The organism is Macrococcoides bohemicum (assembly GCF_016865215.1).
GTDB lineage: Bacteria > Bacillota > Bacilli > Staphylococcales > Staphylococcaceae > Macrococcoides > Macrococcoides bohemicum.
The window spans coordinates 288,357-1,211,102 of the sequence record NZ_CP054482.1 but is presented as its reverse complement, the minus strand read 5'-3'; the positions used below and the strand labels follow the sequence as shown (position 1 = coordinate 1,211,102).

The window sequence follows — 922,746 nt, the reverse complement described above, 5'->3', positions numbered from 1 at the left end:
AATTGACCTAAATATTCTTTAATCATCTCATAATCCTGTGCATTAAATTCATTACATTCAAGTGCAACAATGCCGTCCTGAACGATATAACGAGAATGTTTGATATCCTTTAATATTGTTTCGACATTACTATCAGCAAATAAATCAATCATTAGCAGCATATTGTATGATTGATTAGATTGTACCGCTTTAGTATTTACTTCAAGATGAAGCGGTAAATTATGATTATCAGTATCAATCATTTCAATAATATGTAGTAAATCACTGACTACGGCACTACCAGTAGCAAGACTTCCAGCGCCTTTACCATAATACATCGTGTCACCTACAGCATTGCCGTCAATATAGATTGCGTTATATTCATTTTCAACATGTGCTAATTGGTGAGAATGTGGAATAGCTGTTGGTGCAACAGATAACTTAGCTTGTTTTCCATCATATAAACCGTTACCGATTAATTTTATGCGATATCCAAGTTGTTTTGCCAGCTCTATATGATTTAAGCGCACTTCTCGAATACCTTCTACAGAACAATCCTGTAATTTATTGAACTGATTAAACGCTAAGTAGCTCATAATCACTACTTTTCTTTGCGCATCGATACCATCGACATCTGCTGTTGGATCTGCTTCGGCATATCCTAATTCAGTAGCAATTTTCAAAGCTTCTTCATAAGACTGTCCTTCATTACTCATCTTACTTAAAATAAAATTACTTGTTCCATTAAATATACCCATAAAATGCGTAATACCATTTGCACTTAAACCGTAGTTCAACGCATTGATAATTGGAATACCTCCAGCTACTGCTGCTTCATATTTTAATGAGACACCTGATTCACGAGAAGCATTTTCTAATGATTCTAATCGATCTGCAAGCAAATCTTTATTTGCAGTAATTACATGAATTTTATTCTGTAATGCTGTTTTTATTAGCTCATACGTGCCATCAATACCACCCATCACTTCGATAAGAATATCAATATCACTATTCACGATTGATGTTAAATCTGTTGTTAAATGATATTGATCTACCTCTATATCGCGTTGTTTATTTATATTATGAACACCAATAGCGGTGATAATTAAATCAGTATTTAATTTTTCTTTAATTTGTTCTTTATTTTCTTCAATGATACGAACAACACCTGTTCCTACTGTCCCTAAACCGAGTAAACCAATCTTTAATTGTTTCATAGCAACCTCCTGTTTTTCTCAAAAATACAGTTGTACTCTTGAAAAAGATTTATATTTATAGTATAACTAAGTCATTAATAAAGTAAAGCTTAAAATACAAAAAGAAGAGAGTGTTGTTAATGATCGTATGTAAATTTGGAGGTAGTAGCGTTGCAAACGCTCAGCAAATAAAGAAAATCCTAAATATAATAAATCAAGAAGAACAGAGAAAAATTGTAATTGTTTCTGCACCAGGCAAGAGAAATTCAGATGATATAAAAGTGACTGATTTATTAATTCAATTATACGATAAAGTATTGTTAAGTGAAAAATATGACAATGAATTAAATGATATTCTTCACCGTTTTGAAAGTATCGAAAATGAATTAGGATTAACTACAACATTAACCCCTCTTTTTAATACACAACTTCTGGACTTTATACAAAAATATAATAATCAGCCATTACGATTACTTGATGCAATAAAAAGTTCAGGTGAAGATTTTAATGCACAGCTCATTGCAGCTTATAATAATCAAAATGGTATAAAAACAACTTATCTATCTCCGAAAGCATTAAATATGATCGTATCAGACGAACCTGGTAACGCGATTATTAATGATGATAGCTTCGAAAAAATTTATAAAGTAATTCAAAACATCGCAGGAAAAATAATTATTCCAGGATTTTTTGGCGTAAATGAAAACGGAGATCGTGTTACTTTCTCCAGAGGTGGAAGTGATATTACAGGTGCAATAATATCAAGAAGTGTTCATGCTGAAATATATGAAAATTTCACAGATGTTTCAGGAATTTTTGCCGCCAACCCTAATATAGTGGAAAATCCAGCTTCCATACACAACTTAACATATGCAGAAATGCGCGAACTTTCATATGCTGGGTTCAATGTTTTTCATGACGAAGCATTAATGCCATTATACAAAGAAGGTATACCCGTGAATATTAAAAATACAAACGATCCAGACCATCCTGGAACGATGATTACTAAATCAAGAGCTTCAAGTGGCGTTGTCGGTGTAAGTTGTGATTCTGGCTTTGTTAGTATAAATATGACTAAGTATTTAATGAATAGAGAAATAGGTTTCACAAGAAAGTTATTAACGATACTTGAAGACAATCATATTTCTTATGAACATATGCCATCTGGTATTGATGATATCAGTTTAATCATTAGAAAAAATAAGTTGAACGATAATTTGTATGAACTGATTACTGAAATAAAAAATCAACTTAATGTTGATGATATTTCTGTAGAAGAGAATATTGCAATTCTCATGATTGTTGGACTAGGAATGAAAACTCAGGTTGGTACAGCAAATAAAGCGACAGAAGCATTCAGAAAGAATAATATTAACTTGAAGATGATCAATCAAGGGTCTTCAGAAATTAGCATGATGTTTGGTATAGATGAAGCAGATGAAACGAAAGCAGTACAAGCCATTTATGATGCATATTTTACGGCATAAAAAAACAGCGCAAAAATGCGCTGTTTTTTACTCAATCTAGAATATCACTTTTTGATTATGTAACCAATCAATTGTCAATTCATTTAAATCAAAATGTGCTAGTTTTTGACGTTGTAATTTACCCTCAACAAATGAATCCAAATAGATATCATTATTAAAAATTTGATGATGAACATGATAAATTTCGTGTGTTTGTGAAAATTCACTTATTATCTCCAATAATTGTTGCTTCTTATCATCTGACCAATTCTTTGTCAAATGAATATGAAATAAAATAACAGCTTCATCGTCCGGTAATGTAGCAAGTACATCTGGTAAAAGCGTAAGTTCATCGCCTTCTAATATTTCTATAGGATGTTCCAGAAATACTTTACGTGCTTTCATAAAATGTTTACGTCGCTTTGTCTCTTCTGGATAATAGAGACTCATCAGCCAGAAATACTCATCATCCAGCGTTAAATCAATCTTATTTTTTGTGATACCCACCTTTTTTTGTGGATGTGCAAGATTTGAAATATCAAACCCTTCGTCATAACCATTTAATTTTACTTTAATATTAAAATCTTTCGTATTACCAATTTCTATTTTTTTATTAAAGGTATAGCCATACCAATCATAATTTAACAATAATCCACCCTTTGAACCGAGTTCTACAACATTAAATTGTTCCTTTCCACTTAACTTAATAATATGTTGAAAAACTGGAACTAACACAGAAGAACGTTCCACAATATTCTTCTTTAAGTTAAAATGTTCAATGTCACTTAAAATATCAGAGAAATGAGATTCCTGAAAAGTTAGAAAGGCTTTTATCATCTCTTTTGAAGGTTTCTTCGGATTATTAGTGAAGTTTAAATAATACTCTCGCAGCTGATCTTCATAAATATATAAATGTTTTAACACAGAAGATAAGTATAAAGAAATAAAGTGCGCATTAAAAAAATGAGGCTTTATCTTTAACATTAAATTATCTTCTTCTGCGATTTGCTTTGTAATAAAGCTATATAGAGGACTGTCTTCTTTAACAGCTTCTGAATATGCAATAAATTGCTTTTTAATTTTTTCTGGCATCTTGCTGCCTCCATTTATTTATTTATAAACTATTAATTCTATATTTTTCATAATAAATATAAATAATAATTAGCCACATTCAACATATTCTATATTAATCTATGGATAGTTTCAATATGTATATTCTTTATAATTATTTTTAATAATATTATTTTTTTATAATCATCATACTATTTAAGTGTAAATTTTATGTAAATAAGACACTTAAAGTGTAAAACGACATTTACATTTGATATATTGACATTGTAAACAATAATTATTCTTTTAATGAGTTTATTTATGGAAAATAATAATAACAATTCGACGAACAAAGCAAACGATAATATCAATAATCCCAAAAGACTATTTAATCAATTAGTATATTGGGATTACTTCTCTGGGGTTTCTTAATCTTTCAAGCAGTTTCTGGTATGTTAAATAACATAGAAATACAGAACAAATTAGCAGATATTTTTGATGTATCACTAGATCAATTACACGGACGTTCTCCTTATCAAGAAGATGAAACTGAAACTCTAATGTTTAATCACTTAGATGGCTTTGGCGATTTAAGTCAAGATGAACAAAAAAGAATAGTTCAACAGTTAGAAGAACAAGCAGAATTTTTAATCGCGAAAGTGAAGAAAAATAAATAAAAATAAAATTAGCAAGGAAGACTATTATGGAGAAATTTACATCGAGTTTAGAAGTTTTATCGGCACGAGTAGAAAAACTAAAAGATAACGTTAATACCGAGGAAGCTACAAAAACTGCATTAATATTACCTTTCTTTCAAGCGTTAGGATATGATGTTTTTAATCCACTTGAATTCATTGTCGATGTCGGTATAAAAAAAGGCGAGAAAGTAGATTACGAAATAATAGACAGCGAACTTCCCGTTATATTAATCGAATGTAAATCAGTTAATGATAATTAACCAACCACGATTCTCAACTTTTTAAATTTACTAAAGAAAATTTCGATATTGAAAATATATCAAGCTCTGCTTATGAATTGAAATATGTGAATCTCATAAGAAATTATTTAAACGAGCAATTAGAAAATCCAAATGATGAGTTTGTTAAACATATACTAAATCATGTATATGATGGGGTTAAAACTAAAGCTGTGATAGATCGTTTTAATCCCACAGTAAAACATACATTCAATCTAATGATGAAAGATAAGGTTACTGACAAGCTTAATGCAGCATTAAATAATACAGGTGCTAGCCCTAAAATTAATATAACTGAAGATGCAGAAAACAATGAAGTGAAAGAAGAAAAAACAAAAAAATTTACCTGAGATTACAACTATTCCTGAAGAATTAGAGACATATGCAATTATTAAAGTTAGTCTTAATGACGTTTTACCAGCTGATAGAGTGTACTACAGAGATAATCAAAGTTATTTTAATATTTTAATAGATGACAATAACAGAAAATGGATTGTTCGCGCTTATTTAGGTAAAAACAATAATAAAATAGTATTAAATAATGATGAAAAAACTGTAATCAACATTGAAAAACCTTTCGATTTATTGAATCATCGAGAAATAATTATTTCGTGTGTAGAGAAATATAAGTAGATTAGGAGATATGTTATGAAAAAACTATTAATAAGCGCATTATCATTCAGTGTTTTACTTGTTGGATGTGGTCAAGAAAAACAAGATAATAAAGAGGTAAATAAAATAGATAAAAACGAAGAAAAAGTAAAATATATTAGTGATGAAAAATTGAAAAAAGACGTCCAAAATTTCATTGATGGAGTAACGATGAATTTTGAAAGTTTTAAAACTGTTGAAGGTGGCGGCATGAGTGATGACATTCCAGGAAATATGGAGGCATCTGCAAATCAGATGTTAAGCAATAAACAAGAAATTGAAAATTATATAAAAGAAAATAATCTTAAACCAAAAGATAAAATAAATCTTCAATATATTTCAGAAGGTATTGGAATACTTTCAGATATGATTAATAATATGACTGACGATATGACAAAAGTTATTGCTGGAGATATGAGTGAAGAAGACTTCCAGAAGGAAACAGATGATTTTACTAAAAAAGAAAATGTCATTAAAGCTGGAGATAATTTCGAAAAAGCAATTAAATATTATGAAAACAAAGGGATTAATAGTAATGATTTAAAGGAAATCTTTGATGATAATTCTCAAGAGGAAACATCTAATAACGATACTACTTCAGATGATCCAGATGGAGATGGCTATTCATCTGATTTAGTCGATACTTTCAAAGTTAATAAATCTGGCGAGGTTGGCCCAGCTACTTTCACAATTACAAAAGTTGAAACAGCTACTGAACCTGTAACAGAAGATAATTCTTATGACTTTGAAGGATATAAAGTTGGCGATGAAGCTCAAATGATTATTGTATATATGAAATTAAAAAATAATACCGATGAAAACGCTGATTATTATCCAGCTCAAGATGAAATTGTAACTGATACAGGAGAACAAGTTGCACCTGCTTTATTTGATTTAGATATAGGTCTTGTAACTGAAATGAAAGGTGCAGTTGAATCGGAAGGTAGAGTTGTTTATCTTTTGAAAAATAGTAATGTAAAAGAGATTAAAAATATTACATTTATAGCTGGAGCGTACATAGACCCAGAAACTATGGATGAAATAACACCAGAACAAAAAATTGAAATACCTTTAGAAAAATAATCTTAACTAGCTGACCACTATTACCCTATTGGGCGGCTATTTTTACAATTCAAAACAGAACACTACTATGATTTACTGCTCAGAAAAAGTATTGGGTAAAGGTAACCGCTTATCCGTTCATAAATTAAGAAATACTCGTGCTACCCTTTTATTATAATCTGGTGTAAATATAAAAGTAGCCCAAAAGAGATTAGGACATCAATCTATGGAAATGACTGAAAAAGTTTATGCGCATGTCACTACAGAATTACAGGATGAATCAGTAGAAATATTCGAAGCACACATGAAAAATGTGTTCTAAAAATGATTTTGAGATATTTCTGAGACAAATCGTTATATCCATTAATAATTTGTCTCAGTTTTTCTCATAATAAAAAACCGTCAACCTAGATAGGTCAACGATTTGAACTATTAATAATGCTTTAAGTATTGCTCGATTTCCCACTCAGAAACTTGTAGACGATACATGTCCCACTCAATGCCTTTCGATCTTACGAATTGGCGGTAAATATGCTCACCTAATGCATCTTTCATTAAGCCATCTTCACGCATTGCTTTAATCGCAGTATATAAAGTTGATGGTAAATCTTCGATACCAACAGATTCACGTTCTTCACGGTTCATTTCGTAAATATTTTGATCTACTGGTGCTGGTGCTTCTAATTTATTCTTAATACCATCTAATCCAGCTTGTAAAATTACTGCTAACGCCATGTATGGGTTTGCTGCTGGATCTACTGAACGTACTTCAACACGTGTAGATAAACCACGAGATGATGGGATTCGAATTAATGGAGAACGGTTTTGTCCACTCCATGCAACATATACAGGTGCTTCATAACCAGGTACTAAACGTTTGTATGAGTTAACTAATGGGTTACATACCGCAGTAAATCCTCTCGCATGTTTCATAATACCAGCGATGAAGTGACGCGCATCATCTGATAACTGCATATCTCCACTTTCATCAAAGAACGCATTTTCTTTTGGTCCTTTGAATAATGACACGTTAAAGTGCATTCCTGATCCACTTAAACCGAATAATGGTTTCGGCATAAATGTCGCATGTAAATTATGTTTACGAGCAATTGTCTTAACTACCAATTTGAATGTTTGAATGTTATCACAAGCTGTAATCGCATCTGCATATTTAAAGTCAATTTCATGTTGTCCAGGTGCTACTTCATGGTGAGATGCTTCGATATCAAAGCCCATATCTTCTAATTCAAGCACGATATCACGACGGCAGTTTTCACCTAAGTCGGTTGGTGCTAAATCGAAATAACCACCTTGGTCATTTAATTCTAATGTTGGTTCACCTTTTTCATCTAATTTGAAAAGGAAGAACTCAGGCTCTGGCCCTAAGTTGAAATCTGAAAATCCTAACTCTTTCATTTCTTGTAATACGCGTTTTAAGTTAGAACGTGGGTCTCCGGCAAATGGTGTGCCGTCTGGTTTATGAATATCACAGATTAAACGCGCTACTTTACCTTTATCAGATGTCCAAGGGAAAATTACCCAAGTATCTAAGTCAGGATATAATTTCATATCAGATTCTTCAATACGTACGAAACCTTCAATAGATGATCCATCAAACATCATTTCATTATCTAATGCTTTGTCTAACTGACTGATTGGAATCTCAACGTTCTTGATTGCTCCTAAAATATCAGTGAATTGTAATCTTAAATAACGTACGTTTTGTTCCTCTGCAAATCTTTTAATATCTTCCTTAGTGTATTTAGCCATAATAGCCTCCAATAAATTTATTTGAAAAATCTTGATAAATCTCCACGGTTAATAGGTATTTCTGTCTTACTGTTAAGTTCACTAACATCATAATATAAAGATTCTTTCACTTCAAACGATGTATTATTCGCACTTTCTTTCTCATATAATAATGTTTTGATACGTTTCATATTAAATCCTTTTTCAAGTAACAATTTAATATCAAGTAAAATATCAAGATCATTCATTGAAAATAAGCGTTGATTACCTTCAGTGCGTTCAGGTTTTATCAACTGCTGTTCTTCATAGTAACGAATTTGTCTCGCCGTTAGCTCTGTTAATTTCATTACTACACCTATAGGAAATACCGGCATGTTTCTTCTTACTTTATCACTTGCCAATTTTGCACCTCCGCTAAGAACTATTTATAAATTAACATACTTTTTTTCAAAAAACAAATCCATGTAAGGAAACCTTACATGGATTTGTTTTTATAAAGTTAAAACCTGTTTTTCAACTAAATTTTCAATCGCTTTAATTATGGCTAGTTTCACATGTTCATATGTTAATCCACCTTGAATATAAGCTTCATAAGGGGCACGAATAGGACCGTCTGCAGTCAATTCAATCGATGCACCTTGAATGAACGTTCCCGCCGCCATGATTACATCATCTGTGTATCCCGGCATATACGCTGGCATCGGTAAGAATTGCGAATTAATTGGTGAAGCATTTTGTATCGCTTGACAGAATAATATCATCTTCTCTTTATCATTAAAAGTAACCGATTGTATCAAATCAGAACGGTAGTCATCAAAACGTGGTGTAGTTTCCATACCTAATTGTGATAGTATTGCACTTGTAAACACCGCACCTTTTAAAGCCTGACTGACAACGTGCGGACTTAAGAAAAATCCCTGATACATTTCAAGCAGACTAAATAATGTTGCACCAGCTTCTTTTCCGATGCCAGGCGCTGTTAATCGATAACCGATACGTTCTATTAAATCTTTTCTACCGGATATATAACCCCCTATCTTACATATGCCACCACCGGGATTTTTGATCAAACTGCCTGCAATTAGATCTGCACCTACTTCAATCGGCTCTCTATCTTCAACAAACTCACCATAACAATTATCAACAAATATAATCACATTTGGATATTGTGCCTTAATCGCTTGAATAGCAGATTCAATTTGTACAATGGTAAGCGATGGTCTTGAGCTATAACCTTTTGAACGTTGTATTGCAATCATCTTCGTATTGTCACTTACAGCATCAAGTACTGAAGAAATATTTATCTGATTACCTTTCAATTCAATATGTTGATATTTCACACCTTGTTCTATTAATGAACCTATACCGTTTCCTTCTACACCGATTACTTCAAGCAGGGTATCGTATGGCTTTCCGGTAATATAGATCAGTTCATCTCCATGCATTAAATTCGCTTGCAGTGCAAGTGTAATTGCATGAGTTCCAGAGATAACTTGTGGTCTAACAATTGTGTCTTCAGCTTTAAATACATGACTATACACCGCTTCAAGATTATCTCGTCCCATGTCGTCATAACCATATCCGTTTGAGCCTACTAAATCTCCTTCAGAAATTTTCAAGGCACTGAAAGCATCCAACACTTTTTTCTGATTAAACAGTGCTCTTTGTTCAATCAGTTTCAATTGTTCAGCTATTTTTATATCTGTTTGTTCAATTAAATGCTGTAAAGCATCATATTTTGTTATCTTCATTATTATCCTCTGTTTCTGTGTATATTGTTTCAACTGCTTTGTGATTCATCAATTGTTCAGTAACACCGTTTTCAGGATTTTCATATCCTTTAATTTCGTATAGGTTACTCATTTCATTAAATTTAATATTTTCTACGAGCGTCGTTTCCTTCAAGGTAGAAATAGTCTGACCATCATAATCCAGCATCTTAATATGATATGACTGCATTTCGGTTTTAATTAAATTGACCAGTGCTGCTTTAAAGCGTGATACATCTTCAAGGTCGTTAACTGACACAACAAGTTGATGAGGACCCGTTGTTTCAACAGACGATTCAAGTAAATCTTTTTTATTATATAAAGTAAGCATCGGAATATTTTTCATATCGAGGTCTGCAAGAATATATTCAACCGTTTTAATATGATTCATATAATCTGGATGACTGCGATCGACCACATGGACAATCACATCTGCATACTTTGCTTCTTCAAGTGTCGAACTAAATGCTTCTACAAGATGCGTCGGTAGCTGCTGAATAAATCCAACTGTATCACTTAATAAAATATTAAAGCCATCATTGACTTTCATAATTTTACTTTTCGGATCAAGTGTGGCAAATAATTTATCTTCCATAAATGTGTCACTTTCAGTCAATTTATTAAACCAAGTTGATTTCCCGGCATTTGTATAACCAACGAGCGCCACCTGGAACATCTGTTTTTTCTGCCGATTTTCTCGATATCTTTTACGGTGATCCTTTATTACTTCAAGCTGTGTTTTAATATCATGAATTTTATTACGAATATGTCGTCTATTCATTTCAAGCTTTGTTTCACCAGGTCCACGTGTACCAATACCCCCACCTAGACGTGATAATGATTGACCATGACCACTTAAACGTGGTAATAAATATTCCAACTGAGCAAGTTCTACTTGTAGTTTACCTTCTCTGCTTTTTGCGCGTTGCGCAAATATATCTAAAATAACCTGCGTTCTATCAATGATCTTACAGTCCAGCATTTCATTAAGACGCTTTGATTGAGAATTTGTTAATTCATCATTAACAACAACAACATCAAATTCCAAATCACCGCGTTCTTTTAATTCGATAATTTCTTCTATCTTTCCTTTTCCCAGATAAAATGAATGATCAGTACGATCTTTATTTTGTATTACAGTATCGACTACTTCGAGCCCTGCTGTTTCACATAATGATCTCATCTCTGAAACACTCGCCTGAAAGTCAAAATCTGTTTCTATTTTTAAGTGAACTGCTATAATAAGAGCACGTTCTATATTTATATGTGTATCGTTCAAAATATCACCTCTTACAATAGTTTGCGGTAAAACATTAAAATAAACAAGTAGAAAGGAAGAAACAACATGTCAATTTATGATATTAATGTTACAAATACAAAACATGAAACATACCCTTTATCACAGTATAAAGGTAAAACGATGCTAGTTGTCAATACTGCCAGTGAATGCGGTTTTACTAAACAATTCGATGGACTGGAGAAAATTTATCAACAATATAAGGATCAGGATTTTATCGTTTTAGGTTTTCCGTGCAATCAATTTGGTAACCAGGAACCAGGTGATGGTGCTGAGGCTGAACAAAACTGTCGATTAAATTTCGGCGTAACCTTCCCTATGCATGATAAAATAGAGGTAAATGGTGACAATGCACATCCTTTATTTAAATATTTAAAACAAGAAACAAAAGGATTACTTGGTGACGGTATCAAATGGAATTTCACAAAATTTCTTGTGGATAAAGAAGGAAATGTTGTTAACCGATACGCACCAACAAAGACACCTGAATCATTAACTGAGGATATCGAAAAGATTCTTTAAGATATCACTTATTTAGTGTAATGATGAATGATAAAGATTAACAGCAAAAAAAGAACAAATCCATCACTGGATTTGTTCTATTGTTTTGTTTGCATCACATTATTCTACAAAAGTACTAATTGCATGTTTATAAATAAGGTTTTCTTTTTCTCCGACATTAAGTAAAATAACGTATTTGTCAAAGTCTAATACGATACCTTTCATTTGAAAGCCATTCGTTAAGAAAACAGTCAGTTCTGTTCCGCTTGTCTTGTACTTCTCTAAAAATGCATCCTGCAGATTACCTGAATTTGTCATAATAATTCCCCTCTATATTTGTCATTATTTGATCACCCATTGCTTTTATGGATAAATCGCTACTGTCAAACCATTCAATCGACATCTGGTTGTTAAACCATGTCAATTGACGCTTTGCGAAATTCCTAGAATTTTGCTGCAAACTTTCTACCGCTTGATTCAATGAAACTTCTCCATCTATATAAGGAATTATCTCTTTATACCCTATTGCAGTCATGCTTTGTTTATCTCTATAGCCACTGTCTATTAAGTTACCTACTTCTTGTACCAATCCCTGGTCAATCATAAGTAATACACGATGGTTGATTCGATTATATAATGTAGAACGCGGCATATTAAGTCCTATAATAACTGTATCATATTTTTCATTGATTGTCTGACTTTTTTTTTGCGTCGTAATTGATTTTTTGTGCATCTCAAAATAAATAATTGCTCTGATTATTCGTTGCTTATTATTTGGATGTATAACAGATGCCGCTTCAGCATCTAATTCAGTCAATATTTGATAGAGTTCGTCCTGTTCCAGTTGATTATATTTTTCCTGTAATTGCATCTTTTCACTCTGATTTTCTTCAACAAATTCATATTGATACAATAAACTCTGAATATAAAGTCCAGTACCACCAACAACCATCGGGGTTCTTCCACGTGCATATATATCTTCAATTATTGCTTCCGCATGTATTTTAAACTGTGCGGCTGAATATGGTTCATCAGGCTCTAAAATATCAATTAAATGATGTGGAATTCCATCCTTTTCTTCTTCAGTAATCTTAGCGCTGCCGATATCCATGCCCCGATAAACTTGTATAGCATCACCGCTAATGATTTCTCCGTCAACACGTTTTGCAATTTCTATACTTAATGCTGTTTTGCCGACTGCAGTTGGCCCTACAATTACGATTAAAGGTATCTTATTCATTTCGGTTTAACCACTTTCCAATATTATTTAATACTTCTTGTTGATTTTTTTCAAACAATACTTCATGTCTTGCATTTTCATAGAGCTGAACATATACATGATGAATGCCACACTTATTAAATAACTTCCCTGTTTTATCTACACCTTTTCCGAAATTTGAGAAAGGGTCATCCTGGCCAGCTACCAGAAGAATCTTAAGATTTTTATTCATGCGTTTAACATTCTTCTTACTGCTTGTAAACTTTAATGATTCATTAATTGAATTTAAAGCACCTATCGACATATTAAATCCTGCATCAGGATCTGAGACGAAAGCATCGACATTATCCTCATTCAAACTGATCCAGTCACTCTCTGTTCGTAATGGTCTGAACTTACGATTAAAATCGTTCAGAGTCAATTTATTGACGAAATCTAGCTTTTTATTAGCAGGATGCAACTTTAATAGTGGTTTAAGCAATAGCGCAGCTGCCTCAAATTTCTTATTATAGAAACTAGTACCTGACAATATAAGTCTATCGAATAAACCCGGATAATTAATAACATATTTTCTAGCGACGATACTTCCCATAGAATGTCCGAACAAAATAAATTCTCCTTTAAAATCAAATGTTTCAAAAATTTCATTTGCATCTTCAATTAATGTATCGATTGATGGAAAATGACCTTTTTCAGAAGGACTGATATGCTTTCCATGTCCTCTGTGATCATGAATCAAAACATCGTAACCCATACTACAAAAATATTGACAAACTGCATCATAACGATCCATGTGCTCAGCCATGCCATGAAGCATCTGAATGACACCCTTACTTTTTTCTGGTCTATATAATTTAAATGCAATACGTGTGTTATCCTTTAACGTAATAAACTTATTCGTAATTTCCATCATTCTTCACCTCATCTATATTATAACGAAAGTATTTATTTTCGTCATAATCTTATCCTCAAATTAAATATAGTAAAACCATCCAAATAAAATTATTTGGATGGTTTTATTCACAATGGTTATTCGTCTTTATTTATTCTACAGAAACTTGAACTGAAGGAGATTTTGCTTCATGAATCTTTTGTTCAAGCTCACGTGTGTAATCTTCTCGTTGTCCGTTGTCATAATTGAGCAAATTAGCCATCGTATCTATAACCGCTTCCTTACGCTGTTCAACTTTATGAATATCAAAATAGAGGTCACCTGTTCTACGTGTCAAGAAGTCAGTTGGTTTAACGACCATTTCTTCCTGTATTGAATACACAAGTTGTGCGTAATAAACTAATGGCAATCCGTTCACTTCAGCAGTATGTTTGGTATGTGCAATGTTAAATAATTTCTCTACATTTGAACCATACTTTTTAATCAGGAATCTTTGTTCCTCTTCCGGAAGATAACTGTAGAGTTCAGGTTTCAGTGACTTTTCAATAAAGTGCTCGAAATTAGCACTGCCTCCTACATCTCCGCCAGAAATTGTTGTATGCTTAGTGTTGCTTTCTTTAAAGTTAAGCTTATATTCTTCTTTTAAACGTTTTGCAACTAAATCAACGATTTCCTGAGCCATATGACGATATCCTGTTAATTTACCACCGGCAATCGTCAGAAGGCCAGATTTACCTTCCCAAATTTCATCCTTACGTGAAATTTCAGATGGATCTTTCCCTTTTTCTAAGATTAGAGGACGAATACCTGCCCAAGTTGATTCAATATCCTCGTCTGTAACTTTTACAGTCGGGAACATATAGTTGATTGCATCAATGATATAATCTCGATCTTCCTGTGTTACTTTCGGACTTGTTTTATCATTATTGTAGAATGTATCTGTAGTTCCGACATACGTTTTGCCATCACGAGGAATCGCAAAGATCATACGTTTATCACTTTCAGTATCAAAGTATACTGCCTGTTTTAAAGGAAAAACACTTTCATCAAAGACAAGATGAATCCCTTTAGTCAGACGGAGTTGCTTATTATTTTTCGAATAATCTTTTCCACGCACTTCATCAACCCATGGTCCAGATGCATTAACAACTTTACGACCTTTAATTTTAAACTTTGTATTTGAGATAGTATCTATAGCTTCAATACCATTTACTTTCTTTTTCTTATCATAAGTAAAGCCTGTTGCTTTCGTATAGTTTAATATATCTGCACCAAATTCTGCCGCACGTTTCATCACTTCAATCGTCATACGCGCATCATCTGTTTTGTATTCAACATAATAGCCCCCACCCTTAAGGCCATTTTCTTTCACTAGGGGCTCTTTTGCTAATGTTTCTTGCACGGATAGCATCGTTCTTCTTTCCGATTTCTTTACACCTGCTAAGAAGTCATAAACTTTTAATGCAAGAGACGTTGTTGCTGGTCCAAACGTACCCCCTTTATGCATCGGTAAGAGCATCCATTCTGGTGTCGTTACATGAGGTCCATTTTCATAAACAATCGCTCTTTCTTTCCCAGTCTCACTTACAACGCCAATTTGCAGCTGTTTTAAGTAACGTAATCCACCATGAACAAGCTTTGTTGAACGTGAAGAAGTTCCGCTTGCAAAGTCCTGCATTTCAACGAGTGCGACCTTCATACCGCGCTGTGCTGCATCAAATGCGATACCTGCACCGGTGATACCACCACCAACCACTACGATATCATAATATTCTTCCTTCATTTTGTTCAATGTTTGATTTCTATTCAGACTTGAAAGTTGCATTATTATTCCTCCATAAAAACTTATTTTTTAAATACTTGTGTAGCTTTAACCGCTGTCTGCCATCCTTTATATAAATCATCTCTCTTTGTTTCATCCATTTTTGGATCGAACTGCTTTTCAAGGTTCCAGCGATCACGAATTTCATCTTTTGATTTCCAGTAACCTACTGCAAGTCCAGCCAGGTATGCTGCACCTAAGGCTGTTGTCTCGTTAATTTCCGGTCGCTCTACCGGTACATCTAAAATATCAGACTGGAACTGCATCAAGAAATCATTCTTGACAGCGCCACCATCAACTCTTAATGTTTTAACTTCAATTTTCGAATCTTTTTCCATCGCATCAAGAACATCACGGGTTTGATATGCAAGTGACTCAAGAGTCGCACGAATAAAATGTTCTTTTTGTGTACCACGCGTTAAACCAAAAACTGCACCACGTGCTTCAGAATCCCAGTAAGGAGTACCTAGTCCAACAAATGCAGGAACGACATACACACCATCAGCATCTGTAACATTTGCAGCGTACTCTTCACTTTGAGGAGCACTTTGAATCATACGCATACCATCACGCAACCATTGAATTGCACTTCCCGCAACAAAGATGGATCCTTCAAGCGCATAATTGACTTTGCCATCAATACCATAAGCTAAAGTCGTTAATAAGCCATTTTCACTCTTAACTGCTTTTTCGCCTGTGTTCATTAACATAAAGCAACCTGTACCATATGTGTTCTTAGCTTCTCCTGACTCAAAGCATGCTTGTCCAAATAGCGCTGCCTGCTGGTCTCCAGCAATACCTGCAATCGGAATCTGATGACCAAAGAAATGATGATTTGCTGTTTTACCGTATACTTCACTTGACGGGCGTACTTCAGGTAACATTGAAGTAGGTACAGTTAAATATTCAAGCAGCTGTTCATCCCATTTTAATTCATGAATGTTATACATCAATGTACGACTTGCATTTGAGTAATCCGTCACGTGTACTTTACAGCCTGATAGCTTCCATACGAGCCATGAATCAATCGTACCGAATAATAGATCACCATTCTCAGCTTTTTCTCTAGCTCCTTCAACATTATCAAGAATCCATTTGACTTTCGTACCAGAAAAATAAGGGTCGAGTAAAAGACCGGTCTTCTCTCTAAATTCATCTTCCAATCCTTTATCTTTAAGATCATTACAGATTTCCTGCGTTTGACGAGACTGCCATACGATTGCATTATAGATTGGACGCTCTGTATTCTTATCCCATACGACTGCTGTTTCACGTTGATTTGTGATACCAATACCCGCAATCTGATCAGGTCTAATATTCGATTCTGTAAGAACAGACGCAAAACATGACAATACAGTCGACCAGATTTCATTGGCATCATGTTCTACCCAACCTGCTTTTGGAAAATGCTGCGTAAATTCTCTTTGAGATACCCCTTTAATCTCCCCTTCTTTATTAAAAACGATTACACGTGTACTTGTTGTCCCTTGATCAATTGATAAAATGTATTTTTCCATAATCATCACCCTTTTGTTTTATATTAAGTCTGTTTTTTCATTTTTTAATAATGCTTTATTCAAGAATACACCAAGCACTAATGTAGCGACAATTAATGCGATTGATAAACCAAATAACATATATTGATCTTCTTTGAATAAAACATGGAATAATGTAGCGCCGAAGACACCACCTACCATCGGACCTACCATTGGAACCACTGCATATTTCCAGTTGGAAGACCCTTTACCTGGTATCGGCAGAATCGTATGAGCGATACGCGGACCCCAGTCACGTGCCGGATTAATTGCATACCCAGTTGTTCCACCTAAACTTACTCCAATGGCTATAATCAATAGCCCTACTACTAGAGGGTTTAAACCTTCAGAGAATTTATTTCCTCCAATGAATAATAGTGCCATAACCAATATAGAAGTTCCTATGATTTCCGATACAAAGTTAGAAACATAGTTAGGATAAGCTGGTCCAGTAGCAAATACACCAAGTTTAGTACCTGCATCTTCTTCTTCTTTAAAATGCGGCATAAACTGGAACCATACTAATGTCGCTCCAAGTACACCTCCAACCATCTGCCCCGCAAAATATGGAAGGACTTGATTCCACGGAAGGCTCCCATCAACTGCCATTCCTATTGTAACTGCTGGATTTAAATGCGCACCAGTAATTGATCCAACTGCATACACACCCATAACAACAGCAAGACCCCAACCTACTGCGATAACAATCCAGTCACTGCCTTTTGCGTACGTCCCCTTTAAATTAACGTTCGCATTTACACCACAACCAAATAAAATTAAGATTGCAGTACCAATTAATTCTCCCACAAAAGCGTTCATAGACCCACTCCTCTTTGTTTAGTTAAGTTAAAAAAAGACAAAGAGACCCTTAATACTTTATATTAGAGGTCTCTTCTACTCGTCCCAATTATTAACTTAACATAATCATATCTAATTATGAAAACGGTGTCAATTATTTTAATTCACAATGTTTCCAAAGTTCCTTATTGCTAGTCGTCACATATGTTGCACCTGCAGATAATGCCTTCTCTACTTCCACTGGATGTTCAATAAGGCCCCCGGCTATAATTTTTTTGCCGGTTACATTGTGAATATTTTCTATCGCTTTATAAAGCAGACCAGGCAGAACTTCAACATAATCAGGATCAGCACTTTGTATGAGTTCATAACTTTTTTTCAGTGCATTTGAGTCTATAATAAACGTTCTGAGAATCGTTTTAACATCAAGCTGGTTCGCTCTTTTTATAATTTTGGGTTTTGTGGATACAATCCTTTCAACTTTATACTTCTGTATAATATACTCTGCGGCATATTCGTCAGTTGACATACCCTTAATCAAATCAATATGAATAAATGCTGACTTTTGATGTTGATTTAGAAATTGAATATAGTGACTGACATGACCAATATGCACATCTAATAAGACACAGGTGGAATACTGAGTCGTCACAAATTTTTCAAGATCTTTCATAGAACGGATTGCCGGTAAAATCATTACATCACCCTCTTAAATAGTTTCTCAAGTTCATACGTTGTAAACTGAATGATAATCGGACGTCCATGTGGACATGTAAAAGGTTCATTCGTTTGTGCGAGCTCATTTATTAATCGCATCATATCTTCATGCTTTAAATAATGGTTTGCCTTTATTGATTTCTTGCAGCTCATCATAACTGCAGTCTCTTCTCTGAATTTATTTAAATCCACATACTGATGTTCAAATAAATATTCAATAAGATCTTCAATCGTTGATTTAGCGTCATCAGGAAACCATACAGGCACTTCATTGACGACATAATCTCGACCACCGAAGTGTTCAAGTGTTACACCTATTTCTGATAATTTTTCCTGAAGCATAGAAAACTTCATTGCTTCATCTTGTGTTAACTGTATATTAACCGGAAATAGTAAAGACTGTAATTCATGGCTTACTTCTCCGATTTTATTTTTAAAGTATTCATATTTAATACGTTCCTGAGCGGCATGCTGATCAATCATAAACATTCCCGTCTCATTTTGACAGACAATATAAGTGCCATGTACTTGCCCAACAACCTCTAAATACGGAAGTTTTCGGGGTTGAATTTGTATTGCTTCATTTTGAGGTAAATCTTCAGTCGTCTTTACAATCTCTGTTTCGAAGTTAAACGAGTCTCTATTCATATCTTGTTTCGTTTCTACAAGTCGATTATGTATATTGATTTTGTCAGCAGAATTGTGCTTTGTATCTCCTTCTTTTGTAGATGCCTTAACGCTATTATTACTATCTACATAATCATATTCACTATGAACAACTTCTGTTGTAACATCATATGTATTAGACTGTTCATTACTAAATAAACTTTTAAAATCAGGACTTTGATTTTCCTTTACAACTTGCTCAGAAATACGATGATCATATTCAAACTTTTGTTGTTCGAATTGTTCAAGTACTTTATTCTTGGTGGTAACTTTCGGTATTAAATTTTGTCCGAGTAGTTTCTCCTTGATTAACTGTTCAATTAATTGCATTAACTGTGGTTCTTTTGACAATCTGACTTCCTGCTTTGTTGGATGCACATTCACATCAACAAGTCCAGGATCCATCGAAATATGAATACTTACAATCGGATATCTGCCAATCGGTAATAAAGTATGATAGCCATTGATAATCGCTTTCGTGAGCATAAAGTTTTTAATATAACGACCATTGATAAATATCGACATGTAGTGTCGATTACTTCTTGTATGTTCTGGCTTAGCGACATACCCATTCACTTTATAATCGCCTGTCTCACCATTAATTTCTACAATATCTTTTGCAATCTTCATACCATATATGACAGCGATTGCTTCATTTAATTTACCATTGCCAATGGATTGAACAACTACTTTTCCATCGCTTATTAAAGTAAACTGTATTTCAGAATAACTCATTATAAATCGATTCATAATATCAGTTATTTTACCGAGTTCGGTCTGTAAACTTTTAACATATTTTAAACGAGCAGGTGTATTATAAAATAAATCTTCGACAATCAATTCAGTTCCTACACGCGCTGCATGAAGATTACGGCTGACAATTTGACTATTTTCAACTTTAATTTGATGTCCAACTTCACCATCACTACATGTATTCACTGTCACACGACTTACTGAAGCAATTGAAGCTAACGCTTCTCCTCTAAATCCTAATGTGCGAATATGGAATAAATCATGATCATCTGAAATCTTACTCGTTGCATGTCTTAAAAACATCAACTCCAGATCATCTTCATCAATACCTGAACCATTATCAGTTATTTTTATTCTTTTTAAACCTGCTTCTTCTACTGCAACAGTTATCTTTGTGGCACGAGCATCTATTGCATTCTCCACTAATTCTTTAACAACAGATTGCGGGCGTTCAATCACTTCACCTGCTGCAATTTTGTTACTCAATGAGGCATCTAATGTTTTTATAATACCCATTTATTCACCTACTTTATTTGAGACTTCAATTGTTGTAACTTGAGTAATGCTTCTATCGGTGTCATAGATTCTATCGTTAAATTCTTCAGTTCATCAATGACATTATTTTTTTCTGATTCACCAAACAGATCAAAAGATGGCTGCATTACAGTTTGTTGATCCTTGATGATTTCTTTACTGTAAACGTCGACACCTTTAATCTCATTTTGTTTTAAATCTTCTTTTCTATCATCTTTACTTACAAAATTTAAATCTTTAATGCTGTAATTTTCAAAAGTTTCTAATAGATGTCCTGCGCGACTAATGATTTCTTCCGGGAGATTTGCCAGTTTTGCAACATGTATACCATAACTGTTTTCTACAGCACCTGGCATAATTTTATGCAGAAAGATGAGTTCGCCATTATATTCTTTTGCTGCAACGTGTATATTGTTTAATCCATCAAGCGAATCATCTAAACCTACTAATTCATGATAATGCGTTGAAAAAAGCGTTTTCGCACCGATATGATTATGAACATATTCTATCATGGATTGCGCAAGTGATAACCCGTCATATGTAGACGTACCACGTCCAATTTCATCAAAGATAATCAAACTATTTTCAGTCGCATTTACTAAAGCATTTTTCGCCTCTAACATTTCCACCATAAATGTACTTTGACCACTGACTAAATCATCTGCAGCTCCGATACGTGTAAAGATTTGATCGAATATCGGTAATTCTGCACGACTAGCTGGTACAAATGACCCCATCTGCGCCATAATACTAATCAATGCTACTTGGCGCATGTATGTCGATTTACCACTCATATTTGGTCCTGTGATTAAGTAAATAAAACCATTATCATCTAACAAACAATCATTTGGTACATATTGATCACGTTCCATCACCTGCTCTACTACAGGGTGTCTCGCATCTTTAATATCGAGCACACGACGGCTTGAAATTACCGGTTCTGTATAATTATTATTCGTTGCGACTTCACTAAAATTTTGCAGGCAGTCAAGTTCAGCAATGCGTTTTGCCTGGCGTTTTAAATTAGGAATATAAGCTTTTACCTGTTCACGTAATTCGATAAATGCTTCGTATTCCAAATCTATCGCCTTTTCTTCAGCGCCCAAAATCAATGCTTCTTTTTCTTTCAGTTCCTCAGTAATAAAACGCTCTGCATTACTTAATGTTTGCTTACGATCATATCCGAAATTAGCAATATCAATATTGACGAGATTCGCTTTTGAAATTTCGATATAATATCCAAATACTTTGTTATAGCTTATTTTAAGTGATTTAACACCTGTACGTTCACGTTCTTTTGCCTGTAGTTCCGCAAGCCATGCTTTACCATTTTTCTGGGCATCACGGTATTCATCAAGCGTAACATTATAGCCATCTTTAAAGATGCCACCTTCTTTTAGCGTGACTGGTGGTTCATCGACGATACTATCTTCCAGCATTTGATATAACGGTGCTAAACTTTGAATCCCGTCAAGCCCGCTAATAATATGTTGAAAAGGTTGCAGTAATTCATTAACTCTAGGCAATTGTTCTAATGAATATTTTAACTGTATCAAATCCTTCGCATTAACATTGCCAAACTGGACTCTACCCGCTAAGCGTTCAATATCATAGACGTGCGTTAAAGCTTCTCGTAAATTATGTCTTAATATAAATTCATCATTAAATAAACGAACAACTGATAATCGCGCTTCAATTTGTTCCTTATTTACTAGTGGTCGTTCAATCCAGTCCTTTAATCTGCGATTCCCCATTGGTGTTTTGCATTGATTATAGATGGATAAAAGCGTACCTTTTTTTGTTTTTAAACGGATGCTTTCCGTAAGCTCTAAGTTGCGCTTTGCATACATATCGAGCCTCATATGACCCAGCGCTTTGTATGCAATTGGTTTATCGATATGGTTTAATGCCTTCATCTGTGTATCTTTAATATAGCTTAGTAGCAAATTAACTGCTGGTTGTAATTCAATATCTAGTTCATCGACCAGTTTAAAAGTGTCATGCGACTCATAGAAAGATACAACATTTGTCATCAGACGAATTTGCTGATCCATTGTTTGTGGTAATTCAAAATTTACTATAATCTCTTTCGGTGAAATACTGCTTAATTCATTCATCATCGTTGTTTCATCGCACTGTGTAACTTTTAATTCACCTGTTGAAACATCACTATAAGCGATAATATAATCATGTTCAATTTTATAAAGACAAGCTAAATAATTACTTTCATTCTCACTAATCATATCATCCATCACTGTTCCAGGTGTGATAATCTGAACGACTTCGCGCTTGACCATCCCTTTAGTCAGCTTAGGATCTTCCATTTGTTCAGCAATGGCTACTTTATAACCTTTTTCAATTAATCGTTCGATATAATTCTTTGCTGAATGGTGCGGTACTCCGCACATAGGAATCGCATTTTTCTTATCTCGACGTGTTAAAGTGATTTCCAGTTCTTTCGCTGCAAGTATCGCATCATCGTAAAACATCTCATAAAAATCACCAAGACGAAAGAATAGAATCGTGTCTTTATAAAGTTCTTTCATCTGTAAATATTGCGCCATCATCGGTGTTGGTTTAGACATCTTTAACCATTCCTTTTATTTATTAAATTTCTTCTATCTAATAATTTCAATAAAAAATATGCAATCATACTACCAATAAAACTATTGATTAAAAATGCATAAAAGATTGGCATAAAACTATTCAAATCAATATTCATTACAAACATCATCGGAATTGTACAGATGCTTCCGATAATACCTGTACCAATCCACTCACCAAGAGAGGCAAATCCAATTTTTCTAAACTTATTGTACATGATACCCGCTATTAACACTCCTATCATACTGCCTGGAAATGCAAAAAATGAACCTGTACCAAATATATTTCTTAAAACCGAACTGATTAAAGCTTGTGCAAGTCCGTACCACGGACCCACAAAAACAGCACACAAAACATTGATAAAATGCTGCATCGGAAATGCTTTGATCGGACCAATCGGAATAGAAATAATTTGACTTAAGACAATATTCATCGCGATAAGAATACTTGTTAAAGTGAGTTTACGCGTATTATTCATATTTCCCTCCATTAATAAAATAATGCCGATTCAAATGAACCGACATTATTTACATTTTATAAAATTAACTACATTTACCAGGTGTGCTATTGGCTGTAGCTGCACCCGTTTCACCTGATAATAAATCGCCACCCGTTGAAACAATGATTTCATCCGTTACAGTTTGACTAATTGCATGAGAAACCATTTGAAGTAATGCATTTACTTCACCTTGTGCCTCTTTAAATTGATCTACAATCGGCATTTCATCAAGTTCAGCCTCAACATTTGCAATCTTCTCTTCTACCATACCTAAAGCTTTTTCTTTACCATAGTTCTGGAAGTTAACCGCTTGTTTTTGTAAAGATTTTAATGAAGCCATTTTTTCACGTACATTTTGATTTTCATGAATTTGAGATTCTGCGCGTTTAAAAAATTCAACCGCTTCTGTTTCTGCCATCATCTTACCTAATTCTTTTGCTTTTGCTAATATATCATCATTTGTATACATTAATTTTCCACCCCAACTGGTTCTAAAATTTCTACTAATTCTCCGTTTAATGAATAACGCATCGTTTCAGTAATTCTAACTTTAACTAACTTACCAATCGCTTCGCTTGGTCCAGGGAAGTTCACTAACTTACTTTTATCCGTGTAGCCAGCAAGAATAGCTTCATTCTTCTTCGAAGGTCCTTCACATAAGACAATAACTTCCTGATCCTGATATTGCTTTAATGCACTTTCAGTATGATGTTCAACTACTTTATTTAAGCGTCTTAAACGATCTTTCTTATCTTCAGTTGACACGTTGTCTTTCATTTTTGCAGCTGGCGTACCTTCACGTGGTGAATAAAGGTAAGTGTATGCATGTTCAAAACCGACGCGTTCATATAAGTCTATCGTATCTAAAAACTGTTCTTCAGTCTCATTTGGATAACCGACAATAATATCAGTTGTTAATGCAACATCAGGAATGGCAGTTTTAATTTTATCAACTAACGCTAAATAACTTTCACGCGTATATTTACGACCCATAATTTTCAGCACTTCATTATTACCACTTTGAACTGGTAGATGGATGTGTGGGACAATATTGCCACCTTGTGCTAATACTTCAATTAAACGATCATCAAAGTCCCACGGATGACTCGTCATAAACCTTACACGCGGAATATCAATCTTCTGGATATCAGCCATTAAATCACCTAAACCGTAATTTAATCCTTCAATATCTTTTCCATACGCATTAACATTCTGACCAAGTAAACAAATCTCTTTATAACCACGACGTGCTAAATCTCTTACTTCAGCAATAATCTCTTCTGGAAGACGGCTACGCTCTTTACCTCGTGTGAATGGTACGATACAGTACGTACAGAATTTATCACAACCGTACATAATATTAACCCAGGCTTTCGTCTCACCCATACGGACCTTTGGAAGGTTCTCAATAACATCCCCTTCTTTAGACCAAACTTCAACGACCATTGCTTTAGACATGTATGCTTCATCTAAAATGGCTGGTAAGCGGTGAATATTATGCGTACCGAAGATCATATCTACATTTTGATAAGATTTCATTATTTTATTGACAACTGATTCTTCCTGAGACATACATCCACAAACACCAATTAATACTTCAGGCTTGGCAAGTTTAATATGTTTTAAATTACCGATTTCACCAAATACTTTGTTCTCGGCATTTTCACGAATCGCACAAGTGTTCAATAAAATAACATCTGCTTCATTCACATCGTTTGTAGCTGTATATTCTAACGCTTCAAATATACCTGCCATTACTTCTGTATCATGTTCATTCATTTGACAACCATAAGTGCGGATAAAGAATTTTCGACCACGTCCTAATCCTTTATATTTATCATCAATTGTAAATGCATGATGCTCGACAGTTTCTTTACCACGTTTTTTTGCATCTTTCAAACTTGGCGGCTGGTAAACTTTTTCGAAATATTTACTGTAATCTTTCTCTGGTGCGTTCTTACCACGCACTTGAGAAGCATCTAATCTGCTTTCTTCATTCATTTCATAATAACCCCATTTTCAACTTAATCATTCATATAGTATAACTTTTTAAAGTCGCTTTTTCAAAGTATTTTTACTTTACAGTTATTATTTTAAAAATGGAAATATATAGCATATAATAAGAAGTATCATAAATTAAAGGAGTGAGTAGTTTGGAAAGAGCTGATGGGTGCGTAAAATGCGGAACGAAAGAAACTACAGTTAAGAATGTGTCGATGGCAGGTTCTGGTTTATCAAAAATATTTGACATTGAACATAATAACTTTGTTGCTATCTCATGTAACAATTGTGGTTATACAGAGTTCTATAAAGATAGAGGTAACAGTACTGCAAATATTATTGATCTTTTCTTCAGTTAAAAAAGAAATTCTAGCTTTTTTTAGTACAATCATTCATTTTTGTCACTAGAAAAGACACTTCTTGATTGAAGTGTCTTAACGTTTTCTAACGATAAATAATGAAGTGATGCAAATAATAATTCCGATAGCAGTTACGATATATGGCATTTGATATAAATAAAAGTGCCAGTACTTATTATCACTCAGATTTAGATGCATATTGAAATCATTCATTACTAATAAGTAATGGAAGCCGAATGCGAATATTAGAAATGCACCACCGATACTCGCAAGTATTACATAAGATAGTGAATTTTTGATTCCAAATATTAGCATGAGTCCATTCATGATAAGACTTATACCGAACATCATCAAAATACCGTGAAATTTAAAGAAATCATCATTAATCGCATAATATAAACAGGCAAAAATGAATAACAATATATGAGGCACAATCACCAGTATAAAATTTGAAAATTGTATATCCTTTATAGAAACTGGTAAAGTATCGTACCATGCTGTTAACTTATATTTTCTCAAATTATCATATTTCTGTGTAAGTATATAAAATACACAGGCAATAAGAAATATAAATACTGTATCAGAAATATTAAAAGTTAAAGTATTTTGATCTAATTTAGCAAATGAATCGTTACGTACAATAATCTTTAGAACTAAAGTTAATGCAGATAAACCAAGCATAATTAAAGGGAAATATCTTAATAACTTTAAATCAGTTAATAATGTCTTTTTCATATTAATCACTCCAAAGCATGTGTTTTGAGCGAGCGTATTTTCTTAAATATCTATTTATCCAGAGAACGAATAAAGTTAATAGCGCTAAAATAACAAAAGGTAACCATGTAAAGTAAAATACATCTTCATTAATCATTCCTCTATCATATAAATTTTGAATAGGCATATAACCGACTAGAAAAAATATCAATGTACCCATGTTCAAGATAAACATAAGTTTTTCATTAAATCTTGTATTTAAATATTTTTGGGTAATGATTAATATAGATGAGAATATTGAGATACTAATCATGTATAACAATGGAATCATCATAAAAATTCGATCAGTTCCCACAAGAAAAAATGACCATAAAATATATGCCCCAAGATTTGAAAGAATTACGATAAATATATCTCTTCGAATCCAATCATCAATATGCTTTGGTAGTACATATAAAAATTCAGCTAATTTGTACTTGCTTATTACAAGTTGAAATCCACTATAGTAGGTTATCCAATATACAAAGGTTATCGTTAATGCAAATTGAGCAAAACCGTCACTAGGAACAAAAAAATTCAGTATGATCAAACTTATTGTTATGACTGTAGATGCTAAAATAAATCTATTATGAAATGGAAGTAAACTATTCAAAAATTTTAATTCTTTATACATATATAATCTCCTTTCTCACATTCTACTATGGAATAAATCCATTTATAACGATTAATAAGCAGTGATAACTTCAATTGATTGATCATGATGCACGCGCTCCCTTTTTTTAAAGTACATAAGCTCGTCGATATTTACTTTTCGAATTGATACTTCACTACCAAATAATTCTTCCATTGCCTGAGCTTCTTTTGTTAATGCTGTAAAGCTATCTTCAAAATATTCTGTTCCGATCAACAACCATTTGATCTCATCGTCTAATAGATATGCTGGTCCTCTTACAATTTTATATTCTTCTAAAATCACACCTTTTTCATCCATCATTAGTAACTTGCCTTTTTCAATATATGCAATATAATCCGCAATCGATTCCAGATCAGATGTGATATGTGTAGAAAATAATATCGTCCTTTCTTCATCCAGCATTAAATCCTGAAATATCTTTAATAATTCTACTCTAAACGTTGGATCAAGATTTGATGTGGGTTCATCTAATATAAGCAACTTAGCATGATGACTGAGCGCAGTTGCTAAACTCAGTTTCACCTTCATCCCCTGTGATAAATGTTTAATCTTTGTTTTAACAGGTACTTCGAAGCGGTCTAAATAGCTATAGTATGCGTTGCTGTCCCATTGCTCAAAATACATCTTCATGATCGATTCCAGTTTCTTTGCATTCATCCACTCAGGAAAGTGATTTTCACTGAATACAATACCTATTTCTGAAAGAATCCCTGCTCTATCTTCATAATAAGTTTGATCAAATATCCTTATTTCTCCACTATCTGGTGTAGTAAGATTTAATAGTTGATAGATAAGCGTCGTTTTACCTGCACCGTTTTCACCGATAAGACCTGTAATGTATCCTTTTGGTATATGAAGACTTGGTATATCTAGTACAAATTTATTCTGTTTAAACTTTAAATTAGAAATTTCGATTACATGCTTTGTCATCTTTATTCCTCCCATAAGTCTTTCGTTAAATCTATAAAATCTGTTTTATCTATGTTTAGTTGCTTTGCAAGTTGTATCGCACCAACGATCATCTTTTCTAGTTCTTTATTGGATTGTTCTTCGATCATTGCGATATTTCCTTCTGAGACAAATGTTCCCTTACCAGGTATTGTATATAGATAGCCTAAATCTTCTAAATCTTTGTACGCTCTCTTCGTGGTAATAACACTAATTCCCAGCATCTTTGCAAGTGCGCGCATCGACATTAAAGGTTCTCCTTCTTTTAATTCCTTTGACATAATAAGCCGAATAATTTCAGATTTTAATTGTTCATAAATTGGTAATTCACTTTTTGGATCAAAATGAATGTTCAATATGTCACCTTCTTTATTGTTATACTGTATATATACAATATACACAGTATATACGATTCTGTAAAGTGATTTAAAGTGTAAATTTAAATTAATTTTATTATTTTCATAATATATATTTCATAACTATTTTTATATAGAAAAAGAACCGATAAACAATGGTTTATCGGCTCTAAATTTCACATTTTATTTTATTCCAACAATTCAAGGTCATCACCTGAATTCAACATGTCATAGTACACACCTCGTGAAGCGATTAAATCACTTTGTTTACCTGCTTCTATGACTTCCCCTTGATTTAATACGACAATCTTATCTGCTTTTTTCACTGTATTTAATCGGTGCGCAATGATAATACTTGTTCTTCCGTGCATAAGTTTTTCAATTGCTTCTTGTAACTTCATCTCAGTTACAGTATCAATATTACTTGTTGCTTCATCGAGCAAAAGTATTTTAGGATTTAATACGAGTGCACGCGATATATTGATAAGTTGTTTCTCACCTTGTGATAGATGTGTAGATTCAAAAGTAATTTCTGTATCAAATCCATGTTCAAGTCTCATAATAAAGTCATATGCATTGGCATCTTTAGCAGCCTGAATCATCACTTCATCACTAATGTCCTGATTTTTATATTTAATATTTTCTCTTATCGTCCCATCAAATATAAATGGATCCTGTAATACATATGCCATCTGGTTACGAAGGGTTGCCTTTGGTATATCTTTAATATCGATGTCATCAATCTTTATAGTTCCACCTTGTATTTCATAAAATCTGGCAAGCAGTTGAATAATCGTCGTTTTTCCTGCACCAGTTGCTCCGACAAGCGCTAAAGATTCACCAGTTTTCACTTCAAATGATACATTGTTAATTGTTGGTTTCGTCTGTTCTTCATTATATTTGAATACTACATTTTCTAGTTTTATATCGCCTTTTATTTCAAGGTTACGATTAGCATTATCTACATCTATTTCTTCTTCAGTATCGATAATTTCAAATACACGTTCAGCACCACTTAATGCACTTAACACTGTATTAAACTGGTTTGCTAAATCATTTAATGGTCGCGTGAATTGACGTGCATATTCTGCAAATATAACGATCGTTCCAACTGTTATACCGTATCCTTTTAACGCTAATATACCACCGATACCGGCAACAATTGCAAATGAGATATTATTAAATAAGTTCATCACTTTCGGAATGAAACCAGAATACGTCACAGACCAGAAACTATTATCACGTACGTTTCTATTCTTTTCACTAAATCCACTAATGACTTCTTGTTCCTGTGAGAATACTTTTACGACAACTTGTCCTGAAATAATTTCTTCAATATAACCATTCATTGCCCCAATTGCTTTTTGTCTGCGTTTATAGAGCGGTCCAGTTCGTCTTGTAATCCACTGCATCGCAATAAACATAAGCGGTATAATAATCATCGTCAGTAATGTAAGTAATGGTGACAACATAAGCATCACGATAATTGTTCCAACGATTGTGACAACAGATGATGTAAACTGTATAAATGATGAATTTAATACTTGTGATATTGTATCAATATCATTTGTCATACGGCTCATCAGTTCACCATGTTGTCGTTTATCGAAGAAAGGTATCGGTAACTTCTGCATATGTGAAAATAATTGCATTCTTAGTTTATATACAGTATCCTGCGCGATTGTTACCATGATAATGGCTGCAATATATGATGTTACAGATAATAATATAAATATGATAAGTAGCATCCACAAATCTTGTGTCAGACCATCAAACTTTTTTGGAATGATTTTATTATCAATAATCTTACCAATCATATATGGTCCAAGCAATCCTAATAAGGATGAAATAATCACACACGTAATTACGATAAATAGTTTAAAATGTGCATCATCCATCAACTGCCATATTTTCTTCATTGAATATTGCCAGTTCTTTGCATTCGGTATTGTGTTCCCTCGTTGATCAGTTTTTTGCTTTTTCTTTTTTAAATCTTCTTTCTTTAATATAAATTCATGTCCCAGAATTGATTTAGGCACCTACCTCACCTCTTTCCTGAGAATCATTAATTTGTTGATACAGCTCCGATGTCTTCAGTAAAGTTGCATGGTCTCCGAAGCCAACTACTTTACCTTGATCAAGTAGCAAAATATGATCAGCTGTTTTTGCGGTCTCAATTTTTTGACTTACGATTATACGAGTCATCGGTAGTTGCTGTAAAGTATTAAATAATTTTGATTCTGTGTGTATATCTAAAGCAGAAGTCGAATCATCAAGTATTAAAATATTCGGCTCACGAATAATTGCACGAGCTATTGCGATACGTTGTTTTTGGCCACCAGATAAATTAACACCTTCCTGACCGACACCTGTTTTATACTGCCGATCAAAATCCATGATATTATCGTGAATTTGTGCAATTTCAGTAGCTCTCATCACTTCACTTTCACTAGCCAGTTGATTGCCAAATATAATATTGTCGAATACGGTACCTGTAAACAATGTATTCTTCTGAGGAACATAGCCAATCATTTCTCTTAAATAGCTTTCCTGATATTCTTTAATATCTTTACCATCAATTAGTATCTGACCTTTTGTTGGTTCATACATTCTAGGGATTAAACTTAACATTGCAGATTTACCAGACCCTGTCGCCCCCATAACGACAAATTTTTCACCGGCATTCACTTTAAAATTAATATTCTCCAGCACATTTCGATGTGATAAAGGATATTTAAAGTCTACATCTATAAACTCAACACTTGCTCCACCTGCATGAGGCTGAATATTAGTTTCTGAAAGATCTTCATCGACAGGTGTTTCAAGGACTTCAGTCATACGATCACTACTTGCTTTTGCACGTGAGAAAGCAATGATAATGAAAGCAAACATTGAAAATCCGCCTTGCATACGCAATGCATAATTGATTACAGCGACTAGTGCACCAACATTTAGCACATTTTGAGTAACATCTTTTGCACCCATATAAATCACTATTAAAAGTGCAATATTCATAACTATTAATAAAAACGGTAAAATTCGTTCCATCAATTTAAGTGCTTTAACCGTGTCATTCTTTAGTAATGTTGAAGTTCTTTCAAATTTTGAAGTTTCATATGCACCACTTAAATTTGCACGAATCATCCTTACTGATGATAGATTCTGTTGAATGGTACGATTGACACCATCCAGCTCTTTTTGAACACGTCTAAAGAGTTTCATGCCACTTCTTGCTGATATGTATAAAAAGATAAAGATAATCGGACTTCCTATAAGTAAGTAAATCGCTAAATGCGGTGCAATCATAAAACTCATAACAATACTACCAATCACTAGTAATGGTGCGCGCAACATAATTCTTAAACTCATAAATAGCACCATTTCACATGCGATAACATCACTTGTAAGACGAGTTATTATACTCGATGTACTAAATTTCTCAAGTGTTGCTAAAGAAAACTTTTGAATATGCTGAAACAAAGCTTCTCTTAAGTCATATGAAAACCCATGACAGACATGACTTGCCACAAATGAATTAATGATACCACAAATAAATGCTGCAATACTCATTACAACTAAAAGACCTAAATAAAAGAAAGTTTGATTCAAATCATTCTTTAATATCCCCTCATTGATAATCTGGGATAAGATAACTGGCAAACTTAACTCTACCGCCAGTTCCAGTAGCATCAGGATTAAAGCAAAGATGATATATCCTGAATATGGCTTCGTAAACTTTAATATCATATTCCCACCCTCTTTCTTATTCATATTATGCCATTAAATAAATTAATTAAAAATAAATATACTTACTCTTTTGCAAGTAAGATAGACTAGCGTATAATAGATTAGAAAAAACAAATGAATTGGAGCTAAATAAATGTCAATACTTACTCAATTAATGGATTTCATTTTACATATCGACGAACATCTCGTTAATATCGTAAAAGATTACGGCACACTTACATATGCAATATTATTTGGTATCGTATTCGTAGAAACGGGATTAGTCATCATGCCATTCTTGCCTGGTGATTCAATGTTATTTGCAGCAGGAGCATTAGCACCGCAAGGCGCATTAAATATCTGGTTTTTATTTATATTATTATCACTCGCAGCGATTATTGGTGATACCCTAAACTACCATATCGGTAAATGGGTAGGATACGGTATCGTGAATCATCCAAAAATCGGCAGATTAATCAAACAGGATCACATGTTAAAAGCAGAAAACTTCTTTAATACGTATGGCGGAAAGACGATCGTTATTGCAAGGTTTATGCCATTTATCAGAACATTTATACCATTCGTTGCCGGTGCAAGTTCTATGAAATACAGCTACTTTATTCTGTATAACATAATCGGTGCTGTTGCATGGGTAGGTATATGTTTAGCTGGTGGTTACTTCTTCGGTAATATTCCAGTTGTAAAGAATAATTTTGAAATAGTTCTTATTCTTATTATCTTAGTTTCAATCCTACCTGCAGTTATAAGCGTTATTAAGAACTTACGAAACAAATAAGGAGTTAAGTGAATGAAGCAATTACTTTTATTTTTATGCAGTTTAATCGTTATACTCGCTGCATGCGATAATAATCAAAAAGAAGAAAACAAAACTGTTAATACTACACAGAAACAAGAAAATAAATCTGTACCACCCTTTAAAAGCATGAAAGATTTTCCTTTAAATTTCAAAGTGCGCTCACTTTCACAAAAGCAAGCTGGAGATGAAACTCAGTTTATCGTAAAGTATCGATTTACAGAACAGCTGGCAAAGTATCTATCAAAAGAGAAACCATCTTTAAGCTATAGGTTAGAACTTCCGAAATCACTTTATACGGTTATCGGTACGAATACAAATGATCAGCCATTTATCACACCTACTAATAATAATGGTAAGATTAATACTGATGGTACTATTACTTTTAGTTTTAATACACAGATACACCCTGATTTAACTAAACAATATATAAGAAACGATGCAATTAAACTGCATGTATTAAACGCAAATCAACGTGAATTCTTTACCATTGCAGATCTCGGTTCAAACGCAGAACAATATCATATTAGTAAATAAATATTTAAGTAATTAAGTAAATTTTAGCGAATTACAAAAAGGAGAGACAATTGTCTCTCCTTTTTGCTTTGTTACGTTGTTATCTTAATTGATCAAACAATTTTAATTTCAATGTTTGTTTTTCCGATTCATTCTGAATTGCTTGAGTTTCATAAATTTGAGTTATCGTTGCTGGTTTACCATTAAGTACTATAATACGATCAGACATTAAAATCGCTTCTTCAATGCTATGTGTAATCATAAGTACAGTCTTACCTGTTTCTTTAATCAATCCCTTTAGCCACTGCTGCATATCCACACGTGTAATTTCATCTAATGCAGAAAATGGTTCATCGAGTAACAATACTTGATGGTTTGTATTTAATGCACGTAAGAAAGACACACGCTGTTTCATACCTCCAGATAAACTGGCTGGATATTGATCTTTAATACCAGTAAAACCCGCACGCTCTAATAATGATAAACTTTGATCTTGGTTATTTTCTTTTCCAATTTCAGTAGCAAGCTTAATATTATCTTCTACAGTACGCCATGGCATTAAAGAACTCGTTTGAGGCATAAATGAAACATGCCCGGTAGTCATCACTTTCTTATCGTTAATATAGACTTCTCCAGATGTTTGTTCTAATAGTCCACCTATAATATTAATAAGCGTTGACTTCCCAGACCCACTCGGTCCCAGAATTGCAATAATTTCATTCTGCAGTACTGTAAGATTAATACCAGCTAATACTTGCTTGTCTCCATATTGATGTGAAACATTTTGTATCGTTATTAAGTTATTCATGATTCCACCTCAATACGAAACGTTTTATCGCTTCTATTACAATATATATTATTAATGCGAATATAATGATCCAGACAATCGCAACAAAAACCTGATCTACTTGAAATGCACGTTGTGCAAGTATCATAAATTTACCTAAACCTTTGTCACTTCCAAGCCATTCAGAAATAATCGCACCCATTACTGAATACGTGCCGGCAATCTTTAAACCATTAAAGAAAAACGGCATACTGTTTGGCCATTCTAATTTTGTAAATAGTTCCATACGTGAAGCACCCATCATTTGCATATATTTCTTTAAATCTTTATCTGTCTCGTGAAATCCTTCCAGCAAACTCACTGTTATGGGAAAGAAACAGATTAAAGTAATCACGATGAGTTTCGGTAATAGTCCAAATCCAAACCATATTACAAGTAACGGTGCGATAACAATAACAGGGATATTCTGACTCATAATAAGTAACGGATAAATATAATCATTTAATACTGGTATTAAGTTAAGTATGACCGCAAATAGAACACCACAAATAATTGAACAAAATAAACCTAATAATACAAGTTGTATCGTCGGTAACAGATGTGGAAAGTATTCAGGAAAATCTACCACGAATGACTTTGCAATAGCACTTGGCGCAGGTAGTGTATAGGGATCGACTTTTAATAGCCATACAAATCCTTCCCATACAAGCAACAAGCAAATCATAAACAATGAGAATTTTAAAGCTTTAATCATCGATATTTCGCGACCAATGCATCCATCGATACTGATTCTCCATGATAGAATTTCACCTGCGAAATAATTGATTCACAGCCTAATGCACGCATACGATGGTTCATCTGTTCGATTAATGGTAACAGTTCATGCATATCACCTTCAATACTTGTCTCAAGTGGGGATACTACAAATTTAAGACCTGATTGTTCTATCACTTCTATCGCAGCATCGACATATGGTATTACATCCTGACCTTCTGGTGTTTTAGGAATAATTTGAATGCTCATTATTGTATTCGCCATTATTTACCCTCCACAAATTCATTTGTAAATGCATCTTTTGCAACAAAATCATTTTTAATAATTTTATTATCTTTTAAATACTTCGCATAATTGACCCATACTTTCTCATCCTGAATACCCCAAGATTTTGCATCATCTTGATATTTCGGTGATAAATAGCTTTGAGATTTATAGACTAAATCTTTTTGTTTCTTTAATTCCGGTGCTGATTTAATTAAAATATCTGCACTTTCTTTTTCGTGTTTAATCGCATATTCATATCCTTCTTTTACAGCTGCCATAAATGCTTTAGCTGTATTTGGATTTGATTTTAAATATTTTTCATTGGCAATAATGATCGGTGTATAATAATCTAGATTTTTATCGTAATCTGTTAAGTATTGCATGTTTACGTCAATATTTCTTGTTTCTGCTTCAATACCGGTCCATCCGTAATATACCCAAGAGAAATCAATATTTTTCTTAGAAGCTGAGAAGAAATCAGTATTCCCCATATTGACAATCTTCGTTTTGTTGACATCAGCATTTTCTTTTTTCATCAATGTTTCAATAAATGCCTTCTCAATTGGCGCACCCCAGCCACCGTATGTTTTACCTTCATAATCTTTTGGTGATTTTATATTCTTATCTTTCAAACTCATAAAACCACTTGTGTTATGTTGAATGATTGCACCGATTGATTTAATAGGTACACCTTCTGAACGTGACTGTGTAACCTGCTCCTGCGCACTAATACCAAATTGAACATCTTTCTTATTTGCAGCTATCATCTGATCAGCAGTAACATCACCAGGCGTTTTAATATCAACATCCAGACCATGTTTCTTAAAGTAGCCTTTTTCTTTTGCCACATAAATACCCGTATGGTTCGTATTTGGTGTCCAGTCTAACATCATGGTAACTTTTTCAGTTTTGTTGCTGTCCGTCTTACTTGTAGTTTTATTAGCATCTTTATTTTCTTCGTTACCACAAGCAGCTAATAATACTGCACAACTCATCCCTACTAATATACTTTTTTTCATCTTATTTTCCTCCAAATAAAAAACACAACCTACATGTAAAGTTGTGTCAAAAAGCGACACTTCCCTACGCTAGTTTTACCTAGATCAGGTGAATAAGGGTTTAGGACCAATGTCCATTCTCAGAATGACTCCCCTAGTGTTTTTAGTTATTTTATTTTCCTTTACAAGTATACCAAAGAAATACCTAGTATCAAATGTTTAAGATTTAGTTTGTACGCTACTGAACTGAAATAATTTTATGATTATTCTCCGTTAATTTTCTTGTTAGAGGTAGTTTTTTTAAAAAGATAAATAAAAGACATAGCAATCATCAGATTACTATGTCTCTTTATTTTATTTAAATTCAGCCATTAAAGCTTCAAATTTAGATGGGTCCATTTCAATTGGTTCTTTCGCCAATGATTTTGAGTAACCATTTAATTGTTCTGCATAGCTTGGCGTTTCAGTATCCTGATAAATGATTCCAGTTACTAATCCGTTATGCTCTACTACAGTGTTTAATGCTTGTATTTTGTCTTTATTGTCATAACCTTCGATATCGTTTAAAGAAACTAAGTTTTCTTTAAACCAATCGTACGTATTTACTTTATTGTAAGTCACACATGGAGAGAATACATTAACGAATGCAAATCCTTTATGGTTAATCGCCGCTTCAATAATTGCTGTTAATTCTTTAATATCACTTGAGAAACTTTGTGCTACAAATGTTGCACCTGATGTAATTGCAAGTTCTAATGGAGATACATTTTTCTCAATTGAACCATGTGGCGTTGTTTTAGTAACAAATCCATGTGCTGAACTTGGTGAAGTTTGACCTTTTGTTAAACCATAAATCTGGTTATCCATTACGACATATGTTAAGTCAATATTACGACGTATTGAGTGGATTGTATGTCCCATACCAATAGCGTATCCATCTCCATCTCCACCTGAAGCGATAACTGTAAGTTCCTGATTTGCCATTTTAACACCTTGTGCCATCGGTAATGCACGGCCATGAATTGAGTGAACACCGAATGAATTAATATAACCTGATAAACGACCAGAACATCCGATTCCTGTAATTACAGCTAATTCTTCAGGTTCTAAACCTACGTTTGCACATGCTTTTTGAATTGCTGCTTGAACTGAGAAGTCACCACATCCTGGACACCAGTTTGGTTTCACACTATTTCTAAAATCTTTAAACGTTGCCATTTAGATGCGCTCCTTTACTTCTATTACTTCATTTATTTTTGCTTCTATTTCCTTCGGTAAGAATGGTGTACCATCATATTTAGTGAAATTCGTAATCTTACCTTCATGCATCGTATTCATCTTGATAATGCTTGATAATTGTCCTGCATAGTTATGTTCAGCGACAATAACTTTCTTCGCCTTATTGATTGCAGCTTGTACTTCCTCTGTAGGAAATGGGTGTAATTGTTTAATTTGCAAGTGGTTTACCTGACCATCAATTCGTTCAATTGCTTCATCAATTGCACCATACGTTGATAGGTAGCCAATTACTAATACATCAGCTTCTGCATGATTTTCTTTATAATCAACAGGTTCTGATATTTTTAACTGTTCGATTTTACGCATACGTTTTTCCATTTGTTTCGCACGGTTTACCGGGCTTTCAGAAGGTTTACCTTCTTCCGTGTGCTCTACTCCTGTTACGTGGTGAATACCGTTTTTAATACCCGGAATCACACGAGGCGATACACCACTTTCAGTTACTTCATATCGTTTGAAGTATGATTTATCTTCACGTGGCTCAACTTCAGTAATTAAGTTCCCACGATCAATTTTAATGCGATTAAAATCTAAATTAGGCACTGTATGTTTCCCCATAGAAAGTTGTAAGTCACTTAATAAAATAACTGGGCACTGATATTGTTCTGCTAAGTTAAATGCTTCTGCTGTTAAGTAGAATGCATCTTCAGCTGTTGTCGGTGCTAATACAATTTTAGGAATATCACCATGCGTACCGTAAATCATCTGCATTAAGTCTGATTGCTCTTGTTTCGTTGGTAAACCTGTTGATGGACCACCACGCATTGTGTTAATGACTACAAATGGTTGTTCTGTCATCCCACTTAATCCGATTGCTTCCATCATTAAAGATAAACCCGGACCCGCTGAAGCAGTAAATGCTCTAACGCCGCCATAGTTTACACCGATAGCCATAACAGCCGCTGCAATTTCATCTTCAGTCTGAATAACCGTACCACCGAAATCAGGTAACTTATCAATCATGTACTCCATAATCTCACTCGCAGGCGTGATAGGATAAGCTGCCATAAAGCGTGCTCCACCAGTTATTGCACCTAATGAAATCGCGTCATTACCAATCATAAATAAATGGCCATCTTCAGTTGAAGGATTTAATGTAAACGTGTGGATATCCTCCTGTTCCATTAAATCAAAACCTGCATGTAAAGCCTGTTTGTTTAATGCACAAATCTTTTCACCCTTTTTACCGAAAATATCATCAACTAATATTTCAAAGTGTTTAAGGTCTACACCAATTAGACTTGCACTCGCACCAATTGCTACCATGTTCTTCATTAATGCTGTACCAAGTTCTTTTGCAATTTCAGTAAATGCGATTGGGAAGAACTTACCCTCATAATCTTCAGGCTTTTCCGGATCAAACTTGCTATCTGCTAAAATAATGCCTGTTTCATTCATTTCATGATAGTTGACATCAATTGTTTCCTGATCAAATGCCACTAATATATCTAAATCATCGCTGATTGAATGCACTCTAGATGTAGAGACACGAATTTTGTTATTCGTATGTCCACCTTTAATACGACTTGAGAAATGTCTATATCCATATAAATAATAACCCAAACGATTCAGCGCAGTTGAAAACATCTCTCCAGTACTTTCAATACCCTCACCTTGCTGTCCGCCGACTTTCCAAGAAATTTGAGATTTCATAAATACCCTCCTACTTTAATCACTTATTATAATATAACAAAGAACCACTTGTCTTAACATAGACAAGTGGTTCTTCAATAAAAAATCAGTCGAATGGCCGATACGATTAATCTAATTCAATTACACCAAATTTACCTTCGAATTGATACACTACATCATCCAGGATTTCTTTCAGATAAACTGCAAGTTCTGGATTAACGATAAATGCTTCATAATATACATCTTCAAAAGCAGTATCCTGTTCGAATTGTAATAGGAATGCGATTTGACTGAAAGCAATTTCAAAATCATGAATATATAATAATGTCTCATCTAATGTTTGTGAGTTGTTATCATGTGTATTATAGAAATCTACATGATATCTATCAATTTCACCTTCAAATTTTTTGTAATCTTTTAGTGGCTCAATAAAAGTTTCAGCAATGACCTTTGCCACAATTCCTGACATAACAAGTTTTCTTTGTTTAACTGTGCCCGCTGGTGTAATTTGTTTGAATGTGAGTATAATATTTTTATCAAATAACATTGCTTCAGCATAGTTATAAAAATCAAGTGCATTGTCTGTATAACTGATTTGATCTCTTTTATTTAAAAATGGTTTTTCATTTTTCTTACTAAACATTCTTCCCTCTCCTATTTCAATGGATTATCCTGATTAATTAATATTCTTTCTATCTTCTTCGTTGTCCCATCTGTCTTAAGCTCTATAAAAACGCCACTCAGCACGCCTCTTCCTTTTTCCGGGACGACGTGTTTAACCGGCATCGATGTTAAAAAGCGATGGATGACTTCATCTTTATTAATGCCTAATATACCATCATAATAACCAGTCATACCAACATCTGTAATAAACCCTGTACCTTTATCAAGCATTCGGTTATCACTTGTCTGAATATGTGTATGTGTACCTACAACAACACTTGCTCGTCCATCCACATAATATCCAAAAGCGCCTTTTTCACTTGTTGTCTCAGCATGAAAATCAACAAAGATATAATCCGTTTCTTTTTTAGCAGTTTCATAAAGTAAATCAAACTTTTTAAATGGACAATCAATCTGCTGCATAAATGCACGCCCCTGCAAATTGATGACAGCAATCTTTTTGTCATTAAATTTGATAATCTGCATTCCTTTTCCAGGATTATCATCCGGATAGTTTGCGGGACGTATCATCTTTACATCACTATTTAATAATTCATAACTGTCACGCTGGCCGTACGTATGATTGCCGAGCGTTACGCAGTCTACACCTAAAGTCATCATTTGCTTATAGATTTTTTCTGTAATCCCTCTACCATGTGCTGCATTTTCACCATTAACAATCGTAATATTCGGTCCATATTTTTTCTTCAGTTGTGGTAAATATTCTGCTAGCATATCTCTACCGATAGCTCCTACAACATCACCAATAAATAATATTCTCATAGCTTCCTCATTCTTTCACTCGTGTTGTTTTCACTCTCAAATAACATATATAACATAAAAATAGTCCTAGAATCAATGTGAGCAATGGATAAAATATAAAAAGATGAAAAATATAATAACTCAGATGCTGTTTCGGTAAAGTATTAAAACCAACCAAATTCATACGATTATTCCACACACCATCTAAATCAATCGCTTCAAGCGTCGTTTTACCAACTGTATTGTCATCATGACTTTGTAAACCTATATAACGAATATCTTCTTTATTTTGCTGCATTAACATTAATAATGTTTCACCAGTCGCTATTTTCTTTTCAAAGATTAAGGAAGTATACACATAATGATTATTTAATTGTTGAATCGTTTTAATATTTATATTTACTTTCTTCTTATTTATCAGAATTTCACTCACACGTTTTTTATTGATATTCTCAGTAAACTGTATCGTCTGATCTCCTAACTGATAGGTTCGAGAATAGCTAACGCTTTTGTTCATTAATTTTTGATATCCATCCATATTGTGCGCAACTATTTCTTTCCCTTTATCATCAGTAAATATATGTTCAACACTAATCATATCAACATTAATATTATCAGCAGCATTCACTTCGGTAATATTCTTTTTATCAATCGTTAGTTCAGTTAATAACCTTTCGTTGTTTGCAGTTTGTCTATTTGAATGAAGCATGTAAGCTTCAAGGAGCGGTAATAAAGATAGTAAAATTAATATTGCAGCTATACATAAATAAATCTTTACACGTTTTTCCATAGCTTCACTCCTTATAGAATATGTATACCTATAATATTATCACCTGCAAAGGCGAATTGAATAGCTGAATATTTCCCGCAGAAAATAGAAATTAAAATATCAATATTACTTTTATTGATAGGTGGTAAATGAATGAAGACCTCTTTTTTATTTTCACTAAGTTCACTTAATTGTTTATTTATTAAATTTTCATGATGATTTTCAATCACTTCACTCTTTTGGTTTGTATCAAAAAAATATTTATTGATGATATTACTATTATGCTGCATTTTACTTTGTATTGTTGGAACGCTATCAATATCCTTAATTTGTTGTAACATCGACTTTATATCTGGTTGCTCATATAACTGAAGTAAATCTTGCAGAGGATGGCTAATGGATTTCATAGCATTCTTTTGCGCTTTAATTGATGTCTCCTTCATCCTGGAAAAAGCAGTGTATTCTTCATGAATGCAATATGATTCAAAGTGATCAGACATATCAGGTAAATTGATATTCGTTTGAATGCTTATTCCCAAATCATTTGGTAATGCGTCATAAAACAATGCATATAGTGGTAATATTGTTTGTTTAATCTTCTCTTTATGATGTGTATCCATCAAATTCATCATCCTCTCTAGAATAAGAATAATTTAATTATAATATATTTCCATTATATATACTATTTACCTTCAAAAAATTAAAAAACAACGCTTAAAGCTTTATAGCTTTAAGCGTTGTTAATGTTGTTATAATTATTTCGCGTATTCAATCGCACGCATTTCTCTGACGACTGTCACTTTAATGTGACCAGGATATTGTAACTCTTCTTCAATCTGATTTTTAATATCTCTTGCAATACGATGTGCTTTTAAATCATCAACGTCTTCTGGCGAAACGATAATTCTAATCTCGCGTCCAGCTTGAATCGCAAATGATTTTTCAACTCCATCATAACTTTCAGAGATTTGTTCCAATCGTTCAAGACGTCTTACATAATTCTCTAATGTTTCTCTTCTTGCTCCAGGTCTTGCTGCGCTTAACGCATCAGCTGCTGCAACAAGTACTGAGATAACACTATTCGGTTCAATATCACCATGATGTGAGTGAATCGCATTAATTACTGTAGGATGTTCACGATATTTCTTCGCTAAATCCACACCAATTTCAACATGCGATCCTTCAACTTCATGGTCAATCGCTTTACCGATATCATGTAATAATCCTGCACGTTTTGCTAAAGTAATATCTTCACCAAGTTCAGCTGCAAGCATTCCTGATAAATGTGCTACTTCAATAGAATGTTTCAGCACATTTTGCCCATAACTCGTACGGAATTTCATGCGTCCTAAAATCTTCACTAAGTCTGGATGTAAATTATGTATACCAAGTTCAAAAGTCGCTGCTTCCCCTGCTTCACGAATAATTTCGTCAACAGATTTACGCGCTTTTTCAACCATCTCTTCTATACGTCCAGGGTGAATTCTTCCATCTGAAACTAAAGCTTCTAATGCTGTTTTAGCAATTTCACGTCTGATTGGGTCGAATCCAGATAAAATGACCGCTTCAGGTGTATCATCAATAATTAAATCAATACCTGTTAACGTTTCTAATGTACGAATATTTCGACCTTCACGACCGATAATTCTACCTTTCATTTCATCATTTGGAAGGTTAATTACTGATACAGTTGATTCTGAAGTATGTTCTGCTGCTAAACGTTGAACTGTAGTTGCAAGTACCATTTTGGCTTTTTTATCAACCTGCATTTTTGCTTCTTGTTCTTTTTCTTTCACCATAACAGCAATGTCATGTGTTAATTCATCTTCAACTTGATCAATGATTTCCTGTTTTGCTTCTTCTTGCGTCAGTCCGGAGATGCGTGTTAATTCTTGTTCATGTTTTACTATAATGTCTTGGACACTTTGCTCTAACGCATCTACATGTTGTTGTTTTTCTTCAATTTTAGATTCTTTTTGTTCTAAAAGTTCATCCTTTTTATCTAAAAGTTCACTTTTACGATCTAAGTTTTCTTCTTTTTGAAGTAGTCTTGCTTCTTGTCTTGCAAGGTCTGAACGACGTTCTTTATACTCCGCTTCTAAACGATCACTTCTTACTTGATTCTCTTCTTTTGCTTCAAGTAATTTTTCCTTTTTAAGACTTTCAGCTTCTTTGTTTGCTTCACTAATAATATGTTCAGCAGTTGTACGCGCTTGATTTTGCTGATTAGTTAAGCTATTTTTTGCTAATACATACCCTACACCAACACCTAGAATTATTCCAAGCAAAATGTATAAGAGGGTTAATAGTTCCACATAAACACCTCCTCATTTGCTTTTTTTCATCTAGTTATACATAAGACTTCAGTACAGAAATAAAATACCACTTATTTCATATACAAATTAATTGTACGTTTAATAAGTTAAGCGTGTCAAGATAAGTAGAAAATAATTTAACGTATAATTAATTAATTGTTGAAATATTACAAAAATCCGAATAACATGTTATTTTGTTTCATAACATATTATTCGGATTCGAAATATTATACCAATTCATCATCAGACAAATCTTCTGCTGGTGGTGTAATCGGTGTTTCAGTTTTAACTGCATCTTTATCTTCACCGATTCCCATCGCTTTACGAATCTTCATATCAATTTCGTCGCGAACTTCCGGATTTTCACGTAAGTATGTTTTAATGTTCTCACGTCCCTGTCCGATACGTTCACCTTCATACGAATACCATGCGCCAGATTTTTGTAGTACTTCATACTCTGCACCTAAATCAACCATTTCACCTTCGCGAGAAATACCTTGACCATACATAATATCCACTTCTGCAACTTTAAATGGTGGTGCTACTTTATTTTTAACAACTTTAATCTTAGTACGATTACCTACAATATCCTGACCTTGCTTTAACTGTTCTGCACGACGTACTTCTAAACGTACTGAAGAGTAGAATTTAAGCGCACGACCACCAGGTGTTGTCTCAGGGTTACCAAACATAACACCGATCTTTTCACGAACCTGGTTAATAAATATTGCAATCGTATTTGATTTAGAAATTGCACCTGAAAGTTTACGTAATGCCTGAGACATTAAACGCGCCTGAAGACCCATATGAGAATCTCCCATTTCCCCTTCAATCTCAGCTTTAGGCGTTAATGCAGCTACTGAATCGACTACGATAATATCGACAGCACCACTACGCACAAATGCTTCTGCGATTTCTAAACCTTGTTCACCGTGATCAGGTTGTGATAAATAAAGATTATCAATATCTACACCTAATTTTTGTGCATAAACTGGATCAAGTGCATGCTCTGCATCGATAAATGCTGCAATACCACCTTGTTTCTGTACTTCAGCAATTGCATGTAAAGCAACTGTAGTTTTACCAGAACTCTCCGGTCCATATATTTCAATTATACGTCCTTTAGGATATCCGCCTATACCTAAAGCATTATCCAGTGTAATCGATCCTGAAGAAACTGCTGACACATTACGTGTAGCATTTTCTCCTAGTTTCATTACCGCACCTTTACCAAAAGATTTTTCCATATTCTTAATTACTGTATCTAAAGCTTGTTGACGTTCACTCATATGTTCGAGTCCTCCTATAATTACAATCATTGTTTGTTGTTTTATGTTACTCATATATCACTTACATATATTTCACTATTTCAAATATTTTTATCGTAACCTCATTACTCACTACAAATAATACTATACTGATTATTTATTAATTTAGCAAGCAAAAAGCGAACGCATGTTTGTATTTTTTTATATTTTCTTTAAAAATGGGAACACACACTATATTTTCTGTGATTATCCATATTTATTTTTGAATAAAGTAACATTTTAGAAAAAAAGAGCTAAGATATACTTAGCCCTTAATATTATTTGGAATTTTTAAAGACGTTTCTGCCATGATAAAAATATTCAATACCAGACAATATAGTGAAAAATACAGCGATATACATCAATGGATAACCCAGCTTGAATCCAATCATCTGATTGAATGGCTCATTAAGCAATAATAATGTCATTGCTAACATCGTTACTGCAGTCTTAATCTTTCCTAATTGGCCGGCAGCAGAAACAAATCCCTGCTCGATTTGCAATAGACGTAAACCGGTAACTGCAAATTCTCTTGCGATAATCACAATAGCCATCCATGATGGAATTAATCCTAGTTCTACTAAAGCAATCAATCCACTTGATACGAGTAGCTTGTCAGCTAAAGGATCTAAAAATTTCCCCATATTTGTTACAAGCTGCCATTTTCTTGCTAAATAGCCGTCAATCCAGTCTGTCAGTGATGCAAAGATAAAAATACACGCTGCAATAAATTGTTCAATACGCATCGTATCACTACCTAAAAAGCTCATTTTCCCCATATTAAAATCTGCTAGTAAAAACACTAGAAATACAGGTATGAGCAATACGCGTGCAACTGTAATTTGATTTGGTATATTCATTATTAACTTCCTTTTCTTATTAGTTTAAATCAATTAATTATTGTATTACTTTAAAGAAATATGTTCTTGTAATTAAATTATCTGCTTCTTTTGGTACAGAAACTTTCTTATCGTTAATATATACTTCCATTGAAGTTGAGTTCCCTGATATTAACGTGATAGTTTTAACTTTTTCATCGATTTTGAATGTTTCACTCTTCGTTTCTTTGTAAGCATAATTTTTCTTTTTATCATCATAAATTTGTACCCATGTTGCTATTTTAGAATCTATCTTAAGTTTTAAAGGTTCTGTTGATTCTACTTCATATGCTAGGTTTGCACCATCAAAGTTTTTATAGGTTAATTTAGTCGACGCTTCGACTTTCGCATTTTCTTTTTCTTTTCGTTTTTCATTTGATGACTGTTCTGTTTTAGATGCGACAGGTTTTTCTTCCGTCTTTTTTTCAACTTTAACATTACGGCTCTTATTAATATCTTCTGCCTGCCACTCACTATTTTTATCTGTGAAGATAAACTGTGAAAATATAAGCCAAATTAAAAACATTATAAGAATAATCCCTAACAGCCATGCAAGTAATTTTTGCACACTTTGATCTGTACTTCGTGTTGTTTGTGTACTTTTAATGAGTTTACTTGCTTCTTTAGCACTTAGTTTTTTAGTTGGTAATTCATTTTGATGCTCTTTCAATAGATTTTCTGCATTTAAATTAACTGCTTTTGCATATTTCTCTATAAAACCTCGTGTATAGTCAGGATTAGGCAAACGATCAAACTCATTTTTCTCAATCATTTCTATGTATTTCTTTTGAATTTTCACTTTTTTCTCTAAATCTATTAATGTCATACCTAACGACTCACGTTTTGAACGTAATATTTGTCCGATTGGTTTCATAATTGCCCCCTTTACGGCTTAAAAGAACGCAAATTCGTCATTATCAAATAAACTGTTCTTTGATAACTTTTCGTACGTAATTTCCTGATCTTCTGTTTCACGTAATTCTATAATATAATCAAAATCTTCTATAGTGTAATCTGTTTTCTGTACAAATAAATCTGGATGCTCTATAACTTTTGTTGTAGGTAATGACATAACTTCTCTCACAAGATTAAGATGTTCAGCATTTTGTTTAATAGTCAAAGCGCCATCTATGATAAAGATATGCTTATCATCATACTCGCCCTTATACAATTTATTACGAACGGTTTGTTTAATCATCGTAGAAGAAATAAATAACCACTTCTTATGCGCACAAACACTTGCAGCAACAACAGATTCTGTTTTCCCTACACGTGGCATCCCTCGCACACCAATCACCAGGTTGCCATCCTGCTTAAACAACTCCGCCATTAAATCTACAAGGATACCTAAATCTTTACGCACAAATTTAAAGATATGCTTATTTTTATTATCTCTTTCAATATGCTGACCATGTCTAACCGCTAAACGGTCCTGTAACAAAGGTTTTCGTAGTTTTATGATTTCAATATCTTCTAACTGACTGATAATATTTTCAAAACGCGTCACTTTTTCAAGATCATCTGTTTTAATTAATAACCCACGGACACCTTGATCAACACCATTAATTGTTATGATACTGATGCCCAGAACACCAAGTAAACTTGAAACATCTCCAAGTAAACCAGCTCTGTTAATCTTAATTTCATATTCAAGATACCATTCTTTCGTTTCCTGAAGTACTGTCATTAACAAACCCCCTATATATACCAACCACCATTCACGCTTTGTACTGTACCCGTAATAGATTGTGATAAATCATCTAGTAAATACAATACAGTATGACTAATTTCTTTCGGCGAAATGAGCCTTTGTTGTGGTAATTGTGATAATAATAATTGTATATCTTCTTCATTTAACTGTAATGTCATTTTACCATTAACTACACCGGGTGTTACAACATTTGCTGTAATGTTTGTTTGTATAAGTTCTTTCGCCATGGATTTAATAAAGCCAATTTGTGCTGCTTTCATGGCACTATAGATGGATTCAGTTGCACTGCCTGTTTCTCCCCAAATTGAGCTGATTACAACAATGCGGCCATAATCATTGTTTTGCATACCACTCAAAACAAATTGAGTTAACTTTACAAGGTTTGAAAAGTGAATATGATATTGAGCATCCATAGCTTCAGTTGTCACTTCTTGTATAGGTGCATAATAAGCAGTTCCTGCTGTATAGATCATACCATCTAGGTAACTTGTCATCCAATCCTGTAATGGATTTTCATAAAGTGGTTTACTTAAATCAAATTGAACAAAACTTATTGCTTCATTTTGAAATTCATTTTGTAAAGCAGTAATGTCCGTATTATTATAATGCGCAATTACTTCATGCCCTTTAAATAACAAATCATGTGTTATTTGTTTGCCAATATCACCACTTGCTCCAATAACGAGATATTTACCCATTACGCTTCACAATTCTACTATCCGTAATATGAGCATTATTTAATGTACTTTTATAAGTTTCAATGCACTCAGCTAATGTCAGTTGTTCTAAAAGTGGCAGAATATCGAATAATATAACATCATTGAAGAAATATCGTGTAAACTGATTCGCAATATATTCAGGGCTATTCATGCTTGAAACATATTCACCGATGGTTTGACGTACAATTAAATCAAAGGCTTTTTGGTCTTTTAATAAGTCAAATTTATATAATTGACTGATTATCCGTTGCTTTAATCTTTCGGCATCTCGAGTGGCACCAGCGATAAACATATGTGAGAAAGTTGGCTCTATCGTAAAATTAAATCCGAAAGAATCATCTATTAATTGTTCTTTCAACAGTGACTGATAAAAATCTGTTTGTTCTCCAAAAAGCATATCTAAAGCAAAAAGTATCTTGAGTTCAGTTAATATTAAGTTATCTGTACTTTTAAAATTATCTGTTTTAATACCAAGCATTAATTTATCCATCTGCACATTATCAATCGACTTAACCTCATTAAGTGCTACACCTTCAGGTTCTTCAAAAGGTAATATATCAACTGGCTGAAAAGTGTTAAATGGTTTGATAATGCCGTTAATATATTCGGTCATTGCTTTCGGTTCAACATTCCCTACAATAAACATCACCATATTCTTTGGATGATAGAATGTATTATAGCAATCATATAAAGTCTGATCAGTAATCTCATTGATACTTTCAACTGTACCTGCAATATCAACACGTACTGGATGCGTATGATACATTGCTTTTAAAGTCTGATAATAAAGGCGATAATTAGGCTGATCCTGATACATTTTAATTTCTTCAGCAATGATACCTACTTCTTTTTCTACACTTTCTTTTGTAAAATAAGGTGTTTGTAACATATCTACTAATAATTTAATGTTTTCTTTTAATGATTCAACAGTAGTAAATAAATAACTTGTTCTGTCATATGAAGTGAATGCATTGGCAGAACTCCCATATTTTGAGAATGCGTTAAACATATCACCATCTTCTTTCTCAAACATTTTATGTTCAAGAAAATGTGCAATGCCTTTTGGCATATGTACTTTCGTTCCATCTTGTCCAACAAAATCATTATGTAAAGAACCATACTTTATTGTCATTGTGACATACGATTTCTGAAACCCTTTTTTTGGAATAATAAATAGCTGCATGCCATTATCTAATACTGTTTCAAATAATGTTTCATCTATTGCTTTATAATAAGTTTGTTTCATTCTGATCCCTCACTTGTTAAACAATACACAGTATGTAAAGCCCCTGTTTGTGCAACATCTATAATATCTTCTTTCGTTATAGCCTGTATACCTTCTATCCATTCAACTTCATCAACGTGTGCACCAAACGTATTAGAAAACTCAATTTCTACAAAGCCTTTCGGTCGATCCATTGATTCTTTCTTCTGATTAATAATCATACGTTTAGCCGTATTCAATAGTTCATTATCGAAGTCACCTTGTCTAATCTTTTCAAATTCATCATTAATAGTGTCAATCGCCTGCTGACGTTTATCCTGATTGACACCAGAGAGTACATATAACATACCGCTTCTTGCATCAATCTGACTATGAATTTGATATGCTAAACTCAATTTTTCACGCACATTGGTAAATAACATGCTTGATGGATCACCACCAAATATTTGATTGAGTAAAATAAATGCGTAGTAGCTTTTCTCAGGATGTTTAACATTTAGCTTATAACCCATATTAATACGTGCTTGCTTCGTCTCAATGTATTCAACAACTGTCTGAGGTGTATGAATATCCTTTAATTTTACCTGTGTTAAATCAATTTTATTTTCGGGTAAATCCAGATATTCTTTTGCTAGTTTAGAAATTCTCGACTCATCTACATCTCCAACGATATAAAGATGTGCTTCATCATCCTTTAACATAGCTTTATATGCTTGATAAACTTCTTCACCTGTAACAAGTTCTAACTTTTGTATATCTCCAAAACTTGGATTACGCATCGACTCATCTTCAAACATTGTTTTTAATAACTGATAGAAACCATATTGGCCTAAATTCTCTTTTATAGCGTCATACTTATTTTTAAATAGATGTTTCTCAGTTGTTAATAATTCTTCTCGAAAAGACTGACCTTCTATATTAGGTGCGTATATAACCTCATGTAGTAATTGAAATGCTTTCTGTAATAAATCTTCATTAATAAGATATTTATCATTAATGATATCGATACCTACAGTTAATACATGTGCATTGTTTTGTTTTATTACATGACTATAAAGATGTGCACCATATAAATATGCAAGATGATTAATCATTGCCTGTTCGTCAGCATATTTTTCAGTTGTCTTTTGAATAAGTTTAGATAAAATTGCTCTTCTGCTCATCGTATCGATATCAAGAGGTGCTTTAAATTTAAGTACAATTGATACCGTCTTAAATTTCTCTGTGTTCAGTAATTTAATTGTCATAAAATACTCCTTACTTTTCTTTGAATAACGAATTGTACCTGACTCGATTTAAAATAATTCAATGAATATAATACGGGTTCATCTTGTGTATTATAATGGATTTGTTTAAATAATAATAAGCTTTCTTCTGGTGTGCATTGCAACGCATTAGAAATATACGGTTCATATGCAATTGATTCGATTTCACTTTCAGCATACACAATTTTAAGTGCATCGGTACGATCCATAATTTCTAATAATGAATGGCTCAATATATCGTGTTCACCCTCCAAGGGTGCTGCAACAATCTTATCTAAGCAATATACGATAGGCTCATCATTTGCTGTTCTGATACGTTCGATAACTGTAATATCGCATTCATCCTCAATATTTAATATACGTTTATCATCAATAGAAGGTTGTTCAATATCATGACTTATCATCATTGTACCTGCTGATTGTCCTCCTTCTTCTATCATACTCGTTATACTTTTGAGTTCATCAATTGGATAGAAAAATATTGGTTTGGACTTAATATAATAACCTTCCTGAAAATGTTCTGAAATGATCTGTTCGGTCACTAATTCGTGAAAAGCTAATTCTATATCATCTCTCGATCGATCGATCATTCGAGATATTTCGTATTGCGATGGTAAAGGTCTATGCAGTTCAAATTTTCCTGAATTTATCTGTTCTAAAATCCAATCTTTAATAAAGACGACCTCTCTATTTATAGACATGTACTCCACCTCATTCTACAATTTCATTGTTTTCGATTAATACCGTTCTAGGTTTACTACCTGTACTTGGTCCAATAACGCCATTTGCTTCAAGTTCATCGATTAGTCTTGCAGCTCTATTATAACCAATTCTAAATTGTCGTTGTAATAGACTTGCTGATGCTTTTTGTTTTTCAACGACAAATTGATAAGCTTCTGGATAAAGTTCATCTTCTGACTCACCTTTTTGTGTATGCTCTTCACTTGGTTCCAGTGACTTAACATAGTTTGCTGATTGTTGTTTACAGACGAAGTTTACTACATCTTCAACTTCTTTGTCTGATAAAAATGCCCCTTGAATACGTTTAGGTTTTGATTCACCATATGGCAAGTAAAGCATATCACCTTTACCTAGTAATTTTTCAGCACCCTGCATATCTAGAATCGTTCTAGAATCAACTGCTGAACTAACGCTGAATGCAATACGAGAAGGAATATTCGCTTTAATCAGACCTGTAATGACATCAACAGATGGTCTTTGTGTCGCAATAATTAAATGAATGCCAGCTGCACGTGCCATTTGCGCGATACGCATAATTGCTGCTTCAACATCCTTACTAGCGACCATCATTAAATCTGCAAGCTCATCAACGATTACAACGATATACGGTAGTTCAGCATTTTTCTCGCCAAGTTCTGCATTTTGGCGTCGTAAATATTGATTATATCCTTTAATATTACGTGTTCCTGTATGACTAAAAAGATCATAACGTCTTTCCATTTCACCTACAATTTTCTGTAAAGCTTGAGCAGCCTTCTGTGGATTCGTTACGACAGGTGTCAATAGATGAGGGATACCATTGTATACATTTAACTCTACCATTTTAGGATCAATCATCATTAATTTCACTTCATGTGGTTTAGCATGCATCAAAATACTTGTGATAATACCGTTGATACATACAGACTTACCACTACCTGTTGCTCCTGCAACAAGTAAATGCGGCATTTTATCAAGTTCTGCTGTGATTGCTTCACCACTGATATCTCGCCCAAGTACAACTTTTAACTTATTTTCTTCAACAGGTGAAGCTTCTATTACTTCTCTTAATGTTACCATTGATGTAGAACTATTCGGTACTTCAATACCTACAGCAGATTTACCAGGTATCGGTGCTTCTATTCTAATATCTTTTGCAGCGAGCGCTAAAGCAATATCATTATGTAGATTCACAATACGACTAACCTTTACCCCCATCGCTGGTTGCACTTCATATTGTGTTACAGCTGGTCCTATTCTGATTTGTGATACTTTAGCATTCACACCAAAATTCTTCAATGTTGTTTCAAGTAACTGACCACGCTTTTTTACTGCCTGCATATTTGATTTTGCTTTATCTGGTGCCGGAGAAAGTAATGTTATAGGAGGCAAATCATAATCTTCGTTCTCCATTTCACTAGTTTCACTTTGTTCAGTGTCGTCGGAAAGTGTTGAATGTTCATCTTGACTCGTATCAATAGTCTCAGATTCAGAATTATTATTTTGATGCACTTCTTCGACATCTTGCAGATCATTTTGAAACGCTACTGCCTGATTGCCATCATATATTGGTATTTCTGCTTCAGGATAGTGCTCAGATTCAGCTTCAATTGCAGTAATTTCTGGTAAATCAGAAACATCTTTAACCGTTTGTTCCATCTTTCTTTGTTTTCTTTGTTCTAATTGAACTTTTGCCTGCCTAGATAAATCTTTCGTTTTATCAACTTGATAAAGCAGAAATTTCTGCGCTGTATTACGTATAGAACGTCCTAATATCAAAAGAATACTTAAAATAATCATAATAATAGATAATATAAATGCACCAAAAACACTTAATAGCGTAGAAAAGACTGAATCAAATAGAAAACCAATCATACCGCCTCCAAAAAAATGAAAGCCAGACTTAGACTGTAATTCAAAGATTTTATCAAAAACAGGTATAACTGATTTTCCGTGTAAAAAGTGCTGAATCACCTGCATAAAGGATGGTGTACTTATTAAAAGTAATAACCAGCCGTTAACACGACGATTGCCAGGAATCCATTTATTATTTACAGCATAATAGATTGTTATGAGTATGAGTAGAATATATGCATAAAAACGAGCTGAACCGAAAATATAAGTCATTACACTATCTATGCCTACACCTAATAACCCAAACTGAAAAACGCCTAATAACAGCATCGCGATAAACAAAATAGAGATAATAAAACGATATGGTTCATTACTTTTGTTTTTATTTGTTTTTTTCTTTCTGGTCGTTTTCTTCTTAACTGCCATTCATTTCACCTGCTTTATATAAACAAATAAACAAGCTAAAGTTAGCTTGTTCATTTGTTTATTATCTTTAAATTTCAGAGATAACCGGAATGATCATTGGACGACGTTTCGTATTTTCATATAGGAACTTTCCTAATTTATCACGCATTTCCTGCTTAATATCAGACCATTCAATACGATTTTGCATTAAGCCTAATTCAACAATTTCACGTACTTTTTCTTCAGCTTCACGCATTAATCCTTCACTTTCGCGTACATAAACAAAGCCACGTGACTGAATCTGTGGTCCAGCTACGATACGTCTATTTTTTGGATCTAATGTTACAACAGCTATGAAAATGCCATCTTCACTTAATAATCGTCGATCACGTAAAACAATATTACCTACATCGCCAACACCGATACCATCTATCAGAACATTTCCTGCTGGTACTTTCTCATTGGCTACCATACGTTCTCCGTCATAATTGATGACATCACCTTTTTCAAGTAGGAAAATATGTTCCGGTAACACACCCGCTTCAGCAGCGAGTTTTGCATGCGCAATCTGCATTTTAAATTCACCTTGTACCGGTACAAAGTATGTCGGTTTCATTAAGTTCAGCATTAATTTTAGCTCTTCCATACATCCATGTCCTGATGCATGAATCTTCTTATTCGTTGGAATCACTTTCGCACCTGCTTTAACAAGGTGGTTAATCGTTGAGCCTAAAATAACTTCCATATTTGAAGATGGTGTCGTTGTAATAAATACAGTATCACCTTCTTCAATATTTAAAATGCTATGTTTTTGTAATGCCATTTGTCCTAATCCTTCAATCGGCTCACCTTGAGAACCAGTAGATATAATAATCATTTCGTTTTTTGGATATTTCTCAACATCTTTTATTGGTATTAATAGTTGTTCTTTAATATCAAAGTATCCAAGTTTACGTGCAATATTAAATGATGATTCTAAAGATTTACCTAAAAATGAAACTTTACGGTTTAATCGTGCTGCAGCATTTAGTACTTGCTGTATTCGGATAAAGTTTGATGCATAACACGATACGATAATACGCCCTTGTGCTTTAGCAAATTCATCAACAATGTGACTTTCAATAACATTTTCCGGTGTATTATAACCAGGTTTCTCTGCTTCAGTTGAATCACTGATTAACATTAATACACCTTTGTTTCCAATTTGACCCATCTTAGTAATGTCTGGTGCATATGCCCCTGTCATACTTTGATCAAATTTAAATTCACCAGTATAAACAACAGCACCTTGTGACGTATGTATCACAATACCAAGTGCATCCGGAATACTATGCGTTGTACTAAAGAAAGACACGTTCACATTTTTAAAACGCATAATTGAATTATTATTTACTGTATAGTATTTAATCTTCTTTGTTACTTTCGCTTCACGCATCTGATCTTTAACAAGTGCAATCGTTAAACGTGAACCATAAATTGGTGCATCTACTCGATCAATAATATAACGTAACGCACCAATTGCATCCTGATGTCCGTGACTCAAAAAGATACCTTTTAACTTATCTTTATTCTCAATAACATAATTAATATCCGGAATGACGACATCAATCCCTAACATTTCATCTTCCGGAAACATTAATCCTGCGTCCAGCATAAACATTTCATCGTCAACTTCTACGATATACATGTTCTTTGCAATTTCACCGACACCACCTAAAGGTATCATTCTTATATGTTGATTTTCTTTTTTAACTAAGTTCAAAATATTTCCTCCTAAATTCATTCGCCCGTACAATTCATACTTCTTTATTATAAGCTATTTGCAGATTAATTAACAATAAAAAAAGCGAACAGAATATTCTGTTCGCAATTAATTATTTTTGTAATTCCATCTTAAAATCTCCACCAGCTACTGTGTAGTGTGTCAACTTTAAATCTTTTGAATGGTAACGGTCTGTTTCACCTTTGAAAAGAACCACTTCTACAGGCTCACTTGTAGCTTCAATTTGTTTGAATAATAAACCGACATCACCATTCGCAGTTGATATTTTTAATAATTCTTCATCTACTGAAAATCGACCATCTGTTTGAAATTCCTGACCATTCACTTGAATTTTGTCAAATACCATTACTTTTCATCTCCTTGTATACGTTTACATTTTTATTATACCGTTAAATTTATTACTTGCCAATTATTGCGGTAGTAATTGATATGACGCATTCGTATATTTAAATATTTGCAGTGTCTTGTTTACCTGTTCTAATGTTACTGCATTGATTTGTGCTTCAATCACAGCGATATCGATGATTTTGTCATAGAGTAACATACTTTTTCCCATATGTTCTAAAATTGCACCATCATAATCAAGATTCATATGCAGATTAGTAATTAAATATTGTTTGGTCTTATCTAAAAGTTCCTGATCAATACCGTTAACAAGTGTTGCATGTATTTCATCAATAATCGATATACATTTCTGTACGTTATCATTATCCGTCGCAAAATAGGTGTAAAGTACGCCACCTGAGTAATAACTATCTACTGAAGAATATAAACTATAGCATAGTCCCTCTTCTTCTCGTAGCTTTCTAAACAGCATACTTGTCATTGATCCACCATATAAATTATTGATAATTTCAAACACGGGTTGAGCTTCATCACGATACCCAACAGCCGGATGGGCTAATATGACATGGGCTTGTTCTAGACCAGCTTTATAATGCGTCAATGTGCAAGGATTCATATTAAATGTCTGGCGTTTTTGTTCAGTAGTCGGTTTACCTTCAATTTGAAAGACTTCATATATATATTCAACATCGTTTCCTACATATGACATGATCATGTTATCTGGCTGGTAGAAAGCTTGATAGAAACGTTTCAAGTCATCTTGCGTGATTGCTTTTACAGATGTTTCAGTTCCTAAGATTGGCGTATTATAAGGTGTATCTTTATATAAAATTGTCTCAAAACGTTCAAATGCATTTTCTTCATCATCATCTTCAATCATTTTTATTTCTTCAAGGATGACAAGACGTTCTTTTTCAAGTTCTTCTTCATCAAATGTTGCATAAAACAACATTTCCTTTAATATATCAATCGCTTTTTGTTCAAAACGTTTTAACGTTTTAATAGAATAGCAAGTATATGTTTTCGTAGTATAGGCATTAACCTCACCACCAATTGCATCAATCGATTCAGCTAACAATTTAAAAGGATAACGTTCTGTACCTTTAAATAGCATATGTTCTATGAAATGCGCGATACCATTTGGATAATTCGTCTCATCAGCTGTACCCACCTTAATATACATAGCAATATGGACAATTTGCATCGAAGTATTATGATGTACTACTTTCAATTGATTTTCTAATATTTTTTGTTCCAAATATAACCCTCAATTTCTAAAAATATGAGACTAACGCAAAAGCGGTAGTCTCATAATTGCTTATTTTTCTTCTTTTTTAGTTTCTTCTTCAAGTAAAACTTTACGAGATGCGTTCACACGACCTTGTTTATCTATTTCAGTTACTTTTACTAAGAACTGATCTCCCATCTTAATCACATCTTCAACTTTATTGACACGTTCTTTTGCAAGTTGTGAAATATGAACAAGTGCATCTTTACCTGGGAAGATTTCAACGAATGCACCGAACTTCTCAATACGTTTCACTGTTGACATATAAATTTCACCAACTTTAGCTTCACGCACGATATTTTCAATTAATTCCTGCGCTTTAGCGATCATTTCCTCATCACTTGAGCCGATAAATACAGTACCGTCTTGTTCGATATCTAATTTAACACCAGTTGCATCAATGATTTCATTGATTTTCTTACCACCTGGTCCAATGACATCTCTGATTTTATCTGGATTGATATGAATGATTTTAATTTTCGGCGCATATGGGCTCAGTGAAGCGCTTGGTTCACTGATTGTAGATAACATGTGTTCCATAATATGCAGACGACCGATACGTGCTTGTTCTAAAGCTTCACGTAAAATGTCTTCTGATAATCCATCAATTTTAATATCCATCTGGATTGCAGTAATACCTTTGGATGTACCTGCCACCTTAAAGTCCATATCTCCTAATGCATCTTCCATACCTTGAATATCAGATAAAATGGTATAATGTTCATCTTTTTTTACTAGTCCCATAGCAATACCAGCTACTGGTGCTTTAATAGGAACACCAGCATCCATTAACGCTAAAGTAGATCCACAGATTGAGGCTTGAGAACTTGAACCGTTTGATTCTAATACTTCTGAAACAACACGGATTGTGTATGGGAACTCCTTCTCATCAGGAATTACCTGTAATAAAGCACGTTCACCTAAAGCACCATGACCTATTTCACGACGTCCAGGTGCACGCACTGGACCTGTTTCACCAACTGAGAAGTTCGGGAAATTATAATGATGCATATAGCGTTTTTCTTCCTCTACACCAAGACCATCAATAATTTGATGTTCACCCAATGCACCTAAAGTTGCAATAGAGAACGCTTGTGTTTGACCACGTGTAAATAAACCAGAACCGTGTGCTCGAGGTAACAGACCTACTTCAGAAGATAATGGTCTGATTTCATCAGGACGACGACCATCTGGACGTACTTTATCTTCTGTAATTTGGCGACGCACTTCAGCTTTAACTAAAGCATCAAATGTTTTATTAACGATTGCGATAGCTTCTTCCCCTTGTTCCTGGAAGTTTTCAACAATTTGTACCTTAATCGCAGTAATACGTTCTTCACGCGCTTGCTTTTCCTGTGTTTGAATTGCTGCAGCTAAATTTAATGCTTCAGCTTGCTTTGTTACAGCTTCTTCAACTTCAGTATTAGTTTCAACAGGAACAAATTCTTTTTTCACTGGATTCAGTTCCGCGATAATTTCTTTTTGGAAAGTCACTAACTTTTTAATTTCATCATGTCCAAACATTATAGCTTCTAACATTTTTTCTTCGGTTACTTCTTTAGCACCTGCTTCTACCATGTTCACCGCATCAAAATGTCCAGCAACTTGTAAGTCCAAAATTGATTGTTCGCGCGCTTCTACATTCGGATTAATAATAAATTTATTATCAATTAAACCAACGTTTACGCCAGCAATCGGTCCATCAAAAGGAATATCAGAAACTGAAAGTGCCATAGAAGACCCAATCATTGCTGCCATTTCTGGTGAGTTGTTCGGATCAACACTCATTACAATTGAAATAACCTGAACATCGTTTCTGTAACCTTTCGGAAATAAAGGACGAATCGGTCTATCAATTAGACGAGATGTTAAAGTTGCATCTTCACCAGGACGACCTTCTCGTTTATTAAAGCCTCCTGGAATTTTTCCTGCAGCGTATAATTTTTCTTCATAATTTACCATTAATGGGAAGAAATCCACATCTCTCGGTTCTTTACTTGCAGTTGCAGTTGATAATACGACTGTATCACCATAGCGCACAAGTACTGCACCATTCGCTTGTTTTGCAAGTTGACCTGTTTCGATTGTTAATGGACGGCCAGCCCATTCCGTTGTAAATACTTTTTTCTCTTGAGACATTCATATCTTCCTCTCTTAGCTCTTAGCATATATCTTTAATCATACCACGACAGTGGTTATATTGTCACAAATTGCATAAAAAAAAGAACACAAATTCATTTGTGCTCTTTGTGTTAAAAATTAACGACGTAAACCTAATGATTTAATTAATTCACGGTAACGTTGAACATCGTTTTCACGTAAATAAGTTAATAAGTTTTTACGACGACCTACCATTTTTAATAATCCACGACGAGAATGGTGATCTTTTTTGTGCGTACGTAAATGCTCGTTTAAAGCATTGATTTCAGCAGTTAAAACTGCGATTTGCACTTCTGGAGATCCAGTATCAGTTTCGTGTACACGGTATTGTGCGATGATTTCATTTTTGCGTTCTTGAGTAATAGCCATTATTAGTAGCCTCCTATAATTTAATTTACACCATAACCCGAGTATGAGTCGGAGCGTCTCAATACCAAGGAAAGGTACTTGATAATTATATCATGTTTCAAAAAAGTTTCAAGTTATAAATTTGCTAATATTTCAATTGCGGTTTGTTTGTCCTGATTGATTTGGTTGATTAATGCATCAATACCATCGAACTTTTGCTCAGGACGAATAAAGTCATGCCACTCTACTTCGACGCGTTCACCATAAATAGATTCATTGAAATCAAAGATGTTCACTTCAATCGAAACTTGGGATTTTTCAGGATCGTGAAATGTAGGTTTAACACCAATATTACAAACACCCTGATATGTTATTCCTGTTGATTCACGTTTTAAAGTAACTGCGTATACCCCTAGTCTTGGAAGTACAAATTCTTCATTTGGCATAACGTTTGCAGTTGGGAATCCAATTGTGCGTCCACGTTTCTCTCCCTGAACGACCAGACCAGTAATTTTATATACTCGACCAAGTTGTGCATTGGCATGTTTGATGTCCCCTGTTTGTAAATCTTCACGAATTTGTGTAGTTGAAATTTTTTCGTTGTCAATTGCAAGTTTCGGTACAGCAGTCACTTCAAAGCCGTCTTTGTCTGCATCAAGTTTAAGCATATTACCTTTACCGAATTTTCCATAAGTAAAGTCAAAGCCTGCAATAACATGTTTCACTTTATTACGTGTAAAATAATCCTGAATAAAGGTACGTTCTTCCATTTTTGCAAATGACGAAGTAAACGGTACGATAAATAAATAATCAATACCCATTTTCTCTAAAATATTTTTCTTTTCCTGTAATGGCGTTAAATAATCAGTACGCTTTTTTTCTGGATTCAGTACCACGGATGGATGTGGATCAAATGTCATGACTGCTTTTTTTAAGCCTTTTTGCTCTGCAATTTTTATCATTTCATTGATTACCGATTGATGCCCTAAATGTAAGCCATCAAAAAAACCGATAGCTAAAGCTAATTCCGGATGATTATAATGCGATTCTATTGGGTGGTTCATTTCTATTGTTATCATCATATACCTCTGAATTTGTTTTTCTTTAGTGTAGCATTTTTTGTATTCGTTCGTGCGTGTATTGCTCAATCTGTAAAAACTTTACGTGCTTTTATTACATTTGAATATTCCGGATGTGGCATATAGATTGCTAGCGCCTTTTCATTATGTGTCATTACAGTTTCTTCAGTAAGCGGCGGTGTGATATCTTTTAATTTTTGTCCCCACATAATACGTTGTGCAGTTTGTGCGTCTACTTCATGATGCGGAAGATGCATTAGCCCCTTTTCCAATGGATGTAGAAGTGACTTGATGGATTCAAGTGGCATCTCTTGTAGTACTTCTAAAGTATAACTTTGTTCAAGCGTAAATCCACCACTTTCAGTACGCGTAAGTTTAGACATATGACCTACTGTTTGTAGTGCTTCCGCAATTTGTGTTGCTAGTGTTCTAATATAAGTACCTTTTCCACATTTCACGATAATTTCAAATGTAACTTGATCATCATGGTACGTTAGTTCTGTCGTACGCGTGATGTTGCTGATTTTTACTTTTCTTGATGGTCTCTCAATCACTTTACCTTCACGGGCATATTCATACAGCTTACGACCGTTGACTTTTACAGCACTATACATCGGTGGTGTCTGTTCAATTTCACCAGTGAGTTGCCAAAGTACAGCGTCGATCTGGGTTGTAGAAAATTGATTTTCTTCTATTATATTAGTGGCGATAACCTCACCTGTCTGATCTTCAGTCGACGTCTGTGTACCGAGTGTGATTTCAGCGATGTAAGTTTTACCTGAATCCATCATATAATCACTGACTCGTGTCGCACGCCCAATACAAATCGGTAACACTCCATTTACTTCAGGATCCAGTGTACCTGTATGTCCAACTTTTTTTGTCTTTAAAATTTTACGTAGTTTGAACACCACATCGTGACTTGTCATACCACGCGGTTTATTAATTGCTATAATACCATCCATAAAAAAACACCCTTTCAGTAAACTCTAGAATAGTTTACATGAAAAAGTGTGTTTGGTCTAATGTCCTTTATTTAAATCAGCTAACATACGCTCGATTTTGTTACCGTAATCGATTGACTCGTCGTACTGGAATTTTAGTTCAGGTACGATACGTAAGTCCATACGATGTGCAATCTCTGATTTAATGAAACCTTTAGATTTTTCTAAAGCTTCCAGAGATTTTTTGCGCTCACGCTCTTCACCAAGAACTGTTACATACACAGTAGCAATTGATAAGTCGCCAGTAACCTCTACTTCAGTAACTGTAACGAATCCAACATTAGGATTTTTGATTTTCTGGTTGATGATCTCACTGATTTCTTTCTTCATTTGTTGACCAACACGTTCACTTCTTAAACTCATATATTTTCACCTCATTTGTATCTATTGAATAGTGTCAATTATACGTGGGTAGCGAGTTGATGTCAATTGAAGGGGTGGTTAGAAGGAAAGTGGGGCACTGAGGTGCTAGCGATATTTCTGGTTTGTCGCTAGCATCTATATAATTCCAACATTATTTTACAGGTTGCTAGCGATATTTCTGGTTTGTCGCTAGCATCTATATAATTCCATCATTATATTACAGGTTGCTGGCGATATTTCTAGTTTGTCGCTAGCATCTTCACAATTCCATCATTATTTTGCCAGTTGCTAGCGATATTTCTGGTTTGTCGTTAGCATCTTCACAATTCCATCATTATTTTGCCAGTTGCTAGCGATAACACTGATTTGTCGCTAGCATCTTCACAATTCCATCATTATTTTGCCAGTTGCTAGCGATATTTCTAGTTTGTCGCTAGCATCTTCACAATTCCATCATTATTTTGCCAGTTGCTAGCGATATTTCTGGTTTGTCGCTAGCATCTGACTTATTATTTAATAGTTTTATATTTCCTGTTCTTATTTGTACCTATTTTAATAAAATTTTCTCCTAATAATTTTCGAATGCCTGATGGATTACAGTCAACCCACTCACCTACTTCACTCACACTGACACTGTCCCTTTTCAGCATTTCGATTTTTCTAAATGATTCTATTATAGCTTCAGATTTAACCATTACATGTCCGCATCTGCATTTTACTTTTTTCTTCACAGTGCGATTCACTTCCAGAAATCTATGACATTCTGGGCATTTTAACCCACGAGTCATTTTGTCATAAGGATAAAAATATTTCTGTTCATTTTTCGATTGCTCAATATGATGTTTAACAATCAATTCACCAATCGCAATGTCCTCATTGGTAATATTGAAACTACACATATATTTAGCTAGATTTTCAATAGCAGACATATTATTGAATTTAATATCTTTCACATCATTGATCACTTTGAAAGTTTCGTTAACAAATACGACTTCATTAATAATTTTATAATGAATGTTTTGTTCATAACAAAACGCTTCAAATTTATCTCGTTCATTACTTGCCTGAGAAAATACATCTCGACAAACATAACCACTTTCACTTTTCAAGTTGCCATCTTTATATGTATAGTTTCCGTAAAAATTTTTAATTTCTAATATAAAAATAATACCATTAACTATGACAAAGAAATCAAATTGTATCTCTCCGTATATATCCAGTCGAATATCCCAAATACAAACACCTTGCTTAAATTGATTCAGAAAATTATAAACCTTCTTTTCACCTTCAAAACCCAATTTTAAATTGAAATATTTTCGTCTATCAGATTCAGGCATATGTATACGCCCATGAACTTCTTCTAAATATTCAAGCTGTGGTGGTTTGACTGCAGTTTTTATAAACAAGTTATCACCTCAAAATCAATATAAAACATAATTACTGAGCATGCAAATAGCCTAAAATGTATACTTTATCGTACTTTTATACAAGAATATTCAAAATAAATACAATAATTAATATTCTACAAAACTTTTTAACAGAAAATGATTTTCTGCAGCATATTATTCATAAAATGTGTATAAAAATAATTAAATTTTCTCAAACAAAAAAAGCACTCACAATTATTTGTGAGTGCCAAAAAGTAATTATTTACGCTTAATCTCTTCCATAATAAATGCTTCGAAGATGTCGCCTTCTTTAACGTCGTTGAAGTTTTCGATTGTGATACCACATTCGTAACCTTGAGCGACTTCACGCACATCATCTTTGAAACGTTTCAATGCATCAACTTGACCTTCATATACAACGATACCGTCACGAATGATACGTACTTGAGAATCACGTGTAATCTTACCTTCTGTTACGTAAGAACCTGCTACAGTACCTACTTTAGAAATATTGATTGTTTGACGTACTTCAGCTTGTCCAATTACTTTTTCTTCATATTCAGGATCCAACATACCGATCATCGCTTGTTCGATTTCTTCGATTACTTTGTAGATAATTCTGTGTAAACGCATATCTACACCTTCAGCTTCAGCTGCACGTTTCGCATTTACATCCGGACGTACGTTGAATCCGATAATGATACCGTTTGATGCTGATGCTAAAGTAACATCTGATTCATTGATTGCACCAACGGCTGTATGAATAATACGTACGTTAACGCCTTCTACATCAATCTTCATTAAAGACGCTGCTAAAGCTTCTACTGAACCTTGAACATCACCTTTAATAATTACGTTTAAGTCTTTCATTTCACCTTGTTTAATTTGTTCGAATAAATTATCCAATGAAACTTTTTGACTTTCCTGACGTTGTGCTAAGATGTTTTGTTGTTGACGTGCTTCACCGATTCGACGTGCACGTTTTTCATCTTTGAATACTACAAAACGATCGCCCGCTAAAGGTACATCTTGTAAACCAGTAATTTCAACTGGTGTAGATGGTCCTGCCGATTTAATACGTTTACCTAAATCGTTAACCATTGCACGTACACGCCCAAATGTGTTACCTACAACAATTGAATCACCAATTTCAAGTGTACCATCCTGAACTAATAATGATGCAGCCGGTCCACGTGATTTATCTAACTCTGCTTCGATAACTGTACCGATTGCAGTACGTTTAGGATTTGCTTTTAATTCTGCTACTTCTGAAACAAGTAAGATCATTTCTAACAATTCATCAATTCCGTCACCTTTAATCGCTGATAACTGCACGAAGATTGTATCTCCACCCCAGTCTTCAGGATATAATCCGTGTTCACCTAATTCCTGCATTACGCGATCGGGGTTAGCTGTTGGTTTATCGATTTTATTAACTGCTACGATAATAGGCACTTCAGCAGCTTTAGCATGGTTAATCGCTTCAACAGTTTGTGGCATAACACCATCATCTGCAGCAACCACTAAAATTGTAATATCCGTTACTTGAGCACCACGTGCACGCATCGTTGTAAACGCAGCATGTCCAGGTGTATCTAAGAAGGTAATCTTCTTACCTTCATTCTCAATTTGGTATGCACCAATATGTTGTGTGATTCCACCAGCTTCTCCAGCAGTAACACGTGTGTTACGGATAGAGTCAAGTAACGTTGTTTTACCATGGTCAACGTGACCCATAATCGTTACAACTGACGGTCTTTCAATAATATCTTCAGGATTTGCATCAACATCTTCGAAATAAGTTTCTAAATCTGTTGCATCAACTACAACTTCAAGTTCAGCTTCAACACCATATTCATCACAGATTAATTCAATCGCATCTTGATTTAAACCTTGGTTGATGTTCGCCATAATACCAACCATAAATAAATTTTTAACAATTTCAGATGCATCTTTATTTAATTTTTCAGCAAGTTCTCCAACTGTAATACCTTCTTCATAAGTAATCTTAGAAGGTGTTTCTTTAACTACAGGTGCTGGTTCGACTGGTGCTGGTTTCGGTTTACCTTTACCTTTTTTATTACGGTTTGGGCCGCCTGTTCCTGGTTTGTTATTGCTACCTGGTCGGTGATTATTGTTATGACGTGGTTTTTGAGCTGGCTTATTAGCTGGTTTGTCAGCAGGCTTAGCTGCAGGTTTAGCTGCAGGTTTAGCTGCAGGTTTAGCTGCAGGTTTCGTCTCTTGTTTCGGTTGTTCTTTTTTCTGCTCAACTTTTTCTGCCGGTTTACTTTCCGCCTTCTGTTCAGCTTTCACCTGATCTTTTTTAAAGATTTTATCTAGTGCACTAATTTCTTTATCTTCAATCACCTGCATATGGCTTGTTACTTCGATATTCATTTTTTTCAGTTCATCAATGATATCTTTACTTTTTAATTTAACTTCTTTTGCGTATTCATATATTCTCTTTTTAATCATAGGTTCTCTCCTCATTGATGTTACGAATGAGCGTTTGGATAGATTTTGCAAATCCAGCATCCAGGATACCGATTGTAACCCGTTCGGCCTTACCAATCGCATATCCTAACTCATAACGCGTTCCGTGCTGCACGAGCGGCACATTAAACGAATTACATTTATTCGTAACAGTTTTTGTCGTATTTGGTCCAGCGTCAGTCGCTAGTATTACAAGTTTACATTTCTTATTTCTCACTTCATTGATGACAAGTTCTTCGCCAGTGGCAAGTTTGCGTGCACGCATCGCAAGACCGAGTAAATTAAATAATTTATCTTGATTATTCATCGTTTCGGTATCATTTCCCGATATATTAAACGAATAATTTCATCATATATAGGATTGAGACGTTCAGTATCGCTCTCAAAGAATTGCTCAAGTTTCTTCTTTTTACGTGCAACTTCTATAACTTCTAAATCCATCGAAACATATGCACCACGGCCATTTTGTTTACCTGTCGAATCAACAAAGATTTCGTCTTCTTTCGTCTTAACAACACGTATCATTTCTTTTTTCGGTTTCATTTCCTTGCTTAATATACATTTGCGCATAGGTATCTTTTTTTGTTTCATAATGTCACCTATTCTACTGGATAAATGCCTGCTTCTTTTGCATCTGTCTCAGATTTAATGTCGATTTTCCAGCCAGTCAGTTTTGCAGCTAAACGCGCATTTTGACCTTTTTTACCAATAGCAAGAGATAATTGATAATCTGGTACGATTACAGTCGTTGATTGATTAGCTTCATCCACTAAAACATCAACGACTTGAGATGGACTTAAAGCATTCTTAACGAATGTCTTTGTATCACCACTCCACTCAACGATATCAATCTTCTCGCCACCTAATTCTTCAACAACAGCTTCAACACGTGCACCTTTTGCACCTACACATGCACCTACAGCATCGATATCAGGATTTTCCGAGAACACACTAATCTTAGAACGGTCGCCTGCTTCACGCGCGACAGATTTAACTATAACAGTGCCATCAAAAATTTCCGGAACTTCTTGTTCAAATAATCGTTTTAATAAACCTGGATGACTACGAGATACAAAGATTTGAGGTCCTTTAGTTGTTTGTTCTACTTTATTCACATAAATTTTTATGCGTTCAGTTGGACGATATTCTTCATTCGGACTACGTTCAGCTTCAGATAATACCGCTTCCGTTTTACCTAAAGTTACATACACATAACGATGATCGACGCGGTCAATGATACCAGTCATTATATCATCTTCTTTATCGATGAACTCATTGTATAAAATACCACGTTCAGCGTCGCGTAATCGTTGCATTACCGCTTGTTTCGCTGCTTGTGCTGAGACGCGACCGAAATCTTTAGGTGTCACATCTTCTTCATAAATATCGCCAACTTCATAAGCTGGATTAGACTCTAAAGCCATCTCTAAACTTACTTCATCACGTGGATTCATTACTTCTTCAACAACATCTTTACGTGAATAAACGCGATAAGCTCCGTTATCCATATTTAACTCAACACGAACGTTGTTCGCTGAATTATAGTTCTTTTTATATGCTGTAATTAATGCAGCTTCTATTGTTTCAATTAAAACTTCTCTTGGAATTGATTTTTCTTTTTCAAGGTAATCAATTGCATTTAATAATTCATTATTTTTATTCATGTTTCCCTCCAAATTATAAAACGACAGCACGACGAATTTTTGCTATTTTTTTACGGTCAATTTCAATCGTTTTCGTTCGTGTCTTTATCTTTGCATTTATCGTTATGAAATCCTCGTTATACTGTTCTAAAATACCTATCCACTCTTTATCGCCAGCAATCGGTTCATATAGTTTTACGTAAATATTATTTCCTACAGCATTTTCGTAGTCTTTTTCTTTCTTAAGTGGACGTTCAGCACCAGGTGAAGAAACATCCATAAAATAAGCTTCTGTTATAGGATCTTCTTTATCCATCACTTCGCTAATATGCTCACTCGCTAGTGCACAGTCAGCGATATCGATGCCACCTGGCTTATCAATTGCAATACGTAAATAATAATCAGGGCCTTCTTTAACATATTCTACATCTACCAGCTCAAATCCTAATGATTCAACAATAGGTGCAACAATTTCTTCCACACGTTCAGTTATCTTTGACATATAATCCTCCTCACAAAACTTAAGAAAAGAGCGGGATATCCCACTCTTTTCGCTTGTAGAGTATTTTCTTTAACAATGTAATGATAGCACATATTAGTGCATAACTCAAATGATTATAAATCAAATATTGATAGCTGTGCTTTATCCGGCATATCATTTAAACTACCCAATTCATCAAGATAATCAATAATCTTTTGTGAGACACCAGCTTTTTTGTTTAATTCTTCTTTTGATAGGAATGGTCCTTCATCACGTGCTGCAACGATACGTTTTGCTACGTTCTCACCAAGTCCCGGGACAGCAATAAATGGCGGAATTAATGTATCACCTTCAATAATAAATTCAAAGGCTGTACTTTTTTCCAGTGAAATAGGTTGCACCTTAAATCCACGTTGTGCCATTTCATTTGTAATCTCTAAGACAGTCAGTACATCTTTTTCTTTTTTACCCAGATCATGATAACGTTCATAGTAATCTTTTACAGTCGCTTTAATCGTATGTTTATCTTTAACCATTGTAATTAAATCAAAGTCAGATGCTCTTACTGTAAAGTAACTTGCATAATAGAATAATGGATGGTGTACTTTAAAGTAAGCAATACGCACCGCCATTAAAACATATGCTGCTGCATGGGCTTTCGGGAACATGTACTTAATCTTTTTACATGAATCCAGATACCAGGCAGGTACATTATTCTCAATCATCGCAGCTTCAAACTCTTCAGTAAGTCCTTTACCTTTACGAACGGATTCCATTATTTTAAAGGCAAGTGAAGGTTCAAGACCTGCATACATTAAATATACCATGATATCATCACGACAACCGATTACACTTGATAAATCACAAGTGCCTGATTTAATGAGTTCTTGTGCATTCCCTAACCATACATCCGTACCGTGTGATAACCCTGAAATTTGTACCAGTTCACTAAATGACGAAGGTTTCGTATCCTCTAGCATTTGTCTTACAAACCCCGTACCGAATTCAGGTACACCGAGCGTTCCTGTCTTACATAAAATATCATCTTCAGTTACTCCTAATGACTCTGGACTAGAAAATATTTTCATCGTCTCTTTATCATCGACTGGTATCGTCTTTGGATCCATGCCAGATAAATCCTGTAACATACGAATCATCGTAGGATCATCGTGTCCTAATATATCAAGCTTTAATAAATTGTCATGAATTGAATGGAAATCAAAATGTGTTGTTCGCCATGCTGAATCCTGTTGGTCAGCTGGATATTGAATCGGTGTAAAGTCGTAGATATCCATATTTTCAGGTACAACGATAATACCACCAGGATGCTGTCCAGTTGTACGTTTTACACCGGTACATGCTTTCACTAAACGATCGATTTCAGCCCCACGTTTATGAATACCAGAATCATTCAGGTAGCCCTTAACATATCCAAATGCTGTTTTCTCAGCAACCGTACCTATTGTCCCGGCACGGAATACTTTATCTTCTCCGAAAAGTACTTTCGTATAGTTATGCGCGATCGGCTGATATTCTCCACTGAAGTTTAAATCGATATCGGGAACTTTGTCCCCTTTAAATCCTAGGAAAGTTTCAAACGGAATATCTTGTCCTTCTTTAATATATGGAACGTTACATTCCGGACAATTTTTATCCGGCAAGTCAAATCCACTTGCTACACTACCATCTTCAAAGAAATGACTCGATTTACATTTCGGACAAATATAATGGGGGGGTAAAGGATTAACTTCCGTAATTTCTGTCATCGTAGCTACAAAACTTGAACCTACAGAGCCACGACTACCTACAAGATATCCATCATCCAGTGATTTCTTAACAAGTTTTTGTGAAATTAAATAGATAACGGCAAACCCATTTCCGATAATACTATCCAGTTCTTTTTCAAGTCTAGCTACAACGATTTCAGGTAAATCATCTCCATATATACTACGCGCACGATTATAGCTCATTTCACGTATCTCTTCATTTGCCCCTTCTATCGTTGGCGTGTACAATTCATCACGAATCGGGATAACAGTATCAATTGCATCTGCTAAATCGTTCGTATTCGTTACAACAATCTCAAAAGCTTTCTCTTCACCTAAAAAATGAAAATCATCAAGCATTTCATCAGTTGTTCTGAAATGTGCATCCGGTAAAGTTTGTCGATTTAAAGGATTACCTGGATTAGATGCAATTAATATTTCACGCGCAGGCTTTTCATGTTCATACAGATAATGTACATTTCCGGTTGCGATTACCGGAATATTTAATTTATCACCGACACGGATTATACGATCATAAATTTCTTCCATTGTTTCATTATCGCGAATAAGATCTTTTTCCAATAAATGTTGATACAATGCTTTTGGTTGAACTTCTAAAAAGTCATAAAATTTAGCAATGCGTTCAACTTCTTCCTGATCTTTTTGCATCACCGCAGTAAATACTTCACCATTATCACACGCACTCCCCACTAATATACCTTCTCGATTCTCCATAAGAAGCGATCTTGGAATACGTGGTGTACGATAGAAATAATTGACCATCGATTCACTGACAATCTTAAATAAATTTTTAAGGCCTGTCTGATTTTGTACAATTAAAGTAACATGCATCGGACGCGCACGTTTGTAAGCATCCTGATTTGAAAGTTTAGCATCAATTTCGTTATGATTTGTAACACCAAGCTGCTCTATTTGTTTTAACATCTTTACGAAGATATGTGCTGTTGTTTCTGCATCATATATCGCTCTGTGATGTTGCGTCAATTCTACGCCATATTTTTTGGCCAGGAAATTTAAACCGTGTTTACCCATCTCAGTATTAATCGTTCTTGATAATTCCAGCGTATCAATAACACCATTTGTCGTCGCACCATAACCTAAACGTTCAAATCCTGTATCGATAAAGCCCATATCGAAGCTTGCATTATGCGCGATATAGATGGCATCACCAACAAAATCTCTAAAGTCATTCAATACTTCTTCTATCGGTGGTGCATCGACTAACATATCATCTGTGATACCAGTTAAATTTTTAATCGTTTCATTCAAACGTTCACCAGGATTGCTAAAGCGTTCAAATTTATCAACAATTTCACCATCTTTAACTTTTACTGCTGCAAGTTCAATAATTTTATCATATTGAGAACTAAGACCGGTAGTTTCAACGTCAAACACAACATACGTCGTTGTCTTTAAGTCTATATCCTGGGGTTTATATGCAATTGCCACGCCATCATCAACCAGCATACCTTCTATCCCGTAAATCATTTTAATGCCCGCTTTACTTGCTGCTGCATGGGCATCCGGGAAACCTTGACATCCATTATGATCTGTAATTGCAATTGCTTTATGACCCCATTTCGCTGCCTGATCAACATATCTACTAATATGAGTAATCCCATCCATTTGACTCATCGCTGTGTGTAAATGAAACTCAACTCGCTTATTTTCTGACTTATCTTGTTTCGATGCTTTGTTTATCTTTTCAATATCACTCATCATCATCACAAGGTCACGAATAAATGTATCTTGCTCGATACGTCCCTGGGCACGTACCCAATCACCAACTTTTAATGATGAAAGATGATCCAGATCATTTTTACCTTTACGGGTGAACATCTTTAGTATTAGAGAATCTGTATAATCCGTTATCTTTAGCTGAACGATATGTCGACCACTTTTAAGTGCTTTAATTTCAATATCAAAGATAACCCCTTCTAAAGCAACTTTAAACTCTTCTTCAATAATTGATTCAATCGGTTTAATCGTTTCTACCTGAATCTTTTTACCGATAGAACAATGTGTAATCTCTTCAGATACACTTTCTGCTTTCTGTTTCTCTCGCTCAACCATCTTTTCGCGTAGAAGCACGCTTTGTTGTGCTTCTTCTTCCTGTATATGTGCCTCAAGAGAAGCAAGTTCACGGAGTTGATCTTCATCACTAATTTCAAAGATAATCTGAGATAACTGAAATCCTGCCTGTTTGAACGCCGCCATTAATTTGCCGTTACATGATTTCTCAAAATGCTTCTGTTCAATTTCATTAACAACCTGAAACTTAAGTACATCTCCTGAAAAATTAAACAACTTTTGTTTCAACTGTCCTTTTAAGCTTGGACTCATCCCTGTCTGATCGATTGCATAAGGAATATATTCACGAATACGATCCGTTAAATATGTGTCATCTTTAACCTTTATTTCAAAGGTGACATTAGCGATATGTGAAAAGTGTTCATGAAGTTTGGTTTGTAACATATTATAGAGCACAAATGGCAAATGTGTTTCAAATGTAAAATGCATGTGCCATAATCGTTCTTCCTTTGAAATATCGATACGAGATAATTCACCGTTATGAATATCTTCAAATAGGTCTGTAATACCCAATTGCGTAAGTAATACATTAAATTTTTCTGTGTGTGTTAACGTCATGAGTAACCACCTTATCAAAAATGAAAAGCGTGAGACAAAAGTCCCACACTTATTTCTTCTATTATAACAAATTAATGTTCAAATGATGCATAGATTGCTTTAATTTTTGTGTCAAGTTCAGAAACTGGTACTTCAAATGATTCTCCGGTACGTCTGTTCTTAACTTCTACAATTTCTTCTGATGCCTGTTTACCTACAACGATTCGAACTGGCACTCCGATTAAATCAGCATCGTTAAATTTAACACCTGCACGTTCATTGCGATCATCATATAATACTTCATAGTCACGTTTATAGGCATCATATAACTGATCTGCTAGTTCACGTTGTGTGTCTTGTTTCGCATTAGCAGTGATGATATGGATATCGAATGGTGTAATTGATGTTGGCCAGATGATACCTTTTTCATCATGATGTTGCTCGATAACCGCTGATAATGTACGTGATACACCAATACCATAACAACCCATGATCATCGGTTCAGCTCGACCCTGGTCATTTAAGAATGTTGCATTCATTGACTCAGAGTATTTCGTACCTAACTTGAATACTTGTCCAACTTCAATACCTTCAGCAAACTTAATCGGACCACTACCATCAGCAGCCATTTCACCTTCTAATATAAATCTGAAGTCATCGAATGCTTTAACATTAAAGTCACGTCCAAGGTTTGCATTAATATAGTGATAGTCCGTTTCATTCGCACCAACCGCTAAATTATTAATATCCTGAACACTATTATCTGCATAAATTTCAATCTTTTCAACACCAACTGGCCCAAGTGAACCTGGTGTAGCACCTAAAATCGCCTGAATTTCTTTATCAGTAGCCATTTCCACTGTTTCAGTACCAAAATAAGATTTAACTTTTACATCATTTAATTCGTGATGTCCACGAATTAAGAACATGATAAACTGATCATCAACTTTTACAATCATTGATTTTACAATTTCATCTAAGCGTTTACCTAATAAGTCTGCTAATTGCTGTGCTGTTTTGACACCAGGTGTATGTACTTTTTCTAAATCTTTTTCTTCTGTATGTTCTACATTTGGTACATATTTCACTTCAGCTTTTTCAATGTTAGCAGCATAGTCACTTTCATCAGTATAGCAAATTGTATCTTCACCAATTTCTGCTAAAGCCATAAATTCGTGTGTATGACTACCACCAATCGCACCACTATCCGCTATAACCGGACGGAAATTAAGATTCACACGAGAGAAAATTCTTGAATACGCACCATACATATCCTGATATGTTTCATCTAAACTTTCATCTGTTGCATGGAAACTGTATGCATCTTTCATAATAAATTCACGACCACGCAACAATCCGAAACGTGGACGCTTTTCATCACGGAATTTATTTTGAATCTGGAATAACGTAACCGGTAATTTCTTATATGATTTTAATTCATCACGTACTAAAGACGTGATGATTTCCTCATGTGTTGGTCCGAGTGCAAATTCACGGCCATGACGATCTGTCATACGCATTAGCTCTGCACCATAACTCTGCCAGCGACCAGATTCTGACCATAATTCAGAAGGCTGTAATGCAGGCATTAATATTTCTACACCATCGATAGCTTCCATCTCTTCGCGAACGATTGCTTCAATCTTATTAAGTACACGCTTAGCAATCGGCAGGTAACTATAAACCCCACTTGCTACTTGCTTTATCATACCCGCTTTTAGTAATAGCTGATGACTTTTTGAATCAGCATCATTTGGTACTTCTCTTAATGTTGGAATGAACATTTTACTCTGTTTCATAGCTGCCTCCTTGAATTTCGATAATATATATATCATATAATAAATTGATTAATTGTTAAACAAAAATATAAGTTAACATAATATAAATACTGTTACTTAGTATATAATAATAGAACGAATTATTAATAAAAAAATCCGACCGAAGTCGGATCATCATTATTTTAAGAAATATCTTGAAATGTCATTCCATGTTACCATGATCATGACAAAGAAGACGAATAGCGCACCAGCTGCGACGATATACATTTCTGCTTTTTTATTGACTGGTTTTCTAAAAATCGCTTCATAAATCACGAATAAAATTCTACCACCGTCAAGCGCTGGTATTGGTAATAAGTTCATAATCCCTAAGTTGACTGAAAGCATTGCAGTATAGCCAATTAATGTTTCAAGACCCATGCTGGCAACTTTTTCAGTATTCTTATATATACCAACCGGACCATTCAGCATATCAAATGAGAATGTGCCATTGAAAATAGAGGCAAACATTATTCCAAGTAAAGTGAAAATCTTTGTAGCACCATCAATTGTCATTGATACACCGTATTGTAATTTATCTAATAAACTACCACCAAACTCCGGACCAAATCCAATGATATATCGATCTAAACTCTTCCCTTTACTTACTTTCTGTTGCATCAGTTTAGGCTCTAAATTAAATGTCCTTTCTTTACCATCACGTTCGACAATGACCTTAATCGCCTTTCCACCATTTTTATCGAGATAGTTTCTAATCTGGTTAAAGCTTGTCACTTTCTCATCATTTAACTGCTTAATCGTATCACCTTTTTTAAGTCCAACTTCTTGTGCTGGACTATCCTTAGCGACACCACTAATCGTCGTGGTCGGTGCACCTACCATAAACGCAAGTGCTAAAAACAATACAAAAGCTAAAATAAAGTTAAACAATGGACCGGCAAAAAGTGCAAGGAATTTAGGCCAAGGTTTCTTATTCTTAAATTGGCGTTCCAGTGGCGCAATCTGAATTAAATCTCCTTCACGTACAAAGTACGCTTCATGTGCCACATTATATCTCACTTGTTCATTTGTGTATTGATTGATACCTTCGATAAATAATCGATCTTCAAAATCAGAGTCAGTTACTTCAAGCTGTTCAATCTGTTGAAACTGATGCTGATCATCTAATAAAATATGTGTAACTTCACCAGCTTCATTACGTTTAATGTTGACTGTCATACCTTCTGTTAACGGATTTTGTTCCATTCCGCTTCCTGCCATCATGACATAGCCACCTACCGGCAAAAGTCTAATCGTATATAAAGTTTCATCTTTTTTGTAAGAAAATATTTTTGGTCCCATACCGATTGCAAATTCCGGACACATAATCCCTGCTCTTTTCGCAAAGAGTAGATGTCCATATTCATGCACGGTTACGAGCAAACCAAATATTATGATAAAAGCAATAATCCCCATATTACACCTCGTAATTCCTTGATTTATAGTCTGCGTCTACTGCTAAAATTGTATCTAAATCTGGATTTTCTGTCACGATATGTGCATCCATTTCACGTTCTATGATTGTTTCAATATCTAAAAATGAGATTTTACCATCCAGGAACAGCTGTACTGCTACTTCATTTACTGCATTCATCACAACCGGTAAAGTCCCACCTACTTCAATTGCACGATAAGCAAGTGCCAGGCATTTATAGCGCTCAAGATCCATTATCCTAAAATCAAGTGTGCCAACTTTTGCTAAATCAAGTCGTTCGGCATTACGCGGTTTGCGGTCTGGATAGCTGAATGCATACAGAATCGGCATACGCATATCTGGTGTCCCCAGTTGCGCAATAACACTTGTATCGTTAAATTCTACCATAGAATGTATAATACTTTGTTTATGTAATATTGTTTCAATCTTCTCGATTGGTAGGTCAAATAACCATTTTGCTTCGATAACTTCTAAGCCTTTATTCATCATTGTCGCACTATCTATCGTTATTTTCTTACCCATTGACCAGTTGGGATGATTTAAAGCATCTTCAAGCGTTACATCTTTTAACTGTTCACGCGTCTTATCTCTAAAAGAACCGCCGCTTGCAGTAACAATCAATTTTTCAATATTTTTATGACTTTCACCATTTAGACATTGAAATATTGCTGAATGCTCAGAATCTACAGGTAATATGTTTACTCTTTTTTCTTTTGCACGCTGCATAACGATCTCTCCTGCTACAACAAGCGTTTCTTTGTTAGCAAGTGCGATATCAATACCTTGATCAATGGCGTGTAGTGTAGGCTTTAACCCTACACTACCTAAGATAGAGTTGAGTAATATATCATTTTTTTCATAACCTGCAACCTTTAATAAACCTTCATCCCCAAATACTACTTTAGTATGTTTTCCTACTAAATTAAGTTTATTTATATCAGATTCATTTTGAATACAACAAATATCTGGTTCAAATTCATCGATGATGTTCTGTGCAATCTCTACTGATTTACCAACCGCAAAACTAACGAGTTTAAAGCTATCTGAATGCTCACGAATGATATCTATCCCTTGCATTCCAACAGAGCCACTTGCTCCTAATATTCCTATATGTTTCATGACTTCACCTTATTCTAAAATGTATTAGTTTAATTCTATCACAAAATAAAACGAACACATACTTTGGACTTTCAAAAAGAAAAACACGTAGAATAAATATCTACGTGTTTGTTACTGAAAATTAATAAGAAATATATTCATCAATGGTAATACAAAGATAAATGAATCAAATCGATCTAATATACCACCATGTCCAGGTAATAAGTTTCCGGAATCTTTCACATCAAAATGTCGCTTTAATGCAGATTCTACTAAATCACCTAACTGTCCGAACATACTAAATAACCAAGTTACAAGTAATAAAGGAATGATAGAGAGTGGCATATCATAATTTATGCTGAAGATTACTGCAATGATCGTACTACATGCAATACCTCCAAAAAAACCCTCAATTGTTTTATTCGGACTAATCTCCGGCCATAATTTATGCTTACCTAATAATCTACCAAAAATATAAGCTCCTGTATCTGTGACCCAGACAACTAATAATGCATATAATATAAAGACTAATCCATTTTCAGCTGCTCGCGTTTCATAAAAATACATAAAACCGATACCGATATAGGCTACGGCCAACATACAAAACGCAGCATCTACAAAGTTAAAACGGTTTTTAGACATTACTGTATAGCTCAGCATAATTAAACTCATTAATGTTAAAAATGGTACTTGATAATCAAGTGATACGAGATCACTTTTCTGAGGCGACATAATTAAACATAAAGCCACTACACTAAATATACCTGGTAATGAATATAGTTTAATATTTTTCATATTTAATACTTCTTTTAATGCAACAATTGCTAATAAATATGCCATTATCAGTAATGGTAATTGGCCATATATAACAACAGGTAAGAAAATTGCCATAGCAATGATTGCTGTTATTGTTCTCGTTTTCATTTTTTACTCCTTATAATCCGCCGAATCGTCTATGTCGGCTATGGTATTCTTCTATACAACGATCCATTTCTTCTGCATCGAAATCTGGCCATAATGTATCTACAAATACAAATTCACTATATGAGGCTTGCCAGATTAAAAAGTTACTTAATCGTTCTTCTCCTGATGTTCTTATCATTAACTCAGGATCTGGTATTGCTTTTGTAAACAAATAATCTGCAAAAGTTTCTTCATTAATTTCACTTAAATCAATCTGATTATCTTTATAACGTTCAGCAATTAACTGTACTGCAGATACAATCTCTTTACGTCCACCATAATTTAATGCAAAGACTAATGTTAAACCACTATTATTTTTCGTCTTTTCTTTAGCTTCAAGCACTGCTTTTCGCGTATGTTCAGGTAGCTGATCGATAAAGCCAATCGTTTCTACCTTTACATTTTTCTCGATCAGTTCCGGTAAAAATGTTGAAAGAAAATCACCAGGTAATTTCATCAAATAGTTAACTTCATCTTTAGGTCGTGACCAGTTTTCAGTAGAAAAAGCATATAGTGTTAAATACTTAACGCCAATATCACTCGCATGTCTCGTTATCGCTTTAACTGTCTGCATCCCTTCATAATGACCTTTTATACGCGGCATATTACGCTGTTTTGCCCATCTTCCGTTACCATCCATAATAATCGCAATATGCGTTGGAACAGCTTCTGTGGCTGCATTTTTTTGTTTAATATTCTTATCTATATTTCTTTTATTATTTTTTCTTTTTAAGAAAGGAATCATGATGTCCTCCAAATTCAAAACATTATTAATATATTCTATCATAAATCTAACAGAGTGACATGGATATACAGAAAAAAGGACAAAAAAAGACTGAGATAAGCTTACAATTATCTCAGTCTAAATATAAAAGATTAAACTTCTAAAATACTGCTTTCTTTTTCAGCAGTTAGTGCATCGATCTTTTTAATATGATTATCAGTTTCTGTCTGAACATCATCTGTAAATGATTTTAAATCATCTTCTGTCAGTTCACCATTCTTTTCAGCTTTCTTTAATGCATCATTTGCATCACGACGAATATTTCGGATTGCAACTTTAGCATTTTCAGCTTCTTTTTTCGCTTCTTTAACTAATTCTTTACGGCGTTCTTCAGTTAATGCCGGCACTGTAATACGAATAACGTTACCATCTGAAGTAGGATTAACACCTAAGTTTGCCATATTAATCGCTTTTAAAATATCATCGATTGAAGATTTATCATATGGTGTTACAAGTAACATTCTTGGTTCTGGTACAGAAATACCAGCTAATTGTTGAACAGGCGTATCAGCACCATAGTAGTTTACAGATACGCGTTCTAATAAATTTGCATTTGCATGTCCTGCACGAATAGCAGCAAATTCACGAACTAGGCTTTCAATACTTTTTTCCATTTTAGACTTTAATTCATTAATTATTTCAGTCGTCATTATGAATCTCCTTTTATATCATTGTTAATATTATTATACCAAATTATTTCCGAAAATTTCAATTGCAAGTTAGCCACAACATCCAAATTAATAGAGATAGTAACTTAATGGTTCACTTAATAATCCTTCGGATTTTAGTGACTTCAGAAACAGGTATGTAGGTGTTTCGTAATCTAGAATTTTTCTGGGATAATTGTTCATCCAGTTTTGGATACGATAAATTATCTCATCAGATACTGATCCCATACTGATTCCTTTAGGGATTATCCTTCTAATGAATTTATGGTGGTTTTCTTTAGTACCTCGTTCCCATGATGAATAAGGGTGCGTAAAGTATATTTCAGTATCAGGTAATGTCTCTGTAAGGTCACAGAACTCTGATCCGTTATCAGAAGTAATAGACTTGAATATTCGTGAAAATGAATTACCTATTTGATCTTTTAATTGACTTAATGCTAATGTGACAGCATCATTAGTTTTACTTTTAATAGGAACGATGATTTCAAATCGTGTCTGTCTTTCAACAAGTGTAAGTAACGCTTTTTCATTTTTAAGTTTAGAACCAATTACAGTATCTATTTCCCAATGACCAAAGACATCTCTAGAATTGATTTCATGACTTCTATCTTCGATAGATTTTCCTAATACTTTTTTATTTTTTCGACTAGGTCTTCTATTTGTATTTGGTTTTCGTGAAATCTTCTCTATAAGGTCGATATTAGAGGTCTTCATAATTCCTCTTTCAATCCAGTTATATAGTGTTGAAACACAAGGAATAATAGAATCACAAAAAATATTATTCTTTTTAGCATAGGCAACTACGACATCGGGAGACCATTTTTTATTCAACATCATCTTATCAGCCCAATCAATAAAAGCATGAGATAGCTGATGTTTTGGAGTCCTGTAAGAATTCATACGATTTGTTTCATATTTAAGTTGAGCAACATCAGGGAAATAGCATTCATAATCATAAAAATATTCTTTACCATTAGAAACTACGCGCTTAATTTGTTTAACAGTTCCTCTATTGATCTCATTGTTAATTGTTTGAGGTGCTCTATTCAAAATTTTAGCAATAGCACGATTTGAATAATTTTCACTCTTCAAAACCTGAATTTGATATCTTTCAAATTCAGTTAAGTGTTTTCCTTTAACATGATTAGTGGTACCATTTAGATGAGTCATTTGCATTCATTCCTTATTGTTTGTTGTGGTAACTACAATATTAACATGGATGCACATGGCTCATTTTTTATTTTTTAAAGCACACCGTAGGTGGCTAACTTGATTATAGAATTTCCCACCAAATTATTTCGTAATCGTCGTACCAATTTCTTCTCCCATAATTGCACGTTTAATATTACCGTCCTCCATAATCGAGAATACAACTAAAGGAATATCGTTATCCATACAGAATGAGCTTGCAGTTGAATCCATTACTTGTAATCCTTCCTGCAACATTTGGATATACGTTAACTTTTCATATTTAACAGCATTAGGGTCTACTTTAGGATCAGCTGAATAAACACCATCTACATTATTTTTACCCATAAGAATTACATCTGCTTCCATTTCAGCTGCACGTAATGCTGCTGTTGTATCTGTTGAGAAGTATGGATTACCGATACCAGCTGCAAATATTACAACACGGCCTTTTTCTAAATGACGAATCGCACGACGTCTAATATACGGCTCAGCAACTTGTTTCATTTCGATAGATGTTAACACGCGAGTATCACAGTCCAATTGTTCTAATGAATCCTGCAGGGCTAAAGAATTCATTACAGTTGCCAGCATACCCATGTAGTCAGCTGTACCTCTGTCCATACCTAAGTCACTACCTGTTTTACCGCGCCAGATGTTACCTCCGCCAACGATAACTGCAACTTCGCAATCCATTTTAGCAACTTCAGCAACTTGTTCAGCAATACTTTTAATAACGAAAGGATTGATACCAAAACCAGTTTCTCCAGCAAGTGCTTCACCACTTAATTTTAATACGACACGTTTATATTTAGATAATTCTTTCATTTTATTAACTCCGCCCTCTCAATGATATTAATGCTAAATTTTCGTAATTCATTTACTCAAAAAACTGCATTAATTTAAATTCTATTATACACAAAACTATGAGTATTATACCAATAAATAATTATGAATGAAAATAAAATTAGAATAAACCTTACATTTATTCAATATGTATAAAAAAAGACACCGAAGTGTCTTTAATTCATATTATTTACCCATTTGACCCATTACTTCATCAGCAAAGTTATCTTGACGTTTCTCGATACCTTCTCCAACTTCATAACGAACGAATGATTTTAAAGTTCCACCTTTAGATTTTAAGAATTCAGCAACTGTTTGATCTGGATTCTTAACGAATGGTTGGTCAACTGCACAAATTTCTTCTAAATATTTACGTAAGCGACCTTCAACCATTTTTTCTACGATATTTTCAGGTTTACCTTCATTTAAAGCTTGTTGTTTTAATACGTTCTTTTCATGTTCTAACTCTTCAGCAGAAACTTGTTCACGTGATACGAATTTAGGATTTAAAGCAGCAATATGCATCGCAACGTCTTTAGCACCTTCAGCATCAGTTGAATTTTCAACTAAAGCTAATACACCGATACGTCCACCCATGTGTAAGTATTCACCGAATGTATCTGCATCAGTTTTAGAAACTAATACGAAACGACGTAAAGTTAATTTTTCACCGATTGTAGAAATAGCTTCGTTCATTTTAACTTCAACAGTTTTACCAGCTTCGATTTCAGAAGCCATTAAAGCATCTAAATCTGCAGGTTTTGTTGCTAAAATGTGATCAGCGATTTCTTTAACTAAAGCTTGGAAGCCTTCATTACGTGCAACGAAGTCAGTCTCAGAGTTTAATTCTAATAATACTGCATCGTTTCCTTTAGAAGCTACATAAGTAGTACCTTCTGCTGCGATACGGTCAGCTTTCTTAGCTGCTTTAGCAATACCTTTTTCACGTAAGTAATCAACAGCTGCGTCGATATCTCCGTTTGTTTCAGTTAATGCTTTTTTGCAGTCCATCATACCTGCGCCTGTTCTTTCACGTAATTGTTTAACTAATTGTGCTGTAATAGCCATTATATAATACCTCCAAAGAATTTGTGTTTTTACAATATAATAATACTAAACTCAAGCTAAAAACGCTAAAGTAAAGTGTTAATTCTTAAAAAAAGTGATAAATGTTATACACTTATCACCTTCATTTTAAAACTTATGCTTCTGTAGTTTCTGTTGCTTCTGCAGCAGGCTCTTCAGCAGTTTCAGTTAAATCGATATTTTGTTCAGCAGCTACTTCTTCATTAGAAACGCCTTGACGTCCTTCTAAGATAGCATCTGCCATTTTACCAGTTAATAATTTAACGGCACGGATTGCGTCATCATTTGCTGGGATAACATAATCGATTTCGTCTGGATCACAGTTTGTATCAACGATACCAACGATAGGAATGTGTAATTTTTTAGCTTCAGCAATCGCGTTACGCTCTTTACGAGGATCAACGACGAATAATGCTGCAGGCATTGATTTCATTTCACGAATTCCGCCTAAGAATTTGATTAAACGATCATATTCTTTTTTAAGTTCAACTACTTCTTTTTTTGGAAGTACGTTGAAAGTACCGTCTTCTTCCATTTTTTCAATTTCAGAAATACGTTTTACACGTTTGTTGATTGTTTTGTAGTTTGTTAAAGTTCCACCTAACCAACGTTCGTTAATAAAGAATTGACCTGAACGAATTGCTTCGTCTTTAATTGCATCTTGTGCTTGTTTTTTAGTACCTACGAATAATACAGTACCGCCTTCTTCAGATACAGATTTCATAAAGTTGTATGCTTCTTCAACTTTTTTAACTGTTTTTTGTAAGTCAATAATGTAAATTCCGTTTCTTTCTGTGAAGATATATTTCTTCATTTTTGGGTTCCAGCGACGTGTTTGGTGACCAAAGTGTACACCAGCTTCTAACAATTGTTTCATTGAGATTACTGCCATTTTAATTTCCTCCTAATTGGTTTTATTCCTCCACTACAGGCAACTTCAGAAACAACTTGCGTTGCACCATCCAAAATATTCATCCATAGTGTGTGAATTTGGCTTTTTTCAAGCCATATGTAAATATATCATAAAAAAACACGTTCATCAATACTTTAGATATAAAATAGTGATGAAACGTGTATCCTTTTTATTTTAATGCGCATTTGCCAATTCTTCTAAGAATTTTTCTTTCTTAATTTTAATGAAAGTACCTTTCATACCTAATGAACGAGATTCAATAACACCCGCAGATTCTAACTTTCTTAATGCGTTAACAATAACTGAACGTGTTATACCAACACGGTCTGCAACTTTTGAAGCAACAAGTAATCCTTCGTTTGCACCAAGTTCTTCAAAAATATGTTCAATCGCTTCTTTTTCAGAATATGATAGCGAACTGATAGCCATATTAATCGCTGCTTTATCACGTGCAATTTTTTCAATATCAGCATGCTTTTCTCTTAAAATTTCCATACCTACTACTGTTGCAGCATATTCACCTAAAACAAGATCATTTTCATCATAATCTTTATCTACGCGTCCAAGCACTAAAGTACCTAAACGTGTACCGCCACCCTTAATAGGTATAACAACTGTATTTGACTTTTTAAACAGTTCTTCATTTTCTGGTGGAAAAACTGATAATCTATTATCTAATGATATATTACTTTTAGTAACATCAACTGCTAGTAATAAATCAACATATTCTTTTGGAAATTGGCGTTCTTCCAGCATTTTAATAATACGTTCATTTTTTAAAAGTTCATTAACACCAAACCCTAATAATTTACCGCGACGAGATAAGATGAATACATTGGACTGCATCGTCGAACCTAATTGATCGGCCATCTCTTTAAAATCAACTGCTAAACCTTTATGTTCTTGTAATAACTGATTGATTTCACGCGTTCTTTTTAATAATGACATAATAATTCTCCTTTAAAATATATTTTATATTTATTTAATATTTAACTTTTTCATTTAAGGATTCTTATAATATAAATTCACTTAAATCTTTATTTTTAGCGATTGTTCCAAGCTTTGACTCAACATATTGCGCAGTTATTTCAACAGATGCATGCGGCATATCAGGCGCTTCATATGATAAATCTTCAAGCATTTTTTCTAATATCGTGTGCAAACGACGCGCTCCGATATTATCCGTTTCCTGATTGACATCATATGCAATTTGAGCAAGCTTCTCTATTGCTTCATCTGTAAAGTTGATTGTTACATGTTCTGTCTGCATTAAACTTTCATATTGTTTTAGTAGTGATGTTTTCGGTTCTTTTAATATTTTAATAAAGTCTTGTACAGAAAGCTTCTCTAATTCAACACGAATTGGAAAACGACCTTGTAATTCTGGTATCAAGTCGCTTGGTTTAGATACATGGAATGCGCCGGCTCCGATGAATAATATGTGCTCTGTATTGACTGCTCCATATTTCGTCTGAACAACACTACCCTCAACGATCGGTAAAATGTCTCGTTGCACACCTTGTCGGGAAACATCTGCGCCTTGATTACTTCCAGCAATCTTATCGATTTCATCGATAAAGACAATTCCCATCGTTTCTACAAGCTGAATCGCTTCATCTTGTACAGATTCTTCATCAATCAATTTCGTTGCTTCTTCATCGATAAGAATTTCACGCGCACGTGATACAGGTAATGTGCGTTCTACTTTTTTCTTAGGCATCATTTGACTAAACATATCCTGCATGTTATCCTGCATGCCGTTCATACCAAACATACCTAAACCTTTCAATTCCTGTTCCACCTTGATCTTTACAGTCTCATCTTCAAGTTGACCTACTAGTAGTCTTTCTCTAATATCTTTACGCTTAAGTTTTACACTTTCATCAGGTACATCTTCAACCTCTTCTTCCTGTTGCATCGTTTGATTAAACAACATTTCAAAAGGATTTGAAGATTGCTTTTCTTTTTTCTTCATTGCTGGTGCTAATAATTTTATGAGACGCTCTGTTGCATTTTTTTCTGCTTCAGTACGCACTTCATTTTTCATTCTATTTTTAATTAATCGCACACCGTTTTCGGTTAAATCACGAATCATACTTTCTACATCACGACCTACATAACCAACTTCTGTATACTTTGTTGCTTCCACTTTGACAAACGGCGCACCAACAAGCGTCGCCATACGTCGTGCAATTTCTGTTTTGCCGACACCAGTAGGTCCAATCATAAGAATATTTTTCGGTATAATTTCTTTTTGCATGTTTTCGTCTAAAGCCATACGACGATAACGATTGCGTAAACTGATCGCAACTTTTCTTTTAGCATCTGCTTGTCCTATAATATGTTCATCAAGACTTGCAACAATTGCTTTCGGCGTTAAATTATTTTTATCCAAGTTTAACCCTCCAACTATAATTCTTCAACGATAATATTATGGTTTGTAAACACACATATATCAGCAGCAGTTTCAAGAGAAGCCAGTGCAATTTCTTTTGCACTTAAATGACTGGCATGTTTTTTTAACGCACGTCCTGCGCTAAGTGCATAATTACCACCAGAACCGATTGCGATAATGTCGTCATCTGGTTGTATCACTTCACCCGTTCCACTAACAACAAGTAACTCATTTTTATTCATCACGATTAACATTGCTTCAAGCTGGCGCAACATTTTATCTCCACGCCATTCTTTAGCTAGTTCTACTGCTGCACGGGACAAATTACCATTATATTCATGTAATTTCATTTCAAACTTTTCAAACAATGTAAATGCATCTGCTACACTACCAGCAAATCCGGCAACTACTTCATCATTAAATAATCTTCGCACTTTGCGTGCAGTTTGTTTCATAATAACTTGCTGACCGAGTGTTACTTGTCCATCACCACTCATAGCACATTGATCATTATGACGAATAGCAAATATCGTTGTAGCATGTAATTGATTATTCAAAATATCAGCTCCTTAAGCTCTAGGATGTGCATTTAAATAAGACTTTCTGAGATGTTCTTTTGTAACATGTGTATACTTACCGGTTGTAGATAAGTTAACGTGACCGAGTAAATCCTGCACTGTTCGTAAATCTGCACCATTATTTAATAAATGAGTGGCAAATGTATGTCTCAGTTTATGTGGATGAATTTCATTCGGTCCAGTTGCTCTCTTTACGATTTGGTCTAAGACATAACGAACGCCCCTTTCTGTTAGCGGGGCATTTCTGTTATTTATCAATAAATAATCATGATCAATTTTTCGGGTTTCTCTCAGTGCAAGATAATCTTCAATAGCACTTTGTGCAAATGCACCATACGGCACTATTCTTTCCTTATTCCCTTTACCTCGAACTTTTAACATCATCATTTGCTGGTCAAGATCCGTAAGTTTAAGATTCGTTAACTCTGCTGCCCGTATACCAGTTGCATAAAGTAATTCCAAAATTACTTTATCACGCGTATATAAAGGTTTCGATGTGTCAATCGCTTCAAATAATTGTGCCATCTCTTCTTCATAAAAAAATTTAGGTAAATATTTTTCTTGTTTTGGATGAACGAGCTGATTAAAAGGATTAACTTTTTCTGAATCCTGATATAAATATTTATAAAATGACCTTAATGATGAGATGTGTCTGGAAACAGTCGTTCTTTTAAGTCCTCTGTTATACATGTGGACTAAATAATTTCTCGCATCTCGGTACTCAAATATTGATATCGTTAAACATTCTTTTTGTAAAAATAATAAAAAATTCTGTAAATCATTTTCATAGGCAGTAATCGTATGCTCTGAAAAGTTGCGTTCTTGTTCTAAATATTTAAGAAATGCTTTAACTTCAGTGTTCATCATACTTCCACCCCTATTTATCTGAATTGTAACACAATTCATTTCTATTTTGAAATGATTTCTATCATAAAATTAAAGTGTAACTTTAAAATGTTCTAAAGTAGTTAACGCGCGATTTGCAAGTGCTTCATAGCGCTCTTTTTTATCTTTAATACGTGTATCTAAATTAGGAAGAAGGCCAAAGTTGGCATTCATCGGTTGAAAGTTTTTACTGTTCGTATGCGTAATATAATAAGCCATAGAACCGATCACTGTTTTTTCAGGGAATAGTACAGGCGCAACACCACTAATATGCTTAGCCATATTAATACCTGCAACTAATCCACTCGCTGCTGATTCTACGTATCCTTCAACACCAGTCATCTGGCCAGCTAAAAATAATTCATCGTTGCCTTTGAATTGATATGTCTGTTGTAAATTAGTTGGTGAATTAATAAATGTATTACGATGCATAACGCCATATCTGACAACTTCGACATTTTCTAATCCAGGAATTAGCTTTAATATCTCTTTTTGTGCACCCCATTTAAGATGTGTCTGAAAACCTACTATATTATATAAAGTTCCGGCAGCATCATCCTGGCGTAATTGAACAACTGCATATGGACGTTTTCCTGTCTTAGGATCTTCTAATCCAACAGGTTTCATCGGTCCAAATAATAAAGTTTTTCGTCCGCGTTTAGCCATCTCTTCAAATGGCATACAGCCTTCAAAATAAATCTCTTTTTCAAAATCTTTTAACGGAACAACTTCTGCTTCTAGTAAAGCATCATAGAATCGATTAAATTCCTCTTCCGTCATCGGACAATTTAAATAAGCAGCTTCACCTTTGTCGTAACGAGATTTTAAATAAACTTTTTCCATATCAATTGAATCCTTTTCTATGATTGGGGCAGCAGCATCATAAAAATAAAGATGTTCTTGTCCAGTCAAGCGTTGGATATCTTTACTCAAACTTTCTGTCGTTAAAGGACCCGTAGCAATAATTGTAGGACCGTCAGGTACACTGGTTATTTCTTCATTGATGACTTCAATATTCGGATGATTTTTTAAAGTGTCGGTAATATAACCACTGAATTCATGTCGGTCGACAGCTAATGCACCTCCTGCTGGAACTGAAGCATTATCGGCAGCTTTAATTACCAATGAATCTAATCGTCTCATTTCTTCTTTTAATACACCCACTGCATTTGTAAGTGCATTTCCTCGTAGGGAATTGGAACATACTAACTCTGCAAATTTATCTGTATGATGTGCCGGAGTCTGTTTAACTGGGCGCATTTCATATAATTTAACTTTCACGTCTCGTTTTGCTAATTGATATGCAGCTTCAGAACCTGCTAAACCTGCTCCAATGATATTTACTCTCTTCATTTTATTCCTCCTCTAAGTCCTACCCGATTGTAATATATTTTCATGTTTTTAAAAAGAGATTTATCTGAATTTATTATAAATTTGTCTAATTCTTAATAGAAAATTTACAAAAACAAAAAATGTGCACATCTGTATATTTGATGTGCACATCTTTCGTTATTGTGCTTTTTCGTCGTAATCACAATTTGTACATATGACTTGCGTTTGTTTGCCTTTTTTACGTTCAACAAGTTGTGTATCACATTTTGGACATTTACGTGCGATTGGTTTATCCCATGATAAGTAATCACATTCTGGGAAGTTACTACAACCATAAAAGATTCTATTCTTCTTCGATTTACGTTCAACGACCTCACCATCGTTACATTTAGGACATGGTACGCCGATTGTCTTAACTATTGCTTTCGTATTACGACAATCAGGAAAATTTGAACATGCCATAAATTTTCCGTATCGACCCATTTTATATACCATAGGTGAACCACATTTCTCGCAATCTTCACCAGCTGGCTCATCTTTGATTTCAATTTTCTCCATTTCCTGTTCTGCACGATCAACATGTGTCTTAAAGTCACCGTAGAATGTTGAAATAACCTTCTTCCACTCTATTTCTCCGTTAGCAACTCTATCAAGAAGCTTTTCCATATTAACTGTAAAATCAATATCAATAATCTCTGGAAAATATTCTTTTACAGATTCATGAACAATTTGACCGAGTTCTGTCGGATAGAATTTTTTCTGGTCTACTTTAACATAGTTACGTTTTTGAATCGTATCAATCGTCGGTGCATATGTAGAAGGACGGCCAATACCTTTTTCTTCTAAAGTTTTAACAAGACGCGCTTCAGTATAACGTGGAGGCGGTTGTGTAAAGTGTTGGTTTTCGTCAATATTTACTGCCTTTACTTTATCTCCGACATTCAGTTCAGGTAAACGATTTTCACCTTCTTCTTTATCTTCATCATTACCTTCAACGTATACGCTCATAAACCCTTTAAATTTAATCGTCTGACCATTCGCACGGAATTTAATATTATCCTGAACAAGATCGACACTTACAGTATCAATAACAGCAGGTGCCATTTGACTTGCCATAAAACGTTCCCAGATTAACTTATATAGTCGAAGCTGGTCTCGTGATAAATAAGCTTTCATTTCAGTCGGTGTTCGAAGTGCAGAAGTTGGACGTACTGCTTCATGGGCATCTTGAGCACCACCTTTAGCGCTCGCTTTACGTTTCGATAAATATTCTTTACCAAATTTTTCTTCAATGTAGCTAGCAGCTTCAGTTTTTGCTGTATCAGAGATACGTGTTGAATCGGTACGCATATACGTTATTAAACCTACAGTTCCCTGCTTCTTAAGATCTATACCTTCGTATAATTGTTGCGCCAACATCATCGTTTTACGTGTTTTAAAATTAAGTTTACGGGCAGCTTCCTGCTGTAATGAACTTGTCGTAAAAGGTAATGCTGGGTTTCTAAGCTTTTCTTTCTTTGTAACATCTGTCACCTCAAACATATCGGTCTTAAGCTGACTAACAATCGCTTTAACATCTTCGTCGTTCGATAACTTTTTAGGTTTGTTTGATTCATGCAAAAACTTTGCTTTAAATTCTTTATTTTTAAAAGAAAACAAACCGTCAATTGTCCAGTATTCCTCAGGTTTAAATGCATTAATCTCTTCTTCACGATCAATAATGAGTTTCAATGCAACAGACTGAACTCGGCCAGCAGAAAGTCCTTTCTTTACTTTTTTCCATAAAACAGGCGAGATATTATAACCAACGAGACGATCTAAGACACGTCGCGCCTGCTGTGCATCAACTAACTCATGCTTGATCTCACGTGGATTTTTAAAACTTTCTTTAACAGCATCTTTTGTTATCTCATTAAATACGACGCGAGATTTTGCTGATTGATCTATATCTAAAATATGTGCTAAATGCCAGGCAATCGCTTCCCCTTCGCGGTCCGGGTCACTTGCGAGATAAACGTTTTTCGCTTTTTTCGCATGTTTCTTTAAATCCTGTACAACAGGTCCCTTACCGCGTATCGTGATATATCTTGGTTCAAAATCGTTCTCAGTATCCACACCCATTTGACTTCTAGGTAAATCCCTAACATGTCCCATTGATGCGACAACTTTAAATTTTTTTCCTAAATATTTCTCAATGGTTTTTGCTTTTGCAGGCGATTCTACAATGACGAGATTCTCTGCCATTTTGATATCCCCCTTTAATTTAAATCTGTTTTGCTTTTCAATGATAAATAATATACGTTTCATTTCTATCTTGTCAAATTTTATTTCTAAATTCATACAAAAATTAAAATATAAACAATAAAAATGATGAAAAAATTTATAAAATATATTATTTATAATAGAAGAAACTCATCTATATAAAATCCTCTAAAATATCTTCTACTTGAACAATTATTTTAGCTCCTTCAGCAATCTTTTGATTACATCCTTGAGAAAGTTTTGAAATAATCTTACCAGGCAAGCAGTAAACATCTCGATTTTGATCTAAAGCCTGATCACACGTTATTAAACTACCGCTTCTCAGTTGTGCTTCAGTAATTAAAATGCCTTGTGATAATCCACTGATAATTCTATTACGTTCAGGAAATTGAAATTTAGCAATCTGTGTCGTTGGATAATATTCGCTAATAACAAGATGATGACATTCCATATTGCGTCGTAATAGCGTCACCTCTTCTGGATAATAGTAATCATGACCGAAACCAAGAACTCCAATGGTTTTGCCGCCATGATAATTTGCAGCCAAATGTGCATCACTATCTGCACCTTTAGCTAAACCACTTACAATTGTAATATTATGTTTCACTAAATGCGGCATAAATTGATCTATAACTTCTGATGTGTAGTCTGTTCTATTGCGACTACCGACAATCGCTAAAAAATGCTTACGCGATAAAATAGAAATATCACCTTTACAGAAAATAACAAATGGAACATCATAGATCTGTTTTAATAAAGATGGAAATTGATCAGAATTGTAAAATACAGGTGTAATAAAACGGGAAGATAAAGCGTGGTGTATTTCCTCAATACTAAGTGAATTGAATCGTTGAATTTTTAAATATAATTTATTATCACGATTAAGTAAATTATTTAATATCGGAAAGACACGTTTGTAAGGTATATCAAATGTATTAAAGTTCTGATTTATTTTATGAAGTTGTTGCGTTGTAAATCCAGATGCGATGAGCCTTAATATGAGTTGCTCTTCATGTGAATAATTCATTTTTATCACCTCAAACAATACAATAATTGTTTGATATTAACTTATTGTTAATTTAATTCATAATATTATTGAGATTTAATAAAAATTTTAGGGTTAAAATATTTTTTTACTCTTTTATTTCATAATATATGTAAAAAAAACATCACTTATTTTCCAATATTGTATTATCCCTAATTGATTTATTTAGTACATATTATCAACACATTTTCTCCTGAATTACTCTAAATAAAAAAGCCAAGACTCTTAATTGAGTCTCAGCTTACTAACATTTATTATTTAACAGTTAAACATTTTTCGTATAACCCATCTTCTTCTTTAATGCGTTCTACTAATGTTGAACCGATATCAGATGGCGTTGCTGCTGTTTTAATGCCTGCAGCATTCATCGCTTTAATTTTCTCTACAGCTGTACCTTTACCACCAGAGATGATTGCACCAGCGTGTCCCATACGTTTTCCTGGAGGTGCTGTTTGCCCACCTATGAATCCTACAACTGGTTTCGTCATATTTGCTTTAACCCATTCTGCTGCTTCTTCTTCAGCAGTTCCACCGATTTCACCAATCATTACTACTGCTAAAGTTTCAGGGTCATTATTAAATGCTTCTAAAGCATCGATAAAGTTTGTTCCGTTAACCGGATCTCCACCAATACCAACTGCTGTCGTTTGACCAATACCTAATTGTGTTAATTGATGTACCGCTTCATATGTTAATGTTCCAGAACGACTTACAACACCAACATGTCCTTTTTTATGAATATATCCTGGCATGATACCAATCTTGCATTCGTCAGCAGTAATAACACCTGGACAGTTAGGTCCCACTAAACGTGTTTTCTTGCCTTGCATATAACGTTTAACTTTAACCATATCTAACACTGGAATGTGTTCAGTGATACAGATTGCTAAATCTAACTCTGCATCTACACATTCTACGATTGCATCAGCAGCAAATGGTGCTGGTACATAGATAACCGAAACTGTTGCACCAGTAGCTTTAACTGCTTCTTCTACTGTATTGAATACTGGCACGCCTTCAACTTCCATGCCGCCTTTACCAGGTGTAACACCTGCAACGATTTTTGTACCATACTCAATCATTTGTTTTGTATGAAATAATGCTGTTGATCCTGTTATACCTTGTACGATTACTTTCGTATCTTTATCAATAAATACTCCCACGTTTATCCCCGCTTCCTATTTAGCTTCTTTTACTAATTCAACGATTTTTTGTGCACCTTCAGCCATTGTGCTAGCTGGAGTAATTGCTAATCCAGAATTGTTTAGAATTTCTTTACCTTGTTCAACGTTTGTACCTTCTAAACGTACAACTAATGGAATAGTTAATTCTAATTCTTTCGCTGCTGCTACAACACCTTCAGCGATAATGTCACATTTCATGATGCCACCAAAGATATTTACAAAAATACCTTCAACTTTTTCATCACCTAAAATGATCTTGAAAGCTTCAGTAACTTTCTCTTTTGTAGCGCCGCCCCCTACATCCAGGAAGTTCGCCGGATTTCCGCCGAAGTGGTTAATTGTGTCCATTGTAGCCATTGCAAGACCCGCACCGTTAACCATACAGCCGATATTTCCATCTAAAGCAATGTATGATAAATCATATTTAGATGCTTCGATTTCTTTTGGATCTTCTTCGTCTAAATCACGTAATTCAACTACGTCTTTTTGACGGAATAAGGCATTAGCGTCAAAGTTAATCTTAGCGTCTAAAGCTAAAACGTCGCCAGAACCTGTTGTTACTAATGGGTTAATCTCAATAATAGATGCATCTTTTTGAATGAATACATCATATAATCCCATCATAATTTTAACTGCTTTATTTACAGATTCTTTAGGAATATTAATGTTGAATGCTAAACGACGTGCTTGATAAGGCATTAATCCTACTACAGGATCGATGACTTCTTTGAAGATTTTTTCCGGAGTAGCTTCTGCTACCTCTTCAATTTCAGTTCCACCTTCTTCAGATCCCATTAATACAACTGAATCTGTTGCACGGTCTAATACAAAACCTAGGTAGTATTCTTTTTGAATGTCGCAACCTTCTTCAATTAAAAGGCGTTTAATTTCTTTACCTTCCGGGCCAGTTTGGTGCGTAACTAAAACTTTGCCTAATAATTCTTTGGCATAGCTTTCTACTTCATCCAATGATTTAGCAATTTTAACGCCACCCGCTTTACCACGGCCACCAGCGTGAATTTGAGCTTTAACAACATAAACGCCTTCTGTTAAACCTTTTGCTACTTCAACTGCTTCTTCAGGTGTATATGCAACTGAACCATTTGGTACTGCTACACCCATCGAGCGAAAAATTTCTTTCCCTTGATACTCATGGATATTCATCTTCCATCCTCCTAGATTGCACAATTATTTATGTTACGTTTCAATTATAGAAAATGTAAGCGCTATTGTAAACTGAATAATCCTAAAAAGAAACGTGTTTTCACTCAAATTTTTCAAAAATGAGTAAAAACACGTTTTAAGTAACGTTTAAATCAAAAATTGCATGTTCTCATCGATTTAATTGGTTCAAATGTTTTTCGGTGAATAAGTGTTATGCCATAAGTCGCTAAACCTTCCAGATGTTTCTTCGTACCATATCCAGCATTATTTTCAAAATCATAACCCGGATAGATTTCGGCTAATTCTGCCATTAAACGGTCACGGTATTGTTTAGCGATAACACTTGCTGCTGCAATTGAAATACTTGTACTATCACCTTTTATGATGGATTCTTCTATTAATCCCGTCTGTAACTTCATCGCATCAATTAACAGCACATCAGGTGTTACAGGTAATCCTTCAATCGCACGCAACATTGCTATTTTAGTCGCCTCATAAATATTTACAGCGTCTATTTCTTCTACCGTTGCTATACCGATTGCACAAGTTACATTTTCAATTAGATCAGCTTCTATTTTTGCACGATTGATTTTAGACATTTGTTTAGAATCATTTAGCCCGTAAAATGCATGATTCTCATTGAGTATAACAGCACACGCTACTACTGGACCTGCTAATGGCCCACGCCCAACTTCATCAATACCGGCTATAACTTTCCCAGGATATTTATTTTCATATAAAAGCATCTCATCGTATTGTTCAACTAATTGCTTTTGTTTTTCATAAATTTTTTTTTGCTGATTTTTAATTTTTAAAGCACCCGTTCTTGTCTCAGTCGCAAAGAATTTATCAAGATTACTCACCGGAATTGATTGTACCAATGATTTTAACTGTGCGATACTATAGTCATTACTCTTCATCTTTTTCCTCTAATAAATCAAGTGAATCAAACGTATATTTACCGATTTTCTCATTACGTATATCACGAATAATCAATTCAACAACACTTTCATAATCAATTTCATTACCACGTAGTTTCATTCCACGAGACTTTCCGATAGCATCAAATACTTCAACATAAGGTGTATCCGCTTCAACATTAATGTTGTAATGTTTATTCAGCGTTTGGAGATCATTCTGTTGTAAAAACTCAATCCCATATATCGCTACTTCATCCAGATGAACAATACTATCTTTGATTGCCCCTGTTAAACTTAATTTTTTTCCGACAAACTGATCTTCAAACTTCGGCCATAGAATACCTGGTGTATCAAGTAATTCTAAGCTAGTTCCTACTTTAATCCATTGCTGCTTTTTAGTAACACCTGGCATATTCCCTGTCTTAGCGATTGATTTCTTTGCTAAACGGTTTATCAGTGTTGACTTACCAACATTCGGGATACCTACAATCATCGCACGTATTGCACGTGGTCTTAAACCTTTTGCTTTCATGCGATCAAATTTTTCTTTCGTTACAATTTCTGCAGCTTTTGTCACTTGCGATAAATTTTTACCATTTTTACTATCAATAAGGACTGGATAGAAACCTTTTTCTTCAAAATATTGCATCCATTGACGCGTCTTATTTAAATCCGCCATATCCATCTTATTCAAAAGCACAACACGAGGCTTATCTTTAATGACTTCATCAATCATCGGGTTGCGTGATGAATACGGAATTCGTGCATCTACAAGCTCAAATACTACATCTACCAGCTTTAATTGTTCTGTTACTTCTCTTCTTGCCTTGGCCATATGACCAGGAAACCATTGAATAGTCATCTATATTATATCTCCCTACTATATATTTAATGATTTAACACGTGACCTTTATTATAATGTCATTATAATATTATATACTATTATGAAGATATATTTTTAAAAAAAGAGGCGTACATATGTTAATATCTTTGATTATTCCAATCTATAATGAAGAAAAAAATATCTATAAGCTGGCTGAAACGATTCAGCAAACGATGGATAAACATCATTTCCACTATGAAGTAATGCTTGTTAACGACGGTTCTAAAGATCGTTCTTTACAGTTATTAAAAGAAATTGCAACACAGAATCACAATTTTAAATATATATCTTTTTCAAGAAATTTCGGTAAGGAGGCAGCAATGTTTGCGGGTCTTAAAAATTGTTCAGGTGACTGCGCAATCATTTTAGATGCCGATCTTCAGCATCCACCAGAATTTATTCCTACAATGGTTGCCGCATATCAGGAAGGATACGATCAGGTTGTGATGCGCAGAGACCGATCTGGAGAACAGTTTTTAAGAAAAATTCCGACACAAATTTTTTATAAATTGATCAATAGTACAGTTGACGTTAAATTAACAGATGGCGAAGGCGATTTTCGTTTAATATCACGTGATGTGATTGACAGTATCGTGTCTCTGGAAGAATATAACCGATTTTCAAAAGGTATATTTGAATGGGTTGGCTATAACAAAAAAACGATACCTTTTAAGAATATGCAGCGTGAATCTGGTCAATCATCATTTTCCAGCCTTAAGCTTATCGATTATGCCATCGATGGTATCATCAGTTATAATAATAAGCCACTTAGAATCTGTTTTTATTTAGGAAGCATCACGATGGTGCTATGTTTATTATATATTTTAATGACTTTAATCCAGATCATGACGCACGGCATTGATGAACCCGGCTATTTCACGATTATTTCATCTGTGTTGTTTTTAGGTGCCCTACAGCTTTTTAGTTTAGGCATTATTGGAGAGTATATCGGTCGAATATATTTTGAAACGAAGAAACGACCACACTATATTATTAAGGATACGAATATTAAACACAGTACTGGTGAATCAGATGAAACTTAATCAATCATATCAACGATTTATCAAGTTTGTAGTTGTAGGTATCATCAATACATTCAACTATTATGTGATATATCTTTTCTTATTAAAAATAGTATCTGCCAACTATTTATTTAGTCATTTAACAGGATTCATCTGTTCGTTTATTATTTCATTTTTCCTAAACTGCTACTTTGTTTATAGCGTTAAACCTACATGGCATAAATTTATAGCTTTTCCTTTAACACAGGTTGTCAATATGGGAATTCAGACAGCATTACTGTATATATTCGTTGATATTTTTTCTATCAATAAAGTCTGGGCACCTTTTCCTGCATTAATCTTTACAATTCCAATAACATATATCATTACAACTTATATTTTAACGAAGGAGCAAAAATGAAGAACAAAAAATACTCACCACTATTGTTAATTGTAATCGCATTATTATTAGCTATATTCGGTCATAGTTTTTACATCTATCGATTCTTTAAAGACGGGACTATCTTTACAGGACCAAATGATGGACTGGAACAAATGTTACCGATGCAGCTATATCTATATGATAAATTCATCTCCGGGGAATTCTTTTATAATTTAGACTTTGGTCTTGGGGGAGATTATTATACAGATTTAGCATATTACTATTCTACATCGATTATTTTCTTTATTAATATGCTCGCTGTACGTTTTTTTGATTTATTTTTTAACTTTCAGGTAGACACTGTTACTTTCTGGGCTAAAAATGCATTCTTTATCTCGATAGCTAAATCAACTGCTGGTATTTTAGCGAGTTACTATTATTTCAGAAAGATAAAGATGACACCAATTCCTGCGTTATTGTCTGGTTTTCTATTCTTAACATCAGCAATATACTTTAGGTTTACATTATACTGGTCATTCTTTAGTGATGTTTTTATTTTCTTACCATTGTTATTACTAGGTATTGAACGTTACATACAAGATGAGAAAAAAGGTATTTTTATCATTGCTACTGCTTGTATTTTTATCAATAACTTCTACTTTGCATATTATCAGGTGTTATTCGGATTAATCTATTTTGTTCTAAGAAATATTTTCAGAAGTGAGTATGATACAGTTGAACGCGCTAAGCAGTGGATTAATTTTGTGATTATGGCTGTACTTGGTTTAATGATCAGTGCTTTTGCATTTTTTTATGGGGCAAAGAGTTTTCTACAGAATGAACGTGCGCCTTATAACGTAAAGATACCTTTATTTGATCCATTTGATCAAAATGCCAATATCTTTTATGATAATTATCTTGTCATCGTCCTATTTATTACTATACAGGCATTACTTACTTTTAAATTCTATAAAAATTATTTCTATCGCTTTTTTGCAATTATGTCTATTGCTTTGATGTTGCTTAGCTTCACGCCTTTTATCGACTCAGTATTTAATGGTTTTAGTGCACCTCAAAAACGCTGGCACTATTTAATTACATTCTTTACAAGTGGCTTGATCGGATTCTATATTATGAAATTTAAAGAGATTTCAATCCAGAATTACTTATATTCTTTAGTTCCGGGATTTGTCATTGTATTTATGAGTCATCATTATATAGATAAAGCTGTAACCTGGATCTGGCTTTTACCTGTTATCGCAATCATTGGATTAATTGTATTAATCGTCAAAGACAATGCAGTCAAACAAACAATTTACTATTTACTAATTGCAATGATTATTATACTGGACTGGGATATTGTTCGCGTACATAATAAACTCGATAACTATAATCCAGGTATTGAAGAGCGTGCAAAGATGAGTTATATCGAGTCTAGTGTTTATGACTCTCCTTTGCAAAGGCAAATTGTAGATGAACTAAAGAAAAAATTAAAGCCTGGGGAACGTATCGACTGGCGTGTATTAGAACAAGATAACACACCGATGTATCAAAACTATAACGGGGTTTCATTATATTCAAGTATCTTTGATGGCTCACTTATTGATTTTTTCTATAAGCAATTAAAAATCAATATTAAAGAAGAGTCATTATCTCGATACTCTACTTTTAATTCAAGAAGTAACTTAGAGTCACTTATGAATATTCGTTATTTAGTAAGAAAGTCTTATCAGACAGATATCCCTGAAAACTTTAAGTTAATTGCTGATAATGGGAAATATAAAATATATGAAAATACTAAAATGATTCCTTTCGCTCGAATTACATCCAACGTAGTAAACAGCAATGATTTAACAACTCCGATTGACAGAGAACATGCAATGATAGAAGCTATCGTATCTGATCGTTTAGCAACGAATTACAAAATCAATCCAGCAAAAAATTTATTATCTGAAATGAAAGTTACACCTTCAGGTGCTGAATGGATTGCTGATAATAAGACATTAAAGGTGAATCCTCCTAGCGGTGGATTAGTAATAGACATCCCAAAAGCTTTATTAAAAGCGTATAAAGATTTTTATGTAGATATGCATGTACAGTTACAATCACCTGTCACAAATCATCAGATTAATATCAATGGGTACGCGAATAACCGACTATTTCAAACGAGTAAATATCGCACACATTATGATGATCTGATGTATAGAGTGAAGTCACCGAAAAATGGAAAGATATTGATCGGTTTAACAGGTGGAACGTATCAATTAACAATCAATGGTATTTATGGAGAAGACTATAAAACTTTATCTAAAGTGAATCAGACAAAAAATTATACGTTCACTGATAACGGTAATAAAATGACTGTTCAGCTTAAATCATCAAAAGATGGTTACTTAACAGTACCTATTACATATCGCGATGGTATGCGCGCATATGTTGATGGTAAAAAAGTTGATGTTGAAAGAGCAAACTATATTATGAGCGCTGTGAAAGTCGATGATAATACAAAAACTGTAGAATTTCGTTATACGCCACCATATTTTTATTTGATGGTCGCAATATCGCTATTAGGTATTATTCTTTCTGTGTTGTACACGAGAATTTCGACTGGTGAAAGGAAGAAGATAAAATATGTTTTCTCAAAAAATAAAAAACAGGATCTGGTCTAACATAAAAATCTTAGGAGTGGCAACTATATTGTCACTCCTTGCTCATAGTTTCGTCCTTTTTCGTTTATTTAAGGATGGCACATTATTTACGGGTAAAGGTGATGGTATCGCACAAATGATTCCATTTCAAATGTATTTGTATGACAAATTCACACATTTGCATTTCTTTTATGATATTGACTTTGGCATAGGCGGAGACTTTTTTAGAAGTCTTGCTTATTACTATTCAACTGCCCCACTTTCATATTTAAATTTCGCAATCGTTTGGCTTAGCAATATCTTCTTACCAATTGATACGACTGACCCTGTTTTCTGGGCAAAGAATCAATTCGTCATTTCTATTATAAAGCTTACGTTTATTATCTTTACGACTTATAAACTTTTACGTTATTTCAATCTTAATCAACTTTCAAGCTGGACTGGTGCATTTATATATGGATGGTCTACAGCATATTTCTTCTTTACGTTTACATGGAGTTTTTTTAGTGATGTGATGCTATGGTTGCCTTTAACTATCTTAGGCTTGGAACGTTTCTTTCACGAAAGAAAGATCGGGTTATTTATTACAGCGATTGCACTCACATTACATTCGAATTTTTACTTTAGCTATTATGAATTTATTTTTGTTTTATTTTATTTTCTCTATCGCGTTATTTACCCAAAAGAGACCGATGTCGTTGATCGTATTCAAAAAGTATTATTATTATCGATAGCCTTAATACTCGGTCTTGGTATAGCAGCTGTAGGTATATTTACTGGAATATCAAGTTATTTGATGAATGATAGAACATTACCACCAATTCAGGTTAAGCCATTCATCGATATGGTAGGTTTTTATAATCTATTCTATGATGGCTATTACGTTGTTATTTGCTTTATCACCGTTCTGGCATTAATGTCATTTAAAATGTATCGACATTATATGTACCGACTGTTTGCAACGATTACGTTAATCTTTATGATTTGTTCATTAAGCCCATTATTCGACAGTTTTTTTAATGGCTTTTCAATCGATCAGCGTCGCTGGATCTATCTACTCGTATTTACATCAGCTGTATTGATTGCCCACTATTTAAATCATTTAAGACAAATTGATTTAAAGACATTTCTGATTTCACTTATTCCGGTATGCATTGTTTATCCGGTATCAATGTATGGTCATGAAAAAGCATTGATGTGGTTATTATTTATTCCAATCATCTGTATCATAATAGGTTTCTATTTATACAGTAAAAATAGAACTACATATCAATTATTACATGCAACCATCATTATTATGAATTTTGTCTTTGTCTATGATTATGTAACGCAGCAAATGGATACATTACATCCTGCAAAAGAACATAATATTGATTTCTTAAACTCTGAAAACTTTAATTCAAAGACCCAGCAAAAAATGATCAATGACATTAAGAAAGACCAATTGCCTGGTGAACGCATTGAATGGCAAACTTCAAGTACCCATAATACACCGATGTATCAAAAATTTAATGGCATTAAATTATATTCATCAATCTTTGATCAGGACATCTTAAAGTTTTATGATAAAGAACTGAATATTACGATGCCGACAGATAGTAACTCTATCTATTATGGCCTTGGAGAACGGGCAAATCTTTATAGTTTATTTAATGTCGATACTACAATCAGAAATACAGAAAGTAGTACATTACCCTATGGTTTCTCAAAGGATAAAACATACGCTGAACCTAATGGTACCAAACAATATATTGTCTATAACAATGAAAATCAACTACCATTTGTCCGCGTTACAAACAATGTGTATAATGCACAGACACTAAACACACCTATCGACCGTGAACATGCGATGTTAAATGGTGTAGTCCTTGATAGAAAGGGCAAAGCATCTAAACAACCTGCTAAAAACTTATTAGATCAATCTCAAATCACTTATAAAGATGCTACATTTGATGGTAATAAATTGATTGTTACTCAGGAAAATGGTGGTCCGAGAATACAATTACCTCAAGAAATCGTCGATCAATATAAAGATCTCTATGTCACTTTATGCATAGAATCAAAAACATTTAAAGATTTTCATTATGTCTGGATCAATGAGATTTATCAATCACGTAAACCTCTTGATGATGACTATCGTCGATTTAATCCAACGATAACATTGAAAGTTAAATCAAGTGCTTTATTAGAATTAAAACTTAAACCTGGTGAATATCGTTACAAACTAAATGGCATCTATGGTGAGGATTATAAAACATTAAAACAAGCAGCAAAACAAAAAAATAATCATCAGTTCACACAAGATAAAGATAAGATGATTATTAAACTTGGTAAGCATCATGGAGGTTACGCGGTTATTCCGGTACCCTATTTAAAAGGGATGAAAGCTGAAGTAGATGGAAAGACAAGTGAAGTTCAGGAAGGTAACTATTTAATGACAGTTGTCCCAATTGAAAAAGGAGCACAGCAAATCATTATTCGCTATACGCCTCCCTATTTTCACTTGATGCAATTTATCTCAATAATATCTATTATTTTAGCTATCCTGTTTACTAAAGCAGTCTATCAACGTAAATTCTTACATCATAAACGAAACAGCATTACTTATAATGAAGAAGATAAACAGTTTGATCATCATTTAACAACTGAGATGTAAGGAGATGAAATAAGTGAATAATGAAGCAAATCAACACGCATTAAATTTTTCTAAGAGCATTATTTCAAATTGGTTCTATTACTTTTTAAGTGCATATACTATGTATGCACTTTTCACTCTTTTTACTATTGATTCCAACAATTTATATTTTCATTTGACACGTCCATATGAGTTCTCAGTGGTTTGTCTTTCAGTTTTAGCCCTTGCAATTGGATGTTATTTTATGAATCGTTTCATACCTATTTCTCCATTTGAATTAACAAGTATATGTTTAAGCGCTTATATGATAAGTGTTTGTTTAAAAGCACCAAGCCCTTTAATCATTGTCGGTTTTCTAGTAATCAGTATCATGATATTTACGAAACTATTATTTGAGAAAAGCACGGTTACGATATTTATCGGTATTTGTTTTATTGTAATCATGATTAAAGGAATATTTTTACATGATGCAAATGGTGAAGCTTTACAAAAGTTCAACTATGTTATCACAGATAAAGATAAAGATTTAAAAAAAGGGTTATTAACCGGACTATATCTATCAAATTTTACGGCTGGTATACTTTATGTATTACAACGCTCTAAAATTTCTGATAAAATAATTCATAACTTACAGATAAAACATATTTTAAAGACGCTTGTTATCGTTATTCTTATTATCATGACAACTTACACATCGATAATCATGATTGGTAAAGAGCTCGTCATGGGTTTTGCAACATATGACAAAGGATTATTTACACAAATGTTTGAAAGTATGCGTCAAGGAAGAGGTCCGATGACTTCGCTTGAAAGAGATCAGTGGATGTCACATTTTCATGTGCATGTCTCACCAATATTTTATTTAATGCTCCCTTTCTATATGCTATGGCCGAAACCTGAAACGCTGGAATTATTACAGGTGCTTGTTACAATGAGCGGTATTGTCCCGCTATACTTAATACTGAAACATTTCCAGTTCAACCGAGTAATACAATCATTGTTTTTATTACTATTTATTGTTACACCAACACTTTCAAGCTCTCATTTATACGGCTTACATGAGAACTGTTTTCTTACACCACTTTTGTTATGGTTAGTACTGGCAAACTTAAAAGGCTGGACATATCGTCTGATTATTATTTTAGGATTCACATTACTCATTAAAGAGGATATTATGATCTATATTATTGCGATTGGATTGTATTTTTCTTTTCAAAAAGAATTCAAAATATCTACGAAACGTACAATCTTTATCGTAATAACTCAAATTTTTATACCAATATGTTACTTTGCAATATGTATGTATTATTTAAATACAATTGGCGATGGTTCAATGACAACGCGTTTCACAAACTTTATGTTACCAGGACAAACGAGTCTAAAGGATGTAATTATCAACATATTCACAAATCCAACCTATTTCCTTAGTGCGCTGTTTACGTTTAATAAAATCAAATACATCATCACCCTGCTATCAATGTATGTATTTTTACCACTAATACAGAAACATTGGATCAATTATATACTACTGCTTCCAATGATGGTCATTAATCTATTAAGTGATTTCCCTTATCAGGCTGACTTCGGCTTTCAGTACCATTATGGAAGTACAGCCTTGTTATTATTTATGACAATGCTTGCAGTAAATATATTACTCAAAAAAAGAGATTCAATCAATGAACAGGATCAAAAACAACAACTAGCCTTAATAATGAAAGGTCATCGCAAAATCATATTATTATTAACGTGCGCATGTATTATGTCAGCGTCGATATTCTTTACACTGATGCATCCATCAACTTACGGTATTAAAGCATATGCTAAACAAAGTACGTATTTTAAAGAAAAAAAGCAAACGTTAAAATCACTGCCACAAAATAAAAAAATATTGGCATATGGCTTTTACACGACGCAGCTTGCTCAAAACAAAAATTTATATGATCTTGATTATCATAATGATAAAAAAATTGATACGAATATTGAGTATGTTGTTGTTCCAAGAACATTATCAAGTGATGGTTCTGCACAGTCTCAGTTAATCGCACAATATATGAATCATGGTTATAAAGAATACCACTTATCTACTCCAGAGATTCTAATATTAAAAAGATAACGAAAAATGCATGAGGCTGTTATGAAGTAAACCCTTAAAGTTGAATCTTTAAATTCAACTTTAAGGGTGTTTATTTTTAATAAAAAAAGCCACTTCATTTCTGAAGTGACTCAAATTGTTGCTTCTATTAACGAATTTCTTTAATACGAGCAGCTTTACCACGAAGGCTACGTAAGTAATAAAGTTTCGCACGACGTACTTTACCACGACGTAATACTTCAATTTTCTCGATTTTAGGTGTGTGTACAGGGAATGTACGCTCAACACCAACACCGTAAGAAATCTTACGAACCGTGAAAGTTTCAGAAATTCCGCCACCGCGACGTTTAATGACAACACCTTCGAAAACCTGGATACGTTCGCGAGATCCCTCAACGATACGTACGTGTACTTTTAAAGTATCTCCAGGACGGAATGATGGTAAGTCTGTACGCAATTGGTCTTTTGTAATTGCATCGATTAATACATTATTTGACATATTATTCTTCTCCTTCTACCTATGTTCTTAAGGCTTTGCTCAGCGGATCATAGTGATTTATGTGTTTTTCACACTTTTATAATTATACTAGGTTACATAATACAAGTCAATATATTATTTATATTATCCTACTTATTATCTTTCAATTGCTTTAATATTTTTAAATCTTGCTCAGTTAAAGGATAAGTTTCTAACAAATCAGGACGACGTTCAAACGTTCTTTTTAAAGATGCTTTATGACGCCAATCTGCAATGCGTTTATGATCGCCGCTCATTAATACGTCTGGCACCTTTAACCCTTGAAATTCTGCCGGTCTTGTATATTGAGGATGCTCCAGTAAACCGCTTGAAAATGAGTCATCTTCATGAGATACTTCATTACCTAATACTTCCGGTATTAGCCGAACAATCGCATCCGTCATTGTTATCGCTGCATATTCTCCACCTGTTAATACAAAGTCTCCTAAAGAAATTTCATCTGTTACAAGTTCTGTACGAATACGCTCATCATATCCTTCATAATGACCACAAATAAATACGAGATGGTCTGCATGTGCTAATTCCTCTGCTTTAGCCTGATCAAATCGTTTTCCTTGGGGACACATTAAAATAACACGTGTTTTATCAGTGGTAGCAAGACTATCCATCGCATTGAAGATTGGTTCTGGTTTTAACACCATCCCTTGTCCCCCACCATATGGATAATCGTCAACTTGATGATGTTTATTATTTGAATAATCTCTAAAGTTAACAGTATTGAATTGAACGATGCCCTTATCTTGTGAACGTTTCATAATAGAATGATTTAATATATCAAACATTTCCGGAAAAAGTGTTAAATAATCAATTCTCACGATAAAAGACCTTCCATCGCTTCTATTGTAATACGTTTATTTTCAATATCAATTTCTTTTACGACATCTTCAATATATGGAATAAGATGCTCTTTTTCTCCACTAATTACCCAAACATCATTTGCACCTGTTTCAAAAATATCTGTCACTTTACCGATTGATACCCCATCATTAAAAACTTCACATCCAATGATATCACTATAATAATATTCATTTTCTTCTAAAGGTAGTGATGAAATATCAACATCCTGATACACATCAAGACCTTTATATTGTTCAACGTCATTAATATTATTAATGCCAACGAACGAGACCATATGAAAGTTCTTATGCACACGATATGACTTAATTGTAAGTTCTACTGTTTCATCTTTAAAAGGAATCAATAATACTTTACCGGGCTGAAACCGTTCTTCAGCAAAATCAGATGCTGATAATATTTTAACCTCACCTTTAACACCATGCATATTTACAATCTTTCCAACAATTACATTCATTATGATTACCTCCACTCATCCTCATAAAAAAAGAGTACCAAAAATGGCACTCTTAATCAATTTCTACAAACACTTTCTTACTTGACTCGTTATTAGACCCTGAAACGACCGTTCGAATCGCTTTCGCAATACGTCCATGTTTACCTATTACTTTTCCAACATCATCTGAATGTAGTATTAAATGATAGGTAATACTCGTTGCATGTTCTTCTTTTTCAATCTTAATATCTTGCGGATGATCGACGAGTGGTTCAATAATCGTTTGTAATAATTTTTCCATCGGAATTACTTCGCGATTTTTTGGTTATGGAATTTTTCCATGATACCTTGTCCAGACAAGATATTACGTACTGTATCAGTAGGTTTAGCACCTTCAGCTAACCATTTTAAAGCTAACTCTTCATTAACTTTAATTTCAGCTTCTGGTTTAGCAACCGGATTATATGTTCCGATTGCTTCAATGATACGTCCGTCACGAGGTGAACGAGCGTCTGCTACTACGATACGATAGAATGGGTTTCTTTTAGATCCCATACGAGTTAAACGAATTTTTACTGCCATAATTAAATCTCTCCATTTCATAACTTTCTACAAGAATTAATAATAACAGACTCTTTTCTTCCTGTAAAGTATTTTTTCTTTACAGATTAATTATTTATTTTCAAAATGTGCATCAACAATTGGTTTAACTTTCTTGCCGTAAAGTTTTATCGCATGCATCACTTGCTCATGTGGCATTGATCCCATCGGTAGATGAATCATAAATCGTGATAAACCGAGCGTTTCCATCGTATTAATAATTTTTTGGGCAACGCGCTCTGGGCCACCTACATACAACGATCCGTGTTCAATTTCAGTCATATAATTTTCCATTGTATACGCCCCCCAGCCACGTTCTTTTGCAATAACTGCATGACTCGCGGCCATTGAAGGATAATATGCTTTAAAGGCTTGTTCATCCGTATCTGCAATGTATCCCCATGAATGGTTGGCAATCACCAACTTAGATAGATCATGGCCATGTTCTCTTGCCGCTGCTTTATATATTTCAACATTATAACGAAATCTCGCTGGATTACCACCAATAATCGCATATGTAATAGGCAGCCCTAAAATACCAGCCCTAGCTGATGATTCAGGTGTACCACCAGTGGCCAAATGAATCGGTATCTCTTTTTGGACAGCTCGTGGGTATACACCCAAACCATTTATCGGCGCACGTGTTTTACCTGACCAATTTACGATTTCATTTTTGTTGATATTCATCAGTAAATCCAATTTTTCTTCATATAATAAATTATAATCATTTAAATCGTAACCGAATAATGGAAATGACTCAATAAATGAACCACGGCCAGCCATTATTTCTGCACGGCCATTAGATAAAGCATCTAATGTTGCAAATCTCTGATATACTCTGACGGGATCATCAGAAGAAAGTACAGTAACCGCTGATGAAAGTTTAATATGCCTTGTCTGTGTTGCTGCTGCAGCTAGTACAGTAATAGGATCTGACACTGCGAAATCTTTACGATGGTGTTCACCTAATCCATATATATCTAATCCGACTTCTTCGGCGAGTTTAATTTCTTCTACAATATTTCTCATTCTTTCAGCAGCAGGTATTTTCGGTAAAATGCCTGCTGGTGTATAAATATCACTATTATCTCCAAATGATGTTAAACCTAATTCAACTTTCATCTTTAAACCTTCTCTCCTACGATATAATTAATATACTAAATATAATATTTATATGAATATTTGTCAATTATCGTATATTTCATTAAAAAAACTGTAGACATTAACTTCTAATTGAAGTGGTTGCCTACAGTTATGAAATATAAAATCATTATCTAATTAAAATGGTAAATTCATACCCGCAAATGGATTTTTGCCTTTTTTACCTTTTTTCATTCCGCTAAACTGCTTCATCATTTTCTTCATCTCATCAAACTGTTTAATCAGCTTGTTAACTTCCGATAAACTACGTCCTGAGCCTATAGCAATACGTTTTTTACGACTCACATTGATGATCGCCGGATTTTCACGCTCTTCTTTCGTCATACTTCGAATAATCGCTTGTATATGATCAATTTGCTTTGGATTCATATTCAGCTGATTAACTTGCTTCATCTTATTTGCACCCGGTATCATTTTAAGCAGATCATCTAAAGGTCCAAGTGCTTTCACCTGCTCAAGCTGATCCAGAAAATCATCAAAAGTAAATGATGATGTACGCATCTTTTGTTCTAATTCTTTTGCTTTCGATTCATCAACCTGAGATTGAGCCTTTTCGATTAAACTTAATACATCACCCATACCTAAAATACGTGATGCCATACGTTCAGGATGGAAAGGTTCTAAGCCGTCCATCTTCTCACTCATACCGACAAACTTAATAGGTTTTTGCGTTACGCTACGAATAGATAGCGCCGCACCACCACGTGTATCACCATCAAGTTTAGTTAAAGTAACACCCGTAACATCTAATTGCCCATCAAAGCTTTCAGCAACATTTACTGCATCCTGACCAGTCATTGAATCTACAACGAGCATTATTTCATCAGGTTTCGCTACTTCTTTAACATCTACAAGTTCCTGCATCAGCTTCTCATCAATATGCAGTCGACCTGCAGTATCGATAATCACAAAATCAAGATGTTCCTCTTTTGCATGTTGCAATGCGCGTTCTGTAATTTCAGCAGGAGATACTTGATCACCTAAAGTAAATACAGGTATATCAATTTGCTTACCAACTGTCTGTAACTGCTGAATTGCTGCTGGTCTATAAATATCACATGCAACAAGTAAAGGTTTTTTATTATATTTCTTTCTCATTAATAGTGCAAGTTTACCTGCAGTTGTTGTTTTACCTGCCCCTTGCAAACCCACCATCATAATAACTGTCGGTGGTTTCTTGCTCATATTAATCTGAGTGTTTTCTCCACCCATCAATGTTGTTAATTCATCCTGTACAATCTTAATGACTTGTTGTCCAGGTGTTAAAGAACTCATAACATCTGAACCCAGCGCGCGTTCAGAAACAGTTGCAACGAACTGCTTAACAACTTTAAAGTTAACATCTGCCTCAAGCAATGCTAAACGTACTTCACGCATCATCACTTTTATATCCGCTTCAGTAACTTTACCTTTTCCTTTAATTTTCTGCATTGTAGCCTGGAGTCGATCTGATAATCCTTCAAAAGCCATACAATGACCCCCTTATTCTATTTTCTGTAATGCTTCAATATATTGATTAATCTTATCTTTGTTAATTGTTGCCTTTGCTAACTCTGTTTGAATGCTATTAATTAATTGTTGTCTTTCTTCAAACTTTTCATATAAGCCTAGACGCGTTTCATAATCTTCTAATAATTCGTCAGTACGTCTTATATTATCATAAACAGCCTGACGTGACACATTAAAAGTTTCTGCAATTTCAGATAGTGATTCATCCAGTAAGTAATAACGCTCCAAATAATTGCGCTGTTTATCTGTCAATAATGACTGATAAAAATCAAACAAATAATTCATGCGCATCGTTTTAACTAAATCACTACTCATCTCGAACATCCTTTAAAACTTCTGCTGCTTTGTTTTCTTCTTCTGTAGATTGTTCAATCATATCAGCAAATAATCCGTATACATAACTTTCTGCATCGAATGGCTGCAGGTCATCCAGCTTTTCACCTAGTCCGACAAATTTAACAGGAATGTGTAATTCATTACGTATAGCAAGTACGATACCACCTTTTGCTGTACCATCTAATTTAGTCAATACGATACCTGAAACATCTGTTACTTCTTTAAAAGCTTTCGCTTGAACTAAAGCATTTTGACCGGTCGTTGCATCAAGTGCCAATAATACTTCATGTGGTGCACCTGGTACAGCTTTTGATAATACTTTCTTCACTTTTTCAAGCTCTGTCATTAAGTTCGCTTTGTTTTGCAAACGACCTGCAGTATCACAGATTAAAATGTCTGCACCGCGGTTCTTCGCAGCATTTACTGCATCATACATAACAGCTGCTGGATCTGATCCTTCCTTCTGTTTAATGACTTCGACACCGACACGGTCTCCCCATACTTGTAATTGTTCAATAGCACCGGCACGGAAAGTGTCTCCTGCTGCAAGCATAACTTGCTTACCTTGCGCTTTATAACGGTGCGCGAGTTTACCGATTGTTGTCGTTTTACCAACACCGTTTACCCCAACCATTAAAATAACAGTTAACTCGCCTTCTTGAATATTCATCTTTTGAAGTTCATCGTCTTCCTGCTCGTAAATTTCTACAATTTTTTCAACGATAACTTCACGTAAATCTGCTGTTTCAGTGATATTTTGGCGTTTCGCTTCCATACGTAATGATTCTACAAGTTCCATCACTGTATTAAATCCGACGTCCGCCTGAATTAACATTTCTTCCAATGCCTCGAAGAAATCTTCATCTACAGTACGATACATCGCTAATAAATCATTTAATTTATTCTGGAAGTTTTCACGAGATTTCTCTAAACCTTCTCGGAATTTCGCACCAAGCTGTTGTGATTCCCATTCTTCGAACTCTTCTATAGAGATTAAATCATCATCTTCAAAGTCAAATTCCCAACCATTAGATTGTTTCTTAGGTGCTGACTTTGTTTCATGCTGTGGCTGTTCAAATACATCTACCGGTTTATGATCGTACGTTTTCGTTTGACTCTCGCTTTGGGGATCGATATCCTGTGTTCCAATATCATCTAATGGTTGCAGGTCATCTTGTAAATTTTTCGGTTCCTCTTTTGCGACGAATCTATCTTTAAGTTTCTTAAAAAAACTCATTATTTAGTCAGCTCCTTTAGTTTTTTATCATCTAAATCTTTTAAATTCACGCTAACAAGTTGTGTTATTCCAGAGTTTTGCATCGTAACACCATATAAACGATCACTTTTTTCCATCGTACCTTTTCGATGCGTAATTACGATAAACTGCGTATCATGTGTTAAAGTACTTAGGAAATCAGCAAATCGATTAACATTTGCTTCATCAAGTGCCGCTTCTACTTCATCTAGTATAACAAATGGCGCGCTTTTTGCCTGTAAAATTGAGAATAATAATACAATCGCAGTGAGTGCTCGTTCCCCACCTGATAAAAGACTTAAATTTTGACGACGTTTGCCTGGTGGCTCAACAAATATGTCAATACCCGCAGTCAGTACATCTTCACTTGTAAGTTGTAATAATCCCGTACCTCCACCAAACAACTGTTTGAATATACGTTCAAATGCATGCGATACAGTTTCAAACGTCTTCATAAACCGAACAGAAACTGTCTCATCCATTTCATGAATAATTGATTCTAAATTTGCTTTCGCTTCTAACAAGTCCGCTTCCTGGTTTGTTAAAAATTCATAACGTTCACCGACTGTCTTATATTGCTCAATCGCATTTAAATTAACATTACCTAGTTCTTCGATAGAAATCTTCGTTAAACGTACACGCTTACGTAGATGTTCTAAATCTGTCTGGAAGACATCGTCGACACCAAGTGTTTCCCAAACATATTCTTTTGCTGCTTCAAATGTCATCTGATATTGCTCAAGTAAATGATTAAACAGGTTGTCCAGTAGAACATTTAGTCTCGAATGCTTCCCTTTTAATTCACCTACTCCATTTTCAATACCACTAATCTTACGCAATAATTCATTATATTCTTTATCCATATTGTCAATGGATGAAGCAAGTTCAGATAATTTTTCATCTTCAGTCTGGATAAGCGATTCAATCGTTAATTTTTCTTGAGATAATGTTCTTAATGTTTTTTCTTTAGCAAAAATTTCCTGCTCAACAGCTTCTACATTTTTTTGAGTTGCATCCAGATGCAATGCATCTATTTCAGCTTGTACGTCTTTGATTTGAGCCATACGTTCATTTAATACATCAGTCTGATGTGTAATATTTGTTGTTAATACTGCAAGTTCATGTTTCGTATCATTAATATTATCATTTAATCTTTTTTCAATAGATTTCTTGTCGCTCGCATTATTATTAAAATTTTGAATACGTGCATTTAAATTAACCAGTTCTAATTCGATTGCCTTTATCGTTTCGCGATGCACTTTAATAAGCTGTTGTCTAGAAGCAATGTATTCAGACTCTTTCATTAATGATTCTACTTCTTCATGCATCACTTTTAGTCGGCGTTCTTTTGCAGTTGCTTCTTCTAATGACAATTTCAGTTGATGCACATCATCACGCAATGTTTCGCCATCAATACGCAACTGGTTCACTTTCATTTCTTCAGTTGTTATCGTTTCTGATAATGTATCACCCTGCTTTTTAAGTTGCTCAGTAGATGCTCTAAATTCTGCAAGTTGATTTGTTACAACTTGTAAATCATTTCGTGCTGTTAAAGCTTGCGTCGGTTTATTTTTACTTCCTCCAGACATTGATCCACCCGGATTAACAATATCCCCATCTAATGTCACGATACGATATTTAAACCCTATTGCTTTGGCGATCTCATTAGCATGCTTTAAAGTATCACAAACAAGTACATTTCCTGATACATTATCAATAATTGATTGATATGTTTGCTCTGTGTGAATGAGTTCATTCAGAGTATTAATAAAACCTGGCATATTGTTTACCATTTGACGTACTTCATGTGTAATTGATCTCGGTTTAATCACTGAGAGCGGTAAAAATGTTGCACGTCCATACTTTTTATCGCGTAAAAATTGAATTGCTGCACGTCCCGCCTGTTCATCATCTACGATAATATATTGTAAGCTTGCGCTAAGTGCGCTATCTAACGCATCATTAAATTGTACATCTATTTCAATGACATCTAATACAGTAGTGTGAATACCATTTAATTGTTCTTTATGCTTTAACAACATACGTACGCCTTGATAATACCCTTGATACTCTTCCTGCATTAACGTTAAACGTTCTCTTTTACGCTCTAAATCTTCAATATAACGGCGTGCTTGTGAATATTTCTCACGAACTGTACTATAATCTGCTTTTTTAAATTCAATGTCAGAAAGTTTATGTTTATATGACTGTCGTAATTTATCAAGTGCATTGGTTTTAGAATTAATCGTCTCATTTAAATGCACAATCTTTTGCTGAATCGCTTCAAAGTCTTGTTCCACATTATTATTGATACTTTGTTGTTTCGATTGTTTCTGGTTAAATTGTTCGACTTCTTTTTCAATGAGTTTTATTTCATTCGACAGTGCAGTTTGCTTGCTTAACTTTTCATAATAGCTATCACGTGTTTCATCGATCAACGTTTCGATATCTGAATCTAGTTCTGCTAATTCCTTTTGTTGCGCTTTTAATTGACGATCTAACGCTTTCTTATTCGTCGTTAAAGTTTGGATTTTCGCTTCAATTTCTTCTTTTCTTGCTAATTCCTTCGTTAACTGTTCATTATATTTTTTTAAACGTTCGTTTCGTTGTGCTGAGGATTCATTCTGGTTTGTTAAACGTTCTTTTAAAACGTTCACCTGACCGATATATCGTTCAATTTGTTCAGTAGTTGAGAGGAGCGATTGATTCAGTGTATGAATACTTTCCTGAAGTTCTTTTCTTTCTGATTTATGTTGTGATAACCTCTCATTAATACGATCACTTTTTTCTTTTTTAAACTGAATCAGCCCATTAAATTCATTGATTTCATTTTCATATTTAATAAATTCTTGTCGAGTCGTTTCAATATCAGCAATTGTCACTTGTATATCAGCATCTTTCATTTCTTCAGAAAGTGCTAAATATTCTTCAGCGATACTTGCTTCAATCATTAAAGGTTCAACTCTATCTTTTAAGTCATAGATAATATCATGTACACGCAATAAATTACTATTCGTGTCTTCTAGTTTGGATACTGTTTCTTTTTTGCGTTTTTTATATTTTAAGACACCAGCCGCTTCTTCAATTAATTGTCTGCGTTCTTCTGGTTTTGCGTTTAATACTTGATCGACTTTCCCTTGTGAGATCATACTAAATGCATCTCTGCCAAGTCCGCTATCTAAAAATAATTCCGTTACATCTTTAAGACGACTTTTTTGTTTATTTAATAAATATTCACTATCACCATTGCGATATAATTTACGCGTTACTTCAACAATATCAGCATCAATGTTTAACATGCGCTTTTGATTATCCATTGTAAGTGTTACTTCAGCATAATTTTGAGGCTTTCTGTCCTGTGCACCGGAGAATATTACATCTTCCATCTTGGCACCACGTAAACTCTTTGCTGATTGTTCACCGAGTACCCATTTTATCGCATCCGTTATGTTACTTTTTCCTGAGCCATTCGGACCGACAATTGCTGTTACACCAGAATCGAAATTAACAGTTGTCTTATCTGCAAATGATTTAAATCCATAGGCAGATACTTGTTTCAAATAAACCATATTACGCTCCTGCCATCAGAATTGCTAACGCATCCTGCGCAGCTTTCTGTTCTGATTCTTTCTTCGTTCTTCCACTTCCGATACCTAAACGCTCACCTTTGATACAGACAATAGAAGTAAATGTTTTAAAGTGTGCCGGCCCTTCTTCACTAATCAATTGATATGTCACCTGTACATTTTTCGTCTTATGGATATATTCCTGTAAAAATGTCTTATGATCTAATATGCCTTCAATTAAGTCTTCAGTAATATTCGGAAAAATAAACTGGTTGAAAAACTTTAACGTAGCATCATAACCTAAATCTAAATATAATGCGCCAACGAAAGCCTCAAATACGTCAGCAATTAATGACGGACGGGTTCTGCCCCCAGTTTTTTCTTCTCCTTTACCAAGAAGGATTAATTGATCAAATCCTAATTTTTTCGCAAATGTCACAAGTGAAGGTTCACATACGATTGCTGCACGTAACTTCGTTAATTTACCCTCTGGTAAATGACTGTGCTCTTTGTATAAATATTGTGAGACCATCAATTCTAACACCGCATCACCTAAAAATTCTAAACGCTCGTTATCATTCACTTTATCTAGTTTAAAGTCATTGATGAAACTAGAATGTGAAAATGCCTGCGTATAAATCGTGATGTCTTGAGGTACAATATCCAGCATTTCAAACGTTATGTTAATTTTTTCCTTAAACTTCTCAATAATTGCTAATCTTTTGTTCATTTTTTTCCTCCTTTTCAAGTAATACTCTTTATATTTTACGTTAAAACGATTTATAAAAAAAGCAATATATGAGATTTCTAAAAAAATCCTATAGCACTAAAAATATTAGTGTTATAGGATTTATATGATTAAGCTTCTAAAGATTCGATGTATTTGACTGCATCACCAACTGTGTTGATTTTTTCAGCTTCTTCATCCGGAATTTCCATTCCAAATTGATCTTCTAATTCCATTACTAATTCAGCGATATCTAAAGAATCAGCACCTAAATCATCTTTAAATGAAGCATTTTCAGTAACTTTATCTGCATCAACGCCTAAGCGATCAACGATGATTTCTTTTACTTTGTCGAAGTTTTCCATATGTTTCACCTCCTTAAAATATCCTATATTATTTTACCCCTTAGTTCATAAACATGCCACCATTTACGTGTAATGTCTGACCCGTGATATATTTTGCTTTATTACTAGCAAGGAAGCTCACTGCCTCGGCAATATCATTAACTTCACCAAGTGAACCAAGTGGAATTTGCTGTTTCATACTTTCAACTAAATCTGCACCTAATTTATCTGTCATATCACTTACAATAAAGCCAGGAGCTACAGCATTGACACGTACACCACGACTGGCAAACTCACGTGCAAATGTTTTCGTTAAACCTTCAACACCTGCTTTACTTGCAACATAGTTCGCTTGTCCGGCATTCCCTAACGAACCAACCACACTACTCATATTGATAATGACGCCTGTTCGTTGTTTCAACATTTGACGTGTTACCGATTGCACAACGTTAAATACACCCTTTAAATTAGTAGCGATGACATCGTCAAAATCTTCAGCTTTCATACGCATTGTTAGATTGTCACGCGTTATACCTGCATTATTGACAACGACATCAATCGAACCAAAATTTTCAATTGCAATACGTATCATTTCTTTCACTTCTTCAGCATCACTGACATTCGCTTTTACAGCAATCGCTTTTTGTCCTAATGCTTCAATCTTAGCTACAACCGCTTCTGCACGTTCCTGATTACCTGAATAGTTTACGAGAACATCGAATCCATCTTCAGCAAGTTTAATTGCAGTTGCTTCACCTATTCCTCTTGAACTTCCTGTTACGATTGCTAATGCCATGACTTCACCTCATTGATTTGTTCAAGTGTACCCACTTGTATCGTATTTACATTTCGATCTATCTTACGCACTAATCCAGATAATACTTTTCCTGGACCTACCTCTATAAATGTATCTGCATTTTGAGCTACCAAATATGCTATAGAAGCGGTAAACTCAACTGGAGAATACAATTGTTTTACTAAATTTACTTTTATTTCATCTTTATCCGTCACAGGTAACGCTGTCACATTCTGGATAACTGGAATTGATGCATCACTAAAATCAAATGTATCTAAAAATGCACTAAACTCACTTTCAATAACTTTCATTAAGCTTGAGTGAAATGGACCTGTAACATTTAAAGGAATAACCTTCTTTATTTGATGTGCTGCTTTCGTTTCCACTAATTTATCAATCAATGTCTGATGACCTGCAACTACGATTTGACCTGGGCAATTTAAATTTGCAATATCTAGCTTTTCGCTGACATTTGATAATCTTTGACATGCTTTTTCGATAATGTCTCGGTTAGTCCCCATTATCGCTGCCATCGATCCTACGCCCGGAGGAAATGCTGACTGCATCAATTGACCACGTTTACGTACGATGCGCACAGCATCTATCGGTGAAATGACTTCTGCTGCAACAAGTGCTGCATATTCACCTAAACTATGTCCTATAACATAATCAGCGTTTAACTGCGCAAGTTTCATTGCTGCTATACTATGCATGACAATTGCAGGTTGTGTATTTTCTGTCTCAGCTAATTTTTCTCCACTTTCCATGATTGCAATAATATCCTCATCAAGCACTGCATTTAAGTCATTCAGTAATGACTTACCTGTATCATCATTATAAATATCTATCGCCATACCTGTGTACTGTGAGCCTTGTCCAGGGAACATCAATACTTTACTCATCTGTTCCCACTTCTTTCGCCAATGTTGATACGACATCTTCTTCAACGCCAAGTCGAGCCTGGCGCAGTGCATTGTAAATCGCAACTTTATCACTAGATCCATGAGCCTTTATTACAAGACCATTCACACCAAACAATACAGCTCCACCATACTCAGAATAATCCATCTTACCTTTTAGTTTTGCCAAATCGTTCTTTATAATTGCTGTAGCTAGTTTATTTTTAGTACTGCTTGTTAAAGTTTGTTTTAACATTTTAAAAATATTGTTAGCTGTACCTTCTAGTGTCTTTAATATAATATTTCCAGTAAAACCATCTGTTACGACGATATCTGTCGTACTATTCAATAGCGTTTTAGGCTCAACATTGCCGATAAAATTTATTGAAGTTTCTGCTTTTAATAATGCGAATGTTTCTTTCGTCAATGTATTTCCTTTTTTATCTTCAGTACCAATATTGGCTAATCCAATTGTCGGATTATCTATTTTACGATTTGCTTTCGCATAGATATTTGCCATCTTTGCATATTGTATTAGATGTTCAGGTTTTGCATCAGCATTTGCTCCCATATCAAGTAACATAAAGCCTTTATTATCAATCGTTGGCATAGTCATTGCTAAGGCTGGACGCTCTATACCTTTAATACGGCCGACAATAAATAATCCTGCTGACATTAATGCACCAGTATTACCTGCTGAAACACATGCATCAGCTGTTTTTAACTTAACGGCTTCTGCAGCACGTACCATCGATGCATCTTTCTTTCTGCGTAGTGAACGTACCGGTTCATCGTCCATCGTAATTTGTTCTGAACAAGCAATAAATTTAAAATTATCATGTTTAATCGTGTTATATTCCGGTAAGCCATATCCCTGAATCTCAACATCACTAAACGCTTTTAAGAAAAGTTCAATACCATCTAATACTACTTGAGGAGCATCGTCTCCCCCCATCAAATCAACTGCTATTTTAATCATTTATCTCATCCTCACCTGTATAATACATTTCAAATTGTCCGGTAAATACCGTCGTCTGTTTAACTGTACTTACAACTTCGATTTTAGCACGTTTATTTACTTTCGATATAACTGTAGCTTTCGTAATAACACGATCTCCTAGCTTTACAGGTTTCTTAAAATTAATTTCACTCTTAGCTGTAAGTGCTAATTCATCGTTAATAACAGCTACACATAGTGAATTAGCTTGTGCAAATAAGTAATGTCCACGTGCAATCTTATTTCTATAAAATACGTGTTCGTCTTTTATATCAAGTATAGAGATAGCAGATTTATCAAGTTCCAGATCAATGACTTCACCAATAATTTCATCTAATGGTAATGCACGTACCTCGTCTCGCTGTTTAACTGCTACATCTTTAATACGTTCGCGTAGTTCCGGAATATTTTGTTCTAATCGATCTAATCTGATTGTCTGGATACTCACATTGAGATCACGACTCAAGTCTTCATCGGTCAAAAAAGGATCTTCATTAAGTCGTTTCGTGAGTTCTGACTGACGTTCTTTTTTATTTAATTTTTTCATATATACAAATCCTTTTAGTAGTTGGTCTTAGTACTAGTAAATATAACATAACTGATATTTTAACTGCAACTTTTTATACAAAAAAGACCAGACTTGAATGTCTGGCCTACTTTAAACTGCTTTTTGAGTTTTAGATTTTTGAGGTGCTTTTACTTTTTCACCATTCTCTTCATATAACTTTGCTTTAAAAATCATACGTTCACTAAAAAGCATACGCTGTGGATCATAATTATCACACGTGATTAAAGTAAGTTCCTGTAGTGCGTTTTTCTTTTCATCTAACACACCAACTTGTGTCGGTTTTACGTTAAAGATTTTATAGATGCGATACTTTTTAATTCCATCACGTGACTGCAAAATGACAGTATCTCCTACTTTTGCACGATCTAAGTAATTGAATCGTATCCCTGCACCTTCCACTCTATGGCCAGCGATTGCGACATTTTGTTCAGATAGCTTTTCTCCTTCTTCAACAAGAGACACACCATTCTTCAAATTCTTTTGTGTTGCTGGCCCTTTAAGTAACGGTTCATTAATTTTAGCTGCCGGTACTTTTAAGTATCCTAACATATTTGCCTTTAATTTTAATTTATCAGGTTCAGTCTTCGTAATCCATTTTTCCAATTCATTTATTTTAGGTTTATCTTCATTTTTTTCATATGCAGTAATTATCTTTTCGTTTACAATTTCAGTGTAATACTCCCGGATATTCTGCCAGAAAAACATAACCAATGCAGCTACAATACATACTACACCAATAACTCTCAGTAATATTCTTACCATCATGTTCTCCTTAATCAATTTCTTGTGAATGTATCTCGTCGGTTAAACGTTGTTTTAAAAAAGATAATTCAGGTGAATCAATCATTCCGCTTAAAATAATTTCACTTGCTTCATCTCTTGCTACTTCTAACATTCTATAGTCTTCTACAATATTTGCAACTTTAAATTCTGGTAAACCACTTTGTTTCACCCCAAAGAAGTCACCTGGTCCACGCATTTCCAGATCTTTTTCACTTAGAATAAAGCCATCTGTCGTCTGAGTCATTATTTGAAGACGTTCGATACCTGTTTCAGTTTCTGGATTACCTACTAGTATACAATAACTTTGATGACTACTTCTACCTACACGACCTCTTAATTGATGTAATGTTGATAATCCAAATCGCTCTGCATCATAGATAATCATCATTGTAGCGTTCGGAACATTTACACCTACCTCAACTACAGTAGTTGATACGAGAATGTCAATTTCATGATTAGCAAACTGCTGCATAATGCTATCTTTATCTTCGGCTTTCATCTTACCATGCATCAAACCTACACGGTCTTTTCCAAAAATAGCTTGATAAGCCATATATATTTCAGTAGCATTCTTGACATCCAGATGCTCAGATGCTTCAATGAGTGGACATATGACATATACTTGATGCCCAATCTCTATCTGCCTTTTTGTTTTCTCATAGACAGTATCTATTGCTTCATGTTTTGCCCATTCAGTAATAATCGGTTTTCTACCTTTAGGCATTTGTTTAATCGTAGATACATCAAGTTGACCAAAGACAGAAATTGCTAACGTTCTAGGAATAGGTGTAGCTGTCATGAATAACACGTTAGCATTTTCACCTTTTTCGCGTAATAACTTCCTTTGATTCACACCGAAACGATGCTGTTCATCTGTAATAACGAGGCCAAGATTATGAAAATTTACCGGATCACTAATGAGTGCATGTGTACCTACTAAAACATCTATCTCACCTAAAGCTAATTGTTCAAGAATAGTATTTCGACGTTTCCCTTTTATGGATGATGTTAATAGTGCAATATTAACCGTCTCACCGTATAATTCACTTAAACTTTCAGCATGTTGCTCTGCTAAAATTTCAGTTGGAACCATTAATGCACTTTGTAAACCACTCGTTTTAAGTGCATACATTGCTATTGCTGCAACAACCGTCTTCCCTGAACCAACATCTCCCTGCAATAACCGATTCATTCGCATCGATGATTTTAAATCACGGAATATTTCATTGACAACTTGTTTTTGAGCGTCAGTCAGTTCAAATGGCAACGTTTGAATAAATGTTTTGACTTCATCTATGTTATAGCGAATATCACTATTGCTTGATTGATGTTCCTTAAGATGCAACATACGCATCTTTAACTGGAACAATAATAATTCACAGAAAGCAAATGTTCGTTTTGCCTGTACCAGTCGGTCATGTGATCCTGGAAAATGAAGTTCAGCGACCGCTTCTTTAAAATCCCAAAGTTTATATTTTATTTTTAAATAATCTGGCAAGAATGGTGGCATATCCGCTGTTAATAATGCATTATGCAATATTTTCTGAAAAGTTGCGCGTTTAATAAGTCCTTTAAGACTATATTGAGGTACAAGATCATCATTTTGGTTGGTCTCTGATAACTTCTTAAAACCAGTACCTTGAATAATTTGTTTACCTCTCATCCACTTACCTGTTATCTTTACTTGTTCACCGACGACAACCTGCGGCTTAATATATAGCTGATTGAAATATTCTACACGCACTGCAACATTATCAACCATAATATGAAAAGATACTTTAGATTTTTTTCTGCCGAAATGTGCAACAGTTGCCTGAGAATAAATTTCTCCGGCAACTGTTATCTTCTCACCATCAATAGCGTCATGAATATTAATAATCGTTTCATCATTGTATCGATATGGTAAATATAATAATAAACTTTCCATATCATATATATTTAATGTATTTAAATGTTCAAGAGTTTTAGGTCCAACACCTTTTAATGTAGCAATCGACTGTTCTTTAAAGAGTTGTTGTTTTGCTTCCAAAAATTCTTTCCTTCATTTCCTGGCCAGTCTTAGTGCCTGCAAGACCACCTCTACCAGTCTCACGTAATGCACTTGGCATTGTTTGTCCAATTTTGTACATCGCTTCAATTACTTCATCTGTAGGAATTCTACTCTCAACACCTGCTAATGCCATATCTGCTGAAACGATAGCATTTGATGCACCCGCTGCATTACGTTTCACACAAGGTACTTCTACAAGACCTGCAACCGGATCACAAACAAGTCCTAACATATTTTTCAGACAGATACTAAATGCATGCGCACTCATTTCAGGTGTTCCACCAGCCATTTCAACAATCGCAGCGGCTGCCATTGCAGCGGCACTACCTACTTCGGCTTGACAACCACCAGCTGCACCAGAAATTGAAGCGTTATTAGCCACAATAAAACCAAATGCACCAGTAGTAAATAAAAACTCAATCATCTGTTCGCGAGTCGGATTCAGTCTCGTCTTCATAGCAAACAATGTACCCGGAACAACACCTGCACTACCAGCAGTAGGTGTCGCACAAATTAATCCCATCGCAGCATTGACTTCATTTGTTGCAACAGCTTTACTTACAGCATCAAGTAATGTTTCACCACTTAATGTATTTCCTCGTGCTATATAATCACGTAATTTTACAGCATCCATTCCTGTAAGACCTGTCGGACTTTTTACACCATTTAATCCTCTTTCAACAGCTTGCTCCATAACAACAAGATTGCGTTCCATCTTTGCGAATACTTCTTCACGTGACGTACGAGATACTTCCATCTCCTGACGTATCATCGCTTCTGATATAGCAATATTTTCAGCTTTACACAGTTCTATTAATGCTTCTACACTATTAAACATATTATCCCCCTTAAGCTTCAGACATTAAAGTAACAGTAGAAATGCCATTACATTGTCTAATTTCTTCTATAATGCTTTCATCAATTAAATCATCAAGTTCACATGTCATTAAGGCAATTTCACCTTTATTTTTTCGAGATACCTGCATTTGACCAACGTTTATCCTATTTGCCCCTAGAATTTGAGTCACATTTGCTATTGTACCAAATGAATCCTGATGGAAAACGAGTAATGCCGGATAATTACCTGAAATTGTAATCGGGAACCCGTTTAATGCAACGATTTCAATTTTCCCACCACCGATAGAAATACCTTCTATCGTTAATTCTTTTTCTTCATCTTTCATATGGATGATTGCAGTATTCGGATGACTTTTCTCTTCATCCTGCTCAATAAATGTTACGTTTAAACCAATTTGTTTAGCAAGTTCAAGACTTTCGGGAATACGACTGTCATCTGTATCAAAACCAAGCAATCCTGCAACTAATGCGACATCCGTACCATGACCTTTATATGTCTCCATAAATGAACCGTATAAATAGATGTCAGCTTGAGCAGGTGTTCCACCAAATAAATCTCTTGCAACTAGACCGATTCGAACAGCACCTGCAGTATGTGATGAGGATGGGCCAACCATAATCGGACCAATGATATCAAAAACACTTCTATATTTCATTTCCATGTCCCCTTTAATTTATATTCATGAATATTCAATGCTTCTTTATTGTGACAAAATCCGAACAAACTAATCATCCGCATGGATAAATAAGCTGCTCGGATTTTATTTTACAATATGATTTATTCTACAGCGAACATAAAGCTGTAAATCGGTTGTTTACCATCCTGAATTTCAACTTCAACATCTTCATAATGTTCTTCAAGAAATGACTCAATCACCTGAACATCCGCGTCAGAAGCATCTAATCCTTTTATTACGGTAACAATTTCTGAATCTTCATCTAACATTGATTTTAATAATTCGATACAAACTTTTTGTTGATCTTTATCTGATACCGTAATTTTACTTTCATTGATTCCCATGAAAGCACCTTTTTCAATGTTCACACCATCAATTGAAGTATCTCTTACTGCATAAGTCACTGAACCAGATTTAACATTGGACAATGCTTCTGTCATATTTTGTGCATTTTCTTCAATTGTAGCATCAGTATTATATGATAACATTGCTGTTAACCCTTGTGGTATTGTTTTTGACGGTACAACTTTTACAGGTATATCTGTAACTTGAGCTGCTTGTTCAGCGGCCATGATGATATTCTTATTATTCGGTAAAACGATTGCTTCTTTACATCCGCTTTTTTCAATAATTTTAACGATATCCTCAGTCGATGGGTTCATTGTTTGTCCACCACTGATAACGTGTGTTGCACCAATTGATTTAAACAGTTCAGTGATACCGTCACCCATAGAAATAGTAATAATTGCTTTTTCTACTTTAGCTGTTTCTTCCTGACGAATACCACGTTTACGCAATACTTCTCTGTGTTGTTCTCGCATATTTTCAATCTTAATCTTAATGATTTCACCATACTGACTACCATATGTTAACGCTTCACCAGGTGTTTCAGAATGGACATGCGTTTTAACAATTTCTTCATCAGAGATTACAAGTAATGAGTCACCGAATTCAGACATATCGTTTCTGAAATCATCTTCATTAAAGGGTTTCATACCTGGTTTGAAGCGAACCATAAATTCTGTACAGAATCCAGGAACGATGTCTTCAGTTTTTACAACATCACCAAAGTCATGATCATCATTAATAAAATCATCATCCACTTTACGTGCAACAGGTGCGGCAATCGCTTCACCTTTCATTACGCTCAAGAAACCTTCATATACATACATTAATCCCTGACCACCACTATCTACAACGCCAACTTCTTTAAGTACTGGTAATAATTCAGGTGTACGTTGCAATGATGCATTACCTGCACGAACTACTTCTTCCATAACAGCGATGCAATCGTCAGTTTCTTCAGCAACTTTCATTGCACTCTCACTTGCTTCACGAGCAACTGTTAAGATTGTACCTTCAACAGGTTTCATTACTGCTTTATAAGCAGTTTTCACGCCCGCTTTAAATGCCTTAGCAAATTTTTTCGCATCGATATCTTCATCTTGTTCGATATATTTTGAGAAGCCACGGAATAACTGTGAAAGAATTACACCTGAGTTTCCACGTGCTCCCATTAGTAAACCTTTAGAAAATGCGATCCCAACATTACCAATATGTGATTCAATATGTGCTTCAGTTTCTTGAGCACCTGATGTAATTGATAAATTCATATTTGTTCCTGTGTCACCATCTGGTACCGGGAAGACATTTAATGAATCTACATAATCTGCATTTTGAGATAAGTTATTTGCTCCTGTGATAATCATTTCAGCAAATAGCTTGCCGTCAATCGTTTTCATTATATTATCCTCCCTATTCTTCATCGTCCAGTTTAATAACACGTACACCTTGTATATAGATGTTTACTGAATTTACTTTTAAGTTTAATGTTTTTTCTAATGTATATTTAACAGATGATTGAACGTTATTTGCAATTTCAGAAATCTTTGTACCGTATGCAACGATGATATACATATCAACATCTAATACACCATCATTATTCGTTACAATGACACCTTTTGAATAATTATCTCTTCCAACGATATCTGCAATACCGTCTCTTACCTGATGTTTACTCGCCATTCCAATAATGCCATAGCATTCTACAGCAGTACCACCTGCAATTGTAGCAATGACATCACTTGAAATATCAATAGAGCCTAATTCGTTTGTTATCTCTAACGTCATAATCCATCCTCCTTCTCGTTTTACATTCGTCACATTATTATAATCAATAATTTATGATAATTACAAGAATTCTATTGTATTCTGTGTAATTTATTATAAACGAATAGTAAATCATACACAAAATGACAAAATTATACTCAGAAATTTAACTTTTTGCTATAATTAATTTACTAAATATTCAAAAAATGAGGTAGATAAGATGAACACCGTAATACAGGAATGGGAAAAAGGATTTATCGGACATACAGAAAGTTTAAAAATTATCTACTGTGCAATGCTCAGTAGAGGTCATATTTTACTGGAAGGTCCACCAGGTGTCGGAAAAACACAACTCGCGCATACAATCGCACAATCTTTAGGTCTACAATTTAATCGTATTCAGTTTACGCCTGATGTGCTACCGAGTGATGTTACAGGAATAAAGTTTTTCCACCCTGGATCGAAGCAATTTGAAATTAAATTTGGACCAGTATTTACAAATATATTACTTGCCGATGAAATTAACCGTGCGACACCGAAAACACAAAGTAGTTTGCTGGAAGCAATGCAGGAACATACTGTAACGATAGATGACACTACACACGTGTTGCCTGAACCTTTTTTTGTCATCGGCACTCAAAATAATATTGAGACAAATCAAGGTACATACCCTTTACCGGAAGCACAATTAGATAGATTTATCGTCAAGATTAATGTAACTTATCCAGATATTGATGCAGAAAAAAATATATTGTTGAAACAATTTACCAATATACAAAATGTTCTGGATAAAGAAACGTTAATCGCTCATCAAAAAGAAATTGAAAAGATACATGTCGATGAAGATTTAACAACTTATATCGTACAAATATTGAATGAAACGAGAAATCACTATAATATCACTACAGGATTAAGTACCCGTGCAGGCATTCAAATAAGACAGATGGCACAAAGCTATGCTTATATGCATGACAGAAAATATGTCATTCCTGACGATATACAGGCAGTCCTACCTTATGTAGCACTTCATAAAATTCAGTTTAACAATCATGTTAGACATCATAATGAAAAAATTGATTGTCTTAATGAATGTTTAGGAAATATTCATGTTCCATTATAAAAATGATATCAATTTAAAGCCTGTATATAACCTTGCACCAGTCAATGCTTTGCTAATGCTTGTATTAATTTCTAGTTTATTTTTAAGATTTTTCATCTTTTCTTATTTTATCGTATTAATCTATATTTTGTTTTTCTTAGATAGACGTTTCGCTTTAAAACACGCCATTTTAATTGAAGATGATCAGCAACACACTTTTCCATTCGTTGATTCAAACTTTAATTACAAAGTATTTATAGCATCAAAATCATCACAAACGTTAAAAGTTCGCTTTGGACTGGAACAAAATTATTTTGCAAATCAAAATCGCTCACAAATAATAAAAACTGTATTAAATCCTTATGAAATGACTGTTATTTCACTACCGATAACAGTCAATAAGCGCGGTAGATTCAAAGTTTATATATATGAAGTTGAAATAGAAGGATTCTTTAAATTATTGCGTTATAAAGTAGATCAACCATTCTCTTTATCAACATTATATGCAAGTTACGGTACCTATAATCAAAAAAATATTGAGCACGCACTTTCACTGGATGAAACAGGTCGTAAAGTCATAGGTCCTTCTAACGATAAATATAGTAATTCGCCTTATCAATATGACTTGCCTTTTCATCTTATTGACTTTAATGCATCATTAAAAGCTAATGAGCTGCTAGTTAAACAAACAGAAGTCTATGAAGCAAATCAAATTATGCTTAGCGCAAATGTATTAAGTAATCAGCACATCCATCATAAAACCGAAGAAATTCTAAAGTCACTTTCAGATTATGCCTATACTTATTTCGAACAGCACATCTCTTTTTTCATTGCGATTAATATAAAAACAAGTCTCATTTCAGATGAACCAATTGTCATTGCAATAAAAAACACAGGTGATATGCATGCGATGCATCGGGCAATTGCTGAATTCAATCAGGATAGTTATACTTTTCAATTCAGCAACCTCGTTGATGAAGTGCTTCATTCTTATAAAGTAAACCGATGGATTCATTTCGGTGAAATAAAAGATAGTGAAGTTATGAAAATAAAGCTTAATATGATTCATTTTGAGCGAGGTGAAATCGATGCAATATAAAAATATTTTTAATTATTTTATTTTCTTTATTGCTTTATCACCTTTAACGTTTATTCATTCTTCATTTTTTATCGTTCATGTTTTTTTGTTAATTATTCTGTATTATACGATACATAATGTTTTATTAAGTTTTAGCATATCGATTATCATCGGAATCGTTGCAAGTATTTATCTTGATGTATCACATTTTTATTTGATGTTATTATACGGCTTAACTGCATTATATAATGTCACAGACGACATGCATCTAACATATTATGTTCAATCATTCTTTGTGGTGCATCTATTGTTATTTCTAAGTTATCATCAACATTTTTATGTGCTCGCTACAATCTATGCGTTATGTATGATTTTCATTTTATTCTTCCCGATATTTAACGATTATAAAAAAATTATCGCTTTAATAGGTATTATGATCGCAACCTTTATAATCGTAACAGGTTTATTAATAACATATCAAACGGTTGTGATGCATTTACCTTCTAATATTTTGAAAAATATTGATTATAAGCAGATGAAAATCAATCCTAGGCAGATTGAGGATATAAAGCAGGAAGAATCACTTACAATAGAAACAAAATCGATGAGAAAAATTAAAAAAGAACCTGACAACTTCTTATGGGTTTATGCATTGGCAACGATAATACTTTCAATAATCGCGTTAATACTCTACAAAAGACGAAAAGTATTTCAAATACCACAAATGCAACAAGAGAGCAGAAGGATTCAATATGTCCATCAATTTAAAACTATAAATTCAGACTATAAACATCTACCACATTTTTATATGAAACATCTAAAAAAACTGGAATCACTTTATATTAAAAAGGGCTTTCCGATTAAGCCTAATAAAACCTTTGCTCAAAACTTCTGTCAGGTCAATGCTGCTGATTCATTAATAGATTTTATCTATGAAATGCGCTACTATAACCTGCAAGATACAAAATTGAATAGAAAGCAATTTATAAGTCATTTAGAAGCAGTAAAAAATGTATTAATAGATAAATAAATCTTGCAATCAAAAGTCGATTGTGATAAATTGTTATAGTATGTAAGATCAAGTGTATCTCTATATTCTATTAAAGGAGGCAAAACAATGGCTAAAGTATGTCATGTTACAGGTCGTAAAGCAGTTTCAGGTAACAACCGTTCTCACGCAATGAACTACAGCAAACGTCGCTTTGGTGCTAACTTACAAAAAGTTAGAATCTTAGTTGATGGTAAGCCTAAACGTGTATGGGTTTCAGCTCGTGCATTAAAATCAGGTAAAGTGACTCGCGTTTAATTGAATATATAGATACAAAAAAGACCTTTGTGTGAAAGGTCTTTTTTTATTGAACTATTTAGCTTCACTACTTTGAATCATATAAACTATACCTTGTTCGACTGTTATTTCTGCTCGCTCCGTTATAAATTCATTGCTTACTGTACGGGTAAACCCCATTTTTACTTCTAAACGGTCTGTCTCATATTTTAATCCTTCTATCGTTAACAGAACACCGCCGTTTACCGGAATAAACGATATATATTTTTTATCTTCGCTTCTTTCAATAATATGCGTTCCTGTTGATAATACCTGGATTTCATTATATGCATCTACGATAATAAATTCCGTTTCAGATAATAACAGGTCTGGATGAACAAGAGTCTGTAAATTACCTAAAAAGTGATCCAGTCTTCCACCAGTTGCCCCATGAATATAAACTTTGTCATAACCTAATCCATTCGCATATTGTACGCCAACTTCAAGATCTGTTTCATTTTTCTCAGATGGTAGATATTCAATTTCAATTACTTCTTCAATCCTTAAACGTTCATCTTCAGACACAGAATCAAAATCACCAAATGCTGCGATAGGTCGAATACCTGCATCAACAAGCATAATTGTCCCGTAATCAATACCAATCCAATCTTCATCATGATATTTTTCTAAAAGGGAATTTGATACACCTAAATGTGTACAAAGTATATGTAAGTCCATATTACTCACCTCTCAATACACTTGTTGGTATTGATAAATCTTTATGCTTAAAGAAGTATGATCCTGCTACTAATACATCAGCACCCGCTTCAATACAAGTTTTAGCAGTAACTTCGTTTACCCCGCCATCAACTTCGATCTCATAATTAAGATGATATTTTTCTTTATAATCTTTTAAAAATTTGATTTTCTCAATACCATTATCGATAAATTTCTGACCTCCAAAGCCTGGATTGACAGTCATAACAAGCACAAGATCAATATCTTTTAGAACAGGTACAACGGATTCAATAGGTGTACCTGGATTTAATGTAACACCAGCTTTCTTCCCTGTGTCATGAATCATTTGAATTGCTCTATGAATATGATTTGTCGCTTCAACATGTACGGTAATAATATCGCTACCCGCTTCAGCAAAGGTTTGAATATATCGCTCAGGATCCTGAACCATTAAATGTGTATCAATCGTTAAATCAGTAACTTGTCTAATTTGATTTAAGATTGGAAAAGCAAAAGAAATATTTGGAACGAAATTGCCATCCATCACATCAAAATGTATATAATCTACTCCTGCTTCTTCCAGACGCTTAATTTCCTGCTGTATATTTAAAAAATTACAAGATAGTAAACTTGGTGCTACTTTCATCAGTATCTCACCTTTCTCGTGTCTATTTCATTTAGCATTTGCTGATAATGTAAATATCTTGTTTCTAAAATTTCTCCATTTTCAACACCAGCTTTAATTGCACAACCCGGTTCATTGATATGCATACATTCTCTGAATTTACATTCATTGGCACGTTCAGCAAATTCGATAAAGCAATATTTTAATGTATTTCTATCAAGATTATCTAAATCTAGTGAACTAAAGCCCGGTGTATCAGCAATATAGCCATAATCTAATGGAATTAATTCGACATGTCTTGTCGTATGTTTCCCTCGATTAAGGGCATTACTGATGACTCCGGTATTCAAATTTGCATCTGGTATCAAAGCATTGATAAACGATGATTTACCTACGCCTGATTGTCCAGCGAGCACTGTGATACCTTTTATTAAATCATTAAAGTTTTGTTGTTCTAGATTTGAAACGAACATTACTCCATATCCAATACGTTCATAATAATCTAACTGCGTCGTAATAAAACTAATTTCCTGTTCATTTAATAAATCTTTCTTTGTCACGAGAAGGACAGGTTCTACATCATAAGATTCAATAATCGTAATAAATTTATCTACTAAATTTAAACTAAATTCAGGTTCTTTTGCACTCATCACAATTATTACGCGGTCTACATTTGCAACAGGCGGTCGCACCAGTGCATTTTTTCTTTCATGAATCTCAAGAATGTAACCATCGTTTTCGTTCTCTATTTGAAATGTCACGAAATCACCGACATATGGTGTTATACCTTTTTTTCTGAAATTTCCTCGTGCACGGCATTGATAAATTGCGCTATCATCTTCACTTTTCACATAATAAAAACCGCTTAATGCTTTAATAATTTGACCTTTAATAATATTCACCTCTTATATTAATGTCTTTTCGGAGCATTTAAATATGCATAGAATAAACCGATAAATAGACCTCCACCAACATAATTACCCAGTCCACTAAATAATAAATTTCTGAGCATAGGTAAGATGTTCTCCGAGTTAAATTGATAAAACAGGGAACAGATAAACATAACGCCATTAGCGATAACGTGTTCATATCCCATATATGCAAATATCGTCACACCGATAATCATAGCAACCATCTTTGGTAATGCTTCCTTAAAATGCATCGTTACGATTATAGAAATATTGATAAAAAAGTTGGCTAATATTCCGCGAATAAAAATATCAACACTTGATAAATGGAGCTTCTTATCAACAATCGTATGCATTAACCCAAGCATATCATTTGATACTACTGTACTAAATTTTAACAGACTAAACAACAATATACCACCTATCATATTACCAAGAAAACACAGCGTAAACACAAGCAGTGCACGACGCACTGTCACTGATTTATAGAAAATACCAACTGTAAAATACATAAAATTACTCGTTAGCAGCTCCGAATAGGTAAATATAATAAAAATAAGCGCAAAACTAAAGGTGATCCCACCGATAAGACTTGCTAGTTCTGCGCCAATATAAGGCGTAAAATCAATGCGCGTTTTCCAGGTAAATATAATCATAAGTCCGATAATAAAACCTGCCATTATCGCTCTAAATATATATCTGATAAAAAAATCTTTTACAAGGCTTTCTTTCGTTAATACGGTATCCTGTATCCCATCCATTAACTTTCTTCCGTAAAAAAATTTTTCGGTTTCCGGAAAGTTAAAATTACCTGATTCAGATGATTGGTTATTATTCTTCATATCTTTTCTCCTTATGTGATATTTTTCACAATATAATTTTAATGCATTCTCACTAAATATACAATAACTATTTTTCATCAAAAAAACAGCAAGACAATTTGTCTTACTGCTGTTCAAAATTATTAAATTAATCAATACGTTTCATCGGTATTGTTTTAGTCATTGGTGTAGTAAGTGGTATCGTTTCATACATCACTTCATTTGAAGGTAGTTCAAACCACTTCACCGGTGATGCGGTAAATCGTTTTATAGCAATCTTCCATTGAAGGATAAGACGCTCATACCATAACAGATCGCCATCCAGTAAAACTTCATCTTTAAGTACTACAAATTTAAAGTCACTTATAATACGCAAATTATTTGTACCATACGGTCTGAACTGCTCTTTCATCTGTTTTGTTTTAACTAAAGTTCTGGCTATGCTCTTAACGTAGTAATTGACATTCTGGTGCATTCTAAACCCTAATATTAATTGAACTTTAAATATTGAGTCAGTATTAAAGTTTTCTATACGATAGTTAACCTGAAACGGTTCGTCACTAACCTTTACATTTACAAACCAATAAACATCAGCACGTTTAGGACGACCATCTAATATAGATTTAATCACTTGTTTCTCTATCATACGATCTTCTTCATTCGTCGTTAAGTAAACTAAATTAGTCGCAAATTTTGGGACACTACGATCTTGTTTTAATGACTTTAATTGTCCTAAATATTCATCGATCGCAACATCATGTGACTGTTTGTCTTTTATCAGATAACCGTTATACCAAACAATCATGACAAAAATGATCAAACATGAAATAAGTACTGCTACATAACCACCATGCATAAATTTTGCAAGGCTTGATATAAAGAATGCAAATTCTAAAATAAAGAAGAATCCAATCGTTTAATATAATAACAATGTATTGACTTGTTTCTTTTTAAGATAATAAGAAAGTAAAATTGTTGTCATCATCATTGTGACTGTAATACTTAGACCATAGGCTGCTTCCATATTTACACTTGTTTTAAAGTAGAGGACAACAAGTATACATAAAAACCAGATGACTGCTGTCACAGATGGAATATACATTTGACCTTTTACTGTCGAAGGATATTTAATATCCAGTTTAGGCATAAACTTTAAATGAATTGCCTCAGAAACTAAAGTGTATGCGCCGGTAATCAAAGCCTGCGATGCGATTATCGCTGCAAATGTCGCCATTAATACACCATAAAGAATGAAAGACTCAGGCATAATCTGAAAAAATGGATTTATCTCTTCAAGATGTTTTGTATCACCAATATGCTGAATCGTCCAGGCACCCTGTCCAAGATAGCTTAAAATCAACATTATTTTTACAAATGGCCATGTGTAGTAAATTGACTTTTTACCGACATGTCCCATATCTGAATAAAGTGCTTCCGCACCAGTCGCACATAAAAATACTGTCCCTAATATCAATAACCCCATCTTATTATCCGGACTAAATAAAATTTTTATACCAAGTAAGGGATTAATAGCTTCTAAAACAGATAAATCCTGAACGAGCTGAATCATTCCGAATATCCCCATCATCGAAAACCATAATAGCATCACTGGTCCAAAGATTTTGCCGATACTTCCTGTACCAAATCGTTGTGCAAAAAATATAGCTGTAATAATCGCAATAACAATCAAAATTATATTATTTTGATCCGATGCAAAACTATGATAAAAATAAGGAATTTCCTGGAGTCCTTCAATAGCTGATGTTACAGTCACTGCAGGCGTCAAAATACCGTCAGCAAGTAATGCCGCTCCTCCGATAATAGCCGGCACAAGTAACCATTTTTTCTGTTTACGTACGAGTGTATATAGACTAAAAATACCACCTTCACCGTGATTATCTGCACGCATACAAATCATCACGTACTTTATTGTTGTCAGCATCGTGAGTGTCCATATAACAAGTGATAGACAGCCTAAAATATATTCTCTCGTTAAATGCGCTAATCCTCCATTAACAGAAACGATTGCTTTCATTACATATAAAAGTGATGTTCCGATATCACCGTATACAATGCCAAGTGCGATTAACAACATCCCTATATTCACTTTTTTTTTCTGATTTACATGCATTATTGCACCTCTAATCATTTACTTATCGATTTTAGCCGATTCTTGCATTTTACTCTCATTTAAGTGATATTACAATAAAATTTTTATCACTTATTGATTACCAAGTTTCTCGTTTCTTCGTTCAATATTTTTATATGTTTTGCTAAGATTTTCTTTGTATTCCGGCTTTATTTCCAAATCGTATTTTTTAAGTAACTCTCTTTCTACTTCCAGTTTTATTCTATCTAAATGTGACTGACTCGTTCGGCGATAAATCTTATAGTTGAAGAATAATATCGATAACATCAAGATAACTAGACTAGAAAACCCTAGTATCATCATTAATTGAAGATGATCAATCATCGTCTGAAATTGATCCTGCTTTTCAATAATAAAATCTTCTAAGTTTTTAAATGGTTTCGTAAAATATATCATAAATAATCTCCCTTATTATTTTCTTATTATTTTATAAATGTACTAAATATATGTATGATATTACTATAAATGAGGAATGGAGTGAAACAAATGACAAAAACAATAACATTAGACGCAATACAAGATGCAATTAATACTGGAACAAATGCAGTTATACTAGATGTAAGAGAATTGGATGAATTTGTAGCCGGCCATATTCCGGAAGCGACTCATCTTCCACTATCAGATATTGAATCACAATCTGTTGGACTCGCTAAAGACGTAGAATATATTATTATTTGTAAAAAAGGTGGCCGAGCAATGCAAGCTGGTCAGTATTTGGAAGATAAAGGTTACAATGTCACTGTTGCAGAACAAGGTATGGATGACTGGACTGGCGAAGTAAAGATAGAAGATTAAAAATAACCGTGCTCAATCGAGCACGGTTTAAAAATACTAATTTATTTAGTACGATCAATATTCAGACGAACATTATTTATCACCATACCTGATTTTACACGACCTGGTAACTTCGTACGGTCAACAGTAAAATCTTGTGGTGGCACATCATAATCAATTTCCTGAGCGAAGTATTTCATTGTTTCTTCCATAATGATGATTGTCATCCATTCCCCAGCACAGCGATGATTCGTATAATAATCTCCTCCACCTTGAGGAATCAAATCAAACGGACTACCATCCCAGTTATCAAAACGATATGGATTAAATCGTTCTGGTTCACTAAATGTATCTTCTCTATGCAACGTACCAAATACATCTAATATAATCATCGTGTCTTTCTTAATCTTATAGCCATCAAATTCTATATTCTTAGCAGCTTTACCCGGCAAGAAAGGTACGAAAGGATAATAACGACGAACCTCCTGTACAAACTTATACGCATAATCATTATCATCACGTGCAACACGCGTTCTTTCTCCTGGAAACTCATGCATAGCAAGTACTCCGTAAGCAACAAATCTATTTATTGCAACAAGCGGTCGAATCACATTCATTAAATCTACAGAACAAAGTCTTGAATCCATAGGTTTGCCGTTCATATCTTCCCAATGACTGAATTCATATAAAGCACTTCCTGGCTCTGGATGAATCTTACCTTTACGTGTCTTAATAATTTGCTCTTCTAAGAAATCTTCTACACGTGCGCGTGCTTTCTTAGCTTCACGATATCCTTTATAAGGTGAACCGATTGCTCCAAATGAATCAATCATCTTATCCATATCCATTGCATGTTGTTCAATATTTTCAGGTGTTTCAATAATACCTGCCCATCTAAATCCAACTTTTGTTAATAAAATAATAGATTCTTTATAGACATTAACTTCATCCATCAACTGCATACGTTGTGTATTCTGGAACCAGTAGTTACGTGTTAATTTACGTAAATATGTTAAATTTTCATCTGTCATTAATGACATAAATAAAGCTTTTCTATCAATGTGCTTTTTACCCGTAGTTGTATGTATCGCACCTTTACCAAATAACGTCTTTACTACACGTGGTGGTAATGTACCAGATCTTTCAATTTTATCATTATCATAAAATAATTCTGCAGCTTGTTTACCGCTAATAACAACAGCTTGTTTACCCCCTAGAACACGCGTTTCAAATACATTTGAATTAAATTTTTTTGTACGATTCTGAATATATTCATATCCTTCTTTCATAATCGTTAATGTATTGTCAAGACCTCTATCTTTTGGCATTCTTTTCGCCATGATGATTCCCCCTAATAAGTATTATTTATCTATACCCTAAATTACAAAATTTTAACTTAAAATAATTCGTTTTGCTTCTTCCATTATTGCATCACTTTCTGCGTTATTCGTTAAGCGTATATCTGGTTGCACTACAAATTCTTCCTCTGTGCCATATACGAATACAAAGTCATCAAATTCAATTGTATAAAAGATGTTCGCTGCACCGAAAGAATGCTCACCTATCTTCTTTGCATTACTTTGTGATGCAAAGAACTCTGGACTTCCTTTCGTTAACGATGATATTAAGATAATATCAGCTTCATATTGATGCGACTTAATACCACGCGCATAACGAAGATCTAAAATAACAGGTAAATCATGAGGATATGTAACCGTTTCATCAAAATTATAAATCGTAACAATCTGATAACCGTTATAGCTTTTTACTGTATTTTCTGGAAAATGATTAAAGTACTGGACATCAAATTTATATTCTTCTTCTCCACGTAAAAGAGTGAGATTTGATTGTTTCGCAATAATATGTGTCCAGTCCTGGTTATTATCATCTTCATGAAATAACAGTTTCTTGTATCTTGATTCAAGAATATTAATTTCATCATCACTCATTTTTGTTATAACATCCCCTACAACGAGACGATTATCATCATTTACTTCTATGACGATTAACACTTCACCTTGTTTTATTACGAAAAAGCCATTATGTCCTACCATATCTTTGTGAAAGAAAAACAAGCTTTTTATTTGTAGTTCAGTTAAATATTCCAGCATAATCTGCTGAAAAGTGTAGTCATTGTTCGGTGCTAGATTTTTGATAATTTTTAAATATAAAGTATTTGTAGCATCATCTGATAAATTAAATTGTGATGATATTTTATCTCTCACTCCAGAGAATATTTCGTGGTAATGGTATGACATGTAGTGACCCCCTTGTGTGTATATTTAAAATATAGGTTTAAATAATAAATATTACAAATAAAAAGCATAAAAAAGACGGCATAAAGTGAATTTACTTAGCCGTCTTAAATACTATTCAATTTCGTCATAATCGACTTGTTCCTGCAAATACGTCTTGCCATCAATTTTAATAATAATCGCACCTTGTGTATCTGGTTCAACTGTAAGCACTAATCTTTTCTTACTTTCTTTTGTTGTTTCATAAGATTCATAAATCGTTGAAATATCATTGTTTTTATCTTTAATAAATATCTCGACAAGTTGAGGCATCTTTTGGGTAGCAGGTGGTTCTGCAGGTGGTTCTACAGTTTCGCCTTCTTCGTTTGTTTCAGGTGCTTCTGTTGATGGTGTTACTTCTTTGCCCTTATATGGAATATTAACTGTTCCGATGTACTTCTTATCTTTTTCTTCTGGTGTTTCAGTAGTGACTTTCTCTTCTGTATTCTTTTTCTCTTTTCCTTTTGATACTTCAAAATTAATCGTTGATCCGTAAGGGAACTTTATGTTACGGACATTCTGAGAAATAACATCACCTTTTGATACGTCATCAGAATAAATTACTTGTACCACATTAACGACAAAGCCTAATTGTTCCAGTTCAGCTTTGGCTTTTTCAAAAGAAAGCCCGGTATAATCCTGAACAAATATTTCCTCAACACCTTTTGATACTGTAAATACAACGGTAGTATCTTTAGGAATGACTTCTTTGTTTGCTTTAATATTTTGTTTAATGATTGTACCTGATTTTTCATAATTATAAACGTGTTTTACTTTTATAGATTTAAAACCTTGTTTATCTAGTTTTTTCTTAACTTTAGAAATATCCTGTCCGACAAATTCTTCAAACATAAACTTTTTAGAACCTTTTGATATTGTTAAGTTAATGCGTGATAATTCTTTAACTTTTTCACCTATCATCGGATCAGTTTCAATCACGGTCCCATCTTCAAATGTATCAGAAAATACGTAATTAACCTGTCCTTTACGTAAATTACTTTGTTCAAGTAAACTAGTTGCTTCTGAAATTGACTTACCATTGATATCTGGAACTACACTATAATTTGGTGCAAAAGTCATATAAGCGATAGCTGTTCCTAAACCTAAAATAAGTAACAGTGGTAATAACCATAACCACCATTTTCTTTTTTTCTTCTTTAGTTCATGATTATCCTGTTCATCATTATTTTGAACGTCAGCTGATTCTGTTGGCATCGTTGTAACAGGATGCATTTCAATCGTATCATTTGCTTTTATCACAGGAATCATTCTTGTTGCATCGTCAACAATCATCATTTTCGGTTCTTCTGAACGTTCTTCGTCAAGACAGGTGTTTAAATCATCATACATTTCCTGTGTTGTACGATAACGTTGATATTTCTCTTTCATCGTTGCTTTTAATATAATATTTTCTAGCGCTTGAGGTACTGCTGGGTTTTCTTCAATTACAGATGGTAGTTGCTCCTGAATATGCTTAATTGCTACACCGACTGCACTTTCACCTTCATGAGGAGGATGTCCGGTCAACATTTCAAATAAAACGATACCTATTGAATAAATATCACTTGCTTCATCCGTTTGTTTCCCTTTAGCTTGTTCTGGTGACAAATAATGCACACTTCCCATAATATGGTTCGTATGCGTCATCGCCGTCTCGCTCAATGCGCGTGCTATTCCAAAATCAGAGATTTTAAGTTCTTTTGATTGCATCATCAAAATATTTTGAGGTTTAATATCACGATGAATTATACGATGTTGATGCGCATGTTCAATACCACGCAATATTTGTTTTGTGAAGAATACTGCCTCTTCAACATCTAACGGACCATTATCACGTATATATTCATGTAATGTAGGACCATTAATATACTCCATAATCATATAATAATGACGTTCATCTTCATCTACATCCAGGACTTTAACGATATTAGGATGAGATAATGTTGTTGCATTCTGTACTTCACGTTCAAAACGCTTAACCGCACGATCAACATCGACAGGAGGAATATTAATGATTTTTACAGCGACCTGTGCATCTAAAATAATATCATCGGCGAGGTATACACTACTCATTCCTCCACCGCCGATATATTTAACTAACTTATAGCGGTCACTAATAATTGTACCAATCATTTACTCGCCCCCTTTTAAAGGGACAAGTATTACAGAAATATTATCACGCGCTCCTGCCTCTACAGAAGCATTAATCAATGCATCTCCAGCTGCTTTTACATTTTCACGAGTCTTGATAATTTCATGTATGTATGATTCTTCAAGATAATCAGTTAGACCATCCGAGGATAATAATAGATATTCATACCGATCGAAATCATATTCAAACATATCCGGATGAATACGTTTATCTGAACCCATTACTTTAGTGATAACATTGCGTTGAGGATGGTTACGTGCCTCTTCTTTCGTTAAACCACCAGCCATCAGTAAATGATTTACAAATGTATGATCATGCGTTACCTGGCGCATTTCACGTTCATTGATAAGATATGCACGAGAATCTCCAACATTTGCAATTACGACTTGATGATCAAAAATTAAAGCACAAACTAGAGTAGTACCCATGCCTTGATTTTCATTGTTCTCATGACTTCTCTGATAAAGCTGACGATTTATATCAGAGATATTACTTTTCAGCCAGCTCTCAGCATTTTGACGTTCAATGTAGTTTTCCTCTGTAAAACGTTCAGCAAGTAAATCATTAACAAAATTACTTGCTACATCCCCTGCATTATGTCCACCCATACCATCACAAATAACTACGAACAACTGTCCTGTGTGATTGTAATATACTCCGCCAGCATCTTCATTGCGTTGTCTGACTGGTCCCATATCCGTAAAAAAACGTGCGTGCATATGACTACCTCGTTTCTTCTGCTCTTTCTTTCGCGCGTAATTGTCCACATGCAGCATCAATATCTGCACCATGTTCACGTCTAATTGTAGCATTTATTCCATTTCTTTTTAATTCTTTTTCAAACTTAAAGATATCTTCTTTCGGTGTACGTACGTAATCACGTTCGGGTACATGGTTAACCGGAATTAAATTCACGTGACAATTTAGATGTTTAATTAATTTGGCAAGTTCTTTCGCATGATGTACCTGATCATTAACGCCACCAAATAGACCATATTCAAAAGTGATACGGCGTCCTGTCTTATTCACATAATATTCAATTGATTCCATTAACTTTTCAAGATCATATGCACGGTTAATTGGCATTAATCGACTTCTAATATCATTATTAGGACCGTGTAAACTCAGTGCAAAGTTAATTTGTAATTCTTCATCAGCGAAATCATAGATTCTAGGAATAATGCCTGATGTCGATACAGTAATATGACGTGCTCCAATGTTAAGTCCGTCATTATGATTGATAATCTTTAAAAAGTCCATCATTTCTTCGTAGTTTTCGAATGGTTCACCAATCCCCATAATAACTACGTGACTCACACGCTCTTCTGTTAAATCCAGCGCTTGTTGCACTGCAAGTACTTGAGCAACTATTTCGCCTGCTTCTAAATTACGTTTTAAGCCACCTAACGTCGATGCACAGAAAGTACATCCGATACGGCAGCCAACTTGTGTCGTAACACAGACAGAATTACCGTAATCATGACGCATTAATACAGTTTCAATTGTATAACCGTCTTGTAACTCGAATAAGAACTTAATCGTTCCATCTTTACTTTCCTGTTTAACGACTGTTTTTAAAGTCGTCATCGTAAAGTTGCTTTCTAAAACTTCACGTAACTCTTTTGATAAATTTGTCATATCTTCAAAACTTGTTACACGTTTTACATATAACCAGTCAAAAATTTGTTTCGCTCTAAATGATTGCTGTTTGTGATCTGCCAACCAATCTTTCAACTCATCTAATTGTAACGAATAAATAGACGGTTTCTCAAAATTGGGCATAAATTTTTTATTCTTCTTTTCTAATAAAGCCATAATTATTCACTCTTCCTTCTTAACTTTGCAATAAAGAATCCGTCAGACTTTAAGTCCTGTGGTAATATTTGCAATAGTTTATGTTCACCTAATACCGGTAATTTTATCGGTTCAATCTCGAAATCCGGGTTCTGTTTTATAAATGAGTAGACTACGTTATCATTTTCCATCTGTTCTATCGTACATGTTGAGTATACTAAGAGGCCACCAGGCTTTACAACTTTACTGGCATTCGTGAGTATTTCTAATTGCATCGGCCATAATGTATCTATATCTTTAGGTGTCTTTTCATATTTAATCTCAGGTTTACGCTTAATGACACCAAATCCTGAGCAAGGTGCATCGACTAGGACTCTATCATAAATGCCTTCAAAAGGTTCGAGCGCATCATGAACTGAAGGTTCTATATTGCGTAAACTTAAACGATTAATATTATATTTAATCAAATCAATCTTATGCGGATAGACATCGTGACTGACGACGCGCCCAGTACGGTTCATCTTTTCAGCGATATGACAAGCTTTCCCTCCAGGTGCACTACACGCATCAAGGATTGTTTCTCCCTCTTCTGGATCCAACACATTTGCAACAAGCATACTTGAAGCATCCTGAACGCTTAAGAAACCATGTTTAAATAATGGATTCTGTACAATAGGTGGTCCATCAATTGCCAGACATTCTGGAATAATCTCTGACTGTTCAACAGTATAGCCTTCATCCTGTAATCGCTGAATTGCTTCTTCAATCGTAATTTTTGTCGTATTGACACGGACCGTTGTATCAGGATACGTCAGAAATTCTTCTGCCATCGCACGTGTCTTATCGTAACCGAAATGTGTATTCCAGTGTTTAATTAACCAAAGCGGTGTACTTGTTTCAATACTTAAACGCTTTAAGTCATCTTTAATCTCAGCAAAATCACGTAGTTCATTACGCTGGAAGTTACGCAAAATAGCATTCATTGTATTGGCACCACTAATTGAGCCACGTTGCTTTGTGATTTCAACCGCTTCATTAATAATCGCATGATCAGGTACTTTGTCTAAATATACCGCCTGATAAACACTCATTAATAGTAAACGACGCATCCAACCTTTAATATTTGCTTTTATAAAAGGCTCAATGTAAAACTCAAGCGTTAATTTATGTTGTAAAGTCCCATAAACAAGTTCTGTTAATAATGCTCTATCAACAGGCTCAACATAACCTTCTTTAATCGCCTCATTAATAAGTAAATTGCTATAGCCACCTTCAGTTAAAACCTGATCCAAAATTTCTAAGGCAATATATCTAACACTACGTTTATGCTCCATTAAATGTCTGCCCCACAATCGTTTGTTTTAATCCTGCGATATAACTACCTGCATTCATACGTTTTTTTCCAGCAGGCTGAACTTCAGTGAGCAACACTGCACCATCGTTCGTCGCTACTTTAATACCCTTATTATCAGCGCTTATTATTTCACCAGGTTGTCCTGAACCATCAACAATTTCAGACATCCACAGTTTCATGTTCTGACCATCGAGTTTAGCAAAACCTACCGGCCATGGACTTAACCCACGGATATGGTCATGAACTGCCTGACTTGGGCGATCAAAAGTAACAAATTCTTCTTCGCGACTAACGTTTGAAGCAAACGTTGCGGCGTCGTGATCTTGCGGTATTCTATTATTTGTTTCAGCAAATATATCCGGTAACGTTTGAAGCAATAATTTCGTACCTGCTGTACTTAATTTATCATGTAATGAACCGACCGTATCATTTTGTTCAATTGGTACAACAACTTGAGCAATCATATCACCGGCATCTAGTTTTTTTGCCATGTACATAATAGTAACACCTGCTTCTTTTTCACCATTGATAATCGCTTTATGAATCGGTGCACCCCCACGATATTTCGGTAGTAATGAAGCATGTACATTAATACAGCCAAGTCGAGGTATTTCAAGCACACGTTCAGGTAATAACTGACCATAAGCTGCTGTAATTATAAGATCTGGATTTAAGTTTTGAACATATTCATAAGCTTCATCACTTGTCATCTTTTCCGGTTGGTATACTTCGATACCAAGTTCTGTTGCCTGAACTTTTACAGGCGGTGCTGTAAGGACTCTTTTACGACCAACTGGTTTATCCGGTTGTGTGATGACATGTGTTACACCAAATGCATCGTGTACTGCTTTTAAAATAGGTGCTGAAAAGTCAGGTGTCCCCATAAAAATAATATTAGGCTTCTTCATCATACATCGCCTCCAGCTCTTCTTCAGATACGTAACGCGTTACTTTATCAGTAAACATTGTACCGTACAGGTGATCAACCTCATGTTGAATGATACGAGCGATATCATCATATGCCGTCATTTCAATTGCGTTACCCTCTAAATCATTTGCTTTTATAACAATTTCTGTTGAACGATCTACCATACCAAATACATCTGGCACTGATAAACAACCCTCGACATCACTCTCTTTATCTTCTGAGTAATAAGTAATCACTGGATTTACGAGCTGTAAAATACCATCCTGTTCCATATCAACAAGTGCGACTTTTAAATCGACACCAATTTGAGGTGCAGCAATACCTACACCATTATAATGGTATAAACTATCTTCTAAATCCTGAATCAAAGCTTTTAGACTATCGTCAAAAGCCGTTACATCTTTAACTTCTCTATGCAGTAATGCATCATTTTTATCTATTAATGGTTTAATCAATGGACTTACTCCTTTTTTATTCAATCATTCTATTTTACTTTATTTTGCGTAAGATTGCGATATATTCGTTTGAATGATAAAACTCTCTTTAACTTTGGCTAAAGAGAGTGTTTAGTGTCATTTTACTACATTTTGCGGTCGTATACAAAATGTAGGGGTGTGTGGGTTTGATTTTGTGATGCGGAAGCGGCTGTATTTTGGAAATACTACCGTTTCCGTCACAACTTTACACATCACATCATCATATATGGATTAATATCTATATGCAGCGTAAACTTATCTTTTACAAACTGCTCATGATAATAATCGTCCAGATAGTTCAGAGCTTTCAATAATTCGGGTTCCGACTTAAACTTGATCATAATCTGGAAACGGTGCTGGTTGTTAATGCGTGCAATCGGGCTCGGTGCTGGTCCTAATACGTAACTGCCCGGTGTCAAATGTTGTAATAATATTTGATGTATATGTTTACTTTCCAGTAGTACTTTCCTTAAATCCTGATGACTAAAATTCAGATACACCATATAAAAATACGGTGGATACTTCCCAAGTCTACGATACGTCATTTCTTCTTTATAAAATCCATGGTAATTATTTGCTACTGCATATTGTATGGCATAATGTTCCGGGTTGTATGTCTGAATGACGACTTCACCGCTTTTCGTGCTTCTTCCCGCACGTCCCGATACTTGTGTAAGTAATTGATACGTTTTCTCGCTTGCACGGAAATCGGGTAGGTTCAGCATCGTGTCTGCATTTAATACCCCAACGAGTGTAATATCCGGAAAGTCTAATCCTTTCGCAATCATCTGGGTGCCGAGTAATATATTCGCTTCTTTTCGTTTAAACTGCTCAAGCAGCTTTTCATGAGAACCTTTCTTCCTTGTCGTGTCATTATCCATTCGAATGACCTTTGCATCACGAAATGTTTCGTAAATTATTTCTTCGACTTTCTGAGTTCCTACACCCATCTCGCGGATATGTTCACTCCCACAGCTTGGACATACGTTTACTGGAGGTTCTTTATATCCACAATAATGACATTTCAGTTCATCGGTAAACTTATGATATGTCAGACTGATATCACAGTTTGGACACATCGGTACATGACCACAATCACGACATAACATAAATTGTGCATGTCCTCGTCGGTTTAAAAATAGTACGACCTGTTCATCCTTATCGATTTTTTCCTGAATCTTTTCTTTCAAAATTTCAGAGAACATCGATCGATTGCCGTTTGCCAGTTCATCACGCATATTTGCGACAAACATTTCAGGCATCGCCTGTTGATTCGCGCGTGTTAACATTTCTAATTTGGTATAGACGCCCTTTTCAGCTCTTGCATAACTTTCCAGAGATGGTGTCGCACTTCCTAATACGAGTGGGCACTGATGATATTTCGCACGCCATTCTGCTATCTCTCGTGCATGATATCTTGGATAATCTTCTTGTTTATATGTCGTTTCGTGTTCTTCGTCGATGATTATTATACCGACATCTTTAAATGGTGCGAAGATACTACTTCGAGCACCAACTGACACACTTGCAGTCTGGTTCTTAATTTTACGCCACTCATCATATCGTTCACCGCTTGATAGTCCCGAGTGAAGTACTGCCACTTCATCTCCAAATCGTGATTTAAAGCGGTCAACCATTTGAGGTGTCAATGCAATTTCAGGGACAAGCACAATCGCCTGCTGATTATTGTCTAATACATCACTGATCAGCTGTAAATATACTTCTGTCTTACCTGAACCTGTAACACCATGTAGTAAAAATGTCTCAGCTTTTTTATTTTCATAAGCTTCGTGGATCGCATTATACGCAGCTTGCTGTTCAGGAAGCAGTTGTTTCTTATCATCTTCAAAAAATACTTTATGTGCAAATGGATCTCGTATTTGTTCTAGTTCGACTTTTTCGAACACACCGTTCTTTATAAGTGTGTTACATACCCCTTTTGAAATACCTCGCGCTTCTAATTCTACAAATGTTATTCCTTCACGGTTCGACAACACCTCTTCACATGCTGCAAGCTGCTTATCATTTTTTGATAACGACTCATAATCAACGCCTGGAACTAACTTTACCCCAAGTAATTTTTTTACTTTATTTTTCTGTGTCACTTCAATATCTTCTACGATACTTCCGTTTTTAATAAATGGGGTAAGTCTCGGCATCATTTCTAATTCTTGTGCACGCTCTAAATATAGTTGATCATTGTTAAAATATGTTATTAAATCATGCGGTATATCAATATCATTACTGATACGTAATATTTTCTTATATTTACCTTTTAAAGCAGCTGGTAGCATAGCATCAAGTACTGCGATACGTTTCGAAACATGCGTATAGCTCATCCATTCACTCAATTCAATCAGTTCCTGTGTCAATTCCGGTACATAATCCTGTACGCTGATGATAGGTTTTAATTTATCAAACTCAGCAGTCTCACTCAATGCGATCACATACCCCTGTACTTTCCGAGGACCAAAGGGAACGACGACACGCATGCCAGGAACAATTTGTGTTTCAAGATGATCGGGTATAAGATAATCAAATAATCTGTCAACCCGTTTGCTATTCACATCAACGATTACTTTAGCAATCAATTAAATCCCTTCTTTATCACTTGTGTTAATATTTCGTGAGAAACCCCTAATTTCGGCTGTTTTTCAATTGAAGCTTCACTTCCATCTTTAAAATACATCGTTACTGCATTATCATCTGACTTGAAACCAATCGTTTTGTCACCAACGTTATTTGCTATAATGACATCTGCATTTTTCTTAACGAGTTTGCCGCGTGCATACTTTTCGACTTGTTCGGTTTCGGCTGCAAATCCGATAACACATTGATGCGTTTTATGTGTCCCGATATACATTAGAATGTCTTGTGTACGTTTAAATGTAATCGTTAAATCACCATCTTTTTTCTTCAGTTTCTGTTCATACACTTCAAGAGGCGTATAATCTGCAACTGCTGCTGCTTTGATAATAATATCAGCTTTATCCATGTTATCTTTTACTGCATTGAACATATCTTCAGCACTTTCAATTTTGATATGATTTACGCCTTGTGGCACATCCAGTGGTAAATCCGTTGAAATTAACGTGACATGAGCACCGCGTACACTTGCCGCTTCAGCTAAACTGTATCCCATTTTGCCAGAAGAACGATTTGTTAAATAACGTACTGGATCTATTTTCTCAATAGTAGGTCCAGCTGTAATCAGTACACTTTTACCTGATAAATCCTGTTCAACTTGTTTAATCTGTTGTTTTGTAGTGATAATGTTCATAATATCAATCGGTTCACTCATACGCCCCTTTGCAATATACCCACATGCAAGAAAACCTGCGCCTGGCTCAATAATTTGAACGCCTCTTTCATGTAATGTCTTTAAATTCTCTATCACAGCAGGATGATCATACATTTTAGCGTTCATCGCAGGTGCAATATATACAGGACCTGTATATGCTAAATACGTCGCAGTAAGCATATTATCACTGATACCTTGTGCCATCTTACCAATGGTTGATGCGGTAATAGGTGCGATTACCATACAGTCTGCCCAATCAGTTAGACTAATATGTTGAATTTCAGCTGGATTATGTTCTTTAAAGATATCTGTATACACAGAATTTCGACTCAATGCCTGAAATGCCAGAGGTGTTACAAATTCCAGTGCACCCTCCGTCATAATAACACGTACTTCATGACCAGCCTGTGTCAGTTTGCTCGTTAAGTCGATCGCTTTATATGCTGCAATACCACCTGTTACACCTAATATTATTTTCATGATTTCCTCCTAGTAAAAAAACTGACAAAAATTAATTTGTCAGTCTTAGTTTTAATTTGGTAATTCATTCGTAATTCTAATTTTATGCGCTGCAATTTCTTCTAAAGAACGGCCAACTGGTTTATATGAGGTATAATCATCTAATAATGCGCCTTCTGGATTATCCTGTAATTCACGTGCACGTTTAGCTGCAAGTGTTACGATTAAGTATTTAGAATTTACATTTTTCTTTAATTGATCTAACGGTGGGTTTAACATCTATTTCGCCTCCAATATCATTTTTCTAAAACGCGCTTCTATGCGTTCACGTTTTAAGTGTTCTGCTTCTACGATGGTCTGAACCTTTTGTTTCGCTTCCATTACTTCATCATTGATGACAACATAATCATATAGATTCATCATTTCTACTTCTTTACGCGCTTCATTAATGCGGTTTTGAATCACTTCCTGTGATTCAGTACCACGACCGATTAAACGCTGTTCTAAATGTTCTAAAGTAGGTGGTGCCAAAAAGATAAATAATGCTTCTGGAAACTTCTTACGTACTTGGCGTGCTCCCTGCACTTCTATTTCTAAAAATACATCCTTCCCTGCATCCATCGTATCCCTAACATATTGTACAGGTGTTCCATAATAATTACCAACATATTCTGCATATTCTATAAATGCATCTTCTTTTATCAATGCTTCGAATTCTTCTCTTGATTTAAAGAAGTAATCCACGCCATCAACTTCTCCGACGCGCTGGTTGCGTGTCGTCATAGAAATTGAATACTCAAAATCAGTTTCCGGATCATCAAATATTGCCTTACGCACTGTACCTTTACCAACACCTGATGGACCTGATAGAACAATTAATAACCCTTTTTCTTTCTCCATAATAACGACCTTTCATCTAAAAGTGATTATATTTAAATTTATCATAAAACTTAAGAAAAATACATGATAATATTAAGCTTCCATGTTTTCTATTATAATTGTGCACATATATATGATGATGAATGAATTCATGATACACTAAAGGGACGAAAAAAAGAGGTGAGCATATGGCTTTTGATGGCTTATTTACACATCAAATGATTAAAGAAATATCATTTTTAGAAACAGCACGTATTAATAAAATTACACAACCTGATGATTATACAATAGTACTCGTCATCCGTGCGAATAGAAAGAATCAGAAACTTCTTTTATCAGCACATCCTAACTTTGCACGATTACAATTAACAACCGGTAACTTTGATAACCCGTTCGAGCCACCGATGTTCTTACGCGTATTACGTAAACATATTGAAGGCGGTATCGTCTCGACCATCAATCAAATTGGAAATGACCGAATTATAGAAATCATCATCAATAACACGAATGAAATTGGTGATCGTATCGTACGACATCTCTATATAGAGATAATGGGTAAGCATAGCAATATTATTCTTACTGATGAAAATAAAAAAATTCTCGATAGCTTAAAACATTTAACACCAAATACGAACAGTGCTAGAACGTTAATGCCGGGCTTTAGCTATGAATTCCCGCCAACATTAAAAAAACATAATCCATTCGAAATTAATACAGTCAGTGATTTACTTAATCCAGAGCTGCCGATTAAAAAAGCATTACTCAACGCACTAGAGGGTTTCAGTCCGGTTGCCGTCAATGCACTGTTAGCTTCAGATAACGATATAGATGCTGCATTTAAAAACTTTATGACTGATCAGTATATCAGACCTGTTGCATTTACATTAAACGATAAAGAAGATTTCTATTATAAACCAGTACCATTTATTACAGATGTAGAATCTTTCGATAGTTTAAGTGAATTGTTAGATCACTTCTATAAAGATCGTGCAACACGTGAGCGCGTAAGAAACCAGACGAACGATCTTGCACGTCACTTAACCAGTTTACTTCAGAAAAACGAGAAGAAACTGGCAAAACTTGTTAATGAACTTGAAGAAACAAAACGAATGGATGAAATGAATTTATTCGGTGAATTAATCACAAGTAATATGTATATGCTAAAACAAGGCATGGAAGCATTTGAAACTGTGAATTATTATAACGATGAAACAGTAACAATACCTCTAAATCCAAGAAAATCCCCTGCTGAAAATGCACAATATTATTACAAGCAGTACAATCGTCTTAAAACGAGAAAACAGCATGCTATCGTTCAGATAGAAGAAACAAAAGATGAAATTGAATATATCCAGACCATTCAAATGCAACTTAATCATATTGAACTCGATGACATTGATGATATTCGTAATGAGCTGGCTGAACAAAATTTAATTAAGAAAAAGCATAAAAAGAATGATAAGAAGAAAAAGAAGACACAAGATATCGATCACTATTTATCGCGAGATAATCAAGTAATTGTAGTTGGAAGAAATAATCTGCAAAATGAATATATCACGCATAAGATGGGCAGAAATAATTATCTTTGGTTCCATACGAAAGATATTCCAGGCAGTCATGTCGTTATATTAGATGCACAACCGACTGATGGTACGATTGAAGATGCAGCCTTTTTAGCAGGACATTTCTCGAAAGCACAAGGATCATCTAAGATACCTGTGGATTACACAGAAATTCGTTATGTATATAAACCAAATGGTTCTAAACCAGGATTTGTCACATATACCGATCAATCGACAGTTGTTGTTACACCAGATGTGAAATATATTCAGCAGATGAAAGAAGATTACAGAGAAAATGAATCGTAGGGCTTTTTAGTCTTACGATTTCTTTATTATTATGTCATTACTTTGGCAAACTACAATAATAAAAGAATTTGTTATTATTGCAGTGATAAATGAAAAGGATGTTAAGAAGTAGATATCAGACAACTAAAATATTTCATTTAACCGATTAAAATAACTATTATCCAATAGGCATATTATTAAGAAAAGGCTACGTATGTACTCAGGAAATGACTGAATTCATCTCTTTAATAAAGACAAATTAAAAGTGCGGGTACATTTTGTACCCGCATTTTTTATGCTACCTTAATATCTGTTTTATCATTATTTAACGTTAAATGAACATTTTTAACTTCCGGATGTTCTAAATAGTAATCAGTTATATTATCTCTAACATGTTGCTCTACAACACGGCGTAACGGTCTCGCACCTAGTAATTCATCATAACCATTATCAATTAACCAGTTTTTCGCTTCATCTGTAATTGTCATTGTGATTTCCTTTTTAGCTAATGTTCGTTCAACATCATCTAACATAAGATCAACAATTTGAAGTAAACTTGCTTTATCTAAAGATTTAAATTCTATAATACCATTAAATCGATTTAAGAATTCAGGTCTGAAATAATCTTTAATGATTGCCATAATGTCAGTACTTTCAGTCTTCTTACTGTCCAAACTAAATCCTGCATTGCTTGTAGCAATGATAATCGTGTTTTTAAAGTTGATCACATTACCTTGACCATCAGTCAATTTTCCATCATCTAATACTTGTAATAACAATGTTAATATTTGTGGATTTGCTTTTTCAATTTCATCGAACAGAATCACTGAATAAGGATTACGGCGAACACGTTCTGTTAATGTATTTGAGTTATCATCGTATCCTACGTAACCAGCAGTAGTACCGATCATTTTAGAAACAGCTGTTAAATCACTATATTCACTCATGTCCAGACGAATTAATGCTTCTTTATTACCAAATAAATCAACAGCTAACTGTTTTGCGAGTTCTGTTTTACCTACGCCAGTGGGACCAACAAACAAGAAGCTACCGATTGGTCGGTTGCCTTCGTCAAATCCAGCACGATTTCTACGGATTGCTTTTGCCACCGCCTGTACCGCTTCATCTTGACCGATAATTTTTTCTGATAATCTATCTTTAATATTTTTCAGACGTTCAAGATCGTTACTATCCATCTGCGAAACAGGAATTCCAGTTAATCTCTCAACTGTTCCTGCTACATCATCAACTGTTAACGTATTTGTTTCGACGCTTTTCTCTAGACTATCCTTTATTGATTTAATCTCCATTTGTAGTGCATTTGCTTGTTCATAATCTTCTCTATCTACTGCTTTTAATTTTTCTTGTTCAAGCTGTTCGATTTGTTTTTCTGATTGAACAGTATCAACAACTGTATGATTAGAAGAAACATGTGCTGCAGTGATATCCAGTAAATCTATCGCTTTATCCGGTAATAATCTTTGCGGAATATACTGAATCGATAACTCAACACAAGCTTTAATCACATTATCAGGTATTTCTACTGCATGATGTTGTTCATATTTTTCTTTTATACCTTCCAATATTGCAATTGTATCCTCTGCACTTGGCTCATTCACGACAACTTCATTGAATCGACGAGATAAAGCTGGATCTTTTAAAATATTGTTACGATATTCATCTTGAGTAGTAGCACCGATAATTGTAATATCTCCTCTGCTTAATGCTGGTTTTAAAATATCAGATAAGCCTTTACTACCAGAATCAGCACCAGTTGCTCCGCTACCGATCATTTGATGAATCTCATCTAAGAATAATACGATATTATCTTGTGCTTTCACTTCATCAATTAATTTTTGAACATTTTCTTCAAAAGCACCACGATATTGTGTCCCTGCTTCAAGCGCAGAAATATCTATTGAAATTATTTCTTTATCTTTAATTGCCTGTGGTACATCTCCGTCAATAATAGCTTGAGCTAAACCTTCGACAATCGCAGTCTTACCAACCCCTGCTTCACCAACTAAGATTGGATTATTCTTTATTCTTCTACTTAATACTTCTGCTGTATTACGTATTTCTTTTGAACGTCCAATCACTGGATCTAGTTTTCCATTACGTGCTTCTTCAGTTAAATTTCTACCAATCTTTGATAAAAACTCACCCTGCACATTGTTATTTTGATCTTTTAATCGTTGTGCCTGATTATCATTAAATTGGTTATTTTGTATATGTTGAATTACTTCAGGTGTTACTTCCTGCCCATTAATATAAAATTTGCGCTTCACTTGACCTTGTCCTAATTCATTAAACATTCTATTGAACATTGCATCAAAGTTACTGTCAAAAATTCCGTTATTCATAAATAATCACTCCTATTTAGTTGTAAGTATTACTACAAAGGGTATTATGTTCCTTTGATACTCTTATTATACTAAATTAGTCAAAGAAGGTCAAACATTATTTTGACTTTCTTTGACCTTTATTTTTATTTTATTACTTTAATTATTTCTTATAAATTCTGTAGCAAAATAATCAACATTTATAACCAACAATTATAATAGAAGAAACTCAAATTAATATATGGTAATTAAACGTTCATTTTTCTTTGCAAATTATGATAAATAAATCAGAAGTATAGTATCCTTTTAAAAAATTTTTATTTGTGACCATTTTTTGACAAACATATTAGTTGCAAAATGTTTATATATATTTAATCCCTTTCATCTCCTATATTTAATCAGCATCAGTGATAATAAAAAGATTATTCTACTTTTACATAAAATGTAAGGTAATTGAATAAAATCATCTTTTTCTTACTCAAAATTTTTGAACTTAAAGAATATATATGGTCTAATATGAACCGTTACAGAAAAATAAACTTTGCATTTTAGTTTGTTTATCCCGAATAAACATTATTCTAATTAATCTGTAACTTATAAAAATATATTTTTTAATTGTTTCTACTTGTCGAAATACACATCATTATCGACAAAGAAAGACGAGAAACATTGAATTTTTAAATTACTGGAGGATTATATATTATGAAAAAAGCATTATTAACATCATCATTAGCATTAACGTTAGGCGTAACAGGATTATCAGGAGTAAATGGTTCACACGAAGCACAAGCATCAGAAACGACACAAACAGCTAAAGTGGATTTCAATGAACTGGCAAACTTAGCGAGAAACAATTCAGAAACATTAAATGAACGCCCAGTGCATGCTGGAGCTTACAATTATTCATTTAATAAAGATGGATATTCTTATAACTTTGAATCAGATGGTGTTTACTGGACATGGGAATATAAATACACTGGAGCAGCAGATACGATTGTAAATAAAACATCTACTCAACCTCAAGCTGTAAAACAATTTGATAGTGTTAAAGAACAAACACCAATTCACAAAACAACTTATCAAGCACCAGCAAAACAATTTAAACAAGTGAGTTATCAAGCACCAGTTCAACAAAAAGCACCAGTGCAACAAAGTGCTTACAAAGCACCCGTTTCACAAACATCAACATCAAACGTAAGTGTTAATACACATTTACAGTTAATTGCACAACGTGAATCAGGTGGTAATATCCGTGCGATCAACACTACTTCTGGTGCAGCAGGTAAATATCAATTCTTACAAAGTACATGGGATACAGTTGCTCCAGCTTCATGGAAAGGAAAATCACCAGCTTCAGCACCTGAATCAGTTCAAGATGCAGCAGCCGTAAAATTATATAATGAGTACGGTGCACAACACTGGGTTACAGCTTAATATTTAAATTATTACATGGGAAGAATGCTCTAAATAGCATTCTTCGCTTTTTATATTACAAAAACATTTCGACATTGTAATGAATTGTTATTTTACTGTAACGTATGTAATGATATTATGTGTTACATTATTAATGTCGAAAGAGAGATAATTATCGACAGTCAACTTTGACAATCGATAACGAAAATAACAAAACGTAAATTAATGGAGGACTTATATATTATGAAAAAAGCAATCTTAACATCATCATTAGCTTTAGCTTTAGGTACAACGTCGGTAGCATCTGCTGGTCAAGCATACGCTTCAGAAACTGAAAATACTCAAAAAGAATCTGTAGACTTCGCTCAATTAGCTGAATTAGCTAAAGCTGAATCTGCATCATTAAACGAAAAACCAGTTCATGCTGGACCATACCACTACGAATTCAGCAAAGATGGATTCTCTTATGAATTCAAATCAGATGGTATCTACTGGACTTGGGAATATAAATACACTGGTGCTGCTGATACTGTAGTTAATAAATCAGTAGAAGTTGCATCTGTAGCTGCTCCAAAAGCAGAAGTACAATCTGTTGTAAGTGCACCAGTTGCGAAAGTTGCGAAAACTGCTACTCAAACTGCTGTTAAACCAGCCGTTCAACAAACAGCTTATAAAGCTCCTGTAGCAAAACCTGCAGCAGTAAAAACTTACAAAGCACCTGTTCAACAAACAGCTACTGTATCTAACACTGGCGGAGTTAACTGGTCAGCATTAGCACAATGTGAATCTGGTGGAAATTCAAGTATCGTAGATGCTTCTGGAACTTACCACGGTTTATATCAATTTGACGTACAAACATGGCGTGCAGTTGGAGGATCTGGTGTTCCTTCACAAGCATCAGCTGCTGAGCAAACTAAACGTGCACAAATCCTTTACAGCCAACGTGGATCTCAACCATGGCCAGTATGTGGAGCTCGTTTATAATAACAAATACTATACATCCAAGAAGAATCATATATATGATTCTTCTTTTTTATTGAAATTTTACTCTTGCATATACATGTTAATTGTACTATGATTGTTCTTGTCACTATTTTTAGGAGGAAATTTTATAATGAAAAAATATTTATCTGAATTACTAGGTACATTCGTACTCGTTTTCTTTGGTACTGGAACAGCAGTTATGGCTACTTTAAATCCAGACGCTAGCGTTGGTATCTTCGGAATCGCATTCGCATTCGGTTTAACTGTTATTGCTGCAGCATATGCAATCGGCGATATTTCTGGAGGACATTTAAACCCTGCAATTTCTTTTGCAATGTTTCTAGATAAGCGTTTATCTTTTAAAGACTTCGCAATCTATTCAGTATTCCAAATTATCGGAGCGTTTATTGCGACATCATTAATCTGGGCGATCCTAAGCTCAATTACGAAAAAAGTTGATTTCATCTATGGTGCTAACGTACCAAATAACATCAATAATATGGGCGCTTTCTTAGTAGAAGTAATTCTTACTTTTGTATTTGTATTTGTCGTATTATCTGTAACAAAAACTAAATTTATCGCACCAAGTTTAGCAGTGCTTGTAATCGGTTTAACATTAACAATGGTACATTTAATCGGTATTCCATTAACAGGAACTTCAGTAAACCCAGCAAGAAGTATTGCACCAGCAATCTTTACAGGTGGAGATGCTTTATCAACATTATGGATCTTTATCGTAGCACCATTAGTAGGTGCAGCAATCGCTACATTTACACATAACTTCTTAGAATCATAAAAAATAAGCCTATTCAGTAAAGCTACTGAATAGGCTTTTTCTATTGATTTACCTTATCAAAATCTTCTTCGTAAAAGTCAGTCTCAAAATCTTTGAACGGCCAGATACGTACTGAAACTTTACCTACTACATTCTTGCTATTGATTAAACCAAGCTCAGGTTTACGGCTATCAAGGCTGATTTCACGATTATCTCCAAGCACTAAGTATTTACCTGCAGGAATAGTATCTTTACCACCTGAATGTGCTAATGTTTTCACTGAGAAATTTTCAGTAAGCATCGGGTTAACATTGATTTCACGATTTGCTTGCAAATAATTCTCTTCTACAACCTTACCATTAACATATAATAGATCATCCTTATATTCTACCTTGTCACCAGGAAGACCAACTAAACGTTTAATATAATCACTCTTATCATTCGCATGAAATACGATAACGTCTCCCCTATCAAGACCGTTTGTCCATGTTGCCATTTTGTTGATGATGACACGATCTTTATCTTCAAATGTTGAGGCCATAGAGTCACCACTTACTTGATATTGTACAAAGAAAAATGATCGGATAATAAACAATGCAATTAATGCTAATCCAATCGATATAATCCATTCTCTTAATTCTTTTTTCACTTTTTCACACTCCTGCATTTATGATACATGATTATACATTAAATTACAAAAATCTATATTATTAAATTAAATTATTAAGCAAATTAAGTTAATTTTGACTATCATATTATTTATTTTGACTAATATAGTTGTCAAAATGATAAATATACATTACACTACTTATAAAGAAAGCAGAAAGGAGTTAAGAGATGAAAAATCGACTCAAAGAACTAAGAGCACGTGATGGCTATAATCAGACGCAACTCGCTAAACTCGCTAAAGTATCCCGACAAACCATTTCTCTCATAGAGCGAGATGATTTCATGCCATCCATACTTACAGCAGTACGTATTGCTAGAATATTTGATGAGCCCGTAGAAAATGTATTTATATTTGAGGAGGAAGAGCTGTGAAAAAAGATAAAAAGTTAGGAAGAAGCTTATATCTAATATTAATCGGTGCTATTTTTGGTGGCGTTATCGGAGGCGCATTACCTTTAGTAAATGACTTTATAACTTACTTTACAGATAAATATCAAATTGATTTTATGATATATATCGTTCCATTGTTAATGATCGTCTCTGTATTATTATATTTAAAATCTAAGCACCAATATAATGCCATGTCTCAACCACAAAATAAAAGTGAAGATGAACAATATATCTATCAGCTTAATCAATATAATAAATCTTCTAAAAATATTGTAAATGCTAGTAATATTCTTATTCTGGCAATTGCTTTAGCAACCGCAGATTTTATATTGAAGCTTTCAAATCAATACTTAATTTATTATGCAATAATTGTTGTTATATTTTTATTTCTAGTACTAATATACTCAAAACATAATCGAACTGTATTATTAGCCTTTCCTTCAATCACTAATAGTGGGTTCGAATTAGATTATGAAGATAGACAAATCATGACAACGCTTATTAATAATGTAGATGAAGGTGAAAGACTTGTGATGTTACATGCACTGTCAAAGACATATATCGTTATGATATATATGTTAAGTGGATTATTATTATTGCTGGCTTTCTATCATGCTGCAAGTGGTGAAAATCAATATTTAGCAATGATTGGAATTACATCAGTGCTCATCTATTCTACTATTGCATATTACAAAAAATCAGAAGAATTTAATAAATAGACTATCAAACCCAGATGCTAAATAATGAGGATTATCATCTGGGTTTTACTTTGGAGACTAAAGATATAAAATATTTAATACTCCTTCTTAATCCTCTGCTTCTCTATAAAATAAAAGATAATTCCTAATATGGTCATGAAAACAAAATCATCAATTATCGCTAAAGGCTCAATTTTAATCGATTTGTTTTGAAAGAATTGCGGCAGTATATTAAATAAAATATGACAGATAAATGCTGTAGGAATGCAAAGTATTATCATCGTATTTCTTATTTTTCGTAGTGCCCCTCTATATTCTTCTTCACTATAAACAGCGATATTTCTACTATCATGTTTTGTGGCTTGAATAATTATAACTATCGAAACAATTAGTAGTGTCAGTAATAATAAAACCGAACTTAAAGAAACCTCTCTTTTAATTGCATCAAATACAGTACTTATCAATAAACATCCAACTATTACGGTGAAAGTTATTTTAAAAGCGTTCGCCATAGCTTGATTGTAATTAAGTACTTCACGTTCATCTTTCTTGTATATATCACGCATGATAATCCTCCCAAAATAAAGTGTTTAAGTCACTATTTAATGCCCAGCAAAGCTTTAAGCATAATTGAATTGTGGGATTGTACTTATCGTTTTCTATCAGATTAATTGTTTGTCTGGATACTTCGACTTTTAGTGCAAGTTCTTTTAGTGAAAGAGCTAATGCTAGTCTACTTTCTCTTACTTTATTCAAATCATCAACCCCAATGTGTCATATATATTGTACTACTAGTATATGGTAATAAAAAACAAGTGTCAAATTTATACGACACCCCTTACTTGTGCGTAAGGGGTGTCTGTTCATTCTTATAAGTTAAATATGTTAATCATAAATCCCATCGTAAATTTCATTACAACTGATAAAATTATGATTCTCATGATAGCATCAGTTGCAATGTAGCAATAACTACGTTTACTAGTAACTTTCACCTTATTCTTCTAATCTTCGTAAGTCATTAGAGTTGCAATAATAATAACAAAAGTCCAACTTGATATCGTTGAAAAAATGTCGATATAATCACCTCAAGATTTAAATTAAAAATTTTTTTAGAGTTTATTCGATTTTGCTATTATTATCTATTCAAAGAGTCTTCACCATATTCATTTGGTCCATGTGTTCCGCCTCTAAGTAGTAACACAAGATAAATAATTACTATACCTATCAGGAAAATGGGCATTGCAATACTAATCATACTTTCTGTGTCGACTCCAAATTGATTTAATAACATCGATAGTAATACGATTGTCATAATTAGTACGCCAGGTACTATTGCAATAATTCCTGATAAATTTGTGTCATGCAATCTTCTAACTGAAACGCTTAAAACACCGATTGAAAAAAAGAAACTAAGTGTTTTATATACAATATTACTTATACTTAATCTAGCTTCTGGATCAATACCCAACTGTCCATCTATATATGTACAAATCGTCCATATTGACAATATGATAATGATATTCACTACCATCGGAAACCAGTATTCTTTACGTGATGAGCGGCCTGAGAAATCTAAAGCACGTTTCCAGAAATCCACATAAGCACCTTTAAAAGATATATTTCTTACCATATTTACCTCCGTTAGTTCTTATATTATCCTTTCCCTCTCATGGTATTGATCACTTTCATCACGAAATAAGAAATTGCATGTATAAATAAAAATACAATTGAAGACAGCAGAATGTATAAATTTACGCCGAGTGGCATTAATGCATTGCTGTCATTTCTACCATTTACTGTAACAGGTGCAATAAAGCTCACGCCTAAACTCACGAGATAACTCATAAATACACCAAATGCTATGAAACCAAAATTCAGTTTCTTTCTATAAATTATCGTATTCATAATTACAACAAAAATTAAAATTGGGATAAAGACTATCATATCTCCTCTGACAATCTCTGCCCAAGCATCAAAAAATGCAAATGGTATTAAGTAAAGCAGCAGAAATCTATAATCTTTAATATCAATTCTGTTATTCATTTATTTCATCCTCTCTTTATTACACTTCAATTTATCACTAATAGCATAATAACAGATTAAAATACTAATTATTTAAGGTAAATTTAAGGTAAGCATAGAAATCTCTAAAGTATTTAGCGGTATCGTAATTTTTTATAAACCGATACCGCTAAAATCAGCGAATATTAGCGGTATCGCATTATTTTTAATTTCAATTCCGCTAAAACTCATGAATAATAGCGCTATCATCTGATTTGAAATGAGAATACCCCTATTATTATCATAACTTCTGATTATATAAAAAATCATAGCTTCTGCTATGCTCATTTAGGCAATTAATAATGTAATAAATCGTTTAAAATCAAACGCGAAAGTTTCAGTTGACTCCTCTTCCCAAAATCCATCTAATTCATATCGCGGTATAATGTGTTCGTGAAAATGTGTTCCATTGTCCATTACTCGCCCATTATTTCTTATTATTGAAACGCCAAATATATTCATATCACTTTCTAATATTTGAATTAGTTTTCTTTCTAGTTGAATTAAATCTAAAACCACTTCATCCGGTAGTTCTAGATAATTCATATAATGGTCCTTTGATATCAAAAGCATATGCCCTTCTTGCTCTGGATTGATATCAAATACAACCTTAAAATGCTTTGTCTCATATATAATTTGATGCTTTTCAAGACCATTGCAGAAAATACACATAAACCAATCACCTCCACTCGCATTTTTATTGTAATAATTATAGCAATATATTATATTACGCTTTAAATTGTGCATAGATATCTAATAATGCCTGGATATTTTTCTCCTAATGATTCAATAACAAATCCTTGTTTACGATAAAACGCTAATGCATCATCATCAGTCTCTGCAACAATATTATAATAATTTTCTTTAATATGATTGATCAATTTCTTTCCAATACCTCTTCCTTGATAAGTTTCATCAACTGCAAGACTAGTAATTACACATATATCGTCTTGTACATTTATAGTTATAACACCAATGAATTTATTCTCATCTACATAAACATAACACGCAGCATTGTTACAAGTAATGGCATTTACTAATATTTCATTTACACTTTTAGAACTCACTGCTAATTGTATCAAATTAGTTAGTTCCTGATTTATTATAGTAACATCATTTAATTCTCTAATCATTAGAATCCCCTTATCATATTAAACAATTATCAATATTATATATGAACAAATAGAAAAAGACACCTCTCGGTATCTTAAATATCTTTATAATAAAAACGATTATCCTGTGGAACAATACTGAAATCGCTTGGCAGTTCTTCTTTCGGTATTAAATGAAACCCATTCTTCCTATAGAAATGCTGCGCAGCTTCAAACTTATCAATTGTTCCTAGATAAATGGATTTAATACCATCATCATGTGCGTGTTGTGTGACATGATCTAATAGTTTTTTACCTATCTTCATATTCCTTGTATTTGAATCAACATATACTCTCTTCAAAGCACTGTTGTTATCTTTTAATTTTAATAAAGCGATAGTACCGACAACTTTACCTTCATAGAGTGCTAACCAGAACTGGCCACCTGTATTAATATAGGTTCCTAATATGTTCTTTAAATCTGGTTGATTATCGTACGTTACGTTTTCAATATCAAATTCATGGCGTTTGATATTGATGATAAACTCATTCACCTCTTGCTTATAGTCGTCTGTGTATTGGATGATTTCGATATCTTTCATTTGCGCCTCCTCTAAGTTAGTAATGTAATATCTTAAAGTTAATACATACCCAGAGAAGCTGTATATAAACTTTGCTTACAATTTTCTGAAAATTATGTATAATAAATTAAAAACTGAAATGAGTTGAGATTAATGAGTCAATCCCCAGAGGATCAAAGAGATCAGTTAAGAAGAAAAGAAGTTGAACGAAATAGTATCGGCAATCTTAAAGACAGTTCACAAAATGCATATACCGGTAATTTTTTAAGTTCTATGAATAATAAAGCTTTAGGCATATTTATTCTTATATTAGTTATAGCAGCATTTATCGGTTGGTTAATCGTAAATTAATAATAGCCACTATTATGGTGTGATAACATAATAGAGGTTTTAAATTTATTGACAGTAAAGGAGAAACAATGTTACAAGCAATTTTTCATGGCATTCTACTCGCCTTCGGATTAATTCTTCCGTTAGGTGCACAAAATGTCTTTGTATTTAATCAAGGTGCGAATCATAAAAGTTTGAAGAAATCTTTACCTGTTATCATCACGGCAAGTTTATGTGATACCTTATTAATTTTGTTAGCAGTGCTTGGTGTTACTTTATTCTTAAATGCATTTCCTCCTTTGAAGCTCATCATTTATATCATCGGATTATTATTCCTATTATATATGGCATATTCAATATGGAATGAAAGGCCAGCAAATCAAGATAATTCAGATGCAATGTCAGCGAAAAAGCAAATAGGGTTTGCAATGAGTGTGTCCTTACTAAATCCACATGCGATAATGGATACAATTGGTGTCATTGGTACAAGTGCAACTGCATATGTTGGTCATAACAGAATCGCATTTACAATAGCCTGTATCGCAGTATCATGGTTATGGTTCCTGTCACTTGCCTATATCGGAAAAATCATTGGATCAATTGATAAGCAAGGTAATATTATTGTAATCCTTAATAAAGTTTCAGCGATTATTATCCTAATCGTTGCTTGTATTGTTATTAAAAATATCACCGATATGTTTTGATTTATACTAATTTTGTAAATAGTGTATAATCATTGTAAGAGGTGATTATATGCAATTGAAATGGGTCAGTATATTTTTTACATCAACTAGTTTAATCGCTTTCGCCCTATCCTTTATACTTCCATACGATATAATGAGCGATTATGATACTCAAGGTATTTGTATGAATATCTTTATGTTATCAGGATTCATCGGATTTATATTATCTATTATTTCAAAAGCAAAACATCAAATACTTTTATTGTTATTTAGTCTTGTTCCAATATTATTAATGGGCGCACTTTTACTTTTAGCCTACTACATTTCAGGGTGGTAAGATGATGAAAAGAAGAATCATTTCAAACATATTTATCTTATGCGTTGTCGCATATTTTATCTGGCTTATTTCTAGACCTGAATTTTACTTAAGTGACATATCAATGCATGCTAAGAATCCAATTTCAATTTCATGGCACTATTTAACAATTAATACGGCCATAATTGGAGCAAATCATAGCGAAGATGATTATATAATATCATTGTATCCATTTTACTTGATGCTATTATTAGCTTTTATGATCAGGTTCATACCTTTTAAGAAAAACTACAAGGAGTGACATTATGATATTCATTATTCTTTTATTTGCGCTTATAGGCATTTACATGTTAACAGGTCGTGGCAGCTTTTTAATTGCAGGTTATAATTTAATGAGTGAAGCGGATAAAGCGAAGTATAATAAGAAACGCTTATGTCAGTTTGTTGGTGTATTGCTACTTTTCACTGCCTGTTTTATCACTTTGATGGAGTATACAGATTTAGGTGAACATATTTTAATGATATCTTTCATTCTTATTATCTTTGTATCGTTACTGTTAATGAATTTTTCAAAGGTATTCAGATCAGACCGTTAGGAGTGTTTATATGAAATTGTTTGGTGATTTAAAATGTAGTAACTGCGGTAAACTTATTGAAAAAAATGAAGTATTTTATCCTGAAATTAAAAATACAGGTCTTAATGGTATCACCAATTTAAAAAGCTGGTTAAGCCAACATAAAATCTATTGTTCATCTTGTTTTAAAAACTGATTAATCTAAACTGCCCTTTAAGGCAGTTTTTTTATTTTTCATTATGTTATAATGATTTAAATTTGTTTTGTGGGAGGATATATATGAAACGTTTCTCACCGATTATCTTAGCTTTACTTGCAGCAACATTCATTGCACGGTTTAGTATGCTGATGGTTATGCCGTTCTTATCTATCTATTTAATCAATACATATCATTATTCAGGTTTTCAGATTGGAATCATTTTATCAGTGGCAGGTATCGTAGCGATTATATTAAGCATGACGTCAGGTAGTGTCATAGACCGCTTCAATAAAAGACACGTCATATATTTCGGTCTCCTTATCGGTATACTGAGTTATCTCTCATTTCCAATGATACATAGCTTTCCTGGTTTCATTCTTTTCTCTATTACTTCCACTATCGGTAATACACTAGTTGAACCAACATATCGTGTACTCATTACACAATTTACTGCAGATGAGCACAAGAAACTGATATTCAATATCAGATATTATTTAATCAACGTTGCTGCTGCAATGGGTCCTTATATTTCAAGTCAAATTCAGTGGGTGGGTATTGAAAAGCTTTTTTATATCGTGGTTGCTGCTTTACTGATTAATTTAGTCATGTTTATTGTTATCTTCAATAAATATGATATCGATCTTAAAAATAAACAATCCATGACACATATCCCTTTCTTCAATATGATGTTTATCTTCAAACAGGATAAAGCTTTCCTGTATTTAATACTCGGTAATATATTCATCGTATTTGGTTATACGCAGATGATGACGTCACTGAGCATCTATTTAAGTAAGATCTATCCTTATGCAACTGCCATTCATCATTATGCAATACTTACATTAGTCAATGCGATTGCTGTTATCTGTCTACAGATTGTCGTCTATAAAATTGGACAGCATATTAAGACAAGTACTTCGATCATTATCGGAGCAATATTATTACCTTTAGGTTTGATGCTTATTGGTATCTCTCCTGAATTATTTAATCTTTGTATCGCAATGTTTATTCTGACGATCGGAGAAATCTTCGTCTTCACGATGTGGGATTTGAGAATTGATGAGCTTTCACCTCCATCAATGAAAGGTTCATATTATGCTTTAACAGGACTTACTGGTATATCACGTATCATTGCACCACTTGTCGGAGGTTTATTAATCGATAATTTATCTAATGGTTTTCTTATCTGGTTGATTTTAGGCGGTGTTACGTATTTATCTGTAATCTTCTTTATCAAAAGCGCAAAAATAACACCTGTAAAATTATAGTTTACAGGTGTTATTAAATTTACAACTATATCTTTTTATATTACTTCACTTACGATGCAGAAGTATTTATCACTGTATGGAATAAACATTTGCTTCGTAATTTCAAATTTTTCATCATCTTTGAATGTCTTTCCTGATAAAACCTTCTGTTTATTTTGAAGCAATGATTTAAAGTCCAGAATATTCATCAATATTAAATCCTCAACTTCATGGTTATCGATTACAATCTTATCCAATAATTCACGAGAGATTTCACAAGTAAAGATATTGATAAATTCCTTATCCATTGTACCTTCATTGTCAATACTTTCAGGAATGACACATAGCATTTTTAAATCATCAAATGATACATCAATACCTAACTCTTCTTTAATTTCTCTCACACAATCTGCCATCGTCTCATCATGACGAATATGCCCACCGATTGAAACGTCTAACATACCAGTATAATCACTTAATTCCTGACTACGTTTTTGTAAAATAACGAAATCTTTATATGTGAAGATACATTGAAAAGTCTCATGCCATTCTTCATTTTGATGCGCCTCTTCATAAGTCATAACCCCTTTTGAAGTATAGTTGCTATTAAAAATATTTATCTTTTCCATTATAAAATCCCCTTATCCCTTATAAATTTTTAATTAATATTTAAACTATCCAAAAATTTTGAAACAAGCTACTTTTTCAGAATTTTTAGTCATTTATATTATACATTAAATTATAAAAAAATAGACCTCTTTTAGAGATCTATATTAATAAATTTACATAACACAACTCTAACTATGTCTTTTCATTTTTAATGCATATTATCTCTCATAATTTTTTTAACTAAATTTATTCTCCCTTAGTAATACTAAGTGCTATCTTGATATGTTCTAAATGATGATTTCCATGCCATGCATACAGTGATAACCTCAGCAGTATTTTCTGCTATCACGATAAAATCTCATTGATTTCTTTTATTCATAGTTAGAATATCAGTTGCAGTTCTTTTATATTTTTATTATCATGAATCGGATAGAAATTCCAATATTTATAAACAATAAAATTTACTGCTTCTAACCTATATATTATTGACATTGTGGTGCTCCTTTTCTTCAATTAATACTATTTTATCAATAAGCAATTTATTAATAAATAATAGATTAAGGAAAAAATCACTTTGTACTCATAACATCTAATCGTTGATAAACATACTGACAAATAGACAACATATAGATTATTGCAAATAATGGTGAATAGAATGTCCACCAAGCAACTTGTAAATCATAGAAATGAAATCCAAGTAAACTGCTTAGTTCTGGTATCGTTGGTTGCTCATTAATTAAACAACCTGGTCCATAACATACATCTGTTCCTCCAAAGAATATTTTAAAAAAAGCGAGGTGTGATATGACTACTAGCGTCTGAAACATAATTCTAAAAAATATGATGACATATTGTATCAGCATATTTGGTAATAAATGCTTTAAAAAGATATAAACTTTAGATGGACTCATTGTCTTCGCACTACTGATAAATTCTTTTTCTAATATCATTTGTGTTGCTGATTTCACTAATACTATCGTTGTTGGTAACATGAGTATAATTAGAATAATTAAATTAAATATTATTCGAAAACTTTGTGTTGTCGTAAATTGATCGATTGGTTCATAAAGTATAGGTTTTAGTAATAAATAACCTAATATCGACTGTGGTATATAAAAAAACGGATGCATGAATTGATCAATTAACGCCAAATTACTTTTCTTAAAGGCTAAATAAGTTCCTATGATGATCGCTATGATGAGTGTCATTAAAGCAACAACAATAAGTAGTGTTAATGTGATTCTGTACCCAGATAATACTTCATAAGCCATATGTCTAGAGTTCCTATCAACGCCAAATATATAATCTTTTCCGGGCGGAAATGGTGAACTCGCCAACATATTCCCATCTTTATCATATAAGAAATCGGTCTTTTTCACCTTCCCCTTTAATATATCAAAGTAAATAAATCCAATAATCGCAGGAATGATGAGCAAACAAATAGAAAGATAAATGCGTTTCATTATGACATGCTCCTTCCTGTTGTTTGTTTAGTATATAATTCAGCAAAGAAAAATAATAATCGAATTGGAATATACATCAATAGAAATGAGATAAACAAGACAACTGGCGTATTATATTCAAAAATAAAAACAGAAATTCCAAATACATTTAATAATCGTTCTAAAAATAATAAACTTGATAAAGTCACCCAGACAATTTGTTTAAAGTTAATAAAATAGCCTGTTAGTATATTCTTTAAAATATGACGATAGAAAATTTCTTTGTTATTTAAACCCTTACTTCTTGCAAAAGATACATAGCTTTCTTCTCTTTCTGCAATTAATAATTGATTAATCACAGTAATACTATTTGTTATTGGGATAATTAGCAGTAATAAAATCGGGAATATAACAGCGTTTTGTTCATGACTTGATGCAACATCAAATATCAACACTTGTGTTTTAAGATAAATGAATATAATAATTGAAATAAATACAGGGATATAAAAAATATCAGGCACAATACTTAATACGCGGTTAATATGCATTACAATACTGTGAAATACTTGAGATTGATACATCAAGAATGCGATTATTAATGAGAATAATAAAGAGATAATAAGCGCACTAAATAGTATAGTCATTGAATTTACCCAAGGTTCAATAATAAATGGGAAAATATCATGTTTGACACCTGACTTTAAATTCTCAAATACGATTGAATTAGGATGTAATAATGAATGAAACGTGTCTTTAATTGCAATAAATAAATTAGAAACATCTATTTTTTGATTGTGAAAAAGTGATGGTAAACAAGCAATAAAAAAGAGCATAAGAATGGTGATGGAAATATTTATTATGTTTTTCATATATACTCCTTTTTCAGAATTTTTAGTTATTTATATTATATATGAAAAAAAAAAAAATAGACCTCTTTTAGAGATCTATATATTTATTTATATTTCTAAATGTTCTCTCAATGTGAAAGTATGATAATCCTCTCTGAACAAACCTCTTGATTGTAATTCTGGTATGATGAGTTTAACAAAATCATCCAAACTATTAGGTAAAGTTGGTGGCATGAGATTAAATCCGTCTGCTACACCTTCTTTCAACCATTTTTCCAATTCATCTACTATCATTTCCGGCGTACTGATTAAAGTCAAATGTCCACCACCTGCTGCTAAATATCCTAAAAGTTCTCTTACCGTTGGATCTTTATCTTTGATAATTTCAAGTACTGTTTCATATCTTCCTTTCGGTCCAGTAAACGATGCTAAAGGTGGTAAGTCAGGTACTTTCGCATCTAAATCCCATCCTGAAGTGTCCTGATGAATAAAAAATTCCAGTATTTTTAATGAACTTGCAATATCCAGCATATTATCTAAGACTTGTTTCTTTGCATAAGCTTCTTCTTCAGTTTCAGCAACGTAGGTAACTAAACCTGGTAGAACTTTAATTTTATTCTTTCTTCCTTCTTTTTCTTCTGCCTGTTTCAATCGTTCGCGATATCTTTTAGCCATCGAGATATTCCAGCTTACGGAAAACACAGCATCAGCTTGTTCTGCTGCTAATTTTAATCCTTCATCTGAAGCACCTGCCTGCATTGCAATAGGTTTTCCATACTTAGAATTTGGTGTTGATAATGGCCCTCGTACCTGGAAATACTTACCCATATGATTGATTGGTTGTATATTTTAATGTTTTATCATTTGATGATTTTCTTTATTATAAATAAAATCTTTTTCATCCCATGATTCAAATAATTTATCTATTATTGTTACAAATTCTCTAGCTTTTTCATATCTTTGTGCATGAGCAGGTAAATACTCCATACTATGATTTTTTGCTTCTTCATCTGTCATGGAAGTAACCAGATTCCACCCCATACGACCTTTCGATATATGCTGTAAAGATTGAATTTGTCTGGCTACATGATATGGATTCATAAATGTTCCTGATATCGTACATACTAAACCAACATTGTTAGTTACTTGTGATATTGCTGAAAGTTTTACGATTGGATCTAGCCACATCGCTGGCATTACATTTTCATGTGTTGCATTAAATGCTTGATTATCAGCAAACGATGTATTTGAGAATCATGTGCTTTCCATGCCGCCAAATGATGTCCTACACCATAAATCAATATGCGGATATGCATATTTGACATTTAAAACTCCCCCTAGTTCATCGTTAACCCACCATCAACAGTGATATTTTGACCTGTAATTCCTTTCGCTCTATCAGATGCTAAGTAGACAACCATATTTGCAACATCTTGTGGTGTTGTAACTTTTCTAAGTGGTGTAGAATTAGCGATTAATTCAAATACTTCATCTGTCGTTACACTAGAAGCATCAGTTGTTTTCAGTAAACCACCGGAAATCATATTTGCACGAATGCCATATTGTCCTAATTCACTTGCGATATTGCGCATCATCCCTAGTAAACCTGCTTTAGCAGTCGTATACTCATGATAAGGTACAACCGGATTTTGGAATAAATTTGTGCCAATACTGATAATCGTTCCATCTCTTTGCTCAATAAAACCATCGATTACACTTTGACTTATGTTGAATGCAGCTTTCATCGTTCCATCAATTTGTTGTTGATAATCTTCCCACGATAAATCTTTAAATGCCTTTTGTGCTACTGGATCAAACTTAAATCCAACAAGTGCATTATTTACAACTACGTCAATTTTGCCAAACTTCTCTATCCCTGCTTTCACCATTGCATCTACTTCTGCACGTTTTGTAACGTCAGCTTTAAAAGCTAACGCTTTATCTTCTCCAAATGATGCTACTAATGAAATTGCAGCATCTTCACTTTGAAAATAATTAATAATCACATTATAACCTTCAGCATTGAGACCTTTCACGATTGCTTCTCCTAAACCTCTAGCTCCGCCAGTAACCATTACAGTTTTCATCAAATATTCTCCTCTATGATTTTATTCATAAAAAATACACCTTTCCTGATAGAAAGGTGCATGAAAAAGACATAATAAATAGACCAGTTCATTAGCACACTTCCCTACGCTAGTTTGAACTAGATCAGGTTCAAAGGGTCTGAGGACTACCTCATCTCAATTTATCGTTAAATGCCCCTAGTGTATTTCTTAAGTTGACTTCAATATACAAATAATTGTATGTTTTGTCAATACATGATGATAACATGACTGATTTTGAGTTATTAAGTATAATGTTGATGATTTTTGCCATCATTATACCACTCATTATTAGACTAATAGATAATCAAAAAAATAACCACTAAATGGCTTGGCTAAGCTGAGTGGTTATTCGAAATTGTAACCATAAAAAGCTAGTCACCGTATAAACGGATCTACAAGGGAGTGTGTGTATCACTCCTCTTTTCATTTACATTTTACAATGGATTTCATGTAAATGCAAAAATAACAATTAGAGAACGTTTGTTCTAATTATTTTATTTACTCTTTATAATAGTATTTGTAGATAAGTTTATAGTGGTGGCTAGCCCTAGGAGGTGATGCCTTTGATTTTGTTTATTAGGTGTTTCTCCTGGAAAGGAAAGCATGACTGATTTTGAGTTATTGAGTATAATGTTGATGATGTTTGCAATCATTATACCGCTCATTATTAGACTAAATGACAAAGACAAAAAATAACCACTCATAAGCTTGACAGAGCTGAGTGGTTATTGAGTAAAAAAATAACATTGGCTAGTCACCGTATAAACGGATCTACAGGAGGAGTGTTACCGCGCTCCTCTTTTCATTTACATTTTACAATGGATAGCTTATAAATACAAATATATTATAATACTCTTGAGTACTGCAATACTTCATTATCTACTGACATACCCATTTTTTCATATAACCCTTGTACTTTCACGTTATCTACACCAGTTTATAAACATACATATCTTGCATTATTTTCTTTTACGTATTCTAATGATTTTTCAATTAATTTCTTATTTGCTCCACTTGAACGATTATTTGATTGCACAAATAAAATCATTATTATTTTATCAAAATTATGGAAGTGAGTTGCATTTTTATACCTTAATAATAGTAAACAGATAATACGTTATATATGCATAAAGTAATACTAAATCTTAAAAGGATATTATATTTGGTTCTGTTGCAAAGTAAAAAAATATAGCTAACCACTAATTTATCATGTCAGTGTTCGCTTAACTTGCTAGCATGATGCTAATTTCGTGGCATGGCGAAAATCCGTAGATCTGAAGAGACCTGCGGTTCTTTTTATATAGAGCGTAAATACATTCAATACCTTTTAAAGTATTCTTTGCTGTATTGATACTTTGATACCTTGTCTTTCTTACTTTAATATGACGGTGATCTTGCTCAATGAGGTTATTCAGATATTTCGATGTACAATGACAGTCAGGTTTAAGTTTAAAAGCTTTAATTACTTTAGCCATTGCTACCTTCGTTGAAGGTGCCTGATCTGTAATTACCTTTTGAGGTTTACCAAATTGTTTAATGAGACGTTTGATAAACGCATATGCTGAATGATTATCTCGTTGCTTACGCAACCAAATATCTAATGTATGTCCCTCTGCATCAATGGCACGATATAAATAGCTCCATTTTCCTTTTATTTTGATGTACGTCTCATCAATACGCCATTTGTAATAAGCTTTTTTATGCTTTTTCTTCCAAATTTGATACAAAATTGGGGCATATTCTTGAATCCAACGGTAGACCGTTGAATGATGAACGTTTACACCACGTTCCCTTAATATTTCAGATATATCACGATAACTCAATGCATATCTTAGATAGTAGCCAACGGCTACAGTGATAACATCCTTGTTAAATTGTTTATATCTGAAATAGTTCATACAGAAGACTCCTTTTTGTTAAAATTATACTATAAATTCAATTTTGCAACAGAACCCGATTGATCTTGTACACCACCATTGTTTAATATTACTTTTCTACTCGCAATATTTTCTTCATCACATGTAATAAGTGCTTTTTCTACATTCAAAGATTTCAAAAATTTTAAGGACTCATTTAGAATCTTTGACGCATAACCTTGACCTCTCATATCAGGTCTTACTCCATACCCAACATGACCACCATAATTCGTTAAAAACTCATTTAAGTGATGACGTACATTAGAAGAACCTATGATTTTTCCATCATCAATTAAAAATAATGTAGTGTTTAATACTTCATATAATCTTTCACGTTCTTCTAAATTATTGATAAAGTCTTGAAAAGATTTATATCGTTTAATGTTTGTAGCTGAAGGGACTATGCTTTTTTGTTCATCTCCCCAAGCATTAAAATACTCCATGAATAATATTTCATCATTAATCGTCAGTCTTCTAAATTCCATTAATACACTCCTATTATTGTATTTATCGAAACAAAAAAACATTGCCTTTCTCTAAGACTTCATCAAAAGATGAGTCCATTACAAACTTAGTGATCCTGTGATTTAATTATGTTTTTACTTAATTACATTAATAAATATTAATATCCATTTTTCCTTCCACCCAATCACTTACAAATTCTTTATGTGGTGGATTGATCTCAACATCTTTCATTTCTTCACGAGATACAAATCGTAATTGTTTAGACTCATCAGAAATAGTTAGTTCACCATCAAATTGTTTTGTATAAAAAATAATCGAAACAGAATAAACTTCATCACCATTTGGATATGTCACGATGTAATCTGCGCCTGAATATATACCAAACAAGTCTACTTCTTTTGGAATTAATCCTGTTTCTTCTGTCACTTCTCTTATTGCAGCATCTTTTACCTTTTCTCCTATTTCAATCAATCCACCCGGAATACCCCATAGTCCGTTGTCTGCTCTTTGTTCTAAGAGAATCTTTTCGTCTTGTTCAATAATCACACCGGCACCAATCACAATTAAACAATGATGCCCAACATGTTGTCTCATCTTTTGTATATAATTCATAAGTCACCTACAATAATTTACTCATATAATATTCATCATAAAATTTATTATTAATCTTCAATGATCTTCGTTTTGTGCCTTCTATTTCAAATCCACTTTTCTGATACAATTTAACACCTGCTTCATTCTCGGTTACAACTGTTAATTCTAATCTCGTTATACCGACAGTTTTAGCCCACTGTTCAACTGCTTCAAATAGCAAAGTTCCTACACCTTGTCCTCTTACATCTTGATGTACGCCTATTACTAAATACGCAGAATGTTTATTTCGTAAAGAAGTATTGCCTATCGCGATAAGATAACCACATAATCCTTCATTATCAGCAACTAATAATGTGCTATTAGATTGATTATTAAAATGCTCAATCATTTTCGTTTGTTTCTCAATACTATTATTACGCTCTCCCGGTTCCATTAACATACAGTCAGATGTCGATTCTACATTATCGATAAGATGCATTATCTGCTCAGCGTCTTCCACTGTCGCTTGTCTTATAATCACTTGTAATCCTCCCACTCATTTCGCAAGATGCCCATTTTAATTGCATCATAATATTTACCGTCTACTATCTTGGCATCACGAATTCTTGCCTCTTCTATCATTGCAACTTTTTCAGCCAGTTTCATCATTCGGACATTGCCTGACCATGTTGATATTCCGATACGGTGTAAATCACTATTATTAAAGATATAATCAACCCATTGCTGGAATGCAGAAGTACCATAACCTCCACTCCAATATTCAGGATTGAAAATAACAATACCTATCTCCATCCAATTTGTTTCTTCACTCACCCAAATTGCATAATGATAGATACTTTATTAGACATATTGATCTCCGGGTTTTAAATAACTTTTTATGAATATTTCATCTTCTGGATACATCCAGTCTATATCATCGTATTCAGATATCGTTATCCATTTTATTTCTTCAATTTCGTCATCAGGACATTATTTAACATTTCTCCTGAATACACTACTCCTAAGAAGTAATCTACGGTAACATTATATTCTTTCACTAATTTACTTAGCGTTTTAATATGGTTTAATATTGTAATGCTAGAACCTGTCTCTTCAAATACTTCTCTTATTGCAGCTTCCTCGGAAGCCTCTTCTTTTTCAATGCCACCTGTTGGTATAGACCATTTCTGTTCACTCTTTGACTTAACGATTAGTAATTTATTATTATTAATTACAATAACACTCGCACCATTCCATGTTTTCATATTGATTTCTCCATAATAAATGCGTTGTTAGAAGTATCGATTACATAATCAAATTCAGCTTCTAAAGGCAACATGAATTGTTCATATTGTCTTCTACGTAATGCTTGCGTTGATTTAATATAATCAGGATTTCCACCTCTAATATTGACATCTCTATCTAGCCTTCTCAGCATTTCAGTTTCTTCATCACATTTAAATACAATTGAAATGTCGAATAACGCTTTATCTAAGAAAAATAGACTCAACCCTTCAAAGATATTAATTTGACGATTACCATTTAGTTTGACACTAGGTGCCCAAGGTTCATCAATTGTTATGATGTCCATACCATTCTTTAATGCTAATATATCTCTTTTTAAACTATTAAGTTCATGCGCTAATGGCACACATCCCGTAATTTTTTCTTTATACTTTTGTCCATTAAATACATATTCAGCATACGCAAATTTTCTAATGCCACTATCTATAATATATGGATCTGTCTCTAATAAATTGTATGTTTCATCTTCTAGTTTACTTATTAATTGATTAGTAAATGTTGATTTGCCAGATGCACCATGGCCACTAATTCTAATATTGATTGATTTAGTCGATTGATTAATTAGTTTTTGTATTTCTTCAATAAATTCATCCATTGTCATCACCCACTTAACATATTATATTAATGATATATTATTATCAGATTTTTCAAAAGAGTGCATCAATAATTTTAGTTAAAAAAATAACCAGCCAGCGCTGGTTATTCTACTGCATTTTCTAATATTGTAAACGTCTTATTGTAAGTATCGAGTTCAGCCTGAACACCATAAGGTAATATCCCTTTTGGTTCATTATGTCCAAAGCTTGCATTATAAAATACCGGTAAATCTTCTCTGCCGATTTCTTTAAGTATCTTTTGAAAAACTGCTTTAATTTCTTCATAATAGACACCATCTTGTGGTCTACCGATTATCATCCCATTGATTATATCAAAGATTCCCATTACTGCATACGTTCTTATATATTGCTCTAACACTTCAGGATGCGTGTGTCTTTCAGATGTTTCAAGGAACAGAATGGCATCTTTAAATGCCGATACTTCCGGAAAGTATTTCGTGCCCTGTATATGATTTAATGATTCTACACATCCACCTATTAAATGTCCTTGAACCTTACCTACACCATTAATCACTTCGTACCCTGGATTGAGTAAATTTTCTCGCTCAAAATCTTTGGCAATCTCATCCCATAACAATCCAAATTTACGCACAGTTTCTGAAGTATATATACGTCCAACAGGATTATCAGTAAAAAGTAAATTTAATATTTGACTGATTGTATATTCATCCATCTTTACATTTTCAGCAAAGTCAGTAAGTAGTGCGGGGCCATAATACGTTGTTATACCATGCTGATAGAAATAAAGATGTTGTACTGTCGTATCAGAATAGCCCATAAAAATTTTGGGATTCTGTTTAAACGCTTCTACATCTATATACGGCATAATACGAACTGATTCGGTACCTCCTATTGTACAAATAATTGCTTTAACTTCTGGATCTAACACTGCCTGATTGAAGTCTTCTGCCCTTTTTTCAGGATGTGCATATAAATATTCTGAACCTTTTAATGCATTTGGCATTACTTTATATTTTAATCCAAATACAGATTCAAGTCTTTCTAAACCCTGCTTCGTTCTCCATATGAAATCATCCTCGCCGGCCATGCCACTAGATAAAGATACAATGGCAATTGTATCACCTTTTTTTATTTTTACTGGTTTTATCATCATGTCACCTATTATTCATATTTGTTAATAACATTTTATATTAAATTCTGAATTTTTAAAAGTCTTTGTAAAAAATTATTACTAAGAACATTATTTTCAATATATAATAATTATTTTGCATATTTAAATTTATGCAAAATAAAAACAGCTGATGCGCTGTTTTAAGAATTTATCATTGCATAATATTTCATTGCTTCACTCATATATTTCGCAAGTCCTTCGCCATACTGATTGATGTTATTAGTAAATCGTTCATCAATTATATACATATCACCTAATCCATAAAAGGCATCTCGTGAATAAGTTCCAAAATTTTCATTTAGAAAGTGATAAAATTTTTCAGTATGCTGCAAGACTGTTTGGTCTTCAATAGGTTTATCTTTTAATTGATTAAATGTCACGAATATATCAATCCAATCCTGTGAAAGTTGATTTTTACCATCATCTGAAAGCTGGTTAATTTTCTTTTGTGATAAATCTACCGCTTTATCCCCATACTTCTCACGCGCTTCTTGTTCATACTGGATATCGTTAAAATTAATACCTTTAAATTTTTCTTCTGGTGTCATCTTCTTACCCTCTTTTTTACTTTTTATTGTTTGGTCGATTAGTGTAATCATTGAATGAATCTGTTGTTGCTGAACTTCAAGTCTTGTTCGTTGATCTGTAAGGACATCTATCATATTTCTATTGTCGTTTAATAGCGCTTTAATTTTATTTAGTGATAGATTCATTTTGCGGTAGAGCATTATGTGTTGAAGTCTGTCTAAATCTAAATCACTATAATCACGATATCCGTTGTCATTTTTATTTGGACATAATAAGTCGATTTCATCATAATAATGCAAAGTTCTTATGCTTACACCTGTTAATTCAGATACTTTTTTAATATTCATATCCTACCTCCTTACAATGTTACTTTAAACTATAACGTTACGTCAGAGTCAACATATAATTTTAGTTTCTGATTTAAATATTTTGAAGTGATATAATGAATTAAACAATTTATGAATATCCTATATTGTTCAAGGAGTTTTGATAATGCGTAAACGTCTTACAACAATACTTACAGAACGTGCACCGATTCTTCCTGAGAAAGTAGCTAATAATGATTTAAAGATTAATAAAGAGCCGATTATTTTAGTCCATGGTTTTGCAGGATTTGCAAGAGATAATACACCGCATGGATTAATGCCTTATTGGGGTGGTTTAAAGGTAAATATAACTTCTACATTAAATATTGAAGGCTATGATATATATGAAGCGAGCATAGGTTCTATGACCTCAAGTTATGACCGCGCTGTTGAATTATATTATTATATCAAAGGTGGTCGTGTAGACTATGGGGCTTATCACAGTAATAAATTTGGGCATCATCGTTTCGGTAAGACATATGAGGGCATTTTTCCAGATTGGCAGCCAGGTAAAAAAGTGCATTTCATAGGTCATAGTATGGGCGGACAGACAATACGTATATTAGAGCATATGTTACGTTTTGGTCGTCCTGAAGAAGTAGCCTATGCAAACGCCCACCATTTAAAAGTTGCATCTCTATTTATAGGTGGACAAGATAATATGATCAATACAATTACAACAATCGGTACACCGCATAACGGAACATATATTGCAGATCGATTAGGTAATAAGAATTTAATTAAATCATTCTTTTATCGACTCGTTGAGAACGAAGGTATAGCAAGCTTTAAAATAGACTGGGGCTTTGGTCAATGGGGATTACGTCAACAAAAAGGTGAAAGTTACTTTGCATACATTAAACGAGTTAGAGCGAATAAGCTTTGGCAGACTACTGACAACGGCTTTTATGACTTAACATTAAAAGGCTCAGAGGAAATCAATAACAAGCTTTCAATTAATCCAAACATTCGATATAAAAGTTATTCGACTGTTGCTACACATAAAAGTTTCTTCACGAAATATCAAATTGCAAATGTCGGGATGTTTGCCCCTTTCTATCTTACGGGTATAATCAGTACAATATCAGGAACACCTGAATGGTGGGAAAATGATGGACTTGTGCCAGCGATTTCTGCTGAAGGGCCATTCACCGAACCTAAATCTTACAATAAAAAGGTGATGATAGATCGTGGTATATGGCATGTTTTTCCTAGAATGTATGGTTGGGATCATATGGATCAGATTGGTGGCAATATGACAAATTTACTCCATACGCCAGGAGAATTAATCGATTTCTATCGCACACTTGTTAAAGAACTCGTTTTATTTGAAAAATAAAAACCTAGGAAAATTCCTAGGTTTATTTTTGTGGGATTGGCCATGTTTCAAGATTTTCACACATATCCCAGAACATATATTCATAATAACTTGTCTTAACGATAATTTCTTCTAATTCTGCTAATTCCGTTTCCGGTTTACCTTCAGTCAACGCATCCATTAATCTGATTGCTTCATTCGTTAATTCAGTAAATTCTTCACCAGAGTATGTTGCAACCCAGTCGTGATAAAGATTACTTTCATCGCGTGCACCAGGCATTTGTGCTAATGATTTACCGATATAATTGTAACTCCATGCACATGCGAGTAAACATGCAACGACATGCTCAGCACCTCCACGTTGTGCATGATTCAACATATAACTCGTATAAGCAGTGTTTGTAGCAGCTGAATCAGTCGATTCAAGTTCATCAGTAGATATGTCAAAAGATGCTGCATATTTACGATGTAAATCCATCTCCATAAATAAAGTGCCATGCAATAAATGTGCGAATGTACTCATCGTAGATAAATCTCTAGATTTAGCACTTCCAATCGCCATTAATTTTGCATATTCAATTAAATATACATAATCTTGTTTCAACCAATGCTGAAATTTTTCTTTTGAAAGTGTACCATCCGCTAATCCTTTCACAAAAGGATGATCAAGATAAGAACTCCAAATAGGTTCAACACGTTGCCAAATACGTTCCGTAAACATTCTATTCCTCCTAAAAAATATACCTATACACATAAGGTATAGGTATCTTCCCACTTCCCTACGCTAGCATTAACCAACAGGTTCAAAGGGTCGGAATTAACCTCTCAGCACAAATTGTGCACCCCTAGTGTATAAGTATTATATTTATATTCATTATAACAATAATTATCTTAATTACAAAATGCCGTTAGGTTCTTCAGTTAGAATTAATCCGACTTAGACTATTTGACGGTTGTTTTATATGCTTCTACAAATGCTTTTGCTTCTTTTCGATTCACTTGATCAAACAGCCACGATTCACCGTTTTTTTCCATTATCGCGATACGGAATGGAACTGTTGAGATGCCGCTTTTGATACTCTTAATTTCATCTAATAAAAAAGTATCTTTTACTTCAGTTCCTGACAAAGGGCCCTGTGCTTCAAAAGTTATAACGTCATCATATAAATTTAATGTACCTGGTACTAAAGTTGATCGATATAAAGACATCGATGCATTTACACTCATGATATGTTTAGTCATTTTATCCACTCCTTCCATTTATTTATATTATATATTATCGGAGAAAAGATTTATAGCGAAAGAAATAGCGATATTGTTTATTTTTAGTTAGAGATTCCACTATTACTCACTTTCTTTTGCGGTATCTTTCTCTTTCTACCATCGATTCCGTTAAATCTCTGCCAGCAAATGAAAAAAGACCAATCCTTCACTCGGGATTGGTCAAAATCTTACTATACTAATTTCCAGATATCCGTTGCATATTGCTGGATTGTTCTATCACTTGAGAATTGTCCTGATTTCAGGATATTCATCAAGCTCATTTGATTCCATTTCTTCTTATCCTGATATGTTGCCATCGCAGTTAAGTGAATATCTACATAAGCATTAAAATCTTTTAATAGGAAATATGGATCATTGTTTGTAAGCACATGATAATATAGATTGTTAAATGCAAAGTCACGACCAAACTGTTCATTTTTAAGTGCATCCATCGCACCTTTAACACGTCCATCTGTTTGATAGATAGCTTCCGCCTGATAACCACCATTGTTCTGGTAGTTAATTACTTCTTCTGAACTTAATCCAAAGATAAAGATATTTTCCTTACCTACTAATTCAGCGATTTCAACGTTCGCACCATCCATTGTTCCAAGTGTCACAGCTCCATTCATCATCATCTTCATATTCCCAGTTCCAGATGCTTCCATAGATGCTGTAGATATTTGCTCAGAGATTTCAGCAGCCGGCATAATATCTTCTGCAAGTGTTACATTATAGTTCTCTAAAAATACTACTTTAATTCTATTGTCTACATCTTTATCATTATTCACAACATTTCCTACTGCATGAATTAATTTAATAATTTCTTTAGCAATATGATAACTTGGTGCAGCTTTAGCACCAAATATAAATGTTCTAGGCTGAATTCTTGTAGATGGTTTGCGCTTAATTTCATTGTAAAGATATATAATGTGTAAAATATTTAATAATTGACGTTTGTATTCATGTAATCTTTTTACCTGTACATCAAATACTGAATTTTCATCTACTTCAATACCTGTTTTTTTATAAATAACTTCTTTAAGTACACGTTTATTCTCAAGCTTAACATCTGCAAGATGATTTAAGAATGATTCGTCGTTATAATAACGCATTAGCTGTGTTAATTCTTGTGGTGATTTATGCCACACATCACCAATTGCATCATTGATTAAATGGGTTAAACCAGGGTTAGCTGTCATCAACCAACGACGGTGTGTAATCCCATTTGTTTTGTTGTTGAATTTTTCAGGTTGTATCCTATAGAAATCATTAAATGTATGATCTTTAATAATTTCAGAGTGAAGTGCTGCAACTCCGTTTACCGAGAATGAGCCAACGATTGCTAATTTACTCATATGCACGACATTATTACTAATCACTGCTAAATCAGCTATTTTGTCGCGCATTTCTGGATGTTTCTCATATACTTCACGGCAGAATCTTTCATTAATTTCATTAATAATCATAAAGATTCTTGGATTTACCTTTTGAACTTGACTTACTGGCCATTTTTCTAATGCTTCCTGCATGATTGTATGGTTGGTATAGGCAAATGTCTTAGTAACAATCGACCAGGCTTCATTCCATCCTAAACCTTCTTCATCCATTAAAATACGCATTAATTCAGGAATACCGAAAGTAGGATGCGTATCATTAATTTGAATACAGTGATATTCATGGAACTGCGTCACAGGTAAATTATATTTTTCTTTGAATTGCTTAATTAATGTCTGAATCGTTGATGACACTAAGAAATACTGTTGTTTTAGACGTAGGAAACGACCTTCTTCAGTCGAATCATCCGGATATAAGAATCCTGAGATTCGTTCTACATTCTGCATATGTTCTAATCTGTTCTTATAGTTGCCATGATCAATAACGTCTGATGGTAATTCAGCGCTCCACAATCTTAACTGGTTCACAACGTCATTGTCATATCCCACTACACCAACGTCATATGGCACTGCTAATACTGTTTCCTGATTGTGATACGTAAATTTAAAATTACCATGCTCATCGACTTCACTTGATACTTCACCACCGAAGTTCACATGCATCGCTTCATCTATTTTACGTGTTTCCCATGGATAAACTTCTTGTAACCAGTTATCTGGTAATTCAATTTGCGTACCATTGACAATTCGTTGTTCAAATAACCCATAACGATAACGAATTCCAAAACCATTACCTAAATATCCAAGACTCGCGATAGAATCTAAGAAACAGGCTGCAAGTCGTCCTAATCCCCCATTACCAAGTCCAGCATCATTTTCTTCACTATATACTTTTTTAGGGTCTCTTCCTAATTCAGTTAAAACTTCGTTACAAACATCTAACAATCCTGCATTTAATAAGTTACTTTCAATTAAACGACCAATTAAAAATTCCATAGATAAATAGTTGATTTGACGTTTTTTTCTATCTATATTAGTTTTTTTCGTTTCAACACTCGCTTGGTTGATTTCATCTTTTAAGATTGAACAAATTGCATAGAATAAATCCGTATCTGTCGTTTCTTCTAATGTTGTATTTCTTTTGTTCGTTAATTTCATCTCCAGGCGTTCACGGAATTCTGTTTTTGAATAAGTTTTCATTGAAGTCTCCTTAATAGATTTCTAGATATTTTTGAGCTGATGCATCCCAGCTATGATTTACTTTGGCAATATTCTTAATTAATGATTTATATTCTTCTTTGTTGCTATAAATTGCTAATGAAGCATATAAGCGGTCCAGTAATTCATGTGCATTATAATTAGCGAAACTTAAACCAGTACCCTCATGTGTCACATAATTAAATGGCATAACAGTATCTTTTAATCCACCTGTTTCTCTAACAATTGGAATTGATTTATACTGAAGTGCTATCAACTGACTTAAACCACACGGCTCGAATAATGATGGCATAATAAAGAAATCACTTGCAGCATATATTTCTCTTGAAAATGCTTCATTAAACCCAAGATGTAAACTCACTTTATCAGGATACTTATCGCTTAAATAATGGAAATAATGTTCATATCGATAATCACCATTACCTAAAATAACGATTTGAACATCTTGCTGAACAAATTCTTCTAATATACGCATGACAAGATCGAGTCCCTTTTGTTCAACCATTCTTGTAATAATCGCGTACATAGGGATATCCTTATTGACTGGTAAATTAATTTTCTCTTGTAAAATTTTCTTATTCTCTTGTTTTTTAGGAATTGAACTTTTGAAATTAACGGGTATTGAAGGATCTTTCATTGAATGATAATCATCAACATCAATGCCATTCACAATACCTATTAAATCATGGTGACGCATATTCAGCAGATCTTCTAAACCTTCTCCGTAATAAGGTGTCTTTATTTCATCCGCATAGCTTGGAGAAACTGTTGTAATCTTATCTGCATGAAAGATACCAGCTTTAAGTAAATTTAACATACCGTCCCATTCAAAACCTGAAAAATGTGTTCTATCTAAGTTAAACACATCTTCAAAAGCATCGTACATCAGTAGACCTTGATATTTAATATTATGAATAGTAAAGACAGTCTTAATACCTTCTACTGGTCGTTTAATGTTACATATTGCTACAGCTGCACCTGCTTGCCAGTCATGTCCGTGTAATACATCAGGTTTATAATCACTGCGATAGATAAATTCTATTACTGCATTTGAAAAGAATACAAATCTTTCACTGTCATCTTCGTATCCATACATACCATCGCGACCGAAATACTGTAAATTATCAACAAAGTAATACTTAATACCTTCTAATTCTAAAGATAAGATACGTGTATATTGAAAACGCCACCCAACTGGTGTCTGGTAAACCATTTCTTCTTCAAGCATATCTCGATACTCTTTTTTCAAGCTTGCATACATCGGTAAAATGACACGAACTTCACATTGATTCGTTTGATTTAAATATTTTGGAAGACTACCGATAACATCGGCAAGTCCTCCAGATTTAAAGAATGGTGTACATTCTGAAGCCACAAACAATACTTTTTTCATTATTATCTTCCAACTTTCTGTTAAATTGTTTGTCGTTTGGCAACTACAAATGGTTTATCTGTTGATCCAATTAACTTTTGATGTTCATTAACCGTAACATCCTTATCAAGTATTACATTTTCAATGTAAGCATCTTTATGAATACAGCAATTCGTCATAATAATTGAATTTTTAATCACTGCGCCCTTTTCAACTTTTACACCACGATATAAGATACTATTTTCAATATGGCCTTCAATTACACATCCATTAGCAACAGTTGAATTTTTAACGATACATCCATCTTTATACTTTGTAGGGGGTTGATTAGAAGTCTTAGTTTTGATACGATTTTCCTTCATAAATATTTTCTTATACTTATCAGGATCTAAAATATCAAGATTACACTTGTAAAATGCTTTTAAAGAATTGATATACATCGTTGTCTCTTCAATATCAAAAAATATAATATTTAATTCATGCATACGTTCCTGAATACCTTGAACAAAGAAACTATCTTTATAGTTTTGAATACAGAAATCCATAATTTCAAACAATTTATCTTTCTTCACTATATAAGTACCAGTGAAAATATGGTGATTTTCCTGGTCGTGATTTAAAAATGTTACACGTTTACCTTCTGTATTGACGCGTAACAATGGTTGATGCATTTCTTCCAAGTGCTCTTTTTGTTCTGTAATCAGTGTAATATCAGCATCACTTTCAATATGATGTTTAAAAGCTTCTTTAAAATCAGTATTGACAATAAACTGTGACCCTGAAATAATAACATCTGTTGCTTTTGATCTTGTAAAGAAATCACGGTTGTTATGGAAATGACGCAAGTCACCACGAGAAATATCTGTCGGGTCATGCCAATCAGGAGGTAAAACGAATAAACGAGATAGTCTATCATCTAATCCAAAGTTATCACCATTTTCCAGATGGTCCATTAATGAACGATATTTCTGATTAACAAATAGAGCAACTTCATTTGTACCGCTATTTACCATATTAGATAAACTAAAATCAACAAGACGATAACGTCCTGCAAATGGAACGCTTGCACCATTTCTAAAATAAGTTAATTCTTCTAAAAAATCATGTTCATTTTCAATATTAATTAAACCCATTAATGATCTCATTATTTACTACCTCCTGTGAACTCGCTTAAATTATCTGGTCCAACTACAATTGGTTCTTCACTATTATTACCATCTATTACAGTGCCATCAGGAATATTTATTTTATGCATGATAATCGCCTTATCAATTTTACAGTTTTCACCGATTACTGTTTTAGGGTGAATAATAGAGTCTTTAATGAAAGTACCATTACCAACAGTTACTTCACTAAATAAAACTGAGTGTTCAACGTGACCAAAGATAAATGACCCAGGACAAATTAATGAATCAGTTATATTCGCTTCACTACCAATAAATTGAGGAGGTAAATTAGCCTCATGAGAAAATGTTGGCCATGTCTTACTATTTAATAATTCAGATAAATCTTCATTTAATAAATCCATATTAGCTTCCCAATATGACTGTATCGTACCAACATCTTTCCAGTAACCATCAAAACGATAAGCATATAATAGTTTATTATCCGCTAACATTTTTGGAATAATATCATTCCCGAAATCGTGTTCAGACTGTGTATCTTTTTCATCTTCAACTAAATATTCACGTAATACTTTCCAATTAAAGATATAAATTCCCATTGAAGCTAAATTATTTTTAGGAACTGCCGGTTTCTCATCAAACTCATAAATTTTAAGATCTTCTTCTGTATTTAAAATACCGAATCGACTTGCTTCTTCAAAAGGTACTTCGATTACAGAAATCGTCGCATCTGCATTCTTTTCTTTATGATGATCAAGCATTGCCTGATAGTCCATTTGATAAATATGATCTCCTGATAATATTAATAAATATTCCGGATCATATTGATCAATAAAATGAATATTTTTTGTAATTGCATCTGCTGTTCCTTCAAACCATGAAGCACCAGTCTGATCAGCAAACGGTGCAAGGACTGTAACTCCACCATCAAGTTTATCCAGCGACCAAGGTTTACCCATACCAATATGGCGGTTTAACATTAAAGGTGCATATTGAACGAGTACCCCTACAGTATTAATATTTGAGTTCGTTAAATTACTTAAGGTAAAATCGATGATTCTATATTTCCCCCCAAATGGTACTGCTGGTTTTGCCACATTTTTTGTTAATTGACCTAACCTTGTACCTTTACCACCTGCTAATAACATACCAACAATTTCTTTAGCCATTTTGAAATCCCCTATTCTTAAATTATTTATAGTTTTCTTGCAAAAAATCCTTTATTCAGATAAATTTTTTCGCTCCTTAACTTTCTTATAAATAACAAAACCTAATGGTGGTATTTTCCCTTGTATCGAATGATTTAAACCATGCATAGGGTTTGGATTACTAAATAAATATTTTGATATTACTTGATTTGAACCGCCATATTGCTTAGCATCTGAATTAAATAACTCCCGATATTTTCCTGGTTCTGATACACCAACTTTAAAATCATAATAAACTTCAGGTGAGAAATTTAATAGTACGATGAGTTCAGTACCATCTTTTGCCCGACGTATATAACTCAATAAACGCTGTTCATTATCATCTGCATCAATCCATTGAAATCCATCGTGACTAAAATCCTGTTCAAATAATGCTTTCTCTCTTAAATACAATTTATTAAAATCTTTTATGAAACGATGTAAGCCACTATGTACAGGATAATCCAATAAGAACCAGTCTACTTGATCTTTATCTTTCCATTCAGCATACATTCCAATTTCACTACCCATAAAGTTTAGTTTCTTACCAGGTTGTGTCAATTGATAGCCATATAATAATCTATATTGTGCAAACTTTCTCCATTCGTCTCCAGGCATTTTATCAAGCATTGATAATTTCCCATGAACAACTTCATCATGTGAAAACGGCAATATATAATGTTCATTATATCGATACATCATCGGGAAATTGAGGTGATTATGATACCTTTGTCTGTCCTCCGGAGCCACTTCAAAATAATCTAATGTATCATGCATAAATCCGAGATCCCATTTATAATCAAATCCAAACCCACCATCTTTAACAGGTGTTGTAATGGACGTAATATCAGAAGAATCCTCTGCTATCATAATTGCATGTGGTACAACTTTATGAATTTCATCATTTAATTTCTTTATAAAAGCAACCGCTTCTTTATGTTCATTTGTTCCTTCATCATTATAAATCTTCTCATGAGCTTCATAGTTCTCAAAGTTGAGGTCTGTCATACTATGCACTGCATCTACTCTTAAGCCATCTACATGATACTCTGTTAACCAGAAAATAGCATTTGAGATTAAAAAGCTCTGAACTTCTGTACGTCCAAAATCAAAAGTCAATGTTCCCCAGCTACGCTTTTCTGCACGATACATATCTTGATATTCAAAAAGTGGTGTACCATCAAACATACGTAATCCATGTTCATCTTTACAGAAATGTGCGGGTACCCAATCAAGAATGACACCGATATTATGCTGATGACATTGATCGATAAAATACTTAAAATCCTGAGGTGTCCCGAATCTCGATGTCGGCGCATAATATCCTGTCACTTGATATCCCCAGCTTAAGTCAAAAGGATGTTCGGTTATCGGCATCAGTTCAACATGGGTATAACCCATTTCAACTAAATATGGAACAAGATTTTCTGCCATTTCGAGATATGAATAGTGCGTTTTATCGGTATAAGTATCTATCGTATCTTCTGCTGTACGATTTGCTTCATGCTTTTTCCATGTTCCGAGATGCACTTCATAAATATTCATCGGAGAAGATAAATGATTAAATTTCTTACGTTTATTCATCCATTGCTTATCCTGCCAATTATAATCAATGTTACGAACGATTGAAGCTGTATGTGGTCGTTTCTCTGCATAAAATGCATAAGGATCAGCTTTTAAAAAAGGTTCTCCATTCTGAGGCGTTATCTTGTATTTATAAGCGGTGTTCTCATGTACTTTGAACGTTCCTGTAAAAATACCGCTATCCTCAACTCTAGTTAAATTAAAATGATTTCCTGTCCAATTATTTTCATCTAATGTAACTGAAACATCTAAAGCATTTGGTGCCCAGACACTAAACGTCGTTTCTTTCGTCTCCGGATGATAATGCGCACCTAAAAATGAATAAGATTGATAATGTGTTCCCTGGTGAAATAAATATTTGTCTAAATCTGTAATCATACCCTCACCCTTTACCGCTTCTATTCTCTATCTTTTATTATATGATAATTTTGTAAATATTACGTCAATTAGTGTAAATTAATTCAAAGAAAAATATTATATTCGTGTTAACTTGTATGGCGTTAAACATAATAAAATTTATAACACAAATGCTTATATATTATTAGTATACATCTGTCATCATAATTTTAATAATAATATCATATTATTTACTAATAACTGAAAAACTCGATATAATAATCATATCAGGAGGTTGTTATGAGCACAGCATATATTGATGATTTTCAGATTATCACGTTACATTATGATTTAGTCGAAAATCCACAAAACTATTTTAAGACGATCCAGCTTGTTAGCAATAAATTTGTACATAATCTCGATTTAATTGAAACGAATCATTTTGAAAATCATTCTTACTATAAGTTTAAAACAGATAGACCTATTGATATTTCAGATAAATATTTTATTCATATCAAACAACTAAAAATACCTGTAATATTAGGTAAAGTTACCCAAACGAATACTTTTGAACAAATGTTTGATGCTCGTGAACACGAATTTGGTGCAATTGTTCGTGACAACAAAACGACATTTACAGTGTGGTCACCAGTTGCAAAAGTAATCAAGCTCAATATTAATGATAAGAGTCATACGATGAAAAAATTAAATGATGGTACACACCGTATCACTTTATATGGAAATTACCATCTCCAAAGTTATCATTATGATGCATATATTAACCACCAATGGATTCAGGTAAATGATCCGTACTCAAAAGGATTAACATTGAACGCTACTGAATCTGTCGTTATCGATTTTAATAAAACTAACCTCGATGGTTTCTATGAATTTTCACGTCCTGAAACAATGCAGAAAGATGCTCTTATTTATGAAGTACATGTAAGAGATTTTACGATGCATCCTAATAGTGGGGTTTCTCCAGAGAAAAAAGGTAAATTACTTGGATTAATTGAACCCCATACGACGACATCGACAGGTGAATCAACAGGTTTTGATTACTTGACTCGTTTAGGTATTACGCATGTAGAATTACTACCCATCAATGATTTTGCGCGAGTTGACGATGTAGAATTTGAAAAAGCATATAACTGGGGCTATGATCCAGAATACTTTCAGACAATCGATGGCAGTTATTCAACACAACCTGCTAATGCCGCAAAAAGGATTCAGGAATTAAAGCAGGTTGTCCAAGCATTTCATGAAAAAGGTATTGGCGTCATATTAGATGTCGTATTTAATCATGTATTCTATATGCCGAATTCAAGTTTTGATAAGCTCGTGCCGGGATATTACTTTAGATATCATGAGGACGGTACAGTAAGCAACGGAACAGGCGTCGGTAATGACACAAAAACAGAACGTCTAATGATGCGTAAATTCTTTGTTGATACGATTAAATATTACATCCATGAATTTAAAATTGATGGGTTCCGCTTTGATTTAATGGGAACGATTGATATTGATACCATGCAGGAAATTAAGTCTGTTGTCATGCGTGATAATCCAAATGCATTTTTACTTGGTGAAGGTTGGGATCTCGCTACAGCACTTCCGAAAGAACTTAAAACAACACATGAAAACGCATATAATCTTCCGGAAATACATTTTTTCAATGATTATTTTAGAGATACATTAAAAGGTAATAACTTTAATTTGTTGGATCGAGGATATTTTAATGGTGGTGGTAGGTATTATGAAAGAATGTTCAATATATTTATTGGACACAAAGGCCAGTTACCCGTCAACCAAACTGTGAACTATGTAGAAGTTCATGATAATCATACATTATTTGATCGCATCAACTATACAAGTAATAAATCTTTAGAAGAAAAAAATATGATTCATCAGTTAGCAACAGTCTTTACAATTTTATCACTGGGTACCCCGTTTCTCCATGCCGGCCAGGAATTTTACCGAACTAAATATGGCCACGGGAATACGTATAATTTAAGTGACTTCATTAATCGCATTGACTGGAACCGACGCATAAAATACAAAGAAGATATCAACCTGATAAAAAGAGCAATTCAAATTAGAAATGAACATCGCATTTTTAGAACTAAAAATATCAATAAAATCAAAAAACGCATTATTCCATTTGAATTGGAACATCCTTTGCTCGGTATTTTATTATTTGATTCAAAATCCGAACTCATTTTACTTTTTAATCCAACACCATTGCATCACATCGTTAACTTGCCAAGAATGGGTGAATTTATGGTCATTCTTTCGAACTATAATGAGGACATTGCAATTAAAAACTTTTACGATCTCAGTCCTTTTGAATATGTTGTATTAAAAAAGAATTTATAGGGAAAAGTCCAATAGAAATTAATTGTAAACGATATCATTACCTGTTTTAATAAATATATGATAATTACTAAGGAGATGGAAGCACATGTCAGTTCGTGAATTATGGGAATCAAATATTGAAAACAGTTTAATTACTCAAGAAGTTTATTCAGCCACTTCTGAAGCATTGAAAGAAGATGGATATGTCGGTGCACTTGCATTCGGTACAGCAGGTATCCGTGGGAAAATCGGCCTAGGTCCTAATCGATTAAATAAGTACACAGTTCAAAAAGTTGCTACCGGGCTTGCAAAATATTTAAATGAAGTGAAAAAAGATGCTACTGTCGTTATCGCTTATGATACACGTCATTTTTCACCTGAATTTTGTGATGTGATTGCATGTGTACTTGGTAGTTATGGCGTAAAAACATTCATGTTTGACCGTTATCATACGACACCTGAACTTTCTTACTGTGTAAGACACCTTAAAACAGATGCAGGTGTGATGATTACTGCAAGTCACAATCCTCCAGAATACAACGGTATCAAGATTTATGGACCAGATGGCGGTCAATTAGCAATAGAAGGTGCTGCAAAAGTAAGTGACTTTATTGATAAGATTGATGATGTGTTCAATTTACAATCTGAAGATAAAGAAATTTTAGTTAGCAAAGGGTTAATTGAATACGTAGAAACAAGCGTCATTGAATCATATAAACAGGAAGTATTAAATTTAGTTGAAAGTATTCCATCTTCAGACTTAAAGGTTGTATTTACGAGTTTACATGGGACAAGTGTTCCAATCGTGCCTGAGATTTTAGATGCACTGAACTTCACAAAATACGAAATCGTAAAAGAACAGGCTGTACCAGATGCAGATTTCTCTTCTGTAAAATCTGCAAACCCGGAAGATCACGATGCTTTTGATATGGCGATTGAGTATGCTAAAAAAAGCAACGCTGATTTACTGATTGCGACGGATCCAGATGCTGATAGAATGGGTATTGTCGCTCAAGTTGATGGACAATTCCACTATTTTAATGGTAATCAAATTGGCGCATTACTCCTAAATTATAGAATTCATTCAACACAAGACACTGAAAATCGTGCTGCAGTAAAGTCTATTGTGACAAGTGAATTAGGTAAAGTCATTGCAGAACAAAATAATGTGAAGATGTTTGATGTATTGACTGGATTTAAATTTATCGCAGAAAAAATTGCTTCTTTTGAAGCAAATAAAGATTATAATTATATCTTTGGATATGAAGAAAGTTACGGATTTATGGCTGGTCCTTTCGTACGTGATAAAGATGCCGTACAAATCGTTCCATTGATTATTAAACATGCGAGCGAACTAAAAAATGAAGGTAAAACAATTGTAGATGCAATGAATGAGATATATGCTAAATACGGCAAGTATCAGGAAAAATTATTCTCACATACATTTGAAGGCCAAGAAGGAAAAAGCAAGATTGATACGATCATGCGTGAAAATCGACAAAATATACCTGCTGAAATTGCTGGATATAAAGTGATTAAAACTGAAGATTTCTTAGCGCAGACAAGTACAATAGCTGAAAGTATCACTCGATTAGAATTACCTCCAGCAAATGTATTAAAGTTCTACTTTGAAGAAGGATGGATTGCACTTCGCCCTTCTGGTACTGAACCTAAAATAAAATTATATGTATCAATGATTACAGATGATATTGATACAATTGCTGAAAAAATTAACAATAAGATATTTGGTAAATAAAACTTATAAAAAATAAAACGAGACTGAAAAAATTCAGTCTCGTTTTATTTTGTCATTGCAAATTTAAAGAAATTTAACCATTCAATATCTTTAGAAATAAAGATATAGATTACCATAATAATGATAAAAGTAATGTGCAGCGGAAAAACATCCATTTTTATATTATTCATTTCACGATATGTTACAAAAAGCTTAAATGGAATTGTCATGATAATTAAGAAACGAATAATGTAAAAAAGCACCACTGTTTCTGGTGAAAAATATAAAGCGATGAGCTCAAATATGACAAATAGATTATATGTAGTATAATAACTGATCGAATCTACAAATACTTTATAGAAATTATTCGTGCGATTCAATGCTACCATTTGAATAAGAAATGTAAAAAATATTGAAACTAAGGAGAAAATTGCCCCACTTACAGTCATTCTTAGTCCTGATTCAACATTAAATTGAGTAGAATAAAATGCACCTAGTGCAAATATTAGCAGTAAATAGACGATAAAGTTCAGTGCTGCAAAGAAAAAATATTTACTGCTTTTTGGATTATCAATAATTTTATTCGGCATTGCAACTGTTCTATAAACATAGTTAAAGAAAGAGTCGATTTGATAATCAAATTCTTTAATAGGTCGTTTAACTTGCGCAATCAATTTATTTTTAGAAAATTTTTCGTTATCCTTAATTTCAGTGTCAATTCTTTTTTTTCCAGCCACAGGTGTTGGATTCTTTATAAATTTATTAATATGTCCCCATTTATCTGCCAATATTGTCACCTCATAAAAAAACTGTTTAATGTAAGTATACATTAAACAGTTTTTTTTAACATTATAAAGTGTCACGCCATTCTGTTAATCCGTCGATATCACTTGCTTCAATTTTGTTCATTTCTTTTGCGACTTGAATTAACGTATCAAAATCACTTAATGTGTAATATTCATAACCACTTTCTGCTAAGCGTTCTTTACCTTTAGATAACTGATAGCTAAATATCGCAACAATTCCTAAAACTTCAGCACCATGTGCTTTTAAAGCATCAGCAGCATCTATTGCTGATCCACCAGTAGAAATTAAATCTTCTACAACAACAACTTTCTGCCCAGGTTCAACTTTCCCTTCAATCTGATTGCCTTTTCCATGTTTCTTACTTGAAGAACGTACATAGCTCATTGGTAAGTTCATCTTTTGAGAAACAAAAGCAGCATGTGGAATGCCGGCTGTTGCAGTTCCCGCTAAAACTTCGACATCACTGAAATGTTCCTCAACTAAAGTTTTTAAACCTTCAGCAATCTCGTCGCGAACTGCAGGGTAACTCATCGTTAAACGGTTATCACAATAAATCGGACTTTTAATCCCTGATGACCATGTAAATGGATCATTTGGTTGTAAAGATACTGCTCCAATTTCTAATAATGATTTCGCTATGTTTTTACTTAACATGATTTTCCCACGCTTTCTTTATTGAATAATATTTTTCTACAGGATTAACGTCTTGAGTGATTGATCTACCAACTACAATATGAGTTGAACCATTCTCTTTAGCGAATTCTGGTGTCGCTACACGCACTTGATCTCCAACAGCATCAGTCAATGTTCTGATACCTGGAGTTACTTTTAAAAAGTCTTCACCTAAAGCATCTCTTAACATTTTACTTTCATTAGCAGAACATACAACACCATCAAGCCCTGCGTCACGTGTTAATGTTGCATAATTTAATATGCATTCATCGATCGTTAGCGGTATACCTTGTTCATTTTGCATTACCGCTTCCGATGTACTTGTCAATTGCGTTACAGCTATTAATTTCGCTTCACTTCCTGCATCACGCAATCCATTCATCGCTTCCTGCATCATCTTTTTTCCGCCTGCTGCATGTACATTCACCATTTGTATATCTAGCTTTCCTAAACCTAACATGGCTTGACGCACGGTATTAGGTATATCATAAAGTTTTAAGTCTAAAAATATTTCATGGCCTTGACTACGAATCACTTTAACAATTTCCGGACCATTCTGCATAAATAATTCCATACCGACTTTCACAAATAACGGTTCATCAAATGGTTTTAAAAATGCATTTACTTCATCCATATTTTTAAAATCTAATGCAATAATCGGTTTATGAAACATTTATTTTGCCTCCAGTAATTGATGCGTTCTATTTTTTAATTCAAGAATATGGTTTACACCAAGTTTATCTAAATAATCAGGTAAACTGTTAATGATATCTATACAAACATTAGGATTCTGGAAGTTTGCTGTACCTACTGCAACAGCATCAGCACCTACAGAAATAAAGTCAATTACATCCTGTGCATCTGTAACGCCACCCATTGCGATAATTGGGAAATCAGGTAAGGCTTTACGAACCTCATAAACCATACGCATTGCTACCGGTTTAACTGCAGGTCCACTAAGTCCTCCGACAACATTTGCAATAATTGGTGCACCTGTTTTTTCATTGATACGAAGTCCAACGAGTGTATTTATCATAGTAATACCGTCAGCATATTCAGCAACAGCTACTGCCATCTCTACGATATTCGTAACGTTCGGTGATAATTTAACATATACGGGTACATGAGAGACTGCTTTTACTTTTCGTGTTAATTCAGCTGCTGTTTTTGGGTCAGTTCCGAACTGAATACCACCCTCTTTGACATTTGGACAACTGATATTCAGTTCTAATGCTTTTACGTTTGGTGACTTTGAAATCTTTTCAGCAACCTCAACATAATCTTCTTCTTTTGAACCCGCAACATTTGCTATAATCGCTGTTTCAAATTGTTCAAGCCATTTCAATTCATGTGCAATAATATGGTCAACACCAGGATTTTGTAACCCAATCGCATTAATCATACCGCTTGAAGTTTCAGCAACACGTGGCGTTGGATTACCAAAGCGCAACTCAGGTGTAGCAGCTTTTATCATTATGGCACCTAGTTCATTTAAATCATAAAAGTTCGCAAATTCTTTTCCGAATGCGAAACAGCCGCTAGCAGGCATAATCGGATTTTTTAAATCTAATCCTGGTAATTTAACATTTAATCGACTCATAGGGCTAACGCTCCTTTCTCAAATACAGGACCGTCTGTACATATTTTTACATAACCTTCTTCATTATCTGCTTTGCATACACAAGCATAACATGCACCGATACCGCATCCCATTCGTTCTTCAAGTGATACATATCCTGGCGTATCCGGTAATGCGTTTTCTATCGCTTTTATCATCACGATTGGGCCACATGTATAAAAAGTATCATAAGTCTTAGGTAATGCTTTAATAACATCAGTGACAAATCCTTGAGTACCAAAAGAACCATCAACAGTCGCGATATGTGTTTCACCTAAAGTACTAAACTGCTCCAGGTAAAATATATCTTCTTTTGATTGGAAACCTAATATATGAATTGTTTTAACGCCACGCGCATTCAATTGTTTCGATAATTCATATAAAGGAGGAACACCTATTCCTCCGCCGATAAGTAATGCAGTATTTCCTGCTGCGTCTACCGGGAATCCATGTCCCAGTGGTGCCAGAATATCAACAGTATCACCTTGTTTTAATTGTGATAATACTTTAGTACCCTTACCATCTGCACGATATAAACAGGTTAATGTATGTTTAGATTGATCAACTTCGCAAATAGAAATGGGACGACGTAGCATAAACTCAGAAGAATTCCCTACTCTAATATGAACAAACTGTCCAGGTGTTGTCATTTCTTTCGTAATTTGACCTTCAAGTACAATTTCATAAATATTTTTTGCGATGCTTTGTTGACTTACGACTCTCATTTCTTCCTGCATAGTGATCCCTCCTACATTTGATTCATATTAAATGTCATACTCTCAATCACTTCAATTAATGCACGTGCAGTATCTAATGATGTTAAGCAAGGTACACCATTATCAACAGAATCACGTCTAATCTGGAAGCCATCACGTTCAGTTTGCTTACCATTTGTCATTGTGTTAATAACAATTTGAACATGTCCATCACGAATAACATCTAATAAGTTAAATTCTGTACCTATCTTACTTACTTCTACCGCCGGAATATTATTCTCTTTTAATAGTTTAGCAGTACCACTCGTTGCCATAATACGGTAGCCAATTTCATGTAATCGTTTTACAAGTCCCAGCGCTTCCTGTTTGTCTTTATCTGCTACAGTGATTAACGCTGTACCATGATCTTTTACCTGCAATCCACTTGCTACTAGCCCTTTGTATAATGCTTTTTCAAGCGTTTTATCTTTCCCCATAACTTCACCTGTTGATTTCATCTCTGGTCCTAATGTAATATCAACATTTTTAAGTTTTGAGAAACTGAATACAGGTGCTTTTACGAATACGCCATCTTTGAATGGTACTAAACCTTCTTTGTAACCTTTATCCAGTAATGACTCTCCTAAAATACCTTTCATCGCGATATTCGCCATCGGAACATCTGTAATCTTACTTAAGAATGGAACTGTACGAGATGCACGTGGGTTTACTTCTAATACATAAACTTCTTCATCCGCAATAACAAATTGAATGTTTAATAATCCTACGATTTCTAAACCATGCGCTAAGCGTGTTGTGTAGTCTACTAACGTATCGATTTGTTTTTCAGTTAATGTTTGTGGTGGGTAAACTGCGATTGAGTCACCAGAGTGAACCCCAGCACGTTCAATATGTTCCATAATACCTGGAATCACCACTGTCTTACCATCACAGATTGCATCTACTTCAATTTCTTTACCTGTCAAGTAACGGTCAATTAATACCGGATGTTCTGGACTTGCTTTAACTGCTCTATTCATATAATCCACAAGTTCTGGCTCATTATATACGATTTCCATCGCGCGACCACCTAATACGTATGATGGACGAACAAGTACCGGATAACCGATAAAGTTAGCGTTATCTACCGCTTCTTCTACAGACGTTGCTGTTTTACCTAATGGTTGAGGAATTTCAATTCTTTGCATTAACGCTTCAAATTCTTTACGGTCTTCAGCACGATCTAAGTTTTCTAAAGAAGTCCCTAATACTTTTACACCATATTTCGTTAATTTCTCTGCTAAGTTGATTGCAGTTTGTCCACCGAACTGAACGACTACACCTTCAGGTTTTTCAAGGTTAATAATGTTCATAACATCTTCTTCAGTTAAAGGTTCAAAGTATAATTTATCTGAGATAGAGAAGTCCGTTGACACAGTTTCAGGGTTATTGTTAATGATAATTGCTTCATAACCCATTTCACGAATTGCCCATACAGCATGCACTGTCGCATAATCAAATTCTACCCCTTGACCGATACGAATAGGTCCAGATCCTAATACGATGACTTTCTTCTTGTCACTTACAATAGATTCATTTTCATTTTCATAAGTACCATAGAAGTATGGTGTATTAGATTCAAATTCTGATGCACATGTATCAACCATCTTAAATACTGGATTGATGTTATTTGCTTGTCTTAAATCATAGATTTCACGTTCAGTCATATTCCAGCGATGTGCAATAACACGGTCGCTAAAGCCATATTTTTTTGCCCATTCTAAACGATCAATATCGCCAATATGTCCCTTTAGGTCATGCTCAATATCGATAATATGTTGGAATTTATTTAAGAAGAAGTAATCAATCTTCGTCCATTCATGAATATCATCTAAAGAAATTCCACGACGAATTGCTTCACCAATAAAGAATAAACGCTCATCATCTTGTTCTTTAATACGTTTTTCAATGAAATCCAATTCGAAGTTTTCACCGTTCGGTAATCCTAAATGGTGTACACCATATTCTAAAGAACGAATTGCCTTTAATAATGACTCTTCATAAGTACGTCCGATAGCCATGACTTCCCCAGTTGCTTTCATTTGTGTTCCTAATACACGTTCACCTTTTTCAAATTTATCGAATGGGAAACGTGGAATTTTAGATACGACATAGTCAAGCGCTGGTTCAAATGCTGCATAGCTCGTACCTGTTACCGGATTTAACATTTCATCTAATGTTAGACCGACCGCTATCTTCGCTGCCAGCTTTGCAATTGGATATCCTGTTGCTTTCGAAGCTAATGCTGATGAACGTGATACACGTGGATTAACTTCGATAATATAATAATTAAATGAATGTGGATCTAATGCTAACTGTACGTTACATCCTCCTTCAATTTTTAACGCACGAATGATTCTTAATGATACGTCACGTAACATGTGATATTCTTTATCGCTTAATGTTTGTGAAGGTGCAACTACGATTGAATCACCCGTATGAATACCCACCGGATCAATATTTTCCATATTACAAACTACAATTGCATTATCATTTGAGTCTCTCATTACTTCGTACTCAATTTCTTTATAGCCTGCGATTGATTTTTCAATTAAACATTGTGTTACTGGTGAATATTTTAAACCATTCGTTACGATTTCAATTAATTCTCTCTCATCGTGACAAATACCCCCACCTGTACCACCCATCGTAAATGCCGGGCGTACAATTACTGGGTAACCAATTTCATTTCCAAAATCAACTGCTTGTTCAACCGTATTAACGATATCACTTTCAGGTACCGGCACATCTAATTCGTACATTAAGCTTCTGAATAAGTCTCTATCTTCTGCCTGGTTGATAGAGGATAATTCTGTACCTAATAGTTTAACGTTGTTTTCTTTTAAGATACCCGCTTCTTCTAATTGAACAGCCATATTTAACCCTGTTTGACCACCTAATGTTGGCAGTAAAGCATCTGGTTGTTCTTTACGAATGATACGCGCAACGAAATCTAATGTTAATGGTTCGATATAAACTTTATCTGCAATTTCTGTATCTGTCATGATGGTTGCTGGATTTGAGTTCACAAGAATAACTTTGTATCCTTCTTCTTTTAAGGCAAGACATGCTTGTGTACCGGCGTAGTCAAATTCTGCTGCTTGACCGATAATAATTGGACCTGATCCAATCACTAGAATTGTTTTAATATCATTACGTTTAGGCATTATTTTGTTCGCTCCTTAAAGTTAGTCATTAAATCGATAAATTCATCAAATAAATAGTTTGGATCATGTGGCCCCGGAGATGCTTCAGGGTGATATTGTACCGAAAATGCTGGTACCGTTTTATGTTTAACACCTTCAACAGTGCCATCGTTTAAAGCGATATGCGTAATTTCTAGATCTGTATTTGTAATAGAATCAGCATCAACTGCATAACCATGGTTTTGAGACGTTATTTCAATCTTACCCGTTGCTAAATTTTTAACAGGATGATTCGCTCCTCGGTGACCGAATTTTAATTTGAAAGTCGTTGCGCCACACGCTAAGCTGAATAATTGATGTCCTAAACAAATACCGAAGAATGGCACTTTTCCTAAAATTCCTTTAATCATTTCAATTCCCTCAGTCACAACTTCTGGATTACCTGGCCCGTTTGAAAGCATTACCCCATCCGGTTGTACACGTAAGATTTCTTCAGCAGTTGTAGTATAAGGCATTACAGTAACGTCACAGCCACGTAAGTTTAATTCTCGAACGATATTTTCTTTTTTACCAAAGTCGATTAGTACAACACGTAAGTCACTACCTGTTGAGATGTATGGTGTTTTTGTAGAGACTTGTGCGACTTCATCTGTAGGTAACTCAGTTGTTTTTAACGATGCAATCGTTTCATCAACTTTAGAAGCATCATTGATTAGCGCTGCACGTAAGACACCATGCTGTCTAATGATTCGAGTTAATTGACGTGTATCAACACCGTCAATACCAGGCACATCATAACTTTTTAATATTTCATCAAGGCTTGCAGTATTTCTAAAGTTACTTGGAAAATCACATAATTCACGAATAACCATCGCCTTTAATGATGGATTTAATGTTTCAAAGTCATCTCTGTTAATACCATAGTTACCGATTAACGGATAAGTGAAAGTAATGATTTGTCCAGTATAAGATGGATCAGACAATGTTTCCTGATAACCTGTCATCGCAGTGTTAAATACGATTTCTCCAACTACTTCTTTATCGCTACCAAATGCATAGCCATTAAAAACTGTACCGTCTTCTAATACTAAATATTTTTTATTACGCATGGTGTGCCCCCTCATAAGCTAATTGTCCTTCTACAAATGTCTTCGTTACGTTACCGAATACTTTTTCACCGATAAATGGTGTGTTACTTGATTTTGACAAGAAATCTTCAGCTTTTATTTCATACGCTTCATCTAAGTCAATAACAGTAATATCTGCGATAGCGTCAACTTCTAATGGTTTGCCATATGGTAAGTTAAATACTTCACCAGGTTTTACTGCTAAATAATCAATCAATTGCTGTAAAGTCCAGTCTCCATTTTTAACGAACTTTGTATATAGTAATGGGAATGCTGTTTCGCTACCAACGATACCAAAAGGTGCTTTCGTCATCGATTGTGCTTTTTCATCAGCAGCGTGTGGTGCATGATCTGTTGCGATAAAATCAATCGTGCCATCTAATAGCGCTTCAATTAACGCTTCCTGATCTTCTTTTGCACGTAACGGCGGGTTCATTTTAAGAATCGCGTCATCTTTCGTAATTACTTCTTCATTCAATAATAAGTGATGTGGTGTAACTTCTGCAGTGACTTTAATGCCTGCACGTTTCGCATCACGAATGACTCGAACACTTTCTTTACTTGACACGTGACATACATGGTAGTGACAATCAGCTGCTTCAGCAAGTAAGACGTCACGAGCAATTTGAACCGCTTCACAAATTGATGGGATACCCGGAATATTTAATGCATTGCTCACTTTACCTTCATGCATCGCACCGCCATAAATAAGTGAATTATCTTCACAATGTGCAACAATTGCCATATCAAGTGCTGCTGCTTGTTGCATCGCTTCATACATTACTGACGCAGTTTGTACGCCGACACCATCATCTGTAAAAGCGAATGCCCCATGTTCTTTTAATGCTGTAAAATCAACAAGTTCTTCACCTTTTTGTCGCACAGAGATAGAAGCATATGGTAATACACGAACTTTCGCATTCTTTTCAATTGAAGCGTTTAATGCCTCCAGGTTTTCTACTGAATCTGGTACAGGACGCGTATTTGGCATCGGGCATACAGTTGTGAATCCCCCACGTGCTGCAGCTTTTGTACCTGTTTCAATCGTTTCTTTATGTTCGCCACCTGGTTCACGTAAATGAACGTGCACATCGACAAAACCTTGAGATACAAATTGTCCGTTTAGATCGATAATTTTTGAATCGTAGACATTTAATTTTTCACCGATTTCAGTAATCTTTCCATCCTTAATTCTAATATCTCGTTCTATTAATTCACCATTAATTAATATTTTGCCGCCTCTAAGTAATGTTGACATAGTATGCACTCCTTAAAATATGATTTATGTTTATTTTACAATTTTCTAATTCTTATTACATGTTTTACTGATTTCCTTCAATGACTTGAGATAATATACTCATGCGAGTATATACACCATTCTCCATTTGTTTAAAGATTCTCGCTTTCGGTGCTTCTACTAGTTCACTTGCTATTTCAACATCGCGATTAACAGGTGCAGGATGTAATATAATTGCATTATCTTTTAACTTATCATAACGCGCTTGATTAAGACCAAAACTGTTATTATATTCTTCTTTCGTAAACGATGATGCTTTATCATGACGTTCATGTTGTACGCGCAGTAACATACAAACATCCACTTCCTCTATCACATCATCAATATTAACGTATTCAACAGGTATTGAGTTATCAATCCAGGCATCTGGAGCCACAAACTTAACCTCTGCACCTAAACGAGTTAAAGCATCGAAGTTACTTCGTGCAACACGTGAGTTCAAGATATCTCCGCAAATCACTACTTTTAAACCATCGAACTTTCCGAACTCTTCATAAATCGTCATCAAATCTAATAAACATTGCGTTGGATGCTGTCCTGACCCGTCACCACCATTAACAATTGGTATATTTAATCCATCTAACTGTTTATAGTAATCATTCTCTGGATGACGGATGACTAAAACGTTACATCCGATGCTTTCCATTGTTTTGCACGTATCATAAAGACTTTCACCTTTTGTTACTGACGAAGTACCAGTTTCAAATGGTATCACTTGCATACCTAATTTACGTTCTGCCACTTCGAATGAACATTTTGTACGTGTAGAGTTTTCAAAAAACAGGTTTGCTGCATAAATTTCTGAAAAATTTGCGACATTACCATTTTTAATATCGATTGCACGTTGAATCGTAGTCATGATTGCTTCGTTAGATAAATCTGTGATCGAATGTAAATGTCTCAAAGTAAATAGCCCCTTTTTATTTTATTGTATTTTTTTAGTAATCTTCATGTGTTTTTGATTCAGGCAAGATAGCGTTTAAAATAATACCTGCAAGTGCTGCTAACGCCATACCTTCAATATTTAAATGAATTTGATTCACCGTTAAATCAATATGGGCTTTACCAATCCCTAAAACTAAAATGACAGAAGCGATGACTAAGTTTCGCTTATCGCCAAAATCCACTTTCGATTCAACGAGCATACGTAAACCACTTGAAGCGATAATACCGAATAACAGGATTGACACACCACCCATTACTGGAGTGGGAATACTTGATACAAGCGCTGTAAATTTACCTACAAATCCTAAGATAAGTGCAAGGACTGCTGCACCACCGATCACCCATATACTATAAATTCTTGTAATAGCAAGAACGCCAATGTTTTCACCATAAGTTGTACTTGGTGGTCCACCAATCAGTGAAGCGACCATGGTTGAAATTCCATCACCCATTAAACTTCGGTGTAATCCAGGATTTTTAAAGAAGTTACGACCTACAATTTTATTAATAACGATTTGATGACCAATATGCTCACTAACCGTTACGAATACGATTGGTAACATAATCATTATCAATACCCAATCAAACTGTGGTTCATAATTAACATATGGTAAATATACTTTAGGGGCTTCAAACCATTGTGCTTTTTCTATACCTGTGAAATCTACAACGCCTAAAATTATCGATGTAATATATCCAACGATTATTCCAATAAGGACTGGAATAATTGATAAGAATCCTTTTACTGCCACAGAAAAAATAATTACTGTTAGCAGTGTAATCAATGCAATACTTAAATATGTAAGGTTATAGCCCTTCATTGCTCCACTATCTGTATACATTGCCATATTAACTGCTACTGGTGCTAACCCTAAACCAATGACCATAATAACTGGCCCAACTACAACCGGTGGTAAAAGCTTAAGTAACCAATTGACACCAACCATTTTGATTATCAATCCGATGATGACATACATTAAACCACTCATGAAAAGTGCCATTAACATTTCACCCATCTCATGGGTTTTAAGACCCACGATAATTGGTGTGATGAATGCGAAACTTGAGCCTAAATAAGCAGGAATTTTTCCTTTTGTAATTAATATATAGAGTAATGTCCCTAGACCAGACGCAATTAACGCAGCTGATACAGGTAATCCTGTTAAATAAGGTACTAATACGGTTGCACCAAACATTGCAAATAAATGTTGCGAACTTAATAAGAACCATTGACTTGCTTTCGGTTTTTCGTTTACATCGAGTACAGGTTCAACAGTTCTTTCGTAAATTTCTTCATTTGTAGAATTCATAATTTCCTCCCTTTTTTTCAATAAAAAAAGTCTCTTTGCACATGCAAAGAGACTTAAGTGTCTATTACTCACTTAAACCCTTTGCAGGTGTCTCGCACCAACTTAAAAGAGTTATTTAATATAAACTTGTGTTCGTTCATCGACTTCATCTAATAAGACTATGACTTCTTCTGAAGTTGCCGTTGGAATGTTTTTACCGATAAAATCAGCGCGAATTGGCAATTCACGATGTCCTCTGTCTACAAGCGTTGCCAGACTGATGCGTTTTGGACGCACATGATCTAATATCGCATCAAGTGAAGCACGTACTGTTCTACCTGTGAAAAGAACATCATCAACAATCACAACATGTTGATTGTTCATATCAGTATCAATCTCGTAAGCTATAACATCTGAACTGATCCGATCAGTCTTATCATCACGATAATTTGTTACATCTAAAATACCTGTAGGTACTATAACACCATCGATACGTTCAATTTTTGACTGAATACGGTTAGCAAGATAAATGCCACGTGTACGAATACCGAGTAGTACTAGATTATCTGCGCCTTTATTATTTTCAAGAATTTCATGCGCAATACGTGTTAACGTACGGTCAACCGCTTTATCATCCAGCACGATTCTTTTATCCATATTAATTCCCTCCTCAAAAAATCCTCACGTCAAATAGACGTGAGGATTCCTCGACGCCTTTTAAGCCTCTCTGGACTTAATTAAAAGCATTAACGTGTGATTTATTACATTTAATAATAGCACTATTAATTTCAATGTCAATCATCATAGAAAAATTACATTTTATTTTCTAAGTTTCGTTAAAATTTCCTCAAAATATTCTGGAATTGGTGCTGTACGTTCAATGTATTCACCAGTAACTGGATGTTCAAATCCAATGACACCAGCATGCAACGCTTGTCCATCAATATCCATCGTTTTCTTCGGTCCATATTTAGGGTCGCCAACTAATGGGAAACCAATGTGCTTCATATGTACACGAATTTGGTGTGTGCGTCCAGTTTCTAATACACACTCTACTAAAGTATATTTATCAAATGTTTCGATTACATTGAAATGTGTGACTGCCTGCTTACCATTATCTACAATCGCCATTTCCTGACGATCACGCACATTACGCCCAATCGGTGCATCAATTGTACCAAATTCATGTGGAATGACACCGTGTACTAGTGCAGTATATTTACGCGTTACAGACTTATCAACCAATTGTTCTACAAGTCCGCGATGTGCGATATCATTTTTAGCAATCATAAGTAATCCAGATGTATCCTTATCGATACGATGAACGATACCCGGACGAATCTCGCCGTTAATGCCTGATAAATCTTTAATCGCATACATCAATCCATTTACTAAAGTACCATTCGGATGACCAGGCGCCGGATGCACTACCATACCTTTTGGTTTATAGACAATTGCAACATCTTTATCTTCATAGTAAATTTCAATACCTAAGTCTTCAGCTTGCAAATCAATTTCCTCTACAGGTTTTTCAGTAACAACGATTTCATCGTCCAAGCGAAGTTTATAGTTCGCTTTTACTGGTTTTCCGTTAACGATTACTAAATCTAGTTTGATCCAGTCCTGAATTTGGTTACGTGACCAATCTTCATTCATATCTGTCAAGTAACGATCAATTCTTGTCCCTACTTCTTCTTCTTCAATTAAAAAATTATATGTTTCCATTACTTTTCTCCTCTTTTTGGTTAAATAACATGTCATAGAGTAAGACAATAACACCAATTGTTAAACAGCCATCAGCCACATTAAAAATCGGGAAATCATAATTGATAATCTTCGTATCAATAAAATCTACAACATTTCCACGTATTAGACGATCAATAAAATTACCGATAGCACCAGCAAAAATTAAAGTTAAGCCAAGTTGCATCATCGGATTAAACATTGCTTCTTTATAATAAAAGAAAGCAATCGCTACTAACACGATAACTGTAATAATATAAAAGAAAGTCATTTGATTTTGTAACATACCCCATGCAGCACCATGGTTTCTATGTGATGTAATTTTTAAAATATCACCAATTATAGAAATACTGTCACCGATTTTCATTGTTTTAACAATAATATATTTCGTTATCTGATCCATCGCGATTAAAAATATCGCTAAAATAGACATCAATGTTAGGTTATATCGCTTGTTCATAATTTCACTCCAATCTTTAGTATTTTAACACATTTTTATGGGTAAGTCTGTTTTTGTTTTTGAAACGCAATATTAATTTACATAATATAATTACATTTTATAATTTTATAAATGGTTACGAAACACCTTAATGACATTCATAATTAAAAATCCCGAACGCACTCACAATAGTACGCTCGGGATTCACTATATTATTTACTTTCTAAAACACTTAAACATCTTGGACATACATGTGGGAAATCGTGATCTTCTGCTGTAATTTCAGTTGAGTAATTCCAGCATCTTTCACATTTTTCACCGTCAGCACGTTCTACTAATACGTTTAAGTTTGTATATTGCGTACCAATTGCACTATCACTTACTTTTGCCTGAGAAACGATAAACAATTGATTTAAGTTATCAAATGATTGAAGTAATGCTAAATCATCAGCATTTTCAGTAAATACAGTAACTTTTGCTTCTAAAGGTTTTCCGATTACTTTTTCATTACGTAAGTTTTCGATACCTTTTAGCACATCATCACGAAGTTCCAGGAATCTAGACCATTTCTCGATTAATGCATGATCCACATCATGAACTGCAGGCATATCCGTTAAATGAACACTTTCTTCAGTAACATGTGGTGTGTGACTCCAGATTTCTTCTGCTGTATGCGGAATAATTGGCGCTAAAACTTTCGTTAACGAAGTTAATACTTCATATACAACAGTCTGCATGCTACGACGAACATGACTATCTGCTGCTTCGATGTAAAGAATATCTTTACCGTAATCTAGGTAGAAGTTACTTAATTCTACATTGATAAAGTTTTGTAATTCCTGATAAATATCAAGATAGTCATTATTTTCATAATGATTATGTGCTTTGTTAACGAAATTATACAATTTGTTTAACATAAACTGATCGATTTCTTTTAAATCTTCATAAGCAACTGCATCTGTTTCAGGATTGAAATCATTCACGTTACCTAATAAGAATTTAAACGTATTACGGATTTTACGGTATACTTCAGAAACTTGTTTTAAAATGTCGTCAGAGATACGTACGTCTGCTAAGTAATCTACAGACATTACCCATAGACGAATGATATCTGCACCCATTTGTTTTACAACTTTTTCAGGTAGAATTGTATTTCCTAATGATTTACTCATCTTACGGCCTTGTCCGTCCATTACGAAACCATGAGATAATAATTTCTTATATGGTGACATGCCGCGTGTAGCAACTGCAGTAGTGATTGATGAGTTGAACCATCCACGATACTGGTCACTGCCTTCAAAATACATATCGGCTGGGAATGTTAATTCAGGTCTAGCTTCTAATACACCACGGTGACTTGAACCTGAATCAAACCATACGTCCATGATATCTGTTTCTTTAGTAAATTCACCATTAGGACTTCCAGGATGTGTAAATCCTTCAGGTAATAAATCTTTTGCGTCTCTTTCATACCAAACATTAGAACCGTGTTCTTCAAATAATGTTGCAATATGTTCAATTACCGCTTCATCCATGATAATGTCACCATTCTCTGCATAGAATACAGGTAAAGGCACACCCCAAACACGTTGACGTGAAATTACCCAGTCTCCTCGGTCACGAATCATATTATAAATACGTTTTTTACCCCATTCAACTTTAAATTCAGTCTCATCGATAGCATCTAAGATATCCTGACGCACTTTATTAATTGACGCAAACCATTGTGGTGTTGCACGGAAGATTACAGGTTTTTTAGTTCGCCAGTCATGAGGATATGAATGCGTGAAGAAATCTAATTTTAATAATGCGCCAACTTCTTTTAAACGCTCAGTGATAACTGGATTCGCTTTATCATAGAATAATCCTTCAAATTCTCCAGCTTCTTTTGTAAATACCCCTTTATCATCAACTGGTGAAATAACCGGTAAGTCATATTTTTGTCCAACGATAAAGTCATCTTCACCATGACCAGGTGCAGTGTGAACACAGCCGGTCCCGGCATCTGTAGTAACGTGATCACCTAAGATGATGATTGATTTTCTATCTTCAATTAAAGGATGCTGTGTTTCAATCAATTCTAATTCTGAACCTTTAAATTCTTTTTCGAGTACAACATTTTCTTTATCCCAGCCGATTGCTTCACACACGTTATCAAGCAATGCTTGCGCAACGATATAAGCGTTACCATCAATCGCTACTTGTACATACGTTAACTCTGGATTTAAAGAGATTGCAACGTTAGCAGGGATTGTCCACGGTGTAGTTGTCCAGATTACAAATTTAACACCATCGTCAACGATGCCACGTCCATCAACTGTATCAAATGCAACATAAATAGATGCAGATTTTTTATCCTGATATTCAATCTCAGCTTCTGCTAATGATGATTCACTAGATGGAGACCAGTAAACTGGCTTCTTACCTTTATAGATATAACCCTTTTTAGCCATTTCTCCGAAAAGTCTAATTTGTTCTGCTTCAAATTTTTCCTGTAATGTAATGTAAGGATGTTCCCAGTCACCATTTACGCCAAGACGTTTGAAGTCTGCTTTTTGTAATTCAACTTGTTCTAATGCATACTTACGACATAATTCGCGGAATTCAGCAGTAGACATTTCCTTACGATTGACACCCTTTTTAGTTAAAGCTTGTTCAATCGGTAAACCATGCGTATCCCAACCAGGAACATAAGGCGTATAAAAACCATTCATTGCTTTATAACGCGTGATAAAGTCTTTAATAATTTTATTTAATGCATGTCCCATATGAATCTGTCCATTCGCGTACGGTGGGCCATCATGTAAAATATATGGTGTTTTACCTTCATTTTTCTTTAATAATTTTTCATATAGATTTTTTTCATCCCAGCTACTTTGAATTTGAGGTTCCTTGTTAGGTAATCCTCCACGCATTGGAAAATCTGTTTTTGGCATTAATAATGTGTCTTTATAATCCATTTAATATTCCTCCTGTATAATAAAAAAACACTTAAGCTGATTTCTTCAGGACGAACGAATCCGCGGTACCACCTGAATTAACTCAACTTAAGAGTTCTCTTTAATATATTTAATTGAATATAGACTGATCTTATCTATTTATCAATGATTAGGCTCCCACTCACCCTAATTCGCTGTGCATGTCATCAATAGATACGGTTCTATAAGATTATTTTGATTATTCTTTATACTATCACGTTTTTATTCATTTGATAAGTGAAAATAAATAATAAATAAAATTTCTTAAATTATTCTTCTAATGGTTTCATTTCTAAATCATAATTTAATAAATGGTCCCAGTCTTCACTCTTCAACAAATCTAACTGTGCTTCAACTAACATTTTAAAACGAGCTCTAAAGATTTTTGACTGACGTTTCATATCTTCAGTCTGAAAAGCAATTTCTCTCGCTTGCTGCATCGCATCTTTCTTTATGAGTTCTGCGTGATTCTTTGCATCCTGGATAATTACATCAGCCTGCATACCAGCACTTGCTTTAATTTCGTCTCCTGCTTTTTGTGCTACGATTAAAGCCTCTGAAATTGTATTTTCGACATTTTTAAATCTCGTTATATTTTCATCTTTATCAGCGATTAATTGTTCTAACATCTTTTTTTCTCGACGCATTGTTTCAAGTTCATCACTTAAAGATTTCAAATAATCTCTAACTTCATTTTCATTTAAACCTTTATGCACTATATTAAATGATTTATTTTGAATTTCTTCCGGACTAAATTTCATAATGTCACCTCATATTTAATTAAACATCGTACCATAAGTTATACGAATCTTATCCTTCTTCGTACGATCTCCGATTGCTTCTATTCTACCACGACCATATCCTTTTATTGAAATCAAATCATTCGTTTCAACATTGAAACTTGTCTTGTCAATAACAACATGATTCACTTTTACGTGCTCAGCTTCAATATGTTTTTGTGCGATACTGCGTGATTTATTAATCATTAAAGCAACAATATTATCAAGACGTAAACTAGAAACTGTTGATTGGTGTGAAGAAAATGGTTCGGAAGTATCTACCATTGCTTCTCTATCAATTTCAAACAACTTAATACTAGAACCTTTTAATTTCGTTAAATTCTGAAATACAAAGTCTTTTAAATGTGATGCAATTACAAACTGAATCTTTTCCCCGACGAGTATATCACCTAATAAATCACGTTTGAAACCGATAGACATGAGTGCACCTAACACATTACGATGTGTTAATGTTACAAATTTATCAGCATATTTAATTTCGATTATGGATAACTCAAAATCCTCGTGACTGACTTGGTGATATTCAGGATAAATTAATGCGCGCATACGCTCACGCTCACCACGTCCGCCACAAAAAGATACATTCAGTTCCGTTCGATTAACAAGTGTTGTTAAAATAAACTGCTGACGTGGATCCAGAAAATGTGTTAGAACAGGTGAATACTGAGATTCAGCACGTTCTACTAAACTTTCTAAATATTTTACGATCTCTATTTCTTCATTTCTAAAATGCTGATATAAATTCATAATATCCTCTTTTACTTTGACATGAAAAAAATCTCATAGCAATGAGATTTTTCTCTAAATTAAATTAGGCAATACATTGTTATATATAGCAATGAGTCCATACTTAAAGAAGTTCAGGAAAATCAAAGCTGCTATGCTTGAAATATCAAACATTCCAATCGGAGGAATCATACGTCTGAACGGTTCTAAAAATGGTTCATAAATTTTGCCCATCCAATCACCAATCACAGATTCTCTTAATCCTGGAACCCAGGACATAAAGAAATAAATTATCATACCGATTGTATAAATATCGACGGCTCTAATAATAAAATATAATATAGTTGCTGCTATTTCGTAAGTACTCATTAAAACTCCTCTTGTTCATTATAATCTTCTGGTGCTTCTAACATTTCAGTAATTGATCCAGCTACTTCAACATTATCAGGTGTACATAAAAAGATGTCTGCACCGATACGCTGAATGTCTCCACCAATCGCATATACAGTTCCACTTAAAAAATCTATAATACGTTTTGCAGAGATTTTATCAATGCGTTGTAAGTTAACAAGTGTCGCACGTCGGTTTTTAAGTTCATCTGCAATATCCTGCGTATCACTGAATACACGTGGTTCAAATAGACACACTTTAGAGATGCTAGAAGTTGGTTGCTCATGCATATTCACAACGTTATTTTGACTCACTTTGCGCTCATTCACTTTCACTTTAGATTTTATCGGTTCAGGTTTCGTGCGATACACAGTTTCTTGTTTGACAATCTTTTTATCTGCTTTATCATTACTTGACTGAATTTTTTCTTTTTCAATTGATTCTACAGCTTTTTTCGGTGTATTGTCTTCATATACGACTTCTTCTTCATCTTCATAAACGAAGAATCCTTTAAATACATCTTTAATGGCCATAAATTCCCTCCTAACCGACGAGTTTCGTACCTATACGAATAAACGTCGCACCTTCTTCTATCGCTATTTTATAATCATTACTCATCCCCATTGAAGTTTCAGTACATGGTGCATGCGGTAATACCAGTTCTTGAATTGTTAATTGTAATTGCTTTAAATGTTTAAAATAAGATCTAATTTCTGTTTCATTGGCTTCAAGTGGTGCCATTGTCATTAAACCTACTACCTCAATGTTATCATATTCAGCTAAACTTTGGGTAAATGATTGTAACTCTTCAGGACTAATACCATGCTTGCTATCTTCTCCACTTACATTAACCTGAATAAAACATTTTACTTTTTTGTCTGCGTGTTTTTGAATTTCTTTAGCTAAACTCATTCTATCTAATGAATGTAGATAATCTACCTGATTGATGACTTCTTTAACTTTTCTCGTCTGTAAAGACCCGATGAAATGCATCGTCACGTTGTCGATGTTTTCTTTTTTTTCAATAAATCCTTCGATTCGATTTTCACCTAAATCTTTAATTCCAGCAGATACAGCTTCTTTTGCACGTTCAGTTGAAACATACTTTGTTACCGCAATAATTGTCGGCGTTTGATTATAAGGTGAATTTACCTTACTCTCTTCAATATCTTTTAAGATAGCTTTCAGATTATCTTTAACTTCCATTTTAATCCCTCGTTCCAATATATGCTAACATTCTACCTGTCTTACCTTTTTCTAAACGATATGAGAAAAATTCTTCATTCTCAGTTGATGTACAACGTGTTGTGATAGTTATATTTTCTTGTTTAATCCCTGCATTCATCGCAATACGTGTATTAATTTCCTGTAGGTTAATATCAAACATATTATTTTTATTGATTTGGAAACAATCTTCTATTTCTAGATTTAGTTCAGTAAATTGTCGTTTAATATCATCATTCACTTCATAACATGATGCAGTGACTGACGGACCAATGATACATTTTAGGTCATCTATATTACCAGTATATGCTTTTATAAGTCGGTCAACGATTAATCCTACTGTACCTCGCCATCCTGCATGTCCCAATGCTATAAAGTCATCTTTAACACTATACAGGTAAACTGGAATACAATCTGCAAAACACATTGTTAGTAGTATACCTTTTTCATTCGTATATAAACCATCAACGTCTAACCATTTAGGTGTAAGCTCTAAAACATTTGTACCCTTGTCTTCTAAAAAAGCTTCCTGAATATTATTACCATGTTTTTGAATCGGAAAAACCCAGTCACTCGTTTTAAATCCAATTTCATTAGCTACTAACGCCTGATTATGATGGACATTAAACGGTGCATCATCAATATATAACGCCATGTTTAAACTACCTTCAGGATAATCACTAATCCCACCATGTCGACTCGTAATGCCAATCACTTTATTGTGATCATTAGCTACGTTATATGTATGTTTCTTTAATTGAAATGGTTCCATAAGTGCCTCCAATATGGCATATTATATAAAAACCGAACAAACAGAAATCAAAGAGCGACTTATGTTTGTTCGGATGTATTGTCAATCAATTATTTATGTGAATTATCTTCTACGACGACGTGTACCACGGTCTTTTAAGAAACCTGGAACATCTAAATCATCTCTATTTGATTCTATTTCAGGTTGTGCTTGTTGTGGTTGAGAAACTGATTCTGAGCGTGTCTCACGTTGTGGTTGTGGTGTTCCAAAACCAGTTGGAGCAACACTACGTGTCGGTTTGTCATTGAAACCAGTTGCAATAACTGTTACCACGATTTCATCTTGTAATTCTGGATTAATAACTGTACCAAAGATCATATTAACATCTTCGTCAGCTGCGTCCTGAACGATATCAGCTGCTTCTTGTGCTTCGAATAACGTTAATGATTCGCCACCAGTAATGTTCATTAATACCCCTTGAGCACCCACAATAGATGTTTCAAGTAATGGAGAAGAAATCGCTTTTTTCGCTGCTTCGATCGCACGGTTCTCACCACTAGATACACCGATACCCATTAAAGCAGAACCTTGGTTACTCATAATTGTCTTAACGTCTGCGAAGTCTAAGTTTACTTCACCAGATACTGCGATTAAATCAGAAATACCTTGTACCCCTTGACGTAATACGTTATCTGCTTCTTTGAATGCTTCCATCATTGGCGTTGATTTGTCTACGATGTCTAATAAGCGATCATTTGGAATAACGATTAATGTATCTACTGCAGCTTTCATTGCTTCAACACCCGCAGCAGCTTGTGTTTGACGTTTACGGCCTTCAAATGAGAAAGGACGCGTAACGACACCAACTGTTAAAGCACCCATCTCTTTAGCAATTTTAGCTACAACTGGTGCAGCACCTGTACCAGTTCCGCCACCCATACCAGCAGTTACAAATACCATATCTGCACCCTGGATTGCATCTTCAATTTGTTCACGTGACTCTTCAGCTGCTTTCTTACCAATCTCAGGATTTGCTCCAGCTCCTAAGCCACGTGTTAATTTTTCACCGATTTGGATTTTAGAAGTTGCTTTAGATAAGTTTAAAGCTTGGCCATCAGTATTGATTGCAATAAATTCTACATTGTTCATACCGTGATCGATCATTCGGTTTACAGCGTTATTACCGCCGCCCCCTACACCGATAACTTTTAATGTTGCTAAGTGATTAAAGCCCTGTTCAAATTCTAACATTCAATTTTCCTCCTATATAATTGTGGCCAATTATTATTCAAATAATGATTTCATAATTTTTTTCATTACACTTGGTTTTTCATTTTCATCTTGTGGTTGTTCAAAAGTACCATCTTCACGTTCGACGCGTGCGCCGACCGTTTTAGATGTATAAGTTTCTGTTTCAACATCTTTGTTCGCTTTACGTTTAAAGAATCCATCAAAGCCTTTTGATTTTGGTTTCTCTTCCACGTACTCTTCAACATACTCCTCTTCAGAAGTAGTTTCATGATTATTAATTGTAACATAATCTAATAGTTCATCAAAGCTAATACCACTATTGATTGTAGAAATACTCGAAGAAAATTCTGGCTTTCTAATTCCCATTTGTTGTGGTACATGAATTCTTACTTTTTCACTAACCATATCAGATAATAATTCTTTAATACCTAACATGTTAGCAGTACCACCAGTTATTACAAAGCCACCATTAATTTTATTCAAGCCCATCTCCTGAAGTAAATCAAATACTTCAAGAAATATTTCTTCAACACGTGCTTCAACGATATCGCTTAAATCTTTTTGATTAAAGCTCATCGGTTCATTAGAATCTACTTGATTTACAGTGAATACATCTTGTTCAGAAGCTAAATCATAAAACGCATGTCCATACTGCTCTTTTACTTTCTCAGCCTGATCAAAAGTTGTATTTAACGCTTGTGCAATATCATTTGTAATCTGACTTCCCGCCATTGGAATATTATCAGCGTCAAATAAGTTGCCACGTTCATAATATGCCACCTGAGTTAACTGGTCACCTATATCTATGACTACTGCACCTAGCTCTACTTCAGTTGGAGTCAAGATATGTTTATAATTATATGCATCAGAATAAACATCTAATACATGTACCCCACAACTTTCAACGCATTTCAATGTATTGATTAATACTGAACGATTTGTTGTAATTACACCAGCATCAACCGATAAACTTTGCGTTGCAATCATTTCTTTCGGATCACTTACTTCATGTAAGTCGTCAACTTTAAACATTTTCGGAAAAACACCGATAATTTCAATTTCATTCGAAGTATTTTTTGCACGAATGCCATCTATTACTTCTTCAATATGCTCTCCAGTAATTTCAGTTGATTCACCATTAAATGTAATTTCATGTTCAATATCATGAATTTCAGAATGAATAATCGGCATTTTTAAAAATACATCTTCAAACTCTATGCCTGATGCAATTTGTGCTTTCTTAATTGTATCTTTAATCGCATGACTAGCGACATCAAAATCATCAATCATACCTTTTTTTATACCATCAGTAAAAGTTTGACCTGTACCTATCACATTAATGCCATTATGAAATTTTTCGCCTACAACTACCTTAACGCTCGATGATCCAATATCTATAGAAACATAGTAATGTTCTTCCATCGATAGGCACCTCCTATTTATGTTTGTTTAACATACACTATCAATATTACATTATAGACTTTATTCAGAAAACTATAAACGCTTTTTTCAGAATAAAATAATTTTTTATAAAGTTTAATACAATATATTTTTCATATTAATTTGATGTGTTGTTTTGTTTTACGTTATTTAACTGCTTTTGTAAATCTTGTACTGCTTTCTCTACCTTTTCCTTCTCTTTTGCTTCATTAGCTTTCATTTCTGATTCCATTTCAAGTCGTCGTGTTTCAGCTTTCTTTGATTCATATGGTATAAATACTGCGCCGACCTCTAAATCAATTATGCCAGGTTTTATCATTTTACCAGATTCATCGCGTTCAATATTTTGAGCCATACTTGGATAGTAATCAAGTTTATCAGAAATTGTTCTTAAATCTCCTATAACTTCAATACCATCTTTCATAAACATTTGAATACGTGCAGATGACTGTTCATTTGGAACAAAGTTGATTTCTGAAATTTGATTAACAATTGCCGGTTTTGTATGATTTAACACTTTAATGAGTTGGTTTAATTCTTTTTTTCCAAAATTATTGATTAATGGTGCGTTACTCGGTCTATCAAAATTCATTTGATGTATTATCTGACCATTTTCTAAGACTGGATGAAATTCGCTTCCATCTGGTATAACACCGATCACATTGTATTCATCAACGATGATTACTACTTTATTTGGAAAATGTCTTTTTACTGTTGCAGACTTTACACCATCTAAATATTCAATATCACTTGATATTTCACCTGTGTTGAGACTATAAATACGGTCACGATTTGAAATTTGAGCTTTCTTTAAAATAGTTTCATTGCTATTTAGTACCGTATTATTGACAGACACTTTGTTCACGTAACTAATATTTGTAAACATGTACAGTAAAATTAAAGTAACTACTGCTACGATTGTTAAAAATATTGCAAGCTGAATACGTTGTCTTCGTTTGCGACGTTTTTTCTTTTCCTCTACATAGTGAGGCGTTTCTATAATTTGATCTTCCATAGCCTATTGCAGCAACTTCACTTGTTGAATGAAGTCTTCTCCTCTAACTTCATAGGTCGGATATTGGTCCCAGCTGGCACAAGCTGGGCTTAACAGTACCGTATCGCCTGCCACAGTCTTACCTTTCGTTTTCACTACTGCATCTTTTACATCATCACAAACTGAATATGGAATGTGATGTGATTCAGCAAATGCTTTTAATTTTTCAGTCGTCTGTCCAAAAATATACATATGTTTAACATTGCTAACATGTTCATCTAAATCTTCAAAACCATTCCCTCTATCTAAACCCCCACATAACCAGTGAATAGGAGAGTCAAACGCATCAAGCGCAAAAGTAGTTGCTAAAGTGTTTGTTGCTTTAGAATCATTAAAATATTTCACATTATCATGTGTCATTACAAATTGTAATCGATGTTTGATGCCTTCAAAAGACTTTAATGTAGCGATAATACTTTCGTTTGGAATGTCACTTAGTTTAGCTGCTGTAATACTTGATAAAATGTTTTCAAGATTATGTTTACCAGGTAACACTACTTCATCTACGTCAATAATAAATTCATCCTGAAAATAAATTTTTCCATCGACAATATAACTACCATTAACTTTTTCTTCTGTACTGAAATAAATAATCTGACTTTTAATTTCGAAATTTTTAAGCAGCTCTTTTTGCTTATGGTTAAAAATTAAATAATCTTCTGCGGTCTGATTTTTTACGATATTTAATTTTGCACTGACATATTCATCGTGCGTGCCATGATAATCCAGATGTGCTGAATAAATATTAGTAATTAAAGCAATATGTGGTCTAAAAAGTCTGATACCCATCAATTGAAATGATGATAGTTCTGTTATTAATGTATCTTCAGACTTTGCATTTTGTGCTACCAGGGAAGCAACAAATCCTATATTTCCACATAGCAGTCCTGTTTGATTACTATGCTTAAACATGTCACCAATTAATGATGTTACAGTCGTCTTACCATTTGTTCCAGTTATACCGATGATTTTGCCTTCATTAATCTCATATGCTAGTTCCACTTCAGTAATAATTTGAATATTACGGTCAAGTGCTTCCTGAATAAAAGGAATACGATAAGGTATACCTGGATTTTTTACGATAAGATCAATGCCGTCTAATAACTCAATTGGATGATGTCCACTTACTACTTTAATTTCAAGCGCTTCTAATTCTTTCGCTTCATTCGTTAAGCTAATATCATTGCCATCATTAACAGTTACTTTCGCTCCAAGTAAATGTAATAACTTCGCTGTTTCATAACCACTTTTCCCGAGACCAAGTACCAAAATATTTTTTCCCTGATAACTTGTTATATTCTTCACTTAATTCACTCCTAAATAAATCCCAATTAATCCAGAAATAATACCGACTGTCCAGAATACAATTACTATTTTCCATTCAGACCATCCACCTAATTCATAATGGTGATGTAATGGACTCATTCTAAAAATACGCTTACCGGTCAATTTAAATGATGCAACTTGTAACATCACTGATAATGTTTCTAAAACAAACATCAAACCTATAAAAATTAAAGTTAATTCTTGATTTAACATGATAGAGACAGTAGCAATTACGCCTCCTAAAGCAAGGGAACCAGTATCTCCCATAAATAATTTCGCTTTATATTTATTATAGATTAAGAATCCACATAAACTTCCGATAAGAATCGCTAAGTAATACATCATACCCTGGCTCATTGTATGCTGCGCTAAATAAAAGTAACAACTAAATGCAATTATTGATAGTCCTGTTGCTAACCCGTCCAAACCATCTGTTAAATTAACTGCATTGGAAAAACCAACTTGCCAGAAAATTATAAACACAACATAGAATATAGATAAAGGAATTCCAATATCCGTAAAAGGTAAATTAATTTCATTAGATAGTGAAAGTAAACCGAGACCATTACTCACAATGTAAAATAAAACTGCAATTAATATCTGAAATAGGAATTTTTGTTTTGATGTTAAACCCTGATTATTTTTCTTAACCACAATGATGTAATCATCTACAAATCCAATTAATCCAAACCCTAAAGTTACTAAAATCAATAATATAATCGGACCTTTGTCATCAACAAAAAATATTGCAATAATGCTTAAAAGGATTGTGCTGATTAAAAATGTTAACCCACCCATCGTTGGCGTACCACTTTTTTGTTGATGACTTTTCGGACCTTCCTCTCTAATTGATTGCCCAAATTTCATTCTTTTGAGTAATGGGATAAACAAAGGGACTAAAATTGCAGTTAAAATAAAACTTGCTACTCCAAAAATTAATGCATTCATATTTTTCACATATCAGTTTGATAACTGATTCCTTTCTATTCCGTAGTTTTAGATTCTGTAGATATTGCTTCGGTTGTTACTTCTTCTGTCGTATTTTCTTCTGTTGAACTATCATTTAAGTTTTGACTAGTGTTTCTATTCTTTTTCTTCTCTATTTCAAGCTGTTTTTTCAATGCTTTTTCTTCATCCTTTTTATTTGCATCAATTATATTATCATAGGCAAGTGATTGTTTTAACGGATCAAGTGAATCCATCGAAACCATTACTTTATCGCCTTTTTTAACAGCCGTATTTGGTGCAATTGACTGTTTTACAACATAACCATTACCATCAAACTGAACTTTGATTTGTGTTAACTGTTCAAACATCAATAAATCACGTTTTGACCATGAAGTCATATCGGGCATTGTAATTTTTCCGTCTGTAAATAAAAATACTTTATCACCTTTTAACAATTCAGTTTGTTGTGGTGTTTGTCCAGTAACTTTATTACCGTCACCAATCACAACCGGTACAAAGCCATTACCTTCAATTACTCCACTTGCCTTATCGACATTTGATCCAATTACATCTTCCACTTTTGAAGATAACTTTTTACCTTTATCTTTTGTAGCGCCTACATCTAAATATTTCAAAGTATTTTCCATCAATGGTTTATAACCTTTGGATACACCTAAACTGTATGCTTCCCCAGCATTTTTTTGTGCTAAAGACATACCATAATATATAATTACTCTTGGATTTTTTGCAGGCGCATAACCCATAAAACTTACCATATATGGCTGATAGCCTTTTACATATCCACCATTTTTCGTATCCGGCACTTGTGCCGTACCTGTTTTACCAGCTATTTTATAATCGTCAATACGATAATTGTAGGCATGCATTTCAGAACCGTAAACTACATCATATAGAGCTTTCATCGTTTTGTGCGCTGTTGTTTTTGAAATTGGTTGACCAATCACTTTTTTCTTACCTTTATAGACAATACTTTTATCCGGACTAATAATATCTTTCACAAAATACGGACTTAGCATATTTCCATCATTAACAATTGCAGTTTCCGCCTGTATCATCTGGGCAGGACTGACAGTTGTCGATTGTCCAAATGCTGAGACTTTCTTACTTAATTCATCACCCCAGGAAATATGCCCGGTAACTTCTGAATCAAACAGTGAGTTTGTGGATTTGCCGAATCCAAACTTTTCGTAGTAGGATTTCATCTTATCGGTTCCAACGTCATCCTGAAGTTTCATCATTAATACGTTTGAAGACAACTGGAAACCTTTATGCATAGAAATCATGCCCCATCCAATATCATTCCAGTCAGAAATAACACTTCCGGCAACTTCTCTCTCACCTGACTTAAACTTTTTATTTGGTTGGTACTTACCTTCTTCAATTGCAGCTGCTAAACCATAAGTTTTAAATGTTGAGCCAGGTTCATATGTGTTTTGATAAAGATCATTAGCCCATTTATCACCAAAATTTTCTCGTGTTTGCGGATTAAACGTTGGTCGCTGACTATAGCCAAGGATTTCACCGGTATTAGCATCTGTTACAACTGCAAATAAATCTTTAGGCTGGTATCTTTTCACCATCAGATCAAGTGAATCTTCCACAAATATTTGGATGTTTTTATCGATTGTCAACTTAACATTATCCCCATTTACAGCAGGTATTACATTCCCTGATTTAGGTAGAACATATTGCCAAATATCTTGTTTATAACTCGTTTTACCTGCTTTACCTGAAAGGTAAGTATCAAATATCTTTTCGGTCCCCATCATACCCTGGATTTGATAAGTCTCTGAATTCTTTTCAGCATAACCTATTAAATGAGATGCAAAATTGCCATTAGGATAAAATCGTTTTTTTTCAGAGAAAAATGTTAGTCCTGGTAACTTTAATTGTTCAATTGCTTTCTTCTGATTAAATGTTAAATCTTTACCAGCTTTTCCAAACTCGACTTGAAATGCTTTTTTTGTGCTAAGTGTTTTCAAGATTGATTTATAAGGCATATCAATTATTTTACTTAAAGCTTTAGCAGTTTTCTTTTTATCTACAACATGACGAGGTGGCTTACCTTTCTGGCTGATTCGTTTGTCTAGTACAGCAACAAGTTTATATGATTCTATGTCTTCAGCAAGGACCTCACCATTACGATCAAGTATTTTCCCTCTTACAGGTTGATTAACGATATTGCGTACATATTTTTCACTTGCTCGCATTGATAAATCTTGTCCGCTGGAATGTCCAGTGACCATGATGAAAGAATATTTCGAAATCAATGAAAAAAAGAGCAGTCCGAATAACATTACTAAAAGGACCGCTCCTATTTTATTTTTTCTTATTTTTAACTTAGTTCGTGACATCTTTTTGCACTACCTTTACGTTATCATTATTCAAGCTAAGTCCGAACGACTTTGCTTTACTATAGACACGTTCATAAGAAGATTGTTTCATCGCTTCTGAATTTAACTCACCATTTACAGATTTTTGATGAACAATTTTTTGTTCAATTGCAGCAATCTTACTATTTGTGTGATACGCGTCATATTTTAAAGATAGCATATAAATACTTACTAAAGCAATCAATGTCACCAATGATAAATATACTAATTTCTCTAATTTAGATAACGAAACAACATGGGATTTTGTTACTGTTTTTGTTTTAACTTTGGGTTGTGCTTGTGTCTGTTCATAGTAATTTGGATTGATGTATTCTACTGCCATGTTGTCACCTCTTATTTTAATATTTCTACGACTCTAAGTTTTGCGCTGCGTGCTCTATTATTCTCTTCTAGTTCTTGTTCTGTCGATAAAATCGGTTTCTTATTAATACGTTTTAATTTCGGCTTGTAATCATCCGGGATAACCGGTAAACCTCTAGGAATATCAGGACCTTTTTCATACTCCTGAAAAACTTGTTTACATAGTCTGTCTTCTAATGAATGGAAAGTAATAACTGAAATTCTTCCACCCACATTAACAGAATCAATCGCTTGTTCAATCGACTCTTCAAAAGCACCTAGTTCGTCATTTACCGCAATTCTTATGGCCTGAAAAACTCTTTTAGCAGGATGTCCGCCTGTTCTTCTGGCTGGTGCAGGAATTGCGTCTTTAATAATTTCAACTAAATCAGATGTCGTTTCAATTGGCGTTGTTTCTCTAATATTTTCAATTTTTCGAGCGATTTGTTTAGAAAATTTTTCTTCACCATAACGAAAGAATATTGAAACTAACTTTTCATAGGGCCATTCATTGACTACTTCATATGCTGAAAGCGTTTGTGATTGATCCATTCGCATATCGAGCCTTGCTTCCTGGTGATAACTAAATCCTCTTTCTCCTACATCAAGTTGCGGACTAGAAACCCCTAAGTCATAAAGAATGCCATCTACTTTATCAATATTAAGTTCATTTAAGATAGCTCTTAAATTCCTAAAGTTATCTTTAACGAAAGTTACTTTATCTAAATGATCTTTCAAAATGATGTGTGCATTGTCAATCGCTGTCTGGTCCTGATCGATTGAAATCAATCTACCATTCGTTAATTGCTTGACTAAATAAAGACTATGACCCGCTCCACCTAAAGTACAATCAACATATATACCATCCGGTTTAATATTAAGTTGATCAACAGTTTCTTCTAATAACACAGTAATATGATGGAACATGTTTTCCTCCTATAAATCAAAATCAATTAACTCTTCAGCAATTTCTTCATAGTGCTCTTCAGTATCTTCATAGAAATTATCCCAGCTACTTCTGTCCCAAATCTCAATTCGAGTTGAAACGCCTATCACTGTACATTCCTTAGATAAACCAGCATATTCCATTAAATTCTTTGGAATATTAATACGTCCTTGTTTATCTAGTTCTACTTCTACTGCACCAGAGAAGAATAAACGCATAAATTTTCTGGCATCTCGTTTAGTTATTGGTAAAGTTTTTAATTTTTCTTCAATTCTTTTCCATTCATCTAAAGGATAGCCAAACAAACACTTATCAAGGCCACGAGTAATAACAAAATGTTCTGTTAATTCATCTCGGAACTTAGCGGGTACAATCATGCGACCTTTGGTATCCAGTTGATGTTGATATTCACCCATGAACATAGTCATCACCTAGCCTTAATATAAATTTACCACATCCAACCACTTTCCTCCACTAATTATACAAAACTTTTTTATTTTTTATATGAAAACGCAAAAACCCCCCCACCACGCTAAAAAACCGTGGTGGGGGGAAATCCCAAATATAATGTTGTAATAAGAAAAATAATATCATCTATGGTTTTAAAATCGTATGATCGAACGTGTAGTTATTGATGTTATCAATAACTTCATCAAATATGCCAAAATCGTATGTATTGATAAACTGAAGAGGATGCAACATTCTCTCCTGTAAGCCTCCTCCAGGATTCATCATGTTCCCGATAGCGTTCAACGCTTTAAAATCAACATCATGACGACGTTTAATATCTTGATGATAGCGTTTCTTAAAATATTCAAATTGACGTTTATGATAATTCAAATTATCCTGTAACAATTGTTTTGTCTCCATTGGAACATCTAGTAATTGCATTGCTTCATAATCCGCTTCAATATTTGCAATCGTTTCCTGCATTTGACTAAGCAAAAGTCTATTTTCTTTTGAACCTAAAAAATCTTTCTGGAACTTCTCGATACCATTATCGTAAAGCGAATCAATCGTGATATTGAAACGTTGCATATCCTTTAATAATTTATCATTTATATAGGTTATACGCATACGTGGGACCACTGGAGGCATTTCAACTTTTGCGAAATCGAAAACCTGCTTTAACTCTCCCCAATATTTAATTTCTGATGGCCCTCCTACAAATGCTAATGTGTTAAATAGCATTTCTTCCATCAATGGACGTGTAACAACATTGTTACTGAATAAATGTGGTGCAACTTGAATTTTAGCTCTAATTTCAGCTTTAGTAAAAGTGGCATCAGATTTAGATAATTTATATTTTCCATCTTCGAACTTTAGTAACTGACGTTTGCCTTCAAATGACATAAATAAATGAACATTTGTTTCAGTTAAAATTTGACGTTCTCCGATAAGGGATTCCATCTTCTCTTGTCCATTTCTAAAAGCCTGATTGATTGCTTCATGGTGATCAAACATCCACACAAGTATGTCCGTTTCCAGCGCACGAACTTCTTTGTTCTGGCTATCAATTAACAGTAAACCATAGTCTTTAAATAACGTATGAATAATGTATTGGAAATGATCCGTCCAGTTTTCTGGCAGATTATTTAAAAGTTTATAAATCGATTTTGTTGAATTAGTTTCTGTTAAACTCGTAATAAAGCGGTCAATCGTAAATTTTAATGCTTCCTGTTCAAAGTTAAGTAGAGATACACTATCTGTCACTTCTTCAGTTGGATAATATTTAATTTTATGCACGTTATTTCCCGCTGTAAATACATTAATATGATTCACTTCATCAAAATCATGATCTTCACCTGCAATCCAGAATACGGGTATTATCTTAGTACCTAGTTTAGTTGATTGCTCTTTTGCAAGAACAATTATAGTAATAATTTTATGTATTGTATACATTGGACTAACAAACAGTCCTGCTTGTTGTCCACCGATGACAACTTTATTACCTTCGGCTAAAAGATTTATATTTTCACGTTGTTTTTCGCTTAGTTCAAACTTCGACATATAATTTTCAATTACTTTTGAAAGCTCAGATTCAAGACCATTTGCTTTATCGTTCATACGCAATTTATAACTTTCATCTTTTGTTATATCATATCTATATTGTGATAACACATCATCCTGATGTGTGTAGCGCTCTATAAAAGCCCCTTTGTTATCTGCTAACTGCTTAATTATCTCCACTTGTCTACACCTCGCATTTTATCATTATTTAGTATAATGATAATCAAGCGCAAATACAATTTTACGGCTTACTCAAAAAAATAAGTGTATCGCAAAAGCGATACACTTATAAAAAATTATTTAGAAACTACTTCTTTACCATTGTAAGAACCACATGATGGACATACACGGTGAGATAATTTCATTTCGCCACATGATGGACATTCAACCATACCAGGTACTGATAATTTGAAGTGTGTACGACGTTTTCTTTTCGCTGTTTTAGATGTTCTTCTAAAAGGAACTGCCATTGTATTTTGCCTCCTATCGATCTAGTTTTCAGACATACTGTCTTTTAAAGCTTGAAGTTTTGCAAGCCTTGGATCAACCTTAGGCTTTTCATCTTCTAATTGACTTTCATCAATTACTTCCCAACCTTTACCTTTTGTTAGTTCTAAATCAACATCCTCTTTTACCACACGTACAGGTTTATTGATTACAACTAACTCTTGAATAACGGGTGTTAAGTCTATAACACCATTCAAAATGGCATGTCTATTCTCATCATATTCAACATAATCGTTATCATCAAAATATTCTACTGACTTGATATCGAATGGAACTTCAACATCTTCTAATGTTCTTGCACAAGTCATAACGAATTGTCCAGTTACATGTAAATCAGCTACTACTTCGTTTGACTTAGGTGTTAATTTACCTTCCACCTTAATAGGTGATATATCAACTAACTGTAAGCTAGATATTAAATGATTTAAGTTGATTTCTGATTCAAATGGATAACCACTATCACGATGTTTTCTTAATTCAGCTAATGACCATTTCATATGGTTTCACCTCTTACAAACACAAAATTTATTTTACCTCTTTTAATAACAGTTTGTCAAGATTTTTTCTTAACAGATATTTCTGTTACAATCATTATTATAAACTGATGTGAGGGGAAATACAATGAAGGCAATCGGAATAATTTGTGAATATAATCCTTTTCATAATGGGCATAAATATCAGATAGAGCAGGTTAAAAAATTATATCCAGATGCTATTATTGTGGCAATCATGAGTGGACAATTCGTTCAACGTGGTGAACCTGCATTTATAAATAAATTTATGCGTACAAAAATGGCGCTTGATTATGTGGACTTAGTTGTTGAACTCCCTCAATTCTATGCAGTAAGTTATGCAGATGACTTTGCTCGTGGTGGTATCATGATCGCTAAAAAGCTCGGTCTTGAAGGTTTGTCTTTCGGCAGTGAAAGCGGAGAACTTAACAAAATTGATTTTGAGATAAAGTCACCTACTCGTGAAGATATACGTACTGGAGCAGCATATCCAAAATTAATGAGTGCTGATTTAAAATCCAATGATATATTAGCTCATGCATATGTAAAAGCTACGAGAGAAATATACCCTACCCTGACATTAATTCCAATCTCACGAATTAATAATAATTATACAGATGAAGTTTTGACAGGTACAATTTCAAGCGCAACTGCAATACGGAAAAATTACTTTAATGATAATGATATTAAAGCGACGATGCCTCACAGTGAATTAATCGTCAATGCAGTCCGCTGGGAAGATTATTTTACGCTATTAAAATATCGTATGCTATCCATGAATGTACTTGAACTTCAAGAAATATATACGATGTATGAAGGATTAGAAAATCGATTAAAGAAAGTCATTAGTGAAGTTGAAACATTCGACGAATTAATTGAAAAGATGGTATCAAAACGATATACGAGAAGTAGAATTCAACGGTTACTTGTCTATTTATTGTTAAATATAAAAGAAAAAGATGTTCCTCGATTAAAAGAAATTACAGCTGTACGTGTACTAGGGATGAATGACACAGGACGAAAACTAATTAAATCAATTGAAGATGTTGTAATTGTGACAAATGTAAACAGAGCGTCGCGTGATTATTTCGGTTTAGAAATAAAAGCTACTGAAATATATAACCTTATAAGTTGTAGCTCGATGACAGACTTTAATACGCCAGTTGTATACAAGAGATAACGATTGGGACGCGCTAGTAAAGCGGTTATATTATCTAATTTCTACTGCTTACTCTGACCATTGCACTTCAACCCATTGGAAAGTATATAAAATTCAACTACTCCATCAAAAAACCACATCTTATCCGGATGTGGTTTTTCAGTATGATTTATTCTTCTTCTGCTAATTGCTTATACTTTTCTTTTAGTGCAATCTCAACATTTTTAGGTACTATACTCGATACATCCCCACCATATTTTGCAACTTCTTTAACCATACTCGAAGAAATAAATGAATATTGGTTGTTAGTCATCATATATAATGTTTCTATATCATCGTTTAATTTCTTATTCATACTTGTCAGCTGCATCTCATATTCAAAGTCAGATACTGCACGTAATCCACGTACGATTTGTTTAGCACCTACTCTTTCACAAAAATGCACAAGTAAACCTGAAAAATAATCAACTTTTACATTCGGAATATCTTTAACCGCTTCTTCAATGAGTGCAAGACGTTCTTCTATCGTGAAAAAACCGGTCTTTTTAGCATTATTCAATACAGAGACATGGATTTCATCAAATAATTCACTACTTCGCTGTATGATATCTAAGTGCCCTTTTGTGACAGGGTCAAAGCTTCCTGGTACTACTGCGATTGTTTTACTCATAATTACCTCTTAATATGATTAATTTTGTTATGCCATATGTTTCATTTTTTATCACTTCATAGTCAAGCGTATCTATTATTTCATTCTTCTCACATTCTATAAGGATTTGACCGTCTTCTGCAAGTAAATCAAATTCCTTAATCATAGGCAATGCTTCGTTAACGATATTCTTTTGGTACGGAGGATCTAAAAAAATCATATTAAACTGAATATCTCTTTTATTTAATGCCTTTAAAGCTCTTTTGTAATCGTTCTTATAAATTTCAACTTCTTCGTCAAGAAATGAAGTGTTTTTCTTAATCATCTGTATTGATTCAAAACTACCATCTACAAAAATCACTTTGGAAAGTCCTCTGCTTATCGCTTCTACACCTAATCCACCACTACCAGCAAATAAATCAAGTCCTATGCCATTCATCGGACCGAGAATATTAAACATCGTTTCTTTAATTTTATCTGTTGTTGGTCTTGAAGTTACTCCTTTTGGCGAAGTTAACTGAAATCGTTTATATTTTCCACCAATAACACGCATATATTACTCCTTTTAAATTTATTCTCACGGTTCTTTTCATGTATAATATTAATATCAACAAATAAAGGAGAACCATTATGAAACAAGCTTTTATTTCGCTCGGCGAAGGATATAGTGATCTTTTCGAACTCGAGCAGTTAATGAAATATAATCATGAACGAACGGACTGTTTATTGTTTTTACATACTACGTTGGAAAAACAGCCTAAAACTTCAGTAGTACTGATTATGAATCCAACAGTAAATGGTAACTTCCAGGCGATGTATAGCATATTTGAAGGCATAAATTACCCATATCCTGAAAGCAATAAACGCTTTGATCTCGTAAAGTCATGGGCTGAAAAATACCAAATTTCTATAAAAGAATTTGATGTAAAGGCAAAGCATTTCTTTTATGAAGATGCACTTTATCACCAGTACTTAATTGGCGTGTTACGTCTTCAACGCGTCATTAAACCGATGCATTAAGTTTATTATCACCTGAACTGTAGTCTGTCTTTAATTGTTTATACGGTGAAATGAGAACATTTGTCACAAACTTTAATTTTTCTAGTTGTGAAAGTGTATGGGCTAACTTATCTTCATTGATATACATTGCCACCCATTTTTCTTTACGATTGCTATGTACAATATGTCCATATTTTCGGATTTGACGTTCATGCTTATGACTTTTTAAATAAATAATAAGTTGTTCTCTTTGAACTAATGTCATATGTTTCTTTCCTCTCATTCAGCTTTCTTTTATAGTATCATTTGTTCTGTTAAAATTAAAATAACAAAATTCACTTGGAGGGTTATATTTTGAAAAAAAATACTTTATTAAAAACAATCGCAATAACTGGTCTTACATATTCAGCAGCTGTTGCAGCTACTAAAATGACGAGTAAGCAAAGTGCCCGCACTATTAAGCCATTCTTCAGCAAACGTTCACCATACGTATTTGCACATCGTGGAGGGTTAAAACTTGCTCCTGAACACACAATGGCTGCATTTAATAAATCTCATAAATTGGGCATTGATGGTTTTGAGATTGATATTAGATTAACTAAAGATAATGAGATTGTAGTACTTCATGATGCATTAGTTGATCGCGTTTCTAATGGTTCTGGTAAAGTATGTGATCATACTTTAGAAGAATTGAAGCAACTTGACTTTGGTTATCATTTTAAAGATATTAATGGCGAATATCCATATCGTGGTCATGAAGATGCTAAAGTTGTTACTTTAAACGAGTTATTAGATGCTTTTCCTGATTTGCTAATCAACATTGATATTAAAGATAGCAAACGATCAACGCCTGGTAAACTAGCCCCTGTGCTATTGTACCGCTTAATTCATTCTAAACAGGCCTTTGAACGCGTTTGTGTAACGAGCTTTGAGGATGAACAAACATTGCGTTTTAATGCATATGCACATGATCGTGTTGCAGTTGGTGCAGGTCAAAACGAAGTTGCTCGTGCTTATTATGCTTTTAATTCAGGAGTGAAACATATGTATCAACCTAATGTGGATACGTTCCAAATACCAACACATTATCGTGGTATTCCATTAAATAATGAGAAATTTATCCAGTTTCTTCAAAGTTTAAATATCGCAGTAGGATATTGGGTCATCAACAGTATCGATGAAATGGATGCTTTACTAAAAAAAGGTGCACACACAATCGTTACAGATCGACCTGATATTGCAATGCATTTAATCAATGAGAAATACAAAAAATAAGTTTAATTAGTTAGATAAAGGAATGGCTAGATTAAGCCATTCCTTTATTTTTTATTTCATATATTTCAATACCTCGGTAATGCGTAACATTTTCAATTTGTAAATCCACAGCTTCAAACATTTTTTCTAGCTGTTGTCTTCTGTTAAAAAAGAGATTACTTTTATAGTATAAAATACTTTTCCCTTTTTTCTTTATTATTCTTTGAAATTCTTTTATAAGTTTTTCTTTTTCAAGAAAAGTATCAAACGGTTGATTAATTAATATATAATGAAACTTCTTATCTTTATAAGGTAATGCGTTACTGGAAGCTATTTCATAATTAAAATGAGGATATATGTGCATTGAAGTTTGCAAATTTCGAATAGACTGATCTAGAATATAACCTTTTATATTTGTCTGCTGGTCAATACTATTCACCCATTTACCGGTATGACATCCAATACATAATACTTTTTGATGATATTTTATAGTTACATAGTTACCAAGAAATTTTTCAAATATCGGGACAAAAATTAAATCACTATTTTTAGCTTTAAATAAATTTTCATCCGTGCGGTTCAAAAATTTAATTTTCTTTTCCCATTTAGAAATAAGTTTCTTCTCATTTACCTCCATAAAAACCTCCTAACTACAACCGCATCCACTGCTGCATGTATGGGATTCAAAAAACGGATTACCTTTTTCTACCTTTACTTCTGCTGAAACAGACGAAGCAATAATGACGAGCACTTCATCCAGTAAAGTTTGTAATTGTGTTTCAAGTCGTTTCACCTGAGCCACTTCAGGATGCATATCATATTCTTTTTTCTTCCTTCTCGTTTCAAGCATTACACTCTGATAATCTGGATGATATCGACCAAATCGGTTAACTTCATCATATCTTTCTTTTATACGGATGAGTTCTTTTTTTAACAGCTGTACTTCTTCATTTATACTTAAATCTACATAAGCTTTTTTATATGCTTGATATGACTCACTTTGAAGGATCATATCATTTAATTCATCTGCATAATCCATAACTTCTAAAACATCTATATCATAAATCATAATTCCACTTCCTAATCTGCATGTGTAACTCTCTTTTCATTGTTAATAAAAATTAATGAATAATATGAACCAGAAATTCCTCCACCCATTTCATTAATATTTCTGTAAAGCATATTTTCTCTATGTTCATCAGAGTTTAACCAGCTATTGATTAAACTTGGAACATCATCAAAATTAAAAGCGATATTTTGAGATAAATGTAAATATTTAATATCCAGCTTATTTAATTCACTACCGATTTCATCTTCTACCTGCTTTACTTTCTTTTGTTTTTTCTTGTTTAAAGAAGCGACCTGAAATTGCGCTACATGATTGATTAATTCGTTAGTTTCAAGTGGCTGTCTTCCATTAATACTACGCATATAATTCGTGATTTCAAACATTGTCAATACTTTATTACTGTTAATTGCAACTTCATCTTTAGTGTGAATTTCTTTATTAGCTGTCTTCTCTATCGTTTTACCTTTACTACTCATCGCATAAGGTTGCATTTGAACAAGTGTATCTGGCGCTATATAACGCATCGCCATAACTTTATTAGAAATTCTATCAATATAAACTTGTACAAAAATATCATCATATTGTATTAAAGTCTGTGTTTTAATATCTACTTCGGTTAACTGAAACTGATATTCAGCCTGTTTTGTTTTTATTATCGGCTCACTTACAATCGCATTCCCATTAAAGATATTATCTGCACTTTGTCCAATTTTAAATGGATAACTATTTGCATTTTTACCGGTTGCATAAGCCATTACAATTTTTTTATTACTGACACCAAGTATGTAATATTGATCTTTAAACTCATAGACAAAATTCTTGTAATTAAAATTTGAATCATAAATACGCTTTGGATAACCATATTTATCTGTAAACTGATCTATATTTTTACCGATGTAAACTCCAAGACCTTTACTAAGTTTTGGTCTTTTCACTGTATTCTTAGATGAAGGTTTAATATCTTCATTTGAAATCTTCTCTTTTGCAGGATTTTCTAATACATCAAATTTTAATGAAGGTGAATAAAATAAATAAAATAAAAATACACCCATTAAAAAGATTAGCAGAAGTTTAATTAAAATACTTTTCAAAAACACACCTTCTTTTTCTATTTCTTAACACTATTCTAACATTATTTGAAATGAAATGAATATTCGATTGCATCAATAGCAATTTTATCTTAAAATTGAAGATAGAATGATTTAGGGAGGAACTTAGAATGGTATTCACAAATTCAGGGATTGAAACAATCGTAGCTGAACAATCTTTAATCCAGCATGTAATGAATAAACATGGTTTAGTATTAGGGGGCCATTGGGATTTTGAACGTGCTACTTATGATTTAAAATATGAATTATCAGAAGGTATTTATTATTTACGTATTCCTGGTTACGCTATTGATGGTGATGTTGGCGCTAGAAATGCTACTTTGCAAATGATGGATCCATATTTAGGTAAACACTATTATCCAACTGGTGTTGAATACGGAGAAGATGAATATTTTAGTGATGCATTAGTTGAACATTGTAAACGTACGATTACTAGCATCTATAATGATATTAAAGCAATTCAAGCATAATTCTAGTTAACTAAGCGTGAACAAATTCATTTGTCTCACGCTCTTTTTATTACCAAAGAAGAGGTGATGTCATGGTAAAAAAATGGCTGAATAAACGTACTTTACTCATTATTTCTTTAATCGCTATAGCGATACTTTTTTTATATTTTATTATCCCAATTTCAATTCCTCTTATCTCAGCTTTAGTAATTGCTTTGATGATAGAACCTTTTGTTAAAATACTCGAGAAGAAAGTCGGAAGCAGAAAATGGAGCGTTACAATCATATACTCTACGATACTCGTCACAATACTATTATTTACTTATTTCTTTCTTACAAAATTAATTGAACATGTCATTCAGTTCTCTAAAGATTTACCGAATAAGATGAACAATTTGATGACAGTATGGGACAAAGTAGAAATAAAAATTTCTAAGATCATTCCGGATAGTATCGCATCTTCCTTATTTGACGAGATCCAGAAATTCTTATTTTCAATGCGAGATTCAATTTTAAATTATTTTAATGTAGAACGCATAACTGCACTTGTAGCGAGTCTACCAGAGACATTTATTTCAGGTTTAGTATTTCTCGTTGCTTTATTTTTATTTATGTTAGAAATTCCTAAGATGCACCACTTTATAAGAAACCATATGTATGATACAACCTACAACAAGACTAGTTTTGTCTGGAACCGCGTTACGTCTTCCATCTTTGGGATGATGCGTGCTGCTGTTATTCTTTCAGGAATTACTTGGTTTTTTACGTTTATCGGATTATTATTTATTACGCCTAAAAATGCACTTGTATTGTCATTTATTATTTGTCTTGTCGATCTATTGCCTATTATTGGAGCTACCGGTATAACGATACCATGGGCAATTTACGCATATGTGACAGGAGATGTTGGATTAGCATTAAAATTAATCGTACTTTCAACATTTTTACTCGTGCAGCGTAAAGTATTAGAGCCTAAAATTATGGGTAACGGTGTTGGACTTAGTCCTTTACCTACATTGATTGCAATGTATATCGGATTAAAATTAATGGGTTTTGTAGGGTTCTTTATCGGTCCGATTCTGTTAATTATTATTTTAACGATTATTGAATCAGGTGCTATAAAAACGAATATAAAAATTTAACTAAATCAATATAAAAAAGATCATCTCAATTGAGATGATCTCAGACTGAAGACAAACTCACAATTTTATAAGTGAGTTTGTCTTTTTTCTTCGAAAAATATTGTTATTTTAAAGAAATTAGCAAAATATCCAGCTTAACCTGCTAGATAATTTGCTAATTTCTTTAAATTCATGCATGCGAAAATAAGCGTGGTCTCCATGGTGACTTTTTGAATTCCTTTGTACTTAGTCCATCGCAAACCATGCTGTTCTTTAGCATCAGCAAAACGTCTTTCTATTGTTTGACTACGCAATTTATATATAGCTTTTATAGTGTCTATGAATCTCAAGTCATCAACAATATCAAGATATTGTTGCCATATATGTCTTGTAACGATTTTTTTCTGTTCTTTACTCTTAGTACATTTATTAAGTAAAGGACAATCCTTACATTTATTTGGATTAGAAATATACAAACGATAACCATCGCTGTCTGTTCTTTGATATTTCAACATTTGATTATTAGGGCAAATATAACAATCATAGTATTCGTCATATATAAATTCATTTTTATTCATTAAGTCCTTCGGACCCATGGGACGTTTATATGGCATAGCTGGTAGAATTTCTTTATCTAATAAATACTTAGCATTATGAGGTGTTTTATATCCAGAATCCACAGCAACATATCTCGGTAGTAGTTTTTTACTTTCAAGCCTGTCAATCATAGGTACTAACTGTGTACTATCATGAACATTACCAGGAGTTAAATGAAAATCAACGATATAACCATACTTATCGCAGCATGTATGCGCACTATAGGCAAATTGTTTTTCTCTTTCACTTTTAACATAGTAACCAGCATCGGGATCATTATTACTTATTTTTATTACTTTAAGATTCTCCTCCTTTCTTGAAGCTAGAGGCTTTTTTCCTTCAGATTCTCTAATAGAATTGATATCTTCAATAAGCTCTTGTTCATAATGTTTAGCAGTCTTCTGTATTTCTTGTTTAATAAATTTCTTCTTGTTGGCATTGGCCTTAATATGCGTTGAATCAATAAATAGTGAAGTATTATCTACGAAGTTATTATCTATAGCAATTTTGAGAATACGAGAAAAGATTTCTTCGAAAATCTGATTATCATAAAATCGTCTAGAATAGTTCTTACCGAAGGTAGAAAAATGAGGTACTTTATCGTTAACGCCTAAACCGAGATACCATTTGTACGCAAAATTAGTTTCAATCTCTTTAATTGTCTGGCGCATTGATTTGATACCAAAAAGGTGTTGTATTAATACAATTTTTATTAATACAACCGGATCAATACTTGGACGGCCATTATCTGTAGAATACTTTTCTTCTACTAAATCATATACAAAGGATAAATCGAATACTTTATCAACTTTTCTTAGAAGATGATTTTCTGGTACAAGGTCTTCTAATGAATACATTTCAAATTGACTGCGAATGATATTAATATCTTCAGACTTACTTCTCTTAATCAAGTAAAACACCACCGTTCAATGATATATCTATATTTTATCAAAAAAAGACTGTAAACTTCATCTCCGAAGGAGACTTTGTCTACAGTCTGAGATCATCTCAATTGAGATGATCTTTTTTTAAAATCCTAATATTGCTTTAATTACTGAAGTTGTTTCACCACCATGGTAAAAAACATAAAGTAAAAGATATACCGCTACACCAGTAATAGCTGTGAAAAACCAAATGATTGATGTAATCGGTCCAAATTTTCTATGAATATTAAGTTTATCTTTCAAGCCTGTATAAATATTTAATATCCCCATTACAGCACCGATTGTTGCTAAAGTAATATGAAAAATTAAAAATACAGTATAATAAATTTTAATATTATCTGGACCACCAAATGATGTATTGCCGATAAAAATTGTTCTTGAAACATAGATAATAAAGAAGATTGTAGCTGCAACACCAGCTGCCAGCATCACTTTTTTATGTGCTTCAATTCGTCCTTTAGCCACCAAATACCAGCCGATAGCGACAAGTATAGCACTGATGACAATAAATGTAGTACTGATTGTTGGTAAGATTGGTAAACTCATATTGTCCCCCTATTCAAATTCTCTGAAATATGCATCTTGCTTTCTTTTTTCTTCTAAACTCAGACGAGTAATTTCGTCAGGATCTAATCGTTCAGAACGAGACCAGTTGACAAAAATATAATAGAACATAAAACCAAAAAATATTTCTTGTAATACTTTCATGATAACACCACCCGTTTGCTGATCATCTTTAGGTGTCATATTAGTAAAATATTGTGGTCCACTAATACCTGAATTTTGTAAAACATCATTTAATGTTCCTGTCGGCACACATAAACTCATTGCGCTCATCCATGCTTTAGGATCTGTATATGTCCTATACATTGGATGCTGAGCAAAGATAATCAATCCACATGATGGTGTTAGCAATACACCGATTGCAAAAATATATCCTAATTTCATTAATCCAGATAACTGTTTCTTTGTTTCAGCATTTTGATTAAAAATCGGATACCACATTGTAAAAGCGGTGATTGTTAATAAAATCGTATATAGTGAATGCGGTGTTGCATTCTGTTTTAAGAAATCTAAAACAATCGGTAAATGGTACAATGAAAAGAATGCATTAAAAGTGACGAGTGCAATAATTGGTCGTGTCATAAATTGAAATACAGGCTTAACATATGGAAGATTGATTACATATTCTATTAAGTAATTTGGAATTGCAAAATAGAATAACGGCACCATTAATAAAAATATAATTGCCATCTGTAACATATGAAAGCTAAAAATAATATGACTAAGTAAATCAATAGGTGCACCTTTCATGATATAAAGTAAAATCATTAAAAAGACAAATAAGATACCTTCTGACCTCTTGAGAGGGCGTCCTCCTGGGATATCTTTATACCATTTCACAGTAATTAAGAAAAAGACAATTGTTGCAAAAATAATTGCAACTAAGAAAAATGGACTCCAGTTTGCTAAAAATCCAAAAATTGAGATAGAACGAATACTACCCATATCATCACTCCATAAAATATACTGTCACCATTATAACGCAAATTATGGCAGACAAGTGGATAAAATATATCAAATTCTTGACGAAATCGTGATAATAAAAAAACTGAGACAATCGTCTCAGTTTTTTCATTGATTATTTTAATAATGGCTCACCTAACCAAGTAATATATATAGCCATTACTACAAAAGTCCCAGCAATAAACAATCCAGAAAGCATCATTAATTTAGCTGTCCCATGACCTGGATGTTTCATATGCATGAAATAATAGAATTGAAGTATGACTTGAATTAACGCCATTAATAATACTGCAGGAATAACAAATTCTTTACTTAATCCAGCTGCAACCATAGCAAAAGCAATTAACGTCAAGAAAATCATTATAGCAAATGTAGTAACCTGCATTCTCATTTCTTCAGTTCTTGTTCTTTTTTCGAAATTGTAACGATCCTGATTAAACTTTAAGTTGTTGTTAGTTTCATTTGACATTATCCTAACACCCCTAACAAGTAAACTACTGTGAAGATAAATACCCACACGACATCAATGAAATGCCAGTATAAAGCAGCTGTATTAAACTTCGCAGCGTTGTATACACTTAAACCACGTTTCATATTACGGATGATTAAAAGTATTATCCAAGTCAAACCAATAATTACGTGGAATCCGTGAGTTCCTACTAAGAAGTAGAAGGCTGAACCAAATGCACTTGATCTGAAAGTATGACCTTGATGGATATACTCAGCGAACTCATAAATTTCTAAACCTAAGAAACCTAAACCTAAAATTACAGTAACGATAAACCATGTAATCATTTTGCCAAAATCATAGTTTTTCATATGATATAGCGCATACACACTTGTTAATGAAGATGTTAATAATAACATCGTCATAACAAACGCTAAAGGTAAATGGAATAAATCTTTTGCTAAAAGGTGATCTTCACTTGGGACATGATCTTTTAATGCTAAGTAAGTAGCAAATAAAGATGCGAATAATGCAGTCTCTCCACCAAGGAATACCCAGAATCCTAATAACTTATTTTTACCTTCTAAAGAAGCTGTTTCAGGATGACTTGGCCATCTTTCAGCCGTCATTTTCTCTTCGTGATGTGCCATTATTTAACACCTCTTTCGTACTCAATTAGCTCATCTTTAGTAATATGATATCCTAAATCATCTTTTAGTGAACGAGCAATCATTGCGCTTGCTGTAATCGCTAAACCTAAAATTAATACAAATGGAGCCCAAGGTTGAACTGGTAAATCTTTTACTGCATCTAACGCCCATTTTTGACCATCAGCTAAGTATAAAGCACCAAAAGCTGCTATAAATAATCCAAGTGATTGCATAAATGGCAAGATTGAATTATTAGGCATATGAATATCACCTAAAGATTCAGCAGGTAAAATCTCACCGTTCCCTTGTTTTTTCTCTAAATCAAATGCATCTAAACCACGAACAAGTGGTGTTTGAGCAAAGTTGTAGAAAGGAATTGGTTGTGGAAGTGACCATTCTAAAGTACGACCATCGCCCCAAGCATCGCGACCTACTTTTGGCGCTTTAGCTAAAGTAATCACAACGTTAATTAACAAGATAATTACTGCAACAGCCATCGTTAATGCACCGATTGTAGATACTAAGTTAAATGTATCGTAACCTTGACCAGGTAAGTATGTGAATACACGTCTTGGCATACCCCATAAACCTAAGAAATGTTGTACTAGGAATGTTAAATGGAAACCTGTTACGAATAAAACAAATGAAATTTTACCTAATTTTTCGCTTAAAATCTTACCGAACATTAACGGGAAGTAGAAATGGAATCCTGCAAGTAATGCGAATACTACCCCACCAACGATAACGTAGTGGAAATGCGCTACGATAAAGTAAGAATCATGATATTGATAATCAGCTGGCGCTGATGCTTGCATTACACCAGTAACTCCACCCATAACGAATGATGGAATAAATGCTAATGCATAAAGCATCGGCGTCGTAAATTCGATACTACCACCCCAGATTGTTAATAACCAGTTAAAGATCTTAACACCTGTTGGTACTGCAATTGCCATAGTAGCAACCGCGAAAATTGCGTTTGCAGTTGGACCCATACCTACTGTAAACATATGGTGAGCCCAAACCATGAATCCTAAGAAACCAATTAATACTGTAGCGAATACCATCGCTGAATATCCGAATAAACGTTTTCTTGAGAACGTAGCGAAAATCTCAGAGAAAATACCGAATGCCGGTAATACTAAGATGTAAACTTCTGGGTGACCGAAAATCCAGAATAAATGTTCCCAGATAATTGTGTTACCACCTTGTGATACTACGAAGAATCCTGTACCAAACATTCTATCGAAAATTAATAAGAATAATCCGATAGTAAGTGGTGGGAATGCGAATACGATTAATACTGAAGCAACAAACGTTGTCCATGTAAATAACGGCATACGCATATATGTCATACCTGGTGCACGCATATTCATAATTGTAACCATAAAGTTAATCCCTGCAATTAATGTACCAGCACCAGAAATTTGTAAACCTAAAGCATAGAAATCAATACCGTGTCCAGGTGATGCTAAAGATAATGAAGCATATGATGTCCAACCTGCGTCAGGTGCTCCACCCAGGATCCAAGATAAGTTTAAGAATATTCCACCAAAGAAGAATAACCAAAAACCTAATGCATTTAAGAATGGGAATGCTACGTCACGTGCACCAATTTGTAAAGGTACTACAGCGTTCATAAATGCGAATAATAACGGCATAGCCGCTAAGAAAATCATTGTTGTACCATGCATCGTAATTATTTCATTAAATAGACCTGCTGAAACAAAATCATTTTCAGGAACAGCAAGTTGAATTCGAATAATCATTGCTTCAATACCACCCATGGCGAAGAATAATCCACCCATGATAAGATATAATATTGCAATTTTTTTATGGTCAACTGTTGTTAAATATTCCATAATTAAACCACGTTTTTTTTGTGTAGCCAATTGTGTAACCTCCCTTTATTTATTACTCTTCAACTTTTCGTTCCATTAAGTATTTAGCTAATGCATCGATGTCTGAATCAGATACTTTATACGCCCCAGTCATTTTATTTCCTGGTTTGTATTTTTCAGGATCTTTAATCCATTTTTTTAAGTTTTCTTCGTTATGTTCTAATACGCCAGCAACTGTTGTTCTTTCTCCGAAAGTTGTTAAGTTAGGACCTTTTGCTCCTTTACCAGTTGGCGTTACTGCGTGACAGCCTTGACAAGATTGTTTAAATACTTCTTCACCTTGTTTAGCATCAGTTGTTGCTACAGGTTTTTTCACATCTTGCATTTTAGATACCCAAGTTTTAAAATCATCTTTAGACATTGTTTTAACTTTAAAGTCCATCAATGCATGTGAAGGTCCACATAACTCTGCACATTTACCATAGAACATATTTTTAGCATCTTTAGCTTTATCACCATCAAATACTAAATAGAATTTATTGATGTTCTCAACATTCGTGTCCATCTTACCACCAACTGCTGGAATCCAGAATGAGTGTTTAACATCTGCTGAATGTAATTTGAAATAAACTTTTGTATCCGTTGGTACAACAAGTTCTTGGCTTGTCACAATCTTTTGGTTTGGATATTCAAATTCCCACCAGTAAAGATTTGCAGTTACATCGACTACGATTTCTTTATTTTTTCCTTTTGCATCTACTTTGTCCATAGCTTTCGTATCAGCTAATTTAAAAGTAAGCATAACTGTTGGAATTGCTAAAATTAATAATAAAAGAATTGGAATAGTTGTCCAGATAATCTCTAACTTATGATTACCGTGCACATCTTTCGGTACAAAATCCTCTCCAACTTTACTACGTCTGAATTTTACAACTGCTAAAACGAAAATAACGACAACAACTGCAATAACAAATAGCATGATGTAAACCGCTAACATCATTAAGTTGAATTGATCTTTTGCAACTTCCCCTGCTGGACGTAGAGCTGATAAATGTGGTTCACCACAACCTGCTAAAGTCATTAATAATAATGAAATTAAGCCCATCAACTTTACATTCTTAAATTTGTTTTTCATTAAATTCTAACCCCTCTTTCACCATTCATAATCAAATCATTTGAATTAATGTAACTACTACTATCATAACAAAAAAGATCATCAAATAGTTTAAAGAATAAATAAACATTGTCATTGCCCATCTGTTTTCTTTAACATTTGACTTAAACCCTGATACAGCAAGCAAAAGCCAACCTAGATTTAAGATTGTTGCAAGTACTATAAAAATAGTTCCTAGTTCATCCATTAAAAATGGTGTTGGAAGAAGTAAAGCAACCCAGAAAAGCATTCCAAGTCTAGTTCTTTCAAATCCTTTAACAGATGGCAACATCGGTATCCCCGCCATAGCATATTCTTCTTTACGTTTTATAGCCAGCGCATAAAAATGTGCAGGTTGCCAAATAAACATAATGACGAATAACATCCATGCTACTTTTGAAAGATTAGGATCAATTGCAGCCCAACCCACAAGTGGTGGAATCGCTCCTGGAAAACTACCTATTATAGTATTTGACACTAAATGACGTTTAGACCAAACAGAATACATCACCACATAACCAAATATCCCTAAGAATCCGATTATTCCTGTTTCAACATTTATCATGAAAAGTAAAACTTCTCCGATGAACATCAATAATAAACTTAGCTGGAATAGTGATTGAGAAGCAATTTTCCCAGTAACACTTGGCCGTTCCTGTTTACTTGGCATAATGCGGTCAATATCTTGATCATAAAAATTATTTAATGCACAACTTCCTGCCATAATAAGTGTAGATCCCGTAAGCATCGTTAATAATTCAGGAATGCTATTTAAAAATGAACGTTGTGTCATCATGATAGCAAGAAATGCTCCCGCAAACGTCGGTATCAAATTTCCTTGAACGAGACCAAGTTTGACAATTGCTTTGACATCTTTAAATGTCAATCGTGTTTGTTCAACTGATTTGACGCTCTTTAAGACTTGTTCATTTTGCATTTTCACCCTCCTTTAACAATACTAACGCATATAATAACAATAATATATGAAAACTGTCACATTTTCTATACATTTTCGAAATTAAATTGTGACATTTTTCTATTTCTCTACATTTATAAATAATTCACGAATGTGACACATTTACTTTAAGGTTAGATTGTTATACTATATCTTAAGTATATACTGAAGTCGCGATGTAATAAAGTTTACATTTAACGTGCATAATGATAATTAGAGGTGAAGGTATTTGTTAAAAGAAAAGAATTTAAAATGGTTATCTTTGTTTACGACCGTACTGATGATACTAGTACAAATCGGTGGTGCGCTAGTAACAAAGACGGGTTCTGCTGACGGATGTGGTAATAGCTGGCCACTTTGTCATGGTAAGTTTGTACCGACACATATTCCTATGGAAACATTGATTGAACTCGCACATCGTGGTGTATCTGGACTTGCTTTGATTTCGGTAACATGGCTTGTTGTTTTAAGCATTAAATATATTGGTCATAAAAGAGAAACAAAGTTTTTATGCTGGATGAGTATCGGCTTTATTTTTGCACAAGCTTTAATCGGTGCAGCTGCTGTAATCTGGCAACAAAATGGATTTGTATTAGCATTACATTTCGGAATTTCATTAATTAGTTTTAGTTCTGTGTTTTTACTCACATTATTAATATTTGAAGTAGATCAAAAGTTCGACGCTACAAAATTAGTGATACATTCTCATTTAAGAAGACATACAATAGCTTTAACAAGCTTTATTTATATTGTAATTTATAGTGGCGCCCTTGTACGTCACGAAAAAGCTAGCCTTGCTTGTCTGAGCTGGCCACTTTGTAAACAAGGACAAATCGGTTTGCCCGAAACATTTTTTGAATGGGTACAGATGAGTCACCGTACACTAGCTTTTATCTTATTTATATGGTTAAGTTACGTTGTTTACCATGCCGTAAAAAATTATAGTCAGTATCGTGTTATTAAATACGGATACTCAATCGCATTTTTATTAATTTGTTTACAAGTAACGACAGGTGCGTTGTCAATATTTACGATGCTAAATTTATATGTGGCATTATTACATGCATTATTTATTACGTTACTATTTGGGTTGCTGTGCTATTTCTTACTTCTCATTTCTCGTGCAACGCAAAAATAACCTGCCACGGCAGGTTATTTTTTTCTATTTTTTAAGCTTCTGAAATTTCCACTAATAAATCTGTCGTTTGTATACTATCTCCCGTATTAACATAAACTTTGTCAATAGTACCTGAGAATGGTGCTTGGATTGTCGTTTCCATCTTCATCGCTTCAGTAATAAGTAATGATTGGCCTTTAGTTACAACATCACCTTCTTTTACTTTTACGTCACCGACTGTTCCAGGCATTTGTGCTCCGATATGACTTCTATTTTTGGGATCTGCTTTAGGAATCGTAGCTAGACTTGGTTCAACGTTTGTATCTTTAACGTATACTTTACGACTCATACCATTAAAGTTGAAGTATACCCATCTATATCCATCTTCATGAACATGTCCTACACTGATTAAATTCACTATCAATGTTTTACCTTCATCAATAGCTATTTCAACTTTCTCATTTTTACGCATTCCATAGAAGAATGTTGGTGTGTCTAGTAGCGATACATTTGCAAACTTTTCATTTGTTGTAATGTATTGTTCATATACTTTTGGATATAAGGCATAACTGATAATATCTTGTTCTGTTACCTGTTTATTCTGTTTTTCCTCAAGTTCTTTACGTAACAAATCGAAATCAATCGGTGCTAATAATTCACCAGGACGAACATCGATACTTTCAATATCTTTCAGTACTACTTTCTTAAGTGCTTCCGGGAAACCATTCACTGGTTGGCCAATCTCACCCTTAAAGAACGATACAACTGATTCCGGAAAATCTAATGATGCCCCACGATCGATTACTGACGTTTCATCTAAGTCATTTTGAACCATGTATAAGGCCATGTCTCCTACTACTTTAGATGACGGTGTAACTTTAACAATATCACCAAACATTAAATTAACACGTCTATACATATCTTTAACTTCACTAAAACGATCTCCTAAACCTAAACTCTTTGCCTGCATCCCTAAGTTAGAGTATTGACCACCAGGCATTTCATGTTTGTATATTTCTGTATGTGGAGATTTAATATCACTTTCAAAGTCTTTATAGTAGTGACGTACGCCTTCCCAGTAATGCGATAATTTTTCCATACCATCAATGTCAGCTCTCATTTGACGTGTTTTACCATTTAATCCGTAGAATAATGTATTGGAACTTGGTTGACTTGTTAACCCACTCATTGCTCCGAGTGCTGTATCTACGACGTCAACTCCAGCTTCTATAGCTCTTGAATAGAGCATTACACCATTTCCACTCGTATCATGTGTATGCAAATGAATCGGCATATTTACTGTTGCTTTTAATTCACTTACAAGCTCATATGCAGCTTCTGGTTTTAGCAGACCGGCCATATCTTTAATCGCTAAAATATGGAATCCTTCACGCTCCATAGCTTTTGCCATTTTCTTATAGTAATCCAGCGTATAAATGCTTGAACGTTCTGGATTTAATATATCACCAGTATAACAAATTGCACCTTCAGATATCTTACCGGCATTCAGAACCGCTTCATTGGCCACTTTCATTTGATCTAACCAGTTTAATGAATCAAATATTCTGAAGACATCTATTCCAGCTTTTGCACTTTCCTCAACGAATTTTGTTACTACATTGTCCGGATAATTTTTATATCCAACAGCATTGGAAGCACGGAGTAGCATCTGGAATAAAATATTCGGTATAGCGTTACGTAATCGCTCAAGACGTTGCCACGGATCTTCTTTCAGGAAATTATACGCTACATCGAATGTAGCTCCTCCCCACATCTCGAGAGAAAAACTATCCTTAAGATAATGACTAGTCATCGGTGCTACTTCTAAAATATCTTTCGTACGGACACGTGTTGCAAGTAATGATTGATGTGCGTCACGGAAAGTAGTGTCCGTAATTAACACGTCTCTTTGATCAAGCAACCATTGTTTAACATATTCAGGTCCATGCAAATCTAATAACTGTTTAGTTCCTGATTCTGGACTCGGTTCTATTTTTTCGATATATAGTGGCTCGAAATTAGGTTTTTCTTTTTTCTCAACACCAGGAAAGCCATTCACAGTCACATTTGCAATATATTCTAATGTCTTCGTACCACGGTCACGCGGTGTTTTAATCTCAAATAGTTCTGGTGTATCATCGATAAATTTTGTCGTATAATTGCCACTCACAAACTTAGGATGCTTTACGACATTAATTAAAAACTGTAAGTTCGTTTTTATACCACGAATACGCATTTCTCGTAATGAACGTATCATTTTCTCTTCAGCTTGTTTAAAAGTAATCGCTTGTGTAGAAATTTTTACAAGTAATGAATCATAATATGGAGATATTTCTGCTCCCTGAAAACCATCACCGGCATCTAAACGCACACCAAAACCTCCAGTAGAGCGATATGCCATAATTGTTCCTGTGTCTGGCATAAAATCATTCAAGGGATCTTCAGTCGTAACACGGCACTGAATTGCATAACCTAACGTAATAATATCCTTCTGCATAGGCATAGCGATGCGCTCGTCATGCATGTTCTCACCATCAGCAATTAATATTTGTGTTTTGACAATATCAACACCCGTTACCATCTCAGTTATAGTATGCTCTACTTGTACACGAGGATTAACTTCTATAAAGTAAAATTCATTCCCGCTCACTAAAAATTCAACAGTTCCTGCGTTTACATAATTAATTTCTTTCATCAACTTGACAGCAGCTTCACAAATGCGCATTCTTAAATCATTATCTAAACCAACAGAAGGCGCAACTTCAACTACCTTTTGATGACGACGCTGTACTGAACAGTCACGTTCAAATAAATGAACTAAATTACCATACATATCACCAAGTATTTGAACTTCAATATGTTTTGGCTGATCGATATATTTCTCAATGTAGACTTCTGCATTACCAAATGATTTTAATGCCTCAGACTGTGCACGTTGATATGCTTCTTCTAGTTCTTCCTGATTGTTAACGATTCTCATTCCTTTTCCGCCCCCACCAGAAATGGCTTTAATAATAATAGGGAAACCATATAAATCTGTAAATTGCTTTACTTCTTTAAAAGAAGTAACAGCATCCTTTGTACCAGGAATAATCGGTAATTCTGCCATTTCTGCTGTCGCACGGGCTTTAACTTTATCTCCAAACATATCTAAATGTTTCGTTTCTGGTCCAATAAAGATAATATCTTCTTCTGCACAGCGTTCAGCAAAAGTCATATTTTCACTTAAAAAGCCGTAACCAGGATGAATTGCATTAGCACCACATTTTTTTGCTATTTCAATGATTCGTTCGATATGAAGATAACTTTCAGTCGGACCAATATCTTCACCAACTAAATAAGACTCATCCGCTTTGTACCTATGAAGAGAACCTTTATCTTCTTTAGAATAAATTGCTACAGTTGGTATATCTAGTTCGGTTGCTGCGCGGAAAATTCTTATTGCGATTTCCCCACGATTTGCTACAAGTAACTTGTTAATGCGTTTCATACATTTCCTCCTCATTATGTTATTCTTTTCACATACATTATATACAATCATTTAATGAATTAATATTGTTAAGTTATATTATATATAAAATATTCATTTACGCCATACTAATATTGTAATGTGTTATACTCATAGAATGTCTTTACATCAATGATTAAATCAAAAATGCATGTGTCAAAAGACACATGCATACTTGTAAACGTATTCATTTTTTTGAATAAATTTTATTATTCTAATGATTTCTTTTTCACATCTTTTGCAGCCATTAATAGTAATCCAACCGCTATCGATAAGCTTAACAAGCTTGATCCACCATAGCTTAAAAATGGAAGAGGAACACCTGTTAATGGAATTAAGCCAGATATACCTCCAAGATTAATAAAAGCCTGAATTCCGATATAACTCGCTACACCAACACAAATAAGCTTATAGAAAACAGTATCTGCAAGTGCGGCATACATAAATCCTTTATATACGATAAAGAATAATAATGAAATAATGATAATGACACCAACGAGCCCTAATTCTTCAGAAATGACTGCAAAAATAAAGTCTGTATGTGGTTCAGGAAGATAACCTAGCTTCATTACGCCATTTCCTAAACCTTTACCAAATATCCCTCCATTACCAATTGCCATTAAAGAGTTAGATAAATGATAACCTGCGCCTTCTTCATCTTTAAAAGGATTTGCAAGCACTTCAAAACGTTGTTGTTGGTGCGTCGCTAATAGCTTACCAGTGATTAAAAACATTCCGGTCATAATAAGTACAACCGCCCCACTTACTAAACCAATCATAATCATCATGGCACGAAATGCGATACCTGAATATAAAAAGATACATCCGATAATCATTAATATTATCATCGTTGAGCCAAAGTCATTCTGGATAATTACAAGCCCTGCACATATACCTACCAGAACAAGTGGCGCTATAATATCCCAGCTCATCTTTTCCAGGTTTTCTTTCTTATCATAAATATAGGCTAAATAAATAATTACAACAATTTTTAGTAATTCTGAAGTTTGTAACTGCATGAAACCAAGAGGCAACCAACTTTTTGCACCATTAACTTCTACGCCAAATAAACGCGTAAAAAGTAATAGAATCATAATCACAATGATCGAAAATTGTTGGACACGTTTATTTTTAATGATTTTTATGGACATGAAATATGCCATAAAAAAGACGATTCCAAAACTTAAAATAATAGTCACTAATTGACGTATATAAAAATAATTTGGTGATTTAGGTATACCACCTGTCAACGTCCCGCGCGTTGCAGCGACCATACTCGCACTGTATATCATTACTAGACCAATCAAAACAAGGGCTACATAACTCAAGAGTAGAGGGAAATCTACGTACTTTGTATAATCTTTTATGTATTCGATAAAATTTCTTATGTGTTTCAAAAGAATCCGCTCCTGAAATAAAATTAAGTCTAAAGCAAACGCTCTAGACTTTAGACATTTGTGAAGGCATCATGTAATTTAGAAAGTTCTTTCTCGAGAGCAGATAAAATCTTTTTGCCTTCATCTTTTTCAATTAATCCGATACGTGTTGCAAAATCTACTTCACGACTTAAACCGAACATCTGTGTATCTAACACCTCTTCATAAAGAGGACATTGTGGCATTGTTAAATTGTCCATTTGAACTTTAATCAACTGCAAAATTTTCTCTGCATCTTGATTGAGCTGGTCATATGCCTTTTGTTTGTAATCTAAATGGTCACGCATAGCATACACCTTCATTTCATTATTCTTATACTTTAAAATTCTATATGACAAGTCCTTAAAAATCAAGCATTTACTTAAATAGAATATGGTATTATAAATATGAAAGGGTGATAGTATGATTATACAGATTAAAGGGAAAGTAAAATTCAATATTACATTAGATCCATCTACTTTTATCTTTGATGATCGCAAAGTTGAAATGGAAGCGCTTTTACAAGGTAAATCTTCAGGTGAAGAAGAAATAAGCTTCGAGGATAATTATGAATGGAACCGTGAAATTTTAGAAGGTGGTTCAAAACCTCCGACTCTTGTTTCTGAAAAGAAATTTAAGAAACAAGCATTATTAGAAGGTACTTTCTTAATGAATATGCATTCATTTATTATTAATGCAGAACTAGATAGTGATGCAACAAAAGTCGAATTATCGAATGAAGATACTAAAGTGCAAATTACTTTAGATGAATTGAAGACACTATACTTCCAGTTTTCTAAAGACGGTAAACGTTTATACGACGATGGCATGGTTGATGCTTATTTATATAACGACGAACTTAAATTAATCATGAAACACGTTACAGGTATTGCGTTAATTTAATTTATAAGATAATCATTCGAAATTTATTATCACAAAAAGAAGCTCAAGACATTCGTCTTAAGCTTCTTTTTGTTGTCGCTCTTTATGCAATCGATATCGATACAATCCAAGTACAATCGCTGCAATGATTAAACTTTCACCGACAGGTAAAAATACTGCCAGGAAGTTTAATATAATACAGCCCAGGAATAATAAAATATATATGATCACGTTTTGCCAAGGTTTTAATTTTCTCGCAAATCCTAAATTATAAACTATTGCACTTAATATAAATATCGCAATCAGCAAATACCACATTCCAGTCTCTGGATGTTTATCAACTGCAAAAAGTTTAGCAAGAAATGACATTCTTTGTTCAGGATCTACGCTGACTTGCGCATTGCCGATCATAAAATTCATTGATTACTCCTCCTCTTGCATCGCTGCTTTTGCTTTCTTTTGCTCTCTTTCACGTTGAGATTTATCTAATGTTTTCTTTCTTAAACGAATTGATTCAGGTGTAACTTCAACTAATTCATCGTCATTTAAATATTCTAAAGCTTCTTCTAACGTTAAAGTTCTCGGTTTTTTCATCGTTGTTGTTTGTTCTTTAGTAGCACTACGGATATTGTTTGCAGCTTTAACTTTAGTAATGTTTACTGTTAAGTCATTATCACGTGAGTTTTCACCAACGATCATACCTTCGTATACTTCAGTACCCGGTTCCATAAAGTTTACACCACGATCTTCTAGAGCTAAGATAGCATATGTTGAAGCTACTCCTTTATCCATAGAAACTAATACGCCGTTACGACGTCCGCCGATACGCCCTTTTAATAATGGACGGTATTCATCAAATGTGTGGTTTAAAATCCCATAACCACGTGTCATTGACATGAATTCAGTACGGTAACCGATTAATCCGCGTGCAGGTACGTTGAAGATTAAACGTGTTTGACCATTACCACTGTTAACCATATCAACCATTTCACCTTTTCGTGTTCCTAAAGATTCAATAACTGATCCAGTATTTTCTTCCGGTACATCAATTTGAACGCGTTCATATGGCTCATATTTCTTACCATCAATTTCTTTTACGATAACTTCTGGTTTAGAAACTTGTAATTCGAATCCTTCACGACGCATATTTTCAATTAAGATAGATAGATGTAATTCACCACGACCAGAAACAGTCCAGCTATCAGGACCAACAGACTCAACGCGTAATGATACGTCTGTCTCAAGTTGTGATTCTAAACGATCTTGAATATTACGCGCAGTAACAAATTTACCTTCTTTACCTGCAAACGGAGAATTGTTTACTGAGAAAGTCATTTGTAATGTAGGCTCATCGATACGTAATATCGGTAAAGCTTCCGGTGTATCTACAGGCGTAACAGTTTCACCTACGTTAATGTCTTCCATACCAGATACGGCAATTAAATCACCAGCATATGCTTTTTCAACTTCAACACGTTTTAAACCGAAGAAACCAAAGATTTTAGTAACACGGAAATTTTTAATTGTTCCGTCAATCTTTATTAATGAAACTTGTTGTCCTACTTCCATCGTTCCACGGAACACTCGACCGATACCGATACGACCTACATAGTCATTGTAATCTAATAAAGCGACCTGGAATTGTAATGGCTCGTCACGGTTATCAACTGGTGCTGGTACATAATCGATAATCGTTTCGTATAAGCTTTGCATGTTTTCATCTTGAGTCGACGCATCAAGGCTAGCAGTACCATTAATAGCTGAAGCATATACTACAGGGAAATCTAACTGCTCATCATTTGCTTCTAATTCAATAAATAGATCATATACTTCGTCTAAAACTTCTTCAGGTCTTGCTGAAGGTTTATCTATTTTATTTACTACTACTACAGGTTTTAAGTTTTGTTCTAATGCTTTCTTTAATACGAAACGTGTTTGAGGCATAGTTCCTTCGTATGCATCTACAACTAAACATACACCATCTACCATTTTCATGATACGCTCTACTTCACCACCGAAGTCAGCATGCCCTGGTGTATCCAGAATGTTGATACGCGTTCCTTTATAATCGATTGCTGTGTTCTTTGCTAAGATCGTGATACCACGTTCTCTTTCGATATCATTCGAATCCATCGCACGTTCTTCAACGTGTTCATTTGAACGGAATGTGCCTGATTGTTTTAATAATTCATCAACAAGGGTAGTTTTACCGTGGTCAACGTGGGCGATAATTGCAATATTACGAACATCTTCTCTAAAATTTGTCATTAATTTGTTTCTCCTTAATCGAACTACAGTTTATTATGTAACTGTGATATTATAACATATTATAGGTTAATTATATATCGATAAATTCCAGATTCAAAATTTAAGGGGTGTTTTTTTTGAAAAAAAGTAAGTTACCATTTTTTCTGTTAGCAATTTTTGCTGTGTTAATGTTAATTCTCTTCAGCATCGGATTAGCTGAATTAAATTATTTATTAATCGTCATATCAATTATTTTATTCACAGTAACTTTTGGATATGGATTTACACTAAAAAGTCAATACCGAAAAAATGATTGGTTATAGTAATTTTGTAAAACTGCAAAGTAATCTTTGCAGTTTTTCTTATATTTCGAGTCAAAATTAATTTTCTGAACAAATATTTATTAAAAATTTGAAATGATGCAATTTGCACACAATTCAATCGTCTATTATATTATGACTGTATTGATTCTATATAGAGGTGATAACATGATATTAAAACCAAGACAAAAGAATAAACATCTTGCTTATTTAGAAGTTTTAGAAGGAAGAATTGAATTTTCTGAAGAACAGTTAGAGAGATTAGCATTACTGCGTAATACCGAAAGATTAGAAATTGAATTTGAAACTTTTCTTAATCATTTAAACACCGATTGTTTTGATATGATATGGCAATTTAATTATTCAGATTATCATGTTGATGCATTAATTAACGTCATATTAGTATCTGAATCTGCAATTTATCTTTTTAAACTCAACAATTATTCAGGACCGCATTATGTTAATAATGAAGGCATTCTTGCGCACTACATTACTGAACAGCCGCAGTTGGATATATTGCAGTTAAACTGCGTAAAATATTCAATATATTCAATATTAGATACTAAATACAAACATTTACCAATATATATTAAGTGTGTGTGCATGGATGAAACGTTTGAACTTGATTCCAATTCTGATCACTATCCATTTCTTTTTAGACACGATATCATTCCATATATTAAAAAAATCAACAAAATGAATAAAAAAAAAGCACTCAGAACAGTGAGTACTTAAAAAGTGCACATATTGAGCCAATCATTATAAAACAATCTGCTTATAGTACAGGCATCGTCTGCCCAAAATGTAAAGCATTAAATCACATTTCAAAATACAAATCACTTGCATATTGCGGTCAATGTCAGACGATACATACTATCGATGAAATTTTTAACTATACTTTGAATGCGTTAATACAATTACACCCCGATCAATCCATCACTAAGGCGAAAATACAAAGATTTTCTGATTATTTCTTTACGAATTATCAATTACAAAAACTTTTTCCGAAATCCAAAAAGAAGCAATTAAACCAAATTATCGTTTAGAAAATCTGCCTTGATGTATTTTTTCTAATTCAAGTTTAAAAGGATTAAGATAATCATTCATTATTTCAGCATGTAGTGTCTTATTCGCTACGACGATTGAATTAGCAGTTAATAGATCAACCGTTTCACCTAACTGGTTAGTAACGACACCGCCAACTTCTTCGACAATAATTAATCCGCCAGCGAAATCCCATGGATGTAGTCGAAGTGTAATATATGCATTTATCTTGTTTGATGCTACATAAGCAAAATCTAATGCAGCAGAACCATAACTTCTTGCACTGCGTGAATCTCTGACAAGCGGGATATAAATATCACGCGTAAAATCTTTTGTTAACCAATTTGGGTTCATAGAAATAATAGACGTCGCGAGTGGTGTTTCTGTTAGATTTTCTAACTTTACACCGTTTTTGTATGCACCATGTCCTGCACGTGCTTCAAATAATATATCACGCATAACATCATAAACAACACCAGCATATTTTTCACCATCAATAAATATCCCGATAGATATCGCAAAATTTTCTTGTTGATGGACAAAATTCAAAGTCCCATCTATTGGATCTATAATCCAGATGACACCATTTAAATCATCTATATCTTTTCCACTACCTTCTTCACCAATAATTCTATGGTCAGGATATTTAATTTGTATACGATCAAAAAGAAATTTTTCTGTTGCTTTATCCATATTTGTAACAAGATCATTTGGGTTTGATTTTGTTTCTATTAAAAGTGGTTCATTTAATTGCTTGCGGATATTTTCTCCAGCCTGCAATGTGATATCTATTAAAAAATTATAAAGTTCCATATGCACTCCTCCTGTTCAATATATTATACACAAGAATAAATATATGCAAAAATGTTTTATCATTATGTTTTTTCATGTAATGTTGTAATTATCATAATTCAAATGAATTTAAATTAAAAATAAGCGAGGTTACTATGGTTAAATATACTTTTACAAAAAAAGATTTCGATGTTTTTAATATTGATGGACTTGCACCACGTATGGAAGCATTGATAGAAACGACGCGACCTAAGTTAGAAGCTTTAGGAGAACATTTTAGTGCGTATTTAAGTGAACATACAGATGAAACTTTCTATCCGCACGTTGCCAAACATCTACGCAGAAAGACTAATCCCCCAAATGATACATGGGTTGCTTTTGCTACGAATAAACGGGGCTATAAAATGTTGCCACATTTCGAAATTGGACTGTTTGGCAGTCACGCATTTGTATTATTCGGAGTTATATATGAGTCTCCTGATAAGGACCGTATGGCGAAAAAATGGAAGAAACAAATCAAAACAATTCAAGAATTAGGTGATGAATATATCATTAAAGGCGATCATATGAAAGAAAATTATGATGTCATTAAAGATTTAAAGCAGAATGATATCGAAGCTTATATCAATCGACTTATCAATGTCAAAAAAGGTGAATTAATGTTTGGTAAAGTATTTTATCCTGGTGATGCTGCATTAAAATCGGATAAAGCATTTATTCAGGAAATTGAGAAAACATACTTTGAATTATTACCTTTATATCAATAAAAAACGCCCTAGGGCGTTTTTTATTGGTTACGATTATTATTATAATTATCACGGCGTTCGTTAACCGCATCTTTTGTTTTATCTACATAAGTTACTCGGTCACGGTCACCATCATGATTATTATCAAATGTGTTTCGCTCATTTGAAACGTTGAAATCATGATCAACGTTTGAATGATCTTTCTGCTCGATTACAGTATCACGATCAGCTTCAACTGTACGATTGTTATAGTTAACTTCACGTTCTTTCGTTACATCTGCATCATATACGTATTCGTTATTACGTTCACGTTCGATATTTTCATCACGTTCCACATAATCAGGTGCAACGTTACGTTTTCTTTCAACAGTTTCTACTTCACGATGATCTTCATAAAAATCATTATTAGTAATTACTTTATCTTTACGCGCAAACAATAAAATTGCTGCGATAAAGAAAAATAAAGGGATAAATCCTAATACGATAGTTAAGAATAATGGTGCAGTAAATAATCCTGCTAGTAATAACATAACTCCCGCTAAAATACGCTTTTTCATTTTAAGTAATCCAATTAGACCAAATAATAACGGTAAAATAGTATATGCTATAATGCCCCATACACTCTTAATCATTAAAGGAACTAATTCATCAACTGACATATTTGCTTCATTTAATGAATTCTGCAAATCAGGATTTTTTCCTAATTCATTATTCAATGCTTCTTTTAACTGTGTCACAAACTCCGGATTATTACCATTCACTAATAATTGATAAAGACCAAAGATTGATAGTGCAAGTAATGGTAGCCAAGCTAACCAACCAAAGATTTTTTCCGGAACGCGGCTTACAGGTTTAACTGTTTGTGTGTATTCTCTACGACTCATATGTTCATCTCCTTATAGCTTTATTTAAATATTCTATACCCTACTATAACCTATATATGCAAGAATTTAAAAATAAAATAAAAAAGTAAGGCAATGACCTTACTTTTTATCAATTTAAACTCATCTTAAATTTTAAAAATAGTTCATTATAGCGCTTAATATTCTCAAATCCTAGATCTTCGTATACTTCAAGTTTTTCCTGTACTGCTTTACTTGGGTAAAAGCGCTCATCTTCTCTCGTTTCTTTATCAAGTAATTTATAACTTGCTGTGTTTGGTGTAGCATAACCAACCCATTCAGTATTCTGCTTACCAATTTTTGCATCTAATAAAAAGTTAATAAATGTATGCGCACCATCAACATTTTGTGCTGTTTTAGGAATGACCATATTATCAAACCATAGATTTGATCCTTCTTTCGGTACTACAAAATCTAAATTTTCATTTTCAGTCATAATATCTGCACCCATACCACTCCAAACAACTGCAACGTCCGCTTCCTTATGGACCATCATCGTATTGATTTCATCACCAACAACACCTTTAACATTCGGACCTAACTTTTCAAGCTTTTGTTCTGCCTTATCAAGTTTTTCTGGGTTTTTTTCATTTAATGATTCACCCATGCTGTTTAGTGAGAGTCCAAGTGCCTCACGCGCACCATCTACAATAAGGACGTTATTTTTAAGACGTGGATCCCAAAGACTTTCCCAGCTTGAGAAGTCAATGTCTTTTGTTTTATCAGGATTATAGAGAATGCCTACTGTTCCCCAGAAATATGGGATCGAATATTTATTTCCTTTATCAAAATCAAGATTCATAAAATCCGGATTAATATTTTTTAGATTCGGTAGTTTCTTATGATCTATCGGAATAAGAAGTTTCTCTTCCTTCATCTTCTGAATCGCATATTCACTTGGTACTGCAATATCGTAATGTGTACCACCATTTTTAATTTTTGCAAGCATTGATTCATTAGAATCAAAAGTTTCTAAAATTACGCGAATGCCGTACTCTTTTTCAAACTTTTTAAGTAAAGCAGGATCGATATATTCTCCCCAGTTATAGACATAAAGTATATTACCTTTACCGCTTTTTGGTGGTGGATCGATAAACTTAGCTGAGAAAAGTAAAAGTACAGCTACTGCTAGTGATATAAGAATTAACTGCATTAATTGCTTCATTTCACAACACCTGCTTTCACTTTTCTTCTTTTATCTTGTTTATTTGAGATATAGTAATAGATTAAAATAATTGTCAAGACAATTATGAATAGTAATGTACTAATCGCATTGATTTCCATAGAAATACCTTTTCTCGCCATTGAGTAAATTTCAACGGATAACACACTAAATCCATTACCAGTTACAAAGAAGCTTACTGTAAAGTCATCAAGACTATAAGTTAATGCCATAAAGAAACCAGCAATAGCGCCAGGTAATATATGCGGAATGACAACCTTTGTAATCGTCTGGTAAGTACTTGCACCTAAATCATAACTTGCATTAATAAGCGATTGATTCATATCGTATAACTTCGGTAATACCAGTAGTACGACAATCGGCACACAAAATGCGATATGCGAAATCAATACAGACCAAAATCCTAATCCCATACCAGTATAGTGCCCGATGACAGTAAAAAGAATCAAGAATGATGAACCGATAACGACATCACTACTTACCATCAATATATTATTTAGTGTCAGTAAACTAACCTTTATTTTCTTGTTTCTTAAGTAGTGTATTCCCAAAGCACCACAAATACCGATTACTGTAGAAATACTTGCTGCAATTAATGCAACAGCTAGTGTATTGACAATGATGACCATCAACCGTTTATTTTGAAAAACTGCTGCATAATGATCCAATGTAAATGATTTAAAGTGATTCATATTTCCTGCTGAGTTGAAAGAATAAAACATGAGGTAGAATATTGGAAAGTATAAAATGAACAATGCAAATGCTAAAAATATTTTAGATCTTAGTTTCATTTGACACCCTCACTTCCTTCTTTCGACTTCGTAATAATCATCACTAAAGCCATTGCTAAAATTAAGAATACTGCTATTGTAGAACCCATTCCATAGTTTTGTGTGACAAGAAATTGTTCTTCGATCGCTGTACCTAAGTTAACAACTTTGTTGCCTGCAATAAGACGCGTAATCATGAATAAACTTAATGCAGGAATAAATGTCACTTGAATACCTGTTTTAACACCTTCCCATGATAAAGGCATAATAACTTTTCTAAAAGTTGTTATTTCATTCGCACCTAAATCACGTGAAGCCTGTAATAAGTTTTCCGGAATTGCGTTCATGCTATTAAATATCGGTAAAATCATGAAAGGAATATAAATATACACAGATACAAAGATAAATGCCGTGTTTGTAAATAATAAACTAGTGGCAGGTAGATGCATCCAGTTCAATAAATCGTTTATAGTACCTTGTTTACTAAAAATACCGATAAATGCATAGGTTTTTAATAAAAGATTAATCCATGTCGGCAGAATGATAATAAGTAGCCAGAACTGCTTATTTTTAGCGGTACGTAAAACCATTGCTATGGGATATGAAATGATTAAGCACAACAATGTGATTATTACTGCATACCAAATTGAACTGATTGTCATTTTAAAATATGACATCGTAAAGAAATCTTTATAATTTTCTAATGTAAAATGACCACTGTTGTTTGTAAAACTTGTATAGAATATCATCACTAACGGTGCAATGATAAATATAATAATCCAGATTAAATAGGGAATAAGAAAATATTTTTTTGCTTTTTCCATATTACACCTCGTATGACTCAATACGTGCATCAAATTCTTCTTCAGTTTCTCCAGGTAGCATAATATGAATGGCTTCCTCATCAAATGTTAGACCAACATGTTCTCCAGGTGTGGCCCTTTTCGTTGATTGAATAATCCACTCATTACCAGCCTCGTCAAAACAGCAAATTTCATAATGTACACCACGGAATAATTGTGAATCTACAACTGCTTTAACTTTACCTGCCTTAGTAGTAGTTATTTCAATATCTTCAGGGCGAATGACAACGTCAACCTTAGCATTTGCTTTAAACCCTTTATCTACACAAGCATATTCATTGTCATACATTTCAACAACATAATCGCGTTTCATCACACCAGAAACGATATTAGATTCTCCTATAAAATCTGCAACATATCGATTTACCGGTTCGTCATAAATATCAGTTGGGGTGCCACTTTGCTCAATTCTACCTTTGTTCATAACGAAGATATAATCACTCATTGCTAGTGCTTCTTCCTGATCATGTGTAACGAAAATAAATGTCTTACCTAAACGTTGCTGTATTTCTCGTAATTCATACTGCATCTCTGTTCTGAGTTTTAGATCAAGTGCTGATAATGGTTCATCAAGTAAGATAATTTCCGGCTCATTGACGATAGCGCGTGCAATAGCAACACGTTGACGTTGTCCACCACTCATATCTTTTATTTCACGATTTTCAAAACCATCAAGTTTTACTAACTTTAAAGCCTCCATTACGCGCGTTTGCACTTCATTATTATTTACTTTTTTGATGCGTAAACCATATGCTACATTTTCAAATACATTTAAATGTGGGAATAATGCATAATCCTGAAACACTGTATTAACGCGTCGTTTATTTGCAGGAATATCATTAATACGTTTACCTTCAAAATATATGTCACCCGTCGTAGCCTTTTCAAAACCAGCAATCAAGCGTAAAATTGTTGTTTTTCCACAACCAGAGGGTCCAAGTAAAGTATAGAATTTACCCTCTTCAATTTCAAAATTAATATTATCCAGAACTTTGTTTTCGCCATATGATTTAGACACATTGTTAAATTGTATAAAATCTTTCATGACACTCTCCTATAAATATGATTCAGTTGCGACGATTAATACACGTGCATCTTTTTTATATTTGTTAAACAATTGATGTGATTCATTTGCTTTAAAATAAAATGATTCCCCACGACGAGCTGTATATTCTTTTCTACCAATTCTTATACTTGCAGTACCATCTAATACATAAATAAAGCTGTCAGAAAGACTCGGTTCAAACTTTTTATATTCAGAATCTGGTCTTAATGTAATAATAACAGGCTCCATATCAAATTCATTTGAATCCGGAACCAACCACTGAATTAAATAGCCATTATCATATTCATCATATATTGTCTGTTCAGATTTAGGGTAATAAATGCGCTGCTCATGCATCTTCTCATTAAAGAAGTCTGATGGTTCTGATCCTAAAACTTCAAGTATATTAAAGAATGTCTCCATAGACGGTGAACATAAATTACGTTCAAGTTGAGAAATATATCCTTTTGATAAATCAGTTCTTTCCCCTAGTTCTTCTTGCGTTAAATTCTTTTGGCGTCGTAAATCTTTTATTTTTTTCCCTATATCCATGTATTCACACCTTAGTTTAATAATTGTAAACAATTTGTTTAATAACGTTTTAAATATAGCAGAAAAAAAGGTTTAAAACAACAGTAATACTAAATTTTTAATTCAAAACTCCACTTTAAAAGTTTTTTCGTTAGCAGTTTGTGCTTCTTTAAAGCGTTTCGTTACAACATATCCGTCATAGTCAGAAACTTCCTTAAAATCTTTATAAATTTTATTTTCATCTGATTTCATTGGTGCGATTCTTTTAAATGCTTTATATACTGCAGCATAATCCTCAGTGTTCACTTTAGATTCATAAGCATCTTCAATAAGTGCTAAAAAATTAACAACATCAATGATTTCTTCCTGTGTCCATTCCGGATTAATTGGATAACTATAGCTCATTTGCTTCCTCCGTTAAAAAAAGCACTATTCATCTCTGAATAGTGCTTAATATTTTGTAAAAATAAATTACATAGTATGAATTGGATTACCTAAAGCTACTTCTGCTGCTTCCATTGTAATTTCACCTAATGATGGATGCGCATGAATTGTTAATGCGATATCTTCAGCTGTCATACCAGTTTCAATTGCTAATCCTAGTTCAGCGATCATATCAGATGCACCAGAACCAGCGATTTGAGCACCGATTAATAATCCGTCTTCTTTTAATGTGATTAATTTTAAGAATCCGTCAGTTTCGCCGATAGATAAAGCACGACCATTTGCTGCATAAGGGAATTTAGAAGCTTTATATTCTAATCCTTCTTCTTTCGCCATCGCTTCAGTGTAACCAACTGTAGCTAATTCAGGCTCAGTGAAACATACTGCTGGGATTGCAAGATAGTCAACTTCTGATTTTTCACCAGAGATAACTTCAGCTGCAACTTTTCCTTCGTATGATGCTTTATGTGCTAATGGAGGTCCAGCAACGATATCACCGATTGCAAAGATATTGTCTACTGAAGTACGTCCTTCTTCATTTACTTCTACTAAACCACGTTCATTTATCTTAACACCTAATGACTCTAAACCGATTTCTTCAGTATTAGGACGACGACCAACAGTTACTAAACAGTAATCTGCTTCAATTGTTTGAGTTTCACCTTTAGCTTCATAAGTTACTTTAACACCAGTTTCGCTCTCTTCAGCTGATTTAGCCATCGCTTCAGTAACAATGTCTACACCTTTAGCTTTAAGACCTTTTTTAACTACTTGTGTCATTTGTTTTTCGAATCCGCCTAAAATATCTTTCGCGCCTTCTAGAATTGTAACTTTAGTACCGAAGTTAGCGTAAGCAGTTCCTAATTCAGAACCGATATATCCACCACCAACTACTACTAAGCTTTTTGGAATTTCAGTTAATGCTAATGCACCTGTTGAATCGATTACACGTTTGTTGAATTTGAAATTAGGAATTTCAATTGGACGTGAACCTGTAGCGATAATTGCATTTTTGAAAGTATAAGTTTGAGATGCTTTTTCAGTCATAACTTTTAAGTTGTTTTGATCAACGAAATAAGCTTCACCTTCAACGATTTCAACTTTGTTACCTTTTAATAATGCACCAACACCGCCAGTTAATTTCTTAACAACGCCGCCTTTGAATTCTTGCACTTTAGAAAAATCAACAGTAACGTTTTCAGCTTTAATTCCGAAATCTTCAGAATGAACAGCATTTTCATATTTATGAGATGCTGATAATAAAGCTTTTGAAGGAATACAACCGACGTTTAAACAAACGCCACCTAAACTACCTTTTTCAACGATTGTTACTTTTTGTCCTAATTGAGCTGCACGAATTGCTGCAACATATCCTCCAGGACCTGCTCCGATTACAATAGTATCTGTTTCAATAGGAAAATCTCCAACTACCATGTGCTTACCCCTCCATTAATAATAATTCTGGATTATTTAATAAACGCTTAATATGATTCATAGCATTTTGTCCAGTTGCACCATCAATTTGACGGTGGTCAAAACTTAATGATAATGCTAATACTGGTGCTGCAACGATTTCTCCATCTTTAACGATTGCTTTTTGAGCAATTCGACCAATACCTAAGATAGCAACTTCAGGGTGATTGATTACTGGAGTGAACCATTGTCCACCAGCTGAACCTATATTACTAATTGTACATGATGCACCCTTCATTTCGCTAGGAGAAAGTTTTCCATCACGAGCTTTTACAGCCAATTCGTTAATTTCATCAGAAATAGCGAAGATTGATTTACGATCAGCATTTTTAACGACAGGAACTAATAATCCACGTTCAGTATCAGCTGCAATACCGATATTGTAGTAATGTTTGTGTACCACTTCTTCTGTAGCGTCATCTAAAGAAGTATTTAATGCAGGATATGCTTTAAGTGCAGATACTAACGCTTTAACAACGTATGGTAAGAATGTTAATTTCGTACCTTGTTCTGCTGCAACTTCTTTAAATTTCTTACGGTGATCCCATAAAGCCTGTACTTCAACTTCATCCATTAACGTAACGTGTGGTGCAGTGTGTTTAGAGTTAACCATCGCTTTAGCGATTGCTTTACGCATTGCAGGAATCTTTTCACGTGTTTCAGGGAATTCGCCTTCTGGTGCTGTGATTGGTTGTGGTGCCGCTTTTTCAGTTGATGCAGCTGGTGCATCAGCTTTTGGTGCTTCTGTAGCTTGAGTATTAGCGCCACCATTTAAGTAAGCAGTAATATCATCTTTAATTACACGGCCATTTTTACCAGTACCAGTAACCGCTTTAATATTTACACCTTGTTCACGTGCAAATTTACGTACTGACGGCATAGCGATTACACGACGATTTTCATCAACTTCTACATCTTGTGCAGGCGCTTGTGCAGGTTTTTCTTCTTTAACTTCTTCTGTAGCTTTTTCTTCTGTAGCCGGTGCTTCGTCTTTAGATTCAGAAGCTGATTCTTGGGCATGTGCATCATCAGAATCGATTGTAACGATGACGTCACCTAAGTTAGCTACTGTTCCTTCTTCAGCAACAATCGTATTGATTGTTCCTGATACTGGAGATGGAATTTCTACTACTGATTTATCATTTTGTACTTCACATAAAATATCGTCTTCTGCGATGTTATCGCCAGCTTTAACGAACCACTTAACGATTTCACCTTCAAAAATCCCCTCACCAAGAGCGGGTAATTTAAATTCAAATGCCACAATAAATTCCTCCTAAGAATTAATTTTATAATTATAAAATTCATTTTATTAAATGATGAAAAGTAACATAGTTAAAACAATGTTACTTTTCACAATACCTTATAACTCGATTTTAAAACTCAATTTAGAATTCTAAAGTCTTTTTAGCTGCTTCAATGATGTCTTCTTTGTTAGGTAACCAAACATTCTCAGCTTGCGTGTATGGATATGCTGTATCTACAGCTGCTACACGTGCAATTGGAGCTTCTAATGATAAAATTGCACGTTCAGAAATTTCAGATACTACAGCTGCACCAACACCCGCTTGTTTTTGAGCTTCCTGAACCACTACAACTCGTCCAGTTTTTTCAACTGATGCAATAATCGTTTCGATATCTAATGGTTGAACCGTACGTAAGTCGATAACTTCGATTGAGTGACCATCTTTTGCTAATTCTTCAGCAGCTTTCAATGATTCTTGAACCATTGCACCATAAGTAATGATTGATAGGTCAGTACCTTCTTGTTTCACTGCTGCTTTACCGATTTCAATTGTGTACTCTTCTTCAGGTACTTCTTCACGGAATGAACGGTATAATTTCATATGTTCTAAGAATACAACTGGATCATTATCACGAATAGCTGAAATTAATAATCCTTTTGCATCATAAGGGCTTGATGGAATTACCACTTTTAAACCTGGCGTTTGAGCTACTAAACCTTCTAAGTTATCTGCGTGTAATTCAGGTGTATGAACGCCACCACCGAATGGTGAACGGATAACAACTGGTGCAGATTTCGTCCCACCAGAACGGAAACTTTGACGTGATAATTGTGCTGCTAATGAATCAAATACTTCGAATACAAATCCGAAGAATTGAATTTCCATTACCGGACGGAATCCAGTTAAAGTGAAACCTACTGCTAAACCACCGATACCTGATTCTGCAAGTGGTGTATCGAATACACGATCTTCACCGAATTCTTTTTGAAGTCCTTCAGTCGCACGGAACACACCACCGTTGACACCAACATCTTCTCCGAATACTAAAACGTTTTCGTCATTTTTAAGTTCAGTTTGAAGTGCATTTGTTATTGCTTGGATCATCGTTAATTGTGCCATGACTTACTTCGACTCCTTCTCTTTATAAATTTCATATTGCTCTTTTAAATGGAAAGGCATTTCCTCTGTATACATTAATTCGATTAATTGAGATACAGTTTGTTTAGGAGTTGCATCTGCTTCTTTAATCGCATTTTTAATATCTTCTTTAGCTTTTTCAATAATTTCGTTTTCTTTATCTTCAGTCCATAATCCTTTGTTTTCCAGGAATTTACGGAATCGAACTAATGGATCTTTCTTAACCCATTCAGCATCTTCATCTGAAGTTCTGTAACGTGTTGGGTCATCCCCCGCCATTGTATGTGGACCATATCTATATGTGATTGTCTCGATTAATGTAGGACCTTCACCAGCAATTGCTCTGTCACGTGCTTCTTTTGTTGCAAAGTAAACAGCTAATGCATCCATACCATCAACAACGATACCTGGAATACCTGCTGCAACTGCTTTTTGAGCTAATGTTTTAGCAGCAGTTTGTTTACTACGTGGTGTAGAGATTGCATAGTTATTATTTTGGATCACAAAAATTGCAGGTGCTTTGTATGCAGACGCAAAGTTGATACCTTCATAGAAATCACCTTGTGAAGTACCACCGTCTCCTGTATAAGTAATTGCTACTGCTTGAGTGCCACGTTTCTTAAGTCCTAAAGCAACACCCGCTGTTTGAATGTATTGCGCACCGATAATGATTTGAGGAGCTAATGCATTCATTCCTTCAGGCATTTGAGAACCTAAATAATGACCTCTTGACCATAAAAATGCTTTAGTTAATGGAAGACCTTGCCAGATTAATTGAGGAACATCACGATATCCTGGTAAAATAAAGTCATCTTTTTCAAGAGCATAATGAGATGCTAATTGAGAAGCTTCCTGACCAGCTGTCGGTGCATAGAATCCTAAACGGCCTTGTCTGTTTAATGAGATAGAACGTTGATCTAACACACGTGTCCAGACCATTCTTTCCATTAATTCTACTAATTGTTCGTCCGTTAATTCAGGCATATATGCATCATTAACTACATTTCCGTCTAAATCTAATACTTGAACTACTTCAAATTTTTCTTCGATTTCACGTAAATTTGAAACAGCGTCGAATGGGGCTTTTTTCTTAAGAGCCATTCTTTTCACCAAACCTTTCATTTATGTTTTAATTACATAATCTATCATAGCATATTTGTGTACTACAGATAAAGAAAAAGATATAAAAGAAAAAACAGCGTCACAACAATGGTTGTCAGCACTGTATTACCACAATATTTCCGCTGTTATATATCAGTAAACGCTTTCATTTTAACAATTTTGTCACAATAATTAGTTTTTATTCAATGTTTCTACAATTGGCTTTTTATTTTGTTCAACAAGTCGCGTTATCTTAGTATAATCATCTGTCTTTGTCTGAAACTGTTTATATAATTTAGAAATAACATTGATTTTTTCATTAACCACGTTTTTATCTAATGTATCTTCTTTTAAATAGTTAAATAATTCATTCTCTTTATCAAGAATTTTTTGATATGAAATCATTAAGTTTGAGTGTTTAGCATATTTCTCGTCTAAAGTACCAACTAACTTCTCAACCTGTTGCTTTTGCGTTTTATCTTCAATTGCTTTTGCATCTTTCTTTGATTTATCAAAAATTTCTTTAGATTTCTTCATAATTTCTGCTTCTTTTTTAGCGATTGCTTTACGTTCTGACGTATTTTTTGTCAGTTGATCTGCAAGGCCAGTCATCTCACCTGATTTCGCTTTATTCACCTTATTAAATAGCTGTAATTTATTATTTTCTAATTTCTCTAATTTTTCACTGACACTAACTATTTGCTGCTCTTTAGTATTTGCTTCATCAATTTTTTGATAAAAAGCTTCTAAGTTTGCTGTTTTGTTCGTACATGCTGCAAGTATTACAACAAAGAATACTAATATAAAACCTTTTAAACACTTCATTAACATTGCCTCCTCTTATTTGCTTATAATGTTATATTTTTTTACATATTATTTCAATGTATATAATGCAATTCCTCTGATTATCTGATATATTTTATAATAATAAAGTGAGGAGATGTTACGATGCTAACAATGAACGACATCATTCGAGATGGCCATCCAACTTTGCGAGAAAAAGCACAGGAAGTTGAACTACCATTATCGAATGAGAACCAAAAATTAATCGATGATATGCTAGAATTTCTTAAAATGAGTCAGGATGAAGAACTCTCAAAAAAATATAAATTGCGTAGCGGTGTTGGTATAGCTGCGCCTCAGCTTAATCATAATAAACGTATGCTTGTTATTTATTTTTATGATGAAAAAACTGAAAAGTACGTTGAACATCAATTGATTAATCCAAAGATTATCAGTCACAGTGTTGAAAAAGCTTATTTACCTACTGGAGAAGGTTGCCTTAGCGTCGACGAAAACATTCCAGGTTTAGTTCATAGATATGCTCGTATTACTGTTAAAGCATTTAAACCTGATGGCAGCGAAGTAAAATTACGTCTAAAAGATTTTGCTGCGATTGTTGCTCAACATGAAATTGACCATTTAAACGGTATAATGTTCTATGACTATATCAACAAAGAAAATCCGATGGCAGTTCAGGACAACGCTATCGCTGTGCAATAAAAAATTATCTGTTAAAACATTAATGTTTTAACAGATAATTTTTTTTAAATAAATTCATCTTTTCTTTTTTCGTAGCGAATTCCTACTTCTTCTAAATACGAAATCACTTCTCGCATCGTTTCTACATCCATGAATATTGGATCATTAACATGCGGTGCTGTGTGTACTTCTACTGGATTAAATTTCTGATAAACAAAGTTCATAATAACTTCGTTATCTCTTCTGTTAAACTCAAGATGATCTAGTATTAAAGTTTCATGATTGGCAGCGCTACTAATGACTTTTTTTATATTTGCTATATTATCCATTTAATTATCTCCTAGTCTATCAGATTAAAATGTTTGAACGCTTTTGTTAATCCTTCTTTATGCACATCTTCAGTCACATAATCTGCTACTTCTTTTAATGCATCTACCCCATTACCCATTACAATACCTAGCCCGACACCGTGAATCATTTCCAGATCGTTCAAACCATCTCCGACAGCGATACAATCTTCTATCGGAATATTCAACGCCTCACTTACTTTTTTAATGCCTTCAAACTTCGAACCGTTTACTGGCACAACATCACGACTAACTTCATGCCATCTAATAAACTTTATCATTTTATATTGATTGTCATATAATTTATCTTCTTCTTCACCATTGAAGATCAAGGTCTGATAGATTGGTTTATCGATATAGTAATTTTTTTCGTATCTTGGATGTTCAAACTTTAAAGTACTAATACTTTCCTTAATGTTCTCATGAAATTCAATATTAGAGACCATCTCATGTTCATTTAAAAATACGAGTGGATGTTCATTTGAACTTGCATCTTTCTCTAATTGCTTCAAAGTTTCCAGATCTAACGGATTTTCATAGATTACTTCGCCATTCATCACCGCATATTGTCCATTAAATGAAATATAATTTGTTATCCCGGTTTCTTTAATTACCTCTTGTAACATAAAAGGTGCACGGCCAGTAGCAATCGCTAATAAATGCCCATTTTCCTGCAACTTTTTAATCGTTTCTTTCGTATCCTCACTCATTTCTTTATCGTCATTATATAATGTTCCATCAATATCAAAGAAAATCAAATGCTGCTTCATGTTTAAGCCTCCGTACAATATTTTTACTTTTAGTTTACCTTTTTGTACGCATTATTTCAAAAATATATTATTATATATATGAAGAAGTTGCATGCAAAGACTTTACACTACCATATTAATTCATGTAAGATAAGAATACTTATACATTTAATATAAATGTCTTGTACGGTTTATGTTTAGCCCTAGACTCCTAGGGCATTCTTTATGTATATAATAATAAGGAGGCTATTTATTAATGGCAATTTTTAAAGTATTTTTTCAAGAAAACAAAAGTGAAGTAATTATTCGTGAGAACACACAAGTTAAATATTTTGAAGCTGTAAGCGAAGAACAAGTTAGAAGATATTTAATTGATCGTCCTTATAACATTGAATTTGTTCAGGAATTAAAAGGTGCTCATTTAGAGTACGAACAAAAAGCTGAAAATTACAGCGTGGAGACGATCTAAATGAAGCCTTTACAAAAAAATGAAGTTGGTGTATTCGCCCTTGGTGGTATGGGTGAAATCGGTAAAAATACCTACGCCGTTGAGTATCAGGACGAAATTATCGTTATTGATGCAGGTATCAAGTTTCCCGAGGACGAGTTACTTGGTATCGATTATGTCATTCCTGATTATACTTATCTTGTACAAAATCAGGAACGTATAAAAGGATTATTCATTACCCATGGACACGAAGATCATATCGGTGGTGTACCATTCCTATTAAAACAGTTAAACGTTCCAATTTACGGTGGACCACTTGCACTGGGTTTAATCCGAAATAAACTTGAAGAACATGGTTTACTTCGCACTGCACAGTTAAATCCAATTACAGAAGACAGTGTCTTTGAATTTAAACATCTGAAAGTGTCATTCTATTTAACAACTCATTCTATACCAGAAGCATATGGAGTAATCGTTGATACACCAGAAGGAAAAATAGTGCATACGGGGGACTTTAAATTTGATTTCACGCCTGTTGGTGAACCTGCTAATATCGCAAAGATGGCACAGCTTGGTGAAGAGGGTGTGTTATGTCTATTATCAGATTCAACAAATGCTGAAATTCCGAACTTCACGATCAGTGAACGTGAAGTTGGACAAAACGTAGAACAAATTTTTAGAAAATGTACTGGCAGAATTATTTTTGCTACATTTGCTTCAAATATTTATCGTGTACAGCAAGCGATTGAAGCGGCAGTTAAATTTGACCGTAAAATAGTTATATTCGGCCGTTCAATGGAGAACAATATTAAAATTGGTACTGAACTTGGATACATCAAAGTACCACCAGAAACATTTGTAGAAGCAAATAAAATTAACAGTATTCCTAAACATAAATTATTAATTTTATGTACGGGTTCTCAAGGTGAACCAATGGCAGCATTGTCACGTATTGCTAATGGTACACATCGTCAAATCTCTATCATTCCTGATGATACTGTTATTTTCTCGTCTTCACCAATCCCGGGTAATACATTAAGCGTTAACCGTACGATCAACGCTTTATACAAAGCAGGTGCTGATGTCATCCACGGTAAGCTATCAAATATTCATACATCGGGTCATGGTTCTCAGGAAGAACAAAAACTTATGCTAAGATTAATGAAACCTAAATTCTTTATGCCTATTCACGGAGAATATCGTATGCAAAGCTTACATGGTCAACTAGGTATTGATTGCGGTGTAAATCCTGATAACGTATTTATCCATGAAAATGGTGATATTCTAGCATTGACTAAGGACAGCGCGCGCTTCGCAGGTCATGTACCTTCGGGGAATATACTCGTTGATGGTAGTGGTATTGGTGATATCGGCAATGTTGTAATTAAAGACCGTAAAATATTATCTGAGGAAGGTCTGGTAATTGTTGTTGTGAGTATTGACTTTAAAACGAATCAGTTACTAAGTGGTCCAGATATTATTTCAAGAGGCTTTGTTTACATGAGAGAATCAGGTCATTTAATCTATGATGCGAGTCGTTTGCTGAAAAAGAAAGTAATTGAAAAACTAAATTCTGGTGAAGCACTTGAATGGCATCATATTAAAAATGTCATTTCTGAAAATTTATCACCATTTTTATATGAAAAAACAAAACGTAAGCCGATGATTTTACCAATGATTATGGATGTTAATAAAAATAACGAACAACTTGTTGAACAAGAAACGACAAAATAAAAATAGACCCGAAAGGGTCTATTTTTTTTCGATAATTTAGTCATTAATAATCTTTTTCTCAAAACGATTTAAGTCATTATCATGGCCAATCATAATTAATATATCACCATTTTCAATAATAACGCTCGGGTCTGGTGAAACGATAATATCTTTTCCTCGTTTAACTGCAATAATGTTTAAGCCATAATTCGCTCGGATATCTAAATCTAAAATAGAATTACCTGTTAATGTTTCACCTGCTCGAATTTCCACAATTGAATGCTGATCTGAAAGTTCAAGATAATCCAATACAGAAGAACTTGCAACATTGTGCGCAATTCTTCTTCCCATGTCTCGTTCAGGATGGACAACTGTATCTGCACCAATTTTATTTAATACTTTAGCATGATAATCATTTTGCGCTTTTGCTGTAACTTTTTTTACACCAATATCTTTCAAGATTAGAGTTGTTAATATACTTGCTTGTATGTTATCTCCTATCGCAACAATAACGTGATCGAAGTTACGTATACCTAAACTCTTTAATACGTTCTCATCAGTTGTATCTGCAATAACAGCATGCGTTGCAATATCTGCATATTCATTGACACGTGCTTCATCAGAATCTATAGCCATTACGTCCATATCCAATGCATTTAATTCTTTTACAATGCTCCCACCAAAACGTCCTAAGCCGATAACTACAAATTCTTTTTCCATACTACCCCTCCGTTATTTCTTCTTACCTTTAACATATTCGGTATCAAATACGAATAGTCTCAATAATAAATATAAAGAAGGAAGTAATAAAAGTAAACCTAAAATAAACACCACGACTAATCCGAATGCCATTGTTTCATTTACTACAGCTTTATCCATATTGACATAAGGATATAAAATATAAGGTAACTTAGAAATACCATATCCATAGAATGCTGTAGCAAATTGAAGAATTACCATAATAAGGCCAATTTCAAGATTTTTCTCAAAATAATATAATGCAAAAGCGATTAAGAAAAATACGATACTTAGTCCAAATAACCACCAGTATTGTCCTGTTGCAATATCAAAATGCTCTTTATTTTGTTGTCTTAAACTCAAAAATGTAAACTGACAAATCACAAGCATTGGTAATGCCCATATTAAAAACCATGTTCGAAGTATCTTATAAGCAGGTCTATCTTTTGCTTTGTGCGCATAAACTGTTAAAAATGCTGATGAAATATATAACACAGAGATGATACATAAAAATACCACACTCCATGCAAATGGACTCATTAATAATTCAAACCATTTCAATTCAACACCTTTGGCAGTCTTTGTGATAAAGCCACCTTCTGAAATGGTTAATACTGTTGAAAAAGCTGCAGGAATAAGTAATCCTGAAACACCATATAAAGCGACCCACGCAAGCTTAGAGTCTTTGCCATACGTTTCAAACGCATAAAATGAGCCACGAACTGTGAGTAGCAATAAAGCTACACTTACAGGCAGCAACAAAGTTGAACCGAAATAATAAGCTGTATCAGGGAAAAATCCTACAATACCTACAAAGAAAAATACTAAGAAAACATTAGTAACTTCCCATACAGGATTCAAGTATCTTGAAATAACGTCCTTTAATTCATTTTCCTGATCTGTAAGTTTTGCATATAGTATAAAGAAACCTGCACCGAAATCAATTGCCCCTAAAATAACGTAACCAAATAGAAATGTCCATAATACTAAAATACCAATATGTTGATAATCCATTATTTGGCACCTCCTTTGGTATATTGCTCAACATCAAATTGGGCTGGTTTATCTTTGTACATACGAAGTAAAACGTAACTACATGAAAACCCTAATACAAGATACAGTAATCCGAATGCAACAAGCACAAGGCTCACACCATCAGCATGTGTAGCACCTTCGGCAACTTTCATATAACCTCGTAACAACCATGGTTGACGTCCCATCTCAGCTAGGAACCATCCAAATTCTATGGCTAACATACATAGAGGACCAGTTAAAGCAATTAAGTATAGCATGAAATTATGCGTTGCTAACTTATTTTTCATCTTATTTAATATTACATATAAAATACTGACTGCAAAACTAAACATGCCAAAGAACACCATTAAATCGAAGAAGTAATGAATAATCAAAGGAGGTTGTTCATCTTTAGGTATTTCATCTAACCCTTTTACAGTAGTATCAAAACTGTTATCAGCAAGAAAGCTCAGCATACCAGGTATTTTAATTGCACCTTTTACTTCTTGTGTTTTTTCATCAAGAACACCGAATAAGACTAAGTCAGCATTTTTATCACTTTCAAAATGCCATTCCATTGCAGCTAATTTTTCAGGTTGTTCATTGTGCAGGAACTTCGCCGATAAATCGCCCGCTAAAATCGTCAGTAAACTAAAAATCAACCCTACGATCATCGCCATTTTTAAAGATTTCATATGATAATCTTTATCTTCCGGGAATTTATTTCGTAGTAATTTCACGGCTGCTACACTCGCAATACAGAAAGCAATCGTCATCCCACCAGTCGTGACAACATGAAAAGAACGTACAAAAAATGAACTGTTTAACATCGCTTGTATCGGATCAATATCAACCAGCACTCCATTTTTCACTTTAAAACCTTCCGGTGTGTTCATAAATGAATTGACACTCGTGATAAATAACGCGCTTAATGTTGAACCAACAATGATAGGAATATTTAGTAACCAATGCGTCCATTTATTTTTAAATCGATCCCATGTATATAAATATATACTTAAGAAAATTGCCTCAAAAAAGAACGCAAATGTTTCCATAAAAAGTGGTAGTGCAATAACTTGTCCACCCAACTGCATAAATGATGGCCATAATAATGAAAGCTGTAAACCAATAATCGTTCCAGTTACAACACCTACAGCGACAGTTATCGTGAATGTTTTAGCAAAACGTCTCGCCATAGCAGTATACTTCGGATTATTATATTTTATCCCTAAACCTTCTGCAATCATTATCATCAGTGGCATACCTACACCTATGGTGGCAAAAATTATATGAAAACCTAACGTCATCGCTGTTAATAAGCGACTTAAAATAACACCATCCATAATAATCCTCCTTTTGTGATTGTACTCACATTTCTTTAAGTTTAATACACCTTATAAGGAATATAAAGAGAAACGCCTAACAGTTTTGTGACAAATATGTGATCATCTTCGGACTATTTAAATTACATTTGCATATAATACCATTAATATTGATAATTCTGTCTGAAATCGCTATAGTATTTATAGTTATTAAAAAGTAGTAAAAGAGGTAATGATATGAATATTGAAATATACACACAAGATGATTGTCCACCATGCGAATTTATTAAAAACTATTTCAGACACTCTTCTCTTCAATTTAAAGAAAAAAATATCAAAAATATGGCATATAAAATAGAGATGATTGATTACGATGCATTGAGTACCCCACTTATTAAAATAGATGAAAAATTATTCTATACACCAGATATCGAAGCCATTGAAAAGTATATGGAGACTAAAAATGTTTAAGTTTTTAATGTATAGTATGATAGACCGCTTCGGAAAAAGTTTAGTACCATTATTCCATTCCAATCCAAAAAATGTTGATGTCGATAGTATAACTATTAAAGGCTTGAGATTACACCATGCTCGACCGTTATCAATTGTACATATCTCAGATTTACACGTCGGCTTTCAGTATAACTATCATGATTTAATAGAACACATTAAAATAATCAATAAACTACAACCTGATACCGTCATGATTACCGGAGATTTATTTGATAATTTAGAAGTGTTTAAAGAAAATCCTCATGATTATATACCATTGCTAAAAACAATTAAAGCCCCATTAGGCGTGTACTTTTCTTATGGTAATCACGATCAGCGTACACACTTAACACATAGTTTAGAAACAGTATTGACTAATAGTCATATTACAGTGCTGAATAACTTTGGTAAATATATAAACTATGATGGAGAAGATATATATATTTGTGGAACTGATGATATTCTTAATGCATCCGGAAATATTGAACAGGCACTACGCAACAGAAAGCATCTCAATGACTACACCATCACTTTAGTACATGAACCAGATTATGCAGACTTTGTTAAGCAATTTAATGTTGACCTCCAATTATCCGGACATAGTCATGGTGGACAGATTTTTATCCCTATTCTAGGTGCACCAATTAAACCATCATTAGGGAGAAAATATTTAAAAGGTTTATTTAGATTAAAATATAAAAAACATAGCATGTATCTTCATGTTTCCCGTGGTCTTGGTAGTACACATTTACCAATTAGAATATTCGCTAAACCACAAATTACAAAGATTTACATCAAATAAAGAAGAAGCTGAAAATTTTCAGCTTCTTCTTTATTTTGTTTAACTATAGATAAGCATCTACTAAAGAGATTACTTCTTCTTGCGTTGAGCAGTTTAATGCCTGTTCAGCTATTTTAGCCATTTCAACTTGACTTAAGTTTTTAATTTGACGACGAGCTCTTAAAATACTTGTCGCACTCATAGAAAACTCATCTAAGCCTAATCCTAATAATAGTGGAATAGCTGTTGTATCCCCAGCCATTTCTCCACACATACCTGTCCATTTACCTTCTTTATGGCTTGCATCAATGACTTGTTTCACAAGTCTCAATATTGCAGGGTTATATGGTTGGTATAAATAAGAAACACGCTCAGACATACGGTCAGCAGCCATAGTATATTGAATTAAATCATTCGTACCAATACTAAAGAAATCTACTTCTTTAGCAAAGATATCAGCCATAGCTGCTGTTGATGGGATCTCAACCATGATACCTAATTCAATATTATCGCTAAATTTAATATTTTCTTTCGTTAAGTTAGCTTTTTCATCTTCTAAAATAGCTTTTGCCTCACGGAATTCGTTAATTGTTGCAATCATCGGGAACATGATACTTAAATTGCCATGAACAGATGCACGTAATAAAGCTCTAAGTTGAGGTCTGAAAATTTCAGGTTGTGCAAGACATAAACGAATTGCTCTGTAACCTAAGAATGGGTTCATTTCTTTAGGTAAGTTTAGATAAGGTAACTCTTTATCTCCACCAATATCTAATGTTCTTACAACAACACGTTTACCTTTCATCTCTTTTAAAACTTTAGCATATGCTTCATACTGTTCATCTTCAGATGGCATAGTATCGCGTCCCATATATAAAAACTCTGTACGATATAGACCAATACCTTCAGCGCCATTGTTTACAACACCAGTTAAATCATCAGGTGTTCCAATATTTGCTGCTAGTTCTACATGTTTTCCTTCTGAAGTTACAGTTTTATCATTAACAAGTTGTTTCAGTAATTCTTTTTCTTCAATAAATTGAGATTGTTTCTGCTTATAGGCAGTAATTGTAGCTTCATCAGGATTAAGAATTACTTCTCCTTCGATGCCATCAACGATTATAAAATCACCTTGCTCAACGAGAGCAGTAATATTTTTTGTACCAACAACAGCAGGAATTTCTAACGAACGACTCATAATTGCAGAGTGTGAAGTACGTCCACCGATGTTCGTGGCAAATCCCTGAACAAAAGCCTTGTTTAATTGCGCTGTATCAGAAGGTGTTAAATCTTCTGCAATAATTACTACAGGCTCATCAATTAAAGTCGGATTTGGTAATGTAACACCTAATATATGAGATAAGACACGTTTAGACACGTCTTTAATATCTGCTGCACGTTCTCTCATATATTCATTATCCATAGATTCAAATATAGTAACAAAATTAGTTGCAACTTCAGATAAAGCAGTTGCAGCATTTGATTGATTATTTTTAATATTTTCTTCAATTGGGTTAATAAGTTCCGGATCTTCTAAAACTAATAAATGCGCATCAAATATAGCAGCTTTATCAGCTCCTAATGCAACTTCTGCATTATTTCTAATTTGCATTAACTCTACTTTTGATTGATTTACAGCTGCTTTAAATTTTTCAACTTCAGCAGCTGTATCTGTAACTTTTTCTTCTGAAAAAGATAAGTCTGGCTCAATCATAAGGTAGGCTTTAGCAATCGCTACACCATCAGATGCGCCTATCCCTTTAATGTGTTCCATTATTTACTTAAACCTTCTTTAACTAGAATATCTGTGATAGCTTCGATAGCTTCTTTTTCATCTGAACCTTCAGCATAGATAGTGATTTCAGCATCTTTGCCTACTCCTAAACTCATTACACCCATAATTGATTTTAAGTTAACTTTTTTAGCGTTATATTCTAATTGAATATCTGATTCAAATTTGCTTGCAGTTTGTACTAACATCGTTGCCGGACGTGCATGAATTCCTGTTTCATCAATAATTACGTAAGATTGTTGTTCCATAATAAAAACTCTCCTTTGGTTGCATTTGCAACAGTTTATTTTATATATAACTTTATTAGTCTATACGATAGATAATATATCAAATAAATACCTTAACTTCAATTAATTCAACGTCTTATAATAAACAATTAACATTATAAATATCAAAATGTCTGAAATATGTAAAATTTAAATTTTGATTTATATTAACGCTCTTGCTACTTTTTCACATTTTTCAATATGTGCTTTACCTAACCTTTGCATCATATAATAACTTATTGTACCAGAGACAGCTTGTCCGATAACGGGTACCCATTTTGATTGTTTAAGAACTTCTCTTCGAAGTAAAGTTTTAAATAGTACTGCAACTAATCCTTTTGAAATTTTTTTACCGATGAAATCGCTGCCTGTTTTAGCAGCAGAAAAAACTATTTTTTGTTTCATTTCGTCAGTATATCCACTCACCTGTTTATGACTTAATCCATATATCGCATTAATTTCCTCAATGATATCTGTCATTATTTTCATATCAGCAGTTACATCAACGCCAGGAATCGGAACAACAGCTGCTGCAGAACTCATTAACGATTTATTATGAATTAATTTTTCTGAGCGTTCTCGACGTTCTATTAAATCACTTTCATTTTTTGGAAGGTGATTAATTTCTTTCTTAACTTTTTGTTCTTTATTTATCGTATTTGCTGCCATATTAATTGCTGTATTTAAAATTCCCATGTTATCACCTCTAAAATTATTCAAATTTCTTAAGAGTATATTCCCTAAATTATATATTTTTAATCTAAAAATTTTATTCTGATAAGATTTTAATAGTAATTACCTTTAAATATTTCGAAGCCTTATATTTATCAGTTGTTTTAAAATCTTTAGGAAGACCCATAATAGATTCGATTTCAAATTGGCATAATGGCGTAAGCGTATCTGTTATCATTTTTTTAAATTGTTTTAACGGTACATTAGAAGCATTCGTTGATAAAATTAAATACCCATTATAGTTCACGAGCGGAATAGCAGCTTCTATAAGTTCATGATAATTATCTTTTACAGAGAATACTTTTTTCTTATTGCGTGAAAAACTGGGGGGATCTATGATGATTGCATCAAAAGTTTTAAGATGACGGGCAAAATATTTTAATGCATCGAATGCATCTAATGTATAAAATTTTTGTTCTTCAAGAGGTAATTCATTAATCGCAAAATTTTGTTCCATCAACTCAATAGAACGCTTAGCAATATCCACATTTGTCGTTTTATAGCTATTCGTTGCTGCAGCAATAGAAAATCCACCAGAATAGGCAAATAGATTTAGGAAGTCATTTCCTTTAGTCTCAAGTTTCAATAATTTTTTACGTACATCACGTTGATCTAAAAATAAACCCGTCATAGCTCCATCATTTAAATCAATCATATAATTGAGATTATTCTCTAATATCATTATCGGAAATTCAACTGTTTCATCAGTAATTTGGTGAGTTGTCACATTTTTATCATATCTAAATTTTTCAAATATACTTTTATATTCGAAGATTTGCTTAATCGCTTCTACAATCACAGTTTTAAATTGAAAGATACCTTTTGAATACCATTGAATCAATAAATGTCCATCATAATTATCTATCGTAAATCCACCTAATCCATCACCTTCACCGTTGTATAGTCGAAAAGCGTTTGTATCAGTCGCATTGAATAAAGACGCTCTAAAGTCTTTTGCTGTTTCAAATAAATCAATAAAGTATGATGGCTCTAAAGCTGATACATATCCATCACTAACTTTCCAACCGAATCCTCTATTTTGTAATCCACAATAAAACGTACCTAAATGCTGGCCGGTATCACTTTGAACTGTGAACAATTCTCCTTCATGGATATCATCTTTTTGATAAATATCATCTTTTTCTATTAATAGATAACCTTGTTTAAATTTTTCCTGTTTATTTTTTTTAAGTAATACGCTTTTCATGTTTGTACTCCTTTAGTTTGATAATTTTACTATAACACAAAAACGGCAGCTGCCATCAAAGGCAGCTGCCGTGATATTTATTCGGAAAAATTAACTCCCATCCCCATGGGTTAATGTTTACTCTTAGATTATATACCGTATTGTTGTAGTACACAACAATAATTTCACAAATTAATTAGCCGTGTGTTATATCACGTTTATTAATATCGTTTACGTATGTGAATAATATACAACGGTACAACAAACATAAACATCAGCAATAAAATAGGTGGGATAAACAGGGCTAAGTTTATACCTTTAAATACCATTAAATAAATACTCGTCACAATTTTTAACGTCAAAAAAGAAATAGTAAAAAGTTGTCCGAAGTATCCTTTTCTTTTGACATAAATTCTAACAGAGAAATAAATATATCCTATGATAATAATCAGTAGTCCAATAAGATTAATCCATTCATAGAAATATTGCATTTTTACGACATTAAATTTACTTGCATCAAATAAGATATTACGATTATTCAATTCAATCACTGTAATGATAAACATTAATGCACTAAATAAAATTTCAATATGAAATGACTTTATCCATCGTGGACGTTTATACCACGAAGGTATGTCCTCTTCTTCAAGATTAATTTTATCTTTAACGGTATTAATCACTCTTTTAAAGAATAATATTATTTTTTCATCAACCTTTAATGATGTTGTTGATATTTTTTCTATCGTCGAATTTGTTCCTTCCTGCAACTTCTGATTGATTTGTAAATCTCTTTTCTTTTTATTACGGCGACTTAATTTTTCATGTTCCTCATTTTTTGAACCTAATGATCTTTTCAGGAATACATAATTAAAGAGACATAATGCAGCAATTGTAAGTAGCACTATAAAATAAAAGTTAATACTCATAACATCTAAAGGTGTCACTTTTTCTTTATTTAAATTATCATAGACAGCAAGTTGTGACATAAAATAAGCCAACCCGTATACTCCAATCAAAACCACAAAATGAAATTTGCGATAATGCTCATTGAGTTTGCGACGATTAATCGTATAATAAACGAGAAAGATAAAAAATAGTAAATAAAACAATGAAAATATACCATATACCTCAAATAAAAAGATAATAATTACAAGTAAAATGATACTAGCCGCTAAAAGATAATAGTATGCAATCGTTTTATCAAATATAGTTGTTTCTTTAAGCTTTCTTGAAACATAAATAAATGATAATCCGATAATAATTAATAATACGCCATAAATAGCAGGATAATGCTTGATATAATGACTTAATAGTTTAATTAATTCAAAAATATAAATATTAATAAAATCAAAAAAGTTATACATATGTAATTTATTGATATCTATATCTTTAAAATGAGCAATCTGATTGCCATGATAAATTATAAAAATACCTAAAAATAGACTAATGGCAGCAATAAAGTAGCCAATTAGTATTTCAAAATGTGTTTTAATCCAGTTCATAATTCCACCTCACTACCATTATATGAAAATACTTATTAAATGTCTTTTAAATCATAAAAAATCATCCTTAAGTATGAGAATGTTTAATACATTTAATTCAGGGAATAAATAAAACATAACAAGTATAGGAGGTAGTTAATATGACTGACAAATACGAAGAAAATAAAGAAGCTGCTAAAGAAGCAAAAGAAAATAATGACAAACATGAGCAAGATAAAGATAACGGTGGTAACGAACAAACTAAAGAAGATATCCAAAAAACATTTGAATAATACAAAAAGTCGCCTAAATGTGAAGTGCACCCCTAAAGTTGAACCTTAAAATTCAACTTTAGGGGTGTTTATTTTGAATAAAAAGCATGATCTTGATTTTAAATTAAAACTAATCAAAGAATATAAAGAAGGAAATATGGGTTATGATTCATTAAGTAACAAATATGATATCGTTCCTTCACAACTAAAAACATGGACTTACCAATTTGATACCTTCGGTATTGACGGTCTTATATCCAGTATGACCAGAAAGAAATATTCAACAGATGAAAAATTAAGAATCATTCAGTATAGAATTACTAATCAACTTTCATATAAAGAAACTGCTAGAATCTTTGATATTACTAATCCTACTTTAATAGCTCAGTGGCAGATGAAATACAATCAATATGGTATCCTAGGTTTAGAATCAAAACCGAAGGGTCGTGCGTCTAAAACTATGAAAAATAAAAAGGTTGATAACACTAGTTTAAACGAAAGTGAACGACAAGAATTAATACGCTTACGTGAGGAAAACAGGAGATTAGAAATCGCAATTGCTCTCGAAAAAAAGTTACAATCCTTAGCTCGAAAAAATCAAACAAAGAAATAGTAGCTGCTATTATTGAGTTAAGGAATGAATCTAACTATAAGTTAAAAGAAATATTATCAGTAGCTATGATAGCGAAAAGTGTATACCATTATTGGAAATTACGACTTAGTGTCACTAAACATAAAGACAATTATTTAATTACTTTGATTAAAGAAATCATTAACAAACATAAAAATAGGATAGGTTATCGTACAGTAACCGACGAACTAAGAGAGTTAGGTTTTGTAGTTAACCATAAAAAAGTTCTTAGAATAATGAGAGAAAATAATTTACTTTGTACAAAGTTTAAGCATAGAAATAGAACATATAAGTCGTACAAAGGGAAAGTTGGCAAAACAGCTAAGAATAAATTGAATCGTAGATTCGTAACTAATCGCCCATATCAAAAATTACTTACTGATGTAACACAATTCAACATTAAAAATGGAACTAAGCTATATCTGTCAACAATTTTTGATGTATGTTCGAAAGAGATTATTTCTTATTCAATTAGTAAGCGTCCAACATTGGAATTCGTTATGGAATCATTGTTAAAAGCAATTAATGTAATTCCAGACCTTCCCTATAGAACTACAATCCATTCCGATCAAGGGTGGCAATATCAGCATAAATCTTGGGTACAAACTTTGAAAAAGAATAGAATTATTCAAAGCATGTCTAGAAAAGGTAATTGTCTTGATAATTCTCCGATGGAGAATTTCTTTGGTATTTTAAAACAAGAAATGTTTTATGGAGAAACATTTGTTTCTTATGATGAACTAGAAGAGGAGATTATTGACTATATGGAGTATTATAATTTAGTCAGAAAGAAGAGAAAATTAAAAAGCAAGACTCCTGTAGAATACAGAAATCTTGCTTTAATGAAAGTAGCTTAATAAAAAGTTCAACTTTTTGGGTTCACTACAATGGCGACTTTTTAAATACCTTTATTCCCAATGTCTGTTCGATAAAACAATCCATCGCTTTTAATGCTTTCAACCAGCTTATAACTATTTGACTGAGCCTCTGCTAAATCTTGACCTTCTCCTAGAGCAATCATTACTCTGCCTCCTGAAGTGACCCATTCACCGTCTACTTGTTTTAAAGCGGATACAATATAATCTTGCTGATAATCATATCCTTTAACAACAATTCCCTTATCATAATTACCTGGGTATCCCTTAGATGCAAGCACTACACCACATATCGTCTTATTTCTCCATACTAAATCAAGAGGTTTTTTTTGATCAACTGCTTCAATCAAATCAATGAAATCTGTTTCTAGTCGGCGTAATAATACTTGTGCTTCCGGATCACCTAATCTTGCATTAAATTCAATGACTTTCGGACCTTCTGCAGTTACAATAGCACCAACATAAAGTATACCGAAATAATTGAGTCCTTCTTTATACATTGCATCAACGACAGGATAAACAATCTCATTATTTGTGCGTTCTAACATTGCATCACTAATATGACTTACAGGACAGTATGCACCCATGCCCCCTGTATTTGGCCCGTTATCGGCATCAAAGGCACGTTTATGGTCTTGAGCAATTGTATCAAATGGAATACAGAAATCATCATTGACAAACACCATCAATGAAAATTCTTCACCTTCCAGATATTCTTCAAAGACAACTTTTGCAGCCTCTTCAGCATAAAAATCATTGATAGCATCTAATGCAGTTTCATCGTCCATCGCTACAACTACACCTTTACCTGCTGCTAATCCGTCATATTTAATAACGATAGGTGTGCCTTGAGCTTTTACATAAGCAATTGCTTCTGCTTTATCGTCGATCGTTTTATATTTTGCTGTCGGAATATTATATTTTTCCATTAATATTTTTGCAAAATCTTTTGACCCTTCCATTTGGGCTGCGTTTGCATTCGGTCCAAACGTTTTGATACCTGCTTCTGATAAACGATCACTTAATCCATCAATGAGTGGTTGTTCTGGACCTATAACGACTAAATCAATTTGACTGTCTTGTGCAAACTTTACAATCGCTTCATGATTATTTTCAGCAATATCAATTACCTTTGCTTCCCTTGAGATAGCTTCATTACCACGAATTACATATACTTCTTCTACGCGTTCAGATTGACCAATCTTTCGCACTAAAGCATGTTCTCTACCACCAGAACCAATAACTAATACTTTCATAACTACCTCCTAGTGTTTAAAGTGACGAACGTCTGTCATAACCATTGTGATACCAAATTCATTTGCTTTATCGATTGAATCCTGATCTTTAATTGATCCACCAGGTTGAACGATACATTTAATACCGGCAGCATGTGCTGTTTCTACAGTATCACTCATCGGGAAGAATCCATCACTCGCCATGATTACATTATCATTTATTTCAATTGCACGTTCAATAGCAATTTTAGCTGAACCAACGCGATTCATTTGACCTGCACCGATACCAACAGTTTGTTTATCATTCGCTAAAACTATTGCATTCGATTTCACACTTTTTACAACTTTCCAGCCTAATTCAATCGCTTTCCATTGTGCTTCTGTAGGTTGTGTATTTGTTACAACGCGCATGTCTTCTTTTTTAACGTTTAATAAATCTTTATCTTGTATTAAATATCCGCCAGAAACAGATACAAATTCTTTTTCTTTATCTTCAATCGTCATATCAATTACAAGTAAACGTAAATTTTTCTTTTGCGTAAGCACTGCTAATGCTTCGTCACTATAGCTTGGTGCAATAATGACTTCTAAGAATATTGAATGCATCATTTCAGCAGTTGCTTTATCAACTTCACGATTCACTGCAACAATACCACCAAAGATACTTTGTGCATCCGCATCATAAGCATTTTGGAAAGCTTCTTGAATTGTACTGCCCGTGCCAACACCACAAGGATTCATATGTTTTACAGCTACTGCTGCAGGCATATCAAACTGTTTCGCTAAGAAAAGAGTAGCATCTGCATCTTTAATATTGTTAAAGCTAAGCGGTTTACCATGCAGTTGTTTCGCACCTGCTAATGTATTATTTGCATCACTCGTTTTAACAAATTCAGCCGCTTGATGAGGATTTTCACCATATCGTAATGTTGCTTTATTGTTGCTAAAGAAGTTTACTATCGCTTCGTCATATTTATTTGTGTGAGAAAATACTTTTACCATTAATGATTTACGGAATTCGTAATCAACCGCATCTGTTTTAATTTTTTCAATTATTGTATTGTAATCTGAAGGATCAACTACTGTAATAACATGTTTAAAGTTTTTAGCAGAAGAACGTAACATTGTTGGTCCACCAATATCGATATTTTCAATTGCATCTATTTCAGTAACATCAGGTTTAGCTACTGTTGCTTCGAAAGGATAAAGGTTTACAGCAACGAGGTCAATTGGAGCAATGTTATGCGCTTTTAATGCTGCAACATGTTCGCTATTATCACGATCCGCTAAAATACCACCATGAATATTTGGATGTAAAGTTTTTACTCTGCCACCCATAATTTCAGGAAAATTAGTTAATTCGCTCACTGATTTTACAGGTACTTTGTTTTCTTCTAAAGTTTTTTTAGTACCGCCAGTAGAATATACTTCGAAATCATTTGCTACTAAATTTTGTGCAAATTCAATAATACCAGTTTTATCAGATACACTTAATAATGCTTTTTTCATTTTCGACTCCTTATTGAATCAATTTTTTTATTACTCTTGGGTACAATTCATATTCAAGGTTTTGTACGCGCAACTGTAAAGTAGCTTCTGTATCGTCTTCGTAAATTGGACAACTCATTTGATCTATAATCTTACCGGTATCCATCCCCATATCAACATAGTGCACTGTTGCGCCCGTCACTTTAACGCCATATTGCAAAGCTTGTCCAACTGCGTTCTTGCCTGGGAAGCTAGGTAAAAGTGAGGGGTGAATATTGAGTATTTTGCCTTCATAAACATCCAGCAAAGTTTCCCCAACAAGTTTCATATATCCAGCAAGAATTATCCATTCTACATTATCTTTTTTAAGTTGTTCTAAAATAGCTTTTTCGTACGCAATTTTATTGTTGTATTGTGCGCGTTCAAAGATTTGAATAGGTGTTCTAAATCTTCTTGCGCGTTCTATAGCAAAAGCTTCTCTTTTGTCAGTATATAGACCAACGACTTCAATATCTGTTAAATAGTCTGCCTGAATATTTTCCATAATCTTTTCATAGTTAGAACCATTACCGGATGCAAAAATTGCAACTTTCTTCATGTTAAACCCCCGTGATTTCTATCTCTTTATCACCTGAGACAACTTTACCAATCGTATAAATTTCTTCATCGAATTGAGATTGAATAATTGATTGAATTTTTTCAACTTCACTTTCATTCACGATAAAGATGAAACCAATCCCCATATTAAAAATATTATACATTTCTAAAGCATCGATTCGACCTTTTTCCTGTAATAAATCAAAGATCGGTAATTTAGGTATTGAAGCAACATTAATTTCTGGATACACCCCTTCAGGAAATACACGTGGAATATTCTCGATAAATCCTCCACCAGTAACATGACACATACCATTTACTTTTGCATTTTCTAAAACAGCTTTAGCTGCTTTGACATAAATTCGCGTCGGTTCCAATACTGTGTCTAGAAGGGTTTTATCTTCAGCAAACTCAGCATTTAAATCTAAATGATTATCTTTAATAATTTTTCTTACTAAACTATAACCATTAGAATGAATGCCGCTTGATGCTAATCCTAGAATAACATCACCATCAGCAATTTTTGAACCATCGATGTATTCAGGTTTCTCTACAGCACCAACTGCAAATCCAGCAATATCATAATCTCCAGTGTGATACATATCACCCATTTCAGCAGTTTCACCACCGATTAATGCACATTCACTTTGTACACACCCTTCAGCTACACCTTTAACAATTTGTTCAACGATGACTGGGTCAACTTTATTTAATGCCAGATAGTCTAAGAAATATAGCGGCATTGCACCTGTCGTTAAAATATCATTAACACACATTGCCACAGCGTCAATACCAATTGTATCGTGCTTGTCAGCATCAATTGCTAAACGTAATTTCGTTCCGACTCCATCAGTACCTGAAACAAGTACAGGTTGCTTCATGTTTAACTGTGAAAGATCGAATGCTGCACCGAAGCTACCTAATCCACCAAGTACCTCTTTACGCATCGTTCTATCTACGTGTTTCTTCATTCTTTCTACCGCTTCATACCCAGCGTGAATATCTACACCAGATTCTTTATAACTTTCAGCCATGGTTAGACTCCCTTCTTCTTTTTCTCTTTGTCTTCAGGTAATAAGTGATCAACAATTTCAATCGGATAGTTTCCAGTAAAACAAGCGTTACATTCACCTTTTGAATCAAATTGACTAAACACTTCGTGCATACCTTCAACAGATAAATATGTTAATGAGTCTACTTCTAAAATATCTTTAATTTCTTCTACACTTTTATCAGATGCAATGAGTTCGGCATGTGTTGATACATCAATACCGTAATAGCAAGGGTGGATAAGTGGCGGAGAAGAAATTGCCATATGTACTTCTTTAGCTCCCGCATTTTTTAAAGTCTTAACAATAAACTTGCTTGTTGTCCCACGTACGATAGAATCATCGATGACAACAACACGCTTCCCCTCAATGACGTCTCTAACTGGTGAATGTTTCATGCGTACAGCACGTTCACGTAGTGTTTGGTTAGGTGCTATAAATGTACGACCCACATAACGATTCTTAATTAATCCTTGTTCATTCGGAATACCAGATTCAATAGAGAATCCTTTTGCTGCTTGTAAAGAGGAATCTGGAACACCAATAACGATATCAGCCTCTATATTCATTTCTTTCGCAAGTTGTTTCCCTAAAGCTTTACGGACTTCATAGATAGAGTGTTTTCTGAATTCAGAATCCGGACGGGCAAAATATACGTACTCCATTGAACACATATGGGATTCAGTGTTCGTTGTATAAGTATCTTCTACTAAACCGTCATGAGAAAATACAAGTACTTCGCCTGGCTCTATATCACGAATGTAATCAGCACCAATTGCTGTAAATGCACATGTTTCACTTGCAACACAATAAGCGCCGTCCACTTTTCCTAACATTAACGGACGTACACCATTACTGTCACGGGCCACAAACATTTGCTCCGGATGTAAAACTAGAAATGCAAATGCACCTTTAATTTGATTTAGTGCAGCTTTAAAATTGGCTAATTTATTATTTGATTTTGCCTTTAATAGTAGATGCCCTAATACTTCAGAATCACTAGATGTCTGGAAGATTGCACCTTCAGATTCTAGCGCTAATTTAATTTGTTCTGCGTTGGTTAGGTTACCGTTGTGTGCTAAACCGATATCACCTTTAGAATGTTTAAAAATAAACGGCTGCACATTTGACAGTTCAGAGGCACCTGTTGTTGCATATCGAACATGTCCAATTGCATGATTAAAATCACTTAATGAACTTAGTTTAACTTGACTGATCGCTTCTGGTAATAAACCCATACCACGTGCACCGTAAATATTCGACTCGTCAGAACATACAATACCAGCACCTTCCTGCCCGCGGTGCTGTAATGAATGTAGTGCCATATATGTAAGGTCAGCGGCATTTGGGTGACCCCAAATACCGAAAACGCCACATTCTTCATTTAGGCCTCTGATGTCATACATGTTTCGATTGCCCCTTTCCAAGACTGACTGATTGTTTCAACACTTTCAGTAATTTCGCCTTGGTTTGTTTTTAATGTAAATGTATCTCCACCAAATGTTCCAATTTCAACCGCATTCTCAGGAACAAAACCTTCTTTTGCGATTAAAATATAATTGCCTTGTGTTTCTGCAAATACTGCTGCGTTTGATGCATCCACTTGAGCATCAATTCCTGTATTAAAATAAGCAGTGATTTGCGCTAATTTAATCGCTAATCCACCTTTTCCTACTGCTTGTACGTGTGATAATTTACCTTCAGTAATCGCTTTACGAATTGTTTCTCCACGTACTACTTCTTCTGTTAAATTAATATTTGACGTTACGTGAGATACTTCATTGAATAATAATTTTTCAATCTGTGATCCACCGAAATCTGGTTTAATATCTCCAACTAAGTAAATTTTCTCACCAGCTTGTGGTTTGAAATCATTTAAATAATTAACATCTTCAATTAATCCAACCATACCTACAACTGGTGTCGGGAAGATCGCATCACCTTTTGTCTCATTATATAAAGATACGTTACCTGATACTACTGGCGTATTAAGTGCAGCACACGCTTCGGCCATACCTTTAGTAGAAGCAGCTAATTGCTGATAAATTTCAGGCTTTTCTGGATTACCATAGTTTAAGCAATCTGTCATCGCAAGTGGTAAACTACCCACTGCAATTAAGTTACGGTAGCTTTCCGCTACTACCATTTTTCCACCTTCATATGGATTATTAAAGACATATCGTGCTTCACCGTCAATTGTTGAAGCAATTGCTTTTTTTGTGCCTTCCACACGCGTCACACCAGCTGATAAACCTGGTTTAATAATCGTATTTGCACCAACTTGTTGATCATACTGTGAATATGCCCATGTTTTAGATGCAATTGTTGGATGATTTAAAAGGCGCATAAAAACGTCTTTTGCATCAATATTGTCATAGTTATGATCAACATCAGCAAATTCAGCTGCTTTACCTTCTAATACGTAAACAGGTGCTTCATCGCTTAACGGTTGAACAGGAATGTCAGCAAAGACTTCTCCTTCATATGTTAAAACGAAGCGATCTGTATCTGTTACTTCTCCGATTACTGCTGCATCTAATTCGTGGTGTTCAAATAATCTCAAGAATTTTTGTTCAGTGCCCTTTTCAACAACTAGTAACATACGTTCCTGCGTTTCAGATAACATCATTTCATATGGAGAGATGCCCGCTTCACGCGTTGGTACCTTCTCTAAATGTAAGTGAATACCGGACTCACCTTTAGCAGCCATTTCTGAACTTGAAGAAGTAAGACCAGCCGCACCCATATCCTGGATACCAACTAATTCTGGATAAGTAATCGCTTCAAGTGTTGCTTCCATTAACTTTTTACCTACAAACGGGTCACCAATTTGTACTGATGGACGTTTCGCTTCACTTTCTTCACTTAACTCTTCAGAAGCGAATGTCGCGCCGTGAATACCGTCACGACCTGTTTTTAAACCAACATAAATTACAGGGTTGCCAGTACCTTTAGCTGTCCCTTTCTGAATTTTATCGTGGTCAATAATACCTATGCACATTGCGTTAACAAGTGGATTACCATCATATCTTGAATCAAATTCAATTTCACCAGCTACCGTTGGAATACCGATACAATTACCGTATCCACCGATACCTGCAACAACGCCAGAGAATAAGCGTTTATTTTGTTTTTCAGTTAATTCACCAAAACGTAATGCGTTTAATAATTGAATTGGACGTGCTCCAATTGATACGATATCACGTACAATACCTCCAACACCTGTGGCAGCACCTTGATAAGGTTCTATTGCAGATGGATGGTTATGAGATTCAACTTTAAATACAACTGCTTGGTTGTCACCGATATCAACAACACCCGCACCTTCTCCAGGACCCATTAACACACGTTCTCCGGTTACAGGAAATTGCTTTAAAAAAGGTTTAGAATGTTTATATGAACAGTGTTCACTCCACATTACAGAGAAAATTCCGATTTCAGTGTAGTTTGGCTTACGCCCTAATATTTCTACTACTTTATCGTATTCAGTATCAGTTAGACCCATTTCTACATATAACTTATTCTCTTTAATCTCGTTTTCATTTGGCTCTAAAAATTTAACCATCCTTATTTCCCCCAACTTTCTAAAATTGATTGGAATAACTTCACGCCATCATCAGAACCAAGTAATGATTCCATTGCACGTTCCGGGTGAGGCATCATACCGCATACGTTACCTTCTTTATTCACGATGCCCGCAATATCTTCAACTGAACCATTTGGATTGTTTTTATAAGTTAAAATGATCTGATCGTTATCTTGTAATTCTTTTAATGTTTCAGGTGAGCAGTAATAATTACCTTCACCGTGTGCGATAGGATAGATGACTGTTTCGTCTTTATCATATTGATGCGTAAATTTCGTCTCATTATTAACAATTGTCAATGGTTCATTTTGACAAATAAATTTATGACTCGTATTATGCATTAATGCACCAGGTAATAAACCAATTTCAGTTAATATTTGAAATCCATTACAAACACCTAATACCGGACGACCTTCTTCAGCTAAACGCTTAACCTCAGGAACGATTGGTGCAACGCGAGCCATCGCGCCACAACGTAGATAATCACCAAATGAAAATCCACCAGGAATTAATACACCGTCGAATCTTTCTAATGAAGTTTTTCTATAATCTACATACTCCGCTTCAAAACCTGTGTTAAGAGCTGCATTGAACATATCTCTATCACAGTTAGAACCAGGAAATTCAATAACAGCAAATTTCATTATTTTGTCTCCTCATCTTCAATAATTTTGTAGCTGTACTCCTCGATAACTGTGTTTGCAAACAATTTTTCACTTAATGTATTTACAACATTCGCTACTGCTTGCTCACTTACTTCGTCAACCGTCATATATAATACTTTTCCAACGCGAATATCATCAACTTGCTTATATCCTAAATCGTGTACTGCGCGCGTTAAAGCCTGTCCTTGCGTATCTAATACCTGTGGTTGTAAAGTGATATATAATTCAATTTTAGTCATGATTATAATGCCTCCAGTTTATTATAAAATTTAGTATATGTTTCAATTAGTGAACCTGTATCATTGCGATAAACATCTTTATCGAAGTTCTCATTTGTTTCTTTATCCCAAATACGACAAGTATCCGGTGAAATTTCATCAGCTAAAAGAATTTTCCCTTCGCTGTCCTTACCAAATTCAATTTTAAAATCAATAAGTTTTAAATTCATTTCATCCATTATCTTAACTAATGTTTTATTTACGATTAATGCCTGACGCTTTAATTCAGCGATATCTTCGTCATTTGCAAGACCTAATAACTTAACATGGTCATCTGAGATAAATGGATCATTCAGTGCATCTTCTTTGTAATAGAATTCAACGAGCGGTTTTTCAAATGCCTGTCCATTTTCAAAGCCTAGTCTTTTTACAATTGATCCTGCAGCAAAATTTCTTACAACAACTTCTAACGGAATAATCGTTACTTTCTTCACGAGTTGCTCAGTGTCACTAGTACGTTCAATAAAATGACTGTCAACACCTTCTTGTGCTAATCTTTCAAAGAAATAACTCGTAATTAAGTTATTTAAACGTCCTTTTCCTTCCATCTTATCTTTCTTTGCACCATTACCAGCTGTTACCTCATCTTTATATTCAATACGATAAATATTATTATCCTCAGTATTGAATACACGCTTCGCTTTACCTTCATAAACTAATGTCATGACATCATCTCCTCATATATAGGATAAAATGTATCCTCTTTATCGTCTAATAAAAGGGTAATATGTCCCATTTTACGATTTTCTTTTCTCACTTCTTTGCCATACACATGAACATGCCATTCCGGATGATCATTGAAATAACGCTCCATAGCATCTAAATCTTGTCCTAATAAGTTATACATTACAGCTTTTTCGTGTAGTCTAATTTGTTTAGGTAATCCATAGCCAATTACTGATAAGATATGTGTATCAAACTGTGAATAATCACATGCTTCAATAGAATAATGACCTGAATTATGAGGTCTTGGCGCAATTTCGTTAACGTATAATTCACCAGTCTTATCAATAAAGAATTCAACAGTAAACGTACCGACAAAGTGAATTTTAGAGATAATTTTTTCAACTTCTGCAACCGCTGCATCTTTATAAGCATGTTCCTTTTCAACCGTTGTCTTAAAAAGAATTTGGTTACGATGAATATTTTCCTGTACAGGGAAATAAACAATTTCTCCTTGTATGTTACGCGATGCAGTGATAGAAATCTCTCTATCAAGTTCGATCATTTTTTCAGCAACAAGTACTGTATCTTCTACCATTTTATATGCTTCATCCAGCTCAGCATCACTTTTCAATACAAGCTGACCTTTACCATCATATCCACCAAAAATTGTTTTTAATACAATTGGATAGTCAAGATCTGCTATCGCATTATCAAGAGAAGCTTTAGAATCAACTTTATAGTATGGTACGACTTTAGCACCGCTTGATGCGATTGCTTCTTTTTCAGAAAGACGATTTTGCAAAATACCAACAGTTTCATATCCTTGGGGAACATTGTTTTCGCTGCATATTTCTTTTAATGTTGCTGCATTGATATTTTCAAATTCATATGTGATTACATCACTAACGCTGCTTAACGCTTTCAAACCTTCTAAATCATTGTAAGGTGATTCAATAAATTTATGTGCAACAAATCTTGCTGGACATGTTGGGTCTGGATCTAAAATATTCACTTTAAATCCCATTCTCTGAGCGGACTGTGCCATCATCTTTCCAAGCTGTCCACCACCAATGATTCCAATCGATTGACCAATTTTAAATTTATTTAAGGTCATGCTGCATCGCCTCAACTTTCTCTACTAATGAAGCTTCAAATCGATCTAACTGCTCAATTAGCTTTGCATCTTTCAAGCTCAATATTCGCGCAGCTAATATACCAGCATTTTTAGCACCCGCTTTACCGATAGCTGTTGTTGCTACAGGAATTCCACCCGGCATTTGTACGATAGAAAGTAGTGAATCCATTCCTTTTAACGTCTTCGTTTCTATTGGCACACCAATCACTGGAACAGTAGTCATAGAGGCTACCATACCTGGCAAGTGAGCAGCACCTCCAGCACCAGCGATAATTATATCGATTTCATTAATACGTGCATTCTTTGCAAATTCAACCATTTCTAATGGGGTTCTATGCGCCGAAACAACTTGTTTAATATAAGAAATGTCGAAATATTCTAATATTTCGCAAGCTTCCTTCATTGTAGACCAGTCAGAAGAAGATCCCATAATTACTGCTACCTTCACCTTTTATCACCCTTTATGAATTATTTGATAAACGCTTTATATTAAGTGTATATTACTTATATAGCATAACAATTAGATTTTGATTTTTCAATGTAAATTACGAACAATCATAAAATTTTTTATTAAAATATTAATATTCGTTCGTATTTTTGATTGTTTTTTCGCTATAATAAACTTAATCGTTCGAAAAAAGATGGAGGAATTTTTTCATGACAGCTAAAGTGTTAGATGGTAAACAAATTGCAGTAGATTATCGCGCAGGATTAGCAGAAGAAGTAGAAGCGTTAAAAGCACAAGGCGTTACACCAAACTTAACAGTAATCCTTGTAGGAAATGATGGTGCAAGTCAAAGTTATGTGAATAACAAGAAAAAATCAGCAGAAAAAATTGGAATGTCATCTGATATTATTCATTTAGATGAAACAACAACAGAAGAAACATTATTAAACGAAATTGAAAAATTGAATAATGATGCAAACGTTCATGGTATTTTAGTTCAAGTGCCACTTCCTAAGCAAATTGATGAAACAAAAGTATTAGAAAAAATTGCACCAGAAAAAGACGTTGATGGATTTAATCCAATCAATATAGGTCGCTTGTATGCAGGTGTTGAAACATATATTCCATGTACGCCACTTGGCATCATGGAAATCTTAAAAAATGCTGATATGGATTTAGAAGGAAAAGACGTTGCAGTAATTGGACGTAGCCATATTGTAGGACAACCTGTTTCTAAATTATTAACTGATGCAAATGCAACTGTAACATTATTACACTCTCGTAGTAAAAATATGAAAGAAGTATTAAAACGTTCTGACGTTATCGTTTCAGCGGTTGGTAAACCTGGATTAGTTACTAAAGAAGATGTTAAACTTGGAGCTGTTGTTGTTGACGTAGGTAATACAGTTGTTGACGGTAAACTTACTGGCGATGTAAAATATGATGAAGTAAGTGAAGTTGCCAGCGCAATTACTCCGGTACCAGGTGGTGTCGGCCCATTAACAATTACTATGGTATTAAACAATACTTTATTAGCAGCAAAACGCAGTATGAAGTAAATATATACAAAAAATAACTGGTACATATGTACCAGTTATTTTTTATATAGTTATACTCATTTTCGGACCAAATGGTTCGAAATGTACTTGACTACGGTCAATATTCATTTCATTGAATACTTCTAACATTGCTTCCATGAAAGCAACTGATCCACACATATAAATTTGCTCATTACCATTAATAATAGCCGTTAATTTAGCTTTATTTAAACGACCAACGGATTCTGAATAATTGAAGAAAAATTGTACATTTTCTTTATTATGAAATTTCTTTATTTCTTCTTTAAATGGCACAGCGTCACTATTATAAGCAGAATGTATGAATTTAATATTGCGTCCTTTTTTAACTTCGTCTTCTAACATTGCCATAATCGGTGTCATACCTACACCACTACTGATTAATACGATATCTTTCTCTTGCGCTGCATCTACAGTAAACTCTCCTGCAGGTGCTGATAATAATAATTCATCTCCAACTTTTACATTATCATGTAAGTAATTAGAAACCATTCCTTTTTCATTGCCTGCTACATCACGTTTCACTGCAAATTTAATACCTTTAGTAGTATCTACTGAACAAATTGAATAGTGACGTAATGCATCATTTTCTTCGTTTTCAGGATGTACTTTAACAGTAATATATTGTCCTGCTTTAATCGGTTGTACTTTAATCTCATCAGACATAACGGTATATGATTTAATTTCTGCACTTTCCTTTTTTATATCAATAACTTTAAATGGTTTAAAATCATGCCATTCTTCTTCTTTATATAACGCTTTTTCCATTTGAATAAAGACATCAGCGATGACACCATATGTTTTTGTCCATGCATCAATAATTTCTGGTGTCGCTGCATCACCTAATACATGACCAATCGCCCAAATTAAATTCTCTCCTACGATTGGATAATGTTCTTCTTTAATTTGTAAAGCTCTATGTTTATGTGCTATTTGATTAACATTTGGAATAATGGCTTCTAAATGATCAATATGTTTTGCTGCTGCAATTACTGTTTGAGCTAACGCCGTCTGTTGTCGCCCTAATTTTTGATTTGTTTTATTGAAAATATTCAGTAATTCTGGATGTTCCTCAAACATATGTTTATAAAATGCTGTAGTAATTGCGTCCCCATGTTCTTCTAAAACCGGAATCGTTGCCTTGATAATACTTTTTGTTTCTTCTGTTAACATTTATTTTCCCCCTAAAAGTAGTATTTAAAATACATCTTTAAATCACATATATAATATTACATCTATAATAAGAAAAACTCAACCATAATCCTTTAATAATATTCATAAATTAGTAAAATATTAATTTTTTATTTGATAAAAAAAGACTATAATAATGTTATGAGGAGAGGATTAACATGAAGCTTACTTTATACTCAGACTATTCTTTACGAGTACTCATGTTTCTGGCGAGAACTGAGCAACGTACACAAATAGATGAAATTGCAAAATTTTATAATATCTCTAAAAATCATTTAACTAAAGTTGTAAATAATTTAGGTACTTTAGGTTATATCGAAACTACCCGTGGTCGTGGTGGTGGTATTACACTTAAGATGGCTCCTGATGAAATCAATATTGGCAAACTTATAAGAAAAACAGAAGAACATTTCAATATTGTTGAATGCTTTGATAGAGAGACTAATACTTGTCCTATTATTGATCATTGCGGTTTGATGAGTGTATTAGGAGAGGCCTTGACTGCTTATTTAAAAGTGCTTGATCAATATACTTTAAAAGATATTCTTGCGAAAAAAACATTTACACTATAAAAAGCACTAGGATTTCTCCTAGTGCTTTCAATATGTTTATAGGTCAATAAATTTATACAAACCTAACCAATATGCCGGAAGAATATATGCTTCACGGAATGCTTGATCTTTACCTGCCTGATATTCATTCCATTTAAGTCCATCTTTACTTTTAACACCGACTACAGAAATGTCATAGCCATAATCTTTATTTGCACGATTGTATGCAAGTTTCGTACGCGTTGCATGATAATCACTTGTTACTACTAACGCTGACTTTAAATTATGTTCTTTCATTAATTTTAAAGTTTCAGTAGCATTCGTCCATGTTGATGTAGCTTTCATCTCTTTTAATATAGCCTTACTTGGCACACCTGCTTCTTCTACTGCTTTCACATTATTTAAACCATTTTTATCTTCAATAGCTGGTGAAATCATGACTTTAGGTGCATAGTTTTCTTCATAGAAACGACCTGTTTCAGTATATCGACCACTATCTCCACCATCAATCATAATAATAACGTCGCTTTTCTTCGGTTTATCACCATGATCAACATTGTTATAACTCCATACTCCAATTCCTACTGCAATAATTGCTAATAATAATAACACACCAATAATACCAAGCAATTTCTTCTTCATTGATTGTTCCTCCTGTTATCGATTTAACCATAGTTTTGGATATTGCCATAACTCATGTTCTGCTGATTTTCTACCTTCAGATGTTTCTAAATAGTCTTTACCTTTTAATTTCACTGACTGATGATAAAAGTTAAATAATGGATTAGTTTTTTCAAATGTTGAAACTAAACGCTTCATTTCATAGTCTCGTCCAACAAGAATACAATCATCCATATTTTCATTATGCATAATTTCAGCAGCACTTATCGCTGAATCTTTCATAGAAATACTATAATATTCCGGCAAGACGCTCGACTTATTAATTCCAACTTCTTTCAGTAATTGTAAACTATTAACATCATTATTTACTATAAATGGCGTATATATAAGTTTACTTTCTGGATTTTTATCTAATAATTGTTTTGCAGTACTTAATATTTCTTTATCTTGTCCAGGATTATACACCAACACACAATTACTTTGTTTTATTTTATCGTCTATACCAAGATGTTTAAATTGAAAATGAAAGATTGTAAATATTAATGTGCTTCCAATATATAAAAGAATGGTAAATATTAATAATAGTCGCCAAAAGTTTTTCATATAAAACCCACTTTCAACAGCTCTTTTTCGCTTTATTCAAAAAAAAACTGAAACTTTCATTTCAGTTTTTAATTGGATTTATTTTTGAATAATTTTCTTAATTGTATCGCAAACAAATACAACATCTTCGTCAGTCATTAATGAAGCAGATGGTAAACATAATCCTCTTTCGAATAAATCTTTCGCAACATCTTCATCATGTGCAAAATACTTTGTACCTTCAAATACAGGTTGCATATGCAATGGTTTCCATACAGGACGAGATTCAATATTTTCTTCAGCTAATTTAGCAATTAGGTCATTTGGTTGAATACCTAATGTGTCCGGATCAATCGTTAAAGCTGTTAACCAACGATTAGATTTTGTTTCTGCTAATTCAGGCATTAATTCAATACCATTGATATCACCAATTTCACGCGCATAAATATCAAAGATTTCACGACGTCGATTTACACGATCATCTAAAACTTCCATTTGTCCGCGACCAATACCCGCACACACGTTACTTAAACGATAATTGTATCCAACCACGCTATGTTGATAATGAATAGCCTGATCACGAGCTTGTGTCGATAAGAAACGTGCTTTTTTCGTTAATTCTTCATCATCTGTCATTAACATGCCACCACCACTTGTTGTGATGATTTTATTTCCATTGAATGAGAAGATAGAGAACTTACCAAAAGATCCTGATTTCTTACCTTTGTATTCAGCACCTAAACTTTCAGCCGAATCTTCAATCACTGGTACACCATATGCATCACATAAAGCAAGTAGTTCATCGAACTTTGCAGGTTGACCATATAGGTTTACAATCACAACTGCTTTCGGTAATTTACCATCAGCTTTCGCTTCTTTTAATGCTTTTTCTAAAGCAACAGGAGACATATTCCATGTATCGCGTTCACTATCGATAAATACAGGCGTTGCTTTTTCGTAGCAAATTGGGTTTGCACTTGCAATAAATGTAAGAGAAGAACAGAAGACTGTGTCTCCTTCTTTAATATCTAACAATTTAATTGCTAAGTGAATCGCTGAAGTTCCAGAATTTAAAGCCGCACCTGAATGTCTTCCTACATAATTAGAAACTACTTCTTCAAATTTATCTACGTTAGGTCCGAGAGGAGCAACCCAATTTTGATCAAATGCTTCTTTAACATATTTTTGTTCATTTTCACCGATATGTGCAATTGATAAATGTAAACGTTTATTCATTATAATGCCCTCTTTCATTTATTACTATTTTATTTTGTACCAGTAAATGCTGGGACAGTAGCGTGCCCATCCTGACTTATATCTGATTGCTTAAAAACTTTTACAACCGTTAAGTATATGATGTATAAATCTAGTATAAAACTTTGATGGTCAACATACCATACATCCAAATCAAATTTTTCTTCCCAACTAATGTTATTACGACCATTCACTTGTGCCCACCCAGTTATTCCAGGTCGAACTTCCATTCGTCGTTTTTGGTGTTCATTATATAATGGTAAATATTGCATCAGTAATGGACGAGGTCCGACTAAGCTAATATCACCTTTTAACACATTAAACAATTGCGGTAATTCATCGATACTGAGTTTACGCAATGTTTTACCGAAATCAGTTAAACGTTCTGCATCAGGTAATAATTCACCATGTGCATCTCTCTCATCAGTCATTGTACGGAATTTATAAATCTCAAATGGCTCCCCGTCTTTACCAGGTCGTGTTTGCTTGAATAGTACGGGTGACCCAAGCTTTTTCTTAATCAGCACTGCAGAAGTTACGATGACAGGGCTAAGTAATACAAGTGCCGTCCCACTTACTGCAATATCAAATAGTCTTTTCATTTTCTATCTGCCTCTTTTCGAATTTCTTCATTAATGATATTGATTTGTTCTTTTTCTAAATCACTGATTGTATCAACTGGTTTTACACCACCGATACCATTAGCAATACCAATTACGCGTTTAGGAATATGAATACGGTCAACAATAACGTCTCCCTCTTTTCCAATAATACCACCAGATACAATATGGATACCATTAAAATCCTTTTCACCTTTAATATCAGTAAAGAAATTAGAATTATAAGATTGATCTATACCATTTAATAAGTCATTTGAAATTCGTACATCTAAACGCAATACATTAATATCTTTTAAATGTGCATTTTTAATAAATCCTTTAGAGAAATTACCGATGCCTCCGTCTATAGCAAGCGCACCATTCTTTAAGTATGGAATATATGAATCATCAATAACCTCGACTGCAGAAACCATCGTGCATAAAACATCGATTTGTTCATTATCCCAGGCATTAATCTTCTTACTGTATTTTGGCAGCATTTGATTAATCATGTTTACAAAATTATCTACTTTTTCTTTATTTCTTCCATGTAAATATACATTATAATTTCGCTCTGTTAATCGAATAGCAAGCTTTATTCCTATATTACCCGTACCTACGATTAGTACATTTGAATTCTTATCTTTAATCGTTTTGTATATTAAAATATCAGCCGCTTCCATAGCTAAATCATTAGGTTTCATTTCACGCAAACGACTAATTTTAATATTTTCCTGTGCAATCGTTATAAAATCAATGTCTTGTTTTCTTTCAACATCTACATAAATATATTTTGCTGTACCATCGAATATTTGAATAACTTCCGTCGCAATCGTTGGATTAGCGATAGAAAAACTCATACATTTCTGACCATTTATATATTTATCAGGTAATCTAAGAAAATCGGAACTATGATTAGAAGTTGTCGCGAGAACAATTGAATCATAACTTTGTGTTTTAAACTCTTCTCTTAATTTTAAGAAATCCATAGGTCACCTCATCTTCTGTTTACAAACTGACTTTTATTTTTCCAAATTTCATGCTTTTCATCTATTTTTTTGCCCCAATTTTTCATATAGAAAATTTTTGCAAATACGAGCAAGATAAATAAATAGCCTGAAATTCTAAGACGTGAACCTGTTCCTAGATTATCATTTGTTATTCCAATAAATAAGAACCAGATTAAACTTTGAGTTAATAACATTTTATCGATATATTCTAATGATTTTCTATTTTTATAAATATAGAAGAAAATGATTGTCATAGGGATTGATTCTGTTAAGAATAATACAAGCGTACTGAAACCTCGAACTTGGAAAGGTAATGGTCCTAATGCGTTACTAATAAGACTGTATGCATAACTGAATAAAAAGAAAATATAATTCGGTTGGTCCAGTGAAATATTTAACTGACTTGCTCCAGCATATAGTTCTTGTCCATTTTTTCGATAGTTTAGGGCATCAGCTAAACTTAATCCTACAAAAGGAATTTCAAAGTCTTTTAAAGCTGTATAGTAAATTCCAAGTAATACAAGAACAGTAATCACTACAAGTCCAGTATTTGTAGATTTATTTTTGCGATTAAAGAAGATGAATAATCCTGCCGCACCTAAAAATGATGCTGCCGCATAATCTCTATAACTAAATAATAGAAACATAGATAACATTATAGGTATTATTAATAGAACTTTTGCAATACTATTTGATTTTAGAAAAATCGCAAATAACCAAACCGTTAACAAGAAGAAATCAAATATCCAAATATCACGGATAATGGAGATGGTTGAAACATAAACGAAACTAATAAATAGTAACATCATCCCTAAAAACAAACTATAAAGATTCATTGCATGTCGACTACCAACTAATGTACGTATTAATAAATACGAAACAATCGCAAACAGTATAACACCTAAAAAGTTAAACATCTTTAAATAAAATACATATTCTGTATTAAAGAGCTTTAAAACATAGCCTAATACAAGAACATGCACTGAAGTAAGAATGGCATTACCACCATTCTTAATTTCAAGTGCATTTTCTAAATAGAATACTCCATCATCACTACCACCTAAAATGGGGATAGCGAGACCATGGTATCCAGTAGCTAAGCTCACATAATACAAAGCGATGGTTATTAAAAACATTATTGTAATAAACGCTGTAAAAATTACAGCAGTTCGTATTTGACTTTTTTCCATTGCTTGTACTCCTACTCACTTATTTTGTTCGGTTATCATTAAAATTTCTTATTAGCTTCACCGATCACAAGTGCCTTAACGTCTTCATCAGACATTGACATTAATCGATCAATATCTGCCATTAACGCATCATAGTCTTTAGGTACTGCACGACCAACATAAATTTTTTCATGAACTTGATCTTCAGAAACCTCATTTTCATTCAATAATTCTTCGTACATTTTCTCACCAGGTCTTAAACCAGTAAATTCAATACCTATATCCTCAATTGAATAGCCCGCAAGTTCAATAACATTTTTTGCTAAATCGACAATTTTAACTGGTTCTCCCATATCAAGTACAAACACTTCTCCACCTTCAGCTAGTACTCCTGCCTGGATAACTAATCTACTTGCTTCTGGAATCGTCATGAAATATCTTGTGATATCAGGATGTGTCACTGTTACAGGACCTCCATTTTCAATTTGCTTTTTAAATAATGGAATTACTGATCCACGACTACCTAAAACATTACCAAAACGAACAGCAACAAATTTAGTTTCAGATCGCTTGTCTAAATTTTGTACAACCATCTCTGCCCAACGTTTAGTCGCACCCATAATATTTGGTGGATTAACTGCTTTATCAGTTGACACCATTACAAATGTTTTAACGCCAAATGCATCACTCGCTTCAGCAATATTTTTTGTACCAAAAATATTATTTTTAATCGCTTCTTTTGGATTAGCTTCCATTAAGGGTACATGTTTATGTGCTGCAGCATGGAAAACGATGTCGGGACGATATCTCTCTACTATTTTAAACATTCTGTCACGATCCTGAATATCGGCAATAACAGGTACAAAATTAATATGACCGTCTTTAAAACGATTTTTCATTTCCATTGTAATGTTATAGATACTATTCTCACCATGACCTACTAACAATACACGTTTCGGACCAAAGCTAGAAGCTTGTCTAACGATTTCAGAACCAATAGAACCTCCAGCACCAGTAATTAATATAGTTTTATTATTAATTTCATCACGAATACCGTCTGAATCTAATCTGACTGGGTCACGCCCGAGTAAATCTTCTAAATCTATATTTTTAAGATGCGCAACTTCTTTTTTACCTGTTAATACATCATCAATATTAGGCATTATTTGTACTTTCACGCCTGACTCAATACATATATCGTATAGTTCTTTTAATTTATATTGTGTCAAAGATGGAATCGCTAGAATTACTTTATCAATATTATATTTATCGATAGAAGCACGTAGATCATTTCTAGAACCCATCACTTTAACACCGTTAATTACTTGCTTATATTTATTAACATCATCATCTAAAAATAATACCGGCTTCATTTTCATAGAAGGTACATTTTCCATCTGGCGCGCGAGTGTTGTACCGCCTCGACCAGCACCAAAAATTAAAACACGCTCAAATTCTTCTGTGTTCTCATTATTCTTTTTGAAAACTCTAAAGAAAATACGAGTTGCACCAATAAAGACGATAAGACATAACCAAATGATAATTACTGCTCCAAAGATAATGTTATTCGTTTCTTTCATCAAAGTTAAAACAAAGTATGTTAGCACTGTGCCAACAAATACTGCTAAAGTTACTGCATAAACAATAGATAAAAGTTCTTTTACGCTTGCATATATCCATAATCTATTAAACAGGTTAAATAAAAAGGCAAATAAAAGATAGGCTAATAATATCGATACAGCTGTTACTACAAAGTATATATTTGGCTCAGGGGTCGATCCTTTAATAATTAACCAGGCAAGAAATACTGAACCAGTTACTATTAAGGTATCGATTAAGACGAGTAGTAACGTTTTGAAATTCTTATGCATACAAAAAATCCTCTCTATAACTAATTATTGATAAACATAATACTTATCTGTGTCATACTCATCATTGTTAAATACAATACCTAATAATTTAGAGTTTTCACTTACAGTTAATAAATCACATGCTTCTTTAACATTAGATTTATTATTTTCTTGTTTATCAATAACTAATACCATGCCATCTACTTTTGCTGAAATAATTTGTGAATCAGTTACAGATAAAACTGGAGGACTGTCAAAGATTATTAAATCATAGTACGTGCATAATTCATCTAGCATTATGTCTAGATTCTTTGAGTTTAATAACTCAGATGGATTTGGTGGGACAGGCCCAGCAGACATAATATCTAAGTTTTCTACCTCAGTTGGTTGAATAGTTTGTTTCAATGTGCTTTGTTCTGTGAGATATGTTGACAGTCCAACAGCATTTTTTACTCCAAACGTATTATGTACAGTCGGTTTACGCATATCTGCATCAATGAATAATACTTTTGTATTATTTTGCGCAAATACACAGGCAAGATTTGCTGAAACTGTTGACTTACCCTCTTGTTGTACAGAAGATGTTATAAGTAACTTTTGTAATTGGCTACCTGGTGTCGAAAATGAAATGTTTGTTCGTAAAGTTCGGAATTGCTCTGACACAGGCGATTTAGGATTTTCTAAAGTGATTAATTTTCTAGCTTTTTCCGTTCTATTTTTTATCTTACTTTTACTTTTCTTGAACATAATAAAACTCCTTTGTCATTCAATGATTATTTGATATATGGAATGTTACCGATTACTGAAACGCCAATTTCACGTTCGACTTGCTCTGAAGTTTTAAGAGATACATCCATTAAAGTTTTAGCTAAAACATAGAATAGACTTAATAACAGACCTAAAGCTGCTCCAATACCGATATTGATTAATGGCGTAGGTTCTACTGGTTTTGCATTACGAATCACACGTGCTTTAGAAGCCACTTTTAAGTTATTTAAATCTAATGAATTTTTTTCTACCATTGTCTTCGTAATTTCATTTGCAATATCAACAGCACGTTTTTGTGAAGGATTCTCAACTGTAATCGTTAATAATGTCGAGTTTTGAACAGCTGTTGCATCGATATCTTTTGCTAAATCTTCTGGTAATACATTAAGATTTAACTTATCAATTACAGGTAAAAGTGTGTCTGGTAATTTTGCAATACTTGCATATGTAGTAATAGATTGTAAGTTTGTTTGTAAATCTACAGCATCATTACTCTTGCTTGTACGCGTTTCTTGATTTACAAGTAAAGTAGCTTCTGACTTGTACACTGGTGTTAGTAGAAAATAAGAAATTGCTGCAGCAATTAAAGCAAATAAAATCGTAACACCGATAATAAATTTCCAACCTTTCTTTAATGCCTCAAAAATTTGAGTGAAATTCATGGTATCTTGCATTTTGTTACCTCCAAAAAGTTCTAATTAATTTTATAATCAATTTATTTTACCATAAGAAATTTATGTTTTTACTACATTTTAGAAATTTTGTTTATAAAATGTGTATTTTAAAATGAATTTACTAAAATTTTGAGTGATATTTACAAAGAATTTACACTTAGATATTTATCGCTAATTACCCAAATTATTTTCAGTTGCATTAATTACTAATTGATTTAAATATTTATGAGATACGATAAATACAATGATTGCCATTGTAAATTCAGAAATAAGTGTAGCAAATATAGCACCTTCAACTTTAAATATTGGAATTAATATAATATTTGCAATTAGATTGATAATTGCAATGATTGCATTGATTCTCATCATTTTATAGACCATATGTTGCGTTGAAAGTATTGTGCCATTTACAGCAGTAGCAAATTTAAATAGTATCGCAAGACTTAATAGTTGAAGATAAAACACTGAATCTAAATATTTTTCACCCGCAGTGAACAATATTAAATACTTCGCTGTGAACCATATAAATACAATCCCTATTAAACCAAGTATAAATAATATAATCGAACTTCTTTTGTTAAATCTTTTTAATTGTACAGGATCATGTGTTGCCCAAACATGTATACGTGTATAAAAAATACGTCTAAATATCAAGTCAGGAAACATAAACGCAAGTTGTATTATCGCAAATGCAGCATTGTATTCACCTACCGCTACTTTTCCAACTAAAAATGATAATAACAATACATTGCTTTGATAATAAATAAAATAAAATATACCTATCAAGCCAAACGGATAAGTTTCCTTAAATGTTTCTAAAACCGTAGCATCCTCTGGAATCTTGGCATCTTGTAGTACAGGCACTTTTATTTCGCGCGTATATAGCTTTCTAACTACACGCCAAAAAGGAAAAATAGCAAGTATAGAAAGAATCACAATATACCATCCTAGTGCAATAACATCTTTGAATGTTAATACTGATAATACAGCTGCAAAAAAGCGCACAAAGTATAATAAGAAGTTGCTTAATGAAACTGCTTTAAAATTTTCTTCGATTTGGTTGATTGAATTGTTTATGGCATATATACCTTGCAAGAAAATATTCGGTACAATTAATAAAAGAAAGTACTTTGTTTCAAAATCATACATTGGTGAGAATACAACTATTAAAAGTATTAATAAGGTAATTGTAAAGCTAATAGTAAATAATGAAATACATGCATTCACATAACGATACGCTCTTCTGCCTTCTACAGCGAAACTTTTTACAATAAAATCTGCTACACCAAAACCGATTATCACTGATAATATATTAATAAAAGTTAGACCAATTCCAAAAATACCGTAATCTTCTTTAGCAAGATTACGTGCAAGGAGAATGTTCATGAGTAACCCCATAATAGCACCCATACCAGTGCCTAAAAACATCCAAACAAAATTCATTTTTTTCATCTAGAAAAAACTCCAATCACGTGCATCTTAATTAAGATATGCCTGTTCATAATCCTTCATTACAGAATCTAAAGTGAAAGATTCAACCTTTTCCTTACTTTTATCGCCCATATTTTTACGTAGATTATCATCCTTTAATAATTTAACAAATGCATAAGTTAAACTTTCATCATTTCCTTTTTCTACGATATAACCATTTTCATTATCATCTACTAAATCTACTAAACCACGTGTATCTGTTACAACACATGGCAAACATTGTGCCATACCCTCCATAATACTTTTAGGTAAGCCTTCACGATGACTTAATAAGGTCATAACATCAGAAATTTGTAATAAGTTAGGAACATCACTTCTGAACCCTAAGAAATGTACATCTTTTAAATGATTATCAGTTTTATACCGTTCATATAATTCCAGATTAGGTCCAATACCTGCAAATAATAATACTGCTTCTGGAACTGCTTCTTTGATTTTATTCCAATTTTGTAATATAAACATTTGATTTTTATTGTCATTCATTTCAGCAACACAAATTATCACTTTGTCTGCTGATGACAAACCTAATTCAGTTCTCAAATTTATTTTTTCATCATCTGTTAATTGTGGGTGATCAATTTCAACACCTACACCTTTAATATGTATTAAATTGTCATTAGAAAACCCTAATCGTTTAGCTGTCACAGTATCTTCATTATTAGTAGTAATTAATAAATCAGTTTTTGCAGCGGTCATTTTTTCTAAAGGGAAATACAACAACCAGTTCATAAGCGGCGCATCTTTAAAGAAATGAAATCCATGAGCAGTATAAATCATCTTACCTTTCATATGCGCAGGTTTTGCTAAACGGGTTAAGAATGCTGCTATTGGTGTATGCACGTGAACAATATCAAAATCTTCATTTTTCATCGTTTCTTTTAAAATTTGATAACTTTTTAAATTGTCAGTGGAAAGCGGATTACGATTTATTGGTACCTCAATAGTATGTACACCAATCTGATCTAACTGTTCTTTATGCCCACCATAATCTTCATTGGCTATAGCATAAACTTCATAACCTCTCTCCATCAACATTTTCATATACGGCGTATGAAACGCAGTAAAATGACGAAATACATTCGCTGAAAATAGTACCTTTTTCATTTTAATCCCTCATTTATTAAAGTTTTATCAATATCACTATGTATTACTTGCCATTAATCTTTCTATAGATAGGTAAAACGATACTAAACAATTTAATAGTATTTTTAATACCTATACCACTTATCAATAAATTTATACGTTTCGTTAATTTAGTATATGTATATTGACGCAAATAATCATGAGATTTTAATTCGGCTATTAAATGATTTCGCTCATTTCTACTAAGCAGTGCACCATAAATGAAAGCAATAAAATATTTATTAGCTATATTGCACTTCAATTTAAATTCAGTGTTTTCATTCAATTTAATATCATACTTTTCAAATAAACCATCAACGATTTTTGAAGCATATAGCGGATCAACTATATTTTTGTAACTCATCGTTGCGGTAATTTGACCAGCACGTTGCTGACGATATTCTAATACCGCTTCATCAAAGTAAGCAACTGAATCTGCTAAAGCAAATACAATCGGTGTCCACATCATATCTTCGTAATTTTTATTTTTGATAAAATAAAGCGCATTATCTTTAATTAATTTTGTTTTTACAAAAAATGGCCATGCATACCAGTTAAACATTAATTCCTTATCTAAAATCATCTCTAAAGCTTGCTTTCCAGTTAACCCTTTAAATTCTTCTGGAACAAACGGCCTTTTTTCACGTTCATGTTTATCATCGCGCATATAAAAGTAATTAAAATCAAATAGTACGACATCTGGTTGATTATTTTGTTCAATAAATTTAAAAATATCATCAAAAAATACTTTTGAATAAAAATCATCTGAATCAAGCATTACAATGTATTCGCCTTGTGCTGCGCGAATACCTGTATTTCTAGCAGCGGCTATTCCGCCATTGGGCTGACTAATAATTTTTATGTTTGAGTGATTCTTTTTATAATCTTCTGCAATACGTAAAGAATTGTCCGGAGAATCATCATTTACAATAATCATCTCATATAAATTAGGATCTACGTCTTGTTTAAGTATACTTTCAATACATTCAGGTAAATATTGTTCAACATTATAAACTGGCATAACTATACTTAGTTTCATAAAAGGCTCCTTATAAATTCTTTATTACTTTAGCAGGTACTCCGACAGCGATCACATTCGACTGAATATCTTTTACGACACTTGCGCCGCTACCGACCGTAACCCAATCTCCAACAGTTATCATTGGATTCACTACAGCTGACGCACCGATTTGCGTACCTTCTCCAATCGTTACAGCACCAGTTAACGTCGCATTTGGAGAAATATGAGCATAATTTTTAACTACACAATCATGTTCAACGATTGCTCCACTGTTAATGATTACCTGTTTATATATTTTTGCTTCAGCATTTATTATTGCGCCAGGCATAACTAAAGTACCATTACCTATTTGGGCACTTTTAGATACAATCGCAAGCGGAGAGAGTAATTGAGCAAACAATTCATCTGTTAAGTTTTCTCTTTCAATAATTAATTTACGAACTTTATTATTTCCAATGCCGAAGAAAAGCAATGCGTTTGTTTCTTTTACCATTTCAGAGATGTGATGTGTCTTGCCGTATAACACACCATTTTTTTCAAATCTTTTCTCAAAAGCATCATCAACGATACCTACTACTGTATAGCCTAAGTGAGCAGCTACTTCCGAAACAACCTTTTTATGTCCGCTATTTCCAATAATGATTAACTTCATTACTTTTGTTTCCTTTTATGATTTTCATAAACTGCTTTAATAAATGGAATCAATTCAGCTTTATCAAATAATGTATGCCATTCAAAATGACTTAAATCAGGTGTAACAAAATCGAATTTTTCTAATGCGTCTCGATTTAAATTTGATAAATCACCATTTAATTTGTAAAAACGAGCATTATTTTCTTTCTCAAATTCATTCACCCATTCATAACTCGTTGATACTACTTTTAAATTTAAAGCACAATATTCAAGTAATTTCGTGGAAGTTTGTTTGTTAAACGGAAATACATCAGGAATATAATTCATACCATAGCGCGCTTTCGCTGCTGTTAAAGGTAGTTCTTCGTATGGTACACGGCCAATGAAATGAACATTCTGCAACTGACCATAATCTTTTTCCAGATTCGGATCAGGTGTTCCGATTAAAATAATTGAAAGGTCACTATTTTTCTTAAACATTTCCAGCATCTTATTCAGTTCGCGAGAAGGATCCATCGTACCTATGTATACAAAATCATATTCTTTTTCTACATCATTTTGCAGAAAGTATTGATTGTTAATCCCCATATCTCTATATATAAAAGGTTGATTATCCTTAAAATTAAAAACTTGATGCACTTTTTTATTCTGGAAAATACGACCATCAGGTTTTACATTCAATAATTTTTTTAGAAAGTCTTTTATTTTTGCATTTTTTCCTACTGTTATCGTGTTGTATTCATGAATCAAAGCTTGTTTGTTATTACGTTTTCGGTCTAGTCCCATGACTTTCCAAACAATATCGTATGCTTCCGTAATTTGAGCAGCATCTTCTACAACATCTACCAAAAACTCTCCAGATTCATTTAAATAAGAAGCATAAGCACCGATTTCTGGCATATACGCTTTACCTTCATGCAAGATAGCAATTTTTATCACAAGTTAATCCTCCACACATTAGTTTTAAACTTAATTTATTATAGCATTATTTTCATAGATATACATCAGAATTCCAATAAAATGGAACCTATGTTATATTGATATACAAGATATAAAAGGAGGCATATTATGCGCAAACAACTTAAAAATCTTTCAATTCTATTTCTGTCGTCTACATTATTTCTTACTGCATGTGGTGGGGATAATAATGAAGAAAAAGCAATAGAAAAAGCAAAAAAAGAAGCACAAATCGCAAAAGACAAATTAAAAGAAAAAGAAGAAGAATTAAAAGCTGAAAAAGAGAAAAATAACAAAAATACTTCTACCGAAGAAAAAACAAACGAAACTGTTACTACTGAAAGTGCACAAACTGAAACTAACGACGAACAAACACCGGAAGAAATAAAAACTTCAGTGGCAAATCGGGATGAAGCAATACAAAATGCTGTATCAACACGAAATAATGCATTACAAGCTGCTTTATCTGAAAGAAATGCAACATACCAAAAAGCTGACGCATTATTAAATAGTAGTTCCAATGCAGATGCTGTAAGACAGCATGAAGGTATGCGTGCAGAAGCTGACCGTATTTATGAGAATAAAGTAATTGAAATCAATCGTAATTATTATGGTCAAGTAAATGAAGCATATCGCCAATTTAAAGGTCAAATGAATGAAGTAATTAACCAAAACTCATAAAAAACAGAAACAGCATCGCTGTTTCTGTTTTTTTACCGATTATAAATTCTGGATATTTCCATAGTTATAGTATTGTACTTCTTTAAATTCATTAGGAACAACGTTTTTCGTATCAAAGATTACTTTATCTTTCATCGCTTTGAAATCTTCATCTTTTAATACTTTAAATTCAGAATGATCACTTAATACCAATACTAATGAACTGCCTTCTAAAGCTTTATCGATATCTTTTTCAACCCAATCTAATTGAACATGTGGATCAAATGCAGATACTTCTAAATCTTTTTCCGCATTAAGCATTTCATAAATGTCAAATGCTGGTGATTCACGAATATCATCTACATCACCTTTATATGTTAATCCGAAAACAGTAACTTTGTTACCGCCAACTTTAGCTAATGCTTTTTTTGCATATTCAACTACATATTCTGGCATAGAAACATTGATATCACGTGCTAATTTAATCAATTTAGACTCTTCTGGTGCTTCAGCAATAATAAAGTAAGGGTCAACTGCTAAACAATGTCCACCAACACCTGGTCCTGGTGTATGTAAATTAACACGAGGGTGTTTATTTGCCATAGCGATAACCTCATGAACGTTAATATCTAGCCTGTTACATATCTTAGCTAATTCATTAGCTAATGCAATGTTAACATCACGATATGTATTCTCCATTAACTTAGACATTTCAGCAGTTTTAGCTTGTGTTTCAATCATTTCACCTTTAACAAATATACCATATACTTTTTTACCCGCTTCAACACATGCCGGTGTGATACCACCGATAATACGGTTGTTGTAGATTAATTCATGCATAATTTGTCCAGGTAATACACGTTCTGGACAGTGAACTAAGTAAATATCTTCTCCAATAACAAAACCTTTTGATTCTAAATAAGGTTTTACAAAATCATCCATTGTACGAGGTGCAATTGTAGATTCAACAATAACAGTATCACCTTTTTTAAGCAATGGTACGATACTTTCTACACCAGCCATCACGATAGAATTATCACAAGATTTGTGCTCATCATCATTATTTGGCGTAGGTACAGCAATAATATATACATCAGCTTCTTCAGGTTTAGTTGAAGCTCTAAATTTACCACTCGCTAGTACTTCATCTAAAGCTTCCTGAAGACCAGGTTCTTCGATATGAATTTGACCACTATTTAATTTATCTACTGCCTCTTGTTTAATATCTACTCCTAATACATCTACCCCGTGTTTAGCGAACATAATAGAAGTAGGTAAACCTATGTAGCCTAATCCGATTGTTGTTAATTTCAAAATAAACACCTATCCTTTAGTTTACGCTTTGCGTATATTTTTCATATATTTACTTTTAAAAGAAATTAAAAAGTTCTATGCGGTAAATATACTTTTCCAAACTTATGTTACATCATTATAATTATAATTGCTACAATAATCTACTCTTACACTCAGAATAATAATTATTTAAGAAAACGTTTAAAGTTGTCAGCCTCATATGGTAACTCCACTTATAAAAATTTACCGTTAACAATCATTTCAATATATTTCAATGTTTTGTGCTTTGATAAAGGATTATGACCACTATCTTTATCATTGTATAAGACGAAATGAATTGAAGCACTATTAATGTTATATTTATCCAAATTCTTCATAAATGGTATCAAGTGATTAGCCATGTCCGTTTTACAATGTCTGTTCTGAAAATAAATAATCTTAGGCGTATATTTAAACTTTTTTATGACACTAGTAATTGATAAGCGATCACTATAAGTTTTGTGGATTTCAGCATCACTCATGCCTGGAAAAATATTTTTATACAACGCCTGATATGCTTTTTCGTAATATTTATATACATATGTTTGAGGATTATTAACTATTGCAGTAGATTCTTTATGAATAGTAGCTAAAACAATGGACATAAATCCACCAGCAGAAGATCCGTAATAGAATACGTGATCATCTGCTATTTCCAATATTACTGCTATTTTTTTTAATATTTCTGAATAATCAATGAGAAAATGTCTATCCTTTGTTCCTACGCCCCATCCCAACCGTAAATTGTTATTATGAATAGTTCTATCATCAATAAAAATTGCATTATATGTCATTTCTTCATACCAATTTGAACGCATAAATACCGGGGGATTCTTTTTAGATGGATCCACAGCACCATTTGAAAATACTACCATCTTATCAGACGTATTATTGAAATTCATTTTAAAGTGAAAGTCAATGTTATCTTTAATTATTACAAAATGTTCATTATCATTTTGACATAAAAATTCATAAGATAATTTTTCGAAATTAATTTTATTCATACTTATTCCCCTTTTATACTCCCATTACTTTTGATAATTAACTTCTAATTTTAAAGCATTAATCGTTTCATTAAGATCTTTATCTTCAGGACGTTTATATTTGTCATACATTGTATAAATATCAAGGAATCGTGTGATTGCAGCTTCTCGATCTTCTGGTGCAATTCTGTCTAAACGCACTAAATACCAACCGCGTACATAAAAGTTAAATCTTTTTTCCATATAAGTATCCAGCAAATCATTTTTAATCAAGAAAGGAATTCTTTCAGTTTCTAACTTGTGATATTTATCGAAGAATTTCTTTGAAATTGTATTTGTTACAGAACCACTTACCGCTGCATAATACATATGGATGTATTCATTAACTAAAAGCATTTGATTTGAATTCAAGACAAGTTCCTGGAAGAACATTGTGTCCTGCCCAGCTGCTCCCTCAATCATCTTCAAGTTGTTATCTTTTATTATTTTTGATTTAACGATTAACGCTTGTATACTTTGTGCTCTTAATCCACATCTTTCCATAAATTCATGTGTATCAGTAATCAATGCTTGCCCATTGTTATATTTTGTTCCAGTAACATAGAAATTAAATTCAGAGCGTTTTTTGTTATCTTCTTTTAAGATATTACCGACTACCATATCTAATTCTTTATTTTTTTGAAGCTGATCATATAAATACTTATATCCATCTCCTATTGCTTCATTATCTGGATCTAAATATGTTATGTACGGTGTCGACGCAAGTTCTGCCCCTTTGTTTCGCGGTCGAGAAGCACTTCCACTACCACTTTCAAATTCATAATATACAATTGAAGGATTTTGTCTTCTTAAGCGATTGATAATTTTTATCGTTAAATCATCGGTACTACCATCATTAACAAATATTATTTCCATATCATCATACATACTTGATCTTTTTAATGAAGCCATACATTTATCTTCTAAATATGTTCCATTGTTATGAATCGGAATGATTACACTTAGTTTTTTACTATTCGTGTTCAGTTTTTGACGTATTGATTTTAGATTAGTCACTTCCACCATATCTAAAGCATATCCATTGAGCTTTTCATTATGCATCGTTTCAATATCGATCAAGGTTAAACCTTCATTTTGTCTTAAAGTGTAATTATGATGTTCTTCTTCGTTTGTTGATTTTGTAACAAAATCAACGTCTGTATATTTAAACGCAGAATATAAATCTTCAAGATAATACTCTTCGTAATAATACTTCTCAATAAATTTTGTAAAGAATCCTTCTGAAATATCTTTTTGTTTGAATTCTTCTTCAGACAATAAATATTTATTTCCATATGATTGCGCTTCAAATTGTTTACGGATATCATTTGTAATTTCTGGTACAACAACGTAGATAGGTTTTTCAAATGTTTCATCATAATGAATTCCTATATCATGCATAATTTGTTGCATACGATGATATGTCGTTTCACTTCTCATCACATTTCTGATACCTTTTGCTTGTATAGAACGTAATTCATGTTCCTGTAAATTATTAAATATTGTTTGAAAGTCTGTTTTATGATTAAGAATAAACACGTTAGGAAATTTGTTATTAACACCTACAGAATAATTCGAAAGTAATAAATTACCAAACGCTTGTAATTCATAAATTCGATTCGCAAACATCGTATCTGAATATTTCACTGAATTAACGTTAATTGCCCATCTGAAAATCTTATGAATTTTTTGTAAATTTTCATGTGTTAATGGTCCAGTAACATTCGGAATAAATCTTAGAGGAAAATAATATCTTTCTCTTTCTAACGATAAGTTTCTATCGATAATTGTTAATTCAGTATTATTATTATTAATTGCATCGAAGATTCTTGCTGATTCTTTATTTCTTACTGGATATTTTACCATCCAGCTTCCAGCAAAAATCACTTCATCTTTTTTCTTCCTGCTTAATGCTGTTCGTGTTCCTACAGGATTATGATAATGGGGATTTACGCCGAAAGATAATGTACTGACATTTTCATTACCAGTATAAACCTTATAGTCTTCTTCTGCTTCAATGGCTGAAGTATAGATGAAATCACAATGGCTCGCTAGATCTTTGTACACATCATAATTCACTGGATCTTCTTTAGAATAGAAAACTACAGGTATTTTTTTAGCTTTTAAACTTGCGATAAGTTCAATTACTTTTAATCTTTCCGCACTTCTACTTGAAGAAATTCCAATCCAGCTATCATCTATACCTCTCCAAGCTGTACCGATAATCACAAAATCAAAATTTAAATCCATACTTTCATAATTATATGGAATGTATTCCAGATTAACTACATCTTTGTAACTGTTGTAGAGAAACTCATCACAAATAATACCTACACGTTTGTCTATTTTATTAAAAATACGACTTCCGTTTGATTCTGGTATATTTGAAAGAAATGGTTCCAAATCGCTAAAGAAATCTACTTTCCCTTCTTTTCTCCACTTTTCCATAAAATCTACAAAAGATTCGTTTTCTTTTTTATTTGCTAATAATGATAAACCAAGATGATAATCTTTCGATAATATATCTTGATATTGTTGGTATTGATTAATCTTACGTTCAAATGCTAAAGCATTAAAATCGATGTCTTCAGTTCTATTTTCATTATTTTGTTCATTTGTTTCATTATCAGTAGATAATTCTTGGTTCTGATCAGGTTCAATCCCCAGTATATTTTGTATGATTTTATCCTGAAAATTATGTTCTCGATTAAAAGTCATTATTTTTTACCTCGCTTAGAACGTTTTTCCCATATCAATAATTGTAGTTTACCTAATTTTGAATTTCTCAAATTTTCCAGTCTTTTTAAAATACGTTGATTAAGTTCTCTTTGTCTATTTATCTTTTTTTCTAAAGCAATATTTTCATTTAATAATTTTTTCAATACCAATTTTACTTTTTGTTGTTCATTTATATAAATATATTCTACGTGTTGTTGCTGAATTTGCTCAATTGTAGGTAAATCAGTTTTTACTTCATACAATTGCATACTTTCTAAATCATCAAAGCTTACCCATCCTACAATCATATCTTGTTTTATTTTTGCTCTTTTTAAAATAGGAAAGATTTCGTCAATATCAACGTCTTCATCTAAATTTAAATCTTGATGAGATAATTTTTCATCCATCTTGGATGTAGCATATAAATCAATTTCATTTTTATTAATCTTATCTTTTATTTTGACATAACGCATTCTGTCAATAACTTTTGTAGGAGCAAAAGCAACAAAAGTACCTTTTCTAAATATAGCTTCCAGTAATTCGCCTTCGTAGTAACAGTAAAATTTACTCATGACTTGATAACGTTGGAAATATAAGTTGTAATCACCATTTTTAATTATCATTTTATTGATTGATGGAGAATAAAATCTTTCATACTCTACTTCAATTTTTTCTTCTGGTTTATTAAAAAGTGGAATAGAATTCTCAAATACAATCCAACCTGCTATGACAGATTTATATTCAATTAATATTTTTTTAATACCATCTTCTTCAACCTTTTTAATGACACTAACTATCTTATTATTATAGTCTTTTACATCTCCGATAACATCTGTCATTTCCTGATCAGAATATATTGCATTTTCATCCTCTTCATATACTAATACATAATCAAGATATTCTATATTTTCATGTAACCAATTTGAATCCATGTTCCACCTCATAAATTTTATTATTTGTAACGTCCATCCTATATCGTTAGCGCATATTAAAGTTTTATAATTATATATTATAGCTAAAAACAAAAACTTCAATTTATTTTCTAAGTTTAAAGCACAGAAATTTTAATACTTTATAAGATGAATTAAATCGTTAATATTTTTATCCCAAATGAGATTTTTGTTTGTATATTCAATGCATTTATCACAATAACTTTCATACTTCTCAATGTTAGCTACAAATTGCTGAATTTGAGTAATGATTTCATCCACATTTGCTTTTTCTTTCGCATATCCTAGTAGATTATTATTAATCATCTTACTTGCTTCATTACCTATATTCGAAACTACTGGGACTCCAAGACTGATTGAATCTACAATCTTTCCGGGAAGAATATTCATAAAAATATCATCTTCAATTAATAACGACAGAGATAGATGACGAGCTTTCATAAATTTTAAGCAATCTAAACGAGGTAATACTTCGTAGATAGAAACATATTGTAATTTTAAATCTTTGACCTTTTGCTTAAATTCATTTGCGTGCAATCCATAGACTATTGCATCAAATTTAATTTTTAATGCATTTAATCTTTGGGCAATTTCTAATAGTTCTTCTGTATTTTGTGCAAACCCTAAATTGCCAGAATAAAATACAGTAAAATCCTCTACTTTATTTATCTTTACTTCATCTAACTCTTTTTGATTAATACTATTTGGTAAATAAATCATAGGCTTTTCTTTATTTTTAAGTCTTTTTAAAATATGCTGTTTAAACCCCCTATGATTAAATACAATTTTGGAGCTTTTATTGTATATATACCATTCAAGTCTATTAAGGATTGGACTGAATATATTAATCCATTTTATGTTAAGCGCATAAATACTGTCCGGCCATAAATCTCTTACATCTAAAATTATCTCTGAATCTATTTTGTTCTTTAATGGGGCTATTGCTAAAGGCATGAAGATATTTGGACTCGTTACTATAATAGTTTCATATTCTTGATGATTCTTTTTTACAAAGTTATAAGTATGTTTCATGATTTCTAAATAATATAAAATTCTTTTTATATGTGATTTAGACTGTTTTTCTAGTTTCGTTTTCAATCTTTTAATTTTATTTTCATTCTGATTAACAAAATCATCATTCCAGTATTCCATTGTTTTATACATTATTGCATTTGGATAAGAAGGTTCTGACGTTAAAACATCTGCATCTATACCATTTTGATTCAATAATGAAAAAATATTCTTATATCTATTTGCACCGCTACCAATTTCCGGATAGAAGTTTTGAGTAACTAGCAATACTTTTTTCATAAGGTAACTCCAATCTGATTTACATAAATTTCAATTTACAACGTTTAATATTTATGTATTAATATACTACTTTCACGACAAAACCGAACTATACACTAAAATCAATAGATGATAATTTAGCTATGTTCGGTATCGGTCATAAAAAAGGATAAATATATTTACAATTAAATATTATAATGTGCTATAAACTTCTAGTAATTTTTCTTTTTCGTTTTCCCAATTGTAAATCTTTTTGATTTCTTTACACTTTTCACTATATTGTTCACGCAGGTTTTCATCAGAAACCATTTTATTTACTGCGTCGGCAATTTGATTAACATCATGACTATTTACTGCAATGCCAACTCCTTGATCAACAATAGCTTTAACTTCCGGAAAATCACAGCTCACTACTGGAACATGTGCCATAATGTATTCAAATAATTTATTAGAACTTGCTGAATAATGATTAAAACAAATATTCTGCAATACCTGGAAACCTAAATAGGCTTGCTTTGTGTAAGATGGTAATGATTTAAAATGTACTTTTTCAACAAATTTTATTCTTTCACTGACCGGACTTTTCGCAGCCATTTCTTTTAGTTTTTTTTCTAATTTTCCTGCTCCAATAAATACAAGAGTACCTTCTTTAATTTGTGGCATCATATCTATTAGTAACTCCAAACCTCGACCTTGTTGTAATCCACCTTGATAAAGAAGGATTTTTTCATCTTTTGATAAATCTAATTTAGCATGTAGATCAATATCTACTTTTTCTTCTATATTATATAGTTCAGAGTAATTATATAAAGTTTTAGGATAGAATCCATATAATTCTTCATTCTTTTTTGCTCTAGTATGATTTTCTACCATCATTTCATCGACAAACTTAATCATAAACGATTCAAATAATTTTATCGTTTTTGGATTATAGCCTGTTCTTGATGTTTGTACTTCATGCGAATCATAAACTAACTTCTTAGGCTTTAATCTAAATTTTGAGCAAATAATACCTTGAGGCAAAGTATTTAAATCATTAGAATGGTAGATATCCGCATTATCCTTATATCCTTTATAAATCATTCTTCCAATGATAGCAGCATTGACGATATGCTTTCTTACTTTTCTAAATTTAATACTCATTGCCATTAAAAGTAAAAGTGAAGCAAAATATATTAGGAGCACGAGATTAAAATACAGTAAAGTTACTCCAATAATAGTACATACTGAACCAACTTTAATTAAAAAAGTATTTTTTTCATTTTGATAGGCCATAATAAATGATGGATAGCGTTGAACTCTGGAAACTTTAAACTTTTCATTAACTTTTTCATTCTGTAAAACAGATGGATCTTTTGGATCGTCTATTGCGATTAAATGAACATCATAATTATTTTCTGATAAAGTAGTGCATTCTCTATTTACGCGTGCATCATTTGTAAAATGATTCCACACAAACATCGTTACTTTTTTCAATATCTTCACCTTCACGTTCTCAATATTAATTCTTTAAAGTTGTATTCATATTAACACATTTATTAATTCTAATTAACATTTATGTAGATTTATGAAATCACGTTATTTAAAGATTCTTTTTGAAGTCTCTCTTTATTTGCTGCAATAAGGAATTTATAAATATCTTTATAAATGATACTACTAAATGTTGAAGCATATGAATTTGTAAGATGATGTCTGTCAATGGTTAATATAACGTTACCTTGAGTTGGATTACAGTATTTTTCAGTATTACAAATCAAATTCGTATAATCAACATATTTTATGTATGGTTCTGCTCTTAAAATCGGTACCCAATCTGAGTTTGGTGGAATTAAAGATTTATTCACCTTGCATTTTACAGCATTTCTTCCTAACTTTCTTATACAATCTGGAACATTATAATTAAAATACGGTGTATCTCTAATTGCGAATACTTTTATATTATTGTCATTGAGTTCTCTAAATTTATCAAGCATTCCGGGATCATAAGTGTTTCCTGATTGAGTATTATTTGCTTTTGTCAAGACAACATCCGGTTTATATTTTGCGATTTTAGGTATAATCAGCTTATTCCATGAGTCGCACGTCAAATAATCCGGACGAGGTGTAGATGATAAAGAACAGCCACTCTTTGTAGCATATAATATTCGAATATTATACTTTTCTGCAAATGTTTGAACTGCCCCAAGCCATTGTGCAGAATGTGAATCGCCTATAATAGCAACTGTATATTTATAACGTTTCTTTTTTCCATAAGCACAAACTTTTTTAGGATAACCAGTATATTTTCCAGCATGACACCCATCTTTAAATCCCTGATTAAAATCTGTAGGAGCATTTTTAGTCGTAGGACGTACTGATTTGTAAGGCACTGAAGTTTTCATATTGACCATTACACCAGGATGAGTATTCATATTTAAAATTGTTTCCGCATGAGTTACTTCAGTTGAAAACAAAAACATAGATACAAATACTAAAATAAAAGTAATTTTTTTCATAAAGTCTCCTCTGATTATTATTTCACAAAACCAATTATAGTATAAATGATGTATATTGTGTATGAAAAAAAAGAAAATAGCTTTTCAAGATTATTGAGTTAATTGCCTGGAAAAACTTAAAATTCATAAAAAAAGATAGTGAATTTATCATTCACTACCCATTTAAAAATTGTATTATACTACTAAAAATCGTCAAGGAAAGCAATAAAAGGAAAGTTAAAATATTTTTTTTGTCAATAATCGTAGATTCTTTTTCCAGCTCTTGATTTTCTTGTTGTTTATTTAACATGTCACTTTTATAACTTATTTGTTCTTCCTTGGGTTTAGCTTTATAGTCTCTCATAAATTGAACATACTTTGTTATAACTTTATTACAATCTCCGTATTCTACTACCTCTCCAAAGTTTAGCCATAAAGCTTTATCACACATTTTTCTAATTTGAGTAGCAGAATGAGATACGAAAAATATCGTTTTTCCTCTTTTTTGAAAATCTTTCATACGCTCTATACATTTATTCGAGAAAGTTTCATCTCCAACTGACAATGCCTCATCTACTATTAAAACATCAGGTTCTGTATGAATTGCTATAGCAAAACCAAGACGTGAACGCATTCCACTGGAATAGCTCTTGATTGGTTGATAAATAAATTTATCTAATTCTGAGAAATCGACGATATCCTGAAATCTCTCGTCAATTTGTTGTTCAGACAAACCGTGCATCAAACATTTCATTCTAATATTTTCTTCACCAGTGAGTTCATTATTTAATCCAGCAGAAATTGCAATAAGTGAGCTCTTTCCTTCAATTTTTACGGTTCCAGCCGTTGGTTGGGTAACCTCCGCAATTAAGTTGCTTAAAGTTGATTTACCCGATCCATTAAGACCGATAATACCGACAGACTCCCCTTCTTCTACATTAAAGCTAACATCTCTTAATGCAAAATAAGGAGATTCAATTTTTTTCTTTCTAAAACTAAACAAAGATATTATTTTATCTCTTTTATTTGTATTTAAGTCGTAAACTTTGGATACATTCCTTACTTCAACTTTACTCATAATCATCCATCCAAATCTTTTTAAAATTTCTTTTATTTTATTGTTTAATCAAATAATTTTACAGATAATCAATTAGTCTATTTCTAAATTTAAAATGTACTTGACTACCAACAAATAATAATAACAAGCTTATTGACCAGAACCAAAAATGATCATGCCATGTACCATACATCATCACATCACTTTTTGTAAAAGCAGAACGATATATTCCAACTAAAAAGCCAAAAGGATTAAATGCATTTATTTTGTGCATAATTGGATTTGAATTTTCAAGGACCCAAAATATTGGTGTAATAAAGAATGCCATACGCATAACATTTTGCAAAATGTTTTTTGTGTCACGAACAAGAATAACAAGTGTGCTCATTATAAGTGAAAATCCAAAGATAAAGACATAACTAGCAATAATAAAATAAACAAACCAAAAATAATGCCACCAAGGGACCAAGTGATTAATTAGAGAAAGAACAAATAATATCGTTGATGTAATAAATAAATTAATAAGCGTATTCATAAACGAGATTGATAATAATATGCTTGATGGGAATTTCATCTTAGTAACTAATGATAATTTACCTTGTATTGCACTTGAACCAGCGTTAATCGATTGTGAGATGAAAATCCAGGGAAATAAACCACTAATGAGATGTATAATAAAAGGAACATGTCCAACATCTGCTTTGGCTCCTCTTAATCCTAACCCAAAAACAATGTAATAAAGGATAACCTGTAATAAAGGTTGTAAGAAATTCCAGAAAACACCCAAATAATGATTGGAATATGTACTTTTAATATTATAAATCGCTAATTTATAAATCAAATTAATATGCGATACCTGTTCTTTAAACAAAGCGATAATATCTTTCAATTTAAAAATCCTTCTTTCATTAAGATAGGTCACTAAATAATTTCATTATAAAGATTTAATAGAATTAGTCTGCAACAAATCTCGTTATTCTGTAATGATTATCCCCCATTTTTACATGATTGTAAAATATAATAAGTATACTAATATAAACGGGATTATTATTTGGATACTAAAAATTAATATAATTTTATAATTTTTGCTATAGATGTTATCATAATATAAATTATAAATTTATAACAATTTTTTCTATCATCTTATTAAATACGATTTTTATTGTCATTTTACATAATAAACTATATAATTTAATAGTTTATTAAATGAAAAAGAGGAGCACAATATGAATAAAACATTCAGAATAATATTAATCTTTCTCTCATTAAGCTTAGCAGTAGTGCCTGTATCTTATGCTGCATATCTATATACGACTACTAAAGGGGCAATCGATTTGTCATTTAACAAAAATATTGATAAATCCAAATTGAGAGATAAAGCTGTCGACCCTGCAATGGATCACATTTCTATATTATTCTTGGGTATTGACGATAGTATTTCCAGAAGAGAAAATGGTCAGAAGGTTTCTGAAGCACGTACTGATGCAATGATACTTGCTACTTTCGACCGTAGTAATAAACAAATAAGACTTGTGAGTATTCCTCGCGATACTTTAGCATACATCCCATCTGTAAAGCAATACGATAAAATTACTCACGCACATGCTGAGGGCGGCCCAGAAAGCTCTATGCATGCTGTGGAAACCATCTTTAATGTTCCGGTTGATTATTATGCACGTGTAAATATGCAGGCCTTTGTGGATATCGTCGATGAATTAGGTGGTATTGAATTTAATGTTCCATTTGACATCAATGAACCTACAAAACTCGATAAAGGTAGAATTAAAGTTAAAAAAGGAAAACAATTAATCAATGGTGACGAAGCACTTGCACTAGTAAGAAGTCGTCATGTTGATACTGATTTAGGACGTGGTAAACGTCAAATGCAAATGATTGAAGCAATCGTTAAAAAAGCGAAAGATACTAACTCTATTTCAAAATTAGATGAACTTGTTGAAATTATTGGCAATAATGCAAAACATAATTTAACCTTTGAAAATATTACATCCTTAGCTTCTTACTATACTTCTAATGATGTAGAGTTTAAACAAATGCAGTTAAAAGGTACTGATTATATGTATAACGGTGTGTACTACTATAATCCAGTATTTGAACACATTTATAAAATATCTAAACTACTTCGCAAAGATTTACAATTACCTGAAGATAAAAGATCTTCATTATTGGATTATAAAGTTATCGCTTTAAAAGGAAATTTAATACCTTTAGAAAAGATTGACATTGAGCAAATTGAAAAAGATTTTAAACAACTAATGAAAGACAAAAAGAAAAATAATAAGAAAAATAATAAAAACGAAAATAATACAAACGAAACATATATTGAAAGCTCATCAAAATCTATAGAAACTGAAGAACCAAAAACTGTAGAAAGTGCGCCTGTTACTGAACAAGCACCACCAGTAATAGTAGAGCCAGCACCTGAACCTATAATTACTGAGGCACCAGCTATACCACAACAAAATAATAATCAGATTATTAATCAAGCACCAGCTGCTCCAGAAGTCAATCAGAATACTTCAAATAATAATTCTTTTAATAGTCCGAATGTTGTTAGAAATAATACCACTACGAATAACAACATTCAAAGTAGTCAGACACCACAAAACGTTGTAAGACAACCGATAATACAGAATAATGAAGTTCCTGTAAATCAACAATAAATTGGAGTGAACCTTTATGGCAACTCGTAAAACCTATGAAAAGTATGGGCAAATTAATCAAATGTTTGATAAATTACAAGATATAATTGTTTCACCCCGTGATTTATCAAATAAACGTAAAGCCTTTTATTACCTTGATGATTATCATCAGCAAAATTACGAAGCTTTATTAATATATTATACTGATGCAGGAAACAATCCTCTTATGGACGGTGCGTGCTATATATTAGCAATTCCAGCTATATTCAATCAAATTAATATTTTTGATTATGAAGTACCATTAGATTTCGTTTTTGAGGGAGAAAATTTAAGTCATACCTTCACTTCTCTTGATGTATTTGATCAATACTTAATAGCAGCAGTTTTAGAAGTATCCAACATCCAGATCTTTACACCATCAGGGTATGCTATGGGCATGACTCACTGGGATATGAAGCATATGCAACTATTTTGGCAATATACTACAATATTAAAAATGCATTAAACAAATATAAACCACCACCAATTTCGATATATAAATTGATGGTGGTTTTTTTATTCAACAAAATTTTAAGAAAATAACAAATGAATTTAATCCTTTAAATGTGTGCATATATTAATTTACATTATGAATTTAGTATTTCATATATTAAAGTAATATTACAATTCAAATCCTTTATATACTAATTGAATAAATGTCCCTATAATAAAAGAGAATGAAATTATGAATTAAATTGAGAAAGGAAGTACACATGGATAATAAATTTTATTACAAAACACCTGCTCTAATGTTAATGATGTTTGCTGGTACAACAACAGCTGCTTATGCTGCAGAAAATGAGGTTGTAAAAACAGACTCAATTGATAGTACGGCAAATGAAACAGTTAATCCAAGTACTGCTAATGAATCAAAAGTTCCAGTTAATGTGATTGCTACAAATGATTTATCAAATCCTGCATCTATTGCTGAACAATATTCTTTAACTCAAGTAAAAAATAATACTGAAACAGCTTCAACTACACAACTAACAACTACGGAAACACCAACTGTTGAAGTAGCTACTGCTGAAGTGCCTACTGTTGATACGGCTTCTACGGAATCACCAACTGTTGAAGCAGCTACTGCTGAAGTGCCTACTGTTGATACGACTTCTACGGAATCACCAACTGTTGAAGCGGTCACTACTGAAGTGCTTACTGTTGATACGACTTCTACGGAATCACCAACTGTTGAAGCAGCTACTGCTGAAGTGCCTACTGTTGATACGACTTCTACGGAATCACCAATTGTTGAAGCAGCTACTGCTGAAGTATCTACTGCAGCTGCTCAACCTAAAAAAACAGCAATTACTACAACAGCAAGAACAAGAACTTTAGGAACAACGGCAACGACAAAGGCAAAAAATATCGACTCTATGTCAGTTAATGAAGTCATAAAATATAATAACTGGGCAGTACCTGTGTACGAAAAAAGCTTTTTTAATTCACCAAAAATTGCATATAGAAATGGCGTAGCTAAACCGGAAGGTATCGTAGCACACGAAACAGCTAACCCTACATCTAAAATTGATGGTGAAATTGCTTATATGAAACGTAATTACACAAATGCTTTCGTACATGCCTTTATTGATGATAAGCGAATCGTTGAAGTAGCTGATACTGATTATATTTCATGGGGTGCAGGACCAGTTGCTAATCCTCGTTATATCAATGTTGAATTAGTAAGGGTTTACGGTAAAGAAGCATTTAGTCGTTCTATCAATAATTACGCAGATTACTTTGCGACAAATTTATTATATTATGGTTTACCGTTAGATAATGCACACTATGATGGCAATGGTACTGTTTGGAACCATAAAGCTGTTTCTAATTTCTTAGGTGGAACTGATCACACTGATCCGATCGGTTGGTTCCAGGCTAACAACTATACTTTCGATGAATTTTACAATCTTGTTTCTGAAAAATATAACTATAAATTAAACGGGACTATGCCAGCAACACCTGTACCAACACCTGGTAATACACCTCCCCAAGTGACACCTGCTCCTAATACAACGGGAAAAGTAGTCACAACAAACGAACGCCGTATTGCCAAAATTAAATGGCAAAATACTGATGTATATACTTCAGTTGGCAATCCTGCTATAGCGAAAGCAGGGTCAAAATCAAACACTGCTTATTATGTAAATAAGAAAGCTGTGTTAGATGGTGTTACTTATTACTCACTTACTGATAATAAAAACGTTCCGCGTGGTTGGGTAAAAGCAAAAGATACAAAATCATTTTCAATCACTCCACCATCAAAAACGTCAAAAAGATTTACATTAAATAGTACTGCAAAAAGCATTTATTCAACACCTTGGGGTAGTTCAAAACAAGTTGTTGGAAGCTTAAAAGGATTAACAGGAAAAGAATTTAAAACATCTCAGTTTGTAAAAGTCGGTCAAACATCTTATTACTTTGGAACAGTGAATGCTTTAACTGGATGGATTAATTTAAATCAAATGACCTTAAAATCAGCTTCTCCATCAAAAACTGCCGTTAAAATCACTGATATGAAAAATGTGAGTTTAATCGGTCGTACAGATGCTAAGAATACTGTTTTATACACAGATATTAAATCTACAAAAAAAGCACAGACAAACCCAGTTGATATGCAATTCTATATCAATCAGTCAGCAAAGAAAAATAACAAGCAATATTATGGTGTAGCCGATCCAAAAAATAAATTTTTAGGTTGGATTAGTGATACATTTATTAAAGAAAAGCAATTTAAAACTGTATCCTGGACTAAGATGCCTTATACGATAAAGAAATCTTCAGGTTATATTTATTCAATTCCTGGCGGTTCTAAATCTCAACGCATAAAAAAATTAAGTACATTACCTTCTAACATCATACAAGTAATTCGTACAGATAAAATTGGCAATGCTGTATGGCATAAAGTACTACTAGACGATAAAACAACTGGATATGTTCCTGATAGTTATCTTTTTACACAAAATGTCGTAAAATTAAAAGCACCTGAAAGTCTAGAAGTTGCTGTTGCGAAACAATCTAGTTTAAAAAATCCTGCACGTAATGCCGGTCCTAAAGTAGTATTCTCAACACCGGCGAGAGTATATAACGAGCGTTTAGCAGATGACAGCGAAATTAAAGCGAATATGGATACAAAAAATGCTTTAAATGATCCAGAGTTAAAGTATCAATTTTTAGATTTAGGGCAATTTGAAGGTATTTCAGCTAAAAATTTAAATAAACTACTTGCCGGAAAAGGTATTTTAGAAAATCAGGGTGCTGCCTTTGCAGTTGCTGCAAAACAATTTAAAATTAATGAAATCTATTTAATCGCACACGCGCTTGTTGAAACAGGACATGGAAAAAGCAGATTATCAAACGGTCTAGGTATCAATGACGATAATACACGTATTATCGAAAATGCAACAAAGAAATACTATAATACTTATGGTACTAAAGCTACTGATAATAATGTAGAAGTAGGTGGTATTGCATACGCTAAGAATAACGGTTGGGATTCTGTTTCTAAAGCAATCATTGGTGGTGCAGAATACGTACGTAAAGCATATATTGACAATGGTCAGCGTACTCTTCATCAAATGCGCTGGAATCCAGAAAATACTGCAACACATCAATATGCAACAGATGTTAGATGGGCAACGAATAACGCTAAGAATATCGCTCGTTTATATAAGTCATTAGGTCTAGACGGATTAAATTATATCGTTCATGAATATATATAATATTAAAAAATAACCTTCCTAATAGTTATTAGGAAGGTTATTTTTCAGCATTTAGGCTATATAATACTAAATTGAATATTTAAGTTGATTTACTAATAGCTGATGATTTACAACTAAAAACGAAATGGCTCTCTAAGCGTAAATGAATGATATATTTTTTCTAGTAGCTGAATCAATTCTTCAGATTCTGCAGAATTTAGCTCTCGCATAAAGCTACGTACAACTTTAGCTTTAATATCTTCTGCACGTTCTAATGCTTTTTCACCTTGTTCAGTTGCAATTAACACCGTAGATCTTAAATCATAAATACTCTGCTCTTTTTTTACAAAACCGTTATCAACTAATTTTTTTATTGCTCTTGAAACCGCCGTCTGTTCTTTATTTAACTTATAGATTAACTTTTTTTGTGTCATATTCTCTTCTGATGCAATAAGTTCTAGCATATATAATTGTTCACGTGTTAAAGTTACATCCGTTAATTCTGCAGAAGCAAGTTCATCAATTTTAGAATCCATAAAATAAATTAATTGTCCAAATCTTTTAAGTCGCTTTTCATCCATGTTATTGTCTCCCAACTTTTTTCTTATATAGATTATAAGCCCAATTATTTAGTTTAGCAACGATATTTAATGAATTAATAAAAAGTTGTAGGCTATTTATATTTTATCATAGCATATTTAATTTGTAGATTTAATTCATAAATGTACAATATAATTAATTTTTTGTGAGAATATTTTTAAGGAGATTTTTTATGAATAAAGAAAGAGATCATTATTTTGATAATGCAAGATTTTTATTAATTGTTTTAGTAGTTTTTGGTCATTTATTACGTTCTTTCATAAACGAAAGTCATTTTTTACAAGCTTTATATATGTTTATATATAGCTTTCATATGCCTGCATTTGTATTGATTTCTGGTTATTTTGCTAAAGGCATACATAAACCAGGGTATATCAAAAAAGTAACTAAGAAATTATTATTACCCTACATTATTTTTCAGAGTTTTTATGCTTTTTATTATTATTTTATCGATGACGTAAACACCGTTGATTTAAATCCATTCGATCCGCAATGGGCGATGTGGTTTCTACTCAGCTTATTTTCATGGCAGGTCATGCTATTTATCGTAAAAGATATAAATCCATGGGTTACCTTAATCGTTTCATTCATCATTGGAATATTCGTCGGCTACTTACCATTTATTAATAATACTTTAAGCTTATCAAGAACATTTGTTTTCTTTCCTTTGTTTTTAATTGGTTATTATGCTCAACCAGAACAATTTAAATACATTAGAAATAAGAAATATATTCCTGTTTCTATATGTATGTTGATGATTGTTTTCATTTTCTATATGTTAACAGATTTTAATTTTGAATGGCTTTTTGGGAGCAAACCCTATATCAAACTTGAACATGAAGCTTCTGATCTTTATAGTGGCATAAAACGTGCCATTATTTATGTAATCATTCTAATTAGTACTGCAAGCTTTTTAAATGTTGTACCGAACCGAAAACTACCTCTAACGTATATTGGCTCAAGAACCATGTTCATTTATCTCTTACATGGCATGTTTATTGGATTATTCAGAGCAAATAATTGGGGGAAATATTTTAATGATCATGTTGCTTCAATATTAATCTTTATGATTCTTGTTACCATCTTCTTAGTTTATACACTTAGTATGAATGCTACTAAAAAAATAACTACACCGATCGTCGAAATTAAAAAACCTCGTTAGAGGTTTTTTAATTTTAGTAAATTTTATATGAATTACTTTTATTTAATATTTTTTATTTGTGAAGAAATATGTATAATTGTTATAAGAGCGCCGAATATGTCTGATATAAATAAAATTACATGTTGCTTTTAAATATAAATTTAAGGAGATTTTTTTATGCGTTTACTTTGGCAAACACCAGCAGACAGAATTGCACTATTAAAAGACCTTGTTAAGCATGACAGCATCACGAATACCGAAGGTGAAATTAACTTTCCTTTTTATATTAAACAGACACTAAAACAATTAGATTATTTTAAACAGCATGATTCACATATTAAATTAATTGAAACGTATGATCACAAGAATGCTGTAGCAGCTATGTATCGTACACATGTGACAGATGATACAGTTATTATTATGAGCCACTATGACACTGTTGATACAAATGATTATGGCCCTTTTGAAGCATTAGCATTCGATAGTGATGCATTAGAAAAATCATATGCTTGTAACCTTGAAAAGTTTAGTGAATATCATCAAGATGATATTCAGTCAAAACAGTATTTATTTGGACGTGGCATCATGGATATGAAATCTGGATTAATGATGCATTTAAGCATACTTGAAAAAGCAATCCATGAAGAATGGCCAATTAACATTATTTTATTAACTGTTCCTGACGAAGAAGTAAATTCCTCGGGCATGAGAAGTGCTGTTTCTGATCTATCAGAATTTATTGAACAGGAAAACTTAAAATTATTACTTATCATGAATGGCGAGCCTGCATTTAGTCAATATCCGAAAGATGATAATTATTATATTTATAATGGTAGCATCGGTAAAGTGATGCCATCTGTATTTGTTTATGGAAAAGAAACACATGTTGGAGAACCATTAAATGGACTTAGTGCTAACTATTTAATTAGTCGTATCAATTCTGAATTAGAATATAATACACAATTTCTTGAACGATATAAAAATGAAGAAACACCTCTCCCTGTTAGTCTGTATATGAAAGACTTAAAAGAAGATTACAATGTACAAACACCCTTTATGGCTTCAAGTTACTACAACGTGTTCTTATTTGAACAAAGTGCTGCACATGTTTTCAAACTGTTTAATCAAATCGTTGAACGCACTGTCTCAGAATGTTCTCGGGACTTAGGTTTGGTATTTGATACATCACCAAAAATAAAAGTAATAACTTTTGAAGAATTAGTTAAATCCATGAAAAAGAAACATGGATATGAAACAATCCATAATATTATCAGTGATACAAAACAAGCAGATGATCGTCTATATGCTCAGACAGTTATTAAAGCCTTATTGCTTTTAGATAAAAGTAATGATTATACGGTCGTAACTTATTTCAATGCACCTTACTACCCTTCAGTTAATAGCAGTCAAGATAAATTAATAAAATCAATTACAAGATATGCTATTAAACAAATGAAGAAACAATTTAATCGTGAAACAACAAAAATTCATTACTTCAATGGTATTTCTGATTTAAGTTATGTTAACTATACGCACGATGATAGTGATACTGGTATATTTACTGATAATACTCCCGGTTTCAAAACACATTACGATATTCCTTTTTCAGCAATGAAAAAATTAAAAGCACCAGTAATTAATATCGGTGCTTTTGGTAAAGATGCACACCAGTTAACTGAGCGAATCCACATTAAAAGTGTGTCTGAAGAAGTACCTTTTGTATTAAATAAAATTTTCCACAAATTCTTTATCGACAAATAAAAAAGATAATATAAGCCATAAAAACATTTCTAACGGTAATTGCTTAAGTGCAATTGCCGTTTTATTATTTTGGATTGTAAATCTGCCAGTAACAGTGCTTTTTGATGTTGCTTATGTATAAAATTTATATTTTGAGGAACAACTAACTCCATATTATTTATAAAAAATATTCTTGTCTGATCCTTCTTACCTTCAAAATGATAGATCATCTGGTGCTGTATAAATAATTGAAAATGCGTTTTTGACTGATGGATAGGATAATACATCCATTGAATAGAAGGTTCGATAATAATCGGAAGATGATGCATATGTCTAGTTAATACTTTTGCAGACTGTCTCCGAGTTTTTATATTACTTCCAAAAAAAATTAATGTTTGATCTAATAACTTTTCTGCTCTTTCATCAATAATTCTAACTTCTCCACAAAAGGAATAAATTTGAGTCTTTCCTTCTACTTCTGGACTTTGATAAATACACATATCAGTTGCACAAAGCGGCATTTCTAACATAATATTCACCTCTTATCAAATTATCAATTCATCATTATTATAAATAAATACACATATTTACGTCACTTTTTAATCAATTTTTGACAATAAAATTATATTTATTTAATAAACTAAACATTTTTTATCGAAATGTTAATTTTTAATTAACAAAAAGTTTGAATATACTTACTTCATCCGGAAATAAAAATAGAATATCTAGATATTCAAAAGGGAAAAAATGTTTGAAGAAACAAAGACTAAATATGAAAAGCTAATCTTTCACCTCATTTATAAATATCATTTAACTTATGACTTTGATGAGTTTTATCAAATGGCATTAATTAAACTTTGGGAATTAGATCAATCATACGATCCAAACAAAACACCTAATAAAGATCACTACATCTATACAAAACTCAAATTTTTCTTTATCGATGAAATTAGAAAGTTATCTAAAAGAAATGAACGGTTTATCTTAATGAATGACGACATTATGTCTCATAATAATCATTTCAATGATTCATATGATAATTTGACATTAAAAGAAATAAAATATTATTTATCTCGTGAAGAATATCAATGGCTGAAGTTATTTTTGAAAGGTTATTCAATGAAGGAAATAGCAGCTGATATGAAGGTAAGTGTGTCTACAATAAAAAAATATAAGAAGAATGCACAAAAAAAATTAACCTTCTTTTATCACGATTATTAGAATGTATGGTCATCAAAAATCTTTTGAATAATCAATAAATTTTTATGTTCAATATGTATCAAATTTAGTATAATAGCAATTAGCATGTTTTTAAGGAGGAAAAATTATGGCAGCTAAAGTTGGAGATATTATTGAGTTTCACGAAGGTAAACAAGGCATCGTTGAGAAAGTTAATGAGAATTCAGTGATTGTGGATTGTACGATTATGGAAAACTTCGAAAAATTAGAAATCCCTGAGAAAACTGTTATTAACCATAAACGTTATACAATCATTATAGAGGCATAAAATAATGAATATAATAAAAAAGCCTGTATATGGTTTTTTAATTTTATTTACTATCTTTCACATTATATTGTTCGGAATGAGAAATGAACATCAAGTGTTCTGGCATTTATATACTGGCTTAATGTTATTCTCTTCTATCGGATATATTTTCTATGAACGTAATATTCATTCTAAGCGTTTATTAGACGCAATCATCACAGGTATTCTTACAAGTTTTGTAATCGTTATTCTACATACAATCCTATCTTTCATAATGAAAGATATTACATACTTTCATTTACTGAAAGTAATTGTAGGGCTAGGTGTTTATGTAAAATGGCAGCTTATCATTTCTTTAATGATATCTATACCGTTGCAGGAATTGTTCTTTCGTAATATGTTGCAAAATTACCTTGATGATCGATTTAATCAGTTTGTTTCAGCAATGATCGTCAGTCTATGTGTAACAAGCTTGTTTATGTATTTCATAAGTATTGAGTTATTACTTTTTATCTTTTTAACTCAGTTTATTTTAGCTCTGAGCTATCATAATACAAAACGTTTGATTACACCTATTATAGGTCAAATATTTGCAATAATAATATTAATGCTCATCTATAGATAAAAAATCCTTAGTCACTAAGGATTTTTTTCTTTCTGGCAAGTAAATATTCTTTTTCTTCGTAATATATTGTTTCCTTTAACAAATAATCTTCTTCATATCTTGAAACATCTATAAATTCATAAGAACATCCTTTATTTTCAAAAGAGTTTGTACGTTCTTTAAACATCAATTTTATATGTAGTAGCGATGAACTTTCTGGTAAGTGAATGATTTCTGTGTATTCATGCTCAATACCCTGAGCTTTATTATTTGTCAGTAATAAATGAATGCCTTCTACACATAATATTTCTTCACTTGTAATTAAATCAGTGATTTGTCCATTATGTAATGCAATGACATAATCCGGACTCTCATTATCGTACATATATCTCATCCAGGTCTTAATCGATTCCTTGGGATTAGAGACAATCATTGTTTCGTGATCTATTTGCACCGCTTCTGATAAAGCAATTACGCCTATTTTAATACCTTTATATTGATGAATGATATAAGGGGTATTAAAATACGGCTCTTTTGTAGATTCATTTAAAATATTACATGATAAAAATGGAAATTCACTCATCGCATGTGCCCGGTTAAAATAATTAAAGCCTAAGGAAAAGTCTTTAATCGTAATATTTGTTGCATTATATTTCAAAAGATTCATAAGTGATATTAATGGAATGCGTTTATATTCTTTCAAACCTGCATAATACTCACTCACTGGTGAACCTGTGATCAGCTGACCATTATTAATTAACAGAACTTGTCCACTTTGCCTGGCTAATTTAATATAAGTTGCTGCTTTATAAATATTAAATGCATTATTTTCTTGAAACATTGCACCTTTGATGTTATTTGTTGTTATAATATGTATATTAATTAATCCTTTTTTCATGCTTCCACCTCTTTGTGATATTATAGCATGATTTTTAATATGACTTTTTAAATTGGAGAAATCTATGAATAATATCAAAAAATACGTCATTTATAATATCATACTTACATTATTATTTTCAGCATTATTCTGGTATTTATTAGTGCATAACGAAGAAGTTCATCTTCGTGAAAACATAAAGAAATCTATTGGAATACATACTGAACAGGTTGATTCATTTTTTAGTGAGACAACTTCTGCAGTTGAAAATGTTGCAACTACAGTTATATATGAAAAAGATAAAGTAAATATTGATAAAAAGATACAAGTACTTAAAAATCGTGACCACCGAATCATTAATATCTATGTTCTGGATCATAATGCGGTTGTTATCAATTCAAATTCAAAAGCAATGATCGGTAAAAAAATAGAATCCATGAAATTCTTCAATCATATTGAAAAAAGAACTTTAAATAATGTTGCAATTAGTGATGTTCGTAAAAATAATATGAATAAAAATGTCGTATATATTACGAAAAACATTACCGATGAGAAAACAAGTAATCTTGTCGTTGCAGAAATTGATATTAATACAATTGGTACAGTCATTGATTCTCTTCAAAAAGATAATACTGTGACGATTACAGACTTTAATGATTATATCATTTTTCAGTCAAATCACCCTGTATTTACTAATATAAAAGAATCACAGAAATTTTTAAAAGTTGACTGGAATCTTACAATCAATTCGAATAAGAATGTTTATCGTGAAGTATTTGAAAAAGTTCTACTTGCAGCATTAGTATTTTCATTACTTATTGCGACATTACAACTTTTCTATCATAGCTATAAAGCACAGAAAGAAAGTGAACTATTACTTGAAGATATTAATTCTCAAAAGAAAGAATTAATTGGTCAACTTGCTGCTAACACTGCGCATGAAATAAAGAATCCCTTAACATCTATTAAAGGCTTTGTAGATTTATTGGAAATGCAATATGATGCTAAACATGAAAACCAATATTTTAAAATTGTAAAAACAGAATTAGAACGTATCAATTTAATCGTTGGACAATTCTTATTACTAGGCAAACCTACAAAGCTAGATGTAGAAATTGTAGATTTACGAGATATTGTAAGAGAAACACTAACATTTCTTGAATATGACTTATCGATGAAGAATATTCGAACGATAAAAAGCTATACCGATCATCAAACGCTTGTTCATGTAGCTGTCGACCAATTTAAACAAATTATCATCAATCTTATTCAAAACGCAAAAGATGCAATGGTGGAACATAAACAGGGCATAATTGAAATCAAGGTGGACCATACTCATGATCAAGCTATTCTTTCAATACGAGATAATGGATGTGGTATGGATGAAGAAGTGCTAAAGCAGTTATTTAATCCTTTCTTCACAACAAAAATCACTGGTACGGGTCTTGGATTACCTGTTTCTAAAAGTATTATCGATGCTAATAACGGTGAAATTGAAGTAATCAGTAAAGTAGATATTGGTACAACATTTATTATTAAACTACCACTTATATCGATTCCATCTGAATATGATCAAAATAATAATAAACTTAAAAAAGACTAGCGAATAATGTAGTGAACCCAAAAAGTTGAACTTTTTATTAAGCTACTTTCATTAAAGCAAGATTTCTGTATTCTACAGGAGTCTTGCTTTTTAATTTTCTCTTCTTTCTGACTAAATTATAATACTCCATATAGTCAATAATCTCCTCTTCTAGTTCATCATAAGAATCAAATGTTTCTCCATAAAACATTTCTTGTTTTAAAATACCAAAGAAATTCTCCATCGGAGAATTATCAAGACAATTACCTTTTCTAGACATGCTTTGAATAATTCTATTCTTTTTCAAAGTTTGTACCCAAGATTTATGCTGATATTGCCACCCTTGATCGGAATGGATTGTAGTTCTATAGGGAAGGTCTGGAATTACATTAATTGCTTTTAACAATGATTCCATAACGAATTCCAATGTTGGACGCTTACTAATTGAATAAGAAATAATCTCTTTCGAACATACATCAAAAATTGTTGACAGATATAGCTTAGTTCCATTTTTAATGTTGAATTGTGTTACATCAGTAAGTAATTTTTGATATGGGCGATTAGTTACGAATCTACGATTCAATTTATTCTTAGCTGTTTTGCCAACTTTCCCTTTGTACGACTTATATGTTCTATTTCTATGCTTAAACTTTGTACAAAGTAAATTATTTTCTCTCATTATTCTAAGAACTTTTTTATGGTTAACTACAAAACCTAACTCTCTTAGTTCGTCGGTTACTGTACGATAACCTATCCTATTTTTATGTTTGTTAATGATTTCTTTAATCAAAGTAATTAAATAATTGTCTTTATGTTTAGTGACACTAAGTCGTAATTTCCAATAATGGTATACACTTTTCGCTATCATAGCTACTGATAATATTTCTTTTAACTTATAGTTAGATTCATTCCTTAACTCAATAATAGCAGCTACTATTTCTTTGTTTGATTTTTTCGAGCTAAGGATTGTAACTTTTTTTCGAGAGCAATTGCGATTTCTAATCTCCTGTTTTCCTCACGTAAGCGTATTAATTCTTGTCGTTCACTTTCGTTTAAACTAGTGTTATCAACCTTTTTATTTTTCATAGTTTTAGACGCACGACCCTTCGGTTTTGATTCTAAACCTAGGATACCATATTGATTGTATTTCATCTGCCACTGAGCTATTAAAGTAGGATTAGTAATCTCAAAGATTCTAGCAGTTTCTTTATATGAAAGTTGATTAGTAATTCTATACTGAATGATTCTTAATTTTTCATCTGTTGAATATTTCTTTCTGGTCATACTGGATATAAGGCCGTCAATACCGAAGGTATCAAATTGGTAAGTCCATGTTTTTAGTTGTGAAGGAACGATATCATATTTGTTACTTAATGAATCATAACCCATATTTCCTTCTTTATATTCTTTGATTAGTTTTAATTTAAAATCAAGATCATGCTTTTTATTCAAAATAAGCACCCCTAAAGTTGAATTTTAAGGTTCAACTTTAGGGGTGCACTTCAATAAATGCTAGTCTTTCTTTCTTTTAAATTATCTTCTATTTATATTATTAGCCTATCATAATTCTTTCTTTCGGATATCTAAATTTATCAGGTTCTGCTTTACCACCAAGCATTATAATAAATGAGATTAAACCAACACGACCTATAAACATCAATGCCATAATGACCAGCTTACTACCACTTGTTAAATCTCCAGTTATACCGAGTGATAAACCACAAGTTCCAAAGGCACTCATCACTTCGAAGAAAATCGACAGTAAATCAAATTTATCATTTTCAAAAAATAGAATAAATAATAAACCTGTAAAACAGATAATAGTAGCAAGAACCATTACCGCAAATGTTCTTTGAATATCAATAGGATCAATTTCTTTATTGAATACTTTAATGTTTGTTCTACCATTGCTATAATTCATCAAAAACAGAATTAATATAGCAAATGTAGTCGTTCTGATACCTCCACCTACTGAACTTGGACTAGAACCGATAAACATGAGTCCCCCCATAAAAAATCGTGTAGCCTCTGTTAATTGATTTAAATCTATCGTCGTAAGTCCCGCACTTCTGGTTGTTGAAGATTGAAATAACGCATAAAAAAGACCTTTATGCCATGAAATATTTTTAAAAGCGTTATTAAACTCAAATAAATAGATAACAACTGTACCAACAATAAACAATAAAAAATATGTACTGATTGTCAGTTTTGCGAATAAACTGAACCTAAAATTTGGAATTTTGTTTGTTAAATAAGTTTTTATTTCAATAATGACGGGAAATCCAATTGCACCTAATACAATCAAAAACATCGTAATTGTTTGCACAAAATAATCGTCAGCGTAACTATTAAGTGAATCACCTGTTATATCTAAACCACCATTTGTGGTTGCGGAAATCGATGCGAATAACCCATGGAATAATGCATCTTTTATTGAATCCATATCTTTATAGAAATAAAATGCTAAAAATAAGGCACCCAGTATTTCAATAAACAACATCGCCTTCACAATTTCAAGAATCATTGTTACAACGCCAGACATCTTATTTTGATTATGGTCAACCATTATAAGTTGTCTTTCACGCATCCCAATCTTCTTACCAATAATAACCCATAACAATGTACCCATCGCCATAACACCAATACCACCAAGATTAAGGATGATAAGGATGACACACTGACCAAAAGTGGAATAAGTTTCTGCAATAGACACCGGTGACAATCCTGTTACACTGACACCAGACACTGCAACAAATAATGAATCAATGTAACTAATGTCAACGCCTGGTTTATGTACATATGGCATACGGAGCAATAAGAAAGAAATGAATATTGCTACAAGGTAATAGAGCACAATACCTTGTTGTGGTGTTAATTTTTGGAATAACTTGTTCATTATTTCACTTCTTTCTTAAATCAATGTAAATGTTATAACTTAATTTTAATATTTTTTTCAGCACCATTGCGAATAATTGTCATAGTAATTGTATCGCCAATTTTCTTTTCATTAAATAGGATTTTTCTAAAATGGATTTTAGATTTAATTTCTTTGCTTTCTATCGCTTTAATGATATCGCCTAGCATTAGTCCGCTTTTCTCTGCTAAAGAGTTTGGTTCTATCTCCATAATTTCTACGCCAGTTTGATCAGTTGGAGAGTTAGGATCATTTGGGTTACTATGCGTACCCACATCTTCAATCATAATACCCATTTTTGGGCGATTTATACTACCCTTTTGTTCAAGTTCCTTTAATACTTTTTTTACTTCGTTGGTAGGGATACTAAATGCAATACCTTCTACGCCTTCCATAGAAATCTTCATTGAATTCAGACCAATCATCTTTCCTTCTTTATTTAATAAAGGACCCCCAGAATTTCCTGGATTAATTGCAGCATCAGTCTGTAATACATTCATTTCCCAATCATAAATCTCATCACCATCAATGTCTACCGGTACATTACGTGATAAACCAGATATAATTCCAGAAGATGCACTTCCTGCAAACATTTGTCCTAAAGGACTACCTAGTGCAATAACTTCTTGACCAGGTTCTAAATGATTACTATTTGTCATCTCTATAACTGAGTTTATATTACCTTTTGGAATTGTAAGTATAGCCATATCAGTCCAGACATCGTAGCCTATCATCTTTGCTTTTTCTTTCTTTCCTTCATAAGTCACTTCAATCTCATTGGCTTTACCTACAACATGATAGTTTGTTAGTATATATGCTAAATTCTTTTCTGTTTTATAGATAATACCTGTACCAATACCCACCTCTTCAGGCGCTTTCACTGCACTCTCAGGATCTATCGTCTCACTATCAGTAGCTTTTTGAAGATTTGTAATACTCACCACATTTTTAATATTTTTCTTAATTGCTTGTTCAGTAGAAGTTTTAACTTCAGATTGTTTAGTGATTTCTTGTGGCTTCGAATTAAACAAGCTCATGAGTAATATACCGATCAATATACCAGCAAGTGTACCCATCAAAATTTTTGGCAGTTGTGAACCAAAAGAACGATTTTCTTTTCTATTTTTATTATCATCATTTATTTCATTTCTACTGAAAGATTCTTCTACTAATTCTTTCTTCTCAGAAGTATTATTTATAATATTTTCTTGTTTGAGTGAATGATTACCTTTAGCACTTTCTTCGTTCTCAATAGGTTTTGTTACTTCTACAGTATTTTTTATATTAGCAGCTTCTTCTGTATCAATTGAGCCACTGTTAATATTTACATCTTTATTTACATTAATAGTGTGATTATCTTTGTCATTATTTATTATTGTATCATCTACTTTTTCTACATCTTCTTTGGGAGTTATCGTTTCTATTATATTATCTTTTTTATGTAAATACGGATAAATCATTCTGACTTTCTGACCATTAAAGAACAATCGTTTAGGTCTACTGTAATTTTTCTTTTTAATGACAATTTTATGTTTATGCTGCATGATTTCCTCCATAAAAAAACTTAGTGTATCTATTATAATATAGATACACTAAGTTTTATATGATATAAAAAGTTTTTTTATGCATTTGATTGTTTTTTCTTACCGCTAAACCAGCCTATTGCTAATATCAATAATAATACGCCCCAGAAAGTTATTTGCCATGGCATACTGTGTGGAAATTCGTGAGGTAATATATGAATTGATTCATGGGCAAGTACCATCACGACTAACTTCACGCCAACCCAACCGACAATCGCAAATGCTGCTGCTTCTAATGAAGGATTATCATGCAGTAGTTTCACAAACCATGTTGCTGCAAATCTCATGATAATAACACCTAGCATACCACCGGTGAACATCACTAAAAATTGTCCTAAATTCATCCCACCAAATTGTGGTCCAACTTCTGGTAATGTTAAAGCAATTGCAATAGCTGCGAGCATAGAATCGATTGCAAATGCAATGTCTGCAAACTCTACTTTCGCAACTGTCATCCAGAAGCCACTGCCCTTTTTACTATATTTTTCTAGTTCTGATTCTTCAGCTTCACTTGTAGCATCACCTGTCTTAAAATATTCGTATAAATTTTTTATCGACATAAATAGTAAGTATGCAGCACCTAATGCTTGTATTTGCCAAAACTTAGCAAGATAAGCAATGGCAAATAATGATGCAAATCTAAATACAAATGCTCCGAGTAATCCATAAAATAACGCTTTCTTTCTTTCATCTTCAGGTAAATGTTTCACCATTACTGCCATAACGATAGCATTATCAGCTGCAAGTAATCCTTCTAAAACGACAAGAACTATTACAACCCACGCGTACGTTATTAATATTGACATATCCATCTTCTCACTCCGTATCATTAATATAAATGTTAATGACTGTATTATACGCCTTTAATTGATTTTATATTGTAAATCTGCTTATAACAAACTGTATAACTTAATCTCTGGAAACTTATCCAGGAACCAGCGTGTAGCAAATTCATTTTCAAATAAAAATACCTTATTCCCATATCGATCATCTACTAATATTGAACGACTTCCGTTCATACTGTCTTTAATATCTTCTTCATTTTCAATCCAGCGTGCTATTTTACGTCCTACTGGTTCCATAATGACATCAACATTATATTCATTTTTCATGCGGTGCTCGAACACTTCAAACTGAAGTTGTCCAACTGCTCCAAGTATAATTTGATTCGTATGCAGTGTTCTGTATAGTTGAATCGCACCTTCTTGTACAAGCTGCTCTATTCCTTTATGAAAATGTTTTTGTTTTAACACGTTTTTAGGGCTTACTTTCATAAAGATTTCAGGTGTAAACTGAGGCAACTTTTCAAATTTAAATTTCTGATTACCACCAACGAGTGTATCACCAATCTGGAAGTTACCTGAATCATATAAGCCGATAATATCCCCACTAACAGCATGATTCACCGTTTTAGTATCGTCAGCCATAAATGATGTAGAACGAGATATTTTCATCTTTTTATCTGTACGTGTAAGTTTCACCTCCATACCACGTTCAAAAGCACCACTCACGACACGCATAAATGCAATTCTATCTCGATGTAAAGGATTCATATTTGCTTGAATTTTAAAGATAAATCCAGAAAAGTCTTCTTCAAATGGAGAAACAACTTCTCCTTCATCAGTTTTTCGTCCACTTGGCATCGGCGCATGGTCTACATAGGCATTTAAGAAGTTTTGTACACCAAAGTTTGCTAATGCTGAACCAAAGAACACGGGTGTTAAATCACCTGTTAATAATTTTTCATTATCGAAAGTTTCCCCTGCACCGTCAACTAACATCAGTTCTTCAACTGCTTGTTCGAAAGCAGAATCATTTGAAATGGCATGTTCTTCAATAAGTTCGTAATCTTCATTTAAATGTAAAATATTCTCTTCATCACGGAAAGGTTCGATCGTTTTCTCTTTTCGGTCAATGATACCGAAGAATGATTGACCCATTCCAATCGGCCAGTTCATAGGATATGTTTCAATTTCTAAAGTCTTTTCAATTTCTTCTAATAATTCAAAGGGCTCTTTACCAACACGATCAAGTTTATTGATAAATGTAAAAATTGGAATACCACGCATCTTACAAACTTTGAATAACTTTAATGTTTGAGGTTCAATCCCTTTAGCAACGTCTATTACCATGACTGCGCTATCAACTGCCATTAACGTACGATAAGTATCTTCTGAGAAATCTTCATGTCCTGGTGTATCTAAAATATTGATTTTAAAGTTATCATAATCAAATTGCATAACAGAACTTGTTACAGAAATACCACGTTCTTTTTCAACATCCATCCAATCACTCGTTGCAAACTTACCTGTCTTTTTACCTTTAACTGTACCCGCTTCACGAATCGCACCACCGAATAATAACAACTTCTCTGTCAAAGTTGTTTTACCAGCATCTGGGTGAGAGATGATAGCAAATGTCTTTCTTATTTCTACTTCTTGTTTTAATGTCATATTTGTACTCCTTACACTTCGCTTGTCCACTGGGCGATAGATAAAGCCAGTTGATTTGCTTCTTTTTCGTCTAATATATTAAATAAATGATGATACAGATGGTCCACTAATGCATCACCATAAATATCATAATCAAATTGAATAGAAAAGAATATATCCGGTACACTTACAAGAATTGTCTCTTCCTTTTTATTCTCATGGATATATACTTTACATTGTAATGACTCACCATTATTCGTTCTTATTTTCATTCTTTTCTCTCCCATATTTTTCATATGCTGCTTCAAGACCAATTAAATCATCTCTATGTGGTATTTTTTTATAACCTGGCATTATCTGATAAGGTTCACGACCTTTAGATGCAAGTACTATCATATCACCTGGTTCGCTCACTTCAATTGCATGACGTATGCCTTCAGCACGATCTAAAAAAGAAACATATTGATCATGCGTAACACCTTTCTCTAATGCATCTGTTAACTTTTTAGGATCATCATTTGCCGGATTGTCCGGAGTGAATATCACATAATCAGCACGACAAGCAATCGCACCCATTTCAGGCGTCTTTGTTAAATCTCTTTCACCTGCCATACCTACTAGAAAAATAAGCTTTCCTTTCTTAAATGGTTCAACAGCATCAATTAACTTATTCATACCGTCAGGTGTATGTGCATAATCTATAATAAGATCAACCGGTAAATTTCTGTCTAAAACTTCCAAGCGACCTTCTACTGGATTTAAACGTTCAGTAGCCTGTGCTAGTGTCTCAATATCATGCCCTTGTGTCCACATCGCACATAGTGCCGCAAGCATATTATACACATTAAATCGACCAATATAAGGGCAACGAATAATTGTGGTGCCATCCGGTGTCTGTAAATCAAACTGAATGCCCTCTAAACTTTCATGTATATTCTCTGCTTTAAAATCACAGTCATTTTCAATACCATATGTGATTACCTCTCTAGGAGAAGCAATGATAAGTTCGGATAAATAATCATCATCGCCATTGATAATGGCATATTTAGGTTTAGTGTAATCATTACCAAGTTGAGCAAACAGCAACGATTTATGGAATCCATATCGTTCCATCGTCTGATGAAAATCTAAATGATCTTGTGTCAGATTGGTAAATATTGCTGCATCAATAGCAACACCGTTCGTTCTGCCAAGTGCCAGACCATGACTACTCATCTCCATTGACATTGCCTTAGCACCTTTTTTTTGTGCATCCTTAATATGTTGATTTAATGTGATTGTCTCTGGTGTGGAGTTCGAACCTTTAGCGACCTCTTCATTATACTGAAATCCATTTGTTCCCAAATATGCTGAATTAATATGTAATGCTCTATGGATATGATGAATCATTGTGGCAACACTTGTCTTACCATTAGTTCCCGTCACACCATATGTCGTTAATTTCTGGCTAGGGAAATCCATGAGAAATTGACCGAAAATATTTGCGACTTTAAGAGTGTCTTTAACAACAACTTGACCTATATCCTGAGGTAATCCATCAATGAAATGATCAACAACGATCATTCTACAACCTTGTGCAATAACATTCGGAATGAATTTATGACTATCAACGGTATATCCATGACTTGCGACGAATACAGAATCTGCATTTGCCTGTCTTGAATCTACTACAATATTAGTAACTTGTTCAGGAAATTGACCATATATTTTCTTCGCTTTAATCACTTTCAATAGTTCTTTCGTATCCATTAAGTGACCTCCTTTAGTTCAATTCTTAATTATACACTTTTTTAAAACATTCGCCTATACAAGTTAAACATGTTCATTCAAAATAAATAAGCGTATAATAAAAATAAAATTAAAGGAGGTTATTATGTCAAAAGTAATTGTGAGTCAACTTTCAAAATCCTTTAATCATCAAAAAATACTTAATGATATCAGTTTTTCTGTAAATAGTGGCGAACGTATAGGCATAGTTGGCGCATCTGGTTCAGGCAAAACGACACTTATTCAATGCATGCTTGGCATATTAAAAATTGATAGCGGTAATGTTACGATAGACGATCATTTTATGCCACATCTTAAATCATTACAAAACATTGGTTATATGGCTCAGTCTGATGCATTATATGAAGATTTAACTGGTCTAGAAAACCTCAGATTCTTCGGTAAACTCTATCGAATGAATAAAAAAGAATTACAAGCAGCAATTGATGATGTAGCAAAAATTACTGAATTGACTTCTCATCTCAATAAGCGGGTAGCTCAATACTCCGGAGGTATGAAACGCAGATTATCACTTGCCATCAGTTTATTACATCAACCACATCTTTTAATTTTAGATGAACCGACTGTAGGCATTGATCCTATACTAAAACGTAAAATATGGCAGTCATTTAATGATTTAAATAGAAACGGTATAACAATCATCATTACTACGCATGTAATGGAAGAAGCTGAGGCTTGTGATAAATTACTATTGCTATATAACAGTGAAATGATAGGTTTTGGTTCACCTCTTCGTCTTAAAGCACATTATCAGGTCGATACAATCGAAGATATATTTATCAAAGTAGGTGAATTGTAATGAAAATATTAACAATTGCACAACGCATTATCACTCAAATCATTCGTGATAAACGCACGTTACTGCTTTTATTTATAGCACCTATTATGTTACTTACTTTACTTCATTATATATTTCAGTCAGTTGATGAAGGAGAAGTACGCGTTGGAATATATCATATTCCTGAAGGACTTAATAAACAGTTAAAAGAAAATGATATAGAACGCGTCAAGATTAGTTCGACAGAAAATTTAAAAAATACGATTGAAGATAAAAATCTTGATGGCATTATTATTTCTAATAAAAAAACCATTGAAATTTATTATACGAATCTAGATACTAACAAAAATTTAAAGTTAAAATCAGCGATACAAGGGTATAAAATTAAAACAAAATTTTCAAAGTCTCAAATTGTAATTGATAATATGCAACAGAAATTTGAAGATATTAATCAGCAGATGGATAAATTAAAAGATCAATTAAAAAATTTAGGTCCTTTATTAGATCGTGTTGGAATAGACTTGCCACAAACTAATAACAAAGACAAAAAATTAGATGAAAATGACGATGTATTATTTAAGTCACACTACATTTATGGGGATAAAAATAGTAATTACTTTGATATGATTAATCCAGTAATGATTGCTTTCTTCATCTTTTTCTTTACGTTCTTAATTTCAGGAATTACATTGTTAAAAGAACGCACGACCGGTACATTAAATAAATTACTTTCAACGCCAATCAAAAGATATGAAATTGTAATAGGATATATGCTAGGTTTCTCATTGTTTGGCACTATTCAAACTGTTATGCTAGTGCTATATGCAGTATATATATTAAAAATGGAAGTTGCAGGTTCAATATCGCTACTCATCATTAGCAATATCATACTTGCATTTGTTGCGCTTAGCTTAGGTTTATTCATCTCAACTTTTGCAAAATCAGAATTCCAGATGATACAATTTATTCCACTCATCATTGTACCTCAACTACTGTTTAGTGGTATTATACCTTTAGAGAATATGCACAAACTTTTACAAATCATAAGTTATTTAATGCCACTTAAGTTTGGTGCAGATAATTTATCACGTATCATGTTAAAAGGTCAAAGTATTGAAATTATTCCTAATGTAATAATATTAATCTTTATCTTCATCTTTTTAATGATACTTAACGTCACATTATTAAAACGTTATCGTAATATATAATGCGTTGAATCATATTTAAAAGACATGTTTTGTAAAGAATAAACAAAATTATTGTAATTTTTATGTAATTTTCAAAAAAATTACCACATCAATGTGATAATAAGATAGAACTACAATAAATTAAATGAATCGGAGTGTCATTATGCTGATTAAAAATAAAAAAATACTGATTTTGACAGGTTCTTTCGGCAATGGTCATATTTCAGTGACAAATGCACTTGTTAATCAATTTAATAAAATGCACTTACCGAACGTTACTGTAATAGAACATGATTTGTTTCAGGAAGCACATCCTATTATTAATAGTATTGCCAAGAAATACTATATTAATAGTTATAAATATTTCCGTAGATCATATGAATATTTCTATTATGCAAGACCAGAGAGAACTGAATCTTGCTTTTATAAATATTATGGATTGAATAAACTTGTAAATCTTATCATTAAAGAAAAGCCGGATTTAATTCTCTTAACGTTCCCTACACCTGTTGTATCCATTTTAAAACGTGATTTCAATATTCATACACCCGTTTGTACAGTTATTACGGACTACCGTCTACATAAAAACTGGATAACACCAGACTCTGAACAATATTTTGTTGCGACAGAAGATTTGAAACAAGAATTACTTGCAATTGGCGTTCCGGATACGAATGTATTTGTTACCGGAATCCCAATCCATGAAAAATTTAATCTATCTGTTGATAGAGATGCATGGTTAAAGCAACACGGACTAGATCCAAATAAAAAAACATTGCTGATGGTAGCTGGTGCATTTGGTGTGATGGAAGGTTTAAATGAAATGCTTTCTGCTTTAGTTGACAAGAGTAATCATCAGTTTGTGGTAGTATGTGGTAAGAATCAATCACTTGTCTCAAAATTACAGCAGCAATTTAAAGGAAAAAATGTTTTAGTAATGGGATATACACAAGAGATGGCTGAATGGATGTCAGCAAGTGACCTCATGTTAACAAAGCCTGGTGGTATTACCATTACCGAAAGTTTATGTAAAAGTATTCCACTCGTATTCTTTAATCCTGCGCCAGGACAAGAAGGAGAAAATGCAGTTTATTTTAGTAATAAAGGTTATGCACGTATTACCCATTCCTATGCTGAAACAATTCATGTTACATTAGATTTGTTAAATCACGAACGAGAGCTAGAACGCTTAGTTCAAAATATGAAAAAAGATTACATTCCAAATTCTGCACAAAACATTTGTAGTTCTATTATCGAAATATTAAACGAATCACTAATCCAAAATGATATTCAATCGAAAGCGAGATTATATGCGAGACTCTTCGCGAAATAGATTTACTGGCAAAAATTTTTGGTTAATGATTTCGATTTTGTTTTTAATGGAATTTGCACGTGGAATGTATGTTTTGAGCTATCTCCCTGTATTGCCGACAACTAATTCTAAAATTACTGTTGGTATCGTTTCTCTTGCCATCACACTTCACTTTATCAGTGATGCGCTTACTAATTTTGGTATTGGATTTATGCTGAAACGATTTGGTACGAAGAAAGTTTTAAATTTAGGATTTTTATTAGCATTTTTCGGTTTGTCTATTGTAGTATGCTTCAATAACCCAATTGCTTTAATTATTGCAGCGATACTCACAGGTATTGCTGTAAGTCCAATTTGGGTCATCATGTTAAGTTCAATCGATGATACAAAACGGTCTAAACAGATGGGATATGTTTATTTTGCATGGTTAGTCGGCATGATGGCCGGAATGATTGCTATGTACTTAATATTTAAAATCCATCCGACAAAATTTACTTTTCTCATGCCAGTATTTGTATTGATTGCATGGTTGCTTTACTTTTTCGTGCATGTAGAAGTCTCATATTTTGAGAAAAAGTCTATAAAGACACAATTTGCCCACATCAAACATGTCATGATGCGACACTTAGTATTATTTCCCGGTATTGTATTACAAGGACTTGCTATAGGTATGCTTGTCCCAATATTACCAAGCTATGCGATAAAAAATCTTCATGTAACAACACTTGAATATACTTATCTATTAATCGCTGGCGGCATAGGTTGTACAATATCAATGCTATTTATTTCAAAATTTATGGATGAAGTTTCTAAAATTTATTCTCATATCGTTATATTAACTGGATTTGTCATCTTCGGTGTTGCTATATTTACTATGACGCAAATCAATAACTATTATCTAGTACTTATAGCAGCTGTGCTTATCGGTATCTTTTATGGCTTATTACTGCCAGGATGGAATGCATTTATGGCGAGTCAGGTGGAAGCGAAATTGAAAGAGGAATCATGGGGAGTATTTAATTCACTGCAAGGCATTGGCACAATGCTTGGACCTGTTATTGGTGGCGTAATTACGGAAGTATTTCATAACACTAATTTTACATTATTTACTTCAGCTAGTTTATTTTTAAGTTTAGCCTTATTTTATGGCATCTATTTTTTAAGAATGAATCATCAGAAAAACAGAGCTGATCACTAATGAATCAGCTCTGTTTTAATTTTTATTAACTTGGTAATTAATTTTTATATTTCTTAACGAGACCTTCTAAAAACGGAATAAGTTGATCTTTCATCTCTGAACGCATTGCGTATTCCATCGTTGTCTTAACAAACCCAATTTTATCTCCAACATCATAACGTTCACCTTCGAAATCATAAGCGTATACTTCATCATCTTCATTTACTCTTGCAATCGCATCAGTAAGCTGGATTTCTCCACCTGCTCCAATATTCTGTTCTTCAAGATAATTAAAAATATCTGGTGTTAACACATAACGACCCATAATTGCTAACCTTGAATCTGTTGTACCTAATTTTGGCTTTTCAATCAATGTATCGATTTCATATAAACGGCCATCCTGAGATTTTGATTCAATCATGCCATAACGTTCCGTATCTTCATACGATACAGTTTTAGCACCGATTACAGATTTTTGTTTATCATCATAAACATCCATCAGTTGTTTAATCGCAGGTACCTCACCATCAACAATGTCGTCTCCAAGCAGAACAGCAAAAGGTTCATCACCGATAAATTGCTTCGCTGTCCATATTGCATGACCCAATCCTTGTGGCGATTTTTGTCTGACATAAAAGATATTCGCTAAATGAGTTGAATGCTGTACTTTTTCCAGTAAATCATACTTTCCTTTTTCTTCTAAGTTAAATTCCAATTCCATCTGTGCGTCGAAATGATCTTCAATAGCGCGTTTATGTTTACCTGTTACGATAATGATATCTTCAATACCTGCTGCAACTGCTTCCTCAACAATATATTGAATCGTTGGTTTATCAAGTATCGGTAATATCTCCTTAGGCATTGCCTTTGTAGCTGGTAAAAATCTAGAGCCAATGCCTGCTGCTGGAATAACAGCTTTTCTTACTTTTGACATGTGCGTGACCACCCTTTATTCAAATTAAATTTTCTATTAATTATATATTCTATTATATTTTAACATACTTTATGGAATCATCTATATTAAGAAAAATAAAAAATAAAGGATAATCTTTACAAGATTACCCTTTATAAATACTCATTATCTTTGCTGTTCATTTACTGATTTAACAGCTTCATGTGTAATGTCCTGACGATGCATGTAGATGTTACGTACAATTGTTTTTATGACTGCATATGTTGGAACCGCAACAAGTATTGCCATAAATCCTCCAAGATTACCTGCTGCTAAAATAACAGTGATAATCGTAAGTGGATGAATATTTAAAGATTTGCCCATAATATTTGGAGTAATAACATTTCCTTCTAATTGTTGTGCTACAAACATAATGATAATGACATACACAACCATAACAGGCTCTTGAATTAAAGCAATGATAATCGCAGGTATTATTGCAAGATATGGACCTAAGAATGGAATCAAATTTGTGACCATCCCCCACATTGCAAGTATCAAAGCATAATCTAATCCTATGACTAAATAACCGATTAATAACAAAATACCTAGTATAAAACTTACTGTCACTTGACCCTGTATATATGATCTTAACGTTTTATCTATATCTTTAAATAAATTAACGACAAATAACTTTCTTCTTCCAGAAAATGGTGCAGCAACAAAAGGAATGAAACGATCATGATCTTTCAGCATATAGATTAAAAAGAAAGGTACTAAAATAATTAAAAATAACGTTGAAATAAATTGAGTTATAAATGAGAAGGCATTTGATACTATTTTTCCTGAAAGGCTATTTAATTTTTCAATGCCATTATTTATACCATCCTTAACGTTTTCTGGTAGTTTCTCACGTTGATCTAATGCGATATTAACATAAGATTGAAATTCTTTTTGGATTGCTGGAAAATTGTCTATAAAATTATTACCCTGTTTCATAATAATTGGTCCAACAAATGATATAAATAGACCTGTTAATATAACGAGCGTCAACATAATTGTTGTTAAACTCTGCCATCGCTTGAGATTATATCTCTTCTCCAGTTTATCCTGAAATGGAACAGTCACGTAATAAAGAAAGCCACCTAATAATAAAGGTAAGATAATCGACTTGATAATAACGATGATAGGGTAAAAAATATGATTAATTTCTAAAAAATACTTTATAATCAGAAATGTTAATAATACTCCAATCCCAAATCTAAACCACACTTTTTTTGTCATAATGTCCTCCTAGTAATGATATACGTCTATTATACCCAAAAATTAATGATATTATTGATTTATAAAAAAATATGCGAAATGAGTTGATGAATATGAAAAATGGTCTAATCACACCATTTACAATGAATAGCGAATATTTAAATAGAGCAGTAAAATTAGGCATATACTTTCCAGAAGATTACTCTCCATTCGTACAACATACATTGTTTATATGCTTTGATGGTCAGGATTTGAGTCAGATAGGAAGAATCCATCGCAAATATGAAACTTTAAAAGATGACTTAGATAACCCTGCAGTATTTCTTTTCATACATTATAATAATGTCGATGAGAGAAAAGATGAGTATCATCCAGAAGGTATTCATCGTGAAAAATTCCAGAAATTTATAGCTGAAGAATTGCTTGATTACATACAAGACACTTTTAATTTCTCACGAGATAAAAATAATACGATTGTTATCGGAGATAGCTTAGCAGCTAGTATCTCTTTAACATTTGCTATAGAATATCCTGACCTAACTTCAAAATGTTGTCTATTCTCTCCAATGATAACAGATAAAATAAATAATCAAATAAATAATCTTTCCCAAGAAAGAAAAAGTGAATTGAATCTCTATTTGGTTGTAGGTAAAGAAGAAGATCATTTTAAACTACTTACTGGAGATTATGCTGATTTTTTAAATCCGATAAGACAATTACACCAGGTGTTAATAGAAAATAATATTTCACATTATTATGCTGAATTAGATGGTGGACATACATGGAAAACATGGCATACAGAAATAGACAAATGTTTAAATTATTACTTAATTTGAAATTCTGATATAATTGAATTATCAGAAAAAAGGGGGATTTATTATGAAACTAGGCATTGTATTATACCCATCAAAGGCGTATCAGGATGAAATTAATCAGTATCGTAAGCGCTATGATTCTCATTATGCTTTAATTACACCACATATTACGATTAAAGAAGCATTTGAAGTAGATGATAACGACATTGACGCTGTTACTGATAAATTGAAGGAAGTAGCAAAAGCAGTACAACCCGTTGAAATTAACGTGGAAAAAGTATCAGATTTTGCCCCAACTCAAAATATCATCTATTTAAAAGTTAATCCGAATGATAATCTCGTTAAATTATTTGAATTATTGAACGATGGATCATTCTATGGTACGAACACGTATCCATTCGTGCCACATTTTACAATTGGCCAGGGTTTTTCTTCGCAGGAATTCGAAGACCTAAAAGGTCAATTATCAATGAAAGATGTTACACATTCTGAAGTTATCGATAACATCAGTCTTTGTTATCAGTTAGAAAATAATACCTGGAATGTAAAAGAAACATTTAAATTAGGGGAATAAAAAAAGCCATTACGGCTTTTTTTATTTTTTATCCGACGATATGATATCCGCCATCTACATGAATATTTTCTCCAGTAACCCCACTTGATAAGTCAGTTAATAAATATAATGCTGTTTTACCAACTTCAATAGTGTCCACATTTCTTCTTAATGGTGAAAGTGCTTCAATTTCTTTTAGTATCATATTAAAGCTACCAACACCTTTCGCACTTAATGTTCTGATCGGTCCCGCAGAAATTGCATTAACTCGGATGCCATCTTGTCCTAAATCAGATGCTAAATATTTAACGTTAGCCTCTAACGATGCTTTCGCTACACCCATCACGTTATAGTTAGGAACAGCAAATTCTCCGCCGATATACGTTGTTGTAACGATAGAGCCACCTTCACGCATCAACTTTGAAGCTTCTCTAGCTACAATTGTTAATGAATATGAACTGATATCCTGAGCCAGCAAAAACCCTTCACGACTCGTATCGATGAAACGACCGCGTAAATCTTCCATATTTGCAAATGCGATAGAATGAAATACACCATCAATTCGTCCAAATTTATCTCCAATTTGCTTAAATGCATTAACAACATCATCATCGCTCTGTACATCACATTGTATCATTTCTGCATTCTGATTATGCTTAAAGTTAGGTAACAACTTCACTAATTCATTCTTACTTCTTTCTTTACGATAAGTAAATATGAGTTTACAACCCACTTCATCTAAAACTTGAGCAACCCCATAAGCAATACTTCTTTTATTCGCTATCCCCATAATTACGTATACTTTATCTGCAAAATTTAACATCATCGTTCTCCTTTATATGCAAGTTCTAGTATCTAGTACTAATTTATTTAACTATAACATAAATAATTACTCAAAAAAAGTGAATCATATCTTTCCTATAAACAAAAAACAATCTGGCAATGTCACATAATGCCAGATTGTTGATACTTAAAATAATTCTAATTCACGTTTTATTTCATCTACATAGTTTCTTTCACCGGTAACAATTAATCGGTCTTTAAAGTGAAGTTCCGTTTCACCATGTGGCACAATAGAATCATTTCCGCGTAATATACGCACGAAGATAATATCACCTGAGAATGGGAATTCACGTAATTGCATCTCATGATATTTTGTATTTAACATTTCAATTTCATACAATGAAGTTTCAACGTTAGATAAAAGATTTAACATGTTTGGTGATTCAATTAACCCTTTTAATAAAGTTTTAGTACTCTGGAACTCACTGAATACTTCGATACCTGCTGCAGTTAACGTATCGTCTTCCTGCAATGTTTCTAAACGGCAGATTACACGTGGTACTCCTTCTTGTTTCGCCATTACTGCAACACTTCTATTAATTGATTCATCATTAGCCGAACAAACAACAATGTCAAAATCAAAGAGACCAGATGCAGATAATTCCTCGTAACTATATGCATCAAGTTCAATTGTTTCCAGATCCTGAATCGTTCTTTTATCGACATTATTCTTTAAGTAGAATAACGTTGGTAAATATAAATCTGATTTAAAGCTTTGTGCGACAGGTATTGATAACTGGTTCTTACCGATAAATGCCACTTTAATCGTTTTTTCTTCAGTGATAGCAACCGGGAAAGTCTTCTTAAATAGTATAGGAACAATGACACAAGTGATTACTGCTGCTAATATTAAAGTACCACTTGTAGCACCATCAATTGTACCTAATCGTTCAGCGATTTTTGCCGAAGCGATAACAAGTGATAGCGTAGAAGTCAGCAAGAATGAAGACGCAATAACTGTTTTTGTATCATACCACTTTTTTAATATTGCTATCGGAATGACTTTAGTTAAATAGAATGCAATTAATAAAAATGGAATAATGATTAATCCTGAGGGATCTTTAAATAAAGCTGGTATATCTAAATCAACACCTACCATAATAAAGAACATCGGAATAAAGAATCCATATCCAAATGAATCTAATTTATTTACCATATCCTTATCGGGACCTAGAAGACTCACAACACACCCTGCTAAAAAGGCACCTAATATATTTTCAGCACCTACACCTTCAGCAAGTGCAACAAGCAGAATAATTAAGGCAAATACTGCACGAATTCCGATTTGAGTCGTCCCTGCCATCAGTTTTTCCAGGAATGGCGCCTTTTTAAAATTCTTACCGGTAACATAAAATAATCCGGTAAATACGATTAATATACCAATTAACCAAATCGGTGAATCGCCTTCAGCATATAATGTGCCATATAAAGTTAACATTAAGATTGTGGCTAAATCAGCGATTACTGCTACTAACAAGATGATTTGTCCAATTGTAGTCTGCATAATATTCATTTCTTTTAAGGTAGGTACTACTACACCTAAAGAAATGGTAGAAATAATAATGACCATCAATAATACATCGTCTATTATCCCAGCCCATTTAAATAAATAAGCTGCAATAATCGAGAGTATCAAAATGCCGGTAAATATAATTGATGAGATTACAATTGGATTTGGTTCTTTTTGTTTTGCTTTTTTCTGTTTCGATGATGATTTAAAAGCTTTAAAATCAATTTCTAAACCACTTAGAAACATTAAGAAAATAAATCCTAAAGTTGAAAGCATATTTAACATCGCTGTACGATCTACCCAATTAAATAAAGACTTTCCTACGATAATCCCCATTAATATCTCTGCGACAACTACTGGTAAAAAATTAATACGCAGACGATTCAATAATATTGGTGTTAAGAAAGCACAAACGACAACAATTACGAGTGATAATAATTCTGCATGATTTCCCATCTTTTCCTCCTAAGTTAAATAACTCATAAAAGTGGTTGCTAATCCAAAATAGATCAACATACTTATAATATCATTTGTAGTAGAGATAAATGGCCCACTGGCAACAGCAGGATCTATCTTTAAACGATGCATCACTAGAGGTACCATCGCTCCAGCTAAAGTTGCGACCGTCATAGCAATCGTTAAACTAAAACATACAATTAATCCTAGTACCGGAGTTCTATATAATACACAAATTATTAGAAATAACATTACAGAGCAACTTAATCCGGTGATAAATCCAGAACCCGCTTCTCGTAATGCTAACTTAAACTTGCTTTGTTCATCGATTTCACCTGTTGAAATACCGCGAACAACAACGGCTAAACTTTGCGTACCGGAGTTTCCTGCCATTCCTCCAATAAGCGGTATAAACGCCGCTAGTAAGGCAACCTTACTTAAAGTATCTTCAAACTGACCTAATATCGATGCAGTAATCATCCCCATCACGGTTAATGCCATCAACCACGGCAATCTTTTACGGGCTGTCGCAAACATAGAATCATCTGTAGAATCAATATCGCTTACCCCGGCAAGTTTTGAGTAGTCTTCACTTGCTTCTTCATCGATAACATCTAAAATGTCATCGATTGTAATGATACCAAGTAGATGATTTTGATAATCGACAACAGGAATCGCCAAGAAATCATAGTCTTTCATGATATTCGCAACATCTTCCTGATCATCTGCTACATTTACGCTAATAACACGTTCATTCATTATATCTTCAATATACTCATCATTTTCTGCAACAATGAGATCTCTTAGAGAGATTACACCGACAAGTTGTTTTTTTTCATTCAGTACAAAAATATAATAAATGGTTTCCGCTTGAGGTGCTTGTTCCTTTAATTGAATCATTGCTTCGCGCACAGTACTTAAAGATGATACAGAAATAAATTCCGTAGTCATCAAACCACCGGCCGTATCCTCTTCATAATGTAACAGCGCTTTTATTTCACCTGCTGTCTCTTTATCCATCAGCAGAAGCAAACTAGCAATCTTTGTCTTAGGTAGCATCTTTAAAATATCTACTGCATTATCTAAAGACATCTCTTCAAACATACTACTTGCATATCGTGCGTCCATCTCTTCGAAGATATGATCATATTCATCATCTTCCATTTCAGTTGTTTCCATAAATTCTGCGACTTCTTTTGGAGATAAATAATGATAGATTTTATCTCTAAATTCATCACTTGATTCGGTAAAATATTCACCTTGATCATATGTATGAAGTTTGAGAAATTCCTCTCTAAACTGGTCTATATCACCACTCAACAACAGTTCATCTAACGCTTCTTTGTTATACATTTCTTCTTCTAAAACAACTTCTTCTTCCGCCATAATCTCACCTCCAAAATACAATTTATTATAACACATCAAAAAATTGACTTAAATCTTTAGGTAATGATGACTTTATATTTATTTGATTTCCGTAAATCGGATGATTAAATCGGACTTCGTATGCATGAAGTGCATGTCTATCAATTTTGTTGTCATTCCCGTACAATGTGTCACCAATCAATGGGTGTCCCAGCGCGGAAAAATGGACACGAATTTGATGTGTTCTACCTGTGTGCAGACGTGCTCTTATCAATGATATATGCATGGGTTTATTATATTGAAGTAATTGATATTCAGTTCGAGAATTTTGTCCATAGACACTTACCTGTCTGGTGATGATTGAAGTGTCACTTCTTTCAATCGGCATGCAAATATTACCTTTAACCTTCAATTCACCATGACAAATTAATAAATAATGTTTCTCTATTTCATTCGTCAGTAAATGATGTATCAACTGATGTTTAGCAAAAACTACAATGCCACTCGTATTTCTATCCAGTCTGCTAACAGGATGAAGCATACTGTTATCATCATTCCGTTCAAGATATCCATATACCGCTTCTAATAAGCTGTCATGTGGATGTATTTGAGACGGTATCGTATTCATATAACTTGGTTTATTTACAATGATCAAAAATAAATCTTCATATAATATTTCAATTGGGATGTGGCTCGTTTTTAAGTAAAGGCTTCTTATTTCCTCAGGAAGTCGCACAGTTAATATATCATCTTGAGATATATGTGCTCTAACAGTTACAGGATGATTATTTACAAGTAAAGCGCCATTTTGTTTAATGGCGCTTAATGATTTCTTGCTATAACGCTGACTTTGTAAAAATGTTTTTACAGTTGTGGCTTCTTTAATATTGTATATAATTTGAATCAATCGTTTGCTATAAAAGAATCGTGAACTCTTTTCCAGAATGGAAAAGGCCTAAATCTTGCAAAACGAACTTTTTCATCTGCAACACGATATTGTATCGAAGCCACACCTTTATGATCTGCTGTCAGATGATCAAAAGTAAGTTGTAAAGTACTAGGGTTATCAGGAACGACTTTACATGTATGGTGCTTTGGTAATACTAAAGGAGATCCTACTGTACGAAACACACGGTTATTGATCGATGCTATTTCAGTAATTTGCATCGCCTCTAAAGAAGGATGGATTAATGCGCCGCCGAGTGCTTTATTATATGCAGTAGACCCACTCGGTGTCGAAATGCATAAACCATCTCCTCTAAAACGTTCAAATTGATCCCCACGGATAAACAAATCAGCTACGAGTGTTGCTCCATTGTGCGTTTTAACTGTTGCTTCATTAAGGGCTAAATATCTTGATGGTCTTCCTTCATGATATCTTACAATCACTTCAACTAAAGGATATTCAATGACCTGAAAAGAGTCATTATTTATGGCAAGAATTAATTTTTCAACTTCATGTGGTAGCCAGTCTGCATAAAAACCCAGATGTCCTGTATGTATTCCAACAAAACTTGTTTCACTCAAACGATGACTATATGTATGAAAGGCTTGTAATAATGTACCGTCACCGCCTACAGAAATTACTATTTCGGGTGTTTCAACATCTTCAGTCATATTAAAATCTTTCATAAATCCTGTCATTTTCTGTTTTAAAGCATTGCTTTTCGAATCACCTTTAGACAATATATTAAAGCGCATTTATTCACCCTCTTAGTCTCTAATCTCACTACGTTGTTCTGAGTAAAACTTTTGAGCTTCTTTTATTTCTTCTCGAATTTCAGACATTTCTTCATCTAATAGATATGCTGCTTCTGCTGCACGCTCTAGACGATTTTGAATTTCTGGTGGATAGTCTCCTGCATATTTATAACGTAATGTATGCTCAATTGTTGCCCAGAAGTTCATCGCTAACGTCCTTATTTGTATTTCTGCCAGTATAAATTTTTGACCTGTTAATGTTTCAATTGGATATTTAATAATGACATGGTATGAGCGATAACCACTTTCTTTTGTGTCTTTAATATAATCGCGTTCTTCAACTACTTCAAAATCATGTCTATTTCGCAACATCTGTACAACAACATCTATATCATCAACGAATTGACACATCAGTCTAAGACCAGCAATATCATACATTTCTTCACTTAAACGATCAAACGGAATACCACGCGTATTTGCTTTCTCAATGATACTTGGTATCGGTTTAACTCTACCCGTAACAAATTCTATCGGTGATGATTTTCCTTCTGATTGAATTTGTTTACGGATACCTTTTAATTTTATTTTAAGTTCATCGATTGCTTGTTTATATGGTGATAAAAATAAATCCCATTGGTTCATAACAACACCTCATTCTATAGCTTAAAAACCTCTTCAACACGTTCAACAAAAGGTTTCCCATAATTAAAATTTCCTTGAATATTATCGATAAGTTCATCAAATTCTTCTTTAAAATTAATCAGTTCAATTGTACCGTATAAAAACCACGGATATGATTCATAAGCTTTCATCATATGCCAGGTCTCTTCTACAAAACGCAAATTTGCGAAACTCTCGCCACTATCAAGTAAATATACAAATTGAAAATTATCACTATCCACCACCATCGTACCAGTGGCTGTAGCTTCAATTGGTGATTCTTCAGTAAATATCATAACTTTATTTTCTTCTAATTTAATTTCATTGACATGTAAATTCATTTTTTGTGTCATCTCCTTAACATGAATATTTTAACATAATTATTATAAATGTTTTAATGTTTCTTGATTTAGTAATGAATAGAATGTAATATACTTTACTTCATTTATTATGTTGTACATAATTAAAATATATAAAGGGGGTTCACCATGGAAGAACTTGAAATTGAATTCAAGAATCTACTTGATTATTCAACTTATGAACAATTAAAAAATGCGTTATTTATCGATGCCCCGATGATTACGCAAACCAATTTTTATATCGATACGAATCAATTCGATTTAAAATCTCACAAATGTGCACTTAGAATTCGCGATAATGGTGCATCTAAAATGATGACATTAAAAATACCACAAGCAATTGGTGTCATGGAGTATTCTGGTGTGATTGATGAGCGTATCATAGATCAGGAATATATTGCACAACGTTTTATCCCTGAAAATATTGACCAGCAATTAAAAAAAATGAATATTGCAGATAATTCACTTCGTGTATTTGGTGCATTATCTACAGAACGTCGGGAAATAGAATATAAATCCGGTCTTCTTGTTCTTGATGCCAGTTATTATCTTGATACTAACGATTACGAGCTGGAATATGAAGTAAGCAACTACGAAGAAGGCAAAGTACATTTTGATGCGTTACTTGAATATTATAACATTGACAAACAAGAAACAATTAGCAAAGTACAAAGATTTTATAACCACTACAGTAAACTTACAAGCAAAATACTTTAAAATTGTAATAGACATGCTATATTAGAATGAAAGTAAGGAGATGTCAGATGGATACAATTTTTGATCGTATCGGTCAGGAGGATTTATATCAAATGATAGATATCTTTTATTCGTATGTTAAAGAAGATGAGCGTATTAATCATTTATTTCCTGGTGATTTTAATGAAACTGCTCGAAAACAAAAACAATTTCTAACACAATTTTTTGGGGGACCAACGCTTTACTCTGATGAACATGGTCATCCCATGATGCGTGCACGTCATATGCCTTTTATGATAGGAGAATATGAAAAAAATGCATGGCTCGAAAATATGACGAAAGCTGCATATGAAGTAAGGATGGATGAAGGTGTCAGAACTTACTTATTGCAACGTTTAACGCTTACTGCTGAACATATGAAAAATGTCGATTAAAGGATGAAGGTGATGTAGAATGGGACAACTACAATTAATAGTAAATCAAACGCGAGAACAATTAGCACCAAATAAAAAAATAGAAATCTATTCTTTCTTTGATCCTTTTTGTAAAGATTCATGGGAACTTAAAGCAACTTTACGCAAGTTGCAAATTGAATACTATCAATTCGTAGAAATCAAACAAATTCTACTTCCTACTTTGAAGGTACTTACAAAATGTCAGGCACAAAGTACAACTTACGATGATAATATTGCTTTAGCATTCAAAGCAGCTGAATTACAAGGAAGAAAGAAAGCAAATTTATTTTTGAATTTTATACAGAATGAAATAATGCCAAAACAAGATATAATCACAAAAGAATTGATTATGCATTGTGCTCAAAAAGCAGGATTAGATATTGAAGTTTTCACCAATGATATACGTAGTAATCATGTAACATCCTCATTAAAGTGCGATCAACATATCGCGAATGAAATGGATGTCAGTGTTACACCTACACTTGTTTTCTTTAATGAAAATTATGAAGATGAAGGATTAAAAGTAGAAGGTATTCACGCTTATCATATATACACTTATATCATCAATGAACTTGTCGAAACGCCGATCGAAAAAAAGTTACCACCATCGCTTTCAGAATATATTTGTGAACAGGAAATGGTAAGTGAGCACGAACTCGAAACTGTTTATGAGTGGCCACATAATATATTAATGAATGAGCTACGAAAGTTAAAGCTTCAGAATATTATTGAAGATGTTTATTATGATCATGACTTATTCTGGCGTTTTAAATCACTATAGAATAGCACACAAAAAACCGATATCGTATAGGATATCGGTTTTTTGTGTGCCTTTTTTTCCAAAGAATTTATTAGTACAGTTTCATTGTTTTTCATAACAGTTATTTGTGCACTTAAAATATAATAATAAAAAATCTCATAAAAAAATACCGTGTCTGATTACACGGTATTTAAACAAAGGGGATGGGAGAAATTTTTCACTCAAACAAAGGGGTATGTTTGGTATGTGATTAATTTCATGTACTTAATATAACACGGAATTTGTTCTGTTTCAAATAAAATGGATACTGTTCACAAAGTTGACATATTGTAAACGTATTCACTGTTTATTTATTATTTTGATAATTTTATTAATCTTTCAAATTCATCTAATCTTTCTTCGAATACTTTACATGCATTTTCTATTGCAACGCTTGATGTCATATCGACACCTGCTTTCTTAAGCACTTCGATAGGATAATCAGAACTACCTGCTTTTAAGAAATAATTGATATAACGTTCCACAGCAGGTGCTCCTTCTTCAAGAATTTGCTTGCTTAACGCAAATGCTGCACTATATCCTGTTGCATATTGATAAACATAATAGTTGTAATAAAAATGTGGGATACGACTCCACTCATATTGAATATTATCATCAGTTATTACAGCATCTCCATAATATTTCTTATTCAATGCTGCATACTCTTTATTTAATCGTTCAGCAGTTAATGGTTCATTATTTTCAACGATCGTATGGATGATATGTTCAAATTCAGCAAACATCGTCTGTCTGAATACAGTACCTCTGAATCCATCTAACTGGTAATTGAGTAGATATAGTTTTTTCTTTTCATCATCTAAATTTTTGTACATATAATCTGCCAGTAAAGCTTCATTACATGTTGATGCTACTTCAGCAACAAATATTGAATAGCCTGACATATTAGACGGCTGACTTTTTCTTGAAAAATAGCTATGTGCACTATGGCCAAACTCGTGTGTTAAGGTAAATGTATTGTTTACATTATCTGTCCAGTTCATTAATATAAATGGATTTGTACCAAATGTTCCAGATGAATAAGCACCACTACGTTTTCCTTTATTTTCGTATACATCTACCCAGCGATTCGTTAATCCTTCTTTAATTACTTCTATATATTCACTACCCATCGGTTCAAGTGATGTCAGCATCCAATCTTTCGCTTCTTCGTAAGTAACTTTGAATTCAACATCTTCTATTAATGGTGTATACATATCATACATATACATCTCATCTAGACCTAATAATTCTTTACGTAATGCTGTGTAGCGATGTAATAATGGCAGATGATCATTAACCGTCTTAACTAACGTATCATATACAGACTCCGGTATATCATTGTTTGATAATGCTTGATGACGAGCACTTTCATAATTTCTTACTTTACTTGAAAATACGCTTGCCTTTACTTTTCCTGCTAGTGTTTGTGACAATGTATTATTAAATTCACCGTATCTAGAGTAAACCTCTTTATATGCGTTTTTACGTAATACACGATCATCAGACTCTAAATAAGTAATATAGTTACCATGAGATAACGGTAATGAATTACCATCTTTATCTTTTATGTTATCAAAAGTTAAATCGGCATTATTAAACATACTAAAAGTATTGCTTGAAGCAGAAAGTGCTTCCTGAGCTTCAGCTAATATCAATTCTTCTTTCTCACTAAGAACGTGTTCACGTCGTTTATTAATTTTTTCAAGATCAAATTTGAAACGCTCTAATCCTTTATTCTCTGCAATAAATGTATTTAACTGTGATTCATCAATTGTCATCAGCTCCGGTAACATAAAACTCCAGGCAGATGAGAATTGACTTGCAAGCGTTGCAGCACGTTGCTCAAAAGCAGTATACTTGGCATTTGTAGTATCTTCATCATGTTTAAGATGTGCATATACATAGACTTTACCTAATAATTCATCAATTTCAGCATCTAATAGTAATGCATTTAACAAAGTTTCACTTGAAGTACCTAGTTTACCTTGAAATGCTTTTTCTTTGCCAAGATACTCTGAAAGCTCAGTAAAGGCACTTTCCCACGCGTCATCGGATTTAAATATTGTCGTTAAATCCCATGTGTTTTGCTCATGTTGCTCGCTTCTTGTTATTAATTCTGTCATTTTAAATCCTCCATTTCTTTAATACATATAATTTTCTCACTTTTCTGTTATTAATGCACGCATTTGATTTGATATATGCTGATAAACTTTTAAGATGTGTAAAGCTAGTTCTGGAGGCGATATCATTAAGTTACTTTGTTCAGATAATTTTAAGCAATGCATCCATTTTTGAAAATCAAATTGTTGATTGTGAATCATCACCATCAATTCAACCTGCCATTCTATAGGATGTTTATCTATATATATTTGTTCAGGTATTACTATACGTAAGTATTCTGGTATATTTCTATGGTCTAACCTGAGTTGATAAAGTCCACTTAATGTGGGCTGCAGCACTGACTTTTTTGCTAAGCAATTTTGAATATGCTTTTTCGTTTCTATCTTGCTTAATATACGATGTGTTATTTTTAACTGATTATCAGAAATTATTGAAAGTATCACTTCTCCATTCATAATCCTACTAATTTTAATTTCAAATTCATTATGATTCAGTACACGGGTAATCTGTAAGGCAAAAAATGATTTTAACTGCGTATGATAAGCAAACAATACATTACTTGCTAAATGAATTAATGATTTTTGAAAGTATGTTAGTTTCATTTTCGTATCATTGATATTTATATCTTCAAATTTAGTAATCCATATTACATCCACACCAATTGATTTGTAGCCAGAAGTTCTCGCAGCAATGTGAGAAATCGGGATTACCGACATCTGTAGTTCAAATGCTATAGAAGAAGTGTGATAACAGTCAGGTATCTGCTCAATGGATGATAAATAATATTCCATAAAACATGTTGAAGGATCAAATAAATCATATAAAGCATATTTACCTTCTATATGGGCGATTGTTTCTTTTTTGTATGTATACATAAAACAATCTTTTAAAGTTTGATGTGCAAAATGCGATAACTTAACTTTTCCTTTTTTTAATACAACAGGTTTATTACAAATTGGACAAGTGTATCGGCCCGGCAATGCACGATTGGCCTCAATTAATTCTCCGGCAACATTTAAAGCAACAAGCATAAAAAAGCACCTCCTACTTATATATAGTAGAAAGTGCTAAAAGTATTTTTTACAAATGTGTAAATATTGTAAATCACTACAATTTAAAATATTTTTGTACTTGATGTTTCACATTATGACTCATCACGACTTTTCCATACTCTTCAAGTTGTTCTTTAGAAATACGGGATTCATCAGCATACTCTAATATATGCGCAACATATGTATGTACTTCATCATCTGATAAACGTTCATCAAACTGTACATAATAATAATATCTTCCTTCATGCATATAAAGTAGGTCTTCAATGTCGATATCAAGATGATCATCATAACCGAATTGGATAACATGCTCTAGATTATCAAAGTGTGCAATAAATTCATTATCGAGATCATTTATTTCAGATGCTTTCATTAATAAATCACGTAACTCTTTTTCATCCCGAACTGATTTACTTAAGAAATCGTTCACCTGATATTCAAGATTTTCAGGTGATTCATCATCCGGTAAATGTAAAACATCATCCTGTTTAGTTTTTGTAACAACAAATTCAATACCTTTATCAAATGCATGAACTTGTATCCATAATGGCCCTTCAACAAAAAATTCTTCCTCTTCGTTGATTTCTTCCATCATAGACCAAAAGAATTCTTCACCAGCTTTACGGTTCGTCCATAAATCATCACGTTTAAATCCTCGAGCCTCTATATCTGCATATGTTAAATAAAATTTTAATGTAGTGTCATTTACGCGTTCAATTCTCATGGTCTATTCCCCCTATCAATAGAATTGTAAGTCTATTGTACATTAAAGGGTATATCCTCACAATGAATTAACCTTAAAGTGATACATAAAAAAGCTGTCAAATTCATTCATGTGAACAAATTATGACAGCCTGTTATTTTAAATTAATCTACCATACGTTGTGCTTCCAATAATTGGAACGTACGCACTTTACGTGGTAAGAAACGTCTGATTTCGTCTTCATTGTATCCAACTTGTAAACGCTTTTCATCTAAGATGATTGGACGACGTAATAAACCAGGGTTCTTTTGAATAATTTCATATAATTCCTGTAAAGGTAATGCGTCGATATCGACATTTAATTTTTGGAATGTTTTTGAACGTGTAGAGATGATTTCATCTGTACCATCTTCTGTCATTCTTAAGATTGCTTTTATTTCATCGATTGATAAGTTTTCTGAAAATATATTACGCTCCGTATACGGAATGTCATGTTCTTGTAACCATGCTTTCGCTTTACGGCAAGATGTGCAACTTGGTGAAGTAAATAATGTTACCATACATCTCACTCTCCTAATTGTGTTATTTATCAGTTAGATTATTATTTGCATAATTTATCTTAAACGCTTAATTATATTTACCCTTTATGCGTTAACTTAAACATTGTCAAATGATATAAATTAAAAAATAATTATACAATTAAATTAAGCAATCAAAATGTAAGATAAATGCTATTGATGTTTGTTCTAACCTGATATTATTATTATATTATCTGAACATTAAAATTTAATGAGAATTCTCTAATAAAATGAAAATAATTATCTGAACATTCAATCATTAATTACTGAAGTTAATCTCATAAATTTTATTATTTACTCTTACACTATACACCTTATAAATCCTTATTACAATACGTTTTCATAAGTTTTCATTTTTGTCACATATTAAATTAATCCTAATTTTTATTAAATCTGTTTATTTATTATATCCTTTTATATAGTACAATATACTTACTATTATAAAAGGAGTTTTATATATGCAAACATTATTTTCAGGTATTCAACCGAGTGGTGTTCCTACAATCGGAAACTATATAGGTGCATTACAACAATTTGTTGAAATTCAAAATGACTACGACTGTTACTTTTGTATTGTTGATCAACACGCGATTACCGTTCCTCAGGACAAAGCAGCATTACGAAAGAATATTCGCTCACTGGCAGCACTTTATCTTGCTAGTGGATTAGATCCGGAGAAAGTAACGCTCTTCATCCAATCAGAAGTCCCAGCTCATGCTCAGGCAGGATGGATGCTAACAACGATTTCAACGATTGGTGAACTAGAACGTATGACGCAATTTAAAGATAAGGCAAAGGATCGTAAAGAAGGTATTCCTGCAGGATTATTAACTTATCCACCACTTATGGCTGCAGATATATTATTATATGGCACACATATCGTTCCTGTCGGTGATGATCAGAAACAACATCTTGAATTAACGCGTGACCTCGCTGAACGATTTAACAATAAATATAATGATATATTTACGATTCCAGAAATTAGAATGCCTAAAGTCGGTGGACGCGTGATGAGTTTACAGGATCCTACGAAAAAAATGAGTAAATCTGATAGCAATACGAAAGGATATATCTCTCTTCTTGACCCACCGAATACTGTAGCGAAAAAAATCAAAAGTGCAGTTACTGATTCTGAAGGGATCGTAAAATATGATAAAGAAAATAAACCAGGCATTTCTAATTTGTTAGGCATTTATTCAATCTTCTCAGATAAAACGATTGAAGAACTTGAAGTTATATATGAAGGAAAAGGTTATGGCGACTTTAAATCAGATTTAGCAGATGTTGTAGTAGCATTTATTACACCTTTCCAGGAAACATACGAATACTACATGAATTCACCAGAACTTGATGAAATACTCGACCGTGGTGCTGAAAAAGCCGCATTTAAAGCAAATAAAATGCTTAAAAAGATGGAGAACGCAATGGGGCTAGGCAGAAAAAGAAAATAAAAAAAAGAGCACTTCACTGAAATTCAGTGAAGTGCTCTTTTAGTTGTAACTATTTTTTACCTTCGATAGTAACTTCTTTTAAAGTCGTATCTCCAGCAAATTTATGAGTTACATAGTTTTTAATGTATGGTTGACGTAAACGTGCAGTTCCACGTTGATACATCGGAATGATAGCTGCATCTTCTAAGAATAATGTTTCTGCTTCTTGTAAAGAAGTCCAGCGTTTTTCTGGATCTGCTAATAATGGACCTTTAGCATCTTTAACTAATTTATCAAATTCTTTGTTTGACCAATCCATTTGGTTATGTGGACCGTCAGTTACGAACATATCGATAAATGTCATTGGGTCTGGATAGTCTGGACCCCAACCAGCAAATGATAATTCATAGTTACCTTTAGATTCTAAAGATAATTTTTGTTTGAATGGTTGTTGCTTAATTTTTAAAGTAACACCTGGTAAATTAGTTTCTAATTGTTCTTTTATATATTCAGCATCTTTTTTAGATGTATCTGCATCATATGTTAAGAATTCAAAATTAAACTTGTCTTTACCTAATTCTTTTTTCGCTTTTTCATAGTAATTATTCGCTTCATCTTTATCATAGTTTAACGGAGATTTTACACCATCGATATAATCTTTACCGTCTGGACCTTTAACGAATTCTTTAGGCATTAAAGTATCAACTGCTACTGATCCATTGTTTAATAAAGTTTTTACGTATTTATCTTTATCAATTGATTTCGCTAAAGCTAAACGTAAGTTTTTGTTTTGTAAATCTTTGTTTTTTGATTGGTTGATACGTACAAAGTAAGTAGAAGCATCTAATTCAGTAGAGAATTGATCTTTGTATTTCGCATCGTTTTTGTACTTATCTACGTTTTCAGCTGTTAAACCTACAGCATCGATTTTACCAGTAGTGTATAAGTTTAAAGCAGTTTGTGTTTCTTTAACGATTTGGTAGTTAATTTCTTTTAACTTTACTTTATCTTTATCCCAGTATTCTTTGTTTGGCGTTAACTGGTAGTTTTTCTCAGTGTTCCACTCATTTAATACGAATGGACCATTGTATAAAGCATCGTCTTTAGTTGTACCGTACTTGTCACCTTTTTCTTTAACGAACTTTTCATTTTGTGGTAAGAAAGTACCGAATGCTAATAATTCCTGGAAGTAAGGAACGTTAGTTTCTAATTGAATTTCTAATGTGTTATCGTCAATTGCTTTAACACCTAACTCATCAGGTTTCGCTTTACCTTCCATGATTTTGTTAGCATTTTTTAAATCCGCCATAATATATGCATATTCAGCACCTGTTTTAGGATCCATTGTACGTTTCCATGCATATTCAAAGTCTTTCGCTGTTACAGGGTCACCATTAGACCATTTTGCATCTTCACGTAATTTGATTGTCCATGTTTTACCGTCTTTAGACTTTTCAGGGTCACCTTCAGCGACACCCGGAACAGCCTTATCGTCTTTATCTAAAGTATAAAGACCTTCCATTACCTGGTTGAAAGTATCGAAAGATACTTGGTCAGTTGCTAATGAAGAATCCATAGATGGAATATCTGATGATGACGCAAAATTTAATACTTGATCACTTTTACCACCATCTTCACCGCCACTACTAGATTTCTTATCTCCGCCACCTGAACAAGCTGAGACAAAACCAGTTAAAGCTAATAATAGAACTAAAAACCATTGAAAATTCTTTTTCATTCAACTTCCCCCTACATATAAATTATTCAATCTGCTGTTTGGAATATTCAGAAGATTTGTATTAATTATATTTTATATTCAAAGGTATAGCAATACTTTTTTTATACATTTTTTAATTCTTTTGAATATTTTATTATTTTATATTTATTCACATTCTTTTATTAAGTATAACTTTAAATTTCTTTCTGAATCCCTTAATAATGGTAAGTTATTTTTCTTATGTTTTGTTATCATTTATAAAGTGTATTTTTTCCTTTTTATATTTTTTTATAAATTTATAAAGATTTTTGCATAAAAAAAAAGACATAGCGATATTTCCATCGCTATGTCTTTAAATGATTAATAATTATGATTATAAGATTTCTTTAATGCTTCGTATTCTTTAGGTGAGCAATATACGTAATGATCTGGAGCAACTTCACGTAACTCTAATACATCGTCAGCAGTATACGCATGAACATCGGGGTTATACGTTTTACGTACGCGTGTGCGCTCTGATTCAGGATCTGGTAATGGAATTGCAGATAACAATGACTTCGTATATTCATGAAGTGGATTGTTATAGATAGCATCCGCTGGTCCTACTTCAACTAATTTACCGAAATACATTACACCAATACGGTCTGAAATGTATTTAACCATTGATAAATCATGGGCGATAAATAAGAATGTTATTCCGCGTTCATTCTGTAATTTCTGCATTAAGTTTACAACCTGCGCCTGAATAGATACGTCAAGCGCTGAGATTGGTTCATCGGCAATAATAAACTCTGGTTCTACTGCTAATGCACGTGCGATACCGATACGCTGACGTTGTCCTCCTGAGAATTCATGTGGATAACGGTTAGCATGTTCTTTAGATAAACCTACAGTCTCAAGTAACTCGTAAACACGGTTTGCACGATCCTGTTTATTCTTTGCAAGTTTATGAATATCGATACCTTCAGCAATAATATCCATAACTTTAAGTCTTGGGTTAAGTGAAGCATAAGGATCCTGGAAGATCATCTGCATGCGACGATTAAACTTTAATAAATCTTTTTTGTTTTTAATCGACTGAATATCAGTCCCATCAAAGATAACTTCTCCACCAGTCGCATCATATAATTTAATCAGTGCACGTCCTGTTGTTGATTTACCACAACCTGACTCACCTACCAGACCTAACGTTTCACCGCGATAAACATCAAAAGTAATATCATCGATCGCTTTTACTTCATTTTTCTTGCCAACGTTGAAATATTGTTTTAAATTTTTTACTTCGATTAATTTTGTTTTTCCTTCAGCATAAGGTTTTGAACCCACTGCTTTTCTTTCTGCTTCAGAAAGTTTTGTTTTATTTAAGTCTGCTTCATTATAGTGTGATGCATCTTCAACAATCTCATCTTCACTTACTTGAATCGGACCATCTTCTATTGAATGTTCTACAGTATGATCTGCAGGATGCTCTGAAGTATGATTCACAGTTTTTTCAACTTTAACATCTTCTACTGTATTTCCTGTCTCATCAATTACTTTAACACGACCATCCGTATTGTTATGCACTTTATCGTCTCTCATTAAAAGCTAACCCCCTCAACACGTTTTGGCTCTGCATAGTCACCAGGCATAGGGCGCAGCTTTTGTTTAACCATTTCAGGTGGTTCAACTTTAGGTGACTGCGGATCCATCAACCATGATTTCACAAAATGCGTATCTGAAACCTGGTACCAAGGTGGCTCCTGTTCAAAGTCAATTTGTAATGCGTAATCTGAACGTCGTGCAAAAGCATCACCGACTGGCGGTTTAATTAAATCTGGTGGCGTACCAGGAATTGCGATTAATTCCGTATCCTGATGTGTATCTAAACTCGGCATAGATGATAATAATCCCCAAGTGTATGGATGTTTAGGATTGTAGAATATTTCATCTACTGTTCCTGTTTCAACGATTTGTCCACCATACATTACTGCAACGCGATCTGCTACGTTTGCTACTACCCCTAAGTCATGGGTAATGAAGATAATTGAAGTATCAATTTTCTTCTGTAAATCTTTCATCAATTCTAAAATTTGTGCCTGAATTGTTACGTCAAGTGCTGTTGTTGGTTCATCGGCGATTAGAATTTTTGGGTCACATGCAAGTGCCGTTGCAATAACGATACGTTGACGTTGTCCACCAGAGAACTGGTGAGGGTAGTTATTAAAGCGCCCTTCCGGATTCGGAAGTCCTACTAAACGTAAAATATCTAGTGCACGTTCCTTAGCTTCTGCTTTTGATAACTTTTGATGTTTAATCAGTGGTTCCATTACCTGCTTACCAATTTTCATGGTTGGGTTTAATGAAGTCATCGGATCCTGGAAGATCATTGAAATATCTTTTCCACGCACTTCCTGCATTTCTTTTTCTGATAACTTTGCTAAATCTTTACCATCGAATAAAATTTGTCCTTCTTTAATACGAGAAGGTGGTGATGGTAACAACCTCATAATCGCTTTCGTCGTAACTGATTTACCTGAACCAGATTCACCAACGATCGCTAAAGTTTCTGCTTTATCTAAGTGGAAATCAACACCACGTACTGCCTGAACTTCCCCCGCGTTAATATCGAAGGAAACTTTTAAATTTTTAACTTCTAAAATTCTTTCTGCCATTCTAATTTCCTCCTTTATTTACGCATTTTCGGATCAAATGCATCACGTACACCGTCACCAAAGAGATAGAAACATAAGATTAATAATGATAATACTGCAGATGGAACAAACATTTGATATGGGTGAATCAATAACATTTTACGACCATCATTTACTAATGCCCCAAGTGATGTCATCGGTGGCTCTAAACCTAAACCGATGAAGCTTAAGAATGCTTCGAAGAAAATCGCACCAGGAATTGAGAACATTGCTGTTACGATGATTGGTCCTAATGTGTTCGGTAAAATATGTTTAAAGATTAAACTCATGTTTGAAGCACCTAATGTTCTTGATGCTAAAATATATTCCTGGCCTTTTAATTTTAAGAATTGTCCACGTACGATACGGCTCATTCCAATCCAGCCGGTAAGTGACATGGCTAAGATGATTGTCCATAGACTACCGCCGAATATAATTACGAATAAAATCATGATGATTAAGTTAGGAATCGATGCAATAATCTCAATGATACGTTGCATCAATGTATCTACCCAGCCACCAAAGAAACCTGAAATAGATCCATAAGTAATCCCGATAACAACATCTAAAAATGCTGCTACAACACCAATAAAGATAGAAACTTGTGTACCTTTCCAAGTACGTGTGAAAATGTCACGACCAAGTTGATCTGTCCCGAACCAGTATGCTTCTTTAACATTCTTAGATTCATAAACATCGAAACCATCTTTATCTTTACCATCGAACGGTAAGAATCCTACATCCTTTAGCGCCATAATTTTTGGCGGTAAGTTAGAATGATCGACGTTTTGCGCACGATACGTATGACCACTAATCAACGGCCCGATAAACGCCATTAATGTTAAAAGAATTAAACCGATTAAGCCAAGGATAGCTGCTTTGTTAGCTTTTAATTGTAACCATGCATCCTGCCAGAATGTCTTAGATTCACGTTCAATTTTTTCTTCATTGATTTCATCACGATTTGCTAATACAAATGAACCAGGAGGTGTTGCTAAATTTTGATTTAAATTTGCATGATTAACATTTTCTTCTACTTCATTAAATTTTGCCATTAATCTTTACCTCCTTGTACACGGATACGTGGGTCAATGATGCCGTATAATATGTCAACGATAAATAATACTGCTACGAATAATGCACAGATAAATACTGTAAGCGCCATAATAACCGGATAGTCATTCATTTGAATAGAACGCACGAATTGATCTCCAAGACCAGGAATACCGAATATCGTTTCGATAGTAAGCGCCCCTGTTAAGATACCTACTGTCATTGGTCCAATTAAAGTAATGATCGGAATCAACGCATTCCGTAATGCATGGCCAAATAATACTTTTGTAGTTGAATTACCTTTGGCACGTGCTAATGTAATATAATCTGAACTTAAAACCTCAATCATTTCTGAACGAATATATCGTGCGATAGTTGCGATAACACCCGCTGATAATGCAATGGCTGGTAATACTGCATAATTAATTCCTTCCCAACCTGCAACTGGGAACCATTGTACTTTAACAGCTAAGAAATATTGTAATAACACGGCTAAAACGAATGATGGGACTGAGATAGCAAGTACAGAGAATACAGTGGCCAGGTAATCTACCCATGTATTTTGTTTTACTGCTGCAATAACGCCTAAAATAATACCAAGTGTCACACCAATAATCATTGCATAAAGACCAATTTCAGCAGATGGTCCAAGACGAGGGATAATTAATCCTAATACATCTTTATTATCATATTGGAATGAAACGCCGAAATCACCTGTTGCAGCCTTCTTCAAATAATTAAGATATTGCACACCAACCGGATCATTTAATCCATATTTTTCATTCACGATTGCTTTCTGTTCAGCTGATAACTTTTCATCGTTGAACGGTGAACCAGGCATTAATTTCATTAAGAAGAACGTAGCCGTAGTAACAATGAACAATGTTAAAAGCATATAAGAAATTCGTTTAATCGTATATTTTAACATGCACTTCTTCCTCCTTATAATCATATAGCGCAAAATCAATTTTTGCTCTAATACTATAATAACTAAATTTTCTCATAATTCATACAACTTTTTTTATTTATTTAAAAAGAAGGATATAAGTTGCATATCCTTCCTTCTAAATTGGTTTCAAGATACTATTTTTTAATTTCAGTTTCTTTGAATGAATAATCTCCAGCAAATTTATGAGAAACAATGTTTTTCACATATGGTTGCGTTAAGAATGCGCCACCACGTTGATAGATTGGAATAATAACTGCTTCATTTAAGAATTCAGTTTCAGCATTTTGTAAAGTTGTCCAACGTTTTTCTACATCTGTTAATAAAGGACCATTCGCTTCATCAATTGCTTTGTCATACGTTTTTGAAGACCAGCCTGTTTGGTTATGTGGCCCATCTGTAACAAACATATCTAAGAAAGTCATTGGGTCTGGATAGTCAGGACCCCAACCACCTAATGATAATTCATAGTTTCCTTTAGATTCTAAATCTAATTTTTGTTTGAATGGTTGTTGTTTAATTTTTAATGTTACACCAGGTAAATTAGATTCAATTTGTTCTTTAAAGTATTCAGCATCTTTCTTAGAAGACTCTTGGTCGAATGTTAAAAATTCAAATGTGAACTTATCTTTACCTAAAGTTTTTTTCGCTTTTTCAAAAGAATCTTTAGCTGCTTTTGCATCGTAATTTAACGGAGATTTCACACCATCAACAAAGTCTTTACCCGCTTCGTCTTTAACAAATTCTTTTGGCATTAATGTGTCAATTGCTACAGAACCATTATTTAAGTTGTTTTTAACGTATTTTTCTTTATCAATAGATTTTGCTAAAGCCATACGTAAATCTTTGTTTTGTAAATCTTTATTTTTTGTTTGGTTCATTCTAATGAAGAATGTTGAAGCGTCTAGTTCTGTAGAATAATTTTTATCATCTTTGTATTTATCGATAAATTCTGCAGGTAATCCTACACGGTCAATTTTACCAGTTGTATATAAGTTAACACCTGAGTTTGCGTCTTTTAATACTTTATACGTAATTTTTTCTAATTTTACATTATCTTTATCATAGTATTTATCATTTTTCGTTAAAGTAAATTTGTCTTCCGTTTTCCATTCGCTTAATACGAAAGGACCGTTATATAATGTATCTTTTTCTGTAGTTCCGTACTTTTCGCCTTTTTCTTTAACGAATTTTTCATTTTGAGGTAAGAAAGTACCGAATGCTAACAATTCTTTGAAATAAGGTTTAGATTTTTCTAATTCAAATTCTAAAGTTGTATCATTAACTGCTTTAACACCTAATTCAGAAGTTTTCATTTTTCCTGTATTAACTGCTTCTGCATTTTTTAAGTCGTACATAATGTAAGCATATTCTGCAGCTGTTTTTGGATCTAATGCACGTTGCCATGCAAATACGAAGTCTTTTGCTGTTACTGAATCACCATTTGTCCATTTTGCATCATCGCGTAATTCAACTGTCCATTTTTTACCGTCAGCTGAAATTTTTGGTTCACCTTTTGCAATTGCAGGAACCGCTTTATCATCTTTATCTAATGTATATAAACCTTCAATCGTTTGGTTATATACATTGAATGAAACAGCATCTGTTGCTAAAGATGAGTCCATTGTTGGAATATCACTAGATGCAACTAAACGTAATGTTTTATCATCGCCACCAGCAGTATCACCAGAACCACCTTTTTTACCTGAACATGCAGCAAGTACCATTGTAATTGCTAAAAATAAAACTAATAAAGATTTTACCTGTCTTTTCATATCTTTCCCCCATTTCTAAAAATGCCTCTGTTAATTTTCAGAAGATTAACTTTATTATAAATGTTATAGTAAATAAATAGCAATAACTTTTTATACATTTTTCTTAATATTTTCAATACTTTTTATACATATATAGTGCACTAAAGCGTTAAACGAAAGGTATATTTATACGTATTTTTGTATATAAAAATTGTTGTATTGTCGTAATAATCGAGTTTTATATTATATTGTATTATGATTATTCATTTTTATAACATTTTATATGCATTTTATGAAAATAAGGATATAATAAATAAAGTTAATATAGGAGGAATAATTGTGAAAAATTACATTATTATTTTTGCGATAGAAGCAGGTTTAGCTATTATTTATGCATTATTTAGCGGACTGAATTTATTAAATTTTTTAAACGGTACCTTTACCGTTTCAATGATAGGGTTATGTATCGGATTATTTATGATGATGTATAGTGACGGGGCATATAGTATTATGGGCCATTCCTTTAGAAAGTTTAATTACATGATGGCACCTAAAAGAATTAAAGAAACAATGGATGAAGATCCAGACTTCAATAAAAAATTGCGCATCAGACAAGAAAAGTACATGTGGACTAACCCGATTTTATTTGTATCGCTTGGATTAGTGATTATAAGTTTAATTGCTATGTATAGCATGGTGTAGAATTTTATTGATGAAGATGTTGGCCGATATTTTTAGTTTATCGGCCATCATTTTTGGATTTCGACTAGTTCTGGGATTTCATGACCGATATTTTCGATTTATCGGCCATTATTCTGGGATTTGAACTAGTTTTGAGATTTCATGGCCGATATTCTTAGTTTATCGGCCATCATTTTTGGATTTGAACTAGTTTTGAGATTTCATGGCCGATATTTTCGATTTATCGGCCATTATTCTTTTTATAACTCCTATTTTTATTGCTCCCTTGAGAATGATAATTCTGTTTTAAAAATCTTCGCACACTTCTCTCTGGTACGCCGCTCCAATAAACCACGTCTTTAGTCTTAATAATACCTTGATTAATATGAAAGAGTTCATCAATTATATTTTGCAGCATCTCAGATTTTTCATATGTATGTCCGCATGCACATGATACAGTTTTATATTTGTTCAAAACTTCAACCTTATTAATTTGCAGACATTTTGGACAACGTGGACCTGATTTCATCTTTTCGAACGGATAATAATAAATCCTTTCAAATGCTTTCGGATTATTTAATTCAACAAGTTTTTCTGCTACGTATAGATCTTTCTTATATGTTTTACTTTTTAATAAATGATGAATAAAACTATCGATTTGATTATTAAAGAGTATTAATGGATTACCATCGTAATTTCGAATAGAAAATTGTTTATTAATAAATATTATTTTACTTTCCACTTTATATCCCCAATTGTTAATATGCTCAATTCTAGTTAATCTGTCATGTGCTGCATCGAGTTGTGCCATAATATTTTTATAGTTCCGTCCATTTTCACTAATGAAGTTATCATTGTTATATGTATACACACCACTAAAGTTCTTAACGTCAAAATGATAGATCACTTTATCAACTACTATAATAAAGTCATATTGTGATGACCCGTTATTTTCTAAAGTAATATCCCATATTTTTATACCTTCAAATATATTTTTCAAATACTCGTAAAACGCTCTTTCTCCAGCTGCTCCCATCTTATATCTATATAGGTTGATGCGATCATTTTCCTGTAATGTTATTCTATCTTCTATTGCAAGTAAATATTGATAATACCTGTCTGGATGATGTGCTTTAATAAACATATATTCACCTCATCCAAATTATAAAAATTAACATTTGTTAACACAAGAAAAAAGTGAGAAAAATTAATTTCTCACTTTTTCCTATTCACTATATTTTTTTAAGATTAATACTGCATTATGACCACCAAATCCTAAACTGTTTGTCATCGCATATTCAATGTCACGTTCAATACTTTTATTCGGTACAAAATTCAGTCCGAATGCATGTTCATCCTCCTGATGGATCGTTGGTGCAATCTTTCCTGTTTCAATAGAAAGTGCTGTAATAATTGTTTCGATTGCACCTGTTGCACCTAATAGATGACCCGTCATTGATTTTGTCGAAGATACTAATAGATTTTCTGCATGTTCTCCGAATGTTGTCTGAATCGCTAAGGCTTCATACTCATCACCAATCGGTGTACTCGTACCATGTGCATTTAAATAGTCGATTTTATCTGCTTCTATACCAGCATCTTTAAGTGCCATCTTCATCGTACGCACTCCACCTTCGCCATTCGGTGCTGGTGCTGTAATATGATGTGCATCTCCATTATTACCGTAACCTACAACTTCTGCGTATATATGAGCGCCTCGCGCTAATGCATGGTCTAAATTTTCTAGTACGACGACACCTGCACCTTCACCCATAACAAACCCATCACGTCCTTCCTGATATGGACGACATGCTGTTTTTGGATCTGGATTTGTACTGAGTGCACGATTAGATGTAAAACCAGCGATACTTAAACGTGTGATTGGTGCTTCAGTACCACCTGCTATCATTACATCTGCATCTCCATATTGTATCATCCTGGTAGCATCACCGATAGAATTTGTTCCTGTTGCACATGCTGTAACAGTACATCCATTTGGTCCCTTTGCACCTAAATCGATAGATACTTGTCCAGCAGCCATATCAGGAATTAACATCGGTACAAAGAACGGACTAACGCGTCTTGGTCCTTTATCAACTAAAGTTTGATGTGCAGTTTCAAAAGACTCGATACCACCAATGCCCGATCCAATCCAAACGCCAATACGATCACTATTATCATCAGTAATTTCTAGTTTCGAATCATTTAATGCTTCACGTGCTGCGACTACCGCATATTGCGTAAATCGGTCCATTCGACGTGCTTCTTTCAATGGCATATGATCTTCAATATTGAAATCCTTCAATTCACCTGCTACTTTCACTGCCATATCATCATGCTCAATACGTGTAATAGGCGCTATGCCGTTAACGCCTTTCACAGCATTTTCAAATGTAGTATGTGCATCATTACCGATTGGGCTTAATGCACCAATTCCAGTAATTACAACTCTATTTTTCATTATTTTCTCTCCTTATCTCCCCAAATTAATGTCATAGCACCATAAGTCAGACCTCCACCAAATCCAACAAAAACTAATTTAGAGCCGTTCTTAATCTTCCCTTGTTCTAATTCATGGAATAATGAAAGTGGTATGCTAGCTGCTGATGTATTACCATATCGATCAACAGTAACACTCATCTTCTCTGGAGGTATCCCTAAACGTTCACGTGCTGATTCCATAATACGTATATTTGCCTGATGTGGAATAAACATATCAATTTCTTCTGAGTTTAGACCCGCTTTCTCAACTGACTTCAATGAAACATCACCCATAATACGTACAGCAAATTTAAATACTTCACGACCGTTCATTTTGAGTAATCCTGTATCCTTATTATCAAATAAATATTTACCGCCTGAACCATCGCTTCCCCATTCATGTGATAGGAAGCCATATCCTTCAGCAACTTCACTCACAATGACAGCTGCAGCCCCATCTCCAAATAAAATTGCTGTATTACGATCATTTAAATCTGCAATTTTAGTTAACTTTTCTGCGCCTACTACTAAAATATTTTTACACAATCCTGTTTTAATGAATTGTTCCGCCGTAATTAAACTATAGATAAATCCCGTACATGCTGCGAGTTGATCCATTGCCGGAACATTTCTTAATCCAAGTTTATCCTGAAGCATCGTTGCTACAGAAGGGAATTTATGATCGCCTGTTGCAGTTGCTACAATAACCATATCTATATCTTCTTTATTTATTTTAGCATTTTTGATTGCATTTTCACATGCAATGAATGCTAAATCACTTACATCCTGATCACCTCTTGCAAATCTTCTTTCTTTTATACCTGTCATTTTTGAAATCCATTCATCTGAAGTATCCAAGTAACTTTCAAAATGTTCATTGGTTACTATTTTTTCAGGGATATAAACCCCGATTCCTTTTATACCTACATTCATGTGATGCACCTCTTATATCTACTTTTAGTATCTGGTACTAATTTAACATAAAAAATTAAGAACTTCAAATAGAAGTCCTTTATTTTTCAGTATCACTTTCGAGATATACATTCACGTTATTTTCAGGTGCTTTTTTACCGTTTGGTAGTTTACCTGTTTTCTTATATTCCTCAATCAGTTTATCCATTTTTTCAATTGTACTTGATGTAACCAATGGCGAATAACCATGTAGGCTAGTAATATTATCTTTCATGCCATGATATTTTGTTCCACCTATTAGTCTACCTTCCGAGTATTCTCTTGCAATATCCTGATACAACTTCGAAATATCCTGCTCAGTACTTGCCAGAACAAAGTCACCTAGATAGCTCTGGTCAGTGATATATCCGATTGCTTTACGATCATAATCTTTAACAATCCCCATAACTTCACTATTAATACCATCTGCAGCCGGATAAAATACATCGACATCATTTTCTATCATTTTCTTTGTAATGACACCAACATCATTATTATACTCCCACGTCTTTACAAAAGAAGCCTGAATGATAGTCTTTTTATTTTCATTGTATGCACCATCCATAAATCCCTTAATTTCAGGCTGATAATCAAAAGCTCCTATTACACCAATTTTATGAGTCTTTGATTCATGGCTGGCTAAGTACCCAGCAAAAAATCCCATACTATATGCTTCGACATTAAGTGCAGAAACATTTTTATGTTTACTTTTCCCATTTGTAAAAACAAAATGAACATCAGGATATTTTTTTGCATATTCATTAAAAATTTTCTCATACATAGATCCTTGCCCATAAATAATAGAAACATCTCTATCAAGAAATTCATTCAGTACAAGTTTAGTTTTTTCTTCATCATCAATATTTTCCTGAATATAGAAGTTTGTATCATAATCCTGAACAATGTCTAATACTGCCTTATATCCTTCTGTTCCCCAAGTCTGATCATTGATTGATTGCGGGAAAATAAAACCAACACTATTTATTTCATGATATTTTGGTATTTTATAATAAACTATTGTACCAAGCACCGTTATAAGCACTACAAGAAAAACAAGAAATTTTTTCATTTTTAGTTCCTTTCAACGTCAGGGGTATACAATTTACGTACACTCTTTTATAATAATTAATATAACATCTTTCATGGGGGATAAACATATGCAATATATTATGACATTCGTTTGGGCATTTATTCTTGTTCAAATGGCAAACTTCGTTTTAATGAGTTTAGTAGGTGGTAATGACTTAAACTTACCATTCGCAACAATTATTAGTGTAATTTTTGGTATTTTAGCAATTATTATTGCACACGTAATTCCGAATGAGCCTATTCCAGCACACGAAGAGCATTAAAAAAACGAGACATCTGTCTCGTTTTTTTTATACCATAAATTTAACTTCATCATTAATGCGATCTACTTTAATTACTGTGCCTTCTGAATAATCTTCTTTAATCAATAATCTTGCTAACGGTGTTTCGATTTCTTTTTGAACGAATCGTTTCAATGGTCTTGCTCCAAACTGTGGCTCATACGCTGTGTCGGCAATCCATTTCTTGATTTCATCCGTTAATTCAACTTTTACACCACGACTATCTAAACGCGTATTTAATTCACGCACTATTTTATCAACAATAAACGTCATATCATTTCTACTCAATGGTTTAAATAATACAATATCATCCATACGGTTTAATATTTCAGGTTTAAAGTGTAAATGTAATGCATCCATCACATTTGTTCTTGCTGTTTCTGTAATTTCATCATTTTCAATACCGTCTAATAAATATTGTGATCCGATGTTACTTGTCATAATGATGATTGTATTTTTAAAATCAACGATTCTTCCTTTAGAATCTGTTAAACGGCCTTCATCTAATAACTGTAATAATACATTAAATACATCGCTATGTGCTTTTTCAATTTCATCTAATAAAAGCACAGTATAAGGATTTCTTCGAACTGCTTCCGTTAATTGTCCACCTTCTTCGTGACCAACATAGCCAGGAGGTGCACCAATCAAACGTGACACAGCATGTTTCTCCATATATTCACTCATATCGATACGTACCATATGTTTTTCAGAATCGAATAAAGTGCTGGCTAACGTTTTAGCAAGTTCAGTTTTACCGACCCCCGTTGGTCCTAAGAATAAGAAGCTACCGATAGGACGATTAGGATCTTTAATTCCTGCACGTGCACGGACAACTGCATCTGCTACTAAATCAACAGCTTCATCCTGACCAACTACACGTTCATGTAGAATCTCAGATAATTTTAATAATTTCTCTTTTTCAGTTTCTACAAGTTTACTAACCGGAATCCCTGTCCACTGAGACACAATGTAGCCAATTTCTTCTTCAGTAACGACTTCTCGAATTAAACGGTCAGTGCCTTTCGTTTCTTCAATTAAACTATCTTCTAGATCAGCTAATTCTTTCTCAACTTGCGGTATCTTACCATATTGTAATTCAGATGCTTTACCTAAATCGTAGTTACTTTGAGCTTCTTCAAGCGCTGTACGATATTTATCAAGCTCAGCTCGTTTTTCCTGTACGACGCTAATTTGAGATTTTTCTTTCTCAACACGTGCCTGTAAAGTCTGCTGTTTCTCTTTCTCATCTGCAAGTTCACGTTGTAGTTCAGATAAACGGCTTTGACTCTTACTATCTGTTTCATTTTTCAATGCTTTTTCTTCAATCTCAAGTTGTAACACACGACGATTCACTGCATCAAGTTCAGTTGGATTTGAGCCCATTTCAGTACGAATCGTAGCACATGCCTGGTCTACAAGATCAATCGCTTTGTCTGGTAAGAATCTATCTGTAATATAACGGTCTGATAACTCAGCTGCTGCTACAAGTGCTGTATCCTGAATTCTTACACCATGATGCACTTCATAACGTTCCTTTAAACCACGTAAAATAGAGATTGTATCTTCTAAATCTGGTTCAGCTACATTAACTTTCTGAAAGCGACGTTCTAAAGCTGAATCCTTTTCAATATATTGACGGTATTCATTTAAAGTTGTTGCACCGATACAATGTAACTCCCCACGCGCGAGCATTGGCTTTAACATATTACCTGCATCCATGGCACCATCTGTTTTACCTGCACCAACTAACATATGGATTTCGTCGATGAATAATAAAATTTTACCGTCTGATTCTTTTACCTCTTTCAACACTGCTTTTAAACGTTCTTCAAATTCGCCACGGAATTTTGCGCCTGCAACAAGTGCTGATAAATCAAGTTCAAATATCGTTTTATCTAGTAATGCATCAGGCACATCTTTTTTTACAATACGTTGTGCTAATCCTTCTACAATTGCTGTTTTCCCTACACCTGGTTCACCAATTAAAATCGGATTATTTTTTGTTTTACGGCTTAATATACGAATCGTATTACGCACTTCTTCATCGCGACCGATAACCGGATCCATTTTTCCGTTTCTTACTTCCTCTACTAAATCACGTCCATATTTCTTTAATACTTCATATTGAACTTCCGGATTTTGTGTCGTCACGTGGTTTCCCCCTCTAATCTGATTAATAATTTCTTGTATTACTTCAGCTTTATTACCGACAAACAATCTTGTAGGTTCATGCGTTTCAATTGCAGCCAAAATAATATGTTCTACAGAAATATAATGATCATCCATTTCATCCATCTTTTTTTCTGATGCATTCAGTAACTGATTAATTCCATTGCTTAAATATTGTCCATATTGGATATTACCCTCTACTCGGGGTATTTTTGTTAACGCTTCATTTAAAATTCTTTCATATGCTTTAATATCTAAATTACTGCGTTCAAATACAGTATTTAACATGCTGTCACTTTGCAATACAAAATGTTTCATTAGATTTTCTACTTCAATCGCCTGTAGTTTTTCTTCTACTGCGTCATTTTGAGCATACTCTAAGGCAGCCTGTACGTTATATGTCATCTTTTCTATATTCATGAAATCACCTCAAAAAAGTTTGACTATCTTTGACTATAATATCATTATAAAACCATTTCATATAAAAAACAAATTATCCACCTCGAATCAAACACAAAGTAATAATTTTATAAGAAATCATTATTTCTTGTATGATATAATATAATAAATCTAATAAAGTTACGGGTGATACAAATGGTACATACTGAATACCATGAAGCAATGAGTATAATTAATTATATAACCGAAGAAGGAAAGCTTGAGACATATGATCAAAATCAATATATTTATCAGGCAGAGGATCCTGCGAATGCAGTATATGTCATTAAAAGTGGAAATGTAGTTATTCATCGTGTATTAGAAGATGGTAAAGAATTTTCAATGAAATTACTTGGCCCAAGAAATATCTTTGGTTCTACAACCTTATTTTGCGGATTAAAAAAACATTCTCTATTCGCTAAAACAAAGACAAAAGTCTCTGTTTATAAGCTTGATATTGAACAGTTTGAGAATGCTATATTAAATGACGAAGTATTAAACTACGAATGGTTATTGTGGATTCAAAATGAAAATGCTAAGCAGGAATATAAATTAAGAGATTTATACACATTGGGTAAGAAAGGTGCAGTATACTCGACTCTAATAAGACTATCGAATACTTATGGCATCACTACTGATGACGGCATCCAGCTTAATATTGATATGACGAATAATGAGTTAGCTACCTTTGGGGGTACAACACGTGAAGGAGTCAACCGAATTATCAGCGAGTTGAAGTCAAAAAATATCATAACAACTCAAGGTAAACGAATTACTATAAAACATATTGACTATTTAAAAGATCAGATTAATTGTGAAAATTGTCCAATCAATATATGTAAGATAGAATAAAAAAAGAGACATGAATATGTCTCTTTTTTTTAGCTTACACCTAATGCTATTTTAGCGTAACGGCTCATCATGTCTTTTGACCACACTGGATTCCAGACGATATTTACTTCAATATCTTTTACTTCTGGTAATTCTCCTAGAGCAGTTTTAACCTGATCGATAATTTGAGGTCCCATCGGACATCCCATCGATGTTAATGTCATATCTACATTTACTAATCCATCATCATCCATATCAACGTGATAAACTAATCCTAAATTTACGATATCTATACCTAATTCTGGGTCAATTACATTTTCTAATGCACCCATAATACTATCTTTCATTGCTTCTTCCATTCATATCACCTCATTCTTTGTTATAATCTTAATATAACAAATATCAGTCATATTTCAAATTAATAAATTTTCATACTGATTAAAGGAGTTTTTACTTTGGAACAACATCTCATTTGCCTCGATTTAGACGGTACTTTACTCAATAGCAATCAACAGATTACACCCTATACAAAAGAAATAATAAAGAAAGTACAGGCTTTAGGTCATCATTTTATGATTTCAACGGGACGACCATATCGTGCAAGCCAGATATATTATACAGAACTTGGATTAACAACACCAATCGTTAATTTTAATGGTGCTTTCGTCCACCATCCTACAGATATGAACTTTGAAACTTTTCATCAACCTTTAGACTTTAAAGTGGCACGTGAAATATTCGAAAAGATTCCACACTTAAATATTCAGAATATCGTCGCAGAAGTAAAAGATCATGTTTATCTTCATTATCATGATGCATATTTATTTGAAGGTTTTAGTATGGGTAACCCGTTAATTGAGGTCGGCAATCTTTTAGATAGTATTAAAGAACCACCTACTTCAATACTCATTCAGGCTGAAGAGAAAGAAATACCTAATATATATAAACATCTGGATGATGTTTATGCTGAGCATTTAGAACATAGACGATGGGGTGCTCCTTTCCCGATTATTGAAATTGTTAAAAATGGCATTAATAAAGCTGTCGGTGTTCAAATTGCACTAGATTATCTTAACATTAAAAGAGAAAATACAATTGCTTTTGGTGATGAAGATAATGATCATGAAATGATTCAATTTGTGAATACCGGTGTTGCAATGGGTAATGCGATTAATGATTTAAAAGAAATTGCAGATGATATTACCGATTCAAACAACGAAGACGGTATCGGAAAATACTTAGCACGTTATTTTAATATAGAATAGAGGCTTTAAATATGAAGGTTATTGTTATAGGCGCAGTAGCAGGCGGTGCTACTGTAGCCTCTCAACTCAGAAGATTAAGTGACGCAGAAATTACTGTATATGAAAAAGATCGTGATATGAGTTTTGCCAACTGTGGTTTACCTTATTATTTAGGTGGTGAAGTTGCACCTCGCAATAAGCTGATTGCTGCAACTGAATCTTCATTTAAGACGAATAAATCAATTACTGTGAAAACATATCATAAAGTTGTTTCAGTATCAGCTGAAAATAAGGAGATTGTTGTTAAAGATATTAAAAATGATCGTACTTTTACTGATACATTTGATTATTTAATCTTATCACCTGGTGCAACTCAAATTAAATTACCAGTACTACAAGGAAATCATGTATTTACGCTCCGTAATTTAGAAGATACTGATAAGATCGAAAGGTTTATTACTTCTGAAAATGTGAAAAATATTCTGATCATCGGTGGAGGATACATCGGTTTAGAAGTCATCGAAAATTTAAAAAATCGCGGCATAAATATTACATTGTTACATCGCAGTTCACATCTACTTAAATCTGTCGATGCAGATATGACAAAACATATACCAGAAATACTTGAAGCTAACGGTGTAGAATTATTATTAAATGATGAAGTAGATACGCTAGAAGGCAAAACTGTGCATCTAAAATCAGGTCGCGAATTTAATTTTGATATGATTATTACAGCGCTTGGCATTAAACCCAATACACAATTTATACAGTCTAGTGGCATAAAATTAACAGATAGCGGACATATTAAAGTTAATGAATATTTTGAAACGAATATCTCTTATATCTATGCTTTAGGTGATGCTATCCAGACGAAATATCGACATGTTGATTATCCAGCTCAAATAGCACTTGCCTGGGGTGCGCATCGTGCGGCAAACATTATTGCGCATAATATAGTAAAATCCCAGTCTGTACAGTTTAAAGGATTACTAGGTACAAATATCATTAGATTATTTGATTTTACATTTGCAAGTGTGGGTATTACACCGAATATGCTGGATAACTTCGAATATGAAATTGTTCAACAAACACAAAAGCATCATGCTGGTTATATGCCAGGTGTAGAACAAATTTCAATCAATGTCTATTACGATAAGAAATCTCGCAAAATATTACGCGCTTCAGCCTTTGGAAGAGTCGGTGTAGATAAACGCATCGATATAATAGCTACAGCTATGATCGGAAATTTGACGATAGATGAATTTAAAGATATCGAAATCGCATATAGCCCCGTATATAGTAGTCCAAAAGATATTATCAATATGCTCGGCTATAAAGCAGAACAAAAATAAAAAAACCGCATTTGTAGTGAACCCAAAAAGTTGAACTTTTTATTAAGCTACTTTCATTAAAGCAAGATTTCTGTATTCTACAGGAGTCTTGCTTTTTAATTTTCTCTTCTTTCTGACTAAATTATAATACTCCATATAGTCAATAATCTCCTCTTCTAGTTCATCATAAGAATCAAATGTTTCTCCATAAAACATTTCTTGTTTTAAAATACCAAAGAAATTCTCCATCGGAGAATTATCAAGACAATTACCTTTTCTAGACATGCTTTGAATAATTCTATTCTTTTTCAAAGATTGTACCCAAGATTTATGCTGATATTGCCACCCTTGATCGGAATGGATTGTAGTTCTATAGGGAAGGTCTGGAATTACATTAATTGCTTTTAACAATGATTCCATAACGAATTCCAATGTTGGACGCTTACTAATTGAATAAGAAATAATCTCTTTCGAACATACATCAAAAATTGTTGACAGATATAGCTTAGTTCCATTTTTAATGTTGAATTGTGTTACATCAGTAAGTAATTTTTGATATGGGCGATTAGTTACGAATCTACGATTCAATTTATTCTTAGCTGTTTTGCCAACTTTCCCTTTGTACGACTTATATGTTCTATTTCTATGCTTAAACTTTGTACAAAGTAAATTATTTTCTCTCATTATTCTAAGAACTTTTTTATGGTTAACTACAAAACCTAACTCTCTTAGTTCGTCGGTTACTGTACGATAACCTATCCTATTTTTATGTTTGTTAATGATTTCTTTAATCAAAGTAATTAAATAATTGTCTTTATGTTTAGTGACACTAAGTCGTAATTTCCAATAATGGTATACACTTTTCGCTATCATAGCTACTGATAATATTTCTTTTAACTTATAGTTAGATTCATTCCTTAACTCAATAATAGCAGCTACTATTTCTTTGTTTGATTTTTTCGAGCTAAGGATTGTAACTTTTTTTCGAGAGCAATTGCGATTTCTAATCTCCTGTTTTCCTCACGTAAGCGTATTAATTCTTGTCGTTCACTTTCGTTTAAACTAGTGTTATCAACCTTTTTATTTTTCATAGTTTTAGACGCACGACCCTTCGGTTTTGATTCTAAACCTAGGATACCATATTGATTGTATTTCATCTGCCACTGAGCTATTAAAGTAGGGTTAGTAATATCAAAGATTCTAGCAGTTTCTTTATATGAAAGTTGATTAGTAATTCTATACTGAATGATTCTTAATTTTTCATCTGTTGAATATTTCTTTCTGGTCATACTGGATATAAGACCGTCAATACCGAAGGTATCAAATTGGTAAGTCCATGTTTTTAGTTGTGAAGGATCGATATCATATTTGTTACTTAATGAATCATAACCAATATTTCCTTCTTTATATTCTTTGATTAGTTTTAATTTAAAATCAAGATCATGCTTTTTATTCAAAATAAACACCCCTAAAGTTGAATTTTAAGGTTCAACTTTAGGGGTGCACTTCAAAAGAAGGCACTCTCTTCGGGTTTTCGGTCTGTACTGAAATCAAGGTATTATTGGGAATCCCAGCTTAAATCATAGATACCGTAAGGGATTTTATTCTTTATTTAAAACTTTGCAACAGAACCTTTTTGTTTATATTATTTTATTTTTAAATTTGCTATTATTAAATGGAATTTAAAAACTCCAGGTAGAGAAGTAGAGGATGTTGTTATTTCTGGTACTGTTGAAAATACTACAGATTCTAAAGAGCTTTTAGAAGCGATCATTGTTGCTGTCGGTGGTAAAGATAATATTGAAAAAGTAGATGCTTGTTTTACACGTTTGAGAATAACTTTAAAAGAGCCAAGTAAAGTTGAATCAAGTACTCATTTCACGGAAAAACTAGGGGCAAATGGTGTTGTTAATGTTCCATCTGGTATTCAAATTATTTATGGTAATAAAGCAGCAGTCTATAAGACAGAAATGAGAGAATTACTAGAAATGGAGTAATTGTTTCTTTGAAGGGAAGATAAAGTGTGAATTTATTTAAAAAATTTAAAAAGAAGACGAACCAATTAACCCTACATAGCATAAATACAGGGGTATTTGTTCCAATTACAGAGGTGAAAGATGATGTGTTTTCTCAGAAAATGTTAGGGGATGGTTTTGCTATTAGACCTAATATAAAAGAGGTATATTCACCGATTAGTGGTAGAAGCATTTAGAGGGTCAGGATACCCTGATATGCCAGAGTTAGAACTGGCTCCTCATTTAGATTGGTATAAAGATGTAGATATACGTAAAGAATACAATTGAGTTATATAATATCTGTAGAATCGAATAAACTAAAACGCATTTTAAGACTGTTTCGTGGAGAGTCATCCACTCGGAGATTCGAAACTGCCTTAAAATGCTTTTTTTTTTTACTATTTTAAATATCGATAGAGTGTAGCTTTACTAATACCAGTCATTTCCGTAATTTCTTTTACACTATATTCCTGACTGTCATATAGTTTCACTGCTCTTTCAATATCTCGTTGATTAACGCGTGGGCGACCACCTTTTCTACCTCTAGCCCGCGCGCTTTTTAAACCTTCTTTCGTACGCTCTACAATCAAATCACGCTCAAACTGACTGAATGCTTGGAAAACGGTCATCATTAAGCGTCCTTGGGGTGTACTAGTATCGAAGTTTTCTTTCAGACTTACAAGCTTCACTTTATGCTCTTCAAAGTAAGTAACGAGATCAATTAAATCTTTAGTACTACGACCTAGACGCGAGAAACTTTCCACTATAACTGTGTCTCCAGGGCGTATCTTATCTTTTAGTCGGTTCAGCTGAGGCCGATCGGATTTTGTTCCAGTCATTTTTTCAGTAAGGATCTCATTGCAATTTTGTTCATTGAGTAAATCTAGTTGTCGGTTTAACTCTTGTGATCGTGTACTCACTCTAGCATAGCCATATATATATCCATTCATAAAACTCATCCTTTTTTTGATTTTATTGTATCATAAATGGTGGTTAAAGATTCATACATAAAGAAAAAAGTTTTGATACTGAAAAGGACTACTTTTTTAGTAAAAAACAGTCCTTAAAAATCGTATCATAATCGACTGTTTTTGAGACAAAGTAATTTATAAAAAATATGCCTCTAACGTTTTTAGAACGTTAAAGGCATATTAACTTCAGACAGTTATTACTATACCCTAGCTTTATGGGTTTTGATAGAATTAATTAGATTTTAATAAACGAAGTCCATTCAGAATAACGACCAACGTACTTCCTTCATGAAGGAAGACACTAATTGCAATATCCATCAAACCTAAGAAACTAGCAATAATTAAAAAGACAACAACGGCCATTGAGAAAAAAATATTTTGCCAAATGACACGATTCATTTTGGTTGCAATATTATGAGATTGTACCAATTTGGATAAATTATTCTGCATTAAAACCAAATCAGACACTTCTACTGCTACATCTGTTCCGTCCCCCATGGCAATACCTACATCTGCATTAACAAGGGCAGGGGCATCATTTACACCATCACCCACCATTGCTGTTACGCCGTATTTCTCTTTTTGCTCGTCAATAATTCGAGATTTATCTTCTGGCATGACATTCGCGATTACTTCATCTATTCCTAATTGTTCTGCAACTGCTTTTCCTGTCATTTCTGAGTCACCAGTAATTAAAGTGGTGTGTATGCCGTGTTCTTTAAAGTAATTAATAGTTTCTTTTGCATGTTCACTTGGAATGTCCATGAGAGCTATAAGTCCAATGACATTCTCATCTTCTGCTACGTATACGACTGTCTTACCTTCTGATGCCCATTCCTTATTTAAACGAATATATTCATTTTCAACATTGTCAAACGAAGTTGGTTTTCCAATCCGATAATTTCTTCCGTTATAATCTCCCGTCAACCCTTTACCAATCTGATTTTCTACTTCAATGGTAAGCTTATTTTTTTGTTCAAACTTTCTTAGAATGGCATCTGCTAAAGGGTGATTGGATTCTTTTTCAAGAGCCACTACGATATCAATAATATTTTCTTCATTCACAGAATCGGCAAAATAATAATTGGTTACTTCTGGTTTTCCTTTGGTCAAAGTTCCCGTCTTATCAAACGCAATTGCTTGAGTATCAGCTAATTGAGACAGATAAGAACTACCTTTTGAAAGGACACCTTTTTTGGCCAGGTTAGAGGTTGTTGATAAGGTTACCGATACGGTAGCTGCTGCTAAAGCACAGGGTGAAGCTGCAACTAAAAGAACCAATCCCCTATAAATACTTTGTGACCATGTCCAATCAAGTAGAACAGGAGCCAATAACACGAACAGGGGAATGGCAATTAAAACAACTGTGACGTATTTCGGTTCGAATTTTTGGATAATACTCGCAGCTTTTGTTTGATTATCTTGGTTCTGGTTCACTAATTGTAAAATTTTTGAAAATACTGTATCTTCGTTTTCTTTGGTGACTTCCATTGTAAACGTGCCTGTCCCATTAATCGTACTCCCAAAAACGGTATCTCCTTTTGTTTTTTCATTGGGTATACTTTCACCATTAATAGACGATTCATCAATGGAAGTAGAGCCAGATAAAATGACTCCATCAATGGGTACTTGGTCACCGTTTAGTACTTGAAGTTGGTCCCCAACTGTTAATTCACTGACGTCAACAATCTTTGTATTCCCATCAGGCAAAATTAACCGAGCAGTTGTTGGGTTCATTTCGAGTAATTTCGTTATTTCTCGTCTACTTCTTCCTTCAGCGTAATCTTCCAGGAAATGTGCGCCTGAAAAAATGAGAATCAACAACGTTCCTTCCCAAAAATTCCCTATCGCTGAAGCTCCTATAGCCGCTAATCCCATTAAAATATGAGAATTAGGCGTAAACTTATTATTTGCTTTTGTATTCTCAATTGTCTCTCCAAGACCTTCCAGAACAATGACATGATAGCCCGCACTAATTGTGGCGAGTGAGAACATGATGTTTTTAATTAATTGATATTCTCCACTTAAGAACAATGCAACAATTGCCAATGCCAAACCAATAAAGTATAGAATAATAGGCATCTTCCCGTGATTGTGATCATGGTCGTGGTTATGTTTCTCTTTTTCCTGTGAATGTTGCTCTTTGGTAGTTTCCATTTCTATCACCTTTCTATTAAATTTCTTTGATTTTTGTTGACTTTTTTTGTGCCTTGCAAATTCTGAGCTCGTTTGTTTGCTTAAGTAAGGCAAGGATTCATATGGTTTGGGCTTATCCAGTCTCCATCTCCTTTTATTTGTAAATCGGAATGATTATGATAAAGATATGAAGTTATATTCATATGTTTACAAAATCATATTAACTCACTGTATGAGTTTTGTCAAGACAAGATGCTTCTTATTCAAATGGACTACTATTGCTGATACAAAAGTCTTAATTTTGTCTATAAACAAAAAACTAGCATCGTTTTACTCACGTGGTATTATATATATATGAATGGAAAATCATGTGAGAGGAATAAGATCATATGGATACATCAACAACTTCGCCAATCAATAAAGAGAAGATCCAATCAATAAGCAAAGTATTCAAAGTGATTAGTGACCCTACACGCTTGTCAATTCTCTTTCTTTTACAGAAAGAAGAGCTCAGTGTTGGAAACATTGTGCTTGCATTGGATATGGAACAGTCCGCGATTTCACACCAACTAAAAATATTGAAAGATTCACGTTTAGTGAAGGCAAGAAGAGAAGGGAAAAGCATGGTTTACAGTCTTGATGATCTTCATGTTTTCAGTATTCTCGAACAAGTCTTAACTCATATCAATGAACAAGAACAATAAAAGCTAATAAGGTATAAAAGGTTCTGTTGCAAAGTTTTAAATAAAGAATAAAATCCCTTACGGTATCTATGATTTAAGCTGGGATTCCCAATAATACCTTGATTTCAGTACAGACCGAAAACCCGAAGAGAGTGCCTTCTTTTGTAGTGAACCCAAAAAGTTGAACTTTTTATTAAGCTACTTTCATTAAAGCAAGATTTCTGTATTCTACAGGAGTCTTGCTTTTTAATTTTCTCTTCTTTCTGACTAAATTATAATACTCCATATAGTCAATAATCTCCTCTTCTAGTTCATCATAAGAATCAAATGTTTCTCCATAAAACATTTCTTGTTTTAAAATACCAAAGAAATTCTCCATCGGAGAATTATCAAGACAATTACCTTTTCTAGACATGCTTTGAATAATTCTATTCTTTTTCAAAGATTGTACCCAAGATTTATGCTGATATTGCCACCCTTGATCGGAATGGATTGTAGTTCTATAGGGAAGGTCTGGAATTACATTAATTGCTTTTAACAATGATTCCATAACGAATTCCAATGTTGGACGCTTACTAATTGAATAAGAAATAATCTCTTTCGAACATACATCAAAAATTGTTGACAGATATAGCTTAGTTCCATTTTTAATGTTGAATTGTGTTACATCAGTAAGTAATTTTTGATATGGGCGATTAGTTACGAATCTACGATTCAATTTATTCTTAGCTGTTTTGCCAACTTTCCCTTTGTACGACTTATATGTTCTATTTCTATGCTTAAACTTTGTACAAAGTAAATTATTTTCTCTCATTATTCTAAGAACTTTTTTATGGTTAACTACAAAACCTAACTCTCTTAGTTCGTCGGTTACTGTACGATAACCTATCCTATTTTTATGTTTGTTAATGATTTCTTTAATCAAAGTAATTAAATAATTGTCTTTATGTTTAGTGACACTAAGTCGTAATTTCCAATAATGGTATACACTTTTCGCTATCATAGCTACTGATAATATTTCTTTTAACTTATAGTTAGATTCATTCCTTAACTCAATAATAGCAGCTACTATTTCTTTGTTTGATTTTTTCGAGCTAAGGATTGTAACTTTTTTTCGAGAGCAATTGCGATTTCTAATCTCCTGTTTTCCTCACGTAAGCGTATTAATTCTTGTCGTTCACTTTCGTTTAAACTAGTGTTATCAACCTTTTTATTTTTCATAGTTTTAGACGCACGACCCTTCGGTTTTGATTCTAAACCTAGGATACCATATTGATTGTATTTCATCTGCCACTGAGCTATTAAAGTAGGGTTAGTAATATCAAAGATTCTAGCAGTTTCTTTATATGAAAGTTGATTAGTAATTCTATACTGAATGATTCTTAATTTTTCATCTGTTGAATATTTCTTTCTGGTCATACTGGATATAAGACCGTCAATACCGAAGGTATCAAATTGGTAAGTCCATGTTTTTAGTTGTGAAGGATCGATATCATATTTGTTACTTAATGAATCATAACCAATATTTCCTTCTTTATATTCTTTGATTAGTTTTAATTTAAAATCAAGATCATGCTTTTTATTCAAAATAAACACCCCTAAAGTTGAATTTTAAGGTTCAACTTTAGGGGTGCACTTCAATTTTGCGGTTTTTTTATTTTTGATTATTTTGCTGATTCGCTATATATCTTTTTCTGTTTCGAGTTGCTCCGATAATAAATAAAGTGAATAATATGATAATCGCACCAGCAGCAATTAGGTAACCATTGTTAAATCCTTGATTCTTCACAACTGCATATAGTTCCGCTTCTTCACGATTTGTAATCAGTGAAAACTTATTATCTTTATAATGAATACGGTCTCCTATTAATAATCCACTTAACATTTTATCTTTAGGGACACGGTTGCTATCCAGCTTAATATTCGTTGCCTTGCTCGTATTATTAATGTTATAGATAAAGTCAACCTTGTTTGTATCAAAATAAATTAATTGATTACCTTCATTATTATAGATAACCTCAGATTTACCATCAAACATTTCATTATACTTTTTGTAAACACCACTCGTAACTTCTAAGTATTCAATAACTTCTTTATCAACACGGAAATCAAGTAACTGATGAATATCAGGTGCTTTATCTCCGTTCATTGCTATTTCAGTACCATACGTCATACTAATAGGCATTTTCTGAACCATCAAATAGCTCATAAGCTGCTTTATACGAGTACCCGGAAACATATTTTCATTCGCTGCATAATTTGTAAACCTCGGCATAAAGAAGTTATCACTTGCTAGTAATTCATTCATTTCGTACTTTTTAGGAATATCTTGATCAGTTGTCTTAAAAGCATTAGCGATTGCTTTTGTAGTAGCTAATTTTTGTATGTGTTTGAAACCTGTCACATTAATATCTTCATTTAATATTGCAATCGTTTCAACATTCTCAGGGAATATTGCTTTTGCATCGATGCCATCCTGCATAACGTACATCGAAACACCGTCAATATTATATTTATCAACAAATTGCGTCACTGATGTTTTGAATTTTTTTTGGTTATTACTATTTTTTAAGTCTATGATTTTCATGTCCTTAAAATAAGCTCTTTGAAAGTCATTCATCTTCGTGTCATTTGTCTCAGTATAACCTTCTGTCACAGTAGACGGAATATCTACAATAACTTTCATCTTCTTATTATGAGCGAGTTTAATCATCTTTTTAAATTGTTTCTCGCCACCGTAAACATCATCAATCGTATTATAATTCTTAACTTTATAACCTAAATAATCATTTTGGTCTTTTTCGAATACTGGAGAAAGATGAATGGTATTAAACCCCATCTTCTTAATATAATCCATCTTATTGATAACACCATTTAAATCTCCACCATATGGTAGTGTATTATCTTTTTCGTTATGAATATGTTTGTTATTCGCAGCATTGGCATTCATAAAACGATCGATTATTAAACTATAAATACGTAAATCCTTTTTTGTAGCAGCATCAGCATTCTGATGAAACGTTAATAATAAAAGAATGCTTGCTAGTAGTGTTATAAATTTTTTCATTCTAATTACCTCACTTTAGTCGTTATCTTTGATTATACTAAAATAAACAGAACGTGGGGAGAAATTCATAAAAAGTTCATGAATGAAAAAAAGAACCTCAATTCTGAGGTTCTTAACGGATTACTTAAACATACCTGTGATTGGTCCAAGTGGTAAATGAACACCTAGTCCAATCGTAATGAGTGCAACTAAAATCACAATGTAGAAGAAGTTTCTTGAAGGTTTCTTTCTCTTCTTACGTGCTAAAGTTACTTCCATCAAAGCAATTGTTGCTAGTCCTAATAAAAATTTAAATCCATACATCATTGCATCTGCATTCATTGCTTTAAAGAAGATGTAACCTCCACTTACTAGAGCAAGTAAAGCAAAGATACGTAATAACATCATCAGTGGTTTAAAATATTTGCTTGGTCCTAAGCGATCTGAGAAGTTTTCATATGCTGCAAAAAAGACGATTAATAAAACAACCCAACTCATGATGTGTAAATGTAACATACCAGTAATCAACTGTATTCCCCCTATCTATAATACATACTCATATAGTTTAACATATATTTAATTTTTTCGTTACTAATGCGTATAGTTTATTAAAACTGTTATTATATTTATTCATAAAAAGAGACAGTCCGTTTAAAAAACTGTCCCTCTAATAAAAAGTTTTATTCGCCTACCGTGTTCACCAATGTACCAATACCATCAATCGTAACTTTGATTTCATCGCCACGTTTTAAGTAAACTGGAGGATTCATACCAGCTCCAACCCCACTTGGCGTACCAGTTGCAATAACATCTCCCGGGTGAAGTGCTACATATTTTGAAATTTCAGCAATTAAATCATCAATCTTTAATACCATATCCTTCGTATTACCGTCCTGACGAATTTCATTGTTAACTTTCGTCACAATATTTGTATTTTCAGGCATAGGTAATTCATCTTTCGTAACGATGTATGGCCCCATCGGACAACCACCAATTAAACTTTTCGAAAGAAATGCCTGTGAATGTGTTTTCTGTAGGTCACGTGCTGTAATATCGTTGATGATCGTATAACCATAAACATAATCTAATGCCATCGCTTTTGGAATCTTATGTCCGTACTTACCGATAACAACACCTAGTTCACCTTCATAATCCAGCGCATTCGTTACGTCACTATGTGAAGGAATTTCATTTCCATCACCAATTAAACTTGATGGTGCCTTTGTAAATACATATAATGCATCCACTTCATTATTTAGTTCAGATGCATGTTCTTCATAGTTACGACCGATTGCAATAACGTTATTTGTAGGTGTAACAGGTGGTAAGAATTGAATCGCTGTGAATTCATATTTATAATCAGCCTTTTTTTCAGATGCTTCAACTTTTTCAATTGTTGCACGCACTAACTCCTGAAAATCTACTGTATTATTTTGCTGTAAAGCTTCAAGTAACGTTTTAGGATAATCCCCTTCCTTGAAATCAGCAAATACTTTTACTAAATCCCAAGCTGCATCCTCACGTTTAACTTTAACACCATATGTTTCTTTATCGCCAACCTTAAATGTTAAAAACTTCATTCTGCTTCCACTCCTCTTCTGTGTTGCCCTCATTATACAGAATATTGTCATAACTTTCATGCTTTTTAGATTTATCTATTATTATTTTTATAATGTTTATCACTCAATTTACTTAAAACAATGAATAATATAGGTATAACAAGTGCCACTATCAAAGAATACTGTAATAAATTTATGATAGATGTTGAAGGATACGGTAATTTATATATTCCAGTAAATAAACTATAAATAATCAGTTCAATTAAACACATCATGCTTATAAATAATAATGCATGCTGTGTCATCTCTTCTGCCTTATACTTCCTCTCAATATATCTTACACACAAGATAATTAATAGCATTACTCCTATACCTTGTAAGCCTGAACCAAGAATTGCTAATGAAAATTGCAGAAAGCTATAGCTAAATTTAAAAATAAGTAACTTTACAGCTGTTCCACTAATTAAAAAAATGAGCGCCTGAATGATGATATTAATTGAGTCTTCCCTTTTATTACGATGATACATCCCCATTAACAATCCCGGCATAATTCCGACAAATAATACAACGATATAATGTAATAAGTGTGAAATAAATAACGTTATATTTAAACGTAAGAAATCAAATAATTGATGCTTATTATAAATCTCTATAAACTGCTGAAACTGATTTACATTTAAAAATGCTTCATAATCTTTATAAAGAATCATTAACGGAATGATGATAATAAACAAAAATCCAGCATATATACTGCCAGACAACAACAAATATTGTCTGGAAGATATTTGTTTTCTGCTTAAAAACTTTAATATCGGTAATATAACTGCTAGCTCTAACATCACACTCATTCTTGTGATAAATAATGAAAATAATAAACTAAATAGTATAAATAATAGCATCGATTTATTATTGAGCTTACTTAGAATAGAAAAACGATAAGCAATAATAAATCCGAACATACTAAAACTTACAAATAAAATCATCATAATATATAAAGATAAAGTTGGCATCTCCATTGCATTATAATATTCAAACGGATTAATCAGTTCAATCGGCTGATTGATTAAAAATGCCACACTTAATGTATATAATATAAGTGGTATTGCATATAACACATGTACTAAAGTTTGTTTCATGCTTTCACCTCTACTAATCCACCTTCAAAGAAATACAGATAAGGTGTTACAGGGGCATTCAACACCGTTTCTAGCGCTGCTTTATAATAAGTCATCTGAATACGATAATTCTCTGCCATAGAATGTATTGTTTCATCAATCGTTCTGCCTAACCTTGGCACAACTTTATCTGTCTTATAATCTAATAGATAATATTCATCATGATATTTAAACACACAGTCGATCATCCCCTGTACAAGTTGATCTGGATGTGCATCGACTAAATATTGTTTGCCGATAACAAAGGGCAGTTCATGATATACTTCTTCAGCCTCTATTAACATACTGAAAATTTCAGATGACATAAAGGTCTTTATATGCGCGATATTAATATATGCTACGTCTTCAGCAGCAATCAATTTCTTATCAACTAAACTTTCAATGAAGTCGTGTAATTCACTATCATTCATTCTCTTCTGTGGTAAGTGCTGCATAACGAGATGCATTAATGTTCCGACTTCCTGCGCTGTTTTCTTCTGTTCTGTCATAAACTTCGGTCGGTCAAATTGTTTCTTACCAAGTTTATATTGATTGACATACGTCCACATTGTTAAGTCGTCTTCTAATTCTGCTTTCTTAATATCAGATACACTTTCTTTTGTCGGTAGCGTAAATTCTTCCTCATATGGATAACGATAATTTTCTAAGTCAGTTAACCATTTTAATGCTTCTAAATCTGCATCGACTGAAGGTTCAGTAATATCTGGTTGAATAAACTCAAGTTCAGAAATCATAGTGACCGGAATATGCAGTGGTGCATCAGGCTGTAATATCGCAGGCAGGATAAATGCTAGAGGCGTCGTAGCATTCATACGATAGAAAAGATCAAGTTTATCGTGCATATCAATATTGTGATATTTCTCTATTGCTTCTTCCGTTCTAACAGAACCAAGTAAAATTAATTTCTCACGTGCACGTGTAAATGCTACATACATGAGACGTAATTCCTCAGATACTTGTGACAATCTGAGCTGATGCTTGAATATACCGTTTAACATTAAAGGAAATGAAACATTTGCTTTTGCATCGAAATAATTAATTGACAATCCCATACGCTGGTCCAGTAATACATCTGAATTCATATCTCTTAAGTTAAATTTTTTATTTAGACCTGCATAGATTACAAATGGAAACTCTAATCCTTTTGAAGCATGGACTGTCATCATTCTTACGACATCCGCTTCATCCGATATGATATTCACTTCACCAAAATCCTTTTGGTTATTTAACATATTATCGATATATCGAATAAACTGGAAAACACCGCGATAACTTGATTGTTCAAAGTTATCAGCTAAACTAAGTAACTTATTTAAATTTGCTTCTCGCTGTTGCCCGCCAGCTAGTAATAAATATTTTTCAACAAAATGTGTATCCTCATATATATATGACACTAACTGACTTACACTCATCGATTGTTGACAGTTACGATAATCTTCAATATCACTTAATACTTTTATTACTTTTGTTTTTAAAGTATCATTGCCACCACTCTCTTTATACTGCAATAAGTTTTGATAAAGATAGATTGAAGTATCGATAGATCGAATCGTTGCAATTTCATCAGCGCTAAACTGATAGATAATACTACGCAATATACCTGCTAACGGAATATCCTGCAGCGGATTATCAATAACACGTAAATAACTCATGATAGATTCAATTTCATCGGTCTTGAAATAACCTTCTTTACTGCTTACATGGAATGGTATATTATATGCTTTCATCACTTGCATATGTGTCACTGCATTACTAAAACCACGTTCAAGAATCGCAATATCTTTATATGTAGCTTTACGGTATTGTTGAGTTTTTACGTCATATACTTGCTCATTTTCAATAATTTGCTGAATACGTTGTGCAATATAATGACTTTCGGGATGTTCTAACTCAATATGCGCTTTATTAATGACAACCATTTCTGTTGATTGTGGTTCATCATCAAATGGTGCCCCGTAATATAGTTTTTGTGCAGCATCATACTCAATATCACCTATCGTTGTATCCATAATACGTTCAAATATTGCATTCGTATCATCAATAACAGAAAGACGTGATCTAAAGTTTTTAGAAAGTTCTACAACTTTGCCGGTTTTCTCTGTTTTAAATTCAGCATATTTTTGCAGGAATAACTCAGGTTCAGCCTGTCTAAATTTGTATATTGATTGCTTAACATCTCCAACCATAAATAGATTACCTGAAGCTTCCGGATGTTTTTTTATAGCCTGAATAATACTTTCCTGTACACGGTTAGTATCCTGATATTCATCGACTAAAATTTCATGATAATGCTCACGTAAATTTTGTGCAATTTCAGTTGGTTTACCGTCAGATAATAATATCTTTAATGCAAAATGCTCATAATCACTGAAATCAATGACTTTACGTTCGCGTTTTAATGTTGCAAAACGCTCTATCACTTGAGCTGTTAGTTCAGTTAGTGCTGATACTTCACCGTACATTGCCTGTATATCCTCTGCCATTTCTTGTGGTGCAGCATACAGCATCCTTTGAAGACTAGCAATAATACCTTTTACTTCTGACAGATCTTTAGTGATTAAGTCATTCAACACCTTCGCTTCAGGGTCGTCTTTTGTCTTTACAGCTGGTTTGCGTCCAAACGCAATATCTTTAATATGTTCATATTGAGCGTCTAATCCATTCGGCATTTCAAGACTTTTATCGATATTCTGTAAATATTCTAACGTCTTCTCAAACACTTCATCCATGCAGTAATTTTCTGCACGTCTGATGAGATATCGTGCATGCTGAATAGACGTGTCTATAATCTCAGCTAAACGTTTAAAATTTTCATCTTCTACATGTGCATCTCTGTATGCTGCTCGCATTTTTTGTAACCATAATAGTGGTTCACTGTTTGCGATTGTAAAGTAGTATAATTTCGACAGTAAGGTGCGTAATTCATTGTCGCTTCGTTCATTTGTTAAATGTAGGATTAATTTTAAATAATCATCATCCAGACGTTCATACGCCTCTTCTAAAACTTCATCAATCGCCTGCATCAATAATAGTGACATTTCTTCATCGTTTCCTGTTCTGAAAGTAGGATCCAGATCGATTGTATAATAATATTTCTCGATTAAATTTAAACAGAAACGATGAAGCGTTGATATTTCTGCCTGATGAATTTTAATGAGCTGGTTTTTAAGATGTTCCGTTGGATTATTTCTTAATTCACTTAATATTCTTGCATGAATACGTTCGCGCATTTCTTTGGCACTCGCATTCGTAAATGTCACAATCAGCATTTCATCGATATTTATTTTTTGATCGATTATTTTTCGTATAATTCGTTCAACGAGAACAGCAGTCTTACCACTGCCTGCTGCCGCTGATACTAAAGTATCCTGACCAACTGTTTCTATCGCAAGCAACTGGTCTTCAGTCCACGTCATCGCCATCATTTTGTTCTCCTTTCATTACTTCTTGAATAGCATCTATCTTCTCATCTTTCACACGGATATCCTGTGCATTTAAAATTGGATCGATATGACATACCGGTTTGAAATCACAAAAATCACACGGTAACTTATTATCATATGATAAAGGCATAATACTACAGTCTCCAGATAACACATTTTGCGCCGTCTGTTTAAAGTTATTACGATTATGTTCAATAAAGCGATAAAGCACATCGACAGGTAATACTTTTGATGCAGCAGTAAATTCTCCTGATTTTTTTAAACTAGCAGGTACAATATCAGATTTATTCGATTCACTAATCGCATTATCAAAATAACTCACCAAGTCTAAATCATCAATAATATAACCGTCCATCTTGTATGCCGCAGCTCTTTTCTTTAACAGATCTTCAGACATTTCATTTTTATGATTTAACTTAAGCTTTGGTTCATAAACATGAAAATACAGCATCCCTGCAGGAAGTGTTGTCTCTTTAAGTCCAAGGGCTGATTTATTTTGTAATACGACATCCATATACGTCATCATCTGCATCTGAATGCCATAATAAACTTTTCGTAAGTCAAGGGCTGTAGACCCGGATTTATAGTCTATAACAGAGACATAATCCTGATTCATATGATTTAATATATCAATTCTATCTATCTGACCACTAATTTCGACCTTTTTTCCTGCAGGTAAATTAATCTTCTGGCTTTCAAGTGCTCCGCCTTTACCAAATCGAGTTTCAAATTTAGCCATCTTAAATTTACTTTGTTTCTGATGTGACTGAATCATGCTAAATGTATCCGTCAGCATCGCTTCAATCTTAAGCATCATAAAACGATAATGTTGTTTAGAATACATTATTTCAAACTGTACGTTCGGTAAATGTTGTGCTAAATATTGACGTACTGCTTGTCTGATATCCTCTTTAGAAATGTTAAATAATTGGTCTTTAAACGTTTCACCTAAATAAGCCAATACTTCATGATAAATATTTCCAAGCTGGAAACTTTGCAGTTCATAATTATCACGAGGTCTTAGTCTTAATCCATGATCAGCAAAATGTTTAAAAGCACATTGATTATAGCTTTCAAAGCGCGATACACTCGCTTTTATAACATCACCATATAGAGTATCAATATTTATTTCATTCAGCGGTTTTGTCTGGTTACGGTATCTACCTAAATCAAATATGTCGCTGTATCCATTGTTAATGTAGTAGTTAATAATTGACTGCCACTTAGCATCCTGATAATGATGCGCTGCAACATTAATACCAGTATTTATCGTCGTTATACGTTCGTTTGGTTTAAATTCTGACGTGGTAACTGTATGTATAAGACTGATGCCTTTAATATCGTTAATATAAGGAGAAGGACGCATCGCCTCATAAGACTGATTCATCAAACTATATGACAGGAAAAGCAATTCAGATGCATTGGTCATCGCCATATACGCAACAAAACGTTCATCTTGTGTCAATAAATCAGTGGTTGGTGCTAATTTTAAGCCACCTATATCTGATATATTTCTTTTTTCATAATCGGTAATAATTGCATCTTCTTTTATTCGACGTGGTAATATTTCATCATTCAACCCACAAACAAAAATAACTTTTTTATTTTCAACTTTAGCTAAATCTAAGTTCAAAATTTGTATTTGGTCCAACCCTTGTGGAGCTGCACTATATTCTAAAGCAACAAGGCCAACATCTAAGATTTCTGTCATTACTTGATAAGGTAAATCTTTATCTCGTAGTACTTCAACAAAGTCGTCTAACACTTGGTTAATACCTGTTAACAATTGATCAAACTCAAGTGCCTTATAATTTTGACCCGCTTCATGCATCTTATCACGACTTGCCATCAAATATTCAGGCAACTGAATTTCCAACAGAAATTGATATAAATATGTAGCAAATTCATTCGCATTCTTAGCATTCATTAAACTAATTCTTAAAGGTTCAATAATTTCCAGTGTTGTTTCTATGTATTGTGAAAACTGCTCCCAAACTTCCGTGGAATACATGTCATCCTTATTAAATTGAAGCTTTCTTCTTTGAATCAAGTCTTTATATTGCATACCTCGTGTTATCATTACATTTTCAAGCATATCAACAAACTGTATGTCTAATCGTTCAACATTTTTCGTGAGTAAACCTGTTTTTAATGCTCTAAACAGATGATCGATTTGATAAGTATTTTTGAAGAAATCAAGTAAAGAACGGATTAATTCTATACTATGGTGATGATGCATCACTTCTTTTTTATCTGTGTGATAAGGTATATTCAGTTGATTTGCTCTTTTAATCAAAGCATCCGCATAAGATTGTTCTCGATATAATACAGCGATATCTTTATATCTGTATTCTGATTTTCCTAAGTTGTATATTTTATGCATTATTGCATTCACTTCAGACTGGATGTTATCTGATTCTAATAATTCAATTGTAGTTTCAGGTAAAGCATCTACATGAATTGCATCGAAATTTTCTTCTAAATGGTTTAAAGCTGCATTTTTAAAACGAAATTTCGTAATAAATTTTTTGATTTCAAAATCAATTTGGGCAGTCTTTAAATATTCTGTAATATCATGATAAGTTTCTTCTGTTTTACGAAATAGATCACTTCGCTTTTCCGGATCAATCGTTAATGCAATCGTCACAGATTTTGCATATCTGCACAGTGCTAAAATAACTAAATATTCCATAGTCGTAAAATTATAAAATCCGTCTATATATATTTCAGATTGCTTTATTGATGCAGATGATTCTATCAACTGAATTAAATGATAGAGTGTGTCTTCGGATTGCATAAATTCATTGTTCATTTCATTATTTAAATGATCATAAACAAGTGCAATATCATGTAGTTTATCCTGCGTTCTTACTTCTAAGTTAGCAGTTGATAATGCTTTTAATTGCTCAACAGTAACATTATATTTTTTTAATTCACTAATCGTCTGACTGAGTTTTTGACTAAATCCATAATACTGGCTCGATGTCTGGAAACGACGTAATTTTCTTTGTTGCTGTAATAATACATCATACGTCAACATCTCAATACCCGCTTTTGAAATCAATGATAAATCCGTACCACCAAGTTCACTTTTCAGACGCCAATATAATCGATCAAAAGAATATATTGCCGTGCGCATACTTCCTTTAATTAATTCATCATGACTTAACGCCTGTTCAATTGAAAATGTACTCTGTCTCGGTGCTATCATAATAATTGGATCACCTAATGCTTGCTCTTTAAGTTTATCTTTAATAGATTCGATAATATAATGCGTTTTACCGGTACCACGTCTACCCATCAAAAATTTAACGGACATAAAATTTACCTCCTAAAAAAAATGCACTTCTTATAATAAATTATAAAAAGTGCAGTAGTTTTTATTTTGAATCAAAATTGTAATGAAAACTATTGAATGGCCAGTAGCGTAATGCAACTTCACCGACCACCTGATCCTCTTTAATTAAACCAAAATAACGACTATCTTTACTTACTTCACGATTATCACCTAATACAAGTAAGCTATCTTCAGGTATCTTATTTTTACCATTAGCGTTTGCTAAATCTTTAACGCTAAAATTTTCAGTTAATAAAATATTTGTTTTTGCTACTTTATTTTCTTCAAGATAAGGTTCATCTACTTTTTTTCCATTCACAAATAATTGATCATCTTTATATTCAACTGTATCACCTGCATTACCGATAACACGTTTTACATAGTCTGCTTTTTCATCTGCATGGAAAACAATTACATCACCATTGTCAATATTTCCTAATGTATAGCCAATCTTGTTCACAATTACTTTTTCTCCGTCTTTTAAAGTAGGATCCATTGAATCTCCTTTTACGGTATACGTTACAAATAAAAATTGATTAATTACAAATATTAAAGCTACTGCAACTACTATCGCAATCAACCATTCTACGATTTCCTTCTTCAAATTGCCACCTCTTATTTTTTATTCTGCCAATACGTATAAATCACTTTTCCTAACATTTGATTTCGACTGATACATCCATATGTTCTTGAGTCAGTACTATCATCAATATTGTCACCAAGAACTAAATAACAATCTTGCGGAACAATACGATACTTTCTCATCTTATCATTCAGCAATAGCTTCATCGACGAATCACTGTATCTTGACTTCTTTCCATTAATATAAAGCGTATCCTTAGATATTTTTATGTAATCACCCGGCGTTGCAATAATACGTTTTATCATAGTTTCATTTTCATTCAGTTTAAAAAAGTAAACATCATCTATTTGGGGTTCAATTACAATATCAATAAATTGATTGACGAGTACACGATCACCATCATGATATGTAGGTTCCATTGAGTGACCAACAATAATATAGTTAGAAATAAAAAATGAACGTAATAATATGACAAAAATCAGTGAAAATATTAACGAAATGATAATACTTTTAATTTTCATCGTTTGGCCTCGTTATGTGTAATACTTCTTTCAATAAGCTTTCCAATCATCCATAAAATGAGTAAAGCTATAGCTACAATTATACTCTTTTTCGGCTCTCTAACAAAGGAATATATATCATTACCAATAAAACTTAATATGAACAACATAACTGCTTTTCCACTTAAAACAGCGATAAGATATTGTTTCAAAGGTATTGTACTTAACCCTGCGACAACATTTATCACACTTGATGGAGTAAATGGAAAACATAATAAAATGAATAACGGCATGACACCTTTTTCATCAATACGTCTAATAAACTTTAACGTATGAGGGTGTTTATTGAGATGCCTCAGAAATTTGTGTTGTCCGTATTTCCTTATTAATAGAAATACGATATATGCACCACAAAAAGCACCCAACCAAGTAATAATAAACCCCCAATAAAGCCCATAGGTATTCACATTGACAACTGCAAATAAAGCAATCGGTAATATCGGTATAAATGCTTCGAAAAAAGGTAGTAAGAATGCAATGATGATACCAAATGATTCAAAAGTATCAAAGTATCCTTTGATTGCTTCTTCACTAAAATACTGCATTATAAAATCCATAACGCCACCTACTCTCACCTCATTTTATCGAAATTAAAGAAATAGTGCATTAAAAAAGCTAAGGCAATACGCCTTAGCTCAAAAAGTCAACAATATTATTGATTCAAACGTGCTTCAAGTTCAGCTTTTTTATCTTCGAATCCTGGTTTACCTAATAATGCGAACATATTCTGTTTATATGCTTCAACTCCAGGTTGGTTAAATGGATTCACACCTAGTAAGTAGCCGCTCATCGCTACACTTAATTCAAAGAAATAAACCATGTAACCAAACGTGAACGCATCAAGTTGTGGTACTTCAACAACCAAGTTCGGCACACCACCATCACTATGGGCTAGAATAGTTCCCTGGAATGCTTTTGTATTAACAAAATCTAATGTTTTACCTGCTAAGAAGTTTAATCCATCTAAATCATTCTCATCAGCTTCAATCGTAATATCAGCTCTTGGATTTTGTACTTTCACAACTGTTTCAAAAATGTCACGGCGACCTTCCTGAACATACTGACCTAATGAATGTAAGTCAGTAGAGAAGTTTGCACTTGATGGATAAATACCTTTAAAGTCTTTACCTTCTGATTCACCGAATAATTGTTTCCACCATTCGTTAAAGTATTGAAGACTCGGCTCATAGTTGATTAACATTTCGATTGTGTAACCTTTATTATAAAGAACATTACGAATAACGGCATATTGATATGCAATATTTTCTTCTAAGTTATCTGAATCTAAATCGATACGCGCTTGATCTGCACCTTGCATCATCGATTCAATATCATGACCACTTGCTGCAATCGGTAATAATCCTACAGCTGTTAATACTGAGAAACGTCCTCCCACATCATCAGGTACTACAAATGTTTCGTATCCTTCAGTTGTTGCAAGTGATTTTAAAGCACCTTTAGCTTTATCAGTAGTCGCATAAATTCTAGACTTTGCGCCTTCTTTACCGTATTTCTCTTCTAATATTTTCTTAAATGCACGGAATGCTACAGCAGGTTCTGTTGTAGTTCCTGATTTTGAGATAACGTTAACTGAGAATTCTTTATCTTTTACATATTCGATTAAGTCGCTTAAGTATGAAGAAGATAACTGGTGCCCTGCAAAGATGATTTGAGGTTTACCTTGTTCAGTTTTTAAATGATCAAACGATTTGTTTAACATTTCAATCGCTGCACGCGCTCCTAAATAAGAGCCACCAATACCGATAACTACCAGCACTTCACTATCAGACTGAATCTTTTTCGCAGCAGCCTGAATACGTGCAAATTCTTCTTTATCATAATCTTTCGGTAAGTTCACCCATCCTAGAAAGTCACTACCAGCACCTGTACCGTCATGAATTGTGCTGTGTACGTTCTTAACGATTGACTGCATTTGCTCTAATTCGTGTTGACCAAAAAAAGTTTCAGCTGTACTGTAATCAAATTTAATATGTGTCATCATAAATCCTCCTGTTTGTAAATTCACATTTATTGTACTCTATCCAAACATACATCTCAATAGAATCGCATTTTGTAAGCGTATATATAGTTATAAAATTTAAATTTTTATGACAATTGATTTTTTGTGTAGTACACCTAACGTAGAGCGTTTAAATAATGATCAAACAAATTTGTTTTTCTATAATTATGCACTTTTATGAATAAAACACTTGAAATCAATTTTCTATTCTGCTATCTTTATATGTATATTAATTCATAATATCAAATATTTATTATAAAGGAGTTTTTATTTATGGCAAAAGAAAAAGTTGTACTTGCATACTCAGGAGGTTTAGATACAAGTGTTGCTATTCAATGGCTTATTGAAAAAGGTTATGATGTCATCGCTTGTTGTCTAGACGTTGGCGAAGGTAAAGAACTTCAGACTGTAAAAGAAAAAGCTCTTACAGTTGGAGCAATCGAATCCATTATGTTAGACCAGGTAGAAGTTTATGCAAAAGATTATTTAAGCTATGCGATTAAAGGTAATACTTTATATGAAAATACATATCCTTTAATTTCTGCCCTTAGCCGTCCACTTATCGCTAAAGAACTTGTAAAAGTTGCACATCAGTTCGATGCGCAATATATCGCACATGGGTGTACAGGAAAAGGAAATGACCAGGTACGTTTTGAGGTTGCAATCCATAGTTTAGATCCGAGCATAAAAACGTTAGCACCTGTGCGTGATTGGGGATTTAGTCGTGAAGAAGAAATTGAATACGCTAAAGTTCATAACATCCCGATTCCAATCAATCTTGATTCACCTTATTCAATCGACCAAAATTTATGGGGAAGAAGTAACGAATGTGGTATTTTAGAAAATCCATATATAGAACCACCAGAAGATGCCTACGAATTAACAAAGTCACCCGTTGATGCTCAAGACAATGCAGTTTATCTCGAAATTACGTTTAAAGATGGACTGCCAACTGAAATCGATGGAGAAAACTTACCATTACATACACTGATTAAACAACTGAATAAAATAGGTGGAGAACACGGCGTCGGTAGAATTGATCACGTTGAAAATAGACTTGTCGGTATTAAATCTCGTGAAGTCTATGAAGCACCAGGTGCTATGATTATTATTAATGCCCACCAGGCTTTAGAAACAATAACGCTTACGAAAGATGTGCAACACTTTAAACCATATGTGGAACAACAATTTGCAAACCTCGTTTATAATGGTCTATACTTCTCTCCATTATCAGATCATATTAGAAATATGATGAATGATATACAGCAATATGTAAATGGAAAAGTTAAAGTTAAACTGTATAAAGGAAATATTACTGTTGTTGGACGTACAAGTGATAACTCATTATATAATGAGAAACTCGCAACATATACAAAAGAAGATGCGTTTAATCAACAAGCAAGTGTCGGCTTTATTGAAATATACGAATTACCTACAAAATTAGCTACAGAAGTTTACAGAGGTGATTTTAATGAGTGATGCATTATGGGGAGGACGCTTTGAAGCATCCATGGATGCGCTCGTTGAGAAATTCAATCAGTCTATCGATGTTGATCAGGCCCTGTTTTATGAAGATATTGAAGGCAGTATTGCGCATGTCACAATGCTTGGTGATAGTAATATCTTAACGCATGATGAAACAAAGCAAATTAAAGAAGGACTCGAATCACTTAAGTTGGATCATCAAAAAAATGCACTTACTTTTTCATCAAAGTATGAAGATATTCACTTGAATATTGAACATCTGTTGACCGAAAAAATTGGACCAGTTGCCGGAAAACTTCATACTGGGCGTTCACGTAATGATCAGGTGGCGACAGATATGCATTTATTTACCGTGAAAAAAGTGAAGCTAATGATTAAAACAATAACAAAACTTCAGGAAAGTATTATCCGTGTTGCAGAAGATAATATCGAAGTCATTATTCCAGGCTATACACATCTACAACGTGCCCAACCGATACTATTATCACATCATTTGATGAGTTATTTCTGGATGTTACAACGTGATAAGGAAAGATTAGAGGAAAGTCTATCACGCATTAATGTATCGCCGCTTGGTTCAGGTGCTTTAGCAGGAACTACTTATCCAATCAATCAGCAACATACTGCTGAACTATTAAACTTTGATCACATTTACCCAAATAGTATTGATGCAGTAAGTGATCGAGATTATATTCTTGAGACAATGAACAATATCAATCTAATCATGATGCATCTATCCAGATTATCAGAAGAAATCATCATTTGGTGTTCTCATGAATTTAACTTTATTACGTTGAGTGATGCTTATTCTACAGGATCATCTATTATGCCTCAAAAGAAAAATCCTGATATGGCAGAACTCGTACGTGGCAAATCTGGAACAGTCGCTGGCAATTATATTGGTATGCTAATGACACTTAAATCATTGCCGCTTGCCTATAATAAAGATTTACAGGAAGATAAGAAATCATTCTTTGACTCAATTGAGACTTGTTTAGATAGTTTAACAATCTATAGCGGGATGATCGATACAATGCAAATTAATAAAGAAAATATTTCAAATACGCTTGAACAAGACTTTTCAAATGCAACTGAACTTGCTGATTACCTCGTAAGTTTCGGAATTCCGTTTAGAGAAGCACACGCTATAACAGGTAAACTCGTCGCTGATTGTATAAAAGAGGATATATATTTAAAAGATGTGACGTTAGAAAGATACAAAGCGATTCATCCTGAAATTAGTGATGAAATTTATATTATATTAGCTCCAAAATCTGCTGTTGAACGAAGAACAAATTATAACGGTACAAGCACTCAATCAGTATTAGCACAAATAAAACAAAGCAAGTCTAAGTTATATTAGACTCGCCTTGTTTTTATAATGCAGCTTGATAAATTGCCATTATATCTTCTTTTTGAAGTTTATAGAAGTTTCCATAAGGACCATAGATTAAAGTTTTCTCTGCAAATACTTCTAAGTCTTCTTCTTTTACGCCAACTTCAGATAATTTCGTTGGTGCACCAAGTGAAGTCCAGAAATTAGATATCGCATCAATTCCGAAATTAATTTTCTCTTCATCAGATAAACTACTATCGACATCAAATACATCCTCAGCAAACTTGATGAATCGCTCTGGTGATTTCTTACTTACATAACGCATCCATTCAGGGAATATAATTGCTAAACCAACACCATGAGGAATGTCATATATAGCACTAACTGCATGCTCTAAATTATGTGTTGCCCAGTCCCCAGCATATCCTAAACGCATGAAACCATTTAATGCAACTGTAGCGCCAAGCATTGTTGTCTCACGTGCTTCGTAGTTATCAGGTTGTTCTATTGCTACAGGACCAGCTTTCATGATTGCTTTCATTACCCCACTGATCATCGCATCTCCGATTTCAGTATTTGACGCTTCATTGAAATATTGCTCCAGTAAATGACTCATACTATCGATAATACCATTTGCTGTCTGATTTTTAGGTAATGTATAGAGTAATTCCGGATTTAACAAACTAAATTTAGGAAATACAAGTGGAGAACCCCAACCAAGTTTTTCATTTGTTTCCCAGTTAGTAATTACACTACCTGAATTCATTTCTGAACCAGTAGCTGATATTGTAAGAATCGTTCCAAAAGGAACTGCACTTTCAACAGTTGCTTTTCTTGTAACGATATCCCATGGATCAACATCGCTTGTTGAAGCAGCAGAGATTAACTTAGTACCGTCAATAACTGAACCACCACCTATTGCAACAATAAAATCGATGTTGTTATCTTTAACGGCCTGTACACCTTTTTTTACAGTTGAAAGGCGTGGATTTGGTTCGATACCAGCAAGTTCAAATACATTGTAACCTTCTAATAATTTGATAACACGTTCATAAAGACCCGTTTTCTTAATGCTGCCACCACCATATGTTAATAAGATGTTCTTACCCTCAGTAAATTTTTCAATCATTTGTGGTAATTGGTCAGTGCTCTCTTTTCCAAACACTAAAGTGGTTGGATTTTGAAATGTAAAATCGTTCATTTTTATAATCTCCTTTCTATTTGTGTTTATTGTATTAGAAATATTCGATTTTTGGAATTTATTCGATTTAAAAATGAATCTTTACACAAGATATCAGCTTTCGAAATTGGTGATATCCCAATTTCAGTACTTATAAATAAAAAAGACACACCCATAAAAGAGTGTGCCTCAAAAATCTTATGCCCATCCACGGTAACGTGCAGCTTCTGCTGTACGTTTAATACCTACGATGTATGCTGCTAAACGCATATCTACTTTTCTAGCTTCTGCTAATGAATAAACATTATCAAATGCTTTAACTAATTTTTCACGTAACTTTTCATTTACTTCTTCTTCTGTCCAGTAGTAACCTTGGTTGTTTTGTACCCACTCGAAGTAAGATACAGTAACACCACCAGCACTTGCTAAAACGTCAGGTACAAGTAAGATACCACGTTCAGTTAAAATCTTAGTTGCTTCTGGCGTTGTTGGACCATTTGCTGCTTCAACTACGATTTCAGCTTTAATATCATGTGCGTTATCTTTCGTAATTTGGTTAGAGATTGCTGCTGGTACTAAAATATCACAATCTAACTCAAATAATTCTTTGTTTGTAATTGTATCTTCAAAAAGGTTCGTTACAGTACCGAAGCTGTCACGACGGTCTAATAAATAATCGATATCTAATCCATTTGGATCATGTAATGCACCATGTGCATCAGAGATACCTACAACTTTAGCACCCATGTCATATAAGAATTTCGCTAAAAAGCTTCCTGCGTTACCGAAACCTTGAATAACAACACGTGAGCCTTCAATTTGTTTTCCACGGCGTTTTGCCGCTTCTTCAATCGCAATTACAACACCTAATGCAGTAGAACGGTCACGTCCTTGTGACCCACCTAATACAATAGGTTTTCCTGTAATAAATCCTGGAGAGTTGAACGCATCCATCATGCTATATTCATCCATCATCCAAGCCATGATTTGTGAGTTTGTAAATACATCTGGCGCAGGGATATCTTTTGTTGGTCCAACAAATTGAGAGATCGCACGAACGTAGCCACGTGATAAACGTTCTACTTCGTGTATACTCATTTGACGTGGATCACAAACGATTCCACCTTTACCACCACCGTATGGTAGATCAACGATACCGCATTTTAAAGTCATCCACATAGATAAAGCTTTTACTTCATCTTCGTCAACGTCTGGATGGAAACGAACGCCACCTTTAGTAGGTCCTACTGCATCGTTATGTTGTGCACGGTAACCTGTAAAAGTTTTTACTGTTCCATCATCCATCTTAACTGGAATACGCACTGTTAATAAACGTAAAGGTTCTTTAACCAGTTCATACATTCCTTCATCAAAACCAAGTTTATCCAATGCTTCATGAATTATATTTTGTGTAGATGATACTAAACTTGTAGTGTTTTCTGACATGTTATTCGCCCTCTTTTTCATTCTTAAGTACTTCAATGTTTATTGTAACATATTTAAAATCTTTTAAAAGCCCTTTTTGAAAACGCTATCATTTATTTTCGAATACTGATTTTACTTTTTCAATGGCCCAGTCTAAATCTTCTTGAGAAATGATTAATGGTGGCGCAAAACGAATTACAGTATCATGTGTTTCTTTACATAATAAACCTAATTCTTTTAATTGTTCACAGTATGGACGTGCATTTTCAGTTAATTCAACACCGATAAATAATCCTTTACCACGAACTTCTTTAATAATTGGGTTATCGATTTCTTTTAACTTAGATTGGAAATATTCTCCTAATTCTAAAGAACGTTCAGATAACTTTTCATCAACTAGAACATCTAAAGCTGCCATTGAAACTGCACAAGCTAATGGGTTACCACCGAATGTAGAACCATGACTTCCTGCATTGAATACTTCTAAAATTTCTTTATCCGCTAATACACATGAGATAGGGAATACTCCGCCACCTAATGCTTTACCTAAAATGTACATATCAGGTACTACGTTATCCCAGTCAGTTGCGAATAATTTACCAGAACGTCCAAGACCAGCTTGAATTTCATCAGCGATAAATAATACATTATTTTCAGTACAAAGATCACGAACTTCTTTTAAGAATCCGTCTTTTGGAATGTTGATTCCTGCTTCACCTTGAATTGGCTCAAGTAATACTGCAGCAGTGTTAGGTGTGATTGCTGCTTTAATTTGTTCAATATCATCAAACTCAACTAATTTAAAGCCGCCTAATAATGGACCATATCCACGTTGATATTCTGCTTCACTTGATAAAGAAACTGCTGCCATTGTACGACCATGGAAATTACCTTTCATTGCAATAATTTCAGCTTGATCTTTTGCAACACCTTTAACATCATAAGCCCAACGACGTGCTGCTTTAATAGCAGTTTCAACCGCTTCAGCACCTGTATTCATCGGTAATACCATTTCTTTACCAGCAAGCTTACAAATCTTTTCATACCAAGGACCTAATTGATCACTGTGGAATGCACGTGAAGTTAATGTAACACGATCAGCCTGATCTTTTAAAGCTTGTATAATTTTAGGATGACGGTGACCTTGGTTAACTGCTGAATAAGCAGATAACATGTCCATGTACTTATTGCCTTCAGGATCTTTGACCCATACACCTTCAGCTTCAGAGATAACAATCGGAAGTGGATGATAGTTTGGTGCACCATAATGATTTGTAATTTCAATGATATCTTGTGATTTAGTCATTATTATTCTCCTTTTTTAGAAAAGCAGTAGTGCCTTGCACTACTGCTATATTTATTTGATTATTTTATTTTCATTTATTTATGAAACAAATACTTTCTTATAACATTTCTGAAGTTGTTTTACCTTGCATATGAAGTACTAAGTAATCTGGTCCACCGGCTTTAGAGTCTGTACCTGACATTTTGAATCCACCAAATGGTTGGTATCCAACAATTGCACCTGTACATCCACGGTTGAAGTATAAGTTACCTACATGGAAGTCACGACGTGCTTCTTCTAAATGCTCACGATTATTTGTAATTACTGCACCAGTTAAACCGTAATCAGTATCGTTTGCAAATTTGATAGCTTCTTTGAAATCTTTAGCTTTAGCAATACCTACAACAGGTCCAAAGATTTCTTCCTGCATAATACGGTCATCATGTTTAACATCTACAAATACTGTAGGATTTACGAAATTACCAACAGACTCTTCTGTAGTTCCTCCAACTAATAATCTACCTTCTTGTTTACCAATTTCAATATATTCTTTAATTTTGTTTAAAGATTTTTCATCGATAACAGGACCCATGAAGTGTTCGTTAGTTTCTGGGTTACCAACAGTTAATTTTTCTGTTTTTTCTTTAACTTTTGCAACTACTTCATCATAAACGTCTTCTAAAACGATTGCACGAGAACATGCAGAACATTTTTGACCTGAGAATCCGAAAGCAGATTTAACAATCGATTCAGCTGCTAACTCTAAATCAGCTTCGCTGTCAACTACGATTGTATCTTTTCCACCCATTTCAGCGATAACACGTTTTAAGTTTAATTGACCTTCGTGAACTTTTGCAGCACGCTCATAAATATGAACACCAACATCACGTGAACCTGTGAATGAAATGAAACGTGTATCAACGTGATCCACAATGAAGTCACCGATATCACGGCTTGAACCAGGAATGTAGTTTACTACACCTTTAGGCATACCAGCTTCTTCTAAAACTTCTACGAATTTATATGCAACTACAGAAGTGTTTGAAGATGGTTTTAATAATACTGTGTTACCAGTTACTAATGGCGCAACAGTAGTTCCAGCCATAATTGCTAATGGGAAGTTCCATGGTGAGATAACTACACCAACACCTAAGGCGATATAGTCATAACGGTTGAATTCGCCTGGACGGCTTTCAACTTTAACACCATCTTTAAGACGTAACATTTCACGCGCGTAAAACTCTAAGAAGTCGATACATTCTGCAGTATCTGCATCAGCTTCGTTCCATGGTTTACCTGCTTCTTTTACTAATAATGCAGAGAATTCAAATTTTCTGCGTCGAATAATCGCTGCTGCACGGAATAAAATATCAGCGCGCATTGCAGGATTAGTAGATCTCCATGTTTCAAATGTTTCTTTCGCAATAGCCATAGCTTTCTCAGCATGCTCTTGTGTTGCTTGAGATACATGACCAATTGTTTCTTCTCTATTAGCTGGATTAAATGAACGTAATTTGTTATCAGTCATAATACGTTCTCCACCAATTACTAACGGATAATCTTCTCCTAAATATGCATTTACTGTTTCTAAGCCTTTTAACATTGCTTGTTTATTTTCCTCGATGCTAAAGTCTGTGAATGGTTCGTGTTTGTACGAAATCATTACATTGCCTCCTCTTTGTTTGTTAATTAGAAAACCCTTACATACTATATAATGACTAATTTTAAGAAATACTTCAACCCTTAATACTTAAATTTTGCAAAATAATTTTTTATGCACAAACATGCATAAATTAAAGAAAGAAACTACAGCACTATTGTAGTTTCTTTCCCTTTTCTACCCATTCCGGTAGTTTTTCTCGTAACGATTCGAAACCAATATTTTCTGGTTGCTTAAGTTCTTCAAGTACTGATTTCTTTTCCTTTTTTCGTTCCTGACGTTTAAAATAATCGTTTTCTTTTAAAGATAAATTTAATTTACCATCTTCAGAAATATCGAGAATTTTCGCTTTAACAATTTGACCCACTGAGAGAAATAAATTTAAGTTGTGGACATAATCATTCATCACTTCAGAAATATGTATTAATCCCTCTGTATGCTGATCAGTCTCAACAAATGCTCCATATGGTTGTATGCCTGTCACTTTAACTTTAATAAACTGTCCCTTTTTATACTTTTTATTCATCATATTTATCCCTCATTTTTAATATCATTATTTTACCATAAAAATGAGTATAAAAAAAATCATGTAGCTATGTAAGATGCTACACGATTTCGCAAGTTGCACGTAATTTATAAATTTCATTTAAAATATCTTTAATTTCTTGTTTATCAGGTGACTGTTCAAAACTATGCATGAAAATTTCTGATATTCTCTGAATTGTTTCATCAAAAGATAATTTTTGATGTACAATATCCATTATTTCGTAATATTCCATATCTCCCTGAGAAGCATCTTCAAGTTGCATCGGGTTCCAGTTGTTTAAGATTTTGTACATTGCTATATTAAAATCTGGATTCATGGCGTTCATCCTCAAGTTTTCGCATCACTTCAGCTTCAAATATTTTAAACTTTTCTTCCTGTTTCTGTGAATTTCTTTTAAACATTTTAAAAGAAATATAAGCAAGTGTCATAAAGAATATTAATGATAACACTGCCGGGACATATTCCCACTTATTTTCCGGAAAATATAAAAAATCCATCATCATGCATCACCCCTAATCTAATAAATTATTATAACATTAAAAATCCACAAAAAAAGAATAAGTCATGAACATTTCATGACTTATTCCAGGTCGTCGCCAAAGTATTTAGACGCAAGCAAACTGGAAACAATGCAAAAAAATCGCTCTTTGATTTTGAAAGCATTGTTGAAGTTTGCCTAGCGTCTGCTTTGAAGACGCCGTTTATCCAGGTCGTCGACAAAGTGTTTAGCCCTATGCAACAATTATTTTAATATGTTAATCTTCTCAATCACTACATCTTCTAACGGTTTGTCTTGAGCGCCAACCTGAACATTAGCGATTGTTTCTAATACATCAAATCCTTCTACTACTTGACCAAATACTGTATGTTTTTGATCTAGCCATGGTGTTCCGCCAACTTCAGCATATTTATCAACAATCTCTTCTGGCCATCCACCTTGCTTTAATTGTGATAACATTTGAGCTGGTACTTGTTTCATTTGAACGATGAAGAATTGAGAACCGTTAGTATTTGGTCCCGCATTAGCCATAGATAAAGCACCATATAAGTTGAATGCTTCCATAGAAAATTCGTCTTCAAACTTATCTCCGTAAATACTTTCTCCACCCATACCAGTTCCAGTTGGGTCTCCACCTTGAATCATGAAATCATTAATAACACGGTGGAAGATAATACCTTCATAATATCCTTTTTCAGATAACTGAATAAAGTTTTCAACTGTTTTTGGTGCAACTTCCGGGAATAATTTAATTTTCATTGTTCCTTTTGTTGTTACCATTTCTACTAAACGTTCATTTTCTGAAATTTCTGTATTTAATTGCGGAAAATTAGTCATTTTTAAGCTCCTTCATGATATGATTATTACCATAATATATTAACACAAAAAGGATGAGAAATATGTATTTTAGACTTATGCACAAAACTGGTATTTATATTGTAGAGAAAGTTCAGGATAACCCTAATGGTGTTCTGGTTAGCATTGAAAGTGTTATCACTCACCCGATGCAGGGAGATTTGCATAATAGAGGAGAAGTTGAAAATGTATTCTTCCATGAGCGTAAAGCACTTTCTTATAAAGAAAAACGTGTGGTAGATGAAAATTTACTGAAACCTTATACAGATAAAGTACTCCCATATGTTGAATCATTAATTCAGGCAGTATCAAAAATGGAGCAAAAACTAAAAAATGAAGATACTCTTTTTAATAGGAAGGCACTTGATACGTTATCAAATATTAAATATGATTATGAACGTCAATACAAGTTTTCTTTCCCGGAATAAAAAAGTGACAATTATATGACGATTTTTTAATTTTAATCTGTTTCTTCTTATTTAAGGAATATATTATACGGTGTCACCATATTAGACTATTAGAAATAAATCCGTGTATTTTTCTTGTATAATAAAATACTAAAGGAGGTTTTAAGATGACTTTATGGATAGTATTGCTGCCATTTATAGCAGCGTTATTTCCAATTATTCTACAGAAACAATTACGTACTATTCATACGGGTTGGTTTGTATTACCCATTCCTGTAATTGCTTCAATATTCTTTATCAGCAAATTATCTTCATTAGGTCAGACATTGTTTGAAAAAAATAACTGGATGTCACGTATAGGATTAAATTTAAACTTTAAAATAGATGGCATTAGTTTACTTTTTGCTCTGCTTATTTCTGTGATAGGTATGCTCGTAGTATTCTATTCTATTTCATATCTTAGTAAACGAGAAGAACTTGGAAAATTCTATACATATTTATTGTTATTTATGGGTGCAATGTTTGGCGTTGTACTGAGCGATAATATTTTAGCACTTTATATGTTCTGGGAACTGACGAGTATTTCAAGTTTCTTATTGATTTCGTTCTGGTATTTTAAAGAAAAATCAATTCAGGGTGCTTTGAAATCGATGTTAATCACCGTCTTTGGTGGTTTAATGTTACTAGGTGCTATTGCCATCTTAGTTAGTATTACACACACGACTTCAATAGATGCAATGATTCAAAACGCAAATTTAATTCAGAATCACAAATTATTTCCGTTAGCTATCGTATTAATCTTATTAGCTGCATTTACTAAATCAGCTCAGTTTCCATTTCATATATGGTTACCAGATGCTATGGAAGCACCGACACCAGTAAGTGCATATCTGCATTCAGCGACAATGGTTAAAGCCGGTATTTATCTCGTAGCAAGGTTTACTCCTATTTTTGCTGTCAGTAATATATGGACAAACAGCTTAATCTTTATCGGCTTATTCACAATGTGTTTTGCATCGATGAAAGCTGTTAATCAAAAAGATTTAAAAGGGATTCTTGCATTCAGTACAATCAGTCAGTTAGGACTTATTATGTCTTTACTTGGATTTGGCTCATTTGCACTAAAAAATAATCATAATGAACTTTTCGTTATTGCAGTTACGGCTAGTGTGTTCCACATTTTAAATCATGCCTCATTTAAAGGCGCTCTCTTTATGGCTGTAGGTATTATCGACCACGAAACAGGATCACGTGATATCCGTAAGCTTAATGGATTACTAACATTAATGCCTGTAACTTTCACAATTGCAGTGCTTGGCTTATTAAGTATGGCAGGTGTCCCACCCTTTAACGGATTTTTAAGTAAAGAAATGTTTATTACATCTGTTTTAAATGCAGTAAAGAGTAGTTTCTCAGGTCAACCATTGCTTTCAAGTAGTGCATTAATACTTATGTTTATAGGGAGTATATTTACTTTTATATACTGTATAAAGTTAATCATCGATATATTCTTTGGCTCCCCTAAAGATAATACAACTGAGAAACAGCCTCACGAAGCTCCAAAGTTATTACTAGCTTCACCTATTATATTAATCAGCATCATGGTTGTGATTTCACTTGTTCCAAATATATTTTTACCATTATTAAATGCGGCGACAAACAGTATATTAAATCAGTCTGTTCATATAGAGCAAATTCATCATTTTCATGGATTTAATACACCACTATTTATTACATTAGCTATCATTATTTTTGGTGCACTACTCGTTGCTACTTTTAAATACTGGGAAAAAATATATACTATCTTCCCTGCTCAGTTCAGTCTGAATAGGGGATATGATCTGTTACTTACACAATCACAAAAGAAAAGTAAGTTAATCAATCAGTTTCTCGTGTTAAGAACCATTCGTTTCAGTATGTCTGCAATACTGATTACGTTTATTATCATAACGAGCTATGTATTTATCAATAATCCGATTCATTTTAATTTTGAGTCGCTAGGTTCAATCCAGCCATATGAGTTGATTCTCGTTGGCATCATATTAATTGCAAATATTATGATCTTAAAATCAAAATCGCGTTTATTTAGTATTATCATGTTAAGTACTATCGGTTATTCCATTGCATTATTATTCGTTTTCTTTGATGCACCTGACCTAGCATTAACACAACTTGCTATTGAAACGATTTCAACAGCATTATTCTTAATGTGTTTCTATCATCTACCACGTCAGTATCGTCATGAAGAAAGTTCAAAATTTAAGTTATCAAATTTTGTGATTGCATTGCTTTCAGGTATTTGTGTCACAATCATTGCTTTAGCAGCATTTAGTAACAAACTTTATCCATCCATTGCAGAATATTATATTAAAAATGTATATGAACTTGCCGCAGGAAAAAATATGGTAAACGTAATTTTAGTAGACTTCCGTGGATTTGATACTTTATTCGAATCAAGTGTACTAGGAATAGCAGGTATAGGTATCTATACATTAATACGATTAAGACAGAATAGAGGTGATAATAATGAAAAAGCAAAATAATGATGTCATTCTACAGTTTTGTACGCTCGTTGTCTTCTTCATTATTATCACTTTCGCCTTTGCCATATTTATGGGTGGTCATTATACGCCAGGCGGAGGGTTTGTAGGGGGATTGCTCATATCATCTGCACTTCTCATTGTTTTAATTGCTTATGATATTAAAACTTTACAACAGATTATTCCTATAGATTTCAAAAAGGTCATTGCTATCGGATTAATGTTTTGTTACGGCACACCGTTAATCAGTATCTTACAGGGTAAACCCTTTTTCACGCATACTTTTGGTGACCTGCATTTACCGCTCCTGGGTGAACTACATCTTCACACTGCAGTATTATTTGATATTGGAGTAATGCTTGCAGTAATTGGAACGACTTTGACGATAATCTTAACGATTGGAGAGAATGAATAATGGAAATATTAATCATTATATTGAGTGGCATACTTGTTACTTGTGGCGTCTATTTGATTCTCTCTAAAAGTTTGCTCAGAATCATTATCGGATCTTCTATCATTTCTCATGCAGTCAATTTAATATTGCTTACAAGTGGCGGCTTAAAAAAAGGTGCTTCACCAATCTATGAAGAAGATCAGCATTTTTATACAGATCCAATTCCACAGGCATTAATATTAACAGCAATCGTAATAAGTTTTGCTGTAACTGCGTTTTTCTTAGTACTTGCTTTTAGAAGTTATAAAGAGTTAGGTACTGACAATGTATCAGATTATAAGGGGGTACCTGAAGATGAGTAATTTAATCGTATTCCCAATTATATTACCAGCTCTCACTGCTATTATTTTAATTTGTATCGGAAAAAAACCTATTATTAAAAGAATGGTAGCATTTTTTGGTACTTTAATAACATTTTTAGTTACACTTTATCAGTTTATACATGTTTTTAAACATGGCACAATATATCTAGAACTTGGAAACTGGAAAGTACCATATAGTATTGTGCTTGTTTCTGATATGCTATCGGCAATTTTAGTCCTCACAACAACATTAATTACTTTGATTATAATCTATTATTCTTATCAATCAATCGGACTTGACCGAGAAACATATTATTATTACTCATCAGTGATGTTTATGCTGGCTGGTTTAAATGGCGCATTTACAACTGGAGATATCTTTAACTTATTCGTATTCTTTGAAGTATTCTTAATCAGTTCATATGTGTTAATGATTATCGGAGGAACGAAGATACAATTACAGGAAAGTATTAAATATATACTTGTGAATGTTACGAGTTCGGCATTTTTCGTACTCGCAATCGGTATGTTGTATTCAGTTATCGGCTCATTAAATATGGCTGATATGAGCAGTAGAATCGATGGCATAGAAAACCAAAATATTATTGTGATCTGTGCCATATTATTTATCTTTGTATTCGCTACAAAAGCAGGTATGTTTCCTTTATATTTCTGGTTACCAGGCGCATATTACGCTCCACCGATACCAATTCTTGCTTTATTCGGTGCGTTGCTTACTAAAGTGGGTGTTTATGCACTATACAGAACGTACAGTTTATTCTTCAGTCAATCTGGAGAATTCGTGCAGAACATACTGCTTGTATTAGCAATACTCACAATTATATTTGGGTGTATTGGTGCACTTGCATATCGTGATATGAAGAAAATTATCATCTATAATATTATGATTGCCGTGGGAGTAATTATCGTGGGACTTGCAATTTTTACAAAAGAAGCTACAATTGGGGGCATTTATTACTTAATTCATGACATGATTATTAAAGCGAGTTTATTTATGCTTATCGGTATCATTATGAAAGTTACGAATGAAACAGACATTAGAAAAATTGGTGGACTTATAAAAGATTATCCGCTGCTTGGCTTTACGTATTTTATTGCAGCGTTATCACTTGCAGGTATTCCACCACTAAGTGGTTTCTACGGAAAATACTTTATCGTAAAAGCAGCGATGAATGAAGGATATGTGATGACTGCTATCATCGTATTAATCAGTAGTTTAGTCGTATTATATTCAGTAATCAATATCTTTTTAAAAGTTTTCTTTGGTACTGGTAAAAAATACGTGCAACCAACTATCAATAAGATGATGTTTGCGGCAGTATTAATGACAGTTCTCGCAGTATTATTCGGGGTTATGAGTGACGCTTTATATCCAGTCATTGAAAAAGCTGCATTATCAATTCATTCACCAGAAACTTATGTCAAAGCATTAGGGGTGAAATAATGGCGATACAAATGATTATACATACTGGGCTAGTCATACTATGGTGTATCTTAACTGGTTCTGTATCTTTCGGTAATATGTTACTTGGTTATTTATTTGGACTCATAGGGATATATATCATGAGACCATTTTTACCTGGTGGGTTCTATCTCATTCCTTTCTTAAAAGTGCTACGTTTGACCGTTATATTTATTATCGAACTATTTAAAGCAAATATCAATGTTCTAAAAATCGTTATTGCACCAAAAATCGATATACAGCCTGCATTCTTTATGTATCCAACCGATTTAAGAAAAGATTGGGAAATCAGTTTATTGTCTCTACTGATTACGTTAACACCAGGAACAGTCGTTGTAGCAGTTAGTGATGATAAAAGTAAGCTTTATATCCATGCAATAGACTTTAGTGATATAAAATCAGAAATAGATGGCATTAAGCATTCTTTTGAAGATGCGATAAAGGAGATTGGATTATCATGACAATAGAATTTACCAATATTATCATTATTATCGCATTGATTATCGTTTCTTTATCGATGCTCGGTATACTATATCGTGTCATTAAAGGCCCAACTATAGCCGATAGAGTTGTTGCACTTGATGCATTAGGTATCTCTCTAATGGCAATGATTGCACTATTCTCAGTACTGTTAAATACTAAATATTATATCAGCATCATTATGCTACTTGGCGTACTGGCCTTTTTAGGAACAACTGCTTTTGCCAAGTTTATAGAGAAAGGAGAAATCGTTGAATATGATCGACACAATCGTCATCGTCATTAGTATGTTCTTTATTATTATCGGTGCATTGCTGACAGTAATAAGTGCTATCGGTTTAATCCGCTTACCTGACGTGTATACCCGTGCACATGCGGCCAGTAAATCTTCAACGCTTGGTGTTATGTTTATGATGTTCGGCGTATTTCTTTACTTTTTAGGTCGTGATCATCATTTTGAACCGACATTAATTCTCGCAATTCTTTTTATATTCTCTACCGGACCGATTGGTGCACATTTAATTATGCGCAGTGCTTATTATTCTGGTACTGCTTACACAAATTCAACTGTTAGAGATGACCTTAAGAATGCAGAATAATAACGTAAAAAGTTTAATACAAAAAGCTGAGATAAGGATTTCGTCCTTATCTCAGCTTTTTAATTGCCACGGTACATCGTGACGCGGAAATTAATCTATCACCGTCATCATATACTTTTATTTCCCAAACATGAGTCGATTTGCCTTGATGGATAATCAATGCTTTCGCATATACATCGCCTGATTTTGCGCTTGATATATGATTAGCATTAATCTCTAAACCTAATGGAATCTCATCTTTACCGATAAGTAAAGATGAGCCATATGATGCTGCTGTTTCACAAAGTGCAACAGTTGCTCCTCCATGCAGGTAACCAAAAGGTTGACGGACCAAATCAGTAATTGGCATTTTCATTACTAATAAATTGCCATCAAAACTTACTTGTTCAATCTTAAAATGTGTTATTAAACTTGGTACAGATAATAAATTTGAATCCATGATATCCTCCATGACTTCTTTTTATCTATAATACCATTGCTGCAATAAATCCGAAAATAATGAGCGGTATATTAAACAATAAGAATGTCGGTACACATGTATCCCAAATATGGTTATGCTGACCATCCATGTTAAGCCCTGCTGTTGGACCAAGTGTAGAGTCACTAGCCGGACTACCTGCATCACCAAGTGCACCTGCAGTACCAATAATAGCTATAATCGCCATGCTGCTTAATCCAATAGAATTTCCTAACGGAATAAATAATGCAGCAATGATAGGAATGGTTGCAAACGAAGATCCGATACCAAGTGTCACAATTAATCCAACGATTAACATAAAAATTATTGTTAATACTTTTGAACCATCAGTGAATGCTACCATATCCTGAACTAAACGTTCTACATCTCCAGTAGCGCTCATAAGACTCGCAAAACCATTTGCAGTAAGCATCACCACACCAATGTAAGCCATAATCTTAATACCATCTGTTAAAGTGTCATCTAACGCTTTCCATTCATATGCAAATGATACAAAGAAAATTAATATCCCTGCTAATGCACCAAAGATCATTGATTCAGTCATAGTCTGCACAATAAATGTACTTAAAATCGCAAGTATTGTTATAAATATGACGTATGGTCTAAGCGGCGGCCTATTCTCAGTTGGGGCTAAAGTTACGGTATGATATGTTCTAGGTTTTCTAAATATAATAAAGGCAAGAAAGAGTCCTACAATAAATCCCATAGAAGGTATAATCATCGCTTTATATATATCGCTAAATTCTATTGCATAATCTGCTTTATCGAATCCTTTTTTAATAATACCATGGAAGATGTATCCATAACCGTAAGGCATCAATACATACGGAAAGTTTAATCCGAAGCAAAGGATTACTGCTAATAATCTTCTATCTATCTTTAACTCATTAAATAAACTAAGTAAAGGTGGAATGATAATTGGAATAAATGCAATATGTACCGGAATAATATTTTGAGACATACAAGAAATAATAATTAAAGAAATAAGTAATATTACTTTAGTATATATTCTCGTATTTTTCTTATTTTCAACTTTTAGTTTATTTATTATTTTCTCAACAAAATAATCTGTAATACCACTATAAGAAATTAATGCTGCAAAGCCTCCAAGTAACGCATAGCTTAATGCGACTTCACTTCCATCCACTATACCTTCAGTGAATATTTTAATGGTCTTTTCAATACCTAGACCTGAAACAAGACCACCTGTTATTGCCCCTATAAATAGTGATAGCACGACATTAAGCCTACATAAACTTAATATGACCATCACAAGTACCGCGATTAAAACTGCATTCATAAATAAATAACCTCCAAATACTTTAGTTCGCTAATGTACTACCATGATAAAGGAGTTATTCATTTTCGTCAAGTGCTTCATGCATTAGTTTTATGATGTGGGTATAAACATGTTGATTATCAGGATAATTGATTAAATCAACTTCAAGAACATTTGGACTTATAACATTAAGGCCAAATTGTTCAAGGGTAATTAAATCCAGAACATCTTTAGGTTCTATCTGATGCTGAAATTGATAGGTAAACTCAAAGTTTTCTTCGATGAGTTTTGAAATGAATTGTAAATTATTATGTTTTATATTTATCTGTCTTTTGTCGATTTGGCTCATACTACTTATCTGTTCTTCTTCATATTCATGATTTTTTAACTGTATACAAGCTGTATTTAAACGATATTGTTTTGCATAGAACAACACATCATATAAAATATTAAAGTAATTTTGACGATGTGTTTTGACAGTCTTACCATTGAAAGCAATGCGTGCTTCACTTTCTTGCAGCATTTCGCTGTATTGAATATAGATAATACCAACAGAAGATGCTAATAATGCTTTTAATAATGATTTAGGTATAGAATTTTCATGCCTTATAACGATAAACAATGTCGTAGCACTATTGGGAATATATTCATACATCTTAATATTTTCATCATTTATTAAACATATCGTTCTTTCTGTAACTTCATCTGGAATTGCTGTTAACGTATTTTCCACATCACTATGATTATTATTTATTTTAAATAAGTTATACAACGCTGTCTGAATCATCATCACTTGTTCATGTGACAAATATTTTGAAAGTAATGCCAGATGAATATTCATGTGGACAGCTCGTTTTAATATCTCTGAATTTTTAAGATATAAATTTTCAATCACTGTAACGTGATCAATAATCTCCTGCATATTAATATGTTTTAAATTTCCGACTGGTATAAATAAAAATAAAGTATTCTCTGATGAAATAAAGTATGGTAATGTCTTATCTCGTAAAGGATACTGCGCTTCAATGATTGCTTTATGATTTTCCAGCAATGGTCTTAACTGACTGATTTGTGATGGTAAAAAACACACATAGCACGTGTCTATGTGTGTCTGTAAATGTTTATTTAGCATATGCCCACTCCTTAAAACATTGTATACCCGCTACGTCTTAAATTTCTAATGACAAAACCTGCAGCAATTGCCCCTATTAACCCCCCAGATAACATGATGATGTCTGCAGGTAAAAGGTGGGTTAAACCTGTCCATAATTTATTAAATGCAAATTTTGGTTTCAATAAATAATCAGCTGTAGAAATTTTATCAACAATTGCAAATACAACAAACGGATATAAAGCCGTCATAATCCAAGTTGATTTCAGTAACATATTTAAAATAAATGCGATACCAAAAAATAAAACAAAAAATAAAAGTGTTGAAATAATCAACTGAATGAGTGCTGTCAAAAATGCCCCTCCTAAGTATATAAGTGATAATGTGTATAATTAAAGTGAGCTCCAGGAGACTCAGTACTTGTTAGCGTTATTGCTTCGCTTTTTTCTTGTAAAAGATGATGAATCATCGGTGACACAGTATTGTCCTGAAGAATTTCTTCTGGCGTTCTCCATGCGACAACTTCAATTTCATCATTTGGAAACTTGATTGTAATATCAGTTGAAAGCGGTTTGATGAGAAATAAAATCATATTATCAGATATTTCATTATTAATGACACCGCTTCTTAGCCCGATTACACCTTGAACTTCTCCTTCAATTCCAGATTCTTCATATAGTTCCCTTAATACAGCCTGATCTGCAGTTTCACCATTATCAATAAATCCTGCAGGTGTACTCCACATGCCACGCATACCGCTATATTGTTTCTTAAGTAAGAGCCATTCACCTGCTTCATTAATTACTATTGCATTGACCCCTAACCAAACTTTATCTCGTGCCATAATATTCTCCTTACTTATAAAAAAAGTGAGGTAGGCAATCATTATGCCCCGCTCACTTTTTAAGCATTTAATATTGAGACAATATTAAAATTTACCTTTTTTGTATGCAACACCAGCGCCACCAATTTTGAATATCGCACGTGTATCGATTAATTTTTTCATGAATGCTGCTTTTTTACCTGTAATTTCTTTACCGAATACAACTCCTACACCATCATGAGAACCTAAAGAACATACAGTTCCTTTATCATCATAAGCAAATGCTGATAATTTTTCACCATTTAATAATTTTTGTATTGCAGCCGCAGTGAACTCACCTTGTTGCATTGCAATTTGAGCAGTCGTTGGTAATGGACGCTCTCCACTCATTACTGCAGAACAGTCACCGATTACAAAAATGTCGTCGTAACCATCGATACGTAAATCTTCACGAACTACGATACGTCCACGTTTAACACCATCAAATGATTCTTCCATTAATTTAGAACCACGAACACCCGCAGCCCAGATTACTGTGTTAGCGTATAATTGTTCTTCTTGTTCATTAACTTTAACAACGAAACCATTTTCGTTCGCAGCAACGATTGGTGTAGCAATCTTAAATTCAACCCCGCGTTTTTCTAAATAGTTCATTACATATTCCACTAAATCTTCAGAGAACATTGGAAGCATTTTTGGAGCTGCTTCAACACATGTTAATTTCACTTTTGATTGATCGATATTGTATTCTTTACATAAAGCAGGTACTTTTTCTACTAATTCCCCTAATAATTCGATACCAGTAAAGCCAGCACCACCAACTAAGATTGCTAAATCTTTTTCGTCTTTTTCAGAACTGTTCGCATAGTGTGCAAAACGCTCTTCAATATGCGCAGCAATACGACGTGCAGTATTAATATTTTCAATTTGGAATGCATGTTCTTTCATACCTGCAATACCAAAAGTTTCTGATTCGAAACCTAATGCTACTACTAAAATATCAAACTTATAAGTACCATTTGTTGTTTCTACAGTTTTTTCATCTTTATTGATTTTAGTAACTTCGTCAACTACGAAGTCTACTTTTGAATGATTTAAAACGCTTGCGATAGGATATAAACAATCCTGATATTCACGTGTACCAGCTGAAGCTTCATGCAACCAAGTTGATTCATAGTGATATTCGTTTTTGTTGATTAATGTAATATCACAATCCTGTGAAGAAACTAATTTCTGTAATTTGGTTACAGTTTGAAGACCTGCATAACCTCCACCTAATACAACTACTTTTTTTCTTTCAAATCCCATTTGTATTCACCCATTCTCAATAAATTTTTTAATATATTAATCTTTCAATTAATAAAATGTGATTTTTGTCACAAAGTTATTTTTGAATATTCCAACTTATATATTAAGACTTTTATACTATAAATACAAGTGAATTGTGAATATTATTATACAGACGCTTAACAATTTTCTGGTGTACCTGCGACATCTTTTGTTCTAAATGAACTACCACATCCACAAGCTGCAATCGCATTAGGATTTTCAATTGCAAATCCACCACCCATTAATGATTGTTTAAAATCTACAGTCGTTCCATTTAATATTGGCGCATCTGCTTTATCTACTAATACTTTCACACCATAATAATCTAAAACTTCATCATTTTCGTCAGGACTTTCTTCAGCGCTCATACCGTATGATAAACCAGTACAGCCGCCACCTTTTACCGAAATTCGTAGGTAACCGTTCGGTAACCCATTGCTTTCCATCATTGATTTAACTTCATATGCAGCTGCTTCTGTTAAAATTACAGTACTCATAATAAATTCCTCCTTAAAATAACCATGATTCTTCGATATGTTTGTATATATTTTGTTTTAATAGTTCTGGTGTGTCGCCTGTTACGATATCCCCGTTAACAAGCGCATAAAGACTATCATTACACTGTCCACAATATGTTAGACAACCATAGTCTAACACATCAATATTTGGATCATTAGATAATTCATCAAACACACTTTGACTGCCTTTGGCTAAATTTGAAATACAAAACTCCACAATTGGATTCATTTTCATCTTCCTTAATAATGATAACTTTTACTTATCATTTTATATCAACTTTTGTTATCGTTAGTATTATATAATCGCTATAATTTAATGGTAATCTATATTATAATTTAGATTGAGGAAAAACAATAGAACTTTGACTTACGAAGGGGATTAAAACAATGAAAAATTTAGTATTACTTGGTGGGGGCTATGGTAATATGCGTATTATGCAAAGACTTCTACCGAATACATTACCAACGGAATACAATATCACATTAATCGATAAGATTCCATTTCATGGTTTAAAGACAGAGTTTTATGCACTTGCTGCCGGAACAGAATCAGATAAAGAGGTACGTGTAGAATTTCCACAAGATAAGCGCCTAAATGTCGTCTATGGAGAAGTTACACAAATAGACCTTGAAAAACAAATTGTGTCTATCGGTGAAAATCATGTAGATTATGATGAGTTAGTAATTGGTCTTGGTTGTGAAGACAAATATCATAACGTTCCTGGTGCAGAAGAATACACATACAGCATACAGACAATGACAAAAGCACGTAAAACTTATCAGTCGATAGCTGACTTGCCATCTGGCTCTACAGTGGGAATCGTAGGAGCTGGTTTAAGTGGTATTGAACTTGCAAGTGAATTACGTGAATCAAGAAAAGATTTAAAGATACAACTATTTGACAGAGGTGAAAGAATATTACCAGCTTTCCCTGAGAAATTAAGTAACTACGTTAAGAAATGGTTTGATAAGAACGATGTTGAAGTTATACCTAATTCAAACGTTGTTAAAGTTGAACCTGGTATGCTTTATAATAATGACATTTCATATTCAGTAGATATTTGTGTATGGACTGCAGGTATACAACCTGTTGAAATTGTACGTAACCTGCCAGTGGAAATCGGTGATGGTAATCGTGTTAAATTAAATCAATATCATCAAATCCCGTCGAATCCAAATGTTTATGTCGTTGGCGATTGTGCTGCATTACCACATGCACCAAGTGCACAACTTGCTGAAGTTCAGGCAGAACAAATCATCGATGTAATGAAAATGATCTGGTCAGATAAACCACTACCTGAAGTCATGCCAGAATTAAAATTACAAGGGTTTATGGGATCTTTAGGAGAAAAAGAAGGTTTTGCTTATTTAATGGAGAAAACAGTGACTGGAAGACTCGCAAGATTAATGAAGTCAGGTGTTTTATGGTTATATAAATATCACAATGGATAAAATAAAACGATTAGGTCATCCTAATCGTTTTATTTTACATAATGTTCTTCTACGAATTTAGTAACCTGTGGTAATTGAATATATCCATCAGCCACAATTTCATCATCCATCGTAATTAACGGATAGAATAACTCATCATTGTTAATCTGTTCAATGATATTTTCATCATGATCTGTTAAGTTTTCAGATTTATTAATGTCGATATAATTATAGTTAAATTGTAAGTCCGGAAACTTTCGATCTAAATTCGGTTGAATCCAGTCATAAATATCTTTTGACGTCGGTGCATTAACACAACTTGCACACACAACATCTGCACCGTAAATGATAACATTTATCATTTATAATACATCCCCCTTTAAACTATCATATTTATATGCTATATTGATTATACTAAAAAAGTTAGAGTAAACCACTACATTTACTCGAAAGGAGTTAAAATGACAACTGAACAACAAACAATGTTTGATGCTGTGAATGAAGTGTTAGAAAAATTACGCCCATTCTTATTAAGAGATGGTGGCGATTGTGAATTAGTAGATGTTGAAGATGGAATTGTTAAACTTCGCCTTTTAGGTGCATGTGGTACTTGTCCTTCATCAACAATTACATTAAAAGCTGGTATTGAACGCGCGTTACTTGAAGAAGTACCTGGCGTTGTGGAAGTAGAACAAGTATTTTAATGATCATTTGAACCGAGACAACAGTCTCGGTTTTTTATTTTGACGATAATAATATCGATTCCGCCAAATCTTTAAAATATAAATAAATGAGATTGATTAATAAATAACCTAAATCAAATTTTATGACCTACTACTAATTTAATCTCCACCTATTGTAAACCTATGATATAATTTAGTTAACTAATTATTAGGGGGACTAAAATTGAATTATGCAGAAAGTGTCATTAATGGCTATACGTTAACAAAAGAAGAAGCACTCCAAATTCTACAAACGCCGGATCATCAATTATTATCATTATTAAATGATGCTTATCAAGTACGTTATCACTATTATCAAAACAAGGTAAAACTTAATATGATCTTAAATGCAAAAAGTGGTCTCTGTGCGGAGGACTGTGGCTATTGTGGTCAATCAATCAAAGTAGATAAAAATGAAACAGGTTGTACACCTTACGCTTTAGTCGATGAGGATAAGATTATTCAAGGGGCAGATAGTGCAGTTAAAAATAAAGTAGGTACTTATTGCATCGTTATGAGTGGACGTAAGCCTACAAACCGTGAAGTCAACCGAGTTACGAACGCTGTTGAAGCGATTAAAGAAAATCATCCGCAGCTCAAAATTTGCGCTTGTCTTGGATTAACGAATGATGAGCAGGCAAAAAAATTAAAAACTGCAGGTGTAGATCGATATAACCATAATCTCAACACGAGTGAACGATATCATGAAGAAGTCGTTTCTACACATACATATGAAGATCGAGTAAATACTGTTGAAATTATGAAAGCTAATAATATCTCACCTTGTTCCGGCGTAATTTGTGGTATGGGGGAAACAGATGAAGATATCGTTGATATGGCATTTGCACTTAAAGCAATTGATGCTGATAGTATCCCGGTAAACTTCTTACATGCGATAAAGGGAACAAAGTTTGAAGATAAAGATGAATTGACTCCAAATAAATGCTTAAAGATTTTATCTTTATTCCGTCTTGTTAATCCAACGAAAGAAATTCGCGTTTCAGGCGGCCGTGAAGTCAACCTTCGCTCTTTACAGCCTCTTGCCTTGTATGCTGCTAACTCTATCTTTGTTGGTGATTATCTAGTAACTGAAGGTCAACCAAACAAAGAAGATTATCAGATCATCGAAGATTTAGGTTTTGAAATTGAATCAAATGCCTTTTTACAGTCTCCTGATAAAATAGAAAATAAGGACACAAAAATAGAAATTAAATAATAATATAATCACTAAAAAAAGAATGATCCTGATCATGGATCATTCTTTTAATTATTTTTTCACTTCACTTACAGGTTTTTTATCTTCAATAATTAACTTAGCATTTTTTATACACAGCTCAATCATCGCATTTCTCGTATCTACTGTTGCACTTCCGATATGCGGAAGAACTGTAATACGCTTTTCAGATAGGAATGGATGCTCTTTCCCTACAGGTTCGTTATTTAATACATCGACCCCTGCTGCATAAATCTCTTCGTTTTGAATGGCTTCCAGTAAGTCATTTTCAACAACATGCCCACCACGACCGATATTTATAAATATCGCACTTGATTTCATCTTTTTAAATGCATCTTTATTAAATATATTTTTTGTTTCATTTGTTAATGGTGCAGTACATATGATAAAGTCACTTGTTTCCAGCAATTCATCAAAAGATACATAATTAGCTCCAAGTGCTTTTGCAGCTTCGCTTTCACTACGGTTATGATATTGAACGTGCATGTTTAGTCCAATACAGCGTTTCGCTAATGCCGTACCGATATTTCCCATACCAAAAATTCCAACTGTCTTTTTGTACACATCAAGTCCGGCAAGTAAATAAGGAGACCATCCAACCCAATTGCCCTCTTTTACTAATTCATTTGCTTCAATGATGCGTCTTGCTGTAACAAGCATTAAAGTAAATGCGAGTTCAGCAGTTGTTTCTGTAAGTACATCAGGTGTATTACAAATAATTATATCTTTACTACTTGCATAATCGATATCAATATTGTCATAACCCACTGCAAGATTGATTACTGCTTTAAGGTCCGGGTTGTTATCCATAAATTCTCTATCAATATTATCACTTAACATAGAAATGATAATAGATTTATCTTTTGATGATTCTAGTAATGTTTCTCTTGGCATCGGTTTAATGGTCTCTGGATAAACTTCTACCTCTGCAATAGATTCTAATTGCTCAACATAATGCTTTGGAATACTTCTTGTAATCAATACTTTCATATTATTCCCCTTCATACATGTCGATTACTTCTAATAGGTTCTTAACACTATATGTCGGTGGTACCGCTTCAGCCATGACCTGTTCATAAGTTGAAACACCTGTCTGTACATGAAGTGTATCGATATCACTATTAATACCACTCATAATATCTGTCATATATAAGTCACCAATCATAACAAGTTCTGACTTATCCAGTCCAATCATTTCAACAGCTTTATTCATAATTGTAGACATCGGTTTACCGATAAACTTAGGTTCCACGCCAGTTGAAACAGTGATAACACTTGTTAATGCACCATTACCAGGTAAGAAACCACGTTCAGTTGGAATCGATGTATCTGGATTAGTAGAAATAAATTTCGCACCGTTTCGTACAGCTAAACAAGCGATTGATAATTTTTCATAGTTGATATCTACATCCAATCCGATAACAACATAATCTACATGTTCTTCTTCTTTAATCACTAAACCTTCATCTTCTAACGCTTGACGAATACCTGTTCCACCAATAACATAGACCGTTGCACCAGGTTTTTCATCAGCTATATATGATGCTGTAGCCATCGCGCTTGTGACAACGTTATCAGCATGTGCTACAAATCCCATCTTAGAGAGTTTATCCGCAACTTCATCGGGTCTTTTCGATGCGTTATTTGTTACAAATAAATAAGGTAAGTTATTATTCGCTAAATAGGCAATAAATTCTCTAGCACCTTCAATGACCTCTGTTCCGGCATACATCGTGCCATCTAAATCTAATAAGTATCCACTATATTTTTTCATTTTTACTACCTTTCCCAAACGCTGATACAGGGCCAAGTTCATTTGCTATAAACGTATCAACATCGTTTTTGAATTTTTGATAGGCATTGATGTTCTCCATAAAAATGCGCTTTACTTCTGCATGGTTAATATCAGTATAGTTTCGAACAAACCATTGACGTGTTGGTAATGTCTTACTAATTTCATCTTTAGATAACGAAGAAATCACCTTTTCCATCTCTAAAATATCAATGACATCCTGATAACTACCAGGATCACGCATAACAAATCCATCAATAATCATATTTCCTACATCAACAACTGCTTCTATAAGCATATGACATACACGTTCTAATGCGAATCCTTCAGAATTTACTACTTCTTTTGATAACTTATCAATATACACGAGTTTTTCTTCTAATTCATCTCTATCTACAAAATACATCTGATCGCCTCCACCACTATTCTATCAAATTTTGAAAAGCAATACACAACATGTATAATAAAATTACTGGAGGAATGCTTAATGATAGATATGTATTTATACGATGATACTGAAAAGGCAAATATACGATTTGTAAGCTTTGTTGGTGAAAATCGACATGACTTAGCACTGATTCAAACAGATAGACATTATGGCAAAACGATTGTGCTCAATACTCAGTCGAATAAATTCGGTATTATTGGTCGCGATGACCTCGATGAAGAAGGTTATATTGCCCATGTGTTTGGCATTAGTGACGCTGACGCTATAGAAATCACTGAATTCCTTAACGAAGTGATCCATTAAAAAATTCCAGCTTACCGAAGTAAGCTGGAATTTTAAATTAATTAATGAAATCACTAAATGTCTTCATATTCTTTTCATTAGATTCACTCGTCGCATTTACTAAATTTTCTTCTTCTGAAGTTAATTCTATTGGAAAAGCCTCATTATTTTCATCAAAACCTTCTACTTCTTTTGTTGCTTCAGTCTGGTTAGTGTCTTCATTCGATTCAATATCTGTTATTAATTCAGGCTGTGTTAATTTTACAATTTCACTTTCAGTTAAACGTTTTAACACGAAATAGGCGCATCCAAAATTGCAGTACTCTAATAAGTAGTCCTGAATTGCAGAAAACCTCTTACTGATATCAGCACCTTTTTTCTTATCATCAAAGAAACCTTTCAACCTTAGTTGTTCAAATCCTATATCTCCGACAATATATGGATAACGATCTAAAATTTCTGAATAACGTCCTTCGAACATTTCCTGATTAAATGCATCTTTATGATTTTCTATAATATGAAAGTAATGTTGATTCACGTTAATAATCATAAGTCACCTACTCGCTTGCAGCTTCACCTAATCTGTGTTTTTCTTTTGCTGCTGCATTTACCTGCTCATCTGCATGGTAAGAACTACGTACCATAGGACCAGCCTGACAATGTTTAAAACCTTTTTCCATTGCTATTTTACGTAATTTACCAAACTCTAATGGTGTATAATATTTTTGAACTTTTAAATGTTTACGTGAAGGTTGTAAATATTGACCAATTGTCATTATATCTACATCGTTTGCACGTAAATCATCCATAACCTCTAAAATTTCTTCCCAAGTTTCACCTAAGCCAACCATTAAGCTTGATTTTGTAGGAATATCTGGTTGTAATTCTTTTGAACGACGTAATACTTCTAATGAGCGATCATATTTTGCACGGGCACGAACTCTTGGTGTTAAACGGCGCACTGTTTCAATATTATGATTTAAAATATCAGGACGTGCATTCATTAAACGTTCCCAGTTATCAAAACTTCCACCCATATCTGACGGTAAGACTTCTATAGTGGTATAAGGATTTACTTCACGTACTTTACGAATCGTTTCAGCATATACTTCAGAACCACCATCTTTTAAATCATCACGTGCTACTGCAGTGATTACAACGTGCTTAAGATTCATTAGACGTACAGATTCTGCAACTCGTTCCGGTTCATTTAAATCAAGTTCGTTCGGTAAACCTGTCTTAACGGCACAGAAACGACATGCACGGGTACATACGGCACCTAAAATCATAATTGTAGCTGTACGACGTTCACCCCAACATTCATGAATATTAGGACATTTTGCTTCTTCACAAACTGTATTTAAATTATGCTCACGCATCATTTTTTTTAGGTCGGTGTAATTCTTATTTGTATTTAATTTAATTTTAAGCCATTCGGGTTTTCTTAAGATTTCTTCGTTCTTAGTCGCCAATTCAATCCCTCCAATTAATTATGCTACAATTATAACATAAAGTTATTATTTTGAAATTCTAAGATTTTATTGTTCAAAAATTGTACTCATTATTTTCGATTGCTGTTTGCATTAGATCACGCAAAAATTCAGGCATGAAATATTCTTTTTCATTTTGAACAAACTGTGGGAAGAATCGGCCAAAAGTATACATATCTAATGTTGCTAATTTGTAATTCTTATGATTATCAATTTCGTCTGTACCAATAAAATATCTTTGCTGTGATTGTATATACCCGATATTATGTAATACATACATACCAAATAGATCGCCTCTAAAACCAAATCCTTTAACGATTTCATCTTTATATTCATGTTGTTGACTAACGTTTATCACTTCTTTTAACTCACGTCCGGTCAAATTAATTTTTACAGGATTAATCGGATGTGGCAACATTTTATGCAGTTCATATTTTGTAAATTGATTGCCGGTATATCCATTAACGATAAGTCCGGTATTGATTAACGCACATTCACCACCAGTAAATTGCATTAGTTTATCAGCTAATATGTATGTCGTATATGATGCACTATATAATCTTCTTGGTAAATCAATTTGCCTTTCTGTAATCGGTTCTGATAATAACGTTTTACCTTGTGAATAGTAATCATCTTCAGTATTAAATATATCATCTGTATTAATTAATCTCGCTTTTTTATTAACAAGCTTATCACCATCAAAAGACAATGTAACTTCCCCTAGATATTCACCATATCTTCCTGCCGCTCCGATTAGAACACCGTTAACTTGCTCACCATGTTCAAAATAATGATGTGTATGTGCACCTAGAATCAAATCGATTTCCGGATGACTTTCTGCAAGCGTTCTATCAAAAAATTTACCTAAATGACTTAAAACGATAACGACATCAACATTCGGTCGTAAATTTTGTATTTCTTCAGTAATAGCTGTCATCGGATCTGTAACAATCCATCCTAAAGCTTTATAAAATGGTGTAAATTCAGCCGTAGCACCAACAATACCAAACTTAATACCATCTTTTTGATAAATCACTGATTTATCAATATTACTAGGCAAATCACCAGCTTCATCAAATAAATTACAGCAAGTCACTTTAAAATTTGCATCCTGATAAAGTCGATTTAAATCATCAAAATTTAAAGTTATTCCTTCATTATTACCAAGTGTTACGACATCCACCTGCGCTTCGTTTAACAATTGAACATTTGCCTGACCAAGCGTTGCTTCTGTAAATGGATGACTTCTATCAACATGATCGCCTAAATCTAAATAAAGCATGTTTTGTGATTCTGATTTTATATCAAGAATATAACGTGTGATTTTCTTATAGTTTGATAAATAACTATGTATGTCATTCGTATGAAATATTTTTATATCCATTCACTTGCCTCCTTATCATCCAGTGAAGCTTTTTATAATTAAATATATTCCTAATAGCATTAATATAATACGTAACATCAGAACAACTGTTGTTGATTTCATGCGTTTATTAATCTGAACACCGATTTTTGCACCGATAAAACTAGCGATAATCAGTATAATTGCATATGACCATATAATATTCCCTTGTACAATATGACTCGTTGCACCACTCACACTTGATACGAATATCATAATCATGCTCGTTCCTACTGCAATATGAGGCGGAAATCTAAAAATGATAATCATCAGAGGTGTCATCAATGCGCCTCCTCCGATTCCAAAAAGACCTGTTAAACATCCTACCAGAAATGTTAATAATACAGCTGGTATCGGTGCAATACTATAATGGTAAGTATCACCTTTTATATCGGTATACGATTTTTCATACTTTTTATTCTGGAAGAATTTAATCGGTTTTATTTTATCTCTTACCATTAAGACAATACTCATAATAATTAAGAATATACCGAAATAAAGATTAAAGCGATGTATCGTTAAATACTGACTTAAATGAGCACCTACCAATGCTCCAGGAATGATACCTACCATAAAGATAACAGCATTTTTAAGATCTGCCTGTTTGTTTTTTATATAGCCAAGAGATGCAGATAAGCCTGTTGAAATTAAAATTACAGTAGATGTTCCAATCGCTTTCTGTGGTGTAATACCATCTATCAATCCAATTTCCATACCTAAATAAATTAAAGCCGGCACAATAATGATGCCACCGCCGATACCAACAATTGAACCGATAATACTTGAAAATAAACCTAAAAATATTAAAACAAAAATTGCAGTCATACTCATTTCGACACTTCCTAAAATAGTTTTAGTTGTTTAAAGTTTAAACCTGTATATTCGATATTTAATATTTCACACATTCTTTTCGCATTGCCGGCTGCATGACCGCCTGAATTATTATTAAATACAACATAAACATTTCTCGCTTTCTGATCGAGAATTTGAAGTTCTTTCGCTAAAAATTTTAATTCAGTTTCGTTATAATCATAGAGATAGCGTACATCTCGCCACTCCTGGTCAGACAAATCTTTTTTTGTCCATCCGGCAACATTTCTCCCATGAAAGCGAACAAGTGCATCCTCATGTGTGATACGATTAACGAATGGTATACTGCCATGACCCGCCTGTGGTTCATCACATACAGAATGAATCAACTGTTGTTCGTATAAAAAATTAATTGTATGTTCTTTCATATCAGGTGTAAACCAGCTATCATTTCTGAATTCAATGCAAATAGGAAATTGTTTAAAATGATTTTTCAAGTAAATAATATAATTGATATTTACTGTAGTACAATCATACCAGGGCGGAAACTGAATGAGTAAACAACCAAGCTTTCCAGCATCATAGATTGGCTGAAGCATTGTTTTAAATTGTCCAATGAGTTCCATTCTCGATACAGCAAAATCTTCTACAGCAGCATGTCCTGTGAGTGCTTGATGAATTTTAACGATAAATTTAAAATTATCCGGTGTTTCTTTTATCCATTTTTGAATATTGCGTTCAGGTTGAACAGAATAATAAGTAGCATCTAGTTCAACTATCGGAAAATGTGCACCGTAATGATAAAGCTTTTCATTTTTATTTGTGAGATCTGCATATAATAAATCATGATCTCCCCAACCTGTAAGTCCTATATAAATCATTTCATCACCTAACTGTTATTTTATCATAAACTTATCAAAATATAGATTGGAGAACTTATGACTACCATTACCCTTAATAATGTAAATTTTTCTGTTAATGATAAACATATTATAAAAAATGTATCTACAAATTTTCATTCCGGTAAGATTACTGCTTTAATCGGTCCTAGTGGTGCCGGCAAAACGACTATTTTAAAAATGATCAACGGATTAATCAGTCCAACTTCAGGTGATATATTAATTGATGATCAATCCATTCAATCACTAGATTTAGTTGAGCTAAAAAAACAAATTGGATTAGCACTTCAAAGTGCTCCGATGATACAAGGCACAGTATACGATAATATCAATCTACCTAAGAAGATATTTAATCAGACACTACCGTTTGAAACAGCCACTAAACTTCTTAATCAGTTAAACCTGGATTCGATTGACCTAAACAAGAATGTTAAAAACCTTTCAGGAGGGCAACGTCAACGCCTATCTATCGCACGAACATTAGTTAACGAACCTAAAGTACTATTACTCGATGAAATTACATCGAGCTTAGATCCACGAAGTGTACGTGAAGTAGAAGCATTGATTCATAAAATCAATGAAAGATATAACGTCACGGTTATCTGGATAACGCATGACGTTGAACAGGCGAAACGGGCTGCAGATTACTACTGCATGCTTAAAGATGGTGAAGTTGTTACTACAGGTGAAGCGAGACAATTATTTGAATCAAATAATGAAACCTTGATTGCTTTTCTGAAAGGAGAGATAGAATGACATTAACACAACTGGCATTAACACTTATATTCGTACTGATACCTTTAGTCTTAAGTTATACATTGAAACTAGGTCTTGAAAAAGATATTATCATTGCCACGATCAGAAGTACAATACAACTGATTATTATCGGTTATTTACTGACTTTTGTTTTTGATGGCAATCATCCAATCTACATACTGTTAATGATTTTACTTATGATTACAGCCGCAACACAAAATATAATAAAAAAAGGCAAAGGAATAAAAGGTATCACCTGGAAGATTGTGTTGACCTTAATCACAGTTGAAGTTGTTACGCAAGCTATTCTACTAGGCTTTCATATTATTCCATTTGAAGCGCGTTATGTTATTCCGATTAGCGGTATGATGATTGGTAATGCAATGGTATTATCATTACTATTTCTCAATCGCTTCTTAAGTGAACTTGATCAAAATGATGAACAGATAGAATTAATTCTATCTCTTGGAGGAAATCCTAAACAAGCTATTCACAGAGTGCTTATGACATCAATTAAAAATTCGATGATACCGACTATCGAAAGCCAAAAGACAATGGGGCTCGTGCAACTTCCCGGAATGATGAGCGGACAAATTATCGGTGGGGCTGATCCTATAGTTGCTGCACAATTTCAGTTACTTATTCTGTTCTTGTTATTGACAGCAGCAACACTATCAAGTGTGATGGTAGGATTTTTAAGTTATCCGACTTTGTTTAACGACAAACAACAATTCATCGGTAAATTTTATAATACAGAAAAAAATGCCTAAGACACTGCGTCTTAGGCATTTTTATATATTTTAACCAATAGAACCTTCCATTTCGAACTTGATTAAACGGTTCATTTCAACTGCATATTCCATTGGTAATTCTTTTGTGAATGGCTCGATGAAGCCCATTACGATCATTTCTGTCGCTTCTTCTTCTGAAATACCACGACTCATTAAGTAGAATAACTGTTCTTCTGATACTTTAGATACTTTAGCTTCATGCTCTAACGAAATATTGTCGTTTAACATTTCGTTGTATGGAATTGTATCTGATGTTGACTCGTTATCCATAATTAACGTATCACATTCAATGTTTGAACGTGCGCCAGTCGCTTTACGTCCGAAATGAACGATACCACGGTAAACTACTTTACCGCCTTGTTTAGAAATCGATTTAGAGACGATTGTAGAAGAAGTGTTTGGTGCCATGTGCATCATTTTCGCACCAGCATCCTGAACTTGTCCTTTACCTGCTAAAGCGATAGATAATGTCATACCACGTGCACCTTCACCTAATAAGTAACATGCAGGGTATTTCATTGTTAATTTAGAACCGATGTTACCATCAATCCATTCCATCGTTCCATTTTCATACACGAATGTACGTTTTGTAACTAAGTTGAACACATTATTTGCCCAGTTCTGAATTGTCGTATAACGGCAATATGCATCTTTTTTAACGATGATTTCTACTACAGCTGAGTGTAAAGAATTTGTCGTATAAACTGGAGCTGTACATCCTTCAACGTAATGTACACTTGCGCCTTCGTCAACGATGATTAATGTTCTTTCGAATTGTCCCATATTCTCAGAGTTAATACGGAAGTATGCTTGTAATGGTGTTTCTAATTTTATACCTTTTGGTACATAGATGAATGATCCACCTGACCAAACAGCAGAGTTCAATGCAGCAAATTTATTATCTGCCGGTGGAATTACTGAAGCAAAATACTCTTTAAAGATATCTTCATTTTCACGTAATGCTGAATCTGTATCTTTAAAAATAATGCCTTGTTCTTCTAAATCTTCCTGCATATTGTGGTATACAACTTCAGATTCATATTGTGCTGATACCCCAGCTAAATATTTTTGTTCAGCTTCAGGTATACCTAATTTATCAAATGTTTGTTTAATCTCTTCAGGTACTTCGTCCCAAGATCGCTCTGTATGTTCTGACGGTTTAACATAATACGTAATTTCATCAAAGTTTAATTCTGATAAATCCCCACCCCACATCGGCATAGGCATTTTGTAGAATTGTTTTAAAGATTTTAAGCGGAAGTCTAACATCCACTGTGGTTCATCCTTCATCTTTGAAATTTCTCTTACGATATCTTCAGTTAGTCCACGTTCTGAACGGAAAATAGAAACATCTTTATCATGGAAACCATATTTGTAATCACCAACATCGGGTGCTTGTTTAACCATTTCACTCACTCCTTTTAGTTTTCATTCTTTGTGCCACGTTCTAATGCTTTCCAGGCAAGTGTCGCACATTTGATACGGGCCGGAAACTTAGCTACACCAGAAAGTGCTTCAATATCTCCAGCTTCTTCCTCTATTTGATAATCTTCTCCAAGCATCATCTTAGAGAATTCATCACTCATCTTTAATGCTTCTTCTATTGTCTTACCTTTTATTGCTTCAGTCATCATTGATGCGCTAGACATTGAGATTGAACAACCTTCTCCATCAAACTTAGCATCCTGAACAATATCGTCAACAATATCAAGTGTAAGTCGAATTCTATCTCCACACGTTGGATTGTTCATATCTATTGTTAAGGCACCATCTTCTATAACGCCTTTGTTACGAGGATTCTTATAATGATCCATAATGACAGAACGATAAAGTTGATCTAAATTATTAAAACTCATAACTGAAAAACTCCTTTGTTTCTTTCAAGCTTTGAACAAGTTGATCTACTTCTTCCTTTGTATTGTAGATGTAGAAACTTGCACGTGCTGTAGAAGACTGTCCCAACCATTTCATTAAAGGTTGTGCACAATGATGCCCAGCACGAATCGCAATGCCATGTGAATCTAAGGCAGTTGCTAAATCATGTGGATGTACACCTTCTAAATTAAAAGTGATTAATCCTGCACGTTTATCTGTAGTTGGACCGTAAATTTCTAAACCTTCAATTTCACTCATTTTTTCGTATGCATATGTCGTTAATTCATGTTCATAAGCTAATACGTTGTCCATACCGATATCGCTTAAATAGTTGATCGCTTCTGCTAAACCTACTGCTTCAGCAATTAAAGGTGTTCCCGCTTCAAATTTGGTCGGTAATTCTGTCCATGTAGAGTCCTGTAAACCTACAAAGTCAATCATATCTCCACCAAATTCAATCGGTTCCATTTGATTTAAATATTCTTTTTTTCCATATAACACACCGATACCTGTTGGCCCAAGCATCTTGTGTCCACTGAATGCATAGAAGTCACAATTTAAATCAGTCACATCAACATTCATATGAGGTATCGCCTGCGCACCATCAACTACCATCACAGCCCCATTTTCATGTGCAATTTCAGCGATGCTTTTCACATCATTGATCGTGCCTAGAACGTTAGAAACATGTGCCATTGCAACAATTTTTGTCTTGCTTGTAACTGTTGCACGTACATTTTCCAACGTAACCGTGCCATCTGATTCAAGCGGAATATATTTAAGCACTGCTTTTTTACGTTTCGCAAGTTGTTGCCACGGAACTAAATTTGCATGATGTTCCATCTCAGTAATGACAATTTCATCACCTTCACTAACCGCAATATCACCATAACTGTGTGCTACGGTATTAATTGCTGTTGTCGTACCACGTGTAAAAATAATCTCTTCAAAATATTTCGCATTAATAAAGCTACGTACTCTCTCCCGTGCATTTTCATACCCGTCCGTAGCACGCGTACCTAAAGTATGTACACCACGGTGTACATTTGCATTCATATGCTCATAATAATATTTTGTTTTCTCTATTACACTTGATGGTTTCTGACTAGTCGCTGATGAATCTAAATAAATGATATCTTTCCCGTTAACTTGTTCAGTTAGAATCGGAAAATCTTTTCTGATTGCTTCAACATTTAAGCTGGTCATTCAATATCAAGACCTTTCAAAACTGTATTTTATAATTTACCCATTACTTTTTCTTCAATAACGTCTGTTAATTGACGTTTTACTGCTTCAATTGGTAATTCAGTTACTACTGGTGCTAAGAAACCATGAATGACTAAACGTTCTGCTTCCTGTTTAGAAATACCACGACTCATTAAATAGAATAATTGCAACGGATCCACACGGCCTACAGAAGCTGCGTGTCCTGCTGTAACATCATCTTCATCGATTAATAATATCGGGTTAGCGTCTCCTCTAGCTTTTTCTGATAACATTAATACACGTGATTCTTGTTGTGCGTCTGCTTTTGTACCACCATGTTTAATGTGGCCGATACCATTAAAGATTGAAGATGCTGAATCTTTCATTACACCGTGTTTTAAGATATGACCTTCACTAGATTTACCATATTGTATGATTTGTGTAGTGAAGTTTAATTTTTGTTCTCCACGACCTACTACAACAATCTTTAAATTACTCTTAGAATTGTCACCATTTAAGTAAGTCGTATTATCATTAATTGTGTCTCCATCATTCATCAAACCTAAAGCCCAGTCAATCGTTGCATCTTTTGCTGCCATACCACGACGGATAACATGCCCTGTAAATCCTTTGTTTAAGAAATCAACGGCACCGTAAGTGATTTTAGCGTTATCTTTTGCGATAACTTCAGAAACTAAATTTAACTGTGCATCTTTTGTTTCTACAGTTGATAAATAGTTCTCAACATATGTTACTTCAGCACTTTCTTCAGCAACAATGATTAAATGGTTGATGATATTTACATCTGCATTATCATGTAAGACTACATATTGAATTGGATTTTCAACGATTACATTACGTGGAACGTATACGAATAGTCCACCATTCATCATAGCAGCATGCAATGCAGTAAGGCGGTGTTCATCCACTTTTACAGCTTCAGTCATATAGTATTGTTTTACTAAATCACTGTTTTCAATTAATGCAGTTTCAATATCTTTTACGATTACACCTTGATCAATTAAAGACTGTTCAACTTTTATTAGTGCAGGTGTATTGTTATGTTGCACAATAAGGTTTTCTACATTCTCCATATCCAATAAGTTTTTAACCGCTTCAGGTAAAGCATCAGTTGAAGCATAAACATCACTTTTGATTTCTTTATGGTGAACATCAAAGACCCATTTATCAAGTTTTGTTTTATCTGGTTTTGGCATTTCAATTGTATTTAATTTATTAAAAGCGTCAGCACGTAATTCTGCCATCCATGTTGGCTCATTGCGTGATGCTGAGAAATTTTTAATAATATCGTTTGTTACATCGATTGTACTCATCACATTTTCCTCCTATTTAATTATCAGGTATTACGCGTTAATTGTTTCATCTTGAATGTTAAGCTCTTGTTTAATCCAGTCATAACCTTCAGCTTCAAGACGTTTCGCTAACTCTTCTCCACCTGATTTAACAACTTTACCTTGCATCATAACATGGACGAAGTCAGGCGTAATGTAGTTTAATAAACGTTGGTAATGCGTGATAATTAAGCAACCGAAGTTTTCTCCGCGCATTTCGTTAATTCCTTTAGATACAACTTTTAATGCATCGATATCTAAACCTGAATCGATTTCATCTAAGATTGCAAATTTAGGCTCTAGCATCATTAATTGAAGAATTTCGTTACGTTTTTTCTCCCCACCAGAGAATCCTTCGTTTAAATAACGTTGTGCCATATCTAAATCCATTTCTAAAAATTCCATATTTTTGTCTAATTTCTTGATAAACTGCATTAAATTGATTTCATTACCTTCTTCACGTTTAGCATTAATTGCTGAACGTAAGAAGTCTGCATTCGTAACACCAGAAATTTCTGATGGATATTGCATCGCTAAGAAAAGACCAGCTTGTGCGCGTTCATCAACTTCCATCTCTAATACGTTCTCGCCATCAAGTAAAACTTCACCTTGGGTAACTTCATATTTAGGATGTCCCATAATCGCTGCTGATAAAGTTGATTTACCCGTACCATTAGGTCCCATGATTGCATGAACTTCATTTTGTTTAATCGTTAAATTTACACCTTTTAAAATTTCTTTCCCTTCAATTGAAACGTGTAAATCTTTAATTTCTAAAACTGATACCATATTGAATTCCCTCCGATATATATATAATAATTTCATCTTATCTAGTTTATAATAATTTTAATCTGAGGTCAAAGACCTATGACTTAAATCACAGTACTTATTATAACCTAAATAAGGTGTTAGTTAAATTAATCGGACTAAATATTTTAAATTCAGTGAGAAAATAAGATATTTGATTGAAAATGCTATACAGCAAACAAGATAAGATGTACAATCTATTTATTAATCGAGGAGGTACTTATGCATATAATTTCATTGATTTTAGCAACGATTGTATTTATTGAGCACATTTATATTATGATTCTTGAAATGTTCTTCAGTAATTCGAAACGCGCTGCAGAAACATTTGATATTGATTATAATTTCTTACAAGATGACCGCGTAAAAACTTTATTTAAGAACCAGGGCCTTTATAATGGTTTTCTTGCAGCTGGTTTAGGATATGGTTTATTTATAAGCCAGAACCAACTTGAAATTACCACAATGTTTATAATATTTGTGATTATTGCAGCTATATACGGTGCAATGACAAGTAGTAAAGGCATATTAATCAAGCAGGGCTTACCTGCAATTTTAGCTTTGATCGCAATAATAATCTTTCATTAAAAAAGAGATTAAGACAAATGTCTTAATCTCTTTTTTTACTATTTTGCTGGAATTACAGCACCATCATATTTTTTATTGATGAAATCCTGGATTTCTTTTGATTGTAATACTTTAACTAATGCTTTGATCTTAGCATCATCTTTATGTCCTTCTTGCACTGCAATTAAGTTTGCGTATGGAGAATCTTTATCTTCAATTGCAATTGAATCTTTAACTGGATTTAATTTATTTGCTAAAGCGAAGTTAGAGTTGATGATTGTTGCATCGCCTTCACCATTGTTATACGTTTTTGGTACAAATTCACCAGCTTGTTTGTTGTTGAATTGAATATCTTTTTTATTTTCAACGATGTCTTTAAATGTTGCTTTTACAGGATCTACTCCGTCTTTAAGTTTAATTAAACCTGCTTTGGTAAAGAATGATAAGAAACGTCCTTCTTCAGCCGGGTTATTAGAAACATAGACTGTTGCACCTTTTTTTAATTCATCTAAACTTTTCACTTTTTTTGAATATACAGCCATAGGTTCAATATGAACATTTCCTGCTGATTCAATTTTGTATCCTTTAGCTTTTTTCTCTGTTTCTAAATACGGTGTATGCTGGAAGTAGTTCGCATCGATGTCACCTTCTGATAACATACGGTTTGGTGTTGTATAGTCATTGATGATTTTAATCTTTAAATCATAACCTTCTTTTTTAAGTGCTGCTTTTGCTTCTTCTAAAATTTCTGCATGTGGTGCGGGTGAAGCCCCTACTGTGATCGTTTTGTCATCTGACTTTGAAGTTTTGTTGTCGTCAGATTTATCATTACCACAAGCTGCAAGAATTAATATTAATGATGCAGTAAGAAATACGTAAAATAATTTTTTCATTTTTAACGCTCCTCTTTTTTGTATTATTTTTATAAAAATCCATTATGGATAATTAACGTTTATCAACTTTCTTCGTAATAATGTCACCGACGAATTGAATGAGGAATACAATAATTAAAATAATTACTGTAGAAACAAAAATTACGTCATTTTGTCCTCTTGTGAATCCAACTAAGTAAGCTAAGTTACCTAAACCACCGGCACCAATAACGCCAGCGATTGCTGTAGAACCAACGAGTGCAATCGTTGTGACTGTAATACCAGATACAATCGCTGGTAAACTTTCAGGAATTAATACTTTTTTAATTAATGTCCATGTATTTGCGCCCATTGATTCCACAGCTTCAATTACACCTTTATCAATCTCTTTCAATCCAATTTCAACAAGTCGCGCGTAGAAAGGTGCCGCACCGATAATTAAAGCTGGTAGCGCTCCTTTTACACCACTGATTGTCTGCATGATTAAATTTGTAAAGGGGAATAGCAATAAAATCAAGATAATAAATGGGATTGCTCGGAATAAATTGACGATAAAAGCAGTAACACTATAAAATACACGAGCTGCTTTTGACTTACTTCGAGATGTTAAAAATAAAATAATGCCGATAATTAATCCAAATATAAATGTGAATATTGCAGAAATAAAAGTCATTGATAGTGTTTCAACAGTAGCAGTCCATACATCTGCCCATACCACATTTTTCATACCTAACATATCTGTCAATGTTTTAATAAAATTATCCATGTCTTTCTACCTCCATCTCAACACCATGGCTTTTTAATTCTTCAGCGATAGGTTGAAGTGATCCGTTAACTTCTTTAACATGAACAATTAAATTACCGAAAGATCCTGCTTGTGTATGTTTAACATTCCCTGCTAAGATATTCATCTCGATGCCGTACTTCTTAATTACTTTACTTACGATAGGCTGGCCAGTTGAAGATCCAACAAATTTTAATTTCAGGATACTGCCATGTGGATATGCTTGTTTAATCTCTTCGATTGAAGTCTCAGTTTCATTATCCTGGACATCATCACGTACAAAACGTTTTGAGATATTTGTTTTTGGATTATTAAATACTTCCATCACTGATCCTTCTTCAACCACTTTCCCTAACTCCATTACAGCTACTTTATGACAGATCTTGCGAATTACTTCCATCTCATGAGTGATTAAAATTATCGTTAAGTTCAACGTTTTATTGATATCAACTAATAGTTCTAGTATTTCATCTGTCGTCTGTGGATCTAAAGCACTCGTTGCTTCGTCACAGAGTAAAACATCAGGATCATTACTTAATGCACGGGCGATACCTACACGTTGTTTTTGTCCACCTGACAATTCTGAAGGATAAGCATTTTCTCTTCCTTCTAATCCAACAAGTTTAATCAAAGATTTCACTTTTGGACTGATGTCACTCTTTTTAACGCCAGCTATTTCAAGAGGTAATGCAATGTTATCATATACCGTTCTACTCCAAAGTAGGTTAAAATGCTGGAATATCATTGATATTTTTTGACGTTCTTTATTCAGTTGCTGCTTTGACAACTTATTGATGGTACTGCCATTTACAATCACGTCACCACTCGTAGGTAATTCTAATCCGTTAAACATTCGAATTAATGTACTTTTCCCAGCACCACTGAAGCCAATAATACCGTAGATCTCACCGCTTTGAATTTCAAGATTTACGTTATCGACAGCTTGTATATTTCCTTTTTTGGTTGTAAATGTCTTTACAACATTATTTAATGTAATCAAATTTGGCCTCCTAACAAAAAAACGTCTCTCCTATGTGGACATAAGAAAGACGATAATTATCTATTTTCGACTCTCTCATCTTCTAAAGTTAATATAACTTTATGTGAATTGGCACCATGTCATTATTGACGGTTGCCGGGTTTCATAGGGCACATCCCTCCACCACTCTAGATAAGAGTTTATTTAGTTGTTTTATGAATATGTTCTTTATCTTAAGTCAATTTGAAGTATTCGTCAACATTAAATTTAAATTTTCATATAAAGTTGTTACGGACTCAAATTGATAAGATATATTTTCTACCATGCCGTTACGTATAAACAACAATACCGGCACACTTTTAATTTCGTAATACTGACTTAAATTTTCATAGTAATTTAAATCAATTTTTGTAACTGGTATGTTTAGAGATGCAGCAGTAATATCTAACATCTTTTCTGCAAGCTTACATGTCCCACAAAACGGAGTATATCCAAATAGAATAAATGGTTGATCTGAAATTTCAAATTGCAAAAGCTGATTTAAGTTCATATTGCGCGGTCTTACCTTTCCAGACAAATTGTTGTTTTACATCAAACTGATGTTTTATCATCGTTCTTGCTAAATAATCTAGTGGACAATTACCCACCTCACCGTATTTCGGATCAATATGAATATGATTACTTTCACTCAAATGGCGTTTAAACCAAGATCTAATTTTGCGTCCAGCTTTATCGCTATCGGTCATAATATAAACTTTATGATGATACAAATCTTCAATCATATCATCCAGTTTTCCGATACCCATCGTGCCATTGGTGCATATAATATGTACAGGTTCCGTTAATACTTCTTGTAATCTTAGTTTATCACGCTTTCCTTCTACAACGATAACTTTAGTAATTACAGACATGTCCATCACCTTTTTATCATATTGTATTCAGTTTTAGCAATTTGATAATAAAAAAATTCCTTGATAAATTATTATCAAGGAGATTATACCATTTATGCGTTAATCATTTCATCATATTGTGCTTGATCCATTAATTCTTCAAGACCAGCATCGTCAGCTTCTACTTTAATCATCCATGCTTGATCCATTGCTGATTCGTTTACTAATTCAGGAGAATCTTCTAATTCAGAGTTAACTTCAATAACTTTGCCTGAGATAGGAGCATATAATTCAGATACAGTTTTTACTGACTCAACGCTACCAAAAGGAGCATCAACTTCGATTTCATCTCCAACTTCTGGTAATTCAACGAATACGATATCCCCTAATTCAGATTGTGCGAAATCTGTAATACCGATTGTCTTAACATTATCTTCTGATTTTACCCATTCATGATCTTTTGAAAATTTTAAGTTTGACATTATAAACCCTCCGTTTAATTAAAGTACTATCACTATAATAATGACACATTGTAAGCGTTTATTCAATTATTTTTATAACCAAGTATCGCTATATTCTTTTTCTTTAAAGCCTAAAGTAATTTTATTGCCATTAACAGCTAACGGTCTTTTAACTAACATACCATCTAAAGCAAGTAATTCAAACTTTTCATCATCTGACTTTTCGCTTAATGTTTCTTTAAGGTTTAATGCTTTAAATTTAGCACCCTGTTTATTGAACAGCGCATCAATATCGACATTTGTCTGCTCTACAATCGCTCTAAATTCAGCAGCAGTGGGAGTAAGTTCAACGATATGGATAGGTTCAAAACTAACGCCATGTGTTTCTAAATATTTTGCTGCCTTTCTACATGTACTACAATTTGGTAACTGATAAAATTTTATCATCATAGGCCTCCTTCTTAATTTAACCTAATATTAACAATTATTCTTAAAGGTTACAACTGCAATCCTTATCGTTTAATAATTTATTAAAAAGGTATATAATTATCATATAAATAAATTATATAAAACAATGTGAGGGAATAATTATGAGAACAATAAGTCAATATGAAGAATTTAAAGAAATTATAAATCAAGATGAGAAAGTAATCGTGAAATTCTTTGCAGATTGGTGTCCCGATTGTACACGTATGGATTTCTGGATTGATCCTATTGTAGATGAATACAATGACTATACATGGTATAAAATCAACCGTGACCAAGTACCTGAAGCTGCTGATGAGAATGAAGTGATGGGTATCCCAAGTATCCTTATCTTTGAAAAAGGTGAAAAATTAGCACATCTTCATTCTGCTAACGCAAAAACGCCTGAATCAGTTAAAGCATTTTTAGCTGAAAACTTAAAATAAAACTTTAAATTTAAAAAACCATCCATTGATAAAATGGATGGTTTTTTTAGTATGTAGAAATTAAGTTAGTATTCTTTCTTGTCTTATATTCTGCTTCCGTTTGTGCTGTTAAATAAACCGCTCCATAAATCATTTCATCGGCCTCACAACCTAGATGTTTTGATAACTCTGGGTGTAGTAAAGGAGGTTGTGTTTTAATACAGCTGCCTATCTTTTCTTCATATAAAGCTAATGAAAGTGTCTGCATAAAACCGCCAATCGCAAGAACATCTTCTAAATTTTCTTTTTGACGTCGATCACGTGGACCAACAATTAACAATATACCAGCAAGTATTTTTGTTTTATCTACATGCTGAATTTTTTTCTCAGCATTATTCTTAAATGCAACGTCAGCAAACGTCTGTGCATAGTTTTCTAATCTTTCCTTTTTAACCCACACAATGCGCCATGGTTCACGCATACCGTGATTAGGTGCAAATGTCGCTAATTCAATCGCACGTTCTACAGCACTATCTTCAACAATCGTATCAACATACTGTTTAATACTTCTTCTATTTTTTATAGCATCTTTTAATTCCATAAAAAATACCTCCTCATAATTGATAACCATTATCAATTATAAAGAAGTATCATTAATTTGTAAATTATGATTTATAAAGCACAATCTGATCATGTATATCTTTAATATGAATTTGACCTGGTGCAACAGGATTGCCAACATAGCCAAAGGTCATAGATGATCCAAATATCCCACAAGCCACTCGTGTAATCTTTCCGATTTCTCCCATTGCTATACCGATGATATTTAAATTACAGTTTTGTTTTGTTTCATAAACTGCTGACATTAAGTTAAGCACATCTTTACCATCATTCGGTTTAACCGCTAGCTTACAGTAATCTGCATCTAGTTTACTCATGCGATTATAAATCGCGAGCATATCTTTAATACGTGGAGTGAATTCATATTCATGGTGACTAATTAACACTAAAATATTATTCGCACGTGCCAATACCAATAATTTATCCATATAGTCTTCATATATCATTAATTCTAAATCGATAATATCACATAACTTTTTCTCTATAACTTCTTTAATAAGTTCAAAATAAGCATCCATCGTTATTTTTGTCTTGTTATTCATATCTTCTGTGCGATATGTAAATAAAATTTGTTTTGATGGAAATTTATCCTTTATAAACGCAATCTCAGATTCATAAAATTCAATTGAACCTTGCGCTAAGTCAGCACGATATTCAACGACATCGAAATAATCAATATATTCGACCGCTTCATTAATCAATTTTTCATCTGTGTTTTGTACATCTGATAACGTCAATATTACCTTTGGAATTGCACTACTCTGCTCTGTCAAAATAAGTCCTCCTTTTATTCATCCAATAATTAAAGTGAAAATATGGTAAAATAGATAAGTGCTGTTAATTATTGAACAATCTCTTAAATCTATTTTACCTTACTTGATTAATAAATTGTATCAATTATACCCATATTATAAGTCCACAAGAATTTAATTTGGAAAGCACAGTGAATAATATATGGAGGATAATAATGAAAACACTATTTGATTTAAAAACCTTACCAGGATGGAAAATAGATAACCACACGAAGATAGCCATTCGTTTAGTAGAAAACGAAGACTATATCGCTATTACAAAACCCATATACAAAAGCCATAGCATAATGGACGTTATCGAATTCACTAAAGATAGTGAAGATAATATCACTTTTAAAAATATGAACAATAATAATCAGATTATCGTAACGATTGATGAAAATGAGAAGACCATTCATATCAATAATAAAGCATAGTGCCCTATAAGGTATTATGCTTTATTATTGATATATGTGTTTCAATTTGTTATATTTAAATATGCTAGTTATTTTATTCATACTATCTCGGGGGCGTTACGGATTCGACAGGGGTCACTTGGGTTGGTATAGCGTGTCGGAGGGTTGTCTTCGTTATCAACACAACAGTTATAATAACTGGCAAAACAAACAATTTCGCAGTAGCTGCCTAATAGCACTCTGCACCTCTCTCAAGCATCGCCTATGTGCCTGATGTAGAGGTTCAACTTTAAGTAGGATACGACGAACACTTCCGCCTGGAGTCTGTTCGTAAGAGATTAATCGGGCTAGCGATACATTCGGATGTCCGTTTTCAGATGTATCGTGAAATTCAATAACAGGACTACACACGTAGAAGTATCAATTGCAGGATCTTTGGACGCGGGTTCGACTCCCGCCGTCTCCATACATAAAGAAAAGCTTATACCTTAAGTGGGTATAAGCTTTTTATATATTAAATAGAACTTGATTACTTCCTTAATTCTTTGCACTGTAAAATATTTATTACTTGCACAACAAAAACTACCGAAGCGCTCCGGTAGTTAATATTTCTCTTTCATCGCACGGTCCATTTCACGTTTCGCTTCTTTTGCTTTCAATGCATGTCGCTTATCATAATCTTTCTTACCTTTGGCAAGTCCAACAAGCATCTTACAGTAACCATTCTTAATATATAACTTAAGCGGCACTAACGCATAACCCTGCTCACGTGTCTGTCCATATAATTTATCGATTTGTTTACGTTTCATCAATAGTTTACGTGTTCTCAGTGGATCATGATTAAATCGGTTTCCTTCTTCGTATGGGGCAATATGCATATTATACACATACATTTCACCGTTATATACTCTTGCGTATGAATCTTTTAAGTTCGCACTGCCTCGTCTTATCGATTTAATTTCTGTCCCTTGTAACACAATTCCCGCTTCAAACGTTTCTTCAATCGTATAATCATGACTTGCTTTTCTATTTTGTGCTAATGTCTTTCCGTCACCTTTTGGCATAACTTCACCTCTATTTCTTTTTACTTCTACCTGCATTTTTCACTGCTTTTGATTTATAGAATGGTTTCTTTCCACCATTTTTCTTCGCTGCTTTACTGAACTTTTCACCAGCTGCTTTTCCACGTCCTTTTTTACGTGGTTTTTGGTTATTATTGTTACCACCACTTTTACGTTCAGCTTTTATCTTTACTTCACGGATTTTACTTTCAATTTTAGCCATATCCATACCGACTATCGCAAAATCAATCATGCGTTCATCAACATTTACGTTCACGACTTTCACTTTTACTTTTTGACCGATTTTAAACACTTTACCATGACGTTCACCAATCATCGCCATATGGCGTTCATCAAAGTGGTAATAATCATCTGTCATATTAGAGTTGTGCACCATACCTTCGATTGTATTCTCAAGTTCTACAAACATACCGAAGTTAGCAACAGAGCTAATGATGCCCTCAAACTCTTCTCCTAAATGTTGAATCATATATTCTGCTTTTTTCAGATCATCTGTATCTCGTTCTGCATCAATCGCACGTCGTTCACGTTTAGAAGTATGTTCACTTATATCAACAAGCTTGTCTTCCCATAATGCCTTTTGTTCTTCATTCATTGAATGTTCGATTAAGTATTTGCGGATTAATCTATGAACAATTAAATCCGGATAACGTCTGATTGGAGAAGTAAAGTGTGTATAGTATTCAGCAGAAAGTCCAAAATGTCCTAAATTCTGTTCAGAGTATTTCGCTTGCTGCATTGAACGTAACATAAGTGTAGAGATAACTAATTCTTCAGGTTTATCCTTAATTTCTTTACCAATACTCTGAAGCGTTTTCGGATGAATATTTTCAGTACCACCTTTAACGATTAAACCGAAATTCGTAATGAATTCAAAGAATCGCTTTAATCTGTCCGCTTTAGGTTCTTCATGAACTCGATAAATAAATGGTACTTTTAATTTTGCAAAGTGTTCGGCTACGGTTTCATTGGCCATTAACATAAATGATTCAATTAATCGTTCACCTAATCCGCGCTCGCGAATAACAACTTCTTTAGGCACACCTACTTCATCTACTAAAATCTTAGCTTCTTTAAGGTCGAAATCAATTTCTCCACGTTGTACACGCATTTGTTTTAATATATCAGCTAAATCTTTTGCGTGTATCAACATTTCATGAATATGCTGATACTCATGTATTAAGATTTCATCATTATGCTCTAATATCTGATTGACAGCATCATACGTCATTCTTTCATCAGAATGAATGACACTTTGATAAATTTTATGATCTACAGCACGTCCTGTATGATCGATTTCCATCTCACAGCTTAACGTTAATCGATCGACCTTTGGATTTAATGAGCAGATTCCGTTACTTAATCGATGTGGAATCATAGGTATTACGCGATCTACTAAATAGACACTCGTCCCACGCTCAAATGCATCCTGATCTAGCATTGATCCTTCAGTAACATAATGACTGACGTCAGCAATTGAAACGATTAATTTATAATTGCCGTTATCTAACTTTTCTACACTAATAGCATCATCTAAATCCTTTGCGTCAGCACCGTCAATTGTAATCGTTAATATATCACGTAAATCTACACGATCCTTGTAATCTTTCGGTTCAATTTCATCCGGCACATTGTTTGCTTCTTCAATAGTTGCAGGATTGAAATCTATATTAATACCATGGGTATAGATAATTGATAATATATCTACACCAGGATCATTTTTATGACCTAGTATTGCTTTAACCATACCTTCAGGATTGTTTGTGCCATCAGCATATTGTGTCAATTCCACTAATACTTTATGTCCTTCAACAGCACCAAGATTTTTACCTTTAGGAATAAAGATATCCTGTGTAATACGCTTATCATCAGGTAACACAAATCCAAAATGCCTCGCTTCAGTATACGTCCCGACAACTTGCGTTATCGCACGTTTCTGTATTGCTTTAACTTCACCTTCGTTACGCCCATCACTTGCTTTTGATACACTCACTAATACTGTATCGCCATCCATCGCTCTGTTGATCTTATTTGGCGGGATAAATACATCTTCTATCGTATCATTTTCCGGACGTACGAAAGCGAATCCTTTTTTATGTTGACTTAAAGTACCTTGAACTAAGTCTCCCGGGCTACCCGGAATATAATATTTATCATTTTTAGTGCGATTAATCTTTCCTGATTGCTCAAGCGCAACTAAAGTTTTTACAAGTCCAGTAAAGGCATCTGCATCTTTTAAACCAAGATGATTTTCTATATCTTCCACCGTAATTGCATTTCCTTTTAATGATTGTAAATATGCAATAACTTCTTCTTCAAACAGATGCATATATATTGCCCCCTTTTTAATTTGACCATTCAAGCTTTTCTAAAAATGCTAAAAAGTCATTAAACAATTGTTCTTTCTCAATATCTATTGTAACAACATGACCACTTTTCTCATACCAATGTATCTCTTTTTCTTCACTTTCAGATTCATTATATATAATATTCGCTGATTCAATATCTATCATTGTGTCCAGGCGTCCTTGGGCAACGAATAAAGGCGCATATACATTATCTAAAGTTGGTCTTATTTCAGCTAATGTGGTCTGTAATTCTTCAAGCATTGATGTCGGATGAAATGCTGACATCTCGCTCTCGATTTGATCAGGTGTCTTTCCTTCACGTTTCTTAAATTCTCGCGCGTATGCAAGGACGCCATCAAACATATTACCTGTCGTTTTTATATGCATCGGTGAACACATCGTGCCAACACCTATTACATCTCTATATTGACTCAATTTTAAACTAAAGACACCACCCAGTGATACACCAGCAACTGCAATTTCACCATATCCTTTTGATTTCAGGAAATCATAAGCTTCTATAACCTGACTCCACCAAACGTGAGGACTAGACTGTAGCAGCTCCTCTGGAGGTACACCGTGTCCTTCATAATGTGGTGCATAACACGTATACCCTTGTTTCTGTAAAAAACGTCCTAATTGACGTACATCAGAAGAATTTCCGGTAAAGCCATGTAAGAGTAGCACTGCTCTTGGTCCTTCTTCAAAAAAGAAAGGTTTAGGTAATTGTATTTTCATTTTCATTATAAAAATCTCCTTATATATTCATTGTATGTGTTTTAAGTGCAAAATAAAAATAAAAAAGTCCGAACAATGTGTCCGGACCCCTTATTAAATACCAAAATAACCGATTGCAATTGTAATTAAGAAAAGTAAAACAGACGCAACAATAGTAATTCTATTTAAAATTAAATCAACACCACGTTGTTTTTGTTTTCCGAATAATTGTTCAGCTCCACCACTAATTGCTCCTGATAAGCCATTACTCTTACCCTCTTGTAATAACACAACAGTGATCAATACAAGACAATCAATAATTAGTAATACTGTAAGTAAAGTATTCATTGATGGTCCTCCTCAATTTCTAATAACTCATATTATATTAACATATTCACTTGTAAAAAGAAACATAAAGAAAAGGAACGTCGTCACGTTCCTTTTCGATGTATAGACTATAAAGTTATTATTTACTGATGTTGTAGAAAGAGTTTAATCCTTCAAATTTTGCAGTTTCAAATAATTCATCTTCAATACGTAATAATTGGTTGTATTTCGCAATACGGTCTGTACGTGATAATGAACCAGTTTTAATTTGACCTGCATTTGTAGCAACTGCGATATCAGCAATTGTAGTATCTTCAGTTTCACCTGAACGGTGAGAAACTACTGCAGTATAACCAGCTTTTTGAGCCATTTCGATTGCTTCAAATGTTTCAGTTAAAGTACCAATTTGGTTAACTTTGATTAAGATTGAGTTACCAACACCTTCGTTGATACCACGCTCTAAAATTTTAGTGTTAGTAACGAACAGGTCATCTCCAACTAATTGAACTTTATCTCCTAAACGTTCAGTTAAAGCTTTCCAACCGTCCCAGTCGTTTTCATCCATACCATCTTCGATAGAGATAATTGGATATTTATTAACTAATTCTTCTAAGTAATCTACTTGTTCAGCTGAAGTACGTTTCGCGCCGCCTTCACCTTCGAATTTAGCATAATCATAAGTACCATTCTCATAGAATTCAGATGAAGCACAGTCAAATCCTAAGAATACATCTTTACCAGGTTCTAAACCTGCTGCTTTAATTGCTTCTAAAATTGTTTCAACAGCATCTTCAGTACCTTCGAATGTTGGAGCGAATCCACCTTCGTCACCTACTGCTGTTACTAATCCACGAGATTTTAAGATTTTCGCTAAGTTATGGAAGATTTCTGCTCCCCAACGTAACGCTTCTTTAAAGTTAGGTGCACCAACAGGTAATACCATAAACTCCTGGAATGCGATAGGTGCGTCAGAGTGAGATCCACCATTTACGATGTTCATCATAGGAACTGGTAATTGCGTACCGTTAAATCCGCCTAAGTATTTGTATAAAGGCATACCTAAGTATTCGGCAGCAGCGCGCGCTACAGCGATTGAAACGCCTAAAATAGCATTTGCACCTAATTTACCTTTGTTTTCTGTACCGTCTAAAGCGATCATCATTTTGTCGATTGATACTTGGTCTAAAACTGAAAAATCACCTTCGATGATTTCTGGAGCGATAATTTCATTAACGTTCTCAACAGCTTTTAATACACCTTTACCCATGTAACGATCTTTATCACCATCGCGTAATTCAACAGCTTCATGTTCACCAGTAGAAGCACCAGAAGGTACTAATGCACGACCTAAAGCACCGCTTTCTGTGAATACTTCAACTTCAATTGTAGGATTACCTCTTGAATCTAATACTTCGCGTGCATAAACATCTGTAATAATTGGCATGTGTAAAACTCCTTTGTTTGTTTTATTTTCTATTTAATTATTCCCGATTTATCAGGATTAATCAATTAATTAAATTAATTTTAGTGATACTTTTTATTTAAGTAAGATTTACTTTTGAATTAATGATTCACCAGTCATTTCAAAGGGCTTTTCAACACCTAATAAATCAATTAATGTAGGTGCTAAATCAGCTAAACGACCACCACTACGAAGTGTCACACCTTCACGTGTTACAATCACTGGCACCGGATTAGTCGTATGCGCAGTCATAGGTGTACCGTCGATCGTTACTACTTCATCTGAATTACCATGGTCAGCTGTAATAATTGCAGTGCCTCCCATTTCAAGAATCTTATCAACAACAGCTCCTAAACATTCATCGACTGCTTCTATCGCTTTAATTGTAGGTTCAAGCATCCCTGAGTGACCTACCATATCAGGATTTGCAAAGTTTAATAAAACTAAATCCAGATCACCTTTATTAAGTTCTGCAAGCAATGCATCTCGTACTTCGTATGCACTCATTTCAGGTTTCAAATCATATGTTGCAACTTTTGGAGAGTCAATTAATACACGTCGTTCTCCATCAAACGCTTCATTACGTCCACCACTCATGAAATATGTCACGTGTGGATACTTTTCAGTTTCAGCAATACGTAATTGTTTTAAGCCATTTTTACTCGCAACTTCACCAATGGTATTGACTAAATCTTCTTTAACAAACACAACATCAGCTTTCACTTGATCATTATACTTAGTAAATGTTACAAATTTGATGCCGATTAATCGCTTATCCATTTTAAAACCATCAAATTCTTCATTCGTGTAGACTTCTGATAATTGTGCTGCACGGTCAGGTCTGAAGTTGAAGAAAATCATTGCATCTCCATCATCAACACCTGTATTTTCTGAACCAACTTCTTCGTCTTTTACTACGAATGGAACTACGAACTCATCGTTAACACCTTCAGCATAACTTGCTTCAACACCAGCTTTAGCCGTTTTGTATTCGACACCTTTACCGTATGTCATCGCATCATATGCTAACTGTTCACGATCCCAACGCTTATCTCTATCCATCGCATAATAACGACCAGAAACAGATGCAAATTGTCCAACACCAATTTCTTTAAATTGTCGTTCAGTTTCCTCAATGAATTGTAATGCTGTTTGCTGGCCAACATCACGACCATCTAAAAATGCGTGAACATAAACTTTTTCAACACCTTGTTCTTTTGCAAGTTTTAATAATGCAAACAGATGTTGGTAATGACTGTGTACACCGCCGTCAGATAATAATCCCATTAAGTGTAACGCTGAATCATGTTCTTTTACATGTTTCATCGCATCTAATAACACATCATTGGTAAAGAAGTCACCGTCATGAATAGATTTGTTAATGCGTGTTAATGATTGATATACAATACGGCCTGCACCAATATTTAAATGGCCAACTTCTGAGTTACCCATTTGTCCTTCCGGCAACCCTACATCAAGTCCACATGCCATTAATTGCTCATGTGGATATTTGTTGTAGTAACGATCAAAATTCGGTTTATTTGCTTGAGCTACTGCATTACCGAAAGTCTCTTCTCGGCAAGCAAAGCCATCTAGTATGATTAAAGCAGTTGGGCTTTTCATTACTTAGCACCTTCTAACAATTTTACGAATGAATCTACTTCTAATGACGCTCCGCCTACTAACGCACCATCAATATTTTCATTCGCCATGTATTCTTTAATGTTTTCTGGTTTAACAGAACCACCGTATTGAATACGTACAGCTTGTGCTACTTCTGTATTGAAGTCTTTTTCAACAACAGAACGAACGTACTTACAAGATGACTCAGCATCTTCACTTGTAGCAGATTTACCAGTTCCAATTGCCCAGATTGGTTCATAAGCAATGACAGCAGATTTAACTTGTTCTTCAGTAAATCCTTTTAATGCGTTAGAAACTTGAGAACCAACGCGAGCTTCAAATTGACCTGATTCACGTTCATCATCTGTTTCACCACAGCAGATAATTGGCGTCATACCGTGTTTAAAAACAGCTAAAGCTTTTTTATTTACATCTTCATCTGTTTCTCCAAAGTACTCACGACGTTCAGAATGCCCTAAAACTACATACTTAACACCTAAGTCTTTCAATGCAGCTGGTGAAGTTTCACCAGTAAATGCTCCATTATCTTCAAAGTAACAGTTTTGCGCCCCGATATTTAAACCTTCAACGTTTGCACTTACTAATGCATCTAATTGAATTGCTGGTGCGCAAATTACTGCATCAACGCTATCCGTGCTTGGTAAAGCAGGTAAATTAGCGACAAAATCTTTTGCTTCTTTAACTGTTTTGTTCATTTTCCAGTTTCCTGCGATAATTGGTTTTCTCATTTTAACATCCACCTTTTTATTTTTCAGAGATTGATTTAATACCAGGTAGTTCTTTACCTTCTAAATATTCTAATGACGCTCCGCCACCTGTTGAAATATGTGTAAATTTATCTGCAAATCCAAGATCCATTGCAGCTGCAGCAGAATCTCCACCACCGATAATTGTAGTTGCACCTTCTAAATGTGCAATCGCTTCACAAACACCGATTGTACCTTTAGCGAAGTTGCTCATTTCAAATACACCCATCGGTCCATTCCATACAACTGTCTTTGCGCCTTCTAATTCTTTTTTGAATAACTCAATCGTAGCTGGTCCAATATCTAATGATTGTAAATCTTGAGGAATTTCATCAACTGGTACGGTAGAAATCTCTCCATCATTTGAGAATTCTTTCGTTACAACTGCATCAACTGGTAATACAATCTTACCTTCTCCTCGTGCTAATAAATCATGCGCTAATTCAATTTTATCTTCTTCTAATAATGATTGACCAATTTCTTTGCCTTGTGCTTTTAAGAAAGTATAAGCCATACCGCCACCGATCAATACTTTATCAGCTACTTTCAATAAGTTTTCGATAACACCAATTTTGTCAGAGACTTTCGCGCCACCTAAAATTGCTACAAATGGACGTTCAGGATTTTCTACAACACCACCGATGAATTTAATTTCTTTTTCCATCAGGAACCCAGCAGCAGTTTCTAAATGTGTTGCTACTCCAACGTTTGATGCATGCTCACGGTGAGCTGTACCAAATGCGTCATTTACAAACACATCACCTAATGAAGCCCAGTACTTACCTAATTCAGGATCATTTTTACTTTCTTTCTTACCATCTACATCTTCAAAACGTGTATTTTCAAATAATAAAACATCGCCAGGAGCTAATGCATCGATTGCTGCTTCTAATGCTTCGCCACGTGTTTCAGCTACAAATTTAACATCTTTCCCTAATAGTTCAGTTAAACGTGTTGCTACAGGTTGTAATGATAACTTCGCTTTATCCTCTTCAGCTTTCACTTTACCTAAGTGAGAGAATAAAATGACTTTACCACCTTGTTCAATAATATACTTAATAGTAGGTAATGCTTCTACGATACGATTATCATTAGTGATCGCACCATCTTTCATCGGTACGTTAAAATCTGCACGTACTAAAACCTTTTTATCTTTTAAGTCTAAATCTGAAACAATCTTTTTAACCATCTTTGTGGCCTCCTATAAAATATTAGTGTTTACGATGTTAATTATAACAATGAACTCCTAATAATAAAATAAGCAGGAGAAGCGAAATCTTCCCCCGCTTACGCGTGAATAAAATATTATTTAGCTTGTGCTTGTTCAGCTAAGAATTCTAAAGTACGTACTAATTGAGCAGTATAACTCATTTCGTTATCGTACCAAGCTACTGTTTTAACCATTTGGTGTTCACCAACAGTCATTACACGTGTTTGTGTTGCATCGAATAATGAACCATAAGTAATACCAATAATATCAGAAGATACGATTTCATCTTCAGTGTAACCGAATGATTCGTTAGTTGCAGCTTTCATTGCAGCGTTTACTTCTTCAACTGAAACTTCTTTTTCTAAAATTGTAGTTAACTCAGTTACTGAACCAGTTGGAACTGGAACACGTTGTGCTGAACCATCTAACTTACCTTTTAATTCTGGAATTACTAAACCGATTGCTTTAGCAGCACCAGTTGAGTTAGGAACGATGTTGTTTGCAGCTGCACGTGCACGACGGAAGTCACCTTTCGCATGTGGAGCATCTAAAGTGTTTTGGTCACCAGTGAATGCGTGAACAGTCATCATTAATCCTTCGATGATACCAAATTCATCATTTAATACTTTAGCCATTGGCGCTAAACAGTTTGTAGTACAAGAAGCACCAGAAACGATTTCTTCTGAACCATCTAATACATCATGGTTAACGTTATATACTACAGTTTTTAAATCACCTTTAGCAGGTGCAGAGATTAATACTTTTTTAGCTCCAGCTTCGATATGTGCTTGTGCTTTTTCTTTATCAGTGAAGAAACCTGTACATTCTAAAACTACATCAATACCAAGATCTCCCCATGGTAATTCAGCTGGGTTAGGATTTTCGAATGATTTGATTTCGCGACCATTAACGCGGAAACCACCTTCGATAACTTCAACCTCTTCTTTGAAACGACCTTGAGTTGTATCATATTTTAAAAGATGTGCTAACATTTTGTCATCAGTTAAATCGTTAACTGCAACCACATCAATACCTTCTACTTCTTGTAATCTTCTAAATGCTAAACGTCCGATTCTACCAAATCCGTTAATTGCTACTTTTACTGCCATGAGTAATGGCCTCCTTTATATATCATATATATTTTATTAGGGGATAACCCTAAGTGAATCCAATTCTTTTAACACATTAATCAAATACACAATTTGTATACTATCACTAATTATTTTACGTTATACAACATAACTTAATTATAACCATAAATACCATTAAAACAAAAATATTACGCATATAACTTAAATTATGTAACTGGTAACGTCTGTTGTTTAATTTGTTGCACCAGCCAATGCGCTACAGTTGAATCAATAATTAAAATCGTATGTTTGGGTGCAACATTTAAATATGCTTCAATCGCATACTGTTTTGTACTCCCACCTGCAACTGCGATAATGTTCATAGATTCATTTAAATCTTCTAGTTGAATACCGACCGTTCTAACTTTATGGACGACTTCACCAGTTGCATCAAAGTAATAACCGAATGCTTCTGCAACAGCTTTCTTTTGCTTTAAAATTTCGAAATCATTATTTGATGAATGTCTACGCTTTGCCATTTTCATCGCATCACCGATACCATGAATTAAAATATTTGCATTTTTAATATGGTCGAGTACGCGTTTTACAGATGGTTCATTGACAAGTGTATTATATGCTTCTTCACTAACTTGATCAGGTACATACAACACTTCAAATTGACATTTCCCGTGTTCAGCCATTTGCTGAACAATTGCGTTAGCTTGAAAAGACAAGTCTTCACCTAATCCACCTCTAGCAGGTGTGAAGATAACGCGTTTATTGAGCGGTTTCAACTGATTCGCTACACTAAGCATCGTCGAACCACCTGTTACAGATACGATATCGCCGCTAATCACTAATCTTTGCAAAACATTACTAGCTGCTTCACCTAGTCTGCTCTTAACAACTTCATCAGTATCTACATTACCATTCACTACAATCACTTCTTCTAAACCATAATATTGTTTGATTTGTTGAGATAAACTTTCTAACGCTGCATAACCTTCCATTAAAGATTGTAAATCTGCAAGTAAGTCTATCCCTTCATCAGTAATTGTCATGCCTTTAGATGAAATATTAACTAAACCTTGTACTTTCAATAAATCAATCTCAGTACGTAGTACTCTTTCAGTAATCAATAAAATATCACTTAAAGTTCTACGACCAATCGGCTGATGGAGATGAATAGTATCTAAGATTAAATAACGTCGATACATCTTTTCAATTAAATCGGGAATCAGTAATTGTTGAACCTTTAATAAATGATTCATATGACTCCTCCTTTAATCGATAACAATTAGTTGGACTATATTTGTCCCGCGTGGGTCAAAAACTAACTAACGTTACAATGCAATAATAACAAGACTAAAAAAGTTTTGCAAGTAATTAGAAAACTTAAAAACGTTTTCATTACATATTAATTTATTTATTCATATTTACTTTGAAAAAAATCAATAATTATTACAAAATCGATATTACCTTCCTGTATAGTTACACCCGTGTCTTTATCAATCAAAACTGGGACGCTTAAACAATATAATTCATTAAGTGCATCATCTTGCTGAATATTAACCTCAGTTACTTTAATATTGATATCTTCTTGTGCAAAAGAAATCTGTAGCTTTGCGTCATCACATAAACTACAGTTTGGTTGTGTATAAAAAATAATATGTTCCATATTTACCTACCTTTATATATTTATTATTTATCATTCATTAATTATTTATCTTTTGTTATTTTCTTGTCTTTATATATTAATAAAACTGATAGCACTTCACTATCAATATCTAATATCTACTATTATAATATATATCGAGTAGATTAAAAATTTTATAATACAGTTTCAAATCTTTGACTATATTTGACGTTATAGTGTATATTATTTTTAACAGTAAACAAGGAGGCAATAAATTATGAACTTAATTCCAACAGTTATCGAATCAACTAACAGAGGTGAGCGTGCTTATGATATCTATTCTCGCTTACTTAAAGATAGAATCATTATGTTAGGATCTGCTATCGATGATAATGTAGCAAATTCAATCATTTCTCAGTTATTATTCTTACAAGCGCAGGACGCTGAGAAAGACATCTACCTATACATCAATTCACCAGGTGGCAGTGTTACTGCTGGTATGGCAATCTACGATACGATGCAACATATTAAACCAGATGTTCAAACGATTTGTATTGGTATGGCTGCATCAATGGGATCATTCTTATTAGCAGCAGGTACAAAAGGAAAACGCTTTGCGTTACCTAATGCAGAAGTAATGATTCACCAACCTTTAGGCGGTGCACAAGGTCAAGCAACTGAAATTGAAATTGCAGCACGTCATATTCTAAAAACACGTGAAAAACTTAACCGCATTCTTTCAGAACGCACAGGTCAACCAGTTGAAAAAATTGAAAAAGATACTGATCGTGATAATTTCTTATCTGCTGATGAAGCTAAAGAATATGGTTTAATTGATGAAGTTATGCATCCTATTGATGAGAAGAAATAATCAGAATATAGTTACAGAATATTAACTGAATAAATTATTTATTTTAAGCACTTAGACGTGAGTATGTCTAAGTGCTTTTTCATTTCCTATCTAACTCATTTATTATATTAAAATAATAAATGAGTTAGCAGAAGTAATGTAAATAGTACCTATTCCTAATAGTAATTTACAAAACTTTTACACAATCCCACTCATTTATTTACAAAGTTTTGATAAATTTAGATTGCATTAAAAAACTATTAACTTTTTGGAGGATTATCATGAAGAAACTCAACAAAGTATTAGCTACAACTTTAACTGCTGGTTTATTAGCAACTTCTCTACCAGTAACTGATGCATCACACACTGCAAAGGCGGCTACAAAGGTATGTAAGCCAAGTTCAACACCAAAAAACGTTATCTTTATGATTGGAGACGGAATGGGTCCATCTTTCGTTGCTGCTCATAGATATATGCGTGACAATGCTGCTACAAAGAAGTTAGACAGAATTTCATTTGATGACTATTTATTAGGTGCTCAAACTACGATTGCAGATGATGAACATCAAAATATTACGGATTCAGCTTCTGCTGCAACAGCAATGAGTGCTGGTGTGAAAACTTACAATAGTGCAATCGCTGTTGACGTTAATAAGAAAGAAGTTAAAACAGTTTTAGAACAGGCTAAAGCAAAAGGTAAATCAACTGGTTTAGTTGCAACAAGTGAAGTAACGCACGCTACGCCTGCTGCATTTGGAGCGCATGATGAGTCTCGTAAAAACATGGCTGCAATCGCTGATGACTACTTTGATGAAATGATTAACAAGCAACACAAAGTAGATGTAATCTTAGGCGGCGGAAGATATTATTTCGAACGTGAAGACCGTAACTTAATTAAAGAATTCCAAAAAGATGGATACAAATTCGTATCAAACAAAAAATGGTTAAAGAAAGTTTCAAGTAACTCTAAGCAAAAGAAAGTTATCGGTTTATTCTCTCCTGGTGGAATGCCAAAAATGATCGACCGTGATAAAAATATGCCATCATTAAAAGATATGACAAATACAGCACTTAAAAAATTAGGTTCAAATAAAAAAGGTTTCTTCTTAATGGTGGAAGGTTCTCAAATTGACTGGGCTGGTCATGCAAATGATATCACTGGTGCAATGAGTGAAATGCAAGATTTCGATGCTGCATTCCAGGAAGCAATTAAATACGCTAAAACTGACTGTAATACATTAGTTATCGCAACAGCTGACCACTCTACTGGTGGTTTATCAATGGGACAAGGTGGAGAATATAACTTCTTCGTAGATCCAATCAAAAAGATGAAACATACACCTCAATACTTACGTGCTCAAATGATGAAAGATGGCGCTAACGTTGATGCTATAATCAAAGACAATATCGGTTTCGAATTAGAAGCTGAAGAAATTCAAGCTATTAAAGATGCAGTAGCTTCTAAAGATGCGGTTAAAATTGAAGACGCTATTGAAAAACCAGTAAACAAAAGAAGTTTCACGGGTTGGACAACTGGCGGACACACTGGTGAAGACGTTTACATCTACGGTTATGGACCAGGTAGTGAACAATGGCGTGGTAGCATGGATAATACAGATAACGCGAAACGCATCTTCAAATTCTTCAAATAATCAACTTATTTAAAGAATATCCAGGCACAAATTGTGTCTGGATATATTTTTTTATACTTTAATCAGAAGGAGTTTTAAAATGAAATCTCTATCTACATTATTCTTATCTACTACACTTTTATTAACTGCATGTAATGCAGATCATTCCTCACAAGATAAAAAAGAAACGTCTATAGAAAGTACTACTGAAACAAAATCAAATAAAGATAAATCCAGCAATACAGCAAATAAAAACGTTAAACCTTATACAGAGCAACAGGCTAAAAAAGTATTTGGTTCCGTTGAAAAATTAAATCCAGGAAAAACTAAAAAATATCCGGTAAAAGGTGTAGAATCAAAAAACATTAGTAAAGTAATCAAAGTTAAAGATAATGAAACAATCATTTATTCTGAAGATACAGGGCACGGAATTCCAACGATACCTGCAGGTGAAAACCATGAATTTACGGCTATTTCTGAAGTAACATATAAGAATCTAAAAATGTATATGCTGCAGGATGGTCGCTTTATTACTGCTAATCCAAAGCATGTTGAAATTATAAGTAGCGATAAATCAGCACATTTTTATCCAAAGTTTGAAATGCACGAAGAAGATTATAAATATTTAGATACGCTTAATAAAAATGATAAAGATTATTCAGCATATGAGAACTATGCGAAAAATTTTGGTACCACACAATATGACAGTAAACGTGAATTATTAATGTTCACTGCTATTCATCAAGTTAATAATGAAACAGAAGGCAGTTTTGTAATAGAAGATACTCCTTTTAAGTCTTTTGAAGACTTTAAAAGTTCCAAATAGGAATCTTTACAATTTATTAATATGAAATTTACTACTAAGAAATAATAGTAGAATAAATAAAACCGGATGAGCAGCTTTGCTCATCCGGTTTATTTTATTTCTTCAATTCAATTGACTCGCCTGAACGTAGTTTGTCTGCTATTTCATCTAATTTTCTTAGACGATGATTCACACCTGATTTAGATATAACACCTGTAGAAACCATTTCCCCTAATTCTTTCAATGAAATGTCTTGGTGCATTACTCTTAATCGTGCAATCTCTCTAAGTCGTTCCGGTAACTCATCGATTCCGATTTCCTGATCGATTAATTTTATATTCTCTACTTGTCTCATTGCAGCACTAATTGTTTTATTTAAATTTGCTGTTTCACAATTCACAAGTCGATTAACAGAGTTACGCATATCTCGTACGATTCTTACATCTTCAAACTTTAACAGCGCCTGATATCCGCCAATGATACTGAGAAATTCAGAAATCTTCTCTGCTTCTTTTAAATATGAAATATAACCTTTTTTACGTTCTAAAGTTTTTGCATTTAATTCATATTCATTCATTAATGCTGTTAAACCTAGTGAGTGGCTTTCATATAAAGAAAATATTTCAAGATGGTAAGAAGAAGTCTCAGGATTATTAACTGATCCCCCTGCCAAAAAAGCACCACGTAGATAGCTGCGTTTACAGCATTCATCTGATACTAAAGACTTATCGACAATTTGTTTAAATTCACCATCAGTTAATATCTTAAGTTCATCCAGAATTTCTTTCGTTTTCATTTTTATTCTACAGATATAAACATTATTCTTTTTTAGTTTCATCTTCTTACGAACGAGCAACTCAATATCTACACCAAAGATTTTCTTCGTTAAACTATATACCCGTCTTGCAATCGCAGCATTTTCAGACTGAACGTTAATTACCCATTTCATATTCTGGATGCTTAAATTACCATTCATACGAATTAGCGCTGATAATTCTGCTTTACCACAGCACGTATCTGTTTCAATCCGCGTTAATTCATTTTTCATTTCTGAGGCAAAAGACACTTTACTCGCCTTCTTTCTGGTTAAACTCTATTGTGCTGATTTCACTTAATGCTAGCTCATATATCATATCAGCAAGAATTTCATTATTATGACGGACGATTCCATCTAGATTTATATCAACAAGTTCATTATCCGTAATCAGTTCAATGCCCATTTTTCGAATTCTATCATGATCACAATGAACAAAAGTCGAATTGTTACGTGCATAGTTATCATGAATTTTATTGTTAAATATAGTATCATTTGCAATAACAAATTGTATAAATGGCTGTCCAACATGTTTATGAATCGCTTCAATGTGATCAGCGACTGTATAATCAATTGTTTCGCCGCGTTGTGTCATGATATTTGAGACATAAAGTTTTTTTGCATCACTTTTAACAATAGTTTCAGCAAGTTCATCCAATACTAAATTCGGGATGATACTTGTATAAAGACTACCTGGTCCCATTACAATCAAATCAGATTCAAGTAAAGCATCTACTGCTTCTTTCATCGGTTTGATGTTAGAAGGCGTTAAGAATACACTGTCAATTTTCTTATCTTTTAATGGTATCAATGACTCTCCTACAACAATTTCACCATCCTCCATGATCGCATTAAGAATAGGGCTAGTATTTGTAGAGGGTATTACGGTACCTTTAACATTTAATATTTTGCTCAGCTCTTTGACTGCATGTCCAAAATCACTTGTCACATCTGTCATTGCAGCAAGCATCAAATTCCCAACTGGATGCCCTCCTAAAGTTTCATCGTTAAAACGATACTGAAACAATTTCTCAAGCATCGGTTCTACATCGCTTAACGCTGCAAGTACATTACGCACATCTCCAGGTGCAGGTATATCCATGACATCACGAATTTTACCAGTACTTCCACCATCATCTGCTACTGTTACAATTGCCGTTATTTCTACAGGATAATGCTTTAAACCTCTCGCCATTACGGATAATCCTGTACCACCGCCAATCAGACAAATCTTAAGCCTTCTCATCAATGATTCCTTCTATTAATGCATCTCTGTGGCGAGTATTCAATTCAAAATCAAAGAAATCAATCAGTTCATTGCTAATACGTTCTGCTAAAGCAACAGAACGGTGTTGACCACCTGTACATCCAATCGCAATTACAACTTGTGACTTTCCTTCACGCATATATCCAGGAATCACAAATTTCAATAAGTCCATCAGTTTCGTATAGAATATTTCAGTTTCTTTCCATTTCATCACATAATCATAAACACGTGAATCCATTCCAGTTAAAGGGCGTAGTTCCTCAATATAATAAGGATTCGGTAAAAATCGCACATCAAATACAATGTCTGCATCAATTGGCACACCATGTTTGAAACCAAAACTCATTACATTGATAGAAAATATATTATCTTTTCCAGAGCCGAATAGTTCAATCACTTTTGAACGTAATTCTTTAGGCTTAAAATCTGATGAATCAACAATATGCGTTGCAACGCCCCTTAAATCTGCTAATAATCTACGTTCTTCATTAATTGCTTCTAAAGGTGTTCCACCAGAAGCAATTGGATGCGTTCGACGTGTCGCTTTATAACGAGAAACAAGTACATTATCATTTGCTTCAATAAATAATACCTGGACGAGTATATCTGTTAAATTTGTTATATTTTGAAGTTCTTCACGTAAATTGTCGAAAAAATCTTTACCACGTAAATCTACACCAATTGCAACGCGTGAAAGTGACTGATTATTATCCTGCATCAATTCAACAAATTTAGGTAATAGAATAGGCGGTAGATTATCAACACAGAAATAACCTAAATCTTCTAAACACTGAATTGCAACAGACTTTCCAGCGCCACTCATTCCGGTTACAACGACTAATTTTTTAAAATTTTCTTCATTCTTCACTGAAATCCCCCTCAAGAAGCTATTACTTCTATAATACATGAATTCATAAAAATAGACACGCGAATGCGTATCTATTATATGCTTATAATTAGTCGTTTAAAGATTCAATATAGTGTTGTGCATTTTGTGCAGCAATACTACCATCACCTGTTGCAGTAACTATTTGTCTTAATTTTTTAACACGTACATCTCCTGCAGCATAAATGCCAGGAATACTTGTTTCCATTTCATCATTTGTAATAATGTAACCTACTTCATCAGTAATACCTAAATCTAAGAATGGTTTCGTTAATGGCTGCATACCAATATATACGAACACACCGTCAGTTGGTACAGTTGATTCAACACCATCATTATCAACTAACGTTACAGAACTCACTTTAGTATCTCCGTTAATTGATTTTAATGTTGAATTCCAGATGAAATCAACCTTTTCATTTTTAAAGGCACGGTCTTGTAAGATTTTTTGTGCTCTTAATTTATCTCTACGATGGACGATTGTAACTTTGTCTGCAAACTTAGTTAAGTATACACCTTCTTCAACTGCAGAATCTCCACCACCGATAACGATTAAGTGTTTCTGTTTAAAGAACGCCCCGTCACATACAGCACAATATGAAACGCCTCGGCCACCTAATTCCTGTTCACCAGGTACACCAATCTTTTTATATTCAGCACCAGTTGCTATGATTAATGCTTTTGCTTTTAATTGTTTTTCACCTAGATCGATAATTTTCATATCTCCGTCTAATGTTACAGATTTAATATCTCCATATGCATATTCAGCACCAAATTTCTGCGCATGGTTAAACATTTTTGTAGATAAATCTGGTCCAGTGATTAAATCAAATCCCGGAAAGTTTTCTACATCTGCTGTGTTTGCCATTTGTCCACCTGGCATACCACGTTCAATCATAATTGTTGATAGATTAGCACGCGATGCATAAACTGCTGCAGTCATTCCTGCAGGACCAGCACCAACGATTACTACATCATATTCTTTTATTTCAGTCATTTTCTTACCTCCATTATTTCTATTCGTAAGTTCAATATACAACAACTTATTAATTTTAAATATTATTTTGCTTAAACGCATCATATACTTTTACAAAATGATAACGCGTCGTATTAAATTTTTCGATAACTTCTCGCTTAGTTAATTTATCATTCGACATTCTCATATATAAGAAGTAACATACTGCAGTGTAAGCCTGGATATTTTTCAGATCCATCTTGGCATCAATAATTGCTTCAGCTTTTTCAATCCAATAATCAAATAAAGCAATATCATAAACTTCATCAAATAAAACTTTCAGTCCTTTATGGATAAAATCCAGTTTTATTAGATTAATATTATGAAAGATATATGAAAGATAGAGCTTTTCGAAGTCTGGCATTTCTTCTAAAATATCCCATACTTTACGATTGATAATAAGTGTCTTATCATTCATCTGCGAGATTAAAAAGATGCCTATCAAACGATGATTGCGATCGATATGTTCAAGGAGGGGTAAAATTTCATCACTTAAATATTGTTGGCCATCATATATTTGCCTCGGACTAGGCCCAGGGTTCTGCACTATTTCAGTAAGAATTGTCCATAATTGATCTGACTGACTATGATGCCCTAAAGCAAAACTATTAAAACTAAGTGCATGTAACATTTGACTATTCACAAATTTACCTTTTTTGTACAAAGGTAAAAGTAACTTTTGCGATGATTCGAATTTTTTCAGGAAGCTTAGCACGATACCTAGCTTAAATTTCTCTTCATCATTAATCGGTACAATTTTTTTAAGACGTTTTAAATATAATTCATATTGTTCTGTTTGGTTCGTATTATATAGCAGTAAAGTATAATGGCAAAGCGCATGTATATCCGTAGCATCTTCATATAATAGCTGTTCTAATATCGCACCACTTTCATTATATTGTCCGATAAAAAGTAAAGTCATCGCCTTTAAATTACGTATTTCTGAACGTTCCTGTATATCAACCGGCTGATAATTAATCCAGTCCAGCGCTAATTCATAATGAAAGTTTTGAAAGAAATTCTGAAAGATATAATGTACAACAAAACTTTCACTTTCACTTTCAACCTTTGACTGGTCTTCGTAATATACTTCAAACAACGCTTGTAGTTCATCAAGATAAGAAATATCATCTGAATTCAGGCAGTAATACATGCCAAATAAAAATGCTTTATTAGGGTCACGACGTTTCACAAAAAGTTGACTGAGTTCATAAAACACATCAATACAATCAAAATCCGTACTTAAATACTTAATTAACGTTTGTTCTGCATCATCAAACTTACCAATCATCTGTAAACATTCTGATAAGCTTTTATTTACTTTCCATTTGTTTTCTTTTTGAAGGGATTTTATATAAAATGAGATGGCTTCATCATATGATTGCTGGCTTTGTTTTTTTAAGCCGATCTTATAAAATTCATCATCATTACTAGGAAATTTTATAATGTTATCCATCCATCACACCCCTTTTTAAGTCGATACTTCCATTATACCTTATTTTTAATAATCATTGGATTTCCATATGCAAATGAATTTGCTGGTACATCTTTAGAAACGAGTGTCATCGCTCCGATGATTGCATTATCACCAATTGTTACGCCAGGTAATATAAGTGCATTAGCACCAATTAATACATTTGATCCGATTTCAATATTTCCTATGCGATATTCGTCTATTAAATATTCATGTGTTAGCAAAGTAGCATTGTAACCTATTACTGAATTTTCACCGATAGTAATTCTCTCAGGAAACATCAGGTCAGGCATCGCTTTATATGCGATTGAAGTTTTATTTCCGATTTTCATACCGAGAAACATGCGATATAAATGACGTTTTAATTTTACTGAAGGGCATATTCTACCACATTCAATCACAATAAAATTTTTAGCTACTTTAATAAATGAAACTGTGCGATACATTCGCCATAAAGGATTCACACCGTTTGATCTAATGCTTGATGTTTTGCGCATCACTTGAACTCCTCATCGGAAAATTAACTTCTTTATATTTAGGTAATTGGTATTTAATATTACGATAAATCCATATCGCTATTGCCACAATAATAATTGCTATTGAAATCATCTGAGCAATTCTTAAATGTTCAGTTAACATTAAGCTGTCCGTACGCATTCCTTCGATGAAAAAGCGTCCGATTGAATACCAGATGGTATAGCTAAGTAACGTCTGACCAATCTTCAAATGTTTACGGATTAATAATAAAATAACAAAACCTGTAAAATTCCATATCGATTCATAAAGAAAAGTAGGATGATAATAAACGCCGTCTATTTTCATATTATTAATGATGAATTCCGGTATATGAAGTTGCTCTAAGAAACTTCTTGATACTTCACCACCATGAGCCTCCTGATTCATAAAATTCCCCCAGCGACCGATTGCCTGGCCAAGAATAATACTTGGTGCTGCAATATCACCAAGCTGGAAAAATGATACATGCTTCTTGCGTGTTAATAAGTAAGCCATTCCAAGTGCTCCAATCAAACCACCATGAATAGCAATACCTCCATTCATAATCATCGGAATCTCAGACAGATGTTCTTTATAGTATGACCATTCAAAAGCAACATAATAGATTCTCGCACAAATAATGCCGGAGATCACTGAGCTAATCACAATATCTATCAGCGTATTTTCAGTAAAGTTTTTCTTTTCTGTTTCTCGTTGTGCAAGAAGATATCCAAGTAATATACCTACCGCTATAATGACACCATACCAGCGAATTTGAATCGGACCCAGCTCTAGTGCTATAGGATTAAGTGTTAGTAGCATTTTATATCTCCTTTAATGATTGATTTTTAATTTGTGCATTTAATCTGTCATTAAAATCTTTTGCAGTATTTGTACCCATCTTATTTAATCGATAATTCATCGCTGCAACTTCAATAATAACAGCTAAGTTACGTCCTGGTCTTACCGGTACAGTTTTCTTTGTAATCTTAGAGTCAAGTATCGTTAAAGTTTCTTCTACTAAACCTACACGATCATACGTTTTATCTTTCGCCCAGAATTCAAGATTGACATTTAACATCAGCCTTTTTTCAGGTAAAACACTACCAGCTCCAAAAAGTGTCATGACATTGATAATACCTAAGCCACGAATTTCAAGCAGATGTTCAATAAGCTTCGGTGCTTTTCCCATTAATACATTTCTTGAAATTTCTTTGATTTCAACATTGTCATCAGCTACCAATCTATGTCCACGTTTAACAAGCTCCAATGCCGTTTCACTTTTCCCTACTCCAGAATTACCAGTGATGAGTACTCCGACGCCATACACATCTACTAATACACCATGAAGACTTGTTTCCGGTGCGAGCTCTCTTTCCAGGAAAGAAGAAATTTTATTGATTAAACTTGTCGTAACATCGCTACTACTTAATAAAGGTGTTCCTTTACGATTACAAGCGTCTACTAGTTCTTCAGGTGCTTCAATATCTCTCGTTAATATAATACAAGGTGTTTCTTTTCTACATAGTTTTTGCATACGTTCTCTTCTGTCTTCTTTACTCAATGTTTCGAAAAACGACATTTCAGTTGTTCCCAATACCTGTATTCTATCAGAAGAATAATGTGAAAAGAATCCTGCCATCTCTAATCCTGGTCTTGATATATTCGTATTGATAATAGGAATTTCTATCGCTACATTACCTGCAATAATTTCTAAGTCAAACTTCTCAATCAATTCTATACTTGTTATCATGTTAAACCTCCATCATCCAATACTTTCATATTAAATAACTTTACGCAATAATACAATTTAAAACGACAAAGAGACACTGACAAATTCTTGTCAATGTCTCTTTATTATTTACTGACGTTCTACATGTCGTTTTAAATATCTTCCGGTATAAGATGCGCTCGATTCCATAATTTGTTCTGGGGTACCGATGGCAATAATCTTACCACCATTGTCGCCACCTTCAGGTCCTAAATCAATAATATGATCTGCTGTTTTAATCACATCTAAATTATGTTCGATAATCAGGACAGTATCACCATTTTCTACAAGCTTCTCTAATACTTTAAGTAATCTCGCAATATCATCGACATGAAGTCCTGTGGTCGGCTCATCAAGAATATATAAAGTCTTACCGTTACTTCTACGATGTAACTCACTAGCTAGTTTAACACGTTGTGCTTCTCCACCTGATAAAGTTGTAGCAGGTTGTCCCAACTTTACATAACCTAAACCTACATCTACAATCGTTTTTAGTTTACGTTTAATTTTAGGAATATTCTCGAAGAAATGATATGCATCTTCTACTGTCATATCTAATATATCAGCAATATTTTTATCTTTATAGGTAACTTCTAATGTTTCTCGATTATAGCGTTTTCCGCCACACACTTCACACGGTACATATACATCTGGCAAGAAGTGCATTTCTATCTTGATGATACCATCACCTCGACAAGCCTCACATCTGCCTCCCTTAACATTAAAGCTAAAACGTCCTTTTTGATAACCGCGTAACTTCGCTTCATTGGTTTGACTAAATACGTCGCGTATATCATCAAATAGTCCTGTATATGTGGCTGGATTTGATCGTGGCGTTCGTCCTATAGGTGATTGATCAATATCAATAATTTTATCAATATATTCGATACCTGTCACTGCGTCATGGGGACCTGGTTTTGCTTTTGTTTTATATAATTTTTGAGCAAGTGCTTTATACAACACATCATTAACTAAACTACTTTTACCTGATCCTGATACCCCAGTGACTAGTGTCATCATACCTAACGGAATATTGACAGATACACCTTTTAAGTTATTGCTCGTCGCATTTTCAATTGTTATGAAACGACCATCTGGTTTACGACGCGTTTCAGGCATTTCTATTTGTTTTTTTCCACTTAAATATTGTCCTGTTAATGATTTTTTATTTTTCATGACTTGATTCGGTGTACCTTGCGCGACGATTTCACCACCATGTACACCCGCGCCTGGTCCGATATCAATTAAATGATCAGCAGCAAGCATCGTATCTTCATCATGTTCAACAACAATCAATGTATTTCCCATATCTCGCATAGACTTCAATGTATCAATCAGCTTATCGTTATCCCGTTGATGTAATCCGATCGATGGTTCATCTAATACGTACATTACACCTGTTAAACGAGAACCAATTTGCGTTGCTAATCTGATACGCTGAGCTTCTCCACCCGAAAGCGTTCCAGCGGCACGGTTTAATGTTAAATATTCAAGACCAACATTGTTTAAGAAACTCAAGCGTTCAGTGATTTCCTTTAAGATGAGTTTAGAGATTTGCTGCTCTTTCTCAGTTAATTCAATCGAATCATAATATTTCAATGCTTCACCAATTGAAAATTTTACAACTTGTCCGATATGAAGATCATTAACTTTCACACTCATCGCTTCATTTGAGAGTCGATAGCCATGGCACGTATGACATGCTTCATCCACCATATATTTACGCATTTGCTCGCGTGTATATTCAGAAGGACTTTCCTTATAACGACGTTCGATATTATTTAATACACCTTCATACTGCATTACACGTTTACGCGTAACACCATTATCCTGTTTAAATGTAAAAGATATTTCGTCATTATGACCATATAAAATAATATACTGTTCTTCTTCTGTTAACTTTTCGAAAGGTTTTTTCATACTGATATTAAAATGTTTGCAAGCTTGCTTCAATAAAGTTGGATAGTAGTTGGAACTAATCGGTTCCCATGGTAGAATCGCTCCTTTTTCAAGCGTGAGTGACTTATCCGGAATAACAAGGTCAATATCAACCGATAATTTAGTGCCTAATCCATCACAATCAGGACATGCACCAAACGGCGAATTAAATGAGAACATTCTTGGTTCTAATTTCTCAATAGAAAATCCACAAATCGGACATGCATGATGTTCAGAAAACTTTACCTGTTCACGGCCGATAACATCTACTACGACATTCCCTTCAGCAAGTTTTAAAGCATTCTCTAAAGAGTCTGCAAGTCTTGCTTCAATACCCGGCTTTACCACAAGACGATCGACTACTACATCAATATCGTGATTTTGATTTTTATTTAAATCAATATCATCTGTAATATCATATACTTCACCATCAACCTGAATACGTGCATAACCTTTTTTAGAAATCTCTTCAATCAATTTCTTATGCGTCCCTTTACGCCCACGAATAACAGGAGCGAAAATCTGGATCTTTGTACGTTCTTCCATGGCCATAACTTTATCTACCATCTGTTGAATTGTTTGTGATTCGATTGCTATGCCATGAATCGGACAATATGGTATTCCGATACGCGCATATAATAATCTCAGATAATCATAAATTTCAGTAACTGTCGCTACAGTACTTCGTGGATTCTTACTTGTCGTTTTCTGATCAATTGATATCGCAGGTGATAATCCTTCTATCACATCGACATCAGGTTTATCCATTTGACCTAAGAACATTCTGGCATAAGCACTTAGTGATTCTACATATCTTCTTTGACCTTCAGCATAAATAGTGTCGAAAGCTAAACTTGATTTACCAGAACCTGAAAGTCCTGTCATCACAACGAGTTTATCTCGAGGTATTTCTATATCTATATTCTTTAAATTATGTGCTCTTGCACCTTTAACTACAATTGATTTATTTTTCATATTGTCACCCTTCAGCTTTAAGCTCAAATAAAATATCTCTCAGCTCAGTTGCACGCTCAAAATCAAGTGCTTTTGCTGCTTCTTTCATTTCATGTTCGACTTTTTCGATCATTGCATTACGCTCTTTCACCGTTAATTTTTTCTTTTTCTTATCTTTAGTCGGTAGATCTTCTGCAACATCTGGTGTTGCACTTATAATATCGCGTACTTTTTTATTAATGGTCATCGGTGTGATGCCGTGTTCTGTATTATAACGCTCCTGAATTTCACGACGACGATTGGTCTCATCGATCGCTATCTTCATTGAATCAGTCATTTTATCTGCATACATGATAACTTTCCCTTGATCATTACGTGCAGCACGACCGATAATCTGAATTAAGGAACGGTGACTTCTTAAGAAACCTTCTTTATCCGCATCCAGGATAGCAACGAGAGATACTTCAGGAATATCTAACCCTTCTCTTAATAGGTTAATTCCGACAAGTACATCGAATACACCTAATCTTAGATCACGAATGATTTCTATACGTTCCAAAGTTTTAATCTCAGAATGAAGATAGTTGACCTTAATACCTGCTTCTTTTAAGTAGGTCGTTAAGTCTTCACTCATCTTCTTCGTTAATGTCGTAATTAATACGCGTTCGTTCTTTTCAATACGTTGTCTAATTTCTTCCATTAAGTCATCAATTTGATGTTCAGATTTGCGTACTTCAACAATTGGATCAAGCAATCCGGTTGGTCGAATAATCTGTTCTACCATTTCATCAGTATGTTCAATTTCATAAGGTCCAGGTGTTGCAGAAACATAGACAAACTGTTGTCCTTTCGCTTCAAATTCTTCAAATTTAAGCGGTCGGTTATCAAGCGCACTTGGCAATCTGAATCCGTGATCTACCAATACATTTTTACGTGCCTGGTCACCGTTATACATACCCCTAACCTGTGGCAATGTAACGTGACTCTCATCCATCATAATCAACCAATCATCTCCAAAATAGTCTAGAAGCGTATAAGGCGTCGCACCTAAAGGACGTAACGTCAAATGCACAGAATAGTTCTCAATGCCTGAACAGAATCCCATCTCACGCATCATCTCTAAATCATAGTTGGTACGTTGTTCAAGACGTTGTGCTTCAAGCAATTTACCTTCTTCTCTAAATTTCTTCAGCTGTTCTTCCAGTTCTTTCTCGATACGTTCGATTGCAATCTGCATCTTTTCTTCACGTGTAACGAAGTGACTGGCTGGGAATAATGTGAAATGCTCACGTTCCTTAAGTACTTCTCCTGTTAAGTAGTTAATTTCGCGAATTCGTTCAATCTCATCTCCAAAGAATTCAACACGTACACATTGCTCGTCACGAGAAGCCGGAAAGATTTCGACGACATCTCCACGCACACGGAATGTACCACGTTTAAAATCGATGTCATTTCGTGCATACTGAATATCAATTAATTTACGTAATAATTGATTGCGTTCAACCTCCATCCCTACACGCATACTTACAACCATATCTTTATATTCTTCGGGATTTCCTAAACCATAGATGCAACTTACTGAAGCGATGATAATCACATCATCACGTTCAAATAAAGCACTCGTTGCCGAATGTCGTAATTTATCAATCTCGTCGTTAATCGATGCATCTTTCTCGATAAAAGTATCTGTAGACGGAACATACGCTTCAGGTTGGTAATAATCATAATAACTCACGAAATATTCAACACGATTATCAGGGAAAAATTCTTTAAACTCACTATATAATTGACCTGCTAAAGTCTTATTGTGAGCCATAATTAACGTTGGTTTACCAACCTCTTTAATAACATTACTCATTGTAAACGTCTTACCTGTACCTGTCGCACCAAGTAGAGTCTGATGACGTTTACCTTCTTTAATACCTTCTACTATTTTTTTAATCGCTTCTGGCTGGTCGCCAGCAGGCTTATAATCTGATTTAATAACAAACGGATGATGTTCCATATGCGCCCTCCTTATCGATAATATTTTACCAAAAAAAAAATAAAAAATACAAACATTTGTTCGCACGATATATTACACTAACTTTATCATAAAAAAGAAAACAGCTCAGAACATAAAATGTTTGAACTGTTAGTCATTTCCTTTATCTAATTTATAAAAGTCAACAATTAAATAACCAATAATCAGACTCATCGTATCTAAAAATACAATCATCTGTGCATGAAAAAAACCTTTATATACTGATACGCCAATCACAATACAAGATAATATCAAACCCGTATATTTATTTCTGACAATCATACTAAATATAATGACCATCAGTGCTGGTAATAATGACGCCAACCAATACCATATCGTCATAGATCCGACTCTTTTACTTCTAAAATTGAAACCGTTAATTCTTTTAATTCTGAACGTGGAATAAATTTCTCCTGTAACATTTCCGGTAGTATATTTTCAAGGAAATCCTGTACGCAATGTAAGTGGTCAAATTGTATAATTGTGCGTAAGCTCTTTTCATATATTTCAAAGAATAGAGGTTCTGGATTTCTTTTCTGTATCTCTCCAAAAGACTCGTATAGTAAATCAATTTTATCAGCCACTGAAAGGATTTGACCTTCTATCGTTTCATCTTTTCCTTCTTTTAATCGTTCATGATAAATCGCACGATAGCTTTCCGGAAATTCAGAGTCTATAAAACGTGCAATCATTTGTTCTTCCACATCACTGAATAATTGCTTAAGCTCTTTAGAAGCATACTTAACAGGTGTTTTAATATCTCCTGTAAAAATTTCAGGATAATCATGGTTGAGCGCTTTTTCATAGACGTTTTTCCAGTTGATCTCAGTGCCATGATATTCTTCAACTGTAGCAAGATACTGAGCAATTTTTGTAACTTTAAAAGAGTGGCTTGCTACATTATGCTCTTGATATTTGAACTTACCTGGACAGCGTATAAGCTTTTCTAAGTCAGATAAACTTTTAAAATATTGATGTACACCCACTACAATCACTCCTCATTATTTTAAATTTGCTATTATTTTTTCTAACTTATTTCTATTGAGTTCACCGATATACGTTTTTAATACTTTACCTTTTCTATCTACAAAAATTGTTGTAGGTATATTGTTAATCTTATATTGTTTCATCTGTGTTTCATCTAAAACTAACATTGGATATTTCGCTTTATAATGCATTATAAACGCATCTCGCTTTTTCTTTTTGTCCGAAACATTCATACCGATTAATCCTACATGATTAGGCTTTTCGCTATCAAAAGCAACAAGCTCGGGCATCTCATCATTACATGGACCACACCATGATGCCCAGAAATTAATGATGTTAATATCATGTTTTAATTCATCTCTCAATATTAATTTATTTGACTTTAGATCACTTACCGTAACATTACTAATATTTTGATTGTTTATAGGATGATCATGGGTTGTAACGTGCTTTGCATCATCTGAAGCTGTATTAAACTGAGTTGCTTGATAGATACTATATCCCACTAAACTTAAAAATATAAAAAGAAGTATTGCCGTTATTAAATGTTTCATCTTTCCACCTCAATATTTATTATGTCTATCATATCGTAATTAGGAATAAGTTTAAACCTATGTCAACTTAAAAACAAAAAAGAAGATGAACTATTTTGATATGCTCCCTATAAAGTAGACACTTAAAAAGTGAAAACTTTATAGGGAGTTTTTAATTTGAGAAAAAAGAAAATTACACTTGATAAATATCAACAAATCTTCGATTTGTATGAAGACGGAAATTCATTTAGCAGTATCATAAATAAGTTTGGTTTGGATATTAATAAAGTTACACTCGCAGCTGAATATAGAAGATACTTAGAACATGGTATTCACTCTCTTAAATCAAGAAAAAATAATCATTCATATACCTCGGAATTTAAAAAAAGTGTTATTCATGAGTATATTCAAACGGGCAAATCATTTCAAACATTAGCAGCAGAATATAACATTCCATCTCATGAAACTATACGTAAGTGGGTAATAAAGTATACTGAAGGAAAAGAGAATAAAACTTATTCTCCAAAACCGGAGGTATATAATATGAAAGCTAGAAAAACTACTTTAGAAGAGCGTATTGAAATCGTAAATTATTGTATAAGTAACGAATTTGATTACAAAAGTACTGCTGAGAATTTCAAAGTGAAATATTCTCAGGTTTATAGCTGGGTGAAAAAATATAATGAACATGGTGAAACAGGACTTATAGATGGACGTGGAAAAGGAAAACCTACAGAAACATTGAGTACTGAGGAACAATTGAAATTGAAATTAAAAGCATTAGAATCAAGAAATCAATTTCTAGAACTAGAGAATGAAGCTTTAAAAAAGAGAAAACAAATCGAAAGGCAGTTGATGAATCAAAAGTTAAACAATTAGCATCATATAAAACTGTAACTGAACTAAAAGAAAGATATCCTATTAAATGGATATGTGATGCTCTAGGTATTTCAAGATCAAGTTATTACAAATGGTTAAATAGAATAATTCCAAGCACTGAAATTGAAAATGAAAATTTAAAGAATGAAATTCTTCGAATATACAACTTGTCTGGTGGTACTTACGGTTACAGAAGAATTTATATCTATTTAAGACTATTTACTGAATATCAGGTTAACCATAAAAAAGTACAACGAATCACTCAAAAATATAATATTAAAGCTTTGATCCGCCAGAAAAAGAAAAAATACATCCGTAGTACTCCAGAAACAACTGCTTTAAATGTGTTAAATAGAGATTTTCAACAAAACGAGCCAAATAAAGTATGGTTAACAGATGTGACAGAGTTCAAATTAAGAAACGGCAAAAAAGTATACCTTAGTGCAATCTATGATTTAGGTTCTAAAAAGATTGTGAGTTATGAAGTTTCACGAAGAAATGATAATCCATTAGTTTTTAATACATTTAATAAAGCTAAAAAAGAAAATGAGACTGAAGATATTATTTTTCACAGTGATAGAGGGTTTCAGTACACAAGTAGAAATTTTAATAAAAAACTGAAAGAAGCTAAAATGATACAAAGTATGTCTAGAGTTAGCAGATGCATAGACAATGGCCCAATGGAAGGGTTTTGGGGTTTATTAAAATCGGAGATTTTTAAAAGTAAAAAATATATTTTTGAGGATTTTGATCAAGCTAAAAAAGAGATTAGAAAGTATATTAAATTTTTTAATGGCGATCGTATTTCATTAAAAATGGCTGCGCTAATACAAGCGCAGCCGAGTAACTAAGTTTTATTTTTTTAAGTGTCTACTTGACAGGGTGATGTTCATTTTATGTTCACCTTCTTTTTTGTTTTTAATAAATATATTGATAGTTTCCTTTTTGATATTTAGAAATCACACGATAAGTCTTAACACCTTGACGAGGATAATTCATTTCTGAAACTAGAATTGATCCATTGCCATATGTTCTTTCAACTACTGCAACATGACCATAATATCCACCTTGAGATACTAATACCGCGCCTTTAATCGGTGATCTTCTAACTTTATATCCTGCATAACGTGCTTTATATGACCAGTTTGCCGCATTTCCCCAATACTTACCAACCGGTCTTCCTAATTGTGCACGACGTTGGTATGCATAATATGCGCAACTTCCCCAGTAATAAGGATTAGAATATCCATAAGAACCAGCCTCAGCTGTTTTAACTTGTGATTGTGGCATAACTTCTGTAAGCTCGGCAGTAGTCAATAACATCATAGTAGTAATAAATGATAAAACGATTTTTTTCATGATTTCATTTTCCTCCGAATAATATATTTATGTATAAATAATGATTTATTTATCAACAGAAATTATATTACCATAAAGAATGTATCAAGAATTCAATGTTACTGATATGTAATACAAGTGTCATGACCCACGTCATTTTTTGCATCATTATTACAAAAGTATGTTCAGTTTGTAATACAATAGTAGATTTATGCTCTAAATATTACTTCTCTCATTAAGATTTCAAATTTTCAAATTATTATATATATTTTATTTATAAGACAAAAATGGAATATTGAAAAAAACTAAAAAATAAAAACGCATGACATAATAGACATGCGTTTCTATTAAATTCTAAGTTAATAACGATAATATCCTGTAATCGTTCCACTAATGTAATTTACTGCTCGCTGGCCTACCCCAGCTTTTGGATTCAATGCATCAACCATCTGGCCATTGCCAATGTAAACACCGACATGACTTCCATTATTAAAAAATACAAGGTCTCCCGGCTGTGGCTGTAGAACTCTTGTACCGACTGCCATCTGTTCATAAGTTGTTCGTGGAATTGATTTACCTAAAGCCTTTAAGACCTGTTGCGCAAATGCAGAACAATCTACAGCACTATTACTGTTGGCACCATAAACATATGATTTACCTTCAGCAATGCGATGGGCTATTTGTGCAACTTCACCTTCTATCATATTTAATGATGATTTTTGAGTTTTTTTATCCAGAAGCGTATTTAATTGTGTATTGTCTTCAGTTAATAATAAATTATTTTCTTCTGATATAATATTCGATGAATCATTTAATGACGGATTATGTTGAGTATAATATTCGGTTTCAATATTTTGAGCATTCGATTCAGATGAGTTATTATCATCTACAGAAACTTGTATTTCATTACTATCAATTTCTTCATTAATATCAGTTTCTTCGTTGTTTATAGATTCTTTTAATTCTTTTTGATCAATTTCATCAAGTATTCTTGCTGAATCCGGTGAAAGCGCTGGCGTTACATGATGATTTTTACGTTTTTTTTCTTTATATTTACGATAAGCATCTTCGGAAACAATAAGTTTTTTACCTATTGTCAACTCATTTGAAGATAATCTGTTCCAGAATCTAACTTCAAATGGTGTAATCTTAAATTTCTTCGCTATACTTTGAACTGTATCATCTTTTGTCACTTTATAATAATCTGATGATATCTTTATTTTCTGTCCTGGAATAAGCTGAGCTTCATTCAAATTGTTTAAATGCTTTAATTCATTGACACTTGAACCATTTTCTTTTGCAATCGTATAAAGTGTATCACCTTGCTTCACATGATAATTACTTGCTTGAGCCTGTGAAGCAACTGTAATAATTGTTGTTAATCCAACAATCGATAAAACTATTCTTTTCATATTGTACAAATGCCCTCCTGTAAGCCCACGTGATTACTTAAAAATAATATAGCATATGTTAATCTATTATCAGGCATTTGTTACGTACTTGTAATATTATCTTTAAGTTTTCAATAAAATTTTATTATTTTTGTTTCGCTAAATATTTCGCTATATTTTCTGCATCTTTACCTTCAACTAAATTTTTAGGCATCGATCCTTTACCATTCTTTATAATTTCTAAAATTTCCTGTTCAGAATATTTTCCTCCGACCTTTGTTAAGTTCGGTCCGCTTCCACCTTCTAAATCTTTACCATGACAACCAATACAAGAACTATTTGCAAATGCTTCTCTACCTGGATCATTTGATGTTGTTTTATCTGTTGTTTTTTCTTCTTCTCCATTTCCACATGCCCCGAGTACTAATGCTGAAAGTGCAAGTCCTGTAAATAATTTTTTCATGATATTACCCCCATATTTTATGTTACTTTAATTATACCCCAAAAAGAGATAGTGACAAATTATTGTCTCTATCTCTTTTTGCATTGATACTTTTTTAACTTTTTAAATGCCTATAATTGACTTTTTAAATAAGCATCAATAAATAAATCAAGATCGCCATCCATTACCGCTCCAGTATTGCCAGTTTCAGCATTTGTTCTATGATCTTTCACCATTGAATATGGATGGAATACATATGAACGAATCTGTGAACCCCAGCCAATTTCTTTTTGTTCGCCACGAATAGCAGCGAGCTCAGCTTCTTGTTCTTCAATCTTGCGCTGATATAATTTCGCTTTTAACATTTTCATCGCCTGGTCTCTATTCTTAATTTGAGAACGTTCATTCTGACAAGTTACAACGATTCCAGTTGGGATATGTGTGATTCGAACAGCAGAGTCTGTAGTATTAATGTGCTGTCCACCTGCGCCACTTGCACGATACGTATCGACTTTAATATCTTCTGCCCTAACCTCAATTTCAATATTCTCATTATTTAGTTCCGGTGTTACATCGCATGATACAAATGATGTATGGCGTCTTCCAGAAGAATCAAATGGAGAGATACGAACTAATCGATGAACACCTTTTTCAGCTTTTAAATAACCATAAGCATTATGGCCTTTAATTAAGATTGTGACACTCTTTATTCCAGCCTCATCCCCCGGTAAATAATCAAGCGTTTCCACTTTAAATCCACGTTTATCTGCAAATCGCTGATACATACGTAAGAGCATTTCTCCCCAGTCTTGTGATTCTGTTCCACCAGCACCTGGATGTAACTCTAAAATCGCATTATTTGCATCAAACTCACCGTTCAGTAGCATTTTTAGTTCAAAATCATTTGTGTCATCAGTTAAACTTTGAAGTTGCTGAATCAGCTCTGCTTCACTTTCTTTATCTGATTCTTCCTTCAACATTTCTATTAATACTTCAATGTTTTCATACTTTTCTTCTAATGCATTAAATCCGTTTACAACTTCTTTTAATGCATTATTTTTATTGATAATCTCCTGTGCCTTATCCCCATCATTCCAGAAATCCGGGTCAGCCATCATTTCTTCAAATTCCTGAATGTTCGTCTCTTTTTCTTCTAAGTCAAAGAGACCCCCTAAAGCTATCTATTTTCTCTTTAATATCATTTAAAGCATTGTTAATTTCAAATTGTTCCATTCAGATTACTCTCTTCCGTGACAGTTTTTATACTTTTTACCGCTACCACATGGGCATGGATCGTTACGACCAATATCTGGCTCAGTTTTTGTTTTAGGTTGTTTTTTCACTTTTTCTTTTCCGTCGTTTGCAACCATTGCTTGTCCTACTGCAACTTGTTCACGTTCAACATGTTCATCTTTTTCGACGATAGATTTTAATACATATTTACTCACATCGTCTTCAATATTTTCAAGCATTGCATCAAACATCGTTAATCCTTCATTTTGATATTCACGTAAAGGGTTAATTTGTCCATAACTTCTTAAATGGATACCTGTACGTAACTGATCCATTGTATCGATATGATCAGTCCATTTCATATCAATTGTACGAAGCAGAATCATACGTTCAAATTCTAAGAATTGTTCGCCTAATTCATCTTGTTGATGTAATAACTGTCTCTCAACAGCTTTCATAACGATTTCATATATTTCATCATTATCTCGTCGATTAATATCATCAATATGAAGTGCACCTTCAGTTAAATACATGTCTTCCACATAATTAATAAATGTTTCGTAGTCATGCGTATCTTCTTCGCCAGCAAAATGGAAGTCCACTGCACGACGTACAGATTGTTCAATCATACTATGTACCATCGCCGAACAATCTTCTGTTTCTAAGATTTCATTACGTTCTTCGTAAATAATTTCACGTTGTTTACGTAATACATCATCATATTCTAATACACGTTTACGACTATCATAGTTATTACCTTCAACACGTTTTTGTGCAGATTCAACTGCTCTTGATACCATTTTAGATTCAATCGGTGCTTCATCATTCATACCTAACTTTGTCATCATTGACTGCATACGTTCTGATCCGAAACGCACCATCAGTTCATCCTGAAGTGAAAGATAGAATCTTGAGAAACCTGGATCACCTTGACGTCCAGAACGACCACGTAACTGATCATCGATACGACGTGATTCATGACGTTCAGTACCAATAACTGCTAATCCACCTAATTCCTTTACACCTTCACCTAATTTTATATCGGTACCACGACCAGCCATATTGGTAGCAATCGTTACAGCACCTTTTTCACCTGCATATTGAACAATTTCAGCTTCTCGTTCATGGTTTTTAGCATTTAATACATTATGTCGAATACCACGTTTCTTAAGTAAATCAGAAATATATTCACTCGTCTCAACTGCAACAGTACCAAGTAACACTGGTTGTCCTTTTTTATGACGTTCAATTACTTCATCGACTACAGCATGGAACTTTCCTTTTTCAGAAGCAAAGATTAAATCAGCTGCATCTACACGGGCAATCGGTTTATTTGTCGGAATTTGTGTTACCGCCATATTATAGATATTCATCAATTCTTCTTCTTCTGTTTTCGCCGTACCTGTCATACCAGACAGTTTATTATACATACGGAAGAAGTTCTGGAATGTAATTGAGGCCATTGTTTTTGATTCGTTTTGAATTTCAACTGCTTCTTTCGCTTCAATTGCCTGATGTACCCCGTCAGAGAAACGTCGACCCGGCATCGTACGACCAGTAAACTGATCGACGATAACAATCTCACCATCCTGTACAACATAATCTACATCTTTCAGCATTGAACGGTTCGCTTTTAAAGCGATATTAATATGATGCATTAAGTTAACGTTCTTAACATCATAAAGGTTATCTACCTTAAACATTTTCTCTGCTTTATCAATACCCTGCTCAGTAAGCTGAATACCTTTTGTCTTTTCATCATAGTTATAATCTTCTTCATCACGTAACATCTTGACAAAGACATTTGACTGAATATAAAGACTCGTTGATTTCTCAGCCTGACCAGAAATGATTAACGGCGTACGTGCTTCATCGATTAAGATTGAGTCAACCTCATCAATAATAGCGAAGTTTAAAGGACGCATAACACGTTCTTCTTTGTAAGTTACCATATTGTCACGTAAGTAATCGAATCCTAATTCATTATTCGTACTATATGTAATATCTGCATTATATGCAGCACGTTTTTCATCAGTAGATAAGTGATTTAAGTTAACACCAACAGATAGACCTAAGAAATTATATAACCGAGACATTTCTTCTGCTTGTGTACTTGATAAGTATTCGTTGACAGTTACAACGTGTACGCCACGTCCTGTTAATGCGTTTAAATAAACCGGCATTGTAGCAGTTAATGTTTTACCTTCACCCGTTCTCATTTCTGCAATATCTCCACGATGTATTGCAGTACCACCCATAATTTGAACTTTAAATGGACGCATACCTAAAACACGTGTTGAAGCTTCACGTACAATCGCATAAGCTTCGGGTAAAATATCATCTAAATATTTTTCTTGCTTTCTATAATCTTCAATCTCTTTTAAATCAGCTTGAAATTTCAGTGTTCTATTTTTAAGGTCTTCATCAGTTAATGAAGCAATTTCCTCTGCAAATGATTCTACTTGTTCAGCAATTTTAGTTAACGTTTTAAGTTCCCTTTTATTGCCGTCTAACATCTTTTTAATGAATCCCATTGTGTTCTCTCCTTTTAATACGTATACATACGTCTTCAACTAATAATAATAGCACTTATCATGATTTTATAAAAATATTTCGTATATTTTTTCCTGTTAATATAATCCATAAAAATTAAATATAAATAAATGATATATAGTTATAGCGAGAAAAAAACTGAAGCGAAAAATCGCTTCAGTTTGATATAATACTTTAATTTAATTATTGGTTAACTGTTGTTTCGATAAGGCCATATTTACCATCTCTTCGTTTGTAGACGATATTTGTATCGTTTGTTTCGGCATCATTAAAGATGTAGAAATCATGTCCTAAAAGATTCATTTGTAAAACCGCTTCTTCAGCATCCATCGGTTTTAAGTTAAACTGTTTAGAACGGATGATTTCAATTGCATCCTCTTTTTCAGCAGTTACTTCTTCAACTTCCGGTAAACTTGGGAAAACTTCTTTTTCAACACCTTTTTCACGGAATTTACGATTTACTTTTGTTTTGTGTTTGCGTACTTGACGTTCTAATTTTTCAACGATTAGGTCAACAGCTGCATATAAATCATCGTGACGCTCTTCGGCACGTAATGTAACATTTTTAAGAGGAATTGTTACCTCAACTTTAGATTTACCATCTTGATAAGTTTTAATCTTTACGTGTGCATTCGCATCCGGCACGTTTGTAAAGTATCTTTCAAGTTTGCTTAATTTCTCTTCGATGTAATTTCTGATCGCGTCTGTTACTGAGATATTATCTCCATGGATTTCATATCTAATCATAATGAATCGCTCCTTTGAAACTATTCTTGTTGTTTCTTCCTACTTATATTTTACCAAATATTCAGACTCTTGCAAACGCTAGCACTTTGATTTCACAATGTTTATAGGGTAAAAATACACTATGTGCATGACTGATTGTCAAACCTGTGGTATAAATATCATCAACTAATAAGATTCGTGAATTATCTTTAATAGAATAATTTAATCGAAAAGGATTTTTTTGAAGCATTCGTTCAGTTTTACTAAGATTCATTTGTTTCTCACGAAATTCTGTCTCAATAATCTGATGATATGGTACTTTAATATATTTCATAATTTCTGTTATATGATTGAATCCTCTCACCTTTAGACGTTCTTCTGATATAGGTAGTGGGATAATATAATCAAACTGTCTGAAATATCTTCGATTAAATTTGGTATTTATACACTGTGCAAATGCTTGTGCGAGAAGAATATCTCCGTTCGATTTATACTGATGTATAAGATTCGCTACCATTTCATTATAATCACACACATAGTCGACTTCATTCACAAATCCAAAATGCTTCTCAATAAACATACAGTCCAGACAGTCATCTTCTCCTTCTTCAAGCTTTTTTTTGCATATTGGACAACGTTTACACTCCTTTATCATTAACATTTTTCCCATACAGCTTTGACAGACGACATTAAGCTCCGAAAATAGATTGTCAATCGTCAACGGATTGGTTATTATTTCATGACAAATAATACATTGATTATGATACATGAGCACCCCTCTTATTCATTTGTCTTATGTCTCTAACTGCTGCTATCATCGATAAACTAATGCCATCATGAAAGAAGATGACTTCTCCATTACGTTCATCACCTTTTCTATCTACCCTACCTGCAATTTGAATTAAACTGTCACTTCGAAATAGATGACTATTCATAACCCAAACACTTAATCCATGCATCGTAAACCCTCGTTCCAGTATCGTCGTCGTAAAAACAAATTGATAGCTTGCATTTCTAATCGCTTCAATTTTCTCGTGACGTTCATCATCACCTGAATATACACACACAGTCTTTGTTTGTATATTTTTATTTAAAGAACGAAAAGTCTGTTCCATTAATCGTATATCATGGAAGAAGATTAAGATGATTTCACCTGTTTCCACATTTCTTAACATGTAATCTAATTTTTTGCGTACTGATCCATGACTTAAATATTTAAACTGTGGTATAGGTAATGGTCTTTTGTGATGTCTCAACGGTAAATACACAATATTTCCTTTACAAGCGCGAATAATATTTTTTGGAGGTGTCGCTGATAAATACACAAATATACCCTTTGGCGTTAATGCTCTTTCTAATAATTTCATCAATCTAGGATCATGTTGTGCTGGAAATGCATCAATTTCATCAACTATAATCAAATCGAAGTGTGATGTAAAATACATTAACTGATGAATCGTACTGATAATAAGGTATGGCTGTATCATTTCAGAATGTCCCGCATAAAGCGTACTGATATTCTCTGTCTTTAAATACATGCTAAGTCGTAACGATAATTCTTTTACAACATCTGTACGCGGAGAAACAACAGCAACATTTCCTCCTTCCCCTCTAACTTTCACTATACCTTCAAGTATCATCTCAGTTTTACCAGCACCGGTTACTGCATATAACAAACAAGATTTCTGAAGTGTTATTTGTTCTTTAATAAATTGAGAAGCATTTCGCTGCTGTTCAGTGAGCTTAAACGGTAAATCAATCTTTATTTGTTCAATATTTTGTGATGGTTCGTAATGATGAATAAATAGCTTGGAATTTATATTTTGTGAGATACAGTTTCTACAGTAATATAATTTTTCATTAAAACCTTGATGAAAATAATGATGGAATAATTTTTTATTTTCATTCAAACAAAAATTACACTTTATATTTCTTTCTATTTCAATTGCCGGAATCTCTGACTTCTGTTCTGAAACAAATATTCTCATTATTTCCTCCATAAAAAAAAGCACACAAATAAATGTGTGCCGGTAATATAAAATATAAGACGATAATGTTATAAAATATTAAACTTTTGATTCGTAAATCCGAGACCGATCGACTTTTCACCAAGATGTGTACCTATGACAGGGCCAAAATAACTTTTAATAAAATCTACATGTGGAAATTCTGCTTTTAAATCGGCGATTATTGCATCTGCTTCTTCTTCAGCATTGGCGTGAATTAATACAGCCGTTACATGTTCGTAATCTTTAATTTCCTGTGCAAACAAATCTTTAATCTGCTTAAGTGCTTTCTTTTTTGTACGCACTTTGTCAAATGGTACAATTTTAGTATCTTCAAAATGAAGTATCGGCTTAACTTGTAGCATACTGCCTATCAATGCCTGAGCACCTGTAAGTCGCCCACCTTTATGCAAATTTTTTAAATCATCAACAATAAAATATGCATTTGTATGTTGCTTCATTACTTCTAATTCATCAATAATCGCTTCAGGACTAAGTTTATCTTTAAGTTCTGATGCACGTAGAACATAAAAGCCCATTGCCATCGCTGCAATTTCTGAATCAAACGCATGAAGATTAATACCATCAACCATCGATCCAGCTGTTATGGCATTTTGATAAGTACCACTTATACCACTAGATAGATGTATTGCAATACAATCGGTAAAACCTTCTACTTTCAATTCCTCTAAAAGAGCGACATACGCACCTGTTGTCGGTTGACTTGTCGTTGGCAATTCTTTTTCAGTACGCATTCTTTCATAGAAAGTTTGCGCATCATACTTTTCTTCTAAATATATTTCATCCTTAAAGATAACATTCAATGAAATGATACGAATATCCTCTGACTTTAGGATAGATTTAGGAATATATGCAGTTGAATCTGTAATAATAGCTGTTTTCATAAAATACCTCCGTCCCAATACATCCCAATATATATTTTATACCGTTTATTACTAAAAATAAAGTAATACAAATAGTATAATAATATTTTGATGACTCTGTTAAAATGATATTACAAATAATTCAACAGTTATGAGGGATAATATGCAAAATTATATCACGATTAAAAAAGAGATCGTAAATGAAGAGATTATTAATAAATCACGTTTTATCACCTATCTTTATAAGATTGAAAATGAAGATGAAGCGAAAGAAAAAATTGCAGAAATCAAGAAAAAACATAAAGACGCTAATCACAATTGTTCAGCTTATACGATTGGCGATCAGCACCAGATCCAGAAGGCAAGTGATGATGGTGAACCGAGCGGAACAGCAGGCGTTCCGATGCTTGAAGCATTAAAGAAAAATGATGTACATAATACACTAGCTATAGTCACCCGTTATTTTGGAGGTGTTAAATTAGGTACAGGCGGGCTTATTCGTGCTTATCAAGGTGGTGTCGTTGAAGGCATAAAAGTTGCCGGAAAAGTGATTATAAAGAACGGCTTAAAGTATCACGTTATTCTGAGTTATGAGAATACCGGTAAATTTGAGCATCAAATAGCAAGCGAGCCATATGTTATTCTCGATACGATCTATACCGATAAAGTTACTTATGTTGTGCAGATCACAGCTGAGGATAAAGAACAGTTTGAGCAGTTCATTATTGAAACAACACAAGGTTCAGCAAATTTCTCAATTGAAGAAGAAATCATGCTCCCATTTGATCTATAAATCAACAAAGAAAAGAGGAACAATAAAATTTGTTCCTCTTTTCTTTGTATAAATTTTTTGATTTACTAATTATTACTTATCATTTTAGTAATCGACGAATTGTCTTTACCATCGGTTTATGATCATCATCGATTAAACCAGTAAGTTCTACGATTAATTCAATCGTTATAATAATAAGTGTCACAATTAAAATTGCTCCAATTCGGGTAGAAAGATAGAGAATTATTGATGCTATACTAAACAATATGGCAATTGAATAAATTAAAATGACCGTTTGAGCATGTGTATAGCCTAAGCCGAGCAATTTATGATGTAAATGAGATTTATCTGCCTGCATAATGGGTTTACCTTGACGATATCTTCTAATCATAGCAAAACTCATATCAATAAACGGAACCGCTAATATAATAATCGGAAAGAACAGCGAGATTAAAGTGATGTTCTTAAACCCAAGTAAACTTAATACACCTATTATGAATCCTAGCATTAACGCGCCATTATCCCCTAGAAAAATCTTTGCTGGATAAAAATTATATCGTAAAAATCCTATTAATGAACCAATTAATACACTGCATATCATCATAATAAAAATATTTTGTTGTAGTATCGCAATAAAACCTATCGTTCCTAAAGCAATCATCGACACGCCCGCCGCAAGACCATCTAATCCGTCGACTAAATTGATTGCATTTGTAACAGCTACGATCCAGAGAATCGTCATCGGTATACTTAAATATCCGAATTCTATAACGACACCAAAAGGTAATGTTATGAGATCGAGCGTAATTCCATGCAAAACAACGATTAGCGCAACACCTATTTGACCAATTAATTTAACAATCGCTGATAAATCAAACAAATCATCAATGATGCCAAGGATATTAATCAATACTGCACCAATAATAATTGGTTTAATTTCAGGTTCAACAGGATGTCCTATCCAGATTCCAATAAGAAAAGAAATTAGAATGACTACGCCACCCAATACTGAAACTGGCTTTGTATGTACTTTACGAAAATTAGGCTTATCTAGTGCACCAACAACATGTGAAAATTTGATAATAACCGGTGTCAGAATAAACGAAATTATAATTGTTATCATTATTAATTTTAATGTAAACATAAGCCACCTCAAGCTCTTCATTCTTTTTTACTATAGCACATTATACGAATGTCGCCTATCAAATTATATGTAATAAATATGAAACAATATATGTTTAAGTTGAACATTTGTTTGACGAATACTTAAATTTGTTACATAATAATACGGTTAAAAGAAAATATCTTCAATATAATGAAGGAGTTTTATTATGAGTTCTCGCGCACGAGTTAGAACACAAAGAAAACTATTTTTTATACTTGCCTCACTATTTATGGTTTGTATATTTATATTTGCATTACTTTTTATATATGTTTTTTTTCAGTTAAAACATACAACGGATACTCTGCAAGATCCTAAGTACTCTCGTACATCATCTGAATTACGTAACGCTAATATTGACTTAAATTCTGGTCAGCCTATTTCAATTGCTTTATTTGGTCTTGACTCGGATGCCGGTAGAGCTTTTCGTCAAGAAGGCAAGCGATCAGATACAATGATACTAGCAACGGTTAATCCATCTAAACAGCTTACGACAATTATAAGTATACCAAGAGATACGAAAGCAGATATTGTCGGGCATGGTACTGAAGAAAAAATAAATCACGCTTATGCTTATGGCGGTCCTAAAATGGCGATTGATTCAATTGAAAAATACTTCAATATGCCAATTGATTATTATGCAACTGTCGATATGGATGATTTTGTATTTATAATCGATAATATCGGAGGGATAGATGTAACAAGTCCACATACCTTCAAATTTGCTGAGTATGACTTTAAGGCCGACAAGAAATATCACCTCAATGGAAAAGATGCATTAGCTTTTGCACGTAGCCGAAAAGAAGCGGGTGCAATGGGAGACGAAGGACGTCAAGTACGTCAACAGATTATCGTAAAGGCGGTTACTGATAAATTACTTAGCATAGAGTCCGTACCCAAATTCAATCAAATATTAAAGACGATTTCTGCTAGTGTTACAACAAATATAGCCTTTCAGGACATCAATAAATTAAGAAGACATTATCCCTCTGCAATCGGTACAATTAAGAAGTTGCAATTAAACGGCGAAAATAAAATTGATTCAGATGGTCTATGGTATTTCATCCCTAATGAAGCTTCTAAAGAAGATGTCAAACAGCAGATGAAAGATAATCTCGGGATTTAATCTTCAAAAATGTGTAAAGCAATGATCACACTGCTTTACTATTTTTTTGACAAAAAGGAGTAAAGATATGAATAAAACAGTGCTTATTGATATTTTATATACAGTAATAGGTTCAATCATCGTTGGTATTAGTTATAATTTATTTTTACTACCTGGTCAGATTGCAGCTGGTGGTATTTCAGGTCTGAGTACCATTTTAAATAAAATGATAGGATCAGATCCTGCGATGATTCAATTTATATTTAATATCCCTATATTCATTATCGGTTGGTTTACATTAGGAAAATCATTCAGTTTAAAGACTGTTATCGCAACATTTGTTGTGCCACTCACAATATTTTTAACCGCTAGTCTTGTCGAAAAAGGAACAACAGATGCATTATTAGCATCGCTTTATGGCGGCATCGTGCTAGGTATTGGTTTAGGGCTCGTTTATCGTGGTAATGGTTCCACTGGTGGAACAGCTACGCTTGCTCAAATCGTAAAAAAATATACAGATTTATCAAGCGGTTTTTGTCAATTAATCGTTGATGCCTTTGTGGTTATCCTAAGTGCATTTGTATTTAATTTTGAGCTTGCTTTATATGCACTAATTTCAATATATGTTACAAGTAAAGTTATCGATATCGTACAGTTACACGCTGGTGATAATAAACTCGTGTTTATCATTACAACTAAAGAACAGAAGATCATCAATCTCATACATGAACATGTTGAGCGCGGCGTTACAAGCGTTAATGCATTTGGTGGATATAATCGTGAAGGAAAAAGTTTATTATTTTCTGTAATGGAACAAAAAGAAGCAATCTATTTCAAACAGATCATTACTCGTGAAGAACCAGATTCATTTGTCATTTTCATCAATACGTCCGAAATAATTGGCAGAGGTTTTTCTAAGGCAAAAATTTATCGCAGTAAGTAAGGAGGGATTTTATGATTGAAGCTATTATTTTTAATGCTGCTGTCACTGTGAGTGGTATCTATCTGTTTCATAGACTTCAATTTTTTGAAGAGAAAGAAATCGTATTCTCAAAAAATTATATTACGTTACTCATGACACTCATTTCATTTTTACTAATGACATACCCGATTACGTATCATTCGATCTCGTTCCATTTGGCTTTTATTCCACTTTTATTTCTTGGCCGATATACTAATTTTTTCTATACAATATTTAGTGCCATTATATTAGTGCTTGCAGAAATTTATATTTTTAATGAACCACCAGTCGAAACATTCGATCTATTGATTATTGCATCACTCGCCAGTATGATTGGTCCTTTTATTAAACAAAGTGACTTTAATGCAATTCAGTGGTTAACATTGATGAGTATTCTTATCACGGGTATATACAATTTTTATAATAATACCTTTAATGGTTTAGAAATAATTCTGCTCGCTATTTCCAGTTTTATTTTATCTTTAACGTCAAGTATGATGTTCGTAGATATATGGCGCATATACAAAGTGATTCAGCGCTATGAGAAAGAAGATGAAATTGATCATCTAACAGGATTAGGAAATGTTCGGGAGTTTGATCGTTACCTTAATGCTGTAAGTAAGAATGCTTCAGAATTGAAACAATCGTTATCTTTATTACTTATAGATATCGATGATTTTAAAGAAGTCAATGATCGTTTTGGACATGATGCAGGCGATGCTGTATTAAAGCAAATGGCACAGGTTATAAAAAACTATGTTCCGACTGATTCTAAAACATTCAGAAATGCCGGGGAAGAATTTAGCGTCATCTTTACCAATCACTCACTTGATGATACTGTAAAAATAGCTGAAAGTATTCGACTTGGAGTAATGAATGCAACATTTCATCTACCGAACAAGGAAGTAATTAACTTATCAGTCACTATCGGAATTGGTTATATCACAAATGAAGAAGTTAAGACCCACCGTAAAATATATAAAGAAGCAGATGAAATGTTACATGCTGCAAAGCATCAAGGACAAAATACTGTAATGTTTAATCCCATTATAAAATAACAGGAAGTTTTCTTTCTGTTATTTTTTTATTAAGGAGGGCCATATGGTTTCTATTCAGTTATATGATGAAAAAAAAGTGAAAGATGTTGCAATGCTGGCCGGTAAAATATTATTGGAGTCAGGTGCAGAAACTTATCGTGTTGAAGATACGATGACACGTATTGCCTCGCATTATGGTTTACATAATACACATAGTTTCGTAACACCAACAGCAATTATATTTTCACTCAATGAAAAAAGTTCTACCCGATTATATCGTATTTCAAGTCGAACGACAGACCTTGAAAAAATATCAGAAGTTAATGATATTTCTCGCGCCATTACGAGTGGTAAAGTCACCCTTGAAGCAGCGAAACTCGCTTTAGATGAACTAGATAAAGCAGACTTACAATATCCCTTCTGGTTAAAAGTTTTGTCGAGCGCGCTTGTTTGTGCATTGTTCCTTTTAATGTTTAAAGGGCAACTTGCAGATGTTGTACCTGCTTTTATCGCTGGTGCGATTGGATATTTTGTCTGTGATTACTTTAGTAAAATATACAAAATTCAGTTTTTCGCTGAATATGCTGGTGCAATGGCAATTGCACTTTTCGGACTATTTTTTGTGAATTATATATATAATGGTGAATTTGATAAGATTATTATTTCAGCAGTAATGCCACTCGTACCAGGCGTTCCGATTACAAATGCAATTCGAGATATGATGGCAGGCCAATTATTAGCGGGTATTTCTAAAGGTGTAGAAGCTGCTTTAACTGCATTTGCCATTGGGGCAGGTGTAGCCACTATTCTTATAATATTTTAGGAGGATTAAATTTTGACTTTATTATTTCAAACAATCGTCAGTTTCTTTGCATCTGTATTTTTTGCAATTGTATTTAATGCTCCTCGTAAACTACTCATAGCTTGTGGCTTTGTTGGTGCAATTGGCTGGATGGTCTTTACGATTGCAGAATCTACTAAACTTACACTTGCTGTAGGGGTATTTTTAGGATCGCTTTCGCTTAGTTTATGCGCACATCTTTTCGCCAGATACTATAAACGTCCTGTTATTATCTTTAACGTTGCTGGTATTATTCCACTCGTACCAGGTGGCGTTGCCTATGATGCAACGAAAAATTTAATTATCTCGGATTTCAGCGAAGCATTAGCGAAAGGTATGGAAGCAACACTTGCTTCTGGTGCAATTGCATTCGGATTATTGATTGCAGAAATATTATTCCAAACGTTTCTAAAAGGATATACACGCTTTAAGTATAATAAATACCGCAGAAAAAAAGGTGAAAAGCCAATCAAACTTTAAATCACACTTATTTTTAGTTTCATATTATTAAGAAATTTAAAAATAAGTGTGATTTTTTTGACATTTAAGATTAAAATAATAATATTAACATATATTCACAACAGGAGGATTATAAATGAAAGATAAATTAATTGAACGTTTAACACGTTATGTAACAATTGATACACAATCAAATGCCGCAAGTACAACTACTCCATCAACAGAAAAACAATGGGATTTACTTAACTTATTACAGAAAGAAATCGAATCTTTAGGACTTGAAACTGATATCGATGAATACGGTTATTTATTTGCTACACTCCCATCAAATACAAACAAAGACGTACCAACAATCGGTCTACTTGCACATGTTGATACTGCAACGGACTTTACCGGTACAAATGTATCTCCACAAATTATCGATAACTTCGACGGTGAAGATATTACTTTAAAGAGTGGCCTTATCATTGAAAAAGCAAAGTTCCCTGAACTAGAAATTTATAAAGGCCATACATTGATGACAACTGATGGAACAACACTATTAGGTGCTGATAATAAAGCCGGAATTACTGAAATCATGACAGCAATCGAATACTTAATCAACCATCCGGAAATCAAACACGGAAAAATTCGTTTCGGTTTCACTCCTGATGAAGAAATTGGTCGCGGACCGCACAAATTTGATGTTGAACGTTTTGGTGCACAGTTTGCATATACAATTGACGGTGGACGTCGTGGTGAATTGCAATATGAAAGCTTTAATGCAGCGGGTGTTGAAGTTGAATTTAATGGTGTTAATGTGCATCCGGGAAGTGCAAAAGATAAAATGGTCAATGCATTAAACTTAGCGGTGCTTTTCCAAAGTACATTGCCTGAGCAGGAGCGTCCAGAGCATACAGATGGATACGAAGGATTCTACCACTTAATGGATTTGGAAGGTAACGTTGAACATGCGAAACTTTCATACATTATCCGTGATCATGACCGAGAAAAGTTTGAAGCACGTAAAGCAACTATGGAAGAGATTATTAAAACAATTCAAGCTGATTTCGGTAAAGATGCAGCAAGCATTTCAATTAAGGATCAATACTTCAATATGGGCGAGAAAATTACACCACATAAAGAACTAATCGATGTACCATTAGAAGTAATGAAATCATTAAATATTGAACCGATTGTTGAACCGATACGAGGTGGTACAGATGGTAGCCAGTTATCATTTATGGGATTGCCAACACCCAATATCTTTACAGGCGCTGAAAATTTCCATGGCCCTTATGAATACGTATCATTCGATGATATGGAAAAATCAGTGATGACGATAGTTGGTATATTATCTAAATTTGAAGAAAGCGCACAATAATTATATAAAAAGAAAGGTCGATATATTATCAAATATATCGACCTTCATTTTTATAAAAAAATAACTATTGCTTTCTTGTAGCCATCACAATATGCTGCACAGTATTCTGTAATTGAATACCGATTTGAATATCTTCAGTATCCGAGCTTATTTCAGGATAAATATTAAGCTCAATCACTTCTTTATCATTACTCATTTGCTTATATTGTTTTCCACCCATTAAATATATGTTTATCTTATCTGGATTTTGCAGCTTATTAATCTCACTTACGGCAAGCGATCCTGTCGTTTCATTTACACTACCACCACCATATATCACCATATCTGCTTCGTTTATTAAACTGCCGATATGTGTACGCTTAAATATTAGTTCAGCAGATGTTTTAGTTTCAGCGTTGAATAGCTGTTCAAAAACAGCTCGAATGCCCCCACCATCGCCACCATAAATTGAGGCATTTAAATCAATACCAAATTTCTTAAATTGCTCTGAAATATACCAAATACTGTTATCTATAGTCTGTTTCGTTTCAAAATCATACCCACCATTCGCAATATGACTTTCTTTACCATATATCTTATACTGGTGGTCACTAACTACTGTAAATGTAACTTCTTTTAAACGATCATCCATATCACCCAACTCAATATGTCTAATTTCCTTAAGATCACTCTGTTTAGGCGGGCCTTCTATTAATATGTAATCTCGATTATAGAATTTTGTACCGAATGCATAGAGCATACCAAGACCTGCATCAAAAGTAGTGATGCCACCAATTGATATAATAAATGATTTAACGCCCATATCTAACCCTTGTGTAATCAATTGACCAAGACCATAACTCGATGCTGCTAACGGATTTCCACTACTTAAGACTGTCTTTCCATCAATGAGCATGGTGTCCTGTTCTAAAATAGCAACTTCCACTTCAGCAGGCATTAATAAATCATTATTTACATTACGTTTGATCTTACGACCATTTTCCCATGCTAATAAAGCATCTATCATATTTTTATCGCTCTCAAATAACGGGACCATTACGATATTTGCAGCATTATCAACTGCTTTAATACCATCAGAAACATACTGATTTGCGTGATGAGAGAATAAAATATCAAAAAATGAATCCATAGCAATTAATATCTTCATCTTTTCCTCCAAAATAAATAACTAATAGTAGTACTATTAGTTAATATAATTATTATTTACTTCTAAATCTCTTTCATTATTCTTCTGCTTTAGAAAGATTAGCAATTGTTATATTTTTATGACTGTCATGCCACATAACTTCTCCATTATTAAAGTAAAATGCTTGAGGTGATTCATGTTTGATGTTTGTTTTCGCTTCAATGTAATTGGATAGTTCACGTGCATCCTGAACGATTAAATAATATGCATTAATATCACGTTCATAAGCAAAATTATCAAATTGATCATATGCACTCGCAGATATCGGGCATGTGTTTGAATGCTTCAGAAAAAATACCTTACTATTCGATTCAAGCATTTCTTCAAACTGTTCAATCGTATTCAATTTTATAATCATGATTCCACCCCGTAATTGTGCTTTCGATTTTTAAAATATATCATGGTAAGATTATTTTTGCAATGTATTATTTAATATTACCCCTATCTCAAATAATTACACATTGGTATAATGACATTAATAAATAATTGGAGGTTACACGATGAACAACAATAAATTCCCTCTTAAACGATGGACCTTTATCGATACATTAAATACTTGCGTTTTAATTTATGTGCTGCTCTTTTTTAAGGATATTAATAAAAATCCTACACTTACTATTATTATATTTATCGCAATAGCAATCTGGATATTAACTGTGATTGCAAAGAATATCATTATTTCTAAACATGATAATAATGAATCACTCAAATAAAAGTATAAAAGGCAATTGCCTTTTATACTTTTATTGTTTTGCTTCTAAACTATTTAAAGCATCATAATACTTTTCATCAATCGACTTAATATATTTCGTATTTTCTAAAATATTTTGAATTGGCAATTTTTGAAGTTCACTTTCTGTCTTCATGGCAACTTTGCGTTCTTTATAATAATTAATTAAACTATAATATGTCTCAATTGTAGCTTTTCGCATGCCGATAACATTTTTAGATTTCAGTTTCGTTTGATTCAATTTATCGACATTTGCTTTTAGTAAGGGAATTAATGTTTCATCAATATACGCTTGTTTCTCATTCACACTTCCACTTGATGTTAAATAAGTTACTTTTTCTTTTAATACATCGCTATTATTATTCACCAACTTAGTTAAAGTATCAAAATCATCACTATTGCGTACTGCTTTTTTCGCATACTTTTCATTTAAAGCATTATTTTTTTCGAATACTTTTGTATATTCTAAAATTTTCTCATTTGATTGTATTGACTGATTAAATAACTTCATATAACGATCAAGTTCAGAAATGAATTGTTTCTTTTTATTTAAGTTTCTCACGTATATGTTATGAACATCCTTAACTTCTTTTGTATCAGGTTTAACGGCCATAACTTTTTTCTCATATGCTTTAAGTTGGAGTTTTATTTTTTCATTAATGTCTAATTCAATCTTTTTTAACTTTTTCTTTTTCTCTTCTGTAACTTCTGCGCCTAATAATTGGTCAGCTTTATCCAGCCCTAAATCATCGATTTGTTGAACCAGTTTCTTTTCTTCAGATTGTACATCTTTCATTTGAGCTTTATAATCATTAATATCAGACTTTACTTTATTACCGCAACCTGTAATAACTGTACTTACTATTAATATCAATACAATATAATATAAATTTTTCATATATGCTCTCCTCAATATCAATATTATACCTAATTTAGCCGAGAAATAAAACCTACATTCATTATTCACAAGGCTATAGTTACTTACGAAAGGAAACTTTAACATGCAAAAACAGAAACCAATACTCACAATTAATAATAAAACAGAACAATACAGAACAAAATTTGAAGAGATTAATAAGATATTGATCACATTATTAGACACCCCAATTATTAAAACGATGCATATCGGTTCTACATCTATAGACGGAGCATTAACAAGCGGTATTATTGATATACTTGTAGTAGTAAAAAGTTTGCATGCTATGACCACACTTGATGAAAAACGTCTAAACCTGCAAAACTTTTACCGTTTACATCATCCATATCAAAAGAAGTGTGTGTATGCACAATTTAGTAATCTGCAATCACTAACTGAAGTTGTACGTTTACATATCGTAGAAGAAGACAGTAAAAAATTAAACCAATACTTATCTGGTCAATCAATTTTAATAGAACAAATACAAGCGTTTAATCAGTATAAGAAAGCACTTAATCATGAAATTTCTGTGAAAGAATATGAAAATAAAAAGTCTGAATGGTTCAAACGTAAACTGTCAGTTTAAAATCATTGCTTTAACTGATATAATTAAGTTTGAATTCACCGAAAGGGCGTAATAAGAATGCAAGTAACTGAAATATATAAACAATTGAGTACAATTATTGATCCTACTCTTATTAAAATGAATGAACCATTAAAAAATTATACGTATACAAAAACAGGTGGTAATGCTGATATATATATTACGCCGATAAAATATTCTGAAATACAAAAAACAATTCAGTATGCTAATGAAAACAATATAACAGTAACTTTCCTCGGCAACGGATCAAATATTATCATCAGAGATGGTGGCATACGTGGTATTGTAATCAGCCTGCTCGGGTTAACAGATGTCCAGGTAGAATACGACACAATTATTGCAAGCAGTGGTGCGGCAATCATTGATGTATCGCGCATTGCACGTGATCATCATTTAACGGGATTAGAATTTGCCTGTGGAATACCTGGTTCTGTTGGTGGTGCTGTGTATATGAACGCTGGTGCTTATGGTGGTGAAGTCAAAGATGTGATTGAAAGTGCTACTGTTGTCGATCATCACGGGGAAATCCTTACCTTAACGAATGAAGCGCTAGCTTTAGATTACAGAACAAGTATTATTCAGTCAGAGCATTATGTCGTACTTGAAGCAACATTTAAATTACAACGTGGGGATATTAATTTAATTCAATCTCAAATGGATATCTTAACAGAACGTCGTGAGGATAAACAACCTTTAGAATATCCTTCTTGTGGTAGTGTATTTAGAAGACCGACAGGACACTTTGCCGGTCAACTGATACAGGAAGCTGGGTTACAGGGCTATCGTATGGGAGGCGTTGAAGTTTCTAAAAAGCATGCTGGTTTTATTGTAAATGTCGATAATGGTACTGCAACAGATTATGAAGAAATGATTGCGCATGTACAAAAGGTCGTATTAGAAAATAGCGGCATTGAATTACAGCCTGAAGTTCGAGTTATTGGTGAAAAAATTTAAAAGGGATATGGACACTAGTGTCCACATCCCTTTTTATTTATTATAAAAAATAGTAATTTTTAGAACTTATTCAACTACGATAACTGCATTTGGCATCGTATGTTGATTGTGCGCAGTCACATGACTGATGACATTATAATTCCCTTTGTCTTTAAACGTATATTCTAAAGTATAAACACCATCTTTAGCCTTCTTAACTTTTTCTTTTACAGAATTTTTCATATCTTTATCTTTGATGATTTCAAACATCACTTCATCCGCTTCATTTACAAAAGCCTTACCATGTTTAACAGTTGCAGTGATCTTTACTGAATCCCCTGCTTTTGCTTTAGCAGGCACATTTAAATCCACTGTTAATGGTGTTACTGATTTTGATTCTGAATGAGTTCCGTGTCCTTCATGACCTTCTTGTTTTGTTTCCTGGCCACATGCAGAGAGCAATAAAGTACTAGCTGCAATGATGAATAATTTCTTCATTATTATCCCCCTAAAATTTAATGTCCATATTATTATCGTGAACATTATTCTGGTAATCAATGTACAAAATGTGACAAAGTATAAAAAAACAAGCTAATGCAAAATTTGTCATTAGCTTGTCAAATTAATTTAATTTTCGAAGACAAAGTCTTCATCAGTCAAGGCTTCAACATTTAATGCAATAACATATCCATCACCTTTAACACTAAAGAAATCGTGATTTTTCGTAGATGTATTTAAAGCATTTTCAATAATCGGATTGAAATCCTTTTCGTCAAAGTACGGTTCGAATCCTAAATTCGCTAATGCTTTATTCCCATTGTATTGTACATAATTTAAGACATCTTCAGTTAAACCTACACGATCATACAGCATCTTCGTATAGCTTTCTTCATTCGCATATAATTTCTGAAGCATATCATACATATCTTTATCCGCTCGTAGCTTCTCATCATCTGTTAATTCATTGCGAAGACTTTGTGCGTCAAGACCTGTAAATACGCCATGAATTGATTCATCAAGTAAAATTTTACGAATAATTTCTCCTGAAGTCGTCATTTTCCCTTGGCCAGCTAAATACAGCGGATAGTAGAATCCACTATAGAATAAAAATGTCTCTAAAAATACTGATGCTACACGTGCCATGTACTGATCATATATTGAAGCATCTTGAGCCCATAATTTATGATAACGACCAACGATTAAATCGGATTTAAATTTAAGATGCGGTTCATTGACTACCCAGTTGTCTAATAAATCATTTGTTTCAGAAGACGGTAGTAATGTCGTAAAAATATGTGAATAACTCTTTGCATGAATTTGTTCCATCATGCCCATAAATGAGTACACTGCCTTTTTACGTAGATCCTGTGTGTGTAATCCGATTAACGGCATACCGTCATCTGCCTGATGCGTATCAAGACCAGTTAAACCAGCAAGTGCATGGTTAAATGTGTATTTCTCATCTTCAGTTAACTCTTTCCAGCTAGCTATATCTTTCGATACTTTAAATTCAGACTCTACCCACATTTGTGAGATATTTTGACGCCAGAACATATTCGTCATATCTTCTTGTGTATTCCAGTTAACAGCTTTCATTTTGTCAGTCCTTTATATAAGTAATTTTAAAAGCAGTAATAAGAGACCTTACGGCCTCTTTAAAATTTAATTATTCATTATAGTTTATGATTTATACATATATTACACTGCACAGCTCGTACATTCTTCTACACTTAATAATTTATTACGTGTGTAGTATAGAGATTTTAGTCCTTTATGATGCGCATAGACATAAAGTCTTGATAGTTCTCTTGTAGAAATATCAGAGTTTACAAATAAAATTGTTGATATCCCTTGATCCACGTGTTCCTGAATTGTCGCGATTAGATCAATCAATTTCATCTGGTTCGTATTGAATGCTGATTTGTAGAACCACATAGACTCCGGAGATAAGAATGGCATTGGATAGAACGTCTCTGCATTACCATATGTTCTACGTTCAATCTGATCAACAATCGGCATTACTGAACTTGTTGCATTTTGAACATATGAGATACTTTGCGTCGGTGCAATTGCTAAACGGTATGCATGGAATAAACCATTTTTCATAACAGCTTCTTTTAATGCTGTCCAGTCCGCTTGTGTCGGTACATCCATACCTTCAAATAAAACTTTCACTTTTTCTGATTTCGGTGCATAATTTGTCGTTTCGTATTTCACGAAGTACTCACCTGTTGCATAGTTTGATTTTTCAAAATCCGCATAACGTTCGTTACGCTCCATTGCAATTTGCATTGAACGTTCAATTGAATAATAATTCATCATCATAAAGAATGTTGCAGCAAATTCTTTCGCTTCTTCACTTTCATAGCCAATCTTGTTCTTCGCTAAGTATCCGTGTAGATTCATAACACCTAGTCCAACAGAATGTAGTTCACGGTTTGCTTTTGCAACACCTGGTGCATTCTTTATGTCAGCAGCATCACTAACTGTCGTTAATGCGTCCATACCGATATGTACTGAATCCTGGAATTTCTTAGATTCCATTACATTAACGATATTGAGGGAACCCAGGTTACATGAAATATCACGTTTAATTTTATCTTCTGTCCCATAATCATTAATTACTGAAGTTTCTTGTAACTGGAAGATTTCAGTACATAAGTTACTCATCTTAATTTGCCCAATATTTGAATTCGCATGTACTTTATTCGCATTATCTTTAAACATTAAATAAGGATACCCTGACTGTAACTGTGTTTGGGCGATTAAGTTTAACATTTCTCGTGCATCTTTTGATTTCTTCACCACATTCGGATTTTGAACAAGCTCATCGTACATTACTTCGATATCTAAATCGTCTAACGTTTGTCCATATTCACGTTCTACTGTATGCGGTGCGAACATAAAGAATTCTTTTCCTTCTTTAGCGAGTTCAAAAAATTTCGATGGAACGATTAATCCCGTAGAAATTGTTGATAGTCTTAAATCTTCATCCGCATTAACTTTCTTAGTATCTAAAAATTCTAATACATCATAATGGAATATATTTAAATATACAGCTCCCGCACCTGGTCGTTGTCCTAATTGATCAGCGTAGCTAAATCCACCTTCTAAAGCTTTCGCTACAGGTAACACACCTTTTGCTACACCTTTAATACCTTTAATTGCTTCACCACGTGCACGTAACTTTGATAAGTTAATCGCTACACCGCCACCAATTTTAGATAATTGTTTCGCTGTTGAATCGATATAGTTGATTGAATTTAAACTGTCATCAACTTCAAGCAAGAAACAAGACACAAGTTCACCACGACGCGCACGACCTGCATTTAAAAATGTCGGTGTAGCCGGTTGATAACGCTGTTCAATCATAGCTGAGACTAAAGCTTTCGCTTTTTCTTTATCACCTTTTGCTAAATATAATGCTACGATAATCACATGTTGCTTATAATCTTCTAAATATTGCTTTTTATCATTTGTCTTTAAGGCATAATCTTTAAAGAATTTACTTGCTGACATGTAGCTCGCAAATTGGAAAGGAATGTTCTCAGCATATTTAATGATTTCAAGTAAATCTAATTCCGTATATTCTTCAAACAAATTATAGTAAAAATCCTGATCCACTAAGAAGTGTAAACGCTCTAATGGCGTATCAAAATGGATTGTAAAGTCATGAATCTCTTCTAGATAAACAGCTAATGCCTCCTGATCTTTCTCTAAATCAAAGAAACCATCTTCACGGCGCTTTGTAACCTGGTTATTTAATTCAATATGATTGTATTGCTTCTCTTCTACTGTTTTCATAACATTCTTCCACCTTTTTATTAAATAATTCTACGTCTCGATTATTTCCATGAAGTTCAAACTTCATAAGAAGCGGAACGTGGTATGTTGCACTAATGGTATCACCAGCTTTGCCGAAGTTTTGCCCCCAGTTACGGTTTCCACTTCCTACTACTGCCGCTAAATGATGATAATATCTTTCTAAAAACTGCGATACTGCATCTGGAACCTGTCCAAAACCAATTGTACCCGTGACTATGATAAATGGTTCTGACACACCTTCTTCCATCGCAGTTTCAAGAGGTATCACGCGAGGTTGTCCTGACTTTTGAATAAAACGGCGTACATTCCCTGTTAATGAATAATATACAATTAACATTTGCCTCACTCCTAACTGTAAGGAATATCACTAAACAAACATGAAACATTTCAAACCATTATGTATGTATTATGAAACGTAATTTTCTATTTTTAGTTTAATATTATCTTGTGTTATTTTTCTTTTTCAACACAAGATATAGTGGTATGTTGAAAACACACACACAAGATATACGATTAATTATAGCACTTAAAAATTGCTTTTCAATCTTAACAACTCCAAAAAAAATTAATTTTAATGTTGACTTTTCATCAAAATTTTTAATCCATTGATACGACTATATTTAATTGACTTGAAAATTTGTAAGGTTAATAATGAAATTTAATTCTATAAAATTCTGTTGAAATTTCATTTAAAAAATGATATTAAATAACAACTTCTCTTCACTAAAGGTGTATATATGTCTTTTTACATATGTCGAGATATCTATTATAATAGAACAATCAAAAATATCGGAGGCAGAAAATGACTGGCAGACAAAAAGAAGAACTACAAGATATCACATTACTCGGTAATCAAAACAATAAATATCTTTATGAATACGATCCATCAATTTTAGAATCGTTCGATAACAAACACCAGGGCAGAGATTATTTCGTAAAATTCAATTGTCCTGAGTTCACTAGCCTTTGCCCTATTACAGGTCAACCTGATTTTGCAGCCATCTATATCAGCTACATCCCAAATATAAAGATGGTCGAGTCAAAATCTCTTAAACTTTATTTATTCAGCTTTAGAAATCATGGTGACTTTCATGAAGACTGTATGAATATTATTATGAATGATTTAATTGATCTTATGGATCCACACTACATCGAAGTATGGGGAAAATTCACGCCACGTGGTGGAATTTCAATTGATCCTTATACAAATTATGGACGTCCAGGGACGAAATATGAAGAGATCGCGAATTATAGATTAATGAACCATGATCTATATCCTGAAACAATTACTAATAGATAAATTTGCTTTTTTAATATGAACTAAGGATACTTCTTATAAGAAAGTATCCTTAGTTTATTTCTTGTTATCAATATGAAAATGCTTGTTATTTATCTGTTAAATTGATTAATGAGTGATTATTTTAATAATTTTTTATCTACTTAAATGATTACTATTCAAAAAGTTGAATTGTCTTAAAATTAAAATAAGTGTATTATATATGAATAGTTTATTTGTATAAACTATTCGTCTTTTATTTGTACAACTTTATTTGAAACAAGGGGGAAATGGTATGGCGCAACACACGCGCGAAGAAGTGGTCAACAGTATGCCGAGAACTGGTTTCTTCGGTCATCCAAAAGGTTTATTCACTTTAATGCTGACTGAGTTCTGGGAAAGATTTAGTTATTATGGAATGAAAGCTATTCTTTTATTCTATCTTTATTATTCTGTGAATAAAGGTGGATTTGGATTAGATGAAGGATTTGCGATGCAAATTGTATCTATCTACGGTGCATTAATTTATATGAGTGGTGTTATCGGTGGATGGTTAGCTGATAGATTCATCGGTACACGTAAAGCAATACTATATGGCGCAATCCTTATCATGATTGGTCACATACTTTTATCTTTACCAAACAACTTCACTTTATTACTTATTGCATTGTTATTCATCATTTTGGGTACAGGATTATTAAAACCAAATATTTCAACAAATGTAGGAGAATTATACGAAAAAAATGATCCAAAGGTAGATTCAGCATTTACACTATTTGTTATGTCAATTAACATGGGTGCATTAATTTCACCATTACTTGTTGGCTGGTTACAAGATAATGTAGGCTTCCATTATGGATTTGCAGTCGCAGCTGTTGGTATGTTCTTTGGATTAATCATCTTTATGTTACGTTCTAAACAAACATTAGGACTTTCAGGCTTAGATGTTCCTAATCCAGTGACGGAAACTGATAAAAAGAAAACAATTACAATCACTGGTATCGTTATAGCTGCATTCCTGCTTTATTTCTTAGTTACAGGACTTATGGGTAATTTGTCACTTGAAAGTTTTATGAACTTTGTAACAGTAATTGGGATGGCGTTACCATTCTATTACTTTATTACAATGATCGTATCGAAGAAAACTACGAGAGATGAAAAAGCACGCGTATTTGCATATGTGCCCCTTTTCTTAGCATCTGTTACATTCTGGTCTATTCAGGAACAAGGATCAACAGTACTTGCACATTTTGCTGATAAAAATACGCAGCTTAATCTAGGTGTCTTAACAAATAATGCAATTGATTTTAAAATCCCGGCAGCGTGGTTCCAGTCACTGAATCCTTTATTCATTGTAACTTTAGCACCATTATTTGCCTGGTTATGGATTAAGCTCGGACGATTTAATCCACCGACAGTCATTAAATTCAGTATCGCGCTATTCCTAGCGGCAATGAGCTATTTAGTAATGGTTTATCCGTTAACACATAATGGCGATCAGTTAATGAATCCAGGTTGGTTAATCCTTAGTTATCTTCTAGTAACAATGGCTGAGCTTTGCTTATCACCTACGGGTTTATCTGTTACTACGAAATTAGCACCACAAGCTTATGCATCACAAATGATGAGTGTATGGTTCCTGGCAAATACAGTAGCACAATTAGTTAACAGTAAACTTGTACTTTATTATGAAGCTGTAGAAAATCACCAGTACTTTAACAATATCGGTTTAGTAACACTTGCTATAGCTGTTGTTCTATTGCTTGTCAGTCCATTTATGAAAAAATTCATGCGTGGTATTCATTAATAAAGAATCAATTACTATTGAAGCATACGATTAAGTATGCTTCTTTTTTATTGCAATATATTTTTTTTATAAATATATAATTGTAAAAATAATGATTGTTACAAACAATTGAACAAGCCTTGTTTAGAAAATTTCGACTATTAACTGAAAGATTGAATGTGACAATAATAATGGTAAAATAATGTTCTAAAATAATATAAATTTTCGAAATATTTATAACTCGAAAGGGATGAAAAAATGAAGTATACAAGAGAACAGATGGTTGAAAGTGTACCTCAAACTGGTTTCTTTGGCCATCCAAAGGGCTTAGGAATTCTTTTCTTCGTCGAATTCTGGGAGCGCTTTAGTTACTATGGTATGAGAGCGATATTAGTTTACTACATGTTTGATACAGTAGCAAACGGCGGTTTAGGAATGAACGAGACGACAGCTGCGAGTATAGGGTCAATGTATGGTGCTTTAATCTTTATGACTGGAATTTTAGGTGGATGGCTTGCTGACCGTATATTAGGTTCAAGACGTGCTTTACTCTATGGCGCAATACTCATTATGCTTGGACATATTGCAATGAGTTTACCATTTGGTATTCCTGCATTTTTAGCTTCAATGTTTTTAATTATTGTTGGATCAGGTTTAATGAAACCTAATATTTCAAATGTATTGGGTGGTTTGTATCACAAAAATGACAACCGTATGGATGCTGGTTTCGTAATCTTCTATATGTCAGTGAATATGGGTGCATTTTTATCACCATTAATAGTTGGTGAACTACAAAAGCAATATAACTATCACATCGGGTTTTTAGCCGCTGCGATTGGTATGGCATTAGCTTTAATTGCATATGTTATCTTTAACCGTAAGTCTTTAGGATTCGTTGGTGTTGAACCAACACATATTCTTGAAGGTGAAGAAAAATCAAAATACAAAAAATTATTTTCAATTGGATTTTTAGTCATCGTTTTACTTGTTGCTATCGGTATTTATAGTGGATTCCTTACCTTTAATACTTTCTCAATAATAGTAACTATTCTAGGCGTAGTTCTTCCAATCATTTACTGGACAACAATGTATAGTAGTAAAGATGTTACCGAAATCGAGCGTTCACGATTAGTAGCATATGTACCGTTATTCTTAGCCAGCGTTATGTTTTGGTCTATTCAGGAGCAAGGTGCTAATACTTTAGCGATATTTGCTGCGAAATTCACTCAGCTCGACCTTAATAAAGTTTCAGGAATTGATTACTTAGTACCTGCGGCATGGTTCCAGTCACTGAATCCATTATTTGTTGTCGCTTTAGCACCTGTCATTTCTGCTTTATGGTCTAAATTAGGTAAATTTAATCCATCTACTCCGATTAAATTTGCGATAGGAATATTAATGGCAGGTATCAGTTTCTTAATCATGGTTATCCCTGCCCAAGATGCAAGTTCTACGAATTTAATTAACCCAATGTGGTTAGTTGCTTCATTCTTTATCTGTGTCATCGGTGAACTTTGTTTATCACCAACAGGTTCTTCAACATCAGTTAAATTAGCACCTGTTGCGTTTAACTCTCAAATGTTAAGCTTGTGGTTCCTATCAAATGCGACAGCACAAGGTATTAACGCTCAATTAGTTAAATTAATCGAGCCACTTGGTTATGCGAACTACTTCTTATTTATTGGAAGTTTAGCAATAGCATTGTTTGTTATTATTTTCTTATTAAGTAGATTTATCTCTAGAAAGATGCAAGGTATACACTAATTAATCTTACTTAACCAATAATTATATAAAAGATAAGGACATTGAATATTGTTCAATGTCCTTATCTTTTATTTTTTATATTAGTTTAGCTTCTTCAAGCAACTCTTCAATAAAAGTGTCTTTTACTTTTTTGATGCGTCTTTTCTCTACAATCTTTTCATAGAATGGCATATCCAATTCTTCTAACTTCTTACCATTATTTAATACCGAAATAGCATGAAGTAATATGCGTATATCATATACTGAACCAAAAACTTCTGGTACACCCATATGATATAGCCATTCTTCACAAATTTCTTTACCAGTACACTCAACAATCGTTTTAATTGTGCGTCCCCCAGAATAAACCTGATTTCACTTTTCGAGCATGTAATGGATTAATAAATGCTTTCGATGGTGTATGTAAATTTAACAAAGGATAGACATTATGATTCCTGAACTTTTACGTGTAGGTTTGTTGTTACTTTTGCTTTTTATCGGTGGATACTTTTTCAATAATCACCAAGAATCGCAAAAAAAATTAAAATAAAAGCCCGAAAGATGCAGTAGCGTTTAATGTCTGCATCTTCAGGGCTTATTTATTTTATAGTGATTTATACCATTCAGCAGCATGCTGGACTTCTTCTTGTGTTAGAGAATGTCCTGATTGATGCCAGAAAATCTCAACTTCTGCACCAACCGCTGTTAATGCTTGTGCAAGTTCTTCAGTTTCTTGTCTCGGTGATATTGGATCATTCACCCCAGCACCGATAAATACTTTCTTACCTGATAAATCAGGTAATTCAATGTTGCGAAGTGGTACCATTGGGTGGAATAGAATCGCTGCATGTAATGCATCTTTATCATGATACATTAAACTTGCTGCAATATTTGCACCATTAGAGTATCCTACTGCTACAACATTTTTACGGTTTAAATTATTCTCCTGAGCAGCTGTTGTAATAAAATCATTAAGTTCGTGTGTACGTTTCACTAAATCTTCTTCGTCGAATATACCTTCAGCGATTCTGCGGAAGAAACGAGGCATACCATGCTCACTGACATTTCCTCTTACGCTTAATACGTTTGCATCATTATCAATTAAACCACTAAGTGGTAACATGTCTTGTTCATTACCACCAGTCCCATGTAATAACAACAATGTTGTATCATTACTACCTTTGTTTACAATATGTTTCATCGTCATTTTAATCTCTTTCTCACCTTCATGTTATAAATGTCACCCTTTAAAATTATTCTCAGGCTTTTGCAAGAATGTCATCATATTTACTATCATTTGTCATAACCTGTTTCCCAAACGGACATACAGGTATAACTTTCAAATTGTTTTCTCTCGCATAATTTGCTGCAAGATTTACTAGAGATTGACCGACATGTTGCCCTTACAGTTCGCTAGACACTTCAGTATGATTTATAATATGCAGTCTTTTCATCACGCGCCGCTTATGATTTCGTATAGAATAATTGATCACCCTCTGATTTCAAATCTAGAAGCTTCGAAATGAACTTTAATGTCATTATTTTGATATGATTTAATAAATAAGACCCCAACTTTCACATTTTATGCGGATTATTTATTTTCTATATGAATCAAATAATGTAACCACATTTAATACAAAATATTTCCCGGCAGCACCAATAGATTTAACACCATGTCCAGCTTTTAAATGATTATACATCGCACCTAGCATGATGACATTGATTAAAATTGCACCAATACGTGCGAATTTTTTATTGAACACAGATAACATTAAGAAGATAGAACCGATAAATTCAAAATATCCTGCAATCTTCATCATACCTGGTGATAAATTAAATCCTTCTTTGAACTGTTGAGCCATTGCTTCATCATTTTTCACTTTTGGTAAGCTGCTTTTAAGAATGTCTTTTGCTACGTAACCATTAATAATATGTTTATGCATTTTTAATTCCTCCATTAATTAAATAGTTGATATATAAAATATATCACAGTATATTTTATATATCAACTATTTAATTTTCTTTTCTGAAGTATTGGTATTGATCGCTTATCTTAGCGTCATTAATTCTGAATATACACATTGCATAATATGCGTTATAAATATTGATTAATCAAATATAAAACGGGAATAGTAGGATATGATAAAATGTTAAGAATGGGGTGAAACTTTATGCAAAAATTTAAAACAGGTATATTATTCTATCATGATCATGCAGGACAAGGAGATGTTCATCAAATCATCGGTGAAGTATCTAAAAGTTTAACAAGATTTATCGATCATTTAACAATTTATCGCAGTGCAGAACAAGGTGAAATATATACATATCTTAAAGAAGGTAAGTCAGAACATGATATTTACCTTATACTTGGCGGTGACGGTACTGTTCATGAACTTATTAACGGTATTATTGATGGAAATCATCATGTACCAATCGGTATACTTCCTGGCGGTACTTTTAATGACTTTACAAAAACTTTAAATCTTCTTCCAAACCCAGTAAGAGCGGTAGAGCAATTATTAACAGCAGAAGTGAAATATTATGATGTTATGCAAACAAACGAGAGATATGCACTTAATTTTGCCGGTATGGGACTAATTGTTGAGAATTCAAATAGTGTTGATCCGGAAGCTAAAAGTAAAATCGGTAAATTCAGCTATCTTTTTTCAACAATAAAGAATGTAACAAACCCAACTTTCTTTAAATATGATATCGAGATTGATGGTTCAAGATATCATGGAGAATCTTCTATGATTATTGTAGCAAATGGTGCTTTCATCGGAGGAAATAAAATTCCTTTATTAGAATTATCACCTAATGACGGCAAGCTAAATGTATTTATCTTCAAAGAAAGTGGTTTGAAGCTATTTACTGAAATGATTGCTATGAAGTCAGAAATTAACTGGAATGAAATCAGCCAGAATATCGAACATTATTCGGGAGAAAATATTACGATCAATACAAATAAAGAGATGGATGTCGATGTGGATGGCGAAATTGATCTTAAAACACCGCTTTCAATTAAAGTAATACCTCGTAAACTTAAAATACTCACAGCAACAGATCGCGTTGTAATTAATGAATAATGTAAAAGGCAGGTGATAAAAGTCACCTGCCTTTTAATGTAATATTAATTTATCTAACTAATCTTCAAAGAAATACTTTTCAACATCCAGCCAGCTCTTCATTCTGTCGTATTCCTTTATACTTTGGTTATGTACAGCATCGAAGATTAAACCGGTACCTTTGAAAACCGCAAGTTGTCTTGGATTATCATCGATAAGATAATCCGTTCCCACTACACCTTTATTCCCACAGAAAATGAAATGTTGCGGATCTAAGAAAGGAAAGTGTTCGCGCAACCATTCATACTTCGCATCAAACGAAGTTGGAACATCCATCGCTGCTGTCGCAATATAAACATCAAAGTGTTCACTTAATCGTTCAACGACACGAATTGCATCAGGTAAAACTTCTAAATCTCTAAAGAATGCACGATCAAGTAATAATTCATCTAATTTATCGACATGCTCTGGATATTCAGTACGTAGTTTTTTCTCATATAAATCTTCTTTCGTTAAAGACATTCCAGTGCTTTCATTAAATTGAAAAATTACTTTCTTCAGCGTATCCGCTAATACTTCATCCATATCAATTGCAATTGACTTTTTCATTCTTACACCTCATTTATATTTTTAAAGAAATTTATCGCTTTATTTCTATTATAGATCAATACATAAAAAAAGCTAAATGATACGTTTATCATATCGTTTAGCTTAGCATTATTCCCCAAAGAATGCTGTTAAAGCAGCATCAATCTTTTTATTATCTTCTTCTTGTCCAATTGTTACGCGAACACCAATAGGCATAGGACGAGAAATTACACCATGTTGAATGAAAGTATCAAACAACGCTTGAGGTTGATCTGTCTTAATAAGGATAAAGTTCGTCTGACTCGGCAAAAAATGTTTACTATATGGTTTCGCAAATAACCGCTCACGTTGTGCTTTATTGAATGCTACATATGACTTTAAATGTACCTGATCTTCTAAAGCTGTGATAGCAGCTAGTAAAGACAAAGTAGTAACATTAAAAGGTAGCTTTACCTTATTAAATTCACTTACATATTCTTTAGACGTCATTGCATAGCCTACACGCATTGCTGCTAACCCATACGCTTTAGAGAATGTACGTAATATGATTAAATTTGGATATTCTTTTAATAACTTAACGCCATCTGGATAATCCTCTGCATCTACAAATTCAAAGTAAGCTTCATCTAATACAACAGTAATTGAATGTGGTACTTTATTTAAGAATGCTCTTAACTCAGTTTCTGATACATGCGTTCCAGTAGGATTATTCGGATTACAGATCCATATAATATTCGTATTATCTGTTATCGCTTCCGCCATTGCATCTAAATCAAAGCAACCTTCATTTAGTGGGACTGTTTTTAAATGCGTCCCTTCAATAAGAGCATGTGTAGCATATTGTACGAACGTTCCTTCACTTGTTAATACGTCACCATCAGGAACTAGTACTGCTCGAGATATCGACATAATAACTTCATCAAGACCTGCACCGACAAAAATCTGTTCAGCCGGTACATCATAAAATGTAGATAATTTTTCTTTTAATGCATTCGCTTCTGGATCCGGATAATAATTTAATCCTGTTAAAGACGCCGCTAACACTTCATTCACTTTAGGTGTAGGTCCAATCGGATTTTCATTTGAAGCTAGTCTGCTAAATTCACCTTCATATCCTGTCTTACGCTTTAACGCTTCATCAGATAATCCAGCCGAATACACTTGTAAAGATTTTAATTGTGGTTTCATTTATTTCCCTACTTTCTCTATTATAAAAGTATATTAGTATCATGATATATGAAATGACAATTTGATACTAATATTTTGAGGATTGAACTTAGATTTACTTAATCAGCTTTTCTCTCTTTAAATAAGCATGTGCAATACTTTCAGGTGATTTGTTCTGATATGTTACAGCATAGTTCATCGTCTGCATTTCTTCATCAGTAATCTTACCGGCTAACTGATTAAGTGCCTTCACAACTTCCGGATGTTCTTTAATGGTTTCATCTTTTAATAATGGTGCTCCTTGATAAGGAGGAAATAGATTTTTGTCATCTTTTAATACGACCATGCCGTATTTCTTTAATTCTGCATCAGTAGAATATGCATCGATTAGATCAATCTTCCCTTGCTCAATTGCCTGATAACGAATTTTCGGTTCCATCGTTCTTACATTATCAAACTTAATACCATATTTCTTTTGAATGCCTTTATAACCATCCATGCGATCGTTAAATTCTAATGTAAATCCTGCACGGATTGTCGATTTTACTTTTTGCAGATCACTGATTGATTTCAATTGATATTTATCTGCATATTCTTTTTTCACGGCAAGCGCATACGTATTATTATATTGCATTGGCTTTAATAGAGACATCTGATACTTTTTATTGATACTTTCATTTGCCTGCTGATATACTTCTTTTTCAGTAGTAAATTTTGCATCTTCTTTTGTAATCTCACCTAATACTGTACCTGTAAATTCCAGATAACCATCTATATTATCTGATTTCAAAGCGTTAAATAAGAACGTTGTCTTACCCATACCAGGTTCAATTTCTACATTAACATCGGTCTTGTCTTCAATGATTAATTTATACATATTAGTAATGATTTCCGGTTCTGTACCTAATTTTCCTGCAAATTTCATTTGATTATCTTTCTGGAAGAATAGTGGCCAAATAGCAACTAATAAAAATGATAACAACAGTAACCCTGTGACAATCATCATCTTACGATAACTTAATTTCTCCATACGTTTTAGTACAAAATCAAATAAGAGCGCAAGTAAAGCTGCCGGTATTGCGCCGAGCAATAATATATTCATATTATTTCTATCTATACCAAGTAATATTAAATCTCCTAAACCACCTGCACCAATAAATGCAGCAAGTGTTGCTGTCCCGATAATAAGAACCATAGCAGTTCGTATACCTGCCATTATCACAGGCATTGCAATAGGAATCTCAACATTTTTTAACTGTCGATATGTATTCATACCGATACCTTGTGCAGCTTCTTTTAAGGATGGATTGACTTCTTTAATACCTGTATACGTATTACGTAGGATTGGAAGTAAGGCATAGATTACTAAAGCGATAATAGCAGGAACACGACCAATACCAAAGAACGGAATCATTAGACCGAGCAGTGCTAATGAGGGTATTGTCTGCATGATAGCAGCGATATTAATAATTGGTTCAGCTATTTTAGTATGTCTTGTAAGCCATATACCAATCGGAATAGCGATTAAAGTGGCAATCAATAATGCAATAAATGAAAGTTGAATGTGCTCAAATAATGTTTGCAGCAATTCCCATTTACGTTCTTGAAAAGTATTAATAAATGCCTTCATTATTTCGCCTCCTGACTTAATTGTTTAAATACATTGTCACGCGAAATAATACCAATCGTTTGTCCCGCTTCAGTAACAGTCAAGTAATCATGCTGGCTTAATAGTTTAAACATTTCTTTAGAAGGTGCATTGGCATCAATTACAGCAGAAGCAACAACATTTCTTTCAGATTCAATATAGTTGCGTACATATGTCGTATGATTTGCATTTTCACCGATAAATGATTTTACGAATTCATTGTTTGGATGATTGATAAAAGAGTCTGGTGTACCAATCTGCTCTATATGTCCTTCGTTCATTAAACAAATGCGATCTCCTAATTTCAAAGCTTCACTAATATCATGTGTAACAAAAACGATTGTCTTATGTATTTCTGATTGCAAGCGAATTAAATCATCCTGTAACTTCTCTCTTGATAATGGATCAAGTGCGCTAAAGGGTTCATCCATTAGAATAACAGGTGGATCTGCCATTAAAGCACGGACTACACCTACACGCTGTTGTTGGCCACCTGAAAGTTCATTTGGATATCTGTTTTTAAATTCAGAGGCCGGTAAACCAACCATATCAAGCAGTCGGTCAGCTTGAGCATCAATCTTATCCTTAGACCATTTCTTCATTAATGGAACCTGACTAATATTTTCTTTAATCGTCATATGCGGAAATAATGCAATTTGCTGTAATACATAACCAATATCCCAGCGCATTTCATCGAGCTTATAATCACTTATCGGTTTCTCTTTAAAGTAGATATAACCTTTTGACAATGGTATCAATCGATTGATCATCTTCAAAGTCGTTGTCTTACCGCTACCAGAAGGACCAATCAATACAAAAAACTCACCTTCAGCAATATCAAAGGAAATATTATCAACCGCAATTTTATCATTATACTGCTTCGTTACATTTTCAAAACGTATCATATGCCACCTCTTAAAAAGTTTAATGTTTAACTTATAACCTCTTATAAAGAATTAAAACACATATAAATAAAAAAGACATGACAATTGCTTGTCATGCCGAATATGTTTTTATTGCGTCAATAAATTCTGGACAGTAATGTTTTAATTTGTATGATCCAACACCTTCAATTAGAATCATTTCATCTTTTGAGACTGGTTTTTTCGTAGCAAATAGCTGCAGCGTATGATCTGAAAATATGGTAAATGGCGGTACAGATAAATCATCAGATAAACGTTTACGTACATCCTTTAACGTTTTCAGCAATATTTCATCCACTGTTTCAATCGTAGTGATTTTAACACGTTCATTATAAGATGAATGCTTGTAATACGTCATCACTTGCTTATCACCGGTTAATATTTCTCTGGCACTTTCGTGACAAAATAGTTTACCTTGCTGTTCAATGATATATCCATTGAACAATAACGTTTCGATAAAAGACTGAATTGCATTTGTAGGATAATCTTTCAGTAATCCAAATGTAGTGAGCTGATGATATCCCGGATGCGTCACTGAATCATCTTCCTCACCATGCAATACTTTAGTAATCAATAATTTATGAACCGGTTGCTTTATACGAATAATACAGCTTAATATTTTCTTTGCCTCAGTCGTCATATTATAATTTTCTATTTCGTGTTTACAATTAGAACATTTCCCACATTTATTAAGATGTTCGTCAGGATTAAAATAATGAATGATGGTCGACTGTAAACATTGCTTCGTTTTAGTATAAGCAATCATCTTATTCAGCTTTTCTTTCTTAAGTTCCTGAACAGTTTCATCGTTAGTTGTTTCAATAAAAAACTGCTGTAATTTAATATCCTGCTCACCAAACATGAGTAAACATTCACTATCTAGGCCGTCACGTCCTGCACGTCCTGCTTCCTGATAATAACTTTCGATATCCTGAGGTAGATTGTAATGAACAACATAGCGTACATTGGATTTATCGATGCCCATGCCAAAAGCATTGGTAGCAATCATGACTTTAACATCATCTTTAACAAACTTTGATTGATGGTCATCTTTCACATCTTTATTTAAACCTGCATGATAAATGACATGATCAATATCTTCTAAATGTAACACTTCACTTAAACTTTCGACTTGTTTTCTCGTATTCGCATAGATAATGCCTGAATCCTCTTTATGTGCTCCAATAAATTCTAATAGTCGCTTTTGCTTCTGATATGTTGGGTCGATCATAAACTTTAAATTATCGCGTTTCGTACTTGTTTCAATCACGTATTGGTTTTCAATATGTAATAAATTACATATATCTTCTTTGACATCCACAGTTGCTGTTGCAGTGAGTGCCATTAAAGTAAACGAATGCGGCAAACTCATTACAGCTTTAATCGATTCACGATAACTCGGTCTAAAATCATGTCCCCACTTTGAAATACAGTGTGCTTCATCAAAAGCTATCAGATTGATATTTAATTGGTACAACAAATGAATAAACTGACGTTGATTAAATCGCTCAGGTGCAACATAAAGGAACTGATAGTCTCCGTTGATCAAACCAGTTTCTATCTGTTTTGTTTCCTTTACTTTTTGTGTTGAATTTAAAAATGCAGCATGAATACCACTCGCATTCAAGCTATCAACCTGATCTTTCATCAAAGAAATTAATGGACTTATCACAAGTGTTAATCCGCCTTTTAATATACCTGGAATTTGATAACAGATTGATTTTCCTCCACCTGTCGGTAAAATGCCTAAAGTAGCATGATTATCCAATGCATTTTGAATCAATTCGCTTTGACCAGGTCTGAACGTTTCATAACCATAGTACGCTTTTAATACTTTCTCCATGATTTACTCCATTCGCTCACTTAATTCATCCCATTCTTCATAATATGTTTCATATTCATTTTCCAATGCTTGTCTTTCGTTCGTTAATTCATTGAGTTTATCATAATTTGTCGTCTCTGCTGCAATTGATTGATCGATAGCTTCTAACTTAGTTTCCAGTGTTTCAATTGCTTCAGATAAAAATTCAAAACGTCGCTTATCTTTATATGATACACGCGTTGATTGCTTAGTTTGTTCCGGCATTGCTTTCTCCTGAACAAGCGCTTCCTGTTTCTTCTGCTCATCTATCATTTGTTTATAACTTAAATAATCGTTAAAATCTCCAAGTACTTTATCGATATGCTGATGATTTACAAACCAATATGTATCCACTACCTTATTTAAGAAGTAACGATCATGACTGACAGTAATGACTGCTCCACTAAAACTTTCTAAATAATCCTCTAAAATCGTTAATGTCTCTGTATCAAGGTCATTTGTCGGTTCATCTAATAATAAAACATTCGGACCCTCAATCAGTATACTGAGTAAATATAATCGTTTACGTTCTCCACCACTTAAACGATGAATATATGTACCATGCATACTTGAAGGAAATAAGAATCGTTCAAGCAGTTGGGTAACAGATATTTTTTCTCCAGAAGATGTCGTTGCAGCTTCTGCTTTTTCACGAAGGAAATCTATGACACGTAAATCTTGATTTAACTTAATGTCTTCTTGTTTGTAATAACCAATTCGCACTGTTTGACCTGTAATCATCGAGCCATATGTCGGTAGTATTAAGTTCGCGATAATATTTAGCAATGTTGATTTGCCGGTACCATTTTGTCCGACGATACCTATACGGTCTGACGTTTGAACGATTGTACTAAAATCTTTAAATAAAACTTTATCATCGAACTCCATTCCGATATCTTCAAATTCAAAGACTTGTTTCCCTAATCGTTTGTGTGCAAGGTTAATTTCCATCGTCTCTTTCGTTTGATGCTGTTTAACTTTATCCTCAATATTTGCAAAACGGTCTATACGTGCCTGTTGTTTTGTTGTACGTGCTTTTGCACCTTTTCGCATCCAGTCCAGCTCTTGTTTATATAGCTGTCTCTCTTTTTGTTCCTGTTTGCTTTCAATGATTTCTAACTCTGCTTTGTGTGTGATGTAATCGTTGTAATTACCTTTATACAAATTAAGTTTTCCGTTTCTAAGTTCAACGATACGATTCGTTACTTCGTTCAGGAAATAACGATCATGTGTCACAACTAATACAGACTTTTTATACTGTTTAATAAAGGTAATCAACCAGTGAATTGATTCGAAATCAAGATGGTTTGTAGGTTCATCAAGCAGTAATAAATCTGGCGCTTTTAAAAGCGACTTCGCAAGTGCTACTCGTTTTTTCTGACCACCAGAAAGTGAAGTAATGGGCTGAGATAAATCCTTTATGCCGAGTTTCGTTAAGATTGATTCTGCTTCAGCACGATAACTGAAACCATCAAGCTGTTCTATTTGTTGTTGTACAATACTTAACTGTTCAATCAGTTGATCATTCAATTCTGTTTCCATTTGCTTGAGCAGTGCATCATACTTTTTAAATTTCTGCATAACCGGATGTGTTTCATCGATAACGTTATCCACGATTGAAAGCGATTCATTTAATAATGGTTGTTGCGCAGCATACTCAATCGTAAAATCTTTCGGATGTGTCACTATGCCATGGTGATCTTCTATTTCTGCAATACATTTCAGAAGGGCACTTTTTCCTGTTCCATTAATACCGACAAGTGCAATTTTATCACCAATAGATATGCTTAATGATATATCATCAAATACTGTTTTAAGACCGTATTGTTTAGTTAAATTTTCTATTTTATATGCTTCCATATTCGCTCTCCTCACATATAATACATTTCAATATCTCACAACATGATATTCAAATTTGATAATCTGGGTTGTTTTTTTATGATATAGTAATGTATTATAAACTTCAGTATTATATTATACACTTTTTTACTATAGGAGGTACACATGTTCGAATGGTTTAGTCAATTATCCCCTGTTGCTCAGGCCGGAATAGCCGGTTTATTTACCTGGTCTATGACTGGACTTGGTGCAGCAGTTGTATTTTTATTTAAATCTGTAAATATGAAAGTGTTAAACACAATGCAGGGCTTTGCTGCAGGTGTTATGATCGCAGCATCATTTTGGTCACTGTTAGCACCTGCAATTGAATTCAGTGAAGAAAATGGACAGATTCCCTGGATTCCTGCAGCAATCGGATTTCTACTAGGTGGTGTGTTTATCAGACTACTTGATGTCATCATCCCACATATCCATCTGAAAGCTCAGCCTAGCCATATGCATGAAGGTCCGAAAACGAATTTAAAGAAATCAACCTTATTATTCTTAGCAATTACTATGCACAATATACCAGAAGGACTTGCACTTGGAGTTGGCTTTGGTGGTGTTGTTTCAGGTAATGAGCAGATGCTTCTTGCAGCAATCGGTCTTGCTATCGGGATTGGTATTCAGAATATTCCTGAAGGTAGTGCGTTATCATTACCGATTCATGGTGATGGTAAATCTAAATGGTTTTCTTTTAATATGGGACATGGATCTGCAATTGTAGAACCGATTTTCGCAATGATCGGAGCAGGTGCTGTGTTATTAATCACCCCGATGTTGCCCTATGCATTAGCATTTGCAGCTGGCGCGATGATTTTCGTAGTTGTTGAGGAATTAATTCCCGAATCACAGTCTGGAGATAATACAGACCTTGCAACGCTTGGTTTGATGTTAGGTTTTACAATCATGATGATTTTAGATGTATCGTTAGGATAATCATTACATAGAAAAAGACGAGGAAAATATTGTAGTGAACCCAAAAAGTTGAACTTTTTATTAAGCTACTTTCATTAAAGCAAGATTTCTGTATTCTACAGGAGTCTTGCTTTTTAATTTTCTCTTCTTTCTGACTAAATTATAATACTCCATATAGTCAATAATCTCCTCTTCTAGTTCATCATAAGAATCAAATGTTTCTCCATAAAACATTTCTTGTTTTAAAATACCAAAGAAATTCTCCATCGGAGAATTATCAAGACAATTACCTTTTCTAGACATGCTTTGAATAATTCTATTCTTTTTCAAAGTTTGTACCCAAGATTTATGCTGATATTGCCACCCTTGATCGGAATGGATTGTAGTTCTATAGGGAAGGTCTGGAATTACATTAATTGCTTTTAACAATGATTCCATAACGAATTCCAATGTTGGACGCTTACTAATTGAATAAGAAATAATCTCTTTCGAACATACATCAAAAATTGTTGACAGATATAGCTTAGTTCCATTTTTAATGTTGAATTGTGTTACATCAGTAAGTAATTTTTGATATGGGCGATTAGTTACGAATCTACGATTCAATTTATTCTTAGCTGTTTTGCCAACTTTCCCTTTGTACGACTTATATGTTCTATTTCTATGCTTAAACTTTGTACAAAGTAAATTATTTTCTCTCATTATTCTAAGAACTTTTTTATGGTTAACTACAAAACCTAACTCTCTTAGTTCGTCGGTTACTGTACGATAACCTATCCTATTTTTATGTTTGTTAATGATTTCTTTAATCAAAGTAATTAAATAATTGTCTTTATGTTTAGTGACACTAAGTCGTAATTTCCAATAATGGTATACACTTTTCGCTATCATAGCTACTGATAATATTTCTTTTAACTTATAGTTAGATTCATTCCTTAACTCAATAATAGCAGCTACTATTTCTTTGTTTGATTTTTTCGAGCTAAGGATTGTAACTTTTTTTCGAGAGCAATTGCGATTTCTAATCTCCTGTTTTCCTCACGTAAGCGTATTAATTCTTGTCGTTCACTTTCGTTTAAACTAGTGTTATCAACCTTTTTATTTTTCATAGTTTTAGACGCACGACCCTTCGGTTTTGATTCTAAACCTAGGATACCATATTGATTGTATTTCATCTGCCACTGAGCTATTAAAGTAGGATTAGTAATATCAAAGATTCTAGCAGTTTCTTTATATGAAAGTTGATTAGTAATTCTATACTGAATGATTCTTAATTTTTCATCTGTTGAATATTTCTTTCTGGTCATACTGGATATAAGACCGTCAATACCGAAGGTATCAAATTGGTAAGTCCATGTTTTTAGTTGTGAAGGAACGATATCATATTTGTTACTTAATGAATCATAACCCATATTTCCTTCTTTATATTCTTTGATTAGTTTTAATTTAAAATCAAGATCATGCTTTTTATTCAAAATAAACACCCCTAAAGTTGAATTTTAAGGTTCAACTTTAGGGGTGCACTTCATATTCCTCGTCTTTTTCTATTTTATTTTTCTTTCCCTTTAGTACCATTGATGTACTCATATTTCGTAGGATCGATTTTTTTGAAATCTTTATTTTTATAGAAACGTAATACATCACCATTTAATAATGAATCAGACATTTCTAATTCTTTTTCAACGCTACGTTTCATTTCAACTGCTTCCTTCTTTTGAGCTTCATTCATCAATGGTAAATTAGTCTTGTTGTCGTAGAATATACCATTGATCGATTTATATTTCGGACTGATAAAGTCACCATTTCTAAATACTACTGTATCTTTATGGTCTTTTGACATTAAATCTGTACCAAACATTACATAAGGTTTTGAATCAATACCTAGTAAATGCAGTAATGTTGGAGCTACATCTACCTGACCAGCATACGTATGGTCAACTTTACCTTCAATGCCAGGAACTTTTAAGAATAATCCTGTGCGTTGTAAATCCATAAATTTCGATGGTGTGATTTCTTCACCTAGCAACTCTGCCATTGCTTTATTATGATTTTCTGAAATACCGTAATGGTCACCATAAATCATAATCACAGAATCTTCATATAATCCTTCTTTTTTAAGGTCATTCATAAAATCTTCTACTGCTTCATCTAAATAACGTGCTGTCTGAACATATCCATCAACTGTTGGATTGCCTGTATTCGGTGAATCAATCGTTGCTTCTGTCTTATCAATAGTGAAAGGATAATGATTCGTTAACGTTATTAAATGCGTATAAAAGGGTTGTTTTTCTTCTTTTAAGAATGGAATAGATTCATCAAAGAATTCTTTATCTTTAAGACCAAGATTTTCTAAATTCTTCTCAGACATATCATAATACGATGCATCATAAAACTTATCTACACCGAAGTGTTTATAGATTTGATCACGGTTCCAGAACGTTTTATAATCACCGTGCATCACTGAAGTCGAATAACCTTGTTGTTGATGCATGATTGCTGGTAATGATTGATAAGTGTTATCACCTTTTAAACTAAATGCAGAACCTTGAGGTAAACCGTATATACTGTTATCCATTGTCAATTCTGAGTCACTCGTCTTACCCTGTCCAGTTTGATGGAAGAAATTATCATAATAGATAAAATCCTTTTGACCACTAGCAAGAGAATTTAAGAAAGGTGTTACTGCTTCACCATTGACTTTGTAATTAATTAAGAATGTCTGGAAACTTTCTAGATGAATTTTAATCACATTCTTCTCTTTTGCAATTCCGAATGTTGCGCCATTTGGTGCAGCATATTTTGTCTTTGTAAAAGATTGTACTTTAGCTAAGTCATCAGAACTTGCTAATGCTTTTTGCTGGTTATTCTGAATCGTTTTTACTCCGTCATAGACCGTGAAATTAAATGGACCTAAATATTTCACTAAATATTTATGGTCAAATGTTCTTGTTAATAACTCTGGTCTGTCAGTTTCAGCAAACGCTAAGTTTAAGAAGAATAAAGAAATTGATACCCCCATAAGCACAGGCACATATTTCTTTTTAAACGATTTCGTAGATAACATCTCTTTTCTAAACAATAAAATAAACAGAAAGGCAAAAGTATCAATAAAGTATACAAAATCATACCATTCAAATGAACTCCACAAAGCCCCACTCATTGATTCAACGTTACTTACTTGATTTAATGTACTGAAAGTAATGAAATCTGAGAAAAATCTAAAGTAAACGACATTAGCATACAATAAAAATGTCAGTAAGAAACCACCAATAAAAACAAACCAATAAGATTTTCTACCTTTAAAAAATAGAAAAACACTTAAAATTAACGCTACTAAACTATAAGGGTTCATTAGTAATATTAAATTTTGAACAAGTCCTTTAACACCTAGTGAAAAATCAATATAATATGCAAAATATGTTTTGATAGAAACAGCGAGTACTGTCAATAAAAAAAACATAAATATCGATATTTTCTTTTCTTTCATACGTATTCCTCCATTAAACAAACATTTCTATAGTGATGCTATTTATAATATTAATCATTACTTAGTAACATTTACACTTTATTATATATTGTAACATAAACGTAATGTTATTTTCTGTGTACAATATATTAATTTATACCGTTTCAACCTAAATTTCAAGTGTTTTTACTTCATAAGTATCTTTTTAGTGTAAAAAGTGACTGAATTATGACAAACTTGTCTATACATTTAATTCCTTTTGATGGAGAAACTCAATTTGCGCGAGTACTGTCTTTAGCCAGTTTTCATAACTCTTTTGTTGTTGCGCTAATTCTGTTTTAGAAACCCATTTAAAGTACAATTTCGATCCTGGTTTCTTTTGTGAAAGTTTTGGTAAATGATATGGTGCAATATTAGCGATATACGAAAAATCACTGTCCTGATGTATACTCTTTAATACGATAACAAGATCCCCGTCCTGTGTGAGTTGTAAAGCACCACTTTGTTTTATACGGATGTCTGATGTGCATGCCTTACAAGTTATTCTATTCCCATCAAGAATAAAGCCGGTTCTATCAAATCGATTCGTTACGATATAAATATCTTCCTGTAATGCTTTTTTAGTTTCACCTGATAATTCATTCTCGCTTACTGACTCCAGATGAAAAACATCTGAATAATAAATACGTGCCAGTGAATAAGCGTCAATGCCCCAAGTCGTTTCTTTTCGTTTCGCTATATTTTCAAATAATTTTTTCTGAAATGGTGTGTAACTACGTGCTAAATCAAAACGCTCACCTGCTTGAATGATGTAATCTTCTGTGGCTTTTAAACGTGAACTATCGATTTGCAGACCTCCAGCAATTGCCATATAAACACGCGTACCTTTTTTAGGTTGACCAAAATAAAGCGTTTCTCCTCTTTCCATAAGGTGAACTTTCATCGGCATGATACGTTTTTCATCAGTATAAGCGTAAAACTCAGCTCCCATTAAAGCTATTAACGTCGGTTCACGAAACTGTATTGTCGGTGCCTGGAAAGTCATTTCAATCATTGGTGTGTTAACCGGATTACCAACTAAAGCATTTCCTAATATATGAGATAATGCATCACATGGGCCATTTAAAGATAATGAAGCATTTTCTTTAGTTTCTAACTGTTGAAAAGTTGTATAAATACCTGCTGTTTGAAATATGATAGACATTGTTATATTTCCCTTCTCATTTAATTTACAATATTAATATAACCTTTACATCGGCCTAAAGTCGTAAAAAAAATTCTACCGCTTATGCTCGGTAGAATATATTGGTAATATCAATCAATATGGTTCTAAAACAAAAAGCGATAAACGTAACAATTATTATAGATGCGATCATCGTCACATATAACATCACCAGAGCATTATTCGTCTTATCATCTTTAAAAAGTTTGATGATATATCGATTCATTATATAGACTAATAGCGATAAGCCTGCTAGTAGAAATAAAATCATGAGGAAATTCATCATTCGCTTCACCTATTTTTCGGATTTCACACTTTAATAGCATTAATTATAACGCTTTTGAGTGTATTAATAAACCAGGAATATATTAATTTAATTGTAATTCTACCTGAACCCATTCTCTTAAGCTATTAATCATATATAATTTAACTTCTCCAGCACGATACTTTTCAATAAAAGTTGCAACTTCAATTCCCGCTTCCTTCACTGCACCACGATCTAATAGCTCACTTCTCATACATCCATTCAGAATGTAGTCATGCTTTGGGGTATAGTACACCCCATCACTTTCGATAACCGCATTTCCAATATTAAACTCAAGTAGATATGTACCATCATGAAATAATGTTATGCCATCAGATGCATATTGACTGCGCTCTGAGGTCTTATTTTGATGGAACTCTTTTTTATTAAACTGTATCTTACATAACTTTGCATTGGGAGTAATTGATCCTATGGATTTATTTGTCTTAGAAATATTACCATCAACATCAACAGTTATTCGCAACATGAGAGGTTCAACTTCTTTTGTATCATGAAAGGTTGAATCAAAAAGACTATCCAGTTCATTTTCATCATAATCAATCTTAAAATGATTCAATGCTTTCATCAATCGATTTTTATGATACACTTTTCTTTTAATTTCTCCACGTTCAACACGCATTGTTTCAATAATATGGAAATCTTTTGGTAAAGTTCCCTTTGTATCACGGATATAATCTAGTATTTTGGACTTAGCTACCATTTCGTCATACTCAAGTTCAGGATTCGAATCAATTGTGATTCCTCCACCGACTCCATAAGTCACTACTTTCTCATTATGGTTATATTCAAGCGTTCTAATCGGTACATTAAAGATTGCAACTTCATTTGGCACGATTAAACCAATTGTGCCGCAATATACTGACCGTTCTGTGTCTTCAAGACGATTGATAATGTTCATCGTAGACTGTTTCGGTGCTCCTGTTATTGAGCCACACGGAAATAATGCTTTCATGATATCATATAAACCTTTGTCTTCTAATGTAGCAGTAATCGTTGAAGTCATTTGGTAGACCGATTTAAATCGCTCAATCGTAAAGAGATGCGGTACCTTTACACTGCCATTCTTTGCGATTTTACTCAGATCATTGCGTAATAAGTCGACAATCATTACATTTTCAGCTCTATCTTTGACTGAGCCTTTTAAAAATTGAAAGTTTTGTATGTCTTTTGCTGAGTTGCTGTCTGTTGGCATAGTACCTTTCATCGGTTTCGTCAGAACCTCTTTTGTGCTGAAATCATACTGAAAGAAAAGTTCTGGAGAGATACTGACGATTGTTTGTGTGTCATCTTCAATATATGCAGTATAATCACCATGTTGCTTTGAGAGCTTTTCGTATACGTTATAAAGATTGTGTTCATTATTCTTGGCCTGCAATCTTGTCGTGTAATTCACCTGATACGTATTACCTCGTTTGATTTCCTGCTGAATGGCTTCAATCTGTTTTATGATATGTGCTTTATCCTGCATAAATTGAAAATCAAGGGTTATATTTGGTGCTTCTTCATTGAAATACTTATTTATCACGCTCTCACTATTGAAATAATATAATTTTATTAATTGGTCGCTATCTTTTGTGTTAAGCAAAGGATCGAACAATCTACTCGCTTCATATTTCATCACTACAAGCACAATATATCCACTTGTTTCCGCTTCACGCAGTGCTGCTTCAACTTTATCTGCATCGTTAACAACAACAACCTTCAATGGTTGCTCGAACTTAAAATGATAGTTCCTATCTGATTCAGCAATATATTTAAAGTTAATTTCAGCTTTCATATATATCTCCTTTAATGAATGATGCTAACATCTTTAATCCATCGGTTGTAAGAATCGATTCCGGATGAAACTGAATGCCGTAAATCGCTAACGCTTCATGACGAATACCCATAATAATATTATCTTCAGTCCAGGCAGTTCTTATAAGTGGTAACAGAACATCTCCGCTTTGTCCTAACGAATGATATCTAGCTACTTTTGTTGGTGAAGCAATATCTTTAAAAATGATACTACCATCATGAAAGACATCTACCTGATGGCCATGTACCGGTCTTAACTGCTTTATTTCATTATTATAATGCATCATAATCACCTGAAACCCTAAACAGACACCAAGTATCGGTATTGTCCCACCAAATTTATCTAAAATGTCATGCGCCAATTTGGCATCTCTAGGATGACCCGGTCCTGGCGATAAAATAATATGCGATGGATTTATTTTCCTTATATCTTCTATAGTGATTTCATCTATTGTCTTTGTTACGACATTTTCATCTAACTGCTCTATGTAATGCACAATATTATATGTAAACGAATCGTGGTGATCAATCATAAGTATCATGTTAATGCCTCATCTATTTTTTAATGGAAAACGCTTTTATTGATTTAATGATTTTATTATAGCTTTAATATGTTATAATGAGAAACGAAATTTAATAAGAGGTTCCTAGCACATACCCTCTATAAAAAACTAGTTCGACATCTTGCTAGGGGAAGGTGTCTTTTTTTATTGAAAAGAGGAATTATAATGGAAAAACAATTAAACAACAACAAAGCACTTGTCGTTTTCAGCGGTGGGCAAGATAGTACAACTTGTCTATTCTGGGCGATGGAAAGATATAGTGATGTTGAAGTTGTGACATTTAATTATGGTCAACGACACGCACTAGAAATTGATGTTGCTAAACAAATTGCAAATGAGCATGGCATAAAACATCATATTTTGGATATGTCATTGTTAACTCAACTCTCACCTAATGCGTTAACAAATCATAATGCAATAATTACTGATGATGGCGAGGTACCTAATACGTTTGTGCCGGCACGTAATTTATTATTTATGAGCTTTGCAGCAGCACTTGCCTATCAAATAGAAGCAAAACACATTATTACAGGTGTGTGCGAAACAGACTTCTCAGGATATCCTGACTGTCGTGATAACTTTATTAAGTCATTAAATGTAACGATAAATTTATCGATGGATGTTAACTTTGAAATTCACACACCTTTAATGTGGCTCGACAAGAAAGAAACATGGGCACTCGCTGATACACTCGGTAAACTAGATTACGTTAGAAATAAAACGCTCACTTGTTATGAAGGGATAGCTGCAGACGGATGCGGAGAATGTCCAAGCTGTAAACTCCGTAACAAAGGACTCAATGATTATTTAAATGAAAAGGAAGTTTTATCATGATGCAACAAATATATCCTCAAGTTAACCATAACTATGCTTTCGAATTAAATAAAGATATAAACTTTTCAGCAGCGCATTTTATTCCTGACGAACGCGCTGGCGTATGCAGCAGAACACATGGACATACGTACTTTGTCAATGTGACAATCGCTGGCGATCACTTAGATGAAATGGGATTCTTAGTGAATTTCAGAGATATTAAATCAATAATAAATGATACATTCGACCATACATTAATCAATGATTTACCCGAGTTAAAAGATAAAATGCCATCAACAGAACTTGTCGCGAAAACCATCTTCGATATGATTGACAATCATTTAAAAACATTGCCACATGCACCAAAAGTATTACAAGTCTTCTTACGTGAAACACCGACAAGCTACGTGGTGTATAGAGGTGTACGATGAAAATACCTGTACTCGAAATATTTGGTCCTACGATACAAGGTGAAGGTGCAGTCATCGGTCGTAAAACAATGTTTGTCAGAACAGCTGGCTGTGACTTTAAATGTGACTGGTGTGATTCTAAATTTACCTGGGACGGTAGCGCAAAAGACGACATAGAAATGCTTACTGCAGATATTATCTTTGAACGCCTGCAGCAACTCGCACCGAATAACTTTAATCACGTAACGATTTCCGGAGGTAACCCGGCATTGATTAAAAATATTGCAGCCCTCGTCGAATTTTTACACGTACATAATATAGAAGTATCACTTGAAACACAAGGGAGTAAATTCCAGCCATGGATGACAGATATTGACCAACTGACAATAAGTCCAAAACCGCCAAGTTCAAAGATGCATCAGGATATGCATCAACTCGATTTTGTCATCAATCAACTGGAATATAATAAAGTATCGTTAAAAGTAGTAATTTTTAATGATGATGATTATAAATTTGCTCAGATGATTCATCATCGTTATCCGAATATAAAATTTTACTTACAGGTTGGTAATCCATATTTAGATGAAACTGTTAATGATCATACAGAAAAATTACTCGCTAGATACGAAGCGTTAATTGATAAAGTAATGCAGGATAATACAATGAATGACTGCTATGTTTTACCTCAACTACATACATTATTATGGAGTAATAAAAAAGGCGTTTAGTCTATGCATTAAACGCCTTACTTGTTATAATTCTTTTATGTGGCTAAAAAAGGAGGTAGAAATGTTGGAAAAAGTAATATTACTAAATATTTTCATTACATGCACTATATTTCTATTCTTCTATAAAAAAGAATTAAAACCCTCCTATATACCACTCGTAATTAGTAGTCTGTTTGTAACGCTCACCAACTATCCAGTGATTGGAACAAGTAACTTTATATCAAAGACACTTGTATTATTTGTAACGGTGATAAGCATCGTTCACATTTATTTAAGATATTATCATTACGAACATTATCATATATATATTCAGAATCGCTACATACATTTTATATTTGCAATGGTAATTAATATATCTATACCATTTATATTGATCACATCACCGCATTCTATCTATCAATCTAGTGCATATTTAAGTGTATCAGTTTTTATTTTTGGATTGATTCTATATCAGCTTTCAGAAATTGATCGTCCTGTGAGATGGTTCCAAATTGGACGTATCAATACATATCGCTACATTAAGCATCCAAAGCAACTAGGTGAAATATTTTTTGCCATAAGTTATTGTTTACTCACGCTATTTCTACCATATAGTTTCTTCTATGTCATTATCGGAATAACATACATATTCTATATAAAGAAAAGCCACCTATTCAAGGAAACATAAATAAATTGCATATTAAATGTTTATACAATTTTTGTACGGGTATTAACTACTATAAGCAAAAGCTTATTATGTTTTTATTCTATACTTAAATTATTAGGAGGTTTATCATATGGGCTTAATTATCATGTTAATTGTCGGTGGACTTGTAGGTTGGGTTGCCGGAATGATTATGGGAACAGATATCCCAGGTGGAAAAATTGGTAACATTATCGCAGGTTTACTAGGCGCATGGATCGGTGGACAACTGATTCCAGGTTTCGGTCCTGAATTCGGTGGCGTATATATTATTCCAGCATTAGTTGGTACTGTATTATTAATCGCTATCGTGTCTATCGTTTTACAAATGATGCACAAACGTCGTTAATTAAAAAAGCCCATATGGGCTTTTTTTTTTGTCTCAATTTAAATGTTGTGTAATAAATATACCTACAAATACTGTTATGAATACGGCATTCCCTATTTCTGCAATCCCAATCTTAATCGGTTTCATCTGCTTACCATAAAATGCGACTGCTCTAATTAAACTCGGAATAAATGCGATACCTATTAATGGATGTACAATAAATGCGAGCATCAGCCCGATTAAATGATATATATATGAAACATATTTGTATTTAATATTTTTCTTCTCCCGAATCATCGTCTTCACATAAAATGTTGTTCCTACAAAATAAAGAAAGCTAATCAAAAAGATATATACCATCTTTTTATCAAATTGAGCTTCTCCAATAAAATATGAAAGTAATCCCGCAATCGAAAAAATTGTAATTGCACTAAAGTCATTTAGCAGATGACGTTCATTACGTTTTGAAGCAAAATATAAGTTAATTGCTCCAAACGGAAGCATTGCAGCAAAAAATAATAATATACGGTAATCATATAATACGACAGGAATAAGCAACACAATAGCAATCGTTAGAAATAAAAGACTCCCTTTAATATAGGCAATATTTTTCTTACGTTGTTTGACATAAAATAATACATTATCGATAAAGAAGAAAATCATAAACCAGGCAGCAAAAAATAATAGCTGATACACATTAAAGCGGCTCGCAAACATTCCGAATAATACAGGCATAATAATCATTGCCCATGCACCGTGTTGATTTGGCTTTTTAAATTTCATCATTATCACCTCAACAACTATTGTACTAAAAGATATATAAAAAATACCTCTTTAAATATATCAATTTAATGACGATATTAAAGAGGTATGAATAATGTTTAAATACAGTTTAAATACAGTTAAAATAAATATATAGTTATATAGTTAATTATTTTAAATCTCCCATATTCACTTCATCAGGGTCTTTAAACTGTCTTTCATTCTTATTTAATGTATCAATTGCTTTAATATCCTTTTCCTTTAATTCAAAATCAAAAATATCATAATTCGATGCTATTCTTTCAGGATTGCTAGATTTTGGAATTACAATACGTCCATTATCAATATGCCAGCGTAATATAATTTGTGGTACAGTTTTGTTATATTCCTTTGCGATACTTTGTAATACTTCGTTATTAAACAAATCGCCACCTCGCATTAATGGACTCCATGCAGTAACTAATATATCCTGTGCCTCACAATAGGTTTGTAAATCTTTCTGATTAAATATCGGATGAAATTCTATTTGATTGACTACAGGTTTAACTTTAGCTACTGCTAGTAATTTTTCCAGATGGTGTTGTTTAAAGTTAGCGACGCCTAAAGCTTTTATCTTACCTTCAGCGTATAACGCTTCCATCGCCTGATAACTTTCGATAAATAGATCATTATCCGGACAAGGCCAATGTATTAAATATAAATCGATATAATCAAGTCCTAACTTCTCTAAAGAATCATTGAACGCTTTCTTTGTATTCTCATACCCTTGATCATCGTTCCAGAGTTTAGTTGTCACAAATAAAGATTCACGAGGTACACCACTATTTTTCAATGCTTTACCAAGAGACGCTTCATTAAAATAAAAATGTGCTGTATCAAATGCTCGGTACCCAGCTTTGATTGCAGCGTCAACTGTATCCTGCATCTCTTCATCCGTTATTTTGTATACACCTAGACCTAACATTGGCATTTCAATACCATTATTTAATGTCACTATTTTTGTCATATGATTCACTCCTTTACCTAATATTACGACTAACACATTATTTATTCAAAAGTTATGGGTTTATATAAGCGAAGAACTCAATTGTTTTGTATAATTAAAATGAAATAATAATATTGGAGGCGACTATTGTGAATAACCACGAAATTGATTACAAGATTTACGGCGATGATATGCAATATGTAGAAATCGAATTAGATCCGAACGAAACTGTCGTTTCAGAAGCTGGATCAATGATGATGATTAATCCATCGATTGAAATGCAAACTATCTTTGGTGATGGTTCTTCATCAGGTGGCAGTGGATTTATGGATAAATTATTTGCAGCAGGTAAACGAACGTTAACTGGTGAAAGTTTGTTTATGACAACATTTACGAACCGTGGACACGGCAAAGAACATGTATATTTTGCAGCGCCATATCCAGGTAAAATCATACCTATAGATTTATCTGAAGTAGATGGGGAATTTATTTGTCAAAAAGATGCGTTCTTAGCAGCAGCTCAAGGTGTAAGCGTTGGTATTGCGTTCCAAAAACGATTAGGTGCAGGTTTCTTCGGTGGTGAAGGTTTTATTATGCAACGTTTGCAAGGTGACGGTATGGCATTCATTCATGCAGGTGGCGCAATCATGCGTAAGCATTTACAACCTGGTGAAGTATTACTTGTCGATACAGGATGTCTTGTAGGTATGTCTAAAGATGTTGATTATGACATTCAAACCGTTCCAGGACTTAAAACAAAATTATTTGGTGGCGAAGGTATCTTCTTAGCAAGGCTTCAAGGCCCAGGTACTGTATACATTCAATCTCTGCCATTCTCTAGATTTGCATCAAGAATCTTTGCTGCAGCACCAGTGACAGGTAAACAAACAGGCGAAAGCGGTATCGGTGGATTATTCGATATGTTTAGTGATTAATTGATTAATTATAATATTTGAAAAAGCATCCCTTGGTTGAGGGATGCTTTTTTAGGTGATGAAACTCATGTTATTCATTATTTGATTGAATGAGATGGTATTAAACTGCCTTCTTCTACAACACTCTTACCTATCGCTTCGGTGTATATCCTAACATATCAAACAGTTCATTTTTCTCACTATCCGTTAAATCTTTCCACTGTCCTAACTTCAAGTCATCAACTAGTATATTCATCACACGTAGTCGACGTAACTGCTTTACTTCATATCCTAGCGCTTCACACATACGTCGAATTTGTCTGTTAAGTCCTTGCGTGAGTATAATTTTAAAGGTCTTAGCATTCACTTTTGTAACGACAGCAGGTAAAGTTACTGTGTCTAAAATTTCAACACCTTCAGACATTTGCTTAATAAAGTCCGCTGTTATCGGCTTATCTACTGTCACTATATATTCTTTCTCATGTTTGCCTTCTTTACGCAGAATTTCATTAACAATATCTCCGTCATTCGTCAGTAATATTAAACCTTCACTATCTTTATCCAAACGTCCGATATGAAATATACGTTCCGAGTGTCCAACAAAATCAACGATATTGCCTTTTATATGACGTTCTGTTGTAGATGTAATACCACGTGGTTTATTGAGTTTAATATAGACATAGCCTTTATCAACGTTTAAAGTCACTTCTTTATTATCAACTTCAACGACATCACTTTCTGAAACTTTGCTGCCAAGTTCAGCTTTCACACCGTTTATCTTAATGCGTCCTGCTTCAATCCATTTATCCGCACCACGTCTCGAACAAATGCCTGCTTCAGATAAAAATTTATTGATTCTCATCATAAATGCCTCCAAAAAAAGAAAGAGCATCTCAGCTCTTATCTTTAATAATATTTAGAACGTACAAAATAGTGATCATATATAAATGTTCCAAAAGGTATAAATGCAACAATAAAACCTGCAAGTGGCCATTTCCAGGTCCACTTTACCTGAATCGTCATCAACATTAAAGTAACAAGATATATCGTAAATAAAAATCCGTGAATAGATCCAACTACTGTAACAACTTCAGGTTTACCAGCCATATATTTTAATGGCATTGCAATACCTATTAGCAAGAGTAGTGATCCACCTTCTAAAAATCCAAAAAATCGAAATACACTTTCTAATGTCTGATTATTCATCTATAACATCCCCAACTTCTTCTGTTTCTGAACGAGATGCATTAAATTCTTTATGCAATGCAACAGATTTAATCTGATGGTTTTCAGCATCCAATACAACCCATTTATCATATTTTGTATCGACATAATCATCTTTTTCGATATCTGGATTTTGTGCCTGCATCCATCCACCAATGGTATCTATATCTTCCGAATCTTCAAAAACGATGCCAAATTTCTCTTCGATATCATCCAATAATACACGACCATTTATCTGGTAAATGTTATCACCTGTTTTGATAATATCATTAACTTCATCTTCATCGAATTCATCTCGAATTTCACCAACGATTTCTTCTAAAATATCTTCCATCGTTAAAATACCAGCTGTCCCACCATATTCATCAATAACTAAAGCAATATGTACACGTTCGCGTTGCATCTTAATCAGTGCATCACTAATACGTGTTACTTCATGAATCAATGGTAAGTCATGAATATGGTCTTTAATGCGAACAGGATTACCTGAAGCATACTTCGTTAAAAATTCTTTCACGTTAATAAACCCGATAATATGGTCTTTATCACCATCTTCTGAAATCGGATAACGTGTAAATTGATGTTCATTAATAACTTCTAATAATTCATCAATATTAAATGGTTGTGTTAACGTAATCATTTGTGTACGTGGTACCATAATATCTTTAGCTAAACGTTCATCAAAGCTGAAGATATTTTGCATATATGCAAGTTCAGTATGATTAATTTCACCACTTTGATAACTTTGCGTCATAATAATTTTAAGTTCTTCTTCACTCATCGCCTGTTCATGATCAGCAGGTTGCACACCAAATATTCTTAAGATTAAACGGGCCGTACCATTCATTGTATAAATTAATGGTTTCATAATAATTCCAAAGAAATATAATGATCTGGCAAATGCTAATGTCATCTTTTCTGCGTACTGAATCGCTAATGATTTTGGAGCAAGTTCACCAATAACCACATGAATAAAAGTCACGATACAGAAACTTAAAAATACAGTTATCGGCTTACTCATATCTGTTGGAATATGTAACAAATGAAGCACTGGGTGAATTAAAGATTCGAAGGTAGATTCTCCAATCCAACCTAAACCTAACGCTGTTACTGTAATACCCAATTGACATGCAGATAAATAGTAATCTAAATGATGGACCATATGCTGTACAATTTTGGCAGCACTATTCCCCTCACTAACAAGTTGATCTATACGTGACGTTCGAACCTTTACTAAACTAAATTCTGATCCAACGAATAAAGCAGTAAGCAATATTAATAAAGCAAATAATAATAAATTTGATATGGTATGTATGTCCAATTAATTCCCTATGACTAGGGATTCACCTCCGGTTTTTGTTTAGTGACTACTGAAGTCACAAATGTTTGTTTGATAATTTTTAAAAGATTAAATGGAATTGCGTAAGTATCAAGCTGTAAATTTATGGCCTTCCCAATGGTAGTCACCTCCTGAGATAAAAATTGAAAGACTAGAGTTATTTTACCACAAAAATACTCCTTTGTGTAAGAAAGGAGTATTACAATCCTTACGAATATGTTGCGATAAATTTTTGACTTAAGCTATTAAAAACATCTGGCTGGTCAATATTACAAACATGCCCAGAATGCTTTATTATTTCTAAATCGAAGTTAGAATAGTTATCAACTACCTTCTGCACAGGTGGAATAAATAAATAGTCTTCATCACCCATTAAAAAAAGTGTCGGAATCTTTTTCGTCGAAACTTGTAAATGACTTAAATACGGATTGATAAGTCGCGTTAAACTGAACCATTTCACAAATTGTTTCTGACTCATTTTCTTTGCTTCATTGATGAATGCAAGACGAGACTCCTCATGCTCTTTTCGTGGCATAATAATATAAGCGAAAAGTTTATATAAAAGCATGTATGGAATAAAATTCTTTGAAATACGACCAATCATCAACAAAAACTTTGTACGCACATCCAGGCTGATAATCGCTCCGCCTAATACAAGTGAACGAACACGATCTGGATATTTATCAGCAATCGTTTGTGAAACGATAGTCCCAAGACTCATCCCAATGATATGCGTGCTTTCGATATGTAATTCATCCAATACTTCAATAACCTCTGCAGCGAGCGTCTTAAATGAATCAGTTTTCTTCCATACAACTTCCGTAGACTTGCCGTGTCCTCTTAAGTCTACAAGTAATATATTGTATTCTTTGCGAAAGTATCTGATTTGTTTAAACCAGATTGTAGAACTCCCACCAGCCCCGTGAATAAAAGTTATCCAAGGTGCTGATTCATCTTTTATATAAGTTTTATAATACAACATGTTAATCATCCGTTCTCTTAATTATATAGCTCTAATTATTAATATTAAATTATACCCTAATATCATTATATTATACCACGAATTTATATAAAATTTTGTGAACGTTTTCAATATTTCTCAGGAAATATATTAATGATTGGACAAATAAAAGACACCTGAGATTAACTCAAGTGTCCGTCTAACAATAATATTTATTTTGAAGATTTATGCTAATTCTGCTTCTTCTTCTAACTCTGCTTCAGTTGGTTTCTTTTTAAGCATTCCATAAATAACTGCTGAAACTATAACACCAATTACTAATGCTAATAAGAACATTGGCCAATGACCTTTATCTAATCCAACTACGAAGATACCACCATGTGGCGCTGGTACACGACATCCAAATGCCATAGCAAGCGCTCCTGCTGTTGCACTACCAGCAATCATTGATGGAATTACACGCGCAGGGTCTGCTGCTGCGAATGGAATTGCACCTTCGGTAATAAATGATAATCCCATTACAATGTTTGACAATAAAGAACCTTTTTGTGTTTTTGTAAATTTATTTTTGAAGATAATCATTGATAACGCTATTGCTAATGGTGGTACCATACCACCGATCATTGCTGCTGTAATCGGTGCATAGTTACCTGCTTCAATTGCTGCAAATCCGAATGCGTATGATGCTTTATTGAATGGACCACCCATATCGATGGCCATCATACCACCTAATACTAAACCTAGAATTACTATGTTTGTGCCGTTCATACTGTTTAATGTATCCGCCATTAATTTATTTAACCAGCTTGCTGGTGGATTAACAACGTAGTACATTAACAATCCAGTACTTGCTACCCCTAATAATGGGAATAATAGTGTTGGTTTTAAACCATCTAATGATTGAGGCATACCACTTAATAATTTTTTAATACCTTCAACTAAATAACCTGCTAAGAAACCTGCGATTAAACCACCTAAGAAACCTGAACCACCGCTTACTGCTAACATACCACCAATCATACCTGGCGCTAAACCTGGACGATCAGCAATACTCATAGCGATAAAACCAGCTAGAATTGGCACCATTAATGCAAATGCTGATTTATTACCTACTGCCCATAAAGCTTCTGCAAATGGATGATAATCATCTGCTTTTGGATCAAACGAAGTAATACCGAACATAAAAGCAAGTGCCATTAAAATACCACCCGCTACAACAAACGGCAACATATTTGATACACCTGACATTAAGTGTTTATAAAATCCTTTTTTCTCTTTGCTACCTGTTGATTTCGCTTGTCCACCTTTTGCTTCAAATAAAGGACGCGAGTCATCTTGAGCCATATTGATTAACTCTTCCGGTCGTTTAATACCATCAGCTACAGGTACCATTACAACGTTCTTACCATGGAAACGATTTGTTTCAACGTTAACATCTGCTGCTACAATAATCCCTTTAGCACGTGCTATTTCTTCATCAGTCAGACGATTTTTTATCCCACCGGAACCATTGGTCTCAACTTTAATCGGTACACCCATCTTCTTCGCCTGGTTTTTAAGGGCATCTGCTGCCATATACGTATGCGCAATTCCTGTTGGACAAGCTGTAACTGCCAATACTAAATTGTCATTTGTAGCATTGCCCGTTGGTGCTAATACTACTTCTTCTTTTGTTTCTACTTCGTCATTTTGTTCAATAATTTCTAATACTTCTTCAGCTGTCTTTGCATGTAATAACTGAGAACGTACTTCTTCATTCATCAATATACCTGATAACTTAGCTAATGCATCTAAATGTGTTTGTGCTCCACCGGCTGGCGCTGCAATCATAAAGAATAATGTTGCGGGTTGTCCATCAAGTGATTCATAATCAACACCTTCAATTGATTTACCAAAACCAATTGCCGGTTTAGCCACTGCATCCGTCTTAGCATGAGGTATTGCCACACCTTCTCCGACACCTGTTGTACTTTGTGCTTCACGTGCATGTATTGCTTCTTTATATGCTTGTTTATCATTTAACACACCAGCATTATAAAGTGTATCAACCAGTTCATCGATAACACCATCTTTAGTTGTAGCCGATAGATCCATTGCAATCGTAGATTCTTTTAATAAATCTGTTATTCTCATGTTTACACCCCTATTTACCTTCAATTTTTGTAATAATAACTTTATTTATTATTGCAGCGATTTGCTCGCTTGTTGCCAAATCTTCTGTAAATGCAGTTGCTGTGCCACATGATACTGCCTGTCTGAAACTTTCTTCTATTGACTTATTTTGTGCAAGGCCAGCAACCATACCTGCGACTGTTGAGTCCCCTGATCCAACTGTATTGATGACCTTACCGTTAGGTACTGTTGCTTTATAACAAGCATCAGCCGTAACAAGTACGGCACCTTCTCCACCTAAGGATACGAGTACATACTTTGCACCTTGTTCCATCAATAAACGTGCTGCCTGAATCGTATCATTATCATCTTTTATAGTAAGATTAAACATTTCTTCTAACTCTACTTTATTAGGTTTCACGAACTCCGGATGATACATCAATGTTTGGGTAAGTAATGATTTCTCTGCATCAACGACAAATGGAATGTGTTTCTCTGCACAAACTTGAGCAATCGTGGCATAAATATCATCTGGCATCGACTTTGGTACAGATCCTGCAATTATGACGTAATCTTCTGATGAAAGTGCTTTAATCTGATTCAGTAAAGCTTCAAGATTTGTTGCATTGATATCTGGCCCTGCAGCATTAATTTCTGTTTCAGTATCACCTTTTAACTTAACGTTAATACGTGTATCTTCTTCTACATGGATAAAGTCAGTGTGAATGTTTGCAGATTCAAGTTCATTCTTAATAAATTCTCCAGGGAATCCTCCGATATACCCTAGTGCAGTGGATGTTTGATTAAGTGCATTTAATACACGAGAAACATTGATTCCTTTTCCTCCTGCGAACTTATGCGTCGTTGTTGCACGATTTAATCCACCTAAATCAAAATCTTGTGTAAACATGACATAATCAATCGACGGGTTTAACGTTATTGTATAAATCATAAGTGCTCCTTTAAATTAAGTATTTTTCAAATGGCTTTGTCTTACCGTTTTGAGCATTTGTAATAATAATTGTTTTTCCTTTTTCAAGATCGCAAATTTTAGCAAATGTATATTCATCAAATTTTGAGTCATCAATAAGAAAAAAAGATTTCTGTGAAATTTCCACTGCAAATTTTTTTATATAAGCTTCTTCAATATCTGGTGTAGTTAATCCATGTTGAATGTGGATTCCGTTTGCTCCCATAAAAGCTTTATCAAATCTGAATTGCTTTAAATTTTCAATTGCCTGAACACCAATAGATGCATATGTATCTTTTTTAATAAATCCACCGATCATATAAACCTCGATCCCTTTATCAACAAGCTGCGGAACATGTGTTGCACCATTCGTAACAACTGTGATATGTTGCTGCGTTAAATATGGAATCATCGCAAGTGTAGAACTACCAGCATCTAAATAGATACAATCATGATCTTTGATTTGTAATGCAGCAATCTTTGCAATTTCATTTTTCTCTTCTACTTTAGTCGTAGATTTGACTGAAAACGCAATATCCCTATGTTTCTCAGTGAGTTTCTTCGCACCACCATGGACACGAATAAGTTTGCCTTCATCTTCTAATGTAGATAAATCTCTGCGAATCGTTGATTCACTACTTGAAGTAACGTCCATCAGTAACTGTAGTGATATCACATCATGTGCCTCTAATAGATTAAGGATGGTTTCATGTCTTTTAATCGTTAGCACGGTCATCCCTCCTTGAATACACTCATATCTTAATTTATCCAAACATCAAAGTCAATCTTTTTCATCCAAAAACATTCACAGTAATTTAATTTTCTTAAAAAACGTCATAAAACGGTCATTGTTTATTAATAAATATAAAAAAACGTATGTTGTCAGTTAAACAACATACATAATTTACGACTTGTATATTAAATTTACAGAATATCTCTGCCTAGTGCAGCAGTATATATCATAAACCATTCATTATCAGTCAGACTGTGATTTTGCGCATGTAAAGCCACCTTCGTACGTTCTAAACTTTGTGAACCGACAATCGGATGTATATTGTATGGCAAATGATTTATGAAACGATATGCAATATCATCAACTGTTGTGTTGTATTGATTTGCAATACCATTTATTACAGTCTGAACTTTTCCAGTTTCAAATATTTTTCCACCTGCTAGTGGGCTCCAAGCCATAATATCAACTTGCTTTGTCTTCATCGTTTCTAATGTGCCATCTTCAATATTTTCAAGATTCAGCGGTGACAATTCAATCTGATTATAATCAAGCGATAATCCTTCATGCTGCATTGCTTGATTTAAGCGGTCAAACTGATGTGCTTTAAAATTTGAGACACCAAATTGTTTCACATAACCTTTTTGCTGTAACTGCTTTAAAGTTCCAGCCACAACTTCAGCATCAAGTAAAGGAGAAGGGCGATGTAGTAACAATAGATCAATTTCATCCACCTTAAGCTCTTTTAAACTTCTTTCAACAGATGCTTCAATATGTGCTTTACTATAGTCATATTTATGAAAATCAAATTGTGGCATTGTCTTTGAACGTAACACAATCCCGCATTTCGTAACAATCTGCATTTTCTTTCTTAGTTCTGGTGTTAAGCTCAACGCATCTCCAAATATCGTTTCGCAAGTATAGTCACCATAAATGTCAGCGTGATCCATCGTTGTTACGCCTATGTCAATGAGCTCATGTAAATATCTATTTAATGCTTCCTTATTATATTGCCATGTATTCAATCTCCAAAATCCCTGAACTACTTTAGACATTTCCATAACGTACTCCTCCGTCTTTTATCCGAATTGTAGTAAATCTAATTGATTTAATAATTTTTCTTTATTTAATTGTTCACCGATAATGACTAACTTTAATGGAAGATTCATTATTTCTTCTTCATATTGAGGTATACCATATGCATATTGGAATAGCACAACCTGTGTAGGATTTTCTCTAAATTTAATAAATCCTTTAATACGAAGAATTTCATCCGGTAAAGTTCTAAGCCACTCTACGAATTGTCGTGCATCAACTGCTCCACTAAACTCATATACGATTGATTGTATACCATGATGCATATGGTTATGTTCTTCAATATGAGCACCATAATATTCAAGCTGCGCTGTGTCTAACACACAATACGTTGTTTGTATCTGCTTTGCTTTTGGATTTAGGTCTGTTACTTGTTGAACAATTTTTTGCTGCTCAACTTCGTTGACTAAATCCATCTTATTTAATATGACAATATGTGCATATTTCACTTGTTCTTCCATTAAATGTTTCACAGTATAAGAAAATTTATTGCGATTCAAAAATCTTGAGCAATCCAGAATCGTTGTTATATTTAAAACATGTGCAATTTTAATAACTGTTGGTTCGGTACATGCATCATAAATTTCTACAGGATGAGCCACTCCTGTTGCTTCTATAATTATAAGTTCAGGATGATGACGATGATATAGGTCATTAATTTGTACTGCAACATCACTTTTAAGATCACAGCATATGCATCCATTCAATAACTCATTATATGGTGTTTCCTCACCAAGAATTTTAGAATCAATATTAGAACCACCTAATTCATTCATAAGGATAGCGATTTTTTTGTTTTGATTCTTTTTTATGATTTGCGCAAGTAACGTAGTTTTTCCGCTTCCCAAAAATCCACTTACAATTAAAATATTCATTTTTCTTTCATGATTCAAATTATTCATCTCCATTATTTAAATAATATGTATTGTATTTAAAGACCTATTTATGTAATAAGTATAGACCTTTGAACTTATTAACAATTTACATACAAAAAGATTGTAAATTAGCTTGAAAAATATTTGTAAATATAATATGTTAATTAAGAACAAATTAGGTTATTTCGTGTTTATAGAGTATACTGTTATTAAAATGTATACCTTCACATGACATTAATTGTTTAGCATACATATATAGGAGGCACAAAATGACAGAACATTTCAAGCTAGACAATCAGCTTTGTTTTAGCTTATACAACGCGCAAAGACAAGTAAACCGATATTATTCCAACAAGATCTTTAAGCAATATAACCTAACATACCCACAGTATCTTGTTTTACAAATACTCTGGACATCTTCTCCAGTTAACGTTAAAAAATTAGTTACTGAACTTTCTTTAGATACAGGTACAATCTCACCGTTACTAAAACGTATGGAAACGAATGGTTTAATTACGCGTGTACGTTCAGAATTAGATCAACGGGAAGTATTTGTTCATCTAACAGATAAGAGCAAAGAAATTCAATCACACCTTGAAGGTGCTACAGATATATTAAAAGAAGCTTCTCAATTTACTGATGATGAATATAATGAATTCGGTAAGTTGCTAAATGAATTAATCCACAACTTACGAGAACAAGAATAAATGAATATACCGAACACAAACTTATAATTTGTGTTCGGTATTTTATTATCGTTTAATCCATGAGATGCCAATTGTACCATATCCTAGATGTACACCTGCTACAGGTACTAATATTTCACTGACGATATTAATTTCAGGATAGTCTTCTTTTAACCAATCGATATAAATATTTGCTTCTTCTTTGTCGCCGCCATATACAACACAAATTTCTTTCGGTTTAAATTCAGTAAGGTTTTTCTCAACCTGCTTTTTTACTGCATCTACTACTTTTTTCTTTGTTCTTACTTTATCAACTGGATATATACTGCCATCTTCAAATTGTAATACTAAATGAATATTTAATAATCCCGCCATAAAACTTTGTGTTCTTGACACTCGACCACTTTTCTTCATTTGATCTAAATTTTTTGGATTTAATATTAATACTGCATCTTTAGCATAACTTTTTAAAGTTTCTACGATCTCTTCGAACGACTTACCTTCAGCATTCATCTGTTTACCAGATTCAATCATTGCTTTCATCGGATAACTACCAATTTTACTATCAATTACTGCTGATGTAATATTTACTTCCTGGCTTGCTATAACTGAACTTTGAAATGACCCAGTGAGTTTACTAGAAGGATGTACTGCGATGACATGTGTATAACCTAACTTTTCAATTTCTTCATAAACATCGTGAATCGCCTGAAAATTTGGTTGTGTTGTTTTTGCACCATCACCATATTCTTTTAGCAATGTGTAAAATTCTTCTACAGACAATTCTGCCTGATCCTGATAATGTTTTTCGTTTAAAATAACGCCCATCGGCACTACAAATGTATCTTTCTCACCTATTACACAGCCTGATGCCGTATCTGTAACCCATGCAATCTTATTCATCGTGTACCTCCTTTTATTTATTTCATCATATCATAAAATGATTCAAATATTTAATTTATATAACAATAGTTTAATTCAAAAGTTTTAATTGAGGTTATGAATAAGGTTATTATCATTATTTTATTTTATACTAATAATAATTGTTTCTGTAGCAACTGATAAAATCTTGAATTTTGATTGTATAATAAAGACCCCGGACCCTTTTCAATCATTTGACCATCTTCTATAAGATAAAGCTGATTACAATGATTAAATACCGATAAATCATGAGAAACCATTATAATCGTTGTCGACTGTAATTGATTTAAATAATCAAGCATTATCTTCTGATTCGCTTTATCGACACCATTAAATGGTTCGTCCATTATCCATACATCCTTATTGCGTAAAATCATGCGTATAAAATGTAATCGTTTCTTTTCTCCGCCAGATAAATTCTCACCAAATGAATGTATCACTGTTTCACTGTTAAACGGCAACTGAAATTGCTCTAAAAGCTGATTTAACTGATGAGGATTTACATCTACAAACATATTTTCTGCAACAGTTCCATTGATAAAATGGTTATGCTGTTCCATTACATTAAACATCTGTAAAAGATTAGCCGGTGTTATTATCTTCTTGCCATTTAATAAATAGTTACCTTTCAATTGTTCTAATCCAAGAATAGTTTTTAATAAAGTCGATTTACCTGCACCACTTTGCCCAGCTATACCCACAAATTCACCTTGATGAACAGTCATATTAATATTTGAAAGCCGCTGATCGACGGTTACATCTTTCAGCTGAATTGTATGAACCTTTTCTTCTATATCTTGATAGTGGACGCGTTCATTTAATGTATCAAGATGATTAATCGATTGGTCAGTTTCTACTTTATGATATGGATAGTGAATCATAGGTATACTCATTTCAAAAAGTGTTATCGCAACCATTACGATACTTAAATACATCATTGTATCTCGGGTTGGATCAAACATCATTAAATATATTACTAAAAATATTGCAATCATCGCGATGAGGTTTAATAAAAAATCATACAGAATGATGACACTATGTTCTTTCTTAATTGCTTTTTGCATATCGCGTTGTTTTTGCACTAGCTGTTGCTGATAGTTATTTGTTTTATCAAATACTGTAAGTGCTTCCTGTGCTAGATGATAATCTAAAAGGTGATGCTCAAATTGATTTGTCGCTTCTATTTTTTTATTCACTATCTTTTTTAGAAATCGCGTAATCAATGTCGGTAGTAAAACTGTTAATAGCAACATTGCAATAAATAATACGATAACTGCATATATACTATACTGAGCATAAATACAAGTTACAATTACTGTAGTAATCATAGCGATGACAGGCGGATAAATGACTCTGAGTAGAAGATTCTGTAGTTTCTCAACATCATTTACAGTACGATTTAACAGTGTAGATAAATGATACTTTGAGTGAATTGTTATAAAGTTGTCGAGTAGATGACGTACAGTGGTTACACGGACATCTTTTAACATTTCAAATGTAGCATCATGACTTATTAATCGTTCGAAATATTTACAGATCGCACGTACGACACCAAATAATTTAATAGTGGCAACTAACGTGATCAAAGTATAAAGCGGTACTTCATACGCACTTTTAGACAACATCAGTCCACTAAGACTGAACATACCAATTGCAGTGAGGCCACCAATCGTTCCTATGATAATAGCGATAATAAGTGATTTTCTTGTCATTTTTGAAATATAGCGCACTATATCACCTCCGAAACTTTTACTTTATGATGTAGACTTACACGGCCATTTTTTACGAGCACTACATGTGATGCTGATTCTATCGTATGCTTATTATGCGCAATAATGAATACAGTACTTATGTCTTTAAGTTTATTGATTGCTTCATTTATGATGAGTTCACTTTCTATATCTAACATTGCTGTCGGTTCATCAAAGATAACGAGTAATTTAGGTTGAACAAAGACTCTCAGTAACATTAATCGTCTTGCTTCACCACCCGATAATTGTCGCTCACCTTGGCCGATGATCGTCTCGTATCCTTCAGGCATATTCTTAAACAAATCATGTAATTTTAATTGTTCTGCATACTGATAAATAATATTCTCGTCGATGTTCTGAAACATCGTAATGTTATTCATTATCGATGTGTTCAATATAATTGGATCCTGAGATAAATAGACGATATTATCCTTCAAATATTCTGGTAATGTCATTTCACCTGTTGCATACTGCAGCTGAGCAATCACTTTAGCAAGTGTGGATTTACCAGCTCCACTCGGTCCCGCTATTACATAGTGCTGCATCGGTATTTCAGTATCGATGGATAGTTCATAATCACTGTCCGCATATGTCACTTTCATATCGTTAAAAGTGATTGCGTTTTTGGCGTGATATAAAACTTCTGTTGTCTGCTCTTTTTCTTCCAGCGTTGATTCAATTAACTCTCCATAACCACTCGATTGTTTCCCAGTATGAAATGCTAAGCCCAGATCTTTTAATGCATTATAAAATTCAGGTGCTAACATAAGGACGACTACTGCCACATAAAACGACACAGATTTAAATACAATTAATGACAAACCAATTTCCAAAGCAATTATACCGATGGATAACATGGATACAAATTCAAGCATCAGCGTAGACAAAAAAGCTGTCTTCAATATTTTCATCGTATTATTTTTATACTGAATGGAGTATCCTTCAATTTTACCCATCGCTTTATCATCGTATTTAAAAAGTTTAATCGTCATAATTCCTTTCATGACATTTAAAAAATAATTTGAAAAATGATTTAATGAAAGCATCTGATCCGTTGCTTTTTTAGCGGTATTGATACCGATAATAATATAAAAAACTGGTATAAAGGGTGCTGTGATACACATAATCAGTGCTGTTTGATAATGAAATTTAAATAGAAATAAGATGATCATCAATGGAATTAACATCGATTTATAAACTTGCGGTAGATAATCAGCAAAAAATGGATGCACTCCTTCTACTCCTTGCTGACTTAAATTCATCAATTCTCCGGCATCATTATTGTTAAATAAAATCTTACTTCTTATATTATTTTTTATTTTATTACTTAAAAGATGGCCACTGTACTTTAGCAATGACTGGATGATTGCCCTAGAGACTAATATCAATAAAATTACAACTAAAGTCTGAGAGATTTGATATTGGTGTTTTGTTAAAATAAAGTCAACGACTTTACCAATTTCTAAACTCTGCGTAATAATAATAACGCTTAGCATAATACTTAATATAAATAACAGTATATGTATACCGATAAATGGTTTAGTAAGTTGTGTTAAAAATTTCACATAATCCCTCCTTGAATGCATTATAGCATTTATTGAACATTAAGTATAAATAGTGCATTCAGGCGGATTATGCTATAATTTTATAGAATTTAAAAAGTATATTAAAGGTGGTTCAATCATGGAATTTTTCGAATTAATTAAAGCGCTCATCCTTGGTATTGTTGAAGGATTAACAGAGTTCGCTCCTGTTTCATCAACAGGGCATCAAATACTTGTTGATGATATGTGGTTACAAACAAAAGAAGTGCTCGGCAGCCAGGAATCAGCCAACACATTTAAGATTGTGATTCAGCTTGGTTCTATTTTTGCTGCTGCATGGATTTTCCGTCATCGCTTTTTAGAAATGTTTCATCTCGAAAAAGATAAAACACCTCATCCTTCTGGGAAAAAACTAAATTTATTACATGTCTTTATCGGGTTATTACCTGCAGGAATTATGGGTTTATTATTCGATGATTTTATCGATGCGCATTTATTTTCGGTGCCTACTGTATTAGTTGGTTTAGCCTTAGGTGCCCTACTGATGATCGCTGCAGATCTTTATGCTAAGAAAGTCCCTAATCCAACAACAGTAGATGAGATCAGTTACAAAAATGCTTTAATTATTGGTATCGCGCAATGTTTAGCATTATGGCCAGGTTTCTCAAGATCAGGTTCAACTATTTCAACAGGTGTTCTGTTGAAGATGAATCATAAGGCAGCAAGTGATTTTACTTTTATTATGGCTGTGCCAATCATGTTTGCTGCAAGTGCTAAAAGTTTAATCAGCAATATCGAATACATCGAGAGCAATCAGATTATGTTCTACCTAGTTGGTTTTATCGGTGCATTTATTTTCGGTGTATTATCGATTCAATTATTCTTAAATTTAATCAATCGTGTTAAATTAATCCCTTTCGCGATTTACCGTTTAGTATTAGTTACTGTGATTGCAATTTTATATTACGGATTCGGGATTGGTCATGGAATCTAACATAACTATTTAATACAACTCACGCGGGAGTTGTATTTTTATTTCACATTTTCATAGTGAAAAAAGTGATTTTGATTATATTTCTGATTCAATAAGTGATACAATAAATATGTTATTTACACAACACATTTAAGGAGCATTTATGCTACAGAATTCGTTAGACTATCAAATGTATCTTGCACAGCGTGAGATTATTAAATTTTATAATCGAAATTTATTAAAAAACAAACAATTAAGTTACCAACATTATCTAGTATTAATGGTATTGCATGAAGAAAAAGTGATGCCGGTTCTTCAACTTGGTGAACGCCTATCATTTCAATCTGGAACAATTACTCCAATCTTAAAAAAGATGGAAGCGCGTGGTATCGTCTCTCGTCATAGAAGTGATGCTGATGAACGTATCGTGATGATTCAACTGACTGAGGAAGGTGAATCATTAGTTAGAGATTTATTTAAAGTACCTCTTGAAATGTTTAAAGTGAGTAAACTAGAAATTGAAGACTATAAAAAACTTATGGCATATAGCAAGAAAATAGTAGACAATGTCACTTATGAATAGCTTTTAAAAGATAACGAAGTTAAATGAATAACTTCGTTATCTTTTTATATATAAGGGTAAATACTATATAATAATGACTATTAATAGGTTAAAAGGAGAATCAGGCTATGAAAAAAGAAACGATAAAATCAATAGTTAATGTAGCTGCTTTAATATTAGTACCACTTTATAATGAACGTCATCGCATTAAAGATCATGATGAAGTTCAAAAAGCGACTGCTTTATCTTTGAAAGCAATGGATACTACAAAAGAAGTTGGTGCTAAAACGAAAGAAAAAGTTGTACATACTTCTCATAACGTGGCCAAAGCTGCTCATACTGTTAAAAGTGTATCCGTTGGTACTGCTCAATTTGTAAGCCAAAAAGCACAGGATACTAAGAAAAAACATCACTATAATCAACAAATGAATTTATATAAAAAGAACGAGAAAGTAGCTCAAAAAAATGAAAAGAAACTTCAAAAAGAAATTAATAAATTAGACAAGAATTTATCTAAACATATTGAAGATCGTCGCAATGAAGAAAATAAAAATATAAATGCACGACAAAAAGAACTTAAAAAAGAAATGAAACAATATAAAAACTATGAAGTAAAACTTCCTGAAGAAATAAATGCTAGTAATAATATACAATCACTATCGCAACCATTTGTAAAAAATACAAATGTATCTGCATCTGCTACACCACAAAAAGAAAAGACTCAAAAAACTGCTGTAAAAGCTGAAGAAAACTATGATAATGCGCAGTTATTTGAAAAGCATCGTCAGTTGATGGCACAGCAAATTGACAATCGTTAATCGGATTATTGTCGATGCAGATAGTTCTCCAGTCATTCAAGAAGTGATTCATATCGCTGAAAAGTACAAGCTCAAAGTGTTGCTCGTTAAAGACTTCTCACACTTTACAATGCAAGATTTTCCTGATTTTGTTGAAACAAAATATGTTGATACAGGTAACGATAGTGCAGATTACGAAATTAAAAGGATTGCTACGAAGCGTGATATCGTCGTTACTGGAGATTACGGTTTAGCAAGTCTATTAATCAATTATACTATCGTGATGCATCACAATGGTAATATATATACGAAAGACAATATCGATTTATTGTTATTAACACGTTATCATAATCAGATTGAACGTAATGCAGGAAAACGAATAAAAGGTCCTTCAAAGTTTACAATGAATGATCGCCATAGTTTTGTAACTAAATTAGAACAATGTATTGAAAAAAACTTAGCACCTTAACTGCTAAGTTTTTTTGATAATACTTTTAATTTTGATAATCCTTGACGAACAATGCGTTTCTCATCTTTAAATCCTGATTTAATAAAAGCATAATATGCATCATTATTTACATTTACCATTAAATAAATCGCTGTAATTTCTGGATGATATTCTAATAAATATCGCTCTAGTGCTGCAAGCGATGCTTTAAAATAACCTTTATTCTGTTCAGAAAAATTAATTGAAAGGCCACGTAAGTATACTGCATGTTGAGGTGCACCAATCGTCTCTAATATCTCGCCTGCCTCTAATGCAAATACACCGATGAGACGGTCCTGTTCTTCAATGATAAAGGGGATGTATTGTGGTTTATTTCGTGTTAGTATAAATCTTGGATGACCTGCATACACCATTTGTCTTGCTGGTAATTCATAATGACTCAAATCGATGTCATTTATTGTGTCTACCGGTTTAATGTTAATCAAGATATTCACTCCATTTCATTACAACTTATAATACCATAAAAGAAAGGATTTTTTACATGAAAAATATCGCTGTATATTGCGGATCAAATAAAGGAGTTAATCCTAACTATGAGATATTTGCTTCTGAACTTGGTCAAACACTCGTTAAAAATAATATAGGATTAGTGTTTGGTGGCGGTAAAGTTGGTTTAATGGGTATTATTGCTGATAGTGTCATCAATAACGATGGTCGCGCAATTGGCGTAATCCCCAACTTTTTACAGGAAAAAGAAGTAGCACACCCAAATCTAACGGAACTTTATACTGTAGACACGATGCATCAACGTAAAGATATGATGTCTTCATTATGTGATGGATACATCATGATGCCAGGTGGTGCCGGAACACTTGAAGAATTTTTTGAAATATTTACATGGGCGCAACTCGGCCTGCACCAAAAACCGATTGGCATTCTGAATGTCGACGGCTTCTATAATCCATTAATCGAAATGCTTGAAAAAATGATTCAGGATGGATTTATAGATGAACATTATCGTCATCTTGCCATCGTTGAAAGTAATCCTGATACTTTGATTGACAAGATGAACAATGCAACACCTGTAAGTATTAAACGTTATGACGAAAAATAATCCTGCTCGCTCATCACTTTAATACCATTTCGTTCTAACAAGGCGCTCGTTACTCCAGCGCCTTGTTTTTTTGTGCCGCTAAATGTTCCATCATATATTTGTTTGTTTCCACAGCTCGGACTGTTAGCCTTTAGGATAACTGTGTCAACGTTTTCTGCTAACAAAATCTTTAATGTTGCTTCTGCTCCTTTGAGAAACGCCTCAGTTACATCTTTATCGCTAACCGTCACCACCTTTGCCTTCCCATCTAATACATCAAATCCATCTCCTCCGATAATCTCAGCAGGATCACGCGGTACATTTAACCCACCCAGAAGTTCGGGACAAGCATGTATCGCTTTACCCTCATTTATGAGTGCTATAAGACGTGTAACACCTTGCGAGCCACCATCGTATCTTACATATTCTCCTATTAAACAACTACTGATTAATATCATTTATCTCACTTCCAGATAGATATTTATGAAATAACACTTGTTCATTCAGGGGATGATACTCATTTATCAATGGATGTTGAAATGAACGAACAAATGTCATATTTAATTTTTCCATTATTCTTCTGCTCGGTCTATTCATTAAACTTGTATAACTATATACTTCTTTAATTCCTTTTTTCTGAGCATAGTGTAATACACCTCGTGCACCTTCAGTAGCATATCCTTGATGCCAAAATTCTTTTCTTAGACGCCAGCCAATCTCATAACAAGGCATAAAGGGTAGATTAAAATGCCTTGCCGGAATTAAATACTGCATCCCGATAAAACCGATAAATTCATTTTTTTCTTTTAAGGAAACTGCGAAAAGGCCTAAGTCATATTGTGCAATTTCAGCCTGCATGATATAAAAGGCAATTTCACTTCTCGCACTGCTCATTACATCCGGAAAATAACGTCGTACATCAAAATCACTATTCATTGCTTGAAATTTTGGTAAATCACTTTCCTGCCAATCTCTAAATAATAATCTCTCGGTCTCAAAATATATCATGATATCCTCCTGTTGATATAAATATACCAAATTCAACGTCTAACTTAAATGAAGACATAGGAAAAGAGTGAAACAAATAAAATTGTTTCACTCTTATAATGAATTATTTATAAACAATAATTTTCGCTGTCGTTTTATCTTTTGATTCTCCAACCACTTTTACTTTCAAGCCATATTTCGGCAGGATTTTCCCTGCATGTGGCTGTGCTTTATTTGAATAGTCTTTATTGTCATCGAATAAAGAATTTGCAACTAATGATTTATCTACTAAATTAGTTTTTTCATCTAATGTAATTTTTAACGGATCTTGTTTAGTTAAGCTAAATGCTGCATCACGCATTTGCCATTGTGTTGATGCTGGATCTGGACTTTCTCCATCCCAAACAAGTGCATTTTGATCTGCATCTACAATACCAACATAACCTTCACCTGGGTGTTTACCGACATGGTTGTCACTAAATGATTCATCGACATATTCTACGATTAAACCAGGATTATAAGTTAAGAAACCATCACCGCGTTTAATATGTGCTAATCCACCATCAATCTTGTTATGGCTTCTCCATTGTAATAAATAATAGTTTTTACTGTATTTCTTACCGTCAGATACACTGAAACCATTTAACTCAAACTTTGGTGTTGTTTCAGCGCCATCCTCTAATACTACTTTACCATCTGCAGTTACTTTTAAATCGTCTAAGTAAAGTCCTGGTGCAGTAAATCCACTATCGGTTTTATAAAGTACGCGTAACTGAACTTTTTGACCGGCAAACTGATCTAGATTGAATTTAGCATCAACAAATCCATCACTTATACCATCGATACCATTACCCATATTAGATCCGCTATTTTCAGGATCATTATTATTCGTAATATTACCTTCTAAATTTGTCCATTGCTCACCATCAGTAGAAGCCTGAACATATGCATAGTCATAACCTTTTTCGATGTCATACCAAGCATTAAATGTAAATTCAGCAGATTTTGTTCCTGTTAAATCAACAGTAGTTGACAGTGTTGTTTCTAAATCATTATCAGAACCACTATGATACAATTTAGATCCAGATTTAGGAGTTACAATGTTAGTAACTTTATCTGGTAACGTTACTTTCACTGCATCATTATTCGTACCTTTCGTTGTCGCTTCATCCAATAAAAACTCCTGAGGCACACTTGTTACATCTTTAACATCTACTTCACTACCTGTTTGCCAGTTACCACCATGAAAATCCTGTAACATTTCTTTCATGTATGGATCAAATCCCGTTGGCTCTGTACCAGGGATTTTACCAGCCCAGCTACCACTTGACATGATTGACCAGAATGAAACAGGTTCACCTTTACCGGAGTAAATAGTATCGTACTCATCTGGCAAGCCTAAGTCATGTCCAAACTCATGTGAGAATACCCCTGCAGCACCATCCTCAGGTTGAATCGTATAATCGATAACAGCAAGTTTTCCTCCGAAGCGATCCTGACCTGATTTAGTATTTGGAATACTGTATGGTTCACCTTGTTCGTCAAAGTCTAAATTCCATCGATGACTCCAGATAGCATCTGCACCTAGACGACCACCACCAGCTTCTTCACCAGGTGATGCGTGAATGATCATAACGTGGTCTACAATACCATCCTTTTCATTTAATACACCATCTCCATCAAGATCATATCTATCCCACTGATCATATTCCTCTAAGTTGACATTAGGATCTTTAGCTGCAGCTTCAAGCGCTTCTTTAACAAGCTCCTTCGGTCGTTGATCACTTCCATCAGCATCCGGATAGTTTCCACCGTAATAAGCTGCTTCATGTTTCGCTGTATACCAGCCATGCACATCTCCGTCTAATGCGTAACTGCCTCCGGACTGGTTATTATAATATTGTTGCATACTTACTAATGTTTCACCATTAGGACCTTTGTAACCATCTTTACTAAATACCATGTCCTGGAAATGACTCATAGGATAATCTTCATAGAACATATCAGATTCTTCTTTAGTGATTGTAGAGTTTTTATGATCCGGAAAGTCGATTGCTAAAAGTAAGACTTTGTCTGTACGCTTTTCACCTGAATACGCTTCAGGTACTACCGATGGTAAATTTTTAGCGTGTCCTAATTTTTTCCCTTTGCCTTTTGTATATTTATTTTGTGCATTTTTTGCATTTTTCTTTGTTGTGACTTTATTATATTTCTTATCAAATGCACCTTTATTTTTTATGTATTTGTTAGACTGCTCCTGCTTATGTTTTAAAAATTTTTGTACTGCTTTCTCTGCTTCAGCTCTAGAAGCCGTTTTAGAAAGTATTCCTTCTTTTTGTAACATCTTTATTAATCGTTCTTCATTTGCAATACTCGCATCGAAACCACTGCCACTCATGGTCTGTACTTTCGTATCAGCATATGCTGCACCGCTTGTTAAACCAAGACTTGAAAACCCTAAAGATAACGCAAGTAGTGAAGAAAATAATTGTTTTTTCTCATCGCTTAGCCCCCGAATGTTTTTAAATTTTTGTTTCTTAAATCATTATCTTCTAAATTTTCAGAATTGTAAATATATTTTTAACATTTTTATTATTACAAATATGTAACAAAAAGTGGATGAGAAATTTGTCTTAGCCCTCTTCTGTTTAACAGCTTAAACGGCGGAACAGAAGTTGCCCCTACGACAAAAACCGAACAAAAACTATAAATCAAAGAGCGATTTATTAGTTTTGTCCGGTTTTTGCTTGTGGCAGAACACTTCTGTCCCAGCCTCTCTCTCTAAATTATTTACTTGAAAATACTGATTTTCGCTACTGTTCCATCAGTATTTTGATCTTCAACTTTAATCTTTATACCAAGTTGCGGCAATATACGACTAGTATCTGGTACCTGCATGTGATCTCTAGCAGATAAACTATAACGTTTATCTGTAAATAAAGTTACAGGTTTAGTTGATTTTTTCTTAAAGAAATAATTTTTTGCTTTGTTAAACTGCCCATAACTTTTCGTATTAAATGGTGCATCAAACACTTGCGTATCTGACATCGGTATTAAACCATCTGGTGTTGATATATTAGATGGACTAGCATCAACTACACCAACTAAGCTTTTACCAAAGTGTTTAGATAAATTTGCGTTATCTGGGTACATTTCATTTACATACCAGATTAATAAACCTTTACCATATTGATTGATACCAAAAGGATCCTTTATATGCGAAAGTCCTTTATCTACACCATTATGTGAACGCCATTCTAACAGATAATAATGATTATAGTTTTTCACTTTGCCATTCTTATCTTTCTTTCGTATTGGTGGTAAATTCAATTTCACAACATCATTATTAACACCTTTAATACTTGCCTGATCTAATAAATAATATCTTTTTTTCGAAGAAATATTCTTATAGTTCACTTCACTACCTAGTATCCAGTTCCCACCGTAAATTTGTTGTAAATCTGACTTTGCAAATGGACTTAGACCGACTGGTTCCATACCGGGAATAATACCCGCATCTGCACCATAGCTCATCAATGACCAGAATCTTACTGGTTCTCCTGCATGACTATTTGCATTCGGCGCTGTGTCATATTCATCAATTAAACCAAGCATATGTCCAAATTCATGTGAGAATGTGCCCACGGTACTATCTTCAGCTAAAATACCGTATTCAGCGATACCTAGACGATTTTTATAGAATTTTGAATGTTTGCTGTACGTCCCTGGAATAGACTTTGGATTACCATTTTTCGAAAGCGCTACTTCAGAAACATGTTCCCAAATTGAATTCTGTAAGAACTTACCTCCGCCTTCACTCTCACCGATACCACTAAATACAACGACAAATTTATCGACGATGCCATCCGGTTCCTTCATATTACCGTCCTGGTCTAAATCATAATAATCATATTGGTCATATTTATTCATATCGATACTTTTATCCTGGGCTGCATGCGCAGCTGCTTCCATAATTAACTCAGTTACTTTTTCATCTTCATTATGACCATAGTAATTAAGAGGATGTTTCGCACGATACCATCCTGTTACTTGCCCTTGTAGTTCTAAACTATTTCCAGATACATTCTGATAATACTTTTTAATAGAATCATACTTTTTCTGATCGGGTCCTGTAATTGAATCTCCAAAGAATAACTGCTCATAATAAGACTTGTCATACACTTTACGATAATTTTCAGTATCGGCTTTCGTCAAAGTAGACGCTGGGCTATTACTGAAGTCCATCATCACGACAAGTACGTTTTCTTTCATCGGTTGTTCACGATAAATTCTTTTTTTAAATGCCGGCACTTTATTGGCAACAGTAGCGCTTGATTTAAGTACTGGTTCATTCACTTTAATCTTATCGGTATTATCAAACTTAATTTCTTCTTCTGTCTTTGGTAATTGTGTATTTGTGGCATATGCCATACTCGTTGGTAACAATACAATCGAAATTGCTGCTATTGATAATGTTTTAATGAATTTATTCATTGCCTTACCTCACAATCATCTTTTCTTTTTGTATTAATTGATTTTTCGCATATATATTAATCGTAATCTCACCGTTCGCTTCTCTAGCTATCTTACCATGAAAATAGCTATGAAAACGATTTTCATTTTTTTTAGTATCATAAGCACGCGATTGTCCGGGCGGATTGCCATCAAAAAGACCGACTTGCTCACCATCTGCATCAATCAGTTCAATTGAAACTTGATTCAGCTGTTCCTGAGTATATACATCCACGGTGAAACGCTGACCGATATTTACCGTCTTTGGATACTGGACGTCAATTTTACTTCCTGTTATCGTTTTTCCCCGTGTACTTTTACTATCTTCATTCTCTTTTTTATTATTTATAGATTTATTATTCTGTTGATGATCGCTACCTGGTACAGTTACATGCTTTGTATCTTTGCCAAAACTACCTGGTTCAAAAGTTGATGGATCGTACCATTTATAATCATGTCCAGGTGTTCCCCAAGGCTCACGTTTCGGTTCTGTTGATTGCTCAGGTACTTCAAAATTTAACACTTTCGTTGGCTTATCCAAAGAAAACTTACCATTTAAAGAAGAATAGTCTTCCTGTTTCATCATCCACTTTACGAGATTTTCCATTAAAATTTGATGATCCATCTCGCGAATACCATCGTATGTCTGCTTTTCCTGACCATTATCTTCACGCACATATTTTGGTGTGTTATCTTCAACGATTGATGAATCACCGATAAATACGGCTTTGCCTTTTCCTAGTTTACTAATAGCAATAAAGGCACCTTCATCTTTAAAACCATTCGTATAGACCCCTTGATCTACCGCATGCGACCATTTATCATGTTTCGATAATTTTTCAGGGTAGATGATACCTTTAGCGATTTCAGGATTAGTTATCATGATTGTGCTGCCGGCATGCATATTTACTTTCTCAACATTATCGAGCAGTCCAAACGCATTGTCTTCGTCTTTCGCTGACAATACGACATCATCTAATGCATTATATCTGAATCGTACTCCGAAAGTTTTACTTAAATAATCGCTTGATGTAACATCCTGCATTCTGTCAGAATTTATTTCATCCTGTGACATACCTTTTGTAATATTGCGAAATGCACCGCGTCGATATCCATTAAAAATTTCCGAGGCATCAAAGCGATTTAAGTTTCTGTCAGCGTTATAATGATCTGCAATCATCATGATGCTACCACCACTATTGACATAATCTTTAATCGCTTGTTGCTCACTTGCTTTTAAAGGTATATTTGGTTCCGGCATAATAAATGCTTTATATTGTTTTAATAATTTCAGTGTAATCTCTGCCTGATAATCTGTAGAAGCTGTTGTGAAACCTAACTTATTAATGTCATCATTAAACGTAGAAAATCCACCATCGATAACCCAATCCGCTTCACCAGCAGTCACGCCATGCGAAGCATCAAATAATATTTCGTTTGCGTCATCAGATTTAAGTTTTGTTGTGTTAGATTCATCTGCCGAATTACAAGCAGTTAGAAATATCGTTGCTGCAAATAATGCTGTTATTTTTTTCATATGCATCCTCATTAAAATAGTGTATTAATATATATTATGACATATACACTAACACACTACTGTAAGTTTATTTTGTTGTTACTATTTAGTTTTATAAGAAATTAATCTCACTTTAACTTTGTCATTTTGAAAATTGACATCTTCATCTTTCGGTGTTGTAACAGTTACATCTGCTAAATCATCTGATTCGTTGAATTCATAAGTAACTAAATAACTTTCAAAATCCTGATCAAAGTTTGGTTTCTGTGCAACAATGCGATTGATATCTCCATAACTATCTTTAACAGTGTAACCCGTGATTGCTTCAAGTTCACGTGCTATTTCTGATAATTTAAATGATTTACCTTCCAGCAGTACAAATTTCTCTTCATGCATATCGAACGCCTCCGTAGTCTTTTCTTACATATTCCCGATTCTATCAGTAAAAAACATTCAAAATATCTATCTCTTTCACTGCTGAATTAAATATCCTTTTGACTGCTTATCTGTTTTATCTTTCATATCTTTCGCCTGTGAAACGCCACCCTTAATAAATAGATGCGCTTTACCTGTTTCGACCTGCTTATAGTCTTCCTTATTAATAGCGATTGATTTATAACTTATTGTTTTTTCCTTTGGCGCATATTCACTGTAATTATTCTTACTTTTCTTCATTGAACTTTCCTGTAATTCCGGTGTTATAAAAGAAGCATTTTCAGAAAATATTTTCTTATCACCTAAATCCAGAACACCGATATTATTATAGTATAACGGCTTATCTAAAGTATTCTCTGCAGTTACTTCATAGATTAGTACATAACCTTCTGTCTCACCATCGAACAGTACGACCTGATCTTTTGGCATATCTGTTACTTTAAATATTTGTATACGGTTAATTGATATCTTCATGCCGGCATCATTAAAATCAAGTCCGACGTTACGAATTGATTTAATCGTTTGAATTTTACCATTTGTACTTGCCGCAATTGTGTTTGGCATGGTCGCTTTATTTCTTGCCTGTGCTGTTTTCTTTTCTTTCTGCGCACGCACTTTAGCTTCCTGTTCAGCTTTTTGTTTTGCGATCAATCGATTGCGTCTATCGATAGCCTCCTGCTTTTTCTTCGCAGCTTCTTCACGCTTAATTTGAACTTTTATTTCAGCTTCTTTTTCTTTTTTCAGCGTATCTATTTCAGACTGCTTTTCTTTAATTTCTTTATCAATCGATTTATTATCTTCCTGTAATGATTTATATTCTTTTTCTGATTTATCTTTTTGCTGCTTTAATGATTCTATATCTTTTTTTATCGCTGTTGTATCATCATTGCTACAGCCAGTTAAAAATAAAGCACCTGAAATTGCTAAGTACGCAAAGTTTTTCAAGTTAATCCCACCTTCATCATTCTATCTTTATTTTAACATAGAATATAAATTTCGTATGGAATTAACATTTGGTTAAAATCTTATCTTTTGCTTTATAAAAAGAAATAACGAACAATAATAATATATCATTAAGAGGAGGAATAATTATGAAATATAAAATAATTCATAGTCCTGTATCAAAAAGCACACCGAATCACATGATCCTGCCAGTTATCGTCTATCAGGAAGTTGAAGGAGATTTTACTGAAATATTTAAACATAATCAATGGACAGGTATATGGACAAATGGTGTATTTGACTATCATCATTTCCATCCTAATACACATGAAGTGCTTGGTATCGCTTCAGGTGAAGCAACCTTAATGATAGGCGGTGAATCAGGAAGTCAGTTAAAAGTAAAACAAGGTGATGCATTATTACTCCCTGCAGGCTATGGTCATAAAAGTCTCGAAGCAAGTAAAGATTTTAAAGTAGTCGGTGCATACCCAACAGATATTGATGTTGAAACGTTAACAAGCTATGAAGAAATCCAAACAATTAACAGTACGATAAATAGTGTAAAGTTACCAGAACACGACCCTATCGAAGGTGACAAAGGTGTAATGTTTAAAGAATGGCACAATATTTATTATTGTAGTACATATGTGAAATAATGATAAAAGGAGCAGAAATTTAATTCTGCTCCTTTTATTTTAAAACCACTTCTTTATTCGGAAGTAGCCTATCATTCCAACCGTAATAGCAATCATCACAATCCATACTGCTAAATATCCGTATTTCCAGTGCAATTCAGGCATGACATCAAAGTTCATCCCGTAAATTCCTGCAATTAAAGTCAGTGGCATAAAAATTACTGAATATATTGTTAAAATTTTCATGATATTATTCATTCTAAAAGAGTTCAGTGAGATATAATTATCACGAATATCCGCTGTCATCTCACGGGAAGATTCAATCATCTCTACCTGCTTAATTAAATGGTCATTAATATGATGCAGAAATATTTTCTGTTTCTTACTTAATGCCAATACTCTGCCTTCTAATAGTCGATATACTAAATCTCGCATTGGCAATACTGTACGTCTAATCAATAATAGATCTTCTCTCAAATCAAACGTTTCATCTATTAAGTTCTCAGTTGATATATCTACTGAGTGCCTATCTTCAAACGAGAATACTTTGTCTTCTAAATCATATACGAACGGGAAATAGTTATCGACGATGGCGTCAAGCGTTTTATACATCACTTCATTTGTCGTAACCTTTTCATTCGGCTTTTTGTTTAGCATCGTATGCCAGACTTTATCCACCTCTTCAGAAGCTTCTTTATGATAAGTCACAATAAGGGTTGAATTGATAAAGATATCAATTTCTTCAGGTTTCATCGTACGCAAGTCAATTGCATGAAAGACGAAAAATAAATAATCATCATATTCTTTATATTTCGGGCGTTGTTTAACCGTCGTTGCATCTTCAATAGATAATGGATGAAAGTGAAAAAACTGACTTAGCAGTAAATTCTCTTCTTTTGTTGGTTCACTCATATCCACCCACAACCATTTCGGCGTTACTTCTATATCATAGGGTGAATCACAAACATGCAACGTATTCGTTTCATCAATATAAAGCGTTCTAATCATTTTGCACCTCTATTATTTTTATCATTCGATTACTATGCTCTTTAAATTGATATCCTAATCTTTCATTTAATTGTTTCATCGGAAAATTTCTCGTATCAACATCACTGTATATAATACCAATGTGTTGTTCTTTGGCGATTATTTCAACAAAGTTCTTGAGTTGTATCGCGTATCCTTGATTACGATATTCCGGATAAACAAATGTTGATTTAATATGTATTCCATCATCTATTGCATACCAAATGTATGCACAGATTTTGTTGTTTTGTTCCAGGACTATAATCTGATCTTGCTTATTCTTCATCAGTAATTGAATTGATTCGTACCGCAAATCAATATCCAAAGGTGTTACTTTATATGATGAATCGTAAGTTAATGGGATATTTTCATGTAATGCGGCAATTTCTTTTATCTTAATTGTTTCATTTATCAATAATTTCCTCATGTTATTTCACCTTTTTTATTGTACATGGATATGTTTGATAACTCCACACTAAACTTAAATATTAATGGACTCCAAAAGCTATAAATCTTAGCTGTTATATATACAAAAAACAAAATAATAATGTGTACCATTACAGATAAAAAGCTATAAATCAACATTTTCAAAAAAATTAACCGTTTCCAAAATAATGTGATTATTTTCACGTAAAGTTGTTATAATAGTATTGTGAAGTATTTAACATAATGAAAATTTGGAGGGATTAATATGTTTAAAGAAGAAACTAAAAAAACACATGCTTGGGAAGGTTTTAAAACTGGTAAATGGAACAAAAGAATCGACGTTCGTGAATTTATCCAACTAAACTACACTTTATATGACGGTAAAGATGAGTTTTTAGCTGGACCAACTGAAGCAACTAAGACATTATGGGATCAAGTTATGCAGTTAACAAAAGAAGAACGTGAACGTGGTGGTATGTGGGATATGGATACAAAAATACCATCTACTATCACATCGCATGACGCAGGTTATTTAAATAAAGATCTTGAAACAATTGTCGGTGTTCAAACTGAGAAACCTTTCAAACGCTCTATGCAACCATTTGGTGGTATTCGTATGGCAAAAGCTGCTTGTGAAGCATATGGCTATGAATTAGATAAAGAAACTGAAAAAACATTTACAGATTATCGTAAAACACACAATGCTGGTGTATTCGATGCATACTCTAAAGAAATGTTAGCTTGTCGTAAAGCTGGTGTCATTACAGGTCTTCCAGATGCTTACGGACGTGGTCGTATTATCGGTGACTACCGCCGTGTTGCATTATATGGTGTAGATTTCTTAATGAATGAAAAACAAAAAGACTTCAATAACTTATCATCAGTAATGTCAGAAGACATTATTCGTTTGCGTGAAGAAGTTTCTGAACAATATCGTGCATTAAATGAATTAAAAGAATTAGGTAATATTTATGGATTTGATATTTCTCGTCCAGCTGAAAACTTTAAAGAAGCTGTTCAATGGACTTACTTAGCATACTTAGCAGCAATTAAAGAACAAAACGGTGCTGCAATGAGTTTAGGTCGTGTATCTACATTCTTAGATATTTATGCAGAACGTGATTTAAAAGCTGGTACAATTTCAGAAATCGAAGTACAGGAAATCATCGACCACTTCATCATGAAATTACGTTTAGTTAAATTTGCACGTACACCAGATTACAACGCATTATTCTCTGGAGACCCTACTTGGGTAACTGAATCAATCGCTGGAGTCGGTATTGATGGACGTCCATTAGTTACAAAAAACTCTTTCCGTTTCTTACATTCATTAGATAACTTAGGTCCAGCACCAGAACCAAACTTAACTGTATTATGGTCTACACGTTTACCTGAAAACTTCAAAAAATATTGTGCAAAAATGAGTATTAAAACAAGCTCAATTCAATATGAAAATGACGACTTAATGCGTGAAAGTTATGGCGACGACTATGGTATTGCTTGTTGTGTATCTGCAATGAAGATCGGTAAACAAATGCAATTCTTCGGTGCACGTGCAAACTTAGCAAAAACATTATTATATGCAATCAACGGTGGTGTTGACGAAGTAAGCGGCGCACAAGTTGGACCAAACTTCGCGCCTATCACTGATGAAATTTTAGATTATGATAAAGTTTACAAACAATTTGATCAAATGATGGAATGGTTAGCTGGCGTTTATATTAACTCATTAAACGTTATCCACTATATGCATGATAAATATAGCTATGAGAGAATTGAAATGGCTTTACACGACACTGAAATTATCCGTACAATGGCTACAGGTATTGCAGGTCTTTCAGTTGCAGCCGACTCATTATCAGCAATCAAATACGCTAAAGTGAAAACAATCCGTAACGAAGATGGTTTAGTTGTAGATTTCGAAACTGAAGGAGATTTCCCTCAATACGGTAACAATGATGCACGTGTCGATGATATCGCTGTAGAATTAGTAGAATCATTTATGGGTAAATTACGTAAACACAAAACTTACCGCGATTCAGAACATACAATGTCAGTACTTACTATCACTTCAAACGTTGTATATGGTAAGAAAACAGGTAATACACCTGATGGTCGCAAAGAAGGAGAACCTTTTGCACCAGGTGCTAACCCAATGCACGGCAGAGATAAAAACGGTGCTTTAGCTTCATTATCTTCAGTTGCGAAGTTACCTTATGATTGCTGTAAAGATGGTATATCTAATACATTCTCAATCGTACCTAAATCATTAGGTAAAGAAGATGATTCACAACAACAAAATTTAGTTGGTGTACTTGATGGATATGCAATGCAGCATGGTCACCACTTAAACATTAACGTATTTAACAGAGAAACTTTACTTGATGCGATGGAACATCCAGAAGAATACCCTCAACTTACAATCCGTGTATCAGGATATGCAGTAAACTTTATTAAATTAACAAGAGAACAACAATTAGATGTTATTTCAAGAACATTCCATGAAAAAATGTAGTATATAACAATGCACTAAGTAATTAAAGGACGGGGATTTAAATGATTAAAGGACATATTCATTCAGTAGAAAGTTTAGGTACGGTAGACGGACCTGGTTTACGCTATATATTATTTACACAGGGTTGCCTCCTACGTTGCCAGTTCTGTCATAATCCTGATACATGGGAAATCGGTGCACCTTCAAGAGAAGTTACTGCTGATGAAATTGTAGAAGAAGTAGTTCCTTACATCCCCTACTTTAACGCTTCAGGTGGTGGCGTAACTGTTAGTGGTGGTGAACCGTTACTGCAGTTACCATTCCTTGAAGAGTTATTTGCAAAGTTAAAGCAGCAAGGTATTTCTACTTGTGTTGATACATCTGCAGGTTGCTTTAATGAGACACCAGCATTTATGCATCATTTCGATGAAATGCAGAAGAACACCGATTTATTTCTATTAGATATTAAACATATTGATAATGAGAAACATTTGAAACTAACAGGTAAACCTAATACTCATATATTAAGATTTGCTCAAATGCTTTCAGAAAGAAAACAACCTGTCTGGATCAGACATGTACTTGTGCCAGGTATAACAGACGATAAAGAAGATTTAATCAAACTCGGCGAATTTATCAATCGTCTAGAGAACGTAGAAAAATTTGAAATACTTCCTTATCATCAACTTGGGGTACATAAATGGGAAGCATTGGGTATTCAATATCCTTTATCTGATGTTGAACCACCGAGTGATGAAGATGTAAAACTTGCATATGATCTTGTAAACTTTAAAGGCAAGACGCCACTAAATAATTAAAAGAAGCTTCCAGCATTTTGAACATCACCCTGTCAAGTAGACACTTAAAAAAATAAAACTTAGTTACTCGGCTGCGCTTGTATTAGCGCAGCCATTTTTAATGAAATACGATCGCCATTAAAAAATTTAATATACTTTCTAATCTCTTTTTTAGCTTGATCAAAATCCTCAAAAATATATTTTTTACTTTTAAAAATCTCCGATTTTAATAAACCCCAAAACCCTTCCATTGGGCCATTGTCTATGCATCTGCTAACTCTAGACATACTTTGTATCATTTTAGCTTCTTTCAGTTTTTTATTAAAATTTCTACTTGTGTACTGAAACCCTCTATCACTGTGAAAAATAATATCTTCAGTCTCATTTTCTTTTTTAGCTTTATTAAATGTATTAAAAACTAATGGATTATCATTTCTTCGTGAAACTTCATAACTCACAATCTTTTTAGAACCTAAATCATAGATTGCACTAAGGTATACTTTTTTGCCGTTTCTTAATTTGAACTCTGTCACATCTGTTAACCATACTTTATTTGGCTCGTTTTGTTGAAAATCTCTATTTAACACATTTAAAGCAGTTGTTTCTGGAGTACTACGGATGTATTTTTTCTTTTTCTGGCGGATCAAAGCTTTAATATTATATTTTTGAGTGATTCGTTGTACTTTTTTATGGTTAACCTGATATTCAGTAAATAGTCTTAAATAGATATAAATTCTTCTGTAACCGTAAGTACCACCAGACAAGTTGTATATTCGAAGAATTTCATTCTTTAAATTTTCATTTTCAATTTCAGTGCTTGGAATTATTCTATTTAACCATTTGTAATAACTTGATCTTGAAATACCTAGAGCATCACATATCCATTTAATAGGATATCTTTCTTTTAGTTCAGTTACAGTTTTATATGATGCTAATTGTTTAACTTTTGATTCATCAACTGCCTTTCGATTTGTTTTCTCTTTTTTAAAGCTTCATTCTCTAGTTCTAGAAATTGATTTCTTGATTCTAATGCTTTTAATTTCAATTTCAATTGTTCCTCAGTACTCAATGTTTCTGTAGGTTTTCCTTTTCCACGTCCATCTATAAGTCCTGTTTCACCATGTTCATTATATTTTTTCACCCAGCTATAAACCTGAGAATATTTCACTTTGAAATTCTCAGCAGTACTTTTGTAATCAAATTCGTTACTTATACAATAATTTACGATTTCAATACGCTCTTCTAAAGTAGTTTTTCTAGCTTTCATATTATATACCTCCGGTTTTGGAGAATAAGTTTTATTCTCTTTTCCTTCAGTATACTTTATTACCCACTTACGTATAGTTTCATGAGATGGAATGTTATATTCTGCTGCTAATGTTTGAAATGATTTGCCCGTTTGAATATACTCATGAATAACACTTTTTTTAAATTCCGAGGTATATGAATGATTATTTTTTCTTGATTTAAGAGAGTGAATACCATGTTCTAAGTATCTTCTATATTCAGCTGCGAGTGTAACTTTATTAATATCCAAACCAAACTTATTTATGATACTGCTAAATGAATTTCCGTCTTCATACAAATCGAAGATTTGTTGATATTTATCAAGTGTAATTTTCTTTTTTCTCAAATTAAAAACTCCCTATAAAGTTTTCACTTTTTAAGTGTCTACTTTATAGGGAGCATATCATTTGCTGGAAGCTTCTTTCGTATTAACTATCTCTATGTTAGTCATCCTCATATGTATCGAGCAACATCATTTCATCATAGTTAATCGATTGTCTGAGTTCTACTGCTAAACTTGTCGTTATCTTTCCTCTAGCTAATAGACGGTTGACTAAATCTTTCTCAGCATTTAATACATCTAGTGCAAATAACGTTTCGTCATCTTCTAGTGTCTCACTTGTTGCATTTCGTTTTAATTGATTCACCCTATTTAAATAATTATCTGATACTAATGCAATTTCCACACGATTGTCTAAAGTCATTTCTTCACTTAAACGCTGGACGACATTGTAATGAACACGCGCAGCGACCTTTTGTATTTCATATAAATTATTCTTTATCGATAAAGAACTCGCCTGATTAATGCGATTTGCAAATTCTTTACGTTTGCGATGCATTCTAAATAGAAACAGCATACGTCTAAAAAAGTTAGTAGAGTGAAATATTTTAGAACGTTCAATATATTGTACATAGTTGTTAAATGAACTTTGAGTAATTTCATTTGAATCAATCATCTCATCTAAAGTCTTCATTTCCACATTCATCGCAATCGCATGCAGGCGATCAATTTCTTTCGGACTATGATTTCTATCGGTTACTTCACTATAAAAACCAACCTGCATCGTATATTGACGAATTAGATTTCCAGCAATCATACTATTTTCTTCTGTCGTATTATCATGAATATATTTAATACCGTATTCTTTTAACTTGATACGCGCATCATTAAAGCTAAGCATCGATTCATCAACAACCTCTTTAACTTTCGGCGTCAATATTGGCAAGAAGATTTGTGCGACAACTAAGCTGATGACAATAACACCTGCAGCTATAAATAATAGATTATCTCTATAATTAAATACTTCTCCGTGAACAATCTCTCTTGGGATCGTCAATGCAATTGCCATAGAGATTGTACCGTGTACACCACATACAGTTGCAATCAACGCATACTTGAATCGATTTGGTCGAACTTCTTTCTGATCAATATTCTCTCGATTTAATATACGTTCAAAACGACTTTCTCGAATATAAAACATATCATATAGGAAAAATACCCAGATAAATCTAAAGAAGTATACAAGAAGCGCAATAATAAGCATATACATCACTGTCGAAAAGATATCTTCATTACCATGTTCAACAAGAGAAGTAGTCACTTCAGGGATTAAATAACCGAGTAAAGTAAAGACGAATCCATTTAATACAGTTGATAATAATCCCCAAGTATTATTGTAACCCATCTGTAAACGTGTCGTTGCCTGACTCATTCTATCGCGCTCAATACCGTGTATGATTCCACCGATTACAGCCGCGATAACACCTGACGCGTGAACTTGTTCAGCAATTTCGTAAATTATAAACGGTGTTAAAAGCTGAATTAAAATAAAGATATATTCATTAGAGAATCCTTTTCTGATTAAGAAAATTCTCAGCTGTACAAACAATAGACCGACAAATAAACCAATCAGTAAACCACCACCAGTAGCAATAAAAAACTGTGATACTGATTCACTAACACTGAATGTACCGGTTGTTAATGCGAGCAAAGCAATCTTAAAGCTTAAAATACCAGCAGCATCATTAAGTAACGACTCACCTTCTAGAATAGTCATTAATCCTTTAGGCAGTTTCTTTCCCTTAGCGATTGCCTGCACTGCTACAGCATCTGTAGGACAAATGATTGCAGCGAGTGCAAAACTTGCTGCGAGTGGAAGAAATGGCATCATCCAGTGTACGATATAACCTAATCCAATCACTGTTGTAAATACCAGTCCCATCGCCATTAAGATGATTGGCTTTAAATATTTTATAAAAGTTAATCTTGATACATGATAACCTTCTAAAAATAAAAGTGGAGCGATAATCCCCATCAAAAAAAGTTCAGGTTCAAATTCAACATGTAAAGGAATCGGTGTTAAGAATATAAGCATCCCGATAATAATCTGTATGAAGGCGAGTGGCACCTTTGGAAAATAATAATTAACAATCGTAGAGACAATGATTGCAAATACAAGACTTAAAATAATAATAAAAATTTCCATTTGTCACCTCTATTTATCTATAATGATAAATAATTATACCCCTAAACTAATCAATATCACATAAAAGTTTATCAAAATTAAAAAAAGTAAGTAGTCTGCAATCGACTACCTACTTTCAAGTTTATTACATATAAATTATTGCGTATCTCGAGATGGACCATAAATTGGTGGGACTCTTAAATCAGCCTGTCTCATCAATACTGTCATTTGACCTCTGTGATGTGCCTGATGAGCAATCATCGAATAAAGCAGATGACCTTTCGGCATATTATGACCGAAGAAATCAACATCTTCAATTAAACTTTCGTCTGTTAACGAAGCATCGTAAGCAGCTAACGTATTATTATAAATTTCCTCAGCAGCTGTTACCATTTCAGCAACTGTTTCTGGTTTAGCTGAATCAAATGTTGCACCTTCTACTTTTAAACCGGCACGTTCGGCAAAACCTCCGACACTTGAAATAACGTGCCAAGCAATCTCCCCTAAAGTACGATCTAATTCTGATACTGCCTGATCTAAAGACTCGTCAGTTAACTCTTTTAGACATGCGATTGTCGTATTTGCTTCCATACGATATTGATTCATAAAATCCTGTTTAATACGAAACATTAAAATACCTCCTTCTTGTTAATACATTTAATATACCAACATTCCAGATGAAACACCATTTAAACGAAATAATGATGTCTCACATTTACCTATAATGCTATATTGACATAATTCATAAAACTTATTATGATAATAAAAAAGAAAGGAGTGATGTTTTATGGCGAAATTTAATTTGGTAAATGCTACATCTTATTTCGTCATGGACATTACTCGCTAATTTATTGCTCGTATACCCGTGACGATATATCGCCACGGGTATTTTTATATAGAAAAGGAGCAATATAATGGAATTTTTAACTCAATTAGGATATAACGAAGAACGAATGAAACAAGCAAATACAATCGATGAAAAATTGCTTAAAGCAAGAATAACTGTACAGCATAAAGGGATGTATCGTGCACTTACTGAAGATGATGAATACCTCGTTCAGCTCTCTGGTAAAGATAAATTCAGTAGTCATGATCTTATAGAAATCCCTGCAGTCGGAGACTTTGTGCTGGTCAAACCATTTCCAAATGAACATAAAGGTATTATTCAACATATATTACCAAGAACACAACAATTCATCAGAAATGCTGCCGGTAATCAAACGAAACCACAAATAATCGCGACGAACATCGACTATGCCTTTCTTACGATGAGTTGTAACGATAACTTTAACACCAATCGATTAGAACGCTACTTAATCGCTACATATGATTCAGGTGCAACACCGAGTATCATTATGACGAAAGCTGATTTAATTACAGAATTAGAAAAAGAAATTATGATTGCTGAATTAAGCAATGTAGCACCAGCGGTACCCGTCTATTTTGTACAGCACGATAGTAATAATCATATAGAAACTATTAAAGCTTATATAAAAGCACATAAAACAGGCACATTACTTGGATCAAGTGGTGTCGGCAAATCTACCTTAATCAATCGATTATTAGGAAAAGAAGTGATGGATACTGGTGAAATCAGATTGACCGATGATAAAGGGAAACATACGACTACTCACCGAGAACTCATTGTACTAGATGATGGTGGAATATTAATCGATACACCAGGAATGCGTGAGTTCCAGCTTTGGAGTACCGGAGAGAATATAGGACTTGTAACTGAATTTGAAGATATTGAATCACTTATCGTACAATGCAAATTCAATGATTGTACCCATACGAACGAACCAGGGTGTGCAGTCAATGCTGCTATAACATCAGGTGAATTAACTGAAGAGCGATTTGAACGATATAATAAATATTTAAGAGAACTTGCATTTGTGGAACGACGTAATGACGAAGCAAAGATGAGTGCTGAACGAAACAAATGGAAGAAGATGACCCAACAAGGAAAAGCAAATCGTAATGCGAAGATGGGAAAAAGAAAATAGTTAAATGAATTGATGTGAGTGGGCTGAATACCATAAATTCAGCCCACTCAAATTATTTAAAACAATATTTGACATCCAAAACGAGAAGTTATATATTATAAATAAGCTACTTGGTAATACAAAGTAGCTTTTAAAAGAATAGCTATCTTGTATTACAAAATAGAGGTGAAACTTTTGAGTATACGCACTCAGTTATTGAAAGGATTACTCGATGCATGCGTCCTTTCAATCATTAAAGAAAAAGAAGTTTATGGTTATGAACTCTCACAGAAGTTACTCGATTCCGGACTCGGTAACATCAGCGAAGGGACAATCTATCCAGTTCTTCTTCGTTTACAAAAGAAAAATTTGATTACCAGTGAAATGCGGGCAAGTGATGTCGGACCGAAACGAAAATATTACTTTATTACGCCTGAAGGTGAAGAAGAACTCGAGAACATGGTCGAAGAATGGAATGCAATTGTCGGACCAATATCTCATTTGATTAATAAGGAGTGAATGTCATGAAAACAAAAGATATTATCGAACAAAACAATTTAAAACGTGAAGAACTGACGCCGGAAAATTTAAAGGTTTATGAGCAGGTATTGATGTATTTACGCTGTGATTTATCAATTTCAGAGCGCGTTACAGAAGTGACTTTAATGGATTTATTAGATCACTTACTAGAAGCACAGATGCATGATGTAACGACTGAGGAATTCTTCGGCAATGATCCAGAACAATTTGCTAAAGATTTAGTTGCTGAAATTCCAAAAGAATCAAAGCGTAATATGTGGATATTTGGTGCTTCAATGTTATTTCTACTATTTGCAATATTTAGAGGTATTTCAGGTATCGCTGATTTTATCATCTTAAATCTGTTACACAGAGACAATGCGATTTATCTCGGTAGTGAATTAACTGCTAATCTTATAACTTCACTTGTTATCGGTGCAATCATTTTCGGTATCTTCAAATATTTACAACTTAGCGCTTTTAAAGATGATGAAACAAGAGGACAAAAAATTACAATATTTTTTGTATTATGGATTGTGATGGTTATTCCATTCCTCGTTTCGATGTTCTTACCAGATTTAGTACACATCGGCCCAGTTGTTCATATCCCCTGGTATGTTAATATCAGCATTGGCGTAGCGTTTTACTTACTCTATAAGCTATTATTTAATGCTTCACGAAACGATAAGGAAATTGCCTTTATAAGATAAAAAAATCATCCCAAAGTTTATGCTTTGGGATGATTTTTTTAAATGATGATATCAAATATAAACCATATAATCATAATAATTAAAATGATAAACTTAGCCACCGTGCTTGTAAGGAAGCCTAATAACGATCCAATACTCGCATCCTTTGCACGTTTAAAATCTTGCTGAATCAGTAGTTCTACAATGAATACTGCAACAAACGGTAGAATGATAATACCAAATGGCGGGAAGAAGAAGCTACCGAGTATAATACCGATTGCTGCCGTAAGCTCCCCTGCTTTACTTCCGCCAAACTTCTTAACAAAGCGACTTCCTAATACATAATCACTTATTAAAATAATAATCGTAAGTGTTGCCATCGCTATCCAGAAGAACCATGATAGTTCATTATTGTTAATCGCGAAATGATAGATAAAAAAGCCAACCCACATCATCAATATACCAGGTATCATTGGCATCACTAATGCTACGAATGCTGATAAAAAAGCTAATATAACTAATGTCCATAGTATGAATGTCATCCTAAATCCTCCATTTTTACAGGTTTAGTGAATATTAATAAAATAAATGCAAGCAACATGAATGATGCTGATACAAAGAAAACGTTACCTAATCCAACAATACCACTCATAACGCCGCCTAAAAGATTACCAACTAATTGCCCGACGATCATCGCGTTTGAGAACAATGTAGATGCATAACCCGGGAAGTCAGGTAGAATATCCTGAAAATAGCTAATTCCTAATCCAAGTAATATCGCCAGGAAGAACGCAAGCAATACCTGGCCGATTAACATTGCTGTTACATTATCAAATACTCCGATCGAGAAGTAATAGGCACCACCAGCAACTGCACCAATCATCAATAATGTCCTTGTCTGAAATCTACTTGCAAGTACGCCAAGTATAATCATAAACGGTACTTCAAGTCCTGCACATAAACTCGCGAGATATCCTACATTGGCTTCATCTTCTTTTATAAATTCTGTTACAAAAAGCGGCATATTCAAAGTATACATCCATTGCCCCACATGTAAGAATACAAATGCTAGAAACGGAATCAATAAGTACATATCTTTTGCTAAATTTGGAGCAACAGGCTCAATTCTATTAGAACTGTAGACAACTTTCTCAGGCTTTACTTCGTGGAAGAAGATTAAGAAAGTAATCAATACAATCCAGTAGATGATTACAGTTCCTCCAAAGATGCCCCCAAAACCAAACTGTTTAAGTAAGACTGTACCAACTAATGGTCCAAACAGAAATCCAAAACTAAACATTGAACGCAATACGGTGTTTGCAAATACTGCATTTTTACTTGAAGCAGATGCATTGATACTTTCTCTTGCAGATGCATACATTTGAGGCATTGCAGGTGCGGACATACCACCAAAGAATACATATAATGCAATAAAGAGGTATGGATTAGAAACTAGGTAATACATACTAAATGCAACTGATGCCATTGCTAAACTGAACATAATCATATACTTTCTGCTAAATCCTGCTCTGTCAGAAAATCTGGCAACAATCGTATTTACAGCAAATCCAGCAAGTGCAAATAATGCCATCATGACACCGTATAGACCACGTGTCATACCAAGTTCCTGTGTCGCATAAAGCACAAAGAATGGCACCGTAATTGCCAATGCCATACCGAGTAATGTCATATTAATAAGAAATAAGACATAATTTTTTATACTTAATAAATTTTTAAACATATATACACTTACTTTCTATTTATTATAACTTCTTGCAATACTGTTATATTATAAAGCAATAATATAATTTGTATAGTCACGTTTATTTATAATGTGATTAATACCGCTGCTTTATCATCATGCAATTTCACTCGTGGATAATGAATTTTCTCGATATCTTCTAATTCTTTCGTGATCATATAATCTAGCATAGCGTCTAATCCATCATGAATAAATTTCTGAACGAATTTCTCAAAGCCTAGTCTTTCTATATCAAAGAACCCATCTGTTGTCATCAGGATATGTGATAAATTTGTTATATCAAATTGTCCACGATTATATGACTGATTGAAATTTACATCACCATTCATTACCGAATATCCCCCGGGAATATTTGCTGTACTTTTCGCATTATCAATGGCTTCAATCATTTCTTCAGGTAATATCTCTGATTCGTACACACCCGGATATTTATCCTGCCAGTACTTTACGCGATCACTTTCATTCTTCTTACTATAATCAGGCACGATTTGATTTACTTTATTATCTTTTGTAATCGTGTAGATAACACAGTCAGCTGAACTCGTATAGTCGGCTATATTGTCATGAAGCTTTACAACTGCGTGGCAACACTGGAATCTATCTTTTGGATGATTGATAGCGATATTCAATGCTTCCATCTCCGTTTGAATGCTGGCATTTGCAAGTTCAGTTGCATTATTTAAAGTAATGCTGTTATCAACTTGTTCGAATGAAGCTTTAACAGCATCCGCAGCACGTTTTCCAGGTGTGATATTATCAATCAAAATACCTTTCAAACTTGTAACTCCGTCAATTACCCCATAAATATTTGCCGCTTCATTCATAACAACAGCATCCTCATTCATTACTCCAACACCTTGTGCCAGTACTGACGTTATCATATTTACACCTACCCTAGTAGAATTGTATTACGTACCTCAGTCATCTTACGATCCAGTTCAGCTGATGCATCAGCAACTTCTCTTAGTTCTTTTCGGATTTCATCACTTAGTTGTTTCGTATTATATTTGTATTGTAATTTATGTTCAGTTGATGCGAAAAAGTCCATTGCTAGTGTTCTGATTTGAATTTCAGCAGGTATCCACTTCACACCTTCTGACAGTACAAGTTCAGTCTCAACAATAAGATGTAAACTTTTATAGCCACTTGGTTTTGGATTTTTGATGTAATCTTTTACACGTACGATCCTTAAGTCACTTCGTCCACTGAGAAGCTCGCATATTTTATAAACATCCTCTTCAAATGTCGTTACAATGCGTACACCAATAATATCGAATATATTTGCTCTAATATCATCTAGTGTGATAGGAATGCCTTTACGCTTTAATTTATCGCGTAATGAAAGTGGTGCTTTAATACGTGATTTGACATGTTCGAACGGTGAATAGCCATGTCGTGCCTGCCATTCAAGGTTAATAATTTCAATATCGCTTGTCAATTCCAGAAGTCCCATTTCATATTCTTTAAAGAAATATTGAAATTCTTCTGCCATCTTTACAAACTCAGTCTGTTCTTCAATTTTGCTAAATATTTGATTTATGTCCATGTTTACTCCCTCTCTTCTAGACTAATATACCAAATTTACACAGAAAAAAGTACGAATACACATCGTATTCGCACTATATTATAGGTACATATTTCTTTATATCAAGATATTCTGCAGTTACTTCTTTCATCAATTCAATATATGCACTCACTTGCGGTAAACTTAACATATCCGTTTCATAACAAAGATAAGTTTCACGCAGTAATGGGTTGTTAGCAACTTCTAACAACTGGATTTCAAATAAGTCATTGTCAATATCTTTCATCACGATTTCTGGCAACACTGTCATACCAACACCATTTAATAACAATGATTTACATGTGGAAATTTGATCGGTCTTTATTTGTGGTGCATATTCCTTATTAAACTGCTCGGTATACCAATGTTCAATTTCCTTTAGGTAAATTGGATCTGCCTGAAATTCAATCATCGGCAACTGATCAAGTTCGTGTGCCTTACTTTTTGGATAGATAAAGTAATGCTTCTCACTCATTAATAACTCGTTATGTAAATTCATAATCTTGCTCCCACGTATTACTGACACATGAAAGTCATGTCGATTGTTTGTAATGCGTGCAGATGAACCTACTTGCAGCTGTATTTTTACATTCGGATAACGTTCTACAAATCTTCCTAGAACTATCGGTAAAATAGTATGACCAATTAAAGAAGATACACCTATTGAAAGTTTACCGTTGACCACACCATCTGATGAATGAATCATCTCTTTTAAGTTCGTTTCTTCTTTTAACATCTTTCTGGCATGCTGAATAATCATTTCTCCATTTGTTGTAACGATTAATTTCTTTTTCGTACGTATAAAGATTTCAGTACCCCACTCTGTTTCAATAGATTTAAGACGCTGACTCACTGCAGGCTGTGATATATATAATGTGTCTGCTGCTTTACGTAACGTCTCTTCATCAGCAAGCGCAACGAGTAATCTGTAATCATCAATTTTCATATACAATCCTCAATTCTAAAGATTATAAAATCGAATCGTATTGTCTTTTATTGTCTGGTTAACAGTTTCAGTATCGATTGATTTTATATGTCCAATTTCTTCTATTATAGCAGATAACTGAGCATGAATGTGATGCGGCTCAAAACCATCATGGGGCCACGGACCATCCGTTTCAATCATTAATCTTTCAAGCGGGAAAGAAGTGACAACTTTACGTGTCTTTGGATTCCACAATACATCAGGTGTAACACTCACCATATAATCTGTAGCTAATAATCGATTGATTACAATATCACTCGCTTTAAACCAGTGAAAGTGCGCTTTTTCAATTGCATGTTTTTGCAGTAAGTCTAGTGTTACAAGTGCATCATCATAAACAGCATGCAGTACAATCGGTAAGCGATATTGTTTCGCTTTAATAATAAATTGTTCGAGTACCTCTATATATGGTCGTACATTTAACTTTGGCTGTTCTCGTTTTAAATATTGAGGTAAACCTACCTCACCGATAGCAGTTAATTGATTATGACGATTATCGATCAGAGATAATATTTCCTTAATTTCAGTATAATTTAACGGTTGTTCAGGATGGAATCCGAGTGCGACATTAACTTGCTTGTGCTGAGATAAATCGAGTAACTTTTGAGAACCTTGATAATCCATCGCAACAGCAATCAAACCATCAATCACTTCGTTTTGTAGAATATACTGCTGCCTAGATACAGAATATTTATCTAGATGAATATGTGCGTCGTACATAGTATTGTTCTCCTTTATATCACGATGGAATCTTGTCCGATATATTACTTTTATCGGACTTGTTTGATTGATAAATAGGCTATTTGGGGATTTCTTGTCCGATATCCTACTTTTATCGGACTTGTTTGATATATTTTCAATGATTCAACATTTTATTTTTAAGTTGATCAACTTTCTTTTGAGCTTGTTCACGCACTATTACTTTATTTTTCTCTAATATTGTATCAATATATTTATAGTCATCCAATAATTCGAAATATTTCTCACGTTTATCTATCAATTCGTTATAAATCACTTCAAATAATTTCTTCTTCAAATTTCCATAACCAACGCCCGATTCAAATTGTCGCTTTACGTCAATCATTTCACTTTTGTCCAGAAATGCTTCAAATAAAGTGTAAACTACTGAGTTTTCAGTTGGGATTGGTTCCCCTAATGGAATAGAGTCCGTTTTAATTTTCATAATGTTTTTATATAATTCTTTTTCGGTCGAAAATAGCGGTATCGTATTTCCATAACTCTTACTCATTTTACGACCATCATTTCCTGGTAATAACATTGTCGTTTCGTCCACTTGAGCAATCGGTAATTTAAAAATATCGCCATATTGGTGATTAATACTTTGTGCTATATCTCGTGTGATCTCAATATGCTGTATCTGATCTTTACCAACTGGCACAATATCAGTATCCATTATTAATATATCTGAAGCCATTAATACCGGATAATTAAACAGTCCCATATTTACATTTTTATCTTGATCAAAATTGTTTGCAATATTATCTTGTACTTTAGCTTTGTAAGCATGTGCACGATTAAGTAGACCTTTAGATGTTTCATTCATTAAATAAAACGTCATTTCAGTAATTTGAGGTATATCAGATTGTTTATAGAAAAGACATCTATCTGTATCTAAACCTAATGCAATAAATGCTGCTGCTATTTTATACGACAATGTATTGATTGCACCTTCTTTACGAATCTGATCATTGTTTAAAGCATGTATATCTGCGATAAAATACGCATAACGATTTGCTGTATCCTGAGATAAATCGACAGCCGGTTTAATGGCTCCTAAATAATTACCTAAGTGCAACTCCCCGGTTGGTTTAATACCTGTAAGTATCGTTTTCATAATCATCACTCCTATTTATTTTATAAAAAAGAGACTCGTCCCTAAATAAGGACGAGTCTCTCGCTATACCACCTAATCGCTACTATCATAACGCACATGTTGTAACGGTCATGTTTCCGACTGGTATATGTGTTAACCAGTATTCATATGATGAGCCCATTCACTTTTAACTTATACATGTTTCCACCAGCCACATGCTCTCTATCATAAGTCATTAAGTTACTCTTCTCATCTGAAGAAGCTCTTATTGAATTGTATATATATTAACCCAACTTAATCTAATTTTCAATTCAAATTTTGCACGTCGTTTCATAATTTTCAATCAGGGAATAATATAATCATACTTACTTAGGAGGCGTTATTGATGGATAAATTCGAGAAGATCGACAAAGAGATTAAAGGTTACACTCAAGATCATCAACCTGGTAGTGAGAAAGACATGAATCCTAAGCCGATTGCTGAAGATGAGAATTATAAAGCAAGTGGCAAATTAAAAGGTAAAGTTGCACTGATTACCGGTGGTGACTCAGGTATCGGTCGTTCTGTCGCTATTCTGTATGCTAAAGAAGGTGCTAATGTTGCAATCGGTTATTTCGATGAATCAACGGATGCTAATGATACAGTGAAGAGATTAGAAGAGCTCGGCGCAAAAGCAAAAGCTTATCAACATGATTTAAAATCAGAAGATGATTGTAAACAATTGATTGAAAATGTGGTTAATGACTTTGGCAGCCTTAATATATTAGTTAATAACGGTGGTGTACAATTCCCACAAGATAGTCTTTTAGATATTACAGCAGATCAAATTCAGGAAACATTTGCGACAAATGTATTTGGTATGATGTATTTATCAAAAGCAGCACTTCCTCATCTTGCTAAAGGTGATACGATTATTAACACAAGTAGTGTTACTGCTTATCGCGGTTCTAAGACTTTAATTGATTATTCAGCGACTAAAGGTGCAATCACTGCATTTACGCGCTCATTATCGCAAAGTCTTGCTGAAGATGGTATTCGCGTAAACTCTGTTGCTCCAGGTCCTATCTACACACCACTCATTCCGGCAACATTCCCTGCTGAGAAGGTTGAAAAGCATGGCCACGAAACTGCCTTAGGACGTCGTGGTCAACCGAGTGAAAACGCACCGGCATATGTGTATTTAGCAAGTAATGATTCTACGTATGTTACTGGTCAAACAATTCACATCAATGGCGGAGATTATATTTCAAGCTAAAAAATATGCCTATCATCCTCGATAGGCACATTTTATTTCTCTATTTTTTCTTTGCAATAGACCGCCAACTTTACCAGATCGCCAAAGTTGTTCTTTACATGCTGCATTATCTCATTTGCTGTCTGATACGCAAAATCATACTGTGCCTTCGTAATCTCTTTCTTACGCAATGCACGTTTAGCATCTTGTTCATCGACCAGTTCATAACGACCATCAGGTAATACTAGTACATCTAAATAAAGATCATGCGTTCTTGCCTGACCAAGTTCAGGAAAATTTGCTTCATTTATATCGATATAATATTGAATAGGTTGACTTTCACGATTATACATCACTGTTATACTGTAATGTTTATCTTTGGGTAATATTTGTAGCCAGCGATAGCCATCATCTGCAACGACAATGTCTTCTCCAATAATATTAACCACTAACGGTGACTTTACTTTCTCCATGATAATTTCCCCAATAATGCCTTCAAACTGTTCATCTTTGACAGCAATTTCATGATATTCTTTTCTGATTAAACGGCGCCAGCTGCGTTTATCAATATACTTGGTTTTCATACAACCCACTCCTTACCAATCATTATATAAAAATAAACAAGGATGATAAATCATTTTATCTCCTTGTTTATAAAAATATTCAGTTATACTTCGTCAGTTGAGTAATGATCTTTTCCTTTTAAGAAAAATGCAAGCACAAATGCAAGAAGGCTTAATGCAGTTGCAACCCAGAACGCATCATTAATTCCGTTAATCGTCGCCATCTTCTGTAACTGTCCCATTACAACTTGTGAGCCTAAATTACTGTTACCTATTTGCTGTCCAATTTCTGTCATCGAATTAGCTATTGCAGGGTTCGTCTTATCTAATTGATTTGCAATATCACCCATATGTGCTGTTGTTTGTTGTGTCATCACGGTAACTAAGATCGCTGTCCCAATAGAACCAGCTAATTGACGAATTGTATTACTGATTGCGTTACCATGAGGTATCATTCGAAGTGGTAATGCATTCATCCCTGCTGTCATTATCGGCATCATAATAAAGCTCATACCAAACGAACGCAGAATATAGATACTTAATATATGTCCATAACTTGTATCCATACTTAACTTCGTAAGTTCCCACGTTGCATAGGTCATAATTGCTAAACCAAAAATCGCAATTGGTTTAATACCAATCTTATCAAGTAATTTACCTGATATTGGTCCCATTAGACCCATTAAAAGAGATCCAGGTAATAATAACAATCCAGAATCAAGTGGTGAGAATCCACGAATAGATTGTAAGTAGACAGGTAATAAAAGCATACCTCCAAATAAACTCATCGTTACAATAATATTGATGAGTAATGTGAATGAAAATCCACTATATTTCAATACGCGTAAATCCATCATCGGAATCTTCATTGACATTTCTCGATAAATAAATAACACGATGAAGATAATACCAATAACCATCGTTGAAATAACGATACCTGAATCCCATCCTTTATTTCCTGCTTCAGAGAATCCATATAGTAAACTACCAAATCCAAGTGTACTGAATATTACGCCGGGAATATCAAGTTTAACGTCTTTAGTCGGTTGATAAATCTTAAACCAGAAGAAACCAATAATTAAGGAAATAATCCCGATAATACTCATACCATAGAACATAACATTCCAATGATAGTTTTGAATGACCCAACCTGTTACCGTTGGACCAATCGCCGGTGCTAATATCATTGCAATCCCCATCATACCCATTGCAGCACCACGTTTATCAGGTGGGAATAACGTCATAAATACGTTTGTTCCTAACGGCATTAATATTCCTGCGCCAACCGCCTGAATAACACGTCCAAGCATCATTAACGGGAAGTTGAATGAAATGGCACAAATAATTGAACCGATCGTAAAGAATAACATCGCTGTTAAGAAAAGCTGACGATATGTGAATCGCTGAATCATATATGCACTAATCGGTACTAAAATACCATTGACGAGCATAAATCCTGTTGTTAACCATTGTGCTGTAGATGTTGAAATACTAAAATCATTGATTAATACCGGTAATGCTACATTAATAAGCGTCTGGTTAAGTATTGCTACAAACATACCGATCATTAAAGCAGTAATAACTTTACCAAGCGTTATACCTTTACCATATTCAACAAGTGCACCTTGTGGTTTTACTTGCTCATGTACAGGTTTATTAACATCTAATTCTGTATTTGCAACATGTGCTGTTTCACTTGTTGTTTTTGCCGTATAAGTAGAACTTTTTACCGTATTATTTGGTGTATCCATCTTGCTTTCTGTTAACGGTGTCGTTGTTTTTATATCAACTTTTTTCTTCGTACTTCTCATCATGAATCTGTTTACAGCCCAAAACAGAAGTAAGCTAAATAATATATATAGAATATATACTGAGGTCATACAAAAACCTCCTTAGTTTTTATGAATGCGTACAGTTACATTCATTCCTGGAATAATGTCTAATGATTTATCTTTATCTAATTCAATTTTTACAGGTACTACTTGTGTTACTTTTGTATAGTTCGCATTACCATTTGAAGAAGGTAACATAGAAAAACTTGATGCTGTTGCTAAACCAATTTCTTTTACTTCACCTGTTAAATCAGTATCTTTGTAACCATCTACATATACATCTACGTCTTGACCAACTTTAATCCCATCGATTTGTGTCTCTTTAATATTTGCTGTTACATATAAATCGTTTAAGTCATATGCGTAAGCAATCGGTGTCCCTGCTCCTACAAACCCATTTTCAGTGGCTTGCGTTTTAACGATTGTTCCGTCCTGAGGCATAGTGATATCAGTTTTTGATGGCTTTCCGTCTTGACCCATGCCTACAACAGTACCGATTTTGTCATCTTTAGAAATTTTGTCTCCTACAGTTTTGTCTAATGTTGTTAGTTTACCTGCTGTCGGACTAGCAATTACTAATTGTGTACCATCCACTTTAGCATTGTCTGTTTTTACATAGTTTGTTGCTTCATTATAAAAATGAAAAGCCGCAAATCCTCCTGCAACAAGAATGATTAAAGTTAAAATATTAATTAATACAAGTTTTTTCATTATAATTTCCTCCTTATTTTTTTAGCATAACCATTATTATAGTCAGATTCAACTTGCATTCAACCAACAATATTTGTTTAATTGTTGGATTTTGATTACAATTAAATATTGGTAACGTTATCATCTAATAGAAAGAGTGAAACAATGGCAGATAAAAAAACTTTAATAGAAAATTCATTTCTTCAATTGATGGAACACCATCGATTTAGAGATATTACAATAAAAATGATTTGTGAAGAAAGTAATATTAATCGTTCAACATTCTATGCTTATTTTGAAGATAAATATGCTTTGCTAGACGGTATGATCGATTTTCATATCCATAATATTGAACACTTCATGATTGATAACCTAAATAATCTAAAAGACGAAGAAGATAAACGACCATCTGTCGAAAAATATTTAAAAGAAACATTTCAGTATATATTCGAAAATAAGCAATTCTTTAAAATCTTACTTACACTTCATCCCGCTCAAAACTTCACACAAAAATTATTAAGTAACTGGAGAGAAAATTATTTAAATGTATTAAATAATACAATTTCATTAAACTACCCTGATTATTTCGTCAGTTATACAATCGGGGGACAATTTGGTATTTTATACTTTTGGCTGCAAAATGACTGTCCGGAATCTCCTGAAATTATCAGTAAGATTATTTATAACAATATTCTCAAAATTAATCGCTAAATTAAAAGTGTTTTATTTCACTCACGACAAATATCGAGTATAATAATATAGATATTAAATAAATGGAGGCACACAATGAAGTTATATCAATCACTAACAATTGGAGCATTAGCGACTGCTTCACTTTTTGCACTACCTCACATTGCTAAGGCTGATAGTCTTAAAGTCGGTAAGATTAAAGACGGAAATGCAATCATTATTACAAATAAAACAGCGATGTCAAAAAAAGTAGCGGGTGATTTCGCACAATACACGCTATATATTAACGATCAACATACGATTAACGGTGAGAAATATTATCGCGTTCAGACTACAGATGATATTAACAATGCAATCGGTTATGTAAAAGCAAGTGATCTTAAAATCAGTTCAACGAAAATAGTTCCTACAAAAATGAAAACATATACGATTAAAGCCGCTTCTACAAAACTATTTGAAGTGCCAAATGGCAGTTCAAGACAAGTGATTGATAGAATCAGTAAGAATGAAGTGATTAATGTAGAAAAGACCTTACGTGTTAACGCTTCAACATATATATACGGGACATTACCGACTGGTATGAAAGGTTGGATTAATATTACGAATGATGTTGGCCGAAAGCCCTTGAAGCGTAATCCTATCCAGCAGAAAGCTAAACCTCAAGTTAAACCTGAAGATAAAAAAGCAATCGATGCTGAACCAAATGAAACAATAGTAGATATCACTGCTCAACCAAGACCTGTAGGAGAAGGCATCAACCATATCGAATTACCAATCTCAATTAAAGATGCTTTAAAAATTCAGATGTCACTACATCCAAAACCTCAAAGCTCTAACGGTATCAAATGGAAGAACGCACATCGTAAAGATATACTAGATGCGATGAATCCAGAAGAGGCTATGATTGATTCTGTACAAAAGTATCAATTTCTTGTACTAAACGAACCACAACACCTCACTGCAGATCAGCTTAATATTTTATTACAAGGAAAAGGTATTTTAGAAGGACATGGTGAAGCCTTTAGACAAGCTAGCTTAAAATATAATATTAATGAAATCTATTTAATCAGTCATGCCTTTTTAGAAACAGCTGAAGGTACAAGTACATTAGCTAAAGGCGTTAAAGTTAAAGGTGAAGATAAGAACAAACGTTTCTATAATATGTATGGTGTTGGAGCATATGACAAAGATGCAGTAAAATATGGTGCGAATTATGCAGCAAACGTTGGTTGGGATACACCAAATGAAGCGATTATCGGCGGTGCTGAATTTATTTCAAAAGGATTTGTTTCTGAAAATCAAAATACACTATATGCTATGCGCTGGAATCCATTTGCGCCAGGAGACAGTCAATATGCTACAGATATATTATGGGCACGCGCAAATGCAAACTACATGCATGCCTATTATCAAAAGTTAGGCATTTCAGGCGGGAAATTCAATTTCGTACATTATGCAAAGCAACAATAATATTTAAACGATAATAACACAAACCCCCTTATCCAGCTGAATAAGGGGGTTTGTTTGGGATGGGTATGGAGTTAAAGGGGATTGTTCACCTAGAGTCTCACTAAGTGAACATTAATCGCCAAGGAGCAATCTATCTATTTCAAACCCTCTTCAATCTTATTGATTTCATCTTGTGATAAGTTTTTCGCAATTTCACCGTCTTTCGTATCTTCTTTTAAAGCATCTTTAGCTAAATCAGAGTGATACAATTCAACGATTTTCTTATATGTTTTGTTATCTTTATCTTCTGTTTTCGCTGCAATAACATTAATGTATGGTGCGACATCTTTATTATCCGCATCTTCCAGATAAATCGGATCATCTTTTGGATTAAGTCCAGCACGCGCTGCAACACCATTATTAATGATAGAAACTGCTACATCTTCTAATACACGTGGTGTTTGCTGCGCATCAATCGGTTTGATTTTTAGATCAAGTTTGTTTTCTTCAATTTTGTCTGGTCCACCAAATAGACCGAAGTCACTAGATAACTTAATTAATCCAGCTTGTTCTAATAACTTTAATGCACGCGCCTGATTAGTAACGTCATCAGGAATTGCAATTGTATCGCCTTTTTTCACATCTTTAATGTCTTGAATCTTTTTAGTATATGCCCCAAGTGGTGCAAATACTGTTGTACCTACTACAGATAATTTTAATTTATGATCTTTTTTAAACTGATCTAAGAAAGCGAAATGCTGGAACGCATTTAAATCAATTTCACCTTCAGCAAGCGCATTGTTAGGTGCTGTGTAATCCTGGAATTCAACAAATTCAATTTTTATGCCATCCTTCTCTGCTTCTTTCTTAACAACATCCCAGACTTTAGAGTCCACGCCAGTTACACCAATCTTAACTGTCTTTTCATCTTCTTTACTACCACATGCTGCTAGAATTACGATTAAACTTAAAAATAAAACGAATAACTTTTTCATCTTTTCATTCTCCTTTTTTATAAACGACTTGTATATATGCTTGCTACTTTGTTACCGATAAATTGTGTGATCTGAACTAAAACAATTAATATAAGCACTGTAATAAACATGACTACAACGTCAAAGCGCTGATAGCCATATGTAAAAGCGAGATACCCTATGCCACCAGCACCAACAAGACCTGCTACTGCAGAGAACTCGATGAGTGATACGGTAGTAAAGGTTAACCCTAAAATGAGGGCTCCTGCTGCTTCCGGAATTAATACTTTAAATAAAATATCAAACTTACTTGAACCCATAGACTGCGCTGCTTCAATTACACCACGATCTACTGAAACGATATTGTTTTCCACAACACGCGCAATAGATAATGATGCAGCTAACGTCATCGGAAATATCGCTGCCCAGATCCCGATAGATGTACCTACTAAAAATCTAGTAATCGGAATCAGTGCTACTAAGAAAATAATGAACGGAATCGGTCGAATTGTATTGATGATTGCGTTCAATATCGTATTTAACACTTTATTTTCTAAAATATTGCCCTTACCAGTTGCATATAATAATATACCTAGCGGTAAACCAATGAGTGTTGCCAGTACTAAAGTAATTGCTACCATGATGAGTGTGCTGATTGTGTGCTCTAATATTACTGGCCAGAATGTACTTAAATCAGTTTTCAAATCCTTCTACCTCCCTTACTTCTATGCCGTGCTGTGTTATTTCTGATAAGGCACTTTGAATATTTTGAACATCACCAACCGCTTCGATTAATAAATTCCCAAATAATCTATCAGTTAACTCGGTGATACCGCCATACAAAATATTAAAATCAACATGATTTGCTCTACCAATCTTACTCAATACCGGCTCAAGAATTTGTTCATGATTAAAGATAAATCGATATAGTTTACGATTCGTAACATTAATATCTTTAGGGATGTCATCATTAAGTACACTATGCACAAAACGCTTTGTTGTTGGATGAACAGGTGTAGTAAATAGTTCAAATACCTTGTTACTCTCAACCACTCTGCCCTTTTCCATTACAGCTACTTCATCACAAATTGATTTCACAACTTCCATCTCATGGGTGATGATCACTATCGTGATATTAAGCTTTTCATTGATATCTTTTAACAGGTTTAATATTTCATCTGTCGTTTCAGGATCCAGTGCACTTGTTGCTTCATCACAAAGTAATATATCAGGATTCGTTGCTAACGCTCTTGCAATACCTACACGCTGCTTCTGTCCACCGGATAACTGATTTGGGTAATCATCTTTCTTATCATCAAGACCGACAAATGCCAGTAATTCGTCCACACGCTGCTCGATTTCAGCTTTAGAATATTGTTTCGTTAGCTTTAAAGGATAACGAATATTATCACTGATTGTCTTTGCTTTAAATAAATTAAACTGCTGAAATATCATGCCAATATTTTGACGTTGTTTACGTAAATCTTTCTCCTTTAATCCAACGATATCTCTACCTTCAACATATACATGACCAGAAGATGGCGCTTCAAGTCGATTAATTAACCTGAGTAAAGTTGATTTCCCAGCACCTGAATATCCAACAATGCCGTAGATTTGACCCTTCTTGATTGAAAGCGATACATCATCTAGTGCATTAATCGAACCTTTCTTTGTTTGATACGTTTTAGTCACGTGATCAATTTCAATGATTCCCATTTTTTCTCCTCCCAAAATAAAAAACGTGCACTCAGCTGGTAGCTAAATGCACGTTATACGTCCGATTTATCTGCCAAGCATGAGCTTGATGGAATTAGCACAGTGCTCTAAATTAGAGTCCGCTGCTGAGACTTCATCGGGCCATATCCCTCTGTCTCTCTTGATAAAATAATTATTAATTTGTTTTACATGTTACAGTGAATCAAATTATCTGTCAACAACATTTTAAAAAAAGTTTGAGCTGGGGATTTTTTGGCCGATAAATCCAGTTTGTCGGCCATCAAATACCATTTTTAAAAACTTGATAATCCACTAAACTCCTGAATACGATATATTACTGATTTCAAGAATGAAGGATCCTTCTTTACATCATAATGATCAGTTACATGCGCATAAGTATTATCCCATTTCGCATCAAAATCCTGATCAATCTTAGTAAATACCGGTAAGCTCGATTGTCCAGAAATCATAACATCCGTCTCTAGATTTAAGTCACCGACATTACGTCTTGTTAAATTCGCACTCCCTAAGATTAAAGTCGATTCATGTTTATCGTTATCTTTCAGCAATGTAAATTTCGCATGATACTGTTCACCATGACTCACTGCCCATTTAATCTTGATGTTATCATCCGACTTTGCAATTAACTCGTGTGCAACCGGTTTATTCGGAATGCCAGGTTTTTCTTTACCGAATGCTTCTTTATTTACATCTAGAATTAACTGCACATCTACACCACGTTTACTTGCATTAATTAAAGATTTTACAATATCTCGATCAGCAATATAGAACATGCCCATCTTAATAGAATCTCCATCACTCATTCGACCAATCTCTTCTAACAGCGCAGCTTTAATCTTCCCTTCAGTAACTAGTGTTGTCGTATAATTCATACCATTATTAAATGCGCGTGCATTGATCTTAAAATCATCAACTCTTAAATCTGCACCACTCATATTCATCGCATGTACTTCACTATTGATTAAATCTTCCTGAATCTGACCTCTTACTTTTAATGCAACATTTTGATGATGACCACTCGGATCATGTGGGTTACTTGAAGCAATAATTGCAGTCTTCTCTGTTACTAACGTTTTACGGTGATTGGCTTTCATATTGAGCAATCTACCAAATCCACGAACCGTTACATTCGGTTCATCTTTAGAAAAAATATTGGTAATTAATCCATTCTCATTATTACCAAACCAACGTAATGTTGGGCGCCAGAAACCTGAATATACTGGATTAGAGTCTCGTAAATGAACGAGATTCGTTTCATATAAATTTATTCCATTAGCGCGCAACTTTTTATAATGCGCAGGTGTATAACTGCCGTAGAATGAATTGATCGGGTCAGTTAACATATATATTCTAATATTCGGTTGAGCCTTCTTTTTAGCAACTAATGCATCCGTTAATTGTTCAGTTAATTTAGGAAATTCAATTTCACCATCATAAGCATTATTAAATAAAAACATATCCAGAATAATAAAGTCCTGTGCATCGCGAATTGCCTGTAATTGAGCATTAAAGATTTTGTGATCGTAATGCATCACCTTATCTTTCTCATATGTATTATCAATCAACACTTCAGCATCATTTGTCTTACTATAATCAAACCATTTCGACACGCCACCTGGCAGTGGTTTATTGGCACCATATATCGCACAAACAATATATGCGCCAAAGCAAATGAACGCAATTTTTTTGAAACCAAATTTCTTTTTTCTGCGTTTATTTTTAGGCTTAGATTTAGTAACTTGTTTCGTTTTTTTCGGCATAGCACACCTCCATATATTCACTTTATTATACCAAAAAAACAAAGCCCATAAGGACTTTGCTTTTAGTTATTCATAAGTACAAATTGGAATCCGCCATCAAAATAGTAAAGATGATTTCCATTTGAATTTGCACCATTTTCATTAAATTTTTCTTTAAATTGATTTCTGTTTATCTTTTTCGCAAAGTCAAGTTGCTTCACATCAACATCTTGAGTGGTTTTTATTTTTTTATAATTCGATTTGTCTCCTAAATCGTATATATTTCCTAGAGGCAATGCTGAGCTAAGATTAGAAATTAGTTTCTCTTTAACTAAATAACGAAGAATTTCCGTATCGTATAACGAAATATATAGACTGTCTTCATTAAATCCCATATCATTTTCACTAAATACAAGATTAAGAACCGTATTATTGAAAGGAATATCACCCTTTTCATCATAAGATTTTTTATACTTTTCAATTAATAAAGGTTTAAGTAGTTCTTTTTGTCTTTCACTTAAATCTTGTCCTGCAAAAGAGTTATCTGATGTTTCAATATTTAAAGTAACACTTTTCTTCATTAATTTATCCCAATTGATATAATTCGTAATCGTTTCCGCATTCTCTTTAGTAGCAACATTTTTCATATATCGATTAAAAGTATTCTCATCAACATAATAGTGACGATTTATTTTACGACCATCATTCATTTTATATGTAATATCTACTGGTACTTGAGTATTTGAATTAGCAGTAGCACGTTTCGCCTTTACTAAATCTTTATGGCCATCTATGACATCCTGAATAAATTTCTTGTCAGGTACGGCTGCTTTACTTAAAATGCCATCTTCTAATAAATGATCATTTTCATTAAATGATGTTTGTACACTCTTAACACTTTCCGCTTCAGGCACATAATTTTCTCTCATTTGTCCTGAAATATATATACCTAAAATGGAAACAGCGATTAAACCTAAGGTCATCGCATATAGTTTACGATCAAACTGAATTCTCACAGATTTCTGAGCAATCATTTCCAGGAATATATAAATCAAAGTGAAAGATACTATATATATAAATATCGTGATTAATTTTTGCTCATTAAAGATTGAGTTGAATATAATGCCTCCAAGTAACGTAGCGATTAGCATTGAAATAAAGAACACAATAAAATGTGCATAGTTTGTCGCATATGCTTCGTTAATACGTTCGTTCTTTCGTTTTCTATAAATAATAAAATTCAATAAGAATATTACAATACTCACGATTAACACAATCAATAAATATTTGAAATCCAGTTTATCATTCATAATATTTCCAAGAAAGCGAAAAGGTACAGTAAGATTCATCATCAATTTTTCCGGATAACTTTCTAACCCTTTAAACATGAACATATGTGTCGTATACACCATCGTCCCAAGGATTAATGGTGATGCTATTAAAATTATTGATGAAATCAAGTGATTTAGCATATTGTTAATAAATAAGCCGAACAACATGGTTATCGTAAAGACAAAGAAGTCTATTACTAGATTAATTAGAATCCAAATCACAATCTTCTCAATATCAATAGAGGTATATTTGACACCAATTATCCACGTAATTAAACCATTAACTAATAGATTAACGAGTAAGTGTGAAACGAACACTGCATATACTGTTGTTAAAACACGTTCCCGTCTTATCGGTAGACTGTGTATAAAGTCAGATGCTGCCTGAGATTTGAAGTAATACGTTAAAAATGCTGCACATAATAATGCATAAGCCATCGTACCAAAGAAATAGATTGGCATCGTTGCTAATTCTCCAATTAAATATTTACTATGGTCATGTGGTGCTGTATTATTGTCTAAATGCGCAATGATGTACGAAAATGGTACCAGTATAAACGTGCAAATAATATTAATGATCGTTAAAAAGATAATTGAACGTGATAAATTACTATATAGTGCCTTATTCAACGATAATGTTTTCAATTGCATAACCATGACCTCCTAATTCATATGTAAATATCTCTTCAAGTGATAGCGGTAAGATGTCATACATTAACGGATGTCCGGACGTAATATATTGTTCGATATCTTCAAAGTCACCTTTTACAATGCACGTTACAACACGTCCTTTAAAAGATTTCTCAACTAAATTCATACCTTTAAAGAAAGACTCATTTGGTATTTTTTCAAAAGCCATCTGAATCTTAGCTACATTTCCTTTTAAATCATCGAGGTCACGTGTCATCAGTACACGTCCTTCATGCATCAGCGTTACAGAATCACAAAAGTCTTCCATCTCACGTAAGTTATGACTGGATACAAACAATGCCATATCGTGATTACTCACGTCCTGAATGAGAATATTTTTAATCGTATGTCTAACAATCGGATCGAGTCCGTCAAAAGGTTCATCCAGTAACATTACTTCAGGACGCGCTGCAATGGCTAATATAAATGCGCATTGACGCTGCATCCCTTTTGAAAGTTTAGATAACTTTTTCTTTGGGTTCATCTTAAGCAATTCAGATAACTGATTAAAGCGTTCAACACTGAAATCAGGATATAACTTATGATAAAAATCAGCCATCTCCTCTAAGTTTGCATGTCCAAAAAAGTAAGGTATATCAGATATAAAAATCATCTTAGATTTGTAATCTTCATTCTCAAAGATATCTTGTTCGTTAAAAGTAATGCTGCCATTATCAGCTTTGTAAATCCCTGCAATCATCTTAAGTAATGTCGTCTTACCTGCACCATTACTTCCAAGTAATCCTTGAATACTCCCTGGTTCAATTGTTAACGTGGCATCACTTACCGCAGTGAAATGTCCAAATCTTTTCGTTACATCATTAATTTGAATCATCGTTATCACCCCTCATCGACTCTATCTTTTCTATTATCTCTTCCTTCGTTAAGCCTAAGAACAATAACTCCTGAACGATTTTCTCTAGAGATTCAGATAACATTGTAATTCGCTCCTTTTGCATCGTGTCTTCTACTTTATTCACAAAACTTCCTTTACCAGGTACTGAATAGGTATAGCCTAATCGTTCTAATTCACGATAGGCTTTCTGTATGGTATTAGGATTAATCGTTAGCTCCTGAGCCAATTGACGAACAGAAGGTAATTGATCATCTGCTTGTAATACACCATTCATGATCTGTAGTTTAAATCCATTGACGAGTTGTTCATATATTGGGATTCGGCTACGATTATCAATTGAAATCATATAACCCCTCCATTTCTACTGTATTAACTGTACTACTTATTATAATACACCTAGAACGGATTATTGCAAGCATTATTTGTAAAAATTTATAAATAATAAAAAAAGAACACACGTTAGTGTGTTCAAAGATAATCATATATGAAGTTAAGATTATAAACTCGGTGATTTCCCACCATCGATATTAACTGCTACACCACTCACATAACTTGCCGCTTCACTTACTAAGAATGTAATGACATTCGCCGCTTCACGTGTATCGCCAATACGTCCTAATGGAATATCGAACTTCGGATCTCTTGCATATTCTTCCCACGTTAATTCCGGTGCTTCTTCCTGCCAGCGTTTCTCAATTTGTCCGCTACGAATTAAACCGATACATACAGCATTTACTCGAATATTGTATTGTGCTAAATCTATGCTGAGTGTCTTTGTTAATGCCAATCCCGCCGCGCGCGTAACAGAGGTTGGTGTTGTGTTTGCAGGTGGATTCTTACCTGCTACAGCTGTAAGATTAACAATCGCACCGCCATTTTTCTTAAGCTCTGGAATCGCGGCATGTACCATATGCAATGCTCCAAAAAGTTTAAGATCCAAATCCTCCTGCCAATCATTCAGAGAAACTTCTTCAAAATTTTTAGCAAACGCACTACCTGCGTTATTAATTAATATATCAAGCTTGCCATAAGTATCAATTGCTTTTTGAACAAATGCTTTACAATCAGCTTCTTTTGTTACGTCACATACTTGATAAGCGACATCTTTGCCTGTTTTCTCTTTAATTTCTTTTACCACTTTAATCAGTTCATCTTCATGACGGCTGGCAATAACGACGTTTGCACCTTCTTCAGCCAGAACTGTTGCTGTTTCTTTTCCGATACCTTTACTAGAACCTGTTATAACTGCGACTTTTCCTTGTAAACCTAAATTCATTTTATCAGCTCCTTTTATCTAAAATATATCAAAAATCATGCGATGATAGTAGTAATTACCTTTTTGCGAAACTAAAATAAAAAGCGCATCTTTTCCGGATAATCCAAGTATCCGGAAAAGATGCACAATTTTTATCACTATTCTCTAAATGTTCTTCTAAAACCATAAAATGGTCTAAAACTTTTTCCATAATAGCCTTTAGAGTCATTTGTTGCCAGCAATTCCATACGTGTGGTCGGGTATAACTGGTGAATATGTTCAATCAATGCCTTTGCAATACCACGGCCTCTATAGTTGCGATGTGTAATCAACTCACAAAGATACAGACTAACATGACCATCTGTAATAGCTCTAGCACAACCAACAACCTGTTCATCTTCAATATAGACGTAACTCTCACTATTTAACCATGCAGCAAGTGTCTGTTCATGACGCACAACTAGATTATCCCAGCCTTCTGCTGCATTCATCTTTTGAATGGCATCAATATCATTAATTTCAAACTTTCTAATCATATTTTACCTCGTTTTGTGGATGAATATTTTTAAGTAACGACATTAAATCCGCTTCGATGTATGGTGCTAAAGTCTTTACAAAGCGTTGTGTCATGTGACCTTTATCTGAATAAGCTACGATACCATCTATAACGGGTTGACAACGCTCTGTCGGACAAATATATTGTGTATAATCGTAGTAGTGTACATTGGCTGGTTTTTCTTTTAGTTTCGACCAATCGGTAGTTTCCGGTACTACAAGATCTTTTTCGATACTACATTCATTACTATGTGCACCATAATTAGCAATACATTCAGGAACACTTTTCTTAAAATATGGTGTGTCTCTTACCCCAAATACTTCTATCCCAAGTTGCTCTAATCGATTGAATTGCTTGATGTAACCTTCAGGAACCGTCGAAATATTAAAATAAGATTTTTCTGCAGTTGTAAAAACTAAATCCGGTTTTAGTTGTGATATTTTTCCGATTATCGCTTGATTCCACGCTTTACAATCTGGTAGCGCTGTTTCTTTCACTTCAAAACTACACCCACTCTTTGTCATATTGACAATACGAATGGGCTGTTGTTGTGCGATTTGCTGGAGTGCACCTAGCCAATGTGCTGAGTGCGAATCTCCAACAAGCGCTACTGTATATTGATAATTTGTTAGATTGCCATAGGTACACTGTATTACTTCACTGATGTCACCTTTAACATGACATCCATCTTTATAGCTGTCCGGGATATCTTGTTTTTCAGCCAGATCACCACTTTTTTTAGCTTTAATTGTTTTAAGTATCGGCATAATATCTTTTTCTACATATGGCGTTAACGTTGACACAAAAGTTTTTGTCATATGTGATTTGTCAAAATATGCAACGACATTTCCTACAACAGGTTCACAGTATTCATCTGGGCATATTTTATCCGTGTAATCTACGAAGTGAACACCTTCTGGTTTGACAGCAAGTTTTGACCAGTCTGTCGTTTTGGGTACAACAAGATCTTTACTTACTTTACATTGCTCACTATCTCGACCATTCGCCTGAATACACTCAGGTACATCTTTTCTGAAATAAGGTGTATCTCTAATAGCAAATATTTCGATACCACGCTTAGTAAATGCCTTAAACTGGTCGATATATCCTTGGGGCACTTCAGTCACATTAAAATATGAAATTTCAGCCATCGTTAATACTAAATCTGGATGTTCTGCACTCACTTCATCTACAACGTGCTCATTCCATGTATCACATGATGGTAATCCTTTTCGATCAGTAGATAGACGACAACCACTCTTTGTAACATTTAATAAACGAATTTTATGTTTTTTGGCAATATCCTCGATTGCAGTAAACCAATGCGTCGAATGACTTCCTCCAACAACTGCAACAGTATAATCATAGTTTTTTGTCACGCCATATTCACAAATCTTAACATCAGGAGAAGTTGTTGTAGCATGACATCCATCTTTATACGGCTTTGCCTGATCTTCTTTTATATTAGCATCACTTGGAATATACGGTCTTTCTTTAAAATTTTTCATTTCAAAAACGCGCGCGCCAGGATATTGATCCGTCTTAGCAAGAGATTGACTCTTTTCAACTTCATTGTTCATATGCTTATGCCATAATGAGTTTAACCCTAATACTGGGAACAAGCATAGACAGATAATAAGTAGTACAGGCCACGAATTATTTGGAACTTTGAGAGAGCGTATTGGACGTTCGATAGTACTTGTTACTAAAATAGAAAGAATTAAAGAACTGATAATAATAAGCACACCATGAGAAATAGATACATCCTTTTGCTTAAAGACAATGTGGTAAAACGTCAATAATACCCAATGCCATAAATAAAAACCGTAAGAATATGCACCTAGTTTAACCATCCAGCGAGACCCTAAAAATTTCTCTACGCCGAATTTAGTTCCGTTCTCTCCTGCAAGCAGTATTAGTACCGCAGATAACGTCGGCCATAATGCAATATAACCTGGGAACATTGTGGAAACTTCAAGTAAAATACCACAAAGTATCAACATGATTAATCCAAACCAACCTGCTACTGCAGACAAAAATGATGGCAACTTAATGCGTTGTATCATTAGACAGAGTATGCCACCTAAACTAAACTCCCATACGCGTGTACGTGTATCAAAATATGCCCATGGCTGATTAACTTGTGTAAGATAAATAGAGTAGCCTAGTGATACACTAAACAATATTACGAGTAGTACAAACAAAGGTTTTTTTATCTGTTGTTTAAATAAACGTGATAGTAAAATAGCGCACCATATAATAAAGAACCAAATCAAATAAAATTGTCCCTGGATACTCATCGCCCAGAAATGCTGTACAGGACTCTTTTCATTACCAGCATCTAAATAATCTACTGAAGTAAACGCTAATTGCCAGTTCTCGTAATACAATGCAGAAGCAAAAACTTCTTTTATCGTCTGCATCCATCTTGCTCCTGGTAAATAGAAATAACTTAATATAATCACCATTAACAAGACAAAGAATGCTTGGGGCATCAGTCGCTTCAATAATCCCATAATAAATTCAAAGAAATTTACTGTATTTGTTCTGCGATATTTTGACAGTAAACTTGTTGTTATTAAAAATCCACTTACAACAAAGAAAACATCAACGCCACCAGAAACTTTTCCTAACCATATATGATATATGGCCACAAGGAAAGCAGCAACAGCGCGAAGCCCTTCAATTTCCGGCCTGAATTTCTTTTTTGGTTTCGTATGTACTTGCTCCATTTAATCACCTATATGTATATATTTAACGTAAAAATAAGTCAGGACGCATCCTGACTGATTTTTTGTTATAATTCCACATTGTGATGTACTGTTTGTACATCCTCTAAATCTTCAATCGCATCTACTAATTTCTCAAATACTTCTAAGTCAGCATCTGATAACTGTAATTCGTTTTGTGCAAGCATAGAAAGTTCTGCTACTGTGAATTCTTCGACACCAGCCTCTTTTAAAGCGTTCTGTACAGCTGCAAATTGATCAGGTTCAGCGTATACGATTACATGTTCGTCTTCTTCTAACACGTCACGGACATCGATATCTGCTTCCATCAATAATTCTAATGTTTCGTCAGCTGTTTTACCATCAAAACCAAATACTGCAGTGTTTTCAAACATGTAACTTACTGAACCAGAAACACCCATGTTCCCACCGTTCTTACCAAAAGCTGCACGCACATCACTTGCTGTACGGTTGACGTTATTCGTTAAAGCATCAACGATTAACATTGATCCACCTGGTCCGAAACCTTCATAGCGTAACTCATCAAAATCCTCTTCACCGCCACCTTTAGCTTTTTCAATGGCACGATCGATGATATGTTTTGGTACAGAGTATGTTTTTGCACGTTCAAGCACGAATTTTAAATTTTGGTTTGATTCTGGATCCGGTTCACCAGATTTTGCAGCAACATAAATTTCACGACCAAATTTTGCATAAATTCGACTCGTATTTTTATCTTTTGCTGCTTTCTTATCTTTAATATTATTCCACTTACGCCCCATTATATACACGCTTCTTTCAAATTAATATGTCATTATTATACACTTATATTTTCAATAGCACAAAACAAAAAAAAGGAAACACGACAAACATGTTTCCTCAAAATTCTATAATACTAGTCTCTTAAAATACTTGCTAAACGTAAAATATCCATGATGATATTTAACAAGTTAATAAATAAGTTAAAGCCCATTTCACGTGGTGAAAATTGTCCACGTTTCATTCTATTAAAATCATAGATTGTATATAGCAAGAAAATCGCAAGGCCCGCAATCGTAATCACGAGATGGAACATCGGAATTTGAATGAAAATTCCTGCAAAACTTGCTAATACTAATACAATAAGCGCCGGGAATAATAGGCGTCCTAAATTTGTTGCATCACCAACGACGAAGTAACCCATTGCACCGAATGCTAAGAATGCACCAATTGCTAACCCAATGTTCTGATAGAATACAGTTGGACCAAGCGTTCCGATATAATACATAAATGACGCATAACTTACTACGCCAAGCGCAAATGCCATTACGTTTGAAATGACAGCGCCAAATTTTCTTGAAGCTTTAACAAATAAAGAAATTAATACTAAAGAGAATATTAAGACTGAAACTATCATACGCATACCTGGTGGCACGAACTGTCCGACAAACGTTCCAGCCGCAAAAATCACCCAGTAATACATAAAATATAGCCATGCATTTCTAATTGCAGAGCCATGTGACATTTGTTGTGGAGCCTGATAACTATAATTATTCATTAAATCCCTCATTCTTATAAAAATTATTATTTTTGTATATATTATTGTACTTTGTTTAGTCATATTACACAAATATTGAGTATTATATTTTGTAGTGATTTCTCTGGAAGTTTGCCATATCTAGATAAACATCCATCAATTGATTCGTTACCTTCATATAAATCGGTAATATTTCACGGTAGATCACTACATGCTCGTGTATCGGTTTGTGCGGTTTTGTTACGCCCACCATATCACTGATATGACTGAAATCCGGTTTAACACCAAGTGCCACTTGTCCAAGTGTAACTGCACCTAAACAAGAACTTTCAACACTTTCCGGTACAATCACTTCATGTTCAAATATATCCGCCATCATTTGTCGCCATAGTGCACTTTTTGCAAAACCACCTGTCGCTTTCAACGTCTTTACTTCTCCATCCATCAATACGCCTAATGCGATAAATACGGTATATAGATTAAAAATGACACCTTCTAAAGCTGCTCTTATCATATGCTCTTTTTTATGTGATAACGTCAAGCCGAAGAATGAACCACGCACATTGGCATTCCAGTATGGTGCACGTTCTCCAGCTAAAAATGGATGGAAGATTAACCCATTACTCGCTGGGGGTACACGTTCAGCAATCTTTGTAAGCACTTCATAGCTATCTATACCTAGACGCTTTGCAGTTTCTACTTCACTGGATGCAAATTCATCACGGATCCAGCGCAACACGACGCCACCATTATTCACCGGTCCGCCAATTACCCACTTGTCTTTCGTTAACGCATAGCAAAATAATCTGCCATGTGCATCTGTCTTTGGTGCATCAATCACGGTACGAATGGCACCACTCGTACCGATTGTTACAGCAACTTCTCCAGGTTTGAAGGCATCAACACCTAAATTACTTAATACACCGTCACTTGCGCCAATGACAAATGGCGTATCAGGGCTAATCCCCATCAGTTTGGCATATTCAGTATTAAGTCCGGTAATGACTTCTGTCGTATCTACCGCTTCTGAGAAATTGTCTTTTGTAAGTCCAAGGAGCTCAAGCACGGCTTCATCATAGTCTAATGTAATGATATTAAATAATCCTGTCGCACTTAATATCGAATAATCTTCTACATATCGATTAAATAATTTGAAGAACACATACCCTTTAATACCGATAAATTTATTCGCAGCACGAAATGTATCTACATCTTCATGTTTAAACCACATCAGTTTACTTAACGGACTCATCGGATGTATCGGTGTCCCTGTACGCTGATAAATGGATAACCCATCATGTTCACGATTGAGTAGCTCACTGTATTTATAGCTACGGTTATCCGCCCAGGTAAGACTGTTCGTCAATGGTTGATGTGATTCATCCATTAAAATCAGACTATGCATGGCACTCGAAAAACTTACAAAAGCTATTTCCTCAACTTTTGCTCCACTTATCTTTACAACGTGAGCAACCGTCTCTATCACTGCATCAAATATTTGCTGAACATCTTGCTCAGCAATATCACTATGAGGGGTGAGTAATGGATATTCTTTATGATGGACTGCAATGATTTCTCCACGCATGTTATAAAGTACACTCTTCGTACTTGTTGTACCGATATCAACACCGATCATATACATTTAAATATCCTCCTTCGAATTAAATCTTTTCGTTGTAAAAGTTTAATATACATTTCAGCATTAATAATTGATTCAATAAATTAATACCAAGAATAAGTATACTCACAAAAACACACGGTTTAATCATTAAACCGAGTAAAAAATTTTAATTTAATAATTGATTCAGTGCTTGAATTCCATCATGGAATTCATGTTTCCCGCTTTGTTCTGTAATCAACTGGATTTCCGGGAACTTTTCTTGCCAACACTTCTGATGATTGATATTTACGCGGTCATCGTCTTCTGACTGTATATGATATATGGGTGCTGCTACTTTTAATTCATCAGTAATGATATTTTGTAGATCATTAAATTTCTCGTCACAACTGAAGAATGGTGAACCAATCATGATTACTTTTTCAATGTTGTGCTGTACTGTGTTTTCTGTTAAATATTTTGTGATAACCGTACCACCAAATGAATGACCGATTAATATAACAGGTTCATCAATCGGTACTTCATCTAAACTCTGTATCAATACTTTTACCCAGTTATCATAAATTTGTCCAATATCTCTCGGATAATCACTTGCATGCCAGGTGTAATCTGGTATGTCTTCTTTAGTTTTTCTAATGAGTGGATTACTACCACTCGTTACCGACTGTACGCCGGCACTATGCACAAATACAATGTGTTTCATCTTCATCCCTCCATAAAAAAAATTCGGATAAACTATTATTAGTTTACCCGAATATGTATCATTTAATTAAAAGATATGTGTAACAAAATTAACGATATAAAAAACAACTGCTGCAATTACGGCTGAAATCGGCATCGTAATAACCCAAGTAATAATCATACGTTGTGCCGTCGTCCATTTCACACCTTTCACACGGTGACTTGATCCAACCCCTAAAATAGATGATGAAACAACGTGTGTCGTTGAAACTGGTAAGTGAAAGTGTGTTGCACCAAAGATGATTAACGCTGATGATAAGTCAGCTGCTACACCGTTCGATGGTCGTATCTTCATGATATTGCCACCAACTGTCTTAATAATCTTCCATCCACCTACTGCAGTACCTAATCCCATCGCTGCCGCACATGAAAGCTGTACCCACGTTTGTGGTTCAGTGCTACCGGTCTGCATGCCTGCTGAGATTAATGCCATCGTAATAATCCCCATCGCCTTTTGTGCATCGTTTGAACCATGGGCAAAAGCTTGTGCTGCTGCTGTAAAGATCTGCAGGAATCTAAAGTTTCTATTGGTCTTTGTTAAGTTTGCGTTCTTGAATACAATCTTAATAATTGTATACATAATATAACCTACAATAAAGGCAAGCAATGGTGAAATAAGTAAACCGACGATAATCTTCGTAAACCCGGCATATTCTAAAATGCCCAATCCACCTGATGCTACTGCAGCTCCTGCTATAGAACCAATCAGTGTATGAGAAGACGAGCTTGGAATACCAAAATACCAAGTAATTAAGTTCCACGTAATTGCACTGATTAATGCTGCCAGAATAACAACTTGACCATTTTGTAATGTAAACGGATCAACGATATCTTTTGTCACTGTCTTAGCTACACCATGGAAAAGAATCGCACCGATAAAGTTCAGTACAGCTGCCATTAGAATTGCATGACGAGGCTTTAACGCTTTTGTTGAAACTGCTGTTGCTATTGCGTTCGCTGTATCATGGAAACCATTGATAAAGTCAAAGGCTAACGCGAAGAACACAATCGCAAATGTAAAAATAATAATCGGTTCCATAAAAATGCTCCTTAACTATTTTTCATAATGATTGATTCAAGGATATTTGCTACTGCCTGACATTTATCAGCAATATCTTCTAAAGACTGATAGATGTCTTTAACTTTCATCACAGTTAAAGGATCTGTTTCTACAGATAAGATATGTTTAATCGATTGTCTTAGTATACCATCACAGTTTGTTTCATGCTCTTTAATATTAATAGAGTGCACACGCACGTGAGATAACTTCTTCTCAGCAACAAGTGTCACTGCTGTCTTAATTTCCTTTGTACAACCTTGAATGTTCTGAACAAATTCAGCCATATACTCATCTGAATATTCGATAGAATACATTTCAAACATAGCTGACGTCTCTTCCATACCATCCATAACATCATCGATAGCATTAGATAGAGCCAGAATATCTTCACGTTCAATCGGTGTAATAAATGTTTGATTTAAGTCTGAAATCATCTGGTGCATTAACTCATCACCATTTGTTTCGTACGCCTTAATAGTGTCTGCATATTTTTTTAGATCAAATGCGTTATGGAACGTCAATTCTCCAAAAGCAATCGCTGCACGATTCAGATTTTCTGCCATCGCTTCTAACTGCACTGCAAACTTATCTTTCTTTCTGTTAAACATCTTAAATCCTCCCATTAATAAAAAAACATATTTTATGACTACAACGATATTCTATAGGAAAAAACAATGAAAGCATAGTGTTTTGTAAAAATAAAGTAAACTATTTATAGTAACCGTTTACTATATTACAGCATTGTAAATTTAGTGTTTCAGAATTGTAAATTTGTCTGAAAAATAAAAAAATAAGCATTCTGATGCATAGAACATCAGGATGCCATTTGTCTTTATTTTGTATATTTCTTCTCGATACCTTTTTCCTTTTCTTCCTGGAAACGTTCGATACGCATCTCCACATCAAATATTTTCATCGTTAAATGATAAATGGGCGCCTCTGTCAGCATATAGACAAGCCATGGTAATGTCGGTTCATAATCATGTAGTGCAATGATTAGTATATCCGTACCTTTTAGTCGTCGGAATTCCATACGTGCCCTACTATCAACATGTGCATGATGTAATACGCCGCCTGTAATGTTATACACAATACGATTGTCATCAGATTTGTCTTCATCTTTTTCTAGGGTTAAGATATGTTTTTTTACACCGTATATTTCAAAGCGTCCATCATGTTCTTTTACTTCGACAAGGTCCAGTGCCATGTCACTTAACCATGCAAAGTAATGTTTACTCACACGTTCAACCGTCCAGCTGGAAGGCATTAATGTACGCTGAATACTACGAACATCGTTGGATTTAGAGTTTTGGGTCTGTGCAACGATACCTTTTCGTTTGACTGGCGTCTTTGTAATTTGAAATGGTGTTTTATAGCTTTTTAAGATATTAATTGTTTCTTCGTCATCACCTGTACCGCTCACATAAATAATCGCCTTTAAGTTTGTCGCTTCTGCTGCACGTGCAAAGTTATCGGCACTGATTGCATTAATATCCTGAAACGTCGCATCATTAAGTTTGTTAGAGTGCTTTGTCGGATCTAAAAAATATACACCAAAGTCCACTTGACCAAGTGCATCAATACAGTCATTCAATGAGAACATATCTCCTGTGACCCAATGCATATCTTCTTTACTGTCTTCAGCAGGATATTTACTCATTGCATAAATTTCAAAATCATCTTTTAAATACTCATATAAGTTTTTACCGATATAACCTGTCGCACCTGTTAGTAATAAACGTGGTTTCATCTTTTGACCTCCATACGGTTATTTCTTATATTGTACCCAATTTCTTATCTGCATAAAAATGATTTATTAATTTTTGTTCTGCTTCATCTTAATTTCAGGTATCTTCTCTTTTACAGTATTTGATGAATAAGGTGACTGACTCGTGTGATTTCCGAGAAACATCATAAGTTTACGATATGTAAGTCGAGATTCTTTCAGCTCCATATGAAACTGGTATTGATGGCGTAATCCATGCGTGCCATCAAAAAATGAATAGGCATATGGTACATTGTTTGCTTTTAGCACTTTCACCAGTTCATGCGCCTGAGAATCAAATGGATCAGCATCGCCAACTGTTAAAAAGGTCGGTGGATATCGCTTCGTAATATTTGCTGTCGTACTGAGCTGTTCAATCGGTTTGAATTGCTTCTCCCAATGCTTTTCACCGGTATAGCTCTCCATAAACAATTCTATACGTGGGAACTTTGTCGCACGCACTGTCTGCATATTATAAAGTCCTCCAAATAACACTACCGCTTTGAGTTGACTGGCTTTAAATACAGGTTTTTGCTGCATATCATGCATCAGTTTATTATTCGTATGCATCGCTGCAAACTGACTTGCAATTTGAGCACCAGCAGAATCCCCACCGATAATAATCTGAGTAAAATCAATCGGTAATTGATGATCATTTTTCTTTAAGAATTTTGCTGCTTCTAATTCCTGCAGAATAGGTGTTGGATATTGGTTTCCCGGTGCCAATGCATAATTGATATTCGCAACAATAAATCCCTTCTCTGCAATCTGTGCAAGATACGGATTTTTATGTCGTTTATCTCCTGCAATAAATCCACCACCATGTGTCCACATAATAAGCGGTAATTTATCACCCTTTTTAATGTTTTTCGGCATAATGATATCCATCTGTGACAACGGGGCAATATCACTATAAGTAACATTTTTTACCATCTTTACATTTGATGCTTCTATCGCTCGTTCATTTAGTAGAGCATTTTCTGATAATCTCGCATCATCATTGATATGCCATCCCATCATTACACTGATTCCCATCGTTATCAATGCAATTAAAATTATGTAAATTAAATATCTTTTCTTCAATACATCCGCCCTTTCTCACCGGTCATTATTATAGCATACCAATTATAATGATAAAAAAATAAAATGGGGAAATCCCCATTTTATCATTATGCAATATGATTTTTACCTTTTTTCTTTCGATCAAAGTACTTCTTTGCAATACCGATACATAAAATAATACCCACATAGCCTAATAATGGATAAGCAGTTTGTACTAATTTTGAAAATCCTACAAAACTTAATAAATATGATAATCCCATTAAACTAAATAGCATTATTTTATATTTTTTCGAATATGGTTCAGAAAATCTTGCGATAAATGAATACATTAATCCTGCAATGGTATTATATATTACCATCAACATAATAATACTTAAAGCAATTCCAAGAATTGGATGGATTGCTTTACCTAATATTAACGTTGGTATTGCAGAATTATTAATCTTATCTAATTCACTTAATAGTCCTGAGTTCACCATCAATAAAAGTACTAATAACGTAACCCCACCAATTGTTGCGCCTTTTCCTGCAACTTTCATACGACTAGCGTCTCCGCCTATCGCTGCAAGTATACTAAATCCACTTGCAAAAGCAAGACCTCCATAATTAAGTCCTGACCACCACCACAATGAACTTTCTGGTAAGAATGAAAGTTTAAATGGTTGTTTATCAGTATTAATATGATTTTGAATCTCTCCAAATGATATCGAGCCTTTAAAGAAATAATATACAGCAATTGTTGTTACTACAATTATTAAAAAAGGTGTAACCATACCTAATGCACCAATTATTTTACTAAAATCTAATAATAAAGTGATAATAATCGCTATTACCATAATTAGCGATCCTAACCATATAGGTAGACCAAAACTTTCATGTGCTGCACTACCTGCACCAGCAACCATGATTGTAGCTAAACCATATAAGAAAAATACTAAAAGATAGTCAATCACTTTTCCAAATTTTTTACCAAATAGGTATTGAATCGTTGATTCATGATTCTCTGCATCTAGACCATAACCTAACTTTACAGTTTGGCGTCCAAAGAAAGTGAGCATCAAGCCAGCGATTAATATGGCAAGGTAACTATATATACCATAGTTCGTAAAAAATGTTAAAACTTCTTGACCTGTAGAAAAACCTGCACCTACAATAACACCTACATACGCGAAGCCAATTTTTATTGCTTCTGTATTATTTTTACTCATCAAAACGCTCCCTTAATCTATTTAAAAACATGCCTGTAAAGACAGACATGTTTGGTTTACCCTGCTATTCTATTAATAAAACATTATTTTTGAGATTCTTCTGGAAGACCGAACGTTTCGCCCTCAGGTGCAACCGATTTTGTAATGAATAAAGCAGTAATCAAACCGATAACTGTTAAGGCAATCGCAAACCAGTATGCATGATGCACACCCGTTGTTAACGCTTCATTAACTTGGGTCAATGTAGGGTTTGAAATACCTTCCAAAGCTTTCTTTTGACCATGCGTCATAATACTTACGAATATTGAAATACCCATTGCACCTGCAATTGGCTGAATCATATTACCGATAGCCGTACCATGTGGATATAATTTTCTCGGTAACTGGTTAATCGCATTCGTGTGACTCGGCATCATAATCATTGAAATACTCAACATCAATACCATATAGACCATGATGAAGACATAAATGCTGATACCAGGATGAATGGTTGAATAGAATAACATGACGAGTGCCAGAATAAACATTCCGGGAATAATCATCTTTCTTGGCCCAAGTTTATCAAAGATACGTCCCATAACAGGACTCATCGCACCATTTAATAATGCCCCGGGTAATAAAATCATTCCTGCAACTTTTGCACTAAATGCCATCGGTCCTTGTAAATACATCGGCATTACGATTTCTGACGCAAACATAGCCATTACTACAACTACGAAAATGAACATTCCACGTGCATAATTGGCATATTTAAATACAGAAAGATCAAGTAAAGGTTCCGTAAGTTTGCGTTGTCTTAGTGCGAACAATACCATCGCAATAATTCCGACAATAATAAAAGTAAGAATCATCGGGTTACCAAATCCACCTTTAGCTGTACTTACTGAACTGAAACCATAGATTATACCAGCCACACCGATAGTCGATAACACGACAGAAAAAATATCAATCTTAGGTTTCGTAACTTCTCCTACATTTTCAAGGTAACGCATTGCAAATACAATTGAGAAGATGACAAAAGGAACAACCGAGAAAAATAACCAGCGCCAGCCTAACGTATCAACGATGACGCCTGATAAAGTCGGGCCAATCGCTGGTGCGAACATCATCACAAGACCAAAATTCCCCATTACTTTACCACGCTCATGCGGTGGAAATAAATTCAGCATAGCGTTCATGATCGTTGGAATAAGTAATCCTGTACCTGCAGCTTGTATCATACGGCCAGCAAGAATCATTGGGAAGTTAACAGCAAAACCTGCAATCAATGTACCAATTAAAAATAAAGACATTAAACCGATAAACAACTGTCGTGTTGTAAACCATTGTATAAGCGATGCAGATAATGGCATCAGTACACCCATGACCAGCATAAATCCAGTAGCGAGCCACTGAACAGTAGGTGCATCTACATTGAATACACGCATTATTTCCGTTAATGCAATATTCAATAACGTTTCATTTAAGAACGTAAAGAATGCCCCAATTAAAAAAGTAATCATTATAATTGTTGATTTTTTCATGTTTCCTCCAAAAAAATAATGAGCTTTCGCTCACTAATCACCATATATTTGTCTATACATCTTACAACATTAAATTATATGAATCAATATCAAAACATCAGATAAGTACAAAATTACATTCTCACCACTAAATTTTACAAACTAAATAATCATTATACAATCAATAACTTTGTGAATCATTAAAATAATATTATAATGAAAATAACTTATATTAAGGGAGCGATTAAAATGGAATTAAACAAACAGGTTGTACACATGTTTTTAAAAGAAGCGCATGTAAGAGATTTTGAAGATATGTCACCAGAACCAACAACAATGCACCGATTAGATTATGTACAAAGTGATCAAGATCCAAATCTTTATGAATTTAAACTTACGTTTATGTTCGGACACTTTGGTACACAAGTTGACGGCGTTATCGAAGCTGCAATCCTAATCCAAAGTGAAGACGGCAGTGAAGTAGATGTTATTGCAGAAATCAAGAAGGAAGAAGGCATGTTTGCAATTCCTTTATATGCAAAAGCATCATCAATTATTACAAAATTATCTGAAGACCGCGGACAATTCCCGATTATCGTACCAATTGAATTATGGTTAGAATAATAGGCGTAAAATAAAACGTTCAGGCTCGAGCAGACTGGAGACAAACCATAAAAATCGCTCTTTGATTTTTTATGAGTTTGTTGAAGTATGCCTTGAGGTTGTTTTATTGTCGCCGTAAACTGGCGTTAGACAAAACAAAAACGTAATGACTTAAGTCATTACGCTTTCTTTGATATTTGATTAAAGTCAACGACTACTTTATCTAACTTCTTAGCAGTCTGTTTTAACATATTTCTTGCCACTTGATTTTTAGGATCAAGCTTTAATATTTGTTTCGCTGTATCAAATGCTTCTTTATCTGTAATTACAGGCTCTGGAACTGCGTATAAGAATAATAATTGTAATAAACTTTTCACTTCATTGCTATCGGTCATTTCAACAGAACGCATTGCATGATAATATGCACTGTTAAATGCGCCGTTTACTTCGCTTAAAGGATAAACTAATAACAAGAAAGCTAAATCGTGTAGTTCCACTGTTTCTGTATCTTTCATACATTCTAATATAAACGTATAATACATCACAGATTCACTATCATGACATGCACTTATAAATGCTTCTTCAAACATCATAAAGTCAGTTGATTGCATCAATGCTTTAGCAGATTCAAAATCTCCACTTAACACGTAATATTCTATTTTTTCCTGTAATTCTACGTGCATTTGATGCACCTCCTCATGATTGAATAGCCATGTTATTGTAACATAGATACGAGTAAATTCCTATTTTAAAAATTGATTGCAAAATGACATTATTTCAAATAGGTAATCTTGCGCCATATCCATTCGAGAGGGCCCTGTTTAAACTTTTTAAAATAAATATTTGTAAAAATCATCTGGAACAATACGATTGCAAGTGCAACTAGATATACGTGTGCAATTGATAATTGACCATATTGTCTAAATACATAAAATACGATGAACATTAATAAACTCTGCATAATATATAATGTAAAGCTCATTTTACCCATACGTTGAAATGGCTCAAATAATTTCTTTATTGCTGGATATTCGCATAGTAATGTGACCCATATAATATAGCTTATAGATAACAATACCCCGCCATAATAAATAAAATCATAAGAAGCCATTGCATTGATCTCATAAGCAATCATTAAATATTTCAAAGTAATGCCAACAAATGCAAAGACGATCGAAATCACGAACATCGTAACTTTATGTTCAGTAATTTCCTTCAGTAGATTCGCACGTTTCACATACATTCCTAACAATATAAAAGGCATAATCGTTAAGAAATAACTCAATGTTGTACCAGGATTTATGATTGCAAACCCCTGATAAAAGAAATCACTATTATATTGAATAATCTTGCTCAAGTTACCGCTCGACATCACTTTTATCCATTCATTTTGCGAAGTTTCAAAACTCACGAGTTCTTTACCGAAGAAATCCGGCTGCATAAATATCGCAAACATACTCGGTAATGCTCTCATCATATTCAATACAATTAATATTATTGCTGCGATGAGCGTAATACTATTTGGAAACAATAAAAATACTATTGCAACGAATCCAATGACAGCATATACATTTAAAATATCCCCATAAAATAAGAAGAAACCATGTAAAAGTCCAAATACGAGTAATGCAGCCATCCTTCTATACAACACTGGAATAAAGTTACCACCACGACCTTTAATATTCTCAGCCATTATCGCTAAACCGAAACCAAATAAAAATGCGAATATCGGATAAAATGAGTTATGAATAAAAATAATATTTAACTTATATAACCACTGATCAAGTGTTGAATTAAAATACACTAAAGGATCTGTATAAACTTCATTCATATGGAATCCTACGATATTCATAAATAATATCCCGATAATACTCATACCGCGAAGTATATCAATGCTATCTATACGTTTATTCATTTAACTTTTTCACAACTTCACTTTTTAAGTTTAGCTGACCGAAGCCATCCACTTTACCGTCGATATCATGACCATTTTCCGGTTCGATAATACGGATGTTCTTAACTTTCGTACCTTTCTTAATCACTGATGAAGTCCCTTTAACCTTTAAATCTTTTATAATAGTAGCACTATCACCGTCATTTAAAATATTTCCTACACTATCCTTAATAACCGCTTCCTCTTCAACTTCAAGATTAATCGGCCATTCATGTGCACACATTGGGCATACATAATTTAAGCCATCCTCATATGTATATTCTGAACCACATTTCGGACAATTTGGTAAACTCATTATATTTCCTCCTATTAATTAACATATGGTATACCTTCTATAACCAATAATTCTATCTTCATATCTAAACCCCCGCTGAAACCAGTGAGCTTTCCACGCTTTCCGATTACACGATGACATGGTACTACAATCATAACAGGATTTGCACCAATTGCACCACCGACAGCACGAATCGCTTTCGGGTTATCGATCATTTCACTAATATCACTATAACTTCTTGATTCACCAAAAGGTATTTTTAAAAGTGCATCCCAGATTGATTTCTGGAAGTCAGTACCGTGTAAATCAAGCGGCCAGTTAAAGGTCTTTAACTTACCGCGAAAATATCTTTCAATATCTCTTATATATTCGCTATTCTTCTCATCAGCAGGGTAACCAGTAATACGTTCTGCATCAGAAATAAATCGCTTGATATGATGATCAACATATTCTGTCGTATCATCATTTGCAAAGAAGATAACACCTAAGTCGCTTGATGCTAATACGAAACCGCGTTCATTAATATCAAACTGACTAATATAAATATTCATATTACGCTCCTTTTAACGGTGAGTTCGAACCAAAAGCAGGACGCTCCATATCAACATGTGGAATTAAATCTACAAAATAAACGTCAGATACTGTATCAAACCCAAAACTACCGTAAAATCTTTCTAAATGTGCCTGACCTTGCAGGTGTAAATTTAAATAATGATGATGTGTATCAATATATTGTAACGCCTGATCCATCAATTCTTTAGCAAGACCCATACCACGGAAATCAGGATGCACGATAACACGACCAATATGCACCGTATCCGCTTCAGGAATAATACGCGCGTATGCAGCAATCACACCTTCTTACTCTTTATATATATGTACACAATTTAAATCCTTCTCATCGATTTCTTCATAATAGCACTGCTGCTCTACGATAAAAGTATCCACTCTAAGTTTATATATCTTGTAAATCTCCAAAGATTTAAGCTCTTCGAAAAATTTATAATGCCACATACACCTCAACCCCTTTATATGTTTATTTGATTGTATTATAAGGAAGGAAAATAATAAAGGTTAAATAGAAAAAGTCCGATAATTTGAGCATATCGGACTTGTTTTTTGATTTTATGTGATTATGATGTGTGTCTTGTCCGATTTAAGTCAGATATCGGACTTGTTTTTTGAATTTATGCGATTATGGTGTGCGTCTTGTCCGATTTAAGTCAGATATCGGACTTGTTTTTCTCCAATTTAAGACTTTGCGTTCTTATATAATAAAAAACCTATCCCATAAACGAAAAATACCAAGCATAAAACGATTGAACATGACATGACCGAAAACTTTTCTATCTCCATTGCAATAGCGTATAAAATAAATGCGATTGGTACATAAAATAATAATATAGGCAGCATTATCGAATTATATTGATTTGCAATTAATTCGTCCCTCTCATCCGTAATCTTAATGTCCAGCCCACCAGGGTTCTTCTTATACTGAGTATAAAACATGACACCCCATCCAATTATAGCTCCTAAAAGTGACGGCCAATATTGTTCTATATTATATAATTGATCTGGTCTTTTGAAATAGTTGATGAACATCGTTGTAAGTACCAATATTACAAGATACAAAAGAAAATAATGAATCTGTTTACGAAGTGTGATACCTTTTTTCATTTTAATCCTCCTCCAGTTTAAATAGCGCATCAATTGGTACATCGAAGTACTGCATAAGCTTTAAAGCAAGTTCTAAACTTGGGTTATATTTATGGTTTTCTATTGCGTTAATCGTTTGGCGTGTAATATCCAGATCCTTGGCCATTTGAACCTGAGAAATATTACGTGACGTCCGATGTTCTTTAATATAATTGATAACGATGGTGATCACCTACTTAGTTAATACTTATTTTACGAGTTAATTTTATGAAAAATAGTATATCCGATTTCGTAAATCATTAATAAAATCCACCATGCAATCGAAAGTTGAAAAAAAGATATACTTTCAATTTTAAATGGTAATGCTAACAACATAAATAAACATGGCAAGTATAAAAATAGAAAAGGAAATACTAATGTATTATATTCCTTTGATAACATTTCATCTCGCTCATCCGTAACTTTAGTATTCAAGTTTCCCGGGTGTTTCTTTTTTGATATGAAGTAGACAATAATAGTTCCTGTTAATGCTCCTATAAACATCGGCATATAAGCATTTATATCATACAATTTTTCTGGATGCATAAAATAATTAATATAATAATTACTCATTAATATTCCTAAACACGCTATCAGTGAATTTCTAATTTGCTTTTTTCTCGTTAAATTTTTGGCAATCATAATAATCCCCCTTTGTTAAAAGTGTAAAGATATCTTTACAGATAATATACAATAATTAACATCATGTGTAAAGATATCTTTACACAAATTTTTCCCAAAAAAATATCTCTCACTAATATTCAAGTGAGAGATAATAGAAATTAATATTAAGTTCTAATTAGAATCTGTAATATCCATCAACTGATCCAGAGATGAATGATACTGAACGTTGGCCGATTCCTGCTGATGGGTTTAACGCATCAACCATTTGTCCGCCACCGATATAAACACCTACGTGACTGTAGTTGTTAAAGAATACTAAGTCACCTGGTTGCGGTGCTGATACTTGTGTACCAGCTGCTGCTTGAGCATAAGTTGTACGTGGAATTGATTTACCCATTGCTGCTAATACTTGTTGCGCAAATGATGAACAGTCAACTGCTGTTGCTGAGTTTGCACCATATACATATGATTTTCCTGCTGCAATTGATAATGCTACTGAAGCTACATCATTATTTACAGCCACTGAAGTTGGTGCTTTTTGTACAACACGTGTGCTTTCAGTTACTGCGTTATTAGAAATGTTTGAAGTTGTATTATTTGTGTTATAAGTATTAAAAGTATTATTTGATGTTGAAGTTTGTGCAACTGGTGCATGGTAAGTGTTTGTCGATGCTGAATATGTTGATGTTTGAACTGGTGCTGAATATGTAGAAGTTGTAGAGATATCAGTTCTTAGTTCTGCTGCTGCATCTGCTGAGTTTGTTGGCACTAATGTTGCTACTGTTGCTGCTGTCGTTAAAGTTAAGAAAGTTTTTTTCATAATGTTTAATTCCTCCAAGAATTGTTTATATATTAGTATAGTATTTAATTCAATTATTTAGTTTGCAATTTTGTCGAACTCGATACATAATTTCAAGTCGTCGTAATCACTTGTCCAACTATAACATGGATAAACATTAAAAAGTGTGATGTAAATATTTTGTTAACGAAGTGATATATTTTTTCAAACGCTGTAATATTAGTAATTTTGTCGAAAATCCCATACCTATAGTATAGAGAGAAGTTATTTAAATATAGAATTTGTAAACATTATCCAAGAATATTACGAAACTTTAATTCAAAAAAGCGCACTGTAACATAGTTGTTACAGTGCGCTTTTACACTTTTTTAGTAGCATTACTTATTATTTTACTATTCTAGATCATAATTATTTAGTTCAAAATTGATTATGTTTTATTATATTTACTGAAATGCTTCCGAATAAATAACTGTCCCCTGAATACCTTTTTCTTTAACTTTTTCTGATGCTCGTACCATAAATACATCATCCGGCACTCCAAATGGGGCTTTAATATTATATATTGATGCTTTTACAAACCCAAATTTATTGTAATAACTTGGATGACCTAATATTACAACAGGAATGGATAATGGGATCATTGACAAGGTATAATGCAATAACGCGGTACCTATCCCTTGTTTTTGATAATCGGGATGTACAGATAATGGTGCCATCGCAAAACCATCATATACATCTATTTTTATTTTTGAATACATAATATGTCCTACAATCTTATTATCAATTGTTGCTACTAATGTTAATTCTGGAATATAACTATCTGATCGCATTAATTCTTCTACCAATGTATGTTCCTGATTATCACTCGTCGGTTCATTTTCAAAGGCAAGTTCTGTTGTACACATGATTTCTTTTAAATCTTGCAAAGTAGCCTGTCTAATATGCATATGATTACTTCCTATACTTTTTATTTAGTACAACTAATATAATAATCATTGTGAAAGGCATAATAAATTCATATTGTGGTGCTGTCATACGGGTAATACATGAAATGACTGCAAATATTATAAATGTATATCCCATATATAAATATAATTTTCTATAATTCTCTTTTTTGTATTTCGTATTTACATTTGCATTAGCGATTTGTTTACTGAGATAAATTAAATATCCTCCCATCGCTAACATTAATATGTACATTAAATAATTTAAAATCATTGTTAAATCTCCTTTCCTTCTATTATAATGCAATAACTTTATATAACAAAAAAATACACCACATTACGTGATGTATTTTGTATATAAGTTATTAGAATCTGTAATATCCAGTAACTGTACCGTAAAAGTATTTAATTGAACGCTCACCAACACCAGCTCTTGGGTTTAAAGCATCTACCATACGTCCGTTACCAATATAAACACCTACGTGGCTTCCACCGTTGAAGTATACTAAATCACCAGGTCTCGGATTGTAAACACGTTTACCTGCTGCCATTTGTGCATAAGTTGTACGAGGGATTGATTTCCCCATAGCACGCATAACTTGTTGTGCAAATGCTGAACAATCTACTGCGTAACGATTGTTTGCTCCGTATACGTATACTCTGTTTGCTGCGATAGAACGTGCTACTGATGCTACATTATATGAATTATATTTTTTATATTTATAAGTTGTTTTCTTTTTAGTTGCTGCGTCTGCGTCATGCGTTGGTACCGATGTGAATACTACTGCTGATGTAACTGCTGCTAATAATAATTTTTTCATTATATATATTTCCTCCAGAATTTTCTTTTATAAGTTTGATTGTCTGTTCGACTTCTTGAAATAATCTTAACACCGAAAAATATCAAAATGTGCATTGTAATAGACTTGTTACATAACTTATACGTTTTATGACACAATGTTACAAAATTGCATTAGACTTTGTAACATTCATAAAACATCGATATGACAAGCTTTAAAGAGATTTGTGTGTTGAGATTGAATCGTTTTTTGAGATTAAATATTACAAAATGTAATATAAATAAGATGTTTAATTAGATTGATTTCAATGTCCAAACTGATTTTTTGCAATATTTAAATACTATCGTTTATAATTATGTAAGCACTATCATTAAAATAATTGTTAAATATAGGAGGAAAAAACATGAGTAACATATTAAAAGAACAATATGGTTTATTTATTAACGGAGAATTTGTTGATGCAGAAAACAAAGAAACGTTAGAAGTTAAGAGTCCTGCAACAGGTGAAGTATTAGCGAAGATAGCAAAAGCAACTACAGGTGATGTAGATAAAGCTGTCAAAGCAGCTGGTGAAGCTTTTAAAACATGGAGATATTCAACAAATACAGAACGTGCTGCTTTATTAAATAAGATTGCAGATATTATGTATGAAAATAAAGATGATTTAGCAATGATTGAATCTATAAACTCAGGTAAAGCAATCCGTGAATCAGCTAATATTGATATTCCAATGGCTGCGGATCACTTCCGCTACTTTGCCGGCGTAATCATGGCTGATGAAGGAACGAGTAAATACTTAGCTGAAAATACATTAAGTATTATTCGTCATGAACCTATCGGTGTCGTTGGGGCAGTAGTAGCATGGAACTTCCCGATGTTACTTGCATCCTGGAAACTAGCACCTGCATTAGCTGCTGGTAACACTGTTGTTATTCAGCCTTCATCATCTACTCCACTTTCTTTATTACATTTAGCAGAGTTAATCAAAGATGTATTACCTAAAGGTGTATTAAACATATTAAGTGGTAAAGGTTCAGAATCTGGAGATGCAATCTTCAATCATGAAGACGTTGCAAAAGTTTCATTTACAGGATCTACTGAAGTTGGATACGGTGTAGCGAAAGCTGCAGCTGAACGTTTAGTACCAGCAACGTTAGAGTTAGGTGGTAAATCAGCGAACATTATTTTTGATGACGCTAATATCGAACAAGCAATCGAAGGTGCACAATTAGGTATTTTATTTAACCAAGGTGAAGTATGTTCAGCTGGTTCAAGACTTTATGTTCAAGAAGGCATCTATGATGAATTTGTCGGTAAATTAAAAGAAGCTTTTGAGACAATCAATGTAGGTGATCCATTAGATCCAAACAATCACTACGGTTCTCAAACTGGACAAGCTCAAATCGATAAAATCGAAGAATACATTGAAATTGCGAAACAAGAAGGATTAAACATCGTTACTGGTGGAGAACGCTTAATGGACAACGGACGCGATAAAGGATTCTTCTTCCCACCAACAATTATTGAATTCGATGACAACAAATCTCGTTTAGTTCAAGAAGAAATCTTTGGACCGGTCGTTGTTGTTTCTAAATTCAAAACACAAGAAGAAGTAATTGAGAAAGCTAATGATTCAATCTACGGTTTAGCTGGTGGTATCTTCACTTCTAACATTAACCGTGCGTTACAAGTAGCTAATCAAATGGATACAGGACGTATCTGGATTAACACTTACAATCAAATCCAGGCTGGATCACCATTCGGTGGTTACAAAAAATCAGGTATCGGTCGTGAAACGTATAAAGAAACTTTACGTCACTATCAACAAGTTAAAAACTTATACATCGATTATTCTGATGCAGCAAAAGGTATCTATAAATAAGAGCGTTTAAAATGAAATGTCCCGCCACAAATTTGTAGCGGGACATTTTTCGTTTTATTTAGTAGCAGAGATTTGTACGGCATAATAGTAATTACGTTGTTTGTTAAGGTCATATGCCACTTTCATTGCGATAGAACTTCTTTTGAATGTTTTACGCAACGTATTTTCTTTATGATCTTTATTTTGTAACCATATTAAATAACATCTAAATGCTGTTCTTTAATCGGTCTTCTCTTTTCAAGTTGTGTACTCACGATACTCGCTAAAAGTTGCTGAAAGAGCATGCCAAAAGCAACTGGTAATGCAACTTTAGGTGGAAAGTAAGTTGTCGCTACAATGACACCAGTCGAAATATTACGCATGCCACATAAAAATGTTATAGTTACATGCCGAGCGTAACTACATTGCATAAAGTGACTCATTACACTGCTAATGACATAACCACTCACTACAACAACGAATACAACCGCAATGATAATAACTAATTCTCTCGAGAAATCTTTCATATACGGTGCAATCGCACCACCATTGACAAAGATAATACCAAACAATGCAAGTTTACTGAATGGATTCAGTCTGTTACCTATCTTGTCAGGTATTTTTCCATGACTTGCTTCATTGATGACAATGGCAACTATAGTAGGTACAACAATCATCAGTATAAGATCAAAAATTAAATCTCCTGTGTCTATTTTCACCGATTTGCCTGAAACAATATGCATCGTCAAAGGAATGATCACTGGTGCTAAAAATGTATCAAGCAATACAACAGCCAAGCCTAATGGTAAGTCTCCTCGACCGACATTTATCCAGATGATGCTCGTAACACCCGTTGGTATGCACATCAACATTACAAAACCAATCACGAGTAAATGATCATCAAAAATTAGATTTGCAATGAGATAGCTTAACACCGGCATAATCAAATGCAGAACAATCATACAAAACAATATGTCTCTCGGTGCTTTGTAGAAAATATTCAAATCACTAAACTTCATCTTCATACTGCCCGAAAACGTCATAAATGCGAACAAACACGGCACTAAAATTAAAAAGTGATGACCAAATTCATCAAAAATGACGCCTAAAGATAAACTTATTAGTGTAAGCAATGCAATATTTTTCTGTAAAAATTTATTCATTAAATCAATCAACGATTTTCTCCTAAAATAATAATTATTATCTATCATTTATCATAAAAACCTGGGTATGATAAAAGTGTAGCACAATATATAAATGAGATGATTAAAATGATAACATTCGAAATCCTTCTCTATATTGTTATAGACACAATCGGCATCATAATACTGGTTAATTTCTCTAAAAAAATTATTATGTTTATCAATGAAAAACAAACACATTCAAATGATACAATATTTGATGGTTCTACTAGTACTTTAACTCAATCAGGCACTGTTGATAAAGACTGCAATGATTCATCTTTCTTCGACAATGGTTGTGACTCTCGCGGAGGAGATGGTGGTGGCGACTGAAGTCATCAAAATTAGTATAAGGCAATGCCAAATTTGGCATTGCCTTATCTTTATTATTTCTCTTTTAAACCTAGCGTTTTAGCAGTGTTTGCATTAATTTCTTCAAATAGTGCTTTGTGCTCTGCTAACTTCAGGCCATACGATGGAATCATCTTCTTAATTTGAGGTTCCCATTCAGGCATTCTATCTTTAAAGCATTTATCGATTACTTGTAACATAACATGTACTGCAGTTGAAGCACCCGGAGATGCACCAAGTAATGCTGCAACGCTGCCATCTTCAGCAGTAATAACTTCAGTACCAAATTGTAATGTACCTTTACCACCATCTTCAGTTTCCTTGATTACTTGTACACGTTGACCTGCAACAACGATTTCCCAATCTTTCGATTCAGCATTTGGAACAAATTCACGTAACTCTTCCATACGTTGTTCATGTGTTTGTAACACTTGAGAGATTAAGTATTGTGTTAATTTCATCTCTTTACCACCAGCAGACAACATGTTTGTAACATTACCTGGGTTGACTGAAGCTAATAGATCAGTATATTTACCAGTCTTTAAGAACTTCGGACTAAATCCAGCAAAGGGTCCAAATAATAACCCACGTTCACCATCGATATAACGCGTATCTAAATGAGGTACTGACATCGGTGGGGCACCAACTTTAGCTTTACCATAAACTTTAGCTAAATGCTGTTCAACAACTTCCTGGTTCTTACACACTAAGAACAGACCACTTACCGGGAATCCACCAACACCACGTGCTTCAGGAATCTTTGTCTTTTGTAATAAAGGTAATGAATAACCCCCTGCACCGATAAAGATAAATTTAGCATTGTGAATTTCTGTCTGTTTACTATTTTGGTCATACACTTTAACATTCCAGCTACCGTCTTCAGCACGCTTAATATCTTTTACTGTATGTTCATAGTGCGTTACAGCACCATTAAAAGATTTCATCACATCAAATAAATCTTGTGTTAATGCACCGAAGTTCACATCACTTCCTGCTGCCATACGTGTGATAGCAATACGCGCATTCGGGTCACGACCTTCCATCATTAATGGCGCCCATTCACGCATTTTATCATGATCTTCAGTTAACTCCATACCTTGGAATAATGGATTATCTTTAAATGCTGCTAAACGATTCTTTAAGAAACGAATATCGTCTTCACCTTCTACAAAACTTAAATGCGGTACCGGCATAATAAAGTCCTGAGGATGCTTTAATTTACCTTCATTAACTAAATAAGACCAGAACTGTTTAGATAATTGAAACTGCTCATTAACATTCACGGCTTTATCGATATTGATATTCTTATCTTTATCTTCAGTCGTATAGTTTAATTCACATAAAGCAGAGTGACCCGTTCCTGCGTTATTCCATACGTTTGAACTTTCCAGACCAGGTGCTGAAAGTTTTTCAAATACTTTAATATTAATTGCCGGATCAAGTTCTTTAAGTAATACACCTAAAGTCGCGCTCATTATCCCGCCACCGATTAATATTACGTCAGTTTGTTTAAATACTTTTTTCATTTTATATCCCCCAAAACATCTATAATATATTTCCATTATAGACCTTTTTTCATCATTTGTAATACTAGTATAATGAAAATCCAAAAATATTGTAACCGTATTCATTATTTTATTATTATTTCTTCAAATATTAGCCGATTGAAGCCTAAAAAAAGACCTCAATCAATGAGGTCTTCAAAATTTATATCTTCTTTCTTAAATCATCTTTAGGAACTGTAATTTGAATGGCAACAAAAGAAATGATAGCCATCAAAGCATTTGCCAGAATACCGATCATCGCACTCGTTGCTAAACCAAATTTCATACAGAAACTGTAGATTGCCATACTAATTGCAATACCAAAAGCACCACCTAAAGCTGAAGCCATCTTATAAATACCTGATGCGACTCCTACTTTTTCTTCAGGTGCCGTTGCAACTGCTGTATCAGTAGATGGTGTTGCATAAAGGCCAAGTCCTAAACCAAATAAACCAAATCCAATTACACAACTAATGATATATAAATTTTCCGGTAAGAATGTGAGTGAAATCATCACGATACCAACGCAGACTATCGCTGAACCAAGTAACATCGGCTTTTTAGCACCCATCTTCTGTAGTAACTTTTCACCAACGATAATCATCGACAATACTGTTACCACATATAAAATAGAAAGCATACCAGTCTTACTAGAAGAAAAGCCTAAACCTTCCTGAATATATGTATTCGCTACAATCAACGTACCTGCAACTGCATTTAATAAGAAGTTAGAAATAACAGCACCTAAATACGGTTTATTCTGAAATATATGAAAATCTATCAACGGATTGATTTGACCTTTCTCTATCTTAATAAAAGCAACAAAGCTCACAATACTTAATATAATAAGTCCGATAAATATTGGAGACGTAACACCAAGTGTACCACCCTGCGTAATCACGATATTTAAACTTAACAATAGAACAATCAACGTAATTAAACCAATTAAATCAAACTTCATATCGTTTGGTTCATCAGATTTCGTTTCCGGTGTGCCATGAATTAAGATCATAGCGAGACTCGAGAATATAATAGAAATGATAAATATCCATTCCCAGCCAAAATTCTTAGCAATCATCCCCCCAAATAAAGAACATAAACCTGAACCACCCCAAGAACCAAATGACCAATAACTCAGCGCTCGTTGGCGATCTTTATCATCGTAATATGCTTTAATAATTGATAACGTAGCTGGCATGATACATGCTGCAGAAATACCTTGAATGATACGACCAATTAATAAAAAAGCAGTCATATGTGTAGCGATCATTGTAAATGAACCGATAATACTTAATATTAAACCGATCTGCGTCATCTTTACGCGACCGACTTTATCCGCTAAACCACCAGCACCAACGACAAGCATTCCTGAAAATAATGCCGTTAAACTGACCGCGATATTAATGACGTCAAGACTACTGTTAAAATGATGCTTCAGATCTAGTACAACAATAACAAGCGACTGAGCAAATAACCAATATGTTAATATACCAAGCACAATACCTAGAACTAATTTTCTACCACCCTTATAAGGTGTATCCATGCAAAAGACTCCCTTTTTCCTCTTTTTCCAATTCCTATATACCCGAATAATCATTATTTTAGCATAATATTAATCATTTTTTCTGAAATTTTAGTTTATAAAATAATGAAATATTACACAACCTACATCTACTACAAAATATATTTGAATAAATAAAAGTAATAACTTACGATGAAAATAGATTAAAATATCAATGTATTAAACTCTGAAAGGAGCATAAAATGAATCCATTAGAACATATTCAGCAACCACAGCAAACTTCTTATTATCAAAAAGATATCTTACTGAACCTATCCTTCACATTTACAACAACCAACCGTATCTTCTTTCCAAACGGCAAACACAAAGATCTATTTAATCATAACTACAAATTTGATATTAGCATCAAAAGTCCAGTTGATACATATGGCCTCGCTATAGACTTCTATAAGATAGAACGTGACTATAATGAAAAAATTGCACCACTATTAAATGCACCAATCCTAAACGAATCACTACCTGTGATGAATACCACTGTTGAGAATATCGCTTATTTTATATGGCAACAGCTTGAATTATTACTCGATGAACATTCTGAAATCCAGACACTCACCTTATATGAAACAATACATCACAGTGTCACGTTAAATAAAGATATGATGCAATAAAAAAAGTACTGCTGACCACACCTGGCGTCAGCAGTACTTTTGATTTTTCAATAATATATTTTATTATGATTATCCATCAAACTAAACTATGTGATTTTTAATGTTATTCTTATTAAAATAATTCGTTGGAAGAAGGGCGTAGCATACAAAAGCAATTATAACTATAGCGAAATAAGTATTAATAAAAAGTTCAGACTCTAAAAGGTTGAATTTAATTTCAAACATATACTTTGCCAAAATAATAATACACATGATACCGATAAAAATTTTCCATATTCCCATAGCATATTTATAATATTGATTATCTTTTCCAACATCATTTATTCTTCGAGTGACTGCAGATAACATCGGCATACTGAGTATTAAAAATAATATGATTATTACTGGTAAGAACAAAATATTATATTCAATTTTCTCTATCCAAGGGATTGAAAAAGTCAGCAAAAATAATAAAGCTATATTTAATAAAAACGGTATCCAGAACTGATATCTGTTATCCCTTTCTTCATTATTGAATGTGAGCGACCAGAACCTTTTGTATGTGTCTAACATTTAACCCACCTCTTTTTGTTGTATTAACAATATTATACAACCTCTTAAAAAAAAGTAAATATAATTATCAGAAAAGACTGAAAATATTATGAGTGATTCAATTCATGATTAGATTTGTAAAAGTTTGATGGTAATGTGCAATACCATAATATAAATATGATCTTAATACCAAAATAGGTAGTCAATGCAAATAAAATAAACATGTTATCTTCATTAACATGTGACTTATTTAAATAATAGATTCCAATTATCATCACTATCGCAGACAATATTAAATAAAAAATATCAAATATCCTTTTAATTTTAGAATCGCTACCTACATCGTTTACTCTTCTGTTAATTGCACTGTATACCGGAGTCATTGTAAATATTAGGATTAGAATAAATACAAATATAGAATCTGTAATATCACCCGCAAAATTATCTTGTTTAATAAAGATGAAAAAAGCTATAAAGCTTAATAGGATATGTATCAAAAAAGGTGGCCAGAATTCTTTCCTATCTTCTCTAATATTGTAATCAAAACTTTGAAGTAAAAATCTTTTATATAATTTAATCAAGTTGCACCTCTCATCGGCTAATTAGGTATTATATCTATTACTCGGCAACGTGCAATACCATAACAAAAAAATGATATAACTTAAAAATACAACCATCGCATATGTATTGAAATGACCCATTCCTATTAGCTGAATGTTAAAAAATATTCTTAATAAATAAATTATCGCTCCAACTAATACCAAAATAGAATACAAAAATTTCATGCGCTTAAACAAAAATGAATTAGTACCAACATCATTCACTCTTCGTATTACAGCACTTGTTACTGGCCATACGATTACAGTAAATCCAACTAAAAATAAAGGTAAGCATACTAATGATAAAAGAAACCGATTCGTAAATAAAAATACAAATATTCCTGTAAAAGCGATTAATAAAATGAACTGAATTAATATAGACGACCAAAATTGAAATCGTTTATCTCGTTCGTCATTTACAAATGTAAGATTCCAAAATCTCCTATATGCTTCTCCCATTCAATTCACCTCTTTCAACCTTATTAACAATATTATACATCTTGTTAAAATAAAGTAAAAGTAATTATCAGAAAAGACTGAAAAATAATCAAATAAAAAAAGGCGTACTCTCGCACGCCCTTCATCACAAAAACTATAAATCAAGTATCTCTTCCAGTACTTTTGCGATACCATCGTTATTATTATCATCCGTTACAATATCAGCAACCTGTTTTAGATTCGGATGAGCATTTCCCATGGCAACACCGATGCCTGCATCTTGAACCATTTCCATATCGTTTAATTGATCACCAAATGCAATGACATTGTCTTTAGCAATATTTAATCCTTCGCAAATATGATCCAATGCACTCGATTTATTTACACCTTTAGCAGTAATCTCTAAATAAAATGGTGTTGAACGGATTGCACCAAATGTATCACCACAGATTTCCAATATTTCTTCATCAATTTCATCAATATGGGAAGGATCTGCTGTAAGTAAAATCTTCATTGGATCAAAATCAAGTGTTTCATGTAAATCATGTGTGAGATTAAAATTCAGTCCATGATCGCGGTATTCATGAATTACATATTGATTATCTGCGTTATTTGCATATAAATCTGTACCATTATCAACGATGTGGATAATGTTTAAATGCGCTATTGCCTTCAGAAAATCTTTCGCGTCCTGATTCGTTAATGACTGTTTATATTTCACTTCATTCGTTTCAATATCTATAACCATACCGCCATTGTAAGCACCTATTATGCCATGATGTTTATCAAGCGCTAACTGTTCTATCTCAAATTTAAACCCTGTTCTCGGGCGTCCTGATACAAGTGCTACTTTTATACCTTGATCTTGAGCTTTCATCAGCACTTTTTTCGTTCTTTCTGTAATCGTTCTATCATCAGCTATTAATGTTCCATCACAATCTAAAGCAATTAATTTAATATCTTTAGCCATAAATACACACTCCTTATTGTTTTAATTATAGTTCTTCACCATTTGTTGCGATCACTTTTTTGTACCAGTCGAATGATTTCTTCTTACTACGTTTCATTGTGCCTTTACCTTCGTTGTCACGATCAACATAGATCATTCCGTAACGTTTTTTCATTTCACCTGTCGTAAATGATACAACGTCAATAATACCCCAAGGTGTGTATCCAAGTAATTCTACACCATCTTCTATTACAGCATCCTTAACTGCTTCAATATGTGAACGGAAGTATTCAATACGTGTATCATCATTAATTGATCCATCTGCTTCAACCGTATCAATCGCTCCAAATCCATTTTCTACAATAAATAGCGGGATTTGATATCTGTTATAAAGTGTATTTAATACATATCGTAATCCAATAGGATCGATTGTCCAGCCCCAATCAGAAGATTTCAAATATGGATTATCAATGCCACCTTTAAGTCCACCGTTTAAAATGCTTGTTGGATCTGAAACCGCATCATGCTTCACTGTCGTTGACATATAGTAACTAAATGCTAAATAGTCTACTGTCCCTTGTGCTAATATCTCTTCATCACCTGGTTCAATCGGTAATGAAACACCTAAACGTTCTAATTCTTTTAATGCATAAGCAGGATACTTACCTCTTACCTGTACATCTGGGAAGAAGAAACGTTCACGGTTTGCAATTTCAGCTGCCATAATATCCTTTGGATTACATGAATATGGATAGACCGGAACATGCGATACCATCGCACCGATTTTAAAGTCCGGATTAATCTTACGACCCGCCTGAACTGCTAAAGCACTAGCTAGTAACTGGTGATGGGCTGATTGATACATCACTGTACGAGCATCTTCATCTTCTTCTACGCGAATACCTGCATTCGTCCATAAGAATAAAGGATTTCCTACGTCCATCTGGTTATTGATTTCGTTGAATGTCATCCAGTATTCAACTTTATCTTTATATCGTTCAAACACCACTTCTGCAAAACGAACGAAACATTCAACAACTTTACGACTTCTAAAGCCACCATACTCATGGGCTAAATGTAATGGAATTTCAAAATGACTTAAAGTAATGACAGGTTTAATATGATGCTTTAATAATTCATCAAATACGTCATCATAGAATTGAAGCCCTTCTTCATTCGGCTCTAACTCATCGCCTTTAGGAAAAATACGCGTCCATCCAATTGAAGTGCGTAATACTTTTAGTCCCATTTCAGCAAACATCGCAATATCTTGTTTATAATTTGAATAGAAATCAATCGCCTCATGATTCGGATAAAATTCATTATCTTCAACTTTATCGGTAATTCTACGTGGTACACCATGTGCGCCTGCTGTTAATACGTCAACAACCGATGGACCTTTGCCCCCTTTGTTCCAGCCACCTTCAAATTGATGTGCAGCTAGTGCGCCACCCCATAAAAAATCTTTATTTAATTTAGTCATAACAGCCTCCAGGTTAGTTCATATTATATATACACATTATAATTATACCGGTACAATTTAGCAAGTGTCATACAATTAAAAAAACGATATAATTAAGATAGAATAAAGAAGCGAGGCATTTATTATGAATAAATACGAAATTATTGCAAACTCAATCGAACAATATATACATGACAATAAATTAGAACAAGGTACAAAATTACCAAGTTTAGATCAGCTGATGAAAGAACATAATGTTTCTAAAAGCACCATCACGAAAGCGCTCGATACACTTGAGAAACGTGGTGCAATATTTCAGCAGCGTGGAAGCGGGATATTTGTGAGACGTCAACGTCGTGAAGGATATGTCAGTTTGCTGACGAATAGAGGATTTACTGCTGATTTAAAGGAATTCAATATTACATCTGAAGTTCTTAAATTAGATAGAATTAAAGCAGATGACGAAGTAAAAATGAATCTTCATCTGGAAGGGAATGAAGAAGTTTATTACGTAGAACGCCTGCGAAGAATCGATAATGGTATTTTATGTATTGAAGTGTCTTACTTCCCGGTTAAACTTGTACCATATTTGAACAATGAGATTGCTGAAGGATCCATCTTTAATTACTTAACAGATGCTTTAAAATTTAATATTAGTTTTGCTGATATTTATATGCATATTGATGAACTCAATGACATTGATGCTAAGAAACTTGAACTGAAACAAGGTAATCCTGCTCTGTTTTTAGAACAAGTTGTCTATCTAGCAACAGGTGAGCCATTTGATTTCTCAAAGATTACGTATCACTATAAACATTCGAAATTCTTTGTACAGGCTACAAACTACTAAATATACATTTTATGTTATAATGAAATAAAAATGTAGAAAGTGGTGTTCATATGGATTTCATCGGCTCATTCGGGATAGCACTCGCAGGACTTATTCCAATGATTATTATTTTCCTTATTCTGTTGGATGGTTACAGAACGAAATTAAATTCAGAGAAGATTATTGTACAGAATGAAGAAATCATCGCTTTGTTGAAGCAAAATAGTAAGGATAAATACTAATGGAGTGGATTGGAGTAACTGTAATGTCCATCCTATACATCCTTATGTATTTGCTGCCTGCTTTAATCATAGGTTTTGTATTATCACATATTTACAACACGCGTCAAAATACAAAATATATCATTAGACAAAATCAAGAAATGATTGAACTGCTTAAAGACATTAAAAATCAATCAAATATAAAATAAACACGCACAACCTTGATGGTTGTGCGTGTCTTCATTATTGATATTTTTTCATAATTGATTTAAGTTTAGCTTGTGCTGCTTGATCTTTTGAAACAATCATATTGTAACCTTTGCCTGGTGTAAATGTGCTCCCATAACCTTTATTATTATATTCACCAAATCCAGCTGAGAAACTCATATGTTCACGTTTTTTCTTAAGCTCATAAACTACGCCGTTATCACCTAACACATATTTTGTAACATAAGTCTTAGGTTTAGCAATGTTAAAATAGCCCTCTGCTGTAGACGTGTTATATCCGTCTTTAGAGTAACCGTACAGATTATCTTTAGGACTATAGAAAGCTACGCCTCCGATAGCGTGTAACCCAAATGCATAATAGCCTGGATTATTAAAATCCTGCACCTGCAAATGACCATGAGGTGTTCCAGCAAACCAATCACCTTTTCCTGCAGCACCATGATCAAAGAATTTAGTCGTCACAGCTTTACGTTCTTGCTTCCCTTTCAGCGATGCCCATTTCACAAAATCATTGGTAATTGCATAACGTTCTGCTAAAGTAAATTTCTTCACTGCTAATTGCTTTTTCTTTTTATAGTTACCCGTTACAGTTATTTTCGTTTCGGGACTTTTTATACCTTTAGCTGTCTTATAGAATATGCGTAACACATTACCTTTTTTCTGAGGTTGAATCGCAACAGTAGCACTACCATAATCACCAGCTTTTGCTTTACCTAAAGATTTACCACCTTTATAAATATAAACCGTACTATTCTTTGCTGCATCCACATCCACAAACCCAGCAGTATTACTTACCTTCCAAACTGTTACTGGCTTCTTTAAAGCAGCATTTGCTTCTCCGCCAATTAGGGATGACACTAGCGTTGCACCAAGCACTACAGGTAATAATTTTTTCATGGTCTAAACCTCCAAGGTTAATTTTGTATTCGATTTCATTATACACAAATTATTTCTTTATTACCCTCAGTCCAAAGGCTTATTTACAAAATATTTACAATTAATAAAAACTACTATTTACTACCTGTCTTCAATGAAAAAATAAATAACATATAAACTAGATAAATAAATGGCAGCAGTAAAATAACATAAAATATTATTTCTACCCATATCACATCACCAGGCAAACCTTGCCCCATAATCGCAAATAATAAAATATAGAATGTATAACATACTGGAAAAAATCCAATTAGCATCGCATGAATACCCTCAATCTTTAAATCATTACATCTACGCATCATTAATGAGATGAGCGGAATTAAAAATACGACTACAATCAAAAGATGATATAACTGCCAGTTTAAATCGAATAACATTTCAAACAAAGGCTTCTTCAAATTAAATCCTAATTTCGGTAATCCAAGCATCGGACCAATCGTAAACACTAAGATAATACATAAAATGTGTGGCCAGAATCCCATATTAAATTCAGTTTTGTTTGAACGACCTTTGAAATTAAAAGTATTTTCCCAGAATTTGATATAAGCCTCCATGTTACCACTCCTCTATTTCAATTTTTCACCAGACCTTATTAGTCTATGTATTTTGGATCTTCACCATATTTATTTGGACCACGTGTACCTTCGATACAAGCCATAATAAATAATACAATTGCAAAAATGAAAATAAGCACGTTCAGAACGAGAATAAATATAACCATAGGTCCATTGAATGAGAATAATTCATCGACTGAATAGTAATAACCTAGGATGGTAAATGGTATTGATAATACTGAAAAAATGATGCAGTAAATACCATTAACATTAATATCTTGTAATCTGCGACAGCCTAGTGCCATACCCGGAATGAATGCTACCCAGTAAAATAGATCGCCTATAATAAAATTATAAATATCATCAAGATTGAATTTTTCCTGCGTAATAATATCTAAAACTAAAAATATCGCACCCACTAATAAAAATATTAATAAGTGCCCTAAACCAGATAACCAATACTCTTTTCGACGTGAACGTCCGTTAAATTTAAATCCGTTCACCCAGAAACTGATGACAGCATCTTTCATCGACATTTCTCTTTCCATAAATAACCACTCCTTTTATATTATTCTAGCATTGAATAGAAGCAGTGAACCTTAAAATTACCTTAAAAAAACTCCACCAAGATTGGTAGAGGTATAATTAATTTTTATTTAGTTAATTGCATTGGTATATGTTAAGTAGGGATTATTTTTCATGCGCTATCAGCTTAATATACATCTTCTCTTTATTTTCTTTCTTGTTCGTTGAATATACCTCAAATTCCGCTTCTAACCCTTTATCAATTTCTTTAATATCCTTTAGTTTCATCACACCGTCTTTATAAATCGGATTCCCAGCAAGTTTTATGGTCAACTCATTCTCCTCATAAGAAACTAAGCCTTTACGCGTCACCTTACTTTCATCTGATGAAAAGATTACTTTATCATCGTTGAATGTCATATATCCCATTGTAGTGAAGTTACTTTTTGAACCAACCTTGGCAATATACTGATTACCATCTAGTTCTTGCTTCAATCCACCACATGCTGCAAGTAAGAATATTAACATGAACCATAACACGATTAATACTTTCTTCATCTCTTTCTCCTCAAATCCCAAAACTTTATTAAGATGTATTTACCCCTGATGACGTAATACAAACAGTTAAAAGGTCATTCTATAAACCTTAAATTTACCTTAAATTTCAAAAATTCTCTATATTTTTACAGTTTTCGTCTTATATTAAAAGAAAGAAGGAATGTTTTATGAAAAATTTATTAAAAGTCGGAATTGCTTCGACACTTCTACTTGGACTATCACCTGCTGTCGCTGATGCTAAGACACCTGTGAAGTCATCAACGAAGACTGTTGCACCTTATTACAAATAGAATGGTTACACAGGTTACAGCCGCAAATTCGTACTGGATAAAGATTTCAAACGTGTGTTAAAAAACTCTAACGTAACGGTAAATGGTATGAAAGTAACAAAAAGTGTCACTGCGAAACAAGCTGATCCTGCGATAATGGCATTAGCAAAATACTATGAACATAAAAAGTTCAACAGCAAATTATTAACAAAGAAATATGACACACTAGGTCTTAAAGTTGGTAAAGAGCATTTCGTTATCCAGATGCTAGTCTTTCTTTAAATGTCTTTCCATTAAAGAAGATTATACCATCACTCCATCTTATGATTATCTTAGCTAAAAATAATTATATTTACACGTTATATTTATGGACGATAAATTCAATTTATCGGCCATGGATCACGCAATAACACTGTTCACTTATCCGCTGACGGCACTCTTAACAATTCATAACGTCCACTCACTAACTCGTACCCTTGTCTTTGATACATTTCTCTCAATGAATCGTTACCGTCAGCAATTAAGATGACTTGTTTACCAACTTGTTCTGCATAATGCCATATTACTTGTTGTAATGCTGTTCCAACGCCCTGCTTACGCATCGCATCCAGCACATAGAAGTCATCTAGTTCCACATACTGCGTGCTTTCTATCGCTTCAACTTTACCAGCTGGAAATCCATGCTGATAACCAACAAACTGCAGAATTTGCAGATTTAATAAATCACGTCGATGCGTTCTCTCTTTAAGATTAGCAAAATCCTCACCATACTCTAATTCCCCCTCACGACAAACTTGAAGAAAATCTAGGAATACATCATCATTGTTTAATACTTGAACAACTTCAATCTCTGTATCTTTTGTTTTAGGCATCTCTTTCAACAAATAAAGTTCCATCTTTTCAACAGTAAATCCTAAAGCCTTTGCTTTCTCCTGCAACGCATCATTCAGCACTTCATTCTCCGGAAATATAAACAGTGCGTGTTTTTGTCCACGTTGTTCATGAAATGTCTTTTGCGTTTCAAAGTCTGTCATAAATATATCAACATCCGGCATCACTTTATATTGAAAGTAATTAGCATAATATTTAACGAGCTGGCTCGGTGTGTGGTAATGAATATATCTTTCATTTTCTTCAAATACGTCAGAGTCATTATGCGTATTTGCAAAACTAGGGTGAATTACTTCTTTGTTTATATTTTGATCTCCCATGTTATTCTCCCCTTATCATTTTATATTTATCATACTAAAATGTAATAAAAAAGACCCGTATCATCTGCGATACGGATTATTTTGCTGATAAGGATTGTAGTATCTATCTTGCCTTATTTCTTTCGGATTTGGTCCCCATTTGTTTGTTCCAGGTTCAGAATCTTGAGCACACCACACGATGCACCATATAGTGAGTACTAATTTACAACAAATGCAATAAGTTGAAAACTATCACTCTTCCTTTTATAACCATTTCAAGATATAATATACATAAAAAGTAAAAGAGGTGCGTTATGACTAAAAAGATTTCTTTTAAAATCCTCATGTTCTCATTATTCTATCTCGCCTTAATGATATGGATGATTAATATCGGAATATATAAAGATCTCATATTACTTTCGTTTATGATTCTTTATTACTTTACATCTGTAAGACAATTATTTGCTGAGTATAAAACTAAAATGATAGATCCCGCAAACAAAATAGCGATTCATAAAGCAAATATGGTTAACTTTCGTAACAATGTCGTTGAGAGTTTAATAATTTTCATCATTTATGGCACAATCATTTATTTCAAACACTTACCTGATTTATTCGCTACTCCATATTATATGCTTATTTTCCTGCCTGCCGGAGGTGTATTCGGATATGGTGTGCGTTACTTCATGGAGAAAGAAGAACTTCAAATTGCAATGAACAAAAGAAAAACCACTTCACAATAGAAGTGATTCACTTTATTTCACAGCGATAATGATATTATCGCTGAGCTTTTTATGTTTAAACTTATCTGCATGTTCGAAGTCATCATTGAAAATAATATGATATTCATTACCTTTTACAGCATATTTGAAATCATAATCGATAATCGATTCATTAAATCCTGCAAGCGTAAATTTATGATAGATACCTGCTGTATTATCATTTAATACAGGAATCACCGTATATTCATCGGCAGGACCATATTTATTTCTGTAAAAGAAGAAGGTTACTTCACCATTACTCAACTTTGCAACAAGTTGACCCGGTATTGTCATTTGTTTCAATACTGCACTTGCTGCTGTTTGTGGGTCATTATACTTTCTTAAAGGTGCGTCAGTACCGATACGATTGTTCGCTGCATCCAGCCATTCACCGTTATTTCCGATAAACGTCACATCTTTCTTCAGACTTTTATCCATTAGTACGCCACGCTTACCATCTTCACTCTCTATAAAGACATTAACTGGATCATCACTTCTATCAATAGCACCAGATTGATAATCAAGTTTACCTGCTGGTGTATTAATCGACCAGGTATTATCTATAATTTTATTATTTATCTTATATTGATGACTGATAACCTTCGGGAACGCCACTTTTGTCTTCCCAGTTTTATCAAATGTTAAGTAACTATTCATGATGTAACCAACTTTGTTTCCCATATATGTTCTTAAATTAAAATAGCTACCATCTTTTAATTTAAAGAAATCATTACGCATTGATAAATCATCCAATTGTTCCATTGCAAGTTCATCAACATGTAATTTAGCTTCATCGTAATATTGATAAGCATCTTTTATCTTTTTTATGTCTTTCGTTGCGACAATAGATTGTTCTTTCTGCATATTATGCACTACAAAAAACGCTGCTATCGATAATAAAAATATCACACCTAAACTGATTAATACACGTTTCATTTCATCACTCATCTCTCGTTTACTTCCATCATTATACATTAAATTGATATATATGTATATTGACTATAAAAAAGAAAACGCCCTTTTCAGGACGTCTACTCATTATTTATCTTGATCTTCTTTACTTACCTTCTTCTCACCAGGCTGTAATTCAAGTTGTTCTTTAACCTTCTCGTTCATTTCACCATCAATAACTGATTCTGGCATGACTTCACGTCTGTTACTTGTTGTATCTTTATCAACATTTGACATCTTCATCGCCTCCATTTTTTGATAGTTAACTATACCCTGAAATACGTAAAGTATACGTAAATAGTATCAATCAAGTTATGCTTTCATTTTAAAATTATCTTCTAAACTTTTTAATATTTCATCTTTAGATTTACCAATCTTGCTTTCAACAGCAGCTAAAAATGCACCTTCTACGATTGGATAGTGTGCGATTTCAATGTTTGGATAATCACCTAATTCTAAAGCCATTTCAATGTTCATCTTACTTGATCCGATATCATAGAAACATAGTGCATCGTCTGTCACACTTTCAAATAACACATTGATATTATCAATCGAAGTACCAATGTCACTATCAATACCGCCAGTAACTTTAATTGCAACACCATCAGCCATCTGCTCAAGCAATGCTTTAATACCTTGTGCGATTTCATGACTATGACTCACTACCAGTATTTCCATTAACGTACCTCCTCAAGTAATGTGTCTAAAATATACACTGCACTTTGAGCGCCTGGGTCGATGACACCTTTTGATTTTTCTTTAAAGTATGCAGCACGGCCTTTCGTCGCTTCAATATCTTTCGTATCTTCAGCAAATTGTTGTAACTCAGCACTTGTCGGAATATTACCGGTTTGAATCGCTTCACTAACGGGTCTCAATACGTCATACATCGTCTTTTCCCCACCTTCAACCTTTCCGCGTGCTTTTACCGCTTCAGCAAATTCATTGATTAATTTTCCGATATTTTCTTTTGTAATTTCATCTTCTGCAACTTGAGACATCTTTACAAATGAAAATCCGTATAATGGCCCTGATGCACCACCAACAGCACTCATCAATGTCATACCACATGATTTTAATACATCCGGTACTGTATCTCCTGATAACTTCTTATCTACTGCTTTAAATCCTCGCAGCATATTAACACCGTGATCCCCGTCACCTATTTCACGGTCTAAATGCGTTAACTTCGTCTCATTTTGCTCGAATTGAGATAATAATCCTTTTAATACTTCAGTCAATCTTTGTGCATCCATCATACCCACTCCTAGTTAAAATATTTACTCTCTGTTTCACTTTCTAATGCTGTTAATAGTGCTTCATCGTATTTCAGTACAGTAATAGAAAATCCCTGCATATCGAGTGCAGTCATAAAGTTACCTACATAAAGTTTCTTAATCGTTTTTCCTTGTGCTTCAAAGTATTGATTTAAATAATATGCAGTAACACTTAGCTCGCTATCCGGTGTACCGCCCATACCATTAAGCATAACAATTGAATCATTAAAATCTAACTGACCTTCTATCTCTTTCATCATTCTTGCGATAATCAAATCAATTGATTCAATTTTTTCACGATAAATACCTTTCTCACCGTGAATACCAATACCAATTTCCATTTCATCATCAGCGAGATCAAATCCATATTGCCCAGTTGTTGGTACCATACAAGGTTCTATTGCCATACCGATCGTCGCCATATTTGATAATATCGCTTCTACTTTTTCTTTAACTTCTTCTAACGCCAATCCTTGATAAGCATAATAACCTGCAACTTTATGCACAAATACTGTACCAGCTACACCGCGACGTTGCTCTTTATTATCGATTGCAATATCATCTGCTACTATCACACGATCTACTTTAATGCCTTCCATTTCAGCAAGTTCCATCGCCATTTCGAAGTTCATAACGTCACCGGCATAATTTTTTACAATCAGTAGCACACCTTCAGCCGTTGCAACTGCTTTAATCGCCTCTAAAATCTTATCCGGTGTAGGAGATGTAAATATTTCGCCACATACTGCTGCATCTAACATTCCTTCAGCAACATAACCCGCATGTGCAGGTTCATGACCGCTTCCTCCTCCTGAAACTAATGCAACACCTTTTTCTTTACGTTCTTTTCTTACGATAACTGAATCAGCAATTACTTCATGTGCTTTGTCAGCAAGTGCTATTCCTTTTAACATGTCACTTACAAATTGCGTTTTGTCTTTCATTAACTTCTTCATATTTTATCGCCTCCATTTAATTACATTATAAACCTGTTCAAATGATAAGGCTAACAATAGCAGTACCAGCTCTTCGTAAACAAAATCAAATATCACAAATGTTATAATATAAATATCATTAACTACGGAGGTCACCCAAATGGATTTCAAACAGCGCGCGATAGAGATGTTACATGAAACATACGGAGCTGAAGCTAACTTTCGAGAAGGTCAACTGGAAGCGATATTAGCGGTAGTAAATAAACAGAAGACGCTGGTGATTCAAAAGACGGGCTGGGGGAAATCGATTGTATACTTCATCGCTACTAAGTTATTAAGAGAAAATGGTAGTGGTCCAGCTGTTATCATCAGTCCTTTACTTGCTTTAATGCATAACCAAATTGATGCTGCTGCTAAACTCGGTTTAGATGTCGTTACGATCAATAGTAACAACAAAGATGAATGGGATGATATTTATGCTCGTCTCAGTGCGGTTGATGCCATTATCGTTTCTCCCGAGAAATTATCTGATGCAAGATTTATTGAAGCATTATCACAAGTGAATGATATCGAGCTTATTGTAGTAGACGAAGCACACTCTATTTCAGACTGGGGGCATGACTTCAGACCTGATTATCAGCGTATTGTGAACCTCGTTAAAGATTTACCAGACTCAATCGCAATTCTTGGTACAACTGCAACAGCAAACGACCGTGTCATTGAAGATATTAAATCGCAACTGGGAAATCTCCAGGTATTCCGTGGTGATTTAATCCGTTCTAATATTTCGATTCAAGTGAATCCAGCGCAATCGAAAGCGGAACGACTTGCTTTCTTAGCAGCTTCACTCTCAGAGCATCCTTTTCTGAACAAAGAACAAGGTATCATCTATTGTCTTACAAAGAAAGAGTGTGAATCTGTTGCACAGTTCTTAATTGAACAAGGGATCTCGGCCGCACCTTATTATTCAGGTATGCAGAATGAATTCGGTGAAGATACTACAGAGGCTACACTTGAAGCATTTCATAACGGTGACTTCAGAGTGATTGTTGCGACAGTGAAGCTTGGTATGGGGTACGATAAATCAAATATCGGATTCGTTATTCATTTCCAGCTGCCACAAAACTTAATCTCATATTATCAGCAGATTGGACGTGCAGGACGTAATGGTAAACCTGCACTTGCAATTCTGCTTCATGGTGATGAAGATGAAGCTATCATCAACGCATTTATAGAAGGTGCGAATAAAGACCCAAAATTACTATCTGAAATATTAACACTCATTAGCCAGCATCCTGAAGGTATGTCCAGAAACGATATTCTGCCTCACTTTAATATGAATGTCACAAAGCTTGGGTCGGTACTTAAATACTTATTCGTCCATGAATATATATTAATGGATAAGCGAAAATACGTCATTAATCCAGATAAACACTTTAATGCTGAAGAGAATGCACAATTACAGCAGCAGTTAAACGTAACACGTTTACAGGAACTCGAGCATTTAAAGCGATTTATCAATTACGACGGTTGTTATATGAAGTATATCGCCGATGAACTTGATGCACCAGACAAACAGGAAAAGTGTGGTATTTGTGCACATTGCAGAAATCGTGAATTCATAACCATAGATAAAAATCATCCAATGATATCTATCGCAAGCCAGTATAAGAATAAACTACACGGAGAAATCTCACCACGTAAACGCTGGTCGAATAATAAAAAGATTGATGAATCATTACAATTTAAAACAGGATGGACGTATACAACCGATGCATACTCACCAGTTGGTCGTAAATTTATGTATGAACGCGATATCAATCAGTTCTCAGAACAGACGACAACACAGATCAGTCAATTCCTTAAAGACATGATACTAGAACATCAGATTGATGCTATTGTAGCAGTTCCAAGTCTTAGACGACCTAAGCTCACTAACAAACTTGCACAAGCTGTAGCTGAGTCTAACCATATCGAATATATCGATGCAGTCGTAAAAATAAAGCCGGGTAACAAACAAAGCGAAATGCATAACTCAATTGTGCAGGAACGAAATGTAGAGGAAACCATTGCTATTCAAAACGAAGATTTAATAGAAGACAAACACATACTACTCATTGACGATACCGTCAATTCCCGCTGGACAATGACAGTCGTCGCTTCAAAACTTTTAGTTCATGCAAAAGCTGTATATCCATTCGCACTTGTGAATACGGGTGCCGGAGAATAAAAAAATGCCTTCAAGATGATTATCTTGAGGGCAATTTATATTTAAATACTGGTTTACCTAAACTATTTTCAAATACGTCTTTAGCTTTTATCTTTTTAACAAAATCTTCATTAATACGATAATAATACGTTGGAACACCAGGTTTTTCAGCAAATCCTTGATAACCTGTAATCATGATGCCATTGTCATATGCAGTTTTATAGCCCATGTGGATGATCTGATTCTTATTCAGAATTACACCCGTATGACCCAATGCACCCCGACTATTCACCTTACTACCTAATACGAATATATCTCCGTAACGCACATCTTTTTTCTTTATCGGTATAAACAAACGATTCTCCTGAGCAAACATCGTTGTGGTATCACCAAGTACTGTCTGCTTTGGTAAGTAACCCGCTTCAATCATTGCTGCGTAAACAGCACTCGAACAATCCCAAGTATCTTTACCCCATCGTCCTGCATAAGATTGATAACGTGTCTTACCCATACGATCGTAGAACCATTGAACCATTACATCTTTGCTTGGCACACTGCGTTTATAAATAGGTTTAGTCTTATTCGGATTAGATGTAACCAAGTGATCTCCAGGGTACGTTGCATCAAGAACTAATGCATTCCACTTCTTAACGTTTGCAGGCGTAATATTATATTTCTTAGCAATTGAAGTGACAGTATCATTCGACTGCACTGTATGCACTCTTATCGTCGTGTAACGCTTTGCATCCGCATCGTTCATTGGAGTTAAAAGTAATGCACTCGCGGCTATTGCACAAATTAATTTTTTCATAGAAATCTCCTTTAGGAAATAAGTTATTAGTTATACGAATAAAATTCATATTGTAATTCAATATAACTAAACGATACTCTGTTTTACAGAAAATAACAATACATTTTTGATTTTATCTTCTCAAAGATTGTCGAAGCTCTTCGTATATTCCTTCTTCTAAATGCACTCCATTCACACCAACCACTTTACTCGATACCAGGTTCGCAAAATCAACTGCTTCATGTATTGTTTTCCCGATACTTAATGCTGCTATTACACCACCAGTATGACTATCTCCAGCGCCAATTGTATCAACCACTGTAGCTTTATATCCTGTTACACTGTGCATTTGACCATCATAATAAATTGCACCGTCTGCACCAGTCGTCACAATAACTGTGTTATGCGTCCAGTCATACATTTTTTGTAGCGCTTCTTCTAAATTTTCTAACCCTGTCAACTCTTTTATTTCCTGATCATTTAAATGGATAATCGGTGACAACGCGTAGAGTGCTTCCATCTTCCTCTGTTTAATTAATTTACCTCGTGGTCCAGGACAGAAGATAATTTGACCAGTTACATGCTTTAATACATCTATAATCTTATCACCATCTATTTCTTCAATCTCCAATCCACACACATAAATATAATCAAATGAAGTTATATCTAAATCCGTTACCCATTCCGGATTAAATGAATACTCCACGCCATGATGGGACAAGAATGTTCTGTCACCATTTTCTTCAACGAAACAATAACAGCATCCATTCGCACCACTCAGATGTATTTCACTTTGTATCCCTAAACGATTCAATTCTTTCTTCACAAAATCACCATACATACCTGTTCCTACTGGCGATATAAAAGTATAATCTACTCCCATCCGATGCAATACATTAACAACGTTAAACGCACACCCACCTACTGCCATCATCTGCTTTTTAATATGTTCATCACCTTGACTCGTCGGTAATTTATCCATATAAATCATAATATCAGCAACAGTTGATCCAATAATTAAACACTTCATAAGCACACCTACCTTCATTAAATTCATTTTATAACAGTTCCATCAATTAATCATAAAATTTCCCGGAAAATATATACCATTTTCTTCAACTTTCCTAATTTGTGGTTTATAATAAGTATATTGAACAAAGGGGTGGTGACATGATATCGTGGTATATTAAACACAATAAAAAATTTTATATTACGAGTATGATTGCTCTTATCATTGTAGCTTTTGTATTATTCTTTATATATTATCCGAAATATACTTTATTTGCAGTCTATGCATTTACGATGATGTTATTAATTTGCTATGCAGATACGATTACACAAATTAAAAGATATCTGGAAACCAATAATGCTAAAGACTGGCTCGTTGCTCAGTGGTATTTAAAAGACTGCCTCACATATAGTGCAGTCCTGGCAATTATATTATCTCTTGGATATATTGTAGTGCATTTCTCACCACCAAATATTCCAGATAGCGAAGTGCATTACACGGCAATCATTATCTTTATATTGTATGTCCTGTTCAAATGGCTACGCTATTATGAGTTTCGTCGTGAAATGAAAGAAGGAAAGACGATTTGAAGCAATATTTAATAAAAAATTATATTTACTTCTCTCTTTTCACCGCATTTTTGTTATATGTATTTTTAACGGATAATGGTCATCTTCATCCACTAGAAATTATTTTTATTTTATTATTAATGTTTGGTTATCTCCTTTTCATTTGGCCGGAAGCAAAAATAAAATACGATGATTTTGATAATGAAAGTCAAAAATATTCATATCGACTGAAGTATGAAAAATTCTGCTTAGTTTTCTCAGTTAGCTTGTTAGTGTTTGGTAGTGTTTCTTGTATTTATTTATATATCCAACATTACGATATATTTCTCATGACCTTGTTAAGCTTAATGTTGGGTGGCTATTCGATAGGGATAATTAGAACAGATTTGAAATTTAAAAAAGAATACGAAGCATTTATTGAACGACAAAACACCAGTGAAAGATGAACAATTACTTTCACTGTTGCTTTTTTATTTTCATTCTATTTCATTTCTATACGGCATACCACCTTGTGCTCCTAATCCTCCAACAGAAAGACCAGCTGCCTGATTCGCAAATTGTACAGCTTCTTTTAAAGACATACCTTCACTTATACCTACAGCCAGAGCACCGTTGAATGTATCGCCAGCGCCCGTCGTATCTATAACTTTTGATTTCATACCTGGAATATTAATAAATTCACTATCGAAATACGTCGCTCCTTGTTCTCCGAGTGTCACAATCATTTGATTTGGATATTCTTCAATCACATCAGTAAAATCTTCACCAAACATCGCCTTAACTTCCGTTTCATTCGGTGTAAAGTACGTAACTTTCTTCAGCAATTCAGGTTTGTTTTCTATATATGGTGCAGGATTATAAATTGTCGTTATCTTCTTGTTATAACTTTCTTCGATAACATATTCAATAATGGATTTCGGAATTTCATTTTGCAGCAATATAATACTATCCTGATCCATACTATTAAATACCTTATCTACTAACTCAAATGAAACTTCACTATTTGCACTCGGTACAACAATAATTGAATTATCATTATCCGCTAATGTAATATGCGCTGTCCCACTTGCGCAGTCATCAATTTGCTCAATATAATCAATGTTTACATTGTTGGCTTTCAAATTCGTTACAATCATCTCTCCGAAATTATCATCACCAACACAACCTACCATATAAACATCTGCACCCAGACGCGCTGCACTAACAGCCTGATTCGCACCCTTACCCCCTTCAGTCATAAAGAAGAATTCTCCTAAGATTGTTTCACCTTTCTTAGGTAACCTGTTGGACTGTACAACTAAATCTACAGACATACTTCCGATAACATATATCATATACTCACCTCTTAAAATTATCATAACGAAATACTTTAAAAATGACACGTTCCATATACAATTTATTTGTTATACTATCAAAAATGAGGTGATTGAATGGATACAGTGATATTAAGGGAAGAAGACAAAGCAACACTAAGAAAATATAAAGTAGATTCGGAAAAGTTTGAAGAAGTATTCGAAGATATCTTTAGAATGATTAGTTATGAATATGATGAACTATTATTCAGTGAATTTGGTTATGAATTCGATCCTGACCAGATCGAACAAATCCCACGGATCGCAACGATGAAGAAAGATTTCTTACAAATTTTTGACCACATAGCTATTGATGAAGGTTATATGAGTCACAACCATTATTACGTATCTTATTTTAGAGACATATCGTGCGAAATAAAATTAAAAGACGGTACAATCATCAAAGGTAAAAGTATAGACACACATTGGAAGTATAAAGAAATTAATATTGAAGTAAAATATCCCTTCAGAAAACAAATCGTAAAAATCAATTTAGACGAAATAGAATACATCAACATAAAAAACAGCATAATTTAAATATGCTGTTTTTTACTATTTTCTCAAGATAAATTCCTTTAAATACATGACTGACAATTGTTCGACGATGCGCCTTTTTCTTTCGTATCTTCTTCGTTGCCACAAGCCGCCACTAACATTGCTGTCATAGATAATAGTAATAATTTTTTCATAGTAAACCCCTTTACAAATTATTCATTATTTCTATTATCTACTAATTTTGTGTGAGAATAAATATTATTTTTAATTATTTAATATAAAAAATCCGCATATGTAAACACATATGCAGAGAATTATAAAACATAATTATTTTAACTCGTCTTCAGTCATCCATTTATGATCTTTAACCGTCTTACCTGTTTCTGTATCTTTATAATCCACTACGTAAACATCAGTCTTATGCACATTATCAATTGTAGCCTCTGCACCTTTCATACCATCCATATGATTAGCTGTCATTTCAGCTTTGTCTCCTTTTTTTAAACCAGGTTTCGGTGCATCCTTTAACTCTTCATTTACCACCCATTTATGATGACTTACTTTTTTATCACCATTTTTCGGCTGATAACTCACCTCATACACGTATGTTGTATAAACCTCTTTTACAACACCCTCTGCATTCTTCATGCCCGGCATATGACCTTCAGTTAATGTGACTTTGTCACCTTTTTTATATTTCGGATTCTGTGCAACCTTCATGTTAGATGGCGTAGCTTCACTATTGTGATTCATATGTGCATGCTCGTCATGTTTCGCTTCTTCATTTGCACCACAGCCACTTAACAAAATACCTGTACTCACAACTACTGCAATTATTCTTTTCATATGTTCCACTCCTTCAGGTTTATTAATTCTACTCTATTTTATACCCTATAGAGGTATAAATCAAATGAAAGAAAACTCAGTGTATCCCATATATACACTGAGGGGATTTAAATATTTTATTGCCCTGGATTCACATCATATTCTTGTAGCCATGCCTGGTTCATAATTTCAGTCGCTTCACGAAGTTTTTGATCATATTGTTCTTGAGAAATTAATTCTGCATTATAATCTGCAAAAGCTTGACGTTCAATGACTCCTTTTTTATTACCTGCTTCAATAATCGCCGGTGTTTGACATGCTTCAGGAATACCACCGCGAATATTCTTACAGAAATTAATCCTTTCTTGTTCTGTGGGTTGATTATTTTGAACTTGCTCTTGAGTCGCTGGTTCTTGAACAGTTGCCGGTTCTTGTGTTACAGGTTTTCCAACTTTTTCTGTAGTTTTTTCTCCAGCAGATTTTTTAGATTTTTTATTCTCAGCAATTTTTTCTTTAGCTTTTTCAGCTTTTGACTTTTCTTCTTTTTTATCTTTCGTAGTAGTTTCTGTTTTATCATTCTGAGCCTTATCATCTTGTGCGACACATCCAGCAAAATGTTGATTTAATGGATAATGACGTTGAAGTGTATTTCGAAGACGAATCATGGAAAGTGAAAACAAAAGGTTCTAAACGTGCATCTCAAACGTTCGATACGAAAAAGAAGCAGTTGCCCGTGCAAAAGAAATTGCTGAGAATAAAGGTAGTACAGTAATTGCGCATAAGAAAGGTGAATAACTTTTATAATATATAGTAAAAATCCCTTGAAAACTCAAGGGATTTTCTTTATTTCACATAATATACTCTTGTTTCGAATGGTTTTAATGATAATGATGTGTCATTGTGTGCTTCAATTGCATAGTTATTTAAAACGATATCTTCTGAGTTATATTGAATATTTTCTGATTGTAATGTCACTTCCAGATCAGTTAAATTTCCGATAACATATAACTTTTCTTTATTCAATGTTCGTACATATGCAAATACATGTTCATCTTCTGCATAAACTAATTTGAAGTCACCATAAGTCACAATATCATGTGATTTTTTAAATTGAATCATTTTTTTGTAAAAGTTTAATACTGAATGCTCATTTCTTTCTTCTTCCTGCACGTTAATCATAGTATAGTTCGGATTAACTTTCATCCATGGTGTACCTTCTGTAAATCCAGCATTTTCACTATTGTCCCATTGCATCGGTGTTCTTGAATTATCTCTAGAATTGAGTTGCAGGTCGGCAATAATGTCATCTGCTTCTCTACCGGAAGCAAGATCCACATTATAGATATTTTTCGCATGTACATCATCAAACTCAGTTATATCGGTAAACGGATAATTCGTCATGCCAATTTCCTGACCCTGGTAAATAAACGGTGTACCTTGCTGAAGGAAATATACTGCACCATGAGCAGTCGCACTTTCCATACGATAGTCTTCAGAACCCCATGTAGATGGTATTCTTGGTCTATCATGATTTTCTATGAACAGCGCATTCCATCCACTGTTATGAAGTCCAACTTGCCAGTTATTCAATACATTTTTGTATTTTAAGATGTTGAGTTTCTTGTCATGAACCTCCCAAAGTTTAAGATGTTCGAACTGGAAGACCATATTAAACTTGCCATCTTCTTCTCCAACCCACTCATTTGAGTCTTCAATTGTAACACCATTTGCTTCACCAACAGTCATTATGTCGTACTTCTCAAATGTTTCTCTCTTTAATTCTTCAAGGTATGTCTGTATGCCAGGCTGATTCATATGCCTTGTAAAGGATTGAACATAATCTAATCCTTCTGGGTTTTCAATATCACCTTTATCAAATGATTTCTTAATATGACTGATAGCATCTACTCTGAACCCGTCAATTCCTTTATCCAGCCACCAGTTAATCATATTATAAATTGCATAACGCATCTCTTGATTATCCCAGTTTAAATCGGGTTGTTTTCTACTGAACGTATGGAAATAATATTGTTCAGATACCGGCTCATATTCCCATGCAGATCCTTCAAAGATACTTGCCCAGTTATTCGGTTCTTTTCCCTCTTTACTATCCTGCCAAATATACCAGTCTCTATACGCTGAGTTTTCTGATGTCTTTGCTTCTATAAACCAAGGATGCTCATCACTTGTATGATTAATGACAAGATCCATAATAAGTTTCATGCCACGTTGATGCGTTTCAAGTAATAATCGATCAAAGTCTTCCATCGTACCGAAGTCACTCATAATATTTTGATAATCACTAATATCATACCCATTATCATCGTTTGGTGAATCATAGATTGGAGATACCCAGATGACGTCTATACCTAATGCCTTTAAGTAATCTAACTTTTCAGTGATGCCATTAATATCACCAATACCATCACCATTAGAATCCTTGAAACTTCTTGGATAAACCTGATAACAAACTGCTTCTTTCCACCATTGTCTTTTCATCGCTTTCTCCTTCGTGCACTTTTACTCGTTTACATTTTTTATTCTTGCTGTTGTTTCTACATCAAAGAAATGTGCTTTGTTCATATCAAATGCTAATGTAATCTTATCTCCTGCATATAAATCATTACGCGCATCTACTTTAGAAATAAATTCCTGTCCTTCTAATTGAGAATAGATCATCACTTCAGAACCAAGTAACTCACTTACTGTCACTGTTGAATCAAATGAAGTTTTTAATGAAGCATTGATAAATAAAGTCTCATCATGAATATCTTCTGGTCTGATACCAAATTTAATATTTTTCCCCACGTATCCACGAGATTTTAAAGATTTCATAATACCACCTGGAACTTCAAATGTTTTATTGCCGATAACTACACCATTTTCAGTAAGTGTTGCATCAAAGATATTCATTGGTGGTGAGCCGATAAATTCCGCTACAAATATATTTTCTGGATGATCATATACTTCACGCGGTGTTCCAACTTGCATAATATCTCCATCTTTTAATACGACAATACGTGATGCCATCGTCAACGCTTCTGTCTGGTCATGTGTTACATAGATAGTCGTTGTCTGAATTCTTTCATGTAATTTTGAAATCTCCGCTCTCATTTGAACACGTAATTTAGCATCCAGGTTAGATAAAGGTTCATCCATTAAGAACACTTTTGCATCACGGACAATTGCACGACCTAATGCAACCCTTTGACGTTGTCCACCAGATAGTGCTTTTGGTTTACGATTTAAATATTCTGTAAGTCCTAATATTTCAGCTGCTTCATGTACACGGCGTTTAATCTCATCTTTCGGTAACTTTCTTAATTTTAAACCGAATGCCATATTATCAAATACCGTCATATGTGGATATAACGCATAATTTTGGAATACCATTGCGATATCACGATTTTTCGGTGCAACGTCATTCATTTTTACACCATCAATTGTAAATTCACCTGAAGTAATATCTTCTAAACCTGCAATCATTCTTAATGTTGTTGATTTCCCACACCCTGAAGGTCCAACGAATACGATAAATTCTTTATCCTGGATCTCAAGATTGAAATCTTTAACGACTGTATTGCCACCTGGATATGTCTTTTTAATATGTTCTAATTTAATATTTGCCATGATATCACTCCTATGCCCACCACATGTTTGCAGGCGTTTCTTTTATTAGTACTTCTTTTAAGTTCTTAACTGCTGTGCTAAACCCTTCATCGACACTCATTAATGGGTCTTCATGTTCAATGCTGACTACATAATCATAGCCATAAGTTCTTAATGCACTCATCATATTTGACCAGACGAATTTGTCATGTCCACAACCCACACTTCTAAACGTCCAGCTGCGTGTTAGAACATCTCCATACGGCTGCATATCTAACAATCCATACATATTGACATTATCCTGATCAATATATGTATCTTTAGCATGGAAATGATGAATCGCATGCTCTTTACCTAAAATTTTAATTGCTGCTACGGGATCAATACCTTGCCACCACATATGACTCGGATCTAAATTTGCACCAATATATTCATTTGTAGCTTCACGTAATTTCAGCATAGTGTATGGTGAATGCACTAAGAATCCACCATGTAACTCAATACCAATCTTTACATTATGCGCTTTTGCAAGTTCCGCTATTTCTTTCCAATATGGAATAAGTTTTTGTTCCCATTGCCATTCATAAATATCTTTATACTCGGTTGGCCATGCCACTACCGGCCAGTTTGGATATTTGCTATTATCATCTGCACCACTTGTACCACTAAAGCAGTTCACAACTTGAACATTCATCAATGATGCTAGTTTAATTGATTTTCTTAAAGCATTATCTGAATCAACGCGTTCAGCTTCATTTGGTGAAATCGGATTACCGTGACAACTAAATGCACTGATCATCAATCCTCTTTTTGAGAATTCTGCTAAATATTCTTCACGCGCACTTTCTGATTCCAGTAGTAAATCTACATCAATATGTGCACTACCAGGATTTCCTCCTGTTCCTACTTCAACCGCTTCTAAACCTGCTTTATGTGCATAATCTAACATTTCTATAAATGATAAATCATTAAATAAAGGATTGAATACGCCTAATTTCATCGTGATCTTCTCCTAACTATTTTGAATTTTTATCGCTTTGTTTTGTGCACTGCTTAAGTAAATTGCTTCAATAATTTTAGATACGTTACGTGCTTCAACAGACTTCACTTTTAATACTGAATCATGCAAGATTGTTCTAATAAAATTGCTAGCCTGTAAATACTCGACAGTATTTTTCTCCTGCACGTAATCTATCGTGGTTGTCGTCATCAAACCTTCTGAAGCTGTATTGTATTTCATATCAAATACATTAATGCCACCTTTAGTACCTGCTATACTAATGAATTCTTCATCGTGTTCAATATTTGCCGCCCAACTTGTTTCAAATAACATTGAAGCCTGATTATCAAACTTAACATATGCTGTAACATGGTCATCTACTTCAAAAGTGGATGCATCAAAATTTCCCCATTCATTAACGATGTCATGGTTGTCTTTACTTAAACGATTATATGTCATTCCATTTACTTCAATAGGTTTAACATCTCCTGCTAACCACATCGCTAAATCTAGTAGATGACAACCATAATCAATTAATGAACCGCCACCTTGTAGCTCTTTATTCGTAAACACACCCCAACCAGGTACTTTACGACGGCGCATTGCTTTTACGTTAATTACAAGAGCTTCGCCGATAACGCCTTGATCAATGATTTGTTTGGCTGCTATTGCTTCTTTCATGAAACGATAATGATATGCGATATGTAATACGCCTTCACTGCGTTCCTCTGCTTCAATCATCGCATCACACTCTTCACTTGATAATGCCATCGGTTTTTCACACATCACATGGACATCTCGATTGAGTGCCTGGATTGTATATGGTGCATGAAATTTGTTCGGAGTAGTAATGATTACTGCGTCTACTGCTTTAAGCATTTCTTCATACGTATCACAAACATATTCTATACCAAACTCAGTTGCCACAATCTTTGCTTTCTCAGCATCGATATCATAAATATGACTTACACTAACTTCCTGGAACTGCTGGAATGTAGGGATGTGTCTACCTGTTGCGATTCCTCCTGCTCCAACGATACCAATCTTTAATTGTTCCATTTAAATCTTCACCACTTTTTTCTCTTGTGCTGATTGCAAAGCTTTTACGATTACATTTAATGATGCTAATCCATCCTGCCCGTTTACTGGTACAGGTTGACCACCTTGAATCGCTTCTATAAATCGCTCTATCGTACCTGTTGACGTTTGTGCGTCATTTGCTTGTATCTTGCCTAATTTATATGCTTCTTTATTGCCTTCTTCATCAATAAAGATATAGTTAAATTCAGAATCTGTGTTAAGCTTTAATATGCCTTTTTCACCATAAATAATTGTACTGTTATCTTCCTGACCCTTGTATACCCATGCAGCACTCATTGTTCCAATAGCACCACTTTTAGTTTTCAGAATAAAGACTGCATTATCATCAACAGTACCTTCTTTTTCACTTGTTTCGATCATCGCACCAACTTCTGTGAACGTTTCATTCAATAAGTAATGCATTAAGTCAATTTTATGAACACCTAAATCCCCCATAGCACCAATAAAAGCGCGTCTTTTGTCAAAGAACCAGCTATTAGCACCGTCCACACTCCATGACTCTGGACCAGCATGGCCAAAGGTTGTTTTGAATGAATAAATTTTACCTAGCTTACCCTGTGAAAGTTTTTCACGAGCTAGTTCATGTGCTTCTGTAAATCGTTGATTTTGAGCAATCATTAATTGTTTTCCTGAGTTGGTTGCTGCTTCAATCATACGTTTTGCATCTTCAATCGTTGTTGCCATCGGTTTTTCACACAGGACATGCTTTCCTGCTGTTAAAGCTTCTATCGCAATCTCAGCATGTAAATAGTTTGGTGTACAAATACTAACTGCATCAATAGAATCATCTTGTAGTAATGCTTTATAGTTATCGTAACTTTTGCCACCAAATTGTTCTGCATATTCAGAAGCACGCTCCTGTACAATATCACAATATGCAACAATATTTACATCTTCCAAAAGCTGATATTCAGGGATATGTCTATGTGTAGCAATGCTACCTACTCCAATAATACCTACATTTAATTGTGCCATATTATTCACCTTTCTGTATCGATTCTATCGGTTGATGATTACCATACGTTGGATATGTTGATTGCGTTGGTTTCACCCAATTCACTGCATTTTTAATGACTTTTTGAACATATTCGTTATGGTATGTCGGATACGTTTCATGACCAGGTCGGAAGTAGAATATCTTGCCGTTGCCACGTGTAAAAGTAGCACCACTTCTAAATACTTCTCCACCTTCAAACCAACTTAAGAATAATAATTCATCTGGTGCTGGAATATCAAAATGTTCACCGTACATCTCTTCTTCTTCAAGTTCAAAGTATTCTGGCAGACCTTCGGCGATAGGATGTGCAGGGTTGATTACCCAGATTCTTTCTTTTTCTCCTGCTTCTCTCCACTTTAAATCACAGCCTGTACCCATGAGTTTCTTAAATACTTTTGAGAAATGCGCACTATGCAAGGCGATAAACCCCATACCTTCTAATATTCTTTGATGCACTTTCTCAACAATTTCATCACTGACTTCATCATGTGCTTTATGTCCCCACCAAATTAATACATCTGTTCGATTTAAGACTTCTTCTGTTAAACCATGTTCAGGCATATCAAGTGTTGTTGTCGTTACATCACCTTCCAGAAAGTCTGCAATAACTTTATGAATGCCTTCTGGATAATGAAGTCTCACTTTTTCTGATTCTTTTTCGTGTCTATATTCATTCCATACTGTAATATTCATATTCTCGCTCCAATCATTTGTGTTGAGTTTCTTTCAATTATTGTTGTAGGAATTATCACGTTATATATTGGAAATGCTTTATCTGATAATAGTTCAATTAAATTCGTTGCTGCTATTTTGCCTAGTGATTCTGGATAAATATTGACGACAGTTTGTGATGGACATGCAGTTTCACTTAGAAATGAGTCATTAAATGTTGCGGTCTGTATTGTTTCAGGCACATTAATCTTCTTCTGATAAAGTATATTTAATACTAACAAGTTCATCATACTGTCTGATGTAATCAAACCACTAAATCTTTCAATATTAATTTCTTTAAATATGGATTGAGCTTCTTTTAATTCAAGCGTGCCTTCTAATACTTCATAATCAATACCGTGTTTTCTGCAAACATTGATGAATCCCAATTCTCTATCTTTACTTACTTCATAATCACCTTGTTCACGAATAAATAATAGGTTTTTGTGACCAAGATCTACCATATATTCAGTTAACTGTTCGCTTGCCTTTACGTTATTATTATCGATATACATAACTGGATAATTGTCATCAAGTGCTTTACCGATCACCACAAACGGAAAAGATTTCGCCTTCAGATAATCTGTTACCTTGTCTTGTTTTGAGTATAGTAAAATAACACCGTCAATCATACGACTATCTATATAATTCTTAACTTCTTTAAATAGTGCTTGTTCATCGATACTTGTTGTCGTAATCGTTGAATATCCATTCTCTTTACAGACCTTTGAAACACTGATTAATACGTCAGTGAAAAAGGGGTTCTGTCTCATTTCAATCGAAGCAGTCTTTAACACGAGTAATATTGTTTTCGTTTGTTTCGTTACAAGATAACGTGCAGATAAATTGGGTGTATAACCTATTTCGTCCATCACTTTCTGTACTTTCTTCTTCGTTTCACTACTGATACCGCTATGGTTACTAATCACACGCGATACAGTTGAAGGTGATACACTCGCTCTTTTAGCTACATCCTTGATTGTTACCAACTATTTCACAGCCCCATCCGATACACCTTTAATAATGTGTTTTTGTGCAAAGAAGTAACCAATAACAACCGGTATAATAGATAATGTTAATCCTGCTAAAGCTAAGTGCCACTGTTTCGTATACTGTCCAAAGAAGAAGAATAATTTAAGTGGAATCGTTTCCTGACCAGCACCTAATACTAAACTTGGTAATAGGTAGTCATTCCAGATCCAAATAATATTTAAAATACCTACTGTAACTGAAATTGGTTTTAACATCGGGAAGATGATATACCAGAAAATCTGCCATTTACTTGCACCATCAATCATAGCTGCTTCATCTAGTGATTTCGGGATACTTTGTAATGCCCCGTGATATAAGAAAATAGATAAACTTGCACCGAAACCTAAGTACATAAATATTAATCCACTGATATTTAAACTTTGTAAATCACCGAATATCTTAACAAGTGGAATCATTACTGATTGGAAAGGTATCAGCATCGCTGCAACAAATAAGAAGAATATGATGCCTGAAACCTTACTTTTATTACGATTTAAAGCATATGCTGCCATACTTGAGAAAATGATAATTAATGTCACTGCTATCACTGAAACAAGCACTGAATTAAAGAATGTACGTAAAAACGATAACTGTTCAAAAGCATCTTTAAAATTCTGGAAAGTAACGTTTGCCGGAAGCTTTAAAGTATTATCAAAAATTTCTAACTTTGTCTTAAAAGCATTTACTATCATCAGGTAAAATGGTGATAACCAAATTAATCCTAAAATAATTGCTAATATTTCGAGTCCCCATCTTCTGACTTTAGCCATTACATTTCCACCTCACGTTTCTTGTTATAGTATACTTGCGTTAAACTAATCACTGTTACGATAAGGAAGAATACAACCGCTTTCGCTTGTGCTTCACCCATGTGATTCATCTTAAATGCTGTATCTACAATATCCATCGCCAACATTTTCGTTGAGTTACCTGGACCACCATTTGTTAAAGATAAGTTCTGATCATAAATTTTAAATGCACCTGATAACGTTAAGAACATACACACTGTAAATGCAGGTGCTACCATTGGGAAGGTAATGTTTTTGAAACGTTGCCAAGCATTCGCACCATCAATTTCTGCCGCTTCCAGTAAATCATCTGGTACATTTTCTAAATATGCGATGTAGATAATCATAATGTACCCTGCCATTTGCCATGTTGAAAGGATGACCATCCCCCAGAAACCTGTATTCGTATCACTTAACCAACCTTGCAACGCAGTAGAACCGATTGCTTCACCGATCATTGCAAATACTTTCGTAAAGATAAACTGCCAGATAAATCCTAGAATTAATCCACCGATTAAGTTGGGCATGAAAAATACTGTTCTTAGTAAATTCTTTGATTTAATCTTACTTGTTACAATTAACGCTAAACTTAAACCGATAAAGTTAATAACGAAAATCGCTGCAATCGAATATTTAAATGTAAACATCAATGCATTGATAAATGTATCGTCCTTCAATAAATCTACATAGTTCTGAAACCCAACAAATCCAGGTGTTTGACTAATGTCTCCATTCCAATTGGTAAATGAATAGTAAATACCATAAATAAACGGAATAATAATTACCATAAATAAAGCTACTAAAACCGGTAATAAAAATAACCAGAAAGCTAAACTTTTCGTCTTCATATGCTCACTCCTTTGTTTAAAAAAGGGAGAACCACCGAAGCGTTCTCCCTTAAGTTTTTATTTACGTGCTTTTGCCCAAGCATCTTGTGATTTTTTAATTGCTTCATCAAATGTTAATTTACCAGTTAAATAATCTTGTAAATAAGCACCTAAAGCGTCATCAGTGTATCCAGTTGGATAACCTTTAAATACCCAGGCAGAAGTTTTACCTTCTTGTGAATATTTGTAGATTTCTTTTGATAATGGATCAGCAATCTTATCAGTATCATAGTCTTTATAAGCAGGAATAAATTTGAAATCTTCTACAACGATTTTCTTACCTTCTTCAGAAGTATATAACCAGTCTAAGAAATCTTTTGCTGCTTTTTGAACTTTTTCATCTGATTTTTTGTTAACTGCCCAGTTGTTTGCAACCCCTACTGGCATTGTAACTTCTTTATCACCAGTTGGAACTGCGATTAAACCAATATTTTTCGCAAGTTCTGGGTTTACACCTTCAACTGTAGGATAAGCCCAGTTACCTTGTTGAATCATTGCAACTTTACCAGTTGAGAATAATTCTTCAACTTGTTGAGAGTAATCTAAAGATGCAACAGGTTGTTTTGAATATTTGTTTTGAATATCTAAGTATTGTTTTAATTGATCAGCTTTAGAGAATGTTAACGTTTTTGCTTCAGAAGCTTTTTTAATATCATTATCAAAGTCAGTTGCTAAGAACATGCTTGAAGCATGGTCACTTAACACCCATTTCTCTTTTGCAGGTAAAGCGAATACGCCAGAAAGTTTTAGCTCTGATTTTTTAGCATCGATTTTTTCCGCAACTTTTTCTAGATCATCTAAAGTTTTAATATCTTCAGCTTTAACACCAGCTTTTTCGAAGATTTCTTTATTGTAGATTAAACCATAGCCTTCCTGATTCATTGGGATACCGTAAGATTTGCCATCTTTTTGAACAGGTGCTAATAAATCTTCGTTAATTACTGCTTTAGTAGCTTTCATATCTGATAAATCAGCTAAACGATTTTTGTGAACTTCTAAATCTTCAGGACCACCGATATTGAAAATATCTGGTTCATTTTTTGAAGCGATTTTTGCTTTTAAAGCTTGACCGTAGTCGTTACCACCACCAACAGTGTCGATATTGATTTGAACATCAGGATGTTTAGCCATGTATTTTTTGGCCATATCTTCAAACTGTTGTTTGAATTCTACTTTGAACTGGAATACATTTACTGTTGTTTTGTCTCCATCTTTTGCAGTACCCCCGCCTGAGCCTGAGTTACCACAAGCCGCTAATACAAGTGTTAATACGATTAATGCTACCCACGATAAATACGCCTTTTTCTTCATTGTCAATCTCCTTTTGTTTAGTTTTTAGGAAAACGTTTTCATTTAATACATCTAAAGATTATCACATTATTATTGTCAGTGCAATATGTTTTTGCAAACGATTGCATAACTTTTTAAAAAGCTCTTGTGAATTTTGGAACTGACCCCATTTAGTGATACAAAATAAAAAAGCACTCTTGTTGAATTCATATTAAAATGAATTTGATAGGAGTGTTTTTATTTCCTGAGTAATAAATATTTACTGTATTCACATTATCATTCCTTTTTTAAATTTTTCAGATATTAAACCTCATCCTAAAAATAATAGAACTACATTCTGTCATGAGGATCATCATAAATAATATATATCTATATTTGTTAGTAAAATAAGTTTTTTAATATAAAATGCTTAAGAAATTTGTTACAGGTTATATATAAAATGAATATAATTTTTGGGAGGTTTCGATATGTGGACAATGAAAGATTATCCTAACAGCTGGAAGAACTTTGATGAACTCGAGCGTAAGAAAGCCATTGATATCGGTAACGCAATGTTGAAACAAGGTTACAAAGAGGAAGATTTGATCCCTATCGCCACGAAACAAGCTCAAGACTGGTATAAAGATGCGACAAAAGATGAACTGGATGAATTAAAGAATAAAAAGATTACACAGCATAAGAAAGACGATTCAGTGAATGTTGATTTAATGAATAATGACGTCGAAGTGTATTACGAAGATGAATCATGGAAAGTGAAAACAAAAGGTTCTAAACGTGCATCTCAAACGTTCGATACGAAAAAAGAAGCAGTTGCCCGTGCAAAAGAAATTGCTGAGAATAAAGGTAGTAAAGTGATTGGGCATAAGAAAAATGAATAAAAAATAGAACTGCGTTACTTACACTTTTCGTAAGTAACGCAGTTTTCATTTATAAAAATAATACCCATGCCATCTTTTCTTCACATGAACACCTTTTTCTCGAAGGAATTTTATCTTCTCTTTTCCTTCTACTTCACGTTCCATTTTGAAATCATTAATGATTCTAATCATCTGTCCGTTCTCATAATCGGTTAAAGCTGGATGATCGCGATGCCATTTCACATATTTTCTACGGTATGGATCTCGCTTCGTGACTGGATAGTTCAGATCACGTAATGTGTTCACAAATAAACGATTATTCTTAGAAGAGATTTCATGTATCACCTGATTATTGTTCCCGATAAAATAAGTCATAAAATATGTGTTACGGATATACTGAATATCTTCTTTTCTTATATATATTCTTTGTTCATGAAATAAGTTGTTTTTAATCAGTAAACAGTCTGGATAAATGAATACATGTGATTTTTTTACAATTGATCTCATCAGTTCCTATTAACTTAATTTTATAATATGCGAGTGAAAAATGTAATTTTTTTTAAAGATAGAAAAAAATAGCTCAGAATTATCTGAGCTAAGTACTATCTTATTGAGGTATAACACCGATTTCCATAGATGTTATATATCCTTTACTATTAAATGATGCTAAATAATTTGCCTTGTTCGTTTTATATTTTACATAACCACTCTTGTCTTGATTTGCATACTTCCTTACAATCTTATTTGCTTTATGGGCTTTTAAAAATGTTGATTTTTTTACTGTACCTGGTTTAATATCAAATCTCATATGTCCTACTCTATGCTTACGATCCTCTAAGAACACTACATCATACTTCTTGAACGTTGTGCCACCTAAACCAACTTTTGCTTTTGGATTGATTTTATAACCATTCATTTTCACATTATCGTACTTCAATGCTTTTACGAAGTATTGATTAAGTACAAACTTACTATTATTGTACACATAACCATTGTAAGTATAATGTGGCTTTACGTACTTTTCATTCGTTGTTGCCGCTTCAGCATGTGAGAAAATTGCACCTACACCTAACAACGTTGACAGAAATAGAATTCCTACTGAGTTTCCAAACTTCTTCATCATAATCACCCCTGATTCATTTGATATCATTTGGCTGAGTTTTGAAATGAGTAAAATTACTCTTTGTTAATTTTAACATTTTAGTAATTTAAACTCCAGTAATAATCAACTGTCTTCCGAAAAATCATTTAGTGTTAAATTAAAAAAGCCTGGAAATCCAGGCTATAAATATCTTCAAGATTTATATTTAATCACTGCTTCTTTTGTATCATTGATCATCTTCATGTTTGTCTCATAATGGCGCACTAAATAAGTATAGAAGATCACATCAATTGTAAATAACTGAGACATTAATGAGCTCGTTGCGGCATATCTTAAACTTTTTTCTGTACTTGCATCATGTAAAACCATAATATCACTATAGTCTTTTAACGCACTTTCAACATTACTTGTTATTATCGCAGTCTTAGCATTATAATGTTTACTCATCTTAAGCAACTTCTGTATTTCATCACTTTGACCGCCACTTGAAATACCGATGAATAACGTATTATCTTTGTGTGTAGCAATGTTACCTGAAATTAAATGAGTATCTAATATACATTGCACATTAATACCTAGTCTCAAAAATTTCTGATAGAAATCCTGAGCGACTAAATAAGAAGCACCTATGCCATATACTATGATACATTTGGATTCTTCAATCGCTGATACTAAACTTTCAATTTCTGCTTCAACAAGTAATTTTGATGTCATCTCCATCGAATACTGTGCTCTTGATATCAATTTATTCTTCAAGGTTTCAATTGTCTCATCTTTTTCAATTTTCTTAAATACACTGATATCTTCATCAGGAATATGTCTTGAAATATTTACTTTAAACTCATTAAATCCTTTGTAGTGCATCTTCTTTACAAAGCGAATCACTGTTGCAGAACTCGTATTTGTTTTATCCCCAATCTGTTTCGCATTCAATTGGACTGCTTCAACTGGGTTATTAACTACATAATTTGCTACACGTTGTTCCTGTTTCGTTAATTGTTCCATATGTTCTTTAATATACATTAAGGGGTTCATATTATACCTCGTCTATTGATTGTGGTGCAGTCATTTCTTTAGTAGTACCAAAGAAATAAGTTGCAAGAAATCCTCCTGCATAAGCTGAAAGTAAGCCTGCAATATATCCTAAGTACATATTATCAGAAATGAGTGGAATTAAGCTTACCCCACTTGGTCCAATGGCAACTGATCCTACTTTACCGATACCTCCAACGACAGCACCACCGATACCTCCTCCAATACAAGCAGTAATAAATGGTCTACCGAGAGGTAAAGTTACCCCATAGATCAAAGGTTCTCCAATACCAAGAATCCCTACAGGTAAAGCTCCTTTAATTAAGTTAGTAATCTTAGCATTCTTTCTGCATTTAACCCATAAAGCAATTGCTGCACCAACTTGGCCAGCACCTGCCATTGCAAGAATAGGTAATAAATATGTTGCACCTGACTGATTGATCATTTCAATATGAATCGGTGTTAATACTTGGTGTAAACCAAACATTACTAATGGTAAGAAAGTTGCACCGAGTATAAATCCACTGAATGCACCACCAATATTTAATACCCAGTTAATAGCACCTACTAGTCCGTTTGAAACAAATCCAGCTAGTGGCATAATGATGAAGATTGTCGCAAGTCCCATAATAAGTAATGTAATAAATGGTGTGACAATAATATCAACTGCATTGGGTACAATTTTATGCAACTTTTTCTCAATCATTGATAAGATCCAGACTGCAAAGATTACACCGATAATCCCACCTTGACCTGCAGCAAGTGGTTGACCTGTAAAGACATTATGAATTGGTGCTTCTGGATTCATACCCATTAAGAGTGTGGTACCACCAATAACGCCACCTAAGCCTGGTGTTGCTCCAAATTCTTTCGCTGCATTAATACCAACATATACGGTTAAATAAGCAAATAAGCCGTTCTTAATAACATTTAATACGTCAACATACATTTGCCAAGTATCTGCATCTAGTTTTCCACCCACAATTAAGTTAGAGAGTACAGCTGCGATACCACCAATTAAACCTGCTCCTACGAATGCAGGTATTAAAGGGACAAAGATATTGGCAATACTTCTTAAAATACGCTTTAATTTACTGTCATTCTTTCGATTAAGATTACTTTTAAACAAATCTGCTTCGCGTTCAACACGTTCTTTATTACTTAAATTGCTATGTTTAATTTCTTCACCTAAAGGAACACCAATAATGCTACTCATTTCATTTGCAACTTTGTTAACAGTACCTGGTCCTACAACAACTTGAAGCATATCATCTTCAACAATCCCCATAACACCATCAATGGCTTTCAATCCATCAATATCAACTTTGTTATAATCCACAATGCTCATACGAACACGCGTCATACAATGAATCACTTTCTCTAGGTTGTCTTTCCCTCCAACTTTTTCAAGTATCTCTTCAGCAATTCTACGTTCCTTTGTCATTAATATCCTCCCTTTCTACTGCGCTCGAATAAAGCCGTCATTGTTTTTTAAATATTCAATTGCACTTTCTTTATCAAAATTATGTAACCCCATTACAATAGCAATCTTCACCTGATGCCCACTTTCTTCAAACAATTCTTTTGACTGATTTTTATCTAAAGCCGTCACTTCGGAAATAATACCGATACTTCTTTCTACAAGTTTCTCATTCGTTGGTTGTACATCAATCATTAGATTCTGGTACACTTTTCCGATTCCAACCATAATACCAGTTGAAATCATATTTAATATTAACTTCTGTGCCGTACCTGATTTTAGACGTGTAGAACCTGTTAATATTTCAGGTCCAACCGCAACATCTATACCATGTCGCGCAATTTTTCCGATGTCAGAACCAGGATTACAGGATATTGCACCTGTGAGCGCACCCACTTCGTTTGCATACTTTAATCCACCGATAACATAAGGTGTTCTTCCACTTGCTGCAATACCGATAACAATATCTTTACCTGTAATATTTAAGTGTATTAAATCATCTTTCCCTAGCTGTTCGTCATCTTCTGCACCTTCAACAGCCTTAATCATCGCCTTTTCTCCACCTGCAATTAAACCGATTACCCGCTCCGGTGTAGTGCCGAAAGTAGGCACACATTCTGCAGCATCTAATACACCTAATCTGCCACTTGTACCTGCTCCCATATAAATAAGTCGACCACCATTTTTAAATAACGGAATACATGCAGTAATTAAATCAGCAATTTTTTCTTTTTCTTTTTCGATGGCTATCGCTACTTTTTGGTCTTCCTGGTTCATCACTGTAACAAATTCAATGGGTGATAAACGATCTAACGCCATTGTATTAACATTTCTTTGTTCAGTTGCTAAGTGTTTCAAATCCACATTACTCACTCCTTTACAAATTTAAATTTAGTACCACTACCGATTAATTCAATCAATGGTAAATCTTCTTCAATAATTGAACCAATAACATTCACAGCTTTATTTTCCGGTAAATCTTTTTTAGTAATTTGAAGTTCATTCATGTATCTACCGTACAACTGGTTATCGACTGTAATAGCGCCAGTCGGGCGTGAAATACAATTGTAAGGAATAACCTCATCATGATAATTTTTACGATGGCATTCAGAACGTATAACATCACGTGCTATATCTCGACGATTATTTTGTACAACATCATATAAATAATGATATTTATCAATCAGCTCAGCTCTTAGTAACACGCAATCCTTACTGAGCCAGTCACCAAATTGATTTACTATCATTTCAGAAATACACAAGTCCCCCACAACAACCAAATCAACTTGCGCTTCCAGTAATGATTTATAAGCTATTAAAGGATGTAAGGCTCTATGATCTTCAAGCGTAGGTAATCCATTATAAACTGGACCTCGTAATTCAGTTCCACAAATAAATGCCATGATTTGAACTTCAGGAAACCTATTTTTTAGTGCAGCGTTCTGTTCAGAAAAATAAACTGAATCTAAACCAGTTTCAGGTCGAGGATAGTAATTATGCATTACTACAACATTCGTACAATCAAAATTGCGTTCTGACAAAGTACTTAAAATATTTAATCCATCCGTACTTGCATTCAATACCACTTTAGAATGACTTCCCCAGTTCATGATGCGTGTAATATCAACTGATTCATCAAAACGAATTGCATCCAATCCAGACCATATATCAAAGCCTATTTCCGCCTCTAAATAATCAAATAAACCAGGATTGATATCTACAATTATCGTTACATCTTGGCCAACTAATTGTTTAAGTTCCCTGAGCTTAGCAAACTTGTCCAAATGAACTTCTTCTGGTATTTGTAATGATGTAAAAATTGTATTGAACCCTCTATTTATCATTTGATGCACATATGCTTCATTAATTTGACTTAAATATACAGAGAAACCAAGCATTACTTACACCTCCTCCTGTAATCGCTTTCATTATATCATCTATTGAAATATAAATTCAATATAATATTATAAACAAATATTTTTTGTATTAATATTTCAAAGTAATATGTGTAAATTTCCAAATAATTCTTAAAAATTTAATTGACAGAATATTCTTTTAATAATAAGATGATTTAAGTACTGTTTAATTTCATACTGAACAAAGGGGAGAAATGTATGGAGAAAAAATTAGAAAAGAAAGTTTTAGGGGCAAGTTTAATCGGATCTTCTATCGAATGGTTTGATTTCTTCTTATACGCCTCTGTCGCGAGTCTTATATTTAGTAAGCAGTTTTTCGTAACAGATGATCCAACGGTTTCAAATTTAATTGCATATTTCGGTTTAGCGTTATCATTCTTTATTCGACCGTTCGGTGGTATCTTCTTCGCTCATATCGGGGATAAGATGGGACGTAAGAAGACACTGGTCATGACACTTTTATTAATGGGGTTAGCAACAGTGGCTATCGGTTTCATTCCAAACTATGAAACAATCGGCATCGCTGCACCGATCCTTCTTTTACTTTGTCGTTTAATTCAAGGTTTAGGTATCGGCGGAGAATGGGGAGGCGCATTATTACTGGCAACAGAATATGCGCCTGCTGAAAAGCGTGGTTACTTCGGTAGTGTGCCGCAAATGGGTGTAACAATCGGGATGGTATTAGGCTCACTTGCATTCTACGTAATGACAGCAGTAACTACTGAAGAACAGTTCAATTCATTTGGATGGCGTATTCCGTTTATCTTAAGTGGTGTATTAGTATTCTTCGGTTTATGGATTCGTAAAGGTTTAGATGAAACACCTGACTTTAAAGAAGTTCAGGAAAGCGGGAAAGCACCAAAAGTACCTTTATTCCATACTTTGAAATATCACTGGAAAGAAGTATTGATTACAAGCGGTGCGAAATTTGTTGAAACAGCACCTTTCTATATCTTCGGAACATTTATTGTAGGATATGCTACTGATAAACTTGGTTTAAAGTTTGAAAATATTATGCTGATTGTTATGGCATCAGCAGTATTAACGACAATGCTTATCCCATTATACGGGAAACTGAGTGACAGAGTTGGACGTAAGAAACTTTATTTAATCGGCGCATTCGCGATGTTTCTATATATATTTCCATACTTCTGGTTATTAGAACAAAAATCAACTTTAGCTGTGTTTATCGCGACCGTCATCGGATTAAGTATTATCTGGTCACCGATTACAGCGGTACTTGGTACAATGTTCTCAGAAGTCTTTAGTAAAGAAGTACGTTATACTGGCGTTACGTTAGGTTATCAAATTGGTGCTGCACTAGCCGGTGGAACTGCACCGATGATTGCGGAATACTTGATGGGTAAATTTAATGGCTCATATGTGCCAGTTGCCATCTACATCATGATCATTGCAGTCATATCTATTATTTCAGTATTATCAATTAAGAATAAGAAAGCTGAAGATTTAGTGCACACCTCAATCAATTAGGAGGAAGTTATGCAATTCTATAGTGATGAAGCAATTGAAGAAGTCTACAAGATGCGTCATGCCATCGAGGATGTGAAATCAATCCTCAATGATTTAAATGATGATAAAATAATCATGAAAGAACGAACTGTACTTGAAGTACCAGGTACACACAATACAATGCTGTATATGCCTTGTATCAATACAAAAAGTAACTACTCTATTCTCAAGACGATTTCGATATTTCCGGAAAATACATCCAAGCCGGTATCGCAAGGTGTTACACTGCTTAGTGATTTAACAGACGGAACGCATATCGCTAATCTTGAAAGTAGCTACTTAACACGCCTCAGAACAGGTGCGATGAGTGCCATTGCTACGGATAAGTTAGCTAAGCAAGATGCTGAAGTGCTATGCGTTATTGGAACTGGCGGAATGGCTTTCGAACAAGTATTAGGTGTTATTGAAGTAAGAAATATAAAGACGATCAATCTTTATAACAGAACTTATGAGAAAGCTAAAGACTTTAAACAACGACTCGAAGACTTTGGTGTTACGAGTGACATTCAAGTGTTTGATAGTGTTTCAGAAGCTGTTAAAAATGCCGATATTATTAACTGTGCAACACGCTCAGAGAAAAGTGTCTTTGACCATAAAGACCTTCAGGCTCATACCCATATTAATGGTGTCGGATCTTACTTACCTGAAATGCGAGAAATCGATACAGCTTCAATCAAGCACGCTGACACAATCGTCTTAGATGATCTACACGGTGCAATGCATGAAGCAGGAGAATTTATACAGGCTGAAAAAGACGGACACTTTGATTTCAATCAGGCAACGTTATTAAAAGATGTAACAGATAAGACAGCATCAGAAGGCATCACCATCTTCAAATCAGTCGGCGCCGCATATTATGACCTGGCAGTAACAGCCGGGGCGTATGACGTGTTGAAAAAGTCATAAAAAAGTGAGTAATCCGATGATGGATTGCTCACTTTTTTGTTTCTTTCATTTATTAAAATCCTGAAAATCTATAAATCGTTTTATATTCTTTCTCACCATCAATTAACGGTGGATGATTTGAATTTATACTATTCGGTTCAAATTGAGTTTCTAAACACACACCAGCATGTTTGTTATAAACCGTCCCCTTTTTACCATATACATTATCCAAACCATTTCCGGTATAAAGCTGAATACATGGACTATTCGTATAAACATCCATTTGTATTCCAGTAACATCCCCTATAAGCATTGCTGCTTTCTGATGAATGTCATTACTATTTAAGATAAAATTATCATCATATTCAACCGTCTTATCTTCTGAGATCTTTCTCAATTCTGTAAAGTCCATATTCGTATCCGTCGCTTCTATTTGTTTACCCGTAGGAATACTCTCATCATTTAATTCACTATATTTATCACTATTCAACCATAGATTGTGATCTAATACGTCACCTGAATGATGCCCATTTAAATTGAAATAACTATGATTCGTTGGATTAAACACAGTTAAACTGTCACTTTGACCTTTGTAAGTCACTTCTAAGGCATTATCATCAGTAAGTGCGTATGTTACTTCCATCTTTAATTCCCCGGGAAATCCCTGATCTAAGTGCGGACTGAGTAATGAGAAAGTGATGCTATGTTCATTATGAGATACAACATCCCATTTTCTAGTATGAAATCCACTTGAACCACTATGCAGGTTATGATTTTCTTCATTAGATTCAACATGAAATTGTGTACCTTCTATGTTAAAAATACTATCCTCTATTCTATTAGCATTTCTACCAATAACTGCACCAAAATAAGTTGAATCGTTTTCGAGGTAGTCCTGTTCATTATCAAACCCCAGGACAATATCAATTTCCTAATCATTATGAGGAACCATGATTCTTTTAATGATTGCACCGAGATTAGTTAATTCAATGGTTATATCGTTATTTGTAATCTTATAAGTTTTAAATTCCTGTTGTTTATTCAATATATTCACACCTTAATTAAGAGATTTTGTATTGTTTGTAACAAGTGCCTGTTCTATTTCTTCTAATGTATACCCTCTTGTCTCAAATACAAAATATTTTACAAATAAAGCTGCGATAATACCCGCCACCTTGGTCTCCAAGTGTTACGATAGGTCACTATCTCGTTAAAATTTTTATCGTTACTACTCACAAGGTATCTACACTACAATCATTAAGTACTAAATTTATAAAATAAAATTTAGTACTTTATTTCAAGCTAAGTATTTTAATTTTCAAAATGATTGTACTACAATAACATTTATATGTAATAGGAAGGAGATATTTATGAATAAACAAGAGTCAAAAACAGTTGTTGTTATTGGCGCTGGGGTTTTAAGTACAACGTTTAGTTCTATGCTTAAAGAATTAGAACCAAGTTGGAATATAAAACTTTATGAACGTTTAGACCGCCCTGGTCTCGAAAGTTCAAATGAGCGTCATAACGCAGGAACAGGTCACGCTGCCCTATGTGAATTGAACTATACAGTGAAACAACCTGATGGATCAATCGACATTGAAACAGCAAAAGAAATTAATGAACAGTTTGAAATTTCAAAACAGTTTTGGGGACATTTAGTTAAAAGTAAAAATATTTCAGACCCTAAAGACTTCATTCAACCATTACCTCACATCAGTTTTGTTAGAGGTAAAAATAACGTCCAATTCTTAAAAGATCGTTATCATGTGATGAAAGAATCTCCAATGTTCGATAATATCGAATTTACAGAAGATATCGAAGAAATGAGAAAATGGATTCCATTAATGATGCAAGGTCACAGTCCAAGTGATATTATGGCCGCTAGTAAAATCAATGAAGGTACGGATGTGAACTTTGGAGAGCTAACACGTAAAATGGCTCAAAATATTGAAGAGCACCCAAATGCTGATGTTCAGTACAATCACGAAGTTATCGATTTTAATCAAAGACAAGATGGCAAATGGGAAGTAAAAGTACGTCAACTTAATAGTGGTGGCGTTCAAACTGAAATTGCTGATTATGTATTTATCGGTGCTGGTGGCGGTGCAATCCCACTTTTACAAAAAACAGGTATTCCTGAAAGTAAAAATCTAGGCGGCTTCCCGATTACAGGTCAATTCTTAATTTGTACTAATCCAGACATCATCGCGCAACATGACGCGAAAGTCTATGGTAAAGAGCCGCATGGGACACCACCAATGACTGTACCACACTTAGATACACGTTATATTGATGGTGAACGTACATTACTATTCGGTCCATTCGCAAGTATTGGCCCTAAATTCTTAAAAAATGGTTCTAATTTAGATTTATTTAAATCTGTTAAACCATATAATATTGCAACATTATTATCTTCTGCAGTTAAGAATTTACCTTTAATCAAGTATTCTATCGACCAAATCTTAATGACTAAAGAAGGTTGTATGAACCATTTACGTACATTCTACCCAGAAGCACGTGATGAAGATTGGGAATTATATACGGCAGGTAAACGTGTACAGGTCATTAAAGACACACCTGAATATGGTAAAGGATTTATTCAATTCGGTACAGAAGTTGTTAACTCTAAAGATCATACAGTGATTGCACTATTAGGAGAATCTCCAGGAGCATCAACTTCAGTTTCAGTCGCATTAGAAGTGCTTGAGAAAAACTTCCCTGAATATGAATCTGAATGGACTCCTAAAATTAAAGAAATGATACCATCATATGGTCAATCACTTATTGATGACACAGAATTGATGAAAAAAATTCGTCAACAAACATCAAAAGATTTAGAACTGAATTATTACCAAAATAATAAATAGCTAAATAAAGGAATGGTGAGCTTGAAAAAATTATTAATCATAACAATTATTAGTGGTGCTGGTTTTTATGCGCTTAAGCGTTATCAAAAACAAGTAAACGCAATGCCAAATATAGAATATTAATATTAAAATATATTTTGTAAAACCAAACCTTTTAGTGATAAAAAAAGTTCACCTGTCTAGAGTGAACACAAAAGTCGAAACTTTTAGTTAAGTTACGTATTTTAAAGCAAGATTTCTATATATAGAAATCTTGCTTTTTAATTTGGTTAAACGAACCTCAGTATTCCTTATAATGTATTCCATGTATAAATGTACTTATCAAAATTCATTGCCTTTAAATCTTCTGATATCGCTTCCATAGTCTCATCATATCCATCATATATTGATTCTATTTCCATACCTGGATTCACTTCATTCCATAAATACTGTGATGTCTTCGAAACGATAATCTACAGGTGACAGCATTTGTTGCCCTAGCCTATATTCTATACGAAATGCACCTTTACTAGCACCACCCCATAGGAAATTCTTGTTTAATTTAGACATAATGGCTCCTTCTTTTTCTAATATTTGATCTTTATTTAAAAGTTTAAATAAAAGACTCATTAAAGATTATTATCTTTAATGAGTCGATAATGTACGATAAATACTACTCAATATTAAATTTATGAGTCCAATTATCATTAAATAAATTCACATATACAATTTCTATCTTTGATTTTATTTCTTCATTATCAGCAAATAATTTTTTACTCGTTAATACTTTTTCTTCGTATACATTACTTTGTGGATAAAGCAATACCACTTTGTTAACGTTTTCACCATAATGTTTATATCGCGAATTGTATGCATACATTTGATATAAATCACTTTGTGCTGGCCCTGTTGCATTTAATAACTTCCACTTCGTATCTATAATTGTAACAAGATTTGTCTCAGTATTATTAATTATAATATCCGGCTTTAGTTTATATTTTTTATTTCCAGATCCGTCATCATCAAATAAATAATATCGACTATCTTGTAAATATACTTCATGATTTGAAAGGTGATTCTTAATCATATGTGCAACATAAGATTCAAATACCTTTTCCATTGGAAACAGTAGCGCATAAGCCAAACTATTTCCAGTAAACGATGTAAAAGATTTCTTCTTCAAAAATATTTCTGCCCAAATGATAGATTGATCATAATAAGCATACTCTCTATTTTTCTTTATCTTTTTGAAAGTATTATCTACATCACGTATTGAACTCACTGAATCAAAATAATGTAAGTACATATTTATCATTTTTTGATTATGACCATTAGTAGATTCTTTCTTTAAAAATAACAACGTACTTTTTATGATTTGATTTTCCGGTATATTTATATCAAACTCATCAAACTTACTATGGAATCTTGTTTTATTAAAACTATTCAATTGAATTTGCTTTTGTATATTAAGCTTACCTTTTAAATACGATTCATTTTGTTCTAATACAATATAATCAGACTTTAAACCACGTTTAATAATTTCATTGACCTCTATAAGAAACATAGCAATAAATATTTCTATTAAGCTATTGTCATTAATACTTAAATGCGTCATTTCAAACGCTTTACCGTTAATTTGTTTTACTGTTGATAGCATCTTAATGAACAGTTTCTTCACATCATTTAAGTCATGTTGTCCATTTGCTATTTTAGGTAATATCTCAATTGTTAATCCTGATTTAGTCCTTAATACACCAACAAAATTATTTGCTTGAACACCATTCCTTATAGGTTTCAAATATTCTTCAATGCTACTTAATGATTTATCTTTCTCATTATTCTCATCTATGAATAACTTTAATTCATTGATATCTTCTTTCGTAATTTGAACATTATTAATAACATCACCTGCATAAATTCGACCATATTCGGTAATCGTAATATTCCTAATTTTATTCATGTTCTATCTCTTCATATGTGATTACATTTCGAATAAACTGTTCAAATACTCCAATTGAGACTTTATTATTTAGTTCATAAATGTCTTTATCTTGGTCATACCATTCTTCTATCAAACGATGATCGAACACATTATTTAGGCGCTCTTGTTTTTTATTAATATAAATACTATCTACATCATTTAGAATCGCTTTTATCTTTTGATAGTCATCAAAGAAGTATTCTTGAAGTAACGGAATAATTTTATTTTCAAATCTATATTGTAAATCTTCTAATGACTCAATATTTAAGAATAGGGCATGTCCAAGCATATGATCTCTATCATATAAATACTGAATACGTTGATTCATCGCGTCCATAATCCCAGCAATATCAATATCACCGATAGCACCATCTTCACCAATATTCTTTCTCACTACTTCAGAATCTGGCATCATTTCAACAAAATCAAATCTTCTGCGAATTGCTGTATCTATCGTAGCTAATGATCTATCTGCTGTATTCATTGTCGCTAGAATGTATACGTTGTCAGGCACACCAAACTTTTCACCTGAATAAGGTAATGTCACTTGCATACCTTTCCATTCTCCATCAATGTAACTAATACGCTTATTAACTTCAATTAACGTTATAAGTTCACCAAGTATCTTACTAATGTTACCACGATTAAATTCATCGATAACAAACAAGAAATTATTATTATTCCCCTGCTCTTTGTCACGCATCGCAGCTTTGCAGAATTTTAAGAAGACGCCTTCTCTAACTACATAATTAATCACGTCATTCTCTACCTCTGCTCGAATACCTTCAATAAAATCTTCATAGTCAAATGACTGATGGAACGTAATGAACTCATAGAATTGAGTAGAAGCATTGTTATCTGTGTACGGCTCTTTAATTTCTTCCGCTTCAGCTTTACCAACTTCAGTTAATTGCCATTTATTATTTACGCGTTCAAAATAATCAGTACCTCTACGATATACAGTTTTTGTACTCTCATAAGTAGAATTTTCAATAATTGTAGTACTAATCGTTCCATATGGTGCTTTACTATTCTTTGTCTCAGCGAATTTTTGAATAATTTCAGTATTTTCGATTTCTTTAATAGACATCGGTTTATATCCATTTGATCTAAACGCTAAGTAAATAGCATGTCGCCATCCTAACCCATCAAAGTCATATTTGACCACTTCACTCGTCTGATTATCCAGCAACTTCTTCTTATATTTCTCAACGGAATAAGTTTTACCTGTGCCGGGAGGACCAAATAAAATAGTATTTAATTTATTATCCAGTTCACCTTCTTCTAAGACAACTTTTTCAGGTTCATCGTTATCTACTTCAGGAATAATTTCTGTCTCAATATCATTCATATAATAGATTCTTAATACATCGTCATCCTTACCAAATTTATTTATCATACCTTGGATTAATACTATAGCATCTATGCCAGCAATAGATCCAAACCAGAGTGACTTACCCTTGAACTTTATCTCGCTATTGCGCATAACTTTAGTAGAATTTCTATTAGTAATTTCTAATGGAATATCTGCTTCATTCCTGTAGAAACCAATAGCATTATTCAAAAAGCGACTAAAATATTCTTTTTTCTCATCACTTAAATTAGGAAATACATCATCATATAAGATTTCAATATCATTATATTTGTCTAATTCAATTTGAATTGCAATCTGTCTCAGCAAATCTTTCCATTTGATATTACTTTTCGATGTATCTCTTACATCCATCGAAAAGTCTCTAAACTTATAAGCTAATAATTTTTTGTTCTTTAAGTCTTCGTATACAAGTTTTAAAGGCTGATTTTTAGCAATTATTGTTTCAGTCATTTCCCCTTCCTTAGTCACGAAGTGGGACCAATTCGGAGTGTTCATTGCCATACTATAATCTTGATCTTTTTCATTTAATGCAAAAGCTACAAGTTCTTCAGCAAAACGGCCTCCAACTAAATCCAGCTCCCAAATACTATTTCGTCCTGTATAGAAATACCATAACTTTTGTTGATCAGAATAATCATGAATCCAGTTTACTTTAACAGTATGACCATCATCTTCAATTCCTTCAATAATACCAGCAGCAATTATTCTCATCACTGAAGCAGTACGATTATTTACATTAGGAAAAGGTAAGTTGTTTTTCTTTGTAAATGTTGATTTAAGAAAAATGTAGTCCCCAATTCTCATTCTTTCTAAATAACGCAAAGCTTTTTTGTAGTCACTATTCTTTTCGTCACCAAACCAACCAATACGCCACTCACCATTCTTAATAAAATCTTGCGGTTCATCGACACCATTTTGACTTCCAACACAGAAATAACGTTTTGAGTAATCTACAGTCATAATAACCACTCCCAAATAAGAAAAATTAAATATATAATTATTATATATTTAAAAAGAACTAATTCCTTCAATAATTTTGAGAATACAAAAAAGAGCAGGAACTAAACCCTACTCAAACTATATTTATTCTAGATTATACATTTCAACAAATACTATAAATTTTCCAAATAGCTTATAGGATTCATTTGATTTTGTGTCACACTTGTTCTATTAGTTCCTTTAACAGCAATTCCTTCAACTTGATTTTTGTTATTAATCAATGGGCCGCCACTATTACCTTCAAGTATTTGAGCATTAATGGCAATAAACATTGGATCATCTTTAATCTGTTTAACACCTAGACTTATTATCTGGGCTGCGCTTGCGGTAATATTATTACCCTCTCTATATTGAGGGAAACCATATAGAGTGAATTCTCTTTTATCTATTTTTATTACTTCATTTGATTTATTCAGCGATTTATATTTTTTAAGTATTTCATTATTTAATATTTCAAATATAATATAATCAATTTTCTTATCTAATTCTTTGATTTTTAAATTTAATTTCACTTTATTATTATAATGATCAAATACATAAAAAGTTATAGTAACATCGGGATTAATACAATCTTTGTTATCATTGAAAATTTTAATTAAGTTGTCCACTACATGATAGTTTGTTATGAAATTATTCTTCTCACATATAAAAGCGCTTCCTTGCCCAATAGTAACTTCTTCAGTCCATATCTCATCTTCATAAGACATTTCTAAAATAACCTCTTGTTCATAAATAGAAAAAATAGAAGGTAGATTAATTTTTATTCTCCTTAAGCTATGATTATTCTCATCTAAAATATTATTATATCTCATAGCTAGTTTTAAAAATACATCATCGTATAGTTCATTATTATGACTTCTAACGTAACCAACATACTCTATCATCCCTCTTAGAGCCACAAGAATATCATTCGTTCCATATTTATCTAGAAATTTATACTGAGCTTCATTAAAGTCGAGTTCAATAGAATTCAAAATAGCTCTTACTTTTTTTACATATTTACGATTAACATTAACTTTTTCATTTAGAACAATACCTGTAACTTCTAACCTGTCATTTTTTGTTAAATATCTTGTTTTTTTTATTATTAACTGAAAAATTATATTTATTAATAATACGTATTAAATCTTGAGATAATATAACCTCTCCGTCATTAATATTAAATAAGATAGTGTGCAATGGTTTATTTGAAGAAAATGTCATATCATCGGCATATCTTGTATATGTTAATTCACCAATACGCTTAGTTAGCATACTCAAATCTTTATCTATACTTTTCAATATAATATTTGAAATTATAGGCGATGTAGGAGCGCCCTGAGGTAATATCCCTTCATTAGTACAACAAATATTTGATAATATGGTTGTAACATCTTCACTGCTTTTAAAATAATTAATGAATAGACTACGTACTCTTGCAAAATTTATTGATCCAAAAAAATCTTCTAAGTCAATATTTAAAATATATTTGTTATTTTTATGTTTTAATGCATTTGTTATATGGCTTTTATATTTTATATATCCATGTGCAGAATAATGGGAATTAAAATTATTATTAATTAATTTAAGTAAAATGATCTGAAGCTTTTTCAAATCATCATTGGGTATATGTAAAACCCTAACTCCACCGTTTTTTTAGGTATTTCTTTTATAGTATAAGTTTTCTTTTTGAAAAGAATATATTGTAAATACTTTGGTGTTACATTTAATGAAGCTGCAATGTCGTTAAAAGAACTTAAATTCATATACACTCCTTATATCATAGAGAGAGAACTTCTACTTTATTACTGATGAGACAATTAATTAAAAAGCATACATAGAATATTTATAACGTATTTCGAGGTAGTAGAACTACTCTAAATACGACAATTAAATAGCAGTTTCACTATTCAAAAATCAAGTTCTCTCTCTCTGATAGAATATTATAATCAATGGGTTATTTCAAGTTTTAAATAAAATTATTTTATCTATCTTAAATTGCTCTCAATTTTTCTTATCTTATTTCTCTAAATAATAAAATGAAGCATTTTCAGTCATCATAAGTTGTAATTTTACTAAAAATATTTATATAAGCTTATATTATTGTTATTTCTTTAAAATGTTTCATAATTGATAATTAAATATTATCTTTTTAAATTATCTTTAATCGAAGTTTACGTTAAAATATGTTTAGTTATTTATTAGTTGAATATTGTAGAAAAGATGAAATTCAAGGATACAATTTTTTTATTCACAATTAATAATATTTTAACTATTTTATAAATTTATTATTAATTTTAACTGTTTTTGATATTCTTTATTTTCCGCAATATTTTTTAAACAATCTTCAAAGAATTTACTTGGTAATTTTAAATCTAATTCGTTTTTTAAAGAACAGATTTTCAACAATTCGGAATAGTTCGAATCTTCAACAATTTGTTGAAGATATTTATCAAATTCATTATACATTTTATCTATATTTATTTTAGAGTATAAATTCACAAATTCTTTTTTAAATAATCTAGTATCTTTCATCTCAGTTATACTGTTAGTATTAAAATGTCTTTCTATTTTCTTTTTGATATTCTTAAGAATTATTTCATTTTTTCTCTCGATAACTAAATCATATAACTCAGTATAATAGCTGTTATTCAGTTCAGTAAATTCCATTAATTCTTTATGTAAAAACAAAATTTCTACTTCGTTACATGGCAAAACATGAATATTTTTTTTGTTTAAAAAGTCAATATTCTCAATATCTCTTTCATCTCTATCAATAATACCAAAAGCTTGATTAAAATTTAGATTATTATATGCTTCTGTAAAATTAATTACATTAGTATGACCTCCAACAGGTTTTACTAAATATTCTGATTCATACAATAATGAGTATAACCTATAATCAATGCTTGTATATTCACCTTCACAAAATAGTACAGGTTTCTTTGTTCCGAGTAAACTAACTAATAATTCCTTAGGTAATACCTCATTCTTTTCGACTAATTCAACATTGTAACTATTATTATCAATATATTCTTTACACCAAATTAAATCTATATTATCGTGCGAAGCAACAAATTCATTTTGGTGTGATATAAAAATAAATTTACTCCCTTCCTTAATTTTTAAAATTTCCCTCCATAATTCATTGCATAAAGCAATATTTAAGTGACTTTCCGGTTCATCTATAACAAAAATACGAGGTTCATCAATTGATAATATCACCATTAGAAATAGAAGTGAAGATCTTTCACCATCACTCAGAGAATTAAAATAATAAGGAGCTGATCCGTTTTTAGAAAATGTAAAATCCTTATATTGGATTCGTTTATCCAAAATTATTTCTGGATATAGTTTTTCCCAAATAGTTTTTATTTTAACAAATATCGAATTATCTTTACAGTTATTATCTAAGCATATTGAATGATGTTCTATAATATTATACATAATATTAGAAATAAAATATTCATTCGTATTATATGGATAAGTATATTTTTCTTTTCCTTGTATTTTCAACTGCAGATTACCTATTACTTTATCAATATTTAATTCCTCTGGATCAAAAGGATAAGTAATTTTTTTAAAATTTAATGGCTTGTCTGCAGGGATTATTACTAAATTTGTGAGTGTATTATCTTTTAAATCAGAGACCATTGTTGTCTTACCAACTCCATTTGCTCCAATAATACAAGTTCCAATATTGTCAGTAATAAGTGATTGTAATAATGGAACAGATTTTATATTGTTAATTATATCTATTAAGTATCGCTCATACTCTGTTAATGATTCAAAAAATCTTTCTTTCTTAATATCTTCAGTTTCTATCCTCTCCAAAAACATTCTTAGTTCAACTAAAAATTGATTCCTCGCGTTTAAGTTGTCATTATATACTGTTTCTAAAATATCATAATATTTATTATTTGTGTCAAATAGCTTCATATTAATTTCTATTAGCTTATAAATTCTATTAACAACTTTACTAGATTCACTACTTGCCAATTTATGTTTAAATAACTTTTCGAATATTTCTTTCATTTCATTTTCCATTAAACCACCCGTTTTGCATTTTTGTATTTTTACTCGCTTAATTTATTTGCATATTTCCAAAATTATAAACATTACAATCAATATAATTTAAACTAAAAACTATATAACCTTTAAATTACTAAACAATTACATAATTAAGAAAATATTCTCTCCTCAATTTAAGTAAATTTATTTTATTCTGAATATATTGTGTTTTATTTTCTAGCTTTATATAAAATTCACCAATTTTTTCTTGTTCGAAAATTTCAATTGCAAGTTAGCCACAACATCCAAATTAATAGAGATAGTAACTTAATGGTTCACTTAATAATCCTTCGGATTTTAGTGACTTCAGAAACAGGTATGTAGGTGTTTCGTAATCTAGAATTTTTCTGGGATAATTGTTCATCCAGTTTTGGATACGATAAATTATCTCATCAGATACTGATCCCATACTGATTCCTTTAGGGATTATCCTTCTAATGAATTTATGGTGGTTTTCTTTAGTACCTCGTTCCCATGATGAATAAGGGTGCGTAAAGTATATTTCAGTATCAGGTAATGTCTCTGTAAGGTCACAGAACTCTGATCCGTTATCAGAAGTAATAGACTTGAATATTCGTGAAAATGAATTACCTATTTGATCTTTTAATTGACTTAATGCTAATGTGACAGCATCATTAGTTTTACTTTTAATAGGAACGATGATTTCAAATCGTGTCTGTCTTTCAACAAGTGTAAGTAACGCTTTTTCATTTTTAAGTTTAGAACCAATTACAGTATCTATTTCCCAATGACCAAAGACATCTCTAGAATTGATTTCATGACTTCTATCTTCGATAGATTTTCCTAATACTTTTTTATTTTTTCGACTAGGTCTTCTATTTGTATTTGGTTTTCGTGAAATCTTCTCTATAAGGTCGATATTAGAGGTCTTCATAATTCCTCTTTCAATCCAGTTATATAGTGTTGAAACACAAGGAATAATAGAATCACAAAAAATATTATTCTTTTTAGCATAGGCAACTACGACATCGGGAGACCATTTTTTATTCAACATCATCTTATCAGCCCAATCAATAAAAGCATGAGATAGCTGATGTTTTGGAGTCCTGTAAGAATTCATACGATTTGTTTCATATTTAAGTTGAGCAACATCAGGGAAATAGCATTCATAATCATAAAAATATTCTTTACCATTAGAAACTACGCGCTTAATTTGTTTAACAGTTCCTCTATTGATCTCATTGTTAATTGTTTGAGGTGCTCTATTCAAAATTTTAGCAATAGCACGATTTGAATAATTTTCACTCTTCAAAACCTGAATTTGATATCTTTCAAATTCAGTTAAGTGTTTTCCTTTAACATGATTAGTGGTACCATTTAGATGAGTCATTTGCATTCATTCCTTATTGTTTGTTGTGGTAACTACAATATTAACATGGATGCACATGGCTCATTTTTTATTTTTTAAAGCACACCGTAGGTGGCTAACTTGATTATAGAATTTCCCATTTTTTCTTGTTCAGAAATGTTAATAGATACACAATATTTATTATTTTTTAAAATAGAATAATGCCTTTTATAGCCTTCTTGTGGAATGGGATTTGATTTCATCAAGGAATAAATATACTTTATTATATATTTACTAGTTAATAATTTAACGCCATCGCCTCCAATAATAAAGGGAGTATCTCTATATTTTATAATTGTTGTATGATCTCCAAATATTATCAAATCTTTAAAATCAAAAAATAATTTATCATTCCTATCACTATAACCTGCGATTTCATTTTTACCTTGATCAATCACTTCATACTTTCCTGTGTTTTGAATTTCTTCAGTTAGTATCTGATACTGCTTTGTTGGTAGTGAATCAATAAAATCTGTAAACGATAATTTAATCCACTCCGGATATTCCTCACCATCCTCATCTTTAAATCGCAATTCTTGAGAGAATATCTTTTGCATATATCCCTTCTTCTGCTCTTCCAATAACGCCAGTTTCTTCTCTTCCAACTCAATCTGTTGATCAAGCTTACTAAAAAACTCACCAATTTTTTGTTGTTCTTGTAATGTATTTGGTAGATGTAATCTGACATTAAAAAACTCATTAACTGGAATATTTAATAACCCATGATTTCTTGCTCCTTCAACTGCTATTGCAGATACTTCTCTATGCCATTTAGTGGAATCAAAGTATTTTTCTAAAAAATCAGTATCAATAAATTTATTTGGTTTAAAACAAATGTACAAAGTAGAGAGTATTCCTTGCTTATAATTATTAAGTCTTTTAATTGCACCAAAAGGGTACCCTTTGGAATAACTCTTATTGTAAGCAAATTCACCATTTTTAATTAAATAATAATTTTCCAAGTTACTTCCTGATACACTTTTATTAAAATAACTAACTTGATCTACCAGACCGTATTTTGCTGAAATAGTTAAAGGCATTGTACTTATTAAATTTTTATTTTTCCTTGTGACTCTATCACTAATTTCATTGAGCTTCTTCTCCTCCCACTCTCCACTAAACTCAGGAAAGCGTAATTCTGGTACTTTTCTTTGTTCATTCTTATTAGTCATGTTTCAACACTCCTAATTCTCTTAAATATCCATTGATCTCTTCTTCTAATACTGCCATTTCTTTATCAATCTCCGCGATTTCAGCTTGCACTTTATCTAAATCTACTGGTTCTTCTTCAATGAAAGTATCAACGTATCTAGGAATATTTAAGTTATAGTCATTTTCTTTAATTTCTTCTAATGTTGCTGCATAGCTATATCGATCAATTGTTTCTCTTGATTGATACGTGTTCAAGATTTTCTCTACATGTTCATCAGTTAAGTTGTTTTGATTCTTACCTTTTTCAAATTCTTCTGATGCATCGATGAACAATACATTATCATCAGCTTGGCGGCATTTCTTAAATACTAATATACATGTCGGAATACTTGTTCCGTAGAAGATGTTCGCTGGCAACCCGATAACCGCATCTAGGTAGTTCTTCTCTTCTATTAAATATTTACGAATAACACCTTCAGCTGCTCCTCGGAATAATACACCATGCGGTAATACAACTGCCATTGTTCCGTTATCATCTAAGTGATAGATCATATGTTGAACAAATGCAAAGTCTGCTTTAGATTTCGGTGCTAGTTTGCCGTAATTAGAAAAACGTTCGTCATCTAAGAACTTCGCATCTGCTGACCACTTCGCACTGTAAGGTGGGTTAGCAACAACCGCTTCAAACTTTTCTTCTTTAATTGCTGGATCTTCTAATGTATCCCCATTATAGATAGTAAATTGATTGAAATTCACATCATGTAATAACATGTTCATTCGAGCTAAGTTATATGTTGTATTATTATATTCCTGACCATAGTAACTACGTACATTTGCTTCTTTACCAACACGAAGTAATAATGAACCTGATCCGCAAGTTGGGTCATAGACTGATTTTAAGTCTTTCTTATCTTGTGTAACGATTTTCGCTAGAATCTTAGATACTTGTTGAGGTGTATAGAACTCTCCTGCCTTCTTACCAGCTGTTGCAGCAAATTGTCCAATCATATATTCATAAGCATCACCGAGCATATCGATTTCTAATTCACTATGTACGAATGGTAATTCTGATAAGTTCATCATTACTTTAGAGATTAACTTTGTACGCGCTGATACATTATTACCTAAACGAGAAGATGTTAAGTCCATATCTGCAAATAGATTATCAAAGTCTTCTTGAGCATCTGTACCTAATGTTGATTCTTCTACTTTATTGACAGCTGCTGATAATTGCTCGATATCAAAGTTATTAGCAACAATATCAGCAATCATTTTGCTATAAAGATATTGTGGTTCAATTACAAATCCAATACGTGCAACCAACTCTTCAGTGATTGCTTCTTTATATTCTTCATTCTCCCACGCATCTTGATATGAAATATCATCTTCTTTAAGTAAATGACTTACTTGTTCTTCTGTCTTTTCAGATAAGAAACGATAGAATATTAAACCTAATATATAATTACGGAACTCACTCGCATCCATGTTTCCTCGTAAATCATTTGCAATGCTCCATAGTTTTTTATGTAATTCAGCTTGTTGCTGCTTTTGCTTTTCTGTAACTGTCATCATTATTTGTTGTCCCCTTTATATAGTGTGTTTGATATAAGTATGTCTAGCAGATGTTGCTTTTGCTGTTGTTTATATTTGATGATTTGTCTAAAGAAATATATCTTTCCAATTAAGTGCTGCTTTTCAACATCAGGTAAAGATATTTCTAATTGCTTGATTTGTTGAATCGAAAGTTTTTTAACAAGAGAAGCTCCCTGTGTTATTAAATGAAGTTGTTTCTTTGCTTCTGGTGATTCATTGAACCAGCTTCTGATATAATTCGGCGCCACTTCTGCATCTTCTTTAATAACAATTTTACAATAGTTGTAAGGTAATATAAAACCTACATGTTCATCATCAGGATAAGCTACTTCACAAGATGATAAGTTAACGATTAAATCCTCTTGCTCAACAAATACTAGGTTATTTGTATCACTTACTGAAACAGGCTTGTACTCATGATCATAATCAAGATACTTAATTTGATCTTTAGCATGCGCGTATTGATCATAGAGATAGTACGTTTTACCTTGTGGATCCTCTTTCAATCGAGATACTAAAGTACCAGCAGAAACATTTGCAATTTCCTCAATTCTCATAAATCCTCCTTTAGTAATTTTTATTTATTACTTTTAAATTATATTTTTAATATAAACTAGCATGCTTATAATGTAAAGTAATTTATTAAAAGTACAAAAAAACGAGGGATATCCTCGTTTTTAAAACTTTGTATTGTTATAAATGCTAAACTTTAATACTGCATCATCTATAGATCCCTTTGCGTAATATTTTTTCGAAGCCTTATCTATTCCTACACAACCAATTAATGGATTAGACAAGAGATTTAGCATGTTAATCAGTTCGTCATCCTCTAATGGTTTCTCTTTAAATACTCCACTCATTTTAATCAAGAAATATATATTATCTATTGATAGTAATCCTTTAGAATATGAATCATTACTATTTTCAATGAGAACTTTTATTATTAATTGGAAAAGGATTCTTCGTCTTTCTTGTATTTGATGTTCTTCATGTAGTACCGTTAAATCAGCAATTCCATTTTGTTCAAATATTGGTTTATATTCAACCGGTTGCAATGGATATTTCTTATGATTTTTGAATAAATCTTCTAAAGTTTTTACATTCATCAATAGAACATTGTTTGATTCTGCTCTATCAATCAACCTATCTCCTACAAATTCCTTTCCTATTACAACGATATAGTCAGCACCATGTTTCTTCTTATGCTCTTTTAATGTATCAAAATTTATTATTTTCTCTGTAATTTTACCTTCCCAATTTGTTTTCACTTCGATTGCTACTTTAAATGTAAATTTCGGTGCTGTTGGAGTAGTTAATAATATATCAGTAGTTCCACTTGCACCATAATAATTTGTATGAAACCCTAGTAATTGAAAGTACTCATTAATTATTTCCTCAAATTTTTTTGGATGTGTAGAATCTACTGAATGTATTCTTAGATTTTTTAATATGTCTTTCTTCGTATCAATATTAATTTCTTTTTTTTCATTTTTATAATTGGTTAAGTCTATATAATTATTGATTTCTATTACTAGGTTTTTCCCTCGATTAGAGAGTTTGAATTTTTTATCTTTATCATTAATAATTAATTTTGCATTCTTTAGAAAGTTTAATCTTTTCCTTATTTGATCAATAGATTCTTTTTCCATATGATATTTAGTAACACTTATAGAAGTTAACTCTTTCACCGATCTAGGTTGTTCAAAAAGTTCCATTAATATTTCGAAAATAAAATAGTAAGACTTATGAAATGCAAAAAGCATGGCAACTTCAGGTGTTTTTGATTCTAGAACTTTTAATCCCAATTCATTTGTTCTATACGTTCTCAATCCTATGCGATCAAGTAATTCAGACTGTGTTAGTATAGTTAAAAGTTGTCCGATAAATTTTCCTTTCACATCAAATGTTTTTTCTATATATTGAGCTAGAATACTATCATCACAAGTATTTCTACATTCATTTAATACATCTATTATTGTAGTAGTAGCAGTTTTTGATCCTCCTGGAATGTATGCAATTGAAATATTTCTAATTTCCGTATCCCAATTAAAATCTATTAATTCAGAGCACCAATCAGGAATTTCGAATGAAAGCTCTTTTTCTGTTTCATCATAGTTAATACTGTGAATAAGTTCTCTATTAATAGGAGGAAATTTTTCTAAAAATTTTAATCCTTCTTCTGTTATTATATAATTATTTTCATAAGGAATTCTTATAACAAACCCAAAGTCTCTTAAAAATAATAACCTAGAATATATTTGTGAATGTTCCTTCCAATATAATCCATAAGAACTGGCATCCTCTAATATTTGATGCTTATTTTTAGGAACTTTAAGTAATTCTAAAAGTTCCGAGAAGTACTTGATTCTTTTACTAAAAAGTATAGCTAAGTTATATTTAAAATTTTTATCATGCCAATCTCCAATGGAATCATCTATCACCCAATTACTATTTATTGTTTCTTTTTTTATTAAACCTACTGGCTTTAAATATAAACATAATTCATCCAGTGTTCGAGTACTATTACTACCATCAAATTGAATTAAAGTATTTTTGTTAGACTTTTTATGAACTGTATCTAGTATCCTTTTTACTGAATCTATAAATCCATCTTTTGTTTTTGAGTTTGGAATGTTTGGCATTGCCTGTAGTTTTGAAGACCAATTCACTATATCATTTTCCAACTTTTTCACCTCAATGCATATCTATATTATTAATTTTCATTACTCTTATCAGCTACTCCACATTCCCGTATTTTTTTGTTGTTTCCCTAATAAAGCTCTCAATCTTGTTAGTTTTACTTCGTTTCGCTAACAACCCACCATCAATATGTGTATCAATATCATTTCTATTGATATTGCCACTAAACTCATATTCATGAACTAATCTATTCAATTGCTGTGATGGATATGATAAGTCATTCGAGAAAGCTTCTATTTCTTTTTCCTTTTCTTTCTCTTCAAAGTTATAATAAGCATCGTCGATATTATCCCCATCCTTTAGTGATGGTAATACTTTATGCATAAATGTTCTGATTAAATCAGCTTTTAATCTTAATTGCTCATTATCTGCTGTATCCAATAATCGATGAATTTGTTTAATACCTTCTTCTTTTTCTTTCTTATCTTCTAAGTTTAATGATTTTAATAAATTCAGAATGTAATCGACATTGATAATATCATTTCTTAATAAATCAATTTCAAAATCGATATCATCTAGTATTGAAACTTTTTCTTTGTGTTCTCTATCTTTCTTAACATCTTCATATATTGCAAAGTACTTACCTTTATAATCTTCAAACGTTTGTTCAGAGATTCCTAATTTAACTGAATCAAATTCAAACTCATCGAACGTTCTCATTTTCTGCATCAAGTTTGCTACATCACGAAATGTTTCTACGAATTCTTTTTGTGCTGTTTCTCCTTCAAGTAAATCAACTGATTCAGGTGTTGGTGCTATTTTATATAATTCTTCTATTGCATTTACAAATAAGCTTAAGTATTGATCATATGTTTTACTCAATACAGTATCCGTATCATTTGTTTGAGAGAATAACATAATCGCATCATCTGTAGCTTTCTTTAAGTCACGATAACATACGATATTGCCATACGGTTTAGTAATCTTCTCTACACGGTTAGTTCTTGAATATGCTTGTATTAATCCATGGTATTGAAGATTTTTATCGACATATAAAGTATTTAATACTTTACTATCAAATCCAGTTAAGAACATATTTACGACGATGAGAATATCAATCTTTTCATTTTTAATCCCTTTTTTGACACGGTTTGATACATCTTTAAAGTAATTATCAAATGTTTCTAAATTGAAATTCGTCTTGAACAGTTGATTATAATCTTCTATTGCATTCGCAATTAAGTCTTTGGAGTGCTCTGTAACCTCGCCATCTCGCATATCTTCATTTGTTTGATATGTTGAGATGGTTGCAACATTAAGCGGGACTCTACCTGCAGCAACTTCTTCAGCATTAATCTTCTTAAATGCTTCATAATATTTCATTGCCATTGGAATATTGGCTGTTGCAAATATTGCTGAATACTGACGGTCCTTTGTTTTCTTATTATGGTTTTTGTATATGTGACGCGCGACCATTTCAATTCGTGTATCATTCATCCAGACTTCATTTGTGTTGATGTCTTCAACATATTCTTCGTTGTCATTACCGACATTGTTCTTAAACGTCTGAATATATTCTACTGAGAACCCAAGTACGTTATTATCACGGATTGCATCTTTAATTAAGTATGTATGTAGACATTTATCAAAGATATCTGCTGTACTTCTACCATCTTGACTCTTATTCTCTTCAAATAATGGTGTCCCCGTAAATCCAAAGTACTGTGCATTCTTAAAGTTCGCTTTAATTTGACGATGCATATCGCCAAATTGTGATCGATGACATTCATCTATGATGAATACAACTTTATCTGTTTGATATCTTTCTAATACTTTGTCGTTTCTTCTCACTACATTTGCAAGTTTTTGTATTGTCGTAATGAGTAACGGTCTACTTTTATCGGCTAATTGCTGTATTAATTTATTCGTATTAGTCGTCTGATCGACAGAGTCTTTTTGGAACTTATTAAATTCTGATAACGTTTGACCATCTAAGTCCTTTCTATCGACTAAGAAGATGACTTTATCTATTCCCTCTTCCTCAGATAACAACTGAGCTGCCTTAAATGAAGTCAATGTCTTACCTGACCCTGTTGTGTGCCAGATATATCCATTGTTATTTGTCTCTAAAGCACGGTTCATCAACGCTTCAACTGCATATACTTGATAAGGACGCATTACCATCAAGAATTTATCCGTTTCATTTACGATCATATATCGAGCAACCATTTTAGACATATGACAAGGCTCTAAGAAATCATCCATGAAATCTTTCAACTGGTTGATACGGTTATTCTCAACATCTGACCAATAGAACATATGACTCTTGTAAATTTCTTTATCACTATTGGCATAATATCTTGTCTCTTGACCATTACTGATTACAAACAATTGAACATATCGAAATAAACCCGTGTAGTTATGACGACGATAACGCTCAACTTGGTTAAATGCCTCGCTGATTGCGATACCACTACGTTTAAGTTCCATTTGAAGAATAGGTAACCCATTGATAAGAAGCGTTACATCATAACGTCCTTTGTACTTATCATTTACTGCAATTTGGTTCGTCACCTGAAACTTATTTTGACACCATTTCTTTTTGTTAAAGAATTCAAAATAGACAATAGTTTCATCATCCCTTTTAAAATCTAACTTATCACGCAAAATTTTTGCTGAATCAAATACAGACTTACCGTTGATTTGCGTCATTAAACGCTCAAACTCTCTATCTGTAAGTGGCTCATTATTTAATTTGTCAATATGACGTTCGTTTAAAATCTTACGAAAATTTTCTTTTAATTGTTCGTCATTTAAAATATTAACGCGCTCATAACCTAAATCGATCAGTCGATCCATAACCTCATTTTCCAGTGCTGCTTCTGATTGGTAAGACATATACTCATTCCTTTTTTTAATTTGAAAGTCATTTTGTAATACCATATATGACTAATATAAATATCTGGGTTTCTTTTTTAATCCACTTTCTTCACAAACACTTCGTTTCTAACTTCATCTGGAATAATTCCGAAGAAATAATTCTCTATCTGCTCCCAGAACCATTGTGTATGTTTCAATTGCTTATCTTGAAGACTATCGCCATCAAATTCTTTAGTAAATAAATATTTCAACATTGCTAACCCTATTTTATGAGAAGTGTATTGATGATTTAAGATTTCATTCGTATACTTCTTCGGCTTAGCTACAGCGTTTTCAAGCGGATACACTGAGTTGATGCGAAGTGATAATGTCGGTGTTTCTCCACTGGAAAGGTGATAGCTTAATTTTCCGAGTCCTTCTAGTAAACCAAGAATAATAGTATAGTTATTAATCTCTTCTTGCTGATTTCTTACAATGTAATAACTATATTGTTGTGGTGGCATTGCAACTGATATTTCTTTATTAAATAATTTGTCTACATAGTAGCGTAATTTATCAAATATATCGTTATAAGTATTCGATATCTTGAACTTATCATCAGCTAATACTGTGATGCCGCTTACTTTATTTACTTCACTTGCTTTTAACAAACTATTTATCAGTAACATGCTGAATTGCTCGTTAAATTTGGATTTTAATATTGTTCTTAATTGATAAGCGAGTTGTTTGTCGTCAAAATGATTCCCTTTAACAGCAAATGTTCTAAACGCCTCTTCACATTGATTTAATATCTCAAGTATTTCTTTCTGAAGATCGCTTACGTCTTCTTCTTTAATCGTAATGTTGTATGCAATCGGTAGTTTCTTAAGTAGTTTATCAAATTGAAGTTCATCATCACCGATTGCCATAAAGAACTTAAACTGAGGATATGAATATCTATCCGCATAATATTTTTTCCAGTATTCGCCTGTCTTAAATTTATATACTTGTTTATAGTACTCACCATTTGTATGTTCTACAAATTCAAAGAAGGGTGCATACTTCTTAAGTTCTATGGTAGATAATAAGTCCTCGTTTACGAGGATATAATCTTCACCATTTACTTCTCCAGGACGTGTTACAATAGGTGGATATTTAATGTTATTCTTAAAATCATTCTCGATTGTAAGAAGTGCGAGCTTCACTTTGTTCTCTGGGTCATCGTTAGATGATTCTGTCTCACCTTTAGCAAATATATGTGCAAATTCTTTCGGATTGATTACTAAGTTACGCTTATAACGATTCGCTTTATAAATTTTAATTAATTTATCCATCACTGCGAGTAATTCTGATTTTTTGATTGAGGACATGGCATACATCTTCTTCACTTCATTGAAGTCTTTTTGTAGGTAATCTACTTTAGCATGGCCTATCATCTTAGGATCACGCGCTGCACGACCTATTTCTTGTACGAAATCTAGCACATTTCCCGTCATACCATAATGATAGACTTTTTTAATATCAGGTACATCAATTCCCATACCAAATGCTTTTGTCGCTAAAATAACGGGTTTTTCACCATTTAAGAAAGCATTGAAATTCAGTTCCTTTTCATGAGGTGCAAGTCTTCCATAATAAACTGCTATCTTATCTTTTGTTCTTTCGGCATTCGTATCTACATATTTTAAGAAGCTGTGAATTTGTTTAATCGTCGGGAAGTAAATAAGTAGTTTTTCATTCTTTTTTAAAGCGTCCTTAACTGTTTTAAGTGTTAACTCCGTTTTTATCTTCATTGCATCATTTTTAAATTTCGTCTTATCTTCTTTTTCAACGTTCGATATCTGCAATAGCAGGTTATCCTTCTTAACGCTTCCGATATATTTAATGACAGATGTAAGGTTTAATGTAGATTTAATTTCATCTAACATACTATTTTTACCTTCGACTATCGCTGTCGCGGTAAAGGTTACAATCGGAAATGTCTGATTCGCTCTCAGTTTTGATACATAGCTACCCATATACCAATAATCAGGTCTAAAACTTTTACCCCATGTCGTTACGATATGCGCTTCATCTACAATAAATAGTCCAATTGGTCGTTCACCTATTAAATTTGCGATATCACCACGACTTAATAATGTTTCAGAAGAGATGTAAAGAAGGTCAATACTACCCGCTTTAATCTCTGCTTTTATTTTTTCTTTTTCTAATGGAGAAATACCAGAGTTAATCGTCTTAGCATTCTTGATATTTCTTCGCTTTAAGCTTTCTGTCTGATCATTCATTAAACCAATGAGTGGTGAAATGACGATTGTAATCGGATTTTTATCTTTATGCTGCTCGGCTAAATACAGGGCTGGAATCTGGAACATCAACGATTTTCCTGCTCCGGTAGATGCCGTAATAAAGATGTCGCGTGGCAGTTCTCCATTCATACCCTTTTCTGCTTGGCTCACGATATCATCGATAATTTGAGCCTGACTTATGTTAACTACTTCTCTAGATGCTGTAGTGTTTTTATAGAATGGCAGTTCTTTGAATCCATCATAACCCCAATATTGTTTCAAGATTCGTGTATAATCATTTTCTCTTGCAATAATTCTCTTTTGAGAAGAACTGATCACAACTTTAATACGTCCATCGAATTCATTATTCAATGTTTCAAGGTAATCTTGGATTTTACTATACTCATCCATATTTGCGAACATGATATAATAATCTTGTGTAGTATTTCTTAGTTTCTCAATTAATTCTATTACTTTCGACTGCTCCGTACTAATATCAATGAGTTGATTTGATTCAATTGCATTAACATCTTCTGTAACTTCAAGAGGTTGTTGACCATGATAGACAGTGCGAATTGTCATCTCTTCAATCTCGCTTAGAAATCCGTTATAGATTACGTAGTATTGATGGTTAAACTCGATTACCATACCATAGATTGCATTAATAAATTCATCAAAATCTGTGGCGCTATATTTAGGATTGGTAAAGTTATTTTCATAGAACTTATGTATATCTTTAAGTGCATAGTTATGTGGATATACTCCAGGATAAATATTATTTTTTAAGATGATAATTTCATCAAATTCATATTGTATTACTTCTCCATAGATAAAGAATTCCTCTGGCGTCACCCAAGCATATTCTTTATCGTAGTTTCTAACTTCTCTGACGATTTTTCTTTTCTCAGCACTACCTACCGCGTAATGCTCATCCAAAAAACCATTGAGTTCAAAATCAAATAACTTATTACTTTCTTTTTCTAAATCACTTATACTAAATCCTTCTAATATGTATAAACTTTTTAAACTAGAATCGTGGTTAATCATTAATTTGCCTCCCAATAATCTCTAAAATTATTTATCACTTGATGTCTGCTCAATTTTCTCAGAACATTTTTCTCAATTTGTCTTATTCTTTCACGTGTAACCCCATGTTCTTCGCCGATTTCTTCTAGCGTCATGACGTTCGTTCCATTAAGTCCAAATCTCTTGATAATAACATCTGCCTCACGTGGCTTTAAATCTTTATGTATTAAATCATCAATATATTGCGTTAATGATTTTCGGAATATCTCATTTTCCACTAGGTCATCACCAAACATTGCATGATTTTCTTCAGTAGGTTCTATAATAAAGTCTCCTATTTCAGAATCCTGATCTTCACCTATAGTTGTAGATAAAGACACTTGCGCTTTATTAAATAGATGGTCATATAATAAAAGCTTTTCTATTTGTTCTTCTGACAAGTCACTTTGTGCTTTAATATCTGTTATCATTAGTTGCATAGAATCATAGTCTTTTTTACGTATCACTTTACGTATCTTATTCAAAGATTCTTGAACATGTACAGGTAAACGAATAATACGACTCTCATTGGCATAACCACGGCTAATCGCTTGTTTAATCCAGTGCGTTGCGTACGTTGAAAATTGATACCCTCTCTCTATATCAAATCTTTCTATAGCCTTTAGAAGTCCTTTCTGTCCAAACGAAATAAAATCATCTAGTTCAAGTCCTCCTTTAGGCATAGCATTATAATATTGTAGTGCTATCTTTTTTACGAGTTGCTGATTGGCGATGACAATTCTTTCGAATGCTTCATCATCACCATCCTCTTTAAGTTGAGAAAAATATTCTTCATTATTTTCAAAAGATATAATACTATGTTTATTAAAATCATCTTCAAAGGTTTTACTATGTATAAATTCAGCGCTATCTTCAGCGATATAACCTTCTGCTAATAACGCAGCAGCTAAATCAAAATTCTCATTTTGATCTTTATTTGGCTTTTCGACGTATAATTCCTTAGTATCATATTCCTCCATATCACAATTATCCGTAACGATAAATTGAAATCCTAATTTATCAATAAATGCCTTACCTTTATCATAATCTGAGAATAATTTATCATAAAGGTAGGGAGCAGTTACAATAACGTTTTTATCCAAGTCAGCTTTCAGTTCTTCATAAGTTAAATCAATACTTTTTTCAGGAAATTTACCATTTAAGAATTCAATCAATTTCAGTTCATGTTTATTCATATCATATTCCTCGATTCAATTAATCCCTTTATGTATCCGCTTACATTGATTATACACTTTTTTATCCAGAAAATTGGTGCTTTCGTAATGAGTTATCCAACATTTACCAGTTCAAATAATGCTGATTTTTGTATCGCTGTTTTTAGATTTGTTTTATTGATACCGAGCTCTTTATTTTCTTTTCTTAAGATATGTACCTTAGGATATATAACTTCCGATCCATCCTTTAATTTCTTCAATCCACTACTCTCATCCCCCATGCCTTTAATCGAATGTGGCATGGCACCTATAAAGATATCGGAATATTTTGTTGAATACTCCAATAATCTTAAATCAAAGTTTGTAGCTTCTTCATATGCCACGACTTCAAATTGTCCTGGAATACTTGCTGCCTTGAATATACCATCAATGTCCTTCTTCTTAATGGAGCCATTGCTAAGACCTATAATGAGTATCTTAGATTTTTCATTAAAGCCGATATTTCGTGCCTTCTCAGTTTCAAGTTCATATTTCATTTTGAATGATTCTATATTCCCAATACGGTTCTCCATGATGGCTTCGCGCTTAATTTTCTCGAAGAGTCCATCCAGCATATCCATCAGCATGTCATATTCCAGTTGCATTAATATTCCTCCTTATTAAATTTATTAAAGATTGTCGGCAACTTTTCTTTAAAACGTTTAACATTCTTCACCATACGTTTGTAATCAGCAAGCTCTAGCATCATCTCATCAGCAATCATTTCCATCTCTTCTTTAGGCAATACAGGAACTAGATAATCAGAAAGCTTCTTATTAGTAAACGTGAAGATAACACTTCCGGTATTCATACGTTCAATCATATTCATCCCAGTTTCACTATTCATATAAGCTAATAAATAATATGGATTTATCTGGTCGATATCTGGTCTAATTATCGTAATATTTGAACTTACAATCACCTGTTTATCCGCTATTGATTTATCAATGATAGCCACTTTAATCTTAGAGCCACGACTTGTAATTACAAGATCATGTTCACGTACCAGCATCTTGTGATGCGTATCGAGTAATTCTTGACTGATTGGTTGCTTTAATTCATCGATATAAATGTCGTCTAAATCACTTAAGTTTAATAGGTAGCCTGCAGGTTCTTTATCTTTATCTTCATCTAATGTCTTTTTATTAATATCTCTTCCGCGTAATAGAGTGTTTGTCAATGAAGAAAGTGGCTTAGGATTAATCAATGTACTCTCTCCATTTTTAAGATGGATCATAGGATGTAAGTTATATTCTACCTTTTCCAGATCTTCCCCTGTGATATCAATCCCAATATCTGTATTCATTTTTAAAGCTTCTAAAATACGATTAATATTGTTGCTGCTCAATGATTTTTTCCCACGTTTTGTTCCTTCGATATACTCTTCGCTTGCATCAATTATTCGAATCGTTTCGTTTCTTTCTTTAGTAAGTACCAGCATATAGGTTGGAATATCTGTATATTCCATCAATTTTCCTGGTAATTGAATTACAGCTTTTAAACACTTTTTATCTACGAGTTGTTTTCTGATTTCTTTATCACGAATCGCATTTAATGCTGCACCTCTAACAATACTAATACCGATTCCATCCTGCTTTAAAGCCTTTAAAACTCGTAATGTAAATATCCAGTCGGAGATTGCGATGCGGTTAACCTGGTAATCTGATTTTTCGATTAAAAGTTCTCGAACCTCTTTATTAATATTTCCGAGAAAAGGCATATTAGAGTAGACCATATCGTACTCTTCATCACTCCAGTTCAGAAGAGAATCGATTACCTTAAAGTTAATATTCTCTATTCCACTTAGTTTCGATAACACTTGTGCAATTTTTACTACATGTGGATTAATCTCTTCTCCTGTATATGAAGAACCGATTCCCTCTTTGAAGAGTGTTCTTATGAAGTGAGCACTTCCTGAAGCAATATCAAGGACGGTACCGTTCTTATTAGCAAATTGTTCAAAAATTTTAAGAGCCAATTTATCACCTTCTTCAAATTCAAAAGTGTCTGATGCTCGCTCATTTTGTTTGATGAAATAGAACAAATTAATTAGTTCTTCATTGGACATCTGTTTTAATAACTTAATTATTTTTTCTTCCTCTATTTTTTCTTGAATGTTCAGTTTAGATAAGTCAAATACACCATCATTTAACCATTTTTCATAAATATCAATAATATCCAATGAATTGATATGGGTACTACCTCTTAACCTATCTAATATGTTCCACATCTCATTAATATGCTTCAAACAAAACACTCCTTTTTGGTTATACTTAACCTTTTATTAATAATAATATATTACATCTTTAATAAAAGGTCAATATATTTGGTTAAATTAAACCAAATATATTGTAAAATATTAATACTATCGAAAACTTTATACTCATCCATTATGAATCAATTTATTTTTCTTTGATTTTTAGCATTAATTTCAATTCCAAAACAAATAATTTCTGATTATTATTAACAGTAAAAAAGAAACCAGCCTCACCTGATTTCCACCAACTATTAATGATTCATTTCTTGACACTGCCTTTCAGTCACATGCCATTCAACTTTATAATACTCACCTAAATTTCTTTGATAATATCTCCTTTTAATAACTACATTACTTTTAAGGGGGTATAGATAATTAAACTATTCAGGAGGTATTGCTAATGAAAAATGAAAACGTTTCGTTATGGACAAAATCTGTTACCGTCCCTTCTTTCCCATCTCTTACTCAAGATCTAGAATGTGATGTGCTTGTCATTGGCGGAGGTATCGCTGGTATTCTTGCCGCACATGAAGTCGCATCAACTGGACGTAAAGTTACTTTAGTTGATGCAAGAAAGCTTATCCAGGAAACAACTGCTAATACAACAGCTAAGATTACTGCTCAGCATCATTTGAAGTATCAGCAATTCATTAAAAAGAATGGCATCGAACAAGCGAAGCTTTATTATCAGTCCCAAATGGATGGTATCGCGCACATCGAAGATTTAATTGACCAGTATCATATACCATGCCATTTCGAACGTTTATCAAGCTTTCAGATTACAGATGGTAAGAATAAAGAACGCCTCCTGAATGAAAAAGAAGCTTATGATACGCTGGGTATTGCGTCTGTATTACATGAACAAGGTATTGATCTGCCATACAAGAATGAACTCGCTCTAGAAATGCCAAATCAGGCACAGTTTCACCCACTGGAATTTCTTAAAGGTATGATTGATGTTATCAAAGACCGTGTTGATATTTATGACCGTACTGTCATCGCATCAGTGAGTAATCAGTCAGCTGAAACCGAAGACGGTTTTACTATCAACTTTCAGGATGTCATTATCGCAACCCATTACCCACTCGTAAACTTTAAGCATAATTTAATCTCACAATTACAGATTGAGCGCTCTTATATTATTGCTACAGAAACAGAACAGTTACCAAAAGGTATGTATCAGATTGTCGATAAACCAGAACGTTCTTTAAGAAATTATGAGGCTGCAGGGTCTATTGGTGTTCTTGTCGGTGGAGAAAATCACGTAACCGGTATTAAGGATGGGGCTGACGCTTATGATAATCTCACAGCTTTCAGTCAATCCGTACTAAATAGCGATCGCATCAGTCAATGGTCTGCACAGGATATGATTACGCCAGATGAGTTTCCGATTATCGGAGCATATCGTGATCATCAGTATGTAATGACCGGTTTCAATAAATTCGGTATGGCGACTGCAGCGATGGGTGCCGTGATACTCAAAACAGTATTATCGGGTCAACCTGAACCTTATAATGGTATATTCAATATTAATCGTTTAGATACAATCCGTGATAATGTTAAAGGCCTGGCTAAAAAAGCAGTAGATTCAGTAATCGGCGAAGCTAAGGCGCTATCTAAATATCGTACAGATAAGTCTCAGCTTAAAGCTGGAGAAGCGGGTATCTTTAATGTTGGAGGGAAACTCCATGCTATCTATAAAACTGAAGCGGGTGAGTTACATGAAACTAGTGCAATCTGTACGCATCTTGGTTGTGTAGTTAACTTCAATCAAGCAGAGAAAACATGGGATTGTCCGTGCCACGGCTCAAGATTTGACTGCCATGGTAAGGTGTTGGAAGGTCCAGCCACAAAGGATCTCCATTCTTTCTAGTATTATTAAACTAGACCTGAATCAACTTATATTTCAACTGAATCGTCTACACTTAATTGGACAACTTTCCTGAGGGTATGTATTGTTAAATTAAGAAAGTAGGCGATTTTATTAGGTCTAGACAATGAAGAACATTTACACCTGAATTTAAACTTCAAATGGTACGTTTATTTGAAAATGGAAAATCTAAATCAGATATTGTTAGAGAATATATTTTCAATTATAGTTTACAATATATTAATTTATATATGATGGTATGTTATAAGTGAATTAAATATAAAAAAGCATCATCAAACAACAATTCGTTTGATGATGCTTTAGTAATTTCATTATAATCTCGACTCTAAACTATCAATTTTCACTACCTCTGTAACTTTTTCAAGGTTATCTCCATTTTCAAAGTATCCACTAACAATACACTCACCTTTATTTAAAGTTGATAATTTATTTTCCCATAAACGTTTCGTATGAATATCAGTAGATAGCATTTTACTTATGATTGGTATTTGATCTTCAGGTGCTGCAAAATGGATTTGCATTGCTGCATTATATAGTGCAGAAGTATCTCCACCAGCATTTTTAATTGAACTAATTGATTGTGTTGCTAACCATGAAGACCAACCAAACTTACGTCCTTCTCTTAAAATCTTATTCGTTGGTGATGAATCTCTATGATTTAAGTTCTGCATTTCATCTAGCAATACAGGTATTGGTTTATTTTTATTCCCTTCTCTTTGAGAATAATTGTATAAATCCCATAATAAGAATTCTGTAATTACTTTTTGTACGTCTTGTGCGAACCCTTTTAATTGTACAATGTTCACTTTTCCAGCGAAATTAAACACATTCGACCAATCAAATGATTCTTCATTGTAAGTAAACGGATCTTTATTCAACAATGTATTAATTCGTCCCATTAAACTTTGTGCTTGTGTACCTTCAAGCATCGATAAGTCATTCTTTAATTTCGTAAACGTATAATTTTCATCGTGAATTCTCAAACCTTCTATAATCGTTTCTTTTAACAAGTTATTTTGTTGAATTCCTAACGAGAATACAAAGTCGATAATTTGCACAACTCTATCAGCTACGTCATCATCCTTTTCAGGGAACAACATACCACCTAAATCTATTTGTTCTCGTTTAAATGGATTAATCGGTAACTTACTTGCAAATACGAAACGGTTATTGATCTTATCTCCAAGTTCTTCAACAAATGTTGGTTCTAATTGGTTCGGTAAGAATCCATCAGTATAGTCGATGATTAGGCTATCTAAATTTTGTTTAGCGAATTCATATAATAAGCACTGCATGAAGTATGTTTTACCTTGTCCTGATTTACCCGTAATTAATAAATGGCGGTTTGGTAATAATTTATTACCATATTCCCAGTACATTTTCTTAGTCGAACCTGCAATTGTGCCAATTGGTATTCTTACGTTTGGATCGATAAATTTATTTGGATTTTGGTTTGCTTCAGTTATCGGACTATTAACTTTATCATGTTTGTCATTTAATTCATCATTTAAGTTTGGTGAGCTTGGATCATCAGTTGTTATTAAATCATTATCTGTTAACAGCTCCGTACTAACGATATATTCTTTGTAAGGTTTTATTTCTTGTTCTTTTATATCATTTTTAACTTCGTCGTCATGATGCTTAGAATTATGAACTTCTGGGACTTCCACTGGATAATTGTCATTCTTATCTTCAGTACTTTTACCGCCAAACATCCTGTTTCTAGTAGCTCTTATACGAGACATGAAGTCATCATCATCATCTTTTGGTTCTTCTCTTGGAGTTTCTTTTAGTTCTACTTTTAATTCTTCTTCTGGTTCTACTTCTAATTCTTCCTTAGCTTCTATCACATATACTTCTTGTGTTCCTGCAACCTTATCAATATTATTTTCAACATTGTATTCAAGAATATTTTCAGTTGGCGGTGTTTGTCTATCTACTTCAATCATTTCATCTTCTATTTCTTCTTGTTCATCAGGTATTTCTTTTTCTACTGTTTTAACGATACCTTTTGGATAATCACTAGCTTCTATAAAGATTTTTAAATCTACACCTTTTTTATTTGTTAATATTTCATCTTTGATATTATAGTATTCTTTTTCAGCATCGACATAACCATCAAATTCTGAAAATACAACTTCTAACTGATTCGTCGCTTTATTTTTAATGACTTTTCGATATACTTGTCCCTGTCTAAAGGAGAATATTATCCCTTCAGCAAGAGAATAATTTATTTCATTGGAGAATTGAACATCTTCATTTAATATCCAAGATTTATTCTCAAACATCTGTAAATATTTATCTGATTTAAGTAAACCATTATCAATAAATTTCTTAAGATTTGCAAAATATATATTTAAGAAGAACGTTCTATAGAAATGTTGAGTGAATGAATCTTTATTATCTTGAACTAAATGTCTGTCTAACAAATTAAATAGATGTGTAATTTGTTCTGATGCTTTTTTCATTACTGAACTATCGTTGATGCCAATTTTCACTTCTACTGGTAAAAAGTGAACTTTCACATTCATTGTCTCATCTATTTCTAAACCTAAATATAGTAAGTCATCTGAGATGCTACCTTTATGTTCTAGAACTTTTGCTGAGAATATATCTGAACTCATATCTAAACCTTGTTGTCTACTTACACGTAATATTTCTTCTAAAGACACTGGAATCCATACTACTTTTGTTTGTTCAAGCATAACTAATAGATTTTTATATGCTGAGATAATACTTAGTTTTTCTCTCACTGTATGATCTACATTTAATGCTTTATTATTTCTGCTTCCAACAATTTTTAATAACCATTCTCCATTCAGTATATTAAACGATCTAATTACATTCTCTATACTACCTACATTGTAATTTGGATGAATTTTAGATAAGAATTCAATTAATACTTTTTCATAAATATCTGTATCATCAGTCACTGTTATTGATTCATAATTTTGAGAAGATGTTTGATCATTATAGTGTATAACATATAAATCATATGCACTATCATTGAAATAACTTAAATCTACAGAAGGATCAATAAAAGTTACCCAATTGGTTTTATCGAAGATATGTTTAATATTTTGCTGGTCTAAACTTGTCACATTATTAACGATAGATTCGTTATGTTGATATGGATTTAAATGATTATTTCTAGCATTGGCTGCCAAGCTATTAAATAAAACTGAAGTTTTAATCAAACTATTTTTGTTCGAAATCCCCATTAATCCGAAACCAGTACTATATTCATTACCTATTTTTGTGTAACTCATATTTGATAATAACCCATTTTCATTGACTGAACATGTTAATTGATTCGTATCATTGATACTAAATCTTGGCTCTTGATTAAAATTGTAAAAAGTAATATGGTATAACATTTCTTCATTAGTTTTATATACGTTAATTTTTTCTTTTAACGCTGCTAAAATATCATCTAATTCGAATTTCCTTACTAATTTAGGCTTAATTTTAATATTAAACAACTCACTCAAATGCTCCATATTAATCGTATTATAAAATTCTTGAATGAGATAATCAGAAGTTTGTTCATCTAAATATACATCAATCGGATTAACATAATTCAGATGTGTAGCTTTTTCAAACTCGTCCAATAGATGCGTGATTATTCCGTTAAATAATACTTTTGTATTCGACAGATTAATAAATCGAACTTTTAGAGCAAATTGATAATTGACTTCAAATAAATATTTAAAATGTTTCTTAAAATCACTTATTCTTGAAGTCACTATAAAACTCGTTAATTCAGAACTTAATTTATTTGTTTTCTTATATGGTTTATATGTTAACCATCTTGGTGCTTGCTCATCATATTCTGAGAAGTAATAATCATTTCCTAAAATATAAAAAGGTAAGAGACTCGCTGCATTATACTTTTTCAAAATTCGCTCATGCAATTCTTCATTACCTATTTTTTTTGTTTTCTCAATTTCATATCTTAATAACAACGGATGTAATGGCGTCATATATAGACCTTCTTGACTTTGAATCATACCAATACGATGAATATTTTTCACTTCATTTTCAATGATGATTTTATTATCTGGTAACCCTTCAATTTTTGATTCAACTAATTCACAATACTTTGTAGCTGCATTAATGATTTCTTCATCGAAATACATCACACTCGGTAAAGTGTTCTTAGATTTTATTGTATTGCATAGATTTAAATATGCAGATTTTATTTCTTCACTTAACTCTAAATTTTCTTCTAAAAATTCATTCCCTACAATCTGACCTGCAAAATAACAATTTTCAATCATAGTACTTTCATATTCAAGTGTTTTCTTAAAGTCAGCATGTAAATAATATTCTTCGTTACCTTGTGTAAGTGTCTTTCCGTTCAATAACATAGATTTTTGTTTTGCATATATATTTCTTAATATAAGCGTCGCACTGGCAGGAAAAGGCTTATTTGATACTACACTTAAAGTTAATTGATGTGTTACTTCATCAATCACAAAGTACATATTAATATTATCAATGTCTTGTCTTACTAAAGTGTTAAAATCAAATAAGTGCTTTTTATCTTTTTCAATATAATAAACTGAATCTAATGCGCTGACATTTTCAATTTGCTGATTATCTCCATTACCAAATGTAATAATATTATCCTCAGAAGTCATAATCCATTCCAACATTTTCTCTTTTGCATTAAATCTAAAGATGTATGACGTTCTAAATGATTCTATTACTTTTGATTCGAAGTTTACAATGAGTATTTTGAATTTAAATGCATGCGGATTCTCATTATTATGTTTATACGTAAATTCTAAGTAATACGTATTCGTTGGTGATAATTGACTTGTCATCACCTTTAATTTATCTCTTCCAACATGTCCAAAATCCAACTGCACTTTCTCTTTACTTTCAAGATCATAGAACTTAGAACTTCTTGAAACAATGTGCTTTTCATGTATTGAATCCGTAGTATCAAACGGTATGATTATATCTTGTAAAGGCTTTCCATCATTAAATATTATGATATTTCGTTCTCTCTGCTTTGATTTCGTTTTTCCTGATGGTTTATCCCAGACTTCATTCAATTTAAATTGGTCTTGAAATTTAGTATCTAGAAATTCAATTTTTATCTTTTTCAAACCAATCATTTTATCTCTAGCTTTTATTACATTTTCAAAATCTGTATCTTGCCATTTCTTTTCGTGACTTAAACTTTTGACAGTACTATCACCAGCAAAATTATCTTCGATTCTCTCTTTTGCATTACCTCGATCATGGTAACCAGAAATTTCTTCAAACATCTGTTTATTCTCTTTTAATCTATTTTTCATCTCATTGCCGCTAAATGAACTTAAACTATTATCTTTAAATAAACCTAATTGATAGTAATCTTCATCCGTAATTTCACCTTGCTCTAAAATACTAAATACAGATTCAAAATCCATCAAAGTATAGTTAGCAAACTCATCATCAAAGTTATTTTCTACAATAAAATCTAATACACGCTTTTCTTCTAATGATAACTTTTTCATTGTATCTACTTGATGTCTATCTTCTAAAATATCTTTTAAGTTTCTCTTTAATTGATTTGTATGGAATGGTGAACCCTGTTTACTTAAACTTGAAGCACCATTTGTAATACTATCAAGATTTTCTTTCACAACAAAGACTACAGCTGTATTTTTCCATTCTGCTTTTTGTAGAGATACTTTGTTCCTGATTGTAACTAAAAAATCATGTGTTACATCTTTTTTGGCAAATACTAAAATAGTATTGATGCCATTTACATTATAAGCAACTGTATTATAATCAAATTCTAGACTTGTAAATTTAGAAACCTTATCATTGTTAATTTTACTTACTTCATTTTCAAGGTTGTTTATTTCTTGGTCACTATTCAGTATTAAATAATATCTATTCCCTGATATTAATTGTGTTCTATCCAAGTATTCTAGTAACTGATTCGCTAAAAATTTATAATATTGATTTGACATATATAGCTTCCCCACTATCACTTTTCTTATCTAATATATTCATCTTATCGAATAATTCTACGATTTTTTCTTTACTATAACGGTCTAAGTAAACTCCTCTTCTTTCGAACTGGTTGAACAATTCTTTTATGATCATCTTATCTTCTTTTATACAAATCGCAGTCAAAAGAATAATAAATTCATTCTTCAAAGTTAATACTTTTCCTAGTTTTCCTCTGTTTTTCAAGAAATATTTATTCCCTATCTCTTCAATAGACTTGAAGTATCGGCTCATTGTTTCTTTAGAAAGATCTTCTAATAACCATTTTTTTAATAACTTAATAAGTGATGGTGTATCTTGTGAGAGATCCTCTATCTTATTAATGTTGGTTTTGTATAATGACATAAAGATATACAATTCATTATTAAAATGTGATGCTTTTTCACCTTCAAAGTTTAACATTTCAGTAATTGAGTAGAAATTGTCATCATCAACTAATAAATTGAGATATCCTACTAAACGTTCATCAATTAATAAATTATTGTGTATTTCTTTCACTATATTATATCCGTGCTTGTTCGTTTCACGTGTGCCGGTTATGTTTTCATTTTCTAGAGTATAATAAAGTGGAAATATTCCTTTCATTTCAGTTTTATTAATTCTGTCAGCTGAAATTGCATTTTGTATGATGTACTGGAAATAATAAAATGAAAAAAGCAAATTAATATTTTTAAGCGCAAAGTCTTTATATTTTAGTAAATGATGCAAATCTTCACTTGCATATGGGAAAAGATTTCGAGATATAGCTTTAAATTTAATTTTAGGTTGCTCTTTAGGTAAATCTCCTAACGATTCTAATAATATTTTTTCAATAAGATTAGACGGTTCTTTATCACCAATAAACTTTTTCCATGTATCATCCGTTTGTAATTGAAATAATTCTATTAAGAATCCTCCTAAATCAACCTCCCCTTTACTTTCATTACCTTCTGATAATGTTTTATAGTTTAATAAATAGGGATGATTTAAAGAATCTAAATGGCTATAATCAAAAATTGCATTAATTAATTTTTCTTTTTCTACATCATTGATAGAATCATCTTCTACTTCAACTTCATCTACAATTGAACTAATATCATAATCTGCTATACTATAGCTTTCCTTAAAACCTAAACTACCTCTCGCAATAACGCCTAAAATTGGATCAAAACCATTTGTAAATTTTGCTCTCTCAGGTTCCCTTGTATGAAACGGAAAAATTTTATATGGTGACAAACCTTTAAACATCGCTTTACCTGTTGTTATTTTTAATTCTTCTGCAAGTATCGTTGCTAAGTTACTCATTATTTTACACTCCCAATTTCATATCCAAAATTTACATCTTTAATAATGTATGTTTCATTACTATTAGGTAAATGAATAATTGTAGAATCTAAAGATCTTATTTCATTTAATATATCCTCAATAAATTTAGAGAACATAACTGCTTCTTCTTTATCTGTTTCCTTCAAAATATAACCTTTGTCAATTTTTTCTAAAAGATTAAATAAGTTATAATCAATATTTAGTTCATACTGATTATCATTAATTTCGATTTTTACATCAATCGTCATATTATGTGAGGATTCAATTGATCTGATTTTTGGATTAATATTTAAACCAAGCATTAACTTCGAAGTCGGTTTGATACTATCGCTATAAATATAGTTTTCTTTTGGACTACCATTCCATGCTTTAATTGCTTTATGTATCTTGTTATAAACTTCTTTCTTCGTTTTATTGCTCTGACTTATCGAGTCATATACATGAATAAAGTTAATATAATTTTCTGTACCATATTTAGAGAAATCATAAAGGAAATGCAGTCTGATAATCATTTCAAACTTCCTTTTATGTTGATCTAAACCTTTGATAAGTAATATTATTGGTTCGATTTCTTTATAATAATCTTCTCCTAATATGTTCATGCATTCCTTTTCAAAATCTATCGCATTATATAGGTCAATATTCAATCTATCAAGCAACGTACTTTGTGTTAAGAGAGGATCCTGCGCTGCTATAGACTTTAGTACTTGCGATCGTTCAATGTTTTCGAATAATAAAGTTGGTAAGTATGAATTATTATTCTTTGCATTATCTTCTGGAACAATAATATCGTATAAAAAGTTTAGAACAGATCGAGTGGTTAAAATCCTTTTATTTTCTATTTGAATTTTTATTAATAAGAAACGAATTGTCGCTTGTACTCTTGGATTTAATAATAATCGGTAGTTTATATAAATAGGTTCATCTCTTTTAAATCCATCATCATTGATAAAAGCTTTATAGAATGGGTTTTCCTCATCTTTTGAGAACACTTTATTAAGAATATTATTATAAAATTCACTTTCTATACTGCCATCTTCAACTGCGTAAACTTTTTCTTTTAAGAATGAAATAAAGCTAATATCGTTTTGGCTATACTTTATATCATTCATGCCTTCACTACTGAATATTTTACTTTGATCAATCATAAAAATAAGCTGATTTAATATGTTATTATTGGTAATATAAGTTAATAGATTGTGGAGCATACCAATATTTATTGCTACGATTAACTTATTATATTTACCATTGAAATAATCTTCTAATTTATTACTTAACGTTTCCACTGCAGTTTTATGTGGGTTATCACTTTCTGTAGCATCATTGTAAATTTCAACATCGTTAAATAATTCAGGTTTAGAGTCATTTAAGTAAGAAATTAAATGAGATTTCCCATCACCCACTGAACCCACTAGAAATATAAGTTCTTTTTCCTTATATCGCATAGATTCAAGTTCATCTTCTAATATATTTTGAATATTACGTTCAACGTGCATATATTTATTAAATGCATTAAACTCTTCTGAGTTAATAATAGATTCTTTAGAAGTTGAACTTAATAGTTGAATTGTATTTAGGAAATTATGATTTTGATTATCAGCTTTTCCTTTTTTATAATTACTTAAGTAGTTTACTTTTTCCATTAAATTTTCATAATCTTTTATCGCATCAAATTTTTGTATTTCACTTATTATCCCTTTGATTTCACGTAATGCTTCATACTCAGTATTACTAATCTCATTTTTCAGTTTTAAAGTCATTAATTCACTGTTGTATTTTAATAAATTAATAAATTTTATTCCTGTAAATCGTATACTAAATCCATATGCATTTAATAAACTTCTAAGTACAATCACTGCTTCACTTCGTTTATTCAAGATACGTCACCTCTATTATCAAATTGTTTACATATTACATACAATTATACACATTAGTAATAATATTTTCTTGCAAAGAATTAAATCTCTTTAAAAATTTAAATTAAATAAACATGTCTTAGTGTTAATTACTATACGGAAATTTTAAACACACTGAGTAAAATATAATTTTAAAATGTGGTATGTAGATACGTGTAATATGTAAATATACAACTACTAAGGGATAAATAAAACCCAAGAAATTACTAAGTAATCTCTTGGGTTTTAATATTTTATCCTTAATTAAAAATTTATTTCTATTTATACTGCACTTCTGTAACACGCCACGCACCTTTATAATACTGACCTATTGCAATTAAATGACCGTAAGTGTTTGTTCTTGTTTTCACTTTAATTTCTTTATTGCCAACGTACGTAGTATCAACTTTGCCATCCACTGTTTGATCTGCTTTTCCAACTAAGCTTTCAATCTTACTAAAAGATAGACCACGTTTATCATAATCAAATATCATTTGTTTAAGCACTGGTGATGAAGCACAATCTTTAGATTGATATCTTACATGCACTGAGCCGAACGCATATTCCTGAAATACATCTGTTCCATTTGGCGTCATAATCGTTCGATCTTCAAGTGCCTGTCCTATTGCTTTCGTTGCAGCAGTGGCTGTCATATTCAACTTTGCACCTTTTAATGCAAACGTTCCTTTGGCCATATTCTTAATATCTGAATTCGTAATGGTATACTCCCCAGTATGGGCTATTTTTGTCTTTTTATGATTCTTTGCCATAGTATTTTCATCAATAACTGGTTCATTTTTTGTCATTAAATCTATAGAACTGAGTAACCATGATTTACCTGACTTTTTATACTTTAAGTTGTAGTTATTGTAATTAACATCTTTATCATTTGCACCCGTTGTAATATCTTCAGGTTTGCCATACTTCGATTGCAATTGTTTTATATCAAATCTATTATATTTCGGGAAATCATAAGTGATGCCGATCACTTTTATTGTATCTGGTTTCGCATAGCGGTCGTTAGAGAATAATGTAAGCTTCAAATGATTGTATTTTAAAGTAACCATCTTTCCGAATTGATATTGCTCAACCATTTCCATCTTTGGTTTACCTAATACCTTCTTCACCGCTGGATAAGTCATATCTAATTTGATACCATCAAAACTGTATTGCCCAGACTTTATTACATTAATTGTCTTACGCTCTAACATATTGGGTGCTTTAACCTGCACCTTACTCGCAGTGTAACATGGCTTAACTTCTCCCTTTGCATCTGCGATATTGACCTGACTTACAAGACCTGATAACAATAGTGCTGATAATAACGCTTTCTTCATCACAACAACCCCCTTGTATTTATTTACAATTATAGCATTATTTTTGTAAATAAATACAAATATCTTATATCTCCCCCCACTTCTTCTGTAACTTTCTATTTAAGTATGTCATCGCAAAAAGATTCTTTTCTTTATCAAACCATAACCATGTATGTCCATAACGATATGTGTACGTATCGAATACACCTTCATCATCCCAATCGAAAGAATTTTTCTTTTTCTTATCAGGTTTTCCCCAGACTTTTCTAATATCTTTCGCTTTCAAATCATAAAATCGGTCTAAATGATTATAATCAATCGTGATTAACTTTAATTGATTCTTCTTCCATTTAGGTTTTCCGGCAAACCCGAAGGTAATTTCTTCAGGATAATCTTTTGCTGTATACATTTTATTTCCGGGGTAATCAGAGCTTGGCTTATCATTCAGTGCATCACCTAATCTGTCCTTGATCTGTTTATACGTCATCGTAAGCTTCGCACCATTATAATGAAATTTCCCTTTCTTTAATCGTTTAATTGTCTTTTTGTCGAGTATCTCAGGTAGTGTGATCATTTCAAGGCTCCTCTTTCTGTTAATGCGTATATTTAACATCACTTATTTCATCATACATAGCTTTCTATAATTTCGAAGTTTCCGTTAAATATAATATCTTTATCTTCTATCGTCAATATGAAATGATTTCCTTTTTTTATTGAATATACATCTTTATCAATTATTAGTTCACCTTGTCCAGCAATGACACTCATTAATACATATTCACTTTCTTTTAAATAGTGTAATCTATCTTTGATTATCAATTGTTTTACTGTAAAAAATTCATTTGAAATAAAGGTCTTAATTACTGTGCCATCGATTTCAAACATTGTTTGTTTAGACCCTGTATTTACTTCATTGAAGTTAATGACGTCTATACTTTTATCAATATGCAACGCTCTTTTCTTACCGTTACTATCTTTTCGATCATAGTCATATATTCGATAAGTAGTATCAGAATTTTGTTGTGTTTCTAGAATACGAATACCTTTTCCGATAGCATGCACTGTACCACTTGGAACGTAGAAGAAGTCACCTGGTTTCACTTTAATCGTATTAAAGAGTTGCTCCCAGTGACCATCTTGTATCATATGCACAAGTTCATCTTTATCTTTCGCGTGATGCCCATATATTATTTCAGCATCATCTTCACAATCAATGATATACCAGCATTCTGTCTTTCCGAGTTCCCCGTTTTCATTTACTTTTGCATATGCATCATCTGGATGTACCTGCACTGATAGTTCATCATTTGCATCCAGAATCTTTGTTAATAGCGGAAACTTATCAGATGTTTGTACGCCAAACAGCCCTGTGTTCTCTTCCCATAACTGTTTCAATGTCTTTCCTTCATGTTCACCGTTCATAATAATATTCGGACCATTATCATGGGCTGAGATTCCCCAGCATTCCCCAGTTCGTTCATTTGGAATATTATAACCGAATGCTTTTAGATGACTTCCACCCCATATACGCTCTTTATACTCTGGTTGTAATATCAATGTCATTTCAATCACTCTTTCCTATAAATTTAACTTCATTATAGAAAGAGCTGCTTAATTACTTACAGTATTTTTTAGCATTAGAACTACGTTATGTTCACTTTATCAGACAAAATAATATTTTATCGTATATTAAACGTTTTCATTTTTATTTACACTAAAGACAAATAAAAGGAGGCGTATTAAAATGAGTTTTTTCGATATTCATAAAGTCCCAAACAAAGGGATTCCAATTCCAGTTCAAAGAAAGGAATGGCGTAAGCAATTCTTAAAAGCTTTCTTTGTAGTATTCTTCGCGTATATGTCTATGTACTTAATTCGTAACAACTTCAAGGCTGCTCAACCGATGCTTAAAGAAGACCTTGGCATTACAACATTACAGTTAGGGTACATCGGACTTGCATTCAGTATTACGTATGGATTGGGTAAATCATTAATCGGTTATTTAATTGATGGCAGAAATACGAAACGTATTATTTCTTTCTTATTGATTATGTCTTCAATCATCGTATTGATCATGGGCTTTACGTTGAGTTACTTTGGTTCAGCGATTGGGTTCTTAATTGTATTATGGGGATTGAATGGTGTATTCCAATCTGTAGGTGGGCCAGCAAGTTATTCTACTATCTCAAGATGGGCACCTAGAACGAAACGTGGTCGTTATCTCGGTTTCTGGAATGCTTCACATAATATTGGCGGTGCTATTGCAGGTGGTTTAGCATTATGGGGAGCGAACATGTTCTTCCATGGTAATGTTGTCGGTATGTTTATCTTCCCTGGAGTAATAGCTTTAATTATTGGTATTGCAACGCTCTTTATCGGTAAAGATGATCCTGAAGAATTAGGGTGGAATCGTTGTGAAGATATTTTTGAAGAACCTGTTGATGAAGAGAATATTGTATCTCAAGATATGACAAAATGGGAAATCTTCAAGACTTATATTCTAAAAAATCCTATCATCTGGATTTTATGTGTATCTAATATATTTGTATATATCGTTCGTATCGGTATTGATAACTGGGCACCTTTATATGTTACAGAGCATCTCGGATTTAATGCTGGAGATGCCGTTAATACAATCTTCTATTTTGAGATTGGTGCATTAGTAGCGAGTCTGATGTGGGGATATATTTCTGACCTCCTTAAAGGACGACGTGCACTCGTTGCTTTAATGTGTATGTTCTTAATTATATTTGTTGTTATGTTTTATAAAAATGCAACTAGTGTAGGTATGGTCAATGCTTCACTATTCGGCTTAGGTGCATTAATCTTTGGACCACAGTTATTAATTGGTGTTTCACTTGTTGGATTCGTACCGAAACGTGCAATAAGTGTCGCTAACGGTATGACCGGTACTTTTGGTTATCTCTTCGGTGATTCTATGGCAAAGATTGGTCTTGCTATGATTGCTGACCCTGAAAGTAAAGGTTTAAATGTATTTGGTCATGTATTGCATGGCTGGACTGACGTATTTATCGTATTCTATGCTGCATTAATTCTTGGTATGATATTACTTAGTATCGTGGCAGTCGCAGAAGAAAGAAAAATCAGAAGATTAGAAAGTAAGATAGAATAGAATGTAATGATAAAATATAAAAAGTCGAGATTGTCTGTAGTGAACCCAAAAAGTTGAACTTTTTATTAAGCTACTTTCATTAAAGCAAGATTTCTGTATTCTACAGGAGTCTTGCTTTTTAATTTTCTCTTCTTTCTGACTAAATTATAATACTCCATATAGTCAATAATCTCCTCTTCTAGTTCATCATAAGAATCAAATGTTTCTCCATAAAACATTTCTTGTTTTAAAATACCAAAGAAATTCTCCATCGGAGAATTATCAAGACAATTACCTTTTCTAGACATGCTTTGAATAATTCTATTCTTTTTCAAAGTTTGTACCCAAGATTTATGCTGATATTGCCACCCTTGATCGGAATGGATTGTAGTTCTATAGGGAAGGTCTGGAATTACATTAATTGCTTTTAACAATGATTCCATAACGAATTCCAATGTTGGACGCTTACTAATTGAATAAGAAATAATCTCTTTCGAACATACATCAAAAATTGTTGACAGATATAGCTTAGTTCCATTTTTAATGTTGAATTGTGTTACATCAGTAAGTAATTTTTGATATGGGCGATTAGTTACGAATCTACGATTCAATTTATTCTTAGCTGTTTTGCCAACTTTCCCTTTGTACGACTTATATGTTCTATTTCTATGCTTAAACTTTGTACAAAGTAAATTATTTTCTCTCATTATTCTAAGAACTTTTTTATGGTTAACTACAAAACCTAACTCTCTTAGTTCGTCGGTTACTGTACGATAACCTATCCTATTTTTATGTTTGTTAATGATTTCTTTAATCAAAGTAATTAAATAATTGTCTTTATGTTTAGTGACACTAAGTCGTAATTTCCAATAATGGTATACACTTTTCGCTATCATAGCTACTGATAATATTTCTTTTAACTTATAGTTAGATTCATTCCTTAACTCAATAATAGCAGCTACTATTTCTTTGTTTGATTTTTTCGAGCTAAGGATTGTAACTTTTTTTCGAGAGCAATTGCGATTTCTAATCTCCTGTTTTCCTCACGTAAGCGTATTAATTCTTGTCGTTCACTTTCGTTTAAACTAGTGTTATCAACCTTTTTATTTTTCATAGTTTTAGACGCACGACCCTTCGGTTTTGATTCTAAACCTAGGATACCATATTGATTGTATTTCATCTGCCACTGAGCTATTAAAGTAGGATTAGTAATCTCAAAGATTCTAGCAGTTTCTTTATATGAAAGTTGATTAGTAATTCTATACTGAATGATTCTTAATTTTTCATCTGTTGAATATTTCTTTCTGGTCATACTGGATATAAGGCCGTCAATACCGAAGGTATCAAATTGGTAAGTCCATGTTTTTAGTTGTGAAGGAACGATATCATATTTGTTACTTAATGAATCATAACCCATATTTCCTTCTTTATATTCTTTGATTAGTTTTAATTTAAAATCAAGATCATGCTTTTTATTCAAAATAAGCACCCCTAAAGTTGAATTTTAAGGTTCAACTTTAGGGGTGCACTTCAGTCTCGACTTTTTTATATTTTCATATATTGATTCGGTGTCATGTTCATATATTTATGGAAGTTATAGCTGAATGCTTTATATTCATTATAACCAACCTGCTCAGATATTTCATAAATTTTGAGATGACGTTTCAGCAGTTCTAAAGATTGATATATGCGATAGCGATTAATAAAATCTTTAATGGTCAATCCTGTATGTTGTTTAAAAGTGCGCATTAAATAAGAAGCACTTATATTAAGTTGACCTGCTATTGTATCTACCTCTAGTTCATCTTGTAAATTCCCCTTAATATAATTCACGGCTTGATTAATATAATAATTTTCATAATCAGGCTTTAACACCGGCTTTAATATTTCAGGCACGTTACTTTCTTTCACTGGAAACGTCTTAACAATAGATTGCAGGAGAGGCGTCACTTCGTCTTCATCGATTGGTTTAAGTAAATAGTCTACCACTTTAAACTGTATCGCTGATTTAGCATATTCAAAGTCATCATAACTTGATAGAATGAGCTTCTGATAATCAATTTGACGTGTCGCTTCCATCATTTCAATTCCATTCATACGTGGCATTTTTATATCAGTGATAACAAGATCCGGCTCATGCTTTATAATCAAATCTTGTCCTTCAATACCATCTTTTGCGAGATACACTTCACTAAACATCAGTTTCTGCCAATCAATTGAAGCTTTTAATCCTTCGCGTATCATTCGTTCATCATCAACAATCAATACTTTATACATACGTCCCCCCCTTTTTCACGCGTAACGTTATCAATGTCCCATTATTATATACTGAATACACCTTCATACCATAATGTTTACCGTACTTAACGCGTAATGTCTGATGAATGTTTTGCATACCAATATGAAGGTTACGTAATTTATAATGCTGAATCATTGACCTTACTTCTTTTAGTCTTTCTTTCGTCATCCCTTTACCGTCATCATATACCGCAATAAATATATCTCCATTTAACAGCTGTTTAATACGAACTTTAATGCTTAATCCGTCTTCGATTGCTCCATACTTTATCGCATTCTCTATCAGTGGTTGAATCAGTAATTTATCCGTCTGTACATTTTCAAGAGATGCCTCGATATCAATCGTGTATTGAATGGCTTGATCGAAACGAATATTCTGTATGAATAGGTAGTCTTCGAGATATTCAATTTCCTTTTTAAATGTCACTTCGGATTCTTTTACACGTAAGGCATAGCGTAATATGGAAGAAAGTTTGATCATCATCTTCTTAGCAGCCTTCTTATCTGTATCAATCATATAGTTGATCGTTTGCATCGTATTAAAGATAAAGTGTGGCTGGAATTGATTCTCCAATGATTTTAGCTGCGATTGTCTTAATGCTTCATTCGAATCTTTCGTCGACTTTAATAAACGTTCATTGAACTGGGATAATTCAAATACATATCGATTGATAATTTCGAGTTCACTCGGTGCTGTTAATGGCTGATATGATGTCAACGCTCTGACTTGAGCTTGTCTGATACGTGCAATAATTTCATCGATATCCTTAGTCTGACGTTTGGCGAGTAATTTACTTGAAAATAAAGTTATTAATATCAACAAAATAAATGTAATGAATAACACTGCAATAAGTATTAAACCTTTATTAATCGTTTCAGTTAAATCTTGATAAACATAAACCTTCAGGTTCTTTTGTTGATTAAGAGAAGTAATCTGCATCTGTTCATCATATAAGTATTTCTTACCAGTTGTGTGATGTGCACTACTATAATAAATGTTGTCATAGCAATCGGTAATCACATAATCAAAGTTATTCTGATCGATAAATTTAGAGATTGACTCTATTGGTAAAGATACCTCAAGTTCATATGGCACTTGCTTATAAGTTTCCTGTCTATGATAGAGAGGAATGCTGGGTTTAGCTGTATAGTTATTCGTATAATGTTCTTTATAATCTAAATAAAATAAATAATTCTGATTACCTACAATGCTCTTTCTATATAAATTACGATTAATTTCAATGGATGATTCTGGTATTTCCTTAATAAAAGCATCAAACCGCTTCTTTAGCAAAGGCTCATCTTTATTAATTACCTCTATCATCTTCTTATTTGTCTGTTCAAGTTCGTAGCCTGTCTTCATTATATAAATTGCATAATATGCTAATAAGCCAATCATCGTTAGCAGAAATACCGGTAATATTGCTGATAGTATAATCGTCCGTCTAAGTTTTCTTTTAAATAAACTATGATTCATCTCGAAATCCTTTCTGAATGACATTAATATCAGAAAGAGGTTTCAAAACTTTATATGGTTTAAACGGGACATCTTGGCGAGCTGATTTTATATGAAAAGTATTAGAAAGGTGTGTCTGTATTGATTTACTGCGAAGATATGCAATAAACTTTTCACTTTTTGGATGCCCAGGGCCATCTATTTTAACTATCCCATCCGTATTGATTATAGTACCATCGGAGGGGTAGACAATCTTTAAAGGGTAGCCTTTATCAATATAATCCATTGCTGTAAATTCATATGTTAAACCTACATAACTTCTTCCAGAAATGACGTGTTCAATAATCTCTGCAGTCTTCTCCAACCGTACACCTAAATCCAATATATGGTTTGCACCTTCATCTCCATATAATTCTTTAAGTGCATGAAGATGTTGAAATCCTGTATTTGTTAACGTTGGATTTGGGTAACTGAAATTTTTGTACAAGCTATGTTGTTTTAAATCCGAATAGGAATCTACTTGTATATTTCCAATTAAATCTTTGTTGATGATAAAGACTGAAGGCATGAGAATAAATGGATGAATTTCACCTTCTATAATTTTATTACTATCTTCTAATTCACTCAAAGAACCACCGACAAATACATGTCCTCTCTTTTTCTTATCAGTATCTTCAATGCCAGATATCAATTTTCGAGTAGAATCATGAATGATATGTACTCTTTGTCCAGTAGACTGTTCAAACTCCTGAACTACTGGCTGTATAAAAGATTGGGGATAAGGTGTGTAGATAATAAGTTCATTTTTTACATTTTGTTTATTTGTGCAAGACACAAGAAATAATAAAAGAACAATCCATATTTTTTTCACAATGCTCACCATCTGTCTATATTATCTATATATCAATTATAACGATAATATGACAAATGATATATATTCTTTGCAAATCATCATTAAAATGTCATATAAAATACTGATCCAAAAACGTCTCACTCTTCACCCCTTTAGGCGAAAGATATAGTTTCCCAAACTCATCAAGCAATCCATGAAATTCCTGCGCATGTTCTGGTGTAAAGTCTGCTGGCAATTTTACAGCTTCCTGCAATGCTTTATAACTATCACTTCCAGCGTGACCTAATAATTTAAATAATCGACGTGTATACGTATCCGGAATAAACACGACCTTGTCAAACACATAGACGAGTAACACGTCAGCGGTTTCCGGCCCGATACCTGGTAAGGTAAGTAGTTCACTGCGCAGTCTTTCCACATACATTGCATCAATCGCTTTAAAGTCATAGTCATGTTCTTTTAGCCACTGAAAGATACTATGCACTGCTTTTGATTTATTCTTATAGAATCCACTTGGTTGAATACAAGATTGTAACGTTTCCATATTTAATGCCAATATTTTATCTGGATCAAACTGCGTCTTCTCTCCCAAGTTATGTAAAGAACGCTCTACATTGCGCCAATTTGTATTCTGCACAAGAATCGCACCAACAATAATCTCAAATGGATTATCAGCTGGCCACCAACCTTGTGGTCCGAGATTATCATACAGTTTATCATATAACGCCTGAATGGTTAATTTCATTACGCTCACTCCAATGCCTTCAAATATTATCTTTCTTTATTCCCCTTTACCTATTCTCCAATCCTTGTTTGCTGTATACTGTATTTAAAATCTATTATGAAATATAAAGGTTTAAATTAGAAAGGACTTTATTAATGACTAAGAATAGTAAATTGCTATTTTATATTAATATTTTTGTTATTACGTTTCTATCAGTGAATATTTTTAAACATTATACTGCTGATGCGCCTCTTGAGGATTATCTCATCTACATCCTCATTGCACTGAATTTATTCGCTATTATTGTTAAAGATTTAGTAGAACTATTCTACAACGGATCTACGCGCAAGGTTATACTGATTAGCGATTGTTTAATGATGTTCAGTTATTTATTTGTCGGTATTTTAAGTATGGTTGGCATTATGATTTCAACCTCTACATTTGGCCGTATACTTTATATTGCGTTTCTTATTATTAGTATTTTATTTATAACATTTACTCTATACATGATAACTATGACGGACAAAAGAAAACACCGTGAAAAATAATTCACGGTGTTTCTTATTATCTAAACACATCGATGTAATCTACGTAATACGTCTTACCAACCTTCTCTAAGTTAACGTCAAGGTGCTTATATTCAAGTGTCTTCATATAAATCATTTTTCCTGGCTTTTCATCATCTTCATAACTATCTGTATAGCTGTCTGACGGTTTGCCTAATGCTGCACGCATTTCTTTCTCTGTAACTTTCAGCTTACTATAATCGAATGTTAAATAATCCGAGATATACTTTCCGTCGCATTTATCTGCCGTATAATCTAGTTCAATCCAGTCATTATAACCATAACTCTGCGTTAAAGTATGTGTATCTTCTTCATTCGTATACTCATCTGAATTAGAATTACCAGCTGCTTTCTTAATTGTAGCAGGTGATGCATCAAACTTTAATCCTTTGTAATTAAACTTACCATTATTTAATGCTTTAAGTTCTGCTATCGTAAGTTTCTTTGGTTTCAAATTTTTAAGTTTATTTCCTACTAAGTTATCTTTACTTACAACTGAATCTGATTGATATAATGAAGGTTTCATCATATGCGCCATTATTGCTATCTTCCCTTTAGAAATTGGTGAGTATTGTACACTTAAATAATTGAATATATCAATCTTTTCACCTTCTATTTCAACGTTCGATTGTTTAGCTGGTCCAACGACTGACTCAATGTCTCGCTTCAGTATACGCTTTTCTTCTTCAAGTAAAATAGATATCGCACTTAACTTTAACGTATCATCACTTACAAATCGTTTCGGACTATAGAATGTTAACGTATAATCTCCGTACATTAAGTAACCGGTAGTTCCTGTTTTATCTTTCGTGACTATGAATGATTCTGGTTTACCTAACTTCGATTTTACATATTTCATCGTGTTCCCGATTTTAACACCTTTAAATGTGTACTTCCCAGCATTGATTGCTTTTAAATCTTTGTCATTATGGATAGATATCGCGTCGTACGTCTTACCTGGTATGCTACAAAGTGATTTAGATTTCGCATCTACTTGTGGTGCGTATATTAATGATGATGCAATCAATACCCCTGCTATTAGTTTCTTCATGGTGGTCTCCTCATAAATTTATTTTCCTTAAATATATCTTAATTGTATATCATTTACAAGGTTGCTTTACTTAAATTTATCCTTCAAATACAATCGTATTCATCTGTGTAGGTGCGACAATGACCGGCCAGTAGAAGGGTCCCCCGCGCCATCCTTGTGCTTCATCACCATTCTGTCTGAGCAGCATTAATGTTGGATGCGTTGTGCCAAACTGATAACTTTGTTTAAGTTCATCTTGTCCGTTATCTGGTCGATCTGCAAATCTTACACCGTCTTGACGGAAGCGTGATATATTACGCTTTTCACGTGTAACAATCCAGACATATCCTGTATTGTTTCCTGGTAGCCTTGATAAATAATTGAGTATAGCGCTATAGGTTTCAACGTTCCACTCATAGCCTTCTTCCATGATGAGACATTCCGTTATTTCTTTAAGTATCGGAATTACTTTCTGAACAGGAACGAGTATATGACGTGCATCTTTGTTATTTTGATCGATAGCAAACTTACGTAATTCCTGAATCATTGTATCCAGCTTCTTTGTGCGACGCATCATCTCGCTGCGACTTTTCGTCTGAAATCCAACTGGTAAGAAACGTTTCTTTCCTTTAATCGTAATGACTTTCGACAACAGAAGCTTATTAGGGTTACATGGTACAATGTCTTTCTTTGTATCATGCATCATAAAGATAACTTCTCCCCCATTACGCCCAGTTTCAAATGCTTTCCTTAAATCTTCATCAAACGTATGCATTCGTTCCATTACGTCATAGATTCTATTTGTTGTATAAAATCTCGTCACATATAAATCTTCTTTCGGTCGTGCCCCGTACATACGTGAATGCTGCAGTACCGTATCTTGCTGAAACTTCTTCGGATCTCGTCCGTAATAGAAACCGATTAAGTTGCCGATCGTAATACCACGATCAAGAATTTGACCCCCAATAAAGAAATTAAGTGGTGCTCGAAGTTTCAGTTCTCCTCGTTTATCTAGCAATTGATTCACATCTTGTTCTGAATTAACGATGGTAATCAACAGCTCTTCATCAAGAAATGCTGATTTTACCGCTTCATAAACGTCTCTTGCATCTGGAAAATAATTTGATTCTGATGATAACTTAAACCCTTCATATGCTTTCATAATAATTGATTTAAATGCAGCTTCATCTTCCTCGATGAGTTGTGTGAGCTTCTGTTCTATCTTCAATACAACCTGATATTGCCACATATGAGCGCGTTTTGTCGTAATGGTATGCATAATAAAAGCATACTTTTTAGGACGTTCCTGTTGAGCTATTTGTTGAAGGGTACGAATCTTGCCTCCGACAACAAAGTTAATCAGTGCATTGCGTAATCCATTTAATTATTTAGTAGTAAGTACATATGCATCTTTTACACGTCGGTTATCTTCCTTACGTAACAGCTCCAGTTCGGTTTCACTTACCGGTTGATAGACGTGACTTGCAGGACCTTCAAGCTTAGACTGTTCGAAATAGAACTTCCCACCAACATACGACTGATATGTCGGCACAAGCACTGTGAAAGCTGGTCGTTTCGGTTGATAACCACGTGCAGATAACACTTCACTATCCGGTTGTAAATATAGTGAATACGGTGTCGCAGTTACTTGTAAGTAGGCTGCTGTAGGAATTTCTCTTTTAATTTGATCGAGTTGGGATGCAATGACCTTGAGTTCCGTTAAGTTCTTATCCTTATCTTTATCATAAACAACTGACGCATAATCAGCTTCATCATCGATAATCATCATCTGGCGTTTTGAGAGTACCGGATACAATTCAAACAAAGCTTTCGTTAATCGTTCCACATTCTTCTTTTCTTTCTTAACGACAATGACGATTTTCTTGTTTAGTTCAAACTTACGTAAATCTTCTGGAAGATTCATGATGTCATATGCTGAAATATAATCCTGATCAATCAGTGCTTCATATTCTTTGTGCAGCCGTTCATACGTTTGTCGTGCAAGTGCGTTAGCGTTCTTTGTTAAGATGATCACAACTTCAAAGCCATTATCAAACCCTAATGCCATCGAACCCATAAAGCTACGTGTCTTCCCAGATTGTATACGACCGAGAAGCATACCGGGCTTATTTTCTGTTGTAGATATTTCTATTAAGTTATTTATAGTATCATGCATTACTTTTAATTCATCTATTGAATAATTGTTTTTATGTTGAAGTGTTTTAATAAACACACCTTGTTTTAAATCCATAATCTTCTCCTAAACTTAACAATAAAAAGAAACCAGCTCAGAAGCCAGTTTCTCTATTTTTATGACGCATACGGCTGTATTTTCTAAATACTGCCGTTTGCATAATACTTCATCGCAAACTCCCCTAAGGCTGCACTGGTAATCCCGTATTCGGATCTACTGTCGGTGCGGCTGTTGGCGCTTCTGTCGTAGATTGTGCTTCTGTACGTTCTACTTGTAACGCACTTTCAAATGCAGCGGCTGGTGATGAAGTGTTTGTGCCTTGCGGAATCACACCGTTGGCTACACCACTTTGATATGCTGCCATTTTCTCATCATATGTATAATCATTACTATATATAATTTGGCTTAATGTATTTCTATTCGTTATATTATTAACATTTACTTTGACAACAGCTTCTGTCGTTACCGCTTCAGTTGTATTTACTTCTTCAGTCGTAGCTGCAGTTTCAGTTGTTTCTGTTTCACTCGTATTTGAATCATTTTTATTTGATTTATGTTTTTCACGACTCGCTTTAATTTTCTTTCTGGCGATATCTGCAGCACTTTCTTTTTGCTCAGTCTTCACTTTTTCTTTCGGTGCAGTATCCTCTTTACCACATGCTACAAGTATAATTGCTACTGATAATAAAATACTCATCTTTTTTACGTTCATGTGTTCATCTCCGTTCTAAATTTAACCCAAATTCTATGATACTACAATTCCACAATATACGGTAAATTTTCTATGCTATACTAGTGGTAAAATTATATGGAGGCGGCTTTATGAATTTCAATCAAAGTATATCGCTATCTAAAAAATCTCCGAGCAATATTCCATGGTATGCGACACTACTTATTGCATTTGCGATTTTCTTTATCGTTCAAATCATTGCTGGATTAATATTAGTACCAATTATTCTCGCATTCAATCCAACGGCAACACTTACTGAATTACAAGAAGAACCGTTGAGTACGCTCATCAGTTTGTTAATCTTTCCTTTCTTACTCGTTGCATGTCTTATCATCAATAAATTTACCTATCGTCATCCTGTACAGGCATTAGGTTTCTTTAAAGAAAAAGTATTTTCTAAATATGGATTTGGATTGCTTCTAGGGATGGCAATCATCATTATCGTCTACCTCATCAATCTGCTATTCGGTGCAATGCATAGCATGGTTAACCCTAGCATTCCATGGTTTACTTTAACATGGATGATTGGATTATTTATGATACAAGGTTTAACTGAAGAAGTGATTGCCAGAGGTTTCTTGATGAACAAAATCAGCTATCAAATCGGTGTGCCTGCTGGTATAATCATCAATTCAGCATTCTTCTCATTTCTGCATTTCTTAAATCCGAATACGAGTATCCTTAGCTTTGTTAATTTATTCCTGGCAGGTATCGTATTCTCACTATTATTCTACTGGTCAGATAATATTTGGCTGACAGGTGCTGCGCATAGCTTCTGGAATATTACACTTGGCGTATTTTTAGGTAATGAAGTAAGTGGGCAGGCTTTACCAGCAACCATATTAAATACTGAATCAAATATGGATCAGTCTATTATTAATGGTGGTCATTTCGGGTTAGAAGGCGGGCTTGTTGTCACTGTCATCTCAATTCTCGTGATCGCTTTATTACTAAAATCAAGTCTTAAAAAATACGGTACACAAAAAAGAGCCTAGCTGGCTCTTTTTGTTTAGCTTAATTTGTATACTTTTTATGTTATTAGTCTCTTACTTTAATCATATATTTTAAATTACCTTTATATCGATCAAAACCAACGATTACTTTATATCCATTATGTTTATCTGCATTATAAGTTACTTGTGTTTCATCTACTCTATTAACGACGTGTTTAACTGATGTCGGTTTACCAAATTTATCTAAGATTGTTTTATAACTATATGGATATGTTGCAATGACAGCTGTTTGTTTCACTTTCATAGGATAATTTGCAGTTAAACTATACCCTACATTCCCATTCGATAAGAAATAGCCAAAGCCTGTTCCAGTCATCTTACATACAGGTCTCTCATAGTTTAATGATTGACCAGGGGCAGTCGTATTTAAGCGATAGCTATTAGTACCAAAGAAGTGATTGATAAATGAATTACTGAATAGATTAAGTTTATTACCTTTTGAAACCGGACATGTCACTTTTCTCACTGGACTCGGTGCATAATTCGAAGATGCCCACTGCTTATAAGTCATTGTATCAGGACCTTCTAATCCTGCAGGAATTGTTGTTTGTTTGTGCAGTTTCACTGCTATTAGTGAAGGTAGGAATGCATCAATAGAACGTTTCATTTCTTTCTCATAACTGATAGCATCGCGCTTGTAATTTGCATAGTCTCTATGATTTGGGCCAAGTTTCTTAAGTTCCGATTGTAATGTTTTAGACATGCGATACGTATTGTAATTTACTTTTCCAGCAACTTTCTTCTTGATAGCTACAGTATTATTATTAATCGGAATATAAATGTTACCTTTCGCTATTAAATAGTCATAACCATCTAACACTTTACGTTCAACTATGGTGATTTTTCTACCTTTGTATAACTTGATCACATTATAATTTGCTTTATCAAATGCATATACTGATTGTTTCAATACCGCTTCATAGCTTTGAATTTTACGTGGTAAATCACTTGGACGAGTTTCTGCATGTGCTGAATTTGACAATAATAATGAACCTGCAACAATCCCCATTACAATTTGCTTTTTCATTGGAATGCCTCCATCAGTTGTTTTCTTTTATTATACATGAGACAAAGGAAATAATACACAACACTTGAATAATATTAACAATTATTTCAATAATCTTCCTATATTCCTACACGTGTTACTGATTAATCTTTCAGCATTATCCATCGCATCATCTAGTGACATCGGTCCATCAGTAATTGCGTGGATACTTAAGAAGTGATCATAAAGTGCTTCGTAATTTGTACCTAAGCCCCCTGCCACAAGTATTGATTGCACGCCCACATCATTCCCTCTATTTGCAACACAAACTGGTAGCTTTCCGTACTGTGTCTGGAAGTCACTTTTCCCTTCACCAGTGAAGATATAATCGAATGTCTTTAAATCAAGATCGTTCAATACAATATCTGCAATATATTCAGCACCATTATGCATCACAGCACCAACACATAATAATCCATATCCTATGCCACCAGCTGCACCGGCACCTTCTATATGATGACAGTGTACATTTAAATGCTGTTCTAATTTAACAGCAAATGAGGCAATACTTTCATCAAAAGCTTTCATCTCTTCTTCTTCAATTCCCTTTTGTTTACCATAAGTATATGTTGCACCATGCTCACCGGTTAAAGGGTTTGTCACATCACAAATTAAATGAAGTTCAATTTCTTTTAGCGCAGGTATCAGGTGGCCTTTTATCAATCTAATTTCGGATAAGTTTCTACCATTAATAGTAAGGATTCGTCCTTTATTATCAATAAATTGTAATCCAAGTGCCTCTAATAAACCTGCACCGCCATCATTCGTTAGACTACCGCCTAAACCGATAAATACTTTCTTATATCCACGTTCAATTAACTGACGTATAACATCACCAACACCAAAGCTTGAAGCAAGATAAGGATTACGCGCTCGCGTTACTTCCATTCCGATAATATTAGCCACTTCAATCACTGCAGTTGTGTCATCAAGCTTGCCATAATATGTCGTCAATGGCCTTCTAAACATATCAACAGTATGTATCTCTTCTTTCTTACCATTCAATCCATAGATTAATGCATCAACCGTTCCTTCTCCACCGTCTGCCATCGGACGAAGAATCACTTCAGCATCAGGTATTGATGCTTGTAATCCCTTAGCTATGCATTCTGCCACACGCATCGCACTTAAACATTCTTTGTAGGAATCAGGTGCTATTAAAATTTTCATCGTAAATCCCTCCTTTTTATCATCCATAATACATCAATCTAACTTCACATTGATTGGATAAAATGCATTTATGGTATGATAATTGTATATTATATTATTTTATACATTCAAAAGGAGTACATGATGAAGTTCGGTAATATTTTAATTGGATTTTTTGCATTATTATTTTTTATGGCACAAATTTTTAATTTATATGATGGGGTTACACATAATGATCCGAAGAGAGTCGTCAACGCGCTCTATTTAATGTCAATTGGTTTGTTTATGCTATTTAATTTATACAATGCAATGCTTATGCAGTCTGGTAAAGTTGTGACGACTGCTATGGTTAAACAACAGCTTATAGCAGCAGTTCTGCTATTTATATTCGGGTTAATTGTGTTAATCGGTATATTTATATATGACTTAGGTATTTTAACGAAGATTGTTCAATTCATGCTTATTTTATCGGTATTTTTTGAAATACGAACACGAATCAATCAATTAAACGGAAAAAACAAGCGATAAATGTCTAATGAAAAACAACTAATCAACTTTAATCAAGTAGATAACCACCAATAATACCTTATTATTGGTGGTTATTTACTATATTTAATTTTTATTTTAAAATGCAAATTTTCTTAGTATCTCTTTAATATCTTCAGGATGTAATTGTGCAACATAAGCAATACTCCCATTAACATCAAATGATAATAATGTATTACCCTGAATGTAATTAATCGTACCTGCCTGAGGATAATAAAGATCGCCTTCTCCCCAATATTTATTCATATCACTTACTGTAAAGTATTGCGGAATACCTGCAAAACTTATTGAACGCAGACGATATTGCTCCGGTTTATCACCACGTTTACCTGTAAAGTAAAGAATCGTATTATCACCACGTTCTGTCAAATAATGATATTCAAAATCATAACGTTGATAAAGCGACGTCACTTTAAAAGAAGGTTTCACCCATTTTTGCTTCACATAGCCGTACGTGTTACCGATTTTAATACCGTTTAATTTATAATTCCCTTTTTTCATCGCCTGAACAACCGTCTTGTTCTTTAAGTTAGGAACAGAAGGTTTCTTTAATGCCGCATTCGCATCAACTGTTAAAGTGAACAGTAACAACATAGCTATACAACAAGTCATTAGTTTTTTCATTTTCATCATCCTCTCATCAGTTCCATTATATAACAAAAGCATATAGATAAGTGTTTAAAAATATATAAATTTTTAAGACTTATTTGCCTCTAATAACATTAAAACCTCCTATGTATGATTGCATAGGAGGCTCTATAACTATTTTGCTTGAACGCTGTATTCAAAATAAATCAAATATCCTTTTTCAAATGAAGCAAAATATTCTGCTCCATTTGTTTTATAATATAGTTCATACATATTCGGTTTTTCACCTTTACCTTTTTTCACAAGCTGATTGCCTTTATGTGCTTTAAGAAACTGTTTCAGTGTCACTTTCTTCTCATTGCCAACTAAAGGTCTGATCATTGTTATACGATTTTTTTTGTCTTTTTTGTAATAAGTATCGTATTTAAGGAAATCTTTTGTACCATAGCCATTTACACCTTTAAGATTCAATTTATAGCCATTCATCTTGATGTTGTCATACTTTAATGCGCGTACAAAGTCCTTGTCCAATAAGAATTTCGTGTTGTTCTTTACGTAACCTTTGTAATTATAATATGGCGTTACGACTTTCGATGTGGGTTTCGTAGCGGCATCTGCAGAAGTTACTCCTGCACCCGTTCCAATTAATAGTGACGACGCGATGGCAAAAGCAGCAGCAGTTTTGAATTTTTTATTCATTTAATCCACTCTCCTTTTAATTATTCATTATTTACAATTTTAACATATTCCTTTTAAAATACAAATTCAACCAATAATTTGAAGTTCACAAAAATAACTAATTACTTGCATAATATTGATTTTTGCTATAAAAAAAGTGCCTAAACTATAATGTTTAGACACTTAATAATATTTATATTATTCTACTGTAACAGATTTTGCTAAGTTACGTGGTTTATCTACGTCTGCACCTCTGTGTAAAGCTGCATAATAAGAAATTAATTGTAACGTAATAACTGATACTAATGGTGTTAACATATCATGAACCGCTGGAATGACATATGCATCTCCATCTTGCTCTAATCCTGACATAGAAATGATACATGGATTTGCACCACGAGCTACTACTTCTTTCACGTTACCACGGATTGATAAGTTCACTGCTTCTTGAGTAGCTAAGGCAATTACTGGCGTACCTTCTTCAATTAAAGCAATTGTTCCGTGTTTTAATTCTCCACCGGCGAATCCTTCAGCCTGGATGTAAGAAATTTCTTTTAATTTTAACGCACCTTCAAGACCTACATAGTAGTCCATTGTACGTCCAATAAAGAATGCGTTGCGTGTTGTAGATAAGAATTGACGTGCTAAATCTTCCATTTTATTTGCATCATCAACGATTGATACGATTGCAGAAGTAACTTTAGCAAGTTCAGGCAATAAGTTAACACCTGTGTCAATACCAGAATCCTTAGCTACAACTTGAGCTAAAATAGCAAGTACTGCAATTTGAGCTGTGTAAGCTTTAGTTGATGCTACAGCGATTTCTGGTCCTGCATGTAAGATTAATGTATGATCAGCTTCACGTGATAAAGTTGATCCAGGCACGTTAGTTACTGTTAACGCTGGGTAACCTAATTTTTTTGCTTCAACTAATACTGCACGACTATCTGCTGTTTCACCTGATTGTGAAATGAAGATAAATAATGGCTTCTTAGAAATTAAAGGCATATTGTATACGAACTCAGATGCAACATGTACTTCTGTAGGTACGTTTGCCCATTTCTCTAAGTATTCTTTACCAACTAAACCAGCATGGTAAGAAGTACCACACGCTACGATATAGATACGATCTGCTTTACGTACTGCTTTTACAATGTCTTTATCAATGACTAAGTTACCTTTATCATCTTGATATTTTTGAATGATTTTACGCATTACAGCTGGTTGTTCATGAATTTCTTTTAACATGTAATGAGCAAATGTACCTTTTTCGATATCACTTGCATCAATTTCAGCTTTGTACGGTTTACGTTTAATTTCTTTACCGTCTTGATCTTTAATTGTAACTTTTCCTTTTTCTACAAGAACGATTTCGCCGTCAGTTAATTCAACGTAAGTATCTGTTACTTGTAACATCGCCATCGCATCAGATGCGATAACGTTGAATCCATCACCTAAACCTACTAATAATGGAGATTTGTTTTTTGCAACATAAATAACATCTGGGTTTCCGCTATCTAATAATCCTAATGCATATGAACCGTGTAATAATTTGATTACTTCAGTGAAAGCTTTCTCTGTATCTAAACCTTCTTTTGAGAAGTGTTCTACTAATTGAACAATAATTTCAGTATCTGTATCTGATTTAAAAGTTACTCCTGATAAGAATTCTTCTTTTAATTGTTCATAATTTTCAATAACACCGTTATGTACTAAAGTGAAACGACCACTTTCAGATTGATGTGGATGAGAGTTTTCACGATTTGGTACACCGTGAGTTGCCCAACGTGTATGACCAATCCCAGTCGTTGATTCAAACGTTGAATCTACTGCTTTACGTAGTTCAGCAATACGACCTTTTTCTTTATACACACGTACATCTTCACCATTACGTACAGCGATACCCGCTGAATCGTAACCACGGTATTCTAATTTTTCTAAACCTTTTAATAAAATTTCTTTTGCATCTTGTGTTCCAATATAACCTACGATACCACACATAATAAGTTCCTCCTGAGCGCATTGGCGCATTTAAAATAAGTTAATTTAAATAGATTGATTATTTGTGCTATGTTGATGTCTTTTGTTCACTCAGTTGCCCAAGTGGTTTGTTACATCAACTATCGAATAGCTACTATCCGTGATGGCATCCGCCGAATTTTCGATAACCATCTTCCTCGTCAACAGTTTCCTGTTCTGGCGCTGTATATTCAGTTTTTATCTACCCTCGCTTTCAGTTAAACTTCTGTAATTGTACTATATTTTATATAAATTAGACAAGTATTAGAAGATTATATCTTTCGGAAATAGAACTATTAATACAACTTGTCTTATATATCAAAACAACACAAGCTTTAGATTTATATTATTACACTATAAATATGAGTTAAATTATTTTTTTAATATCATTATTTGCAAGATTATTTCGAAATGATTATAGTTCATAAAGATTAAATAATTATCTTTTAGATTTAAGAACCATAAAAAAGACCAAATCAGAAGATTTGGTCCTCTTATATAATATTATTCAATCCCCATATGTTCACGTACAACATCAGAGATACTGTGTACAAAACGTTCAGCATCTTCTTCAGTTTTCGCTTCAACCATTACACGTACTAATGGTTCAGTTCCAGATGGACGTACTAATACGCGTCCTTCACCGTTCATTTCTGCTTCAACTTTTGCAATTGATTCAGCGACTGCTGAGTTCTCTTCAACAGCATGTTTATCTGAAACGCGGATGTTCACTAAACGTTGTGGATATTTCTTCATTTGTCCTGCTAACTCACTTAGTGTCTTACCAGATTTCTTAATGATGCTCGCTAAATGAACACCTGTTAATAACCCGTCACCAGTCGTATTGTAATCCATCATTACAATATGTCCTGACTGCTCTCCACCTAAGTTGTACTTACCGTTTCTCATTTCTTCAACAACGTAACGGTCTCCTACTTTAGTTTTATTTGATTTAATATCAAATGCATCTAATGCTTTATAGAATCCTAAGTTACTCATTACAGTTGATACAACCATGTTGTCTTTTAAAGTGCCTTCATTATGCATACTTTGCGCTAAAATAAACATAATTTGGTCGCCATCAACAATTTGTCCTTTTTCGTCTACTGCGATAATACGGTCGCCATCACCATCAAATGCTAAACCAAAGTCACTACCAGAGTCCACTACTAATTCTGCTAATCCTTCAGGGTGTGTTGAACCTACACCATCATTGATGTTGTTGCCATCTGGATTACAGCCAATTGTTACTGTATCAGCTTCTAAGTCACCGAATAAATAAGGCGCTAATGAATATGTTGAACCATGTGCACCATCTAATGCGATCTTTAATCCTTCTAAGTCACCATCGATCGTTGATTTAATAAAGCTTAAATACTTTTGTCCACCTTCAAAGTAATCTGAAGTATGGCCCAAATCAACGCCTGTTGGACGTGGTAAAGTGTCTTCTTTCGCATCTAATAAAGCTTCGATGTCCGCTTCTTGTGCATCACTTAATTTATAACCATCTGAACCGAAGAATTTAATGCCATTATCTTGTACTGGATTATGACTTGCAGAAATCATAACGCCAGCTTGTGCATTTAATTCTCTCGTTAAATAAGCAACACCTGGTGTAGAAATAACGCCTAAACGCATTACTTCTGCACCTGTAGATAATAATCCTGCTACAAGTGCTGACTCTAACATAATACCAGAAACACGTGTGTCACGACCTACAACTACTGTTGGTTTAGCCGTTCCTCCGTGTGCTAATACATAACCACCGTATCGGCCTAATTCAAAAGCTAATTCTGGTGTTAACTCACTATTAGCTACACCTCTTACACCGTCTGTCCCAAAATATTTACCCATTTTTTATACTCCTTTTATTCATATCGTTATTTTTTAGATACATCTATCATAATTTCTACTTGCTTTGGATTAGCACTTGATACGTCTTTCGGTAAAGGAATATTTTCCTTAACGACTGTATCTTTTGTTACTTTCGATAAATCAACTTCTATCGCTAAACTACCGATACCATCTAGCACCGAACGCTTTCCAAATAGTTCTACTTCAGATTCAGATAGTTCCAGACTGTTTAGTTTTAGGTTTGAAGGTAACTTTCCTGATTTCTTTGCACTAATCACTACCGTCTTTGAAGTCGGTGCAATCTTGATGTTAACTTTTACTTTAGCAGGTTTTACGGATACATCAAGTTTATTAAGATTAGAATCAAATACATTAACTTCTGCTTCTTCACTTGTAGTCTTAGATAGTTTCGTATTATCCTGCAATGTTGCTTTCACATATGCAATCTTATTAATCTCATCTTCCCCACCAGTAATGGTAACTTGTGATGGATCAACTTCTTTACCTGTTAATTCATAACCCGTCGCAATACGAGAATTGCTCACTTCTGCTTCTACTTGTCTTGTATCTTTAATCTTTTCAGATAAAGTGATATTTGCAAATTTCGGAATCACTTCATAATTTAATTTATCAGAAATCCCTTTTACTTTAAACTTCTTTTTATATTCTCCAACTTTAGAACTGGACAAGTCAAGCGTCACCGTAAAGTCCATCATACTCTCCGTCTTCTTTACGATAGACTGTGGACCGCTCACTCGAACATTTACTGTCTTCGGCGCACCCGTTAAATATAAGTTTTTATCATCATACACAATTTTAACCGGAACATCTTCAATGACCGTCTGATCCTTCTGGTTGAATTTATTATCACCTAAAAGTGCGAAGACATCGTTGACTGATAAAAATAAAAACAAAGCAAGCACAAATGCAACAAATCTCAGTCCCCATTTATTCTCAAGCATTATTCTTCAACACCTTTCTTCGTGACATGTGTACTAAACCAATGTTCCGTAAGCAAGGCCTCAAACACTTCTAATGATACATCTTTTCGTAATCTGCCGTTATATGTCACTGAAATGTCGCCTGTCTCTTCAGAAACAACTACAGTAAAAGCATCTGATACTTCAGAAATACCTACTGCGGCACGGTGACGTGTTCCTAAACTCTTTTGAATCTTAGCACTATCTGATAAAGGAAGATAACTTGCTGCAACAGCAATCTTATCACCCTGTACAATCATCGCACCATCATGTAAAGGCGTATTAGGAATAAATATATTAATTAATAATTCAGATGATATATCTGCATTGATTGGTATACCTGTTTCTATATAATCCTGTAAACCCGTTTCTTTTTCAAAGACGATTAACGCACCAATACGACGTTTCGCCATGTACTGTACTGATTTTACCATGGCATCTGTAAGCTTTGCCTGGTTAACCTTTAAATTTGCTGCATTGCGTTTAAATAAACTACCTCGTCCGAGCTGTTCTAAAGCTCTTCTTAATTCTGGTTGAAAGATAACAATGATGGCTAAGAAACCCCATTCCATAACCATATCAAACATTTTCGTCGTTGTTGTTAAATCCAGCTGATTACTCAGTGTTCTACCAATCAGAATAAAGAAGATACCTTTTAATAATTGGATGGCTTTCGTGCCTTTAATTGCATTGATTAGCAAATAAATAACATACCATACAATCAGCAAGTCTAAGATGCCCGTAATGATCTTAACAGTACTTAAATTATCAAGTACACTAAAGAGCTGCATTGTATCTCCTCCATATTCATGCTAAAAATAATTATACCATGTATGGCAGGGAATCTTCGTATAGATTGATGCATTTTTTATAATATTCATTGGATTGTTCTAAATCTCCAAGTTTCACATAAATTTCTGCAATCTTTTTCGAAATTCTACCAAAATAGTACACATGCTCATTACCATTTAACGCAATTTTGTAGTAAGTTAATGCACCTTGATAGTTCTCCAGTTGATATTCGAGGTCACCCATCAACTCTTCACCATATCCAGTATCATCATTTTTAATATTTTCTGCGATTATCGCTCTTGCATCTTCATAAATACCTTTGCGAATCATCACCTCAGCTAAGTGCAGGCGAATATTAACTGCATAAGGATGATCAAATCTATAGTTATCAAGCATTTTATTACATTTTAAAATGATTTCATATGCTTCATCTGTACGATTCAGCTCCATTAAGAGCATCGCGAGATTACTCAAACTACCTATTAGATCAAATGAGACTGGGCGCAGTTCAGCATAACTAATTGCTCTGCGATAATGATATTCAGCCTGTTCAAAATCTTTCGTTGCATGGTAAGAACGGCCTAATGTATTCTCGATATTTAACGCCATATGATACGTATTAAGCTTCATATTTAGATCGATTGCTTCTTCACACAGTTTAATTGCAACGTAAAATTCACCGATACGTGAATAATACTTACCTAAATGGTAAAGGATAGAGACACGCGTAATATTTACCACATTCTCAACGATTGTAATATTATTTGCTTTAGTTAATTGATTAATTGCCTCCATAACATTGCCAACTTCATATTCAATCCTGCCTAACAGCTCTAATGAACGTAAATAAATAGTAACTTCACGCATCTTCTTAACGATAGCTATCGCCTTCTCTACATACTTACGGGCATTATCATAGTCTTTTTGGTGAAAATAATAACTGGCTGTTACCCAGCTGATAGCTCCACGTTCAGCTTCTGTAATGCTCTCAAGCGTTTCGTAATTCTTATTGATAAACGCTCCAAGTTTTTTGAAATCATTCATCAAAACATGATTCTCAGCCCATTTAATCTCTTTTTTAATCTCTAATAAACTTAAATTACGATCTTCAGATGTATTTGTAAAATCCTCCAATGTACAATTTAAACGCACACTCAATTTCTTTAGGACATTGGTAGAAGGATGTACCGAATTCTTTTCTATTAAACTTAAATATGTTCTTGAAATAATACCTTCTGCTAATTCCTGTTGTGTTAAATTTGCCTGATTACGTAATTCTTTTATTCTTTGACCAACCACGAGATTCACCTCTTTTTCATATAATATCATCATAAACGAAATAAAGTTAACATTCCATACGTAACTTATTATATAGATAGATACTTTTAGACATTGTTAAATGATAAAATTAAAGTAACATTTGGTATTACAGTCACTTGATAACAATAATATAAATATACAACATTTTTACACGCATCACAAAAATGTTAAGAAATTATAAATATCATTAATATTTCCAACATGTCTATTTATCTTTTAAACAAAAACTAAAAATCCATGAAAAATAATTACATTTAGTATAATGCTAAAATTAAACAATTAGTGTAATTCGTTGACATAATTGATGTTAACAACGATAATATAATTATCTAAATAAAATAAGTAATAATACTAAGGAGAAGCGTAATGTTAGATATTTTAGTTATCGAAAACCTTGCTCAGTTAAAGTGCGTAAGTGACCCTTTTCGTATTAAATTATTAGAATTACTTGCAGTTGAAGCGAAAACTGGACAGCAGCTCGCAGATGAATTAGAAATTCCGCGTGCAAAAATTCATTACCACTTAGCAGAACTTGAAAAACAAGGCATTATAGAATTAGTGAAGACAGAACAAAAGCATAGTATTATTCAGAAATTTTATGCACCTGTTGCAAAACAACTTGTTCCTAAGCTAGATTTACTGAAATATGTAGAAGAAGATAGCAAGAAAGATAGTCTATCATTTAAGCTTCAAATCAACGAAAAAGAATTTCCTGAATTTAAAAGAGACCTTAAAAAGTATGTGAAGAAAGCTTCATCTAAAAATGCTGACTCAAATTACCAAATAAAAATATTCCCTGACCAAAATTAATTGGCAGGGAATATTTTTATTACTTATTTATAATAATTTCTCTCCAAAGAAAGATCCTACTAAACCAACAGCTTGCTCTGCTGTCTTGTTATAAATATCGATTAAAGGATTCACCTCTACGATTTCAAATGAAGTAATTTTTTCACTATCATTTAATAACTCTAATGCAAAGTGACTTTCACGATATGTAATACCACCTGGCACTGTTGTTCCTGTTCCTGGTGTTTCTACAGGATCTAAAGCATCAACATCTAATGATAAATGGATGCCATCACATTTATCTAAATAAGCTAATGTTTCCGCAATCACTGTACCAATACCTAAACGATCGATATCAGCCATCGTATATGTTTTAATACCTACTTCTTTAATGTATGCTTTCTCGCCTTCATCAAGATCACGCATACCGATTAATACGATATTTTCTATTTTCACTTTATTCTTATACCCACCGATATTAACTAAATCTTCATGACCATCTCCGATTAAAGCTCTTAGTGGCATGCCATGAATGTTACCAGACGGTGAAGTTTCATCGATATTTAAATCACCATGCGCATCATACCAGATTACACCTAAATTTTCATAATGCTTAGCAATACCGCTGATAGTACCCATTGCAATTGAATGGTCTCCACCAATGACAACAGGATAATTACCTTTTTGTACTACCCCATCAACTTTTTCACAAAGTGATTCACAGAATGTGGTAACCTCTTCTAAATTACGAAGACCACCTTGTTCTGATTTATATTTTTTCATATCAATTGCTGGTAATTCCACATTACCCTGGTCAATAACTGTATGACCTATATTTTCTAATCTTTCAATTAATCCAGCATAGCGCATAGCATCTGGTCCCATATTCACCCCTAGTTTACGTTGACCAAAAGCACTTGGCGCTCCAATAATCTCGATTGTCTTATTCATTATGTATTCCCCTTATTCCATAAATTTTTAAATAATCTGACTACTTTAATTTTATACAACATAAAGCGAATATACAATATTTTTATGCATAAATGAATAAAATGGATATTTATGTATAATATTGATAAGCTATACACTGATAATAATGAATTTATGAGAAAAAAGACCACAAAAAAAGCACCCTATACAGGATGCTTAATGATGAGCCATAGAGGATTCGAACCTCTGACCCTTTGATTAAAAGTCAAATGCTCTACCAACTGAGCTAATGGCTCTAAAAAATGGCTGGGCTAGCTGGATTCGAACCAACGAGTGACGGAGTCAAAGTCCGTTGCCTTACCGCTTGGCTATAGCCCAATAAGATGGTGGAGGGGGGCAGATTCGAACTGCCGAACCCGAAGGAGCGGATTTACAGTCCGCCGCGTTTAGCCACTTCGCTACCCCTCCGTATATGTATGCTGATTGTTTCCAAAAATGGTGGAGGATGACGGGCTCGAACCGCCGACCCTCTGCTTGTAAGGCAGATGCTCTCCCAGCTGAGCTAATCCTCCAAATGGTGACCCCTACGGGATTCGAACCCGTGTTACCGCCGTGAAAGGGCGGTGTCTTAACCGCTTGACCAAGGGGCCTAAATGGCTCCACAGGTAGGACTCGAACCTACGACCGATCGGTTAACAGCCGATAGCTCTACCACTGAGCTACTGTGGATAAATATAAAAATTGCCCGGCAACGTCCTACTCTCGCGGATCGTAAGACCAACTACCATCGGCGCTAGAGAGCTTAACTTCTGTGTTCGGTATGGGAACAGGTGTGACCTCTCTGCCATCGTCACCAGACAAAGTATATTAAAGGTATTGTACCTTCAAAACTAGATAAACTTAAGAAGAAATATGATGTACCAAACATCACCGTGCAAAAAATCTATATCCAGCTTCAGCTTCGCTGTCTTTCATCATTTTCTAAACTTCCATTCCAGCTGCGCTGTCAGTCAGTTTATCAAAAATGAATCAAGCCATAACGCTCGCTTACGCTTTTAACATAAAATTGATTAAGTCTTCGATCGATTAGTATTCGTCAGCTCCATACATTACTGTACTTCCACCTCGAACCTATTAACCTCATCATCTTTGAGGGATCTTATAACCGAAGTTGGGAAATCTCATCTTGAGGGGGGCTTCATGCTTAGATGCTTTCAGCACTTATCCCGTCCATACATAGCTACCCAGCTATGCCGCTGGCGCGACAACTGGTACACCAGAGGTATGTCCATCCCGGTCCTCTCGTACTAAGGACAGCTCCTCTCAAATTTCCTACGCCCACGACGGATAGGGACCGAACTGTCTCACGACGTTCTGAACCCAGCTCGCGTACCGCTTTAATGGGCGAACAGCCCAACCCTTGGGACCGACTACAGCCCCAGGATGCGATGAGCCGACATCGAGGTGCCAAACCTCCCCGTCGATGTGAACTCTTGGGGGAGATAAGCCTGTTATCCCCGGGGTAGCTTTTATCCGTTGAGCGATGGCCCTTCCATGCGGAACCACCGGATCACTAAGTCCGTCTTTCGACCCTGCTCGACTTGTAGGTCTTGCAGTCAAGCTCCCTTGTGCCTTTACACTCTGCGAATGATTTCCAACCATTCTGAGGGAACCTTTGAGCGCCTCCGTTACTCTTTAGGAGGCGACCGCCCCAGTCAAACTGCCCGCCTGACACTGTCTCCCACCACGATAAGTGGTGCGGGTTAGAAAGTCAACACAGCCAGGGTAGTATCCCACCAACGCCTCCACGTAAGCTGACGCTCACGCTTCAAAGGCTCCTACCTATCCTGTACAAGCTGTGCCGAATTTCAATATCAGGCTGCAGTAAAGCTCCACGGGGTCTTTCCGTCCTGTCGCGGGTAACCTGCATCTTCACAGGTACTATGATTTCACCGAGTCTCTCGTTGAGACAGTGCCCAAATCGTTACGCCTTTCGTGCGGGTCGGAACTTACCCGACAAGGAATTTCGCTACCTTAGGACCGTTATAGTTACGGCCGCCGTTTACTGGGGCTTCAATTCGTAGCTTCGCTAATGCTAACCACTCCTTTTAACCTTCCAGCACCGGGCAGGCGTCAGCCCCTATACGTCACCTTACGGTTTTGCAGAGACCTGTGTTTTTGATAAACAGTCGCTTGGGCCTATTCACTGCGGCTCTTCAAGGCTTGCACCCTAAAAAGCACCCCTTCTCCCGAAGTTACGGGGTCATTTTGCCGAGTTCCTTAACGAGAGTTCGCTCGCTCACCTTAGAATTCTCATCTTGACTACCTGTGTCGGTTTGCGGTACGGGCACCTAATTTCTAACTAGAGGCTTTTCTTGGCAGTGTGAAATCAACGACTTCGCTACTATAATTTCGCTCCCCATCACACCTTGACCTTAAGAGTACCGGATTTGCCTAATACTCAGTCTCAGTGCTTGGACGTACATAACCAACAGTACGCTTCGCCTATCCTACTGCGTCCCCCCATCGTTCAAACAATCTTAGGTGGTACAGGAATATCTACCTGTTATCCATCGCCTACGCCATTCGGCCTCGGCTTAGGTCCCGACTAACCCAGAGCGGACGAGCCTTCCTCTGGAAACCTTAGTCAATCGGTGGACGGGATTCTCACCCGTCTTTCGCTACTCACACCGGCATTCTCACTTCTAAGCGCTCCACATGTCCTTGCGATCATGCTTCGACGCTGCTTAGAACGCTCTCCTACCATTGTCCATAGGACAATCCACAGCTTCGGTAATATGTTTAGCCCCGGTACATTTTCGGCGCAGCGTCACTCGACTAGTGAGCTATTACGCACTCTTTAAATGATGGCTGCTTCTAAGCCAACATCCTAGTTGTCTGGGCAACGCCACATCCTTTTCCACTTAACATATATTTTGGGACCTTAGCTGGTGGTCTGGGCTGTTTCCCTCTCGACTACGGACCTTATCACCCGCAGTCTGACTCCCGTGTTAAATTATTTGGCATTCGGAGTTTGTCTGAATTCGGTAACCCGAGGGGGGCCCCTAGTCCAAACAGTGCTCTACCTCCAATAATCATCACACGAGGCTAGCCCTAAAGCTATTTCGGAGAGAACCAGCTATCTCCAGGTTCGATTGGAATTTCTCCGCTACCCACACCTCATCCGCTCACTTTTCAACGTAAGTCGGTTCGGTCCTCCATTCAGTGTTACCTGAACTTCAACCTGGACATGGGTAGATCACCTGGTTTCGGGTCTACGACCTGATACTCATTCGCCCTATTCAGACTCGCTTTCGCTACGGCTCCACATATACTGCTTAACCTTGCATCAAATCGTAACTCGCCGGTTCATTCTACAAAAGGCACGCCATCACCCATTAACGGGCTCTGACTACTTGTAAGCACACGGTTTCAGGTTCTATTTCACTCCCCTTCCGGGGTGCTTTTCACCTTTCCCTCACGGTACTGGTTCACTATCGGTCACTAGAGAGTATTTAGCCTTGGGAGATGGTCCTCCCGGATTCCGACGGAATTCCACGTGTTCCGCCGTACTCAGGATCCACTCAGGAGAGAACAACTTTTCGACTACAGGGCCTTTACCTTCTATGGCTGACTTTTCCAAAGTCATTCGTCTAAACTGTTCCTTTGTAACTCCGTATTGAGTGTCCTACAACCCCAGAGAGCAAGCTCTCTGGTTTGGGCTCTTCCCGTTTCGCTCGCCGCTACTAAGGGAATCGAGTTTTCTTTCTCTTCCTCCGGGTACTTAGATGTTTCAGTTCTCCGGGTGTGCCTTCTCATATACTATGTATTCATATATGGATAACATGACATAACTCATGCTGGGTTTCCCCATTCGGAAATCTCTGGATCAAAGCTTACTTACAGCTCCCCAAAGCATATCGTCGTTAGTAACGTCCTTCTTCGGCTTCTAGTGCCAAGGCATCCACCGTGCGCCCTTAATAACTTAATCTGTTATTAATAATTGTGATGTCTGCATTGTCTAACTTCAGCTTCGCTGTCTTTCATCATTTTCTAAAATTCCACTCCAGCTTGCGCTGTCGGTCAGTTTATCAAAAATGAATCAAGCCAGAACGCTTGCTTCCGTTTTTCCATGCAGACGCGCGATTTTTTTAAGAATTCAAAAATGAACTCACTCGGTTTTGCTTGGTAAAATCTTTTATTTCTTCTTACTTTATCTAGTTTTCAAAGTACAATTAGAATGACTTACTGGACCGAAGGTCCGATAAACATTCAAAACTGAATACAATATGTCAATGTTAATCCCTATCAGACTTAGAAGTCTGATTTCCGTAATTATCCTTAGAAAGGAGGTGATCCAGCCGCACCTTCCGATACGGCTACCTTGTTACGACTTCACCCCAATCATCTGTCCCACCTTCGACGGCTAGCTCCTAAAAGGTTACTCCACCGGCTTCGGGTGTTACAAACTCTCGTGGTGTGACGGGCGGTGTGTACAAGACCCGGGAACGTATTCACCGTAGCATGCTGATCTACGATTACTAGCGATTCCAGCTTCATGTAGTCGAGTTGCAGACTACAATCCGAACTGAGAATGGTTTTATGGGATTTGCTTGACCTCGCGGTTTTGCTGCCCTTTGTACCATCCATTGTAGCACGTGTGTAGCCCAAATCATAAGGGGCATGATGATTTGACGTCATCCCCACCTTCCTCCGGTTTGTCACCGGCAGTCTCTCTAGAGTGCCCAACTTAATGATGGCAACTAAAGATAAGGGTTGCGCTCGTTGCGGGACTTAACCCAACATCTCACGACACGAGCTGACGACAACCATGCACCACCTGTCACTTTGTCCCCCGAAGGGGAAAGCTCTATCTCTAGAGTTGTCAAAGGATGTCAAGATTTGGTAAGGTTCTTCGCGTTGCTTCGAATTAAACCACATGCTCCACCGCTTGTGCGGGTCCCCGTCAATTCCTTTGAGTTTCAGTCTTGCGACCGTACTCCCCAGGCGGAGTGCTTAATGCGTTAGCTGCAGCACTGAGGGGCGGAAACCCCCCAACACTTAGCACTCATCGTTTACGGCGTGGACTACCAGGGTATCTAATCCTGTTTGATCCCCACGCTTTCGCACCTCAGCGTCAGTTACAGACCAGAGAGCCGCCTTCGCCACTGGTGTTCCTCCATATCTCTGCGCATTTCACCGCTACACATGGAATTCCACTCTCCTCTTCTGTACTCAAGTCTCCCAGTTTCCAATGACCCTCCCCGGTTGAGCCGGGGGCTTTCACATCAGACTTAAGAGACCGCCTACGCGCGCTTTACGCCCAATAATTCCGGATAACGCTTGCCACCTACGTATTACCGCGGCTGCTGGCACGTAGTTAGCCGTGGCTTTCTGGTAAGGTACCGTCAAGGTACGTTCAGTTACTAACGTACTTGTTCTTCCCTTACAACAGAGTTTTACGATCCGAAAACCTTCTTCACTCACGCGGCGTTGCTCCGTCAGACTTTCGTCCATTGCGGAAGATTCCCTACTGCTGCCTCCCGTAGGAGTCTGGGCCGTGTCTCAGTCCCAGTGTGGCCGATCACCCTCTCAGGTCGGCTATGTATCGTTGCCTTGGTGAGCCGTTACCTCACCAACTAGCTAATACACCGCAGGTCCATCTATAAGTGACAGCAGAACCGTCTTTCACTATTGCTTCATGCGAAGCTAAATATTATCCGGTATTAGCTCCGGTTTCCCGAAGTTATCCCAGTCTTATAGGTAGGTTACCCACGTGTTACTCACCCGTCCGCCGCTAAAATCGAGAGGTGCAAGCACCTCTGTCAATTCGCTCGACTTGCATGTATTAGGCACGCCGCCAGCGTTCATCCTGAGCCAGGATCAAACTCTCCATAATAGTTTGTTTGATAATGCTCTTTGATTGCTTATGGCAATCACTCTTGGGAGTGAACTAAGTTCACTCAAATTATTGGAATTAACGTTGACATATTGTCATTCAGTTTTCAATGTTCATTTTTTCGCGTTACAAGAATTAATGTTACCATAACTCTCAACTCTTTGCAACACTTATTTTTAAGAAGTTTTACACTTGAATGTTCATTTCGTTTCAAGCAGTAATCTTTCTTGCTTTATTATATTACATCGATATGAACATAGTTTCAAGTGCAAGTTTTACACTTTTTCACTTTGTTATTTTCAATGTCTTAAAGCTGTGCATCGCTTGTTTTCAGCGACTTTTATATCTTATCAAGATGGATTGCTTTCGTCAATACTTTTTTAAAACTTTTTTGTTTATTTTTAAATTAATTACGGAATGCTTACTGTTAAGCAAAATAAAACAGCGATTGAACAAGCATTCAATCGCTGTAAAGATTATTGAACCGCCTTATTTTTAAAGACGAATTGATAGACGATGATTAAGAATAAGGCCACTAAAATACCGAATATCATATTATTATCTATCGTAGTAAATACATTACTGTAATAGAAGAAGGACATAATAATCGATCCAGTTGTTGAACCGATAAACTTAAGTAAACTATAAGTACTCATCATGCTACCTAATTGGTGAGGTGCTGCACTTTCCTGTATCGTTACAATATTTTTAGTAAATACAGTACCAAAAGATAGGCCCAAAAATGCTGATGCTATCGTTACTGCTATCGCATGATCAAAAATGAATATGATCGTACTTCCTATAATCATATATAAGAAACTTAATTGATAGACACGTTGTATAGTAAGTTTTGTTTCGAGTGTCTTCAATACAAATGTTGAAAGCAACCAGAATATCGAAATCGTAAACGTAGTCAGTCCAGCAAGCAAAGGACTTAATCCCTTTTCTGTCTGAAGGTAAATTGGCAGAAAAATATTTGTCCCCATCATGATGATCGCATATAGCATATCCGTACCCATCACGATGCCTATCCTCTTATTAAAAGCTTTCACCGGGATAAATGGTTCATCGATCCTGCTTTCATATTTTATGAATATGATTAATGTCATCATCGCTAATATAAATAAAGCAACATGAATAAACCAATGTGTTTCTATTAATAATGCACAAAGCAAACTGCCAAGAAAGATATAAAAGTATATCAACCCTTTAAAATCAAATTTACTTTCCTGTTTCATTTCTTCAAACTTAAAATATTTAATAACAAGGACTATTGCTAAAAGCGCTAACGGCACATTGACGTAGAATAAATAACTCCAATTAAGGTAAGTAAGAATAAGCCCACCGAGTATCGGTCCAATGATACTCGAGATACCCCATACAGAACCAACGATTCCCATCACTTTATAGCGGTATGGAATTTCAAACGCTATCTTCGGGATGATATTCCCCATCGTCATCATAATTCCTGCACCTAATCCCTGCACTAATCTTGATGCAAGTAGCATTTCAAATGTAAACGATAGTCCAGATAGCATACTGCCGATAATAAAGACAATAATACCAAGTAGCATTAAACGTTTAGCCCCTAATCGTTTCATCAGTTCTCCAACAATAGGCGTTACGATAACAATTGCTATCATGTAAGTAGTAAAAATCAATGCGAGTGACTGCGTTGCATTTAAATCTTTCCCAATCGCAGGTGTCGCGAGTGATATTATTGATGTTTCAATCGCACTCATAAACATAATAATCACTAATGCGCTAATCAATCCTCTTTTCATCTTATCCCTCCATAGGAAAAATCAGATTAAACTTGCGTCTAATCTGATTTATCTTTTCTTTCTATTTGATTTCTTTTTCTTATGGGATACAACTTGTGTTGATTGTGACTGCTTTATATTCTGTACAGTTTCAGTAACAGGTTCTTCCCATGTACCTCTCGCTATTTTACGCGCTTTACGTTCTTCAAATGATAAACGATTGTACTTTGGCAGCGATAATAGTTGAAATGCATTACATAACAGCAAACTAAATATCGTGCAATATAGCCACATCATATCTTTTACTTTTAAAAATGGAATCAATTCTACCGTTGTCATCACGACCATAAAGAACATTGCCGGAATAAATACATTCTTTCCTGTGAGTTTGTTCTTATAAATTGCCACTGCGATACCAAAAATAACGATAAGCAATGGAATCCAGATAAATTTCAAGATATCTCCGTCCTGTTTACCGAAACGTAAATATCTGAAATATACTAGATCAATAATCGCAAACAATATAATTACGACCTGAATAGCATTCCATCCGTTCTTGAATATTCCTTGACCCATTTGATGGATAAAGAGATAAGCAAAAAATGCCAGTTGTGAAATAGATGCAATCAGCAAACCATATCCCATAAACCATACAAGTGCGGCTAAAAACTCACCCATTTCACCTTTTACTAAGTAAACTGTTAGTTTGTCATATCCGAAAACTAAACTCACTAGCACTGTACAAACAAGGCCGATTAATAAAGTAATACCGTAAAATTTACCTAAATTCTTTAAAGTCACTTTAATACCTCATTACTTTTCTTCTGTTTTATTAATAATACGTTCTGCCATATTTAAATAAATTTGACCTAATTGATGATCTTCAGCATAAACTGACGGTGCAAAAGCTTCTTCAGTCCAGTCAGGTTGTGCAAGTGGTAATTGTCCGATTAATTCTGTATTTAACTCAGATGCTAACTTCTCTCCGCCACCTTTACCAAATACATACTCTTTCTCTCCTGTCACTTTGCTTTCAAAGTATGACATGTTCTCCACTACACCTAATATTTCATGATCAGTATGTAATGCCATAGCACCCGCACGTGCTGCAACAAATGCTGCTGTCGGATGAGGAGTTGTTACAATAATTTCTTTACTCTTCGGTAACATTGTATGAACGTCGAGTGCCACGTCACCTGTACCTGGTGGTAAATCTAAAAGGATATAATCTAATTCTCCCCAATTCACTTCCTGGAAGAAGTTATTGATCATTTTACCTAACATTGGACCACGCCAAATGACAGGGGTATTCTCTTCTACGAAAAATGCCATTGAAATAACTTTTACCCCGAAACGCTCAACTGGTTTAATTCTATTCCCTTCAATTTCAGGTTTTTCTGAAATACCCATCATATCAGGTACACTAAATCCGTATATATCCGCATCGACTAACCCAACACGCTTTCCTAATCGTGCTAATGCAACTGCTAAGTTAACAGAAACTGTAGATTTACCTACGCCACCTTTACCTGAAGCAATCGCAATAAAATTCACTTTATCATCGGGTGAAATTAATCGTTCAATTTCTGATGAAGTTTGACCACGGAATTGTTCTAAAGCTTCATCATCTAATTGCTCAAAACGAAGTCCTACAGTATTTGCTCCATTTTCTTTTAATACTTCAACGATCTTCGTTTGTAGATCTAGCTGTTCTTGTCCACCAAGTTTAGCAATTCCAATCTTAACTGAAACATGATTCTTTTCTTCTTTAATAGAAACTTCTTTCACACCGCCAGTTTCTTTCAATGGAATATTCACAACTGGATCATTTAACTTTTCGATTAATTCAATAACTTGTTCTTTTGTCAGCACAATAAACGCTCCTTCTCATTTCTAATAGCTATAGTTTAACAAAAGATTGTCACTTTGTATAAATTTATTTCTTATTCTAGGTTATATTCTATTAAAAGGGCTATAATAGATTACGGATTAAATTGAAAATAATTAAGATATACATATGGTACACATTTAAAGGAGAACACTATGACTAAAAACTACACAATTATGCAATATTTTGAATGGCATACAAACGATGACGGTAATCACTGGAACAGATTAAAGGATGAAGCTGCAGCACTCAAAGAAAAAGGATTTGATGCAATCTGGTTGCCACCCGCAACTAAAGCTGACCATGTAACGAATACCGGCTATAGCGTATATGATTTATACGACTTAGGAGAATTCGACCAAAAAGGACAGGTTCGAACTAAATACGGCACGAAAGAAGAATTAATCGCAGCAATCGAAGCACTTCATGAACAAGATATTAAAGTTTATGCCGATGTCGTTCTAAATCATAAAGCTGGTGCTGACGAAGCTGAAACTGTACGCGTTGTAGAAGTTGATCCAAATGACAGAAATTCCGAAATTTCAGAGCCATTTGATATCGATGCGTTTACAAAGTTCTATTTTCCGGGTCGTAATAAAAAATACAGTGCATTTGAATGGAACTACACGCATTTCAATGGTACTGATTATGACCATCGTACAGAACGAACTGGTATATTTAAAATTTTAGGCGAGAATAAAGACTGGAATGAAAATGTCGATCAGGAAAAAGGTAACTTCGATTATCTAATGTTTACAAATGTTGATTACCAACATCCCGACGTACGCGATGAGACGATCAACTGGGGAAAATGGTTTACTGATACATTAAATATTGATGGTATGCGTCTTGATGCTGTTAAACATATCGAGAGTTATTTTATACGTGACTTTATACACGCAATGCGTGAACATCGCGGACAAGATTTCTATTTTGTCGGTGAATTCTGGAATCCGGATCTTGAAGTGAACGAGAACTTTTTAGATGAAGCTGAATATAGCTTAGATTTATTCGATGTAAGACTACACTTTAACTTTAAAGCCGCTTCAGAAGGTGGCGCTGCTTATGATCTACGTCAAATATTTGATGGCACTATAGTTAAAGAGAACCCTGAACATGCAGTAACCTTTGTAGACAATCATGATTCTCAACCAGGTGAAGCTTTAGAATCATTTGTTAAAGATTGGTTTAAACAATCTGCATACGCACTTATCTTACTTCGTGAAGATGGTTTCCCTTGTGTATTCTATGGCGATTATTATGGTATCGGTGGAGATCATCCAATCGACGGTAAACAGATGGCGATTGATCCGTTACTCTATGTCCGTAAATTAAAAGCTTATGGCCAGCAAGATGATTACTTCGATCATCCAAATGTTGTCGGCTGGGTTAGACGTGGATATGCCGAAGATAAATCAGGATGTGCTGTCATCATTAATAACAGTGAACAACCTGCCGAAAAACAAATGTTTGTTGGTGAAGATCGTGCCGGACAAACTTGGTATGACTATACCGACACAATTGAAGAAGGTGTAGTCATCGATGAAAAAGGTAACGGCATCTTCAAAGTAAATCCAGGCAGTGTGTCTGTATATTGCGAAAAAGAAGCATAATTAAAAAGATGACTGATCAATTACATTGATGTAGTGAACCCAAAAAGTTGAACTTTTTATTAAGCTACTTTCATTAAAGCAAGATTTCTGTATTCTACAGGAGTCTTGCTTTTTAATTTTCTCTTCTTTCTGACTAAATTATAATACTCCATATAGTCAATAATCTCCTCTTCTAGTTCATCATAAGAATCAAATGTTTCTCCATAAAACATTTCTTGTTTTAAAATACCAAAGAAATTCTCCATCGGAGAATTATCAAGACAATTACCTTTTCTAGACATGCTTTGAATAATTCTATTCTTTTTCAAAGTTTGTACCCAAGATTTATGCTGATATTGCCACCCTTGATCGGAATGGATTGTAGTTCTATAGGGAAGGTCTGGAATTACATTAATTGCTTTTAACAATGATTCCATAACGAATTCCAATGTTGGACGCTTACTAATTGAATAAGAAATAATCTCTTTCGAACATACATCAAAAATTGTTGACAGATATAGCTTAGTTCCATTTTTAATGTTGAATTGTGTTACATCAGTAAGTAATTTTTGATATGGGCGATTAGTTACGAATCTACGATTCAATTTATTCTTAGCTGTTTTGCCAACTTTCCCTTTGTACGACTTATATGTTCTATTTCTATGCTTAAACTTTGTACAAAGTAAATTATTTTCTCTCATTATTCTAAGAACTTTTTTATGGTTAACTACAAAACCTAACTCTCTTAGTTCGTCGGTTACTGTACGATAACCTATCCTATTTTTATGTTTGTTAATGATTTCTTTAATCAAAGTAATTAAATAATTGTCTTTATGTTTAGTGACACTAAGTCGTAATTTCCAATAATGGTATACACTTTTCGCTATCATAGCTACTGATAATATTTCTTTTAACTTATAGTTAGATTCATTCCTTAACTCAATAATAGCAGCTACTATTTCTTTGTTTGATTTTTTCGAGCTAAGGATTGTAACTTTTTTTCGAGAGCAATTGCGATTTCTAATCTCCTGTTTTCCTCACGTAAGCGTATTAATTCTTGTCGTTCACTTTCGTTTAAACTAGTGTTATCAACCTTTTTATTTTTCATAGTTTTAGACGCACGACCCTTCGGTTTTGATTCTAAACCTAGGATACCATATTGATTGTATTTCATCTGCCACTGAGCTATTAAAGTAGGATTAGTAATATCAAAGATTCTAGCAGTTTCTTTATATGAAAGTTGATTAGTAATTCTATACTGAATGATTCTTAATTTTTCATCTGTTGAATATTTCTTTCTGGTCATACTGGATATAAGACCGTCAATACCGAAGGTATCAAATTGGTAAGTCCATGTTTTTAGTTGTGAAGGAACGATATCATATTTGTTACTTAATGAATCATAACCCATATTTCCTTCTTTATATTCTTTGATTAGTTTTAATTTAAAATCAAGATCATGCTTTTTATTCAAAATAAACACCCCTAAAGTTGAATTTTAAGGTTCAACTTTAGGGGTGCACTTCATGATCAGTCATCTTTTTCTTTTATTATAAATGTTTCACTTCAGGTAGTGGTTTAACCTGTGATTCAATCCATTCGCGCTTTTCTTCAAGGAATGGCGGTAATGAAAGACTTTCACCTAATGATTCAAGCGGCTCATTAACATCAAATCCCGGACCATCCGTTGCAAGTTCTATTAATATGCCTTGTCGCGTTCTAATATAAAGCGATTTAAAGAAATGACGATCTACGAAACCGCTTGATGATATATTATTCTCTTTAATAAAATCTATCCACTCTTGTAATTCATCTTCGTCTTTAACACGTAGAGCAACGTGATGCATGCTACCTTTACCTGGACGTTCTTTGGCTTCAGTATTATGCACTACTTGCAATTCATCCCCTGTACCACCAAGGTCTGAACTAAACGTTAGTATTTCCTGTTGTGTGACTGGATGCACAAATGTTCCTGTACTTCTATAGCCGAATATTTCTGTTAATACACTACTAAATCCTTCTGCATCTTGAACATCCATCTTAAACGGACCAAGACCTGTAATTCCAAATTCAACGGGTACAATACTTTTCTCCCATGGTGTACCTGCAGCTACACCCGAATTTGTACGGTCAGAAACTAACGCGAGACGTTGACCTTCAAAATCTTCAAACTCTAATGTTAGTCTATCATTCATCTCAATTGGTGCATCATGATGCACATTATATTGCTCAAAGCGTTCTTTAAAATAATGTATCGCTTCATCGCTTTTTACGCGCAATGCTATTTGCGAAATACTATTTGTCCCGCGATATGTGTTGCCGACGTTCGGAATTTCAAAGAATGTAATGTCTGTTCCAGGATTTGCCACGCCATCTGCATAGAATAGATGATACATTGACGGATCATCCTGGTTTACTGTCTTCTTCACTAAACGCATTCCTAATATCTCAGTGTAAAATACTAAATTTTTTGCAGCATCTTTTGTAATACCTGATGCATGATGTTGTCCCAATATTTTTCTCATGATTATCTACCTCTTTTAATTTTAAGATTTTATATTTAATTTATATTTAGTCTAAATCTAATCGTTATTATCTATGTTTAATCTTTCGAAGCAACTGTAATAATTCTTTTTGTTCGTCCTGATCAAGCCCACCGAAAAGTTCTTCCTGCAATGCAGTGTGTCTAGGTCTCAGTGTTTCAACAACGCGTTTCCCTTCGTGGGTTAATCGTATATACTTCACTTTCCACTCCTGAGAACGTTCTATTAACCCATCTGCTTCTAATTTCTTAAGTAAATGCGTAATATTCCCTTTCGTGACAAACATTAATTCTGATAGTTCATTTTGTGTACATCCAGGATGTGTATCTATTTGATTTAAACAATCGAAGTGACTGGATGAATAACCTGTCTCTTTTAATTGTTCGTTAATTTCTTTCAGAATATCGTTATAGATGCGTGCAATATTAAGCCAGACAAGATAACTTCTATTGGTTTCCATCTTCTCACCTCATTTATCAGTTTAACATTAAACTGATAAATATCAATAGACTAGCACTGAAGTACTAGTCATCTTCTTTATTCAAATCTTCACTGTCAGGATAGAATATTTCAGTTAAATAATACAGCAAACTTATGACTGCCAGGATAACAAAGAAATTTATCTTGATATGCTGGTAGTTAATATGAACACCAAAATAAAACACGATTGTTGATAAACCAATCGTCAATAGATGGAAATACCATCCTTGAAAATATTTATTATCAGATTGCATGCGTTTTACGTCATCTAATATATATTCTATGACGACAAGCAGGAAATAACCTATCGCAATATATGAACCATAATAGAAACTATTATCCATCATATTCTCATTATATGTAAATTCAGCCAACTTGAAATATATAAGGATACGACTTAAACCATACATTCCAAACGTAATCATCAAAATAAATGAGGCACCGGAGATCAATACAACTGATAAAACAAATAAAATCGTGAATATAGAACCTTTAGGAAATTTAAATTGTTTCATCAACTGCCCTCCTCATTACTTTTCCAATTTCCTTTTTTGTGCTAAATAATCTAAATATAGATTAACAAAGTATTTCGTTTTTGTGTAAAATAAAATAAACAAGGTTTTTATTTTACGTTTCAGTAAAATTTATACTTTTAATATTTGTTCTATTGAATTTTATTGTATAATAAAGGAATAACTTAATCGTTAAAGGAGATTTACACATGAACACTATATTGGTTACTGGTGGTGCTGGTTATATCGGATCACATACAGTTACAAAGTTACTTAATTCTAATTATAACGTAATTGTGGCTGACGACCTATCAACAGGGCACAGAGATGCAGTTGATAGCCGTGCAAAGTTTTATCAATGTGATGTAAGCGATGAGAAACAGTTCTCAAAAATATTTGATTTTGAACAGATTGATGCAGTCTTACATTGTGCTGGAAAGATTGTCGTAAGTGAGTCTGTAAAAGATCCATTAAAATATTTTGAACATAACGTATGTGGATTAAATAGTGTATTACGTGTTATTGCGGAAAAAGGTGTTAACAAATTTATGTTCTCATCAACTGCCTCTATCTATGGAAATAATTCATTTAATATTAAAGCAGTGGAATCTACACCTATTGCTCCAACCAACCCTTATGCTGAATCAAAACATATCGGTGAACAAATGATTCACTGGGTAAGTGAAAGATATGGCATCAATTACGTTATCTTTAGATATTTTAATGTGGCTGGAGCAATGCTGGATGGCTCTAATGGACTGCGCACTAAAAATCCAACGCACTTAATCCCTTCTATTAACAGCACATTGCTCGGGAAAAGAGAAGTGTTCGAAATCTTTGGCGATGATTACAAAACAGAAGATGGTACGTGTATTCGAGACTTTATCCATGTCTTCGACCTTGCAAAAGCACATCAACTTGGAATGGATTATTTATTTAACAATGGTACATCAACTGTATTTAACTTAGGTACAGAACAAGGTTATTCAGTAAAACAAGTTGTAGATGCGGCTCAAAAAGTAACCGGCCTAGCACTTAACAAAAAGATATCAGAACGTCGTGGTGGAGACCCGGATTTCGTGCTTGCGAATGCTACGAAAGCACGTGCAACACTTAACTGGACACCTGAATATACTTTAGATGATATGATTCTTTCTGATTATAACTGGCGAAAGAAATTATAGATTAATTTTAAAAGTGCCACACATCAAATTGTGTGACACTTTTTTGATTAGTTTATATTTTCAACGTTGTAAATCTGCTTTCCATCAATCACTGTACCAGCAACTTCTACTTTATGTAACTGAAGTCTATCTACTTTAAAAGGATCCTCTTTAAGTATTGTAAAATCAGCTATCTTACCTTCCTCAATCGTTCCATATTCTGATATATTATCTGCAACTTTAGCCGCTTCAGTCGTATAAAGGGATATCGCTTCAAACACACTTAGTGCTTCGACCATATTATAGCCATCACTCTTGTCCTCTGCTGCTTTACGATTTACTGCAGCAGCAATGCCTGACATCGGTCTGAAATCTTCTATCGGACTATCAGAACCTCCTCCGCAAATAATGCCTTTATCAAGTAATGACTTCCATGGATAGCTGTAACGGATACGCGAAGTACCAACTCTTTCGATTGCCCATGGAAAATCAGAGGCAACAAACATCGGCTGTATATCACATATTATATTAAGACGCGCCATTCTTTCGATTAAATCTTCTCTTAAGAAACTCACATGAATCAATCTATCTCGCCCACTACGTGGTGGATGAGCTTCTATCGCATCAAGCACCATTTCAACAGCTTTATCACCTATCATATGTACCGCGATATTTATATCTAAATCTCGCGCTTTTTTCACTTGCTCAGCAAGTTCGTCTGACGTATAGATTGCGAGTCCATATGTATCTTCATCACTATACGGTTCACTAAACAAAGCAGTTCTACCGCCTAATGCTCCATCTGCATAGAATTTCATCGCATCTGGTCTGAAATAATCATTATAATCAAAATCATATTGAACGACGTCTTCAATGACATCCGTATGACGCAAAATATTTAATCTAAAAGGATTATCCTTATTAATAACATTTTGATAAGCATTCAATACATCTTTGAAATCATTATAGTAAGCAAGATCCTCTGTATGAACACCTGTTAAACCTGCTTGAGTAAATTGCTGTACTGCATATTCAACATGTCCTGTTAGTGACGCTTCATCTTCTATTGATGCAACTTCAAACATTGCTTCCATGGCATTATCATGCACCCAACCGTTCAACATGCCGTCTACCTTTTCATAATGACCACCTGGCATATCAGCTACATTGTCATTGATATTAAAATACTCAAAAACACTTGAATTAACGATTGCTGCATGTCTGCAAACACGCTTGATAATCACCTTCTTGTCAGTGATTGCATCAATATCATCTTTCGTTATTTTATATCCATCTAATTGATTTTCATTGTACCCTTCGCATATTAAAAAGCTACCGTCATCCATATTTTCAGTTGCATTACGAATCTTTTCGATGATAATCTCTATGTCATCATCATCTTTAAAGTTCACACCTCTCAGTGCAATTCCTGTTCCAACAAGATGAATATGAGTATCTACAAAACCCGGAAACATTGCTTTACCGTTTAAATCTATGTATCTAACATCTTTTAATTCCGGTACTTCTTGATAAATCGCTTTTATGCGATTGCCATCAACAAGCACTGCCTGAACAGTTTCATTATCATGCTTCATTGTATAGATTGGACCGTTAAAATATAATTCCAAGATCATCCCTCCAAATAAAAAAAGATATACTAATTAATATTAGTATACCTTAATTATCTGAAGATTTAAAATTCTAATCCTAAAGCTTTAAATGTATCACCTTCACTTAAATCGCCGGCTTCATAACCTTTTTTAAACCATTTCATACGGTCAGCACTTGATCCATGTGTAAATGTATCTGGATTTGCTCTACCAATTGCTTTTTCCTGAATAGTATCATCACCTACAGCATGCGCTGCTTTAATCGCTTCTTCCAGGTCCCCTTCATCAGTGTAACCCATTTCCTGTGCATGTTTCGCATACACACCAGCTAAATAGTCTGCCTGTAACTCAACTGCTACTGAATATTTATTGTATTCAGTTTCAGATAATTGATTTCTTAATTGGTGGAATTTCGGTAGGATACCTAATTCATTTTGTACGTGGTGACCTACTTCGTGTGCAATAACGTAAGCCATCGCAAAGTCTCCAGGTGCATTAAACTTTTTATCTAATTCATCCATGAAAGATAAATCAATATAAACTTTTTGATCTGTCGGACAGTAGAAAGGTCCCATCTGTGCACTTGCATTACCACAGCCTGAACGGACACCATCCGTATATAGCACTAGTTTAGGTTCAGTATATGTACGATCATATTTCTTAAATAATTCATGCCATACATCTTCAGTATCTTTAAGAACAACTGAAGCGAACTGGCCACGTTCATCTAATGACTGTTCAGTCTTAGTATCTACTTGCTCAGCCTCTTTCTTTACGTTACCTGTTTCAAACGGATTATCTTGAGAGCCAGAACCACCAGATGTTGCCCCATTGTCTTGCGTTTGTTCTTGTTGTGATGAATCTCCACCAAGAACACCACCTAAATCTCCAGGATTACCACCCATTAAAACGAAAATTATCATTACAACAATACCTAAACAACCCATTCCGCCTCCGCCGATAACCATCGGGCTACCGCCGCCTGAGAATCCGCCACCAGATCCTCTAGCATCTTCAACGTTCGAACTACCTTGTCGCCCTTGCCATTTCATATATGTTCCCCCTACTCGGTTGATTGCTTACATAATAGTTAATATTAAGTACCCTAAATTGCTATGTCGCAATCATAAAAATGTTACAAAATTTATTTAAACGCTTTTATTGCATCGATTGAAGATAGGCCTTCGACGACAAGGTACTGACCATTTGCAAATCGTTTCACTTTAACTTTCTCTTCATTTACCTGATCACCATATATTTTATTGACGTAATATTCTTTTACCGGGTGTGCTAGCTTCTTTTTATTTTTATGTGTTATTAACTTTTTCTTCACGTATCGCTCCGGTAACCAAATATGATCTTTATAGGATAGATGAATCTTAACTTTCATCTTATCTCCGACATAAAGATTTTTATGATGATCTAAACTACCTTGATATAAAAAGCGCTGTGTATTAGATTCAGGATTTACTGCTACCTCTTCATATGTATCCACAGTTCCATTGTATAATTTATCTTTGTTTTGCACGTGTTTAGCATCAAACTTCAATCCTTCTTCAAGGAAGTCAATCTGCTTTCTACTTGTTGTACCTTCTACAAAGTACTTCTTATCTGTCACAACGAGAATTGGTTTTGTCTGTGCTTTTTCTGAGAATTTCTCTATTTGAGCCTTATCCAGTTTAACAACTCTTCCGTCAGTACTTGCCTTAACTGTTAAATCATCAATTTTTCCTGAAATTTGTGTCTGCTTTTCCTTTAATATATCAATATTGTTCTCTGCTTTAGATAGTTCAGAATCCAGCCAGTTTAACTGAGCTTCAATTTCATCAAGCTTATTTTGAGAAGAAGTATCACTTTGGACCATTTCCATCGCCAGGATTTGTCCTTCTATCTGATCTTTTTCTATCATCTTATTATCTAATGAAAGCCCAACTTCTTTTTCTTTAGAGAACAGGGATTCATCATTATATGTGAACAATGGATCACCTTTTTGTACGGTATCCCCTAGTTCCACATGCATTTGAACCGCTTCTTTCTGTTCACCTTCCTGAAAATAGTTCGATAAGTTCAGCTTAACTTTACCATCGACATTTAATACGTGTGTCTTTATTCGTTCATCAATTTCAATCGTATTCTTCTTGTCCTGCTCTTTTAAGTATAAAAATATGACACTTGCTAATACTAATGCAAGTACAATTAACGATAAGACAACCGGCAAAAACCATTTATTCTTCATTACATTCACACGCCCTATGCCTAAAATTTCAATTTATAATGCAAATAACATTACACATCGTTTATTACTTTAATATATACATCCAGAAGATTTAATTTTCTGTTATTAAATTTAAGTTATTTAATGATACGGTCATCATCTGATTTAATATGTGAATTAAAATCATCCATATTAATCTTTTTTTGAGATTGATAATACTTATACGTTAGTCCGATAAGCATTAAAGCAGCAAATAAAGATACAAATCCCATCCAGCTAACTTCTCCGCGTCCGGGACCAAGAATGTAATAGTATGATAAATAGAGATTTATAGCCACAAGTGCTAACATCATGATGATGACATAAATATGTGTTTTAGATTTCAAGTACTTCACCTCTACAATAATTTATTATTGATTAAGTCCTGTCGCGCTGTTTCAACACTATCTTTACCTTCTTTATTTTTTAACGGACTAAATTCACTTGCACGATCAACTTGTAGTGTCTTAAATGATTGACCGTAACGGAAGATGTCAAAATAAAACTTCTCAAACTTTAATGTTGATTGCTTTACAGGATTTAAATCACTGTCTAATTGCTCTAAATTTTTGATTGCTAAGTGATATGGTAATTCACTTTCAGCATGCGCTATTAAATAATCTAATTTAAAGATGTGAATACCAATATTTGCGTTACGATATGTATTCTCTTCACCTTCAGGTAATTCAGTGTACTCCATAACTTGTTTAACACCTTCAACTTCAATAACACGTCCTACACTTTCATTATCCTTAGCTGCAATTGTCTTTGTAGTAACATCTGACTGACTGTCTACTGCTAATCCACAAAGCATTGGATCTAACACTTTTACGAGAACATTATCAATATTATTGATATAAAGATATTCTACGCCTTTATCCTTTAAATCTTTATTTACACCAGATGAATGCAATGCTTCAAAAATACCACCATTTCCATTCGGCGTTGTAAGAAGTGATTGTTCTTTATTTAATAATAATTCACCTGACTCACTCAATGCCACGATATTCGGTTGCTTAAAGAACGTAATATTTTCTTTTGGCATACCAAAATAATGATGTGCTTCAAAGTAAGCTAATGTTTCCTCGTGATTAATGTCACTTGTCATAATCGTCCATGGCATATTGATGTTATATGTTTCATTATAAGCAATAATTTGTTCAGCCTGAAATTCAAACAAACTTTTCCCATCAAATTCAAATGTACCTTTAGGCCCTGGATGTTCTAAACGTGTACCTTGACCACCAGCCATCAATACAGGTGCTATTTTAAGTTGTCTAATTGCTTCTAATCCTTTTTCTTTATATGTATTTCGTATTTCTTCTGACAATTCATCTTTGATGATTGTCTCAACGTCTTTAATTTCACCTTGTGGTAACTTTACCTCTCGATTAACATAAACTTCATCATATAACTTTTTGATGCTATCAAAATTCTGCTGCTCCAGCATATTTTGTAACTCAACCTTTTTATCATTAGATAAGCGCTCTAATTGTGCAGCTAAAGTTGTATGACCGTATTGTTTTAATTTATTGTTCATCCGTGAAATTCTCCTTATACTTTATTATTTTAAAATTATGTTTATTCATATTTTATCATGATTAGTTTAGCCATACTAATGCTCTATGAAACATTTCTATATAAAATAGATACATCGTTAACACACTAAAAGTCGTTGCAAGTGACAAATCTAAAATCCCACCAGTCTTAAATGTAAAAGGGAAAACAATTTTCTTATCTATCGGGAAGAATAAAGTTACGCCACGCGGTGTTAACATATCTAATAACAAATGGCTGATTACACCGAGTACTGCACTGATCACATATATCGTATTAACATTCAGTACAATTAGTAATATACCTGTAAGTAACATAAAAAAGATTGAATGCGTCAGTGTACGATGTCCAAAAATAAGTGCAATTAACGAACTGATTGGCCATATCTTTTTCCCGAGCCTGCTACCAGCATGGCAAATATCAGGTACAATACTAAACAGTGCTGTAGTACCGATAATACCGGCAAAAGAACTGATATCATAAGCAGCATTCATCCCATAAGATGTGCCGATTAGCACACCGAGTGCTACATGCGTTTTTCCGGTCATTGGACACATCTCCTTCATATTTAACACTTCTGTGAAACACATCACATATTTATTGAAATATATTTCACATATTATTATACTAGCATTATAAGTCAATGAGTATTAAATAAATGAAATAACCCCCTTTATTTCGCCCAACTCATTCTAGTCAAATGTTTATGACTACATTTGAACACAAAAAATCGACTCATTTTAGTTTGAGTCGATTTTTTTATGTTCTTGTCATCCATTTTAAAGCTTCACGTTCTGACAATGGTGAGAGTTTAATGGAAAGTTATTTTTCATATAACTTTCCATCGAATGTTGATGTTCATTATTTTTTAGAGGATTGTATGCTGTTTTAATATCATTGATGGTTATCATCTGAATTGTCCTGCACTGCTGATCTCGATTGTTGCTTTGTATCTTCTTTTGTCAGCATATTTTTTTGTTCTGTCGTTTTCGATTCATTCGTTCTTATTTCATCAGATTCTGTTGTTTGTGGCGGTTCCGTTGTTGGTTCTGTTGTTTTTGGTTCTGTCGTTTTACCAGGTGTAACAGGGATGACTTCAGTTGTAATCGGGACAGTGCTCTTCTGTTCATTTGTGACCTTCTCTTGTTTCTCAATAATCTTCTCTTCAGTTTCGGTTTGAACTGCCAAATTACATTGACCACTTCTACAAATATAGCCCTCACTCGTCAGATTGTTCCATGCTTTTGAATATTCAGAGGTGTGACTAATGTCCTGACAATCAGCTTCTTTTTCTTTACCCGGGGTCACAAGACAAGTTCTTGCAAGATTATAGCGTTCTGTATCATAGCTTCTTGATGTTTGAACAGTTTTAGAAGTTGATGTACTGTTCTTGTCGTTCTTTTGCTTGTTACTATGCTTTTCTTTTTTCACTGTTTTTTTAGTTTCATCAGTCTCTTTCTTATCAACCGGTGGTTTTACTTTCACTTCTATATCAGGCTGATGATCGACTTTCTTAGGTTCTTCTTCTGCTTTCCCACATGCACAAAGTACTACTGACATAAGCAAAATACTTATCCACTTTTTCATTGTTTCTCTCCTTAGATGTATGAAATTAACAACATACAATGTAAGTATTATACCACATGCATTAAAAATGTGTAGAAACACTATTTATTCTGCACTTAAGCATCATTTAAGCATGACATAATAGAGTTTTGCTATGATGATGATAGAAAAGACGGAGGTGTATATATGCAGGAAAATACAAAAGGCGTACTCTACGCAGGTGGTGCATATTTATTATGGGGATTACTCCCTACGTATTGGCGCTCGGTCGATAGCTTCAACTCGTATGAGATATTATTTCATCGCGTTATCTGGTCAGCTGTATTCATGGTAATCTTGATTGTCGCATTAAAGAAATGGAGCACCTTTAAAACAGACACGAAAGCGTTATTCCATCGTAAAAAAGAATTGATTGCACTAATTGTTGCGAGTGTCGTAATTATGGTGAACTGGGGTATCTTTATCTGGGCGATCAACAACCACCATGTGTTGCAGGCAAGTCTTGGATATTACATCAATCCATTGATGAGTATCGCACTTGGATTTATATTTATGAAAGAACGTTTTAATTTATTAGAGACATTTGCGATTATCTTTGCAGCAATCGGTGTGCTTTATATGACGATGAGTAGTGGAACTTTCCCTCTCTTATCAATTATTCTTGCTTTGAGTTTTGCATTATATGGACTGATGAAGAAGTTTGTCAATATCGATGCCATCTATAGTATTGCGCTTGAAACAATCATTTCATTACCAGTTGCAATTGTTGGTCTCATACTGTTAGCGAAACAAGGCGAACAACACTTTGGTATGAATCATACGAGTTTTCTAATACTTTTTGCCGGAGTTGCTACTGCAGTGCCACTCATCATGTTTACTGCAGGTGCAAAGCGTATCCCATTATCTTTAATCGGCTTCTTACAATATATTTCACCAACCTTAATATTATTGCAAGGTGTCTTTTTGTTCGGGGAGTCATTTAGTATGACCGATCTTTTAACTTTCTTCTGTATATGGACGGGTCTTATCCTTTATAGTTACAGTAAATACATGCAATTTAAGACAATGAAACGTAAAAAACTGCTCAGTTAAAATCACTGAGCAGTTTTTCTATTCAAAGATATATTTATTCTGGCTTGAGATGAAAGCAAATATAAACATCAAAATGGTAATTACGAAGAACATAATATAACTCGGTGTGTGACTATTAAATACATCATGTAAATATCCGAGCAGCATAGGACCAATTGCTGCTACAAAATATCCAACCGATTGACCGAAGCCTGACAATTCAATCGCATCTTCAGTAGTCTTAGCACGTAGTGAGAAGAACAACATGCATAGACTAAATGCCGCACCACCTGCCAGACCAGTCGCTATCATGGCAATGACGATAAATATTGTCTTGCCGACTAACAATGCACTGAAGCCAATTAAAAATAATGCTGTAAATAAATACACAAGTGGACGTTGATTTTTCATTTTCATTGCAATAACAGGCATCAGGAATGTCATCGGTAATTGAGCAAACTGATTGAGCATTAAATAATAACCCGCTGCTTCCTGATCAACGCCATAAGACATTAAAATATCTGGAAACCAAGTAACAGTTGAATAAAAGTTCATCGACTGAAATCCCATCATTAAAGCAATTGCAATCGCAAGTTTAGATTTGTATATAGGACGCTTACTTTCTGTTACAGATAACCTTGGATTATACTTTAGTTGTGGCATCCATAGTAAAATACCAGCAATACTAAATAATATCCAGAACCCTAGTGAATACTGATATCCCCCATCATTAACCTTACTTAATGGCACACTTAAACCACCACCGATACCAGCTGTCATATTCATCGTCGCAGCAAATACACCCGTCATCAACCCCATCTGTTCAGGAAAACGCCATTTTACAAAGCTCGGAAGTATTACATTTCCTATTGCTATACCAATACCAATCAATACCGTACCCGTTAATAACATAGAGATGTCAGGAATAATACGAATGATAAGACCAAAGAGTAGAATAAACATGCCAATCATTAATGCAACACTCAGCCCTACAGAACGAGAGAAACGCGCCACAAACGGTGACACAATCCCGAACATAATCAGGGGAATCGTCGTTAGCATTCCAAGTAAGGATTTCGGAAGATCTAATGCATCACCTATTTCTGAAATCATCGGACCAATTGCTGTGAGCGGTGCTCGTAAAGTTGAAGCAACGACAACAACACCGAGTAGTAATACATACATTTGAAATTTTTTATTCAATATTATCCTCCTTAATTTCTGCCTTTCTATTGTTTGTTTTATTAATTCAATCATATCACGTAATTTTCATTCTTTTTCGGGAAAAAACATCGGTTTAATTGTAAGTCGTCACAAAAAGGGGTATATTTATGGTATCAAATAAATAAGGATGTGTATTAAAAATGGCAATGAGAATTACTAAGAACGATAAAGAAGTAAATATCAAATGGCGTGTTGCTGACATCACAATTCCGAACGAAGACATCTTAAGCGTGAAAGAAGATACAAACATTTACGCTGGTGCAGATGAGAATAACGATGAGAAAGTAGTACGTATCGGTTCAACTTTTGGTAAAACTAATCGTATCCTTTTAGACACTAAAGATAAAAAATACATCATCTACACACACAACGACAAAAAAATCATCAATGAATTAAATAAGTAATTGTAATACGATGGAGGCCGGATTTATATACGGCCTCTTTTTATGTTTTTTTATATTATCATTTCAACCATTTCCACCACACGCCTTCTATAATAAGCATCATCATTCATATTACTATCCTCCCTTCGCCTAATTTTGTTACTATAAACGTGAAGGTAAAGGAGGCAATACAATGGAACAATTAAAAGGAAAAGTTGCTTTAATTACAGGTGGTTCTAGTGGTATCGGTCTTGAAATTGCGAAAGCTTTAGCTCAGGAAGGCGTAAATATTGCAATTACCGGACGTAACTTTGATAAGTTAGAATCAGCTATCACAACACTCGATCAATACGATATCGATACGACAGCGATTGTTTGTGATAATAAAAATGCAGAAGATATTAAAGCTTGTGTCGCGCACGTTCTTGAAACATTTGAGCAAATTGACATATTAGTAAATAACGCAGGTGTAATGAAAAATGCACCGTTCTTAGAAACATCAGAAGCGTTATTAGATGAGCTCATCCAAACAAACGTATACGGTCCATTCCGCTTTATGCAGGAAGTAGCACCAGTCATGATTAAACAAGGTCAAGGCGATATCGTTAATATGAGCTCTATGTCAGCAGTGAATGCTAATGCCAATTCAAGTGCTTATTCTGCCACTAAATTTGCACTTTCTGGTATGTCTGATAGCTTTATGCGAGAAATGCGTCCGCATAATATCCGTACATTTCTAATTCATCCTTCAGCAGTGCTAACAGACTTAATCGGTGAACCGTCACTTGAACCTGAAACGATGACGCATCCTGAAGATATTGCTGAAGTTATTGTGAGCCAATTAAAATTAAATCGACGTACATTTGTTAAACAAAATCAAATCTGGGCGACAAACCCTATCAAAAAATAAGGAGGCAAAATAATGTATATCGTAACAAACAGAATTAAAATGAAAAAAGGTTTTGCAGAAAAAATGGCGCCTATGTTTACTAAAGGTGGCGATATATCAGAGCTTAAAGGATTTAATAAAATTGAAACTTGGTCAATTCAGAACTTAGAAGAATATGACGAACTACATGTAAACACTTGGTGGGAAACACTAGAAGATTTCGAAGCATGGAAAACGAGCGATGCATTTAAAAAAGCGCACGCACAACGTGGTAATAAATCAGATACTGAGAAACAGGAATCACCGATGCTAGGTTCAGAGATAGTAATTGCAAAACTTGAAACAGAGATTGGTAAATGATTAAAGTTGTATTCACCTATACAACTAAAAATGAATATCTCCCTGAACTGATACATAAGTTTCAGGCATCGGCGGATCACAAATTCAATTCAATGCCATCGAGTACCGATATTAAAATGTATAGACAAACAAACGACACAACAACGATAATCGTTCTAGATATTTTCTACAATTCAATAGCTGATTACGAAGCACGCACAGCATTTGAACGTCGTCAGGATGATTGGAATGCCATTTGGTTTGCAGATGATATTAAACATACACTTGAGTCGGTAGAAATATATGAATGTTTATAAAAATAAGCCCGAACTGTTTAAACAGTTCGGGCTTATTTTACACTTTTTTTTTGACAGCCTTAAAAGATTAAATGTGCCATAAGCGTTATAATCGGCAAGCAAATAATTGTTCTCATCAAGAAGATGACGAATAATTTTGGCAGACTAACCGGAATTTTAGAACCTAGAATCACCCCACCTACTTCTGATAAGTAGATTAATTGTGAAATACTAAGTGCGCCTATTACAAAGCGTGTTAAATCTGACTTTACATCTGAGATTAGAATTGAAGGCAGGAACATATCTGCAAATCCAATTAATATTGTTTCAGATGCAGCAACTGCGTCTGGTATTTGCAATAAATTAAGTAAAGGTACAAACGGCAGCCCTATATATGTAAAGAACTTCGTATGTTCTGCGACAATCGTTGCTAATGTTCCGATTGCCATTACTACTGGTAATACGGCAAACCACATATCCCCAACAGTCTTCACCCCTGATAACCAGAACAGTTTCCATCCTGGCGCTTTAATTGCCTTAACTGTCGCATTGTGATAACCATAACTTACAATCGTATGTCCTTCAGGTGTCGTCTCATCAATAATTTCTGTACTGCCATCTGCATATTGATCTGGCACTTTTGATAATGGCCAGATACGTGGCATAATCATCGCTGCAATTAAGCATGATACGATAACCGTACCGTAAAAGGCAAAGAAATGATTCATTAACCCTACTTGTTCACACACTACTATCGCAAACGTAATCGATACAACTGAGAATGATGTTGCAATAACAGTCGCCTCTCGACGTGTAAAGAAATTCCCTTCATATTGCCTAGAAGTAATCATTACGCCTACTGTCCCATCTCCAATAAACGAAGCCAGATTATCAACCGCTGATCGTCCTGGCAATGTAAAAAGTGGGCGCATCACTTTCGAAAACATTGGACCTAAAAATTCAAGTAAACCATAATCCATTAAAAATGGTAAAAACAGACCTGCAAAGAAAAAGACTGCAATTAAAGTTGGCAATAACCCAGAATAAATTAATTGTCCTGTGGCTTCTGTATCAACAAAAGGAACATTCATTTTAAAATAAACAATCGTTGCAAATACTGCACCTATTAACCTAACAATGCACCATATCCAGTTCACATTAAATAAAGTATTAATATAAGACGATTTAGGTTTACTAATAAAACTAAAATAAAATGTACATAATATCGAAATCATAATTACACTATAAATCAATGTCGGTGTTGTATTACCCAGTACATTTAAAAACCACTTGGCAAGTACAGCCACAGGCAAACTCGTCTTACCATCAACTTGTAGTGGCGTTAAAAATAAAAATATACCTAATAAACTTAAAATAATAAATTTCATTTGACCTATTTTCCAGGTCTTCTTATCATATTGTTCCATTACTTCCCTCCATTTTTTATTCACAAAAATTAATATTTATACATTAACACACTCAATTTATTGTGTAAATACTATTTTAAAATATTCATTTTTTTGAACATTCGAATAATAAAGACCATAATAATACCCAATCGATAATGTCGATTGGGTATCCAGTTTTATTTCACTTCTTTATAATATAGATTTTTATCAGGTATGCTTGGATGTAGATGCATATTACCTTTTAGCAATTGCCAATCATTCTTATAGTAGAATGTATTTGCAACGATATCATGCACATCACTTGTTAAATAATATTTACCTGCTGGAAGTGCTGCAAGCAACTTCGTTCCTATCCCACTATGTTTATTATTCTTATCGACAGCGATGGAAAGAATCTCAAATGCACCATTTAATTTTTCTTTCTCATCAGCTGTTAAATATCGATCGATTAATTCACGATAAAATTGTTTACTCTCACTCGTATAACCATATAAATAACCATTGATATTACCAAACTGATGACTAATCAATGCTTTAAATCCCGGTGTTTCACTATACTTTAAAATATTTGCTACCATTTCTTTATGGCTTCTCGCATCTTCGAAATTTGTTAAATAAATCTCAGCAATTCGATCCACTGCATCTTGAAGTTCTTCATTAGTTAGTTCCTGAATCATGCCCATCACTCCTTGACAACCTTTATGAAAACCTTTTCATTATCATTATGACCTTTTATAGCGCTTTTGACAATGAATTTTTAGAAAATTGCCGCTTCTAAAGCTTCAATTTCAGCAATACCCATTTCATCGCCATCTTTACGGAAATAGCGTTTCGCTTCAGTGAAGTAAGATTTAGCTTTATTCATCTCTTCCTGTGCCGCATATAATTCACCTAATGCACGGTTAGAAATCGCAATACTTAAATCATCTTCTGACTGTTCAGCTAATTTTAAAGATGCTTCAAGTGACGCTTTCCCTTCATCATATTGATTATTTAATAATTGGACATATCCTAACTCGTATAAATTTACAGATTGTTTAATTGTATCATCACTAAAGTTGGCATCGATTAATTCAGCTTCTTTCTTAAAGTATGCAATCGACTGATCGAACTCTGCATCCATTCTTTCTACTAATCCTAATTGATGATATGCCATTTGTTGTTCTTCTGCATCTTCAGAATTTAATAAGTTATTTAATGATTCGCGTGCTTTATCAAAGTGATTATCCGCTGCATAAATATATGCCGCATTTAATTGATAGTCCGCGTAATCTTCATCACCTGGATTGATATTATTTCCAATTTCCTGTAATAACTTTGTCGCCTCTTCAATATCACCATTCTCAAACTGTTCAAATACTAAATCGATTTGTTCATTATAATTCATTGTCATGCTCCTCGCTTTGTTTTGTTTTTTGTAATAGACTTGTCGCAATTGCTGCAAATATATCGCCAATAAATGATAGTATTGCTCCCTTGATGCTCACCTCTCTTTCATTGTATAGTGTTTATCATAATTATTCATCTGATAACATTAAGGATGTACTTTTTTATTTTTACTGATATAATTTCTAGTGCACGCTATATTGAAAGGATCTATTATGACACGTCTTAAATTATTTACTTTTATACTTAGTATCTTTGTTGTTGGAATGGTCGAACTGGTAGTTGCAGGTATATTAACGCTTATCAGTGATGATTTAAATATTAATCAATCTCTGACCGGTCAATTAGTCACTATCTATGCTTTTACAGTTGCTATTTGTGGTCCAATTCTCGTGAAACTTACCGAAAGATATAATCCGAAATGGATATTGCTCATCAGCATGATTATCTTTATTATTGGAAATACGATTAATGCGGTAGGTGATACATTTACCGTCATCGTCATCGGACGTATTATTGCTTCTGCGGCATCAAGCATTATCGTTGTAAAGCTATTAGCGCTCACTGTCGTCTTAAGTAAACCTGAAGAACGTGGGAAAATGTTAGGTCTTGTATACATCGGATTTAGTGGCGCTAATGTATTTGGCGTACCTATTGGCACAAAAATCGGTGAAATGTTCGGTTGGCGTGCGACATTCTGGATGATTGTTATAGTGAGTATTATTGCAACCATCCTCTTAATGTTTCAGTTACCAAATAAAATTAATGTACAGGCGGAAGATGAAAACAAACATTCAAAACTACTGTATCCGGCAGAAGCTGCAAAATATATCGGTATCACATTCTTTATATTAGCTTCAAACTATATCGTGTTTACTTATATTAGCCCGTTAATGATCAGTCATGGGTATACGCTGCAACACGTCTCTATTCTATTATTCGTTTGTGGTTTAGGTAGTATTGCGGGAACAAGTTTAGGTGGGATGATGGCAGATAAAATTGGTAGTAAGAAATGGTTGATCATCGCCTTATCTGTATTTACGCTATCATTACTTTTCTTTAATATCGCTTTACCATTTTACTTTGTATTACTATTCGTGATGCTTGTCTGGAATATCTTTGAATGGGGAACAAACCCAGCCATACAAATCGGTATCATAAAGCAAGTAGAAGGTGATTCAAGCACTATCATGGCTTGGAACATGTCAGCATTAAACGCGGGTATCGGATTTGGTGCGTTAATTGGTGGTATTATTGTAGAAACATTCTCTTTATCTGTTGCTCCTTATTTATCAATCCTATTTGCGATTATCTGCTTAGGATTAGCATCATCTATCAAGAGAGATTAATACAAGCAGTCACCTACCTGAATACCAGAACAAAATAAAAAATAAACACACTTTATCAGTTCAAATGATAAAGTGTGTTCTTTTTTTGCGCATAAAATATTTAGTGCAAATTTATATTGTTCCGTAATAGAGTACTGATTCATTTGGCACGATTACTTTGCCATCTTCAGCGAATTCATCAAACAGGTTAGCTAACTTTTCTACAAACGTATCATATTGTCTATCGCCTTCTACTAATGCATATGATGCGGACAACAAACGATCGATAAATCCTTGTTTATCATACGTTAATGGGAATTCATAAGACTGCTTAGCATATTTACCTCCAAAGAAATCTGAGATACTTTCTTCAGAATAATGCACCCCACCACCGTAACCGATAAATCCTTTAAAGTTTGGACAGAATGCAGAATAAATTTCTGCGGTCTTTACATTAATCGGTGCTTCTTCTATACGCGTATTCCAGACGAGACAAACCGGACCATTCCCTTTTAATATTCTTCTACATTCTGCTTTAAACGCATTTTGATCAAACCAATGAAAACTTTGTGCTGCAGTAATCATATCAACGGTATGAGATTCAATTTCTGTACTTTCTGCTGGTCGTTCATGTATTTCAAGTTCTTTACACTTTAATGCCAGACGGAGTTGTGCTGCCATCGCACTATTCGGTTCAATCGCAATAACTTTTGCGCCTAGATCCAGTAATAGTTCAGTGAATATACCAGTCCCCGCACCAATATCAGCAATCGTTGTCGTCTCATCAATCGAAAAAGTTTCTTTCATATAATCCATTAACGCACAAGCATATTTAGGTCTGGAATTCCGATACTGTTCTACTTTTTCACTAAAAAGTTCTTTACTGTACATATAACACCTCTTTAACGTAATCGATCTTGAATGATACCTATTGCACCTAAAAATCCATAAATTATTACCGGCCCGACAAATTTAAAACCACGCTTCTTCAACTCTTTACTAATTTGTTGAGATAAAGCGTTATCTGCAGGCACTAAACTTTCTTCTTCAAAATATGTAATCACTGGTTTAAAGTCTGTAAATGACCATATGTATCGATCAAAGCTACCAAACTCCTGCTGAATCTCAATAAATTTCTGCGCATTATTAATGATACTACCAATCTTTAATTTATTTTTAATCATCGCATCTGACGTCATCAGCCGATCAAAGTCATCAGCTTCATACTTTGCGATTTTCTGATAATCAAATTGATCGAGAGCAGCACGCATGCCTTCCCTGCGTTTCAGTATCGTCAGCCATGAAAGTCCTGCCTGCATCCCTTCAAGCACGAGCATTTCAAAGAGATATGTATCATCATGCGATGGAATACCCCATTCATTATCATAATATTCGGTCATCAACGGATGACTATCTGCCCAGCTAAATCTCATGCTGTCACCTTTTTCTTTGTAAATTACTTACTTATTGTATCATTTAAGCAACTTATCTACTACTATAAAAAAGAAGTACACAATGTATGTGTACTTATCTATAAAAAATTAATCCTATAATAATACCGAGTACGACGATAACCCACGGTGGCAATTTTACAAAATATAATAAAATAAAAAGTATTAAACTAAATACAATATCCTTCCAGTGCGTTACAGTATGCAAGATAATCGGATTAATCCATGCAGCCCCTAATATACCGATAACACCGGCATTAATTCCTTTTAATGCTTGTTTCATCAATCGATGCTCACGAATAACAGCCCAGAACGGCAAAGTACCGATCACTAATAAAAAAGCCGGTAAGAAGATTGCTACCATAGCGACGAGTCCACCTATAACGCCAAATAAACTTGCGCCAACAAATGAACCAAAGGTAAACAATGGACCAGGCATCGCCTGTGTTAAGCCATATCCAGCAAGGAATGTATCGATATCCATCATATCCGGTACGAAGGCACTTTGTAACAGTGGTAATACGACATGACCTCCACCAAATACCAGTAACCCTCCACGAAACAATCTGTCAAACATATGTAGCCAGTCATTATTAATCACCTGGGCAATAATCGGTAGTCCAATCATTAAACTAACAAGCAATAGTAACGCAGCAATGCTCATTGATTTCGAAACTTGAATCGAGATTGGCGCATCTTTTTTCGTTTCAACTTTATACAGTAACATACCCATTAATCCGGAAGCGATAATGATTAAGATTTGCGTATATGCTGTTGGAAATACAAGTGCAGTGCATAAACTGATTAAAAAGATCATGATGGCTGTTAAATTGTTTAACGTGGTCTTACCCATTCCAACTAATGCATATAATACGACTGCACTTGCAACGATGAGTAATCCTTTTATAAAATCCAGATCCATATCGAGTGCCTTCATAAAGTAGACTGACGTAATCAGGATAAAGACTGACGGTAATGTAAATCCTAAAAAGGCTAATATTGCGCCAAGTATTCCCCCTCGCATTAAACCTATGCCGATACCGACCTGACTCGATGCCGGCCCAGGCAGGAACTGACATAGACTGACAAGGTCCTGATATACTTTATCGCTTAGCCATTTTCTTTTCTCGACATATTCAGCCCGGAAATAACCAAGATGCGCAACTGGTCCTCCAAAGCTCGTCACGCCAAGTTTTAATGCAACAAAAAATATTTCTAATAAACGTCCCATAAGCCACCTCCTTGATTTGTTGAGTTTATCATAACGAATATTCAGTACAGTTATGTTACAACACTTTAAAGATTATGTAAGGTTTAAGAGAACATATTGAGTTACGGTTTAAAATTTCTCGAATTTATGACATTATTAAAAAGAACTATTGAAATCAATGCATGGAAAACGATTTCATATTATAATAAACCTACACATCAAATTAGGAGGTCCAGATAGTGAACACAGTAAAGATAAAATCACATAAATATCCAGATAGACCTCACGTAGAAGTAGAAGGGAAATTACTTTCTGAAACACCACATTACTTTTTTGTAGTATGTGAAAAAAATTCTCTATTAAAACATTTCATTAAAGACGAAGAATATTTACTTGATTACGATACGCTTCATTTTCTTTCTAAATATCATGGATATACGGTATCAATTTCAATCGATGAACAATATAAACCCGTTAAGATTTTTTGTAATATCTCAACACCTTGTCAAAAGGATGACGAAGGTAACATTACATATATTGACCTGGATATGGATTATGTCAAATCGAATACAGGCCAATGGTTTTTAAGAAACAATGACATGTTCTTAGATAATACAAAGCGATATAACTATCCTCTGCAGTTAACCAATTTCGCTCTTGTTTCATTGCAGGAACTTAAAACAAATATTAAAAATAATGTATTTCCATTCGGCATTGATAATTTTAAAGATGTCGATGGACCGATAAAATAAGATGCTCTTTTTAGAGTATCTTTTTTAATACAACTTTAACAAATTGTAACAATAAAGGAATACAACTTTAGAAATAATATGATACGCTTGTTGTAACATTATCTGGAATGGAGGGATTTACTTGTCAAAAATTAGTATACATGTTATTCAGACAGGGTTTATTACTGTCAATCGCACCGTTACGACACAGACTAAATCCCTAAATCCACTTACAAAGCTTGGATTTATTTCGTGTAAGAAAAATCGCAAACAATATCCTATCGCATGTTTCCTGATTGAACACCCGAAAGGATTAATTCTTGTTGATACAGGCTGGCATAAACGTGTACGTAAAGAAGAACATAAAGAGTTGGGATTACAGCGATTAATTCATCGCGCTACTTTACCCGAAGGACAATCAATAGACGAACAGCTCAGTAAAAGAGGAATACTACCAGGCGACTTAGATTATGTGCTGCTGACACATCTCCACAGTGACCATGTAAGCGGCGTACGTCAGCTTAAAGATGCCAAATATATATTTGCGAGTCGTGAAGAGATATTAGAATCCAATAAACGCGTAATCCGTTATCTTCAAAAATTATGGGATGGTGTTGATCTAACGTGTTTCGAGTTTGATCAAACGGGCATTGGACCGAGCGGCTTTTCATATGATTTATTCGGAGACAAATCAGTACAGCTCATCCATGCCCCAGGTCATAGCGTTGGTTTATTTATGGTGAAAGTAATGAATAGTGATGGAGAGTATATATTGATCACGAGTGATGCTGCACTGGTCAATACATCATACGAAGAGATTATCATTCCAGCTCACGTGATGAATCTCTATGATTTAAAGAAGGCGTTACTCTGGATTAATAAAGTAAGTAAAGATCCTCTATGTAAGAAAATATTAACAAGTCATGATCTTGATTTAAAAGAAGAAATCATCACATTATAAAAAGATGATTAAGACTATTCTAATAAAGTCTTAATCATCTTTTCTGGTTTATCGATAAATGCTTTTGTAACGATATAATGTTCTGTTTCACGATAATCTATGCGGTCATACCCATCTTCATTTAACTGAATAATATCAGCACCTGGATATGCCATAATAATTGGTGAATGCGTTGCGATAATGAACTGCGCACCACGCTTTACTAAGTCATTTATCCTAACAATCATCGACATTTGACGCATCGGTGATAAAGCACTTTCCGGCTCATCTAATATATATAAACCTTTTGCGCGGAATCTGTACTTAAGTAACGCTAAAAATGATTCGCCGTGGGATTGATCATGTAAACTTTTTCCGCCATAACTGTTAAGCAGTCTACCGTCAATCGCATTAAGTCGCTCAATTTCAGTAGCTACATTATAAAACCCCTCTGCACGTAAAAAGAATGTATCACTTGGTACACCCATCTTTCCAAGCCTTATTTCTTCATATAGTCCTGCATGTGAATGTTTCGTTGCAAAGTTAAAGTTCTTACCTCCACCTTCTGGATTTAACCCATAATTCACTGCGATCGCTTCAATTAAAGTTGATTTCCCAGTTCCATTTTCACCTACAATAATCGTCACAGGTTTAGTTAAATCAATACGTTCCAACTTTTTGATCGCAGGGATTTTCATATAGTAAGGTGTTGCTTCATGTGGCTTAAAATTTGATGCAATACTTTTGATAAACATCTTTTCACCTCATAAAAAATTCTGTTATATTAATAATATAGTAAAAAAAGTAATAATAAAAATTTATTGTCATTCGAGGTGCCAAGATGGTTCAATTGGTTCCATATGAGGAGCAGTACAAAGAGCGATTAAAGCAATTCTATCAACCAGCTGAAGCTTTAAAGTACACGCAATTACCAGAATACAGCATCGAAGAAATAAACGATAATGTACACGGTGTCGTGATTATTAATCAAAATCAGACGATTGGATTCTTCTTATTGCATCGTACTGATAGAAGATTTCAGTATACAGATGATAATCAGCCCTTACTACTTACCAATCTGATTATGGATCATTCGTATAGTGGAAAAGGTCATGGTAAACAATATATTTATAAGCTGGAAATATAAAAAGATTGAGACAAAAGTCTTAGCCCTCTTCTGTTTAACAGCTTAAACGGCGGAACAGAAGTACCCCTACGACAAAAAACCAAACAAAAACTATAAATCAAAGAGCGATTTATTAGTTTTGTTCGGTTTTTGCTTGTGGCAGAACACTTCTGTCCCAGCCTCTTTCCTACGATTTGTCAACTACTTCGTAGTAGAATATATTAAAAAAATCATCACTAAATAAGCCTTTTTATTTATTAATTTTTTTTATATGATATTATGTATTTGAATAGATTGTCAATGTGGGGACATCTGATAATCGTATTCTTTATTGTTTACTACAAGATATTGAATTGTTTTTAGCAGCTTGTTTACACAAGCAATCACCGCAGTCTTATGGCCTTTGCCATTTGGCTGCTTTCTTAATTTATAATAATAGTCTACAAGATGATTTGAGTAATGTCTTTTTCCTCTTATAATATTCATTATGACAATATAAAATAATGCTCTGGCACGTCTGTTTCCTCTCTTATTTATCTTATCTTTATATTGAGTTTTTCCAGATTGATATCTTTTAATATCAATGCCTATATAAGCATTTAGCTCTTTATGGGATGAAAAAGATCTTATATCACCCAGTTCACCAATAATTAACATAGCCGTCAAATCTCCTATACCTGGAATAGAGGTAAGTATTTTAAACTCTTCGAGTTCTTTAGAAAGCTCCATTAAGCTCTGTTTAATCTTTTCTTGTCTTTTCATAAGTAACATCAAATCATTAACTAAAGCTATTAGTTTCTCGATGTAAAATGAGTTTTCCGATAGAGCTGGATAACTTTCATTAGCGAAGGAAATAAGCATTTCGGCATATTTTTCTTTTCTTTGTAAAGAGATATTTTTATCTGTACAAGCACCGATGATATTAATAAGATCAGGTATATTTATATTTTTTACATAGCTGGGGTGAGGAAATCTTTTGACTATTTCTAAAGCAAATTTTGAATATCTACTTTTGAATAATCTCTGAATTTCAGGAAAGGACATATCAAGTATCTGTATAATTGAAATTTTTAAATAAGACTGTTGATCATTAAGTTCTTCATACCATCTGGTCAATTCTCTTACTTTTATATATATGTCCTTAGAAAGATTTTTAGAAGGTCTTTTATTAAAGTTTTTTGCCAATAAAGCAAGTTTGTGTGCATCAGATTTATCAGTTTTCCAAGTTCTAAGTGTAGTTGTTAAAAATTTAGCTTCTAAAGGATTTATCATACAGTGTGGAATATGGTTTTCTTTACAAAAACGTTGGATAACTTTAGAGTATATCCCAGTCGATTCAAAGAGAAAATAAACACCTGCATACCCTTTAATATATTCATTTAATGCATCAAAACCATCTTTATTGTGAATTAATTCAAATTCTTTCTTAAATTCATTATTACAATAATGAGCTACATAACTTTTTCCTTTCCCCACGTCAATTCCAAAATATTCGATGTTAATCACTCCTATTTGGTTAAATTAAGAAGTTTTACTTCACTAGACCTTATTTTGTTCATTTTCCTATACACGATCTCAAAGGACCCAACATACTAAAATCGAATTAATAAGGAAAGTGAAGTTCTCCAGTTTATAATACGGATTCTATGATCCTAGAGGCTGGTCGGAGTACTTCTCTCTACTACTATTTCACAATTGTTAAAATTATGCCAACGGCATGAAAACAATAAAAAAGTAGCGAAGTTTATCTACCGTCGTAGATTACTTCGCTACTAATCTTAGTATGTTTTTAGTTAAACCAGCTTCTGATTAGCTTTTCAACTTCTGCTGTTTCATCGATTAAATCTTTCATCATATCGATATCTGCCTTGTCGCCAATTAAATTCGTTACAACAGGTGTATCTAACACGCGCTTCACCGCTTCACCAATCGTTTCTTCCTGCACATTATTTGTCGGTTCAGTTTGGTCAGTAACAAAATCATTGTCCTGGAACTGCTGTTCTAGACGCGGTGCATTGTTGTTATTAAACGCATGAACAACTTCCATAATCGCTTTACGTAAGTCGTTATATTCTTTTACGTTCTTTAAATCATTCAAACGTTTTTTAACCATCTCATTTTTCTCTAAATATTTAGCACCTTGAACAGCACCGACTGTTAAAGCACCGACTACTAATCCTCTTTTTACCCATTTATTCATTGTAATTCCTCCATTCAACATTATTTTTATTATAATGTATTTATAGATTTATTACATTTATAACGATTACTGCAGAAATAACATTTTATCTAATGCTTTTAATGCATAGGTCGTCGTTTCCTGATCTACTGTAATCTGGTTTTCAAAGTTATGGTCTATTATCTTATCGAGACACCATACGAGATGCGGTAAGTCGATACGATTCATCGTTAGACATGCACACATAAATGGATTAAGTGAAATGATTTCTTTATCTGGATTATGCTTTATAATGCGATTGACCAAGTTCATTTCAGTACCGATTGCCCACTTAGAGCCAGGTGCTGCGTTCGTAATTTCTTCTAGAATTTTACGCGTAGAACCTGCATCATCACTTTGCTGAACTACTTCGAAAGTACATTCAGGATGAACGATAATACACATGTCTGGATGTTGCTTTCTTACTTGAGCAATATTTTGCACCGTAAATTTCTCATGTACTGAACAATGCCCTTTCCATAAGATGATACGTAAATCACTCATATCACCATCATATTCAAGTTTATTTTGAATCGGATCATAGATCGCCATTTGTTCTAACGGAACACCTAAATCATATGCTGTATTACGCCCTAAATGCTGGTCAGGTAAGAAAAGTATGATTTCATCCTGTGCAAGTGCCCAACCTACTACTTTATGTGCGTTACCACTTGTTAAACATGCACCATCTTTCCTGCCAACAAATGCTTTAATTGCTGCAGTAGAGTTGACATATGTCAACGGCAGACAGTCTATATTAAACGCCGACTTTAAATATGCATCACAACGTTCTACTTGATGAATATTCGCCATATCTGCCATCGAACAACCTGCTCTTAAATCTGGTAACAAGACAATCTGATCATCGTTTGTCAGCATATCAGCAGTTTCTGCCATAAAGTGTACACCACAAAATGCGATATACTTCGCTGTATTCGTCTTACAAATATTTGCAAGTTCTAATGAATCTCCTATCGCATCTGCAAATTGCACCACTTCATCTTTTTGATAATGATGACAAGGAATGAATAGATCATTACCAAGCAAACTTTTTACTTCTGTCACCCTTGCTTCAAGCGCTTCTTTTGACATGTGTAAATACTGTTCAGGAATTTGTCCTGACTTTAATAAATCAATCATTGATATCCACCTTTCCGGAAATGTCTAATGCATTTGCGCCATGAAATAGCTTACCGACTGAAATATAATCGACACCTGCTTCGGCATATGCTTTGATCGTTTCGATATTAATGCCACCAGATGCTTCTGTAATAATATGGTTTGGCACAAGATGGATATGCGCCTTAATAAATTCCGGTGTACAATTATCAAACATAATGATATCGGCCTGAGCTTTAATTGCTGCTTCAAGCATCGCTTCATCTTCAATCTCAACTTCTATCTTATCCATATGACCGCGCAACGCCTTTGCACTTTGCATCGCAGCGTCAATTGCACCCATAAATGCAATGTGATTATCCTTTAACATGATTCCGTCATTAAGATTTCTACGGTGATTACTGGCACCTGCAATACGTACTGCGTATTTTTCGAACATGCCTAGCCCCGGCGTTGTTTTACGTGTATCTGTCACTCTAGCTGACGTATGTGCTATTTTCTCCATATACCTTTTCGTTTCTGTCGTAATCCCGCTCATACGTTGAATAATATTTAATACAGTACGTTCAGCCTGTAATAGATATTTTACTTTTCCAGAGATTTTAGCAATACATTCACCCTTTTGTAACGCATCCCCATCATGTTTGAAACAAACGACATCACACTTATCTAAAATATTAAATCCTCGTAAGATAACATCTTCACCACAAAAATAACCATCTTCTTTGGCAATCAGTTGCATTGTGCCGGTTGTATTGTCATCAAAGATAGCTGATGATAGATCTCCATATGATAAATCTTCATCCATAAAATCACGTAACTTTTGTTCTAAGCGAATTAAATTCAACGATTGTTCCTCCATTTATATGTTTTACGATATTTGTTTTGTCTCTGTCTGCTACATCTTTCTCCTTTATCACATGCGCACCGAGTGTAGACATCCGATTTATCGCGCACTCCGTAACGCGTCTTGCAAAAACTGTTAAATTATCATTTGAATTAAGGGTATTCAAGTATTTATTTAAGTTTTCAGTATCTCTAACGATACCTACATACTTCATAAATGATACATGATCAAAATCACGATTATATTGAATATTTACAGTAGAAAAAATTCTGCCAGGTGGATTTAACGTTTCATTAATCAACGTTTGTGCCAGCAGTTTCCCCATTGCTAAACCTTCCAGCAGTGAGTTACTTGCGAGTCTATTCGCGCCATGAAAGCCAGTACATGCCGCTTCACCAATTACAAATAAGTTCTCTACTGCTGTTGCACCATTTACATCAGCTGCTATACCACCCATCGTATAATGTGCACCCGGTGCAACAGGAATGCGTTCTGATAAACCAAACTGCTCACACTGTGTATTAATGAATGGAAACTGCTGTGCAAAATTGTGTATGTTTGAAATGTCTAAATAAATGCGCTCTCCAATTTGTATGCGCCTAAATATTTCATAGCTCGTAATGTGCCTTGGAGATAAATCACGCTGCAAATACTTTGCCATAATTGGTTCACCATATTCATTCACCAGTACTCCTCCAGCGCCTCTAACCGCTTCAGAGACGAGACAGATTGCTTTATTATCAATCGTAAGCATCGTCGGATGAAACTGTATCATTTCAAGGTCACGTAACGTACAACCTGAAAGTAGTGCAAGCATTTGAGCATACACCCCAGCCGAACTCGGGTTCGAAGCAGGTTGAAACATACCACTATATCCACCGGTGGCAAGTACAACAAATTGCCCCGTAAATATTCTATCATCTACTGAAATACCGCAAATCTTTCCATTTACATCTTTATGTAGTGCCGTTAAACGACCATATATCACTTCAACTTGTGGTTGAATATGAGCATGCATAAATGCACAAACTGACTTCCCTGTCTGATCGTGATTCATATGAAAGATGCGAGGTATAGCATGCGCTCCTTCCATACCTAAATCAATCCGTCCCGCTTTTTGATCGAACTCGATACCTCTATTTATTAAATCCCGAACAACATGATTTCCCGTTCCAATCATCTTACGGATAATATCAATATCACCATAATTGCAGCCAGCGATATATGTATCCTGCACATGATTTTCAATTGATTCTTCAAATAAAGATGAAGCAATACCACCTTGAGCCATCACACTTGAAGAAGTATTGTTCTCCATCACGACAGCAACTTTAAAGTGTTTCGGAAGATAACTTAACAGGCTGAGTGCGCTAATACCACCACCGACAACAATTACATCATACATAAAAAACACCTTTACAATATATTTACATTAGTTTTACAATTATATTGTCACATAAACAATAAAATTACAAGAGGTAATTCGATGATAAATTTAGATTATGCTGCAACAACACCTATGTCTCCTAGTGCAATGCAAGGTTACTTTGATACCAATAAAAAATTTTATTATAACTCCGAGAGTTTACATGGTGGTGGCGACATCGTTAAAGATATCGTACACAACTGCGAGAATGCACTGAACGAAAACTTTACAGATAACTTTACACTTATAACGTCGACGAGTGGCTCTCACGCAAATGAAATGGCTTTAAACAACTATCTCTATCATGAATCAAATAAAACAATCGTACTTACGTCTAAATTTGAACATCCATCTGTCTATGCAGCGTTACACGGACATGCTCGTTACGACATACACTACTTCCCAGAAGACGAAATTGGCATGATTGATTTAAATATGACAGAACAATTTATCCGGCAATATCATGAGACAATAGCATGTGTAAGCTGTGTTCATGTCAGTTCTGAAACAGGTTATATCTTCCCAATTGAACAAATAGGACAATTAACAAATCAATTTAATATTCCATTTCACATTGATGCTGTGCAATCAGCTGGTAAGTTAATGATTCCAACGCAATATGTAACGTCACTTTCAATCAGCGGGCATAAATTTTTCGGTCCAAAAGGAATCGGTGCACTTCTTATTAGGGAAGAGGCAATGCGCATCACTAATCCTTTCTTCCATCACGAACACCATATGAGAAACGGCACAGTGGATGTACCATCACTTGTTGCGATGACACAAGCATTGATAGAATATAATCAATCAGACACTATACAGCAGTTAAATCACAAGATTATTACTAAGCTCGATCCAGCATTATACGTGCCGATGAAATTCGAACCACAACTTAAAAACATTATTCCGATACTTATCAACAAAACAGACGGACAATATATAATGCAACAACTGTCACAACACAATATCTTAATCTCTACCGGAACCGCATGCGGGCATGGTACAATGCATTCAAGAGGTTTAGAAACATTGATTACAAAGCAAGGTTACTCGGTACATCAATATATTCGAGTATCACTCAGTACATTAACGACAGAAGAAGAAATCAATACTTTTTTAGAGGTCATCAATCAAATAACATAAAGGTGAAAGTCTATGCAAACAGAGGAAAGAAGGCAACACATCGCACAACTGATTAAAGAAAGTACGGCTGCAATACCTGGCGCTGCATTAGCGAAACGATTTAATGTGTCAAGGCAAATCATCGTTTCAGATATTGCAAAATTACGTGAAGAAGAAATTGGCATCAAAGCGACAAAAAAAGGGTATATCTTTGAAGCCACGCCTCAGACAGGTGAGAAATATAAACGTACAATTACCGCAAAACATGACAATAGCAGAATGCTTGAAGAACTAACGATTATCGTTGAAAATGGCGCAATGATCGACAATGTATCTATCAATCATCCAATATACGGTAAAATTACAGCGAATTTGATGCTCAATTCTGTTGAAGATTGTTATGAATTCTCAAATGATATGACTGAAGATAACGGGAGAATGCTAGCTGAACTCACATACGGTGTACATGAACATGTAATATCTGCTAAAACCGAAAAGATACTTGATAATGCAGAACGTGATTTAAAAGCACATGGATTTATTTATGACTATGAGTAAACAGCAAAAATAAGGCCAGGACACAATTGTCCTGGCCTTATTAATATTTTATATTCAATTAATTATATAAATTAATTATCGATTTATGCTTCTTCAACTTCTTTATTTTTTGGGCGTTTTGATAAGATAAATGTTGCTACAAATGCAGTAACAATTGCAATCGCCATTGCGATAACATAATTCATATAGCTTCCTGGAGCAATTGAGATAACACCAGGTAAACCAGCAGCACCTAAAGCTGTCGCTTTAACTTGCATTAAACCGATGTATGCTGAACCAACAGCTGAACCAATAATCGCTCCAATGAATGGATAGCGTAATTTTAAGTTAACCCCGAACATCGCAGGTTCTGTAATTCCTAATAATGCTGAAATACCTGCAGCTGATGCGATACCTTTTAACTTTTCATTTCTCGTGATGAATAATACCGCTAACGTTGCTGCACCTTGAGATACGTTACTCATAGCAGCAATCGGGAAGATAAATGACCCACCTGTTTTTGCAGCATCTGCAATCAACTGTGTTTCAACTGCGATAAATGAGTGGTGCATACCTGTAATAACGATTGGTGCATAGAAGAATCCGAAGATCATCGCACCAACAAATCCACCTGTTTCATATAACCAAGTTAAACCGTCTGTTAAATATGTTCCAGCTGTACGTGTTAACGGCCCAACAAATAGGAATGTTAAGAATCCAGTAACGAATAATGAAATTAATGGTGTTGTTAAGTTATCTAACCAAGATGGTGTTACTTTACGTAAATTCTTCTCAATTGTAGCCAATATCCAGCTCGCAACTAAAATAGGTAACACTTGACCTTGGTACCCTACACTTTGAACTTTCAATCCAAGTAAATCCCAAGACGGAATATCTTTACCCGCTACAACATATTTTGGGAAGTCATATCCATTTAACAATGCCGGATGCACTAAGATCATTCCAAGCGCTGCACCTAGATACGGGTTACCACCGAAACGTTTCGCGGCACTAAAACCAATTAAGATTGGTAAGAAGACGAATGGTGCATTGGCAAGTAAATTAATAAAGTCTGCTAAACCAGCTAAACCTGGGTTAGCTTCAATAACCGTTGTTTTACCATCATAGAATAATCCTGGTGCTGTAAATAAGTTGTTAATCCCCATCAATAAACCACCAGCTACGATTGCTGGAATAATTGGTACGAAGATATCTGAAAGCATCTTAACAAATTGTTGTAAAGGGTTCATCTTCTTCGTAGATTTAGACGCTACTTCTGATTTCGTTGCAGCATCCATACCTGTCATCTTGCTCATTTCATTAAATACAGTATTTACTGTACCAGCTCCGATAATAATTTGATACTGACCACCTGTTGAGAAAGTGCCTTTTACCGCATCCATATTATCTAATGCTTTCTGATCTACGATACTCTCATCTTTTAAAGCTAAACGTAAACGGGTTGAACAATGTGCCATTGCATCGATATTTTCTTTACCACCGATAGCCGCTAAAATATCTTTTGAAACTTGATTGTAATCCATTCCATTTCCTCCTTTGGAACCGGTTCCATTTTAGTGTAAAAAAATATGTCCGTGAACTATGTGCTTAATTTAAACTAATCTTACTCCCAAAATCTTTTTCTGTCAACGCTTACATTTAAATAAATTAAAAAAAGCTTGAGACATGAATCTCAAGCTCTTAAACATTTATAATACTAATAAAAATGGATTTTCAATGTATTTAATTAAAGTCGCTAAGAAGTTCGCGCCATCTGCACCATCAATGATTTGATGGTCGATTGTTAAGCTGAGTGGTAAAGTTTTCGTTTCTTTCACTTCACCATCAACTAATTTTAATTCATTTTGCACTGATCCTACACCTAAAATACCTACTTCAGGTGCATTTAGCACTGGTGTGAAGTATTCAATACCAGATGTTCCGATATTTGTAATCGTAAATGTACCACCGCTCATCTTTTCATCCTCTAAACTACCGTTTCTTGCTGCGTCAGATAGTTCGAAGATCTGCGTTGCAATGTCACCGATAGATTTACTACCTGCATCATGAATTACCGGTACCATTAATCCATCGTCAAGTGAAGTTGCAATACCAATATTCACTTCATCATGCTTTGTTAAATCCCCCTCTTTATAAGTGCTGTTCATTTTCGGATCGTCTTTCAATGTTAATGCAACAGCTTTAGTAATTAATGCAGTAACAGTTACTTTAATATCTAGACCGCTATTACTAACTTCAGTTTTAAGCTTTTTATTAAATTTAAATAGTTTATCTGCGTTTGCTTTTTGATGTAATGTTAATTGTGCTGTCGTTTGTAAGCTGTTCATCATGTTCGCAGCTATCGCACTACGCATTGGGCTTAAGTTTTTCGGTGTAACAGATTTCTGGGCAACAGCTTGAACTTCCGCTTGAGCTGTTTGCTCAGTTTTCTCTTTAGCTGGTGCTTTTTCAACATCGTGCTTTGTGATACGTCCGTTACCACCTGTACCTTTAATTTGTGAATAATCTATACCTTTTTCTTGTGCTATTTTCTTAGCAAGTGGTGTGATAAAGACTCTCTTACCAGATTGTTGAGATTGTTCAGTTGGATGCTCTTCTTCTTCAATAGCATTTTCATTAATTTCCTTATCGTGAGTGCGCTCAAAGCTATCTGATTTCTCTGCAGCATCTTTAATTGCTTCACGTTCATCAGTTGGTTCACCTGATTCGCTAAGCGCTTCATCGTCTCCTGCCGGCTTATCACCAACCGAGTCACCTTCATCACCAACAAGCCCTATCTGCTCTCCAACTTTCGCAACGCCTCCTGACTCTACAGTGATTTCCAGTAACTGTCCATCAGCCGGAGATTCAACATCCATCGTTAATTTCTCAGAAGCAATCATACATACTGCTTCGCCTTTCTTAACAGCATCTCCTACTGATTTGTACCATTCATCTATTGTACCTTCTGTCATGGTCATCCCTAACTTCGGCATATCAACTCTTTTACTCATTTAACTTCACCTCGCATTATTTTAAATCATCAATAATTTCTGCTGCTTCTTTAAGTACTCTATCTTTATTTGGAATGTAAAGTTTCTCAAGGTTCTCAGCAAAAGGTACAGGTGTATGTGGTGCAGTAATCACTTTTACCGGCCCATCTAAATAATCAAATGCTTTGTCACTAACAACAGCTGCAATAGAATGCCCTGTAGAACTTTGAGGGTTTGCTTCGTCTATTACAATTAGTCGATTTGTTTTCTCTACAGAATTCAATATTGTTTCCTGATCCCACGGTGCTACTGTTACTAAATCAATAACCTCAACTGAAACGTCTTGGCCTTCTAATTCATCCGCTACTTCAAGTGCTACATGTACCATTTTACCAATCGCAACGATTGAAAGGTCTGTACCTTCTCTTACAATTTTTGCTTTGCCTATTTCAACAGTATAATACTCTTCTGGTACTTCACCTTTCATACCATATAATGTTTTATCTTCAGAAAATACAACTAAGTTATCATCTTCAACTGCGGCAAGTAATAATCCTTTTGCATCATATGGGTTTGATGGTACAACTACTTTTATACCTGGAATTGCTCCGAACATACCATATAATGATTGACTGTGCTGAGCGGCCGCTGAAGCACCTGCGCCATGCACGGTACGCATCGTCATAGGAATTTTTGCTTTACCACCAAACATGTAACGCATTTTTGAACCTTGGTTAAGTAATGCGTCTAGTGCATATCCAATGAAATCGTTGAACATTAATTCAACAATCGGTCTAAGTCCGGTTGCAGCGGCACCTACACCAGCACCAACATAGTTTTGTTCGGCGATTGGTGTATCGATAACACGTTCACGACCATATTTACCTACAATACCTTTCGTTAAGCCGAACACGCCGCCCCATGCTTCATCTCCATCTAAATGCTCAATTGTATTACCACCAGCAACGTCTTCTCCCATTAAAATAACTGTTTCATCTTTCTCCATTGCCTGGTCGATTCCTTCAGTAACTGCTTGCATAAATGTGAGTTCTCTTGTCATGATTATTCCTCCTTAATCTGCATAGACATCTTCAAGTAATGAAGATTCATCTGGTAGTGGACTATTCTCTGCGAATTTAACCGCTTCTTCAACTAATGCTTTAGCATCATCTTCAATTTTTTTCGCTTCTTCTTCTGTCATCCAGCCTTCTTTTAATGCACGCTCTTTAAAGATGACAATAGGATCTAAATCACGTAGTTCATCTTTATCTGATTTATAACTTTGCGCATCTCCTTCAAAGTGACCATAGTTACGATAAGTCTTACATTCAATTAATGTCGGCCCTTCTCCAGCTTTTGCGCGTTTCACTGCTTCAATCATCACTTCGTTGACTGCAACAACATCTTTACCATCAACATGGTGACCTGGCATATTATATGCTGAGGCACGTTCTGCAACAGTATCTGACGCTGAAGCATAGCTATGTGGCGTCGCCTCACCATATCCATTATTTTCACAAATGAAGATTACAGGTAAATTTAGAATTGATGCGAAATTCAATCCTTCATGGAAAGTACCTTCATTTGATGCACCATCTCCAAAGAAACATACTGCCACTGCATCTTGTTTCAATGTTTTTATAGATAAACCCGCACCATTTGCAAGTGGGAATCCGGCACCAACGATACCGTTAGCACCGAGAATACCTTTCTCTACTTCAGCAATATGCATCGATCCACCTTTACCTTTATTCAGACCATCTTTACGACCATATATTTCAGCCATCATTCCTAAAATATCGCACTCTTTAGCAATCGCATGACCATGTCCACGGTGAGTACTCGTAATATAATCTGCATCATTTAATTCTGCACATGCACCGACCGCAATTGCTTCCTCACCTGCATATAAGTGTACGAAACCAGGAATTGTTCCCGTTAAAAATATTCTGTGCACTTCATCTTCAAATTCACGAATTTCATTCATTTTCTTATAAATCCATAACACTTTTTCTTTTTCCATTTTGCGTTCCTCCCTTTTATGGCTGATGAATACTTAGACCAAAGTAATCTTCAGCACTTTCTCCAATTGATTCTGAAACTGTAGGATGTGCAAAGATTTGATGAGATAATTCATCCATCGTACCTTCAGCATTTTTTACAGCTAATATTGTACTGATTAATTCAGTCGCATGCGCACCGCAAATTACAGCACCAAGAATTTCACCATAGCGTTTATCGCTAATTATCTTTACAAATCCAGTTGAATCACCATAAGCTATCGCTTTACCATTACCAGCAAGATTATATGTTGTAACTTTCACATCGTATGTTTTTCGTGCCTCATCTTCGCTTAGTCCAAATGATGCAATTTCAGGTGTTGTATAAACGCATCGTGGTACTGCTGTTTGATCTAACCTTCCAGTATGCTTATTAGCTATATGACCTGCAGCGACGAATCCTTCATGCGTTGCAGCATGTGCTAATTGATAGCCTGGAATAATATCTCCGATTGCATATATATAATCGATGGAAGTTTGCATAAATTCATTAACTTCTATAAATTTTTTGTTATCTGTAACTTTGAGTTTTAATTGCTCTGCAAGTTCAAGGTTATTTTTACGACCCGTGGCAACAAGTAACTTATCGAATGATATCGATTCATTACCAACCTTGATTTCCGCCTTTTTTATGCCGTTAATCTTTGCTTTCGTAATGATATTAATACCTGCTTGTTCCAATCCTTTTTTTACGAGACTTCTTGCATCCATGTCTTCAGTCATTAAAATATCTTCCGCCACTTCTACAAGCGTCACTTTCGTTCCAAGGGGTGCAAATGCTTGTGCCATTTCTACACCAATAACGCCTCCACCAATAATAACTAAAGACTTCGGTAACGCTTCCCAGCTAAAGATTGTATCTGTTGTGTCATAGTTAATATTATCAATGCCATCAATAGGCGGTATAAAAGGTTTCGAACCTGTTGCTAAAATAATATTTTGCGCTGAGATATTTCCATGGCTGTATGATATATCATGCCCTTTAATCTCTGTAACGAAATCCTCAATCACTTCTACTCCATTTTTCTTCAGTAAATAACCGACACCATTCACAAGTTGTGACACAACCTCATCTTTGTATGCCTTAACTTTTGAGTAATCAAGCTGTACATCTTCCGCTGAAATACCAAACTTTTCTGCTTGTTTTACGATTGACATCACTTCCGAAATTCTAAGCATTGCTTTTGAAGGTATGCAACCAACATTCAGGCATGTCCCACCAATACTTTTACCTTCGAATAACACTACTTTCTTTTTATATTGCGCTAAGCGAATGGCTGTTGCATAACCACCTGGCCCTCCACCAATCACCGCAATATCGTAATTATATTTCACCACCATCACCTCTTTTATTATTTACACATTAATTTTAACGCTATATGTAATCGTTTTCAAACGATTTGTCAGAATATTTCGTAACTATTTTGTGACGAAATTTTCACATGATTTATTTCGTTCTTTCTATTTTAGATTATCTTTCACAAAGTATATTCAAAATGAAAATAGTAAATATTTTCATACTTATGTTTAATACTTATTAATTTAGTCATTTCATACAAAGATAAGTCCATCTCAAATCTTTTGGTAATCAATCCTTGTGAATAAAACTTCAAATTTACCCTATTGTGAATTCTCCAGAATTGTGTGATTTTCCTTACACATAATAAAAATGCATTGTCCAATAATTGAACAATGCACCATCAAATATTTATTTATTAAATTCACCCTTAAACTTCAATCCCTGTACTTCCATTACTTCTTTTAAATGCGTATACCTTTCGGACCAAATCCGTGTAAGGCTAGTAATTCCGCTTCAGTAAATTTCGTAACATCTTCTAAAGTCTTTACATTGATGCTGGCAAGTGCGCGCAATGCTGGTTTGCTGATCTTTGGAAAATCCATTTTATTCACCTGTTTTAGCAAAGTGTTTGATACGTGTTCCAATTTCATCACGTACTCGCTGAAATACTGACCAGTCTTGTCCAGCAGGATCTTCAAATCCCCAATGCTCAGTACGTACATGTGGTGGTGTAACCGGACATACATCTTTTGCATGATCACATAGTGTTACAACTAAGTCTGCATTATTTAAGATGTCTTTATCAATAACATCTGATGTATGGTTTGAAATATCAATACCCACTTCTTTCATCGCTTCAATAGCTTTCGGGTTTACTCCGTGTGATTCAATTCCTGCAGAATATACATTCCACTCTGGTAAATATTCTTTTCCAAACCCTTCTGCCATTTGTGAACGGCAAGAATTTCCTGTACATAAAAAATAGATTGTTTTAGTCATAATCATTCTCCTTTTATCCAAATAATCTCATTGATATATAAAGTCCTACAAGCGTCGCAAACAATACGGGAATTGTAATGACGATGCCTGTTTTAAAATACGTTCCCCAAGAAATCTTTACACCTTTACCACTCAACACGTGTAACCAGAGTAACGTTGCAAGGCTTCCGATTGGCGTAATCTTAGGTCCTAAATCACATCCGATAACGTTAGCGTATACTAAAGCATCTTGAAGCATCCCTGATGCCTGACTTTGTTTAATTGCGATTGAATCAATCAATACGGTTGGCATATTGTTCATAATAGATGAGAGTATTGCTGATAAGAAGCCCATACCCATAATTGAACCCAATAAATTCGTTTGTGTAATATTATCGATTACACCTGCGAGTAAACTTGTCAGTCCTACATTCTTTAGCCCATATACGACAACATACATGCCGATTGAGAAGAAGACGATTGCCCACGGTGCACCTTTAATTACTTTGCCTGTGTTTACAGCTGGACTTTGTCTTGCGAACATAATAAAGATAAAAGCAATGAGTGATGCAATAATACTTACCGGGAAGTTAATAAAGTCACTCACTAAATATCCTATTAATAGAATCGCTAATACAATCCACGACATCTTAAATAATTTCATATCTTTAATCGCTGACTTCGGTTGACGTAACGTATCCTTATCATAAGTTGCTGGTATATTACGCTTAAAGTATAACCAGAGCACTGTGATACTTGCAATTAAACTGAATATGTTCGGTAGAAACATATGTTTCGCATATTCCATAAATGATAAATCAAAATAATCAGCTGATACGATGTTGACAAGGTTACTTACAACTAACGGTAAACTTGTTGTATCAGCGATAAATCCTGACGCAATAATAAAAGGAAAGACCATCTTTTCGTTGAAGTTTAAGTTACGCACCATCGCCAGCACGATCGGTGTAAGAATTAAAGCTGCACCATCATTTGCGAAAAATGCTGCAACGATCGCACCTAATATGCATACGTAAACAAACATTTTAAAGGTATTCCCTTTTGCTAGATGCGTCATATGCAATGCTGCCCATTCAAAGAAACCTATTTCATCTAGTATGAGCGAGATTAATATCACTGCGATAAATGTAAATGTTGCATTCCAAACGATGTTCATTACATCAATGACATCGTTGAAATCCACAACGCCAAAAATAAGAGCGAGTATGGCGCCACCTACAGCAGAATATCCAATTGAAAGATTCTTCGGCTGCCAGATGACTAATGTTAAAGTTATTAAGAATATTGCAATCGCAATGGCTGTTATCATATTTCTGCTACCTCTTCTATATTGACATCATAAGGTTGTATCGCTACAAACGGCTGATGTGCTATTAGTTTATTAATTTGTTTACGTTCTTCCTGAATCTTACTATTAAACATATCATTCGTATCTGCTTGTGTAGCGATTGTATTATTTACGACCCACATACGCTGATTGATACCGGCGCGTTCTAAATCTACTTTCAAACGCTCTGCTTCTTTAATAGGCGTAGGTTCAGCGAGTGTGACAATGACCATTTCAGTTAAATCATTATTCGTTATACTCGGCAATAAATCTGATACAGAACTTGGTAGAACATTCGTGTTTCGTTCTACCTCTTTATGATAACTTTGTGAAGCATCTAGCAGTAACAACGTGTGTCCAGTTGGTGCGGTGTCAATTACAACAATATCATGTGATTTGTCTGCGATAAAATCACTAAAAGCTCTGAAAAATGCTATTTCTTGAGTACAAGGACTACGTAAGTCTTCTTTAATATAATCAATTTGATTTTGAGATAGATGTTCTGCAGCAGCTAATACTTCTGCTTCATACTCACGTAATGCTTCTACTTCATCAATATATTTCACAGTAACATGGTCGTTTGATTCAGTATCATACCAAATATTTGCCGGGTCAGTAGTTGCCAATAAGACAGACTTATCCTGCCTAGCTAAGCGTTTCGCGATTATTTTGGCAATTGTTGTCTTACCTACACCACCTTTACCCATCGTAAAGATGAAACGTTTATTATCTTTAATCATTTTGTTAACGAGTTCATCTATTGAATACCCTTTATCTAAAACAACACTTTCATGATTGTTGATTGAAGTGTCATCAGTGAACATTTGTTTCATCGCTTCAATTCCAAAAATATTAAACTGTTTCATGGGTACGTAATAGGTCGGCACTTGATTTAGAAAATCTTCAAATTGTTTTAGAACTGATTGTTCTTTATTCGCTTTTTGACGCGCGAGATTACTCGTTGGATTTTCGATGATGCCATTAATAATAACCATGTCATTGGTAATATTTAAATCGCGTAATTCATCCATTGCACGTATTAATTCCTGAATGCTGTGCTGATCACCACGAGCAACAAACATCATCGTTGTTAAACTGGCATCTTTCAATTTATTAACTGCTTCTAAGTATATTTGTTTGTTGTCCGATAAACCCGAAAGTTGTCCAAGACACGATGCTTCATGCGTTGATGATTCAATAAATGAATACCATGCATCAGGCAGTTCGAGCATCCTTAACGTATGACCTGTCGGAGCTGTATCAAAGATAATATGATCAAATTGTTCTGCATAATCTTTATTTGCCAGAAAGCCAGTAAACTCATTGAAAGCTGCAACTTCTACAGTACATGAACCACTTAGTTGTTCTTCCATGTTTTTTATCGCAAACTCTGGAAGGACTCCGATATATGGTTTGATGACAGATTGCTTGTATTTTTCAGCCGCTTCAATAGGTTCGAAGTTCGCTACATATAAATTTTGTAATGATGGCACTTGAGTTAATTCGCTCGTTAAGTCCATTTCGAATATATCCTGCAAATTACTCGCAGGGTCTGTGCTAACGAGTGCCACTCGCTTGCCTTGTTCACTTAAATAGACAGCAAGCGCACTCGAAATTGATGTCTTACCGACACCACCCTTACCCGTAAAGAATAAATATTTTGTTAAAGATATAGCATTTGGATTAAATTTTTGCATGATACTTCACTCCTAACAGCAGTTATCTCCAGGGGCACAACAGTTATTTTGTAAATCATGAACTACGATAATATCTAATACTTCATCTGTTGTCATATAGCTACCTGTTTTGACAACTTCGTCATTAATCATCGTGATTGGCATGATCGCTTCACCTTTATCTTTGATTAATGTCATGATTGCTTCATGTCGCACAAAAGCATTCGGTGCACTCGTTAAGTTGTAACGTAATACTTTAATTCCATTTTGTTTCATCTTTTCAATATCACCATTCACTCGAATCAGTTCCTGATCAGGAGATGGGCCACATACACCTGAAGAACAACACATCGCTGGTTCAAATAATTTAATTTCTACCATAATTAACACTCCTCATTTGTTTTGCACACACAATTTTGATGTGGTACAAAGATTTGATTTTGTAAATTGACGATTTGTTCGATGACCTCTAAGTTGTTGGCGTACATCACGTTCGTACCCTCTTTCCAACTCGTTACGATACCGCTTTGTTTCAATTGTTTCATATGATGCGATAACGTCGGTTGCGAGAATTCAAAATGCTCTAAAATATCACATGCACATAACGGACCACAGCTCAGTAAATCCACAATTTCCAGACGATTCTTATCCGATAATACTTTCAACAGCTTAGCCAAGTATTCATAATCCATCGTTTCACCTCTTTATATAGATGGTTGTCTATATTCAAGTTTAGTATATATCGAATATAGATGATTGTCTATATTTAAATTAAAAATAAAGAAGACTGCATTTTTTACAGTCTTCAGTCTATAAATCCCAATTCTTTTGCCATCTTCCATGCAAGTACTCTGTTATCTGCTCCGAGTTTTTCTAAAATAATGCTCGTATAATTACGGACGGTGCCATCACTCAAAAATAACTTTTGACTGATTTCTTTACTCGTCAATCCTTCTCCTATTAACTTTAATATCTCCTGTTCCTTATCAGTTAATGGATTTTTAGTGAGCATTAATGGGAGTAGTTCCGGGCTATACTCTTTTTTTCCCTGCATGACAGAATGAATCGTCTCTGTAAGTTCATCTACTGAGCGTTCTTTTAATACATATGCGTCTACATCTAAATTTACAGCACGTTCAAAATAACCAGGGCGTTTAAATGTTGTGACTATAATTACTTTTACATCTAACTTTTGTTCTCTAATATAAGCTAGCACATCTAATCCACTCTGCTCAGGCATTTCAATATCAAGCAATGCAATATCAAATGAGTCATCAATAACATTGATTGCTTCTGCACCATTAGAAACACTTACAATTTCATCAAACGTACCACTAATCATCAACAGTTTCTTCATTGCTTCCCGTAACATACTTTGGTCTTCTGCATGTAGTAATTTCATGACTTCACCTCTACTGTGACATATATGCCAAGTCCTGGATTTAAGCTTTTCGTTTTCACGACACCCTCCATTGCCTGCGCCCGCGCTTCGATACTTTTTAAACTCATACTATTTGATAATCCTTTACCATTATCACTCAATGATAAATTTAATATATTATCAACTTGATCAATAAGAAGTTGAACTTTCGTTGCCTCACTATGTTTAATGACATTATTAATCAATTCTTTAATCAGCATACTGACTTCATGTTGCTGTATTTCATCAACAGACTCGTAATGAACCTTTCTCTCAAATTCAATATTTGCATCTCTCAGTATTTTCTCAACTTGTACAACTTCGTCCTCAATTGTAGTCGATTTAATGTCTTCAATGATTGACCTTACTTTATATAAAGATTCCTGTGATAGCGAGTGAATTTCCTGCAATTCATCTTTTGCCATATCAGGATATTCCTCAATTAATTTCAATGCAAGTTCAGATTTGACTGCCAATGTACTAAACACCTGGCCGAGTGAGTCATGTAAATCCTGAGAAATACGATTACGTTCAATTTGTGTAGAAAGCAAAGCAAGCTTTTCATTCTTAATGTTTAGTTCATATATTTTACGAGAATGTTCAGCAAAATAGTCCATTGAAACTGCCATCATCAATACAAAGAAAAAATGTGGAATGAGTTCCATGCCATATGCATAGTTTTGCACACAAATTGCAATATAGTTGAGCACGAAACTACCTAGTGTTATTTTCCCATACAGAGAATTCACTCTTTTTCCAAGTACATATGGTATATATGAGATAGGGAATAAATAAAACAATAAGTTACCGAAATTACAAAAATGAACAAACACAGTAATCGAAATAAGTAAACATCCAATTACAATAGGTATATATTTACTTGTATTGCTATTCATCATAAATACTGCCGAAAAAATATACAATAAAATAAAGAACAATTTGAATAATTTCCAGCTGATTTCTTCTGTAGCAAGCATCTCAGTTATCGGAAATATCAGAAATATTAAAGACGTTCCGTACTGTAATATTTTATTATAAATCCAGTTCAATTAAATCACTTCCGATCTCCTTCCATATACTTATCATTATAAATATAACTGCATATATTAGTAAAATACCAGCTGATTCAAAAGGATAACGCTTTTCGAATTGTCCAGCTGCAATATTCTTAAAGTTATATGTTGGCGTGAGTTTAGCGATTGGTTGCAACCACTCGGGAAATGTCCTTACCGGAAACCACAGTCCACCCAGCATTGCTAATCCTAAATACAGAATATTACCGAAAGTACTTACTTTCTGTGTATCTTTAAATTGAGATAATAAGATACCAAGTGTTAGAAATATAATGCCACCAAACAAAAGTCCTGCGTAACTTACTAACCATTCTGTTAAACTCATATTCACACCTTTGATAAAATAACCAACTAAAAATACGATTAATATCGATAACATATACATCATCAATATTTTTACCACTTTGCATACATAATAATAAAATGGATTAAGCGGTGTGCGAAATAGTGCTCTACTCCAACCTTTCTCTTTGTCATTGATCATCTCTAATGGAAAAGTAAATATTGCAAAGCTTGTCAGACTAAATGTCGTCATTGATAACATATAATCACGCACAAAGAATTGCTGAATATCTTTGTCTGGTATCTTCATCATAGAAGAAAACACTAAGAAAAAGATCACCGGCAATAAAGTAGATAAAATAAATACACTTTTACGTTGACTTAAATCAATCATTTCATACTTTAACATCGCTTTAAACTGTTTCATGACGCTCCTCCTCCACAACTTTAAATACTCTATCTAATAATGACTCGTTTGTAATCTCAACATGTTCGAAACTAATATGATTGTTTATCACTATATTAATCACTTCATCAATTTGTGAAGTATGAATCATAATATATTCACCCTCAATTTTTGAGAATGCAATATCAGAAATTTGTTTCGTGACATTCTCATATTTCTTCGGTAATACGATTTGTTTCTGAGTAGATTCTTCTCTTAGAGCACGTGGCGTTGAATCACGTATAATTTCACCTTTGTGCAGTACAACAATACGATCAGATAAGCTTTCAACTTCTTCTATGTAATGCGATGTAAATAAAATCGTTTTGCCTTCTGCTTTTAACGTTTTGATTAAATCATAAAATCTTCTGCGTGTCGAAGTGTCCATTCCTACAGTCGGTTCATCTAAAATAATAAACTCCGGACGTCCGATTAAAGTTAGTGCAACATCTAAAATACGCTTTTGACCACCTGAAATTTTCTCTGCTTCCGTGTTTAATAATGCATCATCAAATAATGTAATGGCTTTTATCTCTTCTTTGGTCAAAGCATTCGGATAAAGATTCTGAAATAGTTCAATGATCTGATAAACCTTCATATTCGGTGTAAAATATGTCTGTTGATATAAAACACTTGTTTTTGTGTGATCCAATATCAATTGCTGGCCATCAATATCACCTGAAGTTAATTTCTTATTGCCTAACAAACAATCAATTAACGTCGATTTACCCGCACCATTCGGACCTACTAATGCGATTGCATCACCTTTATTAATCGTTAGATTGATATGCTTTAAAATATGTTTCTTACCGATATCTTTACTTAAGTTGTGAATCGTAATCATTGTTATCTCCCTCCTTATCTCCATTAAACAGGAAAGAGCTTTCTATGATAATTCACATACGTCATGAAATTGAGATGACATTTGTCATAAAGATGGAGAGGAGGATGTAGAGCGTTGTATTGTTGAGGATTTCATGGCCGATATTTTGGATTTATCGGCCATCATTTTGGTATTAGGCTCATTTTTCAGATTTCTTGGCCGATATTTTCGATTTATCGGCCATCATTTTGGATTTGGCCCGTTTTTCAGATTTCTTGGCCGATATTTTCGATTTATCGGCCATCATTTCGAGGTTTGGCCCGTTTTTCAGATTTCTTGGCCGATATTTTCGATTTATCGGCCATCATTTCGGGATTTGGCTCGATTTTCGCATTTCATGGCCGATAAAACTCCACAAAAAATACTTCCTCCAAACGGAGAAAGCATTCCAAATTATTAACAAGCGTTAATCATCCAAGTTACACCGAACGGATCATTAAAATAACCATATAATTTAGACCATTCTGTTTGACCAAGCGGCATCGCTTCTTTACAACCCGCTTCAATCGCTTTATGGTAGAAATCTATTGCTTGCTTAACATCTTCTTCATCGTTCCCATCAAATGTGAAACAAACTGATGTCCCTTCATTGTTCACTTCATGTTGTCCCCAAGAATCACTAATCATTAAACGTTCACCTAAAATATCAAATAGGGTATATAATTTAAGTAAAATTATTCAAAATTATTTTTTTCTATATATAATGAAATTCCATTGATGAATTTAACATCATCTCTATCAAAAAGTATTGCTTCATTATCACGAATGCAATATGTATTTATTTTAATTCCTTTAAGTACTCTTTCATAATATTCATCTTTATAATGACAGGTAATCGCATAGTCAATTAATCCTAACGGTACCGTATTTTTTGCTTCTTCAAAATATGATACATCTTTGCCTAATGATATTCCCCCGGCACTTTGTCCATAAATCACATTTTCTTTCTCAAAATTAAAAATTAAATCTGCGATACCTGCTGCTCTCATTTCCCCAACTAACTTAGATACAGATCCACCACTTATATAAATGGCATCATATTGGACCAATATTTCTTGTGTAATTTGATTGAAATCAACGCATAGATCGATGTTACGAATCCCTACACTTTCAAACATATCTTTAACATACTTATAGCTTTCTTGATAAGTCCTAATCGATTCATCACCTGCATTTGGGAAATACAGTACAGATCCTTTATTAATTAAATCGGCAAAATATTGATTAACAATAATATTACTTTCTTTTGTTCCTCCACCGGATATTAATACAACCACGGCCATTCCTCCTTTTCTAAAATATAAGTAATACTTCTCAATTTTTCCATTCAAACACAACCGCTATCATTCCTATCAGTGTAACTTCTCACTTTCTTTTATCTAATTTCTTAAATATCGTTTAAGCTTAAATTGAATAAACTTATGGAGATTACTTATGCTTGAGTATATTAGCAGCAATCATTGCCGGTGCTTTAGCCTTTATGGTCGGCGCACTTTGGTATACTGTTTTATTCGGTAAGTTATGGCAACGAGAAGTCGGAATTACAGACGAACAAATTAAAGCAGCCGGTAGTTTAAGTTCTGTATTTATTGTTACAAAGACGGTAAGTATATTGATTCTGATATTACTATCGAAGAAATGCTTGAAGGCGGTAAGCAAGGTATTTCAAATGGTAAAGGGAATCCAGTTGCTAAATTTATGAGTAAAGCCTTCTACCCGATGCAACTAAACAAATTAGAACGATGGAAATAAGGGTTGTCTTCGAACATCCCTTTTCATTTCCAAATTCATCCTATTCGTTGTTATACTTAAATCAACACGATGAAGGAGTGATTGATTTGGAAAACCGACTTTACGACATACTCGATTTATTGATCAGTTATAATACAGAAAGCCCTCCAGCACGAAATACAGACCCACTACAAAATGAAATTGAGCAGCTACTGAAAAACCTTAACTTTCAAATTGAAAGAATTCCACTATATAAAAATGATTCCGTAATCGTTGCGACATTAAAAGGTACGGATGCAAATGCTCCAAAATTAATATTAAATGGGCATGTGGATGTCGCTGAAGTCACCAAAGATGAATGGACATATCCTCCATTTCAGCTCACTCAAGTTGATGACTGGTTATACGGTCGTGGTGTCAGTGATATGAAAGGTGGCATGAGTGCATTGTTTTATGTATTGGAAAGACTATCACAAGAAAACATTCAGCCTAAAGGAGATATTATCGTTCATTCAGTCGTCGGTGAAGAAGTTGGAGAAGCCGGCACAAAAACTGCCTGCGAACATTCTTCTAAAGCTGATTTAGCACTGGTATTAGACACAAGTGACTGTGTAGCACAAGGTCAAGGTGGCGTTATTACTGGATGGATTACTGTTAAAAGCAATAATACCATCCACGACGGAGCAAGAATAAATACCATCCATGCAGGCGGTGGTTTATTTGGGGCCAGTGCAATCGAAAAAATGATGAAAGTTATCACCGCTTTAAGAGAACTTGAACAGCACTGGGCTGTAATGAAATCAAGTCCAGGAATGCCAGCAGGTGCAAATACGATTAACCCGGCTGTCATTGAAGGTGGCAGACATCCAGCCTTTATTGCAGATGAATGTAAACTCTGGATAACAGTTCATTATTTACCGGAAGAAAATTATCATGATATTACGAAAGAAATTGAAGATTACTTAAATAAAGTAGCCGATGCTGATATATGGTTAAGAGACAATCCCCTTTCTTTTGAGTGGGGTGGCTCTTCTATGATTGAAGATAAAGGAGAAATCTTCCCAAGTTTTACAGTACCTACAGACCATCCAGGGTACGAACTCCTAGCGAATTCTCATCAATCAGTATTCAATACACCTCTAAAACACGAAATGAGCTCAACTGTCACAGATGGTGGATGGTTAGCAGACTTCGGTATACCGACGATTCTTTATGGGCCGGGACAATTATCTGAAGCACATAGCGTGGATGAAAGAATTAGTGCAACAGAGTTAGAGCGATTCTCTCAAGTATTGTATGCATTTCTTAAAGAATGGTATCAGTCACCAAAAGTAAAGACCGTCTGAGTATAAACTTAGACGGTTTTTTGTATATCAATCTTACCACCTATACGCTGTAGCAACAGAAACACTACTGTTAAACTCATAAATCCAATGGCTGAAATATAAATCGGCACATCTACACCAAATTGTTTTGCCACAACGCCTCCGAGCAATGATCCCACAGGCATAGCAACCATACATAGTGCATTCATTATAGTGCCTACACGTGCTAACACTTTATTATCAACCATCTTCTGAATATAAGTAAACATACTGATATTTAGCACCATAATCGGTAATGTCATTAAACCATAAAAGAAAATTGAGACATAATAATTTGGAACAACAGCTGTAAGTATCATACACACACCAGATACCAATGGAGAAATCATTAATATCTTGTTGATATCTACATCTTTAAATTTAGGAGTAATGAGTGAACCTATTAATGCAAAGACAACACTCGCGGTTAAATAATAGCCATATGCATAATCTCCACCTCTACTATAAGTAAATGCCGGCAATATCGCATTGGTCATGCTCCCTGTAAAGTTTGCGATCATAGCAGGTAAGGTAAATAAAAACAATTTATTACCCACGAAATATTTCCATCCTTCAGTTATAGAAGTTCTGTAAATTTCAGTATTAAATACGCCGTTATCAATATGGTTATATTTAATCTTGGCGAAGAATAGCACAGCTAAGAAGAATGTCACTGCATTTAGAAAATACACACTTTCTATACCAGCTTTCATGACTAGCCAAACTGTTATTAATTTTGCAATGACACCTATAATCGTCGAACCTGTACTTACAAAACTGTTATATCCAATAAGTTCATCTTCTTCCATCACTAAAGGAGACAATGCACTTTCCGCATTACCTTCTACCACTTCAATTAATCCTAAGATGAACAGACTGAACAATAAAACACTTATAGGCATAAGATTCAAATAGAACATCACTGCAATAAAGATCATAATAAATAGTTGCAAGATTTGTGCTATTAGCATCATCTTCTTGCGATTGAAGTGATCAATTACCGGGCCAGCAAAAGCAGAAAGAATACCTGGTGTAAAGATAATTGCTGATGTGACACTCGTTATAAAGGCATCTTTTGTCACATCAAAGATATACCACATAATTGCTACTGAATAAATTGAATCACCTAACGCTGAAATGAGCCTTCCTGTTAAAAGGTAATTTTTGTTCGACATATTATCACTCCCATTATTTTTATCGTTAAAATATATTTTACTGATAAAAATAAATAAGTCAATAATAATTATCAGACTATTTTAATATACAAAAAAAGTAGAGCAGCCTATGCTACTCTACTCAGTTTCATCTTTATACGACGACAATTGAATTTGATATAAATTTTTGTGTTCTAAATTTTTATACTTTTCTTCATATTTTTGACTTAATGCTCTCATCTCATTCATTAATTCCATCCATTGTTCGTATGGTAATTCTACTTCTAAATTAGACATTTGAGCACTGTTTGGTGTCTCGATTTTCTTTAATTCCTCTTCTGACAATTCACCATATTCATCAACATCTCGTTTGAGCGCATCAAATACTTTCTGAACTTCTAGCGTATAGAATGCTAATATAGTATCGAAGTTTTCTTTTATCGATGGAAAATCAAAATTAATTGGTGATTTATTTAAGTGTTCACTTGAATAGTAATACTCCGTCATATTCTTGATCTGTCTTTCTTCAACTATTTTTAACGCTTCAACTTCCATCAGTTTCTTGATAGGATAATAAAGATTTGATGTCTTTACATCTAAAGCTTTTGCAATTTCTTTTGTTGTCATCGCTTTTTCTCGTGTCAACTGAATGATTTGATTCGCTTTTTCATCAATTAATATTTTCAGTAATTCATTTGCCATTTTCTCACCTACAGCTTTTATCGTTTAAAATAATTTTAACATAAAAATGGAAAAAAAATAAAAGCTCTAATTGCGATCAGCACTTTTAATGATAGAAATAAATTAACATGATTAATATTAGAATCAATACCGCTCTAAAAACTTTTGTGTCTCATATACTTATTAATTCATTAATTGGATTGTAAGAATTGTTTATTTACTTTTTCCGTCAATACCTTGTCCAGCACTTTCTATATATGTACTTTCTGATCTTCTATATTCCCTCGTTACCTCCACACTTAATTAACTGAAATTATTAATACCCTTCACTATGTTATTTACACATAAATCATGTATGATAATTTTATTAATATATAGGAGTGTTGTTATGATTTATATTTTGTTAGCCTTTGCAATCGGGTTGATGATGCCTATTCAGACAGCTGTTAATTCAAGATTACGTACATACGTATTATCCCCTTTTATGGCATCATTTATTTCATTTTTAGTGGGAACGACCTTTTTATTGATAATGACACTTGCAACAAAGCATAGTGTACTGATACCTTTATCCACATTCCAGGATAATCCTTTTTGGATCTGGATGGGTGGTTTATTAGGGGTCATCGGCTTAACCACTAATATACTGCTCTTCCCTAAACTTGGTGGTGTACAGACTGTAGTTCTGCCAATTATGGGTCAGATTATGATGAGTATGTTAATCGACCATTTTGGATTGTTCTTCTCTCCAGAGAAAAGTTTTACATTGCTTAGATTCATCGGCATCATTATTTTAATGCTTGGTGTCTTCTGTGTGATCGTTTTACCTGATTATTTGAGAAAGAAACATAGTAACTCAAATGTCTCAACTGAAGGTGGCAATAAATTGCCGTTTCAAATTTTAGGGGTTGTAGCAGGTATGCTTATGGCTAGTCAATCTGCTATTAACGGACATTTAGGCGGTTTGCTTGATTCAGCAATTCATGCAGCTTTCATATCATTCCTTGTCGGTACAACGATTTTATTTATCATCGTTGCAGTGGTTTTTAGACAACTAGGCAACTTCAAACTAGCACTGGGTAATGATAAACCGAAATGGATTTGGTGTGGTGGTATTCTCGGCGCATTCTTCGTGTTAATTATGGCTTATCTTGTACCGATTATCGGAACTGGACTCGTTGTTGTAATCTGTTTATTCGGCCAAATTTTATGCAGTGTATTGATTGATATGTTTGGTTTACTTGGCGCAAAAAAAGTCCCAATCACTCGTGTTCAAATGTTGGGATTAGGTTTATTAGTATGTGCTGTAGTGATGATCAGACTTTTTTAAAGATATTTTTATTAAGGATAAGAAATTTTAAGCCATCAACACTATAAAATCATTTTCTTTTATATTACAGATTTTGCTATAATTGTTTTGAGGTGATCATGATGAATAACACGCTTCCTTTAATGGATATCAATAATAGTACATCAATGATTTATAAAGTTTACAACATTGAACATGATCCAAAAGTAGTGAAATTTGAAATTGCTTTTATTAATGGGCATAGCAACTTACAATTTAAACATATATTATATGAAGAAGATCTGATTATACTCAGTCGCCTTCAATCATTAAACACAGGTAAATATCATTTTATAGAACCATCATTATATATCGATATCAAGAATATTCATGAAACAACTATCGATATTACGATTCACTTAAAAGCTTTATTAGAAAATCATGATGCTTCTCATGGCGCTGATTATGCATACGATATGACAGTTGAACAACATGGTTTCATTCATTTTATCGAATATTTACAGCACCACCTGGCACAATAAACCAATTTCAATTCTCCTAATATATGCCTCAATACACGTAAAATAAATTCTTATTTTACTCATATTGTATTAAAGTGACTATAAATACTAGACAATTGTAATAAATCATTATATAATAAAATCAAATACTATCGTACATATGCAAGAAATTAAGGCTCTTCACATCATTACAAAGAGTAATAATGTAAGACAACACTTTTTGTAATATGTGAAGTGTTTTCTTTGTAAAACATTAGATATTATTTAATAATTTATTGGAGGTCATTATATTATGGCACAAGGTACAGTTAAATGGTTTAACGCAGAAAAAGGTTTTGGATTCATCGAAGTTGAAGGTGGAGACGACGTATTCGCTCACTTCAGCGCTATTCAAGGTGAAGGTTACAAAACTTTAGAAGAAGGTCAAGCAGTTGAATTCGATATCGAAGAAGGTCAACGTGGACCTCAAGCTGCTAACATCGTTAAATTATAATATTTAATGTTTAAAGATAAGCCCTCAAGGGGCTTATTTCAGACTGTAGACAAAGTCTCCTTCGGAGATGAAGTTTACAGTCTTTTTTTGATAAAATATAGATATATCATTGAACGGTGGTGTTTTACTTGATTAAGAGAAGTAAGTCTGAAGATATTAATATCATTCGCAGTCAATTTGAAATGTATTCATTAGAAGACCTTGTACCAGAAAATCATCTTCTAAGAAAAGTTGATAAAGTATTCGATTTATCCTTTGTATATGATTTAGTAGAAGAAAAGTATTCTACAGATAATGGCCGTCCAAGTATTGATCCGGTTGTATTAATAAAAATTGTATTAATACAACACCTTTTTGGTATCAAATCAATGCGCCAGACAATTAAAGAGATTGAAACTAATTTTGCGTACAAATGGTATCTCGGTTTAGGCGTTAACGATAAAGTACCTCATTTTTCTACCTTCGGTAAGAACTATTCTAGACGATTTTATGATAATCAGATTTTCGAAGAAATCTTTTCTCGTATTCTCAAAATTGCTATAGATAATAACTTCGTAGATAATACTTCACTATTTATTGATTCAACGCATATTAAGGCCAATGCCAACAAGAAGAAATTTATTAAACAAGAAATACAGAAGACTGCTAAACATTATGAACAAGAGCTTATTGAAGATATCAATTCTATTAGAGAATCTGAAGGAAAAAAGCCTCTAGCTTCAAGAAAGGAGGAGAATCTTAAAGTAATAAAAATAAGTAATAATGATCCCGATGCTGGTTACTATGTTAAAAGTGAAAGAGAAAAACAATTTGCCTATAGTGCGCATACATGCTGCGATAAGTATGGTTATATCGTTGATTTTCATTTAACTCCTGGTAATGTTCATGATAGTACACAGTTAGTACCTATGATTGACAGGCTTGAAAGTAAAAAACTACTACCGAGATATGTTGCTGTGGATTCTGGATATAAAACACCTCATAATGCTAAGTATTTATTAGATAAAGAAATTCTACCAGCTATGCCATATAAACGTCCCATGGGTCCGAAGGACTTAATGAATAAAAATGAATTTATATATGACGAATACTATGATTGTTATATTTGCCCTAATAATCAAATGTTGAAATATCAAAGAACAGACAGCGATGGTTATCGTTTGTATATTTCTAATCCAAATAAATGTAAGGATTGTCCTTTACTTAATAAATGTACTAAGAGTAAAGAACAGAAAAAAATCGTTACAAGACATATATGGCAACAATATCTTGATATTGTTGATGACTTGAGATTCATAGACACTATAAAAGCTATATATAAATTGCGTAGTCAAACAATAGAAAGACGTTTTGCTGATGCTAAAGAACAGCATGGTTTGCGATGGACTAAGTACAAAGGAATTCAAAAAGTCACCATGGAGACCACGCTTATTTTCGCATGCATGAATTTAAAGAAATTAGCAAATTATCTAGCAGGTTAAGCTGGATATTTTGCTAATTTCTTTAAAATAACAATATTTTTCGAAGAAAAAAGACAAACTCACTTATAAAATTGTGAGTTTGTCTTCAGTCTGGATAAGCCCTCAAGGGGCTTATTTTTATATCTTTAATTTCACTTATTTGTCTATTATTGATTTATTTAAGATCTATTTTACAAATAATAAAATAAATTATTTGCTCATTTTAATCGATACCTACGCACTTTAACGAGATAATAAGACCAAACCACAGGAACATACGTTTGACTTATACGAATATCCGTTATATACTTAAGTCAAATATATCGGACATATGCAACAAACAAAGCTTCTTCACATATTACAAAAAGTAATCGTGTTAAGTCGAGACTTTTTGTAATATGTGAATTTTTCTTTGTAAGAGAAACATTAGATATTATTTAATAATTTATTGGAGGTCATTATTATGACACAAGGTACAGTTAAATGGTTTAACGCAGAAAAAGGTTTTGGATTCATCGAAGTTGAAGGTGGAGACGACGTATTCGCTCACTTCAGTGCTATCGAAGGAGACGGCTACAAATCTTTAGAAGAAGGTCAAGCAGTTGAATTCAATATCGAAGAAGGTCAACGTGGACCTCAAGCTGCTAACATCGTTAAATTATAATATTTAATGTGAAGAAATAAGCCCTCAAGGGGCTTATTTTTTTTTTGTTTATTGAGAATGCTTTATTCATATGTTAACATTATTGGTATAAAAAACCATAAAGAAGTGTTTTTATGAGAGAATTACTTGCTGGCATTATTATATTAACCTTCATCTTTTTTGAATTATTTAAATATAAAATATATGGTCAAACGAAGATGTTTAAAGCAAAACACCCAGTAAATAAAGAAAAAGAATGATCGGAACTTCTGCTTATGCTAAAGCGTTCGATTATGTTATCAGCATCTTGTTCATCTTTTCATTTTATAAACTATTAACACTTGATGCTTCCAAACCAATTAATATTATTCAAGACGTACCAGAACTCATTTACTTAAGCGCAACTTTAATCGTGTTGCTTTATAGTTTTATTAAAGAAAATAAAGGTTTTATGTAAGAGATAGATCCTTGCTACTCTATTCAACAATTTATAGCAGCCTTACCAGGAGAAAATAAACTAAAGTTACAAATGCATTGACAAATCATTATATCCGTTATATACTTAAGTCAAATATATCGAACATATGCAAGAAACGTAAGAACTTCACCTATTACAAAAAGTAATCGTGTTAAGGGTTTGCTTTTTGAAATATGTGAAGTTTTATTATGTAAAACATTAGATATTATTTAATAATTTATTGGAGGTCATTATTATGACACAAGGTACAGTTAAATGGTTTAACGCAGAAAAAGGTTTTGGATTCATCGAAGTTGAAGGTGGAGACGACGTATTCGCTCACTTCAGTGCTATCGAAGGAGACGGCTACAAATCTTTAGAAGAAGGTCAAGCAGTTGAATTCAATATCGAAGAAGGTCAACGTGGACCTCAAGCTGCTAACATCGTTAAATTATAATATTTAATGTTGAAAAATAAGCCCTCAAGGGCTTATTTTTTTTGCATAAAATTAATTATACATCCTTATGGATGTATTAAAAGTTAAAGAAGCATAGAATATCACTATAATCATCTATCGGTAATATAACTTTATAGTCTTTTATATCAACATATGTCTCCTTGATCATTTGTTTGGAAATTGGTTCTTCCATATCAACAAAAAGCGCCATTTCACATATAGTGCCCTGATTTCCATTAATATTATAATATTTCATTAAAAATTCAGGAGAAATATTTCCATTGATCAGTAAGAAACCTTCATATTTTTCATATTCAACTTTGTATCGTTCTAAAATTTCTTTCGTTTCTTCATAACCTTCTTTTAATATTGCTCCTGTGATATTAAACGCTTCTACTAGTTCAAAGAACTCAAGTGAATCCCATGAAGCTGACCAACCCAGGGATTTATATCCTCTAATTTTAGTATCTACAAAATATATTATTTCTTTAGCATCTGAATTGAAAGATTCCCATAAATAGTTTTCAGTGAGTGTAAAGGTATCCTCAATAATTATAATATCTTCAAATTTAGGGTGAATGTATAAGTTTCCACTAATTATGTTCCAGTAAATTAATGGCTGATATTCACTGTCATAAATCAATAATAAAGTGTCTATATACTCAATTTGCTCCGCAAAAGACAAATTCATTATCTCTTCTACTTTAATCCTATAGCTTTCTTTATTATATCTAGGTTCACTCGAAAAACTATGAACGATTATTAATTCTTGTGGGTATTTCCTAAAGATATTTACAATGGCATTCACAGCTTTTGCATTCATCACGTGTCTTTTTATAAATGTATTCTCTAATTCTTTTCTAATATTTAAATCAATTCTAGATTCATCTACTTCTGGTTTTGGTCTTTTCTTTCTAAATAATCCTAACATGTTAATACCACTTCTTCTTTTTAAAATACACCATACTTACAACTAATAATAACGCCATAACTATCAGTACTGTAAAATATCCATATTTCCATTTCAGTTCAGGCATGTACTCAAAGTTCATCCCATAAATTCCTGCAATCAATGTCAATGGCAGAAATACAGTTGATACGAGGGTTAGCATCTGCATTACACGGTTCATTCTATAGTTGTTATATGATTCATAGTTATTTCTTATTTCATCCGTGAGTTCCTGAGAATTATTGATAATATTCTTCTGCTTAATCATATGGTCCTGAATATGGTGAATATAATGGTGATCGTGTTCTGTTTCTATCATATGCTGATCACGTTCTAATTCATCTACCAGTTCACTCATTGGTACGATAATCCCTTTGATACGAATCAATTTTGCTCTTAAGTCAAAGATATCATCCATAATGTAGTGTTGTTTTTTATCAGTAGAATGTCTCTTTTCAAAACTCAGTACTTTTTCTGCTATAGATTCTACAGTTTCCGTATAGAAATCTACTATCTTATCAAGTAACATCATTGCTGCTACTTTTGGTGTTAAATTACTTGGTGCTTCTTCTTCTAATTCTTTGGCTAAAGCATCTATTTCATCTGTGGCTTCAATATCTTCATCGTGATAAGTAATAAATACATTATCTTTCAAGAGAACGTTAATCGTTTCTGCTTCATAAGTATCACGTTCAAACTTCTGGAACACTAAATACTCATATGCGTTATAGTTTTTATATTTCGGTCTTGAGTTACTACGTATGACATCTTCTATCGTTAATCCATTAATATCAAAGTGTTGTTTAAAAAGTTCACTCTCTTCTTCATTTGCCCCTTCAAAATCAAACCAAATAAATGGAGCATCTTTTGGCAGGTCATCTATTGTATTAACACGTTTTAATTTATTATCGTCATGATACAAAATGCTTAATGCCATGTTCTCCCTCCCTTATATATATTCTTTAATAGAATATAAAAAGATCAAAGCTATTTTACTAGCGATACTTTATCATCATAAACAGAGATTGTACCGCCATAGTTCGCTACCCATACATCACCTGTCGTATTTTCATAAGTGATACCAATCGGATGGAACCCAGCTTCCACACGTGTAATTTCTTTCAACGTCTTCGTATCAAACTTTGATACTGTATTTTCATCGTAATTAACGATATATACAGCTGTACTGTCTGGTGAAATCGCCATTGAACGTGGCTCTTTTCCTGTCATAGCACGCGCAATAACTTTATCTGTTGCAACATCATATTTTAATAGTTCATTAGCACCAGCCACCGTAATATAGATTGTCTTCCCTTGATTATCAAGTACTAAATGACGTGGTCTTTGTCCTGTCTGCAGAATCATTTCACTTTTACCTGTTTCTAAATTCACTTTATAAATTTCATTAGAGAACATCGCTGTAACGTAAGCTGTTTTATTATCTGGAAGTGATACAATACCACGTGGCATTTCATTTAAAGGGATTTGTTCTGTTTGTTTAGCTGTCTTAGTATCTACTACTGATAAAGATTTATCACACCAGTTAGATACCAGTAATTTTGAATTATCTTGAGTAAGTGCTACATATTTTGGTACGCGTCCAACTTGAATGACCTGATCCCAATCTTGCTTTTCAGCATTATAACGATATACTACAGATGCTGCGATTGATTTACCTGCTGAACACATATCTTCTGCTTCTGCACCATGGTCTGTTAATTGATATTGAGATACATATGCATACTTACCATCTTCTGTCCAAACTGCTTCAACTGGTGCACCACTTACAGGTTTATCAAAACCTTCTATACCAAACTTTTTAAAGTCTACTCTATCAGATAACTTTTTAATGAGTTTACGTGATTTCGCATCATAAACTGTAATTGTATGCTGATACATCATATTGTTTGCAATAACTTGACCTTTATTATTCGCGACAACTGATTTTGGGGTAATTGGTCCTTCGCTAATCGTATCGATTAATTTCATCGTTGTTGTATGAGATGCTGGTCTATCTTTATCAATTTGATCTGCGGTCACATCTTTTTCAGACGAATCTTTTGATTCAGTCGTTACTTTTTCTGCTTTGTTTTCTTTAGTCGTTTGTTCTGTTTTTGTTGATTCCTCGGTTGTTTTCTTTTCTTCGTTTGCACATCCAGCCATGAGTATCATTGCTGATAACATTAAATATCGAATCGCACGCATAATGTTCTCCTCTTCTTTTCCATTTTTTATTTAAATATAGCATAAATTAAGTAATGTCACATTGAAAAATTTAGTTTCAATTTACTAATATGTTATAGTGACAGTATGATAACAAAGAGGTGAATGATATGTGGAACAGTACACGATTGACTGATCAATTAAGCATTGTATATCCAATCGTCCAGGCAGGTATGGCAGGAAGCACGACACCCGAACTCGTCGCAGCAATAAGTAATGAGGGCGGTTTAGGAACCATTGGTGCAGGATATATGACACTTGATAACTTAAGAGATGAAATTAAAGCTATTCGCAATTTAACCAATAAATCATTCGCTGTCAATTTGTTTGTGCCTGAAGATATTCAATACAATGATAGTGATATACAAAAGATGCAAAAAGAACTCAAGCCTTATTATGATAGATATGATTTAAAGACAGCGGATGTTAAAGCACATTCTGAACAAACTTTTCTTGATAAAATTCAGTTGTTAATGGATATGGAAGTTCCAGTTGCAAGCTTTACATTTGGCATACCTTCCCAAAGCTTGATTAACGAATTAAAAAAGAAAGGTATTATTACAATCGGTACAGCAAGTTCAGTTGAAGAAGCGAGAATGATCGAACAAAGTGGATTAGATATGGTGGTCGCGCAAGGATATGAAGCAGGTGGACATAAAGGCGCGTTTACAAAAACACGTTCAATCGGCACAATGGCATTGATTCCTCAAATTGTAGATAGCGTGTCTTTACCTGTAATTGCAGCTGGAGGAATAATGGATGCGCGTGGTATACTTGCGTCACTGATGTTAGGCGCAAGCGGTATGCAAATGGGGACTGCTTTCTTAACAACTCATGAAAGTAAAGCACCAAACGTGCATAAAGAAGCAATCATCCATGCTCAACCTGAGGATACAACAGTGACTAAAGTATTCAGCGGTAAAAGTGCGCGTGGTATAGAAAATAATTTTATTAATGATTTAGAAGCTAGTGACGTCAGTATACTGCCTTATCCGCTTCAAAATGATTTAACGACGAGTATTCGTCAAAGTGCAGCTAAGAACGGTGATACCGGTCTTCTTCATATGTGGTGCAGTCAGGCACCTACACTTGCCAAGAAAGTCAATGCACAAGGTTTATTTAGAGAAATCGTAGCACATATCGATCAGTTAATACTGGATTTTAAAATGAATAATATATAAAATGCCGCACAAAAAAATCTCTCGTTCGAGAGATTTTTAATATTGTTCTTTTTTCATCTGATAAAGATAGATGGGTATTCCTAAAAGCGTGATGATTGTTCCTGTTATCGCTAGCCCAAATTGCGTAAACAATGTATTTAGCATAACGAACAGTCCTGCCAGTAAAGCAATCATAGGAATGACTGGATACAATGGTACTTTATATGGACGCACGAGTTCTTTTTCTTTCTTACGTAATACAAATACTGCATAAAATGCCATACAGTAAAATGCCCAGATTACAAATACAAGCATATTTGTGATTGAATCAAAAGCCCCAAGAGAAACCATAATAATCGCAATAACGACCTGAATCAATCCGCTCATCCATGGTGCACCACTATTTGTGAGTTTCGTGAATACATTTTTAAATGGCAGTAAATTTTGTTTTGCCATCGCTTCTGGTACACGCATTCCTGTCATCGTATAACCATTCAATGCACCATACACTGATACCATTATTCCGATTGTAATTAATTTCCCACCAGATTGCCCAAATAAAATTTCTGCTGTATCAGTTGCTGCGTTTAAATTACCTTTAAGTTCAGCAATCGGTGATGTAAATAAAAATGTTGCGTTTACTAATAAATAAATAATTGTAACTAGACCTAATCCTAATGTGATTGCTAATGGTAAATCTCTTTTCGGATTTTTCATTTCCCCGGCAATATTACCGACATGAATCCATCCATCATATGCAAACATTGTCGCAAGCAATCCAGCACCTAGTGCTACAAAGAAATTAATACCTGTGTCACCTGTCGTGGGTATTAAAGATACCTGAACATCTCCCGTCTGCATTAAACCAAACACGACGATAGCAATGATTGGTATAAGCTTAACGACCAAAGTAATGGATTGCAGTATCCCACCTGCCTTCGAGCCTAGACAGTTAATCAATAATATTGAAATCATCGCAATAACAGCTATCGGAAATAGCCATCCCTTTCCGATGTGAAATAAATTATCAATTTGCTGTGAAAATACAATCGATTGTGCTGCAATCATCGCAGGAAAGTAAATAAAACTTTGTGCCCATCCTGCTAAAAATCCAAAAAACTTACCATACGTAAATTCAATATATGTCGTCAGTCCACCATTTCTCGGAATAGCTGCTGCAAGTTCAGCTACTGTCAGTCCAGCACATATCGTGATCAAACCACCTAATAGCCATACAAACAACGTCATACCTGGTGTTCCTGTTACTTCTGTTATATTAGATATTTTAAAGAATACACCTGAACCAATAACAGTCCCCATTACAAGTGCTAAAGCTGAAAAAAATCCTATACCTTTATTCATTCCTTTTTCCATAATTACCTCCTTTTAATCCTCAATCATAATATCATATAACTGTCATTCTCGTATGTTGTTTTACTAAATTAATTTTCAGTAAATTTTTTCGAAACAAAAAAGGATCGAGACAAATCGTCTCAATCCTGGGTATTATTATTTACGTTTCTTTAAATATTGTTCTATATAGAATGCCGACTCTTCAATCGACTTATACTCTGTATTAATAACGGTAGCATTTAATCGATTGAATACTTCTTCAGCATAGCTTAATTCTTCTTTAATACGTTTCAAATCATTATATTGTCCCGGTCCTGTAAGCCCTAAAACTTTAATACGTTCTGTACGTATATTCATAATATAATTCGGACTTGCAGTCAGTCCAAATACCTTTAAATTCTTTTGTTGATATACTTCTTCAGGAATAGGTGATTCAGGCACTAAAGGAATATTCGCAACTTTAAATCCTTTATTTGCCAGATACATACTTAACGGGGTCTTAGAAGTTCTAGAAACACCAACAATAACTGCGTCAGCTTCAGCTAAATTATGAAAGTTTTTACCGTCGTCATATTTCACTGAGTACTCAATCGCTTCAATACGTTTAAAGTATTCTTCATCCATCTTTCTAAGCGCGCCACTTTCACCAACCGGTTCCATATCAGTATGATTTTGTATGACTCTGATCAAGCCTGTCATATAATCAATATATGACAAGCCAGTCTCTTTGGCAAATACTTGTCCCAGACGATTAAATTCTGGATTTACAAGTGTTGTAACTACGACTGCTTCTTTTTGTTTTGCTAGTTCTAAAATGTTCTTAAACTCTTCTTCATCTTTGATGAATGAAAATTTCTTCACACTTACAGATGTTAGTTTCGGAAATTGAGATAACGTTGCATGAAGCATTCTATCAGCGGTTTCACCGATAGAATCAGATACGATATAGATTAATAAATCTTTAGATTCATATTTACTCAATGTGTTCCTCCTACTATTTTTTCACCTGGCTTTGTGCTGTCGCTAAAATAGCACCTGGTACACGGAATGGTGAACATGATACATAGTCAATCGCTAAATCATTAAAGAAATGAATTGATTTAGGATCTCCACCTAACTCTCCGCAAACACCAATCTTAATGGCTGGGTTTGCGGATTTTGCGCTTTCAACTGCAATCTTAATAAGTTGTCCCATCCCTTCAACATCTAATGTTTGGAACGGATCGACATTAAGAATTTCACGGTTAATGTATTCGTTGATGAATTTACCGGCATCATCACGAGAGAAACCATATGTTAATTGTGCTAAATCGTTTGTACCAAAACTAAAGAATTCAGAGTGCTGAGCGAGTTCTCCTGCAACCAGACATGCACGTGGTGTTTCAATCATTGTACCAATTAGGTAGTCGATTTGTACACCTTTTGCATCCATGATTTCCTGTGCTTTTTTCTTAACAACATCTTTTAAGATAACAAATTCTTGTGTTGTTGAAACTAAAGGAATCATAATTTCAGGCTTTGTTTCGATACCTTTTTCTTTTAAATTCAGCACAGCTGTAATGATTGCTTCAGTCTGCATTTCATATAATTCAGGATAAGTAATCGCTAATCGGCAACCGCGATGTCCTAACATTGGATTAAATTCATGTAATTCACTAATACGTTTTTCTAAGAAATCTGTAGTAACGCCTAACTGATTGGCAACTGCTTTAACTTCTTCTCCACCTTTCGGTAAGAACTCATGTAATGGTGGATCTAATAAACGTACGATTGATGGACGGTCCTGAGATAAGTTAAAGATGCCTTCGAAATCTTCCGTTTGATAAATTTTGATTTTATTTAATGCTTCTACACGTTCTTCGTAAGTAGATGCTAAGATGAAACGTCTCATTTCGATTAAACGTTCTTCACCAAAGAACATATGCTCAGTACGTACTAAACCGATACCTTTTGCGTTAAATGAATAACCTGATTTAATATCACCTTCAGTTTCCGCATTCATACGTACAGATAAACGTGCGATGTCTTCTGCCCAGCCCATAAATTCTTCAAAGACATCACTTGCTTCAGCTTTCGTCGTTTCAATTTCACCGATATATACAGCACCTGTTGAACCATTAACTGAGATAACATCACCTTCAGATAAAGTTTTACCTGCATATTTTACGTACTTTTCTTTCGTATTAATTTCAAGATCAGAACATCCCGTTACACAACATTTCCCCATACCACGTGCAACTACAGCTGCGTGACTCGTCATACCACCATGTGTCGTTACAATCGCTTCAGCAGCAATCATACCTTCAATATCCTCTGGAGAAGTTTCCGGACGAACTAATATAACCTTTTCACCAGCTTCAGCTTTCGCTTTTGCATCTAATGCTGAGAAGACGATAATACCTGTTGCAGCACCAGGAGAAGCTGGCAAACCTTTATCTGATACTAATTCAGCAGATTTTAATGCCTCTTCATTAAAGTTAGGATGTAATAACTGATCTATTGATTTAACATCTACCATTGCCACTGCATCTTCTTTAGAAATGACACCTTCATGTACCATATCTACAGCAATGTTGATTGCAGCATTAGCAGTACGTTTACCGTTACGCGTTTGTAAGATAAATAACTTTTCATTTTCAATCGTAAACTCGATATCCTGCATATCTTTGTAATGTGCTTCTAATTTCTCTGTTACATTTACGAATTCCTCGTAAGCATGTGGCATTTGCTCGTTTAACGTTTCGATTTCTTTTGGTGTACGAATACCTGCTACAACGTCTTCTCCTTGCGCGTTTAATAAGTACTCACCATATAATTTATGTTCACCGGTCGCCGGGTTACGTGTAAATGCAACACCTGTACCAGAACGATCACCACTGTTACCAAACACCATTTCCTGAACATTTACAGCAGTTCCGATATCATGAGGAATTTCGTTTAAATCACGATATATACGTGCACGATCATTGTTCCATGATTTAAATACCGCTTCTATCGCTTCAGTTAACTGTTTCTTCGGCTCTTGCGGGAACGGTTTATGTGCTTCTTCGATATAGATTTCTTTATATTGTTCAACGATCTCTTTCAAATCTTCAGCAGGCACATCAGCATCAGTTGCATGCCCTTTACCTTTTTTGAACGCTTCAAAGTACTCTTCAAATGCTGGCATCGGAATGTTGTATACGACGCTACCAAACATTTGTAACAAACGACGATAACAATCATATGCAAAACGTGCATCTTCTGTTTTTGCTGCTAATTTTTCAACATTTTCATCATTTAATCCTAAATTTAAAATCGTATCCATCATACCCGGCATAGAGATTTTCGCACCACTACGCACTGATACTAATAGTAAATTTTCATCTGAAGAGAAAGCTTTATTTGTTTTATCTTCTAGTTCTTTTAACTTCTCATCTAATTGTGTAAGTACTTCGTCTGATAACTGTTCACCACGATCTAAATATTCGATACAAGCTTCAGTCGTGATTGTAAATCCGTTAGGAACAGGTAAACCAAGGCGCATCATTTCTGACAAGTTCGCACCTTTACCACCTAATAAGTCTTTCATATTTTGACTTCCTTCTTCAAATGCATATACAAATTTACTCAAATTTAGTCACCTCATCATTTTTTGTGTTATACCAATTAACCTATTAGGTTATACTATTATGATAATTAGTATGTCACATTAAAACTTTTATGACAATCATAAAAAGATAATTTAATAAATTTTTTTAGAAATATCCGTTTAAATATGAATGTATTGTGAATTTGTCAGAAAAAAGTTGAAAAAGTTTTACCATTCAGTAGCAGAAATGAAAACGCTTTATTATAATCGAAGTAACTTAAAGTTTATCTTTAAGAAAACTTTTTTAAGGGGAGATTCATATGTATCAACTAAAGTTTATTGATGGTAAAAAACATCACATCGTAGGAATGTTCGACACAGTTGAAGAGATAAAAGAATGGTTAGCAGTTGTACCATTCATCACAGCGTATGAATCTGAGAAAGAATATACAATGGAATATAAGGATATTCCGGATTATGCAGAAATTGAATGGCGTGGAAGCATCTATCCATTAACGCGTCACTCATTCTCTGGTGATCATACTGTCGTTATTGATTGGTCATACGTTGCAACAATTAAAGACCATGAAGGTATTGTTCCAGGCTACACTTTAATCGAAGGTTACATGTACGAAAATAGTGATGTTGAAGAGTACATCGTTGTACGTAACAAGATGAAAGATGAATTGAAAGATTACTACACATTGCACGGTAAGACAGTCTTCGTTGATGGATTAGGCACTGAACAAGGTGAATACATCACAACTGAAGGTGGACCGATTATTCATATCGATCCGATGAACATCGATGCTTGGCAGAAATCTGAAAGTACTGAAGCATTTGTGAAGACGTTTGAATAAAAATGTAATTTTAATATAAGAAATGGCCCGATTCCTTAGTGGAATCGGGCCAAATTTTTATTTCTCATTAACAATCTTATAATAAGTTCTCGATGTAATCAGATACATGATACCGTAGACAATCATAATTACGAGCATTACAATACCATAGCTTGAAAAGAACATCGCTTTATCGCGAATACCTAATACACCAAGTAAATTAAATATAATTTTGGTAGCAAACAATGTATGAATCACCGTAATAATAATCGGTAAACCGAATATCCAGATAATCTGTTTGTTAATCGTCTTCTTAATCAATTCTTGAGGTAATCCTACTTTTTGCATAATGTCGTAGTTGCGTTTGTCTTCATATCCTTCAGATAGTTGTTTGTAGTATAGCACTAAGAACACACCTGTAAGTAACGTAATTGATACGACAATACCGATAAAGATTAATCCTCCATTTAACTCATAAATTGTTTTTTGAACATCATCTTTATTTTGAATACTTATGCCATATTTCTTCTGAAGTTTTGGAATAGCTTTCTTAAACGCCTCTTCATGTGCGTTTACATTAAAGGCTAACGTGTCACTTGCTTCTTGCGCTTCCAGTTTATTCGTTTCTTTATTCAATGATTTGAAATAATTACGATATGTTTCAAACTGTACTTGATCTTTAACGATAATATACATCGCATCAATAGCGATTTGGTTGCCGATATAGTTTTTAGTTTCTCTTTGGACTTTAACTTCCTGACCCATTATCTTTAATGTCTTATCATGACTGTAGCGTTCCGCGTTTGTACTCACGATGATTTCTCTGTCGTTGACTTTCACCGCTGCATCATGCGCAATGTTGTGGTCTTTTTCTGTTGTAAGTACAACATAAGTCATATCTCTCCCTTTTAACTTCGGACCAATCTTATCGTTTAAAGGTATTAACTCATTGCCTTCCTTAATAATCGGAAAGAACGCTAATGTACTGACTCTAAATTTATCAACGTCAGCTATCTTTTCAATATCTCTTTGTATATTTTTCACTTGTTTGCTTGTGTTACCGTAGACATTAATTTCATAATCCTGAGTCATACTACCTGCAACTTGCGCTTCAATACCACGATATGCAGAAAGTGACATTCCTAAAGTCACCATTAAGAAGGTCATGAGCAACGTAATACTAGCGAGCCCTACTGCATTTGCTTTCATACGTGATAGTAAACCGGATATCGAGAAGAATTGGTTCGGTTTATAATAGATATTCTTATTACGTTTCAATAACTGTAATACGATAATCGTAAGTGACATGAATAAAAAGTAAGTCCCTATCATTACTAACAGCACTGCAGTAAAGATATTCTGAAGTGAATCTAATACACCTGTTGCAGTGCGTGCGATATAGTACCCATAACCTAAAGCGATTGCACCAATAATGAATAACACTGCTAATAACCACTTCGGCGTCTTCTTTTCTCCTGCAAGTTGTGATCGCATCAATTGGATTGGACTTTGCAGGGTTAAAGAGATGTTATTAAAGATAAATAATATCACCATAACACCTGCCAGAATTGTGATCGTTAAAAGTGCAGACTTAATATCAAACGGATAATCCATCAGTGACATTCCTGTTGATTTCACTAGCTTATTCATTAATAAAAACACAAGGTTTCCAAATAAATAACCACCACATACACTTAAAATAGAGATAACAATATACTGTATGAAAGATTCTAATAACAGAATAAATCGAATGTGTTTCTTTTCCAGACCAAGCACCATATTTAGTGCAAATTCCTGTTTACGCTGTTTCATTACGAAACGATTCGCATAAATAATAAACACGACGGTCAGGATACCCACTAACACATTTGAATACACTAATAACTGTGGTAAATTCGCATGACGTTTCTGAATATATTCATTAGCGATCATCGAAAGCATAATATATTGAAGACCGAGCATGACACTTGTTGCGAGTATGAATGGAATGAATATTTGTCTGAGTGATTTAAAGTTCTTAATCACGAGTTTTGAAAGTAACTGTAACATCCTACTCACCTCTTTCTGATAGCATTGATAGACTGTCAGAAATGCGTTTTTGGAATTCGTTTTGTGTTTCATCTCCTCGATATATTTCATGATATAAAATACCGTCTTTAATAAATACGACACGACTCGCATATGCTGCATCAATCGTAGAATGTGTTACCATAAGAATCGTTTGCTTATCTTTATTAATATCCTGAAATAGGTTCATGATATCTGTTGAAGTTTTAGAATCTAACGCGCCTGTTGGTTCATCAGCCAGCAATAAACTCGGGTTTGAAATTAAAGCTCTGGCAATTGCTACACGCTGTTGCTGACCACCAGAGATTTGATTCGGAAACTTTTCCAGATGTTCTGAAATACCTAATCTTGGTGCAAGGAGAGATAATCTTTCTTCCATGACGTTAGGTTTCATATTAGATAATACTAACGGCATTAAAATATTATCTTTATTACTCATCGTGTGTAATACATTGAAGTCCTGGAACACGAAGCCTAACGTATCACGACGAAACTTTGCAACTTCTTTATTTTTCAGCATACTTAAATCCTGTCCACCAATTGTTACAGTTCCTTCAGTCGGTGTATCGAATGTAGCGATGATATTTAACAATGTCGATTTCCCGGAACCTGACTCACCCATTATCGCAACGAACTCACCTTCATTAATTGAAAAGTTCATATCTTTTAAAGCAACTGTTTGGTTTGCACCTCTACCGAATACTTTTTTAACGTTTTTTATATTAAGTAACATTACATTCACTCCTTGTTTGTTGTTACCTTTATCTTACGTGCTAATTGAAACGGCTGCCTTTATCTATTCTTACAAAGACAGCCGTTAATCTTACAAAAATGAAAGATTGGAGTTATTTAATTTGAATGGTGAAGTCTGAACCTTGGTTTAATGCGGAAGTAACTTTGACCTTGTGTCCTAAGCGCTTAGAGATTGTGCTGACGATATAAAGACCAATACCGCTTGATTTCTCACTCAGTCTACCATTATAACCAGAGAAACCTTTATCAAATATTTTCGGTAAGTCACTCGCATTAATACCGATACCGTTATCTTGGATGGATAATGTCTTTGTCGTTTCATCAAACGTAATCCATACTTCTTTTCCACGTGCATATTTTAAAGCATTGTTCAAAATTTGCTCTATCATGATAGAAGTCCATTTTGCATCAGTTAAGATTAATGCTTCACTTTTGTCGTAATGCAACTTTGTTTGATAATAAATAAACTGAATGGCATAACGTTTGATAAGCGGGCGAACAAGTTCATCGATACTCACTTCCATAAATACCATATCCGTCTTCTGGTTCATTAGTTTCAAATAATTGAGTGCAAGATTGGTGTAGTTATCAATTTGCAGCACTTCATTACGTACTTGAGATATCACTTGTTCATCCGGATCTTCAAGTAATAGTTTCGATGCCGTAATCGGTGTCTTTATTTGATGCACCCACATTAAGAAATATGACTCTACTTCACTTTGATAGTTGATAAAATCATTGCGCAGCCGATGATTTTCCTGCTTTAACAGTTCATTTTCTTCAAATAGCGTTCGCTCTTTTTTAAAATTCATATATTGAATCATCCAGTAAATCGATGAAATAAATAATACGATACATACACTTAAAAGATACGCCCGAAATGGTACATTATACATCAGTAAAATAAAGAAAAATAATGCACAGATTAATACAATAATATAAATTTCTCGCTGAATCGTTTTAAAGAAACTCATACATCACCTACACGATATCCGACATTTTTCTTCGTTTCGATAAAATCAGTAAGCCCGATTTTTTGTAGCTTTTTGCGTAAACGTGTCATGTTCACTGCAAGGGTATTATCATCAATGAAATGCTCTGACTCCCAGCACTTTTCGATTAATATATTACGGCTGACAAACTTCCCTTTATTCTGGAATAAAGCATGTATGATTTGAAGTTCTGTGTGTGTGAGGTCAATTGTTTCACCATTATATTTGAGTTTTGCCGCTTCCAGTAGAAGTTCACACCCACTTACAGTTAAATTATTTACTTGAGTAGTAAAATCATATGTTCTGCGTAATAGCGCCTGAATCTTAGTAATCGTGACCGTCATATTAAACGGCTTTTCAATGAAATCATCAGCACCCATCTGCATCGCCATCACTTGATCCATACTATCATTACGAGAACTAATGAAAATTATTGGAACAGTAGAAACTTTACGAATCTCCTGACACCAGTGATAGCCATTGAATGCTGGTAAATTAATATCGAGTAGCACAAGTTCTGGTGCATTTGCGTTAAAGGCATCCATCACGTGATTAAAATCTTCTATTAAGATAGGTTCTAACTGCCATTTCTTCAGTTCCTCAGCGAGCATCTTCCCGATGACCAAATCATCCTCTACAATCAAAACCTTCATCATCTCACCACCACCGTTGTTTTTTATTATTATGACATAAATGTTGCGTGTAAGTTGAGGATTTAGAATATCTACTATGATTTTCGAGAAAAAAAAACACTACATTTAAAGTAGTGGTAGTACATTTCAATTCTATTAAACATTAATCTAATTTCTTACGCCTGTATATTACTCTTTCTATAGATATCTTTTTATTTGCATCGTCTACAATATAAAAAAGTAAATAATTATTAACAACTAATATTCTATACTCTTCTTCCAAATCTTTTTGTGTTTTGTAAATTGGATAAGCATAAGGAAATTGCTTTAAACTTTTAAATTTTCTATTGATATTGTTTCGTAAATCGATTGCTGCTTTTACATTTTTCAAATCATAAACGATGTAATTAAAAATATTTTCAATTTCTTGTTTCGCTAGTTCTGAATATGTAATCCGATACAACACTATTTACCTCGTATTATATCTAAGATTTTTTGATCAACTTCATCTTCAGTGTATCTAACATTACTCGTTTTGGAATGTTTCTCTGCTTCTTTTAATTTCTCATAAATGAAGTCATTAAAAGATTCTTCGATTTCATATTTATATAATGTTTCTTTAATATATTTAATTTTCATTATTATTCACCTCAACCATAATATTATACAACAAATTGTAATATTACAATGTTTTGAAATCAAAAAACACCTCATCCGAGGTGCTTCGTTTTAGAATTCAACATGTAATGCTTTTTTATTTGTTTTATTTTTTACTTTAAATTGTCCATTGTGATCTTTTCCGGTATCAATGATTTCAAAATATAATGACTTCGCTTTATATAAATCATCAATTATACCTGTTGAACCAACATCTTGATTAAAGAATAATACTGATTTTGTGATACCATCTTCTTTCTCACTTTGAATAATATTAAAGCAATACTTCTTACCATGCTCATCATACAGGTTAATATCATAATTATGATCACTGTCACTTTCAATCTTCATTTGAGATGATAATGGATTAATTAATAATTTCTTGATTTCTACATCATTATTTCCAACAGCAACTACTTTGTTAATATCTTTTAATTTTACTACCTTATCTAACGTATCTGTATTCACTTTAAACTTATATGCAAAACTTTCATTCATATTTGTAAAGTCATTTTTTACGATATCTTTTGAATATCGAATATCGCTAAACCTTATCTCGACGTTCAAATTGCCTTTTGGTGCAATGTCTCTAAGATGAACGATACTCGTTTCACTATGTATAACTTTATCTTTTAAATATTCACCACTGCCAGATAAACCGGTCATCATTTCTTTACCATTAATCTTAACCGATTGAAGATCTGCCATAACATCTTTGTACTCATCGTCCATATCAACTAACAAATTATACGTTAAATATTTATCATTAATAAATACATCAGTCAGCTTCACATCAGCTTCGCTCAAACTAATCGTTTCATTGATATGTGTCGCATATTTGTCAGCTTGTGGGGTAATAATATCTTTAAATGAATACGTAATATTTTCTAACATTTTTACAGCATTTGCTTGAATATCATGATTCATAACTGGTAAACCTCCAGCCATTAACATGGCTGCAGCTGCAATTTGAATCGTTCTTTTCTTCGTCATAGAAGGTTTCTTTTTACTGTTCTTCTGTTTGAAACGTTTATAAAATTGATATTGTTCATGTTCTGACATTTGCTCTTCCTCAATCACATCATTAAACTTAACATCATTTAATTTCTCATAAATATCTGTCATCGTAATTCCTCCTTTGCGAATCTTAATTTATCTTTTGCACGCGATGTTCTGTTGTAGATATTACTGGTCCTTTGTCCCAACATTGCAGCAACTTCTTCAGGTCTATAACCTTCTAAATAAATCATCGTCAATATTTGTTGATCTACTTCTGATAAATCTTTGATCAAGTCTAACCAAGCCTGCTCATGTAATTTTAAACCTTTATCTAAATAGACGATATTATCTTCAAGTGTCGATGTTTCTGTATCTTTTTGATGCTTTCGCAACATATCAATTGATTGGTATTTCGCAATCACACATACCCAGTTTTTAAATGTATTTTTGTTCTCATCAAACTTGTCGATATTATTCCAAATGCCAAACAAACAATCGTTAATGCATTCATCTAGATGACTGTCTAAATAATATAGGTTCTTCCTACAAATTGATTTAATCAATCCTCCATATCGCTGCAATAATAATTGAATGCCATGTTCATCACGCGATTGAATCATACTTATAATCTTTGAGTCACACTCGTTCATCTCTCTCCCTCCAGTACTACTTATATATTCGTAATTGTTTCTTAAATTCTATCACTGAAAATAAATAAATATTAAAACGTTTAAAGTAAATTAATAGTCCTCAAAAAAAACACCTCATCCCTGAGGTGTTACGCACTTACTTATATGATCCTACAACTTTAAGTTCTTTTAGGAATCCTCCACTATGAGGTGATGATTTGAATCCCTCTGTTAAATCTTTACCTGCTTCTAAACCGTTATGCTTTCCGCCTTTCCACATTTCAACGTCACTGACATCATATACAACACCATCAACAGCGACATAAGATTTATGTCCATCTTTACCGTCAAATGCTTTCAACTTTTCTGCATTATAAATGTTGTCTTTCATTATCTTCTCTTCAGCCGGCGTAAAGTCACGTTTCAACTTATCTTCTCCGCCACCTTGATTCATAAATAAAGCAAATCCCATAAATACTGCAACTAAGATTGCACCTGTAATTAACATTAGTTTTTTCATAGTCATCCTCCTCATAAAAAATCTCTATACTTAAAGCATATTGCAATTCCTACCTGCATACAACTTTAAACACAGAGAATATGCGGCTATTCTGTGATTTCAACTTCCACACCGAAATGATCACTGACAATCGGTGCGTTAACATCATCAAATACTGTCTTGCTTGAAAGAACGTTGAATCCTTTACTCGTAAAGATAAAATCTATTCGGAGTTTCCCACCATTGCTTTCCCATCCAGCAATATTCTTTTCTATCGTATGATGTCCATGTTTTACTTCTGCTTCATTATACGCATCTAATAAACCACTGTTTTCTAATACGAAGTCATATCCTTCTGTACCTTCTGGATTATTAAAGTCACCCATTACAATTAATGGATGATCATATTGATCTAAAATCTTTTGCGTATTCATCCATTCATGACTAAAGCCATACTTCTCACTTACCCACCACGAAAAATGACAACTTGCCACTACAAACGACTTTCCATTCACTGTCGTCTCTCCAAATAATATTTTTCGTGAGCGATAGTTATCCGGAGACTGATATGTCGATACAAATTCTGAATAAGGTTTAATTGGAGATTTTGAAAGAATTGCACTGCCTTCTTCATATTTATCATAACCAATATGACTCATGGCATAGCTAAAGTAATAATTATGACTTTGGGCTCTTAATTTATTCACGATGATATAAGCGAAGTTATCATCTTTTATGTTAATGTTATCATTACCTAGGCAATAATTTTGATCAGATACGACTTTCGTATTCTCAATTAATTGATTCACTTCTTGTAATGCAATGACATCATAATCTGCTTTTATGATTTGTGCTACAATTTGATCAATCTTAGCTTCTTGATGTTCTTCTAACCAACTATGCGTATTTAGTGTTAGCAACTTCATCTTATTCTCTCCTTTAATCAAAATAAAAAGGCAGCCGAAGCTACCCCTTTATTATATTTCAATATGTCCGATTCTTTCAGCTTTTGCGACTTGACCTGTTTTATCTAATGTTAATGCTTCAACATGGTCACTATTTGTAATCACAATAATAATTGTTGTATCTTTGCCTTCAGCTTTCACAGCTTCGATATCCATAATCGCTAAAGTATCACCGACTTTAACTTTTTGTCCATCATTGACTACAACACGTGATGCTGGTTTCGTCATACTGACTGTTTCGATACCCATATGAACCAATACTTCAATACCTTCTGCAGTCTTAATACCGATTGCATGTTTTGTTGGGAAGATACTTACGATTTCTCCATCTACTGGTGCAACGATTGTTTCATCTGATGGTATAACTGCGTAACCTTCACCCATCATTTTTTGTGAGAATACTGGATCATTAACTTGTTCAATATTCATTGCTTCACCGTCAGCGACAGAATACAATGATTTTTGATTACCTGTAAATCCTTTAGTATCTGTGTTATCTAATACTGTCGGTTGTACAACTGCTTGTTTCGGTGCAGGAATTTCAGCACCTGATTGTAATAAATCTTCGATATCAGATTTTAATACGTCTGCTTTTGGTCCATAAACTGCTTGAACACCATTATCTTTAACGATTAAGCCCATTGCACCAGCTTTCTTCCAAGCCGCTTCATTACCTACTAAATCTCTATCGTTAACACTTACACGTAAACGCGTCATACAAGCATCTACGTCTTTAATGTTTTGTTTGCCACCTAATAAGTGAATTATTTGAATCACTTGATCATCTGCTTTAACATCTGTTGCCCCTGCTTCATCCACCACATCCGCTTCGTAGTTACCGTTACGTCCTGGTGTCGCAAAGTTGAATTTCTTAATTAAGAAGTTTGCTAAGAAGTAAGTTATAACTGCAAATCCTAATGTCGTTAATACAAAGTTGATTAAATCTCCACTTAAACCTGCTTTAATTGCAAGTGGTGTTCTCGTTAATAACTCGATCGTACCGAATGAGTGCACACGTAAGTTAATAATATCTGCCATCGCAAATGCTGCACCTTGAATGAAAGCATAAACAACATACAAAGGTACTGCAACGAACATGAACATGAATTCTAGAGGCTCAGTTACACCTGTTAAGAATACTGCTAAAGCTGCTGAGAAATACATTGATTTGTATTTCGGTAATTTGTCTTTATCCACATTGCGGTACATTGCTAATGCAAGACCCATTAAAATACCTGATGAACCAATCATTTGTCCTACTTTGAAACGTGCTGGCGTAAAGTCGTTTAGTACTTGATTGTATTGACTTGTATCTCCAGCGTGACTTAGGTTCACTAAGTCTGTTGCCCAAGCTAACCAAAGTGGATCTTGTCCGAATACTTTTGTACCTGCTTGTGAACCTGATAATATTTCGTAAGTTCCACCTAGTTGTGTGTAGTTAATCGGAATCGTTAACATATGGTGAAGACCGAATGGTAATAATAAACGCTCTAAGAATCCAAATAAAAATGGCGCTAAGATTGGTGCTGTATCTTTACTTGATGCAATCCATAAACCAAAGTTGTTAATACCTGCTTGAATGTATGGCCATACAATTGCGAGAACTAATGCAACGATAGTTGACCAAAGAATAACAACAAATGGTACAAAACGTTTACCATTAAAGAAAGATAATGCGTCAGGTAACTTTCTATAATTATAGTATTTATTATATGCATTCGCACCAACGAAACCTGCGATGATACCAACGAATACCCCCATGTTTAATGCCGGTGATTCTAATACACTCGTAAAGAACCCTTTAACCATGATCTTTGTGCCGAATAATGTATGCGTAAATGCTTTATCATCTGCAAGCATTGCACTGTTAACACCAAATACTGCCCCTGTAATACGGTTAATCAATACGAATGCGATACCTGCTGCAAACGCACCGCCTGCTCTTTCTTTCGCCCAACTTCCCCCAATAGCTAACGCAAAGAGTAGATGTAAGTTTCCGATAATCGCCCAACCAATACTTTCAATGACTCCACCAATTGTGATTAACATTTGCATGTCTGGGCTAATTAATGGAATCGATTTCCCAATACTTATCATAAGACCTGCTGCTGGCATAACTGCTACAACAACCATCAGTGCTTTACCGAACTTTTGCCAAAATTCAAAGCTTAATAACTGTTTCATAATTTTTCTCCTTTTTATGCAATCGGTTGCATTGCTTTTGATAAATATATCATCACACTTTTAGTTTGTAAATAATAAATACTAAAATTCTGCTATTTATTTGCAAAATCCAATGAAATTTTGTGCAAAAACCATCATTGACAACGCAATCGGTTGCATATATTATATAGAAAAAGATTAAAGGAGGATTATTATGGCCATTACAGTTAAAGATGTTGCACTAAAAGCTGGTGTCGCTACATCAACCGTTTCACGCGTTGTTAATAATCATCCTTCTATTTCTGAAGCAACCCGTAAGAACGTTCAAAAAGTTATGCAGGAAATGGGGTATGTTCCTAATATAGCTGCCAGAAATTTAGGTAAGCAAACTTCAAATGCAATAGGAATTATTCTTCCTCCTCTGAACTCAAAAGAACGTATGGCTAACCCCTTCTTCTTAGAAATAATCGAAGCTATTAACGATGAAGCAAGAAGAAATAACATGACTACTGCAGTAGCTATTGCTAAGAACTTAGAAGATTTATTAGAAGATGTTAAAGTTATGCATACTCAAAAGCAGGTTGGGGGCTTTATATTAGCATATGCACACCAAGGAGATCCTGTAATTGATTACTTGATTGACAAGCAAATTGCATTCACACTCATTGGGCAACCTTATACACAGCACGATATAGTTAGTTACATCGACAACGATAATCAATTATTAGGACACCATGCTACAGAACATTTAATTGAAAATGGACATCGCAATATTCTTTTTGTTACTAATACGATTAAAGAAGGTATTTATTTCGAAAGATATTTCGGCTATCAGAAGGCAATGATGCTCAATCAACTCAAAGTATTTGATAGTATTTCGATTATAGAACATACAGATTATGCGGACTTTGAAGATACTTTAATTCGAACAAAAGCAACTGCTATCGTGGTGCTTGACGATATATTTGCATTGCGTGTAATGCAGCTTGTACAAATGTACGGCTATAAAGTTCCTGATAATCTTTCTGTTATCAGCTTTAATAACTCGATACTCTCGACATTAACACACCCATACTTGACTACCATTGATATTGATACTGCAAAGCTCGGTCATGAATCTGTCAAAATGCTAATTAAACATTTGAATGGCGAAGATATTTCTAACACTAAGATTGTGGTTCCACATGAATTAATTGAACGCGAAACTGTTATTAACTTAAAGTAAAAAAATTAGCTTATGACAAATTTCTCATAAGCTTTTATTCATCTAACGTCTTTACTACCGTAAACAAAACAATTGCCTGCATCAACAACATCACACTAAGTCCAATTTTTACATAAATGTTATCCACTAAATAAATTGAAATCCCTACAACAATAACGACACTTAATAATAACTGAAACTTTTTCTTCAATGTATAGCCACCACGTTCATAAAATTCCTGAACGTAGGATTTATAAATTTTTGTGTGTACTAACCAATTGTGAAACTTATCTGAGCTTCTCGCAAAACAGAACACTGCAAGCAATAAGAATGGTGTAGTTGGTAAGAGCGGTAGAAATGCACCAACAAATCCGAGGATGGTCGAAATAACACCGACGGATAATAATAATAACCTCAAAAGATATCCTCCTAAATAAGATAATATCCACATTATACTAAATTTCATGATGAAATGTTTGATGAGGATATATCATTTTAGTGAAGTTTCATTCAACGCTATAAATATATATTAAAGCGCTCTCGGCGTTTCAATACCTAGTAAACTTAGTCCTTCTTCTATTACGATAGAGACTGCTAATAATAAACCTACTCTATTTCCCATCATTGCTCTCTCATCTAATATTCTTACATTCGCATAATAACTATTGAAGTGACGTGCAAGCTGCAGTAAATACTTCGCTATCTCTGCAGGAGATTGCTTTACATATGCATTAAAAATTACTTCCTCAAACATCATTAAATCTTTAGCGATATCCCATACCACATCATCTATTTCATTCACTTTAATGTGACTTGTTTCCAATCCACTTTTTCTAATAATGGCATGAATTCTGGCGTTTGTATATTGAAGATATAAACACGTATTGCCTTCAGCTTTTAACATATCTTGTAAATCAAATTCAATATCATTTTGACGATCATATTTCAGGTCATTAAATATTACAGCACCAATACCGATTTGTTCAGCTACTTTATCAATGTCTTCAATCTCATTTGATTTCGCGATTATATTTTGTTTCGCCATATTCACCGCTTCATCCAGCACTTCATCTAAAAAGATAACCTTCCCTTTTCTAGTAGACATCTTTTTGCCATCTTTTAAGATCATACCAAACGATATGTGCTCCATATTTTCCTCCCACGTGTAACCCATCATCTTTAACACTGCTATCAATTGTTTAAAATGAAGTGACTGTTCATTACCTACAAAATAATATGACTCAGAAAAATCATACGTTTCTTTTCTATAGATTGCTGTTGCTAAATCTCTTGTAATATACAAAGTTGAACCATTCGTTTTCTTGATCAGCGCTGGCGGCATATCATCAAGTTTCACTATTTCTGCACCTTGATCTTCAACGAGTAAGTTTAATGCTTCTAACTTTTCTACGACAGCATCCATCTTGTCATTGTAAAATGCTTCTCCATTATACGAATCAAAAGAAACACCAAGACGTGCATATATCTCATTAAACGATTGCAGCGAAACTTCTCTGAACCATGTCCAGAGTTTTACATGCTCAGCTTCACCTTGCTCTAGTTTTAGAAATGCCGTTCTTCCCGCTTCATTTAAAGCTTCGTCATGTTCTGCTTCATCATGAAATTTAACATATAGCTTGAATAATTCAGGTATTGGGTTTGCTTTAACGTCAGCTTCATTCCCCCACTTTTTATAAGCTACAATCAATTTACCAAACTGCGTTCCCCAGTCTCCAAGGTGATTTATTCTTACTGGTTTAAAACCTAATTTCTCTGTAATATTGGCTACTGCATTACCGATAACAGTTGATCTTAAATGCCCCATCGAGAAAGGTTTGGCGATATTCGGCGAAGAAATATCCATCGTTATCACTTTACCTTGACCAATATTTTGAGCACCAAAGTTTTCTTTATCGCGCAATACTTCCTGAATAACATTTGTTCCTAGTGTTTGTTTATTAAAATATACATTTAAATAGCCATTCACAACTTCAACTTTATCAATTTGTTCATCATTCAAACGCTCGCTTATTTCCTGTGCAATAATCATTGGACTCTTCTTCAGATGCTTACTTAACGTAAAACATGGGAATGATAAATCTCCTTGATGCTCATGCTTCGGATATTCAATCAACTTTAATATTTCAGTTTCACTCAATACTTCAATTTCTTTTCTTAAAATATCAGCTAATAAATGTTTCATCTGTTCTCCTCCTAAAAATTTATAAAATAAAAAGCATCCACCTCTAAAAAAAAGAGGCGAATGCTAGATTCACGGTACCACTCTTGTTCATGTCATTAGACACACTCAATGATTGTTAACGATGTTTCCACCGGATATCCCTACTATAAGTTCAACATATCATTCACGAAGTGCGCTTCATATCAATTATCATGCTATACTTCCACCCACTATAGCTCGCTACTTATGAACAAATCAATATTACTCTCTTCGTGTAAACAAATTGTTATTAAATTATTTAATATAATAGCATGATTGTAACAAAAAGAAAATAGAAATAAATTTTATAAACTGTTATTATCAAGAAAATGGAGGTGCTAATATGATTACAATTATTATGGCTATCGCATTATATATTATTGTCACTTTGCTCTATAAAACAATTCTTACTGAAAAACCAAATTACTTTGCCGGATACCGTACACCAAAATCCTTGCAAAGTGAAAGGCATTGGCAATTGGCGCAGGCATACGCTACGAACCTTATCCAAAAACTATGCCCAATCTTACTCATCATTGGAATAATTCAACTCGTGATTGAAATAGCTCTAGGCTATGAAGAGCAAAGTTCAATTGTATCTATTATTTTATTACTGATTACAGTTATTATCGTTTACCTCAAAACTGAAAATAGACTAAAAAAGTTATGATATTCACTTCTTCATATCACTTTGTTCCAAGCGAATTCTGCGATGACTTGATGCTTTGAAAATGCTCTCCATCACCTTCAAGTCATCATTTTTAATCGCTTCTTTCAAAGTAGTAAATGCATCTTCAAAACGCTCCATATTATCTAATAAAGCTTCTTTATTATGGCTAAATAATTCCGGCCAGAGGGATTCATTCATATTAGCAATTCGCGTTAAATCACGATAACTATCACCGATATATTTAATCGTTTCATCCAATCTATCATCACTGTTGATTAACGACACGGCAATTGCATGCGTTAACTGACTCGTATGTGCAATCATCTCATCATGCATTACAGCATTTGTAACTGTGATACGCTTAAAACCGAGCGGATATAAAAATGCTTTAAAATCTTCTATCTCCTGATTTGAATTCAAATCTGACTTCGTGATGACATAATTTGCGCCTTGAAATACACTAGCATCTGCGTAAGCATAACCTTTCTTTTCTCGGCCCGCCATTGGATGACCGAAAATAAAAGAAAGATTATGAGGTAGTATTTCTTCCACATCTTTCATTACCACAGACTTTACGCCAGCAGTATCTGTTAACGTTGCGCCATCTTTGAAATTATCTCGATGATAAAGAATAAAATCCTTTATCATACTAGGGTATATCGCAAAAACAACCAGATCTGCTTCACTCAGGATAGATTGATTACTCGTTTCACCAACATCTATGACCCCATCAGCAATCGCCATATTTAACGTTTCCTGATTCACATCGATTGCCATTATACGATGCTTTTGTCCATAGCTTGCACGAATGGCTTTAGCGAAAGTCCCACCGATTACACCTAAACCAATAATTGCAATGTTCATAAATACACCCCGATTGTTTTAATGATTAAAATCGTAAATGAGCAAAGATTATTACAGCATTGTCAAATTGCCCTTTATCTATAGTTGTTCCTGTTTATAGTGCTTTAATTTCTTGAATTAATGTATCAACATCTTCACGCTTTGTTGACCAGCTCGTACAGAAACGAACTGCAAACAAATTGTCATCAATCTTCTCCCAATCAGCAAATGTATATTTCTCACGAAGTGTTTCAACCTGCGCTTTCGTTAATATCGGAAATCGTTGATTAGTTGGTGATGGATATTTCATTTGTATACCCTTTTCTTCAAATGCCTTCGTCAATTTATCGGCAAGTTCAACGGCATGCTTTGAAATTGCTTCATACAAGTCGTCTTCAAAAAGTACCTCATATTGAATACCGAGTAATCTACCTTTTGCAAGCATACCACCGTTTTGTTTAATGAAATATCTAAAATCGGGTTTTAATGCATCATTTGTAAATACTACCGCTTCTCCAAATAGTGCTCCTACTTTAGTGCCACCGATATAGAATACATCACTGAGTTCAGAAATATCTTTAATCGTTACATCATTTTCTTTGGCCGCTAATGCATAACCTAAACGTGCCCCATCAACCATTAAGTACATATTTTTTTGTTTACAGAAAGCATATAAATCCAATAACTCCTGCTTAGAATATAATGTCCCAAATTCCGTCGGTTGCGAGATATAAACCATCTTCGGTTGCGGAATATGTTCGAATGTCACATCATTCCAATAATCTTCAACATAATTTTCTACATCTTCCAATCGTAATTTCCCATCGATACCTGGAATTGTAATCACTTTATGACCCGTTGCTTCGATTGCACCTGTTTCGTGAACGGCAATATGCCCAGAATCAGCTGCAATGACTGCCTGATGAGGACGTAGCATTGATGCAATCACTGTTTTGTTTGTTTGCGTACCACCCACTAAGAAGTGAACATCAACTTCTCCACTACATTGTTCTTTTATTAATTCTGCTGCGCGCGTGCAGTGATCATCAACGCCATATCCCGGATGCTGCTCATCATTTGTTTCGACTAAACGTTCCAGGATTAGCGGATGCCCACCAGTTGAATAATCATTATCAAATCGAATCATGTAATCCCTCCTTAGTTTTAGCGGAATCTTAATTTTTTATAGAGCGATACCGCTATTACTCACACGTTTTAGCGGTATCTTTAATTGTTGTCTTCAAATACCGCTATAACCCGCTTCTTACATCATTTGCCCTTTTATCATTTCAATTATTTCTTTTTGAGACAATTCTTCCGTAATAATAAATTCTCCTTCAACTCCTAAATAATCCTTATCCAGGAACCATCTTCTCATTTCATCTTCACCAAAATCAACATTTTGTTTATATTGATGACGACGCAAAGTCTCTTCAAACGGAATATCAAAGTAATAAACGTAAGATGTATCATTATATTTATTAACCATTTCTATCAACATATCTCCATGTTTACGACGTGTTAATATCCCTTCCACCACAACATATTTACAGTGTTCCATACCAAATTCAATCATTGTTCTCAACAATTCAGTCGAAATATTACCAACCTTACCTTTAACACGTAACATTTCTCTTCTCAATAAATCTTGAGAAATAAGAATCGTTCCTTCACCCAGAGCTTCTTGCAGTAATTTAGCAGTTGAAGTTTTACCGCTTCCTGAATTACCTCTAAGAATCATTAATTTTGAAATCATATCACCCACTAAATATTCGGTCCATATAATCTATGTGTCTTGTCTTCAATTTCTCCTGATAGTTTTTTCTTTAAACTGACTTTCCATGAGTCAGCCAAAACTTCAACTTCAGATAATTCCTTCACTAGACTTAAATCAGCAGAAAAATGCATCACTTCGTTACACTTTGCAATGGTCCACTCTGGATTTGATCTTTCCAGTAACTCTATTTTATCATTTACACTCACTACTCCAGGACGAAGCACTTTTAAGTACCAACCAGTTCTACCATTTTCTTCAGTGATCTTAGATAGTTCTATTTCTCGATATTTTCTTGCCGGCTTCCAGCATGGTTTACGTGGTTGCGTAACTTGAACAAGTGTATTGCCAATTTGATAAATATCACCTAGACATACTGTTTGTTCATTCATATCGACGACACTTAGATTTTCACCAAAACCTCCTGGTTGCATATCTTTATTCAATTCATTTCGCAATAATGGATAATGTTCGCTTGTATAGCAAAATACAGCTTTGTCTACACCACCATGATGCACTTTATCAGCAACTTCGTCATCTTCAAAGCCAAATTCAGTTAAGTTTCCACGTGAAACGGCATCTCGATTGATAGCTGAAATCCATGACTGATTTAATTTATCTGAAGCTTCTTCACTACCTAGTTGTTTTGGTTTTCCGATAAACATCATTTCAACAAGCATACTAACACCCCTTTTAAATATCACGTTTAACGACACTAGGCAAATCCAGGAACGGCTGAATATCCTGAACGTATTCAAGAATTCCTTGATACTCACCTTTTTCATCAAAGACGCCTTTGTATGTTACATAAATATATTCTTCACCTTTCTTAAACCACATTGTCACAGTTTCCTGCTCTCTATTTTTAAGTTTACGCATAACTTGCATCATCTTCTTCAAACTCTTCGGTGGATGACAATTCGCTACACTTCTACCAATAGAAATTGGTGTGCGAATAAACATCATATCCGCAGATTCAGTAATTTCATTAAAGTATTTAAATAATCCGTTCTTATCAACAAATGTCAGTTCTAGCGGAATATTATTAAGTATTAATTCCGCTTCTTTCAAGGATAAATAACCGCCACCTATTTTAATGTTTTGATTTTTATCTTCACTTTCCGTTTCTTTTGTTTGATATACTTTTTCTTTATCAGACCATACTGATTTAACATCTACTGCATAACCAAATGCTTTACTTTCATTGGCGATAGCTTCATATTCCTGTGCTGTAAATAATTCCTGAATTAAAGGAATAAGAATGTCTTCCTCATGCAATATCATTTGCTTCATACCTTTATTTAACGTATCGAACGATTTTCTAATATGCTTAAATTCAATTTCATCCATTCGTTTTAGACGGTTTTTGAATTGATGATAAGTAGCGCGATTATCATCATCAAGTGCCCAAATCTTTCTTGGTAATGTATAAACTTGTTTTCGTTCTAATATCGGAAATATCAATTTTTCTTTACGGTTATAATGTGCATATAATGCACCTATTATTTTTAAATCTTCTTCAAGCATTGAACTGTCTTTTTTAGATGCTACAATCGTCAATTTCTCTTCCATACGTTCTAAAGCAGTAATGAATGTTTCATTTTCTCTTTTCATAATATTTAACGGATGATCATCGTCAAGTGAAATATATACTTCCTGTATCATTTCGTTCATATGACAATTATACATATCAATCAATTTATGAATTTCTTCTATTGAAGAAATACCTTCCGTGTAGTGTATTTTTATAATAGCGATTAAGAAATCCACCAGCGAATAATTTTCTAAGATAGCAACTGAATGATCTTCCTTATTGCTTTGAATATTTGTCAGTATTGATTTTATTTCATTTGTAAGCTCGAAATTTATCATAGTACACCTCACTATATAAGATACATTTAATATACACCTTACAAAGTAATGCTGGGACCTTTCTCACAAACATTCACAAAATCGTCAGTCTATCGCTTATAATCTCCCTTCAATAAAGCATAACGATTCATGTCTCTAAATTCACCGTATAATAAAACATCCTGTTTATCCATACCAACAAACTCAAATCCAGCTTTCTCGGCAACTTTATTACTACCTATATTGTCAACATCAGCACTGATCGATAGTTTGTTCAAACCCATTTGATTGAAAGCAAAATCACATAAAGCAATTACTGATTTCGTCATAATCCCTTGACCATTTATATCTTTTTTCAACCAGTAACCGATTTCCGCCTTCTTAAAACCTTGATTAATCGCATGTAAATCTAATGTTCCGGATAATTCTCCATCAACAAATATCAAAAATAAGCGCCCTGTTCCTTGCGCAAACTCATTCATCATCTTTTTAATAAATGCAGTTTCATGTGCAGGTTCAGTGATTATATCTATAAAAGTCAAAAACGCTCTTAAGTGCTCTCTATTTTGATCAATCACATTATACAAATCTTTCCCATGAAAAATTTCTGCTTGTACCAGTTCAATACGCTCATCAACTTTAATAGATAGTCTGTTCATGTTCGTCCTCTTTTCTTATTATCTAAATTTTTTGATTTTTATTAGCGTATGGGAAATCTATAAAAACGTCAACAAAAAGCCATCCCTTATGGAATGACTTAAATTTGGTTATAAATGTTTATAAACGCGATTTATATGTGTTCATTGCCAGTATTTTATTCGACGTAAGGTCTACCTACCCAATACGTGTCATAAATACCTTCATATTTTGATTTAAAATCCTCAATAAACTTCGTATCATGACTGACAATATCGATTACATCATTACATATATAAATTATTTTATCCGATGAATAAAATATTATAAATGACTCTCTTTCATTTCCACAAACAACATTCGTAATATATTTAATTAACGGTTTAAGATCGATATTTTTTACGATTACATTGATGTAGTCAACATCTTCTTCACCTTTATGAAATACTTCTTTCCAGTTCGTAATCTTAAAATAACGTCCTAAATTCGTTTTTTCAGTTTGAATATAATGACCTTCAATGACACTCAATAAAAACTCCATATTAAAACTGTCATTAGCATAAGTTTCCGTAATAATTTGTTTAATTAAACTACCTTTCATCCTTTCATAACCAAATCTAATTCTGTGTTCATCACTGACTTGAAAATAAGGAATTGGTTTGTCTATACCGAATTGTATAGAGCCTTTCAGTATTTCACTCATCCCTCAACAATCCTTTCCGAACACAGTTCTCAATAATTTCTTCAGCGAGTTCCCACATTGCTGGCGCATCATCTTTAATAAATATCTTTTTACTTGTCACTTGTGATTTAGTCAGGTTATATGGATTGTAATCCTCTTCACTTACTTCATATAGATTAATCAAAGCGATTAATGCATCAATAACTCGCGCATACTTTGCTTCATGATTATCACCACGTTCAAAGTTAGTCCATAGATCTATTATGCCCTTCTGATTATCTTCATCCAACATTGAAACTACTTTCTTCAGAGATTCAAGTTCTCGATCAAACGAATCACTTTTCGCCTGATCATCAAATACCCATGTATCTCCTGCATAGATTTCACCTAAATCGTGAACCAATAACATCTTGATCACCTGATTGATATCTACTTGTTCAGGGTAGAACTGTTCAAACTGCATCGCAACAAGTGCTGCCTGCCATGAATGTTCAGCACTATTTTCATATCTTCCATCTAACGTATCACTTTTTCGTTGAATCGTTTTTAGTTGTTCAATCTCACTTGCAAATGCATATACTTTATGGATATCATTCATATCTTTACACCTATTTTCTAAAATTTTATTCTATCTATTTATGGAAATTCCGCAAATACTATTGTTTATCATTAATTTCAATGTTATCCTAAAGTTCAATTAAATTCACTATTTATGGAGGTATAAACCAATGGATAACGGGTTTATTTTTTTAAATGTCTTAATTCTTAGTATTCTCATAGGAATACTTTTATTCATGAACAAGAAACATGTTTCTTTCTCTAAACGTGTCTTCACAGGTATGATTTTAGGGATTTTATTAGGCGTCGGACTTCAATTCGCTTACGGCACTGATTCTAAAGTAACTTTAGGTACGCTAGACTGGTATAGTATTGTCGGTAGTGGTTACGTTCAACTTTTAATGTTAATTGTTGTGCCACTTGTAATGGTATCTATCATCCGTTCTATTATTAATTTAAATACTACGGATCAAGTTGGTAAGATGGCCAGTTGGGTAATCGGTATATTGATTACTACTACTTTAATTGCAGCAACTATCGGTATTGCTTCCGCATTATTGTTTGATTTAAGTGCTGAAGAGATAAGTATTGGCCAGGACGAAAAAACACGTGGTACTGAAATTCAAGAGAAATTCGATATGATGGAACAAAAGACAATGCCACAACGTATCGTCAATTTTATTCCAAGCAATATATTTATGGACATGACAGGCGCAAGGCCTACTTCAACAATCGCTGTCGTTATCTTCTCATTCTTAGTTGGCATTGCAGTACTTGGGGTTCGAAGAAAGCAGCCTGAACAAGCTGCAATGTTTACAAGCATGGTTGATGCTGTATTTGCTGTTGTAATGCGACTTGTAACAATCATCTTACGCTTAACACCTTACGGGGTACTTGCATTAATGGCAAATATGATTGCAAGTACAAACTTCGCGGGTATAGTCGAACTTGGTAAATTCGTATTAGCATCTTATGTTGCTTTAGGAACAATGTTCATCATTCATTTACTTATCATTACATTAACAGGATTAAATCCAATTCAATATTTAAAAAAGGTTTTCCCAACATTAGCATTTGCTTTCACATCTCGTTCTAGTGCTGGAACAATTCCTTTAAATATCGCTGCACAAAAAAATGCTTTAGGTGTTGATGATGCAACAGCAAATATGTCAGCATCATTTGGTGCGACGATGGGTCAAAACGGTTGTGCCGGTATCTATCCTGCAATGCTTGCAGTGATGATTGCACCAACTGCAGGTATTAATCCACTTTCACCTGAATTTATCGTACAATTAGCGATTATCACAGCGATCAGTTCATTCGGTGTAGCCGGTGTTGGTGGTGGTGCAACATTTGCTGCTATCATCGTTCTATCATCGATGGGATTACCAATTGCACTTGCAGGTGTATTAATCACAGTTGAACCATTAATTGATATGGGACGTACTGCGCTTAATGTAAATGGTAGTATGCTTTCAGGAACATTAACTTCTAAATTCTTAGGTAATTTCAATAAAGATATTTTTAATGATAAACACGCTGTAGTTGAGAATACAGAAGTTTAAACAGACAGCCCTCACCTATCCATAGGTGAGGGCTGTTCATATTTTATTCAATTGTGACAATCCTATGATATATAAATGCTATCTATTTACAACACCACAGAATGGGCGTATCTTAATATGTGAAAGAAATCACGTTAAAATTCAGAAAAGAAGATGATCTATATGTTCGGTATTTCATTTACCGGTTTGTTGTTGCGCTTTATCATTGGTGGTATTGCAGTAACTGCCGCTTCCATCATCGCTGGTAAAGTCGGTGGAAAGCTTGGTGGTATTATCGCTACAATGCCCGCTGTATTCCTGGCAGCAATCCTTTCTTTATCAGTTGACCATAGCGGCGATGAATTAGTTAATGCTTCAATGAACTTAAGTAGCGGTGCGATCATGGGTATTACAAGTTGTATCTTTACTGTCGCACTCACTTCACTCTATGTAACAAAACATGGATTTAAAAAAGGTGCTGCATTCTCTATCGGGTGTTGGTTCGTTATTTCATGCGCATTATTTGTATTAAAAAACATTTAAAAGGAAGTCCTCTTTATGAAACCAAAAGTATTAATGCTTAAATTCTTAATCGGTGGTTCTACAGTAGCATTCAGTTATTTCGTGTCGTGTATTATACCATGGAAAGACTTTGGGGGTATATTCGCTACTTTCCCTGCTGTCTTCTTATTATCAATGGTCATTGCAGGTTTTGAATTTGGTGATGAACTTGCTAGTCACGTTTGTCGTGGTGCAATATTTGGTATGAGCGGTTGTCTTTGTTCAATTCTTGTTACGTGGGGAATGTTAAGTACAACTGCTAACTGGCCACTTAGTATTATCGTTGGTTTTGCGACATGGTTCATTAGTGCTGTGATAATTTCAACGATTGTCGCTAAAGTTGCTGTTCTCGTAACGCACAAATCTACTGCAAAGCATATTGCAGCACATAAATAAAAATATAAAGAACTAGGGAGACGAATAATCGTCTCCCTAGTTCTTTATTATTATTATTTTGTATAAGTTACTACTGATGGATTAATTTTAACTGAAGTTAAGTATCCAGCTTTATCAAAGTTTGCTGAGTAAGATCCAACTTTTGTTTTGAAAGTTGCTACTGAATTCTTGCTTTTTGAAGTTTTATCACTAATTAAAGTATTTGCAGCATGTGCTTTTAAGAAATCAGTTTTTTTAATAACTCCTTTTTTAACTGGGAAACTCATAGACGTAATTGCACCTTTAGTTTTGTAAACTACAGTATCATTTACCATAGATTTAACAGGTTTAGATTGAATAGTCGGTGTTTTAGTAACTGATAAATTATTCAGTTTAAAGTTACCGTAGTTTAATGCTTGTACGAAGTATTTATCTAATTCGAAATCAGCGTTACGAGAAGTATAACCATTATAGTTATAATAAGGTTCTATTACTTTCGTAGCACGCTCCGTTGGTGTCGCTTTAGTTGTAGTCGTTGTTGTACCTGCTTTGATTTCTCCGCTTTTTACTTCATCAGCTTTTGTAACAGTTGTTACTACAGTTGTAGTAGTCGTAGTTTTAGTTGTCGTCACTGTATCTGCTTTAGCAACGTTTACCCCTGTTAATAATACTGTAGAAACAGCTGCAGTTGCGATTAATTTATTGATCATTTTTGTTGTCATCGTAATCTCTCCTATTTAGATAAATTCAATACTCATTAATACTACTTCCACAACCTCTATTTGTCAATTCATTCCAATCAATATAGGTCTAAAGTATGAGAGGCGTTATTAGCGATTGCCATATGAATCAAATATATGAATGTTTTCTAAAGCAGCTGTTAAATATACTTTTTTTCCTATTAATGGATTAGTATTTGCATAATATTTTATCTGCCTGTCTTGTGCATCCTCGGCAGTAACAACGATATCTTTCCCCAATAGTTCAATACGTTTAATAATCACTGAGTAACCTTGTTCTGAGATGATAATGTGTTCCGGGCGAATACCGATCATTGTATCAGTATCGATATTTAGATCTGGATTTAACTGCTTTGATTGCTGCTCATCTAATTTCAATATATTCATAGGTGGGCGTCCGATAAAAGTGGCAACAAACACATGCTTTGGATGATGATACATGTCATATGGTGTATCGTATTGCATCATTTTTCCTTCGTTCAGCATGACAATCTTATCACTTATACTCAAGGCTTCCTCCTGATCATGCGTAACAAATAACGTCGTAATATTTAAACGCTGTTGTATCGCTCTGATTTCCTCACGCATCGATACTCTTAATCTTGCATCTAAATTTGATAAAGGTTCATCTAATAATAATATTTCTGGTTCTCTGACAATAGCTCGTGCTATTGCAACACGTTGTTGTTGTCCACCAGATAGTTCTTTTGGTAAACGGTTTAAATATGTATCAATTTCTACTAGCTTTGCAGCATATTCTACTTTTTCTTTTATCACACGTTTCGATAATCGTTTCATCTTCAGTGGAAAGGCAATATTATTGAAGACAGTCATATGTGGATAAAGTGCATAATCCTGAAATACCATACCAATATTGCGTGCATCAACCTTTAAATGCGTTACATCTTTACCGTCTATGATAATCTCTCCTGCTGTAGGTTGTAGTAATCCTGCAAGCATAAATAAGGTAGTACTCTTGCCACATCCTGACGGCCCAAGTATACTAACAAACTCCCCTGAGCTAATGGTAAGATTTAAATTATTGACAGCTATCGTATCTTTATATTGCATTGATATATTTTTAAATTCAATCATAGTAGATATCCTCATTCTTTATACTTACATTTAGCATATCAAATTTTGATGAAAGATTGATAAAAGATATGTATAAAAATGATATTAAATAAAGTATATACGGTAAAAATACTTAAAAATAAAATACGAAAAAAATAAAATATTATTCTTCTAAACAAAAAAAGTATCATATTCCATAACGGAACATGATACTTATAAATATATTATTTAACTACATCATATCCTTGATCTTCGATGGCTTCTTTCATTGCATCAACAGTTACTGATTCTTCGTGATCAACTGTTACATTTGCTGCTTCTAAATCAACTGCAGCTGATTTAACACCATCTAATTTATTTACTGCACCTTCTACCGCTTCTTTACAATGTAAACATGTCATACCTTCTACTTTAAGAATTGTTTCCATAATAATTCCCTCACTTTTTAGTATTTTATATGTTCTATTTTATTTTAACAGTTTTTAGTCTTAAGGCGTTACTCACAACACTTACTGATGATAAAGCCATAGCAGCGCCTGCAATCCATGGTGCAAGCAATCCTAAGGCTGCAACTGGTATGCCAAGAATGTTATAACCAAATGCAAATCCTAAATTTTGTTTTATATTTCTAATCGTTGCGTGACTAATTTTAATCGCTTCAGGTATTAGTGTAAGCTCTCCGCCTAGAATCGTAACATCAGCTGCTTCAATCGCTACTTCTGTTCCTGTTCCAATTGCGATACCGATATCAGCTAATGCTAGTGCTGGCGCATCATTCACACCATCTCCTACCATAGCAACTTTTCTTCCTTCATCCTGCAGCGCTTTAATCTTATTAGACTTTTGTTCTGGCAGCACTTCAGCAATGACTTCTGTAATACCGACAGATTTCGCGATGGCGTTAGCTGTAATCGCATTATCTCCAGTCAGCATCACAACTTGTAAGCCCATTGCTTTCATTTCTTCAATAGCTTGTTTTGCAGTATCTTTCACTGTATCTAATACTGCTACAATACCACGTAACTCATTATCGATAGCAATTAGCATGGCTGTTTTACCCTCTGCTTCAAATTGCTCCATTCGATTGATACTTGAATCAATATCAATGTGATGATCTGTCATTAGCTTTCTGTTACCGATGAGTATGGTATGGTTATCGATAACTGTTTCAATACCATGGCCAGGTATTGCATTAAATTGACTAGTTTCTAATAATTCTATTTTTTTTTCTTTTGCATATTTTACGATGGCGGTTGCTAATGGATGTTCAGAAGCTTGTTCACTACTTGCAAGATATTGTAGTGTTAATTCATCGCCTGTAAAATCAGTTACTTCAGGCTCACCTTTTGTAATCGTACCTGTTTTATCCAATACAATCGTATCAATTTCATGTGTTCTTTCTAAGTGTTCTCCGCCTTTAAAGAGAATTCCTGCTTCAGCTGCACGTCCGGTACCAACCATAATAGATGTTGGTGTAGCTAGTCCTAAAGCACAAGGACAAGCAATAACCAGTACTGCAATGGCAGCCACTAATGCTGGTTCAAACTGACCAGGCGTCACAAATATCATCCAGATAATAAATGTTATAATCGCAATCCCTATCACTACTGGTACAAAGTATCCTGCAATGATATCAGCAAGACGCTGGATAGGCGCTTTTGAACCTTGCGCCTGCTCAACGATCTTCACGATAGATTGCAATGCGGTATCACGACCTACTTTCGTTGCACATATCGTAATACTACCGTTATTATTCATCGTTGCTCCAAAGACGTTTGCTCCGATAGTTTTCTCAACAGGAATCGATTCGCCTGTAAGCATCGATTCATCTATAGATGTATGACCTTTAATAATTTCTCCATCAACCGGTACTTTCTCACCCGGCTTGATGATCAATGTATCTCCAACGATAACGTCTTCAACCGGTATCATTATTTCTTTATTGTCTCTTATCACTCTTGCTTCTTTTGCCTGTAAATTAAGTAATGAAGATAGTGCATGCGTTGTCTGTGACTTCGCTCTTGCTTCAAGATATTTACCGAACAATATCAATGTAATTAACACCGCACTCGTTTCAAAATAAAGATGTGGCATGTAATCGGGATTATTAATTGTCTTCAACCCTTCATAAACACTATAGAAAAATGCAGCACTTGTACCTAATGCAACAAGCACATCCATATTCGCTCCGCCACTACGCAAATTTTTATAGGCTCCATCATAGAACTGCCAGCCAATAATGAATTGTACCGGGAAAGCAAACGCTAACTGGAACCACGGGTTCATAAATATATGCGGCAAATGGATACCAAACAGATGCGTTAACATTGTTAGTAATAACGGTAATGATAATAAAGCTGAAATAATGAGTTTAATCTTTTTCTTCCTCAATTCATCCGCTTTCGCTGAAGCCTTATTTTCATCCGAACTTTTAAGTTTTGCATCGTAACCTAGTTTACGAATACGTTCGATAATCATTTGTGCATCCATATTTCCTGGATAATAATCAATCGTTGCTTCTTCTGTCGTAAGATTAACAGTAGCATTCTTAATTTCCGGCTGTTTATTCAGTACCTTTTCAATTCTTGATGAACACGCTGCACAAGTCATGCCCATAACATCCAGTTCAATATGTTCAGGCTTAACTTTATAGCCTAACTTATCAATTCTTTCTGAGATATCTTCTACACTCACTTTATTTGAATCATATTGAACGCTTGCTTTTTCAGTCGTTAAATTAACTTTTGCATCTACACCGTCCATTTTATTGAGTACTTTCTCTATTCTAGTAGAACACGCTGCACAAGTCATACCCTCTATGGGTAATGTAACGTCTTTCATATTGCCACCTACTTTCCAAATTGGCGCAGTACTTTCATCAATTCATCAATTGATTCAGCACCTTCACCTTTTTTAATTGCATCACTAACACAGTGATTCATATGACGTTCTGTTACGGAGAAACCAACTTGCTTCAACGCGCTTTCTATCGCGCTAATTTGAATCAATATATCAACACAATAACGATCTTCTTCAATCATTTTCTGAATACCACGAACTTGTCCTTCAATACGCTTTAACCGTTTTACCATCTTTTCTTTTTCTTCTTCAGTTCTTGGTGTTACTGTATGTTGATGCTCCATACTATCATCCTCTCGTATACCCCTAACAGGTATTAATTTAATTCTATTTTATACCCATAAGGGGTATGTGTCAATATATAATATTTGAAAAATTATAAAAAAAATAAGCTAACGCTTTAAAAGTTAGCTTACTCAATTTATTTCACAACCATCACCGGTATATGTACTTCTTTCACTACTTTATGACTGACGCTTCCCATCACCATTTCCTGAAATGCGTTAAGACCACGCGTTCCAATCACAATTAAATCGTATTCATGCGTATTTCCTATTTGAATAATCTTATCTTTCGGTACCCCGTGTTCTATGCGAACTTCATATGTTATATCATTATTCTCATATTCTTCTATAATGGGTTGAATTAAAGATTTTCTTTGATCAACACTGCTTGTTTCACTATGCAGTACTGCATCTTTTGAATCTTCATGTGAAACGATACTTAATAATGTATATTTCATAGCATTTATCTTCAATGCTTCTTTTGCTGCTCTGAAGCTATTATCAGAACCATCCACCGCTATAACTACTGACTGATACATCTCTACACCTCTTTCGTTTGCTTAAGATAATCATTTCTATTAAAGATAAAGTTAATAATACTCCCTACAATAACTCCAATCGCCAAATTATGCGTTGCTAATACAAGTATAATTGTAACAAGTACTACGATAATATCTGTAACTTTAGCATTGCGTAAGAATTTGAAACTTCCCCAGTCAAACGTACTAAATGATACTACAACCATAATACCTGCAAGAATAGACATAGGAATCTGAATCACATAATGCCCTAACACAATAATTAAAAACATTAAAAAACTACCTGCAACTAACGATGACAATCTTGTTGTGCCGCCTGACTTCAAATTCATTACAGATTGGCCGATCATTGCGCATCCTCCAATACCACCGAAAAAGCCTGCAACGATATTGGCAATGCCTTGTCCACGAGATTCAACATTTTTATCACTTTCATTTTCCAGTGCATCATCGACAATCTTTGCAGTAAGTAAACTTTCTACAAGCCCCACAACAGCCATCGACAAACTATATGGCAATATAATCAATAAAGTTTCCAGATTAAATGGTACATTTGGAATAAAGAAATCTGGTAAAGTACGTTTAATTTCTCCAAGATCACCAACAGTTTTAACATCGGCATTTGTCATTATCGAAATGATCGTTAATAATAACACTGCAATGAGTGGCGCTGGTATCTTCGTAAAGTACCTCGGAACGATATAAACAATCGCAATTGTAACAATTGCAAATATATAAGTAACACCTGTCAGTCCGAATATATGTTGTAACTGAGAGCTAAATATTAAGATTGCTAGTGAATCAACAAATCCCATCATCACTGTATTTGGAATGTATTTTAGTAATTTACCGACTTTGAGCATGCCAAATACTACCTGAATGATACCCATTAATATTGTTGCTGCAAGTAAATAATCCACCCCGTGGGTTTTAACAAGCGGGAATACCAATAATGCAATCGCACCAGCTGCTGCTGATATCATCGCAGATCGGCCACCTGTAAAAGCAATCGTCACTGCAATAATAAATGATGCATATAAACCAACCATAGGGTCTACCCCAGCAATGACACTAAATGCGATAACTTCAGGAATTAAAGCGAGAGATACAACAATTCCCGCTAATATATTTTGAAATGGTTTATCTAGCCATTCTCGTTGTAAATATTGATTCATAAAGACCTCCGAATTTATTCTAACCAAAATATAACCATACAATATCCATTGTAAAAGAACAATAAAAAAATGACTATATGTTTAATATAGTCATCGAAAATTATATAGTTTTTTTTCATCAATTACTTTAATCAGTTTATTATCTCTTTCAATAATATTTTTATCTTCTAATAATTTAAATTTTCTAGACACTGTTTCGGGACTTGTCCCTAAAAAAGCGGCAAGTTCCTTCATTTTCATGGGTATTTCGATGTAGGATGAAGCTGATGTTTTATGAAGATATGACAAGTATAATGCTAGTCGTTCTTCTATCTTTTCCATCGTTAAGAATTGTGTTTGTTTTTCAACTTCTTCCATCTTCATAGCATTAATTGTAAGTAATTTCAGTGATATGTTAGGGTACTGTAGAAGTAAATTTTGAAAATCACTCTGTTTTAATACACAGATTTCTGTATCAGTGATTGCTTCACCATATAGGCTTTCATTGTTAACACCTAACACAAAATTTTCTCCTTCAAAATCTCCGACTTCTGCAATGCGCAGCAATTGCTCTTTACCATTTGATGATAATCGATAGACTTTCATTACACCTTGTGCAACTAATGATAGTTGTGGTTCAGTTTCTGGTGAAAAGATGATATTTCCTTTTTTAAAGTGGTGATGTGTGACTAAATTATTGATCATTTCCTGTTCTTCATACGACAAATGGTTAAATAGCGGCACTCTTTCTACACAAAAATGATGACACTTCATCTTTTCACCTCCATTACTGTTATGTTTAAATTAACATATTATTATTTCACTTTCGAACTAATTACTTCATAACCCATGTTTTGAATTGCTGAATTGATTGACTCGATTTCTGTTATGTGTTCATCGAAATCTACTTTTACTTTACTCGCATTAAACATTACCTTTACAGAGTCTTTGTTTACTCCTGACACACTTTTAACTGCACCTTCTATCTTTTGAATACATGATGGACAAGACAATGTTTCTAGTTGAATTGTTGCTTTCATATCCGTTCACTCCTTTATATGATTTAATTCAATTATATCGCCTTTTGCTTATTATTAACTTGATAGCTATCAAGTTTGGTATTATTTCGATAGCTCATTAATCGCATACCATTTAATATAACAACGATAATGCTCACCTCGTGAACCAACATTCCAATTGTCATATTCATCCATTCAGCGAATATTAAACTTAACAATAATACTAATACAACTCCGAGTGCGATAATGATATTCTGCTTCATATTATTGGATATCTTTTTAGTTAACCCATGAGCATAGGATAATTGTTCCATTGCAGAATGCATAAGTACGACATCTGAAGTTTCAATTGCTACATCTGTTCCGCCGCCCATCGCAATACCAATATTTGCAGTTGCTAGTGACGGACTGTCATTAATACCATCTCCTACAAATGCAACTCTTTCTCCTTTATCTTGTAACATCTTTATATATTCAGCTTTATCTTCGGGTAACATCCCACCCAATGCAATATCAATCGGTAGTTGCTCAGCTACACGATTCACTGTTCCTTGATTATCTCCCGATAAAATGATTAATTTTTTTACTCCTTGATGTTTAAGTTGTAATAAATTTCGTTTTACATCGTGTCTTAATTGATCTTGAATACCAATCATTACTTCCAGCTCCTTATTAATTGCCATAAGCACTATTGATTGACCGGATTCAATTAATTTATTTACTTTTTCACGATCATTATTATTGATTTCAACATCATAATTATGCATTAAACTTAAATTTCCTAGAATAATTTTCTTATCGCCGCTATAAGCCACAATACCTTTTCCTTTAATTACATCAACTTTATCAAAACGAACTATTTTCTGACTTCCGATATCATTTAAAATTGCTTTTGCGAGTGGATGACTCGACTCATGTTCAATACTATAAAGGTAAGATAATATAGATTGTTTATTTTCACCAATAATTTTTTTATAGGCAACGGTAGGATTGCCTTCAGTTAAAGTTCCTGTTTTATCAAAAACAATTGTATCTACTTTACTAAAGTCGTTTATCATTTCACTACCTTTCAGAAGTACACCATGTTTGGCTCCATTTCCAATACCGGTTACATTTGATACTGGTACACCAATTACTAATGCTCCTGGACAGCCTAATACCAGGATAGTAATTGCTAATGCCACATCTCTCGTCAACATACCAACGATTACAGCTAGTAATAGTACAAATGGTGTATAATATTTTGAAAAACGGTCAATGAATTTTTCTGCTGCTGATTTTGAATCTTGTGCTTCTTCAACAAGTTCAATTATTTTACCGAATAATGTATCTTCTCCAACTGTCTCAGTTTGAATACGAATGGTTCCATTCTCAACTATTGTTCCAGCGTATACTTTATCATTTAAGCTCTTCTGAACCCATTTTGATTCACCTGTAATACTTGCTTCATTCAATGCACCGCTTCCATAAACCACATGACCATCTACCGGCACTTTGTCTCCTGTTTTTACTAATAAAATATCATTAGTTGCGACATCATCAATATCGATAGTTTCAGTCTTGCCATGCTCTCGTAAGATTACTACTTTTTCAGGCACAAGTGTAACGAGTGACTGTATAGCTGACCTTGTCTTTTTTAACGTGCGTTTTTCCAAAAATGCACCAAGTAAAAATAGAAATGATACAATTGCTGCCTCCTCAAAGTTCCTAATTAACAATGCACCTAATACAGCTACAGAGACCAAAACATCAATGCTAATCACCTTCACACGTAAAGAATGATATCCTTGTATCAAAATTGGTGATACAGCAAGAATCGATGCTAAACCTAGTAATATTTCAGAAATTAATTGAACTTTAAGCACAAATTCTGCTATCAATCCAACAACAATTAATGTACCGCACAATACCATAATGTAATCTTTACTTTTCATAATGAAACGTTGCATTTTAATTACCTCCTGTTCTTACTTATAATGTAACAAGTTTCATAATATTAAACATTGATAGGTATCAAGAAAAGAGAGTGTGTCTATTGACACACCCTCTTTAAAAAATATTTATCCCAGCACTTGTGCATATTGAGCTTGTTGTAGCTTGTAGTATCTTCCTTTCAGGTTAATGAGTTCCTCATGACTACCCATCTCTGCAATATGTCCATCTTCTATATAAAAAATACGATCTACATCTCTTATCGTTGAAAGTCGATGCGCAATGGTTAATGTCGTTCTTCCTTCAGACAATTGTTTAAATGCTGATTGTATTCGATTCTCAGTTTCAACGTCTAAAGCACTCGTTGCTTCGTCAAGTATGATAATTTCTGGATTCTTTAAGAACATGCGCGCGATTGACACACGCTGCTTCTGTCCTCCTGAAAGTTTCGTTCCACGTTCACCAACAATTGTATGTATCCCTTCTGGAAGTGTATCAATAAATGGTTTTAATTGCGCTTTAGTTATTGCATCCATAATCTCCTCATCTGTTGCTTCTAAATTACCATAGGCAATGTTGTCTCTTAACGTACCACTGAACAAGAACACATCTTGTTGAACAAGCCCAATTTTGCTGCGTAAAGATTCAAGTGTCATCTGTTTAATATCTACATTGTTAATTGCGATACGTCCATCAACCGGATCATAAAATCTCGGTAACATCGAACAAATTGTCGTTTTACCTCCACCACTTGGTCCAACTAAAGCAATCTTTTCACCACGATTTATTGTAAACGATAAATCGTCAAGTATTGTCTTATCACCATATTTGAATGTTACATTTTCGTATGAAATCACTTGAGGTGTGTCTTCAAACATAATTGCATTCGGTGCATCTTTAATATCTGTTGTTGTCTTTATTAATTCCTGAAAGTTATTAAACCCTGCAATCCCTTTTGGAAACAATTCAATAATTAAGTTAATCGATTGAAGCGGCTTAAATAATATATCTGTAATCATAATAAACGCTACAAATTCTCCATAACTCATCGCGTTATTCAATACGAAATAACATCCAAGAATCAATACAATAATCAATGTAAATTTCTGTGCCAGATAACCAATCGAACTATTCCATGACATAAAGTTATATGCTTTTAATTTCGTTGCACGGAAATCTTCGTTTGTCTGCAGGAAGCGCTTCTCTTCAAAGCGTTCGTTAGTAAATGCCTGTACAAGACGAATACCACCGATACTTTCACTGATAACATCATTAAATTGAGATACGTTACCAAATAATCTGCGGAATTGTGTTGTCATCTTTTTGTTGAAATAAATTGTTAAGATAAATATTACCGGTACGATACTGAATGTAATAAGCGCAAGCTTCACATCAATCGTGAGCATAATAAGAAGTGCTCCGATAACTGTCATTACAGCGACAAACACTTCCTCTGGACCATGATGCGCAAGTTCTCCGATGTCCATCAAATCATTTGTGAGTCTACCGATAAGTTTCCCCGTCTTATTGTTATCGAAGAATCCGAAATTTAATCGCTGAAGATGACGATAAAGCGCATTACGAATATCACGTTCTATATTTGTTCCAAGTTTATGTCCCCAATACGTGACGATAAACTTAAGAACTGTAACAAAGGAAAACACAAGAAATAGTCCTATTGCACCAAGTACAATCATATCCCAATCCTTAGTCGGTAACAGCTTATCGATGAAAAGACTCGTAATCAGTGGAAAGACAAGTTCCAAAACTCCAACAAACACTGCAGAACCGAAATCCAGCATAAACAGACCTTTATATGGTTTATAATATTGGAAAAATGATTTCATATACGATACTCCTTAATTAAATTACTTAAATTCATTAACAAAAATACATATATTATATAGTATATAAATCAATATTAACATATCCTGTAATTAAGGCGTCTATAGAAATCTCCCTTACAATGTTATCATCCTTAATACTATTATTTTTCATGAAAAAAGAGCGGAGATTCATCTCCACCCTTAATTAAGCCATTCCGACATGACCAAGTATTATTTTCTGTACATATCCTTTTTCAACAACAAACTGTATACCGTTACCATTCAGGTTATAGATGTATACACCATCAACTTTTGATGGAATAGCTTTGTTGCCATCTGATATGAGTTTTCCTTTAAACAGATAATCATTACCATATACTTTTTTTACGTTACTGATTTTCAGCTCTTTGTTCTTCAGGCCTAAAGTAGCTGTATATGGATTTTTGTCCCCTTGTTTAAAGAACGTATAGTTCTGATCATATACTTCTTTTGTGTAACCTGTACCTGATACACCAGAGACAATACGCTTTAAATCAACTTTATATTTATTAATCTTCACATTATTGACTTTTACAGCACGCACAAAGTCTTTATCTAATACAAATTTAGCATTTCCACTTGTGTATCCTGAATAATTATAATAAGGCTTTTGAACCTTAACCATCTTCTGTTTAGCAAGTGCATCTTCACCCTGCACTACACCCAGAGACATTGTTGCGGCTAATGTTGTTGCTCCTAAAACTTTTGCAAGTTTCTTCATTTTTACCACTCCTAATAAACTATTTCCTAATGGCTCGCATACACGATTAATTTACCCTACTGCGAATACTTAAAACATCACTTAACCTTTGCCCTTTAACATCGCATGCCAGTACATAAATGGAATCGCACGTTTCTTCACTTGATATAGCAATGGATTTGTCTTACCTTGATCAATCGGCATCGACTCTTTCGGTTTCATATCATATCCGAATTCTGCGATAAACGCCTGTCCATATTCAGTGGCTACAGGACATGCCGTTGCACCATCATAATGGCTAGATAACGGTCTATTATTCATTTGTGATAATAAGTTTTTCACAAGAATAGGCACTTGTTTCCTCACTGCAGCTCCCATCTTTACTGTTGGCAAGTTAGTACAATCACCTAAACCAAATACATTTAGATGACGCACATGCTGTAATGTTTTTGGATCTACATCCAGCCATCCTTCAGCATCACTTAAAGTAGATTGCTTCACTACATCAGGTGCACTCATCGGCGGTGTAACGAGTAGCATCGAGAATGGCACCTCATATGTTTCCAAAGCAACTAAATCTTTAAAAGTAGCACGTTGGTTATTACCATCTACTTTAACAAGTTCTTGATTCAACTCATACTCAATATCCTTCTTATTCAAATGCATTTCAATATATGCTCTATACTTTTCTACAGGAAATAGCGTATCTTTTCCCGTCTTAAAGATTAAATGTGGTTGATCCTTTTTCTTGTCATGAACAAACTCATCAAAAGTAAATATTGAATTTTCTGGTGAGACCCCGCCTTTAATTACTGATTTCGGTTTCGTTACAATGATATTGCCATCATTTGTCTGTTTCAACGTCTTGTACGTATAGTCTAAATAATCATAAAGATAGTTCGTACATACACCATTCTTTCCTAAAGTATCTTCTAAACCTTCTATCTTATTGAAATCAAGCTGGATGCCAAGCGCTACAACTAAATATTCATACATCACATATTCACCATTATCCAAATGGACTTTACGTTCAACCGGCTGAATAAGTTTCACCTTTTGCTGTTCGTGATCAATTCCATTCGGTATAACTTTTTTCATCGGCTTAACCGTATCTTTCTTCTTTTCATCCCCAGAACCTACCAGTGGCCAGGCTGGCTGATATGCATGTTTATCCGCATGATCAATAATAAGTATATCTTTTACCCCTGCATTTTTTAATCTACTTGCAGTTGATATACCACCAGCACCTGCTCCAAGTATTACAACTTTATATTTTTTTATCATTATCTCACCCCTTATAAAATATGTTTATTCTTTTTAATACCCTTAAGATACTTTTCCATTCATTTTTGCATATATCTCACATGATAAATTGACTATTGGTATAATAAAATCAGTAGGCTTTTAAATAGAAAGATTATTTTTTAATGCATATTACTCATTATTATGTCGCAATTAATCTATAATTGAGTCTATATCTAGACATTAAATTTTATAGAAATGAGGAAAACAGATGTTCTTAGCCTGGAAAGAAATCATGCATAACAAACTCAAGTTCTCACTGATTATCGGTGTACTTGTTTTAATTTCATATTTATTATTTTTAATATCCGGATTATCTAATGGCTTAATGGGAATGAACAGAGAAGCAATTGATAAATGGAATCCAGATGCAATTGTCGTCACGAAAGAATCTAACAGAAACTTAGCACAATCTTTAATGGAGCAAGATGCATTAGATAATAAGTTCGATAAAATTGCTCCAATTAAGAATCTTGCAGTGATCATCGCAAAAGGTGATAAAAAACAAAATACATTGTTATTCGGGATAGATAAAGACACATTCATCAATCCTAATATTACAGAAGGTAAGTCATTTAACGATGATTACGAAGTGGTTGCGAACGATGGATTAAAACAAAAAGGCTTTAAACTCGGAGATACTGTTGATATTGCAGGTAGTGATGAAGATTTAAAGATTGTTGGATTTACCAATAACGCAAAATATAATGCAGCGAATGTGTTGTACAGTAATAATGCAACTGCAGACAAACTTTCTATGAACCGTTTGAAAGATAAAGCGAATGCATTTTTAATTAAAGATTCGAATTATAAAGCACAAAAAATCGATAGTGACTTTGAAGCAATTGATAAGGAAACGTTTATTACTAAGTTGCCAGGTTACACAGAACAAAAGCTGACGCTAGATGTCATGAGTTATTTCTTATTTACGATTGCAACATTTATTATCGGGATATTCCTTTATATATTAACGATTCAAAAAGCACCCGTATTTGGTCTACTTAAAGCACAAGGGATTAGCAATGGCTTCTTAGCGCGATCATTAATCATCCAGACGTTAATCTTATCAGTTATCGCTGTAGTCATTGCACTGATACTTACTATAATCACTGCTAACATTATACCTGATGTTGTACCAATAAAGTTTGTATGGTCAATGATTGGAATTTATGCCGGCGTTATTATATTAACAGCGATTATCGGTGGATTATTCTCTATCCGTTCAATCCAAAAAGTAGATCCATTAAAAACGATAGGATAAGGTGAGCATATGGTATTAACATTAAAAGAAGTTAACAAATCATTTGGTAAAGACCAAACTTATGTCGAAGCATTAAAACCCGTTGATTTCCATATCAATGCAGGAGAAATGGTAGCTGTCATCGGCCCATCAGGCTCTGGTAAAAGTACATTCTTAACCATCGCCGGATTACTTCAGCAACCAACAAACGGTACAATAATAATCGATAATGATGATGTAAGTAAACTTTCAGAGAAACAACGCGCGAAACTACGTCTTAAAAAGATAGGTTTTATATTACAGTCGTCAAATTTAGTCCCTTTCTTAAAGGTGAAAGATCAGTTTAAGCTACTAGACAAAGTGAATAAAAATCATATTGAAACAGCTGAATTTCAAAGTCAGGTAAAACAACTAGGCCTTGAAAATGTGCTCAATCAATTCCCTGCTGAACTCTCAGGCGGACAACGTCAACGTGTTGCAATTCTTAAAGCGATGTACACTAACCCTTCGCTTATTCTGGCTGATGAACCGACAGCAAGTTTAGATGGGAAACGTGCAGTTGAAGTGATTCAAATGATTCGTACAATCGTTAAAGACAGTAATAAAGCAGCGATTGTTGTAACGCATGATACAAGGTTACTTGAGTATTTCGATAAAGTGTACCATATGGAAGATGGGATACTAGAACAACAGTAAGAGGTGAAATATATGACGGAACACCTTATAGAAGGTATAGCGGTGGATGAACAAGGAAGATGTGCCCATTATAACGCGCCAGTAGACATAGTGTGCTATAAATTTCCTCATAGCAATACATACTACCCCTGTCATTTATGTTATGAAGAGATTAATCATAAATCTCCAGCTGAAAAATATCCGATACATTCTGAAGTGCCAGCAGTTTTATGTGGTGTTTGCCAAACAGAGATTCCAATTAATCAATATGTAAATGTTACTCAATGTCCAAACTGTACGCATCCATTCAATCCAGGATGTAAAAATCACTTTCACTATTATTTTGAAATTTAATAAGCACAAGGAAGGAATTAAACTCCTTTCTTGTGCTTTTAATCATATTATATATTCATCTTATGGGAATAACTTTTAGCGCTTTATTTTTCCTGTATTCGCATCGTTCTGTCCTCAAGATATTTTGAATCTAACGTCTTAGCAAGTATCTTAGTTTCTAATCCAAATAATGACATCACAATAAGGTGGATACGTGCCTGTGTAATAGAGTAAATAAACCATGGCAGTGACGGCTCATATTCATGGATAGCAATTAAACACTCATTTGTATCAAGGATACGTCTGAATTCCAGGCGTGCACGACTATTATCACTCACTTTAGCAAATTTACCGCCTTTAATAAAGAATAGCACTCTATTTTCTGAAGAGCGTTCTTTTGAATTCTCTAGTACTAATATCGGATCTTTAAAGATCGGTAATGTAATACTCAAAACCCCATTTTCTATCGATGTATTAATAAATGAGTAACCAATACGAGATAACCAATTGACATAGTAATTTGCAGTCTGTTCAATCGACCAGCTTGACGGAATTGTAATACGTTGAACAGATTTAACATCATTTTTTTTTAACTGTGTCGCAATAGATGGTGCAGATTCTTTCTTCTTCTCTTTATCTTTACTTTCTGAAAGTGCAATTGCTATACTTTCATCTAACGGTGTCGGTGCATTCGAAATGCCTTCTACATAATTCCTCTTAGATGGCGTCATGTCATGAACGAGACTATCAATTAATGGATAAACTAACTCCTTAGGCTCCCCAGTTATTAACGATACCGGTAATTTAGTAGCCCATACTGGAATAAACGGTACATCTAACATCGGGAGTTTCTTGACCATTACTTTAGCTGTAGCTTCAAACATACCTTTATAATCTGTAACATTATGATATATATCAATTACTTCGTTGTTTTCGGGTTTACGCGTTACTAAAGTAGCTAATCCTTTTACAACATCTTTAAGTGCTACCGGTGCTGTTTTACTGTAAGCCCATTTTGGTAGCACAAGTGCTGGTAAACGTTTCGTTAGTTTCTTTAATATTGGGAAAGACGAGCCTTTAGATCCGATAATAAGTCCAGCTCGTAATGTTGATACTGGTACTCCATAAGAGCCAAGAATCTTTTCACATTCCTTACGACTGCATAAATGATCAGATAAATTCGTATCGTCTTCATCCGGCATAATACCACTCATAAAAATGATGTGTTTTACGCCCTGATTTTTAGCAGCACGGGCAAAGTTATCCGCCAATATCGCGTCCATGTCCATAAATGATGCTTGAGTCAGCTTTGCTGAAGGCATCATAGAGTGTACAAGATAGATCGCAGTGTGAACACCTTCCATCGCTTCTTCTACATCTTTCAAAGAGAAGAGATCAACCTTCTTCCATGTTACATTTTTTTCATTTTCTTTATTATCTATACTGCGTGAAGCAGCTATGATTTCATAGTCTTCTTTAAGTTGTTTAAGTAAGTTGCCACCAATATAACCGGAAGCACCTGTGAGTAAAATCTTCATGAATATTCCTCCCCTTTTTCTAATACCCTTCAATACCCCAAAGCGAATGTATTAACCATTTTTTTCAAATAAAAAGTCATTATTCTTTTTAAGAGCGTTGCATTGTTTTTCACACGCAACAGATGGATTCTCAATCGTACCTGACGCCTCTCATGATGGTGTTAAAGACTTTGTAGAACTTGTTGTTCCTATATTGCAAGAACGCGGATTATTCCATACAGAATATGAAGGTGAAACATTACGTGAGAATCTAGGTGTTTCTTATGAGTATGGATTGAATCACTTGAAAAGTATAAAGAGTAAGTGCTGATAAATATCAATTACCAGCACTTACTCTTTATTTTACTTATTTAAGTTACTCTCACAAATTACTTTTTTATAAATTCAATATATTGCTTCTTACCTTCTATCAATTCACTCTCAGTCGCATGATTGACCGTACCGTACTGCGTAAAGTGTCCAATATAATTTGCTCCAACATAATGGAACGTTGATTCAAATGGTGTAAGCAATTCATTTAATGTAAACTTATTGAATCCTTCTGCAGTGTAATCCGATTCCGGACTACCTACAGTGATAGCTAACCCAAATAACTTACCATTTAGTTTTGTGCCTTCAGGTCCATATGCATAATTAAATAAGAACACTTCATCAAAATATTGTTTTAATAATGGTGGGCTGCTGTACCAATAGAAAGGAAATTGAAAGATTACTTTATCGTACTTTAGCAACCGCTGTTGTTCTTCAAAAACATCCAGCTTTGAATCCGGATATAATTCGTAAAGATCCACGACATCAATATCCGCTTCAATTAAAGCTTCTTTCCACATACGATTAACAATTGATTTATGCATTTCTGGATGAGTGATAATTACAAGGTTTCCTTTATGCTCATGAATCTCATCATAAATTGGATCATCTTTTAAGATTTCGATGTTCTGAATTCGTTCTAGTAAAGTCATGAATATCACTCCTTTTCTTAAGTTTACTATAAATTGATTTGCTTAATTAATTAAATACTCATTTATAGATAGGAAGAGAAGTTCATTAAATAATAAATTCCGAGATGCAAAAACATCCCGGATGATTATTATCTTCTTCTTTTCGTGAATGCTCTTGCACCATGTGTTTTAGCAAGGTCAAATAATGGACTCCATGCATTTGTGTGTACAACCGGCATTTGATCATTCCCAAGTTTTCTAATCTGTTGTTCATAATATGCAATGCCGATAAATCCGCCTAACATTTTATCCAATGCTTTTACTTTAGTCGTCAGTCTCGGAATGGTCATATCTTCATACGTTCCATTCTGAAGTTGATTTGGTAATTCAGGGTTTAATACGAGTGGTCGCGCAATGCCGATCATCGCTACTTTGGTATTTGTAATCGCATCAATCATACTTTCTTGTTTGCGGAACCCTCCGATAACTGAGATTGGCACATCTACTATCTCACTGATTTGTTTTGCATAATCTAAAAAGTATACTTCACCATCACCCATCATTTCAGGTTTCTCATAATCTCCACCTGAAATTTCAATATGATCAATACCTAATTCAGCCATTTTCTTAATGACTGCAATTGAATCATCTAACGAGAATCCTTTATCATTGAAGTCTGTTGAATTGATCTTCAGGCTGATCGGGAAATCTTCGCCTAACGCTGCTCTCATTCCTGTATAAATATCAATTAAGAATTGCATACGTTTCTCTAATGTTCCGCCATATTCATCAAAGCGACGATTGTCTCTTGAAGATAAGAACTGACTTACTAAATAACCGTGTGCACCATGTATTTGAACACCAGTAAATCCTGCTTGCTTCGCTACTGCTGCTGCTGTAACAAAGCGTTCAATCGTCTCTTTAATTTCATTGATTGTCATTTCACGAGGTGGATTAAATGCACTACCTGCATCTCCTCCAATCGGGATCGCACTTGGCGCGATTGGCTGCTTTGATACGGATTTAGGGCTTTGTTTACCTGGATGATTGATTTGCATCCAAATATGACTACCATTGCGTTTACCAGCGTCTGCCCAACGTGTTAATATATCTAAATCTCTATCATCTTCAATTACGACGTTGCCAGGCTCACCAAGATAGCGTCTATCTACCATAACGTTTCCTGTAAGTGACATCCCTATGCCACCATCAGCCCAATGTTTATAAGCATTAACTAGCGCTTCAGTTGGACGATGTGTTTTGTCACCCATCCCTTCGCTCATCGCACCTTTATATAATCTATTTTTTATCGTTACATCATTGTTTAATACAAGTGGTTCGAATAATTTGTCTACTGACATGTATTTCACTCCTAATATTATTTTATATAATTACTTTTTTATCATCAATTATCGATATTATTATTTTATTAATGTCGACTTTAATATCTTTACTATATATTATTTGACGTTATTACAAATCATTCAACTGACTTAGACGGTGCTCCAATGCTTCAAAGTCTATAATACGTGCTTGTCTATGAAATTCTCTACCTTGTGCGTTTAATATAATGACCGGTGCAGTAAATAGAGACAACTGTCCTGCCGCTTCCGGGATTTCATTGACTAAAATCTTTGCGCTCGGTAAATCATAATTTTCCAACAATCGCTCTACTTTCGGAAGGTCTGCGTGACAAACGCTACATCCTACACTCATTACGTATAATACAAACTTCTCTTGATTCATTTTATCTACCAGTGTGTCATAATCTTTAATGTGTTCCATTACCATACCTCCAAAGTGGTATCATCATACTACGTTTTATTTTTTTATTCATTTTATTTGCTTATTTTATAATCAATAACCTGTATTTATTTATCCTTTATATCGTTCTTATCTTCTCCATCTCATCAGCTAAGCGGTTATCATCCTGATTATCACTATCACGTAAATTCAAGACGATATTTTTATAATCTTTGTCACTTCTATTCTGACTTAGTTTATATTTAAGACTCGCTTCACGAACCTTTACTTTATATCCGATAACACCTTTTGCTTGTTTTAATACATCTTCACTTAATGTATCGAACGTTCTTGCATTTTCACCTGTTTCATATTGATCAGTCAAACGTTTTAAGTCCTTGATCAGCTCATCTTGATCGAGTACAGCACATTCCCCTTTTAGCTGCGCTGCCTGATAATTCCATGTTGATACCTCTTCTTGTTCATACCAAGAAGACGATACATAACCATGTGCACCGGTAAATTGAATCAGTACATTATCATTGTTTGTAAGCGTTTTATTTTGTGGATTCGGTCTTGCTAAATGAAATTACAACACAATTTCATCATCAACTACATCAACCAATACTGGTACTTGGGATGCGTAAGGTACATCATTATGTGATGATATAACTGTTGCAAATGGATTTCTAAGTACGAAAGTAATCAAAGCATTGAAATCTTCTACTTTTAATAATTTTGGTAAAAACATAAGAACATCCCCTAACAACTATTATTTATTTAATAGACTACCATTCTTTAATGTTCCCTTCATCTCTTAAAGCGTTTAATCGATTTGTTACATCTACGTTTATTACGTTTGATTCTTGTTTCATTACTTGCACACTATCTTTCTCACTATTTATGTAAAAACTTAAAATACAAAACGAAACTCACGATTTAGATGATCGTATGGATCATTGTATATACCGTATATTTTAATATTCATGTTATTTAATTTGAAAGTGATTACAATAAAAATTATTTGTCATAAAATATTCTTCAGAAGTATTATTAAATTTTACGTATTTTCTTTAAACATTATTTTGAATATTTATCAATTAGTCGTATAATTAAATTGGGCACAAATATTGTTTTAGAAACTTAAATATGAAAAGGGGTTTTTATATGACAGAAGCAACATCTCAAATGGTCAGCATTATTTTAAATGGCAAACCAATGGATGTCCCTACTCAAGTAAGTATTTTAGATTACTTGCGTTATAAAGGTATTGATGTACCAGCACTTTGTTATCATCCAGATTTAGGTGCCATTGAAACTTGTGATGCTTGTATCGTTGAAGTTAATGGGGAACTCGTTCGTGCATGTAGTACTGAATTAAAAGACGGAGACGTTGTTAGAACAGGCTCAAGCGATGCATTTGAGGCACAAATGATCGCTATGGATAGAATATTAGCAAATCATGAACTTTACTGTACTGTTTGTGATTTTAATAATGGTAATTGTACAGTACATAATACAGTTAAAAACTTAAAGATTGATCATCAGGCAACTGCGCAGTCACCAAAAGGTGCTCCAAAGAATGTTGGTAAATTCTATCGCTATGATCCAGATCAATGTATTCTTTGTGGTCGCTGTGTTCAAGCTTGTCAGAATGTACAGGTAAACGAAACATTAATGATTGACTGGGAATTAGAACGTCCTCGTGTTATTTGGGATGGCAATACTGATCTAAATATCGATGATTCTTCATGTGTAAACTGTGGTCACTGTTCAACAGTATGTCCATGTAATGCAATGATGGAAGTTGGTATGGACGGTGAAGCAGGGTTCTTAACAGGTATGCTTAAAGATGCATTCCGCCCAGCAGTAGAAGTTACAAAAGCTGTTGAAACTGGTTATACTCCGTTAATGGCAATTTCTGATGTTGAAGCAGAAATGCGTAAAGATAGAATTAAAAAGACTAAAACAGTATGTACATACTGTGGTGTTGGATGTTCATTTGAAGTATGGACAAAAGACCGCGAAATCTTAAAAGTTGAACCATCGCCAGAAAGTCCAGCAAACCAAATTTCAACATGTGTTAAAGGTAAATTTGGTTGGGATTTCGTAAATTCTGGTGAACGTTTAACGAAGCCGTTAATTCGTGAAGCTGATGGTTTTAGAGAAGCAACCTGGGAAGAAGCATTGAACTTAATCTCAAGTAAATTTAAAGAAACAATCGATACACGTGGACCAGAAAGGTTAGCGTTTATCACATCATCAAAATGTACAAATGAAGAATCTTACTTAATGCAAAAATTAGCACGTCAAGTAATAGGAACAAATAACGTCGATAACTGTTCACGCTATTGCCAATCACCTGCAACGATGGGATTATGGAGAACAGTAGGTCACGGTGGTGACTCAGGTTCAATTACTGATATCGGAAGCGCTGGATTAATCATCGGTTTAGGTACAAACACAGCTGAAGCACATCCAGTTATCGCAACACGTGTGAAGAGTGCACAAAAATTACGTGGTGCAAAATTATTAGTTGCAGATATTCGTAAACACGAACTTGCTGAACGTGCTGATATGTTTGTTCGTCCTAACCCAGGAAGTGACTTAGTATGGCTAAATGCTGTTACAAAATATATCATCGATAACAACTGGCAAGATCAGGAGTTTATCGATAAACACGTAAATAATTACGAAGCTTTAGTAGAAGGATTACAAAAATATACAATTGAATATGCTGCAAAACATACAGGTATGAGTGAAGCAGAAATCATCAAGATTGCTGAAATGATTCACGAAGCAAAATCAACTGTAGTTATGTGGGCGATGGGTGTTACGCAACAACGTGGAGGTAGTGATACTTCTACTGCAATCTCTAATATGTTACTTGTTACTGGTAACTACATGAAACCAGGTGCAGGATCATACCCATTACGTGGTCACAATAACGTTCAAGGCGCATCAGATATGGGTAGTATGCCAACGCATTTACCTGGTTACCAAAAAATTTCAGACAAAGCAGTACTTGATAAGTTCGGCAAAGCATGGGGCGTAGAAATGAATCCTAATGTTGGTCAAAACAACCATCAAATGGTTGATGCAATGCATGCCGATGAATTAGATGTGTTATACCTTAAAGGTGAAGATATGGGTATCGTTGATTCTAATATCAACTATGTACGTGAAGGATTTGAGAAATTGAAATTCTTCGTTGTTCAAGATATCTTCTTCTCTAAAACTGCAGAATATGCAGATGTTATCTTACCTGCATCTCCAAGTTTTGAGAAAGAAGGTACATTCTCAAATACAGAACGTCGTATCCAACGTCTATATCAAGTAATGGAACCTTTAGAAGGTACGAAACCAGACTGGAGAATCATCCAGGAAATCGCACAACACTTAGGTGCTGATTGGCACTACAGTCATCCAGGCGAAATCATGGATGAAATCGCATCACTTACACCGATTTATTCTGGTGTATCATACGATAGACTTGAAGGCTTTAACAGTTTACAATGGCCAGTTCATGAAGATGGTACAGATTCACCATTATTATTTACAGATGGCTTCCCATTTGAAGATAAGAAAGCTAACTTCTTCCCTGTTGACTGGACTGAACCAACTGAATATGCTGAAGAATATGATATCCATGTTAATAACGGACGTATACTTGAGCACTTCCATGAAGGTAATATGACTTATCAAGTTAAAGGTCTTGCAATGGAGACACCTGAAGCTTTCTTAGAAGTATCTCAAGAATTAGCAGACGAAAAAGGACTTCATACTGGTAACTTAGTAAGACTTCAATCACCTTACGGTAAAGTTGATGTTCGCGTATTAATTACTGACCGTGTATTCGGTAAAGAAGTATACTTACCAATGAACGATAATGGTGATGCAGCAATTAACCTATTATCTAGTTCAATTGCAGATAAAGATACATCAACACCAGCATATAAAGAGACAAAAGCTAAATTAATCATCTTAGATAATAGTAGAAAATCACCATTACCAGAAAACAACTTCCGCTTCGGTAAACGTGTACCTCAAATGGGCGTAAATGTTCAAGGTAAATGGAATAGAACTGATTACGTATTCCCTGGAGATATCGTTAAATCAAGAAGAGGTGATAAATAATGGCGCAACCTACTAGAGTAGTTAAACCGATGGAAGTAGATGTTGAAGCAGTACGTGCAAAAGAATTACGTGAACTAGAAGATCAGTTAATTCAACATAAAGATACACTCCATAAATTATTTAGATTGCTAGAGCAACTTGATGATCATGAAGCGTTAAATGCAGCAAATGCTGCATTAGCGCAAAGTGATTCTATCCTGACACGTATACTAAAAGCCGTTAATGAAACTGAGACAGACCAGGCTATTAGAAATGCACTATTACTTGTGCAAGGATTAGGAAAATTCAACTTTAGTGATATCGAACCGATGATTTTAAAGTTTAATAAAGGTTTAAAACTTTCAACAGAGTATAACCAAAGTAAACCATTAGGTTGGCTAGGATTACTTAATGTATTAACAAATAAAGACTTTATTGAAGGATCTATCGTATTAACGAAATTTGTTAAAGGATTCGGTACGTCATTTGATCAATTGAAGAAAGAACAAGGTGTCGTTGATCCTGTGCATACTAATGTAGGAGAAGTTAAAGATGTGCATCATGTTGAGTTACCAAGTAAAGTAGCGAAAGATGACGTAAAGCAACAATCTATCTCACACAAAGAAACTTCTCAATCAAATGCTAAGTTTTACGGGATTGTAGCAGGTGCTGCAGCATTAGGTGTTAGTGCTTTATTGATGAGAAAATAGTATCAATAATAACATATAGAAAACAACAAAACCACACGTCTTCAAAAGAAGACGTGTGGTTTTGTTGTTTATTTATTTGATTTAAATAGAAAGATTAAATTAAACTATTTCTCATCTTTGAAACTCGCAAGTAACGATGCAGTATTCAATGCTAAAATATTCCTTGCATTCTTCGTAGCATCATAGCTTTGACCAGCTTTTAAGTGCGAATAGATGGCACCTAACATTACGCCACCAACAAGCAATGAACCAGCCTGATTAAATTTCTTATTAAAAATAGATAAAGCTAGTAGTGCCGCACCAGTCGCTTCAACGCCACCGATTAATTTCATAAATTCTTTAGAGTAACCAAACTCTTCAAACATTTTAACTAAGTTTTCATCTTCCTGAAGCTTACCCTTACCTGCGTTAAACATTTCTTTAGAAATAAATAAGTTATTAATGTAATTTAACATAGTATCTGCTCCCTTATTATTAATAGTTTATTAGTACTATAACCTTAAAAATAACTTTAAAAACATTAGATTTAAATGAAAAACGTATGGTCATACGCCCCATACGTTTCAGTAAAACTAATTTTTATTGTTTTTTAAATCATCAATCTTATCTTTAATATTATCCGAAACATTTTCAACAGTTTCTTTCACTTTACCTAATGCTTTGTTTTCTTTACCTTCATTTTCTAATGCTTTGTTTCCCGTAAAATTACCCACATTTTCTTGTACATTGCCTTTAATTTGATCGAATTTACCTTCTGACATTTATATCTCTCCTTTTGCCTTATTTATTTACTCATCTATATTATAATACTTCCTAGTTATTATATCCAATAATATACATTTTAGTCTTAAATTATAATAATAGTTGTACAATAGCATAATTTAACAGTGATGTGCCATTTGATTATAAAAGCATTATAAAATTATTTTTTGCGTTTTCTTGAGAAAAGGAAACTAATCATAGCTATAGCTAACAGTAAAATAGCAACTGAAACTAAAGTAGTATTACGTCGTTCCCCTGAATCAGGTAAACTAGATTGATGCTCCGAACTACTTGTACTCATTTGTTTAACTGGTGCGGTTGTTTGAGTTGCAGGTTCCGCTTCAATATTGTCTACAAAATTATCAGCAAAACCACTTGTTAAATCAGACGATTCTTCTGACTTCAATTTTGCATTGAGTTGCTCTAATTTATCAGCTTTTTCTTTAAGATCATTTTTTAGGATATCTAGTGATTGCATGTTAAAAGAATCATCACTTATCTTATTATGGCTCTTTAAATTTTGAAGTCTTTCAATCAAAGCTCTATTTCTTTCTGATAATGTAGAAATATCAAACCCACTATTTAATAGATGATTAAAATTAAAATCATGCTGATGTAATTTTAAATAAGATTTTAACGTATTATTTAAAATATCAATCACTTTTCTTTCATATTGTAAATCAGTAATCACTTTTTGCTCAAGCTTATCCAATAATCCTTGAAGTGCTTGGTTGTCAGCATCAGTAAACCACTTATCTTTAATCGTTACATCAGGTAAACTTGGTATATTGATCACAATTTTATCTTTAGTGTTTTCAACTCTTTGCACTTTGTTATCAATATCCTCTACTTTAGAATCAATTCGATTCTTAACGTCCTGCTTCACTTTTTCATATTCAGCTTTATCCTGTTTTACCGTCTCAATCACTTGATCTGCTTTGTCCTTAATTTCCTGATGCTGTTTCTCTATATGCTCATGTTTCTCCTTCAGAACATTTATATCTTCTTTTGCATTATTGATGACTTCACGATTTTGTTTTATATCCGTTTTAGTACGCTCAATCTCTTGTCTTACCGATTGTCTCTTTGTATCAAGTTCAGTATGCAGTTGACTAGCATCATTTTGTAATTTCTCCGAGATAGTACTCGCATCCGCTATTGAGTACGGAACAGCAATCGAAAAGATTAAACAAGCTGCAATAATTGTTTTTGTCAGTTTATACTTTTTCATATAATTTATCTCCTAATATATCTTAATATAATAAATTCAGTTTAATTATTGTAACATACTTTTCAGTATTTTTCTTCCATAAAGTCATTTTACATTTAAATCAATTGATATTTTTCGGCCAAAAACACAGCTAAAATCAATTAAATACAAATTTAATCGCCATTTAAATGATTGATTTTTATATTATTTATAAATAACAATTGCTATATCAATCTATATTCTCTTTTCTTAATCGTTCTTAATTATTATATCTAAATAACAAAAAAGACCTGCTGTTTAATATTTTATTAATTACAAATATATAGAGTCTTGGATGACACTTAACTAAAATTTATTATTCGATTAGAAAATGAATAAACCACACTCATAAAAGTGTGGTTTACGTTATTCTTTATACATTAATGCGTATCATCCTTATGGTGTATTCTCAATCGGCTTTAATTTTGTTAATTTAAAATACTTATTAAAAACTTCGGTCAGCACCGCCACCGCCAAGTGGAGTGCCAACTCCAAACTGAGGTGCAGATGTATCTAATATTCTTATCTTCACTGCCAGTAATTTCTCCATACGTATTAACTTATCACTTTCAAGGTCAGGATACATCGGATCTTTTCGTGTCTCATTAATTCAATTTCAATTTTTAATTCCGGCATCGCAAGAGCTGGCACATAAACAAATGTCATTGACGGATTATTCTTACTAAATATTAAATTCCATTTAGAATTGAAATAGTCCCAATTTAATTTTTCAGTAGCATAAATATTTACTTTTAAAACGTTGGATGGATTAATACCCTCATTTACTAGAATTTGTTGAATATTATTTAGGCATTTTTTTCATAAGCTCTTTGTTCTTCTTTTAAAATTCCAAATACATAACTACTCGTCCATTCACCCTTATTCCAGTAATCTTTTATGAAATGAGCTTCTTTTCTCATACCTACTTTTAAGCATAATTTCTTAGAAGCTATATTTCTATCGTCACAGACTGCCTGAATTCTATGCACCTCATAGTTATTAAATATATATTCAAGCATTACTAATAGCGTTTCAGTTGCATATCCTTTTCCACTAAATTCATTTGAAAAACTAAATCCAACTTCAATCGTTTGTTTCATTCCTGTGTACCATGCATGAAATACACCAATTACTTTATCATTAAAAGAAACAGCTAAGTTTACAGCACAATCATTATCTAAATCACTTTTCATAAGTAAATTTGTGAAATTCTCTTCTTTATTGGATATATTCCAAGCATCATGTAACAAATATTTACATGTTTCTTCATTTTCATAAATTTGATAAACATCATCTATGTCACTTGCTTTAAAATTTCTAATTACTAATCTTTCAGCTTTAATATACATATTATCACCATCCCTTTAAAATTTAAAAAAAGTACAGACTTATCCCTTGTTTAAAATTTTAAAAGAAAATAGCAATGTTAAATCCATATCCAATTCCCAATGATTTAATTGATCTTTTTTTCATATGGATTTCCTCCTATATATATTTATATAATTATAGCATTGTTAACTTTATGAATAAATATCATCTTTAAAAAATAGAATTAGAGATAATAATAACTATAAAGATTTCAAAAAACCTCTAGCTTTTAACGTGCTAAAAATATGTAATTGTCAACCAAGGGTAACATCTATGCAAAAACCATATAAAAAAGCACCTCTCGAATATTTTCGAGAAGTGCTGTAAACGTTGATTCAATTGAACACAAATTGCTGACGCAATTTGCGTACCAAATCTGTAAGCGAACAAGTTCGCAACAGCTTTGGCAATATTAACGTTTTGAGGACTGTGGTGAACGACGAGCGCCTTTAAGACCTGGCTTCTTACGTTCAAAAAACTTTAGGATTTCGTACAGTTGTATAGACTATCGTAAGCATTGATATTAAAGGATTCCTGATTTTTTTGATTGCATAGAATAGCGCCAAATATCACTCAGGGGTAACTAAATAAACTGCTGGCCGGTGGTTATTTCAATTTTCTTTTTCAACTGGAATCCAAAGTTCCATACTATAATTTTCTTTTTTCATATCTCCTTCAAAATATACTTCTAAATCTGGTTTGCCAGAATGACGGTATCCTTCTTCAGGAAAGAAAACTTCCATTGCGTATTTCCAGCCTTCTTGTATACATTCTGGAACTTTGCCTTTTAATTTAATAATAGCATATTCTGTTTCTTCAATTTCCATAAAATCTAAATTCATTTTTTTATCAATCTCACTCTTTCTAATATCATATGAAGCCATATAATTTAATTTATTCGCTTCATTTGTTATCAAGCATACTCCATATGATTTTCCATTACCAAAATGAGATAATTCTTTATGACTATATCTTTTATATAGCTCTAACCATGCATTTGAACATTGTTCAGCATCAATATTTTCTAAAAGAACGCCACAAACATAAATTGATTTTTTTCTTTGGATAGTAACCTCCATGTCTTTACCACCTCTAACACTGAGGGATAATTGTATAGGTGATATGACTTTATAAGCTAAACCTCTTCTAACGTCACTCGGTGTAACACCATGAAATAATTTAAACGCATGAGTGAAAGCATCAGAAGATTCATAACCATATTTTATGGCTACATCAATTATTTTTATATCTGAACTCCTTATTTCTATTGCAGCTTTAGACAATTTTCTTAATCGCATATATTCAGATAAAGTCATATTCGTTAAAATTGAAAATAATCTACTGAACATTGCATACGAATAAGTTGATAATCGAGTAATTTCAGCTTCATCAATTTCATCATCAAGAACATTTTCAATATAACGAATGGTATCGTTAAATGATTTAATGATTACCATAAACAATCTCCTTGCTTTATCTATTTTATTGCTTAACTGGTACCATTATATCAAGAATATTTCTAGCTTTATACTGTTCAATGAAGGGTAATGACCAATCAATTTGTTGATCATAGTTACTTATAAGCAAATTATATGCAGGACCTATTTTCTCATAAAGTTCAGGAGGCTCATAATTTAAACGTAATCTCATAAAAGTACCTCCTTCAAACATAAAAGTTTCAAATCCAAATGTATCTCCATTATCTTCTTCTTTAACAATCGAACACATTCGATATTTGTTTTTTTCATCATAATCTAAACCTAAAAGCTTACGCCCTGTAAGAGATGGAAATTTCGCTTCAAATTCCGGCCAACCTTTCTGCTGATCTTCTATGCTATTGTCAATCTCTGAATAAATTAAATGAAGCTTATCTATTTGAACTTTCTGTACATTACCTAATTCTGTTTTTAATATTTCATTCATAGTTTTTCCTCCTCGTAATTAATACATAACTGTTTAAACTTATTATCTAAAATTGATATTTCTTTTAAAGTATTTGATAATTTCTTGAACTCTTTATTCACACTTTCAATATGTGCTTTACTAAAATTGATTGCTATCTTTTCTTTAATCAATGCCTTCTCTTTATCAAATTTTCTTAAAAAATTACTTATATAAAGATTTCTAACAGATGCCAATCTAAAACTAAAGTATTTATGGATTTCTTCTTGCATTTCATTTAGACCATTTTGAAATATTGCTTCTGCATAATTTTCTATTACATTTTCTTCACTATGCATATATCTAGTTTTGATAATACTTATTACCGAATTATATATCTTTCTATCACAAGGTTCTGATACTTTTTTTAAGTTGCCCCACATTGAAAAAGATCCACGTTTATATTCAATATTTTTAGCTTCCCAAGATTTAATAAACTCTTTAAGAGGCACTTTCATAAATGGAAATCCTGCCGGATCATGTAAATAGATATTACTTTCTACAAATTTCGTTATACATACAAAGTGATCGACACCTAATAAATTACTATGATTTGGATTATATTTTAAATACCCCATATCTATTGGCCCAGCAATTACACTTCCATTTTCCAAATATTTATTGAGTTTTTGTATTACTTCATCCAAAACAAAATTCTCAATATCTTCTAAATAATACTCCTTATAACCATATCCCAAAATATCTAAAGTATTAGAAATTGATTTATCCGGTAATCCATTATCAAAGTATACCAATGGATGTTGCAAGTCATCATTTACTAAAGTCGCTCCATTTCCCATAGACATAATAGCTTCAATGTACTCAATAGTGTATTCATATCCATATGATTCCAATAACATCAACAAAGAATTACTATAACACAATGATGCATCGCCAAAATATTTCATACCATCCCTCCATATATACATCATATAAAATAATAGAAAAATATTATCTATTATATTTGTACAGAAATTATAGGAAGGAAGTTAATTTAATATTCAATAAGTATATACACATTCAAAAAATTTGTAATATGTATAAATCCCAGAAAAAAATCAGGTCATTTCATATAGTTTCAAACAGTTTCATATCATTAATTTTTAAGCAGGCTTCACACAAAATAGTTCCCCTAGGGGTAACTAAAAGGTGATTGAAAACATCAATAAATCCACAAAAAAGCACTCTTTGGAATAACCCAAAGAGTGCTTTAAACATTTCAATTGAACACAAACTGTCTGCGCCAGTTTGCGTACTGTACTTGTAAGCAAACAAGTTTGCAACAATTCCAGTATTAACGTTTTGAGAACTGTGGTGAACGACGAGCGCCTTTAAGACCTGGTTTTTTACGTTCTTTCATACGTGGGTCACGTGTTAACATGCCTGCGCGTTTTAATGATCCACGGTACTCAGGATCTGCTTCTAATAATGCACGAGAAATACCATGACGGATTGCTTGTGCTTGTCCAGTTAAACCGCCACCTTTAACGTTTACTAAAACGTCATAGTTACCTTTAGTTTCAGTAATATCGAATGGTTGGTTTAAGTCTAAGATTAATGATTCGAATGGTAAGTAGTCACGTACGTCACGGTTATTGATTGTGATGTTTCCTTCTCCAGGAATTAAACGAACACGTGCTACTGAATGTTTACGACGGCCTGTGCCTTTATATTCAACTTGTGCCAATGTATTGTCCTCCTCTTAATTAACCACGTAACTCGTAGTTTTCAGGTTGTTGTGCTGCATGTGGATGCTCTGCTCCAGCATAAACATGTAATTTTTTGAACATTTTGTCGCCTAAAGAACCTTTTGGTAACATACCTTTAATTGATGTTTCCATTAAACGAACTGGGTTTTTCTCACGTAATTCACCAGCTGAGATTGATTTAATTCCACCTGGGTGTAATGAGTGACGGTAGTAAATTTTGTCTTCTGCTTTGTTACCTGATAAATAGATTTTTTCAGCGTTAATTAAGATAACGTGATCTCCACAATCTACGTGTGGTGTGAATGTTGGTTTATGTTTACCGCGTAAGATTGATGCAACTTCTGATGAAAGGCGACCCATAGTCTTACCTTCAGCATCAATTACGTACCATTTGCGGTCAATGTTTGCTTCGTTTGCCATGAATGTTTGACGCATTATATTTTCCTCCTAAAATAAAAAAAATTCCCTCTGAATCCTGCTTATATATCTGTAACACAATAAGTTTCCGGGGCTTATTGTCGTGGTTGATATTAAACAATACCGTTGTCTATCTTATAACATTTTAAGGGTGTTTGTCAATCTTATTCCCAAATTCTTTTTATTTATTTTTATTACTATTCGTTATAACGGATTTAAGATTGTTGTATTAATTGTCTACGCGTTGGTTTAAGTGTAATGGTTGACCCTTTCGGTATATCTTGTGCGAGTTCTTCCGGTGACAGATAGATCTTTTCTAAATATAATCCTGCAGCTGGCGCTGTCTTTCCTGCTTTCGTTCTATCACTGGCTGCAATGATCTCGGGTATTTCTGAGCCTTGTCTTTTCCCTCGTCCTACATCCATTAAGAAATGCACCATAATACGGACCATGTTATAAAGAAAGCCGCTTCCAATGACGAAGAATTCATAACCTGTATCAGTTTCTATCACTTCAAATTTATACATCGTGCGTTCTTTATTCTCGATTTCTGTCTTTGCTGAACAAAACGATGTAAAGTCATGTGTGCCAACGAAGAATTGTGCCGCTTCATTCATCTTACGCGTATCTAATCTTTCAGTAATATGCGTTTCAATGCCCCTTTTCAACACATCTCTATGAGGAGCTTTATATACTTTATAGCGATACGCTTTTCCTACACAGTCATAACGCGAATGAAAATCTGCATTAATCTTTGTTACTTCATTGATATATATATCATCTGGTAATGCAGAATTAAAGGCATGTTGCCATTTATTTGTCGGTAGTGACAATGGTGTATCGAAATGGGCGTACTGCATCAATGCATGTACACCCTTATCTGTTCGAGATGACGGATGAATTCTGATAAAATCTTTATGCATGCGTTTTAATATACGTTCTAATTCATACTGCACGGTGCGTCCTTCATTTTGAATTTGAAATCCCTGAAAGTCTGCACCGTTATATGAGAGTTGTAACAATATGCGTTCCATTTATGTGATGCTCCTTAATATGAATATAATAATACCAATCGGTATAATTGAAAGTATCGCCATTGTATCTTTCAACTGCCATTTAAGCTGTCGATATTTTGTGCGACCAGTGTCTCCTTTATATCCTCTCACTTCCATGGCAATCGCTAAATCATCTGCGCGTTTAAATGCTGATACAAATAACGGAATAAGCAATGGTCCAATTGCTTTGAAGCGTTGCAATGCGTTCCCACTCGATAAATCACTACCTCGAGACATTTGTGCTTTCATTACTTTCTGCGTTTCATCCATCAATGTTGGAATAAAACGAAGAGCGATAGACATCATTAGCGCAAGTTCATGTACAGGTAACTTTATTTTCTTGAATGGATTTAATATTGATTCAATTGCATCAGTCAAAGCGATTGGACTTGTCGTCAGCGTCATCACTGTCGATAAGAAGATAATAATAATAAAGCGAAATGAAATCATTATTCCCATCAATACACCATCCAATTGAATATTAAATATTCCAAAGTCAAATAATGTTCTGCCGCCTTTCGTCAAAAAGACATGCATTAAGAATGTGAAAATGATTAAAAAGAGAATAGGTTTAATGCCATTGAAAACAAACATAAACTTAAGATTGGATAACTTAATAATGAAAAATACCAATAGAAAACCAAACAGATAACCATACCAGTGATCCATAAAGAATACGAGTATCGTCATAACAAATACAAAGATCAACTTCGCTCTCGGATCTAACGAATGTACGAAAGATTCAATTGGGACAAATCTACCAAGAATCATTTTATCAAGCATGGCTTTCCCTCCATTCTTGGTACATTGCATTAAACGCTTCAATCGAAAGCGCAGTGTATGGCAATTTAATATTATATTTTGTTTCAAACTTTCTTTGTAACTGTGTAATTTCAGGTGGATGAATATCAAAGTGTGTTAAATCTTTACTGAATATTTCTTGGGGTGTGCCTTGATTTACTACCTTCCCTTGATGCATCACATATAAATAATCAGCACGGGCTGCCTGGTCCATTTGATGTGTAACTAATATAACAGTGATCCCTAATTCTTGCTGCAGCTGATGAAACAAAGACATAATTTCTTGTTGTCCTCTCGGATCAAGCCCTGCTGTTGGTTCATCAACGATTAGTACATCAGGTTTCATCGCAAGTACACCCATTATTGCAACACGTCGCATTTGCCCTCCAGAGAGCTCAAACGGGCTTTTATGAAGTATAGATTCATCCATACCAAATAAATTAAATAGTTCACGTGCGCGTGCCTCAGCATCTTTTTCAGCTATGCCATAGTTCATAGGACCAAACATTATATCTTTTAGCACAGTTTCTTCAAATAATTGCTGCTCTGCAAACTGAAAGACCATCCCGACTTTTTTACGGATAGGTTTAAGATGTTTATTCTTCGTTTTATGACTAATAACTTGTCCATCAATATCGATGTTACCTTCTGTCGGTTTAATCAATGCATTTAAATGCTGAATCACAGTAGATTTACCTGATCCAGTATGTCCGATAATCGCATAAAATTTATTCTCGATAAAGGTCATATTAATGTCTGTTAAAGCACGAACTTCAAAAGGAGTGTCTTTAGAATAATGAAAACCAACGTCGTTTAATTGTATCTTCATAGTTTCTTAAGCAACTCCTCTGTTGTTATAAATTCATCCTGATTAAATAATAGTCGATTTACTTTCATTTCAAATGGCAAATCAAGTCCTATAGAGATTAATTCATCTGCATTTTTATATATCGTTTCCGGTGTGCCGGACATCACAACACTGCCTTTGTTCATTACAAAGATGCGATCACTGTCCAGCGTTTCTTCCAGATGATGCGTAATATGTATAATTGTAAGCTGATGTGTTTGTTGTACACGCTTTATTATTCTTAATATTTCAGCACGTCCTTCAGGGTCCAGCATTGACGTCGCTTCGTCTAAAATGATGACTTCAGGTTGCAGCGCCAATACGCTTGCTATCGCTACACGCTGCTTCTGACCACCAGATAAATGGTGCGGTTCATGTCTTCTCATATGTGACATTTCAACGGCCTCTAATGCCTGATTTACACGTACATGCATTTCATCATGAGGAACACCATAATTTTCTAATCCGAAGGCAATGTCATCTTCAACTGTTGCACCAACAAATTGGTTATCTGGATTTTGAAATACTATGCCTAACTGTTCATGTACAGATTGGATTGTATCTTCTCTGAGTTTGATTTTATTAATTGTAATGTCACCTTTTTGGATAGGTTCAATACCACTAATCAGTTTAAGTAAAGTCGACTTACCTGAACCGTTATGACCGACGATGCAAATCCATTCGCCTTTATTAATCGTTAAAGAAAGATCGTCAATTGCGGGAATACTCTGACCATCATAAGTATATGATAAATTATTTATTGTAATGATCGGTTCCATACAATCACCTTTCGCTTTCTCATTTGGATTATTGAATATTAGGAATATGTAGTTTACTTTCTTCTGGTAAATAGTATACAAATTATATTTCATGTTCTGTTAATTATTTATACCATAAATCATTAACACAAAACAAAATGTCTGTATATAAATAAAAAACCCGGAATTCCGGATTTAATAATGAAAAAAGCGCGCACTCCGCCTAGAGGTCACGCAAAACGTTATTCTATTATGGCGAAGTACTCTGAGCTAGACAATATCTGTGTGTGGCAAACATTATCGTTGCACTCATTTGCTTATGTGTGTATGTGTAAGATAAGTGATCCCTAAATCCATGATGATTATTATTATACTAATTCGATGATAACCATTTCTGAACCGTCTCCACGACGTGGTCCAACTTTCATAATTCTAGTATATCCACCTTGACGCTCTGTGTAACGAGGAGCAATGTCAGAGAATAATTTTTGAATTGCGAATTGTGTAGTTTCATCTTCGTTTAAAATTTCAACACGACGTAAAACTTCAGCTGCTTGACGGCGAGCATGTAAGTCTCCACGTTTACCTAAAGTAATTAATTTTTCTACGATTTTACGTAATTCTTTCGCGCGTGCTTCAGTCGTTTCGATTCGCTCGTTAACGATTAAAGAAGTTGCTAAATCGCGTAACATAGCTTTACGTTGATCTGATGTACGACCTAATTTTCTGTAACCCATGAATCGTAACCTCCTTTAACTAGTCTTCTTTTCTTAATCCGAGACCTAAGTCTTCTAATTTAAATTTAACTTCTTCTAAAGACTTGCGTCCTAAGTTACGAACTTTCATCATATCAGCTTCTGATTTGTCGGCTAATTCCTGAACAGAATTAATACCTGCACGTTTCAGACAGTTATAAGAACGAACTGATAAATCAAGTTCTTCAATCGACATTTCAAGTACTTTTTCTTTGTGATCTTCTTCTTTTTCAATCATGATTTCAGCATTTTGTGCTTCATCAGTTAAGTCAACGAAGATGTTTAAATGTTCTGTCATAATCTTAGCACCTAAAGAAATTGCTTCTTGTGGTGTTAATGATCCGTCAGTCCATACATCTAAAGTTAATTTGTCAAAGTTAGTACTTTGTCCAACACGTGTATTTTCTACTGTGTAGTTTACACGCTCAACTGGTGTGTAGATTGAATCAACTGGAATTACTCCAATTGGTAAATCACTTGTGTTATTATCTTCAGCTAAAGTGTAACCACGTCCTGCATTTGCAACCAAACGCATTTTTAAGTGTCCACCTTTAGATACTGTTGCAATTTTTAAATCAGGATTTAAAATTTCAACATCACTGTCATGCATAATATCTTTCGCAGTAACAACGCCTTCATCTTTCACATCAATTTCAAGCGTTTTATCTTCATCAGAGTAGATTTTAAGCGCAAGCTTTTTGATGTTCATGATCATTGTTGTAACATCTTCCACTACATTCTCAACAGCTGAGAATTCATGTAAGACACCTTCGATTTCAATATTCTTAACAGCCGCACCTGGTAATGAAGATAATAGGATACGACGTAAGGAGTTTCCTAATGTTGTACCATAACCACGTTCTAACGGTTCAACTACGAATTTACCGAATTTAGAATCTTCACTAATTTCCACTGTCTCAATTCTAGGCTTTTCGATTTCAATCATGTAATAATCCTCCTTCAACAACGTCGAATAATTTTATTTTAGTTCTATATACTATTATAAGTGTCTTTGATACTAATTGAAAATTATACGCGACGACGTTTCGGTGGACGACAACCGTTATGTGGTACTGGTGTAACGTCTTTAATCGCTGTAATTTCTAAACCAGCTGATTGTAACGCACGAATTGCTGCTTCACGACCTTGACCAGGTCCTTTAACAGTAACTTCTACAGTTTTTAAACCATGTTCCATAGCTGCTTTAGATGCAGTTTCTGATGCCATTTGAGCTGCGAATGGTGTAGATTTACGAGAACCTCTGAAACCTAACGCACCAGCAGATGACCATGATAAAGCATTACCGAATTCATCAGTAATTGTTACGATTGTATTGTTGAATGTTGAACGGATGTGTGCAACACCAGACTCAATATTCTTTTTAACTCTACGCTTACGTGATACTTGTTTACGTGCCATTTAGCTCACTCCTTTACTTTTTATTTCTTCTTGTTAGCAACGGTCTTAACTGGACCTTTACGAGTACGTGCATTGTTTTTAGTATTTTGTCCACGTGTTGGTAATCCACGACGGTGACGAATACCTCTGTATGAAGCAATTTCCATTAAACGTTTGATGTTTAAGTTGATTTCACGACGTAAGTCACCTTCAACTTTGTATCCATCTACTTGTTCACGGATTCTGTTTAATTCATCTTCTGTTAAGTCGCGTACACGAGTACTCTCGTTAACATTAGCAGCTGCTAAGATTTTTTGAGCTGTTGTTTTTCCAATACCATAAACGTAAGTTAATGCGATAACTACGCGTTTCTCACGTGGTACGTCTACACCTGCGATACGTGCCATTTATATTGCACCTCCTGTTTTCTTATCCTTGTTTTTGTTTGTGTTTTGGATTTTCACAAATTACCATTACTTTACCTTTTCTGCGAATAACTTTACATTTTTCACAAATGGGTTTTACTGATGGTCTAACTTTCATGTTTCTTACCTCCTAATTTAATATTGGAGTTCTTATTATTTATAACGATACGTAATGCGTCCACGAGTTAAATCGTAAGGACTCATTTCAACAGTTACTTTGTCGCCAGGTAGAATACGGATGTAGTTCATACGAATTTTACCGCTAACATGCGCTAAGATCTCATGACCATTTTCTAATTCTACTTTAAACATTGCATTTGGTAAAGTATCTAATACAGTACCTTCTAATTCAATTACATCTTGTTTAGCCATTTTCAAATTCCCCCTTTTTATCAAGATTCCGAAATTCGAGCGGTATATTTTTGCAAAACGTAACGTAATTTAGCGTCTGTTACAAAACCTGCTTCAGAAATACTCGATTTAATTTCAGGTGAGTGCTCATCACTTAGTATTAAATGCGACAGGTTCTTTTTCTTTGGATATTCATAAGTCCGTTTATCTCCGTCTGCAACAAGTACAAATCGATGATCGATAATAGCAATAATGACTCCAGGTAACCCTTTATCTTTGCCACGACCACTCGTGACAATTTGACCAATACTTACTTGATTCAACTGATCACATCCACTTAAGCAACTCACCAGGAGGTGAATCTCGGTAAACGATTAAAGCTGATTTAATACCTTCTCAACTTCAGTAGTAACATCCTTAATATCTTTCGAACCATCAACATTGAAAAGCACACCTTGATTTGTATAGAAATCAAGTAATGGTTTCGTTTGTTTAATGTTTACGTCTAAACGTGTACGAACTGTTTCAGGATTATCATCTGCACGTTGATATAACTTTCCACCATCAATATCACAAATACCTTCTACTTTAGGTGGATTGAACACTAAATGATAAGTTGTCCCACAAGTTTCGCAAATACGACGTCCCGTTAAACGGTTCATCAATTCTTCTTCCTGAACATCAATGTTAATCACACCTTCAATCTTACGATCAACAGCAGCTAACATTTCATTCAGCGCTTCAGCCTGCTCAACTGTTCTTGGGAAACCATCAAGTAGGAAACCGCGTTTAGCATCTTCTTCTAACAATCTTTCACGAACGATACCAATCGTAACTTCATCCGGAACAAGTTCGCCGTTATCCATAAATGACTTTGCTTTTTGACCAAGCTCAGTATTATTTTTGATAGCTGCACGGAACATGTCTCCAGTAGAAATATGAGGAATTGGGTATTTCTTAATAATTTCACTCGCTTGAGTACCCTTACCTGCGCCAGGTAAGCCCATTAAAATGATATTCATAAAATGCCCTCCAGACATTAACGTCTTTTAAAACCTTTATATTCACGTTGACCAAGTTGAGCCTTTAACTGAGCAATTGTCTCTAATGCTACCCCGATTACGATTAATAAACTCGTTCCACCAATACGTAATGATTGAGGTAAGTTTAAGAAATCAGAAACGATTAATGGTAACACGGCGATTCCTGCTAAGAAAAGCGCTCCAACAAAAGTTAAACGATAAAGAACTTTTGTAATATAGTTTTGAGTATTTTTACCAGGACGAATTCCCGGTACGTAACTACCCTGTTTTCTTAAATTGTCAGCCATTTGTTCTGGATTAACCTGAACAAATGCATAAAAGTAAGCAAATGCAATAATTAATATTACATATACAATCATACCAATCGGCTGTGCCGGATCAGAATGTGCTGCCAAAGTTTTTGCCCAATCCGCTTTCGGGAAGAGTAATTGTAACGTCTTCGGAAGCATGAAAAACGCCATTGCAAAGATAACTGGAATAACCCCGGCAGCATTAACCTTTAAAGGTAAAAATGTTGCTTGTGGTGCTAATCTGTTACCTGTTGTACGTTTCGCGTATTGAATAGGTATTTTACGAACTGCTTGAAGTACGAATACTGCAAAAGCTGTAAGAAGTATCATACCAATAAAAATACCAATCGCTTCTAAAACTGCCATTGTTGTATCGTTCGCACCAACAAATGATTGTTGATAGTACTGAATTAACGCTGGTGGAATAGAAGATAAAATACCACCGAAGATGATAATAGAAATACCATTACCAACACCGTGTTGTGTAATTTGTTCACCTAACCACATCAAAAATGCAGTACCTGCTGTTAACACGATAGCGATAAGAATGAAGTTCCATATACTTGTATTCGTGATCAATTGACCACCTAACATGTTATTGAAACTATAACTCATACCAAAACCTTGAATGAATGCTAGAACAATTGTGAAGTAACGCGTAAATTGCGTAAGCTTTTTACGTCCAACTTCACCTTGTTTAGACCATTCTGTAAACTTGGGTACAACATCCATCTGTAGTAACTGAACTACGATTGATGCTGTAATGTATGGCATGATCCCCATTGCAAGAATAGAGAAATTCTGTAGTGCTCCCCCACCAAACGTATTCATCAAATCAGTAATACCTTTATTGGCCTGACTCTCAAACGCTGCTGGGTTGACACCTGGAACTGGAATATATGTTCCAATTTTAAAGATAATTAACATTGCGAGTGTAAAGATGATTTTGCTACGTATTTCTTTTACTTTAAAGAAACTAATAAGCGTATCAAACATTAGATCACCTCAGTTGTTCCGCCCTTACCTTCAATTGCTTCTTTCGCTGAAGCTGAAAATTTATGAGCTTTTACTGTTAACTTTGCTGTTAATTCACCATTACCAAGAATTTTAATACCTGATTTTTCATTAGATACTACACCTGATTCAATAAGTAAAGCTGGTGTTACTTCTGTACCTTCTTCAAAACGGTTTAATTGATCTAAGTTAACAATCGCGTAGTCTTTACGGTTAATGTTTGTAAATCCACGTTTTGGTAAACGACGGAATAAAGGTAATTGTCCACCTTCAAAGCCTAAACGTACTCCACCACCTGAACGTGCTTTTTGACCTTTGTGACCACGTCCACTTGTTTTACCATTACCTGAAGCCATACCGCGACCAACACGGTTACGTTCTTTACGAGCGCCTTCAACTGGTTTCATTTCATGTAATTTCATTTCGGCACCTCCTTATTCTTAAAAATATATTATGCTTCTGTTATTGTCACTAAGTGACTTACTTTGTTAATTTGCCCACGAATCGCAGGGTTGTCATCAACTTCAACTGTTTGATGCATTTTGTTAAGCCCTAAAGCTTTAACAGTTTTACGTTGTGTTTCAGGACGACCGATAATACTACGAGTGAGGGTAATTTTAATTTTAGCCATTGTTTATGCCCTCCTTAATTGTATAATTCTTCGACTGATTTACCACGTAATTTAGCAACATCTTCTGCAACTTTAAGTTCTTTTAAACCTTCAACAGTAGCACGAACCATGTTGATCGGTGTATTTGAACCTAATGATTTACTTAAGATATCAGTAATACCAGCTAATTCTAACACGGCACGGACTGGACCACCAGCGATAACTCCTGTACCAGGTGCTGCAGGTTTGATTAGTACGCTTCCTGCTCCAAATCTACCTGTAACTTCGTGAGGTGTTGTACCTTTAACACGAGGAACAGTGATTAAGTTTTTCTTAGCATCTTCGATTGCTTTTTTAATCGCTTCTGGTACTTCTTGTGCTTTACCAGTACCGAAACCAACGCGACCATTTTTATCTCCAACAACTACTAAAGCAGTGAAACGCATACGACGTCCACCCTTAACAACTTTAGATACACGGTTGATGGTAACTACGCGTTCTTCAAATTCTTTAACTTCTTTTTCACGACGCATTAAGAGTTCCTCCTTTTATTAAAATTCTAAACCGTTTTCGCGTGCTGCATCAGCTAATGCTTTTACACGTCCGTGGAATAAATATCCTCCGCGGTCGAATACAACTGCTTTAACGCCTTTTTCTACTGCTAATTTAGCAACTGCTTCACCGACTTTAGCTGCTGCTTCAACATTTGAAGTCGCTTCTAAGCCTAAACCTTTATCTTGTGTTGATGCTTGAGCTAAAGTTACACCTTTAACGTCATCAATCACTTGTGCGTAAATATGTTTGTTTGAACGATATACGTTTAAACGAGGACGCTCAGTAGTACCAGCTAATCTGCTACGTACACGAGCATGTCTTTTCATACGCACTTTGTTCTTATCGATTTTAGTGATCATGAATATTCTCCTTTCCTATTTTAGAGATTACTTACCAGTTTTACCTTCTTTACGACGAACATATTCGCCTTCGTAACGTACACCTTTACCTTTATAAGGCTCTGGAGGACGAGTAGCACGGATATTTGAAGCGATTGCTCCAACACGTTCGTTAGAAATACCTTCAACTTTTACTTTCGTATTTTTATCTACTGATAATGTAATACCATCTTCAGCTACGATTTCAATTGGGTGAGAGTATCCAACATTAAGGATTAAGTTTTTACCTTGCATTTGAGCACGGTAACCAACCCCGATTAATTCTAGGTTCTTTTCGAATCCTTTAGATACACCTTCAACCATGTTAGCGATTAAAGCACGTGTAGTTCCGTGGATTGTTTTATGAGCTTTAGAATCAGATGGACGAACTACTTCTAAAGTATTGTCTTCTAATTTATATGTCATTTCTTCATTAAATGTATTAGTTAATTCACCTTTAGGTCCTTTAACCGTTACAGTATTACCGTCGATTTTAATGTCAACCCCAGCTGGGATTTCAATAATCTTCTTACCAACACGACTCATTAGTCGGCACCTCCTTCTTTAATAATTCTTACCAGATGTAAGCTAATACTTCTCCACCGATGTTACGTTGACGCGCTTCTTTATCAGTTAATACACCTTCAGAAGTTGAAACTAATGCAATACCTAAACCATTTAATACTTTTGGTAATTCATCAGCTTTTGCGTATACACGTAAACCAGGTTTAGAGATACGTTTTAAACCAGTGATAACACGTTCGTTGTTAGAACCGTATTTTAAGAACATACGGATAACACCTTGTTTATCATCTTCAATATATTCAACACTTTTAACGAATCCTTCACGTTTAAGGATTTCAGCGATTTCTTTTTTAATGTTTGATGCAGGTAATTCTAATTTCTCGTGACGTACCATGTTTGCGTTACGTACGCGAGTTAGCATATCTGCGATTGGATCTGACATAGTCATTTAAAATATCCTCCTTTCAGGTTTGAATTTTACCAGCTTGCTTTTTTAACGCCAGGAATCTGACCTTTATAAGCTAATTCACGGAAACAAATACGGCAAAGTTTGAATTTGCGTAATACTGAATGTGGACGTCCGCAACGTTCACAACGAGTGTATTCTTGTACTTTAAATTTTTGTTTACGCTGTTGTTTAGCGATCATTGATTTTTTAGCCACTAAATTTAGCCTCCTTTTATATTAGAGATTACTTTTGAAATGGCATACCGAATTGTGTTAACAATTCACGAGCTTCCTCGTCAGTGTTAGCAGTAGTTACGATAACGATATCCATTCCGCGTGTTTTACTTACTTTATCATAATCGATTTCAGGGAAAATTAATTGTTCTTTTACACCTAATGTGTAGTTACCGCGACCGTCAAACGCTTTGTTTGAGATACCACGGAAGTCACGTACACGAGGTAATGAAACGTTTACTAATTTATCAAAGAATTCGTACATTCTTTCGCCACGTAAAGTAACTTTAGCTCCGATAGGCATACCTTCACGTAAACGGAATGTCGCGATTGATTTTTTAGCACGTGTAACCATTGGTTTTTGACCAGTGATTGCTTGTAATTCTTCAACAGCTGAGTCTAAGACTTTAGAGTTTTGAACTGCGTCACCGATACCCATGTTTACTACGATTTTTTCGATTTTTGGTACTTCCATCACTGATGCGTAATTAAATTTCTTCATCATTTCAGGTGAGATTTCTTTAATGAATTTTTCTTTTAAACGTGTTTGTGTCAATGTGAGAACCTCCTTCCAGATAATTATTTAATGATTTCTCCAGATTTCTTAGCTACACGTACTTTCTTACCATCTTCTATTTTCGTACCAACACGAGTTGGTTTATTTGTTTTTGGGTCAATTAACATAACATTTGAAACGTGAATTGCAGCTTCAAATTCAACGATGCCGCCTTCAGGATTCATTTGAGTAGGTTTTTGGTGTTTTTTCACAATGTTTACACCTTCAACAACTACGCGATCTTTTTTAGGAAGAGCTTCGATTACTGTTCCTGTTTTACCTTTATCTTTACCTGTGATAACGATAACTTTGTCGCCTTTTTTAATATGCATGTCGTAGACACCTCCTCTTTATTAGTGTTTATTATAATACTTCAGGTGCTAATGAAACGATTTTCATGAAGTTACCTTCACGTAATTCACGTGCAACAGGTCCAAAGATACGTGTTCCACGAGGTCCTTTGTCATCACGGATGATAACACAAGCGTTTTCGTCAAATTTGATGTATGAACCGTCGTTACGACGTACACCAGATTTAGTACGAACGATAACAGCTTTAACAACGTCACCTTTTTTAACAACGCCACCTGGTGTAGCATTTTTAACTGTACATACGATTACGTCACCGATGTTAGCTGTTTTACGACCAGATCCGCCTAATACTTTAATAGTTAATACTTCACGAGCACCAGAGTTATCTGCTACTTTCAAGCGTGATTCTTGTTGGATCATTCGAGTTACCTCCTTTATCTAATTTACTTATTAAATGATAATTGATTCTTCAACAACTTCTACTAAACGGAAGCGTTTTGTAGCTGATAAAGGACGTGTTTCCATAATTTTTACGATATCGCCCATTTTCGCTGTGTTGTTTTCATCATGTGCTTTATATTTTTTAGAGTACTTTACACGTTTACCGTATAAAGAATGTGTTTTGTAAGTTTCAACTACAACAGTGATAGTTTTATCCATTTTGTCAGATACAACTTTACCTGTGTAAACTTTACGATCGTTTCTTTCGCTCACAAGAGTTCCCTCCTATTCCTTAAAAATTATTTTTGTTCAGTTTTTTGTTGCTCGATTTCTCTTTCACGTACAACAGTTTTCATACGCGCGATTGATTTTTTCACTTCGCGAATACGTGCTGTATTTTCAAGTTGACCTGTAGCTAACTGAAAGCGTAGGTTGAAAAGTTCCTCTTTAAGCGATTTTACTTTAGTTTCAATTTCTGAAGTGGTTAAATCTCTAATTTCCTTAGCTTTCATTTGTGTCACCACCCAATTCTTCACGTTTTACAAACTTAGTTTTCACTGGAAGTTTGTGAGATGCTAAACGTAATGCTTCGCGTGCTACTTCTTCAGGTACGCCTGCGATTTCAAACATAATACGTCCAGGTTTTACTACTGCTACCCATCCTTCAACTGCACCTTTACCAGATCCCATACGTACTTCTAATGGTTTTTTAGTATATGGTGTGTGAGGGAAGATTTTAATCCAAACTTTCCCGCCACGTTTCATGTAACGAGTCATTGCAATACGAGCTGATTCAATTTGACGAGATGTAATCCAAGCAGCGGTAGTTGCTTGTAAACCATATTCACCAAATGTTACTTCGTTTCCGCCTTTAGAACGACCAGTTGTTTTAGGTCTATGTTGACGACGGTATTTTACACGTTTAGGTAATAACATTACTATTTTCCTCCTTCACTAGACTTCTTTGTAGGAAGAACTTCACCACGATAGATCCATACTTTAACACCTAATTTACCATAAGTAGTGTCTGCTTCTGCATGTGCGTAATCAATGTCAGCACGTAATGTATGAAGTGGAACAGTTCCTTCTGAATATTGTTCAGCACGCGCGATGTCTGCGCCGCCTAAACGACCTGATACTTGAGTTTTGATACCTTTAGCACCTAACTTCATAGCACGTTGGATCGCTTGTTTTTGAGCACGACGGAATGATACACGGTTTTCTAATTGACGTGCAATGTTTTCCGCAACTAATGTAGCATCCATATCAACCTTTTTGATTTCAATAACGTTGATGTGAAGACGTTTACCAGTTAAGCTATTTAATGCGTTACGTAATTTTTCGATTTCTGATCCGCCTTTACCGATAACCATACCAGGTTTACCAGTGTGGATAGCGATGTTTACACGGTTCGCTGCGCGTTCGATTTCTACACGAGAAACAGAAGCGTCTTTTAAGTTTTCTGCGATATATTTACGAACTTTTAAGTCTTCATGTAATAGAGTAGCGAAATCTTTTTCTGCATACCATTTCGCATCCCAGTCACGAATGATTCCGACACGAAGTCCGATAGGATTAATTTTTTGACCCACTGTATTCCCTCCTTAATGAGATTGAAATTATTTTGCTTCTTCTGTAGTTACTGCTTCGTTTGAAGTTTTAACTTCTTTATCGCCAACAACGATTGTGATGTGGCTTGTACGTTTGTTAATCGCACTTGCACGACCTTGTGCACGTGGACGGAAACGTTTTAAAGTTGGTCCTTCGTTTGCATAAGCTTCTTTAACGATTAAAGTATCAATATTCATATCATAGTTATGTTCCGCATTTGCTAATGCTGACATTAATAACTTTTCAACTACTGGTGATGATGCTTTGTTTGTTAATTTTAAAATAGCAATAGCTTCCGCTACTTCTTTACCTCTGATAAGATCTAAAACTAATCTCACTTTACGAGGTGCGATTCTGATTGTTCTTGCAACCGCTTTTGCTTCCATGGTTATTCCTCCTTATTTGAAATTAGCGTTTAGTTTTCTTGTCGTCTGCACCGTGACCTTTGTAAGTACGAGTTGGTGCGAATTCACCTAATTTATGTCCAACCATATCTTCAGTTACGTATACAGGTACGTGTTTACGACCATCGTATACTGCGATAGTGTGTCCGATAAAATTCGGGAAAATTGTAGAGCGACGAGACCAAGTTTTGATTACTGTTTTTTTGCCGCCTTCCTCTAATGCTTCAACTTTTTTCATTAAGTGATCATCGATGAAAGGTCCTTTTTTAAGACTACGAGCCATTATGGCGCCTCCCTCATGTCTTACCTGTCGTTAGCGGTCTAAGCCGCTAACTTAAGTAAGTTATTATTATTTTTTACGTCCACGAACGATAAGTTTGTTAGAACGGTTTTTCTTCTTACGAGTTTTCTTACCAAGCGTTGGTTTACCCCATGGTGACATTGGAGATGGACGACCGATTGAAGTACGACCTTCACCACCACCGTGTGGGTGATCGTTAGGGTTCATTACAGAACCACGAACTGTTGGACGGATACCTTTCCATCTAGAACGACCCGCTTTACCAATGTTGATTAATTCGTGTTGCTCGTTACCAACTTGACCGATTGTAGCACGGCAAGTAGCTAAGATCATACGAACTTCACCAGATTTTAAACGAACTAATACGTATTTACCTTCTTTACCTAGTACTTGAGCTGAAGCTCCAGCTGAACGTACTAATTGGCCACCCTTACCAGGTTTTAATTCGATGTTATGAATTACTGTACCTACTGGGATGTTTGCTAATGGTAATGCGTTACCTACTTTAATATCAGCTTCAGGACCGTTGAATACTTGTGTACCAACTGTTAATCCTTTAGGCGCGATAATGTAGCGTTTTTCTCCGTCTAAGTAATGTAATAAAGCGATATTTGCTGAGCGGTTTGGATCGTATTCGATTGTAGCCACTTTCGCTGGAATACCATCTTTGTTACGTTTGAAATCAATTACACGGTATTGACGTTTATGACCGCCACCTCTGTGACGTACTGTTAACTTACCTTGGTTATTACGACCCGCTTTTCTCGGAAGGGGCTCAAGTAATGACTTTTCAGGTGACGTTGACGTAATTTCAGCGAAATCTGAACCTGTCATATTACGACGACCGTTTGTTATTGGCTTATAATGTTTAATTGCCATTGTCGTTTTACCTCCTTAATGGTAAATGTTTATTTTTTAGTTTGATTTTAGCTGAAGAAATCGATTGAACCGTCTTTTAACGTAACGATCGCTTTTCTTCTTTTGTTTGTGTAACCGCTGTGACGGCCAACACGTTTTTTCTTAGCTTTGTAGTTCATAACGTTTACTTTATCAACTTTTACATCGAAGATATCTTCGATAGCAATTTTGATTTGTGTTTTGTTTGCACGAGTATCTACATCAAATGTGTATTTATCTTGTGCCATTTGTTCAGATGAACGTTCTGTGATAACGGGGCGCTTAATGATATCGCGATTTTCCATTAACCAAGCACCTCCTCTACTTTTTCAACTGCACCTTTCGTCATTACTACTTGATTAGCATGAACGATATCTAAAACGTTTAAGCTAGTTGCAGTAATAACAGTTACGCCTGGGATGTTACGTGCAGATAATGCTACGTTTACATCTTCAGCTTCAACGATGAATAATACTTTTCTTGGTAACTCTAAAGTAGTAGTCATGTTTTTGAATTCTTTTGTTTTAGGAGCATCAAAAGTTAATGATTCTAAAACTGTAAATGCGTTTTCTTTCACTTTAGCTGATAACGCTGAACGTAAAGCTAAGCGACGCATTTTTTTAGGCATTTTGTATGAATAACTTCTTGGTGTTGGACCGAATACGATACCACCACCACGCCATTGTGGAGCACGGATAGTACCTTGACGCGCACGTCCAGTACCTTTTTGCTTCCAAGGTTTACGTCCGCCACCGCGTACTGCTGAACGGTTTTTAACTGCATGAGTACCTTGACGCATAGAAGCTCTTTGTAAGTTAATTGCTTCGAATAATACATGTTGATTAGGTTCGATTCCGAATACACTTTCGTTTAATTCGATTGAACCAGCTTTTGTTCCATCTACTTTTAATACATCATAATTTGCCATTATGTTTGTTTCCTCCTTTCGTGGTTACTTATTTATTACCTTTTTTAATTGAAGTTTGAATTTTTACTAAACCTTTTTTAGGTCCTGGTACATTACCTTTTACTAAGATAACGTTCGCTTCAGCGTCTACTTTAACGATTTCTAAGTTTTGCATAGTAACTGTATTACCACCCATACGGCCTGGTAATGCTTTACCTTTAAATACTTTAGAAGCGTCAGATGCCATACCCATTGAACCTGGGCGTCTGTGGTAACGAGAACCGTGACTCATAGGTCCACGTGATTGACCGTGACGTTTAATAGCCCCTTGGAAACCTTTACCCTTAGAAACTCCTGTTACGTCAACGATGTCACCAGCTTGGAACGCGTCCACAGTGACTTCTTGACCTACTTCGTATTCAGAAGCATCTACGTTTCTGAATTCACGAATGAAGCGCTTAGGTGCTGTGCCTGCTTTTTTAGCATGGCCTTCAGCTGGTTTCGTCGCAAATTTGTTTGATTTACGCGTTGCTTTGTAAGCTTGTTTGTCTTCAAAACCGATTTGGATTGATGAGTAACCATCAACTTCTTCAGTTTTCTTTTGTAATACTACGTTTTGTGCTGCTTCTACTACTGTTACTGGAATTAATTCACCGTTTTCAGCGAATACTTGTGTCATTCCAACTTTTCTTCCTAAGATTCCTTTGGTCATCGAAAGTCGCACCTCCTACTTTATTATTATAATTTGATTTCGATGTCTACGCCTGATGGTAAGTTTAAGCCCATAAGAGCATCAACTGTTTTAGGTGTAGGGTTAACAATGTCGATTAAACGTTTGTGTGTGCGTTGTTCAAACTGTTCACGAGAATCTTTGTACTTATGAACGGCACGGATAATTGTATAAACTGTTTTTTCCGTTGGTAACGGAATCGGTCCTGATACTTCTGCACCTGAACGTTTTGCAGTTTCTACGATTTTCTCAGCTGATTGATCGATCACACGGTGATCATACGCTTTCAAACGAATACGAATTTTTTGTTTTGCCATAATTTTACCTCCTCTTGTAACGTCTATTTTGGTTTGATAGACTTCTCCACGAAAATTGTCAAACACATCGCCATGGCAAAGCGGCCGGGTGTGTCAGTAACCTCTCGCTTCATCGCTTTTTAAAGTCCAACAGTAGATATAATACACGAATATAAATGAATAAGCAATAGTTTTCATGATATTTGTTAATATATTTTTAAGATTATCTCAATCTTTATTAATTATTAGTAAATATCAAAAATTCAAGGTATGGATATATATGAATTATTTATATATTAAGCGCTTATTATTCTGTATTTAATATAGAAGAAACTTTAAAATGTCTAACTGAGCGTTTTTACATAGAATTTGATTATACCATGATATAATGTATATACAAAGAAAAAGTTTCATTTGTTACTTTTAAATTTTGGAGGGTATAAAAATGAAAAGTCCAATACGCATTATTTTATTGATTCTTGGTTTTATTATGTTGTTTTCTGAAGGGTTTATGGGATTACCATTCTTAGGAGGTACTTATGTCTTATCTTTAGGATGGGCACCGCTCGGTAGTAATATTTCGATTTACATCATCATGTTACTCATCACCGCACTTGATCGCTCAAATGAAGCGAGATTTTCTCTTTCTACAATTGCTGTAGTAGGCATTATTGCAAACGCCATAGCATTCATTCCGGTTGTAGGAATGTTTATGCACTGGTTAATGTTCTTCTTAATGTTAGTTTATATCGGAATCGTGTTAAATACGCGCGAATATAGAGGCAATACAACCCATTACAATAGTCGTCGTGCCGGTGAAACAGTAAGAGAATATAAAAATTAAAAAATTGCGGATTCTAATAGTAGAATCCGCAATTTTTTTATGAATGTTGTACGAAAGTAAAATAACAAATAAAAACTACTGCCATGAAGTACATAATTGGATGCACTTCTTTATGACGTTTCGCCATAACCATCGTAATAGGATAGAAGATAAATCCACAAGCAATACCTGTAGCGATTGAATATGTTAATGGCATCATAATAATTGTTAAAAATGCCGGTACGGCGACTTCGAACTTCGGCCATTCTATCTTATTTAAATTACTAACCATCAATACACCTACGATCACTAATGCGGGTGCTGTTACAGCACTTGTAACTACTGACATTAATGGTGAGAAGAATAAAGCCAATGCAAAACAGATTGCTGTAACAACACTTGCAAATCCTGTACGTGCTCCAACTGCTACACCTGCAGATGACTCGATATAAGATGTTGTAGTAGACGTACCGAATATTGCTCCTGTGATTGTCGCTAATGAATCTGCAAATAATGAACGGCCAGCTCTTGGTAATTTATTATCTTTGACTAAACCGGCTTGTGTTGCAACAGCAACTAATGTTCCAGCTGTGTCAAAGAAATCGATGAATAGGAATGTAAGTACAATTGAAATGAATTTCCAGTTTAATAATTCAGAAGGATTACTAAAAGCATCGAATGCTTTACCGAAAGTCGGCTCAATACTCGGTACTGCTCCAACGATTTGCTTCGGTGCATCGATTAATCCGAACAACATCCCTGCAACAGCAGTAATGATCATTCCGATAAAGATACTACCTGGAATACGTTTAGCCATTAAAATTATCGTTAGTACGATACCTGCTACAGCAAGCAATACATGAGGATCATGTAAATTCCCTAAAGATACTAAAGTAGCTTCATTTGCCTGAACGATACCAGCACCTTTTAAACCAACGAATGTAATGAATAGACCAATACCTGCTGACACTGCCATTTTAAGTTCAAAAGGGATTGCATTGATAATCGTTTCGCGAAGGCCGGTCATTGTTAACAATGCAAAGAAGATACCAGAGAATAAAACACCCGTTAATCCAGTTTGCCATGGAATGTTGTACTGTAATACAACCGTAAATGCAAAGAACGCATTAAGTCCCATACCTGGTGCTAACGCAATCGGATACCTCGCGATAAGCCCCATAAATAAACAACCTACGATTGAAGCTAAAATTGTAGCAACGAAAACAGCGCCAGCATCCATACGCATGCTTTCAGGAATACCTTTTACGCCTGCTAAAGATAGCATCGCTGGGTTAACCGCTAATATGTAAGCCATTGATAAGAACGTCGTTAATCCACCAAGTATCTCTCTCTTATAGTTTGTGCCTAATTCATCAAACTTAAAATAATTTCTCATTGTGCACTTCCCTCTTTTTAAATTTTATACTTGTATAGTCTAATCTCAATGTTCGGAAAAATCAATACAATTTTATGAATATTAATTTTAATATTCGTATTTTAGTTATTTTTCTTATCCTAAAGTCATATCTTTTAAACTTTCTATAGTCATTATGTCTTAATCATATTAAAAATGTATATAAATCATTAGAATGTTTTTTCTGTATATGTTTAGGGAATAAACTATATATATATAATTAAAGGAGGAATTATAATTATGAAATTTAAAATATTAAGTTTAATCCTATCATCAGCGCTAGCACTTGCTGCATGTAATAATGACGCAAAGGATATTGAAAAATCTCCAAAAGATGAAACTAAAGAGGAACAACAAGCAGAAACTACTGATACGAAAGCAACAGACACAAATGATAAAGATGATAATGCTGACGAAAAGAACGATGCAAAAGAAGAAGGCGACAGTAGTGTGGAAGAACAAGATGACGTAGACAATCAAGATGAAGCTACTGAAGCTGATGATGATAATGATAAAGATGAAGCCTCTATTAAACTAGATGATATTAAAGTATTGCCTGAAGATGCTATCAAGACTGCTCAAAAGAAAATTCCTGGTGATTTAGAAAGTATTTCATTCGATCGTGATAACGGTCAATGGATCTATTCTATATCTTTAATTGATACAAATAAGAAGACACATGAAATTAAAGTTAACGCCGAACAAAACCAAATCATCTCTACCCAGGTAGAAGATGATAAAGATAATGAAAAAACATTCGATTATGGTGCGTTTGTCCCTGCTGATAAAATCATAAAAGCTGCACAAAAAGTATACAATGGAGATATTAAAGAGTGGTCACTTGATCACGATGATGGTAAATTTAAATATAACGTTGAATTAAAAGGTCAGGATGGTAAATCTAAAGAATTTGAACTTGATGCTAAAGATATGAAAATTTTATCTAAAGATGCATAACACAAAAAGAGCACAGTGAATTTTCCACTGTGCTCTTTTTCATTATATTTTTATAATAATCCTATCCACTGCCAATACGTCGCACTAAATAATAGAATAAGTAAATAACCGATTATTGTTAATGCAATACCTGTTTTCAAGAAGTCTTTTACCGTGAATGTACCTGTACCGTATGCCAGCATATTTTGTGGTGCTGATACTGGTAACAAGAATCCAAAGCTGATGACAAATTGCTGAATCAATACAAAACCGATGGCATTATCTTTTAATCCTAGTGTTGCTGTTAAGGCAATAAACACAGGAATTAAGGCACTCGCCAAACTTGTCGCACTCGCAAAGCCTAAGTGAATGATAATGTTGAACAATGTAACTAAAGCAATTGTTGCAAGTAACGGCATATGTTCTAATCCCATTAATCCAAACGTTTTATCACTTAGCCATTGTGCTGCTGTCGTTTGTAGTAATAAGTTACCTAAAGAGATACCAATCGCAAATACGATGATTGTCCCCCACGGAATTAACTTCTCAACATCTTTCCACGTAAATATACCAATTTTAGGTGTTAACATAATCGCTAATGCTACTAGCGTTATAGATGAAGAATCAATTGGATGTAACTTTGCTTCTGTTGCCCAGAAGAATAATAATGCTACTGAAATTGCGATTAATCGCCATTCTCTTGCTGTAACCGGACCAAGTTCAGCAAGTTGTTTTTTCACTAACTCTTTACCACCTTCAATTTCTTTTGTTTCAGGCTTAATGACTGTGATCATAATGAAATATAACGCAATTGACATTAAAATCGACCAGGGTGCTGCATACATAAACCACTCACCCCAGGATACATCCTGGTTAAATTGTTTATTGATAAATCCCATAGCGACCATATTTTGTGCTGCCCCAGTCTTTATACCTACGTTCCAGATAGAAACTGCCTGAACAGCAGTGATAACAAGTAAGGCTGCGAGTCGCGATTCTTTTTTTGCACCGAATGCTGTAACCATACCTAATAGAATTGGTACTACAGCACCTGCTCTCGCAGTAGCTGAAGGCACAAAGAATGCGAGTATAATTGAAACAATGATCGAACCTGCTACAACCGCATTCGTTTTATTACCAACTGCAGATAAGACAAGTAGCGCAAGACGTTTATGCAAGTTGGTTACCTGCATTGCAGTTGCTAAGAATAACGCTGCTGCAACTAGTGCTACTGCAGAACTCGAGAACCCACTAAATGCTATTTTTAATGCATTTTGCGTACCGAACATCGCATCTTCAGCTAACGGTTTCCCTGCTACCATTGGGTTACCCATTGCTGCACCTAATTTTTGAATCGGACTAAAACCTATTAGCATGATAATCAATGCTACGATCATCATACTTGAAACTGGGTAGCTCACCGCTTCTGTAACCCACATAATAACCGCAAACGCTAAAATAGCAAGTGCCATCTTAGCCATAATCGGTAAATCTGCCGGCGTCGGGAGTAATACGATAGCAATTAAGACGATAAAACTTAAAATAATCCAATATGGCTTTAAATTCAACTTCTTTTTAACTTCTTCCATAGTAGAAGCCCCCTTAACTTTATTCAATATTATTGTATCATTTTTTGTGAAAACGGTAACAATGTTCACAAAATCGACTAAAGATTTAAGTTTTTTAAGGCATCCGCAAATGGATTGTTAATCGGTTCTTCTTCTTTTTTCATATACTTCTTCATTTCATTTTTCGATACTTTACCAGTTTTACGTGATTTGAATCGTTTATCCATTTGCTCCTGTGTCTCACGGAAACCACAAGTACAACTGTACATCGCTTTCGGACCTTTACCATGCAACGTTAATTTCTTTTTACATTCAGGACAGCGTGCATTCGTTTTGCGTTGCACATTCTTTTTAGTACCACACGTTGGATCCTGACATACGAGCATCTTGCCATTACGTGTCTTTTTCTCTAGCATGAATTTACCACACGTTGGACATTCTGTTGTCGTGATATTATCGTGTTTAAATTTATCTTCACTCGATTTAATCTCATCGATAATCTCTTTCGTGAATTTGCGCATCTCACCTATAAATTTATTTTTGTCATATTTATTTTTCTCAATTAACGTGAGCTTATGTTCCCAATCGGCTGTTAGCTCAGGTGATTTCAATGCATTCGGTGCAAGTTCTAATAGTTGTCGTCCTTTATTTGTAACTTTAATATTGCCATTAAAGTTCTCTATCGCATTTAAATTATAAAGTTTCTCTATAATATCTGCACGTGTCGCAACGGTACCAATACCACCAGCGGATTTGAGGGTTGATTGTGCTGTCTTATCAATCTCAAATATGCTGCTTGGATTTTCCATCGCTTTTAATAATGTGCCTTCATTTAAATATGGAGGCGGCTCAGTTTCATGCGCTGTTTTATTAATTTTAATGTTTTCTAAAGTCGTGCCTTTTACAAAACGATGATGTTTTTCAGTAGATGCTTGATTATTTAATGCCTTAAATCCTAATGTTACAGTTTGTTCCTGTTTCGCCACAAAAGAAGACTCTCTAATATTTACAGTGACTTTTTGTTCTGCGTAGACATTCGGTGGTAATAAATTGCTTAAAAAACGTTCCGCTATCAACATATAGATATTTTGCTCTCGTCCACTTAAGCTATCAAGATTTACACGCACTTCAGTCGGTACAATCGCATGATGATCACTCACTTTAGCATCATTGATAAAATGGCTGCTACCTTTGATTGGTGACTTTAACAATTCAACAACTTGTGTACGATATTCAGTTGTTGATAGTGAAGCTACACGATCTTTTAACGTGCTTATCATATCAGTCGTTAAATAGTTCGAATCAGTACGTGGATAAGTTACTAGTTTATGAGATTCATATAAATTTTGCATTGTGCTTAACGTTTCTTTAGCAGAATATTTGAATCTGCGATATGCGTCTTGCTGCAAAGAAGTTAAATCATATAGCTTACCTGGATATCGTTTCTTCTCGTTAGTAACAACCTCGCTTATTATCGCTTTCTCTGTTTGTAAATCTTTAATAAGCTTATCTACAATAGATTCATCAAAGATACGGTTTGGTGACTGCCAGTTAAAAGTCACCCCATCAACAACAATATTTAAACCATAATATTTTCTTGGTTGAAACTGATTGATGGCATCTTGTCTGATTTTCACCATTTGCAATGTAGGTGTTTGTACACGTCCAGTTGAAAGTTGCGCATCATATTTCGTCGTCAAAGCACGTGTTGCATTAATCCCAACAATCCAGTCCGCTTCACTACGCGCGAGTGCCGCCTGATATAAACCATGATAGGCACTCCCCGGTTTTAACTTTTTAAATCCTTCTCGGATTGCTCCATCGGTCACTGATGAAATCCACAAACGTTTTACGGGTTTATTCCCTTTACATTTCTCTAATATTAAACGCGCTACGAGTTCTCCTTCACGACCAGCATCTGTTGCGATAATCACTTCGTTCACATCTTGACGTTCGATTTGACTTTTCACGATGTTAAACTGCTTACGCGTCTTACCGATTACTACTGATTTCATACGTTCAGGTAATATCGGAAGATCTTTCATATCCCAAGTCTTATATTTACTATCATATTGTTCAGGATCTGCATTCGTCACTAAGTGACCCAATGCCCATGTTACGATATACTGATTGTTCTCCATATATCCATTTTTCTTTTGATTACAATTCAATACACGTGCAATATCACGTGCCACTGATGGCTTTTCAGCAAGTACTACTGATTTCATATTATCCGTCCTATTCTCTATTGATTTCTTAAATTATAACAGATTTTATGAAACACCTGTTTTTTTGATATTTACAATTGTTATTTAATAATGACTCCGTTATGCTTAAATAAAATAAGGAGGGGATGTATTGAAGTCACTTCATTTCCCGGAAAATGTTGAATACTTAATCTGTTCGGATTTTGACGAAACGTTCTTCGCGCATGATTTAAGTAATCCTGAAGATGTACTCGCACTAGACGCATTTTTAGAACAAAATGTTGTAGCTAAAGGTATTCTTTTCGGCATTATTTCTGCCAGCACTAAAGAAATGATAGAAGCTTGTTTTGAAAAAGGAAATTACAGACACTATCCACATTTTATTTCAACTAATTCAGGCACTGAGATATATTATGTAAATAATAATAAACTGATTAGAGATGAAACTTATCATAACAAATTTCAGCAATTAAATTTTGATAAAAGTGTCATTCTCAATATAGAAGAACAACTTAAGCAACAAAATATTGACTTAATCACACAAACCCCTTTTGAAAATGCACCATTTTCTCGTAACTATTATTACCGCTCATTAGGAGAACTGGATGCAGAAAATATTGATATAATTAAGACAACTGGTAAAAAACATAATTTTATCGTGAACGTTAGTAAGTGTAATCCTAAAATTGGTGATCCGGAAAATCATTATGATGTGGATTTCTATCCATCAATTGCCGGTAAACATGCAGTCGTACAATATTTAATGGATAAGTTCAATATTGATAGAGACCATACCTTTGCTTTTGGCGATAGCGGGAACGACTTATTAATGCTAAACAGTGTCAAACATGGGTATTTAGTAAGTAACGCAACTGAAGAAGCAAAATCTAAATATAAACACCATACCAATTCACCATATAATAGAGGCATACTAGAAGGACTACAGCATTATTTCAAGGAGTGAAAGACTTGTACATTTCTCAAATGAAAGATATACAATTATTAGCTGATTTCTTGTTCCAATTAAACCAGGATAGTAAACACCACGTAGGAAACATACGTGTCACAAAACAAAGTATTATCGATCAACTTAATAATATTGATCCGGAAGATATGTTGCTAATTACTGAAGGTTATGAAATCATCGCCGCATTTGGTATGGAACATATTAATGAAACTGAAGCAAATATTCTTGGTCCAATTACTACAAAAACAGATAAAGAAACCCTTAATATGATAGATGTCATGTGGCAGGATTTCTTACGCAATCATCCAAGTACAACAACGTATTATTTCAGTTTCCATGAAGAACATCGATTTGGTCAGGCTGTGATGAAACATCTCCGCACTCAATATTTAGGTACAACATATACGATGGAAGCTGAAGAAAATAAAACGACAGCTATCGCACCACAAATCATCAAGTATAAACCTATTTATAAAAAAAGTTTTACTCGTCTTATGAAAGATTTACGGGTAGACTATAAAGCTAAATGCGAGAAGATATTATCTACAGTTGGACAATCATATGAACTTTACCTTTATTTAAATGAAGGACTTGTTAAAGCTTGTATATGGATTCAAATCAACGACGATGATGTTTGTAATATCGAATATTTAGCGACACATCCACAGTATCGAAATAAGGGTATCGGTCATGAGCTTGTGTCTTTTGCCGTAGATCATGCCTTCAACAAACATCACGCAAAGCGCGTACAGATTTCCGTGAAAAGCAAACGTGAAAAGAATATCGCTTTCTATGAAGCGATTGGATTTAAGAAAATCAATGAAATGAATCATTTTAAATATACACTGGATTAGAACAAATCATTGAAATGAATATATTGAAATCGGGGTAGATTTTATAAACTATTTTTTAGTTAATAAAGTTACCTCGATTTTTTCGATTACAGGCTGTTGTTTTAGTAAAAATAATAAAGGGTAAAAGATAGTTATCGATATAGAGAGAAGGAGTGAATATATGGATTTATTAATTGCATTACTCCCTGCATTACTATGGGGAAGTGTTGTACTCATAAACGTTAAAGTGGGTGGTTCTCCGTATGAACAAATTATGGGTACAGTATTAGGTGCATTCATTATCGGTACAATTACATACTTTATAGTACAACCTGAATTAAATTTGAAAATACTAGCAGTAGGTATTATTTCTGGTGCTTTTTGGGCACTTGGTCAAGGTAATCAGCTTAAAAGTGTTGAACTGATAGGCGTTTCAAAAACAATGCCTATTTCAACTGGTTTACAACTTGTGAGTACTACGTTAATTTCTGTACTTTTCTTTAACGAATGGACAACTACAAAAGCAGTAGTACTAGGCATAGCCGCATTATTATTTCTTGTTATCGGAGTCATTTTAACTTCATTAAAAGGTGACAATGAAGATGGTGGTAATAATAACTATAAGAAAGCTTTGCCCATACTTATAATTTCTACAATCGGTTATGTTACATACGTTGTTATCGGACAATTCTTCGGAGTTGAAGGATGGGATGCTCTATTTCCACAGGCTATCGGTATGGTGATTGGTGGTATTTTATTAAGTTTCAAACACCAGCCTAAAAAGAAAAATGTTTTAAAAAATATTATCCCTGGTGTTGTATGGGCACTTGGTAATATGGCTTTATTCTATTCGCAACCGAAAGTTGGTGTTGCTACTAGCTTCTCATTCTCACAAATGCTAGTTGTAGTTTCAACATTGGGCGGTATTTTTATTTTAAAAGAAAAGAAGACAAAGAAACAGTATATCGGTATTGCAATCGGTATTATTCTTATTATTGTAGCAGCATTTTTATTAGGACTAGCTAAAAAATAAATACTGGAGGTTTTATGATGTATAAAGATTTAAAAGATAAGGTTGTCGTTATTACTGGTGCCTCTAGTGGTATCGGTAAAGCTATGGCTGAAGCATTTGGTACAGAAGAGTGTAAAGTAGTCATCAATTATAACTCAAGTAAAGATAGAGCAGAGGACGTTGCTGAAATCGTTAAGAAGAATGGAGGAGAAGCAATTACTGTGCAAGGCGATGTTTCCGTAGAAGAAGACGTTGTTAACATTATACAAACCGCAATCGATACCTTTGGTGGTTTAGATATCATGATTAATAATGCCGGATACGAAAAAGCAACACCATCAGTTGAAATGTCAGCCGAAGCATTCAATAATGTCATGCACATTAACTTAACCGGTGCATTTGTCGGTAGTAGAGAAGCATGTAAACATTTTATCGAAACCGGTAAAAAAGGCAATATCATTAATATTTCTAGTGTACATGATGTCATTCCTTGGCCAAACTACGTGAATTATGCATCAAGTAAAGGTGGCATGAAATTAATGATGGAAACGATGAGTATGGAATTTGCACCTAAAGGCATTCGCATCAATAACATTTCTCCAGGGGCCATTGTAACTGAGCACACAAAAGAAAAGTTTAGCGATGATAAAACACGAGAAGAAACAGAACGAATGATTCCTATGGGAATTATCGGTGAGCCTCATCAGGTTGCAAATGTGGCAACATTCTTAGCAAGTGAAAATGCAAGTTATATTACAGGTGAAACAATCTATGTGGATGGTGGTATGACAAAATATCCATCATTCATGGGTGGTAAAGGTTAGAAAATTAAGAGCGTAAGACAAAATAATTTGTCCTACGCTTTTTTATAACATTACCAGCTGAAATATATACAATATTACTATAGATATTACGATTGTTATATTCGTTACCATACTAATCAGTGGAATGGTCTTATATTTAAACTCAATTGCGTACGGAATAATCGCTACACCTATCGGTAATAGCCAACCGATAAGTAGAGTCGTTCTAAACATCTCATTAAATGGTAATAAGAAGTAACAAATCCCGCCGACAAACGCTCCTAATCCATAATGGAACGCCAAGTATTTCATTGCAATCGGTAAGTAATACTTATCGATTTTAAAGTTTAAAAAGACACCTAATAATATCATGGATAACGGTAAATTAGCTTTTGATATGATTTCAAAGAAATCCAGCACTTGAGATGGTAATTTAAAGTGAATCACATTAAATATCAGCATAATGACATAAGTCATTAACGGTACGGTCTTTAACATACTCATCAATAAATATCTAATATCAAACGTATCGCCACCTTCACTAAAGTAACTACCGACAAAGTAAGTTACACCAAACATCATAATAGATCCACCGATATCAAACATTCCAAAGTACAGTAATCCTTTAGCACCAAACATCTGCTCCACAAGTGGATAAGCAAATAATCCAATATTAAAAGCTGAAGCCATCATACCAACTGAGCCACGAATTTGATTATTATATTTCAGAAACAAAAGTATTGCTAAAAATTTCGCAATGATTGCATATATAATCATGATGACAGGAAGCATAATCAATGATGCATCAATTTCTACCCCGCTTAAAGTTACAATTACAAGGGAAGGTAATGTTACATTCATCACTAAGACAGCGAGTACTCCACCATCTTCTTCTTTTAAATATTTTAGCTTTTTCAAAATATATCCAAGCATAATCAAAGCGATAATCATAATAAAGCTTTGTGTCATGTTAAACCTTCTCTCTTAATAGCTTGTTACAATACTTCTTCAGGTACCCAACCAGTAATACCATCTTTCATAATAAGTGTATAGCCTAAGTATGAATCATCAATGATAGCCACTTCTTCTCCAATTGATACATCCATGAAATAGTCAGTATAATCATCTTTTAGACGGTAGCCATCTTCAATTTCTTTAATAAATTCTGTCTTTACCATAAAGTCTATTCCTGTATGTATGTGTTTTGCCCGAGTGAAATATTCATCACCATCGAATACTTCTATTTCAAAATGCGGATAAGTAAACGTATGCGGCTCCTGATATGACACTTCAAAATCCTGAATCACCACTTGTCTCTTATAATCATCTGCTGCCAAAGTTTTTAATGTGTATTCATCATCTGTATATTCAATGATCAACGCGTTAAGTTGGCCACTATATTTCACTTGATTGCCACCATCGATATCAATGATACGTGACGCTTCATTTATCTTAATGTTGTTATTCATGAGTCCATCTTCAACATAGTTACATGTCGGAAAATGACCGACCACAACCATTTTTTCAGCATCATGCGTTGCATTATAAAAGTATGGCATGTTCAGTACGTTATAACGTGATGTATTCATATAATCATGTTGATCAAGCCCTGCATGTACAAATATGAAATCTTCTGTTTCAATCATCAAAGGTAAATCACGAACGATATCATGAATGTGACTAAAATGCTTACACACGTCTTTAGCCATATCACTTTGTGATTCATAATCATCCAATGTCTTACCGAGTTTATCCAGGGCTTCATGTACAAGTGTGTGGCGGCGTTGCATATAATTGTATAAATAATCTTCTTCCAATTCATCGAAGATACAGTCACAATTCCCGAGAAGCATATGAACATGTTCACTTTCCAATAATTCTCCTACGAATTCAACGAGTTCTATACTATTAGGACCTTTATCGATAATATCTCCTAGAATAATGAGTCGATCATCTTCTGTATATCCTACGCTTAATAGCAAATCTTTAAATAAATTAATATTGCCATGAACATCTGAGACAACGATTGTACGTCTATCTTTAATTGACATTGTCATGTAGTTATCTTTAATCTTCACCGGTAATCGGACTCACTTTCGCATTGATTAATTGCACGAGTTCATCAACATTAACTTTCATCTGAATACCTATTTGTCCCGCACTTACGATAATCGTTTCAAGCGCTTGAGCAGATGCATCAATAACAGTCGGAAATTGCTTTTTCATACCTACTGGTGAACATCCTCCTCGAATATAACCTGTAGTCTTTTCCAAATCTTTTACTGCAAGCATTTCTAACTTCTTCTCACCAACTACTTTACTGATGGCTTTAATATTAAGTGTTGCTTCTACTGGAATAACAGCCACATAATAATTATTTTTACCTTGCAGTACTAATGTTTTAAATACTTCTTCAACCGCTTGACCAATTTTATTCGCTACGGTAATCCCATCAACTTGATCATCTTCTATCGAATATGTAAACGTTTCATAAGAGATTTTCTTTTGATCGAGTTTTCTTAATGCGTTTGTTTTTACTTTTTTACTCATATAAATGCCTCCAATATTCTTGTCACTTTATAATATACCACTTTTCATGTATATTTCTTTTAGAAGGGGGTTTTTAAATGACATATAAAGTAGTATCGCTCGACGCATTTTATCTTACTGGTTTAAAAAGAGAATTCACTACCGAAACAATGGGAGAAATCAAACCACTTTGGGATGATCTTGAACAGAACGGCATACTTGCTGACTTACAAACGTTAAATGATGTAGATACTTTAAAAGGTCACATCGGGGCATGCATTAAAACAGAACCATCTGAACATTTAAATTACTTAATTTCAGTTGCTACTCTAGAACCACATGTAAAATATGAAACAGCTTATATCCCAGCCTCTGAATGGGTTGTATTTGATGCCATTGGCCCTATACCAACTGCCATTCAGGAAACATTTGAATATATTTACGGTACGTGGTTTAAAGATGCACCATTCAGACCTTTGCAAACCGCTGATTTAGAGTTCTATCCGCTAGATATGTATTTTGAAACCGAAAACCCAAAAGTAGAAATCTGGATACCTGTAGAAAGGAAGTAAATAATGAATTTAGAACAACAATTATTAGAACTTAAAGAAGAATATATGAGAATACAAAATGATTTAGAGAAAGTTGAATCAACTGGTCAATCTTCACCAAGATTAGAACAAAAGCTTATTGAAATCGAAAAAGCCATACAGGAAACACGCGATAAAATGTAATTTTATCTGTCACGGTAAAAAACCGTGACTTTTTATACTCTTTTCCACTATTATTCGTTACAATATATGTATTAAATTTTTTGGAGTGACTTTATGGACAAACAAATCAAATTACTTATGGCAGTTCAGTTTTTTATATATTTTGGCTTCAGTATCGTTATTCCTGTAATCCCGGCACTTGTGCATAGTATGAACTTAAATGCATTTCATATGGGGTTATTACTTGCCAGTTATTCAATATTTTCGTTTTTAGCAGCGCCATTCTGGGGACATCTATCAGATAAAATTGGCCGTAAAAAAATATTGTTCATCGGACTCATCGGTTTTACATTAAGCTTCTTTTTATTCGGTCTTTTTATCGATAACTTAGCAATGCTCTATACTGCGCGTATTGTAGGCGGTATCTTCTCCGGTGCTTGCTTCTCAACGACAACAAGCATGGTGAGTGATATGACAAGTGAAGAAGAACGTAATAAATATATGGGCCTCATGGGAATGATGATTGGACTTGGTTTCATCTTCGGTCCTGCAGTAGGCGGCTTATTATCAGGTATCAGCTATCAAGTACCATACTTTGTCACAAGTGGCATCCTCGTACTTATTGCAGTATTATCCATGCTAACTTTACAAGAAACTTATCACAGAAACAGTGCGAAAGAAACTGATCTAGGTACTTCAAAAATGATGACACCACAAATTATACTTATCTTAATTTCAACATTTATCGTGATGTTTACGATGAGTGGTATGGAAAGTACATTCCAGCTCTTTGAAATTGAGAAAATAAATATCACTACTACTCAAATGGGTCTTCTTTTTATGATCGGTGGATTGATCAATGCCGGTCTTCAAGGTGGTTATTTACGTAAAGTAAAAGATGGGAAAGAAAAACCCGTTATTATTACAGGTCAGATATTAACAGTTATCGCATTTATCCTATTACCATTCTCTATGAATTTATGGTATGCCGGGCTATGTTTAGTACTTCTAATGGCTGGTAACGCACTAGTTAGAACGTTGCTTACAAGCCAGCTCACAAAAGAAGGCAATCGTAATAATATGGGTAAACTCACTTCAATCAGTTATAGTATGGATAGCTTAGGACGTATTCTTGGTCCACTTACTTTTACCGGAATTTTATCAAATCAAATTGATGCACCGTTTTATTTCGGTGCAATAATGACAGTTATAGGTACAATCGTCTTAATGATGTACTTTAAGAAAGGACGTACAGTATGATTTTTTTAATTGCATTGTTCACAATAATGTATCTTATTGTGAGTTACACGAGTATTTATCACTTTAAAATGAATATTTTAAATATATTACGTATTATATTAGGACTAGGGTATTGCTTCTTTATCTATACATCTGTGATGCATATCCCGGGAAATATGAAGTACTGGATTACTTTACTTGCGATATGTTTATTGATGAATATTGAAATTGCGGCTTATAAATATAAATTTAATGATTCAAAAGCAAAAAGAATTCTAGATATCTTTTCCCTTGTTATCGCTTTAATGGTTATTGTAATTACAGCGATATATATATAAACAGGATGCCAAAATAGCATCCTGTTTTTTTATCATTCATAAAGAACATTCGTTTCTTTAATGCGTTCAATAAATTCATCTACTTGAGCATCATCTACTGCAAGAGAAACACGAATGTATCGATCACCTAAACTTCCAAACGGCAGTCCCGGTGTTGTGAGCATGCTTTGTGACTTCAGTAAGAAATCGACATATTCTTCACTGTTAAACTCATCCGGTACTTTTATCCAGATAAATATGCCACCTTGCATCGGCTCAAACGGAATATCTGCTTCAGTTAAGGCTTTAGTCACTTTATCACGACGTCTTTTAAATAATTCATTCTGTTCATTTAAAAACGGTTCACCAAGCTCTAATGCCGCTACAGCACCATCTTGAATAGCGCCCCACATACCCACTTGCGTGTGATCCTGGAAATAGTTTAAGTTCTCGATAATTTCAGCATTACCTACAGCAAAGCCTACGCGTACACCTGACATATTAAACGCTTTAGATAATGAATAGATTTCTATCGCAACATCTTTAGCGCCAGGCGATTGCAAGATGCTAGGATTCTTTGCATCAAATCCAAATGCAGCATAGGCAAAGTCATGCACAATTTTTGTATCTGTGTCTTTAAAACGATTGATTGTTGCATCAAAGAATTCTTTTGTTGCAACTGCACCAGTTGGGTTACTTGGATAATTTAAATAGATTAGTTTTGTATTGTTAAGTTCTGCTTCATCAATTTTATCGAAATCAGGTAAATAATGATCTTCTGGATACAGTTTCAGTTCATAATGTTCACCTCTAGCAAGTTTCACCCCCGCTAAATAATCTGTGTATCCCGGATTTGGTAACAATACACCATCTCCTGGCTCAATCACACATGTCGGTAGGTGCACTAACCCACTTTTCGTACCATATAAAATACAAATTTCTTTGTCCTGGTCTAATTCGACATCATATACGTCTTTATAGAACTTTTTAATTGCAGCTTTAAATGTTTCTTTCCCTCTAAATACACCGTATTTATTATTTTGTGGATTTTGAATACTTTCAGTCAGTGCTTGAATTACGCTATCAGGTACTGGTTTATCAGGTATCCCTACCGCCATATTTATGAGCGGCTTACTCCCTACTTCAAGCTTTCGTCCCATCGTCTTGCCAAAATAACTTTCCGGAATTGTTTCTAATATTTTTGTGTATGCCATTACACTGCCTCCTATGGTTTATCAAATCCAACGAATGATTCATCTATTACTTTATCAAAGGCTTTAGATGTTATTACTTTATTTATATCTTTTGTTAATTGACTATTTTCATTCTTCTTGTTAACAACGATACGATTTCGATAATGTTCATCCATCTGCTCTAACTGTAATGCTGATTTCAAATCAATTTTAGAAGCTAATGCAAAGTTACCAGGAATAGCTGATAATCCTATACTATCTTTGCTACGTGGTAATTGTGCTGCTTCTACTGCTACAAACTTTAAATTTTTCTTATTATTAATAACATCACGTTCTGAAATTGTAAGTTCATTTGTCCCTGGTTTAATATCAATAAGGTGTGCTAATTTTAAGGTTTTAAAAGCACGCGCTGCATTAACCGGATCGTTTGGAATTGCAATCTCAGCACCATTAGGTACTTCTTCAAATGATTTATATTTACCAGAATAAATACCCATCGGTGCAGTTGGAACTTGTCCTGTTGCAACAAGATTGGTCTTATTTTGAGCATTAAACTGTTTCATAAATTCAATATGCTGGTATAAATTCGCATCTAAATCACCTTTTGCTAATGATTTATTCGGCTGAATGTAATCAGAGTATTCAACGCGCTCTACTGTATAGCCTAATTTTTCAAGACCAGGCTGAATTGCTTTCTTTACCATATCAGCATAAGGCCCACTCGTTGCACCAATACTAACTTTACCTTTATCTTTGCTTTGCGTACTTTTTACATCCGCATTTTGACGTTCAAATGGATTACCTTTATCTAATAATATCCCAGATAACAATATAACAATGATGCCAGACAATATAAAAATAACTATATTCTTCATATTTTTCCTTCTTTCGTTTCTTTTATTTTTTCGCTTTTTATTATTTTTCAATTATATTTTACTCTTTCGTTTTACCTATTATCTTTTATCTACACGTTTACTGATAAAGTCACCAGTAATTTGAATCAGTTGTACAAGGATGATGAGTATAATGACTGTTACTATCATCGTAACGTTGTCATAACGATAGTATCCATATCGAATGGCAAGGTCACCAATACCTCCTCCACCGATAACACCGGCTGTTGCGCTATAAGCTAGTATGCTAATAATCGCTAAAGTAATTGCCTGAAAAATCCCTGACATACTTTCTGGAATTAACACATCCATAATAATTTGTTTAAGAGATGCACCAGTAGCTACACATGCTTCAATGACACCTTTATCGACTTCCTTTAAAGATGTTTCAATAAGTCTAGCAAATAAAGGTACAGCGGCAAGCGTTAAAGCGACACTTGCAACATAAGGACCATGGGACTGCCCAACAATCTTCGTAGCAAATGGCAGTATCGCTACCATCAAAATGATAAACGGAAACGAACGAATGATATTGACGATAAATCCTAATATCGAGTTAAGTGGTCCATTCGGTAATAGTAATTGATTGCGTGTTAAATAAAGAAGGATACCAAGTGGCAATCCAATAAGAACAGAGAGTGTAATTGCGATACTAGACATTAAAATCGTTTCTAAAAATGCTTTATATAATTCTGGTAGAAGTGTTTGAAATTTATCGCTCATTTATGCCACCCTCTCGATTCCATTTGATTTCTTTATGTATTCATTTATAGCGATTCTTTCTTGAATATCACCTGTAACTTCGAAAGTTAATATACCTATCGGTTGATTTTGTATGTATTCAATCCTGCCTTGAATAATCGAGATATCGCAGTTAAATTTCTTATATAAATTATTGATAAACGCACTTTCTGCACTATCTCCAATAAACTTAACCGTAATAATTTCTTTGTCTTCATTATTTAATTTCATATATTGCTCTGGTAATTCCAGATGATAGATATCATTTACAAAATGTCTTGTTAAATCACTTTGGGGATTAGAAAACACAGTAAATACATCTGCATGTTCTACGATTTCTCCATTATCCATTACGGCTACTTCATCACAAATTTCTTTTATGACATCCATCTCATGCGTAATTACAACGACTGTAATCCCTAATTTCTGATTAATATCGCGAATCAAGTTTAATATACTTTTTGTTGTCTCTGGATCTAGCGCACTCGTCGCTTCATCACACAACAATATTTCAGGATTATTAGCAAGCGCACGCGCAATTCCAACGCGTTGCTTTTGTCCTCCTGATAACTCTCTTGGATAACTGTCACGGCGATGTGTTAGTCCTACAAGATCAAGTAATTCGGTAATGCGATCATCATACTGTTTCTTAGGGAAATGTGCTGCTTTTAAACTGAATGCGATGTTTTCCGCCACTGTCTTAGATTGGATTAAATTAAACTGCTGGAAAATCATCCCTATGTTTAATCGTTCTTTTTGTAGTTTCTGCTTGTTTAATTTTGTAATATCTACATCATTCACAAGCACTTGACCACTCGTAGGCTTCTCAAGTAAATTAATTGTTCTGAGTAACGTACTTTTACCAGCACCGCTATAACCAATAAGCCCAAATATTTTTCCGGTTGGTATTGTTAAGTAAATATCTTTCAACGCTTGTGTTGTCTTACCGTTCCTTCTGTATGTCTTATTGACATCAATAAACTGTATCGCCAATCTATTCCCTCCACTTACCTTATCCAAAGAAAAAAAACGTCATTGCTTAATAGCAATGACGTATTATATGAGTCACTTATCTATCAAGCATAATAGCTTGTTGGATTTAGCACAGTACTCGTAAGAGCCCGCTGCTGAGACATCATAGGGCCAATTCCCTCAGTCTCTCTGGATAAGATATTTAATTTTTAATATGGTATTTATATTAGTACTCAAATTTTGAATTGTCAATGAATTCTTTAGTTTTTATTTATTTACAACGGTTACTCGCTCTGTTGTTGCATTGCTTTTCGTAAATTTATTACGCATTTTCATCAATAATTCATACACAATCGGCACGACGATCAATGTTAATAACGTAGAGGATACTAAACCACCGATTACCGTTACAGCAAGTGCTTTAGAAATCAATACTGAGCCGTCTCCACCAAATAATAACGGCATTAATGCGCCAACTGTTGCAAGTGCTGTCATAAGTATTGGACGTACACGTGTCGTTGCAGCTTCTAAAATCGCTTCACGTGTCGGTAATCCTTCTGCTTCTTTGTTAATGACGCGATCAATTAATACAATCGCATTTGTTACAACGATACCAATTAACATTAACATACCGATCATAGATGGTACTGATAATGTTTCTTTGAAAGCTAGCAGGCCTAATATTACTCCGATAATTGTAAATGGTAATGAGAATAGGATTGCGAGTGGTGCGAGTCCACCTTTAAATGTTAATACCAGGATTAAATAAACAATACCTACTGCTGCAAGCATTGCAAGTCCGAGTTGTGAGAAACTTTCTCCAATATCTTCACTTGTCCCACCAACGTGAACATCAACGTTATCAGGGTGTTTTAAAGCATTGACCTTTTCTGTTACATCTTGTGTAGCTTTACTAACATCTTTACCTTTAATCTTTCCTTCAACTGATGCTGAAATATTACCATCTTCACGCTTAATCGTGTCAGAAGTTTTTGTTTCTTCGATCTTAACAACTTCACTTAATGTCACTACTTTACCTAGTGGTGAAGTAATTTTTGTGTTTTCTAACTTTTCTTTCGTCCAGTTATCTTCTTTTTTCTTCGTTAAGATAACTTCTGTTGATTTACCTTTTTCGCCGACTTTCGTCACAACTTTATCATCGCTACGTTGATTTAACGTCATTGCAACTTGTCCAGCTGTTAAACCTAATTCAGACAATTTATTATGATTTACTTTTAAAGTATAAGCATCGTAACTATCTGAAAGTGATGTATTGACATTTGTTAACGATTTAACATCTTTCAATTCTTTTTCTAACTTTTCAACGACTGGTCGAATGGCTTCTGTTGATGGCCCATTAACGGTTACTGTAACCGCATTTGTTGCACCACCTGTTGCAAAGTCCTGGTTTTTCCAATCGCCTTCATGATTTAATTTAGCAATTTTAGCTAATACTTTATCCGCTTCATCTTCCCAGTTCGGAGTATCTTTCTTATATTCGACCATCATCGCCATATCATTAGATGCGATAGGGTTAAATGGATTTTCTCCTCCTACAGAGAATTGCGTATTCACAACGTTATCATTTTTAGCTAATATTTTCTGAACTGCTTCACCTTTTTTCACAACGTCTTCCTCTTTTTCACCTGGTTTCGGTTTATATGTTAATGCCAATAATTTATCTTCACCAGTAGAAATAAATGACGTACCTAAGAACGGTGTTAAGAAAAGACTACCTACAAGTAATAACACACTTAATGCAGATACAATCGCTTTATGACTTAATGACCAGTCTAATATCTTGCGATAGAATCCAGCTATCTTTCCGACCTTTTCTTCATCGTCATGATGACCTTTAATACCATTCTTAAAGAATGTATGTGCCAACATCGGCACGATAGTAATCGCGATTAAAAGTGAGGCAAGTAATGCAAATACCACGGTCCATGCAAATGGTCTGAAGATTTCACCAATAGACCCAGATACTAACGCTAATGGTAAGAATACAGCGATTGTAACCATCGTAGAACTCATGATTGGAATGAACATTTCTTTCGTTGCACTGCTGATTAATTCAAATCCTGTTAACTTCTCACCTTTAAGCGACATGCGACGGAATATATTCTCAATAACGACAATCGAGTCATCAATAACACGTCCAATTGCAACGGTCATCGCCCCTAACGTCATAATGTTAAGTGAAATGTCCATCTGTTTTAAAACAAGCATCGCCATTAAAATAGACATCGGAATAGAAACCACTGCAATTAAAGTTGAACGAATATTTCTTAGGAAGATCAAAATCATAATAACCGCAAATATCGCACCGATGATCGCTTTTTCCGCCATCGTCTTAACTGAATCTTCAATAGGTTTTGCCTGATCCATCATAAGTACGGCACTCATATCAGGATTGTCTTTTTTAAATTGTTTAACTTTTTCTTTTACTGCATTAGCCAAAGTTACAGTGTTCGCATCATCTGATTTGATAACCTGCACGCTTAATGAGTCTTTACCATTTGTTTTAGAAATCGATTCACGGCTTTGCACTGTTTTTATATCTGCTACATCTGATAATTTCACAGTTGGCACTTTGGCATTTTTCATCGCTTCCATCATAGCCTTCTGTGCCGCCGGATCTTGTGGCATTTGTGCCGACTGACTTTGGGCTGTTTGGCTTTGAGTAGCACTGCTATCTGTCACCGGAATTTTAAGCGATTTTAATGCTTCCACATTTGTAAACTGACCATTTACGATAATACTCTTTAAATCATTACCGAAAGTATATAATCCAAGTGGCGCCTCCATTGTAGCACCTTTAATAAACTGTAATACGCTATCTTCAGTTAACTTTTTCGCTTTTAACTTTTTGTCATCAAACTGAAGTTCAACCTGTTCAACTTCCTGTCCTGAAAATGTAACGTTTGTTACACCTTCAATACCTTCAATTTCAGGTACTAAATCTTTTTTAATCTTTTCTGTTAAAGTCTTGATATCTGATTTATCACTAGATATTGAATAGCTGATAATCGGGAAAGTGTACATCGACATTTGAGATACTTGTTTATCCATAGCACCTTCAGGCATCTCAACTTTATCAATCTGCTTTTCCAGTTCATTTTGTGCTTCATCCATATCTGTACCAAATTTATATTGCACCGTTACAGCAGAAGCGTTTTCAAGAGACTGACTTGTTACTTTTTCTACACCAGATAAATTCTTAACTTTCTTTTCAATCGGATCGGTTATACCTTCTAAAACATCCTCAGGTGTAGCACCTGGATAAGGTGTTGTAATCGATATTACCGGAGTTGACATGCTCGGTAACATTTCCATCTTCATCTTCGTTGCACTATAAACCCCGGCTGCTAAAATAATTAATGTCATCAACCAGATAGCAAGTTTATTATGCAAAGAAAAATCAATTATTTTCTTAATCAAGACTTTTCCTCCATTCATTTATGAACTTCTTAACAATAGGCAATTTTACATGATTTATTCAAATAAAGCACCTAATATCACACAACTTCATTAAATATTAATATTCGCTATTTCTTTATATTTTTTATTGAAATCTTTTATTAATATCTTTTATAGATAATCTGTGTGCCCGTCGTCTGCTTCAGCTCATCAGACAATGTGTCATACATTTCATATGCAAGTGCTAAACCTGGCAATTGAATATTCAGTTTCTCTGCTTCATTTAAAGCAATCTTCATATCCTTTAAGAAATGATGCGTATAAAATCCAGGCGCATAGTCGTCAACTAACATACGTGGTGCAAGGTTAGATAGCGACCAGCTTCCTGCAGCGCCTTTCGAGATTGTTTCAAGTACACGTTCAACATCTAACCCAGCTGACTTTGCATAATAAAGACTTTCTGCAACACCCAACATGTTAGAAGCAATTGCAATCTGATTCGCCATCTTCGTATGCTGTCCACTTCCTGCAGCTCCAAAATATGAAATAGATTTACCAATGCGTTCAAATAGTGGATACACTTGATCAAACGTTGTTTCATTACCACCTACCATAATAGAAAGTGTGGCATTTTTGGCACCGATATCTCCTCCACTGACTGGAGCATCGAGCACTTCAATTCCTTTTGTTTGTCCTGCTTCAAATAATTGCTTAGCAAGTTCAGGACTGCTCGTAGTGCAGTCAATGAATATTTGACCGCTGCTACCGTTTGTAATTAATCCATTCTCAGCAAGATATGTCTCTTCTACATCTTTTGGATAGCCAAGTATCGTAAAAACAATGTCGGCTTGTTCAACTACAGATTTTGGTGATTCACACCACACAGCTCCAGCTTCTAATAAAGGCGCTGCTTTCTCTTTCGTTCTGTTATATACAAATAACACTTCTCCTAAATGTCTTGCCATACTTGTTCCCATAACACCTGTTCCGATAAATCCTATTTTCATATTCACAACTCCTTAATATTTTTATAATTTTATATTTTTATCCGTTGATATATATTACAATATAAGTGAATGGAGGTTAAACAATGCAAAAAGTAATGATGACCATGTTAATTGTCATGCATATCGTATTTTTTTTGAGTTACTTTATACATAGTGGCATTATATTTTTAACTATATATTTTTGGTTAATATTTTGTATCGTTACTTTTCTGATAGGCATACATTATCATTTTTCTAATGATCCGAGTCTTTCTAAAAATATTACCTACAGATTACTTGCGATATTTTTAACTTCATTTAGCGTCTTTAACTTCCTATTTATATTATACGTTACATTTGTAAATCCGTTTCTATATATGAATACAAAACAATCAATTTTTAGCATCTTTAACTAATAAAGAGACTGTACACTTTCGTGTCAGCCTCTTAACCTTTATTAAAAGCATTGATTGCATCCATCGCTTTTGAAATAGCATCTCTGAAACCTTTTTCTTCTAACATTTTTACACCTTGTATCGTTGATCCGCCTGGTGTTGTTACCTGATCTTTTAATACACCGGGATGTTCTTTCGTTTGACGTACCATCGTTCCTGCACCAATAATCATCTCACTAACCATTTGATATGCAAGCTCACGATTTAAACCTTCACTCACAGCATTGTCTGCCATCGCTTCAATGAGGAGATATATAAACGTCGGGCTTGATCCGGTCACAGCAGGCATGATATGCATTAATGATTCATCAATCCAGTGTGTATAGCCTAAACGCTTCATTATTTCTTCTATTTGCTTTGCTTCTTTTTTCTCAACAAATTCATTCTTGCTCATCGCAAGCACACCAGCATTAACCCCTACCGGCGTATTAGGCATAAGTCGAATAATTTTTGGATGTTCATCAAATTCATCATCAATCTCCTGAATAGATAATCCCCCAACGATAGAAATTAGAATATGATGTTCACATAAATATCTGGCCATTTTTGAAGTAACTTCGCGATAATTGTTAGGTGTTATACCCAACACTATTACGTCATATTGTACAATATCACTCATTTTTGTAAGTGGTGTAATATTATGTTTGGCATTAAAATTTTGAAGCTTATCTTTATCTCTCATCCAAATACCTAAATAAGTTCTAGTAAGTCCACTTCTGTTTAATCCTTTAACCATCTCTGTGACCATTTTACCGCCACCGATAAATGCTATTCTCAAAAGCTGTCACCTCAATAATTATAATAACTTTTTACTTTGTTCTTATTTTAATCTTCTTCTTAAGATCTGTCATTTTTGGTTTAACAACTTCTATCAAATTATAAATTGGTTGATTTAATACATAGTCAAATTCTCCAACTTTTTCAATTAACCTAGTACCCCAGACTTTCTTAAATTGCCATAGTCCAAAATACTTAGAGTCTTTATCAGGTTCTTTACTCGTTCCACCAAAGTCATAACTTGTAGCACCTACTGAACGTGCATATTGCATCATACTAAATTGCATATTATGGTTAGGTAAGTAATCTCTAAATTCATTGCTTGAAGCGCCATATAAGTAGTATGACTTTTTACCCGCAAAAGTCAGTAAAGCACCTGATAATACTTTTCCTTCAGGGTGCGTTTGTTTTAAAGTTTCTAACGCTGCAATTTGTTTTTGAATTTTCTCTCGTTTAATATTTAAATCATTTAGCTGATTCTGCGCTTTCTTTTGATCTTTCTTTTGCGTGAGTTTTTCTTTCTGTACTTCAATATCAGCAAGTTCCTGATTTAAGTTTCGAAGGACTTTGTCTGGTACTAATTTCACTAAAAATAATTCAGCATCACCATTTGGATTCAATGCATCATAAATATTTTCAAAGTAGGAAACATCACGCGTTAGAAAGCCATCACGCTTTCCTGTTTCTTTCATCAATTCAGCGAAAGTACCTAAATCCGTTCTATCACCTTTAATACATTCAGTTCCCATCTTCAAACTGCGTTTCACTTTTGAACGATTGTTTCTTTCAAATGATTTAAGCAAAGTTTCATCGTCAACACTAATATCTGTAACCATCGTCATTCGAGGTTGAATGTAATCTGAACTTAAGCCATCTCCGAATCCTCGATGGATAAAACCTAAAGCTTCTAATTGTTGTACCATATCACCCATCGATTCTACTTCAACATCAGGATCGAGTTTTATCACATATGCTTTTTCTGATTTTGCAACTTTGATTGCATCCTTTACTAATGCTTCTACCGCTTCTTTATCTTTGTAATCAACAATAAATCCTCTAGAGATATAGCAAAGTTTGTATGGTAATTTCGGAACTTTCTTGAATAGTAATTGTCCTACCCCGACAATCTCACCATCTCGACCAACAGCAATACGGCGTGCATACCAACCTGAACGAGATTTAGAAGCTGCCCAATCCGTTAGTTGTAATAGATCTCCGTTGTCATGTGTTTTTACGAAATGATCATGTACCTCATTACTTATATTAATTTTTGAAATTGTCATAATAAGAATCCTTTCATTCGTCACGCAACAATTTTTATTATTTTATTGTTACAATTGAACTAATGTTAATGTTACTTTATTATTTTATCATTATTCTATAAAAAATGAGGTTTTTTATATGCTGAAAAATATATTATTAGTGTTACTTGCGGTTATCAACGCATATTTTATATATACTTTATCAACCGATGCTTCTATTAATTTATTGAGTGTCCATATCATTTCTGCTGGTTTTGCAGTTATTTTGTCTATATTATTTTTAATTACGCGCGTTACATCATTTACAAAAATACTTGCAGCTTTAACAATTATTATTACTGCTTACCATATCTATTTAATCGTTATGGTAATCTACAATTATGTTTACGTTAAATAAATGCATATACTGCATCATGCACAAGATGTTCGCCTTTAAGGCTGTCATCTTGTGTTTTTATTTCTAATCTTCTGATTTTGTTTTCGTTTCCAGGGACTAACTTAATATGAGGTAATCCTTCCTTTTTTAATAGAAAATATGTATTGATAACCCCACCTACCACTTCATAATCAAGCCACGATACAAATATTTCTGCAATGCTATCAAAGTCATGCGTTTCGATAACAATCGTGTCGATATGAAGGTGCAATTGCATCTCACTTTCTAATACTTTCTGTCTTTCTTTATCCGACTCTTCCCATTGTATAAAGAAAGGTAACTCAAAATTACATTCGTCATCTATATATAAAAGTTCCCATTGTATTAGTTTACCTTGAGGTGTGACTCTTTCCATCTTTAATGGTCCTAATGTCTTTAAACCTAACGATTTAAAGTGATGATTTAGGGCATTAATATCCTGCGTTCTAAAACATAATCGTTTAAATCCTTCAGTATAATTAGTTCTTCCTAATGTACTCGCGAAACCCAGATATTCTGTATCATCTTTCATTGCAGCTTCTATTAATTGTTTATCAAATACATCGATAAATTCGATATAAGATAAATCTATTCTGCTTAAACTATTTTTAGTACCTAACGACAAATGTTTTCCTCCTGGGATAATATTTAATTTATTACCCGGAAAACGAAAGTCTTCAATGCCATTTATATAATGTATAATATGATCGAATTGAATATCTATATTTTTTTCTTTCATTAATTATCCTTCTTTCTTCTGCCAGACTACATTAATCCATCCACCTGCATTGTCACTCATCAATCTTTCATTCTCTAAAGTAAATTCACTTTCCTCAGCATCGGGCGGTACGAATAAACACTCTCCTGAGCCTATTATTTCTTCCGGATGAATACGCATGAGCTCATTTAAATTTTTAAAATGGGCATGTGCATACACTTTGCCTTTATTATATTCCGGGTCCATATAACGTTTCCCCCAAGCACTATCTCGATTAACAACAGCAATGGAGATTTTACCACCTGGCTTTAACACACGATATGCTTGCTCAAAAGCACGTTCTAAATCATCTACAAAATCTAATACACCCATCGAATAAATACGATCAAAAGTATGCTCAGAAAAATGAAGCGCATTAGCATCCATATGTATAAAATCTAAATTTAATTGCTGATCAATTACTTTCTGACGTGCAATCTCTAACATTTCATCTGATATATCGATACCTGTTACAATACACCCCTGCTGTACAAAAGGAATACTATAAATCCCTGTACCACTACCAATTTCAAGCACACGCATACCACTTTCAATATCAATCAATTGATTCATTAAATCAGTTTCAACTTGCCAAACATAACGCCCTTTTTTTGTGTCAAAATATGCATCATACTTATTTGCAACTTTATCATTAAATATCGTCATTTCATGCCTCCATAAAAATTTATTTTATGAACGTTAACACCATTCTATACAAAACATAATATTTATTAAAGCAATAGCCGTATCAAAACAAACAACCTGGAGCTATTGCTCCAGGCTGTAATTTTATTTATCATCTAAAACAATATATGTTGCTTTAATTGGACCGTGAACACCTACTACAAGTTTCATCTCTATATCTGCTGAGTTAGATGGTCCAGTAATTAAGTTAATGCAAGTTGGAAAGTTAGCTGCGTCTTTCATCATTTCATTCATTTCTTGAGCAGCTTGTGTAAATCTTGGTACAATAGTAGATTTCGGTACAATTGCAATATAAGTTGCAGGTAAAAGACTGACACTTCTACCAATCCCTTTATCTGCATATAACACAACTGTTCCGCTTTCAGCTAATGTTGATTCACTAATAGTGATTCCGACATTCGCACGTTCTGCTACATGTAAATTTTCAGTGCCTTTTGCTTCATCCCAGATAAAAGCATCTTGAGCAGCTAAATCAATACCATATTCCGCGTAGCGTTTATCATTTGTAGCAATTACTTCACCATTCCCATATTTCGCAATAATATCTGATAAAGTTTTATTTACTTCATTTGAATTAGTCACAACTAAATCAGTATGGATAAATTCACATTGCTGTTTTAAAACATCCAATAATTCATCTTGAGAAAGTCCTGTTAATGTTTTATCTTGTGGTCTAAATTTCCACTCAGGGATTTCTACCTTTTCAGGCATTGCACGATTAAGATTTTTTGAGATGTTACTAATAAACGAATCTTTATTTTGGATTGTTCCCTTCATTATTTCGCACCTCTTTTCAATCTGTTTTGCATCCAGTCACGGAAATTTTCTTCATCCGGCATTGGGAAATCACGTGTATCTGTCCAGGCATGTAAAGGTTTTGGTCCTTTTGTAATCATATGTTCTTGTTTATTCTCAAATGGAGCCATCATTGATGGAGCCATCTTGGTACCATATTTAAATAAAGTAGAATGAGAGGCTCCCACACTAAATCCTTTCATGACTAATCGTTCTGCTACAGGAGACATGTGTTCTTCTTCCACTATGACACGTCTATGTTCTAACAATAAGTCATGTAACGGGATTTTAACAGGACATGCTTCCGTACAAGCACCACATAACGTAGATGCATAGGGTAGTTCTTTATAATCTTTATAACCACCTAATAAAGGCGTCAATACAGCACCTACTGGTCCTGGATAGATAGAACCATAAGAATGACCTCCTACCTGACGATATACAGGACAAACGTTAACACATGCTGCACAACGAATACATTGTAAAATAGATTGGAATTGTGTTCCTAATATTTTAGAACGTCCATTATCAACAATAACCAGATGAAATTCTTCTGGTCCATCGATTTCATCATCTGCACGAGGACCTGTTAAAGTTGTCACATAGCTTGTTAAATTTTGTCCAACAGCTGCACGCGTTAACATAGAAACTAATACTTCCAATTCTTCATGCGTAGGCACAATACGTTCCATACCCATCACAGTAATCTGTGTTTTTGGTAATGTTGTTACCATACGTGCATTACCTTCGTTAGTTACTAATGTGAAAGAACCACTTTCAGCAACACCGAAATTACAACCTGTAATACCAACATCTGCTGACAAGAATTCTTCTCGAAGCTTTTTACGTGCAAATAAAGCTAAATCTTCAGGACTATTTGATTTAGTGTAACCTAGTTTTTCAGTAAAAACTTTTTGAATCTGATCTTTATTCATGTGTAAAGCTGGTGTAACGATATGTGATGGTGGATTGTGATCATCAACTTGTAAAATATATTCACCTAAGTCTGTTTCGATTACTTCACAACCAACAGCTTCCATCGCCTTATTCAAATCAATCTCTTCTGTAACCATTGATTTTGACTTTGCTACTTTTTTCGCCTTTTTTTCTACTAATACTTTTTGAACATACTCATTTGCTTCTTCTGCAGTTTCAGCAAAAAATACATGTCCGCCTTTTGCTGCGACATTTTCTGCAAGCATATTTAAATAATAATCTAAATTCGCTAATGTATGCTGACGAATCTCTTCAGAGTGACTTCTCCACTCTTCCCAGTTACCTAGTGATTCCTGAGATTTTATTTTTCGTTCACGTAATCTATCTTGGGCACTAGAGACTGCACCACGCATAAAATCATCTTTAAGTTCTGTTTTTACAGCTTTCTTAAATGTTTCATTACCAATTTTCATACTCATTATACAGTCACCGCCTCTGTATTGTTATTCAGGATTTCTACGATGTGGTAAACCTTAACTTTTTCACCACGACGTTTTAAACGTCCTTCAATATTCATTAAGCAACTTGCATCTGCTCCAACTAAAAAATCGGCACCACTTTTTACGATACAATCTACTTTTTCATCGACCATTTCACCTGAAACATCATTCATCTTAACAGCAAATGTTCCACCAAATCCACAACAATTGTAATATTCAGGTAGCTCTACAATCTCTAATCCTTCTACTGCAGATAATAACTTCTTCGGTGGCTCTGAGTTATGTAATAAACGTGTATTATGACATGATGGATGCATTGTTGCTTTACCTTCTAACTTGGCACCTACATCCGTAACACCAAGAACATTAACGATAAATTGCGTTACTTCATAAGATTTATCCGCCAAACGTTGTGCGCGATCACGCCACACCATATCATCTTTAAATAAATCCGGATAATGTTTAAACATTGTAATACATGAACCAGACGGTGCTACAACATACTCTGAATTTTCAAAAGCTTTGATCATGTTTTGTGCGGCTTTTTTCGTTTCTTCATGATATCCAGAATTATATGCCGGTTGCCCACAACATACTTGTGCCGCAGGAAAGTCCACTTCACAACCTAATTTTTCAAGTAATTCTACAGTTGCAATACCTACTCTTTTTTCAAAAACGTCTACTAAACATGTACTAAATAAACTTACTTTCATAATCAAACACCCCTCTAGTTATCAATATCGCCCAATATTGATAAAATTTTCAGTCATCGGATGACTGTATCTCTAACAGTACTATTTTATTGGAATGATAATCTAAATGCAAGTGACAAAATTCCATAATTTATTTATCTTACTTTGTTTCTAAATGTTCTAATAATACATATTCCACTTCTTCTAAATGTTTAAGCATCTTTTCTTCAGAAAGTTTTATATCTTTTTGTTTGATTGCTTCATAAATCTCAAGATGTTCTTTATATAACTTCTCGATAGATTTCGTTTCTGTATAAATCCAGATTTTACGCGTCTCTTTCATTGTTGTCTTCACTTTATCTGATACTTCTACTAATAGTTGAGCTAACAACTCATTCTTAGTAGCTTTAGCAATCGCTAAATGGAAAGTAAAGTCACTTTGTTCACCAATTGCTTTATTATGTACTGCTAGTTTCATCTGCTCAAGTGCAACTTTAATATTCTGTAAATCCTCTTCTGAATGCTTCACAGCAGCACGACCTGCAGCGCCAACTTCTATAATTTTACGTACTTCTAATAAATCAATAATATCTTTTTTAGTATATACTGACATCTCTTTAGAAAAGACTTTAGGTTTAATATGCTTTACAAACGTTCCTTCACCATGACGGATTTCAACGAGTCCCATTACACGTAAAGCATTTAAAGCTTCTCTAATAGATGCTTGTCCTACGCCATAATCCTGAGCCAATTTTTGAATAGATGGCAGCTTTTCATCGACTTCAAATTCACCTTCTTTGATTTGCATAATAATGCGATCTGCAATCTCTTCATATAATTTCTTCTTTTCAATTCTTACCACATTCATTCCTCCGATATGCCCTATTGGTGCTATTATATCAAAGGATAAGTTAAGTGTGAGGTTTTTAAAAATAAAAAAGACAGGTAATTACCCTGTCTTTAGAAATATTATTTATGCTTCATTTTTCCAACCGGTTTTGTGTATCCAGCTGAAATATTTTGTTTATCAAGTTCATTAATCTCTACTTTGACTTCCCCATTGATAATATCTGAATTTACTTCGCATTACCTTTATCTTTGCACTTTATAAACTCTCGCCTCAAACGGCATCAGTGTAAATACATCTGCTGATTGTTTATCAATTGGATAGTTGTTCAATACTTGTTTTTCTTTAGCAAGATTGAGCTTATCATCTGTCTTTAAAGTAACTTTGTCGTGACTTAAATTTCCTAAAATAATAAATTGTTCATCTTCTAATGTACGCGTATATGCAAAAACATTTTTATCTTCCGGATAAATCAAATCAAATGATCCATATGTTAATGTTAAGTTATCCTTCTTTAACTGAATCATTTTTTTATAGAAATTTAATAGCGAATCTTCTTTTCTTTCCTGTACGAAGACATTAATCTCTTCATAATTTGGATTCACTTTTAACCAAGGGGTCCCTGTTGTAAATCCAGCATTTTTTGTATCATCCCATTGCATCGGTGTACGCGTATTATCTCTTGAAATACGTCCTAACATTTCTAACACCGCTTCTTTTGTCGTTCCTTTTTTAAGTTCCTGGTTATAAATATTTTTAGCATGTACATCATCAAAATCATCTATAGTTTCAAAAGGATAATTGGTCATCCCAATTTCCTGTCCTTGATAAATAAATGGCGTACCTTGCAGTAAGAAATATACAACGCCATGGCTCGTCGAACTTTCAAACCAATAATCTACATCGTCACCCCAAGTTGATGATACACGTTGTCGATCATGGTTTTCAATGAATAATGCATTCCATCCAGTTGCTTCTAAACCTTTTTGCCAGGCATTCAATACTTCTTTATAGCCTAAAATATCAAAACTTTTTCCGACATTATGATCCCATAGATTTAAATGTTCAAATTGAAAGACCATATTAAACTTACCATTGTCTTTGCCTACCCATTCATCAGCATCTTTCGTTGTAACACCATTTGCTTCACCGACAGTCATAATGTCATATTTATCAAATGTATGTTCTTTCAATTCCTGTAAATACTTTTGAATCCCCGGTTGATTCATATGTCCTTCAAATGATTCAGCATAACCTAGCTTATCAGCACCTGGTAAGTCACCTTTTTCGAAACTTTTTTTAATGTGACTGATAGCATCTACTCTAAAGCCATCAATCCCTTTATCAAGCCACCAGTTCACCATATTATAGATGGCTTGACGCATATCTTTATTTTCCCAATTTAAATCAGGTTGTTTTCTGCTAAATACGTGCATGTAGTATTGATCAGTTGTCGCATCATATTCCCATGCCGAACCTTCAAATATACTTGCCCAGTTATTCGGTTCCTTACCTTCTAAACCATCTTTCCAGATGTACCAGTCACGAAACTCGTTGTCCTTACTCTTCTTCGCTTCAACAAACCATTGATGTTCATCACTTGTATGATTGATGACGAGGTCTAAAATAAGCTTCATATCTCGTTCGTGTACTTCATATAATAATCGGTCAAAGTCTTCCATTGTTCCAAAGTCACGCATAATTTCCTGGTAATTACTAATGTCATAGCCATTATCATCATTTGGCGATTCAAATATAGGACTCACCCATATAACATCGATACCTAAGTCTTTCAGATAATCCAACTTCTCAGTAATACCATTAATATCACCTATACCATCACCATCGGAATCTTTAAAACTTCTTGGATAAACTTGATAACATACTGCTTCTTTCCACCATTTTCTTTCGATTGTCATAGTGACCTCCTAATGTGAATTCATATTTTGTTTTTGTCATCTTCTATCACTTCACGGGCAATCTGTTTAATTTCTTCAACATATTTAGCAATCGCTTGAAATATCGGGAAAGTGTTGTTCAGTCCCATTTCAACAATTGAAGATACTGCAACTGTTACCGGATTGATACTTTTCATTTTAAATGATGTTCTAATTAATTGCACAATTTTTCTAAACTCCATAAGTTGCGATAGTCCATTATTTTTATCTTTTTCTTTCATCTCTTCAAATTCGCGGATATATTTATCTATATCAATCCATTCTTTTCGACGCTCCATTATGTCATCTTCCTGGATTTTAAAATGTGTCATTATAGTACGTTCAATAACTTTAAAATTTTCCTTTAAGACAATCTTTTTAAAGCTCGGCGTGAAC

The 922,746-nt window shown here is 33.8% G+C and carries 921 protein-coding genes, 6 tRNA genes, 3 rRNA genes, 1 other RNA gene, 12 pseudogenes, 6 riboswitches and 1 other annotated feature (2 of these 950 running past the window's edge); of the genes and pseudogenes, 217 read left to right on the top strand and 726 right to left on the bottom strand.

Features of this window, described 5'->3' with window-relative positions; translation table 11 throughout:
* Positions 1-1,196: the 5' portion of a homoserine dehydrogenase gene (locus HT586_RS06195; protein ID WP_203545408.1), read on the bottom strand. 40 nt of this gene lie to the left of the window's left edge; only the first 1,196 of its 1,236 coding nucleotides appear in the window; its start codon is at positions 1,194-1,196; the stop codon falls past the left edge of the window.
* 119 nt (positions 1,197-1,315) lie between these two features.
* On the opposite strand from HT586_RS06195, the gene HT586_RS06190 reads away from it, so the two are divergent.
* Positions 1,316-2,662, top strand: a complete 1,347-nt coding sequence (locus tag HT586_RS06190) for an aspartate kinase (protein ID WP_096076626.1) — start codon at positions 1,316-1,318, stop codon at positions 2,660-2,662.
* Positions 2,663-2,698: 36 nt separating this feature from the next.
* Here the strand turns inward: HT586_RS06190 and HT586_RS06185 are convergent, their stop codons facing one another.
* Positions 2,699-3,733, bottom strand: a complete 1,035-nt coding sequence (locus tag HT586_RS06185; RefSeq protein ID WP_203545407.1) for a DUF2332 family protein — start codon at positions 3,731-3,733, stop codon at positions 2,699-2,701.
* 410 nt (positions 3,734-4,143) lie between these two features.
* Between HT586_RS06185 and HT586_RS06180 the strand changes: the two genes are divergently transcribed.
* The 4 genes from HT586_RS06180 to HT586_RS06170 all read left to right on the top strand — a co-directional run bounded on the left by HT586_RS06180 (position 4,144) and on the right by HT586_RS06170 (position 6,401).
* The gene (locus tag HT586_RS06180; RefSeq protein ID WP_203545406.1) at positions 4,144-4,368 is read left to right on the top strand and encodes a hypothetical protein; all 225 of its coding nucleotides are present in this window, start codon (positions 4,144-4,146) and stop codon (positions 4,366-4,368) included.
* Between the two features lie 26 nt (positions 4,369-4,394).
* Positions 4,395-4,649, top strand: a complete 255-nt coding sequence (locus HT586_RS12605) for a hypothetical protein (RefSeq protein WP_407943969.1) — start codon at positions 4,395-4,397, stop codon at positions 4,647-4,649.
* Between the two features lie 86 nt (positions 4,650-4,735).
* Entirely contained in the window at positions 4,736-5,017 is a 282-nt protein-coding gene (locus tag HT586_RS12600; protein ID WP_407943968.1) for a hypothetical protein, read from the top strand.
* Between the two features lie 298 nt (positions 5,018-5,315).
* Positions 5,316-6,401, top strand: a complete 1,086-nt coding sequence (locus HT586_RS06170) for a hypothetical protein (protein WP_203545405.1) — start codon at positions 5,316-5,318, stop codon at positions 6,399-6,401.
* Between the two features lie 411 nt (positions 6,402-6,812).
* On the opposite strand, the gene glnA is transcribed toward HT586_RS06170, so the two are convergent.
* From glnA to hflX, 4 genes are all read right to left on the bottom strand, one after another.
* Positions 6,813-8,150: a type I glutamate--ammonia ligase gene (gene glnA, locus HT586_RS06165; protein WP_203545404.1), complete on the bottom strand. Its 1,338-nt coding sequence runs from the start codon at positions 8,148-8,150 to the stop codon at positions 6,813-6,815.
* Between the two features lie 17 nt (positions 8,151-8,167).
* Positions 8,168-8,503: a MerR family transcriptional regulator gene (locus HT586_RS06160; RefSeq protein ID WP_203546550.1), complete on the bottom strand. Its 336-nt coding sequence runs from the start codon at positions 8,501-8,503 to the stop codon at positions 8,168-8,170.
* A gap of 117 nt (positions 8,504-8,620) precedes the next feature.
* On the bottom strand, positions 8,621-9,880 hold the full coding sequence (locus HT586_RS06155; protein ID WP_203545403.1) for a methionine gamma-lyase family protein: 1,260 nt from the start codon (positions 9,878-9,880) through the stop codon (positions 8,621-8,623).
* Positions 9,861-11,177: a GTPase HflX gene (gene hflX, locus HT586_RS06150; RefSeq protein WP_096076632.1), complete on the bottom strand. Its 1,317-nt coding sequence runs from the start codon at positions 11,175-11,177 to the stop codon at positions 9,861-9,863. The genes HT586_RS06155 and hflX overlap by 20 nt, the downstream gene beginning before the upstream one ends.
* A gap of 66 nt (positions 11,178-11,243) precedes the next feature.
* Here hflX and HT586_RS06145 point away from each other — a divergent pair, with 66 nt between their 5' ends.
* Positions 11,244-11,717 (top strand): glutathione peroxidase, encoded by a 474-nt coding sequence (locus HT586_RS06145; protein ID WP_096076633.1) that lies wholly within the window; start codon positions 11,244-11,246, stop codon positions 11,715-11,717.
* Between the two features lie 99 nt (positions 11,718-11,816).
* On the opposite strand, the gene hfq is transcribed toward HT586_RS06145, so the two are convergent.
* The 12 genes from hfq to miaB all read right to left on the bottom strand — a co-directional run bounded on the left by hfq (position 11,817) and on the right by miaB (position 25,736).
* The gene (hfq, locus tag HT586_RS06140) at positions 11,817-12,014 is read right to left on the bottom strand and encodes an RNA chaperone Hfq (RefSeq protein ID WP_096076634.1); all 198 of its coding nucleotides are present in this window, start codon (positions 12,012-12,014) and stop codon (positions 11,817-11,819) included.
* Positions 11,998-12,936: a tRNA (adenosine(37)-N6)-dimethylallyltransferase MiaA gene (gene miaA / locus HT586_RS06135; protein ID WP_133354095.1), complete on the bottom strand. Its 939-nt coding sequence runs from the start codon at positions 12,934-12,936 to the stop codon at positions 11,998-12,000. The genes hfq and miaA overlap by 17 nt, the downstream gene beginning before the upstream one ends.
* Positions 12,929-13,828, bottom strand: a complete 900-nt coding sequence (locus HT586_RS06130; protein WP_096076636.1) for an alpha/beta fold hydrolase — start codon at positions 13,826-13,828, stop codon at positions 12,929-12,931. Before HT586_RS06130 ends, miaA begins: the two co-directional genes overlap by 8 nt.
* Positions 13,829-13,958: 130 nt before the next feature.
* Positions 13,959-15,632, bottom strand: coding sequence for a glycerol-3-phosphate dehydrogenase/oxidase (locus HT586_RS06125; RefSeq protein ID WP_203545402.1), 1,674 nt, complete (start codon positions 15,630-15,632; stop codon positions 13,959-13,961).
* A gap of 20 nt (positions 15,633-15,652) precedes the next feature.
* On the bottom strand, positions 15,653-17,146 hold the full coding sequence (gene glpK / locus HT586_RS06120; RefSeq protein WP_096076638.1) for a glycerol kinase GlpK: 1,494 nt from the start codon (positions 17,144-17,146) through the stop codon (positions 15,653-15,655).
* A gap of 18 nt (positions 17,147-17,164) precedes the next feature.
* Positions 17,165-17,983 carry an MIP/aquaporin family protein gene (locus HT586_RS06115; protein WP_203545401.1) on the bottom strand — a complete coding sequence of 273 codons (819 nt, stop codon included), beginning with the start codon at positions 17,981-17,983 and terminating at the stop codon, positions 17,165-17,167.
* A 133-nt stretch (positions 17,984-18,116) separates the two neighbouring features.
* Positions 18,117-18,659 carry a glycerol-3-phosphate responsive antiterminator gene (locus tag HT586_RS06110; protein WP_203545400.1) on the bottom strand — a complete coding sequence of 181 codons (543 nt, stop codon included), beginning with the start codon at positions 18,657-18,659 and terminating at the stop codon, positions 18,117-18,119.
* Entirely contained in the window at positions 18,659-20,614 is a 1,956-nt protein-coding gene (gene mutL / locus HT586_RS06105; RefSeq protein ID WP_203545399.1) for a DNA mismatch repair endonuclease MutL, read from the bottom strand. The genes HT586_RS06110 and mutL overlap by 1 nt, the downstream gene beginning before the upstream one ends.
* 8 nt (positions 20,615-20,622) lie before the next feature.
* Positions 20,623-23,217, bottom strand: a complete 2,595-nt coding sequence (mutS, locus tag HT586_RS06100) for a DNA mismatch repair protein MutS (RefSeq protein WP_203545398.1) — start codon at positions 23,215-23,217, stop codon at positions 20,623-20,625.
* Positions 23,218-23,219: 2 nt separating this feature from the next.
* Positions 23,220-23,714 carry an energy coupling factor transporter S component ThiW gene (gene thiW, locus HT586_RS06095; RefSeq protein ID WP_111746142.1) on the bottom strand — a complete coding sequence of 165 codons (495 nt, stop codon included), beginning with the start codon at positions 23,712-23,714 and terminating at the stop codon, positions 23,220-23,222.
* A gap of 64 nt (positions 23,715-23,778) precedes the next feature.
* Complete coding sequence (locus tag HT586_RS06090; RefSeq protein WP_203545397.1) at positions 23,779-24,204, bottom strand: YlbF/YmcA family competence regulator; 426 nt, start codon at positions 24,202-24,204, stop codon at positions 23,779-23,781.
* On the bottom strand, positions 24,204-25,736 hold the full coding sequence (miaB, locus tag HT586_RS06085; protein WP_203545396.1) for a tRNA (N6-isopentenyl adenosine(37)-C2)-methylthiotransferase MiaB: 1,533 nt from the start codon (positions 25,734-25,736) through the stop codon (positions 24,204-24,206). Before miaB ends, HT586_RS06090 begins: the two co-directional genes overlap by 1 nt.
* Positions 25,737-25,888: 152 nt before the next feature.
* On the opposite strand from miaB, the gene HT586_RS06080 reads away from it, so the two are divergent.
* On the top strand, positions 25,889-26,095 hold the full coding sequence (locus HT586_RS06080) for a zinc ribbon domain-containing protein (protein WP_096076646.1): 207 nt from the start codon (positions 25,889-25,891) through the stop codon (positions 26,093-26,095).
* Between the two features lie 75 nt (positions 26,096-26,170).
* Here the strand turns inward: HT586_RS06080 and HT586_RS06075 are convergent, their stop codons facing one another.
* The 6 genes from HT586_RS06075 to HT586_RS06050 all read right to left on the bottom strand — a co-directional run bounded on the left by HT586_RS06075 (position 26,171) and on the right by HT586_RS06050 (position 32,554).
* Entirely contained in the window at positions 26,171-26,830 is a 660-nt protein-coding gene (locus tag HT586_RS06075; protein ID WP_203545395.1) for a hypothetical protein, read from the bottom strand.
* 1 nt (position 26,831) lies between these two features.
* Positions 26,832-27,482, bottom strand: a complete 651-nt coding sequence (locus tag HT586_RS06070; RefSeq protein ID WP_203545394.1) for a hypothetical protein — start codon at positions 27,480-27,482, stop codon at positions 26,832-26,834.
* 51 nt (positions 27,483-27,533) lie between these two features.
* Positions 27,534-28,433, bottom strand: a complete 900-nt coding sequence (locus HT586_RS06065; protein ID WP_203545393.1) for an ABC transporter ATP-binding protein — start codon at positions 28,431-28,433, stop codon at positions 27,534-27,536.
* Between the two features lie 2 nt (positions 28,434-28,435).
* On the bottom strand, positions 28,436-28,807 hold the full coding sequence (locus tag HT586_RS06060) for a GntR family transcriptional regulator (RefSeq protein WP_232508232.1): 372 nt from the start codon (positions 28,805-28,807) through the stop codon (positions 28,436-28,438).
* Between the two features lie 188 nt (positions 28,808-28,995).
* A complete protein-coding gene (locus HT586_RS06055; protein ID WP_203545392.1) occupies positions 28,996-30,846 on the bottom strand; it encodes an ABC transporter ATP-binding protein in 1,851 nt (616 codons plus the stop codon).
* Positions 30,839-32,554: an ABC transporter ATP-binding protein gene (locus HT586_RS06050; protein ID WP_203546508.1), complete on the bottom strand. Its 1,716-nt coding sequence runs from the start codon at positions 32,552-32,554 to the stop codon at positions 30,839-30,841. The genes HT586_RS06055 and HT586_RS06050 overlap by 8 nt, the downstream gene beginning before the upstream one ends.
* Positions 32,555-32,687: 133 nt before the next feature.
* Here HT586_RS06050 and HT586_RS06045 point away from each other — a divergent pair, with 133 nt between their 5' ends.
* A complete protein-coding gene (locus HT586_RS06045; RefSeq protein ID WP_096076652.1) occupies positions 32,688-33,329 on the top strand; it encodes a VTT domain-containing protein in 642 nt (213 codons plus the stop codon).
* A 12-nt stretch (positions 33,330-33,341) separates the two neighbouring features.
* Positions 33,342-33,884 (top strand): hypothetical protein, encoded by a 543-nt coding sequence (locus HT586_RS06040; protein WP_203546507.1) that lies wholly within the window; start codon positions 33,342-33,344, stop codon positions 33,882-33,884.
* A 79-nt stretch (positions 33,885-33,963) separates the two neighbouring features.
* Here HT586_RS06040 and HT586_RS06035 read toward each other — a convergent pair whose 3' ends face one another.
* The 56 genes from HT586_RS06035 to ylqF all read right to left on the bottom strand — a co-directional run bounded on the left by HT586_RS06035 (position 33,964) and on the right by ylqF (position 96,428).
* Complete coding sequence (locus HT586_RS06035) at positions 33,964-34,671, bottom strand: ABC transporter ATP-binding protein (RefSeq protein ID WP_096076654.1); 708 nt, start codon at positions 34,669-34,671, stop codon at positions 33,964-33,966.
* Positions 34,664-35,404, bottom strand: coding sequence for an ABC transporter permease (locus HT586_RS06030; protein WP_111746128.1), 741 nt, complete (start codon positions 35,402-35,404; stop codon positions 34,664-34,666). Before HT586_RS06030 ends, HT586_RS06035 begins: the two co-directional genes overlap by 8 nt.
* Positions 35,401-35,688, bottom strand: a complete 288-nt coding sequence (locus tag HT586_RS06025) for a thiamine-binding protein (RefSeq protein WP_096076656.1) — start codon at positions 35,686-35,688, stop codon at positions 35,401-35,403. Before HT586_RS06025 ends, HT586_RS06030 begins: the two co-directional genes overlap by 4 nt.
* Entirely contained in the window at positions 35,688-36,710 is a 1,023-nt protein-coding gene (locus HT586_RS06020; RefSeq protein WP_203546506.1) for an ABC transporter substrate-binding protein, read from the bottom strand. The genes HT586_RS06025 and HT586_RS06020 overlap by 1 nt, the downstream gene beginning before the upstream one ends.
* A 44-nt stretch (positions 36,711-36,754) precedes the next feature.
* Positions 36,755-36,855: riboswitch (TPP riboswitch) on the bottom strand.
* 188 nt (positions 36,856-37,043) lie between these two features.
* Entirely contained in the window at positions 37,044-37,907 is an 864-nt protein-coding gene (locus HT586_RS06015) for a 2-oxoacid:ferredoxin oxidoreductase subunit beta (RefSeq protein ID WP_096076658.1), read from the bottom strand.
* A complete protein-coding gene (locus HT586_RS06010; protein ID WP_133354084.1) occupies positions 37,908-39,641 on the bottom strand; it encodes a 2-oxoacid:acceptor oxidoreductase subunit alpha in 1,734 nt (577 codons plus the stop codon).
* Between the two features lie 106 nt (positions 39,642-39,747).
* Positions 39,748-40,263 (bottom strand): hypothetical protein, encoded by a 516-nt coding sequence (locus HT586_RS06005; RefSeq protein WP_203546505.1) that lies wholly within the window; start codon positions 40,261-40,263, stop codon positions 39,748-39,750.
* A gap of 11 nt (positions 40,264-40,274) precedes the next feature.
* Positions 40,275-41,066, bottom strand: a complete 792-nt coding sequence (locus HT586_RS06000) for a TIGR00282 family metallophosphoesterase (protein WP_203546504.1) — start codon at positions 41,064-41,066, stop codon at positions 40,275-40,277.
* 7 nt (positions 41,067-41,073) lie between these two features.
* A complete protein-coding gene (locus HT586_RS05995) occupies positions 41,074-41,835 on the bottom strand; it encodes a hypothetical protein (RefSeq protein ID WP_203546503.1) in 762 nt (253 codons plus the stop codon).
* A gap of 11 nt (positions 41,836-41,846) precedes the next feature.
* Entirely contained in the window at positions 41,847-42,434 is a 588-nt protein-coding gene (locus HT586_RS05990; protein WP_203546502.1) for a hypothetical protein, read from the bottom strand.
* A gap of 135 nt (positions 42,435-42,569) precedes the next feature.
* Complete coding sequence (gene rny / locus HT586_RS05985) at positions 42,570-44,129, bottom strand: ribonuclease Y (protein ID WP_096076664.1); 1,560 nt, start codon at positions 44,127-44,129, stop codon at positions 42,570-42,572.
* Positions 44,130-44,356: 227 nt separating this feature from the next.
* Positions 44,357-45,418 (bottom strand): recombinase RecA, encoded by a 1,062-nt coding sequence (gene recA, locus HT586_RS05980; RefSeq protein ID WP_133354083.1) that lies wholly within the window; start codon positions 45,416-45,418, stop codon positions 44,357-44,359.
* Positions 45,419-45,714: 296 nt separating this feature from the next.
* Positions 45,715-46,296 carry a CDP-diacylglycerol--glycerol-3-phosphate 3-phosphatidyltransferase gene (gene pgsA, locus HT586_RS05975; protein WP_096076666.1) on the bottom strand — a complete coding sequence of 194 codons (582 nt, stop codon included), beginning with the start codon at positions 46,294-46,296 and terminating at the stop codon, positions 45,715-45,717.
* A gap of 37 nt (positions 46,297-46,333) precedes the next feature.
* A complete protein-coding gene (locus HT586_RS05970) occupies positions 46,334-47,188 on the bottom strand; it encodes a helix-turn-helix domain-containing protein (protein ID WP_188018506.1) in 855 nt (284 codons plus the stop codon).
* Between the two features lie 18 nt (positions 47,189-47,206).
* Positions 47,207-48,001: a DUF3388 domain-containing protein gene (locus HT586_RS05965; RefSeq protein ID WP_188018505.1), complete on the bottom strand. Its 795-nt coding sequence runs from the start codon at positions 47,999-48,001 to the stop codon at positions 47,207-47,209.
* An 11-nt stretch (positions 48,002-48,012) separates the two neighbouring features.
* A complete protein-coding gene (gene ymfI, locus HT586_RS05960; RefSeq protein WP_203546501.1) occupies positions 48,013-48,723 on the bottom strand; it encodes an elongation factor P 5-aminopentanone reductase in 711 nt (236 codons plus the stop codon).
* Complete coding sequence (gene yfmH, locus HT586_RS05955) at positions 48,716-49,990, bottom strand: EF-P 5-aminopentanol modification-associated protein YfmH (protein WP_188018504.1); 1,275 nt, start codon at positions 49,988-49,990, stop codon at positions 48,716-48,718. Before yfmH ends, ymfI begins: the two co-directional genes overlap by 8 nt.
* A complete protein-coding gene (gene yfmF / locus HT586_RS05950; protein WP_188018503.1) occupies positions 49,987-51,216 on the bottom strand; it encodes an EF-P 5-aminopentanol modification-associated protein YfmF in 1,230 nt (409 codons plus the stop codon). Before yfmF ends, yfmH begins: the two co-directional genes overlap by 4 nt.
* Positions 51,213-51,935, bottom strand: a complete 723-nt coding sequence (locus tag HT586_RS05945) for a GntR family transcriptional regulator (RefSeq protein ID WP_133354078.1) — start codon at positions 51,933-51,935, stop codon at positions 51,213-51,215. The genes yfmF and HT586_RS05945 overlap by 4 nt, the downstream gene beginning before the upstream one ends.
* A gap of 10 nt (positions 51,936-51,945) precedes the next feature.
* On the bottom strand, positions 51,946-54,138 hold the full coding sequence (locus tag HT586_RS05940) for a DNA translocase FtsK (protein WP_407943985.1): 2,193 nt from the start codon (positions 54,136-54,138) through the stop codon (positions 51,946-51,948).
* 163 nt (positions 54,139-54,301) lie between these two features.
* Complete coding sequence (gene rnjB / locus HT586_RS05935; RefSeq protein ID WP_096076674.1) at positions 54,302-55,975, bottom strand: ribonuclease J2; 1,674 nt, start codon at positions 55,973-55,975, stop codon at positions 54,302-54,304.
* 112 nt (positions 55,976-56,087) lie between these two features.
* On the bottom strand, positions 56,088-56,342 hold the full coding sequence (locus HT586_RS05930; RefSeq protein ID WP_096076675.1) for a hypothetical protein: 255 nt from the start codon (positions 56,340-56,342) through the stop codon (positions 56,088-56,090).
* A gap of 63 nt (positions 56,343-56,405) precedes the next feature.
* Positions 56,406-57,599, bottom strand: coding sequence for a M16 family metallopeptidase (locus HT586_RS05925; protein WP_096076676.1), 1,194 nt, complete (start codon positions 57,597-57,599; stop codon positions 56,406-56,408).
* A gap of 60 nt (positions 57,600-57,659) precedes the next feature.
* A complete protein-coding gene (gene pnp / locus HT586_RS05920; RefSeq protein WP_096076677.1) occupies positions 57,660-59,768 on the bottom strand; it encodes a polyribonucleotide nucleotidyltransferase in 2,109 nt (702 codons plus the stop codon).
* Positions 59,769-59,888: 120 nt separating this feature from the next.
* Entirely contained in the window at positions 59,889-60,158 is a 270-nt protein-coding gene (gene rpsO, locus HT586_RS05915; protein ID WP_096076678.1) for a 30S ribosomal protein S15, read from the bottom strand.
* 113 nt (positions 60,159-60,271) lie between these two features.
* Positions 60,272-61,216: a bifunctional riboflavin kinase/FAD synthetase gene (locus HT586_RS05910; RefSeq protein WP_133354076.1), complete on the bottom strand. Its 945-nt coding sequence runs from the start codon at positions 61,214-61,216 to the stop codon at positions 60,272-60,274.
* Positions 61,217-61,281: 65 nt separating this feature from the next.
* Positions 61,282-62,181 carry a tRNA pseudouridine(55) synthase TruB gene (gene truB, locus HT586_RS05905; RefSeq protein WP_096076680.1) on the bottom strand — a complete coding sequence of 300 codons (900 nt, stop codon included), beginning with the start codon at positions 62,179-62,181 and terminating at the stop codon, positions 61,282-61,284.
* A gap of 57 nt (positions 62,182-62,238) precedes the next feature.
* Positions 62,239-62,583 carry a 30S ribosome-binding factor RbfA gene (gene rbfA, locus HT586_RS05900; protein WP_096076700.1) on the bottom strand — a complete coding sequence of 115 codons (345 nt, stop codon included), beginning with the start codon at positions 62,581-62,583 and terminating at the stop codon, positions 62,239-62,241.
* 509 nt (positions 62,584-63,092) lie between these two features.
* Positions 63,093-63,989, bottom strand: a complete 897-nt coding sequence (locus HT586_RS05895; RefSeq protein WP_203546499.1) for a nuclease-related domain-containing protein — start codon at positions 63,987-63,989, stop codon at positions 63,093-63,095.
* 240 nt (positions 63,990-64,229) lie between these two features.
* Positions 64,230-66,446 (bottom strand): translation initiation factor IF-2, encoded by a 2,217-nt coding sequence (infB, locus tag HT586_RS05890; protein ID WP_203546498.1) that lies wholly within the window; start codon positions 66,444-66,446, stop codon positions 64,230-64,232.
* Positions 66,439-66,771 carry a YlxQ family RNA-binding protein gene (locus tag HT586_RS05885; RefSeq protein ID WP_096076703.1) on the bottom strand — a complete coding sequence of 111 codons (333 nt, stop codon included), beginning with the start codon at positions 66,769-66,771 and terminating at the stop codon, positions 66,439-66,441. The genes infB and HT586_RS05885 overlap by 8 nt, the downstream gene beginning before the upstream one ends.
* Positions 66,768-67,055, bottom strand: coding sequence for an RNase P modulator RnpM (gene rnpM / locus HT586_RS05880; RefSeq protein ID WP_238999331.1), 288 nt, complete (start codon positions 67,053-67,055; stop codon positions 66,768-66,770). The genes HT586_RS05885 and rnpM overlap by 4 nt, the downstream gene beginning before the upstream one ends.
* Positions 67,056-67,063: 8 nt before the next feature.
* Positions 67,064-68,128 (bottom strand): transcription termination factor NusA, encoded by a 1,065-nt coding sequence (gene nusA / locus HT586_RS05875; protein WP_203546497.1) that lies wholly within the window; start codon positions 68,126-68,128, stop codon positions 67,064-67,066.
* Positions 68,129-68,141: 13 nt separating this feature from the next.
* Positions 68,142-68,609 (bottom strand): ribosome maturation factor RimP, encoded by a 468-nt coding sequence (rimP, locus tag HT586_RS05870; RefSeq protein ID WP_096076706.1) that lies wholly within the window; start codon positions 68,607-68,609, stop codon positions 68,142-68,144.
* A gap of 113 nt (positions 68,610-68,722) precedes the next feature.
* A complete protein-coding gene (locus HT586_RS05865) occupies positions 68,723-73,024 on the bottom strand; it encodes a PolC-type DNA polymerase III (protein WP_203546496.1) in 4,302 nt (1,433 codons plus the stop codon).
* A gap of 71 nt (positions 73,025-73,095) precedes the next feature.
* A complete protein-coding gene (locus HT586_RS05860; RefSeq protein ID WP_096076708.1) occupies positions 73,096-74,802 on the bottom strand; it encodes a proline--tRNA ligase in 1,707 nt (568 codons plus the stop codon).
* Between the two features lie 156 nt (positions 74,803-74,958).
* The gene (rseP, locus tag HT586_RS05855) at positions 74,959-76,236 is read right to left on the bottom strand and encodes an RIP metalloprotease RseP (protein ID WP_203546495.1); all 1,278 of its coding nucleotides are present in this window, start codon (positions 76,234-76,236) and stop codon (positions 74,959-74,961) included.
* 1 nt (position 76,237) lies between these two features.
* Complete coding sequence (gene dxr / locus HT586_RS05850) at positions 76,238-77,374, bottom strand: 1-deoxy-D-xylulose-5-phosphate reductoisomerase (protein ID WP_203546494.1); 1,137 nt, start codon at positions 77,372-77,374, stop codon at positions 76,238-76,240.
* Positions 77,375-77,485: 111 nt separating this feature from the next.
* Complete coding sequence (locus HT586_RS05845; RefSeq protein ID WP_188018489.1) at positions 77,486-78,277, bottom strand: phosphatidate cytidylyltransferase; 792 nt, start codon at positions 78,275-78,277, stop codon at positions 77,486-77,488.
* 10 nt (positions 78,278-78,287) lie between these two features.
* Positions 78,288-79,061: an undecaprenyl pyrophosphate synthase gene (uppS, locus tag HT586_RS05840; protein WP_096076712.1), complete on the bottom strand. Its 774-nt coding sequence runs from the start codon at positions 79,059-79,061 to the stop codon at positions 78,288-78,290.
* A 131-nt stretch (positions 79,062-79,192) separates the two neighbouring features.
* A complete protein-coding gene (gene frr, locus HT586_RS05835) occupies positions 79,193-79,750 on the bottom strand; it encodes a ribosome recycling factor (protein ID WP_096076713.1) in 558 nt (185 codons plus the stop codon).
* Between the two features lie 87 nt (positions 79,751-79,837).
* Positions 79,838-80,938 carry an IS30 family transposase gene (locus HT586_RS05830; RefSeq protein WP_203546518.1) on the bottom strand — a complete coding sequence of 367 codons (1,101 nt, stop codon included), beginning with the start codon at positions 80,936-80,938 and terminating at the stop codon, positions 79,838-79,840.
* A gap of 123 nt (positions 80,939-81,061) precedes the next feature.
* Positions 81,062-81,784 (bottom strand): UMP kinase, encoded by a 723-nt coding sequence (pyrH, locus tag HT586_RS05825; RefSeq protein ID WP_096076714.1) that lies wholly within the window; start codon positions 81,782-81,784, stop codon positions 81,062-81,064.
* Between the two features lie 204 nt (positions 81,785-81,988).
* The gene (gene tsf / locus HT586_RS05820; RefSeq protein ID WP_133354042.1) at positions 81,989-82,870 is read right to left on the bottom strand and encodes a translation elongation factor Ts; all 882 of its coding nucleotides are present in this window, start codon (positions 82,868-82,870) and stop codon (positions 81,989-81,991) included.
* 133 nt (positions 82,871-83,003) lie between these two features.
* Positions 83,004-83,780, bottom strand: coding sequence for a 30S ribosomal protein S2 (rpsB, locus tag HT586_RS05815; protein WP_096076716.1), 777 nt, complete (start codon positions 83,778-83,780; stop codon positions 83,004-83,006).
* A gap of 195 nt (positions 83,781-83,975) precedes the next feature.
* Positions 83,976-84,749, bottom strand: coding sequence for a GTP-sensing pleiotropic transcriptional regulator CodY (gene codY, locus HT586_RS05810; RefSeq protein WP_203546493.1), 774 nt, complete (start codon positions 84,747-84,749; stop codon positions 83,976-83,978).
* Positions 84,750-84,813: 64 nt separating this feature from the next.
* Complete coding sequence (hslU, locus tag HT586_RS05805) at positions 84,814-86,196, bottom strand: ATP-dependent protease ATPase subunit HslU (protein WP_203546492.1); 1,383 nt, start codon at positions 86,194-86,196, stop codon at positions 84,814-84,816.
* Positions 86,197-86,210: 14 nt separating this feature from the next.
* Positions 86,211-86,756: an ATP-dependent protease subunit HslV gene (hslV, locus tag HT586_RS05800; protein WP_165958640.1), complete on the bottom strand. Its 546-nt coding sequence runs from the start codon at positions 86,754-86,756 to the stop codon at positions 86,211-86,213.
* Positions 86,757-86,765: 9 nt separating this feature from the next.
* Positions 86,766-87,638, bottom strand: coding sequence for a tyrosine recombinase XerC (gene xerC, locus HT586_RS05795; RefSeq protein WP_096078090.1), 873 nt, complete (start codon positions 87,636-87,638; stop codon positions 86,766-86,768).
* A gap of 72 nt (positions 87,639-87,710) precedes the next feature.
* Positions 87,711-89,012: an FADH(2)-oxidizing methylenetetrahydrofolate--tRNA-(uracil(54)-C(5))-methyltransferase TrmFO gene (trmFO, locus tag HT586_RS05790; protein WP_203546491.1), complete on the bottom strand. Its 1,302-nt coding sequence runs from the start codon at positions 89,010-89,012 to the stop codon at positions 87,711-87,713.
* Positions 89,013-89,168: 156 nt separating this feature from the next.
* Positions 89,169-91,241: a type I DNA topoisomerase gene (topA, locus tag HT586_RS05785; protein ID WP_203546548.1), complete on the bottom strand. Its 2,073-nt coding sequence runs from the start codon at positions 91,239-91,241 to the stop codon at positions 89,169-89,171.
* 166 nt (positions 91,242-91,407) lie between these two features.
* The gene (gene dprA, locus HT586_RS05780; RefSeq protein WP_096076722.1) at positions 91,408-92,280 is read right to left on the bottom strand and encodes a DNA-processing protein DprA; all 873 of its coding nucleotides are present in this window, start codon (positions 92,278-92,280) and stop codon (positions 91,408-91,410) included.
* Between the two features lie 272 nt (positions 92,281-92,552).
* Positions 92,553-93,461, bottom strand: a complete 909-nt coding sequence (gene sucD, locus HT586_RS05775; protein WP_096076723.1) for a succinate--CoA ligase subunit alpha — start codon at positions 93,459-93,461, stop codon at positions 92,553-92,555.
* Between the two features lie 15 nt (positions 93,462-93,476).
* On the bottom strand, positions 93,477-94,646 hold the full coding sequence (gene sucC, locus HT586_RS05770) for an ADP-forming succinate--CoA ligase subunit beta (RefSeq protein WP_096076724.1): 1,170 nt from the start codon (positions 94,644-94,646) through the stop codon (positions 93,477-93,479).
* Between the two features lie 152 nt (positions 94,647-94,798).
* Entirely contained in the window at positions 94,799-95,566 is a 768-nt protein-coding gene (locus HT586_RS05765) for a ribonuclease HII (protein WP_203546490.1), read from the bottom strand.
* Positions 95,556-96,428, bottom strand: a complete 873-nt coding sequence (ylqF, locus tag HT586_RS05760) for a ribosome biogenesis GTPase YlqF (RefSeq protein ID WP_133354037.1) — start codon at positions 96,426-96,428, stop codon at positions 95,556-95,558. Before ylqF ends, HT586_RS05765 begins: the two co-directional genes overlap by 11 nt.
* Before the next feature lie 116 nt (positions 96,429-96,544).
* Here ylqF and HT586_RS05755 point away from each other — a divergent pair, with 116 nt between their 5' ends.
* From HT586_RS05755 to HT586_RS05735, 5 genes are all read left to right on the top strand, one after another.
* The gene (locus HT586_RS05755; protein WP_096076727.1) at positions 96,545-97,492 is read left to right on the top strand and encodes a glycosyltransferase family 2 protein; all 948 of its coding nucleotides are present in this window, start codon (positions 96,545-96,547) and stop codon (positions 97,490-97,492) included.
* A complete protein-coding gene (locus HT586_RS05750) occupies positions 97,482-97,871 on the top strand; it encodes a GtrA family protein (RefSeq protein WP_096076728.1) in 390 nt (129 codons plus the stop codon). Before HT586_RS05755 ends, HT586_RS05750 begins: the two co-directional genes overlap by 11 nt.
* A complete protein-coding gene (locus HT586_RS05745; protein WP_203546489.1) occupies positions 97,868-100,501 on the top strand; it encodes a YfhO family protein in 2,634 nt (877 codons plus the stop codon). The genes HT586_RS05750 and HT586_RS05745 overlap by 4 nt, the downstream gene beginning before the upstream one ends.
* A gap of 28 nt (positions 100,502-100,529) precedes the next feature.
* Positions 100,530-103,136 carry a YfhO family protein gene (locus HT586_RS05740; protein ID WP_203546488.1) on the top strand — a complete coding sequence of 869 codons (2,607 nt, stop codon included), beginning with the start codon at positions 100,530-100,532 and terminating at the stop codon, positions 103,134-103,136.
* Between the two features lie 223 nt (positions 103,137-103,359).
* Positions 103,360-105,228, top strand: a complete 1,869-nt coding sequence (locus tag HT586_RS05735) for a DUF2079 domain-containing protein (RefSeq protein WP_203546487.1) — start codon at positions 103,360-103,362, stop codon at positions 105,226-105,228.
* A 127-nt stretch (positions 105,229-105,355) separates the two neighbouring features.
* Here HT586_RS05735 and rplS read toward each other — a convergent pair whose 3' ends face one another.
* The 22 genes from rplS to HT586_RS05625 all read right to left on the bottom strand — a co-directional run bounded on the left by rplS (position 105,356) and on the right by HT586_RS05625 (position 126,292).
* Positions 105,356-105,706 (bottom strand): 50S ribosomal protein L19, encoded by a 351-nt coding sequence (gene rplS, locus HT586_RS05730; protein WP_096076732.1) that lies wholly within the window; start codon positions 105,704-105,706, stop codon positions 105,356-105,358.
* A 128-nt stretch (positions 105,707-105,834) separates the two neighbouring features.
* On the bottom strand, positions 105,835-106,560 hold the full coding sequence (gene trmD / locus HT586_RS05725; RefSeq protein ID WP_096076733.1) for a tRNA (guanosine(37)-N1)-methyltransferase TrmD: 726 nt from the start codon (positions 106,558-106,560) through the stop codon (positions 105,835-105,837).
* A complete protein-coding gene (rimM, locus tag HT586_RS05720; RefSeq protein WP_096076734.1) occupies positions 106,557-107,057 on the bottom strand; it encodes a ribosome maturation factor RimM in 501 nt (166 codons plus the stop codon). Before rimM ends, trmD begins: the two co-directional genes overlap by 4 nt.
* Positions 107,058-107,109: 52 nt before the next feature.
* Positions 107,110-107,337, bottom strand: a complete 228-nt coding sequence (locus tag HT586_RS05715; protein ID WP_096076735.1) for a KH domain-containing protein — start codon at positions 107,335-107,337, stop codon at positions 107,110-107,112.
* Between the two features lie 5 nt (positions 107,338-107,342).
* Positions 107,343-107,618: a 30S ribosomal protein S16 gene (rpsP, locus tag HT586_RS05710; protein ID WP_096076736.1), complete on the bottom strand. Its 276-nt coding sequence runs from the start codon at positions 107,616-107,618 to the stop codon at positions 107,343-107,345.
* 90 nt (positions 107,619-107,708) lie between these two features.
* Positions 107,709-108,758, bottom strand: coding sequence for an LLM class flavin-dependent oxidoreductase (locus HT586_RS05705; protein WP_203546486.1), 1,050 nt, complete (start codon positions 108,756-108,758; stop codon positions 107,709-107,711).
* Positions 108,759-108,914: 156 nt separating this feature from the next.
* Complete coding sequence (gene ffh / locus HT586_RS05700; protein ID WP_203546485.1) at positions 108,915-110,267, bottom strand: signal recognition particle protein; 1,353 nt, start codon at positions 110,265-110,267, stop codon at positions 108,915-108,917.
* 12 nt (positions 110,268-110,279) lie between these two features.
* A complete protein-coding gene (locus tag HT586_RS05695) occupies positions 110,280-110,621 on the bottom strand; it encodes a putative DNA-binding protein (RefSeq protein WP_096076739.1) in 342 nt (113 codons plus the stop codon).
* Positions 110,614-111,879, bottom strand: a complete 1,266-nt coding sequence (ftsY, locus tag HT586_RS05690) for a signal recognition particle-docking protein FtsY (protein ID WP_133354032.1) — start codon at positions 111,877-111,879, stop codon at positions 110,614-110,616. Before ftsY ends, HT586_RS05695 begins: the two co-directional genes overlap by 8 nt.
* Entirely contained in the window at positions 111,879-115,466 is a 3,588-nt protein-coding gene (gene smc, locus HT586_RS05685; protein WP_203546484.1) for a chromosome segregation protein SMC, read from the bottom strand. Before smc ends, ftsY begins: the two co-directional genes overlap by 1 nt.
* A gap of 1 nt (position 115,467) precedes the next feature.
* Positions 115,468-116,193: a ribonuclease III gene (gene rnc / locus HT586_RS05680; RefSeq protein WP_133354030.1), complete on the bottom strand. Its 726-nt coding sequence runs from the start codon at positions 116,191-116,193 to the stop codon at positions 115,468-115,470.
* Between the two features lie 128 nt (positions 116,194-116,321).
* The gene (locus HT586_RS05675) at positions 116,322-116,555 is read right to left on the bottom strand and encodes an acyl carrier protein (RefSeq protein ID WP_096076743.1); all 234 of its coding nucleotides are present in this window, start codon (positions 116,553-116,555) and stop codon (positions 116,322-116,324) included.
* 40 nt (positions 116,556-116,595) lie between these two features.
* Entirely contained in the window at positions 116,596-117,330 is a 735-nt protein-coding gene (fabG, locus tag HT586_RS05670) for a 3-oxoacyl-[acyl-carrier-protein] reductase (protein ID WP_188018473.1), read from the bottom strand.
* On the bottom strand, positions 117,321-118,232 hold the full coding sequence (fabD, locus tag HT586_RS05665) for an ACP S-malonyltransferase (protein ID WP_203546483.1): 912 nt from the start codon (positions 118,230-118,232) through the stop codon (positions 117,321-117,323). The genes fabG and fabD overlap by 10 nt, the downstream gene beginning before the upstream one ends.
* A complete protein-coding gene (gene plsX, locus HT586_RS05660) occupies positions 118,225-119,208 on the bottom strand; it encodes a phosphate acyltransferase PlsX (protein WP_203546482.1) in 984 nt (327 codons plus the stop codon). The genes fabD and plsX overlap by 8 nt, the downstream gene beginning before the upstream one ends.
* Complete coding sequence (fapR, locus tag HT586_RS05655) at positions 119,201-119,773, bottom strand: transcription factor FapR (RefSeq protein ID WP_096076747.1); 573 nt, start codon at positions 119,771-119,773, stop codon at positions 119,201-119,203. The genes plsX and fapR overlap by 8 nt, the downstream gene beginning before the upstream one ends.
* A gap of 111 nt (positions 119,774-119,884) precedes the next feature.
* Positions 119,885-120,556 (bottom strand): class A sortase, encoded by a 672-nt coding sequence (locus HT586_RS05650; protein WP_096076748.1) that lies wholly within the window; start codon positions 120,554-120,556, stop codon positions 119,885-119,887.
* A 10-nt stretch (positions 120,557-120,566) separates the two neighbouring features.
* The gene (recG, locus tag HT586_RS05645; RefSeq protein WP_203546481.1) at positions 120,567-122,606 is read right to left on the bottom strand and encodes an ATP-dependent DNA helicase RecG; all 2,040 of its coding nucleotides are present in this window, start codon (positions 122,604-122,606) and stop codon (positions 120,567-120,569) included.
* Positions 122,581-123,465 (bottom strand): L-serine ammonia-lyase, iron-sulfur-dependent, subunit alpha, encoded by an 885-nt coding sequence (gene sdaAA, locus HT586_RS05640; protein WP_203546480.1) that lies wholly within the window; start codon positions 123,463-123,465, stop codon positions 122,581-122,583. The genes recG and sdaAA overlap by 26 nt, the downstream gene beginning before the upstream one ends.
* A 10-nt stretch (positions 123,466-123,475) precedes the next feature.
* Positions 123,476-124,141, bottom strand: a complete 666-nt coding sequence (gene sdaAB / locus HT586_RS05635) for an L-serine ammonia-lyase, iron-sulfur-dependent subunit beta (protein ID WP_203546479.1) — start codon at positions 124,139-124,141, stop codon at positions 123,476-123,478.
* 122 nt (positions 124,142-124,263) lie between these two features.
* Positions 124,264-125,907 (bottom strand): DAK2 domain-containing protein, encoded by a 1,644-nt coding sequence (locus tag HT586_RS05630; protein WP_203546547.1) that lies wholly within the window; start codon positions 125,905-125,907, stop codon positions 124,264-124,266.
* Positions 125,908-125,917: 10 nt separating this feature from the next.
* Positions 125,918-126,292 (bottom strand): Asp23/Gls24 family envelope stress response protein, encoded by a 375-nt coding sequence (locus HT586_RS05625; RefSeq protein WP_096076753.1) that lies wholly within the window; start codon positions 126,290-126,292, stop codon positions 125,918-125,920.
* Positions 126,293-126,491: 199 nt separating this feature from the next.
* Here HT586_RS05625 and HT586_RS05620 point away from each other — a divergent pair, with 199 nt between their 5' ends.
* The 4 genes from HT586_RS05620 (at position 126,492) to rpmB (ending at position 129,754) form a co-directional block, all read left to right on the top strand.
* Positions 126,492-127,391: an AAA family ATPase gene (locus HT586_RS05620; protein ID WP_133354020.1), complete on the top strand. Its 900-nt coding sequence runs from the start codon at positions 126,492-126,494 to the stop codon at positions 127,389-127,391.
* Positions 127,378-128,469 (top strand): hypothetical protein, encoded by a 1,092-nt coding sequence (locus HT586_RS05615; RefSeq protein WP_203546478.1) that lies wholly within the window; start codon positions 127,378-127,380, stop codon positions 128,467-128,469. Before HT586_RS05620 ends, HT586_RS05615 begins: the two co-directional genes overlap by 14 nt.
* Positions 128,459-129,478: a hypothetical protein gene (locus HT586_RS05610; protein ID WP_203546477.1), complete on the top strand. Its 1,020-nt coding sequence runs from the start codon at positions 128,459-128,461 to the stop codon at positions 129,476-129,478. The genes HT586_RS05615 and HT586_RS05610 overlap by 11 nt, the downstream gene beginning before the upstream one ends.
* A gap of 87 nt (positions 129,479-129,565) precedes the next feature.
* On the top strand, positions 129,566-129,754 hold the full coding sequence (rpmB, locus tag HT586_RS05605) for a 50S ribosomal protein L28 (protein WP_096076757.1): 189 nt from the start codon (positions 129,566-129,568) through the stop codon (positions 129,752-129,754).
* A gap of 54 nt (positions 129,755-129,808) precedes the next feature.
* On the opposite strand, the gene HT586_RS05600 is transcribed toward rpmB, so the two are convergent.
* The 7 genes and pseudogenes from HT586_RS05600 to HT586_RS05575 form a co-directional block, all read right to left on the bottom strand.
* Complete coding sequence (locus HT586_RS05600) at positions 129,809-130,450, bottom strand: thiamine diphosphokinase (RefSeq protein ID WP_096076758.1); 642 nt, start codon at positions 130,448-130,450, stop codon at positions 129,809-129,811.
* Position 130,451: 1 nt separating this feature from the next.
* Positions 130,452-131,099 carry a ribulose-phosphate 3-epimerase gene (gene rpe / locus HT586_RS05595; protein WP_133354017.1) on the bottom strand — a complete coding sequence of 216 codons (648 nt, stop codon included), beginning with the start codon at positions 131,097-131,099 and terminating at the stop codon, positions 130,452-130,454.
* Positions 131,096-131,971: a ribosome small subunit-dependent GTPase A gene (rsgA, locus tag HT586_RS05590; RefSeq protein WP_096078091.1), complete on the bottom strand. Its 876-nt coding sequence runs from the start codon at positions 131,969-131,971 to the stop codon at positions 131,096-131,098. Before rsgA (HT586_RS05590) ends, rpe begins: the two co-directional genes overlap by 4 nt.
* 14 nt (positions 131,972-131,985) lie before the next feature.
* Positions 131,986-132,825, bottom strand: coding sequence for a formate/nitrite transporter family protein (locus HT586_RS05585; protein ID WP_096076760.1), 840 nt, complete (start codon positions 132,823-132,825; stop codon positions 131,986-131,988).
* 127 nt (positions 132,826-132,952) lie between these two features.
* On the bottom strand, positions 132,953-133,552 hold the full coding sequence (locus HT586_RS12595; protein WP_407943984.1) for a KUP/HAK/KT family potassium transporter: 600 nt from the start codon (positions 133,550-133,552) through the stop codon (positions 132,953-132,955).
* Positions 133,553-133,558: 6 nt separating this feature from the next.
* Positions 133,559-134,899 (bottom strand): annotated as a pseudogene (locus HT586_RS05580) (KUP/HAK/KT family potassium transporter); the annotation flags it as partial.
* Positions 134,900-135,025: 126 nt separating this feature from the next.
* Positions 135,026-135,349, bottom strand: a complete 324-nt coding sequence (locus tag HT586_RS05575; RefSeq protein ID WP_096076762.1) for a hypothetical protein — start codon at positions 135,347-135,349, stop codon at positions 135,026-135,028.
* 90 nt (positions 135,350-135,439) lie between these two features.
* Here HT586_RS05575 and HT586_RS05570 point away from each other — a divergent pair, with 90 nt between their 5' ends.
* Positions 135,440-135,748, top strand: a complete 309-nt coding sequence (locus tag HT586_RS05570; RefSeq protein WP_133354015.1) for a rhodanese-like domain-containing protein — start codon at positions 135,440-135,442, stop codon at positions 135,746-135,748.
* A 41-nt stretch (positions 135,749-135,789) separates the two neighbouring features.
* Here HT586_RS05570 and HT586_RS05565 read toward each other — a convergent pair whose 3' ends face one another.
* The 12 genes from HT586_RS05565 to gmk form a co-directional block, all read right to left on the bottom strand.
* Positions 135,790-137,067 (bottom strand): cytochrome P450, encoded by a 1,278-nt coding sequence (locus HT586_RS05565; protein ID WP_096076764.1) that lies wholly within the window; start codon positions 137,065-137,067, stop codon positions 135,790-135,792.
* Positions 137,068-137,118: 51 nt separating this feature from the next.
* Positions 137,119-137,985, bottom strand: a complete 867-nt coding sequence (locus tag HT586_RS05560; protein WP_133354014.1) for a hypothetical protein — start codon at positions 137,983-137,985, stop codon at positions 137,119-137,121.
* 111 nt (positions 137,986-138,096) lie between these two features.
* Positions 138,097-140,154, bottom strand: a complete 2,058-nt coding sequence (gene pknB, locus HT586_RS05555) for a Stk1 family PASTA domain-containing Ser/Thr kinase (RefSeq protein ID WP_203546476.1) — start codon at positions 140,152-140,154, stop codon at positions 138,097-138,099.
* Positions 140,155-140,892 carry a Stp1/IreP family PP2C-type Ser/Thr phosphatase gene (locus tag HT586_RS05550; RefSeq protein ID WP_096076767.1) on the bottom strand — a complete coding sequence of 246 codons (738 nt, stop codon included), beginning with the start codon at positions 140,890-140,892 and terminating at the stop codon, positions 140,155-140,157.
* 4 nt (positions 140,893-140,896) lie between these two features.
* Positions 140,897-141,988 (bottom strand): dual-specificity RNA methyltransferase RlmN, encoded by a 1,092-nt coding sequence (rlmN, locus tag HT586_RS05545; protein ID WP_203546475.1) that lies wholly within the window; start codon positions 141,986-141,988, stop codon positions 140,897-140,899.
* A 2-nt stretch (positions 141,989-141,990) separates the two neighbouring features.
* On the bottom strand, positions 141,991-143,301 hold the full coding sequence (rsmB, locus tag HT586_RS05540) for a 16S rRNA (cytosine(967)-C(5))-methyltransferase RsmB (RefSeq protein WP_096076769.1): 1,311 nt from the start codon (positions 143,299-143,301) through the stop codon (positions 141,991-141,993).
* Entirely contained in the window at positions 143,291-144,229 is a 939-nt protein-coding gene (fmt, locus tag HT586_RS05535; RefSeq protein WP_203546546.1) for a methionyl-tRNA formyltransferase, read from the bottom strand. Before fmt ends, rsmB begins: the two co-directional genes overlap by 11 nt.
* Positions 144,216-144,704 carry a peptide deformylase gene (gene def, locus HT586_RS05530; RefSeq protein WP_096076770.1) on the bottom strand — a complete coding sequence of 163 codons (489 nt, stop codon included), beginning with the start codon at positions 144,702-144,704 and terminating at the stop codon, positions 144,216-144,218. Before def (HT586_RS05530) ends, fmt begins: the two co-directional genes overlap by 14 nt.
* A 233-nt stretch (positions 144,705-144,937) precedes the next feature.
* Positions 144,938-147,316, bottom strand: a complete 2,379-nt coding sequence (priA, locus tag HT586_RS05525) for a primosomal protein N' (RefSeq protein ID WP_203546474.1) — start codon at positions 147,314-147,316, stop codon at positions 144,938-144,940.
* Complete coding sequence (coaBC, locus tag HT586_RS05520) at positions 147,313-148,509, bottom strand: bifunctional phosphopantothenoylcysteine decarboxylase/phosphopantothenate--cysteine ligase CoaBC (protein WP_203546545.1); 1,197 nt, start codon at positions 148,507-148,509, stop codon at positions 147,313-147,315. The genes priA and coaBC overlap by 4 nt, the downstream gene beginning before the upstream one ends.
* 48 nt (positions 148,510-148,557) lie before the next feature.
* A complete protein-coding gene (gene rpoZ, locus HT586_RS05515; protein ID WP_096076773.1) occupies positions 148,558-148,764 on the bottom strand; it encodes a DNA-directed RNA polymerase subunit omega in 207 nt (68 codons plus the stop codon).
* Positions 148,765-149,385 (bottom strand): guanylate kinase, encoded by a 621-nt coding sequence (gene gmk, locus HT586_RS05510; protein WP_096076774.1) that lies wholly within the window; start codon positions 149,383-149,385, stop codon positions 148,765-148,767.
* Positions 149,386-149,552: 167 nt separating this feature from the next.
* Between gmk and HT586_RS05505 the strand changes: the two genes are divergently transcribed.
* Complete coding sequence (locus HT586_RS05505) at positions 149,553-151,232, top strand: Rqc2 family fibronectin-binding protein (protein ID WP_203546473.1); 1,680 nt, start codon at positions 149,553-149,555, stop codon at positions 151,230-151,232.
* A 272-nt stretch (positions 151,233-151,504) separates the two neighbouring features.
* Here HT586_RS05505 and HT586_RS05500 read toward each other — a convergent pair whose 3' ends face one another.
* Positions 151,505-153,574 carry an ATP-dependent Clp protease ATP-binding subunit gene (locus HT586_RS05500; RefSeq protein WP_203546472.1) on the bottom strand — a complete coding sequence of 690 codons (2,070 nt, stop codon included), beginning with the start codon at positions 153,572-153,574 and terminating at the stop codon, positions 151,505-151,507.
* A 681-nt stretch (positions 153,575-154,255) separates the two neighbouring features.
* Here HT586_RS05500 and HT586_RS05495 point away from each other — a divergent pair.
* The 3 genes from HT586_RS05495 to HT586_RS05485 all read left to right on the top strand — a co-directional run bounded on the left by HT586_RS05495 (position 154,256) and on the right by HT586_RS05485 (position 156,746).
* Entirely contained in the window at positions 154,256-154,987 is a 732-nt protein-coding gene (locus HT586_RS05495; RefSeq protein WP_203546471.1) for a transglycosylase family protein, read from the top strand.
* Between the two features lie 222 nt (positions 154,988-155,209).
* A complete protein-coding gene (locus HT586_RS12515) occupies positions 155,210-155,950 on the top strand; it encodes a transglycosylase family protein (protein WP_269152467.1) in 741 nt (246 codons plus the stop codon).
* A gap of 127 nt (positions 155,951-156,077) precedes the next feature.
* Positions 156,078-156,746: an MIP/aquaporin family protein gene (locus HT586_RS05485; RefSeq protein WP_203546544.1), complete on the top strand. Its 669-nt coding sequence runs from the start codon at positions 156,078-156,080 to the stop codon at positions 156,744-156,746.
* 40 nt (positions 156,747-156,786) lie between these two features.
* Here the strand turns inward: HT586_RS05485 and lepB (HT586_RS05480) are convergent, their stop codons facing one another.
* Complete coding sequence (gene lepB, locus HT586_RS05480) at positions 156,787-157,374, bottom strand: signal peptidase I (protein WP_203546469.1); 588 nt, start codon at positions 157,372-157,374, stop codon at positions 156,787-156,789.
* Between the two features lie 188 nt (positions 157,375-157,562).
* Here lepB (HT586_RS05480) and HT586_RS05475 point away from each other — a divergent pair, with 188 nt between their 5' ends.
* Positions 157,563-157,766 (top strand): helix-turn-helix transcriptional regulator, encoded by a 204-nt coding sequence (locus tag HT586_RS05475; RefSeq protein WP_096076781.1) that lies wholly within the window; start codon positions 157,563-157,565, stop codon positions 157,764-157,766.
* The gene (locus HT586_RS05470; protein WP_203546468.1) at positions 157,763-158,503 is read left to right on the top strand and encodes a DUF3169 family protein; all 741 of its coding nucleotides are present in this window, start codon (positions 157,763-157,765) and stop codon (positions 158,501-158,503) included. Before HT586_RS05475 ends, HT586_RS05470 begins: the two co-directional genes overlap by 4 nt.
* Before the next feature lie 74 nt (positions 158,504-158,577).
* On the opposite strand, the gene HT586_RS05465 is transcribed toward HT586_RS05470, so the two are convergent.
* The 7 genes from HT586_RS05465 to HT586_RS05435 all read right to left on the bottom strand — a co-directional run bounded on the left by HT586_RS05465 (position 158,578) and on the right by HT586_RS05435 (position 162,236).
* The gene (locus HT586_RS05465) at positions 158,578-159,048 is read right to left on the bottom strand and encodes a hypothetical protein (protein ID WP_203546467.1); all 471 of its coding nucleotides are present in this window, start codon (positions 159,046-159,048) and stop codon (positions 158,578-158,580) included.
* A complete protein-coding gene (locus HT586_RS05460) occupies positions 159,041-159,238 on the bottom strand; it encodes a helix-turn-helix transcriptional regulator (protein ID WP_203546466.1) in 198 nt (65 codons plus the stop codon). Before HT586_RS05460 ends, HT586_RS05465 begins: the two co-directional genes overlap by 8 nt.
* A 379-nt stretch (positions 159,239-159,617) precedes the next feature.
* On the bottom strand, positions 159,618-160,112 hold the full coding sequence (locus tag HT586_RS05455; RefSeq protein ID WP_203546465.1) for a DUF805 domain-containing protein: 495 nt from the start codon (positions 160,110-160,112) through the stop codon (positions 159,618-159,620).
* A 23-nt stretch (positions 160,113-160,135) separates the two neighbouring features.
* Positions 160,136-160,525, bottom strand: coding sequence for a hypothetical protein (locus HT586_RS05450; protein ID WP_203546464.1), 390 nt, complete (start codon positions 160,523-160,525; stop codon positions 160,136-160,138).
* A 306-nt stretch (positions 160,526-160,831) separates the two neighbouring features.
* Positions 160,832-161,215: an HIT family protein gene (locus HT586_RS05445; RefSeq protein WP_203546463.1), complete on the bottom strand. Its 384-nt coding sequence runs from the start codon at positions 161,213-161,215 to the stop codon at positions 160,832-160,834.
* Between the two features lie 62 nt (positions 161,216-161,277).
* Entirely contained in the window at positions 161,278-161,676 is a 399-nt protein-coding gene (locus tag HT586_RS05440; protein ID WP_203546462.1) for a GNAT family N-acetyltransferase, read from the bottom strand.
* Between the two features lie 74 nt (positions 161,677-161,750).
* A complete protein-coding gene (locus HT586_RS05435; RefSeq protein WP_203546461.1) occupies positions 161,751-162,236 on the bottom strand; it encodes a GNAT family N-acetyltransferase in 486 nt (161 codons plus the stop codon).
* A gap of 132 nt (positions 162,237-162,368) precedes the next feature.
* Here HT586_RS05435 and HT586_RS05430 point away from each other — a divergent pair, with 132 nt between their 5' ends.
* From HT586_RS05430 to HT586_RS05405, 6 genes are all read left to right on the top strand, one after another.
* On the top strand, positions 162,369-162,566 hold the full coding sequence (locus HT586_RS05430) for a DUF6366 family protein (RefSeq protein ID WP_096076788.1): 198 nt from the start codon (positions 162,369-162,371) through the stop codon (positions 162,564-162,566).
* 68 nt (positions 162,567-162,634) lie between these two features.
* A complete protein-coding gene (locus HT586_RS05425; protein WP_203546460.1) occupies positions 162,635-163,249 on the top strand; it encodes a LysE/ArgO family amino acid transporter in 615 nt (204 codons plus the stop codon).
* 49 nt (positions 163,250-163,298) lie between these two features.
* Entirely contained in the window at positions 163,299-163,565 is a 267-nt protein-coding gene (locus HT586_RS05420; RefSeq protein WP_096076790.1) for a hypothetical protein, read from the top strand.
* Between the two features lie 284 nt (positions 163,566-163,849).
* Positions 163,850-164,140, top strand: a complete 291-nt coding sequence (locus HT586_RS05415) for a DUF3784 domain-containing protein (protein ID WP_096076792.1) — start codon at positions 163,850-163,852, stop codon at positions 164,138-164,140.
* 10 nt (positions 164,141-164,150) lie between these two features.
* Positions 164,151-164,315 (top strand): hypothetical protein, encoded by a 165-nt coding sequence (locus tag HT586_RS05410; protein ID WP_096076793.1) that lies wholly within the window; start codon positions 164,151-164,153, stop codon positions 164,313-164,315.
* 83 nt (positions 164,316-164,398) lie between these two features.
* Positions 164,399-165,586 (top strand): MFS transporter, encoded by a 1,188-nt coding sequence (locus HT586_RS05405; protein ID WP_203546459.1) that lies wholly within the window; start codon positions 164,399-164,401, stop codon positions 165,584-165,586.
* 35 nt (positions 165,587-165,621) lie between these two features.
* Here the strand turns inward: HT586_RS05405 and HT586_RS05400 are convergent, their stop codons facing one another.
* The 14 genes and pseudogenes from HT586_RS05400 to HT586_RS05335 form a co-directional block, all read right to left on the bottom strand.
* A complete protein-coding gene (locus HT586_RS05400) occupies positions 165,622-166,194 on the bottom strand; it encodes an NUDIX hydrolase (RefSeq protein WP_203546458.1) in 573 nt (190 codons plus the stop codon).
* A 549-nt stretch (positions 166,195-166,743) separates the two neighbouring features.
* Positions 166,744-167,637: a hypothetical protein gene (locus tag HT586_RS05395; protein ID WP_203546457.1), complete on the bottom strand. Its 894-nt coding sequence runs from the start codon at positions 167,635-167,637 to the stop codon at positions 166,744-166,746.
* Entirely contained in the window at positions 167,637-168,485 is an 849-nt protein-coding gene (locus HT586_RS05390) for an ABC transporter permease subunit (RefSeq protein WP_203546456.1), read from the bottom strand. Before HT586_RS05390 ends, HT586_RS05395 begins: the two co-directional genes overlap by 1 nt.
* 87 nt (positions 168,486-168,572) lie before the next feature.
* A pseudogene (locus HT586_RS05385) lies at positions 168,573-169,789 on the bottom strand (NtaA/DmoA family FMN-dependent monooxygenase).
* 12 nt (positions 169,790-169,801) lie between these two features.
* On the bottom strand, positions 169,802-170,554 hold the full coding sequence (locus tag HT586_RS05380; protein WP_203546455.1) for a 3-oxoacyl-ACP reductase: 753 nt from the start codon (positions 170,552-170,554) through the stop codon (positions 169,802-169,804).
* A gap of 81 nt (positions 170,555-170,635) precedes the next feature.
* Positions 170,636-170,740, bottom strand: a riboswitch (TPP riboswitch).
* Between the two features lie 1,055 nt (positions 170,741-171,795).
* Complete coding sequence (locus HT586_RS05375; RefSeq protein WP_203546454.1) at positions 171,796-172,470, bottom strand: IS6-like element IS257 family transposase; 675 nt, start codon at positions 172,468-172,470, stop codon at positions 171,796-171,798.
* A gap of 29 nt (positions 172,471-172,499) precedes the next feature.
* A complete protein-coding gene (locus tag HT586_RS05370; protein WP_203546453.1) occupies positions 172,500-172,973 on the bottom strand; it encodes a GNAT family N-acetyltransferase in 474 nt (157 codons plus the stop codon).
* Positions 172,974-173,100: 127 nt separating this feature from the next.
* A complete protein-coding gene (locus HT586_RS05365; RefSeq protein ID WP_203546452.1) occupies positions 173,101-173,565 on the bottom strand; it encodes an NUDIX hydrolase in 465 nt (154 codons plus the stop codon).
* A 7-nt stretch (positions 173,566-173,572) separates the two neighbouring features.
* The gene (locus tag HT586_RS05360) at positions 173,573-174,067 is read right to left on the bottom strand and encodes a GNAT family N-acetyltransferase (protein ID WP_096076809.1); all 495 of its coding nucleotides are present in this window, start codon (positions 174,065-174,067) and stop codon (positions 173,573-173,575) included.
* Entirely contained in the window at positions 174,064-174,360 is a 297-nt protein-coding gene (locus tag HT586_RS05355; RefSeq protein WP_331253712.1) for a GNAT family N-acetyltransferase, read from the bottom strand. The genes HT586_RS05360 and HT586_RS05355 overlap by 4 nt, the downstream gene beginning before the upstream one ends.
* A gap of 128 nt (positions 174,361-174,488) precedes the next feature.
* Entirely contained in the window at positions 174,489-174,791 is a 303-nt protein-coding gene (locus tag HT586_RS05350; protein WP_203546450.1) for an NUDIX domain-containing protein, read from the bottom strand.
* Complete coding sequence (locus HT586_RS05345; protein WP_198337223.1) at positions 174,788-175,426, bottom strand: uridine kinase family protein; 639 nt, start codon at positions 175,424-175,426, stop codon at positions 174,788-174,790. The genes HT586_RS05350 and HT586_RS05345 overlap by 4 nt, the downstream gene beginning before the upstream one ends.
* 104 nt (positions 175,427-175,530) lie before the next feature.
* Complete coding sequence (locus HT586_RS05340) at positions 175,531-176,559, bottom strand: S66 family peptidase (protein ID WP_203546449.1); 1,029 nt, start codon at positions 176,557-176,559, stop codon at positions 175,531-175,533.
* A 161-nt stretch (positions 176,560-176,720) separates the two neighbouring features.
* Entirely contained in the window at positions 176,721-177,455 is a 735-nt protein-coding gene (locus HT586_RS05335) for a MerR family transcriptional regulator (protein ID WP_203546448.1), read from the bottom strand.
* 145 nt (positions 177,456-177,600) lie between these two features.
* Here HT586_RS05335 and HT586_RS05330 point away from each other — a divergent pair, with 145 nt between their 5' ends.
* Entirely contained in the window at positions 177,601-178,812 is a 1,212-nt protein-coding gene (locus HT586_RS05330) for an esterase/lipase family protein (RefSeq protein WP_203546447.1), read from the top strand.
* A 22-nt stretch (positions 178,813-178,834) separates the two neighbouring features.
* Here the strand turns inward: HT586_RS05330 and tenA are convergent, their stop codons facing one another.
* From tenA to glgB, 7 genes are all read right to left on the bottom strand, one after another.
* A complete protein-coding gene (gene tenA / locus HT586_RS05325; protein ID WP_203546446.1) occupies positions 178,835-179,512 on the bottom strand; it encodes a thiaminase II in 678 nt (225 codons plus the stop codon).
* A gap of 38 nt (positions 179,513-179,550) precedes the next feature.
* Positions 179,551-179,648, bottom strand: a riboswitch (TPP riboswitch).
* Between the two features lie 85 nt (positions 179,649-179,733).
* The gene (locus tag HT586_RS05320; RefSeq protein ID WP_238999329.1) at positions 179,734-180,033 is read right to left on the bottom strand and encodes a hypothetical protein; all 300 of its coding nucleotides are present in this window, start codon (positions 180,031-180,033) and stop codon (positions 179,734-179,736) included.
* A 212-nt stretch (positions 180,034-180,245) separates the two neighbouring features.
* On the bottom strand, positions 180,246-182,651 hold the full coding sequence (locus HT586_RS05315) for a glycogen/starch/alpha-glucan phosphorylase (protein WP_203546444.1): 2,406 nt from the start codon (positions 182,649-182,651) through the stop codon (positions 180,246-180,248).
* A gap of 10 nt (positions 182,652-182,661) precedes the next feature.
* Positions 182,662-184,062 (bottom strand): glycogen synthase, encoded by a 1,401-nt coding sequence (locus HT586_RS05310; protein WP_203546443.1) that lies wholly within the window; start codon positions 184,060-184,062, stop codon positions 182,662-182,664.
* A gap of 20 nt (positions 184,063-184,082) precedes the next feature.
* The gene (gene glgD / locus HT586_RS05305) at positions 184,083-185,186 is read right to left on the bottom strand and encodes a glucose-1-phosphate adenylyltransferase subunit GlgD (protein WP_203546442.1); all 1,104 of its coding nucleotides are present in this window, start codon (positions 185,184-185,186) and stop codon (positions 184,083-184,085) included.
* A complete protein-coding gene (locus HT586_RS05300; RefSeq protein ID WP_096076822.1) occupies positions 185,186-186,334 on the bottom strand; it encodes a glucose-1-phosphate adenylyltransferase in 1,149 nt (382 codons plus the stop codon). Before HT586_RS05300 ends, glgD begins: the two co-directional genes overlap by 1 nt.
* Before the next feature lie 51 nt (positions 186,335-186,385).
* Entirely contained in the window at positions 186,386-188,314 is a 1,929-nt protein-coding gene (glgB, locus tag HT586_RS05295; RefSeq protein WP_203546441.1) for a 1,4-alpha-glucan branching protein GlgB, read from the bottom strand.
* Positions 188,315-188,572: 258 nt separating this feature from the next.
* Between glgB and pulA the strand changes: the two genes are divergently transcribed.
* Both pulA and HT586_RS05285 read left to right on the top strand, forming a co-directional pair.
* A complete protein-coding gene (pulA, locus tag HT586_RS05290; protein ID WP_203546440.1) occupies positions 188,573-190,648 on the top strand; it encodes a type I pullulanase in 2,076 nt (691 codons plus the stop codon).
* Positions 190,649-190,733: 85 nt separating this feature from the next.
* Positions 190,734-192,383 (top strand): phospho-sugar mutase, encoded by a 1,650-nt coding sequence (locus tag HT586_RS05285; protein ID WP_203546439.1) that lies wholly within the window; start codon positions 190,734-190,736, stop codon positions 192,381-192,383.
* Positions 192,384-192,427: 44 nt separating this feature from the next.
* On the opposite strand, the gene HT586_RS05280 is transcribed toward HT586_RS05285, so the two are convergent.
* From HT586_RS05280 to HT586_RS05125, 32 genes are all read right to left on the bottom strand, one after another.
* Complete coding sequence (locus tag HT586_RS05280) at positions 192,428-193,150, bottom strand: hypothetical protein (protein WP_096076826.1); 723 nt, start codon at positions 193,148-193,150, stop codon at positions 192,428-192,430.
* Between the two features lie 61 nt (positions 193,151-193,211).
* On the bottom strand, positions 193,212-193,823 hold the full coding sequence (gene pyrE / locus HT586_RS05275) for an orotate phosphoribosyltransferase (RefSeq protein WP_096076827.1): 612 nt from the start codon (positions 193,821-193,823) through the stop codon (positions 193,212-193,214).
* The gene (gene pyrF / locus HT586_RS05270; RefSeq protein WP_096076828.1) at positions 193,813-194,514 is read right to left on the bottom strand and encodes an orotidine-5'-phosphate decarboxylase; all 702 of its coding nucleotides are present in this window, start codon (positions 194,512-194,514) and stop codon (positions 193,813-193,815) included. The genes pyrE and pyrF overlap by 11 nt, the downstream gene beginning before the upstream one ends.
* The gene (locus HT586_RS05265; RefSeq protein ID WP_096076829.1) at positions 194,515-195,441 is read right to left on the bottom strand and encodes a dihydroorotate dehydrogenase; all 927 of its coding nucleotides are present in this window, start codon (positions 195,439-195,441) and stop codon (positions 194,515-194,517) included. It abuts the gene before it with no gap.
* Positions 195,438-196,202: a dihydroorotate dehydrogenase electron transfer subunit gene (locus HT586_RS05260; RefSeq protein WP_165958599.1), complete on the bottom strand. Its 765-nt coding sequence runs from the start codon at positions 196,200-196,202 to the stop codon at positions 195,438-195,440. Before HT586_RS05260 ends, HT586_RS05265 begins: the two co-directional genes overlap by 4 nt.
* 5 nt (positions 196,203-196,207) lie before the next feature.
* Entirely contained in the window at positions 196,208-199,381 is a 3,174-nt protein-coding gene (gene carB, locus HT586_RS05255; protein ID WP_096076831.1) for a carbamoyl-phosphate synthase large subunit, read from the bottom strand.
* Entirely contained in the window at positions 199,381-200,469 is a 1,089-nt protein-coding gene (gene carA / locus HT586_RS05250) for a glutamine-hydrolyzing carbamoyl-phosphate synthase small subunit (protein ID WP_203546438.1), read from the bottom strand. The genes carB and carA overlap by 1 nt, the downstream gene beginning before the upstream one ends.
* Positions 200,462-201,745, bottom strand: a complete 1,284-nt coding sequence (locus HT586_RS05245) for a dihydroorotase (RefSeq protein ID WP_133353498.1) — start codon at positions 201,743-201,745, stop codon at positions 200,462-200,464. Before HT586_RS05245 ends, carA begins: the two co-directional genes overlap by 8 nt.
* Positions 201,746-201,809: 64 nt before the next feature.
* Entirely contained in the window at positions 201,810-202,688 is an 879-nt protein-coding gene (locus HT586_RS05240) for an aspartate carbamoyltransferase catalytic subunit (RefSeq protein ID WP_203546437.1), read from the bottom strand.
* Between the two features lie 34 nt (positions 202,689-202,722).
* Entirely contained in the window at positions 202,723-204,039 is a 1,317-nt protein-coding gene (locus HT586_RS05235) for a uracil-xanthine permease family protein (protein ID WP_096076835.1), read from the bottom strand.
* A 111-nt stretch (positions 204,040-204,150) separates the two neighbouring features.
* Positions 204,151-204,675, bottom strand: a complete 525-nt coding sequence (pyrR, locus tag HT586_RS05230) for a bifunctional pyr operon transcriptional regulator/uracil phosphoribosyltransferase PyrR (protein WP_203546436.1) — start codon at positions 204,673-204,675, stop codon at positions 204,151-204,153.
* A gap of 162 nt (positions 204,676-204,837) precedes the next feature.
* Entirely contained in the window at positions 204,838-205,743 is a 906-nt protein-coding gene (locus tag HT586_RS05225; RefSeq protein WP_133353499.1) for an RluA family pseudouridine synthase, read from the bottom strand.
* Complete coding sequence (gene lspA / locus HT586_RS05220; RefSeq protein WP_203546435.1) at positions 205,730-206,221, bottom strand: signal peptidase II; 492 nt, start codon at positions 206,219-206,221, stop codon at positions 205,730-205,732. Before lspA ends, HT586_RS05225 begins: the two co-directional genes overlap by 14 nt.
* 191 nt (positions 206,222-206,412) lie before the next feature.
* Complete coding sequence (gene ileS, locus HT586_RS05215) at positions 206,413-209,160, bottom strand: isoleucine--tRNA ligase (RefSeq protein ID WP_203546434.1); 2,748 nt, start codon at positions 209,158-209,160, stop codon at positions 206,413-206,415.
* Between the two features lie 287 nt (positions 209,161-209,447).
* Positions 209,448-209,939, bottom strand: coding sequence for a DivIVA domain-containing protein (locus HT586_RS05210; RefSeq protein ID WP_133353502.1), 492 nt, complete (start codon positions 209,937-209,939; stop codon positions 209,448-209,450).
* A 15-nt stretch (positions 209,940-209,954) separates the two neighbouring features.
* On the bottom strand, positions 209,955-210,725 hold the full coding sequence (locus HT586_RS05205; protein ID WP_133353503.1) for a YlmH family RNA-binding protein: 771 nt from the start codon (positions 210,723-210,725) through the stop codon (positions 209,955-209,957).
* A gap of 54 nt (positions 210,726-210,779) precedes the next feature.
* Positions 210,780-211,073: a YggT family protein gene (locus HT586_RS05200; RefSeq protein ID WP_133353504.1), complete on the bottom strand. Its 294-nt coding sequence runs from the start codon at positions 211,071-211,073 to the stop codon at positions 210,780-210,782.
* Positions 211,073-211,627, bottom strand: a complete 555-nt coding sequence (locus tag HT586_RS05195; protein ID WP_203546433.1) for a cell division protein SepF — start codon at positions 211,625-211,627, stop codon at positions 211,073-211,075. Before HT586_RS05195 ends, HT586_RS05200 begins: the two co-directional genes overlap by 1 nt.
* 10 nt (positions 211,628-211,637) lie before the next feature.
* The gene (locus HT586_RS05190) at positions 211,638-212,300 is read right to left on the bottom strand and encodes a YggS family pyridoxal phosphate-dependent enzyme (RefSeq protein WP_203546432.1); all 663 of its coding nucleotides are present in this window, start codon (positions 212,298-212,300) and stop codon (positions 211,638-211,640) included.
* 1 nt (position 212,301) lies between these two features.
* Complete coding sequence (gene pgeF, locus HT586_RS05185) at positions 212,302-213,090, bottom strand: peptidoglycan editing factor PgeF (protein WP_203546431.1); 789 nt, start codon at positions 213,088-213,090, stop codon at positions 212,302-212,304.
* Between the two features lie 102 nt (positions 213,091-213,192).
* The gene (gene ftsZ / locus HT586_RS05180) at positions 213,193-214,320 is read right to left on the bottom strand and encodes a cell division protein FtsZ (RefSeq protein WP_096076846.1); all 1,128 of its coding nucleotides are present in this window, start codon (positions 214,318-214,320) and stop codon (positions 213,193-213,195) included.
* 33 nt (positions 214,321-214,353) lie between these two features.
* Positions 214,354-215,742, bottom strand: a complete 1,389-nt coding sequence (gene ftsA, locus HT586_RS05175) for a cell division protein FtsA (protein ID WP_096076847.1) — start codon at positions 215,740-215,742, stop codon at positions 214,354-214,356.
* A 136-nt stretch (positions 215,743-215,878) separates the two neighbouring features.
* Positions 215,879-216,775 carry a cell division protein FtsQ/DivIB gene (locus HT586_RS05170; RefSeq protein WP_203546430.1) on the bottom strand — a complete coding sequence of 299 codons (897 nt, stop codon included), beginning with the start codon at positions 216,773-216,775 and terminating at the stop codon, positions 215,879-215,881.
* Between the two features lie 3 nt (positions 216,776-216,778).
* Positions 216,779-218,119, bottom strand: a complete 1,341-nt coding sequence (murD, locus tag HT586_RS05165; RefSeq protein WP_203546429.1) for a UDP-N-acetylmuramoyl-L-alanine--D-glutamate ligase — start codon at positions 218,117-218,119, stop codon at positions 216,779-216,781.
* Positions 218,120-219,088, bottom strand: coding sequence for a phospho-N-acetylmuramoyl-pentapeptide-transferase (gene mraY, locus HT586_RS05160; protein WP_096076850.1), 969 nt, complete (start codon positions 219,086-219,088; stop codon positions 218,120-218,122).
* Positions 219,089-219,123: 35 nt separating this feature from the next.
* Positions 219,124-221,463, bottom strand: a complete 2,340-nt coding sequence (locus HT586_RS05155) for a penicillin-binding protein (protein WP_096076851.1) — start codon at positions 221,461-221,463, stop codon at positions 219,124-219,126.
* Positions 221,450-221,824, bottom strand: a complete 375-nt coding sequence (gene ftsL, locus HT586_RS05150; protein ID WP_096076852.1) for a cell division protein FtsL — start codon at positions 221,822-221,824, stop codon at positions 221,450-221,452. The genes HT586_RS05155 and ftsL overlap by 14 nt, the downstream gene beginning before the upstream one ends.
* 11 nt (positions 221,825-221,835) lie before the next feature.
* Positions 221,836-222,768, bottom strand: a complete 933-nt coding sequence (rsmH, locus tag HT586_RS05145) for a 16S rRNA (cytosine(1402)-N(4))-methyltransferase RsmH (protein ID WP_096076853.1) — start codon at positions 222,766-222,768, stop codon at positions 221,836-221,838.
* A gap of 9 nt (positions 222,769-222,777) precedes the next feature.
* Complete coding sequence (gene mraZ / locus HT586_RS05140; RefSeq protein WP_096076854.1) at positions 222,778-223,209, bottom strand: division/cell wall cluster transcriptional repressor MraZ; 432 nt, start codon at positions 223,207-223,209, stop codon at positions 222,778-222,780.
* Positions 223,210-223,381: 172 nt separating this feature from the next.
* The gene (bshC, locus tag HT586_RS05135) at positions 223,382-224,977 is read right to left on the bottom strand and encodes a bacillithiol biosynthesis cysteine-adding enzyme BshC (RefSeq protein WP_096076855.1); all 1,596 of its coding nucleotides are present in this window, start codon (positions 224,975-224,977) and stop codon (positions 223,382-223,384) included.
* A 116-nt stretch (positions 224,978-225,093) separates the two neighbouring features.
* Positions 225,094-225,267, bottom strand: coding sequence for a 50S ribosomal protein L32 (gene rpmF / locus HT586_RS05130; RefSeq protein ID WP_041635879.1), 174 nt, complete (start codon positions 225,265-225,267; stop codon positions 225,094-225,096).
* A gap of 21 nt (positions 225,268-225,288) precedes the next feature.
* Complete coding sequence (locus HT586_RS05125; RefSeq protein WP_096076856.1) at positions 225,289-225,801, bottom strand: YceD family protein; 513 nt, start codon at positions 225,799-225,801, stop codon at positions 225,289-225,291.
* Between the two features lie 124 nt (positions 225,802-225,925).
* Between HT586_RS05125 and HT586_RS05120 the strand changes: the two genes are divergently transcribed.
* Positions 225,926-226,996 (top strand): tRNA(Met) cytidine acetate ligase, encoded by a 1,071-nt coding sequence (locus HT586_RS05120; RefSeq protein WP_203546428.1) that lies wholly within the window; start codon positions 225,926-225,928, stop codon positions 226,994-226,996.
* 148 nt (positions 226,997-227,144) lie between these two features.
* Here the strand turns inward: HT586_RS05120 and coaD are convergent, their stop codons facing one another.
* Both coaD and rsmD read right to left on the bottom strand, forming a co-directional pair.
* On the bottom strand, positions 227,145-227,645 hold the full coding sequence (gene coaD, locus HT586_RS05115) for a pantetheine-phosphate adenylyltransferase (protein WP_096076858.1): 501 nt from the start codon (positions 227,643-227,645) through the stop codon (positions 227,145-227,147).
* Positions 227,638-228,177, bottom strand: a complete 540-nt coding sequence (rsmD, locus tag HT586_RS05110) for a 16S rRNA (guanine(966)-N(2))-methyltransferase RsmD (RefSeq protein WP_203546427.1) — start codon at positions 228,175-228,177, stop codon at positions 227,638-227,640. The genes coaD and rsmD overlap by 8 nt, the downstream gene beginning before the upstream one ends.
* Before the next feature lie 77 nt (positions 228,178-228,254).
* On the opposite strand from rsmD, the gene HT586_RS05105 reads away from it, so the two are divergent.
* Entirely contained in the window at positions 228,255-228,644 is a 390-nt protein-coding gene (locus HT586_RS05105) for a DUF7147 family protein (RefSeq protein ID WP_203546426.1), read from the top strand.
* Here HT586_RS05105 and HT586_RS05100 read toward each other — a convergent pair.
* Complete coding sequence (locus HT586_RS05100) at positions 228,628-228,888, bottom strand: DUF2129 domain-containing protein (RefSeq protein WP_096076861.1); 261 nt, start codon at positions 228,886-228,888, stop codon at positions 228,628-228,630. The genes HT586_RS05105 and HT586_RS05100 overlap by 17 nt on opposite strands.
* Before the next feature lie 89 nt (positions 228,889-228,977).
* On the opposite strand from HT586_RS05100, the gene HT586_RS05095 reads away from it, so the two are divergent.
* The gene (locus HT586_RS05095; protein ID WP_238999327.1) at positions 228,978-229,898 is read left to right on the top strand and encodes a glycerophosphodiester phosphodiesterase family protein; all 921 of its coding nucleotides are present in this window, start codon (positions 228,978-228,980) and stop codon (positions 229,896-229,898) included.
* A 31-nt stretch (positions 229,899-229,929) separates the two neighbouring features.
* Here HT586_RS05095 and HT586_RS05090 read toward each other — a convergent pair whose 3' ends face one another.
* The 3 genes from HT586_RS05090 to HT586_RS05080 are packed head-to-tail and all read right to left on the bottom strand — an operon-like array spanning position 229,930 to position 232,037.
* Complete coding sequence (locus tag HT586_RS05090) at positions 229,930-230,514, bottom strand: methyltransferase domain-containing protein (protein WP_203546425.1); 585 nt, start codon at positions 230,512-230,514, stop codon at positions 229,930-229,932.
* A 9-nt stretch (positions 230,515-230,523) separates the two neighbouring features.
* Positions 230,524-230,946, bottom strand: a complete 423-nt coding sequence (locus HT586_RS05085; RefSeq protein ID WP_313018524.1) for a YlbF/YmcA family competence regulator — start codon at positions 230,944-230,946, stop codon at positions 230,524-230,526.
* A gap of 11 nt (positions 230,947-230,957) precedes the next feature.
* A complete protein-coding gene (locus tag HT586_RS05080; RefSeq protein WP_203546424.1) occupies positions 230,958-232,037 on the bottom strand; it encodes a CAP-associated domain-containing protein in 1,080 nt (359 codons plus the stop codon).
* A gap of 128 nt (positions 232,038-232,165) precedes the next feature.
* Here HT586_RS05080 and HT586_RS05075 point away from each other — a divergent pair, with 128 nt between their 5' ends.
* Positions 232,166-232,525 (top strand): YugN family protein, encoded by a 360-nt coding sequence (locus HT586_RS05075; protein ID WP_096076864.1) that lies wholly within the window; start codon positions 232,166-232,168, stop codon positions 232,523-232,525.
* A 71-nt stretch (positions 232,526-232,596) separates the two neighbouring features.
* On the top strand, positions 232,597-233,646 hold the full coding sequence (ytvI, locus tag HT586_RS05070) for a sporulation integral membrane protein YtvI (RefSeq protein ID WP_203546423.1): 1,050 nt from the start codon (positions 232,597-232,599) through the stop codon (positions 233,644-233,646).
* Between the two features lie 134 nt (positions 233,647-233,780).
* Here the strand turns inward: ytvI and HT586_RS05065 are convergent, their stop codons facing one another.
* From HT586_RS05065 to cyoE, 8 genes are all read right to left on the bottom strand, one after another.
* Positions 233,781-235,079, bottom strand: a complete 1,299-nt coding sequence (locus tag HT586_RS05065; protein WP_111744502.1) for an IS1182 family transposase — start codon at positions 235,077-235,079, stop codon at positions 233,781-233,783.
* A gap of 171 nt (positions 235,080-235,250) precedes the next feature.
* Positions 235,251-235,712 (bottom strand): DUF420 domain-containing protein, encoded by a 462-nt coding sequence (locus HT586_RS05060; protein ID WP_203546422.1) that lies wholly within the window; start codon positions 235,710-235,712, stop codon positions 235,251-235,253.
* A gap of 9 nt (positions 235,713-235,721) precedes the next feature.
* A complete protein-coding gene (ctaG, locus tag HT586_RS05055; protein ID WP_096076868.1) occupies positions 235,722-236,675 on the bottom strand; it encodes a cytochrome c oxidase assembly factor CtaG in 954 nt (317 codons plus the stop codon).
* A gap of 133 nt (positions 236,676-236,808) precedes the next feature.
* Entirely contained in the window at positions 236,809-237,162 is a 354-nt protein-coding gene (locus tag HT586_RS05050; protein WP_203546421.1) for a cytochrome C oxidase subunit IV family protein, read from the bottom strand.
* The gene (locus HT586_RS05045; RefSeq protein ID WP_188017926.1) at positions 237,162-237,791 is read right to left on the bottom strand and encodes a cytochrome (ubi)quinol oxidase subunit III; all 630 of its coding nucleotides are present in this window, start codon (positions 237,789-237,791) and stop codon (positions 237,162-237,164) included. The genes HT586_RS05050 and HT586_RS05045 overlap by 1 nt, the downstream gene beginning before the upstream one ends.
* Positions 237,791-239,653 carry a cytochrome c oxidase subunit I gene (locus HT586_RS05040; RefSeq protein WP_188017996.1) on the bottom strand — a complete coding sequence of 621 codons (1,863 nt, stop codon included), beginning with the start codon at positions 239,651-239,653 and terminating at the stop codon, positions 237,791-237,793. Before HT586_RS05040 ends, HT586_RS05045 begins: the two co-directional genes overlap by 1 nt.
* Positions 239,654-239,705: 52 nt before the next feature.
* On the bottom strand, positions 239,706-240,767 hold the full coding sequence (coxB, locus tag HT586_RS05035) for a cytochrome c oxidase subunit II (RefSeq protein ID WP_133353518.1): 1,062 nt from the start codon (positions 240,765-240,767) through the stop codon (positions 239,706-239,708).
* Between the two features lie 31 nt (positions 240,768-240,798).
* The gene (cyoE, locus tag HT586_RS05030; protein WP_133353519.1) at positions 240,799-241,722 is read right to left on the bottom strand and encodes a heme o synthase; all 924 of its coding nucleotides are present in this window, start codon (positions 241,720-241,722) and stop codon (positions 240,799-240,801) included.
* A 247-nt stretch (positions 241,723-241,969) separates the two neighbouring features.
* On the opposite strand from cyoE, the gene HT586_RS05025 reads away from it, so the two are divergent.
* Positions 241,970-242,878, top strand: coding sequence for a COX15/CtaA family protein (locus tag HT586_RS05025; RefSeq protein ID WP_099580738.1), 909 nt, complete (start codon positions 241,970-241,972; stop codon positions 242,876-242,878).
* Between the two features lie 31 nt (positions 242,879-242,909).
* Here the strand turns inward: HT586_RS05025 and HT586_RS05020 are convergent, their stop codons facing one another.
* The 3 genes from HT586_RS05020 to HT586_RS05010 form a co-directional block, all read right to left on the bottom strand.
* On the bottom strand, positions 242,910-246,347 hold the full coding sequence (locus tag HT586_RS05020) for a pyruvate carboxylase (protein WP_203546420.1): 3,438 nt from the start codon (positions 246,345-246,347) through the stop codon (positions 242,910-242,912).
* A gap of 227 nt (positions 246,348-246,574) precedes the next feature.
* Positions 246,575-247,762 carry an FtsW/RodA/SpoVE family cell cycle protein gene (locus HT586_RS05015; RefSeq protein ID WP_203546419.1) on the bottom strand — a complete coding sequence of 396 codons (1,188 nt, stop codon included), beginning with the start codon at positions 247,760-247,762 and terminating at the stop codon, positions 246,575-246,577.
* A 50-nt stretch (positions 247,763-247,812) separates the two neighbouring features.
* Entirely contained in the window at positions 247,813-248,088 is a 276-nt protein-coding gene (locus HT586_RS05010) for an Fpa/YlaN family protein (protein ID WP_096076877.1), read from the bottom strand.
* A gap of 118 nt (positions 248,089-248,206) precedes the next feature.
* Between HT586_RS05010 and HT586_RS05005 the strand changes: the two genes are divergently transcribed.
* Positions 248,207-248,683 carry a hypothetical protein gene (locus HT586_RS05005; RefSeq protein ID WP_203546542.1) on the top strand — a complete coding sequence of 159 codons (477 nt, stop codon included), beginning with the start codon at positions 248,207-248,209 and terminating at the stop codon, positions 248,681-248,683.
* A gap of 57 nt (positions 248,684-248,740) precedes the next feature.
* Here HT586_RS05005 and HT586_RS05000 read toward each other — a convergent pair whose 3' ends face one another.
* Together HT586_RS05000 and typA are read right to left on the bottom strand one after the other, a co-directional pair.
* On the bottom strand, positions 248,741-249,082 hold the full coding sequence (locus HT586_RS05000; RefSeq protein ID WP_096076879.1) for a YlaH-like family protein: 342 nt from the start codon (positions 249,080-249,082) through the stop codon (positions 248,741-248,743).
* Positions 249,083-249,085: 3 nt separating this feature from the next.
* A complete protein-coding gene (gene typA / locus HT586_RS04995) occupies positions 249,086-250,930 on the bottom strand; it encodes a translational GTPase TypA (RefSeq protein WP_096076880.1) in 1,845 nt (614 codons plus the stop codon).
* 116 nt (positions 250,931-251,046) lie between these two features.
* Between typA and HT586_RS04990 the strand changes: the two genes are divergently transcribed.
* A complete protein-coding gene (locus tag HT586_RS04990; protein WP_096076881.1) occupies positions 251,047-251,232 on the top strand; it encodes a DUF5325 family protein in 186 nt (61 codons plus the stop codon).
* 165 nt (positions 251,233-251,397) lie between these two features.
* Positions 251,398-251,964, top strand: coding sequence for a hypothetical protein (locus HT586_RS04985; RefSeq protein ID WP_203546418.1), 567 nt, complete (start codon positions 251,398-251,400; stop codon positions 251,962-251,964).
* Between the two features lie 300 nt (positions 251,965-252,264).
* Here HT586_RS04985 and HT586_RS04980 read toward each other — a convergent pair whose 3' ends face one another.
* Positions 252,265-253,086: an inositol monophosphatase family protein gene (locus HT586_RS04980; RefSeq protein WP_203546417.1), complete on the bottom strand. Its 822-nt coding sequence runs from the start codon at positions 253,084-253,086 to the stop codon at positions 252,265-252,267.
* A 134-nt stretch (positions 253,087-253,220) separates the two neighbouring features.
* Between HT586_RS04980 and HT586_RS04975 the strand changes: the two genes are divergently transcribed.
* Positions 253,221-253,832, top strand: a complete 612-nt coding sequence (locus HT586_RS04975; RefSeq protein ID WP_203546416.1) for a YktB family protein — start codon at positions 253,221-253,223, stop codon at positions 253,830-253,832.
* Between the two features lie 20 nt (positions 253,833-253,852).
* On the opposite strand, the gene HT586_RS04970 is transcribed toward HT586_RS04975, so the two are convergent.
* The 12 genes from HT586_RS04970 to HT586_RS04915 form a co-directional block, all read right to left on the bottom strand.
* Positions 253,853-254,695, bottom strand: coding sequence for a DUF4064 domain-containing protein (locus HT586_RS04970; protein ID WP_203546415.1), 843 nt, complete (start codon positions 254,693-254,695; stop codon positions 253,853-253,855).
* 109 nt (positions 254,696-254,804) lie between these two features.
* On the bottom strand, positions 254,805-255,878 hold the full coding sequence (locus HT586_RS04965; protein ID WP_203546414.1) for an ABC transporter substrate-binding protein: 1,074 nt from the start codon (positions 255,876-255,878) through the stop codon (positions 254,805-254,807).
* Positions 255,875-256,687 carry an ABC transporter permease gene (locus tag HT586_RS04960; protein ID WP_096076887.1) on the bottom strand — a complete coding sequence of 271 codons (813 nt, stop codon included), beginning with the start codon at positions 256,685-256,687 and terminating at the stop codon, positions 255,875-255,877. The genes HT586_RS04965 and HT586_RS04960 overlap by 4 nt, the downstream gene beginning before the upstream one ends.
* Positions 256,684-257,490 carry an ABC transporter permease gene (locus tag HT586_RS04955; protein WP_096076888.1) on the bottom strand — a complete coding sequence of 269 codons (807 nt, stop codon included), beginning with the start codon at positions 257,488-257,490 and terminating at the stop codon, positions 256,684-256,686. Before HT586_RS04955 ends, HT586_RS04960 begins: the two co-directional genes overlap by 4 nt.
* Position 257,491: 1 nt before the next feature.
* On the bottom strand, positions 257,492-258,574 hold the full coding sequence (locus HT586_RS04950; RefSeq protein WP_096076889.1) for an ABC transporter ATP-binding protein: 1,083 nt from the start codon (positions 258,572-258,574) through the stop codon (positions 257,492-257,494).
* Between the two features lie 9 nt (positions 258,575-258,583).
* Positions 258,584-259,126, bottom strand: coding sequence for a helix-turn-helix domain-containing protein (locus HT586_RS04945; protein WP_096076890.1), 543 nt, complete (start codon positions 259,124-259,126; stop codon positions 258,584-258,586).
* A 102-nt stretch (positions 259,127-259,228) separates the two neighbouring features.
* Positions 259,229-259,510, bottom strand: coding sequence for a UPF0223 family protein (locus HT586_RS04940; RefSeq protein ID WP_096076891.1), 282 nt, complete (start codon positions 259,508-259,510; stop codon positions 259,229-259,231).
* A gap of 66 nt (positions 259,511-259,576) precedes the next feature.
* Positions 259,577-260,983 carry a dihydrolipoyl dehydrogenase gene (gene lpdA, locus HT586_RS04935; RefSeq protein ID WP_203546413.1) on the bottom strand — a complete coding sequence of 469 codons (1,407 nt, stop codon included), beginning with the start codon at positions 260,981-260,983 and terminating at the stop codon, positions 259,577-259,579.
* 4 nt (positions 260,984-260,987) lie between these two features.
* A complete protein-coding gene (locus HT586_RS04930; protein WP_203546412.1) occupies positions 260,988-262,286 on the bottom strand; it encodes a dihydrolipoamide acetyltransferase family protein in 1,299 nt (432 codons plus the stop codon).
* Positions 262,287-262,410: 124 nt separating this feature from the next.
* A complete protein-coding gene (locus HT586_RS04925; protein ID WP_096076894.1) occupies positions 262,411-263,388 on the bottom strand; it encodes an alpha-ketoacid dehydrogenase subunit beta in 978 nt (325 codons plus the stop codon).
* Between the two features lie 3 nt (positions 263,389-263,391).
* Positions 263,392-264,507 (bottom strand): pyruvate dehydrogenase (acetyl-transferring) E1 component subunit alpha, encoded by a 1,116-nt coding sequence (gene pdhA, locus HT586_RS04920; protein ID WP_203546411.1) that lies wholly within the window; start codon positions 264,505-264,507, stop codon positions 263,392-263,394.
* 192 nt (positions 264,508-264,699) lie between these two features.
* The gene (locus HT586_RS04915) at positions 264,700-265,332 is read right to left on the bottom strand and encodes a YkyA family protein (protein ID WP_203546410.1); all 633 of its coding nucleotides are present in this window, start codon (positions 265,330-265,332) and stop codon (positions 264,700-264,702) included.
* 123 nt (positions 265,333-265,455) lie between these two features.
* Between HT586_RS04915 and def (HT586_RS04910) the strand changes: the two genes are divergently transcribed.
* Positions 265,456-266,010, top strand: a complete 555-nt coding sequence (def, locus tag HT586_RS04910) for a peptide deformylase (RefSeq protein WP_096076897.1) — start codon at positions 265,456-265,458, stop codon at positions 266,008-266,010.
* Between the two features lie 44 nt (positions 266,011-266,054).
* On the opposite strand, the gene HT586_RS04905 is transcribed toward def (HT586_RS04910), so the two are convergent.
* Both HT586_RS04905 and HT586_RS04900 read right to left on the bottom strand, forming a co-directional pair.
* Complete coding sequence (locus tag HT586_RS04905; RefSeq protein WP_111745716.1) at positions 266,055-266,318, bottom strand: hypothetical protein; 264 nt, start codon at positions 266,316-266,318, stop codon at positions 266,055-266,057.
* Positions 266,319-266,329: 11 nt separating this feature from the next.
* The gene (locus HT586_RS04900; RefSeq protein WP_203546409.1) at positions 266,330-267,106 is read right to left on the bottom strand and encodes a Cof-type HAD-IIB family hydrolase; all 777 of its coding nucleotides are present in this window, start codon (positions 267,104-267,106) and stop codon (positions 266,330-266,332) included.
* Positions 267,107-267,341: 235 nt separating this feature from the next.
* On the opposite strand from HT586_RS04900, the gene HT586_RS04895 reads away from it, so the two are divergent.
* Together HT586_RS04895 and rnjA are read left to right on the top strand one after the other, a co-directional pair.
* Positions 267,342-267,554, top strand: a complete 213-nt coding sequence (locus HT586_RS04895) for a DNA-dependent RNA polymerase subunit epsilon (protein ID WP_203546408.1) — start codon at positions 267,342-267,344, stop codon at positions 267,552-267,554.
* Complete coding sequence (gene rnjA / locus HT586_RS04890) at positions 267,555-269,267, top strand: ribonuclease J1 (RefSeq protein ID WP_203546407.1); 1,713 nt, start codon at positions 267,555-267,557, stop codon at positions 269,265-269,267.
* 36 nt (positions 269,268-269,303) lie between these two features.
* Here rnjA and HT586_RS04885 read toward each other — a convergent pair whose 3' ends face one another.
* From HT586_RS04885 to HT586_RS04875, 3 genes are read right to left on the bottom strand one after another with little or no spacing between them, the layout of a single operon-like run.
* Complete coding sequence (locus HT586_RS04885; protein ID WP_096076902.1) at positions 269,304-269,966, bottom strand: potassium channel family protein; 663 nt, start codon at positions 269,964-269,966, stop codon at positions 269,304-269,306.
* Positions 269,967-269,978: 12 nt separating this feature from the next.
* Positions 269,979-270,998, bottom strand: a complete 1,020-nt coding sequence (locus tag HT586_RS04880) for a cytochrome d ubiquinol oxidase subunit II (RefSeq protein WP_203546406.1) — start codon at positions 270,996-270,998, stop codon at positions 269,979-269,981.
* Positions 270,998-272,341 (bottom strand): cytochrome ubiquinol oxidase subunit I, encoded by a 1,344-nt coding sequence (locus HT586_RS04875; RefSeq protein ID WP_096076904.1) that lies wholly within the window; start codon positions 272,339-272,341, stop codon positions 270,998-271,000. The genes HT586_RS04880 and HT586_RS04875 overlap by 1 nt, the downstream gene beginning before the upstream one ends.
* Positions 272,342-272,557: 216 nt before the next feature.
* On the opposite strand from HT586_RS04875, the gene HT586_RS04870 reads away from it, so the two are divergent.
* Together HT586_RS04870 and HT586_RS04865 are read left to right on the top strand one after the other, a co-directional pair.
* Positions 272,558-272,791: a glutaredoxin domain-containing protein gene (locus HT586_RS04870; protein ID WP_096076905.1), complete on the top strand. Its 234-nt coding sequence runs from the start codon at positions 272,558-272,560 to the stop codon at positions 272,789-272,791.
* Entirely contained in the window at positions 272,784-273,614 is an 831-nt protein-coding gene (locus HT586_RS04865; RefSeq protein WP_157742192.1) for a metallophosphoesterase, read from the top strand. The genes HT586_RS04870 and HT586_RS04865 overlap by 8 nt, the downstream gene beginning before the upstream one ends.
* Before the next feature lie 43 nt (positions 273,615-273,657).
* Here HT586_RS04865 and ptsP read toward each other — a convergent pair whose 3' ends face one another.
* The 5 genes from ptsP to auxA all read right to left on the bottom strand — a co-directional run bounded on the left by ptsP (position 273,658) and on the right by auxA (position 279,071).
* Positions 273,658-275,367: a phosphoenolpyruvate--protein phosphotransferase gene (gene ptsP, locus HT586_RS04860; protein WP_223160808.1), complete on the bottom strand. Its 1,710-nt coding sequence runs from the start codon at positions 275,365-275,367 to the stop codon at positions 273,658-273,660.
* Entirely contained in the window at positions 275,367-275,633 is a 267-nt protein-coding gene (locus HT586_RS04855; protein ID WP_096076908.1) for a phosphocarrier protein HPr, read from the bottom strand. The genes ptsP and HT586_RS04855 overlap by 1 nt, the downstream gene beginning before the upstream one ends.
* Before the next feature lie 180 nt (positions 275,634-275,813).
* On the bottom strand, positions 275,814-276,347 hold the full coding sequence (locus HT586_RS04850; RefSeq protein ID WP_203546405.1) for a DUF697 domain-containing protein: 534 nt from the start codon (positions 276,345-276,347) through the stop codon (positions 275,814-275,816).
* A gap of 73 nt (positions 276,348-276,420) precedes the next feature.
* Positions 276,421-277,590, bottom strand: coding sequence for a class I SAM-dependent rRNA methyltransferase (locus HT586_RS04845; RefSeq protein WP_133353529.1), 1,170 nt, complete (start codon positions 277,588-277,590; stop codon positions 276,421-276,423).
* 200 nt (positions 277,591-277,790) lie between these two features.
* The gene (gene auxA, locus HT586_RS04840; RefSeq protein WP_203546404.1) at positions 277,791-279,071 is read right to left on the bottom strand and encodes a lipoteichoic acid stability factor AuxA; all 1,281 of its coding nucleotides are present in this window, start codon (positions 279,069-279,071) and stop codon (positions 277,791-277,793) included.
* Between the two features lie 140 nt (positions 279,072-279,211).
* Between auxA and HT586_RS12510 the strand changes: the two genes are divergently transcribed.
* The 3 genes from HT586_RS12510 to HT586_RS04830 all read left to right on the top strand — a co-directional run bounded on the left by HT586_RS12510 (position 279,212) and on the right by HT586_RS04830 (position 280,810).
* Positions 279,212-279,343 (top strand): hypothetical protein, encoded by a 132-nt coding sequence (locus HT586_RS12510; RefSeq protein ID WP_257790037.1) that lies wholly within the window; start codon positions 279,212-279,214, stop codon positions 279,341-279,343.
* A gap of 64 nt (positions 279,344-279,407) precedes the next feature.
* Positions 279,408-279,935 (top strand): helix-turn-helix domain-containing protein, encoded by a 528-nt coding sequence (locus HT586_RS04835; protein ID WP_203545555.1) that lies wholly within the window; start codon positions 279,408-279,410, stop codon positions 279,933-279,935.
* Positions 279,866-280,810 (top strand): IS3 family transposase, encoded by a 945-nt coding sequence (locus HT586_RS04830; RefSeq protein ID WP_203546541.1) that lies wholly within the window; start codon positions 279,866-279,868, stop codon positions 280,808-280,810. The genes HT586_RS04835 and HT586_RS04830 overlap by 70 nt, the downstream gene beginning before the upstream one ends.
* Before the next feature lie 41 nt (positions 280,811-280,851).
* Here the strand turns inward: HT586_RS04830 and purD are convergent, their stop codons facing one another.
* Genes purD through purE form a run of 11 tightly spaced genes read right to left on the bottom strand, consistent with a single transcriptional unit; the run spans position 280,852 to position 291,975 of the window.
* Positions 280,852-282,084: a phosphoribosylamine--glycine ligase gene (gene purD, locus HT586_RS04825; RefSeq protein WP_203546403.1), complete on the bottom strand. Its 1,233-nt coding sequence runs from the start codon at positions 282,082-282,084 to the stop codon at positions 280,852-280,854.
* A gap of 9 nt (positions 282,085-282,093) precedes the next feature.
* Positions 282,094-283,572 (bottom strand): bifunctional phosphoribosylaminoimidazolecarboxamide formyltransferase/IMP cyclohydrolase, encoded by a 1,479-nt coding sequence (gene purH / locus HT586_RS04820; RefSeq protein ID WP_203546402.1) that lies wholly within the window; start codon positions 283,570-283,572, stop codon positions 282,094-282,096.
* Between the two features lie 10 nt (positions 283,573-283,582).
* The gene (gene purN / locus HT586_RS04815) at positions 283,583-284,149 is read right to left on the bottom strand and encodes a phosphoribosylglycinamide formyltransferase (RefSeq protein WP_096076914.1); all 567 of its coding nucleotides are present in this window, start codon (positions 284,147-284,149) and stop codon (positions 283,583-283,585) included.
* Position 284,150: 1 nt separating this feature from the next.
* The gene (gene purM / locus HT586_RS04810; RefSeq protein WP_203546401.1) at positions 284,151-285,182 is read right to left on the bottom strand and encodes a phosphoribosylformylglycinamidine cyclo-ligase; all 1,032 of its coding nucleotides are present in this window, start codon (positions 285,180-285,182) and stop codon (positions 284,151-284,153) included.
* Positions 285,183-285,184: 2 nt separating this feature from the next.
* On the bottom strand, positions 285,185-286,603 hold the full coding sequence (purF, locus tag HT586_RS04805; protein WP_096076916.1) for an amidophosphoribosyltransferase: 1,419 nt from the start codon (positions 286,601-286,603) through the stop codon (positions 285,185-285,187).
* On the bottom strand, positions 286,582-288,762 hold the full coding sequence (gene purL / locus HT586_RS04800) for a phosphoribosylformylglycinamidine synthase subunit PurL (protein WP_203546400.1): 2,181 nt from the start codon (positions 288,760-288,762) through the stop codon (positions 286,582-286,584). Before purL ends, purF begins: the two co-directional genes overlap by 22 nt.
* Before the next feature lie 2 nt (positions 288,763-288,764).
* Complete coding sequence (purQ, locus tag HT586_RS04795) at positions 288,765-289,427, bottom strand: phosphoribosylformylglycinamidine synthase subunit PurQ (protein ID WP_203546399.1); 663 nt, start codon at positions 289,425-289,427, stop codon at positions 288,765-288,767.
* Positions 289,427-289,687, bottom strand: a complete 261-nt coding sequence (gene purS, locus HT586_RS04790) for a phosphoribosylformylglycinamidine synthase subunit PurS (RefSeq protein WP_203546398.1) — start codon at positions 289,685-289,687, stop codon at positions 289,427-289,429. The genes purQ and purS overlap by 1 nt, the downstream gene beginning before the upstream one ends.
* 2 nt (positions 289,688-289,689) lie before the next feature.
* Entirely contained in the window at positions 289,690-290,391 is a 702-nt protein-coding gene (gene purC / locus HT586_RS04785; protein ID WP_203546397.1) for a phosphoribosylaminoimidazolesuccinocarboxamide synthase, read from the bottom strand.
* Entirely contained in the window at positions 290,388-291,506 is a 1,119-nt protein-coding gene (purK, locus tag HT586_RS04780; protein WP_203546396.1) for a 5-(carboxyamino)imidazole ribonucleotide synthase, read from the bottom strand. The genes purC and purK overlap by 4 nt, the downstream gene beginning before the upstream one ends.
* Positions 291,493-291,975: a 5-(carboxyamino)imidazole ribonucleotide mutase gene (gene purE / locus HT586_RS04775; protein ID WP_203546395.1), complete on the bottom strand. Its 483-nt coding sequence runs from the start codon at positions 291,973-291,975 to the stop codon at positions 291,493-291,495. Before purE ends, purK begins: the two co-directional genes overlap by 14 nt.
* Before the next feature lie 209 nt (positions 291,976-292,184).
* Here purE and folD point away from each other — a divergent pair, with 209 nt between their 5' ends.
* Entirely contained in the window at positions 292,185-293,033 is an 849-nt protein-coding gene (folD, locus tag HT586_RS04770) for a bifunctional methylenetetrahydrofolate dehydrogenase/methenyltetrahydrofolate cyclohydrolase FolD (protein ID WP_188017955.1), read from the top strand.
* Between the two features lie 42 nt (positions 293,034-293,075).
* On the opposite strand, the gene HT586_RS04765 is transcribed toward folD, so the two are convergent.
* Positions 293,076-294,224 (bottom strand): globin domain-containing protein, encoded by a 1,149-nt coding sequence (locus tag HT586_RS04765; RefSeq protein ID WP_096076924.1) that lies wholly within the window; start codon positions 294,222-294,224, stop codon positions 293,076-293,078.
* 176 nt (positions 294,225-294,400) lie between these two features.
* On the opposite strand from HT586_RS04765, the gene HT586_RS04760 reads away from it, so the two are divergent.
* Positions 294,401-294,814 (top strand): RrF2 family transcriptional regulator, encoded by a 414-nt coding sequence (locus HT586_RS04760; RefSeq protein ID WP_096076925.1) that lies wholly within the window; start codon positions 294,401-294,403, stop codon positions 294,812-294,814.
* Positions 294,815-294,850: 36 nt separating this feature from the next.
* Here HT586_RS04760 and HT586_RS04755 read toward each other — a convergent pair whose 3' ends face one another.
* From HT586_RS04755 to HT586_RS04690, 14 genes are all read right to left on the bottom strand, one after another.
* Positions 294,851-295,435, bottom strand: coding sequence for a YdcF family protein (locus tag HT586_RS04755; protein WP_188017957.1), 585 nt, complete (start codon positions 295,433-295,435; stop codon positions 294,851-294,853).
* Positions 295,436-295,450: 15 nt separating this feature from the next.
* Positions 295,451-296,017: a YdcF family protein gene (locus HT586_RS04750; protein ID WP_096076927.1), complete on the bottom strand. Its 567-nt coding sequence runs from the start codon at positions 296,015-296,017 to the stop codon at positions 295,451-295,453.
* 78 nt (positions 296,018-296,095) lie between these two features.
* Positions 296,096-297,232 carry a DegT/DnrJ/EryC1/StrS family aminotransferase gene (locus HT586_RS04745; RefSeq protein ID WP_133353534.1) on the bottom strand — a complete coding sequence of 379 codons (1,137 nt, stop codon included), beginning with the start codon at positions 297,230-297,232 and terminating at the stop codon, positions 296,096-296,098.
* A gap of 29 nt (positions 297,233-297,261) precedes the next feature.
* Positions 297,262-297,852 (bottom strand): sugar transferase, encoded by a 591-nt coding sequence (locus HT586_RS04740; RefSeq protein WP_188017959.1) that lies wholly within the window; start codon positions 297,850-297,852, stop codon positions 297,262-297,264.
* Positions 297,849-298,838 carry an NAD(P)-binding domain-containing protein gene (locus HT586_RS04735; protein ID WP_096076929.1) on the bottom strand — a complete coding sequence of 330 codons (990 nt, stop codon included), beginning with the start codon at positions 298,836-298,838 and terminating at the stop codon, positions 297,849-297,851. Before HT586_RS04735 ends, HT586_RS04740 begins: the two co-directional genes overlap by 4 nt.
* An 8-nt stretch (positions 298,839-298,846) precedes the next feature.
* Complete coding sequence (locus tag HT586_RS04730) at positions 298,847-300,049, bottom strand: hypothetical protein (RefSeq protein WP_096076930.1); 1,203 nt, start codon at positions 300,047-300,049, stop codon at positions 298,847-298,849.
* Positions 300,050-300,087: 38 nt separating this feature from the next.
* The gene (locus HT586_RS04725; protein ID WP_203546394.1) at positions 300,088-301,899 is read right to left on the bottom strand and encodes a polysaccharide biosynthesis protein; all 1,812 of its coding nucleotides are present in this window, start codon (positions 301,897-301,899) and stop codon (positions 300,088-300,090) included.
* A 24-nt stretch (positions 301,900-301,923) separates the two neighbouring features.
* A complete protein-coding gene (locus tag HT586_RS04720; protein WP_188017961.1) occupies positions 301,924-302,625 on the bottom strand; it encodes a CpsD/CapB family tyrosine-protein kinase in 702 nt (233 codons plus the stop codon).
* A 26-nt stretch (positions 302,626-302,651) separates the two neighbouring features.
* The gene (locus tag HT586_RS04715; protein WP_096076933.1) at positions 302,652-303,320 is read right to left on the bottom strand and encodes a YveK family protein; all 669 of its coding nucleotides are present in this window, start codon (positions 303,318-303,320) and stop codon (positions 302,652-302,654) included.
* Positions 303,321-303,491: 171 nt separating this feature from the next.
* A complete protein-coding gene (locus HT586_RS04710; RefSeq protein WP_188017962.1) occupies positions 303,492-304,772 on the bottom strand; it encodes an oligosaccharide flippase family protein in 1,281 nt (426 codons plus the stop codon).
* 27 nt (positions 304,773-304,799) lie between these two features.
* Positions 304,800-305,915 carry a glycosyltransferase family 4 protein gene (locus HT586_RS04705; RefSeq protein ID WP_203546393.1) on the bottom strand — a complete coding sequence of 372 codons (1,116 nt, stop codon included), beginning with the start codon at positions 305,913-305,915 and terminating at the stop codon, positions 304,800-304,802.
* A 43-nt stretch (positions 305,916-305,958) separates the two neighbouring features.
* Positions 305,959-306,972: a glycosyltransferase gene (locus HT586_RS04700; protein ID WP_188017964.1), complete on the bottom strand. Its 1,014-nt coding sequence runs from the start codon at positions 306,970-306,972 to the stop codon at positions 305,959-305,961.
* A 10-nt stretch (positions 306,973-306,982) separates the two neighbouring features.
* A complete protein-coding gene (locus HT586_RS04695) occupies positions 306,983-307,606 on the bottom strand; it encodes an acetyltransferase (RefSeq protein WP_203546392.1) in 624 nt (207 codons plus the stop codon).
* The gene (locus HT586_RS04690; RefSeq protein WP_203546391.1) at positions 307,606-308,526 is read right to left on the bottom strand and encodes a glycosyltransferase family protein; all 921 of its coding nucleotides are present in this window, start codon (positions 308,524-308,526) and stop codon (positions 307,606-307,608) included. Before HT586_RS04690 ends, HT586_RS04695 begins: the two co-directional genes overlap by 1 nt.
* Positions 308,527-308,655: 129 nt before the next feature.
* Between HT586_RS04690 and HT586_RS04685 the strand changes: the two genes are divergently transcribed.
* Complete coding sequence (locus tag HT586_RS04685) at positions 308,656-309,225, top strand: hypothetical protein (protein WP_096076939.1); 570 nt, start codon at positions 308,656-308,658, stop codon at positions 309,223-309,225.
* Between the two features lie 39 nt (positions 309,226-309,264).
* On the opposite strand, the gene HT586_RS04680 is transcribed toward HT586_RS04685, so the two are convergent.
* The 9 genes from HT586_RS04680 to HT586_RS04640 all read right to left on the bottom strand — a co-directional run bounded on the left by HT586_RS04680 (position 309,265) and on the right by HT586_RS04640 (position 320,936).
* Positions 309,265-310,518, bottom strand: a complete 1,254-nt coding sequence (locus HT586_RS04680; protein WP_096076940.1) for a nucleotide sugar dehydrogenase — start codon at positions 310,516-310,518, stop codon at positions 309,265-309,267.
* 212 nt (positions 310,519-310,730) lie between these two features.
* On the bottom strand, positions 310,731-311,540 hold the full coding sequence (locus HT586_RS04675; RefSeq protein WP_188017968.1) for a hypothetical protein: 810 nt from the start codon (positions 311,538-311,540) through the stop codon (positions 310,731-310,733).
* A 24-nt stretch (positions 311,541-311,564) separates the two neighbouring features.
* Positions 311,565-314,276, bottom strand: a complete 2,712-nt coding sequence (locus tag HT586_RS04670) for a glycosyltransferase (RefSeq protein ID WP_238999325.1) — start codon at positions 314,274-314,276, stop codon at positions 311,565-311,567.
* On the bottom strand, positions 314,276-315,208 hold the full coding sequence (locus HT586_RS04665; protein WP_203546390.1) for a hypothetical protein: 933 nt from the start codon (positions 315,206-315,208) through the stop codon (positions 314,276-314,278). The genes HT586_RS04670 and HT586_RS04665 overlap by 1 nt, the downstream gene beginning before the upstream one ends.
* A gap of 132 nt (positions 315,209-315,340) precedes the next feature.
* Entirely contained in the window at positions 315,341-316,537 is a 1,197-nt protein-coding gene (locus tag HT586_RS04660) for a glycosyltransferase family 4 protein (protein WP_188017970.1), read from the bottom strand.
* A gap of 171 nt (positions 316,538-316,708) precedes the next feature.
* Positions 316,709-317,992 (bottom strand): glycosyltransferase, encoded by a 1,284-nt coding sequence (locus tag HT586_RS04655; protein WP_188017999.1) that lies wholly within the window; start codon positions 317,990-317,992, stop codon positions 316,709-316,711.
* Positions 317,993-318,081: 89 nt separating this feature from the next.
* Positions 318,082-319,011 (bottom strand): SGNH hydrolase domain-containing protein, encoded by a 930-nt coding sequence (locus HT586_RS04650; RefSeq protein ID WP_096076945.1) that lies wholly within the window; start codon positions 319,009-319,011, stop codon positions 318,082-318,084.
* Positions 319,012-319,165: 154 nt separating this feature from the next.
* A complete protein-coding gene (locus HT586_RS04645; protein ID WP_188017971.1) occupies positions 319,166-320,074 on the bottom strand; it encodes an ABC transporter ATP-binding protein in 909 nt (302 codons plus the stop codon).
* A 52-nt stretch (positions 320,075-320,126) separates the two neighbouring features.
* Positions 320,127-320,936: an ABC transporter permease gene (locus HT586_RS04640; protein ID WP_203546389.1), complete on the bottom strand. Its 810-nt coding sequence runs from the start codon at positions 320,934-320,936 to the stop codon at positions 320,127-320,129.
* Between the two features lie 337 nt (positions 320,937-321,273).
* On the opposite strand from HT586_RS04640, the pseudogene HT586_RS04635 reads away from it, so the two are divergent.
* The 3 genes and pseudogenes from HT586_RS04635 to HT586_RS04625 all read left to right on the top strand — a co-directional run.
* A pseudogene (locus HT586_RS04635) lies at positions 321,274-322,464 on the top strand (LCP family protein); the annotation flags it as partial.
* Positions 322,465-322,744: 280 nt separating this feature from the next.
* Complete coding sequence (locus HT586_RS04630) at positions 322,745-323,212, top strand: DUF2538 family protein (RefSeq protein WP_096076948.1); 468 nt, start codon at positions 322,745-322,747, stop codon at positions 323,210-323,212.
* 247 nt (positions 323,213-323,459) lie between these two features.
* Positions 323,460-326,468: an N-acetylmuramoyl-L-alanine amidase gene (locus HT586_RS04625; protein WP_203546387.1), complete on the top strand. Its 3,009-nt coding sequence runs from the start codon at positions 323,460-323,462 to the stop codon at positions 326,466-326,468.
* 113 nt (positions 326,469-326,581) lie between these two features.
* Here HT586_RS04625 and HT586_RS04620 read toward each other — a convergent pair whose 3' ends face one another.
* Positions 326,582-327,028: a MarR family winged helix-turn-helix transcriptional regulator gene (locus HT586_RS04620; RefSeq protein ID WP_203546386.1), complete on the bottom strand. Its 447-nt coding sequence runs from the start codon at positions 327,026-327,028 to the stop codon at positions 326,582-326,584.
* 191 nt (positions 327,029-327,219) lie between these two features.
* On the opposite strand from HT586_RS04620, the gene HT586_RS04615 reads away from it, so the two are divergent.
* Both HT586_RS04615 and HT586_RS04610 read left to right on the top strand, forming a co-directional pair.
* On the top strand, positions 327,220-328,209 hold the full coding sequence (locus tag HT586_RS04615) for an acyltransferase family protein (protein WP_096076951.1): 990 nt from the start codon (positions 327,220-327,222) through the stop codon (positions 328,207-328,209).
* A gap of 156 nt (positions 328,210-328,365) precedes the next feature.
* On the top strand, positions 328,366-329,949 hold the full coding sequence (locus HT586_RS04610) for a M20/M25/M40 family metallo-hydrolase (RefSeq protein WP_203546385.1): 1,584 nt from the start codon (positions 328,366-328,368) through the stop codon (positions 329,947-329,949).
* Between the two features lie 29 nt (positions 329,950-329,978).
* Here the strand turns inward: HT586_RS04610 and HT586_RS04605 are convergent, their stop codons facing one another.
* A complete protein-coding gene (locus tag HT586_RS04605) occupies positions 329,979-330,458 on the bottom strand; it encodes a competence protein ComK (RefSeq protein ID WP_096076953.1) in 480 nt (159 codons plus the stop codon).
* A 217-nt stretch (positions 330,459-330,675) separates the two neighbouring features.
* Between HT586_RS04605 and HT586_RS04600 the strand changes: the two genes are divergently transcribed.
* From HT586_RS04600 to HT586_RS04590, 3 genes are all read left to right on the top strand, one after another.
* Positions 330,676-331,149, top strand: a complete 474-nt coding sequence (locus tag HT586_RS04600; protein WP_133353546.1) for a sigma-70 family RNA polymerase sigma factor — start codon at positions 330,676-330,678, stop codon at positions 331,147-331,149.
* A 103-nt stretch (positions 331,150-331,252) separates the two neighbouring features.
* Complete coding sequence (locus tag HT586_RS04595) at positions 331,253-331,435, top strand: YkvS family protein (RefSeq protein ID WP_096076955.1); 183 nt, start codon at positions 331,253-331,255, stop codon at positions 331,433-331,435.
* Positions 331,436-331,439: 4 nt separating this feature from the next.
* Entirely contained in the window at positions 331,440-332,039 is a 600-nt protein-coding gene (locus tag HT586_RS04590) for a CPBP family glutamic-type intramembrane protease (protein ID WP_133353547.1), read from the top strand.
* 7 nt (positions 332,040-332,046) lie between these two features.
* Here the strand turns inward: HT586_RS04590 and HT586_RS04585 are convergent, their stop codons facing one another.
* Complete coding sequence (locus tag HT586_RS04585; protein ID WP_096076957.1) at positions 332,047-332,916, bottom strand: metallophosphoesterase family protein; 870 nt, start codon at positions 332,914-332,916, stop codon at positions 332,047-332,049.
* A 64-nt stretch (positions 332,917-332,980) separates the two neighbouring features.
* Between HT586_RS04585 and HT586_RS04580 the strand changes: the two genes are divergently transcribed.
* Complete coding sequence (locus HT586_RS04580; protein WP_203546384.1) at positions 332,981-334,498, top strand: ATP-binding protein; 1,518 nt, start codon at positions 332,981-332,983, stop codon at positions 334,496-334,498.
* 37 nt (positions 334,499-334,535) lie between these two features.
* Here HT586_RS04580 and HT586_RS04575 read toward each other — a convergent pair whose 3' ends face one another.
* The 8 genes from HT586_RS04575 to HT586_RS04540 all read right to left on the bottom strand — a co-directional run bounded on the left by HT586_RS04575 (position 334,536) and on the right by HT586_RS04540 (position 343,155).
* Positions 334,536-335,399, bottom strand: coding sequence for an IS3 family transposase (locus HT586_RS04575; RefSeq protein ID WP_232618444.1), 864 nt, complete (start codon positions 335,397-335,399; stop codon positions 334,536-334,538).
* A gap of 11 nt (positions 335,400-335,410) precedes the next feature.
* Entirely contained in the window at positions 335,411-335,938 is a 528-nt protein-coding gene (locus HT586_RS04570; RefSeq protein ID WP_203545509.1) for a helix-turn-helix domain-containing protein, read from the bottom strand.
* 91 nt (positions 335,939-336,029) lie between these two features.
* On the bottom strand, positions 336,030-337,373 hold the full coding sequence (locus HT586_RS04565) for a TrkH family potassium uptake protein (RefSeq protein ID WP_096076959.1): 1,344 nt from the start codon (positions 337,371-337,373) through the stop codon (positions 336,030-336,032).
* A gap of 32 nt (positions 337,374-337,405) precedes the next feature.
* Positions 337,406-338,935, bottom strand: coding sequence for a S1C family serine protease (locus tag HT586_RS04560; protein WP_203546383.1), 1,530 nt, complete (start codon positions 338,933-338,935; stop codon positions 337,406-337,408).
* Positions 338,936-339,012: 77 nt separating this feature from the next.
* Entirely contained in the window at positions 339,013-339,786 is a 774-nt protein-coding gene (locus HT586_RS04555; protein ID WP_203546382.1) for a TerC family protein, read from the bottom strand.
* A gap of 78 nt (positions 339,787-339,864) precedes the next feature.
* Positions 339,865-341,427, bottom strand: a complete 1,563-nt coding sequence (locus HT586_RS04550; protein ID WP_096076962.1) for a peptide chain release factor 3 — start codon at positions 341,425-341,427, stop codon at positions 339,865-339,867.
* Between the two features lie 11 nt (positions 341,428-341,438).
* The gene (locus HT586_RS04545) at positions 341,439-341,678 is read right to left on the bottom strand and encodes a YueH family protein (RefSeq protein ID WP_096076963.1); all 240 of its coding nucleotides are present in this window, start codon (positions 341,676-341,678) and stop codon (positions 341,439-341,441) included.
* Positions 341,659-343,155 (bottom strand): UDP-N-acetylmuramoyl-L-alanyl-D-glutamate--L-lysine ligase, encoded by a 1,497-nt coding sequence (locus tag HT586_RS04540; RefSeq protein WP_133353552.1) that lies wholly within the window; start codon positions 343,153-343,155, stop codon positions 341,659-341,661. The genes HT586_RS04545 and HT586_RS04540 overlap by 20 nt, the downstream gene beginning before the upstream one ends.
* 124 nt (positions 343,156-343,279) lie before the next feature.
* Here HT586_RS04540 and HT586_RS04535 point away from each other — a divergent pair, with 124 nt between their 5' ends.
* The 4 genes from HT586_RS04535 (at position 343,280) to ltaA (ending at position 347,669) form a co-directional block, all read left to right on the top strand.
* On the top strand, positions 343,280-343,993 hold the full coding sequence (locus tag HT586_RS04535; protein ID WP_096076965.1) for an ABC transporter ATP-binding protein: 714 nt from the start codon (positions 343,280-343,282) through the stop codon (positions 343,991-343,993).
* Complete coding sequence (locus HT586_RS04530; protein ID WP_133353553.1) at positions 343,993-345,180, top strand: ABC transporter permease; 1,188 nt, start codon at positions 343,993-343,995, stop codon at positions 345,178-345,180. The genes HT586_RS04535 and HT586_RS04530 overlap by 1 nt, the downstream gene beginning before the upstream one ends.
* Positions 345,181-345,322: 142 nt before the next feature.
* Positions 345,323-346,492, top strand: a complete 1,170-nt coding sequence (locus tag HT586_RS04525) for a diglucosyl diacylglycerol synthase (RefSeq protein WP_096076967.1) — start codon at positions 345,323-345,325, stop codon at positions 346,490-346,492.
* Entirely contained in the window at positions 346,470-347,669 is a 1,200-nt protein-coding gene (ltaA, locus tag HT586_RS04520) for a lipoteichoic acid biosynthesis MFS flippase LtaA (RefSeq protein ID WP_203546381.1), read from the top strand. Before HT586_RS04525 ends, ltaA begins: the two co-directional genes overlap by 23 nt.
* A 37-nt stretch (positions 347,670-347,706) precedes the next feature.
* On the opposite strand, the gene galU is transcribed toward ltaA, so the two are convergent.
* Together galU and HT586_RS04510 are read right to left on the bottom strand one after the other, a co-directional pair.
* The gene (galU, locus tag HT586_RS04515) at positions 347,707-348,582 is read right to left on the bottom strand and encodes a UTP--glucose-1-phosphate uridylyltransferase GalU (RefSeq protein WP_096076969.1); all 876 of its coding nucleotides are present in this window, start codon (positions 348,580-348,582) and stop codon (positions 347,707-347,709) included.
* 144 nt (positions 348,583-348,726) lie between these two features.
* Positions 348,727-349,824, bottom strand: a complete 1,098-nt coding sequence (locus tag HT586_RS04510) for an AI-2E family transporter (RefSeq protein WP_096076970.1) — start codon at positions 349,822-349,824, stop codon at positions 348,727-348,729.
* 92 nt (positions 349,825-349,916) lie between these two features.
* On the opposite strand from HT586_RS04510, the gene HT586_RS04505 reads away from it, so the two are divergent.
* On the top strand, positions 349,917-350,639 hold the full coding sequence (locus HT586_RS04505; protein ID WP_203546380.1) for an alpha/beta hydrolase: 723 nt from the start codon (positions 349,917-349,919) through the stop codon (positions 350,637-350,639).
* A 43-nt stretch (positions 350,640-350,682) separates the two neighbouring features.
* Complete coding sequence (locus HT586_RS04500) at positions 350,683-351,192, top strand: YjcG family protein (protein ID WP_096076972.1); 510 nt, start codon at positions 350,683-350,685, stop codon at positions 351,190-351,192.
* Between the two features lie 28 nt (positions 351,193-351,220).
* Here the strand turns inward: HT586_RS04500 and fabI are convergent, their stop codons facing one another.
* The 7 genes from fabI to HT586_RS04465 all read right to left on the bottom strand — a co-directional run bounded on the left by fabI (position 351,221) and on the right by HT586_RS04465 (position 358,047).
* The gene (gene fabI, locus HT586_RS04495) at positions 351,221-351,994 is read right to left on the bottom strand and encodes an enoyl-ACP reductase FabI (RefSeq protein ID WP_096076973.1); all 774 of its coding nucleotides are present in this window, start codon (positions 351,992-351,994) and stop codon (positions 351,221-351,223) included.
* Between the two features lie 147 nt (positions 351,995-352,141).
* Entirely contained in the window at positions 352,142-353,980 is a 1,839-nt protein-coding gene (locus HT586_RS04490) for a monovalent cation:proton antiporter family protein (protein WP_133353556.1), read from the bottom strand.
* 9 nt (positions 353,981-353,989) lie between these two features.
* On the bottom strand, positions 353,990-355,366 hold the full coding sequence (gene mgtE / locus HT586_RS04485) for a magnesium transporter (RefSeq protein ID WP_096076975.1): 1,377 nt from the start codon (positions 355,364-355,366) through the stop codon (positions 353,990-353,992).
* Positions 355,367-355,391: 25 nt separating this feature from the next.
* On the bottom strand, positions 355,392-356,252 hold the full coding sequence (locus HT586_RS04480) for an RluA family pseudouridine synthase (RefSeq protein WP_238999323.1): 861 nt from the start codon (positions 356,250-356,252) through the stop codon (positions 355,392-355,394).
* The gene (locus HT586_RS04475) at positions 356,249-357,046 is read right to left on the bottom strand and encodes an NAD kinase (protein ID WP_096076976.1); all 798 of its coding nucleotides are present in this window, start codon (positions 357,044-357,046) and stop codon (positions 356,249-356,251) included. The genes HT586_RS04480 and HT586_RS04475 overlap by 4 nt, the downstream gene beginning before the upstream one ends.
* Before the next feature lie 12 nt (positions 357,047-357,058).
* Entirely contained in the window at positions 357,059-357,688 is a 630-nt protein-coding gene (gene yjbM, locus HT586_RS04470) for a GTP diphosphokinase (RefSeq protein ID WP_096076977.1), read from the bottom strand.
* Between the two features lie 14 nt (positions 357,689-357,702).
* Positions 357,703-358,047: a UPF0738 family protein gene (locus HT586_RS04465; protein WP_203546379.1), complete on the bottom strand. Its 345-nt coding sequence runs from the start codon at positions 358,045-358,047 to the stop codon at positions 357,703-357,705.
* Between the two features lie 147 nt (positions 358,048-358,194).
* On the opposite strand from HT586_RS04465, the gene HT586_RS04460 reads away from it, so the two are divergent.
* From HT586_RS04460 to HT586_RS04450, 3 genes are read left to right on the top strand one after another with little or no spacing between them, the layout of a single operon-like run.
* Complete coding sequence (locus HT586_RS04460) at positions 358,195-358,782, top strand: CYTH domain-containing protein (protein WP_188017983.1); 588 nt, start codon at positions 358,195-358,197, stop codon at positions 358,780-358,782.
* A 47-nt stretch (positions 358,783-358,829) separates the two neighbouring features.
* Positions 358,830-359,195, top strand: coding sequence for a globin domain-containing protein (locus tag HT586_RS04455; protein WP_203546378.1), 366 nt, complete (start codon positions 358,830-358,832; stop codon positions 359,193-359,195).
* Positions 359,196-359,214: 19 nt separating this feature from the next.
* Positions 359,215-359,997, top strand: a complete 783-nt coding sequence (locus tag HT586_RS04450) for a DsbA family protein (protein ID WP_096076981.1) — start codon at positions 359,215-359,217, stop codon at positions 359,995-359,997.
* A 332-nt stretch (positions 359,998-360,329) separates the two neighbouring features.
* Here HT586_RS04450 and pepF read toward each other — a convergent pair whose 3' ends face one another.
* The 4 genes from pepF to spxA all read right to left on the bottom strand — a co-directional run bounded on the left by pepF (position 360,330) and on the right by spxA (position 364,451).
* Complete coding sequence (gene pepF, locus HT586_RS04445; RefSeq protein ID WP_203546377.1) at positions 360,330-362,138, bottom strand: oligoendopeptidase F; 1,809 nt, start codon at positions 362,136-362,138, stop codon at positions 360,330-360,332.
* Positions 362,139-362,174: 36 nt separating this feature from the next.
* Complete coding sequence (locus HT586_RS04440) at positions 362,175-363,167, bottom strand: competence protein CoiA (RefSeq protein WP_203546376.1); 993 nt, start codon at positions 363,165-363,167, stop codon at positions 362,175-362,177.
* A 76-nt stretch (positions 363,168-363,243) separates the two neighbouring features.
* Positions 363,244-363,912: an adaptor protein MecA gene (mecA, locus tag HT586_RS04435; protein ID WP_203546375.1), complete on the bottom strand. Its 669-nt coding sequence runs from the start codon at positions 363,910-363,912 to the stop codon at positions 363,244-363,246.
* Positions 363,913-364,055: 143 nt separating this feature from the next.
* The gene (gene spxA / locus HT586_RS04430) at positions 364,056-364,451 is read right to left on the bottom strand and encodes a transcriptional regulator SpxA (protein ID WP_096076985.1); all 396 of its coding nucleotides are present in this window, start codon (positions 364,449-364,451) and stop codon (positions 364,056-364,058) included.
* A 476-nt stretch (positions 364,452-364,927) separates the two neighbouring features.
* On the opposite strand from spxA, the gene trpS (HT586_RS04425) reads away from it, so the two are divergent.
* Positions 364,928-365,920: a tryptophan--tRNA ligase gene (gene trpS, locus HT586_RS04425; protein WP_203546374.1), complete on the top strand. Its 993-nt coding sequence runs from the start codon at positions 364,928-364,930 to the stop codon at positions 365,918-365,920.
* Positions 365,921-365,969: 49 nt separating this feature from the next.
* Here the strand turns inward: trpS (HT586_RS04425) and HT586_RS04420 are convergent, their stop codons facing one another.
* The 6 genes from HT586_RS04420 to HT586_RS04395 form a co-directional block, all read right to left on the bottom strand.
* Positions 365,970-367,637 carry a peptide ABC transporter substrate-binding protein gene (locus HT586_RS04420; protein WP_203546373.1) on the bottom strand — a complete coding sequence of 556 codons (1,668 nt, stop codon included), beginning with the start codon at positions 367,635-367,637 and terminating at the stop codon, positions 365,970-365,972.
* A gap of 339 nt (positions 367,638-367,976) precedes the next feature.
* Positions 367,977-368,942 carry an ABC transporter ATP-binding protein gene (locus HT586_RS04415; protein ID WP_203546539.1) on the bottom strand — a complete coding sequence of 322 codons (966 nt, stop codon included), beginning with the start codon at positions 368,940-368,942 and terminating at the stop codon, positions 367,977-367,979.
* A gap of 254 nt (positions 368,943-369,196) precedes the next feature.
* Positions 369,197-370,270 carry an ABC transporter ATP-binding protein gene (locus HT586_RS04410; protein ID WP_203546372.1) on the bottom strand — a complete coding sequence of 358 codons (1,074 nt, stop codon included), beginning with the start codon at positions 370,268-370,270 and terminating at the stop codon, positions 369,197-369,199.
* Between the two features lie 14 nt (positions 370,271-370,284).
* Complete coding sequence (gene opp3C, locus HT586_RS04405; protein WP_203546371.1) at positions 370,285-371,343, bottom strand: oligopeptide ABC transporter permease; 1,059 nt, start codon at positions 371,341-371,343, stop codon at positions 370,285-370,287.
* Positions 371,343-372,269: an oligopeptide ABC transporter permease gene (gene opp3b / locus HT586_RS04400; protein ID WP_203546370.1), complete on the bottom strand. Its 927-nt coding sequence runs from the start codon at positions 372,267-372,269 to the stop codon at positions 371,343-371,345. Before opp3b ends, opp3C begins: the two co-directional genes overlap by 1 nt.
* Positions 372,270-372,424: 155 nt before the next feature.
* Positions 372,425-374,062, bottom strand: a complete 1,638-nt coding sequence (locus HT586_RS04395; RefSeq protein WP_203546369.1) for a peptide ABC transporter substrate-binding protein — start codon at positions 374,060-374,062, stop codon at positions 372,425-372,427.
* Between the two features lie 318 nt (positions 374,063-374,380).
* On the opposite strand from HT586_RS04395, the gene HT586_RS04390 reads away from it, so the two are divergent.
* The gene (locus HT586_RS04390) at positions 374,381-374,743 is read left to right on the top strand and encodes a DUF3899 domain-containing protein (RefSeq protein WP_203546368.1); all 363 of its coding nucleotides are present in this window, start codon (positions 374,381-374,383) and stop codon (positions 374,741-374,743) included.
* A gap of 220 nt (positions 374,744-374,963) precedes the next feature.
* On the opposite strand, the gene HT586_RS04385 is transcribed toward HT586_RS04390, so the two are convergent.
* The 4 genes from HT586_RS04385 to HT586_RS04370 form a co-directional block, all read right to left on the bottom strand.
* Entirely contained in the window at positions 374,964-375,866 is a 903-nt protein-coding gene (locus HT586_RS04385) for a nuclease-related domain-containing protein (protein ID WP_203546367.1), read from the bottom strand.
* Between the two features lie 81 nt (positions 375,867-375,947).
* Positions 375,948-377,183 carry a beta-ketoacyl-ACP synthase II gene (fabF, locus tag HT586_RS04380; protein WP_133353562.1) on the bottom strand — a complete coding sequence of 412 codons (1,236 nt, stop codon included), beginning with the start codon at positions 377,181-377,183 and terminating at the stop codon, positions 375,948-375,950.
* The gene (locus HT586_RS04375; protein WP_203546366.1) at positions 377,183-378,136 is read right to left on the bottom strand and encodes a beta-ketoacyl-ACP synthase III; all 954 of its coding nucleotides are present in this window, start codon (positions 378,134-378,136) and stop codon (positions 377,183-377,185) included. The genes fabF and HT586_RS04375 overlap by 1 nt, the downstream gene beginning before the upstream one ends.
* Positions 378,137-378,215: 79 nt before the next feature.
* Positions 378,216-379,223 carry a BMP family ABC transporter substrate-binding protein gene (locus HT586_RS04370; RefSeq protein ID WP_203546365.1) on the bottom strand — a complete coding sequence of 336 codons (1,008 nt, stop codon included), beginning with the start codon at positions 379,221-379,223 and terminating at the stop codon, positions 378,216-378,218.
* 88 nt (positions 379,224-379,311) lie between these two features.
* On the opposite strand from HT586_RS04370, the gene HT586_RS04365 reads away from it, so the two are divergent.
* Positions 379,312-379,506 carry a YjzD family protein gene (locus tag HT586_RS04365; RefSeq protein ID WP_096076997.1) on the top strand — a complete coding sequence of 65 codons (195 nt, stop codon included), beginning with the start codon at positions 379,312-379,314 and terminating at the stop codon, positions 379,504-379,506.
* A 27-nt stretch (positions 379,507-379,533) separates the two neighbouring features.
* On the opposite strand, the gene clpB is transcribed toward HT586_RS04365, so the two are convergent.
* Entirely contained in the window at positions 379,534-382,116 is a 2,583-nt protein-coding gene (gene clpB, locus HT586_RS04360; RefSeq protein WP_203546364.1) for an ATP-dependent chaperone ClpB, read from the bottom strand.
* Positions 382,117-382,290: 174 nt separating this feature from the next.
* Here clpB and HT586_RS04355 point away from each other — a divergent pair, with 174 nt between their 5' ends.
* Positions 382,291-382,986, top strand: a complete 696-nt coding sequence (locus HT586_RS04355; RefSeq protein WP_203546363.1) for a Crp/Fnr family transcriptional regulator — start codon at positions 382,291-382,293, stop codon at positions 382,984-382,986.
* A gap of 29 nt (positions 382,987-383,015) precedes the next feature.
* Here the strand turns inward: HT586_RS04355 and HT586_RS04350 are convergent, their stop codons facing one another.
* The gene (locus tag HT586_RS04350) at positions 383,016-383,324 is read right to left on the bottom strand and encodes a metal-sulfur cluster assembly factor (protein ID WP_096077000.1); all 309 of its coding nucleotides are present in this window, start codon (positions 383,322-383,324) and stop codon (positions 383,016-383,018) included.
* 96 nt (positions 383,325-383,420) lie between these two features.
* Here HT586_RS04350 and HT586_RS04345 point away from each other — a divergent pair, with 96 nt between their 5' ends.
* Positions 383,421-384,230: a Cof-type HAD-IIB family hydrolase gene (locus HT586_RS04345; RefSeq protein ID WP_096077001.1), complete on the top strand. Its 810-nt coding sequence runs from the start codon at positions 383,421-383,423 to the stop codon at positions 384,228-384,230.
* A gap of 11 nt (positions 384,231-384,241) precedes the next feature.
* Positions 384,242-385,561 carry a CoA-disulfide reductase gene (locus tag HT586_RS04340; RefSeq protein WP_111745903.1) on the top strand — a complete coding sequence of 440 codons (1,320 nt, stop codon included), beginning with the start codon at positions 384,242-384,244 and terminating at the stop codon, positions 385,559-385,561.
* A gap of 42 nt (positions 385,562-385,603) precedes the next feature.
* Here the strand turns inward: HT586_RS04340 and HT586_RS04335 are convergent, their stop codons facing one another.
* Positions 385,604-386,467 (bottom strand): IS3 family transposase, encoded by an 864-nt coding sequence (locus HT586_RS04335; RefSeq protein ID WP_232779643.1) that lies wholly within the window; start codon positions 386,465-386,467, stop codon positions 385,604-385,606.
* Positions 386,468-386,478: 11 nt separating this feature from the next.
* Complete coding sequence (locus HT586_RS04330) at positions 386,479-387,006, bottom strand: helix-turn-helix domain-containing protein (protein WP_086039228.1); 528 nt, start codon at positions 387,004-387,006, stop codon at positions 386,479-386,481.
* Positions 387,007-387,192: 186 nt separating this feature from the next.
* Between HT586_RS04330 and HT586_RS04320 the strand changes: the two genes are divergently transcribed.
* Both HT586_RS04320 and HT586_RS04315 read left to right on the top strand, forming a co-directional pair.
* Positions 387,193-387,537 (top strand): glucose PTS transporter subunit EIIB, encoded by a 345-nt coding sequence (locus HT586_RS04320; protein WP_096077005.1) that lies wholly within the window; start codon positions 387,193-387,195, stop codon positions 387,535-387,537.
* A 26-nt stretch (positions 387,538-387,563) separates the two neighbouring features.
* Positions 387,564-387,752, top strand: coding sequence for a PTS glucose transporter subunit IIA (locus tag HT586_RS04315; protein WP_198337171.1), 189 nt, complete (start codon positions 387,564-387,566; stop codon positions 387,750-387,752).
* A gap of 204 nt (positions 387,753-387,956) precedes the next feature.
* Here the strand turns inward: HT586_RS04315 and HT586_RS04310 are convergent.
* Together HT586_RS04310 and HT586_RS04305 are read right to left on the bottom strand one after the other, a co-directional pair.
* Positions 387,957-388,505: pseudogene (locus HT586_RS04310) on the bottom strand (recombinase family protein); the annotation flags it as partial.
* Between the two features lie 252 nt (positions 388,506-388,757).
* The gene (locus HT586_RS04305; protein WP_198337172.1) at positions 388,758-390,683 is read right to left on the bottom strand and encodes a heavy metal translocating P-type ATPase; all 1,926 of its coding nucleotides are present in this window, start codon (positions 390,681-390,683) and stop codon (positions 388,758-388,760) included.
* A 368-nt stretch (positions 390,684-391,051) separates the two neighbouring features.
* On the opposite strand from HT586_RS04305, the gene HT586_RS04300 reads away from it, so the two are divergent.
* Positions 391,052-391,366 (top strand): ArsR/SmtB family transcription factor, encoded by a 315-nt coding sequence (locus HT586_RS04300; protein WP_048728532.1) that lies wholly within the window; start codon positions 391,052-391,054, stop codon positions 391,364-391,366.
* A 172-nt stretch (positions 391,367-391,538) separates the two neighbouring features.
* Here the strand turns inward: HT586_RS04300 and HT586_RS04290 are convergent, their stop codons facing one another.
* The 12 genes from HT586_RS04290 to HT586_RS04235 all read right to left on the bottom strand — a co-directional run bounded on the left by HT586_RS04290 (position 391,539) and on the right by HT586_RS04235 (position 407,047).
* The gene (locus HT586_RS04290; protein WP_232779643.1) at positions 391,539-392,402 is read right to left on the bottom strand and encodes an IS3 family transposase; all 864 of its coding nucleotides are present in this window, start codon (positions 392,400-392,402) and stop codon (positions 391,539-391,541) included.
* A gap of 11 nt (positions 392,403-392,413) precedes the next feature.
* The gene (locus HT586_RS04285) at positions 392,414-392,941 is read right to left on the bottom strand and encodes a helix-turn-helix domain-containing protein (RefSeq protein ID WP_086039228.1); all 528 of its coding nucleotides are present in this window, start codon (positions 392,939-392,941) and stop codon (positions 392,414-392,416) included.
* Positions 392,942-392,999: 58 nt separating this feature from the next.
* Entirely contained in the window at positions 393,000-394,412 is a 1,413-nt protein-coding gene (locus tag HT586_RS04280) for an alpha-amylase family protein (RefSeq protein WP_203546362.1), read from the bottom strand.
* 120 nt (positions 394,413-394,532) lie between these two features.
* Complete coding sequence (locus tag HT586_RS04275; RefSeq protein ID WP_238999321.1) at positions 394,533-394,919, bottom strand: YisL family protein; 387 nt, start codon at positions 394,917-394,919, stop codon at positions 394,533-394,535.
* 152 nt (positions 394,920-395,071) lie between these two features.
* Positions 395,072-395,971: a fumarylacetoacetate hydrolase family protein gene (locus HT586_RS04270; RefSeq protein ID WP_203546361.1), complete on the bottom strand. Its 900-nt coding sequence runs from the start codon at positions 395,969-395,971 to the stop codon at positions 395,072-395,074.
* Between the two features lie 71 nt (positions 395,972-396,042).
* A complete protein-coding gene (locus HT586_RS04265; protein WP_203546360.1) occupies positions 396,043-397,086 on the bottom strand; it encodes a hypothetical protein in 1,044 nt (347 codons plus the stop codon).
* Positions 397,083-400,547: a helicase-exonuclease AddAB subunit AddA gene (gene addA / locus HT586_RS04260; protein WP_203546359.1), complete on the bottom strand. Its 3,465-nt coding sequence runs from the start codon at positions 400,545-400,547 to the stop codon at positions 397,083-397,085. Before addA ends, HT586_RS04265 begins: the two co-directional genes overlap by 4 nt.
* A complete protein-coding gene (addB, locus tag HT586_RS04255; protein WP_203546358.1) occupies positions 400,528-403,887 on the bottom strand; it encodes a helicase-exonuclease AddAB subunit AddB in 3,360 nt (1,119 codons plus the stop codon). The genes addA and addB overlap by 20 nt, the downstream gene beginning before the upstream one ends.
* Before the next feature lie 61 nt (positions 403,888-403,948).
* Positions 403,949-404,509: a signal peptidase I gene (gene lepB / locus HT586_RS04250; RefSeq protein ID WP_096077012.1), complete on the bottom strand. Its 561-nt coding sequence runs from the start codon at positions 404,507-404,509 to the stop codon at positions 403,949-403,951.
* Positions 404,510-404,520: 11 nt separating this feature from the next.
* Entirely contained in the window at positions 404,521-405,009 is a 489-nt protein-coding gene (lepB, locus tag HT586_RS04245; RefSeq protein WP_096077013.1) for a signal peptidase I, read from the bottom strand.
* Entirely contained in the window at positions 405,006-405,605 is a 600-nt protein-coding gene (locus tag HT586_RS04240) for a TVP38/TMEM64 family protein (protein WP_096077014.1), read from the bottom strand. The genes lepB (HT586_RS04245) and HT586_RS04240 overlap by 4 nt, the downstream gene beginning before the upstream one ends.
* Before the next feature lie 95 nt (positions 405,606-405,700).
* Positions 405,701-407,047, bottom strand: a complete 1,347-nt coding sequence (locus HT586_RS04235; protein WP_096077015.1) for a glucose-6-phosphate isomerase — start codon at positions 407,045-407,047, stop codon at positions 405,701-405,703.
* Positions 407,048-407,341: 294 nt separating this feature from the next.
* On the opposite strand from HT586_RS04235, the gene HT586_RS04230 reads away from it, so the two are divergent.
* Together HT586_RS04230 and argH are read left to right on the top strand one after the other, a co-directional pair.
* Positions 407,342-408,547 (top strand): argininosuccinate synthase, encoded by a 1,206-nt coding sequence (locus HT586_RS04230; protein WP_096077016.1) that lies wholly within the window; start codon positions 407,342-407,344, stop codon positions 408,545-408,547.
* On the top strand, positions 408,540-409,916 hold the full coding sequence (gene argH, locus HT586_RS04225) for an argininosuccinate lyase (protein ID WP_203546357.1): 1,377 nt from the start codon (positions 408,540-408,542) through the stop codon (positions 409,914-409,916). The genes HT586_RS04230 and argH overlap by 8 nt, the downstream gene beginning before the upstream one ends.
* A gap of 13 nt (positions 409,917-409,929) precedes the next feature.
* Here argH and HT586_RS04220 read toward each other — a convergent pair whose 3' ends face one another.
* The 8 genes from HT586_RS04220 to HT586_RS04185 form a co-directional block, all read right to left on the bottom strand.
* On the bottom strand, positions 409,930-411,090 hold the full coding sequence (locus tag HT586_RS04220) for an iron-containing alcohol dehydrogenase (protein ID WP_096077018.1): 1,161 nt from the start codon (positions 411,088-411,090) through the stop codon (positions 409,930-409,932).
* Positions 411,091-411,267: 177 nt separating this feature from the next.
* Entirely contained in the window at positions 411,268-412,515 is a 1,248-nt protein-coding gene (locus HT586_RS04215) for a Glu/Leu/Phe/Val family dehydrogenase (RefSeq protein WP_096077019.1), read from the bottom strand.
* A gap of 88 nt (positions 412,516-412,603) precedes the next feature.
* On the bottom strand, positions 412,604-413,800 hold the full coding sequence (locus tag HT586_RS04210; protein WP_203546356.1) for an ornithine--oxo-acid transaminase: 1,197 nt from the start codon (positions 413,798-413,800) through the stop codon (positions 412,604-412,606).
* Between the two features lie 97 nt (positions 413,801-413,897).
* Complete coding sequence (gene pruA, locus HT586_RS04205; protein ID WP_188018160.1) at positions 413,898-415,442, bottom strand: L-glutamate gamma-semialdehyde dehydrogenase; 1,545 nt, start codon at positions 415,440-415,442, stop codon at positions 413,898-413,900.
* Between the two features lie 151 nt (positions 415,443-415,593).
* A complete protein-coding gene (gene ygs, locus HT586_RS04200) occupies positions 415,594-415,965 on the bottom strand; it encodes a S1 domain-containing post-transcriptional regulator Ygs (RefSeq protein ID WP_096078102.1) in 372 nt (123 codons plus the stop codon).
* Between the two features lie 79 nt (positions 415,966-416,044).
* Positions 416,045-416,302, bottom strand: coding sequence for a DUF1871 family protein (locus tag HT586_RS04195; RefSeq protein WP_157742197.1), 258 nt, complete (start codon positions 416,300-416,302; stop codon positions 416,045-416,047).
* On the bottom strand, positions 416,286-416,486 hold the full coding sequence (locus HT586_RS04190; RefSeq protein WP_096078103.1) for a hypothetical protein: 201 nt from the start codon (positions 416,484-416,486) through the stop codon (positions 416,286-416,288). Before HT586_RS04190 ends, HT586_RS04195 begins: the two co-directional genes overlap by 17 nt.
* A 242-nt stretch (positions 416,487-416,728) precedes the next feature.
* On the bottom strand, positions 416,729-417,322 hold the full coding sequence (locus tag HT586_RS04185) for a peptidylprolyl isomerase (RefSeq protein WP_133353577.1): 594 nt from the start codon (positions 417,320-417,322) through the stop codon (positions 416,729-416,731).
* Positions 417,323-417,384: 62 nt separating this feature from the next.
* Here HT586_RS04185 and kapB point away from each other — a divergent pair, with 62 nt between their 5' ends.
* The 8 genes from kapB (at position 417,385) to mnhG (ending at position 423,605) form a co-directional block, all read left to right on the top strand.
* Positions 417,385-417,768 (top strand): sporulation phosphorelay system protein KapB, encoded by a 384-nt coding sequence (kapB, locus tag HT586_RS04180; RefSeq protein WP_133353578.1) that lies wholly within the window; start codon positions 417,385-417,387, stop codon positions 417,766-417,768.
* A 146-nt stretch (positions 417,769-417,914) separates the two neighbouring features.
* On the top strand, positions 417,915-420,290 hold the full coding sequence (locus HT586_RS04175) for a Na+/H+ antiporter subunit A (RefSeq protein ID WP_096077025.1): 2,376 nt from the start codon (positions 417,915-417,917) through the stop codon (positions 420,288-420,290).
* Positions 420,274-420,702, top strand: coding sequence for a Na(+)/H(+) antiporter subunit B (locus HT586_RS04170; RefSeq protein WP_096077026.1), 429 nt, complete (start codon positions 420,274-420,276; stop codon positions 420,700-420,702). The genes HT586_RS04175 and HT586_RS04170 overlap by 17 nt, the downstream gene beginning before the upstream one ends.
* Positions 420,702-421,043, top strand: a complete 342-nt coding sequence (locus HT586_RS04165; protein WP_096077027.1) for a Na(+)/H(+) antiporter subunit C — start codon at positions 420,702-420,704, stop codon at positions 421,041-421,043. The genes HT586_RS04170 and HT586_RS04165 overlap by 1 nt, the downstream gene beginning before the upstream one ends.
* Positions 421,036-422,508: a Na+/H+ antiporter subunit D gene (locus HT586_RS04160; RefSeq protein WP_133353580.1), complete on the top strand. Its 1,473-nt coding sequence runs from the start codon at positions 421,036-421,038 to the stop codon at positions 422,506-422,508. The genes HT586_RS04165 and HT586_RS04160 overlap by 8 nt, the downstream gene beginning before the upstream one ends.
* Positions 422,508-422,987, top strand: a complete 480-nt coding sequence (locus HT586_RS04155; RefSeq protein WP_203546355.1) for a Na+/H+ antiporter subunit E — start codon at positions 422,508-422,510, stop codon at positions 422,985-422,987. The genes HT586_RS04160 and HT586_RS04155 overlap by 1 nt, the downstream gene beginning before the upstream one ends.
* The gene (locus HT586_RS04150) at positions 422,984-423,292 is read left to right on the top strand and encodes a Na(+)/H(+) antiporter subunit F1 (protein WP_096077030.1); all 309 of its coding nucleotides are present in this window, start codon (positions 422,984-422,986) and stop codon (positions 423,290-423,292) included. Before HT586_RS04155 ends, HT586_RS04150 begins: the two co-directional genes overlap by 4 nt.
* The gene (gene mnhG, locus HT586_RS04145) at positions 423,264-423,605 is read left to right on the top strand and encodes a monovalent cation/H(+) antiporter subunit G (protein WP_111714348.1); all 342 of its coding nucleotides are present in this window, start codon (positions 423,264-423,266) and stop codon (positions 423,603-423,605) included. Before HT586_RS04150 ends, mnhG begins: the two co-directional genes overlap by 29 nt.
* Before the next feature lie 46 nt (positions 423,606-423,651).
* Here mnhG and HT586_RS04140 read toward each other — a convergent pair whose 3' ends face one another.
* The 8 genes from HT586_RS04140 to HT586_RS04105 all read right to left on the bottom strand — a co-directional run bounded on the left by HT586_RS04140 (position 423,652) and on the right by HT586_RS04105 (position 429,372).
* Complete coding sequence (locus tag HT586_RS04140) at positions 423,652-424,044, bottom strand: PaaI family thioesterase (RefSeq protein WP_096077032.1); 393 nt, start codon at positions 424,042-424,044, stop codon at positions 423,652-423,654.
* 25 nt (positions 424,045-424,069) lie between these two features.
* On the bottom strand, positions 424,070-425,383 hold the full coding sequence (locus tag HT586_RS04135; protein WP_133353581.1) for a Na+/H+ antiporter family protein: 1,314 nt from the start codon (positions 425,381-425,383) through the stop codon (positions 424,070-424,072).
* A gap of 55 nt (positions 425,384-425,438) precedes the next feature.
* On the bottom strand, positions 425,439-426,494 hold the full coding sequence (locus HT586_RS04130) for a hypothetical protein (protein ID WP_203546354.1): 1,056 nt from the start codon (positions 426,492-426,494) through the stop codon (positions 425,439-425,441).
* Between the two features lie 11 nt (positions 426,495-426,505).
* Positions 426,506-426,826 carry a YuiB family protein gene (locus HT586_RS04125; protein ID WP_133353583.1) on the bottom strand — a complete coding sequence of 107 codons (321 nt, stop codon included), beginning with the start codon at positions 426,824-426,826 and terminating at the stop codon, positions 426,506-426,508.
* 11 nt (positions 426,827-426,837) lie between these two features.
* A complete protein-coding gene (locus HT586_RS04120) occupies positions 426,838-427,317 on the bottom strand; it encodes an NUDIX domain-containing protein (RefSeq protein WP_223160832.1) in 480 nt (159 codons plus the stop codon).
* A gap of 84 nt (positions 427,318-427,401) precedes the next feature.
* Positions 427,402-428,604: an NAD(P)/FAD-dependent oxidoreductase gene (locus HT586_RS04115; protein ID WP_096077037.1), complete on the bottom strand. Its 1,203-nt coding sequence runs from the start codon at positions 428,602-428,604 to the stop codon at positions 427,402-427,404.
* 158 nt (positions 428,605-428,762) lie between these two features.
* Positions 428,763-429,122: a HesB/IscA family protein gene (locus tag HT586_RS04110; protein WP_096077038.1), complete on the bottom strand. Its 360-nt coding sequence runs from the start codon at positions 429,120-429,122 to the stop codon at positions 428,763-428,765.
* A gap of 13 nt (positions 429,123-429,135) precedes the next feature.
* Entirely contained in the window at positions 429,136-429,372 is a 237-nt protein-coding gene (locus HT586_RS04105; RefSeq protein WP_096077039.1) for a YuzB family protein, read from the bottom strand.
* 158 nt (positions 429,373-429,530) lie between these two features.
* Here HT586_RS04105 and HT586_RS04100 point away from each other — a divergent pair, with 158 nt between their 5' ends.
* Positions 429,531-430,595 (top strand): NAD(P)/FAD-dependent oxidoreductase, encoded by a 1,065-nt coding sequence (locus HT586_RS04100; RefSeq protein WP_133353584.1) that lies wholly within the window; start codon positions 429,531-429,533, stop codon positions 430,593-430,595.
* 29 nt (positions 430,596-430,624) lie between these two features.
* Here HT586_RS04100 and HT586_RS04095 read toward each other — a convergent pair whose 3' ends face one another.
* The gene (locus HT586_RS04095; protein WP_133353585.1) at positions 430,625-430,936 is read right to left on the bottom strand and encodes a YuzD family protein; all 312 of its coding nucleotides are present in this window, start codon (positions 430,934-430,936) and stop codon (positions 430,625-430,627) included.
* 24 nt (positions 430,937-430,960) lie between these two features.
* Here HT586_RS04095 and HT586_RS04090 point away from each other — a divergent pair, with 24 nt between their 5' ends.
* Both HT586_RS04090 and bioB read left to right on the top strand, forming a co-directional pair.
* Positions 430,961-431,278: a NifU family protein gene (locus HT586_RS04090; RefSeq protein ID WP_407943983.1), complete on the top strand. Its 318-nt coding sequence runs from the start codon at positions 430,961-430,963 to the stop codon at positions 431,276-431,278.
* Between the two features lie 202 nt (positions 431,279-431,480).
* Positions 431,481-432,512, top strand: a complete 1,032-nt coding sequence (bioB, locus tag HT586_RS04085) for a biotin synthase BioB (protein ID WP_203546353.1) — start codon at positions 431,481-431,483, stop codon at positions 432,510-432,512.
* Positions 432,513-432,563: 51 nt separating this feature from the next.
* Here bioB and HT586_RS04080 read toward each other — a convergent pair whose 3' ends face one another.
* From HT586_RS04080 to HT586_RS04070, 3 genes are read right to left on the bottom strand one after another with little or no spacing between them, the layout of a single operon-like run.
* The gene (locus HT586_RS04080) at positions 432,564-433,520 is read right to left on the bottom strand and encodes a 2-hydroxyacid dehydrogenase (protein WP_203546352.1); all 957 of its coding nucleotides are present in this window, start codon (positions 433,518-433,520) and stop codon (positions 432,564-432,566) included.
* A 1-nt stretch (position 433,521) separates the two neighbouring features.
* Entirely contained in the window at positions 433,522-434,304 is a 783-nt protein-coding gene (locus tag HT586_RS04075; RefSeq protein ID WP_096077044.1) for a TIGR01457 family HAD-type hydrolase, read from the bottom strand.
* Complete coding sequence (locus HT586_RS04070) at positions 434,291-434,728, bottom strand: DUF86 domain-containing protein (protein ID WP_111746918.1); 438 nt, start codon at positions 434,726-434,728, stop codon at positions 434,291-434,293. The genes HT586_RS04075 and HT586_RS04070 overlap by 14 nt, the downstream gene beginning before the upstream one ends.
* An 81-nt stretch (positions 434,729-434,809) precedes the next feature.
* Here HT586_RS04070 and HT586_RS04065 point away from each other — a divergent pair, with 81 nt between their 5' ends.
* Positions 434,810-435,073: a DUF3055 domain-containing protein gene (locus HT586_RS04065; protein ID WP_096077046.1), complete on the top strand. Its 264-nt coding sequence runs from the start codon at positions 434,810-434,812 to the stop codon at positions 435,071-435,073.
* Positions 435,074-435,257: 184 nt separating this feature from the next.
* On the opposite strand, the pseudogene HT586_RS04060 reads toward HT586_RS04065, so the two are convergent.
* The 5 genes and pseudogenes from HT586_RS04060 to HT586_RS04040 all read right to left on the bottom strand — a co-directional run.
* A pseudogene (locus HT586_RS04060) lies at positions 435,258-435,599 on the bottom strand (YutD family protein); the annotation flags it as partial.
* Positions 435,600-435,609: 10 nt separating this feature from the next.
* Positions 435,610-436,524 (bottom strand): lipoyl synthase, encoded by a 915-nt coding sequence (gene lipA / locus HT586_RS04055; protein ID WP_203546351.1) that lies wholly within the window; start codon positions 436,522-436,524, stop codon positions 435,610-435,612.
* A 73-nt stretch (positions 436,525-436,597) separates the two neighbouring features.
* Complete coding sequence (locus tag HT586_RS04050; protein ID WP_096077048.1) at positions 436,598-437,926, bottom strand: bifunctional metallophosphatase/5'-nucleotidase; 1,329 nt, start codon at positions 437,924-437,926, stop codon at positions 436,598-436,600.
* Between the two features lie 15 nt (positions 437,927-437,941).
* Positions 437,942-438,775, bottom strand: coding sequence for a sulfite exporter TauE/SafE family protein (locus HT586_RS04045; RefSeq protein ID WP_203546350.1), 834 nt, complete (start codon positions 438,773-438,775; stop codon positions 437,942-437,944).
* 11 nt (positions 438,776-438,786) lie between these two features.
* Complete coding sequence (locus tag HT586_RS04040) at positions 438,787-439,635, bottom strand: DUF72 domain-containing protein (RefSeq protein WP_096077049.1); 849 nt, start codon at positions 439,633-439,635, stop codon at positions 438,787-438,789.
* A 57-nt stretch (positions 439,636-439,692) separates the two neighbouring features.
* On the opposite strand from HT586_RS04040, the gene HT586_RS04035 reads away from it, so the two are divergent.
* Positions 439,693-440,409: an ABC transporter ATP-binding protein gene (locus tag HT586_RS04035; protein ID WP_133353588.1), complete on the top strand. Its 717-nt coding sequence runs from the start codon at positions 439,693-439,695 to the stop codon at positions 440,407-440,409.
* Positions 440,406-441,179, top strand: a complete 774-nt coding sequence (locus HT586_RS04030) for an ABC transporter permease (protein WP_133353589.1) — start codon at positions 440,406-440,408, stop codon at positions 441,177-441,179. The genes HT586_RS04035 and HT586_RS04030 overlap by 4 nt, the downstream gene beginning before the upstream one ends.
* Positions 441,180-441,209: 30 nt before the next feature.
* Here the strand turns inward: HT586_RS04030 and sufB are convergent, their stop codons facing one another.
* Genes sufB through sufC form a run of 5 tightly spaced genes read right to left on the bottom strand, consistent with a single transcriptional unit; the run spans position 441,210 to position 446,422 of the window.
* Positions 441,210-442,607, bottom strand: a complete 1,398-nt coding sequence (gene sufB / locus HT586_RS04025; protein ID WP_133353651.1) for a Fe-S cluster assembly protein SufB — start codon at positions 442,605-442,607, stop codon at positions 441,210-441,212.
* Positions 442,608-442,621: 14 nt separating this feature from the next.
* Complete coding sequence (gene sufU / locus HT586_RS04020) at positions 442,622-443,056, bottom strand: Fe-S cluster assembly sulfur transfer protein SufU (RefSeq protein WP_096077053.1); 435 nt, start codon at positions 443,054-443,056, stop codon at positions 442,622-442,624.
* Positions 443,046-444,281, bottom strand: coding sequence for a cysteine desulfurase (locus HT586_RS04015; protein ID WP_133353653.1), 1,236 nt, complete (start codon positions 444,279-444,281; stop codon positions 443,046-443,048). The genes sufU and HT586_RS04015 overlap by 11 nt, the downstream gene beginning before the upstream one ends.
* Positions 444,282-444,310: 29 nt before the next feature.
* Positions 444,311-445,615 (bottom strand): Fe-S cluster assembly protein SufD, encoded by a 1,305-nt coding sequence (gene sufD / locus HT586_RS04010; protein ID WP_203546349.1) that lies wholly within the window; start codon positions 445,613-445,615, stop codon positions 444,311-444,313.
* 30 nt (positions 445,616-445,645) lie between these two features.
* Entirely contained in the window at positions 445,646-446,422 is a 777-nt protein-coding gene (gene sufC / locus HT586_RS04005) for a Fe-S cluster assembly ATPase SufC (RefSeq protein ID WP_096077056.1), read from the bottom strand.
* A gap of 240 nt (positions 446,423-446,662) precedes the next feature.
* On the opposite strand from sufC, the gene HT586_RS04000 reads away from it, so the two are divergent.
* Positions 446,663-447,028 carry a DUF1304 domain-containing protein gene (locus tag HT586_RS04000; RefSeq protein ID WP_096077057.1) on the top strand — a complete coding sequence of 122 codons (366 nt, stop codon included), beginning with the start codon at positions 446,663-446,665 and terminating at the stop codon, positions 447,026-447,028.
* A gap of 38 nt (positions 447,029-447,066) precedes the next feature.
* Here the strand turns inward: HT586_RS04000 and HT586_RS03995 are convergent, their stop codons facing one another.
* From HT586_RS03995 to HT586_RS03965, 7 genes are all read right to left on the bottom strand, one after another.
* Complete coding sequence (locus HT586_RS03995; protein ID WP_096077058.1) at positions 447,067-447,900, bottom strand: MetQ/NlpA family ABC transporter substrate-binding protein; 834 nt, start codon at positions 447,898-447,900, stop codon at positions 447,067-447,069.
* A 52-nt stretch (positions 447,901-447,952) separates the two neighbouring features.
* Positions 447,953-448,645 carry a methionine ABC transporter permease gene (locus tag HT586_RS03990; protein ID WP_096077059.1) on the bottom strand — a complete coding sequence of 231 codons (693 nt, stop codon included), beginning with the start codon at positions 448,643-448,645 and terminating at the stop codon, positions 447,953-447,955.
* A complete protein-coding gene (locus HT586_RS03985; protein ID WP_133353984.1) occupies positions 448,638-449,663 on the bottom strand; it encodes a methionine ABC transporter ATP-binding protein in 1,026 nt (341 codons plus the stop codon). The genes HT586_RS03990 and HT586_RS03985 overlap by 8 nt, the downstream gene beginning before the upstream one ends.
* Positions 449,664-449,735: 72 nt before the next feature.
* A riboswitch (SAM riboswitch) is annotated at positions 449,736-449,841 on the bottom strand.
* A 39-nt stretch (positions 449,842-449,880) separates the two neighbouring features.
* A complete protein-coding gene (locus tag HT586_RS03980) occupies positions 449,881-450,192 on the bottom strand; it encodes a thioredoxin family protein (RefSeq protein WP_096077061.1) in 312 nt (103 codons plus the stop codon).
* A complete protein-coding gene (locus HT586_RS03975; RefSeq protein WP_096077062.1) occupies positions 450,164-450,553 on the bottom strand; it encodes a toprim domain-containing protein in 390 nt (129 codons plus the stop codon). Before HT586_RS03975 ends, HT586_RS03980 begins: the two co-directional genes overlap by 29 nt.
* A gap of 92 nt (positions 450,554-450,645) precedes the next feature.
* Positions 450,646-451,014: a glycine cleavage system protein GcvH gene (gene gcvH / locus HT586_RS03970; protein ID WP_096077063.1), complete on the bottom strand. Its 369-nt coding sequence runs from the start codon at positions 451,012-451,014 to the stop codon at positions 450,646-450,648.
* Positions 451,015-451,086: 72 nt separating this feature from the next.
* Positions 451,087-451,440, bottom strand: a complete 354-nt coding sequence (locus HT586_RS03965) for a Spx/MgsR family RNA polymerase-binding regulatory protein (RefSeq protein ID WP_133353983.1) — start codon at positions 451,438-451,440, stop codon at positions 451,087-451,089.
* A gap of 143 nt (positions 451,441-451,583) precedes the next feature.
* Between HT586_RS03965 and HT586_RS03960 the strand changes: the two genes are divergently transcribed.
* On the top strand, positions 451,584-451,904 hold the full coding sequence (locus HT586_RS03960) for a thioredoxin family protein (protein WP_096077065.1): 321 nt from the start codon (positions 451,584-451,586) through the stop codon (positions 451,902-451,904).
* A 46-nt stretch (positions 451,905-451,950) separates the two neighbouring features.
* Here HT586_RS03960 and HT586_RS03955 read toward each other — a convergent pair whose 3' ends face one another.
* Both HT586_RS03955 and aroD read right to left on the bottom strand, forming a co-directional pair.
* Positions 451,951-452,484 (bottom strand): nitroreductase family protein, encoded by a 534-nt coding sequence (locus HT586_RS03955; RefSeq protein ID WP_157742199.1) that lies wholly within the window; start codon positions 452,482-452,484, stop codon positions 451,951-451,953.
* A gap of 64 nt (positions 452,485-452,548) precedes the next feature.
* Positions 452,549-453,277: a type I 3-dehydroquinate dehydratase gene (aroD, locus tag HT586_RS03950; protein ID WP_157742200.1), complete on the bottom strand. Its 729-nt coding sequence runs from the start codon at positions 453,275-453,277 to the stop codon at positions 452,549-452,551.
* Positions 453,278-453,471: 194 nt separating this feature from the next.
* Between aroD and HT586_RS03945 the strand changes: the two genes are divergently transcribed.
* Both HT586_RS03945 and ssrA read left to right on the top strand, forming a co-directional pair.
* Positions 453,472-453,732, top strand: a complete 261-nt coding sequence (locus HT586_RS03945; RefSeq protein ID WP_096077068.1) for a hypothetical protein — start codon at positions 453,472-453,474, stop codon at positions 453,730-453,732.
* A gap of 89 nt (positions 453,733-453,821) precedes the next feature.
* Positions 453,822-454,180: a transfer-messenger RNA gene (gene ssrA, locus HT586_RS03940) on the top strand.
* Between the two features lie 133 nt (positions 454,181-454,313).
* Here the strand turns inward: ssrA and smpB are convergent.
* The 11 genes from smpB to HT586_RS03885 all read right to left on the bottom strand — a co-directional run bounded on the left by smpB (position 454,314) and on the right by HT586_RS03885 (position 465,995).
* A complete protein-coding gene (smpB, locus tag HT586_RS03935) occupies positions 454,314-454,775 on the bottom strand; it encodes an SsrA-binding protein SmpB (protein ID WP_096077069.1) in 462 nt (153 codons plus the stop codon).
* Between the two features lie 10 nt (positions 454,776-454,785).
* Positions 454,786-457,122 carry a ribonuclease R gene (gene rnr, locus HT586_RS03930; RefSeq protein ID WP_188018182.1) on the bottom strand — a complete coding sequence of 779 codons (2,337 nt, stop codon included), beginning with the start codon at positions 457,120-457,122 and terminating at the stop codon, positions 454,786-454,788.
* Between the two features lie 16 nt (positions 457,123-457,138).
* The gene (locus HT586_RS03925) at positions 457,139-457,879 is read right to left on the bottom strand and encodes an alpha/beta hydrolase (protein ID WP_133353988.1); all 741 of its coding nucleotides are present in this window, start codon (positions 457,877-457,879) and stop codon (positions 457,139-457,141) included.
* 93 nt (positions 457,880-457,972) lie between these two features.
* Positions 457,973-458,206, bottom strand: a complete 234-nt coding sequence (secG, locus tag HT586_RS03920; protein WP_096077071.1) for a preprotein translocase subunit SecG — start codon at positions 458,204-458,206, stop codon at positions 457,973-457,975.
* 118 nt (positions 458,207-458,324) lie between these two features.
* Positions 458,325-459,629, bottom strand: coding sequence for a surface-displayed alpha-enolase (gene eno / locus HT586_RS03915; RefSeq protein ID WP_096077072.1), 1,305 nt, complete (start codon positions 459,627-459,629; stop codon positions 458,325-458,327).
* 108 nt (positions 459,630-459,737) lie between these two features.
* Entirely contained in the window at positions 459,738-461,270 is a 1,533-nt protein-coding gene (gene gpmI / locus HT586_RS03910; protein ID WP_133353966.1) for a 2,3-bisphosphoglycerate-independent phosphoglycerate mutase, read from the bottom strand.
* A complete protein-coding gene (gene tpiA, locus HT586_RS03905) occupies positions 461,270-462,019 on the bottom strand; it encodes a triose-phosphate isomerase (RefSeq protein WP_096077074.1) in 750 nt (249 codons plus the stop codon). Before tpiA ends, gpmI begins: the two co-directional genes overlap by 1 nt.
* A 16-nt stretch (positions 462,020-462,035) precedes the next feature.
* Positions 462,036-463,226 carry a phosphoglycerate kinase gene (locus tag HT586_RS03900; protein ID WP_096077075.1) on the bottom strand — a complete coding sequence of 397 codons (1,191 nt, stop codon included), beginning with the start codon at positions 463,224-463,226 and terminating at the stop codon, positions 462,036-462,038.
* Positions 463,227-463,342: 116 nt separating this feature from the next.
* Positions 463,343-464,356: a type I glyceraldehyde-3-phosphate dehydrogenase gene (gene gap, locus HT586_RS03895; RefSeq protein WP_096077076.1), complete on the bottom strand. Its 1,014-nt coding sequence runs from the start codon at positions 464,354-464,356 to the stop codon at positions 463,343-463,345.
* A gap of 188 nt (positions 464,357-464,544) precedes the next feature.
* Entirely contained in the window at positions 464,545-465,588 is a 1,044-nt protein-coding gene (locus HT586_RS03890; RefSeq protein WP_096077077.1) for a sugar-binding transcriptional regulator, read from the bottom strand.
* A gap of 155 nt (positions 465,589-465,743) precedes the next feature.
* Positions 465,744-465,995 (bottom strand): glutaredoxin family protein, encoded by a 252-nt coding sequence (locus HT586_RS03885; RefSeq protein WP_133353964.1) that lies wholly within the window; start codon positions 465,993-465,995, stop codon positions 465,744-465,746.
* Between the two features lie 235 nt (positions 465,996-466,230).
* Here HT586_RS03885 and clpP point away from each other — a divergent pair, with 235 nt between their 5' ends.
* From clpP to HT586_RS03870, 3 genes are all read left to right on the top strand, one after another.
* A complete protein-coding gene (clpP, locus tag HT586_RS03880; RefSeq protein WP_096077079.1) occupies positions 466,231-466,824 on the top strand; it encodes an ATP-dependent Clp endopeptidase proteolytic subunit ClpP in 594 nt (197 codons plus the stop codon).
* A gap of 260 nt (positions 466,825-467,084) precedes the next feature.
* Positions 467,085-468,455: an alkaline phosphatase gene (locus HT586_RS03875; protein ID WP_133353963.1), complete on the top strand. Its 1,371-nt coding sequence runs from the start codon at positions 467,085-467,087 to the stop codon at positions 468,453-468,455.
* A 79-nt stretch (positions 468,456-468,534) separates the two neighbouring features.
* The gene (locus tag HT586_RS03870; RefSeq protein WP_133353962.1) at positions 468,535-469,260 is read left to right on the top strand and encodes a hypothetical protein; all 726 of its coding nucleotides are present in this window, start codon (positions 468,535-468,537) and stop codon (positions 469,258-469,260) included.
* A gap of 94 nt (positions 469,261-469,354) precedes the next feature.
* Here the strand turns inward: HT586_RS03870 and whiA are convergent, their stop codons facing one another.
* From whiA to HT586_RS03805, 13 genes are all read right to left on the bottom strand, one after another.
* Positions 469,355-470,305: a DNA-binding protein WhiA gene (whiA, locus tag HT586_RS03865; RefSeq protein WP_133353961.1), complete on the bottom strand. Its 951-nt coding sequence runs from the start codon at positions 470,303-470,305 to the stop codon at positions 469,355-469,357.
* 1 nt (position 470,306) lies between these two features.
* On the bottom strand, positions 470,307-471,299 hold the full coding sequence (locus HT586_RS03860) for a gluconeogenesis factor YvcK family protein (RefSeq protein WP_096077084.1): 993 nt from the start codon (positions 471,297-471,299) through the stop codon (positions 470,307-470,309).
* Complete coding sequence (gene rapZ / locus HT586_RS03855; RefSeq protein WP_096077085.1) at positions 471,286-472,227, bottom strand: RNase adapter RapZ; 942 nt, start codon at positions 472,225-472,227, stop codon at positions 471,286-471,288. The genes HT586_RS03860 and rapZ overlap by 14 nt, the downstream gene beginning before the upstream one ends.
* Before the next feature lie 49 nt (positions 472,228-472,276).
* The gene (gene trxB / locus HT586_RS03850; RefSeq protein ID WP_111745545.1) at positions 472,277-473,203 is read right to left on the bottom strand and encodes a thioredoxin-disulfide reductase; all 927 of its coding nucleotides are present in this window, start codon (positions 473,201-473,203) and stop codon (positions 472,277-472,279) included.
* 55 nt (positions 473,204-473,258) lie between these two features.
* Positions 473,259-474,677, bottom strand: coding sequence for a tetratricopeptide repeat protein (locus HT586_RS03845; protein WP_096077087.1), 1,419 nt, complete (start codon positions 474,675-474,677; stop codon positions 473,259-473,261).
* Between the two features lie 32 nt (positions 474,678-474,709).
* On the bottom strand, positions 474,710-475,192 hold the full coding sequence (locus HT586_RS03840) for an acyltransferase (RefSeq protein WP_096077088.1): 483 nt from the start codon (positions 475,190-475,192) through the stop codon (positions 474,710-474,712).
* Positions 475,170-476,012 (bottom strand): prolipoprotein diacylglyceryl transferase, encoded by an 843-nt coding sequence (gene lgt / locus HT586_RS03835; protein WP_133353958.1) that lies wholly within the window; start codon positions 476,010-476,012, stop codon positions 475,170-475,172. The genes HT586_RS03840 and lgt overlap by 23 nt, the downstream gene beginning before the upstream one ends.
* A 1-nt stretch (position 476,013) precedes the next feature.
* Complete coding sequence (gene hprK / locus HT586_RS03830; RefSeq protein ID WP_096077089.1) at positions 476,014-476,943, bottom strand: HPr(Ser) kinase/phosphatase; 930 nt, start codon at positions 476,941-476,943, stop codon at positions 476,014-476,016.
* A 108-nt stretch (positions 476,944-477,051) separates the two neighbouring features.
* Positions 477,052-479,874, bottom strand: coding sequence for an excinuclease ABC subunit UvrA (uvrA, locus tag HT586_RS03825; RefSeq protein WP_203546348.1), 2,823 nt, complete (start codon positions 479,872-479,874; stop codon positions 477,052-477,054).
* A gap of 4 nt (positions 479,875-479,878) precedes the next feature.
* Positions 479,879-481,858 (bottom strand): excinuclease ABC subunit UvrB, encoded by a 1,980-nt coding sequence (uvrB, locus tag HT586_RS03820; RefSeq protein WP_096077091.1) that lies wholly within the window; start codon positions 481,856-481,858, stop codon positions 479,879-479,881.
* A 129-nt stretch (positions 481,859-481,987) separates the two neighbouring features.
* Complete coding sequence (locus HT586_RS03815) at positions 481,988-482,218, bottom strand: CsbA family protein (RefSeq protein ID WP_203546347.1); 231 nt, start codon at positions 482,216-482,218, stop codon at positions 481,988-481,990.
* Complete coding sequence (locus tag HT586_RS03810) at positions 482,215-482,862, bottom strand: YfbR-like 5'-deoxynucleotidase (RefSeq protein WP_096077093.1); 648 nt, start codon at positions 482,860-482,862, stop codon at positions 482,215-482,217. The genes HT586_RS03815 and HT586_RS03810 overlap by 4 nt, the downstream gene beginning before the upstream one ends.
* Positions 482,863-482,877: 15 nt before the next feature.
* Positions 482,878-483,417 carry a TlpA family protein disulfide reductase gene (locus HT586_RS03805; protein ID WP_133353956.1) on the bottom strand — a complete coding sequence of 180 codons (540 nt, stop codon included), beginning with the start codon at positions 483,415-483,417 and terminating at the stop codon, positions 482,878-482,880.
* Between the two features lie 156 nt (positions 483,418-483,573).
* Between HT586_RS03805 and HT586_RS03800 the strand changes: the two genes are divergently transcribed.
* Positions 483,574-485,126, top strand: a protein-coding gene (locus HT586_RS03800; protein WP_238999212.1) for an IS3 family transposase whose coding sequence is annotated in 2 segments (ribosomal slippage) — positions 483,574-484,248 and positions 484,251-485,126 — 1,551 coding nt in all. Because the reading frame shifts where the segments join, the coding sequence is not laid out codon by codon here.
* A 67-nt stretch (positions 485,127-485,193) separates the two neighbouring features.
* Here HT586_RS03800 and HT586_RS03795 read toward each other — a convergent pair.
* The 9 genes from HT586_RS03795 to fakB1 form a co-directional block, all read right to left on the bottom strand.
* Positions 485,194-485,634 (bottom strand): CHAP domain-containing protein, encoded by a 441-nt coding sequence (locus HT586_RS03795; protein WP_133353955.1) that lies wholly within the window; start codon positions 485,632-485,634, stop codon positions 485,194-485,196.
* 338 nt (positions 485,635-485,972) lie between these two features.
* Entirely contained in the window at positions 485,973-487,025 is a 1,053-nt protein-coding gene (locus tag HT586_RS03790) for a LysM peptidoglycan-binding domain-containing protein (RefSeq protein WP_203546346.1), read from the bottom strand.
* Between the two features lie 124 nt (positions 487,026-487,149).
* Positions 487,150-487,467, bottom strand: a complete 318-nt coding sequence (gene cccB, locus HT586_RS03785; protein ID WP_096077097.1) for a cytochrome c551 — start codon at positions 487,465-487,467, stop codon at positions 487,150-487,152.
* Positions 487,468-487,577: 110 nt separating this feature from the next.
* Positions 487,578-488,679, bottom strand: a protein-coding gene (gene prfB / locus HT586_RS03780) for a peptide chain release factor 2 (protein ID WP_407943979.1) whose coding sequence is annotated in 2 segments (ribosomal slippage) — positions 487,578-488,615 and positions 488,617-488,679 — 1,101 coding nt in all. Because the reading frame shifts where the segments join, the coding sequence is not laid out codon by codon here.
* A gap of 5 nt (positions 488,680-488,684) precedes the next feature.
* Positions 488,685-491,213, bottom strand: coding sequence for a preprotein translocase subunit SecA (gene secA / locus HT586_RS03775; RefSeq protein WP_203546345.1), 2,529 nt, complete (start codon positions 491,211-491,213; stop codon positions 488,685-488,687).
* 202 nt (positions 491,214-491,415) lie between these two features.
* A complete protein-coding gene (gene hpf / locus HT586_RS03770) occupies positions 491,416-491,979 on the bottom strand; it encodes a ribosome hibernation-promoting factor, HPF/YfiA family (RefSeq protein WP_133353951.1) in 564 nt (187 codons plus the stop codon).
* Between the two features lie 61 nt (positions 491,980-492,040).
* On the bottom strand, positions 492,041-492,727 hold the full coding sequence (locus tag HT586_RS03765) for a ComF family protein (RefSeq protein ID WP_203546344.1): 687 nt from the start codon (positions 492,725-492,727) through the stop codon (positions 492,041-492,043).
* On the bottom strand, positions 492,717-493,946 hold the full coding sequence (locus tag HT586_RS03760; RefSeq protein WP_203546343.1) for a DEAD/DEAH box helicase: 1,230 nt from the start codon (positions 493,944-493,946) through the stop codon (positions 492,717-492,719). Before HT586_RS03760 ends, HT586_RS03765 begins: the two co-directional genes overlap by 11 nt.
* A gap of 68 nt (positions 493,947-494,014) precedes the next feature.
* The gene (fakB1, locus tag HT586_RS03755; RefSeq protein ID WP_203546342.1) at positions 494,015-494,869 is read right to left on the bottom strand and encodes a fatty acid kinase binding subunit FakB1; all 855 of its coding nucleotides are present in this window, start codon (positions 494,867-494,869) and stop codon (positions 494,015-494,017) included.
* Between the two features lie 142 nt (positions 494,870-495,011).
* Here fakB1 and HT586_RS03750 point away from each other — a divergent pair, with 142 nt between their 5' ends.
* Positions 495,012-495,641, top strand: a complete 630-nt coding sequence (locus HT586_RS03750) for a YigZ family protein (RefSeq protein WP_133353949.1) — start codon at positions 495,012-495,014, stop codon at positions 495,639-495,641.
* 79 nt (positions 495,642-495,720) lie between these two features.
* On the opposite strand, the gene HT586_RS03745 is transcribed toward HT586_RS03750, so the two are convergent.
* On the bottom strand, positions 495,721-496,764 hold the full coding sequence (locus tag HT586_RS03745) for a glycosyltransferase family 4 protein (RefSeq protein WP_096077105.1): 1,044 nt from the start codon (positions 496,762-496,764) through the stop codon (positions 495,721-495,723).
* A gap of 187 nt (positions 496,765-496,951) precedes the next feature.
* On the opposite strand from HT586_RS03745, the gene HT586_RS03740 reads away from it, so the two are divergent.
* The 6 genes from HT586_RS03740 to pepT all read left to right on the top strand — a co-directional run bounded on the left by HT586_RS03740 (position 496,952) and on the right by pepT (position 502,548).
* The gene (locus HT586_RS03740) at positions 496,952-497,908 is read left to right on the top strand and encodes an LCP family protein (protein WP_096077106.1); all 957 of its coding nucleotides are present in this window, start codon (positions 496,952-496,954) and stop codon (positions 497,906-497,908) included.
* A gap of 67 nt (positions 497,909-497,975) precedes the next feature.
* Positions 497,976-498,830, top strand: coding sequence for a YitT family protein (locus HT586_RS03735; protein ID WP_096077107.1), 855 nt, complete (start codon positions 497,976-497,978; stop codon positions 498,828-498,830).
* 11 nt (positions 498,831-498,841) lie between these two features.
* A complete protein-coding gene (gene gdpS, locus HT586_RS03730; RefSeq protein WP_096077108.1) occupies positions 498,842-499,906 on the top strand; it encodes a GGDEF domain-containing protein GdpS in 1,065 nt (354 codons plus the stop codon).
* Positions 499,907-499,949: 43 nt separating this feature from the next.
* Positions 499,950-500,708: a threonine/serine exporter family protein gene (locus HT586_RS03725; RefSeq protein WP_096077109.1), complete on the top strand. Its 759-nt coding sequence runs from the start codon at positions 499,950-499,952 to the stop codon at positions 500,706-500,708.
* 9 nt (positions 500,709-500,717) lie between these two features.
* Positions 500,718-501,206 (top strand): threonine/serine exporter family protein, encoded by a 489-nt coding sequence (locus HT586_RS03720; protein WP_096077110.1) that lies wholly within the window; start codon positions 500,718-500,720, stop codon positions 501,204-501,206.
* A 115-nt stretch (positions 501,207-501,321) separates the two neighbouring features.
* Positions 501,322-502,548 (top strand): peptidase T, encoded by a 1,227-nt coding sequence (pepT, locus tag HT586_RS03715; protein ID WP_096077111.1) that lies wholly within the window; start codon positions 501,322-501,324, stop codon positions 502,546-502,548.
* A 64-nt stretch (positions 502,549-502,612) separates the two neighbouring features.
* On the opposite strand, the gene HT586_RS03710 is transcribed toward pepT, so the two are convergent.
* Positions 502,613-503,695, bottom strand: coding sequence for a glycerate kinase (locus tag HT586_RS03710; protein WP_203546341.1), 1,083 nt, complete (start codon positions 503,693-503,695; stop codon positions 502,613-502,615).
* A gap of 76 nt (positions 503,696-503,771) precedes the next feature.
* Complete coding sequence (gene ytxJ, locus HT586_RS03705; protein WP_096077113.1) at positions 503,772-504,092, bottom strand: bacillithiol system redox-active protein YtxJ; 321 nt, start codon at positions 504,090-504,092, stop codon at positions 503,772-503,774.
* Positions 504,093-504,234: 142 nt separating this feature from the next.
* Here ytxJ and HT586_RS03700 point away from each other — a divergent pair, with 142 nt between their 5' ends.
* Complete coding sequence (locus HT586_RS03700) at positions 504,235-504,447, top strand: hypothetical protein (RefSeq protein ID WP_203546340.1); 213 nt, start codon at positions 504,235-504,237, stop codon at positions 504,445-504,447.
* A 30-nt stretch (positions 504,448-504,477) separates the two neighbouring features.
* Here HT586_RS03700 and HT586_RS03695 read toward each other — a convergent pair whose 3' ends face one another.
* Positions 504,478-505,362: an EMYY motif lipoprotein gene (locus HT586_RS03695; RefSeq protein ID WP_203546339.1), complete on the bottom strand. Its 885-nt coding sequence runs from the start codon at positions 505,360-505,362 to the stop codon at positions 504,478-504,480.
* Between the two features lie 103 nt (positions 505,363-505,465).
* Between HT586_RS03695 and HT586_RS03690 the strand changes: the two genes are divergently transcribed.
* Positions 505,466-505,966 (top strand): GrpB family protein, encoded by a 501-nt coding sequence (locus tag HT586_RS03690; protein WP_096077116.1) that lies wholly within the window; start codon positions 505,466-505,468, stop codon positions 505,964-505,966.
* Positions 505,967-506,023: 57 nt separating this feature from the next.
* Positions 506,024-506,938, top strand: coding sequence for a UDP-N-acetylmuramate dehydrogenase (murB, locus tag HT586_RS03685; protein WP_188018201.1), 915 nt, complete (start codon positions 506,024-506,026; stop codon positions 506,936-506,938).
* 66 nt (positions 506,939-507,004) lie between these two features.
* On the opposite strand, the gene HT586_RS03680 is transcribed toward murB, so the two are convergent.
* The 4 genes from HT586_RS03680 to nrdI all read right to left on the bottom strand — a co-directional run bounded on the left by HT586_RS03680 (position 507,005) and on the right by nrdI (position 511,079).
* Positions 507,005-507,415, bottom strand: a complete 411-nt coding sequence (locus tag HT586_RS03680; protein ID WP_203546338.1) for a FixH family protein — start codon at positions 507,413-507,415, stop codon at positions 507,005-507,007.
* Positions 507,416-507,544: 129 nt separating this feature from the next.
* A complete protein-coding gene (gene nrdF, locus HT586_RS03675) occupies positions 507,545-508,513 on the bottom strand; it encodes a class 1b ribonucleoside-diphosphate reductase subunit beta (RefSeq protein WP_096077119.1) in 969 nt (322 codons plus the stop codon).
* A 102-nt stretch (positions 508,514-508,615) separates the two neighbouring features.
* The gene (gene nrdE, locus HT586_RS03670) at positions 508,616-510,721 is read right to left on the bottom strand and encodes a class 1b ribonucleoside-diphosphate reductase subunit alpha (RefSeq protein WP_203546337.1); all 2,106 of its coding nucleotides are present in this window, start codon (positions 510,719-510,721) and stop codon (positions 508,616-508,618) included.
* Positions 510,684-511,079: a class Ib ribonucleoside-diphosphate reductase assembly flavoprotein NrdI gene (gene nrdI / locus HT586_RS03665; protein WP_203546336.1), complete on the bottom strand. Its 396-nt coding sequence runs from the start codon at positions 511,077-511,079 to the stop codon at positions 510,684-510,686. The genes nrdE and nrdI overlap by 38 nt, the downstream gene beginning before the upstream one ends.
* A gap of 465 nt (positions 511,080-511,544) precedes the next feature.
* Between nrdI and queF the strand changes: the two genes are divergently transcribed.
* The 3 genes from queF (at position 511,545) to HT586_RS03650 (ending at position 515,568) form a co-directional block, all read left to right on the top strand.
* Positions 511,545-512,042: a preQ(1) synthase gene (gene queF, locus HT586_RS03660; protein ID WP_096077122.1), complete on the top strand. Its 498-nt coding sequence runs from the start codon at positions 511,545-511,547 to the stop codon at positions 512,040-512,042.
* Between the two features lie 271 nt (positions 512,043-512,313).
* Positions 512,314-513,825, top strand: a complete 1,512-nt coding sequence (locus tag HT586_RS03655; RefSeq protein WP_188018203.1) for a peptide MFS transporter — start codon at positions 512,314-512,316, stop codon at positions 513,823-513,825.
* A 237-nt stretch (positions 513,826-514,062) separates the two neighbouring features.
* Positions 514,063-515,568: a peptide MFS transporter gene (locus HT586_RS03650; RefSeq protein WP_188018204.1), complete on the top strand. Its 1,506-nt coding sequence runs from the start codon at positions 514,063-514,065 to the stop codon at positions 515,566-515,568.
* A 75-nt stretch (positions 515,569-515,643) separates the two neighbouring features.
* Here HT586_RS03650 and HT586_RS03645 read toward each other — a convergent pair whose 3' ends face one another.
* From HT586_RS03645 to HT586_RS03630, 4 genes and pseudogenes are all read right to left on the bottom strand, one after another.
* Positions 515,644-515,895 (bottom strand): oleate hydratase, encoded by a 252-nt coding sequence (locus HT586_RS03645; RefSeq protein WP_203546536.1) that lies wholly within the window; start codon positions 515,893-515,895, stop codon positions 515,644-515,646.
* 256 nt (positions 515,896-516,151) lie between these two features.
* Positions 516,152-516,748 (bottom strand): alpha/beta hydrolase, encoded by a 597-nt coding sequence (locus tag HT586_RS03640; RefSeq protein ID WP_203546535.1) that lies wholly within the window; start codon positions 516,746-516,748, stop codon positions 516,152-516,154.
* A gap of 58 nt (positions 516,749-516,806) precedes the next feature.
* A pseudogene (locus HT586_RS12590) lies at positions 516,807-516,938 on the bottom strand (GNAT family N-acetyltransferase); the annotation flags it as partial.
* 204 nt (positions 516,939-517,142) lie between these two features.
* Positions 517,143-517,490, bottom strand: coding sequence for a DoxX family protein (locus HT586_RS03630; protein ID WP_133353934.1), 348 nt, complete (start codon positions 517,488-517,490; stop codon positions 517,143-517,145).
* Between the two features lie 228 nt (positions 517,491-517,718).
* On the opposite strand from HT586_RS03630, the gene HT586_RS03625 reads away from it, so the two are divergent.
* On the top strand, positions 517,719-518,633 hold the full coding sequence (locus HT586_RS03625) for a diacylglycerol/lipid kinase family protein (RefSeq protein ID WP_133353933.1): 915 nt from the start codon (positions 517,719-517,721) through the stop codon (positions 518,631-518,633).
* Between the two features lie 57 nt (positions 518,634-518,690).
* Here the strand turns inward: HT586_RS03625 and HT586_RS03620 are convergent, their stop codons facing one another.
* The 6 genes from HT586_RS03620 to HT586_RS03595 all read right to left on the bottom strand — a co-directional run bounded on the left by HT586_RS03620 (position 518,691) and on the right by HT586_RS03595 (position 526,659).
* Complete coding sequence (locus HT586_RS03620; RefSeq protein ID WP_096077130.1) at positions 518,691-519,221, bottom strand: 5' nucleotidase, NT5C type; 531 nt, start codon at positions 519,219-519,221, stop codon at positions 518,691-518,693.
* A 108-nt stretch (positions 519,222-519,329) separates the two neighbouring features.
* Positions 519,330-520,388, bottom strand: coding sequence for a histidinol-phosphate transaminase (gene hisC, locus HT586_RS03615; protein WP_203546335.1), 1,059 nt, complete (start codon positions 520,386-520,388; stop codon positions 519,330-519,332).
* Positions 520,389-520,482: 94 nt separating this feature from the next.
* Complete coding sequence (locus HT586_RS03610) at positions 520,483-521,997, bottom strand: ABC transporter permease/substrate-binding protein (RefSeq protein ID WP_203546334.1); 1,515 nt, start codon at positions 521,995-521,997, stop codon at positions 520,483-520,485.
* Positions 521,997-522,920, bottom strand: a complete 924-nt coding sequence (locus HT586_RS03605) for an ABC transporter ATP-binding protein (protein ID WP_188018209.1) — start codon at positions 522,918-522,920, stop codon at positions 521,997-521,999. Before HT586_RS03605 ends, HT586_RS03610 begins: the two co-directional genes overlap by 1 nt.
* 91 nt (positions 522,921-523,011) lie before the next feature.
* Positions 523,012-524,781, bottom strand: coding sequence for a DNA helicase RecQ (gene recQ / locus HT586_RS03600; protein ID WP_096077134.1), 1,770 nt, complete (start codon positions 524,779-524,781; stop codon positions 523,012-523,014).
* Positions 524,782-524,784: 3 nt separating this feature from the next.
* Entirely contained in the window at positions 524,785-526,659 is a 1,875-nt protein-coding gene (locus tag HT586_RS03595; RefSeq protein WP_203546333.1) for an ABC-F family ATP-binding cassette domain-containing protein, read from the bottom strand.
* Between the two features lie 144 nt (positions 526,660-526,803).
* Here HT586_RS03595 and HT586_RS03590 point away from each other — a divergent pair, with 144 nt between their 5' ends.
* Complete coding sequence (locus HT586_RS03590) at positions 526,804-527,616, top strand: ZIP family metal transporter (RefSeq protein WP_096077136.1); 813 nt, start codon at positions 526,804-526,806, stop codon at positions 527,614-527,616.
* A 60-nt stretch (positions 527,617-527,676) separates the two neighbouring features.
* On the opposite strand, the gene HT586_RS03585 is transcribed toward HT586_RS03590, so the two are convergent.
* The 6 genes from HT586_RS03585 to HT586_RS03560 all read right to left on the bottom strand — a co-directional run bounded on the left by HT586_RS03585 (position 527,677) and on the right by HT586_RS03560 (position 534,947).
* The gene (locus HT586_RS03585; protein WP_232618444.1) at positions 527,677-528,540 is read right to left on the bottom strand and encodes an IS3 family transposase; all 864 of its coding nucleotides are present in this window, start codon (positions 528,538-528,540) and stop codon (positions 527,677-527,679) included.
* An 11-nt stretch (positions 528,541-528,551) separates the two neighbouring features.
* Positions 528,552-529,079 (bottom strand): helix-turn-helix domain-containing protein, encoded by a 528-nt coding sequence (locus tag HT586_RS03580; protein WP_203545555.1) that lies wholly within the window; start codon positions 529,077-529,079, stop codon positions 528,552-528,554.
* Between the two features lie 65 nt (positions 529,080-529,144).
* A complete protein-coding gene (ltaS, locus tag HT586_RS03575; RefSeq protein WP_203546332.1) occupies positions 529,145-531,082 on the bottom strand; it encodes a lipoteichoic acid synthase in 1,938 nt (645 codons plus the stop codon).
* A gap of 220 nt (positions 531,083-531,302) precedes the next feature.
* Positions 531,303-532,265, bottom strand: a complete 963-nt coding sequence (locus HT586_RS03570) for a 5-oxoprolinase subunit C family protein (RefSeq protein ID WP_203546331.1) — start codon at positions 532,263-532,265, stop codon at positions 531,303-531,305.
* Positions 532,266-532,651: 386 nt separating this feature from the next.
* Positions 532,652-534,385, bottom strand: coding sequence for a bifunctional chorismate-binding protein/class IV aminotransferase (locus tag HT586_RS03565; RefSeq protein WP_096077140.1), 1,734 nt, complete (start codon positions 534,383-534,385; stop codon positions 532,652-532,654).
* Positions 534,375-534,947 carry an anthranilate synthase component II gene (locus HT586_RS03560; RefSeq protein WP_096077141.1) on the bottom strand — a complete coding sequence of 191 codons (573 nt, stop codon included), beginning with the start codon at positions 534,945-534,947 and terminating at the stop codon, positions 534,375-534,377. The genes HT586_RS03565 and HT586_RS03560 overlap by 11 nt, the downstream gene beginning before the upstream one ends.
* Before the next feature lie 186 nt (positions 534,948-535,133).
* On the opposite strand from HT586_RS03560, the gene queC reads away from it, so the two are divergent.
* From queC to HT586_RS03535, 5 genes are all read left to right on the top strand, one after another.
* Entirely contained in the window at positions 535,134-535,802 is a 669-nt protein-coding gene (queC, locus tag HT586_RS03555) for a 7-cyano-7-deazaguanine synthase QueC (protein ID WP_096077142.1), read from the top strand.
* Positions 535,799-536,212, top strand: coding sequence for a 6-carboxytetrahydropterin synthase QueD (gene queD, locus HT586_RS03550; protein WP_203546330.1), 414 nt, complete (start codon positions 535,799-535,801; stop codon positions 536,210-536,212). The genes queC and queD overlap by 4 nt, the downstream gene beginning before the upstream one ends.
* Entirely contained in the window at positions 536,209-536,919 is a 711-nt protein-coding gene (gene queE / locus HT586_RS03545; protein WP_203546329.1) for a 7-carboxy-7-deazaguanine synthase QueE, read from the top strand. The genes queD and queE overlap by 4 nt, the downstream gene beginning before the upstream one ends.
* Positions 536,920-536,980: 61 nt before the next feature.
* Positions 536,981-537,586: a hypothetical protein gene (locus HT586_RS03540; RefSeq protein WP_203546328.1), complete on the top strand. Its 606-nt coding sequence runs from the start codon at positions 536,981-536,983 to the stop codon at positions 537,584-537,586.
* Positions 537,587-537,695: 109 nt separating this feature from the next.
* A complete protein-coding gene (locus HT586_RS03535) occupies positions 537,696-537,950 on the top strand; it encodes a GlsB/YeaQ/YmgE family stress response membrane protein (protein ID WP_096077145.1) in 255 nt (84 codons plus the stop codon).
* A gap of 33 nt (positions 537,951-537,983) precedes the next feature.
* Here HT586_RS03535 and HT586_RS03530 read toward each other — a convergent pair whose 3' ends face one another.
* Entirely contained in the window at positions 537,984-538,715 is a 732-nt protein-coding gene (locus HT586_RS03530; RefSeq protein ID WP_203546327.1) for a YwiC-like family protein, read from the bottom strand.
* A gap of 145 nt (positions 538,716-538,860) precedes the next feature.
* On the bottom strand, positions 538,861-539,697 hold the full coding sequence (locus HT586_RS03525) for an aldo/keto reductase (RefSeq protein ID WP_203546326.1): 837 nt from the start codon (positions 539,695-539,697) through the stop codon (positions 538,861-538,863).
* Between the two features lie 128 nt (positions 539,698-539,825).
* On the opposite strand from HT586_RS03525, the gene HT586_RS03520 reads away from it, so the two are divergent.
* Positions 539,826-540,611 (top strand): TIGR00266 family protein, encoded by a 786-nt coding sequence (locus HT586_RS03520; RefSeq protein ID WP_096077148.1) that lies wholly within the window; start codon positions 539,826-539,828, stop codon positions 540,609-540,611.
* 130 nt (positions 540,612-540,741) lie between these two features.
* Here the strand turns inward: HT586_RS03520 and HT586_RS03515 are convergent, their stop codons facing one another.
* The 9 genes from HT586_RS03515 to HT586_RS03475 form a co-directional block, all read right to left on the bottom strand.
* Complete coding sequence (locus HT586_RS03515; RefSeq protein WP_133353987.1) at positions 540,742-541,452, bottom strand: pseudouridine synthase; 711 nt, start codon at positions 541,450-541,452, stop codon at positions 540,742-540,744.
* Positions 541,453-541,496: 44 nt separating this feature from the next.
* Positions 541,497-541,796, bottom strand: coding sequence for a DUF3817 domain-containing protein (locus tag HT586_RS03510; RefSeq protein ID WP_203546325.1), 300 nt, complete (start codon positions 541,794-541,796; stop codon positions 541,497-541,499).
* Entirely contained in the window at positions 541,789-543,135 is a 1,347-nt protein-coding gene (locus tag HT586_RS03505) for a hemolysin family protein (RefSeq protein WP_203546324.1), read from the bottom strand. The genes HT586_RS03510 and HT586_RS03505 overlap by 8 nt, the downstream gene beginning before the upstream one ends.
* A gap of 226 nt (positions 543,136-543,361) precedes the next feature.
* Positions 543,362-544,135 (bottom strand): alpha/beta fold hydrolase, encoded by a 774-nt coding sequence (locus HT586_RS03500; RefSeq protein WP_096078111.1) that lies wholly within the window; start codon positions 544,133-544,135, stop codon positions 543,362-543,364.
* Positions 544,136-544,339: 204 nt separating this feature from the next.
* Complete coding sequence (locus HT586_RS03495; protein WP_188018222.1) at positions 544,340-546,247, bottom strand: PTS fructose transporter subunit IIABC; 1,908 nt, start codon at positions 546,245-546,247, stop codon at positions 544,340-544,342.
* Positions 546,248-546,257: 10 nt separating this feature from the next.
* Complete coding sequence (pfkB, locus tag HT586_RS03490) at positions 546,258-547,178, bottom strand: 1-phosphofructokinase (RefSeq protein WP_203546323.1); 921 nt, start codon at positions 547,176-547,178, stop codon at positions 546,258-546,260.
* Positions 547,179-547,188: 10 nt separating this feature from the next.
* Positions 547,189-547,932, bottom strand: coding sequence for a DeoR/GlpR family DNA-binding transcription regulator (locus tag HT586_RS03485; protein WP_407943978.1), 744 nt, complete (start codon positions 547,930-547,932; stop codon positions 547,189-547,191).
* A gap of 188 nt (positions 547,933-548,120) precedes the next feature.
* Positions 548,121-548,987: an aldo/keto reductase gene (locus HT586_RS03480; RefSeq protein ID WP_133353919.1), complete on the bottom strand. Its 867-nt coding sequence runs from the start codon at positions 548,985-548,987 to the stop codon at positions 548,121-548,123.
* 18 nt (positions 548,988-549,005) lie between these two features.
* Positions 549,006-549,914 (bottom strand): CobW family GTP-binding protein, encoded by a 909-nt coding sequence (locus HT586_RS03475; protein ID WP_203546322.1) that lies wholly within the window; start codon positions 549,912-549,914, stop codon positions 549,006-549,008.
* Between the two features lie 251 nt (positions 549,915-550,165).
* Between HT586_RS03475 and HT586_RS03470 the strand changes: the two genes are divergently transcribed.
* Positions 550,166-550,603 (top strand): MarR family winged helix-turn-helix transcriptional regulator, encoded by a 438-nt coding sequence (locus tag HT586_RS03470; RefSeq protein ID WP_203546321.1) that lies wholly within the window; start codon positions 550,166-550,168, stop codon positions 550,601-550,603.
* Positions 550,604-550,648: 45 nt separating this feature from the next.
* Here HT586_RS03470 and HT586_RS03465 read toward each other — a convergent pair whose 3' ends face one another.
* From HT586_RS03465 to HT586_RS03455, 3 genes are all read right to left on the bottom strand, one after another.
* Positions 550,649-551,485, bottom strand: a complete 837-nt coding sequence (locus HT586_RS03465) for a DegV family protein (protein WP_203546320.1) — start codon at positions 551,483-551,485, stop codon at positions 550,649-550,651.
* A 125-nt stretch (positions 551,486-551,610) separates the two neighbouring features.
* The gene (locus HT586_RS03460) at positions 551,611-553,233 is read right to left on the bottom strand and encodes an amino acid ABC transporter ATP-binding/permease protein (RefSeq protein WP_203546319.1); all 1,623 of its coding nucleotides are present in this window, start codon (positions 553,231-553,233) and stop codon (positions 551,611-551,613) included.
* Positions 553,233-554,819, bottom strand: a complete 1,587-nt coding sequence (locus HT586_RS03455) for an ABC transporter ATP-binding protein/permease (protein WP_203546318.1) — start codon at positions 554,817-554,819, stop codon at positions 553,233-553,235. The genes HT586_RS03460 and HT586_RS03455 overlap by 1 nt, the downstream gene beginning before the upstream one ends.
* A gap of 118 nt (positions 554,820-554,937) precedes the next feature.
* Here HT586_RS03455 and HT586_RS03450 point away from each other — a divergent pair, with 118 nt between their 5' ends.
* The 4 genes from HT586_RS03450 (at position 554,938) to HT586_RS03435 (ending at position 557,599) form a co-directional block, all read left to right on the top strand.
* On the top strand, positions 554,938-555,792 hold the full coding sequence (locus HT586_RS03450) for an undecaprenyl-diphosphate phosphatase (protein WP_096077161.1): 855 nt from the start codon (positions 554,938-554,940) through the stop codon (positions 555,790-555,792).
* A 142-nt stretch (positions 555,793-555,934) separates the two neighbouring features.
* Positions 555,935-556,354 carry a MarR family winged helix-turn-helix transcriptional regulator gene (locus HT586_RS03445; RefSeq protein WP_203546317.1) on the top strand — a complete coding sequence of 140 codons (420 nt, stop codon included), beginning with the start codon at positions 555,935-555,937 and terminating at the stop codon, positions 556,352-556,354.
* A 107-nt stretch (positions 556,355-556,461) separates the two neighbouring features.
* Entirely contained in the window at positions 556,462-557,151 is a 690-nt protein-coding gene (locus HT586_RS03440) for a hypothetical protein (RefSeq protein ID WP_188018228.1), read from the top strand.
* The gene (locus HT586_RS03435) at positions 557,138-557,599 is read left to right on the top strand and encodes a YaiI/YqxD family protein (RefSeq protein ID WP_232508182.1); all 462 of its coding nucleotides are present in this window, start codon (positions 557,138-557,140) and stop codon (positions 557,597-557,599) included. Before HT586_RS03440 ends, HT586_RS03435 begins: the two co-directional genes overlap by 14 nt.
* Here the strand turns inward: HT586_RS03435 and HT586_RS03430 are convergent.
* Entirely contained in the window at positions 557,596-558,063 is a 468-nt protein-coding gene (locus HT586_RS03430; protein ID WP_096077164.1) for a GNAT family N-acetyltransferase, read from the bottom strand. The two genes, HT586_RS03435 and HT586_RS03430, sit on opposite strands and share 4 nt — an antisense overlap.
* Before the next feature lie 56 nt (positions 558,064-558,119).
* On the opposite strand from HT586_RS03430, the gene HT586_RS03425 reads away from it, so the two are divergent.
* Complete coding sequence (locus HT586_RS03425) at positions 558,120-558,692, top strand: LOG family protein (protein WP_188018229.1); 573 nt, start codon at positions 558,120-558,122, stop codon at positions 558,690-558,692.
* Here HT586_RS03425 and HT586_RS03420 read toward each other — a convergent pair.
* From HT586_RS03420 to HT586_RS03390, 7 genes are all read right to left on the bottom strand, one after another.
* The gene (locus tag HT586_RS03420; protein ID WP_203546316.1) at positions 558,677-559,129 is read right to left on the bottom strand and encodes a 2-thiouracil desulfurase family protein; all 453 of its coding nucleotides are present in this window, start codon (positions 559,127-559,129) and stop codon (positions 558,677-558,679) included. The two genes, HT586_RS03425 and HT586_RS03420, sit on opposite strands and share 16 nt — an antisense overlap.
* A complete protein-coding gene (locus HT586_RS03415) occupies positions 559,113-559,682 on the bottom strand; it encodes a GNAT family N-acetyltransferase (RefSeq protein WP_203546534.1) in 570 nt (189 codons plus the stop codon). Before HT586_RS03415 ends, HT586_RS03420 begins: the two co-directional genes overlap by 17 nt.
* A 100-nt stretch (positions 559,683-559,782) precedes the next feature.
* The gene (locus HT586_RS03410; RefSeq protein WP_238999314.1) at positions 559,783-562,056 is read right to left on the bottom strand and encodes an immune inhibitor A domain-containing protein; all 2,274 of its coding nucleotides are present in this window, start codon (positions 562,054-562,056) and stop codon (positions 559,783-559,785) included.
* A gap of 392 nt (positions 562,057-562,448) precedes the next feature.
* The gene (locus HT586_RS03405; protein ID WP_203546315.1) at positions 562,449-564,152 is read right to left on the bottom strand and encodes an immune inhibitor A domain-containing protein; all 1,704 of its coding nucleotides are present in this window, start codon (positions 564,150-564,152) and stop codon (positions 562,449-562,451) included.
* Positions 564,153-564,156: 4 nt separating this feature from the next.
* Complete coding sequence (locus HT586_RS03400) at positions 564,157-565,707, bottom strand: DNA-binding protein (RefSeq protein ID WP_203546314.1); 1,551 nt, start codon at positions 565,705-565,707, stop codon at positions 564,157-564,159.
* An 81-nt stretch (positions 565,708-565,788) separates the two neighbouring features.
* A complete protein-coding gene (locus tag HT586_RS03395) occupies positions 565,789-566,082 on the bottom strand; it encodes a hypothetical protein (protein ID WP_111745471.1) in 294 nt (97 codons plus the stop codon).
* Positions 566,083-566,157: 75 nt separating this feature from the next.
* Complete coding sequence (locus HT586_RS03390; RefSeq protein ID WP_203546313.1) at positions 566,158-567,066, bottom strand: DUF5068 domain-containing protein; 909 nt, start codon at positions 567,064-567,066, stop codon at positions 566,158-566,160.
* A 146-nt stretch (positions 567,067-567,212) separates the two neighbouring features.
* Here HT586_RS03390 and HT586_RS03385 point away from each other — a divergent pair, with 146 nt between their 5' ends.
* Positions 567,213-567,719: a cupin domain-containing protein gene (locus HT586_RS03385; RefSeq protein WP_096077172.1), complete on the top strand. Its 507-nt coding sequence runs from the start codon at positions 567,213-567,215 to the stop codon at positions 567,717-567,719.
* A gap of 39 nt (positions 567,720-567,758) precedes the next feature.
* Here HT586_RS03385 and corA (HT586_RS03380) read toward each other — a convergent pair whose 3' ends face one another.
* A complete protein-coding gene (gene corA / locus HT586_RS03380) occupies positions 567,759-568,706 on the bottom strand; it encodes a magnesium/cobalt transporter CorA (RefSeq protein WP_096077173.1) in 948 nt (315 codons plus the stop codon).
* Positions 568,699-569,151 carry a GNAT family N-acetyltransferase gene (locus HT586_RS03375; RefSeq protein ID WP_188018245.1) on the bottom strand — a complete coding sequence of 151 codons (453 nt, stop codon included), beginning with the start codon at positions 569,149-569,151 and terminating at the stop codon, positions 568,699-568,701. The genes corA (HT586_RS03380) and HT586_RS03375 overlap by 8 nt, the downstream gene beginning before the upstream one ends.
* Positions 569,152-569,415: 264 nt before the next feature.
* Here HT586_RS03375 and pflB point away from each other — a divergent pair, with 264 nt between their 5' ends.
* Complete coding sequence (gene pflB / locus HT586_RS03370) at positions 569,416-571,665, top strand: formate C-acetyltransferase (RefSeq protein ID WP_188018246.1); 2,250 nt, start codon at positions 569,416-569,418, stop codon at positions 571,663-571,665.
* A 41-nt stretch (positions 571,666-571,706) separates the two neighbouring features.
* A complete protein-coding gene (gene pflA / locus HT586_RS03365; RefSeq protein WP_188018247.1) occupies positions 571,707-572,462 on the top strand; it encodes a pyruvate formate-lyase-activating protein in 756 nt (251 codons plus the stop codon).
* A gap of 59 nt (positions 572,463-572,521) precedes the next feature.
* Here the strand turns inward: pflA and HT586_RS03360 are convergent.
* From HT586_RS03360 to HT586_RS03350, 3 genes are all read right to left on the bottom strand, one after another.
* Positions 572,522-574,074 (bottom strand): IS3 family transposase gene (locus HT586_RS03360; protein ID WP_238999212.1). Its coding sequence is split into 2 segments (ribosomal slippage): positions 572,522-573,397 and positions 573,400-574,074, totalling 1,551 coding nucleotides; the frame shifts between segments, so codons are not numbered across the junction.
* Positions 574,075-574,171: 97 nt separating this feature from the next.
* Entirely contained in the window at positions 574,172-576,214 is a 2,043-nt protein-coding gene (locus HT586_RS03355; RefSeq protein ID WP_188018248.1) for a cation:proton antiporter, read from the bottom strand.
* A gap of 135 nt (positions 576,215-576,349) precedes the next feature.
* Positions 576,350-576,823 (bottom strand): DinB family protein, encoded by a 474-nt coding sequence (locus HT586_RS03350; protein ID WP_096077178.1) that lies wholly within the window; start codon positions 576,821-576,823, stop codon positions 576,350-576,352.
* A 284-nt stretch (positions 576,824-577,107) separates the two neighbouring features.
* On the opposite strand from HT586_RS03350, the gene rsgA (HT586_RS03345) reads away from it, so the two are divergent.
* The 3 genes from rsgA (HT586_RS03345) to HT586_RS03335 all read left to right on the top strand — a co-directional run bounded on the left by rsgA (HT586_RS03345) (position 577,108) and on the right by HT586_RS03335 (position 579,407).
* The gene (gene rsgA, locus HT586_RS03345) at positions 577,108-578,199 is read left to right on the top strand and encodes a ribosome small subunit-dependent GTPase A (protein WP_203546312.1); all 1,092 of its coding nucleotides are present in this window, start codon (positions 577,108-577,110) and stop codon (positions 578,197-578,199) included.
* A 174-nt stretch (positions 578,200-578,373) separates the two neighbouring features.
* Entirely contained in the window at positions 578,374-578,697 is a 324-nt protein-coding gene (locus HT586_RS03340; RefSeq protein ID WP_203546311.1) for a PadR family transcriptional regulator, read from the top strand.
* A gap of 5 nt (positions 578,698-578,702) precedes the next feature.
* Positions 578,703-579,407, top strand: a complete 705-nt coding sequence (locus HT586_RS03335; protein ID WP_203546310.1) for a DUF1129 family protein — start codon at positions 578,703-578,705, stop codon at positions 579,405-579,407.
* 38 nt (positions 579,408-579,445) lie between these two features.
* On the opposite strand, the gene HT586_RS03330 is transcribed toward HT586_RS03335, so the two are convergent.
* The 7 genes from HT586_RS03330 to trpS (HT586_RS03300) all read right to left on the bottom strand — a co-directional run bounded on the left by HT586_RS03330 (position 579,446) and on the right by trpS (HT586_RS03300) (position 585,552).
* Positions 579,446-579,928: a DUF456 domain-containing protein gene (locus HT586_RS03330; RefSeq protein ID WP_096077182.1), complete on the bottom strand. Its 483-nt coding sequence runs from the start codon at positions 579,926-579,928 to the stop codon at positions 579,446-579,448.
* The gene (locus tag HT586_RS03325; protein WP_133353903.1) at positions 579,925-581,127 is read right to left on the bottom strand and encodes a sugar efflux transporter; all 1,203 of its coding nucleotides are present in this window, start codon (positions 581,125-581,127) and stop codon (positions 579,925-579,927) included. The genes HT586_RS03330 and HT586_RS03325 overlap by 4 nt, the downstream gene beginning before the upstream one ends.
* A gap of 86 nt (positions 581,128-581,213) precedes the next feature.
* Positions 581,214-582,029 carry a hypothetical protein gene (locus HT586_RS03320; protein ID WP_096077184.1) on the bottom strand — a complete coding sequence of 272 codons (816 nt, stop codon included), beginning with the start codon at positions 582,027-582,029 and terminating at the stop codon, positions 581,214-581,216.
* Between the two features lie 8 nt (positions 582,030-582,037).
* Positions 582,038-582,694, bottom strand: a complete 657-nt coding sequence (locus HT586_RS03315) for a GTP pyrophosphokinase (protein WP_096077185.1) — start codon at positions 582,692-582,694, stop codon at positions 582,038-582,040.
* Between the two features lie 73 nt (positions 582,695-582,767).
* Positions 582,768-583,658: a LysR family transcriptional regulator gene (locus HT586_RS03310; RefSeq protein WP_096077186.1), complete on the bottom strand. Its 891-nt coding sequence runs from the start codon at positions 583,656-583,658 to the stop codon at positions 582,768-582,770.
* A gap of 15 nt (positions 583,659-583,673) precedes the next feature.
* Positions 583,674-584,417: a TatD family hydrolase gene (locus tag HT586_RS03305; RefSeq protein WP_203546309.1), complete on the bottom strand. Its 744-nt coding sequence runs from the start codon at positions 584,415-584,417 to the stop codon at positions 583,674-583,676.
* A gap of 136 nt (positions 584,418-584,553) precedes the next feature.
* Positions 584,554-585,552, bottom strand: coding sequence for a tryptophan--tRNA ligase (gene trpS, locus HT586_RS03300; protein ID WP_238999312.1), 999 nt, complete (start codon positions 585,550-585,552; stop codon positions 584,554-584,556).
* Between the two features lie 364 nt (positions 585,553-585,916).
* Here trpS (HT586_RS03300) and HT586_RS03295 point away from each other — a divergent pair, with 364 nt between their 5' ends.
* Positions 585,917-586,786, top strand: a complete 870-nt coding sequence (locus HT586_RS03295) for an SDR family oxidoreductase (RefSeq protein WP_096077189.1) — start codon at positions 585,917-585,919, stop codon at positions 586,784-586,786.
* A 32-nt stretch (positions 586,787-586,818) separates the two neighbouring features.
* On the opposite strand, the gene HT586_RS03290 is transcribed toward HT586_RS03295, so the two are convergent.
* The 3 genes from HT586_RS03290 to HT586_RS03280 form a co-directional block, all read right to left on the bottom strand.
* Positions 586,819-587,349 (bottom strand): ribonuclease FAU-1 family protein, encoded by a 531-nt coding sequence (locus HT586_RS03290; RefSeq protein ID WP_096077190.1) that lies wholly within the window; start codon positions 587,347-587,349, stop codon positions 586,819-586,821.
* Positions 587,350-587,432: 83 nt separating this feature from the next.
* Positions 587,433-589,208: a DHA2 family efflux MFS transporter permease subunit gene (locus HT586_RS03285; RefSeq protein WP_188018255.1), complete on the bottom strand. Its 1,776-nt coding sequence runs from the start codon at positions 589,206-589,208 to the stop codon at positions 587,433-587,435.
* Between the two features lie 12 nt (positions 589,209-589,220).
* Positions 589,221-589,871, bottom strand: a complete 651-nt coding sequence (locus HT586_RS03280; RefSeq protein ID WP_096077192.1) for an HlyD family secretion protein — start codon at positions 589,869-589,871, stop codon at positions 589,221-589,223.
* A 144-nt stretch (positions 589,872-590,015) separates the two neighbouring features.
* Here HT586_RS03280 and HT586_RS03275 point away from each other — a divergent pair, with 144 nt between their 5' ends.
* Complete coding sequence (locus HT586_RS03275) at positions 590,016-590,561, top strand: TetR/AcrR family transcriptional regulator (RefSeq protein WP_096077193.1); 546 nt, start codon at positions 590,016-590,018, stop codon at positions 590,559-590,561.
* Between the two features lie 75 nt (positions 590,562-590,636).
* Positions 590,637-592,010, top strand: a complete 1,374-nt coding sequence (locus HT586_RS03270; protein ID WP_203546308.1) for an N-acetylglucosaminidase — start codon at positions 590,637-590,639, stop codon at positions 592,008-592,010.
* A 134-nt stretch (positions 592,011-592,144) separates the two neighbouring features.
* Here the strand turns inward: HT586_RS03270 and HT586_RS03265 are convergent, their stop codons facing one another.
* The 20 genes from HT586_RS03265 to HT586_RS03170 form a co-directional block, all read right to left on the bottom strand.
* Positions 592,145-592,984, bottom strand: coding sequence for a MetQ/NlpA family ABC transporter substrate-binding protein (locus HT586_RS03265; protein WP_203546307.1), 840 nt, complete (start codon positions 592,982-592,984; stop codon positions 592,145-592,147).
* A gap of 17 nt (positions 592,985-593,001) precedes the next feature.
* Positions 593,002-593,667 carry a methionine ABC transporter permease gene (locus HT586_RS03260; protein ID WP_096077196.1) on the bottom strand — a complete coding sequence of 222 codons (666 nt, stop codon included), beginning with the start codon at positions 593,665-593,667 and terminating at the stop codon, positions 593,002-593,004.
* Entirely contained in the window at positions 593,657-594,673 is a 1,017-nt protein-coding gene (locus tag HT586_RS03255; protein ID WP_203546532.1) for a methionine ABC transporter ATP-binding protein, read from the bottom strand. Before HT586_RS03255 ends, HT586_RS03260 begins: the two co-directional genes overlap by 11 nt.
* A 69-nt stretch (positions 594,674-594,742) precedes the next feature.
* A riboswitch (SAM riboswitch) is annotated at positions 594,743-594,849 on the bottom strand.
* 123 nt (positions 594,850-594,972) lie between these two features.
* Positions 594,973-596,460: a phospholipase D family protein gene (locus HT586_RS03250; protein ID WP_203546306.1), complete on the bottom strand. Its 1,488-nt coding sequence runs from the start codon at positions 596,458-596,460 to the stop codon at positions 594,973-594,975.
* Between the two features lie 62 nt (positions 596,461-596,522).
* A complete protein-coding gene (locus HT586_RS03245; RefSeq protein WP_203546305.1) occupies positions 596,523-598,421 on the bottom strand; it encodes a hypothetical protein in 1,899 nt (632 codons plus the stop codon).
* Positions 598,393-599,295, bottom strand: coding sequence for an ABC transporter ATP-binding protein (locus HT586_RS03240; RefSeq protein ID WP_203546304.1), 903 nt, complete (start codon positions 599,293-599,295; stop codon positions 598,393-598,395). The genes HT586_RS03245 and HT586_RS03240 overlap by 29 nt, the downstream gene beginning before the upstream one ends.
* Entirely contained in the window at positions 599,282-599,662 is a 381-nt protein-coding gene (locus HT586_RS03235) for a GntR family transcriptional regulator (protein ID WP_096077201.1), read from the bottom strand. Before HT586_RS03235 ends, HT586_RS03240 begins: the two co-directional genes overlap by 14 nt.
* A 150-nt stretch (positions 599,663-599,812) precedes the next feature.
* Positions 599,813-600,592: an SDR family NAD(P)-dependent oxidoreductase gene (locus HT586_RS03230; protein ID WP_203546303.1), complete on the bottom strand. Its 780-nt coding sequence runs from the start codon at positions 600,590-600,592 to the stop codon at positions 599,813-599,815.
* Between the two features lie 137 nt (positions 600,593-600,729).
* Complete coding sequence (locus tag HT586_RS03225) at positions 600,730-601,107, bottom strand: GNAT family N-acetyltransferase (protein WP_203546301.1); 378 nt, start codon at positions 601,105-601,107, stop codon at positions 600,730-600,732.
* Entirely contained in the window at positions 601,100-603,859 is a 2,760-nt protein-coding gene (locus HT586_RS03220) for an acyltransferase family protein (RefSeq protein WP_203546299.1), read from the bottom strand. Before HT586_RS03220 ends, HT586_RS03225 begins: the two co-directional genes overlap by 8 nt.
* A gap of 65 nt (positions 603,860-603,924) precedes the next feature.
* Positions 603,925-604,638, bottom strand: a complete 714-nt coding sequence (locus tag HT586_RS03215) for a YebC/PmpR family DNA-binding transcriptional regulator (RefSeq protein WP_096077205.1) — start codon at positions 604,636-604,638, stop codon at positions 603,925-603,927.
* 113 nt (positions 604,639-604,751) lie between these two features.
* Positions 604,752-605,393, bottom strand: coding sequence for a Bax inhibitor-1/YccA family protein (locus HT586_RS03210; protein WP_203546293.1), 642 nt, complete (start codon positions 605,391-605,393; stop codon positions 604,752-604,754).
* An 82-nt stretch (positions 605,394-605,475) separates the two neighbouring features.
* Positions 605,476-607,014: a gluconokinase gene (gene gntK / locus HT586_RS03205; RefSeq protein ID WP_203546291.1), complete on the bottom strand. Its 1,539-nt coding sequence runs from the start codon at positions 607,012-607,014 to the stop codon at positions 605,476-605,478.
* Between the two features lie 145 nt (positions 607,015-607,159).
* Positions 607,160-607,693 (bottom strand): alpha/beta fold hydrolase, encoded by a 534-nt coding sequence (locus HT586_RS03200; protein ID WP_203546289.1) that lies wholly within the window; start codon positions 607,691-607,693, stop codon positions 607,160-607,162.
* 66 nt (positions 607,694-607,759) lie between these two features.
* Entirely contained in the window at positions 607,760-608,770 is a 1,011-nt protein-coding gene (locus tag HT586_RS03195; protein ID WP_096077209.1) for an inorganic phosphate transporter, read from the bottom strand.
* A gap of 11 nt (positions 608,771-608,781) precedes the next feature.
* A complete protein-coding gene (locus HT586_RS03190; RefSeq protein WP_203546284.1) occupies positions 608,782-609,399 on the bottom strand; it encodes a DUF47 domain-containing protein in 618 nt (205 codons plus the stop codon).
* Between the two features lie 224 nt (positions 609,400-609,623).
* A complete protein-coding gene (locus HT586_RS03185) occupies positions 609,624-610,541 on the bottom strand; it encodes an NAD-dependent epimerase/dehydratase family protein (protein WP_203546282.1) in 918 nt (305 codons plus the stop codon).
* A gap of 66 nt (positions 610,542-610,607) precedes the next feature.
* Positions 610,608-611,591, bottom strand: coding sequence for an alpha/beta hydrolase (locus tag HT586_RS03180; RefSeq protein WP_096078114.1), 984 nt, complete (start codon positions 611,589-611,591; stop codon positions 610,608-610,610).
* 134 nt (positions 611,592-611,725) lie between these two features.
* A complete protein-coding gene (locus HT586_RS03175) occupies positions 611,726-612,826 on the bottom strand; it encodes a YkvI family membrane protein (RefSeq protein WP_111745436.1) in 1,101 nt (366 codons plus the stop codon).
* Between the two features lie 83 nt (positions 612,827-612,909).
* Positions 612,910-614,349, bottom strand: coding sequence for a DHA2 family efflux MFS transporter permease subunit (locus tag HT586_RS03170; protein WP_111745435.1), 1,440 nt, complete (start codon positions 614,347-614,349; stop codon positions 612,910-612,912).
* 228 nt (positions 614,350-614,577) lie between these two features.
* On the opposite strand from HT586_RS03170, the gene HT586_RS03165 reads away from it, so the two are divergent.
* Positions 614,578-614,952 (top strand): hypothetical protein, encoded by a 375-nt coding sequence (locus HT586_RS03165; protein ID WP_111745434.1) that lies wholly within the window; start codon positions 614,578-614,580, stop codon positions 614,950-614,952.
* A gap of 158 nt (positions 614,953-615,110) precedes the next feature.
* Here HT586_RS03165 and HT586_RS03160 read toward each other — a convergent pair whose 3' ends face one another.
* The 12 genes from HT586_RS03160 to HT586_RS03105 all read right to left on the bottom strand — a co-directional run bounded on the left by HT586_RS03160 (position 615,111) and on the right by HT586_RS03105 (position 622,042).
* A complete protein-coding gene (locus HT586_RS03160) occupies positions 615,111-615,614 on the bottom strand; it encodes a hypothetical protein (RefSeq protein WP_096077215.1) in 504 nt (167 codons plus the stop codon).
* 89 nt (positions 615,615-615,703) lie between these two features.
* A complete protein-coding gene (locus HT586_RS03155; protein WP_096077216.1) occupies positions 615,704-616,846 on the bottom strand; it encodes a DUF418 domain-containing protein in 1,143 nt (380 codons plus the stop codon).
* Positions 616,839-617,183: a zinc ribbon domain-containing protein YjdM gene (locus HT586_RS03150; protein WP_096077217.1), complete on the bottom strand. Its 345-nt coding sequence runs from the start codon at positions 617,181-617,183 to the stop codon at positions 616,839-616,841. The genes HT586_RS03155 and HT586_RS03150 overlap by 8 nt, the downstream gene beginning before the upstream one ends.
* A gap of 11 nt (positions 617,184-617,194) precedes the next feature.
* Positions 617,195-617,710 carry a methylated-DNA--[protein]-cysteine S-methyltransferase gene (locus HT586_RS03145; RefSeq protein ID WP_133353885.1) on the bottom strand — a complete coding sequence of 172 codons (516 nt, stop codon included), beginning with the start codon at positions 617,708-617,710 and terminating at the stop codon, positions 617,195-617,197.
* Position 617,711: 1 nt separating this feature from the next.
* Entirely contained in the window at positions 617,712-618,014 is a 303-nt protein-coding gene (locus tag HT586_RS03140) for a GNAT family N-acetyltransferase (protein ID WP_238999310.1), read from the bottom strand.
* A 396-nt stretch (positions 618,015-618,410) separates the two neighbouring features.
* Positions 618,411-618,836 carry a hypothetical protein gene (locus HT586_RS03135; RefSeq protein WP_203546275.1) on the bottom strand — a complete coding sequence of 142 codons (426 nt, stop codon included), beginning with the start codon at positions 618,834-618,836 and terminating at the stop codon, positions 618,411-618,413.
* Position 618,837: 1 nt separating this feature from the next.
* Entirely contained in the window at positions 618,838-619,047 is a 210-nt protein-coding gene (locus HT586_RS03130) for a helix-turn-helix transcriptional regulator (protein WP_232508185.1), read from the bottom strand.
* 20 nt (positions 619,048-619,067) lie between these two features.
* On the bottom strand, positions 619,068-619,496 hold the full coding sequence (locus tag HT586_RS03125; protein WP_096077221.1) for a hypothetical protein: 429 nt from the start codon (positions 619,494-619,496) through the stop codon (positions 619,068-619,070).
* 157 nt (positions 619,497-619,653) lie between these two features.
* Positions 619,654-620,298: a C40 family peptidase gene (locus HT586_RS03120; RefSeq protein WP_188018274.1), complete on the bottom strand. Its 645-nt coding sequence runs from the start codon at positions 620,296-620,298 to the stop codon at positions 619,654-619,656.
* A gap of 422 nt (positions 620,299-620,720) precedes the next feature.
* The gene (locus HT586_RS03115) at positions 620,721-621,224 is read right to left on the bottom strand and encodes a GNAT family N-acetyltransferase (protein ID WP_096077223.1); all 504 of its coding nucleotides are present in this window, start codon (positions 621,222-621,224) and stop codon (positions 620,721-620,723) included.
* A 4-nt stretch (positions 621,225-621,228) separates the two neighbouring features.
* Positions 621,229-621,495, bottom strand: a complete 267-nt coding sequence (locus HT586_RS03110) for a hypothetical protein (protein ID WP_096077224.1) — start codon at positions 621,493-621,495, stop codon at positions 621,229-621,231.
* Positions 621,496-621,586: 91 nt separating this feature from the next.
* The gene (locus tag HT586_RS03105; RefSeq protein ID WP_096077225.1) at positions 621,587-622,042 is read right to left on the bottom strand and encodes a C40 family peptidase; all 456 of its coding nucleotides are present in this window, start codon (positions 622,040-622,042) and stop codon (positions 621,587-621,589) included.
* A 382-nt stretch (positions 622,043-622,424) separates the two neighbouring features.
* Between HT586_RS03105 and HT586_RS03100 the strand changes: the two genes are divergently transcribed.
* Positions 622,425-623,903 (top strand): aldehyde dehydrogenase family protein, encoded by a 1,479-nt coding sequence (locus tag HT586_RS03100; RefSeq protein WP_203546274.1) that lies wholly within the window; start codon positions 622,425-622,427, stop codon positions 623,901-623,903.
* A gap of 194 nt (positions 623,904-624,097) precedes the next feature.
* Here the strand turns inward: HT586_RS03100 and HT586_RS03095 are convergent, their stop codons facing one another.
* Positions 624,098-625,057, bottom strand: coding sequence for a bile acid:sodium symporter family protein (locus HT586_RS03095; protein ID WP_203546272.1), 960 nt, complete (start codon positions 625,055-625,057; stop codon positions 624,098-624,100).
* A 96-nt stretch (positions 625,058-625,153) separates the two neighbouring features.
* Here HT586_RS03095 and HT586_RS03090 point away from each other — a divergent pair, with 96 nt between their 5' ends.
* Complete coding sequence (locus HT586_RS03090) at positions 625,154-625,396, top strand: hypothetical protein (protein ID WP_188018280.1); 243 nt, start codon at positions 625,154-625,156, stop codon at positions 625,394-625,396.
* 53 nt (positions 625,397-625,449) lie between these two features.
* On the opposite strand, the gene mqo is transcribed toward HT586_RS03090, so the two are convergent.
* Both mqo and HT586_RS03080 read right to left on the bottom strand, forming a co-directional pair.
* On the bottom strand, positions 625,450-626,940 hold the full coding sequence (gene mqo / locus HT586_RS03085; protein WP_203546270.1) for a malate dehydrogenase (quinone): 1,491 nt from the start codon (positions 626,938-626,940) through the stop codon (positions 625,450-625,452).
* Positions 626,941-627,121: 181 nt separating this feature from the next.
* Entirely contained in the window at positions 627,122-628,501 is a 1,380-nt protein-coding gene (locus HT586_RS03080; protein ID WP_203546268.1) for an MFS transporter, read from the bottom strand.
* Positions 628,502-628,722: 221 nt separating this feature from the next.
* Between HT586_RS03080 and HT586_RS03075 the strand changes: the two genes are divergently transcribed.
* Positions 628,723-629,148 carry a 6-pyruvoyl trahydropterin synthase family protein gene (locus tag HT586_RS03075; RefSeq protein ID WP_203546267.1) on the top strand — a complete coding sequence of 142 codons (426 nt, stop codon included), beginning with the start codon at positions 628,723-628,725 and terminating at the stop codon, positions 629,146-629,148.
* Positions 629,149-629,229: 81 nt separating this feature from the next.
* Here the strand turns inward: HT586_RS03075 and HT586_RS03070 are convergent, their stop codons facing one another.
* Together HT586_RS03070 and HT586_RS12585 are read right to left on the bottom strand one after the other, a co-directional pair.
* Entirely contained in the window at positions 629,230-629,700 is a 471-nt protein-coding gene (locus tag HT586_RS03070; protein WP_203546265.1) for a DUF805 domain-containing protein, read from the bottom strand.
* 86 nt (positions 629,701-629,786) lie between these two features.
* On the bottom strand, positions 629,787-630,260 hold the full coding sequence (locus HT586_RS12585) for a DUF805 domain-containing protein (RefSeq protein ID WP_203546263.1): 474 nt from the start codon (positions 630,258-630,260) through the stop codon (positions 629,787-629,789).
* A 202-nt stretch (positions 630,261-630,462) separates the two neighbouring features.
* On the opposite strand from HT586_RS12585, the gene HT586_RS12395 reads away from it, so the two are divergent.
* A complete protein-coding gene (locus tag HT586_RS12395) occupies positions 630,463-630,648 on the top strand; it encodes a hypothetical protein (RefSeq protein WP_238999308.1) in 186 nt (61 codons plus the stop codon).
* A 222-nt stretch (positions 630,649-630,870) separates the two neighbouring features.
* On the opposite strand, the gene HT586_RS03055 is transcribed toward HT586_RS12395, so the two are convergent.
* Both HT586_RS03055 and HT586_RS03050 read right to left on the bottom strand, forming a co-directional pair.
* On the bottom strand, positions 630,871-631,686 hold the full coding sequence (locus tag HT586_RS03055; RefSeq protein ID WP_203546260.1) for a Cof-type HAD-IIB family hydrolase: 816 nt from the start codon (positions 631,684-631,686) through the stop codon (positions 630,871-630,873).
* A gap of 25 nt (positions 631,687-631,711) precedes the next feature.
* Positions 631,712-633,148, bottom strand: a complete 1,437-nt coding sequence (locus HT586_RS03050) for a 6-phospho-beta-glucosidase (protein ID WP_203546258.1) — start codon at positions 633,146-633,148, stop codon at positions 631,712-631,714.
* 124 nt (positions 633,149-633,272) lie between these two features.
* Between HT586_RS03050 and HT586_RS03045 the strand changes: the two genes are divergently transcribed.
* Genes HT586_RS03045 through HT586_RS03035 form a run of 3 tightly spaced genes read left to right on the top strand, consistent with a single transcriptional unit; the run spans position 633,273 to position 634,386 of the window.
* Positions 633,273-633,977, top strand: coding sequence for a GntR family transcriptional regulator (locus HT586_RS03045; RefSeq protein ID WP_203546253.1), 705 nt, complete (start codon positions 633,273-633,275; stop codon positions 633,975-633,977).
* A gap of 50 nt (positions 633,978-634,027) precedes the next feature.
* Positions 634,028-634,198 (top strand): hypothetical protein, encoded by a 171-nt coding sequence (locus HT586_RS03040; RefSeq protein ID WP_203546251.1) that lies wholly within the window; start codon positions 634,028-634,030, stop codon positions 634,196-634,198.
* 23 nt (positions 634,199-634,221) lie between these two features.
* Complete coding sequence (locus tag HT586_RS03035) at positions 634,222-634,386, top strand: hypothetical protein (protein ID WP_203546250.1); 165 nt, start codon at positions 634,222-634,224, stop codon at positions 634,384-634,386.
* A 34-nt stretch (positions 634,387-634,420) separates the two neighbouring features.
* On the opposite strand, the gene HT586_RS03030 is transcribed toward HT586_RS03035, so the two are convergent.
* From HT586_RS03030 to HT586_RS03015, 4 genes are all read right to left on the bottom strand, one after another.
* Positions 634,421-635,302, bottom strand: a complete 882-nt coding sequence (locus HT586_RS03030; RefSeq protein ID WP_096077240.1) for an Ig-like domain-containing protein — start codon at positions 635,300-635,302, stop codon at positions 634,421-634,423.
* Positions 635,303-635,415: 113 nt separating this feature from the next.
* The gene (locus HT586_RS03025) at positions 635,416-635,895 is read right to left on the bottom strand and encodes a DUF805 domain-containing protein (protein WP_203546248.1); all 480 of its coding nucleotides are present in this window, start codon (positions 635,893-635,895) and stop codon (positions 635,416-635,418) included.
* 38 nt (positions 635,896-635,933) lie between these two features.
* Positions 635,934-636,443 (bottom strand): DUF805 domain-containing protein, encoded by a 510-nt coding sequence (locus HT586_RS03020; protein WP_203546247.1) that lies wholly within the window; start codon positions 636,441-636,443, stop codon positions 635,934-635,936.
* A 142-nt stretch (positions 636,444-636,585) separates the two neighbouring features.
* Positions 636,586-636,978, bottom strand: coding sequence for a hypothetical protein (locus tag HT586_RS03015; protein ID WP_203546246.1), 393 nt, complete (start codon positions 636,976-636,978; stop codon positions 636,586-636,588).
* A gap of 167 nt (positions 636,979-637,145) precedes the next feature.
* Here HT586_RS03015 and HT586_RS12505 point away from each other — a divergent pair, with 167 nt between their 5' ends.
* On the top strand, positions 637,146-637,268 hold the full coding sequence (locus HT586_RS12505) for a hypothetical protein (protein WP_269152466.1): 123 nt from the start codon (positions 637,146-637,148) through the stop codon (positions 637,266-637,268).
* 87 nt (positions 637,269-637,355) lie between these two features.
* The gene (locus HT586_RS03010) at positions 637,356-637,529 is read left to right on the top strand and encodes a hypothetical protein (RefSeq protein WP_203546245.1); all 174 of its coding nucleotides are present in this window, start codon (positions 637,356-637,358) and stop codon (positions 637,527-637,529) included.
* 134 nt (positions 637,530-637,663) lie between these two features.
* On the opposite strand, the gene HT586_RS03005 is transcribed toward HT586_RS03010, so the two are convergent.
* Entirely contained in the window at positions 637,664-638,458 is a 795-nt protein-coding gene (locus HT586_RS03005; protein WP_203546244.1) for a GNAT family N-acetyltransferase, read from the bottom strand.
* A gap of 293 nt (positions 638,459-638,751) precedes the next feature.
* Between HT586_RS03005 and HT586_RS03000 the strand changes: the two genes are divergently transcribed.
* Positions 638,752-639,180, top strand: coding sequence for a hypothetical protein (locus HT586_RS03000; protein WP_203546239.1), 429 nt, complete (start codon positions 638,752-638,754; stop codon positions 639,178-639,180).
* A gap of 12 nt (positions 639,181-639,192) precedes the next feature.
* Here the strand turns inward: HT586_RS03000 and HT586_RS02995 are convergent, their stop codons facing one another.
* The 5 genes from HT586_RS02995 to dhaK all read right to left on the bottom strand — a co-directional run bounded on the left by HT586_RS02995 (position 639,193) and on the right by dhaK (position 642,382).
* Positions 639,193-640,134, bottom strand: a complete 942-nt coding sequence (locus HT586_RS02995) for a hypothetical protein (RefSeq protein WP_203546237.1) — start codon at positions 640,132-640,134, stop codon at positions 639,193-639,195.
* Between the two features lie 102 nt (positions 640,135-640,236).
* Positions 640,237-640,386 (bottom strand): hypothetical protein, encoded by a 150-nt coding sequence (locus tag HT586_RS02990; protein WP_203546236.1) that lies wholly within the window; start codon positions 640,384-640,386, stop codon positions 640,237-640,239.
* A 75-nt stretch (positions 640,387-640,461) separates the two neighbouring features.
* On the bottom strand, positions 640,462-640,827 hold the full coding sequence (gene dhaM, locus HT586_RS02985; RefSeq protein ID WP_203546234.1) for a dihydroxyacetone kinase phosphoryl donor subunit DhaM: 366 nt from the start codon (positions 640,825-640,827) through the stop codon (positions 640,462-640,464).
* Entirely contained in the window at positions 640,827-641,405 is a 579-nt protein-coding gene (gene dhaL / locus HT586_RS02980; protein ID WP_203546232.1) for a dihydroxyacetone kinase subunit DhaL, read from the bottom strand. Before dhaL ends, dhaM begins: the two co-directional genes overlap by 1 nt.
* Positions 641,406-641,416: 11 nt before the next feature.
* On the bottom strand, positions 641,417-642,382 hold the full coding sequence (gene dhaK, locus HT586_RS02975) for a dihydroxyacetone kinase subunit DhaK (protein WP_203546230.1): 966 nt from the start codon (positions 642,380-642,382) through the stop codon (positions 641,417-641,419).
* Between the two features lie 139 nt (positions 642,383-642,521).
* Between dhaK and HT586_RS02970 the strand changes: the two genes are divergently transcribed.
* Positions 642,522-644,591, top strand: coding sequence for a RecQ family ATP-dependent DNA helicase (locus HT586_RS02970; RefSeq protein WP_203546228.1), 2,070 nt, complete (start codon positions 642,522-642,524; stop codon positions 644,589-644,591).
* Between the two features lie 19 nt (positions 644,592-644,610).
* Here HT586_RS02970 and HT586_RS02965 read toward each other — a convergent pair whose 3' ends face one another.
* Positions 644,611-645,381 carry a LysM peptidoglycan-binding domain-containing protein gene (locus HT586_RS02965; protein ID WP_203546226.1) on the bottom strand — a complete coding sequence of 257 codons (771 nt, stop codon included), beginning with the start codon at positions 645,379-645,381 and terminating at the stop codon, positions 644,611-644,613.
* 112 nt (positions 645,382-645,493) lie between these two features.
* Complete coding sequence (locus HT586_RS02960) at positions 645,494-646,390, bottom strand: carbohydrate kinase family protein (RefSeq protein ID WP_203546225.1); 897 nt, start codon at positions 646,388-646,390, stop codon at positions 645,494-645,496.
* A 140-nt stretch (positions 646,391-646,530) separates the two neighbouring features.
* On the opposite strand from HT586_RS02960, the gene HT586_RS02955 reads away from it, so the two are divergent.
* The gene (locus tag HT586_RS02955) at positions 646,531-646,959 is read left to right on the top strand and encodes a hypothetical protein (protein ID WP_203546224.1); all 429 of its coding nucleotides are present in this window, start codon (positions 646,531-646,533) and stop codon (positions 646,957-646,959) included.
* Entirely contained in the window at positions 646,956-647,384 is a 429-nt protein-coding gene (locus HT586_RS02950) for a hypothetical protein (protein ID WP_203546223.1), read from the top strand. The genes HT586_RS02955 and HT586_RS02950 overlap by 4 nt, the downstream gene beginning before the upstream one ends.
* Positions 647,385-647,414: 30 nt before the next feature.
* Here HT586_RS02950 and rbsK read toward each other — a convergent pair whose 3' ends face one another.
* The gene (gene rbsK, locus HT586_RS02945; protein ID WP_203546222.1) at positions 647,415-648,272 is read right to left on the bottom strand and encodes a ribokinase; all 858 of its coding nucleotides are present in this window, start codon (positions 648,270-648,272) and stop codon (positions 647,415-647,417) included.
* A 96-nt stretch (positions 648,273-648,368) separates the two neighbouring features.
* On the opposite strand from rbsK, the gene HT586_RS02940 reads away from it, so the two are divergent.
* Positions 648,369-648,827, top strand: coding sequence for a hypothetical protein (locus HT586_RS02940; protein ID WP_203546221.1), 459 nt, complete (start codon positions 648,369-648,371; stop codon positions 648,825-648,827).
* Between the two features lie 285 nt (positions 648,828-649,112).
* Here the strand turns inward: HT586_RS02940 and HT586_RS02935 are convergent, their stop codons facing one another.
* Both HT586_RS02935 and HT586_RS02930 read right to left on the bottom strand, forming a co-directional pair.
* Entirely contained in the window at positions 649,113-649,631 is a 519-nt protein-coding gene (locus tag HT586_RS02935; protein WP_203546220.1) for a YdhK family protein, read from the bottom strand.
* A 116-nt stretch (positions 649,632-649,747) separates the two neighbouring features.
* Entirely contained in the window at positions 649,748-650,275 is a 528-nt protein-coding gene (locus tag HT586_RS02930) for a hypothetical protein (protein WP_203546219.1), read from the bottom strand.
* Here HT586_RS02930 and HT586_RS02925 point away from each other — a divergent pair.
* The gene (locus HT586_RS02925) at positions 650,236-650,382 is read left to right on the top strand and encodes a DUF2188 domain-containing protein (protein ID WP_238999306.1); all 147 of its coding nucleotides are present in this window, start codon (positions 650,236-650,238) and stop codon (positions 650,380-650,382) included. The genes HT586_RS02930 and HT586_RS02925 overlap by 40 nt on opposite strands.
* A 71-nt stretch (positions 650,383-650,453) precedes the next feature.
* Here HT586_RS02925 and HT586_RS02920 read toward each other — a convergent pair whose 3' ends face one another.
* The 10 genes from HT586_RS02920 to HT586_RS02875 are packed head-to-tail and all read right to left on the bottom strand — an operon-like array spanning position 650,454 to position 661,046.
* On the bottom strand, positions 650,454-652,109 hold the full coding sequence (locus tag HT586_RS02920) for a glycoside hydrolase family 13 protein (RefSeq protein ID WP_203546218.1): 1,656 nt from the start codon (positions 652,107-652,109) through the stop codon (positions 650,454-650,456).
* Between the two features lie 21 nt (positions 652,110-652,130).
* Complete coding sequence (locus HT586_RS02915; RefSeq protein ID WP_203546217.1) at positions 652,131-653,240, bottom strand: ABC transporter ATP-binding protein; 1,110 nt, start codon at positions 653,238-653,240, stop codon at positions 652,131-652,133.
* Positions 653,241-653,250: 10 nt separating this feature from the next.
* The gene (locus HT586_RS02910; protein ID WP_188018318.1) at positions 653,251-654,219 is read right to left on the bottom strand and encodes a sugar phosphate isomerase/epimerase family protein; all 969 of its coding nucleotides are present in this window, start codon (positions 654,217-654,219) and stop codon (positions 653,251-653,253) included.
* Between the two features lie 12 nt (positions 654,220-654,231).
* Positions 654,232-655,278, bottom strand: a complete 1,047-nt coding sequence (locus HT586_RS02905; protein WP_203546216.1) for a Gfo/Idh/MocA family protein — start codon at positions 655,276-655,278, stop codon at positions 654,232-654,234.
* Complete coding sequence (locus HT586_RS02900) at positions 655,279-656,295, bottom strand: Gfo/Idh/MocA family protein (RefSeq protein ID WP_203546215.1); 1,017 nt, start codon at positions 656,293-656,295, stop codon at positions 655,279-655,281.
* Between the two features lies 1 nt (position 656,296).
* Positions 656,297-657,010 (bottom strand): ThuA domain-containing protein, encoded by a 714-nt coding sequence (locus HT586_RS02895; protein ID WP_133353848.1) that lies wholly within the window; start codon positions 657,008-657,010, stop codon positions 656,297-656,299.
* Entirely contained in the window at positions 657,007-658,017 is a 1,011-nt protein-coding gene (locus HT586_RS02890) for a LacI family DNA-binding transcriptional regulator (protein WP_203546214.1), read from the bottom strand. Before HT586_RS02890 ends, HT586_RS02895 begins: the two co-directional genes overlap by 4 nt.
* Entirely contained in the window at positions 658,018-658,830 is an 813-nt protein-coding gene (locus tag HT586_RS02885) for a carbohydrate ABC transporter permease (protein WP_203546213.1), read from the bottom strand.
* Positions 658,830-659,696, bottom strand: coding sequence for a carbohydrate ABC transporter permease (locus HT586_RS02880; RefSeq protein WP_188018322.1), 867 nt, complete (start codon positions 659,694-659,696; stop codon positions 658,830-658,832). Before HT586_RS02880 ends, HT586_RS02885 begins: the two co-directional genes overlap by 1 nt.
* Positions 659,697-659,753: 57 nt before the next feature.
* Entirely contained in the window at positions 659,754-661,046 is a 1,293-nt protein-coding gene (locus HT586_RS02875; protein ID WP_096077271.1) for an ABC transporter substrate-binding protein, read from the bottom strand.
* Positions 661,047-661,492: 446 nt separating this feature from the next.
* On the opposite strand from HT586_RS02875, the gene HT586_RS02870 reads away from it, so the two are divergent.
* Positions 661,493-661,903: a DUF2188 domain-containing protein gene (locus HT586_RS02870; protein WP_203546212.1), complete on the top strand. Its 411-nt coding sequence runs from the start codon at positions 661,493-661,495 to the stop codon at positions 661,901-661,903.
* A gap of 45 nt (positions 661,904-661,948) precedes the next feature.
* On the opposite strand, the gene HT586_RS02865 is transcribed toward HT586_RS02870, so the two are convergent.
* From HT586_RS02865 to HT586_RS02840, 6 genes are all read right to left on the bottom strand, one after another.
* Positions 661,949-662,389 carry a hypothetical protein gene (locus HT586_RS02865; RefSeq protein WP_203546211.1) on the bottom strand — a complete coding sequence of 147 codons (441 nt, stop codon included), beginning with the start codon at positions 662,387-662,389 and terminating at the stop codon, positions 661,949-661,951.
* Positions 662,390-662,489: 100 nt separating this feature from the next.
* Complete coding sequence (gene isaB / locus HT586_RS02860) at positions 662,490-663,002, bottom strand: immunodominant staphylococcal antigen IsaB family protein (RefSeq protein ID WP_096077272.1); 513 nt, start codon at positions 663,000-663,002, stop codon at positions 662,490-662,492.
* Positions 663,003-663,176: 174 nt separating this feature from the next.
* Entirely contained in the window at positions 663,177-664,019 is an 843-nt protein-coding gene (locus HT586_RS02855) for a MurR/RpiR family transcriptional regulator (protein WP_203546210.1), read from the bottom strand.
* A 1-nt stretch (position 664,020) separates the two neighbouring features.
* Complete coding sequence (locus tag HT586_RS02850; RefSeq protein WP_203546209.1) at positions 664,021-665,460, bottom strand: PTS transporter subunit EIIC; 1,440 nt, start codon at positions 665,458-665,460, stop codon at positions 664,021-664,023.
* A 15-nt stretch (positions 665,461-665,475) separates the two neighbouring features.
* Positions 665,476-666,360: an N-acetylmuramic acid 6-phosphate etherase gene (murQ, locus tag HT586_RS02845; protein WP_269152465.1), complete on the bottom strand. Its 885-nt coding sequence runs from the start codon at positions 666,358-666,360 to the stop codon at positions 665,476-665,478.
* 5 nt (positions 666,361-666,365) lie between these two features.
* Positions 666,366-667,394: a MupG family TIM beta-alpha barrel fold protein gene (locus HT586_RS02840; protein ID WP_203546207.1), complete on the bottom strand. Its 1,029-nt coding sequence runs from the start codon at positions 667,392-667,394 to the stop codon at positions 666,366-666,368.
* A 216-nt stretch (positions 667,395-667,610) separates the two neighbouring features.
* On the opposite strand from HT586_RS02840, the gene HT586_RS02835 reads away from it, so the two are divergent.
* Complete coding sequence (locus HT586_RS02835; RefSeq protein ID WP_203546206.1) at positions 667,611-668,903, top strand: MFS transporter; 1,293 nt, start codon at positions 667,611-667,613, stop codon at positions 668,901-668,903.
* 9 nt (positions 668,904-668,912) lie between these two features.
* Positions 668,913-669,848, top strand: coding sequence for an ornithine cyclodeaminase family protein (locus tag HT586_RS02830; protein ID WP_203546205.1), 936 nt, complete (start codon positions 668,913-668,915; stop codon positions 669,846-669,848).
* A 52-nt stretch (positions 669,849-669,900) separates the two neighbouring features.
* On the opposite strand, the gene HT586_RS02825 is transcribed toward HT586_RS02830, so the two are convergent.
* Positions 669,901-670,743, bottom strand: coding sequence for an aldose epimerase family protein (locus HT586_RS02825; protein ID WP_238999341.1), 843 nt, complete (start codon positions 670,741-670,743; stop codon positions 669,901-669,903).
* 454 nt (positions 670,744-671,197) lie between these two features.
* Here HT586_RS02825 and lqo point away from each other — a divergent pair, with 454 nt between their 5' ends.
* Both lqo and HT586_RS12390 read left to right on the top strand, forming a co-directional pair.
* A complete protein-coding gene (gene lqo, locus HT586_RS02820; protein WP_096077290.1) occupies positions 671,198-672,697 on the top strand; it encodes an L-lactate dehydrogenase (quinone) in 1,500 nt (499 codons plus the stop codon).
* A 12-nt stretch (positions 672,698-672,709) separates the two neighbouring features.
* A complete protein-coding gene (locus HT586_RS12390) occupies positions 672,710-672,820 on the top strand; it encodes an SE2200 family small protein (RefSeq protein WP_407943977.1) in 111 nt (36 codons plus the stop codon).
* Positions 672,821-673,111: 291 nt separating this feature from the next.
* Here the strand turns inward: HT586_RS12390 and HT586_RS12500 are convergent, their stop codons facing one another.
* From HT586_RS12500 to HT586_RS02745, 16 genes and pseudogenes are all read right to left on the bottom strand, one after another.
* Positions 673,112-673,246 carry a hypothetical protein gene (locus HT586_RS12500; protein WP_269152464.1) on the bottom strand — a complete coding sequence of 45 codons (135 nt, stop codon included), beginning with the start codon at positions 673,244-673,246 and terminating at the stop codon, positions 673,112-673,114.
* Between the two features lie 103 nt (positions 673,247-673,349).
* On the bottom strand, positions 673,350-674,636 hold the full coding sequence (locus tag HT586_RS02815) for an McrC family protein (protein WP_203546204.1): 1,287 nt from the start codon (positions 674,634-674,636) through the stop codon (positions 673,350-673,352).
* A complete protein-coding gene (locus HT586_RS12385; RefSeq protein WP_238999304.1) occupies positions 674,629-676,992 on the bottom strand; it encodes an AAA family ATPase in 2,364 nt (787 codons plus the stop codon). The genes HT586_RS02815 and HT586_RS12385 overlap by 8 nt, the downstream gene beginning before the upstream one ends.
* A 152-nt stretch (positions 676,993-677,144) precedes the next feature.
* Positions 677,145-678,005 (bottom strand): S1 family peptidase, encoded by an 861-nt coding sequence (locus tag HT586_RS02805; RefSeq protein WP_203546203.1) that lies wholly within the window; start codon positions 678,003-678,005, stop codon positions 677,145-677,147.
* A 79-nt stretch (positions 678,006-678,084) separates the two neighbouring features.
* Positions 678,085-678,651, bottom strand: a pseudogene (locus tag HT586_RS02800) (reverse transcriptase family protein); the annotation flags it as partial.
* Positions 678,652-679,287: 636 nt separating this feature from the next.
* Positions 679,288-681,057, bottom strand: coding sequence for an AAA family ATPase (locus HT586_RS02795; protein WP_203546201.1), 1,770 nt, complete (start codon positions 681,055-681,057; stop codon positions 679,288-679,290).
* Positions 681,058-681,331: 274 nt separating this feature from the next.
* Positions 681,332-682,432, bottom strand: coding sequence for an IS30 family transposase (locus HT586_RS02790; RefSeq protein WP_203546518.1), 1,101 nt, complete (start codon positions 682,430-682,432; stop codon positions 681,332-681,334).
* A 74-nt stretch (positions 682,433-682,506) separates the two neighbouring features.
* Positions 682,507-683,622 (bottom strand): restriction endonuclease subunit S, encoded by a 1,116-nt coding sequence (locus HT586_RS02785; protein ID WP_203546200.1) that lies wholly within the window; start codon positions 683,620-683,622, stop codon positions 682,507-682,509.
* Complete coding sequence (locus HT586_RS02780) at positions 683,615-685,171, bottom strand: type I restriction-modification system subunit M (RefSeq protein ID WP_203546529.1); 1,557 nt, start codon at positions 685,169-685,171, stop codon at positions 683,615-683,617. Before HT586_RS02780 ends, HT586_RS02785 begins: the two co-directional genes overlap by 8 nt.
* Positions 685,172-685,173: 2 nt before the next feature.
* Positions 685,174-685,752: a restriction endonuclease subunit S domain-containing protein gene (locus HT586_RS02775; RefSeq protein ID WP_203546199.1), complete on the bottom strand. Its 579-nt coding sequence runs from the start codon at positions 685,750-685,752 to the stop codon at positions 685,174-685,176.
* 120 nt (positions 685,753-685,872) lie between these two features.
* A complete protein-coding gene (locus tag HT586_RS02770; RefSeq protein WP_203546198.1) occupies positions 685,873-687,879 on the bottom strand; it encodes a restriction endonuclease in 2,007 nt (668 codons plus the stop codon).
* Between the two features lie 52 nt (positions 687,880-687,931).
* The gene (locus tag HT586_RS02765; RefSeq protein WP_203546197.1) at positions 687,932-690,733 is read right to left on the bottom strand and encodes a type I restriction endonuclease subunit R; all 2,802 of its coding nucleotides are present in this window, start codon (positions 690,731-690,733) and stop codon (positions 687,932-687,934) included.
* A 77-nt stretch (positions 690,734-690,810) separates the two neighbouring features.
* A complete protein-coding gene (locus tag HT586_RS02760; RefSeq protein WP_203546196.1) occupies positions 690,811-694,026 on the bottom strand; it encodes a DEAD/DEAH box helicase in 3,216 nt (1,071 codons plus the stop codon).
* Entirely contained in the window at positions 694,026-695,240 is a 1,215-nt protein-coding gene (locus HT586_RS02755; protein WP_203546195.1) for a sigma-70 family RNA polymerase sigma factor, read from the bottom strand. Before HT586_RS02755 ends, HT586_RS02760 begins: the two co-directional genes overlap by 1 nt.
* Positions 695,241-695,332: 92 nt before the next feature.
* Positions 695,333-695,863, bottom strand: coding sequence for a hypothetical protein (locus HT586_RS02750; RefSeq protein ID WP_203546194.1), 531 nt, complete (start codon positions 695,861-695,863; stop codon positions 695,333-695,335).
* Positions 695,863-697,506 (bottom strand): N-6 DNA methylase, encoded by a 1,644-nt coding sequence (locus HT586_RS02745; protein WP_203546193.1) that lies wholly within the window; start codon positions 697,504-697,506, stop codon positions 695,863-695,865. The genes HT586_RS02750 and HT586_RS02745 overlap by 1 nt, the downstream gene beginning before the upstream one ends.
* A gap of 409 nt (positions 697,507-697,915) precedes the next feature.
* On the opposite strand from HT586_RS02745, the gene HT586_RS02740 reads away from it, so the two are divergent.
* Entirely contained in the window at positions 697,916-699,388 is a 1,473-nt protein-coding gene (locus HT586_RS02740; protein ID WP_203546192.1) for an FAD-dependent oxidoreductase, read from the top strand.
* A 329-nt stretch (positions 699,389-699,717) separates the two neighbouring features.
* Here HT586_RS02740 and HT586_RS02735 read toward each other — a convergent pair whose 3' ends face one another.
* The 6 genes from HT586_RS02735 to manA all read right to left on the bottom strand — a co-directional run bounded on the left by HT586_RS02735 (position 699,718) and on the right by manA (position 711,497).
* Positions 699,718-705,378, bottom strand: coding sequence for a helicase HerA domain-containing protein (locus HT586_RS02735; RefSeq protein ID WP_238999302.1), 5,661 nt, complete (start codon positions 705,376-705,378; stop codon positions 699,718-699,720).
* Positions 705,359-706,702 (bottom strand): DNA phosphorothioation-dependent restriction protein DptG, encoded by a 1,344-nt coding sequence (dptG, locus tag HT586_RS02730; protein ID WP_203546191.1) that lies wholly within the window; start codon positions 706,700-706,702, stop codon positions 705,359-705,361. Before dptG ends, HT586_RS02735 begins: the two co-directional genes overlap by 20 nt.
* Positions 706,702-708,600, bottom strand: a complete 1,899-nt coding sequence (gene dptF / locus HT586_RS02725) for a DNA phosphorothioation-dependent restriction protein DptF (RefSeq protein WP_238999300.1) — start codon at positions 708,598-708,600, stop codon at positions 706,702-706,704. The genes dptG and dptF overlap by 1 nt, the downstream gene beginning before the upstream one ends.
* A gap of 296 nt (positions 708,601-708,896) precedes the next feature.
* A complete protein-coding gene (locus HT586_RS02720; RefSeq protein ID WP_203546190.1) occupies positions 708,897-709,955 on the bottom strand; it encodes a ubiquitin family protein in 1,059 nt (352 codons plus the stop codon).
* A 64-nt stretch (positions 709,956-710,019) separates the two neighbouring features.
* Positions 710,020-710,508: a hypothetical protein gene (locus HT586_RS02715; protein ID WP_203546189.1), complete on the bottom strand. Its 489-nt coding sequence runs from the start codon at positions 710,506-710,508 to the stop codon at positions 710,020-710,022.
* 50 nt (positions 710,509-710,558) lie between these two features.
* A complete protein-coding gene (gene manA, locus HT586_RS02710; protein ID WP_203546188.1) occupies positions 710,559-711,497 on the bottom strand; it encodes a mannose-6-phosphate isomerase, class I in 939 nt (312 codons plus the stop codon).
* 181 nt (positions 711,498-711,678) lie between these two features.
* On the opposite strand from manA, the gene uhpT reads away from it, so the two are divergent.
* Complete coding sequence (uhpT, locus tag HT586_RS02705) at positions 711,679-713,067, top strand: hexose-6-phosphate:phosphate antiporter UhpT (protein WP_203546187.1); 1,389 nt, start codon at positions 711,679-711,681, stop codon at positions 713,065-713,067.
* A 65-nt stretch (positions 713,068-713,132) separates the two neighbouring features.
* On the opposite strand, the gene HT586_RS02700 is transcribed toward uhpT, so the two are convergent.
* The 10 genes from HT586_RS02700 to HT586_RS02655 all read right to left on the bottom strand — a co-directional run bounded on the left by HT586_RS02700 (position 713,133) and on the right by HT586_RS02655 (position 722,879).
* Positions 713,133-713,996: an IS3 family transposase gene (locus tag HT586_RS02700; RefSeq protein WP_232618444.1), complete on the bottom strand. Its 864-nt coding sequence runs from the start codon at positions 713,994-713,996 to the stop codon at positions 713,133-713,135.
* A gap of 11 nt (positions 713,997-714,007) precedes the next feature.
* The gene (locus HT586_RS02695; RefSeq protein ID WP_203545509.1) at positions 714,008-714,535 is read right to left on the bottom strand and encodes a helix-turn-helix domain-containing protein; all 528 of its coding nucleotides are present in this window, start codon (positions 714,533-714,535) and stop codon (positions 714,008-714,010) included.
* 56 nt (positions 714,536-714,591) lie between these two features.
* The gene (locus tag HT586_RS02690; protein ID WP_203546186.1) at positions 714,592-715,323 is read right to left on the bottom strand and encodes a response regulator transcription factor; all 732 of its coding nucleotides are present in this window, start codon (positions 715,321-715,323) and stop codon (positions 714,592-714,594) included.
* Entirely contained in the window at positions 715,316-716,821 is a 1,506-nt protein-coding gene (locus tag HT586_RS02685) for a sensor histidine kinase (protein WP_203546185.1), read from the bottom strand. Before HT586_RS02685 ends, HT586_RS02690 begins: the two co-directional genes overlap by 8 nt.
* Positions 716,811-717,671, bottom strand: a complete 861-nt coding sequence (locus HT586_RS02680; RefSeq protein ID WP_203546184.1) for a substrate-binding domain-containing protein — start codon at positions 717,669-717,671, stop codon at positions 716,811-716,813. The genes HT586_RS02685 and HT586_RS02680 overlap by 11 nt, the downstream gene beginning before the upstream one ends.
* 91 nt (positions 717,672-717,762) lie before the next feature.
* Positions 717,763-718,398, bottom strand: coding sequence for an endonuclease III domain-containing protein (locus tag HT586_RS02675; RefSeq protein ID WP_203546183.1), 636 nt, complete (start codon positions 718,396-718,398; stop codon positions 717,763-717,765).
* Between the two features lie 543 nt (positions 718,399-718,941).
* Positions 718,942-719,994: a hypothetical protein gene (locus HT586_RS02670; protein WP_203546182.1), complete on the bottom strand. Its 1,053-nt coding sequence runs from the start codon at positions 719,992-719,994 to the stop codon at positions 718,942-718,944.
* Between the two features lie 76 nt (positions 719,995-720,070).
* On the bottom strand, positions 720,071-721,336 hold the full coding sequence (locus HT586_RS02665; RefSeq protein WP_203546526.1) for a Z1 domain-containing protein: 1,266 nt from the start codon (positions 721,334-721,336) through the stop codon (positions 720,071-720,073).
* 21 nt (positions 721,337-721,357) lie between these two features.
* Positions 721,358-722,224, bottom strand: coding sequence for a DEAD/DEAH box helicase family protein (locus HT586_RS02660; RefSeq protein WP_203546181.1), 867 nt, complete (start codon positions 722,222-722,224; stop codon positions 721,358-721,360).
* A gap of 124 nt (positions 722,225-722,348) precedes the next feature.
* Positions 722,349-722,879, bottom strand: a complete 531-nt coding sequence (locus tag HT586_RS02655; protein ID WP_203546180.1) for a hypothetical protein — start codon at positions 722,877-722,879, stop codon at positions 722,349-722,351.
* 110 nt (positions 722,880-722,989) lie between these two features.
* Here HT586_RS02655 and HT586_RS02650 point away from each other — a divergent pair, with 110 nt between their 5' ends.
* Complete coding sequence (locus tag HT586_RS02650) at positions 722,990-723,892, top strand: CPBP family intramembrane glutamic endopeptidase (protein ID WP_203546179.1); 903 nt, start codon at positions 722,990-722,992, stop codon at positions 723,890-723,892.
* Between the two features lie 43 nt (positions 723,893-723,935).
* On the opposite strand, the gene HT586_RS02645 is transcribed toward HT586_RS02650, so the two are convergent.
* Together HT586_RS02645 and HT586_RS02640 are read right to left on the bottom strand one after the other, a co-directional pair.
* A complete protein-coding gene (locus tag HT586_RS02645) occupies positions 723,936-724,937 on the bottom strand; it encodes a hypothetical protein (RefSeq protein WP_203546178.1) in 1,002 nt (333 codons plus the stop codon).
* Positions 724,938-725,018: 81 nt separating this feature from the next.
* The gene (locus HT586_RS02640) at positions 725,019-726,125 is read right to left on the bottom strand and encodes a glycerate kinase (RefSeq protein WP_203546177.1); all 1,107 of its coding nucleotides are present in this window, start codon (positions 726,123-726,125) and stop codon (positions 725,019-725,021) included.
* Positions 726,126-726,248: 123 nt separating this feature from the next.
* Here HT586_RS02640 and HT586_RS02635 point away from each other — a divergent pair, with 123 nt between their 5' ends.
* The gene (locus tag HT586_RS02635; protein ID WP_203546176.1) at positions 726,249-726,632 is read left to right on the top strand and encodes a hypothetical protein; all 384 of its coding nucleotides are present in this window, start codon (positions 726,249-726,251) and stop codon (positions 726,630-726,632) included.
* A gap of 96 nt (positions 726,633-726,728) precedes the next feature.
* Here the strand turns inward: HT586_RS02635 and HT586_RS02630 are convergent, their stop codons facing one another.
* The 7 genes from HT586_RS02630 to HT586_RS02600 form a co-directional block, all read right to left on the bottom strand.
* Positions 726,729-727,274 (bottom strand): hypothetical protein, encoded by a 546-nt coding sequence (locus tag HT586_RS02630; protein WP_203546175.1) that lies wholly within the window; start codon positions 727,272-727,274, stop codon positions 726,729-726,731.
* A 138-nt stretch (positions 727,275-727,412) separates the two neighbouring features.
* Positions 727,413-727,937: an immunodominant staphylococcal antigen IsaB family protein gene (gene isaB / locus HT586_RS02625; RefSeq protein WP_096077321.1), complete on the bottom strand. Its 525-nt coding sequence runs from the start codon at positions 727,935-727,937 to the stop codon at positions 727,413-727,415.
* A 177-nt stretch (positions 727,938-728,114) separates the two neighbouring features.
* Positions 728,115-729,917 carry a glutamine--fructose-6-phosphate transaminase (isomerizing) gene (glmS, locus tag HT586_RS02620; RefSeq protein WP_203546174.1) on the bottom strand — a complete coding sequence of 601 codons (1,803 nt, stop codon included), beginning with the start codon at positions 729,915-729,917 and terminating at the stop codon, positions 728,115-728,117.
* 522 nt (positions 729,918-730,439) lie between these two features.
* Entirely contained in the window at positions 730,440-731,789 is a 1,350-nt protein-coding gene (gene glmM, locus HT586_RS02615) for a phosphoglucosamine mutase (protein ID WP_133355023.1), read from the bottom strand.
* A gap of 26 nt (positions 731,790-731,815) precedes the next feature.
* Positions 731,816-732,751: a CdaR family protein gene (locus tag HT586_RS02610; RefSeq protein ID WP_096077324.1), complete on the bottom strand. Its 936-nt coding sequence runs from the start codon at positions 732,749-732,751 to the stop codon at positions 731,816-731,818.
* Positions 732,751-733,560 (bottom strand): diadenylate cyclase CdaA, encoded by an 810-nt coding sequence (gene cdaA / locus HT586_RS02605; protein WP_096077325.1) that lies wholly within the window; start codon positions 733,558-733,560, stop codon positions 732,751-732,753. Before cdaA ends, HT586_RS02610 begins: the two co-directional genes overlap by 1 nt.
* Positions 733,561-733,591: 31 nt before the next feature.
* Positions 733,592-734,860, bottom strand: coding sequence for a tetratricopeptide repeat protein (locus HT586_RS02600; protein WP_203546173.1), 1,269 nt, complete (start codon positions 734,858-734,860; stop codon positions 733,592-733,594).
* A gap of 387 nt (positions 734,861-735,247) precedes the next feature.
* Here HT586_RS02600 and HT586_RS02595 point away from each other — a divergent pair, with 387 nt between their 5' ends.
* The gene (locus tag HT586_RS02595; protein ID WP_203546172.1) at positions 735,248-735,691 is read left to right on the top strand and encodes an ArsR/SmtB family transcription factor; all 444 of its coding nucleotides are present in this window, start codon (positions 735,248-735,250) and stop codon (positions 735,689-735,691) included.
* Positions 735,692-735,718: 27 nt separating this feature from the next.
* Here the strand turns inward: HT586_RS02595 and rocF are convergent, their stop codons facing one another.
* The 13 genes from rocF to HT586_RS02530 all read right to left on the bottom strand — a co-directional run bounded on the left by rocF (position 735,719) and on the right by HT586_RS02530 (position 746,134).
* Entirely contained in the window at positions 735,719-736,621 is a 903-nt protein-coding gene (rocF, locus tag HT586_RS02590) for an arginase (protein WP_203546171.1), read from the bottom strand.
* A 202-nt stretch (positions 736,622-736,823) separates the two neighbouring features.
* Positions 736,824-736,896: transfer RNA gene (locus HT586_RS02585), tRNA-Lys, on the bottom strand.
* 7 nt (positions 736,897-736,903) lie between these two features.
* Positions 736,904-736,978 (bottom strand) — tRNA-Gln (locus HT586_RS02580).
* A 6-nt stretch (positions 736,979-736,984) separates the two neighbouring features.
* Positions 736,985-737,068: transfer RNA gene (locus tag HT586_RS02575), tRNA-Tyr, on the bottom strand.
* Positions 737,069-737,096: 28 nt separating this feature from the next.
* A tRNA-Val gene (locus HT586_RS02570) sits at positions 737,097-737,172 on the bottom strand.
* Between the two features lie 3 nt (positions 737,173-737,175).
* Positions 737,176-737,250: transfer RNA gene (locus tag HT586_RS02565), tRNA-Glu, on the bottom strand.
* Positions 737,251-737,254: 4 nt separating this feature from the next.
* Positions 737,255-737,329, bottom strand: a tRNA-Asn gene (locus HT586_RS02560).
* Between the two features lie 14 nt (positions 737,330-737,343).
* A 5S ribosomal RNA gene (rrf, locus tag HT586_RS02555) occupies positions 737,344-737,458 on the bottom strand.
* A 208-nt stretch (positions 737,459-737,666) separates the two neighbouring features.
* A 23S ribosomal RNA gene (locus HT586_RS02550) occupies positions 737,667-740,591 on the bottom strand.
* Between the two features lie 354 nt (positions 740,592-740,945).
* A 16S ribosomal RNA gene (locus HT586_RS02545) occupies positions 740,946-742,499 on the bottom strand.
* Together the 16S, 23S and 5S rRNA genes with 6 tRNA genes alongside form the textbook arrangement of a ribosomal RNA operon.
* Before the next feature lie 476 nt (positions 742,500-742,975).
* On the bottom strand, positions 742,976-744,283 hold the full coding sequence (locus HT586_RS02540) for an MFS transporter (protein ID WP_133354265.1): 1,308 nt from the start codon (positions 744,281-744,283) through the stop codon (positions 742,976-742,978).
* Between the two features lie 48 nt (positions 744,284-744,331).
* On the bottom strand, positions 744,332-745,063 hold the full coding sequence (locus HT586_RS02535; RefSeq protein WP_203546170.1) for a KinB-signaling pathway activation protein: 732 nt from the start codon (positions 745,061-745,063) through the stop codon (positions 744,332-744,334).
* Between the two features lie 12 nt (positions 745,064-745,075).
* The gene (locus tag HT586_RS02530) at positions 745,076-746,134 is read right to left on the bottom strand and encodes an Mrp/NBP35 family ATP-binding protein (protein ID WP_203546169.1); all 1,059 of its coding nucleotides are present in this window, start codon (positions 746,132-746,134) and stop codon (positions 745,076-745,078) included.
* A 171-nt stretch (positions 746,135-746,305) separates the two neighbouring features.
* Here HT586_RS02530 and HT586_RS02525 point away from each other — a divergent pair, with 171 nt between their 5' ends.
* The gene (locus HT586_RS02525; RefSeq protein ID WP_188018138.1) at positions 746,306-747,763 is read left to right on the top strand and encodes an alpha-amylase; all 1,458 of its coding nucleotides are present in this window, start codon (positions 746,306-746,308) and stop codon (positions 747,761-747,763) included.
* Positions 747,764-747,822: 59 nt separating this feature from the next.
* Here HT586_RS02525 and HT586_RS02520 read toward each other — a convergent pair whose 3' ends face one another.
* The 5 genes from HT586_RS02520 to HT586_RS02500 form a co-directional block, all read right to left on the bottom strand.
* A complete protein-coding gene (locus tag HT586_RS02520) occupies positions 747,823-748,686 on the bottom strand; it encodes an IS3 family transposase (RefSeq protein WP_232618444.1) in 864 nt (287 codons plus the stop codon).
* A gap of 11 nt (positions 748,687-748,697) precedes the next feature.
* A complete protein-coding gene (locus HT586_RS02515; RefSeq protein ID WP_203545555.1) occupies positions 748,698-749,225 on the bottom strand; it encodes a helix-turn-helix domain-containing protein in 528 nt (175 codons plus the stop codon).
* A gap of 67 nt (positions 749,226-749,292) precedes the next feature.
* Positions 749,293-750,267: a VOC family protein gene (locus HT586_RS02510; RefSeq protein WP_188018137.1), complete on the bottom strand. Its 975-nt coding sequence runs from the start codon at positions 750,265-750,267 to the stop codon at positions 749,293-749,295.
* A gap of 67 nt (positions 750,268-750,334) precedes the next feature.
* A complete protein-coding gene (locus HT586_RS02505; RefSeq protein ID WP_096077334.1) occupies positions 750,335-750,745 on the bottom strand; it encodes a MarR family winged helix-turn-helix transcriptional regulator in 411 nt (136 codons plus the stop codon).
* Between the two features lie 64 nt (positions 750,746-750,809).
* Positions 750,810-751,280 carry a SepA family multidrug efflux transporter gene (locus tag HT586_RS02500; protein ID WP_203546168.1) on the bottom strand — a complete coding sequence of 157 codons (471 nt, stop codon included), beginning with the start codon at positions 751,278-751,280 and terminating at the stop codon, positions 750,810-750,812.
* Positions 751,281-751,486: 206 nt separating this feature from the next.
* Between HT586_RS02500 and galE the strand changes: the two genes are divergently transcribed.
* Positions 751,487-752,461, top strand: a complete 975-nt coding sequence (gene galE, locus HT586_RS02495) for a UDP-glucose 4-epimerase GalE (RefSeq protein WP_096077336.1) — start codon at positions 751,487-751,489, stop codon at positions 752,459-752,461.
* A 47-nt stretch (positions 752,462-752,508) separates the two neighbouring features.
* On the opposite strand, the gene HT586_RS02490 is transcribed toward galE, so the two are convergent.
* The 7 genes from HT586_RS02490 to HT586_RS02460 form a co-directional block, all read right to left on the bottom strand.
* Positions 752,509-754,074: an amidohydrolase gene (locus tag HT586_RS02490; protein ID WP_238999299.1), complete on the bottom strand. Its 1,566-nt coding sequence runs from the start codon at positions 754,072-754,074 to the stop codon at positions 752,509-752,511.
* Positions 754,075-754,133: 59 nt separating this feature from the next.
* Complete coding sequence (gene ypfJ / locus HT586_RS02485) at positions 754,134-755,102, bottom strand: KPN_02809 family neutral zinc metallopeptidase (RefSeq protein ID WP_096077337.1); 969 nt, start codon at positions 755,100-755,102, stop codon at positions 754,134-754,136.
* A 92-nt stretch (positions 755,103-755,194) separates the two neighbouring features.
* Positions 755,195-756,286 carry an efflux RND transporter periplasmic adaptor subunit gene (locus HT586_RS02480; RefSeq protein ID WP_203546167.1) on the bottom strand — a complete coding sequence of 364 codons (1,092 nt, stop codon included), beginning with the start codon at positions 756,284-756,286 and terminating at the stop codon, positions 755,195-755,197.
* A 116-nt stretch (positions 756,287-756,402) separates the two neighbouring features.
* Positions 756,403-756,651, bottom strand: coding sequence for a hypothetical protein (locus HT586_RS02475; protein ID WP_096077339.1), 249 nt, complete (start codon positions 756,649-756,651; stop codon positions 756,403-756,405).
* An 11-nt stretch (positions 756,652-756,662) separates the two neighbouring features.
* Positions 756,663-757,844 (bottom strand): UTP--glucose-1-phosphate uridylyltransferase, encoded by a 1,182-nt coding sequence (locus HT586_RS02470; RefSeq protein WP_188018131.1) that lies wholly within the window; start codon positions 757,842-757,844, stop codon positions 756,663-756,665.
* 61 nt (positions 757,845-757,905) lie between these two features.
* Positions 757,906-758,409 carry a metal-dependent hydrolase gene (locus tag HT586_RS02465; RefSeq protein WP_096077341.1) on the bottom strand — a complete coding sequence of 168 codons (504 nt, stop codon included), beginning with the start codon at positions 758,407-758,409 and terminating at the stop codon, positions 757,906-757,908.
* A gap of 346 nt (positions 758,410-758,755) precedes the next feature.
* Positions 758,756-759,448 (bottom strand): hypothetical protein, encoded by a 693-nt coding sequence (locus HT586_RS02460; RefSeq protein ID WP_203546166.1) that lies wholly within the window; start codon positions 759,446-759,448, stop codon positions 758,756-758,758.
* Positions 759,449-759,613: 165 nt separating this feature from the next.
* Between HT586_RS02460 and rarD the strand changes: the two genes are divergently transcribed.
* Positions 759,614-760,519: an EamA family transporter RarD gene (gene rarD / locus HT586_RS02455; RefSeq protein WP_133354281.1), complete on the top strand. Its 906-nt coding sequence runs from the start codon at positions 759,614-759,616 to the stop codon at positions 760,517-760,519.
* Positions 760,520-760,537: 18 nt separating this feature from the next.
* Here the strand turns inward: rarD and HT586_RS02450 are convergent, their stop codons facing one another.
* The gene (locus tag HT586_RS02450) at positions 760,538-761,701 is read right to left on the bottom strand and encodes a CynX/NimT family MFS transporter (RefSeq protein ID WP_238999297.1); all 1,164 of its coding nucleotides are present in this window, start codon (positions 761,699-761,701) and stop codon (positions 760,538-760,540) included.
* 161 nt (positions 761,702-761,862) lie between these two features.
* Between HT586_RS02450 and HT586_RS02445 the strand changes: the two genes are divergently transcribed.
* The 4 genes from HT586_RS02445 (at position 761,863) to HT586_RS02430 (ending at position 763,650) form a co-directional block, all read left to right on the top strand.
* Complete coding sequence (locus HT586_RS02445) at positions 761,863-762,126, top strand: SunI/YnzG family protein (RefSeq protein ID WP_096077344.1); 264 nt, start codon at positions 761,863-761,865, stop codon at positions 762,124-762,126.
* Positions 762,127-762,298: 172 nt separating this feature from the next.
* A complete protein-coding gene (locus tag HT586_RS02440; RefSeq protein ID WP_096077345.1) occupies positions 762,299-763,015 on the top strand; it encodes an SDR family NAD(P)-dependent oxidoreductase in 717 nt (238 codons plus the stop codon).
* A 12-nt stretch (positions 763,016-763,027) separates the two neighbouring features.
* On the top strand, positions 763,028-763,354 hold the full coding sequence (locus HT586_RS02435) for a heme oxygenase (RefSeq protein ID WP_203546165.1): 327 nt from the start codon (positions 763,028-763,030) through the stop codon (positions 763,352-763,354).
* Positions 763,351-763,650: a hypothetical protein gene (locus HT586_RS02430; RefSeq protein WP_133354285.1), complete on the top strand. Its 300-nt coding sequence runs from the start codon at positions 763,351-763,353 to the stop codon at positions 763,648-763,650. Before HT586_RS02435 ends, HT586_RS02430 begins: the two co-directional genes overlap by 4 nt.
* Positions 763,651-763,709: 59 nt before the next feature.
* Here the strand turns inward: HT586_RS02430 and HT586_RS02425 are convergent, their stop codons facing one another.
* From HT586_RS02425 to HT586_RS02415, 3 genes are all read right to left on the bottom strand, one after another.
* On the bottom strand, positions 763,710-765,056 hold the full coding sequence (locus tag HT586_RS02425) for a YjiH family protein (protein ID WP_096077348.1): 1,347 nt from the start codon (positions 765,054-765,056) through the stop codon (positions 763,710-763,712).
* Positions 765,057-765,214: 158 nt separating this feature from the next.
* Entirely contained in the window at positions 765,215-765,715 is a 501-nt protein-coding gene (locus HT586_RS02420; RefSeq protein ID WP_096077349.1) for a GNAT family protein, read from the bottom strand.
* 80 nt (positions 765,716-765,795) lie between these two features.
* Complete coding sequence (locus tag HT586_RS02415) at positions 765,796-766,425, bottom strand: tetratricopeptide repeat protein (protein WP_096077350.1); 630 nt, start codon at positions 766,423-766,425, stop codon at positions 765,796-765,798.
* A 214-nt stretch (positions 766,426-766,639) separates the two neighbouring features.
* Here HT586_RS02415 and HT586_RS02410 point away from each other — a divergent pair, with 214 nt between their 5' ends.
* Complete coding sequence (locus HT586_RS02410; protein WP_133354289.1) at positions 766,640-767,773, top strand: MFS transporter; 1,134 nt, start codon at positions 766,640-766,642, stop codon at positions 767,771-767,773.
* Between the two features lie 111 nt (positions 767,774-767,884).
* Here the strand turns inward: HT586_RS02410 and HT586_RS02405 are convergent, their stop codons facing one another.
* The 3 genes from HT586_RS02405 to chrA form a co-directional block, all read right to left on the bottom strand.
* Positions 767,885-768,643: a class I SAM-dependent methyltransferase gene (locus HT586_RS02405; RefSeq protein WP_096077352.1), complete on the bottom strand. Its 759-nt coding sequence runs from the start codon at positions 768,641-768,643 to the stop codon at positions 767,885-767,887.
* Positions 768,644-768,654: 11 nt separating this feature from the next.
* Entirely contained in the window at positions 768,655-769,185 is a 531-nt protein-coding gene (locus tag HT586_RS02400) for a DNA-3-methyladenine glycosylase I (protein ID WP_203546164.1), read from the bottom strand.
* Positions 769,186-769,279: 94 nt separating this feature from the next.
* Positions 769,280-770,434 carry a chromate efflux transporter gene (gene chrA, locus HT586_RS02395; protein WP_203546163.1) on the bottom strand — a complete coding sequence of 385 codons (1,155 nt, stop codon included), beginning with the start codon at positions 770,432-770,434 and terminating at the stop codon, positions 769,280-769,282.
* A 218-nt stretch (positions 770,435-770,652) separates the two neighbouring features.
* Between chrA and HT586_RS02390 the strand changes: the two genes are divergently transcribed.
* Entirely contained in the window at positions 770,653-771,165 is a 513-nt protein-coding gene (locus tag HT586_RS02390) for a DUF402 domain-containing protein (protein WP_157742216.1), read from the top strand.
* Between the two features lie 121 nt (positions 771,166-771,286).
* On the top strand, positions 771,287-772,105 hold the full coding sequence (locus HT586_RS02385; RefSeq protein ID WP_157742217.1) for an N-acyl homoserine lactonase family protein: 819 nt from the start codon (positions 771,287-771,289) through the stop codon (positions 772,103-772,105).
* Between the two features lie 14 nt (positions 772,106-772,119).
* On the opposite strand, the gene HT586_RS02380 is transcribed toward HT586_RS02385, so the two are convergent.
* The gene (locus HT586_RS02380) at positions 772,120-772,839 is read right to left on the bottom strand and encodes an AAA family ATPase (protein WP_096077357.1); all 720 of its coding nucleotides are present in this window, start codon (positions 772,837-772,839) and stop codon (positions 772,120-772,122) included.
* A gap of 86 nt (positions 772,840-772,925) precedes the next feature.
* Between HT586_RS02380 and HT586_RS02375 the strand changes: the two genes are divergently transcribed.
* Entirely contained in the window at positions 772,926-773,231 is a 306-nt protein-coding gene (locus HT586_RS02375; RefSeq protein ID WP_203546162.1) for a hypothetical protein, read from the top strand.
* Positions 773,232-773,507: 276 nt separating this feature from the next.
* Here the strand turns inward: HT586_RS02375 and HT586_RS02370 are convergent, their stop codons facing one another.
* The 5 genes from HT586_RS02370 to HT586_RS02350 form a co-directional block, all read right to left on the bottom strand.
* Positions 773,508-774,716, bottom strand: coding sequence for an IS110 family RNA-guided transposase (locus HT586_RS02370; protein WP_238999205.1), 1,209 nt, complete (start codon positions 774,714-774,716; stop codon positions 773,508-773,510).
* Positions 774,717-774,999: 283 nt separating this feature from the next.
* Complete coding sequence (locus tag HT586_RS02365; protein ID WP_111745118.1) at positions 775,000-775,410, bottom strand: hypothetical protein; 411 nt, start codon at positions 775,408-775,410, stop codon at positions 775,000-775,002.
* Positions 775,411-775,476: 66 nt separating this feature from the next.
* A complete protein-coding gene (nadA, locus tag HT586_RS02360) occupies positions 775,477-776,568 on the bottom strand; it encodes a quinolinate synthase NadA (protein ID WP_407943976.1) in 1,092 nt (363 codons plus the stop codon).
* A complete protein-coding gene (gene nadC, locus HT586_RS02355) occupies positions 776,561-777,394 on the bottom strand; it encodes a carboxylating nicotinate-nucleotide diphosphorylase (protein WP_133354305.1) in 834 nt (277 codons plus the stop codon). Before nadC ends, nadA begins: the two co-directional genes overlap by 8 nt.
* Positions 777,360-778,799, bottom strand: coding sequence for an L-aspartate oxidase (locus HT586_RS02350; RefSeq protein WP_203546161.1), 1,440 nt, complete (start codon positions 778,797-778,799; stop codon positions 777,360-777,362). Before HT586_RS02350 ends, nadC begins: the two co-directional genes overlap by 35 nt.
* 81 nt (positions 778,800-778,880) lie before the next feature.
* On the opposite strand from HT586_RS02350, the gene HT586_RS02345 reads away from it, so the two are divergent.
* Positions 778,881-779,963 (top strand): cysteine desulfurase family protein, encoded by a 1,083-nt coding sequence (locus HT586_RS02345; RefSeq protein WP_203546160.1) that lies wholly within the window; start codon positions 778,881-778,883, stop codon positions 779,961-779,963.
* A 12-nt stretch (positions 779,964-779,975) separates the two neighbouring features.
* Positions 779,976-780,500, top strand: coding sequence for a transcription repressor NadR (locus HT586_RS02340; protein WP_203546159.1), 525 nt, complete (start codon positions 779,976-779,978; stop codon positions 780,498-780,500).
* 83 nt (positions 780,501-780,583) lie between these two features.
* Here the strand turns inward: HT586_RS02340 and HT586_RS02335 are convergent, their stop codons facing one another.
* The 15 genes from HT586_RS02335 to HT586_RS02265 all read right to left on the bottom strand — a co-directional run bounded on the left by HT586_RS02335 (position 780,584) and on the right by HT586_RS02265 (position 794,898).
* Positions 780,584-782,023 carry a sucrose-specific PTS transporter subunit IIBC gene (locus HT586_RS02335; protein ID WP_133354311.1) on the bottom strand — a complete coding sequence of 480 codons (1,440 nt, stop codon included), beginning with the start codon at positions 782,021-782,023 and terminating at the stop codon, positions 780,584-780,586.
* A 165-nt stretch (positions 782,024-782,188) separates the two neighbouring features.
* The gene (locus HT586_RS02330) at positions 782,189-783,493 is read right to left on the bottom strand and encodes a dihydrolipoamide acetyltransferase family protein (protein ID WP_096077366.1); all 1,305 of its coding nucleotides are present in this window, start codon (positions 783,491-783,493) and stop codon (positions 782,189-782,191) included.
* Positions 783,494-783,509: 16 nt separating this feature from the next.
* Positions 783,510-784,532 (bottom strand): alpha-ketoacid dehydrogenase subunit beta, encoded by a 1,023-nt coding sequence (locus HT586_RS02325; RefSeq protein ID WP_096077367.1) that lies wholly within the window; start codon positions 784,530-784,532, stop codon positions 783,510-783,512.
* 12 nt (positions 784,533-784,544) lie between these two features.
* Entirely contained in the window at positions 784,545-785,495 is a 951-nt protein-coding gene (locus HT586_RS02320; protein WP_111745126.1) for a thiamine pyrophosphate-dependent dehydrogenase E1 component subunit alpha, read from the bottom strand.
* A 16-nt stretch (positions 785,496-785,511) separates the two neighbouring features.
* Entirely contained in the window at positions 785,512-786,867 is a 1,356-nt protein-coding gene (gene lpdA / locus HT586_RS02315; RefSeq protein WP_203546158.1) for a dihydrolipoyl dehydrogenase, read from the bottom strand.
* A gap of 426 nt (positions 786,868-787,293) precedes the next feature.
* Complete coding sequence (locus HT586_RS02310; RefSeq protein ID WP_238999295.1) at positions 787,294-787,434, bottom strand: helix-hairpin-helix domain-containing protein; 141 nt, start codon at positions 787,432-787,434, stop codon at positions 787,294-787,296.
* A gap of 1 nt (position 787,435) precedes the next feature.
* On the bottom strand, positions 787,436-787,837 hold the full coding sequence (arsC, locus tag HT586_RS02305) for an arsenate reductase (thioredoxin) (RefSeq protein WP_096077371.1): 402 nt from the start codon (positions 787,835-787,837) through the stop codon (positions 787,436-787,438).
* A 7-nt stretch (positions 787,838-787,844) separates the two neighbouring features.
* Positions 787,845-789,137, bottom strand: a complete 1,293-nt coding sequence (locus HT586_RS02300; RefSeq protein WP_269152470.1) for an arsenic transporter — start codon at positions 789,135-789,137, stop codon at positions 787,845-787,847.
* Positions 789,137-790,855, bottom strand: a complete 1,719-nt coding sequence (gene arsA / locus HT586_RS02295) for an arsenical pump-driving ATPase (RefSeq protein ID WP_203546155.1) — start codon at positions 790,853-790,855, stop codon at positions 789,137-789,139. The genes HT586_RS02300 and arsA overlap by 1 nt, the downstream gene beginning before the upstream one ends.
* Before the next feature lie 12 nt (positions 790,856-790,867).
* Positions 790,868-791,215, bottom strand: a complete 348-nt coding sequence (arsD, locus tag HT586_RS02290) for an arsenite efflux transporter metallochaperone ArsD (RefSeq protein WP_111717341.1) — start codon at positions 791,213-791,215, stop codon at positions 790,868-790,870.
* Between the two features lie 2 nt (positions 791,216-791,217).
* Complete coding sequence (locus tag HT586_RS12495) at positions 791,218-791,526, bottom strand: ArsR/SmtB family transcription factor (RefSeq protein WP_096077374.1); 309 nt, start codon at positions 791,524-791,526, stop codon at positions 791,218-791,220.
* 113 nt (positions 791,527-791,639) lie between these two features.
* Positions 791,640-792,236 (bottom strand): response regulator transcription factor, encoded by a 597-nt coding sequence (locus tag HT586_RS02280; protein WP_203546154.1) that lies wholly within the window; start codon positions 792,234-792,236, stop codon positions 791,640-791,642.
* Positions 792,233-793,303, bottom strand: a complete 1,071-nt coding sequence (locus HT586_RS02275; protein WP_203546153.1) for a sensor histidine kinase — start codon at positions 793,301-793,303, stop codon at positions 792,233-792,235. Before HT586_RS02275 ends, HT586_RS02280 begins: the two co-directional genes overlap by 4 nt.
* Positions 793,287-794,036, bottom strand: coding sequence for an ABC transporter permease (locus tag HT586_RS02270; protein WP_203546152.1), 750 nt, complete (start codon positions 794,034-794,036; stop codon positions 793,287-793,289). Before HT586_RS02270 ends, HT586_RS02275 begins: the two co-directional genes overlap by 17 nt.
* Positions 794,023-794,898, bottom strand: a complete 876-nt coding sequence (locus tag HT586_RS02265) for an ABC transporter ATP-binding protein (RefSeq protein ID WP_165958656.1) — start codon at positions 794,896-794,898, stop codon at positions 794,023-794,025. Before HT586_RS02265 ends, HT586_RS02270 begins: the two co-directional genes overlap by 14 nt.
* A gap of 133 nt (positions 794,899-795,031) precedes the next feature.
* Between HT586_RS02265 and HT586_RS02260 the strand changes: the two genes are divergently transcribed.
* Positions 795,032-795,337: a hypothetical protein gene (locus tag HT586_RS02260; RefSeq protein WP_133354321.1), complete on the top strand. Its 306-nt coding sequence runs from the start codon at positions 795,032-795,034 to the stop codon at positions 795,335-795,337.
* Here HT586_RS02260 and HT586_RS02255 read toward each other — a convergent pair.
* Complete coding sequence (locus HT586_RS02255) at positions 795,334-795,564, bottom strand: VOC family protein (RefSeq protein ID WP_203546151.1); 231 nt, start codon at positions 795,562-795,564, stop codon at positions 795,334-795,336. The genes HT586_RS02260 and HT586_RS02255 overlap by 4 nt on opposite strands.
* Before the next feature lie 47 nt (positions 795,565-795,611).
* Entirely contained in the window at positions 795,612-796,214 is a 603-nt protein-coding gene (locus HT586_RS02250; protein WP_203546150.1) for a Type 1 glutamine amidotransferase-like domain-containing protein, read from the bottom strand.
* 161 nt (positions 796,215-796,375) lie between these two features.
* On the opposite strand from HT586_RS02250, the pseudogene HT586_RS02245 reads away from it, so the two are divergent.
* The 3 genes and pseudogenes from HT586_RS02245 to HT586_RS02240 all read left to right on the top strand — a co-directional run.
* A pseudogene (locus tag HT586_RS02245) lies at positions 796,376-796,555 on the top strand (DUF1761 family protein); the annotation flags it as partial.
* Positions 796,522-796,689 (top strand): zinc ribbon domain-containing protein, encoded by a 168-nt coding sequence (locus HT586_RS12580; protein ID WP_280636756.1) that lies wholly within the window; start codon positions 796,522-796,524, stop codon positions 796,687-796,689. The pseudogene HT586_RS02245 and the gene HT586_RS12580, both read left to right, overlap by 34 nt.
* An 86-nt stretch (positions 796,690-796,775) precedes the next feature.
* On the top strand, positions 796,776-798,014 hold the full coding sequence (locus tag HT586_RS02240) for an acetylornithine deacetylase (RefSeq protein ID WP_203546149.1): 1,239 nt from the start codon (positions 796,776-796,778) through the stop codon (positions 798,012-798,014).
* 8 nt (positions 798,015-798,022) lie between these two features.
* Here HT586_RS02240 and HT586_RS02235 read toward each other — a convergent pair whose 3' ends face one another.
* Together HT586_RS02235 and HT586_RS02230 are read right to left on the bottom strand one after the other, a co-directional pair.
* Positions 798,023-799,207 (bottom strand): MFS transporter, encoded by a 1,185-nt coding sequence (locus tag HT586_RS02235; protein WP_203546148.1) that lies wholly within the window; start codon positions 799,205-799,207, stop codon positions 798,023-798,025.
* A gap of 117 nt (positions 799,208-799,324) precedes the next feature.
* The gene (locus HT586_RS02230; protein ID WP_111745139.1) at positions 799,325-799,888 is read right to left on the bottom strand and encodes a winged helix-turn-helix domain-containing protein; all 564 of its coding nucleotides are present in this window, start codon (positions 799,886-799,888) and stop codon (positions 799,325-799,327) included.
* A 367-nt stretch (positions 799,889-800,255) separates the two neighbouring features.
* Here HT586_RS02230 and HT586_RS02225 point away from each other — a divergent pair, with 367 nt between their 5' ends.
* The 8 genes from HT586_RS02225 (at position 800,256) to cspD (HT586_RS02195) (ending at position 805,186) form a co-directional block, all read left to right on the top strand.
* Positions 800,256-801,197, top strand: coding sequence for a DMT family transporter (locus HT586_RS02225; protein ID WP_203546147.1), 942 nt, complete (start codon positions 800,256-800,258; stop codon positions 801,195-801,197).
* A gap of 101 nt (positions 801,198-801,298) precedes the next feature.
* Positions 801,299-801,697 carry a hypothetical protein gene (locus tag HT586_RS02220; RefSeq protein ID WP_203546146.1) on the top strand — a complete coding sequence of 133 codons (399 nt, stop codon included), beginning with the start codon at positions 801,299-801,301 and terminating at the stop codon, positions 801,695-801,697.
* 271 nt (positions 801,698-801,968) lie between these two features.
* Positions 801,969-802,169 carry a cold-shock protein gene (locus HT586_RS02215; RefSeq protein WP_096077387.1) on the top strand — a complete coding sequence of 67 codons (201 nt, stop codon included), beginning with the start codon at positions 801,969-801,971 and terminating at the stop codon, positions 802,167-802,169.
* Positions 802,170-802,351: 182 nt separating this feature from the next.
* Positions 802,352-803,650 (top strand): IS1182 family transposase, encoded by a 1,299-nt coding sequence (locus HT586_RS02210; protein WP_111744502.1) that lies wholly within the window; start codon positions 802,352-802,354, stop codon positions 803,648-803,650.
* A 442-nt stretch (positions 803,651-804,092) separates the two neighbouring features.
* A complete protein-coding gene (gene cspD / locus HT586_RS02205; protein WP_096077388.1) occupies positions 804,093-804,293 on the top strand; it encodes a cold-shock protein CspD in 201 nt (66 codons plus the stop codon).
* Between the two features lie 113 nt (positions 804,294-804,406).
* Complete coding sequence (locus HT586_RS12490) at positions 804,407-804,532, top strand: hypothetical protein (protein ID WP_269152463.1); 126 nt, start codon at positions 804,407-804,409, stop codon at positions 804,530-804,532.
* Positions 804,529-804,729 carry a hypothetical protein gene (locus tag HT586_RS02200; RefSeq protein WP_203546145.1) on the top strand — a complete coding sequence of 67 codons (201 nt, stop codon included), beginning with the start codon at positions 804,529-804,531 and terminating at the stop codon, positions 804,727-804,729. Before HT586_RS12490 ends, HT586_RS02200 begins: the two co-directional genes overlap by 4 nt.
* 256 nt (positions 804,730-804,985) lie before the next feature.
* A complete protein-coding gene (gene cspD, locus HT586_RS02195) occupies positions 804,986-805,186 on the top strand; it encodes a cold-shock protein CspD (protein ID WP_096077388.1) in 201 nt (66 codons plus the stop codon).
* 76 nt (positions 805,187-805,262) lie between these two features.
* On the opposite strand, the gene HT586_RS02190 is transcribed toward cspD (HT586_RS02195), so the two are convergent.
* Genes HT586_RS02190 through HT586_RS02180 form a run of 3 tightly spaced genes read right to left on the bottom strand, consistent with a single transcriptional unit; the run spans position 805,263 to position 808,340 of the window.
* Positions 805,263-806,117, bottom strand: a complete 855-nt coding sequence (locus tag HT586_RS02190) for a hypothetical protein (protein WP_203546144.1) — start codon at positions 806,115-806,117, stop codon at positions 805,263-805,265.
* 1 nt (position 806,118) lies between these two features.
* Entirely contained in the window at positions 806,119-807,072 is a 954-nt protein-coding gene (corA, locus tag HT586_RS02185; RefSeq protein ID WP_203546143.1) for a magnesium/cobalt transporter CorA, read from the bottom strand.
* Positions 807,073-807,122: 50 nt separating this feature from the next.
* Positions 807,123-808,340 (bottom strand): YncE family protein, encoded by a 1,218-nt coding sequence (locus HT586_RS02180; protein ID WP_203546142.1) that lies wholly within the window; start codon positions 808,338-808,340, stop codon positions 807,123-807,125.
* A 128-nt stretch (positions 808,341-808,468) separates the two neighbouring features.
* Here HT586_RS02180 and HT586_RS02175 point away from each other — a divergent pair, with 128 nt between their 5' ends.
* The gene (locus HT586_RS02175) at positions 808,469-809,539 is read left to right on the top strand and encodes an NAD(P)H-dependent flavin oxidoreductase (RefSeq protein ID WP_203546141.1); all 1,071 of its coding nucleotides are present in this window, start codon (positions 808,469-808,471) and stop codon (positions 809,537-809,539) included.
* 36 nt (positions 809,540-809,575) lie between these two features.
* Here the strand turns inward: HT586_RS02175 and HT586_RS02170 are convergent, their stop codons facing one another.
* The 3 genes from HT586_RS02170 to ppdK form a co-directional block, all read right to left on the bottom strand.
* The gene (locus HT586_RS02170; protein WP_188018098.1) at positions 809,576-810,892 is read right to left on the bottom strand and encodes an APC family permease; all 1,317 of its coding nucleotides are present in this window, start codon (positions 810,890-810,892) and stop codon (positions 809,576-809,578) included.
* A 135-nt stretch (positions 810,893-811,027) separates the two neighbouring features.
* A complete protein-coding gene (locus tag HT586_RS02165) occupies positions 811,028-811,852 on the bottom strand; it encodes a pyruvate, water dikinase regulatory protein (protein WP_096077395.1) in 825 nt (274 codons plus the stop codon).
* 13 nt (positions 811,853-811,865) lie between these two features.
* Positions 811,866-814,484 carry a pyruvate, phosphate dikinase gene (gene ppdK / locus HT586_RS02160; RefSeq protein WP_203546140.1) on the bottom strand — a complete coding sequence of 873 codons (2,619 nt, stop codon included), beginning with the start codon at positions 814,482-814,484 and terminating at the stop codon, positions 811,866-811,868.
* A 278-nt stretch (positions 814,485-814,762) separates the two neighbouring features.
* Between ppdK and HT586_RS02155 the strand changes: the two genes are divergently transcribed.
* Positions 814,763-815,302 carry a hypothetical protein gene (locus HT586_RS02155; RefSeq protein ID WP_203546139.1) on the top strand — a complete coding sequence of 180 codons (540 nt, stop codon included), beginning with the start codon at positions 814,763-814,765 and terminating at the stop codon, positions 815,300-815,302.
* Positions 815,303-815,359: 57 nt separating this feature from the next.
* Here HT586_RS02155 and HT586_RS02150 read toward each other — a convergent pair whose 3' ends face one another.
* From HT586_RS02150 to HT586_RS02100, 12 genes and pseudogenes are all read right to left on the bottom strand, one after another.
* On the bottom strand, positions 815,360-817,330 hold the full coding sequence (locus tag HT586_RS02150) for an FtsX-like permease family protein (protein ID WP_203546138.1): 1,971 nt from the start codon (positions 817,328-817,330) through the stop codon (positions 815,360-815,362).
* 1 nt (position 817,331) lies between these two features.
* On the bottom strand, positions 817,332-818,081 hold the full coding sequence (locus tag HT586_RS02145; protein WP_133354342.1) for an ABC transporter ATP-binding protein: 750 nt from the start codon (positions 818,079-818,081) through the stop codon (positions 817,332-817,334).
* 112 nt (positions 818,082-818,193) lie between these two features.
* On the bottom strand, positions 818,194-819,075 hold the full coding sequence (locus tag HT586_RS02140) for a sensor histidine kinase (protein WP_203546137.1): 882 nt from the start codon (positions 819,073-819,075) through the stop codon (positions 818,194-818,196).
* Complete coding sequence (locus HT586_RS02135) at positions 819,072-819,746, bottom strand: response regulator transcription factor (RefSeq protein ID WP_133354465.1); 675 nt, start codon at positions 819,744-819,746, stop codon at positions 819,072-819,074. Before HT586_RS02135 ends, HT586_RS02140 begins: the two co-directional genes overlap by 4 nt.
* 142 nt (positions 819,747-819,888) lie before the next feature.
* The gene (locus tag HT586_RS02130; protein ID WP_203546136.1) at positions 819,889-820,191 is read right to left on the bottom strand and encodes a type II toxin-antitoxin system RelE/ParE family toxin; all 303 of its coding nucleotides are present in this window, start codon (positions 820,189-820,191) and stop codon (positions 819,889-819,891) included.
* Positions 820,191-820,364: a hypothetical protein gene (locus HT586_RS02125; protein WP_188018091.1), complete on the bottom strand. Its 174-nt coding sequence runs from the start codon at positions 820,362-820,364 to the stop codon at positions 820,191-820,193. The genes HT586_RS02130 and HT586_RS02125 overlap by 1 nt, the downstream gene beginning before the upstream one ends.
* 90 nt (positions 820,365-820,454) lie before the next feature.
* On the bottom strand, positions 820,455-821,507 hold the full coding sequence (locus HT586_RS02120) for a hypothetical protein (protein ID WP_203546135.1): 1,053 nt from the start codon (positions 821,505-821,507) through the stop codon (positions 820,455-820,457).
* On the bottom strand, positions 821,504-822,031 hold the full coding sequence (locus tag HT586_RS02115) for a sigma-70 family RNA polymerase sigma factor (RefSeq protein WP_203546134.1): 528 nt from the start codon (positions 822,029-822,031) through the stop codon (positions 821,504-821,506). The genes HT586_RS02120 and HT586_RS02115 overlap by 4 nt, the downstream gene beginning before the upstream one ends.
* 136 nt (positions 822,032-822,167) lie before the next feature.
* The gene (locus tag HT586_RS02110) at positions 822,168-822,530 is read right to left on the bottom strand and encodes a cytochrome b5 domain-containing protein (protein ID WP_203546133.1); all 363 of its coding nucleotides are present in this window, start codon (positions 822,528-822,530) and stop codon (positions 822,168-822,170) included.
* Between the two features lie 86 nt (positions 822,531-822,616).
* On the bottom strand, positions 822,617-823,435 hold the full coding sequence (locus tag HT586_RS02105; RefSeq protein WP_203546132.1) for an endonuclease/exonuclease/phosphatase family protein: 819 nt from the start codon (positions 823,433-823,435) through the stop codon (positions 822,617-822,619).
* Positions 823,436-823,486: 51 nt separating this feature from the next.
* The gene (locus tag HT586_RS12485; protein ID WP_262492357.1) at positions 823,487-823,930 is read right to left on the bottom strand and encodes a PTS sugar transporter subunit IIA; all 444 of its coding nucleotides are present in this window, start codon (positions 823,928-823,930) and stop codon (positions 823,487-823,489) included.
* A gap of 99 nt (positions 823,931-824,029) precedes the next feature.
* A pseudogene (locus tag HT586_RS02100) lies at positions 824,030-825,658 on the bottom strand (PTS transporter subunit IIBC); the annotation flags it as partial.
* Positions 825,659-825,851: 193 nt separating this feature from the next.
* On the opposite strand from HT586_RS02100, the gene HT586_RS02095 reads away from it, so the two are divergent.
* Positions 825,852-826,862 carry a LacI family DNA-binding transcriptional regulator gene (locus HT586_RS02095; protein ID WP_096077407.1) on the top strand — a complete coding sequence of 337 codons (1,011 nt, stop codon included), beginning with the start codon at positions 825,852-825,854 and terminating at the stop codon, positions 826,860-826,862.
* A 34-nt stretch (positions 826,863-826,896) separates the two neighbouring features.
* On the opposite strand, the gene HT586_RS02090 is transcribed toward HT586_RS02095, so the two are convergent.
* Positions 826,897-827,259: a YbaN family protein gene (locus HT586_RS02090; protein WP_096077408.1), complete on the bottom strand. Its 363-nt coding sequence runs from the start codon at positions 827,257-827,259 to the stop codon at positions 826,897-826,899.
* A 111-nt stretch (positions 827,260-827,370) separates the two neighbouring features.
* Entirely contained in the window at positions 827,371-829,044 is a 1,674-nt protein-coding gene (gene argS, locus HT586_RS02085; RefSeq protein ID WP_203546130.1) for an arginine--tRNA ligase, read from the bottom strand.
* Between the two features lie 49 nt (positions 829,045-829,093).
* Positions 829,094-829,311 (bottom strand) — a binding site (T-box leader).
* Between the two features lie 94 nt (positions 829,312-829,405).
* Between argS and HT586_RS02080 the strand changes: the two genes are divergently transcribed.
* On the top strand, positions 829,406-829,732 hold the full coding sequence (locus tag HT586_RS02080) for an SdpI family protein (protein ID WP_203546129.1): 327 nt from the start codon (positions 829,406-829,408) through the stop codon (positions 829,730-829,732).
* A gap of 3 nt (positions 829,733-829,735) precedes the next feature.
* Here HT586_RS02080 and HT586_RS02075 read toward each other — a convergent pair whose 3' ends face one another.
* From HT586_RS02075 to HT586_RS02040, 8 genes are all read right to left on the bottom strand, one after another.
* Positions 829,736-830,596 (bottom strand): prephenate dehydrogenase, encoded by an 861-nt coding sequence (locus HT586_RS02075; protein WP_203546128.1) that lies wholly within the window; start codon positions 830,594-830,596, stop codon positions 829,736-829,738.
* A gap of 94 nt (positions 830,597-830,690) precedes the next feature.
* On the bottom strand, positions 830,691-831,722 hold the full coding sequence (locus tag HT586_RS02070) for a threonine aldolase family protein (RefSeq protein ID WP_203546127.1): 1,032 nt from the start codon (positions 831,720-831,722) through the stop codon (positions 830,691-830,693).
* Between the two features lie 117 nt (positions 831,723-831,839).
* Positions 831,840-832,331 (bottom strand): kinase, encoded by a 492-nt coding sequence (locus HT586_RS02065; protein ID WP_203546126.1) that lies wholly within the window; start codon positions 832,329-832,331, stop codon positions 831,840-831,842.
* An 8-nt stretch (positions 832,332-832,339) separates the two neighbouring features.
* Positions 832,340-833,029 carry an MOSC domain-containing protein gene (locus HT586_RS02060; RefSeq protein ID WP_157742225.1) on the bottom strand — a complete coding sequence of 230 codons (690 nt, stop codon included), beginning with the start codon at positions 833,027-833,029 and terminating at the stop codon, positions 832,340-832,342.
* 13 nt (positions 833,030-833,042) lie between these two features.
* A complete protein-coding gene (locus HT586_RS02055) occupies positions 833,043-834,221 on the bottom strand; it encodes a PAS domain-containing protein (RefSeq protein ID WP_203546125.1) in 1,179 nt (392 codons plus the stop codon).
* A gap of 89 nt (positions 834,222-834,310) precedes the next feature.
* Positions 834,311-834,859: a GNAT family N-acetyltransferase gene (locus HT586_RS02050; protein ID WP_203546124.1), complete on the bottom strand. Its 549-nt coding sequence runs from the start codon at positions 834,857-834,859 to the stop codon at positions 834,311-834,313.
* 155 nt (positions 834,860-835,014) lie between these two features.
* Positions 835,015-835,539 (bottom strand): hypothetical protein, encoded by a 525-nt coding sequence (locus tag HT586_RS02045; protein ID WP_203546123.1) that lies wholly within the window; start codon positions 835,537-835,539, stop codon positions 835,015-835,017.
* Positions 835,532-836,116: an HD domain-containing protein gene (locus tag HT586_RS02040; protein ID WP_203546122.1), complete on the bottom strand. Its 585-nt coding sequence runs from the start codon at positions 836,114-836,116 to the stop codon at positions 835,532-835,534. Before HT586_RS02040 ends, HT586_RS02045 begins: the two co-directional genes overlap by 8 nt.
* Before the next feature lie 130 nt (positions 836,117-836,246).
* On the opposite strand from HT586_RS02040, the gene HT586_RS02035 reads away from it, so the two are divergent.
* The 3 genes from HT586_RS02035 (at position 836,247) to HT586_RS02025 (ending at position 838,577) form a co-directional block, all read left to right on the top strand.
* Complete coding sequence (locus tag HT586_RS02035; RefSeq protein ID WP_188018076.1) at positions 836,247-837,641, top strand: L-cystine transporter; 1,395 nt, start codon at positions 836,247-836,249, stop codon at positions 837,639-837,641.
* A 162-nt stretch (positions 837,642-837,803) separates the two neighbouring features.
* Positions 837,804-838,163 carry a DUF3147 family protein gene (locus tag HT586_RS02030; protein ID WP_133354372.1) on the top strand — a complete coding sequence of 120 codons (360 nt, stop codon included), beginning with the start codon at positions 837,804-837,806 and terminating at the stop codon, positions 838,161-838,163.
* 15 nt (positions 838,164-838,178) lie between these two features.
* Entirely contained in the window at positions 838,179-838,577 is a 399-nt protein-coding gene (locus HT586_RS02025) for a DUF3147 family protein (protein WP_096077426.1), read from the top strand.
* Positions 838,578-838,630: 53 nt separating this feature from the next.
* On the opposite strand, the gene isaB (HT586_RS02020) is transcribed toward HT586_RS02025, so the two are convergent.
* The 13 genes and pseudogenes from isaB (HT586_RS02020) to HT586_RS01960 form a co-directional block, all read right to left on the bottom strand.
* Positions 838,631-839,278: an immunodominant staphylococcal antigen IsaB family protein gene (gene isaB, locus HT586_RS02020; protein ID WP_203546121.1), complete on the bottom strand. Its 648-nt coding sequence runs from the start codon at positions 839,276-839,278 to the stop codon at positions 838,631-838,633.
* Positions 839,279-839,386: 108 nt separating this feature from the next.
* The gene (locus HT586_RS02015; RefSeq protein WP_203546120.1) at positions 839,387-840,391 is read right to left on the bottom strand and encodes an ABC transporter ATP-binding protein; all 1,005 of its coding nucleotides are present in this window, start codon (positions 840,389-840,391) and stop codon (positions 839,387-839,389) included.
* A gap of 203 nt (positions 840,392-840,594) precedes the next feature.
* Positions 840,595-840,798 (bottom strand): copper chaperone CopZ, encoded by a 204-nt coding sequence (gene copZ / locus HT586_RS02010; RefSeq protein WP_096077429.1) that lies wholly within the window; start codon positions 840,796-840,798, stop codon positions 840,595-840,597.
* A gap of 34 nt (positions 840,799-840,832) precedes the next feature.
* Positions 840,833-843,211, bottom strand: coding sequence for a heavy metal translocating P-type ATPase (locus HT586_RS02005; RefSeq protein ID WP_203546119.1), 2,379 nt, complete (start codon positions 843,209-843,211; stop codon positions 840,833-840,835).
* An 8-nt stretch (positions 843,212-843,219) separates the two neighbouring features.
* Positions 843,220-843,513 (bottom strand): metal-sensing transcriptional repressor, encoded by a 294-nt coding sequence (locus HT586_RS02000; protein WP_096077431.1) that lies wholly within the window; start codon positions 843,511-843,513, stop codon positions 843,220-843,222.
* 137 nt (positions 843,514-843,650) lie between these two features.
* Positions 843,651-844,052 carry a universal stress protein gene (locus HT586_RS01995; protein ID WP_133354380.1) on the bottom strand — a complete coding sequence of 134 codons (402 nt, stop codon included), beginning with the start codon at positions 844,050-844,052 and terminating at the stop codon, positions 843,651-843,653.
* Positions 844,053-844,093: 41 nt separating this feature from the next.
* Positions 844,094-845,227, bottom strand: a pseudogene (locus tag HT586_RS01990) (SulP family inorganic anion transporter); the annotation flags it as partial.
* 90 nt (positions 845,228-845,317) lie between these two features.
* The gene (locus HT586_RS01985) at positions 845,318-845,980 is read right to left on the bottom strand and encodes a Crp/Fnr family transcriptional regulator (RefSeq protein ID WP_096077434.1); all 663 of its coding nucleotides are present in this window, start codon (positions 845,978-845,980) and stop codon (positions 845,318-845,320) included.
* A gap of 41 nt (positions 845,981-846,021) precedes the next feature.
* Complete coding sequence (locus tag HT586_RS01980; RefSeq protein WP_096077435.1) at positions 846,022-846,246, bottom strand: heavy-metal-associated domain-containing protein; 225 nt, start codon at positions 846,244-846,246, stop codon at positions 846,022-846,024.
* Positions 846,247-846,278: 32 nt separating this feature from the next.
* Positions 846,279-848,174 (bottom strand): heavy metal translocating P-type ATPase, encoded by a 1,896-nt coding sequence (locus HT586_RS01975; RefSeq protein ID WP_203546117.1) that lies wholly within the window; start codon positions 848,172-848,174, stop codon positions 846,279-846,281.
* A gap of 111 nt (positions 848,175-848,285) precedes the next feature.
* The gene (locus HT586_RS01970) at positions 848,286-850,004 is read right to left on the bottom strand and encodes an ABC transporter ATP-binding protein (protein ID WP_203546116.1); all 1,719 of its coding nucleotides are present in this window, start codon (positions 850,002-850,004) and stop codon (positions 848,286-848,288) included.
* A gap of 184 nt (positions 850,005-850,188) precedes the next feature.
* Positions 850,189-850,743 carry an immunodominant staphylococcal antigen IsaB family protein gene (gene isaB, locus HT586_RS01965; protein WP_203546115.1) on the bottom strand — a complete coding sequence of 185 codons (555 nt, stop codon included), beginning with the start codon at positions 850,741-850,743 and terminating at the stop codon, positions 850,189-850,191.
* 81 nt (positions 850,744-850,824) lie between these two features.
* Entirely contained in the window at positions 850,825-852,006 is a 1,182-nt protein-coding gene (locus HT586_RS01960) for an NAD(P)/FAD-dependent oxidoreductase (protein ID WP_203546114.1), read from the bottom strand.
* A 229-nt stretch (positions 852,007-852,235) separates the two neighbouring features.
* On the opposite strand from HT586_RS01960, the gene HT586_RS01955 reads away from it, so the two are divergent.
* Genes HT586_RS01955 through HT586_RS01945 form a run of 3 tightly spaced genes read left to right on the top strand, consistent with a single transcriptional unit; the run spans position 852,236 to position 854,293 of the window.
* The gene (locus HT586_RS01955; protein WP_133354388.1) at positions 852,236-853,285 is read left to right on the top strand and encodes an ABC transporter permease; all 1,050 of its coding nucleotides are present in this window, start codon (positions 852,236-852,238) and stop codon (positions 853,283-853,285) included.
* Between the two features lie 9 nt (positions 853,286-853,294).
* Positions 853,295-853,960: an ABC transporter ATP-binding protein gene (locus tag HT586_RS01950; RefSeq protein WP_099578899.1), complete on the top strand. Its 666-nt coding sequence runs from the start codon at positions 853,295-853,297 to the stop codon at positions 853,958-853,960.
* A gap of 12 nt (positions 853,961-853,972) precedes the next feature.
* A complete protein-coding gene (locus HT586_RS01945; RefSeq protein ID WP_133354390.1) occupies positions 853,973-854,293 on the top strand; it encodes a CHY zinc finger protein in 321 nt (106 codons plus the stop codon).
* Positions 854,294-854,376: 83 nt separating this feature from the next.
* Here HT586_RS01945 and HT586_RS01940 read toward each other — a convergent pair whose 3' ends face one another.
* A complete protein-coding gene (locus HT586_RS01940) occupies positions 854,377-855,810 on the bottom strand; it encodes an NAD(P)H-binding protein (RefSeq protein ID WP_203546113.1) in 1,434 nt (477 codons plus the stop codon).
* A 115-nt stretch (positions 855,811-855,925) separates the two neighbouring features.
* Between HT586_RS01940 and HT586_RS01935 the strand changes: the two are divergent.
* Positions 855,926-856,120 (top strand): annotated as a pseudogene (locus HT586_RS01935) (hypothetical protein); the annotation flags it as partial.
* A gap of 58 nt (positions 856,121-856,178) precedes the next feature.
* Here the strand turns inward: HT586_RS01935 and HT586_RS01930 are convergent.
* The 4 genes and pseudogenes from HT586_RS01930 to HT586_RS01915 form a co-directional block, all read right to left on the bottom strand.
* Positions 856,179-856,772, bottom strand: a complete 594-nt coding sequence (locus HT586_RS01930) for an NAD(P)H-dependent oxidoreductase (protein WP_203546112.1) — start codon at positions 856,770-856,772, stop codon at positions 856,179-856,181.
* Positions 856,773-856,900: 128 nt separating this feature from the next.
* Entirely contained in the window at positions 856,901-858,112 is a 1,212-nt protein-coding gene (locus HT586_RS01925) for an NADH:flavin oxidoreductase/NADH oxidase family protein (protein ID WP_133423718.1), read from the bottom strand.
* A gap of 112 nt (positions 858,113-858,224) precedes the next feature.
* Complete coding sequence (locus HT586_RS01920) at positions 858,225-858,536, bottom strand: thioredoxin family protein (protein WP_096077448.1); 312 nt, start codon at positions 858,534-858,536, stop codon at positions 858,225-858,227.
* Positions 858,537-858,633: 97 nt separating this feature from the next.
* Positions 858,634-859,245: pseudogene (locus HT586_RS01915) on the bottom strand (FMN-binding negative transcriptional regulator).
* 416 nt (positions 859,246-859,661) lie between these two features.
* Between HT586_RS01915 and fdhF the strand changes: the two are divergent.
* Entirely contained in the window at positions 859,662-862,631 is a 2,970-nt protein-coding gene (gene fdhF / locus HT586_RS01905; RefSeq protein WP_203546110.1) for a formate dehydrogenase subunit alpha, read from the top strand.
* A complete protein-coding gene (locus HT586_RS01900) occupies positions 862,631-863,320 on the top strand; it encodes a helical membrane plugin domain-containing protein (protein WP_203546109.1) in 690 nt (229 codons plus the stop codon). The genes fdhF and HT586_RS01900 overlap by 1 nt, the downstream gene beginning before the upstream one ends.
* Positions 863,321-863,424: 104 nt before the next feature.
* On the opposite strand, the gene HT586_RS01895 is transcribed toward HT586_RS01900, so the two are convergent.
* The 44 genes from HT586_RS01895 to rpsJ form a co-directional block, all read right to left on the bottom strand.
* Positions 863,425-863,775 carry a DoxX family protein gene (locus tag HT586_RS01895; protein WP_203546108.1) on the bottom strand — a complete coding sequence of 117 codons (351 nt, stop codon included), beginning with the start codon at positions 863,773-863,775 and terminating at the stop codon, positions 863,425-863,427.
* A gap of 117 nt (positions 863,776-863,892) precedes the next feature.
* On the bottom strand, positions 863,893-864,081 hold the full coding sequence (locus HT586_RS01890) for a CsbD family protein (protein WP_096077453.1): 189 nt from the start codon (positions 864,079-864,081) through the stop codon (positions 863,893-863,895).
* Positions 864,082-864,242: 161 nt separating this feature from the next.
* Positions 864,243-865,313, bottom strand: a complete 1,071-nt coding sequence (locus tag HT586_RS01885; RefSeq protein WP_203546107.1) for an LPXTG cell wall anchor domain-containing protein — start codon at positions 865,311-865,313, stop codon at positions 864,243-864,245.
* A gap of 573 nt (positions 865,314-865,886) precedes the next feature.
* On the bottom strand, positions 865,887-866,105 hold the full coding sequence (locus tag HT586_RS12575) for a Rid family hydrolase (protein ID WP_407943982.1): 219 nt from the start codon (positions 866,103-866,105) through the stop codon (positions 865,887-865,889).
* A gap of 32 nt (positions 866,106-866,137) precedes the next feature.
* Positions 866,138-866,680 carry a GNAT family N-acetyltransferase gene (locus tag HT586_RS01875; RefSeq protein ID WP_133354408.1) on the bottom strand — a complete coding sequence of 181 codons (543 nt, stop codon included), beginning with the start codon at positions 866,678-866,680 and terminating at the stop codon, positions 866,138-866,140.
* 630 nt (positions 866,681-867,310) lie between these two features.
* Positions 867,311-868,156: an AraC family transcriptional regulator gene (locus tag HT586_RS01870; protein WP_101152909.1), complete on the bottom strand. Its 846-nt coding sequence runs from the start codon at positions 868,154-868,156 to the stop codon at positions 867,311-867,313.
* Between the two features lie 25 nt (positions 868,157-868,181).
* Positions 868,182-868,622: a hypothetical protein gene (locus HT586_RS01865; RefSeq protein ID WP_076687969.1), complete on the bottom strand. Its 441-nt coding sequence runs from the start codon at positions 868,620-868,622 to the stop codon at positions 868,182-868,184.
* The gene (locus HT586_RS01860) at positions 868,619-869,548 is read right to left on the bottom strand and encodes a hypothetical protein (RefSeq protein WP_203546106.1); all 930 of its coding nucleotides are present in this window, start codon (positions 869,546-869,548) and stop codon (positions 868,619-868,621) included. The genes HT586_RS01865 and HT586_RS01860 overlap by 4 nt, the downstream gene beginning before the upstream one ends.
* Before the next feature lie 386 nt (positions 869,549-869,934).
* Positions 869,935-870,327 carry a 30S ribosomal protein S9 gene (gene rpsI / locus HT586_RS01855; RefSeq protein WP_096077475.1) on the bottom strand — a complete coding sequence of 131 codons (393 nt, stop codon included), beginning with the start codon at positions 870,325-870,327 and terminating at the stop codon, positions 869,935-869,937.
* A 19-nt stretch (positions 870,328-870,346) separates the two neighbouring features.
* On the bottom strand, positions 870,347-870,784 hold the full coding sequence (gene rplM / locus HT586_RS01850) for a 50S ribosomal protein L13 (RefSeq protein WP_096077476.1): 438 nt from the start codon (positions 870,782-870,784) through the stop codon (positions 870,347-870,349).
* A gap of 197 nt (positions 870,785-870,981) precedes the next feature.
* A complete protein-coding gene (gene truA / locus HT586_RS01845; RefSeq protein ID WP_203546105.1) occupies positions 870,982-871,800 on the bottom strand; it encodes a tRNA pseudouridine(38-40) synthase TruA in 819 nt (272 codons plus the stop codon).
* Positions 871,801-872,604, bottom strand: a complete 804-nt coding sequence (locus HT586_RS01840; RefSeq protein WP_096077478.1) for an energy-coupling factor transporter transmembrane component T family protein — start codon at positions 872,602-872,604, stop codon at positions 871,801-871,803.
* Positions 872,597-873,451 (bottom strand): energy-coupling factor transporter ATPase, encoded by an 855-nt coding sequence (locus HT586_RS01835; RefSeq protein WP_203546104.1) that lies wholly within the window; start codon positions 873,449-873,451, stop codon positions 872,597-872,599. Before HT586_RS01835 ends, HT586_RS01840 begins: the two co-directional genes overlap by 8 nt.
* On the bottom strand, positions 873,448-874,248 hold the full coding sequence (locus HT586_RS01830) for an energy-coupling factor transporter ATPase (protein ID WP_188018038.1): 801 nt from the start codon (positions 874,246-874,248) through the stop codon (positions 873,448-873,450). The genes HT586_RS01835 and HT586_RS01830 overlap by 4 nt, the downstream gene beginning before the upstream one ends.
* A 347-nt stretch (positions 874,249-874,595) precedes the next feature.
* Positions 874,596-874,964 carry a 50S ribosomal protein L17 gene (rplQ, locus tag HT586_RS01825; RefSeq protein WP_096077481.1) on the bottom strand — a complete coding sequence of 123 codons (369 nt, stop codon included), beginning with the start codon at positions 874,962-874,964 and terminating at the stop codon, positions 874,596-874,598.
* Positions 874,965-874,983: 19 nt separating this feature from the next.
* Complete coding sequence (locus HT586_RS01820) at positions 874,984-875,928, bottom strand: DNA-directed RNA polymerase subunit alpha (RefSeq protein ID WP_099578971.1); 945 nt, start codon at positions 875,926-875,928, stop codon at positions 874,984-874,986.
* A gap of 83 nt (positions 875,929-876,011) precedes the next feature.
* Positions 876,012-876,401 carry a 30S ribosomal protein S11 gene (rpsK, locus tag HT586_RS01815; RefSeq protein ID WP_096077483.1) on the bottom strand — a complete coding sequence of 130 codons (390 nt, stop codon included), beginning with the start codon at positions 876,399-876,401 and terminating at the stop codon, positions 876,012-876,014.
* A gap of 20 nt (positions 876,402-876,421) precedes the next feature.
* Complete coding sequence (rpsM, locus tag HT586_RS01810; RefSeq protein WP_096077484.1) at positions 876,422-876,787, bottom strand: 30S ribosomal protein S13; 366 nt, start codon at positions 876,785-876,787, stop codon at positions 876,422-876,424.
* A 22-nt stretch (positions 876,788-876,809) separates the two neighbouring features.
* The gene (rpmJ, locus tag HT586_RS01805; RefSeq protein ID WP_003156543.1) at positions 876,810-876,923 is read right to left on the bottom strand and encodes a 50S ribosomal protein L36; all 114 of its coding nucleotides are present in this window, start codon (positions 876,921-876,923) and stop codon (positions 876,810-876,812) included.
* A 35-nt stretch (positions 876,924-876,958) separates the two neighbouring features.
* Entirely contained in the window at positions 876,959-877,177 is a 219-nt protein-coding gene (gene infA / locus HT586_RS01800) for a translation initiation factor IF-1 (protein WP_001118443.1), read from the bottom strand.
* Between the two features lie 20 nt (positions 877,178-877,197).
* Positions 877,198-877,479 (bottom strand): KOW domain-containing RNA-binding protein, encoded by a 282-nt coding sequence (locus HT586_RS01795; protein ID WP_096077485.1) that lies wholly within the window; start codon positions 877,477-877,479, stop codon positions 877,198-877,200.
* Positions 877,480-877,530: 51 nt separating this feature from the next.
* The gene (locus tag HT586_RS01790; protein WP_096077486.1) at positions 877,531-878,178 is read right to left on the bottom strand and encodes an adenylate kinase; all 648 of its coding nucleotides are present in this window, start codon (positions 878,176-878,178) and stop codon (positions 877,531-877,533) included.
* Between the two features lie 17 nt (positions 878,179-878,195).
* Positions 878,196-879,485, bottom strand: coding sequence for a preprotein translocase subunit SecY (gene secY, locus HT586_RS01785; RefSeq protein ID WP_188018037.1), 1,290 nt, complete (start codon positions 879,483-879,485; stop codon positions 878,196-878,198).
* Positions 879,485-879,925 carry a 50S ribosomal protein L15 gene (gene rplO, locus HT586_RS01780; protein WP_096077488.1) on the bottom strand — a complete coding sequence of 147 codons (441 nt, stop codon included), beginning with the start codon at positions 879,923-879,925 and terminating at the stop codon, positions 879,485-879,487. Before rplO ends, secY begins: the two co-directional genes overlap by 1 nt.
* 29 nt (positions 879,926-879,954) lie before the next feature.
* Positions 879,955-880,134: a 50S ribosomal protein L30 gene (gene rpmD, locus HT586_RS01775; protein WP_096077489.1), complete on the bottom strand. Its 180-nt coding sequence runs from the start codon at positions 880,132-880,134 to the stop codon at positions 879,955-879,957.
* 14 nt (positions 880,135-880,148) lie between these two features.
* Complete coding sequence (gene rpsE / locus HT586_RS01770) at positions 880,149-880,646, bottom strand: 30S ribosomal protein S5 (RefSeq protein ID WP_012656122.1); 498 nt, start codon at positions 880,644-880,646, stop codon at positions 880,149-880,151.
* 18 nt (positions 880,647-880,664) lie between these two features.
* Entirely contained in the window at positions 880,665-881,027 is a 363-nt protein-coding gene (gene rplR, locus HT586_RS01765) for a 50S ribosomal protein L18 (RefSeq protein ID WP_096077490.1), read from the bottom strand.
* 27 nt (positions 881,028-881,054) lie between these two features.
* A complete protein-coding gene (gene rplF, locus HT586_RS01760) occupies positions 881,055-881,591 on the bottom strand; it encodes a 50S ribosomal protein L6 (RefSeq protein ID WP_203546103.1) in 537 nt (178 codons plus the stop codon).
* Between the two features lie 28 nt (positions 881,592-881,619).
* Positions 881,620-882,018 (bottom strand): 30S ribosomal protein S8, encoded by a 399-nt coding sequence (gene rpsH, locus HT586_RS01755; protein WP_096077492.1) that lies wholly within the window; start codon positions 882,016-882,018, stop codon positions 881,620-881,622.
* 29 nt (positions 882,019-882,047) lie between these two features.
* Complete coding sequence (gene rpsN / locus HT586_RS01750) at positions 882,048-882,233, bottom strand: 30S ribosomal protein S14 (RefSeq protein ID WP_036787751.1); 186 nt, start codon at positions 882,231-882,233, stop codon at positions 882,048-882,050.
* A gap of 28 nt (positions 882,234-882,261) precedes the next feature.
* A complete protein-coding gene (gene rplE / locus HT586_RS01745; RefSeq protein WP_096077493.1) occupies positions 882,262-882,807 on the bottom strand; it encodes a 50S ribosomal protein L5 in 546 nt (181 codons plus the stop codon).
* 23 nt (positions 882,808-882,830) lie between these two features.
* On the bottom strand, positions 882,831-883,139 hold the full coding sequence (gene rplX / locus HT586_RS01740) for a 50S ribosomal protein L24 (RefSeq protein ID WP_096077494.1): 309 nt from the start codon (positions 883,137-883,139) through the stop codon (positions 882,831-882,833).
* Positions 883,140-883,170: 31 nt separating this feature from the next.
* On the bottom strand, positions 883,171-883,539 hold the full coding sequence (gene rplN / locus HT586_RS01735) for a 50S ribosomal protein L14 (protein WP_086041702.1): 369 nt from the start codon (positions 883,537-883,539) through the stop codon (positions 883,171-883,173).
* Between the two features lie 30 nt (positions 883,540-883,569).
* Positions 883,570-883,833 (bottom strand): 30S ribosomal protein S17, encoded by a 264-nt coding sequence (rpsQ, locus tag HT586_RS01730; RefSeq protein WP_096077495.1) that lies wholly within the window; start codon positions 883,831-883,833, stop codon positions 883,570-883,572.
* A gap of 26 nt (positions 883,834-883,859) precedes the next feature.
* Positions 883,860-884,072, bottom strand: a complete 213-nt coding sequence (gene rpmC, locus HT586_RS01725; RefSeq protein WP_041635771.1) for a 50S ribosomal protein L29 — start codon at positions 884,070-884,072, stop codon at positions 883,860-883,862.
* Positions 884,062-884,496, bottom strand: coding sequence for a 50S ribosomal protein L16 (rplP, locus tag HT586_RS01720; RefSeq protein WP_012656113.1), 435 nt, complete (start codon positions 884,494-884,496; stop codon positions 884,062-884,064). The genes rpmC and rplP overlap by 11 nt, the downstream gene beginning before the upstream one ends.
* 2 nt (positions 884,497-884,498) lie before the next feature.
* On the bottom strand, positions 884,499-885,152 hold the full coding sequence (gene rpsC, locus HT586_RS01715) for a 30S ribosomal protein S3 (protein WP_203546102.1): 654 nt from the start codon (positions 885,150-885,152) through the stop codon (positions 884,499-884,501).
* Between the two features lie 27 nt (positions 885,153-885,179).
* Complete coding sequence (gene rplV, locus HT586_RS01710) at positions 885,180-885,557, bottom strand: 50S ribosomal protein L22 (protein WP_096077497.1); 378 nt, start codon at positions 885,555-885,557, stop codon at positions 885,180-885,182.
* A 22-nt stretch (positions 885,558-885,579) separates the two neighbouring features.
* On the bottom strand, positions 885,580-885,858 hold the full coding sequence (gene rpsS / locus HT586_RS01705) for a 30S ribosomal protein S19 (protein ID WP_012656110.1): 279 nt from the start codon (positions 885,856-885,858) through the stop codon (positions 885,580-885,582).
* A 66-nt stretch (positions 885,859-885,924) separates the two neighbouring features.
* Complete coding sequence (gene rplB, locus HT586_RS01700; protein WP_096077499.1) at positions 885,925-886,755, bottom strand: 50S ribosomal protein L2; 831 nt, start codon at positions 886,753-886,755, stop codon at positions 885,925-885,927.
* A gap of 47 nt (positions 886,756-886,802) precedes the next feature.
* A complete protein-coding gene (gene rplW, locus HT586_RS01695; RefSeq protein ID WP_096077500.1) occupies positions 886,803-887,078 on the bottom strand; it encodes a 50S ribosomal protein L23 in 276 nt (91 codons plus the stop codon).
* A complete protein-coding gene (rplD, locus tag HT586_RS01690) occupies positions 887,078-887,701 on the bottom strand; it encodes a 50S ribosomal protein L4 (RefSeq protein ID WP_203546101.1) in 624 nt (207 codons plus the stop codon). The genes rplW and rplD overlap by 1 nt, the downstream gene beginning before the upstream one ends.
* Before the next feature lie 28 nt (positions 887,702-887,729).
* A complete protein-coding gene (gene rplC / locus HT586_RS01685) occupies positions 887,730-888,392 on the bottom strand; it encodes a 50S ribosomal protein L3 (protein ID WP_099578991.1) in 663 nt (220 codons plus the stop codon).
* 26 nt (positions 888,393-888,418) lie between these two features.
* Positions 888,419-888,727 (bottom strand): 30S ribosomal protein S10, encoded by a 309-nt coding sequence (gene rpsJ, locus HT586_RS01680; protein WP_096077503.1) that lies wholly within the window; start codon positions 888,725-888,727, stop codon positions 888,419-888,421.
* Positions 888,728-889,151: 424 nt separating this feature from the next.
* Between rpsJ and HT586_RS01675 the strand changes: the two genes are divergently transcribed.
* A complete protein-coding gene (locus HT586_RS01675) occupies positions 889,152-889,550 on the top strand; it encodes a hypothetical protein (RefSeq protein ID WP_096077504.1) in 399 nt (132 codons plus the stop codon).
* A 37-nt stretch (positions 889,551-889,587) separates the two neighbouring features.
* Here HT586_RS01675 and HT586_RS01670 read toward each other — a convergent pair whose 3' ends face one another.
* Positions 889,588-890,925, bottom strand: coding sequence for an NCS2 family permease (locus HT586_RS01670; RefSeq protein ID WP_203546100.1), 1,338 nt, complete (start codon positions 890,923-890,925; stop codon positions 889,588-889,590).
* 258 nt (positions 890,926-891,183) lie between these two features.
* Between HT586_RS01670 and HT586_RS01665 the strand changes: the two genes are divergently transcribed.
* Positions 891,184-891,900 carry a PepSY domain-containing protein gene (locus HT586_RS01665; RefSeq protein WP_096077506.1) on the top strand — a complete coding sequence of 239 codons (717 nt, stop codon included), beginning with the start codon at positions 891,184-891,186 and terminating at the stop codon, positions 891,898-891,900.
* A 50-nt stretch (positions 891,901-891,950) separates the two neighbouring features.
* Here HT586_RS01665 and HT586_RS01660 read toward each other — a convergent pair whose 3' ends face one another.
* The gene (locus tag HT586_RS01660; RefSeq protein ID WP_096077507.1) at positions 891,951-893,468 is read right to left on the bottom strand and encodes an SLC13 family permease; all 1,518 of its coding nucleotides are present in this window, start codon (positions 893,466-893,468) and stop codon (positions 891,951-891,953) included.
* Positions 893,469-893,545: 77 nt separating this feature from the next.
* Entirely contained in the window at positions 893,546-895,675 is a 2,130-nt protein-coding gene (locus HT586_RS01655; RefSeq protein ID WP_133354430.1) for a DNA topoisomerase III, read from the bottom strand.
* Between the two features lie 130 nt (positions 895,676-895,805).
* On the opposite strand from HT586_RS01655, the gene HT586_RS01650 reads away from it, so the two are divergent.
* From HT586_RS01650 to HT586_RS01635, 4 genes are all read left to right on the top strand, one after another.
* On the top strand, positions 895,806-896,618 hold the full coding sequence (locus tag HT586_RS01650) for an HAD-IIB family hydrolase (protein WP_203546099.1): 813 nt from the start codon (positions 895,806-895,808) through the stop codon (positions 896,616-896,618).
* A gap of 5 nt (positions 896,619-896,623) precedes the next feature.
* On the top strand, positions 896,624-897,475 hold the full coding sequence (locus HT586_RS01645) for a GNAT family N-acetyltransferase (protein WP_203546098.1): 852 nt from the start codon (positions 896,624-896,626) through the stop codon (positions 897,473-897,475).
* A gap of 160 nt (positions 897,476-897,635) precedes the next feature.
* On the top strand, positions 897,636-898,487 hold the full coding sequence (locus HT586_RS01640; RefSeq protein WP_111745204.1) for a GRP family sugar transporter: 852 nt from the start codon (positions 897,636-897,638) through the stop codon (positions 898,485-898,487).
* A 17-nt stretch (positions 898,488-898,504) separates the two neighbouring features.
* Positions 898,505-899,290, top strand: a complete 786-nt coding sequence (locus tag HT586_RS01635) for a glucose 1-dehydrogenase (protein WP_203546097.1) — start codon at positions 898,505-898,507, stop codon at positions 899,288-899,290.
* Positions 899,291-899,332: 42 nt separating this feature from the next.
* Here HT586_RS01635 and HT586_RS01630 read toward each other — a convergent pair whose 3' ends face one another.
* The 3 genes from HT586_RS01630 to ybaK are packed head-to-tail and all read right to left on the bottom strand — an operon-like array spanning position 899,333 to position 901,819.
* Complete coding sequence (locus tag HT586_RS01630; RefSeq protein ID WP_203546096.1) at positions 899,333-900,238, bottom strand: AEC family transporter; 906 nt, start codon at positions 900,236-900,238, stop codon at positions 899,333-899,335.
* 26 nt (positions 900,239-900,264) lie between these two features.
* Positions 900,265-901,326 carry a metallophosphoesterase gene (locus HT586_RS01625; RefSeq protein WP_203546095.1) on the bottom strand — a complete coding sequence of 354 codons (1,062 nt, stop codon included), beginning with the start codon at positions 901,324-901,326 and terminating at the stop codon, positions 900,265-900,267.
* Between the two features lie 10 nt (positions 901,327-901,336).
* Positions 901,337-901,819 (bottom strand): Cys-tRNA(Pro) deacylase, encoded by a 483-nt coding sequence (ybaK, locus tag HT586_RS01620; RefSeq protein ID WP_203546094.1) that lies wholly within the window; start codon positions 901,817-901,819, stop codon positions 901,337-901,339.
* Positions 901,820-901,896: 77 nt separating this feature from the next.
* Here ybaK and HT586_RS01615 point away from each other — a divergent pair, with 77 nt between their 5' ends.
* From HT586_RS01615 to mspA, 4 genes are all read left to right on the top strand, one after another.
* Positions 901,897-902,370, top strand: coding sequence for a GyrI-like domain-containing protein (locus HT586_RS01615; RefSeq protein ID WP_203546093.1), 474 nt, complete (start codon positions 901,897-901,899; stop codon positions 902,368-902,370).
* 3 nt (positions 902,371-902,373) lie between these two features.
* On the top strand, positions 902,374-902,532 hold the full coding sequence (locus HT586_RS01610; RefSeq protein ID WP_203546092.1) for an SE1832 family protein: 159 nt from the start codon (positions 902,374-902,376) through the stop codon (positions 902,530-902,532).
* Between the two features lie 93 nt (positions 902,533-902,625).
* Positions 902,626-903,771 (top strand): MFS transporter, encoded by a 1,146-nt coding sequence (locus HT586_RS01605; protein ID WP_203546091.1) that lies wholly within the window; start codon positions 902,626-902,628, stop codon positions 903,769-903,771.
* A complete protein-coding gene (mspA, locus tag HT586_RS01600) occupies positions 903,768-904,088 on the top strand; it encodes a membrane stabilizing protein MspA (protein WP_096077520.1) in 321 nt (106 codons plus the stop codon). Before HT586_RS01605 ends, mspA begins: the two co-directional genes overlap by 4 nt.
* 32 nt (positions 904,089-904,120) lie before the next feature.
* On the opposite strand, the gene HT586_RS01595 is transcribed toward mspA, so the two are convergent.
* The 8 genes from HT586_RS01595 to HT586_RS01560 form a co-directional block, all read right to left on the bottom strand.
* Positions 904,121-905,281 carry an aminotransferase class I/II-fold pyridoxal phosphate-dependent enzyme gene (locus HT586_RS01595; protein WP_188018027.1) on the bottom strand — a complete coding sequence of 387 codons (1,161 nt, stop codon included), beginning with the start codon at positions 905,279-905,281 and terminating at the stop codon, positions 904,121-904,123.
* An 11-nt stretch (positions 905,282-905,292) separates the two neighbouring features.
* A complete protein-coding gene (locus HT586_RS01590) occupies positions 905,293-906,135 on the bottom strand; it encodes a MetQ/NlpA family ABC transporter substrate-binding protein (RefSeq protein WP_096077522.1) in 843 nt (280 codons plus the stop codon).
* Between the two features lie 78 nt (positions 906,136-906,213).
* A complete protein-coding gene (locus HT586_RS01585) occupies positions 906,214-906,876 on the bottom strand; it encodes a methionine ABC transporter permease (RefSeq protein ID WP_111716828.1) in 663 nt (220 codons plus the stop codon).
* A complete protein-coding gene (locus HT586_RS01580; RefSeq protein ID WP_223160823.1) occupies positions 906,877-907,887 on the bottom strand; it encodes a methionine ABC transporter ATP-binding protein in 1,011 nt (336 codons plus the stop codon).
* Between the two features lie 73 nt (positions 907,888-907,960).
* Positions 907,961-908,066, bottom strand: a riboswitch (SAM riboswitch).
* 67 nt (positions 908,067-908,133) lie between these two features.
* Entirely contained in the window at positions 908,134-911,307 is a 3,174-nt protein-coding gene (locus HT586_RS01575) for an efflux RND transporter permease subunit (RefSeq protein ID WP_203546090.1), read from the bottom strand.
* A 140-nt stretch (positions 911,308-911,447) separates the two neighbouring features.
* Positions 911,448-912,293, bottom strand: a complete 846-nt coding sequence (locus HT586_RS01570) for an NAD(P)-dependent oxidoreductase (protein WP_133354455.1) — start codon at positions 912,291-912,293, stop codon at positions 911,448-911,450.
* A 426-nt stretch (positions 912,294-912,719) separates the two neighbouring features.
* The gene (gene proC / locus HT586_RS01565; protein WP_133354457.1) at positions 912,720-913,505 is read right to left on the bottom strand and encodes a pyrroline-5-carboxylate reductase; all 786 of its coding nucleotides are present in this window, start codon (positions 913,503-913,505) and stop codon (positions 912,720-912,722) included.
* Positions 913,506-913,536: 31 nt separating this feature from the next.
* Positions 913,537-914,781: a lipid II:glycine glycyltransferase FemX gene (locus HT586_RS01560; RefSeq protein WP_203546522.1), complete on the bottom strand. Its 1,245-nt coding sequence runs from the start codon at positions 914,779-914,781 to the stop codon at positions 913,537-913,539.
* 124 nt (positions 914,782-914,905) lie between these two features.
* On the opposite strand from HT586_RS01560, the gene HT586_RS01555 reads away from it, so the two are divergent.
* On the top strand, positions 914,906-915,163 hold the full coding sequence (locus HT586_RS01555) for a hypothetical protein (RefSeq protein ID WP_096077527.1): 258 nt from the start codon (positions 914,906-914,908) through the stop codon (positions 915,161-915,163).
* Here the strand turns inward: HT586_RS01555 and HT586_RS01550 are convergent.
* From HT586_RS01550 to HT586_RS01515, 8 genes are all read right to left on the bottom strand, one after another.
* Entirely contained in the window at positions 915,156-915,920 is a 765-nt protein-coding gene (locus HT586_RS01550; protein ID WP_096077528.1) for a VOC family protein, read from the bottom strand. The two genes, HT586_RS01555 and HT586_RS01550, sit on opposite strands and share 8 nt — an antisense overlap.
* Before the next feature lie 3 nt (positions 915,921-915,923).
* Complete coding sequence (locus tag HT586_RS01545) at positions 915,924-916,604, bottom strand: class I SAM-dependent methyltransferase (protein WP_133354459.1); 681 nt, start codon at positions 916,602-916,604, stop codon at positions 915,924-915,926.
* Positions 916,605-916,727: 123 nt separating this feature from the next.
* Complete coding sequence (locus HT586_RS01540; RefSeq protein WP_188018021.1) at positions 916,728-917,420, bottom strand: LutC/YkgG family protein; 693 nt, start codon at positions 917,418-917,420, stop codon at positions 916,728-916,730.
* On the bottom strand, positions 917,420-918,853 hold the full coding sequence (locus HT586_RS01535; RefSeq protein WP_096077531.1) for a LutB/LldF family L-lactate oxidation iron-sulfur protein: 1,434 nt from the start codon (positions 918,851-918,853) through the stop codon (positions 917,420-917,422). Before HT586_RS01535 ends, HT586_RS01540 begins: the two co-directional genes overlap by 1 nt.
* Complete coding sequence (locus HT586_RS01530) at positions 918,853-919,587, bottom strand: (Fe-S)-binding protein (protein ID WP_203546089.1); 735 nt, start codon at positions 919,585-919,587, stop codon at positions 918,853-918,855. Before HT586_RS01530 ends, HT586_RS01535 begins: the two co-directional genes overlap by 1 nt.
* Positions 919,588-919,726: 139 nt before the next feature.
* The gene (locus HT586_RS01525; protein WP_203546088.1) at positions 919,727-920,428 is read right to left on the bottom strand and encodes a FadR/GntR family transcriptional regulator; all 702 of its coding nucleotides are present in this window, start codon (positions 920,426-920,428) and stop codon (positions 919,727-919,729) included.
* 230 nt (positions 920,429-920,658) lie between these two features.
* On the bottom strand, positions 920,659-922,326 hold the full coding sequence (locus tag HT586_RS01520; protein WP_203546521.1) for a glycoside hydrolase family 13 protein: 1,668 nt from the start codon (positions 922,324-922,326) through the stop codon (positions 920,659-920,661).
* 26 nt (positions 922,327-922,352) lie between these two features.
* Positions 922,353-922,746, bottom strand: the final stretch of a protein-coding gene (locus HT586_RS01515) for a GTPase domain-containing protein (protein WP_203546087.1). It continues 659 nt past the right edge of the window; the window shows 394 of its 1,053 coding nt (coding positions 660-1,053); its start codon lies off the right edge, out of view; its stop codon occupies positions 922,353-922,355.

Excerpts from the sequence above, each read along its gene's own strand:
- HT586_RS06190 (WP_096076626.1), top strand. The coding sequence starts at position 1,316 with ATGATCGTATGTAAATTTGGAGGTAGTAGCGTTGCAAACGCTCAGCAA.
- HT586_RS06185 (WP_203545407.1), bottom strand. The coding sequence starts at position 3,733 with ATGCCAGAAAAAATTAAAAAGCAATTTATTGCATATTCAGAAGCTGTT.
- HT586_RS06180 (WP_203545406.1), top strand. The coding sequence starts at position 4,144 with ATGTTAAATAACATAGAAATACAGAACAAATTAGCAGATATTTTTGAT.
- HT586_RS12605 (WP_407943969.1), top strand. The coding sequence starts at position 4,395 with ATGGAGAAATTTACATCGAGTTTAGAAGTTTTATCGGCACGAGTAGAA.
- HT586_RS06170 (WP_203545405.1), top strand. The coding sequence starts at position 5,316 with ATGAAAAAACTATTAATAAGCGCATTATCATTCAGTGTTTTACTTGTT.
- glnA (WP_203545404.1), bottom strand. The coding sequence starts at position 8,150 with ATGGCTAAATACACTAAGGAAGATATTAAAAGATTTGCAGAGGAACAA.
- HT586_RS06160 (WP_203546550.1), bottom strand. The coding sequence starts at position 8,503 with ATGCCGGTATTTCCTATAGGTGTAGTAATGAAATTAACAGAGCTAACG.
- HT586_RS06155 (WP_203545403.1), bottom strand. The coding sequence starts at position 9,880 with ATGAAGATAACAAAATATGATGCTTTACAGCATTTAATTGAACAAACA.
- HT586_RS06145 (WP_096076633.1), top strand. The coding sequence starts at position 11,244 with ATGTCAATTTATGATATTAATGTTACAAATACAAAACATGAAACATAC.
- hfq (WP_096076634.1), bottom strand. The coding sequence starts at position 12,014 with ATGACAAATTCAGGTAATCTGCAGGATGCATTTTTAGAGAAGTACAAG.
- miaA (WP_133354095.1), bottom strand. The coding sequence starts at position 12,936 with ATGAATAAGATACCTTTAATCGTAATTGTAGGGCCAACTGCAGTCGGC.
- HT586_RS06130 (WP_096076636.1), bottom strand. The coding sequence starts at position 13,828 with ATGATGGAAATTACGAATAAGTTTATTACGTTAAAGGATAACACACGT.
- HT586_RS06125 (WP_203545402.1), bottom strand. The coding sequence starts at position 15,632 with ATGCAACTTTCAAGTCTGAATAGAAATCAAACATTGAACAAAATGAAG.
- glpK (WP_096076638.1), bottom strand. The coding sequence starts at position 17,146 with ATGGAAAAATACATTTTATCAATTGATCAAGGGACAACAAGTACACGT.
- HT586_RS06115 (WP_203545401.1), bottom strand. The coding sequence starts at position 17,983 with ATGAACGCTTTTGTGGGAGAATTAATTGGTACTGCAATCTTAATTTTA.
- HT586_RS06110 (WP_203545400.1), bottom strand. The coding sequence starts at position 18,659 with ATGATTTTACCGGCAATCCGTTCTATGAAAGATCTTGAAAAATTTGTG.
- mutL (WP_203545399.1), bottom strand. The coding sequence starts at position 20,614 with ATGGGTATTATAAAAACATTAGATGCCTCATTGAGTAACAAAATTGCA.
- mutS (WP_203545398.1), bottom strand. The coding sequence starts at position 23,217 with ATGTCTAAACCAACACCGATGATGGCGCAATATTTACAGATGAAAGAA.
- thiW (WP_111746142.1), bottom strand. The coding sequence starts at position 23,714 with ATGAATAATACGCGTAAACTCACTTTAACAAGTATTCTTATCGCGATG.
- HT586_RS06090 (WP_203545397.1), bottom strand. The coding sequence starts at position 24,204 with ATGTATACAAATGATGATATATTAGCAAAAGCAAAAGAATTAGGTAAG.
- miaB (WP_203545396.1), bottom strand. The coding sequence starts at position 25,736 with ATGAATGAAGAAAGCAGATTAGATGCTTCTCAAGTGCGTGGTAAGAAC.
- HT586_RS06075 (WP_203545395.1), bottom strand. The coding sequence starts at position 26,830 with ATGAAAAAGACATTATTAACTGATTTAAAGTTATTAAGATATTTCCCT.
- HT586_RS06070 (WP_203545394.1), bottom strand. The coding sequence starts at position 27,482 with ATGTATAAAGAATTAAAATTTTTGAATAGTTTACTTCCATTTCATAAT.
- HT586_RS06065 (WP_203545393.1), bottom strand. The coding sequence starts at position 28,433 with ATGACAAAGCATGTAATCGAAATTTCTAATTTAAAGTTTAAACAGAAT.
- HT586_RS06050 (WP_203546508.1), bottom strand. The coding sequence starts at position 32,554 with ATGATATTAAAGTTTACGAAGCCATATTCAGGATATATCATCTTTGCT.
- HT586_RS06045 (WP_096076652.1), top strand. The coding sequence starts at position 32,688 with ATGTCAATACTTACTCAATTAATGGATTTCATTTTACATATCGACGAA.
- HT586_RS06040 (WP_203546507.1), top strand. The coding sequence starts at position 33,342 with ATGAAGCAATTACTTTTATTTTTATGCAGTTTAATCGTTATACTCGCT.
- HT586_RS06035 (WP_096076654.1), bottom strand. The coding sequence starts at position 34,671 with ATGAATAACTTAATAACGATACAAAATGTTTCACATCAATATGGAGAC.
- HT586_RS06030 (WP_111746128.1), bottom strand. The coding sequence starts at position 35,404 with ATGATTAAAGCTTTAAAATTCTCATTGTTTATGATTTGCTTGTTGCTT.
- HT586_RS06025 (WP_096076656.1), bottom strand. The coding sequence starts at position 35,688 with ATGGCGAATACAATAATGAGCATTCAAATTATTCCTAAAACACCAGAA.
- HT586_RS06020 (WP_203546506.1), bottom strand. The coding sequence starts at position 36,710 with ATGAAAAAAAGTATATTAGTAGGGATGAGTTGTGCAGTATTATTAGCT.
- HT586_RS06015 (WP_096076658.1), bottom strand. The coding sequence starts at position 37,907 with ATGGCAACGTTTAAAGATTTTAGAAATAGTGTGAAACCAAACTGGTGT.
- HT586_RS06010 (WP_133354084.1), bottom strand. The coding sequence starts at position 39,641 with ATGAAATCTCAAATTTCTTGGAAAGTCGGCGGACAGCAAGGTGAGGGT.
- HT586_RS06005 (WP_203546505.1), bottom strand. The coding sequence starts at position 40,263 with ATGTTTAGTAAGAAAAATGAAAAACCATTTTTAAATAAAAGAGATCAA.
- HT586_RS06000 (WP_203546504.1), bottom strand. The coding sequence starts at position 41,066 with ATGAGAATATTATTTATTGGTGATGTTGTAGGAGCTATCGGTAGAGAT.
- HT586_RS05995 (WP_203546503.1), bottom strand. The coding sequence starts at position 41,835 with ATGGAAAAACGTGTAAAGATTTATTTATGTATAGCTGCAATATTAATT.
- HT586_RS05990 (WP_203546502.1), bottom strand. The coding sequence starts at position 42,434 with ATGGATACACATCATAAAGAGAAGATTAAACAAACAATATTACCACTA.
- recA (WP_133354083.1), bottom strand. The coding sequence starts at position 45,418 with ATGAGTGAACGTCAACAAGCTTTAGATACAGTAATTAAGAATATGGAA.
- pgsA (WP_096076666.1), bottom strand. The coding sequence starts at position 46,296 with ATGAATATACCAAATCAAATTACAGTTGCACGCGTATTGCTCATACCT.
- HT586_RS05970 (WP_188018506.1), bottom strand. The coding sequence starts at position 47,188 with ATGAAACCAATCGGACAAATATTACGTTCAAAACGTGAGTCGTTAGGT.
- HT586_RS05965 (WP_188018505.1), bottom strand. The coding sequence starts at position 48,001 with ATGACAGTACTTCAGGAAACGAAAGAATGGTATCTTGAATATGAAATT.
- ymfI (WP_203546501.1), bottom strand. The coding sequence starts at position 48,723 with ATGGGTAAATATCTCGTTATTGGAGCAAGTGGTGATATTGGCAAACAA.
- yfmH (WP_188018504.1), bottom strand. The coding sequence starts at position 49,990 with ATGAAACAAACTTATTATAAAGCAATAGATGAAACATTATTTGAAACA.
- yfmF (WP_188018503.1), bottom strand. The coding sequence starts at position 51,216 with ATGACAATTAAATTACTGAACACAGAGAAATTTAAGACGGTATCAATT.
- HT586_RS05945 (WP_133354078.1), bottom strand. The coding sequence starts at position 51,935 with ATGTCTATAAATAGAGAGGTCGTCTTTATTAAAGATTGGATTTTAGAA.
- HT586_RS05940 (WP_407943985.1), bottom strand. The coding sequence starts at position 54,138 with ATGCTGTTATTAGGCGTTTTTCAGTTTGGGTTATTAGGTGTAGGCATA.
- HT586_RS05930 (WP_096076675.1), bottom strand. The coding sequence starts at position 56,342 with ATGGTATTTGACAAAATTCAAGTGAATGGTCAGGAATTTCAAACAGAT.
- pnp (WP_096076677.1), bottom strand. The coding sequence starts at position 59,768 with ATGTCTCAAGAGAAAAAAGTATTTACAACGGAATGGGCTGGCCGTCCA.
- rpsO (WP_096076678.1), bottom strand. The coding sequence starts at position 60,158 with ATGGCTATTACTCAAGAACGCAAAAATGAAATCATCGCACAATACCGT.
- HT586_RS05910 (WP_133354076.1), bottom strand. The coding sequence starts at position 61,216 with ATGATAACAATAGAAATGAACCACCCAATAGAATCGCATTATAATCAT.
- truB (WP_096076680.1), bottom strand. The coding sequence starts at position 62,181 with ATGGATGGTATTATAGCAATTAATAAACCGCGTGGTATGACAAGTCAC.
- rbfA (WP_096076700.1), bottom strand. The coding sequence starts at position 62,583 with ATGAGTTTAAGAAGTGAACGTGTTGGTCAACAAATGAAGAAAGAAATC.
- infB (WP_203546498.1), bottom strand. The coding sequence starts at position 66,446 with ATGATTAAAAAGAGAATATATGAATACGCAAAAGAAGTTAAATTAAAA.
- HT586_RS05885 (WP_096076703.1), bottom strand. The coding sequence starts at position 66,771 with ATGAATAATCAAGATAAATTATTTAATTTACTCGGTCTTGCGATGCGT.
- rnpM (WP_238999331.1), bottom strand. The coding sequence starts at position 67,055 with ATGAAACAAAAAAAGATACCTATGCGCAAATGTATATTAAGCAAGGAA.
- nusA (WP_203546497.1), bottom strand. The coding sequence starts at position 68,128 with ATGAATAAAAATAATGAATTATTAAATGCAATTGATTACCTTGAAAAA.
- rimP (WP_096076706.1), bottom strand. The coding sequence starts at position 68,609 with ATGTCAAAGATAACTGAACGTGTGGAAGAAATTGTTGCACCTATTGTT.
- HT586_RS05865 (WP_203546496.1), bottom strand. The coding sequence starts at position 73,024 with ATGACGTTAACACACACAGAAAAATTTAATGTATTACTTACGCAATTG.
- HT586_RS05860 (WP_096076708.1), bottom strand. The coding sequence starts at position 74,802 with ATGAAACAGAGTAAAATGTTCATTCCAACATTAAGAGAAGTACCAAAT.
- rseP (WP_203546495.1), bottom strand. The coding sequence starts at position 76,236 with ATGGGGATTATTGCTTTTATCATAATATTTGGTTTGCTCGTAACCGTG.
- dxr (WP_203546494.1), bottom strand. The coding sequence starts at position 77,374 with ATGAAACATATAGGAATATTAGGAGCAAGTGGCTCTGTTGGAATGCAA.
- HT586_RS05845 (WP_188018489.1), bottom strand. The coding sequence starts at position 78,277 with ATGAAAACGAGAACAATAACAGCAATCATTGCTATGGCAATTTTCTTA.
- uppS (WP_096076712.1), bottom strand. The coding sequence starts at position 79,061 with ATGATTCCTTTCTTAAAAAGAAAAAATAATAAAAGAAATATAGATAAG.
- frr (WP_096076713.1), bottom strand. The coding sequence starts at position 79,750 with ATGACGACTGAAATAATTAATGAATTAAAGTCTAAAATGGAAAAAAGT.
- HT586_RS05830 (WP_203546518.1), bottom strand. The coding sequence starts at position 80,938 with ATGACTCATCTAAATGGTACCACTAATCATGTTAAAGGAAAACACTTA.
- pyrH (WP_096076714.1), bottom strand. The coding sequence starts at position 81,784 with ATGAAAGAATTATCTAAATATAAACGTGTCGTATTAAAATTAAGTGGT.
- tsf (WP_133354042.1), bottom strand. The coding sequence starts at position 82,870 with ATGGCTATTACAGCACAATTAGTTAAACAATTACGTGAAAGAACAGGC.
- rpsB (WP_096076716.1), bottom strand. The coding sequence starts at position 83,780 with ATGGCAGTAATCTCAATGAAACAATTGTTAGAAGCTGGTGTACACTTT.
- codY (WP_203546493.1), bottom strand. The coding sequence starts at position 84,749 with ATGTCATTATTAAAAAGAACGCGTGAAATCAATCAGTTATTACAAGAA.
- xerC (WP_096078090.1), bottom strand. The coding sequence starts at position 87,638 with ATGAACACTGAAGTTAAAGCATTTCTTAAATATTTAGAACAAGAACGC.
- trmFO (WP_203546491.1), bottom strand. The coding sequence starts at position 89,012 with ATGAAGAGAGTAAATATCATTGGAGCAGGTTTAGCAGGTTCTGAAGCT.
- dprA (WP_096076722.1), bottom strand. The coding sequence starts at position 92,280 with ATGAATTATTCACATGAAGAGCAACTCATATTAAGGCTCATCGCATCT.
- sucC (WP_096076724.1), bottom strand. The coding sequence starts at position 94,646 with ATGAATATCCATGAGTATCAAGGGAAAGAAATTTTTCGCTCGATGGGT.
- HT586_RS05765 (WP_203546490.1), bottom strand. The coding sequence starts at position 95,566 with ATGAAGAGTAATGACTATAGTATCGCACAGTTAAAATCATTGGTACAA.
- ylqF (WP_133354037.1), bottom strand. The coding sequence starts at position 96,428 with ATGACTATTCAATGGTTTCCTGGTCATATGGCCAAGGCAAGAAGAGAA.
- HT586_RS05755 (WP_096076727.1), top strand. The coding sequence starts at position 96,545 with ATGTTAATATCTTTGATTATTCCAATCTATAATGAAGAAAAAAATATC.
- HT586_RS05750 (WP_096076728.1), top strand. The coding sequence starts at position 97,482 with ATGAAACTTAATCAATCATATCAACGATTTATCAAGTTTGTAGTTGTA.
- HT586_RS05745 (WP_203546489.1), top strand. The coding sequence starts at position 97,868 with ATGAAGAACAAAAAATACTCACCACTATTGTTAATTGTAATCGCATTA.
- HT586_RS05735 (WP_203546487.1), top strand. The coding sequence starts at position 103,360 with ATGAATCGTTTCATACCTATTTCTCCATTTGAATTAACAAGTATATGT.
- rplS (WP_096076732.1), bottom strand. The coding sequence starts at position 105,706 with ATGTCAAATAATGTATTAATCGATGCAATTACAAAAGACCAATTGCGT.
- rimM (WP_096076734.1), bottom strand. The coding sequence starts at position 107,057 with ATGAATGTAATTGTTGGAAAGATTGTAAATATGCATGGTGTTAAAGGT.
- HT586_RS05715 (WP_096076735.1), bottom strand. The coding sequence starts at position 107,337 with ATGGAAAAATTATTACAAACGATTATTGAACCACTCGTCGATCATCCG.
- rpsP (WP_096076736.1), bottom strand. The coding sequence starts at position 107,618 with ATGGCAGTAAAAATTCGTTTAACTCGTATGGGATCTAAAAGAAACCCA.
- HT586_RS05705 (WP_203546486.1), bottom strand. The coding sequence starts at position 108,758 with ATGAAAGTTGAATTAGGTTTAACATCATTTGGAGATAATAGTGATATT.
- ffh (WP_203546485.1), bottom strand. The coding sequence starts at position 110,267 with ATGGCTTTTGAAGGATTATCAGATCGACTCCAGGCTACAATGCAGAAA.
- HT586_RS05695 (WP_096076739.1), bottom strand. The coding sequence starts at position 110,621 with ATGAGTAGTGATTTAGTTAAAACGATGCGCATGAATTATTTGTTTGAT.
- ftsY (WP_133354032.1), bottom strand. The coding sequence starts at position 111,879 with ATGAGTTTTTTTAAGAAACTTAAAGATAGATTCGTCGCAAAAGAGGAA.
- smc (WP_203546484.1), bottom strand. The coding sequence starts at position 115,466 with ATGGTTTATTTGAAACAAGTATCTGCCTATGGATTTAAATCATTTGCA.
- rnc (WP_133354030.1), bottom strand. The coding sequence starts at position 116,193 with ATGAACAAAAGATTAGCAATTATTGAGAAGTTTAAGGAAAAAATTAAC.
- HT586_RS05675 (WP_096076743.1), bottom strand. The coding sequence starts at position 116,555 with ATGGAAAACTTCGACAAAGTAAAAGAAATCATCGTTGATCGCTTAGGC.
- fabG (WP_188018473.1), bottom strand. The coding sequence starts at position 117,330 with ATGGCATTAGCAATCGTAACAGGAAGTTCAAGAGGAATAGGTGAAGCA.
- fabD (WP_203546483.1), bottom strand. The coding sequence starts at position 118,232 with ATGAGTAAAGTATTGATGTTCCCTGGACAAGGCTCACAGTACACAGGT.
- plsX (WP_203546482.1), bottom strand. The coding sequence starts at position 119,208 with ATGATTAAAATAGCAGTTGATTTGATGGGGGGAGACGATGCTCCTCAA.
- fapR (WP_096076747.1), bottom strand. The coding sequence starts at position 119,773 with ATGAAAAAATTAAATAAAAAAGAACGTCAGTCAGAACTCACGAAACGA.
- HT586_RS05650 (WP_096076748.1), bottom strand. The coding sequence starts at position 120,556 with ATGGTAAGAATATTACTGAGAGTTATTGGTGTAGTATGTATTGTAGCT.
- sdaAA (WP_203546480.1), bottom strand. The coding sequence starts at position 123,465 with ATGTTTAATAGTGTAGAAGCATTAATAGAACTGTGTAAAGCTGAAAAT.
- sdaAB (WP_203546479.1), bottom strand. The coding sequence starts at position 124,141 with ATGAAATATAGAAGTGTTTTTGATATCATTGGTCCGATTATGGTTGGC.
- HT586_RS05625 (WP_096076753.1), bottom strand. The coding sequence starts at position 126,292 with ATGACGTTAGAGATAACAAACGAATTAGGCTCTATTGATATTTCAAGT.
- HT586_RS05620 (WP_133354020.1), top strand. The coding sequence starts at position 126,492 with ATGAACACCGTAATACAGGAATGGGAAAAAGGATTTATCGGACATACA.
- HT586_RS05615 (WP_203546478.1), top strand. The coding sequence starts at position 127,378 with ATGTTCCATTATAAAAATGATATCAATTTAAAGCCTGTATATAACCTT.
- HT586_RS05610 (WP_203546477.1), top strand. The coding sequence starts at position 128,459 with ATGCAATATAAAAATATTTTTAATTATTTTATTTTCTTTATTGCTTTA.
- rpmB (WP_096076757.1), top strand. The coding sequence starts at position 129,566 with ATGGCTAAAGTATGTCATGTTACAGGTCGTAAAGCAGTTTCAGGTAAC.
- HT586_RS05600 (WP_096076758.1), bottom strand. The coding sequence starts at position 130,450 with ATGGACTTACATATACTTTGTACACATTTAGGTGTATCAAATTCCCTT.
- HT586_RS05585 (WP_096076760.1), bottom strand. The coding sequence starts at position 132,825 with ATGAAGAATAATAACCAATCATCTGAATCAGGTAATTTTAACTTTCCG.
- HT586_RS05575 (WP_096076762.1), bottom strand. The coding sequence starts at position 135,349 with ATGATATATTTTACGAAACCATTTAAAAACTTAGAAGATTTTATTATT.
- HT586_RS05570 (WP_133354015.1), top strand. The coding sequence starts at position 135,440 with ATGACAAAAACAATAACATTAGACGCAATACAAGATGCAATTAATACT.
- HT586_RS05565 (WP_096076764.1), bottom strand. The coding sequence starts at position 137,067 with ATGGCGAAAAGAATGCCAAAAGATAGAGGTCTTGACAATACATTAACG.
- HT586_RS05560 (WP_133354014.1), bottom strand. The coding sequence starts at position 137,985 with ATGTCATACCATTACCACGAAATATTCTCTGGAGTGAGAGATAAAATA.
- pknB (WP_203546476.1), bottom strand. The coding sequence starts at position 140,154 with ATGATTGGTACAATTATTAGTGACCGCTATAAGTTAGTTAAATATATC.
- HT586_RS05550 (WP_096076767.1), bottom strand. The coding sequence starts at position 140,892 with ATGCACGCACGTTTTTTTACGGATATGGGACCAGTCAGACAACGCAAT.
- rlmN (WP_203546475.1), bottom strand. The coding sequence starts at position 141,988 with ATGGCTTTATTAGAAAAGAAGAATAAAAAATTTATGCCCAATTTTGAG.
- rsmB (WP_096076769.1), bottom strand. The coding sequence starts at position 143,301 with ATGGAGCATAAACGTAGTGTTAGATATATTGCCTTAGAAATTTTGGAT.
- fmt (WP_203546546.1), bottom strand. The coding sequence starts at position 144,229 with ATGAAGAAGCCTAATATTATTTTTATGGGGACACCTGACTTTTCAGCA.
- rpoZ (WP_096076773.1), bottom strand. The coding sequence starts at position 148,764 with ATGTTAAACCCACCGTTAGATCAATTAAAGAAAAATGTAAATTCTAAA.
- gmk (WP_096076774.1), bottom strand. The coding sequence starts at position 149,385 with ATGGAGAAAGAAAAAGGGTTATTAATTGTTCTATCAGGTCCATCAGGT.
- HT586_RS05505 (WP_203546473.1), top strand. The coding sequence starts at position 149,553 with ATGGCTTTTGATGGCTTATTTACACATCAAATGATTAAAGAAATATCA.
- HT586_RS05500 (WP_203546472.1), bottom strand. The coding sequence starts at position 153,574 with ATGAATAACGGAATTTTTGACAGTAACTTTGATGCAATGTTCAATAGA.
- HT586_RS05495 (WP_203546471.1), top strand. The coding sequence starts at position 154,256 with ATGAAAAAAGCATTATTAACATCATCATTAGCATTAACGTTAGGCGTA.
- HT586_RS12515 (WP_269152467.1), top strand. The coding sequence starts at position 155,210 with ATGAAAAAAGCAATCTTAACATCATCATTAGCTTTAGCTTTAGGTACA.
- HT586_RS05475 (WP_096076781.1), top strand. The coding sequence starts at position 157,563 with ATGAAAAATCGACTCAAAGAACTAAGAGCACGTGATGGCTATAATCAG.
- HT586_RS05465 (WP_203546467.1), bottom strand. The coding sequence starts at position 159,048 with ATGCGTGATATATACAAGAAAGATGAACGTGAAGTACTTAATTACAAT.
- HT586_RS05455 (WP_203546465.1), bottom strand. The coding sequence starts at position 160,112 with ATGGTAAGAAATATATCTTTTAAAGGTGCTTATGTGGATTTCTGGAAA.
- HT586_RS05450 (WP_203546464.1), bottom strand. The coding sequence starts at position 160,525 with ATGAATAACAGAATTGATATTAAAGATTATAGATTTCTGCTGCTTTAC.
- HT586_RS05445 (WP_203546463.1), bottom strand. The coding sequence starts at position 161,215 with ATGTGTATTTTCTGCAATGGTCTTGAAAAGCATCAAATTATATATGAG.
- HT586_RS05440 (WP_203546462.1), bottom strand. The coding sequence starts at position 161,676 with ATGATTAGAGAATTAAATGATGTTACTATAATAAATCAGGAACTAACT.
- HT586_RS05435 (WP_203546461.1), bottom strand. The coding sequence starts at position 162,236 with ATGAAAGATATCGAAATCATCCAATACACAGACGACTATAAGCAAGAG.
- HT586_RS05430 (WP_096076788.1), top strand. The coding sequence starts at position 162,369 with ATGAGTCAATCCCCAGAGGATCAAAGAGATCAGTTAAGAAGAAAAGAA.
- HT586_RS05425 (WP_203546460.1), top strand. The coding sequence starts at position 162,635 with ATGTTACAAGCAATTTTTCATGGCATTCTACTCGCCTTCGGATTAATT.
- HT586_RS05420 (WP_096076790.1), top strand. The coding sequence starts at position 163,299 with ATGCAATTGAAATGGGTCAGTATATTTTTTACATCAACTAGTTTAATC.
- HT586_RS05415 (WP_096076792.1), top strand. The coding sequence starts at position 163,850 with ATGATATTCATTATTCTTTTATTTGCGCTTATAGGCATTTACATGTTA.
- HT586_RS05410 (WP_096076793.1), top strand. The coding sequence starts at position 164,151 with ATGAAATTGTTTGGTGATTTAAAATGTAGTAACTGCGGTAAACTTATT.
- HT586_RS05405 (WP_203546459.1), top strand. The coding sequence starts at position 164,399 with ATGAAACGTTTCTCACCGATTATCTTAGCTTTACTTGCAGCAACATTC.
- HT586_RS05400 (WP_203546458.1), bottom strand. The coding sequence starts at position 166,194 with ATGGAAAAGATAAATATTTTTAATAGCAACTATACTTCAAAAGGGGTT.
- HT586_RS05395 (WP_203546457.1), bottom strand. The coding sequence starts at position 167,637 with ATGAAACGCATTTATCTTTCTATTTGTTTGCTCATCATTCCTGCGATT.
- HT586_RS05390 (WP_203546456.1), bottom strand. The coding sequence starts at position 168,485 with ATGAAAAACATAATAAATATTTCCATCACCATTCTTATGCTCTTTTTT.
- HT586_RS05375 (WP_203546454.1), bottom strand. The coding sequence starts at position 172,470 with ATGAACTATTTCAGATATAAACAATTTAACAAGGATGTTATCACTGTA.
- HT586_RS05370 (WP_203546453.1), bottom strand. The coding sequence starts at position 172,973 with ATGGAATTTAGAAGACTGACGATTAATGATGAAATATTATTCATGGAG.
- HT586_RS05365 (WP_203546452.1), bottom strand. The coding sequence starts at position 173,565 with ATGAATTATATACAAAAGATGAGACAACATGTTGGGCATCATTGTTTA.
- HT586_RS05350 (WP_203546450.1), bottom strand. The coding sequence starts at position 174,791 with ATGAAAACATGGAATGGTGCGAGTGTTATTGTAATTAATAATAATAAA.
- HT586_RS05345 (WP_198337223.1), bottom strand. The coding sequence starts at position 175,426 with ATGGATGAATTTATTGAAGAAATACAAAAACTAATTAATCAATCGACT.
- HT586_RS05340 (WP_203546449.1), bottom strand. The coding sequence starts at position 176,559 with ATGATAAAACCAGTAAAAATAAAAAAAGGTGATACAATTGCCATTGTA.
- HT586_RS05335 (WP_203546448.1), bottom strand. The coding sequence starts at position 177,455 with ATGAATATTAAAAAAGTATCTGAATTAACAGGTGTAAGCATAAGAACT.
- HT586_RS05330 (WP_203546447.1), top strand. The coding sequence starts at position 177,601 with ATGCGTAAACGTCTTACAACAATACTTACAGAACGTGCACCGATTCTT.
- tenA (WP_203546446.1), bottom strand. The coding sequence starts at position 179,512 with ATGTTTACGGAACGTATTTGGCAACGTGTTGAACCTATTTGGAGTTCT.
- HT586_RS05320 (WP_238999329.1), bottom strand. The coding sequence starts at position 180,033 with ATGACTAAACATATCATGAGTGTAAATGCATCGATGTCTTTATATCGA.
- HT586_RS05315 (WP_203546444.1), bottom strand. The coding sequence starts at position 182,651 with ATGAAAACTTATTCAAAAACAGAATTCCGTGAACGCCTGGAGATGAAA.
- HT586_RS05310 (WP_203546443.1), bottom strand. The coding sequence starts at position 184,062 with ATGAAAAAAGTATTGTTTGTGGCTTCAGAATGTACACCATTCTTTAAA.
- glgD (WP_203546442.1), bottom strand. The coding sequence starts at position 185,186 with ATGAGATCATTAATGGGTTTAATTAATATTGAAAATGAACATGATTTT.
- HT586_RS05300 (WP_096076822.1), bottom strand. The coding sequence starts at position 186,334 with ATGGCTAAAGAAATTGTTGGTATGTTATTAGCAGGTGGTAAAGGTACA.
- glgB (WP_203546441.1), bottom strand. The coding sequence starts at position 188,314 with ATGATTACAGATTTAGACAAATATTTATTTCACCAGGGAACACATTAT.
- pulA (WP_203546440.1), top strand. The coding sequence starts at position 188,573 with ATGAGCACAGCATATATTGATGATTTTCAGATTATCACGTTACATTAT.
- HT586_RS05285 (WP_203546439.1), top strand. The coding sequence starts at position 190,734 with ATGTCAGTTCGTGAATTATGGGAATCAAATATTGAAAACAGTTTAATT.
- pyrE (WP_096076827.1), bottom strand. The coding sequence starts at position 193,823 with ATGTTAAGTAAAAACATAGCGAAATCATTATTAGAAATTGGAGCAGTA.
- pyrF (WP_096076828.1), bottom strand. The coding sequence starts at position 194,514 with ATGTTTCATAAACCGATTATTGCATTAGATTTTAAAAATATGGATGAA.
- HT586_RS05265 (WP_096076829.1), bottom strand. The coding sequence starts at position 195,441 with ATGAGTCGATTAAATGTTAAATTACCAGGATTAGATTTAAAAAATCCG.
- carB (WP_096076831.1), bottom strand. The coding sequence starts at position 199,381 with ATGCCTAAACGTAATGATATTAAAACAATTCTAGTGATTGGATCAGGT.
- carA (WP_203546438.1), bottom strand. The coding sequence starts at position 200,469 with ATGCGTAATAAAAAATATTTAGTATTAGAAGACGGTACAGTTTTTAAT.
- HT586_RS05245 (WP_133353498.1), bottom strand. The coding sequence starts at position 201,745 with ATGTCAACATTACTTAGAGGCGGCAAAATATTAATTAATGGTGAATTA.
- HT586_RS05235 (WP_096076835.1), bottom strand. The coding sequence starts at position 204,039 with ATGAATTCTACAAATGAAGAAATTTACGAAAGAACTGTTGAACCTGTA.
- pyrR (WP_203546436.1), bottom strand. The coding sequence starts at position 204,675 with ATGGATAAAAGAATCGTGCTGGATGATAAAGCGGTTGACCGTACGTTA.
- HT586_RS05225 (WP_133353499.1), bottom strand. The coding sequence starts at position 205,743 with ATGGAAACATATAATTTTTTAATTGAAGAAGAAGAAGTAGGGACAAGA.
- lspA (WP_203546435.1), bottom strand. The coding sequence starts at position 206,221 with ATGAACAAGCGATATAACCTAACATTGATGTCTATTTTAGCGATATTT.
- ileS (WP_203546434.1), bottom strand. The coding sequence starts at position 209,160 with ATGGATTATAAAGACACATTATTAATGCCAAAAACAGATTTTCCAATG.
- HT586_RS05210 (WP_133353502.1), bottom strand. The coding sequence starts at position 209,939 with ATGAAATTTAGTCCGGAAGAAATTCAAAATAAATCATTTAATATAGTG.
- HT586_RS05205 (WP_133353503.1), bottom strand. The coding sequence starts at position 210,725 with ATGAATTTATATCAGCATTTTAGAAATGAAGAAATAGAGATCGTAAAA.
- HT586_RS05200 (WP_133353504.1), bottom strand. The coding sequence starts at position 211,073 with ATGAGTACTTACGAAATAGCAGCAACTATATTATATTTTATTATTAGA.
- HT586_RS05195 (WP_203546433.1), bottom strand. The coding sequence starts at position 211,627 with ATGGCCATTAAAGATGTATTTAAAGGATTCTTCGTTTATGAAGATGAA.
- HT586_RS05190 (WP_203546432.1), bottom strand. The coding sequence starts at position 212,300 with ATGGAAGTTAAAGATAATCTGAAAGCTATCTTAAAAGATATTGAAGAG.
- pgeF (WP_203546431.1), bottom strand. The coding sequence starts at position 213,090 with ATGGAACCATTTCAATTAAAGAAACATACATATAACGTAGCTAATGAT.
- ftsZ (WP_096076846.1), bottom strand. The coding sequence starts at position 214,320 with ATGTTAGAATTTGAACAGGGCTTTAATCACTTAGCAACATTAAAAGTT.
- ftsA (WP_096076847.1), bottom strand. The coding sequence starts at position 215,742 with ATGGAAGAACATTACTATGTTTCTATAGATATTGGATCATCGAGCGTT.
- HT586_RS05170 (WP_203546430.1), bottom strand. The coding sequence starts at position 216,775 with ATGGAAGATCAAATTATAGAAACGCCTCACTATGTAGAGGAAAAGAAA.
- mraY (WP_096076850.1), bottom strand. The coding sequence starts at position 219,088 with ATGAATGCATTAATTTTTGGAGTAGCAAGTTTTATTTTAACTGCAATT.
- HT586_RS05155 (WP_096076851.1), bottom strand. The coding sequence starts at position 221,463 with ATGTCACGAACTAAGTTAAAAATAAGAAAAAATAAAATAGGAGCGGTC.
- ftsL (WP_096076852.1), bottom strand. The coding sequence starts at position 221,824 with ATGGCAGTAGAATACATCAATCCAAATTACTATGAACAGACACAAGCA.
- rsmH (WP_096076853.1), bottom strand. The coding sequence starts at position 222,768 with ATGTTCCATCATATTACTGTGTTATTAGAAGAAACTGTTGATCAACTT.
- mraZ (WP_096076854.1), bottom strand. The coding sequence starts at position 223,209 with ATGTTCATGGGTGAATATCAACATCAACTGGATACCAAAGGTCGCATG.
- rpmF (WP_041635879.1), bottom strand. The coding sequence starts at position 225,267 with ATGGCAGTTCCTTTTAGAAGAACATCTAAAACAGCGAAAAGAAAACGT.
- HT586_RS05125 (WP_096076856.1), bottom strand. The coding sequence starts at position 225,801 with ATGAAATGGTCATTAGCTGAATTAAGAAAACATCGTGATAGTGGTTAT.
- HT586_RS05120 (WP_203546428.1), top strand. The coding sequence starts at position 225,926 with ATGAAGGCAATCGGAATAATTTGTGAATATAATCCTTTTCATAATGGG.
- coaD (WP_096076858.1), bottom strand. The coding sequence starts at position 227,645 with ATGAGTAAAACAATCGCAGTAGTACCAGGAAGCTTTGACCCTGTCACA.
- rsmD (WP_203546427.1), bottom strand. The coding sequence starts at position 228,177 with ATGCGTGTTATTGGTGGAAAATATAAACGATTTCAGTTAACTTCGCCA.
- HT586_RS05105 (WP_203546426.1), top strand. The coding sequence starts at position 228,255 with ATGAAACAAGCTTTTATTTCGCTCGGCGAAGGATATAGTGATCTTTTC.
- HT586_RS05100 (WP_096076861.1), bottom strand. The coding sequence starts at position 228,888 with ATGACATTAGTTCAAAGAGAACAACTTATTATTTATTTAAAAAGTCAT.
- HT586_RS05090 (WP_203546425.1), bottom strand. The coding sequence starts at position 230,514 with ATGGAGGTAAATGAGAAGAAACTTATTTCTAAATGGGAAAAGAAAATT.
- HT586_RS05085 (WP_313018524.1), bottom strand. The coding sequence starts at position 230,946 with ATGATTTATGATATAGATGTTTTAGAAGTTATGGATTATGCAGATGAA.
- HT586_RS05075 (WP_096076864.1), top strand. The coding sequence starts at position 232,166 with ATGGTATTCACAAATTCAGGGATTGAAACAATCGTAGCTGAACAATCT.
- ytvI (WP_203546423.1), top strand. The coding sequence starts at position 232,597 with ATGGTAAAAAAATGGCTGAATAAACGTACTTTACTCATTATTTCTTTA.
- HT586_RS05065 (WP_111744502.1), bottom strand. The coding sequence starts at position 235,079 with ATGTATTCATTAGAAGACCTTGTACCAGAAAATCATCTTCTAAGAAAA.
- HT586_RS05060 (WP_203546422.1), bottom strand. The coding sequence starts at position 235,712 with ATGAGTTTACCAATCTTACCAACAATCAGTACTACATTTATTGTCATC.
- ctaG (WP_096076868.1), bottom strand. The coding sequence starts at position 236,675 with ATGGGTAGTATTCGTTCTATCTCAATTTTTGGATTTTTAGCAAACTGG.
- HT586_RS05050 (WP_203546421.1), bottom strand. The coding sequence starts at position 237,162 with ATGTCAAATGAAACTAACAACAACTTAAAGTTTAATCAGGATCGTTAC.
- HT586_RS05045 (WP_188017926.1), bottom strand. The coding sequence starts at position 237,791 with ATGGCACATCACGAAGAGAAAATGACGGCTGAAAGATGGCCAAGTCAT.
- HT586_RS05040 (WP_188017996.1), bottom strand. The coding sequence starts at position 239,653 with ATGGAATATTTAACAACAGTTGACCATAAAAAAATTGCAATATTATAT.
- coxB (WP_133353518.1), bottom strand. The coding sequence starts at position 240,767 with ATGAAAAACAAATTTAAGAATGTAAAGTTGATGGGCTTAATTTCATTA.
- cyoE (WP_133353519.1), bottom strand. The coding sequence starts at position 241,722 with ATGCAAAATGAACAAGTCTTAAAGAGCGTCAAATCAGTTGAACAAACA.
- HT586_RS05020 (WP_203546420.1), bottom strand. The coding sequence starts at position 246,347 with ATGAAACGCATTAACAAGTTACTTGTAGCAAATCGTGGGGAAATCGCA.
- HT586_RS05010 (WP_096076877.1), bottom strand. The coding sequence starts at position 248,088 with ATGCGTGACCATTTAGATTACAAACAAAAGGCATATGACCAGCTCAAT.
- HT586_RS05000 (WP_096076879.1), bottom strand. The coding sequence starts at position 249,082 with ATGAATTTTATGATCGGCAATGCGCAAGTCAGCGTAGATCCTGAACAA.
- typA (WP_096076880.1), bottom strand. The coding sequence starts at position 250,930 with ATGACAAATTTTAGAGAAGATGTTCGTAATATTGCAATTATCGCCCAC.
- HT586_RS04985 (WP_203546418.1), top strand. The coding sequence starts at position 251,398 with ATGATATTAAAACCAAGACAAAAGAATAAACATCTTGCTTATTTAGAA.
- HT586_RS04980 (WP_203546417.1), bottom strand. The coding sequence starts at position 253,086 with ATGGAACTTTATAATTTTTTAATAGATATCACATTGCAGGCTGGAGAA.
- HT586_RS04975 (WP_203546416.1), top strand. The coding sequence starts at position 253,221 with ATGGTTAAATATACTTTTACAAAAAAAGATTTCGATGTTTTTAATATT.
- HT586_RS04970 (WP_203546415.1), bottom strand. The coding sequence starts at position 254,695 with ATGAGTCGTAGAGAATACACACAAACAGTTAAACCTGTAAGCCGCGTT.
- HT586_RS04965 (WP_203546414.1), bottom strand. The coding sequence starts at position 255,878 with ATGAAGCAATTAATGCAGTTAATTCTTATATCACTAGCAGTAGCTGTA.
- HT586_RS04960 (WP_096076887.1), bottom strand. The coding sequence starts at position 256,687 with ATGAAACTAAGATCTAAAATATTTTTAGCATTTGCATTGTTCATTTTA.
- HT586_RS04955 (WP_096076888.1), bottom strand. The coding sequence starts at position 257,490 with ATGGAAAAAGCAAAAAAATATTTTCTTATTCCCTATTTAATCTGGATT.
- HT586_RS04950 (WP_096076889.1), bottom strand. The coding sequence starts at position 258,574 with ATGAAAGATTTTATACAATTTAACAATGTGTCTAAATCATATGGCGAA.
- HT586_RS04945 (WP_096076890.1), bottom strand. The coding sequence starts at position 259,126 with ATGGATATAGGGAAAAAAATAAAAGATTTACGACGCCAAAAGAATTTA.
- HT586_RS04940 (WP_096076891.1), bottom strand. The coding sequence starts at position 259,510 with ATGAGCTATAGTTATCCAATTAATCCGGAATGGACACAGGAAGAAATC.
- lpdA (WP_203546413.1), bottom strand. The coding sequence starts at position 260,983 with ATGGTAGTTGGAGATTTTCCTATTGAAACAGATACTATTGTAATCGGA.
- HT586_RS04925 (WP_096076894.1), bottom strand. The coding sequence starts at position 263,388 with ATGGCACAATTAACGATGATCCAAGCAATAACAAATGCACTTCAAACT.
- pdhA (WP_203546411.1), bottom strand. The coding sequence starts at position 264,507 with ATGGCTCTTAAGAAAAAAGCCCCATTCGACGCTGTTTCAAATTTACGT.
- HT586_RS04915 (WP_203546410.1), bottom strand. The coding sequence starts at position 265,332 with ATGAAGTGTTTAAAAGGTTTTATATTAGTATTCTTTGTTGTAATACTT.
- def (WP_096076897.1), top strand. The coding sequence starts at position 265,456 with ATGCTAACAATGAACGACATCATTCGAGATGGCCATCCAACTTTGCGA.
- HT586_RS04905 (WP_111745716.1), bottom strand. The coding sequence starts at position 266,318 with ATGGATAATATAGCAAATATAAAAAAAGTCATTAGTAGCGCTGCCAAT.
- HT586_RS04900 (WP_203546409.1), bottom strand. The coding sequence starts at position 267,106 with ATGAAGCAGCATTTGATTTTCTTTGATATTGATGGAACATTATATAAT.
- HT586_RS04895 (WP_203546408.1), top strand. The coding sequence starts at position 267,342 with ATGGCAATTTTTAAAGTATTTTTTCAAGAAAACAAAAGTGAAGTAATT.
- rnjA (WP_203546407.1), top strand. The coding sequence starts at position 267,555 with ATGAAGCCTTTACAAAAAAATGAAGTTGGTGTATTCGCCCTTGGTGGT.
- HT586_RS04885 (WP_096076902.1), bottom strand. The coding sequence starts at position 269,966 with ATGGAAAAAGAATTTGTAGTTATCGGCTTAGGACGTTTTGGTGGGAGC.
- HT586_RS04880 (WP_203546406.1), bottom strand. The coding sequence starts at position 270,998 with ATGGATTATCAACATATTGGTATTTTAGTATTATGGACATTTCTATTT.
- HT586_RS04875 (WP_096076904.1), bottom strand. The coding sequence starts at position 272,341 with ATGGATGGTGTTATTTTAAGTCGCTTATTAACAGCGATGACGTTAGGT.
- HT586_RS04870 (WP_096076905.1), top strand. The coding sequence starts at position 272,558 with ATGAATATTGAAATATACACACAAGATGATTGTCCACCATGCGAATTT.
- HT586_RS04865 (WP_157742192.1), top strand. The coding sequence starts at position 272,784 with ATGTTTAAGTTTTTAATGTATAGTATGATAGACCGCTTCGGAAAAAGT.
- ptsP (WP_223160808.1), bottom strand. The coding sequence starts at position 275,367 with ATGGAACACATTAAAGGGATAGGCGCATCTGATGGTGTAGCGATTGCT.
- HT586_RS04855 (WP_096076908.1), bottom strand. The coding sequence starts at position 275,633 with ATGGAACAACAATCTTACGTAATTATTGATGAAACAGGAATTCATGCA.
- HT586_RS04850 (WP_203546405.1), bottom strand. The coding sequence starts at position 276,347 with ATGGGAATTTTAAATACAGCAATTAATATGGCAGCAAATACGATAAAT.
- HT586_RS04845 (WP_133353529.1), bottom strand. The coding sequence starts at position 277,590 with ATGAAAAGCGTATTACTTAAAAAAAATAAACAGGAAAAATTTAAACAA.
- auxA (WP_203546404.1), bottom strand. The coding sequence starts at position 279,071 with ATGAACTGGATTAAAACACATTTTGAAATACTAATTGGCTACTTTATT.
- HT586_RS12510 (WP_257790037.1), top strand. The coding sequence starts at position 279,212 with ATGACTGACAAATACGAAGAAAATAAAGAAGCTGCTAAAGAAGCAAAA.
- purD (WP_203546403.1), bottom strand. The coding sequence starts at position 282,084 with ATGAAAGTATTAGTTATTGGTTCTGGTGGTAGAGAACATGCTTTAGTG.
- purH (WP_203546402.1), bottom strand. The coding sequence starts at position 283,572 with ATGAAAAAAGCATTATTAAGTGTATCTGATAAAACTGGTATTATTGAA.
- purN (WP_096076914.1), bottom strand. The coding sequence starts at position 284,149 with ATGAAGAAAGTTGCAATTTTTGCATCCGGTAATGGTTCTAACTATGAA.
- purM (WP_203546401.1), bottom strand. The coding sequence starts at position 285,182 with ATGGCTGAAAGTTATAAAGAATCTGGTGTAGATATTCACGCTGGGTAT.
- purF (WP_096076916.1), bottom strand. The coding sequence starts at position 286,603 with ATGTATGACATCAGAGGCCTAAATGAAGAATGTGGCGTTTTCGGTATT.
- purL (WP_203546400.1), bottom strand. The coding sequence starts at position 288,762 with ATGGTTAAATTTTTAGAGCCAAATGAAAACGAGATTAAAGAGAATAAG.
- purQ (WP_203546399.1), bottom strand. The coding sequence starts at position 289,427 with ATGAAATTTGCTGTTATTGAATTTCCTGGTTCTAACTGTGATAGAGAT.
- purS (WP_203546398.1), bottom strand. The coding sequence starts at position 289,687 with ATGACTAAAATTGAATTATATATCACTTTACAACCACAGGTATTAGAT.
- purC (WP_203546397.1), bottom strand. The coding sequence starts at position 290,391 with ATGACATTAGTTTATGAAGGTAAAGCGAAGCGTGTATTCAATACTGAG.
- purK (WP_203546396.1), bottom strand. The coding sequence starts at position 291,506 with ATGACCTTAAATAAATTTAAAATTGGTCAATCGATTGGAATCATTGGT.
- folD (WP_188017955.1), top strand. The coding sequence starts at position 292,185 with ATGACAGCTAAAGTGTTAGATGGTAAACAAATTGCAGTAGATTATCGC.
- HT586_RS04765 (WP_096076924.1), bottom strand. The coding sequence starts at position 294,224 with ATGTTAACAGAAGAAACAAAAAGTATTATCAAGGCAACGATTCCGGTT.
- HT586_RS04760 (WP_096076925.1), top strand. The coding sequence starts at position 294,401 with ATGAAGCTTACTTTATACTCAGACTATTCTTTACGAGTACTCATGTTT.
- HT586_RS04755 (WP_188017957.1), bottom strand. The coding sequence starts at position 295,435 with ATGAAGAAGAAATTGCTTGGTATTATTGGTGTGTTATTATTATTAGCA.
- HT586_RS04750 (WP_096076927.1), bottom strand. The coding sequence starts at position 296,017 with ATGAAAAACTTTTGGCGACTATTATTAATATTTACCATTCTTTTATAT.
- HT586_RS04745 (WP_133353534.1), bottom strand. The coding sequence starts at position 297,232 with ATGAATAAACGTTTACATTTATCAATTGCACATATCGGTGAAAATGAA.
- HT586_RS04740 (WP_188017959.1), bottom strand. The coding sequence starts at position 297,852 with ATGAAAAGACTATTTGATATTGCAGTAAGTGGGACGGCACTTGTATTA.
- HT586_RS04735 (WP_096076929.1), bottom strand. The coding sequence starts at position 298,838 with ATGGATTTCTTAAAATTAAGAGAAGAGTTTAAAACACAAAGTTATGAT.
- HT586_RS04730 (WP_096076930.1), bottom strand. The coding sequence starts at position 300,049 with ATGGAAAAAAGTCAAATACGAACTGCTGTAATTTTTACAGCGTTTATT.
- HT586_RS04725 (WP_203546394.1), bottom strand. The coding sequence starts at position 301,899 with ATGCATAAGAATTTCAAAACGTTACTACTCGTCTTAATCGATACCTTA.
- HT586_RS04720 (WP_188017961.1), bottom strand. The coding sequence starts at position 302,625 with ATGTTCAAGAAAAGTAAAAGTAAGATAAAAAATAGAACGGAAAAAGCT.
- HT586_RS04715 (WP_096076933.1), bottom strand. The coding sequence starts at position 303,320 with ATGCAAGATACCATGAATTTCACTCAAATTTTTGAGGCATTAAAGAAA.
- HT586_RS04710 (WP_188017962.1), bottom strand. The coding sequence starts at position 304,772 with ATGAAAAAAATGAATTTTGTTTGGATGTTTTTAGGCACTGGTATGGGT.
- HT586_RS04705 (WP_203546393.1), bottom strand. The coding sequence starts at position 305,915 with ATGAAAAAGGTACTATTTTCAGCGAATGTATTTCGTCATTTTACTGCG.
- HT586_RS04700 (WP_188017964.1), bottom strand. The coding sequence starts at position 306,972 with ATGAAACTAAGTATAGTTATGCCAGTTTATAATGTTGAACAATATTTA.
- HT586_RS04695 (WP_203546392.1), bottom strand. The coding sequence starts at position 307,606 with ATGAAGTTAATCATTATTGGAAATAGCGGACATAAAAAGGTTGTTTCG.
- HT586_RS04685 (WP_096076939.1), top strand. The coding sequence starts at position 308,656 with ATGCGCAAACAACTTAAAAATCTTTCAATTCTATTTCTGTCGTCTACA.
- HT586_RS04675 (WP_188017968.1), bottom strand. The coding sequence starts at position 311,540 with ATGAATAAAATTAATTTCGAAAAATTATCTTATGAATTTTTATGTCAA.
- HT586_RS04670 (WP_238999325.1), bottom strand. The coding sequence starts at position 314,276 with ATGACTTTTAATCGAGAACATAATTTTCAGGATAAAATCATACAAAAT.
- HT586_RS04665 (WP_203546390.1), bottom strand. The coding sequence starts at position 315,208 with ATGGATTCAAATTGGTTACATGAAAATATAGAATATCTTGATTATGTA.
- HT586_RS04660 (WP_188017970.1), bottom strand. The coding sequence starts at position 316,537 with ATGAAAAAAGTATTGCTAGTTACTCAAAACTTCTATCCGGAAATTGGT.
- HT586_RS04650 (WP_096076945.1), bottom strand. The coding sequence starts at position 319,011 with ATGAAAAAAATTACTTTTATTTTAGTATTTGTATCTATGTTTTTGTTT.
- HT586_RS04645 (WP_188017971.1), bottom strand. The coding sequence starts at position 320,074 with ATGATTATGAGTAAAGTTGAAGTAAGGAATGTATCCAAAGTTTACGAC.
- HT586_RS04630 (WP_096076948.1), top strand. The coding sequence starts at position 322,745 with ATGGCAACTCGTAAAACCTATGAAAAGTATGGGCAAATTAATCAAATG.
- HT586_RS04625 (WP_203546387.1), top strand. The coding sequence starts at position 323,460 with ATGGATAATAAATTTTATTACAAAACACCTGCTCTAATGTTAATGATG.
- HT586_RS04620 (WP_203546386.1), bottom strand. The coding sequence starts at position 327,028 with ATGGATGAAAAGCGACTTAAAAGATTTGGACAATTAATTTATTTTATG.
- HT586_RS04615 (WP_096076951.1), top strand. The coding sequence starts at position 327,220 with ATGAATAAAGAAAGAGATCATTATTTTGATAATGCAAGATTTTTATTA.
- HT586_RS04610 (WP_203546385.1), top strand. The coding sequence starts at position 328,366 with ATGCGTTTACTTTGGCAAACACCAGCAGACAGAATTGCACTATTAAAA.
- HT586_RS04605 (WP_096076953.1), bottom strand. The coding sequence starts at position 330,458 with ATGTTAGAAATGCCGCTTTGTGCAACTGATATGTGTATTTATCAAAGT.
- HT586_RS04600 (WP_133353546.1), top strand. The coding sequence starts at position 330,676 with ATGTTTGAAGAAACAAAGACTAAATATGAAAAGCTAATCTTTCACCTC.
- HT586_RS04590 (WP_133353547.1), top strand. The coding sequence starts at position 331,440 with ATGAATATAATAAAAAAGCCTGTATATGGTTTTTTAATTTTATTTACT.
- HT586_RS04585 (WP_096076957.1), bottom strand. The coding sequence starts at position 332,916 with ATGAAAAAAGGATTAATTAATATACATATTATAACAACAAATAACATC.
- HT586_RS04580 (WP_203546384.1), top strand. The coding sequence starts at position 332,981 with ATGAATAATATCAAAAAATACGTCATTTATAATATCATACTTACATTA.
- HT586_RS04565 (WP_096076959.1), bottom strand. The coding sequence starts at position 337,373 with ATGAACAAGTTATTCCAAAAATTAACACCACAACAAGGTATTGTGCTC.
- HT586_RS04560 (WP_203546383.1), bottom strand. The coding sequence starts at position 338,935 with ATGCAGCATAAACATAAAATTGTCATTAAAAAGAAAAATTACAGTAGA.
- HT586_RS04555 (WP_203546382.1), bottom strand. The coding sequence starts at position 339,786 with ATGGATATGTCAATATTAATAACGTACGCGTGGGTTGTAATAGTTCTT.
- HT586_RS04550 (WP_096076962.1), bottom strand. The coding sequence starts at position 341,427 with ATGACATTAAAACAAGAAGTAGAAATAAGAAAGACATTTGCTATCATC.
- HT586_RS04545 (WP_096076963.1), bottom strand. The coding sequence starts at position 341,678 with ATGAAAATAAGAACGAATAATGGTGAGTCATTACAATGTAAAGTATAT.
- HT586_RS04540 (WP_133353552.1), bottom strand. The coding sequence starts at position 343,155 with ATGGATACGAAAGAACTATTGAAAGTGATTAAAGCGAAGAAAATATAT.
- HT586_RS04535 (WP_096076965.1), top strand. The coding sequence starts at position 343,280 with ATGTCAAAAGTAATTGTGAGTCAACTTTCAAAATCCTTTAATCATCAA.
- HT586_RS04530 (WP_133353553.1), top strand. The coding sequence starts at position 343,993 with ATGAAAATATTAACAATTGCACAACGCATTATCACTCAAATCATTCGT.
- HT586_RS04525 (WP_096076967.1), top strand. The coding sequence starts at position 345,323 with ATGCTGATTAAAAATAAAAAAATACTGATTTTGACAGGTTCTTTCGGC.
- ltaA (WP_203546381.1), top strand. The coding sequence starts at position 346,470 with ATGCGAGACTCTTCGCGAAATAGATTTACTGGCAAAAATTTTTGGTTA.
- galU (WP_096076969.1), bottom strand. The coding sequence starts at position 348,582 with ATGTCAAAAGTAAGAAAAGCTGTTATTCCAGCAGCAGGCATTGGCTCT.
- HT586_RS04510 (WP_096076970.1), bottom strand. The coding sequence starts at position 349,824 with ATGACAAAAAAAGTGTGGTTTAGATTTGGGATTGGAGTATTATTAACA.
- HT586_RS04505 (WP_203546380.1), top strand. The coding sequence starts at position 349,917 with ATGAAAAATGGTCTAATCACACCATTTACAATGAATAGCGAATATTTA.
- HT586_RS04500 (WP_096076972.1), top strand. The coding sequence starts at position 350,683 with ATGAAACTAGGCATTGTATTATACCCATCAAAGGCGTATCAGGATGAA.
- fabI (WP_096076973.1), bottom strand. The coding sequence starts at position 351,994 with ATGTTAAATTTTGCAGATAAAGTATACGTAATTATGGGGATAGCGAAT.
- HT586_RS04490 (WP_133353556.1), bottom strand. The coding sequence starts at position 353,980 with ATGGGAAATCATGCAGAATTATTATCACTCGTAATTGTTGTCGTTTGT.
- mgtE (WP_096076975.1), bottom strand. The coding sequence starts at position 355,366 with ATGGCGGAAGAAGAAGTTGTTTTAGAAGAAGAAATGTATAACAAAGAA.
- HT586_RS04475 (WP_096076976.1), bottom strand. The coding sequence starts at position 357,046 with ATGCGCTTTAATATATTGTCTAAAGGTGATTCGAAAAGCAATGCTTTA.
- yjbM (WP_096076977.1), bottom strand. The coding sequence starts at position 357,688 with ATGAACCAATGGGATTTATTTTTATCACCATATAAACAAGCAATCGAT.
- HT586_RS04465 (WP_203546379.1), bottom strand. The coding sequence starts at position 358,047 with ATGAATTTACATGTCAATGAAATTAAATTAGAAGAAAATAAAGTTATG.
- HT586_RS04460 (WP_188017983.1), top strand. The coding sequence starts at position 358,195 with ATGGAAGAACTTGAAATTGAATTCAAGAATCTACTTGATTATTCAACT.
- HT586_RS04455 (WP_203546378.1), top strand. The coding sequence starts at position 358,830 with ATGGATACAATTTTTGATCGTATCGGTCAGGAGGATTTATATCAAATG.
- HT586_RS04450 (WP_096076981.1), top strand. The coding sequence starts at position 359,215 with ATGGGACAACTACAATTAATAGTAAATCAAACGCGAGAACAATTAGCA.
- pepF (WP_203546377.1), bottom strand. The coding sequence starts at position 362,138 with ATGACAGAATTAATAACAAGAAGCGAGCAACATGAGCAAAACACATGG.
- HT586_RS04440 (WP_203546376.1), bottom strand. The coding sequence starts at position 363,167 with ATGCTTGTTGCTTTAAATGTTGCCGGAGAATTAATTGAGGCCAATCGT.
- mecA (WP_203546375.1), bottom strand. The coding sequence starts at position 363,912 with ATGAGAATTGAACGCGTAAATGACACTACATTAAAATTTTATTTAACA.
- spxA (WP_096076985.1), bottom strand. The coding sequence starts at position 364,451 with ATGGTAACATTATTTACTTCACCAAGTTGCACATCTTGCCGTAAAGCG.
- trpS (WP_203546374.1), top strand. The coding sequence starts at position 364,928 with ATGCAAACATTATTTTCAGGTATTCAACCGAGTGGTGTTCCTACAATC.
- HT586_RS04420 (WP_203546373.1), bottom strand. The coding sequence starts at position 367,637 with ATGAAAAAGAATTTTCAATGGTTTTTAGTTCTATTATTAGCTTTAACT.
- HT586_RS04410 (WP_203546372.1), bottom strand. The coding sequence starts at position 370,270 with ATGGCAGAAAGAATTTTAGAAGTTAAAAATTTAAAAGTTTCCTTCGAT.
- opp3C (WP_203546371.1), bottom strand. The coding sequence starts at position 371,343 with ATGGCAAAATTTAATGAAGTAGAAGAAAATGTTAATCATGCAAATTTA.
- opp3b (WP_203546370.1), bottom strand. The coding sequence starts at position 372,269 with ATGTTAAAATATACGATTAAACGAATTTCTTATATGCTTTTAACATTG.
- HT586_RS04395 (WP_203546369.1), bottom strand. The coding sequence starts at position 374,062 with ATGAAAAGACAGGTAAAATCTTTATTAGTTTTATTTTTAGCAATTACA.
- HT586_RS04385 (WP_203546367.1), bottom strand. The coding sequence starts at position 375,866 with ATGTTTATTAAAGCACATCATCCAGACAGGTATTATCAATATTTACTT.
- fabF (WP_133353562.1), bottom strand. The coding sequence starts at position 377,183 with ATGAAAAATAGAGTTGTAATTACTGGAATTGGTGCATTAAGCCCAATC.
- HT586_RS04375 (WP_203546366.1), bottom strand. The coding sequence starts at position 378,136 with ATGAATGTAGGTATAAAAGGAATCGGGGTTTATATCCCTGAAAAAATA.
- HT586_RS04370 (WP_203546365.1), bottom strand. The coding sequence starts at position 379,223 with ATGAAAAAATTTCTTGTTTTTCTTGTAGTGCTTATAACGGTGCTTGGT.
- HT586_RS04365 (WP_096076997.1), top strand. The coding sequence starts at position 379,312 with ATGCAATATATTATGACATTCGTTTGGGCATTTATTCTTGTTCAAATG.
- clpB (WP_203546364.1), bottom strand. The coding sequence starts at position 382,116 with ATGAATATAGAAAAGATGACATATAACGTACAGGCTGCCTTAGAGTAT.
- HT586_RS04355 (WP_203546363.1), top strand. The coding sequence starts at position 382,291 with ATGGTACATACTGAATACCATGAAGCAATGAGTATAATTAATTATATA.
- HT586_RS04350 (WP_096077000.1), bottom strand. The coding sequence starts at position 383,324 with ATGGAAGAAGCAATGAAAGATAGTATTATGGGTGCATTAGAAAATGTA.
- HT586_RS04340 (WP_111745903.1), top strand. The coding sequence starts at position 384,242 with ATGAAGGTTATTGTTATAGGCGCAGTAGCAGGCGGTGCTACTGTAGCC.
- HT586_RS04305 (WP_198337172.1), bottom strand. The coding sequence starts at position 390,683 with ATGGAAACTACCAAAGAGCAACATTCACAGGAAAAAGAGAAACATAAC.
- HT586_RS04300 (WP_048728532.1), top strand. The coding sequence starts at position 391,052 with ATGGATACATCAACAACTTCGCCAATCAATAAAGAGAAGATCCAATCA.
- HT586_RS04280 (WP_203546362.1), bottom strand. The coding sequence starts at position 394,412 with ATGAAAAAATTTATAACACTACTAGCAAGCATTCTTTTATTATTAACG.
- HT586_RS04270 (WP_203546361.1), bottom strand. The coding sequence starts at position 395,971 with ATGAAGTTTTTAACATTTAAGGTTGGCGATAAAGAAACATATGGTGTT.
- HT586_RS04265 (WP_203546360.1), bottom strand. The coding sequence starts at position 397,086 with ATGAAACAAACTTTAGTACATGTGTTATATGCAATACCACTTATATTA.
- addA (WP_203546359.1), bottom strand. The coding sequence starts at position 400,547 with ATGGCGATGACGTGGACTGAAGACCAGTTGCTTGCGATAGAAACAGTT.
- addB (WP_203546358.1), bottom strand. The coding sequence starts at position 403,887 with ATGTCCGTTAAATTTTTGATGGGTAGACGTGGTACCGGTAAAACGCAT.
- lepB (WP_096077013.1), bottom strand. The coding sequence starts at position 405,009 with ATGAAAATTAAAAGTATTATCATTTCGTTAATATTTTCACTGATTTTT.
- HT586_RS04240 (WP_096077014.1), bottom strand. The coding sequence starts at position 405,605 with ATGGATTTTATAATGCAGTATTTTAGTGAAGAAGCAATCAAAGGATAC.
- HT586_RS04235 (WP_096077015.1), bottom strand. The coding sequence starts at position 407,047 with ATGACACATATTAAATTTGATTACAGTACAGCTGAAACTTTTTTTGGT.
- HT586_RS04230 (WP_096077016.1), top strand. The coding sequence starts at position 407,342 with ATGGCAAAAGAAAAAGTTGTACTTGCATACTCAGGAGGTTTAGATACA.
- argH (WP_203546357.1), top strand. The coding sequence starts at position 408,540 with ATGAGTGATGCATTATGGGGAGGACGCTTTGAAGCATCCATGGATGCG.
- HT586_RS04220 (WP_096077018.1), bottom strand. The coding sequence starts at position 411,090 with ATGAACGATTTTACATTTCAAAATCCAACCACTTTAGTGTTTGGAAAA.
- HT586_RS04215 (WP_096077019.1), bottom strand. The coding sequence starts at position 412,515 with ATGTCAGAAAACACTACAAGTTTAGTATCATCTACACAAAATATAATT.
- HT586_RS04210 (WP_203546356.1), bottom strand. The coding sequence starts at position 413,800 with ATGACTAAATCACAAGATATCATTGAAATTACAAATCATTATGGTGCA.
- pruA (WP_188018160.1), bottom strand. The coding sequence starts at position 415,442 with ATGATTTCGTACAAACACGAACCATTCACAGACTTTAGCATCGAGGAA.
- ygs (WP_096078102.1), bottom strand. The coding sequence starts at position 415,965 with ATGAATAAAAAGTATAAAAAGGGACAGTTTATTAAAGTTAAAGTGACA.
- HT586_RS04195 (WP_157742197.1), bottom strand. The coding sequence starts at position 416,302 with ATGAATCCAGATTTTAATATAGCAATGTACAAAATCTTAAACAACTGG.
- HT586_RS04190 (WP_096078103.1), bottom strand. The coding sequence starts at position 416,486 with ATGATGGATTTTTTATATTTTCCGGAAAATAAGTGGGAATATGTCCCG.
- HT586_RS04185 (WP_133353577.1), bottom strand. The coding sequence starts at position 417,322 with ATGACTAATTTTCCGCAATTAAATACAGAAATTTCAGAAAATGAACGT.
- kapB (WP_133353578.1), top strand. The coding sequence starts at position 417,385 with ATGTATTTTAGACTTATGCACAAAACTGGTATTTATATTGTAGAGAAA.
- HT586_RS04175 (WP_096077025.1), top strand. The coding sequence starts at position 417,915 with ATGACTTTATGGATAGTATTGCTGCCATTTATAGCAGCGTTATTTCCA.
- HT586_RS04170 (WP_096077026.1), top strand. The coding sequence starts at position 420,274 with ATGAAAAAGCAAAATAATGATGTCATTCTACAGTTTTGTACGCTCGTT.
- HT586_RS04165 (WP_096077027.1), top strand. The coding sequence starts at position 420,702 with ATGGAAATATTAATCATTATATTGAGTGGCATACTTGTTACTTGTGGC.
- HT586_RS04160 (WP_133353580.1), top strand. The coding sequence starts at position 421,036 with ATGAGTAATTTAATCGTATTCCCAATTATATTACCAGCTCTCACTGCT.
- HT586_RS04155 (WP_203546355.1), top strand. The coding sequence starts at position 422,508 with ATGGCGATACAAATGATTATACATACTGGGCTAGTCATACTATGGTGT.
- HT586_RS04150 (WP_096077030.1), top strand. The coding sequence starts at position 422,984 with ATGACAATAGAATTTACCAATATTATCATTATTATCGCATTGATTATC.
- mnhG (WP_111714348.1), top strand. The coding sequence starts at position 423,264 with ATGATCGACACAATCGTCATCGTCATTAGTATGTTCTTTATTATTATC.
- HT586_RS04140 (WP_096077032.1), bottom strand. The coding sequence starts at position 424,044 with ATGGATTCAAATTTATTATCTGTACCAAGTTTAATAACACATTTTAAG.
- HT586_RS04135 (WP_133353581.1), bottom strand. The coding sequence starts at position 425,383 with ATGAATGCAGTTTTAATCGCGGTACTTGTGATGGTCATATTAAGTTTA.
- HT586_RS04130 (WP_203546354.1), bottom strand. The coding sequence starts at position 426,494 with ATGCTAAATAAACATTTACAGACACACATAGACACGTGCTATGTGTGT.
- HT586_RS04120 (WP_223160832.1), bottom strand. The coding sequence starts at position 427,317 with ATGGCACGAGATAAAGTTTGGTTAGGGGTCAATGCAATAGTAATTAAT.
- HT586_RS04115 (WP_096077037.1), bottom strand. The coding sequence starts at position 428,604 with ATGGGATTTGAAAGAAAAAAAGTAGTTGTATTAGGTGGAGGTTATGCA.
- HT586_RS04110 (WP_096077038.1), bottom strand. The coding sequence starts at position 429,122 with ATGAGTACTGTAATTTTAACAGAAGCAGCTGCATATGAAGTTAAATCA.
- HT586_RS04105 (WP_096077039.1), bottom strand. The coding sequence starts at position 429,372 with ATGAATCCAATTGTGGAGTTTTGTATTTCAAATTTAGCCAAAGGCAGT.
- HT586_RS04100 (WP_133353584.1), top strand. The coding sequence starts at position 429,531 with ATGAAAAATTTAGTATTACTTGGTGGGGGCTATGGTAATATGCGTATT.
- HT586_RS04095 (WP_133353585.1), bottom strand. The coding sequence starts at position 430,936 with ATGATAAATGTTATCATTTACGGTGCAGATGTTGTGTGTGCAAGTTGT.
- HT586_RS04080 (WP_203546352.1), bottom strand. The coding sequence starts at position 433,520 with ATGAAAGTATTGATTACAAGAAGTATTCCAAAGCATTATGTTGAGCAA.
- HT586_RS04075 (WP_096077044.1), bottom strand. The coding sequence starts at position 434,304 with ATGAAAAAATATAGTGGATACTTATTAGATTTAGATGGCACGATGTAT.
- HT586_RS04070 (WP_111746918.1), bottom strand. The coding sequence starts at position 434,728 with ATGTATTTTGTAGATAGAGATGAATTAGAAGAAAAACTCGTGTATATT.
- HT586_RS04065 (WP_096077046.1), top strand. The coding sequence starts at position 434,810 with ATGATAGATATGTATTTATACGATGATACTGAAAAGGCAAATATACGA.
- HT586_RS04050 (WP_096077048.1), bottom strand. The coding sequence starts at position 437,926 with ATGGATATAAAAATATTTCATACGAATGACATACATAGTTATTTATCA.
- HT586_RS04045 (WP_203546350.1), bottom strand. The coding sequence starts at position 438,775 with ATGAGTATGACTGCAATTTTTGTTTTAATATTTTTAGGTTTATTTTCA.
- HT586_RS04040 (WP_096077049.1), bottom strand. The coding sequence starts at position 439,635 with ATGATTTATATAGGACTTACAGGTTGGGGAGATCATGATTTATTATAT.
- HT586_RS04035 (WP_133353588.1), top strand. The coding sequence starts at position 439,693 with ATGACTACCATTACCCTTAATAATGTAAATTTTTCTGTTAATGATAAA.
- HT586_RS04030 (WP_133353589.1), top strand. The coding sequence starts at position 440,406 with ATGACATTAACACAACTGGCATTAACACTTATATTCGTACTGATACCT.
- sufB (WP_133353651.1), bottom strand. The coding sequence starts at position 442,607 with ATGGTTAAACAAGCACCCGATGTTGGTGATTACAAATATGGTTTCCAT.
- sufU (WP_096077053.1), bottom strand. The coding sequence starts at position 443,056 with ATGAGTTTTAATAATTTAGATCAACTTTATCGTTCTGTCATTATGGAT.
- HT586_RS04015 (WP_133353653.1), bottom strand. The coding sequence starts at position 444,281 with ATGACCAGCTTAAATGTTGAAGCAATCAGAAAAGATTTTCCGATTCTA.
- sufD (WP_203546349.1), bottom strand. The coding sequence starts at position 445,615 with ATGAGTACAATCGATGTAACAAACGATATTATTAAAAATTTCTCAGCA.
- sufC (WP_096077056.1), bottom strand. The coding sequence starts at position 446,422 with ATGGTATCAGTTTTAGAAATTAAAGATTTACACGTTTCAATTGAAGGG.
- HT586_RS04000 (WP_096077057.1), top strand. The coding sequence starts at position 446,663 with ATGCATATAATTTCATTGATTTTAGCAACGATTGTATTTATTGAGCAC.
- HT586_RS03995 (WP_096077058.1), bottom strand. The coding sequence starts at position 447,900 with ATGAAAAAATTATTTTACGTATTTCTTACTGCATCATTAATATTAATT.
- HT586_RS03990 (WP_096077059.1), bottom strand. The coding sequence starts at position 448,645 with ATGGATAATTTTATTAAAACATTGACAGATATGTTAGGTATGAAAAAT.
- HT586_RS03980 (WP_096077061.1), bottom strand. The coding sequence starts at position 450,192 with ATGAACTTAAATCAGCTTTTGCAATTTGAAATTTCAGATCAACCATTT.
- HT586_RS03975 (WP_096077062.1), bottom strand. The coding sequence starts at position 450,553 with ATGTCTGTAATTACTAAAGTTATCGTTGTAGAAGGAAAGCGTGATAAA.
- gcvH (WP_096077063.1), bottom strand. The coding sequence starts at position 451,014 with ATGTCAAACTTAAAATTTTCAAAAGATCATGAATGGGTAAAATCAGAA.
- HT586_RS03965 (WP_133353983.1), bottom strand. The coding sequence starts at position 451,440 with ATGATAAAATTTTATCAGTTACCAAATTGTAGTACATGTAGAAAGGCA.
- HT586_RS03960 (WP_096077065.1), top strand. The coding sequence starts at position 451,584 with ATGAGAACAATAAGTCAATATGAAGAATTTAAAGAAATTATAAATCAA.
- HT586_RS03955 (WP_157742199.1), bottom strand. The coding sequence starts at position 452,484 with ATGGAATTAAAAGATGCTATAAAAAATAGAAGAAGTATTAAACAGTAT.
- HT586_RS03945 (WP_096077068.1), top strand. The coding sequence starts at position 453,472 with ATGAAAACACTATTTGATTTAAAAACCTTACCAGGATGGAAAATAGAT.
- smpB (WP_096077069.1), bottom strand. The coding sequence starts at position 454,775 with ATGCCAAAAGGTGACGGAAAGACATTAGCACAAAATAGAAAAGCAAGT.
- rnr (WP_188018182.1), bottom strand. The coding sequence starts at position 457,122 with ATGCATCTGTTTGAAGAAGAAGTTATTGCATATTTACAATCATTAAAA.
- HT586_RS03925 (WP_133353988.1), bottom strand. The coding sequence starts at position 457,879 with ATGAAAATACAATTACCTAAACCTTTCTTTTTTGAAGAAGGACCAAGA.
- secG (WP_096077071.1), bottom strand. The coding sequence starts at position 458,206 with ATGAATACTTTACTTACAGTATTACTAATTATTGATTGTCTTGTATTG.
- eno (WP_096077072.1), bottom strand. The coding sequence starts at position 459,629 with ATGCCAATTATTACAGATGTTTATGCACGCGAAGTATTAGATTCAAGA.
- gpmI (WP_133353966.1), bottom strand. The coding sequence starts at position 461,270 with ATGAAAAGCCCAACTGCTTTAATCATACTAGATGGCTTTGCTTGCCGA.
- tpiA (WP_096077074.1), bottom strand. The coding sequence starts at position 462,019 with ATGAGAAAACCAATTATCGCAGGAAACTGGAAAATGAACAAAACAGTT.
- HT586_RS03900 (WP_096077075.1), bottom strand. The coding sequence starts at position 463,226 with ATGGTTAAAAAGATTGTTTCAGATTTAGACTTAAAAGATAAAAAGGTT.
- gap (WP_096077076.1), bottom strand. The coding sequence starts at position 464,356 with ATGGCAGTAAAAGTAGCAATTAACGGATTTGGTAGAATCGGACGTTTA.
- HT586_RS03890 (WP_096077077.1), bottom strand. The coding sequence starts at position 465,588 with ATGAATCATTTATTAAAGGTTCAACAATTACTGATTCCCGATTTAATT.
- HT586_RS03885 (WP_133353964.1), bottom strand. The coding sequence starts at position 465,995 with ATGGAACATATTATTTTTTATACACAACCAAACTGTAGTTTATGTGAT.
- clpP (WP_096077079.1), top strand. The coding sequence starts at position 466,231 with ATGAACTTAATTCCAACAGTTATCGAATCAACTAACAGAGGTGAGCGT.
- HT586_RS03875 (WP_133353963.1), top strand. The coding sequence starts at position 467,085 with ATGAAGAAACTCAACAAAGTATTAGCTACAACTTTAACTGCTGGTTTA.
- HT586_RS03870 (WP_133353962.1), top strand. The coding sequence starts at position 468,535 with ATGAAATCTCTATCTACATTATTCTTATCTACTACACTTTTATTAACT.
- HT586_RS03860 (WP_096077084.1), bottom strand. The coding sequence starts at position 471,299 with ATGAGAAGGCTTAAGATTTGTCTGATTGGCGGTGGTACAGGATTATCC.
- rapZ (WP_096077085.1), bottom strand. The coding sequence starts at position 472,227 with ATGTATTATAGAAGTAATAGCTTCTTGAGGGGGATTTCAGTGAAGAAT.
- trxB (WP_111745545.1), bottom strand. The coding sequence starts at position 473,203 with ATGACTGAAATAAAAGAATATGATGTAGTAATCGTTGGTGCTGGTCCT.
- HT586_RS03845 (WP_096077087.1), bottom strand. The coding sequence starts at position 474,677 with ATGGATAACATTATAAAATTTCCTAGTAATGATGATGAATTTTATAAG.
- HT586_RS03840 (WP_096077088.1), bottom strand. The coding sequence starts at position 475,192 with ATGCGCAAAACATCAAGCATTAGATCAAACGGTGTGAATCCTTTATGG.
- lgt (WP_133353958.1), bottom strand. The coding sequence starts at position 476,012 with ATGCTACTAACACTTAATCCTATAGCACTAGAGCTGGGTCCGATTCAA.
- hprK (WP_096077089.1), bottom strand. The coding sequence starts at position 476,943 with ATGATAACAAGTATAGAATTGATTGAGAAGTTTGACTTAGAAATTATT.
- uvrA (WP_203546348.1), bottom strand. The coding sequence starts at position 479,874 with ATGAAAAATAAATCAATTGTAGTTAAAGGTGCAAGAGCACATAATTTA.
- uvrB (WP_096077091.1), bottom strand. The coding sequence starts at position 481,858 with ATGGAACATCATCCGTTTGTTATTAAATCAGATTATAAGCCTGCTGGC.
- HT586_RS03815 (WP_203546347.1), bottom strand. The coding sequence starts at position 482,218 with ATGACGATATGGTATTGGTTGGCGTCATTATTACCAGCACTGATGGTC.
- HT586_RS03805 (WP_133353956.1), bottom strand. The coding sequence starts at position 483,417 with ATGAAACATTTAATAACGGCAATACTTCTTTTTATATTTTTAAGTTTA.
- HT586_RS03795 (WP_133353955.1), bottom strand. The coding sequence starts at position 485,634 with ATGAAAAAAATCGTTTTATCATTTATTACTACTATGATGTTATTGACT.
- HT586_RS03790 (WP_203546346.1), bottom strand. The coding sequence starts at position 487,025 with ATGAAAAGAATAGTTTTATCGATTGTTGGATTAACAACAATTATTACA.
- cccB (WP_096077097.1), bottom strand. The coding sequence starts at position 487,467 with ATGAAAAAATTATTTACAGGACTTGCACTTTCAGCATTAGTACTCGGG.
- secA (WP_203546345.1), bottom strand. The coding sequence starts at position 491,213 with ATGGGATTCATTAAAAAGATGTTAGACGGCAATAAAAGGGAACTTAAA.
- hpf (WP_133353951.1), bottom strand. The coding sequence starts at position 491,979 with ATGATTAGATATGAAATCCATGGAGATAATATCTCAGTAACAGACGCG.
- HT586_RS03765 (WP_203546344.1), bottom strand. The coding sequence starts at position 492,727 with ATGTATCATAATCAATGTATTATTTGTCATGAAATAATAACCAATCCG.
- HT586_RS03760 (WP_203546343.1), bottom strand. The coding sequence starts at position 493,946 with ATGAGAATATTTGTTTCAGAACAGAAGTCAGAGATTCCGGCAATTGAA.
- fakB1 (WP_203546342.1), bottom strand. The coding sequence starts at position 494,869 with ATGAAAACAGCTATTATTACAGATTCAACTGCATATATTCCTAAATCT.
- HT586_RS03750 (WP_133353949.1), top strand. The coding sequence starts at position 495,012 with ATGCAAAATTATATCACGATTAAAAAAGAGATCGTAAATGAAGAGATT.
- HT586_RS03745 (WP_096077105.1), bottom strand. The coding sequence starts at position 496,764 with ATGTTTACATTAAAATTAATAATGATAACAATTATAATTTCGTTTATT.
- HT586_RS03740 (WP_096077106.1), top strand. The coding sequence starts at position 496,952 with ATGAGTTCTCGCGCACGAGTTAGAACACAAAGAAAACTATTTTTTATA.
- HT586_RS03735 (WP_096077107.1), top strand. The coding sequence starts at position 497,976 with ATGAATAAAACAGTGCTTATTGATATTTTATATACAGTAATAGGTTCA.
- gdpS (WP_096077108.1), top strand. The coding sequence starts at position 498,842 with ATGATTGAAGCTATTATTTTTAATGCTGCTGTCACTGTGAGTGGTATC.
- HT586_RS03725 (WP_096077109.1), top strand. The coding sequence starts at position 499,950 with ATGGTTTCTATTCAGTTATATGATGAAAAAAAAGTGAAAGATGTTGCA.
- pepT (WP_096077111.1), top strand. The coding sequence starts at position 501,322 with ATGAAAGATAAATTAATTGAACGTTTAACACGTTATGTAACAATTGAT.
- HT586_RS03710 (WP_203546341.1), bottom strand. The coding sequence starts at position 503,695 with ATGAAGATATTAATTGCTATGGATTCATTTTTTGATATTTTATTCTCT.
- ytxJ (WP_096077113.1), bottom strand. The coding sequence starts at position 504,092 with ATGATTATAAAATTGAATACGATTGAACAGTTTGAAGAAATGCTTGAA.
- HT586_RS03700 (WP_203546340.1), top strand. The coding sequence starts at position 504,235 with ATGAACAACAATAAATTCCCTCTTAAACGATGGACCTTTATCGATACA.
- HT586_RS03695 (WP_203546339.1), bottom strand. The coding sequence starts at position 505,362 with ATGAAAAATTTATATTATATTGTATTGATATTAATAGTAAGTACAGTT.
- HT586_RS03690 (WP_096077116.1), top strand. The coding sequence starts at position 505,466 with ATGCAAAAACAGAAACCAATACTCACAATTAATAATAAAACAGAACAA.
- murB (WP_188018201.1), top strand. The coding sequence starts at position 506,024 with ATGCAAGTAACTGAAATATATAAACAATTGAGTACAATTATTGATCCT.
- HT586_RS03680 (WP_203546338.1), bottom strand. The coding sequence starts at position 507,415 with ATGAAGAAATTATTCATCATTGCAGCTAGTACTTTATTGCTCTCTGCA.
- nrdF (WP_096077119.1), bottom strand. The coding sequence starts at position 508,513 with ATGAAAGCTGTTAACTGGAATACACAAGAAGATATGACGAATATGTTC.
- nrdE (WP_203546337.1), bottom strand. The coding sequence starts at position 510,721 with ATGAAAACAGTAGAAGAGAAGCAATACAATCATATTGAATTAAATAAC.
- nrdI (WP_203546336.1), bottom strand. The coding sequence starts at position 511,079 with ATGTTAATTGTATATTATTCATTAACAGGGAATGTACGCCGTTTTATT.
- queF (WP_096077122.1), top strand. The coding sequence starts at position 511,545 with ATGACTGGCAGACAAAAAGAAGAACTACAAGATATCACATTACTCGGT.
- HT586_RS03655 (WP_188018203.1), top strand. The coding sequence starts at position 512,314 with ATGGCGCAACACACGCGCGAAGAAGTGGTCAACAGTATGCCGAGAACT.
- HT586_RS03650 (WP_188018204.1), top strand. The coding sequence starts at position 514,063 with ATGAAGTATACAAGAGAACAGATGGTTGAAAGTGTACCTCAAACTGGT.
- HT586_RS03640 (WP_203546535.1), bottom strand. The coding sequence starts at position 516,748 with ATGAAACATATTGTAAACAAAGGTAGTAATGATACAACATTGTTGTTA.
- HT586_RS03630 (WP_133353934.1), bottom strand. The coding sequence starts at position 517,490 with ATGCATAAACATATTATTAATGGTTACGTAGCAAAAGACATTCTTAAA.
- HT586_RS03625 (WP_133353933.1), top strand. The coding sequence starts at position 517,719 with ATGCAAAAATTTAAAACAGGTATATTATTCTATCATGATCATGCAGGA.
- HT586_RS03620 (WP_096077130.1), bottom strand. The coding sequence starts at position 519,221 with ATGAAAAAGTCAATTGCAATTGATATGGATGAAGTATTAGCGGATACG.
- hisC (WP_203546335.1), bottom strand. The coding sequence starts at position 520,388 with ATGAAACCACAATTAAAATCTTTACAAGTGTATTCGGCTGGATTATCT.
- HT586_RS03610 (WP_203546334.1), bottom strand. The coding sequence starts at position 521,997 with ATGAAGGCATTTATTAATACTTTTCAAGAACGTAAATGGGAATTGCTG.
- HT586_RS03605 (WP_188018209.1), bottom strand. The coding sequence starts at position 522,920 with ATGATACGTTTTGAAAATGTAACGAAGCAGTATAATGATAAAATTGCG.
- recQ (WP_096077134.1), bottom strand. The coding sequence starts at position 524,781 with ATGGAGAAAGTATTAAAAGCGTACTATGGTTATGAAACGTTCAGACCT.
- HT586_RS03595 (WP_203546333.1), bottom strand. The coding sequence starts at position 526,659 with ATGGAAGCATATAAAATAGAAAATTTAACTAAACAATACGGTCTTAAA.
- HT586_RS03590 (WP_096077136.1), top strand. The coding sequence starts at position 526,804 with ATGTTCGAATGGTTTAGTCAATTATCCCCTGTTGCTCAGGCCGGAATA.
- ltaS (WP_203546332.1), bottom strand. The coding sequence starts at position 531,082 with ATGAAAGAAAAGAAAATATCGATATTTATGTTTTTTTTATTGACAGTA.
- HT586_RS03570 (WP_203546331.1), bottom strand. The coding sequence starts at position 532,265 with ATGTCTATCATATTTCAAACAGCAGGTATTTATACAACTTTTCAACAG.
- HT586_RS03565 (WP_096077140.1), bottom strand. The coding sequence starts at position 534,385 with ATGAAAGCTGAAATTAACTTTAAATATATTGCTGAATCAGATAGGAAC.
- HT586_RS03560 (WP_096077141.1), bottom strand. The coding sequence starts at position 534,947 with ATGATACTTATGATTGATCACCACGATTCGTTTACATATAATATTGTG.
- queC (WP_096077142.1), top strand. The coding sequence starts at position 535,134 with ATGGAAAAACAATTAAACAACAACAAAGCACTTGTCGTTTTCAGCGGT.
- queD (WP_203546330.1), top strand. The coding sequence starts at position 535,799 with ATGATGCAACAAATATATCCTCAAGTTAACCATAACTATGCTTTCGAA.
- queE (WP_203546329.1), top strand. The coding sequence starts at position 536,209 with ATGAAAATACCTGTACTCGAAATATTTGGTCCTACGATACAAGGTGAA.
- HT586_RS03540 (WP_203546328.1), top strand. The coding sequence starts at position 536,981 with ATGTTGGAAAAAGTAATATTACTAAATATTTTCATTACATGCACTATA.
- HT586_RS03535 (WP_096077145.1), top strand. The coding sequence starts at position 537,696 with ATGGGCTTAATTATCATGTTAATTGTCGGTGGACTTGTAGGTTGGGTT.
- HT586_RS03530 (WP_203546327.1), bottom strand. The coding sequence starts at position 538,715 with ATGATGAAATTTAAAAAGCCAAATCAACACGGTGCATGGGCAATGATT.
- HT586_RS03525 (WP_203546326.1), bottom strand. The coding sequence starts at position 539,697 with ATGACAAAAATAGTGACATTAAATAATGGTATTGAAATGCCAATGTTA.
- HT586_RS03515 (WP_133353987.1), bottom strand. The coding sequence starts at position 541,452 with ATGAGAATCAATAAATTTTTATCTGAAGCAGGCATTTGTTCGAGACGT.
- HT586_RS03510 (WP_203546325.1), bottom strand. The coding sequence starts at position 541,796 with ATGAATAATCAGACATTAGAAAGTGTATTTCGATTTTTTGGATTTTTA.
- HT586_RS03500 (WP_096078111.1), bottom strand. The coding sequence starts at position 544,135 with ATGTTGTATTATAAAACTTATATAAAAGATGAATCAGCACCTTGGATA.
- HT586_RS03495 (WP_188018222.1), bottom strand. The coding sequence starts at position 546,247 with ATGAGAATAACAGATTTATTAAAAGAATCTACGATTGCAATGGATCTA.
- pfkB (WP_203546323.1), bottom strand. The coding sequence starts at position 547,178 with ATGATTTATACAATAACGTTAAACCCGTCGATTGATTATGTCATGTTT.
- HT586_RS03485 (WP_407943978.1), bottom strand. The coding sequence starts at position 547,932 with ATGACCGTGCTAACGATTAAAAGACATGAAACCATCCTTAATCTATTA.
- HT586_RS03480 (WP_133353919.1), bottom strand. The coding sequence starts at position 548,987 with ATGGAAATGTCTAAAGTAGTTCAGGGATTTTGGAGATTGAATACATGG.
- HT586_RS03470 (WP_203546321.1), top strand. The coding sequence starts at position 550,166 with ATGACAGAACATTTCAAGCTAGACAATCAGCTTTGTTTTAGCTTATAC.
- HT586_RS03465 (WP_203546320.1), bottom strand. The coding sequence starts at position 551,485 with ATGAATAAGATTGCATGGGTTACAGATACGGCATCAGGCTGTGTAATA.
- HT586_RS03450 (WP_096077161.1), top strand. The coding sequence starts at position 554,938 with ATGGAATTTTTCGAATTAATTAAAGCGCTCATCCTTGGTATTGTTGAA.
- HT586_RS03445 (WP_203546317.1), top strand. The coding sequence starts at position 555,935 with ATGCTACAGAATTCGTTAGACTATCAAATGTATCTTGCACAGCGTGAG.
- HT586_RS03440 (WP_188018228.1), top strand. The coding sequence starts at position 556,462 with ATGAAAAAAGAAACGATAAAATCAATAGTTAATGTAGCTGCTTTAATA.
- HT586_RS03425 (WP_188018229.1), top strand. The coding sequence starts at position 558,120 with ATGAAAAATATCGCTGTATATTGCGGATCAAATAAAGGAGTTAATCCT.
- HT586_RS03420 (WP_203546316.1), bottom strand. The coding sequence starts at position 559,129 with ATGATATTAATCAGTAGTTGTTTAATAGGAGAATATGTAAGATACGAT.
- HT586_RS03410 (WP_238999314.1), bottom strand. The coding sequence starts at position 562,056 with ATGAGTGGCAGTGGTTTCGATGCGAGTATTGCAAATGAAGAACGATTA.
- HT586_RS03405 (WP_203546315.1), bottom strand. The coding sequence starts at position 564,152 with ATGAATAAATTCATTAAAACATTATCAATAGCAGCAATTTCGATTGTA.
- HT586_RS03400 (WP_203546314.1), bottom strand. The coding sequence starts at position 565,707 with ATGAAAAAAATAACAGCATTATTTGCAGCAACGATATTTCTAACTGCT.
- HT586_RS03395 (WP_111745471.1), bottom strand. The coding sequence starts at position 566,082 with ATGCATGAAGAGAAATTTGTACTGCTGGAAGGTAAATCATTTAAATTA.
- HT586_RS03385 (WP_096077172.1), top strand. The coding sequence starts at position 567,213 with ATGAAATATAAAATAATTCATAGTCCTGTATCAAAAAGCACACCGAAT.
- corA (WP_096077173.1), bottom strand. The coding sequence starts at position 568,706 with ATGATTAGAACGCTTTATATTGATGAAACGAATACGTTGCATGTTTGT.
- HT586_RS03375 (WP_188018245.1), bottom strand. The coding sequence starts at position 569,151 with ATGAGGAAATTATTGATAAATGAAACAATTAAGATAAAAGAAATTGCC.
- pflB (WP_188018246.1), top strand. The coding sequence starts at position 569,416 with ATGTTTAAAGAAGAAACTAAAAAAACACATGCTTGGGAAGGTTTTAAA.
- pflA (WP_188018247.1), top strand. The coding sequence starts at position 571,707 with ATGATTAAAGGACATATTCATTCAGTAGAAAGTTTAGGTACGGTAGAC.
- HT586_RS03355 (WP_188018248.1), bottom strand. The coding sequence starts at position 576,214 with ATGGAAATTTTTATTATTATTTTAAGTCTTGTATTTGCAATCATTGTC.
- HT586_RS03350 (WP_096077178.1), bottom strand. The coding sequence starts at position 576,823 with ATGTTTCGTATTAAACAGGATTTTATGAATCAATATCGTATGGAAGCA.
- rsgA (WP_203546312.1), top strand. The coding sequence starts at position 577,108 with ATGGAATTTTTAACTCAATTAGGATATAACGAAGAACGAATGAAACAA.
- HT586_RS03335 (WP_203546310.1), top strand. The coding sequence starts at position 578,703 with ATGAAAACAAAAGATATTATCGAACAAAACAATTTAAAACGTGAAGAA.
- HT586_RS03330 (WP_096077182.1), bottom strand. The coding sequence starts at position 579,928 with ATGACATTCATACTATGGACATTAGTTATATTAGCTTTTTTATCAGCA.
- HT586_RS03325 (WP_133353903.1), bottom strand. The coding sequence starts at position 581,127 with ATGTTTAAAAATTTATTAAGTATAAAAAATTATGTCTTATTTCTTATT.
- HT586_RS03320 (WP_096077184.1), bottom strand. The coding sequence starts at position 582,029 with ATGATAACGTCAGTACTGGCACAAGGTGTTGGAGTAATGAATGAGGAT.
- HT586_RS03315 (WP_096077185.1), bottom strand. The coding sequence starts at position 582,694 with ATGGACATAAATCAAATATTTAGCAAAATTGAAGAACAGACTGAGTTT.
- HT586_RS03310 (WP_096077186.1), bottom strand. The coding sequence starts at position 583,658 with ATGAAAATTGATGATTACAGATTACTCGTTGCGCTTGCTGATGAAGAG.
- HT586_RS03305 (WP_203546309.1), bottom strand. The coding sequence starts at position 584,417 with ATGTACGACGCACATATTCATCTAGATAAATATTCTGTATCTAGGCAG.
- trpS (WP_238999312.1), bottom strand. The coding sequence starts at position 585,552 with ATGAAAACGATACTTACAGGTATTAAACCAACCGGGGAGTTGCACTTA.
- HT586_RS03295 (WP_096077189.1), top strand. The coding sequence starts at position 585,917 with ATGGATAAATTCGAGAAGATCGACAAAGAGATTAAAGGTTACACTCAA.
- HT586_RS03290 (WP_096077190.1), bottom strand. The coding sequence starts at position 587,349 with ATGAAAACCAAGTATATTGATAAACGCAGCTGGCGCCGTTTAATCAGA.
- HT586_RS03285 (WP_188018255.1), bottom strand. The coding sequence starts at position 589,208 with ATGACCTCAGTATATATTCTATATATATTATTTAGCTTACTTCTGTTT.
- HT586_RS03280 (WP_096077192.1), bottom strand. The coding sequence starts at position 589,871 with ATGAAAAAACTTGTATTAATTAATATTTTAACTTTAATCATTCTTGTT.
- HT586_RS03275 (WP_096077193.1), top strand. The coding sequence starts at position 590,016 with ATGGCAGATAAAAAAACTTTAATAGAAAATTCATTTCTTCAATTGATG.
- HT586_RS03270 (WP_203546308.1), top strand. The coding sequence starts at position 590,637 with ATGAAGTTATATCAATCACTAACAATTGGAGCATTAGCGACTGCTTCA.
- HT586_RS03265 (WP_203546307.1), bottom strand. The coding sequence starts at position 592,984 with ATGAAAAAGTTATTCGTTTTATTTTTAAGTTTAATCGTAATTCTAGCA.
- HT586_RS03250 (WP_203546306.1), bottom strand. The coding sequence starts at position 596,460 with ATGCCGAAAAAAACGAAACAAGTTACTAAATCTAAGCCTAAAAATAAA.
- HT586_RS03245 (WP_203546305.1), bottom strand. The coding sequence starts at position 598,421 with ATGCAATTGAAAACATTATCGTTGAATAAGGCACTATATAGTAATTTA.
- HT586_RS03240 (WP_203546304.1), bottom strand. The coding sequence starts at position 599,295 with ATGATTCAAATTAATGATGTAACGAAAAGATTTGGACATTTCACTGCG.
- HT586_RS03235 (WP_096077201.1), bottom strand. The coding sequence starts at position 599,662 with ATGATTTCAATTGATAATCGTAGCCGAATCCCAATATATGAACAACTC.
- HT586_RS03230 (WP_203546303.1), bottom strand. The coding sequence starts at position 600,592 with ATGAATTTAGGTTTACAAGGAAAAGTCGCAGTTATAACAGGTTCTAGT.
- HT586_RS03225 (WP_203546301.1), bottom strand. The coding sequence starts at position 601,107 with ATGATTAGAAAGTTTGAAATTAATGATATTGATGCCATTCAAAAGATG.
- HT586_RS03220 (WP_203546299.1), bottom strand. The coding sequence starts at position 603,859 with ATGGAGCAAGTACATACGAAACCAAAAAAGAAATTCAGGCCGGAAATT.
- HT586_RS03215 (WP_096077205.1), bottom strand. The coding sequence starts at position 604,638 with ATGGGGCGTAAGTGGAATAATATTAAAGATAAGAAAGCAGCAAAAGAT.
- HT586_RS03210 (WP_203546293.1), bottom strand. The coding sequence starts at position 605,393 with ATGAATAATTATAGTTATCAGGCTCCACAACAAATGTCACATGGCTCT.
- gntK (WP_203546291.1), bottom strand. The coding sequence starts at position 607,014 with ATGTATATGATCGGTGTTGATATCGGTACAACAAGTACGAAGAGTGTA.
- HT586_RS03200 (WP_203546289.1), bottom strand. The coding sequence starts at position 607,693 with ATGAAACACATTGTATTTGTGCATAGTGCCGGCGTACAGTCGGTAACG.
- HT586_RS03195 (WP_096077209.1), bottom strand. The coding sequence starts at position 608,770 with ATGGAACCGATTATTATTTTTACATTTGCGATTGTGTTCTTCGCGTTA.
- HT586_RS03190 (WP_203546284.1), bottom strand. The coding sequence starts at position 609,399 with ATGTTTAACAGAAAGAAAGATAAGTTTGCAGTGCAGTTAGAAGCGATG.
- HT586_RS03185 (WP_203546282.1), bottom strand. The coding sequence starts at position 610,541 with ATGAAACCACGTTTATTACTAACAGGTGCGACAGGTTATATCGGTAAA.
- HT586_RS03180 (WP_096078114.1), bottom strand. The coding sequence starts at position 611,591 with ATGGGAATCAGTGTAATGATGGGATGGCATATCAATGATGATGCGAGA.
- HT586_RS03175 (WP_111745436.1), bottom strand. The coding sequence starts at position 612,826 with ATGAGTAAAAATAATACAGAAGCAATAAAAATTGGCTTCGCGTATGTA.
- HT586_RS03170 (WP_111745435.1), bottom strand. The coding sequence starts at position 614,349 with ATGAAAAAATCAACAATTATAATGATTACTTTTTTAATTGGGGCATTC.
- HT586_RS03165 (WP_111745434.1), top strand. The coding sequence starts at position 614,578 with ATGGAATTAAACAAACAGGTTGTACACATGTTTTTAAAAGAAGCGCAT.
- HT586_RS03160 (WP_096077215.1), bottom strand. The coding sequence starts at position 615,614 with ATGCACGTAGAATTACAGGAAAAAATAGAATATTACGTGTTAAGTGGA.
- HT586_RS03155 (WP_096077216.1), bottom strand. The coding sequence starts at position 616,846 with ATGAATAAACGTATAGATAGCATTGATATACTTCGCGGTATGAGTATT.
- HT586_RS03145 (WP_133353885.1), bottom strand. The coding sequence starts at position 617,710 with ATGAATATTTATATTAGTCAGTTTGATATTAATGAACGCGGTTTCGTA.
- HT586_RS03135 (WP_203546275.1), bottom strand. The coding sequence starts at position 618,836 with ATGAAAAAAGGTATCACACTTCGTAAACAGATTCATTATTTTCTTTTG.
- HT586_RS03125 (WP_096077221.1), bottom strand. The coding sequence starts at position 619,496 with ATGATTGCCAAAAATTTAACGAGAAAAAAGCAAATTAGAAATTCACTG.
- HT586_RS03120 (WP_188018274.1), bottom strand. The coding sequence starts at position 620,298 with ATGAAAAAAACTTTCTTAACTTTAACGACAGCAGCAACAGTAGCAACA.
- HT586_RS03115 (WP_096077223.1), bottom strand. The coding sequence starts at position 621,224 with ATGCATATTAGACAGGCTACTTTGCAAGATTTAAAAGAAATCATGTGT.
- HT586_RS03110 (WP_096077224.1), bottom strand. The coding sequence starts at position 621,495 with ATGATTTTAAATTATTTAATGTACATATTAATGTTAGCGATGGGAGGA.
- HT586_RS03105 (WP_096077225.1), bottom strand. The coding sequence starts at position 622,042 with ATGAAAAAATTATTATTAGCAGCAGTTACATCAGCAGTAGTATTCACA.
- HT586_RS03100 (WP_203546274.1), top strand. The coding sequence starts at position 622,425 with ATGAGTAACATATTAAAAGAACAATATGGTTTATTTATTAACGGAGAA.
- HT586_RS03090 (WP_188018280.1), top strand. The coding sequence starts at position 625,154 with ATGATAACATTCGAAATCCTTCTCTATATTGTTATAGACACAATCGGC.
- mqo (WP_203546270.1), bottom strand. The coding sequence starts at position 626,940 with ATGAAAAAAGTATTTAAACAAACTGACGTAATATTAATCGGTGGCGGG.
- HT586_RS03080 (WP_203546268.1), bottom strand. The coding sequence starts at position 628,501 with ATGGATACACCTTATAAGGGTGGTAGAAAATTAGTTCTAGGTATTGTG.
- HT586_RS03075 (WP_203546267.1), top strand. The coding sequence starts at position 628,723 with ATGAATCCATTAGAACATATTCAGCAACCACAGCAAACTTCTTATTAT.
- HT586_RS03070 (WP_203546265.1), bottom strand. The coding sequence starts at position 629,700 with ATGTTAGACACATACAAAAGGTTCTGGTCGCTCACATTCAATAATGAA.
- HT586_RS12395 (WP_238999308.1), top strand. The coding sequence starts at position 630,463 with ATGCGCTTAAACAAAAATGAATTAGTACCAACATCATTCACTCTTCGT.
- HT586_RS03055 (WP_203546260.1), bottom strand. The coding sequence starts at position 631,686 with ATGGCTAAAGATATTAAATTAATTGCTTTAGATTGTGATGGAACATTA.
- HT586_RS03050 (WP_203546258.1), bottom strand. The coding sequence starts at position 633,148 with ATGACTAAATTAAATAAAGATTTTTTATGGGGTGGCGCACTAGCTGCA.
- HT586_RS03045 (WP_203546253.1), top strand. The coding sequence starts at position 633,273 with ATGAATAAATACGAAATTATTGCAAACTCAATCGAACAATATATACAT.
- HT586_RS03040 (WP_203546251.1), top strand. The coding sequence starts at position 634,028 with ATGGATTTCATCGGCTCATTCGGGATAGCACTCGCAGGACTTATTCCA.
- HT586_RS03035 (WP_203546250.1), top strand. The coding sequence starts at position 634,222 with ATGTCCATCCTATACATCCTTATGTATTTGCTGCCTGCTTTAATCATA.
- HT586_RS03030 (WP_096077240.1), bottom strand. The coding sequence starts at position 635,302 with ATGAAAAAATTATTACCTGTAGTGCTTGGTGCAACGCTAGTGTCATCC.
- HT586_RS03025 (WP_203546248.1), bottom strand. The coding sequence starts at position 635,895 with ATGGAGGCTTATATCAAATTCTGGGAAAATACTTTTAATTTCAAAGGT.
- HT586_RS03020 (WP_203546247.1), bottom strand. The coding sequence starts at position 636,443 with ATGGAAAGAGAAATGTCGATGAAAGATGCTGTCATCAGTTTCTGGGTG.
- HT586_RS03015 (WP_203546246.1), bottom strand. The coding sequence starts at position 636,978 with ATGAAGAAAGTATTAATCGTGTTATGGTTCATGTTAATATTCTTACTT.
- HT586_RS12505 (WP_269152466.1), top strand. The coding sequence starts at position 637,146 with ATGAAAAATTTATTAAAAGTCGGAATTGCTTCGACACTTCTACTTGGA.
- HT586_RS03010 (WP_203546245.1), top strand. The coding sequence starts at position 637,356 with ATGAAAGTAACAAAAAGTGTCACTGCGAAACAAGCTGATCCTGCGATA.
- HT586_RS03005 (WP_203546244.1), bottom strand. The coding sequence starts at position 638,458 with ATGGGAGATCAAAATATAAACAAAGAAGTAATTCACCCTAGTTTTGCA.
- HT586_RS03000 (WP_203546239.1), top strand. The coding sequence starts at position 638,752 with ATGACTAAAAAGATTTCTTTTAAAATCCTCATGTTCTCATTATTCTAT.
- HT586_RS02995 (WP_203546237.1), bottom strand. The coding sequence starts at position 640,134 with ATGAAACGTGTATTAATCAGTTTAGGTGTGATATTTTTATTATCGATA.
- HT586_RS02990 (WP_203546236.1), bottom strand. The coding sequence starts at position 640,386 with ATGTCAAATGTTGATAAAGATACAACAAGTAACAGACGTGAAGTCATG.
- dhaM (WP_203546234.1), bottom strand. The coding sequence starts at position 640,827 with ATGGAAATACTGGTAGTGAGTCATAGTCATGAAATCGCACAAGGTATT.
- dhaL (WP_203546232.1), bottom strand. The coding sequence starts at position 641,405 with ATGGATGCACAAAGATTGACTGAAGTATTAAAAGGATTATTATCTCAA.
- dhaK (WP_203546230.1), bottom strand. The coding sequence starts at position 642,382 with ATGAAGAAGTTAATGAAAGACAAAACGCAATTTGTAAGTGACATGTTA.
- HT586_RS02970 (WP_203546228.1), top strand. The coding sequence starts at position 642,522 with ATGGATTTCAAACAGCGCGCGATAGAGATGTTACATGAAACATACGGA.
- HT586_RS02965 (WP_203546226.1), bottom strand. The coding sequence starts at position 645,381 with ATGAAAAAATTAATTTGTGCAATAGCCGCGAGTGCATTACTTTTAACT.
- HT586_RS02960 (WP_203546225.1), bottom strand. The coding sequence starts at position 646,390 with ATGAAGTGTTTAATTATTGGATCAACTGTTGCTGATATTATGATTTAT.
- HT586_RS02955 (WP_203546224.1), top strand. The coding sequence starts at position 646,531 with ATGATATCGTGGTATATTAAACACAATAAAAAATTTTATATTACGAGT.
- rbsK (WP_203546222.1), bottom strand. The coding sequence starts at position 648,272 with ATGATATATGTTATCGGAAGTATGTCTGTAGATTTAGTTGTACAGTCC.
- HT586_RS02940 (WP_203546221.1), top strand. The coding sequence starts at position 648,369 with ATGGATACAGTGATATTAAGGGAAGAAGACAAAGCAACACTAAGAAAA.
- HT586_RS02935 (WP_203546220.1), bottom strand. The coding sequence starts at position 649,631 with ATGAAAAGAATAATTGCAGTAGTTGTGAGTACAGGTATTTTGTTAAGT.
- HT586_RS02925 (WP_238999306.1), top strand. The coding sequence starts at position 650,236 with ATGGATAATGACGTTGAAGTGTATTTCGAAGACGAATCATGGAAAGTG.
- HT586_RS02930 (WP_203546219.1), bottom strand. The coding sequence starts at position 650,275 with ATGATTCGTCTTCGAAATACACTTCAACGTCATTATCCATTAAATCAA.
- HT586_RS02920 (WP_203546218.1), bottom strand. The coding sequence starts at position 652,109 with ATGAAAAGACAATGGTGGAAAGAAGCAGTTTGTTATCAGGTTTATCCA.
- HT586_RS02915 (WP_203546217.1), bottom strand. The coding sequence starts at position 653,240 with ATGGCAAATATTAAATTAGAACATATTAAAAAGACATATCCAGGTGGC.
- HT586_RS02910 (WP_188018318.1), bottom strand. The coding sequence starts at position 654,219 with ATGAAATTAGGCGTATTCAATCCTTTATTTAATGATTTATCATTTATA.
- HT586_RS02905 (WP_203546216.1), bottom strand. The coding sequence starts at position 655,278 with ATGGAACAATTAAAGATTGGTATCGTTGGAGCAGGAGGAATCGCAACA.
- HT586_RS02900 (WP_203546215.1), bottom strand. The coding sequence starts at position 656,295 with ATGGCACAATTAAATGTAGGTATTATTGGAGTAGGTAGCATTGCTACA.
- HT586_RS02895 (WP_133353848.1), bottom strand. The coding sequence starts at position 657,010 with ATGAATATTACAGTATGGAATGAATATAGACACGAAAAAGAATCAGAA.
- HT586_RS02885 (WP_203546213.1), bottom strand. The coding sequence starts at position 658,830 with ATGGCTAAAGTCAGAAGATGGGGACTCGAAATATTAGCAATTATTTTA.
- HT586_RS02880 (WP_188018322.1), bottom strand. The coding sequence starts at position 659,696 with ATGAAGACGAAAAGTTTAGCTTTCTGGTTATTTTTATTACCGGTTTTA.
- HT586_RS02875 (WP_096077271.1), bottom strand. The coding sequence starts at position 661,046 with ATGAAGAAAAAGGCGTATTTATCGTGGGTAGCATTAATCGTATTAACA.
- HT586_RS02870 (WP_203546212.1), top strand. The coding sequence starts at position 661,493 with ATGTGGACAATGAAAGATTATCCTAACAGCTGGAAGAACTTTGATGAA.
- HT586_RS02865 (WP_203546211.1), bottom strand. The coding sequence starts at position 662,389 with ATGAGATCAATTGTAAAAAAATCACATGTATTCATTTATCCAGACTGT.
- isaB (WP_096077272.1), bottom strand. The coding sequence starts at position 663,002 with ATGAAGAAGTTTGGAAACTCAGTAGGAATTCTATTTCTGTCAACGTTG.
- HT586_RS02855 (WP_203546210.1), bottom strand. The coding sequence starts at position 664,019 with ATGAACCCCTTAATGTATATTAAAGAACATATGGAACAATTAACGAAA.
- HT586_RS02850 (WP_203546209.1), bottom strand. The coding sequence starts at position 665,460 with ATGACAAAGGAACGTAGAATTGCTGAAGAGATACTTGAAAAAGTTGGA.
- HT586_RS02840 (WP_203546207.1), bottom strand. The coding sequence starts at position 667,394 with ATGCTTGGTTTCTCTGTATATTTAAGTCAAATTAATGAAGCATATGTG.
- HT586_RS02835 (WP_203546206.1), top strand. The coding sequence starts at position 667,611 with ATGGAGAAAAAATTAGAAAAGAAAGTTTTAGGGGCAAGTTTAATCGGA.
- HT586_RS02830 (WP_203546205.1), top strand. The coding sequence starts at position 668,913 with ATGCAATTCTATAGTGATGAAGCAATTGAAGAAGTCTACAAGATGCGT.
- lqo (WP_096077290.1), top strand. The coding sequence starts at position 671,198 with ATGAATAAACAAGAGTCAAAAACAGTTGTTGTTATTGGCGCTGGGGTT.
- HT586_RS12390 (WP_407943977.1), top strand. The coding sequence starts at position 672,710 with ATGGTGAGCTTGAAAAAATTATTAATCATAACAATTATTAGTGGTGCT.
- HT586_RS12500 (WP_269152464.1), bottom strand. The coding sequence starts at position 673,246 with ATGTCTAAATTAAACAAGAATTTCCTATGGGGTGGTGCTAGTAAAGGT.
- HT586_RS02815 (WP_203546204.1), bottom strand. The coding sequence starts at position 674,636 with ATGAATAAAATTAGGAATATTACGATTACCGAATATGGTCGAATTTAT.
- HT586_RS12385 (WP_238999304.1), bottom strand. The coding sequence starts at position 676,992 with ATGACTGTAGATTACTCAAAACGTTATTTCTGTGTTGGAAGTCAAAAT.
- HT586_RS02795 (WP_203546201.1), bottom strand. The coding sequence starts at position 681,057 with ATGGAAAATGAAATGAAAGAAATATTCGAAAAGTTATTTAAACATAAA.
- HT586_RS02790 (WP_203546518.1), bottom strand. The coding sequence starts at position 682,432 with ATGACTCATCTAAATGGTACCACTAATCATGTTAAAGGAAAACACTTA.
- HT586_RS02785 (WP_203546200.1), bottom strand. The coding sequence starts at position 683,622 with ATGACTAATAAGAATGAACAAAGAAAAGTACCAGAATTACGCTTTCCT.
- HT586_RS02780 (WP_203546529.1), bottom strand. The coding sequence starts at position 685,171 with ATGACAGTTACAGAAAAGCAAAAGCAGCAACAAGCTGAATTACATAAA.
- HT586_RS02775 (WP_203546199.1), bottom strand. The coding sequence starts at position 685,752 with ATGAGAATTGAGGAAATTGCAAATGTTTCTGCTGGTACTTTAGTATCT.
- HT586_RS02765 (WP_203546197.1), bottom strand. The coding sequence starts at position 690,733 with ATGTCTTACCAATCAGAAGCAGCACTGGAAAATGAGGTTATGGATCGA.
- HT586_RS02760 (WP_203546196.1), bottom strand. The coding sequence starts at position 694,026 with ATGATTAACCACGATTCTAGTTTAAAAAGTTTATACATATTAGAAGGA.
- HT586_RS02755 (WP_203546195.1), bottom strand. The coding sequence starts at position 695,240 with ATGAATAAACATGAACTGAAATTGATTGAATTCTTAAATGGTAAATTT.
- HT586_RS02750 (WP_203546194.1), bottom strand. The coding sequence starts at position 695,863 with ATGCAACTGGAATATGACATGCTGATGGATATGCTGGATGGACTCTTC.
- HT586_RS02740 (WP_203546192.1), top strand. The coding sequence starts at position 697,916 with ATGAAAAATGAAAACGTTTCGTTATGGACAAAATCTGTTACCGTCCCT.
- HT586_RS02735 (WP_238999302.1), bottom strand. The coding sequence starts at position 705,378 with ATGTCAAATCAATATTATAAATTTTTAGCGAATCAGTTACTAGAATAC.
- dptG (WP_203546191.1), bottom strand. The coding sequence starts at position 706,702 with ATGAGTAACTTAGCAACGATACTTGCAGAAGAATTAAAAATAACAACA.
- HT586_RS02720 (WP_203546190.1), bottom strand. The coding sequence starts at position 709,955 with ATGAAGAAAGCGTTATTATCAGCACTATTGTTATCAGGTCTTGTAAGT.
- HT586_RS02715 (WP_203546189.1), bottom strand. The coding sequence starts at position 710,508 with ATGATCACACTACCTGAGATACTCGACAAAAAGACAATTAAACGATTA.
- manA (WP_203546188.1), bottom strand. The coding sequence starts at position 711,497 with ATGACATTGATATTACAACCAGAGTATAAAGAGCGTATATGGGGTGGA.
- uhpT (WP_203546187.1), top strand. The coding sequence starts at position 711,679 with ATGAGTTTTTTCGATATTCATAAAGTCCCAAACAAAGGGATTCCAATT.
- HT586_RS02690 (WP_203546186.1), bottom strand. The coding sequence starts at position 715,323 with ATGTATAAAGTATTGATTGTTGATGATGAACGAATGATACGCGAAGGA.
- HT586_RS02685 (WP_203546185.1), bottom strand. The coding sequence starts at position 716,821 with ATGAATCATAGTTTATTTAAAAGAAAACTTAGACGGACGATTATACTA.
- HT586_RS02675 (WP_203546183.1), bottom strand. The coding sequence starts at position 718,398 with ATGAAATTAACCATTCAGGCGTTATATGATAAACTGTATGATAATCTC.
- HT586_RS02670 (WP_203546182.1), bottom strand. The coding sequence starts at position 719,994 with ATGAAGAAACTAATAGCAGGGGTATTGATTGCATCATCATTAATATAC.
- HT586_RS02660 (WP_203546181.1), bottom strand. The coding sequence starts at position 722,224 with ATGGATTTAAAACAAGGTGTGTTTATTAAAACACTTCAACATAAAAAC.
- HT586_RS02655 (WP_203546180.1), bottom strand. The coding sequence starts at position 722,879 with ATGAACGTAAAAAAGATGAGTATTTTATTATCAGTAGCAATTATACTT.
- HT586_RS02650 (WP_203546179.1), top strand. The coding sequence starts at position 722,990 with ATGAATTTCAATCAAAGTATATCGCTATCTAAAAAATCTCCGAGCAAT.
- HT586_RS02645 (WP_203546178.1), bottom strand. The coding sequence starts at position 724,937 with ATGAAAAAGCAAATTGTAATGGGGATTGTTGCAGGTTCATTATTATTG.
- HT586_RS02640 (WP_203546177.1), bottom strand. The coding sequence starts at position 726,125 with ATGAAAATTTTAATAGCACCTGATTCCTACAAAGAATGTTTAAGTGCG.
- HT586_RS02635 (WP_203546176.1), top strand. The coding sequence starts at position 726,249 with ATGAAGTTCGGTAATATTTTAATTGGATTTTTTGCATTATTATTTTTT.
- HT586_RS02630 (WP_203546175.1), bottom strand. The coding sequence starts at position 727,274 with ATGAAAAAACTAATGACTTGTTGTATAGCTATGTTGTTACTGTTCACT.
- isaB (WP_096077321.1), bottom strand. The coding sequence starts at position 727,937 with ATGAATAAAAAATTCAAAACTGCTGCTGCTTTTGCCATCGCGTCGTCA.
- glmS (WP_203546174.1), bottom strand. The coding sequence starts at position 729,917 with ATGTGTGGTATCGTAGGTTATATTGGAACACAAGATGCAAAAGAAATT.
- glmM (WP_133355023.1), bottom strand. The coding sequence starts at position 731,789 with ATGGGTAAATATTTTGGGACAGACGGTGTAAGAGGTGTAGCTAATAGT.
- HT586_RS02610 (WP_096077324.1), bottom strand. The coding sequence starts at position 732,751 with ATGCTTGAGAATAAATGGGGACTGAGATTTGTTGCATTTGTGCTTGCT.
- cdaA (WP_096077325.1), bottom strand. The coding sequence starts at position 733,560 with ATGCAGCTCTTTAGTGTACTTGATAATTTAAGTACTGTTAAGATCATT.
- HT586_RS02595 (WP_203546172.1), top strand. The coding sequence starts at position 735,248 with ATGTTAGATATTTTAGTTATCGAAAACCTTGCTCAGTTAAAGTGCGTA.
- rocF (WP_203546171.1), bottom strand. The coding sequence starts at position 736,621 with ATGAATAAGACAATCGAGATTATTGGAGCGCCAAGTGCTTTTGGTCAA.
- HT586_RS02540 (WP_133354265.1), bottom strand. The coding sequence starts at position 744,283 with ATGAAAAGAGGATTGATTAGCGCATTAGTGATTATTATGTTTATGAGT.
- HT586_RS02525 (WP_188018138.1), top strand. The coding sequence starts at position 746,306 with ATGACTAAAAACTACACAATTATGCAATATTTTGAATGGCATACAAAC.
- HT586_RS02510 (WP_188018137.1), bottom strand. The coding sequence starts at position 750,267 with ATGAGAAAAATATTGGGACAACATCATGCATCAGGTATTACAAAAGAT.
- HT586_RS02505 (WP_096077334.1), bottom strand. The coding sequence starts at position 750,745 with ATGGAAACCAATAGAAGTTATCTTGTCTGGCTTAATATTGCACGCATC.
- HT586_RS02500 (WP_203546168.1), bottom strand. The coding sequence starts at position 751,280 with ATGAAACAATTTAAATTTCCTAAAGGTTCTATATTCACGATTTTATTT.
- galE (WP_096077336.1), top strand. The coding sequence starts at position 751,487 with ATGAACACTATATTGGTTACTGGTGGTGCTGGTTATATCGGATCACAT.
- HT586_RS02490 (WP_238999299.1), bottom strand. The coding sequence starts at position 754,074 with ATGATCTTGGAATTATATTTTAACGGTCCAATCTATACAATGAAGCAT.
- ypfJ (WP_096077337.1), bottom strand. The coding sequence starts at position 755,102 with ATGAAATGGCAAGGGCGACAAGGTAGTTCGAACGTTGAAGATGCTAGA.
- HT586_RS02480 (WP_203546167.1), bottom strand. The coding sequence starts at position 756,286 with ATGAAGAATAAATGGTTTTTGCCGGTTGTCTTATCGTTAATTGTACTT.
- HT586_RS02470 (WP_188018131.1), bottom strand. The coding sequence starts at position 757,844 with ATGAACAATAAATTAAAACAATACGGTCATACAACTTTAGCTGCACAA.
- HT586_RS02465 (WP_096077341.1), bottom strand. The coding sequence starts at position 758,409 with ATGACCGGAAAAACGCATGTAGCACTCGGTGTGCTAATCGGCACATCT.
- HT586_RS02460 (WP_203546166.1), bottom strand. The coding sequence starts at position 759,448 with ATGAAAAAGTGGATAAGTATTTTGCTTATGTCAGTAGTACTTTGTGCA.
- rarD (WP_133354281.1), top strand. The coding sequence starts at position 759,614 with ATGCAGGAAAATACAAAAGGCGTACTCTACGCAGGTGGTGCATATTTA.
- HT586_RS02445 (WP_096077344.1), top strand. The coding sequence starts at position 761,863 with ATGGCAATGAGAATTACTAAGAACGATAAAGAAGTAAATATCAAATGG.
- HT586_RS02440 (WP_096077345.1), top strand. The coding sequence starts at position 762,299 with ATGGAACAATTAAAAGGAAAAGTTGCTTTAATTACAGGTGGTTCTAGT.
- HT586_RS02435 (WP_203546165.1), top strand. The coding sequence starts at position 763,028 with ATGTATATCGTAACAAACAGAATTAAAATGAAAAAAGGTTTTGCAGAA.
- HT586_RS02430 (WP_133354285.1), top strand. The coding sequence starts at position 763,351 with ATGATTAAAGTTGTATTCACCTATACAACTAAAAATGAATATCTCCCT.
- HT586_RS02425 (WP_096077348.1), bottom strand. The coding sequence starts at position 765,056 with ATGGAACAATATGATAAGAAGACCTGGAAAATAGGTCAAATGAAATTT.
- HT586_RS02420 (WP_096077349.1), bottom strand. The coding sequence starts at position 765,715 with ATGATTCAGGAACTAACTAATGAAGAACTTCAAGATGCAGTGGATCGA.
- HT586_RS02415 (WP_096077350.1), bottom strand. The coding sequence starts at position 766,425 with ATGAATTATAATGAACAAATCGATTTAGTATTTGAACAGTTTGAGAAT.
- HT586_RS02410 (WP_133354289.1), top strand. The coding sequence starts at position 766,640 with ATGACACGTCTTAAATTATTTACTTTTATACTTAGTATCTTTGTTGTT.
- HT586_RS02405 (WP_096077352.1), bottom strand. The coding sequence starts at position 768,643 with ATGTACAGTAAAGAACTTTTTAGTGAAAAAGTAGAACAGTATCGGAAT.
- HT586_RS02400 (WP_203546164.1), bottom strand. The coding sequence starts at position 769,185 with ATGAGATTTAGCTGGGCAGATAGTCATCCGTTGATGACCGAATATTAT.
- chrA (WP_203546163.1), bottom strand. The coding sequence starts at position 770,434 with ATGGGACGTTTATTAGAAATATTTTTTGTTGCATTAAAACTTGGCGTG.
- HT586_RS02380 (WP_096077357.1), bottom strand. The coding sequence starts at position 772,839 with ATGTTTATCAAAAGTATTGCATCAAATTTTAAGCCACATGAAGCAACA.
- HT586_RS02375 (WP_203546162.1), top strand. The coding sequence starts at position 772,926 with ATGGTTCAATTGGTTCCATATGAGGAGCAGTACAAAGAGCGATTAAAG.
- HT586_RS02365 (WP_111745118.1), bottom strand. The coding sequence starts at position 775,410 with ATGAATAAATGGGTAAAAAGAGGATTAGTAGTCGGTGCTTTAACAGTC.
- nadA (WP_407943976.1), bottom strand. The coding sequence starts at position 776,568 with ATGATTGATTTATTAAAGTCAGGACAAATTCCTGAACAGTATTTACAC.
- HT586_RS02350 (WP_203546161.1), bottom strand. The coding sequence starts at position 778,799 with ATGTATGATGTAATTGTTGTCGGTGGTGGTATTAGCGCACTCAGCCTG.
- HT586_RS02345 (WP_203546160.1), top strand. The coding sequence starts at position 778,881 with ATGATAAATTTAGATTATGCTGCAACAACACCTATGTCTCCTAGTGCA.
- HT586_RS02340 (WP_203546159.1), top strand. The coding sequence starts at position 779,976 with ATGCAAACAGAGGAAAGAAGGCAACACATCGCACAACTGATTAAAGAA.
- HT586_RS02335 (WP_133354311.1), bottom strand. The coding sequence starts at position 782,023 with ATGGATTACAATCAAGTTTCAAAAGATATTTTAGCGGCTATCGGTGGT.
- HT586_RS02330 (WP_096077366.1), bottom strand. The coding sequence starts at position 783,493 with ATGAGTAAAAGAGTTGATATGCCGAAGTTAGGGATGACCATGACAGAA.
- HT586_RS02325 (WP_096077367.1), bottom strand. The coding sequence starts at position 784,532 with ATGACAAGAGAACTCACATTTATGCAAGCAGTTACTGAAGGAATCGAC.
- HT586_RS02320 (WP_111745126.1), bottom strand. The coding sequence starts at position 785,495 with ATGGAAAAAGAAAAAGTGTTATGGATTTATAAGAAAATGAATGAAATT.
- HT586_RS02310 (WP_238999295.1), bottom strand. The coding sequence starts at position 787,434 with ATGGATTTTCCAAAGATCAGCAAACCAGCATTGCGCGCACTTGCCAGC.
- arsC (WP_096077371.1), bottom strand. The coding sequence starts at position 787,837 with ATGATTATGACTAAAACAATCTATTTTTTATGTACAGGAAATTCTTGC.
- arsA (WP_203546155.1), bottom strand. The coding sequence starts at position 790,855 with ATGCAAAAATTTAATCCAAATGCTATATCTTTAACAAAATATTTATTC.
- arsD (WP_111717341.1), bottom strand. The coding sequence starts at position 791,215 with ATGGTAGAAATTAAATTATTTGAACCAGCGATGTGTTGTTCTTCAGGT.
- HT586_RS12495 (WP_096077374.1), bottom strand. The coding sequence starts at position 791,526 with ATGGATTATGAATACTTGGCTAAGCTGTTGAAAGTATTATCGGATAAG.
- HT586_RS02280 (WP_203546154.1), bottom strand. The coding sequence starts at position 792,236 with ATGAAATTACTACATGCAGAAGACCAAAGTATGTTACGGGAAGCAATG.
- HT586_RS02270 (WP_203546152.1), bottom strand. The coding sequence starts at position 794,036 with ATGAAACAGTTTAAAGCGATGTTAAAGTATGAAATGATTGATTTAAGT.
- HT586_RS02265 (WP_165958656.1), bottom strand. The coding sequence starts at position 794,898 with ATGATTACGATTCACAACTTAAGTAAAGATATCGGTAAGAAACATATT.
- HT586_RS02260 (WP_133354321.1), top strand. The coding sequence starts at position 795,032 with ATGGCCGATATTTTGGATTTATCGGCCATCATTTTGGTATTAGGCTCA.
- HT586_RS02255 (WP_203546151.1), bottom strand. The coding sequence starts at position 795,564 with ATGATTAGTGATTCTTGGGGACAACATGAAGTGAACAATGAAGGGACA.
- HT586_RS02235 (WP_203546148.1), bottom strand. The coding sequence starts at position 799,207 with ATGTCGAACAAAAATTACCTTTTAACAGGAAGGCTCATTTCAGCGTTA.
- HT586_RS02230 (WP_111745139.1), bottom strand. The coding sequence starts at position 799,888 with ATGGCAAATGAATTACTGAAAATATTAATTGATGAAAAAGCGAATCAA.
- HT586_RS02225 (WP_203546147.1), top strand. The coding sequence starts at position 800,256 with ATGATTTATATTTTGTTAGCCTTTGCAATCGGGTTGATGATGCCTATT.
- HT586_RS02220 (WP_203546146.1), top strand. The coding sequence starts at position 801,299 with ATGAATAACACGCTTCCTTTAATGGATATCAATAATAGTACATCAATG.
- HT586_RS02215 (WP_096077387.1), top strand. The coding sequence starts at position 801,969 with ATGGCACAAGGTACAGTTAAATGGTTTAACGCAGAAAAAGGTTTTGGA.
- HT586_RS02210 (WP_111744502.1), top strand. The coding sequence starts at position 802,352 with ATGTATTCATTAGAAGACCTTGTACCAGAAAATCATCTTCTAAGAAAA.
- cspD (WP_096077388.1), top strand. The coding sequence starts at position 804,093 with ATGACACAAGGTACAGTTAAATGGTTTAACGCAGAAAAAGGTTTTGGA.
- HT586_RS12490 (WP_269152463.1), top strand. The coding sequence starts at position 804,407 with ATGAGAGAATTACTTGCTGGCATTATTATATTAACCTTCATCTTTTTT.
- HT586_RS02200 (WP_203546145.1), top strand. The coding sequence starts at position 804,529 with ATGATCGGAACTTCTGCTTATGCTAAAGCGTTCGATTATGTTATCAGC.
- cspD (WP_096077388.1), top strand. The coding sequence starts at position 804,986 with ATGACACAAGGTACAGTTAAATGGTTTAACGCAGAAAAAGGTTTTGGA.
- HT586_RS02190 (WP_203546144.1), bottom strand. The coding sequence starts at position 806,117 with ATGTTAGGATTATTTAGAAAGAAAAGACCAAAACCAGAAGTAGATGAA.
- corA (WP_203546143.1), bottom strand. The coding sequence starts at position 807,072 with ATGGCATTAAGCATTTTGTATCATGACGATAATAAATTAAAACGTGTT.
- HT586_RS02180 (WP_203546142.1), bottom strand. The coding sequence starts at position 808,340 with ATGCGTGCGATTCGATATTTAATGTTATCAGCAATGATACTCATGGCT.
- HT586_RS02175 (WP_203546141.1), top strand. The coding sequence starts at position 808,469 with ATGTGGAACAGTACACGATTGACTGATCAATTAAGCATTGTATATCCA.
- HT586_RS02170 (WP_188018098.1), bottom strand. The coding sequence starts at position 810,892 with ATGGAAAAAGGAATGAATAAAGGTATAGGATTTTTTTCAGCTTTAGCA.
- HT586_RS02155 (WP_203546139.1), top strand. The coding sequence starts at position 814,763 with ATGTATCAACTAAAGTTTATTGATGGTAAAAAACATCACATCGTAGGA.
- HT586_RS02150 (WP_203546138.1), bottom strand. The coding sequence starts at position 817,330 with ATGTTACAGTTACTTTCAAAACTCGTGATTAAGAACTTTAAATCACTC.
- HT586_RS02145 (WP_133354342.1), bottom strand. The coding sequence starts at position 818,081 with ATGTTACTTAATATAAAAAACGTTAAAAAAGTATTCGGTAGAGGTGCA.
- HT586_RS02140 (WP_203546137.1), bottom strand. The coding sequence starts at position 819,075 with ATGAGTTTCTTTAAAACGATTCAGCGAGAAATTTATATTATTGTATTA.
- HT586_RS02135 (WP_133354465.1), bottom strand. The coding sequence starts at position 819,746 with ATGAAGGTTTTGATTGTAGAGGATGATTTGGTCATCGGGAAGATGCTC.
- HT586_RS02125 (WP_188018091.1), bottom strand. The coding sequence starts at position 820,364 with ATGAAAATTAAATATATTAAAGAAACATTATATAAATATGAAATCGAA.
- HT586_RS02120 (WP_203546135.1), bottom strand. The coding sequence starts at position 821,507 with ATGACAGATATTTATGAGAAATTAAATGATGTTAAGTTTAATGATGTG.
- HT586_RS02115 (WP_203546134.1), bottom strand. The coding sequence starts at position 822,031 with ATGAACGAGTGTGACTCAAAGATTATAAGTATGATTCAATCGCGTGAT.
- HT586_RS02110 (WP_203546133.1), bottom strand. The coding sequence starts at position 822,530 with ATGAAAAAACTAATGTTAATTACAGGTGCAATCTTAGTTGCAGTATTT.
- HT586_RS02105 (WP_203546132.1), bottom strand. The coding sequence starts at position 823,435 with ATGAAGTTGCTAACACTAAATACGCATAGTTGGTTAGAAGAACATCAA.
- HT586_RS02095 (WP_096077407.1), top strand. The coding sequence starts at position 825,852 with ATGGCCATTACAGTTAAAGATGTTGCACTAAAAGCTGGTGTCGCTACA.
- argS (WP_203546130.1), bottom strand. The coding sequence starts at position 829,044 with ATGAAACATTTATTAGCTGATATTTTAAGAAAAGAAATTGAAGTATTG.
- HT586_RS02080 (WP_203546129.1), top strand. The coding sequence starts at position 829,406 with ATGATTACAATTATTATGGCTATCGCATTATATATTATTGTCACTTTG.
- HT586_RS02075 (WP_203546128.1), bottom strand. The coding sequence starts at position 830,596 with ATGAACATTGCAATTATTGGTTTAGGTGTAATCGGTGGGACTTTCGCT.
- HT586_RS02070 (WP_203546127.1), bottom strand. The coding sequence starts at position 831,722 with ATGATTCGATTTGATAATGATTATTCAACTGGTGGGCATCCGCTAATC.
- HT586_RS02065 (WP_203546126.1), bottom strand. The coding sequence starts at position 832,331 with ATGATTTCAAAATTAATGATTCTTAGAGGTAATTCAGGAAGCGGTAAA.
- HT586_RS02060 (WP_157742225.1), bottom strand. The coding sequence starts at position 833,029 with ATGCTTGTTGAAATGATGTTTATCGGAAAACCAAAACAACTAGGTAGT.
- HT586_RS02055 (WP_203546125.1), bottom strand. The coding sequence starts at position 834,221 with ATGATAAATTTCGAGCTTACAAATGAAATAAAATCAATACTGACAAAT.
- HT586_RS02050 (WP_203546124.1), bottom strand. The coding sequence starts at position 834,859 with ATGAACAGACTATCTATTAAAGTTGATGAGCGTATTGAACTGGTACAA.
- HT586_RS02045 (WP_203546123.1), bottom strand. The coding sequence starts at position 835,539 with ATGAGTGAAATACTGAAAGGCTCTATACAATTCGGTATAGACAAACCA.
- HT586_RS02040 (WP_203546122.1), bottom strand. The coding sequence starts at position 836,116 with ATGAATGATATCCATAAAGTATATGCATTTGCAAGTGAGATTGAACAA.
- HT586_RS02035 (WP_188018076.1), top strand. The coding sequence starts at position 836,247 with ATGGATAACGGGTTTATTTTTTTAAATGTCTTAATTCTTAGTATTCTC.
- HT586_RS02030 (WP_133354372.1), top strand. The coding sequence starts at position 837,804 with ATGTTCGGTATTTCATTTACCGGTTTGTTGTTGCGCTTTATCATTGGT.
- HT586_RS02025 (WP_096077426.1), top strand. The coding sequence starts at position 838,179 with ATGAAACCAAAAGTATTAATGCTTAAATTCTTAATCGGTGGTTCTACA.
- isaB (WP_203546121.1), bottom strand. The coding sequence starts at position 839,278 with ATGACAACAAAAATGATCAATAAATTAATCGCAACTGCAGCTGTTTCT.
- HT586_RS02015 (WP_203546120.1), bottom strand. The coding sequence starts at position 840,391 with ATGATTGAATTTAAAAATATATCAATGCAATATAAAGATACGATAGCT.
- copZ (WP_096077429.1), bottom strand. The coding sequence starts at position 840,798 with ATGGAAACAATTCTTAAAGTAGAAGGTATGACATGTTTACATTGTAAA.
- HT586_RS02005 (WP_203546119.1), bottom strand. The coding sequence starts at position 843,211 with ATGAAAGACGTTACATTACCCATAGAGGGTATGACTTGTGCAGCGTGT.
- HT586_RS02000 (WP_096077431.1), bottom strand. The coding sequence starts at position 843,513 with ATGGAGCATCAACATACAGTAACACCAAGAACTGAAGAAGAAAAAGAA.
- HT586_RS01995 (WP_133354380.1), bottom strand. The coding sequence starts at position 844,052 with ATGTATCAGTCAGTAGTTATAGCGGTGGATGGTTCTGATAATAGCTTC.
- HT586_RS01985 (WP_096077434.1), bottom strand. The coding sequence starts at position 845,980 with ATGAAGTGTCATCATTTTTGTGTAGAAAGAGTGCCGCTATTTAACCAT.
- HT586_RS01980 (WP_096077435.1), bottom strand. The coding sequence starts at position 846,246 with ATGAAAGCAACAATTCAACTAGAAACATTGTCTTGTCCATCATGTATT.
- HT586_RS01975 (WP_203546117.1), bottom strand. The coding sequence starts at position 848,174 with ATGCAACGTTTCATTATGAAAAGTAAAGATTACATTATGGTATTGTGC.
- HT586_RS01970 (WP_203546116.1), bottom strand. The coding sequence starts at position 850,004 with ATGAAATCATTTTTCCAATATTATAAACCATATAAAGGTCTGTTTATG.
- isaB (WP_203546115.1), bottom strand. The coding sequence starts at position 850,743 with ATGAAGAAACTTGCAAAAGTTTTAGGAGCAACAACATTAGCCGCAACA.
- HT586_RS01960 (WP_203546114.1), bottom strand. The coding sequence starts at position 852,006 with ATGATAAAAAAATATAAAGTTGTAATACTTGGAGCAGGTGCTGGTGGT.
- HT586_RS01955 (WP_133354388.1), top strand. The coding sequence starts at position 852,236 with ATGTTCTTAGCCTGGAAAGAAATCATGCATAACAAACTCAAGTTCTCA.
- HT586_RS01950 (WP_099578899.1), top strand. The coding sequence starts at position 853,295 with ATGGTATTAACATTAAAAGAAGTTAACAAATCATTTGGTAAAGACCAA.
- HT586_RS01945 (WP_133354390.1), top strand. The coding sequence starts at position 853,973 with ATGACGGAACACCTTATAGAAGGTATAGCGGTGGATGAACAAGGAAGA.
- HT586_RS01940 (WP_203546113.1), bottom strand. The coding sequence starts at position 855,810 with ATGAAGATTTTACTCACAGGTGCTTCCGGTTATATTGGTGGCAACTTA.
- HT586_RS01930 (WP_203546112.1), bottom strand. The coding sequence starts at position 856,772 with ATGACTTTACTAGAACGAATTCAGAACATCGAAATCTTAAAAGATGAT.
- HT586_RS01925 (WP_133423718.1), bottom strand. The coding sequence starts at position 858,112 with ATGTCAGTAGACAAATTATTCGAACCACTTGTATTAAACAATGATGTA.
- HT586_RS01920 (WP_096077448.1), bottom strand. The coding sequence starts at position 858,536 with ATGGAACACATTAAAGATTATGACACACTGGTAGATAAAATGAATCAA.
- fdhF (WP_203546110.1), top strand. The coding sequence starts at position 859,662 with ATGACAGAAGCAACATCTCAAATGGTCAGCATTATTTTAAATGGCAAA.
- HT586_RS01900 (WP_203546109.1), top strand. The coding sequence starts at position 862,631 with ATGGCGCAACCTACTAGAGTAGTTAAACCGATGGAAGTAGATGTTGAA.
- HT586_RS01895 (WP_203546108.1), bottom strand. The coding sequence starts at position 863,775 with ATGTTAAATTACATTAATAACTTATTTATTTCTAAAGAAATGTTTAAC.
- HT586_RS01890 (WP_096077453.1), bottom strand. The coding sequence starts at position 864,081 with ATGTCAGAAGGTAAATTCGATCAAATTAAAGGCAATGTACAAGAAAAT.
- HT586_RS01885 (WP_203546107.1), bottom strand. The coding sequence starts at position 865,313 with ATGAAAAAGTATAAACTGACAAAAACAATTATTGCAGCTTGTTTAATC.
- HT586_RS01875 (WP_133354408.1), bottom strand. The coding sequence starts at position 866,680 with ATGTATATTAAAGCTGAAAGATTAGTAATTAGAAATTTTAAAGCAAGT.
- HT586_RS01870 (WP_101152909.1), bottom strand. The coding sequence starts at position 868,156 with ATGGTAATCATTAAATCATTTAACGATACCATTCGTTATATTGAAAAT.
- HT586_RS01865 (WP_076687969.1), bottom strand. The coding sequence starts at position 868,622 with ATGAATGAAATATTAAAAACAGAATTAGGTAATGTACAGAAAGTTCAA.
- HT586_RS01860 (WP_203546106.1), bottom strand. The coding sequence starts at position 869,548 with ATGAAATATTTTGGCGATGCATCATTGTGTTATAGTAATTCTTTGTTG.
- rplM (WP_096077476.1), bottom strand. The coding sequence starts at position 870,784 with ATGCGTCAAACATTCATGGCAAACGAAGCAAACATTGACCGCAAATGG.
- truA (WP_203546105.1), bottom strand. The coding sequence starts at position 871,800 with ATGGAACGCATATTGTTACAACTCTCATATAACGGTGCAGACTTTCAG.
- HT586_RS01840 (WP_096077478.1), bottom strand. The coding sequence starts at position 872,604 with ATGCTTGATAAAATGATTCTTGGTAGATTTGTCCCAATTGAATCTTTC.
- HT586_RS01835 (WP_203546104.1), bottom strand. The coding sequence starts at position 873,451 with ATGAAGATACAATTAAACGACGTTGGTTTTCATTATTCTAAAGACACT.
- HT586_RS01830 (WP_188018038.1), bottom strand. The coding sequence starts at position 874,248 with ATGGAACCGATCATTACAATAAATAATTTATCATATACTTATGATGGT.
- rplQ (WP_096077481.1), bottom strand. The coding sequence starts at position 874,964 with ATGGGTTACAGAAAATTAGGTCGTACATCAGATCAACGTAAAGCTATG.
- HT586_RS01820 (WP_099578971.1), bottom strand. The coding sequence starts at position 875,928 with ATGATTGAAATCGAAAAGCCTAGAATTGAGACAGTGGAAATTAGTGAA.
- rpsK (WP_096077483.1), bottom strand. The coding sequence starts at position 876,401 with ATGGCACGTAAACAAGTATCACGTAAGCGTAGAGTTAAAAAGAATATT.
- rpsM (WP_096077484.1), bottom strand. The coding sequence starts at position 876,787 with ATGGCACGTATCGCAGGTGTAGACGTACCACGTGAGAAACGCGTAGTT.
- rpmJ (WP_003156543.1), bottom strand. The coding sequence starts at position 876,923 with ATGAAAGTTAGACCATCAGTAAAACCCATTTGTGAAAAATGTAAAGTT.
- infA (WP_001118443.1), bottom strand. The coding sequence starts at position 877,177 with ATGGCTAAACAAGATGTAATTGAATTAGAAGGTACTGTATTAGATACT.
- HT586_RS01790 (WP_096077486.1), bottom strand. The coding sequence starts at position 878,178 with ATGAATATCATTTTAATGGGCTTACCTGGCGCAGGTAAGGGTACTCAA.
- secY (WP_188018037.1), bottom strand. The coding sequence starts at position 879,485 with ATGTTTGATACGCTTATTAGTTTCTTTAAAGTAAAAGAAATACGTAGC.
- rplO (WP_096077488.1), bottom strand. The coding sequence starts at position 879,925 with ATGAAATTACATGAAATGAAACCAGTTGAAGGCGCTCGTAAAGAACGT.
- rpmD (WP_096077489.1), bottom strand. The coding sequence starts at position 880,134 with ATGGCTAAAATTAAAATTACCCTCACTCGTAGTATTATCGGTCGTCCT.
- rpsE (WP_012656122.1), bottom strand. The coding sequence starts at position 880,646 with ATGCGTCGTGAAAAAGAAGTTAAAGAATTTGAAGAACGCGTAGTTACC.
- rplR (WP_096077490.1), bottom strand. The coding sequence starts at position 881,027 with ATGATCACTAAAATCGATAAGAACAAAGTGCGTATGAAAAGACATGCT.
- rplF (WP_203546103.1), bottom strand. The coding sequence starts at position 881,591 with ATGAGTCGTGTTGGTAAGAAGATTATTGAAATCCCAGCTGGGGTTGAC.
- rpsH (WP_096077492.1), bottom strand. The coding sequence starts at position 882,018 with ATGACTATGTCAGATCCAATCGCAGATATGCTAACTCGCGTACGTAAC.
- rplX (WP_096077494.1), bottom strand. The coding sequence starts at position 883,139 with ATGCATATTAAAAAAGGCGACAAAGTTATCGTTATCACAGGTAAAGAT.
- rplN (WP_086041702.1), bottom strand. The coding sequence starts at position 883,539 with ATGATCCAACAAGAATCACGCTTGAAAGTAGCAGATAACTCTGGTGCT.
- rpmC (WP_041635771.1), bottom strand. The coding sequence starts at position 884,072 with ATGAAAGCTAAGGAAATTAGAGATTTAACCACTTCAGAAATTGAAACT.
- rplP (WP_012656113.1), bottom strand. The coding sequence starts at position 884,496 with ATGTTATTACCTAAACGTGTAAAATACCGTCGTCAACATAGACCTAAA.
- rplV (WP_096077497.1), bottom strand. The coding sequence starts at position 885,557 with ATGGAAGCAAAAGCGGTTGCAAGAACAATCAGAATCGCACCTCGTAAA.
- rpsS (WP_012656110.1), bottom strand. The coding sequence starts at position 885,858 with ATGGCTCGTAGTCTTAAAAAAGGACCTTTCATCGATGATCACTTAATG.
- rplB (WP_096077499.1), bottom strand. The coding sequence starts at position 886,755 with ATGGCAATTAAACATTATAAGCCAATAACAAACGGTCGTCGTAATATG.
- rplW (WP_096077500.1), bottom strand. The coding sequence starts at position 887,078 with ATGGAAAATCGCGATATCATTAAGCGCCCCGTTATCACAGAACGTTCA.
- rplD (WP_203546101.1), bottom strand. The coding sequence starts at position 887,701 with ATGGCAAATTATGATGTATTAAAAGTAGATGGAACAAAAGCTGGTTCA.
- rplC (WP_099578991.1), bottom strand. The coding sequence starts at position 888,392 with ATGACCAAAGGAATCTTAGGAAGAAAAGTTGGAATGACACAAGTATTC.
- rpsJ (WP_096077503.1), bottom strand. The coding sequence starts at position 888,727 with ATGGCAAAACAAAAAATTCGTATTCGTTTGAAAGCGTATGATCACCGT.
- HT586_RS01675 (WP_096077504.1), top strand. The coding sequence starts at position 889,152 with ATGAAAAGTCCAATACGCATTATTTTATTGATTCTTGGTTTTATTATG.
- HT586_RS01670 (WP_203546100.1), bottom strand. The coding sequence starts at position 890,925 with ATGAGAAATTATTTTAAGTTTGATGAATTAGGCACAAACTATAAGAGA.
- HT586_RS01665 (WP_096077506.1), top strand. The coding sequence starts at position 891,184 with ATGAAATTTAAAATATTAAGTTTAATCCTATCATCAGCGCTAGCACTT.
- HT586_RS01660 (WP_096077507.1), bottom strand. The coding sequence starts at position 893,468 with ATGGAAGAAGTTAAAAAGAAGTTGAATTTAAAGCCATATTGGATTATT.
- HT586_RS01655 (WP_133354430.1), bottom strand. The coding sequence starts at position 895,675 with ATGAAATCAGTAGTACTTGCTGAAAAGCCATCAGTGGCACGTGATATT.
- HT586_RS01640 (WP_111745204.1), top strand. The coding sequence starts at position 897,636 with ATGGATTTATTAATTGCATTACTCCCTGCATTACTATGGGGAAGTGTT.
- HT586_RS01635 (WP_203546097.1), top strand. The coding sequence starts at position 898,505 with ATGTATAAAGATTTAAAAGATAAGGTTGTCGTTATTACTGGTGCCTCT.
- HT586_RS01630 (WP_203546096.1), bottom strand. The coding sequence starts at position 900,238 with ATGACACAAAGCTTTATTATGATTATCGCTTTGATTATGCTTGGATAT.
- HT586_RS01625 (WP_203546095.1), bottom strand. The coding sequence starts at position 901,326 with ATGACAATGTCAATTAAAGATAGACGTACAATCGTTGTCTCAGATGTT.
- ybaK (WP_203546094.1), bottom strand. The coding sequence starts at position 901,819 with ATGAGTAAAAAAGTAAAAACAAACGCATTAAGAAAACTCGATCAAAAG.
- HT586_RS01615 (WP_203546093.1), top strand. The coding sequence starts at position 901,897 with ATGACATATAAAGTAGTATCGCTCGACGCATTTTATCTTACTGGTTTA.
- HT586_RS01610 (WP_203546092.1), top strand. The coding sequence starts at position 902,374 with ATGAATTTAGAACAACAATTATTAGAACTTAAAGAAGAATATATGAGA.
- HT586_RS01605 (WP_203546091.1), top strand. The coding sequence starts at position 902,626 with ATGGACAAACAAATCAAATTACTTATGGCAGTTCAGTTTTTTATATAT.
- mspA (WP_096077520.1), top strand. The coding sequence starts at position 903,768 with ATGATTTTTTTAATTGCATTGTTCACAATAATGTATCTTATTGTGAGT.
- HT586_RS01595 (WP_188018027.1), bottom strand. The coding sequence starts at position 905,281 with ATGGCATACACAAAAATATTAGAAACAATTCCGGAAAGTTATTTTGGC.
- HT586_RS01590 (WP_096077522.1), bottom strand. The coding sequence starts at position 906,135 with ATGAAGAATATAGTTATTTTTATATTGTCTGGCATCATTGTTATATTG.
- HT586_RS01585 (WP_111716828.1), bottom strand. The coding sequence starts at position 906,876 with ATGAGCGATAAATTTCAAACACTTCTACCAGAATTATATAAAGCATTT.
- HT586_RS01570 (WP_133354455.1), bottom strand. The coding sequence starts at position 912,293 with ATGAAAATAGGATTTATCGGAACAGGTGTTATGGGAACAAGTATGGCA.
- HT586_RS01555 (WP_096077527.1), top strand. The coding sequence starts at position 914,906 with ATGCTGAAAAATATATTATTAGTGTTACTTGCGGTTATCAACGCATAT.
- HT586_RS01550 (WP_096077528.1), bottom strand. The coding sequence starts at position 915,920 with ATGAAAGAAAAAAATATAGATATTCAATTCGATCATATTATACATTAT.
- HT586_RS01545 (WP_133354459.1), bottom strand. The coding sequence starts at position 916,604 with ATGACGATATTTAATGATAAAGTTGCAAATAAGTATGATGCATATTTT.
- HT586_RS01540 (WP_188018021.1), bottom strand. The coding sequence starts at position 917,420 with ATGAAGGGAACAATCCAAAATAAAGATTCGTTTATTAGTAACATCTCA.
- HT586_RS01535 (WP_096077531.1), bottom strand. The coding sequence starts at position 918,853 with ATGAGTATGAAAATTGGTAATGAAACATTTAAGAAAGCTGTAAAAACA.
- HT586_RS01530 (WP_203546089.1), bottom strand. The coding sequence starts at position 919,587 with ATGAAAGTAAGTTTATTTAGTACATGTTTAGTAGACGTTTTTGAAAAA.